691 protein-coding genes, 27 tRNA genes, 15 rRNA genes, 1 other RNA gene and 3 pseudogenes (1 of these 737 running past the window's edge) are annotated in these 888,689 nt (G+C 63.3%); 465 read left to right on the top strand and 272 right to left on the bottom strand.

The genetic code is table 11. The features are described from left to right. Nucleotides 1-887: 887 nt before the first annotated feature. The 6 genes from rpmH (at nt 888) to CLAM6_RS17695 (ending at nt 8,696) form a co-directional block, all read left to right on the top strand. Entirely contained in the window at nt 888-1,022 is a 135-nt protein-coding gene (rpmH, locus tag CLAM6_RS17720; protein ID WP_043331656.1) for a 50S ribosomal protein L34, read from the top strand. Between the two features lie 11 nt (nt 1,023-1,033). Beyond that, nucleotides 1,034-1,423 (top strand): ribonuclease P protein component, encoded by a 390-nt coding sequence (rnpA, locus tag CLAM6_RS17715; RefSeq protein ID WP_052384306.1) that lies wholly within the window; start codon nt 1,034-1,036, stop codon nt 1,421-1,423. A 119-nt stretch (nt 1,424-1,542) separates the two neighbouring features. Continuing rightward, on the top strand, nt 1,543-3,207 hold the full coding sequence (gene yidC, locus CLAM6_RS17710) for a membrane protein insertase YidC (RefSeq protein ID WP_054556376.1): 1,665 nt from the start codon (nt 1,543-1,545) through the stop codon (nt 3,205-3,207). A 209-nt stretch (nt 3,208-3,416) separates the two neighbouring features. After that, nucleotides 3,417-4,835 (top strand): tRNA uridine-5-carboxymethylaminomethyl(34) synthesis GTPase MnmE, encoded by a 1,419-nt coding sequence (gene mnmE / locus CLAM6_RS17705; RefSeq protein WP_153636737.1) that lies wholly within the window; start codon nt 3,417-3,419, stop codon nt 4,833-4,835. Between the two features lie 151 nt (nt 4,836-4,986). After that, nucleotides 4,987-6,882: an ABC transporter ATP-binding protein gene (locus tag CLAM6_RS17700; protein WP_153636736.1), complete on the top strand. Its 1,896-nt coding sequence runs from the start codon at nt 4,987-4,989 to the stop codon at nt 6,880-6,882. Continuing rightward, nucleotides 6,879-8,696 carry an ABC transporter ATP-binding protein gene (locus CLAM6_RS17695; protein ID WP_225347451.1) on the top strand — a complete coding sequence of 606 codons (1,818 nt, stop codon included), beginning with the start codon at nt 6,879-6,881 and terminating at the stop codon, nt 8,694-8,696. Before CLAM6_RS17700 ends, CLAM6_RS17695 begins: the two co-directional genes overlap by 4 nt. A gap of 174 nt (nt 8,697-8,870) precedes the next feature. Here the strand turns inward: CLAM6_RS17695 and CLAM6_RS17690 are convergent, their stop codons facing one another. The 4 genes from CLAM6_RS17690 to rdgB form a co-directional block, all read right to left on the bottom strand. Further along, nucleotides 8,871-10,580: a 23S rRNA (adenine(2030)-N(6))-methyltransferase RlmJ gene (locus CLAM6_RS17690; protein WP_153636735.1), complete on the bottom strand. Its 1,710-nt coding sequence runs from the start codon at nt 10,578-10,580 to the stop codon at nt 8,871-8,873. A gap of 227 nt (nt 10,581-10,807) precedes the next feature. Further along, the gene (locus CLAM6_RS17685; protein WP_043331663.1) at nt 10,808-11,470 is read right to left on the bottom strand and encodes an OmpA family protein; all 663 of its coding nucleotides are present in this window, start codon (nt 11,468-11,470) and stop codon (nt 10,808-10,810) included. A gap of 85 nt (nt 11,471-11,555) precedes the next feature. Further along, nucleotides 11,556-12,755, bottom strand: a complete 1,200-nt coding sequence (gene hemW / locus CLAM6_RS17680) for a radical SAM family heme chaperone HemW (RefSeq protein ID WP_043331665.1) — start codon at nt 12,753-12,755, stop codon at nt 11,556-11,558. Next, on the bottom strand, nt 12,755-13,375 hold the full coding sequence (gene rdgB / locus CLAM6_RS17675) for an RdgB/HAM1 family non-canonical purine NTP pyrophosphatase (protein WP_131431073.1): 621 nt from the start codon (nt 13,373-13,375) through the stop codon (nt 12,755-12,757). Before rdgB ends, hemW begins: the two co-directional genes overlap by 1 nt. 482 nt (nt 13,376-13,857) lie before the next feature. Between rdgB and CLAM6_RS17670 the strand changes: the two genes are divergently transcribed. The 7 genes from CLAM6_RS17670 to CLAM6_RS17640 all read left to right on the top strand — a co-directional run bounded on the left by CLAM6_RS17670 (nt 13,858) and on the right by CLAM6_RS17640 (nt 19,969). After that, the gene (locus CLAM6_RS17670; protein ID WP_172978732.1) at nt 13,858-14,496 is read left to right on the top strand and encodes a LuxR C-terminal-related transcriptional regulator; all 639 of its coding nucleotides are present in this window, start codon (nt 13,858-13,860) and stop codon (nt 14,494-14,496) included. Between the two features lie 582 nt (nt 14,497-15,078). Beyond that, entirely contained in the window at nt 15,079-15,762 is a 684-nt protein-coding gene (locus CLAM6_RS17665) for a LuxR C-terminal-related transcriptional regulator (RefSeq protein ID WP_043331668.1), read from the top strand. 11 nt (nt 15,763-15,773) lie between these two features. After that, the gene (locus CLAM6_RS17660) at nt 15,774-16,277 is read left to right on the top strand and encodes a CsgE family curli-type amyloid fiber assembly protein (protein WP_043331669.1); all 504 of its coding nucleotides are present in this window, start codon (nt 15,774-15,776) and stop codon (nt 16,275-16,277) included. 76 nt (nt 16,278-16,353) lie between these two features. Next, a complete protein-coding gene (locus CLAM6_RS17655) occupies nt 16,354-16,767 on the top strand; it encodes a curli assembly protein CsgF (RefSeq protein WP_043331671.1) in 414 nt (137 codons plus the stop codon). 27 nt (nt 16,768-16,794) lie between these two features. Then, nucleotides 16,795-17,628, top strand: a complete 834-nt coding sequence (locus tag CLAM6_RS17650; RefSeq protein ID WP_043331673.1) for a CsgG/HfaB family protein — start codon at nt 16,795-16,797, stop codon at nt 17,626-17,628. A gap of 357 nt (nt 17,629-17,985) precedes the next feature. After that, on the top strand, nt 17,986-18,474 hold the full coding sequence (locus CLAM6_RS17645) for a hypothetical protein (RefSeq protein ID WP_153636733.1): 489 nt from the start codon (nt 17,986-17,988) through the stop codon (nt 18,472-18,474). Nucleotides 18,475-18,718: 244 nt separating this feature from the next. Continuing rightward, nucleotides 18,719-19,969 carry a hypothetical protein gene (locus tag CLAM6_RS17640; protein ID WP_153636732.1) on the top strand — a complete coding sequence of 417 codons (1,251 nt, stop codon included), beginning with the start codon at nt 18,719-18,721 and terminating at the stop codon, nt 19,967-19,969. A 150-nt stretch (nt 19,970-20,119) separates the two neighbouring features. Here CLAM6_RS17640 and CLAM6_RS17635 read toward each other — a convergent pair whose 3' ends face one another. From CLAM6_RS17635 to CLAM6_RS17610, 6 genes are all read right to left on the bottom strand, one after another. Further along, complete coding sequence (locus CLAM6_RS17635; protein ID WP_153636731.1) at nt 20,120-20,530, bottom strand: hypothetical protein; 411 nt, start codon at nt 20,528-20,530, stop codon at nt 20,120-20,122. A 124-nt stretch (nt 20,531-20,654) separates the two neighbouring features. Then, the gene (locus CLAM6_RS17630) at nt 20,655-22,175 is read right to left on the bottom strand and encodes a bifunctional aminoglycoside phosphotransferase/ATP-binding protein (RefSeq protein ID WP_225347450.1); all 1,521 of its coding nucleotides are present in this window, start codon (nt 22,173-22,175) and stop codon (nt 20,655-20,657) included. A gap of 211 nt (nt 22,176-22,386) precedes the next feature. Further along, nucleotides 22,387-23,679, bottom strand: coding sequence for a glutamate-1-semialdehyde 2,1-aminomutase (gene hemL, locus CLAM6_RS17625; protein ID WP_043331681.1), 1,293 nt, complete (start codon nt 23,677-23,679; stop codon nt 22,387-22,389). Nucleotides 23,680-23,929: 250 nt separating this feature from the next. Then, on the bottom strand, nt 23,930-24,769 hold the full coding sequence (gene thiD / locus CLAM6_RS17620; protein ID WP_153636729.1) for a bifunctional hydroxymethylpyrimidine kinase/phosphomethylpyrimidine kinase: 840 nt from the start codon (nt 24,767-24,769) through the stop codon (nt 23,930-23,932). Nucleotides 24,770-24,783: 14 nt separating this feature from the next. After that, nucleotides 24,784-25,215 (bottom strand): protoporphyrinogen oxidase HemJ, encoded by a 432-nt coding sequence (hemJ, locus tag CLAM6_RS17615; protein WP_153636728.1) that lies wholly within the window; start codon nt 25,213-25,215, stop codon nt 24,784-24,786. Between the two features lie 168 nt (nt 25,216-25,383). Continuing rightward, a complete protein-coding gene (locus tag CLAM6_RS17610) occupies nt 25,384-27,135 on the bottom strand; it encodes a chloride channel protein (RefSeq protein WP_153637018.1) in 1,752 nt (583 codons plus the stop codon). A 253-nt stretch (nt 27,136-27,388) separates the two neighbouring features. Here CLAM6_RS17610 and argC point away from each other — a divergent pair, with 253 nt between their 5' ends. The 23 genes from argC (at nt 27,389) to rluF (ending at nt 50,981) form a co-directional block, all read left to right on the top strand. Then, the gene (gene argC, locus CLAM6_RS17605; protein WP_054556364.1) at nt 27,389-28,432 is read left to right on the top strand and encodes an N-acetyl-gamma-glutamyl-phosphate reductase; all 1,044 of its coding nucleotides are present in this window, start codon (nt 27,389-27,391) and stop codon (nt 28,430-28,432) included. 147 nt (nt 28,433-28,579) lie between these two features. Then, nucleotides 28,580-28,933: an iron-sulfur cluster insertion protein ErpA gene (gene erpA, locus CLAM6_RS17600; RefSeq protein WP_043331693.1), complete on the top strand. Its 354-nt coding sequence runs from the start codon at nt 28,580-28,582 to the stop codon at nt 28,931-28,933. A 252-nt stretch (nt 28,934-29,185) separates the two neighbouring features. Further along, nucleotides 29,186-29,947 (top strand): transporter substrate-binding domain-containing protein, encoded by a 762-nt coding sequence (locus CLAM6_RS17595; protein WP_153636727.1) that lies wholly within the window; start codon nt 29,186-29,188, stop codon nt 29,945-29,947. Between the two features lie 150 nt (nt 29,948-30,097). After that, complete coding sequence (locus CLAM6_RS17590; RefSeq protein WP_043331697.1) at nt 30,098-30,769, top strand: amino acid ABC transporter permease; 672 nt, start codon at nt 30,098-30,100, stop codon at nt 30,767-30,769. A 109-nt stretch (nt 30,770-30,878) separates the two neighbouring features. Next, complete coding sequence (locus tag CLAM6_RS17585) at nt 30,879-31,625, top strand: amino acid ABC transporter ATP-binding protein (protein ID WP_054556363.1); 747 nt, start codon at nt 30,879-30,881, stop codon at nt 31,623-31,625. Between the two features lie 1,075 nt (nt 31,626-32,700). Next, nucleotides 32,701-32,985, top strand: a complete 285-nt coding sequence (locus tag CLAM6_RS17580; protein ID WP_153636726.1) for a hypothetical protein — start codon at nt 32,701-32,703, stop codon at nt 32,983-32,985. Between the two features lie 17 nt (nt 32,986-33,002). Then, complete coding sequence (mnmG, locus tag CLAM6_RS17575; RefSeq protein ID WP_153636725.1) at nt 33,003-34,925, top strand: tRNA uridine-5-carboxymethylaminomethyl(34) synthesis enzyme MnmG; 1,923 nt, start codon at nt 33,003-33,005, stop codon at nt 34,923-34,925. Continuing rightward, nucleotides 34,922-35,572 (top strand): 16S rRNA (guanine(527)-N(7))-methyltransferase RsmG, encoded by a 651-nt coding sequence (gene rsmG, locus CLAM6_RS17570; RefSeq protein ID WP_043331700.1) that lies wholly within the window; start codon nt 34,922-34,924, stop codon nt 35,570-35,572. The genes mnmG and rsmG overlap by 4 nt, the downstream gene beginning before the upstream one ends. 149 nt (nt 35,573-35,721) lie before the next feature. After that, the gene (locus CLAM6_RS17565; protein WP_043331702.1) at nt 35,722-36,489 is read left to right on the top strand and encodes a ParA family protein; all 768 of its coding nucleotides are present in this window, start codon (nt 35,722-35,724) and stop codon (nt 36,487-36,489) included. A gap of 18 nt (nt 36,490-36,507) precedes the next feature. Beyond that, nucleotides 36,508-37,455, top strand: a complete 948-nt coding sequence (locus CLAM6_RS17560; RefSeq protein WP_153636724.1) for a ParB/RepB/Spo0J family partition protein — start codon at nt 36,508-36,510, stop codon at nt 37,453-37,455. A gap of 405 nt (nt 37,456-37,860) precedes the next feature. Next, nucleotides 37,861-38,265 (top strand): ATP synthase subunit I, encoded by a 405-nt coding sequence (locus CLAM6_RS17555; RefSeq protein WP_043331819.1) that lies wholly within the window; start codon nt 37,861-37,863, stop codon nt 38,263-38,265. Between the two features lie 9 nt (nt 38,266-38,274). Beyond that, a complete protein-coding gene (gene atpB / locus CLAM6_RS17550) occupies nt 38,275-39,138 on the top strand; it encodes a F0F1 ATP synthase subunit A (RefSeq protein WP_043331706.1) in 864 nt (287 codons plus the stop codon). A gap of 101 nt (nt 39,139-39,239) precedes the next feature. Beyond that, entirely contained in the window at nt 39,240-39,488 is a 249-nt protein-coding gene (atpE, locus tag CLAM6_RS17545) for a F0F1 ATP synthase subunit C (RefSeq protein ID WP_011508579.1), read from the top strand. Between the two features lie 64 nt (nt 39,489-39,552). Further along, on the top strand, nt 39,553-40,023 hold the full coding sequence (locus CLAM6_RS17540; protein WP_043331708.1) for a F0F1 ATP synthase subunit B: 471 nt from the start codon (nt 39,553-39,555) through the stop codon (nt 40,021-40,023). A gap of 13 nt (nt 40,024-40,036) precedes the next feature. Next, nucleotides 40,037-40,579, top strand: a complete 543-nt coding sequence (locus tag CLAM6_RS17535; RefSeq protein WP_043331710.1) for a F0F1 ATP synthase subunit delta — start codon at nt 40,037-40,039, stop codon at nt 40,577-40,579. 16 nt (nt 40,580-40,595) lie between these two features. Next, nucleotides 40,596-42,140 carry a F0F1 ATP synthase subunit alpha gene (gene atpA / locus CLAM6_RS17530; protein WP_043331712.1) on the top strand — a complete coding sequence of 515 codons (1,545 nt, stop codon included), beginning with the start codon at nt 40,596-40,598 and terminating at the stop codon, nt 42,138-42,140. A gap of 67 nt (nt 42,141-42,207) precedes the next feature. Beyond that, on the top strand, nt 42,208-43,074 hold the full coding sequence (atpG, locus tag CLAM6_RS17525) for a F0F1 ATP synthase subunit gamma (RefSeq protein WP_043331714.1): 867 nt from the start codon (nt 42,208-42,210) through the stop codon (nt 43,072-43,074). A gap of 56 nt (nt 43,075-43,130) precedes the next feature. Further along, on the top strand, nt 43,131-44,504 hold the full coding sequence (gene atpD / locus CLAM6_RS17520) for a F0F1 ATP synthase subunit beta (RefSeq protein WP_043331716.1): 1,374 nt from the start codon (nt 43,131-43,133) through the stop codon (nt 44,502-44,504). 29 nt (nt 44,505-44,533) lie between these two features. After that, nucleotides 44,534-44,956, top strand: a complete 423-nt coding sequence (locus CLAM6_RS17515; protein ID WP_054556360.1) for a F0F1 ATP synthase subunit epsilon — start codon at nt 44,534-44,536, stop codon at nt 44,954-44,956. Nucleotides 44,957-45,283: 327 nt separating this feature from the next. Further along, nucleotides 45,284-46,654 (top strand): bifunctional UDP-N-acetylglucosamine diphosphorylase/glucosamine-1-phosphate N-acetyltransferase GlmU, encoded by a 1,371-nt coding sequence (gene glmU, locus CLAM6_RS17510; RefSeq protein ID WP_153636723.1) that lies wholly within the window; start codon nt 45,284-45,286, stop codon nt 46,652-46,654. A 208-nt stretch (nt 46,655-46,862) separates the two neighbouring features. Then, complete coding sequence (locus tag CLAM6_RS17505) at nt 46,863-47,642, top strand: DeoR/GlpR family DNA-binding transcription regulator (RefSeq protein WP_043331724.1); 780 nt, start codon at nt 46,863-46,865, stop codon at nt 47,640-47,642. Between the two features lie 11 nt (nt 47,643-47,653). After that, complete coding sequence (gene glmS / locus CLAM6_RS17500; RefSeq protein WP_043331725.1) at nt 47,654-49,501, top strand: glutamine--fructose-6-phosphate transaminase (isomerizing); 1,848 nt, start codon at nt 47,654-47,656, stop codon at nt 49,499-49,501. 169 nt (nt 49,502-49,670) lie between these two features. Further along, nucleotides 49,671-50,981: a 23S rRNA pseudouridine(2604) synthase RluF gene (rluF, locus tag CLAM6_RS17495; RefSeq protein WP_153636722.1), complete on the top strand. Its 1,311-nt coding sequence runs from the start codon at nt 49,671-49,673 to the stop codon at nt 50,979-50,981. Here the strand turns inward: rluF and CLAM6_RS17490 are convergent. Beyond that, on the bottom strand, nt 50,978-51,664 hold the full coding sequence (locus CLAM6_RS17490; RefSeq protein ID WP_082388683.1) for a YitT family protein: 687 nt from the start codon (nt 51,662-51,664) through the stop codon (nt 50,978-50,980). The two genes, rluF and CLAM6_RS17490, sit on opposite strands and share 4 nt — an antisense overlap. Nucleotides 51,665-51,894: 230 nt before the next feature. Between CLAM6_RS17490 and CLAM6_RS17485 the strand changes: the two genes are divergently transcribed. Further along, the gene (locus CLAM6_RS17485; protein WP_153636721.1) at nt 51,895-52,797 is read left to right on the top strand and encodes a DUF72 domain-containing protein; all 903 of its coding nucleotides are present in this window, start codon (nt 51,895-51,897) and stop codon (nt 52,795-52,797) included. Nucleotides 52,798-53,147: 350 nt separating this feature from the next. Beyond that, the gene (locus tag CLAM6_RS17480) at nt 53,148-54,515 is read left to right on the top strand and encodes a sodium-dependent transporter (protein ID WP_043331727.1); all 1,368 of its coding nucleotides are present in this window, start codon (nt 53,148-53,150) and stop codon (nt 54,513-54,515) included. A 615-nt stretch (nt 54,516-55,130) separates the two neighbouring features. Here the strand turns inward: CLAM6_RS17480 and CLAM6_RS17475 are convergent. Then, nucleotides 55,131-55,355 carry a PA3496 family putative envelope integrity protein gene (locus tag CLAM6_RS17475; protein ID WP_043331728.1) on the bottom strand — a complete coding sequence of 75 codons (225 nt, stop codon included), beginning with the start codon at nt 55,353-55,355 and terminating at the stop codon, nt 55,131-55,133. Nucleotides 55,356-55,521: 166 nt separating this feature from the next. Between CLAM6_RS17475 and hexR the strand changes: the two genes are divergently transcribed. From hexR to CLAM6_RS17460, 3 genes are all read left to right on the top strand, one after another. After that, nucleotides 55,522-56,388, top strand: coding sequence for a transcriptional regulator HexR (hexR, locus tag CLAM6_RS17470; protein WP_043331730.1), 867 nt, complete (start codon nt 55,522-55,524; stop codon nt 56,386-56,388). A 173-nt stretch (nt 56,389-56,561) separates the two neighbouring features. Then, nucleotides 56,562-58,784, top strand: a complete 2,223-nt coding sequence (gene uvrD / locus CLAM6_RS17465; protein WP_043331731.1) for a DNA helicase II — start codon at nt 56,562-56,564, stop codon at nt 58,782-58,784. A 203-nt stretch (nt 58,785-58,987) separates the two neighbouring features. After that, nucleotides 58,988-60,088, top strand: a complete 1,101-nt coding sequence (locus tag CLAM6_RS17460; RefSeq protein ID WP_043331733.1) for a TRAP transporter substrate-binding protein — start codon at nt 58,988-58,990, stop codon at nt 60,086-60,088. 142 nt (nt 60,089-60,230) lie between these two features. Here CLAM6_RS17460 and CLAM6_RS17455 read toward each other — a convergent pair whose 3' ends face one another. Beyond that, nucleotides 60,231-60,665: an acyl-CoA thioesterase gene (locus CLAM6_RS17455; protein WP_054556356.1), complete on the bottom strand. Its 435-nt coding sequence runs from the start codon at nt 60,663-60,665 to the stop codon at nt 60,231-60,233. 629 nt (nt 60,666-61,294) lie between these two features. On the opposite strand from CLAM6_RS17455, the gene CLAM6_RS17450 reads away from it, so the two are divergent. From CLAM6_RS17450 to cysZ, 6 genes are all read left to right on the top strand, one after another. Further along, complete coding sequence (locus CLAM6_RS17450; RefSeq protein ID WP_054556469.1) at nt 61,295-62,254, top strand: PstS family phosphate ABC transporter substrate-binding protein; 960 nt, start codon at nt 61,295-61,297, stop codon at nt 62,252-62,254. A 113-nt stretch (nt 62,255-62,367) separates the two neighbouring features. After that, nucleotides 62,368-64,617, top strand: a complete 2,250-nt coding sequence (locus CLAM6_RS17445) for an ABC transporter permease subunit (RefSeq protein WP_153636720.1) — start codon at nt 62,368-62,370, stop codon at nt 64,615-64,617. Beyond that, a complete protein-coding gene (pstA, locus tag CLAM6_RS17440; protein WP_153636719.1) occupies nt 64,614-66,410 on the top strand; it encodes a phosphate ABC transporter permease PstA in 1,797 nt (598 codons plus the stop codon). The genes CLAM6_RS17445 and pstA overlap by 4 nt, the downstream gene beginning before the upstream one ends. Further along, complete coding sequence (gene pstB, locus CLAM6_RS17435) at nt 66,407-67,252, top strand: phosphate ABC transporter ATP-binding protein PstB (RefSeq protein ID WP_084589238.1); 846 nt, start codon at nt 66,407-66,409, stop codon at nt 67,250-67,252. The genes pstA and pstB overlap by 4 nt, the downstream gene beginning before the upstream one ends. A gap of 219 nt (nt 67,253-67,471) precedes the next feature. Continuing rightward, nucleotides 67,472-68,197: a phosphate signaling complex protein PhoU gene (phoU, locus tag CLAM6_RS17430; RefSeq protein ID WP_043331737.1), complete on the top strand. Its 726-nt coding sequence runs from the start codon at nt 67,472-67,474 to the stop codon at nt 68,195-68,197. 196 nt (nt 68,198-68,393) lie between these two features. Beyond that, nucleotides 68,394-69,122: a sulfate transporter CysZ gene (gene cysZ, locus CLAM6_RS17425; protein ID WP_107335789.1), complete on the top strand. Its 729-nt coding sequence runs from the start codon at nt 68,394-68,396 to the stop codon at nt 69,120-69,122. A 186-nt stretch (nt 69,123-69,308) separates the two neighbouring features. Here cysZ and phoR read toward each other — a convergent pair whose 3' ends face one another. From phoR to CLAM6_RS17405, 4 genes are all read right to left on the bottom strand, one after another. Further along, complete coding sequence (phoR, locus tag CLAM6_RS17420; RefSeq protein ID WP_153636718.1) at nt 69,309-70,631, bottom strand: phosphate regulon sensor histidine kinase PhoR; 1,323 nt, start codon at nt 70,629-70,631, stop codon at nt 69,309-69,311. A gap of 7 nt (nt 70,632-70,638) precedes the next feature. Beyond that, nucleotides 70,639-71,328 (bottom strand): phosphate regulon transcriptional regulator PhoB, encoded by a 690-nt coding sequence (gene phoB, locus CLAM6_RS17415; RefSeq protein WP_043331741.1) that lies wholly within the window; start codon nt 71,326-71,328, stop codon nt 70,639-70,641. Between the two features lie 223 nt (nt 71,329-71,551). After that, complete coding sequence (gene ubiA, locus CLAM6_RS17410; RefSeq protein WP_043331742.1) at nt 71,552-72,442, bottom strand: 4-hydroxybenzoate octaprenyltransferase; 891 nt, start codon at nt 72,440-72,442, stop codon at nt 71,552-71,554. A gap of 67 nt (nt 72,443-72,509) precedes the next feature. After that, nucleotides 72,510-73,067 carry a chorismate--pyruvate lyase family protein gene (locus CLAM6_RS17405; protein WP_267895343.1) on the bottom strand — a complete coding sequence of 186 codons (558 nt, stop codon included), beginning with the start codon at nt 73,065-73,067 and terminating at the stop codon, nt 72,510-72,512. Between the two features lie 339 nt (nt 73,068-73,406). Between CLAM6_RS17405 and CLAM6_RS17400 the strand changes: the two genes are divergently transcribed. The 3 genes from CLAM6_RS17400 (at nt 73,407) to CLAM6_RS17390 (ending at nt 75,662) form a co-directional block, all read left to right on the top strand. After that, nucleotides 73,407-74,606, top strand: coding sequence for an NAD(P)/FAD-dependent oxidoreductase (locus CLAM6_RS17400; RefSeq protein WP_153636716.1), 1,200 nt, complete (start codon nt 73,407-73,409; stop codon nt 74,604-74,606). Nucleotides 74,607-74,856: 250 nt separating this feature from the next. Further along, entirely contained in the window at nt 74,857-75,132 is a 276-nt protein-coding gene (locus CLAM6_RS17395; RefSeq protein WP_024952843.1) for an HU family DNA-binding protein, read from the top strand. A gap of 173 nt (nt 75,133-75,305) precedes the next feature. Beyond that, nucleotides 75,306-75,662 carry a hypothetical protein gene (locus tag CLAM6_RS17390; protein ID WP_054556348.1) on the top strand — a complete coding sequence of 119 codons (357 nt, stop codon included), beginning with the start codon at nt 75,306-75,308 and terminating at the stop codon, nt 75,660-75,662. A 155-nt stretch (nt 75,663-75,817) separates the two neighbouring features. Here CLAM6_RS17390 and CLAM6_RS17385 read toward each other — a convergent pair whose 3' ends face one another. Further along, nucleotides 75,818-76,234 carry a DUF2780 domain-containing protein gene (locus CLAM6_RS17385; RefSeq protein WP_054556347.1) on the bottom strand — a complete coding sequence of 139 codons (417 nt, stop codon included), beginning with the start codon at nt 76,232-76,234 and terminating at the stop codon, nt 75,818-75,820. 190 nt (nt 76,235-76,424) lie between these two features. On the opposite strand from CLAM6_RS17385, the gene yccS reads away from it, so the two are divergent. After that, nucleotides 76,425-78,677, top strand: coding sequence for a YccS family putative transporter (yccS, locus tag CLAM6_RS17380; protein ID WP_043331749.1), 2,253 nt, complete (start codon nt 76,425-76,427; stop codon nt 78,675-78,677). A 149-nt stretch (nt 78,678-78,826) separates the two neighbouring features. Here yccS and recG read toward each other — a convergent pair whose 3' ends face one another. After that, nucleotides 78,827-80,968, bottom strand: coding sequence for an ATP-dependent DNA helicase RecG (gene recG / locus CLAM6_RS17375; RefSeq protein ID WP_082388678.1), 2,142 nt, complete (start codon nt 80,966-80,968; stop codon nt 78,827-78,829). Then, a complete protein-coding gene (locus CLAM6_RS17370; RefSeq protein ID WP_052384315.1) occupies nt 80,965-81,930 on the bottom strand; it encodes a hydrogen peroxide-inducible genes activator in 966 nt (321 codons plus the stop codon). Before CLAM6_RS17370 ends, recG begins: the two co-directional genes overlap by 4 nt. A 71-nt stretch (nt 81,931-82,001) precedes the next feature. Between CLAM6_RS17370 and CLAM6_RS17365 the strand changes: the two genes are divergently transcribed. Continuing rightward, a complete protein-coding gene (locus tag CLAM6_RS17365; RefSeq protein ID WP_153636715.1) occupies nt 82,002-82,889 on the top strand; it encodes an SDR family oxidoreductase in 888 nt (295 codons plus the stop codon). A 239-nt stretch (nt 82,890-83,128) separates the two neighbouring features. Here CLAM6_RS17365 and CLAM6_RS17360 read toward each other — a convergent pair whose 3' ends face one another. The 4 genes from CLAM6_RS17360 to gmk all read right to left on the bottom strand — a co-directional run bounded on the left by CLAM6_RS17360 (nt 83,129) and on the right by gmk (nt 87,387). Beyond that, nucleotides 83,129-83,518: a RidA family protein gene (locus CLAM6_RS17360; RefSeq protein ID WP_043331752.1), complete on the bottom strand. Its 390-nt coding sequence runs from the start codon at nt 83,516-83,518 to the stop codon at nt 83,129-83,131. A gap of 261 nt (nt 83,519-83,779) precedes the next feature. Then, nucleotides 83,780-85,945, bottom strand: a complete 2,166-nt coding sequence (locus CLAM6_RS17355; protein ID WP_107335798.1) for a RelA/SpoT family protein — start codon at nt 85,943-85,945, stop codon at nt 83,780-83,782. A gap of 112 nt (nt 85,946-86,057) precedes the next feature. Then, a complete protein-coding gene (gene rpoZ / locus CLAM6_RS17350; RefSeq protein ID WP_043331755.1) occupies nt 86,058-86,309 on the bottom strand; it encodes a DNA-directed RNA polymerase subunit omega in 252 nt (83 codons plus the stop codon). Between the two features lie 421 nt (nt 86,310-86,730). Then, nucleotides 86,731-87,387 carry a guanylate kinase gene (gene gmk / locus CLAM6_RS17345; protein WP_153636714.1) on the bottom strand — a complete coding sequence of 219 codons (657 nt, stop codon included), beginning with the start codon at nt 87,385-87,387 and terminating at the stop codon, nt 86,731-86,733. 563 nt (nt 87,388-87,950) lie between these two features. Here gmk and CLAM6_RS17340 point away from each other — a divergent pair. Continuing rightward, the gene (locus CLAM6_RS17340) at nt 87,951-89,138 is read left to right on the top strand and encodes an MFS transporter (protein ID WP_153636713.1); all 1,188 of its coding nucleotides are present in this window, start codon (nt 87,951-87,953) and stop codon (nt 89,136-89,138) included. 164 nt (nt 89,139-89,302) lie between these two features. Here the strand turns inward: CLAM6_RS17340 and CLAM6_RS17335 are convergent, their stop codons facing one another. Beyond that, complete coding sequence (locus CLAM6_RS17335; protein ID WP_043331759.1) at nt 89,303-90,340, bottom strand: GlxA family transcriptional regulator; 1,038 nt, start codon at nt 90,338-90,340, stop codon at nt 89,303-89,305. Between the two features lie 265 nt (nt 90,341-90,605). Here CLAM6_RS17335 and CLAM6_RS17330 point away from each other — a divergent pair, with 265 nt between their 5' ends. Next, entirely contained in the window at nt 90,606-92,261 is a 1,656-nt protein-coding gene (locus CLAM6_RS17330; RefSeq protein ID WP_153636712.1) for a BCCT family transporter, read from the top strand. 254 nt (nt 92,262-92,515) lie between these two features. Next, a complete protein-coding gene (locus tag CLAM6_RS17325) occupies nt 92,516-94,096 on the top strand; it encodes a BCCT family transporter (protein WP_153636711.1) in 1,581 nt (526 codons plus the stop codon). 96 nt (nt 94,097-94,192) lie between these two features. On the opposite strand, the gene CLAM6_RS17320 is transcribed toward CLAM6_RS17325, so the two are convergent. The 3 genes from CLAM6_RS17320 to CLAM6_RS17310 all read right to left on the bottom strand — a co-directional run bounded on the left by CLAM6_RS17320 (nt 94,193) and on the right by CLAM6_RS17310 (nt 96,466). After that, nucleotides 94,193-94,621: an organic hydroperoxide resistance protein gene (locus CLAM6_RS17320; protein ID WP_054556341.1), complete on the bottom strand. Its 429-nt coding sequence runs from the start codon at nt 94,619-94,621 to the stop codon at nt 94,193-94,195. A 99-nt stretch (nt 94,622-94,720) separates the two neighbouring features. Then, on the bottom strand, nt 94,721-95,578 hold the full coding sequence (locus CLAM6_RS17315) for a DUF3883 domain-containing protein (RefSeq protein WP_197738694.1): 858 nt from the start codon (nt 95,576-95,578) through the stop codon (nt 94,721-94,723). Between the two features lie 24 nt (nt 95,579-95,602). Beyond that, nucleotides 95,603-96,466, bottom strand: a complete 864-nt coding sequence (locus tag CLAM6_RS17310; protein ID WP_107335803.1) for a YicC/YloC family endoribonuclease — start codon at nt 96,464-96,466, stop codon at nt 95,603-95,605. Nucleotides 96,467-96,661: 195 nt separating this feature from the next. Between CLAM6_RS17310 and rph the strand changes: the two genes are divergently transcribed. Beyond that, entirely contained in the window at nt 96,662-97,408 is a 747-nt protein-coding gene (rph, locus tag CLAM6_RS17305) for a ribonuclease PH (protein ID WP_153636710.1), read from the top strand. 184 nt (nt 97,409-97,592) lie between these two features. On the opposite strand, the gene CLAM6_RS17300 is transcribed toward rph, so the two are convergent. Next, nucleotides 97,593-98,360, bottom strand: a complete 768-nt coding sequence (locus CLAM6_RS17300; protein WP_043331765.1) for an exodeoxyribonuclease III — start codon at nt 98,358-98,360, stop codon at nt 97,593-97,595. Nucleotides 98,361-98,446: 86 nt separating this feature from the next. Here CLAM6_RS17300 and pyrE point away from each other — a divergent pair, with 86 nt between their 5' ends. From pyrE to rep, 4 genes are all read left to right on the top strand, one after another. After that, nucleotides 98,447-99,121: an orotate phosphoribosyltransferase gene (pyrE, locus tag CLAM6_RS17295; RefSeq protein WP_107335804.1), complete on the top strand. Its 675-nt coding sequence runs from the start codon at nt 98,447-98,449 to the stop codon at nt 99,119-99,121. A gap of 55 nt (nt 99,122-99,176) precedes the next feature. Continuing rightward, nucleotides 99,177-99,737, top strand: coding sequence for a YfaZ family outer membrane protein (locus CLAM6_RS17290; RefSeq protein ID WP_153636709.1), 561 nt, complete (start codon nt 99,177-99,179; stop codon nt 99,735-99,737). A gap of 144 nt (nt 99,738-99,881) precedes the next feature. Continuing rightward, nucleotides 99,882-100,355: a tRNA (uridine(34)/cytosine(34)/5-carboxymethylaminomethyluridine(34)-2'-O)-methyltransferase TrmL gene (gene trmL / locus CLAM6_RS17285; RefSeq protein ID WP_153636708.1), complete on the top strand. Its 474-nt coding sequence runs from the start codon at nt 99,882-99,884 to the stop codon at nt 100,353-100,355. Between the two features lie 55 nt (nt 100,356-100,410). Continuing rightward, nucleotides 100,411-102,492, top strand: coding sequence for a DNA helicase Rep (rep, locus tag CLAM6_RS17280; protein WP_043331771.1), 2,082 nt, complete (start codon nt 100,411-100,413; stop codon nt 102,490-102,492). Between the two features lie 30 nt (nt 102,493-102,522). Here the strand turns inward: rep and CLAM6_RS17275 are convergent, their stop codons facing one another. Further along, on the bottom strand, nt 102,523-103,017 hold the full coding sequence (locus CLAM6_RS17275) for a c-type cytochrome (RefSeq protein WP_153636707.1): 495 nt from the start codon (nt 103,015-103,017) through the stop codon (nt 102,523-102,525). Between the two features lie 144 nt (nt 103,018-103,161). Between CLAM6_RS17275 and CLAM6_RS17270 the strand changes: the two genes are divergently transcribed. Next, nucleotides 103,162-103,238: transfer RNA gene (locus tag CLAM6_RS17270), tRNA-Arg, on the top strand. 358 nt (nt 103,239-103,596) lie between these two features. After that, entirely contained in the window at nt 103,597-105,102 is a 1,506-nt protein-coding gene (locus CLAM6_RS17265) for a coniferyl aldehyde dehydrogenase (protein ID WP_153636706.1), read from the top strand. A gap of 6 nt (nt 105,103-105,108) precedes the next feature. Here CLAM6_RS17265 and rnk read toward each other — a convergent pair whose 3' ends face one another. The 3 genes from rnk to typA form a co-directional block, all read right to left on the bottom strand. Then, nucleotides 105,109-105,522 carry a nucleoside diphosphate kinase regulator gene (rnk, locus tag CLAM6_RS17260; protein WP_043331775.1) on the bottom strand — a complete coding sequence of 138 codons (414 nt, stop codon included), beginning with the start codon at nt 105,520-105,522 and terminating at the stop codon, nt 105,109-105,111. A 187-nt stretch (nt 105,523-105,709) separates the two neighbouring features. Beyond that, the gene (locus CLAM6_RS17255) at nt 105,710-106,600 is read right to left on the bottom strand and encodes a WYL domain-containing protein (protein ID WP_043331776.1); all 891 of its coding nucleotides are present in this window, start codon (nt 106,598-106,600) and stop codon (nt 105,710-105,712) included. Nucleotides 106,601-107,250: 650 nt separating this feature from the next. Further along, nucleotides 107,251-109,059, bottom strand: coding sequence for a translational GTPase TypA (gene typA, locus CLAM6_RS17250; protein WP_043335760.1), 1,809 nt, complete (start codon nt 109,057-109,059; stop codon nt 107,251-107,253). Between the two features lie 642 nt (nt 109,060-109,701). Here typA and glnA point away from each other — a divergent pair. The 6 genes from glnA (at nt 109,702) to CLAM6_RS17220 (ending at nt 118,668) form a co-directional block, all read left to right on the top strand. Further along, nucleotides 109,702-111,108 carry a glutamate--ammonia ligase gene (gene glnA, locus CLAM6_RS17245; protein ID WP_043335758.1) on the top strand — a complete coding sequence of 469 codons (1,407 nt, stop codon included), beginning with the start codon at nt 109,702-109,704 and terminating at the stop codon, nt 111,106-111,108. 469 nt (nt 111,109-111,577) lie between these two features. After that, nucleotides 111,578-112,270: a DUF4124 domain-containing protein gene (locus tag CLAM6_RS17240; protein ID WP_054556333.1), complete on the top strand. Its 693-nt coding sequence runs from the start codon at nt 111,578-111,580 to the stop codon at nt 112,268-112,270. Nucleotides 112,271-112,532: 262 nt separating this feature from the next. Then, nucleotides 112,533-113,627 (top strand): nitrogen regulation protein NR(II), encoded by a 1,095-nt coding sequence (glnL, locus tag CLAM6_RS17235; RefSeq protein WP_263643034.1) that lies wholly within the window; start codon nt 112,533-112,535, stop codon nt 113,625-113,627. Beyond that, on the top strand, nt 113,624-115,033 hold the full coding sequence (gene ntrC / locus CLAM6_RS17230) for a nitrogen regulation protein NR(I) (protein ID WP_043335756.1): 1,410 nt from the start codon (nt 113,624-113,626) through the stop codon (nt 115,031-115,033). Before glnL ends, ntrC begins: the two co-directional genes overlap by 4 nt. A 130-nt stretch (nt 115,034-115,163) precedes the next feature. Next, on the top strand, nt 115,164-116,501 hold the full coding sequence (locus CLAM6_RS17225) for a deoxyguanosinetriphosphate triphosphohydrolase (RefSeq protein WP_043335753.1): 1,338 nt from the start codon (nt 115,164-115,166) through the stop codon (nt 116,499-116,501). Nucleotides 116,502-116,916: 415 nt separating this feature from the next. Continuing rightward, on the top strand, nt 116,917-118,668 hold the full coding sequence (locus CLAM6_RS17220) for a BCCT family transporter (protein WP_043335751.1): 1,752 nt from the start codon (nt 116,917-116,919) through the stop codon (nt 118,666-118,668). 109 nt (nt 118,669-118,777) lie between these two features. On the opposite strand, the gene CLAM6_RS17215 is transcribed toward CLAM6_RS17220, so the two are convergent. From CLAM6_RS17215 to tkt, 8 genes are all read right to left on the bottom strand, one after another. Continuing rightward, nucleotides 118,778-119,614 (bottom strand): ATP-grasp domain-containing protein, encoded by an 837-nt coding sequence (locus tag CLAM6_RS17215; RefSeq protein WP_107335810.1) that lies wholly within the window; start codon nt 119,612-119,614, stop codon nt 118,778-118,780. 149 nt (nt 119,615-119,763) lie between these two features. Next, nucleotides 119,764-120,684, bottom strand: coding sequence for a nuclease-related domain-containing protein (locus tag CLAM6_RS17210; protein WP_153636704.1), 921 nt, complete (start codon nt 120,682-120,684; stop codon nt 119,764-119,766). A gap of 92 nt (nt 120,685-120,776) precedes the next feature. Further along, nucleotides 120,777-121,229: a YbaY family lipoprotein gene (locus CLAM6_RS17205; protein ID WP_153636703.1), complete on the bottom strand. Its 453-nt coding sequence runs from the start codon at nt 121,227-121,229 to the stop codon at nt 120,777-120,779. Nucleotides 121,230-121,280: 51 nt separating this feature from the next. Further along, entirely contained in the window at nt 121,281-121,655 is a 375-nt protein-coding gene (locus tag CLAM6_RS17200) for a translation initiation factor Sui1 (RefSeq protein WP_153636702.1), read from the bottom strand. A 189-nt stretch (nt 121,656-121,844) separates the two neighbouring features. Then, on the bottom strand, nt 121,845-122,909 hold the full coding sequence (fba, locus tag CLAM6_RS17195; RefSeq protein ID WP_043335741.1) for a class II fructose-bisphosphate aldolase: 1,065 nt from the start codon (nt 122,907-122,909) through the stop codon (nt 121,845-121,847). 119 nt (nt 122,910-123,028) lie between these two features. Continuing rightward, a complete protein-coding gene (locus CLAM6_RS17190; protein ID WP_043335739.1) occupies nt 123,029-124,192 on the bottom strand; it encodes a phosphoglycerate kinase in 1,164 nt (387 codons plus the stop codon). Further along, nucleotides 124,189-125,298 (bottom strand): type I glyceraldehyde-3-phosphate dehydrogenase, encoded by a 1,110-nt coding sequence (locus tag CLAM6_RS17185; RefSeq protein ID WP_242007714.1) that lies wholly within the window; start codon nt 125,296-125,298, stop codon nt 124,189-124,191. Before CLAM6_RS17185 ends, CLAM6_RS17190 begins: the two co-directional genes overlap by 4 nt. 462 nt (nt 125,299-125,760) lie before the next feature. Further along, a complete protein-coding gene (gene tkt / locus CLAM6_RS17180; RefSeq protein ID WP_043335737.1) occupies nt 125,761-127,755 on the bottom strand; it encodes a transketolase in 1,995 nt (664 codons plus the stop codon). A 508-nt stretch (nt 127,756-128,263) separates the two neighbouring features. Between tkt and metK the strand changes: the two genes are divergently transcribed. The 3 genes from metK to CLAM6_RS17165 all read left to right on the top strand — a co-directional run bounded on the left by metK (nt 128,264) and on the right by CLAM6_RS17165 (nt 131,547). Beyond that, complete coding sequence (gene metK / locus CLAM6_RS17175) at nt 128,264-129,484, top strand: methionine adenosyltransferase (RefSeq protein WP_043335733.1); 1,221 nt, start codon at nt 128,264-128,266, stop codon at nt 129,482-129,484. A gap of 134 nt (nt 129,485-129,618) precedes the next feature. Further along, a complete protein-coding gene (locus tag CLAM6_RS17170) occupies nt 129,619-130,122 on the top strand; it encodes a M48 metallopeptidase family protein (RefSeq protein ID WP_242007713.1) in 504 nt (167 codons plus the stop codon). 153 nt (nt 130,123-130,275) lie between these two features. Further along, a complete protein-coding gene (locus tag CLAM6_RS17165) occupies nt 130,276-131,547 on the top strand; it encodes a cation:proton antiporter (protein ID WP_054556326.1) in 1,272 nt (423 codons plus the stop codon). A gap of 99 nt (nt 131,548-131,646) precedes the next feature. Here the strand turns inward: CLAM6_RS17165 and CLAM6_RS17160 are convergent, their stop codons facing one another. Continuing rightward, a complete protein-coding gene (locus tag CLAM6_RS17160) occupies nt 131,647-132,402 on the bottom strand; it encodes an aspartate/glutamate racemase family protein (protein ID WP_153636700.1) in 756 nt (251 codons plus the stop codon). 380 nt (nt 132,403-132,782) lie between these two features. On the opposite strand from CLAM6_RS17160, the gene CLAM6_RS17155 reads away from it, so the two are divergent. The 3 genes from CLAM6_RS17155 to CLAM6_RS17145 all read left to right on the top strand — a co-directional run bounded on the left by CLAM6_RS17155 (nt 132,783) and on the right by CLAM6_RS17145 (nt 136,791). Then, nucleotides 132,783-134,258, top strand: a complete 1,476-nt coding sequence (locus tag CLAM6_RS17155) for an NCS1 family nucleobase:cation symporter-1 (RefSeq protein WP_153636699.1) — start codon at nt 132,783-132,785, stop codon at nt 134,256-134,258. A gap of 306 nt (nt 134,259-134,564) precedes the next feature. Continuing rightward, nucleotides 134,565-135,737 (top strand): GGDEF domain-containing protein, encoded by a 1,173-nt coding sequence (locus CLAM6_RS17150; protein ID WP_153636698.1) that lies wholly within the window; start codon nt 134,565-134,567, stop codon nt 135,735-135,737. Between the two features lie 178 nt (nt 135,738-135,915). Continuing rightward, a complete protein-coding gene (locus CLAM6_RS17145; protein WP_242007712.1) occupies nt 135,916-136,791 on the top strand; it encodes a UDP-2,3-diacylglucosamine diphosphatase in 876 nt (291 codons plus the stop codon). Between the two features lie 3 nt (nt 136,792-136,794). Here the strand turns inward: CLAM6_RS17145 and CLAM6_RS17140 are convergent, their stop codons facing one another. After that, a complete protein-coding gene (locus CLAM6_RS17140; protein ID WP_153636697.1) occupies nt 136,795-137,724 on the bottom strand; it encodes an AEC family transporter in 930 nt (309 codons plus the stop codon). 384 nt (nt 137,725-138,108) lie between these two features. On the opposite strand from CLAM6_RS17140, the gene metF reads away from it, so the two are divergent. Together metF and sodC are read left to right on the top strand one after the other, a co-directional pair. Next, nucleotides 138,109-138,960, top strand: coding sequence for a methylenetetrahydrofolate reductase [NAD(P)H] (gene metF / locus CLAM6_RS17135; protein ID WP_153636696.1), 852 nt, complete (start codon nt 138,109-138,111; stop codon nt 138,958-138,960). Nucleotides 138,961-139,119: 159 nt separating this feature from the next. Further along, nucleotides 139,120-139,689 carry a superoxide dismutase family protein gene (sodC, locus tag CLAM6_RS17130; RefSeq protein ID WP_153636695.1) on the top strand — a complete coding sequence of 190 codons (570 nt, stop codon included), beginning with the start codon at nt 139,120-139,122 and terminating at the stop codon, nt 139,687-139,689. Between the two features lie 119 nt (nt 139,690-139,808). Here sodC and CLAM6_RS17125 read toward each other — a convergent pair whose 3' ends face one another. Further along, nucleotides 139,809-140,060, bottom strand: coding sequence for a YheV family putative zinc ribbon protein (locus tag CLAM6_RS17125; RefSeq protein WP_043335719.1), 252 nt, complete (start codon nt 140,058-140,060; stop codon nt 139,809-139,811). Between the two features lie 147 nt (nt 140,061-140,207). Next, complete coding sequence (gene prlC, locus CLAM6_RS17120; protein ID WP_153637014.1) at nt 140,208-142,256, bottom strand: oligopeptidase A; 2,049 nt, start codon at nt 142,254-142,256, stop codon at nt 140,208-140,210. Between the two features lie 270 nt (nt 142,257-142,526). Here prlC and CLAM6_RS17115 point away from each other — a divergent pair, with 270 nt between their 5' ends. From CLAM6_RS17115 to CLAM6_RS17105, 3 genes are all read left to right on the top strand, one after another. Beyond that, nucleotides 142,527-143,870, top strand: coding sequence for a sodium-dependent transporter (locus CLAM6_RS17115; protein WP_153636694.1), 1,344 nt, complete (start codon nt 142,527-142,529; stop codon nt 143,868-143,870). A 197-nt stretch (nt 143,871-144,067) separates the two neighbouring features. Continuing rightward, on the top strand, nt 144,068-144,610 hold the full coding sequence (locus tag CLAM6_RS17110) for a gamma carbonic anhydrase family protein (protein ID WP_153636693.1): 543 nt from the start codon (nt 144,068-144,070) through the stop codon (nt 144,608-144,610). A 291-nt stretch (nt 144,611-144,901) separates the two neighbouring features. Then, nucleotides 144,902-145,609: a metal-dependent hydrolase gene (locus CLAM6_RS17105; RefSeq protein ID WP_153636692.1), complete on the top strand. Its 708-nt coding sequence runs from the start codon at nt 144,902-144,904 to the stop codon at nt 145,607-145,609. Between the two features lie 49 nt (nt 145,610-145,658). Here the strand turns inward: CLAM6_RS17105 and CLAM6_RS17095 are convergent, their stop codons facing one another. The 3 genes from CLAM6_RS17095 to CLAM6_RS17085 all read right to left on the bottom strand — a co-directional run bounded on the left by CLAM6_RS17095 (nt 145,659) and on the right by CLAM6_RS17085 (nt 150,444). Then, the gene (locus CLAM6_RS17095) at nt 145,659-147,194 is read right to left on the bottom strand and encodes a sigma-54-dependent transcriptional regulator (protein WP_242007711.1); all 1,536 of its coding nucleotides are present in this window, start codon (nt 147,192-147,194) and stop codon (nt 145,659-145,661) included. After that, nucleotides 147,191-149,590: an ATP-binding protein gene (locus tag CLAM6_RS17090; RefSeq protein WP_153636691.1), complete on the bottom strand. Its 2,400-nt coding sequence runs from the start codon at nt 149,588-149,590 to the stop codon at nt 147,191-147,193. Before CLAM6_RS17090 ends, CLAM6_RS17095 begins: the two co-directional genes overlap by 4 nt. An 83-nt stretch (nt 149,591-149,673) precedes the next feature. Next, nucleotides 149,674-150,444: an FCD domain-containing protein gene (locus CLAM6_RS17085; protein WP_054556318.1), complete on the bottom strand. Its 771-nt coding sequence runs from the start codon at nt 150,442-150,444 to the stop codon at nt 149,674-149,676. Between the two features lie 426 nt (nt 150,445-150,870). Between CLAM6_RS17085 and CLAM6_RS17080 the strand changes: the two genes are divergently transcribed. From CLAM6_RS17080 to rrf (CLAM6_RS17060), 5 genes are all read left to right on the top strand, one after another. Then, a complete protein-coding gene (locus CLAM6_RS17080) occupies nt 150,871-152,577 on the top strand; it encodes an L-lactate permease (protein ID WP_153636690.1) in 1,707 nt (568 codons plus the stop codon). A 62-nt stretch (nt 152,578-152,639) separates the two neighbouring features. Next, the gene (locus CLAM6_RS17075) at nt 152,640-155,627 is read left to right on the top strand and encodes an FAD-binding and (Fe-S)-binding domain-containing protein (protein ID WP_242007710.1); all 2,988 of its coding nucleotides are present in this window, start codon (nt 152,640-152,642) and stop codon (nt 155,625-155,627) included. 449 nt (nt 155,628-156,076) lie between these two features. After that, a 16S ribosomal RNA gene (locus CLAM6_RS17070) occupies nt 156,077-157,617 on the top strand. Nucleotides 157,618-157,859: 242 nt separating this feature from the next. Next, nucleotides 157,860-160,746: ribosomal RNA gene (locus CLAM6_RS17065) — 23S ribosomal RNA — on the top strand. Between the two features lie 137 nt (nt 160,747-160,883). Continuing rightward, nucleotides 160,884-160,999, top strand: a 5S ribosomal RNA gene (gene rrf, locus CLAM6_RS17060). 363 nt (nt 161,000-161,362) lie between these two features. Here the strand turns inward: rrf (CLAM6_RS17060) and CLAM6_RS17055 are convergent. Beyond that, complete coding sequence (locus CLAM6_RS17055; RefSeq protein ID WP_153636689.1) at nt 161,363-161,668, bottom strand: hypothetical protein; 306 nt, start codon at nt 161,666-161,668, stop codon at nt 161,363-161,365. Nucleotides 161,669-161,972: 304 nt separating this feature from the next. Here CLAM6_RS17055 and CLAM6_RS17050 point away from each other — a divergent pair. The 50 genes from CLAM6_RS17050 (at nt 161,973) to rplQ (ending at nt 202,972) form a co-directional block, all read left to right on the top strand. Next, nucleotides 161,973-163,513, top strand: a 16S ribosomal RNA gene (locus tag CLAM6_RS17050). Nucleotides 163,514-163,755: 242 nt separating this feature from the next. Beyond that, nucleotides 163,756-166,642 (top strand): 23S ribosomal RNA (locus CLAM6_RS17045). A 137-nt stretch (nt 166,643-166,779) separates the two neighbouring features. Beyond that, nucleotides 166,780-166,895 (top strand): 5S ribosomal RNA (gene rrf, locus CLAM6_RS17040). Together the 16S, 23S and 5S rRNA genes form the textbook arrangement of a ribosomal RNA operon. Before the next feature lie 180 nt (nt 166,896-167,075). After that, nucleotides 167,076-170,033 (top strand): DUF2339 domain-containing protein, encoded by a 2,958-nt coding sequence (locus CLAM6_RS17035; protein WP_153636688.1) that lies wholly within the window; start codon nt 167,076-167,078, stop codon nt 170,031-170,033. A 91-nt stretch (nt 170,034-170,124) separates the two neighbouring features. Next, the gene (locus tag CLAM6_RS17030) at nt 170,125-171,105 is read left to right on the top strand and encodes a biotin--[acetyl-CoA-carboxylase] ligase (protein WP_043334904.1); all 981 of its coding nucleotides are present in this window, start codon (nt 170,125-170,127) and stop codon (nt 171,103-171,105) included. Then, nucleotides 171,102-171,941: a type III pantothenate kinase gene (locus CLAM6_RS17025; protein WP_054556896.1), complete on the top strand. Its 840-nt coding sequence runs from the start codon at nt 171,102-171,104 to the stop codon at nt 171,939-171,941. The genes CLAM6_RS17030 and CLAM6_RS17025 overlap by 4 nt, the downstream gene beginning before the upstream one ends. A 109-nt stretch (nt 171,942-172,050) precedes the next feature. Then, nucleotides 172,051-172,134, top strand: a tRNA-Tyr gene (locus tag CLAM6_RS17020). A gap of 46 nt (nt 172,135-172,180) precedes the next feature. After that, nucleotides 172,181-172,254 (top strand) — tRNA-Gly (locus CLAM6_RS17015). A 35-nt stretch (nt 172,255-172,289) separates the two neighbouring features. Then, nucleotides 172,290-172,364 (top strand) — tRNA-Thr (locus CLAM6_RS17010). 163 nt (nt 172,365-172,527) lie between these two features. Further along, a tRNA-Trp gene (locus tag CLAM6_RS17005) sits at nt 172,528-172,603 on the top strand. A gap of 77 nt (nt 172,604-172,680) precedes the next feature. Beyond that, nucleotides 172,681-173,049 carry a preprotein translocase subunit SecE gene (secE, locus tag CLAM6_RS17000; RefSeq protein WP_043334897.1) on the top strand — a complete coding sequence of 123 codons (369 nt, stop codon included), beginning with the start codon at nt 172,681-172,683 and terminating at the stop codon, nt 173,047-173,049. A gap of 10 nt (nt 173,050-173,059) precedes the next feature. Then, entirely contained in the window at nt 173,060-173,593 is a 534-nt protein-coding gene (gene nusG, locus CLAM6_RS16995) for a transcription termination/antitermination protein NusG (protein WP_043334895.1), read from the top strand. Between the two features lie 120 nt (nt 173,594-173,713). Continuing rightward, nucleotides 173,714-174,145 (top strand): 50S ribosomal protein L11, encoded by a 432-nt coding sequence (rplK, locus tag CLAM6_RS16990; RefSeq protein WP_043334893.1) that lies wholly within the window; start codon nt 173,714-173,716, stop codon nt 174,143-174,145. A gap of 2 nt (nt 174,146-174,147) precedes the next feature. Then, nucleotides 174,148-174,840: a 50S ribosomal protein L1 gene (gene rplA / locus CLAM6_RS16985; protein WP_153636687.1), complete on the top strand. Its 693-nt coding sequence runs from the start codon at nt 174,148-174,150 to the stop codon at nt 174,838-174,840. A 261-nt stretch (nt 174,841-175,101) separates the two neighbouring features. Beyond that, nucleotides 175,102-175,608 (top strand): 50S ribosomal protein L10, encoded by a 507-nt coding sequence (rplJ, locus tag CLAM6_RS16980; protein ID WP_043334888.1) that lies wholly within the window; start codon nt 175,102-175,104, stop codon nt 175,606-175,608. 92 nt (nt 175,609-175,700) lie between these two features. Continuing rightward, on the top strand, nt 175,701-176,069 hold the full coding sequence (rplL, locus tag CLAM6_RS16975; RefSeq protein WP_043334886.1) for a 50S ribosomal protein L7/L12: 369 nt from the start codon (nt 175,701-175,703) through the stop codon (nt 176,067-176,069). A gap of 206 nt (nt 176,070-176,275) precedes the next feature. Then, nucleotides 176,276-180,352, top strand: coding sequence for a DNA-directed RNA polymerase subunit beta (rpoB, locus tag CLAM6_RS16970; RefSeq protein ID WP_043334884.1), 4,077 nt, complete (start codon nt 176,276-176,278; stop codon nt 180,350-180,352). 88 nt (nt 180,353-180,440) lie between these two features. Beyond that, the gene (gene rpoC, locus CLAM6_RS16965; RefSeq protein WP_043334882.1) at nt 180,441-184,682 is read left to right on the top strand and encodes a DNA-directed RNA polymerase subunit beta'; all 4,242 of its coding nucleotides are present in this window, start codon (nt 180,441-180,443) and stop codon (nt 184,680-184,682) included. 137 nt (nt 184,683-184,819) lie between these two features. After that, on the top strand, nt 184,820-185,194 hold the full coding sequence (gene rpsL, locus CLAM6_RS16960) for a 30S ribosomal protein S12 (protein WP_043334880.1): 375 nt from the start codon (nt 184,820-184,822) through the stop codon (nt 185,192-185,194). A 101-nt stretch (nt 185,195-185,295) separates the two neighbouring features. Next, nucleotides 185,296-185,766, top strand: coding sequence for a 30S ribosomal protein S7 (rpsG, locus tag CLAM6_RS16955; RefSeq protein ID WP_043334878.1), 471 nt, complete (start codon nt 185,296-185,298; stop codon nt 185,764-185,766). A gap of 18 nt (nt 185,767-185,784) precedes the next feature. Further along, nucleotides 185,785-187,902: an elongation factor G gene (gene fusA / locus CLAM6_RS16950; protein ID WP_043334876.1), complete on the top strand. Its 2,118-nt coding sequence runs from the start codon at nt 185,785-185,787 to the stop codon at nt 187,900-187,902. A gap of 29 nt (nt 187,903-187,931) precedes the next feature. Further along, nucleotides 187,932-189,125, top strand: coding sequence for an elongation factor Tu (gene tuf / locus CLAM6_RS16945; RefSeq protein ID WP_043334873.1), 1,194 nt, complete (start codon nt 187,932-187,934; stop codon nt 189,123-189,125). A gap of 147 nt (nt 189,126-189,272) precedes the next feature. Then, complete coding sequence (rpsJ, locus tag CLAM6_RS16940; protein ID WP_024950650.1) at nt 189,273-189,584, top strand: 30S ribosomal protein S10; 312 nt, start codon at nt 189,273-189,275, stop codon at nt 189,582-189,584. 146 nt (nt 189,585-189,730) lie between these two features. Next, a complete protein-coding gene (gene rplC, locus CLAM6_RS16935) occupies nt 189,731-190,369 on the top strand; it encodes a 50S ribosomal protein L3 (RefSeq protein WP_024950651.1) in 639 nt (212 codons plus the stop codon). A gap of 13 nt (nt 190,370-190,382) precedes the next feature. Further along, nucleotides 190,383-190,988 carry a 50S ribosomal protein L4 gene (gene rplD, locus CLAM6_RS16930; protein ID WP_054556901.1) on the top strand — a complete coding sequence of 202 codons (606 nt, stop codon included), beginning with the start codon at nt 190,383-190,385 and terminating at the stop codon, nt 190,986-190,988. Beyond that, complete coding sequence (rplW, locus tag CLAM6_RS16925; RefSeq protein WP_043334865.1) at nt 190,985-191,281, top strand: 50S ribosomal protein L23; 297 nt, start codon at nt 190,985-190,987, stop codon at nt 191,279-191,281. Before rplD ends, rplW begins: the two co-directional genes overlap by 4 nt. A 16-nt stretch (nt 191,282-191,297) precedes the next feature. Next, on the top strand, nt 191,298-192,125 hold the full coding sequence (gene rplB, locus CLAM6_RS16920; RefSeq protein WP_043334862.1) for a 50S ribosomal protein L2: 828 nt from the start codon (nt 191,298-191,300) through the stop codon (nt 192,123-192,125). A gap of 22 nt (nt 192,126-192,147) precedes the next feature. Then, a complete protein-coding gene (rpsS, locus tag CLAM6_RS16915) occupies nt 192,148-192,423 on the top strand; it encodes a 30S ribosomal protein S19 (RefSeq protein ID WP_024950655.1) in 276 nt (91 codons plus the stop codon). Nucleotides 192,424-192,442: 19 nt separating this feature from the next. Then, complete coding sequence (gene rplV / locus CLAM6_RS16910) at nt 192,443-192,775, top strand: 50S ribosomal protein L22 (protein WP_043334859.1); 333 nt, start codon at nt 192,443-192,445, stop codon at nt 192,773-192,775. A gap of 10 nt (nt 192,776-192,785) precedes the next feature. Then, nucleotides 192,786-193,478, top strand: coding sequence for a 30S ribosomal protein S3 (rpsC, locus tag CLAM6_RS16905; protein WP_043334856.1), 693 nt, complete (start codon nt 192,786-192,788; stop codon nt 193,476-193,478). A gap of 11 nt (nt 193,479-193,489) precedes the next feature. Next, nucleotides 193,490-193,903: a 50S ribosomal protein L16 gene (rplP, locus tag CLAM6_RS16900; protein ID WP_043334854.1), complete on the top strand. Its 414-nt coding sequence runs from the start codon at nt 193,490-193,492 to the stop codon at nt 193,901-193,903. Continuing rightward, nucleotides 193,903-194,094 (top strand): 50S ribosomal protein L29, encoded by a 192-nt coding sequence (rpmC, locus tag CLAM6_RS16895; RefSeq protein WP_024950659.1) that lies wholly within the window; start codon nt 193,903-193,905, stop codon nt 194,092-194,094. Before rplP ends, rpmC begins: the two co-directional genes overlap by 1 nt. 1 nt (nt 194,095) lies before the next feature. After that, nucleotides 194,096-194,356 carry a 30S ribosomal protein S17 gene (gene rpsQ / locus CLAM6_RS16890; RefSeq protein WP_043334852.1) on the top strand — a complete coding sequence of 87 codons (261 nt, stop codon included), beginning with the start codon at nt 194,096-194,098 and terminating at the stop codon, nt 194,354-194,356. 50 nt (nt 194,357-194,406) lie between these two features. Then, the gene (gene rplN, locus CLAM6_RS16885) at nt 194,407-194,778 is read left to right on the top strand and encodes a 50S ribosomal protein L14 (RefSeq protein ID WP_043334850.1); all 372 of its coding nucleotides are present in this window, start codon (nt 194,407-194,409) and stop codon (nt 194,776-194,778) included. A 15-nt stretch (nt 194,779-194,793) separates the two neighbouring features. After that, on the top strand, nt 194,794-195,111 hold the full coding sequence (gene rplX, locus CLAM6_RS16880; protein ID WP_043334846.1) for a 50S ribosomal protein L24: 318 nt from the start codon (nt 194,794-194,796) through the stop codon (nt 195,109-195,111). Between the two features lie 17 nt (nt 195,112-195,128). After that, nucleotides 195,129-195,668 (top strand): 50S ribosomal protein L5, encoded by a 540-nt coding sequence (gene rplE, locus CLAM6_RS16875; RefSeq protein ID WP_043334844.1) that lies wholly within the window; start codon nt 195,129-195,131, stop codon nt 195,666-195,668. Between the two features lie 9 nt (nt 195,669-195,677). Then, nucleotides 195,678-195,983: a 30S ribosomal protein S14 gene (gene rpsN, locus CLAM6_RS16870; RefSeq protein WP_043334842.1), complete on the top strand. Its 306-nt coding sequence runs from the start codon at nt 195,678-195,680 to the stop codon at nt 195,981-195,983. Nucleotides 195,984-196,015: 32 nt separating this feature from the next. Further along, a complete protein-coding gene (rpsH, locus tag CLAM6_RS16865) occupies nt 196,016-196,408 on the top strand; it encodes a 30S ribosomal protein S8 (RefSeq protein WP_043334840.1) in 393 nt (130 codons plus the stop codon). A gap of 9 nt (nt 196,409-196,417) precedes the next feature. Then, nucleotides 196,418-196,948, top strand: coding sequence for a 50S ribosomal protein L6 (gene rplF / locus CLAM6_RS16860; RefSeq protein WP_153636686.1), 531 nt, complete (start codon nt 196,418-196,420; stop codon nt 196,946-196,948). A 9-nt stretch (nt 196,949-196,957) separates the two neighbouring features. Beyond that, entirely contained in the window at nt 196,958-197,308 is a 351-nt protein-coding gene (gene rplR / locus CLAM6_RS16855) for a 50S ribosomal protein L18 (RefSeq protein WP_024950667.1), read from the top strand. An 11-nt stretch (nt 197,309-197,319) separates the two neighbouring features. Beyond that, nucleotides 197,320-197,820, top strand: a complete 501-nt coding sequence (gene rpsE, locus CLAM6_RS16850) for a 30S ribosomal protein S5 (RefSeq protein WP_054556902.1) — start codon at nt 197,320-197,322, stop codon at nt 197,818-197,820. A 6-nt stretch (nt 197,821-197,826) separates the two neighbouring features. Beyond that, the gene (gene rpmD / locus CLAM6_RS16845) at nt 197,827-198,009 is read left to right on the top strand and encodes a 50S ribosomal protein L30 (RefSeq protein ID WP_024950669.1); all 183 of its coding nucleotides are present in this window, start codon (nt 197,827-197,829) and stop codon (nt 198,007-198,009) included. A gap of 3 nt (nt 198,010-198,012) precedes the next feature. Continuing rightward, a complete protein-coding gene (gene rplO / locus CLAM6_RS16840; protein WP_043334834.1) occupies nt 198,013-198,447 on the top strand; it encodes a 50S ribosomal protein L15 in 435 nt (144 codons plus the stop codon). Next, a complete protein-coding gene (gene secY, locus CLAM6_RS16835; protein WP_043334831.1) occupies nt 198,448-199,782 on the top strand; it encodes a preprotein translocase subunit SecY in 1,335 nt (444 codons plus the stop codon). It begins immediately after the preceding gene. A gap of 34 nt (nt 199,783-199,816) precedes the next feature. Continuing rightward, the gene (rpmJ, locus tag CLAM6_RS16830; protein WP_077373351.1) at nt 199,817-199,930 is read left to right on the top strand and encodes a 50S ribosomal protein L36; all 114 of its coding nucleotides are present in this window, start codon (nt 199,817-199,819) and stop codon (nt 199,928-199,930) included. A gap of 132 nt (nt 199,931-200,062) precedes the next feature. After that, nucleotides 200,063-200,419 (top strand): 30S ribosomal protein S13, encoded by a 357-nt coding sequence (gene rpsM, locus CLAM6_RS16825; protein ID WP_024950672.1) that lies wholly within the window; start codon nt 200,063-200,065, stop codon nt 200,417-200,419. A 30-nt stretch (nt 200,420-200,449) separates the two neighbouring features. Next, the gene (rpsK, locus tag CLAM6_RS16820; protein ID WP_043334827.1) at nt 200,450-200,833 is read left to right on the top strand and encodes a 30S ribosomal protein S11; all 384 of its coding nucleotides are present in this window, start codon (nt 200,450-200,452) and stop codon (nt 200,831-200,833) included. Between the two features lie 12 nt (nt 200,834-200,845). After that, a complete protein-coding gene (gene rpsD / locus CLAM6_RS16815; RefSeq protein ID WP_043334824.1) occupies nt 200,846-201,466 on the top strand; it encodes a 30S ribosomal protein S4 in 621 nt (206 codons plus the stop codon). A 74-nt stretch (nt 201,467-201,540) separates the two neighbouring features. Next, nucleotides 201,541-202,539, top strand: coding sequence for a DNA-directed RNA polymerase subunit alpha (locus CLAM6_RS16810; RefSeq protein WP_043334822.1), 999 nt, complete (start codon nt 201,541-201,543; stop codon nt 202,537-202,539). A 46-nt stretch (nt 202,540-202,585) separates the two neighbouring features. Then, nucleotides 202,586-202,972, top strand: coding sequence for a 50S ribosomal protein L17 (rplQ, locus tag CLAM6_RS16805; RefSeq protein ID WP_043334820.1), 387 nt, complete (start codon nt 202,586-202,588; stop codon nt 202,970-202,972). Nucleotides 202,973-203,155: 183 nt separating this feature from the next. Here rplQ and uvrA read toward each other — a convergent pair whose 3' ends face one another. Continuing rightward, complete coding sequence (gene uvrA, locus CLAM6_RS16800; protein WP_153636685.1) at nt 203,156-206,035, bottom strand: excinuclease ABC subunit UvrA; 2,880 nt, start codon at nt 206,033-206,035, stop codon at nt 203,156-203,158. Nucleotides 206,036-206,242: 207 nt separating this feature from the next. Between uvrA and CLAM6_RS16795 the strand changes: the two genes are divergently transcribed. The 5 genes from CLAM6_RS16795 to CLAM6_RS16775 all read left to right on the top strand — a co-directional run bounded on the left by CLAM6_RS16795 (nt 206,243) and on the right by CLAM6_RS16775 (nt 213,082). Next, on the top strand, nt 206,243-207,658 hold the full coding sequence (locus tag CLAM6_RS16795) for an MFS transporter (protein ID WP_052384727.1): 1,416 nt from the start codon (nt 206,243-206,245) through the stop codon (nt 207,656-207,658). Between the two features lie 87 nt (nt 207,659-207,745). Further along, complete coding sequence (gene ssb, locus CLAM6_RS16790) at nt 207,746-208,402, top strand: single-stranded DNA-binding protein (protein WP_043334816.1); 657 nt, start codon at nt 207,746-207,748, stop codon at nt 208,400-208,402. A gap of 445 nt (nt 208,403-208,847) precedes the next feature. Then, nucleotides 208,848-211,355 (top strand): bifunctional diguanylate cyclase/phosphodiesterase, encoded by a 2,508-nt coding sequence (locus tag CLAM6_RS16785; protein WP_153636684.1) that lies wholly within the window; start codon nt 208,848-208,850, stop codon nt 211,353-211,355. A 62-nt stretch (nt 211,356-211,417) separates the two neighbouring features. Next, on the top strand, nt 211,418-212,302 hold the full coding sequence (locus CLAM6_RS16780; protein WP_043334814.1) for a sugar nucleotide-binding protein: 885 nt from the start codon (nt 211,418-211,420) through the stop codon (nt 212,300-212,302). 60 nt (nt 212,303-212,362) lie between these two features. Beyond that, nucleotides 212,363-213,082, top strand: a complete 720-nt coding sequence (locus CLAM6_RS16775; protein WP_153637011.1) for a lysophospholipid acyltransferase family protein — start codon at nt 212,363-212,365, stop codon at nt 213,080-213,082. Between the two features lie 142 nt (nt 213,083-213,224). Here the strand turns inward: CLAM6_RS16775 and fabB are convergent, their stop codons facing one another. Both fabB and fabA read right to left on the bottom strand, forming a co-directional pair. After that, complete coding sequence (fabB, locus tag CLAM6_RS16770; protein ID WP_153636683.1) at nt 213,225-214,442, bottom strand: beta-ketoacyl-ACP synthase I; 1,218 nt, start codon at nt 214,440-214,442, stop codon at nt 213,225-213,227. Between the two features lie 13 nt (nt 214,443-214,455). After that, nucleotides 214,456-214,971: a 3-hydroxyacyl-[acyl-carrier-protein] dehydratase FabA gene (gene fabA / locus CLAM6_RS16765; RefSeq protein WP_043334808.1), complete on the bottom strand. Its 516-nt coding sequence runs from the start codon at nt 214,969-214,971 to the stop codon at nt 214,456-214,458. A 297-nt stretch (nt 214,972-215,268) separates the two neighbouring features. Between fabA and CLAM6_RS16760 the strand changes: the two genes are divergently transcribed. Then, nucleotides 215,269-217,107 (top strand): putative bifunctional diguanylate cyclase/phosphodiesterase, encoded by a 1,839-nt coding sequence (locus CLAM6_RS16760; RefSeq protein WP_153636682.1) that lies wholly within the window; start codon nt 215,269-215,271, stop codon nt 217,105-217,107. A gap of 5 nt (nt 217,108-217,112) precedes the next feature. Here CLAM6_RS16760 and CLAM6_RS16755 read toward each other — a convergent pair whose 3' ends face one another. From CLAM6_RS16755 to CLAM6_RS16710, 10 genes are all read right to left on the bottom strand, one after another. Continuing rightward, complete coding sequence (locus CLAM6_RS16755; protein WP_347237565.1) at nt 217,113-217,652, bottom strand: DUF2878 domain-containing protein; 540 nt, start codon at nt 217,650-217,652, stop codon at nt 217,113-217,115. Beyond that, the gene (locus tag CLAM6_RS16750; RefSeq protein WP_153636681.1) at nt 217,640-218,923 is read right to left on the bottom strand and encodes an SAM-dependent methyltransferase; all 1,284 of its coding nucleotides are present in this window, start codon (nt 218,921-218,923) and stop codon (nt 217,640-217,642) included. Before CLAM6_RS16750 ends, CLAM6_RS16755 begins: the two co-directional genes overlap by 13 nt. A gap of 10 nt (nt 218,924-218,933) precedes the next feature. Next, on the bottom strand, nt 218,934-219,752 hold the full coding sequence (locus tag CLAM6_RS16745) for a DUF1365 domain-containing protein (RefSeq protein WP_242007709.1): 819 nt from the start codon (nt 219,750-219,752) through the stop codon (nt 218,934-218,936). Further along, a complete protein-coding gene (locus CLAM6_RS16740; protein ID WP_153636679.1) occupies nt 219,749-221,095 on the bottom strand; it encodes an NAD(P)/FAD-dependent oxidoreductase in 1,347 nt (448 codons plus the stop codon). The genes CLAM6_RS16745 and CLAM6_RS16740 overlap by 4 nt, the downstream gene beginning before the upstream one ends. Nucleotides 221,096-221,191: 96 nt before the next feature. Beyond that, entirely contained in the window at nt 221,192-222,016 is an 825-nt protein-coding gene (locus tag CLAM6_RS16735) for an SDR family NAD(P)-dependent oxidoreductase (RefSeq protein WP_153636678.1), read from the bottom strand. A 169-nt stretch (nt 222,017-222,185) separates the two neighbouring features. Beyond that, on the bottom strand, nt 222,186-222,686 hold the full coding sequence (locus CLAM6_RS16730) for a nuclear transport factor 2 family protein (protein ID WP_242007708.1): 501 nt from the start codon (nt 222,684-222,686) through the stop codon (nt 222,186-222,188). 66 nt (nt 222,687-222,752) lie between these two features. Next, complete coding sequence (gene phrB, locus CLAM6_RS16725) at nt 222,753-224,249, bottom strand: deoxyribodipyrimidine photo-lyase (protein WP_153636677.1); 1,497 nt, start codon at nt 224,247-224,249, stop codon at nt 222,753-222,755. Between the two features lie 49 nt (nt 224,250-224,298). Next, entirely contained in the window at nt 224,299-225,210 is a 912-nt protein-coding gene (locus CLAM6_RS16720) for a MerR family transcriptional regulator (RefSeq protein ID WP_043335996.1), read from the bottom strand. A gap of 266 nt (nt 225,211-225,476) precedes the next feature. After that, nucleotides 225,477-225,863 (bottom strand): sirohydrochlorin chelatase, encoded by a 387-nt coding sequence (locus CLAM6_RS16715; RefSeq protein WP_043335994.1) that lies wholly within the window; start codon nt 225,861-225,863, stop codon nt 225,477-225,479. 39 nt (nt 225,864-225,902) lie between these two features. After that, the gene (locus CLAM6_RS16710; RefSeq protein ID WP_153636676.1) at nt 225,903-227,087 is read right to left on the bottom strand and encodes an NAD(P)/FAD-dependent oxidoreductase; all 1,185 of its coding nucleotides are present in this window, start codon (nt 227,085-227,087) and stop codon (nt 225,903-225,905) included. Nucleotides 227,088-227,250: 163 nt separating this feature from the next. On the opposite strand from CLAM6_RS16710, the gene CLAM6_RS16705 reads away from it, so the two are divergent. Next, nucleotides 227,251-228,186, top strand: coding sequence for a TIGR01777 family oxidoreductase (locus CLAM6_RS16705; RefSeq protein WP_153636675.1), 936 nt, complete (start codon nt 227,251-227,253; stop codon nt 228,184-228,186). Between the two features lie 20 nt (nt 228,187-228,206). On the opposite strand, the gene CLAM6_RS16700 is transcribed toward CLAM6_RS16705, so the two are convergent. The 3 genes from CLAM6_RS16700 to CLAM6_RS16690 form a co-directional block, all read right to left on the bottom strand. Further along, nucleotides 228,207-228,968, bottom strand: a complete 762-nt coding sequence (locus CLAM6_RS16700) for an RluA family pseudouridine synthase (RefSeq protein ID WP_153636674.1) — start codon at nt 228,966-228,968, stop codon at nt 228,207-228,209. Between the two features lie 232 nt (nt 228,969-229,200). Beyond that, nucleotides 229,201-232,143, bottom strand: a complete 2,943-nt coding sequence (gene rapA / locus CLAM6_RS16695; RefSeq protein WP_107335838.1) for an RNA polymerase-associated protein RapA — start codon at nt 232,141-232,143, stop codon at nt 229,201-229,203. Between the two features lie 138 nt (nt 232,144-232,281). After that, nucleotides 232,282-233,139 carry a TlpA disulfide reductase family protein gene (locus tag CLAM6_RS16690; RefSeq protein ID WP_153636673.1) on the bottom strand — a complete coding sequence of 286 codons (858 nt, stop codon included), beginning with the start codon at nt 233,137-233,139 and terminating at the stop codon, nt 232,282-232,284. A 199-nt stretch (nt 233,140-233,338) separates the two neighbouring features. On the opposite strand from CLAM6_RS16690, the gene CLAM6_RS16685 reads away from it, so the two are divergent. Continuing rightward, on the top strand, nt 233,339-233,599 hold the full coding sequence (locus CLAM6_RS16685) for a hypothetical protein (protein ID WP_153636672.1): 261 nt from the start codon (nt 233,339-233,341) through the stop codon (nt 233,597-233,599). Between the two features lie 35 nt (nt 233,600-233,634). Here the strand turns inward: CLAM6_RS16685 and CLAM6_RS16680 are convergent, their stop codons facing one another. The 3 genes from CLAM6_RS16680 to ispB form a co-directional block, all read right to left on the bottom strand. Beyond that, nucleotides 233,635-233,865, bottom strand: a complete 231-nt coding sequence (locus tag CLAM6_RS16680; RefSeq protein WP_153636671.1) for a hypothetical protein — start codon at nt 233,863-233,865, stop codon at nt 233,635-233,637. A 136-nt stretch (nt 233,866-234,001) separates the two neighbouring features. Next, nucleotides 234,002-234,078 (bottom strand) — tRNA-Pro (locus tag CLAM6_RS16675). Nucleotides 234,079-234,320: 242 nt separating this feature from the next. Next, nucleotides 234,321-235,310 carry an octaprenyl diphosphate synthase gene (ispB, locus tag CLAM6_RS16670; RefSeq protein ID WP_107335841.1) on the bottom strand — a complete coding sequence of 330 codons (990 nt, stop codon included), beginning with the start codon at nt 235,308-235,310 and terminating at the stop codon, nt 234,321-234,323. Between the two features lie 283 nt (nt 235,311-235,593). On the opposite strand from ispB, the gene rplU reads away from it, so the two are divergent. The 26 genes from rplU (at nt 235,594) to thiO (ending at nt 263,691) form a co-directional block, all read left to right on the top strand. Next, the gene (gene rplU / locus CLAM6_RS16665) at nt 235,594-235,905 is read left to right on the top strand and encodes a 50S ribosomal protein L21 (protein ID WP_043335971.1); all 312 of its coding nucleotides are present in this window, start codon (nt 235,594-235,596) and stop codon (nt 235,903-235,905) included. Between the two features lie 33 nt (nt 235,906-235,938). Beyond that, nucleotides 235,939-236,196, top strand: a complete 258-nt coding sequence (gene rpmA / locus CLAM6_RS16660) for a 50S ribosomal protein L27 (protein WP_043335969.1) — start codon at nt 235,939-235,941, stop codon at nt 236,194-236,196. Nucleotides 236,197-236,321: 125 nt separating this feature from the next. Next, nucleotides 236,322-237,518: an Obg family GTPase CgtA gene (gene cgtA, locus CLAM6_RS16655; RefSeq protein WP_153636670.1), complete on the top strand. Its 1,197-nt coding sequence runs from the start codon at nt 236,322-236,324 to the stop codon at nt 237,516-237,518. Between the two features lie 203 nt (nt 237,519-237,721). After that, entirely contained in the window at nt 237,722-238,903 is a 1,182-nt protein-coding gene (gene proB / locus CLAM6_RS16650) for a glutamate 5-kinase (protein ID WP_153636669.1), read from the top strand. Nucleotides 238,904-239,192: 289 nt separating this feature from the next. Next, nucleotides 239,193-239,459: a 30S ribosomal protein S20 gene (gene rpsT, locus CLAM6_RS16645; RefSeq protein WP_043335965.1), complete on the top strand. Its 267-nt coding sequence runs from the start codon at nt 239,193-239,195 to the stop codon at nt 239,457-239,459. A 279-nt stretch (nt 239,460-239,738) separates the two neighbouring features. After that, a complete protein-coding gene (gene murJ / locus CLAM6_RS16640; protein WP_242007837.1) occupies nt 239,739-241,235 on the top strand; it encodes a murein biosynthesis integral membrane protein MurJ in 1,497 nt (498 codons plus the stop codon). A gap of 134 nt (nt 241,236-241,369) precedes the next feature. Then, nucleotides 241,370-242,503 (top strand): bifunctional riboflavin kinase/FAD synthetase, encoded by a 1,134-nt coding sequence (gene ribF, locus CLAM6_RS16635; RefSeq protein WP_153636667.1) that lies wholly within the window; start codon nt 241,370-241,372, stop codon nt 242,501-242,503. A gap of 11 nt (nt 242,504-242,514) precedes the next feature. Next, nucleotides 242,515-245,346 (top strand): isoleucine--tRNA ligase, encoded by a 2,832-nt coding sequence (ileS, locus tag CLAM6_RS16630; RefSeq protein ID WP_153636666.1) that lies wholly within the window; start codon nt 242,515-242,517, stop codon nt 245,344-245,346. Between the two features lie 118 nt (nt 245,347-245,464). Continuing rightward, nucleotides 245,465-245,992 (top strand): signal peptidase II, encoded by a 528-nt coding sequence (gene lspA / locus CLAM6_RS16625; RefSeq protein ID WP_054556926.1) that lies wholly within the window; start codon nt 245,465-245,467, stop codon nt 245,990-245,992. 20 nt (nt 245,993-246,012) lie between these two features. After that, nucleotides 246,013-246,456 (top strand): FKBP-type peptidyl-prolyl cis-trans isomerase, encoded by a 444-nt coding sequence (gene fkpB / locus CLAM6_RS16620; protein ID WP_043335961.1) that lies wholly within the window; start codon nt 246,013-246,015, stop codon nt 246,454-246,456. Between the two features lie 59 nt (nt 246,457-246,515). Beyond that, a complete protein-coding gene (ispH, locus tag CLAM6_RS16615; RefSeq protein ID WP_153636665.1) occupies nt 246,516-247,484 on the top strand; it encodes a 4-hydroxy-3-methylbut-2-enyl diphosphate reductase in 969 nt (322 codons plus the stop codon). A gap of 221 nt (nt 247,485-247,705) precedes the next feature. Beyond that, entirely contained in the window at nt 247,706-248,194 is a 489-nt protein-coding gene (locus CLAM6_RS18135; protein ID WP_153636664.1) for a type IV pilin protein, read from the top strand. Nucleotides 248,195-248,267: 73 nt separating this feature from the next. After that, nucleotides 248,268-248,768, top strand: a complete 501-nt coding sequence (locus CLAM6_RS16605) for a GspH/FimT family pseudopilin (RefSeq protein ID WP_052384821.1) — start codon at nt 248,268-248,270, stop codon at nt 248,766-248,768. Continuing rightward, nucleotides 248,765-249,331 carry a type IV pilus modification protein PilV gene (pilV, locus tag CLAM6_RS16600; protein WP_082388834.1) on the top strand — a complete coding sequence of 189 codons (567 nt, stop codon included), beginning with the start codon at nt 248,765-248,767 and terminating at the stop codon, nt 249,329-249,331. Before CLAM6_RS16605 ends, pilV begins: the two co-directional genes overlap by 4 nt. Next, the gene (locus CLAM6_RS16595; protein WP_153636663.1) at nt 249,328-250,317 is read left to right on the top strand and encodes a PilW family protein; all 990 of its coding nucleotides are present in this window, start codon (nt 249,328-249,330) and stop codon (nt 250,315-250,317) included. Before pilV ends, CLAM6_RS16595 begins: the two co-directional genes overlap by 4 nt. Then, on the top strand, nt 250,317-250,895 hold the full coding sequence (locus CLAM6_RS16590) for a pilus assembly PilX family protein (protein WP_131432819.1): 579 nt from the start codon (nt 250,317-250,319) through the stop codon (nt 250,893-250,895). The genes CLAM6_RS16595 and CLAM6_RS16590 overlap by 1 nt, the downstream gene beginning before the upstream one ends. A 13-nt stretch (nt 250,896-250,908) precedes the next feature. Beyond that, nucleotides 250,909-254,538, top strand: a complete 3,630-nt coding sequence (locus tag CLAM6_RS16585; RefSeq protein WP_153636662.1) for a pilus assembly protein — start codon at nt 250,909-250,911, stop codon at nt 254,536-254,538. Nucleotides 254,539-254,548: 10 nt separating this feature from the next. Beyond that, on the top strand, nt 254,549-254,887 hold the full coding sequence (locus CLAM6_RS16580; protein ID WP_153636661.1) for a hypothetical protein: 339 nt from the start codon (nt 254,549-254,551) through the stop codon (nt 254,885-254,887). A 56-nt stretch (nt 254,888-254,943) separates the two neighbouring features. Then, the gene (locus CLAM6_RS16575; protein ID WP_441303501.1) at nt 254,944-255,372 is read left to right on the top strand and encodes a type IV pilin protein; all 429 of its coding nucleotides are present in this window, start codon (nt 254,944-254,946) and stop codon (nt 255,370-255,372) included. A 244-nt stretch (nt 255,373-255,616) separates the two neighbouring features. Then, nucleotides 255,617-256,162: a GspH/FimT family pseudopilin gene (locus CLAM6_RS16570; RefSeq protein ID WP_082388836.1), complete on the top strand. Its 546-nt coding sequence runs from the start codon at nt 255,617-255,619 to the stop codon at nt 256,160-256,162. Beyond that, entirely contained in the window at nt 256,146-256,652 is a 507-nt protein-coding gene (locus tag CLAM6_RS16565) for a hypothetical protein (RefSeq protein ID WP_153636659.1), read from the top strand. Before CLAM6_RS16570 ends, CLAM6_RS16565 begins: the two co-directional genes overlap by 17 nt. Then, nucleotides 256,652-257,653 (top strand): PilW family protein, encoded by a 1,002-nt coding sequence (locus tag CLAM6_RS16560; protein ID WP_153636658.1) that lies wholly within the window; start codon nt 256,652-256,654, stop codon nt 257,651-257,653. Before CLAM6_RS16565 ends, CLAM6_RS16560 begins: the two co-directional genes overlap by 1 nt. Next, nucleotides 257,650-258,189 (top strand): pilus assembly PilX family protein, encoded by a 540-nt coding sequence (locus CLAM6_RS16555; RefSeq protein ID WP_153636657.1) that lies wholly within the window; start codon nt 257,650-257,652, stop codon nt 258,187-258,189. The genes CLAM6_RS16560 and CLAM6_RS16555 overlap by 4 nt, the downstream gene beginning before the upstream one ends. 1,384 nt (nt 258,190-259,573) lie before the next feature. Next, nucleotides 259,574-261,748 carry a pilus assembly protein gene (locus CLAM6_RS17760; RefSeq protein WP_172978731.1) on the top strand — a complete coding sequence of 725 codons (2,175 nt, stop codon included), beginning with the start codon at nt 259,574-259,576 and terminating at the stop codon, nt 261,746-261,748. Nucleotides 261,749-261,957: 209 nt separating this feature from the next. Further along, complete coding sequence (locus CLAM6_RS18130; protein WP_153636655.1) at nt 261,958-262,413, top strand: type IV pilin protein; 456 nt, start codon at nt 261,958-261,960, stop codon at nt 262,411-262,413. 132 nt (nt 262,414-262,545) lie between these two features. Continuing rightward, nucleotides 262,546-263,691 carry a glycine oxidase ThiO gene (thiO, locus tag CLAM6_RS16540; RefSeq protein WP_153636654.1) on the top strand — a complete coding sequence of 382 codons (1,146 nt, stop codon included), beginning with the start codon at nt 262,546-262,548 and terminating at the stop codon, nt 263,689-263,691. Nucleotides 263,692-263,740: 49 nt separating this feature from the next. Here the strand turns inward: thiO and CLAM6_RS16535 are convergent, their stop codons facing one another. Then, a complete protein-coding gene (locus CLAM6_RS16535; RefSeq protein WP_043337174.1) occupies nt 263,741-264,004 on the bottom strand; it encodes a PP0621 family protein in 264 nt (87 codons plus the stop codon). Nucleotides 264,005-264,184: 180 nt separating this feature from the next. Between CLAM6_RS16535 and CLAM6_RS16530 the strand changes: the two genes are divergently transcribed. Further along, the gene (locus tag CLAM6_RS16530; protein ID WP_153636653.1) at nt 264,185-265,819 is read left to right on the top strand and encodes an NAD+ synthase; all 1,635 of its coding nucleotides are present in this window, start codon (nt 264,185-264,187) and stop codon (nt 265,817-265,819) included. A gap of 126 nt (nt 265,820-265,945) precedes the next feature. Here the strand turns inward: CLAM6_RS16530 and CLAM6_RS16525 are convergent, their stop codons facing one another. Continuing rightward, nucleotides 265,946-266,749 carry an outer membrane protein assembly factor BamD gene (locus CLAM6_RS16525; RefSeq protein ID WP_054556941.1) on the bottom strand — a complete coding sequence of 268 codons (804 nt, stop codon included), beginning with the start codon at nt 266,747-266,749 and terminating at the stop codon, nt 265,946-265,948. A 94-nt stretch (nt 266,750-266,843) separates the two neighbouring features. On the opposite strand from CLAM6_RS16525, the gene rluD reads away from it, so the two are divergent. From rluD to ilvN, 5 genes are all read left to right on the top strand, one after another. Then, entirely contained in the window at nt 266,844-267,797 is a 954-nt protein-coding gene (gene rluD, locus CLAM6_RS16520) for a 23S rRNA pseudouridine(1911/1915/1917) synthase RluD (RefSeq protein WP_054556942.1), read from the top strand. Nucleotides 267,798-267,836: 39 nt separating this feature from the next. Continuing rightward, nucleotides 267,837-268,613, top strand: coding sequence for a peptidoglycan editing factor PgeF (pgeF, locus tag CLAM6_RS16515; RefSeq protein WP_153636652.1), 777 nt, complete (start codon nt 267,837-267,839; stop codon nt 268,611-268,613). A gap of 311 nt (nt 268,614-268,924) precedes the next feature. Beyond that, nucleotides 268,925-271,573 (top strand): ATP-dependent chaperone ClpB, encoded by a 2,649-nt coding sequence (gene clpB, locus CLAM6_RS16510; protein ID WP_153636651.1) that lies wholly within the window; start codon nt 268,925-268,927, stop codon nt 271,571-271,573. A gap of 578 nt (nt 271,574-272,151) precedes the next feature. Then, a complete protein-coding gene (locus CLAM6_RS16505) occupies nt 272,152-273,876 on the top strand; it encodes an acetolactate synthase 3 large subunit (protein ID WP_043337225.1) in 1,725 nt (574 codons plus the stop codon). Continuing rightward, the gene (gene ilvN / locus CLAM6_RS16500; protein WP_043337227.1) at nt 273,876-274,367 is read left to right on the top strand and encodes an acetolactate synthase small subunit; all 492 of its coding nucleotides are present in this window, start codon (nt 273,876-273,878) and stop codon (nt 274,365-274,367) included. The genes CLAM6_RS16505 and ilvN overlap by 1 nt, the downstream gene beginning before the upstream one ends. Before the next feature lie 74 nt (nt 274,368-274,441). Here ilvN and ilvY read toward each other — a convergent pair whose 3' ends face one another. Next, on the bottom strand, nt 274,442-275,371 hold the full coding sequence (gene ilvY / locus CLAM6_RS16495) for an HTH-type transcriptional activator IlvY (RefSeq protein ID WP_043337230.1): 930 nt from the start codon (nt 275,369-275,371) through the stop codon (nt 274,442-274,444). Nucleotides 275,372-275,691: 320 nt separating this feature from the next. On the opposite strand from ilvY, the gene ilvC reads away from it, so the two are divergent. The 5 genes from ilvC to rrf (CLAM6_RS16470) all read left to right on the top strand — a co-directional run bounded on the left by ilvC (nt 275,692) and on the right by rrf (CLAM6_RS16470) (nt 283,338). Next, entirely contained in the window at nt 275,692-276,708 is a 1,017-nt protein-coding gene (gene ilvC / locus CLAM6_RS16490) for a ketol-acid reductoisomerase (RefSeq protein ID WP_043337232.1), read from the top strand. Nucleotides 276,709-276,917: 209 nt separating this feature from the next. Continuing rightward, nucleotides 276,918-277,769 (top strand): CDP-diacylglycerol--serine O-phosphatidyltransferase, encoded by an 852-nt coding sequence (gene pssA, locus CLAM6_RS16485; RefSeq protein WP_043337235.1) that lies wholly within the window; start codon nt 276,918-276,920, stop codon nt 277,767-277,769. 647 nt (nt 277,770-278,416) lie between these two features. Next, a 16S ribosomal RNA gene (locus CLAM6_RS16480) occupies nt 278,417-279,957 on the top strand. Between the two features lie 242 nt (nt 279,958-280,199). Then, nucleotides 280,200-283,085: ribosomal RNA gene (locus CLAM6_RS16475) — 23S ribosomal RNA — on the top strand. A 137-nt stretch (nt 283,086-283,222) separates the two neighbouring features. Further along, nucleotides 283,223-283,338 (top strand): 5S ribosomal RNA (gene rrf / locus CLAM6_RS16470). Between the two features lie 795 nt (nt 283,339-284,133). Here rrf (CLAM6_RS16470) and CLAM6_RS16465 read toward each other — a convergent pair. Beyond that, nucleotides 284,134-285,033 (bottom strand): Tim44 domain-containing protein, encoded by a 900-nt coding sequence (locus CLAM6_RS16465; RefSeq protein WP_107335863.1) that lies wholly within the window; start codon nt 285,031-285,033, stop codon nt 284,134-284,136. A gap of 74 nt (nt 285,034-285,107) precedes the next feature. Between CLAM6_RS16465 and CLAM6_RS16460 the strand changes: the two genes are divergently transcribed. After that, nucleotides 285,108-285,713, top strand: a complete 606-nt coding sequence (locus tag CLAM6_RS16460; RefSeq protein WP_235507073.1) for an isochorismatase family protein — start codon at nt 285,108-285,110, stop codon at nt 285,711-285,713. Between the two features lie 27 nt (nt 285,714-285,740). On the opposite strand, the gene yaaA is transcribed toward CLAM6_RS16460, so the two are convergent. From yaaA to CLAM6_RS16445, 3 genes are all read right to left on the bottom strand, one after another. Continuing rightward, nucleotides 285,741-286,529 carry a peroxide stress protein YaaA gene (gene yaaA / locus CLAM6_RS16455; RefSeq protein ID WP_153636650.1) on the bottom strand — a complete coding sequence of 263 codons (789 nt, stop codon included), beginning with the start codon at nt 286,527-286,529 and terminating at the stop codon, nt 285,741-285,743. Between the two features lie 107 nt (nt 286,530-286,636). Continuing rightward, nucleotides 286,637-287,089, bottom strand: coding sequence for a DMT family transporter (locus tag CLAM6_RS16450; RefSeq protein WP_043336565.1), 453 nt, complete (start codon nt 287,087-287,089; stop codon nt 286,637-286,639). A gap of 81 nt (nt 287,090-287,170) precedes the next feature. Continuing rightward, nucleotides 287,171-288,202 (bottom strand): NADP(H)-dependent aldo-keto reductase, encoded by a 1,032-nt coding sequence (locus CLAM6_RS16445; RefSeq protein ID WP_153636649.1) that lies wholly within the window; start codon nt 288,200-288,202, stop codon nt 287,171-287,173. Between the two features lie 317 nt (nt 288,203-288,519). Here CLAM6_RS16445 and CLAM6_RS16440 point away from each other — a divergent pair, with 317 nt between their 5' ends. Beyond that, on the top strand, nt 288,520-289,005 hold the full coding sequence (locus CLAM6_RS16440; protein WP_043336560.1) for a tetratricopeptide repeat protein: 486 nt from the start codon (nt 288,520-288,522) through the stop codon (nt 289,003-289,005). A gap of 266 nt (nt 289,006-289,271) precedes the next feature. Further along, on the top strand, nt 289,272-289,772 hold the full coding sequence (locus CLAM6_RS16435) for a 3'-5' exonuclease (protein ID WP_043336558.1): 501 nt from the start codon (nt 289,272-289,274) through the stop codon (nt 289,770-289,772). Nucleotides 289,773-289,977: 205 nt separating this feature from the next. Here CLAM6_RS16435 and CLAM6_RS16430 read toward each other — a convergent pair whose 3' ends face one another. Beyond that, nucleotides 289,978-290,946, bottom strand: a complete 969-nt coding sequence (locus CLAM6_RS16430; RefSeq protein ID WP_153636648.1) for an NAD(P)H-quinone oxidoreductase — start codon at nt 290,944-290,946, stop codon at nt 289,978-289,980. Between the two features lie 212 nt (nt 290,947-291,158). Here CLAM6_RS16430 and CLAM6_RS16425 point away from each other — a divergent pair, with 212 nt between their 5' ends. Next, on the top strand, nt 291,159-292,943 hold the full coding sequence (locus CLAM6_RS16425; RefSeq protein WP_153636647.1) for a GNAT family N-acyltransferase: 1,785 nt from the start codon (nt 291,159-291,161) through the stop codon (nt 292,941-292,943). A gap of 127 nt (nt 292,944-293,070) precedes the next feature. Here the strand turns inward: CLAM6_RS16425 and CLAM6_RS16420 are convergent, their stop codons facing one another. Beyond that, complete coding sequence (locus CLAM6_RS16420) at nt 293,071-293,613, bottom strand: TIGR00730 family Rossman fold protein (RefSeq protein WP_153636646.1); 543 nt, start codon at nt 293,611-293,613, stop codon at nt 293,071-293,073. A gap of 349 nt (nt 293,614-293,962) precedes the next feature. Between CLAM6_RS16420 and CLAM6_RS16415 the strand changes: the two genes are divergently transcribed. Continuing rightward, the gene (locus CLAM6_RS16415; RefSeq protein WP_153636645.1) at nt 293,963-295,303 is read left to right on the top strand and encodes a sodium-dependent transporter; all 1,341 of its coding nucleotides are present in this window, start codon (nt 293,963-293,965) and stop codon (nt 295,301-295,303) included. A 96-nt stretch (nt 295,304-295,399) separates the two neighbouring features. Here CLAM6_RS16415 and CLAM6_RS16410 read toward each other — a convergent pair whose 3' ends face one another. The 9 genes and pseudogenes from CLAM6_RS16410 to CLAM6_RS16370 form a co-directional block, all read right to left on the bottom strand. Beyond that, complete coding sequence (locus tag CLAM6_RS16410; protein WP_043336547.1) at nt 295,400-295,927, bottom strand: DUF501 domain-containing protein; 528 nt, start codon at nt 295,925-295,927, stop codon at nt 295,400-295,402. Beyond that, nucleotides 295,905-296,234: a hypothetical protein gene (locus tag CLAM6_RS16405; protein ID WP_043336543.1), complete on the bottom strand. Its 330-nt coding sequence runs from the start codon at nt 296,232-296,234 to the stop codon at nt 295,905-295,907. The genes CLAM6_RS16410 and CLAM6_RS16405 overlap by 23 nt, the downstream gene beginning before the upstream one ends. A 78-nt stretch (nt 296,235-296,312) precedes the next feature. Beyond that, nucleotides 296,313-296,792, bottom strand: coding sequence for an aminoacyl-tRNA deacylase (locus tag CLAM6_RS16400; RefSeq protein WP_131432808.1), 480 nt, complete (start codon nt 296,790-296,792; stop codon nt 296,313-296,315). Nucleotides 296,793-296,887: 95 nt separating this feature from the next. Beyond that, nucleotides 296,888-297,277, bottom strand: a pseudogene (locus CLAM6_RS16395) (acyl-CoA thioesterase); the annotation flags it as partial. A 47-nt stretch (nt 297,278-297,324) separates the two neighbouring features. Next, the gene (locus CLAM6_RS16390; RefSeq protein ID WP_153636643.1) at nt 297,325-298,146 is read right to left on the bottom strand and encodes a hypothetical protein; all 822 of its coding nucleotides are present in this window, start codon (nt 298,144-298,146) and stop codon (nt 297,325-297,327) included. Then, complete coding sequence (locus tag CLAM6_RS16385; protein WP_197738692.1) at nt 298,143-299,165, bottom strand: zinc-binding dehydrogenase; 1,023 nt, start codon at nt 299,163-299,165, stop codon at nt 298,143-298,145. The genes CLAM6_RS16390 and CLAM6_RS16385 overlap by 4 nt, the downstream gene beginning before the upstream one ends. Before the next feature lie 216 nt (nt 299,166-299,381). After that, a complete protein-coding gene (locus CLAM6_RS16380) occupies nt 299,382-300,923 on the bottom strand; it encodes an alanine/glycine:cation symporter family protein (RefSeq protein WP_153636642.1) in 1,542 nt (513 codons plus the stop codon). Between the two features lie 80 nt (nt 300,924-301,003). Continuing rightward, complete coding sequence (locus CLAM6_RS16375; protein WP_043336528.1) at nt 301,004-301,441, bottom strand: universal stress protein; 438 nt, start codon at nt 301,439-301,441, stop codon at nt 301,004-301,006. 632 nt (nt 301,442-302,073) lie between these two features. Continuing rightward, nucleotides 302,074-302,499: a hypothetical protein gene (locus CLAM6_RS16370; RefSeq protein WP_043336524.1), complete on the bottom strand. Its 426-nt coding sequence runs from the start codon at nt 302,497-302,499 to the stop codon at nt 302,074-302,076. A 120-nt stretch (nt 302,500-302,619) separates the two neighbouring features. Here CLAM6_RS16370 and CLAM6_RS16365 point away from each other — a divergent pair, with 120 nt between their 5' ends. After that, the gene (locus CLAM6_RS16365; RefSeq protein ID WP_153636641.1) at nt 302,620-303,774 is read left to right on the top strand and encodes a MalY/PatB family protein; all 1,155 of its coding nucleotides are present in this window, start codon (nt 302,620-302,622) and stop codon (nt 303,772-303,774) included. Between the two features lie 620 nt (nt 303,775-304,394). Here the strand turns inward: CLAM6_RS16365 and CLAM6_RS16360 are convergent. The 5 genes from CLAM6_RS16360 to CLAM6_RS16340 form a co-directional block, all read right to left on the bottom strand. Beyond that, a complete protein-coding gene (locus CLAM6_RS16360; protein WP_043336518.1) occupies nt 304,395-305,360 on the bottom strand; it encodes a tetratricopeptide repeat protein in 966 nt (321 codons plus the stop codon). A gap of 134 nt (nt 305,361-305,494) precedes the next feature. Beyond that, entirely contained in the window at nt 305,495-305,974 is a 480-nt protein-coding gene (locus CLAM6_RS16355; protein WP_153636640.1) for an EVE domain-containing protein, read from the bottom strand. A 155-nt stretch (nt 305,975-306,129) separates the two neighbouring features. Beyond that, a tRNA-Met gene (locus tag CLAM6_RS16350) sits at nt 306,130-306,206 on the bottom strand. A 43-nt stretch (nt 306,207-306,249) separates the two neighbouring features. Then, nucleotides 306,250-306,326 (bottom strand) — tRNA-Met (locus CLAM6_RS16345). 53 nt (nt 306,327-306,379) lie between these two features. After that, nucleotides 306,380-306,456, bottom strand: a tRNA-Met gene (locus CLAM6_RS16340). A gap of 370 nt (nt 306,457-306,826) precedes the next feature. On the opposite strand from CLAM6_RS16340, the gene phbB reads away from it, so the two are divergent. After that, entirely contained in the window at nt 306,827-307,573 is a 747-nt protein-coding gene (phbB, locus tag CLAM6_RS16335; RefSeq protein ID WP_043336510.1) for an acetoacetyl-CoA reductase, read from the top strand. A gap of 150 nt (nt 307,574-307,723) precedes the next feature. Here phbB and CLAM6_RS16330 read toward each other — a convergent pair whose 3' ends face one another. Next, complete coding sequence (locus CLAM6_RS16330; protein WP_153636639.1) at nt 307,724-310,567, bottom strand: DUF349 domain-containing protein; 2,844 nt, start codon at nt 310,565-310,567, stop codon at nt 307,724-307,726. 525 nt (nt 310,568-311,092) lie between these two features. Between CLAM6_RS16330 and minC the strand changes: the two genes are divergently transcribed. The 4 genes from minC (at nt 311,093) to sbcB (ending at nt 314,651) form a co-directional block, all read left to right on the top strand. Then, nucleotides 311,093-311,851 carry a septum site-determining protein MinC gene (gene minC / locus CLAM6_RS16325; RefSeq protein ID WP_153636638.1) on the top strand — a complete coding sequence of 253 codons (759 nt, stop codon included), beginning with the start codon at nt 311,093-311,095 and terminating at the stop codon, nt 311,849-311,851. A gap of 82 nt (nt 311,852-311,933) precedes the next feature. Further along, nucleotides 311,934-312,752 (top strand): septum site-determining protein MinD, encoded by an 819-nt coding sequence (minD, locus tag CLAM6_RS16320; protein ID WP_054557277.1) that lies wholly within the window; start codon nt 311,934-311,936, stop codon nt 312,750-312,752. Next, on the top strand, nt 312,749-313,009 hold the full coding sequence (minE, locus tag CLAM6_RS16315; protein ID WP_043336475.1) for a cell division topological specificity factor MinE: 261 nt from the start codon (nt 312,749-312,751) through the stop codon (nt 313,007-313,009). Before minD ends, minE begins: the two co-directional genes overlap by 4 nt. Before the next feature lie 166 nt (nt 313,010-313,175). Next, complete coding sequence (sbcB, locus tag CLAM6_RS16310) at nt 313,176-314,651, top strand: exodeoxyribonuclease I (protein WP_043336470.1); 1,476 nt, start codon at nt 313,176-313,178, stop codon at nt 314,649-314,651. Between the two features lie 164 nt (nt 314,652-314,815). Here the strand turns inward: sbcB and CLAM6_RS16305 are convergent, their stop codons facing one another. Both CLAM6_RS16305 and CLAM6_RS16300 read right to left on the bottom strand, forming a co-directional pair. Next, nucleotides 314,816-317,800, bottom strand: coding sequence for an insulinase family protein (locus CLAM6_RS16305; RefSeq protein ID WP_242007707.1), 2,985 nt, complete (start codon nt 317,798-317,800; stop codon nt 314,816-314,818). Between the two features lie 140 nt (nt 317,801-317,940). Next, nucleotides 317,941-318,651: an SOS response-associated peptidase gene (locus tag CLAM6_RS16300; RefSeq protein ID WP_242007706.1), complete on the bottom strand. Its 711-nt coding sequence runs from the start codon at nt 318,649-318,651 to the stop codon at nt 317,941-317,943. 295 nt (nt 318,652-318,946) lie between these two features. Here CLAM6_RS16300 and CLAM6_RS16295 point away from each other — a divergent pair, with 295 nt between their 5' ends. Continuing rightward, a complete protein-coding gene (locus CLAM6_RS16295; RefSeq protein ID WP_153636637.1) occupies nt 318,947-319,591 on the top strand; it encodes a TetR/AcrR family transcriptional regulator in 645 nt (214 codons plus the stop codon). Beyond that, nucleotides 319,588-321,480, top strand: a complete 1,893-nt coding sequence (locus CLAM6_RS16290; RefSeq protein WP_153636636.1) for an MFS transporter — start codon at nt 319,588-319,590, stop codon at nt 321,478-321,480. Before CLAM6_RS16295 ends, CLAM6_RS16290 begins: the two co-directional genes overlap by 4 nt. Before the next feature lie 123 nt (nt 321,481-321,603). On the opposite strand, the gene CLAM6_RS16285 is transcribed toward CLAM6_RS16290, so the two are convergent. The 3 genes from CLAM6_RS16285 to CLAM6_RS16275 all read right to left on the bottom strand — a co-directional run bounded on the left by CLAM6_RS16285 (nt 321,604) and on the right by CLAM6_RS16275 (nt 325,317). Continuing rightward, nucleotides 321,604-322,839, bottom strand: a complete 1,236-nt coding sequence (locus tag CLAM6_RS16285; protein WP_172978730.1) for a multidrug effflux MFS transporter — start codon at nt 322,837-322,839, stop codon at nt 321,604-321,606. Nucleotides 322,840-323,142: 303 nt separating this feature from the next. Continuing rightward, a complete protein-coding gene (locus tag CLAM6_RS16280) occupies nt 323,143-324,420 on the bottom strand; it encodes an HlyC/CorC family transporter (protein ID WP_043336457.1) in 1,278 nt (425 codons plus the stop codon). A 99-nt stretch (nt 324,421-324,519) separates the two neighbouring features. Then, nucleotides 324,520-325,317: a cytochrome C assembly family protein gene (locus CLAM6_RS16275; protein ID WP_153636634.1), complete on the bottom strand. Its 798-nt coding sequence runs from the start codon at nt 325,315-325,317 to the stop codon at nt 324,520-324,522. A gap of 384 nt (nt 325,318-325,701) precedes the next feature. Between CLAM6_RS16275 and ffh the strand changes: the two genes are divergently transcribed. The 15 genes from ffh to rrf (CLAM6_RS16200) all read left to right on the top strand — a co-directional run bounded on the left by ffh (nt 325,702) and on the right by rrf (CLAM6_RS16200) (nt 342,124). Continuing rightward, nucleotides 325,702-327,138 carry a signal recognition particle protein gene (ffh, locus tag CLAM6_RS16270; RefSeq protein ID WP_054557273.1) on the top strand — a complete coding sequence of 479 codons (1,437 nt, stop codon included), beginning with the start codon at nt 325,702-325,704 and terminating at the stop codon, nt 327,136-327,138. A 223-nt stretch (nt 327,139-327,361) separates the two neighbouring features. Continuing rightward, the gene (rpsP, locus tag CLAM6_RS16265) at nt 327,362-327,613 is read left to right on the top strand and encodes a 30S ribosomal protein S16 (protein WP_043336448.1); all 252 of its coding nucleotides are present in this window, start codon (nt 327,362-327,364) and stop codon (nt 327,611-327,613) included. 7 nt (nt 327,614-327,620) lie between these two features. Beyond that, complete coding sequence (gene rimM / locus CLAM6_RS16260; protein ID WP_082388946.1) at nt 327,621-328,187, top strand: ribosome maturation factor RimM; 567 nt, start codon at nt 327,621-327,623, stop codon at nt 328,185-328,187. 25 nt (nt 328,188-328,212) lie between these two features. After that, nucleotides 328,213-328,965, top strand: a complete 753-nt coding sequence (gene trmD / locus CLAM6_RS16255; RefSeq protein ID WP_153636633.1) for a tRNA (guanosine(37)-N1)-methyltransferase TrmD — start codon at nt 328,213-328,215, stop codon at nt 328,963-328,965. A gap of 196 nt (nt 328,966-329,161) precedes the next feature. Next, nucleotides 329,162-329,518, top strand: coding sequence for a 50S ribosomal protein L19 (gene rplS / locus CLAM6_RS16250; protein ID WP_043336437.1), 357 nt, complete (start codon nt 329,162-329,164; stop codon nt 329,516-329,518). Nucleotides 329,519-329,788: 270 nt separating this feature from the next. Then, on the top strand, nt 329,789-330,694 hold the full coding sequence (gene xerD, locus CLAM6_RS16245; RefSeq protein WP_153637005.1) for a site-specific tyrosine recombinase XerD: 906 nt from the start codon (nt 329,789-329,791) through the stop codon (nt 330,692-330,694). 39 nt (nt 330,695-330,733) lie between these two features. Continuing rightward, nucleotides 330,734-331,504: a DsbC family protein gene (locus tag CLAM6_RS16240; RefSeq protein ID WP_153636632.1), complete on the top strand. Its 771-nt coding sequence runs from the start codon at nt 330,734-330,736 to the stop codon at nt 331,502-331,504. A 172-nt stretch (nt 331,505-331,676) separates the two neighbouring features. Further along, nucleotides 331,677-332,993: a homoserine dehydrogenase gene (locus tag CLAM6_RS16235; protein ID WP_153636631.1), complete on the top strand. Its 1,317-nt coding sequence runs from the start codon at nt 331,677-331,679 to the stop codon at nt 332,991-332,993. Nucleotides 332,994-333,108: 115 nt separating this feature from the next. Next, a complete protein-coding gene (thrC, locus tag CLAM6_RS16230; protein ID WP_153636630.1) occupies nt 333,109-334,500 on the top strand; it encodes a threonine synthase in 1,392 nt (463 codons plus the stop codon). Nucleotides 334,501-334,659: 159 nt separating this feature from the next. Continuing rightward, nucleotides 334,660-336,465: a single-stranded-DNA-specific exonuclease RecJ gene (locus tag CLAM6_RS16225; RefSeq protein WP_153637004.1), complete on the top strand. Its 1,806-nt coding sequence runs from the start codon at nt 334,660-334,662 to the stop codon at nt 336,463-336,465. 480 nt (nt 336,466-336,945) lie between these two features. After that, nucleotides 336,946-338,486: ribosomal RNA gene (locus CLAM6_RS16220) — 16S ribosomal RNA — on the top strand. A gap of 76 nt (nt 338,487-338,562) precedes the next feature. Then, a tRNA-Ile gene (locus CLAM6_RS16215) sits at nt 338,563-338,639 on the top strand. Nucleotides 338,640-338,678: 39 nt separating this feature from the next. Next, nucleotides 338,679-338,754 (top strand) — tRNA-Ala (locus CLAM6_RS16210). A gap of 232 nt (nt 338,755-338,986) precedes the next feature. Further along, a 23S ribosomal RNA gene (locus CLAM6_RS16205) occupies nt 338,987-341,872 on the top strand. Nucleotides 341,873-342,008: 136 nt separating this feature from the next. After that, nucleotides 342,009-342,124: ribosomal RNA gene (rrf, locus tag CLAM6_RS16200) — 5S ribosomal RNA — on the top strand. 568 nt (nt 342,125-342,692) lie between these two features. Here the strand turns inward: rrf (CLAM6_RS16200) and CLAM6_RS16195 are convergent. Together CLAM6_RS16195 and CLAM6_RS16190 are read right to left on the bottom strand one after the other, a co-directional pair. After that, the gene (locus CLAM6_RS16195; protein ID WP_197738772.1) at nt 342,693-345,278 is read right to left on the bottom strand and encodes a heavy metal translocating P-type ATPase; all 2,586 of its coding nucleotides are present in this window, start codon (nt 345,276-345,278) and stop codon (nt 342,693-342,695) included. Nucleotides 345,279-345,535: 257 nt separating this feature from the next. Next, nucleotides 345,536-345,991 (bottom strand): MerR family DNA-binding protein, encoded by a 456-nt coding sequence (locus CLAM6_RS16190; RefSeq protein WP_043337156.1) that lies wholly within the window; start codon nt 345,989-345,991, stop codon nt 345,536-345,538. Nucleotides 345,992-346,434: 443 nt separating this feature from the next. Here CLAM6_RS16190 and CLAM6_RS16185 point away from each other — a divergent pair, with 443 nt between their 5' ends. Next, a complete protein-coding gene (locus CLAM6_RS16185) occupies nt 346,435-347,688 on the top strand; it encodes an OmpP1/FadL family transporter (protein WP_242007705.1) in 1,254 nt (417 codons plus the stop codon). A 188-nt stretch (nt 347,689-347,876) separates the two neighbouring features. On the opposite strand, the gene CLAM6_RS16180 is transcribed toward CLAM6_RS16185, so the two are convergent. The 6 genes from CLAM6_RS16180 to CLAM6_RS16155 form a co-directional block, all read right to left on the bottom strand. After that, nucleotides 347,877-348,959, bottom strand: coding sequence for a porin (locus tag CLAM6_RS16180; RefSeq protein WP_172978729.1), 1,083 nt, complete (start codon nt 348,957-348,959; stop codon nt 347,877-347,879). Nucleotides 348,960-349,312: 353 nt separating this feature from the next. Then, the gene (locus CLAM6_RS16175; protein ID WP_153637002.1) at nt 349,313-350,908 is read right to left on the bottom strand and encodes an ABC transporter ATP-binding protein; all 1,596 of its coding nucleotides are present in this window, start codon (nt 350,906-350,908) and stop codon (nt 349,313-349,315) included. 147 nt (nt 350,909-351,055) lie between these two features. Then, on the bottom strand, nt 351,056-351,979 hold the full coding sequence (locus tag CLAM6_RS16170; RefSeq protein ID WP_107335886.1) for an ABC transporter permease: 924 nt from the start codon (nt 351,977-351,979) through the stop codon (nt 351,056-351,058). A gap of 14 nt (nt 351,980-351,993) precedes the next feature. After that, nucleotides 351,994-352,920, bottom strand: coding sequence for an oligopeptide ABC transporter permease OppB (gene oppB / locus CLAM6_RS16165; protein WP_043337152.1), 927 nt, complete (start codon nt 352,918-352,920; stop codon nt 351,994-351,996). Nucleotides 352,921-352,979: 59 nt separating this feature from the next. Beyond that, nucleotides 352,980-354,617: a peptide ABC transporter substrate-binding protein gene (locus CLAM6_RS16160; protein ID WP_172978727.1), complete on the bottom strand. Its 1,638-nt coding sequence runs from the start codon at nt 354,615-354,617 to the stop codon at nt 352,980-352,982. Nucleotides 354,618-354,767: 150 nt separating this feature from the next. Further along, complete coding sequence (locus tag CLAM6_RS16155; RefSeq protein ID WP_153636626.1) at nt 354,768-356,393, bottom strand: peptide ABC transporter substrate-binding protein; 1,626 nt, start codon at nt 356,391-356,393, stop codon at nt 354,768-354,770. 418 nt (nt 356,394-356,811) lie between these two features. On the opposite strand from CLAM6_RS16155, the gene prfB reads away from it, so the two are divergent. From prfB to CLAM6_RS16125, 6 genes are all read left to right on the top strand, one after another. Continuing rightward, nucleotides 356,812-357,910 (top strand): peptide chain release factor 2 gene (gene prfB / locus CLAM6_RS16150; RefSeq protein WP_153636625.1). Its coding sequence is split into 2 segments (ribosomal slippage): nt 356,812-356,886 and nt 356,888-357,910, totalling 1,098 coding nucleotides; the frame shifts between segments, so codons are not numbered across the junction. Between the two features lie 164 nt (nt 357,911-358,074). Beyond that, nucleotides 358,075-359,613 (top strand): lysine--tRNA ligase, encoded by a 1,539-nt coding sequence (lysS, locus tag CLAM6_RS16145; RefSeq protein WP_153636624.1) that lies wholly within the window; start codon nt 358,075-358,077, stop codon nt 359,611-359,613. A gap of 331 nt (nt 359,614-359,944) precedes the next feature. Continuing rightward, nucleotides 359,945-360,328: a hypothetical protein gene (locus tag CLAM6_RS16140; RefSeq protein WP_043336300.1), complete on the top strand. Its 384-nt coding sequence runs from the start codon at nt 359,945-359,947 to the stop codon at nt 360,326-360,328. A gap of 238 nt (nt 360,329-360,566) precedes the next feature. Further along, nucleotides 360,567-360,878, top strand: coding sequence for a BolA family protein (locus CLAM6_RS16135; protein ID WP_043336297.1), 312 nt, complete (start codon nt 360,567-360,569; stop codon nt 360,876-360,878). A gap of 2 nt (nt 360,879-360,880) precedes the next feature. Further along, nucleotides 360,881-361,852 carry a hypothetical protein gene (locus CLAM6_RS16130; protein ID WP_153636623.1) on the top strand — a complete coding sequence of 324 codons (972 nt, stop codon included), beginning with the start codon at nt 360,881-360,883 and terminating at the stop codon, nt 361,850-361,852. Continuing rightward, the gene (locus CLAM6_RS16125; protein ID WP_153636622.1) at nt 361,849-362,367 is read left to right on the top strand and encodes a GNAT family N-acetyltransferase; all 519 of its coding nucleotides are present in this window, start codon (nt 361,849-361,851) and stop codon (nt 362,365-362,367) included. The genes CLAM6_RS16130 and CLAM6_RS16125 overlap by 4 nt, the downstream gene beginning before the upstream one ends. A 193-nt stretch (nt 362,368-362,560) precedes the next feature. Here the strand turns inward: CLAM6_RS16125 and zapB are convergent, their stop codons facing one another. Together zapB and rsmD are read right to left on the bottom strand one after the other, a co-directional pair. After that, on the bottom strand, nt 362,561-362,821 hold the full coding sequence (zapB, locus tag CLAM6_RS16120; protein WP_054556544.1) for a cell division protein ZapB: 261 nt from the start codon (nt 362,819-362,821) through the stop codon (nt 362,561-362,563). 182 nt (nt 362,822-363,003) lie between these two features. Beyond that, the gene (rsmD, locus tag CLAM6_RS16115) at nt 363,004-363,678 is read right to left on the bottom strand and encodes a 16S rRNA (guanine(966)-N(2))-methyltransferase RsmD (protein ID WP_153636621.1); all 675 of its coding nucleotides are present in this window, start codon (nt 363,676-363,678) and stop codon (nt 363,004-363,006) included. Between the two features lie 457 nt (nt 363,679-364,135). On the opposite strand from rsmD, the gene ftsY reads away from it, so the two are divergent. The 5 genes from ftsY (at nt 364,136) to CLAM6_RS16090 (ending at nt 371,255) form a co-directional block, all read left to right on the top strand. Then, a complete protein-coding gene (ftsY, locus tag CLAM6_RS16110; protein ID WP_197738771.1) occupies nt 364,136-365,551 on the top strand; it encodes a signal recognition particle-docking protein FtsY in 1,416 nt (471 codons plus the stop codon). Further along, complete coding sequence (ftsE, locus tag CLAM6_RS16105) at nt 365,548-366,216, top strand: cell division ATP-binding protein FtsE (protein WP_043336289.1); 669 nt, start codon at nt 365,548-365,550, stop codon at nt 366,214-366,216. Before ftsY ends, ftsE begins: the two co-directional genes overlap by 4 nt. Continuing rightward, nucleotides 366,213-367,295 carry a permease-like cell division protein FtsX gene (gene ftsX / locus CLAM6_RS16100; protein WP_153636619.1) on the top strand — a complete coding sequence of 361 codons (1,083 nt, stop codon included), beginning with the start codon at nt 366,213-366,215 and terminating at the stop codon, nt 367,293-367,295. Before ftsE ends, ftsX begins: the two co-directional genes overlap by 4 nt. A 258-nt stretch (nt 367,296-367,553) precedes the next feature. Further along, nucleotides 367,554-368,429, top strand: a complete 876-nt coding sequence (gene rpoH / locus CLAM6_RS16095) for an RNA polymerase sigma factor RpoH (protein ID WP_043336284.1) — start codon at nt 367,554-367,556, stop codon at nt 368,427-368,429. Nucleotides 368,430-368,624: 195 nt separating this feature from the next. Then, on the top strand, nt 368,625-371,255 hold the full coding sequence (locus tag CLAM6_RS16090) for a putative bifunctional diguanylate cyclase/phosphodiesterase (protein ID WP_153636618.1): 2,631 nt from the start codon (nt 368,625-368,627) through the stop codon (nt 371,253-371,255). A gap of 142 nt (nt 371,256-371,397) precedes the next feature. On the opposite strand, the gene slmA is transcribed toward CLAM6_RS16090, so the two are convergent. From slmA to coaBC, 5 genes are all read right to left on the bottom strand, one after another. Beyond that, the gene (gene slmA, locus CLAM6_RS16085) at nt 371,398-372,015 is read right to left on the bottom strand and encodes a nucleoid occlusion factor SlmA (protein ID WP_043336281.1); all 618 of its coding nucleotides are present in this window, start codon (nt 372,013-372,015) and stop codon (nt 371,398-371,400) included. Nucleotides 372,016-372,127: 112 nt separating this feature from the next. Then, a complete protein-coding gene (gene argB / locus CLAM6_RS16080) occupies nt 372,128-373,045 on the bottom strand; it encodes an acetylglutamate kinase (protein ID WP_153636617.1) in 918 nt (305 codons plus the stop codon). A gap of 231 nt (nt 373,046-373,276) precedes the next feature. Next, the gene (locus tag CLAM6_RS16075) at nt 373,277-374,659 is read right to left on the bottom strand and encodes a phosphomannomutase/phosphoglucomutase (protein WP_054556539.1); all 1,383 of its coding nucleotides are present in this window, start codon (nt 374,657-374,659) and stop codon (nt 373,277-373,279) included. A 171-nt stretch (nt 374,660-374,830) separates the two neighbouring features. Then, nucleotides 374,831-375,289 (bottom strand): dUTP diphosphatase, encoded by a 459-nt coding sequence (gene dut, locus CLAM6_RS16070; protein ID WP_043336274.1) that lies wholly within the window; start codon nt 375,287-375,289, stop codon nt 374,831-374,833. Beyond that, nucleotides 375,290-376,657 (bottom strand): bifunctional phosphopantothenoylcysteine decarboxylase/phosphopantothenate--cysteine ligase CoaBC, encoded by a 1,368-nt coding sequence (gene coaBC / locus CLAM6_RS16065; RefSeq protein WP_153636616.1) that lies wholly within the window; start codon nt 376,655-376,657, stop codon nt 375,290-375,292. A gap of 289 nt (nt 376,658-376,946) precedes the next feature. Here coaBC and radC point away from each other — a divergent pair, with 289 nt between their 5' ends. The 11 genes from radC (at nt 376,947) to CLAM6_RS16010 (ending at nt 387,799) form a co-directional block, all read left to right on the top strand. Continuing rightward, the gene (gene radC, locus CLAM6_RS16060; protein WP_043336272.1) at nt 376,947-377,621 is read left to right on the top strand and encodes a RadC family protein; all 675 of its coding nucleotides are present in this window, start codon (nt 376,947-376,949) and stop codon (nt 377,619-377,621) included. Nucleotides 377,622-378,062: 441 nt separating this feature from the next. Further along, nucleotides 378,063-378,299 carry a 50S ribosomal protein L28 gene (gene rpmB, locus CLAM6_RS16055; protein WP_043336270.1) on the top strand — a complete coding sequence of 79 codons (237 nt, stop codon included), beginning with the start codon at nt 378,063-378,065 and terminating at the stop codon, nt 378,297-378,299. Nucleotides 378,300-378,391: 92 nt separating this feature from the next. Further along, nucleotides 378,392-378,547, top strand: a complete 156-nt coding sequence (gene rpmG, locus CLAM6_RS16050; RefSeq protein WP_016417370.1) for a 50S ribosomal protein L33 — start codon at nt 378,392-378,394, stop codon at nt 378,545-378,547. A 156-nt stretch (nt 378,548-378,703) separates the two neighbouring features. Further along, entirely contained in the window at nt 378,704-379,519 is an 816-nt protein-coding gene (gene mutM, locus CLAM6_RS16045) for a bifunctional DNA-formamidopyrimidine glycosylase/DNA-(apurinic or apyrimidinic site) lyase (RefSeq protein ID WP_043336268.1), read from the top strand. A 130-nt stretch (nt 379,520-379,649) separates the two neighbouring features. After that, entirely contained in the window at nt 379,650-380,840 is a 1,191-nt protein-coding gene (locus CLAM6_RS16040; protein ID WP_153636615.1) for a class I SAM-dependent rRNA methyltransferase, read from the top strand. 148 nt (nt 380,841-380,988) lie between these two features. Next, nucleotides 380,989-381,345 (top strand): putative signal transducing protein, encoded by a 357-nt coding sequence (locus CLAM6_RS16035; protein ID WP_153636614.1) that lies wholly within the window; start codon nt 380,989-380,991, stop codon nt 381,343-381,345. Further along, nucleotides 381,342-381,848, top strand: a complete 507-nt coding sequence (locus tag CLAM6_RS16030) for an acyl-CoA thioesterase (RefSeq protein WP_153636613.1) — start codon at nt 381,342-381,344, stop codon at nt 381,846-381,848. The genes CLAM6_RS16035 and CLAM6_RS16030 overlap by 4 nt, the downstream gene beginning before the upstream one ends. Before the next feature lie 143 nt (nt 381,849-381,991). Continuing rightward, entirely contained in the window at nt 381,992-383,113 is a 1,122-nt protein-coding gene (gene ald, locus CLAM6_RS16025) for an alanine dehydrogenase (protein ID WP_153636612.1), read from the top strand. 186 nt (nt 383,114-383,299) lie between these two features. Next, nucleotides 383,300-384,313 (top strand): tryptophan--tRNA ligase, encoded by a 1,014-nt coding sequence (locus tag CLAM6_RS16020; RefSeq protein ID WP_043333050.1) that lies wholly within the window; start codon nt 383,300-383,302, stop codon nt 384,311-384,313. 250 nt (nt 384,314-384,563) lie between these two features. Beyond that, nucleotides 384,564-385,808, top strand: a complete 1,245-nt coding sequence (locus CLAM6_RS16015) for a YeeE/YedE family protein (protein ID WP_242007704.1) — start codon at nt 384,564-384,566, stop codon at nt 385,806-385,808. 311 nt (nt 385,809-386,119) lie between these two features. Beyond that, nucleotides 386,120-387,799, top strand: coding sequence for an NAD-dependent malic enzyme (locus CLAM6_RS16010; protein WP_153636611.1), 1,680 nt, complete (start codon nt 386,120-386,122; stop codon nt 387,797-387,799). Between the two features lie 146 nt (nt 387,800-387,945). Here the strand turns inward: CLAM6_RS16010 and acnA are convergent, their stop codons facing one another. After that, a complete protein-coding gene (acnA, locus tag CLAM6_RS16005) occupies nt 387,946-390,705 on the bottom strand; it encodes an aconitate hydratase AcnA (protein WP_043333046.1) in 2,760 nt (919 codons plus the stop codon). A 377-nt stretch (nt 390,706-391,082) separates the two neighbouring features. Between acnA and CLAM6_RS16000 the strand changes: the two genes are divergently transcribed. The 3 genes from CLAM6_RS16000 (at nt 391,083) to trxB (ending at nt 393,769) form a co-directional block, all read left to right on the top strand. After that, the gene (locus tag CLAM6_RS16000) at nt 391,083-391,448 is read left to right on the top strand and encodes a CPXCG motif-containing cysteine-rich protein (protein ID WP_153636610.1); all 366 of its coding nucleotides are present in this window, start codon (nt 391,083-391,085) and stop codon (nt 391,446-391,448) included. A 291-nt stretch (nt 391,449-391,739) separates the two neighbouring features. Then, nucleotides 391,740-392,342 (top strand): peroxiredoxin, encoded by a 603-nt coding sequence (locus CLAM6_RS15995; RefSeq protein WP_043333044.1) that lies wholly within the window; start codon nt 391,740-391,742, stop codon nt 392,340-392,342. Between the two features lie 470 nt (nt 392,343-392,812). Continuing rightward, nucleotides 392,813-393,769, top strand: a complete 957-nt coding sequence (gene trxB / locus CLAM6_RS15990; RefSeq protein ID WP_043333042.1) for a thioredoxin-disulfide reductase — start codon at nt 392,813-392,815, stop codon at nt 393,767-393,769. Between the two features lie 145 nt (nt 393,770-393,914). Here the strand turns inward: trxB and CLAM6_RS15985 are convergent, their stop codons facing one another. Next, nucleotides 393,915-394,166: a SlyX family protein gene (locus tag CLAM6_RS15985; protein WP_153636609.1), complete on the bottom strand. Its 252-nt coding sequence runs from the start codon at nt 394,164-394,166 to the stop codon at nt 393,915-393,917. 596 nt (nt 394,167-394,762) lie between these two features. Here CLAM6_RS15985 and CLAM6_RS18125 point away from each other — a divergent pair. Then, the gene (locus CLAM6_RS18125) at nt 394,763-395,227 is read left to right on the top strand and encodes a cold-shock protein (protein WP_043333039.1); all 465 of its coding nucleotides are present in this window, start codon (nt 394,763-394,765) and stop codon (nt 395,225-395,227) included. 96 nt (nt 395,228-395,323) lie between these two features. On the opposite strand, the gene CLAM6_RS15975 is transcribed toward CLAM6_RS18125, so the two are convergent. The 7 genes from CLAM6_RS15975 to map all read right to left on the bottom strand — a co-directional run bounded on the left by CLAM6_RS15975 (nt 395,324) and on the right by map (nt 403,502). Next, nucleotides 395,324-395,737 carry a hypothetical protein gene (locus CLAM6_RS15975; RefSeq protein ID WP_043333036.1) on the bottom strand — a complete coding sequence of 138 codons (414 nt, stop codon included), beginning with the start codon at nt 395,735-395,737 and terminating at the stop codon, nt 395,324-395,326. Next, nucleotides 395,734-396,933, bottom strand: coding sequence for a succinyl-diaminopimelate desuccinylase (gene dapE, locus CLAM6_RS15970; RefSeq protein ID WP_234368088.1), 1,200 nt, complete (start codon nt 396,931-396,933; stop codon nt 395,734-395,736). The genes CLAM6_RS15975 and dapE overlap by 4 nt, the downstream gene beginning before the upstream one ends. Nucleotides 396,934-397,091: 158 nt before the next feature. Beyond that, entirely contained in the window at nt 397,092-398,117 is a 1,026-nt protein-coding gene (dapD, locus tag CLAM6_RS15965) for a 2,3,4,5-tetrahydropyridine-2,6-dicarboxylate N-succinyltransferase (protein WP_077377814.1), read from the bottom strand. Between the two features lie 40 nt (nt 398,118-398,157). Then, nucleotides 398,158-398,559 (bottom strand): ArsC family reductase, encoded by a 402-nt coding sequence (locus CLAM6_RS15960; RefSeq protein ID WP_318833295.1) that lies wholly within the window; start codon nt 398,557-398,559, stop codon nt 398,158-398,160. Between the two features lie 39 nt (nt 398,560-398,598). Then, on the bottom strand, nt 398,599-399,798 hold the full coding sequence (dapC, locus tag CLAM6_RS15955) for a succinyldiaminopimelate transaminase (RefSeq protein WP_153636608.1): 1,200 nt from the start codon (nt 399,796-399,798) through the stop codon (nt 398,599-398,601). Between the two features lie 195 nt (nt 399,799-399,993). Further along, nucleotides 399,994-402,705: a [protein-PII] uridylyltransferase gene (locus tag CLAM6_RS15950; protein ID WP_043333097.1), complete on the bottom strand. Its 2,712-nt coding sequence runs from the start codon at nt 402,703-402,705 to the stop codon at nt 399,994-399,996. A 5-nt stretch (nt 402,706-402,710) separates the two neighbouring features. After that, nucleotides 402,711-403,502: a type I methionyl aminopeptidase gene (gene map / locus CLAM6_RS15945; protein WP_153636607.1), complete on the bottom strand. Its 792-nt coding sequence runs from the start codon at nt 403,500-403,502 to the stop codon at nt 402,711-402,713. Nucleotides 403,503-403,817: 315 nt separating this feature from the next. Between map and rpsB the strand changes: the two genes are divergently transcribed. The 18 genes and pseudogenes from rpsB (at nt 403,818) to tilS (ending at nt 425,835) form a co-directional block, all read left to right on the top strand. After that, nucleotides 403,818-404,552 (top strand): 30S ribosomal protein S2, encoded by a 735-nt coding sequence (gene rpsB / locus CLAM6_RS15940; RefSeq protein ID WP_043333027.1) that lies wholly within the window; start codon nt 403,818-403,820, stop codon nt 404,550-404,552. A gap of 178 nt (nt 404,553-404,730) precedes the next feature. After that, on the top strand, nt 404,731-405,600 hold the full coding sequence (gene tsf, locus CLAM6_RS15935) for a translation elongation factor Ts (RefSeq protein ID WP_043333025.1): 870 nt from the start codon (nt 404,731-404,733) through the stop codon (nt 405,598-405,600). A 116-nt stretch (nt 405,601-405,716) separates the two neighbouring features. Continuing rightward, nucleotides 405,717-406,454, top strand: a complete 738-nt coding sequence (pyrH, locus tag CLAM6_RS15930; RefSeq protein WP_225347344.1) for a UMP kinase — start codon at nt 405,717-405,719, stop codon at nt 406,452-406,454. Nucleotides 406,455-406,458: 4 nt separating this feature from the next. Continuing rightward, nucleotides 406,459-407,016 (top strand): ribosome recycling factor, encoded by a 558-nt coding sequence (gene frr, locus CLAM6_RS15925; RefSeq protein ID WP_043333023.1) that lies wholly within the window; start codon nt 406,459-406,461, stop codon nt 407,014-407,016. A 54-nt stretch (nt 407,017-407,070) separates the two neighbouring features. Next, complete coding sequence (uppS, locus tag CLAM6_RS15920; RefSeq protein ID WP_043333020.1) at nt 407,071-407,814, top strand: polyprenyl diphosphate synthase; 744 nt, start codon at nt 407,071-407,073, stop codon at nt 407,812-407,814. Then, nucleotides 407,814-408,617: a phosphatidate cytidylyltransferase gene (locus tag CLAM6_RS15915; protein ID WP_153636606.1), complete on the top strand. Its 804-nt coding sequence runs from the start codon at nt 407,814-407,816 to the stop codon at nt 408,615-408,617. Before uppS ends, CLAM6_RS15915 begins: the two co-directional genes overlap by 1 nt. 53 nt (nt 408,618-408,670) lie before the next feature. Further along, a complete protein-coding gene (ispC, locus tag CLAM6_RS15910) occupies nt 408,671-409,873 on the top strand; it encodes a 1-deoxy-D-xylulose-5-phosphate reductoisomerase (RefSeq protein ID WP_394805779.1) in 1,203 nt (400 codons plus the stop codon). An 88-nt stretch (nt 409,874-409,961) separates the two neighbouring features. Further along, nucleotides 409,962-411,317 (top strand): sigma E protease regulator RseP, encoded by a 1,356-nt coding sequence (gene rseP / locus CLAM6_RS15905; protein ID WP_043333016.1) that lies wholly within the window; start codon nt 409,962-409,964, stop codon nt 411,315-411,317. Between the two features lie 245 nt (nt 411,318-411,562). After that, on the top strand, nt 411,563-413,899 hold the full coding sequence (bamA, locus tag CLAM6_RS15900) for an outer membrane protein assembly factor BamA (protein ID WP_172978726.1): 2,337 nt from the start codon (nt 411,563-411,565) through the stop codon (nt 413,897-413,899). A gap of 145 nt (nt 413,900-414,044) precedes the next feature. Further along, on the top strand, nt 414,045-414,557 hold the full coding sequence (locus tag CLAM6_RS15895; RefSeq protein WP_043333014.1) for an OmpH family outer membrane protein: 513 nt from the start codon (nt 414,045-414,047) through the stop codon (nt 414,555-414,557). 92 nt (nt 414,558-414,649) lie between these two features. Next, entirely contained in the window at nt 414,650-415,687 is a 1,038-nt protein-coding gene (gene lpxD / locus CLAM6_RS15890) for a UDP-3-O-(3-hydroxymyristoyl)glucosamine N-acyltransferase (protein WP_043333012.1), read from the top strand. A gap of 193 nt (nt 415,688-415,880) precedes the next feature. Next, the gene (gene fabZ / locus CLAM6_RS15885) at nt 415,881-416,324 is read left to right on the top strand and encodes a 3-hydroxyacyl-ACP dehydratase FabZ (protein WP_043333010.1); all 444 of its coding nucleotides are present in this window, start codon (nt 415,881-415,883) and stop codon (nt 416,322-416,324) included. Further along, on the top strand, nt 416,321-417,088 hold the full coding sequence (gene lpxA, locus CLAM6_RS15880; protein ID WP_043333008.1) for an acyl-ACP--UDP-N-acetylglucosamine O-acyltransferase: 768 nt from the start codon (nt 416,321-416,323) through the stop codon (nt 417,086-417,088). Before fabZ ends, lpxA begins: the two co-directional genes overlap by 4 nt. Before the next feature lie 2 nt (nt 417,089-417,090). Then, complete coding sequence (gene lpxB, locus CLAM6_RS15875) at nt 417,091-418,242, top strand: lipid-A-disaccharide synthase (RefSeq protein WP_107335918.1); 1,152 nt, start codon at nt 417,091-417,093, stop codon at nt 418,240-418,242. A gap of 101 nt (nt 418,243-418,343) precedes the next feature. Beyond that, nucleotides 418,344-418,988, top strand: a pseudogene (gene rnhB, locus CLAM6_RS15870) (ribonuclease HII); the annotation flags it as partial. Between the two features lie 425 nt (nt 418,989-419,413). Then, nucleotides 419,414-422,914 (top strand): DNA polymerase III subunit alpha, encoded by a 3,501-nt coding sequence (gene dnaE / locus CLAM6_RS15865; RefSeq protein ID WP_153636998.1) that lies wholly within the window; start codon nt 419,414-419,416, stop codon nt 422,912-422,914. Between the two features lie 276 nt (nt 422,915-423,190). Beyond that, nucleotides 423,191-424,144, top strand: coding sequence for an acetyl-CoA carboxylase carboxyl transferase subunit alpha (accA, locus tag CLAM6_RS15860; protein WP_043333001.1), 954 nt, complete (start codon nt 423,191-423,193; stop codon nt 424,142-424,144). Nucleotides 424,145-424,302: 158 nt separating this feature from the next. Continuing rightward, on the top strand, nt 424,303-425,835 hold the full coding sequence (gene tilS, locus CLAM6_RS15855; protein ID WP_153636604.1) for a tRNA lysidine(34) synthetase TilS: 1,533 nt from the start codon (nt 424,303-424,305) through the stop codon (nt 425,833-425,835). Between the two features lie 41 nt (nt 425,836-425,876). On the opposite strand, the gene ppx is transcribed toward tilS, so the two are convergent. Continuing rightward, a complete protein-coding gene (ppx, locus tag CLAM6_RS15850; protein WP_441303500.1) occupies nt 425,877-427,436 on the bottom strand; it encodes an exopolyphosphatase in 1,560 nt (519 codons plus the stop codon). A 22-nt stretch (nt 427,437-427,458) separates the two neighbouring features. After that, complete coding sequence (locus CLAM6_RS15845) at nt 427,459-427,719, bottom strand: hypothetical protein (protein ID WP_153636603.1); 261 nt, start codon at nt 427,717-427,719, stop codon at nt 427,459-427,461. A 123-nt stretch (nt 427,720-427,842) separates the two neighbouring features. Between CLAM6_RS15845 and trxA the strand changes: the two genes are divergently transcribed. The 5 genes from trxA to folM all read left to right on the top strand — a co-directional run bounded on the left by trxA (nt 427,843) and on the right by folM (nt 433,291). Continuing rightward, nucleotides 427,843-428,169, top strand: coding sequence for a thioredoxin (trxA, locus tag CLAM6_RS15840; protein ID WP_043332999.1), 327 nt, complete (start codon nt 427,843-427,845; stop codon nt 428,167-428,169). A gap of 596 nt (nt 428,170-428,765) precedes the next feature. After that, nucleotides 428,766-430,025 (top strand): transcription termination factor Rho, encoded by a 1,260-nt coding sequence (gene rho, locus CLAM6_RS15835; RefSeq protein WP_043332997.1) that lies wholly within the window; start codon nt 428,766-428,768, stop codon nt 430,023-430,025. Nucleotides 430,026-430,173: 148 nt separating this feature from the next. Continuing rightward, nucleotides 430,174-431,643, top strand: a complete 1,470-nt coding sequence (gene ubiD / locus CLAM6_RS15830) for a 4-hydroxy-3-polyprenylbenzoate decarboxylase (RefSeq protein ID WP_153636602.1) — start codon at nt 430,174-430,176, stop codon at nt 431,641-431,643. A gap of 86 nt (nt 431,644-431,729) precedes the next feature. Beyond that, on the top strand, nt 431,730-432,524 hold the full coding sequence (locus CLAM6_RS15825; RefSeq protein WP_043332993.1) for an FAD-binding oxidoreductase: 795 nt from the start codon (nt 431,730-431,732) through the stop codon (nt 432,522-432,524). 53 nt (nt 432,525-432,577) lie between these two features. After that, nucleotides 432,578-433,291: a dihydromonapterin reductase gene (folM, locus tag CLAM6_RS15820; RefSeq protein WP_043332992.1), complete on the top strand. Its 714-nt coding sequence runs from the start codon at nt 432,578-432,580 to the stop codon at nt 433,289-433,291. A gap of 177 nt (nt 433,292-433,468) precedes the next feature. Here folM and CLAM6_RS15815 read toward each other — a convergent pair whose 3' ends face one another. Together CLAM6_RS15815 and CLAM6_RS15810 are read right to left on the bottom strand one after the other, a co-directional pair. Further along, nucleotides 433,469-434,179 carry an anti-sigma factor gene (locus tag CLAM6_RS15815; RefSeq protein WP_107335921.1) on the bottom strand — a complete coding sequence of 237 codons (711 nt, stop codon included), beginning with the start codon at nt 434,177-434,179 and terminating at the stop codon, nt 433,469-433,471. After that, nucleotides 434,158-434,712 (bottom strand): sigma-70 family RNA polymerase sigma factor, encoded by a 555-nt coding sequence (locus CLAM6_RS15810; protein ID WP_043332989.1) that lies wholly within the window; start codon nt 434,710-434,712, stop codon nt 434,158-434,160. The genes CLAM6_RS15815 and CLAM6_RS15810 overlap by 22 nt, the downstream gene beginning before the upstream one ends. Nucleotides 434,713-435,439: 727 nt before the next feature. On the opposite strand from CLAM6_RS15810, the gene CLAM6_RS15805 reads away from it, so the two are divergent. Then, on the top strand, nt 435,440-436,600 hold the full coding sequence (locus tag CLAM6_RS15805) for a 3-deoxy-7-phosphoheptulonate synthase (RefSeq protein ID WP_153636601.1): 1,161 nt from the start codon (nt 435,440-435,442) through the stop codon (nt 436,598-436,600). A gap of 255 nt (nt 436,601-436,855) precedes the next feature. Next, a complete protein-coding gene (locus CLAM6_RS15800; RefSeq protein ID WP_153636600.1) occupies nt 436,856-438,997 on the top strand; it encodes a PhoX family protein in 2,142 nt (713 codons plus the stop codon). Nucleotides 438,998-439,201: 204 nt separating this feature from the next. On the opposite strand, the gene ppk1 is transcribed toward CLAM6_RS15800, so the two are convergent. Further along, on the bottom strand, nt 439,202-441,487 hold the full coding sequence (gene ppk1, locus CLAM6_RS15795; protein ID WP_153636599.1) for a polyphosphate kinase 1: 2,286 nt from the start codon (nt 441,485-441,487) through the stop codon (nt 439,202-439,204). 48 nt (nt 441,488-441,535) lie between these two features. Continuing rightward, entirely contained in the window at nt 441,536-442,555 is a 1,020-nt protein-coding gene (hemB, locus tag CLAM6_RS15790) for a porphobilinogen synthase (protein WP_153636598.1), read from the bottom strand. 653 nt (nt 442,556-443,208) lie between these two features. Here hemB and elbB point away from each other — a divergent pair. Next, a complete protein-coding gene (gene elbB / locus CLAM6_RS15785) occupies nt 443,209-443,895 on the top strand; it encodes an isoprenoid biosynthesis glyoxalase ElbB (RefSeq protein WP_153636597.1) in 687 nt (228 codons plus the stop codon). Nucleotides 443,896-444,099: 204 nt separating this feature from the next. Here elbB and tatC read toward each other — a convergent pair whose 3' ends face one another. The 13 genes from tatC to CLAM6_RS15720 all read right to left on the bottom strand — a co-directional run bounded on the left by tatC (nt 444,100) and on the right by CLAM6_RS15720 (nt 457,116). Further along, nucleotides 444,100-444,891, bottom strand: coding sequence for a twin-arginine translocase subunit TatC (gene tatC / locus CLAM6_RS15780; RefSeq protein WP_043332983.1), 792 nt, complete (start codon nt 444,889-444,891; stop codon nt 444,100-444,102). Beyond that, complete coding sequence (gene tatB / locus CLAM6_RS15775) at nt 444,891-445,289, bottom strand: Sec-independent protein translocase protein TatB (protein ID WP_153636596.1); 399 nt, start codon at nt 445,287-445,289, stop codon at nt 444,891-444,893. Before tatB ends, tatC begins: the two co-directional genes overlap by 1 nt. Before the next feature lie 5 nt (nt 445,290-445,294). Continuing rightward, nucleotides 445,295-445,549, bottom strand: coding sequence for a Sec-independent protein translocase subunit TatA (tatA, locus tag CLAM6_RS15770; RefSeq protein WP_043332981.1), 255 nt, complete (start codon nt 445,547-445,549; stop codon nt 445,295-445,297). A 109-nt stretch (nt 445,550-445,658) separates the two neighbouring features. Continuing rightward, complete coding sequence (locus tag CLAM6_RS15765; RefSeq protein ID WP_043332980.1) at nt 445,659-445,994, bottom strand: phosphoribosyl-ATP diphosphatase; 336 nt, start codon at nt 445,992-445,994, stop codon at nt 445,659-445,661. A gap of 201 nt (nt 445,995-446,195) precedes the next feature. Further along, on the bottom strand, nt 446,196-447,824 hold the full coding sequence (ubiB, locus tag CLAM6_RS15760) for a ubiquinone biosynthesis regulatory protein kinase UbiB (RefSeq protein WP_043332979.1): 1,629 nt from the start codon (nt 447,822-447,824) through the stop codon (nt 446,196-446,198). Continuing rightward, nucleotides 447,821-448,489, bottom strand: a complete 669-nt coding sequence (locus CLAM6_RS15755; RefSeq protein WP_131432768.1) for a ubiquinone biosynthesis accessory factor UbiJ — start codon at nt 448,487-448,489, stop codon at nt 447,821-447,823. Before CLAM6_RS15755 ends, ubiB begins: the two co-directional genes overlap by 4 nt. Nucleotides 448,490-448,496: 7 nt before the next feature. Further along, complete coding sequence (gene ubiE, locus CLAM6_RS15750) at nt 448,497-449,243, bottom strand: bifunctional demethylmenaquinone methyltransferase/2-methoxy-6-polyprenyl-1,4-benzoquinol methylase UbiE (protein ID WP_153636595.1); 747 nt, start codon at nt 449,241-449,243, stop codon at nt 448,497-448,499. Nucleotides 449,244-449,390: 147 nt separating this feature from the next. Next, entirely contained in the window at nt 449,391-449,750 is a 360-nt protein-coding gene (locus tag CLAM6_RS15745; protein WP_043333080.1) for a gamma-butyrobetaine hydroxylase-like domain-containing protein, read from the bottom strand. Between the two features lie 343 nt (nt 449,751-450,093). Further along, entirely contained in the window at nt 450,094-451,419 is a 1,326-nt protein-coding gene (hslU, locus tag CLAM6_RS15740; protein ID WP_043332972.1) for an ATP-dependent protease ATPase subunit HslU, read from the bottom strand. Nucleotide 451,420: 1 nt separating this feature from the next. Further along, nucleotides 451,421-451,942, bottom strand: a complete 522-nt coding sequence (hslV, locus tag CLAM6_RS15735; protein ID WP_043332970.1) for an ATP-dependent protease subunit HslV — start codon at nt 451,940-451,942, stop codon at nt 451,421-451,423. A gap of 331 nt (nt 451,943-452,273) precedes the next feature. After that, nucleotides 452,274-452,927 carry an SPOR domain-containing protein gene (locus CLAM6_RS15730; RefSeq protein ID WP_153636594.1) on the bottom strand — a complete coding sequence of 218 codons (654 nt, stop codon included), beginning with the start codon at nt 452,925-452,927 and terminating at the stop codon, nt 452,274-452,276. Nucleotides 452,928-452,930: 3 nt separating this feature from the next. Beyond that, nucleotides 452,931-454,616 carry an arginine--tRNA ligase gene (gene argS, locus CLAM6_RS15725; RefSeq protein ID WP_043332965.1) on the bottom strand — a complete coding sequence of 562 codons (1,686 nt, stop codon included), beginning with the start codon at nt 454,614-454,616 and terminating at the stop codon, nt 452,931-452,933. Between the two features lie 241 nt (nt 454,617-454,857). Further along, a complete protein-coding gene (locus CLAM6_RS15720; protein ID WP_242007702.1) occupies nt 454,858-457,116 on the bottom strand; it encodes a primosomal protein N' in 2,259 nt (752 codons plus the stop codon). A 240-nt stretch (nt 457,117-457,356) separates the two neighbouring features. On the opposite strand from CLAM6_RS15720, the gene rpmE reads away from it, so the two are divergent. Both rpmE and CLAM6_RS15710 read left to right on the top strand, forming a co-directional pair. Beyond that, nucleotides 457,357-457,569 (top strand): 50S ribosomal protein L31, encoded by a 213-nt coding sequence (gene rpmE, locus CLAM6_RS15715; protein WP_054556509.1) that lies wholly within the window; start codon nt 457,357-457,359, stop codon nt 457,567-457,569. A 580-nt stretch (nt 457,570-458,149) separates the two neighbouring features. Then, complete coding sequence (locus CLAM6_RS15710) at nt 458,150-459,418, top strand: malic enzyme-like NAD(P)-binding protein (RefSeq protein ID WP_054556560.1); 1,269 nt, start codon at nt 458,150-458,152, stop codon at nt 459,416-459,418. A gap of 181 nt (nt 459,419-459,599) precedes the next feature. Here CLAM6_RS15710 and CLAM6_RS15705 read toward each other — a convergent pair whose 3' ends face one another. Together CLAM6_RS15705 and CLAM6_RS15700 are read right to left on the bottom strand one after the other, a co-directional pair. Continuing rightward, nucleotides 459,600-460,361, bottom strand: coding sequence for a DUF481 domain-containing protein (locus CLAM6_RS15705; RefSeq protein WP_043332961.1), 762 nt, complete (start codon nt 460,359-460,361; stop codon nt 459,600-459,602). Nucleotides 460,362-460,585: 224 nt separating this feature from the next. Then, nucleotides 460,586-463,102 (bottom strand): penicillin-binding protein 1A, encoded by a 2,517-nt coding sequence (locus tag CLAM6_RS15700; RefSeq protein ID WP_153636593.1) that lies wholly within the window; start codon nt 463,100-463,102, stop codon nt 460,586-460,588. Between the two features lie 248 nt (nt 463,103-463,350). Between CLAM6_RS15700 and pilM the strand changes: the two genes are divergently transcribed. The 12 genes from pilM (at nt 463,351) to eno (ending at nt 480,769) form a co-directional block, all read left to right on the top strand. Then, nucleotides 463,351-464,415 carry a type IV pilus assembly protein PilM gene (gene pilM, locus CLAM6_RS15695; RefSeq protein ID WP_107335932.1) on the top strand — a complete coding sequence of 355 codons (1,065 nt, stop codon included), beginning with the start codon at nt 463,351-463,353 and terminating at the stop codon, nt 464,413-464,415. Continuing rightward, entirely contained in the window at nt 464,412-465,002 is a 591-nt protein-coding gene (locus CLAM6_RS15690; RefSeq protein ID WP_153636592.1) for a PilN domain-containing protein, read from the top strand. Before pilM ends, CLAM6_RS15690 begins: the two co-directional genes overlap by 4 nt. Beyond that, the gene (locus CLAM6_RS15685; RefSeq protein WP_153636591.1) at nt 464,999-465,631 is read left to right on the top strand and encodes a type 4a pilus biogenesis protein PilO; all 633 of its coding nucleotides are present in this window, start codon (nt 464,999-465,001) and stop codon (nt 465,629-465,631) included. Before CLAM6_RS15690 ends, CLAM6_RS15685 begins: the two co-directional genes overlap by 4 nt. Beyond that, nucleotides 465,628-466,179 (top strand): pilus assembly protein PilP, encoded by a 552-nt coding sequence (locus CLAM6_RS15680; RefSeq protein ID WP_107335934.1) that lies wholly within the window; start codon nt 465,628-465,630, stop codon nt 466,177-466,179. The genes CLAM6_RS15685 and CLAM6_RS15680 overlap by 4 nt, the downstream gene beginning before the upstream one ends. A gap of 152 nt (nt 466,180-466,331) precedes the next feature. Continuing rightward, entirely contained in the window at nt 466,332-468,389 is a 2,058-nt protein-coding gene (locus CLAM6_RS15675; protein WP_153636590.1) for a type IV pilus secretin PilQ, read from the top strand. Further along, complete coding sequence (aroK, locus tag CLAM6_RS15670) at nt 468,389-468,931, top strand: shikimate kinase AroK (protein ID WP_054556506.1); 543 nt, start codon at nt 468,389-468,391, stop codon at nt 468,929-468,931. The genes CLAM6_RS15675 and aroK overlap by 1 nt, the downstream gene beginning before the upstream one ends. Nucleotides 468,932-469,000: 69 nt before the next feature. Continuing rightward, nucleotides 469,001-470,107, top strand: coding sequence for a 3-dehydroquinate synthase (aroB, locus tag CLAM6_RS15665; protein ID WP_054556505.1), 1,107 nt, complete (start codon nt 469,001-469,003; stop codon nt 470,105-470,107). A gap of 507 nt (nt 470,108-470,614) precedes the next feature. Beyond that, a complete protein-coding gene (gene gltB / locus CLAM6_RS15660) occupies nt 470,615-475,066 on the top strand; it encodes a glutamate synthase large subunit (RefSeq protein ID WP_054556504.1) in 4,452 nt (1,483 codons plus the stop codon). Between the two features lie 77 nt (nt 475,067-475,143). After that, on the top strand, nt 475,144-476,559 hold the full coding sequence (locus tag CLAM6_RS15655) for an FAD-dependent oxidoreductase (protein ID WP_043332950.1): 1,416 nt from the start codon (nt 475,144-475,146) through the stop codon (nt 476,557-476,559). Between the two features lie 194 nt (nt 476,560-476,753). Beyond that, nucleotides 476,754-478,394 carry a CTP synthase gene (locus CLAM6_RS15650; RefSeq protein ID WP_043332948.1) on the top strand — a complete coding sequence of 547 codons (1,641 nt, stop codon included), beginning with the start codon at nt 476,754-476,756 and terminating at the stop codon, nt 478,392-478,394. 131 nt (nt 478,395-478,525) lie between these two features. Next, nucleotides 478,526-479,377 carry a 3-deoxy-8-phosphooctulonate synthase gene (gene kdsA / locus CLAM6_RS15645; RefSeq protein ID WP_153636589.1) on the top strand — a complete coding sequence of 284 codons (852 nt, stop codon included), beginning with the start codon at nt 478,526-478,528 and terminating at the stop codon, nt 479,375-479,377. 102 nt (nt 479,378-479,479) lie between these two features. Next, nucleotides 479,480-480,769 (top strand): phosphopyruvate hydratase, encoded by a 1,290-nt coding sequence (gene eno, locus CLAM6_RS15640; RefSeq protein WP_043332946.1) that lies wholly within the window; start codon nt 479,480-479,482, stop codon nt 480,767-480,769. 1,262 nt (nt 480,770-482,031) lie between these two features. Here the strand turns inward: eno and fdxA are convergent. After that, entirely contained in the window at nt 482,032-482,355 is a 324-nt protein-coding gene (gene fdxA / locus CLAM6_RS15635; RefSeq protein ID WP_043333067.1) for a ferredoxin FdxA, read from the bottom strand. Nucleotides 482,356-482,634: 279 nt separating this feature from the next. Continuing rightward, complete coding sequence (gene mutS / locus CLAM6_RS15630) at nt 482,635-485,214, bottom strand: DNA mismatch repair protein MutS (protein WP_153636588.1); 2,580 nt, start codon at nt 485,212-485,214, stop codon at nt 482,635-482,637. Nucleotides 485,215-485,380: 166 nt separating this feature from the next. Between mutS and CLAM6_RS15625 the strand changes: the two genes are divergently transcribed. The 9 genes from CLAM6_RS15625 (at nt 485,381) to CLAM6_RS15585 (ending at nt 493,597) form a co-directional block, all read left to right on the top strand. Beyond that, complete coding sequence (locus tag CLAM6_RS15625; RefSeq protein ID WP_404813635.1) at nt 485,381-485,917, top strand: CinA family protein; 537 nt, start codon at nt 485,381-485,383, stop codon at nt 485,915-485,917. A 215-nt stretch (nt 485,918-486,132) separates the two neighbouring features. Then, on the top strand, nt 486,133-487,200 hold the full coding sequence (gene recA / locus CLAM6_RS15620; protein ID WP_043332943.1) for a recombinase RecA: 1,068 nt from the start codon (nt 486,133-486,135) through the stop codon (nt 487,198-487,200). Between the two features lie 172 nt (nt 487,201-487,372). After that, nucleotides 487,373-488,017, top strand: coding sequence for a regulatory protein RecX (locus CLAM6_RS15615; protein WP_378080276.1), 645 nt, complete (start codon nt 487,373-487,375; stop codon nt 488,015-488,017). 242 nt (nt 488,018-488,259) lie between these two features. Then, complete coding sequence (gene alaS / locus CLAM6_RS15610; RefSeq protein WP_153636586.1) at nt 488,260-490,863, top strand: alanine--tRNA ligase; 2,604 nt, start codon at nt 488,260-488,262, stop codon at nt 490,861-490,863. Between the two features lie 109 nt (nt 490,864-490,972). Next, nucleotides 490,973-492,220, top strand: a complete 1,248-nt coding sequence (locus CLAM6_RS15605) for an aspartate kinase (RefSeq protein ID WP_043332939.1) — start codon at nt 490,973-490,975, stop codon at nt 492,218-492,220. 358 nt (nt 492,221-492,578) lie between these two features. Further along, nucleotides 492,579-492,770 (top strand): carbon storage regulator CsrA, encoded by a 192-nt coding sequence (csrA, locus tag CLAM6_RS15600; RefSeq protein WP_043332937.1) that lies wholly within the window; start codon nt 492,579-492,581, stop codon nt 492,768-492,770. Between the two features lie 462 nt (nt 492,771-493,232). Next, a tRNA-Ser gene (locus CLAM6_RS15595) sits at nt 493,233-493,325 on the top strand. A 22-nt stretch (nt 493,326-493,347) separates the two neighbouring features. Continuing rightward, nucleotides 493,348-493,424: transfer RNA gene (locus CLAM6_RS15590), tRNA-Arg, on the top strand. Between the two features lie 96 nt (nt 493,425-493,520). After that, nucleotides 493,521-493,597: transfer RNA gene (locus CLAM6_RS15585), tRNA-Arg, on the top strand. A gap of 307 nt (nt 493,598-493,904) precedes the next feature. On the opposite strand, the gene CLAM6_RS15580 is transcribed toward CLAM6_RS15585, so the two are convergent. After that, nucleotides 493,905-494,963 (bottom strand): tRNA dihydrouridine synthase, encoded by a 1,059-nt coding sequence (locus CLAM6_RS15580; protein ID WP_153636994.1) that lies wholly within the window; start codon nt 494,961-494,963, stop codon nt 493,905-493,907. A 256-nt stretch (nt 494,964-495,219) separates the two neighbouring features. Here CLAM6_RS15580 and CLAM6_RS15575 point away from each other — a divergent pair, with 256 nt between their 5' ends. The 3 genes from CLAM6_RS15575 to CLAM6_RS15565 all read left to right on the top strand — a co-directional run bounded on the left by CLAM6_RS15575 (nt 495,220) and on the right by CLAM6_RS15565 (nt 498,917). After that, complete coding sequence (locus tag CLAM6_RS15575) at nt 495,220-495,486, top strand: OadG family protein (protein ID WP_153636585.1); 267 nt, start codon at nt 495,220-495,222, stop codon at nt 495,484-495,486. Between the two features lie 205 nt (nt 495,487-495,691). After that, nucleotides 495,692-497,527 (top strand): sodium-extruding oxaloacetate decarboxylase subunit alpha, encoded by a 1,836-nt coding sequence (oadA, locus tag CLAM6_RS15570; RefSeq protein WP_153636584.1) that lies wholly within the window; start codon nt 495,692-495,694, stop codon nt 497,525-497,527. 70 nt (nt 497,528-497,597) lie between these two features. Then, complete coding sequence (locus tag CLAM6_RS15565) at nt 497,598-498,917, top strand: sodium ion-translocating decarboxylase subunit beta (protein ID WP_131432760.1); 1,320 nt, start codon at nt 497,598-497,600, stop codon at nt 498,915-498,917. 85 nt (nt 498,918-499,002) lie between these two features. Here the strand turns inward: CLAM6_RS15565 and CLAM6_RS15560 are convergent, their stop codons facing one another. The 6 genes from CLAM6_RS15560 to CLAM6_RS15535 all read right to left on the bottom strand — a co-directional run bounded on the left by CLAM6_RS15560 (nt 499,003) and on the right by CLAM6_RS15535 (nt 503,053). Next, entirely contained in the window at nt 499,003-500,118 is a 1,116-nt protein-coding gene (locus tag CLAM6_RS15560; protein ID WP_153636583.1) for a metal-dependent hydrolase, read from the bottom strand. Between the two features lie 50 nt (nt 500,119-500,168). Further along, entirely contained in the window at nt 500,169-500,753 is a 585-nt protein-coding gene (locus CLAM6_RS15555; RefSeq protein ID WP_153636582.1) for a DNA-3-methyladenine glycosylase I, read from the bottom strand. Next, nucleotides 500,753-501,157, bottom strand: coding sequence for a DoxX family protein (locus tag CLAM6_RS15550; protein ID WP_242007701.1), 405 nt, complete (start codon nt 501,155-501,157; stop codon nt 500,753-500,755). The genes CLAM6_RS15555 and CLAM6_RS15550 overlap by 1 nt, the downstream gene beginning before the upstream one ends. A gap of 66 nt (nt 501,158-501,223) precedes the next feature. After that, nucleotides 501,224-501,667, bottom strand: coding sequence for a GNAT family N-acetyltransferase (locus CLAM6_RS15545; RefSeq protein WP_153636581.1), 444 nt, complete (start codon nt 501,665-501,667; stop codon nt 501,224-501,226). Nucleotides 501,668-501,711: 44 nt separating this feature from the next. Then, a complete protein-coding gene (locus tag CLAM6_RS15540; protein ID WP_153636580.1) occupies nt 501,712-502,317 on the bottom strand; it encodes a glutathione S-transferase family protein in 606 nt (201 codons plus the stop codon). A 133-nt stretch (nt 502,318-502,450) separates the two neighbouring features. Then, a complete protein-coding gene (locus CLAM6_RS15535) occupies nt 502,451-503,053 on the bottom strand; it encodes a LysE family translocator (RefSeq protein ID WP_043332923.1) in 603 nt (200 codons plus the stop codon). 157 nt (nt 503,054-503,210) lie between these two features. On the opposite strand from CLAM6_RS15535, the gene CLAM6_RS15530 reads away from it, so the two are divergent. Further along, a complete protein-coding gene (locus CLAM6_RS15530) occupies nt 503,211-504,659 on the top strand; it encodes an aminotransferase-like domain-containing protein (protein WP_153636579.1) in 1,449 nt (482 codons plus the stop codon). 13 nt (nt 504,660-504,672) lie between these two features. Here the strand turns inward: CLAM6_RS15530 and CLAM6_RS15525 are convergent, their stop codons facing one another. The 4 genes from CLAM6_RS15525 to CLAM6_RS15510 form a co-directional block, all read right to left on the bottom strand. Continuing rightward, complete coding sequence (locus CLAM6_RS15525) at nt 504,673-506,004, bottom strand: methylated-DNA--[protein]-cysteine S-methyltransferase (RefSeq protein WP_153636578.1); 1,332 nt, start codon at nt 506,002-506,004, stop codon at nt 504,673-504,675. A 114-nt stretch (nt 506,005-506,118) separates the two neighbouring features. Beyond that, the gene (locus CLAM6_RS15520; protein ID WP_043332919.1) at nt 506,119-506,643 is read right to left on the bottom strand and encodes an acyl-CoA thioesterase; all 525 of its coding nucleotides are present in this window, start codon (nt 506,641-506,643) and stop codon (nt 506,119-506,121) included. A 272-nt stretch (nt 506,644-506,915) separates the two neighbouring features. Further along, complete coding sequence (locus CLAM6_RS15515; protein WP_153636577.1) at nt 506,916-508,226, bottom strand: short-chain fatty acid transporter; 1,311 nt, start codon at nt 508,224-508,226, stop codon at nt 506,916-506,918. A gap of 168 nt (nt 508,227-508,394) precedes the next feature. Next, on the bottom strand, nt 508,395-509,729 hold the full coding sequence (locus CLAM6_RS15510) for an MATE family efflux transporter (RefSeq protein ID WP_153636576.1): 1,335 nt from the start codon (nt 509,727-509,729) through the stop codon (nt 508,395-508,397). A gap of 273 nt (nt 509,730-510,002) precedes the next feature. Between CLAM6_RS15510 and CLAM6_RS15505 the strand changes: the two genes are divergently transcribed. Further along, nucleotides 510,003-510,284, top strand: a complete 282-nt coding sequence (locus tag CLAM6_RS15505) for a hypothetical protein (protein ID WP_234368090.1) — start codon at nt 510,003-510,005, stop codon at nt 510,282-510,284. A gap of 107 nt (nt 510,285-510,391) precedes the next feature. Here CLAM6_RS15505 and CLAM6_RS15500 read toward each other — a convergent pair whose 3' ends face one another. From CLAM6_RS15500 to CLAM6_RS15485, 4 genes are all read right to left on the bottom strand, one after another. Next, nucleotides 510,392-513,322, bottom strand: a complete 2,931-nt coding sequence (locus CLAM6_RS15500) for a sensor domain-containing diguanylate cyclase (RefSeq protein WP_153636575.1) — start codon at nt 513,320-513,322, stop codon at nt 510,392-510,394. A gap of 581 nt (nt 513,323-513,903) precedes the next feature. Continuing rightward, a complete protein-coding gene (locus CLAM6_RS15495; protein WP_043334597.1) occupies nt 513,904-514,161 on the bottom strand; it encodes a YfhL family 4Fe-4S dicluster ferredoxin in 258 nt (85 codons plus the stop codon). 10 nt (nt 514,162-514,171) lie between these two features. Further along, nucleotides 514,172-514,681: a pantetheine-phosphate adenylyltransferase gene (gene coaD / locus CLAM6_RS15490; RefSeq protein WP_043334599.1), complete on the bottom strand. Its 510-nt coding sequence runs from the start codon at nt 514,679-514,681 to the stop codon at nt 514,172-514,174. A 226-nt stretch (nt 514,682-514,907) separates the two neighbouring features. Continuing rightward, nucleotides 514,908-516,782 (bottom strand): beta-ketoacyl synthase, encoded by a 1,875-nt coding sequence (locus tag CLAM6_RS15485; protein WP_153636992.1) that lies wholly within the window; start codon nt 516,780-516,782, stop codon nt 514,908-514,910. Nucleotides 516,783-517,260: 478 nt separating this feature from the next. Between CLAM6_RS15485 and trmB the strand changes: the two genes are divergently transcribed. Next, complete coding sequence (gene trmB / locus CLAM6_RS15480; RefSeq protein ID WP_107335950.1) at nt 517,261-517,950, top strand: tRNA (guanine(46)-N(7))-methyltransferase TrmB; 690 nt, start codon at nt 517,261-517,263, stop codon at nt 517,948-517,950. Nucleotides 517,951-517,956: 6 nt separating this feature from the next. On the opposite strand, the gene CLAM6_RS15475 is transcribed toward trmB, so the two are convergent. Beyond that, on the bottom strand, nt 517,957-518,883 hold the full coding sequence (locus tag CLAM6_RS15475) for a LysR family transcriptional regulator (protein WP_153636574.1): 927 nt from the start codon (nt 518,881-518,883) through the stop codon (nt 517,957-517,959). A gap of 141 nt (nt 518,884-519,024) precedes the next feature. Between CLAM6_RS15475 and CLAM6_RS15470 the strand changes: the two genes are divergently transcribed. The 3 genes from CLAM6_RS15470 (at nt 519,025) to dacB (ending at nt 521,426) form a co-directional block, all read left to right on the top strand. After that, nucleotides 519,025-519,474: a PACE efflux transporter gene (locus CLAM6_RS15470; protein ID WP_153636573.1), complete on the top strand. Its 450-nt coding sequence runs from the start codon at nt 519,025-519,027 to the stop codon at nt 519,472-519,474. Between the two features lie 4 nt (nt 519,475-519,478). Next, nucleotides 519,479-519,808 carry a DMT family transporter gene (locus CLAM6_RS15465; protein ID WP_153636572.1) on the top strand — a complete coding sequence of 110 codons (330 nt, stop codon included), beginning with the start codon at nt 519,479-519,481 and terminating at the stop codon, nt 519,806-519,808. A 67-nt stretch (nt 519,809-519,875) separates the two neighbouring features. Then, nucleotides 519,876-521,426 (top strand): D-alanyl-D-alanine carboxypeptidase/D-alanyl-D-alanine endopeptidase, encoded by a 1,551-nt coding sequence (gene dacB / locus CLAM6_RS15460; protein ID WP_242007700.1) that lies wholly within the window; start codon nt 519,876-519,878, stop codon nt 521,424-521,426. 304 nt (nt 521,427-521,730) lie between these two features. Here the strand turns inward: dacB and CLAM6_RS15455 are convergent, their stop codons facing one another. Together CLAM6_RS15455 and nhaB are read right to left on the bottom strand one after the other, a co-directional pair. Continuing rightward, on the bottom strand, nt 521,731-522,708 hold the full coding sequence (locus CLAM6_RS15455; protein WP_153636571.1) for an MDR family oxidoreductase: 978 nt from the start codon (nt 522,706-522,708) through the stop codon (nt 521,731-521,733). A gap of 197 nt (nt 522,709-522,905) precedes the next feature. Further along, entirely contained in the window at nt 522,906-524,438 is a 1,533-nt protein-coding gene (gene nhaB / locus CLAM6_RS15450; protein WP_043334613.1) for a sodium/proton antiporter NhaB, read from the bottom strand. Between the two features lie 287 nt (nt 524,439-524,725). Here nhaB and CLAM6_RS15445 point away from each other — a divergent pair, with 287 nt between their 5' ends. The 4 genes from CLAM6_RS15445 (at nt 524,726) to CLAM6_RS18120 (ending at nt 530,193) form a co-directional block, all read left to right on the top strand. Next, entirely contained in the window at nt 524,726-525,097 is a 372-nt protein-coding gene (locus CLAM6_RS15445; protein WP_043334615.1) for a diacylglycerol kinase, read from the top strand. 101 nt (nt 525,098-525,198) lie between these two features. After that, on the top strand, nt 525,199-528,288 hold the full coding sequence (gene glnE / locus CLAM6_RS15440) for a bifunctional [glutamate--ammonia ligase]-adenylyl-L-tyrosine phosphorylase/[glutamate--ammonia-ligase] adenylyltransferase (RefSeq protein WP_153636570.1): 3,090 nt from the start codon (nt 525,199-525,201) through the stop codon (nt 528,286-528,288). A gap of 79 nt (nt 528,289-528,367) precedes the next feature. Next, nucleotides 528,368-529,135, top strand: a complete 768-nt coding sequence (locus tag CLAM6_RS15435; RefSeq protein WP_153636569.1) for a hypothetical protein — start codon at nt 528,368-528,370, stop codon at nt 529,133-529,135. Between the two features lie 173 nt (nt 529,136-529,308). After that, nucleotides 529,309-530,193, top strand: a complete 885-nt coding sequence (locus tag CLAM6_RS18120; protein WP_082388934.1) for an ion transporter — start codon at nt 529,309-529,311, stop codon at nt 530,191-530,193. Between the two features lie 125 nt (nt 530,194-530,318). On the opposite strand, the gene speD is transcribed toward CLAM6_RS18120, so the two are convergent. The 4 genes from speD to CLAM6_RS15410 form a co-directional block, all read right to left on the bottom strand. Then, the gene (speD, locus tag CLAM6_RS15425) at nt 530,319-531,113 is read right to left on the bottom strand and encodes an adenosylmethionine decarboxylase (RefSeq protein ID WP_043334620.1); all 795 of its coding nucleotides are present in this window, start codon (nt 531,111-531,113) and stop codon (nt 530,319-530,321) included. A gap of 313 nt (nt 531,114-531,426) precedes the next feature. Further along, a complete protein-coding gene (locus tag CLAM6_RS15420) occupies nt 531,427-531,852 on the bottom strand; it encodes an OsmC family protein (protein ID WP_054557233.1) in 426 nt (141 codons plus the stop codon). 178 nt (nt 531,853-532,030) lie between these two features. Continuing rightward, nucleotides 532,031-532,891, bottom strand: coding sequence for a nucleotidyltransferase family protein (locus CLAM6_RS15415; protein WP_153636568.1), 861 nt, complete (start codon nt 532,889-532,891; stop codon nt 532,031-532,033). Further along, nucleotides 532,891-534,159: an aminoglycoside phosphotransferase family protein gene (locus CLAM6_RS15410; RefSeq protein ID WP_153636567.1), complete on the bottom strand. Its 1,269-nt coding sequence runs from the start codon at nt 534,157-534,159 to the stop codon at nt 532,891-532,893. Before CLAM6_RS15410 ends, CLAM6_RS15415 begins: the two co-directional genes overlap by 1 nt. Nucleotides 534,160-534,542: 383 nt before the next feature. Here CLAM6_RS15410 and CLAM6_RS15405 point away from each other — a divergent pair, with 383 nt between their 5' ends. From CLAM6_RS15405 to CLAM6_RS15370, 8 genes and pseudogenes are all read left to right on the top strand, one after another. Continuing rightward, complete coding sequence (locus CLAM6_RS15405; RefSeq protein WP_153636990.1) at nt 534,543-536,927, top strand: LPS-assembly protein LptD; 2,385 nt, start codon at nt 534,543-534,545, stop codon at nt 536,925-536,927. Between the two features lie 82 nt (nt 536,928-537,009). Then, nucleotides 537,010-538,293 (top strand): peptidylprolyl isomerase, encoded by a 1,284-nt coding sequence (locus tag CLAM6_RS15400; protein ID WP_153636566.1) that lies wholly within the window; start codon nt 537,010-537,012, stop codon nt 538,291-538,293. Nucleotides 538,294-538,320: 27 nt separating this feature from the next. After that, on the top strand, nt 538,321-539,337 hold the full coding sequence (pdxA, locus tag CLAM6_RS15395) for a 4-hydroxythreonine-4-phosphate dehydrogenase PdxA (protein WP_153636565.1): 1,017 nt from the start codon (nt 538,321-538,323) through the stop codon (nt 539,335-539,337). A gap of 194 nt (nt 539,338-539,531) precedes the next feature. Further along, nucleotides 539,532-540,320: pseudogene (gene rsmA, locus CLAM6_RS15390) on the top strand (16S rRNA (adenine(1518)-N(6)/adenine(1519)-N(6))-dimethyltransferase RsmA); the annotation flags it as partial. A 185-nt stretch (nt 540,321-540,505) separates the two neighbouring features. Then, complete coding sequence (gene apaG, locus CLAM6_RS15385) at nt 540,506-540,886, top strand: Co2+/Mg2+ efflux protein ApaG (RefSeq protein WP_043334633.1); 381 nt, start codon at nt 540,506-540,508, stop codon at nt 540,884-540,886. Nucleotides 540,887-540,957: 71 nt separating this feature from the next. Then, nucleotides 540,958-541,797, top strand: a complete 840-nt coding sequence (locus tag CLAM6_RS15380; protein WP_153636564.1) for a symmetrical bis(5'-nucleosyl)-tetraphosphatase — start codon at nt 540,958-540,960, stop codon at nt 541,795-541,797. 78 nt (nt 541,798-541,875) lie between these two features. Continuing rightward, nucleotides 541,876-542,202, top strand: coding sequence for a thiosulfate sulfurtransferase GlpE (gene glpE / locus CLAM6_RS15375; RefSeq protein ID WP_043334637.1), 327 nt, complete (start codon nt 541,876-541,878; stop codon nt 542,200-542,202). 91 nt (nt 542,203-542,293) lie between these two features. Next, nucleotides 542,294-543,538: a polynucleotide adenylyltransferase gene (locus CLAM6_RS15370; RefSeq protein WP_153636563.1), complete on the top strand. Its 1,245-nt coding sequence runs from the start codon at nt 542,294-542,296 to the stop codon at nt 543,536-543,538. A 185-nt stretch (nt 543,539-543,723) separates the two neighbouring features. On the opposite strand, the gene CLAM6_RS15365 is transcribed toward CLAM6_RS15370, so the two are convergent. Then, complete coding sequence (locus CLAM6_RS15365; RefSeq protein ID WP_153636562.1) at nt 543,724-544,344, bottom strand: glycerol-3-phosphate acyltransferase; 621 nt, start codon at nt 544,342-544,344, stop codon at nt 543,724-543,726. 161 nt (nt 544,345-544,505) lie between these two features. Between CLAM6_RS15365 and folB the strand changes: the two genes are divergently transcribed. Beyond that, nucleotides 544,506-544,883: a dihydroneopterin aldolase gene (folB, locus tag CLAM6_RS15360; RefSeq protein ID WP_153636561.1), complete on the top strand. Its 378-nt coding sequence runs from the start codon at nt 544,506-544,508 to the stop codon at nt 544,881-544,883. Next, nucleotides 544,880-545,419: a 2-amino-4-hydroxy-6-hydroxymethyldihydropteridine diphosphokinase gene (gene folK / locus CLAM6_RS15355; protein WP_153636560.1), complete on the top strand. Its 540-nt coding sequence runs from the start codon at nt 544,880-544,882 to the stop codon at nt 545,417-545,419. The genes folB and folK overlap by 4 nt, the downstream gene beginning before the upstream one ends. Before the next feature lie 156 nt (nt 545,420-545,575). Here the strand turns inward: folK and tsaD are convergent, their stop codons facing one another. Next, entirely contained in the window at nt 545,576-546,616 is a 1,041-nt protein-coding gene (gene tsaD, locus CLAM6_RS15350) for a tRNA (adenosine(37)-N6)-threonylcarbamoyltransferase complex transferase subunit TsaD (RefSeq protein WP_054557225.1), read from the bottom strand. A gap of 425 nt (nt 546,617-547,041) precedes the next feature. On the opposite strand from tsaD, the gene rpsU reads away from it, so the two are divergent. From rpsU to rpoD, 3 genes are all read left to right on the top strand, one after another. Continuing rightward, entirely contained in the window at nt 547,042-547,257 is a 216-nt protein-coding gene (gene rpsU, locus CLAM6_RS15345) for a 30S ribosomal protein S21 (RefSeq protein WP_024951433.1), read from the top strand. Nucleotides 547,258-547,485: 228 nt separating this feature from the next. Beyond that, nucleotides 547,486-549,582 (top strand): DNA primase, encoded by a 2,097-nt coding sequence (dnaG, locus tag CLAM6_RS15340; protein ID WP_153636559.1) that lies wholly within the window; start codon nt 547,486-547,488, stop codon nt 549,580-549,582. Between the two features lie 326 nt (nt 549,583-549,908). Next, nucleotides 549,909-551,747 (top strand): RNA polymerase sigma factor RpoD, encoded by a 1,839-nt coding sequence (gene rpoD, locus CLAM6_RS15335; protein ID WP_043334650.1) that lies wholly within the window; start codon nt 549,909-549,911, stop codon nt 551,745-551,747. Between the two features lie 209 nt (nt 551,748-551,956). Here rpoD and CLAM6_RS15330 read toward each other — a convergent pair whose 3' ends face one another. The 3 genes from CLAM6_RS15330 to CLAM6_RS15320 all read right to left on the bottom strand — a co-directional run bounded on the left by CLAM6_RS15330 (nt 551,957) and on the right by CLAM6_RS15320 (nt 554,596). Beyond that, entirely contained in the window at nt 551,957-552,283 is a 327-nt protein-coding gene (locus CLAM6_RS15330; RefSeq protein WP_153636558.1) for a hypothetical protein, read from the bottom strand. 414 nt (nt 552,284-552,697) lie between these two features. Beyond that, nucleotides 552,698-553,432: a hypothetical protein gene (locus CLAM6_RS15325; RefSeq protein ID WP_107335965.1), complete on the bottom strand. Its 735-nt coding sequence runs from the start codon at nt 553,430-553,432 to the stop codon at nt 552,698-552,700. A gap of 153 nt (nt 553,433-553,585) precedes the next feature. Then, entirely contained in the window at nt 553,586-554,596 is a 1,011-nt protein-coding gene (locus CLAM6_RS15320) for a LysR substrate-binding domain-containing protein (RefSeq protein ID WP_131432742.1), read from the bottom strand. A gap of 264 nt (nt 554,597-554,860) precedes the next feature. Between CLAM6_RS15320 and CLAM6_RS15315 the strand changes: the two genes are divergently transcribed. The 6 genes from CLAM6_RS15315 (at nt 554,861) to CLAM6_RS15290 (ending at nt 561,927) form a co-directional block, all read left to right on the top strand. Beyond that, nucleotides 554,861-556,243: an L-serine ammonia-lyase gene (locus CLAM6_RS15315; RefSeq protein WP_153636557.1), complete on the top strand. Its 1,383-nt coding sequence runs from the start codon at nt 554,861-554,863 to the stop codon at nt 556,241-556,243. A 589-nt stretch (nt 556,244-556,832) separates the two neighbouring features. Further along, nucleotides 556,833-557,666 (top strand): ABC transporter ATP-binding protein, encoded by an 834-nt coding sequence (locus tag CLAM6_RS15310; protein ID WP_052384708.1) that lies wholly within the window; start codon nt 556,833-556,835, stop codon nt 557,664-557,666. After that, nucleotides 557,663-558,466: an ABC transporter ATP-binding protein gene (locus tag CLAM6_RS15305; RefSeq protein ID WP_153636556.1), complete on the top strand. Its 804-nt coding sequence runs from the start codon at nt 557,663-557,665 to the stop codon at nt 558,464-558,466. The genes CLAM6_RS15310 and CLAM6_RS15305 overlap by 4 nt, the downstream gene beginning before the upstream one ends. A 281-nt stretch (nt 558,467-558,747) precedes the next feature. Then, entirely contained in the window at nt 558,748-559,929 is a 1,182-nt protein-coding gene (locus CLAM6_RS15300) for an ABC transporter substrate-binding protein (RefSeq protein ID WP_153636989.1), read from the top strand. A 107-nt stretch (nt 559,930-560,036) separates the two neighbouring features. Further along, nucleotides 560,037-560,924 (top strand): branched-chain amino acid ABC transporter permease, encoded by an 888-nt coding sequence (locus CLAM6_RS15295; RefSeq protein WP_043334657.1) that lies wholly within the window; start codon nt 560,037-560,039, stop codon nt 560,922-560,924. A 73-nt stretch (nt 560,925-560,997) separates the two neighbouring features. Next, the gene (locus CLAM6_RS15290) at nt 560,998-561,927 is read left to right on the top strand and encodes a branched-chain amino acid ABC transporter permease (protein ID WP_197738769.1); all 930 of its coding nucleotides are present in this window, start codon (nt 560,998-561,000) and stop codon (nt 561,925-561,927) included. 496 nt (nt 561,928-562,423) lie between these two features. Here the strand turns inward: CLAM6_RS15290 and nirD are convergent, their stop codons facing one another. The 3 genes from nirD to CLAM6_RS15275 are packed head-to-tail and all read right to left on the bottom strand — an operon-like array spanning nt 562,424 to nt 566,972. Further along, the gene (nirD, locus tag CLAM6_RS15285) at nt 562,424-562,888 is read right to left on the bottom strand and encodes a nitrite reductase small subunit NirD (RefSeq protein WP_153636554.1); all 465 of its coding nucleotides are present in this window, start codon (nt 562,886-562,888) and stop codon (nt 562,424-562,426) included. Beyond that, complete coding sequence (nirB, locus tag CLAM6_RS15280; protein WP_153636553.1) at nt 562,885-565,542, bottom strand: nitrite reductase large subunit NirB; 2,658 nt, start codon at nt 565,540-565,542, stop codon at nt 562,885-562,887. Before nirB ends, nirD begins: the two co-directional genes overlap by 4 nt. Further along, on the bottom strand, nt 565,539-566,972 hold the full coding sequence (locus CLAM6_RS15275; protein ID WP_153636552.1) for an NAD(P)/FAD-dependent oxidoreductase: 1,434 nt from the start codon (nt 566,970-566,972) through the stop codon (nt 565,539-565,541). Before CLAM6_RS15275 ends, nirB begins: the two co-directional genes overlap by 4 nt. Before the next feature lie 841 nt (nt 566,973-567,813). Between CLAM6_RS15275 and CLAM6_RS15270 the strand changes: the two genes are divergently transcribed. From CLAM6_RS15270 to CLAM6_RS15245, 6 genes are all read left to right on the top strand, one after another. Continuing rightward, a complete protein-coding gene (locus CLAM6_RS15270) occupies nt 567,814-570,678 on the top strand; it encodes a nitrate reductase (protein WP_153636551.1) in 2,865 nt (954 codons plus the stop codon). Then, entirely contained in the window at nt 570,647-571,633 is a 987-nt protein-coding gene (cobA, locus tag CLAM6_RS15265; RefSeq protein ID WP_242007698.1) for a uroporphyrinogen-III C-methyltransferase, read from the top strand. Before CLAM6_RS15270 ends, cobA begins: the two co-directional genes overlap by 32 nt. Before the next feature lie 607 nt (nt 571,634-572,240). Beyond that, a 16S ribosomal RNA gene (locus tag CLAM6_RS15260) occupies nt 572,241-573,781 on the top strand. 243 nt (nt 573,782-574,024) lie between these two features. After that, nucleotides 574,025-576,910, top strand: a 23S ribosomal RNA gene (locus tag CLAM6_RS15255). A gap of 137 nt (nt 576,911-577,047) precedes the next feature. Continuing rightward, nucleotides 577,048-577,163 (top strand): 5S ribosomal RNA (gene rrf / locus CLAM6_RS15250). A gap of 406 nt (nt 577,164-577,569) precedes the next feature. Beyond that, entirely contained in the window at nt 577,570-577,848 is a 279-nt protein-coding gene (locus CLAM6_RS15245; protein ID WP_153636550.1) for a hypothetical protein, read from the top strand. A gap of 200 nt (nt 577,849-578,048) precedes the next feature. On the opposite strand, the gene CLAM6_RS15240 is transcribed toward CLAM6_RS15245, so the two are convergent. After that, nucleotides 578,049-578,891, bottom strand: coding sequence for an acyl-CoA thioesterase (locus tag CLAM6_RS15240; RefSeq protein ID WP_153636549.1), 843 nt, complete (start codon nt 578,889-578,891; stop codon nt 578,049-578,051). A 200-nt stretch (nt 578,892-579,091) separates the two neighbouring features. Here CLAM6_RS15240 and tadA point away from each other — a divergent pair, with 200 nt between their 5' ends. Beyond that, complete coding sequence (gene tadA, locus CLAM6_RS15235) at nt 579,092-579,538, top strand: tRNA adenosine(34) deaminase TadA (protein WP_043336347.1); 447 nt, start codon at nt 579,092-579,094, stop codon at nt 579,536-579,538. 94 nt (nt 579,539-579,632) lie between these two features. On the opposite strand, the gene CLAM6_RS15230 is transcribed toward tadA, so the two are convergent. Both CLAM6_RS15230 and mltF read right to left on the bottom strand, forming a co-directional pair. Continuing rightward, complete coding sequence (locus CLAM6_RS15230) at nt 579,633-581,588, bottom strand: GGDEF domain-containing protein (protein WP_107335978.1); 1,956 nt, start codon at nt 581,586-581,588, stop codon at nt 579,633-579,635. 82 nt (nt 581,589-581,670) lie between these two features. Beyond that, nucleotides 581,671-583,164 carry a membrane-bound lytic murein transglycosylase MltF gene (gene mltF, locus CLAM6_RS15225; protein ID WP_082388806.1) on the bottom strand — a complete coding sequence of 498 codons (1,494 nt, stop codon included), beginning with the start codon at nt 583,162-583,164 and terminating at the stop codon, nt 581,671-581,673. A 172-nt stretch (nt 583,165-583,336) separates the two neighbouring features. Between mltF and purL the strand changes: the two genes are divergently transcribed. From purL to nadA, 12 genes are all read left to right on the top strand, one after another. Continuing rightward, complete coding sequence (purL, locus tag CLAM6_RS15220; RefSeq protein WP_153636548.1) at nt 583,337-587,251, top strand: phosphoribosylformylglycinamidine synthase; 3,915 nt, start codon at nt 583,337-583,339, stop codon at nt 587,249-587,251. 395 nt (nt 587,252-587,646) lie between these two features. After that, nucleotides 587,647-589,293, top strand: a complete 1,647-nt coding sequence (locus tag CLAM6_RS15215) for an FMN-binding glutamate synthase family protein (RefSeq protein ID WP_197738691.1) — start codon at nt 587,647-587,649, stop codon at nt 589,291-589,293. 212 nt (nt 589,294-589,505) lie between these two features. Then, on the top strand, nt 589,506-590,327 hold the full coding sequence (locus CLAM6_RS15210; RefSeq protein WP_131432728.1) for a crotonase/enoyl-CoA hydratase family protein: 822 nt from the start codon (nt 589,506-589,508) through the stop codon (nt 590,325-590,327). Between the two features lie 229 nt (nt 590,328-590,556). Then, nucleotides 590,557-592,347, top strand: coding sequence for a DEAD/DEAH box helicase (locus tag CLAM6_RS15205; protein WP_153636547.1), 1,791 nt, complete (start codon nt 590,557-590,559; stop codon nt 592,345-592,347). A gap of 131 nt (nt 592,348-592,478) precedes the next feature. Continuing rightward, on the top strand, nt 592,479-593,693 hold the full coding sequence (locus CLAM6_RS15200; RefSeq protein WP_043336371.1) for a hypothetical protein: 1,215 nt from the start codon (nt 592,479-592,481) through the stop codon (nt 593,691-593,693). A gap of 126 nt (nt 593,694-593,819) precedes the next feature. Continuing rightward, entirely contained in the window at nt 593,820-594,857 is a 1,038-nt protein-coding gene (locus tag CLAM6_RS15195; RefSeq protein WP_153636546.1) for a segregation and condensation protein A, read from the top strand. Further along, nucleotides 594,854-595,945 carry an SMC-Scp complex subunit ScpB gene (gene scpB / locus CLAM6_RS18235; protein WP_153636545.1) on the top strand — a complete coding sequence of 364 codons (1,092 nt, stop codon included), beginning with the start codon at nt 594,854-594,856 and terminating at the stop codon, nt 595,943-595,945. Before CLAM6_RS15195 ends, scpB begins: the two co-directional genes overlap by 4 nt. Nucleotides 595,946-596,277: 332 nt before the next feature. Next, nucleotides 596,278-597,138, top strand: coding sequence for a 23S rRNA pseudouridine(2605) synthase RluB (rluB, locus tag CLAM6_RS15185; RefSeq protein ID WP_043336411.1), 861 nt, complete (start codon nt 596,278-596,280; stop codon nt 597,136-597,138). Between the two features lie 268 nt (nt 597,139-597,406). After that, a tRNA-Lys gene (locus tag CLAM6_RS15180) sits at nt 597,407-597,481 on the top strand. A 36-nt stretch (nt 597,482-597,517) separates the two neighbouring features. Further along, nucleotides 597,518-597,592 (top strand) — tRNA-Lys (locus CLAM6_RS15175). Between the two features lie 16 nt (nt 597,593-597,608). Next, a tRNA-Lys gene (locus tag CLAM6_RS15170) sits at nt 597,609-597,683 on the top strand. 317 nt (nt 597,684-598,000) lie between these two features. Further along, a complete protein-coding gene (nadA, locus tag CLAM6_RS15165) occupies nt 598,001-599,059 on the top strand; it encodes a quinolinate synthase NadA (RefSeq protein ID WP_153636986.1) in 1,059 nt (352 codons plus the stop codon). Nucleotides 599,060-599,169: 110 nt separating this feature from the next. On the opposite strand, the gene CLAM6_RS15160 is transcribed toward nadA, so the two are convergent. Further along, the gene (locus tag CLAM6_RS15160; protein WP_153636544.1) at nt 599,170-600,672 is read right to left on the bottom strand and encodes a M48 family metalloprotease; all 1,503 of its coding nucleotides are present in this window, start codon (nt 600,670-600,672) and stop codon (nt 599,170-599,172) included. Between the two features lie 255 nt (nt 600,673-600,927). Here CLAM6_RS15160 and CLAM6_RS15155 point away from each other — a divergent pair, with 255 nt between their 5' ends. The 3 genes from CLAM6_RS15155 to CLAM6_RS18115 are packed head-to-tail and all read left to right on the top strand — an operon-like array spanning nt 600,928 to nt 602,448. Beyond that, nucleotides 600,928-601,194, top strand: a complete 267-nt coding sequence (locus CLAM6_RS15155) for a sulfurtransferase TusA family protein (protein ID WP_153636543.1) — start codon at nt 600,928-600,930, stop codon at nt 601,192-601,194. Next, nucleotides 601,191-602,282, top strand: a complete 1,092-nt coding sequence (locus CLAM6_RS15150) for an AI-2E family transporter (RefSeq protein ID WP_043336373.1) — start codon at nt 601,191-601,193, stop codon at nt 602,280-602,282. The genes CLAM6_RS15155 and CLAM6_RS15150 overlap by 4 nt, the downstream gene beginning before the upstream one ends. Before the next feature lie 34 nt (nt 602,283-602,316). Further along, nucleotides 602,317-602,448: a hypothetical protein gene (locus CLAM6_RS18115; protein WP_277876246.1), complete on the top strand. Its 132-nt coding sequence runs from the start codon at nt 602,317-602,319 to the stop codon at nt 602,446-602,448. On the opposite strand, the gene CLAM6_RS15145 is transcribed toward CLAM6_RS18115, so the two are convergent. Further along, nucleotides 602,432-602,908 carry a peroxiredoxin gene (locus CLAM6_RS15145; protein WP_054556838.1) on the bottom strand — a complete coding sequence of 159 codons (477 nt, stop codon included), beginning with the start codon at nt 602,906-602,908 and terminating at the stop codon, nt 602,432-602,434. The two genes, CLAM6_RS18115 and CLAM6_RS15145, sit on opposite strands and share 17 nt — an antisense overlap. Before the next feature lie 447 nt (nt 602,909-603,355). On the opposite strand from CLAM6_RS15145, the gene dapA reads away from it, so the two are divergent. The 4 genes from dapA (at nt 603,356) to purC (ending at nt 607,015) form a co-directional block, all read left to right on the top strand. Beyond that, entirely contained in the window at nt 603,356-604,240 is an 885-nt protein-coding gene (gene dapA, locus CLAM6_RS15140) for a 4-hydroxy-tetrahydrodipicolinate synthase (protein WP_043336386.1), read from the top strand. Continuing rightward, nucleotides 604,240-605,178, top strand: a complete 939-nt coding sequence (locus CLAM6_RS15135) for a hypothetical protein (RefSeq protein WP_054556839.1) — start codon at nt 604,240-604,242, stop codon at nt 605,176-605,178. The genes dapA and CLAM6_RS15135 overlap by 1 nt, the downstream gene beginning before the upstream one ends. Before the next feature lie 143 nt (nt 605,179-605,321). Then, the gene (locus tag CLAM6_RS15130) at nt 605,322-606,104 is read left to right on the top strand and encodes an MBL fold metallo-hydrolase (protein ID WP_043333823.1); all 783 of its coding nucleotides are present in this window, start codon (nt 605,322-605,324) and stop codon (nt 606,102-606,104) included. Between the two features lie 194 nt (nt 606,105-606,298). Next, nucleotides 606,299-607,015 (top strand): phosphoribosylaminoimidazolesuccinocarboxamide synthase, encoded by a 717-nt coding sequence (purC, locus tag CLAM6_RS15125; RefSeq protein WP_043333774.1) that lies wholly within the window; start codon nt 606,299-606,301, stop codon nt 607,013-607,015. Between the two features lie 161 nt (nt 607,016-607,176). Here purC and CLAM6_RS15120 read toward each other — a convergent pair whose 3' ends face one another. Together CLAM6_RS15120 and tsaA are read right to left on the bottom strand one after the other, a co-directional pair. Beyond that, nucleotides 607,177-607,755: an NADPH-dependent FMN reductase gene (locus CLAM6_RS15120; RefSeq protein ID WP_043333775.1), complete on the bottom strand. Its 579-nt coding sequence runs from the start codon at nt 607,753-607,755 to the stop codon at nt 607,177-607,179. A gap of 186 nt (nt 607,756-607,941) precedes the next feature. After that, a complete protein-coding gene (gene tsaA / locus CLAM6_RS15115; protein ID WP_242007834.1) occupies nt 607,942-608,697 on the bottom strand; it encodes a tRNA (N6-threonylcarbamoyladenosine(37)-N6)-methyltransferase TrmO in 756 nt (251 codons plus the stop codon). A 344-nt stretch (nt 608,698-609,041) separates the two neighbouring features. Here tsaA and CLAM6_RS15110 point away from each other — a divergent pair, with 344 nt between their 5' ends. From CLAM6_RS15110 to CLAM6_RS15095, 4 genes are all read left to right on the top strand, one after another. Next, entirely contained in the window at nt 609,042-609,707 is a 666-nt protein-coding gene (locus CLAM6_RS15110; RefSeq protein ID WP_153636542.1) for a methylthioribulose 1-phosphate dehydratase, read from the top strand. Then, nucleotides 609,704-610,300: a 1,2-dihydroxy-3-keto-5-methylthiopentene dioxygenase gene (locus CLAM6_RS15105; RefSeq protein ID WP_052384566.1), complete on the top strand. Its 597-nt coding sequence runs from the start codon at nt 609,704-609,706 to the stop codon at nt 610,298-610,300. The genes CLAM6_RS15110 and CLAM6_RS15105 overlap by 4 nt, the downstream gene beginning before the upstream one ends. Then, nucleotides 610,297-610,977, top strand: a complete 681-nt coding sequence (mtnC, locus tag CLAM6_RS15100; RefSeq protein ID WP_153636541.1) for an acireductone synthase — start codon at nt 610,297-610,299, stop codon at nt 610,975-610,977. Before CLAM6_RS15105 ends, mtnC begins: the two co-directional genes overlap by 4 nt. A gap of 93 nt (nt 610,978-611,070) precedes the next feature. Further along, complete coding sequence (locus CLAM6_RS15095) at nt 611,071-611,592, top strand: GNAT family N-acetyltransferase (protein WP_052384567.1); 522 nt, start codon at nt 611,071-611,073, stop codon at nt 611,590-611,592. 155 nt (nt 611,593-611,747) lie between these two features. Here the strand turns inward: CLAM6_RS15095 and CLAM6_RS15090 are convergent, their stop codons facing one another. The 3 genes from CLAM6_RS15090 to nadC form a co-directional block, all read right to left on the bottom strand. Continuing rightward, nucleotides 611,748-612,542, bottom strand: coding sequence for an SDR family NAD(P)-dependent oxidoreductase (locus tag CLAM6_RS15090; RefSeq protein ID WP_153636540.1), 795 nt, complete (start codon nt 612,540-612,542; stop codon nt 611,748-611,750). Between the two features lie 137 nt (nt 612,543-612,679). After that, nucleotides 612,680-613,339 carry a class I SAM-dependent methyltransferase gene (locus CLAM6_RS15085; protein ID WP_172978725.1) on the bottom strand — a complete coding sequence of 220 codons (660 nt, stop codon included), beginning with the start codon at nt 613,337-613,339 and terminating at the stop codon, nt 612,680-612,682. Between the two features lie 110 nt (nt 613,340-613,449). Continuing rightward, nucleotides 613,450-614,313 (bottom strand): carboxylating nicotinate-nucleotide diphosphorylase, encoded by an 864-nt coding sequence (nadC, locus tag CLAM6_RS15080; protein WP_054556845.1) that lies wholly within the window; start codon nt 614,311-614,313, stop codon nt 613,450-613,452. A 171-nt stretch (nt 614,314-614,484) separates the two neighbouring features. On the opposite strand from nadC, the gene ampD reads away from it, so the two are divergent. The 8 genes from ampD (at nt 614,485) to CLAM6_RS15040 (ending at nt 625,581) form a co-directional block, all read left to right on the top strand. Next, entirely contained in the window at nt 614,485-615,096 is a 612-nt protein-coding gene (gene ampD, locus CLAM6_RS15075) for a 1,6-anhydro-N-acetylmuramyl-L-alanine amidase AmpD (RefSeq protein WP_052384569.1), read from the top strand. 448 nt (nt 615,097-615,544) lie between these two features. After that, nucleotides 615,545-618,220 carry a pyruvate dehydrogenase (acetyl-transferring), homodimeric type gene (aceE, locus tag CLAM6_RS15070; protein WP_043333779.1) on the top strand — a complete coding sequence of 892 codons (2,676 nt, stop codon included), beginning with the start codon at nt 615,545-615,547 and terminating at the stop codon, nt 618,218-618,220. Between the two features lie 105 nt (nt 618,221-618,325). Further along, entirely contained in the window at nt 618,326-620,359 is a 2,034-nt protein-coding gene (aceF, locus tag CLAM6_RS15065; protein ID WP_153636538.1) for a pyruvate dehydrogenase complex dihydrolipoyllysine-residue acetyltransferase, read from the top strand. Nucleotides 620,360-620,603: 244 nt separating this feature from the next. Next, entirely contained in the window at nt 620,604-621,365 is a 762-nt protein-coding gene (locus tag CLAM6_RS15060) for a TerC family protein (RefSeq protein WP_043333781.1), read from the top strand. 554 nt (nt 621,366-621,919) lie between these two features. Beyond that, nucleotides 621,920-622,576, top strand: coding sequence for an adenylate kinase (gene adk, locus CLAM6_RS15055; protein ID WP_131432716.1), 657 nt, complete (start codon nt 621,920-621,922; stop codon nt 622,574-622,576). 290 nt (nt 622,577-622,866) lie between these two features. Further along, the gene (gene tsaB / locus CLAM6_RS15050; RefSeq protein WP_054556848.1) at nt 622,867-623,562 is read left to right on the top strand and encodes a tRNA (adenosine(37)-N6)-threonylcarbamoyltransferase complex dimerization subunit type 1 TsaB; all 696 of its coding nucleotides are present in this window, start codon (nt 622,867-622,869) and stop codon (nt 623,560-623,562) included. A 205-nt stretch (nt 623,563-623,767) separates the two neighbouring features. Next, the gene (locus CLAM6_RS15045) at nt 623,768-624,586 is read left to right on the top strand and encodes an undecaprenyl-diphosphate phosphatase (protein ID WP_054556849.1); all 819 of its coding nucleotides are present in this window, start codon (nt 623,768-623,770) and stop codon (nt 624,584-624,586) included. A 296-nt stretch (nt 624,587-624,882) separates the two neighbouring features. Then, entirely contained in the window at nt 624,883-625,581 is a 699-nt protein-coding gene (locus CLAM6_RS15040) for a class I SAM-dependent methyltransferase (protein ID WP_153636984.1), read from the top strand. 111 nt (nt 625,582-625,692) lie between these two features. Here CLAM6_RS15040 and plsB read toward each other — a convergent pair whose 3' ends face one another. Further along, nucleotides 625,693-628,317: a glycerol-3-phosphate 1-O-acyltransferase PlsB gene (gene plsB / locus CLAM6_RS15035; protein WP_153636537.1), complete on the bottom strand. Its 2,625-nt coding sequence runs from the start codon at nt 628,315-628,317 to the stop codon at nt 625,693-625,695. Between the two features lie 318 nt (nt 628,318-628,635). Between plsB and CLAM6_RS15030 the strand changes: the two genes are divergently transcribed. Beyond that, entirely contained in the window at nt 628,636-629,757 is a 1,122-nt protein-coding gene (locus CLAM6_RS15030) for a phospholipase D-like domain-containing protein (protein WP_054556850.1), read from the top strand. 114 nt (nt 629,758-629,871) lie between these two features. On the opposite strand, the gene CLAM6_RS15025 is transcribed toward CLAM6_RS15030, so the two are convergent. Further along, the gene (locus tag CLAM6_RS15025) at nt 629,872-630,600 is read right to left on the bottom strand and encodes a YecA/YgfB family protein (RefSeq protein WP_064503292.1); all 729 of its coding nucleotides are present in this window, start codon (nt 630,598-630,600) and stop codon (nt 629,872-629,874) included. A 181-nt stretch (nt 630,601-630,781) separates the two neighbouring features. Between CLAM6_RS15025 and CLAM6_RS15020 the strand changes: the two genes are divergently transcribed. From CLAM6_RS15020 to CLAM6_RS15005, 4 genes are all read left to right on the top strand, one after another. Then, on the top strand, nt 630,782-631,438 hold the full coding sequence (locus CLAM6_RS15020) for a SprT family zinc-dependent metalloprotease (RefSeq protein ID WP_153636536.1): 657 nt from the start codon (nt 630,782-630,784) through the stop codon (nt 631,436-631,438). A 266-nt stretch (nt 631,439-631,704) separates the two neighbouring features. Continuing rightward, complete coding sequence (acs, locus tag CLAM6_RS15015; RefSeq protein WP_153636535.1) at nt 631,705-633,651, top strand: acetate--CoA ligase; 1,947 nt, start codon at nt 631,705-631,707, stop codon at nt 633,649-633,651. Between the two features lie 268 nt (nt 633,652-633,919). Next, a complete protein-coding gene (locus tag CLAM6_RS15010; protein ID WP_242007697.1) occupies nt 633,920-634,873 on the top strand; it encodes a DMT family transporter in 954 nt (317 codons plus the stop codon). Nucleotides 634,874-635,101: 228 nt separating this feature from the next. Continuing rightward, nucleotides 635,102-635,764 (top strand): response regulator, encoded by a 663-nt coding sequence (locus tag CLAM6_RS15005; RefSeq protein ID WP_043333788.1) that lies wholly within the window; start codon nt 635,102-635,104, stop codon nt 635,762-635,764. Nucleotides 635,765-635,909: 145 nt separating this feature from the next. Here CLAM6_RS15005 and CLAM6_RS15000 read toward each other — a convergent pair whose 3' ends face one another. Beyond that, nucleotides 635,910-639,908, bottom strand: a complete 3,999-nt coding sequence (locus CLAM6_RS15000) for a hybrid sensor histidine kinase/response regulator (RefSeq protein WP_153636534.1) — start codon at nt 639,906-639,908, stop codon at nt 635,910-635,912. 553 nt (nt 639,909-640,461) lie between these two features. Between CLAM6_RS15000 and CLAM6_RS14995 the strand changes: the two genes are divergently transcribed. The 10 genes from CLAM6_RS14995 to CLAM6_RS14950 all read left to right on the top strand — a co-directional run bounded on the left by CLAM6_RS14995 (nt 640,462) and on the right by CLAM6_RS14950 (nt 652,161). Then, on the top strand, nt 640,462-640,719 hold the full coding sequence (locus CLAM6_RS14995) for a DUF4212 domain-containing protein (protein WP_043333789.1): 258 nt from the start codon (nt 640,462-640,464) through the stop codon (nt 640,717-640,719). 90 nt (nt 640,720-640,809) lie between these two features. Further along, nucleotides 640,810-642,612, top strand: a complete 1,803-nt coding sequence (locus tag CLAM6_RS14990) for a sodium:solute symporter family protein (protein ID WP_054556853.1) — start codon at nt 640,810-640,812, stop codon at nt 642,610-642,612. A 152-nt stretch (nt 642,613-642,764) separates the two neighbouring features. Beyond that, nucleotides 642,765-644,729 (top strand): DUF294 nucleotidyltransferase-like domain-containing protein, encoded by a 1,965-nt coding sequence (locus CLAM6_RS14985; RefSeq protein WP_242007696.1) that lies wholly within the window; start codon nt 642,765-642,767, stop codon nt 644,727-644,729. A gap of 28 nt (nt 644,730-644,757) precedes the next feature. Continuing rightward, nucleotides 644,758-645,402, top strand: a complete 645-nt coding sequence (locus tag CLAM6_RS14980; RefSeq protein ID WP_131432712.1) for a 3'-5' exonuclease — start codon at nt 644,758-644,760, stop codon at nt 645,400-645,402. 532 nt (nt 645,403-645,934) lie between these two features. Continuing rightward, a complete protein-coding gene (locus tag CLAM6_RS14975) occupies nt 645,935-646,156 on the top strand; it encodes a hypothetical protein (RefSeq protein ID WP_043333792.1) in 222 nt (73 codons plus the stop codon). A gap of 212 nt (nt 646,157-646,368) precedes the next feature. Next, the gene (ttcA, locus tag CLAM6_RS14970; RefSeq protein WP_082388814.1) at nt 646,369-647,334 is read left to right on the top strand and encodes a tRNA 2-thiocytidine(32) synthetase TtcA; all 966 of its coding nucleotides are present in this window, start codon (nt 646,369-646,371) and stop codon (nt 647,332-647,334) included. A gap of 206 nt (nt 647,335-647,540) precedes the next feature. Next, on the top strand, nt 647,541-649,319 hold the full coding sequence (gene aceK / locus CLAM6_RS14965; protein ID WP_153636533.1) for a bifunctional isocitrate dehydrogenase kinase/phosphatase: 1,779 nt from the start codon (nt 647,541-647,543) through the stop codon (nt 649,317-649,319). A gap of 54 nt (nt 649,320-649,373) precedes the next feature. Continuing rightward, nucleotides 649,374-650,123: an SIR2 family NAD-dependent protein deacylase gene (locus CLAM6_RS14960; RefSeq protein ID WP_052384572.1), complete on the top strand. Its 750-nt coding sequence runs from the start codon at nt 649,374-649,376 to the stop codon at nt 650,121-650,123. 82 nt (nt 650,124-650,205) lie between these two features. After that, nucleotides 650,206-651,150, top strand: a complete 945-nt coding sequence (locus tag CLAM6_RS14955; RefSeq protein WP_043333793.1) for a bile acid:sodium symporter family protein — start codon at nt 650,206-650,208, stop codon at nt 651,148-651,150. Nucleotides 651,151-651,249: 99 nt separating this feature from the next. Continuing rightward, the gene (locus CLAM6_RS14950; protein ID WP_153636532.1) at nt 651,250-652,161 is read left to right on the top strand and encodes a tRNA-uridine aminocarboxypropyltransferase; all 912 of its coding nucleotides are present in this window, start codon (nt 651,250-651,252) and stop codon (nt 652,159-652,161) included. A gap of 89 nt (nt 652,162-652,250) precedes the next feature. Here the strand turns inward: CLAM6_RS14950 and CLAM6_RS14945 are convergent, their stop codons facing one another. The 5 genes from CLAM6_RS14945 to def form a co-directional block, all read right to left on the bottom strand. Beyond that, nucleotides 652,251-653,699, bottom strand: a complete 1,449-nt coding sequence (locus CLAM6_RS14945; RefSeq protein ID WP_043333794.1) for a TrkH family potassium uptake protein — start codon at nt 653,697-653,699, stop codon at nt 652,251-652,253. A 94-nt stretch (nt 653,700-653,793) separates the two neighbouring features. Beyond that, a complete protein-coding gene (gene trkA, locus CLAM6_RS14940) occupies nt 653,794-655,167 on the bottom strand; it encodes a Trk system potassium transporter TrkA (RefSeq protein WP_043333795.1) in 1,374 nt (457 codons plus the stop codon). A gap of 160 nt (nt 655,168-655,327) precedes the next feature. Then, the gene (gene rsmB, locus CLAM6_RS14935; protein WP_153636531.1) at nt 655,328-656,779 is read right to left on the bottom strand and encodes a 16S rRNA (cytosine(967)-C(5))-methyltransferase RsmB; all 1,452 of its coding nucleotides are present in this window, start codon (nt 656,777-656,779) and stop codon (nt 655,328-655,330) included. After that, nucleotides 656,776-657,780 (bottom strand): methionyl-tRNA formyltransferase, encoded by a 1,005-nt coding sequence (fmt, locus tag CLAM6_RS14930; protein ID WP_153636530.1) that lies wholly within the window; start codon nt 657,778-657,780, stop codon nt 656,776-656,778. The genes rsmB and fmt overlap by 4 nt, the downstream gene beginning before the upstream one ends. Nucleotides 657,781-657,965: 185 nt before the next feature. Beyond that, a complete protein-coding gene (gene def, locus CLAM6_RS14925) occupies nt 657,966-658,475 on the bottom strand; it encodes a peptide deformylase (protein ID WP_043333797.1) in 510 nt (169 codons plus the stop codon). A 255-nt stretch (nt 658,476-658,730) separates the two neighbouring features. Here def and CLAM6_RS14920 point away from each other — a divergent pair, with 255 nt between their 5' ends. Both CLAM6_RS14920 and dprA read left to right on the top strand, forming a co-directional pair. Beyond that, a complete protein-coding gene (locus CLAM6_RS14920) occupies nt 658,731-659,783 on the top strand; it encodes a LysM peptidoglycan-binding domain-containing protein (protein ID WP_054556857.1) in 1,053 nt (350 codons plus the stop codon). 101 nt (nt 659,784-659,884) lie between these two features. Further along, on the top strand, nt 659,885-661,174 hold the full coding sequence (dprA, locus tag CLAM6_RS14915; RefSeq protein ID WP_242007695.1) for a DNA-processing protein DprA: 1,290 nt from the start codon (nt 659,885-659,887) through the stop codon (nt 661,172-661,174). A gap of 59 nt (nt 661,175-661,233) precedes the next feature. On the opposite strand, the gene CLAM6_RS14910 is transcribed toward dprA, so the two are convergent. Then, nucleotides 661,234-662,118 (bottom strand): 5'-nucleotidase, lipoprotein e(P4) family, encoded by an 885-nt coding sequence (locus CLAM6_RS14910; RefSeq protein ID WP_153636529.1) that lies wholly within the window; start codon nt 662,116-662,118, stop codon nt 661,234-661,236. Nucleotides 662,119-662,424: 306 nt separating this feature from the next. Between CLAM6_RS14910 and CLAM6_RS14905 the strand changes: the two genes are divergently transcribed. The 3 genes from CLAM6_RS14905 (at nt 662,425) to aroE (ending at nt 664,983) form a co-directional block, all read left to right on the top strand. Next, nucleotides 662,425-663,006, top strand: coding sequence for an L-threonylcarbamoyladenylate synthase (locus CLAM6_RS14905; protein ID WP_153636528.1), 582 nt, complete (start codon nt 662,425-662,427; stop codon nt 663,004-663,006). 179 nt (nt 663,007-663,185) lie between these two features. After that, nucleotides 663,186-664,106: an oxygen-dependent coproporphyrinogen oxidase gene (gene hemF, locus CLAM6_RS14900; protein WP_054556860.1), complete on the top strand. Its 921-nt coding sequence runs from the start codon at nt 663,186-663,188 to the stop codon at nt 664,104-664,106. 43 nt (nt 664,107-664,149) lie between these two features. Continuing rightward, nucleotides 664,150-664,983, top strand: a complete 834-nt coding sequence (gene aroE, locus CLAM6_RS14895; RefSeq protein WP_153636527.1) for a shikimate dehydrogenase — start codon at nt 664,150-664,152, stop codon at nt 664,981-664,983. 192 nt (nt 664,984-665,175) lie between these two features. On the opposite strand, the gene CLAM6_RS14890 is transcribed toward aroE, so the two are convergent. Beyond that, nucleotides 665,176-665,892, bottom strand: a complete 717-nt coding sequence (locus CLAM6_RS14890) for a response regulator transcription factor (protein WP_043333802.1) — start codon at nt 665,890-665,892, stop codon at nt 665,176-665,178. Between the two features lie 276 nt (nt 665,893-666,168). Here CLAM6_RS14890 and CLAM6_RS14885 point away from each other — a divergent pair, with 276 nt between their 5' ends. Beyond that, complete coding sequence (locus tag CLAM6_RS14885) at nt 666,169-666,660, top strand: hypothetical protein (protein ID WP_153636526.1); 492 nt, start codon at nt 666,169-666,171, stop codon at nt 666,658-666,660. A gap of 48 nt (nt 666,661-666,708) precedes the next feature. Then, nucleotides 666,709-669,120 carry an ATP-binding protein gene (locus CLAM6_RS14880; protein WP_153636525.1) on the top strand — a complete coding sequence of 804 codons (2,412 nt, stop codon included), beginning with the start codon at nt 666,709-666,711 and terminating at the stop codon, nt 669,118-669,120. Between the two features lie 224 nt (nt 669,121-669,344). On the opposite strand, the gene CLAM6_RS14875 is transcribed toward CLAM6_RS14880, so the two are convergent. Both CLAM6_RS14875 and CLAM6_RS14870 read right to left on the bottom strand, forming a co-directional pair. After that, nucleotides 669,345-670,532, bottom strand: coding sequence for an EAL domain-containing response regulator (locus CLAM6_RS14875; RefSeq protein WP_172978724.1), 1,188 nt, complete (start codon nt 670,530-670,532; stop codon nt 669,345-669,347). Between the two features lie 376 nt (nt 670,533-670,908). Then, nucleotides 670,909-671,748, bottom strand: coding sequence for a M48 family metallopeptidase (locus tag CLAM6_RS14870; RefSeq protein ID WP_172978723.1), 840 nt, complete (start codon nt 671,746-671,748; stop codon nt 670,909-670,911). A 237-nt stretch (nt 671,749-671,985) separates the two neighbouring features. On the opposite strand from CLAM6_RS14870, the gene CLAM6_RS14865 reads away from it, so the two are divergent. Then, nucleotides 671,986-672,849: an ATP-binding protein gene (locus CLAM6_RS14865; RefSeq protein ID WP_043333805.1), complete on the top strand. Its 864-nt coding sequence runs from the start codon at nt 671,986-671,988 to the stop codon at nt 672,847-672,849. Nucleotides 672,850-673,042: 193 nt separating this feature from the next. Here CLAM6_RS14865 and der read toward each other — a convergent pair whose 3' ends face one another. From der to CLAM6_RS14795, 14 genes are all read right to left on the bottom strand, one after another. Continuing rightward, nucleotides 673,043-674,467 carry a ribosome biogenesis GTPase Der gene (der, locus tag CLAM6_RS14860; protein WP_043333806.1) on the bottom strand — a complete coding sequence of 475 codons (1,425 nt, stop codon included), beginning with the start codon at nt 674,465-674,467 and terminating at the stop codon, nt 673,043-673,045. Nucleotides 674,468-674,870: 403 nt separating this feature from the next. Further along, nucleotides 674,871-676,031: an outer membrane protein assembly factor BamB gene (bamB, locus tag CLAM6_RS14855; protein ID WP_153636523.1), complete on the bottom strand. Its 1,161-nt coding sequence runs from the start codon at nt 676,029-676,031 to the stop codon at nt 674,871-674,873. Beyond that, nucleotides 676,028-676,684, bottom strand: coding sequence for a YfgM family protein (locus CLAM6_RS14850; protein WP_242007694.1), 657 nt, complete (start codon nt 676,682-676,684; stop codon nt 676,028-676,030). Before CLAM6_RS14850 ends, bamB begins: the two co-directional genes overlap by 4 nt. 87 nt (nt 676,685-676,771) lie before the next feature. Beyond that, nucleotides 676,772-678,055, bottom strand: a complete 1,284-nt coding sequence (gene hisS, locus CLAM6_RS14845; protein WP_153636521.1) for a histidine--tRNA ligase — start codon at nt 678,053-678,055, stop codon at nt 676,772-676,774. A 112-nt stretch (nt 678,056-678,167) separates the two neighbouring features. After that, nucleotides 678,168-679,283 carry a flavodoxin-dependent (E)-4-hydroxy-3-methylbut-2-enyl-diphosphate synthase gene (gene ispG, locus CLAM6_RS14840; protein WP_043333809.1) on the bottom strand — a complete coding sequence of 372 codons (1,116 nt, stop codon included), beginning with the start codon at nt 679,281-679,283 and terminating at the stop codon, nt 678,168-678,170. An 11-nt stretch (nt 679,284-679,294) separates the two neighbouring features. Next, nucleotides 679,295-680,332 carry a RodZ domain-containing protein gene (locus CLAM6_RS14835; protein ID WP_153636520.1) on the bottom strand — a complete coding sequence of 346 codons (1,038 nt, stop codon included), beginning with the start codon at nt 680,330-680,332 and terminating at the stop codon, nt 679,295-679,297. Nucleotides 680,333-680,668: 336 nt separating this feature from the next. Further along, nucleotides 680,669-681,607, bottom strand: coding sequence for a type IV pilus biogenesis/stability protein PilW (pilW, locus tag CLAM6_RS14830; protein ID WP_172978722.1), 939 nt, complete (start codon nt 681,605-681,607; stop codon nt 680,669-680,671). A 131-nt stretch (nt 681,608-681,738) separates the two neighbouring features. Then, nucleotides 681,739-682,896 carry a 23S rRNA (adenine(2503)-C(2))-methyltransferase RlmN gene (rlmN, locus tag CLAM6_RS14825; RefSeq protein ID WP_153636518.1) on the bottom strand — a complete coding sequence of 386 codons (1,158 nt, stop codon included), beginning with the start codon at nt 682,894-682,896 and terminating at the stop codon, nt 681,739-681,741. Nucleotides 682,897-683,250: 354 nt separating this feature from the next. Beyond that, nucleotides 683,251-683,676: a nucleoside-diphosphate kinase gene (gene ndk, locus CLAM6_RS14820; RefSeq protein WP_043333812.1), complete on the bottom strand. Its 426-nt coding sequence runs from the start codon at nt 683,674-683,676 to the stop codon at nt 683,251-683,253. A gap of 297 nt (nt 683,677-683,973) precedes the next feature. Beyond that, on the bottom strand, nt 683,974-684,300 hold the full coding sequence (locus CLAM6_RS14815; protein ID WP_043333813.1) for a HesB/IscA family protein: 327 nt from the start codon (nt 684,298-684,300) through the stop codon (nt 683,974-683,976). A 15-nt stretch (nt 684,301-684,315) separates the two neighbouring features. After that, the gene (locus CLAM6_RS14810; RefSeq protein ID WP_153636517.1) at nt 684,316-685,464 is read right to left on the bottom strand and encodes an aminotransferase class V-fold PLP-dependent enzyme; all 1,149 of its coding nucleotides are present in this window, start codon (nt 685,462-685,464) and stop codon (nt 684,316-684,318) included. Nucleotides 685,465-685,589: 125 nt separating this feature from the next. Next, entirely contained in the window at nt 685,590-686,063 is a 474-nt protein-coding gene (locus tag CLAM6_RS14805; RefSeq protein WP_043333815.1) for a Fe-S cluster assembly transcription factor, read from the bottom strand. A 142-nt stretch (nt 686,064-686,205) separates the two neighbouring features. Next, nucleotides 686,206-687,165, bottom strand: coding sequence for a serine O-acetyltransferase (cysE, locus tag CLAM6_RS14800; protein WP_153636516.1), 960 nt, complete (start codon nt 687,163-687,165; stop codon nt 686,206-686,208). Nucleotides 687,166-687,174: 9 nt separating this feature from the next. Further along, entirely contained in the window at nt 687,175-687,972 is a 798-nt protein-coding gene (locus tag CLAM6_RS14795; protein WP_153636515.1) for an RNA methyltransferase, read from the bottom strand. Between the two features lie 505 nt (nt 687,973-688,477). On the opposite strand from CLAM6_RS14795, the gene CLAM6_RS14790 reads away from it, so the two are divergent. Continuing rightward, nucleotides 688,478-689,272, top strand: a complete 795-nt coding sequence (locus CLAM6_RS14790; RefSeq protein WP_153636514.1) for an inositol monophosphatase family protein — start codon at nt 688,478-688,480, stop codon at nt 689,270-689,272. 141 nt (nt 689,273-689,413) lie between these two features. Here the strand turns inward: CLAM6_RS14790 and secF are convergent, their stop codons facing one another. The 5 genes from secF to queA all read right to left on the bottom strand — a co-directional run bounded on the left by secF (nt 689,414) and on the right by queA (nt 695,026). Next, nucleotides 689,414-690,319, bottom strand: a complete 906-nt coding sequence (gene secF / locus CLAM6_RS14785) for a protein translocase subunit SecF (protein ID WP_153636513.1) — start codon at nt 690,317-690,319, stop codon at nt 689,414-689,416. Nucleotides 690,320-690,331: 12 nt separating this feature from the next. Beyond that, nucleotides 690,332-692,182 carry a protein translocase subunit SecD gene (gene secD, locus CLAM6_RS14780; RefSeq protein ID WP_054556870.1) on the bottom strand — a complete coding sequence of 617 codons (1,851 nt, stop codon included), beginning with the start codon at nt 692,180-692,182 and terminating at the stop codon, nt 690,332-690,334. Between the two features lie 70 nt (nt 692,183-692,252). Further along, nucleotides 692,253-692,588 carry a preprotein translocase subunit YajC gene (yajC, locus tag CLAM6_RS14775; RefSeq protein WP_153636512.1) on the bottom strand — a complete coding sequence of 112 codons (336 nt, stop codon included), beginning with the start codon at nt 692,586-692,588 and terminating at the stop codon, nt 692,253-692,255. 130 nt (nt 692,589-692,718) lie between these two features. Beyond that, nucleotides 692,719-693,837: a tRNA guanosine(34) transglycosylase Tgt gene (tgt, locus tag CLAM6_RS14770; RefSeq protein ID WP_054556871.1), complete on the bottom strand. Its 1,119-nt coding sequence runs from the start codon at nt 693,835-693,837 to the stop codon at nt 692,719-692,721. Between the two features lie 157 nt (nt 693,838-693,994). After that, complete coding sequence (queA, locus tag CLAM6_RS14765) at nt 693,995-695,026, bottom strand: tRNA preQ1(34) S-adenosylmethionine ribosyltransferase-isomerase QueA (protein WP_107336757.1); 1,032 nt, start codon at nt 695,024-695,026, stop codon at nt 693,995-693,997. A gap of 407 nt (nt 695,027-695,433) precedes the next feature. On the opposite strand from queA, the gene CLAM6_RS14760 reads away from it, so the two are divergent. Next, nucleotides 695,434-695,519: transfer RNA gene (locus tag CLAM6_RS14760), tRNA-Leu, on the top strand. A gap of 259 nt (nt 695,520-695,778) precedes the next feature. On the opposite strand, the gene CLAM6_RS14755 is transcribed toward CLAM6_RS14760, so the two are convergent. Then, nucleotides 695,779-696,024 carry a hypothetical protein gene (locus CLAM6_RS14755; protein ID WP_153636511.1) on the bottom strand — a complete coding sequence of 82 codons (246 nt, stop codon included), beginning with the start codon at nt 696,022-696,024 and terminating at the stop codon, nt 695,779-695,781. Between the two features lie 943 nt (nt 696,025-696,967). On the opposite strand from CLAM6_RS14755, the gene CLAM6_RS14750 reads away from it, so the two are divergent. Continuing rightward, nucleotides 696,968-697,579: a LysE family translocator gene (locus CLAM6_RS14750; RefSeq protein WP_153636980.1), complete on the top strand. Its 612-nt coding sequence runs from the start codon at nt 696,968-696,970 to the stop codon at nt 697,577-697,579. Nucleotides 697,580-697,727: 148 nt separating this feature from the next. On the opposite strand, the gene CLAM6_RS14745 is transcribed toward CLAM6_RS14750, so the two are convergent. After that, a complete protein-coding gene (locus CLAM6_RS14745) occupies nt 697,728-698,279 on the bottom strand; it encodes a copper chaperone PCu(A)C (RefSeq protein WP_153636510.1) in 552 nt (183 codons plus the stop codon). 311 nt (nt 698,280-698,590) lie between these two features. On the opposite strand from CLAM6_RS14745, the gene CLAM6_RS14740 reads away from it, so the two are divergent. The 10 genes from CLAM6_RS14740 to CLAM6_RS14695 all read left to right on the top strand — a co-directional run bounded on the left by CLAM6_RS14740 (nt 698,591) and on the right by CLAM6_RS14695 (nt 731,565). After that, a complete protein-coding gene (locus CLAM6_RS14740; protein WP_225347259.1) occupies nt 698,591-699,103 on the top strand; it encodes an NUDIX hydrolase in 513 nt (170 codons plus the stop codon). Between the two features lie 118 nt (nt 699,104-699,221). Continuing rightward, the gene (locus CLAM6_RS14735; protein ID WP_153636509.1) at nt 699,222-700,151 is read left to right on the top strand and encodes an AAA family ATPase; all 930 of its coding nucleotides are present in this window, start codon (nt 699,222-699,224) and stop codon (nt 700,149-700,151) included. Next, a complete protein-coding gene (locus CLAM6_RS14730) occupies nt 700,148-701,167 on the top strand; it encodes a DUF58 domain-containing protein (RefSeq protein WP_153636508.1) in 1,020 nt (339 codons plus the stop codon). Before CLAM6_RS14735 ends, CLAM6_RS14730 begins: the two co-directional genes overlap by 4 nt. Beyond that, nucleotides 701,164-703,320: a transglutaminase TgpA family protein gene (locus CLAM6_RS14725; RefSeq protein WP_153636507.1), complete on the top strand. Its 2,157-nt coding sequence runs from the start codon at nt 701,164-701,166 to the stop codon at nt 703,318-703,320. The genes CLAM6_RS14730 and CLAM6_RS14725 overlap by 4 nt, the downstream gene beginning before the upstream one ends. Nucleotides 703,321-703,536: 216 nt before the next feature. Beyond that, a complete protein-coding gene (locus CLAM6_RS14720; protein WP_153636506.1) occupies nt 703,537-723,870 on the top strand; it encodes a VCBS domain-containing protein in 20,334 nt (6,777 codons plus the stop codon). Between the two features lie 97 nt (nt 723,871-723,967). Next, nucleotides 723,968-726,142: a type I secretion system permease/ATPase gene (locus tag CLAM6_RS14715; RefSeq protein WP_242007693.1), complete on the top strand. Its 2,175-nt coding sequence runs from the start codon at nt 723,968-723,970 to the stop codon at nt 726,140-726,142. Further along, nucleotides 726,135-727,517, top strand: a complete 1,383-nt coding sequence (locus tag CLAM6_RS14710) for an HlyD family type I secretion periplasmic adaptor subunit (protein WP_153636505.1) — start codon at nt 726,135-726,137, stop codon at nt 727,515-727,517. The genes CLAM6_RS14715 and CLAM6_RS14710 overlap by 8 nt, the downstream gene beginning before the upstream one ends. A 33-nt stretch (nt 727,518-727,550) precedes the next feature. Then, nucleotides 727,551-728,858, top strand: a complete 1,308-nt coding sequence (locus CLAM6_RS14705; protein ID WP_082388386.1) for a TolC family outer membrane protein — start codon at nt 727,551-727,553, stop codon at nt 728,856-728,858. A gap of 66 nt (nt 728,859-728,924) precedes the next feature. Further along, entirely contained in the window at nt 728,925-730,874 is a 1,950-nt protein-coding gene (locus CLAM6_RS14700) for a bifunctional diguanylate cyclase/phosphodiesterase (RefSeq protein WP_153636504.1), read from the top strand. Nucleotides 730,875-730,896: 22 nt separating this feature from the next. Continuing rightward, nucleotides 730,897-731,565, top strand: a complete 669-nt coding sequence (locus CLAM6_RS14695; RefSeq protein WP_153636503.1) for a transglutaminase-like cysteine peptidase — start codon at nt 730,897-730,899, stop codon at nt 731,563-731,565. Nucleotides 731,566-731,753: 188 nt separating this feature from the next. On the opposite strand, the gene CLAM6_RS14690 is transcribed toward CLAM6_RS14695, so the two are convergent. Beyond that, the gene (locus tag CLAM6_RS14690) at nt 731,754-732,167 is read right to left on the bottom strand and encodes a DUF7079 family protein (protein WP_107336043.1); all 414 of its coding nucleotides are present in this window, start codon (nt 732,165-732,167) and stop codon (nt 731,754-731,756) included. Nucleotides 732,168-732,517: 350 nt separating this feature from the next. Here CLAM6_RS14690 and fabV point away from each other — a divergent pair, with 350 nt between their 5' ends. The 7 genes from fabV to astB all read left to right on the top strand — a co-directional run bounded on the left by fabV (nt 732,518) and on the right by astB (nt 741,566). Further along, nucleotides 732,518-733,720: an enoyl-ACP reductase FabV gene (gene fabV, locus CLAM6_RS14685; protein ID WP_043334421.1), complete on the top strand. Its 1,203-nt coding sequence runs from the start codon at nt 732,518-732,520 to the stop codon at nt 733,718-733,720. 252 nt (nt 733,721-733,972) lie between these two features. Continuing rightward, on the top strand, nt 733,973-734,974 hold the full coding sequence (locus CLAM6_RS14680) for a GlxA family transcriptional regulator (protein WP_172978721.1): 1,002 nt from the start codon (nt 733,973-733,975) through the stop codon (nt 734,972-734,974). A gap of 156 nt (nt 734,975-735,130) precedes the next feature. Then, the gene (locus CLAM6_RS14675; protein ID WP_153636502.1) at nt 735,131-736,351 is read left to right on the top strand and encodes an aspartate aminotransferase family protein; all 1,221 of its coding nucleotides are present in this window, start codon (nt 735,131-735,133) and stop codon (nt 736,349-736,351) included. Between the two features lie 23 nt (nt 736,352-736,374). Beyond that, nucleotides 736,375-737,436: an arginine N-succinyltransferase gene (locus tag CLAM6_RS14670; protein ID WP_153636977.1), complete on the top strand. Its 1,062-nt coding sequence runs from the start codon at nt 736,375-736,377 to the stop codon at nt 737,434-737,436. Beyond that, nucleotides 737,436-738,467, top strand: a complete 1,032-nt coding sequence (gene astA / locus CLAM6_RS14665) for an arginine N-succinyltransferase (protein WP_054555698.1) — start codon at nt 737,436-737,438, stop codon at nt 738,465-738,467. Before CLAM6_RS14670 ends, astA begins: the two co-directional genes overlap by 1 nt. Before the next feature lie 152 nt (nt 738,468-738,619). Continuing rightward, on the top strand, nt 738,620-740,119 hold the full coding sequence (astD, locus tag CLAM6_RS14660; protein WP_153636501.1) for a succinylglutamate-semialdehyde dehydrogenase: 1,500 nt from the start codon (nt 738,620-738,622) through the stop codon (nt 740,117-740,119). 100 nt (nt 740,120-740,219) lie between these two features. Continuing rightward, nucleotides 740,220-741,566: an N-succinylarginine dihydrolase gene (gene astB / locus CLAM6_RS14655; protein WP_153636500.1), complete on the top strand. Its 1,347-nt coding sequence runs from the start codon at nt 740,220-740,222 to the stop codon at nt 741,564-741,566. 118 nt (nt 741,567-741,684) lie between these two features. Here the strand turns inward: astB and CLAM6_RS14650 are convergent, their stop codons facing one another. Then, on the bottom strand, nt 741,685-742,875 hold the full coding sequence (locus tag CLAM6_RS14650; RefSeq protein ID WP_107336046.1) for an MFS transporter: 1,191 nt from the start codon (nt 742,873-742,875) through the stop codon (nt 741,685-741,687). Between the two features lie 218 nt (nt 742,876-743,093). Here CLAM6_RS14650 and CLAM6_RS14645 point away from each other — a divergent pair, with 218 nt between their 5' ends. The 5 genes from CLAM6_RS14645 to CLAM6_RS14625 all read left to right on the top strand — a co-directional run bounded on the left by CLAM6_RS14645 (nt 743,094) and on the right by CLAM6_RS14625 (nt 749,018). Continuing rightward, the gene (locus tag CLAM6_RS14645) at nt 743,094-743,798 is read left to right on the top strand and encodes a glutamine amidotransferase-related protein (protein ID WP_153636499.1); all 705 of its coding nucleotides are present in this window, start codon (nt 743,094-743,096) and stop codon (nt 743,796-743,798) included. A 479-nt stretch (nt 743,799-744,277) separates the two neighbouring features. After that, nucleotides 744,278-744,871 (top strand): (2Fe-2S)-binding protein, encoded by a 594-nt coding sequence (locus tag CLAM6_RS14640; RefSeq protein ID WP_064503317.1) that lies wholly within the window; start codon nt 744,278-744,280, stop codon nt 744,869-744,871. Next, on the top strand, nt 744,858-747,242 hold the full coding sequence (locus CLAM6_RS14635; protein WP_153636498.1) for a xanthine dehydrogenase family protein molybdopterin-binding subunit: 2,385 nt from the start codon (nt 744,858-744,860) through the stop codon (nt 747,240-747,242). Before CLAM6_RS14640 ends, CLAM6_RS14635 begins: the two co-directional genes overlap by 14 nt. Nucleotides 747,243-747,345: 103 nt before the next feature. After that, entirely contained in the window at nt 747,346-748,371 is a 1,026-nt protein-coding gene (locus tag CLAM6_RS14630) for an XdhC family protein (RefSeq protein ID WP_153636497.1), read from the top strand. Between the two features lie 32 nt (nt 748,372-748,403). Continuing rightward, entirely contained in the window at nt 748,404-749,018 is a 615-nt protein-coding gene (locus tag CLAM6_RS14625) for a nucleotidyltransferase family protein (protein WP_153636496.1), read from the top strand. Between the two features lie 123 nt (nt 749,019-749,141). On the opposite strand, the gene CLAM6_RS14620 is transcribed toward CLAM6_RS14625, so the two are convergent. The 13 genes from CLAM6_RS14620 to CLAM6_RS14560 all read right to left on the bottom strand — a co-directional run bounded on the left by CLAM6_RS14620 (nt 749,142) and on the right by CLAM6_RS14560 (nt 764,899). Continuing rightward, nucleotides 749,142-749,552, bottom strand: coding sequence for a hypothetical protein (locus CLAM6_RS14620; protein WP_054555691.1), 411 nt, complete (start codon nt 749,550-749,552; stop codon nt 749,142-749,144). Nucleotides 749,553-749,766: 214 nt separating this feature from the next. Then, nucleotides 749,767-752,961, bottom strand: a complete 3,195-nt coding sequence (locus tag CLAM6_RS14615; protein ID WP_153636495.1) for an efflux RND transporter permease subunit — start codon at nt 752,959-752,961, stop codon at nt 749,767-749,769. Continuing rightward, entirely contained in the window at nt 752,958-754,244 is a 1,287-nt protein-coding gene (locus CLAM6_RS14610; RefSeq protein WP_153636494.1) for an efflux RND transporter periplasmic adaptor subunit, read from the bottom strand. The genes CLAM6_RS14615 and CLAM6_RS14610 overlap by 4 nt, the downstream gene beginning before the upstream one ends. A gap of 285 nt (nt 754,245-754,529) precedes the next feature. Next, nucleotides 754,530-755,294, bottom strand: coding sequence for a transporter substrate-binding domain-containing protein (locus tag CLAM6_RS14605; protein ID WP_153636493.1), 765 nt, complete (start codon nt 755,292-755,294; stop codon nt 754,530-754,532). Between the two features lie 249 nt (nt 755,295-755,543). Next, nucleotides 755,544-756,296, bottom strand: coding sequence for an ABC transporter permease (locus tag CLAM6_RS14600; RefSeq protein WP_153636976.1), 753 nt, complete (start codon nt 756,294-756,296; stop codon nt 755,544-755,546). A 41-nt stretch (nt 756,297-756,337) separates the two neighbouring features. After that, complete coding sequence (locus tag CLAM6_RS14595) at nt 756,338-757,054, bottom strand: ABC transporter permease (RefSeq protein ID WP_043334396.1); 717 nt, start codon at nt 757,052-757,054, stop codon at nt 756,338-756,340. 41 nt (nt 757,055-757,095) lie between these two features. Beyond that, complete coding sequence (locus CLAM6_RS14590) at nt 757,096-757,920, bottom strand: transporter substrate-binding domain-containing protein (protein WP_153636492.1); 825 nt, start codon at nt 757,918-757,920, stop codon at nt 757,096-757,098. A 175-nt stretch (nt 757,921-758,095) separates the two neighbouring features. Beyond that, the gene (locus CLAM6_RS14585; RefSeq protein ID WP_172978744.1) at nt 758,096-758,890 is read right to left on the bottom strand and encodes an ABC transporter ATP-binding protein; all 795 of its coding nucleotides are present in this window, start codon (nt 758,888-758,890) and stop codon (nt 758,096-758,098) included. Nucleotides 758,891-759,478: 588 nt separating this feature from the next. After that, nucleotides 759,479-760,501: a succinylglutamate desuccinylase gene (locus tag CLAM6_RS14580; protein WP_153636491.1), complete on the bottom strand. Its 1,023-nt coding sequence runs from the start codon at nt 760,499-760,501 to the stop codon at nt 759,479-759,481. Then, nucleotides 760,498-761,316, bottom strand: a complete 819-nt coding sequence (locus CLAM6_RS14575) for a DUF1338 domain-containing protein (protein ID WP_153636490.1) — start codon at nt 761,314-761,316, stop codon at nt 760,498-760,500. The genes CLAM6_RS14580 and CLAM6_RS14575 overlap by 4 nt, the downstream gene beginning before the upstream one ends. A gap of 287 nt (nt 761,317-761,603) precedes the next feature. Beyond that, on the bottom strand, nt 761,604-762,161 hold the full coding sequence (locus CLAM6_RS14570; protein WP_153636489.1) for a lipocalin family protein: 558 nt from the start codon (nt 762,159-762,161) through the stop codon (nt 761,604-761,606). A gap of 171 nt (nt 762,162-762,332) precedes the next feature. Next, nucleotides 762,333-763,535 carry a GGDEF domain-containing protein gene (locus CLAM6_RS14565; RefSeq protein WP_153636488.1) on the bottom strand — a complete coding sequence of 401 codons (1,203 nt, stop codon included), beginning with the start codon at nt 763,533-763,535 and terminating at the stop codon, nt 762,333-762,335. 131 nt (nt 763,536-763,666) lie between these two features. Then, on the bottom strand, nt 763,667-764,899 hold the full coding sequence (locus CLAM6_RS14560; RefSeq protein ID WP_242007692.1) for a TauD/TfdA family dioxygenase: 1,233 nt from the start codon (nt 764,897-764,899) through the stop codon (nt 763,667-763,669). 200 nt (nt 764,900-765,099) lie between these two features. Between CLAM6_RS14560 and CLAM6_RS14555 the strand changes: the two genes are divergently transcribed. Continuing rightward, nucleotides 765,100-766,023 (top strand): LysR family transcriptional regulator, encoded by a 924-nt coding sequence (locus tag CLAM6_RS14555; protein WP_153636487.1) that lies wholly within the window; start codon nt 765,100-765,102, stop codon nt 766,021-766,023. A gap of 213 nt (nt 766,024-766,236) precedes the next feature. Here CLAM6_RS14555 and CLAM6_RS14550 read toward each other — a convergent pair whose 3' ends face one another. Together CLAM6_RS14550 and CLAM6_RS14545 are read right to left on the bottom strand one after the other, a co-directional pair. Further along, a complete protein-coding gene (locus CLAM6_RS14550; protein WP_153636486.1) occupies nt 766,237-767,082 on the bottom strand; it encodes a zinc-dependent peptidase in 846 nt (281 codons plus the stop codon). Nucleotides 767,083-767,086: 4 nt separating this feature from the next. Then, the gene (locus CLAM6_RS14545; RefSeq protein ID WP_054555679.1) at nt 767,087-768,646 is read right to left on the bottom strand and encodes a carbon-nitrogen hydrolase family protein; all 1,560 of its coding nucleotides are present in this window, start codon (nt 768,644-768,646) and stop codon (nt 767,087-767,089) included. 389 nt (nt 768,647-769,035) lie between these two features. Between CLAM6_RS14545 and CLAM6_RS14540 the strand changes: the two genes are divergently transcribed. Together CLAM6_RS14540 and CLAM6_RS14535 are read left to right on the top strand one after the other, a co-directional pair. Beyond that, nucleotides 769,036-769,755, top strand: a complete 720-nt coding sequence (locus CLAM6_RS14540) for a glutathione S-transferase N-terminal domain-containing protein (RefSeq protein ID WP_153636485.1) — start codon at nt 769,036-769,038, stop codon at nt 769,753-769,755. A gap of 86 nt (nt 769,756-769,841) precedes the next feature. Continuing rightward, complete coding sequence (locus CLAM6_RS14535; RefSeq protein WP_153636974.1) at nt 769,842-770,531, top strand: glutathione S-transferase C-terminal domain-containing protein; 690 nt, start codon at nt 769,842-769,844, stop codon at nt 770,529-770,531. 106 nt (nt 770,532-770,637) lie between these two features. Here the strand turns inward: CLAM6_RS14535 and CLAM6_RS14530 are convergent, their stop codons facing one another. Beyond that, the gene (locus CLAM6_RS14530) at nt 770,638-771,552 is read right to left on the bottom strand and encodes a LysR family transcriptional regulator (protein ID WP_054555676.1); all 915 of its coding nucleotides are present in this window, start codon (nt 771,550-771,552) and stop codon (nt 770,638-770,640) included. Nucleotides 771,553-771,998: 446 nt separating this feature from the next. Between CLAM6_RS14530 and modA the strand changes: the two genes are divergently transcribed. The 4 genes from modA (at nt 771,999) to CLAM6_RS14510 (ending at nt 775,945) form a co-directional block, all read left to right on the top strand. Then, the gene (gene modA / locus CLAM6_RS14525) at nt 771,999-772,940 is read left to right on the top strand and encodes a molybdate ABC transporter substrate-binding protein (protein WP_242007691.1); all 942 of its coding nucleotides are present in this window, start codon (nt 771,999-772,001) and stop codon (nt 772,938-772,940) included. A gap of 187 nt (nt 772,941-773,127) precedes the next feature. Beyond that, nucleotides 773,128-773,820, top strand: coding sequence for a molybdate ABC transporter permease subunit (modB, locus tag CLAM6_RS14520; protein ID WP_054555674.1), 693 nt, complete (start codon nt 773,128-773,130; stop codon nt 773,818-773,820). Next, a complete protein-coding gene (modC, locus tag CLAM6_RS14515) occupies nt 773,813-775,066 on the top strand; it encodes a molybdenum ABC transporter ATP-binding protein (protein WP_153636484.1) in 1,254 nt (417 codons plus the stop codon). Before modB ends, modC begins: the two co-directional genes overlap by 8 nt. A 63-nt stretch (nt 775,067-775,129) precedes the next feature. Next, complete coding sequence (locus CLAM6_RS14510; RefSeq protein WP_153636483.1) at nt 775,130-775,945, top strand: MOSC domain-containing protein; 816 nt, start codon at nt 775,130-775,132, stop codon at nt 775,943-775,945. Between the two features lie 124 nt (nt 775,946-776,069). Here the strand turns inward: CLAM6_RS14510 and CLAM6_RS14505 are convergent, their stop codons facing one another. Together CLAM6_RS14505 and CLAM6_RS14500 are read right to left on the bottom strand one after the other, a co-directional pair. Further along, nucleotides 776,070-777,044, bottom strand: coding sequence for a histone deacetylase family protein (locus tag CLAM6_RS14505; RefSeq protein WP_242007690.1), 975 nt, complete (start codon nt 777,042-777,044; stop codon nt 776,070-776,072). Next, nucleotides 777,028-779,193, bottom strand: a complete 2,166-nt coding sequence (locus CLAM6_RS14500) for an alkaline phosphatase D family protein (RefSeq protein WP_153636482.1) — start codon at nt 779,191-779,193, stop codon at nt 777,028-777,030. Before CLAM6_RS14500 ends, CLAM6_RS14505 begins: the two co-directional genes overlap by 17 nt. A gap of 272 nt (nt 779,194-779,465) precedes the next feature. Between CLAM6_RS14500 and CLAM6_RS14495 the strand changes: the two genes are divergently transcribed. Both CLAM6_RS14495 and CLAM6_RS14490 read left to right on the top strand, forming a co-directional pair. Beyond that, nucleotides 779,466-780,122 carry an oxidoreductase gene (locus tag CLAM6_RS14495; protein ID WP_242007689.1) on the top strand — a complete coding sequence of 219 codons (657 nt, stop codon included), beginning with the start codon at nt 779,466-779,468 and terminating at the stop codon, nt 780,120-780,122. Nucleotides 780,123-780,173: 51 nt separating this feature from the next. Continuing rightward, nucleotides 780,174-782,921 carry a sensor histidine kinase gene (locus CLAM6_RS14490; RefSeq protein WP_172978720.1) on the top strand — a complete coding sequence of 916 codons (2,748 nt, stop codon included), beginning with the start codon at nt 780,174-780,176 and terminating at the stop codon, nt 782,919-782,921. Nucleotides 782,922-782,994: 73 nt separating this feature from the next. Here CLAM6_RS14490 and cra read toward each other — a convergent pair whose 3' ends face one another. Next, the gene (gene cra, locus CLAM6_RS14485; protein ID WP_054555669.1) at nt 782,995-784,002 is read right to left on the bottom strand and encodes a catabolite repressor/activator; all 1,008 of its coding nucleotides are present in this window, start codon (nt 784,000-784,002) and stop codon (nt 782,995-782,997) included. Between the two features lie 387 nt (nt 784,003-784,389). Between cra and ptsP the strand changes: the two genes are divergently transcribed. Genes ptsP through CLAM6_RS14470 form a run of 3 tightly spaced genes read left to right on the top strand, consistent with a single transcriptional unit; the run spans nt 784,390 to nt 790,261 of the window. After that, nucleotides 784,390-787,434, top strand: a complete 3,045-nt coding sequence (gene ptsP, locus CLAM6_RS14480) for a phosphoenolpyruvate--protein phosphotransferase (protein WP_153636480.1) — start codon at nt 784,390-784,392, stop codon at nt 787,432-787,434. Then, entirely contained in the window at nt 787,434-788,477 is a 1,044-nt protein-coding gene (locus CLAM6_RS14475; protein WP_153636479.1) for a 1-phosphofructokinase family hexose kinase, read from the top strand. Before ptsP ends, CLAM6_RS14475 begins: the two co-directional genes overlap by 1 nt. Next, a complete protein-coding gene (locus CLAM6_RS14470) occupies nt 788,474-790,261 on the top strand; it encodes a PTS fructose-like transporter subunit IIB (RefSeq protein ID WP_153636478.1) in 1,788 nt (595 codons plus the stop codon). Before CLAM6_RS14475 ends, CLAM6_RS14470 begins: the two co-directional genes overlap by 4 nt. A 126-nt stretch (nt 790,262-790,387) precedes the next feature. Here the strand turns inward: CLAM6_RS14470 and betT are convergent, their stop codons facing one another. From betT to CLAM6_RS14430, 8 genes are all read right to left on the bottom strand, one after another. Continuing rightward, a complete protein-coding gene (gene betT / locus CLAM6_RS14465) occupies nt 790,388-792,427 on the bottom strand; it encodes a choline BCCT transporter BetT (RefSeq protein ID WP_153636477.1) in 2,040 nt (679 codons plus the stop codon). Nucleotides 792,428-793,403: 976 nt separating this feature from the next. Further along, the gene (locus CLAM6_RS14460; protein ID WP_172978719.1) at nt 793,404-794,588 is read right to left on the bottom strand and encodes a Spy/CpxP family protein refolding chaperone; all 1,185 of its coding nucleotides are present in this window, start codon (nt 794,586-794,588) and stop codon (nt 793,404-793,406) included. A gap of 243 nt (nt 794,589-794,831) precedes the next feature. Further along, nucleotides 794,832-795,227: a hypothetical protein gene (locus CLAM6_RS14455; protein WP_153636475.1), complete on the bottom strand. Its 396-nt coding sequence runs from the start codon at nt 795,225-795,227 to the stop codon at nt 794,832-794,834. 199 nt (nt 795,228-795,426) lie between these two features. Then, nucleotides 795,427-796,170, bottom strand: coding sequence for a response regulator (locus CLAM6_RS14450; RefSeq protein ID WP_052384687.1), 744 nt, complete (start codon nt 796,168-796,170; stop codon nt 795,427-795,429). A 33-nt stretch (nt 796,171-796,203) separates the two neighbouring features. Next, nucleotides 796,204-797,622, bottom strand: a complete 1,419-nt coding sequence (locus CLAM6_RS14445; protein WP_153636474.1) for an ATP-binding protein — start codon at nt 797,620-797,622, stop codon at nt 796,204-796,206. Next, the gene (locus CLAM6_RS14440; RefSeq protein ID WP_225347219.1) at nt 797,619-800,744 is read right to left on the bottom strand and encodes an efflux RND transporter permease subunit; all 3,126 of its coding nucleotides are present in this window, start codon (nt 800,742-800,744) and stop codon (nt 797,619-797,621) included. Before CLAM6_RS14440 ends, CLAM6_RS14445 begins: the two co-directional genes overlap by 4 nt. Then, the gene (locus CLAM6_RS14435; protein WP_172978718.1) at nt 800,741-802,102 is read right to left on the bottom strand and encodes an efflux RND transporter periplasmic adaptor subunit; all 1,362 of its coding nucleotides are present in this window, start codon (nt 802,100-802,102) and stop codon (nt 800,741-800,743) included. Before CLAM6_RS14435 ends, CLAM6_RS14440 begins: the two co-directional genes overlap by 4 nt. A gap of 367 nt (nt 802,103-802,469) precedes the next feature. After that, nucleotides 802,470-803,828: a GntT/GntP/DsdX family permease gene (locus tag CLAM6_RS14430; RefSeq protein WP_153636472.1), complete on the bottom strand. Its 1,359-nt coding sequence runs from the start codon at nt 803,826-803,828 to the stop codon at nt 802,470-802,472. Between the two features lie 293 nt (nt 803,829-804,121). On the opposite strand from CLAM6_RS14430, the gene CLAM6_RS14425 reads away from it, so the two are divergent. After that, on the top strand, nt 804,122-804,712 hold the full coding sequence (locus CLAM6_RS14425; protein ID WP_324690533.1) for a gluconokinase: 591 nt from the start codon (nt 804,122-804,124) through the stop codon (nt 804,710-804,712). 58 nt (nt 804,713-804,770) lie between these two features. Here CLAM6_RS14425 and CLAM6_RS14420 read toward each other — a convergent pair whose 3' ends face one another. The 3 genes from CLAM6_RS14420 to CLAM6_RS14410 all read right to left on the bottom strand — a co-directional run bounded on the left by CLAM6_RS14420 (nt 804,771) and on the right by CLAM6_RS14410 (nt 807,869). Beyond that, nucleotides 804,771-805,808 (bottom strand): LacI family DNA-binding transcriptional regulator, encoded by a 1,038-nt coding sequence (locus CLAM6_RS14420; protein WP_153636471.1) that lies wholly within the window; start codon nt 805,806-805,808, stop codon nt 804,771-804,773. A gap of 76 nt (nt 805,809-805,884) precedes the next feature. Further along, the gene (locus CLAM6_RS14415) at nt 805,885-806,811 is read right to left on the bottom strand and encodes a lysine exporter LysO family protein (protein ID WP_153636470.1); all 927 of its coding nucleotides are present in this window, start codon (nt 806,809-806,811) and stop codon (nt 805,885-805,887) included. A 194-nt stretch (nt 806,812-807,005) separates the two neighbouring features. Beyond that, complete coding sequence (locus CLAM6_RS14410) at nt 807,006-807,869, bottom strand: hypothetical protein (protein WP_153636469.1); 864 nt, start codon at nt 807,867-807,869, stop codon at nt 807,006-807,008. A gap of 257 nt (nt 807,870-808,126) precedes the next feature. Between CLAM6_RS14410 and CLAM6_RS14405 the strand changes: the two genes are divergently transcribed. Further along, nucleotides 808,127-808,687, top strand: a complete 561-nt coding sequence (locus CLAM6_RS14405; protein WP_043334317.1) for a DJ-1/PfpI family protein — start codon at nt 808,127-808,129, stop codon at nt 808,685-808,687. 74 nt (nt 808,688-808,761) lie between these two features. Here the strand turns inward: CLAM6_RS14405 and CLAM6_RS14400 are convergent, their stop codons facing one another. Continuing rightward, nucleotides 808,762-809,958 (bottom strand): PLP-dependent cysteine synthase family protein, encoded by a 1,197-nt coding sequence (locus tag CLAM6_RS14400; protein ID WP_153636468.1) that lies wholly within the window; start codon nt 809,956-809,958, stop codon nt 808,762-808,764. A gap of 132 nt (nt 809,959-810,090) precedes the next feature. On the opposite strand from CLAM6_RS14400, the gene CLAM6_RS14395 reads away from it, so the two are divergent. After that, nucleotides 810,091-810,546, top strand: coding sequence for an Lrp/AsnC family transcriptional regulator (locus tag CLAM6_RS14395; RefSeq protein WP_043334316.1), 456 nt, complete (start codon nt 810,091-810,093; stop codon nt 810,544-810,546). Nucleotides 810,547-810,600: 54 nt separating this feature from the next. Here the strand turns inward: CLAM6_RS14395 and CLAM6_RS14390 are convergent, their stop codons facing one another. Further along, nucleotides 810,601-811,605 carry a 2-hydroxyacid dehydrogenase gene (locus tag CLAM6_RS14390; protein ID WP_153636467.1) on the bottom strand — a complete coding sequence of 335 codons (1,005 nt, stop codon included), beginning with the start codon at nt 811,603-811,605 and terminating at the stop codon, nt 810,601-810,603. Nucleotides 811,606-812,049: 444 nt separating this feature from the next. Here CLAM6_RS14390 and doeA point away from each other — a divergent pair, with 444 nt between their 5' ends. The 9 genes from doeA to CLAM6_RS14345 all read left to right on the top strand — a co-directional run bounded on the left by doeA (nt 812,050) and on the right by CLAM6_RS14345 (nt 826,424). Next, nucleotides 812,050-813,360, top strand: a complete 1,311-nt coding sequence (doeA, locus tag CLAM6_RS14385) for an ectoine hydrolase DoeA (protein WP_084589510.1) — start codon at nt 812,050-812,052, stop codon at nt 813,358-813,360. A 45-nt stretch (nt 813,361-813,405) separates the two neighbouring features. Next, nucleotides 813,406-814,491, top strand: coding sequence for a N(2)-acetyl-L-2,4-diaminobutanoate deacetylase DoeB (doeB, locus tag CLAM6_RS14380; protein WP_153636466.1), 1,086 nt, complete (start codon nt 813,406-813,408; stop codon nt 814,489-814,491). Beyond that, entirely contained in the window at nt 814,488-814,991 is a 504-nt protein-coding gene (locus CLAM6_RS14375) for an Lrp/AsnC family transcriptional regulator (RefSeq protein ID WP_153636465.1), read from the top strand. The genes doeB and CLAM6_RS14375 overlap by 4 nt, the downstream gene beginning before the upstream one ends. 107 nt (nt 814,992-815,098) lie before the next feature. Further along, nucleotides 815,099-816,112 (top strand): LysR family transcriptional regulator, encoded by a 1,014-nt coding sequence (locus CLAM6_RS14370; protein ID WP_153636464.1) that lies wholly within the window; start codon nt 815,099-815,101, stop codon nt 816,110-816,112. 73 nt (nt 816,113-816,185) lie between these two features. Continuing rightward, nucleotides 816,186-817,139, top strand: a complete 954-nt coding sequence (gene murI / locus CLAM6_RS14365) for a glutamate racemase (protein ID WP_153636463.1) — start codon at nt 816,186-816,188, stop codon at nt 817,137-817,139. A 207-nt stretch (nt 817,140-817,346) separates the two neighbouring features. Further along, nucleotides 817,347-818,477, top strand: coding sequence for a tRNA (uridine(54)-C5)-methyltransferase TrmA (gene trmA / locus CLAM6_RS14360; protein WP_054555653.1), 1,131 nt, complete (start codon nt 817,347-817,349; stop codon nt 818,475-818,477). 356 nt (nt 818,478-818,833) lie between these two features. Further along, the gene (locus tag CLAM6_RS14355) at nt 818,834-823,672 is read left to right on the top strand and encodes an NAD-glutamate dehydrogenase (protein ID WP_153636462.1); all 4,839 of its coding nucleotides are present in this window, start codon (nt 818,834-818,836) and stop codon (nt 823,670-823,672) included. A gap of 338 nt (nt 823,673-824,010) precedes the next feature. Continuing rightward, nucleotides 824,011-825,150, top strand: a complete 1,140-nt coding sequence (locus CLAM6_RS14350) for a hypothetical protein (protein ID WP_153636461.1) — start codon at nt 824,011-824,013, stop codon at nt 825,148-825,150. 230 nt (nt 825,151-825,380) lie between these two features. Then, a complete protein-coding gene (locus CLAM6_RS14345) occupies nt 825,381-826,424 on the top strand; it encodes a quinone-dependent dihydroorotate dehydrogenase (RefSeq protein WP_153636460.1) in 1,044 nt (347 codons plus the stop codon). Nucleotides 826,425-827,257: 833 nt separating this feature from the next. Here CLAM6_RS14345 and rmf read toward each other — a convergent pair. Further along, on the bottom strand, nt 827,258-827,467 hold the full coding sequence (gene rmf, locus CLAM6_RS14340) for a ribosome modulation factor (RefSeq protein WP_043334308.1): 210 nt from the start codon (nt 827,465-827,467) through the stop codon (nt 827,258-827,260). A 488-nt stretch (nt 827,468-827,955) separates the two neighbouring features. Between rmf and rlmKL the strand changes: the two genes are divergently transcribed. After that, nucleotides 827,956-830,172, top strand: a complete 2,217-nt coding sequence (rlmKL, locus tag CLAM6_RS14335; protein WP_153636459.1) for a bifunctional 23S rRNA (guanine(2069)-N(7))-methyltransferase RlmK/23S rRNA (guanine(2445)-N(2))-methyltransferase RlmL — start codon at nt 827,956-827,958, stop codon at nt 830,170-830,172. Between the two features lie 3 nt (nt 830,173-830,175). After that, nucleotides 830,176-830,526, top strand: coding sequence for a glutaredoxin family protein (locus CLAM6_RS14330; RefSeq protein WP_153636458.1), 351 nt, complete (start codon nt 830,176-830,178; stop codon nt 830,524-830,526). Between the two features lie 93 nt (nt 830,527-830,619). On the opposite strand, the gene CLAM6_RS14325 is transcribed toward CLAM6_RS14330, so the two are convergent. Beyond that, complete coding sequence (locus tag CLAM6_RS14325; RefSeq protein ID WP_043334304.1) at nt 830,620-830,898, bottom strand: WGR domain-containing protein; 279 nt, start codon at nt 830,896-830,898, stop codon at nt 830,620-830,622. A 211-nt stretch (nt 830,899-831,109) separates the two neighbouring features. Between CLAM6_RS14325 and pdxB the strand changes: the two genes are divergently transcribed. Further along, complete coding sequence (pdxB, locus tag CLAM6_RS14320; protein WP_153636457.1) at nt 831,110-832,288, top strand: 4-phosphoerythronate dehydrogenase PdxB; 1,179 nt, start codon at nt 831,110-831,112, stop codon at nt 832,286-832,288. A 303-nt stretch (nt 832,289-832,591) separates the two neighbouring features. After that, a complete protein-coding gene (gene nhaC, locus CLAM6_RS14315; RefSeq protein WP_153636456.1) occupies nt 832,592-834,148 on the top strand; it encodes a Na+/H+ antiporter NhaC in 1,557 nt (518 codons plus the stop codon). Nucleotides 834,149-834,247: 99 nt separating this feature from the next. Here the strand turns inward: nhaC and argE are convergent, their stop codons facing one another. Genes argE through CLAM6_RS14290 form a run of 5 tightly spaced genes read right to left on the bottom strand, consistent with a single transcriptional unit; the run spans nt 834,248 to nt 838,530 of the window. Next, a complete protein-coding gene (gene argE, locus CLAM6_RS14310; RefSeq protein WP_197738690.1) occupies nt 834,248-835,402 on the bottom strand; it encodes an acetylornithine deacetylase in 1,155 nt (384 codons plus the stop codon). An 8-nt stretch (nt 835,403-835,410) separates the two neighbouring features. Next, nucleotides 835,411-836,175 carry an ABC transporter permease gene (locus CLAM6_RS14305; RefSeq protein WP_153636454.1) on the bottom strand — a complete coding sequence of 255 codons (765 nt, stop codon included), beginning with the start codon at nt 836,173-836,175 and terminating at the stop codon, nt 835,411-835,413. Then, a complete protein-coding gene (locus CLAM6_RS14300; RefSeq protein WP_043334300.1) occupies nt 836,168-836,893 on the bottom strand; it encodes an ABC transporter permease in 726 nt (241 codons plus the stop codon). Before CLAM6_RS14300 ends, CLAM6_RS14305 begins: the two co-directional genes overlap by 8 nt. 44 nt (nt 836,894-836,937) lie before the next feature. Beyond that, entirely contained in the window at nt 836,938-837,711 is a 774-nt protein-coding gene (locus CLAM6_RS14295) for a transporter substrate-binding domain-containing protein (RefSeq protein WP_153636453.1), read from the bottom strand. 18 nt (nt 837,712-837,729) lie between these two features. After that, nucleotides 837,730-838,530, bottom strand: coding sequence for an ATP-binding cassette domain-containing protein (locus CLAM6_RS14290; RefSeq protein WP_277876244.1), 801 nt, complete (start codon nt 838,528-838,530; stop codon nt 837,730-837,732). Nucleotides 838,531-838,764: 234 nt separating this feature from the next. Here CLAM6_RS14290 and CLAM6_RS14285 point away from each other — a divergent pair, with 234 nt between their 5' ends. Next, nucleotides 838,765-839,589: a dimethylarginine dimethylaminohydrolase family protein gene (locus tag CLAM6_RS14285; RefSeq protein ID WP_242007688.1), complete on the top strand. Its 825-nt coding sequence runs from the start codon at nt 838,765-838,767 to the stop codon at nt 839,587-839,589. A gap of 10 nt (nt 839,590-839,599) precedes the next feature. After that, entirely contained in the window at nt 839,600-840,223 is a 624-nt protein-coding gene (locus CLAM6_RS14280) for a TetR/AcrR family transcriptional regulator (protein ID WP_131432646.1), read from the top strand. Between the two features lie 111 nt (nt 840,224-840,334). Here CLAM6_RS14280 and htpX read toward each other — a convergent pair whose 3' ends face one another. The 4 genes from htpX to msrB form a co-directional block, all read right to left on the bottom strand. Next, on the bottom strand, nt 840,335-841,234 hold the full coding sequence (gene htpX, locus CLAM6_RS14275) for a protease HtpX (RefSeq protein ID WP_107336103.1): 900 nt from the start codon (nt 841,232-841,234) through the stop codon (nt 840,335-840,337). A 208-nt stretch (nt 841,235-841,442) separates the two neighbouring features. After that, complete coding sequence (locus tag CLAM6_RS14270) at nt 841,443-842,681, bottom strand: pyridoxal phosphate-dependent aminotransferase (protein WP_043334294.1); 1,239 nt, start codon at nt 842,679-842,681, stop codon at nt 841,443-841,445. A gap of 238 nt (nt 842,682-842,919) precedes the next feature. Further along, a complete protein-coding gene (ylqF, locus tag CLAM6_RS14265; protein ID WP_043334293.1) occupies nt 842,920-843,897 on the bottom strand; it encodes a ribosome biogenesis GTPase YlqF in 978 nt (325 codons plus the stop codon). Nucleotides 843,898-844,129: 232 nt separating this feature from the next. Beyond that, the gene (gene msrB, locus CLAM6_RS14260) at nt 844,130-844,552 is read right to left on the bottom strand and encodes a peptide-methionine (R)-S-oxide reductase MsrB (protein ID WP_043334292.1); all 423 of its coding nucleotides are present in this window, start codon (nt 844,550-844,552) and stop codon (nt 844,130-844,132) included. A gap of 268 nt (nt 844,553-844,820) precedes the next feature. Between msrB and CLAM6_RS14255 the strand changes: the two genes are divergently transcribed. From CLAM6_RS14255 to CLAM6_RS14175, 17 genes are all read left to right on the top strand, one after another. Next, nucleotides 844,821-844,896 (top strand) — tRNA-Glu (locus tag CLAM6_RS14255). 26 nt (nt 844,897-844,922) lie between these two features. After that, nucleotides 844,923-844,997, top strand: a tRNA-Gly gene (locus CLAM6_RS14250). A gap of 31 nt (nt 844,998-845,028) precedes the next feature. After that, nucleotides 845,029-845,104 (top strand) — tRNA-Glu (locus CLAM6_RS14245). A 37-nt stretch (nt 845,105-845,141) separates the two neighbouring features. Then, a tRNA-Gly gene (locus tag CLAM6_RS14240) sits at nt 845,142-845,216 on the top strand. Nucleotides 845,217-845,220: 4 nt separating this feature from the next. Next, nucleotides 845,221-845,296 (top strand) — tRNA-Glu (locus tag CLAM6_RS14235). A 70-nt stretch (nt 845,297-845,366) separates the two neighbouring features. Then, nucleotides 845,367-845,441: transfer RNA gene (locus CLAM6_RS14230), tRNA-Gly, on the top strand. Between the two features lie 31 nt (nt 845,442-845,472). Beyond that, a tRNA-Glu gene (locus tag CLAM6_RS14225) sits at nt 845,473-845,548 on the top strand. A 35-nt stretch (nt 845,549-845,583) separates the two neighbouring features. Beyond that, nucleotides 845,584-845,658: transfer RNA gene (locus tag CLAM6_RS14220), tRNA-Gly, on the top strand. A 368-nt stretch (nt 845,659-846,026) separates the two neighbouring features. Beyond that, complete coding sequence (locus CLAM6_RS14215) at nt 846,027-846,995, top strand: ABC transporter ATP-binding protein (RefSeq protein WP_153636452.1); 969 nt, start codon at nt 846,027-846,029, stop codon at nt 846,993-846,995. Then, nucleotides 846,992-847,765, top strand: a complete 774-nt coding sequence (locus tag CLAM6_RS14210) for an ABC transporter permease (protein WP_043333883.1) — start codon at nt 846,992-846,994, stop codon at nt 847,763-847,765. The genes CLAM6_RS14215 and CLAM6_RS14210 overlap by 4 nt, the downstream gene beginning before the upstream one ends. 133 nt (nt 847,766-847,898) lie before the next feature. Then, nucleotides 847,899-848,777, top strand: a complete 879-nt coding sequence (gene queF, locus CLAM6_RS14205) for an NADPH-dependent 7-cyano-7-deazaguanine reductase QueF (RefSeq protein WP_153636451.1) — start codon at nt 847,899-847,901, stop codon at nt 848,775-848,777. A 150-nt stretch (nt 848,778-848,927) separates the two neighbouring features. Then, the gene (locus CLAM6_RS14200; RefSeq protein WP_054555640.1) at nt 848,928-849,488 is read left to right on the top strand and encodes an NAD(P)H nitroreductase; all 561 of its coding nucleotides are present in this window, start codon (nt 848,928-848,930) and stop codon (nt 849,486-849,488) included. A 94-nt stretch (nt 849,489-849,582) separates the two neighbouring features. Then, nucleotides 849,583-850,170 (top strand): YiiD C-terminal domain-containing protein, encoded by a 588-nt coding sequence (locus tag CLAM6_RS14195; protein ID WP_242007687.1) that lies wholly within the window; start codon nt 849,583-849,585, stop codon nt 850,168-850,170. A gap of 176 nt (nt 850,171-850,346) precedes the next feature. Then, a tRNA-Ser gene (locus CLAM6_RS14190) sits at nt 850,347-850,434 on the top strand. Between the two features lie 276 nt (nt 850,435-850,710). Beyond that, complete coding sequence (locus CLAM6_RS14185) at nt 850,711-850,992, top strand: peptidylprolyl isomerase (RefSeq protein ID WP_043333877.1); 282 nt, start codon at nt 850,711-850,713, stop codon at nt 850,990-850,992. Nucleotides 850,993-851,086: 94 nt separating this feature from the next. Continuing rightward, nucleotides 851,087-852,676 carry an ABC-F family ATPase gene (locus CLAM6_RS14180; protein ID WP_043333876.1) on the top strand — a complete coding sequence of 530 codons (1,590 nt, stop codon included), beginning with the start codon at nt 851,087-851,089 and terminating at the stop codon, nt 852,674-852,676. 181 nt (nt 852,677-852,857) lie between these two features. Next, the gene (locus CLAM6_RS14175) at nt 852,858-854,054 is read left to right on the top strand and encodes an NAD(P)/FAD-dependent oxidoreductase (protein ID WP_153636450.1); all 1,197 of its coding nucleotides are present in this window, start codon (nt 852,858-852,860) and stop codon (nt 854,052-854,054) included. Nucleotides 854,055-854,081: 27 nt separating this feature from the next. Here the strand turns inward: CLAM6_RS14175 and CLAM6_RS14170 are convergent, their stop codons facing one another. Further along, nucleotides 854,082-854,990, bottom strand: coding sequence for a LysR family transcriptional regulator (locus CLAM6_RS14170; protein WP_107336115.1), 909 nt, complete (start codon nt 854,988-854,990; stop codon nt 854,082-854,084). A 246-nt stretch (nt 854,991-855,236) separates the two neighbouring features. Between CLAM6_RS14170 and CLAM6_RS14165 the strand changes: the two genes are divergently transcribed. Then, the gene (locus CLAM6_RS14165) at nt 855,237-856,433 is read left to right on the top strand and encodes an MFS transporter (RefSeq protein WP_153636449.1); all 1,197 of its coding nucleotides are present in this window, start codon (nt 855,237-855,239) and stop codon (nt 856,431-856,433) included. Nucleotides 856,434-856,528: 95 nt separating this feature from the next. Here the strand turns inward: CLAM6_RS14165 and CLAM6_RS14160 are convergent, their stop codons facing one another. From CLAM6_RS14160 to CLAM6_RS14145, 4 genes are all read right to left on the bottom strand, one after another. Beyond that, nucleotides 856,529-856,879: a YqjK-like family protein gene (locus tag CLAM6_RS14160; protein ID WP_052384593.1), complete on the bottom strand. Its 351-nt coding sequence runs from the start codon at nt 856,877-856,879 to the stop codon at nt 856,529-856,531. Nucleotides 856,880-856,913: 34 nt separating this feature from the next. Then, complete coding sequence (locus tag CLAM6_RS14155; RefSeq protein WP_043333873.1) at nt 856,914-857,336, bottom strand: phage holin family protein; 423 nt, start codon at nt 857,334-857,336, stop codon at nt 856,914-856,916. Beyond that, nucleotides 857,336-857,674, bottom strand: a complete 339-nt coding sequence (locus CLAM6_RS14150; protein ID WP_082388358.1) for a DUF883 family protein — start codon at nt 857,672-857,674, stop codon at nt 857,336-857,338. The genes CLAM6_RS14155 and CLAM6_RS14150 overlap by 1 nt, the downstream gene beginning before the upstream one ends. Before the next feature lie 484 nt (nt 857,675-858,158). Then, entirely contained in the window at nt 858,159-859,373 is a 1,215-nt protein-coding gene (locus CLAM6_RS14145; RefSeq protein WP_242007686.1) for a phospholipase A, read from the bottom strand. A 401-nt stretch (nt 859,374-859,774) separates the two neighbouring features. Here CLAM6_RS14145 and mscK point away from each other — a divergent pair, with 401 nt between their 5' ends. Next, nucleotides 859,775-863,320, top strand: a complete 3,546-nt coding sequence (gene mscK / locus CLAM6_RS14140) for a mechanosensitive channel MscK (RefSeq protein ID WP_225347194.1) — start codon at nt 859,775-859,777, stop codon at nt 863,318-863,320. A gap of 175 nt (nt 863,321-863,495) precedes the next feature. Here the strand turns inward: mscK and CLAM6_RS14135 are convergent, their stop codons facing one another. From CLAM6_RS14135 to CLAM6_RS14125, 3 genes are all read right to left on the bottom strand, one after another. Beyond that, nucleotides 863,496-864,695 carry an ABC transporter substrate-binding protein gene (locus CLAM6_RS14135; protein ID WP_172978717.1) on the bottom strand — a complete coding sequence of 400 codons (1,200 nt, stop codon included), beginning with the start codon at nt 864,693-864,695 and terminating at the stop codon, nt 863,496-863,498. Nucleotides 864,696-864,817: 122 nt separating this feature from the next. Then, entirely contained in the window at nt 864,818-866,542 is a 1,725-nt protein-coding gene (locus CLAM6_RS14130; protein WP_242007685.1) for a sensor histidine kinase, read from the bottom strand. Then, nucleotides 866,539-867,369, bottom strand: a complete 831-nt coding sequence (locus CLAM6_RS14125; protein WP_153636447.1) for a response regulator transcription factor — start codon at nt 867,367-867,369, stop codon at nt 866,539-866,541. The genes CLAM6_RS14130 and CLAM6_RS14125 overlap by 4 nt, the downstream gene beginning before the upstream one ends. 179 nt (nt 867,370-867,548) lie before the next feature. On the opposite strand from CLAM6_RS14125, the gene CLAM6_RS14120 reads away from it, so the two are divergent. The 13 genes from CLAM6_RS14120 (at nt 867,549) to CLAM6_RS14060 (ending at nt 884,375) form a co-directional block, all read left to right on the top strand. Then, entirely contained in the window at nt 867,549-868,712 is a 1,164-nt protein-coding gene (locus CLAM6_RS14120; RefSeq protein ID WP_153636446.1) for an AbrB family transcriptional regulator, read from the top strand. A 129-nt stretch (nt 868,713-868,841) separates the two neighbouring features. After that, an RNA gene (ffs, locus tag CLAM6_RS14115) (signal recognition particle sRNA small type) lies at nt 868,842-868,938 on the top strand. A 426-nt stretch (nt 868,939-869,364) separates the two neighbouring features. After that, on the top strand, nt 869,365-871,596 hold the full coding sequence (dnaX, locus tag CLAM6_RS14110; RefSeq protein WP_153636445.1) for a DNA polymerase III subunit gamma/tau: 2,232 nt from the start codon (nt 869,365-869,367) through the stop codon (nt 871,594-871,596). A gap of 181 nt (nt 871,597-871,777) precedes the next feature. After that, on the top strand, nt 871,778-872,110 hold the full coding sequence (locus CLAM6_RS14105) for a YbaB/EbfC family nucleoid-associated protein (RefSeq protein ID WP_043333871.1): 333 nt from the start codon (nt 871,778-871,780) through the stop codon (nt 872,108-872,110). Then, entirely contained in the window at nt 872,110-872,736 is a 627-nt protein-coding gene (gene recR / locus CLAM6_RS14100; RefSeq protein WP_043333870.1) for a recombination mediator RecR, read from the top strand. Before CLAM6_RS14105 ends, recR begins: the two co-directional genes overlap by 1 nt. Before the next feature lie 217 nt (nt 872,737-872,953). After that, a complete protein-coding gene (gene rnd, locus CLAM6_RS14095; RefSeq protein WP_153636444.1) occupies nt 872,954-874,135 on the top strand; it encodes a ribonuclease D in 1,182 nt (393 codons plus the stop codon). Nucleotides 874,136-874,251: 116 nt separating this feature from the next. Beyond that, on the top strand, nt 874,252-874,608 hold the full coding sequence (locus CLAM6_RS14090; protein WP_240548620.1) for a YcgL domain-containing protein: 357 nt from the start codon (nt 874,252-874,254) through the stop codon (nt 874,606-874,608). Nucleotides 874,609-874,677: 69 nt separating this feature from the next. Continuing rightward, complete coding sequence (locus CLAM6_RS14085) at nt 874,678-875,157, top strand: YcgN family cysteine cluster protein (RefSeq protein WP_054555633.1); 480 nt, start codon at nt 874,678-874,680, stop codon at nt 875,155-875,157. A 357-nt stretch (nt 875,158-875,514) separates the two neighbouring features. Further along, nucleotides 875,515-876,165 (top strand): TetR/AcrR family transcriptional regulator, encoded by a 651-nt coding sequence (locus CLAM6_RS14080; RefSeq protein WP_172978716.1) that lies wholly within the window; start codon nt 875,515-875,517, stop codon nt 876,163-876,165. An 86-nt stretch (nt 876,166-876,251) separates the two neighbouring features. Next, complete coding sequence (locus CLAM6_RS14075) at nt 876,252-877,508, top strand: efflux RND transporter periplasmic adaptor subunit (RefSeq protein WP_153636442.1); 1,257 nt, start codon at nt 876,252-876,254, stop codon at nt 877,506-877,508. A 3-nt stretch (nt 877,509-877,511) separates the two neighbouring features. After that, nucleotides 877,512-880,595, top strand: coding sequence for an efflux RND transporter permease subunit (locus tag CLAM6_RS14070; RefSeq protein WP_153636441.1), 3,084 nt, complete (start codon nt 877,512-877,514; stop codon nt 880,593-880,595). A gap of 241 nt (nt 880,596-880,836) precedes the next feature. Next, on the top strand, nt 880,837-883,464 hold the full coding sequence (locus tag CLAM6_RS14065) for a YbeU/YbeR family protein (RefSeq protein ID WP_153636440.1): 2,628 nt from the start codon (nt 880,837-880,839) through the stop codon (nt 883,462-883,464). Between the two features lie 311 nt (nt 883,465-883,775). Continuing rightward, nucleotides 883,776-884,375 carry a C40 family peptidase gene (locus CLAM6_RS14060; protein ID WP_082388350.1) on the top strand — a complete coding sequence of 200 codons (600 nt, stop codon included), beginning with the start codon at nt 883,776-883,778 and terminating at the stop codon, nt 884,373-884,375. A gap of 103 nt (nt 884,376-884,478) precedes the next feature. Here the strand turns inward: CLAM6_RS14060 and CLAM6_RS14055 are convergent, their stop codons facing one another. Continuing rightward, complete coding sequence (locus CLAM6_RS14055; RefSeq protein WP_153636439.1) at nt 884,479-885,453, bottom strand: LysR family transcriptional regulator; 975 nt, start codon at nt 885,451-885,453, stop codon at nt 884,479-884,481. Nucleotides 885,454-885,674: 221 nt separating this feature from the next. On the opposite strand from CLAM6_RS14055, the gene CLAM6_RS14050 reads away from it, so the two are divergent. Then, a complete protein-coding gene (locus CLAM6_RS14050; protein ID WP_153636438.1) occupies nt 885,675-886,994 on the top strand; it encodes an MFS transporter in 1,320 nt (439 codons plus the stop codon). Between the two features lie 88 nt (nt 886,995-887,082). Here the strand turns inward: CLAM6_RS14050 and msrA are convergent, their stop codons facing one another. After that, a complete protein-coding gene (gene msrA / locus CLAM6_RS14045; protein WP_153636437.1) occupies nt 887,083-887,760 on the bottom strand; it encodes a peptide-methionine (S)-S-oxide reductase MsrA in 678 nt (225 codons plus the stop codon). A 297-nt stretch (nt 887,761-888,057) separates the two neighbouring features. Here msrA and CLAM6_RS14040 point away from each other — a divergent pair, with 297 nt between their 5' ends. Beyond that, nucleotides 888,058-888,689: the 5' portion of an FAD-dependent oxidoreductase gene (locus CLAM6_RS14040; RefSeq protein ID WP_153636436.1), read on the top strand. It continues 1,591 nt past the right edge of the window; the window shows 632 of its 2,223 coding nt (coding positions 1-632); it begins with the start codon at nt 888,058-888,060; its stop codon lies off the right edge, out of view.

Below are 888,689 nucleotides of genomic sequence, written 5' to 3'. Positions count from 1 at the left end.
GCGACCTCACATCCAGTTGTCGAAGGGGCGGCCATTGTATAGGCCAAGCCACGAGTTATCCACACGACATCTGCCGCAAAAAGCACTGTGGACAACATCGGTATTCTTCAAGTATCCGCATCGGGACAGGCTGGGGAGTATCCGCGCACAAGATTTCGACTGTGGACAAGACGACAGTTATGCACATGGCCATGCACAGGCTGAACGCAGGTTGCCCACCACTTATCGCCAGAGCTGTCCTATCGACATGCAATTGAGCAAGATAGGAAAAAACAGGTTATCCACAGCAACTGCCTTCCTTAATAGTTATTGGTTATTCAGAACTACTTCTCTGTAGTAATGACAGCAGCCCCGCGATCTTCGGATCACGCGAGGTGTGAGGGGCTGTGATCGCGTCGGCAGAATCCCGGGTTATCCACTGCGACTTTTCGGCGCGCCTGACACGCAAGGGTCGTAAGTGCACAACCGCTCGTCAGAAACGCGAGTCCTTGAGGCTCACGACCGAACACAGGACTTGCACCCTTCCCGCGCATCGCCATGGCGGGCGATGCCGATCACTCAGCCCCACTGAGCGCTGAAAAAGCGCTGATCGCTTGCCTGGCGAGCGGTGCCTGTAGGCTCAAGGACGCCAAATCGAATTTTTTTGTGCCCGAAGGCCTGTCTTGCACGTGATCCGCGTGAGACACGAAGCGCCATATGGCGGGCGGCGTAGACGATATCTGTCGTCAAATGCCGCGAACGGGCTGTGGACAACTTCCAACGCGACATTGCAAGCCACTTGCAGATTCACTAGAATCCCTGCCCCTGACCAATCTGCCCTGTCCTCATGTGGATACAGGGCAACATTCGTTGACCTTTTCCAAACAACCACGTGGGAAGAAGCAGCTATGAAACGCACATTTCAGCCGAGCGTCCTGAAGCGCAAGCGCACACACGGTTTCCGTGCTCGTATGGCGACCAAAGGTGGCCGTGAGGTCATCCAGCGTCGTCGTGCGAAAGGCCGTAAGCGTCTGAGCGCCTGATCGAGGCCCGGATGTCCCGTCAGGGATTTCCCCGGCAGCTTCGCTTGCTGACTGCCGGGGATTACCGGCACGTCTTCGATCACACCACCCTCAAGGTACACGGCAAGGGGCTTCTGGCCCTGGCGTGTCCGAATGACCTGGGACATGCCCGCCTGGGGTTGGTGTTCAGCAAGAAGAACGTGCGCCGTGCCGTAGATCGCAACCGCCTCAAACGTCTGACGCGCGAATCCATTCGCCTCCGCCAGCAGCGCCTTCCGGCCGTCGACATCGTCGTACTGGCCAAGCGAGGCGTGACCGAGCTGGACAACGAGACTCTGCATCGCCAGCTGGACGGCATGTGGGCTCGTCTGGAGAAGGACGCCAGACGCCAGAAAGCGGCCAAGTCAACGCCACCTGCCTGACGCGACACCTGCCCGGTGCGTCCGGCATGTGGCGTTTTTTTCGTTATACGCCCTACCGTTCGTGACCGGACTCATCTGACTCCCCGCCAGATTGATTCACCCTCCAACGGGTATACACCATGGACGTCAAACGATTACTCCTCGTGATTCCGCTTGCGGTTGTCGCCTATCTGATGGTGGTCCAGTGGAACAAGGACTACGACCAGCCGGCTGCGGAAACACAGGCTCCCCAGGTTGCCTCTCAGGCCGCCAATGCCACTGCGCAAGGCCTTGAAGCCCCAAGCAGCAGCACGACTGCCAATGGCGATACCGGCCTCTCCACGCCGGATAGCGCAGCAAGCACCCCGAGCAACAACCTGATTGAAGTCAAGACTGACGTGCTGGACCTGCGTATCGATCCGCAGGGCGGTGACGTGGTCTATGCAGCGCTGCTCGAGCACAAGCAGAACAACGCTTCCGAGTCGCCCTTCGTGCTGCTGTCCGACAATCAGTCACGCAGCTACGTGGCCAAGTCCGGCCTGCAGCTGGATGGCCACAAGGGCCGTATCGCCTTCTCTGCCGACAGCAACAGCTACAGCCTTGCCGAGGGTGATGACAGCCTGCAAGTGGACCTGAAGGCCGACATCAATGGTGTTGCGGTCATCAAGCGCTTCACCGTCAGCCAGGACAGCTACCAGATCAAGGTCGACTACCTGCTGGACAACCAGTCACAGCAGCCGGTCAATGCTCGCTTCATCGGTCAGCTGGCCCGTGACAACAGCGCGGACCCGACCTCCGGTGGCGGCATGGGCATGAAGTCCTATCTGGGTGCGGCGTTCTCTTCTGAAGAGAACCACTACCAGAAGGTCGATTTCGAAGACATCCAGGACGGCAGCTTCAAGAATGTCGACGTCCAGGGTGGCTGGGTGTCCATGATCCAGCACTACTTCGTGTCTGCCTGGGTGCCGGCTGACAACCAGAAGAACCTCTACTACGCCAACGTCGACAAGCAGAACCGCAATGTCGCCGCCTTCGCGAGCCCGACGACCCAGATCGCCGCGGGTCAGCAGGCTGAGCTCGGCGCGACCCTGTTCGTCGGCCCGAAGGATCAGGACCAGCTGGAAGCGACCGCTCCCTACCTGGAACTGGTCGTCGACTTCGGCTGGCTGTGGTTCCTGGCCAACCCGCTGTTCTGGCTGCTGGAGCACATCCACGCGCTGGTCGGCAACTGGGGTGCCTCCATCATCCTGCTGACCGTTCTGGTCAAGGTCGTGCTGTTCCCACTGTCCGCGACCGCGTACCGCTCGATGGCCAAGATGCGCAAGATGGGCCCCGAGATGCAGCGCATCAAGGAGAAGTACGGCAGCGACCGCCAGAAGGTCTCGCAGGAGATGATGAAGTTCTACCAGACGGAGAAGATCAATCCGCTGGGGGGCTGTCTGCCGATCGTGATCCAGATGCCGGTCTTCATCGCCCTGTACTGGATGCTGATGGAATCCGTCGAACTGCGCCACGCGCCGTTCATGCTGTGGATCCAGGATCTGTCAGTGAAGGACCCGCTGTTCATCCTGCCGATCATCATGGGCCTGACGATGTTCATCCAGCAGCAGCTGAACCCGACGCCTCCGGACCCCACCCAAGCGAAGATCATGAAGATGCTGCCGATCGTCTTCACCTTCTTCTTCCTGTGGTTCCCGGCAGGTCTGGTGCTGTACTGGATCGTCAACAACACGCTGTCGATCGCTCAGCAGTACGTCATCACTCGTCAGATCGAGAATGCCGAGCCAACCAAGAAAGGCGCATGATGCCTTTCAGGTTCGCCTGACATGACTCACCCACGACCCTCGCCTCGGCGGGGGTCGTGGCGTTTCAGGCCCTGATTCCGAGGGCTGCGCCGACACTCCCGCCGCAAGGCGCCTTCCCCGTCACCCCGCTTGCTGTCACGGGCCTCCAGCCGCGACAATAGCGGCCATCTCCTTCATCTTCATTCCGGCTTCGCGCCCGAGGTTTGTGCATGTCTACCGCCTACCAGCCTGACTCCATCGCGGCCCTGGCCACTCCGCCCGGCCGTGGTGGCGTCGGCATCATCCGTGTCTCCGGTCCGGCCTGTCAGGCCATCGCCCAGGCCATGCTGGGCCAATGCCCGCCGGCACGCCGTGCCCACTATGGCCCCTTCATGGGACTCGATACCCAGGGCAACCCCATCGCCCTCGACGAAGGCATCGCGCTCTACTTCCAGGGCCCGAATTCCTTCACCGGCGAGGACGTGCTGGAGCTGCAAGGGCATGGCGGCCCGGTGATCATGGACCTGCTGCTGGAGCGCTGCGTGCAGCTGGGCGCACGTCTGGCACGCCCCGGTGAATTCAGCGAGCGCGCCTTCCTGAACGACAAGCTGGATCTCGCCCAGGCCGAAGCCATCGCCGACCTGATCGACGCCAGCTCACGCGCGGCGGCCGAGAATGCACTGCGCTCGCTCAAGGGCGAGTTCTCGACGCGCGTCAGCGCGTTGGTGCAGCGCCTGATCGAGCTGCGCATCTACGTCGAGGCCGCCATCGACTTCCCCGAAGAGGAAATCGACTTCCTGGCCGACGGCCATGTCGCGGCGCGCCTCGATGAAGTCAAGGCCGAGCTGGTAGGCGTGCGAGCCGCTGCCAACCAGGGCGCCCTGATGCGCGAGGGCATGACGGTGGTGATCGCCGGCCGCCCGAATGCCGGCAAGTCGAGCCTGCTCAATGCGCTGACCGAGCAGGACACCGCCATCGTCACCGATATCGAAGGCACCACCCGCGACGTGCTGCGTGAGCACATCCATCTCGACGGCATGCCACTGCATATCATCGATACCGCCGGGCTGCGCGACACGCCGGACGCCGTCGAGCGCATCGGCGTGCAGCGCGCCTGGGACGAGATCGAGAAGGCGGACCGCGTCCTGCTGCTGGTCGATGCCGCGACCACCTCGGCGACGGACCCGATGGAGATCTGGCCGGAATTCGTCGCGCGCCTGCCGGACCCGTCCCGCCTGACGCTGGTCCGCAACAAGATCGACACCAGCGGCGAGACGCCGGGGTTGACCGCCATCACCGCAACACAGGATGGCGATGCCGAGCTGGCACGCCACCAGGCCAGCGTGGTGCGCATCTCGGCGCGCGACAATCAGGGCCTCGATGCGCTGCGCGATCACCTCAAGGACATCATGGGCTTCACCGGCACCGCAGAGGGGCGCTTCAGCGCCCGCCGCCGCCACCTGGATGCGCTGGAGCGCGCTGGCGTATCTCTCGACAACGGCGACGCCCAGCTGCATGGCGCCGGCGCCGGGGAGCTGCTGGCCGAAGACCTGCGCGCCGCCCAGATGGCACTGTCCGAGATCACCGGCGAATTTTCAGCCGATGATCTGCTCGGGGAAATCTTCGGCAGCTTCTGCATCGGCAAGTGATCGCACCGAAGTGATCGCGCCGAGCTGACTCTCGCCCGCAGCCGGCCTCTCTTGCCGACAGTGCTTGCGTCTGGCTGTCTCCCTCTCGTTATACTGCCTCTGCCGACCCCTCCGAGTGGCGGAGGCGGGCAGGGGCAGACCGGGAGCCGACATGGCGGGACGCGCGACATCGAACAGACCGCAGGATGCCCATCGCGAGTCCCGTGACTCCAGCGCCTCTCCCCCGCCGGCCCCCGCCGATGAACTGAGCACCGGGCCTCTCCCCGAGGCCCCGTTGCGCCACCTGCTGCTCGACTTCTTCACCCGCCATTGGCCCCGCTATCTGCTGGCCATCGCGTTCCTGATCGGGGTCGCGGGGCTGAATCTGCTGTTGCCGTGGGCGATCGGCGCCACCATCGATGCGTTGCGTGATGGCAGCTTGGACCACGAGGCCTTGCTGAGCCGCCTGTTGTGGCTGGTAGGCGCAGGGCTTGCGCTCTATGCACTGCGCTATGCCTGGCGCGTGACACTGTTCGGCACCGCCTATCAGCTGGGGACGGAGCAGCGTGATGCCTTCCATGCCAAGCTGACGCGCCTGGACCCCGGCTTCTATCAGCGCCATCGCACCGGAGACCTGATGGCGCACGCCAGTCAGGACATCGATGCCGTGGAGATGGCCGCCGCGGAAGGCGTGCTGTCCAGCGTCGATGGCGCCATGACCTTCGTGCTGGTGCTCGGCATCATGCTGATCGCCATCGATGTGCCACTGACGCTGCTCGCCCTGTTGCCATTTCCCTTCATGGCCTGGGCCTTCGCACGCATCTCGCGAAGGATCGGAGAGCGTTTCCGCGAATCGCTGGAGCGCTTCTCGGACCTGAATGACCAGACCCAGGAAGCCTTCGCCGGCATTCGCATGCTCAGAAGCCATGCCTTGCTGGAGGATGAAGGCGCAAGATTCTCGCAGCGTGCCGCCGCCGCCGAAGCCGTCGATTATCGCGTCCAGAAGCTGGAGGCGGCCTTTGATCCGGTGGTGTTCATTGCGCTCTCGGCGGCGACGCTGCTGACGCTGGGTGTGGGTAGCTGGCGCTATCTGGATGACGCCATCACCCTGGGCCAACTGACCAGCTTCACGCTCTATCTGGCGCAGCTGATCTGGCCGATGTTCGCGCTTGGCTGGTGCCTGAATATCCTGCAGCGCGGCGCGGCAGCCGCACGGCGGCTGGCCACCTTCCACGCCGCGCCAGAAGCCCTTGAGGACAGCGGCACTCTGAACAAGGTAAGTGTCCATTCACTATGCCTTGAGATCAATGAATTCCACTACCCGGGCAGCCAGCAACGTGCCCTTGGCCCCCTCTCTCTTCAGGTGGCGGCAGGGGGCAGTCTGGGGATCGTCGGCGCGACCGGCAGTGGCAAGTCCACCTTGCTGCGTCTGCTGTCGCGCAGCTGGCCTCTGACGCCTGAGCAAGGGGTCTTGACGCTCGGTGGCAGAGAAGCAAGTAAGTACACACTATCGGCCTGGCGCCAGCAGTTCTCACTGGTCCCCCAGGACCCGTTCCTGTTTGCGCTCTCGGTAGCCGACAATGTCGCCCTCGCCTGCCCCGAGGCCTCCGACGAGCGAATTCGAGAGGCACTACGCGCGGCAGCCTTCGAGGAAGATCTGCGCCGCCTCCCCCAGGGGTTGGAAACGCTGGTGGGTGAGCGAGGCATCACGCTCTCTGGCGGCCAGCGTCAGCGGCTGGCACTGGCACGCAGCCTGCTCAGCGAGGCGCCGATCCTGCTGCTGGACGACACCCTGTCGGCGGTCGACCAGGTCACCGAACGCACCCTGCTGAAGACTCTCGCGCGCCTGCAGCAACCCGATCATCACGGCCTCAAGCGCACGCTGATCATCAATTCCCATCGCCTGTCTGCCGTGCAGGCCTGCCAGCAGATCCTGGTGCTCGAGGACGGGTGCATCCTGGAACAGGGCGATCACGCCAGTCTGCTGGCCGCCCGCGGCGCCTACTGGCGCCTATGGCAGGCCCAGCAGGTCAACCGCGAAGACGATGCCAAGGCGGAGCGCTCATGAGCCACGATGCCGCGACACGACCCGACACCCTCAGCGGCACTCGCCTGCTCAGCCGACGGCGACTGGCATTGCTCTGGCAACCGCTGGGCAGGCGCCGCGCAGAGGTCCTGCGCGCGCTGTTGATCCTGATCGCGGCGACCGTACTGGATGTGCTTGGCCCGTGGCTGACCCAGCGCTATCTGGATGACTACCTGATTCCCGGCAACCTCGCCCCCGAGGCCCTGGCCGGATTGGTGGGCATCTACGTGATCACCCAGCTGGGCGCCGCCGCCGGACGCTATTTCCAGCAGCTGCGCTTTGCCCGTCTGGCCCTCGCCAGCGTGCGCGATATCCGTGAGCGAGTCTTCACACATCTGCTGCACCAGCCACTATCGACCCTCGACAATATCGCTGCCGGTGAATTGGTGGCCCGCGTGACCAACGACACCGAGTCGCTCAAGGAGCTGTATATCGGGGTGCTGGCGACACTGATCGGCAATGTGGTGCTGTTGATCGGCATCCTGTCGGCGATGGCCCTGATGGATGGCACCCTGGCGATGATCGCGACGGCGCTGGTGCCGCTCTCCATCGGCATGATCTGGCTGTATCAGCGCTTCTCCGGGCGCGCTGCACGCGAGGTGCGCCGCCTGCGTGCCTTGCAGAATGCCAGAATCGCCGAGGCGATCGGCGGCATGAGTGTGCTGCAGGCAAGCGACCAGACCGAACGCTTCAGTCAGCGCTATCACCACCTCAACGTCTCCCAGTATCAGGCGCGCATGCGCACGGTGCGTGTGTCGGGGCTGCTGTTGCGTTCGGCCATCGACCTGATGGCGATGCTGATCACGCTCTCGCTGGTCGCCGTGTTCGGGCTGCGCGAACTGGGGGGCGGTGCGGAACTGGGAGTGCTCTACGCGTTCATCGCCTGGTTGGGGCGCATCAGCGAGCCCCTGATCCAGATCACGCAGCGACTGCAGGTCTTCCAGTCGGCGCTGGTGGCGACTGGCCGGCTGGAAGAGGTCCTGGACCGGCCACGCGAGACGCCTGAGCCAGACACGCGCACAGCGCAGGCAGCCACGCGTCGGCACTCGGACAACACCGTGATAGCGAGTGGTCACTATCAACTCGAGCAGCTGACCTTCCACCACCAAGGTGCGGAGGGTCCGGCCCTCAATGGACTGATGCTTGCCATCGAGAGCGGTGAGTTTCTCGGCGTGGTCGGCCCGACGGGCAGCGGCAAGTCCACCCTGCTCGATCTGCTCAGCGGGCAGCGCCCTGCCCCGGCGTCTCAGCTGCTGCTGGATGGTCGTCCGCTGATGGAGTGGTCGGCTCAACAACGCGCTACCGCGATAGCCGTCGTCCCGCAGGAGCCCTTCATCCGCGCCACGACACTGCGCGACAACCTGCTGCTGGGGCGTGAAATCAGCCAGCAGCACCTGTCACGGGTTCTGCACAAAGCGCATCTGACGCCGCTGGTCGATAGTCTGCCGCTAGGGCTCGACACCCTGCTGGGCGAGCGCGGCCTCAGTCTCTCCACGGGTGAGCGCCAATTGCTGGCGCTCGGACGTGCACTGGTCACGACACCACGCGTGCTGTTGCTGGATGAGGCCACCGCCAGCATCGATAGCCATACCGAAGCCCTGTTGCAGCAGGCACTGCATGAGCTGCGTGGCGAAGTGACCTTGATCGTGGTGGCACACCGGCTTGCCACGGTGCGTGATGCGGACCGCCTGCTGGTGCTGGAACAGGGCTGCATCACCCAGCTGGGGACCCACGATGCCCTGATGGCAGAACCCGGCCTCTATCGGCGGCTATGGCGGGAAGACATCGCACACTGATCAGGCCAACGGCCCCGACAATACAAATACCCCACGATGCAAAGGGCCCCGCGATCTAGACGCCCCACTATCTAAACACCCACAATGCAAACGCCCCCACAGGCATGGCCTATGGGGGCGTTGTCAGTCCGAGCTCTTGATATGGCGCTCAGCGTTCTGCGTTCACCTCAGCCATCACGGCTTGCGCGGGCCGCGTGGCTTGTTGCTCTGAGTCTTGCCAGAGCTGTCCTTGGCAGGCGCTGTCTTGCCTGAATTCGTCTTGCCAGCTGCTGACTTTCCAGAGCTTTCCTTGCTGGCGCCGCCCTTGGCAGCCTTGCCTCTCATGGCATTGCTTTCCTGCTTCTCACGCAGGGCACGCGCTTCACGCGCATCCAGCGGCTTGCCGACATCCTTGTTGTCTTCAGGACGCTGCTTGGCCGCGTACTTTCTGGGCAGTTTGGTCGTGCTGTTCGGGTTGACCTGACCATCACGACCAATCGCCGGCGTGCTGCGCATGCTGACCCGCGTGGAGCCTTCGCGGCGGCCCTTACCCGGCACGCTGGAGGACCAGTCGCTCCAGCTGGCAGAATCCTTGCCCGCTCCCTTGCCTGCCGTCTCGCCCTTGCCACGCGGACGAGTCGGCTCGACAGCGGCCGTCGACTTGCGCTCGGCAGGCTTCTCGCTGACGCGCTTCTGGCTCGGCGCGGAATGCCCATGGACCTCATCCTTGACCTGCGCCTTGATGCTGGTCTTGGGCTTGGCAGTCGCGGAATGACGCTTGCCCTTGGCCTTGGGCGTCGCACTGTCATTGCGCACGCGAGGCTTGGCCCAGCCTTCACCGCGCTTGAGCTTCTCGCGCTTGGGCTTGGCCTGGGTCACCTCGACATCGCTGTCGCGCTTGACCTTCTGGTTGAGCTTGCGCAGCGACAGCAGGCGCTCACGCGGCATCGGCTTGGGCTCGTTGCGTTCGCGGGCGACCTCCTCCGACAGCCACCACAGGCCCTTGTGCTCGACGGCAACCGACTGCGGAGCCGGCAGCGCGCCCTTGAGCACCTCGACCACTTCCTGCATGGCGGTGGAGAACTGACGATCGAACTGCCACGGCGGATTGATCACCAGCATGCCGGAGCCGTACATGCCGTGCTCGCCTTCCGGTGAATCGATCGTCAGCTCACTGCGCCACATCGGTGCCGGCGAATGCTTCTTGAGACGCTCGAGCAGATCATGCTGACGCCCCGCCGGCAGCAGCGGATACCAGATCATGATGGTGGCATGACGTGACTTGCGCAGGGTCTCGACCACGACCTCGGCGACATCACGATAATCATTCTTCAGCTCATAGCTGGGGTCGATCAGCACGGCGACGCGCGGCGTGGTGACCGGCACGGCCGCCAACAGACCGGACAGACCATCCTGCTGACGACGCATGACCTTGCCGAGGCTGTCACGCTGCACCGGCGCCTGATCGAAGTGGTAGATCTCGCCCGGATGCAGCTCATAGGCCAACAGGCGATCGCCGCGGCGCAGCGACTGGCTCAGCCACCAGGGCGAACCGGGATAGACGCTCAGCTCGCTGGCGCTGCCCTTGGCGGCATCCGGCTGCATGTCCGCCAGACGTGACAGCCAGCGAGCCAGCGGCTTGTCAGCTGACGGGGTCTTCGGCTCACCCGCATCGGTCAACCAGCGATCACGCACCTGCCACAACGGCAGAACGCCCTGCTCGTATTCGCGCAGCTGTTCCGTCTCGCGGGCCGCCAGCGGATACCAGCCACGACCGGCGTGAGTATCGATAAACGTAACAGGAGATTCTTTACGTAATAGTTGCTCGGCCAGGGTGGTGGCGAGCAGGTGCTTGTGCAGGTCGGCAAAATTGCCAGCGTGATAGGCGTGCTGATAGGCGAGCAAGAGCGCCTCCTTGATACGGCGATATCTGCCACATCCAGCGAGGCAGCAGATAGAAATCGGGGGGCGGCGACGAGAGGAAAACCAGACAAGGCCGCCGAAGGGGCTGAAGGATAGCAGAGATGATCACTTGTCACCCCAAAAGCCGTGCTTGCCAAGCAACGAGGCCCACGCAAATGCGCAGGCCTCGTGGTCATTCACCGTCATGTCGCCATGACAGCTGATGGGTCTCAGCTTTCCATCGGCGTCAGCGTGATCTCGACGCGACGGTTCTGGGCGCGCCCGGAGGCGGTGTCGTTGGATGCCACCGGGCTGGCTTCACCATAACCGCGCATGTTCAGACGGTTGAAGGCGATGCCACCACTGGCCAGATAGTTGCCGACGGCCTGGGCACGCAGCTCGGACAGGTTCTGGTTGTAATTGCTGGCACCGGTGGAATCGGTATAGCCCGCGATGTTGACGCGAGTCTCGTCGTATTCCTTGAGCACGGTGATGACGCCATCCATGACCGGCTGAATCTGGCCGGACAGGGTGCTGGAGTCGGAGCCGAAGGTGACGTTGGACGGCATGTTGAGGATGATCTGGTCGCCGACACGGGTCACGCTGACACCGGTGCCCTGCAGCTGATCACGCAGCTTGGCTTCCTGAACATCCATGTAATAGCCGATACCACCGCCCGCGGCGGCACCCGCAGCGGCGCCGATCAGCGCCTTGTCGAGACGATGGTTACCACTCTTGGTCGCCCCGGCGATTGCGCCGACGACCGCACCGATGCCGGCACCCTTCGCCGCACTGGAGGTCTGCTGCTCATTGGTATACGGGTTGGTCGTGGAACAACCCGCCATCGCGACGGCGGCTGCCAACGGCAGGGCCAGGAGTACAGACTTCTTCATGGTAACGCTCCCTATCTACACACTCATTAAAGGCAAGACGACAATTGCGCAAATAATCGTCATGCCTCCGATAATGCCTGATCAATCAGGTGTCGAACATGGCCAGCAGGTCATTGAGGAACAATAAGCCCTGCGGCGTGGCGCGCAACAGCACGTCATCCTCAACGATGAGCCCGCGCGAGCGCGCCTGGCTCAGGCCCGGCTCCAATGCCTCGCGATCCAGCCCGGTCGTGCGACGCAGATCCTCGAAGCTGACACCCCCGGTCAAGCGCAGTGCATTCATCATGAACTCCAGCGCCAGCTCATCGCGGTCAATTTCCTGCTGACCCGCCACGAACCCGCGAGGGTCCTGCATCCTGCGCAAGTACGCTTCAGGCTGACGACTTTTCCAACGGCGTTGGAGTTGCAACTCGCCGTTCAAGTTCCCTGCCGAGTCGGTCTTCAACAACGTCAACTTGCCGTGCGCGCCCGCTCCGATGCCCAGGTAATCACCGAATTTCCAGTAATTGAGGTTATGACGCGCGCTGCGCCCTTCAAGGGCATAGGCGGAAATCTCGTAACGACGGAAACCGGCAGCCTCCAGCTCGGCGTGACCGTGATCCTGGATATCCCACAGCAGATCATCTTCCGGCAGTACCGGCGGGCGCGAATAGAACTCGGTATTCGGCTCCAGCGTCAATTGATACCAGGACAGATGGGTCGGCTTGAGTGCCAGCGCACGCCGGATATCATCCAGCGCGGTCTCCAATGTCTGGCCCGGCAGGCCATGCATCAGATCAATATTGAAATTGTCGAAGCCCGCCGCCCGTGCGCTGGCCACCGCGCGCCCGGCTTCTTCAGCGGAGTGGATGCGCCCCAGCACCTCGAGCTGCTCCGGCTGGAAGGTCTGCACGCCCAATGACAAGCGATTGATGCCGGCGGCACGATAGGCGGCAAAGCGGCCCTGCTCCAGTGTGCCGGGGTTGGCCTCCAGCGTGACCTCGCAGTCGGCAGAGAACGTCATGCGCGCCCGCAGGCCATCGAACAGTCGCTGGTAAGCCGCCCCGCTCAGCAGACTCGGCGTGCCGCCGCCGATGAAGATGCTGTGCAATTCACGCTCGGGCTGGCCCTGCAGCAACTGCAGGTCCTGATCGAGATCGGCCAGCAGTGCCGTGATGTATTCCTCTTCAGGCAAGCCGGCATCACGCCCGACCCCGTGGGAGTTGAAGTCACAGTAAGGGCACTTGCGCACGCACCACGGCACGTGAATATAGAGCGACAGAGGCGGCAGGTTCGCGGCGGACATCACGCCTGACCGCTCTGCGCTGCAAGCGCCTCGAGCAACTGCTGCATCGCACGTCCCCGGTGGCTGAGACGGTTCTTGGTCTCGGCATCCAGGGCCGCGGCGGTCATGCCATGCTCCGGCAGCCAGAAAAGCGGGTCATAGCCGAAGCCACCCTCGCCTTGTGGCGCGTCAAGGACACGTCCCTCCCAACTGGCCTGAACGATGATCGGCACCGGGTCTGCCGCATGGCGCAGATAGACGAGCACGCACCAGTAGCGCGCCGTACGCGCTTGCTCAGGCACGCCCTCAAGCGCTGCCAACAGGGCGGCGTTGTTGTCACCATCACCGCTACCTTGCTGACGCCGCGCGGCAAAGCGTGCGGAATAGATGCCCGGCTCCCCGCCCAGCGCATCGACTTCGATCCCGGAATCATCGGCCAGCGCCGGCAGGCCGGTGACCTCTGCGGCGTGGCGCGCCTTGATCAACGCATTCTCGACGAAGGTCAGCCCTGTCTCTTCGGCGTCACTCACTCCCAGCTGCCCTTGAGGCATCGGTTCGATCCCCAGCGGTGCGAGCAAGTGGGAAAATTCACGTAGCTTGCCGGCATTGCCACTGGCCAGTACGAGAGAAGAAGCGGACATGTGAATCTCCGGGGTAGGAACAACGAGAATGCGGCCGCGTGTGAGTCACACGGGCGAGGCGCTTGCAGCACCCCATTCTAGCGCGTGAGTCCGGTGCGTACACGCGAGGGGTCTGCGCCAGGCACGACTGAGATCCATGGTGTCATGGGCCGATGTCACTCATGTGCTCAACTTGAAGACTGACAGGCCGATACAGGCTATCTGCCTCAGCGCGGGCTAATGCCTGTGCAGGATTTGTCTGTGCCTCGCGGCTCAAGCAAGTAAACATCAACCGAAAAAAACCCGTAACTCGATGTTTTGTATAGCCTTTAAGTGGGAAATAAAAGAAATGGGCGTTATGCCATCTAACACTATGCGCAGCGCCAGCCCCCAGGTGTCACTCGACTAGACTTCAAGACAACCATCGAATCACCGTGGATTCATGTCTCCGCCTCAGCCTGCTGATGATGAGCCCCCCAAAACGCTTGCGACAGGAGCGCCCCATGACTGCTACCAGAGTCCTGTTCGTGACAAGCCCTTCACCGCAGACCGAACTGTTCGTCGAGTACCTGCAAGAGACACTGAAATGTGTCGTCGAGGCCTGCCACCATGAAGCCCCACTGCCGTCATCTCCCAGCCTGGTGCTGATCGACAGCACCCAGTGCAGTCTGACCCAGATGATGCGATGGAGCCATATCGACAAGATCGCTGCCTTCAATGTCGAACATGAAGACGATGCCATCTCACTACTTCTGAATATTCCTTTCAGCGGGATCTTCTATCGCCAGGACAGCCTTGAACAAATCAGCAAGGGTATCGGCAAGATACTCGAGAATGAAAACTGGCTGACTCGCAATATCATGCAGACGTTGATTCGTCATTATCGTCAACAACAACAGATTGCCTTCCAGCCTGTCATGGGACTGACACAACGAGAACTGGAAATATTGTCACTCATAGCGTCACAGCAAAGTAATGCAGATATCGCGCATAGATTGATGTTGAGCCAGCACACCGTGAAGTCTCATTTATATAACATCTTTCGCAAGATCAGAGTCCACAACCGCCATCAGGCGATCCAGTGGGCCCACGAGCACCTCAACCTTTACATCCCCAAGCGCACGACGGAGCCGGAATCCTGAGGCTCAGGTGACGCTGGACGAGCATCTCTTCCAGCAGTTGGATCTGTGAGGTCACCACAGCGACAGAGCATGTCTCACGTCGGCTACGCGTAGTAAGCGCTTCACTTTTCAAGAGTGAAATGACTCATGCGCAGTACTGCGTCGCATTCCTGACACCCCTCGAATGCGGGGATACAAAAAGACAAGCCCAGTTACATAATGACATTAAAGAGAAGCCTTCAAGCATTAGATCTGTGGTACCTTTGAACCAGTGAAAAGCTTGGTAAAAAAAGCGCAAAGGTCTGGTTTTCATTGCACTCTCGAGAAGGGTCATCATGACCGGCGCTAATTTCATCAGGTTTACGTACTGTTTTTCCTATTCTTTTTCTGGGTCAAATCAGGACTGGAGGGGAAGGATAAACTGGTTATTTTAGCAAGTACTGATTAGAGGTTGCCTTATCCCCACTATCGCGCAATCCTATAAAGGTGCTCAGCGCGTAATGCCCGACGTGAATGAGTGCAGTGCTACACGACTCACCCAACCACACTTCAGATATGGCTCCGCCAAGAAAAATCGGTACGACAACTCAGAGGTCTCGCACCATGATTACAGGGAACGCAATGGTGCTGCTGGTGACTGACTGCAATCCGCAGTCAGCGCTTTTCATGGATTACATTCGCCAGCAGCTTGAGTGTCAGGTGGCTTCCGCAAGCCCCGACGAGGATTACACACCCGGGCAGGCAGAAAGAACGATAGTGCTGCTGGACACCGACCACGTCGATGAAGGCACGATGCAACGCTGGGATGCAGATGCCAGCCAGGATGCCAGCGCAGAGCTGGCCGCTATCAACATCAGTGATGAAGAGGAAGCTGCCAGCCTGCTGGTCAGCACCCATCTTCAAGGCGTGTTCTACCGACAGGACAGCCTCTCACTGATCAGCAAGGGCATCGCGAAACTGCTGGAAGGCGACATGTGGATGTCCCGACCGCTGATGACCCGCCTGCTGGATTTCTATCGCCGTCAGCAGCTCAACGCCTATCGCCCGGTCTGTGGTCTGACCCAGCGTGAGGTGGAAATCATCGGCTTGCTGGGCACGGGTGCCTCGAATACCGAGATTGCTGACCAGCTGTTCGTCAGTGAACACACGGTCAAGTCACATCTCTACAACATCTTCCGCAAGATCAAGGTGCATAACCGCATTCAGGCCATGAACTGGGCACGTCAGAACCTGGCAATGCCTGTCTCGCGCACCCCACGCATCGCTCGCAGAGCACAGATGTCGTGAACGGTCGGGGCATGACAAGCCGCCAGGTGGTCGCCTGGGGACTGACATGCTTCAGTCTGTCGCCCGCCTTCGCGCAATCCGCGCCGGAGGCGGTGCGACCCGAGGTATCCGTTGCCAGTGAAGAGCAGCAGGCTCGCCGTCAGGGGGAAGATGGGGTCGCCATCCAGCGCACTCGTCCCACGCTCTCCGACGGTCTCAGCGGCGTGATGATCGATCGCACCATGACCATGATCGGCAAGACCTTCTTCCGCCAGTTCAGCCAGCAACGCCTCGATAGCCCAGCCATCCGCAACACATCCCTCAGCATCCATGAACGCCCCTCAGCACGCTGGGGCAGCCTCATCTGGATCACCGAAGGCAACAACGTTCTGTATGAAGCGACGCTCCCTCCGCGCCTTAATGACGTGGATATGTACGCCAGCGCCGCTGTATCAAGCGTCTCCGACCAGTTCCTGCGTCGCAAGGTCATGGAAGCCCTGCGCAACGACCCGGACATGGCCGGTGACGAATTCTGATGTATTGAAGACCGACATAATAAATGGGCTCCGGACACGGAGACCCTGACAATACGCAAGGGAACAGGGGAACATCATGAAGCATCAGACACTCGCGGTGTCGTTGCTGTTGTCGGCGATGCCGCTATATGCCGGTGAACTCATCTATCAGCCCATCAACCCGAGTTTCGGTGGCAACCCTCTCAATGGCAGCTACCTGCTTGGCAAGGCCCAGGCCCAGGACACCCATGAGGATCCTGATGCCTACTCTTTCGATAGCCTCTCCGATACCGAAATCTTCATCAATGACCTGCGCAACAGCCTGGTCTCTGATGCCATCACCGACGCCGTAGAAGCTACGGAACCCGGCCGTTCCAGCGTGATCGACAGTGCGCAGCTGCGCATTGAAGTGGTCAGCAACGGCAATGGCGGTTTCTCCATGCAGGTGCTTGACCGCGCCACAGGTGAAACCACCGTCATCAACCTCGGCACATCAGGCAATACATTCTGATCCGCTACTGATGAAGGGTTTCGTCCAATGAAGATACTCACTCCCATGCTGGCCGTTGCCAGCCTGGCGCTTGCAGGCTGTGCGCCGATGGTCGCCAATACCCAGGGTCTTGAAGGGGTGCCCAGCACCTTGATGCCAAGAACCGCCACCTATCAAGACCTGATCAGTCTGCCGCCTCCCGCCGGGCGTATTCCGGTCGCCATCTATGACTTCCGTGACCAGACGGGCCAGTACCGGCCTGCCCCTGCCAGTACCTTCTCTACGGCGGTCACCCAGGGTGGCGCCGCCATGCTGAGCGCCGCATTGTCGGACTCCGGCTGGTTCATCCCACTCGAGCGCGTGGGACTGCAGAACCTGCTGACAGAGCGCAAGATCATCCGCGCCAACATGGAGCGCACGGGACAGAATGATCTTGCCGCGTTGCAAGCCGCCAACCTGCTGTTCGAGGGTGGCATCATTGCCTTTGACTCCAATGTCAGAACAGGCGGGGCGGGCGCGGAATACTTCGGGATCGGCGCCTCTGGTCAGTATCAGGTGGACCAGGTGACGGTCAATCTGCGCGCTGTCGATATCACCACGGGGCAGGTCATCGCCAACGTCAATACCAGCAAGACGATCTACTCACGCGAGCTGAGGGCGGGCGTCTATCGCTTCATCGATTTCAGTCGCTTGCTGGAGATGGAAGCGGGGTATACCAGCAATGAACCCGTACAGATGGCGGTCATGTCCGCCATCGAATCTGCCGTGATTCACTTGATTGCGCAAGGCGTCGAACGCCAGCTCTGGGTTCTCCAGGACCCGGACAGCCTTCAGACATCAGAGCTGATGGATTACCTGCAAGCCCCGACCCCGATGTTGTAGAGCCAGCCCACATTCAAGACCCCGTAGAGAGCATCTTGGTATTCGCGGTGTTTATCTTTCCCTCAAAAGGCAGTCACCTCACAAGAGGTGGCTGCCTTTTTTCGTGTCTGCGCAAAACATAAGAAATAAATAAAACAACAAAGCATGAAATATCATGCGCCTAATACCGTCAACAGTAATACCTCCCTGAACGGTGCTGAAAATCTGGCCACCCTTTGTCATTACTCACCGCTATTGGGCAAGACATTATAAGTAGCAAGCTCTAGCCCTCATAAACCCGAAAAGGACTGATGGTGATGGCCTCGATAAAGACCAATAGTTAGAGCACTTAGACGGTCACCTGGATGGACTCACGCCATGGCTTCGGCAAAGCATCAACAAAGAAGAATGCTACAGGCCTGCCTTTTCTTCTCATCACTGACATTCAGCTTGTGGGTGTTGGCCAATGACCTGGCGACCACCTCCGAATTGGGAAGCAGCCACTCAGTGGCCGTCATCGAGCAATCTGGCACGTACAACACAGCGATGATCGCTCAGCATGGCAATGGCAACGCCTCATTGATTGACCAGAGCGGTGCCCTGAATGAAGCAGGTGTCGATCAATATGGCAATGGAAACACGGCATACACGCTGCAAGAGGGTGCCCTGCATGAAGCCAGCATTCTTCAGCATGGCCAATATCATGATGCGCTGATCATTCAGCAAGGTGTTGGGCAAAGCGCCAGCATTCAGCAGACAGGCATCGGGGGAAGCGCCACGCTTCTACAACAGGCCAGTAGTCAGGTACCGGCAAGTATCACTCAATATTCACGGGGCCATATGCGTGTCCAGGTCATACAACAGTGATCTTTACCACGATGGCTCGCATGACATCGCTCTATGACGATGATGCTTGTGAAGGTGGTGGCTGAATATTCGCTTTCGTCGAATCGACAATATGGATTTTGCTTAGCCAGGAGGTGTTCTCGCTTTCATGTAGTCAAAAGTCCTGCATGACGAACACAACCTTCTGGAAAGGGCACAAAAGAGCAGTAGCAGTACAACATGATGTCGCGGATCACGAAAAACCAGACCGTCATCATGTCAGGGGATGCACGACCAGAAGAAAATCAATAATAAAAACACAACTCAAAAAACGATCTACACAAGGGAACAAACCATGAAAATCCAAATGAGCTTGCTGGCTGCCGCTGTCGCTTTCTCTTCACATGCGATGGCAGTGGACAATGCTTCCGACATCGATCAGACCGGTTTCGCCAATGGCGCGACGGTCACCCAAGGTGATCGCAATGGAAACCCGTTCAACGCCGGAGAGCATACCAGTGATATTGACCAGACAGGGGCCTTCAACGGCGCCACTGTCTACCAGAGCGGCGTCGCGAGCATTGCCAGTGTCAACCAGCAAGGCCTGGCCAATATGGCGGATGTCCTGCAGAGGGGGCAGGCACAGATAGCAACTGTCTACCAGGATGGCCGCCGCAACCACGCTGATGTCGACCAGAAAAGCTTCAAGAACACGGCCACCATCACCCAGGAAGGCCTGCGCAACAACTCCGTCTCCAAGCAAGGCGATAGCGGCCCGAACTCAAGTGGTCGTTTCAATGAGTTGACCGTGACCCAGACAGGCGCCTTCAACTCGTCCATTGCCACGCAAAGCGGTAGTCACGAGAAAGCGACCGTGACCCAGATGGGCCTCGGCCATGATTCGGATGTCGAACAGAGCGGTGACTACAACGTCGCTTCCGTCAGCCAGAGCGGCATCTACCATGACTCCAGCGTGTTACAGAGCGGGAAGTACAGCAAGGCACGTGTCATGCAGACGGGGGCCTTCAGTGACTCGGACATCGCACAATCCGGCAAGCATCAGCGAGCTCGTGTCATGCAAAGCGACAAGTCACACGATTCCGATATCAATCAGGCGGGTGGCTACAACCGTGCCAGCGTATCTCAGTCTGACTTCCACAATGACTCCGAGATAGACCAGTACGGTTACGGTAACCGTAGCATGGTCATTCAGAGCGGTGCCTTCAATGATTCTGATATCAAGCAGGCTGGCCTGGGCAATCTGGCCATGACTGAGCAAAGCGGCTTCAACAACGATGCCAATGTCACGCAGGTTTGGGCGGTTGATAACGAGTCCTATATTACCCAGACCGGTTACAACGACAGTGCGACCGTGCTGCAGGTAGGCGGACATAACGAATCCACCATTCTGCAGCAGGCTGGCGGCTTCATGAGCTTTGCGCCGAATACTGCCAATGTGACGCAGACTGGTTTCACCAACTCTTCCACCATCACCCAGACTGGCGGTGGCAACGTAGCCAACGTGATGCAGTACTGATCACGCCCCAGCCAGGATGTCTTACAGAACCCCGCGCAAGCGGGGTTTTTCGTTTTTCCGCTCGGTGGATCCCCATAATGAAAAAGGCCGCTGACAGGGTTGTCAGCGGCCTTCCAGTACCAGCCGCGAAACATCTATCGCAGCGGCAAGTTACTTCTTTGGCGGTGTCACGACATTCTCCGGGAAGGACTTGCGATAACTCTCAAGGCTTTCATCCACCATCTGACGGCCCTTGCTGACCTGCTTTTTACCGCTGGCGATCCGCGCCTTGCCCTTCTTGATCTGACCATTGCCCTTGTCGATCAGCGCCTGGCCCTTGGCGATATTGGATTCGCCATCATTGACCAGATTCTCACCACTGACGATCTGCTTCTCACCCGCGGCCACCAGAGACTTGCCGCTCTCCCAATTATCGGCCAGCTGATCACGCACCTTGGCGACGGCCTTGGCTTCCTCAGCCTGACCGCGCATGAGATCAGCGGTTGTCGGCTGGCTGGAGCAGCCCGCGAGCAGTGCCAGACTGATGGCAGCGGCGGCGGTATTTACGCATTGTTGGCGCATGATATTTCCTTTCCAGATGCATAGCTTCCCAACCAAAGCCAAGGCTCACTCGGGAGCGCACTATGCAATACAAAAAAGGGCATGGCGGTCATTCCGCCATGCCCCATGACAACGATCGCTCGTCTCAATGCAGCCTGAGCTGCTCACGAATCAGGCGAGCCAAGGTGACATTGGCGTTGGGCGCTGTCGTGTCGATATGGACCAGCTGACCATGCTCTTCTGGCGCAAATGGCTCGCGATTGGCCAATTGCTTGTCGAGCACTTCCAGACCCGCTTCGGAAGCCTCGCCACTGCGCTGACTACGCTTGATGATGCGCTTGCGCAGCGTCTCGTCATCGGCCTCGAAGCTGATCATCAGCACCGGCAGGCCACGGGCTTCTGCCTCATGACGCAGACGATCACGCTGCACCTTCTTCAGGCAGGTGGCATCGATGCAGACGGGGATGCCCGATTCCAGCAGCGTGGCTGACAGATTCGAGAGTCGCTCGTAGGTCGCATGGGTGGCCTGGGGGGTATAGATGCCGCCATTGAGCCCGGACTCGGTATCGGCATCCGCCGCAAAGCCATACAGACGCTTGCGCTCCACATCGCTGCGAATGCGTACACCGCCCAGTTCACGCACCATCTCTTCGGTGAAGCGACTCTTGCCACTGCCGGAGACACCCACACCGATGATCATGTAAGGGAAGCGGATCTCGCTATAGCGCTCCGCCAGCCCGATATAGCGCTCGTACTCGGCCAGCACATCGGCGCGATCCGCTTCACACAGGTCAGGCTGGTGATAGCGAATCATCGCCACCTTGGCCCGGATCAGTGCGCGATAGATCTTGTAGTACGGCAGCAGACGCACCAGCGAGTAATCGCCGGAGAGCTCGAGATAACGGTTGAGCGCATGATGGGCAAAGGCCTGCTCATCACGCGCTTCGAGATCCATCACCAGGAAGGCCAGGTCACAACCGACATCATTCCAGCGCAATTCTTCATTGAACTCGATGCCGTCAAACAGCAGGGCACGGCCTTCATGGCGCACGGCGTTACCCAGATGGATATCGCCATGAGTCTCACGCACGAAGCCTTCCTGCCAGCGACGCTCGAACTCGGGATTGAGGCGCTGGAAGGTCTCTTCGGTCCACTGCTTGAGCAGCGCGAGTCGCTTGATGGCCTCGGCATCATCACCGAGGCGCGGACGAATCAGCTCGAACTCGTTGTCGATGGTACGACTGACCATCTGCGGGCTACCCAGCTCGCTATCGCCCTGGATGCGCTCGGCCTGCTCGTGGAAGGCCACCAGCTGGTCGACCAGATCGTCCAGCAATTCCAGCGACAGCTCGCCACTGGCCTGCAGGGCGCTGAACAGATGGCGATTGGAGAATTGGCGCATCTTGACCGCGTACTCGAAGACAGCACTGTCGTCTCCGATGCGCGGAGCCTCGGGCGTGCCCGAGATCGCCACGGTATCCAGGTACAGCGTCGGTGCCAGACGGCGGTTGAGGCGCACTTCCTGTTCACACAGGAGCTTGCGGCGCTCAAGGGTCGAGAAATCCAGGAAGCTGCCGAAATCCAGCGGCTTCTTGATCTTGTAGGCGTAGTCGCCGGTCAGCACGATCCACGAGATATGCGTCTCGTGCACTTCGATATCCTTCACGGGGTGATCGAAGCAATCGGCTGTGTGAAGGGCTCGAATCAAGGCCTGGCTCAAGGTCATCTCCGCTAAGGCAAGCTGGCTATAAGGTCATTAGCGCAATCGCTATCGTTGGCGACAAGTGTACCGGATGGCAGCCCGCCCGGCAGCCTGCCGAGCGGGTTCCTGTCTGCGTTGGCCAACCCGCGGACTCAGGTACTGTCTTGCGTCGCACTCAGTTCGATGCGGACATCTGCGCAAAGACCCGCTCGGCCGCATCCAGCGTGGCCTGGATATCAGCATCGGTATGCGCCGCGGACATGAAGCCGGCTTCATAGGCGGACGGCGCCAGATAGACACCTTCGGCGAGCATCGCGTTGAAGAAGGTCACGAAATCCTGCTGACGGCAGCGCGTGGCGGAGGCGAAATTGCTGACCTCTGCGTCATCGGTGAAGAAGACACCGAACATGCCACCGGCATGCTGGGTAATCAGACGGATGCCTGCCGCCTTGGCACGGCTTTCCAGGCCTTCACACAGCATCTCGACCTTGCGTGAAAGCTCGGCGTGGAAGCCGGGCGCCTTGAGCTTGCGCAGCAGCGCGACACCAGCGGCCATCGCCAGCGGATTGCCTGCCAGCGTCCCGGCCTGGTAGACCGGCCCCAGCGGCGAGAGGTGGTGCATGATCTCGCGCTTGCCGCCGAAGGCACCCACCGGCATGCCGCCGCCGACGATCTTGCCCAGGCAGGTCAGGTCCGGCGTGATGCCGTAATGCGCCTGAGCGCCACCCAGGGCGACACGGAAGCCCGTCATCACCTCATCGAGGATCAGCACGCTGCCGTGGGCATCGCACACTTCACGCAGGCTTTCGAGGAAGCCCGGAACCGGCGGGATGCAGTTCATGTTGCCGGCGACCGGCTCGACGATGATACAGGCGATCTCGTCACCCAGCTCGGCGAAGCAACGACGCACGCCCTCGGCGTCGTTGTAGTCCAGCGTGATGGTGTGCTCGGCCAGCGAGGCCGGCACGCCCGGGGAGCTGGGCTCGCCATGGGTCAGCGCGCCGGAGCCGGCCTTGACCAGCAGCGAGTCGGAGTGACCGTGATAGTTACCCTCGAACTTGACGATCTTGTCGCGGCCGGTGAAACCCCGCGCCAGGCGGATCGCCGACATGGTGGCTTCGGTGCCGGAGTTGGTCATGCGCACCATGTCGAGGCTCGGCAGCATCTCGCAGATCAGCTCGGCCATCTCGGACTCGATCTCGGTGGGCGCACCGAAGGACAGACCACTCTCGAGACGCTCGCGCACGGCGCTGAGCACATCTTCATCGGCGTGGCCGGTGATCATCGGCCCCCAGGAACCGACGTAATCGATATAGCGCGTGTTCTCCACATCGAACAGATACGCGCCCTTGGCATGGTCGATGAACACCGGCGGACGATGCAGCCCCTTGAAGGCGCGGACCGGCGAATTGACGCCACCTGGAATATGACGGCTGGCGCGTTCGAACTGGGCAGCGGACGTGGTCATGACATACCTCTTGATAAGCGGCGAGCGGCCATCGGCCGCGAAAATGGAGAAAAGGGGGATCAGACACAAAGACGCTGTGGATAACGTGAATGCAGCTTGTCCACAGGCGATGAAACGGCCCGATAGCCTCGGGGCGGCAAGGGGGTGTGGATAACCCGAATGCCATCGATGGCGACAGCTTAACGCGACTCACGGGTGAGTTGCAGCCGCGCGAGCGCAAGGGGTGCCGGCATCGAAAGGGGCAATAGCGCTATCGCCAGGGCAGAAACTGGGCCTCAGGTAGCGCGCCTTTTCGCCCACGCTGCTGGCCATCGACGAGACTCTGCCAGGTGGCCTGCTGGGCAGCCTGCCATGCCGATGGCAACGCCATGCCGCGCGCCAGACGCACCGCCAGGTGCGAGGCCAGCGTGCAGCCGCTGCCATGGAAGCTGCCCGTCAGTCGCGGGCAGTCCAGTGCGAGCGTGGCGTGGTCACGGCGATACAGACGATGGATCACCGACGGCTCAGCCAGCGAATCAGTATCGCGCTCGACAGGATCAGTACCGGTGACCAGCACGGCCCCGGCACCTGCCGCCAGCAGATGCTCGGCAAGTCGGCCGTCGCCCGTCCCCGTGGGGCAGGCCGCCAGCCGCGCAAGCTCCGCGCGGTTGGGCGTGAGCACATCCACATGCGGCAGCAAGCTCTCACGCGCCTGATGGATCAGCGACTCGGTGGAAAGCTCCAGCCCGCCGCCCGCCTTGAGCACCGGGTCCCACACCACGGGCAGCCCCGGCCAGCGCTGCTGGAGTTCCTCGATCAGCGTCACGCACGCCGTGAGCGCCGCTTCGCTGGCGAGCAGACCGATCTTGAGCGCGCCCGGGCGGAAGTCCTCACACAGGGTGCGGGCCATGGCGAGCATCGACTCGCCCGATTGCGGGATCACCGCCTGCACATTGCAGGAGTTCTGCACCGTCAGTGCCGTCGGCACCGTCAGCGCCCAGCCGCCACCGGCGCGGATCGCCTCGCTGTCGGCGATCAGACCCGCGCCGCCACTGGGATCATGCCCCGCCAATACCAGCACGTAGGGCAGTTGCGCTGAGCACTCGGTCATGGCTGAACCATCCCTCAGAACGGTTTGACGATGACGCAGATGACGATCACCACCAGCATCAGCACCGGCACTTCATTGAAGAAGCGGAAATAGCGCGAGGTTCTCTTGCAGGTGTCGGTGGCGAACTGCTTCAGATACAGGCCACAGGCATGGTGATAGCCGACCAGCAACACGACTATGGTCAGCTTGAGGTGCATCCAGCCCATGCTCATGAAGCTCGGCACCAGCGCCAGCAGCCAGATCCCCAGCACCAGGGTCGCGATCATCGACGGCATCATGATGCCGCGATAGAGCTTGCGCTCCATGGTCTTGAAGTACTCGATGGCCTTGTGGTCGCCGGCATCACGCGCCTGGGCGTGATAGACGTACAGCCGGGGCAGATAGAAGAGGGCAGCAAACCAGCACACTACGGCAATCAGATGGAAAGCCTTGATCCACAGATACATGAGGGAGCTCCGTCAGTCAGGGTCGGGAAGGTCAGAAAGTGGACGCGCGGATGATGCAATCGGATCGCCACGATGGCATGTGGCACCGCCAAGGCCCATGCGGTATGCGGTCGCGGCAGGCGCGCGCAGAGCGAATTCACGCCTGAGAAGCAGGTGCCACGCCACGCTTCAGGGCGTATAGCGATAGTAGCTCTCTATTGCATCCCGCGTGATGATACCTGAAATCTTGCGAATCATCGGTGCCGTGGTGTGCTCGACATAGAGGGCATCGACATCGCTGGGCAGCAGCCGCTCATAGGCCTCGGACAAGGTAGCCTGCAGGTGGATGGGCGCGAGATCCAGACGCTGAGCGGGGATCTCGAGCAGGTCGAGCTCCTCCTGCTCCCGCCAGTGCTCATCCATCAGCACACGCACCAGATCCGCCGCCGGCAGCGCGACCATCGGCTTTTCCGGCGTCGAGCGCGTGACCACCAGCCAGACCGGCTTGCTGTCGAGCAGGGCGCGAGCACGTTCACGCGTGATGCGGCGCGGCACGCTGACCAGCGAGCGCTCCATCACCGCCGGCACCGCCACCCGCGACAGCGCCTGCATCAATGGCTGCTGGAGCGGATGCAGGCCCTGCGCCGTCAGCGTCGAGATGAAGAAGCCCTGGCAATGGCACAGCTGGCGACAGGTCAGGCCTGCCACCACCACCGCCAGCATGCCGGGCAGGATGATATTCGGCGAATGCGTCAATTCGAGCAGTGCCATCAGGGCGGCCAGTGGCGCCTGAAGCACCGCGCCCATCATCGCCGCCATGCCGAGCAGGGCGTAAAGCGCGATGTCCGAGGCCTGGTCCGGCAACAGCCAGCCGCCCAACATGCCCATCAAGGCCCCGGCAGCGGCGCCCGCCACCACCACCGGGCCGATGATGCCGATCGGCACGCCACAGGCCACGCATAGTGCCGACAGCACCAGCTTGCCGATCACCAGCGCCAACAGGATATCCAGCGCCAGCTGGCCGTCGAGCAACTGGGCCAGGCTGTCATAGCCGATGCCTTGCACCTGGGGATACCACCACGCCACGGCGGCCGTCGAGACCCCGACCAGCGCCATGCGCATCCCCCATGACAGGTGTGCCACGCGCGCCTGCTGACGCGCCAGATGCACGAAGCCCCCCGCCAGCAGGCCGATGACCAGCGCCGTGACGATGACCCAGGGCAGGTCGAGCAGGGAATGCAGCAGCAGAGACGGCACCGCGAAGGCCGGCGCCGAGCCGTAGACCATCTGCGTGACCACCGCGCCGGTGGTCGAGGCCAGAATCACCGGCATGAAGCCTATCAGGGTGTACTCCATCATCACCACTTCCATGGCGAAGATGACCCCTGCGATCGGCGTATTGAAGGAGGCGGAGATGCCCGCCGCGGTGCCACAGGCGACCAGCACGCGCAGGCTGTTGTTGGGCAGCTTGAGGCGCTCGCCGATCCAGCTCGAGGCGCCGGCGCCCAGGTGGATCGCCGGGCCTTCACGTCCCGCCGACAGACCGCCGAGCACGCTCACGACCCCGACCACGACCTGATTGAGCCAGGCACGCAGCGGCATCTTGCCCTGATGGTAGGTCAGGCGCTCGATGACATGACCGATGCCCAGCTTGCGCTGCGCCGGATGCTGTCGCCCCAGCACGATGCCGATCACCAGCACCGCCAGCAGCGGCAGCGAGGCGCGCACCCAGGGGGCAAGCCCCTCGAAGTTCTCCGGATTGTCATCGGGCATGAAGCCCAGGGCACCGGCGCTCAACAGCAGGCGGAAACCGACCATCAATGAGCCGGTCAGCAGCCCTGCCACCAGCCCCAGCAGACACAGTTGCGGGAGTGCATCGACCGCCGCCAGCTTGCGCCGAAAATTGTCGAGACTGGGACGAGGCAGATGCGGACGCGTCAGGCGTGACACTCACGACTCCTTGAAGGCACTGGCAATGACAGAGGACATCCATGTCGGCAGCGCATTACTGCCCGCCTGACACCTGTGTATCATATCGATTGCGAACCGTCGCGACCGTGCGCAATCCGACAACCTCGGCACAGCATGGCGCAACGCCTGTCTCGCGCACAGGCCACCAAAGGTCGCAGCAGCAGATCGGACACAAGATTACATCTCGCATCAACAGGACACCGCCCGAAGGCGGGGAGGCAGCATGATCAAGGTAGGTATCGTCGGCGGCACCGGTTACACCGGAGTGGAACTCCTCAGGCTCCTGGCCAGCCACCCGCAGGTGGAAGTGACCGTGATCACCTCGCGAAGCGAGAAGGGCGTGCGTGTCGACGAGATGTACCCCAATCTGCGCGGCCACTACGACACCCTCGCGTTCAGCGAGCCGGATGCCGAGGTGCTGGCCGCCTGTGACGCCGTATTCTTCGCCACGCCTCACGGTGTCGCTCACGCCCTGGCCGGCGATCTGCTGGCACGCGGCACGCGTGTCATCGACCTGTCCGCGGACTTCCGCATCAAGGACGCCGACGTCTGGGCCGAGTGGTATGGCCAGCCGCATGGCGCGCCCGAGCTGCTCGGCGAGGCCGTCTACGGCCTGCCGGAAGTCAATCGCGATGCCATCCGCGAAGCGCGCCTGATCGCGGTGCCGGGCTGCTACCCGACCTCCGTGCAGCTGGGGCTGATCCCGCTGCTGGAAGCTGGCCTGATCGAGACCGACAACATCATCGCCGACTGCAAGTCCGCCGTCTCCGGCGCGGGTCGCGGTGCCAAGGTCGGCTCGCTGCTGTGTGAAGCCGGCGAGTCCATGAAGGCCTACGGCGCCTCCGGCCATCGTCACCTGCCGGAAATCACCCAGGGGCTGGACCTGGCAGCCGGCAGCGCGGTCGGCCTGACCTTCGTCCCGCACCTGACGCCGATGATCCGCGGCATCCACTCCACCCTCTATCCGCGTCTGAGCGGCTTCAGCGGCACGCTGGAAGATCTGCAGGCGCTGTTCGAGCAGCGCTACGCCGATCACCCCGCCGTCGATGTCATGCCGCTGGGCAGCCATCCGGAGACGCGCAGCGTGCGTGGCACCAACCTGTGCCGCATCGCCCTGCATCGTCCGGGCAACGGCGACACCCTGGTGGTGCTGTCGGTGATCGACAACCTGGTCAAGGGCGCATCAGGTCAGGCCATCCAGAACCTCAACCTGATGTTCGGTCTCGATGAGATGATGGGGATCGGCGCGCCGGCGATGATGCCCTGAACCGCCAGCGTACGCCCGCAAGGCAGCACGTCAGACAAAGTTGACCCTTTTGCTCGGATATAGGGATAATAGGCGTCATTCCGTTCTCTATACCGTGCCGGGCGCTGTCTCCAGCGTCCGGCCTCCGACTCCTTCCAGGAGGCCCGCATGAGCGAAGCACAAAGCTTCATCCCCACGCCGTTGTACCTGTCCGAGCGCGCCAGTGCCCGGATTGCAGCGCTGCGCGCGGAAGAAGCCAACCCGGAGCTGCGTCTCAGGGTCTACGTCACTGGCGGCGGCTGTTCCGGCTTCCAGTACGGTTTCGATATCGCCACCGATCTGGCCGATGACGACACCGTGGTCGAGCTGGGCGAAGCCGCCATCGTGATCGACCCGCTGTCCTACCAGTATCTGGTCGGCTCGACGATCGACTATGAGGAAGGTCTGGCGGGCGCCCGCTTCATGATCCAGAACCCCAATGCCACCAGCACCTGTGGCTGCGGGTCTTCCTTCATGGTCTGATCATTGAGGGTCTGACCAGGGAGCGTCTGACCAGGGAGGGCTGACAGGCCCGCACACGACATTGGCGTCTTGCTGGCGCCTGATCGCCCCCTACCGGTTCCCGGTAGGGGGCGATTTTTTTTTCGTCATCTCAGTGGCTTGCAAGCTTCCCTTCGCCGCATGGCAGCAGCGGGAGACTTGACGGGGTCCGGTGTGCTCGTCAATCTAAAAACGCTATACATCCTAAAATCTAAATATAAAGAGGAATGTAAAATGCGCAGATCTCACCTGCTGGCCTCTCTCTCTGGCCTCGCGGCCGCCACCTTCATGGCCAGCGCTGCCCATGCCGTCACCCTCAAGGCGGCGACCGACCCGAGCTTCGTGCCCTTCGAGATGCTCGACCAGGAAAGCGGCGAGATGGTCGGCTTCGATATCGACATCCTCAATGCCATCGGCGAGCGCGCCGGCTTCGATATCGACCTCAAGACCATGGACTTCAATGGCATCATCCCGGCCGTACAGACCGGTAGTGTCGATGTCGCCATCGCCGGCATCACCATCACCGAGGCGCGCGAGAAGATCGTCGACTTCACCGATCCCTACTATGACTCCGGCCTGCAGATTCTGACCTCGGCCAACAACGGCGACATCGAGGATATCGAGGGCCTGGAAGGCAAGAAGATCGGCACCAAGATCGGCTCCACCAGTTACGACTACCTCACCGCCAACCTTGGTGACTCCACCATCACGCCTTACCCGGGCAGCGCCGACATGTACATGGCCCTGATATCCGGCAGCGTCGATGCCGTCTTCTACGATGCCCCCAACGTCGGCTACTTCGCCAAGACCAAGGGCAATGGACGCGTCAAGACGGTGGGGCCGCTCTATGAGGGCCAGCAATACGGCATCGCCTTCACCGAAGGCAGCGAGTGGACCGAGGCCGCCAACAAGGCGCTGGCCGAGATGAAGTCCGATGGCAGCTATGCCGAGATCTACCAGAAATGGTTCGGCGCCATGCCCGGCGACAGCCAGTAAGCCGCTTTCGACTCGCCTCAGACACCCCACGTCGCGTAGTGCAGATCATCATCACGACATTTCGGCAGCGACAGCCTGCCGGAATGTCGGTCGTCTCGAACCTCCGGCGCGCCCAGCAGCGCATGAGAGGTTCGTGCCAAGGAGCCCCCCGTGGACGTTCAGTTCCAGTTTGATTGGCAGGCCGCACTCAATTCGGTGCCCTACCTGCTCGAGGGCATTCCCTGGACCCTCGCCATTTCCTTCGGTGGCCTCGCCATCGGCTTCGTGCTCGGCATCCTGTTCGGACTGCTGAGCCTGTCTCCCAGCCGCATCCTGCGCTGGGTCGCCACCGCCTATATCGAGATCTTCCGTGGCACCCCGGTGCTCGTCCAGGTGCTCTTCATCTTCTATGGCCTGCCGCAGATCATCGGTGGCCCCATCGATGCCCTGACCGCCGGCATCGCCGCGATCGCCTTGAACTCGGCCGCCTATATCTCGGAAATCGTGCGCGGTGGCGTGCAGTCCATCGCCCGTGGCCAGCGGGAAGCCGGCCTGTCACTCGGCCTCTCCACCCCGCAGACCTTCCGCTATGTCATCTGGCCTCAGGCGCTGCGCCGCATGATTCCCGCGCTGGGTAACCAGGGCATCGTCTCGATCAAGGACACCTCGCTGTTCTCGGTGATCGGCGTCGGTGAGCTGGTGCGTCAGGGGCAGATCTACATCGCCACGACCTTCAATGCGCTGGAAACCTACTTCATGGTCGCGCTGCTGTATCTGGTGATCACCCTCAGCCTGTCATTTGGCTTGCGGATGCTCGAGCGCCGCGGGTTGGTGGGCCAATGATGTCTCTCTGCCCCCCACGCGCGACGGATATAGCCGCGCCCTCTCACCTTCAGCCTGATCTCATTTCTCTGACGACCTTCCGGCATGCAGCGCCGGTTCGGAGCGCCCCATGACTGCCATCGTGAAGATGCACAAGCTCAACAAGCATTTCGGCAGCCTGCATGTCCTCAAGGACATCGAGCTCGAGGTCGCCCAGGGGGAGGTGGTGGTGATCATCGGGGCCAGTGGCTCCGGCAAGTCGACACTGATTCGCTGCGTGAACGGCCTGGAAGAGTTTCAGGACGGCAACATCGAGGTGGATGGGCATTCGCTGATCCCCCACGGCAAGAGCCACAGGGCGCTCAAGGCGATACGCACCGAAGTCGGCATGGTCTTCCAGCAGTTCAACCTCTTCCCGCACATGAGCGTGCGTGACAACGTCAGCCTGGCCCCCATCAAGGTGCGCGGCACCTCACGACCGGCGGCCGAGCAGCAAGCCGATACGCTGCTCGAGCGGGTCAATATTCTCGAGCAGGCCGACAAGTACCCGGGGCAACTCTCCGGCGGCCAGCAGCAACGCGTGGCCATTGCCCGCTCATTGGCGATGGAACCGCGCCTGATGCTGTTCGATGAGCCCACCTCGGCACTGGACCCGGAAATGATCGGCGAGGTACTCGATGTCATGCGCAAGCTGGCCCGCGAAGGCATGACGATGATGATCGTCACCCATGAAATGAGTTTTGCCCGTGAAGTGGCAGACCGGGTGGTGTTCATCCATCAGGGCAGCATCGTCGAGGAAGGCACGCCAGAGCAGGTCTTCGATACGCCGCAACATCCACGTACCCAGAGCTTCCTGGCCCGCGTACTGTCCCACTGAGCGCCTTCCACAAGGCTCGCTGAGCCACTGGTCAGACAAGCGTTGAGCACGTGAAGACCCTACCCGCTGCCATGCGTGCAGCGGGCATGCCCCGACCGTCAGGTCGGGGCATTTTTTTTGTCCTCAGAGGCCCTCGCGAGCCCTGCGGATCGCCAAACGATGAAAAATCTTCTCTCCCCGCGCCATCTGTCGGCATTTCGAGAAGAAAAAAACGAATTTTTTTGGCCCCGGCCATCCCCTTGCCAGGTCACGCAAACACGCCTTGGCGCTCGAAGGAATGACGCTTTCCCCGCCTGGCAGTCCTCGCTGAGGCGTCGCTTTAGCGTGTGAAAAACAGGGATAAATCAGGGGCCTAGCCGGAAAACCACACGAGGATAACGTGCACCGTGAGCCGCTGGGACAGCGTTCAGGCAGTCTCAGCGGCCGACACGGGCAAAACAAGCGAAAAAGTATCCACAGGCTGGGGCGTGTAACGTCATTGGCACCATTGGCGAGGGCTGTAGCCATTCACGCACCACTTATCCCATGACTGTCTACAGCCTTGGGCAGCGCAGGAAATCGACATTTGCCTCTGTGGACATTTTCCGGCATTATCCGCGGCCTTCTTGCCGTCAGACCATGCAGCACTAGGGGTTGTGGGTAACAACGCCACTTGTGCACAGCAGGGCAGAAAAGTCGGGTACCAGCTCGGTATGAATCAGGGGATAATCGGGGCTGTGGACAAGGCCGCATTTCATCCACAGGAAGCGACCGGTGGCGTCCTCAGGTACTCCGCATTTTCTCCCCAACTATATCAACATCGTAAGCTTTTGATTTGTAACGGATAAATTCGATTTCCCACTGATTTTGTCCACAACAGTAGTTACAACATCAACAGAACCCCTTTTTCTTTTCTTTATATAATCTTGTTATCCGGAAACCCGAAGGACGGACCGAGACCTCACGATCGACCTGACGTGAACTCGCCGAATCCGAAGTGTTCGGGATAACGAACGGCTGTCTGGGTAGCGCATCCCTCGCCGGAAAATCGACGCGTCGTATCCGCAAGACTCGTGAATCGCCGCGGCGTGGATTGATGCCCCAGAAGAAACAACCCGGGCATTCGCTCATGGCCTGCCAGGGCAAGGCGCTGTGGAAAACTCCTGACGCTTACCCACAGGCGGTTTATACTGTGCGGCCCGGACGTCATCCTGCTGGCTTGCAAGCTCCCTCACCGGTCGAGCACATGCCTTCGGCGACGGACATCATTCGCCATGCCGTCTGGCAGTCCTTGATTCATCCAGGCATCGATTCATCGCCCTGCCTGGCCGATTTGCCTGCTTCGCCAACCAGCGAACAGCGCTTCACCCAAGTTTCGTGATACCCCGAGGTGCCAACGTGGATTACCCGAACCGCTTTGACGTGATCGTCATCGGCGGCGGTCATGCCGGTACGGAAGCCGCACTGGCTGCTGCCCGCATGGGCCGTCAGACCCTGCTGCTGACCCATAACATCGAGACGCTGGGCCAGATGTCCTGCAATCCCGCCATCGGCGGGATCGGCAAGAGCCATCTGGTCAAGGAGATCGATGCGCTGGGCGGTGCCATGGGCCTGGCCACCGACATGGCGGGTATCCAGTTCCGTACCCTGAATGCCCGCAAGGGGCCGGCAGTGCGTGCCACTCGCGCACAGGCTGACCGGGCGCTGTACAAGGCCGCGATCCGCAACGTGCTGGAAAACCAGCCGAACCTGACGCTGTTCCAGCAGGGTGCGGAAGACCTGATCGTCGAAGGCGAGACCGTGCGGGGTGTCGTCACCCAGACCGGGATCCGCTTCCACGCCACCACGGTGGTGCTGGCGACCGGGACCTTCCTCGGCGGCGTGATCCACATCGGCCTGGACAACCATGCCGGTGGCCGTGCCGGTGATCCGCCCGCCAATGGCCTGGCATCGCGTCTGCGTGAACTGCCGTTCCGGGTCGATCGCCTCAAGACCGGCACCCCGCCGCGCATCGATGCCAAGAGCGTCGACTTCAGCAAGATGGAAGCCCAGCCGGGCGACACGCCGCGTCCGGTGATGTCCTACATGGGCAGCCGTGAGATGCAGCCGGAGCAGGTCAACTGCTACATCACGCACACCAACGAGCGCACTCACGAGATCATCTTCGCCAATCTCGACCGCTCGCCGATGTATTCCGGCGTCATCGATGGCATCGGGCCGCGTTACTGCCCGTCCATCGAGGACAAGGTGCATCGCTTCGCCGACAAGAACAGCCACCAGGTCTTCATCGAGCCGGAAGGCCTGAATACCCATGAGCTGTATCCCAACGGCATCTCCACCTCGCTGCCCTTCGATACGCAGCTCGAGGTGGTGCGCTCGATCCGTGGCATGGAGAACGCGCACATCACGCGTCCCGGCTACGCCATCGAGTACGATTTCTTCAATCCCCAGGACCTGCATCACTCCTTGGAGACGCGTTTCATCAAGAACCTGTACTTCGCCGGTCAGATCAACGGCACCACCGGCTATGAAGAAGCCGGTGCCCAGGGGCTGCTGGCGGGCGTCAATGCCGCCTTGCGCGCCACTGACGACGAGTCCTGGCATCCGCTGCGTGACGAGGCCTACACCGGTGTGATGGTCGATGACCTGATCACCCTAGGCACGCGCGAGCCGTACCGCATGTTCACCTCGCGTGCCGAATATCGCCTGCTGCTGCGTGAGGACAATGCCGATCTGCGTCTGACCGCCAAGGGTCGCGAGCTGGGCCTGATCGATGACGCCCGCTGGGAAGCCTTCGATCGCAAGCGTGAAGCCATCGCCCGCGAGACCGCGCGTCTCGAGAGCACCTGGCTGACGCCGAAGAGCCCGGAGCTGGCCCCATTGAGCGACAAGCTCAGCTCGCCGCTCAAGCGCGAAGCCAGCCTGATGGAGCTGCTCAAGCGTCCGGAGCTCGAGTATCCGGATGTGGCAGGTCTGAAAGGGGAAGGGGTCGACGACTGGCGCATCGCCGAACAGGTACAGATCACTGCCAAGTACGCAGGCTATATCCAGCGTCAGCAGGAAGAGATCGACCGCCTGCGTCGTCACGAGCACACCGAACTGCCGACCAGCCTCGACTATGATTCCGTCGATGGTCTCTCCAACGAGATCAAGCAGAAGCTCAACGAAGCGCGCCCGGCGACGCTGGCCCAGGCCGGTCGCATTTCCGGTGTCACGCCGGCAGCTGTCTCTATCCTGTTGATTCACTTGAAGAAGCGTCAGCTGATCAAGGCGGAGACACCCGCAGATGCCGCAACGACTGACACGGGAGTCGCGCAATGAGCCAGACGCTCAACGAGACACAGCGTGAACGTTGCGCTCAGCTGCTCAGTCGTGGTGCCAGCGCCATGGGAGTGGCGCTGAGCGAGGAACAGCACGCCCAGCTGATGACGTTGCTGGTGCTGTTGCACAAGTGGAATCGCGCCTATAACCTCACCGCGGTACGTGAGCCGGAGGCGATGGTGACTCGCCATCTGCTCGATAGCCTCAGTGTGCTGCCTTATATCAGTGGGCCACGCCTTCTGGATGTCGGCGCTGGCCCGGGCCTGCCCAGCATCGTGATCGCGATCATGCGTCCCGACATCGCCGTCGTGCCGCTGGATTCGAATGGCAAGAAGGTGCGCTTCCAGATTCAGGCCGGCCATGAACTGGGCCTCAAGAATCTGAGCCCGACCCAGGTCCGTATCGAAGCCTATGATGGCGCGCCGTTCGAGCAGATCATCTCGCGTGCCTTCGCCGATACCGATGCCTTCGTCAATCTGTCGGCGGCCGTGCTCGCCGAGGGCGGCGAATGGCTGGCCATGAAAGGGCGCATCCCCAGTGATGAGATTGCCCGCCTGCCGATGGGTGTCTCGCTGGTCGAGACATTGGTGCTGGAAGTGCCGGGCGAGGAAGGGGAGCGTCACCTTCTGCGCCTCAAGCGCGACTGATAAAGCGCCTCAAGGCGTGCGCAGGGATTGTGCCGGGCGCAAAAGGCAGGCAGCCTGATGTTTTCACGAGGGCAGATCATTGATCTGTCCTCGTGAGCATGTGGCTGGTGCCAATGGCCCCGCTTCTCAAGGAACCAAGGAAGTCGCTCGTGACCAAGATCATCGCGCTGACCAACCAGAAGGGTGGCGTCGGCAAGACCACCACTGCCGTCAATCTGGCGGCGTCGCTGGCGGCACTCGATCGCCGCGTTCTGCTGATCGATCTCGACCCGCAGGGCCATGCCACCATGGGCAGCGGCATCGACAAGCACGACCTCGAAGGCAGCGTGCTGGATGTGCTGCTGGGCGAACTGCGTGCCAGTGACGTGATTCTCGATTGTCCCGATGCCGGCTACGCCCTGTTGCCCGGCAATGGCGACCTTACCGCCGCCGAGGTCGATCTTCTCGGTGTCGAGGGGCGTGAGCGCCGCCTCACGGAAGCTCTGGCGCCGATCGCCGCGGAATACGACGTGGTACTGATCGACTGCCCACCCTCGCTCAACATGTTGACCGTCAATGCCCTGACCGCCGCCCATGGCGTGCTGATTCCGCTGCAGTGCGAGTTCTATGCACTGGAAGGTCTGTCAGCGCTGCTCGATACCGTCGAGCAGATTCAAGGCAACGTGAATCCGGCCCTCGACGTGTTCGGGATCGTGCGTACCATGTACGACGCTCGCAACAGTCTGACCCGCGATGTCAGCAAGCAACTTTCCGATTACTTTGGCGATACCCTGATCAAGGCGACCATTCCGCGCAACGTGCGGGTGGCGGAAGCGCCGAGCCACGGCCTGCCGGTGACCAAGTATGCGCGTCTGTCGCGTGGCAGCCAGGCCTATCGGGTGCTCGCCAAGGAATTGATTCGTCGTCTCTCGCTGTAACTTCACCGAGGAAGGTCCATGACGCGTAAGCGTGCCCTGGGAAGGGGCCTGGATGCCCTGATTGGCGCCGGAAACCGCCGCCGCCATGTCGAAGCCGATATAGAAGCTGTCGATGGCGACGCCATCGATGCGTCACCGGATGCCGCGCTGGCCGCGAATCCGGCCGCTGCCACGGCGGAATTGCCCAGCGAGCGCCTCGAGCGCTTGCCGCTCGGGCAGCTGCAGCGTGGCAAGTATCAGCCACGGCGTGACATTCAGCCGGAAGCGCTCGAGGAGCTGGCGGATTCCATCCGGGCTCAGGGCGTGATGCAGCCCATCGTGGTGCGTCCGGTGGGGGAGGGGCGCTACGAGATCATCGCCGGCGAGCGCCGCTGGCGTGCCTCGCAGCTGGCGGAGCTGGATACCATCCCCGCCGTCGTCCGCGAAGGCATCAGCGATGAGATCGCGCTCGCGCTGGCATTGATCGAGAATATCCAGCGCGAGAACCTCAATCCGGTCGAGGAAGCCCTGGCGCTCAAGCGCCTGCTCGAGGAATTCGAGCTGACCCAGCAGCAGGTGGGCGACGCGGTCGGGCGTTCACGCGCCCAGGTCACCAACCTGCTGCGGCTGCTGACGCTGGAACAGGAAGTGCAGACCCTGCTGGAGCGCGGTGAGCTCGACATGGGGCACGCGCGTGCCCTGATCGGCCTGACTCCGGCACGTCAGCGCAAGCTGGCCCATGAAGTCGTCGAGCGCGAGCTGACCGTGCGCCAGACCGAAGCGCTGGTGAAAAGCGTGCAGAAGGGTGAGCAGCCCAAGTCGGCACCGGCGCGACCGGACGCCGACATCCAGCGTCTGGAAACGCGCCTCTCGGAGCAACTGGGCGCTGCCGTCAATATCCGTCACGGCAAGAGCGGCAAGGGCAAGGTCACCATCTCCTACACCAGTCTGGATGAGCTGGACGGCATTCTCGGCCATATCCACTAGTGGGTGAGCAGGGGAGGGCTGACCGCGCGTCACACCTCCCCGGGCGGCAATTTTCCGCGTGACGGATCACGATCCTCTTTCGCGCCCCTGTGACTCATTGTCGCAGGGGCGCGAAATGCATCTGACATTCAAGATATTGAAGGATGTTGCTGACGTCAGGTTGTGATTCATGCAACCCTGTGTCGCTCGCACCGCAAGCGACTGTCAACGTAAGCAAACTGTCATCGGTTTCCCGCAAGATAGTGAGGCTTTGGTCGTAAGCTTGCGAAAGATCAAGGAATTTAGCTTGTCGTTTGGTTGATGGCGGTGAAGCGCTCCCCTATAATCCGGCGAGTTTGCTCCCGGGCTGTGTCCAGCGCAGCGCCAGAAATGGCGAAGGCCATCATTGCGAGACACAGGTCCAAGATGCACAAGACGACACCCGCTGCTCTACAACGCCCTCAGGTGGCTCGATTGCTCTGGGGCCAGGCGCTGGTCATCGTGATTGCCGTCTTGCTGGCGGGAGTGATGAAAGGCAGTGGTGCGGCGCTTTCCGCGCTGTGTGGTGGGCTGGTCTGCCTGCTGCCCAATCTGTTTTTCGCCTGGCGTTCACTGCGTGTGACCGGTGCACGCTACGCCCAGGCAATGGTCAAGGCCTTCTATCAGGCCGAGGCCGGTAAGTTCGGTTTGACGGCCGTATTGTTTGCGTTCTTCTTCATTGCAGTGCCGCCCTCAAACCCCGCTTTATTTTTTTGCGCTTACGTGGCGGCAATGGCGGTTCACTGGCTGGGCCCCTGGCTGGTGAAGCGAACACCGTACACACGAACCTGAGGCAGAGTCATGGCAGGCACCAACCCGAGTCCCTCCGAATATATTCAGCACCACCTGCAGAATCTGACGTACGGCAACCACCCGGAACACGGATGGTCACTGGCGCACAGCGCTCAGGAAGCGGCCGACATGGGATTCTGGGCCATCCACCTGGATACCATGGGCTGGTCGATCGGTCTGGGCCTGATCTTCCTGTGCCTGTTCCGCAAGGTCGCCAAGTCCGCCACCACTGGCGTTCCCAGCGGTCTGCAGAACTTCGTCGAATTGATGGTCGAGTTCGTCGATCAGTCCGTGCGTGAGACCTTCCACGGTCGTTCACGCCTGATCGCACCGCTGTCACTGACGATCTTCTGCTGGATCTTCCTGATGAACCTGATGGACTTGATCCCCGTAGACTGGCTGCCTGGCGTTGCTGCCAAGGTCGGTGAGATGTTCGGCGCCGATCCGGCTCACGTGTTCTTCAAGGTGGTGCCGTCCACTGACATCAATGCCACGCTGGGCATGTCACTGTCCGTGTTCGCGCTGATCATCTTCTATTCCATTCGCGTCAAGGGCCTCAAGGGCTTCCTGGCCGAACTGACGCTGCACCCGTTCAACACCCCGAACAAGCTGGCACAGATCGCGCTGATTCCGGTCAACTTCCTGCTTGAGTTCGTGACGCTGATCGCCAAGCCGATCTCTCTGGCGCTGCGTCTGTTCGGTAACATGTATGCAGGCGAGCTGATCTTCATCCTGATCTCGCTGGTCGGTATCTGGCAGCTGCCCCTGCACTTCCCGTGGGCGGTCTTCCATATCCTGGTCATCACCCTGCAGGCATTCATCTTCATGATGCTGACCATCGTCTACCTGAGCATGGCCAGCGAAGACCACTGATGTAATTCGCCCCACGCCATCCGTGGCGTGGGGCAAGATTTCCGAGCTCTGCTCACACCCTCAACCCTTGACTTAAACTTGACTAAAACTGGAGTTCCACAATGGAAGCACAAGTTCTTGGCATGACCGCTATCGCCGTCTCCCTGCTGATCGGCCTGGGCGCCCTGGGCACCGCCATCGGTTTCGGTATCCTCGGTGGTAAGTTCCTGGAAGGCGCAGCGCGTCAGCCGGAAATGATCCCGCAGCTGCAGGTCAAGATGTTCATCGTCGCTGGTCTGCTGGATGCCGTGACCATGATCGGTGTTGGTATCGCGCTGTTCTTCACCTTCGCCAACCCGTTTGTCGGTTAAACATCGGCTGGCCTCCGGCCTACCGTGTTTTTGACCCAACAATCGTGAAGCGAGAGGTGCTGGCGTGAATCTGAACTTAACCCTGATTGGTCAGGCCATCGCCTTTGCGGTCTTCGTTTATTTCTGCATGAAGTATGTCTGGCCGCCGGTCACACAGGCTCTGGCAGAACGTCAGAAGAAGATTGCAGATGGTCTGGATGCTGCCAGCCGTGCTACCCGTGACCTCGAACTGGCGCAGGAAAAAGCCACCGAGACTCTGCGGGAAAGCAAGGATGAAGCAGCACGCATCATTGAGCAGACCCATAAGCGCTCCAACCAGATGATCGAGGAAGCACGTGAAACTGCACGTGCGGAAGGCGAGCGTCTCGTTGCGCAGGCCCGTGCCGAAATCTCCCAGGAGATCAACCAGGCCAAGGACGAGCTCCGTGGTCAGGTCGCTGCTCTTGCAGTGGTTGGCGCCGAGCGCATCCTGGAATCCTCCATCGACGAAGCCAAGCACCGCGAGCTGATTGACAAGCTCGCTGCCGAGCTCTGAGGAGACTGATTCCATGGCTGAAACGTCTACCTCCACCGCGGCTCGCCCGTACGCCAAGGCGGCGTTCGAGTTTGCACGCGGCCAGCAGGCGCTAGAGGCCTGGTCCGGCATGTTGTCGACAGCGGCGCTCGTCGCTGTCGACGCAAACGTCAAGGCGGTGCTCGACAACCCCAAGCTCTCCACCGAGCACAAGGTTGGCACCTTCCTGGACGTGTGCGGTGAGGCGCTGGATGACAGCGCCCGCAACTTCATCCGGACTCTCGGTGAGCAGGACCGCCTTGCGGCCCTGCCCTCCGTGGCCGAATTGTTCGAGGCCCAGAAGGCCGAGCAGGAACAGCGTGTCGAGGTGACCCTGGTGTCTGCCTTTGCACTGGAGAGTGAGCAGGAAGAAAAGCTCGCCACTGCCCTGCGCAAGCGTCTGAACCGCGACATCTCCATTACCACTCAGGTGGATAGTACGCTGCTCGGCGGCGTCATCATCCGTGCCGGAGATACCGTCATTGACGGCTCCGTGCGCGGCAAGCTGGCCCGGCTTTCCGAAGCACTGAACTCCTGAGTCCGAGGGACATGGCATGCAGCAACTGAATCCTTCCGAGATCAGCGACATCATCAAGCAGCGTATCGAAAAGCTTGACGTCGCATCCGAAGCCCGTAATCAGGGCACCATCGTCAGCGTCTCCGACGGCATCGTGCAGATCCACGGCCTCGCAGACGTCATGTTCGGTGAGATGATTGAATTCCCGGGTGGCGTCTTTGGTATGGCGCTTAACCTTGAGCGCGACAGCGTCGGTGCTGTCGTTCTGGGTGACTACCTCCAGCTCGAAGAGGGCATGACCGCGCAGTGCACCGGTCGTATCCTCGAAGTGCCGGTAGGCCCGGAAATGGTCGGCCGTGTGGTCGACGCGCTGGGTAACCCGATTGACGGCAAAGGCCCGATCGACGCCAAGCTGACTGACGCGGTTGAGAAGGTCGCTCCGGGTGTCATCGCCCGTGAGCCGGTCGACCAGCCGGTGCAGACAGGTCTGAAGTCCATCGATGCCATGGTGCCGATCGGCCGTGGTCAGCGCGAGCTGATCATCGGTGACCGTCAGATTGGTAAGTCCGCCATCGCGATTGATGCCATCATCAATCAGAAGGGCAAGGGCATTACCTGCGTCTACGTCGCCGTCGGCCAGAAGCAGTCCACCATTGCCAACGTCGTGCGCAAGCTCGAAGAGCACGGCGCGATGGAACACACCATCATCGTCGCTGCTGGCGCTTCCGACCCGGCTGCCATGCTGTTCTTGGCACCGTACGCCGGTTGCACCATGGGTGAGTACTTCCGCGACCGCGGTGAAGACGCGATGATCGTCTATGACGATCTGACCAAGCAGGCATGGGCGTATCGTCAGATCTCCCTGCTGCTCAAGCGTCCGCCGGGCCGTGAAGCCTACCCGGGTGACGTCTTCTATCTCCACTCCCGTCTGCTTGAGCGTTCCGCACGCGTCAACGCCGATTATGTCGAGCAGTTCACCAAGGGTGAAGTGAAAGGCAAGACCGGCTCCCTGACTGCGCTGCCGATCATCGAGACCCAGGGTGGCGACGTGTCTGCGTTCGTTCCGACCAACGTGATCTCCATCACCGACGGTCAGATCTTCCTCGAGACCAGCCTGTTCAACTCCGGCATCCGTCCGTCCATCAACGCGGGTCTGTCTGTTTCCCGTGTCGGTGGTGCTGCTCAGACCAAGATCATCAAGAAGTTGGGTGGTGGTGTGCGTCTGGCACTGGCTCAGTACCGTGAGCTGGCAGCTTTCTCCCAGTTCGCCTCTGATCTGGACGAAGCGACCCGCAAGCAGCTCGAGCATGGTCAGCGTGTCACCGAGCTGATGAAGCAGAAGCAGTACTCTCCGATGTCCGTGGCCGACATGGCGATCTCGCTGTTCGCGGCCAACGAAGGCTACCTGGATGACGTCGACGTCGCCAAGGTGCTGGGCTTCGAGAAGGCGCTGCTGGACTTCATGCGCTCCGAGCACGCGGATCTTCTGGACAAGATCAATCAGTCCGGCGGCTACGATGACGAGATCAAGAATGGTCTCAAGGCTGGCGTCGAGAAGTTCAAGGCGACTCAAAGCTGGTAAGTGGCATGGCCCGGCCAGTCCGGGCCCTGTCGTTTCCCTTCGGGTGGCATGAATAAGGCAGATCGCTATGGCAGCTGCAAAAGAGATTCGCTCCCAGATCGGGAGCATCAAAAATACGCAAAAGATCACCAGCGCCATGGAAATGGTGGCTGCGTCCAAGATGCGTAAAGCGCAGGATCGCATGGCGGCCAGCCAGCCTTATGCTCATCAGATCCGCAAGGTTGTAGGACACATCGCCCGGGCCAACCCGGAATATCGCCATCCGTATCTGATGGAACGCGATGTGAAGCGTGTCGGTTATATCGTGGTCTCCAGTGATCGCGGCCTGTGTGGTGGCCTGAACGCCAATCTGTTCAAGGCTGTCACCAAGCATGCGAAGAGCTGGCGCGATCAGGGTGTCGAGGTGGACTTCTGTGCCCTCGGCTCCAAGGCCGGTACCTTCTTCCGCAACTACGGTGGCAACCTGCTTGCCGCCAAGTCCGGTCTCGGGGATTCCCCGGGTACCCAGGATCTGATCGGTAGCGTCAAGGCCATGCTGGACGCATTCGACGAGGGCAGCCTCGACCGTCTGTACGTGGTGTTCAACGAGTTCGTCAACACCATGACGCAGAAGCCGGTCGTGCGTCAGCTGCTTCCTCTCGAAGCTGATCTGAATGACGAAGAAACCGGTCCCACTACATGGGACTACCTGTATGAGCCGGATGCCGTCTCGTTGCTCGACAAGCTGCTCAAGCGCTATGTCGAGGCCCAGGTCTACCAGGCCGTGGTCGAGAACATCGCCTGCGAACAGGCAGCGCGAATGATCGCAATGAAGAGTGCGACCGATAACGCCGGCGACCTGATCGACGACCTTCAGCTGGTCTACAACAAGGCCCGCCAGGCAGCGATCACTCAGGAAATCTCCGAGATCGTATCCGGTGCCGCCGCCGTCTGATGACAGCGTGGCAACAGGCAAGCAGGTTTCAATCGCAGGTTTAAGAGGAACCAGGAATGAGCGGACGTATCGTACAAATCATCGGCGCGGTGATTGACGTCGAGTTTCCGCGGGACGCAGTGCCCAAGGTCTACGACGCCCTGAACGTCGCCGATAGCGAGACCGTACTCGAAGTCCAGCAGCAGCTGGGCGACGGCGTGGTCCGTACTATCGCAATGGGTTCGACCGAAGGCCTCAAGCGCAGTCTCGCAGTTGAGAGCACCGGTGCTCCGATCTCCGTGCCGGTCGGCACGGCGACTCTGGGTCGCATCATGAACGTGCTGGGTCAGCCGATCGACGAAGCTGGCGACGTGGGTGCTGAAGAGCACATGCCGATTCACCGTGCAGCCCCGAGCTTCGCGGAACAGGCAGCGTCCAACGAGCTTCTGGAAACCGGCATCAAGGTCATCGACCTGGTCTGCCCGTTCGCCAAGGGCGGCAAGGTCGGTCTGTTCGGCGGCGCCGGTGTCGGCAAGACCGTCAACATGATGGAGCTGATCCGCAACATCGCCACCGAGCACAGCGGTTATTCCGTGTTCGCGGGCGTGGGTGAGCGTACTCGTGAAGGTAACGATTTCTTCCACGAAATGAAGGAATCCAACGTTCTCGACAAGGTTGCCCTGGTCTATGGCCAGATGAACGAGCCGCCGGGTAACCGTCTGCGCGTGGCACTGACCGGTCTGACCATCGCCGAGAAGTTCCGTGACGAAGGTCGTGACGTTCTGCTGTTCGTCGACAACATCTATCGTTACACCCTGGCGGGGACCGAAGTGTCCGCACTGCTGGGTCGTATGCCGTCCGCGGTAGGTTATCAGCCGACTCTGGCGGAAGAGATGGGCGTCCTGCAGGAACGCATCACTTCTACCAAGACTGGCTCGATCACTTCCGTGCAGGCCGTCTACGTCCCCGCGGATGACTTGACCGATCCGTCTCCGGCGACCACCTTCTCGCACCTTGACGCGACAGTCGTACTGTCCCGTCAGATTGCCGAGCTGGGTATCTATCCGGCCGTTGACCCGCTCGACTCCACCTCTCGTCAGCTCGACCCGCTGGTCGTTGGCGAAGAGCACTACAACACTGCCCGTAACGTTCAGGGTGTGTTGCAGCGCTACAAGGAGCTGAAAGACATCATCGCCATCCTCGGGATGGACGAGCTGTCTGACGAAGACAAGCAGACCGTGGCACGTGCGCGCAAGATCCAGCGCTTCCTGTCACAGCCGTTCTTCGTTGCGGAAATCTTCACCGGCGCGCCGGGCAAGTACGTGTCCCTCAAGGACACCATCCGCGGCTTCCAGGGTATCCTGGACGGCGAATATGACGCACTGCCGGAGCAGGCGTTCTACATGGTCGGCACCATCGACGAAGCTGTCGAGAAAGCCAAGGGCATGTAATTTCCCTGTTCAGGCATGAGGAAACAGGTATGGCTATGAGCGTCCATTGCGACATCGTCAGCGCTGAGAAAGGCATCTTTTCCGGCCTGGTCGAGCGTCTCGTGGCTGCCGGCAGTGAAGGTGACCTCGGCATCATGCCGGGTCACGCTCCGCTGCTGACCGAGCTGCAACCCGGCCCGATTCGCGTTCAGCGTCAGGGTGGGGCCGAGGAAATCTACTACGTCAGTGGCGGATTCCTTGAAGTGCAGCCGAACCTCGTTTCAGTCCTCGCCGACACCGCAGTACGTGCCGACGATCTGGATGAGGCGGCAGCCCAGGAAGCCAAGGAAGTGGCCTTGAAGGCCATGAACGACCAGGCTTCCGAACTGGAATACTCACGCGCCACGGCCGAACTGGCCGAGGCGATGGCCAAGCTGCGCACCGTGCAGCAGATGCGTCGTCACACGCGCTGAGATGCACTGGGCCATGACGGCCAGTGACAGGAAAGAGGCGACCTTCGGGTCGCCTTTTTTTGTGCTCATCACCCGGGAATGGACAGTCTTGCCGCTGGGGTAGCCTGGCGCGATTCAAGGTTGAGCGTGCTCATCCGTCAGCACCTTGAGCGCTGAGCCGCTTGGCTGAGAGCCCTTGCGGGAGCACTGATACTTTCTCGGGTCTGTTCTCGGCGACAGTCCCGTGGGTAAACCTCGTCACTGGCAGGTCACGGATCAGCTGCTATCATGGCGCCACTATTTTCAGGGCTTCAGGTATGAAGACCCGCTTTCTACAGGAGTTCACCGATGAGCAGCGCAGAGCGTACCGACGTCGTCATTCTTGCCGCAGGCCAGGGCACCCGCATGCGTTCCAGATTGCCGAAGGTGCTGCACCCGTTGGCAGGCAAGGCAATGGTGCGTCATGTGGCTGACACCGCTGCAGGCCTGGACGGTGCGCATCTGAATGTCGTCATCGGTCATGGTGGTGAGCGCGTTCAGCAGCAGCTGGCCGATACCGGCGCCAGCTTTGCGGTGCAGGCAGAGCAGAAGGGCACCGGCCACGCCGTGGCCCAGTCACTGGACGCCATCGGTGATGGCAAGGTGCTGATCCTGTATGGCGATGTGCCGCTGATTCGTCGCGAGACCCTCGAAGCGCTGCTGGCCGAAGTCAGTGAGCAGACTCTGGGCCTGCTGACGGTGATTCTGGAAGACCCGACAGGTTATGGCCGTATCGTGCGCGACGCCGAAGGCCGCGTCAGCGCCATCGTCGAGCACAAGGATGCCACGCCGGAGCAGCTGGCCATCCAGGAAGGCAACACCGGTATCCTCGCCACCACCGGTGCCCAGCTCAAGCGCTGGCTGCCGGCGCTGTCCGCCGACAATGCCCAGGGCGAGTACTACCTGACCGACATCATCGCCATGGCAGCCAGCGAAGGCGTCAACATCGCCACCGCCCAGCCGGCGGCGGTCGAGGAAGTGCAGGGCGTCAACAACCGCCTGCAGCTGGCCGATCTCGAGCGTGCCTTCCAGCGTCGTGAGGCCAACCGCCTGATGACCGAAGGCGCCAGCCTGGCCGACCCGTCACGCATCGACGTGCGCGGTAAGCTGACCATCGGCACTGACATCAGCATCGATGTCGGCTGCATCTTCGAAGGCGACGTCACCCTGGCGGATGATGTGGTCATCGGCGCCCACTGCGTGATCCGCAACGCCACCATCGGTGCCGGTGCCAACATCGCGCCGCACAGCGTCATCGACGGCGCCGTGCTGGAAGGCGACAACAACGTCGGTCCGTTCGCGCGTCTGCGTCCGGGCACCGAGCTTGCGCGTGGCGCACGCATCGGCAACTTCGTCGAGACCAAGAATGCCCAGGTCGGTGTCGATGCCAAGATCAATCACCTGAGCTATGTCGGCGATGCCACCCTCGGTGAGGCCGTCAATGTCGGCGCCGGCACCATCACCTGCAACTACGATGGTGCCAACAAGTTCCGCACCGAAATCGGCGCCAATGCCTTCATCGGCTCCAACTCGGCGCTGGTGGCACCGCTCAAGATCGGTGCCGGTGCCACCGTGGGTGCCGGTTCTACCTTGAGCCGCGATGTCGCCGAGGGCGCGCTGAGCGTGGCGCGTGGCAAGCGTATCGACAAGCCGGAATGGCCGCGTCCGACCAAGAAGTGATCGGCAGTTGTGGTAGCGATGCTTGCCCCTGAGGGTAGATGAGCATCACCGGCGGGGAGGCACCGACAGGTGTCTCCCCGTTTTTCGTCACGGTCGATTGTGCTGGACGGCCTGCCGGGAGTGAATCGCCTCATCCTCTATCGTCTTTCACTTGATGTTTCGATTCATCTCTCTTATCTTTCGGTTCGAAACTTTATGGGAGTCCCCGATGTCAAAGCGACTGACACCGCAACGGCGTCACCAGATCCTTGATCAGCTGGCGCGTGACGGTGAGGTCAGTGTCGAGGCACTGGCGCGGGAGCTTGCCACCTCGGAGGTCACCATCCGCAAGGACCTGGCCTTCCTCGAGAAGAGTGGCCTGCTGCTCAGACGCTATGGCGGCGCCGTGGCCATGCCGCGTGAGCTGCTGGTGCATGACGAGCCGGTCAGCGCCGCCAAGCAGGCCATCGCCCGTCTCGCCGCGAGCCGTATCCGCGCGCACCAGCGCATCATCATCGACAGCGGCACCACCACGGTGGTGTTGATTCCCGAGCTCAAGGGCCGGGATGACCTGATCGTGATGACCAACTCGCTGAGCGTGGCCAATGCCATCCGCGAGCTGGAAAACGAGCCGGTGCTGCTGATGACCGGTGGCACCTGGGACCCGCACTCCGATTCCTTCCAGGGCCAGGTGGCGGAGCAGGTGCTGCGCAGCTATGACTTTGATCAGGTGTTTCTCGGCGCGGATGGTCTCGATCTCGAGCGTGGCACCACCACCTTCAACGAGCTGATCGGCCTGTCGCGCGTGATGGCCGAGGTGTCGCGTGAAGTGGTGGTGATGGCGGAATCCCACAAGCTGGGCCGCCGCATTCCCAACCTGGAGCTGGCCTGGTCCAGCGTCAGTACCCTGATAACCGATGACGCGTTGCCTGATGCTGCGCGTGACCAGATTCGTGCTCATGGCGTCGAGGTGTTGATCGCCCCGCTCATCGAGCCAGCAACTGCATAAGGAGATCGCTCATGTGTGGCATCGTCGGCGCCGTCGCCAGTCGTAACGTCCAGAACATCCTGCTCGAGGGCCTGCACCGCCTCGAATACCGTGGCTACGACAGTGCGGGCATGGCCGTCCTCTCCGAAGAGGGTCGCCTGAACCGCGTGCGTGCGCTGGGCAAGGTCGGGGCGCTGCAGAGCCGCCTCGAGGAAGCTCCGCTCAAGGGTCGTGTCGGCATCGCGCACACCCGCTGGGCCACCCATGGCGCGCCGAGCGAAGCCAATGCCCACCCGCACCAGTCCGGCGATAGCCTGGCCGTGGTCCACAACGGCATCATCGAGAATTACGAGACCCTCAAGCGCGAGCTGGAAGGCCAGGGCTACGTCTTCACCTCCGAGACGGACACCGAGGTGGTCGCTCACCTGCTGGCGCGTGAATACACCCTGAGTCAGGACCTTCTGACCGCGGTGCAGAAAGCCGTGGCGCTGCTCGATGGCGCCTTCGCGCTGGGCGTGGTGCACCGTGCCCAGCCGGACGTGCTGATCGGCGCGCGTCAGGGCAGCCCGCTGGTGATCGGTGTCGGGATCGACGAGCACTTCCTGGCCTCCGATCAGCTGGCGCTGCTGCAGGTCACCGATCGCTTCATCTACCTGAAGGAAGGCGATCTGGTGCGCATGACCGCCGAGCAGATCGAGATCTTCGAGCAGGGCGAGCGTCTGGTCACCGAGGCCAACGAGCGTCCGGTGCAGACCTTCGAGCACGCGCAGGATGCCGCTTCCAAGGGCGATTACCGTCACTTCATGCTCAAGGAAATCCACGAGCAGTCGCGTGTGCTGGCCGCCACGCTGGAAGGCCGCCTGAACGGTGATCACGTGCTGGTGCGCAGCTTCGGCAGCGAGGCGGAAAACCTCTTCCGCCAGGTCAAGCAGGTGCAGATCGTCGCCTGTGGTACCAGCTACCACGCTGGCATGGTCGCGCGTTACTGGATCGAGCGTCTGGCCGGCATTCCGGCGGCGGTCGAGGTCGCCTCCGAGTTCCGCTACCGCCCGGTGGTGGTCGCCGATGGTACCCTGTTCGTCACTCTGTCCCAGTCCGGCGAGACCGCCGATACGCTGTCCGCGCTGCGTTATGCCCAGTCGCTGGGAGGCTTCCTCGGCAGTCTGGCGATCTGCAACGTCCCGGGCAGCTCGCTGGTGCGGGAATCAGACCTCAGCCTGATGACCATGGCCGGCCCGGAAATCGGCGTCGCCTCCACCAAGGCCTTCACCACCCAGCTGGTCGGCCTGATGCTGCTGACACTGTCGCTGCGTCGTGTGCGTGGCGGTGATGAGGCGGGTGAAGCCGAGGTGGTGCGCGAGCTGCGTCAGCTGCCGTCGCTGGTCACCAAGGCACTGGCCATGGACAGCGAGATCGAGCGTCTCTCCGAGGCCTTCGCCGACAAGCACAATGCGCTGTTCCTCGGGCGTGGCACCCAGTTCCCCATCGCACTGGAAGGCGCCCTCAAGCTCAAGGAAATCTCCTACATCCACGCCGAGGCCTATCCGGCGGGCGAGCTGAAACACGGCCCGCTGGCACTGGTCGATGCTGACATGCCGGTAGTGGCGGTGGCGCCGAACGACGAGCTGCTCGAGAAGCTCAAGTCGAACCTGCAGGAAGTGCGCGCGCGTGGCGGCGAGCTTTATGTGTTCGCTGACGAGAACATCAGCCTTGAAGAGAGCGAAGGCGTGCGCGTGCTGCGCATGCCGCATGTCAGTGAAGTGCTGGCGCCGATTCTCTACACCCTGCCGCTGCAGCTGCTGTCCTATCACGTCGCCGTGCTCAAGGGCACCGATGTCGATCAGCCGCGCAACCTGGCCAAGAGTGTCACGGTCGAGTGATCTGCGATGCAAGATGGCTGCGCCATATCTGGCGCAGCAGCAGATGAGCCCAGTCTCATTGTGCCAACGGCAGCCTCAGGGCTGCCGTTTTTGGTATCCTGTGCGCCTGCCTTCTTATCCCCTTCCGTCCGCTGCGCGTTCATCGCCCGGCGCACGCACGTGACCTGCCATGACTGATCGCGACGCATCGCTTACCCGCCTCAACAAGTTCATCAGCGAAACGGGCTTCTGCTCGCGACGCGAGGCGGATCGCTACATCGCCGAAGGACGAGTGACCATCAATGGTGTCGTGCCCGAAATGGGCACCAAGGTCGCGCCGGGCGATGAGGTGCTGGTCAATGGCAAGCCATTGAAAGCCAAGCAGGAAGCGGTCTACCTGGCCTTCAACAAGCCGGTGGGCATCACCTGCACCACCGAGCGCCATGTCGACGGCAACATCATCGATTACATCGGTCATCCCAAGCGTATCTTCCCGATCGGTCGCCTCGACAAGCCCTCCGATGGCCTGATCTTCCTGACCAGTGACGGCGATATCGTCAACAAGATCCTGCGTGCCGGCAATGCCCACGAGAAGGAATACGTGGTGCGGGTCGACAAGCCGATCAACGGCGACTTCCTCAAGCGCATGGCCGCTGGCGTGCCGATTCTGGACACCATCACCCAGCCGTGTCGCATCGAGCAGATCTCGACCTATGTGTTCCGCATCACCCTGACCCAGGGCCTCAACCGTCAGATCCGTCGCATGTGTGAGGCGCTGGGCTATGAGGTCTTCAAGCTCAAGCGGGTGCGCATCATGAATGTCAGCCTGGACGGGCTGGGAGTCGGCGAATGGCGGTATCTCACCCAGCGCGAGATGGCGGATATCCAGCAGATGATCGAGGGCTCCAGCGGCACTGAGGAAGCCTCGCGCCTGGCGGCGGCACCGCCTCCTTCCCAGCACGCGACGGCCGCGCGCCATCAGCGCGCCGCCCAGGATACGGACGCTGGCCGGCGTAGCGGGACTCGACGTCATGAGGGCGGCAAGAGCGGATCCGGCCAGCGCAGCCCTGATAAACGCGAGACACGTCAGCGCGGTGCTGATCAACGCCGTGCGGGCCAGCGTTCAGGAGCCAAGCAGGAGGGTGCAGGGCGTCGCGAGCGTTCTGACGAGCGCACCACGGGGCGTGGCAATCAGGAAGGCAGAAGCGACGGTAGAAGTGCCAGCAGGAATGCCAGCAAGAGTGCGGGCGGCGCCGGCAAGCTTGCCAGCGGACTCAAGCCGCGCACGCGTGGCAATGCCAGTGATGGCCGCAATGAGCGTGGCGCGGCCAACAGCAAGGGCTCTGTCAACAAGGCCTCTGCCAACAGCAAGACCGCTGCCAACAAGGGCGGCGGCAGCAAGAGTTACGGCAACACGAGCTCGGGGAAAAACAGCTCGGCTGGCAAGGGCGCCTCGTACAAGGGTAGCGGTCCCTCCAATGGGGGACGCGGTCGCCGCTAGTGAGCCGTCTGCACCTGCTTGTCATGCGCCGGTGAGGCAGGCTGTGCAGTCTGAGGCGTGCGGCGATGGTAGCGGCCCAGCACGAAGGACAGTGTCGCGAATGCCAGTGCCGAACAGATGACCTGTGGCCAGGGGTAGACCAGCGCGGCGATCGCGATCAGCAGCAGGTCGAAGGCGAAGGTGGTGCGACCGGCATGGATGCCGAAGCGTCGCTCCAGATGCAGTGCCAGAATGTTCAGGCCGCCCAGCGAGGCGTTCTCGCGAAACAGCAGCGTGATGCCCAGGCCGATCAACAGGCCTGCGGCTATCGCCGCGACCGGCAGGCTGACGGCACCCAGCGGCAAGCTGACCGCCAGCACATCGGACAGCACGGAGAGCAGGCTGACGCAGCCCAGCGTGCGCAGGGTGAAATTCAGCCCCAGCTGTTTCCAGGCCAGGCCGTAGAAGGGCAGGTTGATCAGGAAGAACAGGCTGCCGAAGCTCAGTGCTGTCAGGTCGGCACCCAGCAACGACATGCCGGCAGTGCCACTGACCAGCAGGCCACCGGCCTGCAGCAGGCGTACGCCAAGCGCCACCAGCAGGCAGCCCTCGATGAGCGTGATCAGGCTGCGCAGGGTGATGGCATTTGCCGCGCGAGAGCGGCTGCCGCTGGCGCGCAGAATGAGTCGTTGGAAAGCAGTCATGACAGGCTCCGGGGTATGGGCAGTCAACAAGAGTGTCTTCCGGCGCGGCTTGTGGCTGGCTGGAAGCGGAGTCAGGGCGGTGGGTGGACCGCTTGCTGACGTGTCATGCAGGATGCGGACCATAGCACGCCGTGATGACAGTTTTTATTGTGCTTACGTCGCTCTGGCAGACGATATTCTTCGGCTTATTGGCTCTTTGACCCTTATATTCCTCTAGTTCTGGCCTCTTCATGCACCATTTTCATGCAGCCTCCGCACCGTCGGATGCCTCGCACTCGGCGGGGCATCTTCATCTCGGGCTCGCGATGTGGGCCAATGACGACTGGCGCGGCAGCCTGCTGCCGGGCAGCGGCCCGCGGGAACATCTGGCGGATTACGCCCGGGTCTTCGATAGCGTCGAGGGCAATACCAGTTTCTATGCCCAACCCACGTCTGCTGCCATCGCCAGCTGGGCACGTCAGGCGCCGGCCAATTTTCGTTTCTGCTTCAAGTTGCCGGGCCGACTGACTCATGAATTGCGCCTGCAGGGCATCGAGCAGGAGCTGGCGGAGTTTCTCGATTGCCTGGCGCCGATAAAGGACCGCCTCGGTCCGATCATGATTCAGCTGCCGCGTGACCTCGGGGCGGAAGTCCTGCCACGCCTCGAGCAATTTCTGCAGTCGGTGAAGGGAGCAGGGCTTGCCTGGTCGGTGGAGCCCCGCGACCCGGTATTCTTCGCCAAGGGCGAGGCGGAACGACAGTTGAATCGCTTGTTGATAACTCACGCAGTCGATCGCGTGATGCTGGATGTGCGTCCACTCTTCAGTGGCCCCACCACCGCGCATCCGGGCCTTGCGGTGGCGCGCGCGGAAAAGCCTCACCGCCCATTGCATGTGTTCTCCAGCGGACAACATCCCGTGGTGCGCTTCATCGGTCATTACGATGAAGCCACCAACCGGGCACTGTTCGCTCCCTGGGTAGAGCGACTTTTCTTGTGGATAAGTCAGGGGAAAAGCCCGTTTCTCTTTGTACATACACCGGACAACAAGGCAGCGCCCGCGCTGGCACGCCTGCTGGCCAATCAGGTGCTGGCGAAACTGGACCGCCCCTTGATCGGGGCCTTTCCGGGAGAGGGGCAGGGCAGCCTGTTCTGACGCTCCACCTGGCCGTGAGGTTTCTCCTGTGAGGCCATGGTCTGATGGTGGCTTGCTGGCAGATGGCCCCTCAATCGAGTAGCTTTAGCCACATGTTGCCGTTACCTCGGCGATATTTACCGGAGATGGGCAGTCTGCCCGTTCCGGCGTGCCTATCGGCACTTGCCTGTCATTCCCCACGACCTATCCGGTCAGCGTGAATGCCGGGAGCACCACAGCAGTGATCCTGCGACGCCATCGTGTTGGCCACGGATGATCCGTCCGCATTGGCAGCATGATGCAACAAGCACAACAAGGTGTCCGAAGTCGCTACCAGCGACTGGCACCCTCGCGACGAATCAGGGATTCACATGTCATCCAAACCGCATTCCCACGCACAGTGGTCTTCTCGCCTGGCCTTTACCCTGGCTGCCGTCGGTTCTTCCGTCGGTCTGGGCAATATCTGGAAATTCCCCTACATGACAGGTGAGAGCGGCGGCGGTGCCTTCGTCCTCGTCTATCTGATCTGCATACTGCTGATCGGTCTGCCGATCCTGATGTCGGAATGGCTGCTGGGTCGCCTGGGGCAGAAGAACCCCATCTCGACCATGAGCCACATCAGTGCCCGGCTCAAACGCAGTCCCGCCTGGGTCTTGATCGGGGTGGCCGGCGTGCTCGGCGCCTACCTGATCCTGTCCTTCTACAGCGTCATCGGTGGCTGGGCGCTGGCCTTCATCGCCGACGCGGCCAGCGGCAGTTTCGAAACCCTGACCTCTGACACGGCCGGTAGCCTGTTCGGCGGTCTGCTGGGGGACCCGACCACACTGCTGGCCTGGCACAGTGCCTTCATGCTGATGGTGATCCTGGTCGTGGCCGGCGGGGTCGCCGGTGGCCTGGAGCGTGCCGCCAAGATCCTGATGCCGCTGCTGGCGGTGATGTTGATCGTGCTGGTCGGCTACGCTGCCACCACCGATGGCTTCGCTGATGCCGCCGCCTGGCTGCTGACGCCGGACTTCTCCAAGCTCGACAAGGATGGCGTGCTGGCGGCCATGGGGCATGCCTTCTTCACCCTGTCACTGGGCATGGGCATCATGATGGCCTACGGCTCCTACCTGTCCGATGACGTCAACATCGGGCGTACCGCGCTGGTCGTGGTGGTGCTGGATACCGTCATCGCCCTGCTGGCCGGTCTGGCCATCTTCCCGGTGGTGTTCTCCAACGGCCTCGACGCCGCCGCGGGCCCGGGCCTGATCTTCCAGACCCTGCCGCTGGCCTTCGGCCACATGCCGGGCGGTGAAGTCTTCGGCGTGGTGTTCTTCGTGCTGCTGGTATTCGCGGCCTGGACCTCAGGCATCTCGCTGCTGGAGCCCATCGTCGAATGGCTGGAAGAGAAGACGCCGATGTCGCGCGTCGGCTCGGCCTGGGTCGCGGGTATCGCCACCTGGCTGCTGGGCATCGCCACCATCCTGTCCTTCAACCTGTGGAGTGACGTGGCGCCGCTGGGTATGTTCGCCAAGTTCGAAGGCATGACCATCTTCGACCTGCTCGACTACGCGACCAGCAAGCTGATGCTGCCGCTGACCGGTCTGGCGACCATCGTCTTCGTCGGCTGGTTCATGGGCCGTGACGAGGTGCGCAGCCAGCTCAACATGAGCGACTCGGCCTTCTCGCTGTGGAGCTTCGTGGCGCGCTATATCGCCCCGATCGGTGTGGTCGTGGTGTTCGCGTCCAGCCTGTAGGTCTAGTGAGATCTCGAGAGATATAGAGAGATCTCGTGAAACACTTGCCATGACATGCCTCAGGCCTGTCATGGCAGGCAATGCGAAAGGCCCGCCATCCGGTGGGCCTTTCCTGTTTCTGAGCCTGGAGAATCTCAACCCGGTCGCGTGCTTGCCTGGCAGGCGTCATGGCTGGGTAGCGCTGCGCTGCGTGGCCGTCGTCTGTCATTCGTTTGACATAGAAGATTCATCCTTTCCGAGAGGGAAAGTCGCCATCAGGCGTGAGCCTGGTTTCAGGTATTGAGAGGCGCATGGCGGCGGATACGCACTGAAATGGTGCATCAAGGATGATGGCGGCACGCGATAGAGGAGAAATGTGACAAACAGAAGAAGAGCGGTGGGGCGGAAAATGAGGTGAGAAAAAACGAATATTTCGGGATTGATGAGCAGGACACCGGGCATGACAGCGCAGAAGGCACTTCAGTCAGGGGGGATGATGCTGAAATTGCGCCAGAGGGGGGTACGACCATGCTCGAAAGAGATGGTGGAAGGTGTCGCATGGAGCCCGAACCCTGGCGGATCAGAGCGTGAAAACATCACTGATCGGCGGGGAGCGTATCGCCTCCCCGCCTGGAATCAGTGGGTGTCGATATCGCTTTCAGTATCCATTTCCAGCACTTCGATGTCGCTTAAATCCTCGCTTAGGCGCTTGATTTCGTTGTGCAATTCTATTCCACGACGGGCGCGGAGATGGCGGACTGCGCTTTGTTTCTTGCGGGCCTGATGTTCGTCGGCACCGAGAGTCATGAAAATATCGAGAAGCTCTTTCTTGAGCGTATCTACCTGCTCTGAATTACGCATGATTCGACCTCCATGGCATCCAAAGGATGTGGGCTTTCACTGGCGCCACACCGTTTTACTATAGCTCACTTGACAAAATTGTGACTATCGCCTGCCTGTGCAGGCGACACCCCTGGGGGGATGACGTAAGCTCAGGCATGCCCATGAAGTCTGCAAGGAGTGTGCCGTGAGCCATGCCATCTTCGACGACCTGAGGAGCCGGATGGAGAATTTCCGCCGCTCTGAACAAAAGGTCGCACGCTATGTCCTTCGCCATCCGGAGGAAGTGATTCACATGCGGATCGTCGATCTGGCCAGCGAGTCATCGGTCAGTGAGCCGACGGTCGTGCGTTTCTGTCGGGCAATGGGCTTTGCCGGCTTCCAGGATTTCAAGCTGCAGCTGGCGCAACGCCTCGCCACCGGCACCCAGTTCGCCCAGTTCTCCATGAATGACTCCGACAGCGTGGCCGAGTTCTCGCACTCGCTGTTCGATTCCACCATCGGCACCCTGCTGTCGGTGCGTGACCGTCTGGACGCCGAAGCCGTCGCGCGCGCCATCCACTCGCTGGCCTCCGCCAGCCGGGTCGAGTTCTACGGCTATGGTGCCTCGGGCGCCGTGGCTCACGATGCCCAGCACAAGTTCTTCCGCCTGCAGATCTCCACCGCCGCCTACACCGACCCGCACATGCAGAACATGTCAGCGGTGACGCTGGGGCCGCGCGATGTGGTGGTGGCCATCTCCCAGACCGGCCGCACCAAGGCGCTGATCGCCAGCGTGCGTCTGGCGCGGGACGCCGGCGCGACCGTCATCGGGCTGTGTCCGAGTGGCTCGCCACTGGCGGATGAAGTCACGCTGCCGCTGCACATCGATGTGCACGAAGACACCGAGATCTACACCCCGATGAGCTCGCGTATCGCGCACCTGGTGATCGTCGATACGCTGGCGGTCGGAGTCGCCAAGGCGCGCGGACCCAAGCTCAAGGAGCAGCTGGAGGCGGTCAAGAAGAGCCTCGCCACCCTGCGCATCGACGACCACGACTTCGATACCCACTGAGCACCGCCCGGGCATCATCTGTCTTGAAGGCAAGTGCAAGGTACGTATGTGCAAGGAAGGCCGGCGCGGGGAAGAGCAGGGCAGGCCGCTGTGATAAGGTGGATGCCTGAACAGGGGCAGCGAATCTCACGCTGCTCCGCTCCTCGACTCCTCTGCCCTGTGGTGAGCCCTGCATGTCCGAATCGCCCCTCCTCGATCACCTCAACACGCATCAGCGTGAGGCCGTGTCCGCGCCGCCGGGCAACATGCTGGTACTGGCGGGGGCCGGTTCCGGCAAGACCCGCGTGCTGGTTCACCGCATCGCCTGGTTGATGGACCAATACCAGTTCTCGCCCTACGCCATCCTGTCGGTGACCTTCACCAACAAGGCCTCGCGGGAGATGCGCACGCGTCTCGAGGCGCTCAATGGCAGCAGCCTGCGCCACATGTGGGTCGGCACCTTCCACTCCATCAGTCACCGTCTGCTGCGCACCCACTGGCAGGAGGCGCGCCTGCCCGAGCACTTCCAGATCATCGACAGCGATGACCAGCTGCGCATGGTCAAGCGGCTGCTCAAGGAGCACAACGTCGATGACGAGCGCTGGCCGCCCAAGCAGGTCCAGTACTTCATCGCCGGCTGCAAGGAGGAAGGTCTGCGCGCCCATCAGGTGCAGACCCATGGCGATGCCTACATGGGCAAGATGGTCGAGATGTATGAGCTCTATCAGCTCGCCTGTGAACGCGGCGGCCTGGTCGATTTCGGTGAGCTGCTGCTGCGCTCGCTGGAGCTGCTGCGCGATACGCCGCACCTGCTGGCGCATTACCGCGAGCGCTTCGCCCACCTGCTGGTCGACGAGTTCCAGGATACCAACACCCTGCAGTACGCCTGGCTGAAGCTGCTGGCCGGTGATCGCGAGTGCATGACCGTGGTCGGCGATGATGACCAGTCCATCTACGGCTGGCGTGGCGCGCGGGTCGAGAACATCCAGCGCTTCACCGAGGAGTTCGCCAACACCCGCGTGGTGCGTCTGGAGCAGAACTACCGCTCCTCCAGCGCCATTCTGGAGGCCGCCAACGCCCTGATCAGCCACAACGGCGGGCGCATGGGCAAGGAGCTGTGGACCGACAGCGGTCGCGGCGAGCGCATACGTGTCTACGCCGGCTTCAATGACATCGACGAGTCGCGCTATATCGCCGATACCATCCGTGAACTGGTCAATGAGCATGGCTACAGCCGCGACGAGATCGCGATCCTGTATCGCTCCAATGCCCAGTCACGCGTGCTGGAGGAGACGCTGATCCGCCAGGGCATGCCGTATCGCATCTATGGCGGCCAGCGCTTCTACGAGCGTCTCGAGATCAAGAACGCGCTTGCCTATCTGCGTCTGATGAACAACCGCGAGGACGATGCCGCCCTGGAGCGCGTGATCAACGTGCCGGCGCGTGGCATCGGCATGCGTACCGTCGAGCAGCTGCGCGAGCGCGCACGCTACGGCAACCTGACCATGTGGCAGGCGATGAGCGATGCGGTCTCCGATGGCGCCCTCAAGGGACGCGCCGCCACCGCAGTGCGTGCCTTCGCCGACATCATCGATGGCCTCGACAACGACACCGCCGGCATGGCGCTGCATGAGCTGGTCGAGCACGTCATCCATGTCTCCGGCCTGCGTGAGCATCACGCCGCCGAGAAGGGCGAGAAGGGCCAGGCGCGCCTCGAGAACCTCTCGGAGCTGGTCAACGCCTGCCGCGCCTTCAGTCAGGGCGAGCGCATGGACCCGGAAGCCCCCAGCGAAGGGGCCGAGGCGCTGGAGCCCTTCCTCGCCGAAGCCGCGCTGGATGCCGGCGATCACGAAGCCGCCGAAGGCGAGGAATGCGTGCAGATGATGACGCTGCACTCCGCCAAGGGGCTCGAATTCCCGGTGGTATTCGTCGCCGGGGTCGAGGAGGGGCTGTTCCCGCACAAGATGTCGCTGGAGGAGCCGGGGCGTCTCGAGGAAGAGCGTCGCCTGTGCTACGTCGGTGTCACCCGTGCCATGCAGCGCCTCTACCTGACCTACGCCGAGCTGCGTCGCATGCACGGCAAGGAGACCTTCCAGCGGCCGTCGCGCTTCCTGCGTGAATTGCCGGAAGAGCTGATGGAAGAGGTGCGTCTGCGTGGCCAGGTCTCGCGTCCGGTCTCGACCCAGCGCGCCACGCCGAATCGCCGTCCTTCCGGTCCGCGTCAGGAGAGTGTCGAGGCCAATGGCGACATGCCGGCACTCTCGCTCGGCAGCCTGGTACGGCATCCGCTGTTCGGGGAAGGCGTGGTCATCAATGCCGAAGGCCAGGGCGAGCGCGCGCGCGTGCAGATCAGCTTCGAGGGCGAAGGCGACAAGTGGCTGGTGCTGGGCTTTGCCAAGCTGGAAGTGCTGAGCTGATCCTGCATTGATGGCAGACGCAGCCATGAGGCGCTGACTGCAGGCGCTGGCAAGAGGTGTAGCGCGGGGCAGGGGGCGCGGTATTCGTTCGCCATTACGGCCTTGGTGCAGTTGTGGGCCATCCATGGGTCGCGGCATAGTGGCAGACATGCTGTCTTGATGCCGCGTCATGCATTGCCCACAACTCGAACAAGGAAAGTCCCATGCAACGCCGCCGTTTTCTCTCTGCTCTGGGGGCCGGTGCTGCCGGTCTCGCCGCCGCGCCTTTCGTGTCCACCGCCAATGCCGCCGAGGGCGAGACCATCCACTGGAAGATGGTCACCTCCTGGCCGAAGAACTTCCCGGCACTGGGCACCGGTGCCAATGAATTCGCCAGCCTGATCGGTCAGCTCTCTGGTGGTCGCCTGCAGGTCAAGGTCTATGGCGCCGGCGAGATGGTACCGGCGCTGGAAGTCTTCGATGCCGTGTCCTCCGGTACCGCCCAGATGGGCCACTCGGCCTCTTACTACTGGAAGGGCAAGGTGCCCGCGGCCCAGTTCTTCACTGCGGTGCCCTTCGGCATGAACACCACCGAGACCAACGCCTGGCTGTATCATGGCGATGGCATGAAGCTGTGGGACGAGATCTACTCGCGCCACAACCTCAAGCCGCTGGCGGTGGGCAACACCGGCACCCAGATGGCCGGCTGGTTCAACAAGGAAGTGAACAGTCTCGAGGACATGAAGGGGCTGAAGATCCGCCTGCCGGGGCTGGCGGGCGAAGTGATGAATCGCATCGGCGCCAGCGCGGTCAATCTGCCGGGCAGCGAGATCTTCACCGCGATGGAAACCGGCGTGATCGATGCCACCGACTGGGTCGGCCCCTACAATGATCTGGCCTTCGGCCTGCATCAGGTGGCCAAGTATTACTACTCGCCGGCCTGGAACGAGCCTTCCGCCATCCTCGAAGGCACCGTCAATCTCGAGGCCTGGCAGGCATTGCCGGAAGACCTGCAGCAGGTGGTGATCCAGGCGGCCAGAATCGCCAATCACGCCATGGTGGATGAATTCGCGCTGCGCAACGCCACTGCGCTGACCTCGCTGGTCGAGGAGCACGGTGTGGAGCTGCGTGAATTCCCCCAGGACGTCTATGCGGCGCTGTTCGATGCCTCCAACGAGGTGCTGGACGAGTTCATTGCCAAGGATGAGGACGCCAGGCGCGTCTATGAGTCCTACCGCGCCTTCCAGCAGCAGGTCGCGCCCTGGTCGCGTATCGGTGAGCAGGCTTATCTGGATGCGCGTGGTCGGGTGCTGGGCGAAGCCTGAGCGAGTCTCTTTCCGACTGCCTGCCTGACTGTCTGAGCGCGTGACTGATTGTTGACGAAAAAGCCGCCCCAGAGGGCGGCTTTTTCTTGGCGTGTGGCTGACAGGAAGAGAGGCGAGGCGCCTGGCTCAGTCCTGCTCAGGATCAGTCCTGCTCCTCGATGATGGCGGTGCTGGCCTGCTCCGGTACGGCGCGGATGCGGCCATTGTCATCGAGTGCCACCATCACGTAGCAGGCTTCGGTCACCTTGGTCAGCGCGTGTTGATTGCGCTCCTGCGGCGGGCGGATCCAGACCTCGACGGCGAGCCTGATCGAACTGCGCCCGACCTCGGCCACCTGAGTGAAGATATTGACCACCGAGCCGATACGCACCGGCGACAGGAAATCGAGGCCTTCGACGGCCACGGTGGCAGTGCGTCCGTGGGCGACGCGCCCGGCGGCCAGCTCACAGGCCTCGTCCATGCGGTGCATCAGCCAGCCGCCGCTGATGTCGCCATAGAGATTGGTGTCCTGGCGTTGGGCGATCAATTTTAGCGTCAGTGTGCCGTTCGGCGTCGGGATATCATCCAGAGCTTGCATGTCATGACTCGCTATCTTGTTGTTATAAAATGGTCATTTCATTTCTGCACCCTTGCGTCTGAAAAAGGTGCGTCTTTTGGCGCAGGGCGCTGCCTTGCATAGGACGCCTCCTTGTACAGGGCACTGCCTTGCACAGGGGGCCTTATACAGGGCACTTCGGCAATCGCCGAAGAAAGTCACCGGGGCCATCGATAGCATCAGCGCGACGCAGACCATGGCGGATGAGCCGCAGCGGCTTCATCATCTCCTGTATCCTACTCCGGCGGACAAAGCACTGTCCTCACTGACGATGGACTGTCAGGAGATTTTTTGCGCTGCAGCATGGAGTATCGTTCCTCAACGCAGCAATGACGGATACTCGCTGTCTTTCGCCATGCTGCACGGGCCGCCTTGATCCACCGTCGCATGCCCGTCGCCACGGGCGTGGCAAGCAGTGGCCAGCTCCGTGTCGCATCGTCATCTTGTTCATTCTCTGGTGGGAAGTCGCCATGTCAGTTTCCGTCGGGTCGCTTGTTCGTTCAGGCTTTCGCGCCGTGTTCGCGTCGCGTCGCGGGTCATCCGCGTCCTCCTCATATGTGCCTTCCTCCTGCGCGCCCCGTCTGCGCTCAGGTCTGCCGTCGCTGCGGCTGATGTCGCTTGCCTGCCTGCTGGGGCTCTCGACGCTCTCGGCTCCGGCACTGGCCGACAAGGTGCCCGAATATCGCCCGGTGTCCGGGGTGGTGGGCAACCTGACGGCGGTGGGCTCGGATACCCTGTCGGTGCTGGTAACGCGCTGGGCTGCCCAGCTGCGCCGCTATCATCCGGGGGTGCGCGTGCAGCTGCAGGCAGCGGGCTCCTCGACGGCGCCGCCGGCATTGATCGCCGGCACCACTCGCATCGGGCTGATGTCGCGCCCGATGAGCGATCAGGAGCGTCAGGACTTCACGCGTGAATTCGGCTATCCGCCGCTTGGTGTGCCCGTGGCGCTGGATGCGATGGGCATCATCGTGCATCGCAGCAATCCGCTGGAGGAGATCAGCATCGCGCAGCTGGATGCCATCTTCTCCGCCACGCACAACTGTGGTGGCCAGGCAGCCAATCGCTGGGGCCAGCTCGGGCTGAGTGATGAGTGGAATGACCGCCAGATCACGCGCTTCGGGCGCAGTGCCACCTCGGGCACCTACGGCGCCTTCCGCCGTATCGCGCTGTGCGATGGCGACTTCCGCCTCGATGTCAGTGAACAGCCGGGCTCGGCCTCCATCATCGGTGCGGTGGGCTCCTCGCCCAATGGCATCGGCTATGCCAGCTTCAGCACTTCTTCGCCGCTGGTGAAGCAGCTGTCCGTCAGCCGTGAGGCGGGTGGCCACGCCGTCTTCCCGAGCCGGGCCAGCATTCGCGATGGCCGTTATCCGCTGACCCGCGCGCTGTACATCTACGTCAATAGGGTGCCTGACGAGCCGCTCCCGGCGCTGGAGCAGGCCTTCCTGTCATTGATCATGTCGCGCCAGGGTCAGCAGGCCATCCTGCGTGGTGGCTATGTGCCGCTGCCGGAAAAGCAGCTGCTGCACTGGCGTCAGCAATTGGGGCTGGAGGATGTGGATGCCCTTTGATTCGCCTTTGTCATCTCTCTGTCATCACTTGGACATAATCTCGGTGCCATACCCGCTTCATGCGTCTGCGGAGTCGACACTCCAGGGCGCGAATCCTTTCGTGGTGATATTTCATGTCGGCAGTTGATGCCTCCCGAATGCAGCGTCGTCGTCTGCGGCATGACCGTCTTGCCAGTCTGTGGCTGACAGCGGCCGGGCTGGGCGTGATGGTCATCGTCGTCGTGATGCTGGCCTATCTGGTCAGCGTGTCGTGGCCGCTGCTCAAGCCCGCCAGCGTCACGTCGCTTCCTCAGCAGGCGCTCGAACAGCAAGTGAGCGACCAGCAGATGCCTGCCGCGCAGACCGATCCTGACTGGCTGAGCGCCTTGCCTGACATGCCGCTTGCCGCGCGTGACGGGCTGCCTCCCGTGCTGGCCAGTGACGATTCGACGGCGGATTCGCGTACCTCGCCGCTGGCGGGTGTCTGGCTCGCGGATGATCGCCTGCAGGTGGTTCAGCAGTCCGCCGCTGGCGTGCGACTGCGCGGCAGTGCCATCGAGGTTCCCGCAGGGCTTGAGCGCCGCCAGGCAAGCCTGATGCTCAGCCGTGACCAGCTGTGGCTGCGCATTCCGTACGAGGAGGGCGATGGCCTGTGGCTGGCGCGCCTGGCCTTGTCGGCGTCGCACGCTACCGCCGGCGCGCTGGGTGACGATGCAGCAAGCCAGACGCCGCTCTCCGAGTGGCAGCAGCAGTGGTTGCCGGGCACGGCCAGGCTGTCTTCGCAGCAGGGGCGTCTGCTGGTCACCGCTGACCGCGATGGCTTCACCCAGTGGCAACTGAGCGAGGCCTCCACCGGGACCAAGCCGCTGGCGCGCAAGCTGGCACATCACGCTATGGCCTCTTCTGCCTCCGCGTCATCGCCGGCGATCACCGCGATCAGCGTCCTGCGTGGCGGCAGAAGCCTGATCGTCGGAGACGCCGCCGGTGGCCTGAGCCATTACCTGTTGCCGGCGCATGCGCAGCCGCTGGTCAAGGCCGGCGTCTTTGACAGTGACCTGTCGGCGCCGGTGGTGACGATGGCTGCCGCCCATCACAGCCTCGGCTTTGCCGCGCTGGACGCCAACGGCCGCCTTGGCCTCTATCTGGCCACCAGCGAGCGTCGCCGTCAGGTGCTGGACTGGCTGGACGCCGCCCGGGTCGCGGCTGGCGTGACGCTGGAATTTGACAATGATGACCGCCGCTTGCTGGCATCGGCGACCCGGGAGGCAAGGCTGCCCGCTCAGGAAGCGTCGCTGGGGGCGCTCGGCAAGGCCTATGCGGGGCTTGCGATACACGACCCGCATCAGGCCGTCGGGCTCGACGCCATCTTCGGCAAGGTCTGGTATGAGGGACGCGCAGCGCCGGAGTGGATCTGGCAGCTGGAGAGCACCGGTACCCACGAACCCCGTCTGTCGCTGGTGCCCATCATGTGGGGCACGCTCAAGGCGGCGCTGGTCGGGCTGCTGTTTGCCGTGCCGTTGGGGCTCGGCTGTGCCATCCATGTCGCCTGCTTCATGGCGCCGCGCCAGCGTTCCCGCATCAAGCCGCTGCTGGAGATGATGGAGGCGCTGCCGACCGTGGTGATCGGCTTCATCGCCGCGCTGGTGGTCGCGCCCTTCGTCGAGCGTGAGCTGATGGCGGTGTTGCTGGGGCTGGTCCTGATTCCGCTGGGCACCATGGTGGCCGGCTTCCTGTGGACCCTGTCGCCGCGCGTATGGCGTAATCTGCTGCCGGAAAACATGGCGGCCTTCGGGCTGTTGCCGCTGCTGTTCGTGCTGCTGTGGCTGGATGTGACCATCGCCGGCCAGGTCGAGCAGTGGTGGTTCGACGGTGACCTCCGCCAGTGGCTGTTCAGCCACTACGGCATCGATTACGCCCAGCGCAACACCCTGGTGACCGGCATGGCGCTGGGGCTGGCGGTGATGCCGACCCTGTTCACGCTCAGCGAGGATGCCCTCTCGTCGGTGCCGCGCGGTCTGGCCGCAGGCTCCGCGGCGCTTGGCGCGACGCCATGGCAGAGTCTGCGCCGCGTCATCCTGCCTGCCGCTGCGGTCGGGCTGTTCTCGGCGATGATGATCGGCATGGGGCGTGCCGTCGGTGAGACGATGATCGTGCTGATGGTGGCCGGCAATACGCCGCTGGTGGATGCCAGTCTGTTCGAGGGCCTGCGTTCACTGGCCGCGACCCTGGCCATCGAGCTGCCGGAGGCCGAGGTCGGCAGCAGCCACTACCGCTTGCTGTTCCTCGCTGCCCTGGCATTGTTCGTCTTCACCTTCGTGGTCAATACGCTGGCGGAAGTGCTGCGACAGCGCTTCACGCCGCCCAATCAGGGGAGCTGGGGATGAGTCACCCTGACACCAATCGCGCCAGCTCCTCACTGCTGCGCCCGCGCGAGCCGCTGGTCGGGCGCCTGCAGCGCTACTGGCGCGACGGCGGCCCGTGGGGCTGGCTGAATGCCATGGCGGTCAGTGTCTCGCTGGTGCTGGTGCTGGGCCTGCTCAGCCTGCTGGTGGTGGGCTCCTTCAGTCACTTCTGGCCCTCACGGCTGGTCGAGGTGGAGCTGACGGCGCAGCCGGGCCAGAGTCCCACGGCGCTGACCACCACGCGCGGTGAGCCAGCGGCCGACAATCGCCATCTGCTCGGCGAGCTGATGCACGAGGAGATGCGCCGTGTTACCTCGGGCGAGGGGGATGACGCTCGCCAGCAATGGTGGCTGCTGCAGACATCCTCACGTGACGGGGCCGCGGCCAGCTGGCAGTGGCTGCCGGAGACGCTGCTCGACAGGATGACCTTCCCCAGCCAGGCGCTGATGCTGGAAATGCGCGATGGCCGCACTCTCTACGGCATGCCACGGGCGCTGAGTGACCCGATGACAGGGGAGATGGACCACACGCCCGATGTCGGCGACGGACCTGTCCGGCCCTTGTCCGAGGACGCCGAGCCGCTGTTTGCCCGCCTGAAGATGATCGAGAGCGAGCGCCGCCAGTTGCAGGCACTGCGCCTGGACAGTGAAGCCTTGAGCAGTCGCTATCAGGCGCTGCAGCAGTCGCTCGAATCCCGGCGCAGCGCCACTGCTGACGGTGACCCGGCGCGGACTCAAGAGGACGCTGAGCTCGAGCAGCAGATGCAGGAGGAGTTGGAAGAGGTGCGCAGCGCCTTCATCGAGCGTGAAGGTCAGCTGAGTGCCCTGCGGGATGCGCTGGCGGGCGGTCAGTTGCTGCTGGGCGGCAATGGCGGCTACGAAGGCCGCATCGCGCTCGATGATATCCGCAATGCCTGGCGGCCCAATGCGATGGGCTTCAGCGGCCGGCTGATGATGACGTTCAAGCGTTTCCGTGACTTCGTGGCTGGCGCGCCCACCGAGGGCTTCGGTGGCGTCTGGCCCGCCATCTTCGGCACCGTGCTGATGGTGGTACTGATGTCGATCATGGTGATGCCCTTCGGCGTGATGGCGGCGCTCTATCTGCACGAGGTGGCCCATCAGGGACGCCTGACGCGCCTGACGCGCATCGCGCTGCGCAACCTGGCCGGGGTGCCCTCCATTGTCTACGGCGTGTTCGGTCTCGGTTTCTTCGTCTATGGACTGGGCGCCGGAATCGATGAGCTGTTCTATTCCGAGCGGCTGCCGACGCCGACCTTCGGGACCGGCGGCATTCTGTGGGCCTCGCTGACGCTGGCCCTGCTGACCTTGCCGGTGGTGATCGTCGCCACGGAAGAGGGGCTGGCGCGCGTGCCGCGTCGTCTGCGCGAAGGTGCGCTGGCGCTGGGGGCGACACGCCTGGAAACGCTCAAGCGCGTGGTGATTCCGGCTGCCTCGCCGGCGCTGATGACGGGGCTGATTCTGGCCGTGGCGCGTGCGGCGGGCGAAGTCGCGCCGCTGATGCTGGTCGGGGTGGTCAAGCTGGCCCCGGACCTGCCGCTGGATGACAGCTTCCCGTGGCTGCATCTGGACCGAAAATTCATGCATCTGGGGCATCAGGTCTATGATCTGGCCTTCCAGAGCAGCGACGCCTTCAGCAGTCGGCCGCTGGTCTACGCGACCGCGCTGGTGCTGGTGGTCGTGATTCTATGCCTCAATCTGAGTGCCATTCGCCTGCGTCACATGCTGGCACAACGTTACAAGGGAGCCACCGAATGAGGCGTGACTCTGAACAGCCCAAGCCCCAGTTGTTTCTTCAGGAGACGCCTGCGCGGCCGGCTGAGGACATCTGCCTGGAAACCCGTCACCTGAGCCTCGATTATCAGGCACGTGTCGGCAAGGAGAACCAGACGCGCCGCGCCCTGGAGGACGTCAGCCTGCAGATCGCGCGCAAGCGCGTGACGGCCTTCATCGGCCCTTCCGGCTGCGGCAAGTCGAGTCTGTTGCGTACCTTCAATCGCATGACCGATCTCGACGAACAGTCACGTCTTTCCGGCAAGGTACTGCTCGAGGGCGAGGACATTCATGCGCGCGGCGTGGACGTGCCGATGCTGCGCCGCCGGATCGGCATGGTCTTCCAGACGCCCAACCCCTTTCCGATGTCGGTCTACGAGAACGTGGCCTTCGGACTGCGGCTGGTCGGCGAGAATGACAAGCGCCACCTCGATGACAAGGTCGAATCCTGTCTGCGCTCCGCGGCGCTCTGGGAAGAGGTGAAGGACCGCCTGCACGACAGCGCGCTGGGGCTCTCGGGTGGCCAGCAACAGCGGCTGGTGATCGCGCGGACGCTGGCGGTCGAGCCGGAGGTGCTGCTGCTGGATGAACCGGCCTCGGCGCTGGACCCCATCTCGACGCTCAAGATCGAGGAGCTGATCCGTTCGCTGCGCTCGCGCCTGACACTGATCATCGTCACGCACAACATGCAGCAGGCCGCGCGGGTGTCAGACGATACCGCCTTCCTGCATGAGGGCCGCCTGGTGGAATTCGCCCCGACCGATCAGCTGTTCACCAACCCGCGGCGCCGCCAGACGGAAGACTACATCACGGGGCGTTTCGGTTAGCGCGCTCATGCGCGAACGTGCAGCCAGGTAGCCCTTTCGTCCTGATATTGCTGACGATGGCGGCCAGATAGCGCCTTTGCGCCATGGGTGAAACATAACTGCAATCAAGTGTCGGCATGCTGAGGGGGAGCCCGCTGTGTCAGTCAGTAGTGGGCCATACTTGTCACGTCATTCATGTCACGCCCCCTGACTCGGTGGGCGACTTTCCGGGAGAGGGAAATGGATATCACCAGCGATTCGCACGGCAAGCATATCTCAGAGCAGTTCAATCACGAGCTGGATGCACTGAAGACACACCTGCTGGCCATGGGCGGACTGGTAGAGAAGCAGCTGCAGGATGCCGTCACGGCATTGCTGGAAGGCGACAGTGAAACCGCCACGCGGGTGCGCGACAACGACAAGGCTGTCAACGACATGCAGCTCAAGATCGATGACGAGTGCACCCGGGTGTTGGCCCGCCGTCAGCCGGCGGCCTCCGACCTGCGCCTGGTGCTGGCCGTCATCCGCGCCACCTCCGATCTCGAACGTATCGGTGATGAATCGAGCAAGATCGCACGCAATGCCATCTCGCTGGTCGAGAATGGCCAGAGCCCGCGCGGCATGGTCGAGGTGCGTCACCTCAGTCAGCACGTGCGCAGCATGGTGCGTGACTCCCTGACGGCCTTCGCGCGCTTCGATACCGACCTTGCCCTCAAGGTACTGCGTGAAGACGCCTCGGTGGATCTGGAATATCAGAGCGCGATGCGCTCGCTGATGACCTTCATGATGGAAGACGCGCGCCAGATCACGCCGGTGCTCAATGTGATGTGGATTCTGCGTGCGCTGGAGCGCATCGGTGACCACGCCGACAACCTGGCCGAGTACGTCATCTTCCTGGTCAAGGGCGTGGACGTGCGTCACACCGATACCCATGATCTGAAGCCGCAGGACCTGGACAAGAAGTGAGCTGACGCGCTTCCCTGCCCCTGTGTCGCCTCTTTCGCCCCGCACCTGCCCACCGGCAGGCCGCGGGGCGATTGCGTCGTGGGAGCGCGAGCGGTGTCAGGCGGCCGACAGCTGCGCCGCGCAGGCGGGAGTGCTAGGGTGTGGCTCCGGTCAGCCCGCTGGCTGGCCGGTTCTTTTGAGATGACGAGGACGTCGCATGATTGATGCCGTATCGGCGCTGGTCCGCGGGACCCGCATGGTCTATACCCCCGGGCTGCGCCGCTTCGTATTCGTACCGCTGGCGATCAACCTGGTGCTCTACAGCATCACGCTGTGGGTGTTGTTCAACCAGTTCGGTGGCTGGATCGATTACTGGATGCTCAAGGTACCGGCGTGGCTGGACTGGCTCAGCTGGTTGATCTGGCCGGTGCTGGTGGTGAGTCTGTTGCTGGTGGTGTTCTTCACCTTCAGCCTGGTGACCAACCTGATCGCCGCGCCCTTTTACGGCATTCTGGCCGAGAAGGTCGAGCATCGTCTGGATGGCACCCTGATCGATGATGATCGCGGCCTGATGAAGATCGGCGTCGACTCGCTGGGGCGTGAAATGGCCAAGCTGGGCTACTTCATCCCGCGCATGATCGCGCTGTTCATCATCGGCTTCATCCCGGGCCTGAACCTGCTCTCGCCGCTGTTGTGGGGACTGTTCTCGGCCTGGAGCATGTCGATCCAGTACCTCGACTACCCGATGGACAACCATCAGGTCAGCTTCGGTGACATGAAGCAGCGCCTCAAGGCGCGCTGGTGGCCCTCACTGACCTTCGGCGCCGCGGTGTTCGTCATGACGCTGGTGCCGCTGGCCAATCTGCTGTTCATCCCGGGCGCCGTCGCCGGGGCGGTACTGATGTGGCAGAGCCACTACCGTCAGTTGCCGGCGCCGCGTCGTTGAGACAGCCTGTCGCAGAGCTGGCTTGTCGCTGAACTGACTCGTCGCTAAGTTGGCACGTCGCTGAAATAGCCGCAGCGTCGTCTGATTGACCAAACGAAACGCCCCGCAGTCGCCTCCTTTCGAGGTGGCTGCGGGGCGTTCTGCGTTGGGCTGGCGTCCGGGTCAGATCATCACTGAATCAGCCCATCACTGGGCTAGCGCACTGCTGGCCTGGGGAGCGCTCGCCTGGCAGGCGCGCTCGTCGGGGAAGCGACAGCGGAAGCGCGCACCCTCGCCGGGGTGGCTGTCGATCTCCAGATGGCCCTGATGACGAATCAGCACATGCTTGACGATGGCAAGCCCGAGGCCGGTGCCTCCCGTGGCGGTGCTGCGGCCCTTGTCGATGCGGTAGAAGCGCTCGGTCAGGCGCGGCAGGTGGACCGGGTCGATGCCGTCCCCGTCATCTTCCACCTCGACCAGCAGGCCCTGGTCATCCGCCTTCCAGCGCAGGGTGATATGGCAGTCTTCGGGGGTGTAGCGCACCGCATTGAATACCAGATTCGAGATCGCGCTGCGCAGCTCCTGCTCCTCACCGCGCAGAGACACGCTGGCATCGGCCTCGATGGAGAAGGTGTGGCGCCCCTGGGACAGGCCTTCGGCGTCGTCGCGGATATGGCCGAGCAGGGCGCTCATGTCGATGCAGCGACCGTTGTCGGACAGCTCGTCGGTTTCCAGGCGTGACAGGGTCAGCAGGTCCTCGACCAGGTGCTGCATGCGGTCGGTCTGGCTCTGCATCTGGCCAAGCCCACGCTGCCAGCGCGGTGGCAGGTCATCGGCGTAATCGGAGTAGGTCTCGAGATAGCCGGCCAGCACCGTCAGCGGCGTGCGCAGCTCATGGGAGACATTGGCCACGAAGTCGCGGCGCATCTCTTCAAGACGATAGAGGCGGGTGACGTCACGCAGCATGACCAGACGCTCGTTGTCACCGAACAGGGTGATGGAGATCTGCAGCGTCAGGTTGTCAGACAGCGGCGACTGGAGCGTCAGCGGCTCGCGGTAGGCCAGCCGATTGAAGTAGTCGATGAAGACGGGGTCACGCAGATAGTTGGTGATGTGCTGACCGCGGTCGTGGCTGGCCTTGAGACCGACCAGCTGCTCGGCCGCGCTGTTCCACCATTCCATGTCACCGTGGTTGTCCAGCATCACCAGGCCGTCGCGCATGGCCTCGGAGGATTCCTGGATACGGTTGAGGATGCTGCGCAGTCGCTCCTGAGCCTGACGCTGGCCCTTCTGGTAGCGGTAGAGACGATCGAGCAGGTCTCCCCAGACGCCATCGCCGGGCGGCGGCTCTTCATGGGGATTGGTGATCAGCCAGGTGTAGAGGCTCTTCAAGTGCTTGAGATGGACGAACAGATACAGCGAAAGACCCAGCGCCAGGCCCCAGCCCAGATGGCCCAGCAGGCCACCGATCAGGCCGAAGCCACCGGCAAGGTAGCCGAGGCGCCATAGCTCGTTGGTCCAATAGCGCATGAATCCCTCAGGCCTGAGCGCTGAAGCGGTAACCGGTGCCGCGGACGGTCTGGATCAGATGCTGATGGCCTGTGCCCAGCGCCTTGCGCAGGCGACGGATGTGCACGTCCACGGTGCGCTCCTCGACATAGACGTTGCCGCCCCATACCTGGTCGAGCAGCTGGCTGCGCGTGTAGGCACGCTCCTGATGCGTCATGAAGAACTGCAGCAGGCGATATTCGGTCGGGCCGACATCCAGCGAGTTGCCGTGGGCGGTGACGCGGTGGCTGGCCGGGTCGAGCATCAGGCCTTCGACTTCCACCGCCTCCTCGACCCCCTTGGGAGTGGTGCGACGCAGCACGGCCTTGAGACGGGCGACCAGCTCGCGCGGCGAGAAGGGCTTGGTGATGTAGTCGTCGGCACCGGCTTCCAGGCCTTGAATCTTGTTGTCTTCCTCGCCCTTGGCGGTCAACAGGATGATCGGCAGCTCCGAGGTGGTCTCGTCACGCTTGAGACGCCGTGCGAGCTCCAGGCCACTGGTGCCCGGCATCATCCAGTCCAACAACAGCAGATCGGGCTTTTCATCGACGACGATGGCGTGGGCGTCCTGGGCATTGTCTGCCTCCAGCACGCGGTAATCCGCCATTTCGAGGGCAACGGCGATCATCTCGCGAATCGAGGATTCATCGTCGACAATCAGTACGGTCTTGGAGCTCATCGCTAGATCCCATGCAGCAGTCGGCGCACGCGCCAGAATGACAAGTCGATGACGATTACAACCCGCTTATATGACAACGAGATGACAACTGCCAGCATGGCAGCTTGCACGCAAGCCTGCCAGCCGCCTTGGAGGCGCGGCAGGCAGGCATGAACCGTGGGCTGGGGAGCAATAGAGGGCAGGGGTCGCTTTAAATTAAATAATACTAATGTTTATGCAGGAGTCAGCTCATCGGCCAGGTCGCCAGGGCGATACCGGCGAAGATCAGCAGACCCGTCCAATGATTGTTGAGGAAGGCCTGGAAGCAGGGCGCACGCTCCCGCTCACGGATCAGGCGTTGCTGCCAGACGAAGGTGACGGCGGCGGCAGCCAGGCCCAGCCAGTAGAAGATGCCCAGCGCCAGCTGCAGGCCGATGCCGATCAACACCGCCAGCATGCCCAGCTGCAACAGGCCGATCATCAGCTTGTCGGCACGCCCGAACAGCACGGCGGTGGACTTGATGCCCACCTTGAGGTCGTCGTTGCGATCGACCATCGCGTAGGCGGTGTCGTAGGCCACCGTCCACATCAGGTTGGCCGCGAACAGCCACCAGCCGTAGGTCGGTACCTCCTCCAGCGTCGCGGCGAAGGCCATCGGAATCGCCCAGCCGAAGGCGGCGCCCAGCACCACCTGGGGCAGATGATGGAAGCGCTTCATGAACGGATAGCTGGCCGCCAGCAGCACGGCGACGATCGACAGCAGCACCGTGGTCAGGTTGGTGAAGCACACCAGCACGAAGGCGGCCGCGACCAGCCCCCCGAACAGCGTCAGCGCCTCGCGCTCCGAGATGCGGCCCGAGGTCAGCGGCCGGTCTCGCGTGCGCTCGACATGCTTGTCCCAATGGCGATCGGCGTAGTCGTTGATCACGCAGCCGGCGGCGCGCATCAGATAGACCCCGGCGATGAAGATCAGCAGGGTCGTGCGCTCGGGAATGCCATCTGCCGCCAGCCACAGTGCCCACAGGGTCGGCCACATCAGCAGCCAGGTGCCGATGGGGCGGTCCAGCCGTGTCAGGGCGAGGTAGTCGGCCAGTCTGGAAGGACGCGAAGCGGCGGAAGTGGATGACGCGGTCATCGGGGCTCCTGGGCGAGTGGTAGTGGGCAAGGGAAGAGAGGGAAACGAGGCCTGTCGGCCGCAAGGCTCAGGCCAGCTGCAGCGCGTGCTGGAAGGCCGGCGTGAAGCCCTCCTGCACCAGCACCTTGAAGCGACCATGCGAGAACATCGAGCGGCGCATCCACAGGCTGGTGGTGCGGGCCAGCGGTCTGGGGCTCGAAAGCACCAGCGGGGCACGGCTGACATCGATGGCGCTGCGGGTCAGGTCGGGCTGGCGAAACAGCCAATGGCCCAGCGAGCGCTCGCCCAGCGTCGAGAGGCGATGACCGTGGGCCAGGTCCAGCGCCGCCAGCGAGCGTGCGATCACCCATGGCGTATCGCCATGACAGAGTGCCACTTCGCGTCGCCAGACATGCCGGCGTGGGCCGATGCCCAGCAGGCGCGCCTCATCCAGCCGCGCGGGGCCGGTGTCCTGCAGCAGCAGGCGCACGCGCAGGCCCTGGATGGGCTGGCCATCGCGTTCATCCTGCTGCTGCATGGCGCTGGCAAGACGCTGGGTCAGCGAGTCCGTCGAGGAGAGCCACGCCCACCAGCCGGCCGGCATGACACCCTGCAGCGCGGCAGCCGGCTGCCAATGACGGCGCACCGCCGCCGAAGCAGCGGGTGCGGCGCGCGTGGGCGAAGGCCAGCGAGGCGCAGGCTGGCACAGGGACTCGGCTGACGAATGAGGCGCCTCACAGGTGGAGGTCTGTGGCGTGAGCGCTGCGCGATGAGGCTCGCCTGCTGGGCATCGGACCACGGTGAATTCCCTGTCAGGATGACGAAATGGCGAGTCTAGCATGGCCGGGCGGCAAGGCCTCCCGCTCAGGCATGCCTGCACTGCTGGCGGGCTGGTATGCTGGGCGCATTCATCGGCGTTCATGACGGACGCTGTTGGCGCTCTTTCATCAGCGCTTCCCTCGGATCGATCTCAGGAGATGGTGCCATGCGCGACCCACGCACCCTTGTCATCATTGGTACCGGCATGGCGGGCATTGGTCTGGCGCGCGCGCTGCGTGCGCGTGACAAGGACAGCCGGCTGATCCTCATCAGCCAGGACAGCGGCCACGATTACGCCAAGCCGATGCTGTCCACCGCCTTCGCCAAGAAGATGTCGGCCACCGACCTGTCGCGTCAGGCGCCGGTGGCGCTGGTGGACGAGCTGAATGCCGAGCTGCGTACCCATCAACGCGTCACTGCCATCGACGGTGATGCCCGCCAGCTATGGCTGGGCGAGGAGTGTCTGGCCTATGACGAGCTGGTGCTGGCACTCGGTGCCGCGCCGCGTCGTCCCTTCCCCGTCGCCGCGGAAGTGGCCTCACGCGTGCAGAGCATCAATGACCTCGACGACTATGCGGCCTTCTGCGCGACGCTGGCGAAGGCCCGCGAGCGTGGGGAAGACGGGCACGTGGTGATTGTCGGTGCCGGACTGGTCGGCTGTGAATACGCCAATGATCTGACGGCGGCCGGCCACCGCGTCACGCTGGTCGCGCCTGAGGAAACTCCGCTGGATGGACTGCTGCCGCAAGCACTGGGGCAGCGTCTTGGCGCGGCGCTGGATGGACTCGGCGTGACGCGCCGCCAGGGCGAGATGGTCGAGACCATCGCCGCAAGTTCAGGCGAGGAGGCCGAGCGTCAGGCCGCGCCGGTCGAGGTGCGCCTGCAGAGCGGTCGTCGCCTGACGGGCTCCGTGGTTCTGCTGGCCACCGGGTTGGCGCCGCGCATTCGTCTGGCGCAGGCCGCAGGCCTGAGCGCCGGCGGCGACGGCATCCGTGTCGACCGCCACCTGGCCACCTCACAGCCGCATATCTGGGCGCTGGGCGATTGCGCCAGCGTCGAGGGCGTCAATGCCATGTATGTCCAGCCGCTGCAGATGGCCGCGCGCACCCTGGCAGCCAACCTGTGTGGTGAGCCAAGCGTGCTCGACTGGAAGGCGTGGCCGGTGCTGGTCAAGACACCGGCCTTGCCGGTGGTGGCCTATCCGCCGCGTTCGGCCGTGGCGCGCTGGGAAATCAACGGTGAAGGCGATGACCTCGAAGCGCGTGCACTGGATATGAACGAACGCTTGATTGGATATGCGTTGACAGGCGCCGCCGTTCGCAGGAAAGTCGAGCTAGCGCGGCAGGCGCCGCCGTTGCTAGGCTAGGCGATGCCATGATCGATGGTCGTAAATCCCTTGCTGCCAGCGCGGTCAGGCACGATAGTGAATGCTCCGTCAGACATGCTGCTCAGCGGGCGTCGTCTGACAGAATGCTGCCATCGACAGGTTTGATACGGCAAAGCTTGCCGGGAGCGGATTGCGTCGCCGCCATACGCCACCGCTAGCAAGTGCAAGAACAACAATGGAAACGGCGGCTTGGCCGCCCGTGCAGAATGCCAAACCAGGAGGGCTTTTCATGCGCAAGCCAGAACTCGCTGCGGCCATCGCCGAGCGTGCGGATCTATCCAAGGACAAGGCCAGTCAGGTACTGAACGTGATTCTCGACGAGATCACTCATACCGTGGCCAAAGGCAATGACGTCTCACTGATCGGTTTCGGGTCATTCACCGTGCGTCAGCGTGCGGCGCGTACCGGCAAGAACCCTCAGACAGGCAAGCCGCTGACCATCCCGGCCAGCAAGACCGTTGCCTTCAAACCCGGCAAGTCGTTGAAGGATGCAGTGACCAAGTAACCTCGGCTCGTGCTTCAGCGCAGACCCGGGGTGGCTGTCGCCATGGCTTTCAAACGTCGTCATCAAAAGCCCTGTCGGCTGTCATGCTGATGCCACCGGTTCCGCCCTGCGGGGCCGGTGGCATTTTCATATGGCCTGCGTGACCGACGCTTCGCGATTCAAGGAATGACACCATGAAGCTCAAGATATTGCTGTGGGTGCTGGGTCTGCTGCTCAAGCGGGCCTTCAAGCGCGACCCCGAATTTCGTGCCGAGCTGGAAAAGCGTCCGCTGGACTGGGGTGTCGCGACCGAAGACATGAGCATCGCGCGTCACTACCGCATGTCCCACGCGGGCGTCACCACGGGCAGTGGCCTGCCGGTGGATACCGAGCTTGAGCTGCGCTTCGCCGATAGCGACAGTGCGGTGGCCTTTCTGCTCAAGCCCTCGCCGCGTGCCTTTTTGCAAGGCCTGATGGACCAGCGCGTGCGGCTGGTCGGCGATTCGGCCCAGCTCAACCGCTTGCAGTCATTGCTCAAGCGCATTCGCTGAATGGCCCTGTGCCGTACCTGCATGAACGAAAGACGCCCCGCTGAGAGAATCAGCGGGGCGTTCTGTTTTGTCACTAGCTGTTGCCACGAGCAGTTGTCGCGAGCCTTTACTTGCGAGGGGCTTTTCGAGAAGACCCTCTCAACGCCCTCGAGGCGTCACAGCAACTGCTTGAGGCCCGGAATGCCTTCGAGCACCTGATCGACCACGCCATCGCCGGCTTCTTCGCGCGCATAGCTCAGCGTCTCATCGGCCACGCCGCGCGCCTGGTCCATGTTCAGGTCCAGCCCCATCAGCTTCTGGCCCAGTTCCAGCGCACCGCCACCGCTGCCGCCGGTGAAGGCGCTGACGGCGCCCATCAGGCCGCCCATGAGGCCACCGCCACCGGACTCGGCGGCTTCCTCGCCTGCGCTGCCGATCAGGCCTTCCGCCCCCGGAATGGCGCCCAGCAGTGAGGCGGCCGGGCCATCCGGCCCCTGCTCACGCACGAACTTGAGAACCATGCCGACCGCCTGCTCGGCGATTTCCGGTGACAGCCCGAGGGAGCCAGTGACGCGTTCGATAAGAGGATGCATCGGTATTCTCCATGAAAGCCAATGAGGTCAGGAGTCTTCAGAGTGGCACGTCGCGGCGATTCGACATTCGACGCGCCTGCCAACGCTTGCATGCGCCATGGCTCTCGGACACGGCAGAACGGGGTGTTATGCTAGCGATATAAATCTAAAGTCTAATGCGCTGCCCGGCGCCCTGGTCACGGAACACTTCATGACACGCTCTCTCCTGGACTCCCTCATGCACTCCCTGCGTCGTCTGTGGACGCTGGATGCCTTCAGCTATTCGCTACGCATGTTGATCGCGCTGGGTGGCGTGATGGCGGTGGGGTTCTGGCTCGACGAGATGGCGGTGGTGATTCCGCTGTTTCTGGGCGTGATCGCCTCGGGGCTGGCGGAAACCGATGATCACTGGCGCGGCCGACTGCGCGCGCTGGGCATGACGCTGGCCTGCTTCAGCATCGCCGCCGTCTCGGTGGAGCTGTTGTTCGGCATGCCGCTGCCCTTCGTGATCGGGCTGGCGCTGGCCACCTTCGCGATGCCGATGCTGGGCGCCATCGATGCCCGCTACGGCGCCATCGCGCGCGCCTCGTTGATTCTGGCCGTCTACACCATGATCAGCCTCGAGCAGCAGCATGGAGATGGTCAGATCGCGGTACTGGAGCGCAGTCTGCCCGAGTGGCTGCGGGAGCCGGGCCTGGGCATCAATCTGGTTCAGCCGTTGCTGCTGGTGGTGGGGGCGTCCTGGTATGGCCTGCTCTCGGTCGTGTGGTGTGCGCTGTTCTCGCGCCAGCCGCTCAAGCACAGCATGGCGACGCTCTACCGTGAGCTGGGGCGCTACCTGATTCTCAAGGCGCAGCTGTTCGAGCCGCTGCGCAATGTCGACCAGTCTGCCCGCCGTCTGGCGCTGGCCGAGCAGAACGGCCGCGTGGTGGTGGCACTCAACCAGACCAAGGAGATGGTCTTCCGGCGCCTCGCCGGGCGGCGCGATACCACCAAGCTCGACCGCTACCTGCGCCTCTACTTCATCGCCCAGGACCTCCACGAGCGCGCCAGCTCCAGCCATTATCCCTACGGCCAGCTCACCGACGCCTTCTTCCATCACGACATCCTGTTTCGCTGTCAGCGCCTGCTGGAGCAGCAGGGGCGCGCCTGTCGCGGGCTCGGCAAGGCGCTGTTGATGCGCCAGCCCTTCGATGCCAGTGACAGCCAGCAGGCGCTGGAAGACCTCAACGCCTCGCTCGTCTATCTCAAGCAACAGCAGCGGCCCGAGTGGCACCATCTGATGCAGGCGCTGGAAGCCCTCGCCAGTAACCTGCGCCTGATCGAAGGTCAGATCGCGCGCCTGAATGATCTCGAAGCCGTCAGCAATGAAAGCGACAACAGCCTGCTGGACCGCTCGCCCCACGGCACGCGCGACATGTTCGAGCGTATCCGCAGCCACCTGACACCGCGCTCGCCGATCTTCCGCCATGCACTGCGCCTGACCGCGACGCTGGTGGCCGGCTATGGCGTGCTGCTGGCGGTACACCCGACCCAGGGCTACTGGATTCTGCTGACCGGGCTGTTCGTGTGTCGACCCAGCTACGGCGATACGCGCCGCACGCTGGCGCAGCGGATTTTGGGCACGCTGATCGGTCTGGTCGCCGGCTGGGCGCTGATCAGTCTGTTCCCGGCGCCCACGATCCAGGCCGGTATCGCCGTGGTCGCGGGGGTGCTGTTCTTCGCCACCCGTGGCTCGCGCTATACCCTGGCCACCGCCGCCATCACGCTGATGGTGCTGGCGTGCTTCAACCAGGTCGGCGATGGCTTCGATCTCATCTGGCCGCGCCTGTTCGATACGCTGGTCGGCGGCCTGCTGGCCGGGCTGTCGGTGGTGTTGATCCTGCCGGACTGGCAGGGCCGCAAGCTCTATCGCCAGGCCGGCGTCAGCCTCAAGACCAGCGGCCGCTATCTGGGCGAGGTGCTGTCCCAGTACCGCCACGGCAAGCGCGATGATCTGGCCTACCGCCTGGCACGCCGCAATGCCCACAACGCCGACGCGGCCTTCTCCAATCTGCTGGCCACCGCGCGTAAGGAGCCCGGCCACTTCCGGCGCGATGTCGAGCCGGGCTTCGGCTTCCTGCTCCACGCGCACACCGTGCTCGGCTATCTCTCGGCGCTGGCAGCGCATCGTGGTGAGCTGGAATCGACCGCCTCGGCCAGCAGCGGCATCGAGACGCTGCTGCGCCATGGCGAGCGCCTGAGTCAGCAGCTGACGGCGTTGGGGGAGCAATTGGAGGCGGGCGGCGAGATCGCCGTCACGCTGGACAGCGAAGATGAGATCGCGGCACTGGAAGCCGAGGTCGAGCAGGTTGAATCCACCACCGGACGCCTGGCGCTGTCACAGCTGATTCTGGTGCTGCGGCTGTTGCAGCCGCTGGAAAGCGCCGGTACCCAGCTGATCAAGGCCAGCCGCGCCAGCTGACCTGTACTGGCTGACCTGTCCTGACTGACCTGTACTGTAAGACAAGTGCTGTAAGACAAGTGCTATCTGAGCGACTGGCGCGGCGGGCCGAGTGATCGAGTGTCCGGGTTGAATACGTGAGGGCGCCAGGTGAGCAGCGGGCGGCGCGCTCAGACGGCGCCGTATTGCCCGGCCGCCTCGCCCAGCCAGCGGCGAATCAAGGGCTCCGCGGCCTGCGGGGCCTCGCTGAGGATGGCATCGGCCAGCGTGGTGGTCGGGGCGATCAGGTCACTGTCACGCTCGAGATCGGCGATCTTCATCCCCGCCAGCCCCGTCTGACGCGTGCCCAGCACTTCGCCGGGTCCGCGCAGTTCCAGGTCTTTCTCGGCGATCTTGAAGCCGTCGGTGGTCTCGCGCATCACCGCCAGGCGCTGCTTGGAGTGCTGCGACAGCGGCGGATGATAGAGCAGCACACAGAAGCTCTCGGTGCTGCCACGCCCGACACGGCCACGCAGCTGGTGCAGCTGCGACAGGCCGAGACGCTCGGGATTGTCGATCACCATCAGGCTGGCATTCGGCACATCGACCCCGACCTCGATTACCGTGGTCGCCACCAGCAGGTCATGCTCGCCGTCCTTGAACGCCGCCATCACCTCGGCCTTCTCGGCTGCCTTCATGCGGCCATGGACCAGGCCGATGGACAGCTCCGGCAGCGCCTCGGTCAGCTCGTCACGCGTTACCTCGGCGGCCTGGCAGGTCATCACCTCGGATTCCTCGATCAGCGTACACACCCAATAGGCCTGACGACCCTCGGAGCAGGCGGCGCGGATGCGCTCGACCACCTCGGGGCGGCGCGGGTCGGCCACCGCGACGGTCTGCACCGGGGTGCGTCCCGGCGGCAGCTCGTCGATCACTGACAGGTCGAGGTCGGCGTAGGCGCTCATCGCCAGGGTGCGCGGAATCGGCGTGGCGGTCATGATCAGCTGGTGCGGTGTCAGGCCACCGGCTTCCCCCTTCGCCCGCAACGCAAGACGCTGATGCACGCCGAAACGGTGCTGCTCATCGACGATCGCCAGCCCCAGGCGCTGGAAGGTCACATCGGCCTGAAACAGCGCATGCGTGCCGACTACCATGCGGGCCCGGCCATCGGCGATGGCGGCCTTGGCATCCAGCCGTGCCTTGCCCTTGAGCTTGCCGGCCAGCCACGCCACCTCGATGCCCAATGGCTCCAGCCATTCGCGGAAGTTGCGATAGTGCTGCTCGGCGAGAATCTCGGTAGGCGCCATCAGGGCCGCCTGACAGCCGCCGCCGATCGCGATCAGCGCCGCCAGTGCGGCGACCACCGTCTTGCCCGAGCCCACATCGCCCTGCACCAGACGCAGCATCGGCACTTCGCGCGCCAGGTCGCGGCGCACATCTTCCAGCACGCGATGCTGGGCGCCGGTCAGCGAGAAGGGCAGCTGGGCGAGAAAGCGCGTGCTGAGGCCGCCACTGGCGCTCAGCGAGGGCGCGCCATCCTGCTGGATACGCGCGCGCACCTGACGCAGGCTCAACTGGTGGGCGAGCAATTCTTCCTGGGCTAGGCGGCGCTGACTCGGGTGCACGCCGTCGCTCATCTGGTCGACGGGCGCATCCGGCGGTGGCTCGTGCAGAAAGCGCAGGCACTCGATCACGCCGGGCAGGCGAAAGCGCGTGCGCAGCGCCTCGGGGATCAGGTCCGGCAGCTCATGGGGCGTTTCCTCGAGCTGCTTGAGCGCCTGGGCGATCAGGGCACGCAGGCGCGCCTGATTGAGGCCTTCGGTGGCTGGATAGATGGGCGTGAGGTGGTCTTCCACCGGCGCGGCACCCTGGCCGAGCAGGCGGTATTCCGGATGGTAGATCTCGAGACCGGTGGCCCCGGCACGTGCCTCGCCGAAGCAGCGCACGCTGTGGCCACGCTGGAATTGCTGCTGCTGGGCGGGGGAGAAGTGGAAGAAGCGCAGGCTGAGGATGCCGCTGCCATCGCGCAGGCGTACCAGCAGGCTGCGGCGACGGCCCTTGACGATGTCACAGGCCGTCACCTCGCCTTCCACCACCGCCTCCATGCCGCTCTTGAGCGTGCCGATGGGCGTGACGCGGGTCCGGTCCTGATAGCGCAGCGGCAGGTGGAACAGCAGGTCTGCGACGCGCTCCAGCCCGAGGCGCGACAGCTTCTCGCTCAGCGCGGGGCCGACGCCGCTCAGGCTGTCCAGCGGTTGGGCCAGCGCGCCGGTGGCAAAGACACCGGCGCTGGCGGGCCCGGCAGATGAGGCTTCCGTGCCCGCCCTGCTCATGCCGGTTCGTGGCTCTGGGAAGCGGAGCCCTGCATGCCGTTCTCATTGCTCTGGCGCGCACGATTGGAGCACTCGGCGATCGCCTGGCTGATCACGTCGATGGCCTTGGGGCGCGGGAAGCTGGCACGCCATGCCAGCGCCACGCTGCGGCTGGGCGCCGGGTCCTTGAAGGGCCGCGTCTCGAGCACGCCGCTCTCGTAATGACCGGTACCGGTCGCCGAGTAGGGCAGCACGGTGATACCGAGGCCGGAGGCGACCATGTGGCGGATGGTTTCCAGCGAGCCGCCTTCGGCGATCAGCGTATTCTCGGGGTTGTTGATCTGATTGCCGATGGCCGGGCAGGCCTCGAGAATCTGATCACGGAAGCAGTGGCCCTCGCCGAGCATCAGCAGACGCTCGTTGATCAGCTGCTCCTTGGCGATGCTGTCCTGCTCGAGCAGGGGGTGGCCGGCCGGCAGCAGGACTTCGAAGGGCTCTTCGTAGAGGATCTTGGTCAGCACGTCGGTCTCGGTGAACGGCAGCGCGACGATGATCACGTCCAGCTCGCCATTGCGCAGCTTGCGACGCAGGTCGCCGGTCATGCCTTCCTCGATGTAGAGCGGCATCTTCGGCGCACGCCGCGTCAGTTCCGGCACCAGGTGCGGGAAAAGATACGGTCCAATGGTATAGATGGCGCCGATGCGCAACGGGCTGGAGAGCTGATCCTTGCCGGAATTGGCCAGTTCCTTGATCACGCTGGACTGCTCCAGCACGCGCTGAGCCTGCTGAACGATCTTCTCGCCGAGCGGTGTGACCTGTACGGTGGACTTGGAACGCTCGAACAGTGCGACTCCCAGCTCTTCCTCAAGCTTCTTGACGGCCACCGACAGGGTGGGCTGCGAGACGAAGCAGCGCTCTGCGGCGCGTCCGAAATGACGCTCCTGGGCCAAGGTTACGATGTAGCGGAGTTCTGTTAGAGTCATGATTCCTGCCCGGAACTGGCATCCTGGGATGCGGTGGGTACCGATTCGTTTTACCAAGGAGCATGGCAAAGGTGAAGAAGACGAGTCTCATCCTCGGTTGTGGCGACGTTGGCAGCGCGCTGGCGCGCGAACTGCTCAAGGCCGGTCAGCACGTCATTGGTGTCAGGCGCGATGTGTCCAAGCTCGCGGATCTCGGCATCGAGGCGCTGGCCTTGGACATCACTGCCGAAGGTGCACTGGCCAGCTTGCCAGATGCCGACACGGTGGTACATGTGCTGAGCGCCGACCGTTTCGACGAAGAGGCCTATCGCGCCGCTTACGTCGACGGCATTCGGGCGCTGGTGACGGAGCTCGAGTCGCGCGCCAAACCGCCGACCCGCGTGCTGTTCGTGTCCTCGACCTCCGTCTACGCCCAGAAGGATGGCGAGGAAGTCGACGAGCAGTCGCCCACCGATGCCACCAGCTTCTCGGGCCAGTTGATGCGCGAAGGCGAGCAGGCACTGCTCGATTCCTCGCTCAACGGCACCGTGGTGCGCTTCTCCGGCATCTACGGGCCGGGCCGCGACATGCTGATCCGCCAGGCGCGTGATGGTCGCATTGCCGCCAGCAACCCGCCACTCTACTCCAACCGCATCCACCGTGACGACTGCGCGGGCGTGCTGGCGCACCTGATCGCGCTGAGCCTCGAGGGCAAGCCGGTCGAGCCGATCTATCTGGCCACCGACTGCGATGGCGCACCGCTGCACGAAGTGATGGCCTGGCTGGCGCGCCAGCTCAAGGTCGAGTCCACCGAGGTGATCCAGTCACCGCTGCGGCGTCGTTCCAGCAAGCGCTGCGGCAATGCCCTGTTGCTCGAGAGCGGCTACACCTTCCGTTACCCGACCTTCCGCGAAGGCTATGCCGAGGTGCTCAAGGAGCACGGCGTGACGGTGCCGAAGAGCGAATTGTCGGGCCGCTGATCACCGCCGCTTTCACTTATCCACACGCGGTTGCGCCTCGAGCCGTCTGACCGGGTGTGGATAAGTTGCTCGCCGAGACTGGCTGACGAGCGGCCAGTTCTCGAGTGATGAAGCGCCTGGTCAAGTGCCCAGGCGAAGCGCCAACTGACAGTGCCCGCCCCGGAATCCCGGGGCGGGCACTGTCGTCTCTGCGTCAGCCACTCCTCGCGGATGACCTGCCATCGTCAGTGAGCGGGTGCTCAGTCACCGATGACCATCACGCCTTCGGCTTCGAAGGCCACGCCCTTGGGCAGCGCCTTGACGCCGACCGCGGCACGCGCCGGGAAGGGTGCGGTGAAGAACTCTTCCATCACCGCGTTGACGCGCGCGAAGTCGTCCAGATCGGTCAGGTAGAGGTTGAGCTTGACGATGTCGCCCAGGCTGCCGGCGGCTTCTTCGCACACGGCATTCAGGTTGGTGAAGACCTGACGCGCCTGCGCCTCGATACCGCCTTCGACGACTTCCATCGTCTGCGGGTCCAGCGGAATCTGGCCGGACAGATAGACGGTGTTGCCCGCCTTGATCGCCTGGGAATACGGACCGATGGCAGCAGGGGCCTTGTCGGTGTTGATGATCGCGCGATTGCTCATGACATGCTCCTTGTGACTGCGCTCAAGCCTTGCCGGTTGCGAGTGTTGTGCGGTGGCGGCCTTCAGCAGCGGGTTACGATTGTGGTTATAGGGTCTCGCCGTCCACGGCGAGTTCGGTCGCGGTCAAGGACCTGAACTGCAGTCGGCCTTGGCCGCGACACGGGTGTTCAGAAGAACGTGTCCGATGGCCGCTCTGCGGCAGCCTTGAAAACAAAAACCGCGCCGCCCGCCAGTGGCGGACGACGCGGCCAGTACGGTAGATCAGCTGAGGACGCGGGTGATTCGCTCCACGTGCAACAGGTTGCGCATGCGCTTGATGATGCGCGCCAGATGAATGCGATCACGCACGGCCAGCGTCAGATTGACGATGGCCAGATGGGCGTCGCGCTCCTCGATGCCGATGCGCTCGATATTGGCTTCGGCATCGGTGACCAGCTCGGCCAGCTCGGCGATCAGACCGCGCTGGGTCTGTGCCTCGATACGCAGCGCCACCGTGAAGTCGCCTTCGACCTGATCGGCCCAGGTCAGCGGGAAGACGCGTTCCGGATCGCTGGCCAGTTCGGTGATGTTGCTGCATTCCTGACGATGGACCACCAGCCCCTTGCCGGCCGACAGATGGCCCATGATCGGCTCGCCGGGCAGCGGGTGACAGCAGCGCGCATAGCTGGTGACCATGCTGTTGCCACCGCTGACCTGCATCGGGCTGTTGCCGCTTTGCTCCGCCTGGACGTTGCCGTCCTTGGCCGAGAACTTGGGTTGCTGCGCCGTGGTGCTGGTCGTGTCGCTCAGAAGGCTCTGGGCCACGCTGTAGGCGGCGCGGGTGCCGAGTCCGATGGACTCGAGCAGATCATCACGCCCGCCTTCCAGCTCCAGCTCTGCGGCCAGCGTATCGAGACGCCTGGGCGGCAGTTGCTCGAGGGAAGAGTCCAGCCCGGAGAGCGCCTTGTTGAGCAGACGCTGACCCAGGGTCACGGATTCGCTGCGCTGCTGATGCTTGAGGTAATGGCGCACGGCAGAGCGCGCCTTGGCCGTGGTGACGAAGTTGAGCCACGCCAGATTGGGCTTGGCGCCCGGCGCGGTGATGACTTCGACGGTCTGGCCACTCTCCAGCGGCGAGGATAGCGGCGCCAGATGACGATCGATGCGGCAGGCGATACAGCTGTTGCCGACATCGGTGTGCACCGCATAGGCAAAATCGACCGCCGTCGCGCCGCGCGGCAATTCCATGATGTCGCCCTTGGGGGTGAACACGTAGGTATCGTCGGGGAAGAGGTCGTTCTTGACGTGCTCGATGAACTCGAGCGAGTTGCCGGCATGGCGCTGCATCTCGAGCAGACCCCGCACCCATTCGCGGGCACGCGCATGGCTGCCGGCGCCGATGGGGCGGTCGGTCTGGCCGGCCTTGTACAGCCAGTGCGCCGCGATGCCGTTGTTGGCCATCGCTTCCATCTCGCGGGTACGGATCTGTACCTCGATGGGCATGCCGTTCATGCCGAACAGCGTGGTGTGCAGACTCTGGTAGCCGTTGGCCTTGGGGATCGCGATGTAATCCTTGAAGCGACCCGGCACCGGCTTGTAGAGATTGTGCACCACGCCGAGGATGCGATAGCAGCTGTCCACGTCATCGGTGATGATGCGGAAGCCGAACACGTCCATCAATTCATTGAAGGGCTTCTGCTGGTCACGCATCTTGCGATAGATGGACAGCAGATGCTTCTGACGGCCGATCACCGAGCCGGGCAGCTGATCGCGCTCCAGCGCGTTCTGCAGACTGGCCTGGATCTCGCGCATCAGGGTACGACGATTGCCACGCGCGGCGGTGACGGCACGCTTGATGCGTTCGGAACGCATCGGGTGCAGCGCCTGGAAGGAGAGGTCTTCCAGCTCGACGCGGATGGTGTTGATACCAAGACGGTTGGCGACGCGGGCGTAGATCTCGAGCGTCTCACGGGCGATGCGACGCTTCTTCTCGGGGCGCAGGGCGCCGAGGGTACGCATGTTGTGGAGGCGGTCGGCCAGCTTGACGATGATGACGCGGATGTCCTGGGACATCGCCAGCACCATCTTCTGGAAATTCTCGGCCTGGGCGACGGCCTTGTCCTCGAAGGTGATCTGGGTCAGCTTCGAGACGCCATCCACCAGCAGGGCGACGGGTTCGCCGAACTGGCCTGCCAGTGCCTCGAAGGTCACGCTGGTGTCTTCGATGACATCGTGCAGCATGGCGGCCATCAGGCTCTGATGGTCCATGTGCATGTTGGCGAGAATGTTCGCCACCGCCAGCGGGTGGGTCACATAGGGCTCACCGGAACGCCGGCGCTGGCCATCGTGGGCCTGCTCGGCGTAATAGAAGGCGCGCCTAACCTGACGGATCTCTTCCTCGGGAAGATAACCGCCCAGGCGGTCTGCCAGGTCATCGATCGTGAACATTCAGCGGCCTTGGCTCAGAGTGATTCCGGGCCCGCACCCCGCGCTCCGGCCGCGAGGGCGGGAGTGGCAGAGGTGCGGAAGCACACATGCAGTCGGCAGGTTGAGCGTGGGCTCAGTCTTCGATCTGCGGCATTACCGGCTTGCGCTGGATCGGAGCTTCGACCGGCTCGTTCAGGATGTCACGACCGACCAGACCGGCCGCCACTTCGCGCAGGGCGAGGACGGTGGGCTTGTCGTTTTCCCACGGCAGTTGGGCGTTGCGGCTGCCGCGTGACAGCTGACGGGCACGACGAGTGGAGATCATCACCAGCTGGAAGCGGTTGTCGACGTTCTCGAGGCAATCTTCTACGGTTACGCGAGCCATGGCGGTGCACCTATCAATAGCGGGATATTCGGGGTTCGCTGTCGGCGTGTAATCAGCGCAGAGTGCCGCGACCGCTAGGGGTCACTTACCCTGATCATCTGACAGTATCTCGCACACGACGCAAGCACAATGCCGCTGAGCCGGCCCGCCAGGGGCGAGACGGCTCAGCGGCCAATGATTCTGAAAGGGAATCGAGTCTACTCGACGCCGTTGTTGCATGACAAGTCAGGCGCGATCAACTCCTTCGCCTGGCGCGTCTGTCGGCGGCGTACGCGACCACAGCGCGCATGATCAGCACGAAAGCCGGCAAGTCCTGCCCGACTGTCAGGCTGTCCGAACTGCTGTCAGAACGGCCGACCGCGCGGCTGACTGAACGGCTGACTGAGCATCTGACCGAGCAGCGGGATTCCCGCCGCCGTCATCAGTCGGCCAGCAGGGAGTCGAGCAGTGCCGCGTGGCGATGCTGCACGCGCGGCAGGCGCGCACGCTGGGCATTGACGAGTCCGCACAGCTCGTCGAGAGCCTGCTCGAAGTCATCATTGATGACGATCAGATCGTATTCGTCGTAGTGGGACATCTCGCTGACCGCATCGCGCATGCGACGCGCGATCACGTCCTCGCCATCGGTACCGCGACCGGACAGACGCTCGAGCAGCGCTTCACGCGACGGCGGCAGGATGAAGATGGAGACGGCTTCCGGCACCTGGGCGCGCACTTGCTGGGCGCCTTGCCAGTCGATCTCGAGGATGACGTCCTCGCCCTTGCTCAGGCGAACTTCGACCGCCGGACGCGAGGTACCATAGAAGTTGTCGAAGACCTGGGCGTGCTCGAAGAAGTCGCCCTGCTCGATCATGGTCTTGAAGTGATCGACATCCACGAAGTGGTAGTTGACGGCATCCTGCTCGCCCGGGCGCTGGCCGCGGGTGGTGTGCGAGACGGACACGCCGATACCGTCCATGCGCTCCAGCAGTGCCTTGACCAGGGTGGTCTTGCCGGCGCCGGACGGCGCGGAAATGATGTAGAGCGTGCCACGTGCGTTGCTGGCCGCCGAGGAAGATGCTGAAGAAGTCGAAGACATGGAAGTGATCCGCTTGCTGTCGCTGAATCGCGGCATTATCGCATAATCCACCCCGCTTCCGCTGCACGCGCGCGTGACAGTCCCGTGATGCAATGTTGCAGCTCGGGCATCACAGTTGTCGTCGCGAAGTGGCTGGGTTGGCGTGGCGTTATCTGCAACAATGGTCGTATATTTCAGTTATCACTCAAGCGTCGGCCAGTTCTCGCGCCGGCCTGGGGTCTTGAAGGGACACACGGTTTGCCGCCGCCACGCTGGCCTGAGCTTGCGCACTCCCGTGATTCCCATCGCGCCTTGCCAGACGCGTACATAAGTCGATAGAGCAGCGCCAGACGTGCCGCAGGCGTCCGCCAGAGAGGCCGCGCACGAGCGCATCACCCGTTACCTGTCCCGCGCGCCATTCATTCCCGCCTTCCGGCTGATGATGAATGGCGCGCGGTCTTTTGCCCTGCGTAGCGCCAGCCATGCGCGGGCAATGTCAGCCGTGGCCTGCCCTGACAGCGGCGCCACGGCTGAGTACGGCCACGGGTGATACCCCCCCTTTTCAAGTTTCAGGAGACCCGGACATGTCTGCCTCCCCCGTTGCGCGCCATCCGCGCATCGCCGAACTGGCGCTGGCGCTCGGTGCCTTTGCCATCGGCACTACCGAATTCGTGATCATGGGCCTGATGCCCAACATCGCGGCGGACTTCAATGTGTCCTCGCAGCAGGTCGGCTACGCCATCAGTGCCTATGCGATGGGCGTGGTGGTCGGTGCGCCCCTGATCTCGGCGCTGGGCGCACGCCTGCCGCGTCGCGGGCTGCTGATCGGCCTGATGCTGCTGTTCGCGGTCAGCAACGTGGCCAGCCTGCTGGCACCGTCGCTGACCAGCTTTGCCGCGCTGCGCTTCATCGCCGGCCTGCCGCATGGTGTCTATCTGGGCGTCGCGGCCCTGGTGGCGGCGGATGCTGCCCCCGCCGGCGAGCGCGGACGGGCCGTCGGCCGCGTGATGATGGGCCTGACGGTGGCGATTCTGATCGGGGCGCCAGCGGCGACCTGGTTCGGCAGCCTGTTCGGTTGGCATTCCGCCTTCCTCGTCGTCGGTCTGCTGGCGCTGGCCACGGCGCTGCTGGTGCGCGGCTTCGTGCCCTATCAGGCCGGCAATCAGGACGCGACCCCGCTCACCGAGCTGGCAGCGCTGATCAAGCCGCGAGTGCTCTATACCCTCGGCATCGCCTGCATCGGTTTCGGTGGCATGTTCAGTGTCTACAGCTATGCGGTGGAGACGCTCAACGTCCAGGCCGGGCTGTCCCAGAATCTGGTGCCGATGGTGCTGGCCGTCTTTGGGGTAGGCACCATCATCGGCAACCTGATCGGTAGCCGTGCCGCGGACATCGACCTGATGCGCACCATTCCTGCCGTGCTGATCTGGAGCGCGCTGGTGCAGGGTGGCTTCTACTTCGCCGCCGATGGCGTCTGGAGCGGCATCCTGTTCGTCGGGCTGGTCGGTACTGGCATCGGGCTGGCACCGGCGCTGCAGATGCGCCTGATGGATGTGGCGGAAGACGCCCAGACCATGGCGGCGACGCTCAATCATGCGGCCTTCAACATCGCCAATGCGCTGGGCGCCTGGTGTGGCGGCATGGCCTTCGCCTATGGCCCGTCGCATTCCTCCATCGGCCTGGTCGGGGTGGCGATGGCCATCGCGGGCTTGATCGTCTTCCTGCTCGGTCAGCGTCATGAACGCCGCGAGCTGCAGACGGCTTCTGCCTGATGTGGGCCTGAAGCGAGATTGTGAACGCGAGGCCAGGCAAGTGAGACAAGAAAGCCCGTGAGCACAAGCCGCAACGAAACAACGCCGCCCTTCGGGGCGGCGTTTTGCGTTTCAGTGGCGGAAAGTCTGTGGAGCGGCGCCGGCACGTCAGCGACAGGGCAGCGTCAGCGCTGCTGACGTGCGCGCGTCGGCGACATGCCGAAGTAATCGCGGAAGCAGTGGCTGAAGTGGGTGGTGCTGACGAAGCCACAGGCCACGGTGACCTCGGTGATGCTGGCATTGCCCTGTGTCAGCAGCTGGCGTGCCCGCGTCAGGCGCAGCTCCAGATAGTAGCGCGAGGGCGTGGTATCCAGATGGCGGGTGAACAGGCGCTCGATCTGGCGGCGTGACAGCGTCACGCAGTGCGAGATCTCGCTCATGCTCAAAGGCTCCTCGAGGTTGTTGCTCATCAGCTCGAGGATGGTGCGCAGTGCCTCCGGGTGCTGGCTGTCCGGCGCGGGCAGCGTCTGGTCCGGATGCCAGGGGCTGGGCGTCGCGGGGCGCTCGCAGGCGAGAATTTCCTCGACACTGCGCGCCAGGTCATCGCCGTGACGCTGGCGCATGGCTTCCAGCATCATGTTCAGGGCGCTGCCGGCATTGGTGCAGCTGAAGCGCGCCGCTTCCACCACCAGCGGGGCACGCGACAGCTCCAGCTGGGGGAATGACTCGCTGAACAGCGCCGCATTCTCGGGATGGATGGTGCAGCGATGGCCCGCCATCACGCCGGCGGCCGCCAGGAAGTAGCTGCCATTCCACAAACTGCCGAGGCGACAGCCCTGGTGGTCGGCTCGCCGCAAGACCTCGCTCAGCAAGGGAATCTCGTCCAGCTGCACCCGGTAGCCGCCGCACACGATGATCATGTCGATCTGTGCCTGCCCCAGCGACTCGAGCCCGGCGCTGGCCATGATGTCGATACCCAGATCACTGCGCACGCTGCCCGCTGTCACCCCGAAGGTGTGAATGCGATAGAAGGGGATATCGCGGAGCAGGTTGGCCGTGACCAGCACATCGAGGGCGCTGGTGAAGGCGGGCATCGAGAAATGCTCCAGGAGAATGAAGGCGACATTGAGCGGTGCGCTCTGGGCACAGGTCACGTCCTTGAGCAGATGCTGGTTGCGACGCTTCATCGCGGGGGTGAAGTCGCGGCGACGGGGCGAGGTCATGGCTTGCGTTCGTTGCAGGGGCCGCGAGCGGCAGTGGATCGAAGGCGACCGGCAGGGCGGCCACCGTGAGACTCCATCCTCGCAGCTGCGCGCTCCCGCGGCGAGCCTCTCGCTGGCGGTTACGGGGTGGCAGGCATGTAATGAGGCTGTTGGCTTGATGATACGTCGCGTTACATGGGTGTAAAAACAATCACTTGTGTCATATTCGGCGCTTTCTCGCCTGTTAGACTGCCCCGTCACTCAGATCATGCCCCGAGGCTGACTAATGACGGATACCACCCGGACTGCCTTGTCCGGCTCCGCAACCCAAGCAGCTCCCCTTTCCGATCACGCCGCATCTCTTGCTGATCACACCACATCCTCTCCCGATCAAGCCGCAGCACTTCCTGATTCCGAGCTCACAGCGCTCAACAGCTCCCGCAGTCTGGACTGGCCGGTCTTCCTCCTCAGTGGAGGCGTGATGGCGCTGTTCGTCGCCGCCGCGCTCATCGACCTGGACGGCGTGTCGGCCCTGATCAATCACGCCTTCGACTTCTCGACCACCTACTTCGGTGCCTATTGGCAGGGCTTGATGATCGTGACCTTCCTCGTCGCCGTCGGCATGACCTTCGGGCGCACGGGGCGCGTGGTATTGGGCGGGTTGGCGACGCCTGACATCTCCACGCCGCGCTGGATGGCGACCATTCTGTGCACCCTGCTGGCCGGTGGTGGCGTGTTCTGGGCCGCCGCAGAGCCCATTGCGCACTTCGCCTCGCCGCCGCCCGTCTTCGGGCCGGAGGCACCGGTCGGGAATCTCGATGCCGCCTACAATGCGCTGGCGCAGAGCTTCATGCACTGGGGCTTTCTCGGCTGGGCGGTGCTGGGCAGCCTGACGGGTGTCGTCTTCATGCACCTGCACTATGAGAAGGGCTTGCCGCTCAAGCCGCGCACCTTGCTTTATCCGTTGCTCGGAGAAAGCGTGATGCGTGGGCCGATCGGCGCGCTGGTCGATGCCTGCTGCGTGCTGGCCGTCATCGCGGGCACCGTGGGGCCGGTCGGGTTCCTCGGTATCCAGGTCAGTTACGGGCTCAATGCGCTGTTCGGCATTCCCGATACCTATGCGACGCAATTGGTGCTGCTGGCCATCCTGACCCTCGTCTACACCCTGTCCGCCGTCAGTGGCGTGATGCGCGGCATCCAGTTCCTGAGCAGTGCCAACGTGTTGATCGGCGGCGCGATGCTGTTCTTCATCGTGCTCTTCGGGCCGACCGAATTCCTGCTCAAGGCCTTCCCGCTGGGCATGGTCGACTACCTGGACAATATCGTGCCGATGGCGGTCTTCCGCGGCGACAGCGGCTGGCTGGATAGCTGGACGCTGTTCTTCTGGGGCTGGTTCATCGGCTTCGGTCCGCTGATGGCGATGCTGGTCGCGCGTATCTCGCGGGGGCGCACCCTGCGCCAGATGGTGCTGTTGATCACCATCCTGTCGCCGCTCGCGACCTGTGTCTGGTTCACCATTCTCGGCGGCAGCGGCCTGGCCTTCGAGCTGGAAAACCCGGGCAGCGTTTCGGGCCCGTTCAGCGGCTTCAATCTGTCGGCGGCCTTGATCGCCATCACCCAGCAGCTGCCGTTCGGCTTCATCATGTCGGTGCTGTTCCTGATTCTGTCGGCGCTGTTCGTGGCCACGACCGGGGATTCGATGACCTACGCCATCTCGATGGTGATGAGCGGGCACGACAACCCGCCACGCAGCGTGCGTGTGTTCTGGAGCCTCATCATGGGTGTCGTGGCGGCGATCCTGATCTCGATGGGCAATGGCGGCATCAATGCGCTGCAATCCTTCATCGTGGTGACCGCGGTGCCTGTCTCGCTGGTGCTGTTGCCTAGTCTGTGGAATGCCCCACGTATCGCGCGGCAGATGGCGCGTGAGCAAGGGCTGTAACTGGCTGATGTGAAAAAGGCCGCCCACTCGGGCGGCCTTTGCATGTCGTCATGCACGGATCAGTCTGGCATGGCCCGAAGATGGCAGCCGAGGGAGGTCATGAGTTGTTATCACCGATGCCCGGATGTAAAACGGCTGTAGGCTTGGTGATACGTCGCGTTACATAGGTGTAAAAACAACGGCTTGTGTCATAGTTCAGCGTTTTACGGCTGATACACTGCACCGTCACTCAGATCATGCCCAGAGGCTGACTAATGACGGATTCTTCCCGGACTGTTTCGTCCGGCTCCGCCACACCGGTAAATCCCCCCGCTGAACCCGCACACACCCCGCAAGGTATCGACTGGCCCGTCTTCATCATCAGTGGTGGCGTATTGGCAGTGTTTGCCATCGCCGCACTGGTGGATCTCGACGCTGTCTCCGCGCTCATCCAGAGTGCCTTCGGTGTCTCGACCCAATACTTCGGTGCCTACTGGCAAGCGCTGATGCTGGCGACCTTCGTCATCGCCATCGTGCTGACCATCGGCCGTACCGGACGGGTGCGCATGGGCGGGCTGGCGGCGCCGGATATCTCGACGCTGCGCTGGATGGCCATCATCCTGTGTACGTTGCTGGCGGGCGGTGGTGTCTTCTGGGCAGCGGCAGAGCCGATCGCTCACTTCACCTCGCCGCCGCCGGTGTTCGGCGCGGATGCTCCGACAGGCAATGCCGATGCCGCCTACAACGCGCTGGCGCAGAGCTTCATGCACTGGGGCTTTCTGGCCTGGGCGATGCTCGGCAGCCTGACCGGCATCATCTTCATGTACCTGCACTACGAGAAGGGCCTGCCGCTCAAGCCGCGCACGCTGCTCTATCCGCTGTTCGGCGACCGCGTCATGCGTGGCCCCATCGGTGCGCTGGTCGATGCCTGCTGCGTGCTGGCAGTGGTGGCCGGTACCGTCGGCCCCATCGGCTTTCTCGGTCTGCAGGTCAGCTATGGCCTCAATGCGCTGTTCGGCATTCCCGATACCTACGCGACCCAGCTCACGCTGCTGCTCGTGCTGACCGTCATCTATACCCTGTCGGCCGTCAGCGGCGTGACCCGTGGCATCCAGTTCCTGAGCAGCACCAACGTCCTGCTCGGCGGCGCGCTGCTGCTGTTCATCCTGATCATGGGCCCGACCGGCTTCCTGCTCGAAGCCTTCCCGCAGGGCCTGGTGCGCTACGTCGGTGACTTCGTCGCCATGTCTTCCTTCCGGGGTGACGATGGCTGGCTGAATGGCTGGACGCTGTTCTTCTGGGGCTGGTTCATCGGCTATGGCCCGCTGATGGCGATGTTCGTTGCGCGTATCTCGCGTGGCCGCACCCTGCGTCAGATGGTGCTGTTGATCGCAGTCATTTCGCCGCTGGTCACCTGCCTGTGGTTCACCATTATCGGTGGTAGCGGTCTGGCCTTCGAGCTGAGCAACCCGGGCAGCGTCTCCGGCCCGTTCACCGGCTTCAACCTGCCGGCAGCGTTGATCGCCATCACCCAGCAGCTGCCGTTCGGCTTCACCATTTCGGTGCTGTTCCTGGTGCTGACCACGCTGTTCGTCGCCACCACCGGCGACTCGATGACCTACGCGGTCTCGATGGTGATGAGCGGCCACGACAATCCGCCGCGCGGCGTGCGCGTGTTCTGGAGCCTGATGATGGGCGTGGTCGCGGCGCTGCTGATCTCGATGGGCGATGGCGGCATCAATGCGCTGCAATCCTTCATCGTCGTCACCGCCGTGCCGGTGTCGCTGATTCTACTGCCCAGCCTGTGGAACGCTCCGCTGATTGCCCGCCGCATGGCGCGCGAGCAGGGCGTTTGATCAGCCCCCACGTTCGAAAGCCATGAGCGTGTCGCACCATCAAAAACGCCGCCCCGAGGGGCGGCGTTTTCGTGTCTGGCGATCAGTCGTCAGTCATCAGACGCTGACGTTCAGCGTCACATCGATGTTGCCACGCGTCGCGTTGGAGTACGGGCACACCTGGTGCGCCTTCTCGACCAGCGCATCCGCCTCGGCCTTGTCCATGCCCGGCAGGCTGATATCCAGCGCCACCTCGATACCGAAACCGGCCGGAATCTGGCCGATGCCCACCTTACCGGTGATCTCCAGGCCTTCCGGCAGCGTCACGCCGTCAGTGCTGGCCACGTGCTTCATGGCACCGATGAAGCAGGCAGAGTAACCCGCCGCGAACAACTGCTCCGGGTTGGTACCTTCACCGCCACCACCGCCCAGCTCCTTCGGCGTGCTCAGGGTGACATCCAGCGCCCCATCGGAAGAACGCGACTTGCCCTCACGACCCCCCGTGGTAGTGGCTTCTGCACGGTACAGCACTTGTTCGATAGACATGCCTGACTCCTTGAGCGGAAAAGCCCTCAGTCGAGGGATGGAAACAAGATGGCGCCTGTCGGGCAGAGTTTCAATTGCTGAGCGGCGGGCGCCAGACATTCACAGCAGGTGCGCGCGATAGCTCTGCGGGTTGAGCGTCAATTGCGGGTAGAGGTCACCCCTCAAGCAGTACATGTTGGGTTGGGTTAAGAAGCTAAAGATGCGGAAAAGATGGTAGTACTCAGGATTGGCTTGCGAGCATTTGAGTTCATTTGGCGTGATGAAAAAAGCGCACTCTTTGGCAAATGCCGTCGTCTTCACCTCGATCCAACGCTCTCGTCCATCCGCATCAAAGGACAGGACGTCATAGCCCAAGCCATCGCCCTGGGTTTCCGCCACATGTTCGACCTTCTCGGCCAGCGATGTGTGGCCTTCTTTTCTAAGGCGCATCTTCTCAAAGGCCACCACAAAGCGCTCGCCGGCACTCCCCAGTGCATGGTTGCGGGCTTCTCGCGCTAAGTAGTCGCGCTTAACCGGCGTGGGCGTCGCGTAACGCTGTTTGGCTTCCTGCACGCTGGTCTGAGGTGCCTTGGATTGCGGTGGCGTGACAATGATGGAGGTATCTTTGGGGGCCGGCGCATCAATGACCGGCCGGTCTGCTGCATTGCGTGCTGCCTGATCGAATAGCTCAGTACGCAGTAGGTGGCGCTCAACAACATCGACCAGCATGCCCTGATAGTTACTCATCGGCTTGTAGCCGTTGATATAGGGGCAGTCGGCATCGCGCAGCACGGCACTGATATTTTGGTGCTTAAATTCGATAGAAGCTTTTGAGCGATTATTTAATTTCTCGGCAAGCTCACGATTGTGGTCCGTTTTCACGTAATGCTGGCCGCAAAGTTCTGCAACCAGCATCTTCTTGTACGTTTCGACAATCGCTGTGACTTCTTCACCACTCCATGGTTCGGGTCTGCTCATCCGGCTAACTCCTTTGGCGGGATATCACTCGATATTCTGAATCTGCTCACGCATCTGCTCGATCAGCACCTTGAGCTCGACGGCACAGCGGGTGGTGTCGGCGACGACGGATTTGGAGGAAAGAGTGTTGGCTTCGCGGTTGAGTTCCTGCATCAGGAAGTCGAGGCGGCGGCCGATGGGGCCCTTTTGGGTGAGCTGACGACGGACTTCGCCGACGTGGGTGTCGAGGCGGTCGAGTTCTTCGTCGACGTCGGCCTTCTGGGCCATCAGGGTCAGCTCGGCTTCCAGGCGTTGCGGGTCGAGGGTGGCGCGGACTTCTTCGAGGCGGGCGAGCAGGTTCTCGCGCTGACGGGCGAGGATGTCGGGCATCAGGCGACGGACTTCGGCGACGTGGGTGTCGACGCCATCGAGGCGTGCGCTGATCAGCTCGGCGAGGCGTTCGCCTTCGCGGGCGCGGCCTTCGATGTGTTCGTCCAGCGCGCGCTTGAACAGGCTGAGGGCATCGGCCTTGATGCGTTCTTGATCGGCACCTTCGCGCACCAGCACACCGGGGTAGTCGAGCAGGGCGAGGCGTGAGGGCTGCGGGGCGTCCGGGCAGTGCTGGCCGACTTCGGCGAGCACGCGGCTGAGTTCACCCAGGCGTCTGGCATCGACGGCGAGGCTGTCGGCACCGGCTTCGGCGTCAAAGCGCAGCGAGAGTTCGACCTTGCCGCGGTTGAGGCGCTTGCGCAGACCTTCGCGGAAGGCGCTTTCCAGTTCGCGCAGGCTGTCGGGCAGGCGGAAGTGCGGTTCGAGATAGCGCTGGTTCACCGAGCGCAGCTCCAGCGTCAGGGTGCCGTAGTCGGCTTCATGGGTCTGGCGGCTGAAGGCGGTCATGCTGTGGACCATGACGTGCTCCTTGTCGGTTGGCTGTCAGAAGAGGGGCGGTGCATGAGCGACCGCGCTGATAGCCTGAAGTGTACGCGTGCCGCTCTTGAGCGCCCAGTGATCAGGAGCAGGTCCGGCCCGCGCGGTGCGAAGGTCGTCGCCCGTGGCTGCGGCGTGTAGACTCTGGCCTCCCGAATACTGCTACAAGGAATCCCCATGAGCGAAGCCAACGTGACCCGTCCCAGTGGCCGTACCCCGGAGCAGCCGCGCGAGATCCGCCTGACCCGTGAGTTCACTCGTCACGCCGAGGGTTCGGTGCTGGTGGAGTTCGGGGAGACCCGCGTGCTGTGCACCGCCTCTGTCGTGGCGGGCGTGCCGCGCTGGCTGCGCGGTTCCGGCAAGGGCTGGCTGACCGCCGAGTACGGCATGCTGCCGCGTGCGACCCATACCCGTAATGACCGTGAAGCGGCGCGTGGCAAGCAGGGTGGCCGCACGGTGGAGATCCAGCGTCTGATCGGCCGTGCGCTGCGCGCCGCGGTGGACCTGAAGAAGCTGGGCGAATACACCATCACCATCGATTGCGATGTGCTGCAGGCCGATGGCGGCACGCGTACCGCGGCGATCACCGGTGGCTGTGTGGCACTGGTCGATGCGCTGCAGGGCCTGCAGCGTGAGCGCAAGATCAAGACCGACCCGCTGGTGAGTCTGGTCAGCGCCGTCTCGGTCGGCATCTACAAGGGCGTGCCGGTCACCGATCTCGACTACCCGGAAGACAGCAAGGCCGATACCGACATGAATGTCGTGATGGCCGAAGGCAAGGGGCTGATCGAGGTGCAGGGCACGGCCGAAGGCGCGGCCTTCGATCGCGCCGAGCTCAATGCCCTGCTGGATCTCGCCGAGCGTACCGGTGAGCAGCTGTTCGCCGCGCAGCGCACCGCACTCGGCATGCCGGCCGACGCCTGAGCCCTGCGACACGGCGCTGTGTCATGAGTGCCATGTCATGAGTGCTGTGTCGTGAGCGCTTGAGGCCAGACAGAAAACGCCCCCACCGCTTGCGCGATGGGGGCGTTTTCGTCAGTGCCCGAAGGCACATCATGCGACTGGCAGGGTGGCCCGAGGCCGAACGCTCAAGGGGTGACAGCGTGCATCACAGCTCGAGGTCGTACTCGACGATGACCGGTGCGAACTCGCTGAAGGTGGCATCGGTGTCGATCCAGGCGTCCTTGATGTGACGACGCAGGTTCGGGTCGATGACCTGATAGTCGAGGCGCCAGCCTTCCTGACGGGCGCGCGGCTGGTCACTGTCCAGCGCTGGCCACCAGGAGTACTGGTCGGCATCGCGATTGACTTCGCGGAAGGCGTCGATGAAACCGATCGGGCCGAAGACCTGATCCATCCATGCGCGTTCTTCCGGCTTGAAGCCCGGCGTCATTTGATTGTCGGACCAGTTGGCGAGGTCGACAGTCTTGTGGGCCACATGCCAGGTGCCGCAGATCATGTAATCACGACGCTTGCGGCGCAGCTTGCTGAGGTATTCCTGATACTGCTCCATGAAGGCGCCCTTGGCAGCCGGATCACTTCCGTCAGGCATCAGGAAAGAGCAGATGCTGAAGCGGTCGTAATCGGCCTGCAGGTAGCGGCCTTCGTTATCGCACTGCTCGAAGCCCAGTCCATACATGATGGCCTTGGGAATCTGGCGGCAATAGAGGCCAACCCCTGAGAAGCCGTCTTTTTCGGCGTCCAGGAAGTAGCCTTCGTACCCTTCCGGGTAGAGGATGCTGTCGTCGAGCTCGAAGCTCTTGGCCTTGAGGTTCTGGATGCAGACGACGTCGGCGTCCTGACTGGCAAGCCAGTCGAGGAAGCCGCGGCTGACCGCTTCTCGAATACCATTGACGTTAACTGTAGCGATTTTCATACGTGGTCCCTGGTTCGTCGCGCCTGTATGATACCCGAGCTTTAGACGATTTGGTAAATGGCTAACGAATTCAAAGGTGATATCGGATGCAGGACTACCAGCGGGAGTTCATTGAGTTTGCCATTGAGCAGGACGTGCTGCGGTTTGGCGAGTTTACGCTCAAGTCCGGGCGGGTGAGCCCCTACTTCTTCAATGCTGGTCTATTCCGCTCCGGACAGGCCCTGGCACGTCTGGGACGCTTCTATGCGCGTGCCATCGTCGAATCAGGCCTGGAGGCCGATGTGCTGTTCGGCCCGGCGTACAAGGGTATCCCGCTGGGTGCCGTGACGGCCGTGGCGCTGGCTGATCATCATGATCGTGACATGCCGTTCACCTTCAATCGCAAGGAAGCCAAGACCCACGGTGAAGGGGGCTCGTTGGTCGGCGCGCCCCTCGAAGGCCGCGTGATGATCATCGACGATGTCATCACCGCCGGCACCGCCATCGGCGAAGTGATGGAGATCATCCACGCCGAGAGTGCCAAGGCGGCGGGCGTCGTGATCGCACTGGACCGTCAGGAGCGCGCTCCCGATGGTCAGGGAGGCCTGAAGGCGAACAGCGCCATTCAGGAAGTGGAGGCACGTTTCTCCATGCCCGTGGTCAGTATCGTGACGCTCGACCAGGTGCTCGAATATCTGGAACAATACGCACAGCAGGAACTGTCTGGGCATGCGGTCGCGATTCGCGACTACCGTGCGCAATACGGTCTCCAGGGCGCCTGAGAGCGTTCATGACCCGCGCAGCATTACCTTCCCAGTCACGTACAGAGGTGCATACATGACAGCTCACCGTAACATTCTCGGCCTTTCGGCAGCCATCCTCGCTGCCAGTCTGTCCGCCCCGGCCATGGCCGGCAACGCTGACCTCAACCTGAATAGTGAAGCCGTTCAGGGCGAAATCAATGGCGAGATCGGCAATGGCGTCCAGCTCGGCGGCGGTATCCTGTCCAGCGATGACCACGACGACGTCACGGCCGGTCACGTCCAGCTGCTGGGCACCGAGCGCACCAGTGAATACGACGTGGGCCTCGGCGCACGCTGGAGCCAGTACGACACCGACCACGGTGACGGCGGCGGTCTGGGCCTCGGCGGCTACGGCTACTACTACCTGCCGGGCGCACCGCGCGTCTCGCTGGGTGGCTACGGCTACGTGACCCCGGACGTGGCGACCAGCAACGACCTCGAGCACAGCTACGAATACGGCCTGCGCGCACGGTATCAGGTCATCGACAACGTCGAAGGCTATGTCGGCTACCGCAAGGTGAAGGCCGACTTCGAGAACCGTGACGAACGCACACTGGATTCCGGCCCGCTGGTCGGCATGCGTCTGCAGTTCTGAGGGTGGTTCTCGGCAACGCGTGCTCCGCGTGAGTCACGCATTGCGGTAAGATGGCGGGCCCTTCGGGGCCCGCTTTGCGTTGTCATGGCCAGGTGAGCATCGCCGGCCAGCCCCCTGTTTTCGCCTTCTGCCGCGAGTCTGCTCATGCTCGATATCGTGCTCTATCAGCCCGAGATTCCGCCCAATACCGGCAACATCATCCGGCTGTGTGCCAACACCGGTTACCGCCTGCATCTGATCGAGCCGTTGGGGTTCGAGCTGGATGACAAGCGCCTGCGCCGTGCCGGTCTCGATTATCATGAGTGGGCACGTGTGCAGCGCCATGCCAGCCTCGATGACTTCGTGGCGAGCGTGAGACCTTCGCGGGTCTTCGCGCTCTCGACGCGTGGTCGCACCGCGCCGCATGAGGCCAGCTTCCAGGCCGGTGATGCGCTGGTATTCGGCCCCGAGACACGCGGCCTGCCGCAGGCGATGCTCGACAGCCTGCCCCGCGAGCAGGTGTTGCGCCTGCCGATGCTGGCCGACAGCCGCAGCATGAACCTGTCGAATGCCGTCGCCGTGGTTGTCTACGAAAGCTGGCGTCAGCTGGATTTTTCCGGTGCCGTACAGCTCGATTGATCAAACGCATCGTGTTTGAGATGACCTACTTCCCCTCGCCCAGCAGGACACCGTGATGACCGAGATCCGTGATCGCCTCGCCAAGCTCAACCCCCGCCAGCAGGAAGCCGTGCGCGCCATCGATGGCCCCTGTCTGGTGCTGGCCGGTGCCGGATCAGGCAAGACCAGCGTGATCACGACCAAGATCGCCTATCTGGTGCAGGAATGCGGCATGAAGGCACGCAACATCGCCGCCGTGACCTTCACCAACAAGGCGGCGCGCGAGATGAAGGAGCGTGTCGGCAAGATGCTCAAGGGCCGCGAGGGCCACGGGCTGATCGTCTCGACCTTCCACACCCTCGGCCTGACCATCATTCGCGGAGAGCTGAAGACGCTGGGCTACAAGCCGGGCTTCTCGCTGTTCGATACCGATGACGCCAAGGTGTTGATCAAGGAGCTGATGCACAAGGAAGCCGACACCGACGCCGAGCAGATCAACGCGGTGCAGAGCCAGATCTCCACCTGGAAGAATGACCTGATCCTGCCCGGGGCGGCGCTGTCGCATGCCGAGGATGAAGACGCCCAGTACGCCGCGGTGATCTACGAGGCCTACAACCGGCACCTCAAGGCCTACAACGCGGTCGACTTCGATGACCTGATCCTGCTGCCGGTGGTGCTGTTCCGTGATCACCCCGAGGTGCTGGCGCGCTGGCAGCGGCGCATCCACTACATGCTGGTCGATGAGTATCAGGACACCAATATCAGCCAGTATCTGCTGGTGAAGATGCTGATGCAGGAGCGCCAGACCTTCACGGTGGTGGGCGACGATGACCAGTCGATCTACGCCTGGCGCGGCGCGCGCCCGGAGAACCTCGTCACCCTCGGTGAGGACTTCCCGCGCCTGAACCTGATCAAGCTGGAGCAGAACTATCGCTCCACCGGCATCATCCTGCGCGCGGCGAACACCCTGATCGCCAACAATCCCCACGTCTACGACAAGACGCTGTGGTCGCAGATGGGCGATGGCGACCCGATCCGTATCATCATGAATCGCAACGAAGAGGCCGAGGCCGAGCGCGTGGCGGGCGAGATTCTCACGCGGCGTATCAAGGAAGGCGCCGAATGGCGTGACTTCGCGGTGCTCTATCGCGGCAACTTCCAGGCGCGCCTGCTGGAGCTCAAGCTGCAGCACTACCAGATTCCCTACAAGCTCTCCGGCGGCACCTCCTTCTTCGGGCGCAACGAGATCAAGGACGCGATGGCCTACCTGCGTCTGCTGATCAATCCGGCGGACGACAACGCCTTCCTGCGCATCGTCAACGTGCCGCGGCGGGAAGTCGGGCCGGGCACGCTGGAGAAGCTGGCCAACTACGCCACCGGGCGTGGCGTGTCGCTCTACGCCGCCTGCAGCGAGATGGGCCTGCGCGAGCAGCTGAGTGAGCGTGCGCTGGACCGCCTCGGCCGCTTCACCCACACGCTGGACCGCGTGCGCCGCGAGATGGATGCCGGCCAGTCGATCAGCGCCATCCGCGAGCTGTTCCGCGAGGTGGATTACGAAGGCTGGCTGTATCAGAACGCCAGTGCGCCAAAGATCGCCGAGCGGCGCATGGCCAACGTCTGGATTTTGGTCGATCAGCTCGAGAAGTCGATCAGCGGCAATCCGCAGGAAGAGGTGGAGGAGCTGGAGGGCAGCGAGGCGATGATCGGCGATACCGAGACCGGCGATGTCGCGGCGGCCATCTCACGCCTGGTGCTGCGCGACATTCTCGAGCAGCAGGCCGAGGAAGATGACTCCGACCGCGTGCAGCTGCTGACGTTGCATGCCTCCAAGGGTCTGGAGTTCCCGCATGTCTACGTGCTGGGGCTGGAGGAAGACCTGCTGCCGCACCGCAACTCCATCGAGATGGAGACAGTGGAGGAGGAGCGCCGCCTCGCCTACGTGGGCATCACTCGTGCCCGCCGTACATTGGTGCTGACGCTGGCGCGCCAGCGCAAGACCTACGGTGAGATGATGGACTGCGTGCCGAGCCGCTTCCTGGATGAGCTGCCCCCGGAAGACCTCGAGTGGGAAGGGCGGGCCGACAAGCCGCAGGATCAGGAGAAGAAGGTGGCCCGCGGGCGGGATGCCATCGCGGGCCTGCGTTCGCTGCTGGGCTGATGTTTACTGTCGGGTGCTGTGCGCTGAGACTCAGCGCACGGAGTCGAGCAGATAATCCACCGCGGCCTTCACTTCCTCATCGGAAAGCGCCGGGTTGCCGCCCTTGGCCGGCATGGCATTGAAGCCTTCGATGGCGTGGGTGTAGAGCGTCTCGTCGCCCTTGGAGAGTCGGCCTTCCCAGTCGCCGGCCTCGCCCAGGCGCGGGGCACCGGCGGCGCCAGTGGTGTGACAGGCCATGCAGATGCCACCGTAGACCTTCTCGCCGTCTATCGCGCTGGCGGCACTGGCTTGCCCACCAGAGCCGCTGTCCCCCGGCTGCGAGCTCGCTGCCGAGCCATCACCGGCGCAGGCATCGCCCTTCACGCATAGCTCGCCCACCGGCTTGAGTCGCTCGGCAATCGCCTCGCGGGAGTTGTCTGCGGCCTGTGCGGACGCGCTGACAAGCACGCTGAACAGCATCGCGCTCAATGAGAGTGGCAGGGAAGAGCGCTTGAGGGGAAAAGCAGCTGGCCGGCGAGCTTGCATGGCGTGCACCTTTTGGGGCTGTGTATCGAGCCAGTATAGCGCTCGCCGGAGGCGCAGCAACCGCGTGGCTGGCGGGATATCTCGACATCGTAGAATCAAGACGTTACCATAAGTGCGCCTCGGTTCACTGCAACCCTGGCATGCGCGCCCATAGCTCAGCTGGATAGAGTACTGCCCTCCGAAGGCAGGGGTCGCAGGTTCAAATCCTGCTGGGCGCGCCAACGAATTCCCGTCACCGGCGCCATTGCCGGTCGACACCCGAAAAGCCCTCGTACCTCACGGTGCGGGGGCTTTTTGCATTGCGGCGCGCACCAGCGGCGCAGGCGACTTTCTTTGACGTCATCAAACGAGTGTTCTAAAACGGGATGAGCTACGCTGGCGCTTCTCCGCGCGCCGGTCGCTATCGCCTGGTACGCCATACTCGTGGCTGTCTGCCTTCGCTGCTGGCTTCGCCGGCCCTCACTGGATGTTCTCATGACGACTGCCGCCCCTGTTGATCCTGCTTCGCCTGAATCTGTTGTCTCGTCTGCTGGCTCGTCTAATGAGAGCAGCGAGACTGCCACTCGGGAAATCACGCGCATGCAGGCGCTGCTGGAAGACCAGCGCGCCGCCTATGGCCTGTCGCCGATGCCCAGTGCCGACGAGCGCCTGGCCTGGCTGACCTCGCTGCGTGATGCGCTCAAGTCACACGAGGAGGCCCTGATCGCGGCGATCAGCGCCGATTTCGGTCACCGCAGCGCCCATGAGACGCGTCTGGCCGAACTGGTACCGAGCTACGAAGGCATTCGTCATGTACGCCGTCACCTCAAGGGCTGGATGAAGCCCTCCAAGCGCCATGTCAGCGCTGCCTTCCAGCCGGCCTCTGCGCGCGTCGTCTATCAGCCGCTGGGCGTGGTCGGCATCATCGTGCCCTGGAACTATCCCCTCTATCTGGCGATCGGCCCCTTGATCAGCGCCCTGAGTGCCGGCAATCGGGTGATGATCAAGATGAGCGAGTTCACCCCCGAGACCGCCGAGGCGCTGCGCGTGATGCTGCTCGATGCCTTCGATGAGGAGCAGGTGGCCGTGGTGATCGGTGAGGCCGATGTGGCGGCGGCCTTCTCGGCCTTGCCCTTCGACCACTTGCTGTTCACCGGCAGCACGGCGGTCGGCAAGCATGTGATGCGCGCCGCGGCGGACAACCTGACCCCCGTGACGCTGGAGCTGGGCGGCAAGTCGCCGGTGATCATGTCGCGTGAGCTGATGGCGGATGAGGCGCAGCGTCGTGAAGCGGCGGGGCGGCTGGCCTTCGGCAAGGGCATGAACGCCGGCCAGACCTGCGTCGCGCCGGACTACGTGCTGTGCAGTGAGGACCAGGTCCCGCTGCTGGTCACGGCGCTGGGCGAGGCCTTCCAGCGCTTCTATCCGCGCTTCTGCGAGACGCAGGACTATTCGCGCATCATCAATCAGCGTCAGTACCGGCGCTTGCGAGAGGTGCTCGAGGACGCCCTGGCGAAGGGTGCGACACTCAGGCCTCTGGTCGACAGCCCCGACTGGAATGACCCGGAGCTGGTCGAGAAGCGTCTGATGCCGCCGCTGGCGTTGCTCGATGTGACGGATGAGATGCGCGTGATGCAGGAGGAAATCTTCGGCCCGCTGCTGCCGATCGTCGGCCTGGCGGACCCGGGGGCAACGGATGAGGCGGAGAGCGAGACGAGTGTGAAGGGCACGTTGCTGGAGGCACCGGAGGATGCGCTATCCGTCGCGATGGCCTATGTGAACGCCCGGCCCCGGCCGCTGGCGCTGTATTACTTCGGCCACGACAAGCACGAACAGCAGCGGGTCACCGAAGGCACCCATGCGGGCGGAATGTGTCTGAACGACACCCTGCTGCATGTGGCCCAGGATGACATGCCGTTCGGCGGTGTCGGGCCATCCGGGATGGGCCATTATCATGGCAAGGAAGGCTTCCAGACGCTCAGCAAGGCCAAGGGAATCTTCGCCAAGGGACGCATGAATGGCGCGCGACTGATGTATCCGCCCTATGCCGATGGGCCGACAGCGCGCGCCATCCATGGTCTTATCCGCCGCCTGCTGATGCGCTAGGCGATATCAGCGGTGCAGGTCGCCGGCACTTTCCGGCTGGTAATGCAGCGCCTCGATACGCACCTCGTGCAGGCTGCCATCCGGCAGCCGCCACTCGATGAGGCTACCGACCTTGAGGCCGAGCAGGGCAGCCCCCAGTGGCGCCAGCACCGACAGGCCGTCCTGCTGGTCGGGCAGCGCATGCGGATAGACCAGCGTGCGCACCAGAGTCTGCTGGCGGGTCAGGTCCGTGAACTCCACGCGGCTGTTCATGCTGACGATATCGGCGGGCACCTCGTGAGGCTCGACGACCTCGCCGCGCTCCAGCTCGTCCTCAAGCTGTTCTGCCACCTGACGGTCGGCGGCGGCAACGCGATCAATCAGGCGCTCGAGGCGTTCGGCGTCCAGGCGATTGATGATGATCGAGGGAAGTGTGGCCATGAGACCTCCTGTCAGTCGTGGTGTCAGCCCCTTGCGAGCAAGGCCTTGCTGGACACCAAAAAAACAGCCCTCCGCCGGGAAGGGCGAAGGACTGTGTGCAGAAGTCATCATATAAACTTCGCTCGGCGATGGATAGCCCATTCAGGCAACTGAGGTCAGCGCGAGGACAGACCCGCTCACTCCCGCGTCAGGCGCTGGAGCTGACGAACAGCCAGTCAGTGATCTCGTCGCGATTGAGCACGACCAGCTGCTGGGCGCGCGGAGACTCTTCCAGATGGTCCGGATTGATGCCCAGCTCGCGCAGGACGTATTGCACCAGAGCACCGCGTGTCGGCAGGTGCAGCTCGCCATCCACCATGCCGTGGTCCTGCTCTATCAGGCCGCGCTCGGCGGGCGTCAGGCGCGGGTCGGCGCCCAGCTTCAAGGTGACGCGCGTCTCCCAGCCTTCATCGCACTCGCGCTGGCTGCCCTCGAGGGCTTCACCGAACAGCTCCGGCACCGCGCGGAATCGAGACAGCACGAAGTCACGAAAAGCCCGGTTCTTCTCGCAGAAGGCGCGCACATGCCAGCGGCCAGCGGCGTAGACCAGCGTATGCGGACACAGGATGCGCTCCTCCCCCTGGGGAGAGTTGAGAGAGGCATAGGTCACCTCGAGACGCGCGCCCTGACTGGCGGCTTCAATCAAGGCCCTGACCACCGGCGGACTGGCGCTGCGTGACGGCAGGCGCAGGGCCTCGGTGTTTGCCTGGCCTAGCCCCAACCCGGTGAAATGCGGATTCAGATTGTCGTGATTGCCCAGCAATTGCAGGTATTCATCGACCTCACCCCGCGTCAGCATGGGGCAGAAATTCGCCGACGGACGGTAGCCCTTGATGACGGGGTCATACTCGAGATTGTTCTCGGCGACCGTCTCGCGGTAGGTCTTCATGACGCGCGAGGCTTGCTGTCTGGCGATACCGAAGGCGTTGCCCAGATGACGCGAAGTGACTCGCCCCTCCCACAAGGCGATGATCTCGATCAGGCGGTAACGCGCCAGCGTGTCCCATGGCAGGACTTCGAGGCGTTGCTTGATGCTCATTGCTGAATCCTTTCATACGGGTCTTCTGGAGCGTATTCGTGACGCATTGCACACACCTGGCTTGGCAATGGCGACACATGGCGAGTGCTCACGAGGATCGGTAAGAGGACCCTGCTCCGGGTGGCGTGTGGCGAACAAGTCTTCGTTAACTGCAGGATATGCATAAAGAAAGCTCCGGCAGAAGATACCTGCTCCGTTGCGTTGACCCTAGTGACTGCGCATCGACGTCTCGTTTTTGCGTCGTCCAAACGCGACGCATCATTAGAATTCGACGATTTATCCTCGCTCGGTGACGTGTGATTGCGCGCTATCAATAGATCAAGACATTACGTTGCGCAGGGGCGTTGGCCGCGTGTGGCATGCTCTGAATGAAGACGCTATATGCGCAACACGAATATGCCTCATATAACCCTCATTTAAGTGTTAGAGATGCCTCAGGCCAAGGTATCGCGCAAAGTTCCCTTATTCTGCGAGCCCTAATAGCGACGCACTTCCTGCAATGACATTCATAAGTATTAGATAGATGGTCATGCTGCCCTTTGCGGCAACAGCGAAAAGTGCTCAAACGCAAAAGACCCGCCGAGTTGGCGGGTCTTTTGCGTTTGAGCACGATGCCCCCTGCCATCAGGCAGGGGGCTGGCTGGGCCAGCTTACTTGCTGGCGCGCTTGCGCTCGTTCTCTTTCAGGTACTTCTTGCGGATACGGATGTGCAGCGGAGTGACTTCCACCAGCTCATCGGAATCCAGGAACTCGATCGCCTGTTCCAGGGTGAAGCGAATCGGCGGCGTCAGCACGATGTTTTCATCGTTGCCGGTAGAACGCATGTTATCGAGCTTCTTGGCCTTGGTCGGGTTCACGACCAGGTCGTTGGCGCGGTTGTGGATACCGACCAGCATGCCTTCATAGACTTCGGTACCGTGACCGATGATCAGCTTGCCACGTTCCTGCAGGGTGTACAGGGCGTAGGACAGCGCCTTGCCCGGCACCATGGAGATCATGACGCCGTTGCGACGCTCGACGCCTGCGCCTTCCTTCAGATCACCGTAGTGATCGAAGCGGCTGGTCAGGATGCCGGTACCGGAGGTCAGGGTCAGGAACTGACCACGGAAGCCGATCAGACCGCGAGACGGGATGATGAAGTCCAGACGCACACGACCCTTGCCATCCGGGTTCATGTTGGTCAGCTCGCCCTTGCGGTAGCCCAGCTCTTCCATGATGGAGCCCTGGTGCTGCTCTTCACAGTCGATGATGACTTCTTCGTACGGCTCCTGCTTCTTGCCGTCGATTTCCTTGATGATCACTTCCGGACGGCCCACGGCCAGCTCGAAGCCTTCACGACGCATGGATTCGATCAGAACGGAGAGGTGAAGCTCACCACGACCGGAGACGACGAACTTCTCCGGAGTCTCGCCCTGTTCGACGCGCAGTGCGACGTTGTGGATCAGTTCCTGGTCCAGACGCTCACGGATGTTGCGGCTGGTGACGAACTTGCCGTCCTGACCGGCGAACGGAGAGTCATTGACCTGGAAGGTCATGGAGACGGTCGGCTCATCGACGGTCAGCGGCGGCAGCGCCTCGACAGTGGCGGTGTCGCAGATGGTGTCGGAGATCGCGAGGTTCTCGATACCGGTGATGCAGACGATGTCGCCGGCAGTCGCCTTGTCGGTCTGCACGCGGTCCAGACCCATGTGAGTCATGACCTGGCCGATCTTGCCCTTACGGACAGCGCCTTCCTTGGTGATGATGGAAACCTGCTGACCCGGGCTGACGGCGCCGCGCTTGATGCGACCCAGACCGATGACGCCGACGTAGCTGTTGTAGTCCAGTGCGGAGATCTGCATCTGGAACGGACCGTCCAGCTCGACCTTCGGCGGCTCGACGATGTCGACGATGGACTGGAACATCGGGTCCATGGTGTCTTTCAGGTCTTCCGGATCCATACCGGCAATGCCGTTGAGGGCAGAGCAGTAGATGATCGGGAAGTCGAGCTGCTCGTCAGTCGCGCCCAGGTTGTCGAACAGATCGAAGATCTGGTCAACGACCCAGTCAGGACGAGAGCCCGGACGGTCGATCTTGTTGACGACGACGATCGGCTTCAGGCCCTGGGCGAATGCCTTCTGGGTCACGAAGCGAGTCTGCGGCATCGGGCCATCGACGGCATCGACCAGCAGCAGCACGGAATCGACCATGGACATCACGCGCTCGACTTCGCCACCGAAGTCAGCGTGCCCAGGGGTATCCACGATGTTGATGTGGTAGTCGTTCCACTGGATCGCGGTGTTCTTCGCGAGAATGGTGATGCCGCGCTCTTTTTCCTGGTCGTTGGAATCCATGATGCGTTCCTGACCCTCGGCCTTGCGGTCCAGGGTGCCAGACTGACTCAGGAGCTTGTCGACCAGGGTAGTTTTACCGTGGTCAACGTGGGCGATGATGGCTATGTTGCGAAGTTTCTCGATCACGACGGGAACCTGTGCGGAAAATGGGCGCTCGCGTACCGGGCGCTTGTGATTTGGGGCGCATTATAGGGGGCATGGCATGCCTCCTGCCAGCATCGTGCATTCACGAGGCGAGTCAGCGAGTGCCTTCAATTGGCCTGAAGTGCCCAAATGGTTGTCTCTCAAGTCTTTTCCGCGCCCTTGTCGCGGATGAAAAAAACTTGTGAGTCGAGGTAAACATGAGGATGAAAGAAAGAAATGACCGCAATGTGATGCTGACGTGATCATCGGGTGTGAGCGGAGAAATCCCCGGGATTCAGTGTTTTGCACCAATGTGGAGCAATGGCGTTTTTTGGTGCACTCAAATGATGAATCTGCACTGCGCGGCAAGAATTTTTGCACCTTGTCGGCCCATCTTTGGTCGGGTTTTCGTGCTGCATGCATGAAGATGGTGATGTTTTTTTTCAGTATATTCATTAGCTTACTGAAATGACCGATGCGGCGTGCGCCATTCTGGCACGCTCGCTGCATTGTTAGAGCATCCTGTCTGATGGCTGGCATAACGACGCCGACCATGAGAGAAAAGGCTTACAAAATAGAGCAATAACCCCAGACAACGCTGACACCAACTGTAACCAGAGCCGCCGGCTCCATCGGAGAATTACCATGGCTGAGAAGACACTTGCCCTGATTGAAGAACACGAAGTCAAGTGGGTTGATCTGCGCTTCACCGACACCAAGGGCAAGGAGCAGCACGTCTCCATCCCGGCGCGTACAGTGGATGAGGAATTCTTCGAGAACGGCCAGATGTTCGATGGTTCCTCCATCGAAGGTTGGAAGGGCATCAACGAATCCGACATGATCCTGATGCCGGACGACGGCACTGCCTTCCTCGACCCGTTCACCGAAGACACCACCCTGGTGCTGCGTTGCGACGTCATCGAGCCGGCCACCATGCAGGGCTATGAGCGCGATCCGCGTTCCGTCGCCAAGCGCGCCGAGGAATTCCTGAAGTCCACCGGTCTGGGCGACACCGCCTTCTTCGGTCCGGAGCCGGAATTCTTCATCTTCGACGAAGTGCACTGGAAGAACGAGATGAACGGTTCCATGTTCAAGATCTCTTCCGAAGAAGGTGCCTGGGCGACCGATTCCACGCCGGAAGGCGGCAACCTGGGTCACCGTCCGCGTTTGAAGGGCGGCTACTTCCCGGTCCCGCCGATCGACAGCTTCCACGATATCCGTGCTGCCATGTGCAACACCCTGGAAGCCATCGGTCAGGAAGTCGAAGTTCACCACCACGAAGTGGCGAACGCCGGCCAGAACGAGATCGGCGTCAAGTTCAACACCCTGGTCAAGAAGGCCGATGAGGTTCAGGAACTCAAGTACGTGATCCACAACGTGGCTCACGCCTACGGCAAGTCCGCGACCTTCATGCCCAAGCCGCTGGTCGGTGACAACGGTTCCGGCATGCACGTTCACCAGTCCTTCTGGAAGGATGGCGACAACCAGTTCGCCGGTGACGAGTACGCGGGTCTGTCTGAAATGGCCCTCTACTACATTGGCGGCATCATCAAGCACGCTCGTGCCCTGAACGCCTTCACCAATGCGTCCACCAACTCCTACAAGCGTCTGGTGCCGGGCTTCGAAGCGCCGGTCATGCTGGCCTACTCTGCCCGCAACCGTTCCGCTTCCATCCGTATCCCGTACACCGCCAGCCCGAAAGGCAAGCGTGTCGAGGCGCGTTTCCCGGATCCGACGGCCAACCCGTACCTGGCGTTCTCCGCGATGCTGATGGCCGGTATCGACGGTATCAAGAACAAGATCCACCCGGGCGACGCGATGGACAAGAACCTCTACGACCTGCCGGCCGAAGAAGCCAAGTCCATCCCGACCGTGGCCGAGAGCCTCGAACAGGCCCTGACCGCGCTGGACGGCGATCGTGAGTTCCTGACCCAGGGCGGCGTCTTCACCGACGACATGATCGATGCCTACCTCGAGCTGAAGGGCGAAGACGTCCAGCGCCTGCGCATGGCGACTCACCCGCTCGAATTCGACATGTATTACAGCGTCTAAGTACAGCAGCGTCTAAGTACTGCAGAGGTTGAGGCAGCCATTCGCTAGCCACGCCATCTGACGGAGTGCCTTCCAGGTGAAGGCCATCCCCGGACGATGACGACAGCAGGGCCATACCGACAGGTGTGGCCCTGTTTTTCGTTGTGGTCCTGTTTTTCGTTGTGGCCCTGTTTTTCATTATGGCCCTGCTTCGTTCTATCTCTTTGCTCTGATCCTTTGCTCTGCCCCTGATCCTTTTCCCTGAGATCCGCCATGCTGCTGACAGACCTGCAGGGCGCGGTGGTAGCCTTGCGTGACAGTCAATGCACACAGGCGTCTTGTCGAAGGCCCCAAATGCTGGCATCAACGCGGTAAGCTTTGTAACTTGTTAGCCTTGTCTTCAGGCAGCAGGATCGCCTGTCGATAGACCCAACCCGCTGGAGCTGCCTGCGGCTTCTGGCCTCCCATGACTCTCTTCAGGAATCTTCGGATGTGGCCCTTCGTATCCTCCCTGCGCGTCGCGAACCCCGCGACTGACTCGCGTGCACTGCCAGCAGCGCGCCCCGAGCCACTGCAGTGCCTGCTGCTGGCAGCGACGCTGATGCTGTCCAGCCTGTCGTTCGATCTACAGGCGGCCCAGGTCTATCGTCACGTCGATGCCAACGGCAACGTGGTCTTCAGTGATCAGCCTGCGGGCGGCAGCAAGGTGCAGCTGACGCCGCTCAGCGTGGTGCCGTCGACGGAATCCCTGCCGCCGCGACGCAGCACGCCGTCGCGCGTGAGTTCTTCCTCATCCAGCGAGAGTACCCGCACCCGGGCGCCTGCGGTGGATGTGGCCTTCCGTGGCTATACCACCTTCACCATCCAGAGCCCGTCCAACGAGGAAACGCTGCAGACCGGGCAGGCGGGCAATCTGGCGGTGCGCCTGGGAATCGAGCCCAAGCTGCGCCCGGAAGACAAGGTGCGCGTGACCGTGGACGGTGCGCCGTCTCAATCCGCCATGCACAGCACCGTCTTCATGGTGCCGGCGCTGGAGCGTGGCAAGCATGTCATCCAGGCGGAGCTGCTGGATTCCACCGGCCGCGTGCGCCAGACCAGCGAGCCGAAGGTGGTCTATGTGCAGCGCGCCAGCGTCAATCTGCCTCGCAACCCCAACAACCCTGCCAACGCTGGCGGTGGTTAGCAGCGTCTGGGCGGCCTTTTTCTTCGCGCCTTTCTCCTTCGCTGACAGGCCGCCTTCGGGCGGCTTTTTCGTGTCTGGGCCAGTCGATGTCGGGCCGCCTGGCGGTGAAGTGAGGCAACGCGGATTCGAGCGCGATTTTCCGCCTGCACCATTTTGGTGCCAATATGAGGGGCCAGAAATGGTTGCACAGCATCGGACGCCGTGTTCTCGGTGCCTGCACCAGACTGGCGCGGTTATTGCAGAACAGGGAGACGTACTGCAGATGGCGAACAAACCCATGCATCAACGACTGCTCGAACACCTGAACACTGCCGTGGTGGTGCTGGACTCACAGCTGCAGATGGTCTGGATGAATCCCGCCGCGGAGACGCTGCTGGCGGTGAGTCTGGTGCGTGTGAAGGGCAGTACGCCCGACAACATGACCGGGCTGGATGACACCCTGATCAATGTGCTGCGCAAGGCGCTGGAGGAGCAGCACCCCTACACCCAGCGTGAGGCCGAGATCATCAACGCGGCCCATGAAGCGCTGACGGTGGATTTCACCGCGACGCCCATCAGCGCCAATGAACTGCTGGTCGAGATAGAACCGCGTGACCGCCTGATGCAGATCTCGCGCGAAGAAGCGCTGATCGCCCGCCAGGAGGCGGTCAAGGTGCTGACGCGTGGTCTCGCGCATGAGGTCAAGAATCCGCTCGGCGGCATTCGTGGTGCCGCCCAGCTGCTCGAACGTGATCTGCCCGAACCGCAGATGGTGGAGTTCACGCGCATCATCATCGAGGAGGTGGACCGTCTGCGTGATCTGGTCGATCGCATGCTCGGGCCGAACCGGCCGCCGTTGCAGGCGCCGGTCAATGTGCATGCGGTGACCGAGCGGGTGCGGGCCTTGCTGCAGGCGGAAGGCAGCGCCATCACCTTGAGCGCCGACTACGACCCGAGCCTGCCGGAGGTGATCGGCGATGAAGGACAGCTGATCCAGGCGGTGCTCAACATCGCGCGCAATGCCACCCAGGCCCTCAATGAGCAGCCACAGCCCGATTCACCGCAGCCTGACGCCGCCCCCTACGAGATCACGCTGCGGACCCGCGCTCGCCGGCAGTTCACGCTGGGCCATGAGCGCCACCGGCTGGTCTGCGAGCTGGCGATCATCGACAACGGCCCCGGCATCCCGGAGAGCCTGCGCGAGACGCTGTTCTACCCGATGGTCTCGGGGCGCGCCGAAGGCTCAGGGCTCGGGCTGTCGATCGCCCAGGGCATCCTGCACCAGCATCAGGGGTTGATCGAGTGTGACTCGCGCCCCGGCCATACCGAATTCCGATTACTCATTCCGCTAGCCGGCACTTCTGGAGATCACACATGAGCGAGACTGCCCGCGTCTGTATCGTCGATGACGACCGTGCCATTCGCTGGGTGCTGGAGCGCGCTCTGGCACAACCCGACCTCGAGGTGGAAACCTTCGAGCGTGCCGATCAGGCCGAAGCCAGCATCATGCGTCAGTGCCCGGATGTCCTGATCACCGATATCCGCATGCCCGGAACCGATGGTCTCGACCTGATGGCGCGCGTGCGCGAGAAGTACCCGGACCTGCCCGTCATCGTGATGACGGCGCATTCCGACCTCGACAGCGCCGTGGCCTCCTATCAGGGCGGCGCCTTCGAATACCTGCCCAAGCCGTTCGATGTCGATGAAGCGCTGGCGCTGGTTCGGCGCGCCGTGGCACATGCCCGGGAATCCAAGGCGCCCGCCGCCGTGCCGGAAGGACTGACCAAGGAAATCATCGGCGAAGCGCCGGCGATGCAGGAAGTCTTTCGCGCCATCGGCCGCCTGTCTCAGTCGCATATCACCGTCTTGATCAACGGCGAGTCCGGTACCGGCAAGGAGCGCGTGGCCCAGGCGCTGCATCAGCACTCGCCGCGCGCCGCCAAGCCGTTCATCGCGCTCAACATGGCCGCGATTCCCAAGGACCTGATGGAATCGGAGCTGTTCGGCCACGAGAAGGGCGCCTTCACCGGCGCCACGGCGCTGCGCCGCGGGCGCTTCGAGCAGGCCGATGGCGGCACGCTGTTCCTCGATGAGATCGGTGACATGCCCGCCGAGACCCAGACCCGCCTGCTGCGCGTGCTGGCCGATGGCGAGTTCTATCGTGTCGGTGGCATCACGCCGGTCAAGGTCGACGTGCGCATCATCGCCGCGACGCACCAGCACCTGGAAAAGCTGGTCGAGGATGGGCGTTTCCGTGAGGATCTCTTCCACCGCCTCAACGTGATTCGCGTGCATCTGCCGCGCCTGTCGGAGCGTCGCGAAGACATTCCGCGCCTGATGAGCCACTTCCTGGGCGAGGCCGCGCGTGAGCTGTCGACCGAGCCCAAGGTGCTGACGGAGGCCGCGGAGAAACACCTGACGCGCTTCGACTGGCCGGGCAACGTGCGCCAGCTCGAGAACACCTGTCGCTGGCTGACGGTGATGGCCTCGGGGCGTGAAGTGATGATCGAGGACCTGCCGCCGGAGCTGCGCGATGCCAGCGGCACCGAGGCGGCCTCCGGCGATTGGCGTGGTGCCTTCCGCGAGTGGGCGGACCGCGCACTCGCCGCCGGCCACACCCATCTGCTGGAAGAGGCGGTGCCCGATTTCGAGCGCATCCTGATCGAGACGGCTCTCAAGCATACCGGTGGCCGCAAGGGCGAAGCCGCCGAGCTGCTGGGCTGGGGCCGCAACACCCTGACCCGCAAGCTCAAGGTGCTGCTGCCGGCGCTGGCCGAGGACTGAGGAAGGCCTGAGCGGGCTGGAGACAAGGAGAACAGGGTGCCACAATCCCTGTTCTCTTTTTTTATGCGCGTCATTCACCTGTTATCTGCTCGCCGGCGCCAGTACTCGGCGCCTGCCAAGGAGTTGCCTGATGTCATCGATGAGCTGGGAGCGACTGCTGGAACCGAGTCGCCTGCATGACGCACCGGGCACCGTATCGCGTGAGATGGGGCGGACTCCCTTCCACAAGGACCACGACCGCATCGTGTTCGCGGGCTCCTTCCGTCGCCTGGGGCGCAAGACCCAGGTGCACCCGCTGACCGACAACGACCACATCCACACGCGCCTGACCCACTCGCTGGAAGTCGGCTGCGTCGGTCGCTCGCTGGGCATGATGGTCGGCGAGAAGCTCAAGGAGCAGTTGCCCGACTGGATCACGCCGTCGGATCTCGGCGTCATCGTCCAGACCGGCTGCCTGGGGCATGACATCGGCAACCCGCCCTTCGGGCATGCCGGAGAGTACGCCATCCGTGACTGGTTCGCCGCCGAGGCCGCCAGTGATCACGGTCGGCTGGCCGGGCTGAGCGATGCCGAGCGCGAGGACCTGCTCACCTACGAAGGCAATGCCCAGGGCTTTCGCATCGTCACCCAGATCGAATACAACCAGTTCCATGGCGGCATGCGCTTGACGGCGGCGACGCTGGGCACGCTGCTCAAGTACCCGTGGACGGTGGAGCACGCCACGGCCGGCGGCAAGTTCGGCTGTTATCAGAGCGAGCGCGTGCTGCTGGATCAGGTCGCCGAGCGTTGCGGGTTGCTGGCGCGGGCCGATGGCCGCTGGTGCCGTCACCCGCTGGCGTGGCTGGTCGAGGCCGCCGATGATATCTGCTATGCGTTGCTGGACCTGGAAGATGGCCTCGAGATGGGCATCCTGCAGTTCGAGGAAGTGTTCGAGATTCTCACCGGCATCAGCGGTGGCGAGCCGCGCGAATATCAGGAGATGGTCGCCCGCGGCACCTCCCAGCGTCGCAAGGTGGCGGCGTTGAGAGGCGCGGCGATGGAGCGTGCCGTCAATGATGTCGCCGAGGCTTTCGTGCAGCGCGAGACGGAACTGCTGGCCGGCACGCTCAGTGAAGACCTGCTCGACCTTTGCCACCCCGACCTCGGCTGGGGCGTGCGGGAAGCCAAGAATCTGGCGCGCCAGAAGATCTTCCGCAACGAGCGCAAGGCCAAGCTGGAGATCGGTGCCTACACCACGCTGGGTATCCTGCTCGAGGCCTTCATCGGCGCTGCGCATGAGCTGCATACCAAGGGGCGCTCCAGCTTCAAGCATCAACGTGTGCTGGCATTGATCGGCGAGAACACGCCGACCAAGGACTGGGATCTCTACCGCAGCTATCGGCGCATGCTCGACTTCATCGGCGGCATGACGGACCACTTCGCGGTGGATCTCGCCCAGGAGATGGGCGGCCGTCTGCGCGGCGACTGAGAGCGAGGCGCCATCAGCCCGATCATCTCAAGCCTGATTACACCCACCAGGGAACGGCAACGGTGCCGTTCCCTGGTGGATGCCTGCTCTCCGGTCTGACAGCTGCTGCCTTTGCTGCGCCTTCCCTGCGTCTTACCCCTCTGTGGCTGCCCACCTCTGCGCTGCCTGTTCTGGCTGTGCCTTCCCTGCTGATTTGCCTGTCGCTGCCAGCCCTGTCGTCGTGCTTCCTGCTTCTCTCTTGGCCTGAACGCCACGGCCTGCCAAGCGCTAATAAATGACTTGCTTGCGTTAAATTAACTTTACGTAGGCGCTTGGATCATTGTACTAGGATTGTACGCAGTGGGGATGCGTGTATCGCAATCACTCATGATAAGCTGTTATCATTCATGGCAATAACGATAAATGAGGCTTATATATGAGCAAGGAAACCCGAAAGGTATCCGCCAGGGCGGCGGGGGATCGGCCGGAAAAGCCCTTCGACATGATCGACAAGCCGACCTTCTTCGGCTCGATCTTCCTGCTGTTGGCAGTGACGCTGCCCCTGGTCATCTTCCCCGAGCAGGGCGCGATGTGGGTATCGGCGGCCAAGAACTTCGTCACCAGCAAGCTCGGTGTGCTCTATCTGCTGCTCGGCGTGGGGGCCGGCGGCTTCATGATCTACATCATCTTCAGCGACATCGGCCAGATAAAGCTCGGTGATGCCGAGGAGAAGCCCGAATTCTCCATCGTCTCATGGGCGGCGATGCTGTTCTGTGCCGGTATCGGGGCCTCCATCCTGTACTGGTCGATGATCGAGTGGGTCTACTATTACCAGTCGCCCCCGTTCCATGTGGAAGGCCAGACACCGGAGGCAGCGGAATGGGCCGCGGCCTACGGCATCTTCCACTGGGGCCCGCTGGCATGGGCGATCTACCTGATTCCCGCCGTGCCGATCGCCTACTTCTACTACGTGCGTCACCACAGCGTGCTGAAGATTTCCGAGGCGCTGATGCCGGTGCTGGGCGAAAAGCTGGCGCATGGCTGGCTGGGCAAGCTGATCGATATCAGCTTCATCTTCGGCATGCTGGGCGGCGGTGCGACCACCCTGGGTCTGGCGGCACCGATGATCAACGAGGGGGTGCACGAGCTGTTCGGGGTGCCCAAGTCGCTGACCACGCAGATCGTGGTGCTGCTGGTGTGTACCGCCCTGTTCGGCTACAGCGCCTACGTGGGCCTCAAGAAGGGCATCAAGCTGCTGTCAGACATCAACTTCTGGCTGGCGGTCGGCCTGTTGCTGTTCATCTTCATCGCGGGGCCGACCCTGTTCATGGCCAATACCGGCCTGGATGCGCTGGGCCGCGTGATGAGCAATCTGATCCACATGGCCACCTGGCTTGAACCGTTCGCCGAGTTCAAGGGCTTCGAGGACACGCACTTCCCGCAGGACTGGACCATCTTCTACTGGGCCTGGTGGCTGGTGTTCGCGCCCAGCGTGGGGCTGTTCATCGCGCGTATCTCGCGGGGCCGCACCATCCGCGCCATGGTCGCCGGTTCGATGTTCTTCGGCACCATGGGCTGCTTCCTGTTCTTCATGGTGATGGGCAACTACGGCCTCTACCTGCAGCTGTCCGGTGAGCTGGACGTGGTCACCATCCTCAATGACCAGAGCCCGACCGCAGCCATCTTCGCGATGCTGCACACGCTGCCGCTGGACTACGTGGTGATCTTCGCCTTCACGCTGCTGGCGCTGATCTTCACCGCGACCACCTTCGACTCCATCTCCTACATTCTGGCCGCTGTGGTCCAGAAGGAAGTCGATGAAGAGCCGATGCGCTGGAACCGCCTGTTCTGGGCCTTCGCCCTGTCGTTCATGCCCATCGTGCTGATGTTCATCGGCGGGCTGGAGACCCTGCAGACGGCCTCCATCATCGGGGGTGTGCCGCTATTGGCAGTGGCCTTGATGCTGTGTATCTCCATCGTGCGTGCCGCGCACTATGACCTGCGCTACCAGCCCGATTACACGGTCAAGGAAATCAACATCGAGGAGTTCCCGGCAGACGACCCCTGGACCGAAGACGGCACTTGGGAAATACCCGACGAGGACGTGCCGGCAGCAGGCAAACCGCGGCAGGACCCGCCCAAGGATCATATCGAAGGCGACCCGCACAGCCGTCCCTCGCGCCTGTGAGGAGATGAGCCGGCCGGCCAGTTGAAAGGCCAGTGTCAGACGACAAGACGCCGCCCATTGGGCGGCGTCTTGTCGTTCATGGCAGGAAAGGGCGTACGCCCGCAAGGCGTCAGCCGGTTTCCTCGAGTGTCGCGCGGCGCACTCGGCGCGGCGTCAGTAGCGGTGGCGTCGGGTCGTTGTCGCTGCTGTCGAGCGCCAGATGGCGGAGGATGGCGGCACCGATGCGCCGCGAGCTGTCCGGGATGCCCTGATTGCCGAACAGGCGGTTGAACTCGAACACGAGCGGATGGCCATCGACCATCGCGATATCGAAGCCGGCATGATCGACACTCAGTGCCTCCGCCAGGTGCAGGGCCAGGGCAATGGCGGGCGCCGGGATATTGTCGTAGGCCGTCTCGCCGCCCTGACTGACATTGGAGCGATAGCCGCCCAGCGGCGTGACGCGCCAGTAGGCGGTGATGACTTCGCCACCCACCACCACGATGCGCAGGTCGCGGTCGATCTCCAGGCGCGGCTGGGCATACAGCACCGGATGCTCCGCCGCATGCGCTTCCAGTTCGCCACGCGACTGGATCAGCTTCACGCCGACGCCCATCGAGCTTTTGACTTCCTTGACGATCAGCGGGTAGCCGAAGCGCGCCTCGATATCGTCGATTGCCTGACGGCTGGCGCCGCGAATCTCGGTCGGCGGCACGTTGTCCGGGCAGATGGCCTGAAAGACGCGTGTCTGCTCGACCTTGTCGTGGCCGATCGCGTAGCTGGGCAGGCTGGGGAAGATGCGTTTGCCGAGGCCGTAGACCAGGGTGGTGATCTGCCAGTATTCGGGAAACAGCAGGATATCGGCGGCGCGGATCTCGTCGAGGTGATCCAGCATGCGCTCCGGCTTGATATAACGAACACCGGGAATGCCGAGGGTACGAAAAGCGTCGAAGGTGATGAGTTTCATGCGGGATATGTCGCCAAGAGCGCCATCATTGCGATAGCGCGATAAGGTTGCCAAGGCTGGACCGGCGCGTATTTAACGCCGGGCGGGGCGCCTTGGCAAGCCTTTGTCTGGCGCTGCCATGCTCCGAGGGGCCGGAGCATGGCAAAGGATCAGCTGGTGGCGAGACGCTCGGCCTGAACGCGGTCGAGAATCGCCTCGTTGATGCGCTGCTTGAGGGCGTCATCCAGGGTCGGGCAACCTTCTTCGGGAGCCATGCAATGGGTGCTCAGCCACTCGGCCAGGCCCTCGCCATTGACGACTTCGGGGTCATTCTCGCGCTGGGTTCCCTCGCGCACGATCTGCCATCCCGGCAGTGCCAGCAGCCCCTTCACCGGCACGTCGACACCGCATTCACGCTTCAGCCAGGCGGCCGTCCAGTCGCGTGCGGTACGTGTCTCGCGTAGTGGTTTGCGCTCGCGATAGCCCGGGAAGTACAGGCGACCATCCTTGAGCTTGACCTCATCCTTGAGTGCGCCCAGCGCATCCAGCGGACGCGAGCGCGCCTTGGTGCGAATGGCGTAGGCGCCGGCGGGGGTGACCACCAGATGATCGATATGGAAGCCATCGGCCGGCACGTCGTGATAGACCATGCTGGTCAGCTGTTCCGGGCGGATCAGCTGGTCGAGTTCCTGACCGATGGACAGCTCGCAGGCCAGCCCCAGCTTGAGCTTGCGGATACGCTGGAAGTGCCGCGTCAGGCGCAGCGCGAACACCAGCACCAGCAGCGCACAGGCCAGACCGTAGGCGGCCCACTCAAGCCAGTTCTGTTCTTCGCCGAACACCATGCGCCCCATGCCGTAGACCAGCGGACTCAAGGTGATGAGCGGCCCGAGCGCCCCGTCGAGAAACAGCGCCTGGAAGGCCTCGTCGAGACGGTCACGCAGGCTCTGGCCCGGTTCACGCAGCTGGCGGCGGGTCAGTGGCGACTGGATGCGCCGCTCATGCAGGCCGCGCATGCCCAGCACCACCAGCGCGATGGCACCCAGAGGGGTAAGGAAGAAGACAGGTAACAGGTATTCCAGCCAATCCATTGGGGTGTCCTATCGGTGAGAGACGGGCCTACTGGTCAAGTCGAGCGTACTGGTCAAGTCGAACGTACTGATCGGGCCGGGCGCACGCACCATCAATGGCCCAGCGCACGCGGCAGCGGCGTGAGCGGGATCTCGACCTCGCCCTGTGAGGTACTGGCGTCACCCAGCACCGGCACCGCGCTGTCATTGATCCAATACAGGCGACCCTCGCTGCGCACATCGGCTTGCAGCGCATAGTGATGGCCTTCCTCGATGGCATTGCGATCGTACTGCAGGCTGACCGGGAAAGGCCCTTCACGCAGGCCGCCATAGCGGGTACTGGCAATCAGCCCGGCCTCGGCATCGGCGCGGGAGACATCCACCAGGCGCACTTCCAGCATCGCATCCGGCGGTGCCGTGAAGGCCTGCTGCGGCACCACGCGCGCCTCCAGCTGCGTGAAGTCCGGGCCGGTCATGCAGCCACCCAGCCCGAGCGTGGCCAGCAGCAGGCCAGAGAGCGAGAGCGTGCGAGCCGAAGGCCGGCGTGGCGTGATGAAGTTCAGCATGGAAATCCCTTGTGCAGCGAGATGGAAGGCAAAGGTGCGCGCAGCAGGCGTTCAGCCACCGGCCAGCTTGACGGTATAGCCCATCCGCGTGAGTTCAGCCTTGAGCGTCTCGCGGTGATCGCCCTGGATCTCCACGATGCCATCCTTGAGGCTGCCGCCAGTGCCGCACTGCTGCTTGAGAGTCTTGGCCAGGGCCTTGAGTTCCTTCTCGGCGAGCGGAATCCCGCTCACGGTGGTCACGCCCTTGCCCTTGCGACCGCTGGTCTCGCGACGGATACGCACCACGCCATCGAGGCTTGCCAGGCGTTCACGCTCGGCGAGGTCGGCACATTCGCACTCGGCTTCGGCACGCCGACACTCAGGGCAGGTTGCGCCATGTTCGGTGGAATAGACAAGCCCGGACAGTTGATCCTTGAGCGAGGCCATGATGTCTCCTGCGATACGGTGATGAATGATCAATGCCAAACGGAATCTCGAAAGGATACCTGCGTGCGCGAGAGGCTGGCACCCTGAGGCGCATAAAAAAGGCGACCCCGAAGGGTCGCCTTTCTCTTCATTCCCTGCCTGCTCGCGTGCGGGCAGGCTGGCAGGGAGGCCTTGGCGGGTGCCGCCCGATCAGTTGATCTTCGGGTCCAGCTCGCCACGGTTGTAACGCTCGAACATCGCTTCGAGGTTGATCGGGTCGATCTTGCTGCCATGACCGGCGGCACCGAAGGCTTCGTAGCGGGCGATGCAGATGTCGCGCATCGCCTTCACGGATTCCTTCAGGTACTTGCGCGGGTCGAATTCAGACGGGTTCTGCGCCATGAAGCGACGGATGGAACCGGTAGAGGCCAGACGCAGGTCGGTGTCGACGTTGATCTTGCGCACGCCGTGCTTGATGCCTTCGACGATCTCGTCGACCGGCACGCCGTAGGTTTCCGGAATCTTGCCGCCGTATTCGTTGATGATTTCCAGCCAGTCCTGCGGCACGGAGGAAGAGCCGTGCATCACCAGGTGAGTCTCGGGGATGCGGGCGTGGATTTCCTTGATGCGCTGGATGGACAGGGTGTCACCCGTCGGCGGCTTGGTGAACTTGTAGGCGCCGTGGGAGGTGCCGATGGCGATGGCCAGGGCATCGACGTGGGTCTTCTTGACGAAGTCGGCGGCTTCTTCCGGGTCGGTCAGCATCTGGTCGTGGTCCAGCTTGCCTTCGGCACCGATGCCGTCTTCTTCACCGGCCATGCCGGTTTCCAACGAGCCGAGGCAACCCAGCTCGCCTTCGACGGACACGCCACAGGCGTGGGCCATCTCGACGGTGCGACGGGTCACATCGACATTGTATTCGTAGCTGGTCGGGGTCTTGCCGTCTTCGCCCAGCGAGCCGTCCATCATCACCGAGCTGAAGCCCAGCTGGATGGAGCGCTGGCAGACTGCCGGCGAGGTGCCGTGATCCTGGTGCATGACCACCGGGATATGCGGGAATTCTTCCACCGCAGCCAGGATGAGGTGGCGAAGGAACGGCGCGCCCGCGTATTTGCGTGCGCCGGCGGAGGCCTGGACGATCACCGGAGAATCGGTGTGATCGGCGGCTTCCATGATGGCGCGCATCTGCTCGAGGTTGTTGACGTTGAACGCCGGGATGCCGTATCCGTACTCGGCTGCGTGGTCCAACATCTGGCGCATGCTGATCAATGCCATGACATCACCTGTCTTTTTGAGGAATCGAGTGGAGAAGCGTCGGGTGCCCCCCGTCAGCTGACGGGGAGCGACCTTGTGGCCGTGACTCTAAGCCTGCGCCAATGAGGACACAGGCGGGTTCAGCTTGCTGCGGCTTCCAATGCCGCAACGGCCGGCAGTACCTTGCCTTCCACGTATTCGAGGAAGGCGCCGCCACCGGTAGAAATGTAGGAGACGCGCGACTCGACGTCGTACTTGTCGATGGCCGCCAGGGTGTCGCCACCGCCGGCGATGGAGAAGGCGTCGCTCTCGGCGATGGCCATCGCCAGCTGCTCGGTGCCGTTGGCGAACTGTTCGATCTCGAACACGCCGACCGGGCCGTTCCACAGAATGGTGCCGGCGTCCTTGAGCAGTGCACCGAAGCGCGAGGCGGTTTCCGGACCGATATCCAGGATCATCTCGTCGTCCTGGACGTCGGCGACGGCGCGCACGACGGCTTCGGCCTTGTCGGAGAACTCGGTGGCGACGACGACGTCGGTCGGCAGCGGAATCTCGACCTTGTCCATCAGCGCGCGAGCGGTATCGAGCAGGTCAGCCTCGTAGAGGGACTTGCCGACGTTGTAGCCGGCCGCCGCGATGAAGGTGTTGGCGATGCCGCCACCGACGATCAGCTGATGGCACTTGTCGGACAGCGCCTTGAGCACGTCGAGCTTGGTGGAGACCTTGGAGCCACCGACGATGGCGACCATCGGCGCACGCGGTGCGGCGAGTGCCTTCTCGAGGGCTTCCAGCTCGGCGGCCAGCAGCGGGCCGGCGCAGGCGTCCGGTGCGAAGCGTGCCACGCCATGGGTCGAGGCCTGGGCACGGTGCGCGGTGCCGAAGGCATCCATCACGTAGACATCGCACAGCGCGGCGTAGGCGCGGGACAGGGATTCCTCGTCCTTCTTCTCGCCCTTGTTGAAGCGCACGTTCTCCAGCAGCACGACCTCGCCTTCGGCGACATCCGGTGCCGTGTCGAGGTAGTCGTTGATCAGGCGCACCGGGCTGCCCAGCAGCTCGCCCAGATGTGCCGCGACCGGTGCCAGCGAGAACTGGTCTTCCGGCTCACCCTCGGTGGGGCGGCCCAGATGACTCATCAGCATCACGCGTGCGCCGGCGTCGCGTGCCGCCTTGATGGTCGGCAGGCTGGCACGGATGCGCGCGTCGCTGGTCACCTGACCGTCGCGGATCGGCACGTTGAGATCTTCGCGGATCAGCACACGCTTTCCGGACAGGTCGAGGGCGGTCATCGTTTGCACGTTCATGACGGGTTCCTTGGTCGTGAATCGGTGGAGAGAGCTTCCCTCGCCAGAGGCGTTGTCATCTCGCAGGCGTGCCAATGGGTGGCGACGTCCAGCATGCGATTGGCAAAGCCCCATTCGTTGTCGAACCAGCACAGCATCTTGATCAGCCGGCCGCCGGCAACACGGGTCTGGGTCGCATCCACGATACCCGAGCGCGGATCGTGGTTGAAGTCGATGGAGGCCGTCGGCTCCTCGCTCAATCCCATCAGGCCCTGCAGGCGTTGGGCGCAGGCCTCGCGCAGCAGGTCATTGACCTCATCGGCGCTCACGTCACGCTTCACCTCGATGGACATGTCCATGCAGGACACGTTGATGGTCGGCACGCGCAGGTGCAGACATTCGAAGCGTCCTTCCAGATGCGGCATCAGGCGGTTGATGCCCTTGGCCAGGCCGGTGTCCACCGGCACGATCGAACTCATCGCCGAGCGCGTCAGGCGCAGGTCCGTCTGGTGGTAGGCGTCGATCACCGGCTGGTCGTTCATCGCCGAGTGCACCGTGGTGGTGACGCCGCGCTCCAGTCCGAAGGCCTCTTCCAGCACCGTCAGAAGCGGAATCAGGCAATTGGTGGTGCACGACGCCGCCGAGACGATGCGCATGCCGCTGCCTGCCTGCCCCGCCTCGGCGGGGGCCAGCGCCGACTGGTTGATGCCGCACACGATGGTGGCATCGACATCGGCGTCGGTATCGCCGGGCTGGGAGAACAGCAGCCGGCCGGCGCCTGCCGCCAGATGCCGCTCGGCGGTGGCGCGGTCCTTGAAGCTGCCGGAGCACTCCAGCACCAGGTCAATCCCCAATGCCCGCCAGGGCAGGCAATCTGGATTGGCCTCGGACAGGATGCTGATCGCATGGCCGTTGACGACCAGCTGGCCGTCGCGCTGTTCCACCGTGCCGGGGAAGCGGCCGTGGGTGGTGTCGTAGCGGGTCAGATAGGTGATGGTGTCCAGGTCTGACAGCTCGTTGATCGCGACCACTTCCAGCGGCAGTGCCTCACCGCGTGCTTCACGTTCTACCAGCGCTCTCAGCACACACTGACCGATGCGTCCGTAGCCATTGATGGCCACTCGCAAGGGAGCGTTTCCCTGGCGTCGGGACGCCTTGTCTCCCTGGGGAGCGTCGGCGGTGGGCAGAGGCGGCTGGTGGTTCAAGGATGTCGTGTTCCGAGTGTTTTTCAGGGGGTCCATGGTAGCGCATCGCTTTGCTGGGCGGAGGGAGCGAAAGGCGCGCAAGCGCCTGATTTCTGGTTTTTTTCGTCTAAGGACGCGTAGTCACACTACCCAACTGGCGGGGTTGTGTAGTCGCCGTCTGCGCTGTCTGTCGTGGGCATGATCGCCGGAGAATGACCGCTCATGCAGGATGAATCGTGTCATCAAGCCGCGACTCGTGTGAGCCACGTCGACTACAGGCGACAGCCGGTGACGCTTGAGGGCTCCCCGAGTGTCGCACAGACGAAAACGCCGCCGCTCCCAGCGGGAGGCGGCGGCGTCGATCTGCATCCCACTCCGTCATCGACGGGGTGGGTCAGGCGGTGATCAGCCCAGCAGCTTGTTGGCGCGTTCGACCACGTTCTCGACCGTGAAGCCGAAGTGCTTGAACAGGTCGCCAGCCGGCGCGGATTCCCCGAAGGTCTCCATGCCGATGATGTCGCCGTTCAGGCCGACATACTTGAACCAGTAGTCACGATGACCGGCTTCGATCGCCACGCGTGCGGTGACGGAAGACGGCAGCACGGATTCGCGGTATTCCGCGTCCTGCGCATCGAACAGGTCGGTGGCCGGCATGGACACGACACGCACGGCGCGACCGGCGGCTTCCAGCTCGGCGGCGGCATCCATCGCCAGGCCGACTTCGGAGCCGGTGGCGATCAGGATCACTTCCGGCTGGCCGTTGGCGGCGTCCTTCAGCACGTAACCGCCACGGCTGATGTTGGCCAGCTGGGCCTTGTCGCGGTTCTGGTGCGGCAGGTTCTGACGCGACAGGATCAGTGCGGTCGGGCCGGAGTGACGCTTGATGGCTGCATCCCACGCCGCCGCGGTTTCCACGGCATCCGCTGGACGCCAGGTGGACAGGTTCGGCGTTGTGCGCAGGCTGGTCAGCTGTTCGATCGGCTGGTGCGTCGGGCCATCTTCGCCCAGACCGATGGAGTCGTGGGTGAAGACGTAGACGGCCTGCTGGCCCATCAGGGCAGCCATGCGAACGGCGTTGCGCATGTATTCCATGAAGATCAGGAAGGTCGCGCCGTAGGGGATGAAGCCGCCGTGCAGACCGGCACCGTTCATGATCGCGCCCATGCCGAACTCACGCACACCGTAGTGCAGGTAGTTGCCGCTGAAGTCTTCGCGGGTGATCGCCTGGGCGCCCTTCCAGAAGGTCAGGTTGGACGGGGCCAGATCGGCACTGCCGCCGAGCAGTTCCGGCAGCTGCGGGCCGAGCTGGTTCAGGCACTCGAAGGACGCCTTGCGCGAGGCCGGGCTGTCGCCGGCGGCCTGGGCATCCTCGATCATCTTCTCGCTGGTCAGGGCGTGCGGCAGCTTGCCTTCCAGACGACGGGTGAACTCGGCGGCCAGTTCCGGGTGTGCTTCGGCGTAACGGGCGAAGCGTGCATCCCAGTCGCTCTCGAGCTTGGCGCCGCGCTCGCTGGCGTCCCAGCCCTGATAGATGTCTTCCGGAACGTGGAAGGGCGCGTGGGTCCAGCCCAGCTTCTCGCGGGTGGCAGCGACTTCGTCGTCACCCAGCGGTGCGCCGTGGCAGGACTCGGTGCCTTCCTTGTTCGGGGAGCCGAAGCCGATCACGGTCTTGCAGATGATCAGGCTCGGCTTGTCGTCGTGGCTCTTGGCCAGCGCGATGGCGGCGTTGATCTCTTCCGGCTTGTGGCCGTCGACGTTGGAGACGACGTGCCAGCCGTAGGACTCGAAACGCTTGGCGGTGTCATCGGTGAACCAGCCTTCGACTTCGCCATCGATGGAGATGCCGTTGTCGTCATACAGGGCGATCAGCTTGCCCAGACCCAGGGTGCCGGCCAGCGAGCCGACCTCGTGGGAGATGCCTTCCATCATGCAACCGTCACCCAGGAAGCACCAGGTGGTGTGGTCGACGACGGTGTGACCCGGACGGTTGAACTGCGCCGCCAGTGTCTTCTCGGCGATCGCCATGCCGACGGCATTGGCCAGGCCCTGACCCAGCGGGCCGGTGGTGGTCTCGATGCCCGGCGCGTAGCCGTATTCCGGGTGACCGGCGGTCTTGGCGTGCAGCTGGCGGAAGTTCTGCAGGTCTTCAAGGCTCAGCTGATAACCCGAGAGGTGCAACAGGGAGTAGAGCAGCATGGAGCCATGGCCGTTGGACAGCACGAAGCGGTCACGATCGGCCCAGTTCGGGTTGGCCGGGTTGTGCTTGAGGTGGTCGTTCCAGAGCACTTCAGCGATGTCGGCCATGCCCATGGGGGCGCCGGGGTGGCCAGACTTGGCCTTCTGAACGGCGTCCATGGAAAGTGCACGGATGGCGTTGGCCAGGTCAAAACGGGAAGGCATGCAGTAGCTCCTCGCCTGCGGGCGTCAAGAGTGGGGCAATGAATCACGGCGTGCTGCGCCGGACGCTCAGTGCATCCCGAGAGCCAGGGCATGCTGCTGCCTGGGTCTCCTTCAGGACTGTGCGCCTGAAACAGTGCGCCGGAAAGGACAGTGCGTCGCGTGAACCTTGTACGCGCGGACTCGCGTCCGAGCGTGATCTCCGGGCGGGTATTGTCACCGAGATGACAGGGCGCGGCAAATCGCATCCGGGATGTGCGCTCGTCCAAAGGTGGCAACGGCTTATTACCCTGTGTGCAGCGCTTGTCGCAAAAAGGTCTCGATTGGACGGCCCCACGGGCCCCATTGCGCTAGGAACTCACATAAGTGGCGTGTAAACTCGCCCCCCCGAGGCTCAACCGCCCGTGTTGAGCTTCATCGTGCGCCGCAAGCGTGTTTCTACTCGGTCGTCAACGCAGTCTGCCGTCAGTGGCCGAATCATCCCCGCATCCGAAAAGAGGGTCGAGGACCAATGAGCGAATACTCACTCTTCACATCCGAGTCCGTGTCCGAAGGGCATCCGGACAAGATTGCCGACCAGATTTCCGACGCCGTGCTCGATGCCATCATCGCGCGCGACAAGCAGGCACGCGTCGCGTGCGAAACGCTCGTCAAGACAGGCGTTGCCATCGTGGCCGGTGAGATCTCCACCAGCGCGTGGGTGGATCTCGAGGAGCTGGTACGTCGTGTCATCACCGATATCGGCTATACCTCTTCCGACGTCGGCTTCGACGGCGAGACCTGTGGTGTCCTCAACCTGATCGGCAAGCAGAGCATCGATATCGCCCAGGGCGTCGATCGCACCAAGCCGGAAGATCAGGGCGCGGGCGACCAGGGCCTGATGTTCGGCTACGCCACCAACGAGACCGACTCCTTCATGCCGGCGCCGATCCACTATGCTCACCGTCTGGTGGAGCGTCAGGCGGAACTGCGCAAGAACGGCATGCTGCCGTGGCTGCGTCCGGATGCGAAGAGCCAGGTCACCTTCCGCTACGACGAAGCCGGCAAGCCGGTCGCCGTCGAAGCCGTCGTGCTGTCGACCCAGCATGACCCGGAAGTGTCCCAGGAAGACCTGCGCGCGATGGTCAAGCGCGAGATCATCGAGCAGGTGCTGCCGGCCGAGTGGCTGTCCGAGACCACCGAATACCACATCAACCCGACCGGCAACTTCGTCATCGGTGGCCCGGTGGGTGACTGTGGTCTGACGGGTCGCAAGATCATCGTCGACACCTACGGCGGCATGGCCCGTCACGGTGGTGGCGCCTTCTCCGGCAAGGACCCGTCCAAGGTCGACCGCAGCGCCGCCTATGCCGGTCGCTACGTGGCCAAGAACGTCGTCGCCAGCGGCCTGGCCGACAAGTGCGAGATCCAGGTCTCCTACGCCATCGGCGTCGCCGAGCCGACCTCCGTCTCGATCAACACCTTCGGCACCGGCAAGATCAGCGATGCCAAGATCGTCGAGCTGGTGCGCGAGCACTTCGACCTGCGTCCGTACGCCATCACTACCATGCTGGACCTGGCGCACCCGATGTATCAGCTGACCGCTGCCTACGGCCACTTCGGTCGTGAGCCGTTCGAGCACAGCTACAGCTGGACCGACGTGAGCGGCGAGCAGAAGACCGAAACCTTCACTGCCTTCCCGTGGGAAAAGACCGATCGTGCCGCTGGCCTCAAGGCTGCCGCTGGCCTGTAAATCCGCTAGTTCGACAGGCCTGGCAGGTGGCGGACGTCTCGCCCCTCACAGCCCGGTGTCATGACAAGAAAACCCGCCTCGGCGGGTTTTCTTGTCTCTGGCCCTCCTTCGGACAGCAACAGGAGAGATGCCCAGTGGCTGATCTACGCTATCTCAAGGGCTACGCCCCCGAGATCCAACAGCAGGCGAGTGAACTGCTGGCGTCGGGCAAGATGGCAGCCTTCTTTCTCGGCAAGTACCCCGAGCCTCATCAGCTGCAGGGCGTGCGGGCGCTGCATGACTACACCATGGCGCTGAAGAATCAGTATCTGCGCAGCTCGGCGCCGATCAGCAAGGTGATCTACGACGACCGGATTCACGTCATCGACAACGCCCTGGGGCTGCACACCTTCGTGTCGCGGGTGCAGGGCAACAAGCTCAAGGCCAAGAACGAGATCCGTATCTCGTCGCTGTTCCGGCGGCTGCCGGAGCCACTGCTCAACATGATCGTGGTGCATGAGCTGGCGCATCTGCGCGAGAAGGCCCACGACAAGGCGTTCTACCGGCTCTGCTGTCACATGCAGCCGGAGTATCATCAACGTGAGTTCGAGCTGCGTCTCTATCTCTGCCACCGTGAACGCCACGGCGATCTCTGGTAGCCATGAGCCGCTCTGGTAGCCATGAGCCGCTCTGGGCAGTCACGATGCGTTCTGGCGGCCACGCGGCCGCTCACGCGACAGAAGAACTGGAAAGAATGACAAGGACGTCATGCCATCAGGGGTATCGGCGCCACTGCAAAGGACCGTTTTCGGATGCTCAATCTCGCTGCACTGTTCATCACCATCACTGCCGTGTGCATGTGGTTCAATCATCGCGTCCTGCGCCTGCCGCCGACCATCGGCGTGATGGCCATCGGCCTGGTGCTGTCGCTGGGCGTGATCGGGCTCGATCACTTCGCGGTGACCACCGTCGTGGCCGATACCGCGGAAGACTGGCTGGGGCGCATCAATTTCAACAGTCTGCTGATGGACGGCATGCTGTCCTTCCTGCTGTTTGCCGGCGCGCTGCACGTGGACCTCTCGCGCCTCAAGGCCTATCGGCGCTCCATCGGCCTGCTGGCCACGCTGGGCGTGCTGATCTCGACGCTGGTGATCGGCTCCGCCGCCTGGTGGCTGTTCCAGTGGGCCGGTATCGAGGTGCCCTACCTGTATTGCCTGGTGTTCGGTGCGCTGATCTCGCCCACCGACCCGATCGCCGTGCTCGGCATCATGCGCAGTGCCGGCGCGCCTGCCGACATGGAAATCCGCATCGTCGGCGAGTCGCTGTTCAATGATGGCGTGGCGGTGGTGCTGTTCACCGCACTGCTGAGCGCGGCGTCGGCCGGCAGCGGTGAGGTCGAGCTCGGCCACATGGGGCTCTTGTTCCTCGAGGAAGCCGGCGGCGGCATCCTGCTCGGGCTGGCGCTGGGCGCGCTGGTCTACCAGCTGATGCGCAGCATCGACCAGTATCAGGTCGAGGTGATGCTGAGTCTGGCGCTGGTGCTGGGCGGCTATGCGCTGGCCTCGGCGCTGCATGTCTCCGGCCCCATCGCGATGGTGGTGGCGGGGCTGATCATCGGCAACATGGCGCGTGATGGCGCCATGTCCGACAACACCCGCCGCTACCTGGACGGCTTCTGGGAGCTGGTCGACGAGATTCTCAACGCGGTGCTGTTCGTGCTGATCGGCCTCGAACTGGTACTGATGCCGATCACGCTGACCTCGATCGGCATCGCGCTGGTGCTGGTGGCAGTGATTTTGCTCTCGCGCCTTGCGCTGATCGGTCTTCCGCTGAGCCTCCTGCGCCGCTGGTACACCTTCCGCCCCGGCACCACGCGCGTGCTCACCTGGGGCGGCCTGCGCGGCGGTATCTCGGTGGCGCTGGCACTGGCGATTCCCGAAGGCGACTTCCGCGAGCCGCTGGTGGTCACTACCTACATCATCGTGTTGTTCTCGATCCTCGTGCAGGGGTTGAGCATCGGCAAGCTGGTGACCGCGGTGGTCGGCGATCGCAGCCACTCGGGAGAGTCGAACGACAAGCACTGAGTCAGAGACTGCCAAAGCAAACGCCCCTTCACTGGCAGCAGTGAGGGGGCGTTTGCGTTTCGGTCGCGAGGCGCCAGCCAAGGGCGGCTCGCCTGCGGGTCAAAGGGCCGCCAGGCCCCGGGCAAAGACACCGCTGAGGAGCTTCACCTCACCCGCTTGCTTCGCGCGAGCGACAGCGGGCTGGCGCATCAGGGTCAGCAGCAGGTCGCGCCCCGCCAGCAGCGGGTCGACCACCGGCAGGCCGATCTCTGACGCGATGGCATCACGCAGCGGCCCCATCGCAGCGCAGCCCAGTACGATGCTGCCGGCACCGCTGGCTCTGGCGTGTTCACAGCGCTCCAGCAATGCCGCGGGGGGAGTGCGCGCCTCGGAAAGCGCGAGTACCGGTACGTCACAGGCCAGCAGCGCCTTGCACAGGGGGCGCATCGCATAGCGCTCCAGCAGCTGCTCGGACATCGGCAGCGTGCTGGTCATGCTGGTGACGATGGCAAAGGAGGGCGCCGCCAGCGTGGCCATGTGCATGGCGGCCTGGGCGATGCCGATCACCGGCACGGGGCTCAGTTCTCGGGCGGCCTCGAGGCCGGGGTCACCGAAGCAGGCCAGTAGATAGCCATCGGCGGGCGGGGTCTCCAGCAGGCCCTCACGATCACGGGCGATCAGCGCCAGCAGCGCGACCACCGCCATGGCTTCCTCGACGGCGGTCTCGATGCTGGGGGCGCCATGCTCGGCAGTCAGCACCTCGAGGTGGATGTCCCGGGCGAGCTGCCGTTGCAGCGAGTGCGCCATCTGCTGACTCATCGCCTGGCTGGTGTTGGGATTGATGACCTTGAGACGCAACATGGCGGGCTCTCTCATGATGGGGGGCTCGTGATGGACTTTCGCGTGACGGCGCGCGCCGGATGCAGGGCCGTGCGAGCGGAGCACACAAAACACGAGCAGCATCCGTGCCAGCCCGGTAACACCTGCTGGCGCAACGTTCGTTTCATTGGCGGTGCGCTGCTGTGGTGCATATGGCTAATACAGCAGAAGTTGATGGTGCCTGATGTCTCAGGAGTTGCCACGCACATGACGTTGCTGGCAGGGGTGTCACGCAGATCGGGCCTTGGGGAAAACGCTTGGAGATTGAAAATCCGCAACAAGTGTTTCACTGGCACGCTTGTTGATAAGGGGAGGGTATGGCGAGGCATGACGCCTCGTGACTGGCCCATGGCCCACAAGCCCCTCTGGAGACAACAATGACACCCCAGACTCCCCCTGATCTGAGCAACGCGAGCAAGCGGCTCATCAATGCGGACCTCGCCCCCTGCGAGCAGAACTGGAACTGGTACAACATCTTCTCGTTCTGGATGTCCGATGTGCACAGCGTCGGTGGCTACGTCTTCGCCGCCAGTCTGTTCACCCTGGGGCTGGCCAGCTGGCAGATTCTGGTCTCGATGCTGGTCGGCATTCTGGTGGTGCAGGTGTTCGCCAATCTGATCTCGCGGCCCAGCCAGCAGACGGGGGTGCCCTTCCCGGTGGTCTGCCGTCAGTCCTTCGGCATCTATGGTGCCAATATTCCGGCGATCATCCGCGGGCTGATCGCGGTGGTGTGGTACGGCATCCAGACGTATCTGGCGGCGCATGCCTTGATGCTGGTGCTGCTGCGCTATGTGCCGTCGCTGGAAGGGCTGACCGAGACCCAGCTGTTCGGGCTCTCGCAGCTGGGCTGGTCCTGCTTCCTGTTCATGTGGGTGCTGCAGGCGCTGGTGTTCTGGTGGGGCATGAATGCGGTGCGGCGCTTCATCGATTTCGCCGGGCCAGCCGTCTATGTGGTGATGTTCGCGCTGGCGGGCTGGATCGTCTGGCAGGCCGGCTGGGACAACATCAGCTTCACGCTGGGCAGCAAGACGCTCTCTGGCAGCGACGCCCTGTGGCAGATGGTGATCGCCGCGGCGCTGGTGGCGGGCTACTTCGCGGGGCCGACGCTCAACTTCGGGGACTTCTCGCGCTACTGCGCTACCCCCGGGGATGTGAAGCGCGGCAATTTCTGGGGCCTGCCGGTCAACTTCCTGCTGTTTGCCGTCATCACCGTGGTGGTGGTGTCCGGTACGCAGCCCATCTTCGGCGAGATGCTGCATGATCCGATGGAGACCGTCGCCCGCATCGACAATGGCGTCGCGGCAGCGCTGGGCATCCTGACCCTGGTGCTGGCGACCATCGGCATCAACATCGTGGCCAACTTCGTGTCACCGGCGTTCGACTTCTCCAATGTGGCACCGTCCCGCATCAGCTGGCGCATGGGCGGCATGCTCGCCGCCGTCGGCTCCATCTTCATCACGCCGTGGAATCTGTTCAACAACCCGGAGATCATCCAGTACACCGTGGGCATCCTCGCCGCAGCCATCGGCCCGGTGTATGGCGTGATCCTGTTTGACCACTATCTGGTCAACAAGGGCGGCATCAACACCAAGGCGCTGTTCACTGACAGCGCGGAAGGCGAGTACTTCTTCGAGAAGGGCGTCAACGTCGCGGCGGTCAAGGCGCTGCTGGTCTCCTCGGCGGTGACGCTGATCATCAGCTTCCTGCCGCTGGGTGACATCACCCACTTCACGCTGTTCATCGGCGGTCTGATGGCGGCAGGGCTTTATGGCATCTTCTCGGGGTACTGGCTGGGAGATGCCGCCTCTGCACGCATCTATGTGCCGGCCGGGGTACGCCAGAAGATGTCATGACGCTCAGGCCGTGACCTGGTATTGCCTTGGCCTTACCTTTACCTTCAGCGCCCTGCTGTCGCCATCGAGGTGGATGACGACAGCAGGGCGCTTTCGTTCGTGTTGCCGGCGCGTTCGTGTTGCCGGCACATTCGTGTTGCCGACACCTCTTTGCCCTTGTTCCGCCTGGCTGGCCTGATGACACAGCACATTGTTCTATCAGGCAGTCGGTAATCTTGCGTTTACTGATCAACTCTTTATTCCAGTGAGGTGTGCTCTGCGCGCGGTGTAACATTGGTTGATGCTACCGAGTGTCGAGGATGGAACATGCTGCTTCATGAACATCTGATATTGCCGGGCAGGGACGGTTCGGATATCGAAGCGCAGCACTATCGCACGCGAATCAATAATACCTTCATCATGTTCGCCATGGCGTGCTTCGCCTGCTTCCTGCTGTTTGACTATTTCCAGGTGCCGTCTGCCTGGCAGGCGTTGTGGGTGGGGCGGCTGATCATCTTCCTCTGCTGCCTGCTGTGCATCCTCCAGCTGCGCCGCGGCGGCGTGCATTCGGACAAGATCCTGCTGGCCGGGGCGATACCCGCCAATCTGTTCTTCTGCTTCGGTGCCGCGCTGATTCCGGATGCACTGACGCTGACGTTGTGGAACCTGAGTTTCTCGACCTGCATGCTGATCGCCATGCCCGCCTGGCTGGTGTGGGGCTGGCGCTACCAGCTGGCCAGCAGCCTGCCGCTGATACTGTGTTATGTGCCCATCTATGTGTGGCTGAGTCCCTTGTCGTTGACGACATTGGCCGGTGCGGGTGGTGCCTACATCCTGGGGACCCTCTTCATCGCGCCGGCACTGGCGCATGCCCGAGCCTCGACCTTCCATCGCACCATCCGGCTGCAGCGCACGCTGGAGGCGCGCAATCTCGAATTGCACGACATGAATCAGCGGTTGCTCACCCAGCAGAACGAGCTGGAATACCGCGCCAATCATGATCTGCTGACGGGGCTGCCCAACCGTCGTTTCGGCTTTGATTTTCTCGAGCGGATGCTGGCCGAGAGCACGAGCACCCGGCAATGCGTGTCAATCCTGTTCGTGGATGTCGATCGTCTGAAGCACGTCAACGACAGCTTCGGGCACGCCGAGGGTGATCGCCTGATCCAGCTGGTGGCCCGGAGTGTCGCCCAGGCGGCCGGTGAAGACGGACTGGCATGCCGTCTGGGCGGCGATGAATTCCTGGTCGTGATGCCCGGTGCCTGTGATATGGCCAGCCAGCAGGCGACGACCCAGCTGATGCGCCATCTTCAGGAACAACGCCTGGAGCAGCAAATTCCCTTCCCGGTCGAGGTCAGCATCGGGCGCGTCACCCACGACCCGGTATTGCAGGGCGATGTGGATGTCGATGATCTGATCCATATCGCGGATGACCGCATGTATCGTCAGAAGCGCGCTCGGCGGCGGGCCATGGCGGGCGCCAACGACCCCCAGGCGTGAGAAAGCCCGCGATCTTCCCTTCTTTCATGCTGCAAGTGATTGATGGCAATGGCTGTCATCGCTTTTTCATGTCGCTGTTACGGGTATGTCATCGCCTCCCCTCAGTCTTGCTGGGCAACGACAGGGGCCATCTGGGCCTCGCCTGTCGATTCCGCCTGGCAACCCAGAGGTGACTGACATGACCGCTCCGCAATCGGTTCCCCGTGCTGAAATGCCGCCTGCTCCCGACGCTCTCGGTCAGGTTCGCACGCTGTTCATCTCCGATGTGCATCTGGGAACCCCGGACTGCCAGGCGGCGCTGCTTGCGAAGCTGCTGCGTCGCGTGCGCCCCGAACGCCTGTATCTGGTCGGCGATATCGTCGACCTGCTGGCGATGCGCAAGCGTGCGGTGCTCGACAAGGACCAGCAGGCGCTGGTGGCGCGGGTGCTGCGTCTGGCGCGCAGTGGCTGCGAGGTCATCTACATTCCCGGCAATCATGATGCCGCCTTCCGTCGCCTGTGCGGCCTGAAGCTGCACAACGTGAGCATCGAGCGGCGCGCGATCCATACCACCGGCAGCGGTCGTCGCCTGCTGGTCTCCCACGGCGATGAATTCGACACCCATGTGCGCATCGCGCCGTGGCTGCTCAAGCTGGGCGATGGCATGCACGGCTTCATCCTGTCGCTCAATCGCTGGTGCAACCGCGCGCGTGGCATGTTCGGGCTGCCGTACTGGTCGCTGGCCAGCGCGCTCAAGCGTCGTAGCGGCACCGCCCAGCGCTATGTGGCCCAGTTCGAGGAAGCCGCCATGCGTCAGGCGCGCCTCGAAGGTCTGGATGGCTATGTCGGGGGGCACATCCACCAGGCGGGCTTTCGGGTCGAGGAAGGCGTGCTCTACTGCAACGACGGCGACTGGGTCGAGCACTGCACCGCGCTGGCGGAAGATGCCGAAGGCGCGCTGCACCTGATCGACTGGCAGGGCCAGATCCTCGAGACGGCGCCGCGCCATCTGATGCCGCGTCAGGCGCCTGCCGCGACGCCCGACGCCGTCACGCCCGAGATGGCCGGCGCCTGAGCCTCACCCCAGGCCGCTGATCGCCAGCATCCATGACAGATACAGCGGGATGATCAGCGGCGCCGCCAGGGTGGTCAGCATCACCGCGATCGCGCCCTTGGCCGGCTGGATATTCAGTTCGATGGCCAGCACGACCACATTGGCGGCCATCGGCACCACGCCCAGCAGCAGCAACACCTGCGCCAGCACCGGGTCGAGGGCGAACAGGCTGCCCAGCAGCATCACGCTGCCCAGACTCAGCAGCGGCCACATCACGAAGCGCAGACCTGTCGCGGCCAGAATGAAGCGCGGGTCGATCTCGCGCAGGCTGACACCGCCCAGCGTCATGCCGATGATCATCATGCCCAGCACCGTGTAGCTGTACTTGAAGTAGTCGAGTCCCTCCATCACCGTCCCCGGTACCTCGAGCCCCAGCGTCCCCACCAGCAGGGCGGCCAGAAAGGCGTAGATCAGCGGCAGACGCACGATCTTGACCAGACTCTGGCGCATCGAGAACTGCCCGCGCGCACTGACGTAGAAGCCCAGCGTGAACTCATACAGCGTGATGCCGAGCAGGCAGAACAGGTACTGGGTCACGCCTTCCGGCGGCAGCAACAGCATCGCGACCGGCAGGCCGAAGTAGCCGGTATTGCCGGTGCCGGAGGAGAAGGCGAGCAGGGCGGCTTCCTGCGGCGGGAAGAACTTCGCGGCCAGCGGGCGCACCAGCAGGCAGATGCTGCTGGCCAGCGAGAACAGTCCCAGCGTCAGGCCCAGATCACTCAGCGATGGCTCGCCGAGCACCAGCCCGCGGAAGAAGGTCAGCGGCGCGATCACGTAGATCAGCAAGGTGGCGATGGGGCGCGGGTCGATCGCGAGGCGGCGTGCACAGAGGGCGCCGAGGGCGACGAAGGTGATCAGCATCCAGAGCGGTTGCTGCAGATCGATGTGGTCCATCACGGTTCCTTGTGAAGCGTCATTGTCCTTTTGGCTCATCATGCCGTGTGGCCCCTGTCAGCGTCATCCCATGAATGACGCGCATTGCGTCTTTCCTTGATCAGGCTGCGGATCGCGTGGTTGCGCGCCGGGTGAGGGACAGGACTAAGGGGCAGGACGCCACTGTCAGCAATGGTTATAAACACGCATTTTCTTATATGAATGGTATTGAAGTTGAGGCGAAAACCTTTCATTGGCCGGGGTCGGCGGTGGCGGTCAGAATGCTCGACATGCAGTACAGGGGCGGTGGCGTGACGCGCCGGACGTGTATTGCTGCACGCGCACCGCGAAGTGTGCGGCGATAACGACATCAATGCCGGACACGACGACCAGGAGGGCCGCCCCATGAGTGCAAGCGAACATCCGTCAGGGATCAGCTTCGAATTCTTCCCGCCGAATACCGAGGCCGGGCGTGAAAAGCTCAAGGGGGTTCGCGATCAGCTGGCGGCGCTGGAGCCGGAGTTCTTCTCCGTCACCTATGGCGCGGGTGGCTCCACGCGTGAGCGCACCTTCAACACCGTGCAGTCGGTCAGCGCCAGCGGCATCTGCACCGCGCCGCACCTGTCGTGTGTCGGCAGTGACCGCGGCGAGCTGCGCGAGATCCTGGCGCAATATCGTGAGCAGGGCGTCAAGCGCCTGGTGGCGTTGCGCGGTGACCTGCCCTCCGGGATGGGCTCGCGCAGCGAGCTGCGTTACGCCAACGAGCTGGTCGAGTTCGTGCGCGAGGAGACCGGCGATCACTTCGAGATCGCGGTGGCGGCCTATCCGGAGTGCCATCCACAGGCCGACAACTACCACAGCGATCTCGAGAACTTCGCGCGCAAGATGCAGGCCGGCGCCGATATCGCCATCACCCAGTACTTCTTCAATGCCGATGCCTACTTCCACTTCGTGGAGCGTGCGCGTGCCGCCGGCATCCAGCAGCCGATCATCCCGGGGATCATGCCGATCACCAACTACACCCGGCTGGCGCGTTTCTCCGATTCCTGCGGGGCGGACATCCCGCGCTGGCTCCGCCGGCAGCTCGAGAGCTATGGCGATGACAGCGAGAGCCTCCAGGCCTTCGGCACCGAGGTGATCTCGCGCATGAGTCAGCGTCTGCTGGATGGCGGCGCGCCGGGCCTGCACTTCTATACCCTCAATCAGGCCGAGCCGTGTCTCAAGGTGCTGGAAAATCTGGGGATCTCTTCTCGTTGAGTCACGCGCGCCGGGCGTGCGCGACAAGTAATTGGATGAGCGGCATTGAATGTGGCGTCGCTCGCCCTGAGGTCTGACGGGTAGCCGCTTGTGACAGCGGCCCGCAAGCCACTCAAGGCGTCGGCAGTGACGCCGGCCTCAGTGATGGAGAGATTGCTCATGAATCACGAGACACAGCACACGGCATCCTTTACGACCTCGTCCAGAAAGCCCCTCAAGACCGCCGCGACGGTGGCGCTCGGCGCCTGGTTGTTCGGCGGCGTCGCCCAGGCCGCCACCGAGGTGGAAATGCATCGCGTCAGCAGTGATGGCGTCGGTGAGTCCGTCGGCAGTGTCATGGCCGAGGATACCGATGATGGTCTGCTGCTGACGCCGAAGATCGAGGGGCTCGAGAGCGGCATCCACGGCTTCCACCTGCATGCCAATGCCAGCTGCGAACCGGCCGAGAAGGATGGCGAGACCGTCGCCGCGGCCGCGGCAGGTAGCCACTTCGATCCAGAAGAGACTGGTACCCACCAGGGCCCCTACGGTGATGGCCACCTCGGTGACCTTCCGGCGCTGAGCGTCGATGCCGATGGCAAGATCTCGCTGCCGGTGCTGGCACCGCGCATCAAGGAAAGTGATCTCAGCGGCCATGCGCTGATGATCCACTCCGGCGGTGACAACTACACCGATACGCCCAAGCTGGGCGGTGGCGGCTCGCGCGTCGCCTGCGGTGTGGTCGACTGAAGAGTGGTCGACTGACCTGTGATAAATGATCTGTGATCAATTGATCATCCTGCCGAGATGACATGAAAAAGCCCCGCCAATTGGCGGGGCTTTTTCATGTCGCAGCGCTACAGCAGATGTCAGTGCAGCTTGCCGGGGTCCAGAATGCGCACCGGCTGAACCTCATCGCTTGCCGGCGTCTCGCGGGGGTCGCTCACGCGCGTGGAGATCTCGGCGAGGGTCGGCGGTTCCTCGATGGCTTGCTGTTCGAAGAAGTCGCAGGACACGCAGTCACGGTAGCGGGTCTCGTTCTGCTCCCAGGTGCGCAGGCGGTCCATTGCTCCGCAGCGCGGGCAGACGGCACCGGCGATGAAGCGCTTGATGGTAGACATGGTGCCTCCAGTCAGGGTCAGGGTAGGTCTGGCAATCCCGCCTCGGGCGGATGATGCGCCATATGATACGCCCCCGACCGGTAAAGGTCAGGGGCGCATGGTCAGCAGCTCGTGGTCAGGCTTGCGCCATCACGAGACGGGGCGAGATCAGGCCGCCTGGGCACCGATGCCGGAGTGACGCAGCAGGGCATCGACCTGCGGGTCACGGCCACGGAAGGCGCGGAACAGCTCGGCGGCGTCACGCGAGCCACCGCGTGCCAGTACCTCGTCACGGAAGCGTTGGCCAGTGGCGGTATCGAAGACCGCGCTTTCCTCGAAGGCGCTGAAGGCGTCTGCCGACAGCACCTCGGCCCACTTGTAGCTGTAGTAACCCGCGGCGTAACCGCCGGCGAAGATATGGCTGAAGCCATTCTGGAAGCGATTGAACTCGACCGCCGGCACCACGGCGACCTTGCTGCGCACCTCGTCGAGCAGCGCCTGGACATCGCTGGCCGACGGCTTGTCGAGCTCATGATGCAGGCGGAAGTCGAACAGCGAGAACTCCAGCTGGCGGACCATGGTCATCGCCGCCTGGAAGTTGCGGGCTGCCTGCAGGCGCTCGAGCATGTCATCCGGCAGGCGCTCGCCGGTGTCGACGTGACGTGCGATAAGATCCAGCCCTTCACGCTCGTAGCAGAAGTTTTCCATGAACTGGCTGGGCAGCTCGACGGCGTCCCAGGCCACGCCATTGATGCCGGAGACTTCGGCGACTTCCTGGCGGGTCAGCATGTGATGCAGACCGTGCCCGAATTCGTGGAACAGCGTGACCACTTCATCGTGGGTCAGCAGCGCCGGGCGATCGCCCACCGGGCGGGTGAAGTTGCAGGTCAGGTAGGCGACCGGCAACTGCAGGCTGCCATCCTCGCGGCGACGACGCACGCGGCACTCATCCATCCAGGCGCCGCCTCGCTTGCCTTCACGCGCGTAGAGATCGAGATAGAAGCCGGCGATCGGGGTGTCATTCTCGATCACCTCGTAGTAGCTGACGTCCTCGTGCCAGACCGGTACCTCGCGCTGCTTGAAGGTGATGCCGTAGAGGCGGTTGACGACCTCGAACAGCCCGTCGATGGCCTGCGGCGCCGGGAAGTAGGGGCGCAGCTGCTCCTGATTGATCGCGTAGCGCGACTCGCGCAGCTTCTCGCTGGCATAGCCGACATCCCACGGCTGCAGGTCGTCGATGCCGAGGCTCTCGGTGGCGTAGGCCGCCAGCTCGTTGAACTCTTCACGCGCCTGCGGCACGGCGCGGGTGGCGAGGTCATCCAGGAAGGCGATGACCTGCGCCGGCGAGTCGGCCATCTTGGTCGCCAGCGACAGTGAGGCGTAGTCGTCGAAGCCGATCAGCGCGGCCAGCTCCTGACGCAGGGCCAGAATTTCCTCGATCACCGGGCCGTTGTCGAACTCACCGGCGTTGGGGCCTTTCTCCGAGGCGCGCGTGACGAAGGCGGTGTAGACCTCCTCGCGCAGCTCGCGGTTGTCGGCATAGCTGAGCACCGGGAAGAAGCTCGGGAAGTCCAGAGTGATGCGATAGCCTTCCAGGCCCTTGGCTTCGGCATTGGCCTTGAGCGCTTCAAGGCCGCTTTCCGGTACGCCCGCCAGTGCCTCTTCACCGACATCCTTGTGCCAGGCCTGGGTGGCATCCAGCACATGGTTGGAGAAGGTGTTGGAGAGCTCGGACAGGCGCGCCTGGATCTCGCCGTAACGCTGCTTCTTGTCTTGCGGCAGGTCGACACCGGCGAGACGGAAGTCGCGCAGGCTGTTGGTGATCGCCTTCTGCTGGGCTTCATCGAGTCTTGCGAACTCATCGCTGTCCGCGAGGCGCTGATAGGCCGCGGCCAGGTCGCTGTTCTGACCCACCCAGGTGGAGTAGGCCGACAGCTTGGCGAGACAGGCCTGATAGGCCTCACGCAGCTTGGGCGAGTTCATGGTCGAGTTGAGGTGCGAGACCGGCGACCAGGCCTGGCTCAGGCGATCGCCCAGCGCTTCCAGCGGCGCGGCGAAGTTGTCCCAGCGCGTGTCATCGCGGGTGGCCTCGATCAGGCGTTCGATCTCCTGCTGGTTGTGCTCCAGCAGTTCGCTGATCGCGTCCTCGACGTGCTCGGCCTTGAGGGTGTCGAAGGGGGGCAGGGTATTGCGTTCCAGCAGGGGATTGATCGACATCATGTACCTCGCGTCATTCGGGTGGGCGGCAGCGGTAAGCGGTAAAGGAGAACTTGCGCATCGATTGCGCCGTGAAAACGGCGTCACCGCTGCCGCGGGGATACCTAGAATGTGAGGCCTTGGCGCGTGTTATTCAATCTATCGCCTCGATAGGCGGGCGTTGCCACGCGCATGTCGCATTGGCCGAGGCCGGTACGGCTGCTATCTTGCTGGCCTTGCCCCTGAGTGGGGCCCGTATCCTTCCCCCATACCGAGACCACGAGAGCAGACATGAGCGAAACCACCGAACGCTGGGGCAGTCGCCGAGCCTTCATTCTGGCCGTGACCGGCGCCGCCGTAGGGCTGGGCAATATCTGGCGCTTCCCCTACATGACCGGCGAGAACGGCGGTTCCGCGTTTCTGCTGCTGTATATCGGTTTCGTGCTGTTGCTGGGCCTGCCGGTGATGATGGCCGAGATCATGATCGGGCGCGCCGGACGTCGCGGACCGATGCAGGCGCTGGCCCATCTGGCCGTCAGCGGTGGGCGCACCCCGCACTGGCGCTGGCTGGGGCTGTTCGGCGCCATCACCATGTTCTTCATCCTGTCGTTCTATTCGGTAGTGTCGGGCTGGTCGATCGAGTATCTGGTCGATTCGCTGAAGGGTGACTTCAGCGGCATGAGTCCGCCGGAGATCGGCGCCTCCTTCGGTGCCTTCCTGGAAGACCCGGTCACGATGACCTTCAACCACACCGTCTTCATGCTGATGACGATGAGCGTGGTGGCCGCCGGCATCTCTTCCGGGCTCGAGCGCCTCAACAACCTGATGATGCCGCTGCTCTACGTGCTGTTGCTGGCGCTGGCCGGTTACAGCATCAGCACGCCCGGCTTCGGCCCCGCGCTGAACTGGCTGTTCATGCCCAACCCGAGTGCCATCACGCTGGACGTGATGCTCAATGCCATGGGGCATGCCTTCTTCACTCTGGCGGTCGGGGCCTGTGCCCTGATGGCCTACGGCGCCTACATGCCGGAGCGCCAGAGTCTGCCGACGGCCGCGATCGCCGTGGCGGCACTGGATATCGGCGTGGCGCTGCTGGCGGGTATCGCCATCTTCGCGGCGGTCTTCAGCCAGGGCATGGACCCGGCCTCCGGCCCCGGCCTGATGTTCGTCAGCCTGCCGATCGCCTTCGCCAATCTGCCGGGCGGCAGCGTGCTGCTGGCGCTGTTCTTCCTGCTGTTGCTGCTGGCGACCTGGACCAGCTCGATCAACATCGCCGAGCCCATCGTCGAGGTGCTGGAGGGCTGGGGTCTCAAGCGTCGCCACGCGGCACTGGTGGTCGGTGTCTCGGTATGGGCGATGGGGCTGTTGTCGGTGCTGTCCTTCTCGAGCCTCAAGGACGTGCACGTGCTGGGCGAGATGAATGTCTTCGATGCGGTGACGACGATTCCGCCGGACTTCTTCCTGCCGATCGGCGGGTTGCTGATCGCCATCTTCGCGGCCTGGGTGATGCCGCAGAATCGTGCGCTGGCAGGCCTCGGCACCTCGCGTGGCTTCTTCCGCACCTGGCGTTGGGTGCTGCGCTGGATCTCGATTCCGCTGGTCGTCGTCGTGCTGGGCTGGAGCTTCTTCAAGTAAGCCCGCTTGCGCAATCGGTGCGTGAATCTGCCGTTGAGTCAGCTCGCGGCGTGGTGAGATGCACGGGGAGCGACGAGCCTGAAAGCGGGGCGTCGGGACGGGGTGTCGAAAACATCGCAACGCGAGTCAGGCCGTTGCGCTATTGGCATCCCGGTGTTTGGCGCAGTAGGCTGGTTGCCTAATTCAGGAGGTAAGGCATGAGCATTAGATCCTTCAAGGGCCTGACGCCGCGACTGGGCGAGCGGGTTTTCGTCGATCCGGCCAGTGTGGTGCTGGGTGATGTCGCCCTCGGGGATGACAGCTCGGTATGGCCGCTGGCGGTGATTCGCGGCGATATGCACCGTATCCGCATCGGTGCGCGTACCAGCGTGCAGGATGGCGCGGTACTGCATATCACTCACGCCAGTGACTTCAATCCGGGCGGCTATCCGCTGGAAATCGGCGATGACGTCACCATCGGTCACAAGGCCGTGTTGCATGGCTGCACCATTCACGACCGCGTGCTGGTCGGCATGGGCGCCATCGTGATGGACGGCGTGGTAGTGGAAGATGAAGTCATCATCGCGGCGGGTGCGCTGGTGCCGCCGGGCAAGCGTCTCGAGGGCGGGCATGTGTATGCCGGCAACCCGGCCAAGGCACTGCGCCCCATCAAGGACAGTGAGCGTGAGTTCTTCACCTATTCGGCGGTGAACTACGTCAAGCTGAAGGATCAGCATCTGGCCGAAGACTACGCTGACTGAACCTCCCTCGCACAGAGCGGCAGACGCAGCAATGATCACTCCCCCGTTGGCTCAGGCCGGCGGGGGAGTGCTCGTTTCAGGGCCGGATTCTCCGCAAGCCAGGGGCGGTTTTTCACAAGCCAGGGTCGGTTTTCCACGAGCTTTAGAAGGCAGATGTGGCAGTGGCGCGCACAAACCAGGACAAGCCATTGTTTTTCATGAAATGCTTGCGTCATAATCTGGACGTATATCCAGTGCCAGCGTGTGGCGTCTGGTCCAGTGACATCGTCGAGGGCTCGCGACCCGTATTTCATGGCCAATTTTCGTACCCATATCACCGTAGCGGCCTTTGCCGGCGGCATCGTCGCGGCGGCGGGCTGGCAGGGCGGCCTGTGGTCGCTGGCGGAGGGGGTTCCGCTGGCGAGCCTGACCACCTTCGGCGGTATCCTGCCGGATATCGACTCCGACAACTCGCGTGCCATCCGTATCCTGTTCACGCTGTTTGCGGTGTTGGCGACCATGGCCTGCGTGCTGTTGCTGCAGGACCGCCTGCTGGCGGGGCCGCTGATGATGGCGGGCGGCGCCACCTATCTGGGCGTGCGCTATGTGGCCAGCGCCATCTTCAAGCGCTTCACCGTCCATCGCGGTATCTGGCACTCGCTGCTGGCGTCAGTGCTGTGCTCGCTGGGCGTGACGGCCGCCAGCCTGCATGTGCTGGGCCAGAGTGAAGAACAGGCCTGGTGGCAGGGCGCGGCCCTGTTGTTCGGCGCCATGATCCACCTGCTGCTCGATGAGATGTATAGCGTCGACATGGTCGGCGCACGCCTGAAGCGCAGCTTCGGCACCGCCTTCAAGCTGTTCGATTATCGTGAGCCGGGCAACTCGCTGGCGATGGTGGCGGTGATCGCCGCCATGACGCCCTGGCTGCCGCCATTGTCGGTACTGGTGGACATCATGCATCTGCAGGGGCCGCTGTCCGTGTTCGGTGCAGGCCTGTCACGGCTGATGGCCGGCGTCTGATGCCGTCTGGCTGAAGGCCGGCGCGAATCTCAGTTGCTGTTGTGATGCATCAGGCACGATAGGGCTCGGCACTCAGGCCGTGCTTCTTGAGCTTGTCGTAGAGTGTCTTGCGCGGCAGCCCCAGCCGTTCGCAGGCCATCACCACCTGACCTTTGCTGGCCGCCAGGGCTTCGCGAATCAGCGCGGCCTCGAACGCCTCCATGCGTTGCGGCAGCGATTGCGCCTGGGTGGCTGCCTTCACGTTGTGCTCCAGTTCCCCCAGCTCGCCTGATTCCCTCGGTGCTCCTGATGCATCCCGCTCGCCCGTGCCGGCGGTGATGCCTTCTCTGTCCGTCTCTCTTGCGACTTCCGTGCTGTTCACGGACGGGCCACTCGTGCCCGCGGTGAGCGGTCGCCCTTCCGCCATGCTGTCGCCGATGTTGCCCTCCAGCCCGCCCAGCAGCACATGGCGTTCCGCACAGTTTCTCAATTCACGCACGTTGCCCGGCCAGTCATGCGCCAGCAGTGCCTGCAGGGTGGTGGCGTCCAGCGGCGGGACTTCCAGACTGGTGCGTTCGCTGGCCAGGATCGCGAAGTGCCGAAACAGCTGCAGGATATCCTCGGCATGCTCGCGCAGTGGCGGCAGATACAGCGTGACCACGTTCAGGCGGTAGTAGAGGTCTTCGCGAAACTCGCCGGCGCTGGCCGCTTCGCGCAGATCCCGCTTGGTGGCGGCGATGACGCGGATGTCGATGGGGCGTGGTGTATTGCTGCCGAGTCGCTCGATGCTGCGCTCCTGCAGCACCCGTAACAGTTTGATCTGCAATGACATCGGCATCGATTCGATCTCATCGAGAAACAGGGTGCCGCCGTCGGCGTGTTCCAGCTTGCCGATACGGCGCTCGCTGGCACCGGTGAAGGCGCCTTTCTCGTGGCCGAACAGTTCCGACTCGATCAACGTCTCCGGCATGCCGCCACAGTTGAGTGCCACGAAGGGCTTGCTGGCGCGGGGACTGCGCTCGTGCAGACAGCGGGCGACACGGTCCTTGCCGGCGCCGGTCTCGCCATACAGCAGGGTGTCGGCATCGACCGCCGCCAGGCGTGATACCTGAGCATCCAGGCGCTGCATGATGTCACTGCTGCCGACCAGTCTGGGGCCGGCGCTGTTGCGCTGGGTATCCAGCTGTTCGCGCAGCGAGCGGTTCTCCAGCGTCAACCGGCGGGCGGCCACCGCACGCCGCACGCCATCGAGCATGCGCTCGCGATCGAAGGGCTTCTCGATGAAATCCCAGGCACCGGCCTGCATGGCCGCGACGGCGGTGTCGATGTCGCCATGCCCCGTCATCACGATCACCGGCAGCTCGTCATCCACGGCATGCGCCGCGTGCAGCAGGCTCAGGCCATCCATGCCCGGCATGCGAATGTCCGTGATCACCACACCTTCGAAGGGCGCTTCGGCGCGCAGGATCGCCAGTGCCTGCTCGGCACTGGCCAGCGGGCGAGTGCGGTAATCGGCCAGCATCAGGCTCTGGCTCAGGCTGTCGCGCAGGTGCGGTTCGTCATCCACCACCAGCACCTGCATGTCGGTATTCGTGACGTCGCTCATGACGGCTCCTGTGAATGGTTGGCGGTGGGTGGCATCGGGGATTGTGAGGGCATCGACGGCTGTGAGGGCATCGCCAGTGAGTGCATCGAGAGTGCCGGCAGCGTCAGCCGGAACAGTGCGCCGCCCAGCGGCGAGGGATGCGCCTCGAGGGTGCCGCCGAGGTCGGCGACGATACGCGCGCTGATCGATAGCCCCAGCCCGAGTCCCTGGCCGTCGGCGCGCTGGGTATAGAAGGGTTCGAACACGCGTACCAGTTGCGATGGCTCGAGGCCGGGGCCGTTGTCGTGGACTTCCAGCACGACCTGATTGCCGGCGCTGCCCGCTTGCTCATGCAGGTTGAGCTGGATGCTGGGGGGCTCCGTGCGCTCGGGGGGCATGTCGGCAAGCGCATCCAGTGCATTGCCGATCAGGTTGACCAACACCTGCTCCAGACGTACCGGCTCGGCGCGCACTCGGGCCAGCTTTGGACTCGCTTCGCGAATGAGGGTCACGCCGAGAGCCTCGCAACGTGCATGCAGCAGGCGCAGGGCGTAGTCGAGGCTGGTGGTGAGATCGATGGCCTCCAGGCGGTCACCGCTCTTGCGTGAGAACTGACGCAGCTGTGCGCTGATCTCGCCCATGCGCTGGGTCAGCTCGGTGATCTGGCGCAGGTTGCTCTCGACCTGGGAGGTCTGGGCGCGGGCGAGGAAGGCGGTCGCGTTCTCGGCATAGGCGCGGATGGCGGCCAATGGCTGATTGAGCTCGTGATTGATGCCGGCGGCCAGTTCCCCCAGTACCGCCAGCTTGGCGGTCTGGATCAATTCATCGCGCGTCTCGCGCAGCTCGCGTTCGGCGCGGGTGCGCTCCTCGACTTCGGCACTCAGGCGCGTGTTGCTGGCGGCGAGGTCGCGGGTGCGCTCGACCACACGTTGCTCGAAGGCATCGCGTGCCTGGGCGAGCTGTTCGGCCTGGGCACGGCGTTCGCTGACATCGAAGACCGTGACCAGCCAGCGCGGACCATTGGGGCTGGGCAGCGGCGAGCAGGAAAGCTCCAGTGGCACCGCGACACCTTCGCGCAGGCCATGCACTTCCAGTGGGCCGACGGAGCGGGCCTGGGTCAGGCGGTCCAGCAGGTGGCGCTCGGCTGGCAGGAACAGCTCGCGCAGATCACGCCCTTCGCGGGCGCTGGGCTGGCGGGGTGAGTCGCCCGGTGAGGCATCGGTACTCAAGGGCGAGCCGAACAGCGCGATGGCCGTCGGATTGAGATACACCAGCCGGACCCGCTCATCGAGGATGCACAGGCCAGCCTGAGTGCGGTCGATGATGCCGCGCACCCGTTGCTGGCTGCTGGCGAGATTCTGGCGCTCGCGCTCGGCGAACAGGCGACGCTCACGCAGGATGCGCAGTCGCTGCCAGCCCAGCCCCGCCAGCAGACACAGCAAGGCATAGCCACCGGCCGCGAGTCCGGCCGCTTGCCAGATGCCGCTGCGCAGCGGTGCCAGTGGCTTGAGCACATGCAGGCGCCAGCCGATGTCCGGCAGTGGCTGGGACAGGCTCAACCAGGCGTGCTGCCAGAGATCCCCCGGTGTCAGCTGCAACAGTTCGATGGAGGTCGTGTCGCGGCGCGACTCAAAGGGCGAGCCCAACAGCTCCGGCAGCGCCTCGCGATGATGCAGACGCAGCGGGCGCAGGCGCTGATTGGCATAGCGCTGGGTGTCGAGCAGCCGGTTGCGTGTCTCCTCGCTGAGTGGCTCCAGCGTGCGTAGTACCCGCTGCGCCTGGCTGGCGATGAAGATCACGCCATGCGGATCAGTGACCATGATGTCGGCATTCTGGTCGAGCCACGCCGCCTCCAGCGCCTCTATCTGCACCTTGACCACGGCCACGCCACGTCGACCCTGGGGGCTGGTGACGGCAGCGCTGAAGAAGTAACCGCGCTCACCGGAGCTGGTGCCCAGCCCGTAGAAGCGCCCCTCGCCGCCATTGATGGCGTCTTGCCAGTAGGGGCGGAAGCGATAGTTCTGGCCGATGAAGGTATTGGCGGAACGCCAGTTGCTGGCGGCGATGGTGGTGCCGGTGTCATCGACCAGATAGAGGTCCGAGATGCCGGCCAGCTCACGCATGCGGTCCAGTCGCTGATTGAGTGCCACTTCCGCGCTGGGGTCTTCTGGGTGATCGAGAAAGGCGCGCAGCTGGTCATTTTCTGCCACCAGTCTGGGCAGATAGGCGTGGCGATTCAGCTGGCCACGCAGACTGGCGGCGGTCAGACGCAGTTCGTTGTCTGCCTCATGCCCCAGGCGCTCCAGACCCTGGCTGCGCGCCATCGAGACCGCCTGCCACACGCATAGCATCAGCCCTAGCGGTAGCGCGACCGCCAGTACGAGACGCCACAGCTGGGGCAGGAGCGTGTCCTTCATCGGCAAGCCTTCATGTTCAGGCCCTCATCTCAAGCACTGCATATCCGGAACTCCATATTCAGCCAGAGCGTCATGACTGAGCGTCATGAGCCATCCGGCGCCGCCTGGGCACGGCGCAAGGCGCGCTGGGCACGAGTCTCGGCGCGCTCCAGTTCCAGCAGCGAATCCTCGACGAATACCAGATGCTCATGGGCGGCGTTGCGCGCATCTTCGGCTCGGCCTTCCATGATCGCCTCGAACAGGCTGCGGTGCTGCTGGATCAGGCGCGGGCGTGATTCCGGCTTCTCGAACAGGTGGCGCAGGTTGGCCACGATGCTCTTCTCCAGCAACTGGAACAGGCTGCGCATCGAGTGCAGCAGCACCACGTTGTGCGCGGCCTCGGCGATGGCGAGGTGGAAGGCGGCATCGGCACCGGCCTCGCGCTCCGGGTCACGTCCCTCGAAGCTCTTCTCCAGGTCCTCGAAGCGCTGGCGCAGCATTGCCTTGTCGGCAGGTGTGGAGCGCATGGCGGCGTAGTAGGCGCTGATGCCCTCCAGCGCATCGCGAAATTCCAGCAGGTCGAGATTGAACTCGCCGTGGCGACCCAGCAGCGCGCTGAGCGGGTCCGACCAGGCGCGCGCCAGCTCTTCAGAGACATAGGTGCCGCCGCCCTGGCGTGAGGTCAGCAGTCCGCGCGCGGCCAGCTTCTGGATGGCCTCCCGCACGGAGGGGCGCGAGACCTCGAACTGCTCGGCCAGGGTGCGCTCCGGTGGCAGGCGCTCGCCGGGTTTCAGGCTGCCTTCGATGATCATGCTTTCGAGGCGCTCGGTGAGTACATCGGCGATACGGGGTTGGCGGACGGGGGCGTAACGCATGGAAGTGTCCTTGCGGCAAAGGTGAAAGGCGGCGCCGAACGCTGGAAAGCCAGAGCGCGGCATGCAAGAGAGGGGCGCTTGCGGCGCTGCCGATGATCAGTGTGGCCCGTGGGCATTCCACGCCACAGCCGACATTGGTCTTACCAATATGTGTGATAACCACGCCTCGCGTGGGAGATGAGTGCTATCAATAATTGGTAAGACCAATTTTACGCAATGAAGCTGCTTTGACCAATGTCTAGATACCTTGTACTACATGATGTTTGACCCCTTTCGAGGCGACGCCTAGATTATGCCGAAGCACAGCAGGGTAAATTGGTATGACCAATTTATCGGAAGGCCTGACCCAAGGGTGCGCCAACCCCCCGAGTCCTTCACTGCCGTGCCAGACAACAATCACAACAATTCGCCTGCGGAGTTTCCGTCATGTCCGAGCCACTGCTGGCCTTGCTGGCCTTCACCCCTATCCTGCTGGCGGGCATCCTGCTCGTCGGTCTGCAATGGCCCGCGCGTCGCGCCATGCCATTGGTCTTTCTCGTCACCGCTGCCATCGGCTATTTCGTGTGGCAGATGTCGCTGACGCGCATTCTGGCCTCCACGCTGCAGGGACTGATGGTGACCGTCTCGGTGCTGTGGATCATCTTCGGCGCCATCTTCCTGCTCAATACGCTCAAGCATTCCGGGGCGATCGCGGTGATCCGCGGCGCCTTCACCACCGTCAGTCCCGACCGTCGCGTACAGGCCATCATCATCGCCTGGCTGTTCGGCAGCTTCATCGAGGGGGCTTCCGGCTTTGGTACGCCTGCGGCCATCGCGGCGCCGTTGCTGGTCGCCATCGGCTTCCCGGCGCTGGGGGCGGTGATGGTGGGCATGATGATCCAGTCGACGCCGGTATCATTCGGGGCGGTGGGCACGCCGATCGTGATCGGTGTGAATGCGGGCCTCGACAAGGCCAATCTCGGTGAGCAGTTGCTGGCGAACCATTCCAGCTGGGAGGCCTTCCTGCAGCTGATCACCTCGGAGGTCGCCATCGTGCATGGCATCGTCGGCCTGCTGATGCCGTTGTTCATGACCGTGATGATGACGCGCTTCTTCGGCGCGAAGAAAAGCTGGAGCGAGGGGCTGTCGATTGCGCCGTTCGCGCTGTTCGCCGGCCTGTGCTTCACGCTGCCCTACGTGGCGGCGGGTATCTTCCTCGGCCCGGAATTCCCGTCACTGATCGGCGCTCTGGTCGGCTTGATCCTCGTGGTGCCAGCGGCGCGTGCCGGTTTTCTACTGCCGAAGGACAGCTGGGATTTTCCGCCCGAGGCCGAGTGGCCCAGGCATTGGCTGGGTGACCTGACGCTGGAGCGTGATGACGTCGAGGCCGCCGCGGCGGGCAGAAAGCCGCTGCCTCTGTGGCTGGCGTGGTTGCCCTATGGGCTGATCGCGCTGCTGCTGGTCGCCTCACGCGTATCGAGTGACTTCAAGGGCTGGTTGGTCAGCGTGCAATTCAGTGCCACTGACCTGCTGGGTGCCAGCGGTATCTCCGGCGCGATACAGCCGCTCTATCTGCCGGGCGGCATCATGGTCTTCGTGGCCCTGATCACGCTGCTGCTGCATCGCATGGCCTCTCGCCAGCTGGTGGCGGCGGCCAGCGAATCCTGGCGCACACTGGTCGGCGCCGGCTTCGTGCTGGTGTTCACCATTCCGATGGTGCGCATCCTGATCAACTCCGGCGTCAACCTGAACGACCTGGCGTCCATGCCGGTGGTGATGGCTGACGTGGTGGCTGACAGCCTCGGTCAGGCCTACCCGTTGTTCGCCTCGGGCATCGGCGCGTTGGGGGCCTTCATCGCCGGCTCCAATACGGTCTCCAACATGATGCTGTCCCAGTTCCAGTTCAATGTCGCCGCCCAGCTCGGGCTGTCGGGAGCGCTGATGGTAGCGCTGCAGGCGGTCGGGGCCGCGGCCGGCAACATGATCGCTATCCACAACGTCGTGGCGGCCTCGGCGACCGTCGGTCTGCTGGGGCGTGAGGGTCGTACCCTGCGCATGACGGCGATTCCGACCGCCTACTATCTATTGGCCTCCGGCGTGCTGGGCATGTTGGCGTTCCACCTGGTGGGTCTGAGTGATCCGCTGCTGCCGTAAGCGTGATCCGTGTTGACTGATACCCTGAAAGACATCCTGACTGACTGATAAAGAGACTGGCCATGACCGCCGCTGCTGCCCCTGACTCCACTGCTCACCCTGCCATGGGCGGGCATGCCTCTCCCCAGGCGCGTGCCGCTGCCTATGACGCTCTGCGCGAGGCGTTGGCACAGCACATTCCCGGTGAGCGCCTGATCCATGATCCGCTGCGCACCCTGGCCTACGGCACGGATGCCAGCTTCTATCGGCTGGTGCCGCAGCTGGTGGTGCGGGTGCATGACGAGCAGGAGCTGGGGCATGTGTTGCGCGAGTGCCGGGCGCGCAAGTTGCCGGTGACCTTCCGTGCGGCAGGGACGTCGCTGTCCGGTCAGGCGCTGACGGATTCGGTGCTCATCCAGCTGGGTGGTGAGTGGCGAGGGGCGCAGGTGCTGGAGCAGGGCAGTCGCATCTGCCTGCAGCCGGGGGTGATCGGGGCGCGTGCCAATCAGCTGCTGGCCCCCTTCGGGCGCAAGATCGGCCCGGACCCGGCTTCGATCAACAGCTGCATGATCGGCGGCATCGCGGCCAACAATGCGTCCGGCATGTGCTGCGGTACGGCACACAACAGTTATCGCACCGTCGAGGACCTGCGCGTCATTCTCGCCGATGGCACCTGCCTGGATACGGCGTCGCCGGAGAGCGTGCAGGCCTTTCGCGCCAGTCATGGTGGTCTGCTGGCGGAGCTGGAACGTATGGCGGCCAGTGTGCGCGCCGACCCTGAGCTAGCCGAGCGCATCCGCCACAAGTATCGGCTCAAGAACACCACCGGCTATAGCCTCAATGCGCTGGTCGACTATGCCGATGGTCTCGAGATCCTCAAGCATCTGATGATCGGTTCGGAAGGCACGCTGGGCTTCATCGCCTCCATTACCTATCGCACCGTGATCGAGGAGCCGCACAAGGCGGCGGCGCTGGTGTACTACCCGAACATCGATGCGGCCTGTCGCGCCACCATGCTGCTGAAGACGGCGCCGGTCGCGGCGGTGGAGCTGATGGATCGCGCGGCGCTGCGCTCTGTCGAGGATGCACCGGGCATGCCGGACGTGCTGCGCACCCTGCCGGAAGAGGCGGTCGCGCTGCTGGTGGATGTGCGGGGCGCGCATCATCAGGAGCTGGAGGCGCGCATGGCCGAGGTTGCCCGCGTGCTGGAAGGCATCGAGACCTGCGAGTCGTGGGCCTTCACTCAGGATGCGCAGCGTTATGCGCTGTACTGGAAGATCCGCAAGGGGCTGTTTCCGGCGGTCGGCGCAGTGCGTGACCTGGGGACCACCGTGATCATCGAGGATGTCGCCTTCCCCATCGAGCGGCTGGCGGAAGGCGTCGGTGCGCTGACGGAGGTCTTCCAGCGGCATGGTTACTCCCAGGCGATCCTGTTTGGCCACGCGCTGGAGGGCAATCTTCACTTTGTCTTCCCGCAGGGCTTCGAGCGCGAAGGCGAGGTGGCGCGCTATCAGGCGCTGATGGATGACGTCGCGCAGCTGGTGGGGCAGGAATATGGTGGCTCGCTCAAGGCCGAGCATGGCACCGGTCGCAACATGGCGCCTTATGTAGAGCTTGAGTGGGGCAAGGATGCCTATGCCCTGATGTGGCGTATCAAGGAGGCCTTTGATCCGGACAACCTGCTCAATCCGGAAGTGATCCTGACGCGCAATACTCGCCTGCATCTGGAAAACCTCAAGCCATTGCCAGCGGCGGACCCGCTGGTGGACCGCTGCATCGAGTGCGGTTTCTGTGAATCGGTCTGCCCGTCGAAGAACCTGAGCCTGACGCCGCGCCAGCGCATCGTCATCCGTCGGGAGATCGCACGCCTGGCTGCGCTCGAGGCACCGGATGATGCACAGCGCGACCAGCTGGCAGTGCTCAGGAAGGAATACGCCTATCAGGGCATGGAGACCTGTGCGGGCGATGGCCTGTGCGCGACTCAGTGTCCGGTCGGTATCAATACCGGTGATCTGATCCGGGGGCTGCGTCATGAGGAGAACGCCGGTGCCGATCATCCAGGCAAGATGAAGGTGGCGCATTGGGCCGGTGAGCACTTCACACGTGTCACCAGCGGCATGCGTGGCGTGCTCAGGCTGGCGGATGGGCTGCATGGTGTCGTCGGCACGCGCAACATGCGTCGCCTGACCCAGGCTGCTCGCAAGTTGTCCGGCGACAGGGTGCAGCAATGGACTCCCAGCATGCCGGCCGCCGCTCCACGTGATTATCTCAAGCATCTCGCACAGCCACTGGGGCGCAGTGCAGCGCCCAATGGGCATGTCGTCTACTTCCCGTCCTGCGCCACGCGTGTCTTCGGGGTCGCTGCTGCTGATCGCGATCCGCGCAGTGTCACCGAGATGGCGCTGGCCTTGATGGACAAGGCAGGCTTCGAGGTCGTGCTGCCGAAAGGGGTGGAGGCGCTGTGCTGTGGCATGGCCTTCCAGTCCAAGGGGCAGTTCGAGGCGGGAGATGCCAAGGCCGCCGAGTTGGCAACGGCGCTGGTGGAGGCGAGTGACGGCGGACGGCTGCCGATCTTCTGTGATACCAGTCCGTGCCTGGCACAGGCTCTGGCCTATGCGCGCGAGCATCTCGAGGTGTCGCTGACTCTGGTCGAGCCGGTGCAGCTGGTGCTCGACTATCTATTGCCCTATCTCTCGATCACACCGCTCAAGGCGAGAGTCGCGGTGCATGTCACCTGCTCCAGTGTCCGCATGGGGCTGGCAGAGCAGTTCGTGGCGCTGGCGCGGCAGTGCGCCAGTGAAGTCGTCGTGCCGGAAGAGATCACCTGCTGCGGCTTCGCCGGCGACAAGGGCTTCAGTACACCGGAGCTCAATGCCTCGGCATTGAAGGGACTGAAGGAGGTAGTGGCCGATTGCGACTACGGGGTTTCCAACTCGCGCACCTGCGAGATAGGGCTGAGTGAGCACTCCGGGCTCAGCTATCAATCGATTCTCGGTCTGGTCGATAGAGCATCGGCACCAAGGCGATGGGAGGTGTTCGACATGCATGACACCCTGATGACAATCTCTTGAAAAAGCCCTTGCCCTCACGGCGGTTCGTGCGTAAAGTACGCATCCGCTGCCGGGGACGCATGGCGTTACCAGCGGTGAAAAAGGTTTGCAGGTGATTGTTTTGCTTGATGTTTTTGAAGTCCACTTCGACATCATCGATTGACAATACCGGGCGATTCGCTAGAATACGCCGCACTCCTTACGGAACAGGTGATCGAGCAACGCTCCTCACCGCTTGATGATGCTTAGAGGCAGTCGACTGACTCATCATCAAGTGCTTGACTTCTCAAGCGTTCCGGGTAGAATATGCCTCCTCGCTTAACAGCGACGCTCTTTAAAAATTTGATCAGGTAATTCGTGTGAGCGCTTGCCGATGAGTGGTGACAAGGTCACCAAATATCGGAGCAAGCCTCTCACGAGAAGTTTGACTCTGAACCAAGTTTGGTCTGCTTAACAGACTATCAAGCTTTCAACTGAAGAGTTTGATCATGGCTCAGATTGAACGCTGGCGGCAGGCTTAACACATGCAAGTCGAGCGGAAACGATCCTAGCTTGCTAGGAGGCGTCGAGCGGCGGACGGGTGAGTAATGCATGGGAATCTGCCCGATAGTGGGGGACAACCTGGGGAAACTCAGGCTAATACCGCATACGTCCTACGGGAGAAAGCAGGGGATCTTCGGACCTTGCGCTATCGGATGAGCCCATGTCGGATTAGCTTGTTGGTGAGGTAATGGCTCACCAAGGCGACGATCCGTAGCTGGTCTGAGAGGATGATCAGCCACACTGGGACTGAGACACGGCCCAGACTCCTACGGGAGGCAGCAGTGGGGAATATTGGACAATGGGCGAAAGCCTGATCCAGCCATGCCGCGTGTGTGAAGAAGGCCTTCGGGTTGTAAAGCACTTTCAGCGAGGAAGAACGCCTTGGGACTAATACTCTCGAGGAAAGACATCACTCGCAGAAGAAGCACCGGCTAACTCCGTGCCAGCAGCCGCGGTAATACGGAGGGTGCAAGCGTTAATCGGAATTACTGGGCGTAAAGCGCGCGTAGGTGGCTAAGTCAGCCAGGTGTGAAAGCCCCGGGCTCAACCTGGGAACGGCATCTGGAACTGCTTGGCTAGAGTGCAGGAGAGGAAGGTAGAATTCCCGGTGTAGCGGTGAAATGCGTAGAGATCGGGAGGAATACCAGTGGCGAAGGCGGCCTTCTGGACTGACACTGACACTGAGGTGCGAAAGCGTGGGTAGCAAACAGGATTAGATACCCTGGTAGTCCACGCCGTAAACGATGTCAACTAGCCGTTGGGTCCCTTGAGGACTTAGTGGCGCAGCTAACGCAATAAGTTGACCGCCTGGGGAGTACGGCCGCAAGGTTAAAACTCAAATGAATTGACGGGGGCCCGCACAAGCGGTGGAGCATGTGGTTTAATTCGATGCAACGCGAAGAACCTTACCTACCCTTGACATCCAGAGGACTTTCCAGAGATGGATTGGTGCCTTCGGGAACTCTGAGACAGGTGCTGCATGGCTGTCGTCAGCTCGTGTTGTGAAATGTTGGGTTAAGTCCCGTAACGAGCGCAACCCCTATCCTTATTTGCCAGCGAGTAATGTCGGGAACTCTAAGGAGACTGCCGGTGACAAACCGGAGGAAGGTGGGGACGACGTCAAGTCATCATGGCCCTTACGGGTAGGGCTACACACGTGCTACAATGGCAAGTACAAAGGGTTGCAATACTGCGAAGTGGAGCCAATCCCATAAAGCTTGCCTCAGTCCGGATTGGAGTCTGCAACTCGACTCCATGAAGTCGGAATCGCTAGTAATCGTGGATCAGAATGCCACGGTGAATACGTTCCCGGGCCTTGTACACACCGCCCGTCACACCATGGGAGTGGACTGCACCAGAAGTGGTTAGCCTAACCTTCGGGAGGGCGATCACCACGGTGTGGTTCATGACTGGGGTGAAGTCGTAACAAGGTAGCCCTAGGGGAACCTGGGGCTGGATCACCTCCTTATCGACACTGTCTACTGCTCGCGGCAAGTGCTCACAACGAATTACCTGATCTTATTGCTGGCTTAGCCGGCAGTGGCAAGCGTGCTCATCAGAGCGCGCTTCTCACTGTTCTCTGAACAGCCGCTCTTTAACAATGTGAATCATGCTGACGATAGATATGTGCGCCAAGCGCATGTCTATCAAACGATATGTCGGAGAGGTCCGACAGATTCGTAATCCTTGACAGACCCCTTGGGGTTATATGGTCAAGCGATTAAGCGCATACGGTGGATGCCTTGGCAGCCAGAGGCGATGAAGGACGTGATAGCCTGCGATAAGCGTTGGCGAGGTGGCAAATACCCTGCGACCCAACGATTTCCGAATGGGGAAACCCACTCACCATCAGGTGAGTATCTATAGGCCAATACATAACCTATAGAGGCAAACCCGGGGAACTGAAACATCTAAGTACCCGGAGGAAAAGAAATCAACCGAGATTCCCCAAGTAGCGGCGAGCGAACGGGGACCAGCCCTTAAGCGTGACAACTGACAGACGAACAAGCTGGGAAGCTTGACGATACAGGGTGATAGTCCCGTAGTCGAAGTCTGAGTCACGTGAAATCGAGTAGGTCGGGGCACGAGAAACCTTGACTGAACATGGGGGGACCATCCTCCAAGGCTAAATACTCCTGGCTGACCGATAGTGAACCAGTACCGTGAGGGAAAGGCGAAAAGAACCCCGGCGAGGGGAGTGAAATAGATCCTGAAACCGTATGCGTACAAGCAGTGGGAGCACCTTCGTGGTGTGACCGCGTACCTTTTGTATAATGGGTCAGCGACTTATATTCTGTGGCGAGCTTAACCGTATAGGGGAGGCGTAGGGAAACCGAGTCTTAACTGGGCGACCAGTCGCAGGGTATAGACCCGAAACCGGGCGATCTATCCATGGCCAGGGTGAAGATTGAGTAACATCAATTGGAGGCCCGAACCCAAGTATGTTGAAAAATGCTGGGATGAGCTGTGGATCGGAGTGAAAGGCTAATCAAGCCCGGAGATAGCTGGTTCTCCTCGAAAGCTATTTAGGTAGCGCCTCACGTATCACCGCTGGGGGTAGAGCACTGTTTCGGCTAGGGGGTCATCCCGACTTACCAACCCGAGGCAAACTCCGAATACCAGTGAGTGCAGCGTGGGAGACACACAGCGGGTGCTAACGTCCGTTGTGAAAAGGGAAACAACCCAGACCGTCAGCTAAGGTCCCAAAATCCTGATTAAGTGGGAAACGATGTGGGAAGGCTCAGACAGCTAGGAGGTTGGCTTAGAAGCAGCCATCCTTTAAAGAAAGCGTAATAGCTCACTAGTCGAGTCGGCCTGCGCGGAAGATATAACGGGGCTAAATCAGGTACCGAAGCTACGGGTTCATCCTTATGGATGAGCGGTAGAGGAGCGTCGTGTAAGCCAATGAAGGTGGATTGAGAAGTCTGCTGGAGGTATCACGAGTGCGAATGCTGACATGAGTAACGATAAGGGGAGTGAAAAACTCCCCCGCCGGAAGACCAAGGTTTTCTGTTCTACGTTAATCGGAGCAGAGTGAGTCGGCCCCTAAGGCGAGGCGGAAACGCGTAGTCGATGGGAAACGGGTTAATATTCCCGTACCGGATGTGGTTGCGATGGGGGGACGAAGAAGGCTAGGTGAGCCAGGCGTTGGTTGTCCTGGTGAAAGCATGTAGGCCGAGGAATCAGGCAAATCCGGTTCCTCTGAGGTCGAGATGCGAGACGAACTGACCACGGTCAGGAAGTCATCGATGCCACGCTTCCAGGAAAAGCCTCTAAGCTTCAGATCACATGCGACCGTACCCCAAACCGACACAGGTGGTCAGGTAGAGAATACCAAGGCGCTTGAGAGAACTCGGGTGAAGGAACTAGGCAAAATGGCACCGTAACTTCGGGAGAAGGTGCACCGGTTCGAGTGAAGGACTTGCTCCGTAAGCTCTTACCGGTCGAAGATACCAGGTGGCTGCAACTGTTTATTAAAAACACAGCACTCTGCAAACGCGCAAGCGGACGTATAGGGTGTGACGCCTGCCCGGTGCCGGAAGGTTAATTGATGGGGTTAGCTCACGCGAAGCTCTTGATCGAAGCCCCGGTAAACGGCGGCCGTAACTATAACGGTCCTAAGGTAGCGAAATTCCTTGTCGGGTAAGTTCCGACCTGCACGAATGGCGTAATGATGGCCACGCTGTCTCCACCCGAGACTCAGTGAAATTGAAATCGCAGTGAAGATGCTGTGTACCCGCGGCTAGACGGAAAGACCCCGTGAACCTTTACTATAGCTTTACACTGGATGCTGATGTTGTCTGTGTAGGATAGCTGGGAGGCTTTGAAACCGCGTCGCCAGATGCGGTGGAGCCAACCTTGAAATACCAGCCTGACATCATTGGCGTTCTAACTCAGGTCCGTTATCCGGATCGAGGACAGTGTATGGTGGGTAGTTTGACTGGGGCGGTCTCCTCCTAAAGAGTAACGGAGGAGCACGAAGGTACCCTCAGCACGGTTGGAAATCGTGCATTGAGTGCAAGAGCATAAGGGTGCTTGACTGCGAGACAGACACGTCGAGCAGGTACGAAAGTAGGTTCTAGTGATCCGGTGGTTCTGTATGGAAGGGCCATCGCTCAACGGATAAAAGGTACTCCGGGGATAACAGGCTGATACCGCCCAAGAGTTCACATCGACGGCGGTGTTTGGCACCTCGATGTCGGCTCATCACATCCTGGGGCTGAAGTCGGTCCCAAGGGTATGGCTGTTCGCCATTTAAAGTGGTACGCGAGCTGGGTTTAGAACGTCGTGAGACAGTTCGGTCCCTATCTGCCGTGGGCGTCGGAAGTTTGAGAAGAGCTGCTCCTAGTACGAGAGGACCGGAGTGGACGAACCTCTGGTGTTCGGGTTGTCATGCCAATGGCATTGCCCGGTAGCTACGTTCGGAAGGGATAACCGCTGAAAGCATCTAAGCGGGAAGCCCCCTTCAAGATGAGACTTCCCTGAGGCCTTGCGCCTCCTGAAGGGCCCTTGAAGACTACAAGGTTGATAGGCTGGGTGTGGAAGCACAGCAATGTGTTGAGCTAACCAGTACTAATTGCCCGTGAGGCTTGACCATATAACACCCAAGGGGTTTGCTTAGGCAAACCGCCGGGATTGCGACAGGATCGAGACATATCGGTCAGCATGATTCATATTGCGAGTCACGAGGCCACAAACCTTGAGACTCAGGCATCGCAAGATGCCACCGTTTCGCCTGACGACCATAGCGAGCGTGAACCACCCGATCCCATGCCGAACTCGGAAGTGAAACCGCTTAGCGCCGATGGTAGTGTGGAGTTTCTCCATGTGAGAGTAGGTCATCGTCAGGCACTTATCCCGAACCGCCCCTGTAGCCTTGCTGCAGGGGCGGTTCTCTTTGTGCGCAGGAAAACTTGGCGCAAAGGAAAAGCCGTGAGCAGAAAGACGTGCATGGAAGAGTGGTGCGAGAGAAAAGCCCTCCCAAGCTGCGCAAGAAGAAAGTCTTTGGCTCATCATCGTGCTGTGATGGTTCTGCCATTGATGGAAAATGATGTGCGCTCTTTCTTTATCCCTGGTTTTGCCAAGCATCGCCCCTGCAGCTTTTGCTGTGGGGGCGTATTTTTGTGCGGCTAGAAGCAACTCGCATGAACCTGTCAGCGTCGGAGTTCATCAGAGGGATGCTCATTTCCATCATGTCTGGGCCGGGAGTGGCGTCATTCGGGATATTTTCTGGGCGCAAGACTGGGTTTTTTGCGTGCGCCGCCAGGTGAAGAAAAGGGTGCTAAAGACGAGTCTTGTTGCCAGAGATCGGCTGGCTGGATTGCTCCAGGTGCCAGAATCAGGGGTGTGAAGGCGAAATCTGGCCTGATCTTCAAAAAGCCCTTGCCCTCACGGCGGTTCGTGCGTAAAGTACGCATCCGCTGCCGGGGACGCATGGCGTTACCAGCGGTGAAAGAGGTTTGCAGGTGATTGTTTTGCTTGATGTTTTTGAAGTCCGCTTCGAATTCATCGATTGACAATCCCGGGCGATTCGCTAGAATACGCCGCACTCCTTACGGAACAGGTGATCGAGCAACGCTCCTCACCGCTTGATGATGCTTAGAGGCAGTCGACTGACTCATCATCAAGTGCTTGACTTCTCAAGCGTTCCGGGTAGAATATGCCTCCTCGCTTAACAGCGACGCTCTTTAAAAATTTGATCAGGTAATTCGTGTGAGCGCTTGCCGATGAGTGGTGACAAGGTCACCAAATATCGGAGCAAGCCTCTCACGAGAAGTTTGACTCTGAACCAAGTTTGGTCTGCTTAACAGACTATCAAGCTTTCAACTGAAGAGTTTGATCATGGCTCAGATTGAACGCTGGCGGCAGGCTTAACACATGCAAGTCGAGCGGAAACGATCCTAGCTTGCTAGGAGGCGTCGAGCGGCGGACGGGTGAGTAATGCATGGGAATCTGCCCGATAGTGGGGGACAACCTGGGGAAACTCAGGCTAATACCGCATACGTCCTACGGGAGAAAGCAGGGGATCTTCGGACCTTGCGCTATCGGATGAGCCCATGTCGGATTAGCTTGTTGGTGAGGTAATGGCTCACCAAGGCGACGATCCGTAGCTGGTCTGAGAGGATGATCAGCCACACTGGGACTGAGACACGGCCCAGACTCCTACGGGAGGCAGCAGTGGGGAATATTGGACAATGGGCGAAAGCCTGATCCAGCCATGCCGCGTGTGTGAAGAAGGCCTTCGGGTTGTAAAGCACTTTCAGCGAGGAAGAACGCCTTGGGACTAATACTCTCGAGGAAAGACATCACTCGCAGAAGAAGCACCGGCTAACTCCGTGCCAGCAGCCGCGGTAATACGGAGGGTGCAAGCGTTAATCGGAATTACTGGGCGTAAAGCGCGCGTAGGTGGCTAAGTCAGCCAGGTGTGAAAGCCCCGGGCTCAACCTGGGAACGGCATCTGGAACTGCTTGGCTAGAGTGCAGGAGAGGAAGGTAGAATTCCCGGTGTAGCGGTGAAATGCGTAGAGATCGGGAGGAATACCAGTGGCGAAGGCGGCCTTCTGGACTGACACTGACACTGAGGTGCGAAAGCGTGGGTAGCAAACAGGATTAGATACCCTGGTAGTCCACGCCGTAAACGATGTCAACTAGCCGTTGGGTCCCTTGAGGACTTAGTGGCGCAGCTAACGCAATAAGTTGACCGCCTGGGGAGTACGGCCGCAAGGTTAAAACTCAAATGAATTGACGGGGGCCCGCACAAGCGGTGGAGCATGTGGTTTAATTCGATGCAACGCGAAGAACCTTACCTACCCTTGACATCCAGAGGACTTTCCAGAGATGGATTGGTGCCTTCGGGAACTCTGAGACAGGTGCTGCATGGCTGTCGTCAGCTCGTGTTGTGAAATGTTGGGTTAAGTCCCGTAACGAGCGCAACCCCTATCCTTATTTGCCAGCGAGTAATGTCGGGAACTCTAAGGAGACTGCCGGTGACAAACCGGAGGAAGGTGGGGACGACGTCAAGTCATCATGGCCCTTACGGGTAGGGCTACACACGTGCTACAATGGCAAGTACAAAGGGTTGCAATACTGCGAAGTGGAGCCAATCCCATAAAGCTTGCCTCAGTCCGGATTGGAGTCTGCAACTCGACTCCATGAAGTCGGAATCGCTAGTAATCGTGGATCAGAATGCCACGGTGAATACGTTCCCGGGCCTTGTACACACCGCCCGTCACACCATGGGAGTGGACTGCACCAGAAGTGGTTAGCCTAACCTTCGGGAGGGCGATCACCACGGTGTGGTTCATGACTGGGGTGAAGTCGTAACAAGGTAGCCCTAGGGGAACCTGGGGCTGGATCACCTCCTTATCGACACTGTCTACTGCTCGCGGCAAGTGCTCACAACGAATTACCTGATCTTATTGCTGGCTTAGCCGGCAGTGGCAAGCGTGCTCATCAGAGCGCGCTTCTCACTGTTCTCTGAACAGCCGCTCTTTAACAATGTGAATCATGCTGACGATAGATATGTGCGCCAAGCGCATGTCTATCAAACGATATGTCGGAGAGGTCCGACAGATTCGTAATCCTTGACAGACCCCTTGGGGTTATATGGTCAAGCGATTAAGCGCATACGGTGGATGCCTTGGCAGCCAGAGGCGATGAAGGACGTGATAGCCTGCGATAAGCGTTGGCGAGGTGGCAAATACCCTGCGACCCAACGATTTCCGAATGGGGAAACCCACTCACCATCAGGTGAGTATCTATAGGCCAATACATAACCTATAGAGGCAAACCCGGGGAACTGAAACATCTAAGTACCCGGAGGAAAAGAAATCAACCGAGATTCCCCAAGTAGCGGCGAGCGAACGGGGACCAGCCCTTAAGCGTGACAACTGACAGACGAACAAGCTGGGAAGCTTGACGATACAGGGTGATAGTCCCGTAGTCGAAGTCTGAGTCACGTGAAATCGAGTAGGTCGGGGCACGAGAAACCTTGACTGAACATGGGGGGACCATCCTCCAAGGCTAAATACTCCTGGCTGACCGATAGTGAACCAGTACCGTGAGGGAAAGGCGAAAAGAACCCCGGCGAGGGGAGTGAAATAGATCCTGAAACCGTATGCGTACAAGCAGTGGGAGCACCTTCGTGGTGTGACCGCGTACCTTTTGTATAATGGGTCAGCGACTTATATTCTGTGGCGAGCTTAACCGTATAGGGGAGGCGTAGGGAAACCGAGTCTTAACTGGGCGACCAGTCGCAGGGTATAGACCCGAAACCGGGCGATCTATCCATGGCCAGGGTGAAGATTGAGTAACATCAATTGGAGGCCCGAACCCAAGTATGTTGAAAAATGCTGGGATGAGCTGTGGATCGGAGTGAAAGGCTAATCAAGCCCGGAGATAGCTGGTTCTCCTCGAAAGCTATTTAGGTAGCGCCTCACGTATCACCGCTGGGGGTAGAGCACTGTTTCGGCTAGGGGGTCATCCCGACTTACCAACCCGAGGCAAACTCCGAATACCAGTGAGTGCAGCGTGGGAGACACACAGCGGGTGCTAACGTCCGTTGTGAAAAGGGAAACAACCCAGACCGTCAGCTAAGGTCCCAAAATCCTGATTAAGTGGGAAACGATGTGGGAAGGCTCAGACAGCTAGGAGGTTGGCTTAGAAGCAGCCATCCTTTAAAGAAAGCGTAATAGCTCACTAGTCGAGTCGGCCTGCGCGGAAGATATAACGGGGCTAAATCAGGTACCGAAGCTACGGGTTCATCCTTATGGATGAGCGGTAGAGGAGCGTCGTGTAAGCCAATGAAGGTGGATTGAGAAGTCTGCTGGAGGTATCACGAGTGCGAATGCTGACATGAGTAACGATAAGGGGAGTGAAAAACTCCCCCGCCGGAAGACCAAGGTTTTCTGTTCTACGTTAATCGGAGCAGAGTGAGTCGGCCCCTAAGGCGAGGCGGAAACGCGTAGTCGATGGGAAACGGGTTAATATTCCCGTACCGGATGTGGTTGCGATGGGGGGACGAAGAAGGCTAGGTGAGCCAGGCGTTGGTTGTCCTGGTGAAAGCATGTAGGCCGAGGAATCAGGCAAATCCGGTTCCTCTGAGGTCGAGATGCGAGACGAACTGACCACGGTCAGGAAGTCATCGATGCCACGCTTCCAGGAAAAGCCTCTAAGCTTCAGATCACATGCGACCGTACCCCAAACCGACACAGGTGGTCAGGTAGAGAATACCAAGGCGCTTGAGAGAACTCGGGTGAAGGAACTAGGCAAAATGGCACCGTAACTTCGGGAGAAGGTGCACCGGTTCGAGTGAAGGACTTGCTCCGTAAGCTCTTACCGGTCGAAGATACCAGGTGGCTGCAACTGTTTATTAAAAACACAGCACTCTGCAAACGCGCAAGCGGACGTATAGGGTGTGACGCCTGCCCGGTGCCGGAAGGTTAATTGATGGGGTTAGCTCACGCGAAGCTCTTGATCGAAGCCCCGGTAAACGGCGGCCGTAACTATAACGGTCCTAAGGTAGCGAAATTCCTTGTCGGGTAAGTTCCGACCTGCACGAATGGCGTAATGATGGCCACGCTGTCTCCACCCGAGACTCAGTGAAATTGAAATCGCAGTGAAGATGCTGTGTACCCGCGGCTAGACGGAAAGACCCCGTGAACCTTTACTATAGCTTTACACTGGATGCTGATGTTGTCTGTGTAGGATAGCTGGGAGGCTTTGAAACCGCGTCGCCAGATGCGGTGGAGCCAACCTTGAAATACCAGCCTGACATCATTGGCGTTCTAACTCAGGTCCGTTATCCGGATCGAGGACAGTGTATGGTGGGTAGTTTGACTGGGGCGGTCTCCTCCTAAAGAGTAACGGAGGAGCACGAAGGTACCCTCAGCACGGTTGGAAATCGTGCATTGAGTGCAAGAGCATAAGGGTGCTTGACTGCGAGACAGACACGTCGAGCAGGTACGAAAGTAGGTTCTAGTGATCCGGTGGTTCTGTATGGAAGGGCCATCGCTCAACGGATAAAAGGTACTCCGGGGATAACAGGCTGATACCGCCCAAGAGTTCACATCGACGGCGGTGTTTGGCACCTCGATGTCGGCTCATCACATCCTGGGGCTGAAGTCGGTCCCAAGGGTATGGCTGTTCGCCATTTAAAGTGGTACGCGAGCTGGGTTTAGAACGTCGTGAGACAGTTCGGTCCCTATCTGCCGTGGGCGTCGGAAGTTTGAGAAGAGCTGCTCCTAGTACGAGAGGACCGGAGTGGACGAACCTCTGGTGTTCGGGTTGTCATGCCAATGGCATTGCCCGGTAGCTACGTTCGGAAGGGATAACCGCTGAAAGCATCTAAGCGGGAAGCCCCCTTCAAGATGAGACTTCCCTGAGGCCTTGCGCCTCCTGAAGGGCCCTTGAAGACTACAAGGTTGATAGGCTGGGTGTGGAAGCACAGCAATGTGTTGAGCTAACCAGTACTAATTGCCCGTGAGGCTTGACCATATAACACCCAAGGGGTTTGCTTAGGCAAACCGCCGGGATTGCGACAGGATCGAGACATATCGGTCAGCATGATTCATATTGCGAGTCACGAGGCCACAAACCTTGAGACTCAGGCATCGCAAGATGCCACCGTTTCGCCTGACGACCATAGCGAGCGTGAACCACCCGATCCCATGCCGAACTCGGAAGTGAAACCGCTTAGCGCCGATGGTAGTGTGGAGTTTCTCCATGTGAGAGTAGGTCATCGTCAGGCACTTATCCCGAACCGCCCCTGTAGCCTTGCTGCAGGGGCGGTTCTCTTTGTGCGCAGGAAAAGAAAGCCCGGCTCCCCCAGGAGTCGGGCTTTTTGCGTCCAATGTGCAAATACGGTGCTGAGAGACTGACAGCATGAGGCGCCAGGCAAAATGCCGTAGTCTCTGAACACGACTCTTCGATGACGGGCTGGGCGATGGATGAGCTGATGTTGGTGGGCGTCATGATGGCGTTGCTGGTACTGGGTGGTTCCTTGATGGGGTGGCTCAGCATGCTGCGCATCAAGGCGCTGGAGCAGCGACTGCGCGATATGGAGGCCAGGCTTGCTCGCGAGCTTCCTGCTCATGGCGCTCCGGTTATGCACACCCCCTTGCAAGAAGGGGGTGTGGACAAATCGCCTGGCGAAGTGCCGCCCCGGGAGGGGCTGGCAGCATCCGGTGCAACGCCATCGATCAGCGACTCGCGGACCACTGCATCATCCAGTGGCGGCCACTCACTGTCCTACCGGCTACTTCAGCGCTTGTTGCATGGCGCTGCCTCCAGTCGTTTCGTCGAGAAGGGGCAGGGCGCAGATGCTGCAAGCAAGGCATCAGAGGTGCTACCGGGGGGCATGTCACGTCTGCTGACGGTCCTTCAGGAGCACTGGATGATTCTTGTGGGTGCCTTGTCTCTGGTGATGGCAGGCATCCTGCTCGTTGGCTACTCCCTTGAGCAGGGCTTGCTGGGGCCGGGGGTACGGCTGGCGCTGGGACTCGGGTTCGGCCTGAGCATGACGGTATTGGCCGAGTGGCTGAGACTGCGTACGTCCCAGTCATCGAGTTTGACCGGCGCCGTCAGCGGTGCCGGCAGTCTGGTGCTCGCGGCGAGCCTGCTGGCTGGTCACTTTCTGCTTTCGCTGGTGTCCATGCCGGTCACCTTCGTACTGCTGGCAGCCTTGAGCCTGTGGATGCTGGAGCGTGCGCGGCACCATGGGCCGTGGCTGGCAGCATTGGGCATGTTGGGCGGATATGCTCTGCCCTTGGCGCTGCCCATTCACCAGCAGTGGCAGGAAGCCTCGACCTTGCTGTTGCTGGGGTATGCGGGTGTGATCGCGGCAGCGTGTCGTGTGCTGTACCGGCAGGTCGCGGTGAGCTGGCTGTATTGGGGCGGCCTGGTGGGAGCGCTCACCTGGTGGTTGCTGTTGATGCCCTTCGGTATCTCCTCTGGCACGACACTGTTGGTGGGACTGTTGCCCTGGGTGGGTGGTGTCTGGCTGGCCGTGCTGGCGTTGGGGTATCTGTGGGAGCGGGTGTGGGAGCCATCCACGGGCGCCGCAGATAAGGATGAGCGACAGGCGAAGGCCTCACTTGCGACCTGGTTGCCCTGGCGCGCATCTCTTGAGCTGCGTCGGCACTGGCTCGCCGGAGGCCTTGTCTCAGTGAGCGTCGTGCTGGGACTCTGGCTGCCCTGGCTGGGCAGTCTCGTGCATGGCGTCTCCTTTGACTCATTGGTGGCGCCTTCCGATATGGCCGGCTCCGGTGTGTCCCTGTGGCATCGGGGGTGGCTGGCTAGCCTCATGCCGATGCTGGTGATTGCCTGGTCTAGTCGCCGCCATGCGGTGCTGTGGTCGATGGTGGTTGCTGGCAACGGACTCTGGTTGCTGGTGTGGGGGCTTGCTTTGACGGCACCGCTGTCGAGCAGCGCGATGATCAGCCCGCTGATACTGAGTGTCGGCCTGTTATCGCTGGCGCGTTGGCGACCGCGTCATGATGCGGGTGAAAGAGCAGAGAGGCCGCTTGCAGCCTGTTGGTGGGCATTGGCGACCATGGTGCCGCTGCTGGCGTGGGCTCTTGCCCTCTGGCAGGACGTCATGCCATGGGCGGCCGAGGCGAGCGATGCAGGGAGGCTGATCAACACAGAACTGGTCAACACAGGGCTGCCGCCATTGATCTGGGGGCTGGTGTGCTGGGCAGGTGCCATGCGCTTCCAGGCGCGTGAAGGCGCTCAGCTTGCCGCAGGACTGTGGTTGCCGGCGCAGGCCGGGATATTCCTTGCCCTGGTGGCAGTGCTGGAGGGGCCATCGCTGACCCTGGCGCTGGCGCTGCAGCTGTTGGGTTTGACCGCTTGTGAATGGCGCTGGTATCGCGAGGGGCATACCGCGGCGCGCTCCGTGTTTGCTGAGCTGTCACGCTTGCTGGCGTGGGGTGTCGTGGCTCGCTTGATGTATGGCATGGCGCATGACGACTATGCCGATATCGCGCACTGGCCACTGCAGATACTGCTGCCGGTATTGGCCTGTGTTGCCATGACCAGTCTCGGCATGCGCCACCGCCCGCGGACACAGCGCTGGCTGGAAGGTGCCGTTGTCCAGCTTGCCGTCGCGACGGTGGTGATGGAAATCCGCTATGTGTTGACCGGTGGAAAGCCCTTCGAGGGCAGCCTCACCCTGGCGGAGCTTTCCCTGCAGGTATTGGCGCTGGCTGGGGTGGCGGCAAGCTATGCCTGGCGTGCTCGTGGCGACGGTGCTGAGGCGTGGGCAGGGACGCAGCTGTATCGCGTGTTGGCGCTGGTGGTCGGGGGAGCGGCCGTGGTCCTCTGGAGTGTCGGCGTGCTGGGCATCTTCAATCCGCTCTGGCACCCGGCGGATGTCGGGAGCTGGCCGCTGGTCAATTGGCTTCTGCCGGCATACGGCCTGCCTGCACTCGGCGCCGCAATGCTCTGGCGCATGACATCCAGACGCGCATGGGATGCGGGAAGTGCCGCGACACGCTCACAAATGCGCGGGCTGAGCGAGGTGCTCGGCCTGCTGTCAGCAGGATTGTGGTTGGCGCTCAACTTGCGTCACTGCTGGCATGGTGCTGAGCTGGGGCTATGGCAGGGCATCGAGCAGGCGGAGCTATATGCCTACAGTGTGCTGATGCTGGTCGTCGCGGCGGCGCTGGTCGTGAGTGGCGCCAAGGTGGGGCAGCAGCACTGGCAGCGTATCGGCCAGGGCATCCTGATCCTCACCGTGATCAAGGTGGGGGTATGGGATACCGCCACCCTTGAGGGACTGTGGCGAGTAGGTTCATGGCTGGGGCTGGGCAGTGTCCTGATGCTGCTTTCCGCCTTGTTCAATCGCCTGGCGGGGGCGGGAATGCGTGCCGGGGAGCGGAATTGACGAAAAGAGCGTTATCTTTGGTCGTTGTTCTTGGCTCGCAAGCCCATGAATCCGATAGAATGTGCGCTTTTGCACAGGGACAGGCCTCCGCATGACCATCCGTGATCTCATTCGTCTGCTTGGAGATGGTGGCTACCACTCCGGAGAGGCCCTGGGCGAAGAGCTCGGGGTGTCGCGTACGGCGGTCTGGAAGCAGCTCAAGAAACTTGAGGCGCTCGACATTCCGCTGGAAGCCATCAAGGGGCTTGGCTATCGACTGGCCAACCCCATCGAGTTGCTCGATGGTCAACAGATCATCGAGGCGCTGCCGCGCGAGACTCGCAAACACCTGACGCGCCTGTTCGTCGAGGAGTCGGTGGACTCGACCAATACCTTCATCCGCGAGCGCTTTCGTCAGGGAGCCGGCCATGCCGAGGTCTGTCTGGCGGAGGTGCAGTCGGCTGGGCGTGGCCGTCGTGGGCGTGAGTGGGAGACTCCCTGGGGCCGCAGCCTGGTCTTCTCGCTTGGCTGGCGCTTCGAATCAGGCGCCGCATCGCTTGAGGGCCTGAGTCTGGCGATCGGCGTGGCGGTGGCGGAGGTGCTCGAGGCCGATGGCCTGCCCGCGCGCCTCAAGTGGCCCAACGATGTCCTGCTGCAGATACAGAAGGATCAACCCAAGATCGCCGGCATCCTGGTCGAGGTCACAGGTGATGTGTCCGGTCCCTGTGATGTCGTCATCGGTATCGGCATGAACATCGAGTTGCCGGCCTCCCGACGCGAGGCGATCACTCAACCGGTGGCTGCGGTACGTGACATCATTCCCGGTGCTTCACGCAATCGCTATGCCGCGCGTCTGATGGAGTCATTGCTGGCACTGTTGCCCGAGTTCGAGTCGCAGGGCTTTGCCGGATGGCAGGCGCGTTGGAATGAGCGCAATGCTTTCAAGGGGCGTGATGTGGTGATTCTGCGCGGAGACAGGCGAGAAGAGGCCGTGGCAGAAGGTGTCGATATCAATGGAAATCTCGAGGTGCGCATGAATGGCGAAACCATCACTCTCGCCGGTGGCGAGATCAGTCTGCGCGCCGTCTCATGATTCTGGATCTTGATATCGGCAACACCTTGTCAAAATGGCGTCTCAAGGACACCGTTTCCAGCGAGATCCGCTCGCGCGGCGCCGTCTGGACGCGAGAGGAGTGGCGGCCGGGCGCGGATATTCCTGACCTGGATGTCGTCACGGCCGTGCGCATCTCCAGCGTGGCGCGCAAGCAGGTGCTGGATGAGACGGTGGAGTTGCTGCGCAAGCAGGTCGGCGTCGTGCATGTCGCGCACTCGACGCGGGAGGCGCTGGGCGTCACCTGTGGCTATGAAGAGCCGCAACGGCTGGGCGTCGATCGCTGGTTGGGCGCACTCGCTGGCCATCATCTCACCGGGGGCTGTTGCAGCGTCGATTGCGGTAGCGCGATCACGGTGGATTTCGTGCTGCCGGGTGGCAAGCATCTGGGGGGGTATATTCTCCCGGGGCTGCGTCTGATGAAGGAAAGCCTCAAGCTGGGCACGCGCAATGTGGCCATCGACCCGGATACCGAGGTGGATACGTTGCTCGCGCCGGGTCGCAATACGGTAGAGGCCGTCAATCACGGCATCTACATGGCGGCCGTCAGCGCGGTCAATCGTCTCTATGCCGAGGTCTGCGATCGTGAAGGGGTAGCCTTGCCGCTACTGCTGACCGGCGGTGACGCGCGAGTGGTGGCGCGCGGTCTGCGGGTGCCGCATGCGCTGTGGCCAGACATGGTGTACGCCGGCCTGGAAGCGCTGTATCCATTGACCGCTGCCGAGCGGGCAGGGCGCCTGTCAGGTGCGCCCGACCAGCCGCGAGTGCCTGATCTAGAAAAACTTCGCTCAGGGCTTGCGCTCACCCAGATGCTTTGACATACTACGTCCCGTTCTGAGGCGATACATTCCCTCAAGCGCTTGAAGTAGAATGAAATCAAGCACTTGACAGCGTATCCCAAGCGACGTAAGATTCGTCGTCACAGATGGTGGGGTTCCCGAGTGGCCAAAGGGAGCAGACTGTAAATCTGCCGCGAAAGCTTCGAAGGTTCGAATCCTTCCCCCACCACCAGATTCGCTTATGATGCCGCGTGCATCAGGGCAGCAAGAGTTGGAAAGCGGGCATAGTTTAATGGTAGAACCTCAGCCTTCCAAGCTGATGACGCGGGTTCGATTCCCGCTGCCCGCTCCAGTTCATCTCGCCAGTCGAGATTGCGCAAAGGTTTTGCTCGTGTAGCTCAGGGGTAGAGCACACCCTTGGTAAGGGTGAGGTCGGCGGTTCAAATCCGCCCACGAGCTCCATACAACGGAAAGGCGAGTCGCAGTTTGGCTCGTCTTTTTCGTTTCCGACGACCTCCCAGGTCGCGGTCAAAGATAAGGCTTGTCAGTTTGGGTTGTCTCAGCTATGATGGCGCCCGCTGTTCATTCAGCCTTGTTTTTAGTCTCTGGAACACGCAAGTGTTACAGGCCAGTAGCTCAATTGGCAGAGCAGCGGTCTCCAAAACCGCAGGTTGGGGGTTCGATTCCCTCCTGGCCTGCCATCCTTCCCCAGGATGGTATTCGACTTCTTACCGATTCTCGATTCTAGCGATCGCTGCACCCTTGAGGAGTCTCTTTGATGAAACAGAACGCCGAGGTGCAGGAAGCGCGCCACGACGGGTTCAAGTGGTCGGTCGTTGTCATTCTTCTTGTGCTGGCTGTTGCTGGCAACGCCTATTTTGCTGACCAAGCGCTGCTTTATCGCGTGCTTGGCGTCGTCGTGCTTGGTGTTGCAGCGGCTGCTCTGGCGATCACGACCAACAAAGGCCGTGATGTTGTCGAGCTGGCAAGTAGTGCGCGCCGCGAGATCCAGCGCGTCGTTTGGCCGACCCGACAGGAAACTGTCCAGACAACTGCCATCGTGCTGGGTGCCGTGCTTATCGTGGGCCTGTTGCTATGGCTCATCGATACCACCCTCGGCTGGCTGATGTCCGGCATCGTCAGTTAACGGAGTTTCCATGTCCAAGCGTTGGTATGTCATACACGCCTATTCCGGTTTCGAAAAGCAGGTCATGCGTTCGCTCAATGAGCGTGTGAAGCTTTACGCCATGGAAGATCACTTCGGTGAGATTCTCGTGCCGGTCGAAGAAATCGTCGAAATGCGTGACGGCAAGCGCCGCAAGAGCGAGCGCAAGTTCTACCCGGGCTACGTGCTGGTCGAGATGGACATGAATGATCAGTCCTGGCACCTGGTGAATGAAACCCCGCGCGTCATGGGTTTCATCGGCGGAACCCCGGAGAAGCCGGCAGCGATTACCCAGAAAGAAGCCGACGCCATGCTGCGTCGCGTTCAGGATGGCACCGACAAGCCGCGTCCGAAGACTCTCTTCGAGCCGGGTGAAACGGTGCGTGTCACTGATGGTCCGTTCGCGGACTTCAATGGCGTAGTCGAAGAAGTGAATTACGAAAAGAGCCGTCTGCAGGTCAGCGTGCTGATCTTCGGGCGTGCTACGCCGGTGGAGCTCGAGTTCTCCCAGGTCGAGAAGGACTGATCTCAGGATCATCATCTCACCTGTTTGAACACGAGCATCACGGCAACACGACGGGTCGCCTGAGGCGGCCCGGTTTTACGGGGAGCCGCAAGGCGCTACCACCCATACTGGAGTCCTATCATGGCCAAGAAAGTACAGGCTTACATCAAGCTGCAGGTTGCAGCCGGTAAAGCTAACCCGAGCCCGCCCGTGGGTCCTGCCCTCGGTCAGCACGGTGTCAACATCATGGAGTTCTGTAAAGCGTTCAACGCCGCTACCCAGAACGTCGAGCCGGGTCTCCCGACTCCCGTGGTCATCACTGTCTACTCCGACCGTAGCTTCACTTTCGTCACCAAGACGCCGCCTGCGGCCGTCCTGCTGCTGAAAGCGGCTGGTCTGAAGTCCGGTTCTGGCGAGCCGAACAAGAAGAAGGTCGGTACCGTGACTCGCGCTCAGCTCGAAGAGATCGCGACCACCAAGGAGCCGGATCTGACAGCTTCCAACCTGGACGCTGCTGTTCGCACCATCGCCGGTACTGCCCGTAGCATGGGCCTGAACGTGGAGGGTCTTTGATCATGGCCAAGATTTCAAAGCGCGCCCAGGCGATCAACGCGAAAGTTGAATCCGGCAAGGTCTACAGCGTCGAAGAAGCTGTTGCACTGCTGTCCGAGCTGTCCACAGTCAAGTTCAAGGAGACCATCGAAGTCTCTCTGAACCTGGGTGTTGACCCGCGTAAATCCGACCAGGTCGTGCGTGGCGCTACCGTGATGCCGAACGGCACCGGTAACGACGTGCGCGTCGCTGTCTTCACCCAGGGCGCCAACGCTGAAGCAGCGAAGGAAGCCGGTGCAGACGTGGTCGGCATGGACGACCTGGCAGAACAGGTCAAGAAAGGCGTGATGGACTTCGACGTCGTCATCGCTTCTCCGGACGCCATGCGTGTCGTCGGTCAGCTGGGCCAGATCCTCGGTCCGCGCGGCCTGATGCCGAACCCGAAAGTCGGTACCGTGACGCCTGACGTCGCGACTGCCGTGAAGAATGCCAAGGCTGGTCAGGTGCGTTTCCGTACTGACAAGAACGGCATCATTCACGCCGGTATCGGCAAGATCGACTTCAGCGCTGACTCCATTCAGGGTAACATCGACGCCCTGGTGGCCGAAGTCAAGAAGCTGAAGCCGAGCACTTCCAAGGGTATCTACCTGAAGAAGATCACCCTGTCCAGCACCATGGGCCCGGGTCTGACTGTCGATCACGCCAAGTACGCGTAAGGCAGTCTCAGAATGTTTCACTTTGCGGTCCCCGTGCTCAGCCGCGGGGCGCCGTCAAAGACCGCAGGCGCTGGCCTTGTCACCTCGGTGACGGGGCCAGCTTAATCGCGCCGCGATGCTTGCATTGCGCGTAGCCTGCGCAGATGGTGTCCCAGCCCTGCTGGTGGCAGCCATCCTCCAAGACTCTCCCGCGCAGTTCTGGTGAGAGAGATGGTAAACCACTGGGGAATTCGTTCCCCGGCACGAAATGGAGTCAACACCGTGGCTTTAGGTCTCGAAGACAAGAAGGCAATTGTTGCTGAGGTCAGCGAAACCGCCAAGGGTGCTCTCTCCGTAGTCGCTGCCGACTCTCGTGGTGTAACTGTTGGCGCAATGACCGAATTGCGCAAACAGTGCCGCGAAGCGGGCGTCCAGCTGCGTGTTGTTCGCAACACTCTGGCTCGTCGTGCGCTGTCCGGTACCTCTTATGAGGTGCTGAACGAGTCCTTCGTCGGCCCGACTCTGCTTGCATTCTCCATGGAACACCCGGGCGCTGGCGCTCGTCTGTTCAAGGAATTTGCCAAGAAGGTCGAGGCGTTCGAAGTCAAGGCATTGGCCTACGAAGGCGAGTTCATCCCGGCGGCGAATATCGACCGTCTGGCATCTCTGCCGACCCGCGATGAAGCACTGTCCAAGCTGCTGTCTGTCATGAAGGAAGCTTCTGCAGGCAAGCTGGTCCGTACTATCGCAGCACTGCGCGATCAGAAGGAAGCCGAAGCCGCCGCGTAAGCAGCGCTTTGACCTCCTGGCTGTCTCGTGCAGCCTGAATCGATTTCCGTTTGACCGAGCATCTTTGCTCCGCAAAGTTTAGGATTGCTAAAATGGCACTGACCAAAGAAGACATCATCAACGCCGTCGCTGACATGACCGTCATGGAAGTGGCTGAGCTGATCGAAGCAATGGAAGAGAAGTTCGGCGTTTCCGCCGCTGCCGCCGTCGTCGCTGGCCCGGCCGCTGCTGGTGAAGCCGCTGAAGAACAGACCGAGTTCGACATCGTTCTGACTGCTGCTGGTGACAAGAAAGTCAACGTCATCAAGGCTGTTCGTGAACTGACTGGCCTGGGTCTGAAAGAAGCCAAGGCAGCTGTCGACGGCGCTCCGGCCACCCTGAAAGAAGGCGTGAGCAAGGAAGACGCTGAAGAAGCGAAGAAGAAGCTGGAAGAAGCTGGCGCGTCCGTGGAACTCAAGTAACTCGTGTTCCAGGCTACGCACGCTGCGTAAGCTTCCTGGCTGGTGGCGGACTCCGCCACCAGCCTTTTTCTGTTGCAAGACGAATTATGACGGCGAGCCAGCCCGCAAGGGAGGCTTGCCGTCCGCGCCTGATGGACATCGCCGCGCCATCAGGGATGAGCCGACCACGCATCGGTCACCCAAGGTGAACAAGCTGGGGAATACAGATGGCTTACTCATACACTGAGAAAAAACGCATCCGCAAGGATTTTGGCAAACTGCCCCAAGTGATGGATGTGCCTTACCTGCTGGCCATCCAGCTTGATTCCTACCACGACTTTCTCCAGCAGGACAGGGCGCCAGAACAGCGCCTGGAAGTCGGCCTTCACGCTGCCTTCAAGTCCGTGTTCCCGATTGCCAGTTTCTCTGGCAACGCAGCGCTCGAGTATGTCAGCTACCGCTTCGGTACGCCGGCGTTCGACGTCAAGGAATGTCAGCTGCGCGGAGTCACTTACTCTGCACCGCTGCGCGTGAAAGTGCGCCTGATGATCTATGACAAGGAATCGTCAAACAAGGCGATCAAGGACATCAAGGAGCAGGAAGTCTACATGGGGGAAATCCCCCTGATGACAGAGAACGGTACCTTCGTCATCAATGGTACCGAGCGTGTCATCGTGTCACAGCTGCATCGCTCGCCGGGTGTGTTCTTCGACCACGACAAGGGCAAGAGCCACTCGTCCGGCAAGCTGCTGTACTCCGCACGTGTGATTCCTTACCGCGGTTCCTGGTTGGACTTCGAGTTTGATCCGAAGGACAACGTCTACGTCCGTATCGACCGTCGTCGCAAGCTGCCGGCTTCCGTTCTGCTGCGTGCCATGGGCATGACCAGCGAAGAGATTCTCGGTACGTTCTTCGACACCACGATGTACCACATCGAGCGCAGCGGCTTCTCCGTTGAGCTGGTGCCGGCACGTCTGCGTGGCGAGACCGCCGCCTTCGACATCAAGGATGCCGACGGTAGCGTGATCGTGGAGGAAGGTCGTCGTATTACACAGAAGCACGTCCGTCAGATGGAAGCCTCCGGCCTCGAGCGTCTCGAAGTGCCGATGGACTACCTGTACGGCAAGGTGCTGGCCAAGGATCAGATCGATCCGGCCACTGGTGAGCTGGTCTGCGAAAGCAACAGCGAGATTACTCCGGAACTGCTGGAGAAGATGGCTCAGGCCAAGATCACCCAGTTCGAAGTCATCTACACCAACGACCTGGATTGCGGTCCGTTCGTGTCCGATACCCTGAAACTGGATACCACGCGTAACCAGCTCGAGGCGTTGGTCGAGATCTACCGCATGATGCGTCCGGGCGAGCCGCCCACCAAGGATGCAGCAGAGTCACTGTTCCAGAACCTGTTCTTCAGCGAAGACCGCTACGACCTGTCGGGCGTGGGCCGCATGAAGTTCAACCGTCGCCTGCGTCGCGAAAGCGATACCGGCAGCGGCGTGCTCGATCAGGACGATATCCTGACCGTCATGAAGGAGCTGATCAGCATCCGTAACGGCAATGGCGATGTCGATGACATCGACCACCTGGGCAACCGTCGTATTCGCTCTGTGGGCGAAATGGCGGAAAACCAGTTCCGTGTCGGCTTGGTCCGCGTCGAGCGTGCGGTCAAGGAGCGTCTGTCCATGGCCGAGAGTGAAGGCCTGATGCCGCAGGATCTCATCAACGCCAAGCCGGTTGCGGCGGCGGTGAAGGAATTCTTCGGTTCCAGCCAGCTCTCCCAGTTCATGGATCAGAACAACCCGCTGTCCGAAGTGACGCACAAGCGCCGTGTCTCCGCGCTTGGCCCGGGTGGTCTGACCCGTGAGCGCGCCGGCTTCGAAGTTCGTGACGTTCACGCCACGCACTACGGCCGTCTGTGCCCGATCGAGACGCCGGAAGGCCCGAACATCGGTCTGATCAACTCGCTGGCGACCTACTCCAAGACCAACAGCTATGGCTTCCTCGAGACGCCGTACCGCAAGGTCGTGGATTGTCAGGTCACCGACGATGTCGTCGATCTGTCCGCGATCGAGGAAGGCGATTTCATCATCGCCCAGGCCTCCGCGACCGTCGACGAGAACGGCCGTCTGGTCGACGACCTGGTTCAGGTTCGTCACCGTGGCGAGACCACCTTCATGGCGCCGGAAAAGGTCACCATGATGGACGTGTCTCCGCGTCAGGTCGTCTCTGTCGCTGCCGCACTGATCCCGTTCCTCGAGCACGATGATGCCAACCGCGCCTTGATGGGTGCGAACATGCAGCGTCAGGCCGTTCCGACTCTGAAGGCTGACAAGCCGCTGGTCGGTACCGGCATGGAGCGCTTCGTGGCGCGTGACTCCGGCGTCTGCGCCGTGGCACGTCGTGGCGGCGTCATCGATTCCGTCGATGCCAAGCGCATCGTCGTACGTGTGCGGGAAGAAGAGATCATCGGCGGTGAAGCCGGCGTTGATATCTACAACCTGACCAAGTACGTGCGCTCGAACCAGAATACCTGTCAGAACCAGCGCCCGATCGTGCGTCCTGGCGACGAAGTCGCCATCGGCGACATCCTGGCCGACGGCCCGTCCGTCGACATGGGTGATCTGGCCCTGGGTCAGAACATGCGTCTGGCGTTCATGCCCTGGAACGGCTTCAACTTCGAGGATTCCATCCTGTTCTCGGAGCGTGTGGTGCAGGAAGATCGCTTCACCACCATCCACATCCAGGAACTGACCTGTGTCGCGCGTGACACCAAGCTCGGGCCGGAAGAAATCACTTCCGATATCCCGAATGTCGGCGAATCCGCACTCTCCAAGCTGGATGAGTCCGGTGTCGTCTACATCGGTGCCGAGCTGAACCCGGGCGACATCCTGGTCGGCAAGGTCACGCCGAAGGGCGAGACCCAGCTGACGCCGGAAGAGAAGCTGTTGCGTGCCATCTTCGGCGAGAAGGCGTCCGACGTTAAGGACACCTCTCTGCGTGCCCCGACCGGCATGAAGGCCACCGTCATCGACGTTCAGGTCTTCACCCGTGACGGCGTCGAGAAGGATCAGCGTGCGCTCTCCATCGAGCAGATGCAGCTGGCCGAGGTCCGCAAGGACCTGCAGGAAACCTACCGCATCGCGGAAGAGGCGACCTTCGAGCGTATGCAGCGCAACCTGGTCGGTCAGGCCGTCAACGGTGGTCCGAAGCTCAAGAAGGGCGACGTGCTGACCGATGACTACCTGGAAGCACTGCCGCGCCAGGAGTGGTTCAAGCTGCGTCTGCAGGACGAGTCTCTCAACGAACTGCTGGCTCAGGCCGATGAGCAGCTCGAGATCCGTCGTCGCGAGATGGACGAGCGCTTCGAAGACAAGAAGCGCAAGCTCACCCAGGGTGATGATCTGGCACCGGGCGTGCTCAAGATCGTCAAGGTGTACGTCGCCGTGAAGCGTCGTATCCAGCCGGGTGACAAGATGGCCGGTCGTCACGGTAACAAGGGTGTCATCTCCGCGATCATGCCGGTCGAAGACATGCCGTTCGATGGCAATGGCGAGTCGGTTGACGTCGTGCTGAACCCGCTGGGTGTACCGTCGCGCATGAACGTCGGTCAGATCCTCGAGACCCACCTCGGCATGGCCGCGCGTGGTCTGGGCGTGAAGATCGAGCACATGCTGCGCGAAGAACGTGCCGAGCAGGTCAAGCAGATCCGCGAATTCCTCGACAAGGTGTACAACACCGTCGGCGGTCGCCAGGAAGACCTCTCCGTGCTCAGCGATGATGAAATCATCACCATGGCGCACAACCTGAAGAAGGGCGTGCCGATGGCAACGCCGGTCTTCGATGGCGCCAAGGAACACGAGATCAAGCAGTTGCTCACGCTGGCCGGTATCCCTGATTCCGGACAGATGGACCTCTACGATGGCCGCACCGGCGAGAAGTTCGATCGCAAGGTGACCGTCGGTTACATGTACATGCTCAAGCTCAACCACCTGGTGGATGACAAGATGCATGCGCGTTCGACCGGCTCCTACTCCCTCGTCACGCAGCAGCCGCTGGGTGGTAAGGCGCAGTTTGGTGGTCAGCGCTTCGGTGAGATGGAGGTCTGGGCCCTCGAGGCGTACGGCGCTGCCTACACCCTCCAGGAGATGCTCACGGTCAAGTCCGATGACGTGGAAGGCCGTACCAAGATGTACAAGAGCATCGTAGATGGCGATCACACCATGCAGGCGGGCATGCCCGAATCCTTCAACGTGCTGGTGAAGGAAATCCGCTCGCTGGGTATCGACATGGAGCTGGAAGGCTGACGCCGAAAAGCCACAAGTATTGACGGTCCGCAAAGCCTGGTGTCAGCAGCCAGGCTTTGCCCATGACAACTCCGCAACGGAGCGACCCATGAAAGATTTGGTGAAAGTTCTCAAATCGCAGGCGCAGTCCGAAGAATTCGACGCCATCAAGATTACCCTGGCGTCTCCGGACATGATTCGCTCGTGGTCTTTTGGTGAAGTGAAGAAGCCTGAAACCATCAACTACCGGACATTCAAGCCGGAACGTGATGGTCTTTTCTGTGCCAAGATCTTTGGCCCGGTGAAGGACTACGAGTGCCTGTGTGGCAAGTACAAGCGGATGAAGCATCGCGGCATCATCTGTGAGAAGTGTGGCGTTGAAGTGACCAAGGCGGCAGTGCGTCGTGAGCGTATGGCTCACATCGAACTGGCGAGCCCGGTCGCGCATATCTGGTTCCTGAAGTCTCTGCCGTCCCGTATCGGCATGCTGCTCGACATGACTCTGCGTGATATCGAGCGCGTGCTGTACTTCGAAAGCTTCGTGGTCATCGACCCGGGCATGACGACCCTCGAGAAGGGTCATCTGCTCAACGATGAGCAGTACTTCGAAGCGCTGGAAGAATTCGGTGATGATTTCGACGCCCGCATGGGTGCCGAGGCCATCAAGGCGCTGCTCGAGGACATCGAGCTGGAAGAAGAGGTCGAGCGCCTGCGTGAAGAGATTCCGCAGACCAACTCCGAGACCAAGATCAAGAAGCTGTCCAAGCGCCTCAAGCTGCTGGAAGCCTTCTACTATTCCGGCAACAAGCCGGGCTGGATGATCATGGAAGTGCTGCCAGTGCTGCCGCCGGACCTGCGTCCGCTGGTACCGCTGGACGGCGGCCGCTTCGCGACCTCGGATCTGAACGATCTGTATCGTCGTGTGATCAACCGCAACAACCGCCTCAAGCGTCTGCTCGACCTCAATGCGCCGGACATCATCGTGCGCAACGAGAAGCGCATGCTGCAGGAATCCGTGGATGCACTGCTCGACAACGGTCGCCGCGGTCGCGCCATCACCGGTTCCAACAAGCGTCCGCTGAAGTCGCTGGCCGACATGATCAAGGGCAAGCAGGGTCGTTTCCGTCAGAACCTGCTGGGCAAGCGCGTCGACTATTCCGGTCGTTCCGTCATCACCGTCGGTCCGACCCTGCGTCTGCACCAGTGTGGTCTGCCGAAGAAGATGGCGCTTGAGCTGTTCAAGCCGTTCATCTACGCCAAGCTGCAGGCCTCCGGTCACGCCAGCACCATCAAGGCCGCCAAGAAGATGGTCGAGCGCGAAGCCCCGGAAGTCTGGGATTTCCTCGCCGACGTCATCCGCGAGCACCCGGTGCTGCTGAACCGTGCCCCGACTCTGCACCGTCTGGGTATCCAGGCGTTCGAGCCGCTGCTGATCGAAGGCAAGGCCATCCAACTGCACCCGCTGGTCTGCGCTGCGTACAACGCCGACTTTGATGGTGACCAGATGGCTGTCCACGTACCGCTGACGCTGGAAGCCCAGCTGGAAGCGCGTGCGTTGATGATGTCGACCAACAACGTGCTGTCGCCGGCCAACGGCGAGCCGATCATCGTGCCGTCCCAGGACGTCGTGCTGGGTCTGTACTACATGACCCGCGAGAAGATCGGTGCCAAGGGTGAGGGCATGGCCTTCGCGAACCTGGGTGAAGTCGAGCGTGCCTTCGGCACGCACAGCGCTCACCTGCACGCGATGGTCAAGGTCCGTCTGACCGAGACGCTCAAGGACGAAGAGTCCGGCGAGCTGTACGAGAAGACGTCCCTGCACGACACCACCATCGGTCGCGCACTGCTGTTCCGCATTCTGCCGAAGGGCATGCCGTTCGAGCTGATCAACCAGGTGATGAAGAAGAAAGCCATCTCCGGTCTGATCAACGAGGCGTACCGTCGTGTCGGTCTGAAGGACACCGTCATCTTCGCTGACCAGCTGATGTACACCGGCTTCCGTCTCGCGACCTGGTCCGGCGCCTCCATCGGCGTCAACGACTTCGTCATCCCGGACGCGAAGAAGGTCATCATCGACGCGGCCGAAGACGAAGTGAAAGAGATCGAAGACCAGTTCTCCTCCGGTCTCGTGACCGCGGGCGAGAAGTACAACAAGGTCATCGATATCTGGGCGCGTGCCAACGACCGTGTCGCCAAGGAGATGATGGCAGGTATCTCGAAAGAGACCGTCGTCAACTGGAAAGGCGAAGTGGTCAATGACGAAGACGGCAAGCCGATGGAGCAGGACTCCTTCAACAGCGTCTTCATCATGGCCGACTCCGGTGCGCGTGGTTCCGCCGCACAGATTCGTCAGCTGGCTGGTATGCGTGGCCTGATGGCCAAGCCGGATGGCTCGATCATCGAGACGCCGATCACCGCCAACTTCCGTGAAGGTCTGAACGTACTCCAGTACTTCATCTCCACGCACGGTGCCCGTAAGGGTCTGGCGGATACGGCACTGAAGACCGCCAACTCCGGTTACCTGACCCGTCGTCTGGTCGATGTTGCCCAGGATCTGGTCATCACCGAAGCGGATTGCGGCACTCAGGAAGGTCTGATTCTGCACCCGGTCATCGAAGGCGGCGACATCATCGTCCCGCTGTCCCAGCGTGTGCTGGGTCGTGTCGTGGCGCAGGACGTGATCGATCCGGTCTCTGATGAGGTCCTGATCGCACGCGGTACGCTGCTCGACGAAGCCTGGTGTGCACAGCTCGATACCATGGGCGTCGATGAGATCATCGTGCGTACCACCATCGGTTGTGAAACCGTGCACGGTGTCTGCTCGGCCTGTTACGGTCGTGACCTGGCGCGTGGCCATCAGGTCAACGTCGGTGAAGCCATCGGTGTCATCGCGGCACAGTCCATCGGTGAGCCGGGTACCCAGCTGACCATGCGTACCTTCCACATCGGTGGTGCCGCTTCGCGTGCCTCCGCCGTGGACAGTGTCCAGGTCAAGCATGGCGGCAGCGTGCGTCTGCACAACATCAAGTCGGTCGAACGTGCCGATGGCAAGCTGATTGTCGTCTCGCGTTCCAGCGCACTGGCAGTGGCGGATGACCACGGCCGTGAGCGCGAATTCTACAAGCTCCCGTACGGTGCTGAGCTGTCCGTGCGTGACGGCGACCCGGTGGCCTCTGGTCAGTCCGTCGCCAAGTGGGATCCGCACACTCACCCGATCGTCGCGGAAGTCGCGGGTCAGGTGCAGTTCACGGACATGGAAGATGGCCAGACCATCAACCGTACCACTGACGAAATGACCGGTCTGTCCTCCATCGAGGTCATCGAAAGTGCTTCACGTCCGTCCGCGGCCCGTGACAAGCGTCCGATGATCATGCTGGTAGACGGTAGCGGCAAGCACGTGACACTGCCGGGCTCCAACACGCCGGTCCAGTACCTGCTGCCGGGCAATGCCGTGGTGTCCGCCGAGAATGGCGCGGCCGTCGGCGTGGGTGACGTCATCGCACGTATCCCGATGGAAGCGTCCGGTAACAAGGACATCACCGGTGGTCTGCCGCGTGTTGCCGACCTGTTCGAAGCACGTCGTCCGAAAGAGCCGGCCATCCTGGCCGAGATCTCCGGCACCGTGACCTTCGGCAAGGAAACCAAAGGCAAGCGTCGTCTGACCATCACGCCGGTGGAAGGTGATCCGTTCGAGCTGTTGATCCCGAAATGGCGCCAGATCAGCGTCTTCGAAGGTGAAACGGTCGAGAAGGGTGAAGTCATCTCCGATGGCCCGAGCAACCCGCACGATATCCTGCGTCTGCTCGGCGTCGCGGAAATGACCAAGTACATCACCACCGAAGTCCAGGAGGTCTATCGCCTCCAGGGTGTCGGCATCAACGACAAGCACATCGAAGTCATCGTGCGTCAGATGCTGCGCAAGGTCGAGATCACCGATTCTGGCGATTCCACCTTCATCACAGGCGACCAGGTGGAATACGCCCGCGTCGTCGAAGAAAACATGCGTCTCGAGGCCGACGGCAAGTTCCCGGCCAAGTTCGATCGCATCCTGCTCGGTATCACCAAGGCGAGCCTGGCAACTGAATCGTTCATCTCCGCGGCGTCCTTCCAGGAAACCACGCGAGTTCTGACCGAGGCATCTGTCACCGGCAAGCGCGATTATCTCCGTGGTCTGAAGGAGAATGTCGTGGTCGGTCGCCTGATTCCGGCGGGTACTGGCCTGGCCTATCACGACGAGCGTCGCCGCCGTCGCGATGGCCTGCCGCTCGCACCGGCCCCGTCGGCACAGGACGTCGAGCAGGAATTGGGCGCTCAGCTCACTGCCCTCGACGCGGACGACGACGACCTCTGAGGTCTTGCGCCCCGCCGTCTATGACGGCGGGGTTGACGCCCTTGTGGCCCAAGCCCTAGAATATGCAGCCTTTAACAGTAGGGCAGGTGCATCCTGCCCTGTTGTTGGAAGGCAGTACAACCCATTGGAGCAAGCAAATGGCAACCGTTAACCAGCTCGTGCGCAAGCCGCGCAAGCGTCAGGCGTCCAAGAGCGACGTCCCTGCGCTGCAGGCATGTCCGCAGAAGCGTGGCGTGTGTACCCGTGTATACACTACTACCCCGAAGAAGCCGAACTCCGCACTCCGTAAGGTTTGCCGTGTTCGCCTGACCAACGGCTTCGAAGTCACTTCATACATCGGCGGTGAAGGTCACAACCTTCAGGAGCACTCTGTTGTTCTGATCCGTGGCGGTCGTGTGAAGGATTTGCCGGGTGTCCGTTACCACACCGTTCGTGGTGCACTGGATACCTCTGGCGTGCAGAACCGTAAGCAGGGCCGTTCCAAGTACGGCGCCAAGCGTCCGAAGGCGTAATTCAAAGTTTAATATCGGTCTGATAAGAGTAAGGTCGGGCGTCGCGTCCAACGCGAGGCGTCCCGGGTTTACCTGAAGGACCCTTCTACTGAGGGCTTATCATGCCTAGAAGACGTGTAGCAGCTAAGCGCGAAATCCTGCCGGATCCGAAATTCGGAAGCGAGCGCCTGGCCAAGTTCATGAACCACCTGATGATCAGCGGCAAGAAGTCTGCAGCTGAGCGCATCGTTTACGGTGCTCTCGATCGTGTTGCCGAACGCTCCAATGACGAGCCGCTGGACCTCTTTGACAAGGCGCTGGAAGCCATCCAGCCGATGGTCGAAGTGAAGTCCCGTCGTGTTGGTGGTGCAACCTACCAGGTGCCGGTTGAAGTTCGTCCTTCCCGTCGTCAGGCACTGGCCATGCGTTGGCTGGTGGACGCTGCGCGCAAGCGCGGCGAAAAGACCATGGTGCAGCGCCTCTCTGGCGAGATCCTGGATGCCGCTGAAGGCAAGGGTTCTGCTGTGAAGAAGCGTGAAGACGTGCACCGCATGGCAGAAGCCAACAAGGCCTTCTCCCACTACCGCTTCTAAACAACGGGGATACTCACCGTGGCACGCAAGACTCCACTTAAGCGTTACCGCAACATCGGTATCTGTGCCCACGTCGACGCCGGTAAGACTACCACTACCGAGCGCGTCCTGTTCTATACCGGCCTGTCTCACAAGGTCGGCGAAGTCCACGATGGTGCTGCCACCATGGACTGGATGGAGCAGGAACAGGAACGTGGCATCACGATCACCTCTGCGGCGACCACCTGCTTCTGGCAGGGCATGAGCAAGCAGTTCGACGAGCACCGTATCAACATCATCGATACTCCGGGGCACGTTGACTTCACTGTTGAAGTCGAGCGTTCACTGCGTGTTCTCGATGGCGCGGTCGTGGTGCTGTGTGGTTCTTCCGGTGTCCAGCCGCAGACAGAGACTGTCTGGCGTCAGGCCAACCGTTACGAAGTTCCGCGCATGATCTTCGTCAACAAGATGGACCGCGCTGGCGCGGACTTCTTCATGGTCGTCGAGCAGGTGCGCAAGCGCCTGGGCGCGAACGCCGTCCCGATCCAGATCAACTGGGGTGCGGAAGACGAGTTCAAGGGCGTCATCGACCTGATCAAGATGAAGGCCATTGTCTGGGACGAAGACAATCACGGCATGAACTACGAGCTGATCGACATTCCGGCCGAGCTGCAAGATACAGCTGCCGAATGGCGTGAACACATGCTCGAGTCTGCTGCTGAAGCGTCCGAAGAGCTGATGGACAAGTACCTTGAAGAAGGCGAGCTGTCCGAGGAAGAAGTCAAGGCTGCGCTGCGTCAGCGTACCCTGGCCAACGAAATCTGCCTCGTGACCTGTGGTTCTGCCTTCAAGAACAAGGGTGTCCAGGCGGTTCTGGATGCGGTCATCGAATACATGCCGTCTCCGCTTGAAGTCAAGGCCATCGAAGGTGAGCTTGACGACAAGGACGGTACCATCGAGACCCGCGAAGCTGACGACAAGGCTCCGTTCGCGGCGCTGGCGTTCAAGATCGCGACCGATCCGTTCGTGGGTACCCTGACCTTCATCCGCGTCTACTCGGGCGTGCTGAAGTCTGGTGATGGCGTCTTCAACTCCGTCAAGAGCAAGAAGGAGCGTGTCGGTCGTATCGTCCAGATGCACTCCAACTCTCGTGAGGAGATCAAGGAAGTCTATGCTGGCGATATCGCCGCATGTATCGGTCTGAAAGACGTGACCACCGGTGACACCCTGTGTGACCCGGATCACAAGATCGTGCTTGAGCGCATGGAATTCCCTGAGCCGGTCATCTCCGTCGCTGTCGAGCCGAAGTCCAAGGCCGACCAGGAAAAGATGGGTGTTGCACTGGGCAAGCTGGCCCAGGAAGATCCGTCCTTCCGCGTCGAGACCGACGAAGAGTCCGGTCAGACCATCATCTCCGGTATGGGTGAGCTTCACCTGGACATCCTCGTCGACCGCATGCGCCGCGAGTTCAATGTCGAGGCGAACATCGGCAAGCCGCAGGTGGCTTACCGTGAGACCATCCGTACCAAGGTCGAGCAGGAAGGCAAGTTCGTTCGTCAGTCCGGCGGTCGTGGTCAGTTCGGTCACGTCTGGCTTCGCATTGAGCCTCTCACTGCAGAGGACAAGGGCGACGACGAAGAAATGACCTTCAAGTTCGAGTCCGAGATCGTCGGTGGTGCGGTTCCGAAGGAATACGTGCCGGCCGTCGAGAAGGGCGCCGCTGAGCAGCTCAAGAATGGTGTCATCGCCGGTTATCCGATGATCGACGTCAAGGTCACGCTGTTCGATGGTTCCTACCACGACGTCGACTCCAACGAGACTGCGTTCAAGGTCGCCTCTTCCATGGCGATCAAGGCCGGTGCCCCGAAAGCGGGTGCAGTGCTGCTTGAGCCGCTCATGAAAGTCGAAGTCGTCACGCCTGAAGATTTCATGGGTGACGTCATGGGCGACCTGAACCGTCGTCGTGGCCTCGTTCAGGGCATGGATGATTCTTCCACTGGCAAGATCATCAATGCACTGGTGCCGCTGGGTGAGATGTTCGGTTATGCGACCGACCTGCGCTCACAGACCCAGGGCCGCGCAAGCTACTCCATGGAGTTTGCGAAATACGACGAAGCACCGAACAGCATCGTCGAAGCCGTCATCAATCAGAAGTAACCGATTAGCTAACGAAAGAGGTTATAGCAGTGGCTAAGGAAAAATTTGAGCGTTCGAAGCCGCACGTCAACGTCGGCACCATTGGTCACGTCGATCACGGCAAGACCACTCTGACTGCGGCTCTGACTCGCGTCTCTGCAGAAGTCTTCGGTGGTGACGCGCGTGCGTTTGACTCCATCGATAATGCCCCGGAAGAGCGTGAGCGTGGTATCACCATCTCCACCGCTCACGTGGAATATCAGTCCGAAGTGCGTCACTACGCGCACGTCGACTGCCCGGGTCACGCCGACTACGTCAAGAACATGATCACCGGTGCTGCCCAGATGGACGGCGCTATCCTGGTCTGTTCCGCTGCTGACGGCCCCATGCCGCAGACTCGCGAGCACATCCTGCTGTCCCGTCAGGTCGGCGTTCCGTTCATCGTTGTCTTCCTGAACAAGGCTGACATGGTCGATGACGAAGAACTGCTCGAGCTGGTCGAGATGGAAGTTCGTGAACTCCTGAGCGAGTACGACTTCCCGGGCGACGACACTCCGATCATCATCGGCTCTGCCCTGATGGCTCTGGAAGGCAAGGACGACAACGGCATGGGTACTACCGCCGTTGCCAACCTGATCAAGGCCCTGGATGCGTACATCCCGGAGCCGGAGCGTGCTATCGATCAGCCGTTCCTGATGCCGATCGAAGACGTCTTCTCCATCTCTGGCCGCGGTACCGTCGTCACTGGTCGTATCGAGCGTGGTCTGGTCAAGACTGGCGAAGAGATCGAGATCATCGGTGTGCGTGACACCACCAAGACTACCGTTACCGGTGTCGAGATGTTCCGCAAGCTGCTGGACGAAGGTCGTGCTGGCGAAAACGTCGGCGCCCTGCTGCGCGGCACCAAGCGTGATGACGTCGAGCGTGGCCAGGTTCTGGCCAAGCCGGGCTCCATCAAGCCGCACACCAAGTTCGAAGCCGAAGTCTACGTCCTGTCCAAGGAAGAAGGCGGTCGTCACACTCCGTTCTTCAAAGGCTATCGTCCGCAGTTCTACTTCCGTACCACTGACATCACTGGTACCTGTGAGTTGCCGGAAGGCGTCGAGATGGTCATGCCGGGCGACAACGTCCAGATGGTCGTGTCTCTGATCGCTCCGATCGCCATGGAAGATGGTCTGCGTTTCGCTATCCGTGAAGGCGGTCGTACCGTCGGCGCTGGCGTCGTGGCCAAAATCGTCGAGTAAGGTTCTCCTTACCTGACACAGAAGGGGGCCCTGATGGGCCCCCTTTTCTCGCATGTTTGACACCTGATGTCAGTCTGCCTATAATGCGCATCCTTTGAATGCGTGGGTGACGGCCTACGCCGTCGACATCCATTGGAGTTTTGGGCAATGCAAAACCAGAAGATTCGCATCCGGTTGAAAGCATTCGACCACCGTCTGATCGACCAGTCCTCTGCAGAGATCGTTGAAACTGCAAAGCGTACCGGTGCTCAGGTTCGTGGCCCGATCCCGCTGCCGACCCGTCGCGAGCGTTACACCATCCTGGTCTCTCCGCACGTCAACAAGGACGCGCGTGACCAGTATGAGATTCGTACCCACAAGCGCGTTCTCGACATCGTCGAGCCGACAGAGAAGACTGTCGACGCGCTGATGAAGCTTGACCTGGCTGCCGGTGTGGACGTCCAGATCAAGGTTGACTGATACCTCACTAGTCACTGCGGCCCAGCGCTCTCACTGATAGAGCAGCAGCCGCCACGCCGGGATGGCGTCATACAATGTGCTAGTGGAATGCTCTGGAAAGGGCAGCCATAGCGGGTGACAGCCCCGTACACTAAAGGAGACTGAACATGTCTATCGGTTTAGTCGGTAAGAAGGCCGGGATGACCCGTGTCTTCACCGAAGCTGGCGCCTCTGTGCCGGTTACCGTGATTGAAGTTGAGCCGAACCGCATCGTGACCATCAAGTCTCTCGAGACTGACGGCTACAATGCTATTCAGGTGACAACTGGCTCTCGTAAAGCCAAGCACCTCACCAAGGCAACTGCTGGTCAGTATGCCAAGGCGGGTGTTGAGGCTGGCCGTACCCTGATGGAATTCCGCCTGAACGAAGGCGACGAAGCTCCTGCAGTGGGCGGCGAACTCACCGTATCCCTCTTTGAAGCTGGTCAAAAGATTGACGTGACCGGCACCTCCAAGGGTAAAGGTTTCCAGGGCGCAGTTAAGCGCTGGAACTTCCGCACCCAAGACGCTACCCACGGTAACTCACTGTCGCACCGCGCGCCGGGTTCCATCGGTAACTGTCAGACCCCGGGCCGCGTCTTCAAAGGTAAGAAGATGGCTGGCCAGATGGGCAACGTCCGTTCCACCGTCCAGAGCCTGGAAGTGGTCCGCGTCGACGCTGAACGCAATCTTCTGCTGGTCAAGGGTGCCGTTCCAGGTGCTCCGGGCGGCGAAGTGATCGTGCGTTCCGCTGTGAAAGCTCGCTGAGGGGAATTAACCGATGAATCTTAATCTTGCAGGTGCAGGCGGCGCAGTAGACGTCTCCGATGCCACCTTTGGTAAGGACTTCAACGAGGCTCTGGTTCACCAGGTCGTCACCGCCTATCTGGCTGGTGCACGTCAAGGTACCGTGGCTCAGAAGACCCGTTCTGACGTGTCCGGCGGTGGCAAGAAGCCGTGGCGTCAGAAAGGTACTGGTCGTGCACGTGCCGGTACCATCCGTTCCCCGCTGTGGCGTTCTGGCGGTGTGACCTTTGCAGCGCGTCCTCAGGACCACTCGCACAAGGTCAACCGCAAGATGTATCGCGCTGCCATGCGTTCCATCCTGTCCGAGCTGGTCCGTCAGGATCGCCTGGTCGCGGTCGATGCTATCAGCGTCGAAGCTCCGAAGACCAAGCTGCTGATCGCCAAGCTCCAGGAACTGGGCCTTGAGAAAGCGCTGATCGTCACTGAAGAGCAGGACGTCAACCTGTACCTGGCCGCGCGCAACATCCCGTATGTTGACGTCGTCAATGTCGCTGGCGCTGACCCGGTCAGCCTCGTCGGTTACGACAAGGTGCTGATGACTGTCGCTGCCCTGCGCAAGTTCGAGGAGAACCTGGGATGAATCAGGAACGCGTATTCAAGGTCCTGCTTGGTCCTCACATGACCGAGAAGGCCGCGGTCGCTGCCGAGAACAACCAGTACGTGTTCAAGGTTGCCAGCGACGCGACAAAGCCCGAAATCAAGAAAGCCGTCGAAGCGCTGTTTGGTAAGAAAGTCGATCGTGTTCAGGTTCTGAACATGAAAGGCAAGACCAAGCGCACCGCTCGCGGTGTTGGTCGTCGCGCTGGTTATCGCAAGGCCTATGTAACTCTGGCCGCCGGCGAGACCATCGAAGACTTCTCTGGCGCCGAGTAAGGCAGGAGTACGGAACATGGCAATTGTTAAGACAAAACCTACCTCCGCCGGTCGCCGCCACCTGGTAAAGGTCGTCAATGACGAACTTTTCAAAGGTCGCGCGTACGCTCCGCTGCTTGAAAAGCAGTCAAAGTCCGGTGGTCGTAACAATAATGGTCGCATCACTACTCGCCACATCGGCGGTGGTCATCGTCACCATTACCGTCTGGTCGATTTCAAGCGCAACAAGGATGGCATTCCGGCCATCGTTGAGCGTCTGGAGTACGATCCGAATCGTAGCGCGAACATCGCGCTGGTGAAGTACCTTGACGGCGAACGTCGCTACATCATTGCACCGAAAGGTGTCTCTGCTGGCGATCGTCTCGAGTCTGGTGTTAACGCACCGATCAAGAAAGGCAACGCTCTGCCGCTGCGCAATGTCCCGGTGGGTTCCACCGTTCACTGTGTAGAGCTGAAGCCAGGCAAGGGCGCCCAGATCGCTCGTAGTGCAGGTACCAGTGCCCAGGTCGTGGCACGTGACGGTAACTACACCACGCTGCGTCTGCGCTCTGGCGAGATGCGTAAGGTGCTGTCCGAATGCCGTGCAACTCTCGGCGAAGTGGGCAACTCCGAGCACAGCCTCCGTCAACTGGGCAAGGCCGGTGCTAAGCGTTGGAGAGGCGTGCGCCCGACTGTTCGCGGTGTCGCGATGAACCCGGTCGATCACCCGCATGGTGGTGGTGAAGGTCGTACCTCTGGTGGCCGTCACCCGGTCAGCCCGTGGGGCGTCCCGACCAAGGGTCACAAGACTCGCAAGAACAAGCGCACCGATAAGCTTATCGTCCGTCGCCGCAAGGCCAAGTAACAGATATTGAGGGGTAACGGCTGTGCCACGTTCACTGAAGAAAGGTCCTTTTATTGACCTTCATCTGCTGAAGAAGGTTGAGACAGCAGTGGAAAAGAACGACCGCAAACCGATCAAGACCTGGTCGCGTCGTTCCATGATCCTGCCGAACATGGTCGGGCTCACCATTGCCGTCCATAACGGTCGCCAGCATGTCCCGGTTCTCGTTTCTGAGGAAATGGTCGGTCACAAGCTCGGCGAGTTTGCTGCCACCCGCACATACCGCGGGCACGCTGCAGATAAAAAAGCCAAACGGTAAGCCAGAGAGGATTTAAGAGATGGAAGTAGCTGCTAAGCTGCGCGGCGCTCGTTTATCCGCCCAGAAGGCCCGTTTGGTGGCTGACCAGGTGCGCGGTAAGCCGGTCGCCGAGGCGCTGAATCTGCTCGCTTTCTCACCGAAGAAGGCCGCGAAGATTGTTCGCAAGGTTCTGCAGTCCGCGATCGCGAATGCGGAAGAAAACAACGGCATGGACATTGACGAGCTTCGCGTCTCGACTATCTGTGTCGACGAGGGCATGACGCTCAAGCGCATCCAGCCACGTGCCAAAGGCCGTGCGGATCGTATCTTGAAGCGCACTTGTCATATCACCGTCAAGGTAGCCGAGAAGTAGGAGACGACCAATGGGTCAGAAAGTTAATCCGACAGGTTTCCGACTGGGTATTGTCAAGGATCATACCTCTGTCTGGTACGCCGAAGGCGCTACCTATGCCGACAAACTGAACAACGATCTGCAGGTGCGTGGATTCCTGGAAGAGCGTCTGAAAAGCGCTTCCGTGAGCCGCATCAGCATCGAGCGTCCGGCAAACAACGCCCGTATTACCATTCACACCGCCCGTCCGGGTATCGTGATCGGTAAGAAAGGTGAAGATGTCGACCGCCTTCGTCGTGAAGTTTCCGAGATGATGGGCGTTCCCGTCCACATCAACATCGAGGAGATTCGCAAGCCGGAACTCGATGCCAAGCTGGTTGCTGCCAATGTGGCAGGTCAGCTCGAGCGTCGTGTCATGTTCCGTCGTGCGATGAAGCGTGCTGTGCAGAACGCAATGCGTCTGGGCGCCAAGGGCATCAAGATTCAGCTCTCTGGTCGTCTCGGCGGTGCCGAAATCGCCCGTACCGAATGGTACCGCGAAGGCCGCGTTCCGCTTCACACCCTGCGTGCTGACATTGATTACTCCACCTTCGAAGCTCATACCACCTACGGCATCATTGGTGTCAAGGTCTGGATCTTCAAAGGCGAGATCCTCGGTGGCATCGAAGAGGTGCGAGCCAAGGCGAAGCAGCCCGCGTCCGCACCCAAGAAGAAAGGCAAGTAAGGGGGTAATCGATGTTACAGCCCAAGCGTATGAAATTCCGCAAGATGCAGAAAGGTCGCAACCGTGGCCTGGCGCATCGCGGAAGCAAGGTAAGCTTTGGTGAGTTTGGCCTGAAAGCCACCGGCCGTGGTCGTATCACCGCTCGTCAGATCGAAGCTGGCCGTCGTGCCATCACTCGTCACGTCAAGCGTGGCGGTAAGATCTGGATCCGTGTCTTCCCAGACAAGCCGATCTCCAACAAGCCGTTGGAAGTTCGTATGGGTAAAGGTAAGGGTTCTGTCGAGTACTGGGTCGCTCAGATCCAGCCCGGCAAGGTCCTCTACGAGATCGAAGGTGTATCCGAAGAGCTGGCCCGTGAAGCATTTAGCCTGGCCGCTATGAAGATGCCGATCTCCACCACCTTTGTTAAGCGGACGGTGATGTGATGAAAGCCCAAGAACTCCGTGAAAAGTCAGTCGAGGCGCTCCAGGAGCAGTTGTTCGAACTGCTGCGTGAGCAATTCAATCTGCGCATGCAGAAGGCAACAGGCCAGCTGAGCCAGGTTCACCTGCTCAAGCAGACTCGTCGCCAAATTGCTCAGGTTAAGACTGTGCTCAACCAGAAGTCAGGTGAGTAAAATGGCCGAAGAAACTAAAGCACGCACACTCACCGGCAAGGTGGTGAGTGACAAGATGGAAAAATCCATCGTTGTCATGGTCGAGCGCCGTGAGCGTCACCCGATCTATGGCAAGTACCTGAGACGCTCCACCAAGCTGCACGCCCATGATGAGGCGAATCAGGCTCGGATCGGTGACACCGTCTCTATCGCCGAGACTCGTCCGCTGTCCAAGAAGAAAGCCTGGACCCTGGTCGAGGTGGTTGAACAGGCCAAGGGTTAATCCCTAGGCCAGTTCCCACCAGGCAGTCAGATTAGGTTTGGAGAAAACCGATGATTCAGACTCAGACAATGCTGGATGTCGCCGACAACAGTGGCGCGCGCCGGGTGCAATGCATCAAGGTGCTGGGTGGTTCACACCGCCGTTACGCTCGTGTTGGAGACATCATCAAGGTCACCGTCAAAGAAGCTATCCCGCGTGGCAAGGTCAAGAAAGGCCAGGTCATGAAGGCAGTGGTCGTTCGTACCAAAGCCGGTGTCCGTCGTAATGACGGTTCCGTGATCCGCTTCGACGGTAATGCGGCCGTTCTGTTGAACAACACCAACGAACAGCCGATCGGTACCCGTATCTTCGGCCCGGTTACCCGTGAACTTCGCAGTGAGAAGTTCATGAAGATCATTTCCCTGGCGCCCGAAGTGCTGTAAGGAGCGGAAGCGGATATGCAAAAGATCAAACGTGACGATGAAGTCATCGTCATCGCCGGGAAGGACAAGGGCAAGCGCGGTACCATCAGCAAGGTGCTGAAAGGTGAGCGTCTGCTCGTGTCCGGTGTGAATATGATCAAGCGTCACACCAAGCCCAACCCGATGCTGGGCACCCAGGGGGGTATCGTCGAGCGCGAGGCTCCGATTCACGCGTCCAACGTGGCCATCTTCAACCAGGAGACCGGCAAGGCGGATCGTGTCGGAATCCAGGTACAGGAAGACGGTACTAAGGTACGCATCTTTAAGTCGACTCAGAAGCTGATCGACGCCTAACGCGAGTCGGGTACAACATGGCGAACTTGAAAGAACGTTATCAGAACGAAGTGGCCGCCCAGCTTAAAGAGCAGTTCGGCTACGCCAATGTGATGCAGGTTCCCCGCATCACCAAGGTGACCCTGAACATGGGTATCGGTGAGGCCACCGCTGACAAGAAGCTGATCGACAACGCGTTTGCCGATCTCCAGATGCTTTCTGGTCAGAAGCCCATCGTCACCAAGGCACGCAAGTCCATCGCTGGCTTCAAAGTCCGCGAAGGATGGCCGATCGGTGTTAAGGTGACCCTGCGCAGCGATCGTATGTGGGACTTCCTGGACCGTCTCGTGAACGTGGCTATCCCGCGCGTTCGTGACTTCCGTGGTCTGAACCCGAAGTCCTTCGATGGCCGTGGAAACTACTCCATGGGTGTGCGTGAGCAGATCATCTTCCCGGAGATCGAGTATGATAAGATCGACCGGATTCGTGGCCTGGACATCACCATCACCACTAGCGCCAACACCGATGATGAAGGTCGTGCGTTGCTGGGCGCGCTGAACTTCCCGTTCAAGAAATAAGGGTGGATCATGGCAAAGAAAAGCATGGTTGAGCGCGAGCTCAAGCGCACCAAGCTGGTCGCTAAGTACGCCGCCAAACGCGACGCACTGAAGACCATCATCAACGACGTCAACGCTTCTGAAGAAGAGCGCTTCGACGCACAGCTGAAGCTGCAGCAGCTGCCGCGTGATGCCAGCCCGGTCCGTCAGCGTAACCGCTGCCGTATCACTGGCCGTCCGCACGGCTACTACAACAAGTTCGGCCTGAGCCGCAACAAGCTGCGTGAAGCCGCTATGCGTGGTGACGTGCCTGGTCTGACCAAGTCCAGCTGGTAACACCACTGCAAGAATTCAGGAGCGCAACGTAAATGAGCATGCAAGACACTCTGGCGGATATGTTCACTCGTATCCGCAATGCGCAGATGGCCACCAAGGAGACGGTTACCATGCCGTCTTCCAAGCTCAAGGTTGAAGTGGCCCGCGTATTGAAGGAAGAGGGTTATATTTCCGAGTTTGCCGTCGCAGAAGGCGCCAAGCCGGAACTGACCGTGACCCTCAAGTACTTCGAAGGCAAGTCGGTTATCGAGAGCATCAAGCGTATTTCCAAGCCGTCCCTGCGCCAGTACAAAGGCAAGGGTGAGCTTCCGAAAGTCGCAGATGGCCTGGGTATTGCGATCGTTTCCACCTCCCGGGGCGTGATGACCGATCGTGCGGCCCGTCAAGCTGGTGTCGGCGGCGAAGTCCTCTGCACCGTATTCTAGGAGTTTGGAATGTCCCGCGTAGCCAAGTATCCGGTTAAATTGCCGAACGGCGTCGAGGCAAAGCTCGACGGCGACAAGCTGACCGTGAAGGGCAGCAAAGGCCAGCTGGAACTGACCGTCCACCAGGACGTGGTCATCTCTATGGAAGAAGGTCAAATGACCTTCGCTCCGTCCGAGACCGCCAAGAACTGGGCAATGGTTGGTACCACTCGTGCTCTGGTCAACAACATGGTGTCTGGTGTTTCCGAAGGCTTCACCAAGTCTCTGGAAATCAATGGTGTGGGTTATCGTGCCCAGGCCAAAGGCCAGACAATCAACCTGACACTGGGCTTCTCACACCCGGTCGACTATGAACTGCCGGCAAGTGTTACGGCTGAAACGCCGAAGAACACTCAGATCGTCCTCACGTCTGCTGACAAGCACGCTTTGGGTCAGGTCGCCGCAGAGATTCGCGCATTCCGTCCGCCGGAGCCCTACAAGGGCAAAGGTATTCGGTACAGCGACGAAGTCGTCCGTCGTAAAGAAGCCAAGAAGAAGTAAGGCAGGGTTATGAACGCGAAGAAAGAATCTCGTCTCCGTCGTGCCCGCCGCGCTCGTGCGAAAATCCGCGAGCTGGGCGTGTTTCGCCTGTGCGTGAACCGCACCCCGCGTCACATCTACGCGCAGATCATCTCGCCGGATGGCGGCCAGGTCCTGGCCACCGCATCCACGCTCGACAAGAGCCTGCGCGAAGGTTCTACCGGTAACTCGGACTCCGCCGCCAAGGTGGGTGCTCTGATTGCCGAGCGCGCGAAGGAAGCGGGTATCAAGCAAGTGGCTTTCGATCGCTCCGGGTACAAGTACCACGGTCGCGTGAAGGCCCTGGCCGATGCCGCACGTGAAGGCGGCCTGGAATTCTAAAGGGTTTTACGATGGCGAATATCGAACAGAAGGGCGGTGACCTGCAAGAGAAGCTCGTGCAGATCAACCGCGTCGCCAAGGTAGTCAAGGGCGGCCGTATCTTCGGTTTCACCGCTCTGACTGTCGTTGGTGACGGCAATGGTCGTGTTGGCTTCGGCCGTGGCAAGGCGCGTGAAGTGCCGGTCGCGATCCAGAAGGCAATGGACCAAGCTCGTCGCAACATGATCAAGGTTGACCTGAAGGGCCACACCCTGCAGTACCCGGTGAAGGCTCGTCACGGCGCATCCAAGATCTACATGCAGCCAGCGTCCGAAGGTACCGGCATCATTGCCGGCGGTGCGATGCGTTCCGTGCTCGAACTGGCAGGCGTCCATGACGTCCTGGCCAAGTGCTACGGTTCCACCAATCCGGTCAACGTGGTGCGCGCGACCATCAACGGTCTCGCTGCCATGAAATCTCCGGAAGACATCGCCGCCAAGCGTGGCCTGTCTGTCGACAAGATTGCGGGGTAAGGCACCATGGCAGCTAAGATCACGGTAACCCAGATCCGCAGCACCATCGGCGTCCTCGAAAAGCACAAGGCCACTATGAAAGGTCTTGGCCTGCGCCGCATCGGTCACACTGTCGAGCTGGAAGACACCCCCGCGGTACGCGGCATGATCAACAAGGTTCACTACCTTGTCCGTGTTGAGGGAGAGTAATCCATGAAATTGAATACCCTGAGTCCGGCCCCGGGCTCCAAGCACGCTGCAAAGCGTGTCGGTCGTGGTATCGGCTCCGGTCTTGGTAAGACCGGCGGTCGTGGCCACAAGGGCCAGAAGTCCCGTTCCGGTGGCAGCGTCAAGCCGGGCTTCGAAGGCGGTCAGATGCCTATGCAGCGTCGCCTGCCGAAGTTTGGTTTCACTTCCGCGAAGTCTCTGATTTCCGAAGAAGTGCGCCTGAGCGAACTGGCACTGGTAGACGGCGAGATCGTCGACCTCGAAACGCTGAAGAAGGCCAACGTGCTTCGTGATTCCACGAAGTTCGCGAAGGTCATGCTCTCCGGCGAACTGGACAAGGCAGTCACGGTTCGCGGCATTAAGGTCACCAAGGGTGCCCGTGCTGCGATCGAAGCTGCCGGTGGCAAGGTAGAGGACTAAATGGCTAAGTCAGGAAACGTACCGGCGATGCAGGGAAGTGGGTTGAGCGAACTCTGGGCGCGTTTGCGCTTCGTGTTCATCGCCATCGTGGTGTACCGAATCGGTGCACACATCCCCGTTCCCGGTATCAATCCTGACCAGCTTGCTGCCTTGTTCAGGGAAAACCAGGGCACCATCCTGAGCATGTTCAACATGTTCTCCGGTGGTGCACTGGAGCGAATGAGTATCTTCGCGCTGGGCATCATGCCCTACATATCCGCGTCGATCATCATGCAGCTCCTGACGGTGGTCTCGCCTCAGCTTGAGCAGTTGAAAAAGGAAGGCGAGGCCGGCCGTCGCAAGATCAGCCAGTACACGCGCTACGGCACGGTAGTACTGGCCCTGGTCCAATCGATCGGCATGGCAGTCGGACTGGTCGGAAACGGTGTCGCCTATTCCGCTGACTTCAGCTTCTACTTCACCGCCGTGAGTACGTTCGTGGCTGGTGCGGTGTTCCTGATGTGGCTGGGAGAGCAGATCACCGAGAAGGGTATCGGCAACGGGATCTCACTGATCATCTTTGCTGGTATTGTCGCCGGGCTGCCGAGTGCCATCGGCCAGTCTTTCGAACTGGCGCGCAATGATGGTGCCTGGAATGTGCTTCCGCTGCTGGCGCTGACGCTGCTCGCAGTCATTACCGTTGCCTTCGTGGTGTTCATCGAGCGCGGCCAACGCCGCATCACGGTGAACTATCCGCGCCGTCAGGTTGGCAACAAGATGTATGCAGGTCAGAGCAGCTACTTGCCGATGAAGGTCAACATGGCCGGGGTCATCCCGCCGATCTTCGCGTCAAGCATCCTGCTGTTCCCTGCGTCGATGGGTCAATGGTTTGGCCAGAGTGAAAGCATGCAATGGTTGCAGACGGCATCTCAGGCTCTCGGGCCGGGTCAGCCACTGTATATCTTGCTTTTCGCTGCCGCTGTAGTATTCTTCTGCTTCTTCTACACGGCGCTGGTCTTCAATCCGAAGGATGTTGCTGACAACCTCAAGAAGTCAGGAGCGTTTCTGCCGGGTATTCGCCCAGGCGAACAGACCGCCCGTTACATCGATAAGGTGATGACTCGCCTGACGCTGTTCGGCGCCCTCTACATCACCCTAGTCTCCCTGATGCCTCAATTCCTCGTTGTTGCATGGCAGGTTCCGTTCTATTTCGGCGGCACCTCTCTGCTCATCGTGGTCGTGGTGGTCATGGACTTCATGGCCCAGGTGCAGTCGCATCTGATGTCAAATCAGTATGCGTCGGTGATGAAGAAGGCCAACCTCAAAGGCTATGGCAGCGGTGGCATGATGCGCTGATTGCGCAGCCCCTGTTAGCAAACTGGAGAGAACGATGAAAGTTCGAGCTTCCGTCAAGAAAATTTGCCGTAACTGCAAGATCATTCGGCGTCGTGGCGCAGTGCGGGTCATCTGCACTGAGCCCCGCCACAAGCAGCGTCAGGGTTAATTCCCTCGACCCGCTTAGCTGAATACAAGCTCGGGTGCTGGCATACCCCCCTTGTTCCCAATGGGATCAAGGGGTATGCTATTGCGCCCTTTGTGGATGTAAAATCCGCCGCTAACCTTTCGGAGAAAACTGATGGCCCGTATTGCTGGCGTCAATATCCCGGACAACAAGCACGCGGCGATCTCGCTGACTTATATCTTCGGGATTGGCCGTACGCGTGCACAGCAGATCTGCGCCGCTCTCGGTTTAGAACCGAGCGTCAAGATCGCTGATCTGTCTGTTGAACAACTGGACCTGGTTCGTGCCGAGGTGGGTAAGTACACCGTCGAAGGCGACCTGCGTCGTGAGATCACGCTGAACATCAAGCGTCTCATGGACCTCGGTTGCTATCGTGGCCTGCGCCATCGTCGTGGTCTTCCGTTGCGCGGTCAGCGCACCAAGACCAACGCACGTACACGCAAAGGTCCGCGTAAACCGATTCGCAAGTAAACGAACTGGCGTTTAGACAGGAAACATCTAATGGCTAACCCGAGTAAGCGCAAGAAGGTTAAAAAGCAGGTAGTGGATGCCATCGCGCATATCCACGCCTCTTTTAACAACACTATCGTGACGATCACAGACCGCCAGGGCAATGCTCTTTCCTGGGCAACTGCCGGTGGTTCGGGTTTTCGTGGTTCTCGCAAGAGCACCCCGTTCGCTGCGCAAGTCGCAAGTGAACGTGCAGCGACCGCTGCAGCCGAATATGGTGTGAAGAACGTCGACGTGCTGGTCAAGGGCCCGGGTCCGGGTCGTGAGTCCGCCGTGCGTGCTCTCAATGCCGCAGGCTTCCGCGTGCAAAGCATCACCGACGTGACCCCCATCCCGCATAATGGGTGCCGTCCGCCGAAGAAACGCCGCGTTTAAGGAGACAGACTCATGGCTCGTTATATTGGACCGAAGTGCAAACTGTCTCGTCGTGAAGGCACCGACCTCTTCCTGAAGAGTGGCGTGACTCCGTTCGAGAAGAAGTGCAAATCCGAACAACCCCCGGGTGTTCATGGCCAGCGCCGTCAGCGTCTTTCAGACTACGGCCTGCAGCTGCGTGAAAAGCAGAAGGTACGTCGCATGTACGGCGTGCTGGAAAAGCAATTCCGCAACTACTACAAAGAAGCCGCTCGCCTCAAGGGTGCGACCGGTGAGGTTCTGCTCCAGCTCCTCGAGACTCGTCTCGACAACGTCGTCTACCGCATGGGCTTCGGCTCCACGCGTTCCGAGGCACGTCAGCTGGTCAGCCACAAGGCGATCGCCGTGAACGGCCGTACCGTCAACGTTGCTTCCTTCAAAGTGAAGGCTGGCGATGTGGTCACCGTTCGTGAGAAGGCCAAGAACCAGGCTCGCATCCAGCAGTCTCTGGCACTCGCTGCCAACCGCGGTGATGTCTCCTGGGTCGACGTCGACTCCAAGAAGATGGAAGGCACTTTCAAGGCTGTCCCCGAGCGTGGCGACCTGTCTGCCGATATCAACGAAAACCTGATCGTCGAGCTGTACTCCAAGTAATGTAACGCCGGGCCGATTCGTCGGCCCGGCTGGAGTACCCAGATTATCCGTTTGGCAGCCTTAAAGGTGTTCTTATGCAGCGCTCAGTGACAGAGTTTCTCCGTCCTCGCGATATCAAGGTCGAGGAAGTCAGCGCCCATCACGCGCGAATCGTCCTCGAACCCTTCGAGCGTGGTTTCGGCCACACCCTGGGGAATGCTCTGCGTCGCATCCTGCTTTCTTCCATGCCCGGCTGTGCCGTCGTGGAAGCTGAGATCGAAGGCGTTCTGCACGAGTACAGCGCCATTGAAGGGGTGCAGGAGGATGTAATCGAAATCCTGCTGAACCTCAAGGACGTGGCCATCAAGATGCATGGTCGCGACGAAGCTGTGCTGGCGCTGAACAAGAAGGGCCCGGGTATCGTGACTGCTGGCGACATCGCTGGCGACCACGATCTCGAAATCGTGAATCCGGATCACGTCATCGCTCACCTCAATGATGGTGGCGAGCTGAAGATGCAGCTCAAGATCGCTCGTGGCCGCGGCTACGAAGCGGCAGATGCTCGCATCTCTGCTGATGACGAATCACGTGCCATTGGCCGCCTCCAGCTGGATGCGACCTTTACCCCGGTTCGTCGGGTCTCCTATGCCGTCGAGGCTGCGCGTGTTGAACAGCGCACCAACCTCGACAAGCTGGTGATCGACCTGGAAACCGACGGCACACTGGATCCGGAAGAAGCGATCCGCCGCTCCGCAACTATCCTGCAGGAGCAGCTGGCCGCCTTCGTTGATCTGGAAGCAGACAAGGAACAGGAAGTCGAAGAAGAGGAAGATCAAATCGATCCGATCCTTCTCCGTCCCGTAGACGATCTTGAGCTGACTGTTCGCAGTGCGAACTGTCTCAAGGCCGAGAATATCTATTACATCGGTGATCTCATTCAGCGCACCGAAGTTGAGCTGCTGAAGACCCCGAATCTCGGCAAGAAGTCCTTGAATGAAATCAAGGACGTGCTGTCCGCGCGTGGTCTGTCCCTCGGCATGCGGTTGGAAAACTGGCCGCCCGCAAGCCTGAAGGACGACAAGGCTTCCGCTTAAGGAAGCCCGGTCGGCTCAAGCCCCAGACTGGTAAGGAATCACAACCATGCGTCATCGTAAGAGTGGTCGTCACCTGAACCGTACCAGCTCTCACCGTGAAGCCATGTTCAAGAACATGTGCATCTCTCTGGTAGAGCACGAAGTCATCAAGACTACCCTGCCGAAAGCCAAGGAACTGCGTCGTCATATCGAGCCGCTGATCACCCTGGCCAAGCAGGACACCGTTGCGAACCGCCGTTTGGCGTTCTCTCGCACGCGCTCCAAGGAAGCGGTCGGCAAGCTCTTCAATGAGCTCGGCCCGCGCTACACCTCCCGTCCGGGCGGTTACCTGCGCATCCTGAAGTGCGGCTATCGCGCCGGTGACAATGCCCCGATGGCATTCGTCGAGCTGGTCGATCGTCCGGTTGCCTCCGAGGCAGCGGGCGAAGAGTAAGCTTCGGCTTGCTTCGTCCACAAGAAAAGGCCAACCCTCACGGGTTGGCCTTTTTTTATGCCTGGCAGTTGGCCGGGTGACACGGGCGTGTCATTTGCCGAACGGTTCACCTCGCCCCGGGGTGTGTTGAGAGTGTGCTGGGGCGAGGTGAATCAGAGGAGCGGAAGGGACGTGAGCCGGCGCCTAGCTGCTGGTCTCGGCCTTCTTCTTGCTGCTCGAGGTGGCACTGGTGGCTTTCTGGCGCTCCAGCAGCGGGGCCAGGAAGCGACCGGTGTGCGAGATCTCCTGCGTGGCCAGTTGCTCCGGCGTGCCTTCGGCGATGATCTGGCCGCCGCCTGAGCCGCCCTCCGGGCCGAGGTCGATCAGCCAGTCGGCGGTCTTGATCACATCCAGGTTGTGCTCGATCACGACCACGGTGTTGCCGTGATCACGCAGACGGTGCAATACGACCAGCAGCTGGCGAATATCCTCGAAGTGCAAGCCTGTGGTCGGCTCATCGAGAATATAGAGCGTCTTGCCGGTATCGCGCTTGGCCAGCTCACGCGCCAGCTTGACGCGCTGGGCTTCACCGCCGGACAGCGTGGTCGCACTCTGGCCGAGGCGGACATAGGAGAGGCCGACATCCATCAGCGTCTGCAGGCGGCGGGCGATGGCCGGAACCGGCGAGAAGAACTCCAGCGCCTCCTCGATGGTCATCTCCAGCACTTCGTGGATGTTCTTGCCCTTGTACTGCACTTCAAGCGTCTCGCGGTTGTAGCGCTTGCCCTTGCAGACATCGCAGGGCACGTACATGTCGGGCAGGAAGTGCATCTCGACCTTGATCAGGCCGTCGCCCTGACAGGCCTCGCAGCGGCCGCCCTTGACGTTGAAGCTGAAGCGGCCCGGCTTGTAGCCGCGGGCGCGTGCTTCCTGGGTGCCTGAGAACAGCTCGCGGATCGGCGTGAAGATGCCGGTATAGGTCGCCGGGTTGGAGCGCGGCGTCCGCCCGATGGGGCTCTGGTCGATATCCACCATCTTGTCGAACAGGTCCAGCCCTTCGATGGTGCCGTAGGGCGCGGGCGTCAGGGTGGTGGCCCGATTGAGCTCACGCGCCGCCAGTGGCATCAGGGTGGCATTGACCAGCGTCGACTTGCCCGAGCCCGAGACCCCGGTGATGCACGTCAGCAGGCCTGTCGGCAGCGTCAGCGTCACATCCTGCAGGTTGTTGCCGGTGGCACCGGTCAGGCGCAGCACCTTGTCAGGGTTGGCCGGAAGGCGGTAGGGCGGCACGGCGATCTCGCGCTCGCCACTCAGGTATTGCCCGGTCAATGAGCCAGGCGTGGCCTCGATCTGCTCCGGCGTGCCCTGGGCGACGATCTCGCCGCCATGCACGCCGGCGCCCGGGCCGATATCCAGCACATGGTCGGCGGCGCGAATCGCGTCCTCATCATGCTCGACCACGATCACGGTGTTGCCCAGGTCGCGCAGATGGATCAGCGTCTTGAGCAGACGATCATTGTCGCGCTGATGCAGGCCGATGGACGGCTCATCGAGGATGTACATCACTCCGACCAGGCCGGCACCGATCTGGCTGGCGAGACGGATACGCTGCGCCTCACCGCCGGACAGGGTGTCGGCGCTGCGCTCCAGGGTCAGATAGTCGAGGCCGACATTGACGAGAAATTCGAGGCGCGCCTGGATCTCATGCACGATCTTGGCGGCGATCTCGCCCTTGCGTCCCGGCAGGCTCAGCTTGCCGAACTCTTCCCATGCTTCACCGATCGGCTGACGCACGACCTCGGAGAGCGTGCGGTCATCGACATAGACGTTGCGTGCTTCACGACGCAGGCGCGAGCCGTCGCAGCTCGGGCACGGCTGGACCGCCAGATAGCGGGCGAGGTCCTCGCGCACCATGTTGGATTCGGTCTCGCGGTAACGGCGCTCCATGTTGGGCAGTACGCCCTCGAAGGGGTGCTCGCGGGTCACCTTGCGGCCACGGTCATTCACGTAGCTGAAGGCGATGTCCTCGCGGCCACTGCCATTGAGCACGGCGTCACGCGCTTCATCGCTGAGCGACTCCCAGGCCGCTTCCAGCGCGAAGCCGTAATGCTCGGCAACGGCCTGCAGCTGGCTGAAGTAGTAGACGCTGCGACGGTCCCAGCCCTTGATGACGCCTTCGGCCAGTGACAGCTCAGGGTGGCTGATCAGCTTCTCGGGATCGAAATACTGCTTTACGCCGAGGCCGTCACAGGTCGGGCAGGCGCCCGCCGGGTTGTTGAAGGAGAACAGGCGCGGTTCCAGCTCGGCCAGCGCATAGCCACACACCGGGCAGGCGAAGCGCGAGGAGAAGACGAGGTCTTCCTGTTCGCCATCCATGAAGTGCAGGCGTGCGCTGCCGTCGGCCAGGTTCAGCGCGGTCTCGAAGGATTCGGCCAGACGCTGCTTGAGGTCTTCGCGCACCTTGAAGCGATCGACGACGACGTCGATGTCATGCTTCTTGTTCTTCTCCAGCGGCTTGAGGTCATCCAGCTCGACGATCACGCCGTCGATGCGTGCCCGCACGAAGCCCTGGGAGCGCAGCTCTGACAGCAGCTGGAGGTGCTCACCCTTGCGGCCACTGACCACGGGAGCCAGCAGCATCAGCTTGCTGCCTTCCGGCAGGGCGAGCGCCTGATCGACCATCTGCGAGATGGTCTGTGCTTCCAGATCAATCGCGTGGTCCGGGCAGCGCGGCGTACCGGCGCGTGCATACAGCAGGCGCAGGTAATCGTAGATCTCGGTAATGGTACCGACGGTGGAGCGCGGGTTGTGGGAGGTCGATTTCTGTTCGATGGAAATCGCCGGTGACAGACCTTCGATATGGTCGATGTCCGGCTTTTCCATCATCGACAGGAACTGACGTGCGTAGGTGGACAGTGATTCGACGTAGCGCCGCTGTCCCTCGGCATAGAGAGTGTCAAAGGCAAGTGATGACTTGCCGGAACCGGAAAGTCCGGTCACCACGATCAGCTTGTCACGCGGCAGTTCGACATCGATGTTCTTGAGGTTGTGGGTGCGCGCACCCCTCACCTGAATCCTGTCCATTGCCACCTCGGGCTGCGTCGATAAAAGCAACGATTATAAGGCGCGGGTGAAACACCCGGCAAAGGCTGCATGCTTTCAAAGCCGCCAAGCGGGCCTTAGAATATGCAGTCCATTGGTGGGCGACCACCGTTGGACGTCACATCTCGGCGACCCACGTGGTCGGCCTCCCTCTTCTTGACTGTCATGCTCCGGAGCCCGCCGCCGCCCATGAAAACCTCTCGACTGCTCGCGCCGGAACGCCGCGCCATCGTCGGCCTTGCCAGCCTCTATGCGACTCGCATGCTGGGGCTGTTCATGGTGTTGCCGGTGCTGGCGCTCTATACCCGTGACCTCGCCGGAGCGACGCCGACACTGGTCGGTGTGGCGCTGGGTGGCTACGGGCTGACCCAGGCATTGCTGCAGATTCCGTTCGGCTGGCTGTCAGACCGACTGGGGCGCAAGGCCGTGATCGGCTTCGGGCTCGGGTTGTTCATTCTGGGCTCGCTGGTCGCGGCGACGGCCGACAGCATCGAGATGATCATCCTGGGGCGCTGTCTGCAGGGCAGCGGCGCCGTGGCGGGAGCGATCATGGCACTGCTGGCCGATCAGACCCGGGAGGAGGTTCGCACCATGGCGATGGCCTCCATCGGCATGTCGATCGGGGTCGCCTTTGCACTGGCGATGGTCGCAGGGCCATTGGCCGCAGATGCCTTCGGCCTGTCGGGGGTCTTCTGGTTGACCGCTGTGATGGCCGTCGCGAGCCTGTTCGTGCTCTGGAAGCTGGTGCCAGCTGCGCCCAGGCGTCAACATCAGGATGTGGGGCTTGATAGGCGCCAGCTCAAGGGTATCCTCGCGAATTCCGCATTGTTGCGCATGGATGTGTCGATCTTTGCGCTGCACATGATCCTGACCGCCTGCTTCGTGGCCATTCCCCAGCAGCTGGTCAATTTCGGCATCGCCCCGGCGCATCACGGCTGGATCTACCTGCCATTGATGGGGCTGGCCTTTGTCGCCATGCTGCCGCTGGTCATCGTGGCCGAGAAGTATCGGCGCATGAAGCCCGTCTTCCTGGGGGCCGTCGCGACCATCGCGACAAGCTTGCTGCTGCTGGGAGTCGATGGCATCGAGCATGCCGGGCTTGCGATGTTCCTCGGCCTGCTGTGGTTGTTCTTCGTCGCCTTCAATCTGCTTGAAGCGACCTTGCCGTCGATGATCTCAAAGCTGGCCCCGGCCGGTGCCAAGGGCACGGCGATGGGGGTCTATTCCACCAGCCAGTTCCTGGGCGCCTTCGTGGGCGGTGTCGGGGGCGGCTGGTTGACCGGGCATTTCGGCCTGAGTGGCGTGTTCTTCGCCATGGGGCTGGTCGCCATTCTGTGGCTGGCCGTGGTGTGGGGCATGCAACCGCCGCGACATCTGGGCAGTGAAGTGATCGGCCTGTCACCCGAGGCCTCTCAATTGTCGGCCGTCGAGCTGCAGACACGCCTGCTGGCGATCGCCGGCGTGGAAGAGGCGCTCGTGGTGCGTGAGGAACGGGTCGCTTATCTCAAGGTCACACGCGATACACTGGATGACAAGGCGCTGGCCCGTTTCACTCGCCAGCGTGATGACGAAACTCCGGCAGGCGCGGAAGTGCCTGCCAGCTGAACCCTGACATCGGCAACACATTGCCGGTGCACTCGATACCTTCTCCGGTGCCCATGGCGCGCCGGTCTATTTGCAGGAGTAATCTTCATGGCTCGTGGCGTAAACAAGGTCATTCTGATCGGTAATCTCGGTCAAGACCCGGAAGTTCGCTTCACCCCGTCCGGTAGTGCGGTGTGCAACCTGAACCTCGCGACGACGGACACCTGGAATGATCGCCAGAGCGGTCAGCGTCAGGAACGTACCGAATGGCACCGTGTGGTGATGTTCAACAAGCTGGCTGAAGTGGCCCAGCAATACGTCAAGAAAGGCTCACGCCTGTATATCGAAGGCCGCCTGCAGACGCGCAAGTGGCAGGATCAGAACGGCAATGACCGTTACAGCACCGAAATCGTGGCCAACGATATGCAGATGCTGGATACGCGTGGTGAAGGTGGCGGTGGCAACTTCGCTGGTGGTCGCCCGCAGCAGGCGCCTCAGCAGGGTGGCCAGCAACCGGCCGCAGCCCCCCAGCAGGGTGGCCAGTTTGGTGGTCAGCAGCCGGCCCCGCAGCAAGGTGGCCAGTTCGGTGGTCAGCAGCCAGCCCCTCAGCAAGGCGGTCAGTTCGGTGGTCAGCAGGCGGCCCCTCAGCAGGGCAACAACTTCGGTGGCCAGCAGCCTGCCCAGCAGAACAACTCCCAGAACAACAATTTCGGTGCGCCGCCCGCGGGCAGCTTCGATGATTTCGATGATGAAATCCCGTTCTGAATAAAGTTTTTCGCCTGTGCGCCGATAGAGCGCGCAAGCGATAACGATGAAAAGGCCCTCGTTCAGCGAGGGCTTTTTTTTGAATCAACCATGAGATGTTCGCGATATTTTCTTATGTAAGCGACTGTTTTTCATGAATTATCGCCGATCATGAGAAATGATTCCGAGCGCGACATCCAGTGGCTAGTGCCGCGCGTAAGGGAGGTTGAGCGCCAGTCCATTGCGGCTCATACATGCGTTGCAAACGAGCGTTGTGCAAAAAACGCTTCATGGCCGTATTCTCTTGGTATCTCGCCGTTGGACTGCCAGTGTTGTCGGGTGGCAATCCATGGCCTGAGAAGCCTGTCGTGGTACTCCAGAGGGGGTGCTGGCGACATGACGCCGTTGTCGGATTTCCGCCCCTATCTTGCCGACTGTGGCATGCCCCTGATGATTGAGGTTATTCATGCATGGCAGTTATTCCTATCCACTGGTCGCCCTGTCAATCGTGGTTGCAGTGCTGGCTTCACATGCAGCGCTGCAGTTGATTCGTCAGGTCGCGCTGGCCCCTTCGCGCGCCACCAGCCTCGGCTGGCTGGTGGGCGGAGCCGTGGCGATGGGGCTGGGTGTCTGGGCCATGCATTTCATCGGCATGCTGGCGTATGAAAGCCCGGCTTCGGTCACCTATGCGCCCGGCCTGACGGCGTTGTCGGTGCTGATCGCGATGCTGGCCTCGGGGCTGGCACTCTGGGTGAATACGTTGCCACGCCTGACGCCGATGCTGTTGATGACCAGCGGGACCATCATGGGCGGCGGCATCGCCACGATGCACTACACCGGCATGGCGGCGATGCAGATGCACATGCCATACCGCTATGACCCGCTGCTGTTCGCAGTGTCCATCGTGGTGGCGGTGGTGGCCGCGACGGCGGCCCTGTGGCTGGGAGGCTTCTTCTTGCGCCAGCGCCGCCCCAATCGTATCTATCAGGCCCTGGCGGCCGGTGCGATGGGTTTTGCCATCGCCGGCATGCATTACATCGGCATGGCGGCGATGGAGATGATGCCGCTGACCACGCCCATCATCTCTCCCGCCGGGGTGGGCATGAACTCCGGGCAGAATCTGTGGCTGGCCCTGGCCATCGCGATCGCGACCCTGGCCGTGCTGGGGCTGGCACTCCTGGCCATCAGTGCCGAGCAGCGCATGCGTCGCAGCCGTCATTACCGCTCGCGTCTGGATGGCCTGCTGGAGTATCGGACCCGGGAGCTGCGTCATGAGCGCGATCAGGTGGCGGTCATGCTGGATTCCATCGATGAAGGAGTGATCAGCCTCGATCGCGAGGGCCATATCCAGCACATCAATCCCATCGCTGCCGAACTTTGTGGCTGGGACCCGTCGTTGGCCCGCGGTCGTCCCTGGGCGCGCATCTTGCAGCTGCGTCATGAAGGTACGTTGCAGTCGGTTGCCAGCCAGCTGGAAGGGGTCTTGCAGCGTGGTGAAGTGGTGCACATGTCCAGCCAGACGCTGCTGGTGGCACGTGATGGCAGTGAATGTGCCGTGGAGCTCAAGGCCTCGCCCGTGCGGCGTCGCAGTGGGGATGTCGAGGGGGCCGTACTGGTCTTCCGCGACATCAGCTATCGCCAGGCCATGATTCGGCGCCTCAACTTCCAGGCGCATCACGACAGCCTGACCGGCCTGCACAATCGCACCGCCTTCGATGACTCTCTCACCGCGGCGCTGGCCGATGGCGGCTTTCACCAGCTGCTGTACCTGGATCTCGACTTCTTCAAGGTGGTCAACGACACCTGCGGTCACGCGGCCGGAGACACCGTATTGCGCGAGCTCTCCGCGCTGATGCGAGCCCATGTGCGGGAAACGGATGTACTGGCACGCCTGGGGGGCGATGAATTCGCCGTGCTGCTCTATCGCTGTTCTCGCGAGCAGGCCATCGAGCGTGCCGAAGCGCTGTGCGCAGCCGTCAGTGCCTATCGCTACTACGATGAGGGGCGGCCATTCCAGTTGGGCGTCAGTATCGGGGTCGCGCCGGTCGAAAGTGGTGTCCAGGCCTCCGAAGTCCTGCGTCAGGCGGATGGGGCCTGCTACATGGCCAAGCAGAGCGGGCGCAATCAGGTGCATGCCTACCATGACGGAGATGCGGGATTCGAGCGCGCCCAGCGCGAGGTGCAATGGCTGCCGCTGCTGCACGAGGCGCTGGAGAATGATCGCTTCACGCTGTATATCCAGCCGATCCGCTCGCTGAGTGATGCCACCAGCAAGCCCTACTATGAGGTGCTGCTGCGCTACGTCAACGACGCGGGCGAGCACCTGGCCCCGGCGCACTTCATGGCGACGGCGGAGCGATTCGGCCTGATGCCCGAGATTGATATCTGGGTCGTCACCCAGGCGCTGCAGGTGCTGGAGTCCGATGATGGCCGCATCGAATCGGATGCCGTGCTGGCGATCAACCTCTCCGGTCAGAGCATGGGTGACCTGCGCATGCGCGATCAGCTGGCGGCGCTGGTCACGCAAAGCTCCGTCATGCCACAGCGGCTGTGCTTCGAGATCACCGAGACGGCGGCCATCAGCAATCTGGCCCAGGCGCGCGAGTTCATCTACAGCATGCGACGGCTCGGCTGCAGCTTCGCCCTGGATGACTTCGGCAGCGGCATGTCGTCCTTTGCCTACCTCAAGGAGCTGCCGGTCAATCAGCTCAAGATCGACGGCGCCTTCGTGCGCAACCTGACTCGCGATAGCCTCGACGCCGCCATCGTCTCCGCCATCTGTGGCATCTGTGCCCAGATGGGCATCATCACGGTGGCAGAATATGTCGAGCGTCTTGAGCTGATCCCCGCCCTCGAGCTGATCGGTGTCGACTTCGTGCAAGGCTACGGCATCGGTCGTCCTCACCCGATCGGTGCCCCTTTGATCTCCATCACTCCACGCAACAACGGGCCTGCAGCCAGTCTGCAAGGTTGATAGAATGACACCTTTGCATCGTCGCCTCTTGCGGCGATGCGCCTGTTTGCTGGAGCCTGCCTGTGAAACTCTTGCTGCTAGATGCCGGGCATTGTCTTGGCCTGGGTCTGATTCGTGCGGCCGGTACGCGCGCCGATCTTGAGCTCAACGCCGTCGAGTCTGACCGTATTGGTGCCGATGACATCCGCGCCAGCCAGGCGGATGTCGTCATCGTGCCGCCGTTCGCACGCCCGGCCGATTCCGCACCTGCCGAGGTGATGGCGCATGCCGAGGCGGTGGAGCAAGTCCTGGCCGCCTGCATCGAGACCGGCACACCGCTGGTGTGGTGCGTGGCAGATCAGATGTTCGAGCAGGGCGGCGAAGGCTTGCTCGACGAGGACGAGGTGCCCTCGCCGATCGATACGGCGCTGCGCCGCGTCATCGCGACCGGTGATCGCATCCGTGCCGAGCTGCCCAATCACCTGATCGTGCGTCTGGGCCCGCTGTTCGGTCCGGAAGGGCGCGATGCCTGGTTGCCGACACTGATCGAGCGTCTGCTGGCGGGGGAAGAGGTGCGTGCCGCCGAAGATGTCATCCTGTGCCCGACCAGTGTCGATGCCGTGGCGATGGCGTTGATCGGCATGCTCCAGCAGCAGCGCTGCGGTGCGGATGCCTGGGGGGCCTATCATCTGGCCGGCACCGAGCCCATCAGCACCTACGCCTTCGTCAGTGTCGTGCGTACCCAGTTGATCACCCGGCTCGAGGGGCTGGGCGAGACGGTGGCCGCAGGCCCGCTCAAGGCGCTGACCCTCAACGCCGGTACGCCGCTGCGGCGCGTGCTCAACTGCCGTCGCGTGCTGGACACCTTCGGTGTGCATCAGAAGCCGTGGCGCCTCGAACTATCCCGCCTGATGGATGACTGGATCGCGCAGCGCGCCTCCGGCTCATCTCGCCCTGATTCGATCTGACCTGTGGAGACTGTGCCTGTGAATGCGCTGCGTAGCGTGCTGTTTTATGTAGGTTATTTCATGGCGTTGCTGCTCAGCGCCGTGGTGCTGGTGCCGCTGGCGGCCTGCCTTCCGCTACAGGCGCGCTACCGTGTCCTGCATAGCTACAACCATATCGTGCTGTGGTGGTTCCGTCTGACCTGCGGCGTGAAGGTGCAGGTGAGCGGGCGTGACACCTTGCCTGAGGGGGCCTGCGTGCTGCTGGCCAATCACCAGAGCGAGTGGGAAACCATCTATCTGCAGGTGGCTAAGCGTCCGCTATGCACCGTACTCAAGCAGGAGCTGCTGAAGATTCCGGTCTTCGGCTGGGGGCTGAAGCTGCTGGAACCGATTCCGCTGGATCGCACCCAGCCGTCCAAGGCGCTCAAACAGGTGCTGTCAGTGGGCACTCAGCGCCTCAAGGACGGTTTTACCGTGCTGATCTTCCCGGAAGGCACGCGCATCGCGCCGGGGACGCGCAAGAAGTTCAACAAGTCCGGTGCCGCGATTGCCTGCCGTGCCGGCGTGCCGGTGGTGCCGGTGGCGCACAATGCCGGTGAGATCTGGCCCAATGACAGTTGGATCAAGCGCCCGGGCACCATCCATGTCGCCTATGGCCCGGCCATCGAGACGGCGGGGCGCAAGCCGGATGCGGTGATCGCCGATGTCGAGGCCTGGGTCGAGACCAAGCTGCAAGAAATCTCCAGCGTCCAGCGTCCGCCGTTGGAAGAGGAGGCGGCGGCCGATAGCGTCGGCGCCTGACAGCTTGTCGCGCTTCTGATGCATCCGGTGCCCGCCAGCGAGTACCGGACAGCCACCAAAAAGGCCGCCCCGAAGGGCGGCCTTTTCGTGTCTCACACCAGCGCATATCTGCAGAATGCATGTCTGCTGAACGCGTGCTGAATCAGTCCTGGAAACGTTCCAGAATCAGGCAGGCGTTGGTGCCACCGAAGCCGAAGCTGTTGGACAGCACACGGTCGATCTTGACGCCATCACGACGGGTCGTGACGATGTCGAGGCCTTCGGCGCGGTCATCCAGCTCGCTGACGTTGGCAGACGCGGCAATGAAGTCGTTCTCCATCATCAGCATGGAGTAGATGGCTTCCTGCACGCCAGTGGCGCCCAGCGAGTGACCCGTCAGCGACTTGGTCGAGCTCATTGCCGGGCTGGCGGTGCCGAAGACTTCCTGGATGGCCTTGAGCTCGGCCACATCGCCCACCGGCGTCGAGGTGCCGTGGGTGTTGATGTAGTCGATATCGCCATTCACGGTCGCCATCGCCTGACGCATGCAGCGTGCTGCACCTTCGCCGGACGGTGCCACCATGTCGTGGCCATCGGAGGTCGCGCCATAGCCGGTCACTTCGGCGTAGATCTTCGCGCCGCGTGCCTTGGCGTGTTCCAGCTCCTCGAGTACCAGCATGCCGCCGCCACCCGCGATGACGAAACCATCACGGGTCTTGTCGTAGGGACGCGACGCGGTTTCCGGCGTGTCGTTGTAGCTGGTGGACAGGGCGCCCATGGCGTCGAACAGGCAGGACAGGGTCCAGTGCTCTTCTTCACCACCACCGGCAAACACGATGTCCTGCTTGTTCAGCTGGATCTGTTCCACGGCGCTACCGATGCAGTGGGCAGACGTGGCACAGGCCGAGGAGATCGAGTAGTTGATACCCTTGATCTTGAACGGCGTGGCCAGACAGGCAGAGACGGTCGAGCCCATGGTGCGAGTGACGCGGTAGGGACCGACGCGACGCAGGCCCTTGGCGCGCATCACGTCTGCGGCCTCGACCTGGTTCGCGGAGGAAGCGCCACCGGAACCGGCGATCAGGCCGGTACGCTCGTGGGAAACCTGCGCTTCGGTGAGACCGGAATCGGCAATCGCCTGCGCCATGGAGATGTAGGCATAGGCCGCAGCATCCCCCATGAAGCGCAATTGCTTGCGATCGATGTGGTCTTCGAGATTGATGTCGACAACGCCGGCCACGTGGCTACGGAAGCCCAGCTCGGCGTATTCCTCTTTGCGGCGGATACCAGAACGTCCTTCGCGGAGCGATTCCAGGACCTGCTGGCGATCATTGCCCAGGCAGGAAACAATGCCCAGCCCGGTGACTACCACTCTACGCATGGGAGCCTCCCGTTCAGAAGTTCGCAGTGGAGGTGAACAGACCGACGCGCAGGTCGTTGGCCTGATAGATGTCGCGACCGTCAACTGTCACTGTACCATCGGCGATGCCGAGGATCAGCTTGCGAGTGATGACTCGCTTGATGTTGATGGTGTAGGTCACTTTCTTGGCGGTCGGCAGCACCTGGCCAGAGAACTTGACCTCGCCGCAGCCCAGCGCGCGGCCACGGCCCGGATTGCCCAGCCAGCCGAGGTGGAAGCCCACCAGCTGCCACATGGCATCGAGGCCCAGGCAGCCCGGCATCACCGGATCACCCGGGAAGTGGCAGTCGAAGAACCACAGGTCCGGAGAGATATCCAGCTCAGCAATCAGCTGACCCTTGCCGTGGCTACCGCCTTCCTCACTGATGTGAGTGATGCGATCCAGCATCAGCATGTTGGGAGCAGGCAGTTGCGCATTGCCCGGGCCGAAGAGTTCGCCCTGGCCACAGGCCAGCAGCTCGTCGCGAGTAAAGGAGTGTTGCTTGGTCACTGAGTCATTCCGAGTAGCGGGATGGTAATGCCGTACGAGGCACCTGAGCGCCTGAATGGGGCTAGTCTAATGGCTGGCACCCCTGAATGCACGTGGGGGCCAGACTAAAGGGCAGCAAGGGCGGGTGCAAATAAGTCCTACAGCTGGGGGGAAAGTGGTCGATAGGAGCTAGTGTGTGATTCGCGCGGGATCCCCTTTGCCGGCATCGGTCGCAATCCGCTGGAGTCGTGCCGAGAGTGGCCCGCTGCCTGCAAATGCAGGATCATCCCCGATGACCCCTTCCACCGAGAGCTGCTTATGTGGCCGCAAGCCCACTTCAATCGGCCCCTGATCATCGGGGCGCTCGTTGCCTTGACAGCGCTGCCCTGGTTGCCGGGGCTCGAGCTGCGTCTTGCCGCGTTGCTGCCTGCCGTTCTGGCGGGGCTGGACATCGCGCGCCAGCGTCGTCGCCAGCTGCTGCATCGTCAGCTGCTGGAAGCCGCCGTGCACCTGAGCAGTGATGGTCTGGTGATCAGTGATCGCCACAATCGGGTGCTGGCCGTGAACGCCGCCTTCAGTCATATCACCGGTTACGCACCGGAAGAGATCATTGGTCGCAACCCTTCCCTGCTGTCTTCCGGGCGCCATGACGAGGAATTTCACGCCCGTTATCGCCAGGCGCTCGAGGTCAATGGCCACTGGGAGGGCGAGGTCTGGAATCGGCGCAAGCAGGGGGATGAATACCCCGAGTGGCTGCGGGCACGCCGTATCGAGCAGGGCGGCGACGTCTTCCATGTCGCTCTCTTTACCGATATCACCCGCCACAAGGCGCGCGAGCAGGACCTGCAGCGCCTGGGGCTGGAAGATGCCCTGACGGGCCTGCCCAATCGCCGTCGGCTGGGCGACCTGCTGGTCAGTCGCCTCAACGGCCTGCGCGCCGGGGAGGCGATGGACCTGGCACTGATCGATATCGATGCGCTCAAGAGCATCAATGATGCCCTGGGCGCGGAAGGGGGCGATCGTCTGCTGCAGCAGTTCTCCCAGCGTCTGACGGCGCTGGCGCGGGGCGGCGTGGTGGGGCGCATCGGCGGCGACGAATTCGTGATTCTGCGCTCTACGGCGGGTGGCGAGCATACCGCCTGGGTGGATGAGCTGCGTCAGGTGCTGACCAAGCCCTTCGAGATCGGCGATCAGGCGCTGCACCTTGCGCTGTCGATCGGCAGCTGCCGCGCCCCGGAGGATGGCGCTGACGCCGATGTGCTGATGCAGCGCCTGGAAAGCGCTCTGTATGCCGCCAAGCGACATGGCCGCAATACCGATATGCGCTTCCAGCCCGCACTGGATGCGGGCGGTGACCTGCAGCTGGGGCTGGCGAATGACCTGCGGGTCGCCATCGAGAGCCAGGGGCAATTGCAGCTGCACTATCAATGTCAGCACGACGCCAGCACCGGCAAGGTCGCGAGTGTCGAGGCGCTGTTGCGCTGGAAGCACCCGCTGCGAGGGGCCATCTCACCGGCCGAATTCGTGCCGCTGGCCGAGCGCCACGGCCTGATGCTGCGCCTGGGCAACTGGGTACTGCGCGAGGCAGTACAGCAGCAGGCCAGCTGGCGGCGTGCCGGTCACCGCCTGTGCATCTGGGTCAATGTCTCGGCCTTGCAGCTGATCCAGGGTGGCTTTGAGGCCTCGCTGGCGGGCCTGTTGATGGAGTATGACGTGCCTGCCAGCTCCATCGGGCTGGAGCTGACGGAATCGGTATTGCTGGATGAGCGTGCCGGCGACGTCTCACGGCGCCTGGCGGCACTACGCGCTCGCGGTCATCTGATCGCGGTGGATGACTTCGGCACCGGCTATTCGTCACTCGCCTATCTGAAGGACCTGCCGGTGGACAAGCTCAAGCTGGACCGCGCCTTCATCCGCAGCCTGCCCGGCGAGCGTGCGGATGCCGCCATCACCATGGCGGTGCTGGCGATGGCCAAGGGCCTGGGCATGGAGATGATCGCGGAAGGCGTCGAGACCGCTGAGCAGCGTGAATATCTGGTATCGAATGGCTGCGGCTGGATCCAGGGATTCTACTTCTCGCGGCCGGCACCCGCGGGGGAGGTCATCGAGCGGCTCAATGGCTACGAGGCCGGCAATCTGGCCATCAAGGCCGCCTGAGGCGCTCAGGCGCGCTCGGCATGGCCATGCAGGCGTGCGATACCCAGACACAGGCCGCCCCAGATCAGCGCCTGCGCCGGTAGCAGCCAGTCGGCGAGGGTCACACTGGCGAGCTGCGCCCCGCCGTAATAGGACAGCGGCGCACTGATGGCACCGCCAGCCGCCGCAAGCCGGGGCCGCTGCCACAACCAGCGCAGCGCATGATGGATCGTGGTGGCGAACAGCGGCCACAGACACCACATCCAGACAGGCAGGGGCAGCCAGTGCGCCCAGTCAGGCGTGTCCGAGGTGATGGTGTAGCCGCCGGCCAGTGACAGACTGCCATCCACTACCATCCCCAACGCCACGAAAGCGGCCAGCCAGCGCAGCTCGCGCAGTCGCTCACTCCTCGGCACGATCAGCCACAGATGCACGGCCAATATCAGCGGCGTGGCCAGCAGGGCGACCGTCGAGCCGCCCAGCACGCAGCAGAACCAGCCGAGTTGGAAAAGCCCGGCATTGAGCAGTGCTCCAGGGCGCTCGGACAGCATGTTCAGGCGTCCCAATCCTGGAGTCCCGCCTGTACCGGACGCGCCCCCGGCCCCCCCAGCAGCAACTGACAGGTGCCGATGGTGCGCTCGCGGAAGCCCCCCTCGCAGTACGCCAGGTAGTAACGCCACATGCGCACGAAGCGCTCGTCGTAGCCCTGCGCATAGACCTCCCCGAGACGCGCCTCGAAGCGCTGCCCCCAGGCCTTGAGCGTGGCGGCGTAGTGCAGGCCGATATCCTCGAGCTGCAACAGGTTCAGCTGGGTGTCCTGCTGCATGGCGGTGAGTATCGCCGCATGGGACGGCAGGAAGCCGCCGGGGAAGATATAGCGCTTGATGAAGTCCATCTCGCGGCTGGCGGCCACGAAGCGCTGATCGCGAATCGTGATGGCCTGCAGTGCGATCAGGCCTTCCGGTTCGAGCAGGCGCTCGAGGGTCTTCAGATAGGTCGGCAGATACTGATGGCCGACCGCCTCGATCATCTCCACCGAGACGATACGATCGAAGCGGCCTTCCAGTGCCCGGTAGTCTTCCTTGAGCAGCGTGATGCGATCTTCCAGCCCTTCCGCGGCGATGCGCGCCCTGGTATAGGCGTGCTGCTCATCGGAAATGGTCGTGGTGGTCACGCGGCAGCCACGTGTTCTTGCGGCATGGATCGCCAGACCGCCCCAGCCGGTGCCGATTTCCAGCAGGTGATGCTGTGGCCCCAGTTCCAGCAGGTTGAACAGCTTCTCCAGCTTGTGGGTCGAGGCCGCTTCCAGGCTGGCCGCGGGATAGGGGAACACTGCCGCGGAATACATGCGGTGCTCGCGATCGAGAAACAGCTCGAAGAGATCATTGCCGAGATCGTAATGTGCCGAGATGTTGCGCTTCGAACCCGCCAGCGTATTGCGCGCCAGCGCGTAGGCGACGCTCAGCGCCCACTTGGACAGGCGCGACGTCCCGCTGTCCACCGAGTCATTGACCTGTTCGAGGTTGTAGGCGAACAGGCGCACGAGTCCGACCAGATCATCCGTCTCCCACTGGCCATCCATGTAGGCCTCCGCCGCTGCGACGGTGCCACCCAGCGCCATGCGCCGCCACGCGCGTGAGTCATGGATACGCAGCGTGACGTTGCGCGCGCCGCCCTTGCCCAGTAAGTGGCGCTCACGGCCTTCCAGCACCGTCAGGCTGCCACCCTCGAGCTTGTCGAGCATGCGCAGCAGGCGTGGCCGCAGCAGCCGCGTCAGGCGGTCCGCCGGTGCCTGTGTCGTGGCCAGTGTGGGGGGAGCGGGTTCGAATTGGCTCATGATGAGTTCCTCATGATGAAGACGGCGAGCGCGGATGGTCGAAGATCGGCACGCGCTTGAGCGCCAGACGCAGCGCCTCGAAATGAATGCCTGCGACCGTCTTGAGCGTCATCCAGGGGAAACGCAGCAGCAGGCGATGAAAGGCGCGCGGGGTAGCCGGTTCCAGATGCAGGCTCAGGCTGGCATCGAACAGCGAGTACTGCGCTTTCCGCGCCGTATCCCCGGTGAGGGGATGGTTTTCCATGTGCAGCAACAGCTCATCCGTGCTGGGGTCGTTGAAGCGCCAGTGATAACGCATGCCCATCGGCATGAAGGGCGAGACATGCATACGCTTGTCGAACTGCGCCGCCTGCATGCGACGCTGCGGGTCCGTGCGGGCGGCATACAGTACGCGCTCTCCCCAGGGGATATTGGTCACCTCACCGAGCACGGCCCCCAGCTGGCCTGAGGCGTGATAGAGGTAATAGAGGCGGATCGGATTGAAGCCGATCCCGAAGTGGCGCAGTTGGGTCAGCAGGAAGATGCGCCCCTGCGGCAGCGGCGCGTGATCGCCATTGCGGGCAAGCTCGCGCTGGCAGGCGGCTCGCACCCGTTCCTCGAGTGGGCCATCGGCAATGTCGTGGACCGCGGCCGGCAGATGGTCACTGTCGCGAAAGGCCAATGGTGCGGCATGACTGGCGCTCACCAGGCGCTTGCCGGCCATCAGTGCCGGCAACTCATCCAGTGCCAGCCACGCCATGGCGACGCGATAGCGAAAGGCATGCTGGCGCGGCGCGTGGCGACGGTGGCGCAGCGTGCCATAGCCGATGCGGCTGGCGGGCGCCTTCAATCGTCTGCCTCGCGCGCACCCAGTGCCTCGGCGACCCGCAGCGCACTCCATACGCCATCCTCGTGAAAGCCATTGCGCCACCAGGCGCCACAGAAATGGGTTCGGCCCACCGCGCCCTCCGCCTTGGCCTGCGCGCCGGAAATCTGCGTGAAGCGTGCCTTGGCGGCTTCGGCGGCCAGCGTGAAGCGCGGGTGGTCATAGGCATAACGGCCCAGCACCCGAGCGGGATCAATCGCGTCGCTGTCATTGAGCGTGATGCAGAAGGTCTCGCGGGGCGGGTGCTCGCGCTCATCAAGGCGTTGCAGGATGTTCATGTCGTAGGTGACGCTGGCCCGCTGGGCGTCGTCGCGTCCATCGAGGCGGTAGTTCCAGCTCGCCCAGGCCGCCTTGCGCCTGGGCAGCAGCGAGGTGTCGGTATGCATCACCACCTCATTGCGCTGGGTCGTGATCGCCCCCAGCACCGCGCGCTCCTGCTCGCTGGCATCGCCGAGCAGGGCCAGTGCCTGCGGCGCATGACATGCCATCACCACCTGATCGAAGCGCTCACGGTGGCCATCGGCATGCTCAAGCGTCACGCCGTCGGCGTCACGCAGGACCCGGGTGATCTTGCTGTTGAGGCGAATGCGCTCGGCGTAGCCTTCGGTCAGCGGCGCGATATAGGCGCGCGAGCCACCGATCAGCGTGAACCACTGTGGGCGGTCATTGACTGACAGCAGGCCGTGATGGCGGAAGAAGCGCACGAAGAACAGCAGCGGGAACTGCGCGATATCCGCGATGCTGGCGGACCAGATCGCCGCGCCCATCGGCAGCAGGTAATGCTCACGGAATACCTGCGAGTAGCCATTGGCATCCAGGTAGCTGCCCAGGGTCGCGCCCTCGGTGAGCTTGCCGTTGTCCAGATCGGCGGCAGCCTGCTTGTTGAAGCGCAGGATGTCGCGCAGCAGGCGATAGAAACGCGGGCGCAGCAGATTGCGCTTCTGGGCGAACAGCGACAGCAGGGTATGGCCGTTGTACTCGAAGTCCTCGGCGGTGGTGTGCACCGAGAAGCTCATCTCGGTGGGCTGATAGGCCACGTCGAGGCGTTCCAGCAGGCGCTGGAAATGCGGGTAGGTGCGGTCATTGAAGACGATGAAGCCGGTGTCGATGGCCCAGTCGCTGCCATCGGCGCACTGCACATCCATGGTGGCGGTGTGGCCGCCCAGGCGCTCGGCTGACTCGAAGACATGCACTTCATGCTTGCGACTCAGGTAGTAGGCCGCTGACATGCCGCTGATGCCGCTGCCGATGACGGCAATCCGCTGGCGGGGTAGAGACGCTGTCGCGTAGGTCGTTGTCGTGTTCATGCCACTCCAGAAGAAGAACGCACCATGTCGTCATGAGCAGAAGCGTTGCCGGGTATTCGGCGCGGGCAGGTCTCGCCGGTCTTGTCTGCCGCGCACTCAGTCGCGGGTCATGCGTAGACCGATGCTGCGTCGCAAGGGGGCGGGCAGGATGCCCAGCAACTTGACCAGCAGCGTGAAGCGTCGCGGGAAATGGATGTCGAGCCGATGACGCGCGAGCCCCGCCACGATCGCCTCGACCGCCTGATCGACAGTGACCTGCATCGGCATCGGGAAGTCATTGCGCTCGGTCAGCGGTGTCTTGACGAAGCCGGGGTGAATCACGCTGACATCGATGCCCTGGTTGTCGAGGTCCAGTCGCAGCGACTCCAGGAAGTAGCTCACCGCGGCCTTGGAGGCGCCATACGCCTCCGCGCGTGGCAGCGGCAGGTAGGCCGAGGCACTGGAGACCGCTGCCAGCTGCGGCCGCTCACCGCCGTCTGCCGCTGCCATGCGCAGCAGCGGCAAGGCGCTTTCGATCACATCCACGGCGGCCTGGAAATTTGTCGCGAACACGCGGTGGACCAGGTCTGCCTCGAATTCCCGTGCATCCAGATATTCGCAGGTGCCAGCGTTGAGCAGTGCAAGGTCGAGTCCACCAAAGCTGGCCTCTATCTGACTGGCCGCCGCGCGGATGGCCTCACGGTCGGTTAGGTCGAGCGTCACGACCAGCGCTTCCCCGGGGCCTTGCTCGGCATCGGCTGCGATGGCCTCCAGCTTGTCGGCGGAGCGCGCGCTCAGGGCGACCCGGTGGCCATCCGCCAGCAGCCGGCGCGCCAGCCCTTCGCCGATGCCGGAGCTGGCACCGGTCAGCCAGATGCGTTTGCGAGCCTTTGTGGACGTCGATGCGGTCGTCGATGTGGTGCTCGAACCATGACTGGCCATTTCCCCTCCTTGGCATGTGTGTGTCTGCGTGCCTGACTGTCTCTGCGTGCCTGACTGTGTCTGCGTGTCTGCGCCTTGCCTGCCTGGCCTGGCAAATCTGGGTGGCACTGACTCAGAGAACGCCGGGCGTGTCCGTATGGATGTCGCCAGAGCTCAACCCTCTTGCTGCTCAGTCCATACGGCGCTTCAGCAGGCCGATCACGTTGCGCAGTACGGGCACCTGCTCGTAGAGCAGCTCACCGGCATCGAAGAAATCACGGTGCTGGATGACCTTCCCGTCTCGGAACTCGAGGCGTGAGGCGCCCTGCACGCTGATGTCCTTGCCCCCGTTCAGACGGGGATGGCGATAGGTCATCGTCCAGCTGAGCCAGGCAAGTCCCTGTTCATTGCCTTCATCCGCATTGCCTTCATCCGCAGGGCCGGCGTCTTGCGCAGGCACCGGCCCCAACGGGTGGTGAAAGACGAAGTCGATGGCGGCGACATTCATGTACAACCCTGAGAAATAGGCGTTGAGTGCCGTCAGACCGCGGACTTCATGCAGGGGGTCGCGGAAGACGATATCGTCACTGTAGACTGATTTGAGCAGTTCTGTAGAGGTTTTGTCCAGCTTTTCGTAAAGACGACATACCCGAGTCAGGGCCGGGCTCATCTCGTCGGGTAGCGATTGCATGGCAATGCTCCTGAAGGGGAGGGATGCAAAAGCGGCCTGCTGAAGATCAGCAGGCCGCTTGAGGGGTCATTCGCTTTTTGACAGCGCCTTGAAGGTATCCAGCGCCCGCTGGCGGGCGGCCTTGTGGTCGACGATCGGTCGTGGATAGCCCGTCTGTTGGCAGTCATCCGCACTGGGCTGGTGGCGCCGCTTGGCCGGTAGCTCGGCCAGCTCCGGCACCATGCTCGCGATGAACTCGCCGTCCTTGTCGAAGCGCTGGCCCTGGGTGGTCGGATTGAAGATGCGGAAATAGGGCGCGGCATCGGTGCCGGTGGAAGCCGCCCATTGCCAGCCACCATTGTTGGCGCCCAGCTCACCATCGACGAGATGGGTCATGAAGAAGGCCTCGCCACGTCGCCAGTCGATCAGCAGATGCTTGGTGAGGAACATCGCCGTCACCATGCGCAGCCGATTGTGCATCCAGCCGGTCTGCACCAGCTGACGCATGGCGGCATCGACGATGGGGTAGCCGGTACGGCCCTCGCACCAGGCGGCAAAGCCTGCGTCGTCATCGCGCCACTGTAGGGCCTCGGTATGACGCTGGAAGGGACGGTGGCGATTGACGCGCGGGAAGCCGACCAGGATGTGCTGGTAGAACTCACGCCAGATCAGCTCGTTGACCCAGCTGGTCAGGCCGACATCGCCATCGGCGAGGCTGCCGTTCTCTGCCAGTACGGCGGCGTAGCATTGGCGGGCCGAGATCATGCCCAGCGCCAGATAGGGCGAGAGCTCGCTGGTGCCACGGGTGGCGGGGATATCGCGCTGCTCGTGGTAGCGGCGCGCGCGGAAGGTCAGGAAGCGTTCCAGGCGCTCCTGCGCGGCCTCTTCGCCGGCCGGCCACAGCTCGGCGTCCAGCGCTGTCGCCGGCTCGCCCTTGAGCGTCTCGGGCAGTGGCGGGATGGCATCGCCGTGGAGCTCGCGCCCCTGGGCGTCGCGGGGCGTGGCTTGCACTTCAGGTGCCCCATTCAGCGCCAGACGACGGGAATCGACTTCCTTGTGCCAACGCTTGGAGAAGGGCGTGAAGACGCCGTAGTAATCGCCCTTGCCGGTCAGCAGCTCGCCGGGCGTGAAGGCCAGCATGTCGGTATAGCGATGCAGGCGGACGTCGCTTTCGGCAAGGCGCTCGCGCACGCGCCGGTCGCGCTCACGCTCATTGACGGCATATTCGTCATTGAAGTGCAGGGCCTGGGCACCCAGCTGATCGCACAGCGCGGCCAGCGCCTCGGGCACCTCAGCGAAGGTGTCGCAGTCGAGCACCTTGAGCGGGATGTGATAGCCGGCGAGTGCCTGTTGCAGGACATGCAGGCCGCGGCGCAGGAAGTCGAGCTTGTTGGCGCCGTGGCCGTGCTCGACCCACTGCGCCAGGCAGGGGGCGACGACGGCCACGACCGGGCCGCGTGCGGCGGCCTGCGAGAGAGCGGTGTTGTCGTGTACGCGCAGGTCACTGCGCAGCCAGACCAGCTGCAGGGGAGCCCCCGCTGGCGCGGAGGCGGGGGAAGAGGCGGATGGTGAGTCAGATGACATCGGGGCTCCTTGGCGATCGGTGAAACCAATGCCGAGCAGGAGCCTGCGATCAACGTGCCATCAAGGACCTCAGGCGAGCGACCGCCTGAATCGGGTCGGCCCCCAGGCCTTCAATGGGCCCGTCTACCAGCTCCTGCTGGCGAATCTGGGCGGCCGGGCCAGCGATGGCCAGCGGCACGCTCAATTGTTCTGCGACTCGCGGCAGCTGACGGCGCATGACATCCGAGCGCTCGGCCTGGGTGCCGACAAGTACCACGGCCTGTGCCTGCAGGCGCTCTGCGGCCAGCGGCAGCTCCGCCAGCGGCAGTGGGCCATCCAGCAGGCTGACGTGATAGCCGGCGTCGCTGGCGACCAGCGCGAACAGCAGCAGCCAGCTCAGGCCCGGCTCTTCCGGCAGGCGCGTCAGCGTGATGTGCGGGGCGTGACGCTCCTGATTGGCAAACACCAGCCGGGCACCGATGCGCGAGCGCAGGAAGCTCTCGAAGAAGCACTGGGCCAGGCGGGTGCCGAAGGTGGCGGTACCGCGCTCCTCGAGCTGCTCGAGCAGCGGACGCCACAGGCGCTCGACCACGCTGCTGACCGGGTACAGCGCCAGACTCTGGTTGTACAGCTCGGCCAGGCGCGCCTCGTCCTGGGCGTCGATGGCGGCCAGTGCCAGCTGCTGCTGGCCACTCCAGCTGCCTTCGTCCGGCATCGGCGTGCTTTCCGGCTGCGGCTGGTCGAGCAGCTCGCGTACCTGGCTGACAGGTACTCCGCGGTTGAGCCACTGCAGGATGTGTTCGATCCGCTCGATGTCCTCGCGGGCATACAGGCGATGCCCCTTGGGCGTCCGGCGGGGCTCGATCAGTCCGTAGCGGCGTTCCCAGGCTCTCAGCGTGACCGAATTGACGCCGGTCAGGCGAGAGACTTCGCGGATCGGAAACAGCGGCGAACTGGCAGTTTCCGTGGCCTTGTCAGTCATGAATGGTGTTACCTCTGGCGGTGACGAGGCATCCCGGGTGAAGCACAGGTGAGGACGACATACAGGGTAAAGTTGAAGTGTCGTCACTTGGGGCGCTGTGGGATACCGGCAATGCATCTTGTGCACTAGCTGTACATGTGGGCATCAGGATGGCGCAGCCGCCCGAGCCTGACAAGAGGCAAGCTGCGTCGCATCCCCGGTGCGCATGTTTTGAAGGTGCATCACAGCGCCTTTGACGCCGAAGGTCCCGTCATGAAATCGGCCGTCTAGGCGTTGTCCTGTTGCTCCACAATCTGGATCAAGGCCTCGACAAAGGCCGGATGTGCACCCACCGGGTCAAGCAGACTGATGGGGCAGTCGGGGTGCTGGCGCTGCGAGTCTTCCAGCATGGCGGGCACGTCCTCGCGCAGATGACGGCCGGCCGCGAAGAACAGCGGCAGGATGTCGATACGCGCGGCACCGTCTGCCGCCAGGGCATCGATGGTGTCGGTCAGCAGCGGATCGCACAGTTCCATATAGGCCAGACGCGTCGGGCGCTTGAGGCGGGAAGCCAGTGTGGCTTCCAGTGCCTCGAAGGGCTCGCGCCAGCGCGGGTCACGTGACCCATGGGCCAATAGAATCAAGGCGTTGTCGTGATCTGTGGACGTAGTCATGCAGCTATCCTGTGGGCGATGAGGGGTCGTGGCAGCGTATCAGCTGTCGGCGAGGGTGTTGAGCAGCTGTTCGGCTACCTCGTGCCCTGACAGCCAGGCGTCCTCGACGCGCGGGCCACGCAGGGCGTCTCCGGCCAGCCATAGCCCGGATGACCCTTGGCCATAGCCCTTCTGGTCATAGACATTGTGGACATGGGCATTGTGGCCGGCTGCCGCTGAGGTCTGCGGCAGCGTCTGGGTCGGGTGAGCGTAGCGCCAGCGATGCGCCGCAAGGGTGACCTTGCCCTGACTCCAGCCCGGCGCCAGCTCGCGGAGCTCCGGCAGTGCCTCGAAGGCCTGCCACAGCAAGGTCGCGACTTCCTGTGGCGACTTCTCGAGATTCGCTCGGCTCCAGCCGGCGGTCGCCAGCAGGCTCAGGGTCTCCCGGGCATGCGTCGGTGCCTGGCGGCCGGGACGCGAATGCTGGCGCATCACGCAGCGCAGCGGACCATCATCACCGCGACTGACCAGCAACCCTTGCCAGTCAGCGTCGCCCCCCAGCGCGGGTAGCGGCGTCTCCAGAGTGGCCATCAGTGTCCAGGTCGGCGCCATCTCCACCTGCGCCAGCGCCTCACTCAGGGCCGGGGCCAGCGAGTCCTCGGCGAGCGCCGCCCCCTGGGCGTCGGTGCCGGCCGTGCTCAGCAGGGCGCGTGCCTGCGGCGCCGGTGCGCTGATCACCACGTGATCGAAGGGGCCGTGCTGAGCACTGTCGCTGTCCTCGAGCCGCCAGCGCTTGCCTGGCGCTGTGTCATCGTCCGCGATCAGGCGCGTGATGCGCGTTTCGCTGTGCAGGCTGGCGTGGGCCGGCAGCTGTTCACTGAGGTGGCGGCTCAGGGCGCTCATGCGCGGACTGGCCACGTAGCGTGTGGAATCATCGCGCAGCCGCTGCCATTGGCTCTCGTCAGATGGCGACTTGCCGAGGCTCAACAGTTTCTCACCCCAAGTTGCGACGACGCCTGCGGCCCGCCACTGCTCGAGCGCGGACTGGAAGCGTGGATCACGCGCCGTGAAGTATTGTGCGCCGATGTCGATGGGGCCTTCGCTCGTTCGGCGACTGGCCAGGCGTCCGCCGGGGCCGCGTGCCTTCTCGAATATCGTCACCGCATGGCCCTGTGCGGCCAGTCGGGGGGCGGCTGACAATCCGGCGATACCGGCACCGATGATGGCGATGGACGATACTGGCATCTGGAGGCGACTCCTGCGCGGGCGGTGTTCAGGGGGGGCGGGTCGTCATGTGACCCGACAGCAGATACGCTAAAGTTAACTTCTTGCGCATAATTGTACAATATAAGTATAGATTTATGGCGGAAGTCGGCACACTCGATGCTTCATCGCCGAGGAGGGCAACATGCGAATATTGATAACAGGTGCAACGGGGTTCGTCGGCCAGGCGCTGTGTCAGTCACTGGCTGCGGCGGGCCACTCGCTGGCGGTCGTATCGCGCCGCCCGGAGCGTGCTGAGCGCCAGTTTGCCGACCTGGGGCTGACGGTGGTCGCGGCGGATTCGTCACTGGCCTTCAAGGGTTGGCAGCCTGAGGGCATCGTCAATCTGGCGGGGGAGTCGATAGCCGGACGGCGCTGGAGCGAGGATCACAAGCGTGAGCTGCGCCGTTCGCGGCTGGAGACCACCGAGCATCTGGTGATGCTGTGTCAGCAGCTGGCCGCCGAAGGCCATCCGCCGCAGGTGATGGTGTCCGGTTCGGCGATGGGCTATTACGGCGCACAGCCCAAGGCGGGCGAGCCGGACGATGTCGAGATCGACGAGCAGGCGACGCCCCACGACGATTTCAATCATCGCCTGTGTCGCGACTGGGAAGCGGCCGCCATGCCCGTCACCGAATACGGCGTGCGACTGGCCATCATCCGCACTGGCCTGGTGATGGAGGCCGATGGCGGCACGCTGGCCAAGCTGCTGACGCCCTTCAAGCTCGGGCTCGGGGGGCGGCTGGGTGATGGGCGCCATTACATGCCGTGGATCCACCGCCACGACATGATTCGCATCATCGAGCGTTTGCTGGCGGATGACAGTCTCAGCGGTGCCTTCAATGCCAGCGCGCCGCATCCGGTCACCAACATGGGCTTCACCCACGCTCTGGCTCGCGGTCTGGGGCGTCCGGCGATCCTGCCGCTGCCGGCCAAGGCGGTTGAACTGGGGCTGGGGGAGATGAGCACCCTGCTGCTGGAGGGCGCCCGCATGGTGCCGGCGCGTCTACTGGCTGCCGGTTTCACCTTCGACTACCCGACCCTCGACGTGGCCTTCGCCGATATCCTGTCACGCAAGTGAGCCTTGGCAGCAAGGCGACGCTAGAAGGGCAGCGGCGCTTCCAGCACCAGTGGCGGCGTCTCGCTGTCGCTGGCTGGCGGAATTATCAGGCGCGCCGCATGCAGCAACAGGCGGGGGCTGGCATTGAGTGCCGCTCCGCGCGCATAGAAGCCATCGCCGATGATCGGATGGCCGAGCGCCAGCATATGCAGGCGTAGCTGGTGTGAGCGCCCGGTATGCGGCGTCAGCGCTACACGGCTGGCGGCGAGGGTCTGAGGCGTACCATCCGGGCGCTGGCCCTCGAGCGTCAGACGCCGCTCGACCCGATAATGCGTCAGTGCCGACTTGCCATGCGTGAAGTCGACGATCTGACGCGGGCGGCGTGGCCAGTCACAGCGCAGCGGCAGGGCGATGCTGCCCTCGGCGGGCGTGAGATGACCTGCCACCACGGCCAGATAGCGTTTCTCGATGGTGCGCGACTGGAAGAGCCGCGACAGCCGCCGTTGGCCCTCGACGTTGCGCGCCACCAGCAGCACACCGGAGGTCGCCACATCCAGGCGGTGCACGGCGCGGGTATCGTCGCTCAGCTGGCACAGGCGCGAATGGACACTGTCGAAGCGCGAGGGATCACGCCCCGGTACCGAGGGCAGCTCGGCCGGCTTGTCGATGGCCCACCAGTCATCGCCCGTAGCCAGCAGCGACAGCCCCACCTTCGCGACACGCTCGCCTTCCTCGGCCAGGCGCTCTCCCTGCCAGCTCTGCCCTGACGCTGTCTCGTCGCTCTCTGGATATGATCTCGCCATGAGGGTGCTCTGTAGTAATGAAACGATAGGATGAAACGATAGGGGTGAAGCGGAAGTGATGAAGCGTAAGTGACGGACCGCGAATCGCGACGCGCAAGCGATGGCATCGTCGCGGCCGCTGGTCGATCTGGCAAGTCCAGCGGGCCATTGTCGCTGGCGCCCACGGCAAAACGCCCCACCTGCCGATGGCAGGTGGGGCGTTTCAGGTGCATCACTGACGCCTGCGGTCAGCTCAACGCTCGTGGGCATCCACGGTGACGATGACGCGCACGCTGTCCAGACGCAGGCGGGTGGTCTCGATGGCGCCATCCAGCGCGGCACGCTCCTGACGCAGCGCTTCGAGCTCTTCCTCGCGCACGGCCGGGTTGTGGCTGGCCAGGGCTTCCAGGCGCGCCAGTTCGGCACTGAGCTGCTCGCGCATCTGCTGCTGGGCCTGCTCGACGATGGTCGGCAGTTCGCGCTCGGCTTCCTGCTCGGCATCGCTCATCAGCTTGCGCAGCGTGGCGTGGCTCTGCTTGATCAGGTCACGCGCGACCGCCTTCTTGACCGGCTTGAGGTTCTTTGCCAGTCCGCCGAAGGACACCTTGTCGGACAGGTTGCTGCCGGTTTCATCCAGCAGCACGCGGATGGCGGTCGGCGGCAGGAAGCGGCCCAGGCGCAGGCCGCGCGGCGCGGTGGACTGGGTGCGGAACACCACTTCCGTCATCAAGCGGCCACCGGGAATCGCCGGGTGCTTGAGCAGCGCCAGCGCGGTGTTGCCCATCGAGCCGTCCAGGATGCGGACCAGCATCTCGCGTACCAGCGGGTGCTCCCACGACAGATGCTGCACGTCTTCGCGTGACAGCGCGGTGGCGCGGTCACTGGTGACGCTGAAGCCTTCCTCGCCCTTCACCAGCCCCGGCAGACCGTCGAGCATGTGCGGGCCTGGTGCCAGATAGGTGATGCCGTCGCCGAGGTCCCGGCTCTCGATGCCGAAGATGTCGAAGGCGCGCTCCAGATAGCCGGGCAGCGCCTTGTCGTTGTCCAGCGTCTCGATGGCGGCGATGACTTCCTCGGCGCGCTCGTGACGGCAGGCATTGAGTTCCAGCAGGCGGTTGCGGCCGGACTGACGCTCTTCCTGCAGGGCGTCGAAGCGCTCGCGGGTCTGCTCGATGATGCTGTCGATCTCTTCGCTGTCGAGCAGGGCTTCTTCCAGCTCGTCGCCGAACTGGGCGTAGAGCTCGCTGCCGATGCCGTGCGGCGCGCTGAAGGCATCCATGCCGTCACGGTACCAGCGCAGCAGCTGGGCGCCCGGCGAGCCTTCGAAGACCGGCACGTGAATCTCGATCGGGAACTGCTGACCGATGCGGTCCAGACGCCCGATGCGCTGTTCGAGCTGGTCCGGGTGTACCGGCAGGTCGAACATCACCAGGTGGTGGCAGAACTGGAAGTTGCGACCTTCCGAGCCGATTTCCGAGCACACCAGCAGCTGCACGCCTTCCTCTTCGGAGGCGAATGCCGCGGCGGCACGGTCGCGCTCGACCAGGCTCATGCCCTCATGGAAGACCGGTGCATGCACGCCGCCCAGCACGCGCAGGCCTTCGGACAGCTCACGCGCGGTATCGGCGGTATGGCAGATCACCAGCGCCTTCTCGTTGCCGAGGTCGGTCAGGGTTTCCAGCAGCCACATGACGCGCGGGTCGATCTGCCACCAGGGCTCCGCGTTCATGCGGTCATCGGGCAGGGCGCGATACATCTCGTCGAGGAACAGCACCACCTCGGGGTGGTTCATGCCGGTCTCGATCAGCAGGTCATCGAGGTAGTCCTCGTCACGCTCCAGCTTGCGCACCACGCGACGGTAGGAGGAGGGCAGCTCCAGCTCGTGGACGTGCAGACGACGCTCGGGGAAGCCGGCGACATGGGTGCGTGAGTTGCGGAACATCACGCGGCCGGTGCCGTGGCGGTCGAGCAGCTGGTCGCGCAGCTGGCGACGCGCGCTGTCGCGCTGGGCATCGTCGGCATCGCTGTCCATCAGGGTGTCGAGCAGGGCGCGGCTGTCGCTGTCATCCAGCACGCTGGCGAGGCTGTCGAGGCCGGACTGGTCGGCGGGCAGCGCTTCCAGGGCGTCGATGGCGCTGGCGACGGCCACATAGCCCTGCTCCTCGGCCTTGAAGCGCTCGATGTCGTGATAGCGCTCCGGGTCGAGCAGACGCAGGCGCGCGAAATGGCTCTCGAGCCCCATCTGCTCCGGCGTGGCGGTCAGCAGCAGCACACCGGCGGTCTGGCGAGCGAGGGATTCGACACAGGCGTAGCCCGGACCGACCTTGTCTTCGCTCCAGTCGAGGTGGTGGGCCTCATCGACGATCAGCATGTCCCAATCGCAGGCGGCTGCCTGGACCTGACGCGACGGGTTGGCGAACAGCCAGTCCTGGCTGGCCAGAATGATCTGGTTGCCTTCGAAGGGATTGCGTGTGCCGTAGGCCTTGCACTGTTCCTCGTCGAGCAGCGAGACATCCAGCGCGAAGCGGCGCAGCATCTCGACCAGCCACTGGTGGGTCAGGCTCGCCGGTACCAGGATCAGCGCTCGGCTGGCGCGGCCGCTGAGCAGCAGGCGATGCAGGATCAGACCGGCTTCGATGGTCTTGCCGAGGCCGACTTCATCGGCCAGCAGTACCCGTGGCGCGTGACGGCGCGAGACTTCATCGGCGATGTACAGCTGGTGCGGCACCAGATCGACCTTGGGGCCGGACAGGCCCAGCGCCGGGCTCTGCTCGACACGATGGAAGTGGCGCAGGGTGCGGTAGCGCAGGTCGAACCAGTCATTGCGGTCGACCTGGCCGGTCAGCAGGCGGTCACGCGCCTGATTGAACTGCATCTTGTCGTTCAGGCGGGCTTCGGGAAGCTCGATGAGCTCGCCGGCATGCTCGCCGCTGCGCTCACAGATGTAGACGATCTGGCCGCGCACTTCCTTGAAGTCATCGACGATCAGCCATTCGCCATCGTCGGACTGGATGCGGTCGCCATTGCCGAAGGCCACCCGGGTAAGGGGCGCTTCGCGCAGACTGTAGGTGCGGGTTTCTTCGCTGGCGGCAAAGAGCACGGTGACGGTGCGGAAGTCGACATTGAGGATGGTGCCAAGGCCGAGATCAGCCTCGCCGTCACTGATCCAGCGCTGACCGGGAATGAAGTCGCTCATGAAGCCTCGGGGTAGGACAAAGACGGGAATCGGGAATACAGGGGCGCGGTATCTTACCGGATCAGACGCCGTGGCTTAAGCGCCTTTTCTTGCGGCGAGCGTCTTTGTCGCACCGAGCGAGGCCACCAGGGTGTCGCACTATGGCCGTGACGCCGGTAGCAGGGCGTCCAGCTGGGCGCGGCTCAGCTCGCCGATATGACGCTCGATCAGCTGTCCGTCGCCATCGAAGACGAGGGTCGCGGGCAGTCCCTGCGCCTCGGCCAGCGCCATCAGTTGCATGGCGGGGTCGAGCAGCGCGTACTCGAGCGTCAGCTGTTCGCTTTTCAGAAAGCGGGTCACCGCCAGTGCCTGCTCGCCCTGATTGGCGAGTACCACGGTGACGCCGGGTCTCTGATCAGCCTCTGCCAGCAGTGGCATCTCGCGCCGGCAGGGCGGGCACCAGGTGGCCCATAGATTGACGATCACGCGCTCGTCCCGGATGTCATTCAGTGCCACGGGGCGGCGGTCCAGATGATTGAGGGTGATGGCAGGCATCGCCTCGATGGCGGACTCGTTGCCCAGCGGGTCGAGTTGCTTGAGGCCGAGGAAGGCGGTCAGCCCCAGGGTCAGACTGCCCAGCGCGATGACCTGGCGAATCGCGCCATGCCGGCGCAGCAGCCACAGGCTGGCCAGGGTCGCGGCCAGCATGCCGCCGAGCAGGTGGTAGCCCGGTTGCCACAGCTTGAGGATATCCAGCGGTGCCTGCTGATAACTTGCCCAGTGCAGCGCGACATGAGTGAGGCGCGCGCCGATCACCCAGCTGACCAGCATGTGATTGAACCAGCGCGCGGGGCTCAGCGGGGGAGAATCGTGAGCGGGCGCGGTCGTGCCCCTGGCGTGCATGCGTGCCAGCAGACGAATCAGCAGTGAGAACTCGATCAGCATCACCAGGACTGCCACGAAGGCATAGAGGCGTTCGACGGAAATCAGGGCAGGGCCCAGGGCGATGGCATCCATGCGGTTATCCTCTGGCGGTGTCCGGGGGGAGCGTTCAGGGCAGCAATGCCTGTCGGCCTGTATGTGGCAAGCGCTTGGCAAGCGCTCGGCAGGCGCTGCAGTCGCGAGGCTCGAGTATGCGATAATCGACGGACTTCGACATCCACGCCTCGCGCGCTGAGCATTGCTCTGCCGCCGAGGACGCTGCAAGGATATCCCCATGCTGTCACATCATTATGACCGTAGCCGTGCGATCGCCGTTGCCAGTCAGGCCACTGGTCTGATCGCCATCGTCGCGCTGGAGACCTGGCTTGGCGATGCCGCCCGCCCTTGGCAGGGGCTGGTGTTCGCCCTGATGCTGGCCTTCGGTCTCGGCCTTGCCCTGCGCAGTTACTACCTCAAGCAAAAGGCCCGCCGCGACCGTGAACGTGCTGGTCGCGAGCGGGCCCGCAAGGCGAGTGACAGCTGGATGTCCGACTGACTCGCCGCTCGATATGGCTCAGTGCGCGCCATGAATCAGTAACTCTGCAGGCGGTAGCCGTCGCGCTCCATGCAGTATTTCAGCAGTGTCTGCTTCTCGTTGGCGGACTTGTCGGTCAGGCCAAGCTCGTACTGGCAGCCCGCATAGGTATTGTGGGCTTGTGTGCTGTTGGCACCTGGCTTTTCCCATTGGGCGCGCGGGCTGGCGCAGGCGGAGAGCAGTGGGGTCAGCAGCAGGGACAGCAAGGCAAGACGCAGTGTGTGCATGGGGCATCCTGAGGGATGTAGCGCGTTGGGAAGTGCGTCGCAGATGCGAGCAAGCAGAAGCAGGCTTGTGAGGCAGGAAAAACCTTCCAGCATCAAAAAAGCCGCTAATCAGTGATCAGCGGCTTTTTCATATGTCTGGTCGGAGTAGCAGGATTCGAACCTACGACCTCTGCCTCCCGAAGGCAGCGCTCTACCAAGCTGAGCTATACTCCGATGCGTCGTGAGCTTGTCTCGACGGAGGTGAATTATACGCAGGCAGCTTTGCTTTGCAAGCCCTTGAGGTCAAAAAGTTTTATCTGAGTCTCAAGGGGCAATTCCGCTGTCGAGAAGCGCGCTTCTCTTTACCTCGTCCTGCCGGCGCTTCTCGCCACGTTGGCGGCGGTTTTCTGCTGTCATGATGGACTGACTGACCAGCTGACCGACGACCTGCCAGGCAGGCCATCGTCATGCGGGTATCAGGCCTGGCGGCCGACGCTCAACAGCGCGATGCGCTCTAGGCTGTCGCGGAATTCGCTCTCCGGCAGTGCCTTGAGCTCGTTCAGAGCGTTGTCGGCCATCTCCTGGGCACGGCTGCGGGTATAGTCGAGGCCACCCGTGAGGCGCACCACTTCCAGTACCTCGTCGAGCTGCTCCAGCCCACCTTTCTCGATGGCGCCGCGCACCAGACTGGCCTGCGCCGGGCTTCCGACCTGCATGGCGCGAATCAACGGCAGGGTCGGCTTGCCTTCGGCCAGGTCATCGCCGACGTTCTTGCCCATTGTCTCGGCATCGCCCTGATAGTCGAGCAGATCATCGATCAGCTGGAAGGCGAGGCCCAGGTAGCGGCCATAGTTCTGCAGCGCGCTGACCTGTGCCGGGGTGACGGTGTCGTCGGTTTCCCTGGCCAGAATCGCGCCGGCATGTGCGGCCGCCTCGAACAGCATGGCGGTCTTGCCGTGGATGGTCTCGAAGTAGGCGGCTTCATCAATGTCGGCGTTGCCGATATTGGTCAGCTGCAGGACTTCCCCCTCGGCGATGGTGCAGGTGGCGGCGGAGAGAATCGCCATCACGTCCATCGAGCCGACTTCGACCATCATCTGGAAGGAGCGTGAATAGAGGAAGTCACCGACCAGCACCGAAGGCGCATTGCCCCAGGTGTCATTGGCGGTGGAGCGGCCACGCCGCAGGCTGGATTCATCCACGACATCATCGTGCAGCAGAGTCGAGGTGTGCATGAATTCGATCAGCGCGGCCAGATGGACGTGTTTCTCGCCTTGATAGCCCAGCGCGCGGGCTGCCAGCAGCACCAGCACCGGGCGCAGGCGTTTGCCACCACTCTGGATGATGTACTGACCGATGGTCTGGACCAGCGGCACGCGCGACTCGAGCTGCGCGAGGATGGTGCGGTCGACGGCGGCGAAGTCATCTGCCACTGCCGCGTGAAGGGTCGATGCGTCGGCTTGCATGAGATCGTCGTGCCCGTAGCGAGAGGTGAGGCCGCCGTGGCGTGCCGTTTGGCGGTAATGCTATGGGGCACCCCTATGGCCGTCAAGGCGTGCACCCGCGCAAGGACGCTGGCTGGCGGCCGATTGGTCGCGTAAACCTTGACATTGCTTGTCGGTCGCGGCACGTGGCGCTATAATACGCGGCCGTGACTCATCCCGCTCCCTGTCAGATGGCTCCAGAAGGGGCGCCACTCGCAGCAGGCCACCCAAGAGCACACCCTTGATGAGTCCGATGGAGAGAATCATGTACGCAGTTATCAAGAGCGGTGGCAAGCAGTACCGCGTTCAGGAAGGCCAGACCCTGAAGCTCGAGAAGCTTGAAGTCGCGACTGGCGAAGCTATCCAGTTTGACGAAGTCCTGATGGTCGCTGAAGGCGACGACATCAAGGTCGGCGCTCCGCTGGTTGAAGGTGCCAAGGTTTCTGCCGAGGTCGTGTCTCACGGCCGTGGCGACAAGGTCACCATCATCAAGTTCCGTCGCCGGAAGCACTCCATGCGTCGTGCGGGCCACCGTCAGTGGTTCACCGAAGTCAAGATCACTGGTATCTCTGCTTAATTGCAGCGCTACCCACCATAGGAGAATTATCCAATGGCACATAAGAAGGCGGCGGGCTCTACCCGCAACGGTCGCGATTCTGAATCCAAGCGCCTTGGTGTGAAGCTGTTCGGTGGCCAAGCGGCTATCGCCGGCAACATCATCGTGCGTCAGCGCGGCACCCGTTTCCACGCTGGTACTGGCGTCGGCATCGGCAAGGACCACACTCTCTTCGCTCTGGCCGACGGCCACGTGAAGTTCGAGACCAAGGGTCCGAAGAACCGCAAGTTCGTCAGCATCGTTTCTGCCTGAAACGTCTGACAGCTTACGCAGACTGCTCGATGCCCCGGTGTCGCATGGCAGTCTGCAAGGAAGCCCCGCTCAGGCGGGGCTTTTTTGTCGCATGACGGCCCGGGTCGTCGTCAGGAGAGAGCAGCATGCAGTTCCTTGATGAAGCGTCGATCATTGTAGAGGCCGGACGTGGCGGCAATGGTTGCCTGAGTTTTCGCCGTGAAAAATACGTGCCGCGCGGTGGTCCCGATGGGGGCGACGGCGGGCACGGCGGCAGTGTGTACCTGATCGGGGATGACTCGCTCAATACCCTGATCGACTTCAAGTTCCAGCGCTACTATCAGGCGGAGAGCGGCGATGCCGGTCAAGGCCGCCAGATGGCAGGCAAGGCGGGCGAGGACCTGATCGTCAAGGTGCCGGTCGGCACCACCGTGATCGACGAGGAAACCCTCGAGATCATCGGTGACGTGACGGAAATCGGTCAGCTGTTGCTGGTCGCGCAGGGCGGACGTCGTGGTCTGGGTAACATCCACTTCAAGTCCTCGACCAACCGCGCGCCGCGCCAGACCTCCAAGGGAACCTGGGGCGAGCGTCGCAACCTGCGCTTCGAGATGAAGGTGATGGCAGATGTCGGTCTGCTCGGCATGCCGAATGCCGGCAAGTCGACGCTGATCCGAGCCGTCTCCGCCGCCAAGCCCAAGGTCGCCAACTACCCGTTCACCACCCTGGTGCCGAACCTCGGTGTCGTGAAGATCGGTAGCCACCAGCACTTCGTGATGGCCGATATCCCTGGTCTGATCGAAGGCGCTGCTGACGGCGCTGGCCTGGGTCTGCGCTTCCTCAAGCACCTGACGCGTACGCGCCTGTTGCTGCACGTGGTGGACATTGCGCCCTTTGACGAGAGCGACCCGGCCTATGCGGTCGAGGCGATCCTCAAGGAGCTCAAGAACTTCTCCGCGGCACTGACGGAGCTGCCGCGCTGGCTGGTGATCAACAAGATCGACCTGCTGCCCGAGGACGATCGCGACGCAATGGTCAAGGACCTCGTCGAGCGCCTGGGCTGGGAAGGCGAGCTGTTCGTCGTCTCCGCGGCCAGCGGTATCGGTACTCAGGAGCTGGTGCAGGCCGCTCACCGCTGGCTGGGCGAGCAACGCCTGCACCTGGCAGAAGATCCGGAAGCTGCCGAGGCACATGCCGCCCTGCTGGCGCGCATGGAGAACGAGTCGCTGGAGCGCGCTGAAGAGCGCCTGACACGTCGCAAGCGCAAGAAGGATGACGAAGAAGAGGACGATGACGACTTCAATGACGACGATTACGACGTCGAAGTCGAATACGCGCCCTGAGGTATCAGTTCGTCCGGTGGCTGTCCTGCGCGGCAGCCACCGAGTGACGAGCGACCCGCTTCGCGATTCACGCCCCGCCCCGAACCTCATGGTCTCGCGGCGGGGCGTTTTCGTTGTCGGGGCCGGCGAGGAGTGATGACAGCGGGCTGGCGGGAGCAGACAATGGCAAGCAGGGAGGCAGAGCCTGCCGGGCGAGGGATTACATGACAGGAGAGAGCGCGGTGTCGGAGCAGAAGGTGGCGGAAGTGGCGGAACTGGGTACTCAGACGGGGCGTGAGGCCTTGGCCAATGCACGACGCGTGGTGGTCAAGATCGGCAGTGCGCTGCTGACCGATGACGGCCGCGGGCTGGATGATGCCGGCATCGGCCGTTGGGTCGATCAGATCGCGGCGCTGCACGCGCGGGGCGTCGAGGTGATCGTGGTGTCCTCCGGGGCGATCGCGGTCGGCATGTCGCGGCTGGGCTGGTCGGCTCGCCCCAGCGGCGTGCATGAGCTGCAGGCGGCAGCGGCGGTCGGGCAGAACGGCCTGACCCAGTGCTATGAAGAGCATTTCCATCGTCATGGCCTGACCACGGCGCAGATTCTGCTGACCCACGATGACCTCTCCAACCGCAAGCGCTACCTGAATGCACGCTCGGCGCTGCGCACCCTGGTCGACCTGCGGGTGGTGCCGGTGATCAACGAGAACGACACCGTGGTCACCGACGAGATCCGCTTCGGCGACAACGACACCCTCGGCGCGCTGGTCGCCAACCTGCTCGAGGCCGATGCGCTGTTGCTGCTCACCGATCAGGAAGGCCTCTATGATGCCGACCCGCGTCATGACCCGGCGGCCAGCCTGATCGAGGAAGCCCAGGCCGATGACCCGGTACTGGTCAAGGTGGCCGGCGGCGGTGGCGTGCTCGGACGTGGCGGCATGGCGACCAAGGTGCGCGCGGCGCGTCTGGCGGCGCGCAGTGGCGCATTGACCGTGATCGCCTCTGGTCGTCAGCCCGAGGTCATCACCCGGCTGGCTTCCGGCGAGCGCTTCGGCACGCTCCTCTTGCCGGAGCATGCGCCGATCGCGGCGCGCAAGCGCTGGATCGCGGGGCAGCTGCAGGTGCGCGGCACCCTGACGCTGGATGCCGGCGCCGTCAATGTGTTGACCACGCGTGGCTCCAGCCTGTTGCCGGTGGGCGTCAGGAAGATCGAGGGCGCCTTCAAGCGCGGTGATCTGGTGCAGTGCGTCGATGAATCCGGCCAGCGCATCGCCAAGGGCCTGGTGAATTACAGCGCCGAAGATGCCGGACGGATTCTCGGCCTGCCCAGCCATCAGATCGAAGCCACGCTGGGCTATATCGAGGCGCCGGAACTGATCCACCGCGACAACCTCATCGTGCTGTAGCGCCCATGAGGCCTGCTCCCTGGCTCTGTGCCCGACTCCTGCGCAGGCAAGCTCAGACTGGCGATATGCGCTCGGGTCATGCTAGACTCTGCCGTCCTGTCGGGTGCTGGTCCGCCCCGATGGCGAAGGTTTGACGGGGCTTCCACGTCAAGTCGCTGATTTCTCGAAAGTCTTCACATCAGTGTCGAAAGGCGAGAGATGATCGGACTCGCTGTCGCGGTGCGACAACGTCTTCCAAATTCAAGTTCATGAGTACGCGCCTACGGGTGGACTCATAAGGAGCATCAAAGTGGCAAATTCCAAGCAAGCACGTAAGCGCGCTCGTCAGGCTGAAGTTCGTCGTCAGCACAACTCCGCACAGCGTTCCGCCGTGCGTACCAGCATCAAGAACGTGCTGAAGACCGTCAAGACTGGCGATCACGCTGCTTCCATGGCCGCTTTCAATGTCGCGCAGAAGGTCCTCGACCGTTACGCCGACAAGGACATTCTGTCCAAGAAGAAGGCCGCTCGTCTGAAGAGCCGTCTGAACACTCGCGTCAAGGCACTGGCTGTCTAAGACGTGTGAGTGTGAAAAAACCGGCTTCGGCCGGTTTTTTTGTGTCTGTCTGTCGAGTGGATGACATCGGTATCAGGTCAGGGAAGCGAGAGGGGTGTCAGGGTGAGCAAGCCGCAGGATGAGTCGCCCGCAGGCGAGAAGGAAGTCAGGGGAGAAGACGGCAAGGCCGAGGCCGCCGCGCAGTCGGCTTCACAGGCGAGTGCCCAGGGCGAGACCCGCTCGGGCGACAGCCTGCCGGTGCGGGGTGGTCTGTTGCGTTCCGGGTTGATCGTCAGCGTGATGACGATGCTGTCGCGCGTGCTGGGCCTGGCGCGCGATGTGACCATCGCATCCCTGCTGGGCGCCGGCAGCGGGGCGGACGCCTTCTTCGTCGCCTTCAAGATCCCCAACTTCATGCGCCGCCTGTTTGCCGAGGGTGCCTTCAACCAGGCCTTCATTCCGGTGCTGTCGGAGTATGCGACTCGCCGGACGCGGGAAGAGGTCCGCGAGTTGCTGGACGCCGTCAGTGGCAGTCTTGGTGTCATACTCGCGTTGATCACCGCGCTTGCGATGCTGTGCGCACCCTGGCTGGTGTGGGTCTTCGCGCCCGGGTTCGGTGACGATGCCGGCAAGCTGGCGCTGACCGGCGACATGCTGCGCCTGACCTTCCCGTATCTGCTGCTGATCTCGCTGACCGCCTTCGCAGGCAGCGTGCTCAATACCTGGAATCGCTTTGCGGTGCCGGCCATCACGCCGGTGCTGCTCAACCTGAGCCTGATCGGTGCGGCACTGTTGCTGGCCCCGCGCTTCGAAACACCCGCCATGGCGCTGGCCTGGGGGGTGCTGATCGCAGGTGGCGTGCAGTTGCTGTTCCAGGTGCCGTTCCTGCTGCGGCTTGGCCTGATGCCCAAGCCCTGGCCGAATTTCGCCCATGAAGGCGTGCGCCGCATCCTCAAGTTGATGACCCCGGCGCTGTTCGGTGTCTCGGTCTCGCAGATCAATCTGCTGCTGGATACCGTGCTGGCCTCGTTCCTGGTCACCGGCAGCGTGTCGTGGCTCTATTACTCCGACCGTCTGGTCGAGTTGCCGCTGGGCATCATCGGCATCGCCATCGGGACGGTGATCCTGCCGGCGCTCTCCAAGCGCCACGCCGAGCAATCACTGGAGCACTTCCAGAAGATGCTCGACTGGGCGCTGCGTTCGGTGCTGTTGATCGGTGTGCCGGCGGCGCTGGCGCTCGGCGTGCTGGCCGAACCCCTGCTGATCACGCTGTTCCACTACGGCGCGATGACCGACAACGATGTGGTGATGTCGGCCCAGAGTCTGCGTGCCTACAGCTTCGGTCTGCTGGCCTTCATGTTGATCAAGGTGCTGGCACCGGGCTTCTATGCACGTCAGGACACGAAAACGCCGGTCAAGATCGGTATCATCGCGATGGTCGCCAACATGGCCTTCAACCTGGCGCTGATCGTGCCGCTGGCGCACGCCGGGCTCGCGCTGGCCACGGCGCTGTCGGCCTTCCTCAATGCGGGTCTGCTGGCACGCGGCCTGTATCGTGATGGCGTGCTGCGCTTCCAGCCCGGCTGGGGACGCTATTCGCTGACCCTGATCGGCGGTTGTGCCCTGATGGGTGGCGGCCTGTTGTGGCTGTCACCGGACTGGACCACCTGGCTTGGTTGGGGCCTGTGGGAGCGCTGTGCGATGATGGGAGCGCTGGTCGTCGGCGGTGTACTGGCCTATGCGGTGTGGTTGGGGCTGTGCGGTGTCCGCCCGCGGCATTTCCGCATGCAGAGCTGAGTCTGCTGCCCGGGTGCCACGCAGGTTGGTGCCCTCGGTTCCAGCTGTTTTCTCCCTGGCGGGGCAACGGTGGCTGTCAGCGCCGTGCCCCTTCGCTATAATCGACCACTTTCGGCGGCTTGTGTGATGCACGCATGGACTTGATCAGAGGACTCCACAATCTCGCCCGCCTGCGCAAGCAGGATGGCAGTCGCGGCTGCGTGGCCACCATCGGCAATTTCGATGGCGTGCATCTCGGCCACCAGGCGATTCTGGAGCAACTTCGCGAGCGCGCGGCGGCCTATGGCCTGCCCGCCACGGTGGTGGTGTTCGAGCCGCAGCCGCGTGAGTTCTTCGCGGGTGACAAGGCGCCGCCGCGGCTGACGCGTCTGGCGGACAAGGTGCGTCTGCTGGGTAGCCATGGCGCCGAGCGCGTCCTGTGTCTGCCCTTCAATGAGACGCTGCGCTCGCTGTCGGCACGTGAGTTCATCGAGCAGGTGCTGATCGATGGGCTCGGCGTGCGTCATCTGGTGGTCGGTGACGACTTCCGCTTCGGCTGCGATCGCGCCGGAGACTTCGCGCTGCTGGAGCGCATCGGCGCCGCCGAAGGCTTTGCGGTGGAGCATACCCGCACCTTCGAGATCGCCGGTGAGCGTGTTTCCAGCACCCGCGTGCGTGAGGTGCTGGCCGCAGGCGACATGGCGCTGGCCGCCCGGCTGCTGGGGCGTGCCCACCACTGGCAGGGGCGCGTGGTCGCGGACCGCCAGCTGGGCCGCACGCTGGGCGTGCCGACCGCCAACCTGCCGCTGCCGAATGCGCCGCTGGCGGTCTCCGGCGTCTACGCGGTAATGGCGCACCTTGCCGACGGCCGCGACTGTCCGGCGGTGGCCAACATCGGCTGGCGCCCGACGGTCGGTACGCCGCGGCCGGTGCTCGAGGTCCATCTGCTGGACTTCGCGGAAGACCTCTATGGCCAGCCGATGCGCGTCAGCTTCTGCGCCTTCCTGCGCGGTGAACAGCGCTTCGATGGCCTGGAAGCCCTCAAGGCCGCCATCTACGCCGACATCGCCCTGGCGAAGCGCTTCTTCGCGCTGGCCGCGGGCGAGACGCCTGCCGGTGATGAGCAGGCGTTGCTCGATTGCATGACCTCGATGGCTGACCTGCCGCTGGCCAGCCGTCCGCTGAGCGCACTGATGACGGATGCGCCGACGGCACCCTTACACGGCACTGCTGAGGTGTCTGATTCCACAGCTCGGGAAGCCCAGGCTTCCCGCCCCCACGACGGCTGACCCGAAAGGCTATGAGCGACTACAAGCACACTTTGAATCTGCCCGATACCGACTTCCCGATGCGCGGCAATCTCCCCAAGCGTGAGCCGGACCAACTGGCACGCTGGAACGAGATTGACCTCTACGCGCGTCTGCGTGAAGCAGGCAAGGGTCGTCCGAGCTTCGTGCTCCACGACGGCCCTCCCTATGCCAACGGCAATATTCACATCGGTCATGCCGTCAACAAGATTCTCAAGGACATCATCGTCAAGTCCAAGACGATGGCGGGCTTCGACGCGCCTTACGTGCCGGGTTGGGACTGCCATGGTCTGCCCATCGAGCACAAGGTCGAGACGACCCATGGCAAGCATCTCGAATCCGAGAAGGCGCGCCACCTCTGCCGTGAATACGCCGGCGTGCAGGTGGAAGGCCAGAAGCACGAGTTCATCCGTCTCGGCATCGTCGGTGACTGGGGCAACCCGTATCGCTCCATGGACTTCGCCAATGAAGCCGGCGAGATCCGTGCGCTGGCCGAGATGGTCAAGGGCGGTTATGTCTTCAAGGGCCTGAAGCCGGTCAACTGGTGCTTCGACTGCGGCTCTGCGCTGGCGGAAGCGGAAGTCGAGTACGCCGACAAGACCTCTGACGCCATCGACGTCGCCTTCGCGGCAGACGATAGCGCGGCGCTGGCCAAGGCCTTCGGCCTCGAGTCACTGAGCAAGCCGGCGGCGATCGTGATCTGGACCACCACCCCGTGGACCATCCCGGCCAACCAGGCGCTCAACGTTCACCCGGACTTCGTCTACTCGCTGGTCGACACCGGCGAGCGCCTGCTGGTGCTGGCCGAGGAACTGGTCGAGGACAGCCTGGCGCGCTTCGGCCTGAGCGGCGAGACGCTGGCGACCGTCAACGGCGCGGCGCTGGAGCTGATCAACTTCCGTCACCCGATCTACGATCGTCTGTCGCCGGTCTATCTGGCCGACTACGTCGAGACTGGCGCCGGTACCGGTATCGTCCACTCCGCGCCGGCCTACGGCGAGGATGACTTCCATACCTGCCGTCGTTACGGCATGAGCTTCGACGAGATCGAAAGCCCGGTGCAGGGCAACGGCGTCTACGTGCCGGACCTGCCGGAATTCGGTGGCCAGTTCATCTGGAAGGCCAACCCGAACATCGTCGCGCGTCTGGAAGAGCTCGGCGCGCTGATGGCGCACGAGAAGATCTCCCACAGCTACATGCACTGCTGGCGCCACAAGACCCCGGTTATCTACCGCGCAACGGCCCAGTGGTTCGTCGGCATGGACATTGCCGGCACCGACGGCGTGACCCTGCGTGACAAGGCGCTGTCCGCCATCGAGGACACCGCCTTCATCCCGGCCTGGGGTCAGGCGCGCCTGAAGAGCATGATCGCCAACCGTCCGGACTGGTGCATCTCGCGTCAGCGCAACTGGGGCGTGCCGATCCCGCTGTTCCTGCATCGCGCGACGGGGGAACTGCACCCCGACAGCGTGGCGCTGATGGAAGCGGTCGCCGATCGCGTCGCCGAGCACGGCATCGATGCCTGGTGGTCACTCGACAGCCAGGAGCTGCTGGGCGATGAGGCCGAGAACTACGAGAAGGTCACCGACACGCTGGACGTGTGGTTCGACTCCGGGACGACCCACTGGCATGTGCTGCGTGGCTCGCACCCGCATGGTCACGAGCAAGGCCCGCGTGCCGACCTGTACCTGGAAGGCTCCGACCAGCACCGTGGCTGGTTCCACTCGTCACTGTTGACCGGCTGTGCCATCGACGGCCACGCGCCCTACAAGGCGCTGCTGACTCACGGCTTCACCGTGGATGCGCAGGGTCGCAAGATGTCCAAGTCCGTCGGTAACGTGGTCGCGCCGCAGCAGGTGATGGACAAGCTGGGCGCCGACATACTGCGCCTGTGGGTGTCCTCCAACGACTACTCCGGCGAGATGGCCGTCTCGGACGAGATCCTCAAGCGGACCGCCGATGCCTATCGTCGTATCCGCAACACCTCGCGCTTCCTGCTGTCCAATCTGAACGGCTTCGAGCCCGAGCGTGATGCGCTGGCCTTTGACGACATGCTGGCGCTGGACCAGTGGGTGGTCGATCGTGCCGCCCAGCTGCAGGCACGTGTCGAACTGGCCTACGAGGAATACCGCTTCCTCGACATCTATCAGCAGGTGCTGACCTTCTGCTCGCGTGAGCTGGGCGGCTTCTATCTGGATGTCATCAAGGACCGCCAGTACACCACGCAGCCGAACTCGCGTGCGCGTCGTAGCTGCCAGACGGCGCTGTATCACGTGATCGAGGCACTGGCACGCTGGATGGCGCCGATCCTCTCCTTCACCGGTGAAGAGATCTACGCCAACATCCCGGGCCCGCGCAAGGACACCATCTTCCTCGAGACGGCCTACACCGGCCTGACCACCCTGGCGGATGATGCGGCCATGGGGCGTGAGTTCTGGGAGCAGGTGCTGCACGTCAAGCAGGCGGTCAACAAGACGCTGGAAGGCGCGCGCAACGCCGGTCTGGTCAAGAACGGCCTGGCGGCGGAAGTCACTCTCTACGTCAACGACGAGCTCAATACGCTGCTGGCAAGTCTCGGCGACGAGCTGCGCTTCGTGATGCTGACCAGCGGCGTGACCCTGGCGCCTCTCGAGGCGGCCGGTGAGGCGGAAGAGACCGAAGTGTCCGGCCTCAAGGTGGCGGTCAAGGTCAGCGAGAATGACAAGTGCGAGCGTTGCTGGCACCACCGTCCGGAAGTCGGCACCCTGCCGGAACATGCGACGCTGTGCAGCCGCTGCGTGACCAACCTGCCGGATGGCGAAGGCGAGACGCGTCACTTCGCTTGATCGCTGATGCGACCGCGGCATCGTTCAGCCTCCGCTGAGCGCTGATATCGAACGCCGGGCTCTGGCCCGGCGTTCGTGTCTTGCCGGTCGCAGACTCATTTCACGACAGGAAGGTAACATGACGTCTTCTTCACAAGGCCCCGCGACGGATACCCCTTCAGCCGGCAGTGAGCCGATGCGCTCGCCGCTGCGCTGGCTGTGGCTGTCGCTGGTGATCGTGGTGCTGGACCTGGCCACCAAGTGGCTGGCCAGCAGTTCGCTGGTCTATGGTCAGGCCAACGAAGTGCTGCCGATCTTCAATCTGACGCTGCTCCACAACACTGGCGCGGCGTTCAGTTTTCTGGCTGGCCATGATGGCTGGCAGCGCTGGTTGTTTGCGGGCATTGCGGTGGTGGCAGCCATCGGCCTGAGCATCTGGCTTGCGCGCCTCAAGCGTCACGAGACCTTCACCGCGCTGGGCATCGCGCTGGTGCTGGGGGGCGCGCTTGGCAATCTCTATGATCGTGTCGTGCATGGCTACGTGGTGGACTTCCTGTCCTTCCACTGGGGCAATGCCTTCTTCCCGGCCTTCAACGTGGCGGACGTCGCCATCAGCCTGGGAGCCGTGGCACTGATTCTTGAATCTTTCCGTGGCCGCTCCGAATGAGCGCCACAAGCGAGGTCAGCATGAGCGAGCATCGTATCGCCGATAACATGGAGGTCAGCCTCCATTTCCGTCTGCGTCTGGAAGACGGCACTGAGGTGGACTCCACCTTCGACAAGACACCGGCCACCTTCCAGGTGGGTGACGGCAATCTGCCGCCGGGCTTCGAGCGTTCGATCATGGGCATGGCGGCGGGCGAGACCGGCAGCTTCACGATCACCCCGGAGCATGCCTTCGGTCAGCACAATCCGCAGAACGTCCAGACCGTGGCGCGCAAGAGCTTCGATGAAGAGATCGAGGTCGGCATGGTGATGTCCTTCGCCGAGCCGTCGGGTTCGGAGCTGCCGGGCATCATCCGCGAGATCGATGAGCGTGACGTCAAGGTCGACTTCAATCACCCGCTGGCCGGGCGTACCCTGACCTTCGAGGTCGAGGTACTGTCAGTCGCCCCCGCGACCACGCACTGAGTCTTCTTTCCAGAGGTGCGCTCCCCGTGAGCGCGCCTCGCCATCAAGCGGAGCCTGTTATGCAGATCAAGCTGGCCAACCCGCGCGGTTTCTGCGCCGGAGTGGATCGCGCCATCGATATCGTCAACGGGGCGCTCGACGTGTTCGGGCCGCCGATCTACGTGCGTCACGAGGTGGTGCACAACCGTTTCGTGGTCGACTCCCTCAAGGAGCGCGGCGCCATCTTCGTCGAGGAACTGCACGAAGTGCCGGATGACGTCATCGTCATCTTCTCGGCACACGGCGTCTCGCGTGCCGTGCAGGAAGAGGCCGAGCGTCGCAACCTCAAGGTCTTCGATGCCACCTGTCCGCTGGTGACCAAGGTGCACATGGAAGTCCTGCGCTATGCGCGCAAGGGCCAGGATTGCGTGCTGATCGGTCATGAGGGCCACCCGGAGGTCGAGGGCACCATGGGCCGCTATGACACTACCAAGGGTGGCACCATCCATCTGGTGGAAGACGAGTCCGATGTGGCGCGTCTGGAGGTCAAGGACCCGGCGCAGCTGGCCTTCGTCACCCAGACCACGCTCTCGATGGATGACACGGCGCGCGTGATCGACGCGCTGCGCGAACGCTTCCCGGCGATTCAGGGCCCGCGCAAGGATGACATCTGCTACGCGACCCAGAATCGTCAGGACGCCGTGCGCATGCTGGCGGAAGCCTGCGATGTGGTGCTGGTGGTCGGCAGCCCCAACAGCTCCAACTCCAATCGCCTGCGCGAACTGGCCGAGCGCATGCAGACCCCCGCCTGGTTGATCGACGATGCGCAGCAGATCGAGGCCAGCTGGCTCGAGGGTATCGGCAGCATCGGCATCACCGCCGGGGCCAGTGCCCCCGAAGTGCTGGTGCAGGGCGTGATCGACCGTCTGATGGCGCTGGGAGCCTCGGCGCCCGAGGAGCTCGAGGGCCAGGAGGAAAACATCGTCTTCTCCATGCCCAAGGAGCTCAAGGAGCGCTTGATCGCCTCGGATCAGATCCGCGAGCTGTAACGCCTTGTAAGTTTCTGCCAATGAAGAAGCCGCGACCCTGTCGCGGCTTTTTTGTGCGCGCCATTCGCATTTTGCCATTCAATTCAGCAGTTTCTTGTATAAGCAACGGCATTCTTGAGCACGATCGTTGATCAATCTGGTGCGTATTGAAAAAAAATGTAATGCGCAGTTACCAAAATGATACATAATAGAGGTATGGTTCGTACTCTGGAGAATTCCCCATGCCACGACTGTTCTCGGTCATCGGTGTCAGCAGTGCAGGTGCACGCCGCAAGCCGAGACCGGGGCGCGGGGCAGCTGGCAGGCGTCGGGCCAAGGGCTTCACCCTGATCGAGATGATGATGGTGGTCGCGATCATCGGCATTCTGGCGGCGGTCGCCATTCCCTCCTATCTCGGTTATGTGGAGCGCAGCTGGCGCTCGCATGCCCAGCAGGCACTGGGGCAGCAGGCCAGACAGCTGCATGGCTTCTACTACCAGAATTTCTCCGAGGCGCCCGTGGGGGATGATGACCAGCCGACGGATGGCGTCAGCCGTATAGAGGACGGCGGTGGCAATCTTCGCTACCTGATCACGTATCGCAGTCTGTCTGCCTCGGTCTTCGTCCTGCAGGCGACGCCTCAAGGGGCACAACTCAATGATGACTGTGGCGTGCTGTGGATGGACCAGGACATGAATACCGGTGCCGAAGGAGGAGGTCGGTGCTGGTGATGGTGGGCCCCAGAAGACAGACTCGAGTCCGGCACGGCCGGTCGACCCTCAGCGGCAAGGAGAAGTATCTCTCATGCGCCAATCCCGTGGTTTCACCCTGATCGAGCTGGTCGTGACAGTGGCGATCATTGCCATCATCGCGACCTGGGCGGTGCCGGCCTGGCAAGGCCTGGTGCAGCGCTCTCAGGTGGAGTCCGATGTGCGTGCCCTGACCCATGCGCTCGGCATGGCGCGCAGCACCGCCACCACGCGCGGTGTGGATGTGAGTGTCTGTCCCTATGCGCCGAGCGTCGCCACCCCCAACCCCACGACCTGCGATGATGACTGGGCGAATGGCTGGGTCGTCTATGTCGGGAATGCTTCCAACTTCACCCTCGACGACCGCCTGTGGATCCATCAGGACAGCAATGCGGTTGCCCAGTCGGGCGGCGCCTCCAGGATCACCTACAACGATCGCGGCACGCTGACTAGTGGCAACAGTACGCTGGTGTTCTGTGCGGCATCCGATGCTACCTCTGTGGTAGTGGCGCCTTCAGGCCGTGTACGCCTTGAATCAGGAGGGGACTGCTCATGACAGCATCGTTGATGATCACATCCCTCAAGCAAGCCCTGCAGCCGCGAGCGCTGAGGAAGACATTGCTGTCTCGCCTGCAGCGGCGCCGTTCCGCTCGGCATTCACAGCGCGGCGTCGGCCTGATCGAGGCGCTGGTCGCGGTCATGCTGCTGGGGGTTTCCCTGCTGGGGCTGGGGTTGTTGCAAGTTCAGACGCTTCAACATCAGCGGGTCAGTTACAGCAATACCGTGGCACAACTGCTGTCGCTGGACATGGCTGAGCGTATCCGCGCCAACCTTGAGGCCATCGATCAATATGATGATGCCGATACCACCAATGCGCCCGCGGATGGATGCAGCTCGGACTGCGTGCCCGCAGAGCTGGCGGACCAGGACATCATTGATTGGCGTGACGCCATCATCGGCTCCACGCTGACCAGCGGCGTCGGCAGCGTGGAAGTCGACGAGCGTGTTGTCGGCGGCGCCGGCATCGGCGTTCACGATGTCAGTGTCCAGGTGCAGTGGAGTGACCCCATCAGCGGGGGAGTTGACCAGCAGACCTATCGTTTCGAGGTAGAGCCATGAATCGCTGTTCCCCTGCATCGGTCCGCCGACGCTTGGCCCCCGACACCGCTCGTCCGCATGGCTTGAAACGCCAGGCGGGCGTGGGGCTTGTCGAGCTGATGATCAGCCTGGTGCTGGGGCTGCTGATCACGGCGATGGCCGTGCAGATGTTCTCGACCTCACGCAGCACCGTGAGCACCCAGGAGGCGCTTTCCTATCTGCAGGAATCGGCCCGCTACGTGTCCTTCCGGCTCCAGCCGCTGATGCGCAATGTGGGCTACGCAGGCTGTGCCAATAGCCGCGATATCACCAATGCCAGCTCGGTGGATGCCTCCCATGACCTCACGGCGCCCTTCGGGGGGCAGCAGCGTACCCAGCGGGGCCTCAGCTATTTCAATCTGACGTTCGTCGCTGCCAGCAAGGACGGCAATGAAACCACGCTGACCAGCAGCATGACGTCGCTGGGCGGCCCGCTGTCCGTGCGCAACGGTAGCGAAGATGCCTTCGTGGCCAACGAGTATGCACTGGTCAGTGATTGCAGCAGCACCGATGTCTTCAGGGTGTCGGGCACCACCCAGGGCAATGTGGAAACCAACGACACCCTGTCACGTTCCTACGGCAGCTCTCAGTCCTCGAATGCCTATCTCTACCCGGTGCAGGCCTGGGAGCTGCGGCTGGATGACCAGGCCAACGATTCTTCGGTGCGTGCACTGTATATCGACCGTATCGATGCCGCTTTCGCACGCGAAGAACTGGCCTCCGGCGTACAGGGCTTCGATGTCAGTTTCAGCCTGGATACCACCGGCAATGGCAGTGTCGATCGTGTCAAGGTGCCGGCCGCCACGGTGCGCAGCGAAGGCCGTTGGGATGAGGTGCGCCGTATCGAGATCGCACTCACGCTCGAGAGCCTGCCGGGAGTGGTGCCGGGCGGGGATAACGATGGGCGTTTGACGCGAACCTTCAATCTCACGTTCACACCGCGCAATCTGCAACTGAGGGGCAGCTGATGAATACATCGTCTTCAACGTCCAGAGTCTGCGCGGTCACCCGGGGGCCAGCACGTCAGCAAGGCATCGCCTTGCTGATCGTGTTGATCATGCTGGTCGTGATCGGCCTGCTGGCCGTGACCGGGGTCGAGGACAGTCAGCTGCAGACACGCATGGCCGTCAACAGCCGCAACTTCGAGCAGTCCTATTACAACGCGGAAACCAGCCTGAGCATCGGTGAGCGCGCGCTGCAGGAAAGCCTGGAGGATGGCACCTGGAGCCTGGACAGCTTCGATGACTCGGCTGGCCTGATGCTGGCACTGCCCGAGGATGCACCGCCGATCAACCCGCTCTCGGAAGCGGATTGGCAAGCCAGCGGTATCCAGACGCTGGACAGTGATACCGGTGCGGTCATCGGGGCCTATGTGATCGAGTATCTGGGCAAGGTCGGCGAGCCGCCGCTGAATGCCAGCAACGAAGTGAATGCGGTGGGCACGCGCCTGGATGCCTTCCGTATCAACGCGATGGGCACGGGGGGCGGCAATGGTGCCTCCTGGACAGTAGTGCAAAGCGAGATGGAACTGGGCCCTTACTTCTGAGAGGAGCATGAATATGCGTTATCTGCTGAGTGGTGCCCTGTGCCTTGTCGCCTTGCCCTGTCTGGCGGCCCCCGGGGAAATCGCCCGCGCCCCGGTCACGGAAGCGACCGGGGTTCAGCCCAATATCCTGTTCATTCTGGATGATTCGGGCAGCATGGCCTGGGAAGACACTCTCAACAAGGGGGTGGAACAATGGGGTCTCCAGCCGGCTTCCTCGCTGATGGGATACACCGGGGTGTATTCAAAGAGCAAGAAAGAGATAGAGAACAATCATGATGCCGATGATCGTATCGTTGACTCTTCGGACCTTGGCGGGGCGGCCGGGGCCTGCATGGGCTTCAATGTCATGGCCTACAACCCTGCGCTGACCTACACCCCGTGGGCGGGGGCAGACCGACTGGGAATCGCCTATCAAAACATGAGCCTGTCGAAAGTCCGTGAAGATCCTTACGAGCCCACCAGCTCGGCAAGTATGAAGGATGATGTCTACTACGTTCGCTGGGACGATAATGGCGATGGGGACTATGACTATGGTGAATGCGGCCTCTATAGCAACAAATCGGGGCGCTGGCATCTAGACGAAGATCATGTCGTTGAAGTGGCAGATCTATCCGCAGATCAGCAAGTCAATTTCGCCAACTGGTTCACCTACTATCGCGACCGAATGCTGGTTGCCAAATCCGCCATGGCTGGTGTGATCGATGCCAACGAGTCACGAGTCGGCCTGCGTACTATCCAGGAGCGCAATGATCGTGATATCGCCGATATGACCGACTCCGGCGAGCGTGACGCATTGATGAAAGAGCTGTTCACGGCTACCCCTTCCGGTGGCACCCCTCTGCGTACCGCGCTCAAGAATGCCGGGGAGTATTACTCCAGCACTGGTCGTTCCGCGCCCATTCTGAGTGCGGATGAGGGCGGCATGTGCCAACAGAACTATTCCATTTTGATGACCGATGGCTACTGGAATGGCTCCAGCCCCAGGGTCGGCAACGTCGATGGTGGCAGCGGCGACTTCATCAGTGCCAGTCACCGTGACAGCTATTCCAATACGCTTGGCGATGTCGCGATGAAATATTATCGCGAGGACCTGCGGACTGACTTGATTGACAGTGTGCCTACCATACCGGGAGTGGATGAAAACTCCGCTCAGCACATGGTGACCTACACCGTCGCTTTCGGTGTGGATGGCTCGCTGTCCGAGAACCCTGCTGATCTCGAGTCTGCCTTCACCTGGCCGCAGCCTTCCGCCAATACCAATACCACCATCGATGATCTGCGCCATGCGGCCTGGAACGGACGTGGTGAATATCTCAGCGCCGCCAATCCGCAGGCATTGATTGATGCGCTGAACAATATCGCGCAGTCCATCGCAGGGCGCGCGGCCAGCACCGGTAGCCTGGACATCAGCAGTGGTGGGCAGACCAGCGGCGCTTATGTGATTCAGACCATCTATGATCCCGCCGATTGGTCGGGCGATGTCGTTGCACGCAAGATCGGCACCAATGGCGCCTTGAGCGCCACCTCGGACTGGTCCGTCGCGGAGTGGTTGCGTGACGATGATAGCCGTAGCTCCAGCCGCAAGGTGATCACCTACAACCCGGGGATCTCCGAAGTGGATGAGAAGGCGTTCTTCTTCAATATCGAGGAGGCCGGATCACTGGAGGCCGAACAGGTACTGGACCTCGTGGGCTTCCTCGATGAGACCCTGCTGTCAGAAACGCTGTTGGCAACGCTGCGGAGAACCGTCCGGGATGATGACGACGACGACGACGACGACGACGACGACGATGACGATGATGACGACGATGATGATGGCATTCTTGGCGGTGTCGGCTCAGTGGTTGGAGGCGTCACCAGTGGCGCGGCCCAACTGACGGGACGCGTCCTGGACACTACCGGTACCTTCCTGAAGCTGGATGGCGCTGACCTTGGCGTCAGAACGTCGGATCTCGAGAACCTGATCGGTTATCTCAAGGGTGACGATGCCTACGAAGGCACCTTGTTCCGCGAGCGTGACGACAACTATCTCGGGGATATCGTGCATGCCTCGCCGGCGATCGTCGGACCGCCTTCGGCCAGCTATCGCAATGACATGGAAGTGTCTTCGTACCGCTCCTTCAAGACGCTGTATGAGGACCGCCAGAACATGATCTACATCGGTGCCAACGACGGCATGCTGCACGCCATCGACATGGAGACCGGTGAAGAGAAGTTCGCCTACATGCCGTATGCCGCCTTCAGCATCGAGAGCGGGCGCGGTATTCGCCAGCTCGCTGATCAGAACTATGTGCACCAGTACTATGTCGATGCCACTCCGGTCGCGCGTGACGTGCATGTCCAGTTGGGGGATGAGGATGCGCCCGGTTGGCACTCGGTCCTGCTGGGTGGGCTGGGCGCTGGTGGCAAGGCGGTCTACATGCTGGATATCACCGATCCTGAAGGCTTCGAGTCATTGGGTGAATCCAACGGCACCTCGCCGGCCGAGATCGTGCAGTGGGAGTTCACGCACGAGGACCTCGGCTATACCTTCAGCGATATTCAGGTAGCGCGTCTGGATGACGGCAAGTGGTATGCCATCTTCGGCAATGGCTACAACGCCGACAGCGATGGGCGTGCCAAGTTGTTCATCGTGGACCTGGAAGACCCCGACAACTATGCGCTGCTGGATTCTCAACAGGGCAGCAATGCCGGTGGGTCGTGCACCTCTGGCAGCAGCGACTGCAATGGCATGTCGAGTCCTGAGCTGGCCGACGTCGATGCCGATGGCATCACCGACTGGGTCTATGCCGGCGATCTGCATGGCAATGTCTGGGTGTTCGACATGCGCGAGTTCTCGCTGAGCAACATCGGCAGCAGCGAAATGTCGCGTCTGTTCCAGTCATGTGCCGTTGCCTTGAACAGCACGTCATCGACCTGTCCAGCTGCTTCCCGTCAGCCCATCACATCGCGGGTAGCCGTGGCACGCAGCGGTGTCTTCAACAGCACCGTCGATACGCCGTACCTGAATGTGTACTGGGGCACCGGACAATTGCTGACGCTGCAGGATGCGGTCGATACCTCGACGCAATCCTTCTACAGCGTGCTGCATACCGGGTCCTCGACTCGCCGTCATCATGGCCAGCTGGAAAAGCAGAGCTTCTCCAATATCAGTGGCGTGAGTGACGCGCGAACGGTCACAGGGGTAGGCGTCGATTATTCCAATCAGAACAACAATGGTATGCAGTATGGCTGGTACCTGGAGCTACCGGACTCCGGTGAGCGTCTGGTGACCATCCCGGCTGTCCGTGGTGATCTGATTGTCTTCAATACCACCATCCCGGGCTCCAATGGCCCCTGTACTGGCGGTGCCAGTGGTTGGCTGAATGCGCTCAGCTTGCGCAACGGCCTGCAGCCGGTACGCAGTTACAACAATGTGCAGCAGGTCTTTGATTACAACGCTGATGGCGAGGTCAACGCGAGCGACAACGTCAACAATCAGGTCGTGCTCTCGATCAAGACAGAAGGCGAGCCCACCTCACCGAAATTCCTGGGTGATACCCAGTATGTCGGTCAGGGTGGCACCAATCAGGTGGTCGAAATGGCCATGGACTTCGGGATCGATGGGCTGGAAGGCCGTAGTGCCTGGTATCAGCTGCGCTAGGAGAGAGACCATGAAGACATCACGACTCAAGCTGACTGGTAGTGGACTGATGCTGGCGGCGGGCTTGCTCTTCACGAGCTGGGGCTCCCAGGCCCTGGCGGAAGATACCCCGATTCCGCTGGTCATGGAGCAGAGCGTCACCGGCGTCATCGACGAGCGAGAGGGGGATCAGCTGCTCGTCGACGACATGGGGTTCGTGCTTCAGCCGGATAGCCGGATACTCAATCGCAATGGGCGCGAGCTGAAGGCCTTCCACCTCACGCCGGGGCAGGAGGTCGAGGTGCGCTTCGACCCGCGTGGTGAGCCGAAGCAGGTCATCGACATCACGCTGCTGCGTCGGGGGCGCTGATGATCAGGCGAACAGGGGGGGCTCGGGCACAAGGCGGCTTCGGTCTGCTGGAACTCATGATTGCCGTGGCCATCATTGGCATTCTGGCGGCGATCGCCTATCCCAGCTATCAGGATCAGGTGGAGCGTTCACGTCGCACCGACGCTACCACCGCCTTGCTGGCGCTGGCCCAGACCCAGGAGCGCATCATGGCAACCTGCGGTGAATACGCGACGGCCAGCGTGACAGCGGCGACCAGCTGTGGAGATGCGCTTGGAGGTGGTGGCGGTGGTATCGGGCTGGGCCAGGCAGATGCCGTCAGCGAGGAAGGCTTCTACAACCTGGCCGTCGCAGGGGATGCAGACAGCTATACCCTGACCGCCACTGCTACCGGCAGTCAGGCCAATGATGCGGACTGCGCCACCTTTACGCTCACGGAGTTGGGAGTGAAGGGAGCGGCAGTCCTTGAGGACTCGGAAGACACTGACAGCAGTGATTGTTGGTAGCCACTGACAGCCGACATTGCATGGCAAGCGCCTGAAGCCTCGATCTACGATGATCGGGGCTTTTTTTGTCTGGTGGGTGAGGCTCAGTCGAGAAATATGGAATAACGGTGATTATGGGGAGTTTTCGGAATGATGGGTAATCTTGTGTAACATAATGATTCCATCTGTGGTTCATAGACGTTAAATTGCCCAATTTCACGCCTTGCAGGGTGCTTTGGCCTGCGTGGCTTTCAGGGGTAAGACGATGCAGCTTTTTCCTGCACTTCGGCATGGATGTCAGCAGGGCCGCCAGCAAGGCTTCACGTTGATTGAGCTGATGATCACGCTGGCCATTCTCGTGATCACGATCACGATTGCCGTCCCCGCCTGGCAGGGGGTGGTCGCGCGCAACGCCGTCACCGGCACGGCCGAGACGCTCGTGACTTCCATCAACTATGCGCGTAGCGAGGCGGTGGCCAGCGGCAACGACATCACGCTCTGCCCCCTGAATGCGCAGGGTGACGCCTGCATGAATTCCACCAGCTGGAGCAATGGCTGGGCGGTGGTGCAGGGCAGTCAGGCCGAGGCACGGGCGTCGCTGGGCGATGACCTGTTGCGCGTGTTTGATGCCGCCATCACCGTGCAGGCGGGTGTCGCCGGTGTGACTTTCGATGATCAGGGCGCGACCTCTGATTCCACCTGGTTGTTGATCTGCGATCAGTCGGGCGGGCAGGGCCATCGCCAGCTTGAATTGACTCCCATCGGACGAGTATTGACGGAGACTTATGGCAGCGATGACCAGAGTTGCTGAGCTTGGCGTGTCCCGTGCAAGCGGTGGCCAGCAAGGTACCAGCCTGCTGGAGGCGTTGATCGCTCTGCTGTTGATGGGGCTGACATTGCTGGGGTTCGGGCTCATGCAGATGGAAAGTCTGCAGGCCAACAATGAGAGTTACGCGCGTACCGAAGCCCGTATTCTCCTGGTCAGCATGGCAGAGCGCATTCAGGCCAATCCCGATGGCGTGGATGACTACGATGGGCTTTCCACTGCGGGGGCAGGTAATCCGGGCGGTTGTCCCTGCAGTGTTGCCGAGCTGGCGGCCCGTGATGTGGCGGTGTGGGCGGACAGGCTTGAGGACAGCAGTCTGAACGCGCCGGTCGGGTCCATCGCCAGCAGCGGCAGTGACCTTCTCACCCTGACCCTCGGCTGGAGCGGTGCCGCGCAGCTCGGGCAGAACGAAGACAGCATGGACGCCGATGCTCAGGCGTTGAGCGAGACCCTACAGATACGAGTGGTGCCCTGATGTCGTCGAAAGCCTCCCTCCCGCTGCGAGCCTTCGCGTCGCGCTCGCCTCGGGCGCCGCGCTCGATTCCCTCACGGCATGCCCAGCAGGGCGTCGGCCTGGTCGAATTGATGCTGGCGCTGGTGCTGGGACTGTTCATTTCCGCCATGGCGCTGGAATACTTTCTGGCCTCGCGCTCTACCCTCAACACCACGTCTGCCGTGTCCTACCTGCAGGAGTCTGCACGCCACGTCACACGCCGCCTGCAGCCATTGGTGCGCAATGCCGGCTTTTCCGGCTGTGCGTCGGTGAGCAGTGTCAGTGATGGTACCGGCAGCCATGCGCTGTCCGATTCTCCTCTGACGGCCGAGTCCGACACGGTGGCGGGGATCACCTACGACCGTCTGGCCTTGCAGGTACCGGCGCTGGGAGCGCAGCGCGGTTGGCAGCTCGGGGCGAGCGTCGCCCAGGGCGATACCTCGCTGACCCTGGAGGACTACACCTCCGGTACGCTGGAGACGGATAGCGTCGTGCTGATCAGCGACTGTGAGAGCGGCGACATCGCACGCCTCTCGGACGATGGCAACAACTCGCTCGATCTGTCGAGCGCCGTCGAGCACGGCTATGGCGGCACCATACAGACCCAGGCATATGTCTATCCGCTGCAGCGTTGGTACCTGTTGCTGTCACAGGCCGATGACGACTCCCCCGTTAGGCTCTGCCTGAACGGCGAGGATGTCGATGGCGATCCGGCAGCAGGCTGTGGCGAAGAAGTGGCACGATACGTCGAAGCGCTGGACCTGACCTTCGATACGGCCTCCGGCAGCGGTAGCGCGAGTCGCTTTGCCGTGGAGCGCAGCGTGGCGGAAGTGGAAGCCGCGAACGACTGGAGCAGCGTCAGACGGATCCACATCAGCCTGACCCTCAAGACGCCCCCGACGATCAACGTCGAGGGAGAGGGGGGCGGTGAGTTGCAACGCACCTTCGATATCACCCTGAGCCCGAGGAATATCGGTCTATGAACCAGGCAAGTTCTCCCAGGCCGCCACGCCAGCAAGGCATGGCATTGCTGGTCGTGCTGATCATGCTGATCGTGGTGGGCGTGATGGCGGTGACAGGCAATGAAGATACCCAGTTGCAGACCCGCATGTTGATGAATACCCAGTTCTACGACAACGCCTACGCGGAGGCCGAGAGCCTTCAGCAACAGGCGGAGAGTCGTCTGCTCGAGGGGGAGCTGACCCTGGATGATTTCGATGGGGACGGCTTCTACGACGTGACGGCGGGGGAGGACCTGGACTTCGATCCTCTGCAGGCAGACGCCTGGGAGGGGGAAGGTGTCTTGAGTGGTGATGCGGCTGACAACGGCAACTATGTCATCGAGTATCTCGGAGAGACGACGGAAGGCGTTCTGAATGACGATAACCTGAGCAGCAGTCAGTTGTTGAATGCCTTCCGCATCACGGCCGCCGGTTGGAGTCTTGAGAGCGCAGGTGACCCTGATAGCAAGAAGCGTGCACTGGCAGTGGTGCAAAGCGAAATCATGATGGCCGATTGAAGGGAATCTATCGATGAAATCGAAGCATTCACCCCGCCGCAGCGGCTTGCGTCGTATTCACCTGCCGGTCTTGCTGTCAGGCGGACTGCTGGTCGCCTTGCCCGTGCTGGCAGACAGCGACACACTACTCCAGTTGCCCACCACCCAGAGTGTCGGCGTCACTCCCAACGTACTTTTGCTTTTGGATGACTCAGGGTCGATGTCATTCGAAGATACCTTCGAGGGCGGGGATTCTACGCAGAAATACAATCTTGTTTATACTTGGGATGAAGTATGTGAAACGACTACCACCACTATCACTAGTAATGGAAGCGGAAAGGAAAAGAAAAAGGATAAGGATAAGGATAAGGATAAGGATAAGGATAAGGATAAGGATAACGGAAAGGGGAATGGAGGTACCCAAGTGGTATCTGTCACTACCTGTGAAGATGCTTTCATGCCGCGTAGTGATTTAGGTAGTTCTTATTTCTGTTCTGAAAAAAACAAGCAGGCGTATGATCCTCACCAGACCTATCTTCCTTGGAGAAAGGGTGATGGAGATGAACGCTATGATGATATGGATCCGACTGCTGCCTGGATTGACTTCAATTCAGGAGATGATTCCAGCAATCTGGTTGACCTCACCGACCCAGACTTGAATTACCGTTACTACACAGGGGGCGACTGTGAATTAGATTCTGAGGTAAAACTCTCTGATGACAGTCTGTCTGATCAAGAAAAAATCAACTACGCCAACTGGTTTACTTACTATCGTGACCGTTTGGGCGTCGGTAAGGCCGCTGCCTTGGAATTGCTGGCAGGCACTGATTTTCGTACTGGTTTTTTGACTATCAACCCAGACTCTGTGACTGCCAAGCAGGCTGAAGTTGATAGTATATATGATACATTGATAAATGAAGTCATCAATTCTATCGGAACAATAGTTTCTGTAATAACGAATTCTGATAATAGCAATGAACATCTGGATGAGGTGAAGGATGCTATTGTCGGGTCCAAGATCATACCCGACACTGCATCCAATTATAATTCCTATCGTGGGACGCCATTACGTGAGGCACTTCATCGTGCTGGTAAATATTACCAGGGTGATTACAGGGATCTCGGGGATTCCCCCATAGTCTCTGCAGATGAAGGTGGCATGTGTCAGCAGAATTTCACGGTTTTAATTACTGATGGCTTCTGGAATTCGGAAGATTCGGACGATTCTGATGACTTGAGGAATCTGGTTGCAGGATCGAACGGAGATTATAATGGTGATGGGAGATCCTGGTATATATCGAAATACTGGAAGGGTGGAAACACAACCCTGGCAGATGTCGCTTATTATTATGCCAATAACGATTTGCGTAAAAATCTGGGCAGTGGGACCTATGAAAAACAGGTGATGACGACGTATACCGTCGCTTTCGGTGTGGACTCCGACAGTGATGAGTGGAGCAGCAATAAGCGTGTCACCGAAAGCAGCTCCAGCACCATCGATGACCTGGAGCAGGCGGCCATCGATGGCGGTGGCTCCTACTTCAATGCCTCCAGCCCGACGGACCTCGTCTCGGCCCTGGCGGCGATCGCCTCCGAGATCGTCGCGGTGGGCAACAGTGTCAGCGGCCTCTCCACCAACCTGACCACGGCCAGTGTCGAGACGGATAGCCAGCTGATCGAGAGCCGCTATTCCGCCTCGACCTGGACGGGCGATGTGGTGGCCTCGTCGGTACAGGAGGGCAAGGACGTCGAGGATGACGACCAGGTCTGGAGTGCTGCCACCCAGTTGAGTGAGGCATTGGAAGAGAAGGATGGTGTTGAGTCGCGTACGGTCTTCACCATGTCCGGCGGCAACGGAGTCGAGTTCACGACCGACAACGCGGGCCGTCTGAGCTCCAGCCAGCGCAATGATCTCGCGCGCATGGAGGTCGGTGGCAACTCCACCGATGACCATGTGGAGGCAGCGATCGAATGGTTGCGGGGCAGCGATGAATACGAAGGCGATGGTCTGCGCAATCGCACTGGCGTCCAACTGGGCGACATCATCGGCTCGTCGCCTGTCGTCGTGACACGTGACGACTCGACGACAGAGGGCAGTGTCTTCGTCGGGGCCAACGACGGCATGCTGCATGCCTTCGACCTCAAGACCGGCAACGAGCAGTTCGCCTATATTCCGGAACTGCTCTACAGCGAAGAGGACGACGCAGGGCTGGGGTATCTGACGGACCCGGGCTATCAGCATCGCTACTATGTCGACGGTGAGCTGCGTCTGGCCAGCCTGAATGGTGAGGAGTGGCTGGTATCCGGTCTCGCCGGTGGTGGGCGCGGCCTGTTCGCGCTCAATGTCACCAAGGTCGTGGCAGGCGAAGACTTCGACGAAGATGATGTGGTGCGCTGGGAATTCGGTGCCAGTGACGATGATGACATGGGGCATGTCTACGGCAGCGCGCATATCGTCACTCTCAACAACGGCGACAGCGCGGTGCTGGTCGGCAACGGACTGGAAACGACCGATGAGAACGCTGCGCCGACGTTGTTCGCGCTGGAGCTTGATGGAGTCAATGCCGGTGGCGTGATCGCCAAGCTGTCCCCCAGCGGAGTGACCGGCGGATTGGCAAACCTGCAGGTCGCGGACCTCGACAGCAATGGCACCGTCGATTTCGCCTATGGCGGAGACCTGCAGGGGCGGCTGTGGAAGTTTGACCTCAGTGACGACGACAGCAGCAAGTGGAGTGTCACGCGCCTGTTCACGGCCTGTGCTACCAGCCTGACCGGCGGGGAGTGCCAGACGGACGCGCTGCAGCCGATCACCGTCAAGCCGACACTCAGTCGCTACTCCGGCGAGACGCACACCATGACCTCGCCCAATCTGCTGGTGTCCTTCGGGACCGGCCAGGACATGTATGCCGACGCTGAAGATGAAGCCTGGGTCACGCAGAGCCTCTACACCGTGCTGGATACCGGCGGCAGTCATACCAGTCTGACACGCAGTGACCTTGAGGCACGCAACTTCGTCAGCGGAAGCTACACCAACGGCGAGCTGACAGGCCGGACCCTTGGCGGCGACAGCTTTGCCTACTATCCCAGCCAGCTCGAGGATCAAGACACGGATCGCTTCGGCTGGTATCTGGATCTGGACGCCTCCGAGCAGGAAGAGCTGGTCGAGCCGGCCAATCTGCTCTCCAACCTGGTGGTCTTCTCCACCAGCACGTCCAGTACCGGAACCAACTTCTGTGAAAGTACCGGCGGTGGCTGGCTGGTCGCGCTGGACACCGAGACAGGCCTGCCGACCTACGACGATAGCGAAGGCAGCTACGTGACCATCTTCGATTTCAATCAGGATGAGGCCTTCAGCGCTGATGACCTGGTCGGCACCCTCGTTGATGACACCGTCGCCGTCGGCAATGTCATCGTCAGCGTCAAATTGAGCGGTACACCGACGTCCAGTGTCAGTGTCGGCGATACGGTCTACGTGGGCACCAGTTCGCTGGGCAGCGAGGAGGGCGGTGTCTCCTCCTATGATCTCAACGTGTCCAGCTCGACGGACACCGGCCGTGTCTCCTGGTATCAGCTGCGCTGAGCCCGTCTTGGACATGAGGCAAGGATGACACGCTGCGCCGCCACGCCTTCCCCGGGTGGCGGCGCCTTGCCTTTCATCAGGGTTTACTTCCTTCAGGCAGGCTTACCCAGTGCCTTTTGGCTGAGTCTTGCGCCCGAGTCTTTCTCCCAAGCCTTTCGCCCTCGTCTTTCACTCAAGCCCCTCATTCACGTTCTTCAAGGAAGCACTTCATGGCCAGTCTTCTCTCTTCCCGTTCGCGCCTCTCTCGGCGCCGGTACGCCTCAGGCTTCACGCTGACGGAGATCATGATCGTGATCGTCATCGTCGGCATTCTCGCGGCGATCGCCTACCCGAGCTATCAGGATCAGGTAATCCGCTCGCGTCGTGCCGATGGGCAGGCGGCATTGATGTCATTGGCTCAGGCTCAGGAGCGCTACATGGCGCGTTGCGGCGGCTACGCGACCAGCATCGCCGGCGACAGTGATTGTGATGAGGAAGGACTGGGGCGTGCCACCGAGTCGCCGGAAGGCTATTACACCCTGAGCCTGGAGGATGGCGCCACGACCACGCGCTTCACGCTCATCGCGACCGCGGTGGCGCCTCAAAGCGCCGATGCCGACTGCCCCGCGCTGACCCTCACCAATACCGGTGTCCGCGATACGACCGGCGATGGCGATTGCTGGTAGCCGTGAAGCGCTCGGCTCTGCACGATGCTGGAGACTCTGCTCAATGCTGGATTGCACGCGGCTCGCTTGCACCGCCTTGCGGGCGGCGTATTCTTGATCCCTTTCCCGGGCTGATGGCAGGAGCGAACAGGCGTGAATGACTTTGTGGTGGTAGGCGGTGGCGTGATCGGCATGCTGACCGCGCTGGAGCTGGCGGATGGCGGTGCCGAGGTCACGCTGGTCGAGCGAGGCCAGTGTGGGCGTGAGGCGTCATGGGCGGGCGGCGGTATCGTCTCGCCGTTGTATCCGTGGCGTTATAGCGCGCCGATCTCGCGCCTGTCTGCCTGGTCGGAAGGCTTCTACCCCACGCTGGCCGAGCGCCTGATCGAGACCACCGGCATCGACCCCGAATATCGCCAGCAGGGCCTGCTGTACCTGAATGTCGAGGATGCCGAGCAGGCACTGGCCTGGTCCCGGGAATATACCAAGCCGCTGACGCGCGTGGACGCCGACTTCGTCTATGACAAGGCTCCGGCGGTCGCGCCCGGCTGCGAGTCGGCGCTGTGGATGCCGACGCTTGGCAGCATCCGCAATCCGCGTCTAGGCAAGTCACTGCGCGCCGCGCTCGACGCTCACCCGCGCGTGCGGCTGCTGGAGAATGTCGCGGTGCAGGGCATTCTGCTGCAGGACGACACCGCCATCGGCGTACAGACCGCCAATTCGGTGCTGTCTGCCGGCCAGGTCGTGGTCTGCGGTGGTGCCTGGAGTCGAGAGATTCTGAGTGAGGCGGGGCTTGCGCTGCCGGTGCGGCCGGTACGCGGCCAGATGGTGCTGTTCAAGGCGCCCAAGGGGCTGGTGGAGCGCGTGGTGCTCAAGAATGGGCGCTACGTGATACCGCGGGGCGATGGCCGTATCGTGGCCGGCTCGACGCTGGAGGAGGTCGGCTTCGACAAGGCGACCACCGCCGAGGCGCGCGAGTCACTGATCAAGAGCGCCTGCGAGATCATTCCCGCGCTGGCGGAGTGTGAGGTCGAGCACCACTGGGCGGGACTGCGCCCCGGTTCGCCGACCGGTACGCCCTTCATCGGTGCCGTGCCTGAACGCCGCCACCTGCACGTCAATGCCGGCCATTACCGCAATGGGCTGGTACTGGCGCCGGCCTCGACCCGCCTGCTGGTGGATCAACTGCTCGGGCGCACGCCGATCATCGACCCCGCGCCTTACCAGCCCGAGGCCCTGCTGGCCGAGATTGCCACGCTGGATACGTCGTCAAATGCCGGTGAGACCCGCTGGGCCTGAGGGAGTGCGTGTTGTGGTTCGCCATCGAGCATCTCGTCTCGGTGGCGAGTCATTTGCGCGGTCCTTCGTCGAGGAAGTGCTGCTGGTGTTCCTGGCAGCAGAAGTGCAGCGCCTCATGGCGGATGGCGTCATTTTCCGGCAGATGCAGGTCGCAGTAGGCGCAGCGCACCATGTTCTGCGCCTCGCGTTCGGCGGGGCTGTCGTTGCCGTAGTCGTCCTGGCTCAGCTTCCATTGGCGATACATGCGGTAAAGGCGCAGGCCGGCCCAGAACAGGGCGACGAAAACCAGCAGACGGATGATCAACAGGCTCATTCCTATATGACTCCCAGATGAGGCGGCGCGCGTGGCTTTTGCCAGCGGCGCGACCTTGCGGGACAATGGCGGCCAACATGATGACAGGTGGGCCGGTGCACGGCTCAGTGATCTGAGCCAGATGTCTGGCCACAGTGTACTGGCCCCTTATCGAACCGCCAATCGAGAGATCCTTACCGCATGCAAGATCTGACTCTGGTGATGGCCCAGCTCGACCCGCTGGTCGGTGATATTCCCGGCAACACTGCGCGTGCCATCGAATCGGTGCGTGAAGCGAGTCTTGAGCACAAGGCCGATGTCGTAGTGCTGCCCGAGTTGTGTCTTACCGGCTACCCGCCGGAAGACCTGCTGCTGCGCGAGTCCATGGAATCCCGCCTCGAGGAGGCGCGCGCCCAGATGGCGAAGAAGGTCGCGCCGGGCGTGATGGTCATCGTCGGCTACCCCGGCATGCGTGACGGCAAGCGTTACAACCTGGCCGGCGTGCTCAAGGATGGTGAGTGGATCGCCGAGTATGCCAAGCAGGCCTTGCCCAACTATCAGGTCTTCGATGAGCAGCGCTATTTCACGCCGGGCAGCGAGCCGTGTGTGGTCGAGTGCCGTGGTGCCCGTCTGGGCATCGTCATCTGCGAAGACCTGTGGGACGGCGCGCCGGTCCGTCAGGCACGCGATGCCGGAGCCGAGATTCTCGTCAGCCTCAACGCCTCGCCCTATCACCTGGAGAAGCCGGCCGAGCGCAATCAGCTGTTCGCCGAGCGGGCAGCCGAGGTCAATTGCCCGCTGGTCTACGTCAATCAGATCGGCGGTCAGGATGAGCTGGTCTTCGACGGGGGCTCTGCCGCCATCGATGCCGACGGCAAGACCTGCGTGCAGGCGCCATGGTGGGATGTCGGCCTGATGCCGGTGCAGTTCCTCAAGGCAGAGGGTGGCAACTGGGTGCCGCAGAGTGGCGAGATCGCCGAGCTGCTGTCGCCGGAGGAGTCACTCTACTGTGCGCTGGTCACCGGGCTGCGTGACTACGTCAACAAGAGCGGCTTCAAGGGTGTGGTGCTGGGGCTTTCCGGGGGCATCGATTCCGGCCTGTCGCTGGCCATCGCCGTCGATGCGCTGGGCGCGGACCGCGTGCACGCCGTGATGATGCCGTATCACTACACCGCGGACATCTCCAAGGAAGACGCCGCCGAGCAGGCCAGGCTGCTGGGCGTGAATTACGAGGTGATGCCCATCGCGCCGATGGTCGAGGCCTTCACCGAGACCCTGGCGGAGAGCTTCGCCGGCAGCGAGCGCGACACCACCGAGGAGAACCTGCAGTCGCGGTGCCGTGGCGTGCTGCTGATGGCCATCTCCAACAAGAAGGGCCTGATGGTGCTGACCACCGGCAACAAGAGCGAGATGGCGGTGGGTTACGCCACGCTCTACGGCGACATGGTCGGCGGCTACAACGCGCTCAAGGATGTCTACAAGAGCTGGGTGTTCCGTCTCGCCAACTGGCGCAACACCATGGGCCCGGCGATTCCGGAGCGCGTCATCACGCGCCCGCCGTCCGCCGAGCTCGCCGAAGACCAGCTCGACAGCGATTCGCTGCCGGACTACGACACTCTGGATGCGATTCTCACCCACTATATCGAGGGTGACATGAGCGCCGAGGCGATCATCCGCTCAGGCTTCGAGGAAGAGGATGTCTATCGCGTGGTGCGTCTGGTCGACCGTACCGAGTACAAGCGTCGTCAGGCACCGGTAGGCGTGCGCGTCACGCCGCGCGGCTTCGGGCGGGACCGCCGCTACCCGATCGTCAATGGCTGGGTAGCCGGCGAATGACGGATTGCGGATTCTTTGCGCAAGACGCTGAAGGCGCCTGAATCCGACGATTCTGGCCATGCTGGCAGCACGAAAAAGCCCGTGATCGATGATCACGGGCTTCTCGATGGTGACGCCTGCCGGTCGTCAGACCGTCAGGTCGTCAGCCTTCACGTAGCGCGGCTCGAAGGTACGACCATCCAGACGTTCGTTGTCCGGATCATTCTGGATCAGCACCTTGAGCGTCTCGCTGGCACGGTCACGCAGACCGAGGCCCAGATAGCCCTCGACCATCACGGCCAGCGCATCGCGGGTGGCAGGAGTGTTAGGGTAGTGCTCAATGACCCACTCGCCACGCTTCACGGCAGCCAGATAGGCCTGCTTGCGCAGGTAGAAATCGGCTGTCTGCAGCTCGCCGCGCGCCAGTACGTTGCGCAGATAGATGATGCGCTGACGGGAATCTGCCGCGTAGGTGCTGTTGGGGAAGCGACGTACCAGCTCACCGAAGTCGACATAGGCATCGCGTGTCGCGCCCAGGTCACGCTTGGAAATATCGATCAGATCGAGGGATTCCAGGCTGAAACGACCCGCGCTGTACGCTGCCAGTCCACGCATGTAGTAGGCATAATCGACCTGCGGGTGATCGGGGTGCAGGCGAATGAAACGGCTGGCCGCGGCGCGTGCCGCCTCCCAGTTGTCGACCTGATAATAGGCGTAGATCAGCTCCAGCTGCGACTGTTCGGCGTAGCTGCCGAACGGGAAGCGAGTATCCAGGGCTTCAAGTTGTTGCACAGCGGAGTTGAAGCGGCTGGTATCCAGGGAAACCTGGGCCTGACGATACAGGTCCTGCTCCTGAAGATCCGGTGCCGGCTCGTTGGACGCACAGCCAGCCAGCAAGGTGCTGGCCAGGGCGAGGGCAGTCAAGGGAAGGGCGCGCATCGGTTTCCTCATCTCGGGCAATCCATGGCGGGCATGCTAGAATCCGCCGATCCGCACTCACTATAAAGCAAAGGCCCTTTCGTGCGAAACGGCCTCAGAGAGCAATATGGCAGACACCATCAACCGCGAAGAGCGGATCCCGGAGGCGATGATTGGCATGCGCCTTGACCAGGCCTGCGCCGAGATCTTCTCCGACTATTCCCGCGAGCGTCTCAAGCACTGGATCAAGACCGGTGCGCTGACCCTCGACGGTGCCGCCGTCAAACCCCGCGAGAAGGTCTATGGCGGTGAACGTCTGGCCCTGACCGCCGAGCTTGAAGAGGAAGTCAGCCACGAGCCGGAAGATATCGAGCTCGAGATCGTCTATGAAGACGACGACGTGCTGGTCATCAACAAGGAGCACGGCATGGTCGTGCACCCGGGCGCGGGTAACCACGATGGCACGCTGCTCAACGCCATCCTGCATCATTGTCCGGGCAATTCCATGATGCCGCGTGCCGGTATCGTGCACCGTCTCGACAAGGACACCAGCGGACTGATGGTGGTGGCCAAGTCATTGACCGCCCAGGCGGACCTGGTCGAGCAGCTGCAGGCCCGTACCGTATCGCGCGAGTACGATGCCGTCGTCACGGGCGTGCTGACCTCCGGTGCCACCGTGGATGCGCCCATCGGGCGTCACCCCAAGGACCGCAAGCGTCAGGCCGTCACTCACAGTGGCAAGCCGGCGGTCACCCACTTCCGCGTGGTGGAACGTTTCCGGGGTCACACCCATATCCGCTGCAAGCTGGAAACCGGGCGTACCCACCAGATTCGCGTGCACATGGCGCACCAGCGCTATCCGCTGGTCGGAGACCCGGTCTACGGCGGGCGTCTGAAGCTGCCGCCGGGGGCCAGCGACCCGCTCAAGGAGCTGCTGCGTCAGTTCCCGCGTCAGGCACTGCATGCCCGTCGTCTCGCCTTCATCCACCCGATCACGGGCAAGGAAGTCGAATTCCGCGCCGAGATGCCGGGCGACATGCTGGTGTTGATCGACTATCTCAAGGAAGACATCGCTCGCTGAGGCGGCAGGCTCGCGCGACACGCCGCACAAGGAGAGGTTATGCACGACGAGAGTCTACGCCCGACCCTGATACTGCCGGACTGGCCCGCGCCGAGCCCGGTGCAGGCCTTCGTGACCACGCGTGAGAGCGGCCCCAGCCAGGGGCCGTATGCCGGCTTCAATCCGGCGCTGCATGTGGGTGATGACCCGGCGATGGTGGCGCAGGTGCGTGAGCTGCTCGCCGCGGAGGTCGATGATGGGCGTCCGCTGGCGTGGCTGGATCAGGTGCACGGCACTCAGGTGGTGGATGCCTTCGATGTCTGCCATGGCGAGGACCGGCCGGATGCGCCGCCACGGGCGGATGCCTGCATCAGTACCGGCACCGGGCAGGCCTGTGTGGTGATGACGGCGGACTGCCTGCCGGTGCTGTTCTGTGATCGGCAGGGCACGCGCGTCGGCGTGGCGCATGCGGGTTGGCGCGGGCTGGTCGAAGGCGTGCTGGAAGCCACCATCGAGCGTCTCGGTGATGACCCCGGCGAGCTGATGGCCTGGCTGGGCCCGGCGATCTCCAATGCGCAGTTCGAGGTCGGCCCCGAGGTGCGTGATGCCTTCATCGCGGATCTGCCCGAGGCCGATGATGCCTTCGAGGCCAGCCCCTACCGGCTCGGTCACTACATGGGTGATCTCTACAAGCTGGCACGCCTGCGTCTCGAGCGTGCCGGGGTCGGTCATGTCAGTGGCGGGCACTTCTGTACCGCCTCTGAATCACGCTTCTATTCACACCGGCGTGATGATGGCGTGACCGGACGCCTCGCCACGGTGATCTGGCTGCGCTGAGGCGCTGATCAGGAATCTCTGGTCGGGGCGCTGGTCAGCGTATTCCGCAAGCTCGACATGCAGTACCCACAAACGCCCCGTTGGCCTGATGTCTCAGGTTGGCGGGGCGTTTCTGTGTGTGGCAAAGCTGATGACCGGCGGGGGCAGCGGGAATCTGACCTGGATCAGGCAAATGCCACAACATGCTGCAGCGCGGCGAATCCTGCCTTGAAAGCCGTGCGCCAGCCCCCATCTTGAGAGTCAGATACGAAATGTTACAGGCGAAGCTCCTGAGAAAAGGAGTACCGCCATGACTCTCAAGAGAAGGCACCATGCGCATCGACAAACTCACCAGCAAGCTGCAGAACGCTCTGGCGGATGCCCAGTCGCTCGCCGTCGGGCGAGGCCACAATGAAATTCACCCGCAGCACCTGCTGCTGGCACTGCTGGAAGACCGCGATGGCGGGCTCAAGGCGCTGGTCAACAAGGCGGGCGGCGATGCCACCAGTCTGATGAGCGGCCTCAAGCGCCAGCTGGATGACCTGCCCACCGTGTCCCAGTTCGACGGCAATGTCGCGCCCTCGCAGGCCCTCGGCAAGCTTCTGAATCTGGCCGATCGTGAAGCGCAGAAGCGCGGCGATCAATACATCGCCTCCGAGCTCGCGCTGCTGGCCGCGCTGGAGCTGGGTGGTGATCTCGGCAAGCTGTTCACCTCCTCGGGCATCAAGAAGCCCGCCCTGACGTCCGCCATCGATGCGCTGCGCGGTGGCGAAGCCGTGGGCGATGCCGATGCCGAGAACAATCGCGAGGCGCTCAACAAGTACACCCTGGATCTGACCGAGCGCGCGCGGGATGGCAAGCTCGACCCGGTGATCGGGCGCGATGAGGAAATTCGCCGCACGATCCAGGTGCTGCAGCGTCGCACCAAGAACAACCCGGTGCTGATCGGTGAGCCCGGCGTCGGCAAGACCGCCATCGTCGAAGGGCTGGCCAGCCGTATCGTCAATGGCGAGGTGCCGGAAGGCCTCAAGAACAAGCGCGTGCTGTCTCTCGACATGGGCTCGCTGCTGGCGGGGGCCAAGTTCCGCGGCGAATTCGAGGAGCGCCTCAAGTCGGTGCTGAAGGAGCTGGCGCAGGAAGAAGGCCAGGTCATCCTGTTCATCGACGAGCTGCACACCATGGTCGGCGCGGGCAAGGCCGAAGGCGCGATGGATGCCGGCAACATGCTCAAGCCGGCGCTGGCGCGTGGCGAGCTGCACTGTGTCGGTGCCACCACGCTTGACGAGTATCGTCAGTACATCGAGAAGGACGCCGCACTTGAGCGCCGCTTCCAGAAGGTGCAGGTCGACCAGCCCAGCGAGGAAGACACCATCGCCATCCTGCGTGGCCTGAAGGAACGCTACGAGGTGCACCACGGGGTCGACATCACCGACAGCGCCATCATCGCCGCCGCGCGGTTGTCCTCGCGCTACATCACGGACCGCCAGCTGCCGGACAAGGCGATCGACCTGATCGATGAGGCCGCGTCACGCATCCGCATGGAACTGGATTCCAAGCCGGAGGAGATGGACCGTCTCGACCGCCGCCTGATCCAGCTCAAGATGGAGCGTGAAGCGCTCAAGAAGGAAACCGACGAGGCGGCGCTCAAGCGTCTCGGCGCGCTTGAAGACCAGATCTCGGAGCTGGAGCGGGAATACGCCGACCTCGATGAAGTCTGGAAGGCCGAGAAGTCCAGCATCCAGGGCGCGGCCCAGTTCAAGGCCGAGCTGGAGCAGGCGCGTATCGATCTGGAGCAGGCGCGCCGCGCCGGCGACCTCAGCCGCATGTCGGAACTGCAATACGGCGTGATTCCGGGGCTCGAGAAGCAGATCAGCGAAGCCGGCGACGGCGAGGCGGATACCTCCGCCCACGTGCTGCTGCGTTCCAATGTCACCGAGGAGGAGATTGCCGAGGTCGTCTCGCGCTGGACCGGCATTCCGGTCGCCAAGATGCTCGAAGGCGAGCGTGACAAGTTGCTGCGCATGGAAGAGGCGCTGCACGAGAAGGTGATCGGCCAGGACGAGGCGGTGATCGCGGTGTCCAATGCGGTGCGTCGTTCACGCGCGGGGCTGTCGGACCCGAATCGTCCCAACGGCTCCTTCCTGTTCCTCGGTCCGACCGGTGTCGGCAAGACGGAGCTCTGCAAGTCACTGGCCAACTTCCTGTTCGACACCGAAGAGGCGATGGTGCGCATCGACATGTCCGAGTTCATGGAGAAGCACTCCGTGGCTCGCTTGATCGGCGCGCCTCCCGGCTATGTCGGCTATGAAGAGGGCGGCTATCTGACCGAGGCCGTGCGCCGCAAGCCGTACTCCGTGCTGCTGCTCGACGAGGTCGAGAAGGCGCATCCGGATGTCTTCAACATCCTGCTGCAGGTGCTGGAAGATGGCCGCCTGACCGATGGTCAGGGACGTACCGTCGATTTCCGCAACACCGTGATCGTGATGACCTCCAATCTGGGCTCGGAAATGATCCAGCGCATGAGCGGCCTCAATGGCGAGCTGGCGGAAGATGAGGGCAGTACGGAAAGCGCCGACGAGCGTGCCGAGCGCAAGGCGGCCTTCCAGTACGACGACATGAAGACGGCGGTGATGGAAGTCGTCGGCAATCACTTCCGCCCGGAGCTGATCAACCGCATCGATGAAGTGGTCGTGTTCCACGCGCTGGGACAGGCGCAGATCGCCTCCATCGCGGGCATTCAGCTTGAGCGTCTCAAGGCGCGTCTGGCCGAGCGTGATCTCGGCTTCGAGATCACCGACCCGGCAATGGCCTTGCTGGCCAAGGCAGGCTTCGATCCGGTCTATGGCGCTCGCCCGCTCAAGCGCGCCATCCAGAGCCGCATCGAGAACCCGCTGGCCCAGGCTCTGCTGGGCGGTGACTTCGTGCCCGGTGACATCATCCATGTCGGCGAAGAGGGCGGGGAGCTGACCTTCACGCGCTGATTCGTGCGCCCGTGAGTGACGCCCTACCGTGACGGAAGCACGCCCTTCCGCTTGCGGTGGGGCGTTTTCGTGTCTGCCGCCTGGGCGCAAAAAGACAACTCGGTGTGAGGCAGGCTGAAATTCACGAAGCAGAAAATTGCGAATTTATCGCCATTGGTGAGGTTTTACGCACGCTTATGGCCGGATTCGTTGTTATCGGTGTGGCATTTGGCGCAGGTGGCGCACACTGGCGTAAGGTTGAGTTGACAGCCCCTTGCGGCTGTTGGACTCTTGACCATTCCTGATTGCGGGCGCGGCCATTCGGGCGACCCTCGAAGCGCCGCGTGAAGGACAGACGCTGAGTCGCTGTCCGCCTGTCAAAGGATACGCCGGTCCGGGTACGCCAACCGTACCGACCGGCCATCAGCCCCGACCGCATCCAACCGATGCGACAAGAGTGCAGGCCCTAACCGGGCCGCAGACGCCAGGGTTTGGCATCAGGTGCCGCAATTTCTGCGGTAGCGACATTCAGGTCGCACTCGATCCGGCTTGCGCATTGCCGCCGGACGCACTCGAGACCTCCAGGGGAGAATAACCAAGTGGAATTGCTTTCCGGCGCTGACATGATCGCCCGCGCCCTGCATGACGAGGGCGTGGAATATATTTACGGCTATCCCGGTGGAGCGGCGCTGCATATCTATGACGCCCTGTTCCGCCAGGACAAGGTCCAGCACATTCTGGTCCGTCACGAGCAGGCCGCGACCCACGCCGCCGATGGTTACGCGCGCGCCTCCGGCAAGCCGGGTGTGGTGCTGGTCACCTCAGGCCCGGGCGCGACCAATGCCGTCACCGGTATCGCCACGGCCTACATGGACTCGATCCCCATGGTCGTGCTGTGTGGTCAGGTCGCCAGCCACCTGATCGGTGAAGACGCCTTCCAGGAAACCGATATCGTCGGTGTGACTCGCCCGATCGTGAAGCACAGCTTCTCGATCAAGCACCCGAGCGAGATTCCCGAGGTGATCAAGAAGGCCTTCTATCTGGCCTCCAGTGGTCGCCCGGGGCCGGTCGTCATCGATATCCCGAAGGACATGACCGCCCCGACCGAACGCTATGAGTACAGCTACCCCAAAAAGGTACGCATGCGCTCCTATAGCCCGGTCACCCGTGGCCACAGTGGCCAGATCAAGAAAGCCGTCGAGCTGATGCTCAAGGCACGTCGCCCGCTGTTCTTCACCGGCGGTGGTGTGGTGTCCGGGCGTGCCAGCGAAGCGCTGACTGACCTGGTGCGCCGCCTCAACTTCCCGATCACCACCTCGCTGATGGGCATCGGTGCCTACCCGCAGGGTGATCGGCAGTGTCTGGGCTGGCCCGGCATGCACGGCTCCTACGAGTCGAACAATGCCATGCACCACACCGATCTGATCATCTGCATCGGTGCGCGCTTCGATGACCGCGTGACCAATAACACCTCGAAGTTCTGCCCGACGGCCAAGATCATCCATGTCGACATCGACCCGAGCTCGGTCTCCAAGACCGTGCGCGCCGATGTGCCGATCGTCGGTCCGGCCGATGCCGTGATCAACGAGATGATCAGCCTCGTTCAGGGTCGCGAGCTGGCCAACCCCGATGCACTGGAGGCCTGGTGGTCCCAGATCGATGGCTGGCGTGCCGAGCGTGAAGGCAAGCTGTATGAGCCGTCCGCCCCGGGTGAGCCGCTCAAGCCGCAGCAGGTGGTGGAAGCCGTGCACCGCGCGACGCGTGGCGAAGCCTTCGTCGCCACCGATGTCGGTCAGCACCAGATGTTCGCCGCCCAGTACTACAAGTTCCAGCGCCCCAACCGCTGGATCACCTCCGGTGGTCTGGGCACCATGGGCTTCGGTTTCCCGGCGGCCATGGGCATCAAGATGTCCTACCCGGAAGACGATGTGGTGCTGTTCACCGGTGAAGGCAGCTTCCAGATGATGATGCAGGAGTTCTCGACCTGTAAGCAGTACGGGATCGGGGTCAAGATCATCAACCTCAACAACCAGTCGCTGGGCATGGTGCGTCAGTGGCAGGACCTGAACTACAAGTCCCGTCACTCGCATTCCTATATGGAGTCGCTGCCTGACTTCGTGCAGCTGGCGGGCGCCTATGGCTTCCGTGCCATCAAGGTGCACACGGTGGAGGAGCTCGAGCCTGCGCTGGAAGAAGCCTTCCGCAACAAGGACGAGCTGGTGTTCCTCGACATCTATGTCGACCCGCGTGAACACGTCTACCCGATGCAGGTGCCTCTCGGCTCCATGCGTGACATGCTGCTTACGAAGACGGAGCGGACCTGATGCGCCATATCATCTCCATTCTGATGGAAAACGAACCGGGCGCGCTGTCACGGGTCGTCGGCCTGTTTTCACAGCGCAACTTCAACATCGAGACCCTCAACGTGGCCCCGACCGAAGACGCGACCCTGTCCCGTCTGACCGTCACCACTGTCGGTGAAGATCGCGTCATCGAGCAGATCACCAAACACCTCAACAAGCTGGTGGATGTGGTCAAGCTGGTGGATCTCACCGAGGGCAGCCACATCGAGCGCGAGCTGATGCTGGTCAAGGTCAAGGCGCTGGGCGCCCAGCGTGACGAGATCAAGCGCACGGCGGACATCTTCCGTGCCCAGATCGTCGACATCACGCCGAGCCTCTACACCATCCAGATCACCGGCGACGGTGGCAAGCTGGATGCCTTCCTGGCGGCGATGCAGCCGGTGGGCGTGCTGGAAGTGGCACGTACCGGTGTCTCCGGCATCGCTCGCGGTGAGAAGGTGTTGAGCCTGTAAGACGGTGGTGGTGGAATCGCAAGACAAGAACGGCGCCCCTCGGGGCGCCGTTTTCGTTGGCTCGCTATCAGGTATCAGTCAGCGGGTCGCTGCGGCGAGCCGGGTAGTTGCTCCCACAACGCGCGCACCAGCGGGTGACGCAGGCGTTTTTCCTGTACGCATAGGCCGACCTTGTAGGGGGTCAGCGGCGGATCGACATCAAGGATGCGCACCTGGTCGGCCAGCGGCGAATTGTCGAGCACGATCTGTGGCACCACGCCGATCCCGAAGCCCAGCCCGACCATGCTGACGATGGCCTCGTTGCCGGCGACCTGGGCATACAGGCGCGGCTTGATGCCGCGTGTATGGCACCAGGCATCGAAGCGCTCGCGCGCCAGGCCAGTCTCCGACAGGATCATCGGCACGCGCGTCCAGTCGATGTGGTCGTCGCCCGCCGCCGAATCGTCCGCCTCGCCGATGCCTTCCAGTTGCTGGCCGGGGCCATCACGACGCGGGGCAATGAAGCGCAGCGGTGACTCGGCGAAGTCGGTGAAGGCGAGACGGGAAGGCAGCACGTCGGGGCGCGCGGCGATCGCCAGGTCCTCGTGCCCCATCAGGACACGCTCCAAGGCCACGGCGGGGTCGCCGGTATGCAGCTTGAGCTCCACATGCGGATGGCGGGCACGAAAGGTGGCCAGAATCTCGTAGAGAAAGCTGTAGCTGGCGGTCACCGAGCAATACAGGGAGAGCTCGCCGCGCAGTTCATCGCTGTCTTCCAGCAGCGACTGGCGAATGTCATCCCATTGACTCAGGAGTTCGCGAGCATGACGACGGAAGCGTTCACCCGCCGGTGTCAGCGCCACGCTGCGGTTGTCGCGTTCGAACAGGCTGACGCCCAGCTCTTCCTCCATGGCCCGGATGGCGCGTGACAGGGCAGAGGCGCTCAGGTGGCAGGCTGTGCTGGCGCGCCCGAAATGCAGCGTTTCGGCGAGGGTCAGGAATTGCTTGAGTTGACGATTGTCCATGCCGGAGTCCGCTGTCGGTGAGTGCTGAAGGGGGAAATGCCCCGCGTTGCGCAATATGGCATATTGTGGTGCAAATATAGCATTTTACGCAATGTCGAGGTGCAGGTAAGGTGGACTCATCGCCGCGCAGGAGGAGGACGGCAGACCTTGATCCAAGGCGCACGACCTCCCCAGGACGCAGAGCGGCCGAGACAGATGGCCGTCGGCGCTGGACACTGTCATACGCCTTTCCCCTGCGGGAAGGGTCGCAAGAACAACAGACACTCTTTCAAGATCTCACGCCATCCCGCTGACGGGGTGAGCCGCCAGGAGCAATGACGATGAAACTCTATTACGACAAGGATTGTGACCTCTCCCTCATCCAGGGCAAGAAAGTGGTCATCCTCGGTTACGGTTCCCAGGGCCACGCCCACGCGAACAACCTGAAGGAATCCGGCGTCGACGTCACCGTAGCCCTGCGTCGCTCTTCCTCCAGCTGGGCCAAGGCCGAAGCGGCTGGCCTGAAGGTTGCTGAAGTCGAGGAAGCGGTCAAGGCTGCCGACCTGGTCATGATCCTGGCGCCGGACGAGAACCAGAAGGCCATCTACGAGAACCAGGTGGAACCGAACCTGAAGCAGGGCGCGACCCTGGCCTTCGCTCACGGCTTCAACGTCCACTACAACCAGGTCGTTCCGCGTGCTGACCTCGACGTCATCATGATCGCGCCGAAGGCACCGGGTCACACCGTGCGTTCCGAGTTCGTGAAGGGCGGCGGTATCCCGGACCTGATCGCCATCCACCAGGATGCGACTGGCCAGGCCAAGGACATCGCACTGTCCTACGCGGCAGGCGTCGGCGGCGGTCGTACCGGCATCATCGAGACCACCTTCAAGGACGAGACCGAAACCGATCTGTTCGGTGAGCAGGCTGTCCTGTGTGGTGGCGCGGTCGAGCTGGTCAAGATGGGCTTCGAGACCCTGACCGAAGCGGGCTACGCACCGGAAATGGCCTACTTCGAGTGTCTGCACGAGCTCAAGCTGATCGTCGACCTGATGTACGAAGGCGGCATCGCCAACATGAACTACTCCATCTCCAACAATGCGGAGTATGGCGAGTACGTGACCGGCACCGAAGTCATCAACGAGCAGTCCCGTGTCGCCATGCGCAATGCACTCAAGCGCATCCAGAGCGGTGAATACGCCAAGATGTTCATCCAGGAAGGCAACACCAACTACCCGTCCATGACGGCCCGTCGTCGCCAGAACGCCGAGCATCCGATCGAGCAGACTGGTGAGAAGCTGCGCGGCATGATGCCGTGGATCACTGCCAACCAGCTGGTCGACAAGTCACGCAACTGATCCTGCCTATTGGATCCGGCGTGAAATGAGCGGGGCGCTCTCCATCAGGAGGGCGCCCCGCTTGCGTTGTTGCTCTATAAGCGCTATCGAATGGGAGAGGGAAGTGACAGTCGACGGTGAGGCCGCTAGGGTGTCACCACTATTCGCGCTCACTGGCAGGTGTAGAATGTGGTTACCCTGCCACGACGAGGCATGATGCAAGGAATCCCATGACTGACGAAAATCGACATCCCGGCGCAGAAGAAGCCCCCGAAGCGCAGACACGCCGCAGCAGTTCAGTGCTGGACAAGGTAGTGGAGGAGTTCACCGACGACAGCGAAGTCGTGGAAGAAGCCATCGAGGACGGCAAGCCCGTTCGTCGGCGTGGCATCTATCTGCTGCCCAACCTGTTCACCACCTCCGCGCTGTTCTCCGGCTTCTTCGCTGTGGTGTGTGCGCTGAACGGGGAGTTTGCCAACGCCTCCATCGCCATCTTCGTCTCGATGGTGCTCGACGGCCTGGACGGTCGTGTGGCGCGCCTGACCAATACCCAGAGCGCCTTCGGTGCCGAGTACGACAGCCTCGCGGACATGCTGTCCTTCGGCGTGGCGCCGGCGTTGGTCACCTTCAGCTGGATTCTGCAGGATGTCGGCAAGATCGGCTGGATCGCCGCCTTCGTCTACGTGGCAGGCGCTGCGCTGCGTCTGGCGCGCTTCAATGTCCAGATCGGCTCCACCGACAAGAAGTGGTTCATCGGTCTGCCGAGCCCGGCAGCGGCGGCACTCGTGGCCGGCTGCGTATGGACCATGCACAACTTCGACGCCGAGACCTTCGCCTTCAAGTCGCTGATGGTCTTCGTGGTTGCGGCTGCCGGTATCCTGATGGTGTCGAACATCCGCTACTACAGCTTCAAGGAAATCGACCTCAAGGGGCCGGTGCCCTTCGTGGCGCTGCTCGCCATCGTGCTGGCCTTCGTGGTCATCTCGCTGGAGCCGTCCGTGATGCTGCTGGGCCTGTTCGGTTGCTATGTCGCCAGTGGCCCGATCATGGCGCTGGGGCGCAAGCTGCGCGGCAACAAGTAAGCGTCAGCTGTCAGCAGTGTGATGATCGATATTCGGCCCCGCCATTCCTGGCGGGGCCGAATGCGTTGCTGGCCGGGGGAAGATGTCAGCAAGCAACGGCGCGACGAGGACAAGAAGAAAAGAGAAGCAGTATGGGGAGGGGAGAGAAAGGCAGAGCAGAGATGTCAGCCGTATGTCCCGAGAATGACAATCTCTTGAAAAAGCCCTTGCCCTCACGGCGGTTCGTGCGTAAAGTACGCATCCGCTGCCGGGGACGCATGGCGTTACCAGCGGTGAAAGAGGTTTGCAGGTGATTGTTTTGCTTGATGTTTTTGAAGTCCACTTCGATATCATCGATTGACAATCCCGGGCGATTCGCTAGAATGCGCCGCACTCCTTACGGAATAGGTGATCGAGCAACGCTCCTCACCACTTGATGATGCTTAGAGGCAGTCGACTGACTCATCATCAAGTGCTTGACTTCTCAAGCGTTCCGGGTAGAATATGCCTCCTCGCTTAACAGCGACGCTCTTTAAAAATTTGATCAGGTAATTCGTGTGAGCGCTTGCCGATGAGTGGTGACAAGGTCACCAAATATCGGAGCAAGCCTCTCACGAGAAGTTTGACTCTGAACCAAGTTTGGTCTGCTTAACAGACTATCAAGCTTTCAACTGAAGAGTTTGATCATGGCTCAGATTGAACGCTGGCGGCAGGCTTAACACATGCAAGTCGAGCGGAAACGATTCTAGCTTGCTAGAAGGCGTCGAGCGGCGGACGGGTGAGTAATGCATGGGAATCTGCCCGATAGTGGGGGACAACCTGGGGAAACTCAGGCTAATACCGCATACGTCCTACGGGAGAAAGCAGGGGATCTTCGGACCTTGCGCTATCGGATGAGCCCATGTCGGATTAGCTTGTTGGTGAGGTAATGGCTCACCAAGGCGACGATCCGTAGCTGGTCTGAGAGGATGATCAGCCACACTGGGACTGAGACACGGCCCAGACTCCTACGGGAGGCAGCAGTGGGGAATATTGGACAATGGGCGAAAGCCTGATCCAGCCATGCCGCGTGTGTGAAGAAGGCCTTCGGGTTGTAAAGCACTTTCAGCGAGGAAGAACGCCTTGGGATTAATACTCCCGAGGAAAGACATCACTCGCAGAAGAAGCACCGGCTAACTCCGTGCCAGCAGCCGCGGTAATACGGAGGGTGCAAGCGTTAATCGGAATTACTGGGCGTAAAGCGCGCGTAGGTGGCTAAGTCAGCCAGGTGTGAAAGCCCCGGGCTCAACCTGGGAACGGCATCTGGAACTGCTTGGCTAGAGTGCAGGAGAGGAAGGTAGAATTCCCGGTGTAGCGGTGAAATGCGTAGAGATCGGGAGGAATACCAGTGGCGAAGGCGGCCTTCTGGACTGACACTGACACTGAGGTGCGAAAGCGTGGGTAGCAAACAGGATTAGATACCCTGGTAGTCCACGCCGTAAACGATGTCAACTAGCCGTTGGGTCCCTTGAGGACTTAGTGGCGCAGCTAACGCAATAAGTTGACCGCCTGGGGAGTACGGCCGCAAGGTTAAAACTCAAATGAATTGACGGGGGCCCGCACAAGCGGTGGAGCATGTGGTTTAATTCGATGCAACGCGAAGAACCTTACCTACCCTTGACATCCAGAGGACTTTCCAGAGATGGATTGGTGCCTTCGGGAACTCTGAGACAGGTGCTGCATGGCTGTCGTCAGCTCGTGTTGTGAAATGTTGGGTTAAGTCCCGTAACGAGCGCAACCCCTATCCTTATTTGCCAGCGAGTAATGTCGGGAACTCTAAGGAGACTGCCGGTGACAAACCGGAGGAAGGTGGGGACGACGTCAAGTCATCATGGCCCTTACGGGTAGGGCTACACACGTGCTACAATGGCAAGTACAAAGGGTTGCAATACTGCGAAGTGGAGCCAATCCCATAAAGCTTGCCTCAGTCCGGATTGGAGTCTGCAACTCGACTCCATGAAGTCGGAATCGCTAGTAATCGTGGATCAGAATGCCACGGTGAATACGTTCCCGGGCCTTGTACACACCGCCCGTCACACCATGGGAGTGGACTGCACCAGAAGTGGTTAGCCTAACCTTCGGGAGGGCGATCACCACGGTGTGGTTCATGACTGGGGTGAAGTCGTAACAAGGTAGCCCTAGGGGAACCTGGGGCTGGATCACCTCCTTATCGACACTGTCTACTGCTCGCGGCAAGTGCTCACAACGAATTACCTGATCTTATTGCTGGCTTAGCCGGCAGTGGCAAGCGTGTTCATCAGAGCGCGCTTCTCACTGTTCTCTGAACAGCCGCTCTTTAACAATGTGAATCATGCTGACGATAGATATGTGCGCCAAGCGCATGTCTATCAAACGATATGTCGGAGAGGTCCGACAGATTCGTAATCCTTGACAGACCCCTTGGGGTTATATGGTCAAGCGATTAAGCGCATACGGTGGATGCCTTGGCAGCCAGAGGCGATGAAGGACGTGATAGCCTGCGATAAGCGTTGGCGAGGTGGCAAATACCCTGCGACCCAACGATTTCCGAATGGGGAAACCCACTCACCATCAGGTGAGTATCTATAGGCCAATACATAACCTATAGAGGCAAACCCGGGGAACTGAAACATCTAAGTACCCGGAGGAAAAGAAATCAACCGAGATTCCCCAAGTAGCGGCGAGCGAACGGGGACCAGCCCTTAAGCGTGACAACTGACAGACGAACAAGCTGGGAAGCTTGACGATACAGGGTGATAGTCCCGTAGTCGAAGTCTGAGTCACGTGAAATCGAGTAGGTCGGGGCACGAGAAACCTTGACTGAACATGGGGGGACCATCCTCCAAGGCTAAATACTCCTGGCTGACCGATAGTGAACCAGTACCGTGAGGGAAAGGCGAAAAGAACCCCGGCGAGGGGAGTGAAATAGATCCTGAAACCGTATGCGTACAAGCAGTGGGAGCACCTTCGTGGTGTGACCGCGTACCTTTTGTATAATGGGTCAGCGACTTATATTCTGTGGCGAGCTTAACCGTATAGGGGAGGCGTAGGGAAACCGAGTCTTAACTGGGCGACCAGTCGCAGGGTATAGACCCGAAACCGGGCGATCTATCCATGGCCAGGGTGAAGATTGAGTAACATCAATTGGAGGCCCGAACCCAAGTATGTTGAAAAATGCTGGGATGAGCTGTGGATCGGAGTGAAAGGCTAATCAAGCCCGGAGATAGCTGGTTCTCCTCGAAAGCTATTTAGGTAGCGCCTCACGTATCACCGCTGGGGGTAGAGCACTGTTTCGGCTAGGGGGTCATCCCGACTTACCAACCCGAGGCAAACTCCGAATACCAGTGAGTGCAGCGTGGGAGACACACAGCGGGTGCTAACGTCCGTTGTGAAAAGGGAAACAACCCAGACCGTCAGCTAAGGTCCCAAAATCCTGATTAAGTGGGAAACGATGTGGGAAGGCTCAGACAGCTAGGAGGTTGGCTTAGAAGCAGCCATCCTTTAAAGAAAGCGTAATAGCTCACTAGTCGAGTCGGCCTGCGCGGAAGATATAACGGGGCTAAATCAGGTACCGAAGCTACGGGTTCATCCTCTGGATGAGCGGTAGAGGAGCGTCGTGTAAGCCAATGAAGGTGGATTGAGAAGTCTGCTGGAGGTATCACGAGTGCGAATGCTGACATGAGTAACGATAAGGGGAGTGAAAAACTCCCCCGCCGGAAGACCAAGGTTTTCTGTTCTACGTTAATCGGAGCAGAGTGAGTCGGCCCCTAAGGCGAGGCGGAAACGCGTAGTCGATGGGAAACGGGTTAATATTCCCGTACCGGATGTGGTTGCGATGGGGGGACGAAGAAGGCTAGGTGAGCCAGGCGTTGGTTGTCCTGGTGAAAGCATGTAGGCCGAGGAATCAGGCAAATCCGGTTCCTCTGAGGTCGAGATGCGAGACGAACTGACCACGGTCAGGAAGTCATCGATGCCACGCTTCCAGGAAAAGCCTCTAAGCTTCAGATCACATGCGACCGTACCCCAAACCGACACAGGTGGTCAGGTAGAGAATACCAAGGCGCTTGAGAGAACTCGGGTGAAGGAACTAGGCAAAATGGCACCGTAACTTCGGGAGAAGGTGCACCGGTTCGAGTGAAGGACTTGCTCCGTAAGCTCCTACCGGTCGAAGATACCAGGTGGCTGCAACTGTTTATTAAAAACACAGCACTCTGCAAACGCGCAAGCGGACGTATAGGGTGTGACGCCTGCCCGGTGCCGGAAGGTTAATTGATGGGGTTAGCTCACGCGAAGCTCTTGATCGAAGCCCCGGTAAACGGCGGCCGTAACTATAACGGTCCTAAGGTAGCGAAATTCCTTGTCGGGTAAGTTCCGACCTGCACGAATGGCGTAATGATGGCCACGCTGTCTCCACCCGAGACTCAGTGAAATTGAAATCGCAGTGAAGATGCTGTGTACCCGCGGCTAGACGGAAAGACCCCGTGAACCTTTACTATAGCTTTACACTGGATGCTGATGTTGTCTGTGTAGGATAGCTGGGAGGCTTTGAAACCACGTCGCCAGATGCGGTGGAGCCAACCTTGAAATACCAGCCTGACATCATTGGCGTTCTAACTCAGGTCCGTTATCCGGATCGAGGACAGTGTATGGTGGGTAGTTTGACTGGGGCGGTCTCCTCCTAAAGAGTAACGGAGGAGCACGAAGGTACCCTCAGCACGGTTGGAAATCGTGCATTGAGTGCAAGAGCATAAGGGTGCTTGACTGCGAGACAGACACGTCGAGCAGGTACGAAAGTAGGTTCTAGTGATCCGGTGGTTCTGTATGGAAGGGCCATCGCTCAACGGATAAAAGGTACTCCGGGGATAACAGGCTGATACCGCCCAAGAGTTCACATCGACGGCGGTGTTTGGCACCTCGATGTCGGCTCATCACATCCTGGGGCTGAAGTCGGTCCCAAGGGTATGGCTGTTCGCCATTTAAAGTGGTACGCGAGCTGGGTTTAGAACGTCGTGAGACAGTTCGGTCCCTATCTGCCGTGGGCGTCGGAAGTTTGAGAAGAGCTGCTCCTAGTACGAGAGGACCGGAGTGGACGAACCTCTGGTGTTCGGGTTGTCATGCCAATGGCATTGCCCGGTAGCTACGTTCGGACGGGATAACCGCTGAAAGCATCTAAGCGGGAAGCCCCCTTCAAGATGAGACTTCCCTGAGGCCTTGCGCCTCCTGAAGGGCCCTTGAAGACTACAAGGTTGATAGGCTGGGTGTGGAAGCACAGCAATGTGTTGAGCTAACCAGTACTAATTGCCCGTGAGGCTTGACCATATAACACCCAAGGGGTTTGCGCAGGCAAACCGCCGGGATTGCGACAGGATCGAGACATATCGGTCAGCATGATTCATATTGCGAGTCGCGAGGCCACAAGCCTCGAGACTCAGGCATCGCAAGATGCCACCGTTTCGCCTGACGACCATAGCGAGCGTGAACCACCCGATCCCATGCCGAACTCGGAAGTGAAACCGCTTAGCGCCGATGGTAGTGTGGAGTTTCTCCATGTGAGAGTAGGTCATCGTCAGGCACTTATCCCGAACCGCCCCTGTAGCCTTGCTACAGGGGCGGTTCTCTTTGTGGTGAGAAAAGTTGTACTCAGGAAAATTGGCGCGTAGAAAGTCCACGGATGGCCACCTCATGGGAGGCCTGTACTAAGGGCGGTCATGAAAAGCTCGTCAGGCACTTGTCCCGCACCGCCCCTGTCGCCTTGCTGCAGGGGCGGTGCTGTCTGTGGCAGTGCTGTCTGTGGCAGTGCATAGGGGGTGCAAGGCGCCCTGCTGAGGAAGGGAGGTACGCAGGGATCCGCCTGTGGACAAGCGGAATCTGGGAGCGGCACCTGAATTATCCACAAGGGCTTGTCGAGCACGAGGAGTGTCCAGGGGCAGGCAAGCCTTGCGGACAACTTGGGTACAGCCGGCTGATGGTAGCGGCTGATCAGGCGTCGCGGGTTCTGCACCTCAGGGTTGCTCATGTTTTTTACGGTCGGGCTGAACTAAAGCCCAATCGGCGACTCTGAGTATGTGAGTTTCGACGTTCCCTTGCTTAGAAACTTGTCTGTGCTATCCCATCAGCAGACTTTTTGCGATCTGGCGCTCCTGCCTTGCAGTCGAGCAGCCTATCCGCCGGTCACTTCCCCAGTGGCCGGTTTTTTTATGCCTGTCATTCTGACGGTGCCTTTGTGGTCTTCGGCGAGCTGTTGCGAAGCCTCCGGTGACCCTCTGCAGCGAGACACAAAAAAGCGGCCGGATGAGTGATCATCCGGCCGCTTTGGCATCTGATGTGGCCCTCACGGAGTGAAGGTCACGTCAGTGAGAGGAGCGTCTTAGCTGTTCTGCTCGATGCCCTGGATGTGCCAATCGGCGCCATCACGCAGTTCACGGACCAGGTGCCAGGTCTCGTTGAACTCGTTCTGCTCGCCATTTTCATCCAGCACGCCGTGGAACAGGACCGTCGCTTCCGCCTGCTTGCCAATCTCCTGCACGCTGCCCAGTTCAGCAAACAGACGCACGATCTCGGTACGGTTGTTGGCCGGTTGCTGAGCGCGCTCTTCACGCAGCAGATTGTAGAGCTCTGGCGTGACGTACTCCTGAATGCGCGGCAGGTCGTTGTTGTCCCAGGCGCGCTGCAGCGTCATGAAGTGTTCCTTGGCGCCGCCGAGGAACTGCTCCTTGTCGAACCAGGCCGGTTCGCTGGTCGGGGCACCGCCTGTCAGGCCTGCCCCGATACCACCGGCCGGAGCCAGCGACTCGCCTTGCGGCTGATGCGCTTCACGCGCCTGCACATTGCGCGGCTGGTCATCGTGGCGTGTAGAGGAACCACCACCACTACCTGCCGGCCCGCCGCTCGCCATGGCGGCCTTCTTGCGCGCGCTGAGGAACTTGAAGGCGATGAAGGCGATCACCGCGATGATCAGGAAGTCTGTCATGCGCAGACCATCGAAGGCGCCGCCGAAGAACAGCGATGCCAGCAGGCCGCCTGCCAACAGGCCTGCCAGAGGTCCGGCAAACTTGGACAGGCCGCTGGAGGGCTTGGACTTCGCTGCGGTGCTGCTGTTGGTGGCCTTGTTGCTGCCAAACAGTGAGCTGGAGGATTTTCCGCTGTCAGCGGATCGTGAGTAGCTACCGAAACTCTTGCCGCCGCCGAGGCGCTTGGCCTCTGCGTGTTCGACGCTCAGACCGAAGCCGAGCAAGCCGACCATCAGCATGATGAACAGATGGCGCATGTGGGATCTCCTTGGATGCGCTAGCGTGTAAGTGGAAGCTCCATTCTAGCCTTAGAATCGTCGTGGGAGGACCAATGGACGACGAAAAGTCTCAACACCTGATGGCGAGGCGATCATTGTTGTTGCTGATCGATTTCCAGGCTCGCCTGATGCCGGTTCTGAGTGGCGGAACCGAGGCCATCAACAGTGCCATCTGGCTGGGCGGAATCGCCCAGGCGCTGGAAATTCCCGTCTGGCTGACCGAGCACTGCCCCGACAAGTTGGGCGCAAGTGCTCCGATGACGCATCTACTGAGCGAGCGCACCCGCTGCTTTACCAAGCGCAGTTTCAGCGCGCTGGATGCGCAGGACTTTCGCAAGGCATTGGAGCAGAGTGGCTGTGACCAGTTGGTGGTATGTGGTGCCGAGGCGCACGTCTGTGTGATGCAGACCGTGCTGTCCCTGTGTGGCGCAGGCTATCGAGTGGCGCTGGTCGCCGATGGGGTCGCCAGTCGCCGCCCGCGGGAGGCGGCGCTGGGAGTGGCCCGCTGCGAGGCCGCGGGCGCCAGTATCGTCAGTGCCGAAATGGTGGCGTATGAATGGCTTGGGTGTGCAGATCACGTCCTGTTCGGCGATATTCATCGCCGTTACCTCAAACCGCGTGCCGCAGAACATCTGACTTTCCCGGGGCTGGGCGGATGAGGCGTTAAGTGACCCGGCGGTCACGTATCAGGCGCGTGCCGCGTCGGCCTCACTGCGCGTGAAGACCAGCGTATCGCCCTCAGAGGCGGCATTGGAGAAGCGATAACCGGCCACGTCGAAGTCCTTGAGGTCTTCGGCTGTCTCGATGTCGTGCTTGAGCATCCAGGCGCTCATCAGGCCGCGTGCACGCTTGGCGTAGAAGCTGATGATCTTGGACTGGCCATTCTTCTCATCCTTGAAGACCGGCGTCACGATGCGGTGGCGGAACGCCTTGGCATCGATGGCCTTGAAGTATTCATTGGAGGCCAGGTTGACCAGTATCGGCGTGCCGCTGTCTTCCACCGCCTGCTCCAGTGCCGGTGTCAGTGTCTTGCGCCAGTAGGCGTAGAGGTCCTTGCCGGCCGGGTTGCTCAGACGCGTGCCCATCTCGAGACGGTACGGCTGGATAAGATCCAGCGGGCGCAGCAGCCCATAGAGGCCGGAGAGAATGCGCAACTTGTGTTGTGCGCGCTCAAAATCTTCCTCGTTGAACGAGTCCGCCGCCATGCCTTGATAGACATCCCCCTGGAAGGCCAGCACCGCCTGTTTGGCGTTATCCGGCGTGAAGGGCGGCTGCCATTCCTGGAAGCGAGCGGCATTGAGGCCGGCCAGCTTGTCGGAGAGCTTCATCAGGCTGGCGATGTCCTGCGGCGACTGCTCGCGCAGGATGTCGATCAGCGGTTGAGCCTGCTCGAGAAAATCGGGTTGGCTATGACGGGAGGTCACGGGGGCGCTGTCGAAATCCAGCGATTTGGCGGGCGAAATCACACTCAGCATGTAGACCTCCTGGCAGGGAAAGGTCTCAGTATATCAGGCAGACAAGATGGCCCCGAGTCCGCCAGGACTATCGGGGCCATAGATTGCACTGCGTGACGCCAGAGGCATCAATAGCGGCGGATCAGGAAGACCCCCGCGAACAGCAGCAACACGCCTGCCACGCGCCCCAGCGAAAGATCATGCTGCGGGAAGGTCGCCCAGCCGAAGTGATCCAGCACTACCGAGGCCGTCAGCTGCCCCGCCAGAAAGGTCGCCATCATGGTGGCAGCGCCCAGCTTGGGCACCAGTATCACGCTGGCCGCGACGAAGAAGGCGCCCAGCAGACCGCCGGTCCAGCTCCACCAGGGGGCTGCCTTGAGGGCACCGACGCCCGGCATGGGCAGGCGCATGGCCAGCACGATGACGACCAGCGCGATCGAGCCGACCACGAAGCTGACCATGGCAGCCATGAGCGAACTGTGGGTCTGCAGGGCCAGCGTGGAATTGACGCCAGCTTGAATCGGCATCATGGCACCGGCGGCGACAGCCATGAGGATCATGCTCAATTCAGCGGGATTCATGTGGGGTCCTTGGTCACGAGCAGGCCGGTCATGATGACCGGCCTGCTCGGGGTTGTGTATCCGCTACGGGTCAGTGGCGATTCAGGGGCACGGGTTGGGCGCGGTGTTGTGGATCATCTCGATCTCGGCCAGCACTTCCTCACTCAGCTCCACCTCGAGGCTTTTGATGTTGCTTTCCAGCTGGGTCATCGTCGTGGCACCGATGATGTTGCTGGTCAGGAACGGGCGAGTGTTGACGAAGGCGAGAGCCATCTGGGCCGGGTTCAGGCCGTGACGGCGCGCGATGTTCACGTAGCAGGCGATGACGTGCTGAGCCGGCTCGGCGTTGTAGCGCTGGAAGCGCTCGAACAGCGTCAGGCGAGCGCCTTCCGGACGGGCGCCGTCCAGATACTTGCCGGACAGTGTGCCGAAGGCCAGCGGCGAGTAGGCCAGCAGGCCGACATCTTCGCGATGCGCGAACTCGGCCAGGCCCACTTCGAAGCTGCGGTTGACCAGGTTGTACGGGTTCTGGACGCTGGCCACGCGCGGCAGGTTCAGGCGCTCGGCCAGGTTCAGGCACTGCATCACGCCCCACGGCGTCTCGTTGGACAGACCCACGGCGCGGATCTTGCCGGCGGTGACCAGCTCGCCGAGGGCTGACAGGCTTTCTTCCAGCGGCGTCATGTCTTCCTCTTCGGTCGGCTGGTAGCCCAGCTTGCCGAAGAAGTTGGTCTTGCGGTCCGGCCAATGCAGCTGATAGAGGTCGATGTAATCGGTGCCCAGGCGACGCAGGTTGTCGTCACAGGCGGCGATGATCTGCTCTCGCGTCAGGCGTGAACCACCGCGCAGGTAATCCATGCCCGGGCCGGTGACCTTGGTGGCGATCTTGACCTGATCACGATTGCCGCGTGCCGCCAGCCAGCTGCCGATGTATTCCTCGGTACGGCCCTGGGTCTCACCATTCGGGGGCACCGGGTACATCTCGGCGGTGTCGATGAAGTCGATGCCAGCGTCGAGCGCGCGGTCCAGCTGCTGGTGGGCATCGGCTTCGCTGTTCTGCTCGCCGAAGGTCATGGTGCCAAGGCATAGCAGACTGACGTCGATGCCAGTACGGCCAAGAGCTCTACGTTGCATGCAGGATTCCCCTATCGGGTAGGTGTCAATGTAGCGGGCAGGACGAGTGCTTCCAGCACGCGCGTGGCGCGCGGTTCGCGCGCGCACTTTACCCCAAGGATGGCGCACATATTAGCAGCGTAACAAAAACCCACAAGGCGGGCTTGAGTCCCCCCGATTGCGCGAGTATGCTTGGCGCCCCGCTGTCAGGGGAGCAGTCTTTCTAGGCCGCCCGCAAGGGCAAACTGACAGTGTTGGCAAGGAGAATAGCGTCGCGGGCTCAGGATCGGGCCAGGACACGGCGTCACCCCTCTTATTCTGTATCAAGGTTACTCGTCATGCCGCAGGCCCCAACCCTGATGACTGGACTGAAATACCGCCTGGCGGAGCGTCTGTTCCACGCCTCCTGGCTGTCCGGCTCTCAGCAGAAGCATCGTCTGACCATGCGTCTGTTCAATCACTGCGCCAATGCCGGTCACACCGGTGCGTTGTCATTGTACGGGCACATGCTGTTCCAGCGCGGCAACTCCGCTCAGGAAAAGGCCAAGGGCGCGCGTTTCGTCATCAAGGCCGCGCAGGCCGGCGACGTGCATGCCCAGTATCAGGCGGCGCGTATCTATGAGTATGGCTGTGCCCAGTATCAGAGCGATCCGGCCAAGGCCGTGACCTGGTACGCACGTGCCGCCGAGTGCCGCCATGCTCTCGCGGCCCAGCGCCTGGCGCGTGCCTATCGTGAAGGCTCCCTCGGTCTGGCGGTCTGCCCGCACAAGGCTGAGCAGTGGGAAGCCCACGCCCGCACGGGTGGTGAGGCAGACCTGCACTGAGCTGATGTACTGACCTGATGTACCAGCTGCTGTACTGCCCTCGCTGCCACTGACAACGCCCTCTTCGTGAGGGCGTTGTCGTCTCTGGCCCTCCCGCGCGCGTCTCTTGAGCGTGATGCCAGCGTGATGGAGCAGATCGACCTGATGCCTGCGTTGACAGCGTCGCGCTCAGGACTCGCCAAGCAGGGGGCAATTCCCGTAACCTGAGGACATTCAACCTCTTCTCGCCCGGGCCCTGTCTGCCTGAGATACCTTGGGAGATTCGTGTGACGCTGCCTATTCTGCTCGATATTGAAGCCTCCGGCTTTGGCCGTGGTAGCTATCCGATCGAGATCGGGCTGGCGCGTGCCGACGGCAGCAGTTGCGCCTTCCTGATACAGCCTCTTGATGAGTGGGTGCATTGGGACCCGAAGGCGGAGCTGTTGCACGGCATCTCACGGGCACGGCTGGCACGCGAAGGGCGGCCAGTGCGTGAGGTGGCGCAGTGGGTCAATGATGAGCTGGGTGAGGCGGGAATCGCCTATAGCGACAGCTGGGGCTACGACAATACCTGGCTCTCGCTGCTGTTCTATCATGCCGGCATGCTGCCGCGCTTTCGTCTCGAGGCGCTCAGACGGCTGCTCGATGAGGAGCAGCTGAATTGCTGGGCGGAGCTCAAGGAAGCGGTGATCGCCGAGGGTGGCATCCAGCGCCATCGCGCCGGAGACGACGCCCGTCTGCTACAACTCACCTGGCAGAAAGCCCAGTCGATCGGGCGCAGCGAATAAGCCTCTGCCAGGTGCCTCGGGGCCTACGCCTGGCGGCATGAGCGACACTGCTGTCAGGCCGGGTGTTGTCAGGTCAGATGTTGTCAGGCGGAACAGCGAGCACGAGATAGCGCCAATAAAGCCAAAAAAGCGGCAGCCCAGTGGGCTGCCGCTTTTTCATGCTGGCGCTTTTTTCATGCTGATATCATCAGCGCCATGACGAGGCTCAGGCGCCCGTCACCGCCAGCAACACCTTGCCGGTGCTGGCGTTGTCCTGCACATAGGCATGCGCGGCATCGGCTTCCTGGATCGGCCAGCTCTTGTCGATATGCGGGCGCAGCTCACCCCGTGCCAGGCGCGGCCACACATGCACGTAGAGCGCATCCAGCACCATGCCCTTGCCATCGGGGGAGCGCGAACGCAGGGTCGAGCCGATCAGGCGCTGGCGCTTCATCAGCATGCGACCCAGATCCAGCTCATCCATGCGCCCGCCCATCAGGCCGATCAATACCATGCGGCCATCCTGCTTCAGCACCTGCTGATTATCAGCCAGATAGCCGCCGCCCACCGGGTCGAGAATCATGTCGGCGCCGCCCCAGTCGTTCACGGCCTCGACGAAGCTGCCATCGTGGCGATTCCAGCCGGCATCCGCGCCGAGGCGCAGGCAGGTCTCCAGCTTTTCCTGGCTGCCGGCGGTCACGAAGCACGGATGCCCGAACAGCCCGCACAGCTGGATGGCGGTGGTACCGATGCCGCTGGCACCGGCATGCAGCAGCACGCGCTCCTTGTGCTTGAGGTTGCCCTCGATGAACAGGTTCAGCCAGGCGGTGGCGAACATCTCCGGCAGCGCGGCGGCGTCTCGCAGGCTATAGCCCTCCGGCACCGGCAGCACCTGCAGGGCGTTGACGACCACTTCCTCGGCATAGCCGCCACCGGACAGCAGCGCACAGACCGGATCACCGACCTTGAAGCGCTCGACGTGGCGGCCAACTTCACGAATGGTGCCACTGACCTCCAGTCCCAGGATCTGACTGGCACCTTCGGGTGGCGGATATTGGCCGGCACGCTGCATCAGGTCGGCGCGGTTGACGCCGGCCCAGGCCACCTCGATACGCACCTCGTCCGAGGCGATCCCGTGCGGGGCCTCGGTTTCCTGCCAGACCAGTGATTCATTCTCGACGGCTATCGCAAACATTCGCTCTCTCCTTGGCGTGGCAGTCGCGCTGCCTGTTCGTACGCGGATGATCTCCGTGCCGGGGCGCATCGGCCGCGGATCACGTGGGCGACTGTCATCTCACTGTACGGGGACTGTGACGCATCTGTCATGAAGCGGCGCGAACCTGACGTGATATCAAGCCCCATGATCCAGACATCGCGTTCCGCACTCCGTGCGGCCAAGGAGAGAGCATGATCGATACTGCCCGCGTCATCGCTGCCAAGTATCCTGCCTTTGCCAAACGTCACCCGCTGATCCGGCGGCCAGCTCTGGCCATGCTGCGGCGCCTGGTGCATGAGGGCGAGATCAATGCCTTCCTCGGCGAGAACTCGGACCAGCGCGGCTTCGACTTCATTGACCGCGTGCTCGATCACTTCTCCTTCGGCTACTCGGTGTCCTCGCGGGAGCGCGAGAACATTCCGGCCTACGGGCGTGTCGTCATCGTCGCCAACCATCCGCTGGGATCACTGGACGGCCTCGCACTGCTCAAGCTGGTCGGCGAAGTGCGCCGCGACGTCAAGATCGTCGCCAACGACATCCTGATGAAGGTCGAGCCGCTGGCACCCTTGCTGCTGCCGCTGGACAATCTCAGTCGCCGTGGCTATCGCAAGAGCAGTGGTCAGATCTGCGATGCGCTGATGAATGAAGAGGCCGTGATCATCTTCCCGGCCGGCGAGGTCTCGCGTGCAGGCCCGACCGGGCCACGCGATGGCAAGTGGCTGTCGGGTTTCCTGCATTTCGCGCGCAAGACCAACGCGCCGGTGCTGCCTATCCACGTCAGCGGTCGCAACTCGACGCTCTTCTATGCGCTGTCATCGATCAACCGCAGCTTCGGCACGCCCCTGCTGGCCCATGAGATGTTTCGCCAGCGCGAGCGTCAGCTCAAGCTGCGCATCGGCGAGCTGATCCCGTTGGAGCGCCTCGACAGTGATGCCCTCAATACCAACGCCAAGACGCGCCTGTTGCGCAAGCACCTGTATCGCATCGGGCGCGGCAAACGTGGCCTGTTCGTGACCGAGAAGGCCATCGGCCATCCGGAGGAACGCCAGGCGCTGCGTGAGGAACTGACGCCCTGTGAACTGCTGGGCGAGACCCGCGACGGCAAGAAGATCTATCTGTTCGATGCCTTCCCCGGCTCCAGCGTGATGCGCGAGATCGGGCGACTGCGCGAGATCAGTTTCCGGCGGGTCGGCGAGGGCACCGGCGAGCGGCGCGATATCGATCGCTATGACGCCCACTACCGGCATCTGGTGCTGTGGGATGACGCCGATCTCGAGATCGCCGGTGCCTATCGCATCGGAGAGGTACGCAAGATCATGGCGGCACATGGCGAGAAGGGGCTCTACAGCCCGACCCTGTTCCGCTTCACGCCGGAGATGTTCGAGCGCATGCAGGACGGTCTGGAGCTGGGGCGCAGCTTCGTGCAGCCGCGCTACTGGGGGCGGCGCAGTCTCGATTACCTGTGGCAGGGGCTGGGCGCCTATCTGCGCTGTCATCCCGAGATTCGCTGGCTGTTCGGCCCGGTCACGCTCTCCAACAGCTATCCGGAGGCCGCCAGGGCACTGATCGTCAGCTACTACCGTCACTATTACGGGGATGATGAGGGGCTGGCGCGTGCGCGGGCACCGGTCGCCCAGAGCGTGCCGGGCAGCGCCGCCCATGAAGCGGAGCGGCTGTTCGATGGTCAGGATGCCGATGGCGATTTCCGCCGCCTGCGTGCCCAGCTGGATGCAATGGGCGTGACGGTGCCGACGCTCTACAAGCAGTACGCCGAGGTCACCGAGCCCGGTGGCACCCGCTTCCTCGATTTCAGTGTCGACGCCGATTTCGGTTACTGCATCGATGGCCTGGTGATGGTCGATGTCGAGCAGGTCACCGCCAGCAAGCGGGCGCGCTATATCGGCAAACCCGTTCAGCAGCAGGCCGCCTCGGCGGAGGATGCCGTTGAGGTTGTTGGTGAGACGGCGCTGAACTGAGGTGGCGCCCTGCTGAGATAGCGCGTTGAGCTGAGACGGCCGCTCGCAGAGTCACTCCCCATGGCGCCGGCGTCATGCGCTTGATGGGGAGTGACGCGCCAGCCTGTCAGGTCTCAGGTCTCAGGTCTCAGGTCTCGGGCGCCAGACGCTTCAGCAGGGGCGTGATCTCGCGCTCGCTGATCAGGCGCGCGCGAGTGTCTGCATCGAGGAAGCCCGCCTCGACGGTGCGGTCCAGAAACTCGAGCAGGGGCGCGAAGAAGCCGTCACTGTCGAGGACGGCGATCGGCTTGGCGTGAAAGCGCAGATACTGCCAGGTCCAGGTCTCGAACAATTCCTCCAGGGTGCCAATCCCGCCGGGCAGGGTCACGAAGGCATCCGCCAGTGCGGCCATCTGCGCCTTGCGCTCATGCATGTCCGCCACCTCGATCAAGCGCGTCAGACCGGTATGCGCCTTCTCGTTGCGTACCAGTGCCTGGGGGATCACGCCGATCACCTCACCGCCCGCTGCCAGCGCGGCATCTGCCAAGGCCCCCATCAGCCCGGCGCGCGCGCCTCCGTAGACCAGTCCCCAGCCGCGCTCGGCGATGGCCGTGCCCAGGGCTTCGGCCAGTTGGCGGTGCTGTGGGGAGACGCCCTCGCGGGAGCCCAGATAGACACAGATGCGATGCATGTTGCTCTCCTGAATGTTTCTCGGCGGCGCTCACTGCTGGCTGCCGTGCCTTGATGTCATGTCCTTCCTATCCTACGCGAGTTGTGCGGCGACGCTATGACGCCGGTGAGGAACTCGGCATTGCCCCGTGGCCAACGAGGGCACGTGCTGACTTTCGGCGTTGTCGCCTGCATTCGCGGGCCTGCTCTGCTACCCTTGCCGCCCCCGCAGGCGACGGCTGGCGGGCGCTGGCGCCCCGTGAGCTTGCATCGGGATGCATCCCAACTCATCGCGACGCCGCCTTCGGCGAGCGTGGACTCATCGCGACGTCGTCTTCGACGGACGCGGAACAACAAGGCAGGAGAGGCAGATGGCGCAGGTGCGCGGACGCTTTGCCAGTCGGCTGGGCTTCTTGATGGCCGCCGCTGGTTCGGCAGTAGGACTTGGCAACGTATGGGGCTTCCCGTCCCAGACGGCCAACAACGGAGGCGGGGCCTTCGTGGTGATGTATCTGGTGCTGGCCTTCCTGCTGGCATGGCCGGCCTTGATGGCTGAGCTTGTCATCGGCCGCCATGGTCAGGCCAACATCGTCACCAGCATGAGCCTCGGTCGAGGCATCACCAAGCGCTTCGGCGCGCTGGCGGGCTGGGCGGGCATGCTGACCGCCAGCCTGATCCTGGCCTTCTATGCCATCGTCGCGGGCTGGCTGCTGGGCTATACCGCCGCGCCGGTCAGCGAGGCGCTGGGCATGAGTTCCGCCGCCAGCTGGCTGACCACCTTCGACTTCACGCGCAATGTCTCGCTGACGGCGGTCTTCCTCGCGTTGACGATGGCGATCGTAGTCGGCGGTGTGCGCGGCGGGATCGAGAAGTGGTCCACGCGTCTGATGCCGCTGTTGCTGATGCTGCTGGTCGGGCTGATCGGCTACGTGCTGACTCTGCCGGGCGCCGATGAAGGCCTGAGTGTCTATCTGACGCCGCAGTGGGACCGCATCTTCGATGCCGACCTGATGCTGAGCGCGATGGGCCAGGCGTTCTTCTCGCTGTCTCTCGGCGTGGGGGCGATGCTGATCTACGGCTCCTATCTGGGGCCGGAGCAGAACCTGCCGCGTCTGGGCGTACTGGTGACGCTGATCGATGTCGGCATCGCCTTCCTCGCCGGCCTGCTGGTGATTCCGGCCATGTACGCCGCGCGTCATCTGGGTGTCGAGATCTTCGATGCCGATGGCCTGCTCAAGAGCTCGGACACCCTGCTGTTCGACACGCTGCCGGCGCTGTTCGGCCAGATGGGCGGCGCAGGTGACGTCTTGATGGTGGCATTCTTCGCGCTGATGAGCGTGGCGGGCATCACCTCTTCCATCTCGATGCTGGAAGTGCCGGTATCCTTCGTGGTCGAGCGTGGCTGGCTGGGTCGGCGTGCCGCCACCCTGACCGTCGGTGCCGCCATCATGGCCATCAGCCTGACCATCGCCGCCAACTTCGGGGCACTGTTCGGCCTGGTGATCATGTTGACCACCCAGTACAGCCAGCCGCTGGTCGCGCTGGTGATGTGCCTGCTGGTCGGCTGGGCGATGTCGCGCCATGCGCTGCTCAAGGAGATCCAGAGCGGGGCGCCGGACATCGAGTCCAGACTGTTCTGGAAGATCTGGCCGTGGTACGTGCGCCTGATCTGCCCGTTGTGCATCGCGCTGGTCTTCGCGCACTCGCTGTAGGCCTGACGCTCGTCCGACGCAAGAAGCCCGCCAATTGGCGGGCTTCTTCGTCTTCTGCCTTCAAGCCGACGGCATCGGCTCGATCGTCGTCAGGGCTCAGGGCAGCTCGGACAGCACGTCGTAATGGGCATCGACCCAGTGACCGATGGCGTTGCCCTCGGCGTAGGCGAGATGCTGGGCGTACTGGGTGTGCAGGCAGCGCACCTGATTCCAGTCACGGATGCCGCCGACGCCACGTTCACGCATCAGGTCGGCGAAGCCCTGGGACTCGATGGCGCTGCGCTCGGCCTCGCTCATGAAGCTCCAGCGTTCGGCGACGTAGGCCTCATGGCTGGCACGATAGCGCGCCAGCAGTTCCTCGTCGGTCTTGAGGCGTTCTTCCAGCCCCTTGATGACGCCTTCGGCCTCGATGCGTGACAGCGAGATCTTGAGGCGTTCATCGCACAGCCAGTAGAGGGTCGGGAAGGGCTTGCCGTCCACCAGCGAATGCATGCGCAGCACCAGCGGAGTGCCCTCGCCATCGGTGGCGGCCACGGCCTGGATGCCGCGCGGCTTGCGCCCGAGCTGGCGCTCGATGATCTCGAGCTCCCGCGCGTCGGGACTATGATTGGTCAGGATCACCATGCTTGCGGTCAGGCTCCAGCACACACTTGTTGGACCGGGATACGGCCCGGAAGAAAGCCTGGTTGAGCTGCTGGGGGCTCGGCACATAGCCATGCCACTCACGCTCGCAGTAGTCACTGCCGCGCGCCATCAGCTCCGGGGCCAGACGATTGAACCAGCCATCATAATCGTAGGGGTCAAGGCCCGGCAAGCTGATGTGCGGGTAGTCGGCGAAGCGCTCACTGAACCAGTGCTCCAGCGCCGCCTCGACCTGCGCATGCAGCTCGGTCATGTCCGGGTAGATCCACTTGCTGTAGCGAATGCCCATCGGGCCTCCTCGCTGACGCGGTGCTGTGGCGGGTGCTCGTCATGGAGAGTCCATCATGCAGTGCCTGGCCCGTGGTCATCAGTCGTCACGGGCCAGCGGGGCGAACTGACCATTGCCCAGCTCACACAGTAACGCGGGGGCGAGCGCTATCTCCAGTCCACGACGGCCGCCGCTGATGAAGATTTCCGCCTGTGTCGCGGCGCTGTCATCGACCCACAGTGGCAGGCGCTTCTTCTGGCCCAGCGGACTGATGCCGCCGACCACATAGCCGGTGGCACGTTCGGCGGCCTCATGCGCGGCCAGCGCCGCCTTGCGTGCCCCGCAGGCGCGTGCCAGTGCCTTGAGATCGAGCGTACCGCTGACCGGCACCACGGCGACCACCAGCGGCTGACGTGCATTGCCGCCTTCCAGCTGGCAGACGAGGGTCTTGAAGACCTGGGCGGGCTCAAGCCCCAACGTGCGGGCGGCCTCTTCCCCATAGGCGGGGGCGCGTGGGTCGTGGGCATACTCGAGTGTGCGGTGCGGCTTGCCCTTGAGCAGCTTGAGCGCGGGGGTCATGCCGGCACGCTCCCCTCGGAGGCTGCGCTATGCGTCCCGAGTGCCCGGGCGGCCTCGCGCAGGGCCGGGACATCCAGTTCGGCGCTGTCGGTGTGTTCGTGCACATGGCTGACCAGGGTCGCGCGCAGCTCGCCCTCGATGGGCAGCGACTGCTTGGCACGATGATCGAACTGCACCAGCACGCAGTGGCCGCGTGCGCCGCAGACGCCGCTTTGCCACGCCTCCTGGGTCACGGTGAAGGAGCTGCCGCCGAGGCGCGACAGCCAGGTGCGAATCTCCACCGGCTGGCCGTATTGCAGCTCGGCGAGGAAGTCGACCTCGATGCGCGCCATGATCAGCGGCCACTTGCGCGGGTCGAGGTCCGGCACGAAGACGCGGAACAGGTCATTGCGCGCCCACTCGAACCAGGCCGGCAGGCGCGTGTTGTTGACGTGCCCGAGGGCATCGGTGTCGTAGAAGGCCGGTTCCAGCGTCTTGAAGTACATGTCATCGCTCCTGGGCATCCATGCGGCATTTCAGCCTATCAGGAAGCTCAGGCGCTGGCTGTACGTCGTGAGGCTAGTCGACGTTGCAACGGCGTGAACACGCCCAGCCACGCCGTCGCCACGATGAAACCGAGCAGGGTGCCCAGGCCGACCCCCATGCCGGGGTAGCTGAGCGAGATCACCAGCGCATAGCACAGCAGCGAGCCAAGGCCGGCCGGGTAGTGCTTGATGACGGTCGCGACGGCCACTGGCCCCTGGGTGAGATGCAGAATCACCAGCAGCGGGTACATGGTGACCGGGAAGGCCGCCACCAGGCCTGCCCACGAGGGCGGCAGCAGATGGGCCAGTGCGGTGATGCCGAACACGATGCCGGCGGCCAGTCCGGCGCGCGCCAGCAGCGAGACCCAGGAGAAGGGCGACTTGCGCGCCGTGCTCTCCGGTACGCCGCGATAGAGGCGCATGCACAGCACGATGGCGATCAGCGTCACGATCACGCCGCTGACGCGCGTGAACTCGAACTGCGCCAGCACCAGACTGGCGAGCAGCCAACCCAGCAGGCCGCCCAGGGTGCCATTGATGACGCCGCGCAGTCCTTGTGCACGCCCGCATAGCCAGTAGCCGACCCCCAGCGCCAGCGTCGAGGAGAAGCCGGCCAGAGTGTAGACGGCGCTCTGGCCGGCGAACTCGGGGGAGATCTCCACGCCGATGAAGCCCAGCGTGATGGCCGTGCCGAGCGGGTAGCCGGACAGCAGCCCGGCCATGCGCGTCGAGAGACGCTCCGCGATCAATGACAGCCCGATCACCACCGCCACCGAGATCAGCAGCTTGAGCAGTTGCAGGCCCAGCTCACCCTGAAGCGCTGCGCTCATTGGGCGGCGTCCCAGAACTGACGACGCACCAGCGAGATCTTGCCCACTGCCTTGCCGGAGGCCTGATGACGATGGGCCTCGGCGACCTCGCTGAAGTCGAACTGGCGCTCATCGAGGCGCACCTTGAATTCGCCTTCCTCGACCAGTTCCACCAGCTTGCCCAGCGCCTGGCGCTGCTGCTCATGCCCGATGCCCGCGGTCAGCGGCAGCAGGATCGACAGCACTTCCAGACTGCGGCTGCCGGCGTGCAGCGGCGAGAGATCCACCGTGGTGCGCGCATTGATGGTCACGATGCGTCCGCCCAGCTTGCTGGCGGCGAAGCTGGCGGCCAGGTTGTCGCCGCCGACGCAGTCGAAGACCAGATCGAAGCCCTCGCCCCCCGTCAGACGGGCCACGTAATCGGCCACGGCTTCCTCGCGGTAGCGAATGACGTGGTCCGCGCCGCAGTCGCGTGCCGCCCGGGCCTTGTCATCGCTGGAGACCGTGGTGGCGACTTCCGCGCCGATGCAACGCGCGATCTGCAATGCCACATGGCCGACGCCACCGGCGCCGCCGTGGATCAGCACGCGCTGCCCCGCTTCCAGCCGGCCACGCTCCACCAGTGCCTGCCAGGCGGTGATGAACACTGCCGGCAACGCGGCGGCTTCCATGAAGCTCAGGCGGCGCGGCTTGCGGGTGATCAGGCGCTCATCGGCGAGCATGTAATCCGCCAGCGCGCCCGGATGAGCGGCGACACCGCCGGCGAAGCCGAGCACCTCGTCGCCGGGCGAGAAGGCCAGCACGTCATCGCCGACGGCATCGATCACACCGGCCACGTCGCCGTGCAGCACGCAGGGTGCTGGCGGCAGGAGAGGCACCTGGCCGCTGGCCAGCTTGAGATCCAGTGGATTGACGCTGGAGGCAGCGACACGAATGCGCACCTGGCCGGAGCCGGGAGTGGGTAGCGGGCATTCGGTCGCCACGAAGTCGGCATCCGGGCCGGGATTGCGCAGCACCATGGCATGCATGGAAGCGAGCATGAGACGTCCTCGTTGATACGGGTTCCGGCCAGTGTGGCCAGTGAGCGCCACACCCTACCCATTGCGCTGCGTTGCGGCAATCCGACTTGGGTGGTTTCAGCCGTCCAATGCACGGAATTGCATGATCGACAACGAAAAAGCCCCTGCCGATGGGCAGGGGCCTTGGGTCATGCGGCGGCTGACGGCTGTGTCAGGCCCGCCTGGGCGTGATGGGGATCACGCGTTCTGGCGCTTGGCCTCCTTGTCGACCGGTGCGATCTCGCCGGACTTCAGCTTGGCCATGTACTGGGCCAGCTCACGCTTCACGACCGGCATCAGGTAGTAGAGGCCGATGATGTTGGCGATGGACATGGCGAAGATCATGGCGTCGGAGAAGTCGATGACCGGGCCGAGGCTCATGGAGGAACCGATGACCACGAAGGCGAGGAAGATCAGCTTGTAGACGATCTCGGAGCCCTTGCTCTCACCGAACAGGTAGGTCCAGGCCTTCAAGCCGTAGTAGGACCAGGACAGCATGGTGGAGAAGGCGAACATCAGCACCGCCAGGGCCAGCACATACGGGAACCACGGGAAGGCGGTCTCGAAGGCGTAGGAGGTCAGCTGGACGCCGCCGAGGCCTTCGACCTGATAGGCACCGGTGATGACGATGACCAGCGCGGTCATGGTGCAGATGACGACGGTATCGATGAACGGTTCGAGCAGGGCGACGATCCCTTCGGTCGCCGGCTGGGAAGTCTTGACGGCAGAGTGGGCGATGGCCGCGGAGCCGATACCGGCTTCATTGGAGAAGGCAGCACGCTTGAAGCCCTGGATCAGCACGCCGACGATACCGCCGCCGACCGCGACCGGTGCGAAGGCACCTTCGATGATGGCGCCGAAGGCGGCCGGAATCGCACTGAAGTTGAAGCCGAGGATGATGAGTGCCGCGATCACGTAGATGACAGCCATCATCGGCACCAGCTTCTCGGTGACACGTGCGATGGACTTGATGCCGCCGATGATGACCATGCCGACGATGGCGGCCATCACGAGACCGAACAGCCAGCCGTAGCCGACCAGGAAGCTGGCATCACCGCCGGTGACGTTGACGGCCTGCTGATAGGACTGGTTGGCCTGGAACATGTTGCCGCCGCCGATGGAGCCGCCGATGGCACAGATGGCGAAGAAGATCGCCAGAATCTTGCCCAGACCCGTCTTGCCGTTTTCCGCGAAGCCCTTGGACAGGTAGTACATCGGGCCGCCGGAGATGGAACCATCCGCGTTGACGTTGCGGTACTTCACGCCAAGCGTACATTCACAGAACTTGGAGGCCATGCCGAGCAGACCGGCCAGAATCATCCAGAAGGTCGCGCCCGGGCCGCCCAGCGAGACGGCGACCGCGACGCCGGCGATGTTGCCAAGGCCGACCGTGCCGGACAGCGCCGTGGCCAATGCCTGGAAGTGGGATACCTCGCCTTCATCCTTCGGGTCGGTGTAGTCGCCCTTGACCAGACGAATGGCATGGCCGAACAGGCGGAACTGCACGAAGCCGAAATAGAGCGTGAAGATGACGGCCGCGATGATCAGCCAGCCGACGATCAGCGGGAACTGGGTGCCGGCCACCGGCACGGAATAGAAGATGGTCGAGACGATCGGGTTGACGATCGGTCCGACGATGTCACTGATGGCCTGGTCCATGCCTTCGGCACGGGCAGAGCTTGCGGCCATGAGGGCTGCCATCGCGGCAGCCCAGGGGGCCAGGGAGCGGAATCGACTCATGAGAGGTAACCTCGAAAAGCGAATTGTCGTTATTGTCTGGTGCGAATCTCTGCAGGCGGCGGGTGCGGGAGGCGCCTGTCTCAGGGAACGATGGTGACGGGCACCGAGGCCTCTTGAATCAGATGGGCGGTGACGCTGCCGAAGATGCGTGAGCGCACGCTTTCCCCCTTGCGGCCGACGATGATCTGCTCGGCATTCACTTCACGCGCCAGCAGGCTGAGGATCTCGGCGGCATCGCCGTGGCGGACACGCCCCTCGACCTGATAGCCCTCCTTTTCCAGCTCGCTGATGGCAGGCGCCAGCACACGCTCGCGGGCCAGCTTGATCTCGTTCTCACGGCGACTGGCACGCTGGGCGTTCTCCTCCGGCGTGTTGAAGCTGTAGGGCGACCATTCGACCACGTAGCAGAGAATGATCCTGGTTTCCGCGCCCACCAGAGAGGCGACGCGCTTGGCATAGGCAATGGCACTGTCGCCGCCCGGGGTTCCATCCAGTCCGACAATCAGGGAGGTGGTCATGGAGCTTCTCCTGAAGCTTGCTGGTCGTCGTGTCGCGCCAGCGGATTCTTGTTGAATTACCGTTTTGTTGCGGTTGAAAGAACTTTACTCCTCGCCCACACAAGAAATCCCTTCGGGTGTATCGCTTCACAAAACGATGATTAAACGAAATGGCGTCAGTTACGCGTTGACGAGTCTCAGGTTTCCGCTACGCCATTAGCCGGTGATGACGATATTCGCTGAGAAAACTGCTACCCATGGCTGTCAGCAATGCCGAGAGCGGGACGAACTGCCCTATGAGGGCGCCAGCAGGGTCACCATCAGAATCGCTGTCAGTAGCAGGGGCGGGAGTGAAGAGGGTGTGACCAGGGAGTGACGCAGGGGCAAGGAGTAGGAGTCGCAAGGAGTAGGAGTCGCAAGGAGAAGGAGCCGCAAGGAGAGTGCGGGCAGAGATAGAGCACAGCGGACAGGAACGGGCGGGAGCGGACAAGGGAATAGAGCAGGCAAGAGAGGGAAAGCAGGAGAGGGAAAGCAGAGCAGAGGGCGGTGAGGGAGGAGAGCAGAGAAGAGGGCGGTGAGGAAGGAGAGCAGAGGAGAGAAAAACGCAGCGCTGCTCACCAACAGCGCTGCGGGCGCTCGACAATCGACCGCGGCTAGATCAGCCGCTGATGCGTCAGGTCTTGCCAGGCGGCTTCGATGGGCCAGGCCAGTGGCTGACGCAGGTGTTCCGGCAGCGCCATCAGGGCGGCCGTGGGACTGTCGTGTTCGCGCATGCGCAACCAGCAATAGGCCCAGGCGCAGGCGTCATCCGGGCCCTGCGGCACCGGGCGTGCCGGCATCTGCATCAACAGGAACAGCGCTGCCTTGGGTGCCCACAGCGGCGCACCGCCCTCGGCGGCCCACTGCTCCAGCGTCTCGCCATCGGGATTGCTGGCGGGCTGGCCAAGACTTGCGACGCGCGCGGTATCGGCCAGCAGCACGGCGAGACGCTCGCTGTCGCCACGGCCATGGGTCAGCCAGGCACGCAACAGACCGGGCAGCCCGCGCTGGGCCTGTGGGTAAAAGGTGTCTTCAGACATGCACAAAGCCTTATGCTGTAGTTGGTCCACAGGTATTCTTCTCGCCGCCCTCGGGCGGCGTGAGTCGAGAGCACTGCTCGCGTTGCCTGCCAAATTTGCCCGCCACAGGGAGACTCCATCTTGCCATTCGATTTCATCACCCCGCTCGATCGACGCCAGTATCCTTCCCAGAAGTGGGATCGCTACGCCTCGGACGTCATGCCCCTCTGGATCGCCGACATGGACTTCAGTGCCCCGCCCGCCGTGACGCGAGCGCTGGCCGAGCGAGTGGCGCACCCGGTCTACGGCTATGCCAAGCCGTCGGAGGGCCTCGATGACAGCCTGTGTGACTGGAGTCGCGAGCATTATGGCTGGGAGGTGCCGCGTGACGCCATCGTCTGGTTGCCGGGCGTGGTGCCGGCCTTGCACCTGGCCAGTCTGGCGTTGACCTCTCCCGGCGCGGGTGTGGTCACGACGACCCCGATCTACCCGCCCTTCCTCAAGGTGGCCCAGAAGACCGGACGACTGGCGCAGATGGCGCCGCTGGCAGAGCCCGAGACGCAAGGCGGCCCCTGGCGACTGGATCTGGAGGCCCTGGAAGCGGCCATCACGCCCGAGACCGAGCTGCTGCTATGGTGCCACCCGCACAATCCTACCGGCCGCGTCTGGCGCGAGGAAGAGCTCGAGGCGCTGGCGGAGCTGGTCGAGCGTCACGATCTGCTGGTGGTCTCCGATGAGCTGCATGCTGATCTGGTGGTGGACCCGACGGCCCGCCATATCCCGCTGGCCAGCCTGAACGAGCGACTGGCGGCGCGCTGCGTGACCCTGTGGGCGCCCTCCAAGACCTTCAATACCGCCGGGCTTACGTTCGCCTGCGCGGTGATCACCGATCCCAAGCTGCGTGCACGCTTCACCGGCGCCGCCAATGGCTTGATGCCCGATACCAATGTGCTGGGCATGGCCGCGACCGAAGCGGCGTGGCGCGAGGGCGAGCCGTGGCGTCAGGAGTTGCTGAGCGTGCTGCGTGACAACCTCGATCTGCTGGAAAGCCATGTGGCACGTTGGGACGGCGTCAGCATGTCGCGCCCGCAGGCCACCTATCTGGCCTGGCTGGATATGCGCAAGGCAGGGCTCGGGGAGTCTCCGCAGCAGACCCTGCTCGAGGAGTGCGATGTCGCGCTGTCGGATGGCGCAGACTTCGGCTGGCCGGGCTTCGTGCGCTTGAACTACGGCACCACGCGCGTGCAGCTGGAGAAGGCGCTGCAGCAGATGGATGAGCGACTGCAGAAAGGCTGAGTTCGGTAGAGAGGCGAAATTGATCTGGGTCAGCCTGCGGCGTTTCGTTGGCAGCTATCGCTCATCGCAAACTTGAATTGAGAATCATTATCGTCAACTCTGAAGCTAGGCCGCTCATCGGGAGGGGCTTGTCATCAGGAGATGCGACGATGAGACATGAGGTGGCAGAGACGCCGCGACAGGGGCGGCCAGCAAGCAGGGATGCAGGCGTGACGGCCTGTCGTGAATGGTGTTGTCAGGGCGGGAGCCTGCGCCTGGCGCGTTCATCGCCGCCATCTTCCCGCTGCCGTGCGCCCGCGGCGTCATCTGCCACCCCGTCTGCGCCAGACGCTGTGATGTCTGCGGGCCAGGAACTAGAGGTGGACTTTCCGCCCAGCGTGCGCGAATCGCGTGCTCGCCCCTCGCTTCTCAAGGGCTGGAGCCGTCGTTAGCCCTTGAATCGGCGCGACGGCTGGCCCTCAATGACAAGGCCCCGCTTCCTTTACCGGAGGCGGGGCCTTGTCGTCTGCGTGACGTGATCAACTCATTGATACGGTCAGCGCATCAGCACGATCAGCGCACCAGCACGATCAGCGCACCAGCACGATCAGCGCACCAGCACGATCAGTACATCAGCACGATCAGTACATCAGAGCGAACAGTTGGCGGCGGAAGCGCACGGTTAGCTCATGGGTCGCACCGAGGGCGTCGAAGACACGCAGCAGCGTCTTGCGTGCCAGATCATCGCCGTACTGGCGATCGGTCTTCACCAGGCTGATCAGGGCATCCAGCGCCAGCTCGTAATGGCCATCCGCCAGATCACGCATGGCGCGCTGATAGCGGGCTTCGCTGTCGTCCCGCTCGATCATCGCCTGCACCTCTTCGGGAGAGGGAGCCTCGGCGATGAAGTCGATGCGCGCACGTACGCCACGCGCCTGGGCACCGTCACGGTCTTCCGGCTTGAGGGAGTCCAGCAGCTGACGGGCCTCTTCACCATTGCCTTCTGCGACCAGCACCGAGGCGAGGTGGATGCGGTATTCCGGTGTCTCGGGGGATTCCTGCGCCAGCTGCTGATACAGCGCCTTGGCGGTGACGAGGTCGCCGCTTTCCAGTGCAGTGGCCGCCTGCTCCGCGAGGCTGGGACCTGCCCCTGCCGCCGGCTGGACCTTGTGCTGCTCGAGGAACTGGCGAATCTCGGCTTCCGGACGTGCGCCGGTGAAGTTGCCTGCCAGACCGCCCTGGATGACCAGCTTGACGTCCGGCACCGAGCGCACGCCCAGCTGAGCGGCGATGTCCTGCTGTTCCTCGGCGTTCAGCTTGGCCAGGATGAAGCCGCCCGCATATTCACGCGCCAGCTTCTCGAGGATCGGTGTCAGGACGAGGCAGTGCTCGCTCTGCGGCGACCAGCAATCCAGCAGTACCGGTACTTGCTGTGAGGCTTCCAGCACCTGCTGAAGATTGCTCATGTCCACATCGATGATGTAGGTGTTGGCGTCTTCTGCCTGGCGCGGTGCACTGGCGGCACCGCCGCCGACCACCCCTTGTGGCTGGGCGGCGGTGGTGTCATTGCCGGTCAGTGGCTGGCCGGTATTGGGATCGATGATCATGGTGCATGCCCCGAAATTCTGTCTGCGATTCAAGGCTCGCGCGCGAGCCGGTTGGCCTGATGATGCGGCCCGTCGCAGTGGAGTTCAAGGCGCTGCCGGACACTTCCTGGCGCGAGCGCCCCGGGCGCATCGGTTCACGGCAGCAGGGTGTCGCCGGCCAGGCTGGCGATGCAGGCGGCTTCGCTCTCGCTGAGCGGCATCACGGACAGGCGTGCGCGGCGCACCAGGTGGCTGTCCGCCAGCTCGGGCCGGGCTTTCAGGCGCGCGATGGGCAGGGTGGTGCGCAGCGGGCGAAGGTAGCTCAGACGCGGGGCGACCCAGCGCGGAGGCTTGTCGGCATCGATATCTGCCACCTGACGTGGGTCGAAGCCCTTGTGCTCGGGGTCACTGGCCGTCGGGTCGGGCAGGGCGAGCTCGCTGACGACGGCCAGTCCGACCACCGCAGTCACCTTGCAGCTGGAGTGCTGGATGAGCACGACATCACCGAGCTGCATCTCGCGCAGGAAGTTGCGCGCCTGATAGTTGCGCACGCCATCCCAGAGCGCCGGTGATTCGCGGCGCAGGTCATCCAGCGAGAAGGCATCGGGTTCGGTCTTGACCAGCCAGTGGCGCATGCAGGCACTCCCTTGGGACTGACGTGATGAGTGTGAAGGGGCCCGGTGTGGATAGGGGTAGCCAGGCCCGAGAACCGGCTTCCTCGCCATCATCGCACAGGAATTTCACGCATACGAAAAAGGCCTGATGCATGGCATCAGGCCTTTCGAATTCTTGGTAGCGGGGACCGGATTTGAACCGATGACCTTCGGGTTATGAGCCCGACGAGCTACCAGACTGCTCCACCCCGCAACACTGGGTACTGCCTTTGCTCCAACTCTGACGCATCAGAGGTTGGTAGCGGGAACCGGATTTGAACCGATGACCTTCGGGTTATGAGCCCGACGAGCTACCAGACTGCTCCATCCCGCAACATCACGTTGGTGTCTGACCGGCAATTACCTTGATAGGCAACGACTTGTCAGTGGTAGCGGGGACCGGATTTGAACCGATGACCTTCGGGTTATGAGCCCGACGAGCTACCAGACTGCTCCACCCCGCATCAACGTGGGGCGTAGTATAAGGATATACAGTGCTGCGTCAACCGTTATCCCGTAATTGACGCAAACTTCTCGTGTCCGGTGAGTCGTCATCAGCCCGTCTGCGTACCTCGAGCGATTATCGGCATCTTGTGTGAGAGATCTGCTACATACATTCCCGCTGCATCCTGTCCATACTGAGGGTGACGCGCCTCGCGCAGGCGGATGGCAGGCGTCACAGAGTGCACGATTGTCATCAGGCTGTTAGAGACGCGGGTCATTGTTGTCGTTGCAGGCATTCTCGTTTTCTCAGGGCGGGGGTGTCCGCAGATTCGCCAAGCTGTGCCCAAGCCAAGGACACAGGACGTTCCAGGATTAGGGAGACACAATAAGATGACACAAACAGCACCCGTCGCATGGGTTACCGGTGGTACCGGTGGCATTGGTTCCGCTATCTGCCGCGAGCTGGCGAACCAGGGGTATCAGGTAATTGCGGGTTACAGGAACAAGGAAAAGGCAGAGGGGTGGCTGTCGGAACAGCGCGCTGCCGGGTTCGAGAACATCGCACTGTCCGGCATCGAGCTGGACAACTTCGAAGCCTGTCAGGCAGGCGTCAACGAAATCCGCGAGCGCTTCGGTCCGATCGCAGTTCTGGTCAACTGCGCCGGCATCACGCGTGATACCTCCATGCGCAAGATGAGCTATGAGCAGTGGCGCGAAGTCATCAACTGCAACCTCGACAGCGTCTTCAACACCTGCCGTGCCGTCATCAATGACATGCTGGAGCACAAGTACGGCCGCATCGTGAACATCTCCTCCATCAATGGCCGCAAGGGCCAGTTCGGGCAGGTCAACTACTCGGCCGCCAAGGCGGGCATGCATGGTCTGACCATGGCGCTGGCGCAGGAAACCGCGACCAAGGGCATTACCGTCAACACCCTGTCACCGGGCTACATCGCCACCGACATGATCATGAAGATCCCCGAAGAGATCCGTGAATCGATCCGCGAGACCATCCCGGTCAAGCGTTATGGTCAGCCGGACGAGATCGCACGTGCGGTCGCCTTCCTGGCCGACGAGAAATCCGGCTTCATCACCGGTGCCAACCTGGATATCAATGGCGGCCAGTTCATGGGCTGATGCCCTGCGCTAGCGCGAGCCAGTGCAGGGTTGGCACCCGGCCCCTCTGGCAAGAGAATGAAAAAGCCCCCGTCTCTATCGAGACGGGGGCTTTTCGTTGCCATGACTTCAATCTTGCGAGCGCGTCGTCACCAGCTCAAGAGCACTGGCTCAGTGATTGAACAGCGCATCGAAGCGCGGCAGTTCGGTCTGCCAGGCGTCCCAGTCCAGCGGACCATTGGCAAGCAGCGCATCCAGCACCTCATCCAGCTCTTCTTCACGCTCCATGCGCTCGCCCAGCTGCTGGTTGATGCGCGCGACCTGCACGGTCAGGCGGCGTGATTCATCTTCGCTGCCCAGCGGGGCCTCGAACAGAATGGCCAGGTGGACACGCAGCTCGGCCAGGCGCTCATTGGCGGCGCTGCAGTTGCTCGGCAGGGCCTGGCGCATCTGGTTGCGCGCCGCATTGGCCTGACGGCTGTTGTCGTCGAAGGCCGAGGTGTTCGGCAGCTCGACATCCTGCACGTCGCCGTTGCGCGCGCTGGCATCCGCCACGGCGTGCTGTTCGAGCAGATCACGCCATTGCTGCCATTCCTCGCGCAGTTGAAGGGCGTGCAGTTCATCCAGACGCTGCTCGCGACGCTTGAGAATGCCGGTCCAGCGACGACGCATGCCGTCACCCCGCTTGCCGCGCGGCAGCGGGCCGAGGGTGTCGGCTTCCTTCAGAGCGTCATCGAGCAGGGCGGCGTCTTCCAGTGTCTCCGGCTCCCAGCTGTCGAGACGTTCGATCAGCGCCTGCCACTGATCCAGGCGTGCCTGCTCGCGGCTGTCGCGGTCTTCGCGGTCCTGGTCACGCGCGGCGAAGATGCGGTCGCACGCCGCGCGGAAGGCGGCCCACAGGCGTTGTTCTTCGCCCTTGGGCGCGCGGCCCATCTCGCGCCAGCGACTCTGCAGGGCCTTGGCCTGTTCGGCGCGGGCACGTGCCGGCGAGTCCTCATTGGCCAGTGCCTCGACGGCGTCGACCAGTGCCTGCTTGGCGGCGGCGATCTGGCCCGCGCGGCTGTCGATCAGCCCCTGCAGTGCCGTCAGTGCTTCACCGAAGCGGTGCGACAGCTGGCGACCGGGGCCTGCGGGCACCGGCGTGTGGCGACGCCATTCCTCACGGGCGCGATCACGGATCTGGCGCAGGGAGTCGGGGTCGGCATCGTCCATGGCGTGGCCGTTGAGCGATTCGAGCTGCTCGCAGAGCGCTTCGCGCATGGCCAGATTGTGTTCACGCAGCTGCTTGCGCGATTCGCGGTAATCCCGCAGGCGCAGCTTGATGGCGTCAGAGGCGGTGCGGAACGCCTGGCTGGCATCGCGGCTGGCGGCCGCATCACCCAGCTCGCGCCATTGCTGAATCAGCTGCTGGTGCTGGCGGTCGCGCTGCTCATCGCTGATGTCATCGCGCTCGCTCAGGGTGGTGATGGCCTCGAGCAGCTGCTCGCGCTTGGGCGCCGCGACGAAGTTCTGCCAGTCACGGAGTTCCGCGACCCGCGCGCCCAGCTGGCGCAGGCGGGTCTGGCGGGCATTGTCGAGCTGGCCTTCGGTGCGATCGCGCAGTGAGCGATGCAGGCGGCTGGCCGGCTTGAGCTTGCCGGCATCGAGATCCGCTTCCAGGCGAGCCAGTTCGGCATCCAGCGCGTCCAGATCCAGGCTCGCCTTGCCGTCGGCCGCGCGGGGGGCGTCGGCTGACTCGGCGTCTTGTGCTTGGCTTCCATCGAGCGCGTCCTGCTCTTGCGCTGCCTCTGTCGGCTCTTCCGGCTGTGCCGCACTGATCGCCTGACGCACCGCACTCAGGCTGGCGGTCTGCGGCAGACCCGCAGGCCAGGCCACTTCGCTTTCCAGACGACGCAGCTGGTCGATGTCATTGTCGACCAGCGCGGCATCCAGCTCGCCCTGGCACAGCTGATGGCGATGCCAGGCATCGAGGGCATCCTGCAGCTGCTGTTGCAGGCGCTGCTGACGTTCGAGCAGTTCGGCCGGGGCCGAGAACTGGTCGGTCAACTCGCTCCAGCGTTCTCCCTGCAGACGGCGCTGGGCCTGCAGGCTGGCGAAGTCGTGGTCATTGACGCAGTCGCGGCTGTAGAGGTCTTCCCGCGCCTGATCCACGGCGCTGAGAATCTCTTCCAGGTGCGTGTTGAGGTTGGCGCTCAGGCGCTCATGGGCGCGAATGGCTTCCTCGCGGGCCTCATGGTCACTGATGACCTTGTGCGCCTGCTGGCGCGCCTCTTCGAAGCGCTGTTGAATCTCGTAGTCCGCGGCCGGCAGACGCTCCCACTCGCGCAGCAGCGAGCGGTAACGCGAGGGCACGCTGTCTTCCCACGCCTGACGCGGCAGCTTCTCCATCTGGCGCAGCAGGTTGTCGCGGCTGGCGGCCAGCGCGTCGGCCTGCTGGGCATCGGCACGGCGCTGGGCGAGGGTGTCGCGCGCCTGACGCTGCACGTGGCGGTCACGCTTGGCATCGCGCACCAGACGCTCGAGGCCGGCCTGGCTGGAGATGCGGGCGGCAGCGGCATGGCGCACGGCGGCGATGGTGTTGTGGCAGGCCTGATGGATCAGCGCCTCTTCATCTTCCAGACGGCTCAGTGCGGTCAGACGCAGTTGCTGGTTGTCGCCGCGGGATGCCACGGCGGACAGCAGTTCGCTATCGTCCAGGCGCTCGACCAGCTGTTCACGGCTCAACAGTGAGGGCGCATCCTGGCCGCCGCTCAACAGTTCGATCAGGCGCTCGCGTACCAGGCCATCTGCGCGGTCGAGCAGCGGCAGCAGACGCTCGGGAGATTGCATGCGCGTCAGGGCGGCATGGCGCACTTCCAGGGCGTCATCTTCGAGAATCAGGGTCTCCAGGATCTTGCGCTGGTCTGGAATCTCCGGATCAAGCTGGTCAGTGGCAGCGGAGCGAATGGCAGGGTTGGCGTGTTGCCAGCGAGGAGTGAACAGGCGGCCAGTGAGGCGGGAGAGCAGTCCGGTCATGAGAGAGCGGTTATCCAGGCAAAAAATAGAGGGGCGCAACAATTGGCCGCACACTCGGCGGGTGCAATCGGGTGGGCACGACGGAGTGGGCGGAGTGACGGCGCATGAATTTCGTCACCCCGCTATCTTACCAGTCACAGCCCCCCGTTGTGTGGTATCGCATGTCGATCGATGTGCCTTATTGCACGCGCGCGGCGGCGTACAGGGCGACCGGCGGCGGGTGACAGGTCGGCAAGGGAGGCACGTCGTAGGCTCGCGACACCTGACAGTGCCTGCTGCTGGCCGTATCATCAGTTGCAGCACTGTGTTCGCTCACATAGTTTTGTACGTTACCGCTATGCCATTCAGTGTCTGTCATTCATGCTCGGCGCCTATCAAGCAGTCGCTGTGCCGTGTGCGACGGCGAGCTATGTTATTCAGGTGGCCTTTCCAATCGAGGGTCGCCTTGAGGATGCCGTGAACAGCACGTGCATCATCAAGAGTGTCGGAGGGCTTCGACACTCCTTACGCAACCGGAGTCAGGTCATGAGTCTCAGTACGGACAGGGCCCCTCAGGCCTTCACCTTCAAGGGCGGCATGCTGCCGATGACGGTCATGGAGCTGGTCAGCGGTGATCCGGAGCAGATCCGTGCTCAGCTGGCCAGCAAGCTCAGCCAGTCGCCGGCCTTCTTTCAACATACGCCGGTGGTGCTGAGCGTCGAGAAGCTCGACGAGCCGCATCTGGCGCTGGAGCGCATCTGTGCCGTCTGCCGTGGCCACAAGCTGCTGCCGGTCGCGGTGCGTGGCGGTGGAGACCCGGTGCGTCAGTCCGCCTGGGCGTTGGGGCTGGGGTGGTTCCCGCCGCAGGAGAATCGCGGGCGCTCCCTCGAGTCCGTGCCGCCGGTGGCCGCTGAACCGGTCGCCGAGCCTGCCGAGGCAGTCGCGGACAGCGCGGCCGAGAAAGCGGAGCCAGCCCACGCCAGCAAGGTGTATCGCGGCACGGTGCGCTCGGGCCAGCAGGTCAGCGCACCGGAGGGCGATCTGGTCATCATCGGCGCGGTGAATGCCGGCGCCGAGATCCTGGCCGCCGGCAGTGTGCATATCTATGGCGCTCTGCGTGGCCGCGCGCTGGCGGGTATCCATGGCGATCGCAACGCCAGCATCTACTGCAAGGAACTGCACGCCGAGCTGCTCTCGGTAGCCGGAACCTACAAGCGACTCGATGACATCGACAATCGCCTGCTGGGTGCCAATGTCGAAGTCGTGCTTGAACACGACCAACTCTGTATCGCACGACTCGGCTGACCCCAGTACTGTGTTCTGAACGATATCCAATATTTACAGGTGATCCTCGCTCGGCGAGGGACTCTCAGCAAGGAAGATACCTTTGGCCAAGATTATCGTAGTGACGTCAGGCAAGGGCGGAGTCGGCAAGACGACCAGCGCCGCCGCCATTGCCACCGGACTGGCTTTGCGCGGCAACAAGACCGTAGTGATCGATTTCGATGTGGGCCTGCGTAACCTGGACCTGATCATGGGCTGCGAACGCCGTGTGGTCTATGACCTGGTCAACGTCATCCAGGGCGAAGCCAATCTCAAGCAGGCCCTGATCCGCGACAAGCGCATCGATAACCTGCACATCCTTCCGGCCTCCCAGACCCGTGACAAGGACGCGCTGACGCTGGAAGGCGTCGAGAAGGTGCTCGACGCGCTGCGCGAGGAGTTCGATTACGTCATCTGTGACTCGCCGGCCGGTATCGAGCGCGGTGCCCAGCTGGCGATGTACTTCGCTGACGAGGCCGTGGTGGTGACCAACCCGGAAGTCAGCTCGGTACGTGACTCCGACCGCATCATCGGCCTGCTGTCTTCCAAGACGCGTCGCGCCGAGAATGGCGACACCCCGGTGCGTGAACACCTGCTGATCACCCGTTACCATCCGGCGCGCGTCACCGGCGGTGACATGCTCAACCTGACCGATATCCAGGAAATCCTGTCGATCCCGCTGATCGGCCTGATTCCGGAATCCGACGCCGTGCTGCGCGCGTCCAACCAGGGTGTGCCGGTCACGCATGACCAGAAGAGCGATGCCGGCCAGGCGTACGTGGATTGCGTGTCCCGCCTGTTGGGCGAGGAAGTGCAGCTGCGTTTCCATGAAGTCGAGAAGCGCGGTCTGCTGGCCAGAATGTTTGGAGGGGGGCGCAAGTGAAATTACTGGATTTTCTGAAGCGAGAGCGCAAGAAGACCGCCAATGTCGCCAAGGAGCGGCTGCAGATCATCGTCGCGCACCAGCGTAGCCAGCGTGACCAGCCGGATTACATGCCGATGCTGGAGCGTGAGCTGCTCGAGGTGATTCGCAAGTATGTGCAGGTCGACCAGGATGCCATCAACATCTCGCTGGACCGCGAAGACGACTGCTCGGTGCTGGAACTCAACGTCACTCTGCCGCGCCCCGGCGAGGCCTGAGTTCGCGGGGCGTCGGGTGCTTGCTACCTGAGGCGTTGCCGAGCGGGCACCGCCTGCGACGTCCCGAGCCAGCCCATGCCCATTGCCTGCCAGAGCACCGTGCCAGCCTTGCTGGAGACGGTGCTCTGGCACGTTCATTTTTCGACCGCCCGCGTGGAGACATCCTGTGGCAGAGCCCACCTTCCTGTGGCACGACTACGAGACCTTCGGCGCTGACCCGCGCCGTGACCGTCCTTCGCAGTTCGCGGCCATCCGTACCGATGCTGACTTCAATGAGATAGGCGAGCCGCTGACCCTCTATTGCAAGCCGGCCGATGACTTCCTGCCCCAGCCGATGGCGTGTCTGATCACCGGCATCACCCCGCAGCAGGCCGAGCGTCGCGGCATCCCCGAGGCCGAGTTCGCCGGGCGCATCAATGACGAGATGAGCGTGCCGGGGACCTGCACGCTGGGCTACAACAGCCTGCGCTTCGATGATGAAGTCAGCCGTCATCTGTTCTACCGCAACTTCCTCGACCCCTACGGGCGTGAGTGGCAGAACGGCAATTCACGCTGGGACCTGATCGATGTCGTGCGCGCCTTCCATGCCCTGCGCCCGGAAGGTATCGAATGGCCCAAGCGAGAAGATGGTGCGCCCAGCTTCCGTCTGGAGCACCTGACGGCGGCCAATGGCATCGAGCACGCCGGCGCGCATGACGCGCTGGTGGATGTACGCGCCACCATCGCGCTGGCACGCCTGCTCAAGTCGCGCAATGCGCGGCTGTTCGATTACCTGCTCAAGCTGCGCAACAAGCGCCATGTCGCCAGCCTGCTGGATATCGGCGCACGCAAGCCGATGCTGCACATCTCGCGTCGCTATCCGGCCTCGCGGGCCTGTGGCGCGCTGGTGGTGCCGCTGGCGGAGCATCCTTCGAATGCCAATGGCGTGATCGTCTATGACCTCTCGGTCGACCCGGCGCCGTTGATGGAGCTGTCACCGGAAGAGATTCGTGCCCGTGTCTTCGCCAGTGCCGATGACCTCGCGGAAGGTGAGGAGCGGATTCCGCTCAAGGTCATCCACCTCAACAAGAGCCCGGTGCTGCTGCCGGCCAATGCGCTCAAGGATGTGTCAGGGCCGCATGAGGGCGAGTACGGCGAGATCGCCGCGCGCTTCAAGATCGACCCCGCCCAGTGTCGCGTGCACTGGAAGTGGCTGAAGGACAACGCCGGTGTCGGCGTGAAGGTGGCGCAGGTGTTCGCCGAGGCGCCGCCGGCCGGCCCGGCTGATCCGGACTTGATGCTCTATTCCGGCGGCTTCTTCTCGCCCGCGGACCGCAAGGAGATGGAGCGGGTACGTGCTACCCATCCCGAGGCGTTGGACGATACGCCGTTTGCCTTCCAGGATGGCCGACTCGAGGAGATGCTGTTCCGCTATCGCGCGCGCAGCTACGGCTACACGCTCAACTCCGCCGAGCGCGAACGCTGGGAGCAGTGGCGTTGGGAGCGCATGAACGATGAGCAGGTCGCGAGCCTGACCGTGAAGGGCTTCGTCAGCGAGATCCAGCGGCTGGCCCAGAGCGAGCAGGACCCGGACCGCGTGCAGATTCTCGAAGAACTGGCGATGTACGTGGAAGGCATCATGCCGCCGCAGGCCTTCGGCTGATGACGGGCTAGCCGGCCCGCTGTGCTTGCCGGCAAGGCATGAATGAACAAGACCCCGACGCGGTTATTGAACTGCACCTCGTCGGGGTCTTGTCGTTTCAGGCGCCCGTCCGGTGAGGGCCGGCGCCTTGTTTGCCCGCCAAGCCGCTGGCGGGCCGGCGAGACTCAATGCTGAGCATTGCCGCTGGCCTCGGCTGAGGGTGCCGCCAGGGTCGCGCCTGTCTCGGCGCGCGGCGCCTCGGGCAGCGGCGGCAGGTCCAGTTCGGTAAGGCGCTGGTCGAAGTCGCTGGGCGTGCCGGGGTCGAAGGCCAGTTCCAGCGCGCTGGAGTCATTCAGCTGCTGCCAGATGGCGCGGATATCCTGCGCGCTGACCTGTTCGACGGCCGCGACCAGTTGCTGGCGGCGGTCAAAGCCTGTCCAGCCGAAGCTCAGCTCGCTCCAGTTGCGCGCTGCCAGCTCGGACAGCTTGCGGGGCTTCTGGGTCAGGCTGTCGACGACGGCGTCACGGTAGCTGGCAAGCGCGGCCTCATCCAGTGACTGCACGCGGCTGTCGAAGCGGGTGAGGAAGGCATCCATGCGCGAAAACAGCGTCTTGCTGTCCTTGGACGGCGACTGCACCAGCAGGCTCAGCCCCGGCGCATCGAGCATGGGCGAATAGCGTGCGGAGACGATATAGCCGAGTTGCTCCTCGGTGCGCAGCTGGCTGTAGAAGGGCGCTTCGAGCAGCTGACCCAGCACCGCGATGCGTGCCTGGGACTGCAGCGTGCGGTCCTTGCCCTGCAGGTAGCGCAGGGCGCCGGCATCGCCGCGTGTGCTGTCCGGGCGCAGTAACGTGTGCTGGGTGACCTGACGCACTTCCAGGTCTGGTACCGCCTCGCGCGTGATGCGCGGCGCAAGCCCGTTGATCACCAGCTGGCCGGTCTCGCGGGCCTGGTCGGCGGTCAGGTTGCCGGTCACCATCGCCTGCACGTGCAGCTTGGCAAGGAAGCGCTTGCGGAAGCTGTCCAGTGACTGGGCGTCGATCTTGTCCAGGGCCGCCAGTTGTTGCGCGGCGGTGCTCGGCAGGCCGACCAGCGTTTCGCTGAGGCTGCGGCCCAGGCGCGTGTAGAGCGGTGCCTGGACGCGGTTCTGCAGGCTGCGACGCAGGCGTTGAGTGATGCGCTCCAGGGTGGCGGGGGCCATCTCGTCATTCACCAGCTGGTCGAGCACTTCGCGCATTTCCGGCTGCTGACCATCGCGCCAGCCACTGAACTGCAGGGTGATGCCGCGCCCATGGGCATAGACCAGCGCATCCTGCCCTGCCAGACGTGCCGGATACAGACGCGCGTTGAGGCTGTCATTCAGCCACGCCGCCAGCACCTGACTCATGGCCTGATCATCCACCGAGCGACTGACGTCGGGATTGAGCAGACCGAAGCGCCATTCGGCCTTCGGCACGCCGAAGCTCGCATCGCCCTGATACCAGAGCTCGGCACCGGGCTCATCGATCAACTGGCTCGGCTTGCCTTCGGGCAGATCGAGTACGCGGAAGTCCTTGGCCAGATAGGGGTTGGGACTGGGCAGCGCCAGCTGGCTGGCCAGGGTCTCGTCGCCGGCTGGTTGAGCAGCGGCATCCGCCGTCAGGCGCGTCAGGGTGTAGGGCGCCTTGAACCACTCGCCCTGTTGATCCCCCTCCACCTGCGGGCCGGAGTAGACCTCCAGCAGGTTGTCGGGTGTAAGACGAGCGAGGGTGTCCTTGATCAGGTCCGGGTCGAAGTCCTGCATCAGGTAGGGTGCCGCCAGCACGTCCTCGATCGGGTAGCGCGTCATCATCATCGCCAGATTGCTGGCCAGATTGACCGGCGAGCTGCGCTGCTGGAAGCGGAAGCTCTGCTCGCCCAGCTGTGCCTGTTCGGTATAGCGCCAGTCGTTGATGCCCTCATCGCGGATCAGCGCCAGGTAGTCGAACAGCGCGGCACGGATCTCCGCCTGATGCTGCGCGCCTTCCGGGGTCAGGCTGATGTCGACGCTGAGCAGGGCATGCTCGCCATCACTGAGGCCACCGCCGGCCGAAAGGCCATCTGCCCAGCCCTTGTCCTTGAGCACTGCCAGCAGACTGCCTTCGCCCTCATGACCGATCAGGTTGGCCAGGTAGCTGACCGGCTGTGAGCGGTAGTGGGCAATCGGGTCGTCGATGGGGAACATGAACGACAGCTTGCGCTCCTGCTTGAGCGCCTTGACCTCAAGGCGTGCCGGCAGCTCGTTACCGCTGGCCAGGGGCGTGGTGATCTCGGGGCGCGACAGCCCGCGGTCGGGCACATCACTGAAGTTGTCACGGGCCAGCTGTTCGAGCGTTTCCAATGACTGCGGCCCGACCAGTGACAGGCGCATCACGTTGGCGCCGTAGTGAGCCTGATAGAAGTCGACCAGACGCTGGCGCAGGCTGCCGGCCTCGGTGTCCTTGAGGGTCTCGAGGCTGCCGACACTGAAGCGGTTGAAGGGGTGTTGCGGGTTGAGGGCCGCCTCGACAGCCTCATAGATACGCCGGCCATCGTCCTGCAGGCGCGCCTGATACTCGGAATTGACCGCATGGCGCTCGCGGTCCACGTAGTCGGCGTTGAACTGTGGGGCGACGAAGAAGCGCGCAAAGCGCGGCAGTGCCTCATCGAAGGCATCCGGGTCGATGTCGAAGAAGTAGTTGGTGTCCTGGCTGGCGGTGAAGGCGTTGTGCTGGCCGCCATGCTTGGTGATGAAGTCCTGGTAGGCATCCGGCTTCGGATAACGATCGGTGCCGAGGAACAGCATGTGCTCCAGGAAGTGTGCCAGCCCCGGGACATCGTCGGGGTCCTGGGCGCTGCCGACTTCGACATCGACGGCGGCGGCGGCCTTGTCGGCCTTGGCATCACTGACCAGCAGGACCTTGAGGCCGTTGTCGAGGGTCAGGCTGCGATAGAGTCGCTGGTCGTTCTCGCTCTTGATGACGGGGCTGGCCTGCTCGGCTCTGGCGGGCGCCGTGCTTGAGGCGGAGTTGGTGGCCGGCGCGAGGGACGACGCGGGCGCAGAAGTCGGGCGGGTATCGGCATGGCTGATGGCCGGCGCCAGACCACTCATGACGATGGCGGCAATGGCCGTGCTCAGTGCAAGAGGGCGAAATCCTGAAGGCAGTGACATCTTCTCTCCTGATTCATGCCACCGCTGCTCGGGCAGGTGGCGCTGACTCGGTGATGGTTCTCATTGGGCGAACATGCGCGCGAGGCGGTAGAGCGATGCAGTGCCGCCATCCTCGATACGTGCCGTCGGCGCAGGCGGATTCAGGTCAGCATCGGGCCGGTGGGGTGGGCGACGCTCCACTCCTGATGCTCGGGGTCGTTGACGAGGCGTGCGACCGGGAAGGCGGCCAGGCTGGCGTTCGGCGACAGCATGCTGCGTACCGTCTCCAGCGGCGTCTCGGCATTCAGCCAGTCGCGTACCTGATGCGGCGCAATCACGGCGGGCATGCGATCGGTCAGGCGTGACGTGACCCCGGCACACTCGACACTGATCAACGCGAAGCTGTCGCGACCCTCGGGGGGCAGCCCCTCCATCAGGGGGGCGCTGAAGTGGCGCGTCCACAGGGCGGCCAGCAACAGCGGGGCGCGGGTCGGGTGCGTGACCAGAAACGGCTGCTTCATGCGCGGTTGTTCCTTCCACACATAGACACCGCCGACGGGGATCAGTGCCCGCTGGCTGATGAACGACTCGCGGAACATGCGTCGCGTTTCCAGCGACTCTGCCCGCGCCACGTGCGGGGCGTGGTCCATGATCTCCAGCCAGCTGGGAGTCAGGCCCCAGAGTGCCGGCACCAGGCGCAGGCGGGGGCCTTCCATGCGCAGCATCGAGGCGGGCATGCGCGGGGCGCGATTGGCGCTGACCAGCAGTTCGCTGCGCAACTGGCGTTCGAGCGCGGGAGTCGCCAGCGACCCGAACAGTTCGTCGGGGGGCAGGTCAGCGGGGTAGGGGGGGATATACAGACGACCGGCCACGAGAATCCTTTGAGGCGATGAGGCGAAGGGAACATGCAGCGGCAGCTGCTGCCTGAGATGGGGTGTGGATCGCGCTGCACGCCACGGATGCCAGCATGCCACACCTTGGTGGTGCTTGCGTTTGTGCTCAGTCTCGATATGCTGGACGGAAACACTGTTCGATTCAATGACCGATACGGGGTGCTCCAAGAGATGACCGCAAGGCGTCGCAACCCTTTGCCCACCCGTGCTGTCCGAACACACACCGCGTCAGATTCGCTACGCGGTAACGCATCTCAAGCATCAGAGGAATTCGATGGCCCGTCCACGTCAGCATGCACCGGAAGCGCTGCATGCGCGGGTAATGGAGACCTGCGATGAATGGCTCAAAGAGCAGCCCGTTCACGCCCTGTCTCTGCGCAACCTGGCTCGCGAAGTCGGTTGTGCGCCCAGCACCCTGCTCAAGCTTTATGGCAGCTTCGGCAACCTGCTCCAGCACGTCAATCTGGCGACGCTGGACAGGCTGCGCGATGCGATAGCCGGACAGGAGACGCCGAGTCCTTCGGAGCGCCTCAAGGCCCTGGCGCGCGCCTACTGGGGCTTCGCCCAGCGCGACCCTTATCGCTGGCAGCTGCTGTTCGACTTCCCGCTCGCACAGGAAGGGGAGCTGGACCAGCGTCAGAACGTGATGATCGAAGGGCTGTTCGAACGTGTGGAGGGGGCCTTGGTCGAGTACGCCCCACGCGTCGAGTCCGTCGAGGCCAAGCGCATGGCGCGCACGCTGTGGGGTAGCGTGCACGGTCTGGTGCAGCTGGGCATGAACGAGCGTCTGGGACTCTGGCAGGGGCAGCCACTGGAAGTGACGGAGCTGCTCGATCAGTTGCTGGACACCATGTTGGCGGGGCTCAAGGTGCGCAGCGAGGCTGCGTGTGCGGGGGATGCCACGGAAGCTGGCAAATGAGTCGAGAACTGCTCCGGCGACCCCGTTTTGCGCCCTTCTTCTGGACCCAGGCCCTCGGGGCCTTCAATGACAACCTGTTCAAGAACGCCTTGCTGCTGCTGATGACCTTCGTGGTCATCGAGCAGCGGGGCTGGGACACCGGCATCGTCAACAACCTGGCGGCCGGTCTGTTCATCCTGCCTTTTCTGCTGTTCTCCGCCTGGGGCGGCCTGTTGGCTGATCGCCTCGACAAGCAGCGCCTGATCGTGCGGCTCAAGTGGCTGGAGCTGGCCACCATGAGCGTGGCGGCCGGCGCCTTGATCTTCGAGGCCTGGGAGTTGCTGCTGGCGTTGCTGTTCATGATGGGCACCCAGTCGGCGCTCTTCGGTCCGGTCAAGTACGCCATTCTGCCCCAGCACCTCAAGCCGGATGAGCTGGTCAGCGGCAATGCCTGGGTCGAGCTGGGCACCTTCCTCGCCATCCTGATCGGTACCCTTGCCGCCGCGGCCTTGATAGCACTGGGCGGCGAGCTGGCACGCTGGGCGCTCTCCGCGTCACTGGTCTCGCTGTCCCTGCTGGGCGTGATGGCGGCCGGCAAGATTCCGCCGGCACCCTCCGCTTCACCCGGCCCCGTGCCGTGGCGTCCGCTCTCCGGCAGCATTGCGGTGATGCGTGAAGGGCTGAGCAATCGCCGGCTACGCTGGGCGCTGCTGGGCATCAGTGCCTTCTGGTTCCTCGGCGCCAGCTATCTGACGCAATTGCCGGCCTATGCGCGCGATATCGTGCATGGGGCTGAAGGGGCGACCTCTGCCTTGCTGGCGGCCTTCGCCATCGGCATCGGGCTGGGGTCGCTGGCCTGTGAGCGTGTCTCGCGCGGGCGTCTCGAGACGGGACTGGTGCCCTTCGGCGCGTTGATCATCTTCGCTGGCGGGCTGGATCTTGCCCTGCGCCCGGCACTGGCCGAGGCACAGATGGCCACGCCCTTGATCGAGCTGCTGGGCATCGCCGGTTTCTGGCGCATGTGGCTGGATCTCGGTGTCATCGGCTTCGGCGGCGGCCTCTATATCGTGCCGCTTTACACCCTGCTGCAGATTCGCAGTCCTGAAGATCACCGCGCGCGCATGATCGCGGCCAACAACGTGCTCAATGCCCTGCTGATGGTGCTGTCGGCCGGTGCCGGCATTCTGGTGCTGGGCGTGATGGGGCGCGATATTCCGGACTTCCTGCTGCTGCTGTCCCTGATCAGCGGGCTGATCGCGGTGGTCTGCATGCTGCGTGACCCGCGGCCCTTCCTGCGCCTCAATATCTTCATCCTCATCCACCTGATGTATCGCCTGCACCTCAAGGGGCGCTGGCGGATACCGGCGGAAGGGGCGGCGCTGGTGGTGTGCAATCACGTCAGCTTCATGGATGCGCTGATTCTGGGCGGGGCCAGTCCGCGCCCGCTGCGTTTCCTGATGGATGCCGAGATCTATCACTCGCCGTGGCTGAAGTGGTTCTTCCGCATCGCCGGGGCGATTCCGGTGGACTCCTCGCGCAAGGACCCGGCAGGGGTGCGCCGCTCGCTGGAGGAAGTCGGCAAGGCGCTGCGCGAGGGAGAGGTCGTGATGATCTTCCCCGAGGGCAAGCTGACGCGCGACGGTGAGGTCGGTCGCTTCCGGCGCGGGCTGGAGTTGATTCTGGCGCGTGATCCGGTGCCGGTGATTCCGATGGCGCTGGGCGGTCTGTGGGGCTCCTGGTTCTCCCACGGCGGCGGGCCTGCCTTCGCCAAGTTTCCGCGGCGCCTGCGCGGGCGGGTAGAGCTGTGTGTCGGGCGTACCTTCGACCCTGTCGGCACCAAGGCGGTGGAGCTCGAAGAGGCCGTGCGTGACCTGCATCGCAAGGCGACACGCCTGGCGCGCTCCCGCTAGCCCCTCACTTTTTTTCAGTGCTGCATGAAAATGCCGCCCATGCCGACACGATCGTCAGGCAGGGGCGGCATTTCACGTTCTGGCGACCAGTGGATAGCCGCTGGCGTCGAGCTCGGCGTCGCGTCAGTCGCTGGACTGCTCGGAGGGAGCGGTGTGGCGCGTGACCCAGAAGCCGAAGCCGCCGATGGCCCAGGCGCCCAGCATGACCAGCGGCACCGCCAGCATGTCGTCGCCGCTCAGCCACAGGCTGGCCAGGGCGCCATAGAGGCCGCCGCCGAGATACAGCACCGTGCCGGAGATGGCATTGGCGGCACCATGGCCACGTGTGAACAGCGACTGGTAGTCGGCCATCACGTTGGGCGTGATCATGCCGCCGGCGCCCAGCACGAACAGGATGCCCGGAATCAGGGTGGCGACCTGGACGTTGTCGGTGATGACCAGCGAGATCAGCCAGGTGATGCCGATCCCCTGCATGCACAGCGCTACCTGAACCAGCTTGCGCGTGCGCAGATGCTTGAGGCCGAAGTGGTTGAGGCGGTTGCCGATCAGCATTGCGCCGACATTGGCGCCGAAGGCCAGCGCGAACTCACCGGAGTTCAGTCCCAGCACGCCCTGATAGAGATAGCTCGCGTTGGTCAGGAAGGTGAACATGATGCCGGGTCCGCACAGCAGCAGCATCAGGTGCCCGGGGACGCCGCGCGTGGTCAGTACCGTGCGATAGCTGGCCAATGCGCCGCGCAGGCTGAGCGGTGAACGCTCGCTGGCAGGCAGGGTCTCCGGCAGCCACTGGCGAATGGCGACTCCGGCGATCACGCCATAGACGGCCAGGCCGATGAAGACCATCTGCCAGGTGCTCAGCGCCAGGATGAGGGCGCCGAGGCTGGGGGCGACCAGCGGTGCTGCCATCAGCACCATCATGACGTTGGTCATCAGGCGTGCGGCGTCCTTGCCGGTCGCGACATCGCGCACCACGGTGCGAGAGACGCCGCCGGTCATGCCGGTCGCGATTCCCTGCAGGACACGGAAGACCATCAGCCATTCCAGGCTATGCGTCATGGCGCAGCCGAGACTCGCGATCAAGAACAGCACGATGCCGCCCAGCGCGATCGGGCGACGGCCCAGGCTGTCCGACAGCGGGCCACCACTCAGCTGACCGAAGGCGTAGCCGGCCAAAAAGAAGGTGATGGTCAGACCGAGACGGGAGTGATCGACACCGAATTCCGCGGCCATGGCGGGGATAGCGGGCAGGAAGGCATCCATCGATAGCGGGGCGAGCGCCACCATCAGGGCCAGCAGCACGGTGAAGTGAGGTTGTCGATGCAGGGCGGGTGTCGTCGTTGGGGCGGAAGCTGAAGTCATGAGGGCCATTCGAAGGTTGTGGGGCATTGCAGCGGGAACGGTGAGTCAGCCTGCTCTGGCGCAGGTCCGTGACGTCTGGCGCTGGCGGGCAGCGCGAACGCGCACAGCATAGCGTGGGTTCGGGCCGCTTGCGTGTCGTGGTCTGCAACACCGTATTGCAGCTGGTTCTTGCACCTGAGCAGCTGTGTCTGAGCACCTGCAAATGAGTACCTGGGCGAGTTGCCGTGCCCCAGACGCGACAGGCCCGCCAATTGGCGGGCCTGTCGTCGAGAGTGCCGTGCTGCGTGGCAATGTGGGTGGGCGTCAGCTGCGCGTGGTGCGAGCCGCCTGCCAGCAGCGTGCCGAGGTGATCTGGTTGTCCTTCACCTGCTGGATCTCGATGCGCGTGGTGCCGATGGCGAGACTGGCCGGGGCATCCGGGAAGGATTCCAGATGTTCCAGAATCAGGCCGTTGAGCGTCTTGGGGCCGTCAGTCGGCAGCTGCCAGCCGATGGCCTTGTTGATCTCGCGGATGTTGGCGGTGCCTTCGATCACGTAGCTGCCGTTGTCCTGCGGGTGGATCTCCTGATGCGTACCGGCGACATCGGTGGTGAACTCGCCGACGATCTCCTCGAGGATGTCCTCCAGCGTCGCCAGCCCCTGCACATCGCCATACTCGTCGACCACGATGCCGATGCGGCGCTTCTGCTTCTGGAAGTTGAGCAGCTGGGTATGCAGCGGCGTGGATTCCGGGATGAAGTAGGGCTCGCGGGCTTCCTGGATGATGGAGGCCTTGGTGACCTCGTCCAGCGACAGGAAACGCGCCGCATTACGCAGGTGCAGGATGCCGATGATGTTGTTGATGTCGCCCTTGTAGACCGGCACCCGCGTGTGCTGACTGGCGCGGATATGGCTGAGGATTATGTCGAGGTCATCGTCCAGGTCGATGCCGAAGATCTCCTGACGCGGCACCATGATGTCATCGACGGTGACGTTCTCGAGATCGAGAATCGACAGCAGCATGCCCTGGTGGCGACGCGGGATCATGCTGCCGGCTTCGTGGACCACGGTGCGCAGCTCGTCACGGGTCAGGCTGTCGGCGCCGCCGCTGACATCGCGCACGCCGAACAGGCGCAGCAGGCCATTGGAGATGCCATTGACCAGCCATACCAGCGGATAGAGCAGCTTGAGCAACGGTTCCAGCACCAGCGAGGCCGGATAGGCGATGCGCTCCGGGTTCACGGCGGCCATGGTCTTGGGCGTCACTTCGGCAAAGATCAGCACCACGATGGTCAGCACGGCGGTCGAGACGGCCGGGCCCGAGACATCACCGAAGTAATGGATCGCGATGATGGTCGCCAGCGAGGCGGCCAGGTTGTTGACGAAGTTGTTGCCGATCAGGATGACGCCGATCAGGCGGTCCGGACGGGAAAGCAGGCGGGTAACACGCTTGGCGCCGCGCTCACCGCCCTTGGCGCGGTGACTGAGACGGTAGCGGTTGATCGACATCATGCCGGTCTCGGAACTCGAGAAGAAGGCAGACAGGATGATCAGTATGACCAGTAGGCCGAACAGCAGCCCCAACGGGGTGTCGTCGCTCAAGAGTGAAGGGTCCTCGGTGGCGGATTTAGGCGCATGATACTGACACGCTCGCTGCAATGCATCAGGCGCAGCGAGCGATCTCTGTCGGGGTGGCAGGGCTTAGTGGGAAAATACCACTTGCAGCACGAACTTGGTGCCGAAGAAGGCCAGCGCCAGTACCAGGCAGCCGCCCAGTGTCCAGCGGGCGGCACGCTGGCCGCGCCAGCCCAGCACGTGATGCCCGAACAGCAGCACGGCGAAGATGATCCAGGCGCCGAGGCTGAGCACCGTCTTGTGAGCCAGGTGCTGGGCGAACATGTTGTCCAGATAGATGGTGCCGCTGATGATCGACACGCTGAGCAGGATCATGCCGGCCCAGATCAGCTCGAACAGCGCGCGCTCCATGCTGGTCAGTGCCGGCAGCACCTGGACGATGCCGCGGGTATGGCGCTTCTTGAGCGCGTGCTGTTGCAGCGACAGCAGTCCGGCCTGCATGGCCGCGATGCTGAAGAAGGCCAACGCCGCCACCGAGGTGAAGATGTGGGCGACCAGACCGGGGGATAGCGGGTTCTCGGTGGTGGCGCTCGGCAGGTTCATCACGCCGAGCACGCAGGCGGCGGCGACCGGGAACAGCGCCGCGCCCCCGGCGATCACCGGCTTGAACAGGCTGGCGGTCACCAGCAGCAGGCAGATGGCCCAGCTGACCAGCGACGCGCTCTCGAACAGTCCGAGGTGCAGCGCGCCACCGTGGTTGAGCGTGACCCAGACGATGACGGCATGGCAGGCGACGGCGATCAGCGCCAGACTGCGCACCAGACGCGTGCGTGCCGGGACGCGGCGTGTCAGGGTAAGGCCCTGCCAGAGGCCGGCGCCGAGATAGAAGATGATGGCCAGAAAGGCAAAAGGCAGAGCCTGCATGTGCTGTTGTCCAGGTGCCGGAGGGTAGCGGGAGATCAGGCCTCGCTTGAGGCACTGTCTATCTGCAGAGACTATACCGAATGCGCCGCCGGGATTGCATCCACTCGCGGTGTCCTGTCGCGTGCTCTCGCGGGCGATGAGGCCTGCGCGGCGACAGACTCCGCATTGCATGACGATTGTCGGCGCTGCTTCCTTCATGCATGTCATCGCCAGGATGGCGACTTGCAAGTCTTGCATGCATGGAGACACGGCCGCCCTGTGCGTATAATGCGCGACAGGATAACCATTCACGCGCTGGGGCGTCATGCCGTGCGCCGGTCACGAGGTGGCTTACGCCCTCGTCCCCGCAGCGCGGACCCCAGACGTCCCTAGCCGGAGAGGCCCATGTTTCAAAGTTTGAGTGATCGCCTGTCGCATACGCTGAAGTCGATTACCGGCCAGGCCAAGCTGACGGAAGACAACATCAAGGACACCCTGCGCGAAGTGCGCAAGGCGTTGCTTGAAGCCGATGTCGCGCTGCCGGTGGTCAAGGCCTTCATCGAGCGAGTGCGCGAACGTGCCGTCGGTCAGGAAGTGTCCAAGAGCCTGTCGCCGGGCCAGCAGTTCGTCAAGATCGTCCAGCAGGAGCTGGAAGCGATCATGGGCGAAGCCAATGAAGGTCTGACGCTCAAGGGCAGTCCGGCCGTCATTCTGATGGCAGGCCTGCAGGGTGCGGGCAAGACGACCACCGTCGCCAAGCTGGCACGCTACCTGCGCGAGCGCGAGAAGAAGAAAGTGCTGGTGGTTTCGGCCGACGTCTATCGCCCGGCCGCCATCGACCAGCTGGAAACGCTGGCCAAGGAAGTCGGGGTCGATTTCTTCCCCTCCGACTCCTCCCAGCAGCCGGTGGCCATCGCCGAAGCGGCGATGAAGCACGCGCGTATCCAGTTCCACGACGTGGTGCTGGTCGATACCGCCGGTCGCCTGCATGTCGATGCCGACATGATGGACGAGATCGCCGCCCTGCACCGCAGCGTCAATCCCGACGAGACGCTGTTCGTCGTCGATGCGATGACCGGTCAGGATGCCGCCAACACCGCCAAGGCCTTCCATGAAGCCTTGCCGCTGACCGGTGTCGTGCTGACCAAGGCCGACGGTGATGCGCGTGGCGGTGCGGCCCTGTCCGTGCGTCACATCACCGGCAAGCCGATCAAGTTCATGGGCATGGGGGAGAAGGTCGATGCCCTCGAACCCTTCCACCCGGACCGTATCGCCTCGCGCATCCTCGGCATGGGCGACATGCTGTCGCTGATCGAGGAAGCCGAGCGCACCGTCGACAAGAGCAAGGCCGAGCAGCTGGCCAGCAAGGTCAAGAAAGGCGAAGGCTTCGATCTCGAGGACTTCCGTGACCAGCTCCAGCAGCTCAAGAACATGGGTGGCATGGGCAGTCTGATGTCCAAGCTGCCGGGCATGGGTCAGCTGGCGGAAGTCGCCCAGAGCCAGGCCAGCGAGAAGGAGCTGGGCAAGCTGGAGGCGATGATCAACTCCATGACGCCCAAGGAACGCCGCAACCCGGACCTCATCAATGGGTCGCGCAAGCGCCGCATCTGCATGGGCTCCGGTACCCAGGTGCCGGACCTCAACCGTCTGCTCAAGCAGCACAAGCAGATGGCCAAGATGATGAAGAAGGCCGGCAAGAAAGGTGGCATGCAGAAGATGATGCGTGGCATGTCCGGCATGATGGGCGGTGGCGGTGGTCCTGGCGGCCCCGGCGGTATGGGTGGCATGGGCGGTATGGGTGGCCCCGGCGGCATGGGCGGCGGACGCTTCCCGCGTCGCTGATTGCTGACCCGATGCCCGATGCAGCGCTGATGGGACATGGGCGCTGACACCAGGAATTGTGCTCCGTGGCACGTCCCGTGTCGCGGAGCGTGTGCATGGCCTTGGAAAAAGGTTTCCAAGGCTTGCCAATTTCCGTAGAATGTCGCCTCTTCGTGTGGACCCTCCATGCGAAGACGAGTTCTGTGGCACGATTTTCACTTCAACACGAAGGACAGATTACGCAATGGTTACCATTCGTCTGGCACGTGGTGGCGCCAAGAAGCGTCCCTTCTACCACCTCGCTGTGGCTGATTCCCGCACAGCCCGTGATGGCCGCTTCATCGAGCGCGTCGGCTTCTTCAACCCGGTCGCTCGCGGCCAGGAAGAGCGTCTGCGCGTCGATCTCGAGCGCGTCGCTCACTGGCAGCAGCAGGGCGCACAGGTCTCTGACCGTGTCGCTCAGCTGATCAAGGAAGCTGGCAAGCAGCAGGCTTGATTCCAGGATGCCTACTCAACCGAACAACCCGCAGCCGACCGCAGCGTCATCGCATGACGATGATGTCGTGGTAATGGGGAAGCTTACCAGCCCCTATGGCGTCAAAGGCTGGCTCAAGGTGTATTCCTACACCAGCCCGATTGACGGCATCTTCGATTACGCTGGCTGGATGCTGAAGCTGGACGGGAAGCAGATTCCCGCCCGCCTCGCTCAGGCACGTCGCCATGGCAAGGGCCTGGTGGCACAGCTCGAAGGTATCGACAGTCGTGAAGCAGCACAGGAGCTGGCCGGGGCGGAGATTCTCCTGCCCAAGCAGCACCTGCCGCAGCTGGAAGTCGGTGAGTACTACTGGCATCAACTGGAAGGTCTCGAGGTGGTAACGCTGGATGGCCAGCGCCTCGGGAAAGTGAGCACCCTGATGGAAACCGGTGCCAACGACGTTCTGGTGATAAAGCCGAACGACGACAGCATCGATGAGAAGGAACGGCTCGTGCCGTACCTTCCCGATCAGGTGGTTCGCGATGTGGATCTCACCACTGGGCGCATGAGCGTCGACTGGGATCCCGAATTCTGATGTTAAGCACAGAGAGCTGACGCCTGTGTGGATTGGTGTAGTGAGCCTGTTTCCGGAAATGTTCACGGCGATTACCGCCAGTGGCGTGACCGGCCGAGCGGTCGACAAGGGCCTGCTCGAGGTCGATTTCTGGAATCCTCGCGACTACGCCACCGACAGGCACCGTACGGTCGATGATCGTCCCTACGGCGGTGGTCCCGGCATGTTGATGAAGGTCGAGACCCTGCGTGGCGCCATTCGTGACGCCCGCGCCGCTGGCGGTGACAACGCTCGTGTGATCTATCTCTCCCCGCAAGGCCGCAAGCTGGATCAGGCCGGTGCCCGCGAACTGGCGACGCAAGAGCGTCTGATCGTGGTGGCCGGACGTTATGAAGGCATTGATGAGCGCGTGGTGGAAGAGGAGATCGACGAGGAGTGGTCGATCGGCGATTACGTCCTGTCTGGCGGGGAACTGCCGGCCATGGTCCTGATCGATACGGTGGCACGCCTGGTGGCGGGCGTACTCGGGCATGAAGCCAGCGCGGAGGAGGATTCCTTCACCGATGGCCTGCTCGATTGTCCGCACTATACCCGCCCTGAAGTCATCGACGGCAAGCGGGTGCCGGATGTTCTGCTCAGTGGCAATCATGCCCTGATCAAGCGCTGGCGGTTGCAGCAGTCTCTGGGACGTACCTGGCTCAGGCGTCCGGATTTGCTGGAGAGTCGCACGTTGACTCGTGAGGAGCGCAAGCTGCTCGACGAGTTCATCGCGCAGCACGCCCGGAAAGGTAAGGCCTGACCGCTGCGAACCGAAGGTTCGCTGTCAGGAGAAGGCCGCCACCGTGGCGGAGGTGCGGCACGGCCCGGAGTCATCTTGCGGGAGTTCCGTGGCGCGTCACACACAAGGTCGATCCCCGTGTTCAAGGCCGTTTGCGGTGCCGGGGTCATGACGAACATCAATCCCAGGATTGATGCTAACGAATTTGGAGCTAGCGATGAGCAGCAAGAATAAACTGATCCAGGCGATCGAAAACGAGCAGATGGCCAAGGAAATCCCGGCCTTTGCACCGGGCGACACCATCGTCGTCCAGGTCAAGGTCGTCGAAGGTACTCGCGAGCGTCTGCAGGCCTTCGAAGGCGTGGTGATCGGCAAGCGTAACCGCGGTCTGAACTCCGCCTTCACCGTCCGCAAGATCTCCCACGGTGTGGGCGTCGAGCGTACCTTCCAGACTTACAGCCCGCAGGTTGCCGCTATCGACGTCAAGCGTCGTGGTGACGTCCGTCAGGCCAAGCTGTACTACCTCCGTGAGCGTAGCGGCAAGTCTGCACGCATCAAGGAAAAGCTGGGCTAAGCGCTCCGCATTCCCTGACTGCAGAACTCGGCAGTACTGCGGGGGAGCGAATTGCCACTTGCTCCTCCGCCATATGAAGACCCCGCCATGCATCGCATGGCGGGGTCTTCGTGTTTGTGCACCAGGGAAATCCGCTATGACTTGCTGCGGGTTCATTTCATCGTCAGGGCATCACGGTAGAATCGAGGCTCACGCAGGCCAGGTGCCGCGGTACATGACGGCCACGGCGAGCGCGGATGGCGCGTCATTGAGGACGGGGAAGCGGGAATGATGGACGACGATGCGTTGGTCGAGGCCTTTCTCGATACGTTGTGGCTAGAGCGCGGTGCCAGTGACAATACGCTCGGCGCCTATCGCGGTGATCTCACGGCCTGGCGGCGCTGGTTGGCCGATCAGGCGGAGACGGGCGCTGACACGGTGCCCTTGCTGAGCGTGGCACCGCAGCAGGTGCAGGCCTTCTGTGACTCTCGGCGTGAGTCGCATGCGCTGCGCTCCACGGCGCGTATGCTGTCGGCATTGCGGCGCTTCTATCGCTGGGCGCTGGCCGAAGGCATGATCGAGGCGGACCCGCTGCATGAGGTGCGCCTGCCGCGCGTGATTCCCAGCCTGCCGGGCACGCTGGATGAGGAAGAGGTCGAGCGCCTGCTGGAGGCACCGGATCTCGACACGCCCATCGGGCTGCGCGACCGCACCATGCTCGAAGTGCTCTATGGCGCGGGGTTGCGTATCAGCGAGCTGGTCAACCTGAGTGTCGATGCGCTCAATCTGCGCCAGGGTGTCGTGCGTGTCACCGGCAAGGGCGATCGTGAGCGGCTGGTGCCGCTGGGCGAGGAGGCCTGTGACTGGTTGTCACGCTGGCTGTCCGTTGGCCGACCTGCGATGATGGCCGACCAGACGCGTCCGGCACTGTTTCCCGGCCGACACGACAAGGCCATGACGCGACAGACCTTCTGGCATCGTATCCGGCGTCACGCCGTGACTGCGGCCATCAGCAAGCCTCTGTCACCGCATACGCTGCGCCATGCCTTCGCCACGCACCTGCTCAATCACGGTGCCAACCTGCGTGTCGTGCAGCTGTTGCTGGGACATCGTGATCTTTCCACGACCCAGATCTATACCCATGTGGCCCAGGCGCGTCTGGAGCGTCTGCATGCCGAACATCATCCGCGTGGCTGAGTGTCCATCCCTCTGCGCGCGGACGCCAAGGAGTGTTTGATGAGCAAGTCTTTCCGTCGTCCGCAGGCCCTGTCCCGTGCGATCCGCCTCCTGAGCGCCGGCGCCATGCTGACGCTTGTGGCGCCATTGGCCCAGGCTGATGCGCTGGATGATCTGCGCGACAAGCTCGTCGTCAATGGCCAGCCGCTGCCGGTCGAATCACTGGCCTCAAGCCCCATCGACGGCCTCTATGAGGTGCGCCTGACCAGTGGCGAGAACTTCTTTACCGATATCGACGGCAAGCATCTGATCGTGGGTGAGATGTACCGCAACGATGGCGACAAGGGGCTGGTCAATCTCAGCGAGCAGAAGGCCAATGGCGAGCGCCTCGAGCTGCTGGCCGAGGTCAGTGAAGATGATATGGTCATCTTCCGCCCGGCGGGTGAGGTCAAGGCGGTGATCAGTGTCTTCACCGATACCACCTGCCCGTATTGCCGCAAGCTGCACCAGGAAGTGCCGGAGCTCAATGCACGTGGCATCGAAGTGCGCTATCTGGCCTTCCCGCGCGGTGGCATGCGCTCGCAGGGCGCGCGTGAGCTGGCGCAGGTGTGGTGTGCGGACAATCCCACCGAGGCGATGAACCAGATCAAGAATGAAGGCGAAGTGCCCAAGCAGGCGGCCAGCTGCGATGCACCGGTGCAAAGCCAGTATCAGCTGGGCACGCGCATGGGGGTGCAGGGCACCCCGGCCATCGTGATGCCGGATGGCCAGATGGTGCCGGGCTACCTGCCGGTGGAGCGTCTTGCCAGCATGCTGGGCATCGATGGCTGAACCACAGGCGACAAGACTGCGCGTTGACAGGGCGTCCTGCCTTGCTACCGTGGTCACGACAGACGTACGTGCAGGATGTCTGGATAATAGACCGACGTGAGATCGGCAAGGCCGTCGCTGACAGTGGCGCGGCCCTCAAGGCTGGATACCGTAACAAGAGAGGAAAGCGACGTTGAAACCGGTGAAAGTAGGAATCTGTGGTCTAGGGACCGTAGGCGGCGGCACTTATAACGTGCTGATTCGCAATGCCGATGAGATTGCGCGTCGTGCTGGACGCCCGATCATCGTCGAACAGGTCGGCGCACGACGCGACAATCCTGACTGCGATATCACCGGCGTCAGCCGCACGCATGACATCTTCGAGGTCGCGCGCAATCCCGAGGTCGACGTGCTGGTCGAGCTGATCGGTGGCTACGATGTCGCCTATCAGCTGGTGATGGAAGCCATCGCCAACGGCAAGCATGTCGTGACCGCCAACAAGGCGCTGATCGCCGTCCACGGCAACGAGATCTTCCGTGCCGCGGCCGAGAAGGGCGTGATGGTGGCCTTCGAAGCCGCAGTGGCCGGTGGCATTCCCGTCATCAAGTCGCTGCGTGAAGGTCTGGGTGCCAACCGCATCCAGTGGCTGGCTGGCATCATCAACGGCACCGGCAACTTCATCCTCAGCGCGATGCGTGATGAAGGTCGCAGCTTCGAGGACGTGCTGGCCGAGGCGCAGGCGCTGGGTTATGCCGAAGCCGATCCGACCTTCGATGTCGAAGGCATCGATGCCGCGCACAAGCTGACCATCCTGGCCTCGATCGCCTTCGGTGTGCCGCTGCAGTTCGACAAGGCCTACACCGAAGGCATCTCGCGCATCACGGCCGAGGACATCGAGCAGGCCGATAACCTGGGCTACATCATCAAGCATCTGGGCATCACCCGCGCCACGGCCAAGGGCCTCGAGCTGCGCGTGCATCCGACGCTGATTCCCAAGGAACGTCTGCTGGCCAACGTGCATGGCGTCAAGAATGCCATCGAGGTGATGGGCGACGCTGTCGGCCCGACCCTTTACTACGGCGCCGGCGCCGGTGCCGAGCCGACGGCCTCTGCCGTGGTCGCGGACCTGCTCGACGTGGCGCGCGATATCGCCACCGACCACCGCTACCGCGTGCCGTATCTGGCCTTCGCCGAGATCAATCAGCACGGCGATACCCTGCCGATCCTGCCGATGGAAGAGATCGAGACGGCCTGCTATCTGCGTCTGCACGCAGTGGACCGCCCGGGCGTGTTGGCGCGTGTCGCGTCGATCCTCTCCGAGCAGGGCATCTCCATCGAGGCGATCATCCAGAAGGAAGCCACCGAAGGGGAGCTGGTGCCGATCATTCTGCTCACGCACCGTGCGCGCGAACTGCACATGAACGAAGCGATTCGCCAGCTGGAAGCGCTGGTGGATGTCGCCGGTTCCGTGGTGCGCATTCGTGTCGAGGATCTCGACGACAACGCCTGATCGCGGGCAAACGGGGCGGGGCTATCGACGGTGATGGCACCGCCCCGCTGGGCAGCCGGCGCAGGCCGGAAGAGCAAGAATCATAACGGTGGCAAGAGCCACGGGAAGACACGACATGCGTTATATCTCCACGCGCGGCCAGGCGCCGGCGCTCGGTTTTGAAGATGTGGTTCTCACGGGGCTTGCCAGTGATGGCGGCCTGTACGTGCCGGAAACCCTGCCGCAGTTCAGCACCGAAGAGCTGACGTCGATGGCCGGTGAGTCCTACGCGGAAATCGCCTTCCGTGTCATGAAGCCCTTCGTCGATGGCGCCATCGATGACGAGACCTTCCGTGACATCGTGCGCGAGACCTACGCGACCTTCAGTCACGATGCAGTCGTGCCGCTCAATCAGCTCGACAGCAACCATTACCTGCTGGAGCTGTTCCACGGCCCGACACTGGCCTTCAAGGATGTCGCGCTGCAGCTGCTGGGGCGCCTGCTGGATCACTTCCTTGCCAAGCGCGGCGAGCGTGCGGTGATCATGGGCGCGACCTCCGGTGATACCGGTTCTGCCGCCATCGAGGGCTGCCGAGCCTGCGATCATGTGGATATCTTCATTCTGCATCCGCACAACCGTGTCTCCGAAGTGCAACGTCGCCAGATGACCTCCGTGCTGGCGCCCAACGTCTTCAACATCGCCATCGAAGGCAACTTCGATGATGCCCAGGCGATGGTGAAGGCCAGCTTCGCCGATCAGGACTTCCTGAACGGCACGCGCCTGGTCGCGGTCAACTCGATCAACTGGGCGCGCATCATGGCCCAGACCGTCTACTACGTGGCCGCCGGTGTGGCGCTGGGCGCTCCGGCGCGTCAGGTCAGCTTCACGGTGCCGTCGGCTAACTTCGGCAACATCTTTGCCGGCTATCTGGCCTCGCGCATGGGGCTGCCAGTGCGCCAGCTGGTGATCGCCACCAACGCCAACGACATCCTGCATCGCACCATCTCCTCCAATGACTTCTCGCGTCAGGAGCTGAAGGCGACGCTGGCACCGTCGATGGATATCGTGGTGTCCTCCAACTTCGAACGTCTGCTGTTCGAGGCCTATGGCCGCGATGGTCAGGCGATCCGTGAGCTGCTCGAGCACTTCTCGCGTGAACCGGCAGCACTGGCGGATGCCCCGTTGGCGAAGCTGCGTGAGCTGTTCTCCAGTCACAGTGTCGATGACGAGACGATCCTCGAGGTCATCCGTGAGGCGCACCATCGCACCGGCGAGATTCTCGATCCGCATACGGCAACCGGCTATCGTGCGGCTGAGGTCTGCCGCACCGATAGCGCGACGCCGATGATCACGCTGGCGACGGCGCATCCGGCCAAGTTTGCCGAAGCCGTGGCGCGTGCCGGCTTTGCTGGCGTCGATCTGCCGCCGCATCTGCATGACCTGCTGGAGCGCGAGGAGCGTTACAGCGTACTGCCGGCGGAGTTGGCGGCAGTGCAGGACTTCGTGCGCGAGAATCGCCGCGGGTGATTGCAACAACTGCCGGTTGGCCCGCTCGGGGTGATCGGCAGTCATCTTTTCATGGCCGTCATGTCTGCAGTCCGCTGCCGAGATGACGGCCATGTCGTTTGTCAGGAGTTCCTCATGTCTGTCACTTCCCCCGTGTCGCCCCCATTCTCGCAAGATTCCATGAGTCGTCCGGACGAGCGCACGCTTGCGGCCAGCATTGCGCGGGTCATTCAGCCGCGCGTGCGTGACGAGCGTCTCTATCAGCAGGGCATCGCGACCGGGCTCAGCGAATTGCAGGCACGTGTGCTGGCAGGACGCCTGACGCTGGAGAGCTGCAAGGCGCCCCTGGAGGCGCTGGTCACGCCGGCGCTCCGGCATATCGAGCATCCCGAACGGCTGGCCGATGGCCGGCGCGCGGCAGAGCGCATCGCGCGCGCCGTCGCCGAGGGGGAGCATATCGGCATCCTCACCGACTATGACGTGGATGGCATCACCTCGCATGTGGTGATGTTGCGCACGCTGACCGAGCTGTTCGATGTGCCCTACGACCGCGTGCACAGTCTGATCGGCCATCGCATCCATGATGGTTATGGCATCAGTCTGCCGCTGGTCGAGCGCATCATGACGTTGTCACCGCGTCCGTCTCTGATCGTGACCGCGGACTGCGGCTCCAGTGATGAGGCGCGTCTGGCGTTGCTCAAGGAGGCGGGAATAGAGGTCGTGGTGACGGATCACCATGCGTTGCCTCAGGAAGGGCCGCCGGCTTCCGCCTACGCGACCGTCAATCCGACACGAGATGACTGCGCCTATCCCGATGCGACCATTGCCGGCTGCATGGTCGCCTGGCTGACCATGTCATTGACCCGTAACGTCTTGATCGAACAGGGCAGGTTGCCGAGCGATGCCCCCAAGCTGTCGCCGTGGCTGTCGTATGTGGCGCTGGGGACGGTGGCGGACTGTGTGTCACTGGGGGGGAGTGCGATCAACCGCGCGGTGGTCAATCTGGGCCTCACGTTGATCAACCGCATGCAGGAGCCCTGCTGGCGCGCGATGGCAGAGCGGCTCGGGGCGGATAGCGTGCCCTTCAATGCCGAGACGCTGGCCTTCCAGATGGGGCCGCGTATCAATGCCCGCTCGCGTCTGGATGACCCGTACGCCGCGCTGCACTTCATGTTGGCGCGGGAAGATGACGCGGCGCAGCGTGCGCTGGAAGTGCTCGATCAGGACAACCAGTCCCGCAAGGCGATCGAAGCCGAGATGGTCGAGTCGGCGCGTGCCCTGGCGCTCACCTCCTTGCGGGAAGGACATCAGGTGATCGTGGTCCACCTGGAGGATGGTCATCCCGGGGTGCAGGGCATTGTCGCTTCGCGTCTGGTGCAGCAGTTTGGGCGACCGACCGTTGTGCTGACACCAGCCGCGGTGCCCGGCATGTTGACGGGCTCCGGGCGCTCCATCGAAGGATTGCACCTGCGGGATGCGCTGCAGCGCGCCCATGATCTCGCGCCGCAGTGCCTGCCGCGCTTCGGTGGGCATCGCGGCGCCGCCGGCGTGGGCTTGCCGCTGACGGAAAAGGATACCTTCACTCGTGCCCTGCAACAGGCAGCCGCGGAGCAGTTGGGGGAGAGGGCGCTCAATCCCTTGATTCTCAGCGATGGTGAGCTGGTGGAAGGGCAGTTGAGTCTGGAGACGCTGGATGAGCTCGAGCGTCTGGCGCCCTTCGGGCGTGAGTTCGAGGCGCCTCTCTTCGAGGGCAGCTTCCTGGTCGAGAGCCTCAGGCCGGTAGGCGCTGATGGCACGCACCTGTCATTGGAACTCTCGCTCGGGCGTACGCGCCTCAAGGCGATCTGGTTCCGTGCGCTGTCACCGGGGGAATCACCGGCATTTGGTGTGGGGGCCTCTCTGAAGTGTGCTTACAAGTTGTCGCGCAATCGCTGGCGGGGGAGAGAGTCACTGCAGTTGATGCTGGAGCACGCAGTGCCTGCATGAGCTTGTTTGAATTGACAGCGATATCTGGCCAAAAAGCCCTTGCCATCAAACCGATTCCTGCGTAAAGTACGCATCCGCTGCCGGGGACGCATGGCGTTACCAGCGGTGAAAGAGGTTTGCAGGTGATTGTTTTTCTTGATGTTTTTGAAGTCCGCTTTGAATTCATCGGTTGACAATCCCGGGCGATTCGCTAGAATACGCCGCACTCCTTACGGAACAGGTGATCGAGCAACGCTCCTCACCGCTTGATGATGCTTAGAGGCAGTCGACTGACTCATCATCAAGTGCTTGACTTCTCAAGCGTTCCAAGTAGAATATGCCTCCTCGCTTAACAGCGACGCTCTTTAAAAATTTGATCAGGTAATTCGTGTGAGCGCTTGCCGATGAGTGGTGACAAGGTCACCAAATATCGGAGCAAGCCTCTCACGAGAAGTTTGACTCTGAACCAAGTTTGGTCTGCTTAACAGACTATCAAGCTTTCAACTGAAGAGTTTGATCATGGCTCAGATTGAACGCTGGCGGCAGGCTTAACACATGCAAGTCGAGCGGAAACGATCCTAGCTTGCTAGGAGGCGTCGAGCGGCGGACGGGTGAGTAATGCATGGGAATCTGCCCGATAGTGGGGGACAACCTGGGGAAACTCAGGCTAATACCGCATACGTCCTACGGGAGAAAGCAGGGGATCTTCGGACCTTGCGCTATCGGATGAGCCCATGTCGGATTAGCTTGTTGGTGAGGTAATGGCTCACCAAGGCGACGATCCGTAGCTGGTCTGAGAGGATGATCAGCCACACTGGGACTGAGACACGGCCCAGACTCCTACGGGAGGCAGCAGTGGGGAATATTGGACAATGGGCGAAAGCCTGATCCAGCCATGCCGCGTGTGTGAAGAAGGCCTTCGGGTTGTAAAGCACTTTCAGCGAGGAAGAACGCCTTGGGACTAATACTCTCGAGGAAAGACATCACTCGCAGAAGAAGCACCGGCTAACTCCGTGCCAGCAGCCGCGGTAATACGGAGGGTGCAAGCGTTAATCGGAATTACTGGGCGTAAAGCGCGCGTAGGTGGCTAAGTCAGCCAGGTGTGAAAGCCCCGGGCTCAACCTGGGAACGGCATCTGGAACTGCTTGGCTAGAGTGCAGGAGAGGAAGGTAGAATTCCCGGTGTAGCGGTGAAATGCGTAGAGATCGGGAGGAATACCAGTGGCGAAGGCGGCCTTCTGGACTGACACTGACACTGAGGTGCGAAAGCGTGGGTAGCAAACAGGATTAGATACCCTGGTAGTCCACGCCGTAAACGATGTCAACTAGCCGTTGGGTCCCTTGAGGACTTAGTGGCGCAGCTAACGCAATAAGTTGACCGCCTGGGGAGTACGGCCGCAAGGTTAAAACTCAAATGAATTGACGGGGGCCCGCACAAGCGGTGGAGCATGTGGTTTAATTCGATGCAACGCGAAGAACCTTACCTACCCTTGACATCCAGAGGACTTTCCAGAGATGGATTGGTGCCTTCGGGAACTCTGAGACAGGTGCTGCATGGCTGTCGTCAGCTCGTGTTGTGAAATGTTGGGTTAAGTCCCGTAACGAGCGCAACCCCTATCCTTATTTGCCAGCGAGTAATGTCGGGAACTCTAAGGAGACTGCCGGTGACAAACCGGAGGAAGGTGGGGACGACGTCAAGTCATCATGGCCCTTACGGGTAGGGCTACACACGTGCTACAATGGCAAGTACAAAGGGTTGCAATACTGCGAAGTGGAGCCAATCCCATAAAGCTTGCCTCAGTCCGGATTGGAGTCTGCAACTCGACTCCATGAAGTCGGAATCGCTAGTAATCGTGGATCAGAATGCCACGGTGAATACGTTCCCGGGCCTTGTACACACCGCCCGTCACACCATGGGAGTGGACTGCACCAGAAGTGGTTAGCCTAACCTTCGGGAGGGCGATCACCACGGTGTGGTTCATGACTGGGGTGAAGTCGTAACAAGGTAGCCCTAGGGGAACCTGGGGCTGGATCACCTCCTTATCGACACTGTCTACTGCTCGCGGCAAGTGCTCACAACGAATTACCTGATCAAGTTAGTTTATCGAGTAGTAGTGTCGGGTCTGTAGCTCAGTTGGTTAGAGCGCACCCCTGATAAGGGTGAGGTCGGCAGTTCAAATCTGCCCAGACCCACCAAAAGCTTCGTGCTTTTGTCGACACGGTTTTGCCGACTTTGGGGCCATAGCTCAGCTGGGAGAGCGCCTGCCTTGCACGCAGGAGGTCAGCGGTTCGATCCCGCTTGGCTCCACCATGAAAGTCCGGTTCAGCTTCTACTACCTGATAACGCTGCACAGTCCACAGTGACAAGCATATCGCCTTCCTCGTGAAGGTTGTGTGACTTCTCACTGTTCTCTGAACAGCCGCTCTTTAACAATGTGAATCATGCTGACGATAGATGTGTGCGCCAAGCGCATGTCTATCAAACGATATGTCGGAGAGGTCCGACAGATTCGTAATCCTTGACAGACCCCTTGGGGTTATATGGTCAAGCGATTAAGCGCATACGGTGGATGCCTTGGCAGCCAGAGGCGATGAAGGACGTGATAGCCTGCGATAAGCGTTGGCGAGGTGGCAAATACCCTGCGACCCAACGATTTCCGAATGGGGAAACCCACTCACCATCAGGTGAGTATCTATAGGCCAATACATAACCTATAGAGGCAAACCCGGGGAACTGAAACATCTAAGTACCCGGAGGAAAAGAAATCAACCGAGATTCCCCAAGTAGCGGCGAGCGAACGGGGACCAGCCCTTAAGCGTGACAACTGACAGACGAACAAGCTGGGAAGCTTGACGATACAGGGTGATAGTCCCGTAGTCGAAGTCTGAGTCACGTGAAATCGAGTAGGTCGGGGCACGAGAAACCTTGACTGAACATGGGGGGACCATCCTCCAAGGCTAAATACTCCTGGCTGACCGATAGTGAACCAGTACCGTGAGGGAAAGGCGAAAAGAACCCCGGCGAGGGGAGTGAAATAGATCCTGAAACCGTATGCGTACAAGCAGTGGGAGCACCTTCGTGGTGTGACCGCGTACCTTTTGTATAATGGGTCAGCGACTTATATTCTGTGGCGAGCTTAACCGTATAGGGGAGGCGTAGGGAAACCGAGTCTTAACTGGGCGACCAGTCGCAGGGTATAGACCCGAAACCGGGCGATCTATCCATGGCCAGGGTGAAGATTGAGTAACATCAATTGGAGGCCCGAACCCAAGTATGTTGAAAAATGCTGGGATGAGCTGTGGATCGGAGTGAAAGGCTAATCAAGCCCGGAGATAGCTGGTTCTCCTCGAAAGCTATTTAGGTAGCGCCTCACGTATCACCGCTGGGGGTAGAGCACTGTTTCGGCTAGGGGGTCATCCCGACTTACCAACCCGAGGCAAACTCCGAATACCAGTGAGTGCAGCGTGGGAGACACACAGCGGGTGCTAACGTCCGTTGTGAAAAGGGAAACAACCCAGACCGTCAGCTAAGGTCCCAAAATCCTGATTAAGTGGGAAACGATGTGGGAAGGCTCAGACAGCTAGGAGGTTGGCTTAGAAGCAGCCATCCTTTAAAGAAAGCGTAATAGCTCACTAGTCGAGTCGGCCTGCGCGGAAGATATAACGGGGCTAAATCAGGTACCGAAGCTACGGGTTCATCCTCTGGATGAGCGGTAGAGGAGCGTCGTGTAAGCCAATGAAGGTGGATTGAGAAGTCTGCTGGAGGTATCACGAGTGCGAATGCTGACATGAGTAACGATAAGGGGAGTGAAAAACTCCCCCGCCGGAAGACCAAGGTTTTCTGTTCTACGTTAATCGGAGCAGAGTGAGTCGGCCCCTAAGGCGAGGCGGAAACGCGTAGTCGATGGGAAACGGGTTAATATTCCCGTACCGGATGTGGTTGCGATGGGGGGACGAAGAAGGCTAGGTGAGCCAGGCGTTGGTTGTCCTGGTGAAAGCATGTAGGCCGAGGAATCAGGCAAATCCGGTTCCTCTGAGGTCGAGATGCGAGACGAACTGACCACGGTCAGGAAGTCATCGATGCCACGCTTCCAGGAAAAGCCTCTAAGCTTCAGATCACATGCGACCGTACCCCAAACCGACACAGGTGGTCAGGTAGAGAATACCAAGGCGCTTGAGAGAACTCGGGTGAAGGAACTAGGCAAAATGGCACCGTAACTTCGGGAGAAGGTGCACCGGTTCGAGTGAAGGACTTGCTCCGTAAGCTCCTACCGGTCGAAGATACCAGGTGGCTGCAACTGTTTATTAAAAACACAGCACTCTGCAAACGCGCAAGCGGACGTATAGGGTGTGACGCCTGCCCGGTGCCGGAAGGTTAATTGATGGGGTTAGCTCACGCGAAGCTCTTGATCGAAGCCCCGGTAAACGGCGGCCGTAACTATAACGGTCCTAAGGTAGCGAAATTCCTTGTCGGGTAAGTTCCGACCTGCACGAATGGCGTAATGATGGCCACGCTGTCTCCACCCGAGACTCAGTGAAATTGAAATCGCAGTGAAGATGCTGTGTACCCGCGGCTAGACGGAAAGACCCCGTGAACCTTTACTATAGCTTTACACTGGATGCTGATGTTGTCTGTGTAGGATAGCTGGGAGGCTTTGAAACCGCGTCGCCAGATGCGGTGGAGCCAACCTTGAAATACCAGCCTGACATCATTGGCGTTCTAACTCAGGTCCGTTATCCGGATCGAGGACAGTGTATGGTGGGTAGTTTGACTGGGGCGGTCTCCTCCTAAAGAGTAACGGAGGAGCACGAAGGTACCCTCAGCACGGTTGGAAATCGTGCATTGAGTGCAAGAGCATAAGGGTGCTTGACTGCGAGACAGACACGTCGAGCAGGTACGAAAGTAGGTTCTAGTGATCCGGTGGTTCTGTATGGAAGGGCCATCGCTCAACGGATAAAAGGTACTCCGGGGATAACAGGCTGATACCGCCCAAGAGTTCACATCGACGGCGGTGTTTGGCACCTCGATGTCGGCTCATCACATCCTGGGGCTGAAGTCGGTCCCAAGGGTATGGCTGTTCGCCATTTAAAGTGGTACGCGAGCTGGGTTTAGAACGTCGTGAGACAGTTCGGTCCCTATCTGCCGTGGGCGTCGGAAGTTTGAGAAGAGCTGCTCCTAGTACGAGAGGACCGGAGTGGACGAACCTCTGGTGTTCGGGTTGTCATGCCAATGGCATTGCCCGGTAGCTACGTTCGGACGGGATAACCGCTGAAAGCATCTAAGCGGGAAGCCCCCTTCAAGATGAGACTTCCCTGAGGCCTTACGCCTCCTGAAGGGCCCTTGAAGACTACAAGGTTGATAGGCTGGGTGTGGAAGCACAGCAATGTGTTGAGCTAACCAGTACTAATTGCCCGTGAGGCTTGACCATATAACACCCAAGGGGTTTGCTTAGGCAAACGCCGGGATTGCGACAGGATCGAGACATCTCGGTCAGCATGATTCATATTGCGAGTCGCGAGGCCAAAAGCCTTGAGACTCAGGCATCGCAAGATGCCACCGTTTCGCCTGACGACCATAGCGAGCGTGAACCACCCGATCCCATGCCGAACTCGGAAGTGAAACCGCTTAGCGCCGATGGTAGTGTGGAGTTTCTCCATGTGAGAGTAGGTCATCGTCAGGCACTTATACTGAACCGCCCCTGTAGCCTTGCTGCAGGGGCGGTTCTCTTTGTACGCAGGAAAATTGGCGCAATAGAAAGCCGTGTGCAGAAAGACGACCAAAGGAAACGCCCCTGTCACTGATGTGGCAGGGGCGTTTTTGCATTCTCGGCACTTTGATCAAGCGGGGTAAAGAAGAGCAAAGCGGCTGTGGAAAACTCAAGATTCGGCAGTGCAGGAGCTACCCACAAGACCTCGCGACAGCTGCTTTCCCCCCCCCCCAGTGGACTTGCCGGGTGACCCAGGTCTCGGAGCCGCAGGACGGCATGTCATGAGCGCTATCGTTGCGAGCCTTGCGAGAGCCGTCTGGTGCGCTTTTGATCAGGAAACAGTCACGAAAAAAGCCCTGCCACACAGGATGTGACAGGGCTTTGAGATGATTATCTAGCGCGATTGCCTTGTGCAATCAGCTTGCTCGATTTCAGCGACTACAGAGCAAGTCCTGGAGTGTGTTTCATGACTTGGCGAGCCAGAACCACCAGACAATGGCGGCGATCAGGCCGAACCCTAGCAGATTGATGGCCATGCAGATCATGCTGACGCTCCTTGTGAGGTGGTGGCGGTATTCTCTGGGTTACTCGTTGCGGATCCAGCTGCGCTCGGGGGCGTATAGCGACGCAGACGATTGGCATTGGTCACGACGGTGACCGAGGACAAGGACATGGCCAGTCCTGCGATTACCGGCGACAGCAACATGCCCGTGAAGGGGTAGAGGATGCCTGCGGCAATCGGGATGCCGATCAGGTTGTAGCCGAAGGCTCCTACCAGGTTCTGCTTGATGTTGCGCAGGGTGGCCTGGCTGATCGCGATCGCATCCGCGACCCCGCCCAGCGACGGCTGCATCAACGTGATACCGGCGGTCTCGATGGCAACGTCGGTACCTTCGCCCATCGCGAAGCCGACATCGGCCAGCGCCAGCGCCGGCGCATCATTGATGCCATCGCCGACCATGCCCACCACATGACCTTCCTGCTGCAGCCGCGCGATCTCGTCGTGCTTGTCATCCGGTGAGACGCCGGCACGGTAATCATCGATACCGGTCTCGCGCGCCACGGCGGCTGCCGTGTGAGGGTTGTCACCGGTCAGCATGATCACCTTGAGGCCGATGGCATGCAGGCGAGCGATGGCATCGCGGCTATCGTCACGCAGCGGGTCGGCCAGCCCGAAGACGGCGAGCAATTGATCGTCGCGAGCCATCAGGATCAAGGTGCGCGCATTGTCTTCCAGAGACGTGATCTGCTCGCTGAGAGGAGCCAGGCTGATGCCGGCCTCTTCCAGCATGGCAGCGTTGCCCATGCGCCAGGTGCGTCCTGTATCATCCTGAGCCTGAATGCCGCGTCCGCTGATGGTCTGGTAGTCATGGAAGGCCTTGCTGCGTGAGGCATCGGGGCGTCTGGCTTCGATATGTGCCAGCAGTGCCGCGGCCAGCGGGTGCTCGGAGCCTCGCTCCAGTGCATATGCTGCATCCAGCACGGCTTCCTCGTCTTCCCCTTCGAGGAGTGAGACCTCGGTGACTTCCGGCTTGCCGCGCGTCAGGGTGCCGGTCTTGTCGACCACCAGCGCGGTCAAGCGACTGGCGGTCTGCAGTGCCTCACCGCTGCGTACCAGTACGCCATGTTCCGCCGCCTTGCCGACGCCGATCATGGTCGAGATCGGCGTCGCCAGACCCAGCGCACACGGGCAGGCGATGACGAGTACCGCCGTCGCGACCACCAGCATATGCACGCCGGTCGGCGCAGGCCCGAAGTTGAACCACACCAGCGCAGCGACGATGGCGATGATCATCACGCTGGGCACGAACACGCCGGAGATGGTGTCAGCCAGCCGGCCAATCGGCGGGCGCGAATTCTGTGCCTGACGCACCTGGCTGATGATGCGCCCCAGGCGAGTCTCGCTACCGACGCGCTCGACCTCGAAGACCAGACTGCCACGCGTATTGAGCGTACCGGCGGCTACCTCGTCGCCGATACCGCGTGACACGGGCAGTGGCTCACCGCTGAGCATCGATTCATCGATATGGCTCTGGCCCTCGATGACCCGGCCATCCACCGGGATGCGCTCACCGGGGCGAATGCGCACCTGGTCCCCGCTGCGGACCTCGTTGATATCGATCTCGCGCTCTTCACCATCGCGGATCACGCGAGCCGTGCGAGTCTGCAGATCCAGCAGCGCACGCAGCGCCTGCTGAGTGCGGCCCCGGGCGCGGACTTCCAGCGCCTGCCCCAGGCTGATCAAGCCGATGATCATGGTCGATGCTTCAAAGTAGAGCCCGCGCGCCGCCGGGGGCACGCTGTCGGGGAACAGCAGCACGCCCATGGAGTAGATCCATGCCGCTCCGGTACCGAGCGCCACCAGCGTATCCATGTTGGCCTGATGATGCGTGAAGGCCTTCCAGGCGCTGGTGAAGAAGCTGTGTCCTGCCGTGGCGAGCACGCCCAGCACGGCGACGCCGATCGCCAGCCACACCCCGCGCTCGAGCCCGTCGAAGCCGGGATGATGGAAGAACATGCTGATCATCAGGGGGATGCCGATGCCCAGTGACAGCACGCTGTCACGGACACGAGAGCGATATTCCTGATCGGCGTCCTCTTGCTGTTGCTGCTCACCGGCCTGCGCGTCTTCCACCAGGCTTGCCCCGTAGCCGACGCCTTCGATGGCCGAGACGATCTCGTCGGGAGCGAGGCGGCTCGTGACCTGGGCGGTGCGCGAGGCGAAGTTGACCTGCGCCTGCTCCACTCCATCCAGGCCATCCAGTGCCTTCTGGATCGTCGCCACGCAGCTGGCGCAGGTGACGCCGGACAGTGAGAACTCGGCGCTTGCGCTATCGGCTGGCTGGCTCTCAGTCGCTGCTTTGTTTGCAGTACCTGACGCGTTCGCAGCGCTTGACTTGCTCGCAACGGCCGGCGTATCAGCAGCCGGCGCGGCTTGAGCTTCATCCTCCTCGGCGGGGGCCTCAAGCGAATAGTCCGTCTCGAGGATGATTCTCTCGAGCAGCCCGCGCGGCAGACAGGTGTCCACGTTGAGAGTGTCTTCTTTCGGCGTGCCACTGACTTGCGCGGTGTCATCCCAGTGCTGGATGGCCTCGCGCAATCTGGCGACGCACTTCTGGCAGTGCATGCCGTACACCGACAGATCGTGATGGGCGCGTTCCGGCAGGGCTTCCTCCTTGAGGGGGTAGCCGCAGTCGTCCGCGACTTCCTGCAGTGCCGTGGATAACAACTGGCTGTGCATCAGCAACAGCTCTGCATCAGGTGCGCCGAGCAACTCGGCCTGCGGGTCCTGCGCCTGCAGGGCACGACGAATCCTGCTGACACAGCCCTGACAATGGATGCCTGGCGCCTGCAGAAGGCGTGTCTCGGGAAGTGATGTAGTCATCATGATTGCCCCCCGTCGCGGCGTTTGGAAGTGGAAGCGGTGTCGGGCATGTCCTGCGGAAAGCCTTCGATCAGACAGCACACGCTGTTGCCGTCCGGCACGCCATCCGGAAGGTCCTGCCAGCAATCCAGCGCATGCTCCATGCGCTCTGCGAGGGCTTCCAGCTCACGAATGCGCTCGCGCACTCTCGGCAGGTGCTGTCGCAGCAGGTCACGAACCAGCGGGCACGGCGAGTCGTGCTGGTCCGCCTGCTCAAGAATCTGTTTGATGTCGGCAAGGCTGAAGCCCAGCTGGCGTGCCTGACTGATGAATTTGAGGCGTACCAGCGCCTGCTCATCGAAGCGCTGGTAGTTGTTGACGGGATCACGTCGGGCCGTGATCAGCCCCTGGCGCGTGTAATGGCGAACGGTTTCGGCGGTGACGCCCCCCGCGCGGGCCAGTTCAGCGACTTTCATTGCATCATCTCCTGGTGATCAAGAGTGGCGGAGAGAGCATTCGGCTGCCCTGAAGGTCTGTCGGCAGCCAATGTTCCGTGACTGATCATCAGTGTAAGACTTATGTGTTGCACATAGGTCAAGCGAGCCGATACATACGAAAAAGCTGATGTTCGACCAATAGGCTAGAGGGGGGAGCAGAGGGGGCTGTCGTGTTTTAAACGCTGGCGACAAGGCACTAAATCGTCGTCAGGTCATGGGCTTAGCAGCACGTAACAGTGCAGACATGAATGAAAGTTCCCTGAATACTAGAAATCTCCCTATTCAAACAAACGTTCGCCCTTGACTTGAACGCACGACTCGCCCAAAACGTAGGTGACAGAGCTATGCATCAACGAATGATAACAACAACATGCGGCTCTCCAGCCACCTGCAATGGGACGCCATCCATAATGAAAAACAAGATGAACAAACTCACCCTCGGGGTCGCTCTGGCAACGGCAGCCACGGCTTATGCCGGTGGCGTTCACGCGGGGGCCTTCCAGCTGAACGAGCAGAGTGTCAGTACCCAGGGCACCTCCTTCGCCGGGCGCGCCTCGAATGCCAATGATGCCTCCACCGTGTTCGGCAACCCGGCCGGCATGTCCTTCCTGGATCGTGCCCAGATCACCGGCGGTGTGACCTATCTGGACGTCAATACCGATATTGATGTCGCCACCGCGAATGATGCACTCGGTCGGCCAGTCTCTGGCGGAGATGACGGCGACATGGTGCCGGGAGCGGCAGTGCCTTCCTTCTATTACGTGCAGCCGATGAATGACCGGGTAGCACTGGGCTTCGGGGTCTACGCGCCCTTTGGTGTGATCACCGATTATGGTTCTGATTTCCGCGGCCGTTATTTCGCCAATTACAGTGAAGTCGAGGTGGTCACCGCCCAGCCGACCATCTCCTACCGCATCAATGACAAGTGGGCCATCGGCGCCGGTGTGACCTACAACAGCGTCAAGGGTGAGCTGACGTCGAATACTCTCGATGCTGGCACAGGCGATGGCAAGGTCAAGATCAAGGGCGACGATGCCGCCTGGGGCTACAACGTCGGGGTCATCTTCCAGCCGGTGGACAGTACCCGTCTCGGTCTGTCCTATCGCTCCAAGGTGGATTACAGCCTGGAAGGCGAGGCCAAGTACAACAATGTCTTCACTGGCACGGGCTTCGCGAATACCGAGCAGGATGCGTCGCTGGACGTGACTCTGCCGGAAAGCATCGACTTCTCCGTGACGCACAAGCTGGATGATCGCTGGACGCTGATGGCGGGCGTGACCTGGGTGCACTGGAGCCGCTTCGATGAGATCGCGGTGGAAGTCGACAACATGAGCGACATCGTCGAGGAGCAGGGCTACGAGGACAGCTGGCAGTACGCAGTGGGCCTGAGCTATCAGCTCAATCCGCAGTGGGTGCTGCGCACCGGCATGGCCTTCGATGACAGCCCGACCGTGGACGAGCATCGCAGCGCGCGTATCCCGTCCGGGGATCGCACCATCTTCTCGCTGGGGGCCGGCTGGACGCCGATGCCGGAGCTGACCATCGACATGGCCTACACCTACCTGTGGGAAGAGACGGCCACCGTCAGCCTGAGCGAGCCCAACCGTGGCACCTATGAAGCCGATTACGAGAATGAAGCGCATGGCTTCGGTCTCGGCGCGACCTATCGCTTCTGAGTACGTAAGCGGCTGAAACCCTGAGCTGGTCTCGGGACAACCGATACAACCGATACAGCCGATACAAACAAACGCCCGGTCCTATGACCGGGCGTTTTTTGTCGTCCCTGCCGGGTTCATCAGGCAAGGGCGGAACTATCGCCTCAGCGCGAGCATTGGCGAACCGTCACCAGCGTCTGACATGTCGATCAGAAGTCGTAACGCGCCAGGAACATCAGCTGGTCGCGGTCGGCGCTGTACTCGCTGCCGTCTGACTGGCGGCTGTTGTCGAAGCGATACTCGGTGGCCAGCGTCAGGTCCTTGACCCGCCAGGCCGCGCCCAGAATCTGATAGGCGTAGCGTGCTTCGCTGTCGGCGTCCTCCAGGTGATTCAAGCCACCGTAGAGCTCGACACTGTCATTGCCCCAGATGACCTCCTTGAACTTGTAGTTGACCACGAATTCCGCGCCGCGCGCCTTGTCGACGAAATCTTCCGAGGAGTCCAGGGTGCTGCCGGCGATGTGGTTGCGATATTCCCCGCCGACGAGGGCGATGTACCAGTTGCCCGGTGACCAGTGACCGCCGAGCAGCCAGGCATCGATATCGCCGTTCTCGCTGTTGCCGCTCTCGTAGTCGCTCAGCTCCGTATGGTGGAAGACCCCGCCCACCGTGAAGTCCTCGTTCGGGTGCCAGTTGAGCGCGGCTTCATAGCTGTAGTCACGCTCATACCCCGAATACTCGGTCTCGGTGGTGAAGACGCCATCCTCGAAGAGTGAGGTCTCGTTGCTGTGCTGGCCATCATGGCCGAGCTGGTAGAGCAGGCCGACAGTGACGTCGTCGAAGCTCTTCTTCCAGTAGAGCGAGTTGTCCGGCCGCCCCGTGCCATGCAGGCCGCCGTCACCGCTGCGGCCTTCGAAGGTGCCGGACGCCTCGCCACCATTGATCCAGAACCAGTCGGTGTTGACGGCCACCATGTCGTACCAGGGGCCATACTGCTTGCCGACCGTGAAGCTGCCCCATTTCTCGTGGGCCGCTCCGGCATAGAGCATGCGCTTGTAGTGAGCATCGGTGCCGTCCTTGAACCAGGGATCGAAGCCCCATTCGGCGCGGATGATGGAGCTCCAGCCCTGCTCGAACTGATGCTCGTGGATCAGGCGCACCCGCGAGCCGCCGTTGTAGATCTCGTCGTGTGCGCCATCCTGGATCACGGCAAACGCCGCCAGGCGGCCACTGAACTCGACGCGGTCGGTATCCGTCTTGTAGACCTCGATGGCCTGGGCCATGGGGCTCATGCTCAGCAGTCCCGTACCGAGCAGGGCTGCGCCAATCGCGTGACGCAGTCGTGAGTGAGTGTGAAGGGGGATGCTGGCTGTTGTTGTAGGTTGCATCGTCATCCTGTGCATGTCTTTCCATCGGTGTGGGTCATGCCGGAGCATCCTGCTCCGGCCTCGGTCGGGTGCAAGCACCCGGTTGGCAGCCAATGTCGATTTGTGTGAGCGACTCGGCTGCCCTTGCCCGGGGCGAGGCCGGGCGCTCATCGCCACCCTTCAGGCAGGCAGTGATGAGGCCCTGCGCCTTTTCTCAGGCAAAGCGGGGTCTTGATGGGCGCCGCAGCGCCCATCAGTCATGTCGTCTTTTCAGGGGGTCAGTGGTGCGTCTGTCCCAGGTCCGGGGCGAAGGCAGCCTGCATCAATTCACACGTATAACGCTCACGGGGTGCCTCGAAGATGGCGTGGGTGCTGCCGCTTTCCACCACCTCGCCTTCCTTCATCACGATGAGATGGTCTGACAGCGCACGCACGACCGCCAGGTCATGGCTGATGAACAGATAGGTCAGGCCATGGCGCGCCTGCAGGTCGCGCAGCAGGTCGATCACCGTGACCTGTACCGAGCGGTCCAGCGCCGAGGTCGGCTCGTCCAGCAGCAGGAATTCCGGCTTGAGCACCAGGGCGCGGGCTATGGCGATGCGCTGGCGCTGACCACCGGAGAATTCATGCGGATAGCGATTGCGCATGCCGGGGTCGAGGCTGACCTCGCTCAGGGCGTCGCAGACCCGCGCATCGCGCTGGGCGCGATTGAGCTCGGGGTGATGCACGCGCAGGCCTTCGCTGATGATCTCGCCCACGGTCAGGCGCGGCGACAGGGAGCCGAAGGGGTCCTGGAAGACGACCTGCATGCGCGAGCGCAAGGGGCGCATGCCCGACTTGTCCAGCGGCATGATATCGACGCCATCGAAGCTGATCTGGCCCTGGCTCTTGAGCAGGCGCAGCAGGGCGCGACCCAGCGTCGACTTGCCGGAGCCGGACTCGCCGACGATGCCGATGGTCTGGCCGCGTCGCACCTCGAGATCGATGCCGCGCACCGCCTCGAAGGCGACCTTGGGCCCGAACAGCGGACGCTTGATGGTGAAACTGACACGCACATCGCGCGCCGACAGCAGCACCGGTGCATCCGCGGCCACCGGCGCCTTCTCACCGGCCGGTTCGGCATCGATCAGCATGCGGGTGTAGGCGTGCTGCGGGCTCTCGAAGACGTCGTGGGTGGCGCCGGTTTCCAGCAGCTCGCCGTGACGCATCACGCAGACGCGGTCCGCGAAGTGGCGCACGATGCTCAGGTCGTGGGTGATGAACAGGATCGCCATGCCGTAGCGCTGTTGCAGCGACTTGAGCAGCCGCAGGATCTGCGCCTGCACCGTGACATCCAGCGCGGTGGTCGGCTCATCGGCGATCAGCAGGTCCGGCTCGCAGGCCAGTGCGATGGCGATCATCACGCGCTGACGCTGGCCACCGGACAGCTCGTGGGGATAGCTGTCGATGCGTCGCGCCGGCTCCGGAATGCCGACCTGCTCGAGCAGTTCCAGCGCCTTGTGGCGGGCCGCGCGGCCCTTGAGGTCACGATGCAGTGCCAGTACCTCGATGATCTGGCGCCCGATGCGGTGCAGCGGGTTGAGCGAGGTCATCGGCTCCTGGAAGACGGTGGCGATGCGATTGCCGCGCAGCTCGCGCATGCGCCGCGTCGAGGCGCTCAGCAGGTCTTCGCCGCGCAGGCGGATGGCACCCTTGATCTCGGCGAGTTCCGGCAGCAGGCGCAGGATGGCGGTGGATGTGACTGACTTGCCGGAGCCGGACTCGCCGACCAGCGCCAGCGTCTCGCCCTTGTTGAGAGTGAAGCTGACGCCCTTGACGGCGGGTACCGCGCCATCCGGCAGCTGGAAGTCGACCTTGAGGTCATCGATCTCCATCAGCGGCGGCGTGCCAGGCGCCTCGGCCGCCAGTCCCAGGCGAGTCAGGGTGTCGGCGCGGGCCTGGTCGGCGGCGTTGCGTGCTGGCGGCAGGCTGGAGGAGGTGCCGGAGGTAGAGGGTGAAGAAGTCATGATCAGCGCTCCGGTTCAGCGAGTCTTGGGGTCGAGGGCGTCACGCAGCCCATCGCCGAGGAAGTTGAGGCAGAACAGGGTCGCGGCGAGGAAGGCCGAGGGCACCAGCAGCATCCAGGGGGCGGTCTCCATCATGTCCTTGCCTTCGGAGATCAACACGCCCCACGAGGTCAGCGGTTCCTGCACGCCGAGGCCGAGGAACGACAGGAAGCTTTCCAGCAGGATGACCTTGGGCACCGTCAGCGTGACGTAGACGATCACCGGTCCCAGCGCATTGGGGATCAGGTGGCGGGTGACCACCTGCAGGTCGCGCACCCCCAGCGCATGCGCCGCCTCCACGAATTCACGCTTCTTGAGTGCCAGCACCTGGCCGCGCACGATGCGCGACATGTCCAGCCACTCCACCGCACCGATGGCAGCGTAGATCAGGAAGATGTTGCGACCGAACACCACCATCAGCAGGATCACCAGGAACATGAACGGCAGCGAATACATGATGTCGACGAAGCGCATCATCAGGTTGTCGGTGCGTCCGCCGAAGTAGCCGGAGACGGCGCCGTAGAGCACGCCGATCACCAGGCTGACGAAGGTGGCGACCAGCGCCACCGACAGCGAGATCTGGCCGCCATGCAGGGTGCGGGTCAGCAGGTCGCGGCCGTTGACGTCGGTGCCGAAGACGTGGCCGGAGGCCAGGTCCGGGCCGGTGCCGATGGCGTTCCAGTCGACTTCATCGAGTTCGAAGGGCGTCAGCCACGGGCCGATCAGGCAGGCCAGCACGATGACGGCCATCACCACCAGGCTGCACATGGCAGCGCGGTTCTGCTTGAGACGACGCCAGGCGTCGCGGGTCAGGCTGTCGCCTGCCGGCGCGGCAGGGGGCTGGCCGTCGAAGGCACTGGCACCGCCGGTGCCGTGGGGAGCGGGAGTTGTCTGTGACATGTCAGGGCCTCGGGTCAGTCGTCGTAGCGGATCTGCGGGTCGAGCATGCTGTAGAGCAGATCGACGATCAGGTTGAGCAGCAGGATCAAGGCGCCATAGAAGACCACCGTGCCCATCACCAGGGTGTAGTCACGATTGAGCGCACCCTGCACGAAATAGCGCCCGATGCCGGGAATGCCGAAGATCTGCTCGATCACCACCGAGCCGGTGATGATGCCGGCGATGGCCGGGCCGAGGTATGAGACCACCGGCAGCATCGCCGGTCGCAATGCATGGCGCAGAATCACCTTCCACTCGCTCAGGCCCTTGGCGCGGGCGGTGCGGATGTAGTGACTACCGAGCACCTCGATCATGCTGGCGCGCATCATGCGGGCGATGTAGGCGATCTGCTGGATGGAGAGCGCCACCACCGGCAGCAGCAGGTTCTGCCAGGCGCCACCGTTCCAGCCGCCGGCCGGCAACCAGCCGAGCAGCACGCCGAACACCAGCGCCAGCAGCGGGGCGATCACGAAGTTGGGCACCGCGATTCCCGCCAGCGCAGTACTCATCACCACGTAATCCGCCGTCGAGTTGCGCCGGATGGCCGCGATCACCCCCAGCGGCACCCCGATCAGCAGCGCGGCCAGAATCGCCCACATGCCCAGCTCCAGACTGGCCGGAAAGCCCTGGCTGATCAGCTCGCTGACATCGAAGTCCTTGTACTTGAAGGACGGGCCGAGATCGCCCTGCACCAGATCGCCCAGATAGCGCAGATACTGCATCGGCAATGGCTCATCCAGGTGATAGGCCGCGCGCAGGTTCTGCTCGATTTCCGGGGGCAGGCGGCGTTCGCCATCGAAGGGGCCGCCCGGGGCGACCCGCATCAGGAAGAACGACAGGGTGATCACGATCAGCAGGGTGGGAATCGCCTGCAGCAACCGTTTGAGGGTGTAGCTCAGCATCCAGTGCTCCGTCCGGGCCGCTGCCCGGGTGTGTCGTTGTTATTGGTGACTGTGGTCTGTCAGTGCGAGGTATCGAGCTGCAGATAGCGACTCGGGTGCACGTCCAGCGCATTGGGCGCCCAGCCGCTGATGGCGGGGTCGACCAGGCTGGAGGTGACATAGTCGTAGAGCGGCAGCACCACATCGTGGTCGAGCAGATACTGCTCGGCGTCGTGGAGCTGGCGCTGGCGGGTGCCGACGTCTCCTTCACGCGCCGCCGCCTCGATCAGCGCATCGTAGGTCGGCGAGCTGAGCCCGGGCGCGTTGGAGGTGTTGTCGCTGCTGAAGGCGTTCAGGAAGTCGTAGGCATCGGCGATGGTCGCGATCATGCCGTAACGGCCGACCTCGAAATCGCCCAGCGCCAGATCGCGGTAATGCACCGCGGCCTCGGTGTTGGTCAGCGTCACCTTCACGCCCAGCGGTTTCCACATCGCCCCCAGGGCCACGGCGATCTTCTTGTGATCTTCCAGGGTGTTATAGCGCAGGGTCAGCTCAAGCGGGGTATCCGGGCCGTAGCCCGCGTCGGCCATCAGCTCACGCGCCTTCGCCATGCGCCGGTCCATCGACCAGTCAGCGAAGTCGAAGCGCGCGCCCTGATGCTCACCCAATGCCTTCGGCACGAAGTGCCAGGAGGGAATCTGGCCCATGCCGAGAATGCGCTCGGTGATCACCTCACGGCGCGTGGCCAGATTCAGCGCGCGACGAATGCGCTGGTCGGCCACCGGCGAGCCCTCGCGCAGATTGAAGACATAGAAGTACTCGCCGAGGATCGGGTAGGTCTGAAGGGCAGCGGCCAGGTTGTCCTGAATCCAGGTGTAATGGCTGGCGGGTACGCCGTAGGCGATCTCGACTTCGCCGGCGCGGAAGCGATTGAGCGCGGCATGACTCTCCTCGATGGGCAGGTAGACCACCTCATCGAGCGCGACCGTGTCCGCCGCGTGATAGCGCGGATTGGGCGTCAGGCGAATCTCGGCCTGGGGCGACCAGGTCTTGAGCACGAAGGCGCCCGAGGTGGCCATGTTGGCCGGCCGCGTCCAGTCAGCGCCCTTGGCCGCGATCACATGGCGTGGCAGCGGGGCGGCTTCGCTCATCGCCAGCGTCTGCTCCAGCGTCGCCGAAGGGTGGCTGAGGCTGATGGTGAGCGTCTGCGCATCCGGCGCGGCCACGCCAAGCTTCTCCGCGGGCAGCTCACCGGTATTCACCGCGCGGGCATTGACGATCGGGTAGTAGAGCGTGGCGTTGTGGGCCGCGGTGGCGGGTGTCAGCAGGCGGCGCAGCGCGAAGACGGCATCCTCGGCGGTCAGCGGCGTGCCGTCTGACCATTCGAGCCCCTCGCGCAGATGAAAGGTCCAGCTCAGCCCATCGGCGGACGACTCCCAGCGCTCCGCCAGCCCGGGAATCAGCTCGCCATCGGCGGAGTAGGCGATCAGCGGCTCGAACAGATCACGCGTGATACGTGTCTCCCAGGTGCCGTTGGTCTGTTGCGGGTCAAGTGACGCCGGTTCGGAGCCATTGGCGATGCGCAGGATCTGCTCGCTCTGGCTGGTGGATTCTGCTGCCACGGCGCTGCCGGAAGCGCCAAGGGAGAGGGGAAGAACGGACAGCAGCAGGCCTGCGCTGAGGCTTGCCGCGCATTGCATCGGTGAGGTGGGGGACATGCATGAACTCCTTGTCACGCCCGTGGGGCGCGACGTCATCTTCTGGTGCCATCCTTGGCAGATGCCACGCTCCTGCCCTGCCGGACACGAGCGTGGACCCATGACGATCTAGAGAGCGGCGAGCCAGCTCAGAGGCTCACAGGGCTCGCCTCACTCGGAGAACGAGACCCAGCGCGAGCGGTGGGTATCCTCGATGTTGTTCTTCCAGCCGCTGAGCTTGGGGTTCACCAGATTGCGCGACACGTAGTAGTAGATCGGCAGCACGGCGTAGTCATCCAGCGCCTTGCGCTCGGCGTCCTGCATCAGTGCCTCGCGATCCTCCATGTCGAGCGTATTGGCGGCCTCTTGCATGTCGTCATCCAGCGCACTGTTGGAATAGGCGCCGTAGTTGTTGGGCACGCCGCTTTCCAGCAGGTTGAGGAAGTTCTGGGCGTCGTTGTAGTCGCCTATCCAGCCGGCGCGGCCGACATCGAACTTGCCCTGGCGCATGTCCTCGTAGTGCACCGCGACTTCGGCATTCAGCAGATTGACCTTCACGCCCAGCGGCTTCCACATCGCGGCGGCGGCGATGGCCACCTTCTTGTGGTCTTCGCTGGTGTTGTAGCGCAGGGTCAGCTCCAGCGGGTTGTCCGGGCCGTAGCCAGCCTCTTCCATCAGGGACCGGGCCTTCTGCATGCGCTCATCCATCGACATGTCCTTGAAGGCCATCTCCTGGATGTCGTAATGGTTCACGCCGGTGGGCACGAAGCTGTAGGCCGGCACTTCGCCGGTGCCGAGAATCTTGTCGGTGATGATGTTGCGGCGGATGGAGAGGTTGAGCGCCTCGCGCACGCGCGGGTCTGCCGTGGCATGGCCATCGCGCGAGTTGAGCACGTAGTAGTAGATGCCCAGGTAGGGCGCGACGTGGGTGGCGTCCGGCAGGTTGTCCTTCAGCCAGCCGTATTGCTGGGTCGGGAATTCGCGCGCGATGTCGATCTCGCCGGCGCGGAAGCGCTTCAGGGCGCTGTTGCGCTCCTCGATGGGGTAGTAGATCACCTCATCCAGCGCGACCTCATTGGCATCGTGGAACTCAGGATTCTTGAGCGCGACGATGCGGGTCTGTGGCTGCCACTCGCTCAGCTCGAAGGCACCGTTGGAGACCATCTTGCCGGGGTCGGTCCAGTCCTTGCCGTACTTCTCCACCACATGTTTGGGCAGCGGGTAGGCGGTGTAGTGCGACAGCTGATCCAGGAAGTAGGGGGTCGGGCGCTCGAGAGTGATCTCGAGGGTGTGATCATCCACGGCACGCACGCCGAGGGTGTCCGGCTCGGCCTCGCCGCTGTTGATGGCCTTGGCATTCTTGATCGGATACAGGATGTAGGCGTAATCCGAGGCATTTTCCGGCGTCATGATGCGCTTGAGCGCGTACACGAAGTCCTCGGCGGTCACCGGCTCACCGTCTGACCACTTGCCGTCCTCGCGCAGCGTGAAGGTATAGGTCTTGCCATCGTCGGAAATCTGCCACGACTCGGCCGCGCCGGGGATGCGCTCGCCATCGGCGGCTTCGGTGACCAGGCCCTCGAAGAGGTCGCCCACCACGTCATTTTCCCAGGTACCGGAGATCTGCTGCGGGTCCAGCGAGGCCGGTTCACCCATGATCGCCAGCTTGAGCGTGTCGGCCATGATGCCCTGGGAGGCAACGATGCCCCCGGCCAGCAGCAGAGAACCTGCCAGGCGTTTGAGCGCGAAGCGTCCGGGGAGCGCCGGGGTGTGAGAGGGGGAGTACAGTCGTGCCATGATAGGGAGGCTCGCTATTGTTGTTAGGGGTAATACGAGTGTCGCCTTCTACCATCGAATCTTTTCCTGCCCGCTGTCCATGTTAAAAAATAGATGGCTTATGCATGCATTCGATAAACGTCATGCAAGGCGTGGAAACTCGGGCCATTCGGGGCTGACGGGCCTTTGAATCACTTTGGTCGTATTCGTCGCCTGCCCGCTGAGGGCGGCATGCCTGGCAGCCGAGAGCCGTCGCTTGCCCGCTGGCCACGGATGATGGGCCGGGCATGGTCGCCACGCCGGGAAATGGCTACAATATCGGGCTTTGCGCGCTGTCGGTCTGCACATGCACCCTCGGGTGGCATGTGGCGGAGCCCGTCGCTTGCGACAGGATCGCCGCGCACCCATTCACGCATCATCGCCTCAAGACAGGACGACCATGCAAGAGATCAATCCGATCACCAACCTCATCAAGGGCCTGTCCGAAAGGGCAGAAGTCCTGAGGGGGTACCTTTGACTATGCCGAAAAGCAGGATCGGCTAGAGGAAGTCACTCGCGAGCTCGAGAATCCGGATGTCTGGAATGACCCGGACTACGCGCAGAAGCTCGGCAAGGAACGTGCGTCGCTGGAGCTGGTCGTCAAGACCCTCGACGACATGAGCAACGGTCTGTCCGACTGCTCCGACCTGCTGGAAATGGCGGTCGAGGAAGAGGATGAAGGCACCGTGGACGAAGTCGTCCGCGAGCTGGACCAGCTCAAGGCCAGTCTCGAGAAGCTCGAGTTCCGTCGCATGTTCTCGGGTGAGATGGACGCCAACAACGCCTACCTCGACATCCAGGCAGGCTCCGGCGGTACCGAAGCGCAGGATTGGGGCAACATGTTGCTGCGCATGTACCTGCGCTGGGCCGAGCATCACGGTTTCAAGACCGAGATCGTCGAGGCGAGCGCCGGTGAAGTCGCCGGCATCAAGTCCGCGACCATCCACGTCGAGGGCGATTACGCCTTCGGGTGGCTGCGCACCGAGCTGGGTGTCCACCGTCTGGTGCGCAAGAGTCCCTTCGACTCCGGCGGCCGTCGTCACACCTCGTTCGCGTCCGTGTTCGTGTCGCCGGAAATCGATGACAACATCGAGATCGACATCAACCCGGCCGACCTGCGCACCGATACCTATCGCTCCTCCGGTGCCGGTGGTCAGCACGTCAACACCACCGACTCCGCGGTACGTATCACCCACGTGCCGACAGGCATCGTGGCGGCCTGCCAGACCGAGCGCAGTCAGCACTCCAACCGTGATCGCGCCATGAAGATGCTGAAGGCGCGGATCTACGAAGCCGAGATGCAGAAGCGCAACGCGGCCAAGCAGGAACTCGAGGACTCCAAGTCCGATATCGGTTGGGGCAGCCAGATCCGCTCCTACGTCCTCGATGACCAGCGCATCAAGGACCTGCGGACCAGCGTCCAGTCGAGCAACTGTGACAAGGTGCTCGACGGCGACCTCGATGACTTCATCGTCGCCAGCCTCAAGATGGGGCTCTGAGCGCGAGTTCCCTCGCGGCCCAGCGCCTATTCGCCTCCGCCGGTATCGCCGGCGGAGGCCACGAATCCCCGTATCGCGGTCAGCACTGATGGTCACAATCGTCAGGCTGACCATGATCTGTCGTGGCCCAGGCCATGACCCTTTGACACGAGACAGGCCCCTCCATGTCGACAGAGCAGACCCCCGCCATTGATGAGCAGCAGGCCGCCGAACAGGCTCAGGAAGAGAACCGCCTGATCGCCGAACGTCGCGCCAAGCTGAACGCCCGCCGCGAGCAGGCCGCCGCCGAAGGCAAGAGTGCCTTCCCGAATGATTTCCGTCGTGACAGCCTCGCCGCTGACCTGATGGAAGAGCTGGGCGAGAAGGACAAGGCCGAGCTGGAGACGCTGGACCGCAAGGCCGCCGTCGCCGGGCGTATCATGCGCAAACGTGGCCCCTTCATCGTTCTGCAGGAAGTCTCCGGTCAGATTCAGCTCTACGTCGACAAGAAGGGCCTGCCGGAAGCGCTGCTCGAGGACATCAAGAGCTGGGATATCGGTGACATCGTCGGTGCCAGTGGTCCGGTGCACAAATCCGGCAAGGGCGATCTGTACGTCATGATCGAAAGCGCCCAGCTGATGACCAAGAACCTGCGTCCGCTGCCGGACAAGTTCCACGGTCTGTCCGATCAGGAAATGCGCTATCGCCAGCGTTATGTCGACCTGATCATGAACGAGCAGTCACGCCGCACCTTCGCGCTGCGTGCCGGCATCGTCGCCTCCATCCGTCGCTTCCTCAGCGATCGCGGCTTCATGGAAGTCGAGACGCCGATGCTGCAGCAGATTCCGGGTGGCGCGACCGCGCGTCCGTTCATCACGCACCACAATGCGCTGGACATGGAAATGTACCTGCGCATCGCGCCGGAGCTGTACCTCAAGCGTCTGGTGGTGGGTGGCTTCGAGCGCGTGTTCGAGATCAACCGCAACTTCCGCAACGAAGGGCTGTCGACGCGTCACAACCCCGAGTTCACCATGCTCGAGTTCTACTGGGCCTACGCGGACTACCGTGACCTGATCGCGCTCACCGAAGACATGATCCGCACCGCGGCCCAGGAAGTGCTCGGCACCACGCAGATCACCTGCCAGGGCAGCGAGTACGACCTGAGCCAGCCGTTCATCCAGATGACCATGCGTGAGTCGATCATCAAGTACGGCGATGGCATCACCGAAGCCGACCTGGCCGATTACGCCGCCGCGCGCGCCACGGCCGAGCGTCTCGGCATCCAGGTCAAGCCGATCTGGGGTCTGGGCAAGCTCGAGACCGAGATCTTCGAGGAAGTCGCCGAGCACCGTCTCGACCAGCCGACCTTCATCACCGAATATCCGGCCGAGGTCAGCCCGCTGGCGCGTCGCAACGATGCCAACCCGCACGTGACCGATCGCTTCGAGTTCTTCGTCGGTGGCCGCGAGATCGCCAATGGCTTCTCGGAGCTCAACGACGCTGAAGACCAGGCCGAACGCTTCCAGGCCCAGGTGGCCGAGAAGGACGCTGGTGATGACGAAGCCATGTTCTACGACGCCGACTACGTGCGCGCGCTGGAATACGGCATGCCGCCGACCGCCGGTGAAGGCATCGGCATCGACCGTCTGGTGATGCTGCTGACCGACAGCGCCTCCATCCGCGACGTGCTGCTGTTCCCGGCGATGCGTCCGCAGCAGGGCTGAGCAGTCGGCCGCCAGCCCGTCACGATGAGGGCACTCACAACGCCTCCGATCCCTGATCGGGGGCGTTGTGGTCTCTGGCTCACACGAATGACTGACGACGAGTGCCTCGCGGGGCATGATCGGTGCCGATGAGGCAAGGTGGCGCTTGGCTTTGTTGCCCGCGAGCGGCCATAATGGTCGGCGTCCAGTCTGCTGGCGCCCTGGCACTGCCAGGGTGACGCACTGGGCGCCTCGAGGCTCACCCGCATCGCGTGCCTGCTTTATGAGCGGCGCTGCCATCCACGGTGTGTCCTGTCTCGGAATTGTCCCTGAATGTCCTGGAGAGTGCAGAATGAAGCTGCTTAACCGTTCCGCCCTGAGCGTCAAGCCGACCCAGGCGTTTGTCGACTGGATCAACTCGCTGGAATCCGAAGGCGAGGGAGGCGAGGATCTGGCGCTGGAGGATGTCAATCAGGAGAGCACCGTCTACCTGATTCCCGAGATGGACACGCGTGAGGCGCTGGACGGCTTCGTCTCCGAGCGCTGGCTGGACGTGCTGGAAAGCGAGCTGCGCGCCTGGGAAGAAGACACCCGCCATTGGCCGGAGCCGATGGACAAGGCACTCTTCGAGCGCTTCCTGACCGTCGAGCACAGCTATCTGGCGGTCGACCTGGACGACGAGGCACCGCTGGAAGTCAGCGAAGTCGATGACGAGCTGCTGGCCGATTTGGACTGAATCTCCGGTGTGATCGCGCCGATTGGCCGATTGTCAGACGCGTGATGACCGCCGTCGCCGCACTTTCCGCAAGAGCTGTCAGCAAGCGCCGTCAGCAATGACTGTCAGTGATGGCGACAGACGCTACAATGGCCTCGGGCAAAATGCCCGAGGCCATTTGCGTTGTGGCGATCGCATCGTCACCCTCAATTTTCCGCATGTCCGTCGTGCGGCTTCCCCCCCTTCAAGGAGATTGCGCATGAGCATCCAGACCCAGATAGACACCAAGCTCGCGACGCTTGACCCGTTGATGGTCGAAGTCGTCAACGAGAGCCATATGCATAGCGTGCCGGCCAATTCCGAGACCCACTTCAAGGTCACGCTGGTCAGCGATCGCTTCAGCGGCCTGTCGCGGGTCAAGCGTCACCAGCAGCTGTATGCCTTGCTCAGCGAAGAGCTGGATGGCCCGGTGCATGCACTGGCACTGCACCTGTACACCGCGCAGGAGTGGGCGGCACGCGGCGGCGAGATTCCGGATTCCCCCAACTGTCTGGGCGGCGGCAAGCACTGACCATGACCCCTGAACCGCAACGCCTGCAATATCTGGACGCGATGGGACTGACCGCCTGGGTCGGTCGCTATCAGCTACCCAATGCCTTGCCCACCCAGGCGTGTGACTGGCCCGAGCCGCAAGCGGCGGAGGCGGTCGCGCCCCAGGCGCGCCTGCACGCGCTGATCGATGAGGCGCCGCGTCCGCCTGCTGCCCACCAGACGGCGGAGGCCGGTCATGGCTCCTCCGCTCAGGCTGGTGGCATGGCCGGCAGCGCTTCACCACGCCCGGCAGGGCCTTCTCCGGCCTCGAGTGCGCGCGCCTTGCTGGGCATGGCGCCGGCGGCGGTCGAAGCCCCCGTTGCGGCTGCCTCGCCGACGCCCGGCGCTGCCGAGACCAGCAGCACCGCCTCGTGGGGGACGCCGCCGACGCAGGTCACGGCCGAGGCACCGGCAGCAGATGAGGCAGTGACACCGCCAGCGGCAGACAAGCCGCCACTGCGCTTCAGCGTTCAGCTGGCGGCGCTGGAAGGACGCTGGTTGATCATGCTGCCCGGTGACGAGGCACCGCATCTGGAAGGGGAAGCCTTGCTCAAGGCGTTGTGGCGCGCCGCCGGTATCGAGGCGGCATCAGGGCTTTCCTTCAGCCACTTCCGCTGGCCGCTGTTGCCCAACCTCAAGGCCAGTGCGCCACTCGAAGAAGCCCGCGAAGGATTGCATGCCTTCCTGAGTGGCCCGGCGCGGCGCGGCTGGCAGCCGGAGCGGCTGTTGATCTTCGGCAGCGATGAGGCCAGCGAGACGCTGCGCGAGGTGCTCGGCATCACCGCTTCCGAGCGCGGAGAGGCGACTTCAAGTCTGCTGAACCTGCCGGTCTGGCAGGGGCCGGCACTGCCGGCGCTGGCGCGCTCCAGTGAGGCCAAGCGCAATCTGTGGCCGCTGTTGATCCGCTGGGGACGCGAGTGGCAGTCGGCATCGCCGCAGACGGACGCCTCATGAGCGAGTCAGCTGCCCGGCGCCTCGAGCTGCGTGAGCTGGCCGATGATCAAGCGACTCTGCTGGCGCTTGAGGCCATCGAGGCCAGCCAGGCACACGGCCTGAGCCAGTCACAGCTGGTCGATGTGCTCAACGATGACGCGCGCTGCGTGCTGGGCGCCTGGTGGCAGGCCTGTGAGTCGTCGGACGGTGAGTCGTCGGCCGCGGAGCTGATCGGCTTCGTGGTGCTGGCGCGTGGGCCCTTCGAGGCCGAGATCGAGGCGATCACCGTGCACGCCGCGCAGCGCGGGCAGGGCGTCGGTGCACGCCTTTTGGCCGCCGCCATCGCGCGGGCGCGTGACTGGCAGCGTGACTCGGGGCTTGAGCGTCTGCTGCTGGAGGTGCGCGCCAGCAATGCCGCCGCCGCAGCCCTCTATGCGAAAGCCGGTTTCACCCGGGATGGAGTGCGCAAGGGCTACTATCCGCTGGCGGACGGCGGGCGTGAAGATGCCTGGCTCATGTCGCTGCCGCTGGAGTGATCCTGGCTCTTCTGTCTTGGGCTCCGGCATCGCTCTGGTGCTGGCGCCGATACGAAAACGCCGCCGACAGTCTCCTGTCGGCGGCGTTTTCATGAGGCCCTGTTCATGAACTCTTGTTCAAGCGCTCCTGTTCAAGAGCCATTGTTCAAGAGTGCATGTTCACGCGGCCCAGCGCGCAGGACGCGCGGGAGCATCAGGCGCTCTGGGTTTCGCTCTCGGTCTCGCTGAAGCGTGCGACCAGTGCTTCCAGACGCTGTGCCCACTGGTCACGCTCTTCCTGCAGTTGAGCGTTGGTCTGGCGCAGCTGCTCCAGCTCTTCGCCCTGACCTGTCTTGGCTTCGGTCAGGCGCTGGTTCTCTTCCTTCAGCTCTTCGACTTCCATCTTCAGCATCTCGATGCTGTCGATGGCCTGGCCGACTTTCTGCTCAAGTTGGGTAAAGAGTTCGGTGCTCATGCTATCTCCTTGTCGAGTCACGGTCGTGGCCCGAGGGGGTTCGTTGAGGGCGGTAAAGGTATGCGGTAAATGCTGGTGCGATGAATATCGGCCATGTCGGGAATCCTTGCCGGATGGCGCAGCGATACCCGCCTGCAGGCAGACTACGACGCCGCCTGAGTCGACACAAGTGGGAAGGTGGCTCAGGCGGGCGGATGGCGCCGATACAGGCGGCCATGACTGTCGCCGGCGCGGCTTTCCCGGTGCAGCTGCCAGTTGGCGGGCACCACGGGGTCGAGGCCGGATTCCACTTCCAGATAGATCATGGCGTCATCGCTCAGCCAGCCATGCGCTTCGAGCAGCGCGCAGCTCGCGGCGGCCAGCTCGAGCCGGAAGGGCGGGTCGAGCAGCACCAGATCCATGCCGCCGGTAGCGGGAGTGGCCGTCTCGAGCCAGTGCAGGACATCGCCGGTCACCACCTGCGTTGGCAGGTTGTCGCCGTTGGCGAGGGTCGCGAGATTGGCTTCGAGCGCACGCGCGACGCGGCTGTCGCGCTCCACGAAGGTGACATGCGCCGCCTCACGCGACAGCGCCTCGAGGCCCAGCGCGCCGCTGCCGGCATAGAGATCAAGCACGCGGGCGCCGCCGACATGAAAGCCCAGCCAGTTGTAGAGCGTCTCACGCACGCGGTCGGGCGTCGGGCGCAGACCCGGTGCGTCGATCACGTTGAGCAGGCGGCGCTTGAAGCGCCCGCCGATGATGCGCAGGCGACCTGGCCCACCGGCGGCCTGGCCACGCTTGCCGCTCTGTTTGTCAGCGCGCGAGGGCGCGTTGGATTTGCCCCGTGCGGGGCCTTGGGAGGATGCGCGTTTTTTCATGCCGCGAGTCTAGCATGTGCGACGCCGGATGCCGCGCGGTGCGTACCTTCAGCCCCGAAGGGATGGTAGGATGACGCCACTTTCACGAGTTCAGGACTGTCTCGCCATGTTCGGTTTTTTCAAGCGCAAGAAACACAAGGCTCAGGAGCAGAAAGCCTCCGAGCAGCAGGCCCTCGAGCAACAGGCTCTTGAACAGACACAAGACGCCACGCCCCACGAGCAAGCCGATGCCGAGCAGGCAGCGCGGCTCGAGGCGAAGCGTCTCGAGGCCGAGAAGGTAGAGGCAGAGCGCCTTGCCGGTGAAGAGGCGGCTCGGGTCGAGGCTCAGAAGGCCGAAGAGCAGCAGGCCGAGGCTCAGAAGCTCGAAGAGCAGAAAGCCGAAGCTGAAGCCGAGCGCCGTGCCTCTGAGCAGGCGGCTGCCGACCAGGCCGCCAAGGCAGAGGCAGAGGCCGAGCGCATCGCCCAGGAACGCGCAGCGCAGGAGCAGGCCGCTCAGGAGCAGGCCGCCCGAGACGAAGCCGAGCGTATCGCCCAGGAGCAGGCCGCTGCAGAACGCGTCGCCGCCGAAAAGGCCGCCCGGGAAGAGGCGGAACGTCTGGCTGCCGAGCAGGCCGCCCAGGCAGAGGCCGAGCGTATCGCTGCCGAACAGGCCGCTCAGGCCCGTGCGGAAGAAGCCGCCAGTGAAGCGCGTGCCGAAGAGGCGCGTATCGCGGCTCGCGAGGAAGAAGAGCGTCAGGCCGCCGCGCAGCTGGCCGCCATCGAGGCCGAAGAGCAGGCCGCGCTGGAACAGGCTCGCCAGGAAGAAGAAGCACGTGCCGCCGAGGCTGCCGCTGCTGGCGCAGACGCCGTGGTCGAGGATGACGCTGCGCGTGATACGGCCCGCGATGGTCGGGAAAAGCCGCGTCGTGGCTTCTTCGCGCGCATCAAGGCCGGTCTTGGCAAGACACGCGCCAATCTGACCGAGGGCGTCGCCAGCCTGTTCCTCGGCAAGAAGCAGATCGATGATGAGCTGATGGAAGACCTCGAGACCCAGCTGCTGATGGCAGACGTGGGCATCGAGGCGACCACCGAGATCATCGACAACCTGACCGCGCGTATCTCGCGCAAGGAATTGAAGGAGCCGCAGGCGCTCTATGAAGCGCTGCAGGAAGAGCTGCGCGTGATGCTGGCGCCGGTCGCCAAGGACCTGGAGCTGCCGGCCAAGGGCAGTGGTCCCTTCGTGATCCTGATGATCGGCGTCAACGGCGTCGGCAAGACCACCACCATCGGCAAGCTGGCCAAGCGCTATCAGAGCCAGGGCCGCAGCGTGATGCTGGCGGCGGGCGATACCTTCCGCGCCGCGGCGGTGGAGCAGCTCAAGGTCTGGGGTGAGCGCAACAAGGTGCCGGTCATCGCTCAGCATACCGGCGCCGACAGTGCCTCGGTCATCTATGACGCCCTGGAAGCCGCCAAGGCGCGTAACGTCGATATCCTGATCGCCGATACCGCGGGCCGCCTGCACAACAAGAGCCACCTGATGGAAGAGCTCAAGAAGGTGCAGCGCGTGATGGCCAAGCTGGATGTGTCCGCGCCCCACGAGGTGATGCTGGTGCTGGATGCCGGTACCGGCCAGAACGCGCTGTCACAGGCCTCCACCTTCCATGAAGCGGTCAACATCACCGGCCTGACGCTGACCAAGCTGGATGGGACCGCCAAGGGCGGCATCATCTTCGCGCTGGCCAAGCAGCTCAATCTGCCGATCCGCTATATCGGTGTCGGGGAAGGTGTCGATGACCTGCGTCCCTTCGCGGCTGATGACTTCGTCAGTGCCCTGTTTGCACGTGCTGGCGATGAGGCAAGCGAAGAGGCCAACGCCGAGTCGCGCGAGGCATGATTGCCTTCGAGCATGTCGGCAAGCGCTATGGAGGGCGCTTCGATGCACTGGCCGGGCTCGACTTCAGGGTCGAGCGTGGCGAGATGGTCTTTCTGACAGGCCATTCCGGTGCCGGCAAGAGCTCGTTGCTCAAGCTGATCATGCTCCTCGAGCGCCCCTCGCGTGGGCGCATTCTGGTAGCGGGGCACGATATCGGGCGACTGCATACCTCCCAGGTGCCGTATTACCGCCGCCAGATCGGCGTGGTCTTCCAGGACCACCAGCTGCTGACCGACCGCAACATCTTCCACAACGTGGCCCTGCCGCTGATGATCCAGGGGGTTCCGCCGCGTGAACAGGCGCGGCGGGTGCGGGCGGCGCTCGACAAGGTCGGCCTTCTGCATCGTGAGAAGGCGCTGCCGATCGAGCTGTCCGGTGGTGAGCAGCAGCGGGTCGGCATCGCGCGCGCCGTGGTCAACAAGCCCGCGCTGCTGCTGGCCGATGAGCCGACAGGCAATCTGGACCCGGCACTGTCCGCCGATATCATGCGCCTGTTCGAGGACTTCAATCGCATCGGTACCACGGTGATGATTGCCAGTCACGACCTGGCGCTGATCGCCCGCCTGCACCATCGCACGCTGGAGCTGTCCGATGGTCGTCTGATCGCCGACAAGGATGCCCGATGAGCCCCCCGCGTTCCCGCAACGAGTCTCCCTCTTCTTCACGCGAGCGTGGCCAGTCCCGCGCCGAGACGCGTACCCGCAAGTCCGCCGCGCAGGCGCCTGAATCACCGGAGGCCGCCGAGCGTGCGGCGCGCAAGGGCGCGCGCTCCAGTCGTGTCTCGGTCGAGAGCCGCTACCGCAGCTGGCTGCGTCATCACGCTGCCATGGCGCGCGACAGCGCACGCCGCCTGCTGGTCGCGCCCATCGCCAGCCTGCTGACCATGCTGGCCATCGCCATCGCACTGACGTTGCCGGCGGCGCTGTGGCTGGCACTGGACAGCGCACGCCTGCTCGACAATGAGCTCAATGACAGCGCCCAGCTCACCCTCTATCTCGAGACCTCGGTCGACGAGAGCCAGGCGCTGACGCTGTCGGACTCGCTGCGCGACGCTGCCGGTGTCGGGGGAGTGCGGCTGATCACCGCCGCCGAGGGCATGCAGGAATTCGCCCAGGCGCTGGACCTCAAGCGCTCGCTGAGTCTGCTGGATGACAACCCCCTGCCGGCCAGCATCGTCATCACGCCGCTGGACACCACGCCGGAGTCCGTCCGCGCCCTGGCCATGCGCCTCGAGGGCGAGCCGGGTGTCGCCAGCGCACGTCTGGATCTGGCCTGGCTCGAGCGTCTGCGCCAATTGGGTGAGCTGGGTCAGAAAGTGACGCTGGGACTCGCGTTACTCTTCGGGCTGGGCGTGTTGCTGGTGGTGGGCAATACCATCCGCCTGTCCGTGGAGAGTCGCCGCCAGGAGATCGAGGTCGTGACCCTGATCGGAGCGACCCACGCCTTCGTGCGGCGTCCCTTTCTCTACAGCGGTGCCTGGTACGGTCTGGGAGGAGGGCTGCTGGCCTGCGGAATCCTGGCACTTGGCGGCAACTGGCTGGCGGCACCCGTGACGGCCCTTGTACAAAGTTATGGCGGCAACTATGTGTTGCCCGCGCTGGGCGTTGCAGGGGGTGCCACGCTGCTGTTTTCGAGTACAATATTGGGCTGGATAGGGGCCTGGATCGCGGTCGGACGTCATCTGGCGAGTATTTCTCCGCGCTGATTCCGATTATTTTTCGCGGTTTTCAGCCAGTGTTTCTGCCCAGGAAGGTCAAAAGTTACGTTCCGACAACATTCCTGTCGGGCGTCAGTGAAGGGGGCTGGTGGGTGGTTAAACGCACCACACACCCGACAGCGTTACGAAGTGCTACTCGTCATGACAATTGTACACGCCATGTACAGCTATTGACGGGAACCTGTCCCACCCTTCACAGTCTCACTACTTGCATGCGTGTTAGGCAACCATGGAGACATCTGCACTATGAGCACCAGTCTTCAGCCACTTGGCCACCTGTCACCGGGTCAAGATCTAAACGGCTATATTCAGTCGGTGAACCGTATCGCTGTGCTTACTGCCGAAGAAGAGCATGAGCTGGCCCTGCGGTTGCATGAAGAGAATCATCTGGAGTCGGCCCGTCGACTCGTCATGTCGCACCTGCGCTTCGTCGTGCATATCGCGCGCAGCTACAGCGGCTATGGCTTGCAGCAGGCGGACCTGATCCAGGAAGGTAACGTCGGCCTGATGAAGGCGGTCAAGCGTTTCGACCCGCATCAGGGCGTACGCCTCGTCTCCTTTGCCGTGCATTGGATCAAGGCCGAGATTCACGAGTTCGTGCTGCGCAACTGGCGCATCGTGAAGGTCGCGACCACCAAGGCTCAGCGCAAGCTGTTCTTCAACCTGCGTGGCGCCAAGAAGCGTCTTGCCTGGTTGAACAACGATGAAGTGGATGCCATCGCGGGCGATCTGGACGTCAAACCTGCCGTGGTGCGTGAGATGGAAAGCCGTCTCTCTGCCCACGATGCAGGCTTCGACGCCGGCCCCAGCGATGACGAGAGCTCTGCCTATCAGGCGCCGGCCAACTATCTGGAAGATCACAGCCTCGATCCGGCTGCCCAGGTGGAACAGCAGGACCTGGAAGACGACTCCCACGGTCGTCTGCTCAAGGCGCTGGCGGCACTGGATGAGCGCTCACGCGACATCCTCCAGCAGCGCTGGCTGAGTGACAACAAGTCGACTCTGCACGAGCTTGCCGACATCTATGGCGTCTCTGCCGAGCGTATCCGTCAGCTCGAGAAGAACGCGATGAAGAAGCTGCGTGAATCGATGGGTGACATGAGCGAAGGCTTCGCTGCCTGAGCTTGATGACCCCATGACATGAGCCCGTGATTTTCAGGCTCGCTGTCACGTGAAAATGCCCCGCCGGGTTTCCCGGCGGGGCATTTTCGTTGAGGGAGAGTGGATCCCGAGGAATCCGTCGTTATTGGTTGAACACTGCAACACAATGTTTCATTCTGTCACACTAAGACATGAAACATTTCTACTGGTGACCCCGTGGACCCGACCTCCTCGCACGTCAATGGCACACATTCGCTGTGGCGAATCTTTGGGCTCAATGCAGCCTTGATGGTGGTATTGGGTGGCCTGTTTCTGGCCAGCCAATGGTTTGATGTGCGTGAACAGGAAATGCGTCGCCTGGAGCTGCTGGATACCCAGCTGCATATCTCCACCGAGCAGCTGATCGCCAATGTCTCGCGCGAGATGATGGTGCTGGAGCGCGTGTTGAGCAGCGAAGGCAAGGAGCTGTGGCGTGGCTCGCTGGATAGCGCGCTGGGCCGTCATCCCTCTCTGGTCTCGCTGATGGTGGTGCCGTTTGCCGATTACCGCGGCAGCAGCCTGCGTCAGATCGGCGTGGGGCGCAGTTGCAGCTGGCAGCTGACCCAGCCGGAAGCCCAGGCGCTGCCCGGGCGCAGCAGCCTGCTGTTCGGCTCGGCACTGCCGCTGGCATCCGGTCAGCCGGGCTTGCCGTTCTACCGTCACATGGATATCGAAGGCATGTCCTGGCTGCTGATCGGCTGCCTGGACTTCTCCGAGGCACGCAGCCTGCTGGCCAACCCGAATTCCGATGATGGGCAGCGCCTGCGCCTGTTCTCCACCAACGGTCTGCTGCTGTTCTCGAGCCCTCAGGAGCATGCGCTGGGCGTGACCGGCAAGCTGCCGCTGTCCTCGATGGCCAACATGGGCAAGTACATCTCCGAGCGTGGTGTGCGTCGCTATCATGTGCCGGGCTTCGACGGCCGGCCGCGCATGGCGGCGGGCAGCTATATCGCACCGCTCAAGCTGTTCAGCGTCGTGAGTCAGCCGCTCTCCAGCCTGTGGTGGCTGTGGTGGAATCGTATCTGGTTCGGCATGCTGCTCGGCGGCATCTTCCTGGTCGTGCTGGTGGTCGTGGTGGCGCGTGCCGAGCGCAAGCGCGCTGAGCGCCACGATGAGCTGGAGGGCGCACTCGAGTCGATGACGGCGCGCTCTCGTACCCTGGTGACGCTGATGGATAACCTGCCGGGCGTGGTGTATCGCATCGAGGTCAACACCGGTGTGCTGACCTTCATCAGCAACGGCTCGGCCGAGCTGTTCGGTCGCTCGGCCGAATCACTGGTCGGCGCCGGCATCACCCTGACCGAGCTGATCCATCAGGAAGACCGTCAATCCGTCAGCGCCGCCCGCCACTGGGCGATGTGCGCGCAGATGCGCCATGAGCAGGTCTTCCGCATCATCGCTGACCATGAGCGCTGGGTGCTGGACCGCAGCGTGATGATCGAGGGCGAGGATGGCGTGCGCTACTGGGAAGGCCTGCTGCTCGACATCAGTGCGCACAAGGAATCCGAGCGTCAGCTCGATTTCCTGGCCCGTCATGACGCCCTGACGGGGCTCTATAACCGCAAGGCCTTCATGGCGGCGGCCGACGAGCGCGTCGCGGCGGGTGGCTTGATGATCTACGCCGATATCGACCGTTTCTCGACCGTCAATGATGGTCTGGGCCATGAAGCCGGTGATCAGCTGCTGGTCGCGGTCGGCGAGCGTCTGCTTCGTCTGCTGCCGCCGGGCGGTCTGGTGGCGCGTCTGGGGGCCGATGAGTTCGGCCTCTATCTGCCGCATGGCAATGATGATCCGGCGCAGGTGGTGGAAGAGATCCAGCAGAAGGTCGAGCGTCCCTTCACGATTCTGGGTCGCCCGCTGATCATCAGTCTGACGGCAGGCTATGTGCTGTCCGAGACCAATGGCGATGCCCAGGCGCTGATGCTGAATGCCGATGTGGCGCTCTATCACGCCAAGTCGCGCGGCGATCATGCGCTGCGCTGGGAGTCGTCGCTGGACAAGCATGTCGCCTCGCGCATGACGCTGGAGCAGGACCTGCGTCAGGCCATCGGCAGCGAGCAGCTCTATCTGCATTACCAGCCGCAGCTGGATAGCCAGGGCGAGCTGCAGGGTGTCGAGGCGCTGCTGCGTTGGCGGCATCCGGAGCTGGGCATGATCTCGCCGGCCCAGTTCATTCCGCTGGCCGAAGAGACCGGCTTGATCTTCCGCCTCGGACGGTTCGTGCTCGAGGAAGCCTGCGCCCAGATGGTGCGCTGGCAGGACGCCGGCCTTCACATGCCGCGCATGGCGGTCAATCTGTCGGCGCGCCAGCTGACCTCGGGCTACGAGAACGAAGTCTTCGGCGTGCTGGAAAGCCAGAAGCTGTCGCCGACGCGGCTGGAAGTCGAGGTGACCGAGACGCTGCTGATCCAGGACATGGAAGGGGGGCTTGCCGTGCTCGGCGCGCTGCGCGAGCTGGGCGTGCGTGTGGCGCTGGATGACTTCGGGCAGGGCTATTCGTCGCTGTCCTATCTGTCATCCCTGCCGCTGGATGTGCTCAAGGTCGACCGCAGCTTCGTGATGAAGATAGATGCGGTCGCCGGCTCTGACGGTGGTATCCGCTGTCCCAATCAGCAGGCCATCCAGCTGGTCGGCGCCGTGATCAGCCTGGGGCACTCGCTGGGCCATGAGATCGTCGCCGAGGGAGTCGAGACAGACGTGCAGTTCGAGGAGCTCAAGCGGCTGGGTTGCGACACCTATCAGGGCTACCTGCTGGCGCGGCCGATGTCCGCCGAGGCCATACTGGAGCGCTTCAGCGTCAACGCCTGAGGTGCCGTCCGTGCAGCCCGACCCCATCCCACCCCACTCGGTGGTGACATGAAAAGGCCTGACCCAAAAAGAACGCCCCGCCTGCAATGACTGCAGGCGGGGCGTTCTTTTTGGTGCGACTCATGCGTGCGAGGCAAGACCCTCAGACGGCAATGCGCTCCTGACTGCTCAGCAGCAGGTCGCGGCTCAGCAGCTGCCACTGGTCTTCCCAGTGCTCGGTCGGGCGCTTGCGATAGTCGCTGCGCACGTACTGGCCGATACGACCTTCCGCACACGCCAACAGCAGGTTGGCCGCTGCCGTGACGGTGATGGCCGGTCGCAGTCCTTCGCGAGGCTCGGCTTCGCGCAGTACCTGCTTGATCTGCGTCTCGAGACGCTCGAACAGCTGCGCCATGCGCGTGCGCAGGCGTGCCGTCTCGCCGGTGAGGGCATCACCATTGAGGAGGCGACACAGCCCCGGGTTCTTCTCGGCAAAGCCCAGCAGCAGGCTCAGGATATGATGCACCCTGGCATGCGCGGTGTCGTTGTCCTGAATGATCAGCGCGATACGCTCGAACAGCGTGCTCTCGATGAATTCGATCAGTCCTTCGAACATGCGTGCCTTGCTGGGGAAGTGACGATAGAGCGCCGCCTCCGAGACACCGACCTGTCGTGCCAGTGCTGCAGTCGTGATGCGTTTGCCGCTGTCCTCTTCCAGCATCAGAGCGAGTGCCTGGAGGATCTGTTCGCGACGTGATTGTTTTGGATTCGCCTGCGTCATGGAATCTTGTCGTTTATCGCGGCCTGCAGCAGTGTGCTACGGGCGGGTCCGTGTCCTGAGGCATGTCGCTTGCCTCGCGCGAAACACCGGGGCCGAGCCCCGGCTTGTCACCTTACGCCTTGTCAGTGTCCGCTTCCGCGTTGCTGATCAACGTGCCGACCCCGGCATTGGTGAAGATTTCCAGCAGGGTCGCATGTGGCACGCGGCCATCGATGATGTGGGCACTGCGCACGCCTTGTTTCACGGCGTCCAGTGCACAGCTGATCTTGGGCAGCATGCCACCGTAGATGGTGCCATCCTCGATCAGGCCATCCACCGCCTCGGTGGTCAGGCCGGTCATGACTTCGCCTTGTGCGTTCATCAGGCCAGCCACGTTGGTCAGCAGCATCAATTTCTCCGCGCCCAGTGCCTCGGCGACCTTGCCGGCGACCAGGTCGGCATTGATATTGTAGCTGCGACCCTCGGCATCGACCCCGATGGGTGCGATGACGGGAATGAAATCGTTGCGTGTCAGCAGTTCGATCAGGTCCGTGGAGACATGCTCGACTTCACCGACATGACCAATGTCGATGATTTCAGAGGCATTCATGCCCGGCGTCTGGCCGCTGACCTTGAGCTGGCGGGCGCGAATCTGGCCGCTGTCCTTGCCGGTCAGGCCGATGGCCTTGCCGCCACTCTGGTTGATCAGGTTGACGATGCCCTTGTTGACCAGGCCGCCCAGTACCATCTCGACCACGTCCATGGTCTCGGAATCCGTGACGCGCATGCCATCGACGAAGCGCGATTCGATGTTCAGCTTCTCGAGCAGCGCGCCGATCTGCGGGCCGCCGCCATGCACGACCACCGGATTGATGCCGACTTCCTTCATCAACACCATGTCGCGAGCGAAGGAGTTGATCAAGGCTTCTTCGGTCATGGCGTTGCCGCCGTACTTGACCACCACGGTCTTGCCCGAGAACTGCTGGATATAGGGCAGGGCTTCGGACAGGACCTCGACCACCTGATGCGGGTCGCGGTTGGCGTGGCTCATCAGCGTATCACTCCACAGAAAATGGTCCGGAAAGAGAGTCCGGACACTGTCACTCGAAACGGTCTTTCAGCGCGCGCGGTGCGCGCTGTCATGCAAATCGGTTGCTTCAGGCACCTGATGCGCCCGGATGAGCGGCTGCAGTGCCTGGCAAGGCGAGGGCGGCGATCAAGCGGCAGACCGCCGCCCCCGTTGCGGCTCATGCCATCCTGTCGATGGCGAGCGAGTGCGGGATCAGAACGGTGCCTGGATGCTCGGCTCGGCCTGCTTCAGCGCGGCGCGGAAGCTGTCCTTGATACGCTCCAGTGCGGCTTCCGACTTGCCTTCGAAGCGCAGCACCAGCATCGGCGTGGTGTTGGACGCGCGGCACAGGCCCCAGCCATCGGCGTAGTCGACACGAATGCCGTCCAGCGTGGTCTTGACGCCGTCGCTGCCGAAGTCGCCTTCGCTGGCCAGTCGCTCGACGATAGCGAACTTGTTCTCGTCGGTCACTTCCACATTGATCTCGGGGGTGCCGAGGTCCTGCGGGAAGCGGGCGAAGAAGGTGTCGGCATCGACATCCTGCTTGGCGAGGATTTCCAGCAGGCGCGCAGCGCCGTAGATGCCGTCATCGAAGCCGAACCAGCGCTCCTTGAAGAAGATGTGGCCGCTCATCTCGCCGGCCAGTGCCGCGCCGGTTTCCTTCATGCGTGCCTTGATCAGCGAGTGGCCGGTGCGCCACATTTCCGGCGTGCCGCCGGCTTTCTCGATCACGGTCGCCAGGTTGCCGGTGCACTTGACGTCGAAGATGATGCGCGCGCCCGGCACACGTTCGATCAGGTCTTCCGACAGCGCCATCATCAGGCGGTCCGGGTAGAGGATCTCGCCCTTGGGCGTCACGACGCCGAGGCGGTCGCCGTCACCATCGAAGGCCAGGCCGATGTCCGCGCCGGTTTCCTGCATGGTCTTGATCAGGTCCTGCAGGTTTTCCGGCTTGCCCGGGTCCGGGTGGTGATTCGGGAAGTTGCCGTCGATCTCGTCGAACAGCGGCACGGTGTCGACGCCCAGGCGACGGATCAGCTCCGGGCCCAGCTCGCCGGCCACGCCGTTGCCGCAATCGACCACGGCCTTGAGCGGACGCTTGACGACCACATCACCGGTGATCTGCTCCAGATAGCGCTCACGCACGTCCTCTTCACGCAGGCTGCCTTCGCCTTGCGCCAGATCGCCTTCCTGCAGGCGACGATAGAGGTCGGTGATGGTGTCGCCGGACAGGGTCTCGCCGGCCAGCACGATCTTCAGGCCGTTGTAGTTGGCCGGGTTGTGGCTGCCGGTCAGCATCACGCCGGAGCGGGTGCCTTCCAGGATATTGGTGGCGTAGTAGAGCACCGGTGTCGGCACCATGCCGATGTCGACGACATCACGGCCGGCATCGCGCAGGCCCGCGATCAGCGCCTTGGACAGGCGCGGGCCGGAGAGACGACCGTCGCGCGCGACCACGACGGTGGATTCACCGCGTGCCGCGGCTTCGCTGCCGATGGATTGGCCGATGGCGCGCACACCGTCCTCGGTGAGGGTCTCATCCACGATGCCACGGATATCGTAGGCGCGGAAAATTGAAGCGGGTACCTGACTCATGGTGCATCCCTGTCGGTTGAATCAATCGTGAAGTCGCTTGAGGCGTCATGCGTCTCGAACGCTATCGCTGCATGACGATCAGTGGGGAAACCTGCCGGGCTTCCTTTTAGCCGGAAGCCCGGCAGCCGGCGCAAGCCTGCCGCTCGGCTGCCCTCTGGCATGACGGGTCAATCAGTGGCGACCGGAGTGGCCGAAGCCGCCTTCGCCGCGCTGGCTGGCCTCGAATTCAGAGACTTCCACCAGCTCCGCCTGTACCACTGGCACTAGCACGTACTGTGCCAGACGCTCGCCGGGTTCCAGCACGAACTCGCTCTCGCCGCGGTTCCAGACCGAGATCATCAGTTCGCCCTGGTAGTCGGAGTCGATCAGGCCGACCAGATTGCCCAGCACGATGCCGTGTTTGTGCCCCAGACCGGAGCGCGGCAGGATCATGCCGGCCAGTGCGGGGTCGGCGATATGGATCGCCAACCCGGTGCGCACCAGCTCACAGGCGCCCGGCGCCAGGGTCAGCGGCGCGTCGAGCAGTGCGCGCAGGTCCATGCCGGCGCTGCCGGGAGTGGCGTGATGCGGCAGCGGGTAATCGCGAACGCGCTCGTCGAGAATCTTGAGTTCGAGCCGGGGGCGGGTCATCTAAGGTGCTTCCTGATCGTCGGTGACAGTCGGTGTAACGGTCTGGATGGCAGGGTCGAGGCTGACCCTGTGCTGATGGAGTGCCAGGGCGCGCTTCAGAATCGCGCGCGCCAGTTCCGTCTTGGGACAGGCCGCGATGGCCTGTTCGTGTTGCGTGTTCGTGTTCTGATCGAGCGGCTGCCACAGCAGGGTGGCGGCATTGCTGTCACTGCCGAAGCCAAGGCCCGGCGTGCTCACATCATTGGCGACGATCATGTCGAGCTGTTTACGCGCGAGCTTGTCGCGTGCATAGCGCAGCACGTCGCGGGTCTCGGCGGCGAAGCCGATCACCAGTGGCGCCCGCTGACCGGCGGCGCGGCGTGCCTGCGTCTGGGCGGCGATACCGGCGATGATATCCGGATTGCGGATCAGCGTGACCTGCATCTGCTCCTCGCCCGACTGCTTCTTGAGCTTGTGGTCGGCGACCGTGGCCGGGCGGAAGTCGGCGACTGCCGCGCAGCCGATGAAGAGGTCGCTCTCGCTGGCGGCTGCCTCGGCGGCGGCCTGCATGTCCAGCGCGGATTCGACATCGATGCGCTCGACGCCGGCCGGGGTCGCCAGCGCCACCGGGCCACTGATCAGGCGCACGCTGGCGCCCAGCGCCGCGGCCTCGGCGGCCAGCGCATAGCCCATCTTGCCGGAGCTGTGATTGCTCAGATAGCGCACCGGGTCCAGCGGCTCGCGGGTCGGGCCGGCGGTGATGGTCACCGTCAGGCCTGCGGCCGGCAATGACATCTCATTGCTCTGGAGGCTGGGGTCACTCTGGCTCATGAGGTCGCTCTGGCTCATGAGGTCGCTCAGTGCCGCGACGATCTCTTCCGGCTCCAGCATGCGGCCCGCGCCCACGTCGCCACAGGCCTGTTCGCCGCTGGCGGGGCCGAGCAGCGTCCAGCCGTCGGCTGTGAGCTGGCGGGCGTTGCGCTGGGTGGCGGGGTGCGCCCACATGGCCTGATTCATCGCCGGGGCCATCACCCAGCGCGCGCTGTTGGCCAGGCACAGGGTAGTGAGCAGATCATCGGCATGGCCATGCACCAGGCGGGCCATCAGATTGGCGGTGGCAGGCGCGATCAGGATGACCTCCGCCCAGCGTGCCAGCTCGATATGCCCCATGCCGGCCTCGGCCTCGGGGTCCAGCAGGGAGGTGTGCACCGGATTGCCCGACAACGCCTGCAGGGTCAGCGGTGTAATGAAGGCTTGAGCCCCTTCGGTCATGGCGATGCGCACCTCACAGCCCGCCTTTTTCAACAGGCGGGTGATCAGAGCGGCCTTGTAGGCCGCGATGCCGCCACTGATGCCCAGCAGAATGCGCCGTCCGGCGAGTGAATGCATGGTGTGTCCTGCGTCCCTGATGCGTCGATTGCTACGCTCGCGCGTTTGCCCTCTACCATATCACCGTGATGCAACCTTGCGTAGCGCCGCTGGCCCGCGACGCCGAGTGTCGCCAAGCGCTCGCTTCATGGGGCGGGGGCTCCTCTCGAGTGGCATGCAGGGGCCAGACGCAGGCTCTCGGGGCGACAAGCGTTGATGCTCACAATGGCGAAAGAGGCGGCATCTGACCACGCTTCTCATGCTTTGGACTGTCAGCCATTCGGGGCGACAGGCGATGGGAGAAGAGTGCATGGGGATTCGAGAGTGGCCGGTCGGGGAGCGTCCGCGCGAGAAGCTGTTGTCGTCAGGGGCAGGGGCCTTGTCAGATGCCGAGCTGCTGGCCATCTTTCTGCGCGTGGGCATAAAAGGACGCTCGGCGGTGGATCTGGCGCGCGACCTGCTGAATACCTTCGGCGGTCTCAGGCCGCTGCTGGAGGCGACCCAGCAGGACTTCTGCGCGGCGCGCGGACTGGGTGACGCCAAGTACGTGCAGCTGCAGGCTTCGCTTGAGCTGTCGCGTCGCCATCTGGAGAGCCTGCTGATGCGCGGGGCCGCCCTGACATCGCCCCTGCTGGTGCGGCGCTATCTGTCCTCGCATCTGCGCGATCTGCCGCATGAGGTGTTCGCCGCGCTGTTTCTCGACAGCCAGCATCGCGTCATCCGCTTCGAGACACTCTTCACCGGCACGCTGGATGCCGCCGCCGTCTACCCGCGCGAGGTGGTCAAGCGGGCGCTGGCGCTCAATGCCGGCGCCCTGATTCTCGCCCACAACCATCCCTCTGGCGTCGCGGAGCCCAGTGAGGCTGACCGACGCATCACGCAGCGCCTGGAAGAGGCGCTGGGGCTTTTCGATATTCGCGTGCTGGATCACTTCGTGGTCGGAGACGGCGAGGTGGTCTCGTTTGCCGAGCGCGGCTGGCTCTAGTTGGGGTGTCGAGGAGGCTGAGGCGCTGAGTGCTCGATGACGGCACAGCCCCCGCCAGATGCGGTCGCCGCTGGCGTGAGAAATGCGCAGGGATTGCAAACCAGGGCACTGGTTGTGGTAATGTTGCGCCTCCCGTATCACCCACCACAGAATTCGCGACCACTCTGGCCGACATTGGCTGAGTGAAGCGTTTGGCTGAGAAGCGTCTGTACCGATGTGACACGTCGGGCATGGGCGTGCTGGCGAAAAAAATCCGTATAGGACGTGCTTTCACGTTCCTCTTCGGGTAAAATGCTGCGCCTGCACGTTCCAGCACCCGAAAGCTTGTCTTCCGGAACGGACGTAAACACTTTGAAATCAGGGCATGAGGCGGCGCCTGCCACTTCCGGTTTGCCCGACAGGTTTTGAACAACTTAGCCAACGCAGCGGTTGGAGGCTCCAATGTCCAAAGTATGTCAGGTTACCGGCAAGCGCCCGGTGACTGGTAACAATGTTTCTCACTCCCAGCGCAAGACTCGTCGCCGGTTCCTGCCGAACCTGCACACCCACCGTTTCTGGGTTGAATCCCAGCAGCGCTTCGTCAAGCTGCGCGTCTCTACCAAGGGCATGCGCATCATCGACAAGAAGGGTATCGACGAAGTCCTCAAGGACCTCACTGCACGTGGCGAGCGCTTCTAAACACTAGAAGACAGCCCCTGTAGCAATGGCAACCGAGCCGAGGGCAGCGCTCTCAATCGTTCGGTGAATGCGACTGTGGAAGGAAACTGAAAATGCGTGACAAGATCAAGTTGGTGTCAAGTGCCGGTACTGGCCACTTCTACACCACCGACAAGAACAAGCGTAACACTCCGGACAAGCTTGAATTCAAGAAGTACGATCCGGTCGTTCGCAAGCACGTGATGTACAAGGAAGCCAAGATCAAGTGATCTTGTCTCCCGCCAGCGTGCTGTCGGAACCCTCGAAAACCCGGTCCTGACCGGGTTTTCGAGTATCTGGATGTCGCTGTTCTGGGCATCCTGCAACAGGGTGGCGGCTTCTGTCGTCACCCTGTTGTGCGTCTGGCGGTCAGTCGAGGAGAGAACATGCCCGAATTACCGGAAGTCGAGACGACCCGTCGCGGTATCGCGCCGCTGGTCGAGGGCCAGGAGGTCACCGAGGTGATCGTGCGTCAGCCGCGTCTGCGCACCCCCGTGCCCGGCGAGCTCGCCGAATGGCTGGTGGGTCAGCGTTTCGGCACGCTTGCGCGTCGCGCCAAGTACCTGCTGTTGCCGATCGCCGATGGCCATCTGCTCTGGCACCTGGGCATGTCCGGCAGCCTCAGACTGGTGCCTATCGGCACGCCGCCACGCACGCATGATCATGTCGATGTCGTGCTCGGCAACGGCCATGTGCTGCGCTATCACGATCCACGTCGCTTCGGCTTCGTCGACTTCGTGCGCGGTGACCCGCATGCCGATACGCGCCTGGCGCGACTCGGGCCGGAGCCGTTGTCCGATGCCTTCAATGGCGAGCACCTCTTTGCGCGCTCCCGCAAGCGCCGCGTGGCGATCAAGCCGTTTCTGATGGACAACGCCAACGTGGTGGGCGTGGGCAATATCTACGCCAGTGAGGCGCTGTTCATGGCCGGTGTCGACCCGCGCCGTCCTGCCGGTGAAGTGACGCGCGAGGAGTGCGAGCGCCTCGCCAACGCCGCCAGCAGCGTGCTGGCCGCGGCGATCGCCCAGGGCGGCACCACGCTGCGTGACTTCGTCGGTGGAGATGGCAAGCCGGGCTACTTCGCGCAAAGCCTCAACGTCTACGGGCGGGGTGGCGAGCCATGCCGCGAATGCGGCCACGAGATCATGAGTCTGGTGCTGGGCCAGCGCGCCAGCTGCTTCTGCCCGTATTGTCAGCGCTAGCGGCGAGCCGCATCAGACCACTGCTTGACCGGGGGCTCCGTGACCGGGGCCGCCATGACGACTAGAATAGGCCCGTTCGGGCGCGTCCTGTCGTCGTCCTGTCCCTTCCTCTGCTTTCTGGATATTTCCCGTGACTGAACGTCTGCGCCTGAAGAAGAATGCTGATCGCCGCCTCAAGGCCGGCCATCTGTGGCTGTACTCCAATGAAGTCGATACCGTCGCGACGCCGCTCAAGAACTTCGAGCCGGGCGCCCAGGCCATCATCGAGGCCAGCAATGGTCGTGCGATGGGTGTTGCCTACGTCAACCCGAACTCGCTGATCTGCGCGCGCATCGTGTCGCGCAACCCGGAACAGCGTCTGGATCGCTCGCTGCTGGTGCACCGCTTCAACCAGGCGCTGTCGCTGCGCGAGAGCCTCTATGACAAGCCGTTCTATCGTCTGGTCCACGGCGAAGGCGACCTGCTGCCGGGCCTGATCGTCGATCGCTTCGGCGACGTGCTGGTCTGTCAGCTCAACACCTTCGGCATGGAGCGTCTGGCGGAAGTGATCGTCGATGCGCTGCTCAAGGTCGTCAAGCCGACAGCCATCGTGTTCAAGAATGATTCCAGCGGTCGCCGCCAGGAACAGCTCGAGCGCAATGTCGAAGTCGTCTACGGCGAGCTGCCGGAAAGCGTGCTGCTGGAAGAGAATGGCGTCCAGTTCACTGCGCCGGTGCTCGACGGCCAGAAGACCGGCTGGTTCTACGATCACCGCGCCAACCGTGCCTGGTTGAACCGTCAGGTCGAAGGCAAGCGCGTACTGGATCTGTTCAGCTACGTCGGTGGCTGGGGCGTGCAGGCGGCGGCGCATGGCGCCAGCGAAGTGCTGTGTGTCGATGCCTCCGGTGCGGCACTCGAGCGTGTCTCTGACAACGCCGTGCTCAACGGTGTCGAGGATCGCGTCTCCATCGCGGAATCGGATGTCTTCGAGGCCCTTTCGGCCCTGCGTGCGGAAGGCGAGCAGTTCGACGTCATCATCGCGGATCCGCCCGCCTTCATCCGCAAGCGCAAGGACATCACCAACGGCGAGCGTGCCTATGCACGCCTCAACCGTGAAGCCATGCGCCTGCTGGGTCGTGACGGTCTGCTGATGTCCGGCTCCTGCTCCATGCATCTGGCGCCGGAGCGCCTGATGGATGTGGTGCGTGGCGCCGTGCGTCACCAGGACCGCCACGGTCAGGTCATCTTCCAGGGCCATCAGGCCAGTGACCACCCGGTGCACCCGTCCATCCCCGAGACGTCCTACCTCAAGGCCCTCGGTGTGCGCGTCTATCGCGACTGATGGCTGTGCCATCCGGCATCGACGACAACGCCGCCCTTCGGGGCGGCGTTGTCGTCTGTGGAATGTGAGTCGTCTGTGGCTTGCCTATCGACTTCAGCTCGCTTTTGGCTAATCGTCCATGGCTCATGGACTCTGATAGTCTGACGGCATGTATAGACGACTGACATCTCATCACAATCTCGTGCTGCTCGATCACTGGCGCAACCTGCTGGAAAGCGAGGGTATCCCCTGTGAGCTGCGCAATCGCCTGCTCGGCTCGGCCGCGGGTGAGTTGCCCGTGCTCGACTGTGAGCCCCAGCTGTGGGTGGCAGAGCGTGACCTTGCGCATGCCCGCCGCCTGCTGGCGAGTATCGAGGCCGCGCCGGCCCTGCCGGATTGGCAGTGTGCCTGTGGCGAACATCTCGAGGGCAGTTTCAGCGAGTGCTGGGCGTGTGGGGCAAGCGCGCCGCAGCAGCCCGCACCACAGGCGCGTCCGCGTGATGAGGACCCGGAGTTCGTGGCATGAGCAAAGGCACCCTGAAGGCGAGCGACGCGCCGCCGTTGACGCAAGATTCCCCCGGCTGGGCACTGCCACGCCCGTTCCTGTTGCCGATCAGCGTGAAGAAGAAGGCGCTGGATGGTTATGGTCACGTCAACAATGCCGAGTATGTGCGCTGGCTGGAGGACATCAGCTGGGCACACTCCGAAGCGTTGGGGCTTGGCCTGGCGCACTACCGTGAGCAGGACCGCGGCATGGCGGTCCACCGTCACGAGATCGACTATCTGGCCAGTGCGCGACTTGGCGATTCACTGATGCTGGCGACCTGGCTGGTGGATTGCGATGGTCGCCTGAGTCTGACGCGTCGCTTCCAGCTGCGCCGTTGCTCGGATGGCCAGACGCTGCTGGAGGCGCGCACGCGCTTTGTCTGCATCGAGCTCTCGAGTGGACGGGCCCGGCGCATGCCCGGCGCCTATCGTGAATGCTATTCGGCGGCGCTGGTGAGTGAGGAAACTGCCAGTCAGCGATGATTCCTCGCATTCCACTGCATCATTGGTGTGTTTTGGTGAATCTTGCTGGTATCTGATTGGCGAGACGCTGACGAGTCTGCTGTGCTTGTAGCAGGCGTCGTGATGACGTCAGTGTATTCCGCCAGCAGTGCAAGGAGTCCGCCATGCAGATCGCCGTGCCGAAAGAAATCAAGAACCACGAGTATCGCGTCGCCCTCACACCTGCCGGTGTGCGTGAGCTGATCGCCCAGGGCCATGAGGTGATCGTCGAGTCTGGTGCCGGGGAGGGCAGTGGCTACCCCGATGCCGAATATCAGGGCGTGGGCGCGCGTCTCGAGTCGGACGTCGAGCGAATCTTTCGCGACGCCGAGCTGATTCTCAAGGTCAAGGAGCCGCAGCCGGCCGAGGTGGCGCGGCTCACCCGCGGCCAGACCCTGTTCACCTATCTGCATCTGGCCGCCGCTCGTGAGCTGACCGAGAGCCTGCTGGAGAGCGGCGTGACGGCCATCGCCTACGAGACCATCACGGATGCCGACGGAGGCCTGCCGCTGCTGGCGCCAATGAGCCGCGTCGCCGGGCGCATGGCGATCCAGGCCGGCGCGCACGCGCTGGAGAAGGCGCAGGGCGGCATGGGCGTGCTGTTGCCCGGCGTGCCCGGCGTGCCGCCGGCGCGGGTCACGGTGATCGGCGGTGGCGTGGTGGGGGAGAACGCGGCACGCATGGCGCTGGGGCTGGGCGCCGAGGTGGTGATTCTCGATACCTCACTGGCGCGTCTCGAGACCCTGGATCATCGCTATCAGGGCCAGATTCGTACCGTCTATTCGACCTCCGAGGCGCTGGAGGAAGCGGTGCGGCAATCGGCATTGATCATCGGTGCCGTGCTGGTGCCCGGCGCGGCGGCCCCCAAGCTGATTCGCCGCGAGCATCTGCGCAAGATGACGCCGGGCGCCGTGCTGGTGGATGTCGCCATCGATCAGGGCGGCTGCTTCGAGACCAGCCAGGCGACCACCCACGCCGAGCCGACCTACGTGGTGGATGGCATCGTGCATTACTGCGTGGCCAACATGCCCGGCGCGGTGGCGCGTACCTCGACCCAGGCGCTGACCAGCGCGACGCTGCCGTATATCGTGCGCCTCGCCAATGGCGGCTATCGCGAGGTGCTGAGCCGGGACAGCCACTTTGCCGCGGGCCTCAATGTGCACGCGGGGCATTTGATCCTGCCGGAAGTCGGCGAGGCCTTCGACATGCCCGTCACTGCACTCGCCGAGGCGCTGGCGAAGGAGTGAGCCGGGCGCGCCGGCCCTTACGAAGGCTGCACGCCTCAGGGTAAGATGTGGGACATATAGCGACAGGTCATGGCGGCTGCGTTCGAGGGATTCGAGCGGGCGCTGCCGCGACCTGTCGTGATCCATTGTGAGCGAGTGCGGCCCCGCGGCACGACCTCCCGACCCAGACGCCCAAGAAGTGCATCCATGACCAAGACCCGCGTTCTTACCGGCATCACGACCACCGGCACCCCTCATCTCGGCAACTATGTCGGCGCCATCAAGCCTGCCATCGAAGCCAGTCAGGACCCGACGGTCCAGTCCTTCTACTTCCTCGCCGACTTCCACGCCCTGATCAAGTGTCAGGACCCGAAGCGCGTGCAGGAGTCGCGTCGTGAGATCGCCGCCACCTGGCTGGCACTGGGCCTGGACACCGACAACGCCATCTTCTATCGCCAGTCGGACGTGCCGGAAATCCCGGAACTGATGTGGCTGCTCAACTGCGTATGCGCCAAGGGCTTGATGAACCGTGCGCATGCCTACAAGGGCGCCGTGGCCGAGAACGAAGAGAGCGGCATCGAGGATCTCGATCGCGGCATCAGCATGGGGCTGTTCAGCTATCCGGTGCTGATGGCGGCGGACATCCTGATGTTCAATGCGCACAAGGTGCCGGTGGGGCGTGACCAGATCCAGCATATCGAGATGGCGCGCGACATGGCCGGGCGCTTCAACCACCTCTTCAAGGGCAACTACTTCACCATGCCCGAGGCGGTGACCGACGAGAAATCCCAGCTGCTGCTGGGCCTCGACGGCCGCAAGATGTCCAAGAGCTACAACAACACCATCCCGCTGTTCGGCACCGAGAAGCAGCTGCTCAAGAGCGTGCGCAAGATCAAGACCAACTCGCTGGAGCCGGGCGAGCCGAAGGACCCGGATACCTGTTCGCTGTTCCAGATCTATTCGGCCTTCGCCACCGAGGCGGAAGTCGCCGCCATGCGTGAGCAGTACGCGGCCGGCATCGGCTGGGGCGACGCCAAGAACCAGTTGTTCGAATACCTGAATGACCACCTCAAGGCGCCGCGCGAGCGTTACGTCGAGCTGATGGAAGACCCGGCGCATGTCGAGGCGATCCTCAAGCGTGGCGCCGAGCGGGCCCGCGAAGAGGCCGCACCGATGATGGAGCGCCTGCGTCGCGCCGTCGGCCTGGGCAACTTCCTCTAGGTCGTCCGTCCACGCTGCTCGATCGGCCCCCGTCATCTTCCCGGATGGCGGGGGTTTCTGTTACTGGCACCGTCGTTTCAGAGGGTGACGTCATCGGGGCTGGCGGGCTGATGGCACCCGGGGCGTGATGTCAGGCATATATCTGCAGGGAATGAAAAGCGTGCTGGAAATTCATTCACAGCTATAAAGCGACGCGTTAGGCTTGCCGCATAAAAGCTTGAAGCATGCTGAATACACAAGGGGGTACGACATGAGTCAACACGCGATGCCGGGCAAGGCCAGTGAGCCTGCCCAGCCATCTACCACTATCAACCCTCGCGCCGTCTGGGCGGGTGGGCTGCTGGTCATTGCCTCAGTGCTGCTGAGCCTGGTCGCCGGCTGGCGCCAGGGTCTGCTGCTGCTGATCGGCGGCGCGCTGGGCGTGGTGCTCTATCACGCGGCCTTCGGCTTCACCTCCGCCTGGCGAGTGTTCATCACCGAGCGTCGTGGCCGCGGCCTGCGCGCGCAGATGCTGATGCTGGCGATTGCCGTGGTGCTGTTCTTCCCGGTACTGGCGGCAGGCAGCCTGTGGGGCCAGGACGTCTCCGGCTTCGTCTCGCCGCTGGGCACCTCCGTCGTGGTCGGCGCCTTCCTGTTCGGCCTTGGCATGCAGCTGGGCGGCGGCTGCGCCTCGGGCACGCTGTTCACCGTCGGTGGCGGCAATGCGCGCATGGTGGTCACCCTGATCTTCTTCTGCGTCGGCTCGGTGATCGGCACCGCGCACTTCAGCTGGTGGCAGAGCCTGCCGTCGCTGCCCGCCGTCTCGCTGGTGGACAGCTTCGGTGCGCTGGGCGGCATCATCGTCAGCCTGGCGCTGTTCGCCATCATCGTGCTGGTGACGCGCACGCTGGAGAAGCGTCGTCACGGTGAGCTCGAGAAGGCCGCCGTGACCGACAGCCAGCCGCGCGGCCTGTCACGTTTCCTGCGCGGCCCCTGGCCGCTGCTGGCGGGTGCCGTGGCGCTGGCGCTGCTCAACTTCGCCACCCTGGCGCTGGCCGGGCGTCCGTGGGGCATCACCTCGGCCTTCGCGCTGTGGGGCACCAAGGTCTACACCACGCTGGGCTTCGATGTCAGTGACTGGGGTTACTGGCAGGCGGCAGGCAACGCCAAGGCGCTGGCGGCGCCGCTCTACACGGACATCACCACGGTGATGAACATCGGCATCGTGGTCGGGGCGCTGGCGGCAGCGCTGCTGGCCGGCAAGTTCGCGCCGAAGTGGAACATTCCGCTGCGCTCGCTGGTGGCTGCCGTGCTGGGTGGTCTGCTGCTGGGCTACGGCGCGCGCCTGGCCTTCGGCTGCAACATCGGCGCCTACTTCGGCGGCATCTCCTCCGGCAGCCTGCATGGCTGGCTGTGGCTGGTGATGGCCTTCGCCGGCAACATGCTGGGCGTGAAGCTGCGTCCCTTCTTCGCCCTTGCGCCGCGCAAGCCGGCATCGCGTGCCGATCTGGCCTGAGCCATTCCCCGTACGTGACCGCGAACGCCTCGCTCCTTCCCCGTCAGGGGGATGAGCGGGGCGTTTCTCGTCATGCAGTACCCTTGTCTGCGCAACGCACGCCGACCTTGCACAGGCTGCCGGAGATAGCACCGCGCGTGCTATCATCATGCCTTGTTCGCACGTGGAAACTGCACGTCGAAAGGTCCCTCGGACGCCCGGTTGCCAGCAGGTCTTCTGCGGTGCTTCAGCGGGCATGCTGCGCTTGTCTGCCGGCATGCCGAGAAGCTTGCCGAGCGTGAGGTCGTCCCCACTGATTCAAGAGTCTCGCCATGACGGATACTTCCAAGCGCGCCCTGTACGTTCCTTACGCCGGCCCGAGCCTGCTCGAGATGCCGCTGCTCAACAAGGGCAGCGCCTTCAGCCTCGAGGAGCGTGTCAGCTTCAATCTGATGGGCTTGCTGCCGCAGAATGTCGAGAGCATCGAAGAGCAGGTCGCGCGCGTCTACAGCCAGTATCAGCAGTGCGCCACCGACCTCGACAAGCACATCCTGTTGCGTTCGGTGCAGGACGACAACGAGACCCTGTTCTTCCGCGTGATCGAGGAGCACCTCGAGGAGATGATGCCGATCATCTACACCCCGACCGTCGGTCAAGCGTGCGAGGAGTTCTCCAACATCTACCGCAACCACCGCGGCCTGTTCATTTCCTACCCGGACCGCGAGCATATGGATGACATCCTGCGCTCCGCGACCAAGGACAACGTCAAGGTCATCGTCGTCACCGATGGCGAGCGTATCCTCGGGCTGGGCGATCAGGGCATCGGCGGCATGGGCATCCCCATCGGCAAGCTGTCGCTGTACACCGCCTGTGGCGGCATCAGCCCGGCCTACACCCTGCCGATCTCGCTGGATCTGGGCACCAACAACCAGAAACTGCTCGACGACCCGCGCTACATGGGCTGGCGTCACGAGCGCGTCACCGGTGATGACTACAACGCCTTCGTGGCCGAGTTCATCACTGCCGTGAAGCGTCGCTGGCCGAAGGCCATGATCCAGTTCGAGGACTTCGCGCAGGCCAACGCCATGCCGCTGCTCGAGCGTTACCGCGATGAAGTCTGCTGCTTCAACGACGACATCCAGGGCACCGCCTCCGTGGTGGTCGCGACCCTGATGGCGGCCTGCAAGGCCAAGGGCGAGAAGCTCTCCGACCAGCGCGTCACCTTCCTGGGTGCCGGTAGCGCTGGCTGCGGTATTGCCGAGATGATCGTGGTGGCGATGGTCAAGGAAGGCATAGAAGAGGCCGAGGCCCGCAAGCGCGTCTTCATGGTCGATCGCTTCGGTCTGCTGACCAGCGACATGGAAGGCCTCTACGACTTCCAGAGCCGTCTGGCCCACGATATCGACAGCGTGGCTGACTTCGGTGACCGCGGCCTGCTGGATGTGGTCAAGGCCGCCAAGCCGAGCGTGCTGATCGGTGTGTCCGGCCAGCGTGGCCTGTTCAGCGAAGACGTGATCCGTGCCGTGCAGGCCGGCTGCGAGAGCCCGCTGGTGATGCCGCTGTCCAACCCGACCTCACGCGTCGAGGCGACACCGGCGGAAGTCATCGAGTGGACCGACGGCAAGGCGCTGGTCGCCACCGGCAGCCCGTTCGCACCGGTCGAGCACAACGGCCACACCCACGCGATCGCCCAGTGCAATAACGCCTACATCTTCCCGGGTATCGGTCTGGGTGTGCTGGCATCCAACGCCTCGCGCATCACCGACAACATGCTGATGGCCGCCGCCAATGCGCTGGCCAATAACGCCCCCATCGTCCTGAAGGGCGAGGGTGCGCTGCTGCCGTCACTGGGCGACATCCAGGACATCAGCCGTCAGATCGCCTTCGACGTGGCGCGTCAGGCCCAGACCGATGGCGTGGCGCTGACCTCCAGCGACGAGATCATCCAGGCCAACATCGAGAAGAACTTCTGGCAGCCGCGTTACCGCGCCTACCGTCGCAAGGCGTTCTGATCGCGCCTGCGCCGTCAGTGAGCGCATGAAGCAGATTGCATGAAACAGGTTGCATGAAACAGAGTGCGTAAATGAAGAAGCCCCCGCAGGCCATGCCTGCGGGGGCTTTTGTGTTGCAGTCAGCGCTGCGGTGAGCGGCTGGTGGGTTACAGCATGCCGCGCAGCACGTAGTGGAGGATGCCGCCGTGACGGTAGTACTCCAGCTCGTTGTCGGTATCGATGCGGCACAGCGCCTCGATCTTCTGCTCACCCTTGTCGCTCTTGAAGGTGACCTGGACCTTGCCACCGGCCGTCAGGTCATTCAGGCCGCTGATGCTGATTTCCTCATCACCGGTCAGCCCCAGTGACTGGCGGCTCTCGCCTTGCGGGAACTGCAGTGGCACCACACCCATGCCGATCAGGTTGGAGCGGTGGATACGCTCGTAGGACTCGGCGATCACCGCGCGCACGCCCAGCAGCAGGGTGCCCTTGGCGGCCCAGTCACGCGAGGAGCCAGTGCCGTACTCCTTGCCGGCGACGACCACCAGCGGCGTGCCTTCCTCGGCATACTTCATGGCGGCATCGTAGATGGCCATCTGCTCGCCGGACGGCACGTGGCGGGTCTCGCCGCCCTCGACGCCATCGAGCATCTCGTTGCGGATACGCACGTTGGCGAAGGTGCCGCGCATCATCACTTCGTGGTTGCCGCGACGCGAGCCGTAGGAGTTGAAGTCCTTGACCTCGACCCCGTTCTCCTTGAGGTAGCGACCCGCCGGGCTGTCCGGCTTGATGGCACCGGCCGGAGAGATGTGGTCGGTGGTCACCGAGTCGCCGAGCATCGCCAGCACGCGGGCATTCTCGACATCCTGAACGGCTTCCGGCTCACGCTGCATGCCTTCGAAGAACGGCGGATGCTGGATGTAGGTAGAGTCCTTCCACTCATACACTTCGGCTTGTGGCACGTCGATGGCCTGCCAGGTCTCGTCGCCGTCGAAGACCTCGGCGTACTCCTTGCGATACATCTCGGTACGCACCTGCTCGACGGCCTCGGCGATCTCGGCCTGACTCGGCCAGATGTCCTTGAGGAAGACGTCATTGCCGTCAGTGTCCTTGCCCAGCGGCTCCTTGGAAAGATCGACCCGCACGGTGCCGGCGAGGGCATAGGCGACCACCAGGGGCGGCGACGCCAGCCAGTTGGTACGCACGTTGGGATGCACGCGACCCTCGAAGTTGCGGTTGCCCGACAGTACCGAGGCGACCGTCAGGTCACGTGTGTTGATGGCGTCCTCGACCGGTTCCGGCAGCGGGCCGGAGTTGCCGATACAGGTGGTGCAGCCATAGCCGACCAGGTTGAAGCCCAGCTCGTTGAGGTCATCCTGCACGCCGGCAGTCGCCAGGTAGTCGGTGACGACCTTGGAGCCCGGCGCCAGTGAGGTCTTGACCCATGGCTTGCTGCTCAGGCCTTTCTCGCGTGCCTTGCGCGCCACCAGGCCAGCCGCCAGCATCACGCTGGGGTTGGAGGTGTTGGTACAGGAGGTGATGGCGGCGATGACGACATCACCGTGATCGAGGCGGAAGGTCTCGCCATTCAGCTCGCTGTAATCGCCGTTCTTCACCTCGCTCTGCTTGTCGTAGCTCTGCTCGACATCGACGGCGGTCTGGCCACCTTCGGACAGCCACTTGCCGTCCTCGATGTCCGGCACTTCACCCAGCTGATCGCCGAGGATCTTCTCGAAGGTCTGCTTGATGTCGGTGAGGGCGACGCGGTCCTGCGGGCGTTTGGGGCCGGCGAGGGAGGCGACGACCTCGGTCATGTCCAGCTCGAGCGTATCGGAGAAGACCGGCTCGTGGCCCGGCTCGCGCCACAGGCCCTGCTCCTTGGCATAGGCCTCGACCAGCGCGACCTGCTCATCGGAGCGACCGGACAGACGCATGTAGTTGAGCGTCTCGTCATCCAGCGGGAAGAAGCCACAGGTAGCACCATACTCCGGCGCCATGTTGGCGATGGTCGCGCGGTCGGCCAGCGGCAGGTCATCCAGGCCGTCACCGTAGAACTCGACGAACTTGCCGACCACGCCACGGCTTCTCAGCATCTGGGTGACGGTCAGCACCAGGTCAGTCGCGGTGATGCCTTCGTTGAGCTTGCCGGTCAGCTTGAAGCCGACCACTTCCGGAATCAGCATCGAGACCGGCTGGCCGAGCATCGCGGCTTCCGCCTCGATACCGCCGACACCCCAGCCCAGCACGCCGAGGCCGTTGATCATGGTGGTGTGGGAATCGGTGCCGACCAGGGTGTCCGGGTAGGCGAAGGTCTTGCCATCTTCCTCGCGGGTGAAGACGGCGCGGCCGAGATATTCTAGGTTCACCTGGTGGCAGATACCGGTGCCCGGCGGGACGACGGAGAAGTTGTCGAAGGCCTGCTGGCCCCAGCGCAGGAACTCGTAACGTTCGCGGTTACGCTCCATCTCGATGCGCACGTTGTCCTTGAAGGCGCTCGGATCGCCGTAGTGGTCCACCATCACCGAGTGGTCGATGACCAGGTCCACCGGAGTCAGCGGATTGACCTTCTCGGGGTCGGCGCCGAGCTTCTTGACGGCGTCACGCATGGAGGCCAGGTCAACCACACCGGGCACGCCGGTGAAATCCTGCATCAGCACGCGCGCCGGACGATAGCCGATCTCGTGGGTGCTGGAGGCGGTCTTCTGCCAGTCGGCCAGCGCCTTGATGTCTTCCTTGGTCGCGGTTTCACCGTCCTCGAAGCGCAGCTGGTTCTCCAGCAGCACCTTGAGCGTGAAGGGCAGTCGCGTCAGGTCGCCAAGCGTGTCGGCCGCCTTCTTGAGCGAGTAGTAGTGATAGCGCTTGTCTCCGACTTCCAGCTCGGAGAGGGTGTCAAGCGAATCCAGTGACTGAGAGCGCTGGGAACCCATGATTCTCCTCCTTGTCGTTGTCTTCACCGGCCAGACTGCTGAAGTGTCGTTCAACAGGCGCGTCAGGTGCCTCGGCCGGATGCGACGCGTCGCGAGAGCGACTGCCAGGTCGCGGATGGTTGCCTACATAAGGCTATGGTCATCATGTGACAGGAATTCAAGCGCACACCATCATCGAGGATAGTGTGAAGCAAGGAACCCTGCGTCGCGTTCGCTGCCATAGAGTTTGCCGCCACGACTCTCGCGCGGCGTGAATGCGGCCCCTAAAGTATCCGGGACAGGGGTATCCGAAACGGTGACATCCAAGACGGTGGCACCCCAGACGGTGCCCCTCGCAACGTCCGTCGCGTTCACCATCAGGCACAACGGAGGCTGTCATGAACGAACAAGGGCGCAGGCCGAGCGAATCCGGCGAGCTGCCGGAAGATGATGAGGTTCTGGATGCGGCGGTCGAGCAGTGGCTGGCGGAGCATTCCTCGGGGCAGTCCGATGAATGGCCGGGCCATGAGTTGCTGGAAGACAAGCAGGAAGGAGTGGTCAATGAGGCGCTGCATGAGGCGGAAATCAACTGCCCTTACTGCGACACGCCCTTCACGGTGTTCCTGGATCTGGACGAGGGCAGTCTGACCAACATCATCGACTGCGAGCGTTGCTGTCAGCCGATCCAGGTGCGCCAGCAGGTCGACCCGGTCAGCGGTGAGCTCGAAGGGCTGGATATCGGCCAGGATGACGACGTACTGTGACGGCATCTCTGACGGCATCTCACCTGCGCGGCACGCTGGCGCCGGCAGGCATCAGTGGCGCAAAGTGACAGGCTTGCAGGAGCAGGGCGCGGCAGATGCTGTATTCTGCAGCCAAGGTCACTTATGATCCCGACACCCGCTGTTGGCGTCATCGAGCTGCCATAGGCAATCTCTATGGTGGTGATTGCAGCAAACATTTGGCATCTGCTACACGTGGCGATTAGTCTGTGTGGCGATTCATCACAAAGGCGGCCCGCTGCCTTTATCATCATTATTCCTCAGGAGATCACCATGAGCGTATTGGTCGGACGTCAGGCCCCGGATTTCGAAGCCGCAGCAGTGCTGGGCGACGGTACCATCGTCGACAATTACAAGCTGTCTGATTCCAACGGCAAGCTGCGCGTGCTGTTCTTCTGGCCGCTGGACTTCACCTTCGTTTGCCCGTCTGAAATCATCGCCCACGACAACCGTCTGGCGAAGTTCAAGGAACTCGGCGTCGAAGTCATCGGTGTGTCCATCGATTCCCAGTTCACTCACCACGCATGGCGCAAGACCTCTCCGGACGCTGGCGGCATCGGTGAAGTCGGCTTCCCGATCGTGGCCGACGTCAAGCACGAAGTCACCCAGGCATACGGCATCGAGCATCCGGAAGCTGGCGTCGCTCTGCGCGCTTCCTTCCTGATCGACGAAGACGGTGTCGTTCAGCACCAGGTCGTCAACAACCTGCCGCTGGGCCGTAACGTCGACGAGATGGTCCGCATGGTCAAGGCCCTGCAGTTCCACCAGACCAACGGCGAAGTCTGCCCGGCAGGCTGGGAAGAAGGTCAGGAAGGTATGAAGGACACCGCTGAAGGTGTTGCCAAGTACCTGGCAGGCCACTCCAGCAGCCTGTAAGTCGCCGCCTGGACGAGATCAGCTTACGCGTTCGCGCTGACTGATCCCGCGACTGCCTTTCGAACCTTCGGTAATGAGTGTCTCGAGAGGTAGGCGAACCGGAAGCCGTCGCCCCTGGCGGCGGCTTCCGCGCATCTGGGCAATGCCATCCTGCGGGCTCGTGCTTGAGCATAAGCTTCTGCGATGCCGGTCTGAGTCCGGTGCTGAAAGCTGGCGGCGTCTGCGCTACTCTGCGCAGTCCTTGTTCGCCTCAACCAGCCCGGCGAGCCAGCGAGTACAGCGAGTACAAGTGCTTCCAGCGGGAAGCCTGCACGGGCGCCAGCGGGCCCGGATCATCACGCCGTGTCTTGAACCATGTCGATCGCATGCGCCGTCTGCAGCGTTGTCGGTATCGTTCAGTACATTGATCGCCAGCAGCCGCCATTGCTGCTGGTGAAATCCTCCGCCTTCATCTGTCACTGAGGTCATCCATGAGCAATGTCCGTCACGAACGTCTGATCATTCTCGGTTCCGGCCCGGCGGGTTACACCGCTGCCGTCTACGCTGCACGTGCCAATCTCAAGCCGCTCCTGATCACCGGCATGCAGATGGGTGGTCAGCTGACCACTACCACCGACGTCGACAACTGGCCCGGCGACGATGCTGGCGTGCAGGGGCCGGAGCTGATGGAGCGCATGCGTCGTCACGCCGAGCGCTTCGAGACCGAAGTCCTGTTCGATCACATCAACGAAGTGACCCTCGGCGAGCGTCCGTTCCTGCTCAAGGGTGACAACGGCAGCTACAGCTGTGATGCCTTGATCATCGCCACCGGCGCCAGCGCGCAGTATCTGGGCCTGCCGAGTGAGCAGCAGTTCATGGGCCAGGGCGTCTCGGCCTGTGCGACCTGCGATGGCTTCTTCTATCGCAATCAGGAAGTCGTGGTGGTCGGTGGTGGCAACACCGCTGTCGAGGAAGCGCTGTACCTGTCCAACATCGCCTCCAAGGTCACGCTGGTGCATCGCCGCGATAGCCTGCGCGCCGAGAAGATCCTGCAGGACAAGCTGTTCGACAAGGTCGAGAACGGCAACATGGCGGTCGAATGGCACCACACCCTCGACGAAGTGCTGGGCGACAACTCCGGTGTCACCGGCGTGCGTCTGCGTCATGTCGAGAGCGGCGCCACCAAGGAATTGAGCTCGATGGGCGTGTTCATCGCCATCGGCCACCGCCCGAATACCAGCCTGTTCGAAGGCCAGCTCGACATGCAGGGCGGCTATCTCAAGGTACAGTCGGGCCTGGAAGGCAATGCCACCCAGACCAGTATCCCCGGCGTCTATGCCTGTGGCGATGTAATGGACCACGTCTACCGTCAGGCGATCACCTCCGCCGGTACCGGCTGCATGGCGGCGCTGGATGCCGAGCGTTATCTGGACGGCCTCATCGCCTGAGATCGCCCTGTCTGTAGCAACACTGTCTGATTCGAGAAAGTCTGATTCAGCGCTGCCCGACCGGCCCCGCAGCCTCGCTGCGGGGCCGGTTTGCGTTCAGGGCCCTGCCAGGTCTGCGCCGGGAGAGCTGAGTGCTGCTGACAGCTCAGTAATGGGGCGGCAGCTCGTCGTATGGCTGCGCACTGAAAGGTGCTGTCGAGTCTGCATCGCCTTGCTGCTCGCGCAGGGTGCGTAGCTGGCTGGCCATCAGCGCGGTGAGGCGCTCGAGGGTCTCTATCTGACGCTGCTGGGTGATGATGGTGCGATCGAGGGTCTCGAGCCAGTCATCCTGATGCGCGAGGCGCGATTCCAGTGCTTCCAGTCGGGCTTCCAGGCTGGGATCAGTCGAGGTTGTCATGCATCTGGGCTCCAGAGGGTGAGGGAATGGTCCGCGTGGGCAGTGGGGGAAGAGGGTGAGGTGGCCGGCGATGGATGACGACTCCTGCCACGACTCCTGCCACGATTTCTGAGCGATGGCACGCCGAATCATCGCTGCGGTCGTTGCCTGGATCGTTGTCGAATTACCGCAAAGTGTTGAAGGATTGTCACTGAGTTGCCTCAGACGCATCAGGAAGAGGCGTGATAGACTGTTGACAGTGCGATTGACTTATTTTTCGTATATCGCACCCATTGACGGCCTTCGATTGCCTGCGCTTCGCGCGTCATTGACAGGGCCGGTTCCATCGACTGATGTGGAGTTACCTGCATCACGAGCCACGACGTCGCCAGAGCGATGCACAGGCATCTTCGCGTGTATCAGTGACGGTGACGGGCACCGCCGTGAGGCGCTGCATTCAGGCAGTTTCCCGACTGACGATAGCTGCTGTAACCCTGTCGTGCGGTCAGGTGCTGTCCATTGCGATCAAGGGCAGAACATTCTGATAGGGATCATCCGAAGCACTCATTTCTGTCCTCGCGTTACACCTCCACCCATTACCTAGAGAGTTTATCTTGATGAGTTCCAAGACGTTCTTCCGTTGTTTCATCATCAGCCTGCTGCTGGCACTGCCGGCACCGTTGCTGATTGCTGTCTTCATCACCCTGACCGGCGGCCAGCTGGCCGACACCCTGAGCCAGGCGCTTAGCGTCGAGGGCTTCGAGCTGGCGTACGCGGCTGCCGTCGCGGCCGTGTTCATCCTGCTGTTGATCGCGACGCTTGCCATTCCGGTGCTGTCTCCGCGCTCTGCAGTACTGGCTGAAGTCGAGGACGACGATCGTGAGATCGGCGAGGTCAAGTGGTTCAACGTCAACAAGGGCTACGGTTTCGTGACCCGTGAAAGTGGTGAAGATGTCTTCGTTCACTTCCGTGCCATTCGTGGCAAGGGCCACCGTACCTTGGCCGAAGGTCAGAAAGTGCGTTACCACGTCATCAGCAATGAGCGTGGCCTGCAGGCGGATGACGTGACGGTCATCACCTGATCGCTGACTCGCTCAGCGAAAGACGACAACGCCCCGCAGGCTAGCCTGCGGGGCGTTGTCGTTTCATGGTCTGTCTCACCAGAAGAGGCGGGTCACTCAGCCCTTGTCCGGCCAGGTGAAGGCCTCTTCGCTGCCGTCGGCCATGACGCGGAAGAAGCGGTCCGGCTCATCACCGGGCTGCCAGCTGCCCAGCGAGCAGCGCGTCTCGACCTGCAGGGCCCTGGCGGCGGCGCGTGCGCAGTCGACATCGCGCGCCCAGGGGGTACTGGCGCTGTCGAACCACAGGCTGGCGAAGCCATCGGCGACCTTCTCGACCACCAGCACCGCGATCTCGGCGCCATCACGCGTGAGGCGCGTACGGTGCTGCAGCTTGCCGGCCGGCTGGAAGACGACGACCTGACCGAACTGCTCGCCCAGCCAGGCGCCCAGCGCCTCCAGGCTCAAGGGCTTGAGATAGATCTCGATGTCCGGATATTGCTCATCGGCGTCATTGTGCGGGGTGTCGCTCATGCCGTGGTCTCTTGGGTCGCGGGGACAAACAGGTATTCCAGGATGTGCTCGTAGGCGCTGGAGAGTCGGTCCAGATCGCTGGCCATGACGCGTTCATCGATCTTGTGGATGGTCGCGTTGACCGGCCCCAGCTCGACGACCTGAGTGCCGAGCGTGGCGATGAAGCGACCATCGGAGGTGCCGCCTGAGGTGGACAGCACCGGCTTGCGTCCCAGCGCGCGTTCCACGCCGTGCACGGCGGCATCGACCAGCGCGCCTTCCGGCGTCAGGAAGGGCTCGCCGCTCAGGTTCCACTCGATCTCGACATCCAGACCGTGCTTCTCGAGGATCTCATAGGTGCGACGCTTGAGGTCATCGGCGGTCAGCTCGGTGGAGTAGCGGAAGTTGAAGACCACTTCCAGCTCGCCGGGGATGACGTTGGTCGCGCCGGTACCGCCACGGATGTTGGAGATCTGGAAGCTGGTCGCCGGGAAGAAGTCGTTGCCGTTGTCCCAATGCTCGGCGGCCAGGGCGGCCAGCGCCGGGGCGGCTTCGTGGATCGGGTTGCGCGCCAGATGCGGGTAGGCCACATGGCCCTGGACGCCCTTGACGTGCATGACCGCACCCAGCGAGCCGCGACGGCCATTCTTGATCACGTCACCGGCGTAATCGGTGGAGGACGGCTCGCCGACGATGCAGTAGTCGAGGCGCTCGTGATGCTCGCGCAGATACTCGACCACCGCACGGGTGCCGTGAACCGCCGGGCCTTCCTCGTCGGAGGTGATCAAGAAGGCGATGCGGCCTTCGTGGTCCGGGTTGGCGGTCACGAAGCGCTCGGTGGCGGTCAGCATCGCGGCCAGCGAACCCTTCATGTCGGCGGCGCCGCGGCCACACAGGAAGCCGGCATCATCGATGCACGGCGAGAACGGCGGATACTGCCAGTTGGCTTCCGGGCCCGTCGGCACGACATCGGTGTGGCCGGCGAAGGCCAGCACCGGACCATGATGGCCGCGCACCGCCCAGAAGTTGTCGACATCGCCGAAGGGCAGTCGCGTGATGGTGAAGCCCAGCGCCTCGAGGCGTTCGATCATCAGGGTCTGGCAGTCCAGGTCGTCCGGCGTGACCGAGGGGCGTGAGATGAGATCGAAGGCCAGCTCCAGCGTCGGAGACAGATCGGCGGGGCGTGGCGGAAGCGGTGCGTTTGAATCAGTCATCATGGGCCATCGCTGCAGGCGTCATCGCGAGGAGCGACAGCGCGAAATTCGGGGGGAGAGACGAAGTGTCTTCACGCCGGCTCGGACACTGCTGCCCGAGCCGGGAAATGCCACGACGGCCTGCCAGAGGTGCAGCCCCTGACAGGCCATCGTCACGCGCCTCAGTTGTGGGCGTGCAGGGCATCGTTGAGCGCGATGGCGCTCTTGTTGGTGCGGCACTCGACACGGCCGGTGACGGAGTTGCGACGCAGCAGCAGGTCGTCCTGGCTCGCCAGCTCACGGGCCGCGACCGTCTCGACTTCCTGGCCTTCGTTGTCGAAGACCATGACCTTGGTGCCGGCGGTGATGTAGAGGCCAGCTTCCACGGTGCAGCGATCGCCCAGCGGGATGCCGATACCGGCATTGGCGCCGATCAGGCAGCCTTCACCGACCTTGATGACGATGTTGCCGCCACCGGACAGGGTGCCCATGGTGGAGCAACCGCCGCCCAGATCAGAACCCTTGCCGACGAAGACGCCCGCGGAGATGCGGCCTTCGATCATGCCCGGGCCTTCGGTGCCGGCATTGAAGTTGCAGAAGCCTTCGTGCATCACGGTGGTGCCTTCGCCCAGGTAGGCGCCCAGGCGCACACGCGCGGTATCGGCGATACGAATGCCGGTCGGCACCACGTAGTCGGTCATCTTCGGGAACTTGTCGACGCAGTCCACGGACAGGGTGCGACCTTCCAGACGGGCCTTGAGGCGACGCGCCGGCAGCTCTTCGATGTCGATGGCGCCTTCACTGGTCCAGGCGACATTCTTGAGCAGACCGAACATGCCGGTCAGATCGATGCCGTGCGGACGCACCATGCGGTGAGACAGCAGATGCAGCTTGAGGTAGACCTCCGGCACGCTCTGCGGGGCGGCGTCTTCCTCGATGAACATGGCGACCAGCGGGCGCTGGCTGGCGGCCAGGCTCTCGGCCAGTTCGGCCTGGGCGCTGTCACCGGCGTCGCGCAGGGCGCTGGCCAGGGCGGCGCAGTGTTCCGGCAGGAAGCTGGTGGCGGTGGTGCCAGCCGGTGCGTCCAGTGCCTTGCGAGCGGCGTCAGCAACGGCAGCGGTCGGCTTGAACAGCGGGGCAGGATAGTAGACTTCCAGCCAGTCGCCGGTGGTGTTCTGGGTGCCGATTCCGAGGGCAAGGCTCAACATCGTGTCAATCTCCGGGGTGTCCAGTGGTGTAAGGAGTAACTCAATCCTGCGGTTCGTAGACCGCCTTGTCATAGCCGATCACCAGATCCATCTCATTGTCGGCGGGATGACGCTCGAGAATGGGACGCTTGATCAGGGTCGGGTGCTCCAGCATCAATGCGCGTGCCGAGTTGGCATCGAGGCTGTCACGTTGTTCATCGCTCAGGTTGCGCCAGCTGGTGCTGCGCTTGTTGAGCAGGCTGCTCCAGGCGGTCTGCTCCAGCCAGGATTCCAGCAGGCTGGCGGAGAGGCCATCCTCGCGCAGGTCATGCCAGCGATAGGGCACGCCCCGGTCGTCGAGGGCGCGGCGCGCCTTGCGGCAGGTATCACAGGTCTTGATGCCGTAGAGCACGTGCATGGCGGTCTCCTTGAGCCAATCCACCCCGCCGGGCGGGGCTGTCATCCAGTGTTGGGCTGCTGTCAGCCCGTGCAGGCCTGGCGCTCAGCGCAGGCGTTCGACGAAGCGACGCAGGCGCTGGGCGGCTTCGACGGTCTGTTCCAGTTCGGCCACCAGCGCCAGACGAATGCGTCCGGCGCCCGGATTCACGCCGTCCACCTCGCGCGCCATGTAGCTTGCCGGCAGCACGCCGACCGCCTCTTCGCGCAGCAGTTCGCGGGTGAAGGCGGCGTCGTCACCGCCCGGCACGGCGGGATACAGGTAGAAGCTGGCTTCCGGAGTCGGGAAGTCCATCACCGGCGCGAGGATTTCGGTCACGGCGGCAAACTTCTCGCGGTAGGCATCGCGATTGGCCAGCACGTGGGCTTCATCATTCCAGGCGGCGATGGAGGCGTACTGGTGATGCAACGGCATCGCGCAGCCGTGATAGGTGCGGTAGTGACGGAAGCGACGGATCACCTCGCCATCGCCGGCCACGAAGCCGGAGCGCAGGCCCGGCAGGTTGGAGCGCTTGGACAGCGAGTGGAAGACCACACAGCGCGCGTAGTCATCTCGGCCCATGGCGGCACAGGCCTGCAGCAGGCCCGGCGGCGGCATGGACTCGTCGAGATAGAGCTCCGAGTAGCACTCATCGGAGGCGATCAGGAAGTCGTGCTCGTCGGCGAGGCGAATCAGCTGCTGGAAGTCCTCCAGCGGTGTCACGGCGCCGGTGGGATTGCCCGGCGAGCAGACGAAGACGATCTGGGTATCACGCCACACCTCGGCCGGCACCGCGGCGTAGTCGGGGCGGAAGCCATTCTCGGCGGGGCAGGGCAGGTAGGTGACCTCGCCGCCGGCCAGCAGCGTCGCGCCTTCATAGATCTGATAGAAGGGGTTCGGCACCAGTACGCGCGCCGGACGCGTGCTGTCCAGCGAGGCCTGGATGAAGGCGAACAGTGCCTCGCGGGTGCCGGTGACCGGCAGGACCTGCTGGTCGATATCCGGCGTGGCGTTGAGCGAGAAGCGCTTCTCGAGCCAGTCGGCGATCGCCTGGCGCAATTCCCCCAGGCCGCCGGTGGCGGGGTACTTGGCCACGCCCATGATGTGCTCGCGCAGGGTGTCGAGCACGAACTCGGGCGGCGCATGACGCGGCTCGCCGATGGTCAGTGCAATCGGGTCCAGGGCGGGGTTGGGCACGACGCCCTCGCGCAGCTTGGCCAGGGTTTCAAACGGGTAGGGCTTGAGCTGGTCGAGATCCGGGTTCATGCACGTTCCATGGGTGATGGCCGTGGCAGCCAGGCTGCCGGCCGAGCAGGGAGGAAGGCGTCCGCGAGTCACCGGACTGCCATGCAGGTCGACTCGCGATTATAGGGAAGCCGGCCGGTCCCCTCAATCGCGGGGTGCCGGCCGGCGCTTTCCCTCTGTACTCTCGTCACGTGCCGTCACGCGCCGTCACGCGTCTCAGCCGCGCTCACCGACCTCGAGGACTTCGGTGAGGGCGTCACGCAGGCGTGTCTGGCGCTCGGGGTCGGTGATGGGTTCGCCGGCGCGGTCGGTGATGAAGAAGATATCCTCGACGCGCTCGCCGAGGGTGGCGATCTTGGCGGCATCGATGGCGATCTCGTGCTCCATGAACACGCGGCCGATGCGCGCCAGCAGGCCCGGGCGGTCCGAGGCGATCACTTCCAGCACGCTGCGGCCGTTGGTGTAGTCCTGACTCAGCGTGATGCGCGGCGCGATGCGGAAATGCTTGAGCTGGCGCGGCGTGTGGCGATTGACGATCACCGAGTAGTCATCCGGGTCATCCAGCTCTTCGACCAGATGGGTACGGATATCGGCCAGGCGTGCGGCGTCGCGGATCGGCTCGCCGTCATCGTCGAGCAGGATGAAGGTGTTGAGCGTCCAGTTGTGGCTCGAGGTGGCGATGCGCGCATCGTGGATCGAGAGCCCCAGCTGCTCCAGCGCCGCGGCGGTGGCCGCGAACAGGTTGTCCACCGAGCGAGTATGGATGAAGACCTTGGTGCCGCCTTCGGTCATCTCCTCGGTGGGCGCGCTGGTCAGTACCAGCGGCAGCGGCTCGCCATGCTCGTCGAGCTGAGGGGCCGCCTGGCGCGCGAGGATGCCCTGGGTGTGCCAGGCCACCTCGCTGGGCGCGTAGCGCACGAAGTAGTCGTCGCCGAGGCTGGCCCACAGCGCTTCGGCGTCAGTGCGGGTGGTGCCCATGCCGGCCAGCAGGGACAGCGCTTCCTCACGGGTCTCGGTGATCCACTCGTGGCGCTCCGGCGGATGCTCGAGGCCACGGCGCAGCGCCCGGCGCGTCTCCATGTGCAGCTGGCGCAGCAATGCCGCACGCCAGCCGTTCCACAGCGACGGATTGGTGGCGTTGATGTCGGCCACCGTCAGCACGTAGAGATAATCGAGGTGCGTCTCGTCGCCGACGATCTCGGCGAAGCGGGTGATGATCTCGGGGTCGGCGATGTCCTGCTTCTGGGCGGTCATCGACATCAGCAGGTGATGGCGCACCAGCCAGCTCAGGGTGCGGGTGTCGCGCGGGCTGAGGTCATGACGGCGCGCGAAGTCCTCGACTTCCTCGGCACCGATCTCGGAGTGGTCGCCGCCACGGCCCTTGCCGATGTCGTGATAGAGCCCGGCGATCCACAGCAGCTCCAGCTTGGGCAGCTCGCGGATCAGGGTCGCGGCGACCGGGAATTCCTCCTCGGCATCGGGGGCGCGGAATTCCTGGGCGACCTTGAGCAGGCGCAGGGTATGCGCATCGACGGTGTAGACGTGGAAGAGGTCGTGCTGCATCAGTCCCACGGCACGCCCGAAGGCCGGCAGGTACTTGCCGAGGATGCCGTAGCGCGCCATGCGCTTGAGCACGCGGGGCACGTTGCCGCCGCAGCGCATCAGCTCCATGAACAGACTCTGGTGGCGTACGTCGTCGCGGAAGGCGTCGTCGATCTGGTGGCGATGATCACGCAGCGCGCGGATGGTATCGGCGCGCACGCCCTCGATCTCCGGGTGCTGCGCCATCAGCAGGAACAGCTCCAGCAGCGCGGCGGGGCGGCGGCGGAACACGCCTTCCTCGCGCAGGCTGATGTAGCCGCTGCGGATCTCGAAGCGCGGATTGAGCGGCACGATGTTGACCGGCTCATCATGGCGCAGGATGGCCTCGTCGAAGTGCTGCAGCAGCATGTCGTTGAGGCCCGCCAGGGCGGTGACGTGGCGGTAGTAGCGCTTCATGAACTGCTCGACCGCCAGATGCTCGGGCGTGTCGCGGAAGCCGAACAGTTCGGCGATGGTGCGCTGGTGGTCGAACAGCAGCCGGTCCTCGGCGCGCCCGGCCAGCATGTGCAGCGCGAAGCGCACCTGCCACAGGAAGGCCTGGCCCTGGCTGAGAATGCGCAGCTCGGCATCATTCATGAAGCCCAGCGCGACCAGGTTGTCGTAGCGCTCGACCCCGAAGTGACGCTTGGCGACCCAGCCGATCATCTGGATGTCGCGCAGGCCGCCGGGCGACGACTTGATGTTGGGTTCGAGGTGATATTCGGTGTTGGCGAACTTGTGGTGGCGAGCAATCTGCTCCTGCCACTTGGCCTCGAAGAAGGCTTCGGCCGGCCACAGACGGTCGGTGGCCAGACGTTCGCGCATGGCCTCGCGCAGCCGCTGAGGACCGGCGATGACGCGGGATTCCAGCAGGTTGGTGATCACGGTGACATCGGCGCGTGCCTCACGCTCGCAGTCACTCAGCGAGCGCACGGACTGGCCGATCTCGAGACCGATGTCCCACAGGAAGGTGATGAAGTCGGACAGCGCCTCACGATAGGGCGTGTCGTCGTCCTGCTCCAGCAACAGCAGCAGGTCGATGTCGGAATGCGGGTGCAGCTCGCCGCGGCCGTAGCCGCCCACGGCGAGCAGGGCGATTCCGTCATCCGGCCAGGTCTGACGCTGCCAGGCGATGGCCAGCAGGCGGTCGATGGCGCGGGCACGACCATGGATGAGGTCGCGGATGTCGGCACCCGCCTTGAAGCGAGCCTCGAGGCGCTCCTGTACCTGTGCCAGAGCCCGCTTGAACAGCGGGATGGGTGTCTTCGTCGTGGCCAGCTCGCCGTCGAAGGTGACGGCATCGTAGAGCGCTTCACGCTCGACGAAGTGATAGTGGTGCAGGAGCATCTTGATCAACCCTCGAGGAAGGAGAGGTCCTCTTCCGTGCGACGTGTCAGTACCTCGACGCCGGTGGTGGTGACCAGCAGGGTGTGCTCCCACTGGGCCGAGAGGCTCTTGTCCTTGGTGACGGCTGTCCAGTCGTCCTTGAGGACCTTCACCTTGTAGCCACCGACATTGACCATCGGCTCGATGGTCAGGCACATGCCTTCCAGAAGCTCGGCGTCAGCACGGGCTTCGTAGCCGTCATAGTGCAGCACCTGCGGGTCTTCATGGAAGCCGGCGCCGATGCCGTGGCCGCAGAAGTCACGCACGACACTGTAGCCTGCCGCTTCGGCATGCTTCTGGATCGCGCGACCGATTTCTGACAGGCGTACGCCCGGGCGTACCAGCTCGATGCCTTTATAGAGGCATTCCTGGGTGACGCGGCACAGACGCTCGGCCTGGATGCTCGGCTCGCCGACGATGTACATCTTCGAGGTGTCGCCGTGATAGCCGTCCTTGATCACGGTGATGTCGATGTTGAGGATGTCGCCTTTCTTGAGCTTCTTGTTGTCATCGGGGATGCCGTGACAGACCACGTGATTGATCGAGGTGCAGATCGATTTCGGGAAGCCGTGGTAGTTGAGCGGCGCCGGAATGCAGCCCTGAACTTCGGTGATGTGGTGGTGCGCGATGCGGTTGAGCTCGCCCGTGGTGACGCCGGGACGGACATGCTCGTCGAGCAGCTCCAGCACTTCAGCCGCCAGACGGCCGGCGACGCGCATCTTGTCGATTTCTTCAGCTGTCTTGATGGGAATGTTCATGAGGACTCGAGGCAGGAGATAAGAGGGATGAAACGCCGCCAGGCCGCGCGTGACGGGGGAATGGCGCGACGCATCGCATGCCGCGTCGGGCAGTGGCGACTTCATATCGTGGTCGAGCTATGGTATAAAGCCGCGCGCTTTCCTGCAAATTCTCCTCGATCGGCCACCTCCGGGCGCCTGGCCGAGGCGAGATTGAAGGACTGACGTACATAACCCCAATCCACACACGTTCCGTCACATGGTCCCGGGTGCCGCGCAAGCGGTCGGATCCATGGGGGACGTGGAGGCCCAACCCGATATCCAGGAGATATTCACATGGCGCAAGTCAACATGCGCGATCTGCTCAAGGCAGGCGCACACTTCGGTCACCAGACCAAGTACTGGAACCCGAAGATGTCCAAGTTCATCTTCGGCGCTCGCAACAAGATCCACATCATCAACCTCGAGCACACCCTGCCGGCGCTGAACGAAGCCGTGTCAGTGGTCGAGAAGATGGCTGCCAATGGCAACAAGATCATGTTCGTGGGCACCAAGCGCGCTGCCGGCAAGATCATCAAGGAAGAAGCTCGCAAGGCTGGCCAGCCGTACGTCAACCATCGCTGGTTGGGCGGCATGCTGACCAACTTCAAGACCATCCGTCAGTCCATCAAGCGCCTGCGTGAAATCGAGCAGATGCATGAAGACGGTACCTTCGCGAAGCTGACCAAGAAAGAAGTCCTGATGGCCACTCGTGAGCAGGACAAGCTCGAGCGCTCCATCGGCGGTATCAAGGACATGGGCGGCCTGCCGGACGCAATGTTCGTGATCGACGTTGACCACGAGCGCATCGCGATCAACGAAGCCAACAAGCTGGGCATCCCGGTCATCGGCGTCGTCGATACCAACTCCAACCCGGACGGCGTGGACTACGTCATCCCGGGTAACGATGACTCCATCCGCGCCATCCAGATCTATGTCCAGGCAATTGCAGGCGCCTGTGGCAAGAACAAGGAAGAAGAGCTGGCCGGTGAGTTCGTCGAAACTGCTTCTGAAGAAGACGCAGCAGAGTGATCCTGGCGGCTTGATCTGACTGTCACAAACGCTGCGCTACACTAAGTGCGGCATGGCCTAGCCAGGTGGCAGTCAGGTCAGGCAATGAGGGGGCCACGGCCCCCTCATTTGCGACCGTTCAGCGGTCGTGACCGAATTCCCGTATTCAAAGACGTCGACACGACAGAGGTTTCATCCCATGGCAGCTATCAGCGCATCTATGGTCAAGGAACTGCGTGAGCGTACTGCGCTCGGCATGATGGAATGCAAGAAGGCTCTTACCGAAGCCGGTGGCGACATCGAGCTGGCGATCGAGAACCTGCGCAAGAACTCCGGCCTGAAGGCCGCCAAGAAAGCTGGCCGCGTGGCCGCTGAAGGCGCCATCGTCATCAAGGTCGCCGACGACGCCAGCTACGGCGTGATGGTCGAAATCAACTCCGAGACCGACTTCGTCGCTCGTGATGACAATTTCAAGGCCTTCACCCAGCTGATCGCCGATCGTGTGTTCGCTACCAAGAACACCGACATCGCTTCCCTGATGGAAGGCGAGCTGGAAGACACCCGTGGTCAGCTGGTTCAGAAGATCGGTGAGAACATCTCCGTTCGTCGTGCCGAGCTGGTCGAAGCGCCGGCTGGCGGCGTCGTCGGTGGCTACGTCCACGGCGGCCGCATCGCTGCGCTGACCCTGCTGAACGGCGGTACTGGTGAAGCAGCCAAGGACGTCTCCATGCACGTCGCAGCCGTCAATCCGGTCTGTGCACGTCCGTCCGACATGCCGCAGGAACAGATGGACGCTGAAAAGGCCATCATCCTTGCTCAGCCGGACATGGCAGGCAAGCCGGCGGAAATCGCCGAGAAGATGTCCCAGGGTCGTCTGAAGAAGTACCTGGCTGAGAACAGCCTGACCGAACAGCCGTTCGTCAAGGATCCGAACCAGACCGTCGCCGAGTTCGTCAAGGCAGCCGGTGGTGAAGTGGTATCCTTCGTACGCATGGAAGTCGGTGAAGGTATCGAGAAGGAAGAAGTCGACTTCGCAGCTGAAGTCCGTGAGCAGGCCAGCCGCGCGTAAGGGCTGACTGTTTTCGCTTCTCATGATGGCGTGCGCATAGTCGCACGCCATCGTGTATCTGGCCCCCGCCTTCGGGCCGCCCCGTTCCCCGTATGTCAGTATCAGGAGAGATTCGCATGGCCACCATTTCCGCTGAACGCAATGCCAAGTACAAGCGCATACTGCTCAAGCTTTCCGGTGAGGCCCTGATGGGCGATGGCGATTTCGGCATCGACCCCAAGGTGCTGGATCGCATGGCGCTGGAAATCGGTCAGCTGGTGGGCATCGGCGTCCAGGTCGGCATCGTCATCGGTGGCGGCAACCTGTTCCGTGGCGCAGCCCTGCAGGAAGTCGGCATGGAGCGTGTGACCGGTGACCATATGGGCATGCTGGCGACCGTGATGAATGGTCTGGCGCTGCGTGATGCGCTGGAACGCTCCAACATCCGTTCACGCGTGATGTCTGCCATCCCGATGAGTGGCGTGGTAGAACATTATGATCGCCGTACCGCCATCCGTTATCTGACGTCTGGCGATGTGGTCATCTTCTCCGCCGGTACCGGCAACCCGTTCTTCACCACCGATTCCGCTGCCTGTCTGCGCGGTATCGAGATCGACGCGGATGCCGTCATCAAGGCAACCAAGGTGGATGGTGTCTACGACAAGGACCCGGTCAAGTTCCCGGATGCCGTGAAGTACGACAGCCTCAGCTACGATGATGCGCTGGACCAGAAGCTTGGCGTGATGGATTTGACCGCCATCTGCCTGGTACGTGACCATGACATGCCGGTGCGGGTGTTCAACATGAACAAGGCAGGCGCGCTGCTCAACCTGGTGGTGGGTGGCAAGGAAGGCACGCTGATTGATAGAGGGTAAGACTGTGATCAACGACATCAAGAAAGACGCCGAATCACGCATGAAGAAGACCATCGAGTCCCTCGGTGCCGCCTTCGGCAAGATCCGTACGGGTCGTGCGCATCCCAGCATCCTGGATGCCGTGACGGTCGATTACTATGGTAGCCAGGTACCGCTGAATCAGGTGGCCAACATCACCACCGAAGATGCGCGCACCCTGACTGTCGTGCCGTGGGAAAAGCCCATGGTGCCGAAGGTCGAGAAGGCCATCATGACTTCTGACCTGGGTCTCAACCCGTCCACCGCCGGTGACGTGATTCGCGTCCCGATGCCGATGCTGACGGAAGAGACGCGTCGCGGTTACACCAAGCAGGCGCGTGCAGAAGCGGAAAACGCCCGCGTGGCGCTCCGCAATGTGCGTCGTGACGCCAATGGCGACATCAAGAGCCTGCTCAAGGACAAGGACATCTCCGAAGACGATGCACGTCGCGGAGAAGACGAGATCCAGAAGCTGACCGACAAGTATGTGGCGGAAGTCGACAGTGCTCTGGAGCACAAGGAAACCGACCTGATGCAGGTCTGATCGGGTCTGCCGCCGGCGTTTGCCGGCGGCATCCGGTGCTCGTAGCGAGACCCCATGACGTCACCGAATTCCCCCTCCACGCCACGCCATGTGGCGATCATCATGGACGGCAACAACCGCTGGGCGAAGTCCCGCGGCTGGGCTGGCATACGCGGCCATCGCGCCGGTGCCGAAACCGTCCGCAGTACCATCCGTCGCGCTGCCGAGCAGGGCGTGGAAGTGCTGACCCTGTTTGCCTTCTCCAGTGAGAACTGGAAGCGCCCGGCCAATGAAGTCAGTGCGCTGATGGAGCTGTTTCTGCTGGCGCTCAAGCGCGAGGTCAAGAAGCTTCATCGCCACGATATCCGACTCTCGGTCATCGGCGAGCGCAGTCGTTTTTCCAATTCGATTCAAAAGCATATCCAGAGCGCCGAAGACATGACGCGCGGCAATCGCGGCATGCACGTGGTGATCTGCGCCAACTATGGCGGCCGTTGGGATATCGCCGAGGCCGCTCGCCGTCTGGCGGAGCAGGTCGAGCGCGGCGAGCTCAAGGCCGCGGACATCGACGAGTCACGTCTCGGGGCGGAAGTGTGCCTGAGCGAACTGCCGGAGGTGGATCTGTGTATCCGCACCAGCGGTGAGCAGCGCATCTCCAACTTCCTGATCTGGCAGCTGGCCTATGCCGAGTTCTATTTCTCGCCCGTGCTGTGGCCTGATTTCGATGCGGCGGCCTTCGATGAAGCGCTCAGCGCCTACGCCCTGCGTCAGCGTCGTTATGGCATGACCAGCGAACAACTCGACGCCGAGGGGCTCTAGTGCTCAGACAACGAATCATCACCGCGCTCATTCTCGCGCCGCTGGCGCTGTGGGGGCTGTTCGGCCTCGACGGTGCTGCCTTTGCCACCTTCACCGGCGCTGTCGTCGCGTTGGCCGCCTGGGAGTGGTCCAACCTGTCTGGCGTGCGTGCCGGCCTGGCGCGCCTGCTGTTCCCGCTGGTGCTCAGCGTGCTGATGCTGCTGGTCTGGCAGTTCGATGGCGCTCTTGCGCGTTGGCCGCTGTATCTGGCCGCACTGGCATGGCTGGTCAATCTGCGTTGGGTGATGCGCTATCCGGCCGCCAGTCAGGAATGGCAGGCGACCGGCGTGCGGTTGGGCGTCGGCGTGCTGGCACTGCTGCCGACCTGGTTCGGCTTCGTGCAGCTCAAGGCCAGTGGCGGTGAGTGGCTGCTGTATGTGCTGCTGATGGTGTGGGCGGCGGATATCGGTGCCTACTTCTCCGGCAAGCGCTTCGGCAAGCGCAAGCTGGCGCCGCGCGTCAGCCCGGGCAAGTCCTGGGAGGGCGTCTATGGTGGTCTGGTGGCCACCGGCCTGCTGGCGACCGGCTATGCGCTGGCGGGGCTGGCCGACTGGCTGCCGCTGCTGCTGGTCACGCTGGGCGTGACGGCCGTCTCGGTGCTGGGTGACCTGCTCGAGAGCATGTTCAAGCGCCAGCGTCAGATGAAGGACTCAAGCCATCTGCTGCCCGGTCATGGTGGCGTGATGGACCGCATCGACAGCCTGACCGCGGCGGTGCCGCTGTTTGCCCTGCTGTTGCCGTGGGTGCTGGGAGGTGGTGCGTGAGCACGAATGTGAACGTGAGCGTGAGCCACGAGACTCCTCATGAGGCGCCTGCGTTGCAGCGCATCACCATCCTCGGTGCGACCGGCTCCATCGGGTCCAGCACTCTGGATGTGATCGCGCGCCATCCCGAGCGTTATCGGGTGCATGCGCTCAGCGCTGCCACGCGTCATGAGGCGCTGCTGGAGCTGTGCCTGACGCATCGCCCGCAGGTGGCGGTGATCGCCTCGTGCGAGGCGGCTGCGTGGCTCAGTGAGGCGCTCAAGGGCGTCGAGAGCTATCAGGGCACGCCCATCGAGGTGCGCCATGGTGAGCAGGCGCTGGTCGACATCAGCGAGGCGCCTGAAGTCGATAGCGTGATGGCCGCCATCGTCGGTGCGGCTGGCCTGTTGCCGACACTGGCGGCGGTGCGGGCCGGCAAGCGCGTGCTGCTGGCCAACAAGGAAGCGCTGGTGTGTGCCGGGCAGCTGTTCATGGATGCGGTGAAGCAGCACGGGGCGACCCTGTTGCCGATCGACTCCGAGCACAACGCCATCTTCCAGTGCCTGCCGGCCCAGCATCGTGATGGCCTGGCGCCGATCGGTGTCGAGAAGCTGTTGCTGACCGCCTCCGGCGGCCCGTTCCGCGATGATGCCGAATGGCCTGCCGAGCGACTGGCCACGGTGACGCCGGACGAGGCCTGCGCGCATCCCAACTGGTCGATGGGGCGCAAGATTTCCGTCGATAGCGCCACCCTGATGAACAAGGGCCTGGAGCTGATCGAAGCCTGCTGGCTGTTCGCCTGCGGGCCGGACGACATTCAGGTGGTCGTGCATCCCCAGAGCGTGATTCACTCGATGGCGGCCTACAGCGATGGCTCGGTGCTGGCCCAGATGGGCAATCCGGACATGCGCACGCCGATCGCCTATGCACTGGCATGGCCGGAGCGTATCGATGCCGGCGTCGAGCCGCTGGACCTGTTTCAGGTCGCGCGCCTCGATTTCCGTGCCGCCGACGAGACGCGCTTCCCGTGTCTGCGGCTGGCGCGCGAGGCCATCGCGGCGGGCGGCACCTGGCCTGCGGTGATGAATGCCGCCAACGAGGTGGCCGTGGCCGCCTTCCTTGAGGGTCGCCTGGCCTTCGATCGAATCCCGGCAGTGGTGCAGGCCGTCATGCAGGCGCGTCCGCCACTGGCGGTGGATGGCCTCGAGGTGATTCTCGCCGAAGACGCGGCGGCGCGTGAGCTGGCTGCCGCCGAGTTGGCCCTCGCCGGGCCCTGAAATCCTATCTTGCACTGTCTTGTCACTTTCTTCGTGAGCGTGGCAAGGCAGGCTGCCCATCTCGGGCACCAATCTCCAGGAGCGCGTGATGGGTGTGATCCAGAATATTCTTGCCGTGATCGTCGTGTTGGGGGTGTTGATCACCATCCATGAGTACGGTCATTTCTGGGTCGCGCGTCGTTGCGGCATCAAGGTGCTGCGCTTCTCCATCGGCTTCGGCAAACCCTTCTGGTCGTGGACCGATCGCCACGGCACCGAGTACGGGGTCGCCGCCATCCCGCTGGGTGGCTACGTCAAGATGCTGGATGAGCGCGAAGGGCCGGTCGATCCGGCCGAGCGTCATCTGGCCTTCAATACCAAGTCGGTGTGGAAGCGTATCGCCGTCGTCTCGGCGGGCCCGCTGGCCAACTTCCTGCTGGCCATCGTCGCCTACTGGGCGCTGTTCGTCGCCGGTACCACCACGGTGGTGCCGATGGTCGGTGCCGTGGCACCGGACTCGCCGGCTGGCCGCGCCGGCCTTGCGCCGAAGACCGAGATCGTCGCCATCAATGGTCAGGCCACTCCCTCGTGGGATGAGGTCAACCTGCGCTTGATCGGTGCGATCGGCGATGACAGCCTGACGCTCACCACACGTGCCGAGGGCGCCAGCGCCACGCGTGAGCAGTCCCTCGACGTGACACGCTTCCTGGTCGATCAGGATCCGCCGCGTCCGCTGGTGACGCTGGGCATCACGGCCTGGCGTCCTCAGTTGCCGGCGGTGCTGGGACGTGTACTGGACGGTGGCGCCGCTCAGGCGGCAGGCCTGCAGGCCGGTGACCGCATCGTCAGTATCGATGGCACCCTGGTGGTCGACTGGATCGATTTCGTCGAGCGCGTGCGCGGTGCGCCGGGCGAGACGCTGTCGGTGCTGGTGGCGCGTGATGGCAAGGAAGAGACGCTGTCACTGACCCCCGCCAGCAATTCGCTCGATGACGGGCGTGTCGTGGGGCAGGTCGGCGCCGGTGTCGAGAACGTCAGCTGGCCCGAGCAGTATCAGCGCGAGCTCAGCTTCGGACCGCTGGCGGCCGTCGGACAGGCCGTCGGCAAGACCGGCGAGATGACGGTGCTGACGCTGGATTCGATCCGCAAGATGCTGGTCGGCCTGATCGCACCGTCCAACCTGTCTGGCCCGATCACCATCGCGCGTATCGCCGGCGACACGGCGCGCTCCGGCCTCGAGGCCTTCCTCGGCTTCATGGCCTATCTCTCCATCAGCCTGGGTGTCCTCAACCTGCTGCCGATTCCGGTGCTGGATGGCGGTCACCTGCTGTTCTATCTGGTGGAAGCCGTGCGCGGCAAACCACTTTCGCAAGAGGTCCAGAATGCGGGGCTGAAGATCGGCATGGCGCTGGTCGGTTCCCTCATGCTGATGGCCATCTACTTCGATCTCATGCGTCTTTGGTGACGGATTCGGGGGGCCATCAGCACGTGATGGCTCCCGCAGGATGAACCGAATCTGAACTGTCGATGCCCATGGGGGTCAATTCATTGCACGGGCTGGTCAATGCGATCAACTCCCGTCATCATGCCCACACGACTTCGGCCCCGATTGCCGATCCTCACTCGTAGCTGTCTTGTCAGTTGCAGGGGGTTGTGTATAAGGTGCCTGTTCACCCAAGCGGGCGGAATCCAGAGAAGCGAAGCGACTGCATGAAACTCAAGACCATTGGATTGGCAGCTGCGCTGCTCGGGGCCAGTCAGGGCGCCTTGGCCGCATCTTTTAAAATTTCGGACATCCGGGTAGAGGGCCTCCAGCGCGTGTCTGCGGGCACCGTCTTCAACGCCTTCCCCGTCTCCGCGGATCAGAATGTGGAAGAAGAGGACCTGTCCTCGGCTGCGCGTCAGCTGTTCGACACGGGCCTGTTCGACGACATCCGCCTCAAGCGTGATGGCGATGTCCTGATCATCGATGTGGTCGAGCGTCCGACGATCTCCAAGATCGAGATTGACGGCAACTCGCAGATTCCCGACGAAGACCTGCGCAAGGGCCTCAAGGAAGCAGGGCTGGCCGAGGGTCAGGTTCTGCAGCGCTCCACGCTGGAAGAGATGCAGCGTGAGCTCGAGCGTGTCTACCAGGCTCAGGGCCGCTACAGCGCGCGTATCGAGACCTCCGTCGAGGAACTCGAGCGCAACCGCGTACAGGTCAACATCGACGTCAAGGAAGGCGCGATCGCCAAGATTCATCAGATCAACATCGTCGGCAACGATGCCTTCGATGACGAGACCCTGCGCGAACAGCTGGAGCTGGAAGACAAGCCGAGCTGGTTCTTCGGCTGGTTCTCCGATGATGAATACTCGCGCGAGAAGCTGACCGGCGATATCGAGACCCTCAAGTCCTGGTATCTCGATCGCGGTTACGTCAACTTCCAGGTGCGCTCGACCCAGGTGTCCATCTCGCCGGACAAGTCCGAGATCTTCGTCACCATCAACGTCGATGAAGGCAAGCCGTACAAGATCGGCAATATCGGCTTTGCCGGTGACCTGAAGATGAAGGAAGAGCGCGCCCGCGATCTGGTCAAGCTCGCCCCGGATGCTCTCTATTCCCAGCGTGATGTGACCGCTTCCAGCGAGGCGCTGCGCCAGGCACTGGGTGCCGACGGCTTCGCCTTCGCCAAGGTCAACGCGGTGCCGGAGGTCAACGAAGAGAGCGACACCGTCGATCTGACCTTCGCGGTCGACCCCGGCAAGCGCGCCTACGTGCGTCGCATCAACTTCAAGGGCAACACCACCACCGCAGACGAAGTGCTGCGTCGTGAGATGACCCAGCTGGAAGGTGCACCGGCCTCCACCGACAAGATCAAGCAGTCCAAGCAGAAGCTTGAGCGCCTCGGCTTCTTCAAGCAGGTCGATGTCGACACGCGTCCTGTCGCCGGCGAGCCGGACCAGCTGGACGTCAACTACAACGTCGAGGAGCAGCCGTCAGGCTCGATCTCGGCGTCGGTCGGTTTCTCCCAGGGTGACGGTGTCATCTACGGGGTGGGCCTGTCGCAGAAGAACTTCCTGGGCACCGGTAACGAAGTCAACATCAACGCCCAGAAGTCGGACGATTACACCAACGTCAGCTTCGGCTATACCGACCCGTACTGGACGCTGGATGGCATCTCGCGCGGCTATAACATGTTCTACCGCAAGGTGGACTACGACGATGATGACGACGTCGCCAGCTACGCGACCGACAGCTTCGGTGGCGGGATCAACTTCGGTTACCCGATCAATGAGCTGTCACGTCTGAACTTCGGCGGCGGTTACGAGTTCGTGCGCGTCAAGGACTTCGACGACAGCCCGGCGGAGGTCACCCAGTTCATCGAGGATGAAGGCGAAGACTTCAACCTCTACAAGCTGACGGCCAGCTGGTCTCGCAACAACCTCAACCGTGGCATCCTGCCCACGGCGGGCAGCTCTCAGCTGCTGTCGCTGGAAGTGGCGGTGCCGGGTTCCGATGCGGATTACTACAAGCTCCGCTACAAGGGATCCAAGTTCTTCGAGCTGAGTCAGGACTGGTCACTCAAGTTCCGTACCGAGCTGGGCTATGCCAACTCGTTCTCCGGCGATACCTATCCGTTCTTCAAGAACTTCTATGCCGGCGGTCTGGGCAGCGTGCGTGGCTACAGCTCCAATACCCTGGGGCAGGCCACCACCGAACAGAACGATGGTGACGACGATACCATCGGCGGCAACATCCTGATCGAAGGTGGGGTGGACCTGATCTTCCCGATGCCCTTCATCAAGGACAAGCGCTCTGTGCAGCCGTCGTTCTTCGTCGATGCCGGTAACACCTATCTGACGTCGTGCTACGACGTGAGCTCCAGTGACACCAGCAGCTGTGAAAGCGGCGTCGACTTGGGCGAGCTGAATTACAGTGCCGGTATCGGCCTGTCGTGGATCACGCCGGTAGGCCCGCTGACCTTCAGTGTCGCCCAGCCGATCGGTGACGATGACGACGATGACACCGAGATCTTCCAGTTCTCGCTGGGCCAGACCTTCTAAGGCCGTACGAGGCCGCACCCGCTTGAGCCGGTGCGGCCTTCGTCACGGCCACCGGCGGCGCTGTCCCTGTTCCGTCGCCGGTCCTCGCACCGTCGGTCGCTGAGTCATCAGTGACTGAACAACAGGCCTACAAGGAGTTTGTGTGATGCGTAAATTGACCCGCGCCCTGTGTCTGGCTGGTGGCCTTGCCGCCATGGCGACTCCGATGCTGGCACAGGCCACCGAAGTCGCGGTCCTCGACTGGCGCCAGGCGCTGTTGAGTTCCGACTCGGCCAAGATTTCCATGAACCAGCTCAAGAATCAGCTGGCCGGCAAGCAGGACCAGGCCAAGGCACTCGCCAAGGAACTGGAATCCCTGCAGGCCAAGCTGCAGAAGGACGGCGCCGTGATGTCCGATTCCGAGCGTCAGTCCGTGCAGCAGCAGCTGCGCCAGAAGGGCGGCCAGTTCCAGCAGCTGCGTGGCCAGGTCCAGCAGCAGCAGCAACAGGCGGAGCAGACCTTCCTCAAGCAGTCCAAGCCGAAGCTCGACAAGGCCATCCAGCAGGTCGTCGACAAGCATGGCATCGAGCTGCTGGTCGACCGCAATGCGACGGTCTACAGCAAGGACGGTATGGACCTGACCAATGAAGTGACTCAGGTGTTCAACTCGCTCAACTGAGTGCATCCCGCGCGCGCAAGCGTGCGGGGTGTGTTGCATCCGAGCATGCCAACGCGAATGCGAGCCAGAGGCGCTCAGCGCCCAGAGACAGAATGAAAAAGCGACAATTCTCTTACACTCTCGAGGATCTGGCTCAGCGGCTGGGCGCTCGTCTCGTCGGTGACCCGGCTGTCCGGGTCACCGGCCTGTCGACGCTGGTCGATGCTGAGCCCGGCGATATCGCCTTCCTCGCCAATCGCGCCTACCTCAAGTATCTCGGGGAAACCGCCGCGACTGCCGTGCTGCTGCATGAAAGCCATCTTGAAGAGTGCAAGGGCAATGCCCTCGTGCTGGACAATCCGTATCTGGCCTACGCTGAGCTGTCGCGTCTGTTCGATCCGCTGGCGGTCGAGCCTCAGGCGAGCGTGCATGCCAGTGCCGTCATCGACGAGACCGCAACCCTGGGGGCCAATGTCGAGGTCGGCCCGCAGGTCGTGATCGGTCCGGGCGTCAGCATCGGCGACAACACGCGCATTCACGCGGGTTGCGTGATCGGGGCTGACAGCGTGTTGGGCGAGGGCTGTCTGCTGCACCCCAATGTCACGCTCTATCATGGCGTGGTGATCGGGGCGCGTGCGGTACTCCACAGCAGCTGCGTGATCGGCGCCGATGGCTTCGGCTTCGCCCACGATGGTAAGGGCTGGCACAAGATCGCCCAGCTCGGCGGCGTGCTGATCGGCGATGATGTCGAAGTCGGCAGCTGCACCAGCATCGATCGTGGCGCGCTCGGCGACACCATCATCGGCAATGACGTCAAGATCGACTCCCAGGTCCAGATCGCGCACAACGTGCAGATCGGTGATCACTCGGCGCTGGCGGGCTGTGTCGGCATCGCCGGCTCCACCAAGGTCGGTCGCTACTGTCTGATGGGCGGTGGCGTGGGTCTGGCGGGCCACCTGGAAATCGCCGATGGCGTGCAGGTGACCGGCATGAGTCTGGTGACCAACTCCATCACCAAGCCGGGCGTCTATTCCTCCGGCACTGGCGCGATGGATAACGGCCTGTGGCGCAGAAATGCCGTACGTTTCAAGCAGTTGGATCAGTTGGCGCGACGCTTGAATCAGGTCGAGAAGAGTTTGAAGGACAAGTAGTACTGCAAGCCCGGGTAGTACCTGTCCAGAGCAGAGTCTCGCACCTGCTTGGCGCACTGTCGGGCAATGAGCGGCTGCCAGCCACGCGCAAGGACGCTATAATGCGCGCCATTGCCCGAACGGCGGTCCGGACCGTCATTACATGCCTGCCCGCGAGCGGCAGGCATTTCGTTATTTCAGAGGTTGCAAGCCAATGGTTATGGACGTCAACGAGATCCGTGAGTATCTCCCGCACCGCTATCCTTTCCTGCTGATCGATCGTGTCATGGACCTGACCCTTGGCGAGTTCATCGTCGCGCGCAAGAACGTCAGCATCAATGAGCCGTTCTTCAATGGTCACTTCCCGGAGCACCCGATCATGCCGGGCGTTCTGATCGTGGAAGCCATGGCTCAGGCGGCGGGTATTCTCGGCTTCAAGACCGTCGACAAACGTCCCGCCGATGGCTACATCTATTATCTCGTCGGAAGCGACAATGTGCGCTTCAAGCGCCCGGTGATGCCGGGTGACCAGCTCGAGATCAGCGCCCGCGTGCTGCGCGAAAAGCGTGGCATCTGGAAATTCGCCTGTCAGGCCAAGGTCGACGGCGATCTGGTCTGCGAGGCCGAAATCATCTGTGCCGAGAGGAAGGTCGCTTGATACATCCTACTGCCATTGTCGATCCCGGCGCCCGCCTGGCCGATGATGTCGAGGTCGGCCCGTTCTGCGTGATCGGGGCTGATGTCGAGATCGGCGCTGGCACGGTGGTGGGGCCGCATGTCGTCATCAAGGGCACCACCGTCATCGGTGAGCGCAACCGTATCTTCCAGTTCGCGTCAGTGGGCGAGGACTGTCAGGACAAGAAGTACGCCGGTGAGCCGACGCGTCTGGAAATCGGGGATGACAACGTCATCCGCGAGGGCGTGACCCTGCATCGTGGCACCGTCCAGGATGCCAGCCTCACGCGTATCGGCAGTCGCAACCTGTTCATGGCCTACTCGCATGTCGGCCATGACTGCATCATCGGTGACGACTGCATCATGGCCAATCAGGCGACGCTGGGTGGCCATGTCCATCTCGGCAACCACGTCATTCTGGGCGGCCTGTCGGCGGTGCATCAGTTCTGCCATATCGGTGAACATGCCATGGCGGGTGGTGGCTCCATCATCACCAAGGACATCGCGGCCTTCGTGATGGTCAATGGCCATCCGGCGGAAGCGCATGGCCTCAACAGCGTCGGCCTCAAGCGTCGTGGCTTCAGCCGCGAGACCATCTCTGCGCTGAACACGGCCTACAAGACGGTCTTCCGCCAGGGGCTGACGCTGGCCCAGGCCCTCGAGCAGCTGGAAGCCGAGCCACCGCTGGCCGAGCGCGATGTCTTCATCGCCTCGCTCAAGGCGTCCACTCGCGGCCTGACTCGCTGAGCATGCGCATCTACCTGGTAGCCGGGGAGCTCTCCGGTGACATCCTCGGTGCCAGCCTGATGCGCGCGCTCAAGGCTCGCTATCCCGATGTCGAGTTCCGTGGCATCGGCGGCCCGCGCATGCAGGCCGAGGGCTTCGACAGCCTCTACCCGCTGGAAACCCTGTCGGTGATGGGGCTGGTCGAGGTGCTCAAGCATCTGCCGGCGCTGATCAAGGTGCGTCGCCATCTGTTGCGCGACGCCCTTGAGTGGCAGCCCGACGTGATGATCGGCATCGATGCCCCAGACTTCAATCTGGGGCTCGAGCTGCGCCTGCGCAAGCAGGGCATCACCACCGCGCACTACGTCAGCCCCTCCGTGTGGGCCTGGCGTCAGGGGCGCGTGAAGACCATTCGTCGCGCCGTCGATCGCATGCTGACCTTCCTGCCCTTCGAGGCCGCCTTCTATCGTGAGCATCAGGTGCCGGTGACCTTCGTCGGCCATCCGCTGGCCGATGAGTTGCCGCTCGAGGATGATCGCGCTGCTGCCCGTGGGCAGTTGGGGATCGACCCGGAAGTGCAGCTGCTGGCGGTATTGCCGGGCTCCCGCGCCAACGAGATCCGCTTTCTCGGCGAGACCTTCCTGGCCGCCATCGAGCGTCTCTGTCAGCGTTATCCCGGCCTTGAGGTGGTGATCCCGGCGGCCACGCCGCTGCGGCGCACCGAGCTCGAGTCCCTGATGGCGGAGCGCGAAGGGCTGGATCGCAGTCGCATCCATCTGGTGGATGGCCAATCGCGTGAAGCGATGACCGCCGCCGATGCCGTGCTGCTGGCTTCCGGCACAGCGGCGCTCGAGTGTCTGCTCTGTCATCGCCCGATGGTGGTGGCCTATCGCATGGCGCCGATGACGCATCGCATCGCGCGGCATATGGTCAAGACCGAGTGGATCTCCCTGCCCAATCTGATCGCCCGCGAGACGCTGGTGCCGGAGCTGATCCAGGACGCCGCCACGCCGGAGTCCATCGAGGAAAGCCTTGCGCCATTGCTGTCGCGTGCCGCCGGTGACGTCGCCCGCCAACGAGAACTGCGTGAGCGTTTCACCGCCATGCATCGTGAACTGACCTGTGATGCCAGCGCCGCGGCCGCCATCGCCATCGGTGAACTGGCCGGACGCTGATCCCGCGTGTCGCCGCCAGACATTGCGCTACCCTTGATTGAATCACTTCGACAGGCAGATCGCATTGGCGCTCTGCCTGTTGTCTTACGCCTCGAGATATCATGACCGACTCTGCCGACAGCCACGCCACCACGCCTTCTGCGCGCAAGCGTAAACCCGCCGATGATTTTCCGCCGCTGGTGATTCCCTATCAGGGGCAGTTGCTGGCCGGTATCGATGAGGTCGGGCGTGGGCCGCTGGTCGGCCCGGTGGTGGCGGCAGCGGTGATTCTGGACCCGAATGACCCCATCGAGGGCATCACGGACTCCAAGAAGCTCAGCGAGAAGAAGCGCCTGGCCCTCTACGAGCAGATTCGGGCCCGTGCCTGGGCGTGGGCGATCGCCGAGGCCACCAGCGACGAGATCGATGAGCTGAACATCTATCAGGCCACGCACCTGGCCATGCGGCGCGCCATCGATGCACTGGGCGTGCGCCCGGAATACCTGCTGGTGGATGGCAATCGCCTGCCGGGGCACGAGATTCCCGGCATGGCGGTGGTGAAGGGCGACCTGCGCCACGCCGCCATCGGCGCGGCCTCGATTCTGGCCAAGGTGCATCGCGACGCCCAGATGGCGGCGCTGGATTCACGCTTCCCCGCCTATGGCTTCGCGCGTCACAAGGGCTACCCGACCCGCGAGCATCAGGCCGCCATCGAGGAACATGGCATCCTCACCCTGCATCGCAAGAGCTTCGGGCCGGTCAAGCGGCTGTTCATGTCGGGGCACGTGCCACAGGCCGTGCCACCGGACGCGCTGATCGCGCTTCCGGCCCCGCAGGCAGCGACGCCAGAGCCGAGCGCGATGTTGAGCGATGCAAGCGAGACGAGCCAGCAGCCCACGGCAAAAAAGCCGCCAGCCGTGGTCTGACTGATGCCAGTGAGACCACGGCATCCCCGTCAGTCGAGCCTGCCCGGGCGGATGCTGCGCCTTCAGGTGCTATGCCTTCAGACGATGGCGCTGACAGGCTATCCTTGAAGCCCGAGCCCGAGCCCGAGCCCGAGGCCGAGGCCGAGGCCGAGCCCGAGCCCGAGGCCGAGCCTTCAGCCTCGCAGCCGCCGGCGGCACCCGCAGCGACGACAGTACCCGCCGCAACCGAATCCTTCATCGTCACGCCGACTTCACGAGCCGATTCCATGACCACGCCCTTTGTTCACCTGCGCGTTCACACCGAGTTCTCCCTCGTCGATGGTCTGCCCGGCGTCAAGCCGCTGATCAAGGCGACCGCCGCGGCGGGCCAGCCGGCTGTCGCGGTGACTGACGAGGCCAACCTGTTCGGGCTGGTCAAGTTCTACTCCAATGCGCGCGCTGCCGGCATCAAGCCGATCATCGGGGCCGACATGTGGCTGATCAATCCCCAGGATGCCACGCGCCCGTATCGCCTCACGCTGCTGGCGATGAACGACACCGGCTATCGCAACCTCACCGAGCTGATCTCGCGCGGCTGGACCGATGGCCAGAAGCAGGACCGCGCCTACCTCGAGAAACAGTGGATCTTCGAGCAGGCCGAGGGCTTGATCGTGCTGTCCGGTGGCCGTGAAGGCGAGATCGGCCGTCATCTGCTGTCGGACCACGAAGACAGCGCCCGGGCGCTGCTCGGTGAATGGAAGGCGGTGTTCGGGGATCGCTTCTATCTGGAGCTGACCCGCACCCAGCGTCAGTACGAGGAAGAGTGCCTGCACCTGTCGGTGGCGCTGGCCGAGGCCACCGATACGCCGGTGGTCGCCACCAATGATGTGCGCTTCCTCAAGCGGGAGGACTACTGGGCCCACGAGACGCGCGTCTCCATCGGCGAAGGCAAGGCGCTGGATGACCCGCGGCGCGAGACCCGCTACAGCGATGAGCAGTACCTGAAGAGCGCCGAGGAGATGAGCGATCTGTTCTCCGACATTCCCGAAGCGCTTGAGAACAGTGTGCTGATCGCGGCGCGCTGCTCGGTGACCGTGCAGCTGGGCACCTACTTCCTGCCCGAGTTCCCGGTGCCGGAAGGCATGACGATGGACCAGTTCTTCCGCAAGGTCTCGCATGATGGCCTGACGGAGCGCCTCGACAAGCTGTATCCCCACGCCAAGCATCCGCGCGACAGCGAGGCCTGGGCCGAGATCGAGCAGCGCTACCGCACGCGGCTGGACTTCGAGCTCGACATCATCCTGCAGATGGGCTTCCCCGGTTACTTCCTGATCGTCATGGACTTCATCCAGTGGGGCAAGGACAACGGCGTGCCGGTCGGTCCGGGGCGTGGTTCCGGTGCCGGCTCGCTGGTGGCCTACGCCCAGAAGATCACCGATCTGGACCCGCTGGAATATGACCTGCTGTTCGAGCGCTTCCTGAACCCGGAGCGTGTCTCCATGCCCGACTTTGACGTCGATTTCTGCATGGAGAAGCGTGACCGCGTGATCGATTACGTGGCCGAGCGCTACGGGCGCAACGCGGTCTCGCAGATCGTCACCTTCGGCACCATGGCCGCCAAGGCCGTGGTGCGTGACGTGGCGCGTGCCCAGGGCAAGCCCTACTCGCTGGGTGACAAGCTCTCCAAGCTGATTCCCTTCGAGGTCGGCATCACGCTCGAGAAGGCCATCGAGCAGGAGCCGCAGCTCAAGGAATTCATCGACAACGACGAGGAAGCCCAGGAAATCTGGGAGATGGCGCTCAAGCTCGAGGGCACCACGCGCGGCACCGGCAAGCACGCCGGGGGCGTTGTGATCGCGCCGACCAAGCTGACCGACTTCGCGCCGCTGCTGTGTGATGAAGACGGCAGCGGTCTGGTGGTCCAGTTCGACAAGAACGACGTCGAGGAGGCCGGGCTGGTCAAGTTCGACTTCCTGGGTCTGCGCACCCTGACCATCATCGACTGGGCGACCGAGATGGTCGACAAGATCCGTGAGCGGGAAGGGCTGGCGCCGCTGGATATCGATGATATCCCGCTGGATGACGCCAAGACCTTCGACATGCTGCAGAAGGCGGAGACGACGGCCGTCTTCCAGCTGGAATCCCGCGGCATGAAGGAGCTGATCAAGAAGCTCAAGCCCGACTGTCTGGAAGACATGATCGCCCTGGTGGCCCTGTTCCGTCCCGGCCCGCTGCAGTCCGGCATGGTGGATGACTTCATCAACCGCAAGCACGGTCGTTCCGAAGTGTCTTATCCACACCCGGATTACCAGCATGAGCTGCTCAAGCCGGTACTGGAGCCGACCTACGGCATCATCCTGTACCAGGAGCAGGTCATGCAGATCGCGCAGGTGCTGGCCGGCTATACGCTGGGTCAGGCCGACATGCTGCGCCGCGCGATGGGCAAGAAGAAGCCGGAAGAGATGGCCAAGCAGCGCGCCGGCTTCATGGAAGGCTGTGCGGGCAAGGGCATCGACAAGGACCTGGCCGGCAACATCTTCGACCTGGTGGAGAAATTCGCCGGTTACGGCTTCAACAAGTCGCACTCGGCGGCCTATGGTCTCGTCTCCTACCAGACCGGCTGGCTGAAGGCGCACTATCCGGGGCCGTTCATGGCCGCGGTAATCTCGACCGAGATGCAGACCATCGAGAAGGTGGTGCCGCTGATCGAGGAGTGCCGTCATATCGGTCTGACGGTCACGCCGCCGGATGTGAACATCGGCGGCTACAAGTTCACCGTCGACCTGGAAGGGCGCGTCGTCTACGGCCTGGGCGCCATCCGTGGCGTCGGCGAGGGCCCGATCGATGCCATCGTCAGTGCGCGCGCCGAGGGTGGCCCGTTCAGCGACATCTTCGACTTCTGCAAGCGTATCGACGCCAAGAAGATCAACAAGCGCACCCTGGAAGCGCTGATCCGCTCCGGCGCGCTGGACAACATCGGCCCGTCGCGTGCGGTACTGATGCTGGCGGTGGAGGATGCGCTCAAGGCCGCCTCCCAGAATCACGCCAACAATGATGTCGGCATCACCGACATGTTCGGCGACGCCTTCAGCGAGCCGGAAACCGATGTCTACGCCGGCTATCGCAAGGCGCGCGAGTGGACCGACAAGGAGCGCCTCACCGGCGAGAAGGACACGCTGGGGCTCTATCTGACCGGCCATCCCATCGATGAGTATGAGGGTGAGCTCAAGCGCTTCATCAATGCACGCATCAGTGACCTCAAGCCGTCGCGTGAGCCGCAGCGCATCGCCGGGCTGGTGATCGCCATGCGCACCATGAAGTCCAAGCGAGGCGACACCATGGCCTTCGTGACCCTGGATGACCGCACCGGACGCATCGAGGCCTCGATGTTCGGTGAGCTCTACGATCAGGTGCGCAACAAGCTGGTACCTGACAGCGTGGTGATCGTCGAGGGCGAGGTCAGCCAGGATGACTATTCCGGTGGTCTGCGTCTGCGCGGCAAGGACGTCACGCCGATCATCGATGCGCGGGCGCGCTTCGGTGAGGCGGTCGAGATGAGCATCGCCGCCGAGGACATCGGCGGTCGCTTCACCCAGCAGCTGACCACCTTGCTGACGCCGCATCTGGCCAGCGAAGGCCTGCCGATGCGCCTGCGTTATCGCAATGCCGCGGCGGAGGCCTGGCTGGAGCTGGGCGAGCAATGGCGCGTTGCGCCCAGTGATGAGTTGTTGATCCAGCTGGGTGAGGTGGAAGGCCAGCGCGGTGTGCGCCTCAAGTACCGTGACTGAGGTGCTGGCCCGCAGGATGGTGCCTGCCTCGCCAAGCGGCGGGGCAGGCGCAGCACCGAGATGAGTGGCGTGGGCGCAGAGTTAATCCACGCCTAACAGGCGGGCAAGGTTTGCACCTGTCGAACAGGGTGCGATAATGCCTGTCCATCTTTTCCGTACCCAATTCCATGCCGACTGTGACCGCCGCGAGCCACAGATCGCCTGAGCGTGTGCTCAGGGGGAGTGACCCGGCCGACTCGCTTTCCTGGCTGCCCGAGACGACGAACGAAACGCCTTATGAATCCCAATTATCTGGACTTTGAACAGCCGATCGCCGAGCTGCAGGCCAAGATCGAGGAACTCCGTCTGGTCGGTAACGACTCCCAGGTCAACCTGTCTGACGAGATCGCTCGCCTGCAGGAAAAGAGCACCAAGCTCACCGAGTCCATCTTCAAGGACCTCGGCGCCTGGCAGGTATCTCAGCTGGCACGTCACCCGCAGCGCCCGTATACCCTCGACTACCTCGAGAATCTGTTCACGGATTTCGATGAGCTGCACGGCGACCGCCACTACGCGGACGATGAAGCGCTGGTCGGCGGTATCGCGCGTCTCGACGACAAGCCGGTGATGGTGATCGGTCACCAGAAAGGCCGCGACGTGAAGGAAAAGGTGCGTCGCAACTTCGGCATGCCGCGTCCGGAAGGCTACCGCAAGGCCTGCCGTCTGATGGAAATGGCCGAGCGTTTCAAGATGCCGATCCTGACCTTCATCGACACCCCGGGTGCCTATCCGGGCATCGGTGCCGAGGAGCGCGGTCAGTCCGAGGCCATCGCCTACAACCTGGCGGTGATGTCTCGCCTGAAGACTCCGATCATCTCCACCGTCATCGGTGAGGGTGGTTCCGGCGGCGCACTGGCCATCGGCGTGTGTGACGAGCTGAACATGCTGCAGTACTCCACCTACTCGGTGATCTCGCCGGAAGGTTGCGCCTCCATCCTGTGGAAGAGCGCCGAGCGTGCCGCCGATGCCGCTGATGCGATGGGCATCACTGCCTCGCGCCTCAAGGAGCTGGGCTTCGTCGACAACCTGATCAAGGAGCCGCTGGGTGGCGCGCACCGCAACCCGCAGTCCGCTGCCGACAGCATCAAGGCTGCGCTGGGCGAAGGTCTGGAGCGTCTTGGCGCCCTGGATACCGATGCCCTGCTGGAGCGTCGTTACCAGCGCCTGATGAGCTACGGCGCCCCGGCATGATCCCGGTGCCTCTCGCGTGATGCGCGATCGGCTCATGCCCGCGTGACCAGGACGCCTCCGGATTCTTCCGGGGGCGTTCTTGCGTTCAGGGTCGGCGTTTTCTTCTCCACTTCCTTTTCTCCTCCACTTCCTTCATCCCTTCGTGACAGGAGCCCGACATGTCTCTGTCCCCTTCACTGGCTTCGCTGTGCCTGCGTGCTCAACCGCTGAGCGAGATGGCGGAGTCGCGCGCACTCGTCGCCGTGCGCGAGGCGCTCGAGGCCAGCGATGCCAGGCGCACGGTGTGGATCGCGCTCTCGGGCGGGCTGGATTCGGTAATGCTGGCGCGGCTGGCGGCACGCGCGGTCAAGGACTGCCCGCGTCGACTGCGGTTGGTGCATGTTCATCACGGCCTGCAGGCAGCCAACGATGATTTCGAGCAGCTGGCGCGCAGGCTGGCCTCGCGTCTCGGGCTACCGCTGAGCGTGCGTCATCTGGCGCTGGCGGAGACAGCACTCAAGTCGCGAGGACTGGAGGCGGCAGCGCGCGAAGGGCGGCTGGCGGCACTGAGCGCCTGTCTGGTGGCGGGGGATAGCCTGTGGCTGGCGCAGCATCAGGATGATCAGGCCGAGACGCTGTTGCTCAACGCATTGCGTGGCAGTGGCGGGCGCGGGCTGGCGGCCATGCCGCCTGAGAGGGCGCTGGCCGTGGGCGAGGCGTCCCCCGGGCGAGGCCTGATCGCCCATGAGCGGGCACGACTACTCCGGCCGCTGTTGGGCATCCCGCGCCATGAAATCCAGACATTGGCGCGCCAGCAGGGCTTGCAGGCTGGTCACGACTGGTGCGAAGACCCCAGCAATGTCGATCAGCAGTTTGATCGCAACTACCTGCGCCACAGTGTCGTGCCGCTGCTGCAGGCGCGCTGGCCGCAGGCCGTGGCCAGCCTGGCGCGTTCGGCGCAGCAGTTGCAGGAAGAGCAGTCACTGCTTGATGAGCTGGCGGCCGAGCTGCTGGCGAAGGTTCAGGTGTCAGGCGCGGAGTGCCTGGCTCAGAGACAAGGACAGGAGCAGGGGCAGGGTCTGAATCAGAGACTTAATCAGGGTCTGGATCAGGGGCGGGAGCAAGAGACGCAGCTGTCACTGGCGGAGCTGGCAGGCCTGAGTGAGTCACGTCAGCGGCTGGTCCTGCGCCATCTATGCCAGTCGCGTGGCTGGCCGGTGCCGCCGCGGGGTCGCTTGATGAGCCTGCAGCAGTTGATCGCCGTGCCCCCCGTCTCGGTGGCCGAGGTACGCTGGGCCAATGCCGAATATGCTGTCAGCGTGCGCGCGTGGCGCGGCCAGCTGTGGTGGCAGGTGTCAGATACCGTTATTGAGCAGGGTGTGTGTCATCGACAAGGCGATACCGGCTACGCGAGAAGTGGTCGCCAACCCGGCGGGACGCCTTCCTCTGAGTGGGATGCTGAGGCGCGCAAGGCATGGCGGGCGCTGGGAAGGGATGAGCAGCATGTTGCCTTCACCTCACGTCAGCCGGGAGATGTACTGCGAGTGGCAGGGCGGGGGCGGCGCGATCTCAAGCGCTTGCTGCAGGAAGCCGATATCCCGCCGTGGCAGCGTGACCAGTTGCGTGTGGCACGCATGCACGACGGGACTGTCGCGGGGCTATGGCATCCCTCGCGGGGCTGGTGGCTACTGGCCGCACTCAAAAAGCAGTGAGGCCAGCGAGCGGTCTCGCCGATGTCTTGCGCTGTGCTCGCTCAGGCATCGGCCAGTGTCAGTGTCATGCCGGCGGCTTTCTGCAGCTCGCTTTCCTGACTGAGGTCATCGTTGATCAGGCTGTGATCGCGATACTCCTCGGTCAGATTGAGCGTCAGGTCGTCGCCTTCGGCGCTGAGATGCATGCCGAGCACCGGCGCTTCCGAGCGTGAATGGTTGAGCATCACCGCCATGCGCAGCAGACGTGCCAGACGCGCTAGACGCGGTTGCTGCGGCTCCGGCAGCGCCGCCAGTTCGTTCTTGGGGAACTTGCGACGGTGGGCGCGGACCAGGAAGGCCAGCGCGCGCTGTTCCGGACGCGAGAAGCCGAGCAGGTCGGAATGCTCGAGCAGGTAGGCGCCATGGCGATGGAACTGGCTGTGGGAAATCGCCTGGCCGACTTCGTGGAGGTCAGCGGCCCAGCTCAGCAGCTGACGTGACGTCGCCCCCAGCGCCCAGTCGCCGGCGACCTGATCGAGCAGCTGCAGGGCGGTGTCGCGCACATTGCTGGCGTGGCGGGTATCGATGCCGTAACGACGCTGCAGCGACTCGATGGCCGACAGACGCGAATCCTCCGGCGTGTTGCGCCCGATCAGATCGAACAGTACGCCTTCACGCAGCGCGCCGTCGGAGTAACGCATCTGCTCCAGTCCCAGTGCCTCGAAGACACCGCACAGGATGGCGATGCCCGCCGGGAAGACGGTGGCGCGATCGCTCTTCAGGCCCGGCAGGCTGACTTTGTCGAGGCGCTTGAACTCCAGCAGTGCCGCGCGCAGCTTGTGCAGCCCTTCACGTGTGACCACGCCATGTGGGGCCCAGCCGTGCGCTTCCAGCACGTTGGCAGCGGCCTTGATGGTGCCCGAGGAGCCGACCGGGTCATCCCAGCCCATCTCGCGATAGGTGCGCTGGATGCTGGCCAGTTCCGAGCGTGCGGCCAGCTCGGCGCGGCGCATGCGTTTCTCGCTGATCTCGCCATCCTGGAAGAAGGCCTTGGTATAGGCGACGCAGCCCATGTGCAGGCTTTCCAGCAGCTGGGGCTCGAACTGCTCACCGATGATGAACTCGGTGGAACCACCGCCGATATCGACGATCAGGCGCTTGCCGTGCACATCGGCCAGTGCATGCGCCGCGCCCAGATAGATCAGGCGGGCTTCTTCGCGCCCGGCGATGATCTCGATGGGATGCCCCAACAGGGCCTCGGCACGCTCGATCAGTTCTTCACTGTTATGCGCGGCGCGCAGGGCGTTGGTGCCCACGACCCGCAGATGGTCGGCCTCGATGTCATCGATGAAGGGCGCGAACTGGGCGAGGCAGTTGAGGGCGCGCTCCATGGCTTCTTCGCTGAGCATGCCGTCTTCGTCCAGTCCTGCCGCCAGCTGGACCTTCTCACCCTGCTTGGCCACGACCTGCAGCTGCCCCGCCTGGTGGTTGGCCAGCAGCAGGTGGAAGCTGTTGGAACCCAGATCGATGGCGGCCAGCTTCAGCAGCGGGGCCTCATTGCCGGCACTGCCTTCATCAGAGGCGGTGGGTTGCGGGTGCTGGGAGGGTGCTGATTCACTCAAGGGCGGAGTCCTTTACGGCGGGTCATTCATGGCAGGCATCATGCACTGCCTCCTTCACGCCAACTCCTGCGACGGCTTCCTTGCGTAGCGACCATGGCGCAATGAAGTTGTCGTGAGCGTGGGCGGTCACCGGACGCGAGCCTGCTGCGGAAAGATGACGCTGGCAGCAGGTCGCGGCGGCGACTCTCGCAAGATTGCGGCGACTGGCCAGAGGTGTCAAACCGGTGGCACACACGGCGCCATCACCACGAGGGGCTGGCGGCACATTCAGCGCATGGGGCATGCTATTCTAGCGGCGTGATATGACAGAACGACGAAGTCGCGGGTCATCATCACGCTCAATGAGTCGCAAGCCATCACGCAGCACAATCAGCAAGACCAACCGGGTCTGGGAGATAACGTCGCGATGAGCGAACGTGTGGTACCGATTGCAGAAAGGGACTTCGAATCCGTGGTGCTGGAGAGCGAGCATCCGGTGCTGGTGGATTTCTGGGCTTCCTGGTGCGGGCCGTGCAAGAGCGTGGCACCGACACTGGAATCCCTGGCCGAGGAATACGAAGGGCAGCTCAAGATCGTCAAGGTCGATGTCGATGAAGCCCCTGAACTCGCCGCCCGCTTCGGCGTGCGCGGTGTGCCGACATTGATGCTGTTTGTGGGCGGCAATGTCGAAGCCAGCAAGGTGGGCGCCATGCCGCGCGCGCAACTGGCAGCCTTTCTGGATGCCAATCTGTGAATCGGGCCTTGCCGCCGTCGGGTGCCTTGAGCCGTCAGTGAAAGCGCCACGTCAGCGGCGGCTATTGCAGCGCTGGCTGGCCGGTGGTGAGCGCTTCAGGCAGCGCCGGGAGCGCCACCAGGCCGCCGGGGCTTGCGTTCAGGGGCCGGCTTGACTACCATCGAGGCGTTCGCCTGATTACACGCTCTCTGATTGCGTCATGTCGACCGTCCCACGGTCCCCCAGTTGTCAGCCAGCCCTCTGGTAATGCTGCCCGCGACACGCCGGCCAGCCACCAGGCGATTCATACCGCTAGATTCCATATCGAGAAGACTTTTCTGTCAGGAAGCATGACGCTCCGTGTCCATTCGACCGGTCCGTCGTCGCTGGACATCCGTAGCTCGACACTCCGTTGCTGAATTCGTTGTTCGGCCGTGGTGAGTGATCTTTCCTGAACTTTTGGCACCTGTCTTCATCCAGCTCAGGCGCTTGCCTCCGGGAATGCTGTCGAGTTCTGTCTGCACCTTTGCAGTGCCGGTCCTTGCCTTCTGCCCGTCTTCTCGATTCCCTTCTTATCTATCAGCCCTGCTGACCTGAGCCACGTTCAAACAAAGCCGATGAATCTTACCCAACTCAAGCAAAATACTGTCCCCGAACTGCTGGAACTTGCCCAGACGATGGGCATCGATAATCTGGCACGTTCGCGCAAGCAGGACATCATCTTCGCCATCCTCAAGAAGCACGCGAAAAGCGGTGAGGACATCTACGGCGACGGCGTTCTGGAAATCCTGCAGGACGGCTTCGGCTTCCTTCGCAGTGCAGACTCTTCCTACCTCGCGGGCCCTGATGACATCTACGTTTCACCGTCCCAGATCCGTCGCTTCAATCTGCGCAAGGGCGACACCATCTCCGGCAAGATTCGTCCGCCGAAGGAAGGGGAGCGTTACTTCGCGCTGCTCAAGGTCAATCAGATCAACTTTGACCGCCCCGAGAATGCCAAGCACAAGATCCTGTTCGAGAACCTGACGCCGCTGTTCCCGCAGTCGCGCCTGCTGATGGAAATCGGCAACGGTTCCACCGAAGACATCACCTCGCGCATCCTTGATCTGACCGCACCGATCGGCAAGGGCCAGCGTGGCCTGATCGTCTCGCCGCCCAAGGCGGGCAAGACGATGATGCTGCAGAACATCGCCGCCTCCATCACGCGCAACAACCCCGAATGTCACCTCATCGTGCTGCTGATCGATGAGCGTCCCGAGGAAGTCACCGAGATGTCGCGCACCGTGCGTGGCGAAGTCGTGGCCTCCACCTTCGATGAGCCGCCGGCCCGTCACGTCCAGGTCGCCGAGATGGTGATCGAGAAGGCCAAGCGTCTGGTCGAGCACAAGAAGGATGTCGTCATCCTGCTCGATTCCGTGACCCGTCTGGCGCGTGCCTACAACACCGTGGTGCCGTCTTCCGGCAAGGTGCTGACCGGTGGTGTCGACGCTCACGCGCTCGAGAAGCCGAAGCGCTTCTTCGGTGCCGCGCGTAACATCGAAGAAGGCGGCAGCCTGACCATCCTCGCCACGGCGCTGGTCGATACCGGTTCCAAGATGGACGAAGTCATCTTCGAGGAATTCAAGGGCACCGGTAACATGGAGGCTCACCTCGACCGCAAGCTGGCCGAGCGTCGTGTCTTCCCGGCTCTCAACATCCGTCGCTCCGGCACGCGTCGTGAAGACCTGATCGCGTCCGAGGATGAAATGCAGCGCATGTGGATCCTGCGCAAGCTGCTCAACCCGATGGAAGATGTGGCGGCCACCGAGTTCCTGATCGATCGCCTGAAAGATACCAAGACCAATCTCGAGTTCTTCGAGGCCATGAAGCGCCGCTGATCGACACTGGCCCAGCCGGTTGGCTTGCCATGTGCTTGCCAGGACGCCCACTTCCCGCCCGGGAAGTGGGCGTCTTGCGTTGCTGACCTGCCGAGTGCCGGCTGGCAATGGTATGCTCGGGGCTTGATCAAGCCGAGCGGAAACTCCCATGCAGTATCGAGACTTACGCGATTTCATCGCGGCGCTGGAAGAGAAGGGCGAACTCAAGCGCATTCGTGCCGAGGTGGACCCCTATCTGGAGATGACCGAGATCTGCGATCGCACCCTGAAGGCGGGTGGTCCGGCGTTGCTGTTCGAGAACGTCAAGGGCCACAGCATGCCGGTGCTGGGCAATCTGTTCGGCACGCCGCGGCGCGTGGCGCTGGGCATGGGGCAGGAGTCCGTCGAGGCCTTGCGCGAAGTCGGCGAGCTGCTGGCCTTCCTCAAGGAGCCTGAGCCGCCCAAGGGCTTCCGGGACGCCTGGGACAAGCTGCCGATCTTCAAGCAGGTGATGAGCATGGGGCCGAAGAAGGTCAAGCGTGCGCCCTGTCAGGAGATCGTGCTGGAAGGGGATGAGGTCGATCTCGACATGATTCCGATCCAGCACTGCTGGCCTGGGGATGCCGCACCGTTGGTGACCTGGCCGCTGGTGATCACGCGCGGTCCGCACAAGGAGCGCCAGAACCTCGGCATCTATCGTCAGCAGAAGCTCGGCAAGAATCGCCTGATCATGCGCTGGCTGGCACACCGTGGCGGCGCACTGGACTTCCGCGAGTGGCAGAAGGCCCATCCGGGCGAGCCCTTCCCGGTCGCGGTGGCACTGGGTGCTGATCCGGCCACCATCCTCGGCGCTGTCACGCCGGTACCGGATTCACTCTCCGAGTATGCCTTTGCCGGTCTGCTGCGCGGCTCGCGCACCGAGCTGGTCAAATGCGGCCTGTCGGATCTCGAAGTCCCGGCCAGCGCCGAGATCATCCTGGAAGGCTATCTGTATCCGGATGACGTGGCGCCGGAAGGCCCCTACGGTGATCACACCGGCTATTACAACGAGGTGGAGACCTTCCCCGTCTTCACCATCGAGCGCATCACCCATCGGCGCGACCCGATCTATCACTCCACCTATACCGGGCGTCCGCCGGATGAGCCGGCGATTCTCGGCCTGGCGCTCAATGAAGTCTTCGTGCCGATTCTGCGCAAGCAGTTCCCGGAGATCGTCGACTTCTATCTGCCGCCGGAAGGCTGCTCCTACCGCATGGCGGTGGTGACGATGAAGAAGCAGTACCCCGGCCACGCCAAGCGCGTGATGATGGGGGTCTGGAGCTTCCTGCGTCAGTTCATGTACACCAAGTTCGTGATCGTGCTGGATGATGATGTCGATGCCCGCAAGTGGGAAGATGTCATCTGGGCCATCACCACGCGCATGGACCCGAGCCGTGATACCGTTCTGGTCGACAATACGCCGATCGATTATCTGGACTTCGCCTCGCCAACGGCGGGTCTTGGCTCCAAGATGGGCATGGACGCGACCAACAAGTGGCCCGGCGAGACGGACCGCGAGTGGGGCGAGCCCATCGTGATGAGCGAAGAGATCACATCCCGTGTCGATGAACGCTGGGACAGTCTGGGCATTCTGGACTGATTCCGCGACAGACCATCAACACCCATGCATTTACCCTGTCGTTGCGCGGCGCGCTGGCGGCAGGCATCAGATAACAAGAGGATACGATGACGGCGCGGACCCTGACCTGTCATGTCGAGAGTGTGGAAGATCTGACCCCGGACGTGTTTCGTGTGCGCTTCGCCGCACGTCCCGAGGCCCTGGCGCACGCGCCGGGCCAGTATCTCGAGATGAAGCTCGATGACACCACCTGGGTACCGTTCTCCATCGCCAATGCCGCCAGTGATGATGGCGTGCTCGAGCTGCATATCCAGCATTGGCCGGAGCGCAGCAATTCCGCGCGTCTGCGCAGCCTGCTGGTCGCGGCCAATCAACTTGAGCTGCGTCTGCCCAGTGGCGAGTGCGTGCTGGACCTCGACGACCCCAGCCCCATCGTGCTGATCTGTGCCGGCACCGGGTTCTCGCAGATGCACGCCATGCTGCAGGCGGCGTTTGCACGTGGCCTGACCCAGCCCATCGAGCTGTGGTGGGCGGCGCGTGAGCGGCGCGATCTGTACCTGGAGAGCGCGGCGCTCAACTGGGCCGCCAGTCAGCCCAACTTCCGTTATTTCCCGGTGCTGGAAGAAGCGCCGGAAGTCGGTGATGCCCACCATCGCGCGCTGGAAGCGGCCGGTGTCGAGGCCGCTTTCAATGGCCATCTGGGACGTATCGACGAGGCGCTGCGCAAGCACGCGGGCAGCATGGCGGGCAAGCGCGTCTATCTGTCCGGCTCGCCGGGCATGGTCTATGCCTGTGTCGATGCGCTGACGCCATTGGGTGTCGAGGCCAGCGCGCTGAGCTCCGATGTGTTCAGCTATGCGCCACGCGAGCCGCTGCTGGACCCGGCGCTGGTCTCTGCCTGAAGCAGCCTGACATTGCCTGAAGCAGCCTGACATTGCCTGAAGGAGTCGAGTGAATGAGTCAGTCCCCGATACTGATCACCGGTGGCGCGCAGCGTCTGGGGCGCTATTGTGCCGAGCGACTGATCGATGATGGTCATCCGGTCATCATCAGTTATCGACGCGAGCGGGAAGAGCTCGACGCCCTGCGTGCGCTGGGCATTCGCACCGTGCAGGCGGATTTCTCCAGCGAGGCAGGCATCCAGGCCTTCATCGCGGCGATTCGTGAGCTGACTCCGACATTGCGGGCGATCGTGCACAATGCCGGCGACTGGGCGCCGGATGGCGACGGCGAGGGGCAGGGCGAGCTGTTCGAGCACCTGTTCCGTGTCCACATGCAGGCGCCGTACCTGATCAATCTGGCGCTGCGCGATCTGCTGGAAGCCGGAGTCGAGACGCAGGCGGACATCGTCCACATGAGTGACTTCGTGGTCCAGAAGGGCTCGCGCAAGCATGCGGCCTACGCGGCCAGCAAGGCGGGACTCGAGAACCTGACCTTGTCGTTCGCGTCGATGTTCGCGCCACGCATCCAGGTCAACACCATCGCGCCGGCGCTGATCATGCTGCGCCCGGACGATGATGATGACTATGCCGAGCGTGCGCGCGCCAAGTCGTTGATGCAGCAGGTACCGGGGCCTGGCGTCATCTGGCAGGCGCTGCGCTACCTGCTGGATAGTCCCTATGTCACGGGCACGACCCTGCCGGTGGATGGTGGCCGCCACCTGCGCTGATAGCTCCTGTCAGTGGTCTTTCGGCCATCGCTTTCGACTTCCGAGGCATGACATTCGAGACCTGAGCACTGCACAAAAAAGCCCCCGCTTTTCAGCGGGGGCTTTTTTTCGTTGCTGCGACCGTTGTTGCGATCGTTGTTGCGATCATTGCTACGACATCCTGCACTAGCGAAGCGCTTACAGGATGTGGCGGCCTTCGACCGGCGTCAGCTGACCCTTCTTGAGGGTCGGCCCCATCTGGTTGCCGGAGGGAGCGCCCTGCGGGCTTTCCAGCGTGATCACCAGGTCGCTGTCGGGGAAGGCGGCCAGATACTCCTTGGGCACCTCGACCTTCATGGTGCCGGAGTGCGGCAGGATGCCCAGTGACATCGGCTCCTTGCCATCCTTGGCCATCAGCCACAGCTCGCAGACCTTGCCGGGGGCCGGCGCTTCGGGCCTGACGGCCTGCACCATCATCTCGCCCGAGTGGGAGGCGTTGACGATCCAGCCGGGGCTGCTGTCAGAGTTGTTGACCACGAACACGTAGTCGCTCTCCATGCCCGCGTTGTGCCCCAGGCTGAAGGTCAGGGTGACCGCCAGCGCCAGGCTGAACGCCGTGGCGGTCATGCCCTGCCACAGGCCCAGGCGACGCCACCAGGGCTGACGGGCGGTGCCCGTCGCCTCGGCGATGCCTTGCCAGACATGGGCTGGTGGCGTGACGGGGGGGAGCTGTTCATTGAACACGTTGAGATGCTCGCGCCAGCGCTCCACATCACGTTGCAGGTCGTGGCTGACGGCCAGCAGTGACTCGAATGCCGCGCGCTCGTCGCGTGTCAATGTGCCGAGCGCATATTCGCCCGCTGCGGCTTCGCGCAGTTCCGGGTCGCTCAGATCAAATGACTCATGCATGTCTTCAACCTCTCGAGTCCACGACGGACCCAGCTCTTGACGGTGCCCAAGGGCTGGTCCAGTTGATTGGCCAGATCCTGGTGGGTGAGGCCTTCGAAGTAGGCCAGTTCCAGGGCGCGGCGTTGATCGTCATTCAGCTCGGCCAGGCACTGGTGGAGTTCACCACTGTGCTGGGCCAGGTCGACATCTGCCTCGATATCACTCCGCCCCGGCATGGCGGCGATCAATTCATCGCTGTCATGCTCGCTGGGTCGCTGTCGACGTATCCAGTCGATGGCGATGTTGCGGGTCATGGTGCCGAGCCAGGTCATCGGGCGGGCGCGGCCGGCGTCATACTGGGCGGCGGCGGCCCATACCCGGATGTAGACCTGCTGAAGACAATCCTGCGCGGATGCCTCATGTCTCAAGATACGCAGCAACTGAGCGTATAGATGCGCACTGGTCGCTCGATAGAGCTGATCCAGTGCCTTGGCATCCTGCCGGGCGCATCCCGACAGATACTCAATCAGTGCATCATTTCGGGAATCCTGCATGCATGCATTCCAAGCTGTGGGCGCGGTGTCAGGCACCGCTGGACGAATGCGCGTTGCCGATCATGTTGCTCGACAACCAAAGATTATACTGATGCCTCTTCAGGCTGATAGCCCTTCTTTATGCGTGCGGGCAACGGTTTGTTGCCGGTTCACGCTTGCGCAGGACGATCTGGAGTGCAAGGATAGGCCTATCACCATTTTCATTGTCACTACTGGATACCGGCCCGACCCATGAATCAGACCACCAGCCACCGCCCGTTCACTGTCGCTGCCTGCCCTTCGGGCCAGGTCGTGACGGCGGCGTGTGCGGCCGGCTATTGGTATTGGTTTACACAGGGGCGCGCCTGAGGTTACGGCGCGCCTGTCTCGTACGGGCTGCCACCACCTTGAAGAACCCCCGGTCGCAGCCACGGCCGGGGGTTCTTGCGTTTCGGGCCTTGCGAAATCCATGACGAGAGGCATGTCACCCTAACGTGCCGACAATGATTGCAGCATGAATGACGAGAGGAATGACCATGCGCACCACTATCCTGACTACCCGCTTTTCTCTTGCCTCCGCTCGGGTCGTGCATGGTTATTGGCGCTGGCGATTTAGCGGCGTCCTGCCTCTTTCCGCTGTCACCGCGGGGCAGGGCGAGCAACACCGGGGTGACGATTCGCGAAGTCCCTGTCTGTCAGAATGAATATTGCGTGATGGAGCCAAGGCTTCATCACAGGAGAGAAGACCATGAACGCCAGCCTTGAACGCGTGTTGACCGCCAACCCGCACACTGCCGACGCTACTGCTGACCCCTTGACTGCCGAGAACGCCACCGTGACCCGCTCTGATGCCGCCCAGACACCGACCACACCCGGACGCATCAGTCGTGAAGCCCTGCCCAGCGCCAGCGAATTGCGCGAGCAGCTGCCGGTGGACGCCGACCTGGCCGGCCAGATTCGCCAGCATCGCGATGAGATCAACGCTATTCTCGCCGGCGACGATGATCGTCTGCTGGTGGTGGTCGGGCCGTGCTCCATCCATGATCTCAAGGCCGCGCGTGAGTACGCCCAGCGCCTGGCGGTGATCGAGCCGCAGGTGCGTGATCGCCTCAAGCTGGTGATGCGTGTCTATGTCGAGAAGCCGCGCACCACGGTGGGCTGGAAGGGGCTGGCCTATGATCCGCATCTGGATGGCAGCGATGACATGGCCACCGGCCTGCGTCAGGCACGCGAGCTGATGCGCGAGATCAACCAGCTGGGCCTGCCGGTGGCGACGGAGCTGCTGCAGCCGCTGACCGCCGCCTACCTGGAAGACCTGCTCGGCTGGGCGGCCATCGGCGCCCGTACCACCGAGTCGCAGATCCATCGCGAGATGGCCTCCGGCCTCGGCTGTGCGGTGGGCTTCAAGAACGGCACTGACGGAGGCGTCGAGGTCGCCGTGCAGGCCATCGGGGCGGCGGCGCATGGGCATCGCCATTTCGGCATGGATGACAGCGGACGTCCGGCGCTGATCGAGACCGCGGGTAACCCGCATACCCATGTGGTGCTGCGTGGCGGCCATGGCCAGCCCAACTATGACGCTGCCTCGGTGGCCGCCTGCCGGCGTGAGCTGGAAGGCGCTGGCCTGACGCCGCGCCTGATGGTCGATTGCAGCCACGCCAATTCCCGCAAGGACCACCGCCGCCAGAGCGAAGTGATGCTGGATGTGCTCTCTCAGCGTCTGGCGGGGGATGATGCCTTGATCGGCGTGATGCTCGAAAGTCACCTCAATGAAGGCAAGCAGGCCTTGCCGGCAGCGGAGAAGCTCTCCCAGCTGCGTCATGGCGTGTCCGTCACCGATGCATGCCTTGGCTGGGAAACCACCGAGCACCTGCTGAGCCTGGCCGCCGAGCGCCTGCGCGAGGCCTGAGATCAGGCGCCAGACTCGCGCCTCGATGGGAGGATGACGTCGCGCTTGCCTGATGTTTGCTGAATTTGTCGGCTTGTCCTGAAGTCCCCAGCGCCCAACGGTCGAAAGCCCGTTGGGCGCTGTCGTCTCTTGCCTTTGTTGCCCGTTCGTCACGGAATTGTCATCGGGCTCGCGTATCACTCTTGTTGCCTTCGGCATGCCCTCAAGGGGCATGCCTGAACAGAACAACCCGAAACCTGACTACGGGGAAGCGACATGAGCAAGGAAATCGAAGACCATCGCCTGCTTAATCCCAGCAGCAACGAGACGTTCTCATCCGTCATCGAACGACACATCTCGCGTCGTCGTGTCTTGCAGGGCGGCCTGGGCATGGCGGCTGCCAGCATGCTGGGTGGTTTCGGTCTTGCGGGGCTGAGCACCACGGCCAACGCCGCCAGCAGTGCTGCGGGCGAGAAGACGGCTCTGGCACTGGCCTTCGAATCGATCAAGGGTTCACGCACGGATGCAGTCGTGGTTCCCAAGGGGTATACCGCACAGGTGCTGGCGCCGTGGGGCACGCCGCTCAATGCCAAGGCACCCAAGTGGAGCAAGGATTTGGCGATGACGCCGGAGATCCAGCTCAACACCGTCGGCATGCATCACGATGGCATGCACAACTTCGCCTTGAGCGACGACACGGCCTCCAGCAACTTCCTGCTGGTCATGAACAACGAATACATCGATCAGGATGCTCTGTGGGCACCCAAGGGCGGTGCGACCAACGCGGATTCCGGCAAGCGTCCGGCCGATGAAGTGCGCACCGAGATCAATGCCCACGGCGTGACCATCGTCGAGGTCAAGAAGGCCAGCAACGGCAAGTGGGAAGTGGTGGGCGATTCGCGCTACAACCGCCGCTACACCAGCGCCAGCGAAATGAAGCTGAGCGGCCCGGTGGCGGGCAGCGATTACGTCAAGACGGCCTTCTCGCCGGATGGCATGCGCACCCGTGGTACCAACAACAACTGCGCCAACGGCTACACCCCGTGGGGCACCTACCTGACCTGCGAAGAGAACTGGCCGGGTTACTTCGTCAAGCGCAGCGATCGCCAGCTCGATGACAACCGCATCGGCATCGAGACCGAGCGTGGCCGCTATGGCTGGGAAACCGCCGCCGGGGATGCCAGTGAAGTCGATGGCGAGTTCGCGCGTTTCGACAACACGCCGACGGCAGACAGCGCCGACAAGGATTACCGCAACGAACCGCGGACCTTCGGCTATATCGTCGAGATCGACCCCTACACCGGCGAGCAGGCCATCAAGCGCACCGCGCTGGGCCGCTTCCGTCACGAAGGTTGCTGGCCGGGCAAGCTGGTCGAGGGTGAGCCGGTGGTCTTCTACTCCGGTCACGATTCGCGCAACGAGTACATCTACAAGTTCGTGTCGGACGCCAAGTGGGACGCCGCTGATGCCCGTGGCGCCGGTGACTTCAAGGACCGCCTGGCGATCGGCGACAAGTACCTGGACAAGGGCACGCTGTATGTCGCCCAGTTCTCCGCCGATGGCACCGGCACGTGGCTCAAGCTGACGCCGGACGCCGTGACCAAGGATGGTCGCACCCTGGCTGAGGCACTGGGACTGGCGGCCGATGACCTGGCTGGCATCATCATCCACACCACCGATGCGGCTGACCTGATGGGCGCGACCCCGATGGACCGTCCGGAGTGGGGCGCGGTGGACCCGGTGTCCGGTGAGGTCTACATGACGCTGACCAACAACTCCAAGCGCACCGAGGAAGGCACTGACGCCGCCTTCACCAACGATGGCACCGCCATCGAGGAGCCGGGTGTCGGTTACAAGACCGCGCCGACCAACGCGGCCAATCCGCGTGGCAACAACGAAGCGGGTCAGATCATCCGCTGGCGTGAAGCGGGCGATCACAAGGCCTTCGATTGGGAGATATTCGTGTTCGGCGCAGCGGCCAGCGATGCCGACAACCTGTCCGGCCTGACCGAGATGAACGAGTTCGCCAGTCCCGATGGCCTCTACTTCGATGGCCGCGAAGGTCAGGACAGCATCCTGTGGATCCAGACGGACAATGGCTACGAAGGCATCACCGAGGTCACCAATGACCAGCTGCTGGCGGTCGTGCCGGCAGGACTCGAGCAGGCCGAGGGTGACGCGGCCGTGATCGGTGCCGACAACCAGGCGCAGCTCAAGCGCTTCGCGGTGGGCCCGAACGGTTGTGAAGTCACCGGGATCTTCACCACCCCGGACAAGACCGCGATGTTCATCAACATCCAGCACCCGGCCAACTGGCCGCAGAGCGATGACGCCACCGCCGCGACCGATGGCAGTGTGCGTGCCCGCGCCGCGACCGTGGTCATCCAGCGCGAAGACGGCGGCCAGATCGGCGTCTGATGAAAGCCGCGCGTCAGGTGTGAACGCGAAGCCCCCGTATCGATGATACGGGGGCTTTTTCATGCGCCTGAACCTGGCCCCGCTTCGCCTGAGGACGCTAGTCGACCAATGGGGTGGAGAGGGAGCCAACGACAACGGCCCCCACGCAAGCGTGAGGGCCGAGAGTCCATGAGCTTTGTTCTGTCCTGACCTCGTCGAGCGCGATCAGGCCTTGGCGGCATAGGCGAACAGCAGGGTTTCCTGCACGCTGATCGGTTCCGCGTCGCCGGCATCCAGCTGGGTGTAGTGGCCATCGCTTTCCAGACGCCAGCTCTGGCAGTTGTCGACCAGATAGGTGTCCAGGTCCTTGCGGATACGCTGGGCCAGCTTCTTGTCGAGCAGCGGGAAGCAGGTCTCGACGCGGTGGAACATGTTGCGCTCCATGTAATCCGCGCTGGAGCACCAGGTTTCCGGCTGACCGGCATTGTGGAAGTGGAAGGTGCGCGTGTGCTCGAGGAAGCGACCGATCACCGAGCGTACGCGGATGTTGTCGGAAATCCCCGGCACGCCCGGGCGCAGACAGCAGACGCCGCGGATGATCAGGTCACACTGCACGCCAGCCCGCGAGGCGCGGTAGAGGGCTCGAATCAGCTTGGGCTCGGTAAGTGAATTGCATTTGATGATGATGTGGGCGCGCTTGCCTTTCTCGGCGTTGCGCGCTTCACGGTCGATCATCTCCACCATGCGCTCATGCAGCGTGAAGGGCGCGTGCAGCAGCTTCTCGATATTGCGCTGCTTGCCCATGCCGGTCAGTTGCTGGAAGACCTTGTGGACGTCCTCGCAAAGTGTCTCGTTGGCGGTCAGCAGGCTGTAATCGGTATACAGACGCGCCGTCTTGGCATGGTAGTTACCGGTGCCCAGGTGCGCGTAGTGACGCAGTTCGCCGTGTTCACGTCGCACGATATGCAGCATCTTGGCATGGGTCTTGTAGGCCATCACGCCGTAGATGACGATGGCGCCGGCTTCCTGCAGGCGTGAGGCCAGCTGCAGGTTGTCGGCCTCGTCGAAGCGCGCCCGCAGCTCGATCACCACGGTGATCTCCTTGCCCTGACGTGCGGCTTCCACCAGTGAGGAGACGATGTTGGAGTCGGCGCCGGTGCGATAGAGGGTCTGCTTGATGGCCAGCACGTTCGGGTCACGCGCCGCCTCGGCGAGCAGGTTCTCGACCGGGGAGAAGGACTGGAAGGGGTGATGCAGCAGGATGTCCTCGCGACGGATCGCATCGAACAGGCTGTTGTCGCCCTTGAGTGCCTTGGGGATGCCCGGAGTGAACGGGGCGTAGAGCAGGTCCTCGCGGCCGACGTCGCCGATGACTTCCATCAGGCGGTTGAGGTTGACCGGGCCCTTGACCTGATAGAGGTCACGCGTTTCCAGATCGAACTGCTTGAGCAGGAAGGTGTAGAGCGCTTCCGGGCAGTTGTCGGCCACCTCGAGACGCACCCCGTCGCCGTAGCGGCGTGCCAGCAGCTCGCCACGCAGCGCGGAGGCCAGGTCGGAGACATCCTCGGCATCCACCGAGAGATCGGCGTTGCGGGTCAGGCGGAACTGATAGCAGCCCTTGATCTTCATGCCCGGGAACAGCTCCTGGGCGTGAGCGTGAATCATCGAGGACAGGAAGACGTATTCGGTGTACCCCTGCTCGACGAGGCCATCCGGGATGCGGATCAGACGCGGCAGCGAGCGCGGGGCCGGCAGGATGGCCAGGCCACCTTCACGACCGAAGGCATCCTTGCCTTCCAGCTCGACGATGAAGTTGAGGCTCTTGTTGACCAGGCGCGGGAACGGGTGCGACGGGTCGAGACCGATCGGGCTGATGACCGGCTGGATCTCTTCCTCGAAGTAATCGCGCACCCAGGCCTTCTGGGCATCGTTCCACTGATTGCGGCGACGGAAGCGGATGTGCTGCTCTTCCAGCGCGGGGATCAGGTCCTCGTTGAGCATGCGGTACTGGCGTTCGACCTGCTCATGCGTGATGCGGGAGACCTCATCGAGCACCTTGCTCGGCAGCATGCCGTCACAGCCGGGGTCGGTGCGATCGAAGGCGATCTGATGCTTGAGACCCGCCACGCGAATCTCGAAGAACTCGTCCATGTTGGACGTGAAGATCAGCAGGAACATCAAGCGGTTGAGCAGCGGATGCGAGGTATCCTTGGCCTGCTCGAGTACGCGGATGTTGAACTGCAGGTTGGACAGCTCGCGATTGAAGTACAGCGCCGGATCAGCGAGATCAGCCTCGGGGGAGGGGGTGGCCTTGGCATGGATACCGGTACGCGTCCGGTTGACGCGCAGGGGCAGCGGTTCCTGAGCCGGCGGCTCATCCGCCGCCAGCTCGATCTCGCCTTCCCGTGGGGTGGATGCTGCCTTGGGGGCAGCATCCTTGTCGCGACTGTCAGCGACTTCCGGCAGGGTCGCCGTGTTGTTGTCGGTGTCTTGCTTGGGCGTCTGTTCCATCATCAACTCCATGATCCCGGTCAGCCGCATCCGCAATGGCCGGGGTTGTCAAAGGCGGTTTTTCTGCGCCAGCAATTCGGCCGCCTGGCGAGCAAAATAGGTGAGGATGCCGTCGGCACCCGCACGCTTGAAGCACATCAGCGACTCGAGAATGACCTTGTCGGCATCCAGCCAACCGTTTTGGAAAGCCGCCATGTGCATGGCGTACTCACCGCTGACCTGATAGGCGAAGGTCGGCACTTCCAGCTCGCGCTTCACACGCGTTACCACATCAAGATAGGGCATGCCCGGCTTGACCATCACCATGTCCGCACCTTCGGTGATATCCATGGCCACTTCGTGCAGCGCTTCATCGCTGTTGGCGGGGTCCATCTGGTAGGTCTGCTTGTCGGCCTTGCCCAGATTGCCGCTCGAACCGAGCGCGTCACGGAACGGGCCGTAGTAGTTGGAGGCGTACTTGGCCGAGTAGGCCATGATGCGCGTGTTGATCAGGCCTTCCTGTTCCAGCATGGCGCGGATGGAGCCGATGCGGCCATCCATCATGTCGGAGGGCGCGATGACATCGGCACCGGCTTCCGCGTGTGACAGCGCCTGCTTGATCAAGGTCTCGACGGTGCGGTCGTTGAGCACGTAGCCGTCTTCGTCGAGGATGCCGTCCTGACCGTGAACGGTGTAGGGGTCGAGCGCGACATCCGTGATGACGCCCAGCTCCGGCAGCGCTTCCTTCAAGGCGCGCACGCAACGCTGCACCAGGCCGTTGGCATTGTAGGATTCTTCGGCATACAGCGTCTTGGCCTCGGCATCGACCACCGGGAAGAGCGCGATGGCCGGCACGCCCAGTGCGTGGACGGCGCGGCATTCTTCGACCATGAGGTCGATGGACAGGCGTTCGACGCCCGGCATGCTGGGCACGGCTTCACGACGCTGGGAGCCTTCGAGAACGAAGACCGGCAGGATCAGATCATCGGCCGTCAGCTGATTTTCACGCATCAGGCGGCGAGAGAAGTCGTCCTTGCGCATACGGCGCATACGAGTCGCAGGAAACTGGCGCGGGGTACGTTGGCTCAAGAAATGCTCTCCGGGTCGGGTGGTCCGCTCCCGTGATGGTCGCAGGCAGTCTAGGTCTATAATATTTCATTAATATTACAGTGATGCCAGCGGTCATGGGGCAAGGCCGGTCACGTGAGGTGCCAGCAGGGGCTGAACATGACGACAAGGCGTCTTTCGGGCGACGAGAAGGCCTGGCTTGCGGCCTGCAAGTGGGTGGCCCGTGGCGGGAGCCGTCGTCCCTGTGGCAGGGTCAATTGAGTATATCAGCGTTGACTTGTGGCCACAGGTGCAGGAGATGTGTCGCGGTGTCGCGCCTCATGCACGGCCCTGATGGGGCGGGTGTGGGGCCTGACAGACCCCGCCGGACAACCGCGGCAAGCCTCCGGCACCAGAGCCTTGATGACATGCGAGTGGATGAGGAGCAGCACTTGAGTTGTGCCAGGGCCGCCCATAGTCTTGAGAGGATGCGCAGTGACATGCCTCGCCTGCACGCCTGTCACTGTCTGCCGCGTGGCGGTCGCGCATCTTCGGTGCCGCTGAAGCGTCTCGCGCCTGGCATGACGCCGGGCATGAAATCAGGCTCGGCATTCGAATCAGTCACGCGCTTGTATTAGTCTTTTCTGACCTGTCCGGCAATCGCCGCGCACAGCTCATCGTCAATGGAGTAACCCATGACCAAGCAGGTAGCCCTGATCCTTTCCGGTTGCGGTGTCTTTGATGGCTCCGAGATCTATGAAACTACCCTGACGCTGCTGCGTCTCGATCAGCTGGGCATTGCCTATGAGTGCTTTGCACCGGATGTCGCGCAGCATCACGTGATCAATCACGGCACTGGCGACGAGATGGAGGAGACCCGCAACGTGCTGGTCGAGTCCGCGCGTCTGGCACGTGGCAAGGTGCGCCCGCTGGAAGAGCTGTCAGCGGACGACTTCGATGCGCTGATCCTGCCCGGTGGCTTCGGCGCCGCCAAGAATCTGTGTGACTTTGCCGTCAAGGGTGAGGACCTCGAGCTCGTCGCGGGCCTGCAGGACGCGGTGCAGCCCTTCCACGCGGCCGGCAAGCCGATCGGCGTGATGTGCATCGCGCCGGTGATGGTGCCCAAGCTGCTGGGGGAAGGCATCTCGGTCACCATCGGCAACGATGCCAGCATCTCCGGGGCGATCAGTGCCCAGGGCGGCCTGCACAAGAGCTGCGAGGTGACGGACATCGTCGTCGACGCCGCCAACCGTGTCGTCACTACCCCGGCCTATCTGCTGGCGGAGCGCATCAGCGAAGCGGCCCAGGGCATCTTCAAGCTGGTCGAGCGCATCGATAGCTGGATCGAGGACGACAAGGCGCGTGCCGCCGAGCAGGACTGACCTCGACACGCCAGAGCGGCTGTCGTGAAAGAGCGCGCCTGGTGTGAGCAAGTTCCCTGGAAACACAAAGCCCCCAGAAACAGAAAGCCCCAAGAAACAGAAAGCCCCGCCGGTGACCCGGCGGGGCTTTCTGTTTTGATGCTGTGATTCTGAGGCACTGTTTCTGGCGCCCTGTTTCTGATGCCCGATTGCTGGCAGCCACGTTCAGGGCGCTTCCTGCGATGCCTCATCGTCTGAGGCCGCACGACGGCGCTTGAAGAGGCGCGAGGCCAGAATGCCAACCTCGAACAGCAGCCACATCGGAATCGCCAGCAGCGACTGCGAGATCACGTCCGGCGGTGTCAGCAGCATGCCGACCACGAAGCAGGCGATCACGATATAGGGGCGCTTCTTGCTCAGTGCCTCCACCGTGGTCGCGCCGGTCCAGATCAGCAGGAAGGTGGCGATGGGGATCTCGAAGGCCACCCCGAAGGCGAAGAACAGCTTGAGGACAAAATTCAGGTACTGATTGATGTCCGTCATGATCGCCACGTTCTCGGGGCCCGTGGTGGTGAAGAACTGGAACAGCAGCGGGAACACCACGTAGTAGGCGAAGGCCGCACCGGCATAGAACAGCAGGATGCTGGAAGCCAGCAGCGGCAGGGCCAACGCCTTCTCGTTCTCATAGAGGCCCGGTGCGATGAACGCCCAGGCCTGATAGAGCACAGCGGGAATCGCCAGGAACAGCGCCACCACCAATGTCAGCTTGAAGGGTGCCAGGAAGGGCGAGGCCACTTCGGTGGCGATCATCTGCGAACCCGGTGGCAGCAATGCCATCAGCGGTTCGGCGACATACAGATAGATCTGGTTGGAGAAGCCGTACAGCGCAGCGAAAACCACCAGCACCACCAGGGTGGCGCGCAGCAAGCGCGAGCGTAGCTCGATCAGGTGCTCGATGAGCGGCGCATGTGCGGCGTCGCCCTGACCACCTGACGGTGAGGCATGTGGATCACTCATCAGGAACGTGGCTCTCGTGATTCACGGGTGTCGGAAGCAGTGCTCGGCTCGGTGGCCGGCGCACCATTCTCGGCAGGGCGGGGGCTGGTCTCAGCGCCGGAGGCGCCTGCATCGTGGGGCTTGCTGGACTCGGTGATGCCGCGCTCGACATCGCGTGCCTCGTTGCGCGCATGAGCGAGCGTCTCATCGAGCTGCTTCTTCTGCTCGTTGAGCGTCTGACGCAGTTCCTCGGCTTCCAGCTGGGCACTGATTTCCTGCTGAATGCCCGAGACACTGCGCTTGATGCGTCCCAGCCACAGACCCGCAGTGCGGGCGGCCCGGGGCAGACGCTCCGGGCCGAGCACGATCAGCGCCAGCAGCGCGATCAATGCCAGTTCAAAAAAGCCGATATCGAACATGCGGGTTACGAGCGCTTGTCAGCGGTATCGCGGCTCTCGGCCTCGACATCGATGGTGTCGCCACGCTTTTCCTCATGCGCGACCTTCTGCTGGGCAGTCGGCTCGTCGCTCTTCTTCTCTTCTTCCTTCATCGCGCCCTTGAAGCCCTTCACGGCACCGCCGAGATCAGAGCCGACGTTGCGCAGCTTCTTGGTCCCGAAGATCAGGATGATGATGCCGAGTACGATGAGAAGCTGCCAGATACTGATGCCACCTAACATGGGAAATTCTCCATTTGGGCCGCTGACACCGGGTCATTGGGCCTTGAGACTTGCAGGGTGCTGGCACCGCTGCCGGAAAGCCGACTTGCGCCGGAAGAATACGGGTCCTTCACTGGCCGCGAGCGGCCTTTTCATCATGGCCGGAAACACCGAAGCGGCGTGCCAGCTCATCCAGCACTTCCTGATGATCCAGCCCCAGATGCGACAGCATGACCAGTGAGTGGAACCACAGGTCAGCGGTCTCACCGATCACGGCACGCTGCGAGTCCACGTCGTCGTGAGCGAAATCCTTGGCGGCCAGTACGGTTTCGGTCGCCTCTTCGCCAATCTTCTCCAGTACCTTGTTGAGGCCCTTGTGATGCAGGCTCGCGACATAGGAGGAGGTCGGGTCAGCGTCGCGCCGTTCTGCCAGTACCACTGACAGACGGTTGAGAATATCACTCATGAATCATCATTCCTGAAAGCTTGGGTCTTGCGTTAAGTCATCGAGTTCTGCGCTGACGGCACACCTTGCACGGCAAACGGCACGGCGTGGGCAGGCGACTCAGGATGCAAGTGTTATATGTCATTCATATTGCACTGCGTCCCATGGGGCGGCAAGTGTCGTTGCGCGCCGGGCCAGTCAGGCCATCATGTCTGCCTGCGGCTAGCGCCACAGCAATAACACGATTCCCAGTCCTGCGCCCACCAGTACCGCCACGGGCTGGGTCTCCGCCCAGGCCATCAGGGGCTGCCAACCGAACGCGCCGGCCACCAGCAGCAGGCCCGCGCGCAGCCGCCAGCTGGTGCTGGAGGCGTGATTGACCCGATCGCGCAGCGTGGTGATGGCTTCTGTCTGGCGTTGACGGGCGCGATGCTCGTCCTCGATGCGCTCCATGGCCTGGAAGGCCATCGCCGGCAGCTGTGGCAGCTGATGCGACAGCTCCGGTGCCTGCTTGACCATCTCGGCCCAGAACGCCTTGGGGCCAGCGCGCTCCTTCATCCAGCGCTCCAGATAGGGGCGGGCGGTGGCCCACAGGTCCAGGTCCGGATACAGCTGGCGGCCGAGGCCCTCGATGTTGAGCAGGGTCTTCTGTAGCAACACCAGCTGCGGCTGGACTTCCATGTTGAAGCGGCGCGCGGTCTGGAACAGCCCCAGCAGGACCTGGCCGAAGCTGATGTCCTTGAGCGGCTTCTCGAGAATCGGCTCGCAGACGGCGCGGATGGCCGCGGCAAACTCGTTGGCGCGCGTGCCTTCGCCGACCCAGCCGGACTCGATGTGCAGCGCCGCGACCTCGTAGTAATCCTGGCGGAAGAAGGCCAGCAGGTTGCGGGCCAGATAGTCCTGGTCCTCGCGGGTCAGGCTGCCGACGATGCCGCAGTCGATGGCGATGAACTGCGGGTCGTGCGGGTTCTCGCGCGAGACGAAGATATTGCCGGGGTGCATGTCGGCGTGGAAGAAGTTGTCGCGGAATACCTGGGTGAAGAAGATCTCCACGCCGCGTTCGGCCAGCTTCCTGAGGTCGGTGCCCTGCGCGGTCAGCTCCTCGATATCGGCGACCGGAATGCCGCGGATGCGTTCCTGCACCATCACGCGGCGGCGCGTCAGTGGCCAGTGGATGGCCGGGACGTAGAGCAGCGGCGAGTCGAGGAAGTTGCGCTTGAGCTGGGAGGTGTTGGCGGCCTCCTTGTGCATGTCGAGCTCGTCGAACAGCGTCGCCTCGTAGTCGGCGACGACCTCGACCGGGCGCAGGCGACGGGCTTCTGGCGAGACCTTCATCAACAGGCGCGCGAACATGTAGAGCAGGCCGATGTCCTTGCGCATCACTTCCTCGATGCGCGGGCGGATGACCTTGACCACCACGTCCGAGCCATCGTGCAGTCGTGCGGCATGTACCTGGGCGATGGAGGCGGAGGCCAGGGGCTGGGCCTCGAATTCGGCGAAGGCTTCCTCGACCGACATCTCGAGTTCCTGCTCGACCAGCTCCCGCGCGACCTGGTTCTCGAACGGCGGCACCTGATCCTGCAGACGCTTGAGTTCGTCGGCGATGTCCGGCGGCAGCAGGTCGCGGCGCGTCGAGAGCATCTGGCCGAACTTGATGAAGATCGGGCCCAATGCCTCGAGCGCCAGACGCAGACGCTCGCCACGCGTGCGTCTGCCGATGGGGAACAGACGCAGCGGCGACAGCTTGAGCAGCGGGCGCAGCAGGGCCGGCACGCGTCCCGGCGGCACCAGGTCGTCGAGGCGGTAGCGGGCGATGACCCACAGGATGCTCAGCAGGCGATAGAGTCTCACGACGGCTGGCACTCCCGCTCGGCAGGTTGATGGGAGGTGGCGGCCTCGAGATGACGGCGCAGCCGCGCCAGACGCGCTTCGGTGCGATCCAGACACTGGGTCAGCTCGGTCAGCTCGTCGCGGGCGACACGCATCTGCGCCTGACCGGGCAGCCAGCGCGCCTCCTCGGTGAGGTACTCGCGCAGGTCCAGCTCCAGCTCGCGGCGGCTGATCAGGCCGAAGCGCCCGAGGCTGCGCAGGCCGCTGGCCAGGCTATGGCCGGGGGCTTCGCCGAACCACTCGCTGAGCGCGCCTTCCCAGTCCAGGTCGAGGTCCATCACCAGATCTCGGGCGCTCTCCAGCAGATGGATACGGCCACGCACGGCGAGGCGGCCCTCGAACATCAGGCGCTCGATGGATTCACCGGACAGCAGGGCGGCGGCGGTCTCCATGTCGAGCTCCACCACCACATCGCCATCGCTCTCGTTGGCCTGGGGCAGGCGCAACAGGTGCAGGCCCTGCAGGTCGAAGTGCACCAGCAGGTCAAAGGCGGGGCGTTCGACACGCACCAGCAGGCGTCGGCCTGCCAGTGCATTCAGGCGCGACGTCGAGGCCGGGTCGCGAGCAAGCAGCTGATTCAGCGTCCGCTCAGCGGTCGCCAACAGCAGGGGGGTCAGCAATGCCATGACAGCCTCAGAGCTTGATACCGCGGTGCAACGCGACGATGCCGCCCGTCAGGTTGGTGTACTCGACGCGCTCGAGACCGGCCTCTTCCATCATGCCGGCCAACGTCTTCTGGTCGGGGTGCATGCGGATGGACTCGGCCAGGTAGCGGTAGGAGTCGGCGTCGCCGGCGACCATCTCGCCCATCTTGGGCAGCAGCCGGAAGCTGTACTGGTCATAGGCGGTGGAGAGCAGCGGATTTACCGGCTTGGAGAATTCCAGCACCAGCAGACGGCCACCCGGCTGGAGGATGCGCTGCATGGAGCGCAGGGCCTTGGCCTGGTCGGTGACGTTGCGCAGCCCGAAGGCGATGGTGATGATGTCGAAGGTGTTGTCCGGGAAGGGCAGGGCCTCGGCATTGGCCTGCACGTATTCGACGTTGCCGCCGACGCCACGGTCGAGCAGCTTGTCGCGGCCGACGTTGAGCATCGAGGCATTGATGTCGGCGAGCACCACGCGGCCTTTCGGGCCGACCAGACGCGAGAACTTCAGCGTCAGGTCACCGGTGCCGCCGGCGATGTCCAGCACCGACTGGCCGGGACGGGCGCCGGCACGCTCCAGGGTGATGCGCTTCCACAGACGGTGGATGCCGAACGACATCAGGTCATTCATCACGTCGTACTTGGCGGCGACACTGTGGAAGACATCCGCGACGCGGCCTGCCTTCTCGTCCACGGCAACTTCCTGATAACCGAAGTGAGTCGTACGCTTGTCCATGACTTCCCCTGTTGTGACGCCGCCGTGGCGACGTCAGCACAATATGGTGAGCTTTCGCAGTGGCTCGATTGTAACCGCTGGCCAGCGGGCTGTCTTTTGGCAAGACGTCGACTCGGACATCTTGCCGCGCCCAGTGGCATCAGTGGCTTACAGCTGGTTGAGCGGAATGCCCAGTGGTTCACGCGAGGCGCCGGCCTCTTCCAGCTGGCGCAGGTAGTAGGCCCACATGGCGTCGCGGCGATTGGCCAGTTCCCACAGGTATTCCCAGGTATACAGGCCGCTGTCATGGCCATCATCGAAGTGCAGCTTCAGCGCGTAGCGGCCGCTCTGGGTGATGTTGGTCAGCCCGACGTAGCGCATGCCGACCTGCAGGGTTTCCTGGCCGACACCGTGGCCACGCACTTCCGCCGATGGCGACATCACGCGCAGGAATTCGGTGCTCAGGCGGAAGCTCTGGCCATCGGCGTAGCCCAGCTCCAGTTCGCGCTCTGACTTGTGGTAGTGCACGCGCGTCGGTACCGGGGCCTCTTCGCCATCGCGGGCATGGCGCTCATTGAGGCGGTAGTCGCGCTGCTGGCCGCTGGTATCAGCGTCGTGGGACGCGGCGGCGTCCTTGGGAGTGTCGTGGCTCATCGGGGCATCCTCGGGCTTGCATGCCGCGCGGCGGCGTAGGGCGCAGGGCGGCATGGCGAAGGCAGATAGGCGTCGAGCGCGGCGCTTGGCCGGTCGATGTGTCTTGTGCGCATGATGCACTGACGCCCGATCCGGGCCAAGCCGGATCGGGCGTCAGAAGTCCCCTCAGGAACGGGACTGGCTTCCATGAGGGGCTGTCAGGCGCGTGAGCGTGTCGTCAGAGGATGTAGCGCGACAGGTCTTCATCACGCGCCAGATCACCCAGACGGGCATCGACGTAGGCGGCATCGACCTTGAGTTCGCCGGGCTGATCGCCACCCTCGTAGGAGATCTCTTCCAGCAGACGCTCCATCACGGTGTGCAGACGACGCGCGCCGATGTTCTCGGTGCCTTCGTTGACCTGATAGGCGATCTGCGCGATGCGCTCGATGGCGTCATCCGCGAAGCTCAGCTCGACGCCTTCGGTCGCCAGCAATGCCTTGTACTGACGGATCAGGGCGGCGGACGGCTCGGTCAAGATGCGCTTGAAGTCTTCCGGTGTCAGGGCGTTGAGCTCGACGCGGATCGGCAGACGGCCCTGCAGCTCCGGAATCATGTCCGACGGCTTTGACAGGTGGAAGGCACCGGAGGCGATGAACAGGATGTGGTCGGTCTTGACCATGCCGTGCTTGGTGGACACGGTGGAACCTTCGATCAGCGGCAGCAGATCGCGCTGCACGCCTTCGCGGGACACATCGCCGCCACTGCCGGATTCGCCACGCTTGGCGACCTTGTCGATCTCGTCGAGGAAGACGATGCCGTTCTGTTCGACGGCCTCGATGGCACGGCTCTTGAGGTCTTCATCGCTGACCATTCTGGCCGCTTCTTCCTCGTGAACCAGCTTGAGCGCTTCCTTGACGGTGATGCGACGGCTCTCTTTCTGCTGCTTGCCCATGTTGGAGAACATGGACTGCAGCTGGCTGGTCATCTCTTCCATCCCCGGTGGGGTGGCGAAATCGAGACTCTGGCTGGCCGGGCTCAGCTCGATGTCGATTTCCTTGTCATCCAGCTGGCCTTCGCGCAGCTTCTTGCGGAACATCTGGCGCGTGCTGCTGTTGTTGGCGGCAGCGTCGTACTCTTCGCCACGCACACGCGGCAGCAGGGCGTCGAGGATGCGCTCTTCGGCGGCATCTTCGGCCTTGTCGCGCACTTCCTTCATGGCGTCTTCGCGCACCAGCTTCATCGCGACCTCGACCAGGTCGCGGATGATGGATTCCACGTCACGGCCGACATAGCCGACCTCGGTGAACTTGGTCGCCTCGATCTTGAGGAAGGGCGCGCCGGCCAGCTTGGCCAGACGACGGGCGATCTCGGTCTTGCCGACACCGGTCGGGCCGATCATCAGGATGTTCTTCGGCGTGACTTCCGGGCGCAGATCGTCATCGAGCTGCATGCGGCGCCAGCGGTTGCGCATGGCAACCGCCACGGCGCGCTTGGCTTCAGGCTGGCCGACGATGTGCTGATCGAGGGCGTTGACGATTTCCTTCGGGGTCATCTGGGACATCTCAGGACAGCTCCTCGATGATGGCATTGTGGTTGGTGAAGACGCAGATATCGGCCGCGATGGAGATGGACTTCTCGGTGATCTCGCGGGCGGAAAGCTCGGTATTCTCGATCAGGGCGCGGGCAGCGGCCTCGGCGTAGTTGCCGCCGGAGCCGATGGCCAGCACGCCGTGCTCGGGCTCGACCACGTCACCGTTGCCGGTGATGATCAAGGAGGCGTGCTTGTCGGCGACTACCAGCATGGCCTCCAGCTTGCGCAGGGCGCGGTCTGAGCGCCACTCCTTGGCAAGCTCCACTGCGGACTTCACCAACTGGCCCTGATACTTCTCGAGCTGCGCTTCGAAGCGTTCGAACAGTGTGAAGGCATCGGCGGTACCACCGGCGAAACCGGCCAGTACCTGATTGCGATACAGACGACGCACCTTGGCGGCGTTGCCTTTCATGACAGTGTTGCCAAGGGATACCTGGCCGTCACCAGCCAGGGCGACCTGGCCGTTGCGACGCACGGAGACGATCGTGGTCATGGATAACTCCTGAGAGAGCATGCCGGCGATTGGAATAAGGTGAACGGGGCCGGGCATGGCATTTCTGGGCAGACGAGGCCGTGGCCTCGTCGCGTAAAACGGGTGGTGATCGTCAGCCTGGCGCTTGCCACTGCTTGCCGCGATCCTGCACCGCCTGATGGGCGGCACGCGGGCCTGATATCTCACCGGAATGCTGTAGATGGGGGCGCCGATACGGGTTTCAAGTCATCGGCGACTCAGCGTTGACTGCGATCGGCCCTGGTCTGCGCCCTCATGCAACGGGCCCGCTCAAAAATGAGCGGGCCCGTCTGTCGCAAGGCTCACGCCTGGCTTACTGCAGCTTGATCAACAAGGGCTCGATGCCCTGGGTGTTCATCAGGTCCTGGGCGCGATTGAGCTCGCGGGTGTCCTTGTAGGGACCGACCTGCACCCGGTGCCAGACGGTGCCGCCGGAGGCGTTGACGTCACTGACCTTGGCCAGCAGGCCAAGGTCCTTGAGCTTGCCGGCCAGCTTCTTGGCATCGCTCATCTCGCGGAAGGACGCGGCCTGCAACATGTAGTTGGTCAGCGAGGCCTCGGACTTCTTGGTGCTCTCGGCGCTGCCCGGACGCGGCGTGGACTTGTACTCATCCACCTTGGGCGCGATCACCTCGGTTTCCGGCAGCAGGGTGTAGAACTCGAAGGTCGGCATGTTGCCGGCGGACTCTTCGGGGGCTTCCTTCTGCTGCTGGTTGCCCTGTTTGGCGGCTTGCTGCCCGTTCTGCTGTCCGTTCTGCTGCGTGTTGGCCTTGGGCACGATGGCCGCGACCGGCAGACGCGGGGCCTGTTTCTCGAAGTACTGCGCGAGAGCGAAGCCGGCGATCAGACCGATGATGCCCCACAGCCAGCTGGGCAGACCACGACTCTGGCTGGCAGCGGGTTGCCGACGGGGGCTCGCCCCCTGGCGGGAGGCGGGCTTCTTGTTGGCGGGGCGGCGAGCAGCCATGGCTTACATCTCCTCGGGAGCGCTGACACCCAGCAGGGCCAGGCCGTTGCGGATGACCTGAGCGGTCGCCAGACCCAGCGCCATGCGCGCATTGCGGGTCGCGTCGTCCTCGACCATCACCTTCACCGCGTTGTAGCAGGTGTGGAAGTCGGAGGAGAGGTCCTGCAGGTACTGGGCGACCTGCTGCGGCTCGCGCACCTTGGCGGCGTGGGCGACGACGTCCGGGAACTGCGCCATGCGATTCATCACGGCCTTTTCCTGGTCGCTGGTCAGCAGGGTGAGCTGCGCCATGGCCAGGGCTTCGTCGAAGGGCTTCTCTTCGCGGCTGGCCTTGCGCAGCACGCTGTGCACTCGGGCATGAGCGTACTGGATGTAGTAGACCGGGTTGTCATTGGACTGGGAGCGCGCCAGGTCGATGTCGAAGGTCAGCTGGGAGTCGGCGCGACGTGCCGCCAGGAAGTAGCGGGTCGCGTCGCGGCCGACTTCCTCGATCAGGTCGCGCAGGGTCACGTAGCTGCCGGCACGCTTGGACAGCTTCACTTCCTCGCCGGAGCGCATCACGGTGACCATCTGGTGCAGCACGTAGTCCGGCCAGCCCTTGGGAATGTCCGCCTGCAGAGCCTGCAGACCGGCACGCACGCGGGTCACGGTGGAGTGGTGATCGGCACCCTGCTCGTTGATGACCTGAGTGAAGCCACGCTGCCACTTGTCGAGGTGGTAGGCGACGTCGGGCAGGAAGTAGGTGTAACCGCCGTCACGCTTGCGCATCACGCGGTCCTTGTCATCGCCGAAGTCGGTGGTGCGCAGCCACAGGGCACCGTCGTCTTCATAGGTGTAGCCGTTGTCGACCAGGCGCTTGACGGTCTCCTCGACCTTGCCGTCGCTGTAGAGCGAGGACTCGAGGAAGTAGACGTCGAATTCGACGCCGAAGGCCTTGAGGTCGAGATCCTGTTCGTGGCGCAGGTAGGCGACGGCGAAGACGCGGATGGCCTCCAGGTCATCGGGGTCCGCGGCGCCGGTCACCTGCTTGCCATCGGCTTCGACGGTATCGCCGGCCATGTAGGAGGCGGCCAGTTCGCTGATGTAGTCACCGCGATAGCCATCGGCCGGCCAGCTGGCATCGTCCGGGCCCAGACCCTTGGCGCGCGCCTGGACGGAGAGCGCCAGATTGTTGATCTGGGCGCCGGCGTCGTTGTAGTAGAACTCGCGGGTGACGTCGTGGCCGGTGGCGGCCAGCAGGCGGCACAGCACGTCGCCGACCGCGGCACCGCGGCCGTGACCGACGTGCAGCGGGCCGGTCGGGTTGGCGGAGACGAACTCGACCTGAACCTTCTCGCCGGCACCCACGTCGCTGTGACCGAAGCTGTCGCTTTCGCTGAAGACGCGACGCACGATATCGGCTACCGCACCGGTATCAGCGAAGAAGTTCAGGAAGCCGGGGCCGGCGATCTCGACCTTGGAGACGGCATCGGAGGCCGGCAGCGCCGCGATCAGCTTCTCGGCCAGATCGCGCGGCTTCATGCCGGCGGCCTTGGACGTCATCATCGCCAGATTGCTGGCGTAGTCGCCGTGGCTCTTGTCCTTGGTCGGGTCGACCTTGATCTGCGGGCTGGCGTCGGCGGGCAGGGTGCCGTCGGCCTTGAGGGTTTCCAGGGCCTGGCCCAGCAGTTCGATGATCGTCTCTTTCATGGAATATCGGTCTCTTCACGGCTCGGGTCGCACCGCGTGCCATACAGCAGGCGGTTGCAGGCATCAGGCCTGCGGGCAATGGGGGGAGTGCGGATGTCGCTGCACGATGGCGGGCATTATCACCGATCCTGCGGCTTGCATAAACCGTCGTGATCAATCGCGCCGCATTCCGCGCCCTGCAGGGATAGTGGTCAGTTCATCGCAAGCGGCGTGAAGGGCTGCCACGCCGCTTGCGTATCGCTCAGGCCATGCCGATGGGATCGACATCCAGCGACCAGCGCAGGCGGCGCGCGTCGCGGTCCTGCTCGCAGAGCGTCACCAGCCAGGCCGCTGCTTCATGCAATGGGCCGCGTTTCGCACAGCGCAACAGCAATTGGGCGTGATAGCGATTCTGGCGGCGCTCCATCGGCGCGGGAACCGGGCCGAGGCAATCCACCTTGAGATTGGCAGCCTCGACGTGCTGGCGCAGGGCGCCACCGACCTTCAATAGCCACTGCTCGACCTGCTGCTGGTCGGTGGCCTCGGCGCGCAGCAGCGCCAGATGGCTGAACGGCGGCAGCTGGGCAATGCGGCGCTCCTCGAGCAATTCCCCCGCCAGCTGCGGGTAGCCGGCCTGAATCAGCGTCAGCAGGTTGGGGTCTTCCGGGTGGCGGGTCTGGATCAACACCTCACCGGGGCGCTCGGCGCGTCCGGCACGCCCCGCGACCTGCACCAGCAGCTGCGCGGACTGCTCAAGTGCGCGGAAGTCGGCGGCATAGAGGCCGCTGTCGGCATTGACCACCACCACCAGGGTGACGTGGGGAAAGTGGTGGCCCTTGGCCAGCATCTGGGTGCCGACCAGCAGGCAGGGCTCACCACGCCGGATCACCGCCAGTGCCTCGCTCATGGCGTCCTTGCGCTGGGTGCTGTCGCGGTCGATGCGCAGCACCGGCACGTCGGGGAATTTCTCGCCGAGCAGCTCTTCGGTGCGCTCGGTGCCCGCGCCCTGCGGGCGTACATCCCCGCTGCCACAGGCCGGGCAGGCATCCGGCAGTGGGCGGGTGCGCTCGCAGTGGTGGCAGGTCAGCTGGGGCGGATGGCGATGCAGGGTCATGCGGGCATCGCAGTTGTCGCATTCGGCGATCCAGCCGCAGGCATGGCAGGTCAGGGTCGGCGCGAAGCCGCGCCGATTGATGAACACCAGCACCTGATCGCCCTGGGCGAGGCGCTTCTCGATCGCCTCCAGACTCTGGGTCGAGAGGCCGCCCAGCGTCATGCGGCCGCGCAGGTCGACGGGATGCAGTCGCGCCGGCTGGCTGCGTCCGGCGCGCTGATGCAGGTGCAGATGCGTGAAGCGGCCCTCGCGAGCATGGCGCAGGCTTTCCAGAGACGGCGTGGCGCTGCCGAGCACCACGGGTATGCCTTCCTGCTTGCCGCGCACCAGCGCCAGATCGCGGGCGTGATAGCGCAGGCCGTCCTGTTGCTTGAAGGAGCCATCGTGCTCCTCGTCGACGATGATCACCCCGAGTCTGGCCATCGGCGTGAAGATGGCGGAGCGGGTGCCGATCACGATGCGCGCACGGCCGCTGCGGGCGGCTTCGAAGCCATCGAGGCGTTCACCATCGCTGACGCCGGAGTGCAGCATCACCTGCGGCACGCGGAAGCGTCTGCGGAAGCGCTCCAGCGTCTGGGGGGTCAGGCCGATCTCGGGCACCAGCACCAGTGCCTGGCCGCCGCGGTCCAGCACCGCCTCGATCAATTGCAGGTAGACCTCGGTCTTGCCGGAACCGGTCACGCCCTCCAGCAGCGTGGGCGAGAAGCGGCTCAGGCCTTCATGCAGACGCGAGAGGGCGCGACCCTGCTCATCATTGAGGGCCAGGCCGGGTTCGGCGAGCACGCCCTTGTTGGCCTGCTCCGGCGTGGCGCCGGTCACCGGCTCCTCACGCGATTCGATATAGCCGCGGCCGCGCAGGGTCTCCAGCTGCTGGCGGGTGAAGCCCTGGGCGGTGATGGCGCTGTGCACCAGGCCATGACGATGCTGAGCAAGCAGCTCCAGCAACGCGATCTGGCGGGTGGCTCGCCCCAGGCTTGCCGGCTCGGTGGCGCGGCCCTTGTCGGTCAGCGTCCAGCGCTCACGGGTACGCGCCTCGAGGGCGCGCCCCTGACGCAGCAGCGAGGGCATCGCCTGGGCGAAGGTGTCGCCGAGCGAGTGCTGGTAATAGCGCGCGGTAAACTGACATATCCACAACCAGTCGGCCGGCAGCGGTTCGTCATCGATGACTTCGCTGACAGGCTTGAGCTTGTCGATGGGGAAGCTTGAGTCGCTGCGCAGCTCGGCGATCACCCCGACCAGCTGGCGACGCCCGAATTCGACGCGCACGCGCAGGCCCACCTGCCAGCCGTGACGAGGCGGCTGGCGGGATGGCAGGTAGTCGAACAGATCGCGCAGCGGGCCGGGAATCGCGATGCCCAGCACACGTCCCGGCAGGTGAGTCGCAGTCTTGTCGGTAGTGTCAGGCACGCAAGGTATCCGGATATGAGGTGATATGAGGCGTTCAGTAAAACGGGGATATGCCGTGGCACGCAGTCTACAGAGTGTTGCCCGCAATAAACGGCACAAAGTTTGGTCTTGCGGCAGATGACTGGTAAAATGCGCGGCCTTCCGTCGGAAACGGCGGAATGACCGGTTCAATCCAAAACCCGTGTACGGTGCCTGGCAAGTGATCAGGTGGCGGTGCACAGCGACCTGAGGTTACACATCATGAAACAGGGTATCCATCCGGACTACCAGCGCCAGACCGCAACTTGCTCCTGCGGCGCGCAGCACGAAATCGGTACCACTTCCAAGCAGACTTTCGCGCTTGACGTGTGCTCCGAGTGCCACCCGTTCTACACCGGCAAGCAGAAGCAGGCTACCACCGGTGGTCGCGTCGAGCGCTTCAACAAGCGTTTCGGTGCTGCCATCAAGCGCTGATACCTTCAGCTGCTTGTCGCTTTCATGGCGCTGCGCATCTTGCAGCGTCATGGACGAAAAACCCGCTCACGAGCGGGTTTTTTTGTGCCTGTCATTCAGGCCACTCTGAAGAGAGCGCGATCACGACAGCCGGCCCGGTATGCCCTTGTCGTGATGATCTGGTCGTGATGGTCTGCCGTGATGGTCTGCCGTGATGGTCTGCCGTGATGCCCTTGCGAAGATGTCGCCCCTGCGCTGCGCTTGCTGAAAGGAAAGATTGTTTCCGATTTGGCACTTTTTCTGCTCTGCCTCTGCATCAAGTGCGCCGGAATGGCGGGTTGCGTCAGTGAACGGTCGAAAATCGAGGATCTTGCGCGAATCGTGGCGTCATCTCGGGCCGAAATCGGCGTGAAAGCCGGTCAGCGATAAGGAAAGGTTTATGGCTGGGTAGGGCATCCATAACGTTAGACGAATGGCTAAAATATTTTTTAAACGAACGTTTTAAAGTCATGCATAACAGCAAGTTGCGTCGGTTGTTCAGAGGTGTCTTTTTCTATATTCTGGAGCAGCCAACCCCCCGCCAAAATACCGGATGACACGCATGTCTGATGCCATGAAGAAAGCAGCACTGCAATATCACGCCGAACCGATTCCCGGGAAGCTCTCCATCGAGCTGACCAAGCCGACCGAGACCGCCAAGCACCTGGCGCTGGCCTACAGCCCGGGCGTTGCCGAACCGTGCCGCGAAATCGCCGCCGACCCGGAAAATGCCTACCTGTACACCGGCAAGGGCAACCTGGTCGCGGTCATCTCTGACGGGACTGCCATCCTTGGCCTGGGCAACCTGGGGCCGCTGGCTTCCAAGCCGGTCATGGAAGGCAAGGGCGTGCTGTTCAAGCGCTTCGCTGGCATCAACTCCGTCGATGTCGAAGTGGATGCGGAAAGCCCGCAGGCCTTCATCGACACCGTGCGCCGCATCCACACCACCTACGGTGGCATCAACCTGGAAGACATCAAGGCGCCGGAATGCTTTGAAGTCGAGCAGGCGCTGATCGAGCAGTGCAACATCCCGGTCTTCCATGACGACCAGCACGGTACCGCCATCGTCACCGCGGCCGGCATGCTCAACGCCCTGGATATCGCCGGCAAGAAGCTGGAAGACGCGCGTATCGTCTGCCTGGGCGCCGGCGCTGCCGCCATCGCCTGCATGAAGCTGCTGGTGGCCAGTGGTGCCAAGGTCGAGAACATCTTCATGCTCGACCGCAAGGGCGTGATCCACAGCGGCCGTGATGACCTGAACCAGTACAAGGCGATGTTCGCCACCGAGACCGAGCTGCGCACGCTGGACGACGCCATCGATGGCGCCGACGTCTTCGTCGGTCTGTCCGGCCCGAACCTGCTCAAGGCAGAGCAGCTCAAGAAGATGGCCGCCAACCCGATCGTCTTCGCCTGCTCCAACCCGGATCCGGAAATTCATCCGGATACCGCTCGCGAAGCACGCCCGGATGTCATCATGGCGACAGGTCGCTCCGACTACCCGAACCAGGTCAACAACGTGCTGGGCTTCCCGTTCATCTTCCGTGGCGCGCTGGATGTGCGTGCGACGCGCATCAATGAAGAGATGAAGCTGGCCGCCGTTCACGCCCTGAAAGACCTGGCGCGTGAGCCGGTCAGCCAGGATGTGCTGGATGCCTACGAGATCGACAGCCTCGAATTCGGCCCGGGTTACATCATCCCGACGCCGATGGATTCGCGTCTGCTCGAGCGTCTGCCGGCCGCCGTGGCCCAGGCGGCCATCGATTCCGGTGTCGCACGCAAGCCGTACCCGGCGCACTACCCGCTGACCAGCACGGATCAGGTCTACGGTTAAGCGTCAGCGGTCGAATGGCCGGTTGGCGGCGTCGCTGAAGCGACGCAAGACATGAAAAAGCCCTCGTCGGAGATTCCGGCGAGGGCTTTTTGTTGGTGGCTGCTTTCAGCCTAGAGCCATGAACCGCGAGCCACGAGCCACCAGCGAGTAGCGCCTGGGCAGGCAGGCGTCAGGCCTGTGCTCAGAAGCTGTAGAGGATGGAGGCCGCCGTGGTGGTGTCGGTCTTGGCATCCGACTCGTCGGGCGGGTTGGTGTTGTTCTCGATCTCGTGCGAGAGCTTGAGAGCGAGGCTTGCATTGATGGCGACCGTCAGCGCGGTATAGCTGCGACTGATCACGTTCTCGCGCGTGGCCTCCGCCGAGAACTGCTGCTCGAACTTGGAGGTGTCGGAAAGCTGCCAGCGGTAGTCCATCGCGCCATAGCCCAGCAGGTAGTTCTCGTGATCCCCCGCCGTGATGTCATCGAAGCGATAGCCCGGCCCGGCCTCGAGGGAGAGGTTGTGCTCGGGGCCATCCAGTATCGTGATGCCCTCACCGACGATGGAGGTGACCTGGTGGTTGTAGCCGGAGAAGCGCTCCTTCTCCCAGCGCAGCAGCCCGAAGGCGTAGTGATCATCGCTGAGGTCATAGCGCTCGCGCTGGCCGACCAGGTACTTGTCGGTCGTGGTCTCGCCACTGCTGGAGACATGTTTGGCCTCCACACGGAAGGTGTGGGTCCAGGGCTTCAGGTGCCAGGAGAGGCTGGTCTTGCCCAGCAGGGTCTCGCTGTTCGAGTTGCCCGACAGCTTGGTGAAGCCCAGCTCGGCCTGGCCGCTGAAGGGCTCAGAGTCCTCGCTGGCGGGTGGCGGTGCATAGAAGAGGTCGTCTGCGACAGCCGTGTCGAGGGGAAGCAGGGCCAGGCACAGAAACGCGGTCCTGCGCAGTGTGGGCAATGGGTGAAGCATGCGAACTCCGGCATGTTTGAGGCATGACATCATCATCGGGAATGTGGCTTGCGAGATGACGCTTGCTGAGCGAGGCGGCCTGGCGCGTCATCCGGACGCTACCAGTGGATCGCGATACGGGGGAGCCTTGCGAATGCTCAGATGGCAGAAGAGCGACCAGCGGCCGCTCTTCCTTGGGCTCTCCCCCTGCCGATGAGGCTGGCAGGCGAGGTCTGGAGATCAGATCAGAAGATGGCCTCGAAAGTTCCGGTACCTTCCGAGCCGCTTTCCTGCTCCAGCTCCTTGCGGATGGTGCGTTCCTTGTAGGGCGGCAGATTATCCTTGCGGAACAGCTCACTGATGCCGCCGGACTGACCGCTGCGCAGGCGCTTGCCAGAGTCCGGGTCGATGGTCGCCGTCACGATGTTTTCCGGACGCTCCATGGTGGAGGACGGCATGCCCTTGAGGGCGCCGCGCATGTAGTCGACCCAGATGGGCAGGGCGGCCTGGGCGCCATACTCGGCCAGGGTGTCGTTGGAGTCCTTGCCGACCCAGACCGTGGCCACCAGCTTGCTGTTGAAGCCGGAGAACCAGGCATCACGCTGGTCGTTGGTGGTGCCGGTCTTGCCGGCCAGGTCATCACGACCCAGCGCCAGGGCGCCACGGCCAGTACCGCGCTTGATGACATCCTGCATCATGTCACGGATCAGATACATGGCTTCAGGGGAGGCGACACGCTCGGCCAGCGGGTACTGGCGACCGTCACGATTGACGGTGACCATACCCGGCGCACAGTTGGCGCAGGCAACCGGCGGATGCGCTTCATAGTCGGTCTCGTCATCGCCACGCGTGATGGTATCGATGTACCAGGGCTCGACACGGAAGCCGCCATTGGAGAGCACGGCATAGCCGCGTGCCATCTCCAGCGGGGTCAGCGAGGCGCTGCCCAGGGCCAGTGACAGGCCATTGGGCAGCTCGTCACGCTGGAAGCCCAGCTTGACCAGGAAGTCGAGGGTCTTGTCGAGGCCGACCGTCTGCAGCAGACGCACGGAGACCAGGTTCAGCGAGCGATACAGGCCAACGCGGATACGGGTCGGGCCGGTGAACTTGCCGCCGGCATTTTCCGGACGCCACACCTTGCCGCCATCCTGAAGCACGACGGGGGCGTTGTTGATGATGGTCGCCGGTGACATGCCGGCCTGTTCGAGCCCGGACAGATAGACGAACGGCTTGAAGATCGAGCCTGCCTGACGGCGTGCCTGGATGGCGCGGTTGAACTTGCTGGCGGAATAGCTGAAGCCACCTTGCAGGGCGAGGATGGCGCCACTTTCCGGGTCCAGCGAGACGATGGCGGATTGCGCGTCCGGCAGCTGGCCCAGGCGGTAGCCGTCGTCCTGCTTGATCACGCGTACCAGATCACCGGCCTTGGCGATCTCGGCGGCCGACCCCGGCACGCCACCACGCCATTTGGCGCTCTTGTACTCACGCGCCCACTTCAGGCCGTCCCAATCGAGGGTCACGACCGTGGCGTCGGCCAGCAGTGCCTTCATCTGCTTGCCGGTGCTTTCGACCACGATGGCGGCCTTCAGTGGGCCGTAATCCGGGGTGCGGTCGAGCACTTTCAGCCAGTTCGAGACATCACGGTCGATGCCGGCGATGCGCTTCTCGCTCTTCTGGGCCGCCTGCTTGGCGGTTTCCAGCACTTCCGGTGACTTGGAGAGTTCTTCCTCGAGGCCGGCCTGATCGGTCTGGTCCTGGGCTTCCGCCAGGGAGGCGGCGATGTCGGATTCCTCGACCCCGCGCCAACCGTGGCGGGTATCGTAGGCGATCAGCCCCTTGATCAGCGCATCACGTGCCATTGGCTGCAGCGAGCTGTCCAGCGTCGTGGTGATGCGGACGTTGTCGGTGTAGGCCTTGTCGCCGAAGCGGTCGACGGCGAAGCTGCGTGCCATTTCCGCGACGTAGGGTGCCTGCACTTCCGGCCGGGAGTAGTGGCGTGCCGCGGTGATCGGTGCCTTGACGGCTTCGTCATAGGCCTGCGGCTCGATGTAACCCAGCTCCTTCATGCGCAGCAGGATCCAGTTGCGACGGATCAGTGCGCGCTGCGGGTTGGTCAGCGGGTTGAAGCTTGACGGCGCCTTGGGCAGGCCGGCCAGCATGGCCTGCTCGGCCAGGGTCAGCTCATCCAGGGACTTGTCGTAGTAGGTGCGCGCAGCGGCGGCGATCCCGTAGGCGCGATGGCCTAGGAAGATCTTGTTGACGTAGAGCTCCATGATCTCCTGCTTGGAGAGGATCTCTTCCATCTGCAGCGACAGCAGAATCTCGCGAATCTTGCGCGTGAAGGTCTGGTCCAGCGTCAGCAGATAGTTGCGCGCCACCTGCATGGTGATGGTGCTGCCACCGGACTGGATGCTGCCGCTGGAGGCCAGCTGCACGGCCGCGCGCGCCAGCCCCTTGGGGTCGATGCCCGGGTGGGAGAAGAAGTTGCTGTCCTCGGCGGCGAGGAGGGCGTCGACGAAGGTCTCGGGGATCTCGTCGTAGGTGACCGGGATGCGGCGCTGGTCACCGTATTCGCCGATCAGCTTGCCATCGCGGGTATAGATGCGCAGCGGCGTCTGCAGCTTGGTATCCTGAAGCTGATGGACGTCGGGCAGGCCCGGCGAGAAGTACAGCGAAGCGCCAACGATGGCCAGAAGTCCCGCGGCACATAGTGATAGCAGCAGCCAGAACACTGGCGAAAGTAGTCGTCTCAATAGCTTCATGGGCAAGACAGGGTCCGTGGGTAAGAAAAGCGAGTGGCTGCGCGGGGATTGGCAATTCCATTGCTGGGGCATTATAAGTAGCGGGTTCAGATGCGGCCAGCGTTGAACCCTGACTTGCGCGTCTGTTGTGTTATTCTGGGAAACATAATGTAACATCCTGGAATGATAGAGGGTGTCGCGGCAACGTCGTCAGGGAACCGGCGGCCAGCCAGTCTGGCAAGATCGTCATCAGAGCAGGGGAACGCCAATTGCTGGGACTCAAATCCGCCGGCAAGGGACTCATCGGGGTCGATATCACGTCGGCCACGGTGAAGCTCCTGGAGCTGTCCAGGCAAGGAAATCGATACCAGATCGATAGCTATGCGGTGCGTCCACTCAAGGAAGGCGCAGTCGTCGAGCGACGTATACGGGACATGGACGAAGTCGTGCTGGCCATCAAGCGCGCGGTCGAGCAGGCACAGCCGCGCTCGAAGCGTGCCGTGGTCGCGGTTCCCGCGAGCGCTGCCATCACCAAGACACTGAGCTTCCCGGCCAATCTCGCCGATGACGAGATCGAGCAGCGCATCGCGCTCGAGTCCGAGAAGCACTTTCCCTTTCCGCTGAACGATGTCGCGTTCGACTTCCAGCATCTGGGCGTCAATCCGCGCAATCCCGATCAGCAGGATCTGCTGCTGGTGGCGTGTCGCAGCCTGGACGTCGATCAGCTGACCTCGGCACTGTCCCAGGCCGGCCTCGAGCCAGCTGCCGTCGATGTCGAGACTTTCTCCCTCGAGCGCGCCTTCGGCGAGCTGCGTCATCAGTTGCCGCCGACCTACGACAACGAAGAGTGTGTTGCCGTCGTCGATATCGGTGCGACGATGACCGCCTTCCACGTCATCCAGAATGGCCGCATCGTCTACAGTCGCGACGCCGTCTTCGGTGGGCGTCAGCTGACGGACGAGATCATGAATCGCTTCGATCTCTCCAATGATGAGGCGGGCCTGGCCAAGAAGCGTGGCGGTCTGCCGGATACCTATGACAGCGAAGTGCTGGGTCCGTTCCGCGAGACGCTCATCCAGCAGATCGCACGCTCACTGCAGCTCTATTACACCGCCGGCAAGCGCCGCGAGGTGCAGCGTATCCTGCTCGGGGGCGGTACGGCCGCCATCGTCGGGCTGCGTGAAGGCCTGGCGGAGCACACCGGGCTTGAAGTGATCATGGCCAACCCCTTCACTCACATGAGCGTCAATCCGCGCGTCGACATCCAGGCGCTGGCGGGCGATGCCCCGGCGATGCTCACGGCCTGCGGTCTTGCGATGAGGAAGCGCTCATGACCATCGAGATCAACCTGCTTTCCTGGCGTGAAGACCGGCGTGAGAAGCGCAGCAAGCGCTTCATGGGCATACTGGCGCTGGCGGCTGTCATCGGTATCGGTGGCGGCTATGGCATGAGCGAGTATTACCAGAGCCAGCTCGAGGCGCAGCAGCAGCGCCATGCCTTCATCGAGAAGGAAATGGCCCGCCTCAATCGTGACATCAAGGAAGTCGAGGATATCGAGGCACGCCGCACCCAGATGCTCGACCAGATAGAGCTGATCCGCAGTCTGCAGTTCTCGCGTCCGGAAACGGTACGGGTCTTCAATCAGCTGGTGACGTCTCTGGTGGACGGCGCCTGGTATCAGAGCATCAGTCGCAGCGGGCGCCAGCTCAAGGCGAATGGCACGGCGGAAAGCACGCGTCAGGTCTCCGGCCTGATGCGCGCCATTGCCTTGTCGGATTCCTTCGGCACCCCGACGCTCTCCGATGTGCAGAGCAATGACGACGATCAGCGCAGCTTCAACATCATGATTCCGGAGCGCCCGATGGGGTCGGCGCTGAGCGCTGCCGATGCGGAAAATGACAAGAAAGGAGGTCGGCGATGAGTTTCATCGATGCTGAAATCCGCCGCCTCAAGTCGACGGATTTTCGTGATCTTGACCTGAAGGAAGCCGGTATCTGGCCGGTCACGCTGCAGGCCGTGCTGGCGCTTATCGTGCTGGGCGCCCTGTTCTGGGCGTCCCATTGGTTCCTTGCGGCGCCCAAGGCAGAAGACCTCGAGCGTCTGCGTGCCCAGGAAAATCAGCTGCTTCAGCAATTCGAGAGCAAGGCGTTCAAGGCCGCCAACCTGCCGGCCATGCGCGAGCAGATGGTGGAGCTGGAGTCCCGCATGGGGCAGCTGCTGGAAATGCTGCCCACCGACGCGGAAGTCCCGGCGCTGCTGGATGACATCAGCGAGACGGCGATCAACAACCAGCTGGCGGTCGAATACATTCGTCTGAAGCCGGCGGAGAATCGCAACTTCTACGTCGAGCAGCCTTTCGATATCAAGGTGCGCGGCGACTATCATCGTATCGCAGCCTTCATCTCCGGGGTCGCGGGGCTTTCACGCATCGTGACGCTGCATGATTTCGTGCTGACGCCGGTCGCCAACAGCGATGATCTCGAGCTGTCGCTACTGGCCAAGACCTACAATTATCGCCAGACCCCGGCAACGTCAGGAGGCAAGCAATGAGCCTGATGACACGTCGAAACACCGTGATGGGAAGTGCGTTGCTGGTCACTCTGCTGGCGGGTTGTGGGGATCCGCAGCTGGGCGCGCTGGAAGGGGAGCTCGAGTCCTTGAGGGGGCGTCCTTCCGGCAAGGTGCAGGAGTTGCCGCCGCAACCCGAGTATCATCCCGTCACCTATGACATGGCGGATGCGCGTAGTCCTTTCCAGTCACGCCTGCCGGAGCCCGAAGAGGAGTTGACGGCCGTCGACAACGGTGTGCGACCGGACCTCGATCGCCCTCGTGAACCCCTGGAAGCCTGGCCGATGGAGCAGCTCAGCATGGTCGGGACGCTGGATGTCGATGGCGCGCGTTCGGCGTTGATTCTGACGCCGGAGCAGGAAGTCCAGCGTGTGCGGGTCGGCAACCATATGGGCAGCAACTTCGGCAGGATCACCCGTATCGGTGATACGCAGATCGATATGGTGGAAATCGTGCCCAATGGTCAGGGCGGTTGGATAGAGCGGTCTCGCGCCATGGCGCTGAAAGAGCCCGTGTCGCAAGGTGGTTGAGATCACTGGCGTTGGCAGTAGCCATATTGTCACGGAAGACGAACGGTCGACCCGCAAGAGTTGGCGACCGACACCATAACGCTTCGATAAGAATAAGGCGCGATCAGCCCGACGGTTGAACGGAGCCACGGCGAGACAGGGGACTAGGGAACATGACGCGATTGCAACGAATGAGTCTGCTGGGGCTGGCGGCAGTCGGTAGCCTGATGGCGAATGTGGCGATGGCTGCATCGTCGCTGCAGGACCTCAACTTCACCGCCCTCGGGGGCGACCGTATGGAGCTCAAGCTCGACTTCGTCGGCGGAGTGCCGGAGGTCAAGGGTTACCGTATCGAGACGCCGCCGCGCATCACCATCGACCTCCTGGATACCAGCAGCCAGCTCGACAAGCGTCGCTTCGATCTGGGGCTCAGCGGCGTGGACGAACTGGTGGCGCTGGAGGCCGGCTCGCGCACGCGTCTGGTCATGAAGCTCAACCAGTCCAAGCCGTACGTCACGCGCACCGAGGGCAACAGCCTCTACGTCATCATCGGCGAGCAGGGCGGTGCGCCGGGCGCTCAGCCTGCGGCTGCCTCCCAGGCGAACGCCGCCAACGTGCCGCCGGACAATCGTGCCCTGGAAGTGGCCAGCGAGCCGGCCGTCAGTGGCATCGATTTCCGTCGTGGCACGGACGGTGAAGGTCGCGTCGTGATCAACTTCAACCGCTCCAACGTCGAGTCGCGCGTCACCGAGCGCGGGCGCAAGATCTACGTCGACATCAAGGGCGTGAAGCTGCCGCCGGAGATGAATCAGGTGCTGGATGTCGGCGATTTCGCCACGCCGGTGACGCGTATCGATCCGCAGCGTACCCGTGATGGCGTGCGCATGGTGGTGGATGCCAGTGGCTACTACACCCAGCTGGCCACCCAGGCAGGCAACGAGCTGGTGCTCGAGGTCAAGCCGCTGACGCGCGAAGAGCAGGCGGAGCGCATCAAGGACAAGTTCCCCTACACCGGCAAGAAGATCTCGCTCAACTTCCAGAACATCGAAGTGCGCTCCGTGCTGCAGATCATCGCTGACTTCACGGGGCTCAATCTGGTCGCCAGTGACAACGTCACCGGCAACGTGACCCTGAACCTGAAGGAAGTGCCCTGGGATCAGGCGCTGGATCTGGTGCTCAAGTCCAACGGTCTGGCCAGTCGTCGCATGGGCAACGTGCTGATGGTCGCGCCGGCCGAAGAGCTGGCGGCACTGGAGCGCAAGGAGCTCGAGGCGAACCAGCAGGTCAAGGAGCTGGCGCCGATGACCACCGAATACATCCAGGTGCGTTATGCCAAGGCGGCGGACCTGGCGGCGTTGCTGCGCGGTGAAGGCGGTATCGGTCTGCTGTCCGAGCGGGGACGCGTGATGGTCGATGAGCGCACCAACACCATGCTGATCCAGGATACCCGCGATACGCTCGAGTCCATTCGCGGCACGCTGGAATATCTCGATATCCCGGTGCGTCAGGTGCAGATCGAGGCGCGCATCGTCATCGCGCGCAGCAGCGTCTCCAGCGAGATCGGTGTCAACTGGGGGCTTTCCAACAGCAGCAACGGCAAGTTCGGCCTGGAAGGCGCGTCGACCGGTACGACCAGCAACGGTGGTCTGAGCGTAGATCTGGGTGATGACAGCAGTCCGGGAAGCACCTTCAGTTTCGGTTACCTGTCCGGCGATATCCTGCTGGACCTGGAGCTCTCGGCGCTGGAAAGCGAAGGCAAGAGCCAGACCATCTCCCAGCCCAAGATCATCACCGCCAACCAGAAGAAGGCCGTCATCAAGCAGGGGCAGGAAATTCCCTACGAGGAGGCGACCTCCAGCGGTGCGACCAACATCGAGTTCAAGGAAGCGGTGCTGGCGCTGGAAGTGACGCCGCAGATCACGCCTGACAACCGCATCATCATGGATCTGTTGATCAACAATGACGATGTCTCCGATGACAGCTTCAATGGCGAACCGGCCATCGATACCAATGAAATCGAGACGCAGGTGCTGGTCAATGATGGCGAAACCGTGGTGCTGGGTGGCATTCTGACCTCCGAGCAGATTCGCAGCGTCTTCAAGACGCCCTTCCTCGGGGACCTGCCGGTGATCGGGAATCTGTTCCGCTATACCGAAGAGTCCAACGAGAAGGTAGAATTGCTGGTATTCATTACCCCGAAGATCATCGAGGACGGCCTGGCGGTGCGCTGATGCATGTGATTCCCAACGTATTCCTTGTCGGCCCCATGGGGGCCGGCAAGAGCACTATCGGCCGCCTGCTGGCGGCCGACTTGCATCGTGAATTTTGCGATAGCGACCATGTGATTGAAGACCGCTGCGGAGCCAGCATTCCGTGGATTTTCGACGTCGAGGGCGAGTCCGGCTTTCGTGAGCGTGAGCAGGCTGTCATCGATGAGCTGACCTCGCTCAGGGAAGTCGTGATGGCCACCGGTGGCGGCGCCATCATGGCGGAGGCCAATCGGCGCGTACTGCGCGAACGCGGCACTGTCGTGTATCTCTACGCGCCTGTCGAACAGCAGCTCAAGCGAGCCGGCCGTGATCGCAATCGTCCGCTGTTGCAGCAGGATGACCCCGGGCGGGTGCTCAAGCGCCTGTTCGAGTTGCGTGACCCGCTCTACCGCGAGACGGCCGATATCATCGTGCGTACCGATCGGCGCAGTCCTCGGGCGGTCACCAACGAGATCCGTCGCCGCATCAAGGCGCTGGCGGACCCGTTGCACGCCCCTGGCTAGTCTCATCAGCGCCTGGTGGCCCTGGCGGGCATCAGTCGCTGTCATCTGTTTCGCCCAAGGAGAATTCTGATGTCCCTGGCACCTGCTCATCGTCTTGATGTCGCGCTCGGCGAGCGTAGTTACCCCATTCATATCGGGCCGGGCCTGACCGCACGTGGTGATCTGATTCGTGAGCACCTTGCGGGGCGTCAGGTGATGATCGTCACCAACACCGTGGTGGCACCGCTGTATCTGGACGCACTGAAGGCCTCGTTGGGCGAGGGGCTCGATATCCGCGAGGTCATTCTCGACGACGGTGAGCAGACCAAGCACATGGCCAGCATCGGCCTGATCTGGGATGCCCTGCTCGAGGCCGGCTTCAATCGCCGCTGCACCTTGATCGCCCTCGGTGGTGGCGTGATCGGTGACATGACCGGCTTCGCGGCGGCCTGCTATCAGCGGGGCGCGGCCTTCATTCAGGTGCCGACCACGCTGCTGTCGCAGGTGGATTCCTCGGTGGGCGGCAAGACCGGCGTCAACCATCCGCGTGGCAAGAACATGCTGGGCGCCTTCTGGCAGCCGCGTCTGGTGCTGATCGATACCGCAAGTCTCAAGACATTGCCACAGCGTGAGCTGTCAGCGGGCATGGCCGAGGTCATCAAGTATGGTCTGCTGTGGGATGAAAGCTTCCTGAGCTGGCTGGAAGACAACATGACGGCCTTGATGGCGCTGGATGAGACCCTGCTCGGTGAAGCCATTCGCCGCAGCTGTGCCATCAAGGCGGATGTCGTGGCGCAGGACGAGACCGAGCAGGGCGTGCGTGCGCTGCTCAATCTGGGGCACACCTTCGGGCATGCCATCGAGACGGACCAGGGCTATGGCGTCTGGCTGCACGGCGAAGCCGTCGGCACCGGCATGCTGATGGCGGCTGAGCTTTCGGCGCGCATGGGCTGGCTGTCGAGTGCGGATGTGGAGCGTGTCTCGCACATCATCGCCAAGGCAGGCTTGCCGCTGGCGGCTCCGGAAGACATGGGCGTCGAGGACTTCCTCAAGCACATGCAGCTGGACAAGAAGAATGTCGATGGCCGTCTGCGCCTGATCCTGCTTGAGCGTATCGGCCGAGCGGTGATTACCGAAGAGGCGCCAGCCGGTGTGCTGGCCGACATGCTGGAGCACTGGCCGCGCAGCTCTCGCTGACATCCCGGCCAGCCAACGGCTGGTTCATGGGCGCTGCACGACCACGCAAGCCGTCACCCTCTGGGTGGCGGCTTTTCTTTTGGCGGGTGTCAGCGCGCCGTGACGGAGTCATTGGTGGAGCGTGATTCCTGAATTGGTATGCCGTATGCGTAATCGGTATGGGGTAAATCGAATAAAAACGCTGTTTTTTATTTAACCAATACTAAAGTTGCAAGGCGAAATTCATGGGGCATGTCTACCCGCTAAGCGCTTGAGCCTACAGGGTTTTTTGGTTGAAGGTTCTTCTAACCTTCGGTTTTGTCAGGTTTTTTTGGTCGATGGGCGACCTGTGGAGAATTGCGCAGGCGGGAAGCTGGGGGATATGCTCGAGGGAAATCTGGCGTCGTGTAGCGACACTGATGGCGCCACTATCGGCAGGTATAAAAATAAAGATAACCGATAACTATAACCGGGAAAATGCTTGAAAAAAAGCATCTGGACACATGATTTCTCCGTGAGGCACGCCCCATGAACAAAGGTCTCCACCATCCGGGAGAGTTCCGCGACAACTGCGGCTTCGGTCTGATCGCCCATATGGAAGGGCAGGCGAGCCACGAATTGCTGCAGACCGCCATTGAATCCCTGACCTGCATGACCCACCGTGGCGGGATTGCCGCTGACGGCAAGACCGGCGATGGCTGTGGCCTGCTGCTCAAGATGCCGGACGGCTTCATGCGCCAGATCGCTCGAGAAACCCTCGGGCTGGAACTGGGCGCTCGCTATGCCGTCGGCACGCTTTTCCTGCCCGATGATGACGCGCGTGAACAGTCCGCGCGTGACGCCTTCGAGTCGGCGCTGAGCGCGCGCAATCTCGAGGTGCTGGGCTGGCGCGACATGCCGGTGGATGACAGCGTGTGCGGCCCGATGGCCCGCGACTGCCTGCCGCGCATCCGTCAGGTCTTCGTCGGTGCCGCCGACGAGCGCACCGACATCGCCTTCAATGTCGATCTGTTCATGGCGCGCCGTTATGCCGAGCAGGCGCTGAAGAGTGAAGAGGACTTCTACGTCTGCTCGCTTTCCGGCAAGGTCATCTCCTTCAAGGGTCTGGTGATGCCGGAAGACCTTCCGCGCTTCTACAAGGACCTGGGCGACCCGCGCCTCGAGACCGCGATCTGTGTCTTCCACCAGCGCTTCTCGACCAACACCGCGCCGCGCTGGCCGCTGGCCCAGCCGTTCCGCTTCCTCGCCCACAATGGCGAGATCAACACCATCGAGGCCAACCGCGGCTGGGCCAACGCGCGCAAGGAGAACTTCGTCTCCGAGCAGCTGCCCGAGATCGCCGAGCTGGACGAGATCGTCAACACTGTCGGCTCCGATTCCTCCAGCATGGACAACATGCTGGAAGTCCTGCTGACCGGTGGCATGGATATCTATCGCGCCATCCGCATGATGGTGCCGCCGGCGTGGCAGAACGTCGAGCAGATGGACTCCGATCTGCGTGCCTTCTATGAATACAACTCCATGCACATGGAGGCCTGGGACGGCCCGGCGGGCATCGTGCTCACCGACGGTCGCCACGCCGTGTGCATGCTGGACCGCAACGGCCTGCGTCCGGCGCGTTGGGTCATCACGCGCAATGGTTTCATCACCCTGGCCTCCGAGATCGGCACCTACGATTACAAGCCGGAAGATGTCGTCGCCAAGGGGCGCGTCGGGCCGGGTCAGGTGCTGGGTGTCGATACCGAGACCGGTGAAGTGCTGCACACCGATCAGGTCAGTGAGCGCCTCAAGGGCGCGCATCCCTACAAGCGCTGGCTGCGTGAGAACGCCAACTATCTCGAGTCGGCACTGACCGAGCTGGCGCGTTTCCAGCCGATGGATGCCGATCAGCTGGACGTCTACCAGAAGATGTTCCAGGTCAGCTTCGAGGAGCGCGATCAGCTGCTGCGCCCGCTGGCCGAGAGCGGTCAGGAGGCGGTCGGCTCGATGGGCGATGACACGCCGATGGCCGTGCTGTCGCGCCAGAACCGCGTGCTGACCGACTACTTCCGTCAGAAGTTTGCCCAGGTCACCAACCCGCCGATCGATCCGCTGCGCGAAGCGATTGTGATGTCGCTGGAGACCTGCTGTGGCGCCGAGCTCAACATCTTCGACGCGACGCCGGAGCACGCGCATCGCCTGATCCTGACCACGCCGGTGCTGTCACCGCGCAAGTTCAATGCGCTGGTCAATCACGAAGATCCGGCCTTCACCTCGCAGACGCTCAAGCTGCACTACGATCCGGCGCAGGACTCCCTCAAGCAGGCGCTCAAGGGCCTCTGTCAGCAGGCCGAGGAAGCGGCGCGCAATGGCAAGGTGATCCTGGTACTCAGCGACTGTGGCTTGAAGAAGGGGCAGCTGCCGATCCACGCCGCACTGGCGACCGGCGCCATCCATCATCACCTCGGTGCGCTGGCCCTGCGCCCGCGCGTCAACCTGGTGATCGAGACCGGCTATGCGCGTGACGCGCACCAGATGGCAGTGCTGTTCGGGGTGGGCGCCACGGCGGTCTACCCGTACCTTGCCTATCAGGTGATGGCTGACATGCATCGCACCGGCGAGCTGTCCGGCAACCCGGCAGATGCCCGCGAGAACTATCGCAAGGGCATGCAGAAGGGCCTCTACAAGATCCTGTCCAAGATGGGCATCTCGCACATCGGCTCCTACCGTGGCTCGCAGCTGTTCGAGGCGGTCGGTCTCAACAGTGAAGTCATGGACATGTGCTTTACCGGCATGGCCTCGCGCATCGAAGGCGCCGGCTTTGCCGAGCTGCAGTTCCAGCAGGAACTGCTGGCCCGTGAAGCCTGGCTGCCGCGCAAGCGCATCAAGCAGGGCGGACTGGTCAAGTACGTGCATGGTGGCGAATACCACGCCTACAACCCGGATGTGGTGGTGAAGCTGCAGCAGGCCGTGCAGCAGGGTGACTACGGCAAGTGGAAGGAATTCGCGCGCCTGGTCAACGAGCGTCCGGTGGCGACCATTCGTGATCTGCTGACCCTCAAGCCGGTCGCCGAGCCGCTGCCGATCGAGGAGGTCGAGTCCGTCGAGTCACTGCTGCCGCGCTTCGACAGCGCCGGCATGTCGCTTGGTGCACTGTCTCCCGAGGCACATGAAGCGCTGGCCCAGGCCATGAACGAGGCCGGTGGGCGCTCCAACTCCGGTGAGGGCGGTGAGGACCCGGCGCGTTACGGCACCGTGCGCTCCTCCAAGATCAAGCAGATCGCCTCCGGTCGCTTCGGTGTCACGCCGGCGTACCTGGTCAATGCCGAGGTACTGCAGATCAAGGTCGCACAGGGCGCCAAGCCCGGTGAGGGCGGTCAGCTGCCGGGCGGCAAGGTCAACGACCTGATCGCACGTCTGCGCTACGCCGTGCCGGGGGTGACACTGATCTCGCCGCCGCCGCACCACGATATCTATTCCATCGAGGATCTGGCGCAGCTGATCTTCGATCTCAAGCAGGTCAATCCGTCGGCGCAGGTCTCGGTCAAGCTGGTCTCCGAGCCGGGGATCGGCACCATCGCCACCGGTGTCGCCAAGGCGTACGCCGACCTGATTACCGTCTCCGGCTATGACGGTGGCACCGCGGCCAGCCCGATCACCTCGATCAAGCACGCCGGTTCCCCGTGGGAACTGGGGCTGCCCGAGGTGCATCAGGCGCTGCGCATCAACCAGCTGCGGCACAAGATTCGTCTGCAGACGGATGGTGGCCTCAAGACCGGCCTGGACGTGGTCAAGGCCGCGATCCTGGGCGCCGAGAGCTTCGGCTTCGGTACCGCGCCGATGGTCGCACTGGGCTGCAAGTACCTGCGTATCTGTCACCTGAACAACTGTGCCACCGGTGTCGCGACCCAGCACCAGGCGCTGCGTGACGAGCATTTCCGCGGCACCGTCGAGATGGTCAAGCACTACTTCCGCTTCATCGCCGAGGAAGTGCGCGAGCTGATGGCACTGCTGGGCGTGCGTCAGATCACCGACCTGATCGGTCGTACCGATCTGCTCGAAGTGCTGGAAGGTGAGACCAACGCGCAGCGTCGTCTCGACCTCACGCCGTTGCTGGGCAATGACTTCGTGCCCAAGGACGCGCCGCAGTTCTGCCAGGTCAGCCGCAACGAGCCGCATGATCCCGGTGCCAAGAACCTCGAGATGCTGGCCGCGATGGAATCTGCGATCGACAGCCGCAGCGGTGGCGAGTTCAGCTTCCATGTCACCAACTGCGATCGCTCGGTGGGCGCGCGTGTCTCGGGTGAAATCGCCAAGCGCTATGGCGAGGCCGGATTGGCGGGCTCGCCGCTCAAGGTCAGCCTGACCGGTGTGGCAGGCCAGAGCTTCGGTGTCTGGAACGCGCACGGACTCGAGATGCATCTGGAAGGCGACGCCAACGACTATGTCGGCAAGGGCATGAACGGCGGCAAGCTGACCATCGTGCCGCCGCGTGGTTCGCGCTTCGAGAGCCACAAGACTGCCATCATCGGCAACACCTGCCTGTACGGCGCGACCGGCGGGCGGCTGTATGCCGCGGGCACCGCCGGCGAGCGCTTCGGGGTGCGTAACTCCGGTGCGCACGCCGTGATCGAAGGCGCGGGTGATCACTGCTGTGAGTACATGACCGGCGGTCTGGTGTGCGTGCTGGGCGAGACAGGCGTCAACTTCGGTGCGGGCATGACCGGCGGCTTCGCCTACGTGCTGGACGAGAATCGCGACTTCGTCGACAAGTACAACCACGAGCTGGTGGAAATCCACCGCATCAATACCGAAGCCATGGAGGCCTATCGTCGCCATCTGCGCGAAGTCATCGAGGAATATGTGGCCGAGACCGGCTCCGAGCGCGGGCGCGACATCCTGCGTGATTTCCCTGACTTCGTGCGTCACTTCTGGTTGGTCAAGCCGAAGGCGGCAAGCCTCAACGGCCTGCTGGACCAGTCACGGCGTCAGCCGGAGTGATCGCACCCCTCACCCCAGCATGCCTCGGGTGAGGGCCCGCACCGCGACGGTGCCCGGATTTTGAAGGAGGATTCATCATGGCCAATCAGCTCGCCAACGACTTCCAGTTCATCGATGTGGGTCGTCAGGACCCGCAGAAGAAAGATGCTCGCGTGCGCGCACGTGAGTTCAACGAGATCTATGCCGAGTTCAAGCCGGTAGAAGCCGCCAGCCAGGCACATCGCTGCCTGGGCTGTGGCAACCCCTACTGTGAGTGGAAGTGCCCGGTACACAACTACATTCCCAACTGGCTGAAGCTGGTCTCCGAGGGCAATATCCTTGAAGCCGCCGAGCTTTCGCACCAGACCAACTCGCTGCCGGAAGTCTGTGGTCGCGTCTGCCCGCAGGACCGTCTCTGCGAGGGCGACTGCACCCTGAATGACGGCTTCGGTGCCGTCACCATCGGCTCGGTGGAGAAGTACATCACCGACACCGCCTTCGCGATGGGCTGGCGCCCCGACATGTCCAAGGTCAGCTGGACCGACAAGCGCGTCGCCATCATCGGTGCAGGCCCGGCGGGTCTCGGTGCCGCCGATATCCTGGTGCGCAATGGCGTGCGTCCGGTGATTTATGATCGCCATCCGGAAATCGGCGGTCTGCTGACCTTCGGTATCCCGGAGTTCAAGCTCGAGAAGGGCGTGATGACGCGCCGCCGCGAGATCTTCGAAGAGATGGGCATGGAGTTCCGTCTCAACGTCGAGGTCGGGCGTGATGTGACCTTCGATGCGCTGCTCGAGGAATACGATGCCGTCTTCCTCGGTATGGGTACCTACAACGCCATGAGTGGCGGCTTCCCGGGCGAGGATCTGCCGGGCGTGCACAAGGCGCTCGACTTCCTGATCGCCAACGTCAATCACTGCCTGGGCTTCGAGAAGGACCCGGCGGATTACGTCTCCATGGAAGGCAAGAAGGTCGTGGTGCTCGGCGGCGGTGATACCGCGATGGACTGCAACCGCACCTCCATCCGCCAGGGCGCGGAAAGCGTGACCTGTGCCTACCGTCGTGACGAGGCCAACATGCCGGGCTCACGTCGTGAGGTGACCAATGCCCGCGAAGAGGGCGTCGATTTCCTCTTCAACCGTCAGCCGGTGGCAGTGGTCGGCGATGGCAAGGTCGAAGGCGTCAAGGTCGTGCGCACCCGCCTGGGTGAGCCGGATGCCAATGGTCGTCAGCGTCCGGAAGTGGTGCCGGGTTCCGAAGAGATTCTGCCGGCGGATGCCGTGGTCGTGGCCTTCGGCTTCCAGGCAAGCCCTGCGCCGTGGTTCGCCGACTTCGACATCGCCGTCGATGAGCGTGGCCGCATCGCGACCAGCGCCGAGCGTCATGCCTTCCAGACCACCAATGCCAAGGTGTTCGCTGGCGGTGACATGGTGCGCGGCTCCGATCTGGTGGTGACCGCCATCGATGAAGGTCGCCGTGCCGCTGAAGGGATTCTTGATTTCCTGGAAGTGTAAGGGTCATGTGACGTCACGCATCAGGCCCGCCACGGCGGGTCTGATGCGTTATGGCGGGTGCATCGGATGGCGACGCGAGATGGGCAGGTGGTGGCATTCAAATTGAGCCGGAGCAGCCTTTCCGCTAGACTGGCGACCCATCCTGATCCGTTCCCCCGGATCTCTCCTACAGCTCACGTTTTCGGCAGGTTTCCATGACACGATTTATCTTCGTGACGGGCGGCGTTGTGTCCTCGCTTGGCAAGGGCATCGCATCCGCTTCGCTGGCGGCTATTCTCGAGGCCCGTGGCCTCAAGGTCACCATCCTCAAGCTGGATCCGTACATCAACGTCGATCCGGGCACCATGAGCCCGTTCCAGCACGGCGAAGTCTTTGTCACCGAAGATGGCGCGGAAACCGACCTCGACCTCGGTCACTACGAGCGTTTCATCCGCTCGCGCATGACCCAGGGCAACAACTTCACTACCGGTCGCGTCTACGAGCACGTGCTGCGCAAGGAGCGCCGCGGTGACTACCTCGGCGGAACAGTGCAGGTCATCCCGCACATCACCGACGAGATCAAGCGTCGCGTGATCGCCGGCGGTGAAGGCTATGACGTCGCACTGGTCGAGATCGGCGGTACCGTGGGTGACATCGAGTCGCTGCCGTTCCTGGAGTCCATCCGTCAGCTGCGTGCGCAGCTGGGTGGCGAGCGTGCACTCTTCATGCACCTGACGCTGGTGCCGTACATCAAGACGGCCGGCGAGACCAAGACCAAGCCGACCCAGCACAGCGTCAAGGAGCTGCGCTCCATCGGTATCCAGCCGGATATCCTGATCTGCCGCAGCGAAGTCGAGATCGAGGAAAGCGAGCGTCGCAAGATCTCGCTGTTCACCAACGTCGAAGAGCGTGCCGTCGTCTCCCTGCAGGATGCCGACACCATCTATCGCATTCCGTTGATGCTCCACGAAGCCGGCCTCGACGAGATCGTCTGCGACAAGTTCCGCCTGGAGGCCAAAGAGGCCGACATGTCCGAGTGGGTCGCGGTGCTCGACGCCAAGCTCAACCCGCTCAAGACCATCAACATCGCGATGGTCGGCAAGTACATGGAGCTGCTCGACGCCTACAAGTCGCTGAACGAGGCGCTGATCCACGCCGGTATCCAGGGGCGTGTGAAGGTCAACGTCGACTTCATCGACTCCGAGGAAATCGAGCGCAACGGCACCGACCGTCTGATCGGCAAGGACGCGGTGCTGGTACCGGGCGGCTTCGGCGAGCGTGGCGTGGAAGGCAAGATCGCCACTGCGCGCTTCGCGCGTGAGAACAAGGTGCCGTATCTGGGCATCTGCCTGGGCATGCAGGTTGCCGTCATCGAGTTCGCGCGTAACGTGGCAGGCTGGAGCGATGCCAACTCCACCGAGTTCACCCATGACACCCAGCACCCGGTGGTCGGTCTGATCACCGAGTGGCTGACGCCGGAAGGCAAGATCGAGACCCGCGACGCGGCGTCTGATCTGGGCGGCACTATGCGCCTCGGCGGCCAGGCCTGCAGCCTGCTCAACGGCTCCAAGGCGCATCAGGCCTATGGCAGCGACGAGATCGTCGAGCGTCACCGTCACCGCTATGAGGTCAACGACCAGTTCGTGCCGGCCCTTGAAGAAGCGGGCCTGATCTTCTCCGGTCGCAGCGTCGACAACTCTCTGGTCGAGATGGTCGAGCTGCCGGATCACCCGTGGTTCGTGGCATGTCAGTTCCACCCGGAATTCACCTCCACGCCGCGTGATGGCCATCCGCTGTTCACCGGCTTCGTGAATGCCGCGCTCAATCACAAGGCGGCGCGTACTCGCGGCGAGTGATAGGGTGTTGAGCGGGCGCCACCTCGGGTGGCGCCCGTAGGTCTTCTCCGCGGTGGTTGCATGTCTTGATGTTCGCCAGAGCATCATCAGGCAGACTGCCGATGGACAACGATTTGATGGACGGTGCAGAGATGAGCAACGAACAACGCATGATCGAATTTGCGGGTCTGCAAGTCGCCAACGATCGTCCGATGACGCTTTTCGGTGGCATGAACGTGCTCGAATCGCGGGAGCTGGCGCTGGAAGTCGCCGAGCAGTATGTCGAAGTGACGACACGCCTGGGCATGCCGTACGTCTTCAAGGCCAGCTTCGACAAGGCCAATCGCAGCTCCATGCACTCCTACCGTGGTCCCGGGATGGAGAAGGGGCTCGAGATTCTGGCCGAGATCAAGTCGCGCTTCGGTGTGCCGATCATCACGGACGTGCATGAGCCGCATCAGGCGGCAGCCGTGGCGGAAGTGGCCGATGTCATCCAGCTGCCGGCCTTCCTGGCGCGGCAGACGGACCTGGTCGTGGCCATGGCGCGCACCGGCGCCGTCATCAACGTCAAGAAGCCGCAGTTCCTCGCGCCGCACGAGATGCGCCATGTCGTCGCCAAGTGCGGTGAAGCGGGCAATGACCGGATTCTGCTGTGCGAGCGTGGCTCCAGCTTCGGTTACAACAACCTGGTGGTCGACATGCTCGGCATGGCCGAGATGAAGGATAGCGGCCTGCCGGTATTGTTCGATGTCACCCACTCGCTGCAGCGCCCGGGCGGGCGAGCCGATTCCGCTGGCGGGCGTCGTGAGCAGGTCTTCGATCTGGCACGCTCCGGTGTCGCATTGGGGCTGGCGGGTCTGTTCCTCGAAGCGCATCCGGACCCGGACAACGCCAAGTGTGACGGCCCCTGCGCCTTGCCGCTGGATCAGCTCGAACCCTTCCTGCGCCAGCTGCAATCGCTGGATGCACTGGTCAAGGGCTTCGCGCCGCTGGACATTCGTTGAGCAGGACTACTGGCCGTTCACCCCTGTGTGAGCGGCCTTTTTGCACTATGGGCAAGATGCCCGTCGTGGTGTTTCAATCCCCCGTGTAGAGGACGACACAAGATGGCCAATATCGTCGAAATCCGCGCCCTTGAGGTGCTCGATTCCCGTGGTAACCCGACCGTACAGGCCGAGGTCGTGCTGGAGGGTGGCCAACGCGCCAGTGCCTGCGCTCCTTCCGGTGCCTCCACCGGTTCGCGTGAAGCGCTGGAATTGCGTGATGGCGACAAGAGCCGTTATCTGGGCAAGGGCGTGCTGAAGGCAGTCGAAGCCGTCAATGGCGCGATCCGCGAGCGCCTCGTGGGCATGGATGCACTCGACCAGCGCGCGCTGGACGATGCCATGCTGGCGCTGGACGGTACCGAGAACAAGGAATCGCTGGGTGCCAACGCGATTCTTGCCGTCTCTCTGGCGGCTGCCAAGGCGGCAGCGCAGGCCAAGGGCATCGAGCTCTACGCTCACATCGCTGAGCTTTACGGCCAGCCAGGCCAGTACTCCATGCCGGTGCCGATGATGAACATCATCAACGGCGGTGAACATGCCGACAACAATGTCGACATCCAGGAGTTCATGGTCCAGCCGGTCGGCGCGCCGACCTTCCGTGAAGCACTGCGCACCGGCGCCGAGATCTTCCACGCGCTGAAGAAGGTGCTGCAGGGTCGCGAGCTGAGCACCTCCGTGGGTGATGAAGGTGGCTTTGCACCGAACCTGGCGTCCAACTCCGAAGCACTGGCCGTCATCAAGCAGGCCGTCAGCGATGCAGGCTACACCCTGGGCACCGATGTGACCCTGGCGCTGGATTGCGCGTCTTCCGAGTTCTACAAGGACGGTCAGTACAACCTGTCCGGCGAAGGCAAGAGCTTCGACGCACGTGGTTTCGTCGACTATCTGGCCGGCCTGGCCGCGGAATATCCGATCGTCTCCATCGAAGACGGCATGGATGAGTCCGACTGGGAAGGCTGGAAGATGCTGACCGACGAGTTGGGCGACAAGGTGCAGCTGGTCGGCGACGATCTGTTCGTCACCAATACGCGCATCCTGAGCCGTGGTATCGATGAAGGCATCGGCAACTCCATCCTGATCAAGTTCAACCAGATCGGCTCACTGTCCGAGACCCTGGATGCGATCAAGATGGCGCAGGCCGCCGGCTTCACCGCGGTCATCTCCCACCGCAGTGGCGAGACCGAAGACACCACCATCGCCGACCTCGCCGTCGGTACCTGTGCTGGCCAGATCAAGACCGGCTCTCTGTGCCGCTCTGACCGTGTCGCCAAGTACAACCGTCTGCTGGTGATCGAGCAGCAGCTGGGTGACGTGGCTTACAACGGCCTGAAAGAGATCAAGGGTCAGTAATCGCCTGTGATGTGAGGGCTCAGCGCCCAGCATCGCAGAGGTAACTTGCAACGGGGTCGTGCCTTCTGGCACGGCCCCGTTGTGCATTGCAGGCGATGATTGAGTGCGTTTGAGGGGGATGCAGGAAACAGGCCGTTTTCAGGCACTGATTTCGTGTAAGCCATCTCTTACAAATCCCGCAGGACAATCGAGACACTGGCTGCGAGTCGCCTGCGGACATGAACGTATGTTCTTCAATATCTATTTGATTTTATTGATGATATTTTCTTTGACGGCCTGTTCAGATATAGCGGGTTAAGCGGTTTGGCTAGTTGCCTCGCCGGCGAATGCTGCCCAGAATGGCTGCATGGACGTGAGGGTGCGGCGGGACACCGCAGTCTCGGCAGGATGCCAACGGGATGATCAGAAAAGACTTGATGGCGAGACAGGACGTTTCGCCCCGCTGAGCAGGACGCTCGGCGGAAAAGGACCTGACATGGACGTCGGTAGCAGAGAGCTGCATATCTTCGCTTGAAGGAGTCAGGCGAGAAATGCTAGGGAAGCAAGGATAGCGGGCATGACACCGGAGTGTGTCAGGATCAGGATGATCCGTCGGCGATGGGAAGCGCCACACAGGCAGGAAGCACGATAACGACACGGAGTGTCGAAGAGCCCCAGGCTCTGATATGCAGTCAGGAAGCTTGCCCTTCACAGGAAGTGACGGATGACGGGACATCATCCGCGTCAGGAATGATGGGGCAGAAAGCGGCAGCATCAAGTGGCAGGAAGCCACGACAAGGATGGTCGGACAAGGAATGTCGTGAGGCTGTCAGCTGCACAGGCAGGGAGCGGTACAGGCAGGACGCCGGGCAATGCATGGGCAGGACAGCAGGACAGGCAAATATCTGCACTAACGGGCATTGCGGTGGGACAGCTGCGCGAGCAGTGCTGCAATGCCCGCCACGCGTGACGGTGCGCCCCGAATGACAGGATGTCGTGAAGGGCAGGGACAGCACTCAGGAGTGCGATCCAGGATGGATCGACAGGGACACGCTTGGAGCGGGCGACCTTACGGGGTCGCCCTTTTTTATGCCCGGATGTCAGGGGGCTGAGCTCCTGACATGAGCTTGAGTCTCCGACTTCAGGCACCGACTTCAAGCATCAGAGACAGAAACGGCAGCGGCTCCCGAGGGAATCGCTGCCGTTTCTGTCGTGAGACCCGGGCTTGCCCGGTCAGGGCGGGCAAGCCGCTTGCCACGTGAGATGCGGGTTGCTTGAGGGGCTTACTGCTCCAGATACTCAAGCTTGCCATCGACACCATCCCACTTCTCGGCGTCTTCCATGGCGTCCTTCTTCTCGCTGATGTTCGGCCAGACTTCGGCCAGATCGGCATTCAGCTCGATGAATTCCTTCTGGTTCTCCGGCACTTCATCTTCGGAGAAGATGGCTTCGGCGGGGCATTCCGGCTCACACAGCGCGCAGTCAATGCACTCATCCGGGTTGATCACCAGGAAGTTCGGGCCTTCGTAGAAGCAATCCACCGGGCAGACTTCCACGCAGTCGGTGTATTTGCAGCGAATGCAGTTCTCGGTGACGATGAATGCCATGCAGGTCTCCTGACGCGGATTGGCGTCTCTCTCGTAGGTCGTGGTCCAGGCGCCCACCATGTGTCATCTCGGCGACATCATGGTCTTCAGGTTATAAGCGGCGCAGATGTTATAAGGCGTTATTCTAGTGGCGCTCTGCCGCCCCCGCAATCAGCAGGGGCGGATCGTTTTGGAATGGTGCTATGCCCGAAGGTTGCTGTCGAGCCTTGCCGCGCATTCTCGGGCCTTGCCACTCATTCTCGGGCCGGGCACGCCAACGCTGGCTCGGTGTGACGGCGCTCAGCGCTGACGGTGCCATTCGTAGATCAGCTCCAGCGCTCGCTTGGGGCTCAGATCATCCGGGTCTAGGCCATTGAGGGCCTCGACAACCGGATGCGGCGGTGCCGCGAACAGGTCATTCTGCTGCGGTACCGGCTGGCCCAGCGCATCCTCGCGCGCCACCTGCGGACGATCGACTTCCTGCTGCTCCAGGCTGGTCAGCTTCTCGCGCGCGCGCAGGATGACGCTCTGCGGCACCCCGGCCAGCTGGGCCACCTGCAGGCCATAGCTCTGGCTGGCAGGGCCTTCCTCGACACGGTGCATGAAGACGATGCCATCGCCGTGCTCAGCGGCCGTCAGGTGCACGTTGGCGACGGCATCGGCATGCTCGGGCAGCGCCGTCATCTCGAAGTAATGGGTCGCGAACAGGGTGAAGGCACGCGTGCGCGCCAGATGCTCGGCGCTGGCCCATGCCAGTGACAGGCCATCGAAGGTCGAGGTGCCGCGGCCGATTTCATCCATCAACACCAGGCTCTCATCAGTGGCGTTATGCAGGATGCTGGCGGTCTCGGTCATCTCGACCATGAAGGTCGAGCGGCCGCCGGCCAGGTCATCCGAGGAGCCGATGCGCGTGAAGATGCGGTCCAGCGGGCCGATGCAGGCGCGCGACGCCGGCACGAAGCTGCCGGTATGCGCGAGCAGAGCGATCAGTGCCGTCTGGCGCATGTAGGTGGATTTACCGCCCATGTTGGGGCCGGTGATCACCAGCATGCGCCGCGCATCATCGAAGCGCACATCGTTGGGAACGAAGGGATGATCGCTGACATGCTCGACCACCGGGTGGCGTCCGCCTTCGATATCGATGCCCGGGGTCTCGCTGAGTTCGGGGCGCACGAAATCGAGCGAGGCAGCGCGATCGGCGAAGGCGGTCAGCACATCCAGTGACGCCAGTGCGCGGGCCGTCTGCTGCAGGCCATCCAGTTCGGTATTCAGGTCATCCAGCAGGTGCTCGTACAGCAGCTTCTCGCGCGCCAGTGACTTGGACTTGGCAGACAGCGCCTTGTCCTCGAACTCCTTGAGCTCGGGGATGATGAAGCGCTCGGCATTCTTGAGGGTCTGGCGACGGATGTATTCCGGCGGGGCCTCGGCCGATTGCGAGCGCGGCAGCTCGATGAAGTAGCCATGCACGCGGTTGTAGCCGACCTTGAGGTTGCTCAGGCCGGTGCGCTCGCGCTCGCGGGTCTCGAGTGCGACCAGATACTGGCCGGCGTTCTCGGACAGGCCGCGATACTCGTCCAGCTCATCGTCGTAGCCATCGGCGATCACGCCACCATCGCGCAGCACCACCGGCGGATTCTCGACCAGCGCCTCGCTGAGCATCGCGGAAAGTGCCGGGAACAGGCGGATGGCATCGCGCAGGTCATCGATGGCGCTGCCTTTTTCGACGCTGGCGAGCACGGCGCGCAGCTCGGGCAGAGTGTTGAGGCCATCGCGCAGGCGTGCCATGTCACGGGGGCGTGCGCTGCGCAGCGCGACACGGGCGAGGATACGCTCCACATCGCCGATGCGCTTGAGCAGGCCTTGCAGCTCGAAGGGGTAGTCGCCATCCAGCAGACGTTGCACCGCCGCCTGACGCTGGCCGATCTGGAGCTGATCGCGCAGCGGGCGGTTGAGCCAGCGCTTGAGCAGGCGTGAACCCATCGCGGTCGCGGTGACGTCCAGCACGCTGGCCAGCGTGTTGTCGCTGGTGCCGCCCAGGTTGGTGTCGATCTCGAGGTTGCGACGGCTGGCGGCATCGATCACCACCGAGTCATCGCGGCTCTCGACGGCCAGCGCGGTCACGTGGGGCAGGCCGGTACGCTGGGTGTCGCGAGCGTAGTCGAGCAGGGCACCGGCTGCCGTGACGGCGCGCGTCAGGTGGCTGCAGCCGAAGCCGTTGAGGTCCTGGACGCCGAACTGATCGCACAGCAGGCGCAAGGCAGTCTCGTGATCGAAGTGCCAATCGCTCTGGCGGGTCAGGCCCGGGCGCGAGGCCAGGCTGGCGGGGAGGGTACGGCTTTCGCCGACCATGACTTCGGCAGGCGACAGACGCTGGATCTCGGCCAGCAGCTCGTCATCACCATTGACCTCGAGCACGCTGAAGCGACCGGAGGAGAGCTCGAGAGCGGCCAGGCCCCAGGTCTCGCCATCACGATGCAGCGCCACCAGCAGGTTGTCGCGGCTGGCATCCAGCAGCGCCTCATCATGCAGCGTTCCCGGGGTGACGATACGTACCACCTTGCGCTCGACAGGCCCCTTGCTGGTCGCCGGGTCACCGATCTGCTCACAGATGGCTACCGATTCGCCCATCTTGACCAGGCGTGCCAGATAGCCTTCGGCGCTGTGGTAGGGCACCCCTGCCATGGGGATCGGGGAACCGCCGGAGCTGCCGCGCGCCGTCAGCGTGATATCGAGCAGTTGTGCTGCGCGCTTGGCGTCCTCATGAAACAGTTCATAGAAGTCGCCCATGCGATAGAACAGCAGCACGCCGGGGTGCTCGCGTTTGATCTTCATGTACTGCGTCATCATCGGCGTCATCTGGGGCGCGCTGTTCTTGGCCATGGCCATGGACTTCCTTGACTGCACTGCAATGGGAAAAAGCACACATGCGAGAGCACGGCATGCGGGATGCGCGATATTCTACGGACTGGCGCGGCCGGCTCCAATGCCTGTGATGTCTCATGCTCGCTGCCCTTTTCACCCGATGACCTCCACAAGGAGAAAGTTCGTGAGCCGATTGACTGGTACGACCCCCGAGGCTGCGTGCGCGAATGCCCTGGCTGAGCAGTTGCAGGCGTTGGCAGTCGCGCGCGGCGTGCGCATCACCACCGCCGAGTCGTGCACCGGGGGCGGGGTGAGTGCGGCGATCACGGCGATTGCCGGTAGCTCCAGCTATTTCGATGCGGGCTACGTGACCTATTCCAATGCCACCAAGCAGCGCCTGCTGGGGGTCAGTGAGACATCGCTTGAAACATTCGGTGCCGTCTCAGAGGCGGTCGTGTGCGAGATGGTGCGGGGCGCCTGTCGCGAAAGTGGCGCTGAGCTGGGGGTGGCGATCAGCGGTGTGGCCGGCCCCGGCGGGGGAAGTGACGAGAAGCCCGTCGGCACCGTATGGCTGGCGTGGGGGAGCGAGGCGCGCCAGCAGGCACGCTGCTGTCACTTTCCCGGCGACCGGCAGGCCGTGCGCGACGCCGCGGTGCGGGAGGCATTGCAGGGCTTGATCGAGCGCGTGGAGGCCTTGCAGATCGGCACCGAAGACGCATGAGCCCGATGCAAGCCCCGCGTTGAGGGTGCTGCCTGAAAAAGCGCATCACCGGACTGGCAGAGTGACGCAACTTGCGGCATTATACTGTCCATGTATACAGGGTTTTGCCACGACACCTCAGCCGCTAGTCTGACGGTGTCTGCTCAGCTCTCAGTGATAGAATTCTCTATTCCAGGTGGCAGCCCGTGTGGCTCCGCCGTTCGACAGGAGGCCACATGGCAAAGGACGACAATCGTACCAAGGCGCTGAACGCGGCGCTGTCCCAGATCGAGCGCCAGTTCGGCAAGGGCGCCGTCATGCGCATGGGCGATGCCCCGCGTGTGGCCATCCCGTCGGTTTCCACCGGTTCTCTGGGGCTGGATATCGCACTCGGCATCGGCGGCCTGCCCTTCGGGCGCGTGGTCGAGATCTATGGCCCGGAATCCTCGGGCAAGACGACACTGACCCTCTCGGTCATCGCCCAGGCGCAGAAGCAGGGCAAGGTCTGTGCCTTCATCGATGCCGAGCACGCACTGGATCCGTCCTACGCCGAGAAGCTGGGCGTCAATCTGGACGAGATGCTGGTCTCCCAGCCGGACACCGGTGAGCAGGCGCTCGAGATCGTCGACATGCTGGTACGCTCCGGCGGCGTTGACGTCATCATCGTCGACTCCGTGGCGGCACTGACGCCGCGTGCCGAGATCGAAGGCGAGATGGGCGACTCCCACGTCGGCCTGCAGGCGCGTCTGATGTCCCAGGCGCTGCGCAAGGTGACCGGTCACATCAAGAACGCCAACTGCATGGTGGTGTTCATCAACCAGATCCGCATGAAGATCGGCGTGATGTTCGGTAGCCCCGAAACCACGACTGGCGGTAACGCACTGAAGTTCTACTCCAGTGTGCGTCTGGATATCCGTCGCACCGGTTCCGTGAAGTCCGGTGATGAAGTCACCGGTAACGAGACCCGCGTCAAGGTCGTCAAGAACAAGGTCGCGCCGCCGTTCCGTCAGGCCGAGTTCCAGATTCTCTACGGCAAGGGCATCTATCACGCCGGTGAGGTGATCGATCTGGGCGTGCAGTGTGGTCTGGTCGGCAAGTCAGGCGCCTGGTACAGCTATCAGGGCAGCAAGATCGGTCAGGGCAAGGCCAATTCCGCCCAGTACCTGGAAGACAATCCCGCCATCATGGAGGAGATTGAAACCCAGATCCGTGCCCAGTTGCTGGCAGCGCCGGAAGCCAAGGAAGAGCCGAAAGAGACCGCGGCCGCCGAGAGTGAAGACGACCTGGATATCGATCTCGACTGAGGTTCGTCCAGAAGAAAGAGCAAGAGCGCCAGCCGCCAGGCTGGCGTCATCGCACCGTGTCGTTTCCGACCCGGTGAGATGACCCCAAGGCGCCCGCCCCGATGACTCGGAGGCGGGCGCCTTGCGTTCACGTCCATCGATGTCCTTCTGCTCAACCCCGGGGAGCATGACCATGCACGATGACAGCGCTGAAATGGGTGGGCCTGAGTATCAACCGCTCGACTCAGGCGCGATGACGCCGCAACGGCGTGCGCGCAATGATGCCATCGCGCGTCTGGCGCGCCGCGAACATAGCCGCCGCGAGCTGCACGACTATCTCAAGGAGCGTGACTACCTGCGGGCGGTCAGCGATGACGAGTTGGCAGAGCGGCAAGCCGCTGGCGAGGAGGGCGCACAGGCGGCCTTGAGTCGCGATGAGGTCGAGCTGCTGATCGAGGAGGTGCTGGAGCGCATGGCCGAGGAGGGCCTGCAATCCGATGAGCGCTTTGCCGCCAGCTTCCTGCGGACGCGAGTGCTGCGCGGGCAGGGGCCGAGGCGTATCCAGCAGGAGCTGCGCCAGCGTGGTATCGATAGCGAGACGCTCAATGCCGTGATGCGTGCCGCCAGTGACCCGACGCCGGATGCCTTCGGTCATGTCGAGGCGGTGGATTTCTTCGAGCTGGCGCGCGAGACGCTGGCCAGGCGCTTCTCCGGCCCCGGCGAGGGGCACAAGGAGCGCGCACGGCGCGAGCGCTTTCTGCTCCAGCGCGGCTTCGACTATGAGCAGCTGCGCTATGCCATGGAGTCCGCCTGGAGTGATGAGGGGGAGGAAGGCTAGCTGGCGGGCGACTGTTTGGCTCTCATGACGCGCAAACCGGCGCTTCAGGACATTTCCCCCCCTTTAGCTTGCGCGAACAGGCGTTATACTAGGTCGTCTTGCGACGGCACGGGGCAGGCGCCTTCTTTCATGCTTTTCATTGCACCTCCATGCATACCCACATGGATGAATATGCAGAAACCATGCGGAAGTCATGCAGAAGACCCCCGGAGCGTCTTTACGCACATCGCTACGGAACCTCTATGAAAAGCGCAGAAATCAGAAACGCCTTCCTGACCTATTTCGAGAAGCAGGGCCATACCATCGTTCCCACCAGCTCCCTGGTGCCGAACAACGACCCGACCCTGCTGTTCACCAACGCCGGCATGGTGCCCTTCAAGGATGTCTTCCTGGGCCGTGATCCGCGTGGCTACAGCCGTGCGACCTCTGCGCAGCGCTGCGTGCGCGCCGGTGGCAAGCACAATGACCTGGACAACGTCGGCTATACCGCCCGTCACCACACCTTCTTCGAGATGCTGGGCAACTTCAGCTTCGGCGACTACTTCAAGCGCGAAGCCATCCAGTTTGCCTGGAAGTTTCTGACCGAAGAACTCGGCCTGCCGAAGGAGAAGCTGTGGGTCACCGTGCACGTCAGCGATGATGAAGCCCGTGACATCTGGTTCAACGAGGTCGGCATCGATCAGAACCGCTTCTCGCGTCTCGACGAGGACAACTTCTGGCAGATGGGCGACACCGGCCCGTGCGGCCCGTCCTCCGAGATCTTCTATGACCACGGCGAAGATGTCGCCGGTGGCCCGCCGGGCAGCCCGGACGAGGATGGCGATCGCTACATCGAGATCTGGAACCTGGTCTTCATGCAGTTCGACCGTGACGCCGAGGGCACGCTGCACCCGCTGCCCAAGCCGTCCATCGATACCGGCATGGGCCTGGAGCGTGTCGCGGCCGTGATGCAGGGCGTGCACTCCAACTACGAGATCGATCTGTTCCAGAATCTGCTGGCCGCCGCGGCCGAGATCATCGGTCACGACAACATCGCCACGCCGTCACTGCGCGTGGTGGCTGACCACATCCGCTCGTGTGCCTTCCTGATCGCCGATGGCGTGCTGCCCTCCAACGAAGGCCGTGGCTACGTGCTGCGTCGCATCATCCGTCGCGCCGTGCGTCACGGTCACAAGCTGGGGGCGCGTGGCAGCTTCTTCTACAAGCTGGTCGCGGCTCTCGACAGCGAGATGGGCGATGCCTATCCGGAACTGCGCGCCGCACGCGAGCAGATCGAACGTGTGCTGCTCAAGGAAGAAGAGCAGTTCGCGCGTACGCTGGAACATGGCATGAAGCTTCTGGAAGAAGCCATCGCTGACCTCGAGGGCAATACCCTCGACGGCGAGACCATCTTCAAGCTCTACGACACCTACGGCTTCCCGTATGACCTGACCGCCGACATCTGCCGCGAGCGCGAGCTGATCCTCGATGAGGCAGGTTTCCAGGCGGCCCTGGAAGCACAGCGTGATCGCGCCCGTGCCGCCAGCAACTTCGGCGGCGACTACTCCGCCAACCTGGTGCTGGAAGGCGAGACCGTCTTCACCGGTTACGACCAGCTGGAAGGGGAAGCCACCGTCACCTCGCTGTTCGACGCCGAAGGCAATGCCGTCGAGCAGCTCGAGGTGGACACCAAGGGCATCGTGGTGCTCGATACCACCCCGTTCTACGGCGAGTCAGGCGGCCAGGCCGGTGACACCGGTTATCTGCATCTGGATGGTGGCCGCTTCCAGGTCAGCGATACCCAGAAGCAGACCGGCCATCACCTGCACCACGGTGTGCTGATCGAAGGCGCTCTCAAGGTCGGTGACAAGGTGCGTCCGCAGGTCGATGCCGAGCTGCGCGCGGCTTCCGTGCGCAACCACTCCGCCACGCACCTGCTGCACGAAGCGCTGCGTCTGGTGCTGGGCGAGCACGTTCAGCAGAAGGGCTCGCTGGTCACGGCCGAGCGTCTGCGCTTCGACTTCAGCCACTTTGAGGCGATGACGGCCGAGCAGCTGTCCGAGGTCGAGCGCATCGTCAACGCGCAGATCCTGGCCAACGCCGAGACCACCATCGAGTTCATGAGTCTCGATGAGGCCAAGGCGCGCGGCGCAGCGGCACTCTTCGATGCCAAGTATGGTGAGGAAGTCCGCGTGCTGACCATCGGTCAGGATGCCTTCTCCATCGAGCTGTGCGGCGGGACTCACGTCAAGCGCAGCGGCGACATCGGCCAGATGCACATTCTCGCCGAGACCGGCATCGCGTCCGGCGTGCGTCGTATCGAGGCCATCACCGGTCGCGCCGCGCGTGACTTCCTGCTCGCGCAGGAAGCGACTCTGGCTCGCCTCGGTGAGCGTCTCAAGGCCAAGCCGGAGCAGGTCGAGGAGCGCGTCGGCAGCCTGCTGGAGCGCAACCGCGGCCTCGAGAAGGAGCTTGAACGCCTCAAGGCCAAGCTGGCGTCCGCTTCGGCCAGCGACATGCTCAGCGACATCGCCAATGTCCAGGGCATCAAGGTGCTGGCCAAGCAGGTCGAAGGCGTCTCCGGCAAGGAGCTGCGTGGCCTGATGGATGACCTCAAGTCCAAGCTCGGCTCCGGCATCCTGGTGCTCGGCGTCGCGGACGGTGACAAGGTCAGCCTGATCGCCGGTGTCACCGACGACCTGACCTCGCGCGTCAAGGCGGGTGACCTGGTGCGCCACGTGGCCGAGCAGGTCGGTGGCAAGGGTGGCGGTCGTGCTGACATGGCCCAGGCCGGTGGCAGTGACGCCGCCTCGCTTCCGGGCGCACTGGCCGGTGTGCCATCATGGGTAGACGCCCAGCTGGGCTGACAGTACAAGATGAAGGCCGGGCTCCTCTTGGGGAGACCCGGCCTCTTTTTGGGCTCACATGAGCTTCATGTGGGGACAACGCAAACGGACACGGATAACGGAAACGCACATGGCGCTATACGTTCAGAAGTTCGGAGGCACTTCGGTCGGCTCGGTGGAGCGGATCAAGGCCGTCGCCGAGAAGGTCAAGCGATTCCGCGATGAAGGCCATCAGATTGTCGTGGTCGTCTCTGCCATGAGTGGCGAGACCAACCGACTGATCGGTCTCGCCAGCGAGATCAATGATGACCCGACACCGCGCGAGATGGACATGCTGGTCTCCACTGGCGAGCAGGTCACCATTTCCCTGCTGGCCATGGCGCTGCAGAAGATCGGCGTCGACGCGACCTCCTACACAGGGGCGCAGGTGGGAATCCGCACCGATAGCGCGCACACCAAGGCGCGTATCCAGCACATCGATACCGATGACCTGCGTGAAGACCTCGACGATGGCAAGGTGGTCGTGGTGGCAGGCTTCCAGGGTGTCGATGAAGAGGGCAACATCACGACGCTGGGTCGTGGTGGCTCTGACACCACCGGTGTCGCCCTGGCTGCCGCACTGAAGGCGGATGAGTGCCAGATCTACACCGATGTCGATGGTGTCTATACCACTGACCCGCGCGTGTGCTCCAAGGCACGTCGTCTGGAAACGGTGACCGTCGAGGAAATGCTGGAAATGGCGAGCCTGGGCTCCAAGATCCTGCAGATCCGTTCGGTGGAATTCGCCGGCAAGTACAATGTTCCCCTGCGTGTGCTGTCTTCCTTCGAGGATGGCCCGGGTACCCTGATCGTCGCTGAGGAAGAAGACAACATGGAAGAACCGCTGATCTCCGGCATCGCCTTCAATGTCAACGAAGCCAAGCTGACTCTGCTCAACACGCCGGATATCCCGGGTGTCGCTTCCAAGATTCTGGGCCCGATCGCCGATTCCAACATCGAAATCGACATGATCGTCCAGAACGTCTCTCCGGACGGCAATACCACTGACTTCTCCTTTACCGTCGCCAAGACCGACTTCAAGGCGACCCAGCGCATCCTGACCGAGACGGTGATTCCGTCCGTCGGTGGTGGTGAGATGCGCGGTGATGACAACATCGCCAAGGTCTCGCTGGTCGGTGTCGGCATGCGTTCTCACGCGGGTGTCGCCTCCAAGATGTTCCGCGTACTGGCGGAAGAAGGCATCAATATCCGCATGGTCTCCACTTCAGAGATCAAGATTTCCGTCCTGATCGACGAGAAATTCATGGAGCTGGCGGTTCGCTCTCTGCACACCGCTTTCGGCCTGGATGCAGAAGCGATCAGCGACGAGACTGCCTGAGTCTCACCACGGAGCGTGCAGCAAGGAAGTCGTAAAGACACCGACAATCAATGACTTGGCCAAGTCGTGAAGCGTCGGTGCCCAGGCCGGGGATGTTGGTCTGGCAGACGTGCGGCACGTGAAGTCGATAGCGCCCGATGCATTTTCTGTCATTCTTCTGAATGTCAGTCTGTGCATCGGGCGCTTTCATTCAACGTGTCTATCGGGTGTGATGAAGGTATGGCATTGGCCGTCGGAGCATGCATAGCGCATAATTCGAGCTTCATGCATCAGGGTGGTCGACTTGTCCCGGTCGATCGCCGCCTCCACATCCCGTTGAAGTCCCAGCTGTTTTGAATTTCTGACAAGGAGATCAGTCATGCTCATCCTGACCCGTAGAGTGGGTGAAACTCTGATGATTGGAGACGACATCACTGTCACCGTTCTCGGAGTGAAAGGTAATCAGGTGCGTATCGGTGTGAACGCGCCCAAGGACGTTGCCGTCCATCGAGAAGAGATCTATCAGCGCATCCAGCGTGAGAAAGAAGACAATGGCGATGCCATCGCCTGACGGCATGCTGCGCCTGCACGTCGCACGACCCTGCACGACCCGATGAACGCCAGCCATTGTCCCCATGGCTGGCGTTCGCGTGTGTGGGCCTGGCGCAGGCGAGGGTGGCCCGCCTACTTCATGAACAACGGCGTACTTACTCCATGAGCAGCGGCTCATGCGGGGTGATGAGAGGGTAGCTTGTTCAAGTCTGTGTTCCGTAAGGGAAAAATTTGGCTTTTTTCTCAAAAAGGGGGAGACAAGCCGATTCTGGTTCGGTAATATGCCCGCTCCCTCGAACGAGACGCGACGACAGGCTAGCCATCGTCATGTTCTGGTTCATGCGGGGAGATTGCTTGGGGGCGCGCAGCCTCGAGCCTGTTGTCGAGTGGTGATGAGATGTTCAGCATCGAAGCCAAAAAATCGACACAGGGGCTGGACAAAGCCCAATCAAATGAGTAAGATATGCGCCGTACCTGATGAGGAGAGGTGGCCGAGTGGCTGAAGGCGCTCCCCTGCTAAGGGAGTATAGGGTTTATAGCCCTATCGAGGGTTCGAATCCCTCTCTCTCCGCCATTAGGTACAAATGCAGTAAGATGCGCCCTTAGCTCAGCTGGATAGAGTACCTGACTACGAATCAGGCGGTCGGAGGTTCGAATCCTCCAGGGCGCGCCACTGCAACGCAAGACATGAAGTTGGAAAGACGCAGTACTCGCACGATAAAGTCCTGAAGTCATTTGAAATGCTCAGGCCACAGATTTCAAGGTTTATGCGCCCTTAGCTCAGCTGGATAGAGTACCTGACTACGAATCAGGCGGTCGGAGGTTCGAATCCTCCAGGGCGCGCCAATTGAAAAACCCGCTTCACTGAAGCGGGTTTTTCTTCGTCTGAAGAAAAGTCAGGCACTGAAAGAAGCCAGGCTATTGAGCCAGGCTATGAGGCAAGATCAGCGCCGAGTGATCGCCGCCTGCACGGCCCCGATCCCCACATTGCTGATGACCTGAGTGTTCTACCGCTTTCCTTGACTGTGATGTCACGCCTTCGGGCGGACGATCGCCAGGGCGCCCTTTTCGCGAGGGGCGCCCTTTTTTTGGTTCACTGATCGGGGCAGCGAACGGATCGGGTGTTGGTCGGTGCTGATGTTCAGGTTCAGGCTCAGGCCGGGGTGGTCGCGGCTTCCGTTTCCGATGCCTGGGGCGATCCCGATGTCTGAGTCGGTTCCGGCATGCGAGTCACCGACGTCAGAAGGCTTGGCGCCAGCTCCAGCGCAGTGCCGGCCACCAGGCCGGTGAAGAACTCGGCGCGCCCCTTGTGGCGCTTGATGGCCTGGAAACGGCTTTCGGCTTCCGCGTTGCCGCTCTGGCGCATCATGTTCATCCACTGCTTGAGCAGCGGCACCATCACCTTGTCGGGGAGGTGGGCGCAGCGCTCAGCATGGGAGAGCAGCACCTGCGCACGCTGCGTCCAGTCCGTCTCGGGCAGCAGCTCTCCGGTCGCCTGCCAATGCTTGATGCGCGCCGCCAGGAAGGGGTCAGCCAGGGCGGCACGCCCCAGCATGACATCGCGACAGCCGGACAGGGAGCGCGCCCGCCAGTAGCAGTGCATATCCCAGATATCGCCATTGGCGACCACCGGAATGGAGAGCTCGGAGGTGATCTTGCCGATCCATTCCCAGTGCGCAGGTGGGCGATAGCCTTCCTGTTTGGTTCGCCCATGCACCACCAGCTGGGTCGCACCGCCTGCCTCGGCTGCCTGAGCGCAGGCCAGCGCCAGGCGCCGATCATTGAAGCCGAGACGAATCTTGGCGGTGACCGGTACGCCCGTGCCCTCGAGTGCCTTGCGCACGCCTTCCACTGCGCGGAAGACGCGTTCCGGCGAGCGCAGCAGTGCCGCGCCACCATCATGTCGATTGACGGTCTTGGCCGGGCAGCCGAAATTGATATCGACGCTTGGCGCACCCAGACGCGCAGCGACCCGGGCATTGATGCCCAGTGCCTCGGGGTCGGCCCCCAGCAGCTGCAGGGCGACCGGGGTCTCGTGTCGTGTCTGTGCCGTCTGTGTCGGGGAGGCGTCGAGCAGCTCCGGACAGATGCGCTTGAAGACGCGCGGCGGTAACTTGACGTGGGTCACGCGCACGAATTCCGTCACGCACCAGTCGTAGCCGCCAAGGCCGGTGAGACATTCGCGCGTGATGTCATCTATCACGCCTTCCATCGGCGCGATGCCGATGCGGCCGGCCCGCGCGAGGGCCTGTGGGGTCAACGATGGTGTCATTGCAATTGCCGTGGAATCAGGCACTTTAGAGCGACCAACAAGCATTGAATGCAGCTGCATGGGCATACCGACAGAGGCTATCGGCGGCGGAGCCTATCCGTCGTGCCGTGTCCGGCGTGACCGAAGACATTGGCGTTCAGCGCAGGCGCTGCGCCGTAGTGCGGCTCGATAACGAGAAAGACTCGAGGACACTGGCATGCAAGAGAATGATCTGCTCGGTGAAGGCTTGAACCTGATGGTGTTCGGGATGGGGTTCGTGTTCGTGTTTCTAAGTCTGCTGGTGGTCGCCATGATGGCGATGGCCAGGCTGGTGGATCGCTTCGCGCCTGCACCAGTGCCCGCTGCGCCAGGTGCTGCGCGGGCGCCGGCTGCCCCGGCACCTGCGGCAGAGGACGACAGCGAACTGACGGCCGTCATGGCCGCGGCGATTCACCGCTTCCGGCAGGACCAGCACCGGCACTGACGCTTTCGCAGCTTCGCCTATAGCGTCTGGGCTCTGCCGAGCGTCTGACCACTGCCGAGAATAGCAGGCGGCGATTCTATCACGAGCAGTACGGTGGGTAGACCTCCCCCCGAGTGCAATATTCTGTGTTGCAGGCCGACGCAACAGGCTGCCTGCAGCGCGCGCAGAACTCGATATCCACAATATAAAGAACAAGGGATCACTCATGGACAAGCAACCGCTGGGCATCACGGATGTGGTACTGCGCGACGCGCATCAGTCACTGTTGGCCACGCGCATGCGCCTCGATGACATGCTGCCGATCGCCGCCAAGCTGGACGACATCGGCTTCTGGTCGCTGGAGAGCTGGGGCGGCGCGACCTTCGACGCCTGCATTCGCTACCTGGGCGAAGACCCCTGGGCACGCATTCGTGCCTTGAAGGAAGCGATGCCCAAGACCCAGCAGCAGATGCTGCTGCGCGCCCAGAACCTGCTCGGCTATCGTCATTACGCCGATGATGTGGTGGATACCTTCGTCAAGCGCGCCGCGACCAGCGGTGTCGATGTCTTCCGTGTCTTCGATGCCATGAATGACCCGCGCAACCTCGAGCGTCCGCTCAAGGCGGTGCTGGATCAGGGCAAGCATGCCCAGGGCACCATCTCCTACACCGTCAGCCCCGTGCACACCCTGGAGATGTGGGTCGAGCTGGCACAGAAGATCGAGTCCATGGGTGCCCAGTCACTGGCGATCAAGGACATGGCAGGCCTGCTGACGCCGTACACCGCCTTTGAACTGGTCTCGCGCCTCAAGGCGAGCCTGTCGATCCCGATCCACATGCAGTGCCACGCCACCACCGGGCTTTCCACCGCCACGGCCCTCAAGGCCATCGAGGCGGGCATCGACAACGTCGACACCTCCATCTCTTCCATGTCGATGACCTACGGCCATAGCCCGACGGAATCCGTGGTCGCGATGCTGGCGGGAACCGAGCGCGATACCGGGCTCGATCTCGAGAAACTCGAGGATATCGCCGGCTATTTCCGCGAAGTGCGCAAGAAATACGCGGCTTTCGAAGGCAGCCTGCGCGGTATCGACTCGCGCATCCTGGTCGCGCAGGTGCCGGGTGGCATGCTCACCAACATGGAAAGCCAGCTCAAGGAGCAGGGCGCCGGTGACAAGCTGGATGACGTGCTCGCCGAGATTCCGCGTGTACGCAAGGACCTGGGCTATATCCCGCTGGTGACCCCGACCTCACAGATCGTCGGCACCCAGTCGGTGATGAACGTGATGATGGGCGAGCGCTACAAGTCGATCTCCAAGGAAGTGCAGGCGCTGCTCAAGGGCGAATATGGCGCGGCGCCGGCGCCCTTCGACAGCGAGCTTCAGTCCCGCGTGCTGGAAGGCGGCGAGCCGATCACCTGCCGCCCGGCCGACAACCTGACGCCGGAGATGGAGCGTCTGCGTGAGGAGCTCAAGGGCAAGGCCAGTGAAGAGGGCATCACCCTGGAAGGCGGCGAGCGCGAGACCGATGACGTGCTGACCTACGCGCTGTTCCCGCAGATCGGCCTCAAGTTCCTGCGCAACCGTGGCAACCCGGATGCCTTCGAGCCCGCCCCGCAGGCTGTCGATGACAAGGCGTCCAAGGCTGCAAGTGCGCCGGTCTCCAATGCTCCAGCCGTCAGTGCTCAAGCCGCGTCCAGCGGTCCGCAGACCTACACCCTGAACGTCAACGGCAAGCAGTATGTGGTCGAGGTCGCCGAAGGCGGAGACATCACCCAGGTGCAGGCCAGTGCGCCAGCGGCGCCTGCTCCGGCAGCCGCAGCGGCGGCACCTGCCGCACAGGCCGCCTCCGGTGAGCCGGTGAGTGCGCCGCTGGCGGGCAACATCTTCAAGGTCAATGTCAGTGTCGGTGACAGCGTGGCCGAAGGCGATGTGGTCATCATCCTCGAGGCGATGAAGATGGAGACCGAGATCCGTGCCCACCAGGCCGGTACCGTCTCCGCGGTGAAGGTCAAGGAAGGCGACAGTGTCAGTGTCGGCGACGTTCTGATCACCCTCTGAGCCGGTGTGTCCGGCCCGTCGTCATGCGCGGCGGGCCGGTCGGTGATGCTCCTCTGCAAGGCGACACGACATGGACAAGATACTCAACCTCTGGCACGGCTCGGGGCTCTACAACATGAGCTTCGGCCAGCTGGCGATGATCGTCATCGGCCTTGGCCTGCTTTATCTGGCGATCCGCAAGAACTTCGAACCCCTGCTGCTGGTGCCGATCGGCTTCGGCGGCATTCTGGCCAACATCCCGGAAGCCGGGCTGGCGCTGTCTGCCGCCGAGCAGGCGGCCCATCTCGGCAAGCCGGAGCTGTTGGCTTCGATGGCCAATCTGCTCAACGTCAACATCGCCAGCCTGCCGCTGGATGAGGCGCGCCACGCGGTGGAGCAGGCGCTGCATGGCGAGATTCCCGCCGCGCTCAAGCAGCAGGCCAGCAACATGGCGCTGGATGGCGGCTTCTCCAACGGCATGCTCTACAGCTTCTACAGTGTGGCGATCGCTTCCGGCATCGCGCCGCTGGTGATCTTCATGGGCGTGGGCGCGATGACGGACTTCGGCCCGCTGCTGGCCAATCCCAAGACCCTGTTCCTCGGCGCGGCGGCGCAGTTCGGCATCTTCGCGACCCTGCTGGGCGCGGTGGCGATGACCTCGATGGGCCTGATGGACTTCAGCCTGCAACAGTCGGCGGCCATCGGCATCATCGGCGGTGCGGACGGTCCGACCTCCATCTACGTCGCCAGTCTGCTGGCGCCGGAGCTGCTGGGCGCGATCGCCGTGGCGTCCTACTCCTACATGGCACTGGTGCCGATGATCCAGCCGCCGATCATGCGCGCGCTGACCACCGCCAAGGAGCGCAGCCTGGTCATGACCCAGCTGCGGCCGGTGTCCAAGACCGAGAAGATCCTGTTCCCGCTGGTGCTGCTGATCATGGTGGCGATGCTGCTGCCGGACGCCGCACCGCTGCTGGGCATGTTCTGCTTCGGTAACCTGATGCGCGAGTGTGGTGTGGTGGAGCGTCTGTCGGATACCGCCCAGAACGCACTGATCAACATCACCACCATCTTCCTGGGACTGTCAGTGGGCTCCAAGCTGCAGGCCGACAAGTTCCTGGCGGTGGAGACGCTGGGCATTCTGGCCCTCGGCGTGGTTGCCTTCGGTATCGGCACGGCCTGCGGGGTACTGATGGCCAAGCTGATGAACAAGGTCTCCAAGACACCGATCAATCCGCTGATCGGGTCGGCCGGTGTCTCGGCGGTGCCGATGGCGGCACGTGTCTCCAATAAGGTCGGGCTCGAGTACAACCCGCATAACTTCCTGCTGATGCATGCCATGGGGCCGAACGTGGCCGGCGTGATCGGCTCGGCGGTTGCCGCGGGGGTGATGATCAAGTACCTCGGCTGATCGTCTTTGCAGCACTGATACGACAACGCCCGCCATGGCTACCATGGCGGGCGTTGTCGTATCTCGGGCCTTCATCAGCGGCGCTTTATCTTGTCTCGGCCGAGGGATTTGAGGGCGTGGCAGAGACGGTGCGCTGATTCGGCTGCATGCGCGTCTGCGGGTCGTGGACGGCCTGCCAGAGGCTTAGCAGGGCGGCGCGATCGACAGGCCGGCTGGGCAGCCGCTGGCTGTCCTCGAGCCCTTGCCATTCCCCTTGGGCGCTCTGGCGTGCGAGGGCAAAGCGGAAGGGGTGATAGCCGGGTGAGCCCAGGCGTGTATCGGTCACTGCCAGCAGCGTCTCACCTTCCGGGGTCCGCTCGCGGCTCGCGCGCAGATAGGGCGCCGCGAACCAGCGCAGACGTTGGCCGTCCTCCAGCTTCGCGACCTCGGCATCCAGCGTCGGATGGCGCGGATAATCACGGCGTGCGAGAGACGCCAGCTGCGCGTCGGAGTCGAACACGCTGACCATCCATTCGTGATCCGCCTGCGGCGTGGTTGCGCTGACACGCCACAGCAGGCTGTTGAAGGGAGTCGGCTGCACCATGCGCGGAGCGTCGGCGAAGCCCTGGCTGGCCAGCAGCGGCGCCACGCGATGTTCGACCCAGCTCTTGGCGGCCAGTCCCCAGCCCAGATAGAGGCTCGAGAGCATGAGGCCCGCGCTCAACAGATGCCCGGTGCGACCACGAATCGCCACCCACAGGCCGGTGATCAGCAGCGGCAGGGTGTAGAGCGGGTCGATGATGAAGATGCTGGCCAGACTGATGGGACGGCTGGGCCACGGCCACAGCAGCTGGGTGCCGTAGGTGGTGAAGCTGTCCAGCAACGGGTGGGTGACCAGGCACAGCACGCAGTAGGCGATCAGCCGCCCACGGCCGAGGCTCGCCAGACGTGGCAGGCGCGCCAGCAGCCAGCCGAGCACGATGCCCAAAAGCGCCAGCACCGGCAGGGAATGGCTGAAGCCACGGTGATGGGTGTAATTGGCGACCGCGTCGCCGTAGTCGATCATCACGTCGAGGTCGGGCAGGGTGCCGAGTGCCGCACCGCCGAGCAGCGCATAGCGGATGGCCGCGCCGCGTTTCGGGCCGGGCAGGCGGCGAATGGCCGGCGTCATGACGGCGCCGCCAACGACGGCCCCGAGACAGATCTGGGTGAGGGAGTCCATGCGTGGGCTACCTGTGAGGAAGAAGAGAGCGGGAGGCGTGGGAGCAGGCGTCAGTCATCTGCGCGGATCGCCGCCAGGGCGCCCGGCTCGGCCCAGCGCGGGCCGGCATCCAGCACGCGTGCCTGCACCGGACAGTCATCACGATGACAGCCGGGCAGATAGCCGCAGCTCATCAGCAGCTCGTTGACGATCTCGGGGCCGGTGAAGCGGAAGGTCTTCTTGAACAGCTTGACCCAGGCTGACAGCGGTTGTGGATGGTGGGCATCCAGCCAGGCACTGAAGCTGCCGTGGGAGTCCTTGAGCTGCATCACCACGCCTGCGTTGTGGATCACGGCATTGATCTTGAGTCGGTTGCGAATGATGCCGGCATTGCTGAGCAGGCGCGCGCGGTCCTCGTCCCCGTAGGCGGCGATGCGCGCGATATCGTAATCCTCGAAGGCCTCGCGGAAGGCCGCGCGCTTCTTGAGCACCGTCAGCCAGGAGAGGCCGGCCTGATTGATCTCGAGCACGAAGCGTTCGAACAGCACCCGGTCATCGCTGACCGGAAAGCCGTATTCATGATCATGATATGGGCCATGAATCGGGTGCCGGGGAGCATTCTCGCAATAGGTGCTGGCGGTGACGACGTCGGCCATCAGTCCTCCTGTACCGCGAAGCGGCCGCTGCCGAGAAAGACGATGGCCAGGGCGCTGGTGAGGAAGAAGCCTTGCAGCTCCAGCGCCCAGCCGCCGGAGGGCGACAGGCTCAACAGCTGGCCCATGTGCGCCACGGCAAAGGCGAACAGCATGTTGGCGACCACGATCAGACCGGCGATGCGCGAGTGCACGCCGAGCACCAGCATGATGGGCGCGATGATCTCGCCAATGTAGACGCCATAGGCCACCACGCCCGGGATGCCCAGATTCTCGAGCTCGCCGGCGATCCAGCTCAGCGTGCCGCCATCACCGAGCAATTTCGAGAGGCCATGAAACAGCAACAGCAGGCCCAGCATCAGGCGCAGTATCAGCTTGCCGAGGTCGTCATTTTCGAGAAATTGCACGGTAGAGCTCCTTGCTCAGCGGTCGTCGGGCTTGCTCAGCGGTCGTCGGGATAGAAGGCGGCTGTCTCAGGCGTTGGGGTTGTCCACCAGAATGCGCGAGAAGCGCACGATCTCGGCATTGCGGTTGGACCAGCCAAGGCGCTCCCAGAAGCGATGAGCGTCATGGTTGTCGTGCAGGGTATCCAGATGCACCTTGTCGATGCCTTCGCAGGCCAAGGCTGCCAGACAGCGATCGACCAGCGTGCTGGCGATGCCCTGGCCACGCATGTCCGGCGCCGTCATCACATGCTGAAGATAGCCGCGCTTGCCATCATGGCCCGCCATGGCGCAGCCGACCAGGCGCTCATCGAGAAAGGCCAGGTGGCTCATGCCGGGATTGCGCGCCAGATAGCGGGCGACAGGGGCATGGCGGTCGGCATCGCGGATGACCACGCCCGGAGTCGCCTCCATCATGGCGATGAAGGCAGGGTGGTCTTCCGGTGTCATCGGGCGATAGGTCAAGGTTGGCATCGTGTTTCCTGGCAAGCGGCGGTCGTCGGGGATGCCATATCCTATCAGTCCCGCGGGATATCGAAATGCCCCGGCTGCGCCGCGACACGTGCCAGCCACGCCTGTATGGCGGGATAGTCATCCAGCGCGAAGCCGCCTTCATCGGCAACATGCGTATAAGCATAAAGGGAAATGTCGGCGATCGTGAATCGGTCCCCGACCAGCCAGTCATGCTCGGCGAGATGGTGCTCCATCACGCGCAGGGCACGCTTGCCGCCATCCTGCTTGGCGGCGTACTCGGCGCGGCGCTCATCGGTGAGGCCAAGGTAGCGATTGATGAAGCGGGCGGTGGCGATGTACGGCTCATGGCTGTACTGCTCGAAGAACTGCCACTGCAGCACCTTGGCGCGCAGGAAGGGGTCGCTCGGCAGGTAGTCGCTGCCATCGGCGAGGTAATTCAGGATGGCATTCGACTCTGACAGTGTCTCGCCGCGATGCAGCTCCAGCAGCGGAATCTTGCCATTGACGTTGCGGGTCAGGAATTCCGGCGTGCGGGTGTCGCCGGCCAGAATATCGACCTCGATGTAGTGATGATGGCGTTCGAGCAGGTGCAGCAGCAGCTCGACCTTGTAGCAGTTGCCGGAGCGGCGATCACCGTAGAGTGTCAGCATGCAGGGAGCGTCCTGTGCGAGCGTGGAATTGGCGTCTCGACAGTCTAGCCAACCTCGCCTGCATGAACAGTGATTATTCGAACAGTGTTCGATGCTCCGGTGTCATTCGCGTGCTCCAGGCGCAGGCTGTGGATCAGCCGAGGATCATCACCACGCAGGAAGCGGTCAGCACGCCCATCACGCGGTTGAAGATCTTCCAGGCGCGCTCGGTATTCAGCAGACGCCCGATGGCGGTCCCGAAGCCCGCCCACAGCGAGATGCACGGCAGCGCGACCAGTTCCGCGAAGCCTGCCAGCAATACGGCGTTGAGCAGTGCCGGGCCTTCCTCGGGCAGAAAGCTTGCCATCAGCGCCATGCCCATCACCCAGGCCTTGGGATTGGCGAACTGGAACAGGCACGCCGCGAGGAAGGTCATCGGACGCGCATCCTGCTGGCTGGCGAAGTCAGGGGGCGGAGCGGTGGCGATCTTCCAGGCCAGGTAGAGCAGGTAGGCACTGCCCAGCACCTTCAGCAGCGTCTGCACGATGGGATAACGCTCGAAGACCAGCCCCAGCCCCAGCGCGATGGCGATGAACAGCACCAGGCAGCCGATCAGGATGCCGAAGATATGCGGTAGGGTGCGCCAGTAACCATAGTTGGCCCCCGAGGCCGTCAACATCACGTTGTTGGGGCCGGGTGTCAGGGTCATCGACAGCATGAAAAGCGTGGCGGGGGCCAGAAAGGCGAGGGATTCCATGGGTGTCCTTCAGCGTGGTGGGCGTTGTCGAGGTGGCGTGTCTGATTGTATGGATTCAATTTTCGGATGCCGGCACATTCCTGTGTTTTGTGGCTTGTTGGCGGCATGTTTTGAGCATAATCTGATGACAATTACCGTCAACAGGTTTTTTGTCACCATGACAATGTGGATTCCGACCCTGGACCCCGCCATGCCGCGTTACCGTGCGCTGGCGGAGGCCATCCGTCTCGATATCGCCGCGGGCCAACTCAAGGAAGGCGAGCGACTGCCGCCTCAACGGCGGCTGGCGGATGCGCTGGGCGTGACCATCGGCACGGTGACGCGAGGCTACGCCGAGGCCGAGCGGAGTGGCCTGGTGTCGGCGCGTGTCGGGAGCGGCACCTACATCAACGGCGCCACCCGGAGCGCGCATGGATCCTTCAGCAGCTTCGGGCATGCTCTGCGTGCCAGCAAGGCCTATGGATTGGCGCCAGAACAGGAGGGCGCGCTGCCGGCATCCGGCGTGATCGATCTCACCATGAGCCTGCCACCGCCTCACCCCGCGCGGCAGCAGGGAATGGCGGCGGCGCTGACCGCGATCAGCCAGTCACCCGAGGCCTTGCTGCGCAGTGTCGAGTATCAGAATGAATTCGGCGACGGCAGCCACCGGCAGTTGCTGGCGAGCTGGATGGGCGAGCTCGGCATGCCGGTCGACCCCGAGGAGCTGATGCTGACCCAGGGCGGCCAGAATGGCATCACGCTGGCGCTGTCGGCGCTGCTGGCGCCCGGAGATGCCGTGGTCACCGGCGCGCTGACCTATCCCGGCTTGATCGTCGCCAGCGCCGAACGTGGCCTCAAGCTGTTGCGGGTGCCGCTGGATGATGACGGCATGGATGTCGAGGCACTGGCGCGGCTGTGTCGTCAGCAGGCACCCAGAATGGTCTATGTGATGGCCGAGCAGAACAATCCGGGCGCGGCGCAGTTGTCTCATGCACGGCGCGAGGCCCTGGTCGCCCTCGCACGCCAGCATGACTTCTGGATTCTGGAAGATGGGGTGCAATATCTGCCCGACGAGGAGTGCGGTACGCGGCTCTATCAGATGGCGCCGGAGCGCACCCTGTATGTCTTCAGCACCTCCAAGTTGCTGGCTGGCGGCCTGCGCCTGGGCGTATTGCGGGCGCCGGTGGAGGTACTGACCCGCATCGGCGCAGTGCTGCGCAGCCACAGCTGGATGGTGGCGCCGCTGTTGATGGAGACGGTCTGCGCCTGGCTGACCAGCGGCAACGCGACACAGCTGGTGGAGTGGCAGATGGAGGAGATGCGCGCGCGCCAGCGACTGGCCCGCACGCTGCTGGCGGAGTGGTCGCCGGCGGCGCGGCCGTCCTCGTTCGATCTGTGGCTCGAGTTGCCCGAAGGGCAACGCAGTCAGGCGATGGTCGCGTCATTGGCCGAGCGGGGGGTGCACGTCACCAGCGCCGAGCCCTTCTGTGTCGGCAATGAGCCGCCACCGCAGGCCATCCGGCTGTGCCTGAGCGCTGCCGAGAGCCGTGAGGCGCTGACCCACGCGCTGGAAATCGTGCGCGAGCAGCTGCAGGCGCCGCCTGCGCTGCGCCCCATGACGCTCTAGCACATCGCCGCTCTCACTCCCGGCGGGTGCCGGACTCCTGCGCCAATCGGGCCTGCTTGAGCGGCACGCCCCAGCGATAGCCGCCGAGTCCGCCATCGCCGCGTACCACACGATGGCAAGGCGTCAGCAGAGCCAGCGGATTGGCGCCACAGGCATTGGCGACGGCGCGGCTGGCGGTCGGTCGCTCGAGCGCCTCGGCCAGCTGGCGGTAGGTCAGGGTATCGCCACTCACGGTGGCGTTGAGCCGCTGCCAGACGCTCAATTGAAAGGCGGTGCCACGCACATCCAGCGGCAGTTCGAGCAGCAGCGCATGGCTGGTCTCCGGTTGCTCACACAGAGCGAGCAACCGTGCCCCCAGTGAGGCATGCAGCAGGCGACTGGCCGCGTGACCGCTGCCGTCCTGCTCGTCTGTCTCTGTCTCCATCTGCTGCCAATTGGCTTTGGGCAGGCGTGCTTCCAGCGCCTGCTGGCCCGCCTCACGACTGTCGCTGAGCTGAATGACGACCACGCCACGCGCGCTGAGTCCTGCGCTCAGCCAGCAGGACTGCTCCGGTATCCCGAAGCGACACGGCCAATGCAGGGCCAGCAGGTCTTCTCCCTTGCCGCCGGAGCGGCGGGCACTGGGCGTGATGCCGTCCCTGCGCGCATAGGCGCGGCTGCTGGAGCGATAGCCGGCGGCGATGATCGCCTCGGTCACGCCATGGCCTTCCTCCAGCAGCGCATGGAACTGCATCTGACGCAGACCCGCCGAGTACTCGGAAGGTGACAGGCCCAGCAGCGCCGTGAAGCGGCGCTGAAGATGCGAGGCACTTATCCCGTGCTCCGCCGCCAGGCTTGCGAGTGTCGGGGTGGGCTCGCCTGCGGCGACGGCCCGCTCCAGCTGCCGACACACCGCCAGCGGCCAGGGCGAGACGGGGGCTGGGGCAGCTTCTACAGATGTCGAGCGGGCGGCAGTGGAGGCGCGTGAAAGTGGTGTGTTCGATTCCGGCATCGTCGGTGCTCCAGGCGTGGCCCTGACGGGATGGCGAGCCTGCTTGTCGGCGTGAGGGCGATCAGGCTTTTCGGACTGCTCAGGATGACAGCGCCGACAGGCGCGCATGCCTGCGGCTCGCGCCGCGTGGGCGTCGGCAAACAGGCGCAGGTTGTCGCGGCGTGGCGCCGGGGATGGGCAGCCGATGCGACAGAAGATGCCAGTGGTGATCACGCCGTAGCGCAGTGCCTCCCCGGCGATCGGGTGGCGCGCCAGCAGGCGCTGCCAGATGGCCTCATCGCACCCTTGAGCGTCGCCAGCGGCAGGTGGTGCCGTCATGCCTGCCGCTGTCTTTTCGCCGGACACTGATGTCATCGTTCATCTCGCTGTGCAAGGTTCACGATCAGTATCGCCATCCGCTCGGGGCGGTGCACTCCGTATCTTGTGCTGACTGTCAGGATTGCGCTCGCAGCGCTTGCCGGGAGTCGCTCAGAACTCGATGGATTCCTGGCGCTTCTCTTCTTCTTCGGCCTGCTTGCGCAGCTTCTTGCGGATGGCGGCCTTGTGGAAGCGCAGCTTCTGTTCCTGGGTTTCCAGGTTGAGTGGCGGCACCGGCACCGGCTGGCCGTTGGAGTCGACCGCGACCATGGTCAGATAGCAGCTGTTGGTATGGCGAATCAGGCGACCCTGGATGGATTCGGCGACCACCTTGATACCGATTTCCATCGAGGAGCGGCCGACATGATTGACCGAGGCCAGGAAGGTCACCAGCTCGCCGACGTGGATCGGCTGCTTGAAGCGCACCTGATCGACCGAGAGAGTGACGACGTAGCTGCCGCTGTAGCGACTGGCACAGGCGTAGGCGACTTCATCCAGCTTCTTGAGGATGGCGCCACCGTGCACCTTGCCGCTGAAGTTGGCCATGTCGGGGGTCATCAGCTCGGTCATGATCAACTGATGCTGGCCGGGCAGAGCTTCGTTGAGGGCGGTCTGTTCTGGCTGGTTCTCGCTCATTGGGGCGTCCTTCAGGCACGGGCCTGTCAGGTGAGTGGGAGCTGTCAGGGGCTCTCAGGTGAAGCAATGGCTCTGGCTTGCCGCGCAGAGAGGGATAATGGCTAGTCTGCGGGATTCGTGACATCTTGGCACCCCGTGAGCGGCATATCAGCTATCTATAAACGACCTTGCCCCCACAGTCACCTGTGGGGGCAAGGAAGCTTGCGGGGTTATCGGTAAGGCTACTGAATCGCTGGCTGAAAAGGCTAGCTGACGCCGCCGTCAGGCAGGTATCAGAGCAGCGTCAGACCCAGCGAGATGATGATGCCGGTCACCAGCAGCTGCACCAGACAGAAGCCCATGATGTCCTTGGCCTTGAGGCCGGCGATGGCTAGCACCGGCAATGCCCAGAAGGGCTGCAGCATGTTGGTCCAGGCATCGCCCCAGGCGACGGCCATGGCAACGCGTGACAGGTCGGCACCCAATGCCTGGGCGGCGGGAATCATGACCGGTGCCTGCACGGCCCACTGACCGCCACCGGAGGGCACGAACAGATTGACGATACCGGCACTGATGAAGGACCAGAACGGCAGGCTGTCGGCGGTGGCAATCGACACGAAGCCTTCGGACAGCGTGGCGGCCAGCCCCGACTGCACCATGATCGCCATGATGCCGGCGTAGAAGGGGAACTGGATGACGATGCCTGCGCCGCCCTTGATGGCTTCATTCAGGCTGTCCAGCAGCTTGCGCGGCGTGCCATGCAGCACGATGGCCAGGAACAGGAAGCTGAAGTTGATCACGTTCAGGTTCAGTCCGCCGCCACGAATCACGAAGTGATCCACCAGCCAGGCGAGGCCGAACAGCCCGACGACCCAGGCGAGAATCGGCGAGTTCTCGAGACGCTCGGCGGGACGAGGCTGGTCGCTGATCTCGGTGTGCTTCTCCTCGAGCAGGGCCGGGTCCACGTACACGCTTTCCTTCTCGAAGGGCATCATGGCGCGATTGACCAGCGGCATGATGATCAAGAGCGCCGCGACGATGGCGATATTGAAGAAGGCGAAGATGGTGTCCGAGGTGGGCACGATGCCGATGCTGTCCTCGGTGAAGTGGCCCGCGGTGGCGATGGTCAGCGGAATCGAGCCCGAGATGCCCGCATGCCAGATCACGAAACCGGAGTAGGCACTGGCGATCAGCAGGCGGTAATCGACCTTGATCATTTTGGCCAGCTGCTTGGCGAACAGTGCCCCGATGACCAGCCCGAAGCCCCAGTTGATCCAGCTGGCGATCAGCGACACGAAGGTGACCAGCATGATGGCGCTGCCGGGCGTTCTGGCCAGCGAGGCGATGCTGGCCAGGCCTTTCTTCACCGGCGGGGTGTTGGCGAGCATGAAGCCTGAGATCAACACCAGCAGCATCTGCATCGAGAAGGTCAGCAGATTCCAGAAGCCATCGCCCCAATAGCGCATCACCTCGGTGGGGGAGCGCTGTTCGATGAGCATGGCGGCTGCCGCTGCAACGACGGTCAGCAACAAGACGAAGATATAGGGGTCAGGCAGATAGCGCTCAACCAGCTTGACGGCTGGCCGTGATAGCGATTGCAGCATGTGAGAGTCCCTGTTGGCTTTTTATCAGTATGGGAAACGGGTTGGCACGCTCACATTAGTCCATTCGCTATCAGGAGAATATCGCGCGATGGTCGAGTGGCACGCCAATGCCAGCGGCAAGCCTTTCAGCGCTGCATCAACCTGCTGGAGGCGTCAACTGGCATGGCATCAGCGCCAATGATGGCGGCGATGATGCAGGTAGTAGCCGCCGAGCACGGCAGAGCGCACGCTGGTGAACAGCAGGAAGGCCAGCCACAGTCCATGATTGCCGAAGCCTTCGAGCAGCGGCCACAGGCCGATGAAGGCCAGCAGGGACACCACCAGCGTATTGCGCATTTCACGCGTCGCCGTGGCGCCGATGAAGATGCCGTCCAGCAGGTAGCTCCACACCGCGACCAGGGGCATGGCGACCATCCAGGGCAGATAGACGGTGGCCAGGGCGCGGACTTCGGGAATGTCGGTCAGCAGGTGGATCAACGCCGGCCCGCAGAGCCAGAGCAGGCCGCTGGCCGCTGTCGCGGTGATCAAGGAGAAGCGGGTTGCCGCGCCCACGCTGCGCGCGAAGCGTTGCCAGTCGTTCTGGCCGACGGCTCGCCCGACCTCTGATTCCGCCGCCTGGGCGAAGCCATCCAGTGCATAGGACGTCATCATCACGAACTGCAGCAACACCGCATTGGCCGCCAGAACATCATCCCCGAAGCTGGCACCCTGCGAGGTGAAATAGGCCGTCGCGCCCAGCAGGCACAGGGTGCGCACGAACAGATGCTGATTGACGCGGATCAGCGCGCCCCAGGCGGGGAGAGACAGCAGCGCTGCGCGATCACTGCGCCCCGGCATGCGTCTGAGCTGGCGGGCGACCAGCCACAGGCCCGTGGCCAGCGCACAGTAGTCGGCGATCACGCTGGCCAGCGCCACGCCATCGCTGGTCATGCCCAGCCCGGGCACGAAGGCCAGGTCGAGCAGGATGTTGACGCCATTGGTCAGCACGAGGATGCCGAGCGTGACGCGCGAATTACCAAGCCCCAGGAACCAGCCCAGAATCACGTAGTTGATCAGCACCGCCGGCGCCGACCACAGCCGGATGCTGGCGTAGTCATGGGCCAGGGCGCGCGTGGTCTCGCTGGCCTCCATCAGCGATAGTCCCAGGGTGATCAGCGGCGAGCCGGCGATGATCAACACCAGCCCTATGGCGAGTGCCAGCCCGATGCCCTGGCCCAGCAAGGTACGCAGGCCATCGTGGTCTTCACGGCCATGGGCCTGTGCCGTCATGCCTGTCGTGCCCATGCGCAGGAACCCGAAGCCCCAGTACAGAAAGCTGAAGAGGACCGCGCCCAGCGTGACCGCGCCCAGATACACCGCATCCTCGAGATGCCCGACCACGGCGGTATCCACCAGCCCCAGCAACGGCACGGAAATGTTGGAAAGGATGATGGGCCAGGCCAGGCGCCACATATGGCGATCGGCGGAAGGCAGTGTGGCGGTCTTCAGGGAAGGTGCGGGCATGTTGGGTCCGAATGAGGGGTGAAGGTAACGTCAGCCGGGAGCGGTCGCGTTGATCAGGATAAGGCCTGGCAGGGCTGGGCGTAATGGCGCTGGAGCGCTAATCTAGTTCTGGTGACTTGATGGCAAGGCCTGCCATGCGCCAGCAGAGAGCTCCACTGGCGCGAAGACCCATAACAGGGACGCATGGAGCGTCCGGACGCAAGGGAACTGACTATGAAACGCACGATTCTTCAGCGAAGCACGCGATTGCGCACTGGGCTTGCAGCAGCTGGCATGACGCTGGTGCTGGCGACGCCGGTGCAGGCCATCGAGCTGCCCAGCGAGCAGGGTGACGACACACCCAGCGCAGGCATGATGGTGGCCGATGCCCTTATCGGGCGTCCACTGTTGCTGGCCACGACCGTCGTCGGTGCTGCCATCTTTGTCGTGTCGGCTCCCTTCGCGGCCATGGGGCAGAATATCGATGAGACGGCGCGCGTACTGGTCGCGACTCCGGCGCAGGCGACCTTCGCTCGCTGCCTCGGCTGCAAGACCACGCGTGTCGATTGGGATTGAGGATGTCCTGATCGCGGCTGGTGAGCACGCGCCGCTCATGGCTGGACACGACAACGCCGACCTTGAGGGTCGGCGTTGTCGTATCTGAAGGGTGGTGAAAGCGGCTGTTAGTGCGCGGTTTGCCTGGCGTGGTTATCGGCTGCAGGCGGCAGTGAGTTGAAGCACAGCACGCGTTTGCGTCCGGCGCGTTTCGCCTGGTAGAGCGCATTGTCGGCCATGTTGAACAGCGCGTCGGTGGCCTGGCTGTCATGCGGCGCGTTGGCGACCCCGGCGGAGAAGCTCAAGCCGGTCAGCGGCCCCAGCGTCTCATGCTCGAAGACTTCTTCGTGGAAGGCTTCGAGAATGGCTTCGACACGTGCGCGTGACACCGCTGCGCTGGCACCGGGAATCAGGATCACGAACTCTTCGCCACCGTAGCGACAGGCTTCATCGGAGCTGCGCAGCGACTCACGTATCAGGTTGGCCAGGCGCGTGAGGACCTGATCGCCCATCTCGTGTCCGTAGGTGTCGTTGACCTGCTTGAAATGGTCGAGATCCAGCACCACCAGGGACAGCGGGTTGCCGATGCTGGCCTCGGCCAGTTTCTGGGGCAGCACCTCATCGAGGTGACGACGATTGAAGAGGCGCGTCAGCGTATCCTTGCGCGCCTCATGTGCCAGACCCCGCTTCAGCTGCAGGTCGGCCAGTGCCAGCATCACCAGGTGGCTGACATCTTCCGCCAGGGGCTGCAGGCGCTCCAGGCTGTCCTCTTCCGGCGGGATCAGCAGCACGAATTCCCCCACCTGGCCATCCCCGACCGTCAGCGTCTGCTTGAGGTGACGAGCGTCGGTGGGCGGTGACCCCCAGTTGATATGCATCGTCTGATTGATGTCATTCGGGTCATGCAGGGTCACGTTGCCTTCGCAGCCGGCGAACAGGCTGGGCAGACGAACATTGAGCTGGGTGATGATCTCATCGAGCTGGGAGCAGGTCAGCAGGCATTCCGCGAGGTGATGGATCTGGCTGCGGCTCTCGGAGAGTCGCGACAGCTTGAGGTTGGCGGCCTGCAGGTCGCGCTGGGCACGCTTGCGATCGGTGATGTCGTGAACGATGGAGAACAGCAGGGTGCGGCCGTTCAGGTCCACCGGGCCGGTAAAGATCTCGACATCACGCAATTCACCGTTGGCAAGCTGATGGCTGGCCTCGAAGTGGTTGTCGGTACGGTTGACGACCGCACGGATGCGCTTGGAGAGCGACTGGCTGGCCAGCACGTTGATACGGCCCAGTGGCATGCCGCACATCTCGCCGATGCTGTAGCCATAGAAGTCGGCGGCGACCGGGTTGGCATCGATGATCTCGGCAAGCTCCGGGTCGATCAGCAGCTTGATGGCGTTGCCGGTGCTGAAGACTTCCTGATACAGGGTCGCATTCTCCTCGAGCAACTCGATGGCGCGGCGGCGGTCCTCGATATTGTTGATCAGTACCAGGGTGCGCTCCTCGCCCTCCAGCGGCGTGAGGGTGACTTCCGCCCAGAACATCTGCCCCGTATCAGTCTGCATGTGGTATTCGTCCTGGAAGCTGCCGCCTTCGCGCTGCAGCTGGCCCCAGGCACGCTTCATGCGACTGATCTCGTCCAGTGAGAACAGCCCCCACAGCGATTGCTGGAAAAGCTCGGCATCACTCTTGCCCAGCAGGGCATGCATGGCCGAGTTGGCATCCGCGATGGTGCCATCCCGGTCGGCGACGATGATGCCCACCGGGGCGGAGTGATAGATGGAGCGCAGGCGGGCACGGCTGCTGATCAGGCGTTGCTGCTGCTCCTTGATCCAGTCGATATCGCTGTGAGTACCGATCATGCGCAGGGGCCTGCCATCCTCGGCACGTTCCACCACGCGTCCCTGATCGAGAATCCACTTCCATTCACCGTTGCGCGTCAGCATGCGGTGCTCGTTGCGATATTCTGCGCTGTGGCCTTCAAAGTGCTGTTTCAGGTCGTCGAGGGTGCGCGGCATGTCATCCGGGTGGATGCGTGACTTCCATTCATCGAAGCTGCTGCCGATCTCGTGTTCCTGGAAGCCGAGCGTCGCCTTCCACTGCGGAGAGTAGAAGACGTGATCGGTATCCTGCTTCCAGTCCCAGACGCCGGCGCCTGAGCCTTCCAGCGCGAACTGCCAGCGTTGTTCGGCCTCGCCCAGGGCGTCACTCATCTTCTGCAGCTGCTGATAGGGGTAGACCATGCGCGATGAATAGATGGCGTGATAGATCATCGCGTAGGCCACCACCTTGTACAGGTGGCCGAGCAGATTGAAGACATCGAAGGCAGTGGCATAGAGCGTGAAGCACAGCTCGGAAATCCCCGTGGCCAGCGCCGCGACCGCCAGCCAGCCGGCATTGGTGCCTTCAGGCAGTCGGCGCGCGCCGAGCAGAAGTACCGCGGCCAGCACAGCGCTCAGCGCCAGGGCCCACTCGTAGCCGATCTTCCAGGCGGTCAAACCGCTGCCGACGATGAAGGTCTCTGGCAGGAAGTCGAGATGAAAGAGGCCTATCCAGCTCACCGCCAGCCCGATGGCGAGCGTCAAGCCAAAGGCCACGGGCAGATAGCGGCGCGGTACGGGGCGGGCCGTCAGCAGGCAGGGGGCCAGCAGCGCGATGATGAAGGCGGTCCGCCCTGCCAGCCAGAAATGGATGGCCTTGCTGACGGAGGCTTCGCTGACGAAGTCGGGCATGCCGTCATAGCTGAAGATATGCACCATGTCGAAGAAGGCGGAGAGCATGAAGGCGCACCCCATGACCAGAAAGCTGGTCGGCAGCGTCCGACGGTGCCCCTGGAAGATGGAGACGGCAGACATCAGAGCGACCAGTATCGCGCCCATTTCCAGCAGTGAATGCGGGACGAGGTACTGTCCGACCGAGCTGAACAGCTGCGGACGCGGCACCACGATCAAGACCACCATGATCGCCAGCATGACAAGCAGCATCCCCGTGCCGGCATTGGGCAGCTGTGTGCGTGTCCCCAGGAAGGGGCGCTTGAGAACGGTAGAGAGAGAGCGAGAGGACATGGGCAATCCGTGCGCGTGAAAGGGTACGACAGTGACTTTATCACTACAGGATAGAATAGATTGTTTACATTGCCCTAACAGAAAATAACCTGGCGTAGCGTTTGGTATTAATTGCGTAGCCGTTTAGGCAGGGGCCGAGAGCAGGTTGGTAGCCACGATGTTGTCTGGCCATGGTAGCAGCGGGGCCGGCAGGGAGGACGGCGGGGAGGACGGCGGGAGCAGGCACTGGCGGGTAGAGCGGGAGGTCTTGATCGCGAACGAAGTGTGTCGCCAGCCGGCGTCTTTGCCCGTCGGCGCCTTTGCCAGTCGGTGTTAGTGCCAGTCGGTTACGTTACCTGTTGGTGTCTTGTAGCAAGAGGCGCCGCGTTGGCGAGTCAGGCGCTGAAACGCCTGTCAGGGCCGAGTCTGAGGAAAGGGCTTGAGGAAAGGGCTTATGGAGAGGACTTGAGGAAAGAGCTTATAGAGAGGGCTTGCGGAGAAAGCAGGAGGTGTCAGGCAAGAAGCAAGCAGCAGCCGTCACGACGGATGTGGCGCAGTACAGGCCATGTCATCGTCATGACGGCTGCCGGAGCAGGCGGCAATCAGTTGCCGAGTGCGGCCGTGATGATGTGGTACTTGTCCATCAGCTCTTCCTGGCTTTCCTTGTTGGCCGGGTCGAGCGGGATGCAGTCGACAGGACAGACCTGCTGACATTGCGGCTCATCGAAGTGTCCGACGCATTCGGTGCACAGGTCCGGGTCGATGACGTAGATCTCTTCCCCCGGCGAGATGGCCCCATTGGGACATTCCGGCTCGCAGACGTCGCAGTTGATGCACTCATCAGTGATGATCAGGGCCATGATGCTGTCCTCAGCTTGTGGCGGTGTCGTCGTCGGTAGCGGAGAAATGCCGGGCGAGGGTCTCGGCCACCAGCGGATGCACCAGACGCGACACATCACCGCCATGACGCGATATCTCGCGCACGATGGTCGATGAAATGTAGGAGTTCTGTAATTCCGGGGTCAGGAACAGGCTATCGACGTGCGGTGCCTGGGCCCGGTTCATGTTGGCCAGCTGCAGTTCGTACTCGAAGTCGGAGACCGCACGCAGGCCGCGCAGAATGATACGCGCATTCTGCTGCTCAAGCAGCTCTGTCAGCAGGCAGCTGAAACCGATGACCTCGACATTGTCGAGATGCGCCAGAATCCGGCGTGCCAGATCGATGCGCATCTCCAGCGGCAGCGCGGGGCGTTTGCTGGGGCTGTAAGCCACCGCGACCACCACCTTGTCGAACAGGCGCGCGCCGCGCTCGATCAGGTCGGTATGGCCATTGGTGATCGGGTCGAAGGTGCCGGGATAGACGGCAATGTTCTTGGGCATGACGAACTCGAGCTCTGTCGGCAGCGGGTCAGCCTGGTGACCGGCTGCAGTGGACGACGAAGGATGAGGAGCCGCAGAAGGCCGGGGCGCAGTGGCTGTCGCGCCGCCGGCTCCCTGGTACGCCGAGTGTAGAACCCCTCGCGCGGCTTGCCAGTCGCGGGAGGGGATTCGTCAGCGAGTGCGCAACCCGGGAGGGGTAGCCAGCCGGTCTTGCAGCGAGCCTGGCTTACAGCGAACCGAAGGGGTTGTCGACCTTGAGCGAGACGGGCTTCGCATAGCCGGGGATACGGATCTCGCGATCCGTGATCTCCAGCTCCGGACCTTCGAGCACGCCTTCACCGAAGCGATAGGTCGGCGTGAATTCGCCGCGCTGTGCCTTGTCCAGATAGTCGGCGCGACGCTGCTCGCAGAGACCGCTGCGCTCACGCCAGGCAGCCAGTGCCGCCTCACCATGCCGCGCCGCCAGCAACTTCAGTGTGACGTCTGCCGACAGCACCACGCCACTGGCGTTGTTGCCACCGAAGCCCTTGGCATTGATGAAGGCGACGTCTGCGGTGAACTCGCGCGCCTCGCGGCGGATGTCGAGGTGGCTGTGATGCACGTCATCGGCGATGGCATCCAGCGTCGGGATACCCGGCAGGATGCCGGTCGCCATGCTGCCGAGCGCCGACACCGCCTGGTCGCCCGCGGCGCTGCCCTGGCTGTGGCCGACGAAGGATTTTACCGCCACCACAGGCCAGGCCTGAATGTCGTTGGCGCGAGCCACTTCATTGAGCACGTGGGACTCGGTGGTGCGGTTCTTCGGCGTGGAGGTGGCATGGGCGTGCACGAAGCTGCGCTGGCGCACGCCTTCATCGCCGACGATATCGCGCGCCAGCGCCACCGCCTTGCTCAGGGTGATGTAGTTGCCGACGCCGGGCGCCGAGATGGAACGCTTCCAGCCGTCGGCATTGACGAACACGTCCGGCACGCTGCCGATGATGCGAGCGCCGGTGTCCAGCGCCAGATCATCCGCCATCAGGATCACGAACTGGGTCGCTTCCGCGATGGTGAAGCCACAGTTGCGCGCGAACGGGCGACAGGCCTTCTGGTAATCGCTGTCGGTAAGCACTTCCAGCGCGTCGAGGGCCTTGAGGCTCTCGTCATCGGCCAGGGCGCCCATGCTGCGGAAGCCCTCGATGACCTCCGGCGTGATCGGCGCATCGGCGGTGCCGACCATCACCACACGGCGACGGCCGCTGCGGATGTCGTTCAGGCCCAGCTTCAGGTTGTAGAGGAAGCTTGCGCAGGCGCCCATCGCGGCACCGGCGCCACCGACATTGCCCAGCACATAGGCATTGAGGAAGTCGGCGGGCATCTGGGCATAGCCCAGCGGCATCTGTTTGGAGGTGGCGCGCTCGCCGGCCACGAAGGACTTCATCAGTCCGCCCCAGCCTTCGGCGTCCATCTGGCCGATGGAATTGCCGGCGTAGACGGCAATATCGTCCGGATCGAGGCTATCGCGCAGCGCATCCCAGTCCAGGCCGCTGTCGCCGAGGCAATCGCTGGCACCGAAGATGGTCATCGACAGGCCGCGCGGGTGATGCACGCTGCGATAGAGCTGCTCCGGCGCGAAGCCGCTGGGCAGCTGACCCGCGGCACGCACCAGCGCCTGACGATGATCGGGCAGCAGGACATCGAATTCGCCGGCCGGTACCGTGACCTCGACATGACGGTTGTCCAGCTCGCGGATCTGCCAGTCAGCGGGCGGCTGTTCCGGCAGCTGGCGGCTGCGCAGCGTGAAGGTCAAGTCCTGGCCCAGCGTCAGCTTTGACTGACGATTGGCAGGAATGCCTGTCGCGTTGAAGCGCTCGTCTTCAATGCGACGAATCAGGGTGTGGGTCAGCACCTGGTCTGCCAGACGCTCCGCAAGCGCCTGAGCCTCGGCGGGCTGGCCTTCGGCATCGAACCACTGGCCCTGATCATCGCAGCGGGCGAGGTTCATGAGCGACGCGAGCCCCAGCAGGGTCTCTTGACGGTCTGTCTCCGGCAGGGAGTCGAGCACCGTGCGTCGGAACGCCTGATGGCCCGAAGTTCTGCCGGCGGCATTGACGCCGCCCATGCCGACGATCACCGGTAAGTGTGACAAGCCGCTTTCCTCGTAAAAATACTGTGAGTCGTTGGTCTGGGCGATACCTCTGCGGATATTCGTCCAAATGATGGGCGGATGATAACACCCCCTCAATACAGGCGTCATGCACCCCCGCCTCTACGCGGGCGCGCCAGCGAGCGCTTGCTGCGAACACTGTGCGATATCTCTGCGCTCAGTGCGAGTCCCACTGGCCTGTTTTTGTACTCGTCATGGCGCGGGATGATCGTGATTAAACGTTTGTTTGATTTTCGAATCGCAAGCTGCCATTCTGTCGTGGCTGTTTGAGTTGGTGTAGGCGCGTGCCGCGAGGCAGGCGCCTTTTTTTGTGCCCAGGCCTTCCTGCGCCGCCGGCCCCGGATGGGCTGTACGCCATATGGCGCAGCCCGATGCAGGCGCATCTGCTAGACTCCGCGCGTGATTTTCCTGCCCGTTGCTATCGGAACTGCTGATGTACGCCAACTCCCGCCAGATCGATTCTCCCCAGACCGGCCCCCACGAGGATATCGAGCGTCGCGTGCGCCGTGCGATGGCGCATCCGCTGCGCAAACCCGTGGCGGAGCATACCCGCGAAGCGTTCCTGCAAGCGCAACAGTGGTTGTCGGCTCAGGCGAAGCCCCTGTGGCTGGACAGCGGCTGCGGCGTCGGGCGATCGACTCGCCAGCTGGCACTGGCGCATCCGGACCATGCCGTCATCGGCGTGGACCGCAGCGAAGACCGTCTCAGCCGCAAGCATGGCGAGCTGCCGGACAACGCCTTGCTGGTGCGCGCAGACCTCGTCGACTTCTGGCGCCTGGCGCTCGCCGCGGGCTGGGCACCTGCGCATCACACCCTGCTGTACCCCAATCCTTATCCCAAGGCGCGCCATCTCAAGATGCGCTGGCAGGGCCACCCGGTATTTCCGATCATCATGGCGCTGGGCGGTCAGCTGGAGCTGCGCACCAACTGGGAGATCTACGCTCGGGAGTTCGCCCAGGCCATCGGGTATGCCACCGGTGTCGAGGTGACAGCGCACGCCTTCGAGCCGCAGGGCGATTATCTGACGCACTTCGAGCGCAAGTATCACGAGTCTGGCCAGGCGCTGTGGCGACTCGAATGCCAGCTTGAACACACGCCCGAGCGCTACCCGCTGCAGGTCTGACGCGACTCACGTCGGTGGCAGGTTCTGGTTGGCGATAGCGGCGTGGCTGTTGTGGAAGGTGTCGCGCAGTGACTGGCGCAGCCAGCTGGCCGCGGGGCCACGAGGGCTGTCGCGGCGCGAGATCAGTTCGATATCGATGTCGGCGGTGGCGCCCAGCGCGCTCAAGTCCAGAATCTTCAGGCGCTGCTGAAAGGGGGGGTAGTGGGCGATATGGCGCGGAACCTGTGCCCAACCCAGCCCGCGCGTCGTAAGCTCTGCCATCGCATAGAAGCTGTTGAGCTGCCAGAAGCGCTGTGAGCGTGGCCCCTCGTGGCCGGGTTCCAGTTGCTGACGTTGGCCGATCATCAGCTGGCGGTGATCGGCCAGATCACTGTGGGTCGGGCTCTCGAGCTGCGCCAGCGGGTGATCGCGTGCCACGATCAGCACCTGCTCCAGTCGCCCCAGCGCCTCGCGCTCCAGCGCCATGACACCCAGCGGCTGATAGAACAGGATGCCGAGATTGGCCTGGTGCTGCTCCACCCAGCGGGCCACCTCATCCTGCGCGCCATTGAGCAGATTCAGCGTCAGCGTCGGGTATTGCACCGCCATCTTTTCCAGTACCGCCATCACCGGCGGCATCTCTACCAGCGCTTCATCGATCGCCAGCGTCAGGCTGGCTTCCAGCCCCTGGCTGAGGGTGCGGGCGCGTGCTTCCAGGCGCTGGCATTGCATCAGCACGCTGTTGGCTTCATGCAGCATGGCCTCGCCCGCGGGCGTCAGCACCGGCGTACGAGGGCCGCGATCGAACAGCTCGCAGCCCAGGTCCAGCTCCAGATTGGCGATGGCGGTGCTGACCGCGGATTGCGCGCGACCCAGACGCCGCGCCGCCGCCGAGAACGAGCCCGTCTCCGCCACGCAGCGCAGCGTCTGCAGTTGCTCCAGTGTCCAGTTCATTGCCTCGCCTCGCGCCTTGATCCATCTGAATAATAGATGGATACCAACTTTAAACCATCTTGTACCTCTCTAGAATGCCTCCTCCATCCGCGTCGTTCAGCCCGTCCGGCATCACACGCGGTGATCGAGAGGAGGTATGACATGCGTTCCAAGAAAGAACGTCTGGCCCAGGCAGGATTGCTGGAATTGGGCGGTATCCTGCTCGTGGCGCCGCTGTCGGCACTGGTCACGGGGAATGACCTGGCGAGCATGGGCAGCCTGGCGGTGGTGATGTCCACACTGGCGGTGATCTGGAGTACGGTCTGGAACTGGATGTTCGATCGCTGGGTGCCGACCCGCCAGCGCAGCGCGACCCAGCGCATCGCTCAGGCACTCGGCTTCGAGCTCGGCCTGGTACTGGTGACCGTCTTCATCGTGGCCGCCTGGCTCGACCTGGGACTGTGGCAGGCATTGCTGCTGGATCTGGGCTTCGTTGCCTTCTTCCTGGTCTGGGCCATGATCTTCAATCCGTTGTTCGATGCCGTGATGAGTCGTCTGCTGGCGCGCAAGGCCGCGCGTGAGCAGCAGCTGGCCCCCCACAATACGAGGTGATTCGATGAGTTATGTCTTCCTGGCAGTGGCCATACTGGCGGAGGTCATCGCGACCAGTGCGCTCAAGGCCTCCGAGTCCTTTTCGCGATTCGGCCCCAGCGTGATCGTGGTGGTGGGCTACGGCATCGCCTTCTATTTCCTGACGCTGGTACTGCGTGATCTGCCGCTGGGCGTGACCTATGCGGTGTGGTCCGGGCTCGGCATCGTGCTGGTCACCGTGTTCGGTGCGGTGGTCTATCGCGAGATGCCAGACCTGCCGGCCATCCTGGGGTTGGCGATGATCGTGGGCGGTGTCGCCGTCCTGCATCTGTTTTCCAGCGCCAGTCCTCATTAAGCTAGGGGCATCACGGCGCCTCCCGGCTGTGACATGGATGCTCACCGACGACGTCACTGGATGCCTCATGCCCCTATTTCGCACTGCACCGACCTCTGCGCGACCCTCCCGACTGTCTCCCCTGTTGCCCTTGCTGAAGGCGGCGCGCCCCGCGGCAGCGGGCAAGTCGCTGCGTTTCACGCGCTCGCTGCGCCGACTGGCCATGGCGGCCGGTGCGACGCTTGTCGTGGCGGGGCCGGCGCAGGCGGCGGGCTTTGACAACCTGACGCGACTGACTGACAAGGGCTTCATCGTCAGTGCCCAGGCGCGCATGCTTGATACCGGCGAGACGCTGGCCTCGGTCAATCCCGACCAGCAACTGACGCCGGCTTCGCTGTCCAAGCTCTATATCGCCGGTGCGGCGCTGGACCGTTTCGGCCCGCAGTACCGTTTCTCCACGCGTCTGCGCAGCACGGGCACGATCAGCGGCGGCGTCTTGACCGGTGACCTGGTGCTCGAGGGCAGCGGCGACCCGGCGCTGACCAGTGAAGAGCTGTGGCGTCTGACCGAGGAGCTGCGTTTTCGGGGCATCCGCCGCGTCGAAGGGCGCCTTTTGATCAGCCAGTGGCGCTTCGGGCCGGTGCCCTGCATCAGTACCGATCGCTGCAATGCCTCGCGGCGTTCCAGCAATGCCTATGATGCGCTGCTGTCGTCCGCGGCCAGCAACTATGCCAGCTGGTGCGTGAAGGTGATGCCGGGTGCGGGCAGTCAGGCGCCGGCGCGACTGGCCAGCTGCGACACCACCCAGCCCACCGAGATATTCGACAACCAGGTCACCACGGTCGGCGCGGGGGGCAAGAGCGCCATCAATGCCCGCCGCACCACCAGCAACGGTCGCGATACGCTGGTCGTCACCGGCACCATCGCCGCCGACAGCCAGCCGCGCAGCATCTACCGCGCCGTCTCCAATCCTGCGCTGTACACCGGTGAGCTGATGCGTGACATCCTGGCGCGCGCCGGGATCACGGTGACCGGCGGGGTGGACATCACCTCGACGGCGCCGCCCTCCAGCGCCGCGCAGCTCGGTAGCGTCGAAGGCAAGCCGATGCAGGAGTTGCTGACGCGCATGCTCAACTACTCCAACAACTTCATGGCGGACCAGCTGACGCTGGCGCTGGTCGGCGGCAGTCAGGCCACCTTGCGCCAGGGCGGCGCCAAGCTCGAGACCTTCGCCAGCGCGATTCCCGGTCACGGCCCGCTGACGATGTATTCCGGCAGCGGCCTGACCTCCCAGAACCGCACCAGCGTCAGTGGACTGGTGGCGTTGCTCGACAGCATGTATTACCGCCCGGCGCTGTTCCCCACCTTCGTGGCGGGCCTGCAGGCACCGGTCAATGGCCCGATGCGCTTCATCCGCCGTGGCAGCGAGACCTTCCGCAATCACGTGATGGTCAAGACGGGCACGCTCAACAACCCGGTGCCGGTGCGCGCCATCTCGGGATACTTCCGCACGCAAAGTGGCCGCTGGGGCGCCTTCGCGGTGATGGTCAACGGTCGGGCAGCGGTGCCTTATCTGTCCTGGCCGCAGGTGCTGGATCCGGTCGCCGAGGACCTGACCGCGATGATCGAGCGCAACTGAGCTCCTGATCGCGAGCGCAAGACACGAAAGCCCCGCCAATCGGCGGGGCTTTCGTGTTCATGGCCTGAGTGACAGACACAAAAAACCCCGCCCGAAGGCGGGGTGGTCCTCCACACGCCCGGCATGGCTGAGGGGAGGGCACTCGGGACGCTCGACAGGGCGCAACGAGATAACAAGAGCATAGCGTTGTGTGACGGCGTTGGCTAACGCCAAAATCGCTATTGCACCGCAACAATCAAGGACTTGAAGCGTTTTTGGCGCTGCGAGGGCAAATTTTCCGTCGCGGGTCGTGCGTCGAGTGTCTTCAGCGCGTCGGGTCGAGCAGCACACGACCGCTGACGCGTCCGTCGATCATCGCCTCGGCGCGTTCGGCGAGGCCTTCCAGGCCGACCGTCTCGAGCTGCATCTGGGTGTGCATCTCGTCCGGCAGGTCGGCCAGACGCTGCCAGACCTTTTGCCGGCGTTCGGCGTTGATCATGACGCTATCGACGCCCAGCAACGAGACACCGCGCAGGATGAACGGCATCACGCTGGTGGGCAGGTCGGCGCCCGCCGCGAGGCCCACGGCCGCCACCTTGCCATCGTAATTCATCTGCGCCAGCAGATTGGCCAGCACCTGGCCACCGGCGGTATCCACGGCGCCTGCCCAGCGGCTCTTCTCCAGCGGACGGCCCTTGTCCTCGAAATCACTGCGCAGATGGACTTCGCTCGCGCCCAGTGACTCGAGCCATTCGCGCTGCTCGGCCTTGCCGCTGACCGCGTGAACCTCGAAGCCTTGCCCAGCCAGCATCTGCACGGCCCAGCTGCCGACCCCACCGGTGGCGCCGGTGACGATCACCGGGCCCTGCTCGGGCGTCAGGCCGGCCTCCTCGAGACGCATCACGCATAGCATGGCGGTCAGGCCGGCGGTGCCGAAGGCCATGGCCTGCTCGGCGCTCAGATTGGCGGGGCGCTTGACCAGCCACTCGGGCTTGACGCGCATGCGCTCGGCCAGGCCGCCCCAATGGCGCTCGCCCACGCCCCAGCCGGTCAGGAGGACCTCATCGCCCGGCTGATAATCCGGCGAGTCGGAGGCCTCGACGCGACCCGCGAAATCGATGCCCGGCACGAAGGGCAGCTCGCGAACGATCTTGCCACGGCCAGTAATGGCCAGCGCGTCCTTGTAGTTGAGTCCGGAACGCTCGATGGCCACCGTGACAGGCAGGTCAGGTAGCTGATCATCGGAGAGGTCGACGACTCGAGCGCGAGGTGTCTCTTCGTGCAGCATCAGTGCGCGGGACATGGCTGTCTCCTTGTGGATGGCGTTGGTGTTGGCGGTCTTCCTGCTTGAAGGTGTCACGGCGTCTGATCGAGACGCGTCATCTCACAGTGCCTGCAAGCGACGCTGTGGGGAAGTCTCGCGATATCGACATTGGGATGAGACTGACGCAACCGGGGCCAGCCGGAGGTGCGGCTGGCCCCGGTAACAGGAGGTGCTGACTAGATGAAGCTGCGCACGGTGGCCAGCCCGACCAGCGTCATCAGCACCGTGTAGGGCAGCGCCATCCACACCATGCGCCCGTAGGAGAGCCTGACCAGCGGCGCGATGGCGGAGGTGAGCAGAAACAGGAACGCCGCCTGGCCGTTGGGGGTCGCAACGCTGGGCAGGTTGGTGCCGGTGTTCACCGCGACCGCCAGCGCATGGAAGTGCTCGCGGCTGATATTGCCGGCCACGAACTCGTTCTTGACCTGGGTGATGTATACCGTGGCCACGAAGACATTGTCCGAGATGGCCGAGAGCAGGCCGTTGGCCAGAAACAGCGCGCCGGCCTGTTCCTCGATGGGCAGACTCAGTACCCACTGGATGAACGGCTGGAACAGATGCTGCTCGTGGATGACCGCGACGATGGTGAAGAACACCACCAGCAGCGAGGTGAAGGGCAGCGATTCCTGGAAGGCGCGGCCGATCTGATGCTCATCGGTGATGCCGTTGCCGGCGGTCAGCAGGATGATCACCGCCAGCCCGATCAGCCCGACTTCTGCCATGTGCAGTGCCAGCGCCAGGACCAGTAGCACGGCCACCACGGCCTGCACGATCAGCGCGGCGCGTTCCCGCGGCGTGCGCCGTGAATCCTGGTGATGGTCATAATCCTCGAGAATGCGTCGTACGCTGGCGGGAAGGCGCTGGCCGTAGCCGAACCAGCGGCCACGCTCCAGCAGCACGCACAGGGCGAGGCCGGCGAAGAAGGTCGGCACGGTGACCGGCGCCATGGCGAGGAAGAAGTCGATGAAGTCCCATTCGGCGGCCTTGGCGATCACCAGATTCTGCGGCTCGCCGATCATGGTGCTGACGCCTCCCAGCGCGGTTCCCACCGCGCCATGCATCAGCAGCGAGCGCAGAAAGCCGCGGAAATCCTCGAGGTCTTCACTGTGCACGGCCTCGACGCTGACATCGTTGGCATGGTCATGCTGGGTATCGAAATGCTTGCCCGAGGCCACCTTGTGGTAGACGGAGTAGAAGCCCACCGCGATGCCGATGATCACCGCCGTCACCGTCAAGGCATCGAGAAAGGCGGACAGCAGGGCGCTGGAGAGACAGAACATCAGCGACAGCCAGGTCTTGGAGCGCACGCCGAGGATGATCTTGGTGAAGGCATACAGCAGCAGCGGCTTCATGAAGTAGATGCCGGCCACCATGAACATCAGCAGCAGGATCACCGGCAGGTTGCGCTCCATCTCCTGCATGATGGCCTCCGGCGAGGCCATGCCGATGACGACGGCCTCCAGTGCCAGCAGGCCACCTGGCTGGAGGGGATAGCACTTGAGCGCCATCGCCAGCGTGAAGATGAACTCCCCCAGCAGCAGCCAGCCGACGATCACGCCACCTTGCGGACCGCTGAACCACAGCAGCAGCGGATTGGTGATCAGAAACAGGCACATCAGCTGCTTGTACCAGCGTGGCGACTGGCCGAGGAAGTTGCGCGCCAGTCCGCGGCTGAGCGTCTGGCGTGTGTCGTGTGATAGCGAAGGCATGGGCAGTTCCCGGCGTTGATTTGTTGTTGTTGGAGGACGGGATCGGCAATGCCGCTTCAGCGCGTGCTTTGCTATCATCGCCGCCGTCATCGAGCGCCTGGCGGTATTAGAGCACGCCCGTCGATGAGGTCTCGGGTAGCCTTTGGTCGTGAAAATCGCGCAGGCAGCGCTGCGCTGTCGCTGGCCGGTGTGCTGCGAGCTCTCCCGAGGCGTGTTGCTGGCAGACGTCGTCCGATTGAAAGATCGGCCTTTGCAGCCTCCGTGCTGCTTCTGTACGAGACCCGAAGATGAAATCACGGCATACCGGCTTGACCCACCTCAAGCATTCCGCGCGTTACTCGCTCAAGGGCCTCAAGGCCGCCTGGAGCAACGAAGAGGCCTTCCGCCAGGAGATCGTGCTGTGCGCCTTGCTGCTGCCGTTTGCCTGGTGGATCGGTGACTCGCATGTCGAGTGGCTGCTGCTGGTCGGCTCCACGCTGATCGTGCTGATGGTCGAACTGCTCAACTCGGCGGTGGAATCCGCGATTGACCGCATCGGCCCGGAATTCCATGAGCTGTCCGGGCGCGCCAAGGACATGGGCTCGGCGGCGGTCATGATCAGCCTGATCTTCGCTGGCCTGACCTGGGGCACCTTGCTCTACGACAAGCTGTTCGGCTGAGCGACCAGCCCCGACCACATCAATGAAAGGGGTCGGCGGGCAGGCCGTGTCATGTGCCTGCGGCCTCCGTTATGCTGAGGGCTGGATCGAAGGAGACGACCATGCCCCAGCCATCCCCCGCGCAGTCCCGCCCACTGTTGCCCGCTGATTTCCTTGCGCCGTCATCGCTGCTGGCCGAGCAGTCGACTGACAGCCGTGCCACGCTCGAGAGCGCCTTGTGCGCCGCCCAGGAGCGTCTCGAAGAGAGCCTGACCCAGGCTGAGAACCTCAGCGAGATGCGTGGCGATGACAGCTCACCGCTGGCGACCTTCCTGGCCCTCGATGAGCGTCAGCGCAGCCAGCTGGGACGTCTGATCACGCTGTCCGACTTCGCGCTGGAGACGTTGTGCCGCCGCCCTGAACTGCTGTCCGAGCTGCTCGAGAGTGGCGAGCTGGAGCGCGCCTTGCCGGTCGCCCAGCTCACTGAGCGTCTCGCTGCCGGCCTCGCCAGCGCCGAAGATGAGAAGGCGATGCAGCAGGTGCTGCGGCGCTTCCGCCAGCTGCGCATGCTGGGCATCGTGTGGCGCGACCTCAACGGCGCCGACATGTGGCAGACCGCAGCGGCGGTCTCGCACCTCGCCGAAGTCACTCTCGAGGGCGCGCTTGGCTGGCTGGAAGCCTCGCTTGAGCCGCGTTACGGCCGCCCCGCGCCGGACCGCTTCGGCGAGCCGCAGCGGCTGGTGGTGCTCGGCATGGGCAAGCTGGGCGCCGGCGAGCTCAACCTCTCCTCCGATATCGACCTGATCTTCGCCTTCCCCGACAAGGGCGAGACGTCAGGTGGCCGCAAGTCATTGGATCATCAGGAATATTTCACGCGTCTCGGCCAGAAGCTGATTGCCGCGCTGGACGCGATGACCGCCGATGGCTTCGTGTTTCGCGTCGACATGCGGCTGCGTCCGCTGGGGGACGGCGGGCCACTGGTCGGCAGTTTCTCGATGCTGGCCAGCTACTATCAGGATCAGGGCCGCGAATGGGAGCGTTACGCGATGCTCAAGGCGCGCCCGGTGGCGGGCAGCGTCGCTGCCGGCGAGCGCCTGATCGCGCATCTGCGGCCCTTCGTCTATCGCAAGTATCTGGATTTCGGTGCCATCGAGTCGCTGCGCGAGATGAAGGCGATGATCAATCGCGAGGTCAAGCGGCGCGGGCTGTCCGACAACATCAAGCTCGGCTCCGGCGGCATTCGCGAGGTGGAGTTCGTCGCCCAGGCCTTCCAGCTGATTCGGGGCGGACGTGAGTCGGAATTGCAGGTCACTTCACTCAAGCAGGCCTTTGCGCGCCTGCCAGCCCTGGGCTTGCTGCCGCAGGCGGTCGTGGATGAGCTGGTGCCGGACTACGTCTTCCTGCGCGATCTCGAACACGCCCTACAGGCCCAGGCCGACCGCCAGACCCAGACACTGCCGCTGGACCCGCTGGGCCGCGAGCGTCTCGCGCTGGCCATGAAGCTGCCCGATTGGGAGGCGCTCACCGCGCGCCTGGAGGAGGTGCGCACGCGCATCCGCCATCACTTTGACAATGTGATCGCCGCGCCGGAAGACGACGAGGCCGAGCAGGGCGAAGGTCAGCAGGCGCTGGATGAGTGGCGAGCACTGTGGCGTGGCGAGCTGACGGCCGAGGAGGGCGAGGCACTGCTCGCCGAGAGCGGCTTTGAGAGTGCGGCCGAGAGTTTCCGGCGTCTCGACAGCCTGCGGCGGTCACGTGCAGTGCAGGGCATGCAGCGCATCGGCTTTGATCGCCTCGATGCACTGATGCCGCCATTGTTGCAGGCGCTGGGCTCGGCGGCGGGCGACCCCGAGAAGCCCGGCGAGCACGATGCCAGCCGAGTGCTGGAGCGCGTCTTGCCGCTGATTGAGGCGGTATTGCGGCGGACGGCCTATCTGGCGCTGCTGCGCGAGAATCCAGATGCGCTGGCGCAGTTGATGCGCCTGTGTGCGGCCAGCCCGTGGATCGCCGAGCAGCTGGCGCGCTATCCGGTGCTGCTCGACGAGCTGCTGCACCCGCATAACCTGTACTCACCCGCCGACAAGACGCGCCTCGCCGATGAGCTGCGCACTGCGCTGTCGCGCATTCCCGAAGATGATGAAGAGGCGCTGCTCGAGGCCTTGCGGGTGTTCCGCCACGCCCAGGTGTTGCACGTGGCGGCCTCCGATATCGCCGGTGCCCGCCCGCTGATGAAGGTCAGTGACTATCTGACCTTCATCGCCGAGGTGGTGCTGGAACAGGTGCTGGCGATGGCGTGGAAGACCCTGACCCGCAAGCATGGCTTCCCCATCGGGCGCGATGGCCAGCCGATCACCGGCGACAGCCTGAGTGGCAGCTTCGTGATCGTCGGCTACGGCAAGCTGGGTGGCATCGAGCTGGGCTATGGCTCGGATCTGGATCTCGTCTTCCTGCATGATGCGGCCAGCAAGGGCCAGACGGACGGCCCGCGGCCGCTGGACAACCCGCTGTTCTTCACGCGTCTGGGGCAGCGCATCATCCACCTGCTGACGGCGGTGACGCCGGCCGGTGCGCTCTACGAGGTCGACATGCGCCTGCGCCCGTCGGGCAACTCGGGACTGCTGGTCTCGAGTCTGGCGGCCTTCCGGGATTATCAGCTCACGCAAGCCTGGACCTGGGAGCATCAGGCGCTGGTGCGCGCGCGGGCCGTGGCGGGAGACCCGGCGCTGGCGCTGGCCTTCGAGGAGGTGCGCCGTGAGGTGCTCGGTCAGCAGCGGGATGAGAAGACGCTGCGCCAGGAGGTGATCGCCATGCGCCACAAGATGCGTGACCACCTGGGCAGCAGCGCCAAGGACCGCGAGGCCGGCCAGTTCCACCTCAAGCAGGACGCCGGCGGCATCGTCGACATCGAGTTTCTCGCCCAGTACTGCGTGCTGGCGCTGAGTCATCAGGTGCCTGCTCTGCTCGAGTGGAGCGACAACATGCGGCTGCTGGAAACCCTCGAGTCCTGCGGACGGCTGCCGGGCGAGCAGGCCGGTGAGCTGCGCGAGGCCTATCTGGCCTATCGCGATGTCAGTCATCGCCTGGCGCTGGAGAAGCACGGCAGCCTGATGCGGCTGGAGCAGCACCCGGTGATTGCCGCCCACCGTGAGCGGGTCATCACCCTCTGGCAGGCACTGCTGGGCGAGGACCAGGTCAGTCACGAGGGAGTTTAACGCCAAATCAATGCTCGCAATCCCCTGTCGCTGTCCCCAAGAAAGGGTGCACCAGACAACGTTGACAGGGGAGGTCAGCATGATGGAGTGGATTGCGAATCACTCGAAAACCATCTCGGCGATTGCCAGTATCGGCTCGTTCTTCATCTGGCTGGTCTACGCGCAGCTGCTGTATCACAACTTCCGTCGCCAGCGTCGCCCGCGAGTGCTGATCAATCGCGGCAAGTCCAAGGGTATCGACAGTCTGTGCATCGTCAGCAACATGAGTGCCGAATCGATCTTCATCGAGCACATCATCGCCAGGCTGGATACCAGTCATGGCAGCCTGCTGATGGATGTCACCGAGTTCGAACGCAGCTATCAGGAAGGTGACGAGCAGGGTAACAATCAGCAGGACGGCGACAGCGAGCAGTCCGCGCAGGAGGCTTCCAGCAGCAGTGAATGGCGTATCTCCGATACCACGCGTCAGGGGCCGCTGGGCTCGGGCGACTTCCTGCATATCGGGACTTTCTCTGAAGTCATCGAGCGCATGGCGCGCCGCAATGGCATCTCGCTCGATGGTCACTGGCCCAGCAATGAGCAGCTGGAATTCCAGCGCCTGACGCTGAGCATCATCGGTATCTATGGCAGTGAGGACCATCCGATCGGCGTCGAGCGTGCCTTCCGCCTGCACGATGCCAATGGAGAATGTGCGCTGGTACCGGAGCGCTGGGATTCCAATCGCCTGTCATCACGCAGGCAGCGTCACAAGTTGCGCAAGCTTTTGAATCGCATCAGTGGGGAGGACATCAGCGAGCAGTCCACCTTCCAGCCCCCGAGTGACGAGGAGTCGCGCAGCAAGGCTTGATGAGCGCGGGCGCCTGAGCCCAGAAATCCATGAACCACCGGGCGCATGAGCCCAGGGATGCATGAACCATCGGACAGATGAGTGCCCGGGCGTACGCCAGCGGTGGCTTCACACTGTCAGGGCGACGAGGATGGGGTAGGCTTTCCAGAGCCCCATTCACGGAGAGTCTTCGGATGCAGGAACGCGTCACGCCCTTTCAGCTGTTCATCCTGGTGCTGTCGATCTATGTGATCGGCGCCATGGTGGTGGACCTTGTTTTTGTGCTGTCACCCCAGGTCCAGCGGCTGCTGGAATACATGGACTATGTGGTCTGTCTGTTCTTCTTCATCGATTTCTGCAAGCGCTTCGCCAGTGCCAAGAGCAAGCGCGAGTACATGAAGTGGGGCTGGATCGACCTGCTGGCCTGTATTCCGGCGGGGCTCTTCCAGGGCGCGAGGCTGTTTCGCGTGGTGCAGGTGTTGCGGGTGCTGCGCGCCATCAAGTCGATGGAAATGATCTGGAAGCTGCTGTTCCGCAACCGGGCCGAGGGGGTCTTCGCCTCGGCGGCCACCGCCACGGTGCTGCTGGTGGTGTTTGGCGCCCTGACCATGCTGATGGTGGAGACACCCAATCCCGACAGCCCCATCAATACCGCCGAGGAGGCGCTGTGGTGGGCGGTGGTGACGGTGACCACCGTCGGCTATGGCGACTACTATCCCATCACGACGCTCGGTCGCGTGGTGGCGGTGCTGCTGATGGTCGGGGGCGTGGGGCTGTTCGGGAGTTTCGCCGCCTATATCAGCTCGATCTTCATCGAGGATGACAGCGAGCAGGAGGCCCGGGCGGCGCGTGCTCAGCGCGACATGACGCGGGCGCTCTATCATCAGATCAGCGAGCTGACGACGGAGGTGCGCGAGCTGCGTGAGCGGCTGGATCAGGTCGCGCAGGAGCGGGGCGAGTCGCTGGCTGAGCGCGAACGCCACCGCGAGGCGCTGCATCGCCAGGTGAATGAGGAGATGGAACAGCGCCTGGGGGATGCCGCCCCGCCTGACAGGGAGGGCCCTGCCGGCGAACGTTGAACCGGCAGGCAGGCAACAAAAAGCCCCTGACACCGTGAGGTGTCAGGGGCTTTTTGCGGACTGTCATCAGGTCTCAGGCAAGCAGACACAGGCGCTGCGACTGCCGTGCATGACGCAGGCGATGATCAGTCGAAGTTGCGCGAGTAGAAGATCTCGAGCATTTCACGACGCAGACGGCCTTCGATGTTGGTGGCTTCCTCGAAGGTCAGCTCGCGACGCGAGGTGCCGAAGAGATAGTTGTCCAGTTCGAAGTCCTTGAGCAGCATCTTGGTGTGGAACATGTTCTCTTGATACACGTTCACATCGACCATCTGGTAGGCACGCTTGGTGTCTTCCGCCAGGTAATCCTGGATGGAGGTGATGTCGTGATCGATGAACAGCTTCTTGCCATCCACGTCGCGCGTGAAGCCACGCACGCGGTAGTCCATGGTCACGATATCGGAATCGAAGCTGTGGATCAGATAGTTCAGCGCCTTCAGCGGGCTGATCATGCCACAGGTCGAGACATCGATATCGAGACGGAAGGTGCTGATGCCGTTGTCCGGGTGGGACTCGGGATAGGTGTGCACCGTGACGTGAGACTTGTCCAGATGGCCGACGACCGTTTCCGGCAGCGGGCCCGGGCCCGGCGCGGTCTGGGACACGTCCTGCTCTTCCAGCTCGTGCTCGGCGATCAGGATGGTCACGCTGGCACCATGCGGCTCATAGTCCTGGCGTGCGATGTTCAGCACGTGGGCACCGATGATGTTGGTGACATCCTTGAGGATCTGGGTAAGACGCTCGGCATTGTAGAGCTCATCGATATAATCGATATACGCCGTGCGCTGCTCTTCGGTCTGCGCGTAGCAGATGTCGTAGATATTGAAGCTCAACGAACTGGTGAGGTTGTTGAACCCGTGAAGGCGGAGTTGATCGCTCACGTCCAGGCCTCCTTGAAATGGGAGGGTGGTATGACATCCGATGTGCCATTGCAATGGGGCAGAGGCAGGCATCGGGCCGAAGAGGACATCTCGAAAGGCCCGTCCCGAGCGCTGGCAGCATGACTCACAGGGAGCATTGCGTACCATCTTTGCCACGAGACGACCGGTGAGACGACCGGTTTGAGGGGCGTATTATGCACAGGCAGGGCTGACACGCCAGCGACAATTCCCGCCGATCCTGGCGAGACGTCGTCAGTGGTGCGCTCCCTCCCGCTGTCGGTGGGGCCTTGAGCGGCGGGAGGGCGAGGCGTGATCAGGCCGCGATGTCGATGACTTCGTAGGAGTGAGTGATCTCGACACCCCCGGCGCTCAGCATCAGGGAGGCGCTGCAGTACTTCTCGGCGGACAGCTCGACGGCACGCTTGACCTGGGATTCCTTGAGGTTGCGACCGGTGACCACGAACTTGACGTGAATCTTCGTGAACACGCTCGGCACGCTATCGGCGCGCTCGGCGCTCAGTTCGGCGTGACAGTCGGTGACCTGCTGGCGGGCCTTTTCCAGAATCTGGATGACATCGAAGCTGGTGCAGCCGCCCAGACCCATCAACAGCATTTCCATCGGACGCGGACCGGTGTTGCGACCGCCGTTGTCCGGATTGCCGTCCATGACCACGCTGTGGCCGCTGCCGGATTCGGCGAGGAACTGTCGACCATCGGTCCATTTGATGCTGGCGTTCATTGCCATGTCGGAACTTCTCCTTCTGATAAGTCGTTGATGCGCCACCGGCCCGGAGCTAGTGGCTATAAAGGCCAGGAGCTATAGGAATAAGGGCGCGGTGAGCACGATGGCGCACAGGGTAGCATTGTCATCGCCGTGCCCGGAGGAACGTCCAGCGCTGAGCTTATATCGCGCTGGCTCAGGCCCTGGCGTGGCTCAGCAGCTCATCCAGCTCGGCCAGACGCTGTGGGGTGCCGACATCGATCCAGGCGCCGCGATGATGCAGGCCGCGCACCTCGCCATGCTGCATGGCCTCACGCAGCAGCGGCGCCAGCTTGAAGACGCTGTCGGGGCCCTGATAGGCCGGTGTCTCGGCAATGGCGCGGCGGATCAGGCGTGGTGACAGCCACGACACGCCGGAGAAGGTCAGGTGGGTGCCGGCCTGCTCTTCCTGCTCGTCTTTCTCTTCCTTCTCGTCCTGTTCGTCGCTCTCGGCGCCGGCTTCATCCTTCACTATCCCCGTCGGGGTGAGCAGGAAGTCTCCCTCGGGATGATGTGGCGGGTTATCCACCAGCACCAGACCCGCCAGCGCCTGCGGCTGGTCGGCAAGCGGGGCCAGTGAATGGCTCGCCAGCGCCTGGATGGTCAGCAGCGTGAGGTCGACGTCACACCAGACATCGCCATTGATCAGCAGGAAGGGCGTGTCATCGCCTGCGTCCTGCGTCAGCGCATCGGATAGTGACAGGGCGCGAGCGATGCCGCCGCCAGTTTCCAGCGGCGTCTCCTCGCGCGAGAAGATCAGCGTCAGGCGGCGCTTGCGGCCCTGCCAGCAAGCCTCGAGCTGGCCCTTGGCATTCGGCTTCGCGGCGAAGTGGCTCAGAATCCTGTCGGCCAGGTGGCCGACATTGATGACGACCTTGTCCACATCGATCGCTTCCAGACGCAGCAGATGGTGCTCCAGCAACGGCAGCCCGGCGACTTCCAGCAACGGCTTGGGGGTGTGGTCGGTCAGCGGGCGCATGCGCGTGCCGAAACCGGCCGCTAGAATCATCGCGCGCATCAGTGGCTCCCCGGCTGGTTATCGGCATTTGCTGCGCTTTCCTTGCTTTCCCCACTTTCCTTGCTTTCCCCACTTGCCGCAGCGCTCTTCGCGGTGTCAGCGGCGGCCGCATTGCGTTGCAGGCGGGCGGCGCGATCGGCGAGTGCCGCCAGCTCATCGTAATCATCGAGGTTGATCTCGGGGCGCTCGCCATTGGCGAGGCGCAGATCGCGCGCCTCGCATTCCTCGGCCAGCCGCAGCGACAGCGCCGGCGTCAGCACCTCATCCAGCCAGTGGGTGAAGGAGATCAGTTCCGGGCAGAAGGCCAGACCTTCGCGCAGGTGACCGAGGAAGCGCGGCATCAGCGTCAGGTAGCGAGGCTTGGCGTCCCGCAGTGTCAGGCGCGCGAAGATGCCGAGAATCTTGAGATTGCGCTGCACGCCCATGCGTTCGACGCTCTGGCGGTATTCCAGCGGGCTCGGTGCCGGCAGGCCGGCCGCGGCGTAGCGTGGCAAGGCGGCCAGACGCGCCTGCTCGATCCAGCGCGCCATGGCGGGTTCCGGCCAGCGCCAGTGACGGTCACGCAGCAGCGAGATCAGGTCGTAGTTCTCGGGGCCGCTGACGGCGTCTTGAAAATCGATGATCCACAGCCGGGTCTGGTGCTGGGATGCCGACTGATGCAGGAACAGGTTCTGGGCATGGAAGTCGCGATGCACGCTCACCACCGGTTGCGCGCTGGCGGCCGCGAGCAATTGCCCCGTCAGCTTGTTCCAGGCGGCGTAGCGGCGGTCATGCGGCATGTCGAGCAGCTGGCCGAGACACCACTCCGGAAACAGCTCCAGTTCGGCGGACAGGCGGGCGTCGTCATAGGCAGGCAGGTTGCCGGGCGGCAGTTGATGCAGCTGCTCGAGCAGCCCGATGGCTTCGCCATAGTAGTGGTCGGCGTGCTCGGTGCTGGTCAGGGCGGTCATCAGCGGGGTGTCGCCGAGGTCTTCCAGCTCCAGAAAGCCGAGTGCCTCGTCGAAGGCGAAGACCTCGGGAAGCGGCAGGCCGGCGTCGCGCCATTGGCGGGCGATGGCGACGAAGCCGTGGCTGTCTTCCTTCTCGGGCGGGGCGTCCATCAGGATGCGCGCCGGCGTGGCCGGATCGAGTTCCTCGAGGTGCAGACGGAAATAGCGGCGGAAGCTGGCGTCGTCAGCCACGGCGCTCATGCGCACGGCCTCTGGTGTGAGGTCGTGGCGGGCGGCGGCCCAGGCGTGCAGCGCCTGGCGGCGGGCGTCGGATGTCATGGGGCTTGGGCTCCTGTCGGCGTGTGCGCGGGGCCGGCTGTCAGTTGACGCCTGTGCCGCGGCCCCGCATGCTGTCGTGTGGTGACGAGAAGGCAGGCGGAACCGGCAAGCAGGAAGGCCGGTTGCTGGGCCTGTATAATACCGATTCCCCCAGCCAAGGACACAGAGCAGCCATGGCCCAGCGCAGCCATTCATCCCATCCGGGCAAGCCGACGACCGCTCCCGGGCGACGTCAGCGTCGCTTCGCGACTCCCTCTCTGTCTGCTCATTCCCGGCAGGCACCGATAGCCCGATTGGGCGATGACCGCCCGGTCTGGCAGCTCAAGCCACTGGTTTTCCGTCTGTTGTGGACCTTGGCGCCTCTGGCCGCCGGCGCCCCTCTGATGGCACAGGCCGCTCCGCCCGAGCCCCTGTCAGCCAGTCAGCTCGACTGGCAGCCCTATGATGAGGTGCCGCAGGGCAAGCTGTGCTCCGGGCGCTATGTCACGCCGGCCTACCGTATCGAGGCGGGCGACACGCCGGAGCAGGTCACGACCTCGGCCGACAAGGCCAACTACGGCAACGATGGCGTCGCCACCCTGATGGGGGAGGTGGTGCTGCGCCGCGGCGATTCCCAGCTGGAATCGCCCGAGGTCAGCGTCAACGAGGCGCGTGACACCGCCACTGCCAAGGGGCCTGTCACCTATCGCCAGCCCGGAGTCCTGCTGCGCGGCGACGACGCGCGGGTCTCGCTCAACAGCGATGCGGCCAGCGTCGACAACGGTCACTACGTCTTTCATGAGCAGCACGTGCGCGGCGACGCAGTGCAGCTGGCGCGTCTCGAGGATGGTCGCTACCGCCTGAAGGATGCCAGCTTCACCTCCTGCGAGCCGGGCAACAGCCTGTGGCGTCTGGTCGGCAGCGACATCACCATCGATCAGGACTCCGGCTGGGGAACGGCCAAGCATGCGCGCATGGAAATGGGCGGCGTGCCGGTCTTCTACTGGCCCTACGTGCGCTTCCCGGTCGATGACCGTCGCCACACGGGCCTGCTGTGGCCGCAGTTCAGCTACACCAGCTCCAGCGGCTTCGATTACGCCCAGCCGATCTACTTGAATCTGGCCCCCAATTACGATGCCACCCTCACGCCGCGTTACATCTCCGAGCGTGGCGAGATGCTGGAAGGCGAGTTCCGCTATCTATTGCCGCGTGGCGAGGAAGGCAGCATCGAGGGTGCCTGGCTCGCCGATGACGATGGCGGCAGCGACCCCGACGATGACGAGGAAGATCTGATCGGCGAGGACCGCTGGTACATCAACTACCAGCATGCTGGCCGCTATGATGCCCGTACCGACTACCAGTTGAAGTACGGCGCCGCCTCCGACGGCAATTATTTCGACGACTTCGGGCGCAATTTCGGGGAAACGGAAACCGATAGCCTCGAGCGTCTGGCACAGCTCGATTACCACGGCGATGTCTGGGACCTGCAGTTCAAGGCGCAGGGCTACCAGCGCATGGACTACCCGCTGGATAACGATGACAAGCCGTTCTACCGTCTGCCGAGCCTGACCGCGGATGGCCGCTGGAGTCAGTCCAACGGCTTCTACGAAGAGTGGAATTCCAACGCGACCTACTTCTGGCGTGATGTCGATGAGACGGATACCGACATCGACGAAGACCAGGCCGCCAATGGTTCGCGCCTGCGTCTGGCGCCGGCGCTGGGCTGGCGCAGCGATCAGAGCTGGAGCTTCATCGAGCCGCGCGCGCAGCTGGTCAGCCTGTCATACAGCCTGGACTACGGTGACCGCGAGACCGACCGCAGCACCAGCCCGTCCGCCACCATCCCGGTGCTGTCACTGGACAGCGGCCTGATCTTCGATCGCGAGACCGAATGGTTCGGCGACGGCTATACCCAGACACTGGAGCCGCGCCTCTATTACGCCTACGTGCCGGAGGTCGACCAGTCCGATCTGCCCGACTTCGACACCTCGGAAGACGCCTTCAGCTGGAATCAGCTGTGGTCGCCGTACCGCTTCAGCGGGGGTGACCGCGTCGGCGATACCAACAAGGTCTCCTACGGCGTGTCGTCACGCTTCATCAGCGATGAAAGCGGCCGTGAACGCCTCAAGCTGGGTGTCGGCCAGTCGAGCTACCTGTCGGACCGCAACATCGACATGGACGGTGATCCGGACAAGACCTCACGCTCCGACTTCGACAGCTACTCCGACTACTATCGTGCGACGCGTGACCGCTCGCCGGTGGTCTTCCAGGCCGATGTGGTGCTCAACGACCAGTGGACCGCCTCCCAGGCCGTGTTCCAGGATTTCGATCGTGGCGTGACCGAAAGTGCCCAGACCTCGCTGCGTTATCGCGCGGAACAAGGCACGGTACTGAACTTTGGCTTCAATCGTGAGATCGAAGGCTTCGTGCCTTACGACGATGAGGACGCGGATGACGTGCTGGGCTATACCCGCAACGAGTGGGATTTCTCCTTCGCGACGCCGATGAGCGAGAGCTGGTCGCTGCTGGGCCGCTACATGTATGACAGCACCAATTCCCGTTCACTGGAGAAGGTGTTGGGCGTGCAGTACAACGATTGCTGCTACGGCGTGCAGGTCACCTGGCGTGAATGGCAGGATGACAACGACACCGCCAACACCATCTCGGATGACGAAGAGAAGAATGGCATCTTCCTGACCTTTGAATTCAAGGGGTTGGGAGGCGTTGGCCAGAGTGCTGACAGCTACCTGGAACAGGCCGTACCGGGCTATCGCAACGCGGGCTTCTGAGTCGCCGCGCCAGGCCGTGAATGACGCCAAGGCGCCGCCGCAGGGTGGCGCCATCAACATTTTTACGCCGAGAGAACATGTGATGCGCAAGACCCTGATTGCCCCGCTGGGGCTGGCATTTGTGCTGGCGAGTCTGCCGGCCGGTGCCGCCGAGTTGCTCGACCGCGTGGTTGCCGTGGTCAACAAGGACGCCATCATGCAAAGCGACATGGAGCAGCGCGTCACCCAGGCGAGTCAGCAGTTGCAGAGCCGTGGCATCAACCTGCCGCCGCGCGACGTGCTGGAGCGTCAGGTTCTTGATCGTATGGTCAACGAGCAGATTCAGCTGCAGCTGGCGGAGCAGGCCAATCTCAGCATCGATGACACCCAGCTCAACGCCACCCTGCGCGGCATCGCCAAGGACAACGGCATGAGCCTGGAAGCCTTCGCGGACAAGCTCGAGCAGGATGGCATGTCACTGGCCCAGGTGCGCGATCAGGTGCGTCGTGAGCTGCTGGTGCAGCAGATCCAGCAGCGCAGCGTCGCCAGCCGGGTGCGGATCTCCGATCGTGAGATAGACCGCTATCTCAACCAGCAGAATGTCGGCAGCGACGTCCAGTACCATCTGGCCCACCTGCTGGTGGCACTGCCCCAGGAGCCGACGCCGGATCAGGTCAAGGCCGCGCGCGCCAAGGCCGACAGCCTGCGTCAGCAGATCGAGCAGGGCACCGATTTCGCCCAGCTGGCTGCCGCCGAATCCGCCGGCAGTCAGGCACTGAGCGGCGGTGATCTCGGCTGGCGTTCCGGCGGTGAGCTGCCGACGGTGTTCGCCGATGTCATTCCGAACATGCAGGCCGGTCAGGTCTCCGAGCCGCTGCGCAGTGCCAGCGGTTATCACCTCGTCAAGCTGATCGAGAAGCGTGGCGCGGGCAAGGCGTTGATCTCCCAGACGCGCGCACGCCACATCCTGATCCAGCCCAACCCGAACCTCAGCGATCATCAGGCGCTTGAGCGTGCCGAGTCCATTCGCCGCCGTCTGCTGGGAGGCGAGGATTTCGCCGCGCTGGCTCAGGAATTCAGCGACGACAAGGGCAGCTCTCTCAAGGGCGGCGAGCTGGGCTGGGTCAGCCCGGGCCAGACGGTCTCCTCCTTCGAGACAGCCATGAATGGTCTGGACGTGGGCGAGATCAGCCAGCCGGTCAAGAGCCGCTTCGGCTACCACATCATCGAAGTCGAGGAGCGTCGCCAGCAGGATGTGACCAACTCCAGCCAGCGTGACAAGGTGCGCAAGACCCTGTTCCAGCGCAAGCTCAATGATGAGCTCGAAGCCTGGCAGCAGCAGGTGCGTGCTGAGGCCTATGTCGACAACCGTCTCGATGAGCAGTAAGTCCGAGTGGAGCAGCGAGACACCGTCATGAATTGTCGCGAAGAGATTGCGCCCGACATCATCGCCCTGACCGCCGGCGAGCCGGCGGGTATCGGCCCGGAACTGCTGGTCATGCTGGCCGGTCAGGCGGAAGCGTTCCCCGCACAGCTGGTCGCCGTGGCGGACCCCGCCTTGCTGGTCAGTCGTGCCCGCCTGCTGAGACTGCCGCTGGTGGTGCATGAGCTGGCGCCGGGTGACCCGCTGCCGCCGGCCCGCAATGGTGAGCTGGCCGTGTGGCCGGTGCCGCTGGCAGTGCCCAGCGAGCCGGGCGTGATCGATGCGCGCAATGGCGATCATGTGCTGGCGATGCTGGATGTCGCCATCGCCGCCTGCCAGGCGGGGCATGCCAGCGCGATGGTGACGGCGCCGCTGTCCAAGGCCGCCGTGATCGAGGCCGGGCATGCGGGCTTCACCGGCCACACCGAATACCTGCGCGATGTCTGCGGGGTCGAGGAAGTGGTCATGATGCTGGCGTGCCCCGGGCTGCGGGTGGCGCTGGCCACCACGCACCTGCCGCTGCGCGAGGTGGCCGATGCCATCACGCCCGAGGGCCTGACGCGGGTGATGAAGATCCTCGCCAAGGACCTGACGCGCTACTTCGGCTGTGCCGCGCCGCGCATCGCGGTGTGCGGGCTCAATCCGCATGCCGGCGAGGGCGGGCATCTGGGGCATGAGGAGATCGAGGTGATCTCCCCGACGCTCGACGCCCTGCGCGCGACCGGCATGCAGCTGGATGGCCCGCTGCCGGCCGACACCTTGTTCACGCCGCGGCATCTGGAGGGCGTGGATGCAGTACTGGCGATGTACCACGACCAGGGCCTGCCGGTGCTCAAGTATGCCGGCTTCGGTGAAGCCGCCAACATCACGCTGGGCCTGCCGATCGTGCGTACCTCCGTGGATCACGGCACGGCGCTGGACCTCGCCGGCAGCGGACGTGCCGACGTCGGCAGCCTGTTGCAGGCCGTACGTGTCGCCATCGAGATGGCAGCCGCCGCGCGAGCCTGAGATAATCCCCGCATCACTCGGGCGTGACCGCATGGCGGCACGTCAGGCGTACGCCACAGCGTGGCGTCTCGCTACCCCAGTCATTCGACCATCGAGGATGGTCTCGCCGCCCCGGTCTGCCTGTGTCCCTGCAGGCCATGGCGGCGTCTTGTTGTCGGGAATCCCGACGGATTCCCAGGAGGAAGGTCAGTCCCATGTCCCAACATTTCCCCGCGCATCGCGCTCGCAAGCGTTTCGGTCAGAACTTTCTGCAGGACCTTGGCGTCATCTCTCGCATCGTGAATGCCATTCGTCCCGCGGAAGGCGAGCGCCTGGTCGAGATCGGCCCGGGGCAGGGTGCCTTGACCGGCCCGCTGCTGGAAGCGGCAGGCAAGCTGGAAGTCATCGAGCTGGACCGTGACCTCATCCCGGGTCTGCGCGTGCAGTTCTTCAACTACCCGGACTTCGTGATCCACGAAGGCGATGCCCTGCGTTTCGACTTCCCGGAGCTGGTCGGTGATGGCCCGGCACTGCGCGTGGTCGGCAACCTGCCGTACAACATCTCCACCCCGCTGATCTTCCACCTGCTGGAAGCACGCGGCGCAATCTCCGACATGCACTTCATGCTGCAGAAGGAAGTCGTCGAGCGTCTGGCCGCCGAGCCGGGTGGCACCGACTGGGGCCGCCTGTCGGTGATGACCCAGTATTACTGCGCGGTGGAAAATCTGTTCCTGGTGCCGCCGAGCGCCTTCTTCCCGGCGCCGAAGGTGGATTCCGCCATCGTGCGTCTGGTGCCGCACCGTGAATTGCCGCATCCGGCCAAGGACGAGAAGCTGCTCGCCGTCATCGTGCGCGAAGCCTTCTCCCAGCGCCGCAAGACGCTGCGCAACAACTTCAAGGGCCGCATCGATGCCGACCAGCTGACCGCGCTGGGCATCGATCCCTCGCGTCGTCCGCAGACACTGACCGTCGCTGAGCTGGTGATGATCAGCAACCACCTCAGTGAGCAGGGCATGACGGTGGACAAGGCCGACAAGGCACCGAAGAAGCGTCCACGCAGCAATGTCGGCCACGGTGCGCCGGCAGCCGACAGTGCCAGTGGTAGTGATGGGAATAGTGACAGTGGCGAGCGCCTCGATGCCGAGAGCGATGCCAAGGGCGACGCCCGCAACGCCAGCGACCACGACGCATGAGTAGCGTGGCGGACATCCGTATCGACGCCGTACCCGAGTACTGCGCCGACGAGAGTCGTCCGAGCGAGAACCGACACGTGTTCCGCTATACCATCACCGTGCACAACGGGACGGATGAGACCGTGCAGCTGCTGGCGCGCTACTGGAAGATCACCCAGGGCAGCGGCGATGAGCAGGAAGTGCGTGGCAAGGGCGTGGTCGGCAAGCAGCCGCTGATCGCGCCCGGCGAGAGCTTTCGCTATACCTCGCGCGCCGTGCTCGACATGCCGGTCGGCGTGATGCAGGGGGCCTATACCTTCTGTGACGCGACCCATGCGCGCACCTTCGAGGTCGCCATCGCACCGTTCCGTCTCGCCGGTCCGCATCAGGTTCACTAGGGTGGCCGCGTGACGCAGCGTTTCGTATTCAGGACAGCAAGTCAGGCCGCCACGGCGGTCAGGGAGTGGGCATGACGCAGTGGGCGATTGGCGATTTGCAGGGCTGCCATCAAGAGTTCGAACTTCTGTTGCAGCGCCTCGATTTCACGCCGGGGCGCGATGTGCTGTGGCTGGCGGGAGACCTGGTCAATCGCGGGCCGGGCTCGCTGGAGTGCCTGCGTCTGGTCAAGTCGCTGGGCGATGATGCGCGGGTGGTGCTGGGCAACCATGACCTCCACCTGCTGGCGGTGGCCGAAGGCTTCAGCCGTCACAAGCGCTCCGATACGCTGACGCCGATTCTCGAGGCGCCGGACCGTGAGGAGCTGCTGGACTGGCTGCGTCGTCAGCCGCTGATGGTGGATGCGCTGGTCGGCAATCGCCGCACGGTGATGAGCCATGCCGGCGTGTTGCCGAGCTGGACGCTGGACCAGGCGGCCGGTTATGCCCGCGAAGCGCACGCCGTGCTGGCGGGCGACGACTATCGAGGCTTTCTCGGCGAGATGTACGGCAATACGCCGGACCGCTGGCAGGAGGATCTCGAAGGCACGCCGCGCCTGCGCTGCATCGTCAATGTCTTCACGCGCATGCGCTTTCTGTACAGTGATGGCCGACTGGATTTCGCGGCCAAGGAAGGGCTGGATAGCGCGCCGGAGGGGAGCCGTCCCTGGTTCCAGTACCCGCGTCCCGAAGGGGCCTGGGATGATTCGCCGCGCCTGCTGTTCGGTCACTGGGCTGCTCTGGAAGGCGAGACGCCGGCGGCGCGTCAGGATGTCGAGGCGCTGGACACCGGCTGCGTGTGGGGCGGTGGCCTGACGGCGCTCAATCTCGAGACGGAAGAGCGCGTCTTCGAGCCGGCGCTGACCTCGCGCTGAGCGCCCTCCCGTCGCCAGTGACAGCAGGTCTGCCGTCGCTGGCGAATGCCTTTCCCTTACTCAACAAGCGGAGTCCGCATGAGTTTCGAACATCTTGATCTCGCAACCCTCAGTGACTGGCGCCAACGCGACCCGTCGCTCGTGGTACTCGATATCCGCGATCCGCTCAGCTTCACGCAGGGGCGTATCCCGGGCAGCCGTCATCTGGACAACGCCAGTGCCGCTGCCATTCTGGAAGACACCCCGCGCGACAAGCCGCTGGTGGTGGTCTGCTATCACGGCCATTCCAGTCAGCAGGCCGCCGCCTGGCTGGCGGGGCAGGGCTTCGAGAAGGTCTATTCCCTCGATGGTGGCTTTACCCAGTACCAACTGACGCATGGCGATGACGTCGAGAGCGGTAGCTGACGCCGCCTGCACGTGACTGCCATCACTGGCCTTACTTCCTCGCTTTCCTCATTCAGCTTTGTATCTCGTGCCGCAGGGCAAGGACATTCGCATGACTCAGACGACGCCTTCTTCACTGACCGATTCGCGTGACCGCCTGTTGAGCGGGCTTGAGGTCTATCGCGTGGGCGGCGCGGTGCGTGATGCGCGCCTGGGTTGGCCGTGGCACGAGTGTGACTTCGTGGTGGTGGGCGCGACGGTGGAAGACATGCAGGCGCGTGGCTTCCGGCCGGTCGGGCGGGACTTCCCGGTCTTCCTGCATCCGCAGACCCAGGAGGAGTACGCGCTGGCGCGTACCGAGCGCAAGTCCGGCCACGGGTATGTCGGCTTCAGCGTGCATGCCAGCCCCGATGTGACGCTGGAAGAGGACCTCATTCGTCGCGACCTGACCATCAATGCCATGGCCGAGCCGCTCGACAGCACGCCGGGGCAGGGCGAGGTGATCGACCCCTACGGTGGCATGGCGGATCTCGAGGCGCGCGTGTTGCGTCATGTCTCGAGCGCCTTCAGCGAAGACCCGTTGCGCGTATTGCGCGTGGCACGCTTTCTGGCGCGCTATCAGGGGCTCGGCTTCACGGTCGCGGAGGAGACACGGCAGATGATGGTCGCCATGGTCGAGAGCGGCGAGGTCTCGCATCTGGTGGCCGAGCGGGTCTGGAAGGAGACCGAGAAGGCGCTGGGCGAGGCCAGTCCCGAGGCCTACTTCCAGCTGCTCGATGAGCTGGGGGCGCTGACGGTGCTGATGCCGCCGCTGACTCGCGATGCCGCACAGCTCACAGCGGCACTGGCGCGGCTGGATCGCCTGCCGCGTCAGCTGGTCGATGAGGCGGAGATGGTCTGCTGGCGCATGGCGCGCCTGGTGGAGCACCTGTCACGCGACGAGATCGATGCCCTGGCGCAGGACTTGCGCCTGCCCAGCGCCGTGCGTGACGCCGCCCAGCAGGCACGTCTGTGCCGGGAATTGAACGAGGCCTCGCGGCGGGAAGGTGGCGTGAGCGCAGCCGATCTCAAGGCCTGGCTGGATGGTGTCGATGCCTGGCGGCGTGGCGAGCGCCAGTCGGTGCTGGTGGCCCTGCTGGCCGTCGAGGACAAGGGGTTGGCAAGGCTGGGCAATGCCGTCTGGCAAGCCGCGACGGCGGTGTCGCCGCAGTCTCTGGTCGAACAGGGCCTGAAAGGGGCGGAGATCGGGCGTGCGCTCAGTGAGCAGCGTCAGCAGGCCATCGAGCAGGCGCTGAGCGAATGGCAGGCCATGCCGGAAGTGCACGCGCCTCATTGTGGCTGCGGACACAGTCACTGATCACCTGCCCGCTGCTGAGCACCTGCTCTGAGCAAATGATCCGAATATATGACCCCGAAAGCCCCGGTCCTGCGCCGGGGCTTTTGCGTCGTGGCATCAGGAAGGGTTTTGTGAGGGCGAGCGTGCTTGTTTATGGGCAGTGCGTGTTTTTCATGAGCAGTGCGCTGCGTGTGAGCAAAGCATGCTTACAGGCGCGGCTCGCTGCCATCGCTCAGGCGGCGCAGATTCAGCGCATGACGAATCACGATCAGGCTGGCGAAGACCAGAATCACGCCGCTCATCTGCGGCGCCAGCCACAGGCTGAACAGGGGCGCCGCCAGCCCGGCCACCAGCGAGGCGATGGCCGCCGTGCGCAGTCGCCAGGCCAGCCCGACCCACAGCGCGGCGCAGCTCAAGGCGACGCCCGGCGCCAGCATCAGCAGCACGCCAAAGGCAGCGGCCACGGCCTTGCCACCGCGATGGCCGCGGTGCCACAGCGGCAGGCTGTGGCCGATCAGCACGGCCAGCCCGATCAATCCCAGTGCCCAGGGCGGCAGCGAGAGCGCCAGCCCCAGCCAGAGTGCCGGCATGCCCTTGGCGGCATCGAAGACCAGCACCAGGGCGGCGGGCAGCGCGCCATGCAATCGCAGCACATTGGAGAAGCCCGGATTGAAGGAGCCCGCCAGGCGTGGGTCGGGCAGTCCCAGTCGCTGACAGATCCACACCGCGCCCAGCACCGAACCGCTGGCATAGGCCACGGCCATCAGCAGGCTCAGCTGTTGCCAGGCGGCCAGTTGCGCGGCCCACTCGATCAGGCCCGTCAGCATGCTGTCGACTCGCTGCGTGCCCGAGGTGTCGCACACAGGCAGGGAGAGAGGGGCAGGCAGCTTGGCCAAGCAGGGGCCGGGTGCAGTAGAATCAGTCGCATGATGGCGGGGCCTTGGGCGTCGTTTTTATTCGTTCATTCGACAAGCATAGAGGTAACGCCGTGGATCGTGTGCTGATCGAGGCTCTGGCCGTGGAAACCGTGATTGGTGTCTATGACTGGGAGCGTACCATTCGCCAGCGTCTGGTGATGGATCTGGAAATGGCCACGGATATTCGTGCCGCAGCTGCCGACGATGACCTGACGCACACCCTGGACTACGCCGCCATCAGCGCGCGCATCCAGACCTTCGCCGAAGAAAGCCAGTTCGAGCTGGTGGAAACCTTCGCCGAGCGCCTGGCAGCGCTGCTGCGTGAAGAGTTCAGCATTCCCTGGCTGACCATGACGGTGCGCAAGCCGGGCGCCGTGCCGGAAGCCGCCGCCGTTGGCGTGCGCATCGTGCGCGGCAGCCTCGAGACCGTCTCGGATGCGCCGGCATGAGTCTGGTACTGATCTCCATCGGTAGCAATATCGAGCGCGAGCATCATGTGCGGGTCTGCCTGGATGCGCTGGAGGCGACCTTCGGCAACCTGACGCTGTCCTCCGTCTACGAGAGCGAGCCGGTGGGCTTCGTCGACGGGCGCAACTTCCTCAATCTGGTCGCGGGTTTCGAGAGTGACTGGAGCGTCGGCGAATTGCAGGCCTGGTGCAAGCAGCTCGAGCTGGCCAATGGTCGCCTCAAGAACAGCGCCAAGTTCAGTCCGCGCACCCTGGATCTGGACCTGCTGACCGTCGGTACCCTGACCGGGGAGGTCGATGGCGTGATGCTGCCGCGCGATGAGGTCGATCGCAATGCCTTCGTGCTGCTGCCGCTGGCCGAGTCGTTCGGCGAAGAGCGCCACCCCGTCACCGGCGAGGATTACGCCTCGCTGTGGAAGGCGTTCGTGGCCGCCGGGCGCGCTGAACAGCAGCCGTTGTGGTCGGTGGACTTCAGCTGGCGTTGCCGGATGATCTCTCGCGCCGATGCCACGGTCTGACACTGCTCTCTGATGTCTCGGTCTGACACCATCAGGCGCTACCTTGCCGGTGTCAGTGTCCGGCGGTGAGTGTGACCGGCCCCTCAATGACAACGCCCTGCCGATTCTCATCGGCAGGGCGTTGTCGTCTGGCAGGGCGCTGGCGTCTGGCAGGGCTCAGTCCTGCGCTGTGCTCGGGGCAGCCAGGCTGTCCAGCGGCCAGCGCGGCACGGCCTTCATCGGGCCGGTGTCCTGCTCGCCAGCATTCAGGCGCTGCGCGCCCACGTAGGCGATCATCGCACCGTTGTCGGTGCAGAAGCGGCCGCGCGGGTAGTAGGCGCGGGCATTGCGCTTGGTCAGCTCATGGCTCAGACGCTCACGCAGGCGGGTGTTGGCACTCACGCCGCCGGCGACGACCAGACGCTTGAGGCCGGTCTGGTCCAGCGCGCGACGACACTTGATGACCAGGGTGTCGACCACGGCTTCCTCGAAGGCGCGTGCGATATCGGCGCAGTGCTGCTCATCCAGGTCATCCGCGGCCTTGGCCTTCTTGAGCGTGACCATGGTGTGGGTCTTGAGGCCGGAGAAGCTGAAGTCGAGGCCCGGGCGGTCTGTCATCGGGCGCGGGAAGCGATAGCGTTTGGGGTCGCCCTGTTCGGCCAGCTTCGCGACCTGCGGGCCACCGGGGTAGGGCAGTTCCAGCATCTTGGCGGCCTTGTCGAAGGCTTCGCCGGCGGCGTCATCCACGGACTCGCCGAGCAGCTCGTATTCGCCCAGTCCGCGCACCGCGACCAGCTGGGTGTGTCCGCCGGAGACCAGCAGCGCCACGAAGGGGAATTCCGGTGCATCGTCTTCCAGCATCGGCGCCAGCAGGTGGCCTTCCATGTGGTGGACGCCGAGCACCGGCACTCCCCATGCCTTGGCGAGCCCATGCGCGGTGGACGCGCCGACCATCAGTGCGCCGACCAGGCCCGGGCCTGCGGTATAGGTGATGGCATCGATGTCAGCGGCCTTCAGCTGCGCTTCGTCCATCACCTGCTGGATCAGCGGCAGCAGCTTGCGAGTGTGATCACGCGACGCCAGTTCCGGCACCACGCCGCCGAACTCGGCGTGCATGGCGATCTGGCTGTAGAGGGCATCTGCAAGCAGGCCCTGGTCCGTGTCGTAGATGGCGACGCCGGTCTCGTCGCAGGAAGTCTCGATGCCGAGCACACGCATGGCTGACTCTCAGGAAATATCAGAAGTAGAGGGCGGCACGGCCAGCGAGGCTGCCTGAGCGAGCCCGAGAGGCGTGTGTGCCGTGAATGCGCGACATTCTACTGGCTGTGAGCACGGGTGTCGCGCCAGCTGGCGTTGAGGCAGAGAGGATTTCCGGTTTCCGCGTTTGCAAAGCCGGGGGCGGGTGTCTAGAATATGGCACTCTGCAAGACTGGGTCGTGCATCCGACCACCCCGCAAAAGCTCCCCGAATCGTGATTCCAGCCAGCGACGGCTACCCTCACCGGTGGTGTCGCAGGCGACTGATTGATGCTGGATCGACCTGCAGGTGGCGGTTTACCGTCGCTGGCTGGTGGCTCCTGAGGAGTGGCTGCACCGGATGTGCGTTCAAACCGAACTCATGATCTCAAGGTAGGTGAGTGTTTAATGCCTTCAGTTAAAGTACGTGACAACGAGCCGTTCGACGTCGCCCTGCGCCGTTTCAAGCGCTCCTGCGAAAAAGCCGGTGTTCTTTCCGAAGTGCGTCGTCGTGAGCACTACGAGAAGCCGACAGCTGTTCGCAAGCGTCAGCAGGCGGCCGCTGTAAAGCGCCACGCCAAGAAGGTTCAGCGTGAGCGCAAGCGTTTCGAGCGTCTCTACTGATCCGTACTTTTGGGGAGTGATAGTCTGCTCTCTGGAAGGACACCAAGCGGCTGCCTCACGGTGGCCGCTTGTTTTTGTCTCTAGTGGTCCGTTTGTTCTCGAGCCGTGTGCCGTTGCCTGGCGCATGTCGCTAACTCGAGGAATGGCCTGACCCGAAGGTAGCCGCTCACTTTGCTGAGCCGACACTATCTTGCGGTCAGTCCGTTTTTCCACGACTTCTGGCGAATCATGGCTGGTCTCATCCCCCAAGGCTTCATTGACGATCTGCTGGCCCGCACCGACGTGGTCGAGGTGGTGGGTGAGCGCGTCCAGCTGAAGAAGGCCGGCAAGAGCTATGTCGGCCTCTGCCCGTTCCATCAGGAAAACTCTCCCTCGTTCAACGTCATCCCGGACAAGCAGTTCTATCACTGCTTCGGGTGCGGGGCGAGCGGTAGTGCGCTCAAGTTCCTGATGGAGTTCGATCGCCTGCCGTTCCCCGAGGCCGTGGAGCAGCTGGCCTCGCGGCTGGCGCTTGAAGTGCCTCGCGAAGGCGGCAACCAGAGTCCGCACGAGCGCCGTGAGCGCCAGCGTCGCGAGCAGGCCCGCGAAGAGGGCGTCAATCTGCTCGAGGCGGCCGCGGACTTCTATCGTCAGCGCCTGACGGAACCGGCCGCGCAGCCGGCACGTGAGTATCTGGAAGGCCGTGGTCTGTCGCGTGAGGTCATGCGCGACTTCGGCATCGGCTTCGCGCCGGAAGGCTGGGAGCACCTCAAGCATCACCTGAGCAAGCTGGGTGTCAGCGAGGATGTGCAGATCGAATACGGTCTGCTGATCCATCACGAGGAAAGCGGTCGCCGCTATGACCGCTTCCGCGATCGCGTGATGTTCCCGATCCGTGACTGGAAAGGCCGTACCATCGCCTTCGGCGGTCGCGTGATGGGCGATGCCAAGCCCAAATACCTGAATTCTCCCGAGACTCCCGTCTTCCACAAGGGACGCGAGCTCTACGGTCTGTTTGAAGCCCGTGAGGCGAATCGCAAGCTGGAACGCATGCTGATCGTCGAAGGCTACATGGACGTGGTGGCACTGGCGCAGTACGGCATTCGCAATGCCTGCGCGACCCTGGGCACCGCGACCAGTGAGGAGCACCTCAAGCGCCTCTATCGCCTGGTCGATGAGGTGGTGTTCTGCTTCGACGGCGACAAGGCCGGTCGGCAGGCGGCGCGCCGCGCGCTGGAGACCGTGCTTGAGGTCATGATCGATGGCCGTCAGGCGCGCTTCCTGTTCCTGCCGGAAGGCGAGGACCCGGATTCCCTGGTGCGCAGCGAGGGTCAGGAGGCATTCGAGAAGCGTGTCACCTGCGCCTCCGGGCTCTCCGAGTTCCTGTTCGAGCAGGCCGCGGAAGGACGCGACCTCAAGCGCATGGAGCAGCTCGAGCGGTTCGTGACCCAGGCGCTGGAGTGGATCTCGCGCGTGCCCGAAGGGGTGCTGCGCTCGCTGCTGCTCAAGGAGCTGGAGCGGCGCAGTGGTCTGGAGCGTGAGCGGCTGGATGCCATGCTGGTGGAGCGCGCCGCGGCGCGTGAAGCTCAGCAGGCACGGCTGCGTCAGCACCAGCAGCTACGACAGCACCCTCAGCAACAGCAGCGTTCGCAACCGCAACAACGTCAGCCCGGCGCGACACACTCGGCACCGCGCTCAGCGCCCGCTGCCAGTCCTCAGGACGGCGCGACGCTGAGTGACGCGCAGGACGAGTGGTCGTCGCTGGAGGCGATGGCAGATGCCGGCTTCGGCGACAGCGAGCCCGATGGCTGGCAGCCGGATGACTGGCAGTCGCATGGCGAGATGCCTGCGGGCCAGGGCGCTCAAGCTTCGCGCGCGACGCCGGCCAGGTCTCAGAAGCGCACCTCGGTCAGCATGCTGACGCGCCTGTTGCATCTTCTGGTGCACGAGCCGCAGCTGGTCGCCGAGCTGCCTGACTCCAATGAGTGGATCGAAGGAGCGGGCGAGCCGGCCGACAGCGAGGATGCGCAGCTGTTGAACGATGTGGTGCGTCTCTTGAAGGCGGGGCAGTATCGTTCGCCACAGGTGCTGTTGGCGCACTTCCTCGGTACCGCACAGGGGCCGAGGCTTGAGCAGCTGGCGGCCCGCGAATTGCTGATTCCGCGTGACGTGCGCAGCGAAGAGCTGAAGGGGCTGGTGGAGCATTGCCAGCATCAGCAGGCGCGCACCACGCCGGAAGCGGAATATCAGGCCTTGCTGGCCAAGGAAAAGCGTGGCGAGAAGTTGTCGGCAGAAGAGAAGCAGCGGCTGATGGCCCTGCTGATGGAGCTGGCAACACGGCGCTGACGCAGTCTCGGTGCCAGGAAGGCCGACAATGGTGGAAATGCCGTGAGAGCTGAGGCGATGGCGCAGGAAAATACGCCCCATGGCCTTGAAAGACGCACTCATGCCCACTATTTAATGAGGTAGCTCCCGATGCGGACTGCCGCAACGTAACCGATAACGCTAACACACCTGGATGGTCCGGCAAATACGCCGCTGGCAGCATCTCCTGATGGCACGCTATACTGGTGCGCTTGATGCTCTCTTCGTCCCTATACCGGCGCCATGCTCACTCGCTGAGCCGCGTCGCGTCCAGGTGCTTCATTCTTCTTCGTCGAGATAGGGGTTCTATGGCTGGTAATGCGCAGCAGCAGTCGCGTCTCAAGGAGTTGATCGCGCGCGGCAAGGAACAGGGTTACCTGACCTATGCCGAGGTCAACGATCACCTGCCCGAGGATATCGCTGATCCCGAACAGGTGGAAGACATCATCAGCATGATCAACGATATGGGCATCAAGGTCGCGGAAGAAGCGCCCGATGCCGATACCTTGATGATGTCTGATTCCTCCACTGACGAGTCTGCCGCCGAAGAGGCCGTTGCCGCCCTCGCCGCGGTGGAAAGCGATGTGGGACGCACCACCGACCCCGTCCGCATGTACATGCGTGAGATGGGCACCGTGGAACTCCTGACCCGCGAAGGCGAAATCAAGATCGCCAAGCGGATCGAGGAGGGCACGCGTGAGGTGATGTCGTCGCTGGCATTCTTGCCGGGGGCAGTCGACTCCATCCTGGAAGCCTACGACGGCACTCTGGGCGAAGACGGCGGACGTCTGTCCGATCTCTTCTCCGGTTTCATCGATCCTGACGAAGGCGTGCCGGGTGTCGCTGAAGTCGAAGTCGAGGAAGTCGAAGAGATTCCCGAGGGCGAAGAGTCCGAAGGCGACGAAGACGAAGACGACGATTCCGCCTCTGAAGGTGGCCCGGACCCCGAGCTGGCCCGCGTCCGCTTCGAGCAGATCCGTGAGCAGAACGAGGCGACCAAGGCCGCCATCGAGAAGTACGGTTCCGGCTCTGCCGAGGCGAAAGCCGAGCAGGATCGTCTTGCCGAGCTGTTCTCGCCGATCAAGCTGGTGCCCAAGCACTTCGAGCGTCTGGTCGGTCAGGTTCGCGTGTCCGTCGAGCAGGTGCGCGAGCAGGAAAAGGTCATCCTGCAGATCTTCGTCAAGCGCGGCAAGGTGCCTCGCAAGAGCTTCATCAAGGCCTTCCCGGGCCACGAGTCCGACATGGACTGGTTCGACAGCTTCATCGGTGGCAGCAAGAAGTACGCCGACAAGCTCGAGCCGTTCCGTGCCGACGTGCTGCGTGCCCAGCGCAAGATCGCCTTCGAGCAGGACATGGTCCAGCTGCCGGTCAGCGAGCTCAAGGAAGTGAACCGTCGCCTGTCGATCGGTGAAGCCAAGGCGCGTCGTGCCAAGAAGGAAATGGTCGAGGCCAACCTGCGTCTGGTCATCTCCATCGCCAAGAAGTACACCAACCGTGGTCTGCAGTTCCTGGATCTCATCCAGGAAGGCAACATCGGTCTGATGAAGGCCGTGGACAAGTTCGAGTACCGTCGTGGTTACAAGTTCTCGACCTACGCCACCTGGTGGATCCGTCAGGCGATCACTCGCTCCATCGCGGATCAGGCGCGCACCATCCGTATTCCGGTGCACATGATCGAGACCATCAACAAGCTGAACCGTGTCTCGCGTCAGATGCTGCAGGAAATGGGTCGCGAGCCGACGCCGGAAGAGCTGGGCGAACGCCTCGAGATGCCGGAAGACAAGGTGCGTCGCGTGCTCAAGATCGCCAAGGAGCCCATCTCCATGGAGACGCCGATCGGTGACGATGATGATTCGCACCTGGGTGACTTCATCGAGGACGGCACCATGGTCTCGCCGATCGACTCCGCCACCGGCGAAGGTCTGATCGAAGCGACCCGTGGCATCCTGTCCGGCCTGACCGCACGTGAAGCCAAGGTGCTGCGCATGCGTTTCGGTATCGACATGAACACCGACCATACCCTCGAGGAAGTCGGCAAGCAGTTCGATGTCACCCGTGAGCGTATCCGTCAGATCGAAGCGAAGGCGCTGCGCAAGCTGCGTCACCCGTCACGCTCCGAGTCACTGCGTTCCTTCATGGAAGAGTGATCTGAAGCGCTCGGGGCCGCGCCTCGACTGCTGGCCCCGTTGACAAGATAACGCCCGCCCCCATGCGAATGGGGGCGGGCGTTGTCGTTTGTGGGCTTTACGTTACGGGTCTTTCTCTACGGGCTGTGCCGCCTTCAGGCTTGTCTTTACGGACCTTGCCACCTTCGAACTGCGTCGTTCCAGAGCTGCGTGATGTGCCCTGGGGGCTATCAGGCGCCGTGGCGCAACTGGTGAGACGAAGGCGTTGCCGCCACGCTGAAGACGACACGGCCCTTGATGCACTGACGGGAGACCGGCCCCATCTGCTCGCTGCTCAAGCCGTCGGGGTGCTCGCCGCGTAGCCACAGGCGGCCGTTGTCATCGATACGATGCAGGCGCTTGACCAGCTGGCCCAGCCTGGGGTGCTCCACCACGACGGTGGCGCCGGGCGTCAATCGCCAGCGACTGGGCCAGCGCATGCTGATGATGAGGCTGTGCTGCGGGAGACGAGGGGCAAGACTATGACCGTGCAAGCGGTAGCTACTGAACCAGCGCATGTGAGGCTCCTTGAGAATGAGGGCATGACACGGTCAAGATCCTGTCGGTGCCTTCCTGTGGCAGTGGCGATAGTTGAATTGTATCCACTGCTTAGTAAAATATAATCATTCTCATTTGATGTCCAGCCGTTTTCCGTCAGTGCCTCGCGCAATGGCTATCGAGAGACGCCTGTCTAGCGCAGCCTGTCGAGAGAAGACTGTTGAGCAGAGCCTGTTGAGAGTAGAAACGAAAAAAAGCCGCGGCTCAGGTGAGCAGCGGCTTTTGGGAGAGTCACGGGTCTGTCTGTCTCTTGCGCTTCATGCTGTGCTTCATGTCTTGTCACGTCACTTTGCGTTGTTTCATGGGGCAGGGCGAAGTGACGGCCATGCGACAGGTCATGCTCGCAGCTCGGCAAGAGGGTTTTGCTGCCGGGCTCAGTCGTTGGCGTTGAGCTCACGCAGCAGGGCGCGGCGCTGGCGGCCCATGCGGATCGCCAGCAGCACGATCTCGATCACGGCGATGGCCATCAGGGTGTAGCCGAACAGTTCGGTGACTTCCTCGGCGGCATTCTTGACCGAACGCAGGTAGGAGTCCCCCATCAGGGTTTCCCAGAATTCCGAGCGGCCGTAGAGGCGTGAGAAGACGTAGGTCGCCAGGAAGCCTGCGCCGAACAGGCCGAACGCGAAGCTGCGTCCGAAGTGCTCGAACTCGGCAATGAAGCGGCTGCGGTTGCGCCATACGCCGATGATGACCGGGATCGCGACCACGCTGACCAGGAACTGCCAGCTGCCATCGCCGATCATGCCGTCGAGCAGGGCGTCCTGCTCACGGATCAGGGACGCCGCGAACAGGCCGAACAGCAGCAGGCTGATGGTGCGCAGGTCCGGCAGGCGTGAATGCACCAGCCACATGGTGGCTGCGCTCAACGCCAGCAGAGTGCTCTGCATGTGTTCTGTCCAGCTGGCTTCGCTGAAGCCGACATCACCGAAGTGGTGGGCATCATGCATGACCAGCGACATCATCGCGGCCACCAGCGGCGCATAGATGGCCAGGCGCAGGCAGGCTTGCATGAAGAGCGAAGTGGGCTTGCGCCCATACAGCGGCTGTTCGGCGCTGATGGGGAGCGGGACAGCGTTATGGTGCTGGGTATGCGAAGTCAGGCGAGACAAGGGACTCTCCGGACAGTCCATGGACTGCCTGTCAGGGTGAGGGTGTTGTTTGCCTGCTCATTATAACGATGCAAAGGTGCTCAGTTAATATTCTGGTAAGAAAACTGTGAGATTCCATTTCAGCATCGATGTTGCGCCGAGCGGAAATGTTCGTCAGCTCTGACGTAACCGATCACGCTCGGCTTCCTCGACGATCCAGTCATGCACAGCCTGGATGCGGCCATCATCGAGGGTGCCGTGGGGATGGACGATGACATAGCGCTTGCCGGTCAGTACCCGCTGCGCGAAGGGCGCGATCAGCGTGCCGCGCGACAGCTCGTCGGTGATCAGCGTGCGCCTTGCCATCGCGACTCCCATGCCGGCGATGGCAGCCTCCATCGACAGGTGGTTGCGGTTGAAGGTATAGCCACGCTGAACGTTGATCTCGGGCGCGCCGATGCTGGCCAGATAGAATTCCCACTCGGCGTGGTCGTGACTGCCGCGCCAGGCGGTGATGTCGTGCAGCAGCGGATACCAGGCGAGGTCCTCTGCGCTGCGCAGCGGCGGGCGGCCGCGCATCAGGCCGGGATGGCAGACGGGGAAGATCTCCTCTTCCATCAGGTCGGTGACCTGCATGCCCGGGTAGTGGCCGTCGTTGAGGTCGACCGCCAGCTCGAAATCACCCTCGCGCAGCGGAGAGTCACTGTCCTCTGCGCGCACGTGCAGCTCGATATCCGGAAAGCGTGCCTGCAGGCGCGGCAGCCGTGGCGCCAGCCATTTGGAGAGAAATGACGGCACCGAACGCAACCTGAGCACACCGCTCATCAAGCCGCTGCGCAGCCGTTTGACCTCCAGTCCCACCGCGCTATAGGACTGCTCCACCACGCGCGCCAGTCGCGCGCCTTCTCCTGTCAGCTCGAGTCCGCGTGAACGACGCAGAAACAGCTTGAAGCCCAGCCGCTCCTCCAGCTGCTTGATCTGCTGACTCACCGCGCCGGTGGTGACGTGCAGTTCTTCCGCCGCACGCGTGAAGGAGCCGTGACGCGCGGCGCAGGCGAAGACCTGCAGCCAGGCATGGGTCTGACCATTCAGGTGGCGCAGGCTCGGTGTGGTGGCGGGCGTGCCGGTCGCCGTCGGCGGCACGACGGGGCCAGTACCAGGCGTGTTGTCGAGGGAAGACGTCATGGGCGGGTCTCATGCAAGCGCTGGAGGCAGATAGTGAGGGAGAAGCCGCGATGGCCAGATACAGATGGTGGTGATAGCTAAAGGCATCAGGGCACAAGGTGGCGCGAAGAGCATAGTTTACGCCGTTTTTGATGCATAGGGTTTAGTCAGGCTAAACCCACGACCAATATTTATGGTTTGTCGCGTCCCGCCCCCATCCATCATCATTGCCTCATCCACTGGCAGGCGCTCAGGCGCGGCGAGTTTCCGAGATGAGGTGTTGTCATGTCCATCAGTGTATTTGATCTCTTCCAGGTCGGTGTCGGCCCCTCCAGCTCGCACACCGTCGGCCCGATGCGTGCTGCCGCGCAGTTCGTCGAGACCCTGCGCTCGCGTGACCAGCTGGAGCGCGTGGCGCGCATCGAGGTGCAATTGCATGGTTCGCTGTCTGCCACCGGCGTGGGCCACGGTACCGACAAGGCGACCATCCTCGGCCTGATGGGCGAGCTGCCGGAAACGATCGACCCTGCGATCATCGACCCCTGCATCGAAGAGCTGCTGGAATCCCAGACACTGCTGCTCGACAACCGCATCGCGGTGCCCTTCGTATGGGTGCGTGACATGCAGTGGCACGATGCGCCGCTGCCGTATCACCCCAATGCCATGCGTCTGATCGCCTACGGCCATCGCGATGAGCTGTATCGCAATGTCTATTACTCGGTGGGCGGCGGTTTCGTGGTCGACGAAGTCGAGGCCGCGCGTGACCCGCTGCTGGAAGACGAAAGCCTGCGTCTGCCGTACGAATTCAACACCGCCAATGAGTTGCTGGCGCTGTGTCGCATGCACAAGATGCGCATCAGCGAGCTGATGATGGCCAACGAATGTGCGCTGCGCAGTGAGACCCAGGTGCGGCGTGGGCTATGGCGCATCTGGGAAGTGATGAACGAGTGCATCGACAACGGCCTGACGCACGAAGGCGTGCTGCCCGGCGGTCTCAACGTCAAGCGCCGTGCCAAGCGTCTGCATGCGCGTCTGCTGGATGTGGAATCCAGCAAGTCGATCATCACCTCGACCTTCTCGGCGATGGACTGGGTCAACCTGTTCGCGCTGGCGGTCAATGAAGAGAACGCGGCCGGTGGTCGCATGGTGACGGCGCCGACCAATGGCGCGGCCGGCATCATTCCGGCGGTGCTCAGCTATTACATGAAATTCCAGGAAGATGCTCGCGAGGAAGACGTGGTCGATTTCCTGCTCACGGCAGCCTCGGTGGGCATCCTGTGCAAGAAGAACGCCTCCATCTCCGGCGCGGAAGTCGGCTGTCAGGGCGAGGTGGGTTCCGCCTGCGCCATGGCGGCCGCCGGGCTTGCCGAGCTGATGGGCGCGACGCCGGAGCAGGTCGAGAACGCGGCGGAAATCGGTCTCGAACACAACCTGGGACTGACCTGTGACCCGATCGGCGGCCTGGTGCAGATTCCCTGCATCGAGCGCAATGCGATTGCCTCGGTCAAGGCGATCAATGCCGCCCAGATGGCGATGTGTGGCGATGGCGATCACTTCGTCTCGCTGGACAAGGCGATCCGCACCATGCGTGACACCGGCCGCGACATGCAGGACAAGTACAAGGAGACCTCCAAGGGCGGTCTCGCGGTCAACGCCATCGAATGCTGATGCGCCTAGTGGCCACTGACAGGTTCACCGGCTCTGACTGAATAGAACCTGTGCGATATGAACCTGTGTGATGTGAATCTGAGTCGAACTGCCATGACTTTCCGCCGGAGGCCAGCCGCCTCCGGCCAAACCCGTTGTCTCTTGTCAGGTACATGATCTCCGGCCAGAGGTCATGATCTCGGCAACCCTCGTTGACGCCTCTTCGGCGCGGTATTCCGCGACGGACAGGCGTCTTTTTTTATGGCGGAAATAGCGCTCATCTCGACGGTTCGGCTCGGGCTGGTGGGGGAATCTGCCGGCCTCGAGATGTCTCGGGAGGGCTGCGTTGTAAAGAAGTCGCTGATATATCGGCTATTGGTCGAGTGAGCGCGCTTGCTGCTGGCAGCGCGCCTCTCGCTATTCTAGTTTACGTTAACGTCAGTTGCGCTGATCGCAACGATGCCGCATATCAAGGGCCTGTGGATAGTGCCTGTTGATGCTGCGTGCCGATGACGAGCCGCGATGTTGCGGGCATCCGCGCTGACGAACAGCCCTCATGTCTCTTGGAAGACACAGACCACCGGCTTGCCGGTCAGGACGGAGTACTGACATGCCATCACCGCCCATTCAGGGGCCGCGTGCCAGCGGGGGCGCATCAGCGACAGCCCCGATTCTCGAGACGCGTGGCTTGAGCAAGGACTTTCGGGGTTTCACGGCCGTCGATGACGTCAATCTCCAGGTGCAGGAAGGGCATATCCATGCCCTCATCGGCCCCAATGGCGCCGGCAAGACGACAGTCTTCAATCTGCTGACGCGCTTTCTGCCGGCTACCCGCGGCGAGATTCTCTATCGCGGCAAATCCATCACTCGCATGAAGTCGCATGAGATTGCGCGCCTGGGGTTGGTGCGCTCCTTCCAGATATCGGCAGTGTTTTCCCAGATGACGGTGCTCGAGAACGTGCGGGTCGCCCTGCAACGCCCCCAGGGCACCTCGTTTCATTTCTGGAAGCCGGAACGCAGCCTCGACAGCCTGAACGAGCAGGCGCTGCATCTGCTGGAGCAGGTAGGGCTGCGCGATGATGCCCACCGTGTGACCGCCAGTCTGCCCTATGGCCGCAAGCGCGCGCTGGAGCTGGCGACCACGCTGGCGCTTGAGCCCACGCTGATGCTGCTGGACGAGCCGACCCAGGGCATGGGCGCCGAGGATGTGGACCGCGTGGTCGAGCTGATTCGTGTCGCGGCGCGGGGCCGTACGGTGCTGATGGTCGAGCACAATCTGAGCGTGGTCAGCCGTCTGTGCGATCGCATCAGCGTGCTGGCGCGCGGGCGGGTGCTGGCGGAAGGCGACTACGCCAGTGTGTCGGCCAATCCCGAGGTTCGCGAGGCGTATCTGGGCAGTGAAGCGCCCGAGTCCACGGCGGATGAGCACAAGGAGGTTTCATGACGGTGGTTATGGAGCAGGCGACGGACAGGCAAGCCTCGGCGGCCGACTCGCCGCTGGGGGAAGAGCAGCTCTGCCTGCGCGAGCTGAACGCCTGGTATGGCGAGTCCCATGTGCTGCATGGCGTCAACATGACGGTGCGGCGCGGCGAGCTGGTGACCTTGCTGGGTCGCAACGGGGCCGGACGCAGCAGCACGCTGCGCGCGATCATGAACATGGTCGGCCGGCGCAGCGGCGAGATCCTCATCAAGGGGCAGGACAGCATGGGGTTGGCGCCGCATCGCATCGCCCATCTCGGTGTCGGCTTCTGCCCCGAGGAGCGTGGCATCTTCGCCAGCCTGAGCGTCGAGGAAAATCTGCTGCTGCCACCGCTGGTCAGGAGCACAGGACATGACCAGGGCCGGAGCCAGGGCCAGGGCCAGGGCCAGGGCATGTCGCTGGACGAGCTCTATGCGCTGTTCCCCAATCTGCATGAGCGGCGCACCAGTCAGGGCACGCGCCTCTCCGGTGGCGAGCAGCAGATGCTGGCGTTGGCGCGCATCCTGCGCACCGGGGCGGACCTGTTGCTGCTGGATGAGATCACCGAGGGTCTGGCGCCGGTCATCAACCAGAAGCTGGCCGAAGTGCTGATGATGCTGAAGGCGCGCGGCATGACCATCGTGCTGGTGGAGCAGAACTTCCGCTTTGCCGCACCGCTGGCCGACCGTCATTACCTGATGGAGCACGGCACCATTCTGGAAGAGATCAGCGCGGCCGAATTGCCGGCCCGCCACGAATATCTGCACAAGGTACTGGGGGTCTGAGCTCCCGCTCGGGCTGAGCTGCACAGGGCTGGCCGCCATGCACAGCCTTGCACTCGCCAATCTGAAGTCCGTACGTCTCGCCACAACAATCACAATATTGCCGGGTAATCCGGTCTGGAGATGTCATGCACGCCACCGCTTCATCCAACGCCACTGCTACATCCAACGCCACCGTTTCATCCAACGCCACCGTTTCATCCAACGCCACCCCTGCCGCGTCACCGTTGTCACGCTGCATCACGGCGGCCACTCGCCGGCGCCTGTTGCCGCTGTCCGCGCTCATGATGGGGTCACTGCTGTCGGCGGGAATCGCGCAGGCCGATATCAGCGATGGCGTGATCAAGATCGGCTATCTGGCCGACATGTCGGGCATCTATCGTGACCTGGCAGGCCCGGGCGGCCTCGATGCGCTCAAGATGGCCGTCGAGGACTTCGGCGGCAGCGTCAACGGCATGCCGATCGAGGTATTGAGTGCCGATGACCGCAACAGTGCCGATGTCGGTGCCAATACGGTGCGCGGCTGGATCGATCAGCAGAATGTCGACATGGTCGCCGGGCTGGTGGCCTCATCGGTGAGCATCGCGGTGACGCGGATTCTCGCCGAACAGGACACGCTGGGTATCGTCTCCGGCTCGGCGGCTTCCAGCATCACCAATGAGCATTGCACGCCCAATCATGTCCACTGGGTGTATGACACCTATCCGCTGGCGCACGGCACGGCCAAGGCGATCGTCGATGAAGGCGGCGACAGCTGGTTCCTGCTGACCGCGGACTACGCCTTCGGTCATGCCCTGGAAGGCGATGTGGAAAAAGTGGTGAACGAGAATGGCGGTACCATCGTCGGCAAGGTACGTCATCCATTCCCGACCAGTGATTTCTCCTCCTACATCCTGCAGGCGCAGGGTTCCGGGGCCAAGATCGTCGGGCTGGCCAATGCCGGGTCGGACACCGTCAACGCGCTGACCACGGCGAGCCAGTTCGGCGTGGTGCAGGCCGGGCAGTCGCTGGCGGGGCTGTTGATCTTCCTCAATGACGTGCATGCCCTGGGGCTTGAGGTGGCGCAGGGGTTGCAGCTCACCACCGGCTGGTACTGGGACCTCAATGACGAGACACGCGCCTGGTCCCAGCGCTATCACGAGCGCAATGAGCGCATGCCGACCATGGTGCAGGCCGGCATCTACTCCAGCACCCTGCATTACCTGAATGCGGTCGCGGCCACCGGCAGCGATGACACCGCCATCGTGCGCGCCAGAATGGGTGAGACGCCGGTCAACGACATGTTCGCCAACAACGGCACCATCCGTGCCGATGGGCGCATGGTGCACGACATGTATCTGGTCAAGGTCAAGGCGCCCTCCGAATCCCAAGGCGAGTGGGATGTCTATGACGTGATCCGCACCATTCCCGGCGCTGAAGCCTACCGACCGCTGGCGGACAGCCAGTGCGAGCTGGTCAAGGGCTGAAGCCGAACGTCAGTCGAGTCGCTGAGGCGTATGACATGGCGCTGCCGGTCGGATGATCGGCAGCGCCGAGCGGCTGACGCGAATGGGCGCTGAAAAGGAATGTGCGGATGACCATGATTTTTGGAATACCCCTGATGGTGCTGTTCGGCCAGCTGATGCTGGGGCTGATCAACGGTGCCTTCTATGCATTGCTGAGCCTTGGGCTGGCGGTGATCTTCGGTCTGTTGCGCATCATCAACTTCGCGCATGGTGCCCAGTACATGCTGGGCGCCTTCGCGGCGCTGCTGGGAGCGCAATATCTGGGGCTCAACTACTGGACGGCGCTGATCGTGGTGCCGCTGGTGGTAGGGGCCCTGGGCATCGTGGTCGAGCGTCTGCTGCTGCGGCGCATCCAGCATCTTGATCACCTCTATGGTCTGTTACTGACCTTCGGGCTGGCGCTGATCTTCGAGGGCACGCTGGTGAATCTGTTCGGTGTCTCGGGGTCGAGCTATCCGATCCCCGAGGCGTTGAGTGGCGGCTTCAAGCTGAGCTTCATGTTCCTGCCCACCTACCGCGCCTGGGTGCTGGTGGCGGCGTTGGTGGTCTGCTTCGGAGTCTGGTTCCTGATCGAGCGCACGCGCCTCGGTGCCTATCTGCGCGCGGGAACCGAGAACCCGGAGCTGGTACAGGCCTTCGGCATCAATGTGCCCTTGATGGTGTCGCTGACCTACGGACTCGGCGTGGCGCTTGCCGCCTTCGCCGGCGTGCTGGCCGCGCCCCTGTATCCCGTCTCGCCGACCATGGGCTCGAGTCTGCTGATCGTGGTGTTCGCGGTGGTGGTCATCGGCGGGATGGGCTCGATTCTCGGCGCCATCCTCACCGGGCTCGCGATGGGGCTGATCGAGGGGCTGACCAAGGTGTTCTATCCCGAGGCCGCCAATACCGTGATCTTCGTGGTGATGGTGATGGTATTGATGCTTCGCCCTGCCGGGCTGTTCGGAAAGGAGGCCTGACATGGCCGTACTGCAACAGGATCACCAGGCCGCGCGTGCAGGCAGCGCGCCGCGCAGAATCACCCCGCTGAGCATGCTGTATCTCGTGCTGTTCCTGCTCGGGTTGTTGGCACCCTGGGTCGCCTATCCCGTCTTTCTGATGAAGATTCTGTGCTTTGCGCTGTTCGCCAGCGCCTTCAATCTGCTGCTCGGCTTCGTGGGGCTGCTGTCCTTCGGGCATGCCGCCTTCCTGGCCACGGGCGCCTATATCACCGGCTTCTTGCTCGCGGAATACCCGGGCCTGAGTCCGGCGCTGGGCATCGTGGCCGGTACGCTCGGCGCGGTAGTGCTGGGGACGCTGTTCGGGGCGCTGGCCATCCGGCGGCAGGGCATCTACTTCGCGATGATCACGCTGGCCCTGGCCCAGATGATGTTCTTCTTCTTCATCCAGGCGCCGTTCACCCACGGGGAAGATGGCCTGCATGGCGTGCCGCGCGGTGAGCTGTTCGGCGTGTTCGATCTGGCGAACAACCACACCCTCTATTACTTCGTGTTCGCGATCTTCGTGGCGGCCTTTGCCCTGATCCGGCGCGTGGTGCATTCCCCCTTTGGTCAGGTGCTGAAGGCCATCCGCGAGAATGAACCGCGCGCCATCTCGCTGGGCTATCACACCGATGCCTACAAGCTGGTGGCCTTCGTGCTGTCGGCGGGGCTGGCAGGCCTGGCGGGAGCGACCAAGACGCTGGTGTTCCAGCTCGCCTCGCTGGGTGATGCCAGCTGGCACATGTCGGGGGAGGTGATTCTGATGACGTTGCTGGGCGGCGTCGGCACGCTGCTCGGGCCACTGGTGGGCTCCGGGCTGGTCATCGGGCTGCAGCACCAGTTGGCGCAATCCGCGCTGGGGGATTGGGTCAGAGTGATTCTTGGCGCCATCTTCGTGGTCTGCGTGCTCAGCTTCCGCAGCGGCATCATCGGGGAATGTCAGCGCTGGATCGCGCGTCGTCAGCAGCGGGAAGATAAATGAGTGGCGAGGCGGCGAGAAGGAAAAGCGAGAAGCACGAAGGGAGATCAACAAGAAGGAGTGAGCGGCCCATCGTGCTCTGAAGCAAAGACATCAATGACTTGCCGATGACTTCAGGCATAAAAAAAGTCCACCCCAAATAGGGTGGACTTAAATGCCATTGTATATCGAGGGGGATACGCCGGTCCCGGATCCTCGACTCAGCAATGAGCACGCCATGCGAGATAGCCGCCATTTGCCATCTCGCTGTATAGATTGCATGCTCGATGCCAGCTTTTTGGTATTCCCAATAAAAACAATGGCTTGAGGTATTGGTGCCTGTTTGTGGGCTGCCAAGTGGCGGTCAGATGGCTCGCGGCGTGCGCGCTGCTGGGCGATTCATGGTGCGTTGCAGCATGGTTGTGCACCAAATGCGTGCCGTTTTTCGAGCATATCCGTACGTCATCAATAACTTATGTGGCTTGCGGGTGTGGATAGCGGGTGTGGATAGCGGGTGTGGCTAGCAGGCATCGTCTGCCCGCTGGCACTGTACCTGTACCTCGCCGCCTGCCAGACGCACAGGCCACACCGTCAATGCGAGTGTGTCGTCGTCCAGGCATTGGCCATCACTGAGTCGATAGCGCTGCTTGTAGAGTGGCGAGATCACCAGCGGCTCTCCGGCGTGATCACCCAGCAGGCCGCGGGCAATCACGTTGGCGCCTGACACCGGATCATGATGGTCGATGGCGAACAGCGTGAGGTCATCGCTGTCGGCTGTGGCCGGCAGCGTGAACAGGGCGATCTGGCGGGCCTGGCCGTCCGCCTCAAGCCAGGCGGCCACGCCGGAGCCCGGCACCAGGTCCTCGCGCTGGCAGAGTGTCACCCAGCGTAGCGGCGTCTGTGCCGCGGCAGAGGTGTCCTGTGTTGTAAAGGACGGGCTGGAGAGCGGATCGGTAGATGTCGTGGCGAGTGCAGGCGATGTCATGAGCGTACCTCCGTGGCCAGGTGGGTCGTTGACTGAGGTTGATGTTCTGCCACTGCTTCGCGGGCGCCACCGTCGCTGATGATCAGATTGCCACTGGCCAGTTCATCGCGGCTGGCGGGGCGAATCTGGTCGCGCTCGACGATATTGACCACGTCAGGGTCCGGGCGCTGGTCATTCACGTAGCTGCGGAAGCGCTTGAGTTTCTCGGGGCTCTTGAGCGCATTGGCCCATTCGCATTCATAGCGGTCCACCACCTGCTGCATCTGCTCTTCGAGGGTCTCGCCGAGCCCCAGACTGTCCTCGAGAATCACCTCTTTCAGATAGTCGAGGCCGCCTTCGAGGCCCTCGCGCCAGACGGAGGTGCGCTGCAGGCGGTCGGCGGTGCGGATGTAGAACATCAGGAAGCGGTCGATGGTGCGGATCAGGCTCTCGTCATCCAGGTCGGTCGCGAACAGCTCGGCATGACGCGGGCGCATGCCGCCGTTGCCGCAGACGTAGAGGTTCCAGCCGTTCTCGGTGGCGATCACGCCGACATCCTTGCTCTGGGCCTCGGCGCATTCACGGGTGCAGCCGGAGACGGCGAACTTGAGCTTGTGCGGGGAACGCAGGCCCTTGTAACGGTCTTCCAGCGTCAGCGCCATCGCCATGCTGTCCTGCACGCCATAGCGACACCAGGTGCTGCCGATGCAGGATTTCACCGTGCGGGTGGACTTGCCATAGGCGTGACCGGTCTCGAAGCCGGCGGCGATCAGCTCGCTCCAGATGTCCGGCAGTTCATGTAGCTGGGCACCGAAGAGGTCGATGCGCTGGCCGCCGGTGATCTTGGTATAGAGGTTGTAGCGCTTGCCGATCTCACCGATGGCGATCAGCTTGTCCGGCGTGATTTCGCCGCCGGGGATGCGCGGCACCACGGAATAGGTACCGTTCTTCTGCATGTTGGCCATGAAGGTGTCATTGGTGTCCTGCAGCGGAATGTGCGAGGACTCGGTGATCGGCGCGTTCCAGCACGAGGCCAGAATCGAGCCCACCGCCGGCTTGCAGATCTCACAGCCCAGGGCATCCGGATGGCGGCCGTGGCTGGCCATCAGCTCGGCGAAGGTCTCGATGCCTTCGACGCGCACCAGCGAGTAGAGCTCCTGACGCGTGTGCGCGAAGTGCTCGCACAGTGAGCGGTCGACCTCGACGCCACGACTTTCCAGCTCGGCATCCACTACCTTCTTGAGCAGCGCCGCACAGCCTCCGCAGCCGGTGCTGGCCTTGGTGCAGGCCTTGATGGCGCCCAGATCACTGTTGCCGGCATCGATGGCGCTGCAGACATCGCCCTTGGAGACGTTGTGGCAGGAGCACAGCGTGGCGCTGTCGGGCAGGGCATCCGCGCCCAGCGTGATGGCTTCGCCACTGGCATCCGGCAGGATGAGTGCCGCCGGGTCCTTGGGTGCCGTGATGCCGTTGGTGACGTACTGCAGCAGGGTGTCGTAGCGCGAGTTGTCGCCGATCAGTACCGCGCCCAGCACCTGCTTGCGGTCCCGCGAGACGATCAGGCGGCGATAGACGCCGTCGGCCTCGTCACAGTAGCGATAGCTGATCGCGCCCTCGGTTTTGCCGTGTGCGTCACCGATGGAGCCGACATCCACGCCCAGCAGCTTGAGCTTGGTGGACATGTCGGCGCCCTGGAAGCGGAAGCTCTCCTGAGAGGCGCTTGCGGCATCGCCAGCGCTGGCGGCCAGCAGGGACGCCACGCCGCGGGCCATCTGATAGCCCGGCGCGACCAGACCGAAGATGCGCGATTGCCACAGGGCGCACTCGCCGATGGCGAAGATTTCCGGGTCTGAGGTGCGGCATTCGTCATCGATGATGATGCCGCCGCGCTCGCCGATCTCGAGGCTGGCGCTGCGTGCCAGCGCGTCCTGAGGGCGGATGCCGGCAGAGAACACGATCAGGTCGGTCTCCAGATGCTCGCCATCGGAGAAGTTCATCCGCCACTGGTGGTGCTCGCCGGGCACGATGTCGGTGGTGGCGCGATTGAGGTGCACCCCCACGCCCAGCGCAGTGATGTGTTGCTTGAGCGCAAGGCCGCCATCCTCATCCAGCTGCACCGGCATCAGGCGTGGCGCGAATTCGACGACATGCGCTTCCAGGCCGAGTGACTTGAGGGCATTGGCGGCTTCCAGCCCCAGCAGGCCACCGCCGACCACCACGCCATGTGTCTTGCCATCGGCGGCAGCGCGAATCTGATCAAGATCCTCCAGGGTGCGGTAGACCAGACGATTGCTGGCGGCGGCCTCGCTTCCCGGCTCACCGAGGCCCTGGATGGGCGGCACGAAGGGGGTCGAGCCGGTCGCCAGCACCAGGCTGTCGTAGGGGTAGCGCCCGCGCGTGGTGATGACATGGCCGCCATCGCGGTCGATGGCGGTGACACACTCGTCGAGGTGCAGGGTGACGCCCGCCTTGCGGTAGTCGTCGGCGGTGCCGAGCGCGAGAGATTCGGCATCACGCCCGGTGAAATACTCCGAGAGATGCACGCGGTCGTAGGCGATGTGGCGTTCTTCGCCGAAGACATGAATCTGGTAGTGCGCGGTGGCACCCAGTGCGATCAGCTGCTCGACGCAGTGATGGCCAACCATGCCATTGCCGATGATGATCAGGTGTTTCATGCGGCCTCCTCGAAGGTGTCAGGGGTGTTGTCGGTCTTGTCTGTGGTGTCGCGATCACGATGCTGGTCTGTCATGTCTTGAGTGCCCGGCTTGCCGCTGGGGTCATCGGGCGCCGTCGGCGGGCCGTCCTGGGTCAGTCCTGCCAGGGCTTCTGCCGGCATCAGCAGAAGGTCTTCGCGAATCCGGGCCAGTGGCGTGCCGGCCTTGAGCGCTTCGAACAGGGCGTTGCCGGCACTGACGTCGCCGTAGAGCACCACGCCGACCAGGCGCTCCTCGCGCAGCAGCAGTCGGCGGTAGTCGCCCAGGGCGTGGTCCTGATAGACCAGCACCTCGTCATTCGGCTGGGGGGCAAGCTCGCCGCAGCTGTAAAGGTCGATGCCGCTGACCTTTAGGCGCGTCGCCAGTGGCGCATTGCGATAGGGCGGAGTCGGTTGCGCGAGAAGCTGGCGGGCGAGCACTTCGATCTGTGCCCAGATGGGCTCGATCAGGCCGAAGGTCTCGCCAGCCACCTCACAGCATTCGCCCAGCGCGTGAATGTGCGGATCGCTCGTGAGCAGATGGCCATCGACCTGGATGGCGCGCTGACAGGCCAGCCCTGAAGCACGCGCAAGCTCGATTTCGGGGCGAATGCCGGTGGCGGCGATGGTCAGTCCGGCGTGAAGTTCGCGGCCATCCTTGAGGCGCACGCCGCTGATGCGGCCCGCCGGGGACTCGAGCCACTCTTCGAGGTGCGCGCCAGTGATGATGTCGAGGCCACGCTCGCGAAGCTCCTGCTCCAGCAGTCCGGCCGCGACCTCATCCAGTTGACGGTTCATCAGGCGCTCGCTGCGCTGCAGCAGCGTCACCTCAAGGCCACCCTTGCGCAGGCCCTCGGCGGCCTCGAGCCCTAGCAGCCCGCCGCCGATGACCAGTGCGCCGGCGCCCTCCTGCCGTCCGGCAAGACAGGCGGCCTGCATCTGCTCGACATCCTTCAGATCGCGAAAGCCCATCAGTCCCGGCGGCCAGTCATTGGCGGACGACGCCTCTGGCAGGTGAGCGGGCAGAGGCAGGGGCAGCGCCGGGCGTGAGCCGGTCGCGATCACCAGCCGCTGATAGGGGATTCGGTCGCCGCTGGCGGTCTCGACACAGCGGGCGGTGCGATCGATCTGGCTGACGGGGTCGCCGCTGATTCGTGTAATGCCGTGCCGCGAGAACCAGTCGGCCTGCTGGCTGATCAGGCCTTCGGTTCGTGTCTCGCCGGCCAATAGCGGCGAGAGCTGAATGCGGTTGTAGGGGAGGTGGGGCTCCTCGCCGATCACCGTGACCGGCCAGGGCAGCTGCTGATCAGGGCTCAGCGAGACCAGCTGTTCCAACAGCTTCTGCGCCGCCATGCCGTGGCCGATGATGACCAGTGCTGGCGTAGGCTCGCGGGTGGTAGATGACGGATGCATTCTGCCTCCTTGCGCTGACGTTCTGGACGCATAAAAAAAGCGCCTGCTTGCCGCCGTGATGATCACGACGTCAAGCAGGCGCCTTTGCCTGGAAGATGAGGGCTAAGCATTGGATAGCGAGTTGCAGTGTCAGGTGACGATGTCGCTGTCACCCACAACTGCGGCAGGTCTGGCGGACCGTTGGCTGCTGCATGTCACTCATCGGAGTGATGCGCTGCGAGACCTGCGATTCGGGGTCGTCATTGACCCAACCTGCCGATACTCAGGCGAATTCGGTGCCGCTTCAGAGAAAGCCGCTATTTTTCATTCACTTGCAGTTGCAGATACTCGAGGCGAGGTCCTGGCATGGTCGAGCCGGTCGCGGTTCAGGGAGGCATCAAGGCAGGGATTGGTGCAGTCGCATGCGCTGATGCACATGGCTGGTGCGTCAGCGGTGACTGGCGCTGGCCGTCTCGCGCTGTTCGCCTCCTGCTTCGGTAGCTTATGACGGCCAAGTGATTGTTATTTCTGATGATTGGTCAGGGTTGGTCTGTTAAGTGCGTCTATCAGGTCATTGGTGTGATACCTGATTGAGGGTTCGTGACTCGGCAAGCTTCACTGTTGCGAGACTCGTGAACCGGCCAACGGCGGCTCTTCAATCATGCACGCCATGTCGACGTCTCGAAGACGAGATTGCGCACCCATCGGCATGACGAGATCGTATCCACCATCAGTTTCCATTGTCAGTCTGCAGGGCAGACCAGGACTGACAACGACAGGCAAAGGCGCCTGATGACCGCACATTACGTGGCGGGTCATCAGGCGCCTTTTTTCATGCTTACTGCACCAGGGAGTGATGTCGATGCAGGCCAGCAAGCCCCAGAGCACAAGTGAGTCTTCCCCCTGTAGCGCCTCGACGACCTGCCCGTATTGCGGTGTCGGGTGTGGCGTGTCACTTGAGCTGGAAACCCGGGCGCAGGAGAGCGGTGAGCTCAAGCGCAGGATCACCGCCGTCAGCGGCGACAACGACCATCCGGCCAATTACGGGCGTCTGTGCGTCAAGGGGTCTGCGCTTGCCGAGACACTGTCATCCAGCGGCCGTCTGACGCAGCCTCAGATACGCGATGCCGCAGGCGTGCTGCGAGAGGTGAGCTGGGATACGGCACTGGAGCTGATCGCCGCTCGCTTCGGTGAGCTGCGCAGCACCCATGGTGGTGACAGCATCGCCGCCTATCTGTCGGGGCAGCTGTTGACCGAGGACTATTACCTCGCCAACAAGCTGTTCAAGGGCTTCATCGGTACGCCGCACCTGGATACCAATTCGCGGCTGTGCATGGCCTCGGCGGTCGTGGCGCACAAGCGTGCCTTCGGGGCAGACGCCGTGCCTTGCAGCTACGAGGATCTCGAGCGTGCCGAGCTGGTGGTGCTGGTCGGCAGCAATCTGGCCTGGAATCACCCGGTGCTGTTCCAGCGCCTCAAGCAGGCGCGTATCGACAATCCCTTGCTGCGTATCGTGGTGATCGACCCGCGCCTGACCGACAGCTGCGAGATCGCGGACCTGTATCTGGGCATTCGCCCCGGTAGCGACGCGCGCCTCTTCAATGGCTTGCTGGCCTATATGGCCGAGCGCGGACGCACCGATCGCCTCTATCTGGAGGCCCACACCCAGGGTTTCGATGCGGCAATCAAGCAGGCGAAGCGTGACGATTGCTCGCTTTCCGCGATTGCGCGGGATTGCGATATCGATGTGGAGCGTCTCGAGACCTTCTATTACTGGTTTGCCACCCAGCTGCACGTGGTCACGCTGTTCTCCCAGGGCGTGAATCAATCGACCAGTGGCACCGACAAGGGCAATGCGATCATCAATTGCCATCTGGCAGGCGGCAAGATCGGGCTGCCGGGGGCGGGGCCGTTCTCCATCACCGGGCAGCCCAATGCGATGGGCGGCCGCGAAGTCGGTGGCCTGGCGAACCAGCTGGCGGCACATATGGATTACGACACGCCGGGTGCGCGGGCGCTGGTCAGCGAGTTCTGGCAGGCACCGAACCTGCCCGAGGGGCCTGGTCACAAGGCGGTCGAGCTGTTCGCGGCGCTGGGGCGTGGCGAAATCAAGGCGCTGTGGATCATGGCGACCAACCCGGCGGTGAGCCTGCCGGATAGCGCACGAGTGCGTGCAGCGCTGGCGGCCTGCCCGCTGGTGATCGTCTCCGAGTGCATGGCCGACAGTGACACTCTGGCGTACGCCGATGTGGTGCTGCCGGCCAGCAGCTGGAGCGAGAAGGATGGCACCGTCACCAACTCCGAGCGCTGCATCTCGCGCCAGCGTGGCCTGCTCACTCCGCCGGGCGAGGCGCGTCATGACTGGTGGCAGCTGGCGGAGGTCGGCAAGCGCATGGGCTTTCATAAGGCTTTCGACTACTCGGGGCCCCACGCGATCTTTCGTGAGCACGCCCGCCTCTCGGGGTTTCGCAATTCTGCGCCGCGTCTCAAGGCCGGTCGCAAGCCATCGGCGACTTCCTCGGTCAAGCGCCTGTTCAACATCGCGCCGTTGGCGGAGCTGGATCGCGCGGGTTACGACGCGCTCAAGCCGATCCAGTGGCCGGTACGCCGCGGGGACAAGGGCGAGCTGATCGGCACGCCGCGCCTGTTCGAGGATGCCACCTTCAATACCCCCAATGGGCGCGCCCGCCTGGTGCCCGTAGTACCGCAATTGCCGCAACAGGCGCTGAGCGATGCGGCGCCGCTGCGCCTCAATACCGGGCGTATTCGTGATCAGTGGCACACCATGACGCGCACCGCGCGCAGTGCTCGCCTGATGAATCACCGGGCCGAGCCTTTCGTGGAGCTCCATCCGCAGGATGCGGCGACTCGTGGCTTGCAGGATGGCGGTCTCGCGCAGCTCAAGGGGCGTGATGAGCAGGGCGGGCTGCGTGGAGATTATCGGGCTCGCGTCCGCATCAGCAGTGGTCAGCGTCGCGGGGAGGTATTCATTCCGATGCACTGGAGCGACCACTTCGCGAGTCATGCCCGCGCCGGTGCGCTGCTGGCGGGGCTCGTCGATCCCTTCTCCGGTCAGCCGGAATCCAAGCATGGCGCGGTCGAGGTCGAGTCATTGCCGTGCGAGTGGCAGGCCACCTTATTGATCGCCCCCTCCATCCTGGCCGGGCGTGAGGATCTGGCGGATGCCGTGGCCCAGCTCGATGGACGCTACTGGGCGCGTATTCCGCAATCGGCATTGGTGCGCTACCAGCTGGCAGGTCAGGGCCAGCCGGATTGGCAGCATTGGTGCGAAAGCCATCTGGGTGTCCCGGCGGGGCTCTGGGCACAGGACGCCGCCCAGGGTGGCATCAGCGCAGCGGGCTTTCGTGATGGGCGTCTTGTCTGGTGGCTGAAGGTGATGCCGGGTGACGCATACCTCGATCGCCAACCCAATATCGCCTGGCTGGGCGAGTGCTTCACATCAGAGCAGCTCTCCGCGCATGAGCGGCGCAGCCTGCTGGCCGGCCGTCTCTCCGGGCAGGCGGATGTCGGGGCGATGGTCTGCGCCTGTCATCAGGTCGGCGAGCTGACCATTCGCCAGGCCATCCAGTCCGGTGACGGTTCCGTGGAAGCCCTGGGCGCGCGACTGGCCTGCGGCACTCGCTGCGGTTCCTGCCTGCCTGAACTCAAACGTCTTGTGGAAGAGGAGCGATCCGATGAGCGGACTGATTCGTTGGAAATGGCGTGACCTGATGTCGGTATCCAGCAGTGCAGAGTCTCTCGGGATTCTCATGGCACGGCTGACCGACGGCCTGGTGTCGCGGCGCGAGTGGCGTGGCGAGAATCGGCATGCGCCAACGCGCAGCGATGCCAACGGGATTTCTCCCGCCTGGGAGGCGTTTCTTCCGGGGCAGGTCGCGCTGGTGGGCGCGGGGCCGGGGGACCCGGACCTGATGACGCTCAAGGCTTGGCGAATGCTGAATGCCGCGGATGCGGTGGTCTATGACCGCCTGGTCGGCGATGAGATTCTCGCTCAGCTACCGGTTCACTGTGAGCGCTACTACGTCGGCAAGGCCTGCGGCAATCATAGTGTGCCGCAGGATGAGATCGGCGCGCTGATGGTGCGCCTGGCAGGGGAGGGCATGCGAGTCGTGCGCCTCAAGGGCGGTGACCCCGGTGTCTTCGGCCGCATGGGGGAAGAGCTCGCGGCCCTCGATGATGCCGCCATCACGCGTCATATCGTGCCGGGCATCACCGCGGCTTCCGGTGCGGCTGCCGCTCTGGGGATGCCATTGACGGATAGGGCGCATGCACAGCGTCTGCGTTTCGTGACCGCTCAGCTCTGCAGCAAGAGCGAGCAACCTGAATGGCAGCAGCTGGCGCGTCGCGATGAAACGCTTCTCTTCTATATGGGGCTCAATCGTCTCGAGGTGATCTGTGATGAGTTACAGCGTCATGGACTGCCGGCGGACTGGCCGATGATGCTGGTCGCCAATGCCAGCCTTCCCGAGCAGCAGACGCTTCACGGCTCGCTCGGCAATATGGTGAGTCGTCTGGCCGAGCATCCATTGCCGACACCCTGCCTGATCATCGTGGGCAGTGTCTGCCAGATGGCGGCGGGGCGAGAGAGTGAGCTGGCCGATGCCGTCGCGCAGGCAGAGGCTCACATGTCTTGCAGGGAAGCTTTTGAAGAAGCTTGTTGAGAGGGGGGGGAGGTGCGCTTGATGGAGTGGTACTGAAAGCGCCGGTAAATGAAGTGGCTGTATAGAGGGCTCCCATCTTGAACCCATTATAGATGTCGTCCTGTTGGCGCTAGATTAAGTGCATAGGCCCGTTTTGCACTGTTTTGGACATTGTGGCCAAAAAGCCCTTGCCCTCACGGCGGTTCGTGCGTAAAGTACGCATCCGCTGCCGGGGACGCATGGCGTTACCAGCGGTGGAAGAGGTTTGCAGGTGATTGTTTTGCTTGATGTTTTGAAGTCCGCTTCGAAATCATCGATTGACAATTCCGGGCGATTCGCTAGAATACGCTGCACTCCTTACGGAACAGGTGATCGAGCAACGCTCCTCACCGCTTGATGATGCTTAGAGGCAGTCGACGGACTCATCATCAAGTGCTTGACTTCTCAAGCGTTCCGGGTAGAATATGCCTCCTCGCTTAACAGCGACGCTCTTTAAAAATTTGATCAGGTAATTCGTGTGAGCGCTTGCCGATGAGTGGTGACAAGGTCACCAAATATCGGAGCAAGCCTCTCACGAGAAGTTTGACTCTGAACCAAGTTTGGTCTGCTTAACAGACTATCAAGCTTTCAACTGAAGAGTTTGATCATGGCTCAGATTGAACGCTGGCGGCAGGCTTAACACATGCAAGTCGAGCGGAAACGATCCTAGCTTGCTAGGAGGCGTCGAGCGGCGGACGGGTGAGTAATGCATGGGAATCTGCCCGATAGTGGGGGACAACCTGGGGAAACTCAGGCTAATACCGCATACGTCCTACGGGAGAAAGCAGGGGATCTTCGGACCTTGCGCTATCGGATGAGCCCATGTCGGATTAGCTTGTTGGTGAGGTAATGGCTCACCAAGGCGACGATCCGTAGCTGGTCTGAGAGGATGATCAGCCACACTGGGACTGAGACACGGCCCAGACTCCTACGGGAGGCAGCAGTGGGGAATATTGGACAATGGGCGAAAGCCTGATCCAGCCATGCCGCGTGTGTGAAGAAGGCCTTCGGGTTGTAAAGCACTTTCAGCGAGGAAGAACGCCTTGGGATTAATACTCTCGAGGAAAGACATCACTCGCAGAAGAAGCACCGGCTAACTCCGTGCCAGCAGCCGCGGTAATACGGAGGGTGCAAGCGTTAATCGGAATTACTGGGCGTAAAGCGCGCGTAGGTGGCTAAGTCAGCCAGGTGTGAAAGCCCCGGGCTCAACCTGGGAACGGCATCTGGAACTGCTTGGCTAGAGTGCAGGAGAGGAAGGTAGAATTCCCGGTGTAGCGGTGAAATGCGTAGAGATCGGGAGGAATACCAGTGGCGAAGGCGGCCTTCTGGACTGACACTGACACTGAGGTGCGAAAGCGTGGGTAGCAAACAGGATTAGATACCCTGGTAGTCCACGCCGTAAACGATGTCAACTAGCCGTTGGGTCCCTTGAGGACTTAGTGGCGCAGCTAACGCAATAAGTTGACCGCCTGGGGAGTACGGCCGCAAGGTTAAAACTCAAATGAATTGACGGGGGCCCGCACAAGCGGTGGAGCATGTGGTTTAATTCGATGCAACGCGAAGAACCTTACCTACCCTTGACATCCAGAGGACTTTCCAGAGATGGATTGGTGCCTTCGGGAACTCTGAGACAGGTGCTGCATGGCTGTCGTCAGCTCGTGTTGTGAAATGTTGGGTTAAGTCCCGTAACGAGCGCAACCCCTATCCTTATTTGCCAGCGAGTAATGTCGGGAACTCTAAGGAGACTGCCGGTGACAAACCGGAGGAAGGTGGGGACGACGTCAAGTCATCATGGCCCTTACGGGTAGGGCTACACACGTGCTACAATGGCAAGTACAAAGGGTTGCAATACTGCGAAGTGGAGCCAATCCCATAAAGCTTGCCTCAGTCCGGATTGGAGTCTGCAACTCGACTCCATGAAGTCGGAATCGCTAGTAATCGTGGATCAGAATGCCACGGTGAATACGTTCCCGGGCCTTGTACACACCGCCCGTCACACCATGGGAGTGGACTGCACCAGAAGTGGTTAGCCTAACCTTCGGGAGGGCGATCACCACGGTGTGGTTCATGACTGGGGTGAAGTCGTAACAAGGTAGCCCTAGGGGAACCTGGGGCTGGATCACCTCCTTATCGACACTGTCTACTGCTCGCGGCAAGTGCTCACAACGAATTACCTGATCTTATTGCTGGCTTAGCCGGCAGTGGCAAGCGTGCTCATCAGAGCGCGCTTCTCACTGTTCTCTGAACAGCCGCTCTTTAACAATGTGAATCATGCTGACGATAGATATGTGCGCCAAGCGCATGTCTATCAAAACGATATGTCGGAGAGGTTCGACAGATTCGTAATCCTTGACAGACCCCTTGGGGTTATATGGTCAAGCGATTAAGCGCATACGGTGGATGCCTTGGCAGCCAGAGGCGATGAAGGACGTGATAGCCTGCGATAAGCGTTGGCGAGGTGGCAAATACCCTGCGACCCAACGATTTCCGAATGGGGAAACCCACTCACCACCAGGTGAGTATCTATAGGCCAATACATAACCTATAGAGGCAAACCCGGGGAACTGAAACATCTAAGTACCCGGAGGAAAAGAAATCAACCGAGATTCCCCAAGTAGCGGCGAGCGAACGGGGACCAGCCCTTAAGCGTGACAACTGACAGACGAACAAGCTGGGAAGCTTGACGATACAGGGTGATAGTCCCGTAGTCGAAGTCTGAGTCACGTGAAATCGAGTAGGTCGGGGCACGAGAAACCTTGACTGAACATGGGGGGACCATCCTCCAAGGCTAAATACTCCTGGCTGACCGATAGTGAACCAGTACCGTGAGGGAAAGGCGAAAAGAACCCCGGCGAGGGGAGTGAAATAGATCCTGAAACCGTATGCGTACAAGCAGTGGGAGCACCTTCGTGGTGTGACCGCGTACCTTTTGTATAATGGGTCAGCGACTTATATTCTGTGGCGAGCTTAACCGTATAGGGGAGGCGTAGGGAAACCGAGTCTTAACTGGGCGACCAGTCGCAGGGTATAGACCCGAAACCGGGCGATCTATCCATGGCCAGGGTGAAGATTGAGTAACATCAATTGGAGGCCCGAACCCAAGTATGTTGAAAAATGCTGGGATGAGCTGTGGATCGGAGTGAAAGGCTAATCAAGCCCGGAGATAGCTGGTTCTCCTCGAAAGCTATTTAGGTAGCGCCTCACGTATCACCGCTGGGGGTAGAGCACTGTTTCGGCTAGGGGGTCATCCCGACTTACCAACCCGAGGCAAACTCCGAATACCAGTGAGTGCAGCGTGGGAGACACACAGCGGGTGCTAACGTCCGTTGTGAAAAGGGAAACAACCCAGACCGTCAGCTAAGGTCCCAAAATCCTGATTAAGTGGGAAACGATGTGGGAAGGCTCAGACAGCTAGGAGGTTGGCTTAGAAGCAGCCATCCTTTAAAGAAAGCGTAATAGCTCACTAGTCGAGTCGGCCTGCGCGGAAGATATAACGGGGCTAAATCAGGTACCGAAGCTACGGGTTCATCCTCTGGATGAGCGGTAGAGGAGCGTCGTGTAAGCCAATGAAGGTGGATTGAGAAGTCTGCTGGAGGTATCACGAGTGCGAATGCTGACATGAGTAACGATAAGGGGAGTGAAAAACTCCCCCGCCGGAAGACCAAGGTTTTCTGTTCTACGTTAATCGGAGCAGAGTGAGTCGGCCCCTAAGGCGAGGCGGAAACGCGTAGTCGATGGGAAACGGGTTAATATTCCCGTACCGGATGTGGTTGCGATGGGGGGACGAAGAAGGCTAGGTGAGCCAGGCGTTGGTTGTCCTGGTGAAAGCATGTAGGCCGAGGAATCAGGCAAATCCGGTTCCTCTGAGGTCGAGATGCGAGACGAACTGACCACGGTCAGGAAGTCATCGATGCCACGCTTCCAGGAAAAGCCTCTAAGCTTCAGATCACATGCGACCGTACCCCAAACCGACACAGGTGGTCAGGTAGAGAATACCAAGGCGCTTGAGAGAACTCGGGTGAAGGAACTAGGCAAAATGGCACCGTAACTTCGGGAGAAGGTGCACCGGTTCGAGTGAAGGACTTGCTCCGTAAGCTCTTACCGGTCGAAGATACCAGGTGGCTGCAACTGTTTATTAAAAACACAGCACTCTGCAAACGCGCAAGCGGACGTATAGGGTGTGACGCCTGCCCGGTGCCGGAAGGTTAATTGATGGGGTTAGCTCACGCGAAGCTCTTGATCGAAGCCCCGGTAAACGGCGGCCGTAACTATAACGGTCCTAAGGTAGCGAAATTCCTTGTCGGGTAAGTTCCGACCTGCACGAATGGCGTAATGATGGCCACGCTGTCTCCACCCGAGACTCAGTGAAATTGAAATCGCAGTGAAGATGCTGTGTACCCGCGGCTAGACGGAAAGACCCCGTGAACCTTTACTATAGCTTTACACTGGATGCTGATGTTGTCTGTGTAGGATAGCTGGGAGGCTTTGAAACCGCGTCGCCAGATGCGGTGGAGCCAACCTTGAAATACCAGCCTGACATCATTGGCGTTCTAACTCAGGTCCGTTATCCGGATCGAGGACAGTGTATGGTGGGTAGTTTGACTGGGGCGGTCTCCTCCTAAAGAGTAACGGAGGAGCACGAAGGTACCCTCAGCACGGTTGGAAATCGTGCATTGAGTGCAAGAGCATAAGGGTGCTTGACTGCGAGACAGACACGTCGAGCAGGTACGAAAGTAGGTTCTAGTGATCCGGTGGTTCTGTATGGAAGGGCCATCGCTCAACGGATAAAAGGTACTCCGGGGATAACAGGCTGATACCGCCCAAGAGTTCACATCGACGGCGGTGTTTGGCACCTCGATGTCGGCTCATCACATCCTGGGGCTGAAGTCGGTCCCAAGGGTATGGCTGTTCGCCATTTAAAGTGGTACGCGAGCTGGGTTTAGAACGTCGTGAGACAGTTCGGTCCCTATCTGCCGTGGGCGTCGGAAGTTTGAGAAGAGCTGCTCCTAGTACGAGAGGACCGGAGTGGACGAACCTCTGGTGTTCGGGTTGTCATGCCAATGGCATTGCCCGGTAGCTACGTTCGGACGGGATAACCGCTGAAAGCATCTAAGCGGGAAGCCCCCTTCAAGATGAGACTTCCCTGAGGCCTTGCGCCTCCTGAAGGGCCCTTGAAGACTACAAGGTTGATAGGCTGGGTGTGGAAGCACAGCAATGTGTTGAGCTAACCAGTACTAATTGCCCGTGAGGCTTGACCATATAACACCCAAGGGGTTTGCTTCGGCAAACCGCCGGGATTGCGACAGGATCGAGACATATCGGTCAGCATGATTCATATTGCGAGTCGCGAGGCCACAAGCCTCGGGACTCAGGCATCGCAAGATGCCACCGTTTCGCCTGACGACCATAGCGAGCGTGAACCACCCGATCCCATGCCGAACTCGGAAGTGAAACCGCTTAGCGCCGATGGTAGTGTGGAGTTTCTCCATGTGAGAGTAGGTCATCGTCAGGCACTTATCCCGAACCGCCCCTGCAGCCATGCTGCAGGGGCGGTTCTCTTTGTGGTCAGAAAAAGTTGTGCTCAGGAAACGTTGGCGCAAGAACTGCCGTGCTGGGGTAAATGCGTACAGCACAAGACATAGCCACATGAGCTATATGAGCTATATGAGCTATATGAGCTATATGATACAAAGATGCCTCTATCATTATCGTGATAGAGGCATCCTTGTATATGGATCAGTATCACTGGGAAAGCGTGCTGGCTCTCTATTGAGTGTACTTGATCGACAGGCATTCCACGCTGTTGAGAGATATCTTTATCGGGAGATATCTTTACTGTTGCAGCACCTGCTTGGTGTCTGCGCTGTCATTGAATATCACTCATTGAAGCTATCCATGAACAGGCGCAAGGAGGCGGCATGTCGAGGGGCTTTTCATATTCGTTATCAAGACTTCTATTGGCAGGAATGATGGCTCTTTTGTTGGGGCTGATGTCGTCAGAAATGGCATCTGCCGGGGAGCGAGAGAGGAAGATAGAGCGCTGTCAGTTCATCAAGGACAAGATCGAATATTATACCGATAGGCGTCGCGGCGGCGGGTCGTCGGGCCAGATGCGAAGTTGGCAGTCCCAGCGCAATGACTACAAGCAGCGCTACCGGGATGAAAACTGCACGCGCGTCAGGACAGCACTGAAGTGACTCCCCTATTGACGCGATAATAGTGAATCGCAGTGCGCTATTCTCAGCGCTGTAGGTTGTAGGTTGTAGGTTGTAGGTTGTAGGTTGTAGGTTGTAGATAGACGCAGCCAAAAATGACAATGCCCCTCTTGAGACATTCTCAAGAGGGGCATTGTTGTTCAAGACGATTCACTCAGGACAATTCGCACAGGGCGATTCGTTCAGGGACGTTTGCGCAGGCGTGTCAGGCCTTCCTGGGCGCTGGATGCCACCAGTTCACCGTGTCGGTTGTAGAGGCTGCCGCGAGCGAAACTACGTGCGCCTCCTGCCCATGGGCTATCCATCTCGTAGAGCAGCCAGTCATTGACGCGTACATCGCGGTGGAACCATAGCGAGTGATCCAGGCTCGCCATTTGCAGTTCGGGCGAACCGAACTGCACACCATGTCCGCCGAGGCCTGTCGCCAGCAGATTGAAGTCGGAGCTGTAAGTCAGCAGGTAGCGATGCAGGGCATCATCTTCCGGCAGCTCGCCTGCCAGTCGGAACCACAGCCGCTGGCGTGGCGGTGGGCAGGCATCATCACTCGCCAAGCTAGGCGCCTTCAGGCGCAGGAACTCGATGGGATGGCCTTCGTAGCGCTCGATGCGTGCTCCCTGTTCGATCAACTGCTCAGGGGGCTCGATATCGGGCATGGCGAGCTGATGCTCGAAGCCTGCCTCCTTGCCATGGAAGGAGGCGCTGCAGAAGAAGATGGTCTTGCCATTCTGGATGGCACTGATGCGTCGGGTCGTGAAGCTGCCGCCATCACGCACGCCATCAACCTGATAGATGACAGGCTTGTGGGCATCGCCCGGGCGCAGGAAGTAGCCATGCAGAGAGTGGACCTGGCGTTCGACCGGTACCGTGCGTGTCGCTGCGGACAGCGCTTGTCCGAGTACCTGTCCACCAAATAGCTGAGGGAAGCCGAGGTCCTGACTGTGCCCTCTGAACAGGTTCTCTTCCAGGGTCTCAAGACCCAGCAGGGTGACCAGTGCCTCAAGAGGCGCAGTAGCTGTTTGGGTCATGGATCTATCCTTGTACTGAGGGGCGGGCGCTCGGAGCAGTGCCAGACCGCACACGGTGGCAATGCAGGAGGAAGCGCGAGCGCCAAGCCGTTATCATGGTGAGCGAAACAATGGCCTCAGGATACCGGAGAACAACGGTGAGTGACGAGTTGGCGATAGCGCCGCAGGCCCGGAGTGGGCCACGTGGGGATCATTACTATATGCACCGAGCGCTGGATCAGGCGCGGCTGGCATTCGAGGCTGGCGAGGTGCCTGTCGGCGCGGTGGTGGTCAATCCCCAGGGCGACATCATCGGCACTGGCTACAATGCGCCGGTCAGCACCCCGGACCCGACGGCACATGCCGAGGTGCAGGCCTTGCGCGCGGCGGCGGCCCGACTCGGCAACTATCGTCTCGACGATTGCACGCTGTATGTGACGCTGGAGCCCTGCATGATGTGCAGTGGTGCCTTGATCCACGCGCGGGTGAAGCGGGTCGTCTACGGGGCGGCAGAGCCGAAGACCGGCATGGTGGAATCGCGTGCCAATCTGTTTGCACAGCCCTGGCATAACCATCACGTCGAGGTGGAAGGGGGGCTATTGGCCGCTCAGGCCAAGCGCTTGCTCAAGTCCTTCTTCGCGGAGCGGCGCGGTGAGCTTCCGCGCTGATCCTTTCATGCTGAACCTTTCGCGCTGAACCTTCCGCTCAGATCCGCCCGCGCAGATCTCTCCGCGTTGCTATCGTGTTGGTCTCCATGAGCCGTCAGGCGGCGACCTGAACCTGATTGCGACCACTGGACTTGGCGCGATACAGCGCCTCATCCGCTGCCTGCAGCAGTGCATCCAGCCGCAATGGAGCGCGCGCCACGCATGCCATGCCCACGGATACCGTGACGACGCTGTCCGTGGCGGGCTGCGGCAGTCCTGCAGCCTGCACGGCACGCCGCAACTCTTCCGCCAGAGTGCGGCCCACCGCGCGCGGGCATTCCGGAATGCACACCACGAACTCCTCGCCACCGAAGCGCGCCAGTATGCCGCCGGCAGACTCCACGGGCGCCCGTGAGACGGCGGCAATCTTCTGCAGGTAGCGATCTCCCTCCAAGTGCCCCAGTTTGTCGTTGATCGTCTTGAAGAAGTCGATATCCAGAATCATGACCGTCAGAGGCATCTTGCCGCTGAAGCTCTGCACCTGCTCGAGGAAATAGCGACGATTGGGCAGCTGGGTCAGCTCGTCGTGACGCGCCAGCCATTGGATCTCGTTCTGCAGTCGCTCTCGCCGCACCATCTCTTCGCGAAGTGCATCATTGGCATTCTTGACGATGCCGTGCTCCTGCGAGACGCGGCGATACATGTAGATCACGAGGAAGAGCAGGTAGGCCAGCAGCATGCCCGTCAGCAACGTCACTTCCGGCAGACGGCCACGAGTGGCCGCCAGGAATTGCTGTGTCGGCTGCAGGCCCAGTGTCAGGTCGGTGGCGGGCAGTTCGATGGGGATGCGATGCCCCCAGGGCGCCAGACGACTTTCCGGGCCGACATGGATATAGATGTTGCCGCGCTCTGACAGGGTGACCGCAAATGCCTCATTGCGTGCCGTGTCCATGGCCCTGTCGAGCAGAGGGGCTAGATCCACCACCATGGCGATCGCCCCCAGGATGGTGCCATCACGAGGATCGCGCACCGGCAGGTAGGACACCATGCCCTTGCCGCCCTGAATCAGGTCGATGATGCCGGTATGGCCCTCGATGCCGAGTTCCAGCGGGTTGCGCAGCGGAGTGTCCGGTTGAGCATCCAGCAGGCGTACGCCCAGCACATCATGATTGCGGCCCTTGTCCGGGAAGACGCGCGAAACCACGCTGTCCGGATCGATGAAGGCGATGTTCTGGAAGTAATCGAAATCCTTGTAATAGCTGCGTGCCAGGCGCTGCCATTCTCCGCGCGTCGGTGTCTGCCCCATCAGGCTCCAGAAACCGGCGAAGCGCCGCATCGCATTGAGCTGGTCGTTGATCTCGCGAGACAGCTCCGTGGCGATCTTGTCGCCCAGTACGTAGGTCGACTGGTTGATGCGATTGTTCTCGTCCTGGCTCTGCTGCTGCCAGGCGAGCAGACAGACCAGGGTGATCGAGGAGGAAATGATCAGCGGTATGAGATTGCGGCGCCACATCTGCATGAATGCCGGCTGTAGATCGATCCATTGAGCGATCAACAGCAGACTGACGAAGCTGGTCAGCGTGATGCGTTCCGGGCCTGCCAGCACCATGCTGGCGACGGAAAGACTGGCGTCGGACATCATGGCAAACAGCAACAGCAGCGTGACTTGCGTCAGCTGGATGGCAGAGCCGAATCCCAGTCGCATGCGCAACAGGGCGCAGGTCGTGAGGCCGAAACAGGCGAACAGGATCAGGATAGGCGGGCGGATATTGGCGATGTGCCAATCGCCCGGCAGATTGATCAGCAGGTCTCCCCAGTGGTCCACCCCCACCCAGCTTTCCGGTAGCAGGAAGGTGCAGATCAGCAGGATATTCAGGATCAATGAGGCGCTGAGGAACAGCTGACTGAGGGAGGTATTGCGCCAATGCCAGGCAGCCTGGCCGGCGGCTTGCAGGGTCAACATCATCAGCAGCAGCGCATTGGCTTCATTGCCGGCAGACGGCCAGAGCCCCAGCAAGGCGATGCCGAACGCGATCAGGCTTAGCGACATCAAGACGAGTCTGCGTGTCATTCCCTGTCCTTAGAGGCTCTTGATGCGTGGTGAAGATGCGTGCACTTGAGGCACCGGAGTGCTGACGGTCCGAACTCCATCCTCAGAGAATCGGAGGCACTGTATCGAAGGGATTGCTGTCGCCTTCGTCGTCGGTAATCGGACGCTCATCCAGCTGATAGAACTGCTGCTGGCTACGGTAAACATAATTCAGTATTTCATAATAACGACGGATATTGCGGACATAGATGACAGGTTCTCCGCCGCGTGCATAACCATAACGGACTTTCTGGTACCACTCACGATTCTGCAGCAAGGGCAGGGCTTCGCGGACATCTTTCCAGCGATTCGGGTCGCCGCCCTTCATCTTCACGATCCGTCTGGCGTCAAACAGGTGACCCAGGCCGACATTGTAGGCTGCCAGCGTCATCCAGGTGCGATCCGGTTCCTTGATCTCGTCCGGCAAGCGTCCCTTTATACTCACAAGATAGCGTGAGCCACCATCGATGCTCTGAACGGGGTCCAAACGGTTGGCGATCTTCATTTCGCGCGCCGTCACATTGGTCAGCATCATCAGGCCGCGCACCCCCGTGGGAGAGGTGGCCTTCGGCTGCCAGTGCGATTCTTGATAGCCCGTGGCGGCCAGCAGTTTCCAGTCGATACCGGTTTCGCGCGCGGCTTCCTTGAAGGTGTCGATATAACGCGGCAGGCGGTCGCGTGCCTGGCGGATGAAGGTGCGTGCGCCGACATACTCGAGATAGTCATCATGGCCGAAATAGCGCTCGACCAGTTGATCGAGGGTGCCATCCTGGCGACGTGTCTCGAGAAAATCATTGGCGGCGGTCAGCAATGAGATGTCGCCATGCGCGGGGAAGGCCCAGGCCAGGGTCAGCGGATCGCCCACGTCGAAGCCGTTCTCCACATTGGGGAAGAACAGGCGATTGAGCTTGAATTGATGGGCATAGACGACCGCCGCATCCAGCTTGTCTTCCTCGATGCGTTGCAGCAGGTCCGCCACCTCAAGCTCGCCGGTTTCCTTCCAGCTGAGCTCGGGGATATCCTGCTGGACTTCGCGCAGTACCAGGCTGGTGCCGGCGCCCTTGATGACGCCGATGCGCTTGCCGACCAGATCCTTCAATTCCTTGGGTGGATGCATGCCGCGCCGATAGACCACCATCGCCTGCAATTCGAGGATGGGGCGCGAGAAGCGCAGGTCCTGTTCGGAGAGATCCAGCGGCAGGGTCGCGGCCGCAAGATCGGCCTGATCATTGAGCACGCTCTGGGTCAGGCTCTCGATATTGTGCTCGGAATCCATCGACAGACTCACGCCAAGATAATCGGCGAAGTCCCGTGCCAGCTCGTATTCGAAACCGGTAGGCCCCTGACGGCCACGATAGAAGGTCGTGGGGGTATTGCGCGTGGCGACCTGAATGAAGTCGCGCGCGCGGACATCGTCCAGCCGCGTGGGCATCTCGATGAGGGTACGCTCGGGCAGTATCAGCAAGGCGAGGGCCAGCGCCGCGACGAGGAAACGCCGCGCGTGGCGCAGCAGCTGTCGCACGGGCGGAATGAGAGAAGAGGGCGAAGTCTTGAGCATGCGTCAGCATCATTCACGGCAGGGCTTCCACCATACCGGCAGCTCAACACACTGTCATCCAACGCATGTCGCCTGCGGGCTTCGTTAAGGCTCGCCTTTCACGTATGATATGCGCTTGCTGCCGCCGTTTGGCGGTTGTCCGTTCACGCTGCTTCAGAGGCTTTCCCTGACCATGCTCGAACTGCGAGGCGCGCCTGCCCTTTCCGCCTTCCGTCACACCCGTCTACTGGCTGCATTACGCGAGCTGGTGCCGGAGGTGGAATCTCTTCATGCCGAGTACCTTCATCTGGCCGAGGTCGATGGTGAACTGAGCAGTTCCGATCGGACAACACTGGAGCGCCTGCTGGACTACGGCCCCACTCGTGACGAGAGCGCTCCGGAAGGACATCTCTTCCTCGTCATCCCCCGCCTCGGCACGCTGTCTCCCTGGTCTTCCAAGGCCACGGATATCGCCGCCAACTGCGGCCTGCCGCAAGTCCGCCGCCTCGAGCGTGGCATCGCCTACCGCATCAAGCTGGACGCGCCCCTGAGCGAAGAGCTCTTCGCCACGCTGTCCTCCCGACTGCACGACCGCATGACCGAGACGGTATTGACCCGTACTCAGGACGCGGCACGTCTGTTCCAGCATCAGGCACCTGCCAAGCTTGCCCATGTCGACATCCTCGGCGGTGGCCGCGAAGCCCTGGCCAAGGCCAACGGTAGCCTGGGGCTGGCGCTGGCCGATGACGAGATCGATTATCTGGTCGAGTCCTTCAAGACTCTGGGCCGCAATCCTGCCGACATCGAACTGATGATGTTCGCTCAGGCGAACTCCGAGCATTGCCGCCACAAGATCTTCAATGCGGACTGGACCATCGACGGCGAAGCGCAGTCGCACTCGCTGTTCAAGATGATCAAGAACACCTACCAGCATCATCCGGATGGCGTGCTGTCCGCCTACAGTGACAACGCCGCCGTGATGGAAGGTCCGACTGCCGGGCGTTACTTCCCGACAGGCGAAGGCCACATCTATCGCTACCATCAGGAACCGATCAACATCCTGATGAAGGTCGAGACCCACAACCACCCGACCGCCATCGCCCCTTATCCGGGCGCCGCGACCGGTGCCGGTGGCGAGATTCGTGATGAAGGCGCGACCGGTGTCGGCTCCAAGCCGAAAGCGGGTCTGACCGGCTTCAGCGTCTCCAACCTGCGTATCCCGGGCTTCGAACAGCCGTGGGAGCACGACTACGGCAAGCCGGAGCGCATCAAGACCGCCTACGACATCATGCTCGAAGGCCCGATCGGTGGCGCTGCGTTCAACAACGAATTCGGCCGACCCAACCTCAACGGCTACTTCCGTACCTACGAGCAGGATGCCTTCGGTGCCGGCGGTATCGAGCGTCGCGGCTATCACAAGCCGATCATGCTCGCCGGCGGTTACGGCAACATCCGCAGTCAGCACGTCGAGAAGGGCGATATTCCGGTCGGTGCCAAGCTGATCGTGATGGGCGGCCCGGCGATGCTGATCGGTCTGGGCGGCGGTGCTGCCTCTTCCATGGCCTCCGGCAGCTCCAGCGAAGACCTCGATTTCGCCTCCGTGCAGCGTGACAACGCCGAGATGGAGCGTCGCGTGCAGGAAGTCATCGATCGCTGCTGGGCGCTGGATGACAAGAACCCGATCTGCTTCATCCACGACGTCGGCGCGGGCGGTCTGTCCAACGCACTGCCGGAGCTGGTCAAGGATGGCGGTCGCGGTGGCCTGTTCGACCTGCGCGCCGTGCCGAGCGCCGAATCCGGCATGAGCCCGCTGGAAATCTGGTGCAACGAATCCCAGGAACGTTACGTGCTGGCGGTGGCGCCGGAGAATCTGGCCACCTTCGAAGCCCTGTGCGAGCGTGAGCGTTGCCTGTACGCCGTGGTCGGTGAAGCCCTCGAGGAGCACGAGCTGATCGTCAAGGATGGTCACTTCGATACGCGTCCGGTCGATCTGCCGATGGACGTGCTGTTCGGCAAGCCGCCCAAGATGTCACGCAGCTTCGAGCGCCAGACGCTGGAACTGCCGGCGCTGGGTCTCGACAACCTCGACCCGCGCGAAGCGATGACCCGTGTGCTGCAGCTGCCCACCGTCGCCTCCAAGAAATTCCTGATCACCATCGGCGACCGCTCGATCACCGGCATGGTCGCGCGCGACCAGATGGTCGGTCCGTGGCAGGTACCGGTGGCCGATTGCGCCGTCACCACCAGCTCCCTCGACAGCCATGTCGGTGAAGCGATGGCGATGGGCGAGCGTACCCCGGTCGCGTTGATCTCGCCGGCGGCGTCCGCGCGTCTGGCCGTGGCCGAGGTGATCACCAATCTGGCCGCCGCGCCGATCGCCAAGCTGTCTGACATCAAGCTGTCCGCCAACTGGATGAGCGCTGCCGATCACACCGGCGAGAATCAGGCGCTCTACGAGGCCGTCCACGCCGTCGGCATGGAGCTGTGCCCGGCGCTGGACCTGACCATCCCGGTCGGCAAGGACTCCATGTCCATGCGCACCGCCTGGCAGGACGAGAACGGCGAAGACAAGTCGATCACCGCGCCGCTGTCGCTGGTGATGACAGGCTTCGCGCCGGTCACCGATGCCATGCGTACTCTCACGCCGCAGCTGCGTCGCACGCTGAATGGCGAGGCCGTGGAGACGGACCTGATCCTGATCGATCTCGGCCATGGCGCTCACCGTCTCGGTGGCTCCGCGCTGGCGCAGGTCTATGGTCAGGTCGGCAACGAAGCGCCGGATCTTGCCAAGCCTGAAGACCTCAAGCACTTCTTCGAGGCCATCCAGCGCTTCAATGTCGAAGGCAAGCTGCTGGCCTATCACGACCGCAGCGACGGTGGTCTGTTGACCACCTTGATGGAAATGTCCTTCGCGGGACGTGTCGGTCTCGATATCTCCCTCGACTGGACCGCCGCCGAGCCGGGTCAGGCCACCGGCGCGCTGTTCGCCGAAGAACTGGGTGCCGTGGTGCAGGTGCGTCGCGAGCATACCGAGTCTATCCTCGCCGAGCTCAAGGCCGTGGGCCTCGAGCACAGTGGCGTGATCGCCACGCCGCGTGCCGATGAGCAGATCAACATCACGCTGCTGGGCCAGAACCTGCTCTCCACCACCCGCGCCAGCGCCGAGCGCCTGTGGGCCGAGACCAGCTATCGCATGCAGGCCGCACGTGACAACGCCGATTGCGCCAAGAGCGAATTCGAGTCCATCAACGACGTGCGTGATCCGGGCCTGACCGCCCAGGCTACCTTCGACGTCAATGAGGACATCGCGGCGCCGTACCTGAACACCGGTGCACGTCCGCGCATGGCGATCCTGCGCGAGCAGGGCGTCAATGGTCAGCTCGAGATGGCGGCAAGCTTCGATCGTGCCGGTTTCGAGGCCGTCGATGTCCACATGAGCGACATCCTCGAAGGGCGTGTCGATCTGGACACCATGCGGGGGCTGGTCGCCTGTGGCGGTTTCTCCTACGGTGACGTGCTGGGCGCCGGCGGCGGCTGGGCCAAGTCGGTGCTGTTCAATGCGCGTGCGCGTGAACAGTTCGAGCGCTTCTTCAACCGTGACGACAGCTTCGCGCTGGGCGTCTGCAACGGTTGCCAGATGCTCTCCCAGCTCAAGGAGCTGATCCCGGGTGCCGAGGCCTGGCCGCGCTTCGTGCGCAACGAGTCCGAGCAGTTCGAGGCGCGTGTCGCGATGGTCGAAGTCGAGAAGAGCGCCTCGCTGTTCCTCGATGGCATGGAAGGCTCGCGCCTGCCGATCGCCATCGCGCATGGCGAAGGGCGTGCCGAGTTCCGCGACAGCGCTCACCTGCGCAAGATGCAGAGCAGCGGCCAGGTCGCGCTGCGTTACGTCGACAACTACGGCCAGACCACCACGCGCTATCCGGCCAACCCGAACGGCTCGCCGTCCGGCATCACCGGCCTGACCACCGATGATGGTCGCGTGACCATCATGATGCCGCACCCGGAGCGCGTGGCGCGTGCCGTCACCAACTCCTGGCGTCCGGACGACTGGCAGCAGGATGGCGCCTGGTTGCGCATGTTCCGCAATGCCCGTCGCTGGGTTGACTGAGCGACGTGACGCGCCAGCGACTCGGCCTCCTCGGTCGATGAGGCTGGCGCACGCCACCAGTGGCGAAATGCAGTAACGGGAGACGCCTTCGTGGTTCACGCCACGAGGGCGTCTTCTTGTTTATAGACATGCCGAGAGCACCGTGGTGCGACTGGCTCAACAGCGGATTCCACCGTTGAGCAGGACACTCGGCCCGGCATGCGGCAGGCTGGCGTCATCGTGATGTCGCCATCGCCATCGCCATCGCCATCGATGATGATGCCTGCCTGACAGGCATGGTGTGTTCCGTGGCCGCCGCACTGGGCGCAACCCGTGGTCGCGACTCTTGCTCACAACCCCTGACCCTCCCACAACGACAGCCCTGACATTGCTGTTCGCTGGCAAAGGAAGCTTTGATGAAACTGAAATGGTCGCTGTTACCTCGCTACTCCGTCTTCGGGCTCTGTGTCCTCGGCTTGCTGGTCTGCCTGGGGCTGTCGGAGCTGACGCCCTGGATATGGCCGCTGACGCTGCTGATGGCCTTTCTGGTCGCCGTCGGCATCTACGATATGCAGCAGCCGGATTACGCCGTGCGTCGCAACTATCCGGTGATCGGCAACATGCGCTACCTGTTCAAGGCGCTGCGTCCGGAAATGCGTCAGTACCTGTTCGAGTCGGACACCGATCAGCTGCCGTTTTCCCACAAGCAGCGCGAGCTGGTCTATGCGCGTGGCCGTCAGCACAATTCCTCCCAGCCGTTCGGCACCTTGCTCGATGTCTATTCCGACAGCTATGAGTTCATCGGTCACTCCATGCAGACCTCGAGTGTGCCGGACCCCAAGGGCTTTCGTCTCAACGTCGGCAACTCCCAGTGCTCGCATCCCTACAATGCCTCGCTGTTCAATATCTCGGCGATGAGCTTCGGCTCCTTGAGCGCCAATGCCATCCGCGCCCTGAACAAGGGCGCCAGGCTGGGCAACTTCGCCCATGACACCGGCGAAGGCAGCATCAGCCCCTATCACCGCGAATTCGAGGGCGATCTGATCTGGGAGCTGGGCAGTGGCTACTTCGGCTGCCGCGACGAGGAAGGGCGCTTCGATGGCGAGAAGTTTGCCCGTCAGGCGGCCAGCGAGCAGGTCAAGATGATCGAGATCAAGCTCAGCCAGGGTGCCAAACCCGGCCACGGGGGCGTCTTGCCGGCCAGCAAGATCAGCGAGGAGATCGCCGAGACGCGCGGGATTCCGATGGGCAAGGACTGCATCTCGCCCTCCAACCACGGTGAGTTCTCCACACCGCTTGAGCTGTTGAGCTTCATCCAGCGCCTGCGCGAGCTGTCGGGTGGCAAGCCGGTGGGCTTCAAGCTGTGCCTCGGTCAGCCGTGGGAGTTCATGGCCATCGTCAAGGCGATGCTCGAGACCGGGGTCGTGCCCGATTTCATCGTCGTCGATGGCAGTGAGGGCGGCACCGGCGCTGCGCCGACCGAATTCACCGACCACCTCGGCACTCCGCTGCGTGAAGGGCTGCAGTTCGTCCACAACTCGCTGGTGGGCGCAGGGCTGCGTGATGAGGTGCGCATCGGGGTCAGCGGCAAGATCATCAGTGCCTTCGATATCGCCTGCGTGATGGCGCTGGGCGCGGACTGGGTCAATGCCGCACGCGGTTACATGTTCGCGCTGGGCTGCATCCAGTCACTGAGCTGTCACACCAACAAGTGCCCGACAGGCATCGCCACCCAGGATGATCTGCGCCAGAAATCGCTGGTCGTGGAAGACAAGGCCGATCAGGTGCGTCACTTCCACCACAACACCCTGCATGCGCTGGCCGAGATCCTGTCGGCGGCGGGCCTGCACACGCCCTGGCAGATCACCCCGGACCACCTGGTGCATCGTGTCTCCGAGAATGAGGTCAAGCTGTTCTCGCACCTGCATCCCTTCCTGACCAAGGGCGCGCTGCTGACGCAAGGGGATGACTATCCCTTCTATCGCCGTGTCTGGGCGATGGCCCAGGCCGAGAGCTTCCAGCCGCGATCGCTGTCAGAGGTGTCGGGGGCCAAGCGCGAGTAGACAATCGCCACCTCTGCGACCAAACGACCGTTCAACAACCGGGCGCAGGCAGTCACACTGAGACGTAGCGAGTCATGCCCGCGGGCAGCTCGACGAACGCAGTGTGGTTGCCTGCGCCTTTTGGGTTTATCACTGGATGAGTGCCATCGCTCGGCACTGTCGTGAAATCGTTCGAGCGCGTGCTTGCTCGTATCCGTCGCAGGGAGACCGCCATGTCTGACGCTACCCACCTCACGCCTGAACGTTATGTGACCCTCTCGATCAGTGAGCATGTCGCCGACGTGCGCCTCAATCGCCCTGACAAGCACAACGGCATCGACTGGAAGATGATCGATGCCCTGCTGGCGGTACAGCAGGAGCTGCATGCCCGCGCCCGGGAATCAGGCCTGCGCGCCATCGTGCTGTCGGGCGAGGGGCCCAGTTTCTGTGCGGGGCTGGATATCGCCGCCATCATGGGCGACGCCGCCCGCGTGCCGCAGTTGCTGGTCGCGGGGGCCAATGGCTGTGCGCCGCAGCGCAATACCGTGCAGCAGCTGGCGCTGGGCTGGCGAGATGTCGGGGTGCCGGTCATCGCCGCCTTGCATGGCAATGTCTTCGGTGGCGGCCTGCAGATCGCGCTGGGGGCGGACATTCGCCTGTGTGATCCTGATGCGCGCCTGGCGGTGCTCGAGATCGACTGGGGCATCATTCCGGACATGGGCATCAGCGTCACCGCGCGTGGCGTGCGACCGGACTGGCTGCACGAGCTGACGTGGAGCGGGCGCAAGGTCGAGGCCAACGAGGCGCAGAGTGCCGGCCTGGTCACGCGCATCATCTCCAGCCCACAGGAGGAGGCGTTGGCCCTGGCGCGCCAGATTGCCGGGCGCTCTCCCAGCGCCATCCGCGCGATCACGCGTCTCTATGACGAGGCCCTCGCTGCGCCGGAAGCCGAGGCGCTGGCGCTTGAGGCAGAGCTGCAGTCCTCGCTGCTGGGGCGCGCGGAGCAGACCGAGTGCATCAAGGCCAAGCTCGAGGGCCGCGCGCCACGCTTCTGATCCTGACGGGTCAAGACTTACGGGCCAAGGTTGGCGGGCTCAGGTTATCCACACCCACTTTGCCGCTGCAGTCGCTGATGCGGATAATGGGGACATTGTCCCTTCTTGCGATTCGGCGGCCCCTTGATGTCAATGTTCCTGTCAGCCCTCACGCCCTTGTCAGCCCTCACGTCCCTGGGCCTGCCTGCCGGCAGCGCTCCCACTCATGTGTCTTGCTGGACGGCGCTGCATGTTTGAGCTGCGTCCGTATCAGCAGGAGGCGGTGCGGCGTACCGTCGAGCACTTTCGCCGCAGTGATGAGGCGGCGGTCATCGTGCTGCCCACCGGCAGCGGCAAGTCACTGGTGATCGCGGAGCTTGCGCGTATCGCGCGTGGCCGTGTGCTGGTGCTGGCGCATGTGCGCGAGCTGGTCGAGCAGAACCACGCCAAGTACGAATCCTATGGCAAGGACGCCGACATCTTCAGTGCCGGCCTCAAGCGCAAGCAGGCCTCGCGTCAGGTGGTGTTCGGCTCGGTGCAGTCAGTGGTGCGCAACCTCGATGCCTTCACGCCGGCTGAGCCGGCGACTGATGCTCAGGCGGCACCCTTCACGCTGCTGGTGATCGATGAGTGCCATCGGGTCTCGCTGGAGAAGGACGCCAGCTATCGCAAGGTCATCAATCACCTGCGCGAGCACAATCCGCGCCTCAAGGTACTGGGACTGACGGCGACGCCGTATCGTCTCGGTCAGGGCTTCATCTTCCATCGTCACTATCACGGCATGGTGCGCGGGGATGATGACTGCTTCTTCCGTGATTGCGTCTTCGAGCAGCCGCTGCGCCTGATGGTGCGGCAAGGCTTTCTGAGTGAGCCGCGGCGTGTCGACGTCGCGGTGGCGCGCTATGACTTCTCGCAGCTGGCGCCGGGCATTGGCGGCGGTTTCCAGGAGGCGGAGCTCAACGAGGTGGTGCAGGGCTCGCGCGCGACGCCGGGCATCGTGCTGGATATCGTCGCCCAGGCACGCGAGCGGCGCGGGGTGATGGTGTTCTGCTCCACCGTTGAGCATGCCGAGGAAGTCACGGGGCTGCTGCCCGAGGGCGAGGCGGCGTTGATCACCGGCGAGACACCCGGCGAGGAACGCGAGCGGCTGATCCATGCCTTCAAGGCCCAGCAGCTCAAGTATCTGGTCAATGTGGCGGTGCTCACCACCGGCTTCGATGCGCCGCATGTCGACCTGATCGCCATCCTGCGGCCCACGGAATCCGTCAGTCTCTATCAGCAGATCGTCGGGCGCGGCCTGCGTCTGAGCCCCGGCAAGACGGACTGTCTGATTCTCGACTACGCCGGCAATCCCTGGGATCTCTACGCGCCGGAGGTGGCGACGCCGAAGCCGGCCGGCGACACCGAGATCGTGCAGGTCGAGTGCCCGGTGTGCGGCAATGCCAATCTGTTCTGGGGACGCAAGGATGGCGAGCTGGTGGTCGAGCACTTCGGGCGTCGCTGTCAGGGGCTGGTCGAGTCACCGGAGGGTGAGGGCAGGCCGCTGGTGCAGTGCGACTTCCGCTATCGCGCCAAGGCCTGCCCGCAGTGTGGCGAGGCCAATGACATCGCCGCACGTCATTGTCATGCCTGTCAGGCACGGCTGGTCGACCCGGATGACAAGCTGCGCGATGCACTCAAGCTGCGTGACGCACGGGTGCTGCGCGTCAGCGGCTGGCAGCTGGAGGAGGCGCGCAACGGGCGCGGTCTGCCACGCTTGAAGGTGACCTATTACGACGAGGATGGCACCGATCTGTCCGAGTGGTTCGCGCTCGAGACCTCCGCCCAGCGTCACGCCTTCCGCTTGAGCTTCCTCGCGCGTCATCTGCGCGCGCCGGGCAGTGACTGGGCACCGAAGGACATCGCCGAAGTGCTGGCGGGTGAGGAGCGTCTCAAGGCGCCGGACTTCGTCATCGGGCGCAAGAGCGGGCGTTACTGGCAGATCCGCGACAAGCTGTTCGACTATGCCGGGCGCTATCGCACCGGAATCGCCGCCGGCTGAACGGCGCGCTGGCCGCTGCGTGATCCGGTCGCGTGGCGCATGTTGTCAGGGACACGACGTCGCGGGGATGCTGATCGGGGCCTCGGGTTGCTAGACTGGCGGCTTCATACGCCTCAGGGAGAACTCACAAGGTGAGTGCCACCGATACCTCGGCCAGGCTGGTGTCCGGCTTACGCCCCACCGGACATCTGCAACTCGGACACTATCAATCAGTGATCCGGCGCTGGACCGAGCTGCAATACCATCACGATGCCTATTTTCTGGTCGCCGACTGGAACGCGTTGGCGGTCAGCGGTCACGCGCCTCACGAGATCGAGCAGTACAGCTGGGCGATGGTGATCGACTGTCTCGCCTGTGGGGTCAACCCCAAGGTCGCTACCCTGTTCATCCAGTCGTGGGTGCCGGAGCTGACCGATGTGCACATGATCCTGGCCAGCGTCACGCCCAAGGCCTGGCTGGAGCGTCTGCCCAGCTACCGCGAGATGGTCGCCGGGCTCGGTGAGCAGCAGGGCGCCAGTCTGGCCATGCTCGGTGCGCCCCTGATGCAGGCGGCCGACATTCTGGCGCTGCGGGGGCAGGTGGTGCCCGCCGGCCCCGAGCAGCGTGCGCATATCGAGTTCACCCGTGAGGTCGCCCGGCGCTTCAATCATCGCTATGGCCGCGATGCCGGCTTCGAGGAGCAGGCTGAACGCGCCATCGCCCGCCTGGGCAAGAAGAGCGGCCGCCTGTATCGCGAATGGTTGAGCGACTATCAGGAAGAGGGCGATCTCGAGGCCTTCGAGCGCGCGCGCGGCCTGCTGGCCGAGACCAGCAAGCTCAACCGCAACCAGCAGGAGCGCCTGCTCGGCTATCTGGAAGGCGGCGGGCGGCGCATCCTCGGCGAGCCGGAACACTGGCAGGGTGAGGTCGAGCCGCTGCTGGGCATGGAGCTCAAGACGCACAAGGCCGCACGGGAAGACGCCATCTTCCTGCGCAGCGGGCGCGACGATATCGCGGCCTGCGTGCGCGAGATGCCCACCGACCCTGCGCGCGTGCGTCGCAAGGACCCCGGCGACCCGCAGCGCTGCCCGCTGTGGACACTGCATGAAAGCTTCACGCCTGCCTCGGACCGCCAGTGGGCGGAGGAGGGCTGCCGTGATGCCAGCATCGGCTGCCTGGACTGCAAGGGCTGTCTGATCGAGCATGTCGACGCGGCGCTGACGCCGATTCGCGAGCGTGCCGAGGCGCTGGAAGGGGAGCATGGCAAGGTGCGCACCATGATGACTGAAGGCGCCGAGCGGGCCCGCGACACCGTGCGTGACACCCTGGATGAGCTGCGGCGCGTGATCGGCCTGACCTATCGCTAGAGGCGGGCGGCGTCGAGCGCGGCCCCGGCGTATCACCGGCGGCGTAAAGACTTGGGGGATGGGGCGCGAGCCGCTAGAATGCCCGTCCCCCAGACCCACCTTTACCCGCCTCCTGCAGGAGATGTCATGAGCGACCTGCTCGATGGCGCCAGTTTTGCCCTCACCGATGGGCATCAGCCCGCACCTCTCGTCACGCCCCCGACGGCGGCGTCGACGGTGCTGGCGCGCGTCAACGACACCGCGCTCACCGAGATGCCGCAGGACCTGTACATCCCGCCGGAGGCGCTGCGTGTCTTTCTCGAGACCTTCGAGGGGCCGCTGGATCTGCTGCTCTACCTCATCCGTCGCCAGAACCTCGATATCCTCGCCATCAATGTCGCGGCCATCACCCATCAGTACATCGAGTATGTCGAACTGATGCACGCCATGCAGATCGATCTGGCCGGTGAATACCTGCTGATGGCCGCGATGCTGGCGGAGATCAAGTCGCGCAGCCTGCTGCCGCGTCAGCCCAAGGCGAGTGATGAAGACGAGGAAGAGGACCCGCGCGCAGAGCTGATTCGCCGTCTGCAGGAATACGAGCAGACCAAGCTGGCCGCCGAAGGGCTGGATGAGATGCCGCGTCAGGGCCGCGACTGGTTCGTGGCCACGGCAGACCTGCCCGAGCTCGAGACGCGCGTGGTGCACCCTGATGTCGATCTGTCGGAATTGCTCGGCGCGTTGTCCGGCCTCCTGCGTCAGGCGGACCTCGTCCAGGCGCACACCATCTCGCGTGAGGTGATGTCGACCCGCGAGCGCATGCTGGCGATCATGAACCTGTTGACCCATGAGCACTTCACGCCCTTCGAGAAGCTGTTCACGCTCGAGGAAGGGCGTGCCGGGGTGGTGGTCAGCTTCATGGCGATTCTGGAGCTGGCCAAGGAGTCGATGATCGAGATCGTCCAGAATGCGCCGCTGTCACCGATTCACGTGCGCGCCCGCACGCCGGAACCGGACCCCGAGGATGACGAGGACTGGCTGGCGCTGGAATTCGCCGACGAAGACGAGGTGGCGGCCGATCAGGGGGCGTTCGATGACGCAGCGTATGATGACGCAGCGTCCGATGATGCGCAGACGTCACCTTCCTTACCCCCATCCGACGAGCAGGAGAACGCGGCGTCATGAGTTTGCGCGATGTCCCGCTGGACCAGATCATCGAAGCGGCCCTGCTGGCCGCCGGCGAGCCGCTGACGCTAGAGCGCCTGGCCGGTCTGTTCGATGAGTATTCAAGCCCGACCAGGCCTGCGCTGCGTGAGGCGTTGGGCAAGCTGGAAGCGCGTCACCCGGCCGACAAGAGCGCGCTGGAGCTGATCGAGACCGCCAGTGGCTGGCGGCTGCGCGTTCGCCAGCAGTATTCCCCCTGGGTATCGCGACTGTGGGAGGAGCGCCCGCAACGCTATTCGCGTGCCTTGCTGGAGACCCTGGCACTTGTGGCCTATCGTCAACCGGTGACCCGCGGCGATATCGAGCAGGTGCGTGGCGTGACGGTCAGCTCCTCGATCATGCGCACCCTGGTCGAGCGCGGCTGGGTGAGAGTGGTCGGCCACCGTGATGTGCCGGGGCGTCCGGCGGTATTCGCCACCACGCGTCAGTTCCTCGATGACTTCGGCCTCAAGACGCTGGAAGAGCTGCCGCCGGTGCATGAACTGAAAGGCTTCGAAGGACTCGAACAGCTCGAGGCAGACCTGTATGATGTGCCGCCCTCTCAGACCTTGCCGCTGCCGGATGACCCGGACGGCGAGACGGAGGAGGCGCCGGCAGACGGCGTTGATGCAGGAGCTGATCCAGAGCATGAGACAACGCCTGAGTCAGCACCTGACGCAGAGACTGGGGGAAAGACTGGGGAAAAGACTGAACCAGGCGCTGAGGCAGGGCTTGAGTCAGGTCTTGAGACCGACACCGGCACCCCGGTGCCCGATGACTGGCAACCGCCGGACGTCACCGCCGAGCAGCTGGAAGAGGCGCTGAAGATGCGCGCACTCGACACCTCCGGCGCCTCGGCTGACACACCGAACACAGCAGCACCCTCCGCCTCACAGGCGGAAAATGACCACGCCGGGATGGCGTCCACCGGCTCGGGGTTCGACTTCGCCACACTCGAAGCGCGCCTCAGCCAACGTTTGCGCGGTGCAGACGAGGATGACGACGCTGCCGATGCGCAGCCGCACGACTCCTCCGCTGCCGGGACCGTCGATGATGACGACCCTGCGTAGGCGAAACTCCTATAGATGAAATGGTTCATGTCATGAGCAAGACAGACTCTGATAAGCGCAAGACCTCTCGCCCCGGCAGCAGCCAGGCAGGCAACAAGCAGGCTGGCGGCAAGCACGCCGGTGGCAAGGCCGTGACCGGCAAGGCCTTCGCGGACAAGAACTTCGCGGACAAGAGCGCGGCAGATGCTGCCGACAAGCGTGGCGAGCAGGCTCGCCCGACCCGTGATACCGGCAAGTCCACGCGCGGCAGCAAGGCCAATGTCGGCAAGAAGCCGGCCGCCGCCGACGCGCCGGAACTGCGTCCGCTGCCGCCGCAGGCCAAGGGCGACAAGCTGGTCGAGGACGAGAAACTGCAGAAGGTGCTGGCGCGCTCCGGTCTCGGCTCCCGCCGTGAGATGGAAGTCGCCATCAGCGCCGGTCGCGTCAAGGTCAACGGCAAGGTCGCCCAGCTGGGTGATCGCGTCGGCCCGCGTGACCAGGTCAGCCTCGATGATCGCCCGCAAAGCCTGAAGGGCGCCGAAGAGACGGCGCGTCGCGTCATCATGTACAACAAGCCGGAAGGCGAGCTGTGCACGCGCAAGGACCCGGAAGGCCGCCGCACCGTCTTCGAGCGTCTGCCGCGCCTGAAGGGCGAGCGCTGGATCGCGATCGGTCGTCTCGACATCAACACCAGCGGTCTGTTGCTGTTCACCACCGATGGTGAGCTGGCCAACCGCCTGATGCACCCGTCGACCCAGATCGAGCGTGAGTACGCCGTGCGTGTCATGGGTGAGGTCAAGCGCGAGCACGTCGTCAACATGGTCAATGGCGTGATGCTCGAAGATGGCCCGGCGCGTTTCACCGATGTGCAGGAATTCGGTGGCGAAGGCATCAACAGCTGGTTCCACGTCGTGATCATGGAAGGCCGCAACCGTGAGGTTCGCCGTCTGTGGGACTCCCAGGGCCTGACCGTCAGCCGTCTGAAGCGCGTGCGCTACGGCAATATCTTCCTCGACAAGCGCGCTCGCGCCGGTGAGTGGGTGGAGATGGAGCAGAGCGAGATCGATGAACTGTCCACGCTGGCAGGTCTCGAGCATCGCAAGGCGCCGGCCCTGACGCCGGACGAGCAGAACCGCTGGAGCCGCGACAAGCAGAAGCGTCGTCCGGTGCGCGCCATGAAGAAGCCGCCGCAGCGTACGCGCAAGCCGCGCTGATGGCGCAGTCGGTGAGGGCGGCGATGCGCCGTCATGCACTGATATGGCATAAGCTCGTGGACATGCCACAAGCTCGTGCGACCTAAGTGGTAACCCGCAAGCCCGCGCCCATCGCGGGCTTGCGTGTATCTGGCACAGGGGCTGGACCGGGCTCTGGCGCGGGCGTTTCGCGAGGTGCCAGCGGACAAGCTGGTCATTTACTTGAAGTTTTTTTGCAAAAGGCTTGCGTCGAAACGGGATCGGCGGTATCTTACGTCCCGCTTCGCAAGGGTCGTTAGCTCAGTGGTAGAGCAGTTGGCTTTTAACCAATTGGTCGAAGGTTCGAATCCCTCACGACCCACCATTCTCTGGAATGGTCTCTTGCAAAGCACCCGGCGGCGGGTCGTTAGCTCAGTGGTAGAGCAGTTGGCTTTTAACCAATTGGTCGAAGGTTCGAATCCCTCACGACCCACCATCCGCCACCCAGTTTTGGGTCGTTAGCTCAGTGGTAGAGCAGTTGGCTTTTAACCAATTGGTCGAAGGTTCGAATCCCTCACGACCCACCAGATCTTGCCCCGTGCCTTCATTGGCGCGGGGCAATTTTTGTTACGCGAAAGGAAAGAGTCCGTTGCCCTCAAGTCGACTGGAGCCGCGATCGCGCCAGGCGTATCCTTGTGGGCGAGCCAAGGCTCATGTCCGCCCAGTGCGGACGACGCTGCGGGCGATAGACGCCCAAGGCACACGCCGCAGTCTGGGGAGCCCAGCTGCAGCGCTGGCAGGGCCGCCACGGGCCGTTCGTGTCCGGGCCGAGTCCTGACCCACTCAGCACAGGGGGAGCCCCTGTGGGCTAGGTGAGAGACACATGAACAGCCTGACTAATGCCATGCCGGGTCGTGAGGCCCACAATGCCGTCCGTGAGCAGGTGCGCGAGCATCTGGCCCGCGCTTACTGCCCGACGCGCCCCGCCGCCGAGGATGCCGCGCTGATCGACGAGATCAAGCAGCTGCTCATCGAGCGTGATGCCGCACTGGTCGCGCATTACTACTGTGACGACGCCATCCAGCAGCTGGCCGAGGAAACCGGCGGCTGCGTCGCCGACTCGCTCGAGATGGCACGCTTCGGCGCCCGCCATGAGGCCTCGACACTGATCGTCGCCGGCGTGCGCTTCATGGGCGAGACCTCCAAGATCCTGTCGCCGGAGAAGCGTGTGCTGATGCCGACGCTGGAGGCGACCTGCTCGCTGGATCTCGGCTGCCCGGAAGACGAGTTCGCGGCCTTCTGTGATGCCCATCCCGACCGCACCGTGGTGGTGTACGCCAATACCTCGGCGGCCGTGAAGGCGCGCGCCGACTGGGTGGTGACCTCCTCGATCGCCGTCGATGTCATCGAGCACCTGCATGCCCGGGGCGAGAAGCTGATCTGGGCGCCGGACAAGCATCTGGGCGCCTACGTGCAGAAGCAGACCGGTGCCGACATGCTGCTGTGGGACGGCGCCTGTATCGTCCACGACGAGTTCCGCGCCCAGGGCATCAGTGACCTGCTCAAGGTCTACCCGGACGCCGCGGTGCTGGTGCACCCGGAATCACCGCAGTCGGTGGTCGAGCTGGCCGATGTGGTCGGTTCCACCTCGCAGCTGATCAAGGCCGCCGTCGAGCTCGAGAATCAGCAGCTGATCGTCGCGACCGATCGTGGCATCTTCTTCAAGATGCAGCAGGCCGCGCCACACAAGCAGCTGTACGAGGCGCCGACCGCCGGCAATGGCGCGACCTGCAAGAGCTGTGCGCACTGCCCGTGGATGGCGATGAACGGCCTGGAGAATCTGGCCGCCGTGCTGCGTCGCGATCCGGCGGAAGCCAATGCCGAGGAAGTCTTCGTCGATGATGACCTGCGTGAGCGCGCCCTGAAGCCGTTGACGCGGATGCTGGAATTCAATCGCGGCTGAGCGCTGACGCTGATCGCCACCGATTGCTGCCTGCATGAACCAGAACCGCCGCTCCCGATTCCCCGGGGCGGCGGTTTTTGTTTGCCTGGTGCTGCGAGAGGGAGCGTGCCTCAGAACTCCTCAATGGCGTTGCGATAGCGCTTGAAGTCTTCCCGGCGTGAACTGATACGGTTGGCCATGCTGAAGTCGCCGTTCTTGCGCGCGGCCTCGTCGGCCAGCTTGAGCTGAGCGAAGGCCTTGTCCATGCGGCCCTCCAGCTGGTCGAATTCGGCGCGATACAGGAAGGCCTCGGCGGTGTGGCCGCTGCGCCCACTGGCTTCGGAGGCCAGGCTCCAGACCTTGGGGTCATCGGGATGATCGCGGCGCATGTCCTCCAGCTGCTGGCGCGCGGCGGCGGGGTCCTGTTGCAGCGCGACTTCCGCCATGGCCAGTCGGGTCGGCAGGTAGTCGGGTTGCAGGCGCAGCAGGCGTCTGGCGCGCCGTGTCGCTTCCTCATAACGCCGGGCATCCCGCGCGACCTCGACCGCACTGGCGCTGATCAGGGTCAGGTCAGGATGCTTGTCATGCAGGCGGTCCAGCGCGGCCAGTGCCTTGTCGACCTGGTTGTGCTCCGCCGCGGCCAGCGCCTGATAGTAGGCAATCGCGTCGGGGTCGGGGTTGTCTTCGCGCAGTGTCGTCAGTCCCTGCTCGGGCTGGCGCAGGTTGAGCGCCAGCAGGGCGCGGGCGCGGATCATCGCGTAGGCGAGCTGCGCGAGCGGGTCGGGAGTCACCTTCTGCATGGCGTCGGCACGCGCCTGGGTGTCGCCGATACGCGCCTCGGTCACCGGGTGCGTGAGCAGAAATTCCGGTGCATTGCCGCCCTGCAGGCTGGCCATGCGTTGCATGGCGCGGAACATGCGCGGCATGGCTTCGGGGTCGAAGCCGGCGCGTGACAGCGCATCGATGCCGACGCGGTCGGCCTCCTGCTCGAAGCGGCGCGAATAGGCCAGCTGATCGGAAATGGCAGCGGCCTGGGTGCCGGCCATGGTCGCGATGCCCGCTGAACCGCCTCCGCCCGCCGCGATCACCATGCCGGCGAGGAAGCCGGCCAGCGTCGGCAGGCGTGTCTCGGCCTGGCGCTCCATGTTGCGCGCGAAGTGATGCTGGGAGAGGTGGCCCAGTTCGTGGGCGAGTACCGAGGCGAAGGCGTCGCGGTCCGGCGCGAAGGCGAACAGCCCCGTATTGACGCCGACCACGCCGCCGGGCACGGCGAAGGCGTTCAGCTGGCTGCTGGCGACCAGCGTGATGATGAAATTGCGCTCATCCAGCTCGCTCCACGGCGCCAGTTGACGCACGATGCTACCGATCCAGTCCAGAGTGATGGGATCATCCCATTCACGCACATGGGCGCGGAACTGACGCAGCCAGGCGCGACCGATACGATATTCATCGTTGCTGGAGATGCCGCCACTCGCACTCCCCAGGTCCGGCAGTCCATAGTCGTTGTGGGATGCGGCCGGCGCACTGGCGACCGGCGCGCCCATCAGCAACAGGCCGAGCAGGGCGCTCGACAGGGTGGCAAGCCCGCGGCGTCCGATGCGGACGCGTCCGCTCAAGGGGGGCAGCAACGACATGCAGGCAATCCTCTTCGATATGGCGCAAGGTGCGGTCGGCTCGCAGGATTGCCGGGCGCCGCACTGGCGTTGACGGCCCTGCGCGAGTCCGGGCAAGACGCAGCCGCGCAGGGCGGAAAGTTGCTTTGTCAGGCAAGGTGCCCTTAAATCGGGGCGTTTTCAAGCTGCACCCTCCATGGTGTGCGGCAGAACATCATAACGAGAACGGAAGGGCAGATGGCATTCGAACGACCTGGCGCTGAGACTGCGAATCCGATGGCTGACTCCACGGCCGATACCCACCTGCAGAAGCTGGATGCGCGCGGCCTGCACTGTCCGTTGCCGCTGCTGCGCACCAAGCTCAAACTGGCTGGCATGAGTGCCGGCGAGCAACTCGAGGTCCTCGCCAGCGACGCAGGCGCCTGGGGCGACATCCCTGCCTATCTGGCGCTGAGCGATCACGCGCTGGTCTCGCGTGAAGAGACGCCAGAGGGCGATTATCGCTTCGTGATCAAGGCGCTGTGCGAGGAAGATCCGTCATGACCATGAAGACGTTGTTGCGTGGCTGGATCGAGCGCTATTTCTCCGACGAAGAAGCGGTGGTGCTGTTTCTGGTGCTGGTGCTGGTGTTCGCCGCCGTCATTCTGCTCGGCAGCATGCTGGCGCCATTCTTCACCGCCCTGATCGTCGCCTTCCTGCTGCAGAGCGGCGTGAGCTGGATGGAGCGTCGCGGCCTGCCGCGCCTGGCGGCGGTCAGCCTGATGACGCTGGTGTTCATGGGCATCATGCTGGCCAGTGCGCTGATCCTGCTGCCGCTGGTCTGGCATCAGCTGGCCAATCTGATCCAGGAGATCCCCGGCATGTTCGCCTCCGGGCAGCGTTGGCTGGGCGAGTTGCAGGAGCGCTTCCCCGGCCTGATCACGCCGGAGCAGGTCCAGCAGTGGGTCGGCGCCGCCGGACGTGAGCTGACCCAGTTCGGGCAGCGCGCGGTATCGCTGTCGCTGGCGTCGCTGGGCAACCTGATGGGCGTGGTGATCTACCTGGTGCTGGTACCGATCCTGGTGTTCTTCATGCTCAAGGACCGCGAGCGGCTGGTGGACTTCACGCTGGCGCTGCTGCCGCGCAAGCGCCTGCTGATGAGCCGGGTCTGGAACGAGATGGATGACCAGATCGCCAACTTCGTGCGCGGCAAGGTGATCGAGATCGTCATCGTCGGCGGCGTCAGCTACGTCACCTTCGTCGCCTTCGGGCTGCCGTATTCGGCGCTGCTGGCGATCGTGGTCGGCTTCTCGGTGCTGATTCCCTACATCGGCGCGGCAGGGGCGACCTTGCCGGTCGCCGCCGTCGCCGGTTTCCATTACGGGCTGGGCGACACCTTCATGTACGTGATGATCGCCTACGGCATCATCCAGGCGCTGGATGGCAACGTGCTGGTGCCGCTGCTGTTCTCGGAGGCGGTCAATCTGCATCCGGTGGCGATCATCCTCGCGGTGCTGTTCTTCGGCGGCATCTGGGGCTTCTGGGGCGTGTTCTTCGCCATCCCGCTGGCGACCCTGATGAAGTCGCTGCTCTATGCCTGGCCGCGCCGGGCGCGCGCCGAGGAGAATCGGGTCGCGGACAAGAGCGCCTGATCGAAAAAGCCCCGCCAATCGGCGGGGCTTTTTCATGGCTGAGGCGGCTGGCGCACAGGCGCACTCTGCTCAGCTGTTTCTCCACGAGCTGCTGTCACGCGGGCTGCTGCCACTCGAGCTGCTGCCACTCGAGCTGCTGCCATTCGAGACTAGCGGTCAGCGTTGAGCTCGCGGGCGGCTTCCAGCACTTCCTCGACATGGCCCTTGACCTTCACGCCACGCCATTCGCGCGCCAGATTGCCGTCGGCGTCGATCAGGAAGGTGGACCGCACCACGCCGAGACTTTCCTTGCCCATGAATTTCTTCATGTGAATGACGTCAAAGATCTTGCACAGGGTCTCGTCCGGGTCGCTGATCAGCTCGAACGGGTAGCCCTGTTTTGCCCGGAAGTTCTCGTGGGTGCGCAGGCTGTCGCGGGAAACGCCGAGAATCACGGTGTTGGCCGCTTCGAATTCCTCGAGGTTGTCGCGGAAGTCACCGCCTTCGGTGGTGCAGCCCGGCGTGTGGTCCTTCGGGTAGAAATAGATGACGGCTTGCTTGCCCTTGAGGCTGGCCGGAGTGACTTCGGTGTCACTGGTGGCCTGGGCGGTAAAGTCGGGAATTGGCTGACCGAGGCTGACGCTCATCGTGCTCTCCTGGCGATGACTGACGGCCATGTGGCGGCTGACAGTGCTGAATGATGAAAAAAACCGGCAGTGATGGGCATCGCGCTTGCCCGCTTCTGCGGTGTGTCCTGCATTACACGCAGGGCGTCCTGACTTGTCAAAGACAGGGCAGAACTCTTGTGTTTCACCGTCTTGGCGACCGGCGCCATCGCGCCCATCCACCGTGCATCTGCCCCGTGGACAGGCGAGGGAATCCACCGCTTTGCACAACCGGTGCAGATGGCGTCTGTACAGGCTTCGATGGTCTTTGTAACATCATCACCCTTGACGCGACTCGCGTGTCGGCGTGCCCACGCAATCAGAGTCCGGCGTCAACCAATTTATGTCAGATGTCTGTCCCCGAGATCCGTTGTTTCAACAGCGCAGGGACACGCCTGGCGCATCAGGCACCAGAGGAGAATTCGAGGGATGATCACAGGTAGCATTGTCGCACTGGCGACCCCGATGAAGGCCACCGGCGAGATCGACTGGGACGCCCTGCGCCAGCTGGTCGCCTTCCACCTCGAAAATGGCACCGATGCCATCGTCGCCGCCGGCACTACCGGCGAGCCGACCACCATGTCCTTCGCGGAGCACTTCGATGTCATCCGCTGTGTGGTCGAGACGGTCGCCGGCAAGATTCCGGTCATTGCCGGCACGGGCGCCAACGCCACCTCTGAAGCGGTCGAGCTGGCTCGCTACGCCAAGGAAGTCGGTGCGGATTACTGCCTCTCCGTGGCGCCGTACTACAACAAGCCGACCCAGGAAGGGCTCTACCAGCACTTCAAGGCCGTCGCCGAGCAGGCCGGTATCCCGGTCATTCTCTACAACGTGCCGGGTCGTACCTGCTCCGATATCTACAACGAGACGGTCTTCCGTCTCGCCGAGCTCGACAACATCGTCGGCCTCAAGGATGCCACCGGCAACCTGGAGCGTGGTCAGGAACTGATCGACCGCCTCAAGGGCACTGACTTCGCGCTCTACTCCGGCGATGACCCCACGGCCTGCGACTTCATCCTGATGGGCGGCCACGGCGATATCTCGGTGACGGCCAACGTCGCGCCGCGCCTGATGCACGAGATGTGTGAAGCCGCCGTGGCCGGCGATGCCGAGCGCGCTCACCAGATCAACACGCGCCTGATGCCGCTGCACTCCGCGATGGGCGTCGAGTCCAACCCGATCCCGGTCAAGTTCGCCATGCATCGCATGGGCCTGTCGCCGGAGTCCGGCGTGCGTCTGCCGCTGACCTGGCTGTCCGAGCAGTACCACTCCACGGTCGAGGAAGCACTGCAACTGGCCGAGGTGCTCAACTGATGAGTCAGCGTTTCGTGCCACTGGCCCTGCTGACGGCGCTCGCGGTCGCAGGTTGTTCCAGTGATGGCTACTACTACGATCGCAACAGCGAGTATGCCGATGCCAGCATCGCGCCGCCGCTGGAGCTGCCGGACACGATCAATCGTGGTGATTACCAGGATTCCATGCCGGTGCCGCAGGCCAGCAGTGACTTCCTGGCCAGCGACGACTTCGAGGCACCGCGCCCCCAGCCGCTGGCGACCAGCGAGCAGGGCGGGCGTGAGTTCGTCGCCATGCGTCAGAGCGGCGATGCCCGCTGGCTGGCCGTGAACGCCGCGCCGGCAGCGGTGTGGACGCGTCTGCAGTCCTTCGTGCGCGACCAGGGCCTTGATGTGCAGAGCATCGATGCCGGTAAGGGCGAGATCACCACGGCCCAGGGCATCATCAGCGTCAGCCAGGGGCTGCGTGCCGATGCCTCCGAAGTGCGTTGTCAGCAGGGCGGCGATGTCGCCGGCAGCTGCCTGAACGCGCTGAGCGGCTATCTGGCCGCGTCTTCCGCCGATAGTGGTGTCTCGCTGGCGGCCCAGTCGCTCAGCCGTGATGACCGCGTGCGCCTGGAAGGCCGCGATGGCACCTGGCAGGTCGATCTGGCGCTGGACACCGAGCGCAGCTGGGCCGAGCTGCTCTATCAGCTGCAGAAGAACTTCAACACCGACTACCAGACGCTGACCGATCAGGACCGCTCGCGTGGCGAGTTCATGGTCGATTACATCCCGCGTGAAGAGCGTGATGGCGGCTGGTTGGGTATCGGTGGCGATGGTGATCCGGTACCGATGGTACTCAAGCTGCGCGCCGAGAATGACCACACCCTGGTCACGGCGACCCGTGCCGATGGTGAAGAGACCACGCCGGCACTGGCGCGTGAGCTGCTCGACGCCGTGGCGTCGACACTGCGCTGAGCATGTGGCTCGACACGCCTTGCGCCGCCTCATCTGACGACTCGTCGGGTGAGGCGGCTGCGTCGTTTCAGATCCCCCTCCCGGTGGCAGGCAGTGGGGCGCTGGCGGCCGCCCGTGGGCCGAGTGGCGACGCTCAGGGCGTGATGGCGATGGCGTCGCTGGGCAGCGGCAGCAAGGGCAACGGCACGCTGATCCGCACTCGCGAGGCACTGGTGCTGGTCGATTGCGGCTTCACCCTCAAGGAGACCGAGGCCCGCCTGGCGCGCCTCGGGGTGCATCCCTCGCAGCTGGACGCCGTGCTGGTCACGCATGAACATGGTGATCACCTGAGCGGCGTGGGGCCGCTGGCGCGTCGTCATGGTGTGCCGGTGCATCTGACCACCGGCACCTGGCTTGCCGGGCGTGCCAAGAAGCTCGGTGCGCTGCCGAGTCGCCATCTGATCACGCCGCAGCAGGAGTTCGCGATCAAGGATCTCGAGATTCTGCCGGTCACGGTGCCCCACGATGCGCGCGAGCCGGTGCAGTTCGTGTTCAACCGGCGCGGTGAGACGGCCACGCGTCGCCTCGGCGTGCTGACCGATCTCGGCCATGTCAGTGAGCATGTGCTGCAGTGCTTTGCCGATTGCGATGCGCTGGTGATGGAGTTCAACCACGATCCGCAGATGCTGGCCAGCGGGCCGTATCCGCCCAGCCTCAAGCGGCGGGTCGGGGGGCGGCTCGGTCACCTGGCCAATGCCCAGGCGTGTGCCGCCTTGCCCTATCTGGGGCTGGCGCGCCTGCAGCGGCTGGTGGCCTCGCACCTGTCGGAGAGCAACAACCATCCGTCATTGGCCCGGGAGGCACTGGCCCCCTGGCTTGCGGATGACGATAGTCGCCTGATCATCGCCGCGCAGGACAGCGGCTTTGGCTGGCAGGCCATCGCCTGATATTCATGACGCCCGGTCGCTTCGCGATCGGGCGTTTGTGATTCTGGATGAGCTGACCAGATGGACAGCTCTCGAATCACGCCATACACCAACGCCACAGTCCTTCTCGACTGGGCGTGACAGACTCAAGCGTGATCGATTCATCGTCGACCGCCTCAACACTCGACGCGTCTAGCGTCATCAGGGGGAATCTCATGGAAAAGCGTGAAGAGCTCTACGCTGGCAAGGCCAAATCCGTCTTCGTCACTGACGACCCGGATCTTCTGCTGCTGGAATTCCGCGACGATACCAGCGCCTTCGACGGCAAGCGTATCGAGCAGCTGGATCGCAAGGGCATGGTCAACAACAAGTTCAATGCCTTCATCATGGAGAAACTCAAGGCGGCCGGTATCCCGACCCACTTCGAGCGTCTGGTCAGCGACAACGAATGTCTGGTCAAGCGTCTCGACATGATGGCGGTGGAGTGCGTGGTGCGTAACATCTCCGCCGGTTCACTGGTGCGTCGTCTGGGGGTCGAGGAAGGCATCGAGCTCAATCCGCCGACCTTTGAGCTGTTCCTCAAGAACGACGAGAAGGGCGACCCGATGATCAACGAGTCGCTGGTCGAGACCTTCGGCTGGGCAGAGCCCAAGCACCTGGCACGCGCCAAGGAACTGACCTTCCAGGTCAACGACATCCTCAAGCAGCTGTTCCTCGACGGCGGCATCCTGCTGGTCGACTACAAGCTCGAGTTCGGTGTCTTCAAGGGTGAGGTCGTGCTGGGTGACGAATTCTCGCCGGACGGCTGCCGTCTGTGGGATGCCGAGACGCGCGAGAAGCTCGACAAGGACCGCTTCCGTCAGGGCCTGGGCGGCGTGATCGAAGCCTATGAGGAAGTCGGTCGCCGTATCGGTATCGATTTCTCGGCCTGAGCCTGAATCTGGGGCAAAGTCTGAGGTGATGCACTGACGCTCTGACGTCACAGACAGCGCATCAAGGAACGGCCCCCTGCCAATGGCAGGGGGCCGTTCTTGTTTGGCAGGCGCCAAGTGTCTGGCCGGGAACGTAGCTGTGAGGAAAGAAGCGTGGCGCTTCAGGAGGCGCGCAGGCTGGCCAGGTCGATCACCTGGCGGGCGACAGCCGCGAGGGCGTGGTCCTGGCCTTCATCATCCAGGCTGCCATCCTCGTGGAAGGCGCTGGCGGCACGCGAGACCGCGATCTGCTGGGGCGCGACCAGCATGCCGAGGTTGTTCAGGTACAGGCGCACGAAGGGCAGCGCGCGCATGCCGCCCATGGCACCCGGTGAGGCCGAGACGATGCCGACCGGCATGCCGCGCAAGGCGTCCATGCCGCTCTGGCCATCCGCCGCCGGGCGTGATAGCCAGTCGAAGGTGTTCTTGAGCAGCGGGCTGAAGAAGCCGTTGTATTCCGGCGTCGCCAGCAACAGCCCCTGATGGCTGGCCAGCATCTCCTGCAGGCGGTCGGCGCTGGCGGGACGGCCATTGGCCTCTTCGCTGTCGCCATCGTAGAGCGGCATCGGGAAGTCGTTGAGATCGAGCAGACTGACCTCGGCACCTTCCTGCCGGGCGTGGTGTGCCAGGCGCTCGATCAGGCGTCGATTGACGGAGGCCTTGCGGGTACTGGCGGCAAAGGCAAGCAGACGGATACTCATGCGGCGGACTCCCGGTGAAACGAGTGGAGATGAAGGAACGCACGCCCAGTATGGTCAGGTCTCGTGACGGTTTGCCAATCCAATCTGGCATTGTCTTGATCTGGCGCGCGCAATCCTTCGATCCGCTTCATGCAAGGCGTTGACCCCCATTGGCAAGGCGCTGCCCTGGCTCGCGCAGGGGCTTGATCAGACGGCCACGATGGCCGCGACCTCCATCGTCAAGGAACCATCGGGTTGTGTGCGGGCCGTGAAGCGCACATCCACGTCCACCAGCCGCACGCCATACTGGCGCTTGCCATCGGCGGGTCTGGCGGCGTGATAGGCGGGGCGCGGGTCCTGGGCGAGCACTTCCTCGATCAGGGCGCGCAGCGTGGCGCTGTCGGCCCGGGTCGCCAGTGTCTGCTCGGCCTGTGCGCTGAAGGCGACGGCGTGACGTGGCGGTGGCGCAGGCGCGTAGCCGGCACGCGCCTCGGGCACCGCATCAACCCACGGCAGATACGGCTTGATGTCCATTACCGGCGTGCCATCGAGCAGGTCGTGACCGCGCAGCAGCAGGCGCACGCCGTTGCGCTTGCCCGACTGCTCGCCATCCGGCGTGGTATTGGCCGCCGTCTCGACGCCTGCCAGCTCGACCACCGACTGCCCCAGTCGGTTGGGACGGTGGGTGCTGCGCGAGGCGAAGACCCCAGTGCGCGCATTGCCCCCCAGGCGCGGCGGGCGGATCAAGGGCGTCCAGCGTGTGGGGCTGGCGTGGAACAGGAAGTGGATCCACAGATGGCTGAAGCCCTCGATGTCGCGCACGCAGTCTGGGTCATCGAAGGGTGGCAGCAGGTGCAGGATGGCGGTGGCGTGGCGCGCCAGCCCCGGCTGGCGGGGAATGCCGAACTTGTCCGGGTAGCAGCTTTCGATGATGCCCACAGGCTGCATGGCCTGTTGCCCCATCGCCGCGGCCTGCTCACGCAGATGTGGGGGCAGCAGCGGCAGGCGCCTGGCCAGTGCGGCGTCGCTCATCGGGCGCTCGGCCGTGACGGCGGTCGGGTGGGGGCTGGCGGGCTGATCGGAAGAGGACATGGCAAGACCGTGGCTGAGGCTGAAGTGATGATGGCGCAGAATGTCGTGTGACATTCCAGGTCGCCATGATGCCATGCCCGTCGTCGCTCGGCATGACTGGTCTCACTGGGTCGGCTTGTGTAGTCTGCCGCGAGAGCAGCGCCGCATGGCGCTGAATCGTGATGCTGGCGACGGGGCGTGAATGCCCCGCGCGACTCTTGAGGGCAATTTTGATCATGTCAGACCCTATCGCCATTGCCGCTGCCGACGGCCTGCCGTCGACACTGGACCTCGACCGCCTAGCACTGGCGAGCCAACAGTTGATCGAGGCCGGTCAGGCGCTGGACGCTGCCGGGCAGGTACCGGCCACCGGTGGCAACTTCTCCTGTCGTCTCAGTGATCGCCTGATGGCGGTCACCGCCTCGGGCTGCCACAAGGGCCGCCTGACCAGTGGCGACATTCTGGTCAGCGATTTTGCCATCAGGCTGCAGGGCACTTCCCGCAAGGCCTCTGACGAGGCGCGCCTGCATGGCCAGCTCTACGAAGACCTGCCCCACGCGCAGGCGATTCTGCATACCCACTCCAGGGCCGCCACCGTGCTGTCGCTGTGCCATGAGGGCGACACCCTGAGCCTGGAGGGTTTCGAGCTCAACAAGGCGCTGGAAGGCGTCAAGAGTCATGAGACGGCGGTACGTCTGGCCGTCTTCGACAATACTCAGGATATCGATGCGCTGGCGCTGGACGTGCGTGCCCGGCTGGCCGCCGATGCCGGTCTGCACGGCTACCTGATCCGCGGCCATGGCCTCTATACCTGGGCCAGCAGCATGACGGCCTGTCGCCGCCATGTCGAAGCGCTCGATTTCCTGATGGGTTGTGAACTGGAACTGAGGAGACAGCGATGAGCTTTCTGGCCATCTACGCCGAGCAGGACGCCTCGCGTCCGCAGTTGATCACCAATGATGGCGCGCAGATCGCCAGCGAACTCGAGGCCGAAGGTATTCGCTTCGAGCGCTGGACGGCGGGCTGCGAGATGAGTGATCCCACCGACCAGACGCAGGTGCTGGCGGCCTACGCCGACGATGTCGCGCGTCTCAAGTCCGAGAACGGCTTCGTCACCGCCGACGTGATCGGCCTGACGCCGGATCACCCTGACCGCGACGCCCTGCGCGGCAAGTTCCTCGATGAGCACCGCCACGCGGAGCACGAGGTGCGCTTCTTCGTGCGCGGCAGCGGCATCTTCTATCTGCATCTGGGCGAGCGCGTGCTGGCGGTCGGCTGCGAGAAGGATGACCTGATCGCCGTACCGGCCGGCACGCCGCACTGGTTCGACATGGGGCCGACGCCGGATTTCACTGCCATCCGCCTGTTCACCAATCCGGAAGGCTGGATCGCCAACTTCACCGACAATGACATCGCCGCCCGCTTCCCGCGTCATGAAGCGCTGGCCGAGCACTTTACCCAGACCGCAGCCCCGCATTCCCAGGAGTCCGCATGATTCGCGCCATCGTCACCGACATCGAGGGCACGACCGGCTCGATTCGCTTCGTGCATCAGGTGCTGTTCCCCTATGCGCGCGCCAACCTGGGCGATTTCGTGCGTGCCAACGCCGAGCGTGAGGATGTCGCCGAGCAGCTGGCCGCCACCCGCGAGCTGGCCGAGGCGCCGGAGGCCGATCTCGAGGCCGTGATCGCCATTCTGGAAGGCTGGATCGATGCCGACCGCAAGGCCACGCCGCTCAAGGCGCTGCAGGGCATGGTCTGGGCACAGGGCTACGCGGACGGTGACTTCACCGGCCATGTCTATCCCGATGCCGTGAAGGGGTTGCGTGACTGGAAGGAACGCGGCCTGTCCTTGTATGTCTACTCTTCAGGCTCCATCCAGGCCCAGAAGCTGCTGTTCGGGCATTCCGATGTCGGCGATCTGACTCCGCTGTTTGCCGGCTACTTCGACACCACCACGGGCCCCAAGCAGGAAGCCGAGAGCTATCGCCGCATCGCCGGTCAGCTGGGCATTCCGGGTGCGGAGATCCTGTTCCTGTCGGATGTCGTCGCCGAGCTGGACGCCGCCGCTGCCGCCGGCTTCCATACCTGGCAGCTGGTGCGGGAGCCGGACATGGTCACGGGAGATCACCCGCGGGCCAGCCGCTTCGATGAGGTGTCCTTCAGCGGCTGAGCAGGACGCTTCAGTGACAGGTGTCAGCCGTGAGCCTGTCAGGTTTTCCATGAATACATCGTCCTCGTTCGAGGACACAAGGAGGACGAACGATTGCACAGCCAGACCGATAGCCGTGAAGTGGCCAGGGAGCGTGTTCATATCGTGGCGGCGCAGCCGCAGCATGCCGCGGATCAGGCCGAGGTGTTCTACCAGGCCGTCATGCAGGGCGCTGCCGGTCATTATGATCTGGCGCAGCGCCAGCAGTGGGCCGCGCGTGTCCCGCGCGACGCCGAACGCTGGGCCGCGCGTCAGCATCGCTTCGAGGTGCTGGTCGCGGAGCGTGATGGTCGCTGCATCGGCTTCTGCGAGTACGCCCCCGAATGGCCGCTGGCGCGCATCGAGATGCTTTACGTCTATCCGAGTCTGATGGGGCAGGGCATCGGCAGCCAGTTGCTGGCGGCGGCCGAGCGCGACCTGCGTGAGCGCAAGGTGCGCGTGATGAGTCTGGAGGCCAGCTTGACGCTGTCGCCGGGCCTGGCCCGCCGTGGCTGGCACAGCCTGGGGCTTGAGCACGTCAAGCGCGATGGCATCTGTCTCAAGCGCGAGCGCTTCGAGAAACGTCTCGACGAGTGACGCGTGCGTCACGGTGATATCGGAAATGAAGACGCCCCCGCCGGTCGCCCGGTGGGGGCGTCTTGTGTCTGGCATGTTGTCGCGTCTGGCATGGTGTCGCGTCTGGCATGGTGTCGCGTCTGGCATGGTGTCAGGCATGCCGCGTGATCAGACGATCAGGCCATGGTGTCGACGATGCCGCCTTCCACGCGCAGTGCGGCGCCGGTGGTGGCGCTGGCCTGCTCGGAGGCAGCGTAGACGCTCATGTTGGCGACTTCCTCGGGGCTTGCCAGGCGCTGCAGGATGGAGGTCGGGCGGGCCTGCTTGACGAAGTCGGCCTCGACCTCCTCAAGTGCCTTGCCTTGCTCCTCGGCGTTCTGCTTGAGCATCTCGAGCACGCCCTCGGAGCGGGTCGGCCCCGGCAGGATGGCGTTGACGGTCACCCGAGTGCCGGACAGCACCTTGGCGAGCCCGCGCGAGACGGACTGCACCGCGGATTTGGTCATGCCGTAGTGGACCATCTCGCTGGGGATGTTGAGCGCCGATTCGCTGGACAGGAACTGGATGCGGCCCCAGTCGCGCTCCTTCATGCCGCGCGCATAATGGCGGGACAGGCGTACCGCCGACATCACGTTGACCTGGAAGAACTGCTCCCAGGTGTCGTCGTCGGTGTCGAAGAAATCCTGCGGGGCGAAGATGCCGACATTGTTGATCAGGATGTCGGTGTCCGGCACGGCGCGGATCAGCGTGTCGCAGCCTTCGCGTGTGCCCAGGTCCGCGGCCACGCCCTGTACCTCGCTGCCGGGCGCCTTGTCTCTGAGGCTGGCGACGGCCTCATCGACACGCACCTGGGTGCGGCCGGTCAAGGTGACGCTGGCGCCTGCGCGGGCAAGCCCTGTGGCGATGGCGAAGCCGATACCGGCAGTGGAACCACTGATGATGGCGCTGCGGCCGCGTAGATCAATCTGCATGCAAACCTCCTTGCAGGGAGCGACGGCGACGAGAGCCCAGGCGGGTGCCTCGAGCCGTGTCGCTTTCGTCATCCGAGTGTGCTCATTGCGTGGCGATGCCGAACGCGCAATGCAAGGGGGGGGAGTGGCGGTGCAGATCAGATCTTGCGCAGATGCATGTGGCGCAATACCCCGCCGGGGCCGAGGTCGCGGTCCTCGAGTCGCTGCACCGCATGGCCCTCCAGCAGGTTGTCCAGCGGCACATTGAGGTTGGTCGCCACCAGCCGAGCCAGAGGATTGAGCAGACGACGCAGTCGCCCGGCCGGGCGATTGCCGCGCAGGCCCTTGTCGAGCAGCGACAGCTCGCCATCACTGGCCAGCACGCGCAGCGCTTCATCGAAGGCGCGCTGGGGCTGGGGCACCACGGCGATGATCAGGTGGGCGATGACGACATCGAAATAGCCATCGGGGAAGTCGAGCGCCATGGCGTCGCCCGGCTTGACGTTGGCATCGAAGCCCAGCGTCTCGGCACGCTCGCGACAGCGGCGCAGCATGGCGGGGGAGGCGTCGATCACCTCGAGTTCGATGTCACGGGGCAGGAAGGGCAGGTCGAGCCCGGTGCCGCCGCCGAGCAGCAGCACGCGGGTGCCCGCCTGGATATCGAGAGTCGCGATGGCGTCGCGCCGCGCGGAGCGCAGGATGCGGGCGGCCACACGGTCATAGATCGGCGCGTAGAGACTCCAGCGGCGCGTCTGCCAGCCGCCGCCTGATGCCCTGGGGGCTTCAGGTGGCGGCTGATGAGGAGATGGCGGGGACATGGGGCGCCTCCCTGGCGGCATGGCAATGTGTCGTGACAGATGGGCCGGCGTCAGTGGCGACCTCTGCAGGACAGGAGCTGGCCAGCAGGAAGGCATTCACCTGTCGTTGGCTAGCGGGTCTCGACAGTGTAGATGCGCATCGACAGGTCGATGGAGGTCACGTCCTTGGTCAGTGCGCCGATCGAGATGCAATCCACGCCGGTGGCGGCGATACCCGGCAGGGTCGCCTCGCTGACGTTGCCGGAGGCTTCCAGCACGGCCGGCTTGGCATGCGCCTTGTTGCGCGCCACGGCCTCGATGAGCTGATCGTTGTCGAAGTTGTCGAGCATGATGACGTCGGCACCGGCATCCAGCGCCTGGGCCAGCTCCTCGAAATTCTCGACTTCCACTTCGCAGGTGACGTCGGAGGCGATGTCGCGCGCCTCACGTACCGCCGCCGCGATGCTGCCACAGGCGGCGATATGGTTTTCCTTGATCAGGAAGGCGTCATAGAGGCCGATGCGATGATTGTGGCCACCGCCGCAGCTGACGGCGTACTTCTGGGCGACACGCATGCCCGGCAGGGTCTTGCGGGTATCGAGCAGGCGCACGCCACTGCCCTCGACCAGCGAGGCATAGTGGCTGGCGCGGGTCGCGGTGCCGGAGAGCGTCTGCAGCAGGTTGAGCGCCGCACGCTCGCCGGTCAGCAGCGAGCGTGCCGGGCCTTCCAGCTCCAGGAAGGGCGCGTCGGCCTCGAGGCGATCACCGTCGCTGGCCAGCCACTTGAGGCTGACGCGCGGATCGAGGCGCCGAAACAGCTCATCGACCCAGGGCACACCGCACAGGATGGCCGGTTCGCGGCTGATCACGCGCGCCTTGGCCCACTGGCGCTCCGGAATCAATTCGGCGGTGATATCGCCACCGCCGACATCCTCGGCGAGCAGGCGGGCGGCGCTGGTACGGATATCCTCGGCGAGGGCGTCGTGGAAGTTCATGCGCGTCTGATCCTTGTACGAAGAGTGCTGCCGGAGCCGGGGTCTGTGCGTGTGCCAGGGCAGTGGCACAGACCCGTGGCTGCCGAGCATGCCATAATGTGCGCCATTATAGGAAAAGCCACGCGAGCGGTCAGTCCCCGCGTGCGACGACCTTCCCGTCTGGAGTCTTCGATGCCCCCCTTGTCCTCTTCCCCGCGGTCGGGCCACCTGACGCGTCTGGCGGTCACCCCCGAGCACTGGCTGGAGAGCGCCCGTCAGGTGCCGTCTCCCAATCACAATGCTCGTCCCGAGGGAGAAGTCTCGGCGCTGGTGCTGCATTCCATCAGCCTGCCGCCCGGACGCTTCGGCGGCCCGGCCATCGAGCAGCTGTTCACCAATCAGCTCGACCCCGGTGCCCATCCCTACTTTGCCGATATCCATCAGCTGCGCGTCTCGGCGCACGTGCTGATCCAGCGCGACGGTCGCCTGGTGCAGTTCGTGCCCTTCGATCGTCGTGCCTGGCACGCCGGGCGCTCGCGTTGGCATGACGGTCAGCGTGAACGCGTCGAACTCAATGACTTCACCATCGGCATCGAGCTCGAGGGCGATGAGGTGCATCCCTATCGTGATGTCCAATATCGCACCCTGGCACGCACCGTGGCCGGCCTGATGGCGAGCTATCCCGCGCTGACGCGCGAGCGCATCACCTCGCATGCGCGGATTGCGCCGTTGCGCAAGACGGATCCTGGCCCGGCCTTCGATTGGGCTTACTTCGATCGCCTGCTGGACGACATTCAGGACTAAGGTCGCAGGTGTCTCGCGATGGTGCATTGCAGCATTGTGTGGCGTCTCCAGGCAGGAAACGCCCAGTGGCGGGGCGCGTTGGTAGTTTTACTACATCACGGCTATCGAGGGCGGCTCAGTCTGGCGTATGAGTCCCGACCGCAAGGCGCATGAGGCCAGTGCTGCCGCGGGGCAGCCAAGCATTGCACCTGCCCGGTGAGTCTTGCTGCCCTGAATTGGCACGCGGGGGTGTTTGCGGTATCTTTCACGCCAAATGACTGCATCTTGTGCCCTGCTTTGGCGCAGGATGCGCGTCGAGATTGACGGCCGGCAAGACCCGGTCACGACAGGTCTATCGGAGATGCGACCCACTCAGAAGGTCGTGCCCACACTGAAGAGCGCCACTGGTTTCGATATCGCTGTTCGTCGAAACGTTTGACAAAAAATTTCTTCACTCGGAGAGACGTCTATGAGTCTGGAGGCAAGAGAAGATCTCGATCCGATCGAAACCACGGAATGGTTGGACTCCCTGGAATCGGTTCTGGATCGTGAGGGTGAGGATCGTGCCCAGTACCTGATGTCACGCCTGGCCGACCGCCTGCGTCGTGATGGCCATCAGGTGCCCTTCTCGGTGACCACGCCCCATCGCAACAGTATCCCCGTGCACCGCGAAGCGCGCATGCCGGGCGACCTGTTCATGGAGCGTCGTATCCGTTCGCTTATCCGTTACAACGCCATCGCTCAGGTGATCCGCAACAACCGTGCCCACAAGGGCCTGGGCGGTCACATCTCGAGCTTCATGTCCAGTGCGACGCTTTACGACGTAGGCTTCAACCACTTCTTCCGTGCACCGGAAGGAGATTTCGAAGGCGATCTGCTTTACATCCAGGGTCACGTGGCGCCGGGCATCTACGCCCGTTCCTTCCTGGAAGGTCGTCTCAGCCAGGAGCAGATGGACAGCTTCCGTCAGGAAGTCGACGGCAACGGCCTGTCTTCCTATCCGCACCCGTGGCTGATGCCGGATTACTGGCAGTTCCCGACCGTCTCCATGGGTCTGGGCCCGATCCAGGCGATCTACCAGGCGCACGTCATGAAGTACCTCAACTCGCGTGAGTTGAAGTCCATGTACGACCGCAAGGTGTGGTGCTTCATGGGTGACGGCGAGTGTGACGAGCCGGAATCCCTGGGTGCCATCTCGCTGGCTGGCCGCGAGAACCTCGACAACCTGATCTTCGTCATCAACTGCAACCTGCAGCGTCTTGACGGTCCGGTGCGCGGCAACGGCCGCATCATGGACGAGCTGGAAGGTGTCTTCCGTGGTGCCGACTGGAACGTGCTCAAGGTCACCTGGGGTCGCTTCTGGGATCCGCTCTTCGAACAGGACAAGAAAGGCATCCTGCAGAAGCGCATGGACGAAGCGGTCGACGGCGACTACCAGAACTACAAGGCCAATGGCGGCGCGTACACGCGTGAGCACTTCTTCGGCAAGTACCCGGAGACGGCCGATCTGGTCAAGGACATGTCAGACGACGATATCTGGCGTCTGAACCGTGGTGGCCACGACCCGTACAAGGTCTACGCGGCGTATCACGAAGCGGTCAACAACGCCAATGGTCGTCCGACCGTCATCCTGGCGCACACCGTCAAGGGTTACGGCATGGGCATGGGCGATGGCGAAGCGGCCAACGAAGCCCACCAGGTCAAGACCATGGAACACGAAGCGCTGAAGACATTCCGCGATCGCTTCGGTATTCCGCTGACCGACGAGCAGCTCGAGGAAGTGCCGTACTACAAGCCGGCGGACGACAGCCCGGAAATGAAGTACATGCACCTCATGCGCGAACGTCTGAACGGCTACCTGCCGCAGCGTCGCACCGAGTATGAAACGCTGGAAATCCCGCCGCTGGACGACAAGATCTTCGCGTCCCAGCTCAAGGGTTCCAACGGCCGCGAAGTGTCCACCACCATGGCCTTCGTGCGCGTGCTCAACGGCCTGGTCAAGCACAAGACCCTCGGCGAGCGTGTCGTGCCGATCATTCCTGACGAAGCGCGTACCTTCGGCATGGAAGGCATGTTCCGTCAGCTGGGCATCTACACCGCGGCAGGCCAGAAGTATGAGCCGGTCGACAAGGGTCAGATCATGTATTACCGCGAGGACCAGAAAGGTCAGGTCCTCGAGGAAGGTATCTCCGAAGCAGGCGCCATGTCTGCGTGGGTGGCGGCGGCAACGTCCTACGCCAACCACAACCTGCCGCTGATGCCGTTCTACGTCTACTACTCGATGTTCGGCTTCCAGCGCATCGGTGACCTGGCGTGGGCCGCAGGCGACCTGCAGGCACGTGGCTTCCTGGTCGGCGGCACTGCCGGTCGTACCACCCTGAACGGTGAAGGTCTGCAGCACCAGGATGGCCACAGCCATATCCTGGCCTCGACCATCCCGAACTGCCGCACCTACGACCCGACCTACGCTCACGAAGTGGCGGTCATCGTGCAGGACGGCATGAAGCGCATGTTCGAGCAGCACGAGCCGGTCTTCTACTACCTGGCGGTGATGAACGAGAACTACGAGCAGCCAGCACTCGAGACGGTGCCCGCAGAGGACATCATCAAGGGGATGTACCTGCTCAAGGAAGGCGGCAAGGACGGCAAGGCACGCGTTCAGCTGCTGGGTTCCGGCACCATCCTGCGTGAAGTCGAGGCTGCCGCCGAGATGCTCAAGCAGGACTACGGTGTCGACGCCGACATCTGGAGCGTCACCAGCTTCAACGAGCTGCGTCGCGAAGCGCTGGAACTGGATCGTCAGGCCTTCCTCAAGCCGGAAGAGACCCCGGCCAAGCCGCACATCACTCAGTGTCTGGAAGGACGTGACGGCCCGGTCGTGGCTGCCACTGACTACATGAAGCTGTTTGCTGACCAGGTTCGTGCCTGGGTGCCGGCTGACTATCACGTGCTCGGTACCGACGGTTTCGGTCGTTCCGATACCCGCGAGAAGCTGCGTCACTTCTTCGAAGTCGACCGCAACTTCGTCACCGTCCAGGCCCTGAAGGCGCTGGCGGATCGTGGTGAGATCGACCGCAAGGTGGTCGCGGAAGCGATCAAGACCTACGGCATCGACCCCAACAAGCCGAATCCGCTGAACGTCTGAGCGGAGATCGCGGAACAGGCGAGCGGCACTCCCTCCTCGACATCATGATGATGCGCAGGTGATTCGGGTGTCGCTCCCCGTGCACGTTTTGGAAGGAGCACGATCTTGAGCAGCGAAATCATCAAGGTTCCCGACATTGGCGGTAGTTCCGATGTCGAGATCATCGAGATAGCGGTGGCGGTGGGAGATGTCATCTCCGCCGAAGACACCATGATCACTCTTGAGTCCGACAAGGCCAGCATGGATGTGCCGGCACCGAAGGGCGGCAAGGTGGTGAAGATTCTCGTCAAGGAAGGCGACACCGTCTCCGAAGGCGACGATATCCTGGAGCTGGAAGCCGAAGGCGGTGGTGACACCTCCTCTGACGCTTCTGACGAGCAGGAAGCGCCGAAGGAAGAGGCTCTCAAGCAGGAGGCCTCTGAGCAGCAAGCGCCGAAAGAGTCCGCACCTGCGCCGAAGGCCGCTTCCGGTGGCACCCAGACCGTCGACATCGTCGTGCCGGACCTGGGCGACTCCGAAGCCGTGCCGATCATCGAGATGGCCGTCTCCGAAGGCGATGAAGTCGACGCCGAAGATGCGCTGATCACGCTGGAATCCGACAAGGCCAGCATGGACGTCCCGAGCCCGCACAAGGGCAAGATCGTCAAGCTGACCGTCAAGGAAGGCGACAGCGTCGCTTCCGGCGACGTCATCGGTCAGATGGAAATCGCCGGTGAAGGCGGTGACAGCGCGTCTGATTCCGCGCCGGCCGAGCAGGCTTCTTCCTCCGAGTCCACCTCTGAAGACACGTCTTCCGAGGCACCGGCTGCTGAAGAAGAGCCGGCCTCCGGTGAGCCGGAGCGCAAGGAATTGCGTGTCCCGGATCTCTCCGGCAGCGACAGCGTGCCGATCATCGAGATGGCCGTGGCCGTCGGCGACGAGGTCAACGAGGAAGACGCGCTGATCACGCTCGAGTCCGACAAGGCGACCATGGACATCCCGAGCCCCTACAAGGGCAAGGTGGTGGAGCTTTCCGTCAAGGAAGGTGACACCGTCTCCGAGGGTGACCTGATCGGTTACATCGAGGTCGCGGGTGCCGCGCCTGCGCCGAAGGCTGCCAAGTCCGAAGCGCCGGCCGCTCCCAAGGCGGAGAAGAGCGAGCAGAAGCCGGCTCCGACACCGGCCGGTGCGCCGAGTCCGGAAGCCCAGATGGCCGCTCACAAGCCGAGCAAGGGTGCCAAGGTCCACGCAGGACCTGCGGTTCGCCTGCTGGCACGTGAGTTCGGTGTCGACCTGGCGGACGTCTCCGGCAGCGGTCCGAAGGGCCGTGTGGTGAAGGAAGATGTCCAGGCCTACGTCAAGCAGATGATGCAGAAGGCCAAGTCCGCACCGGCAGCCCCTGCCGCGCAGGCCACCGGCGGTGCCGGTATCCCGCAGGTGCCGGATCAGGACTTCAGCCAGTTCGGTGAGATCGAAGAGAAGAAGATGGGCCGCCTGATGAAGGCCGGTGCCACCAACCTGCATCGCAGCTGGCTCAACGTCCCGCACGTGACCCAGTTCGATGAAGCCGATATCACCGAGCTCGAGGCCTTCCGCAAGTCCATGAAGGCCGAGGCGGAAGCGGCAGGTGCCAAGCTCACGCCGCTGCCGTTCATGATCAAGGCGGCGGCTCACGCGCTGGCCAAGTATCCGCAGTTCAACGTCAGCCTCAAGGCCGACGGTGAGACCCTGGTGCACAAGAAGTACGTGCACATCGGTATCGCGGTGGATACGCCGGACGGCCTGATGGTGCCGGTGATCCGCAATGCGGATCAGAAGAGCCTGCTGGAGCTGGCCAAGGAATCCGTGGAACTGGCCAAGAAGGCGCAGACCAAGAAGCTCAAGCGCGAAGAGATGACCGGTGGTTGCTTCACCATCTCGAGCCTTGGCTCCATTGGCGGTACTGCCTTCACACCGATCGTCAACACGCCGGAAGTCGCCATCCTGGGCGTCTCCAAGGCGCAGATGAAGCCGGTGTGGGACGGCGCTGCCTTCCAGCCGCGTCTGATGATGCCGCTGTCGCTGTCCTACGATCACCGTGCGGTGAACGGGGCGGATGCAGCGCGCTTCACGGCGTATCTGGCTCAGGTGCTGACCGACGTGCGTCGCATGCTGCTCTGATGATGCCTGTGGCATGAAGCGCGGGTGCCGTGACCTTCCTGGAAGGTGAAGGCGCTCCTCGCTGACAGAACGGCCTCCTTCGGGAGGCCGTTTTTTTGTGCATGTCCGTTGGCGTGGCAGGGCGGCGACCGCTGTTGCTGCCCTGCACAACATGCGATGCTTCACGCCAACCTGCCGCGATCTGCCGCATCGTGCTGGCACGACCCGGAAAGGCCGGTTCTCGCAACACACAAGGAGCAAGACAATGGAATGGTTGATGGACCCTTCGGCATGGGTGGCCCTGGCGACCCTGACCGCGCTTGAGATCGTGCTGGGCATCGACAACATCATCTTCCTGTCGATTCTGGTCGCGCGGCTGCCCGAGTCCCAGCGTCAGCGCGGGCGCATGATCGGCCTGGGCCTGGCGATGGGCATGCGCATCGTGCTGTTGATGTCGCTGTCGTGGCTGATGTCGCTGACCGCGCCCCTGTTCAGCGTGGCCGACTTCAGCTTTTCGGGACGCGATCTGATTCTGGTCTTCGGGGGCCTGTTCCTGCTCGGCAAGAGCACCCACGAGATCCACGCCAACCTGGAAGGCGAAGACCCTGCCGAAGAGGGCGCGAAGAAGGGCAGCGCCAGCTTCATGGCAATCATGGTCCAGATCGCCTTGATCGATATCGTCTTCTCGCTGGATTCGGTGATCACGGCGGTGGGCATGGTCGATCACCTGATGGTGATGGTCATCGCCATCGTCATCTCGGTGGGCATCATGATGGTGGCCGCCAAGCCCATCGGCGATTTCGTCGATCGTCACCCGACCATCAAGATGCTGGCGCTGTCCTTCCTGATCATGGTCGGCATGATGCTGATGGTCGAAGGCTTCGGTGTCCACGTGCCCAAGGGCTACATCTACGTGGCGATGGCCTTCTCGCTGGCGGTGGAAATGCTCAACATCCGTCTGCGCAGCAAGCGCGCCAAGGCAGTGCGTCTGCGTCGCAGCAGCCAGGCGGAAGACGTCACCGAGTGAGACATTGGCACAGCAACGGCTGACATGACTCAGCCTGATCACGCCACGGCGACTGAGCAAGGTGGCCCGGCGTGAGTGGAAAGACGCCCTCTGCGACCGCGTGCCGCAGGGGGCGTTTTCGTATCATGACAGCCGTGTATGGCAGGTCGGCAACCGGCGAGGAGGGCGACAGGCCCTCCTGCGCGCCAAAACAGTGCCAAAGGGCGGCATACGCGCCTTTGGTGTGCTTGTGCCGGCGTCGTGTGAACGGTATCGTCAGCTCTACATTGCATGGCGATGACATAATGAGATCATCCGTGCGCGCCGTCGTTCTGCGCAGCACATATTGGTCCGCTGCCCATATTCATCCTGGTCATCGATACGCTCGATGCGTTCGGCCCTCATGAGGTAGTCGAGCGTCTCGACGCCGCGAGTTTCGCCGCTTCACCTCGATCGTGTCGACGACCAGAGCGCCTTGGATGGCTATCTGCCGCCGAGGGCAAGGTGCACCAGCGCCAGATGACCCTTTACACCCGTTTGATGCTTTTCATTTGCACACTCAAGGAGCAGTACCGATGCGTTTGATCCTGTTGGGCGCCCCCGGCGCCGGCAAGGGCACCCAGGCCCAGTTCATCTGCGAGCGTTTCAACATCCCGCAGATCTCTACCGGAGATATGCTGCGCGCCGCGGTCAAGGCCGGCAGCGAGCTGGGACTCAAGGTCAAGGAGATCATGAATACCGGCGGACTGGTGTCCGACGAGATCATCATCGCCCTGGTCAAGGAGCGCATCAGCCAGCCCGATTGCGAGAACGGCTTCCTGTTCGACGGCTTCCCGCGCACCATTCCGCAGGCTGACGCCATGAAGGAAGCGGGCGTGAAGCTGGACCACGTGGTCGAGATCGCCGTCGCTGATGAAGAGATCGTCAAGCGTCTGTCCGGTCGTCGTGTGCACCCGGATTCCGGTCGTGTCTACCACATCGAGTACAACCCGCCGCGCGAAGAAGGCAAGGACGACGTCACCGGCGAAGCCCTGATCCAGCGTGAGGACGACCGCGAAGCCACCGTGCGCAACCGTCTGTCCGTCTATCACGAGCAGACGGAACCGCTGGTCGAGTACTACTCCAGCTGGTCTGCCACTGGCGATGCCCAGGCACCTGCCTACCACCGCATCGAAGGCGTCGGCTCCGTCGACGACATTCGTGCTCAGCTGGTCAGCGCGCTGGAGCACTGATTGCCTGGCACGCCTCAGGTGGCTCAGCTGCAACAGATCTGATCGCGCTGGTGAAGCCGGCCGCCTGACGAAGAACGCCCGTAGACATTGTCTGCGGGCGTTTTTTTGTTCTTCGCCTACTGGCGCGAATCAGGAATCAGGCGTTGCGGCAGGCCGCTTGCCGGCGTGGGCGTGGGGGTTGCAGCAGGAGTGACGCCCGCGGCCGACACCAGCCGTGGACAGCCTGCGTCTTTTGCTGCCCGCGGGGGACGGGTAGAATCGCGTCACATTTTTCTGACGACGAACCGCCCATGACCACGCTTCTGGCCATCGATGCATCCTCTTCCGCCTGTTCCGTTGCCCTGTGGCAAGACGGCGTTGTTACTGCCGAGCGCTGTGAGGCTCCCCGTCAGCACACCCAGCGCATGATGCCGATGATCGAGGCGCTGCTGGCCGCTGCCGATCTGACCCTCAACGACCTCGATGCCCTGGCCTATGGCCACGGACCGGGCTCGTTCACCGGGTTGCGCATCGCCGCTGGCACCATCCAGGGCCTCGCCTTCGGTCTCGATGTGCCGGTGATCGGCGTCTCGACGCTGGCGGCCCTGTCACTGCAGGCCCACCGCCTGCATCACGCGCGTTTCGTGCTGCCGATGCTGGACGCACGCATGGGCGAGCTCTACACCGGCGCCTATCGCGTCGTGACGCGCGCTGACGGCGAGATAGAGGTCGAGCAGGTGCTACCCGAGCAGGTCTGCGCTCCGGGCCTGCTGGAGCTGCCTGCGGCTCTGCGTGAGCATGACTGGCTGGCGGTCGGCTCGGGACTGGTGATGCACGACGAGCTGCCCGAGAGCGTGCGTGCCAGCCTGGCGCTGCAACTGCCCGAGCCGCAACCGGATGCCGAGGCCATGGTGATGCTGGCCGCCCAGGCATATGCCCGCGGTGAAGCGGTGTCGGCGGTCGAGGCCCAGCCGGTCTATCTGCGCAATGAGGTGGCATGGCGCTGATGGCGCCAGGGATTGCCATCTCGTTGTGTCATCGTGGGTTCAGCCAAGGCTGACATAAGATTCGCGCATCATCATGTCGCGCCCGACACTCGCGGCGCGGCTTGACGCAAAGCGTTGTTCTGTCACTACGGCACGTGCAGTGCCACAGACGATGTCTGTCGTCCGTGTGGGCCACTGAGGCCCGTCTCTCTTAAAAGGATGTTTCATGGAACTCATGCATGTGGTGGCGTTGGCCGTCATTCAAGGTCTGACGGAATTTCTGCCGATTTCCTCCTCCGCCCACCTGATTCTGCCCTCCCAGGTGTTCGGCTGGCCGGACCAGGGGCTGGCGTTTGATGTCGCGGTACACGTCGGTACCTTGCTGGCCGTGGTGATGGCCTTCCGCAAGGATGTCGCCAATATTCTCGCTGGCTGGTTTGGCCAGTTCAGCGGCGGCGGCACGCTGGCGGCGCGCCAGACCGAAGACAGCCGTCTGGGCTGGGCGGTGTTGCTGGCGACGCTGCCGGCCGTGATCTTCGGCGGCCTGCTGGGCGATGTGGTGGAAACGGCCGGGCGCTCGATCGCGGTGATCGGTACCACCACCATCGTCTTCGGTCTGCTGCTGTGGTGGGCGGACGTCAAGGGCGCACGCACGCGTGACCTGGCGACGCTGACGCTCAAGGGCGCGCTGATCATCGGCCTGTTCCAGGCGCTGGCCCTGATTCCCGGCACCTCGCGTTCGGGCATCACCATCACCGCCGCGCTGCTGCTGGGCTTCGAGCGTCAGAGCGCTGCGCGCTTCTCCTTCCTGCTGTCGATTCCGCTGATCGTCGCGGCCGGCCTGCTCAAGGGCCTGGAGCTGATCGAGACCGGCAGTGAAGCGCAGCTGTTCGATGTCGCCCTCGGCGTGGTGCTGTCCTTCGTCTCCGCGCTGGTGTGCATCAAGCTGTTCCTCAAGGCCATCGACAGCATCGGCATGTTGCCCTTCGTCATCTACCGCCTGCTGCTGGGCATGATGCTGTTCGGCATGCTGTTGCTGCTGTAAGCCATGCGCGCGATGACGTAAGCTTGTCTCCTGACGGCGTCGCTCTTGCGGCGCCGTCGGCGTTTGTCAGCCTGATCGCATGCCATGCGAGTTTCCCTTTTCCTGCGTTCACCGTTTCGCTTCACCGTTTCTCATAGAGCCCATCCATGCTGCCACCCGAAGACTCCCTCGCTGCCCATGATGCAGCCGCCGATGCCGCTCCCGTGATCGCCATTGCCCGTTCACGGCTGCAAACGCGCCCGGAACTCGCCACGCTGGCGGCACATTTCGGTATCGCGCTGCGGGAAGATGACGAGATGCCGGCGCTCAAGCTCGAGGTGGCGCTGGACGAGCAGGGCGCACCGCGCCTGGTGATCGCCGGAGACGAGCGTGAATACGGCAAGCCGCTGTGCGTCGATTTCGTCGCCGGTCGTGCCGATCATCGCCGTCGTTTCGGCGGGGGGCGCAACCAGCTGATCGCACGGGCCTGTGGTCTGAACCGAGGCGTACTGCCGAGCATCGTCGATGCCACTGCAGGGCTCGGGCGTGATGCCTTCGTGCTGGCGAGTCTCGGGGCACCGGTATTGATGATCGAACGCGTGGCGGCCACGGCGGCGATTCTGGTCGATGGCCTGACCCGGGCACAGGGCTGTGCGGATGACGAGATTCGCGACATCGCGCTGCGCATGCAGGCGCTGCACGGTGATGCCACGCGGGAGCTCGGGGAGCTGGTGACGCAGTGGGACCAGCCGCCGCAGGTGGTGCATCTCGACCCGATGTACCCGCACCGTGACAAGTCGGCCCTGGTCAAGAAGGAGATGCGCGTCTTCCGCGCCCTGGCCGGTGATGATGCGGATGCCCCGGCGCTGCTCGAGGCGGCGCTGGAGGTCGCGACGCATCGCGTGGTGGTCAAGCGCCCACGCAAGGCCGAACCGATCGGCGGGCTCGCGCCGAGCCATGTGGTCGAGGAAAAGACCAGCCGCTACGACGTCTATGTGAAGCAGGCGCTGCGCTGACGCCTGACGATGGCGTCAGCGATGTAAAAGCCTCCGCCAAACGCAAAAGCCCCCGCTCGCGATGTGATCGCGGCGGGGGCTTTTTTGCGCCAGGGGCCTCGGCCCATCATCTCATTCGCGCTGAGAGGAGGTGTCGGGCGCCTTGCGGTCTGCTGATGCGGTTTCGTCAGCGGCCTCGTGGTCGTCGAGGGCTGGGTGCTGCTCCTCGACCATGCCTTCAGTCGGGGCGTCGCTCTCTTTCTCGGTCTCGTTCTCGCTGTCGCTGTCGCGAAGGCGCACATGCTGCAGGCGGTGGCGCAGGGCGGGATCGAACAGGTCGCGGCCGTGCACCTGCAGGTCTTCCAGCGCTTCGCCGAAGCATAGCTGGCCGCTCTCCAGCCAGATGAACTCCAGCTCCAGCAGGGTATCGAGCAGGCCGCTGAACAGACGCTTGTCGAAGAACTCCGGCGCATTGAGGCCCGACAGCAGGGTCAGGCGTTCGGCCAGGGCGCCGGAATGGCTCTCGAGGGACTCGCGGTCCAGCGTGCCGCTGCCGTGCTGCAACAGGGCGGCGATCAACAGATAGCCGCGTTCCAGCGTCGGTTGTACCGGCTGAGCCAGCAGGCGCAGCTGCTCGGAAGGCTCCTGACTGGCCACCGGACGGGACCAGCGCTCCGGAGTGTCGCCAGTCGCGGCTTGATGCTCCAGCAGGCCTTCCTCGCTCATCAGAGCCAGCGTGGCGGCGATATCCGCCTTCAGCTCAGGGGCCTCGGGGACGAACAGCTCGCGCACCAGCAGCGGCCAGGCGGGACTGATCTGGTCTTCCAGTGCCTCGAGGGTGTACTGGGCCGTATTGCGGAAGGCGAAGGCGATCAGCGCCGGCAACGCCAGCAGGTGCAGCACGTTGTTGCGATACCAGGTCAGCAGACTGGCCTGCTCCGGGGTGGCGATCACCAGCTCGCCAAGACTCTGCGGGCGCAGGGTGACCAGCCCCAGATGGGCACAGTGTGCGACCCACTCTTCCGGCGTGCCCTCGGGCAGGCTGTGGTCATGGCGACCCGGCAGCTTGTCGGCCAGACGCACCAGCATCGCCAGCTGGCGTTGCAGCAGGCTGGCCTCGATGGCGTGGTGGGCGGTGGACAGCAGCACCAGCGCCGTCAGCGAGACCGGATTGAGCGCGGCGGCGGCATTGATGCGCGTGGCGATTTCATGCCCCAGTTGCGGCACCGCCTGGGTCAGCCATTCCGGGCGGCGCTGATGACGGCTGGCCTTCCAGTCCGGCGCGGTCTCATCCAGCCATTCGCCCAGCTTGAGCGGCTCGCCGATGTTCAGGTAGACCTTGCCGAAGGGCTGCTTGAGCTGGCCGAGCACGCGGATGAGGTCCAGCGGTGATTCCTTCTTCTTGCTGGCTCCCGACAGTTCGCGCTGATAGCTCAGGCTCTCGAAGACCTTCTCGTAGCCGATGTAGACCGGCACGAAGGCCACTTCGCGGCGCGTATCACGCAGGAAGGAGCGCAGGGTCATCGCCAGCATGCCCGGACGCGGGGGCAGCATGCGGCCGGTGCGTGAACGCCCCCCCTCGATGAAGTATTCCAGCGGGTGGCCACGGGTGATCAGCTGGTGCACGTACTCGTCGAAGACGGTGGCGTACAGGCGATTGCCGCGGAAGCTTCTGCGCAGGAAGAAGGCGCCGCCACGGCGCAGGATCGGGCCGATGATCGGCATGTCGAGGTTCTTGCCCGCGGCGACGTGGGGTGTCATCAGGCCCTCGTGGAACAGCACGTAGGACAGCAGCAGGTAGTCGATATGGCTGCGATGGCAGGGCACGTAGATCAGCTCGCAGTCGCCGGCGATCGCCTTGACCTGCGACATGCCGCGCACTTCGACACCGTCGTAGAGCTTGTGCCACAGCCGCTTGAGGGCATGCGCCAGAAAGCGCTGCACCGGATAGCCCATGTTGGAGGCGATCTCGCGACCATACTGCAGGGCGCGCTTCTCCAGACGTGCCGGTGGCTGATTCTGCTCGCGTGCCAGCTCGCTGATCACGTCCTGCACGGCGGGCGCCTTCTGCAGGTTGCGAATCATGGTGTGGCGGTGGGAGAGGTCTGGCCCCAGCAGGCGGGTACGTACGCGGCGGAAGTGCACGCGCAGCAGGCGCGAGATGCGGCGGTGCGCCAGCGCCGAGTCCTGCGGGCCTTCCCTGAGCGCTTCGTGCAGCTTGAGCGGCTGGCCGAAATGCACATCCACCGAGCGGCCATGGGCCAGAATCGCGATGGCGCGGCGCAGCACGCCCGTCACCCGCCAGCTATCGGCGGAGATGAACTTCCAGAAGCCGAATTCCTTGCCCGGGGCACGCCCCCAGAACACGCTGACCGGCACCAGCTGCACCTCGACATCACTCGGGGCGTCTTCCAGCGCGGCGATCAACTTGGCCAGGCGGCGTGACAGCAGGCTCCTGTCGCTGCGCGAGCGACGCAACAGACGGAGACGGGAGTGGCTCAGGCGCAGGTCGCCTATGCTCAGAGGCAGGGTCGGCGAGGGCAGGCCGCGTGCCTCGCACAGCTGCTCGACCACCAGCTCGTCGGACAATGCCTGGTAGGGGAAGACGTAGACCACCGGCAGCGTCGGGTCGAGGTTCAAGGCGCTGTGGTCCAACGCATTGATGTCGGGCTCCACCGCGCGCAGCTCCACCCACTTGTCCAGCAGACGGCGACTGACATTGCGCAACGGGCGCAAGACTAAGGTGACTGGCGACATGGTGAGGCTCTCGCAGGTGTGGACAAGGACGGACTACCGGAAACGACAATCTGTCGGCGTTCACGAATAAAGCATCGGGACGATGAATGAGGGTTGATTGCGACGTTTTCATGGTCTGGCTGGTAGCGTTCAGCGCAAGCATGATATTGAACATTATACGCATTCTGCCCGCAGACGCCGTGGCAGAGTACTTGGTGGCAGAGTACTTGGTGACTGAGTGCGTAGTGACGAAGCGCACAGTGGCAGCATCTGGCGGTGCACCGTCATGGGCATCGCCATCTGTATCGTGCCGTGCAGGGAAATGACGGGAGGCAAGGCATGCTGGGAATGTGGCGATCAGGCAATCGATTCACCTTGCTGCCGGAAGGCGCGCGTTTTCTGCCCAGCATGCTGGAGGCGGTGGAATCCGCGCGCCATTCCATCCTGCTCGAGCTGTATCTGGCCGAGAGCGGCCACCTCAGTCGCGTCCTGATCGATGCGCTGTGTGGCGCGCGCCGCCGCGGCGTGACGGTGCTGGTGCTGCTGGATGGCTTCGGCTCGCTGGGCCTCGAGGAAGCTGACCGCCAGCGCATGATCGAGGCCGATATCCAGCTCAGGATCTACAACCCGCTTTCCTGGTGGCGGCTGGGGCGCAATCTGACGCGTGACCATCGCAAGCTTCTGGTGGTCGATGGGGAGGTGGGCTTTACCGGCGGCTTCGGTGCGGTGGATGTCTTCGCCGAGGCCTGGTCGGAAGTCGCGATACGCATCGAGGGGCCGTGCATCAGTGACTGGGTGCGCCTGTTCGCACGCGTGTGGGACTCCGCGGCCAGTCGTGGCCATGGCAGTCGGCTGGCGGTGCGCAGCATCAATGTGCGGGCGTGCCGGGTCGAGGGCTATCTGAGCATGCGTGGGCGGGTGGTCTGGGGGCATGGTTTCCGCTATCAGGCCATCCGTCATTCCCTGCAGCATCAGGCCAGCAGCTCACGCAAGCGGCTGTGGATCTGCACGCCATACTTCGTGCCGACCTTCAGCATGCGGCGGCGTCTCAAGCGTGCGGCGCGTAGGGGTGTCGATGTCCGACTGCTGATCGCCGGCCAGCATCATGACCACCCGGGCGTGCGTTCGGCGGGGCAGCGCTTCTATGCCGGGCTGCTCAAGGCGGGCGTGCGTATCCATGAATTCCAGCCCCGCTTTCTGCATGCCAAGTTCTCGCTGGCGGATGACTGGGTGACGCTGGGGTCGTGCAACTTCGATCATTGGAGCCTGCAGTGGAATCTGGAGGCCAATCAGGAGGTGCAGGACCATCGCTTCGCCGCCGACGTCGCCACGCTGTTCGAGCATCACTTCGCCCACAGTGTCGAGATCACCCAGGCCGCCTGGCAGCGTCGGCCGTTGATGCAGCGCTGTCGCGAGTGGGGCTATGGCACCCTGGATAGCCTGGTGACGCGGCTGCGCTGAGCGGCTCGCAGCTGTCAGACACGGCTGCGTGGAACCAAAACGCCGGACGACCCATGAGGTCGCCCGGCGTTGTCGTTTTCAAGGCTGCATGGCGTTAAGAGCGCCATGGCGGGATCAGCGCTTCTTGCCGCCGCCCTTGCCACCGTTCTTGTTGCCACCCTTGCCAGCGCCCTTGTTGCCGGCGTGCTTGCTGCGCGGAATGCCGGCTGCGCCCGGTGCGGCGGAACCCTTGCGACGCGGCGACGGCTTGGGGCTTTCCGGCGGGACACGGTAGAGCAGGTAGAGGTCCAGCAGCAGTTCCGGCAGCTGGTTGACGAAGCGCTGGGCACCGATCGGGTCGGCGATCAGCTCACCGATCTCCGGGTCTTCATCGTCGAAGACGCCGGAGATGGCCATGAACGGCAGCAGCAGTTCGGCGGCCGCCTCTTCCTGGGTGCCGAACCAGGCCTCCTCGTCCATGAACACGCCTTCCATGAAGCCGGCACACCAGTCACCGATCGGTGTCTCGACCGGGTCGGCACCGCCCAGTTCCAGCTCGAACAGCAGTTCCGGCAGCACGCCGTGCTCGAGGGCATCGATGGCGTTGGCGCGCATCTGCTCGAACAGGGAGACGACTTCCGCTTCCTGCTGCGGGCTTTCGTAGCTTGGCTGCCCCTGGAAGAGTTCCGGCAGCCACAGGCTGGAGGGCACTTCGCGCGGTGCGATGGCCAGTGCCAGCATGAAGCCATGCGCACTGATGATATCGAGAGCTTCCGGGCCGACGATGTCGGACTCGAGGAATTCGTCGAGGATGTCGAGGGATTCATCATCCAGCAGCGGCTGGGTCTGGACAGGCTCGGCCATGGGGGAGTCTCACGTGCGATAAGGGGAGAAGTCGAACAGTGCCGCCTGGCTACCTGGGTGAACCAAGGGGAACCGGGCAGGCGTGAATGGCGCTAGTGTATCATTTCACGCCTCGAGGAGTGGTACGCTCGCTCGTCATCGGCTCATCCATGCCTTCGCTCTGCTGTCTGGTCATCGTGTCATGTCATCATCCACTCGTCGTGTCGTCAGTCGTCATCGCTTTGCGCCCGATCATGCTCTGGCCTGCCTGGGGGAGACCCCCGCGACGCCACTGCCGCTGGCCGATGCCGCCGCGCTCGAGGCGCTGACGGCGCCTGCCCTGCACGCGACGCTGGAGGCGCAGGTGCTGGCATGTCTGGCGCGCGCACGCACCCTGTTCCCCGAGCTGCGCATGCCGTCGGTCTCCTGCCGTCTCAAGGGGCGCACGGCGGGCACGGCGGATTCGGCGCGCCAGCGGCTGCGCTTCAATTGGCAACTGCTCAGCGAGAATCGCCATCACTTCCTCAGCCAGACCGTCCCCCATGAGGTCGCGCACTGGGTGGTGATGGAGGTGGTCGAGCGCGCCGGCAAGACGCGTGTCAAACCGCATGGCCCCGAGTGGCAGCAAGTGATGACCAACCTCTACGGCATCCCGCCGGAGGTGACGCATCGCATGGATGTCTCGACTGCCAGCCCGACGCCCTGGGCCTATGGTTGTGGCTGCGATACCGCGCACTATTTCAGCTCGCGACGCCATGCCAATGCCCAGCGCGGTCACCGCTATCGCTGTCGGCGCTGTGGCCAGGAATTGAGCGGTCCCTTGAATGACCCGGCGCGCAATGCGTCGACTGCGCGTTGAAGCGCATTTCGCTCGCCTGCGCGTCATTGCAAAGTGCGAGTCGCGCCAGGAGGTGTCTTTTCAGGCGGTTTCTGTCCTCCGAACGTCGCTGTGACCTTGGTGTAATTTGTTGATAAACAGTTGAAATAATTAGTAAAAATTTATCTACCAAGGTCTAGTGTGTGGCCCCCCCATCCTTGGGTTTAAGCTGAAACGGACTTGTCCCGACTCGCCAGTGCGTCACGCATGTCGCGAGCCGCCAGCCAATCCGTCAGAGGTCACGCCACATGAGCGAACATGCCAAGGTTCATCCGGTCACTCCCGATGTCGCCGCCCACGCCTGGGCAGACCGCGAGCGCTATCAGGCCATGTATCAGCAGTCCGTCGAGGCGCCGGAGACATTCTGGGCCGAGCAGGCCCAGTCACTGGACTGGTTCGATGCGCCCTCGGTGATCCGCAATACCAACTTCGGCCCCGGTGATGTCGATGTACGCTGGTTCGAGGACGGCAAGCTCAACGTGGCGCACAACTGCCTCGATCGCCACCTCGCCGAGCGTGGCGATCAGGTTGCCATCATCTGGGAAGGGGATGACCCGAACGAGTCCCAGTCGATCACCTATCGCGAGCTGCACGCGCGTGTCAGCCAGTTTGCCAATGGCCTCAAGGAGTTGGGCGTCAAGCGGGGCGATGTGGTCACGCTGTACATGCCGATGATTCCCGAAGCCGCGATGGCGATGCTGGCCTGTACGCGCATCGGTGCCGTGCACTCGGTGGTGTTCGGCGGCTTCTCGCCGGACGCGCTGGCGGGGCGTATCGTCGATTCCAGCTCGCGCATCGTGATCACCGCCGATGAGTCACTGCGGGGTGGCAAGCGTGTGCCGCTCAAGGAGAACGTCGATGAGGCGCTGGAGCGTGATGGCACCGACTGTGTCGACCACGTGCTGGTGGTGCGGCGTACCGGCGGTGAGGTGAACTGGGGCAGCCGCGATGCCTGGTTCCATGAGCTGGTGGACCGTCAGTCCAGTGACTGCCCGGCCGAGGCGATGGGCGCGGAAGACCCGCTGTTCATCCTCTACACCTCCGGCTCCACCGGCACGCCCAAGGGCCTGAAGCACACCACGGGCGGTTATCTGCTCTATGCCGCGATGACCCATCGCTACGTGTTCGATTATCACGATGGCGATATCTACTGGTGCACGGCGGATGTCGGCTGGGTGACGGGCCACAGCTACATCGTCTACGGACCGCTGGCCAATGGCGCGACCACGCTGATGTTCGAGGGTGTGCCCAGCTATCCGACCCACGGGCGCATCGGCGAGGTCGTCGACAAGCACCAGGTCAATATTCTCTATACCGCCCCGACCGCCGTGCGTGCGCTGATGGCACACGGTGACAGCGTGATGGACTCAAGTTCGCGCACGAGCCTGCGGCTGCTCGGCTCGGTGGGCGAGCCGATCAACCCCGAGGCCTGGGAGTGGTTCCACCGCGTGATCGGCAATGGCAATTGCCCGCTGGTGGACACCTGGTGGCAGACCGAGACCGGCGGCATCATGATCGCGCCGCTGCCGGGCGCGACCGATCTCAAGCCGGGCTCCGCCACGCTGCCGTTCTTCGGTGTGCAGCCGGCGCTGGTCGACAACGAGGGCAATATCCTCGAGGGCGCGACCGAAGGCAACCTGGTGATTCTCGACAGCTGGCCGGGGCAGGCACGTTCGATCTGGGGCAATCACGAACGCTACGTGCAGACCTACTTCTCCACCTATGCGGGCATGTATTTCACCGGTGACGGCTGTCGTCGCGACGAGGATGGTTATTACTGGATCACCGGGCGCGTCGATGATGTGCTCAACGTCTCTGGCCACCGCATGGGCACCGCCGAGATCGAGTCCTCGCTGGTGGCGCATGAAGCGGTCGCCGAGGCCGCCGTGGTCGGCTATCCCCATGACATCAAGGGCCAGGGCATCTACATCTACGTGACGCTCAACGACGGTATCGAAGCCAGTGATGAGCTCAAGAAGACGCTGACCCAGTGGGTGCGCAAGGACATCGGTCCGATCGCCTCGCCGGATGTCATCCAGTGGGCGCCGGGGCTGCCCAAGACGCGATCCGGCAAGATCATGCGCCGCATCCTCAGAAAGATCGCCGCCAACGAGACCGACGGCCTCGGCGATACCTCGACCCTGGCGGACCCGTCAGTGGTGGACGACCTGATCGAGCAGCGCGCCAACCGCTGAACGCGTCGAGTACCGGTCATCGAGGCCTGACAAGACACGCAGCGACAGCGAAGCGCGGGAGCCTGGCTCCCGCGCTTTTTTGTGCGCCTGTCCGGGGACATCTGTCTGTTCGTATTCCTGGCCCGCGCTTTTGCGCTGTGCGAGACGTGAAAGGTTGGCCATCGAGGAGGCGCTGGCTTGATAATGACGCGCCAGCGCATGTGCCCGCGGAGTCCATTCGCGCCTCGCTGCGCATTTCCCCAATCAATTCATGATCAAGGCCGCCCCCATGTCAGCAGGCAAGTCGGATGCATCCTGCCCCGCCTCTCAGCCAGCCAGTTCTCCCGCCGCGTCGTCCAATGAGGGCGAGAATCGTCCCCGCGCCGTCATCCTGATGTGCCTGTCGGCGATCTCGTTCGCGCTGATGGGGGCGATGGTCAAGCTGAGCGGCGACCTGCCGCTGTTCGAGAAGGTCTTCGTGCGCAACCTGGTCAGTCTCGGCGTGGCGGTGGTGATGGTGCGCATGGCGGGCGCGCGCCTGCTGGGCCACTGGCATCACCAGCCGATGCTGATGGCGCGGTCACTGATCGGCCTCGGCGGCGTGATGAGCTTCTTCTACGCCATCGATCATCTGCTGCTGGCAGATGCGACTATTCTGAATAAGCTATCGCCGTTCTTCGTCAGCCTGTTCGCCGGCCTCTTCCTGGCCGAGCGCCTTGGTGGCTGGCGGCTGGTCGGCATGCTGGTCGCCTTCTCTGGCGCGGCGCTGGTCATCAAGCCGCAACTGGCATTTGCCGAGGGCGGGGTGGAGGCATTGTTGCCCGCCATGGTCGGGCTGGGTTCGGCAATGCTGGCGGGGGCGGCCTATACGCTCATCCGTGCGATGAAAGGGCGCGAGGCCTCGGCGACCATCGTGCTGCATTTCTCGCTGGTCTCCAGTGTGGTGACATTGGTGCCGATGTTGATGAATCCGGTGATGCCGAGCGGCCCTCAGGCGCTGGCCTTGCTGGGCATCGGCATCTTTGCGGCCGGCGGTCAGATTCTGATGACCACCGCCTATCGCCTCGCACCGGCGGGGGAAGTGTCGATCTATTCCTATCTGACCATCGTGTTTTCGGCACTGGCGGGCTGGGCCATCTGGGGGGAGGTGCCGGATATCGCCAGTCTGATCGGCTTCGTGCTGATTGCCGGTGTCGCATTGATCGGCTGGCATGCCAGTCGCGTTGCGGGTAGGGTTGTCTGACTCACCATCCCCAGGATGCTGTCAGAATCAGCGCACGGATTGTTCGCTCGCCGGGCATCAATCCGTGCGATACTCGTGTTCCCCGAGCGAAACATCAGTACATCTTCCGATGGTGGGCTGCTTTGTTAAACGCACGTTTTATGGGGTAACATGCCAGAAAATAACGGCGATTGTTGACCGGCCAGGAAGGTCGGTGATGATCACCATCGGGGTTTTGGAGGAGACTCAATGGCCTTTGCCCAGAAGTTCATCGTTGCAGACGATCACCCGCTCTTTCGTGCCGCACTGACCCAGGCGCTTAGACAAGTCGCCTCTCAGGCGGAGATCGTCGAGGCTGACAGCATGGAAGCGACCAACGAAGTCGTTGCCCGCCATCCCGATGCCGACCTGATCCTGTTGGACCTGCACATGCCGGGAGCCCACGGCTTCTCCGGTCTGATCCAGTTGCGTGGCCAGACACCGGACATCCCGGTGGCGGTCGTGTCCGGTAGCGAGGAGCCCTACGTGGTGCGCCGCGCCATCGATTATGGGGCCTCCGGCTTCATTCCCAAGTCCGCCAGCCTCGACGTCATCGCCGAAGCCATCGGCGAGATCCTCGAAGGTGAGGTCTGGCTGCCGACGGACATCGCCGAGGCCATGGGCGAGTCTTCCGAAGATGAATCGCGCTTCGCCGAGGCGATCGCGTCACTGACGCCGCAGCAGTTCCGCGTGCTCAACATGCTGACGGAAGGTCTGCTCAACAAGCAGATCGCCTATGAGCTGAATGTGTCCGAGGCCACCATCAAGGCCCACGTGACCGCCATTCTGCGCAAGCTGGGCGTGCATTCGCGTACCCAGGCCGTCATCGCGGCCCAGCGTCTGGAAGTCGAGCCGCCGAAAGTCCGCTCCTGATCCTGCGTCAGCGCTTGAGCTGAGGCTCTCCTCGAGAGTCTTGCCTTCAAGCCACAAAAAGCCCGCCCTGTCGCTGACAGGGCGGGCTTTTTGCGTCATGGATAAAAGAGTTAAGGACGAAAGAGCGACAGGCCAGCCCGCCTGATCAGGGGGCTGGGTCATCCGTCGCGGCGTCGGGGGCATCACTCGCGCCACTGGTGTGCTTCTCGGCGCGGTTGGCCTGCAGGGTGCGCGTCAGCAGCGCACGCAGCGCGGCGGGCCGCACCGGCTTGAGCAGCAGGTGATAGCCCGCACGGCGCACTTCCTCGGCGACCTCATCGGTGCGGTCAGCGGTGATCACGATGCCCGGCACCGAGCCCGCCAGACGTTCATCCAGCGCATCCAGCGCCATCAGGCCAGTCACCTCGTTGTCGAGGTGGTAGTCGGCGAGGATGGCATCCGGATCACCATCCAGGTTGCGGATCACCGACTTGGCGCCGCCGATCGAGGTCGCCGTGAATACCTCGCAACCCCAGCCGGACAGCATCGCCTTCATGCCCTCGAGAATCAGGCTCTCGTTGTCGATGCACAGGACGCGAGTGCCGGTCAGCTTGTTGCCGGCGCGCTTGCGAGCCGGCACGGCATCCGGCAGCTCGGCCGCCGGCAGCTCCTTGCTGATCGGCACGCTGACGGCGAAGACGGTGCCGATGCCGACCCAGCTGCGCACCGTGATCGGGTGGTCGAGCACCCGGCTCATGCGTTCGGCGATCGACAGCCCCAGGCCGAGCCCCTTCTCGCTTTCCTTGTGACGCTCGGTCTGATCGAGGCGCCGGAATTCCTGGAAGATCTCGGTCAGCTTCGACTCGGGAATGCCGGGGCCGGTGTCCCAGACCTCGATGCGAATGCGATCGCCCAGACGGCGGCAGCCCAGCAGCACATGGCCCTGGCGGGTATAGCGCACCGCGTTGGAGAGGAAGTTCTGCACGATGCGTCTGAGCATCTGGCCGTCGGAATCCACCGCCAGCTGCGTCATCACCACTTTCAGGTCCAGTCCGCGGTCTTCCGCCATCACCTCGAACTCGGCCTTGAGCGGCTTGAGGATGTCGGAGAGGCGGAACACGCTGCGGCGTGGCGCCAGTGCCCCGGCATCCAGCTTGGAGATGTCGAGCAGGGTGCTGAGCAGTTCCTCGGCGGCCTGCAGCGAGTTGTCGATGTGATTGGTGGTGGTCTTCATCTCGCCTTCGACCTGCTGGGCGAGGGCAGAGGTGAACAGGCGCGCCGCATTCAGTGGCTGCAGCAGGTCGTGACTGGCCGCGGCCAGGAAGCGTGTCTTGGAGGCGTTGGCATCCTCGGCCAGCTGCTTGGCCTGACGCAGTGCCTGCTCGGCCTCGGCGCGCACGCGGTTCTCGGTGCGCAGGGCCTCGTTGACCTGTGACAGCTCCTGGGTACGCACGCGCACGCGCTCCTCCAGGTTCTCGTTGGTCTCCTTGAGGGCGATCTCCGCCAGGCGTCGCTCGGTGATGTCCTGATAGAGCGCGAAGAAGCCGAGGATGTTGCCCTTGGTGCTGAAGTGCGGCGTATAGGTGACCAGCATGTAGCGCACACCGCCTTCCGGGGCTTCCAGCGAGATCTCGAAGGAGACCCGCTCACCGGACAGCGCGCGCGTCATCCACGGCGCGCGTTGGCGATAGATGTCTTCTGGCATCGCCTCTTCGGCGGGCTCGCCGATCACGGCGGTACGGTCGATGCCCATCACCGCTTCATAGGCACGGTTGGTGAAGAGGTAGCGACACTCCTTGTCGAAGTAGGCGATCAGCGCCGGCACGTTGTCGGTGTAGATGCGGATGTTGTTTTCCGAGCGGATCAACGCCTCTTCGGTGCGCTTCTGCTGGGTGATGTCCTGATAGGTGTAGACGAAGCCGCCACCGGGCATCGGGTTGCCCTGGATCTCCATCACGCTGTCATCCTGGCGATAGCGCACGTAGCGGTGCGGCTCGCCGTTGCGGATGGCATCCAGCAGCTGGTCGACGTGTTCTTCGGGGTCGCCCGGGCCGTATTCGCCGTTGTGGGCGTTGTAGCGGAAGATGCGATCGATCGGCGCACCGACCCGGATCAGGTTGTCAGGGAAGCGGAACATGTCCAGGTAGCGCTGGTTCCACACCACCAGGCGCATGTGCTGGTCGACCACGCTGATGCCCTGGTGGATGTTCTCGATGGTCGCCTGCAGCAGGGCGCGATTGAATTCGAGCACCTGCGAGGCTTCATCGACGATGGAGATGACATCCGAGATGCCGATGCCGCGACCCTGCAGCGCCGAGTTGACGACGATGCGTGCCGAGGAGGCGCCGAGTACCGAGGCCAGGAAGCGTTCGGTGAACTGGATCAGGTCGATGGAGGCGCGTGCATGCAGCTCCAGCGGCTGGCCGCTGCGGCGTGCGTAGTCCTCGAAGGCGCGCTCGACCTGCTCGTGGCTCAGGAAGCGTTCGCACAGGACGCGCAGGTCCGAGACGGAGGTGGAGCCGGTCCAGGGGCGCGAGACGCTGGTCTGGCGGGTCTCGACACTGTCGACGAACAGCGAGGCCTGGATGCGCTCGACCACGCGCTGCGGCGTCATCTGCGAGACGAAGATGTAGCAGAACAGGTTCAGGCCGAGCGACAGCATCACGCCGTGGGTCAGCGGGTCATTGAAGCGGAAGCCGAACAGGCCATGCGGCGACAGCCAGTCGATGCCCAGCGGCCCTTGGTTGACGATCTCGGCCGGCATCAGACCCGCCTGTGCCAGTGCCGGCACGAGCAGGGTCCAGGCCCAGACCGCGAAGCCGACATTCAGGCCGACGATGACGCCGAGGCGGTTGCCACGCTTCCAGTAGAGGCCACCCATCAGCGAGGGCGCGAACTGGGCGACGGCGGCAAACGACAGCAAGCCGATGGCCGAGAGGGTGCTGTATTCGGCGATCAGCAGATAGAAGCCGTAGGCCAGCGCCAGGATCATCACGATGGTCAGACGGCGCGCCAGCAACACGATATGGCTGTAGTCGCGTGCCTCGGTATCGAACCAGCGCAGGCGGAACAACAGCGGAATCACGATCTCGTTGGAGATCATGATCGAGACCGCGACGGCGGCGACGATCACCATGCCGGTGGCGGCGGAGAAGCCGCCGATGAAGGTCAGCAGGGTCAGCCAGGTCTGGTCCGCCGCCATCGGCAGTGCCAGCACGAAGCTGTCCGGTGACACCGAACCATCGGGGAACATGGTCAGGCCGGCGGCGGCGATCGGCAGCACGAAGAAGGAGATGGCGACCAGGTAGATCGGGAACATCCAGCGCGCACGCCGGGCGTCATCGTGGTGGGTGTTCTCGACCACCGCGACGTGGAACTGACGCGGCAGGCAGAAGATCGCCAGCATCGCCAGCAGCGTCTGGGCCCAGAAGCCGGTGCCGAAGGTCTGGGTCTCCAGCTGCTGTTGCAGCTCCAGATAGGTATCGGCCTTGGTGAACAGGTCGCCCAGGCCATTGAACATGCCCCAGGTGACATAGACGCCCAGGGTCAGGAAGGCGACCAGCTTGACCAGCGATTCGAAGGCGATCGCCTGCAACAGGCCGACATGGTGCTCGGTGGCGTCGGTATGGCGGGTGCCGAACAGGATGGCGAACAGCGCCATGATCGCCGCGACATAGAAGGCGGTATCGCCCAGCCAGGCGGTCCGCGTGACATCGCTGGTGTCGGTGAGTACCTGATAGGCACTCGAGACGGCCTTCAGCTGCAGGGCGATGTAGGGCAGGGTGCCGACCAGGGCCACCAGCGAGGCGAACACCGCCAGCGACTGCGTCTTGCCGTAGCGCGAGGCGATGAAGTCGGCGATCGAGGTGATGTTCTGGCGCTTGGCGACCCGAATCATCTTGAGCAGGATCGGCCAGAACAGCAGACAGGCCAGAATCGGCCCGATGAAGATGCTCAGATAACTCCAGCCGCTGGTCGCGGCCTGCCCGACGCTGCCGTAGAAGGTCCAGCTGGTGCAGTAGACCGCAAGCCCCAGACTGTAGACCGCTGGGCGCCGATTCGGCGACCCGTGTTTCTTGGCGTTGCGATCCCCCCGCCATGCAATCGTGAACAGCACCGCGATATATGCGAGTGCCACTGCGATCAGCCACCAACCCTGGAACATGTCGCTCTCCTCTCTGGAAGCGCCATTCTACGCAGCCCCGCCACGAGTCCCAAGCACTGTGCATGACAGACTCGGCGTCTTGAGAGTCGTGGGGAAGAGGCTGTGTCTTCCATTGCCACGCAGATGCCTCGCTGGCGGCCCTCAAGAAGTGGTAAATGGCGTCTGCACAACGGGCCTTTTTTCCGGCATCGGCCAATGTCATGCGCGCAATACGCCGCAGCTTTCGCCGATCATTCTTCGCCCATTTGGCCAATAGACCAAGGGATTGCATCTTTAGGATATGAATCAACTTGTTGATTTCAAATGAATTGCATCGTTCTCAACTTTGCTCCATCAGGGGTGGCTGACATTCTCGACTAAAGTCAGCCTGCAGCGTTGCAGGGCCTTGTCTACTGTCAGATTCGAGTTGCCAAGTTTCCTGTCATGCCTTGAAAGGCGCAGGAAATACCCATCAACCGCCGAGAAAGGATCATCCGCTGACGGGTGGTCATCGATCTCCGGATCGCCAATCACTCCACTTCGCCAATCACAATAACAATGCGAGAACACCATCATGAAGGAAGCGAATGCCAAGGCGTATTGGTCCGCCAATATCAAACTGATCATGGGCTATCTCGTGGTCTGGTTCGTGGTGTCCTATGGATGCGGGATATTGCTGGTGGACGTGCTGAACAACATCCAGTTCTTCGGTTTCAAGCTGGGCTTCTGGTTTGCGCAACAGGGGGCGATCTACTTCTTCCTCGCGCTGATCATTCTGTATGCCCGGTCGATGAACAAGCTCGATGAGCGCTTCGATGTTCACGAGCAATGAGTCAGTGACACGCCGGGCACAGGCCGCTCGTCGTGACGCGCCGTTGTGTGAATAAGAACAATATGATCGACATCGCCAAGGACACTGCCAATGGATGTTCAACTGCTGACCTATCTGTTCGTGGGCGCGTCATTTGCGCTCTATATCGGGATCGCGGTGTGGTCGCGCGCCGGTTCCACCAAGGAATTCTATGTCGCCGGGGGTGGCGTTCACCCCATCGCCAACGGGGCAGCGACCGCCGCTGACTGGATGTCGGCGGCCTCGTTCATCTCGATGGCGGGCATCATCGCCTATGTCGGCTATGACGCCTCCGTCTACCTGATGGGCTGGACCGGCGGCTACGTCCTGCTGGCCATGCTGCTGGCGCCGTATCTGCGCAAGTTCGGCAAGTTCACGGTGCCGGACTTCGTCGGTGACCGTTACTACTCCAGCGTCGCGCGCACCGTGGCGGTGGTCTGCGTCATCTTCATTTCCTTCACCTATGTCGCCGGTCAGATGCGCGGTACCGGCATCGTCTTCGCGCGCTTTCTCGAGGTGGACGTGAACGTCGGCGTGGTGATCGGCATGGCGATCGTCTTCTTCTATGCGGTACTCGGCGGCATGAAGGGCATCACCTATACCCAGGTGGCCCAGTACTGCGTGCTGATCTTCGCCTTCCTGGTGCCGGCGGTGTTCCTGTCGATCATGATGACGGGCCACGTGCTGCCGCAGACCGGTTTCGGCGGCACCCTGGTCGATGCCCAGGGCAATGACACCGGCGTCTATCTGCTGCACAAGCTCGATCAGGTGGTGACCGATCTCGGCTTCCGCGAGTACACCGAGGGTTCCAAGTCCACCATCGATGTCTTCTTCATCACCGCCGCGCTGATGTGCGGTACCGCGGGTCTGCCCCACGTCATCGTGCGCTTCTTCACGGTGCCGACGGTCAAGGATGCGCGTATCTCCGCCGGTTGGGCGCTGTTCTTCATCGCACTGCTCTACACCACTGCGCCGGCCGTGGGTGCCTTCGCGCGGGTGAATCTGGTCGAGACCGTCAACGAGACGGCCTATGAGGAGCTGCCGGGCTGGTTCTACAACTGGGAGAACACCGGGCTGATCGGCTGGGTCGACAAGAATGGCGACGGCATCATCCAGATGCGTGGCGGTGATCCCTTCGCGGGCAAGCCGAGCTACGAAGGCAGCGCCGACAGCCAGGCGGCCCGCGGTGAGTACGGTCAGCGTCTGGTGAGCAACACGCCCACCGACAACGAGAGCGAGGTCTACATCGACCGCGACATCATCGTGCTGGCCAACCCGGAGATCGGCAACCTGCCGGCATGGGTCATCGCACTGGTGGCGGCAGGTGGGGTGGCGGCAGCACTCTCGACGGCGGCCGGTCTGTTGCTGGTCATCTCGTCGGCCATCTCGCATGACCTGCTCAAGAAGACCTTCAAGCCTGATATCAGCGAGAAGCAGGAGCTGATGGCGGCACGCATGGCGGCGGCCGTGGCCATCGTGATCGCCGGTTACTTCGGTATCAATCCGCCAGGCTTCGTGGCGCAGGTGGTGGCCTTTGCCTTCGGGCTTGCGGCATCGAGCTTCTTCCCGGTCATCCTGCTGGGGATCTTCTCCAAGCGCATGAACAAGGAAGGTGCCATCGCGGGCATGCTGGTCGGCCTGGTCTTCACCTTCAGCTACATCGTCTACTTCAAGTTCATCTCGCCGGAACTCAACAGCGCCGAGAACTGGTTGCTGGGTGTGTCGCCGGAGGGGATCGGCTCGCTGGGCATGGTGCTCAACTTCGTCGTCGCGGTCATCGTCTGCAAGATGACCCCGCCGCCGCCCGAGCACATCCAGCATATCGTCGAGGACATTCGTGTTCCGCGCGGGGCCGGAACAGCAGTGGATCACTGATTCAGGCAGCAGGGCCTGTTCGCGCAGCACGCAGCATCGGCGCGAACAGGCCCCCGTTTCCCGAAGCCCCGTCTTGCACCTGCAGGCGGGGCCTCGTGGTTTGAGGGCTCGTGCATCGATCAGCGCTGCACGCGCATAGGGGAGTCGCTGTCATGCAAGCGTCACTGGTGGATATCGCGTTCGAGGAGCCGCCGTTCAGTCTGCTGGATGAGCGTCTTCGGCAACGGCTGGCCGAAGGGGTGGACCTTCACTATTTCGAGGCGCTGGCGCAGCCGCTGGTGCCGGGGGCCGTCGGTGAGGCGGTCTACATCATTCACAAGGGCGAGGTGGCGGAACTGGCCGCCGATTCGGCACTGCCGGACGCCGCCACGCTCGACAAGGCGCAGCGCGAGGGGCTGGATGCCTGGGTCAGTCTGCGCATCGGTCATTACACCGCGGGGGACCTGTTCGGGGCGCTGACGCTGCTCAATGGCCATTGCCGCACCCGTTTCGTCTGCGAGCAGGAGACGCTGTGCTATCAGCTGCCCGCACAGCTGTTCTTCTCGCTGTGCGATGAGTGTCCTGCCTTCGGTGAGTACTTCCAGCACAGCCTGAGCGACAAGGCGCGGCTGTTGGCGGCGCAGCGTGACACCCGTCAGGGCGCGAGTCGCGACCAGGCGGGCTTCATGCTGGCGCGGGTGATGGACTGCATGCGTCCGCCGCTCAAGCTGGCGGCCAGCGCCAGTATCGAGCAGGGCGTCAAGGCCATGCAGACGGCAGGGGCGGACAGCCTGATCATCACTGTCGAGGGGCGTCAGGGCGTGGTGACGCGCACGGACCTGCTCAATGCGCTGGTGATCCAGGGCTTGGCTGCCAACCATCCGCTCGCCTCGCTGGGCAGCTTTGCGCTGGTGGCGGTCACGGCGGAGGAGTATCTGTTCCAGGCGCTGGTGCAGATGACCCGCCACCGGGTCGCGCGGGTCGTGGTCAAGGAGCGCCTGACGCCTGACGCGGCGGTCGTCGGGGTCATCGAGCTGACCGACGTGTTGGGGTTCTTCTCCAATCGCAGTCAGCTGGTGAGTCTCGAGATCGAACGCGCCTCTGACATGGTGGCGCTTGAGCAGGCCAGTGCGCGTCTGCCGGAAATGGTCAGGGCGCTGGCGATGCAGGGAGTCCACATGCGCCATGCGATGGCGCTGTTGAGTGCGCTCAACGGACGCCTGATCGAGCGCACCTTCGCCATGCTGGTGGCGGAGGAGCACCGGGCCTCGAGTTGCCTGATGCTGATGGGCAGCGAAGGGCGCGGCGAACAGATCCTCAAGACCGATCAGGACAATGGGCTGATCATCGCCGATGGCCACCAGTGGCCCGAAAACGAGGACACCCTGCAGCGCTTCAGTGACGCCCTGGCGGGTCTCGGCTATCCACCATGCCCGGGCAACATCATGGTCTCCAATCCGGAGTGGGTCGCCACCGAGTCGCGCTGGCGCGGCAAGATCGCACGCTGGTGCGCCGGACGCGATGGCGAGGCGCTGATGAATCTGGCCATCGTCTTCGATGCGCGCGCCAGCGGCGGCAATGAAGCGCTGGTCGACAGCTTGCGCGGACACCTGGTACGCCACGCCACGCGCGATGAACTGCTGCTGTCGCACTTCGCACGCCCGGCGCTGCATTTCTCGACCCCGCTGACGCTGTTCGGCTCCTTGCGCTCGCCGCGACACGGCATCGATATCAAGAAGGGCGGCATCTTCCCCATCGTGCATGGCGTTCGCACCATGGCGCTGGAACGCGGAGTGATGGCCACCGGCACCTTCGCGCGGCTTGAGGCGCTGGTCAGTGATGGGCGTATCGAGGCCAGCGACAGCGCTGACCTTGCCGAGGCGTTGTCCCTGTTTGCCGAGTTGCGTCTGCGCCAGCAGCTGCGCCATCTGGAAGAGGACGAACACGGCGCGAGCGGGGCTAGCGACGCGCGCAATGATGGCCAGGACCAGACCACGGCGGCGCGGGAGGCGGGGAGTCGCAACCTGATCATCACCCAGTCGTTGTCCTCGTTGGAGCGTGATCTATTGCGCGATGCCTTGAGTCGGGTCAAGGACTTCAAGCAGCGGCTGTCACATCGTTATCACCTGGAATACTGAACCGGCCTCAAGGTCGAGGGGAGGTGGCATGTTCGAACAACTGAGACGCGCCAGTGATCGTCGTCGTCATGCGCAGGGCGAGTTCGCCGAGCTCTTTCGTCCCTGGCATGCCGCCGAGCGAGGCGGGGAGCGAGTGGCGCTGGACTGCGAGACCACCAGTCTCGATGTCGGCCACGCCGAGCTGGTCTCGCTGGCGGCGGTGCGTTTCGATGCGCGCCATATCCATACCTCCAGCGCGCTGTCGCTCTATCTGCAATGCCCGCAAGGGCTGCAGGGCGACTCGATCCGCATCCATCGTCTGCGCGGTATCGATCTGCATGGCGGAGAAGCGCTGGGCGATGCGCTGCGACAGCTGCTGGAGTTCATCGGCAATCGTCCGTTGGTGGGCTGGTGCATCGACTTCGATGTCGCGGTGATCAACCGTCACCTGCGGCCACGCTTCGGCTTTGATCTGCCCAACCAGCGTCACGATCTGGCGCGCGATTACGCCCGGCGCTGCAAGCATGAGCAGCCGGACGCCGCCCCGGACCTGCGCTTCGAGGCGATGGCTGATGCCCTGGGCGTGCCGGTGATCGGTCGCCACAGCGCGCTGGGGGACGCCGTGACCAGTGCGCTGATGGCGCAGCGCCTGATGCAGGCACCGCTGTCGCCCTCGCTGGCCAGTCAGGCCTGAGCGAGGCTTATGTCAGGAGCTTATGGCAGGGGCTTGTGTCAGGGGCCTGGGCAGGCGCTGAGTAGGTGCTGGATGCGTGTCAGGCCCAGTATCAGACGCCTCATCAGCCGACATCATCCTCAAGGCTATTATTCCAAGGTCTGTTGCCGGAATGTCCAATGGCCGGGCTCACTGCCTTTGTCCACACTGGCACCCATACGACACGCCCACTGCGGCGAGAGGTCGACTCTGATTACACGCCAGTGCACTACCGGCCAGCAGGACGGCCAAGCCATGCAGGATGCAAGACCGAGCAGCTTTGATAACCATAATGAAGCGGCGACAGCGAGCAAAGGCCATGCGTGACAAGGACCTGCTGTCAGCCAGCCTCTGTCAGGCCTGAGGACGGCATCATTCTCTTCAGGATCGTCATCACTGCGCCAGGTGATGACTGTCGGGCCCCGGGCATCTGCTCGGGGCCCGGCTTCAGATAAGGCATCCGCCCACGATTGCCTTCCTTATGACTCAGGGGTACTTGCCCACGAGGTGCGACATGCTGATCGCGACCAATACGCTGTTGATTCTTGGCCTGGCCATCGTGCTGTTTGCCTACGGCCTCTATATTCGCCGGACTCAGGACATGCGCGGTGTGCTGATGTTCTGGTCTCGCAAGCTTGCGCTCACTGCGCTTGAATTCAGACTGCAACGCTTCGGTATCCTCGTGATGCTGGGCGGGGTGGTGATCCGCTATCTGGAAGTGCTGCGCCTTTTCTAGCTTGCACGGACGTCCTGCAAGCGCCGCTGTTCCCCACGGCGCATGCCACACGCCAACGCCCGCTGACTGCGGGCGTTGGCGTATCTTGCGTCGGCGTCACGCCACCTTTTCAGATAGGGGTAGGCCGCCCCGCCTGAAGCACGCTGCCTCTGTGACCGTCTACTGGCCAATGCTAGACTGTGCGCCCTTCCAAACTGCCAGCCTGATGCCCCATGTTCACACCCGATAGCGAGCTTTCGTCCAGCCCCACTGATGCGGCCACTGCCAAGCGCGAACTGAACAAGTTGCAGAAGCGCCTGCGGCGCAATGTCGGTACCGCCATCACCGATTACGGCATGATCCGTGATGGTGACAAGGTGATGGTGTGCCTGTCCGGGGGCAAGGATTCCTACACCATGCTGGATATCCTGATGAACCTGCAGCGCAATGCGCCGGTGCAGTTCACGCTGGTGGCAGTGAATCTCGACCAGAAGCAGCCCGGCTTCCCGGAACATGTGCTGCCGGCATGGCTCGAGTCGGTGGGCGTCGAGTACCACATCCTCGAGCGCGACACCTATTCCATCGTCAAGGAGAAGGTGCCGGAGGGCAAGACGACCTGCGGGCTGTGCTCGCGCCTGCGTCGTGGCTCGCTGTATGGCTTCGCCGCCGAGATCGGCGCGACCAAGATCGCCCTCGGTCACCACCGCGATGACATCCTCGAGACGCTGTTCCTGAACATGTTCTTCGGTGGCAAGCTCAAGACGATGCCGCCCAAGCTGCTCTCCGATGACCAGCGCCATATCGTGATTCGCCCGCTGGCCTATTGCCGTGAGTCCGATATCGAGGCCTATTCCAACGCGCGCGAGTTTCCGATCATTCCCTGCAACCTGTGCGGTTCGCAGGAGAATCTGCAGCGTCAGGTGGTCAAGGAGATGCTGCAGGACTGGGAGAAGAAGCATCCGGGGCGGCTGGAAACCATGTTCCATGCCGTCACCTCGGTGGCGCCGTCACATCTGGCAGACCGTGACCTGTTCGATTTCGCCGGCCTGGATGAGCAGCGTGACCGCTTCCAGGCCTCGCGCATCGATGCGCTGGACATGAGTTCCGAGCAGGCCGGCATGGCCGATGATCTGTTCGAGGCCGAGCGCCGCGTCAAGCCGCTGGCCGACTCGGCGGCCTCGCTGGGGCATGAGCTGTAAGCCACGCGCCCCTGGCCGTCGTCAGACATCATGAACGCCACCTCGCTTGCGGGGTGGCGTTCTGCGTTTCAGGTGGTCGGCCTTGATGGATGGCGCATCTAGCGTGAGGCAGGGTTGAAGGCCCGCGACCATTGTCGTCTCGCTTGCTGGCGCGACAGTCCGCATGCTTTGGTCATGTCAGGTGACTGAAGGGCAGGGAGGCGGCGATGGGCAATGATGTGGACAGTGACGAGCGCGGCAATGGCCAGCAGGGCCAGCGACTGGCGGCGACCGTGTTGCATGGCTTCGATGAATATCGATCACGCTTCAAGCAGATCTCCAGTGATGCGCGGCGGCGCTTCATCGAGGCCGACTGGCGTGAGGCACAGCAGGCCTCCGCCGCGCGTATCAACCTCTATGACGAGAAGGTCGCCGCCACCATGGAGCGGCTGGAGCGCGCCTTCGAGCCCGACCGCCTGTGCGAATGCACCCTGTGGGGCGAGGCCAAGCGGCAGTACATGGCGCTGATCGATCAACGCCTCGACTACAAGCTGGCCGAGACCTTCTACAACTCCATCTTCTGCAGCGTGTTTTCCCATCGTCACATCCGCGATGACTGGATGTTCGTCTCGCCATCCCGCCAGAGGCCGGCACGCCATTCCGGCTTGAGCATCAGCCATCGTGTGCCGGTCGAGGGTGACTGGGCCGGGGCACTCGAATCCGTGCTCAACGAGGCGCCGCTGGGGATCGCCTTCGAGCATCAGGGGCGCGATGTGACGCTGGGCGCCGAGATGTTGCTCGCGACGCTGCCTGAGGTGGTGCGCGATGCGCCGGACGCCGCCTTCGAGATGCTGCGCAGCGTCTTCTATCGCAACAAGGGGGCCTATCTGGTCGGGCGCATCGAGGGCGGCGGCCAGACCCTGCCGCTGGTGTTGCCGGTGCTGCATACCGAGCGCGATGGCGTCTATCTGGATACCGTGATCATCGAGCCGGAAGAGGTTTCGATCATCTTCTCCTTCACGCGGGCCTATTTCCAGGTCGAGATCGAAGTGCCCGGCGAGGTGGTCGGGTTCCTGCAGACCCTGATGCCCGAGAAGCCCATCGGAGAGCTGTACGCTGCCATCGGCTTCTACAAGCATGGCAAGACCGAGCTGTTCCGCGGCCTCAACCAGCATGTGGCGAGTCGCTCCGATCAGTTCATCATCGCGCCGGGCGTGCGCGGCATGGTGATGGCGGTCTTCGTGCTGCCCAGCTACCGGCTGGTGTTCAAGCTGATCAAGGACCGCTTCGCCCCCGGCAAGGACATGAGTCGTGATCAGGTGCGCGAGAAGTACCGTCTGGTCAAACGCCATGATCGGGTCGGGCGACTGGCCGATACGCAGGAATTCTCGAACTTCACCGTCGGCAAGGACCACTTCGACCCGGCCTGCCTCGAAGAGCTGCTGGAGGTGTGCAGCTCCTCGATCAGCCTGCGCGGCAACAAGGTGCTGATCCGTCACTGCTATACCGAGCGCATGATGACGCCGCTCAACCTGTATCTCGAGGAGTGTGACGCCGAGGAAACCCGCGCGGTGCTCAATGATTATGGCAATGCGATCAAGCAGTTGGCTGCCGCTGACATCTTCCCCGGCGATATGTTGCTCAAGAACTTCGGCGTCACGCGCCACGGGCGGGTGGTCTTCTATGACTACGACGAGATCAGCTACCTGACCGAGTGCAACTTCCGTGAGATTCCCGAGGCACGTTACCCTGAGCAGGAGCTGGCCAGCGAGCCCTGGTATTCGGTGGGGCCCAACGACATCTTCCCCGAGGAGTTCGGCCCCTTCCTGTTTGCCGATATTCAGCTGCGCAAGCTGTTCTACGAGCTGCATCCCGAGATCTTCCAGGCCAGCTGGTGGCGTGGCCTGCAGGACGCCATCGCGCAAGGGCGCGTGATCGATGTCTACCCTTATCGCAACAAGCGGCGCTTCGGTGTCGATCGCAGTCAGGATTTCATCGATGACTGAGTGTGATCGCCATGCCCGCTGTTCGATCCTGTCCAACGCCAGAGAGAGTGCTAGATGAGTGAAGGCTTCAAGGACCCCGGTGCACGTCACGGACGCCATCTGGTCGTGTTGAGTGGCGCCGGCATCAGCGCCGAGAGCGGCCTGCGCACCTTCCGCGCCGAGGATGGCCTGTGGGAAGAGCATCGTCTGGAAGACATCGCGACGCCGCAGGCCTTCCGACGTGACCCCCAGCAGGTGCTGCGCTTCTACGATGACCGCCGCACCCAGGTACGCCGCGCCAGGCCCAACGCGGCCCACAAGGCGTTGGCTGAGCTGGAGCAGCACGGCTTTCGCGTCTCGGTCATCACCCAGAACATCGACGACCTCCACGAGCGAGCGGGCTCGCGCGAGGTCGTGCATCTGCATGGCGAGATTCTCAAGGCGCGCTCCAGCGTCGACCACGGCCTGCGCTATCCCTTGCCGCGTGGCGGCATTCGCCTCGGGGACCTGTGTGACAAGGGCAGTCAGCTGCGTCCGGACGTGGTGTGGTTCGGTGAGGCGGTGCCGCTCTACGCGGTCGCCGAGGAGATCGCCGCCGAGGCGGACCTGCTGTTGATCGTCGGCACCTCGCTCAAGGTCATGCCGGCGTCCAACCTCTATGCAGCAGCACCGCTGGACGCCCCCATCGTGCTGGTCGACCCGAATGCCGATGAACTGGCCGAGCCCGGCGTGCTGCCGCTGGCCGAAAGTGCCGGTCAGGCGGTGCCGCGCCTTGTGCGCCATTGGTTGTATCAGGGCCACCTGGGGCTGCCTGATACGTTATGATGCGCGCCTTCAGGCCTGCCATGGGAGGCGGGCCAGCAATTTCCGGGAAATCGATGCCCCGGGCGACCGAAAAGTGAAAAGCATGTTCGAGACGCTGAATCGTTTCTTCCCCTTGTGGGCGCTGGTCTTTGCCGGCATCGCCGTGGTGGCTCCGACGCCGTTCGTGGCGCTCAAGGACACCATTCAGCCTCTGCTGGCGCTGATCATGTTCGCCATGGGCCTGACCCTGTCGCGTGACGACTTCATACGCGTGGCACGTCGCCCCGGCCCGATCGCGCTTGGGTTGCTGCTGCAATATAGCGTGATGCCGCTGGCCGCCTTCCTGATCGCGCGTCTGCTGGGGCTGGACCCGGCGCTGACGGTGGGCATGGTGCTGGTCGGCGCCACGGCAGGGGGAACCTCCTCCAACGTGATGACCTGGCTGGCCGGCGGACACGTGGCGCTATCGGTCTCGATGACCATGGCCTCGACGCTGCTCTCCATCGTGATGACGCCGCTGCTGACCTGGTGGCTGCTGGGCACCGATATCAACGTGCCGGTCAGCGGCATGTTGCTGAGCATCGCCAAGCTGGTGGTCGCCCCCATCGTGCTCGGCGTGGTCGTGCACCACTTCGCGCGTGATCTGATCCGCGAGTGGGAGTCGGCATTGGCGAGTCTGGCCATGCTGGCCATCGTGCTGATCATCGCCATCGTGGTCTCGCTCAACGTCGGGCGCCTCGCCACGCTGGGCCCGCTGGTCGCGTTGGCGGTCGTGGCACACAATGCCATCGGCCTGAGCGCCGGCTATGGCCTGTCGCGTCTGTTCGGGCTGGATGAGCGCACTTCGCGCACCATCGCCATCGAGGTCGGCATGCAGAATTCCGGCCTGGCGGCGTCACTGGCCAGTCAGTTCTTCTCCGCCACGGCGGCCCTGCCGGGGGCGATCTTCTCCATCTGGCACAACGTCTCGGGGTCGCTGCTGGCTGGCTACTGGAAGCGTCGTCCGCCCAAGTTCGTGACCGGCAGCAAGCACCGCTACGAGGTCTGATCCCGCGAGTTGGCCGCCTGAGCTGTGATAGAGGAATAGGAGAAAGGGACGCGCATGCTAGAATGCGCGTCCCTTTTTCTTTGGTTCTGACTGCTCATCATGTGTGATTCCCGCCCCCCGCCGGCTGATGGCGACGATATCGCCGCCTGTGCGCCTCAATCTGCTTCCGCTGTCGCCTCCAGCGTCGATGGCGACGCTGTGGCAATCGATACCGTCGCGCCAGGCGAAGGCAGTGGCATCACCACGCTGCCCAGTGGCGAGCCGGAGGCGTGGCATGGGCGGCATCCGCGCCGCGAGTTCAAGGCGCGCGGCAGTCAGGTGATTCGCTGTGAGGCGTGCCGCCTGCCCAGGCTCAATTGCCTGTGTCCCTATCAGGTCACCGCCGAGTCGCGGATCAAGTTCTGGCTGATCACCCACCCGCTGGAGCATTACAAGCCGACCAATACCGGGCGCCTGATTTCGGATGTGCTGGCGGGCACCGAGGTCTTCAGCTGGTATCGCGTCGAGCCGGACCCGCGCCTGCTGGCGCTGCTGGAAGATGAGCGCTATCAGCCCTTCATCATCTTCCCGGATGACCAGCCCGATTACGCCGACCGCGTGGTCGACGTGAATGCCATCGCCGGCGTCGGCGCCGATGTGGCAACGCATACCGCCAGTGGCGAGGCGCGCATTCCGGTGTTCATCCTGCTCGATGGCACCTGGCGTCAGGCGCGGCGCATCTTCCGCAAGAGCCCTTATCTGGACGGCCTGCCGGTCCTGCCGCTGCACACTCAGCGCCTGACCCGCTATCACCTGCGCAAGCCTGCCTCCGAGGCGCACCTGTGCACGGCGGAAGTGGCGGCGGAGCTGCTGCGTCAGGCGGGGGAGGAGAACGCGGCCAGCGTGCTGGATGACTACTTCGACGCCTTCAACGACTGCTATCGTGCCAGTCGCATCCACTATGTGCTGGAGCCGACCGCGCCGATGCGCCGCCTGCTGGCGCGCCGTGACGCCACTACCGGCGAGTCATAGTCGAAGCGCCACAAAGAAAACGCCCCCGTCGGATTCCTCCGGCGGGGGCGTTTGCGTTCAAGGTGATGCTCTCGGCCTTCTGGCGGCTATCAGCGCCGCCAGAAGGCCGGCGTGAACAGCACCAGGATGGTGAAGATCTCCAGGCGTCCCAGCAGCATGGCGAGGATCAGGATGCCCTTGGCGGCCCCCGGGATATCGCCATAGTGGGTCGCGACCTCACCCAGGCCCGGCCCCAGATTGTTGAGCGCCGAGCCGACCGCTGACCACGCCGTCACCTGGTCAAGCCCGGTGGCCAGCATGCCCAGCATCATCAGCACGAACAGCATCAGGTAGACGGAGAAGAACCCCCACACCGCTTCAGCGACACCTTCGGAGATGCGCATCTTGCCGACCTTGACCGACAGGATGGCATTGGGGTGGATAAGACGATGGATCTCGCGCACGCCCTGCTTGAGGATCAGCAGGATGCGGATGACCTTCATGCCGCCACCGGCGGACCCGGAGCAGGCACCGATGAAGGCGGCGATGAACAGCATCATCGGCAAGACGCCCGGCCAGCCGGTGAAATCGGCGACGCCGAAGCCGGTGGTGGTGGCCACCGAGACGGCCTCGAACAGGCCGTGGCGCAGCGCCTTGCTGTCATCGTAGCTGCCGGTGAGCAGCAGGCCGGCGATGGTGACGCAGGTCAGGATCAGCAGCAGGATCAGGAAGAAGCGTGTCTCCGGGTCGCGCAGATAATGACTGATGCGCCCCTCGCGCCAGGCGGCGAAGTGCAGGCCGAAGCTGATCGAGGACACCACCATGAAGAACACGCAGATCATCTCGATGCTGGCGGAGTCGAAGTAGCCGATGCTGGCGTCGTGGGTCGAGAAGCCACCGACCGCGACGGTCGAGAAACTGTGGCCCAGGGCATCGAACCAGCTCATGCCGGCCGCCCAGTAACTGGCGAAGCACACCAGCGTCAGCGCGGCGTAGATGTACCACAGCGCCTTGGCCGTCTCGGTGATGCGCGGCGTCAGCTTGGAGTCCTTAAGCGGGCCGGGAATCTCGGTGCGGTAGAGCTGCATGCCGCCGATGCCGAGTGTCGGCAGGATCGCCACCGCCAGCACCACGATCCCCATGCCGCCCAGCCATTGCAGCTGCTGGCGATAGTAGAGAATGGAGTGGGGCAGCAGATCGAGCCCCGTCATCACCGTGGCGCCGGTGGTGGTGAGCCCCGAGAACGACTCGAACATGGCATCGATGATGGTCAGGTTCGGGTCTTCGGCGAGCAGGAAGGGCAGCGAGCCGAAGGCCCCCAGCACGGTCCAGAACAGCACCGTGATCAGGAAGCCATCGCGATTGCGCAGCTCCTTGCGGGCGTGCCGATTGGGGTAGAAGAGCGCGAAACCGGTCAGCAGGGTGATGCCCATCGCCACGGCGAAGGCGCTCAGGGTGTCGTCCTCGAAGACCCTCGAGATCAGCATCGGCGGCACCAGCGTCAGGCTGAACAGCATCAGCAGGATACCGAGGATGCGAGAGATCACGCGTAGGCTCATGCGGCGCCTCCCTGGTAGAGGCGCTGCGTGGCGAGGCCGCCGAGTGACGTTCGGGGCGGACGCGAGCGGGGGACGGAAGTCATGGAGGCCGGCATCAGAAGAAGGTCAACCCGACCTGGAACAGACGCTCCACCTCGCGGATGCGACGCTTGTCGACCACGAACAGGATGACGTGGTCGTTGGATTCCACCACCAGGTCATGATGCGCCACCAGCACTTCCTTGCCGCGTACCACGGCACCGATGGTGGTGCCCTCCGGCAGGTTGATATCCTCGATGCGTCGGCCCACCACCTTGGAGGAGCGCTCATCGCCGTGGGCGATGGCCTCGATGGCCTCCGCCGCACCACGGCGCAGCGAGTGGACATTGACGATGTCACCCTTGCGCACGTGGGTCAGCAGGCCGCCGATGGTCGCCTGCTGGGGCGAGATGGCGATGTCGATCTCGCCGCCCTGCACCAGGTCCACGTAGGCCGCGTTGTTGATCAGCGTCAGCACCTTCTTGGCGCCGAGTCGCTTGGCCAGCATCGACGACATGATGTTGACCTCGTCGTCGTTGGTCAGCGCGCAGAAGATGTCGCAATCCTCGATGTTCTCCTCCAGCAGCAGACGCTTGGAGGTGGCGCTGCCGTGCAGGACCACGGTGCGATCGAGGCGCTCGGAAAGGTCGGTGCAACGCGCCAGCGAGTGCTCGATGATCTTGACCTGATGACTGTGCTCCAGCGTCTCGGCCAGACGCTCACCGATATGGCCGCCACCGGCGATCACCACCCGGCGGAAGTTGCGATCGACGCGTCGCAGCTCGCCCATCACGGTGCGGATGTCCTTGCGTGCCGCGATGAAGAACACCTCGTCATCGGCCTCGATCACGGTGTCACCGCGCGGGATGATCGGACGATTGCGACGATAGATGGCGGCGACGCGGGTATCCACGTTGGGCATGTGGCGACGCAGGAAACCGAGCTCCTGACCGACCAGCGGCCCACCGTAATAGGCCTTCACCGCGACCAGCTGGGCGACGCCATTGGCGAAGTCGAGCACCTGCAAGGCGCCGGGGTATTCGATCAGGCGGCGGATGTGGTCCGTCACCACCTGCTCGGGGCTGATCAGCACATCCACCGGAATGGCGTCATGCGAGAACAGGCCCTTGCGGGTCAGATAGGCGGTCGAGCGCACACGCGCGATCTTGGTCGGCGTGTGGAACAGGCTATGGGCGATCTGACAGGCGATCATGTTGACCTCGTCAGAGTTGGTCACCGCGATCAGCATGTCGGCATCCTCGCCACCCGCCTGCCGCAGGATCTGCGGATAGCTCGCCGGCCCCGTGACCGTGCGGATGTCGAGTCGGTTGTGCAGCTCTCGCAGCCGTTCGCTGTCGGTATCCACCACCGTGATGTCATTTTCTTCATGGGCCAGGTGTTCGGCGAGCGTTCCGCCGACCTGACCTGCGCCCAGAATGATGATTTTCATGTCCGGCTCGTCCGCTGTTGCTCAGTCGGCACAGGATAAACCAGTGCCAGGACGGAAGACAGCCGCGCCCCGAGAGTCGGGGCGCGGCTGTTCGGGAATGTCAGGCGTGGCGTCTCATGTCATCACGGACGTCGCGCCGACACGGCTCACCTGGCTGTGGTCAGGCGCTGGCCTTGGTGATGTGGGCCAGGTAGAAGCCGTCGTGACCATTGACCTGTGGCAGCATCTGGCGGCCAGCACCGGAGACACGGCCCCAGTCGGCCTTGATGGTCTCGGCCTTGGCGTCCGGCGTCGCGGCCAGGAAGCGGTCCATCACGCGGGCGTTTTCCTGGGTGATGATGGAGCAGGTGCCGTAGACCAGGGTGCCGCCGGGCTTGAGCATGCCCCACAGATTGGCCAGCAGCTTGCCCTGCAGGCGCGCCAAGTCGCCGATGTCGTTCGGGCGACGCAGCAGCTTGATGTCCGGGTGACGACGGATGACGCCACTGCCGGAGCAGGGCGCGTCGAGCAGGATGACGTCGAAGGCTTCGCCGTCCCACCAGTCGCGTTCGCTGGCATCGGCACATACGACGCCGGCACCCAGTTCCAGACGCTCCAGCGTCTCTTCCACGCGCTCGAGGCGCTCGCCGTCGATGTCGATGGCGGTGGCGTCCAGGCCCGGGAAGCGCTCCAGCATGTCCGCCAGCTTGCCGCCCGGCGCGGTGCAGGCATCCAGCAGGCGCACGCCTTCACCCTCGGCGTTGATGGCCGTCACGGCCGGTGCCAGCAGCTGACCGGCCAGCTGTGCCGCTTCATCCTGCACGCTGACCAGGCCTTCCTCGAAGCCCGGCAGGGCGCTGACGTCGCAGGCGCTGGTCAGGGTGATGCCGTGCTCGGCGAACGGGCAGGCCACGCCTTCGATCTCGGCTTCCGCCAGCTGGGCGAGGTAGTCGTCGCGGCTGATGGCGGCGACATTGACGCGCAGCGTCATCGGCGCCTGGGCGTTGTTGGCCTCGGCAATGGCCTGCCAGTCGTCCGGCCAGTTGCGCTGGAAGGTATCCAGCAGCCACTGGGGGTGGGACAGGGCGACGGCGGGGTCCTTGTCGACCTCGGCTTCCAGCGTTTCCTGCTCACGCTGGAAACGACGCAGACAGGCGTTGAGCACGCCCGTGGCCCAGCCCTTGCCCAGGCCACGGGCGGCGCCAGCGGTCTCACCGACGGCGGCATGCGGGGCGATGCGCATGTACAGCAGCTGATAGAGGCCGAGCAGCAGCAGGGCGTGGATGTCCTGATCCTGCGACTTGAAGGATGACTTCAGCAGCTTGCCCGCCAAGGCATCCAGACGCGGCAGCTGACGGCAGACGCCGAAGCACAGTGCCTTGTAGAGGCCCTGATCACGCCCGGCGACGCCGGACGGCAGGCTGTCCAGGTTCAGCGAGGTACGCGCGGCCAGCACCGGGGCCAGCGTCCGCGCAGCCGCGACACGCACCGCAGCGCCCGGCGAGGCCGGTGCATTGTCAGGCTTGCGACGGGCGCCGCCATGCTTGTGAGCGCCGCCCTTGCTGCGGGCCGGCGGCAGGGAGTTGCGCTTCTTGCCGTTGCCCTTGGAGGACGGGTTGTCTGACTGGCTCATGCGGAAGTCTCGGTCTGGGAATCGGTATCAGGGGCGTGATCTGCGCCGAGGACGAGGCCCTCGGGGAAGCGCGCAGCACGGGAATTGAGCAGGTCCTTGACGGACAGCGGCTTGGCGCCGGGCAGCTGGGCGCGAGTGATCTCGAGCACCTCATGGCCATCGCCGCAGGCGATGCGCAGGCAATCCTTGCCGGGTGCCAGCAGGGTGCCGGGCGTCACGCTGTCGGTGAGGCGTTGCTCACCGGTGCGGGACATCCACAGGCGCAGCGGCTCGCCTTCAAGGCGGGTCCAGGCCACCGGCCACGGATTGAAGGCGCGGATGCGCGCGTCCAGCTCGGCGGCAGGGCGGGTGAAGTCGAGTTCGGCCTCGGCCTTGGAGAGCTTGGCGGCGTAGGTCACGCCCTCATCCGGCTGGCGGGTCGCGGGCAGGTCGCCGGCGGCGATGGCGTCGAGAGCCGTGACGATGGCCTCGCCACCCTGGGCCGCCAGCGCATCGTGCAGCTCGCCACCGGTGGTGCTGGCGGTGATCGGGGTGCGACGGATCAGCAGCATGTCACCGGTATCCAGGCCGGCATCCATCTGCATGATGGTGACGCCGGATTCGCTGTCACCGGCTTCGATGGCACGCTGGATCGGCGCGGCACCGCGCCAGCGCGGCAGCAGAGAGGCGTGGATGTTCAGACAGCCCAGACGCGGAATATCGAGCACCGCCTGCGGCAGGATCAGCCCGTAGGCCACCACCACCATGATGTCGGCCTCGAGGTCGCGCAGGATCTGACGATCGGCCTCGTCCTTGAAGTTGAGCGGCTGATGGACGGGGATATCGTGCTGGAGCGCCAGCTGCTTGACGGGGCCCGGGGTCAGCTTGCGACCACGCCCGGAGGGGCGATCAGGTTGGGTGTGGACACTGATGATCTCGTGGCGACTGCCCAGCAGGGCGGACAGACACTCGGCGGCGAAATCGGGGGTGCCGGCAAAGGCGATGCGCAGGGCTTTCGACATGTGCTATGACTCATGTAGGAGCACGGAGGCGGCCGTGCTCAAGGTGCTGACGGTTGCGGCAGGACGGCCAGCGCGACAGACGCGGCTGATGGACCAGTAACCGCACGAAGGCCGAGGGGATGCCCTCGGCCTTCGTGCGGTGCCGCCATGCGCTCAATATCGGCCGTGTGGCCGAGCGTGAGAGATCAGGCTTCTTGCAGCTTGTGACGCTTCTGCATCTTCTTCATCACCCGATCACGCTTGAGCGGGGAGAGGTAGTCGACGAACAGCTTGCCTTGCAGGTGGTCGTGCTCGTGCTGGATGCAATGTGCCAGCAGGCCATCGGCTTCCAGTTCGTAGGCATCGCCGTTGCGGTCCTGAGCCTTGAGTCGTACCTTCAGATAGCGCGGGACTTCGGCATAATATTCAGGAATCGACAGGCAGCCTTCCTGCATCGGTTGCTGTTCGTCACCGATCGGGGTGTATTCCGGGTTGATCAGCACCAGCGGCTGGGACTGATCTTCGCTGACGTCGATGACGATGAGACGGCGATGCTCGTCGACCTGTGACGCGGCGAGGCCGATGCCGCGGGCGTCATACATGGTCTCGATCATGTCGTCGATCAGGGTCTGCAGCTCGGCGTCGATCGTGTCGATCGGGGCGGCAACGTTGCGCAGACGCTCATCAGGGAATTCAAGGATTTCGCGTTTGGCCATGGCTGGTGTAATTACCGTTGTGCTGTCAGAAAGGATTTGCCTGATATTGTAGTGTGCGCAAGCGAGGAACGGAACCGAATGCCGTCAATGCTGCTACTATCGCGGCAATAGTCAGGATTGATCTGACATGGCGATGGACAGGGGTCAGCAGCCACCAGGCGCGGGGCAGAGCGGGTCTGCGCGGTGCGGAGTTCAGAACAAGACCATCACCACCGAGCGATGGGTGGCAATAACGCAAGGGACGCAGGAATGGGCATGAAACGACTGGTCGGCAATGCCGTCTTTACGGCACTCCTCGGCATGGCGACGCTGGGGGCAAGCGCAGGGATGTCGCTGGCACAGGCAGCAACCGTGCGTGATGACGTACCTTCCACCTACGTGGTGGTGCGTGGCGATACGCTCTGGGACATCTCCGGGCGCTTTCTGCGTGAACCCTGGCTGTGGCCGGAAGTCTGGCGCGCCAATCCGCAGATCAAGAATCCGCACCTGATCTATCCGGGCGATCGCATCTCGCTCTACTACGAGAATGGCGAGCCACGTCTGCGACTGGAGCGCGGCCAGGGCGGGGTCGTCAAGCTGTCTCCCCAGATCCGCAAGATTCCCAAGCGCGAGGCGGTGCCGCCGATTCCGCTGGAGAAGATCTCGGCCTTCCTGAAAGAGCATCGCGTGATTGACCCGGCGCTGCTCACCGATGCGCCCTATATCGTGGCCGGGGATGACACCCGTCTGATCAGCGGGGCCGGCGATACCATCTACGCCCGCGGCAACTGGTCCGCCAATGACACCTACAGCGTCTACCGCAAGGGCCAGCGCTATCTGGACCCGGATACCCAGGAGTTTCTGGGGCTGGAGATGATCAGCATCGGCGACATCAAGCTTGAGCGCCGCGAAGGCGATATCGGCGTGCTGCGCGTGCTGTCGGCCAATCGCGAGATTCTCAATGGCGATCTGCTGCTGCCGGCGGACGGTGGTGCGATCACCACCAGCTTCCAGCCGCAGCCGCCCGAAGAAGATGTGGGTGGTGTCATCCTCGCGGCCCCCGATGGACTGCGCAACATCGGTCGCAATGACATCGTGGCGCTCAATCGCGGCAGTCGTGAAGGCATCCAGCCGGGGTACGTCTTCGGTATCGAGCGCCGCGGCGAGACGATCACCGACCCCGTCACCGGCGAGCCGATCACCCTGCCCGGTGAGGAAGGTGGCCTGGTGATGGTATTTCGTATCTACGACAAGGTCAGCTACGCGCTGGTGATGCAGGCCGGCCGCCCATTGAGCGTCGGTGACAAGCTGCTGGAGCCCCACGGCTGATCGAAAGCCCCTGTCATCCGCAAGCATCGGCGTGGTGAAACGACTCGTCGTGCTGAAGTGAACAACCAGGGTGAGTCAATAATCCGCTCGGGAGGTGTGGCGTGTCGATCGATGTCGAACAACGCGGCCCCTCGCGGGCGGATTTCGTCTTTCTGGCGCGCCTGCCGGGCTTTGGCACGCATACCGCGGCCAAGCTGCGTGAGCGGGCCGACTGGCCGCAGGGCTGGCTGGCGGTATTGCCGCCACGCCTCGCGGCACCGCTGCGCCTGTGGTGCGAGCGTCCCGAATCCTCGCCACTCCATGCGCAGGTGATGGCAGACCTTGCCTGGCATGCGCCGGCACAGGGCTATCATCTGCTCACCCCCGCGGACCCCGAGTGGCCAGCCATGCTCGATACCCTGCCGGATCCGCCGTTGGCGCTCTGGGCGCTGGGGCGGCAGTCGCTGCTTGAGTTGCCCATGCTGGCCATCGTCGGCGCACGCAAGGCGAGCCAGGCAGGCCTGCGGCATGCGCATGACTTCGCGGCTGAGCTGGTCTCACGTGGCTGGAGTGTCGCCAGTGGACTGGCACTGGGAGTCGATGCCGCGGCGCATCAGGGAGCCCTGGCGGCGTCAGCGCGTCTCGGCGCGCACGACTATGCGGCCAACCCCTCGACGCTGGCGGTGCTCGGCTGTGGGGTCGATGTGGTCTATCCCGCCCAGCACCATCATCTTCGTCAACGGCTGCTAGAGGGCGGCGGTCTGCTGCTCTCGGAGCATCCGCCTGGCACCGGCGCGCATGCGCGTCATTTTCCGCGCCGCAATCGGCTGATCACCGGCCTGTCACTTGGCGTGCTGGTGGTCGAAGCCACGCTGCGCAGTGGCTCGCTGGTCAGTGCCCGGTTGGCGATGGAGCAGAATCGCGAGGTGTTCGCGCTGCCGGGACGCATCGATGACATCACCGCCAGCGGTTGTCTGGAGTTGATCCGTCAGGGGGCGACGCTGGTACGCGATGTCGATGACATGCTGGCGGAGCTCGAGCACCTGCTGCCGGCTCACTCGGCCGGGCAGCCGTCAACGCAGGCCCGGGTGGTGTCATCCAGGCAGTCCGCTGCCGTCTCTGCGGCCTCTCGCTCCGCCACTTCGGCTCGGCAAGCGACAACCTCCGCCACCTTCGCGACACCCACGACATCACTGCCCTTGCCGTCCTTGGCGCTGCCAGCGTCACGCGCTGCCACGCCGCCTGTCAGTCAGGAGGCGTCGCCATTGTGCTTTCTGGGGGCCGTGCCGCTGGCGCTGGACAAGCTGGTCGAGCTGAGCGGCACCTCGGTCAGCGAGCTGAGCATGCAGTTGCTGGAACTGGAGCTCGAGGGGCGAGTCATGCAGGCACCGGGTGGCTGGAAACGGCTCTGACGTTCTGAGCAAAAGTCGCCGGCCTGGCAGTGATGATCCGGGAGGCCGGCAACCTGAACTCATTTGCCCTGGCTGACCGTGCCGCTCTCGGGCTGCCAGGCATTGAGCGCCGCGTCACGCATGGCGCGCTTCTCGCGCTCACTGGCACTCCAGTTGCCATCGTAGAGCACGCCTTCCCACTCGCCGTAGGTCGGGTTGGGCAACAGCACGAAGCGACGGCCGAACTGATCCGCCTGGCGCGCGACCTCGGCATTGCGTGCGCGGGTGGTGGACTGCTGGAAGGCCTGATCGAAATCACCGAGGTTATCGCCCATCAGCAGCGCGATGTCATGTCCCTGCGTGACCCGCGCGCGGCGCGCGGTCTTGTCGGAGCTGTCGGTGCGCGGCATCACGTGCTCGGCATTGGCCTGCGGGAAGCCCAGCGCGGCAAGATTGGCGATGGTGGCCTGCTTGCCGGCCGCCTTGCGGTTGGTGATGTAGTAGACATCGACGCCGCTGGCGTGTGCGTAGTTGAGGAACTCCACGGCGCCTGGTGAAGCCGTGGAGACGGCATCATCCACCCAGTCAGCCCAGCTCTGGCTGTCGTAGGTACGGCCTTCACGCAGTGCCCAGCCGCCGTAGCTGGTGGTGTCGAGCACGGTGTCATCGACATCGACGACCACCGCCAGCGGCTTGTCCTGCGCGTGGCGACGCGCCAGCGCCAGATTCAGGCGGTCGTGGGCCACGTTGAAGGCTTGCAGTGACAGGGCATGAAACTCCGCGCTGCGCTGTATCCACAGGGTCGCCAGCATGGCCTGGTCGCTCAAGGGCGCCTGTGCTGCGGCATCCTGCAGCGGGGCAGGGCGTGGCGCCGGCGCGGTCGGCGTCTGGGTGCCAGAGCTGGCACAGCCTGCCAATGCCAGCAGTAGAGCGGCTGAGGTGGTCAGTGAGAAAGCGCGACGCATGGATCACATCCTTGTCTGAAGAAAAGGGGGAGGCAAAGTGGGGGTGAAACGCCATCAGGCCCAGTGCTGGAGACTGTCCAGCAAAGCGTTCAAATGACCTCGATAGTCTTTTGAAACAAGCCTTTGCGTCAGTTTCGCAATACCCTGAGGGTGATGGACCCGTTCATCATGCCGTGAACCGGGCGGTGCGCCTATGCCACCCCGACGCGACGCCGTGTTGCGTCGATGTGCAGCGTCGGTCTCGCGCCGGTGAGCGTGCTAGAATCGCCGCCATTGTGTTGCCGCAGCTAGGAGTTCGAGCAGATCATGAATGTCAGTGATGTTTCGCTGGATCAGCGTGCCCTCGACGGCGCCGCTGCCTGTCTTCGCAATGGGGGCATCGTTGCCTATCCCACCGAGGCCGTCTGGGGGCTGGGGTGTGATCCCGACGATGGTGAGGCCCTGGCTCGGCTGATCAAGCTCAAGTCCCGCGACGCCGCCAAGGGCTTGATCCTGATCGCCGGTGATATCGCCCAGCTGGAACCCTGGTTGGCGGGAGTCACCGTCGAGCAGCGTGAGCAGCTGCTGGCCAGCTGGCCGGGACCCTATACCTGGCTGGTGCCTGACAATGGCCGTGCGCACCCCTTGCTGCGCGGTGAACACGTCAGCCTGGCCGTGCGCGTGACCGATCATCCGCTGGTCCAGGCATTGTGCGCCGCCTTCGGCGGCCCGCTGGTGTCGACCTCGGCCAACCGTGCCGGCGAATCGCCTGCCATGACCGCAGACGAGGTGCGTGACGCCTTCGGCGATGCGCTGGTCAATGACGTGATCCTCGAAGGACCGCTCGGCGGCAATCCGCGCCCCAGCACCATTCGTGATCTCGCGACCGGCAAGGTACTGCGCGCCTGAGCAGCAGGATCGCCCCTCGAGTTGATCCAGATCAGTGCCGCGTCATCCAGACGCCCAAGAGGGGCATTTTCCGACCTGCCGAGCGCAGCGTGTCGCGGTAAGCTGGCAGTTCACCGCCAGCAGCGGCCAACGACGGGTGTCGCCCCGTCATCATTCATTCCCGTTCTACCGGAGGCATCGTGGCCCACGCCAATCTCGAAGACGTCAAGGTCTACCTGCTCGATCTGCAAGACCGCCTGTGCGAGGCGCTGCAAGCCTGCGATGGCCAGGCAAGTTTCCGTGAAGACAGCTGGGAGCGTGCCGAGGGTGGCGGTGGTCGCTCACGGGTCATCGAGAATGGCGGCGTGTTCGAGAAGGGTGGCGTCAACTTCTCGCATGTCTTCGGGCATGAATTGCCGGCTTCCGCGACGGCGGTACGTCCGGAGCTGGCCGGTCGCAGCTTCCACGCCGTCGGGGTCAGCTGGGTGCTGCATCCGCACAACCCGCACGTGCCGACCAGCCATGGCAATGTGCGCTTCTTCATCGCCGAGAAGGAGGGCGAAGCACCGGTATGGTGGTTCGGGGGCGGCTACGATCTGACGCCGTTCTACCCGCATGAAGAAGATGCGCGTCACTGGCACCAGACGGCCTACGATGCCTGCATCGCCTTCGGCAGTGATGTCTATCCGCGTTACAAGACCTGGTGTGACGAGTACTTCTACCTCAAGCACCGTGACGAGACGCGGGGCGTGGGTGGCCTGTTCTTCGATGACCTCAACGAGTGGGGCTTCGAGCGCTGCTTCGCCTTCCAGCAATCCGTCGGCGACAGCTTCCTCGAGGCGTATCTGCCCATCGTCGAGCGCCGCCGCGACACGGCCTATGGCGAGCGTGAACGCAACTTCCAGCTCTATCGTCGCGGGCGCTACGTGGAGTTCAATCTGGTCTGGGACCGCGGCACGCTGTTTGGCCTGCAGAGTGGCGGACGTACCGAGTCGATCCTGATGTCGATGCCGCCGGTGGTGCACTGGGAGTACGGCTACGAGCCCGAGGAAGGCAGTGCCGAAGCGGTGCTGTATCGTGACTTCCTGCATGCCCGCGACTGGCTGGGCGAAGAGGCCTGATCGCCGCATTGACCTGACGCTTTTCTGTGATTGACCCGGAGTCCTGATGTCCCGTTACGCTGTATTCGGCAACCCGATTGCCCACTCGAAATCCCCGTTGATTCATCGCTCCTTCGCTGAGCAGCTCAAGGACTCGCTGAGCTACGAGGCACGGCTGGCGCCGGCCGATGACTTCGCGGCCGGTTGGGCCGAGTTCGTCGCCGAAGGCGGCCAGGGGGCGAATGTCACCATGCCCTTCAAGGAGCAGGCCTTCCGGCTGGTCGATGTGCTGAGCCCGCGTGCCCGTCGCGCCGGCGCCGTCAATACGCTGATGCTCGGCAAGACCGGTCAGCTGTACGGCGATACCACCGATGGTGTCGGCCTGACCCGTGATCTCGAGCGTCTCGAGGCGCCGCTCAAGGGTGCGCGCATCCTGATTCTCGGCGCGGGTGGCGCCGTGCGTGGTGTGCTGGAACCTCTGCTGGCCAAGCAGCCGGCGGCATTGGTGATCGCCAATCGCACCGCCGCCAAGGCCAGCGCGCTGGCCGAGGACTTCGCCGACCTGGCGGGGCAAGGCTGCCTGCTGTCCGGTGGCAGCTATGCGGCCATCGAGGGTCAGTTCGATCTGGTCATCAATGGCACCAGCGCATCGCTGGGCGGCGAGCTGCCGCCGTTGCCGGATTCGCTGTTCTCTCCGCAGGCGCTCGCCTACGACATGATGTATGCCGCCGAGCCGACCGTCTTCATGCGCTGGGCCAGCGAGCGCGGTGCGCGGGTCGAGGATGGTCTCGGCATGCTGGTGGAGCAGGCGGCCGAGTCCTACTTCCTGTGGCGTCACAAGCGCCCGGAGACGGGGCCAGTGGCGGATATGTTGCGCAGGATGCTGGCGGAGGGATGATCCGCGTGCGCTTGCCGGGCATGCACGTCGATTCAGATGGCCGCCAGACGGCCAGCCAGATGACCAGCCAGATGACCAGCTAGCCGACCAGTCAGACGACAGACGATGAAAAAGGAGCGGGGGACTCGACAGAGTCGCCCGCTCCTTTTTTGTTGGCCACGGTCCAGTGTGCTCACGCTTCTCTGGTGGCGCTCAGCTGCTCTTGACGGGGGCCGTGGCACAGGATTCAAGCCGATATCCGTACTGATAGACGCTTTTCAGTCTGAGCCCACGGCTGCCGTTCAGTCCCAGCTTGCGCCGCAGGCGGCTGACGTGGGTGTCGACCGTCCGGGTCGAGATATCCCCGTTGACCCCCCAGATCATCTCCAGCAGATAGGCGCGTGAGTAAAGCTCTCCGACGTGGCGCAGCAGCAGGGAGGCCAGCTGATATTCGCGCTGGGTCAGGGCGACCGGCTCCTCGCCGCACCAGATGGTGTGTTCATCCGGCTCGATCCGATATTGATCGCTGATGGCCACCTTGGGCTGCAGGTAATTGGTGTCGGAGGTGACGAAACGCCTGCCCAGCGCTTCCACACGCGCCGTGAGCTCGGCAGGGCGGATCGGCTTGGCCAGGAAGTCATCGGCGCCATGCTGAAGCGCATGCACGACATCCTCCTCCCCCTGGCTTGCGGTGATGAACAGGATCAGCCCCCGCCAGCCGTGCTCGCTGCGCAGTGTGCGCGTCAGCTCCATGCCGCAGGCATCCGGCAGTTGCCAGTCGATGATCAGCAGGTCGAAGCTGCGCTCGCGCAGTGCGCGCAACAACTGGCTGGCGCGCTCGAAGCCTGCCAGCTCATGTCCCTGGGCCTCGAGACACAGGGTCAGGTAATCACGTTGATCATGATCATCTTCCAGAATGCCGATTTGCATGTCGCTGCCTCCCCGCGTGGGTATCGCAAGCAGTCTACGCGTCTCTTGCGTGAGACCGCGTCACAATGGTTCACGTTTGGCAGGACGATGGCGACATATACTCGTGTTCATCCCCTCTCGCTGCTTCATGGCGCGGTGCCGCTGCTGGCCCGTGAATGGCGAGGATGAAACGAGACGGTGAATCTCCGGCCGTCATCCATGGTTGTCCATGACCCCTGGAGTCTTCCCATGCCGCTGCTCATTCTCCTGCGATGTCTCACCACGGCGTTACCCCGCATGCGCCACTGGCTTCTGTTGCTGATACTGTCGTTTTGCCCCTTCGCCATGGCCCTGGAGGCACCGCAGGGGCCGGTGGTGCTGCGTGTCACCGGGGATGTCACCCATGCCAACGCCGGAGGCGAGGCACATTTCGATCGCGCCATGCTCATGGCGCTGACGCAACGGGAAACCGTGACCACCACCCCCTGGCATGATGGCGAAGTGAGCTTCAGCGGTCCGCTCGGTTCGGCGCTGATGGAGGCGGTGGGCGTCGAGGATGGCACCATGCGTATCGTGGCGCTCAACGACTACGCCGCCACCGCGCCGGTGCAGGACTATTTCGATCATCCGGTGATACTGGCCATGGAAGTCGATGGCAAGCGACTGCGTGTACGCGACAATGGCCCCATCTTCATCATCTACCCCTTCAGTGAGCAGCCGGATCTCCTCAACGAGGAAATCATGACCCGCTCTGTCTGGCAGGTGAAGCGAATCGACATCGAACGCTGAACCCGCCTCTTCTGCTCCGTTTCATGAGCGCTGCCAGGATGCTCGTGCATGAATCCACTCCGTTCTCTGCATTTCAGAACCGCCATCGCCATTGCCGCGACGTTGTTCTTCGTCTCGGCATTGGTGACTGGCGTTCTGGTCTATCAGCGTCAGCAGGCACTCGAGCACAAGCTGCGTGAGAATCTGATCTGGGCGGTCTATCAGTTCGACAGGGAAGTGCGCGAGCTGCGCATGGTGGTGGCCGAGGAGCAGAAGACCCCGACGCCGCCCGCCTTGATGGATGACAGCGAGCTGCTGTTGCGGCTCGACATCCTCTATAGCCGGGTGCAGCTGCTGCAGAGCGGCCAACTGGGCAGCATGCTGGCGGGGATGCCCGACCTGCATGCCCAGCTGATGGCCATGCTGCCCAGAATCGAGGTGCTGGACAGCGCCATCATGGACCTGGCGAGTCGTCAGGAGCGTGATGCGTCCCTCTATGTGCAGATACTCAGCCGGCTTGCCTCGCTTCAGGAGCAGACCGGCGAGCTGCTGCTGAATATCAATGCCGAGGCCGCTATCCAGCGCACCAAGGAGCGCTCGGAACTCCTCAACCTGTATGCCCTCGCGCTGTCGCTGGTGCTGCTGATGACCCTGAGCGGCATCGTGCTGGTGGTCGCGCTGATCGTCGAGAGTCGTGGACGGGCCTACAAGACCCGCAAGCTGGAGGAGCGCACCCAGGAGCTGGATGGCATGGTGCAGCTGGCGCAGGCGGCCAGTCGTGCCAAGTCGGAATTCATGGCGATCATGAGCCATGAGATACGCACCCCGCTCAATGGCATGGTCGGCGTGTCGGACCTCATCGGCGAGGAAGTCTCGACCCCGCGTGGCCAGCAGTACCTGACGATGCTGCGCCAGAGTGCCGAGAGCCTGCAGGCCGTCATCAATGATGTGCTGGATTATTCCAAGATCGAAGCCGGCAAGCTGGAGCTGGATCAGCGCTGCTTCTCGCTGCCCGAATTCCTCGATTCCCTGGCCGCGCATTACCATCGCCAGACAGGCAGTGCCGGCAAGGGATGCTCGCGCATCTTCCTCGAAGAACGTGCCGATGACCTGCCCGTCTGGGTCAAGGGGGACGTCAATCGCCTGCGTCAGGTACTGACCAACCTGCTCAACAACGCCTTCAAGTTCTGTCCCCAGGGCACCATCCGGCTGAGGGCATCACTGGAAGACGGCGAGACGCTTCATTTCGAGGTTCACGACAGCGGTTGCGGGATCGCCGCCGACCAGGTGAGTCAGTTGTTTGCCCCCTTCACCCAGGTGGATACCTCGATTGCGCGTCGTCATGAAGGCACCGGGCTCGGGCTTGCCATCTGCAAGCGACTGGTGGAGGCGATGGGCGGCGAGATCGGCGTCGAGAGTCATCTCGGGCTCGGCAGCCGCTTCTGGTGCCGCGTGCCGCTGCCGGTATTGACCGCCGCTGAGGCTTGCCCGCAGCAGGCGGTGGGAGACACGCCCTTGCCCCACGCAAGCGTGCTGGTGGTGGAAGACAACGAGGTCAATCAGTCACTGGCGCGGGCCATGCTCGAGTATCTGGGGCAGCAGGTCACGGTGGTGGAAGACGGTGAGCAGGCACTCGAATGGCTGGCGCAGGTTGGCAACGATGTCGATCTGGTGTTCATGGACATGCAGATGCCGGTGCTGGATGGCGTCGAGACGACACGTCGCTGGCGTCAGCACGAGTCCGAGCAACCCGCCAGCGCTCGTCTGCCGATCATCGCGATGACCGCCAACGTGATGCAGGAAGATGCCCGCCGCTGCATCGAGGCTGGCATGCAGGGGGTGCTGCACAAGCCGTTCACGCGTGATGATCTGCATCGGGTGCTGCAGCAGTATCTGGTCCAGACCTCTGATTCGCAGGAGCCTGATTCACAGAAGTCTGATTCGCAGCACAAGGCGCTCGAGCCAGACAAGTCAGAGGCTTCGGCTGGCGAGCGGACTACCGTCACGCAGGCACCAGGCGATGATGGCGTCAGCTCGTCAGCGACTGAAGATCAGGACGCGCAGATCGACGCTGCTCCGGCGTTCGATGTGGCAACTGACGACTCAGGCGCGCGCGCTCTGCCCGATGCCGTGCCTTCCTTGCTGCAACACGCGACCTGTCAGGAGCTGCTCACGACCCTGAGTGGCGAGGCCTATTCACGACTGCTGAGCAATTACCTGACGCGACTCGAAGGACGCCTCGACGTGATGGTGACCTTGCTGAAGCAGATGGATCTCACCGAGCTCAAGCGCGAGGCACACTCCCTGAAGGGGGCGTCAGCCTCGCTGGGATGCAGCGGCATAGCCAGTGGTGCCAAGGCGCTGGAGGAGGCGGTGATCAGTGAGGACCTGCCCGAGGTACACCACTATGTCGCCACGTTGCGCTCCTTGAGTGTGCCGACGCGGGATAGCCTCCTCGCAGAGGGCTATCTATTCTCCTGACGGTATTGGGACGTGATGGCGTAATAGTCAGCCGACAGCATTCACTACCGTCCTTCTTGTTCTCCCGTTCCCGCCTTCTCTCGCTCTCTTCACCCTGTCCTTCACGATTCATCCTGGCCTTCTCTACATAGACGCCACCCATGGTGACATGGGTGGCGTCTATGTAGTGGGGAGTTGCGGCATTCCCGCTGTCTGTGCTGCGCTGTGGCGGGACGCCAGTCTCCTCAATGGACGGCGGAGACGTGGCGCTGGCTGAGTGCATTGACGGCGCTGGGCGGGCAGCGGCTCCAGGCATTGAAGTCGCTGACGGGCATGGGGCGCGCGAACAGATAGCCCTGGCCGATATTGCAGCGGGTATCGCAGAGGTAATCGCGCTGTTCCGCGGTCTCGATGCCTTCGCCGACCACGGCGAGATTCAGACGCTGGCCCAGCTCGACGATGGTACGCGTGATGGCGCGCGCTTCCGGGTGGCTGTCGCTGCGCCCGACAAAGCATTGGTCGATCTTCAATTCGTCGAACGGCAGGTTGTAGAGCTGCATCATCGAGGAGAAACCGGTGCCGAAGTCATCCAGCGCCAGGCGATAGCCGCGGTCGCGAATGGCGTTCAGCAGGTGGCGAGCGTAGGTGAGGCAGTCGATCCCGCAGCTCTCCGTGAGTTCCAGCGTGATGGAGTGCGGATCGACATGATGCTGACTGGCCAGCGCATCCAGCGTCTTCAGAATGTCACGGGTGCGTAGCAGCTGGGGTGACAGGTTGAGCGCGAGGTCAAGGTGAAGGCCCTGGGACTGCCATTGGCCCTGCTGGCGGAAGCCATGCTCGATGACCTGCCAGGTGAGTGCCTCGATACGGTTGCTGCGTTCCGCCAGGGCGATGAACTGGTTGGGCATGACCATGCCGCGCAGAGGATGCTGCCAGCGCACGAGAGCCTCCGCGCCGCTGAGCCGGCCGCTGGCGAGGTCGATCTTGGGCTGATAGACGAGATGCAGCTGGCGCTCGGTCAGAGCATCATCCAGCTCATCGAGTGACAGCGGATTGCGTTGCTTGTCCAGCTCTGCCAGCAGCGAGGCCAGGTGCATGATGTCGAAGGGCTTGCCGAGCTGGCCCAGCATCTCCAGGCCGCTGCGCTTGCCCCTGGCGACCATCGCTTGCATGTCGTCGTTGTGACAGGCGCTCATCAGGATGATGCCCGCCTCGACATTGCGTTCGCGCAGATAGCCGAGCACATCATCGCCGGTGAAGTCGCCCAGTTCGTAGTCCACCAGGATGAGGTCCGTCTCCAGACAGGCGGGATTGCAGGCGATGTCCTGCAGCCCTTCGCTCTGCGTGCAGTCGAAGCCATGGGCGGAAAGCAGCCCGCTGATGAGTTCACGAAAATCCGGATCGTCGTCAATGATGAGTGCGTGTCGAGTCATGTAAGGCATCCTCAAGCGAGTGTCGGGAATACGCTCGCGCCGCTGTGCATGAAGTGTCTGCATGAGCAGTGCGCAGGCGAGCAGGTGATCCCAGATTAGCAATGCGGTTACATGACTCGCGGATATCGACACATTTGACGGCTTCTTTTTACATTCAGGCTGCCAAGCCGGTAAAGCGAGGAGCTGGTAGAGCGTTAGATAGCCAACAGAGATAGATCAGAGGACAGACTAGTGAGAGCAGAGCCAGAGAGTAGAGCCAGAGAGTAGAGGGCGGCTGGATAGAGGTCGCCACACGCTCGCGCAGCCCCGGGTTGCCTCCGGGGCCGCGCGAGCGTGTGTTACCTGAGGATGATGACGCCACCCTAGGCTGGCGGGGTCAGCGCAGTCGATCACAGTTGGGCTTCTCGCCGGCGGCGCGGGCCTGCTGATAGGTCGGCAGAGCGGTCTCGAGGCGCTCGTTGAGGGCCGCCATGCGCTGTTCATCACTCGGGTGCGTCGACATCCACACCGGCGGTTGCGCGCCACCGGCAGCATTCATGTTGGCCCACAGCTTGATGCTGGCGCGCGGGTCGAAGCCGGCTTCGGCCATCAGGTCCAGCCCCAGCAGGTCGGCTTCGGACTCGTGGGAGCGCGAGAACGGCTTGAGCACGCCATATTCCGCGCCCATGCCCAGCAGGCCCATGAGCTGATCGCCACCGGTGCCCTCGAGGCCGGCCAGTGCCTGGGTCAGTGACAGCCCGGCGGAGGTCAGCGATTGAGTCGAGACACGTTCGTTGGCGTGGCGCGCCAGCACGTGGGCGATCTCGTGGCCGATGACGGTTGCCAGCTGGTCCTGATTCTCGGCGACCTCAAGCAACCCGGTGTTGACGCCGATGTAGCCGCCCGGCAGCGCGAAGGCATTGGCGGACTCATCCTCGAATACCTTGACCTGCCAGCCGCTGATGCCATAGCTAGCGGGCACCTTGGCGGTCACCGCATCCGCCACGCAGCTGACGTAGGCATCCTGACGCCCTTCCACCACCGGCAGCTCCTGCTGGTACTTGCTGAAGCTGGCTTCCCCCATCTTCTCCAGTTCCTGGTCCGAGTAGAGGGTCAGCTGGCTGCGGCCCAGCGGAGAGCTGGCGCAGGCACTCAGGGTGACGGACGCCGCAAGGGCCGCCAGCGGGAGCAGACGACGCAGGGCGCGGGGAGATGAGAGATCGAGCAATCCTGGCATTGGGGCCTCCTGGCTAGATGACGTGACAACCTTCGAGCGCACGGCAGGGCGACGCTGAACGTGCAAGAAACGTGCAGACAGCATAACCGGATAGGCGCAGTGGTGCAGTCAGCGAAATGATACGTTGCTGAGATCACAGCATCGTCAGGCCAGGCGGCCCCGCTGGGCATGAGATACTGGGTTTGATCTGATGGGCCTGCCACGGCTCGGACCCCATGTATCTGACAGGGAATCACCATGTCGCCAGAGTTTGAACGCCGCCTCTCGCATCTGCTGGACCGACTCGAACCGATGCTGCCGCCGACGGCTGTCGAAGTGGACTGGACACGCGATGTCGCCGCCTTGTGGACCCGCCACCCCCTGGGAGGGCGACTGACGCCGATCGCGCCGCGTGACGCCCTGACACTCGAGGATCTGCTCGGCATCGCACGCCAGAAGCGCGAGCTGCTGGCCAACACCCGCGCCTTCCTCGCGGGCAAGCCGGCTAACCACGCGCTGCTGTGGGGCGCCCGTGGCACCGGCAAGTCATCGCTGGTCCGCGCACTGCTCAATACCCTGGGCCGTGAGGGGCTGCGCCTGATCCAGATCGATCGCCACGACCTGCCGGCACTGCCGGCGCTGGTCGCCGAGCTGGCCCAGCAGCCGCATCGCTTCATCGTCTATTGCGATGACCTGTCCTTCGAGGGCAGCGATGACGCCTACAAGGCGCTCAAGAGCGTGCTGGATGGCACCCTGACGGGGCCGCCGGAGAACGTGCTGCTGTACGCCACCTCCAACCGTCGTCATCTGCTGCCGGAGCACATGAGCGACAACCAGGCCACCCACATCGTCGATGGCGAGCTGCATCATGGTGATGCAGTGGAAGAGAAGATCTCGCTGTCGGACCGCTTCGGTCTGTGGCTGGCCTTCCATCCCTTCAATCAGGACGCCTATCTGGAGACCTGTCAGCATTGGGTGGAATGGCGTCTCGGCGCGGGCAGCTTCGATGAGGCCGCGCGTGGCGAGGCGCTGCGCTACGCCACCCAGCGTGGGGTGCGCAGCGGGCGTGCAGCCTGGCAGTTCGCCAATCTATGGGCGGGGCAGAAGACGCTGGAGGCGTGAGCGCGGTGCTTGACGCCCTTGAGATGATTGCGGCGCTTGAGGTGCTTGAAGCGCTTGAAGTGCTCTGAAACGTCAGTGCTCGCGACATGAAAAAGCCGCCCCTGCAGATGACTGCAGGGGCGGCTTTTTCATGGGGCAGGCTGGCGGATCAGATCCGCTCGCCTGCCATCACGCACAGGCGCAGCTCACGCCATCAACGGCGCTGCTTGCGTTCCTTGCGAGCTTCCTTGGTGCGCGCCAGTGAACGCTCTTTCGCGCGCTCGCGGTCATCAGCCCCCTGGGCGCCATCGAAGGGGTTGTCGCCGGAGCGGAACTCGAAGCGCATCGGCGTGCCCTTGACCTTGAGCACCTTGCGGAAGGTGTTGGTCAGGTAGCGCTTGTAGGCTTCCGGCAGACGGTTGGTCTGGTTGCCGTGCACCACGATCAGCGGCGGATTGGCGCCACCTTGGTGAGCCATGCGCAGCTTGATGCGACGGCCGTTGACCATCGGCGGCTGGTGCGCCTGGGTGGCGTCCTGCAGCAGGGTGGTCAGACGCTTGGTCGACCAGCGGGCCACGGCGCTTTCGAAGGCGCGGTCGATGGACGGGTAGAGGTCACCCACCGCAGTGCCGTGCAGCGCGGAGATGAAGTGCAGGTCAGCGTAGTCGGCGAAGCCCAGACGACGCTTGATCTCGGAGCGCATCTTCTCCTTGGCTTCGCTTTCCAGGCCATCCCACTTGTTGACCACCAGCACCAGCGCGCGGCCGCTGGTCAGCACGAAGTCCAGCAGGTGCAGGTCCTGCTCGACCAGTCCCTGGCGGGCATCGAGCACCATAACGGCGACGTTGCACTTCTTGATCGCTTCCAGCGTCTTGATGATGGAGAACTTCTCCACCACTTCGCGCACGTTCTTGCGACGACGGATCCCGGCGGTATCGACCAGCAGGTAAGGCTTGCCACGACGCTCGAAGGGAATTTCCACGGCGTCGGTAGTGGTGCCGGCCTGGTCATAGACGACCACGCGCTCCTCGCCCAGCAGGCGATTGACCAGCGTCGACTTGCCGACGTTCGGGCGACCGATGATGCCGATGCGCACGCCGCGATCGTCCAGCTCCGGGTGCAGGTCCTCGTCTTCGCCTTCCTCGACTTCGGGGTAGGGCGAGAGCACCTCTTCCAGCAGTGTGGTGACGTTGCGGCCGTGCTCGGCGGCGATGGCGCGCGGGTCACCCAGACCCAGGGTCCAGAAGTCGGACTTGCCGATCTCCTCGTCCATGCCGTCGGTCTTGTTGACCACCAGCCAGGTCTTCTTCTGGTTGACGCGCAGGTGATTGGCGATGGCCTCATCCGCCATGTTCAGGCCGGCGCGCGCATCGACCATGAACAGCACGATGTCGGCTTCGTCGATGGCGGCCAGTGACTGGCCGGCCATCATCAGGTCGATGCCTTCCTCGTCACCGCTGATGCCGCCGGTGTCGATGACGGTGTAGGGCTTGCCGCCGACCTTGCCGGTGCCGTACTTGCGGTCACGGGTCAGGCCGGGGAAATCGGCGACCAGAGCATCACGGGTCTTGGTGAGGCGATTGAATAGCGTCGACTTGCCGACATTCGGGCGGCCGACCAGGGCGATCACGGGGTTCATGGAATCTCACAGCATTCGCAGGGATAGCATCGATGCCGGCCCCGTACGGTCTGCTTCGAACCATGATGGCTGGAAAGCACCTTGTGCAGGCAGGGCGATAGCGATGATATCGGACTTGGGGCACTGGATGACGACGCAGGCGTCGCATGCATCCAGTATGGTCCGCCGACAGGGGGTTAGCACTGTCGGCGGAAAGATCTCGTGGCTGAATCAATGGCTGCGTCGTGCGGCAGGCCTGATCAGCGGGGGCAGCATTCTAGCATTGACAGGGAGTTGCTACCAATGGCGTATCAAGACAACGGCAGCCAGGTGGCTGCCGTTGTCTTGATGAGGGCTGAACGAGGGCTGAACGAGGCGCATGTCAGATTGCGGGGCAGGCTGACGTGTGCGCTCGATCAATGGCTTACGGCGCTTCGAGATCCAGCGCCGTCAGCTCGCCATCGTTGGTGTAGACGTAGATGCGCTTGCCTTCGGTCAGCGGGGTGATGCTGATGCCATCGCCCCCCACGTCATAGCGGCCGGCCATCTCGCCGCTCTGGGCGTCGATCAGGTGCACATAGCCTTCGTAGTCACCGACCACCAGCTTGCCATCGACGAAGGCCGGAGAGGTCAGCCAGCGGCCTTCCAGGTCTTCGGACTTCCACAGCACGTTGCCCGTGTTGGCATCCATCGCCAGCACATGGCTGGCATTGTCGATGCTGAACAGGTAATCGCCGACCACGATGGGCGTCAGATAGCTGGAGGACGGCTTGTCCCACAGCGGCTCGCCGTTGCGGGCGTCCAGCGCGATCAGACGACCGTTGTAGCTGGTGACGAACAGGCGACCATCCTGGGTCAGCACCGGCTGGCCATCGAGATCGACCAGCTGGTCCACCTCGGTACGCCCGGCCGGCACGGCGACGCGCAGGTCCCACAGTTCCTGACCTGAGCGGTTGTCGAGCGTGACCAGCTTGCCGTTGGCGAAGCCCGCGAAGGTGACCGGCTGGATGACCCGCGGCGCGCCGGTGCCACGCAGCGTCAGGGCCGGAATCGTGGCCGAGTAGGCCCACTGCTCTTCGCCGGTGAAGCGATCAAGCGCGGTCACGGTGCCATCGACGCTCTGCACCACGACCAGCTCGTCGTTGTACTGCGGCGCGGCCAGCACTTCACTGGAGACACGCGTGCTCCATTCGATGCTGCCATCTTCCTGGCTGACGGCACTGACCTTGCCATCGCGCGTACCGACGTACAGGCGAGAGGCATCGGCATTCAGTGCGCTGGTGATGCCAGCCGGCAGCCGTGTCTGCCAGATGTCGTCGCCACTATCGGCAGCGAGGGCTTCCAGCTCACCGCCTTCGGCACCGACGAACAGCTTGTCGTTGGCGAAGATCGGTGACAGCGGATAGTGGGCACGGCCAAGGCCATTGCCGACCGATTCGCCCCAGACGGAATCCAGCGCGACCTGGCGATCGAAATCGACCAGCTCCTTGGGCGCATATTCCGGTTGGGCACTGCTGGCGCAACCGGCCAGCAGACTCACGGCCAGCAGCGAGGCCGGTACGCTCAGACGACGAGTGACGCTCATGAAGAAGACTCCGCAGCCAGATCGGCGAGTTTCAGGTCGAGACCGTAGACCGGCTGACCACTTTCCTGCGACAGGGTGCTGGCCTGCTGATAGGCGGCGATGGCCTCATCGCGCTTGTCCTGTGCGGCCAGGGCATCGCCACGCACCGCAGCCGCCTGCGCTGCCAGCGGCGCCGGCGGGCTCTTGAGCAGGGCGAGTGCCGCGTCGTTGTCGCCGCGCTCGACATTGATGCGCGCCAGACGCAGGCTGGCCAGCCCCTGCAGGTAGCTGTCATCGCTGTTGTCGATCACGCTCTGCAGCGCCGTGGCGGCTGCATCGAGATCGTTGGCCTTGACCGACATGCTGGCATCCAGCAGGTGCGCCATCTGGGTGTAGAGGCTGTCGCCGTGCTTGCTTTCCAGTTCGCCGATCAGCGTACGCGCCTGCTTGACGCCGGCGTCTTCCAGCTTGGGCTGGCTGACGAGGCTGATCAGTTGCTGGTAACGCACGGAGGCCGCTTCGGACTGGCTGGCTTCATAGTTCTGCCAGGCCTTGAAGGCAAAGACACCGGCGCCGGCCAGTACGACACCGGCAATCAGTGACTTGCCGTTCTCGCTCCACCAACGCTTGATGGCTTCAAGCTGTTCTTCTTCGCTTCTGAGCTCTTCCGCCACGGGCGGTCTCCTTGACCTGGCCGGCATGCCGGCACTTGCATTCGTGAGGCGGAGAGCTGGCTCTCCGCCCGATATTCATTGGCAGTCTCAGGCGCCGAAGACGCTGTCGAGACGTTCGCCCAGCGCACGCTGGTTCAGTGTTTCCTGGTCGCGTTCCTCGCGCAGGAACTTGAGCGCCACCGTGCCTTCGATGACTTCATTCTCACCGAGAATCAGCGCGATGCGTGCACCGCTCTTGTCGGCCTTCTTCATCTGGCTCTTGAAGCTGCCGCCACCGCAATGCAGCACCAGACGCAGATTGGGCAGGGCGGTGCGCAGCTCTTCGGCCAGACGCATGGCTTCGCCTTCGGCCTGCTCGCCCATCGACATCAGATAGACATCGACGGTCTCGCGGACGTCCTGCGGTACCAGTTCCAGTGTCTCGAGCAACAGGATGAGGCGCTCGACGCCCATCGCGAAGCCGACCGCCGGTACCGGCTTGCCGCCCAGCTGTTCGAACAGGCTGTCGTAGCGGCCGCCGGCACACACGGTGCCCTGGCTGCCCAGCGCGGTGGTGGTCCATTCGAACACACTGCGCGAGTAGTAATCGAGGCCACGCACCAGGCGCGGGTTGATGACGTACTCGATGCCGGCGGCGTCGAGACGTGCCTTGAGGCCCTCGAAGTGTACGCGGGATTCTTCATCCAGGTGATCCCCCAGGCGCGGCGCGGCGTCGACGACGGCGGCCATGTCCGGGTTCTTGGTGTCGAGGATGCGCAGCGGGTTGCTGTTCAGACGACGCTTGGAGTCTTCGTCGAGGACATCCAGGTGCTGTTCGAAGTATTCGACCAGCAGGTCACGATAGGCGGCACGCGCTTCGAGGCTACCCAACGAGTTGAGCTCGAGCGTGACGTGCTCCAGCAGGCCCAGCTGGCGCCACAGACGTGCGGAGATCAGGATCATCTCGGCATCGATGTCAGGACCTTCCATGCCGTAGGCTTCGACGCCCACCTGATGGAACTGACGATAACGGCCCTTCTGCGGGCGCTCGTGGCGGAACATCGGGCCGGTGTACCACAGACGCTGGATCTGGTTGTGGACCAGGCCATTCTCCATCGCCATGCGCACGCAGCTGGCGGTACCTTCCGGACGCAGGGTCAGGCTGTCGCCGTTACGGTCGTCGAAGGTGTACATCTCCTTCTCGACGATGTCGGTGACTTCGCCGATGGAGCGCTTGAACAGTGCGGTCTGCTCGACGATGGGGGTGCGGATCTCGCGATAGCCGTACTGGCCCATCAGCGCTTCCACCTGGTGCTCGAAGTATTGCCATACCGGTGACTGGTCCGGCAGCAGGTCGTTCATGCCACGAATGGCCTGGATCTTGGTACTCAACGTTCTCTCCTGAATCCTTGCGCGTCTCCCCACGGCGCTCGCATGAGGTCATGCAGGCGGGTGGGGAGACGAAGGCGCGTCAATCACGACGCGCAAGCCAGCTGAGACAAGCTCAGCTCTGGCGGATGATAGTGTCGGCCTCACGGGCCTCTTTTTCCGCGACCTTGTCACGGATGAGTCGCTCAAGATCGTCAACCAGGGTGTCATTGGTCAACTTGCTGGCCGGCTTGCCGTCCAGGTAGACCAGGTTGGCGGGGCTGCCGCCGGTCAGACCGACATCGGTCTCCTTGGCTTCGCCGGGGCCATTGACGACACAGCCGATGACCGAGACGTTCAGCGGCGTCATCACGTCTTCAAGACGTGTCTCCAGCTCGTTCATGGTCTTGATGACGTCGAAATTCTGACGCGAGCAGCTGGGGCAGGCAATGAAGTTGATGCCCTTGGCGCGCAGCTTGAGGCTCTTGAGCATGTCGAAGCCGACCTTGATTTCCTCGACCGGGTCCGCTGCCAGCGACACGCGGATGGTGTCACCGATGCCGTCCATCAGCAGCATGCCCAGGCCGATGGAAGACTTGACGGTGCCAGAGCGCAGGCCGCCCGCTTCGGTGATGCCCAGGTGCAGCGGCTGTTCGATACGCGCTGCCAGGTCACGATAGGCGGCGACGGCCATGAACACGTCGCTGGCCTTGACGCTGACCTTGAAGTCCTGGAAATCGAGGCGATCCAGATGGTCGATGTGGCGCATGGCAGATTCGACCAGCGCCGCCGGCGTCGGTTCGCCGTATTTCTTCTGCAGGTCCTTTTCCAGCGAGCCTGCGTTGACGCCGATGCGGATCGGGATGCCGTTGTCGCGTGCGGCGCTGACCACGGCACGCACGCGGTCTTCACGACCGATGTTGCCCGGGTTGATGCGCAGGCAGTCGACGCCAAGTTCCGCCACACGCAGGGCGATCTTGTAATCGAAGTGGATGTCGGCGACCAGCGGAATGTTGCTCTGCTGCTTGATGCGACCGAAGGCTTCGGCGGCATCCATGTCCGGCACGCTGACACGCACGATATCGGCACCGGCATCCTCGAGGCGCTTGATCTGCGCGACGGTGGCGGCGACATCGTTGGTGTCGGTGTTGGTCATGCTCTGCACGGAAATCGGTGCATCGCCGCCGACGGCCACATTGCCGACATGAATCTTGCGCGAGACGCGGCGCTTGATGGGGGAGTGACTATGCATGGGATTCCGGATCATTCACCGAGGGTAAGTTTGGCGACACTGCCGCGCGTGACGCGCGTGAGGTCGACCGCTTCATTCATGTAACGCAATTCGACGCCAGAGGCATTGCCGATGGTCAGCTTGAAGGGCGGCTCGCCTTCCAGCGTCGTGCTGGTGCCGGCCTCGTTGTTGCCGCGCAGCAGGCGCTTGCCATCGGCATCACGAATGTCGGTCCAGGAATTGATGTTGAACGTCAATTCGAGCTTGCGCGGGTCTGCCGCCGGCGCAGCTTCTTCTGCTGCGCTCTCTTGTGTGGTGTCGGCACTGGCATCGGCGACAGCATTCACGTCAGTGGCAGCGGCGCTATCCGTGGCAGCGCCAGACGCTGATGTGCCAGTCTCTGCAGCGCCCGGCGTGGCTGCGGTTGCGCCTGTATCGAGCGCGTCAGCACTCTGCGCTGTCGTCTCGGAAGATGCTCCTGTCTCGACGGCAGACGCATCACCGGTGGCAGTGGAGAACGGCGCCGCTTCACTGGCAGAGGACTGCGAGAGCGAAAGCTCGATGGAGCCATCGGCGTTCACGACCGGTGCGGCGCTGTCCGCATCGCTGCCACCTTCGAGGGCGGAGGTTTCCGCCGGCGAGGTGCGGCCATAGTCGCCACTCTGCCACCACACGTAGCTGAGACCGATCAGACCGGCGATGACCAGCAGGCTGACGAGGCGGAACAGATACTTGCCCATCTTGCCCGGCGGGCGCACCGACGGCGTGGAACTGGGGGTGTAGCGCTCGGCTTCGGTGGTGCCGAACTGGGCATTGTACTGCCCGACGATCGCCTTCTCGTCCATGCCCAGCAGGCGGGCATAGGCACGCAGATAGCCGCGACGGTACGCGGCGATGGGAATCTGGTCGTAGTGGTCGCGTTCCAGGTCATCGACCAGGCTGGGGCGCAGGTTGAGCTGTGTCGCCACCTCATCACGCGACAACCCCTGATGCTCGCGCTCCAGCTTGAGGCGCGTGCCAGGTAGTGCATCACTGGCGTGCTGATCAGGGGCGGGTTGATGTTCGCTCATGGCGCATCCTTGTAAGGAAAAACTGTCTACCGAACGCACATCCGGGCGCTCTTCCGGTACTGCGGGAACTGCTCCTGACACTGATGCTGGAGCATGCTGACTGATGCTGTCGCGCGATTGGCCGGGTGCTGCACGACTCGTCGATCATCATGCGAGTGAGCAGCGTGAAAAGCGATGACCTCCCATGCCAATCGACGCGCACGAACACACGTTCGTCCGCGTCGGCACTATACCAAGCCCGCGCCGAGATTTTCACCGGCATTTCGGTCTTCTCGGTCCTGCTTGCAGCGACCCCGCCCGTGAGGTGGCGCCATCAGCGGCGTCGTTGCGCCTCGCTCAGGGAGTGCGAATCACCGCGCGACCGGATTCCCGTGTCATGACCTGCTCCAGCTGGCGGCTGTAGAGATCTGCCAGACGGCTGTCGCCGCGAGCCGTGGCCACATCGACGGCCAGGGCGAGACTGTCGCTATCGGTGCCTGCCAGACGGAAGTAGCGGCTCAGTGCCGACTGGGCGGCGTCATTGTCGCCGGCGTCATGCGACATGCGTGCCACCGCCAACCAGGCCTCTGACTCACGCGGGTTGATCTTGACGGCGCGCTCGAAACTCTTCGCGGCCTCGCTGGTCTTGCCCAGCTGCAACTGACAGCGCCCCAGATTGGTATAGAGCTGGCCACGATTGTCGTAGGTCAGGTCTTCCGCCGCGATCTCGAGTTGCCGACAGGCCTCGACGTATTCACCGCGAGAGTAGAGAAAGGCCGCGTAGTTGTTGCGCGCACGGGTAAAGGACGGATCGCTGGAAATGGCCTGATTGAAATAGTCATCGGCGAGCACGTTCTCACCCTGGCGCTGATAGATCATCGCCAGCCCGGCCTTGGCCTCGGCATTGCTGCTCTGCAGCTTGAGTGCCTTCTGGAAGGCGCTGTCGGCGCGTTGCAGCTGATTACGACTCAGATAGGCCTCTCCGAGTTCCACGTAGGCGTTCGAAGCCTTGTTGTCATCCGGTGGGGCGTAGGGGTCGTTGGTTTCCACGCGTGTCGCGCAGCCTGCGAGGGTCAGGCCGGCAAATCCGAGGCACAGCAGCAGGGCTCTGGTGCGGCGAGTGATGCCGCGAGCAGCGGTGCGGGTGTGGGAATCATGCTGGCAGGGGCCCTGTGTGACAGTGCCATGGGCGACAGTGCCCTGTGCGACAGAGTGATGGGCGACAGGGTCATGCTCATTGGTGCGATGACGGGGCAGACGACTCGGCATGCAATCCTCGCGTGAATGAAGGCTCATGATGTGCCTGCGGGCGAGGGTCGCGGCAGGCAACAAAAGCGCCCCCATCAAAGCGCCGCACCTGCCACAAGTCAAGGTGGCAGGGCGGCGCGTGGCTATGGCGATAGCGTCAGGTCAGGGCTGGCAGCCGCTCAGTCGGCGTCGAGCTGGATGGCGTTGATGTAACGCTCGGCGCGACGGGTGCGGTCCTTGACCTGACCGACCAGCTGACCACAGGCGGCGTCGATGTCATCGCCACGTGTCGCGCGCACCGGTGCGGTGTAGCCCAGCTCATAGAGACGCTGCTGGAAGCGCATCACCTGGTTGCGTGACGGCTTCTCGTAACCGGAATGCGGGAACGGGTTGAACGGGATCAGGTTGATCTTGCACGGCAGCTCGTCGAGCAGCGCGGCCAGTTCCTCGGCGTGCTGGATCTGGTCGTTGACGTCCTTGATCAGGGTGTACTCGATGGTGACGATACGCGCGTCGTCACACTTGGCCAGGTAGCGATGGCAGGAGTCGAGCAGCGCGCGGATGTTCCACTTGCGGTTGATCGGCACCAGCACGTTGCGCAGTTCATCGTTGGCCGCGTGCAGCGAGATCGCCAGGCTGACGTCCATCTCGTCGCCGAGCTGGTCCAGCTTGGGCACCACACCGGAGGTGGAGAGGGTGACGCGACGCTTGGACAGGCCATAGGCGTTGTCGTCCAGCATCAGCTTCATCGCCGGCACGACGTTGTCGTAGTTCATCAGCGGTTCGCCCATGCCCATCATCACCACGTTGGTGACCGGACGCTTGCGGGTGTCCTTGCGGTCTTCGGCGCCACGGGTGGCGACCCACACCTGGCCGATGATCTCGGCGGCGGTCAGGTCACGCTCGAAGCCCTGCTTGCCGGTGGAGCAGAAGCTGCAGTCCAGGGAGCAACCGACCTGGGAAGACACGCACAGGGTGCGACGGTTGCCGTTCTCGGACGGGATCAGCACGGTCTCGACATAGCTGCCATCGCTGACTTCCAGTACCCACTTGCGGGTGCCGTCCTTGGACTCGCCTTCATAGACGATGCCCGGCGCACGGATCTCGGCGACCTGCTTGAGGCGTTCGCGCAGCGGCTTGGCGAGGTTGGTCATCTCGTCGAAGCTGTCGACGCCTTCCTGGTGAATCCATTTCATCACCTGGGTGGCGCGGAATTTCTTCTCGCCGATGCTCTCGAAGAAGGCTTCCATCGCCGGGCGCGGCAGGCCCAGCAGGTTGGTGAGCTTGACGGCGGCAGGGGCCGCGGCATCGGGGGCAGTTGCAGTGGTATCAGTCATGGTATGGGCCGGTCGTGTCAGGGATGGGCAGGCGTTACACAAAGGATAGACGTCTGCAGGGCGACGCTGTCAGCGGAGGTGGCGATGGCTCGCAGACCTCAAGAGGCTCTCATCATCAGCGCAGTGCGCGTGGGCGTCACATGGCGTGGGGAGAGGGCGCTGCAGCGGCTTTCAGAAAAGCGTATCGGACCTGCTCAAGCGTCGAATCTGCTTCAGGGGGTGCATGCTGTCGCGCGACGCTTCAGCACGTCCGATACCACGACGGCCCCGCCTCGCAGGCAGGGCCGTCGTGTCATGCACGGCTGGGAGACGCGTGCCCCGAAGGGCCGGGCTTCTCAGTCGTACAAGGCGAAATCAACCGCGCGGGCAGATTTCGTTGTCGCCGAAGAAGTAGGCGATTTCGCGAGCAGCAGATTCCGGCGCGTCAGAACCGTGAACGGCATTGGCGTCGATGGAAGTGGCGAAGTCTGCACGGATGGTGCCGGCTTCTGCTTCCTTCGGGTTGGTAGCGCCCATCAGGTCGCGGTTCTTGGTGATGGCGTCTTCGCCTTCCAGCACCTGGATCATGACCGGGCCGGAAGTCATGAAGCCGACCAGCTCACCGAAGAAGCCACGTTCGCTGTGCTCAGCGTAGAAGCCTTCGGCCTGTTCCTTGGACAGGTGAACCATCTTGGAAGCGACGATCTGCAGACCGGCCTTCTCGAAGCGAGAGTAGATTTCGCCGATCACGTTCTTGGCAACGGCATCCGGCTTGATGATGGACAGAGTACGCTGAGTCATGGTGAATCTCCTGAGACAAGCTTTGAAGAGCCGCACGGCAGATGCCGAACGGCGGAAAACGGGCTCTGTCGGCATGCGCGCGACAAAAGTGGGCGGCATTATAGCGGCAAGTGCCACCGGCTGCATCCATCATGCCTGAGTCGCATGACGCGCAGATGGCAAGCGCCTCGTCGGCATGGGCTGGCGAGGCGCTGAGGGTCGGCTCGGACGTTGTGCCTGGCCTGGACGCTGAAGCTCTGTTTACAAGCTGAAGCCAGTCTCAGACGCTGAAGCCTGGCCTAGACGCTGAAGACTGGCCTAGACGCTGAAGCTCTCGCCACAACCACACTCGTCCTTGACGTTGGGGTTGTTGAAGCGGAAGTAGCGGTTCAGGCCGTCCTTGACGTAGTCCACTTCGGAGCCGTCGAGCACGGTGAGGGCTTCGGTGTCGACATAGACGGTGGCGCCGTGATCGACGAAGACGGCGTCTTCCTCGTTGACCTCGTCAGCGAAGTCGAGCACGTAGCTGTAGCCGGAGCAGCCGCTGGGCTTGACCGAGACACGCAGGCCAAGGCCGTGGCCGCGCTCGGCCAGCACGACGCGGATCTGGTCGGCGGCGGAGGAGGAAATCGACAGATGTGCCATGAGCAGTCTCCCGGGTCAGGCGCGCAGCGACGTCAGGGCATGCCTGAGTTCGCCGAGCGCGGATTCGATGTCGGCAGCGGTGGTGAAACGACCGAAGCTGAAGCGCAGTGATGCCAGCGCCAGCGGACGGGGCACCCCGATGCCGGTGAGGACGAACGACGGTTCGACACTGGCGGAATTGCAGGCCGAGCCGGTGGAAATCGCGATGCCGCGCAGCGCCATCAGCATCGCCTCGCCATCCACGCCCTCGAAGGCGAGATTGACGATGTTGGGCGCGCTGACCTCTATATCGGTATTGAAGTGCACGCCTTCAAGGCCGGCAAGCCCGGTGACGAACTGATCACGCAGCGCGACGAGGTGCTGGTGATCGGCGTCGAACTGCTCGGCGCTCAGGCGGTAGGCCTCGCCCATGCCGACGATCTGATGGGTCGGCAGGGTGCCGGAACGCATGCCGCGCTCATGGCCACCGCCGTGGATCAGGGCATCGACCTTGATCTGCGGCTGGCGACGCACGTACAGCGCGCCGATGCCCTTGGGGCCGTAGGCCTTGTGGGCGGACAGTGACAGCATGTCGATGGGCTGACGGCTGACATCGATCTGCACCTTGCCGGGGGCCTGGGCGGCATCGACATGGAAGGCCGCGCCATGCGAGTGGGCGATGTCGCCCAGCGCATCCAGGTCATTCAGGCTGCCCAGCTCGTTGTTCACCGCCATCAGCGATACCAGGATGGTGTCGCTGCGCAGGGCGTCGCGCAGGCTGTCAGGGCTGATGCGGCCGTCAGGCTGCGGCGCGATGCGAGTGACCTCGAAGCCTTCCGCTTCCAGTGCACTGGCGGTATCCAGAATCGCCTTGTGCTCGATGGTCGAGGTGATCAGATGGCGGCCACGCGCGGCATTGGCACGCATGTAGCCGGTCAGCGCCAGGTTGTCGGCTTCGGTGGCACCGCTGGTCCAGACGATCTCACGCGGGTCGGCACCGATCAGTTCGGCGACCTGACGACGCGCGCCCTCGACGGCCTGCTCGGCCAGCCAGCCCGGCATGTGACTGCGCGAGGCCGGATTGGCGAAGGTGCCGTCCTGCGTCAGGTGACGCATCATCAGCTCGGCGACGCGTGGGTCGACGGGCGTGGTGGCGGCATAGTCAAGGTAGATCGGCTGGGACATGGTGACTTCCTGAAGACACGACAGACAGTGATGACGGTGAACGTGATGAAGGCGATCTCGAAGGCGATGGGGCGCGGCGAGCATCGCCTCGGCTGGCCGTGCTCAGCCTGGCTGGCAAACGCCGCTCAGCTGCCTTGCATGACGGTGATCGGTGTCGGCTCGCACGCCTTGCGCTGACGACTGGCGATCTGGCGAATCTCTTCGCGCGCGACCAGGTCGGCCAGGCTGATGCCGTCGAGAAAGCCGTGGATCTCGTCGGACAGATCACACCACAGATGGTGCGTCAGGCAGGTATCACCGGCCTGACAGTCCGACATTCCCTGACAGCGTGTGGCATCGACTGACTCGTTGACGGCGTCGATGATGCACGCCACCGAGGTGGTCTCGAGTTCGGTATCCAGCAGATAACCGCCACCGGGGCCACGCACGCTCTTGACCAGACCTGCACGCCGCAGACGCGCAAACAGTTGCTCGAGATACGACAGCGAGATGCCCTGGCGTACGGAAATATCGGCCAGACAGGTCGGGCCGCAACTGGCATGCAGGGCCAGATCGAGCATCGCGGTGACGGCGTAGCGTCCCTTGGTGGTCAGGCGCATGACAGAGTCCGTGAGCAGATGGAGCCTGCGACGTTGAGGACGAGGCCGGGCGTAGTCGCCGCCTCTGGCGAGACGGCGTATCAATGCGCCCCATTATGGTGGGGTGGTCTGGCGGGGTCAATCCCGACTGAATTGGTCAACTTTAGCCATGCTGACGTTCAGCGGGCTCCTGCGTATCGCTTGCCTGCTCGGTCGGCGGCTGCTCAGTCGGTGCCTGCTGGGGCGAGGTCTGCTCGGAACTGGAGGCTGCCCGGGCCTTGGGTGAGGTACTGCCCTGGGCCGCGGCCACGTCAGCGACGGTGGTCTCGCCGCCGCAGGGCCCCAGTTCATCGATCAGCTGGGCGAAGTCAGCGTCGTCGAGCTCGGGCAGGTGCCCGGCGCGATAGCTGGCATCCAGCTTGCGCAGCGTGCCGCACATCTGTTCGATGCGCTTGTCCACGGCATGCATGTGATCGAGCATCGCGTGCATGGAGCGCGCGACCGGATCGGGCATGTCCTGGCCCATGCCGTAGGCATCGAAGCCGAACTTCTCCTTCATGGCCTCGCGGCTTTCCGGGTCGACCGACGGCTCCTCTGCCACATCCGGCTCGGCGCGCTTGACGATCTTGCCGGGAATGCCGACGACGGTGGCGCCGGCAGGCACTTCACGCGTGACCACGGCATTGGAGCCGACCTTGGCGCCGGCACCGACGGTGAACGGGCCGAGAATCTTGGCGCCGGCACCGACGATGACACCATCGCCGAGGGTCGGGTGGCGCTTGCCGGCGTTCCAGGTGGTGCCGCCGAGGGTGACGCCGTGATAGAGGGTCACGTCATCGCCGATCAGGGCGGTCTCGCCGATCACGACGCCCATGCCGTGGTCGATGAAGAAGCGGCGACCGATGGTGGCACCCGGGTGGATCTCGATGCCGGTCAGCCAGCGCATCAGGGTCGAGCCGGTGCGCGCCAGCCATTTGGCGTTGTGGCGCCATAGCCAGTGATTGATGCGATGGGCCACCAGCGCATGCAGGCCCGGATAGTTGGTCAGGACTTCAAAGAAGTTGCGCGCTGCCGGATCACGGGCAAACACGCTATCGATGTCTTCACGCAGTCGAGTGAACATGGCGTGTCCTCAGGAAGTGCGGTTGGCCGTGTCGGCTTGTGCCAGGCGAACCTGCTTGTCCACCGCGGAAAGAATGCCGCGCAGAATGTTGATTTCCATGCTGTCCGGACGCGCGCGTAGATAGAGGCGACGCAGGCGTGCCATCAGCTGGCGCGGCTGTTCCGGATCGAGGAAGTCGACGCTGATCAGTGTCTTCTCGAGATGCTCGAACAGGCGCTCGAGGTCGGCATGGCTGGCCAGCGGGCTGTCCCAGTCGATGCCGAACGGCTGGTCATCCTCGGCACGCGGCGTCTCGCCGGCGGCTTCCTGTTCGGCCAGCCACGCCTGGCGGCACTCATAGGCCAGCACCTGCACCGCCGCGGCCAGATTCAGCGAGCTGAAATCCGGATTGGTCGGGATGTGCACGTGGCGGTGGCAGCGCTGCAGCTCTTCATTGGAGAGCCCGGAATCCTCGCGGCCGAAGACGATGGCCACACGGGCATCCGGCAGGCGGGCTTCATCGGCCAGGGTGGCACCGAAGGCGCGCGGCGTGATCATCGGCCACGGCAGGTTGCGCGAACGTGCGCTGCAGCCGACCACCAGACTGCAATCCGCCACGGCCTCTTCCAGCGTCTCGTGCACCGAGGCGCTGGCGACGAGTGCATCGGCACCCGAGGCGCGTGAGGCGGATTCCTGGCATTGCACCTGACATCGCGGCGCGACCAGTGCGAGATCGGCCAGGCCCATATTGAGCATGGCGCGGGCTGCACCACCAATGTTGCCGGGATGGCTGGTGCCAATCAGGACAATGCGCAGACGTTCAAGCATGAGGACTTCCAGGATAGCAATTGAAGGGCGGGTCGGCCGACGCGGCTGGCGCAGTGCGTGATCCGCATACGCAGACTCAGCGATAAATCGCGCGTCAGGACCCGATATCCTAGCATGAAGCCGCGTCAGGGAGCAGTTTACCGCCGGTGTTGAGGGCAAGAGCGGCGCGAGGGAGGCGCGGGCGGGCAGGGCGCAAGGAGGCGGCGCGCAGGCAGAGGGTGGTCGCAGGCAATGGCAGCTCGAGCCGAGCTCTGATAGACTACGCCGTCCCGTCATGTCGCAACATGTGTTCGCCCTCGCTGGCGCCGCGTGCTGTGGCGGCTGGCAGCCTGCATACATTGCACTATGCAGCGCGCCCCGCGCCGTATCAGGATTCCTGTACGGGCTACATGACCGCCTGATCTGATTGCACCCAGTTTCGCTCGATCCGTGTTGCGCCGCGTTGATGTCTCACGCGCCGTGGCACCCGTTCTTTAACAGCTCCCGACTCGTCAAGGCCTTGATCATGCATCCGATGGTCCAATTTGCGCTGCGTGCTGCACGCGGTGCCGCAGAGCAGTTCGTTCGTGCTCGTGAACGTATCGAAGTCGCCCGTGGCGACAACGATCTCGACACCTTCATTGCAGACACTGCACGTCGCGCCGAAGCGCACATCGTGCGTCAGCTGGAGCGCGGTTATCCGCAACACGGTCTCTCCGGCCGTTATACCGACCATCGCGATGGTGAAGGTCAGGGCTCTGACTACCACTGGCGCATCGAGCCGGTGCACGGTTACTCCAACCTGGCATCCGCGGCCTCCGGCTTCGCGCTGTCCGTGGTCTGCCTGTTCAAGGGTCGTGCCGAGCACGCCGTGGTCATCGCACCGTTCACTGACGAAGAGTACATCGTCAGCCGCGGGCGTGGCGCCCAGCACTCCGGTCACCGTATCCGCGTGACCAACGCCACCGCCATCGAAGGTGCGCGTCTGGCGATGGGCCTGCCGGAAAGCTGGCAGCGTCCGCGTCACCTGCCGACCTACCTCTCCATCGTTCAGCAGGTCGGCCCGCAGGTCGAGATGCTGCGCACCAGCGGCTGTGCGCTGCTGGACGTGCTCGAGCTGGCCTCCGGTCGCGTCGATGCCGTCTATGTGCTGGGTCTGGATGCCGGTGACAGCGAGATCGTCAGCCTGTTCCTGAAGGAATGTGGCGCGCTGGCAGGCAGTGCCGACGGCACACCGGTCGTGGTTGCCGAAGGCACCCTGATGGCCGCTGGCGCACGTCTGTACAAGGCGCTGGCGCAGACCATGCAGCCGCACCTGTAAGGCTCTGCAAGACGACGTGACCTGACAGCCCTCGGGGCCGTCTGGAGAACGAAAAAAACCCCACCTCGCATGAGGTGGGGTTTTTTTGTGCCTGGCGATCCGTGCCTGGCGATCCGTGCCGAGCTGAACGAGCGGAGGCGCTTACGGCGCGCCGTCCTCGAACTGCTCCTTGGGCGGGGGGATCAGATCCACACGCTTCAGGCCGACCACCAGCAACAGCGCCGCTGCCACGTAGATGGACGAGAAGGTCCCCGCGACCACACCGATGATCAGTGCGATGGCGAAGTTGTGGATCATGTCACCGCCGAGGAAGTACAGCGCCAGCAACACCAGCAAGGTGGTGCCGGAGGTGGACAGCGTGCGTGACAGCGTCGCGTTGATGGCGTCATTGAAGATCGACGGCATGTCATCGGTACGCGATTTGCGGATGTTCTCGCGAATGCGGTCGTAGACGATGATGGTGTCGTTCAATGAGTAGCCGATCACGGCCAGCACCGCGGCCAGTACCGTCAGGTCGAAGTCGAGTCCGAACAGGGCGAAGATGCCCAGCAGGATGATGACGTCGTGACCCAGCGAGATGAGTGCGCCGAGGGCGAACTTGTACTGGAAGCGGAAGGCCACGTAGACCATCACCACGGCCAGGGCGAGCAGCATGCCGAGACCGGACTGGTCACGCAGCTGATCACCGACCTGGGCGCCGACGAACTCGGCGCGGATCAGGTTGACGCTGTCACCGGTGGCCTGCAGATGCGCCACGATGTCATTGCCGATGCCGGCTTCGAAGCTCTGCTGCAGACGCACCAGAATCTCGTTGCTGGCACCGAAGGTCTGGACCGAGACATCCTTGTAGCCGGCGGCTTCCAGTGTCTGGCGCACGCTGTCCAGCGCCGGTGCCGCCTGGTATTTCACTTCCACCAGGGTGCCGCCGGTAAAGTCGAGGCCCAGGTTCAGGCCATGAATCACAAGGGCGCCAATGGCCACGATCGTCAGCACGATGGAGACGATGTAGGCCGCGCGCCGCTTGCTCATGAAGTCAAACTGTCGCATCACGATGGCCCCTCAGATCCAGAGTTTCTTGAGTGTCTTGCCGCCAATGGCAAGATTGATGATGCCGCGCGAGACCATGATCGCCGTGAACATCGACGTCAGGATGCCGATGGACAGCGTCACCGCGAAGCCCTTGACCGGGCCACTGCCGATGGAGAACAGGATCACCGCGACCAGCAGGGTGGTGATGTTGGCATCGACGATGGAGGTGAAGGCGCGCTCGAAGCCGGTGTGCACCGCCTGATGCAGCGGCATCTTGGAGCGCATTTCCTCGCGGATACGCTCGAAGATCAGCACGTTGGCATCCACCGCCATGCCCAGTGTCAGCACGATACCGGCGATACCCGGCAGGGTCAGGGTGGCGCCCAGCATCGACATCGCGGCAATCAGGATCGCCAGGTTGGCGGTCAGGGCCACGTTGGCGACGACACCGAAGGCCTTGTAGCGCGCCAGCATGAACAGCACGACCAGCAGCAGGCCCAGCTCGACGGACAGGATGCCGCGCGAGATGTTCTCGGCACCGAGGCTCGGGCCGATGGTGCGTTCCTGCACGAAGTAGATCGGCGCGGCCAGTGAGCCGGAACGCAGCAGCAGCGACAGCTCCTTGGCTTCCGTCGGCGAGTCGAGGCCAGTGATGCGGAAGCTGTTGCCCAGTGCACTCTGGATCGTCGCCAGGCTGATCAGCCCCTTCTCGGTGTACGGGATGCGCTTCTCGACCTTCTCGCCGTCTTCCATCACGGTGCGCGTGCGGGTCTTGTGCTCGATGAACAGCACCGCCATGTTGCGGCCGATCGCGGCACGCGTGACGCGGTTCATGATCGAGCCACCGGTTCCGTCCAGGTTGATGTTGACCTGCGGACGGCCGCTTTCATCGAAGCTGGTGCTGGCGCTGGAGACGCTGTCCCCGCTGATGATCACGTCCTTCATGATGTTGGCGGTGCGGCTCGGCTGGTTGCGGAACGCGAAGCTCTCCATCTCGCTGGCCGGCGTGTCGCTGGCCGCTTCCAGACGGAATTCGAGGTTGGCGGTGGCACCCAGTACGCGCTTGGCGGCGGCCGTGTCCTGCACGCCCGGCAGCTCGACCACGATGCGGTTCGGGCCCTGGCGCTGAACCAGCGGCTCGGACACGCCCAGCTCGTTGACGCGATTGCGGATCGTGGTCAGGTTCTGGTTGACCGCGTAATCCTGAATCTCCTTGACGGCGGCGGCGGTCAGGGTGAGGTCCAGTACGGCCCCACGCTCGACATCGCGCTCGTCGTATTCGAAGTTCTGGAAGTCGCGCGAGATCAGTGAGCGCGCCTTCGAACGGTCTTCCTCATCGGAGAACGTCAGGCTCAGGGTACCGTCGTCGACTTCGCTGCCGCGGTAGCGGATACGCTCCTCGCGCAGGGTTTCCTTGATGGCGCTGGCGTTGACTTCCAGGCGCTGCTTGACCGCGGCGTCCATGTCGACTTCCAGCTGGAAGTGGACACCGCCACGCAGGTCAAGGCCCAGCTTCATCGGTGAGGCACCGAGGCTGGCCAGCCACGACGGCGTGGCGTCGGCCAGGTTCAGCGCGACGATGGCGTCATCGCCGAGCGTCTCGCTGATCAGTTCCTTGGCGCGCAGCTGCTGGTCGTTGCTGGTAAGGCGAATCAGGCCGGTGGAACCGTTGAGTTCCCCGGATTTGGGCGTGATGCCGGCGTTTTCGAGGGCACTGGTGGCGCGATCGAGGTCTTGCTGGTCGATGGCCTCGGCGCCGCTGGCGGCACTGATCTGCACAGCCGGGTCTTCGGGGTAGAGATTCGGCAATGCGTAGATCACGCCGACGGCAAGTACCAGGCAGATCACCAGGTACTTCCAAAGCGGATAGCGGTTGAGCATGGCAGCCCTGTCCTTGGTGGAGCGGGAGAGAAAAGCATGCTGCCGGCACAGGGGCCGGCAGCAGGAGGGATCAGATGGACTTGATGGTGCCCTTCGGCAGGACTGCAGCCACGGCAGATTTCTGCACGTTGACTTCGTTGCCTTCGTTCAGCTCCATGGTGATGAACTGCTCGCTGACCTTGGTGATGCGGCCAACCAGGCCACCACCGATGACGACTTCGTCACCCTTGGCCAGATTGCTGATCAGGTTCTTGTGTTCCTTGGCGCGCTTGGACTGCGGACGCCAGAGCAGGAAATAGAAAATGACCACGAAGCCGACCAGCATGACGATCTGGCCGATGGCGCCGCCGCCGGCGACAGCCGCTTCGGCTTCCGCGTGTGCGGCAGGAATCAGGAATTCCAGCATGTGTATCTCCAGAGGTTACGAGTGAACTGTTGTTATGCAATGAGCGTGATTCAGGCTCTTCTTCACGTCTGGCTCGAGTCGAATATCAAGACGACCGGAGGATTTGGCCCCCGGTCGTCATTCGCCTCGATCAGTCGGCCAGCGGCGGCACCGGCAGGCCGCGCGCGGCATAGAACTGTTCCACGAAGTCCTGCAATGTACCCGCTTCAATTGCACCGCGCAAACCAGCCATCACGGTCTGGTAGTAGCGCAGATTGTGGATGGTGTTGAGCATCGAGCCGAGCATTTCTCCACAGCGATCAAGGTGATGCAGATAGCCGCGCGAGAAATTGGTGCAGGTGTAGCAATCGCAGTCCGGGTCCAGCGGTGAGGTGTCACGCTTGTGGACGGCGTTGCGGATCTTGACGGTGCCCGTCGGCGTGAACAGGTGGCCGTTGCGCGCGTTGCGGGTCGGCATCACGCAATCGAACATGTCGACGCCACGCCGCACGCCCTCGACCAGGTCTTCCGGCTTGCCGACGCCCATCAGATAGCGCGGCTTGTCTTCCGGCATCCACTCGGGGAGGTAGTCGAGAACCTTGATCATCTCGTCCTTGGGCTCGCCCACGGACAGGCCGCCGATGGCGTAGCCGTCGAAATCGATCTTCTTGAGGCCCTCGAGGGACTTCTCGCGCAGATCCGGATACATGCCGCCCTGGATGATGCCGAACAGCGCCGACGGCGAGTCGCCATGCGCGTCGTAGGAGCGCTGCGCCCAGCGCAGGGACATCTCCATCGACTTGCGCGCTTCATCATGGGTGGCCGGGTACGGCGTGCACTCATCGAAGATCATCACGATATCGGAGCCCAGCGAGCGCTGCACCGCCATCGATTCTTCCGGGCCCATGAAGACCTTGGAGCCATCGACCGGTGAGCGGAAGTGAACGCCCTGTTCGGTGATCTTGCGCGTCTTGCCCAGCGAGAAGACCTGGAAGCCGCCGGAATCGGTCAGGATCGGCTTGTCCCACTGCGCGAAGTCATGCAGATCGCCATGCGCTTCGATGACTTCCGTGCCCGGGCGCAGCCACAGGTGGAAGGTGTTGCCGAGGATGATCTCGGCGCCGATGTCCTTGATGGACTCCGGCGTCATGCCCTTGACGGTGCCGTAGGTGCCCACCGGCATGAAGGCCGGGGTTTCCACGGTGCCGCGGGGGAAGGTCATGCGGCCACGACGTGCACGGCCATCGGTCGCGAGCTTTTCAAAGCTCATGAAGCATTCTTTACGCATGGTGCTCTCTTTGCTTGGCGGCGAAACAGGCCGCAGCTGGTGTGTCGATGCCACTATGCCGCAGCATAGCGCGGGGCGCGTTAACTGCGCATGACACGGCCCTCGGCGAATGCCGGGGCCATGTCAGAAGGGGGGGGATTCAGGCGCGTTCCAGCAGCATGGCATCGCCATAGCTGAAGAACTGGTAGCGCTCTTCCACCGCCGCCTGATAGGCCGCCATGGTGTGCTCGTAGCCGGCGAAGGCCGAGACCAGCATCAGCAGAGTCGATTCCGGCAGATGGAAGTTGGTGATCAACAGATCCACCACCTGCCATTCGTAGCCCGGGTAGATGAAGATGTCGGTGTCGCCGGAGTAGGGGGCCAGCTCGCCAGCGTGGGCCTTGGCGGCGCTCTCGAGGCAGCGCACGCTGGTGGTGCCGACGGCGACCACGCGACGGCCGGCAGCGCGGGCACGGGCGATCTTGTCGCAGGCTTCCTGGCCGACCTCGATCCACTCGCTGTGCATGTGGTGCTCGAGAATGCTGTCGACGCGTACCGGCTGGAAGGTGCCGGCGCCCACATGCAGGGTGACGAAGGCGGTCTCGATGCCTTTCTCGGCCATGGCGGCCATGATCGGCTCATCGAAGTGCAGGCCCGCCGTCGGGGCGGCCACGGCGCCATCGCGCTTGGCATAGACCGTCTGATAGCGCTCGCGATCCGACAGCTCGTCATCCCGAGTGATATAAGGCGGCAGCGGCATGTGGCCATGCTGATTGAGCAGCTCGATCATCGGCGTCTCGCCGTGGAAGCGCAGCTCGAACAGCGCCTCCTGACGGCCTTCGACCACGGCCGTGATGCCACCTTCGAAGATCAGCTCGGTACCCGGCTTGGGCGACTTGCTGGAGCGGATGTGCGCCAGGCCGCGATGGGCATCCAGCGGGCGCTCCAGCAGCATCTCGATCTTGCCGCCGGAGGCTTTCTGACCATGCAGGCGCGCGGGGATCACGCGGGTGTCGTTGAACACCACGACATCGCCGGGTTCCAGCTGCTCGAGCAGATCCGGGAAGCGGCGGTGCACGATCTCGCCGCTCTTGCCATCCAGATGCAGCAGACGGCAATCGCTGCGCTGCTCTGACGGGTAGCGGGCAATCAGCTCATCCGGCAGGCTGAAATCGTAATCGCTGCGCTGCATCGGGCGCGCGTCGGAAGATGTGGCAACGCCCGAGGCATCACCGGAATCGATACGTGACATGGCCAACCTGACACTCTGATAGCACGAGGCGCGTGGTGCGCTCCGTGGCATGCGTACATGCACAATGGGGAGATGCCGCCCTGAGACACTGACGCTCTCGTCGCGAGCGCATGACTCCCTTTCTGCGGGTGGGGCAGTCAGGTGCGACACTCTCGAGGCCTTGGCTGTCTGGGCAGACGAAAAAGGTCGCTCATGATACCCAATGCCATCGTCCACGCGAAGACCCGTTTGCGGGCGACACGCCTCAGCCCACTGCGGCGTGGGGTGTGAGGAAGCGCTCCATGTGTCTGATCTGACGCCAAAACTCGTTGACCTTGGCGCAATGTCCCGTATAATTTCGCTCCGTTGCCGGTGTGGCGGAATTGGTAGACGCAGCGGATTCAAAATCCGCCGCTTAATAGGCGTGTCGGTTCGAGTCCGACCACCGGCACCAGAATTGAAAAGTCGCTTTCGAGCGGCTTTTTGCGTTTCTGGCTCCAGCCGATTCATCTTCCTCGTGGTTCTTCGCTCGCGCTCAGTCTGTCTCTACCCCTGTCCCGAATACTTGTCCTTTCTTATCTTTTCACGCTTCGCCTGTCACGGCGCTGGCAGCTGCTTGTCTTCGCTCTGTACGTGACGGCAGGGGCCCAGACACAGGAAAGCCCCGGACGAATGTCGGGGCTTTCCTGTGTCTCGTGCATCCAGACGGCGGCTCACGCCTGATGTGGAACGCTCTTCACGCGTCGATAGAGGCTGTTGCTGGCGAGGGAGGGGGCGAGGAGTGCAATGCGGGTGTTCTGGATCGCGAGTTCCTGGCGCAGGGTAAACCACATGCCGACGTATTCATGGCAATCCTGGCAGTGCACCAGGTGGTCGGCCGATGGGGTGTGGTACTGATACTCCATCTTCAGGCCGGAGCATGCCGGACAACACAGTGCGGCTTGAGCTTTCCCTTCCATGTCTCCTCTCCTTCTCAGCAATTGACTGAATCTGGTGAGGTGCAGCGTAGTGGTCTCTTTCCTTGAGTTCGCAAACCTGCCAGACATCAAGGCCCATGAATCAACCGCTCAGACTCATGGATCTTGCTGGCCGGGGAGTGAAGCTTCCCATGCTTGCGCGTCATCCTCTGACAGGGCCTGTCCCTGGCTGCACTTCCTGTGCACTTGGCCCGTCACTACGCTGAACCTGCCGCTCTTCCTGAGCAGCGATCGGGCGCTACTGACCCGCAAGAATCTTGTACACCTTTCAGAAACTGACTGAATTCGGTGTCATTCAGCGTAGTGCTCTCTTTCCCTGAGCTCGCAGGCTTGCCAGTCATGAAGATTCGTAAACCTACCCGCTCAGGCTTACGAATCTTCCTGGCTAAGGAGCGAAGACCCCAAGCCTGCGCGTCATCCTTTGACAGGGCCTGTCCCTGGCTGAACTTCCTGTGCACTTGGCCTGTCACTACGCTGAACCTGCCGCTCTTCCTGAGCAGCGGTAGAGACGTTACTGGTTGTCATAAACTTGTACAACATCTAATTTGTTGCACAAGTTTTCAAATGTGTGAATTTCTGTACTTTATTATGTTCTCATATAAATCCATGCACGACGGCCGCCTTCGAGGGCGGACTGTCCAGCCTGTGTGACATCTATCGTGAGGGGCATGTCCAGGTCGTCCATATGGCCTGCTGCCGCATCAGCACGGCGCTTGATACACTCGACTGCGTCTGCCCGAAGACTTGGTGGGAGTCGTATGTGCCCGATGCTCTCATCCCTTGAGCAGCGCCTGATGGGGAGGGCGGGCCCCATCGCGAGCGCCGGGCTACTATCAGGTGATCCCCCCCCCAGGTGTATGTCCGAGGCCGGCGCAGTGTCGCTTTCACCAATTGACTGGAACATGGAATGACCTTCATGCATTGGATGCCGCTGAATCTGTGGTTGTCACTGGTTGCGCTATGCGCGATGGGGGCGATGTCGCCCGGACCGAGTCTGGCGATGGTGTTGCGCCATACCCTGGGCGGCGGGAGGAGTGCGGGGGTCGCCGCCGGTATCAGTCATGCGCTGGGAGTCGGGTTGTACGCCGCGCTGACTGCCTGGGGGCTCGGCGCCTTGATCGTTCATTACCCGGGGGTCTTCCAGGTGATCATGCTGCTGGGTGCAGTCTATCTGGCCTGGTTGGGGTTCAAGGCGCTGCGGGCAGGTCGCGGTGGAGCGCTGGAGGCGCAGGCCGTCACGACGTCCCGTTCCATGGCGATACGCGATGGTTTCATGGTGGCGCTGGCCAACCCCAAGTTGATCCTGTTCTTCGTGGCGCTGCTCAGTCAGTTGATCACGCCGGAGATGAGCGAGATGGGCAAGTGGCTGGTCGTCGTGACGGCCATGGGCATCGACGGGCTCTGGTATGTGCTGGTGGCACTGGTGCTGTCGCACTCGCGGGTGCTGCCCTGGTTGCAGGCGCGCGCGATGTGGATCAATCGACTGACGGGCGTGGTGTTGCTGGGGCTGGCGTTGCGGGTGGTCTGGGGGCTTTGAGACAGCCTGTCAGCCCGGTGAGGATCTGGCGCTTCTTGAGAAAACGGCCCTGGCACCTTTTGTCAGGGCCGTTTTGCATGCGCGTTTTGCGGGTTGAGGCGTTTGTAGATAGAGGTGTTTGTCGATAGAGGCGTGTGCACCGATGGCGTTACTCACTGAGCGACATCATCTCGGCGTAGTCCTTGATCGAGACCTCAAGGCTCGTGTCAGGTCTCGCCAGGAAATGCAGTGTCAATGGCAGCTTGTCGCCTGCAGTGAGTGGCTGCGTCAGCCCGATCAGCATCAGGTGGGGGCCGCCGCCGGGAGTCATCGTCAGCGGCGCGTCAGAGGAAATCGCCAGTTGCTCGATTCTGTGCATCTGCATGCGCTCTTGCGTGACTTGCATGCTGTGCAATTCGACCGTGGCGGCCATCGGCGTGCTGGCGCCTGTCAGCGCGGCATCGCCCTTTGCGATCGAGAGTGTCAGGTAGGCGGCCCCGGTCGTGGCACCCGGTGGCGTCGGTAGCGCAAAGGCTTGCTCGACATGAGGGATGGCGGACAGGGGCTCCCGCGCAGTGGCGTGAATGGTGGCAAGGGAGAGCAGGGCTAGCGTCGCCAGCCATCTGCTGGCGGTGGTGGCGATGGTGCGAAGGGCGGTCAGGCCAGCCGATATCTGTCCGGCGCGTCGCGGCGCGCCATGTCCCTGGCGAGGTTGCCTCATGCTGTGCGCATCTCCTGTCTGGGTGTGTAAAGAGAATGACCAAGGGAGCGGTCCATGATGCCAGTGTGGTGTTTTCTGACGTCGATGGCCTCTAGTGTAGAGGCTATTGCAGAGGGTTCTGTTTTAGGTGATTTGCACGAATGCGAGCGTCACCTGTTGCCCGGGTGTGAAGGCAGGTGTCCGGGCCGCAGTTGAAGGCAGCTTCGTCGCATTCTGCTACCGTGGGACGCATTGGTCGATGCCATCCGGCGGTGTTGGTCGTCGCGGATGGCTATCGAAATGATTCAAGGACAGGCAAGGAACAGGGAACGGTGATCCAGGACGAAATCATTCAGCTGGTCGATGCGCAGAATCGCCCTTGTGGCACGGCACCGCGTCGCTTGATGCGACGTTACCGCTATTGGCACCGTGCGACCTATGCCTTCGTGCTCAATGGCCGCGGTGAGCTGTGTATCCAGAAGCGTACCCTGAGCAAGGAAGTGTTCCCCGGCTATTTCGATCTCGCCAGTGGGGGGGTTGTCGGGGCTGGTGAGGCCGTGCAGGTGGCTGCTCGTCGCGAGCTGGAGGAAGAGATCGGCGTGCGCGGCGCGCCGCTCAAGCATTGTTTCGATTTCTGCTACACCGACGCGACCAACCATGTCTTCGGCAGTGCATATCTGGTGCATTACGATGGCCCGCTGACGCTTCAGGCTGAAGAAGTGGCGGACGCCTTCTGGGTCACGCCGGCCGATGCGCTTGCGTTGCATCCTTCAACGCCTGATAGCCGTATGGCCCTTGAGCGCCTGATTCGTGAAGGCTTTCTGAGTGAGAGCCTGAGCCGATGATCTTCGCTTTTCCTTGTCGAGCCTGCGCAGCAACGTCGCTGGCCCTGCGTCATCTGGCGTGTGCTGCCCATCGTGATGGCCGCATCTCCTCCTCCCCACTTTGTTCTGGAGTCTTTGCATGAATGCCAAGGTATCGCCACAGCAGCTGGAAGAGGTGGAAGCCGCATTGTCGACCGTGCTGGCGGGCAAGCCGCGCCAGATCCGTCTGGCGCTCTGTTGTCTGCTGTGTCGTGGTCATGTCCTGATCGAGGACTTGCCGGGGCTGGGCAAGACGACGCTCGCCCAGGGGCTGGCGCGTCTGATCGGAGCGGACATGCAGCGGGTGCAGTTCACCAGCGATCTATTGCCCGCTGACATTCTCGGCGTCTCGGTATTCGACCCGCGTGAGGGCAACTTCCGCTTCCATCCCGGCCCGGTATTCCACTCGCTGGTGCTGGCGGATGAGATCAACCGTGCCACGCCCAAGACGCAGAGCGCATTGCTGGAGGCGATGGAAGAGCGTCAGGTGACGGTGGAGGGCGAGACCCGTCGCCTGCCAGAACCGTTCTTCGTGATCGCGACCCAGAATCCGCTCCAGCAATCCGGCACCTTCCCGCTGCCGGAGTCCCAGCTGGACCGCTTCCTTATGCGGCTGTCATTGGGCTATCCGGAACCCGCAGCCGAGCGCGAGATTCTCAAGGGCAATGCCGGGCGTCAGCATATCGAGGCGCTGCGACCCTTGTTGCCCGTCTCGGTGCTCAAGGAGTGGCAGGCCGCCGTGGATCGTGTGCGTCTGTCTGATCCGCTGCTGGATTATCTGCAGGCGCTGGTGGCGGCGACGCGCAGCTCACCGGAAGTGGCCTATGGTCTCTCGACGCGAGGGGTGTTGGCGCTGGCTAGTGCTGCGCGTGGCTGGGCACTGCTGGCAGGGCGTGACTATGTGCTGCCGGAGGATGTGCAAGCGGTCTGGGCGCCCGTCGTGGGGCACCGCCTCAGCGAAGGCAGTGTTGCCGAAGGTGAAGCCGCAGCGCGCCATCTGCTTGGGCAGGTGGCGGTGGTGCCTGCATGACCCAGGTGGCGAAGCCCGGCGCATGGACGCGCGTGAAAGCCCGCATGCTGCGCAAGATGTCGATTGGCGGAGGCGAGGCGCTTCATCATGCGCGCTTGATGATCTTGCCGACGCCCTTTGGGCTGTTCTGGGCGGTGCTGGTGATCCTGCTGCTGCTGCTGGGTATCAATTACGAGAACTCGCTGGCGCATGGCCTGTCCTTCTGGCTGTTCGCCGTGGCAGTGGTCAGCATCTTTCGCAGCTGGCGCAATCTGGCGGGCGTGCGAGTTCAGCTGATCGCCGACGGCGAGGCGTTTGCAGGCAATACGTTGCGCGTCATGGTGCGTCTCACCGGTCGGGCTCGCTCGCATGCCATCGATGTGCGACTGGGAGAGGCGCGTCAGCGACTCGAGATCCATGACGGCGAAGGCAGTGCGCCGCTGGAGCTGGCGGCCTTTCAGCGTGGCCAGTTCTCATTGCCGACGCTGACGCTGGAGTCGCGCTGGCCACTGGGACTGGTGCGCCTGTGGGCCTGGGTCGCGATCGACACGCCGGTCCTCGTCTATCCACAGCCAGAGCTTCCCTCCACCCCGCAGGGCAGTCGTCGCACGCTCGAGCAGATAGAGCAGGGCGATTTCGCCGGGCTGCGCCGCTATGTGCCGGGCGACGCGCCAGCGCATATCGCCTGGAAGCACTGGGGGCGCAGCGGAGAGCTGGTCACCAAGCGCTTCGAGACACCTGCGCGTCCCTCGCTGTGGCTGGATTACGAGGCCTGTCGTGGCGACATGGAGCAGCGACTCTCGGAGCTCACGGCACGCGTGCTGGCGGCGGAAGGAGCCCAGGCGACCTATGGTCTGCGACTGCCGGGCCAGACATTGGCCATCGCCAGTGGCGGGGCGCATCGTCGTCGAGTGCTTGAGGCGTTGACGCTGTTCGGCGGCGAGCACAGGTTGCCATGGTCCGCCCAGCTGGCGGCCAGTGAGGCCGCCGAGCGAGCCGGCGCGAGTCGTCCCTTGAGTCAGGAGGGCAGCGCATGAGCCTGTCGACAGCCAAGGCCTCCCCGGGACGCGCCTCCCTAGGCCGCTCCTCAAAGGACGAGCTTTCCCGTGGCACATCTTCTACTTCCTCCAGCGCCAGACGACGCTGGTGGCAGCGCAAACCGCTGACGCCTGATCAGGCGCTGGGCTGGCTTGAGCTGCGCCATCTGTTCATCGGCCAGTGTCTGGTGCTGGCGCTTCATGTGCTGTGGATGCCGGTATGGCTTGCCCTGCCGGCCTTGCTGGCGGCGTTGTGGCGCTTTCAGCAACTCCGGGCGCGAGTTCCGCGCGCTGGCATCCTGTTGCGACTGGCGGCGGTGGCAATGATCGCGGCGGGTCTGTTTCTCGAATACGGCCAGATGCTGCGCCTGGAGGCGATGATCGGCCTGCTGGTCGGCATCTATCTGCTCAAGCTGCTGGAGACGGACAGCCTGCGCGATGGACGCGTGGTCTGCGGGCTGGGTTTCGTGGTGCTGGCAGCGGCCTTCCTGCATGACCAGGGGCCCTTGATGGCGGCGGCCTCGGTCATGGCCGCGGCGTGGCTGGTCGGCGGACTGGTGTTGATCGCCGGTGCACGCGAGCGTCGCGAGGCCATGCGGGAGACGGCCTGGCTGATGGGGCTGTCCCTGCCGCTGATGCTGGGCTTGTTCGTGCTCTTTCCCCGCTTGCCGCCGCTGTGGAACGTGCCCCAGCTCAACGAGGCCACCACGGGGCTTACCGACAGTGTCTCTCCCGGCGATATCGCCGCCCTGGGTCGCAGTGATGCCCTGGCGTTTCGGGCGCGTTTCGACAACGGACTGCCGGCGGCCTCCCAGCGCTACTGGCGTGTGTATACCCTGAGTCTGTTTGATGGCGTGCGCTGGTCGCGCGCCACGCCGGAGCGTCTTCAGGAGGCACTGGGCGGGCCGGCCGAGCGCTACGTTCAGCGCGGGACGCGTATGGAGGGGGGAGTCGCGCGTCATCGCTATGAGCTGCTGCTGGAGCCGGACCCGCGCCCCTGGCGGCCGAGTCTCGGCGCGCCACTGACGACCAGCCGCGAGGCCCGTTACCTGATCGACGGCACCCTTGAGGGGCTGGCGTCACTCAATACCCGCGAGCTGCTGGAGATGTCTTCCTCCGGCGCGCCACCGACAACGGCTCCGCAATGGATGCAGCGCCTTGATCAGCTGTTGCCCGATGATGGCAACCCGCGTGCCCGTGAGTTCGCTCGCGATCTGATGCGGGAGTCGGGGGGAGATCCTCAGGTCTTTCTGCAGCGCCTTTTCCAGTATTTCAATCGCCAGCCTTTCCGCTACACCCTGACGCCACCGCGCCTCGAGGGGCTCAGCCGTGTCGATGATTTCCTGTTCGACAGCTTGCAGGGCTATTGCACCCATTACGCTTCTACCAGCGTTTTTCTGGCGCGCGCTGCCGGACTGCCGGCGCGTATGGTCGCGGGTTATCTGGGCGGCGAGGCACAAGGCGATGGCATCGGTGGGCCGCAGGAATTGAGCATCCGTCAGTATGACGCCCACGCCTGGGTCGAGGTGTTCTATGCCGGTCGCTGGCATCGATTTGATCCCACCGCGGCGGTGGCTCCCGAGCGAATCTCGCAGGGGGCGCTGAGTCTGCAGGGGCAGCCGGGCTTCATGGCCGATGCTGGCTTGCGCGCCTTCACGCTGAATAATTCATTGCTCAGTGATCTAAGACGGCAGTGGGAGCGTTTCGAATACCGCTGGCAACGCAGCGTGGTGGGGTTCCGTCTCGACGAGCAGCGAAATCTCTGGAAGCGACTGTTTGGTGACTTCCGCTGGGAGTGGCTTGTCTGGGGTGTGCTAGGGCTGCTGGCCAGTGTGGTGCTGGCAGGCGTGGCACTGGTGTTGTGGTCGGGCCGTGAGGTGTCAGCGCACGCAGGTGTGCGAGCCTACCGCAGATTGGTGAAGCGGCTGGAGCGTACGGGCCATGGCCCCCACGTTGGCGAGGCTCCCGGCAGCCACTTGCGGCGTATTGCCCAACAGCAGCCGCAAAATGTAAGAGTATTGTTACATTTGGCAGATTTGATTGAACAATGGCTATACAACGATGCTACGGTATTAGCGAGCTCTCATGATCAATCACGACCCTTGCGTAATATCCGGCGCCAGTGGTCTGTGGAGTCTCGCAAGATTCGCTAAACCGAAATGACGAAGTTTGTGAATGCGAGTTATTGATTAATAGAGGTTTTTAGAAATTAGACATTTCATCCTCATGGCGCGACGACACTACTGAAAATTGCTAGGTTGCAGTAAGTGATGTTGTGTATCAAAATGTAACTATCCGTTCTTGTCGATCATGCCATTGCCCCCTTCGCAGCATGATGCAGCACCTTTCCCCAGCAGGAGTATGTCCCCATGGTCCAGGTCATCCGCACAGAAGGCACAGTACTTGTTGTTTCCTCCTCCAGCGAGGCGCAGCGTGTCGTCAATGGAATGACGCTTGAACCGACAGCCACTCTGGTCGCACCGCAGGGCGCGATCGTGGTGCTGGAAGACGGCACCCAGCTTGTGGTGCCGCAGGGGGCGCCGATCGGCGTTGAGGTGTTGCTGGCCGAGTCGCGTGGGGAAGCGCCTGTTGACCCGGCAGTGGAAGCGTTGCGCGAAGCGATCGCTCGTGGCGAAGACCCGACCGCGATTCAGGAAGCTCCCGCAGCCGGTGAGAGTGGCGGTGCGCCGGGCAGCAGTCGTAGTGGTTTCCTGGATGCCTCTGGGGTGGGGCGTGAAGGGCGTGTCGAACGGACCTCCTATGAATATGAGGGCGGCTTTACCGACCCGGAATTCAATGATGAGGACGAAGATGGCCTGGGGCTGGATCTTGATCCGACACTGCCCACAGAGGTCGTGCTGTCCTTGTCGGTCGATGCTCCCGCACTGACCTCCGACACCACGCCGACCATCGTCGGCACCACCGATGCCGAAGACGGCAGCACCGTCACCCTGGTCATCACCGACAGCGACGGCAACGAGCAGACCGTCACCGCGACTGTCGAGAACGGCACCTACACGGTTGACGCCGAGACGCCGCTGAGCGAAGGCGAGTACAGCGTCGAGGCCTCGGTCACCGACCCGGCCGGCAACACCGCGGCCAGCAATGACGTGGGCGAGATCGACGCAAGTGCGCCGGCGCTGACCGTCGATGCACCGGCGCTGACCTCCGACACCACGCCGACCATCGTCGGCACCACCGACGCCGAAGATGGCAGCACCGTCACGCTGGTCATTACTGACAGCGACGGCAACGAACAGATCGTCACCGCGACCGTCGAGAACGGTACCTACAGCGTCGATGCCGAGACGCCGCTGAGCGAAGGCGAGTACAGCGTCGAGGCCTCGGTCACCGACCCGGCTGGCAACACCGCGACCAGCAATGATGTAGGCGAGATCGACGCAAGCGCGCCGGCGCTCACCGTTGATGCCCCGGCACTGACCTCCGACACCACGCCGACCATCGTCGGCACTACCGATGCCGACGATGGCAGCACCGTCACGCTGGTCATCACTGACAGCGACGGCAACGAACAGACCGTTACTGCCACCGTCGAGAACGGCACCTACAGCGTCGACGCCGAGACGCCGCTGAGTGAAGGCGAGTACAGCGTCGAGGCCTCGGTCACCGATCCGGCCGGCAACACCGCGACCAGCAATGATGTAGGCGAGATCGACGCAAGCGCGCCGGCGTTGGCCGTCGACGCTCCCGCACTGACCTCCGACACCACGCCGACCATCGTCGGTACTACTGATGCCGAAGACGGCAGCACCGTCACCCTGGTCATCACCGACAGCGACGGCAACGAGCAGACCGTCACCGCGACTGTGGAGAACGGCACCTACAGCGTCGACGCCGAGACGCCACTGAGCGAAGGCGAATACAGCGTCGAAGCCTCGGTCACCGATCCGGCCGGCAACACCGCGACCAGCAATGATGTAGGCGAGATCGACGCAAGCGCGCCGGCGTTGACTGTCGATGCTCCGGCACTGACCTCCGACACCACGCCGACCATCGTCGGTACCACTGATGCCGAAGACGGCAGCACCGTCACCCTGGTCATCACTGACAGCGACGGCAACGAACAGACCGTTACTGCGACTGTCGAGAACGGCACCTACAGTGTCGATGCCGAGACGCCGCTGAGCGAAGGCGAGTACAGCGTCGAAGCCTCTGTCACCGATCCGGCCGGCAACACCGCGACCAGCAATGATGTAGGCGAGATCGACGCAAGCGCGCCGGCGTTGACCGTCGACGCTCCCGCACTGACCTCCGACACCACGCCGACCATCGTCGGTACCACTGATGCCGAAGACGGCAGCACCGTCACCCTGGTCATCACTGACAGCGACGGCAACGAACAGACCGTTACTGCGACTGTCGAGAACGGCACCTACAGTGTCGATGCCGAGACGCCGCTGAGCGAAGGCGAGTACAGCGTCGAAGCCTCGGTCACCGATCCGGCCGGCAACACCGCGACCAGCAATGATGTAGGCGAGATCGACGCAAGCGCGCCGGCGTTGACCGTCGACGCTCCCGCACTGACCTCCGACACCACGCCGACCATCGTCGGTACCACTGATGCCGAAGACGGCAGCACCGTCACCCTGGTCATCACTGACAGCGACGGCAACGAACAGACCGTTACTGCGACTGTCGAGAACGGCACCTACAGTGTCGATGCCGAGACGCCGCTGAGCGAAGGCGAGTACAGCGTCGAAGCCTCGGTCACCGATCCGGCCGGCAACACCGCGACCAGCAATGACGTGGGCGAGATCGACGCAAGTGCGCCGGCGTTGACCGTCGATGCCCCGGCACTGACCTCCGACACCACGCCGACCATCGTCGGTACCACCGATGCCGACGATGGCAGCACCGTCACCCTGGTCATCACCGACAGCGACGGCAACGAGCAGACCGTCACCGCGACTGTGGAGAACGGCACCTACAGCGTCGACGCCGAGACGCCACTGAGCGAAGGCGAATACAGCGTCGAAGCCTCGGTCACCGATCCGGCCGGCAACACCGCGACCAGCAATGACGTGGGCGCCCTGATTGGCGGCGATTCTGGAGAGGTAACGGAGGATGGCGTTACCGAAGCTTCCGGAGCGCTTGTCGATGTCGAAAGTACTGATGTTGTCGCTGGCACCCAAAGCGATGATTACGGCACTTTCAGCGTCAACGAGGCAGGGGAGTGGTCATACACCCTCGATAACGATGCCGCTGTCGTTCAGGGGTTGAATGAAGGTGACACTGTCAGCCAGTCGTTCGTGGTCGAGCTCAGCGATGGTTCGACCACCACGGTCGACATCGTCATCACTGGCGTGGATGACTCGGCGCCGACCATCACCTCGCTGGATGACCAGTCGGTCACTGAGGCGACCGGCGGCACCGTCACTGACACCTTCCAAGTGGAAGCGGATGCCGGCATCGCCAGCGTCACCGTGAATGGCACTGATATCACCGGCGCGTCCGAGGCCGATCCGGTCGAGCTCACCACCAGTGAAGGCACCCTGACCGTGACCGGCTACGACGCCGACAGCGGTGAGGTCACCTATAGCTACGTCGAAGATGGCGAGAGCGAAGATCACACCGGCGGCGATATCACCGACAGCTTCACCGTCGTGGTGACCGACATCACCGGGCAGAGCACCAGCGACAGCCTGGACATCGCGATCGTCGACACCGCGCCGACGGCCAATGACGATGCGCGCAGTATCGACGAGGACGCCACCGCTCTCGACGGCAACGTCATCAGTGGCGACAACGACACCGCCGATACCCTGGGCGCGGATGCCACGACGGTCACCGGTGTTGACGGCAGTGCCGTCACGGCCGATGACGCTGCCGTGGTCGAAGGCACGTACGGCACGCTGACACTCAACAGTGACGGCAGCTACAGCTATGTGCTCGACACCACCAGTCCGGCGGTCCAGTCGCTGAATGATGGCGACACGGAAGAAGACACGTTCACCTACGTGATCACCGACGCCGATGGCGACAGTGATACTGCCACGCTGACCATCACCGTCGAGGGGTCCACCGACGGCGTCCCGACCATCACCGATATCAGCGGTGATGAGGCGGACCACAGCCTCACCGAAGCCATCGGCGACTCCGTCACCGGCAGCTTCACGGTCGCCGCCACTGCCGGCATCGATACCGTCACCGTGAATGGCACTGACATCACCGGCGCGTCCGAGGCCGATCCGGTCGAGCTCACCACCGATGAAGGCACCCTGACCGTGACCGGCTACGACGCCGACAGCGGTGAGGTCACCTATAGCTACGTCGAAGATGGCGAGAGCGAAGATCACACCGGCGGTGACATCACTGACAGCTTCACCGTCGTGGTGACCGACATCACCGGGCAGAGCACCAGCGACAGCCTGGACATCGCGATCGTCGACACCGCGCCGACGGCCAATGACGATGCGCGCAGTATCGACGAGGACGCCACCGCTCTCGACGGCAACGTCATCAGTGGCGACAACGACACCGCCGATACCCTGGGCGCGGATGCCACGACGGTCACCGGTGTTGACGGCAGTGCCGTCACGGCCGATGACGCTGCCGTGGTCGAAGGCACGTACGGCACGCTGACACTCAACAGTGACGGCAGCTACAGCTATGTGCTCGACACCACCAGCCCGGCGGTCCAGTCGCTGAATGATGGCGACACGGAAGAAGACACGTTCACCTACGTGATCACCGACGCCGATGGCGACAGTGATACTGCCACGCTGACCATCACCGTCGAGGGGTCCACCGACGGCGTCCCGACCATCACCGATATCAGCGGTGATGAGGCGGACCACAGCCTCACCGAAGCCACCGGCGACTCCGTCACCGGCAGCTTCACGGTCGCCGCCACTGCCGGCATCGATACCGTCACCGTGAATGGCACTGACATCACCGGCGCGTCCGAGGCCGATCCGGTCGAGCTCACCACCGATGAAGGCACCCTGACCGTGACCGGCTACGACGCCGACAGCGGTGAGGTCACCTATAGCTACGTCGAAGATGGCGAGAGCGAAGATCACACCGGCGGTGACATCACTGACAGCTTCACCGTCGTGGTGACCGACATCACCGGGCAGAGCACCAGCGACAGCCTGGACATCGCGATCGTCGACACCGCGCCGACGGCCAATGACGATGCGCGCAGTATCGACGAGGACGCCACCGCTCTCGACGGCAACGTCATCAGTGGCGACAACGACACCGCCGATACCCTGGGCGCGGATGCCACGACGGTCACCGGTGTTGACGGCAGTGCCGTCACGGCCGATGACGCTGCCGTGGTCGAAGGCACGTACGGCACGCTGACACTCAACAGTGACGGCAGCTACAGCTATGTGCTCGACACCACCAGCCCGGCGGTCCAGTCGCTGAATGATGGCGACACGGAAGAAGACACGTTCACCTACGTGATCACCGACGCCGATGGCGACAGTGATACTGCCACGCTGACCATCACCGTCGAGGGGTCCACCGACGGCGTCCCGACCATCACCGATATCAGCGGTGATGAGGCGGACCACAGCCTCACCGAAGCCACCGGCGACTCCGTCACCGGCAGCTTCACGGTCGCCGCCACTGCCGGCATCGATACCGTCACCGTGAATGGCACTGACATCACCGGCGCGTCCGAGGCCGATCCGGTCGAGCTCACCACCAACGAAGGCACCCTGACCGTGACCGGCTACGACGCCGACAGCGGTGAGGTCACCTATAGCTACGTCGAAGATGGCGAGAGCGAAGATCACACCGGCGGTGACATCACTGACAGCTTCACCGTCGTGGTGACCGACATCACCGGGCAGAGCACCAGTGACAGCCTGGACATCGCGATCGTCGACACCGCGCCGACGGCCAATGACGATGCGCGCAGTATCGACGAGGACGCCACCGCTCTCGACGGCAACGTCATCAGTGGCGACAACGACACCGCCGATACCCTGGGCGCGGATGCCACGACGGTCACCGGTGTTGACGGCAGTGTCGTCACGGCCGATGACGCTGCCGTGGTCGAAGGCACGTACGGCACGCTGACACTCAACAGTGACGGCAGCTACAGCTATGTGCTCGACACCACCAGTCCGGCGGTCCAGTCGCTGAATGATGGCGACACGGAAGAAGACACGTTCACCTACGTGATCATCGACGCCGATGGCGACAGTGATACTGCCACGCTGACCATCACCGTCGAGGGGTCCACCGACGGCGTCCCGACCATCACCGATATCAGCGGTGATGAGGCGGACCACAGCCTCACCGAAGCCACCGGCGACTCCGTCACCGGCAGCTTCACGGTCGCCGCCACTGCCGGCATCGATACCGTCACCGTGAATGGCACTGACATCACCGGCGCGTCCGAGGCCGATCCGGTCGAGCTCACCACCAACGAAGGCACCCTGACCGTGACCGGCTACGACGCCGACAGCGGTGAGGTCACCTATAGCTACGTCGAAGATGGCGAGAGCGAAGATCACACCGGCGGTGACATCACTGACAGCTTCACCGTCGTGGTGACCGACATCACCGGGCAGAGCACCAGTGACAGCCTGGACATCGCGATCGTCGACACCGCGCCGACGGCCAATGACGATGCGCGCAGTATCGACGAGGACGCCACCGCTCTCGACGGCAACGTCATCAGTGGCGACAACGACACCGCCGATACCCTGGGCGCGGATGCCACGACGGTCACCGGTGTTGACGGCAGTGTCGTCACGGCCGATGACGCTGCCGTGGTCGAAGGCACGTACGGCACGCTGACACTCAACAGTGACGGCAGCTACAGCTATGTGCTCGACACCACCAGTCCGGCGGTCCAGTCGCTGAATGATGGCGACACGGAAGAAGACACGTTCACCTACGTGATCATCGACGCCGATGGCGACAGTGATACTGCCACGCTGACCATCACCGTCGAGGGGTCCACCGACGGCGTCCCGACCATCACCGATATCAGCGGTGATGAGGCGGACCACAGCCTCACCGAAGCCACCGGCGACTCCGTCACCGGCAGCTTCACGGTCGCCGCCACTGCCGGCATCGATACCGTCACCGTGAATGGCACTGACATCACCGGCGCGTCCGAGGCCGATCCGGTCGAGCTCACCACCAACGAAGGCACCCTGACCGTGACCGGCTACGACGCCGACAGCGGTGAGGTCACCTATAGCTACGTCGAAGATGGCGAGAGCGAAGATCACACCGGCGGTGACATCACTGACAGCTTCACCGTCGTGGTGACCGACATCACCGGGCAGAGCACCAGCGGCAGCCTGGACATCGCGATCGTCGACACCGCGCCGACGGCCAATGACGATGCGCGCAGTATCGCCGAGGACACCTCTGACGCCCTGACCGGCAATGTCATCAGCGGGTCCGGTGACAGCACGGATGCCGATGCGGCCGCCGATGCCCTGGGCAGCGACACGCCGACCACGGTCACCGGTGTCGTGAAAGGCACTCTGGAAGACGATGACGCGCTTGCGGCAAACGTCAACGACACGACCGGTACCGAGATCGCCGGCAGCTACGGCACGCTGACCCTCAACAGTGACGGCAGCTACAGCTACGTGCTGGACAACGGCAATGCCGAGGTCCAGTCACTGAACGATGACAGCGACCCGCTGAGCGACGTCTTCACCTACGGCATCACCGATGCCGATGGCGATGTCTCCCGCACCACGCTGACCATCACCGTCACGGGTTCCACCGATGACGCGCCGACCATCACCGGCATCAGCGGCACGGACGACAACAGCGTCACCGAAGCCACCGGCGACACCGTCACCGGCAGCTTCACGGTCGCGGCCACTGCCGGGATTGCCACGGTCACCCTTGCCGGCGCCGATGCGGATACGCCGGTCGACATCACCGGGGCGAGCGAGGCCGACCCGGTGGTCATCGAGGGGAGCGAAGGCACCCTGAGCGTGACCGGCTATGACGCCGACACCGGCACCGTGACGTACCGCTACGTCGAGGATGGCGAGACCGAGGATCACTCGGACGGCGACATCACCGACAGCTTCGCGGTCGTGGTCACCGACATCACGAATGCCAGTTCCACCGAGAGCCTGGACATCGCGATCGTCGACACCGTCCCGACGGCCAATGAGGACACCGGCACCATCGCCGAGGACACCTCTGACGCCCTGACCGGCAATGTCATCAGCGGGTCCGGTGACAGCACGGATGCCGATGCGGCCGCCGATACTCTGGGCAGCGACACGCCGACCCTGGTCACTGCCGTCGACGGCAGCACCGTCACGGCCGATGCCCCGGCGGTGGTCGAAGGCACGTACGGCACGCTGACGCTCAACAGTGACGGCAGCTACAGCTATGTGCTGGACAACAGCAATGCTGACGTCCAGTCGCTGGATGACGGCGCGTCACTGGAAGACGAATTCAGCTACACGATCACCGATGCCGATGGCGACGCCTCCAGCACCACGCTGACCATCACCGTCACGGGTTCCACCGATGACGCGCCGACCATCACCGGCATCAGCGGCACGGCCGACAACAGCGTCACCGAAGCCACCGGCGACACCGTCACCGGCAGCTTCACGGTCGCGGCCACTGCCGGGATTGCCACGGTCACCCTTGCCGGCGCCGATGCGGATACGCCGGTCGACATCACCGGGGCGAGCGAGGCCGACCCGGTCGTCATCGAGGGGAGCGAAGGCACCCTGAGCGTGACCGGCTATGACGCCGACACCGGCACCGTGACGTACCGCTACGTCGAGGATGGCGAGACCGAGGATCACTCGGACGGCGACATCACCGACAGCTTCGCGGTCGTGGTCACCGACATCACGAATGCCAGTTCCACCGAGAGCCTGGACATCGCGATCGTCGACACCGTCCCGACGGCCAATGAGGACACCGGCACCATCGCCGAGGACACCTCTGACGCCCTGACCGGCAATGTCATCAGCGGGTCCGGTGACAGCACGGATGCCGATGCGGCCGCCGATACTCTGGGCAGCGACACGCCGACCCTGGTCACTGCCGTCGACGGCAGCACCGTCACGGCCGATGCCCCGGCGGTGGTCGAAGGCACGTACGGCACGCTGACGCTCAACAGTGACGGCAGCTACAGCTATGTGCTGGACAACAGCAATGCTGACGTCCAGTCGCTGGATGACGGCGCGTCACTGGAAGACGAATTCAGCTACACGATCACCGATGCCGATGGCGACGCCTCCAGCACCACGCTGACCATCACCGTCACGGGTTCCACCGATGACGCGCCGACCATCACCGGCATCAGCGGCACGGACGACAACAGCGTCACCGAAGCCACCGGTGACACCGTCACCGGCAGCTTCACGGTCGCGGCCACTGCCGGGATTGCCACGGTCACCCTTGCCGGCGCCGATGCGGATACGCCGGTCGACATCACCGGGGCGAGCGAGGCCGACCCGGTCGTCATCGAGGGGAGCGAAGGCACCCTGAGCGTGACCGGCTATGACGCCGACACCGGCACCGTGACGTACCGCTACGTCGAGGATGGCGAGACCGAGGATCACTCGGACGGCGACATCACCGACAGCTTCGCGGTCGTGGTCACCGACATCACGAATGCCAGTTCCACCGAGAGCCTGGACATCGCGATCGTCGACACCGTCCCGACGGCCAATGAGGACACCGGCACCATCGCCGAGGACACCTCTGACGCCCTGACCGGCAATGTCATCAGCGGGTCCGGTGACAGCACGGATGCCGATGCGGCCGCCGATACTCTGGGCAGCGACACGCCGACCCTGGTCACTGCCGTCGACGGCAGCACCGTCACGGCCGATGCCCCGGCGGTGGTCGAAGGCACGTACGGCACGCTGACGCTCAACAGTGACGGCAGCTACAGCTATGTGCTGGACAACAGCAATGCTGACGTCCAGTCGCTGGATGACGGCGCGTCACTGGAAGACGAATTCAGCTACACGATCACCGATGCCGATGGCGACGCCTCCAGCACCACGCTGACCATCACCGTCACGGGTTCCACCGATGACGCGCCGACCATCACCGGCATCAGCGGCACGGACGACAACAGCGTCACCGAAGCCACCGGTGACACCGTCACCGGCAGCTTCACGGTCGCGGCCACTGCCGGGATTGCCACGGTCACCCTTGCCGGCGCCGATGCGGATACGCCGGTCGACATCACCGGGGCGAGCGAGGCCGACCCGGTCGTCATCGAGGGGAGCGAAGGCACCCTGAGCGTGACCGGCTATGACGCCGACACCGGCACCGTGACGTACCGCTACGTCGAGGATGGCGAGACCGAGGATCACTCGGACGGCGACATCACCGACAGCTTCGCGGTCGTGGTCACCGACATCACGAATGCCAGTTCCACCGAGAGCCTGGACATCGCGATCGTCGACACCGTCCCGACGGCCAATGAGGACACCGGCACCATCGCCGAGGACACCTCTGACGCCCTGACCGGCAATGTCATCAGCGGGTCCGGTGACAGCACGGATGCCGATGCGGCCGCCGATACTCTGGGCAGCGACACGCCGACCCTGGTCACTGCCGTCGACGGCAGCGCCGTCACGGCCGATGCCCCGGCGGTGGTCGAAGGCACGTACGGCACGCTGACGCTCAACAGTGACGGCAGCTACAGCTATGTGCTGGACAACAGCAATGCTGACGTCCAGTCGCTGGATGACGGCGCGTCACTGGAAGACGAATTCAGCTACACGATCACCGATGCCGATGGCGACGCCTCCAGCACCACGCTGACCATCACCGTCACGGGTTCCACCGATGACGCGCCGACCATCACCGGCATCAGCGGCACGGACGACAACAGCGTCACCGAAGCCACCGGTGACACCGTCACCGGCAGCTTCACGGTCGCGGCCACTGCCGGGATTGCCACGGTCACCCTTGCCGGCGCCGATGCGGATACGCCGGTCGACATCACCGGGGCGAGCGAGGCCGACCCGGTCGTCATCGAGGGGAGCGAAGGCACCCTGAGCGTGACCGGCTATGACGCCGACACCGGCACCGTGACGTACCGCTACGTCGAGGATGGCGAGACCGAGGATCACTCGGACGGCGACATCACCGACAGCTTCGCGGTCGTGGTCACCGACATCACGAATGCCAGTTCCACCGAGAGCCTGGACATCGCGATCGTCGACACCGTCCCGACGGCCAATGAGGACACCGGCACCATCGCCGAGGACACCTCTGACGCCCTGACCGGCAATGTCATCAGCGGGTCCGGTGACAGCACGGATGCCGATGCGGCCGCCGATACTCTGGGCAGCGACACGCCGACCCTGGTCACTGCCGTCGACGGCAGCGCCGTCACGGCCGATGCCCCGGCGGTGGTCAAAGGCACGTACGGCACGCTGACGCTCAACAGTGACGGCAGCTACAGCTATGTGCTGGACAACAGCAATGCTGACGTCCAGTCGCTGGATGACGGCGCATCACTGGAAGACGAATTCAGCTACACGATCACCGATGCCGATGGCGACGCCTCCAGCACCACGCTGACCATCACCGTCACGGGTTCCACCGATGACGCGCCGACCATCACCGGCATCAGCGGCACGGCCGACAACAGCGTCACCGAAGCCACCGGCGACACCGTCACCGGCAGCTTCACGGTCGCGGCCACTGCCGGGATTGCCACGGTCACCCTTGCCGGCGCCGATGCGGATACGCCGGTCGACATCACCGGGGCGAGCGAGGCCGACCCGGTCGTCATCGAGGGGAGCGAAGGCACCCTGAGCGTGACCGGCTATGACGCCGACACCGGCACCGTGACGTACCGCTACGTCGAGGATGGCGAGACCGAGGATCACTCGGACGGCGACATCACCGACAGCTTCGCGGTCGTGGTCACCGACATCACGAATGCCAGTTCCACCGAGAGCCTGGACATCGCGATCGTCGACACCGTCCCGACGGCCAATGAGGACACCGGCACCATCGCCGAGGACACCCCTGACGCCCTGACCGGCAATGTCATCAGCGGGTCCGGTGACAGCACGGATGCCGATGCGGCCGCCGATACTCTGGGCAGCGACACGCCGACCCTGGTCACTGCCGTCGACGGCAGCGCCGTCACGGCCGATGCCCCGGCGGTGGTCGAAGGCACGTACGGCACGCTGACGCTCAACAGTGACGGCAGCTACAGCTATGTGCTGGACAACAGCAATGCTGACGTCCAGTCGCTGGATGACGGCGCGTCACTGGAAGACGAATTCAGCTACACGATCACCGATGCCGATGGCGACGCCTCCAGCACCACGCTGACCATCACCGTCACGGGTTCCACCGATGACGCGCCGACCATCACCGGCATCAGCGGCACGGACGACAACAGCGTCACCGAAGCCACCGGTGACACCGTCACCGGCAGCTTCACGGTCGCGGCCACTGCCGGGATTGCCACGGTCACCCTTGCCGGCGCCGATGCGGATACGCCGGTCGACATCACCGGGGCGAGCGAGGCCGACCCGGTCGTCATCGAGGGGAGCGAAGGCACCCTGAGCGTGACCGGCTATGACGCCGACACCGGCACCGTGACGTACCGCTACGTCGAGGATGGCGAGACCGAGGATCACTCGGACGGCGACATCACCGACAGCTTCGCGGTCGTGGTCACCGACATCACGAATGCCAGTTCCACCGAGAGCCTGGACATCGCGATCGTCGACACCGTCCCGACGGCCAATGAGGACACCGGCACCATCGCCGAGGACACCTCTGACGCCCTGACCGGCAATGTCATCAGCGGGTCCGGTGACAGCACGGATGCCGATGCGGCCGCCGATACTCTGGGCAGCGACACGCCGACCCTGGTCACTGCCGTCGACGGCAGCGCCGTCACGGCCGATGCCCCGGCGGTGGTCGAAGGCACGTACGGCACGCTGACGCTCAACAGTGACGGCAGCTACAGCTATGTGCTGGACAACAGCAATGCTGACGTCCAGTCGCTGGATGACGGCGCGTCACTGGAAGACGAATTCAGCTACACGATCACCGATGCCGATGGCGACGCCTCCAGCACCACGCTGACCATCACCGTCACGGGTTCCACCGATGACGCGCCGACCATCACCGGCATCAGCGGCACGGCCGACAACAGCGTCACCGAAGCCACCGGCGACACCGTCACCGGCAGCTTCACGGTCGCGGCCACTGCCGGGATTGCCACGGTCACCCTTGCCGGCGCCGATGCGGATACGCCGGTCGACATCACCGGGGCGAGCGAGACGACCCCGGTCGTCATCGAGGGGAGCGAAGGCACCCTGAGCGTGACCGGCTATGACGCCGACACCGGCACCGTGACGTACCGCTACGTCGAGGATGGCGAGACCGAGGATCACTCGGACGGCGACATCACCGACAGCTTCGCGGTCGTGGTCACCGACATCACGAATGCCAGTTCCACCGAGAGCCTGGACATCGCGATCGTCGACACCGTCCCGACGGCCAATGCCGACACCGGCACCATCGCCGAGGACACCACTGACGCCCTGACCGGCAATGTCATCAGCGGGGCCGGTGACAGCACGGATGCCGATGCGGCCGCCGATGCCCTGGGCAGCGACACGCCGACCACGGTCACCGGTGTCGTGAAAGGCCGCCTGGAAGACGATGACGCGCTTGCGGCAAACGTCAGCGACACGACCGGTACCGAGATCGCCGGCAGCTACGGCACGCTGACCCTCAACAGTGACGGCAGCTACAGCTACGCGCTGGACAACAGCAATGCCGAGGTCCAGTCACTGGACGACACCAGCGACCCGCTGATCGACGTCTTCACCTACGGCATCACCGATGCCGATGGCGATGCCTCGCGCACCACGCTGACCATCACCGTCACGGGCTCGACCGATGCCGCGCCGGTCATCACCGGCATCAGCGGCACGGACGACAACAGCGTCACCGAAGCCACCGGCGACACCGTCACCGGCAGCTTCACGGTCGCCGCCACTGCCGGGATTGCCACGGTCACCATTGCTGGCGTCGATGCGGATACACCGGTCGACATCACCAATGCGACCGAGGCCGACCCGGTGGTCATCGAGGGGAGCGAAGGCACCCTGAGCGTGACCGGCTATGACGCCGATACGGGCACCGTGACCTACCGCTACGTCGAGGATGGCGAGACCGAGGATCACTCGGGCGGCGACATCACCGACAGCTTCGCGGTCGTGGTCACCGACATCACGGATGCCAGCACCACGGACAGTCTCGACATCGCGATCGTCGACACCGTCCCGACGGCCAATGCCGACACCGGCACCATCGCCGAGGACACCACTGACGCCCTGACCGGCAATGTCATCAGCGGGGCCGGTGACAGCACGGATGCCGATGCGGCCGCCGATGCCCTGGGCAGCGACACGCCGACCACGGTCACCGGTGTCGTGAAAGGCCGCCTGGAAGACGATGACGCGCTTGCGGACAACGTCAACGACACGGCCGGCACCGAGATCACCGGCGACTACGGCACGCTGACCCTCAACAGTGACGGCAGCTACAGCTACGTGCTGGACAACGGCAATGCCGAGGTCCAGTCACTGAACGATGACAGCGACCCGCTGAGCGACGTCTTCACCTACGGCATCACCGATGCCGATGGCGATGTCTCCCGCACCACGCTGACCATCACCGTCACGGGCTCGACCGATGCCGCGCCGGTCATCACCGGCATCAGCGGCACGGACGACAACAGCGTCACCGAAGCCACCGGCGACACCGTCACCGGCAGCTTCACGGTCGCCGCCACTGCCGGGATTGCCACGGTCACCATTGCTGGCGTCGATGCGGATACACCGGTCGACATCACCAATGCGACCGAGGCCGACCCGGTGGTCATCGAGGGGAGCGAAGGCACCCTGAGCGTGACCGGCTATGACGCCGGCACCGGTGAGGTTACCTACCGCTACGTCGAGGATGGCGAGACCGAGGATCACTCGGGCGGCGACATCACCGACAGCTTCGCGGTCGTGGTCACCGACATCACGGATGCCAGCACCACGGACAGTCTCGACATCGCGATCGTCGACACCGTCCCGACGGCCAATGAGGACACCGGCACCATCGCCGAGGACACCTCTGACGCCCTGACCGGCAATGTCATCAGCGGGTCCGGTGACAGCACGGATGCCGATGCGGCCGCCGATGCCCTGGGCAGCGACACGCCGACCACGGTCACCGGTGTCGTGAAAGGCCGCCTGGAAGACGATGACGCGCTTGCGGACAACGTCAACGACACGGCCGGCACCGAGATCACCGGCAGCTACGGCACGCTGACCCTCAACAGTGACGGCAGCTACAGCTACGTGCTGGACAACGGCAATGCCGAGGTCCAGTCGCTGGACGATGACAGCGACCCGCTGATCGACGTCTTCACCTACGGCATCACCGATGCCGATGGCGATGTCTCCCGCACCACGCTGACCATCACCGTCACGGGCTCGACCGATGCCGCGCCGGTCATCACGCTGGCTGACAAGGAAGTGACCGAGGCCACGGGTGAGACGGTCACTGACACCTTCGAGGTAGAAGCGGATGCCGGCATCGCCAGCGTCACCATCAATGGCACGGATATCACTTCGGCGTCGGTGGATAACCCCATCGTGATTCCGGGCGCGACTGATGACGAAGGCACGCTGACCATCACGGGCTATGATGCCGGCACCGTGTCCTACATCTATGTGGAGGATGGCACGGCTGCGGATCACTCGGCTGGCGACGATAGCGTGTTCGACAACTACGCCGTGGTCGTCACTGACCTGGCTGGGCAGAGCACCAGCGACAGTCTTGACGTCAAGATTCTGGATACCGCGCCGACGGCCAAGCCGGATGAGCGCGATATTGATGAAGATGCGACGGACGAGCTCACGGGCAACGTGATCGACGGTGCCAATGACAATGAGGACATCCTGGGTGCAGATGCGCCGTTCATGGTCTGCAAACTGAACGATACCGGAATTGCCGACGGCGGCAGTGCCACGGTCATGGGTGACTACGGCACGCTGACGCTCAACAGCGACGGCAGCTATACCTACGTTCTGGATACCACCAAGACGCAGTCTCTGGCAGAGGGCGAACCGGCGGAAGACGTCTTCACCTATGTGCTGGAAGACAGCGATGGCGACTATTCCAGCACCACGCTGACCATCAATATCACGGGCTCGGCCGACGCAGTGCCGGTCATCACGCTGGCTGACAAGGAAGTGACCGAGGCCACGGGGGAGATGGTCACTGACACCTTCGAGGTGGATGCGGATGCCGGCATCGCCAGCGTCACCATCAATGGCACGGATATCACTTCGGCGTCAGTGGACAACCCCATCGTGATTCCGGGCGCGACTGATGACGAAGGCACGCTGACCATCACGGGCTACGATGCCGGCACCGTGTCCTACACCTATGTGGAGGATGGCACGGCTGCGGATCACTCGGCTGGCGACGATAGCGTGTTCGACAACTACGCCGTAGTCGTCACTGACCTGGCTGGGCAGAGCACCAGCGACAGCCTTGACGTCAAGGTTCTGGATACCGCGCCTGTCGCCAATGACGATACCTACACCATTCGCGAAGATGATACGTCTCCGGATGGTGAGCCGGTGATCAACACCAATGTCATTTTCAGTGTTGTCGGCGGCGGACAGGATGAGCTGGGCGCTGATGGCGTGACCATCACGCATCTCGATGGAATTTCACTGGCAGACAATGAGGGTAGCGTTACCGTCGATGGCAGCTACGGTAGCTTGACCATCAATACCGATGGCACCTTCAGTTATGACCTTGATGATGCGCGCGCTCAGGCACTGGGTGCCGGTGACCTCGTCAAGGAAGTATTCGAGTACACCATCCTGGATGCGGATGGTGACTCGGATACCGCCGACATCACCATCAATGTCCAGGGCTTGAATGACAAGCCGGTGGCCTATGACGACGGCCCGATCGTGGTTGAGGAAGATACTCCGGTCAGCGGCAACGTCCTGAACAACGACGTCGACGCCGATGGTGATGAGTTGAGCGTCGTCAGCTTCACTGTTGACGGGGTTATGTACGACCCGGGCAAGACAGCGGATCTTGGCGAAGTTGGCACACTGCTGATCAATGCTGACGGTACCTTCACCTTCACGCCCGGTGAGAATTACAACGGTCCGGTACCCGCCACCACCTATGTGATCACGGATGGCACCGAGTTCGATGAAGCCATTCTCAGCTTCGAGGACGTCGCAGCGATTGATGACCCTGTCGTCATCAGTGCCGATGATGGCGCTGTTGCCGAAGATGGTGTGACGGAAGCTTCAGGGACGCTGACCGCGACCGATGTCGATAGTGATGCGCCGACGTTCACGCCGGCCACTGACGACAGCAGTCTCTACGGTACCTTCGCCGTCGATGCCGACGGCAACTGGACCTATACGCTGGATAACGACACTGCCGCTGTGCAGGGGCTGACATCTGCCGACACGATCAATGAGCAGTACATCGTGCAGCTCAGCGACGGTTCCAGCACGACAGTGGATATCGTCATCAAGGGGACTGATGATGCGCTGCCGATCATCAGTTCACTGGAAGACCAGTCCGTCACCGAAGCGACCGGAAGCACGCTCACCAATACCTTTACCGTGTCAGCTGCAGCAGGTATCGCGGCAGTGACGATCGCTGGCGTGGATATCACGGATGCCAGCACCACACCGGTAGTGATCCCCAACCCAGATGGCGAAGGCACGCTGACCATTACGGGCTACGATTCCGGCACCGTGTCTTACACCTATGAGGAAGATGGCACTGCGGCTAATCACACAGATGGCGATGACAGCGTCTCCGATGGTTTCACCATCGTAGTGACGGATCTGGCAGGCCAGAGCACCAGTGACAGTCTCGATGTCACGGTGCTGGATACGGCGCCGGTAGCCAACGCTGATACGCGCAGCATTGGCGAGAATCGCAATGCTGCCGTTGCCGGCAATGTCGTGGATGGCACATCGGCGACTGCCGATACTCTGGGTGCCGATGCGGTAACCGTGACTGCCGTCATCGCCGGAACGGAGACTGCCCCGGTGAGCGATGGCGCGGCGGCCGTGATCACGGGTGAGCACGGCGAGCTGACCCTGGCGGCGGATGGCTCCTACAGCTATCAGTCAGCACGCGACGACCTGCAGTACCTGGCGGCCGGTGAGTCGGTCACGGACGTCTATACCTACGTGATCACGGATGCTGACGGTGATACCGCCACTACCACGCTGACCATCACCATCAAAGGTAGCAACGATGCGCCGGAGATAAGTGTCAGCAGTGGCGACAGTGCAGCCGCCAGCCTGACGGAGACGGATTCACCGCTGAGTGCCAGCGGGACTCTGTCGGTGGATGACGTGGATCTCAGCAACAGCGTGACGCCGAGCGTCACCGGCGTCTCCAGTGATGGCGACACCGGTACGCTGGACAACGATGACCTGCTTGCGCTGCTGGGCGTGGATACCGGGGCCATCATCGATGACGAGAGCACTGAAGGTACGCTCAACTGGTCCTTCGACAGCAGCGCTGCCGGGGAAAGCTTCGACTACCTGTCTGCAGGAGAGTCGCTGGTCCTGACCTACACCGTCACTGTCACGGATACGGCGGGAGCGACAGCTACCCAGGATGTCACCATTACCATTCAGGGGACGAATGATGCCCCGGTGGTGACTGCGACTGAAGGCCGCGTCAGCGAAGAAGGGCTCGAAGGCGGTATCGCCGACAGTGATGCGGCTGATGGCTTCACGGATACCACCGATGCCACCACCGTCACCGGTACGGTTTCCGTCACGGATGTCGACAGTGACAGCGTGTCGCTGGTATTGACGGCTCCTGCCACGGCCATCACCTCCGGTGGCAGTGCGGTGACCTGGTCCGGCAGCGGCACCCAGTCAATGGTGGCAACCGATGCTGATGGCAATGAAGTCGCGACGGTGACCATCGATGACAGCGGCGCCTATACCTTCACTCTGAGTCAGGCGGTCGATCACTCGGGTGATGGTGAAGATGTCCTGTCTCTGGACTTCGGTGTGCTCGCAACGGATAGCGAAGGCGCCAGCTCCACCGGCACGCTGACCATCGGCATCGAGGATGATGCACCCGAGCAGCAGGAAGCGCAGAGCTTCTCGTCCACCCTGGTGGATACCAATGTCACAATAATGCTGGATATCTCGGGTTCAATGAGTACGAGTGATGGAGTTGACAATAGCACTCGTCTTCAGAGTGCTATTAATTCGGTCAAGGTGCTTCTAGATTCTTACGATGATTTCGGTGACGTGATGGTCAACCTTGTTGTCTTCCAATCTTACGCATCGTATGCGCCTGGCTGGGTGACGGTCGAAAGAGCTTCATTGTTATTGGATACATTGGAAGCCGGTGGTGCTACCAATTATGATTCTGCTCTTGATACGGCAATGTGGAATTTTAATGCAGATGGTGCTCTTGAATCGGCACAGAATGTGTCTTATTTCTTCTCCGATGGCATACCTAATCGTCCTTCTGGAAGTGCTGGGATTTCAGCTGGTGAAGAAGTCGAATGGCAACAATTTTTGATCGATAATTCAATTAAGTCTTACTCAATTGGTTTGGGAGGGTCTGTCAATGAGAGCAATCTTGATCCTATTGCCTATGATGGCTCTGCTGTTGAGAACCTAGACAGTACCGTCGTCACCAGTTTCTCGGACCTCGATGATAGTCTGGCCGCGACCGTGCAATCGCCTGTCAGTGGTCAGCTTGTCTCGGGCAGCTCCGTGGATGGCAGTCTGTTGGGAGCGGATGGCGGTTATCTGCAATCGGTCACCGTGGATGGCACGACCTACAGTTATGACCCGGTTACCAACACCGTGTCTGCTACGGGGTCGGACAACAGCAGCTACGATGCGGACAGCCTGGAGTTGATCATCTCGACGGACCTGGGTGGCAGCATGCTGTTCAATCTGGGGAGCGGTGACTTCAGCTACACGCCCCCGGATAACGTCAGCGAGCGCTCCACGGACAGCTTCGATTACGTGACGGTCGACAATGACGGGGATACCAACGCCTCAAGTGTCAGTATCGATGTCGACAAGCTGGCCGTGGTCATCGGCACCGATGGCAACGACACCCTGACGGGCGATGGTGATGGCCCGTTCTATGCAGACTATCTGGTTGGCCAGGGCGGCAATGACACCCTGAGCGGTGGCGAGGGCAGTGATCGTCTGGAAGGCGGCAGTGGCAATGATACGCTGCGGGGCGGCACCGGCAACGATATCCTCTCTGGTGGTGAGGGCGATGATCTTCTGGTCGGAGGTGCCGGCAATGACATCCTGACCGGCGGCGATGGTGCCGACACCTTCCAGTGGCTGAGCGGTCATGACATCAACAGCGAAGGCGGCATGGCGACGGATACCATCACCGACTTCAGTGTCGCGGATGGCGATGTCATCGATCTGTCCGATCTGCTTGAGTCCAACGATGATGCCGATACGCTCTCGAGCTTCCTGCACTTCGAGTCAGACGGAGAAGGTGGCACCAATATCGAGATCAGTGTCGATGGATCCGACGGCAGCAATATCACGCAAGAGATCAATCTGCAGGATGTCGACCTGACATCAGGTGGCGACACGGATACGCAGATCATTCAATCTCTGCTCGACAGCAACAGTCTCAAGACGAACGTCGACGGCTGAATCGATGTGATAGGGGAGATGGCTTAGGCTGTCTCCCCTTGCTGTATTAGACTTTGCCGTAGAGACATCTGCGAAGTGCCCTACTAAGGAGGACAGGTTGAGCGATCAACCCACGCCATTAAGACCGGAGCCCGTTGGCGAGAGGGAGGGCGACCCCCTTCTCAATGCGCTGGTCTTCATGGCGCGTTACCACGGCAATCCCAGATCTGCAGCAGTGCTGGTCGATGGCCTTCCCATGGAGGAAGGCCGTCTTCCCCTGGCGCTTGTCAGTCGTGCCGCGGCACGTGCCAGTCTGAGTGCCAAACTGGTCAACCAGCAGATCACGGCCATCAGCGACATGCTGATGCCGTGCATTCTCATACTCAAGGAAGAGCGTGCTGTCGTCTTGCTGGAGGTCGACAACGACGCAGGCAAGGCCAGGATTCATCAGCCTGAGGCCGATGGTGATGAGCTGGTGGACATCGAGTCACTGACTGAGCGTCATGATGGGCGTGTCGTCTATCTCAAGCAGGAGCACCGCTTTGATGAACGCGCACCGGAAACGCTCAAGCAGAGCGATGGCCATTGGTTCTGGTCAACGCTGAAGCTGTCGCGGCCGATCTATCGTGACGTGATTCTGGCGTCGATATTGATCAATCTGTTTGCCGTTGCATCGCCACTGTTCGTGATGAACGCCTATGACAAGGTCGTGCCCAACCTGGCCTTCAACACACTGTGGGTCTTGGCGACGGGTATGGCGATCATCATGGTGTTCGACTTCGTGATGCGCCAGACACGTGCCTACTTCATGGACACGGCCGGCAAGAAGTCCGAGGTGTTGCTGACCTCGAAGCTCTTCTCCAAGACCATGAACCTGCGGATGGAAGCGCGTCCCGGCTCCGTCGGTGGCTATGTGAAGCACCTGCAGGAGTTTGATTCGATCCGCGAGTTCTTTACCTCCGCGACCCTGACCACCCTGGTCGATCTGCCGTTTGCCCTGCTGTTCCTGCTGGTGATCTGGATCGTGGCGGGGCCATTGGTTCTGGTGCCCTTCGCCGCGCTCGTGATCCTGCTTGTCTACAGTCTGGCGATCCAGAAGCCGCTGCGCAGCAGCATCGAGCAGGGGTCGCGCCTGGCGACGGAGCGCAATGCGCGCCTCGTCGAAGCGGTCTCCGGCCTCGAGAGCCTCAAACTGGCCAATGCTCAGGGCGAAACCCAGCGCCGATATGAACGTGCCGTCGGGCAGATCGCGCATTGGGGGGTGAAAAGCCGCAACCTGACGACCTCTGTCAGCTCGTTGAGCATGTCGCTGACACAGGCCACCACGGTGGCGCTGGTCGTGTTCGGGGTCTATCTGATCGCGGATGCACGCCTGTCTGTCGGTGGCTTGATCGCCGCGGTCATGCTGTCCGGGCGAGCGTTGCAGCCGCTGGGGCAGTTGGCGTTGCTGATCACACGCATCGGCCAGACTCGCAGTGCCATGAGTGCGCTTGAGCAGATCATGGCATTGCCGGAAGAGTCGGAAGATCGTCGTTACGTTCACCGCGAGCACCTGCAGATGCGCATCGAATTCGACCGCGTCGGCTTTGCCTATGCGCCGAACACGCCGCCAGCCGTGTCGGATATCTCACTGACCATCAACCCAGGTGAGAGGATCGCGATCATTGGGCGTATCGGTGCTGGCAAGAGTACCTTGCAGCGTCTTGTCTCTGGCCTGTATCGCGCCACGGCGGGCAGCGTTCGAATCGATGGACTGGATCTCAATCAGCTGCATCCCGCCGATGTACGTCGGCATATCGGCCATGCGGGCCAGGACAGTTCACTGTTCTTCGGCTCCATTCGCGACAACATCACCCTCGGCCAACCACATGCCAGTGACGTACAGGTCGAACTCGCGGCTGATGCCTCCGGTGTGACCGAATTCACTCGTCATCACCCTGAAGGACTGGACCGTCAGGTGGGTGAGGGTGGGCGCATGCTCTCCAGCGGTCAGCGTCAGACGGTCTTGCTGGCACGCGCACTCTTGATGCGTCCTCCGCTCTTGCTGCTCGATGAGCCCGGTTCGCACATGGATAACCGCGCCGAGCTGCGCCTGCGCAGAATGCTCAAGTCCCTGCCACGCAGCCAGACGCTGGTGCTGGTCACTCACAAGAGCAGCATGCTCGACGTGGTAGACCGCGTCATCGTCATGGAAGGAGGGCGCATCGTCGCCGATGGTCCCAAACAGCAGGTGCTGAGCGCCCTGAATGAAGGCCGTGTCGCCGGGCGCAAGCAGGAGGTGAATCGTGGCTAAGGCACCGATTGAGCAGCGTGACCTTCACCATCTCGACGATGTCAGCTCGGCCGTGTTGCTGGCGACTCCCTGGAAGTCGCGCATCCTGATCTGGATGGTGCTCGCATTCGTGGTCATCTTCATCATCTGGGCTAGCCAGGCGAGTCTGGAGGTCGTCACGCGCGGGTCCGGCAAGGTCGTGCCCTCGACGCACTTGCAGGTCGTCCAGAACCTGGAAGGCGGTATCGTGCGCGAGATCTATATCAAGGAAGGTCAGGTCGTCTCGGCGGGGGAGCCACTGCTGCGCATCGATGACACCAGCGCAGGTTCCGATCTGCGCGAGCGTGTCTCGACCCTCGATGGCCTGCAGGCCACCATCATGCAGTACGACACCGAGCTTGATTCCATCGAGGTCAACGCCTCCGCGGATGCCTGGAAGGATCAGGTGAGCGTGAAGAATATCGAGTTGCCCTTCGACGAAGAATTCAAGGCGCGCAGTCCCGCTCTGGTGTCGCGTGCGATGACGGCATATCGCACGCATCTGAATCAGCTCAACAGTGGCCTCAATGGCGCGCGTGAACAGATTCTGCAGAAAGAGCAGGAGTTGCGTGAGTTGAGATCGCGCATCAACAGTCTCGAGCGCAGCTATCAACTGTCACGTCGCGAGCTCGGCATGACGGCCCCACTGGTACGAGAGGGCGTGGTCTCTCAGGTGGACCTTCTCAAGATCCAGCGTGAGGTCAACGACCTGCGGGGGGATCTTGAATCGGCGCGCCTGGCCGTGCCGGGCAAGCAATCGGAGCTGGATGAGGCCATCTCGAATCGGGTCGGCGTCGCGCAGGAATTCCGCTCACGTGCCGCGGAAGAACTCGCCAAGACCCAGGCAGATCTGGGTCGCTTGCGTGAGGGGCGCACCAGTCTTCAGGACCGACTCGATCGTACTTTGGTGACCTCTCCGGTTCAGGGCGCCATCAAGACGCTGAATATCAATACCATAGGCGGCGTCATCGAGCCCGGGGAAGACCTGATGGAGATCGTTCCCATCGAGGATCAGCTGCTGGTTCAGGCGCGAGTCGCTCCCAAGGACATCGGCTTCCTGAGAATCGGACAGCCGGCCGTCGTCAAGTTATCTGCCTACGATTTCACCATCTACGGTGGGTTGGAAGGCAAGGTCGATCAGATCAGTGCGGATACTGTGCAGGATGAAGAAGGCAACAGTTTCTACGAGATCAAGGTGCTGACGGAGCAGAACCACCTTGGCAGTGACTCGGATCCGCTCACGATCATCCCGGGCATGCAGGCCAGTGTCGATGTGATCACTGGCAATCAGACCGTACTGCAATATCTGATGAAGCCGATTCTGCGCGCCAGGCAAGGTGCCTTGCGTGAACGTTGATCAAGGATTTGATGGATTCGAGGGTAACTCATAATGAAAAAGACACTCTTGGCGTTGAGCATCGCCGCAGGGATGGGGTTTGGCGTTCAGGCTTCGGCTGCGACTCTTGAAGAGGCCGTATCCCGAGCGGTAATGGAAAACCCGCGCACGCGCGTTCAGGTTTCACGTCACATCCAGCGACTCGAAGAAGCGGAAACCCAGCGCGGGGCGTATCGCCCGACGGTGGATCTGACCGGTCGTCTGGGATATGGCAAGTTCGACTCGGAAGATGACGGCGTCAATGACGATGACGACTGGCACGATTACACGCGCCTTGATCTGACCATCCGTCAGCTGCTCTGGGACGGCAACACGACAATCGAGCGCATTCGCCAGGCCGAGACAGAGGCGGACTACCAGCGCCTGCAGGTCGCGGCCGAGGCCAATGACATCGCGCTGGATACGGCCGGTGCCTATCTGCAGGTCATGCGTGATGAGCTGATTCTCAAGTATGCACAAGCCAATCTCGAGGCTCACCGTCGTATCTCGAATGATATCGGGCGGCGTGCGGAATCCGGCCTTGGTGCGCGCAGTGACGTGCGTCAGGTGGATGGTCGTCTGGCCAATGCCGAAGCCAGCGTGCTGTCATCGATCAACAATCTCGAGGATTCCCGCTCTGCCTATCTGCGTCTGGTGGGCGAGATGCCGTCGGACCTCAGCATGCCGGGCATCGACACCAGCCTGCTCAGCGAGGATGTCGAGAGCGCCTACGTGCAGGCCAATCAGCGCAACCCGCTGTTGGCAGCAGCGCGGGTCTCCATTGATGCTGCCCGCCATGAAGTGAACGCCGAGAAGGGCGATAACTACCCCGAGTTCAGTCTCGAGGGCAATCGCACGCTGGACAATGATTATGATCAGGACAAGAGCAAGTCAGACGACTGGAGCGTCGAACTGGTCATGCGCTACAACCTGTATCGTGGCGGACGTGATCAATCCGAGATCCGCGGTCGTCAGGCAGCGCTGGAAGCGGTCGAGCACGACAATGATCGCGTGATGCGCGATGTGCGTGACGAGATTCGTCTGGCATGGAATGCCCGCGAGAACCTCAAGCGTCAGATAGATTACCTGGAAAGTTATGTGCGTGCCGCGACCGATACCCGCGAGAGTTATCGCAAGCAATTCGATATCGGGCGCCGCACATTGCTGGACCTTCTGGATAGCGAGAGTGAGCTGTTCACCTCTCAACAGAACCTGATTCGCGCCCGTTTTGATCTGGAAACCGCCAACTATCGCCTGCTGTCGGCGACCGGCGCTCTGCTGGATTCCATGAATGTTGCCGTCCCCGTCCAACAACAGGGCTAAGCCACCCACGGCGCTCCTGAACCCTGGGTGCGCCGTTGCCATGCTGATGGTTGATGAGGAAATCAGATGAGTCTTTCGCGCCGCCTGTTTACCTTGATGTTGCTGGTATTGTTGGGGTTCTCCCTCGGTATCTTCTTCATCCAGGTCAACAACACCCGTGATGCATTGGCCGAACGACAACGCGTCGAACTCTCGAATCTCGCCCAGAGCCTGAGTCTCGCGCTGGTGCCACATGTAGAGCTTGGCGATGCCGCCAGTGCCGAAGCCCTGATACGTGCCACGGTGGATGGAGGCCATGTGCGCGATGCCAGGCTGGAGAGCGTGGCCATCGCGACACCCATCGCTTTCAATGTCGTGCGCGAGAGTCTGGCCCCGCAGTGGTTTCGTGACCTGATTCCCATGCCGGTGGAATCGGCGAGCCGCGAGCTGCCGGGTGGCTGGGCGTCGCTGGGCACGATCAGCCTGACCGGCGAATCCGCCCAGGGCTATGACCAGCTCTGGCAGCTGGCCAAGCGTCTGGCGCTGTGGCTGTTGCTGGGCGGCCTGATCACGCTGCTGATTGCCTCATTGGTCATGCGCCGTCTGCTGCGCCCGCTGGAGCGCCTCTCGTCTCGCCTCAATGAGATGGAGACACAGCGCTTCGACGCGCCGCTGGAAGAGACCAGCGTGGCGGAGCTCAAGGGCATCACCTCGGCGGTCAATCGTCTTGGACAGCGCCTGCAGACCCAGTTCGAGGCTCAGGCCGCGCAGTTGGCGCGTCTGCAGCGCCAGGCGGAAGAAGACTCGGTATCGGGGCTTGGCAACCGCGGCTATTTGAATCGAGCGGTCGATGAGTGGCTGAGCGAGCCGATGGGTGGCAGCTTCGCGCTGCTGCGCGTGTCGCATATCGAGGTGGTGTATCGCGAGCAGGGCTACAAGGGGCGTGACGCCCTGGTGAAAGCCATCGCGCGCAAGCTTGAAGATCGCGAACTGGCGGGTGAGGCGATCATTGCCGCGCGTCTGGCCAATAGCGATTTTGGCCTGTTGCTGCCGGAAACCGACGAGACTCGGCTTCAGGAGTTTCTCACGCTATTGGCGGAGGACATCGACAACCTGCTGGATGCCAATCCGCTGGTGGATACTCCGCCGGAGAACTGTGCCCTTGGCGCCGTTCGGCGTGAGCCGGGCATGCAGCGTACCCAGATGTATGCCGTTGCAGATGCCACGCTTCGTCAGGCCATAGAGCAAGGATCGGGCGTGGAGCTGGCCCCTGCGGGCGGCCGTGCGCGTCCGCGAGGCGAGTGGCGCGAGATCATCGAAAAGGCCCTGGATTCCCCCAAGGGACTCGATTTCGTCGCTCAGCCGGTGTTGCTCAATGATGGTGGTGAGCTTCACCGCGAGCTGTTTGCCCGTCTGCGCGATGGTGATGAACTGCATCGTGCGGGTGATTTCCTGCCCGTGATTCGCCATTTCCGCATGGGGGCGCAGTTCGATCTGCGCGCTCTGGAGTGGCTGGCGTCCTATATCGACAGGATTGAAGTGCCCAGGCTGGCGCTCAACCTGACCGAAGAAACCTTCGACGATGAAGCCAGTTATATTGGTCTGCTCAACTGGTTGGCGGCGCATCCGCGCCTGTGCAAGCGTCTGGATATCGAGGTGTCCGAAAGCATCGCCCTCAGGCATCAGGAGCGTATCAAGATGCTGTTCCGACATGCTCGTCGTCTGGGGGCGCGGGGCGGCATCGACCGCTTCGCCCGAGAGCTGAAGGAGCTCAGCTATCTGTCGGCGCTGCGGCCTGATTACGTCAAGATCGACCAGGCGTTCTTCAAGCGTGAAGACGTCGACACCGAGCTGTTGCAGAGTCTGTGCATGACCGCGCATCAGGTCGAGTCGCAGGTCATCGTGACCCGCGTCGAGTCCGAGGCGGATCAGGAGCGGGCGATGTCGCTGGGCGCAGATGGCTATCAGGGCTTCGTGTCACCGGCAGTCGATGTCATGGCAAGGCTCGCCAATCCAGCAGAAGATATGCCTCGCTAAGTGACATTCAGGGTGCCTCGACATGAATCATCGCCGCTGGTGGGAGGGTCTTGCGGTCGGGGTGCTGCTGGCGTTGTCGCTCGGTGCGGGTCTGGCACAGGCGGTGGATTCCCGCCAGTTCATCCAGATCTACGGGACAGGTGGCTGGAATCGTGTGCAGCAATGGCAGCAACTGTTGCAGCGTCTGGAGGGCGCGCCGGTCAGGCGTCAGTTGAGCGAAGTGAACGATTTCTTCAATCGTCTCAACTTCACCGATGACCTCAGCGTCTGGGGAGCGACCGATTACTGGGCGACGCCGCAGGAGTTTCTGGGGGCAGGGGCCGGTGATTGCGATGACTTCGCCATGGCCAAGTACCTGACTCTACGCGAGCTTGGCGTACCGGAAGACCGCCTGCGTCTGCACTACGTCAAGGCGCTCAGCCTAAACCAGTTCCACATGGTCGTGACCTATCAGGGCGCCAATACGCGCAATCCTGATGTACTGGACAACCTGAACAGTTCCATCCTGCCGGCCAGTGAGCGCACGGACCTGCTGCCTATCTACAGTTTCAATGGCAGTGCGCTGTGGATGAGCAAACGTCTGGAAGGGGGCAAGCGCATCAGCGACAGCCGAGGCCTTTCAAGTCTGTCTGATTGGCAGAAGCGCCGCGCACAAGGGGTGCTGAGAGTGCCGCGCCACAAACGACCATGAGCCCGGCGGCGTAGGCCCCCTCGAGGAATGATGGTTGAGCTCTGCCAAGCACTACCAAGCACTACCAAGCACGACAGCACGACAGCACGACAAGACACCCCGTGACCTTCCGGTCGCGGGGTGTCTTGCCATTCGGGCGTTGCAGGCCAGAGCCCTTGCGAGCTTCACCGTGCAGATTGCGGGGCGCGCTAGCGGGGCGTATTGCCGCGCAGGTGCAGGATCTCGAGCAGATTGCCGTAGCGATGGCGACTCGGCATCGTGGCCAGCCCCGAAAACAGCAGCCAGAACATGCGCCGGCCACGTGTCAGACGATGCGTATGCTGCAGCAGGCGTGACAGTAGCTGGCTGTCATCGAAGCCCTTGAAGTTGGGCGTCATGCTGACCTGTTCTCGCACCAGTACCGGGGCCATCTCCAGGCGATAGAGCTTTTCCAGTTCCTGGAAGCTCAGCCCCTGGGCTTCGACGACTTCTGCCATGTGCTGATACTCGGCTTCACGCGGTTCGCGCTCCAGCCACAGTGGAGACAGCGCCAGCCAGATGTCCTGTCGGCGCTCGAGCAGGGCGGCCACATCGGGGGCGAGGTGAGCGTTCTGATCGTTCATGAAAACATCCTGGGCAGAGCCTGTCGGACAGTGCGGCTGGCAATCAGCGGCGAATGCAGGACGGCAGTGGAATGGCAGTGTGCGAAAAGGCCTACATGATACGGCAGCCGCCGCGGCTGGCTCCAGTGATATGCAGGCAGATGGCGGATCATGACGGCAGGGCGGACAGCGTCGCCGACAGCCGCTAGAATAGCGCCCATGAGCTGGCACTGAGCCTGCTTTACGGGATTCGAACGCCCTATTTCACGATACGCTTCACCATCCAAGGACGGCCATTGCCTGCTGTCAGGGTGAAGCGAGTATCGCATCGGCGGGTACACGCCGGGCCAACAGCAAACGAGGTTCTTTACGTGATCATCAAACCCAAGGTTCGTGGCTTCATCTGCACCACCACACATCCCAAGGGCTGCGAGCAGAATGTCGCCGAGCAGATCGCCATCACCCGCAAGACAGTCGGTGACAAGCGTGACGGTGGTCCGAAGAAGGTGCTGGTGATCGGTTCTTCCAGTGGCTATGGCCTCGCGGCACGCATCACGGCAGCCTTCGGTTATGGCGCCGATACCCTGGGCGTGTTCTTCGAGAAGCCGGGCACCGAGAAGAAGGCCGGCACCGCAGGCTGGTACAACTCTGCCGCCTTCGACAAGTTCGCCAAGCAGGAAGGCCTCTACAGCCAGGCCATCAACGGCGATGCCTTCTCCCACGAGACACGCGCCAAGGCCATCGAACTGATCAAGGCCAACATGGGTGAAGTCGACCTCGTCGTCTACTCGCTGGCCTCTCCGGTGCGCAAGCTGCCGGACAGCGGTGAAGTGAAGCGCTCCGTGCTCAAGCCGATCGGCGAGACCTACCGCGCGACTGCCATCGACACCAACAAGGACACCATCATCGAAGCGGAGGTCGAGCCGGCCACCGAGCAGGAAATCGAAGATACCGTCACCGTTATGGGTGGTCAGGATTGGGAGCTGTGGATGCAGGCGCTGGACGACGCCGGCGTGCTAGCTGAGGGCGCCCGCTCCGTCGCCTTCAGCTACATCGGCACCGAGATCACCTGGCCGATCTACTGGCACGGTGCGCTGGGTCGCGCCAAGGAAGATCTGGACCGCGCCGCCGGCAGCATCCACGAGAAGCTGTCCGCCAAGGGCGGTCGTGCCCACGTGGCCGTGCTCAAGTCCGTGGTTACCCAGGCCAGCGCCGCGATCCCGGTCATGCCGCTCTACATCTCCATGGTCTACAAGATCATGAAGGAGAAGGGCCTGCACGAAGGCACCATCGAGCAGCTCAACCGCTTCTACGCCGAGCGCTTCTATGGCGAAGGCGAGATCGCCACCGACGAGTCCGGCCGTCTGCGTCTTGACGACTGGGAGCTGAAGGACGACGTCCAGCAGGCCTGTCAGGAGCTGTGGCCGCAGGTCACCAGCGACAACCTGTTCGACATCACCGACTACGCCAGCTACAAGCAGGAATTCTTGAAGCTGTTCGGTTTCACCCGTGACGACGTCGACTACGATGCCGATGTCGCCACCGATGTCGAGTTCGATGTCGTTCAGATGTAAGAGCGCCTCAATATAAGCGCGCCTCGGCATAAGCGCAGAGGTCTTGGCAGCTCGCTAAACGCTGCCCACTGAGACCTGAGCGCTGCCCGCTGAGCACTGCACGTTGAGCACTGACGACGCCATCCTTCGGGGTGGCGTCGTCGCGTTTGGCGGCCTCATCTCGAGCGTCATGCCAGTGAGGGCCAGGCACAAGTGCCAGAGGCATGGCACAATATGGCGCCACCCTCACGCGACGGACCTCGACTCACACTCATGCCCGTGGATTCACTGGTTTCCCCCCAGGCCCAGCAACGCCAGATAGGCTTCGTGCTGCTGCCCGGCTTCTCGTTGTTGTCCCAGGCCTGTGCGCTGGAGCCCCTGCAGGTAGCCAACCAGCTCGCGGGGCAGACACTCTATCGGGCCGTCACCTTCGCGCTTGACGGGCGTGGCGTGGCGTCCGCGGCGGGCTTGAGTCTCTCGCCGGACAGTCTGGTCGCCAGCGATTCGCGTCATCTGGACGCCCTGTTCGTGTGCGGTGCTCAGCCGGCGGGCGAGGCGAGCCTGCAGGAGGTAGCCTCGAATCCCGCGCTGCTGGCCTGGCTCAAGCGACTGGCCGAGCGTGGCGTGATGCTGGGCGGCATCTCCACCGGCACTCGTGAGCTGGCCCGCGCCGGGTTGCTCGATGGCTATCGTGCGACGATCCACTGGCAGCGCGCCGAATCCTTCCGCCGCGACTTCCCGCAGGTCAACGTCTCCCATCAGCTTTATGAGCTGGACCGCGATCGTGTCACCTGCGGCGGTGGTACCGCGGCGATGGACATGATGATGACGCTGATCGCTCAGCAGCATGGTCGTGCGCTGGCCGAGAAGGTCTCCGAGCACTTCGTCTGCGAGCGCATCCGGCTGGCGGACGAGCCGCAGCACGTGCCGCTCAAGAACCGTTTCGCCCATGCGCCCCAGCCGCTGGTGGAGGCCGTGACGCTGATGGAGGCCAATATCGAGGAGCCGCTGTCCACCCACGAGATCGGCGAGCACCTCGGCATCTCGCGGCGTCAGCTGGAGCGGCTGTTCAAGAAGCATCTGCAGGCGGTGCCCAGCCGCTACTATCTGGATCTGCGTCTGGCGCGTTCGCGCCAGCTGCTGCGCGAGAGCGATCAGCCGATCGGTGAGATCGCGCTGGCCACCGGCTTTTCCAGCGCCGCTCACTTCTCCACGGCGTTTCGCAACCATTTCGGGCGCAGCCCCCGCGACGAACGTCTCATGTTGCAGGCCTGACACCTGCCCTGGATGACAAAAGTCGCCTCCTGACATAAGTCGTCGTCCTTTCGCTGAAAGTCTTTGTCATCTCGCCTCCCTATACTCGAGTGTCATGACCCGTGGCTTGCCGATCATCGGCCGGCCACGCCAAGACCCCGCGATGAGGAAGAGACGATGACCCAGCTGACCCGTGCCGATTTCGACCATGCCATGGTGCCCAACTACGCACCCCAGGCTGCCATTCCGGTACGCGGCGAGGGTAGCCGTCTGTGGGATCAGGAAGGTCGCGAGTACATCGACTTCGCCGGTGGCATCGCCGTCACCTCGCTGGGTCACTGCCACCCGGCGCTGGTCAAGGCGCTCAAGGACCAGGCCGACAAGGTCTGGCACCTGTCCAACGTCTACACCAACGAGCCGGCACTGGCGCTGGCCAAGGCGCTGACCGAGCGCACCTTCGCCGACAAGGTCTACTTCTGCTCCTCCGGTGGTGAGGCCAACGAAGCCGCGCTCAAGCTGGCGCGTCGTTTCGCCCACGACACCCATGGCGAGAAGAAGGACAAGATCATCTCCTTCCGTCAGTCCTTCCATGGCCGCACCTTCTTCACCGTCAGCGTCGGTGGCCAGCCCAAGTATTCCCAGGGCTTCGGGCCGATTCCGGGCGGCATCCAGCACGCCGAATTCAACAATCTCGACTCCGTGCGCGAGCTGATGGGCGATGACACCTGCGCGATCATCGTCGAGCCACTGCAGGGCGAGGGTGGCATCATCCCGGGCGAGCAGGCTTTCCTGGAAGGACTGCGTGAGCTGTGCGACCAGCACGATGCGCTGCTGATCTTTGATGAAGTCCAGAGCGGTGCCGGGCGTACCGGCCACCTGTACGCCTACCAGCACTTCGGTGTGGTGCCGGACATCCTGACCACCGCCAAGGGCATCGGCGGCGGCTTCCCGCTGGGCGCCATGCTGACCACCGATCGCATCGCACCGGCCATGGCCATCGGCACTCACGGTTCCACCTACGGCGGCAACCCGCTGGCGTGTGCCGTGGGTCTGGCGGCGCTCGAGACCATCGACACCCCGGAAACCCTCGACGGTGTCGCGCACCGCCACGCGTTGCTGCGCAACGGCCTGGAAGGCATCGCCAAGCGTCACGGTGTCTTCAAGGAAGTGCGTGGCATGGGCCTGTTGATCGGTGCCCAGATGGCGCCGGACTACGCGGGGCGTGCCAAGGACATTCTCAACCTGGCGATGGAAGAAGGCCTGATGGTGCTGATCGCCGGTCCTGACGTGCTGCGTCTGGCGCCGTCGCTGGTGATCAGCGAAGAGGAGATCCAGAGCGGTCTCGACAAGCTCGACCGCGCCGTGGCGAACTTCGTCGCCGCCTCTGCATCTGCATGAGCAGCGCCATGAGCAGTGCCCCGATGCTGGTGGTGCGGCCTGCCGAAAGCCGCGATCTGCTCGCCCTCGAGCGGCTCGCGGCCACGGCAACGCCTCGCCTGACCAATCTGCCGGCACATCGTGACCGCCTCGAGGAGCGCATTATGCGCTCCCAGCGCAGTCTGCGCGCCGAGATCGACTTCCCGGGCGACGAGATCTACTGCTTCGTGCTGGAAGATCTCGATACCGGCGAAGTGGTCGGTACCGCCTCGCTGCGCGCCGAGGCTGGCGCGCGGGAGGCTTACTACACCTATCGTCAGGAGACGCTGATCCACGCCTCGCAGCAGCTCAACGTGCGGCACGAAGTGCAGACGCTGTCGCTGTCGCATGAGGTGTCGGATGCCACGCTGCTGTGCGCGCTGTCGCTGGATGCCCGCTACCGCGAGACGGATGCGGACAGCCTGCTGCGCCGCGCACGCCTGATGTTCATCGCCCAGTACCCGGAGCGCTTCGCCACCGAACTGGCGGTGGCCTTCCCGGGCTATCTGGAAACGCGCGACGAGCGTCAGGTCAGCCCGTTCTGGGACAGCGTCGGTCAGCACTTCTTTGATCGTGATTTCAATGAAATCAATCAGATGGCAGGGGTGCGCTCCAAGAGCTTCATCGCCGAGGTCATGCCGCCGTTCCCGCTCTATCTGCCGCTGCTCACCCCCCAGGCGCGCGCCGCCATCGGGCGTGAGAACCCGCGCCATGAGTACGCCATGCAGGAGATGCTCGCCGAGGGCTTCTCGCGCTCGCGTCATGTCGACATCTTCGATGCCGGCCCCTTGCTGCTGGCGGAGTGCGAGCGTCTGCACACCTTCAAGCAGTGCGGTTGGCATCCGGTGCGTATCCGTCCGCAGGAAAGCCTGCCGGATGCGGTGCCGGCGATGGTGGCCAACCAGCGTCTCGGCGATTTCCGCTGTGTGCTGGCGCGCTATGCCCTGACGCCGACCGGCCAGCTGATGCTGACGCCACAGCAGGCCGAGGTGCTGGGCGTGGAAGAGGGGCGTGCGGTGCTTGCCGTGCCGATGCCATTGCCGACGATGGATGAGGGAGAGTTGTAATGCGCATTCGTCCTATCGCTCGACACGATATCGAAGGCCTCAAGGTATTGGCGCGGGAAACCGGTGTCGGCTTCACCTCGCTGCCGGACAATCATGAGTTTCTCAGCGCCAAGATAGAGCGCACTCTGGCCGCCTTCGAGGGCCGCGAACCCAGCGATGATCGTCTGTACTTCTTCGTGCTCGAGGATGATCGCGATGGCAGCATCGCGGGCTGCTGTGCCATCGAGGCCTGCGTGGGCACCGACGCGCCGTTCTATCACTATCGCCTCGGTTCGCTGGCGCACTCCTCGGTGCAGCTCGATCTGCATCGCACCCTGGATACGCTTACGCTGTGCTCCGACCACACCGGTGATGCCGAGGTCTGCTCGCTGTTCCTGCGTGAAGGCTGGCGCAAGGACCGCAACGGCGCGCTGCTCTCCAAGGTGCGCTGGCTGTTCATGGCCCAGTTCCGCGCGGCCTTCCCCGACAAGGTGCTGGCCGAGATGCGCGGTGTCTTCACGCCCGAAGGGCGCAGCCCGTTCTGGGAGTGTCTGGGCAGCCACTTCTTCCCGATGGACTTCAATGAGGCCGACCGCCTCACCGGCATGGGCCAGAAGAGCTTCATCGGCGAGCTGATGCCCAAGTTCCCGATCTATACGCCGTTTCTCTCCGAGCCCGCACGGGCCGCCATCGGGCAGGTGCATGAGCACACCCGACCGGCGGTGGCGATGCTCAAGAAGGAAGGGCTGCGCTGGGAAGGCTACGTCGACATCTTCGATGGCGGCCCGACGGTCGAGGCCTATATCGATGATGTGCGTGCCGTGCGTGACAGCCAACTGGCGAGTGTCGAGGTCATCGCGGGTGATGCCCCGGCCTGCGAGCGTCCCGCCGTGATGGCCGCCACCACCGGCATGGCCGACTTCCGTGCCAGCTGGATCAGTCACGACGTCACCCGGGACGACTCCGGCGCCTGCCATGTGCGTCTGCACCGTGATGAGGCCGAACGCCTCGGCGTCACCGGCGGTGACACGCTGCGTGTGCTGGCCGGCTGAAGCGTCCGCCACGGGCATCCGCTTCTTCGCGCCACCTCGCAGGCGCACACCGCCTTGCGTCCTTTTGCCATCAGCGGGGCAGATCGCCAACTGCCCCGTGATCTCCTTGTTCAGCGTCGCTCGCGCGGCGCGCCCTTTCGATGAGGCATGCCATGACCACTCCGAATTCGACTCCCGCCACACTCAACGTGCGTCAACAGCTCTTCATCGACGGCGCGTGGCAAGCGGGCGAGGCCGCATCCTTCACCAAGACCGACCCCGTCTCCCACGCACGTCTTTGGCAGGGCGCCGCTGCCACTGCCGAGCAGGTCGAGCAGGCCGTCGCGGCAGCGCGTCAGGCATTCCCGGCCTGGGCACGTCTGGGCTTCGAGGCGCGTCTGGCGGTGGTGGAGCGCTTCCGCGATCAGCTGGAGCAGCATCGCGAAGCGCTGGCGGTCAGCATCGCCAGCGAAACCGGCAAGCCGCTGTGGGAGGCGCGCACCGAGGTCGGCGCGATGATCGGCAAGATCGCGATCTCGGTGAAGGCCTATCATGAGCGCACCGGCGAGCGTGCCAGGGATGTCGCGGGCACCCAGGCAGTCCTGCGCCACCGTCCGCACGGCGTGATGGCGGTCTTCGGCCCCTACAACTTCCCGGGCCATCTGCCCAACGGCCACATGGTGCCGGCGCTGCTGGCGGGCAATGCCTGTGTGTTCAAGCCCTCCGAGCTGACCCCGGCCACCGCCGATCTCACCCTGCAGTGCTGGGAGGCCGCGGGCCTGCCGGCCGGCGTGATCAATCTGGTGCAGGGCGCGGCGGAAGTCGGCCAGGCCCTGTCCCAGTCCGAGGGCATCGATGGGCTGCTGTTCACCGGCAGTGCCAAGGTCGGCAAGCTGCTGCACCGTCAGTTCGCCGGTCAGGTCGGCAAGCTGCTGGCGCTGGAACTGGGTGGCAACAACCCGCTGGTGGTGCGCGATGTGCAGGATGAAGCCGCCGCGGTACTGGCGATCATCCAGTCGGCCTTCGCCTCGGGCGGTCAGCGCTGTACCTGTGCGCGACGCCTGATCGTGCCGCAGGGCGAGGTCGGTGATCGTCTGATCGATACACTGGCCACGGCGCTGCGTGAGTTGCGGGTGGCGGGTCAGTTCGCGCAGGACGCCCCCTTCTATGGCGGCCTGGCAAGCGTCGCCGCGGCCGAGGGGCTGCTCAAGGCGCAGGACGATCTCGAAGCGCGGGGCGGCAACGTCATCGTGCGCATGCAGCAGGTGGAAGAGGGCACCAGTCTGCTCAGCCCGGCGCTGATCGATGTCACCGGCCTTGCGCTCGAGGACGAGGAATTCTTCGGTCCGCTGCTCAAGATCCATCGCTACGCCGATTGGGACGACGCCATCGCGCTGGCCAATGACACCCGCTACGGCCTCTCGGCCGGGCTGATCGGGGGCGATCGCGCTGACTGGGACGACTTCCTGCTGCGCATTCGCGCGGGCATCGTCAACTGGAACCGCCAGACCACCGGCGCTTCCGGCGATGCGCCCTTCGGTGGCATCGGCGACAGCGGCAACCATCGCCCCAGCGCCTATTACGCCGCCGACTATGTCAGCTATCCGGTCGCCTCGATGGAAGCCGAGGAGCTGGCGCTGCCCGCGAACCTGCCGGCCGGTATCCGTCTGTAAGGCCGTCCGTTCGGGCACCGTTGCCGCTTACCCATTGTTGACCACGACGCCCGCCGTGCCTGTTTGCTGAGCTGGCAAGGCGTCGTGGCAGGAGACCTTCATGTCCGATACTCCGTATCAAGAGATCAATTTCGATGGCCTGGTCGGCCCGACCCACAACTACGCCGGTCTGGCGCATGGCAACGTGGCCTCGATGCGCCACGGCGGGCTGGCCTCCAACCCGCGCGAAGCCGCGCTGCAGGGCCTCGACAAGATGAAGTCGCTGGCGGATCTGGGTTATGCACAGGGGATTCTGCTGCCGCAGCAGCGCCCGGACCTTGGCGCACTGCGTGATTTAGGCTTCACCGGCAGCAACGCCCAGGTGTTGAAGGCGGCCAGCGAGCAGGCCCCGCAGCTTCTGCGCGCGGTGTGTTCCGCCTCCAGCATGTGGACGGCCAACGCCGCCACCGTCACGCCGTCACGCGACAGTGGTGATGGCCGCGTGCATTTCACGCCGGCCAACCTGCAATCCAGCTTCCACCGCTACCTGGAGCCCGCGACCACCGGGCGCATCCTGGGCGCCATCTTCGCCGACGATGGCCACTTCGCGCATCACCCCGCGCTGCCCGCGACCCCGGCCTTCTCCGATGAGGGCGCCGCCAACCATACGCGGCTGTGCGATGGCCACGGCGGGCCGGGCGTGCATCTCTATGTCTATGGCCGCCAGGCCTTCGGCGGTGATGGCGTCGAACCGCGTCGCTATCCGGCGCGCCAGACGCTGGAAGCCAGTCAGGCCGTCGCGCGTCAGCATGGCCTGAGCGAAGGTCAGGTGGTATTCGCCCAGCAGCACCCGGACGCCATCGATGCCGGTGTCTTCCACAACGATGTGATCGCGGTGGGCAATGGCCCGGTGCTGTTCTATCACGAGCTGGCCTTCCGCGATGAAGAGGCGGTGCTTGACGAGATTCGCGCCAAGCTGTCCACGCCGCTGATCCCGATCCGTGTGCCATTGGAAGCCGTCAGCCTCGAGGATGCCGTGTCGTCCTATCTGTTCAACTCGCAGCTGCTCTCCAGCGACGATGGCAGCATGACGCTGGTGGTGCCGGGCGAGTGTCAGGAGAACGAGGCGGTGTGGAACGCGCTGCAGAACGCGATTCTGGCCGGCCCGAACCCGATCGGCGAAGTGCTGGTCAAGGACGTGAAGCAGAGCATGCGCAATGGCGGCGGCCCGGCCTGTCTGCGTCTGCGCGTGGTGCTCAGCGACGCCGAGCGCGCCGCGTTGTCCGGGCGCGTGATGATGAGCGACACGCTGCACGCCGAGCTGGGTGACTGGGTCAAGCGTCACTACCGTGACAGCCTGACACCGGCAGACCTCGCCGATCCGCAGCTGGCCGAGGAGACACTGACGGCACTGGATGAGCTGACGCGGCTGTTGAAGGTCGGCAATGTCTACGCCTTCCAGCGCTGATCGCCCTTGCTGAAGTCCACAACGACACAGCCCCCATCGGTCTTGCCGGTGGGGGCTGTGTCGTTGTGGATTGGTGATCTGAAGTCTGAAATGTGAGAGGCGAATGCCGTGGCGCGACTCAGGCCAGCTGTGGCTGAATCACGCGCGTGGGCTCGCGACGCACCGGCCAGTGCACGATGGCGGCCAGCAGACCGAAGATGCCGCTGGAGATCCATAGCAGGTCGTAGCTGCCGGTCAGCTGATAGACCACACCACCGCCCCAGGCCCCCAGGAAGGCACCGACCTGATGGGCGGCCAGCACCATGCCGAACACGAAGGCCTGACGCTTCTGACCGAAGTAGAGCGCGACGGCCTGACTGGTCAGCGGCACTGTCGACAGCCACAGAATGCCCATGATCGCGCCGAAGGCGTAGAGCAGCATGCTGCTGGGCGGGATGACCACCATCGCCATCACCAGCGCGGCGCGGCACAGATAGATCAGCATCAACAGCTGCGGCGGGTGACGGCGGCCGCCCCAGGCACCGAACAGGATGGTGCCGGCGATATTGAGCGCGCCGATGATCGCCAGCGTGTTGCCGGCCACGTTCAGGGGCAGGCCGCAGGCGACCACGAAATTGGGCAGGTGGGTGGCGATGAAGGCGACGTGCACGCCGCAGACGAAGAAGCCGCCGGCGAGCGCCAGAAAGCGTCGGTCCTGCAGCAGCGGACCCTGGCTCGGGATATCCTCCGCCGGTGCCTCACTGCCGGCCGGCGGGCGACGCAGTAAGGGCAGCGCCATGGGAATCAGCAGCAGACAGCTGGCGCCGAGAGCCAGCATGGCGATCTTCCAGTCGATCAGTACCAGCATCGGGGTCGCGACCGAGTAGATCAGCTGCCCGAAGGAGCCGCCGGCCGAGGCGATGCCCAGCCCGATGCCACGATGCTGAATGGGGACCACGCGCGTGACGGCTGCCAGCACCAGCGGAAAGGTGGTCGCCCCGATGCCGATGCCAGCCAGCACGCCGGCACCCAGCATCCACACCGTCGGGGTCGGCCAGAGGGCGGTGACGCCCATGCCGACCGCGTAGCACAGGCTACCGACGAGGAAGACGCTGAGCGTGCCGAAGCGGTCCGACAGCTTGCTGGCGATGGGTGCGGCCAGCCCGAAGACCAGATTCTGGATGGCGAGCGCGAATGACAGACTCCCCATACCCCAGGTGAGTTCGCTGGCCATCGGTGGCAGCATGAAGCCCATGGCCTGCCGCGCGCCGGTATTGATGGCGAGAATCAGCGCTGCCAACGCGATCGCTGCCTTCCAGTTCAGTTGCATGTCTGGCCCACCCCTGTCGTTATCATTGTGCTGCGGACTCCACTGCCTGTGGGCGGAAGATCACCTTGAGACCTTGGTCTCTATATTCCACTTTATTCTCATGGATGGGCGCATCCCGAATACGTCAACGACGGTAGCAGAAGCGACAGCGCAGTCGTTGCTTGTCACGTACGGTCGTGGCGCGGACGTCGTCGATCCCGCCACCTCAGGAGGTAGTGATGCATATCGGTCTGCTGCAATGCGATGACGTGAATCCGGCCCTCATCGAGCGGCACGGCAACTATCCCGCCATGTTCCAGGCCCTGCTCACGCGCAGCGACCCGGATATCCGGCTCAGCGTCTGGCGCTGCCTGGATGGCGAGTTTCCCGAGCAGCTGGATGCCTGCGATGGCTGGCTGATCACCGGGTCAAAACATGGCGTCAATGATGGGCTCGCCTGGATCACGACACTGTGTGAGTTCGTCCGGCGCGTGCATGCGGCAAAGCTGCCGCTGGTCGGTGTCTGCTTCGGCCATCAGGTGATCGCCAGGGCCTTGGGGGGCGAGGTGGAGAAACATGCACGCGGCTGGGGTGTCGGCCTGTCGTTCAATCGTGTCTGCGCGCGACGCCCCTGGATGCAACCGCCGCAAGCAGGGCTGGATCTCATCGTCAGCCATCAGGATCAGGTCAGTGCCCTGCCTGCCGATGCCCGGGTGCTGGCGGACAGCGCCTTCTGCGCCTTCTATCTGATCGAGGTGGGCAGCTGCCTCGGCGTGCAGGGGCATCCGGAGTTCAGCCCCGCCTATTCACGTGACCTGATGAGGTTGCGTCGCGAACAGATCGGCGAACATCGCGTGCGCGAGGGCGAAGCCTCCCTGAGTGTCGCACCAGACAGCGCCGTGATGACGCAATGGATGCTGGCCTTCATTCGCCACTGGCGTTGAGGCCTGACCAGCGCAGGGCGCTTTTTCACGAGCCATCAGGAACCGGCAGCAGCCATCAGGAACCGGCAGGGGCTGTCAGCTATCAGGCGCCGGCAGGCATCGGTGACGAATCGTGCCCGGCTTGCGTGGAATCCACTGCCGATCGCACCCCGCGAAACGCTATACTGTCATGCATGTCACATGCGCTGTTTACCATGGCGGGTGTCATACCCCGTCCTGGTGACATGCCCCGGTCTCGCGACACTACACTGTTTCCCGTTTGGCACCATGGTGCTGAGTCGTGACCTGTAGAATTTCGCCATTCGGGGTATGCCAATCGCGCAGCCTGCCCGACATGCAACGTGCCGTTCGCCCCCTGACACCGGACACACGCAGCGTCAGTCTACTGACGCCATGTTGAGTCATGCCGTCGCGCCGCTCTGTATCCCAGCTCTGTATCTCAATCCTGTCCCTGCTTCATGCTCCTGAGGAGAAGCCCCTTGGCCAACTTCACTCTGAACGGCAAGGCCGTCAGTCTCGAGGTCGATCCGCAAACCCCGCTGTTATGGGTGCTGCGTGAGCACCTGGGTCTGACCGGCACCAAGTTCGGTTGCGGCATCGCCCAGTGCGGCGCCTGTACCGTGCACCTGAACGGCACAGCGGCGCGTACCTGTGTCCTGCCGGTTCTGGCCGCCGAAGGTGGTGACATCGTCACCATCGAGGGGCTGGCCGAGAACGATGACCACCCGCTGCAGCAGGCCTGGGTCGAGGAGCAGGTGCCGCAGTGCGGTTACTGCCAGTCCGGCCAGATCATGCAGGCCGCCGACTTCCTCAAGAATACGCCAGACCCCACCGATGAGCAGGTCACCGCCGCCATGGCCGGCAACCTGTGTCGCTGCATGGCCTACGTGCGCATCCATCGCGCAGTGAAGCGTGCCGCCACCATCGCCAATGAGCGTGCCACCAGCCAGGTGAGCGGTCAGCAGACCGACGCCACGGCCGCGACTGCCGGCGTCGGCACCTTCGATCCGCGTGCCACGGCAGGCACCGTATCCCATTCTGCTGTCGAGGAGACGTCTCATGGCAAGGTTTGATGACAAGCTGGCCGCGCATCAGCGCGAGCTTGCTGCCGCGCACAAGACTTCCTCGAGCCGCGGCGGTATCACGCGGCGTGGCTTCCTGATCGGCAGTGTGGCGGGTTCCACCATGCTGGCCTTCGGCGTGTCCGGCGCGGCGCTGGCTGCCGGGGCAGACGGCAAGGGTTCGGCCAGCGAGACGCTGTCCGCCGGGGCCTTCGAGCCGACCATGTGGTACGCCATCGCCACTGATGGCACCGTCACCGTGCATATCACCAAGTCCGAGATGGGCCAGCACGTCGCCACCAGCCTCGCACGTCTGGTGGTCGAGGAGCTGGAGGCCGACTGGGACAGCGTCAAGGTCGATTACGTCGACAGCGCTCCCAAGTGGGGCTACATGATCACCGGCGGCAGCTGGTCGGTTCACCAGAGCTACCAGCCGCTGTCACAGGCCGGCGCGGCGGGGCGTATCGCGCTGATCGAGGCGGGCGCTCAGCAGATGGGCGTGGCGGTCGAGAGCTGCAAGGCGCGCAAGGGACGCGTCATCAGTGGCGATCAGTCGCTGGGGTATGGCGAGATCGTCGCGGCGGGGCTGGAGCGCAGCTTCTCCGAGGAGGAGCTTGCGGCCATCGAGCTCAAGCCGGCCTCCGAGCGTCGCGTGCTGGGCACCAAAGGCAACGCGCTGGACGTGCCGCCCAAGACCAACGGTCAGGCCGTCTACGGCATCGACTACACCCTGCCGGAAGATATCGAGGCGCGTGTCGGCAAGACATTGCATGCGCGTCCGGTGATGCCGCCGAGCCGCTTCGGCTGCAAGGTCACCGCCGTCGATGACAGCGAGGCCCGCAAGGTCATCGGCTATCGCCAGACCATCGAACTCAAGGACCCGTCCGGCATCTGTCAGGGCTGGCTTGCGGTCATCGCCGACAACTTCTCGGCGGCCATGCGCGCCACCGACCTGCTCAAGGTCGAGTGGAGCAAGGGCGACAGCTATCAGGTCGACGAGACGGCGATCCAGGCCGAGGGCCAGCGTCTGGTCAGCTCGCCGAGCCGCGACAATGGCTCGCTGCTGGTGGATCAGGGCGACCCTGCGCCGCTGCTCGAGAATGCCGCCACCACGGTGGAATCCACCTTCACCACCTCAAGCGTGCTGCACTTCACGCTGGAACCGGCCAATGCGCTGGCCTACGAAGAAGATGGCCACTGGCACATCCACTGCGGCAACCAGCAGCAGTCCCTGCTGACCTCACTGGTCACCAAGGCGCTGGAGCTCGAGGAAGGCAAGGTCACCCATCACCAGCTGTATCTGGGCGGTGGTTTCGGGCGTCGTCTGCACGGTGACTACGCCGTGCCGGCAGCGCTGGCCTCCAAGGCCGTGGGGCGTCCGGTGAAGATGATCTTCACGCGCCCCGATGACAGCCGCTTCGATTGCGTGCGCTCGCCCTCGGTGCAGCGTCTGCGTTCCGGTCTCGATGCCGAGGGGCGTGTCGTGGCCTCCGAGCACGCCGCCGCCGCCGGCTGGCCGACGGCAGCCTTGATGCCGGCCTTCATGGCAGAAGCCATCGAAGGTGGTGGCAAGCTGGATTCCTTCTCCATCAGCGGCGCGGACCATTGGTACAACGTCGGCACCCAGCGTGTCTGGGCGCAGCAGAACAAGGTCGCTCACGAGGCCTTCGTGCCCGGCTACCTGCGCTCCGTCGCACCGGGCTGGACGCTGTGGGCGGTCGAACAGCATATCGATGAGCTGGCGCTGGCCGCCGAGCAGGACCCGGCCGAATTCCGTCTCGCACTGCTGGACGCCGAAGGCCGCAATGCCGGCAAGGCGCCGGTCAGTACCGGCGGCGCCGAGCGTCTGCGCAACGTGCTCAAGCGCGTGATGGAGAAGTCCGGCTGGAGCGAGCGCGACAGCCTGCCGGCAGACACCGGCATGGGTGTGGCACTGAGCTTCGGTCAGGAACGCAGCATGCCGACCTGGGTGGCCTGTGTGGCACGGGTCAAGGTCGATCGCGCCACCGGCGAGGTCAAGCTCGAGAAGCTGACCAGCGTGGTCGATGCCGGAACGCTGGCGCATCCGGATGGTGCCATGGCACAGCTGGAAGGCTCGCTCCTGTGGGGCGTCTCGATGGCGATGCACGAAGGCACCGAATACCGTGAGGGCGGCCCGGTGGCGCAGAATCTGGGCGCCTACCAGCCGCTGCGCATGCATCAGGTGCCGCAGATGGATCTCGAATTCGTCGACAGCACCGAGATGCCGGTCGGTCTCGGCGAGCCGGGCACCACGGTGGTCGCACCGGCGATCGCCAACGCCATTCAGCATGCGGTCGGCGTGCGCCTGCGTGACCTGCCGATGCGTCCGGCGGCGCTCAAGGCCGCGCTCAGCGAGGCCTGATCCTCACCGGTGAATGCCTCTGATACCCGCCACTCCGGCATGCCCGGGTGGCGGGTTTCGTGTCTTCAGACCGCGCGCAGGCTTCTGATATGAGAGATTATTGATGCAACACCTTGATCTTGAAGTGATCCATCAGGCGATCGACTGGCTGGCACCCGCAGATGGCGAGCCATCCGCGCGCCCGATCTGGCTGTGCACGGTGCTGGCCACCTTCGGCTCCTCACCGCGTGAGCCGGGTACCTGGCTGGTGGCGCGCGCCGATGGGCAGCATCGTGGCTCGCTGTCCGGCGGCTGTGTCGAGGAAGACTTTCTGGCGCGCCTGGCTGACGGGGAATTCACCGCGCCCGCCCAGGTGATCCGCTATGGCGAGGGCGGCCACCAGGGCGCGGGGATCGCCTTGCCGTGTGGCGGCATTCTCGACGTACTGGTCGAGCGCTTCACGGCCTGTGACGCAGACATCGCGCATCTCGAGGCGTTGCGCGCGGCGCTCGAGGGCCAGACGCCGCGTCTGCGGCACGTGATGCTGGAGGGGGATGGCGCGCGTACGCTTCAGCACGACAGCGGGCTGGGGGAGCGGGTCGAGCCACTCAAGGGCCACGCGGGTGAGGCGTGCGGCTATCAGCTGCGGGTCGGGCCGGTGGCGCGTCTGCTGCTGGCGGGCCTCTCGCCGGTGGCGGAAGCCTGCGCCGCCTTCGCCGTCAGCCTCGGCTTCGAGGTGATCATCTGCGAGCCACGCGAGGAAGTGCTGGCCGACTGGGATGCCCGCAAGGCACCGCTCGAGGGCGTCAGCCTGCGCCGCGAGCTGCCGTCACGCTTCATCGCCGCCGGCGGCTGTCATGCCGCCACCGCCGTGGTCGCGCTGACCCACGACCCGCGTATCGATGACCTGGCGATGATCGAGGCGGTACGCCAGCCCGCGTTCTATATCGGCGTGATGGGCTCGCTGCGTACCTCAACGGCGCGTGCCGAACGGCTGGCGCGCAGCGGTGGACTCAGCGCCGAGGAGATCGCGCGCATCGTGATGCCGATCGGGCTGAATCTGGGCAGCAAGACACCGGCCGAGATCGCGCTGGCGGTGATGGCCGATATCGTGCGCATCCGCCGTGGCCGCGCTCGCGAGAGCCTGTGAAGGCGCTCAGGGGGCAGGCAGAGAGGTCGCCCATGAATGAGTCGATCATTCTGGTCATGGCCGCGGGGCAGAGTCGCCGCTTCGGCAGTGACAAGCGTCAGGCGCGTCTGGGAAATGGCCAGACACTGCTGATGGCGACGCTTGCGCGGGTCATGTCCTGTGAGGTGGACTGGCGTCTGCTGCTGCGTGAGGACGATGATCCCGCCGCACTGCTGGGAGATGACTTCGCGCGTGAGCATGCCGGGCGGTTCTGGCGTGCGCCGCAGGCGGGCAATGGACTCGGTGCCAGTCTCGGCGATGCCTTCCGTCAGCTCAGTGATGAGGCTGGATTGGCACATGTGCAGGTGGCGGCGGTATGGCTGGCGGACATGGCGCAGATCACGGCGCAGACCTTTCATGTCCTTCGGGCCGAGGCCCAGGCCGATGGCGTGCATATCGTGCGACCGAGGCTTGAAGGCGAGGGCGGCCCCGGGCATCCGGTGCTGTTCGGGCGGACGCTGTGGGCAGAGCTTGCGGCGCTTGAGGGCGGCGAGGGCGCGCGCGAGATGATCGCGCGACATCGCGAGGCGCTGCGTGAGGTGGCAGTCGGTGATGCCGGTATCCATCACGATATCGACACGCCAGCGATGCTGGAGCTCAGGGGCTGAGACAGAAACTGAAACTGAATGACTGAGGCCGAGGAACCGCGTGCGCTGGAAACAGGCCTCTCCAGACAGCAAAAAGCCCCGTCACCATTAAGTGACGGGGCCTTTTGCTGTCTGCGTATCGCGTTACAGCGTGCGCATATCCAGCAGCTTGATGCTCTGGATGCGCGGCTCGCCCCAGCTCAGGTCGAGCACCCACTCGGCGTCGAAATGCGTGTGCAATACGCTGCCATCGCGCATGGCGGCGCGGTGCTCACCGCCCATGCGCAGGGTGGCGCTGTCGAGGCTGTTGCGCTGGGCACGCACCCAGCCGAGTGCATGGCCATTGACCAGCAGCTCGCTGCGACGCTGCTCCCAGTTGGCCAGGTACTCGCTGCCGGTCAGGGTTTCATCCAGCAGCTGGATGGAAGCCTCCTCGCCCAGCAGTTCCGCCAGTTCGATAGCAGGCGCCATGCGGTTGAGCATGGAGAACCAGCGGTGCGCGAAGTTTTCGAGTTCGGCCTCGAGGGCCAGATCATTGAAGGTATCGGCGTACATGGCACCTGCTCCCGAGTGGGTAAATATTGATGGGCATTATGCCGAGAGTCGTGAGCAGTAAACATGGCACGAACGGAATGGCAGTGTTGCCAACGGGGAGTCAATGCTTCAGCGGTTGCCGAAGCCGCGACGCCCCGTGGCGTTTGCCTGTTCTCGATCTCTCGGGAGAGTGGTCGTATCAGTGGATGGCTCAGTGGCCGTATCAATGGTCGTATCAATGAATGCGGCGGCCTGACTCGGAATGGCTGCCCGGCGTGACAGCGTCCTGATGCGATTCACGTTTCTCGACCAGGCGGCGGATACCGACATAGAACAGCGGTGTCAGCAGCAGACCGAATACGGTGACGCCGATCATGCCGGAGAACACCGCCACGCCCATCGCCTGGCGCATCTCGCTGCCGGCACCAGTGGCCAGTACCAGAGGCACCACGCCCGCGGTGAAGGCCACCGACGTCATCAGGATGGGACGCAGACGCAGGCGACAGGCCGTCAGCACGGCGTCCAGACGACTCTGGCCAGCATGCTGCTGCTCACGAGCGAACTCGACCAGCAGGATCGCGTTCTTGCACGCCAGCGCTACCAGCACGATCAAGCCGATGCGCGTGAAGATGTTGTTGTCGCCCCCCGTCAGCCAGACACCGGCCAGCGCCGACAGCAGTGTCATCGGCACGATCAGGATGATCGCCAGCGGCAGCGACCAGCTCTCGTACTGGGCGGCCAGCACCAGGAATACCAGCAATACCACCAGCGGGAAGATGTAGATCATGGTGTTGCCGGCCAGTACCTGCTGGTAGGTCACCTCCGTCCACTCGTAGCCGATGCCCTGTGGCAGGTTGCCGGCCAGCACTTCCTCGATGGCGGCCTTGGCCTGATCACTGGAGACGCCCGGCGCCGGCGAGCCGTTGATATCGGCGCTGACGAAGGTGTTGTAGTGCATCACGCGGTCCGGGCCGGTGGTCGGTGTCACCTTGACGAAGCTGCCCAGCGGAATCATGCGGCCGTTGTCGCTGCGCACCTTGAGGTTGCGGATGTCATCCGGGTCGAGACGCGCCGACTGCTCGGCCTGGGCGCGCACCTGATAGGTACGCCCGAAGCGGTTGAAGTCATTGACGTACAGCGAGCCCATGTACACCTGCAGAGTCTCGAAGGCACGTTCCACCGGCACGCCCATTATCATCGCCTGCTCGCGATCCAGATCGATGTCGTACTGCGGCACCTGGATGCGGAAGCTGGAGTAGACACTGCTCAGACGCGGGTCAGCGTTGCCCTTGGCGGTGATGGTCTGCACGGCGGAGAACAGCTCATCGAAGCCCTTGTTGCCACGGTCCTGCAGCTGCAACTTGAAGCCACCCGTAGTGCCCAGGCCCAGAATCGGCGGCGGCGGGAAGACGGCGACGAAGGCCTCGTCGATCCCCGCGAATTTCTGGTTCAGCTGAGCGGCGATCGCCTGACCGGAAAGCTCTGGCGACTGTCGCTCATCGAAGTCCGCCAGGGTCGCGAACACGATGCCGGAGTTGGAGGCATTGACGAAGCCGTTCACGGAGAGCCCCGGGAAGGCCACGGTGTGCGCCACGCCCGGTGTGTCCAGCGCCAGTGCCTGCATCTCGTCGATGACCTCGGAGGTGCGGTCGAGGCTGGCGGCGTCCGGCAGCTGGGCCATCGCGACCAGGTACTGCTTGTCCTGCCCCGGGATGAAGCCGCCGGGCACGCTGTCGAACAGCTTGCCGGTGGCGCCGAGCAGTACGACATACAGCAGGCCGACGATGACACCGAAGCGCAGCAGCTTCTTGATCAGGCCGGTATAGCCGTTGGCCATCGCACTGAAGGCGCGGTTGAACGGCGCGAACAGCCAGCGACCGAACAGGCCATCGATGACGCGGGTCAGCCAGTCAGGCTTGGCACCGTGGGGCTTGAGCAGCAGAGCCGACAGCGCCGGTGACAGCGTCAGCGAGTTGAAGGCCGAGATCAGCGTCGAGATGGTGATGGTCAGCGCGAACTGCTTGTAGAACTGACCGCTCAGGCCGCTGATGAAGGCCGTCGGAACGAACACCGCCGTCAGCACCAGCGCGATGGCGATGATCGGGCCGGTCACCTCACGCATGGCGATCTGGGTGGCCTCGATGGGCGAGTGACCCAGCTCGATGTTGCGCTCGACATTCTCCACCACCACGATGGCGTCATCGACGACGATACCGATGGCGAGCACCAGTCCGAACAGCGACAGCGTATTGATCGACACGCCCATCAGCTGCATGACCGCAAACGTCCCGATCAGCGAGACCGGCACCGCGATCAGCGGAATGATCGAGGCCCGCCAGGTCTGCAGGAACAGGATCACCACGATCACGACCAGCAGGATGGCCTCGAACAGGGTGTCGATGACCGCCTCGATGGAGCCACGCACGAAGACCGTCGGGTCGTAGACGATGTCGTAGCTGACGCCATCCGGGAAGGCCTCGGACATCTCGCTCATGCTCTCGCGCACGGAATCCGACAGCGCGATGGCATTCGAGCCGGGACGCTGGAAGATCGGCATCGCCACGGCGTCCTTGCCATCCAGCTGCGCGCGCAGCGAATAGCTGTCGGCGCCCAGTTCGACACGCGCCACATCCTTCAGGCGTGTCAGGCGGCCATCTTCATCGACACGGATGACGATGTTCTCGAATTCCTCGGCGCTCTCCAGGCGGCCCCGCACATTGAGCAGGCGCTGGAACTGGTTGTCGTCAGGCGAGGGCTGGGCACCGACGGAGCCGGCGGCGACCTGCTGGTTCTGCGCACGCAGCGCACTGATCACGTCACCGGCAGACAGGCCCCGCGCCGCCACGGCGTCCGGGTCGAGCCACACGCGCATCGAGTACTCGCCGGCACCGAACAGCTGCACGTCGCCGACCCCCTCGAGACGGGCGAGATTGTCCTTCAGGTTCAGGCGCGCGTAGTTGGACAGCCACAGCTGGTCATAGCGGCCATCCGGGGAGGTCAGGTGGACCACCATCGTCAGGTTGGGCGAGGCCTTCTCGGTGGTGATGCCGAGCTGCTGCACCTCCTGCGGCAGGCGCGGCGTGGCGCGGGCCACACGGTTCTGCACCTGCACCTGGGCCTTGTCCAGGTCAGTGCCCAGCGCGAAGGTCACCGTCAGGGTCAGGTTGCCGTCGGAGGTCGCCTGGGAGTCCATGTACAGCATGCTTTCGACGCCGGTGATTTCCTGCTCCAGCGGCGTGGCGACGGTGGCACCGATGACTTCGGGGTTGGCACCCGGGTAGTTGGCGCGCACCACCACTGTGGGCGGCACGACTTCCGGATACTCGGAGATGGGCAGCTGGAACAGCGACAGCATCCCGGAGATGACGGTCAGGATCGACAGCACCGCGGCGAAGACCGGGCGCTTGATGAAGAAGCTGGAGATATTCACGAACGGCCTCCGGCTGCCTGACGGTCAGCCTCGGCCAGTGTCGCGGCGTCCTGATCGTTGTCCTGATCCAGCGGCTGGGCGGTCTGCTGCTGCAGGCGCGAGATACGCGCGGCGAGTGCCTTGAGGGCACCGTCATCGGGCATCTCGACCAGCTTGGGGGTGATCGGCATGCCCGGACCTGCCTTGGCAGGCCCCGCGGCCAGCACGCGGTCACCGGCGGCCAGGCCATCGGTGACGGCACGCAGCGGGCCGAAGCGCGGGCCGGTGGTGATGCCGCGGTAGGCGAGGGTGTTGTCCTCGGCGACCACCAGCACGAACTGACGGTCCAGATCGGTGCCGATGGCGCGTTCCGGAATCAGCACGGCATCACGGATCTCGGGCGAGGCGAGACGCAGGCGTGCAAAGGCGCCCGGACGCAGGGCGGCATCATCGGCGCTGAAGGTGGTGCCGATCCGCAGGGTGCCGGTATCGATATCGACGCTGTTGTCGATGAAGTCGAGCTCACCGTGGAAGGGGAAATCCTGCTGACCGGCCAGCTGCAGTTCGACCGGCAGGTGGTCATCGGCGCTGACGTTCGCGAAGTCCTGGTTCCAGGTCAGCTCGCTGATATCGATATAGGCGTCCAGCTGGCGGGTCTCGACCAGCGTGGTCAGCACGCTCTGGCCAGCCTGCACGGTGTTGCCACGCGTGATGCGCGCATTGGACAGGCGGCCGTCGATCGGGGCGCGGATGGTGGCGTAGTCCAGATCCAGACGGGCACGCTCGAGCTGGGCGATGGCGCCCTTGAGCTGTGCATTCAAGCCGGTGGCGGTAGTGCTGCGCGAATCGGCTTCCTCGCGCGAGATCAGGTGGCGCTTGACCAGACTGGCGGCGCGACCGGACTCGCTGCGGGCATTGGCCAGTTCGGCCTTGATGCGTGCGACTTCCGCTTCCAGACGCTGTACCTCGGCCTTGAAGGGGCGTTGATCAAGGCGCACCAGCGGCGTGCCGGCGCTTACCTGACTGCCTTCGGTGAACAGCACTTCTTCGACTTCGCCGCTCACGCGTGGGCGCAGTTGCACGCGCTGGGGAGATTCCAGACGTGTGGTGTAGGTGTGCCAGGCCGCGACCGGCTGCGACTGGGCGGCGACGACTTCCATCGTCGGGGGAGTCTGTTGCGCGTTGCCGTTTTCTTCACTGTTGCCCTCGCTGCAGGCACTGAGCGCCAGAAGGCCGCCAAGGGTCAGTAGCAGGGAAGAAGCGATACGAGAAAGGCGCGCCGGACGTAAGTTCAGTCTCGACATGGGAATTTTCCGTTGCAGGATAGTTGGCTCGGCATCCTAGAGAGCCGGCCTGCGACGGATAAGCCCCTTGGAGCACACCGCTTTGATTCTGAATATGCACCAATTGTGCAGATGGCGCGCTGGCTGACTGCTGCGCTTGAGCAAGGGTCAACGCAAAAGCCCCGCGGCGAATGCCAGCGGGGCTTGTTGTCGTACATGTCACTTGCGTCTGCTGCCGCTCAACTCACTGTGCAGGCATCTCGGCACAGGCATCACGGCATGGCTGGCATGCCGCTTGAGGAGACCTTACTGCTTCTCGCCGAAGTACTTGGTGTGGATGGTGTCGTAGGTGCCATCGGCCTTCAGCTCGGCCAGGGCGCCGTTGATCTGCTCGGCCAGGTCCTTGTCACGCTTGCGCATGGCGATACCGAAGCCGTCGCCGAAGTACTTCTTGGGCTCGGTGACCACTTCACCGACGGCCTTGTAGTTGCCGTTGCCGCCGTCGATCAGGGTGGACTTGCCAACCGGGAAGTCGAGGAAGGCGATGTCGAGGCGACCCGCTTCCATGTCCAGCACCAGGTCATCGGCGGTGGTGTAGCGCTTGACCTCGGCATTCTTGCCGTAGAGATCGGTGACGTAGTTGTCCTGCAGGGTGCCGCGCTGCACGCCGATGGCCTTGTCAGCCAGGGCTTCCTGGGAGGTGGCGCTCAGCTCGCTGTCGGACGGGGCGAACCAGGCGGACGGCGGGGTGATGTAGGTGTCGGAGAACAGCACCTTCTCGCGGCGTTCCTCATTGATGGTCATCGAGGACATGATGGCGTCGTACTTGCGCGCCATCAGGCCGGGAATGATGCCGTCCCACGCCTGGATGACCCACTCGCAGTCGCGGTTGATCTTCGCGCAGATGGCATTGCCCAGTTCGATATCGAAACCGGTCAGCTCACCGTCGGGCGTCTTGTATTCCATCGGCTCGTAGGGCACGTCGACGCCGATGCGCAGCGATTCGGCCGCCTGAGCGCCACCGGCCATCAATGCTGCACCCAGCAGGGAGATTCCCAGAAGCTTCTTCATGTCAGTCCCATCCATCATTGTTGTTGGTCATACTGGCTGATCAGTGGCATCAGACACTCCCTCCTGAACACCAGCCGTCTGAGCCGCGGACATAAGGGGGCGTGTCATGCCAGTGGCTCCACACTAGCCCAGACCGAGGCTGTGGTGAAGAGGTTCAATGGACAAATTCAAACGGTCGTTAAACGAGATGAATTCCTGCCGTTATATCCTGATATAAAAAAAGCGCCCTCCAAAGGGCGCTTTTGACGTTCAGCTTAACGGTTTCAAGTGTGCCAGCAGGCGTTTCTCCAGTTGCCGGAATATGGCAATGATGGTGAAGGTCAGACACAGGTAGATGGCGGCGACGAACAGGAATGCCTCGAAGGGCGCGTAGAAGCGTGCGTAGATGTCACGCGCGGCGCCGGTGAGGTCCAGAAGCGTCACCACGCTGCAGATGGCACTGGCATGCAGCATGAAGATGACTTCATTGCCGTAGGCCGGCAGCGCCCGGCGGAAGGCACTGGGCAGAATGATGCGACGCATCATCTTGCCACGTGACATGCCGTAGGCACGCGCTGCCTCCATCTCGCCCTTGGGGGTCGACTGGATGGCACCGTGGAAGATCTCGGTGGTGTAGGCCGCGGTATTGAGCACGAAGGCCAGCAGCGCCGGCACGAAGGGATCACGGAAGTAATCCCACAGCCAGGTCTCCTGGATGCTGGGCATATGCACACTGGTCACGCCCAGCGAGATGTCGAAACCGTCGAAGAACACCACGCCGTAATAGATCAGATAGAGCTGGATCAGCAGCGGCGTGCCGCGGAAGACATAGGTGTAGAGATAGACCGGCATCTTCACCCAGCGACGACGCGAGCCGCGCAGGATCGCCAGCGGCACGGCCAGTATCAGGCCGATGAGCAGCGCCAGGCACACCAGCTGCACGGTGGTGACCAGCCCTTCCCAGTAGTGCCACAGGGTGGTCGCGGTGAAGATGTAGTTGTCGCTCAGCGCATCCTCGAGCATCTGACCCAGCTGGGCGATGACGCCTGAGGGGCCTGCATCGTTCAGTTGTTCCATGCGCTGGCCTCCCCGAATCCGGCGTTATAGCGCTTCTTGAGACGTGCCAGCCCCCATTCGGACACGGTGGCGATCAGCAGATAGCCCGCCGCAACCGGCAACAGGAAGGTGAAGGGCTCGTGGGTCGCCTTGGCGGCCTCACTGGCGACACGCACCATGTCGACCAGCCCGATCACCGACACCAGGGCGGTGGTCTTGAGCAGTACCATCCAGTTGTTGCCCAGCCCCGGCAGGGCGTGGCGCATCATCAGTGGGAAGCGAATGCGCTTGAAGACCTTCCAGTCGTTCATGCCATAGGCACGCCCGGCCTCGATCTGCCCGGCATCCACCGCCATGAAGGCGCCACGGAAGGTCTCGCCCATGTAGGCACCGAAGATGAAGCCGATGGTGACGACGCCGGCAGTGAACTCATCGACATTGACGAAGACGTCGATGTCGTAGCTGTCGTACAGCCAGTCGGTGACCATGTTGATGCCGATCTGGCCACCGAAGAACAGCAGCAGCATCAGCACGATGTCGGGCACGCCGCGGATGATGGTGGTGTAGAGCGTCGCGAGCCAGCGCAGAGGCGTGGAGCGCGACATCTTGGCCGTCGCCGTCAATAGCCCCAGCGCGATGGCCAGCAGCTGGGCCAGCACGGCCAGCTGCACCGTGACCCAGGCACCTTCCAGCAGGCTGGGCCCGTAGCCTTGTAGGTCAATCATGGGAAATCTCCCGTGAAGCGCCGAATAACCCGTTCAGCGGCTTACTGGTGGTTGTCGGACGCAGTGGCGGCGCTGGCGAAGTACTTGTCGTTGAGACGCTTGAGCGTGCCATCGGCCTTGAGTGCTTCCAGGGCACCATCGATGGCCTTCTTGAGGTTGCGGTCGCGCTTCTTCATGGCGATGCCGAAGCCGTCGCCGAAGTACTTCTTCGGCTCGCTGATGGCGCTGCCGGTGTTGACGAAGTTGCCGTCGTTGGCATTGACCAGGGTGTCCTGACCGACCGGCAGGTCCAGGAAGGCGACATCGACGCGGCCGCTGTCCATGTCCAGCACCAGGTCATCGAGCTTGGTGTAGCGGCGCACTTCTGCCGTGCGGCCGTAGAGGTCGGTGACGTAGTGATCCTGCAGGTTGCCGCGCTGCACCCCGATCACCTTGCCCGCGAGCGCCTCGGCATCGAGGGTATCCGCGCCCGCCAGCGGGCTGTCCGCCTTGACGAACCAGCCGGACGGCGGAGTGAAGTAGGGCTCGGAGAACAGCACCTGACGCTCACGCTCCGGATTGATGGTCAGCGCCGACATGATGACGTCGTACTTGCGCGCCATCAGGCCCGGGATGATGCCGTCGAAGTCCTGCTCGGTCCATTCGCAGTGAGTGGCGAGCTGGGCGCAGATGGCGTTGCCCAGTTCGATCTCGAAACCGGTCAGCTCACCGCTGGGCAGCTTGTAGCCGAAGGGCGCGTAGGGCACGTCGATGCCCAGGCGCAGCGGGTCCGGCACATCGGCCGCCTGGGCGGCGCTGGTGGCGATGGCGAAGGTGGAGAGGCCGAGGGTGAGACCCAGCAGGGCACGTGTCGCGAACTGTTTCATTACTTGTCATTCCTGAAGTCTTGGACACCTCGAGGCTTGCCGTTGGCATGGCGCTCGCGGTGCTGAATCATGTGCCGGTCACGGGATCACCGTGCCGGGATGTGCCACAGGCCGAGCGGTAGGCTCAGCGATGGGCCAAGGACCATTCATCAGTACTGGTGATCAGGGCGCTTTGTCAGTACTTGGGCGCCAGGAACTGCTTGAGGCGCTCCGACTGGGGATTGCCCAGCACGTCTTCCGGCTTGCCGGCTTCCTCGACCAATCCCTGATGCAGGTAGACCACCTGGCTCGAGACATCACGCGCGAAACTCATCTCGTGGGTCACCACCACCATGGTGCGGCCTTCCTCGGCCAGGTCACGCATGACCTTGAGCACGTCACCGACCAGTTCCGGGTCGAGGGCCGAGGTCGGCTCGTCGAACAGCATTACCTCCGGCTCCATCGCTAGTGCGCGTGCGATGGCGCCGCGCTGCTGCTGGCCACCGGACATCTGCGCCGGATAGTAGTCGGCGCGCTCGAGCAGGCCGACGCGGTCCAGCAGACTGCGTGCGTGGGCGATGGCTTCCTTCTTCGGCTTGCCGAGCACGTGGATCGGCGCCTCGATGACATTTTCCAGCAGCGTCATGTGCGACCACAGATTGAAGCCCTGGAACACCATCGACAGGCGCGCGCGCATGCGCTCGACCTGACGCCAGTCCATCGGTTCGCGGCCACGGCGGCTTTCCTTGAAGCCGATCTGCTCGCCATGCACGAAGATGTCGCCGCCGTCCGGCTGCTCCAGCAGGTTCATGCAGCGCAGAAAGGTGCTCTTGCCGGAACCGGATGCGCCGATCAGGGTGATGACATCGCCCTTGCGTGCTTGCAGTGACAAGCCCTTGAGCACCTGATTGGTGCCGAAGGACTTGGTGATGTTGCGGACCTCGAGAGGCAGCGCGTCGCTGCTCGGGCTCTCGGCCACGGAAGATCTCATGGTCATGCAGTTACTCCAATCCGGACGTTGCCAGCCCTGGGGGCAATGACACGCCACGAGTCCGCCGCGGGGCGGTCGGGCTCGGGATACAGGTTCGTTGCCGACATGGCACGGCTGCCTGGCACTGCTTTTCACTCTCGCTCGCTGACGTGCGCGACGCAGACGTGATGAGGCGGCAAGGCGTGGCACGGGAGGAGTGGCGGAGAATGCCGTCAGGGGCATGGCCAGTTCCTCACGATCAGTCCGATTGATCGTCGTTCTCGCTGCCAGTGACCGTCTACAACAGGCGAAAAATGCCTGTGCTTGCATGTCGTGGACGGGAAAGGGGGCCGATTCTACCAGCTCGACGCAGGGTTCACCGCTATCTGGCGTGGAGGAATGTTACGACTTTGGTGGAGCCTGCAGGGACGCACGCGGATGCCGTCCGGCCGTGGGGGAGGAGTCTTCATGATCAAGGTCGCCTGTTGTCGTTGTAGTAAGGCTTTCGTCAGTGCAATCGCGCCGGCGTCGTGCTGCGCCCTGAGGGGGATGGACGGGCAGAACGCCGGCGCTTGTGGCTCAGTGCCGGTCTGTTCAGTGTCTGGTGACTCAGTCTGTCGGTGTCGAGCTCTCGGCCAGCAGCAGGGCGGCGCGGGCGCCTATCTCCACCTTCGCGTTGGGGAAGACCACCCGCAGTGGCGTATCGCCGATGATGCAGGAGCCAGCAGCGGCGTCTTCGGCCACCACGCTGCCGGGGGCGAAGGCGGTGAAGTTGGCGACATCCTCGCTGAAGCACAGCGTGAAGTCGGCTGACTGACGCATCAGTTCCACTTCCACCGTGAAGTAGTCGATGGCCTCAGGGTCTGCTTCGGCGGGTGCCGTGCCGGTCGCCAGCGCCGCGAGCAGGGCTTTCATCGGTGCGAGTGCTGCCATGTCGTTGGCGCCGAACGGGCGAACCTGACCCAGCTCCAGCGTGAAGGCGTCGGCATCATGGTAGTGGCGCGAATAGTGCGAGAAGGTCCAGCTGTGCTGATGCTGGTGCAGCACGGCCTGGATGCCGGCGGCGCTCAATATCGGCCACTGCGATGCGCTGATGGCGTCGCCATCACTGAAGGGCACCACCGCGAAGCGCGGATAGAGGCTGTCGCGGATGGCGGTGTGCATGTCGTAGTGCAGGCGGCGCGTGCCCTCGGCCAGCGGGAAGCGAGCATAGAAGGTGTCCACGGCCGCCATCAGCTGACGCGCGCGCGCCGGCTCATCATCGGATGGACAGTCGTTGCCCGTGACGCTGGCCTCGGCGCGCTTGAACAGCCGATTGAGATTGGTGGTGATGAAGCGCTCGCCACTGCGGATGGCAGGCAGGTTGCCCAGAATCAGCAACAGCGGCGCCCCGACGATCAGGTGGCCGCTCTCCAGGCCCGCGATCAGCTCACCGAGCAGCTCGATGGGGGCGGTCTCGTTGCCGTGGATACCGGCGGAGATCACGCACGGGCGCGCCCTGGGCCCCGTGACGTCGGGGGTGATTTCCAGCACGCCGGGTGCGACGATCTCATAGCGGCCGCCGGGAATACGACCCATGCCACGGGCGCTGGCGTGGCCTTCGAGTGTCAGGTCTAGCCAGTCGGCAATCACGAGGCAGTCGGCTCCTGGCGAACATTGGTGGATTCGAAGATCTTGTCGGCGCTGGCCGCCACGAAGCCCTGATACAGCTCGCCATCGGCATCGGGGTAGCGGCGCGCGAATTCGTAGTAGCAGGTGGAGATCTCATGCTCCTCGCCACCGGCGAAGGTGAAGGTCTGGCGGTCGGCGAGGGTGGAGGCCTGCTCCAGCAGCACCTCGGGCGAGCCCTTGATGCGCCCTCCGGCCGGATTGATGCCAAGGCCCAGCGACTCGACGCGCGTCAGCACCTTGTCGAGAGTGTCGTGATGGCTGAGCGCGTTGACGCTGATGGTGAAGTGGTTGGCGCGCAGGCCGATGATCGACAGCCAGGCCGCATACTCGCTCTCTTCCATCAGGCGCTGATACTGCTCGAAGCTGGGCGCTTTCCACAGGCGGCCTGACCACAGCACGGAGGGCTGGATGGCGGCATCCGGCGAGATCTGGCTGACCAGGCCATCGATGATCGCCTGGGCGCGCTCGGACAACTCATGGCATTTCAGCTCGGAGAGGAAGACACGCGGCATGTCGGGTGACGGCGGCAGATAGCCGAAGGCGCGCAGCTTCTTCTCGCGGAAATCATAGGGCGCGAAGCGGGTATAGCCCAGCGCCAGCAGGTGAGGTTCCAGCGCGCTCAGGGTGATCGGCCCGCGGTCGAAGGTGCGGAAGGCGACGTGGTCGTTGACGATGGTCTCGCCGTCAGCGATGAAGGCATCCTGGATCTTTTGGGCCTGGGGCGTCATGGCGACGTAGTCATCCCACAGGGCGCTGAAGAACTGCTGGATATCCATGGCACGGGCTCCCTCTGAACTGAGTTGCCCAGTGCAGCGAGGCGTCACTGGCACTGGGCGACAGCATCAAACGATTGGCATCAGGGCAGCGTACTCGACGAGGCGCTACCCCGGAAGATTGTCAGCTCACCATTGGCGAGCCACGCGCGCGTGACAAGATGCGAGGTCGGTTGGATGAAAGCGGCTGTCCGCACCATATAAACGTCACGCGCCGGTTTAGACCTTGGTGTCAGGCCTTGGTGTCAGGCCTTGGATCTTGGGACCGGGTTCGGTGTCAGCTATCGGTGTCAGCGTTCAGTGTCATCAGGAGAGGGGCAGGCATCGCCCTGTTCGACCTTGATCAGCGCGTCGGTCGCGAAGCCGAGCTCGGCGGCCTGCTCGACCAGCGCCTGATAGGTGTCGTCATCCAGCTGCGGCTCACGCGCCAGTATCCACAGGTAGTCGCGATCGGCGCCGGCCACCAGCGACCATTGATAGTCGTCATCCAGCGCCAGCACGTTGTAACCGCCATAGAAGGGGCCGAAGAAGCTGACCTTGAGGGCCGCCGTCTCGCTGCCCTGAGTGAAGTAGGCACGACCTTCGGCCTGGCTCCATTGCCCTTGCTCGGCGTTGTAGCCGCGATTGATGACGCGCACGCCGCCGTCCTCGCGGGGCGAATATTCGGCGCTGACGCAGCTCAGGCCCTCCTCGAAGCTGTTGGGCAGGCGGGCGATCTCGTGCCATTCGCCGTAGTAACGTTCGAGCTCGAAATCCTCGACGGGCTGGGTGCCGGAGGGGACTCCGGCGCAGCCGCCGAGGAGACCGAGACCGATTAGAGAGAAGGCAAGATGCGGCAGGCGTGTCATTGGCAGGCTCCATGCGCCAGGACGCCCCATTGATGAGTCGTGGGGCGTTCTGGCGTGATGCGGGTCATGAGAAAAAGGACGCAACGGCATCCTTGTCTCATTGGGGCGTCTGCCGCTGTCTCAAGAGGGAGGGTGGCGCGGCGACATACTCGAGGCGCCGAGCGTCGATCGTCACAGTACCAGGCGGAGCGGATTGCCGGTGACGACGACGCCCCGACCGCGTTGCTTGGCCTCGTACATGGCGCTGTCGGCGCGCGCGATGACCGTTTCCGGCGTGGCGCCCGAGAAGGGGAACAGGCTGATGCCGATGCTGGCGCTGACGGCGATGATCAGCGGCTCGCCATCCACTTCCAGCGTGATGGGACGGCTGATGGCGTCGATCAGACGCTCCGCCAGCTGCTCCGGGCCCTTGCGGCCGTTGCCTTCACGGCTGATCAGTACCAGAAATTCATCGCCTCCCAGGCGGCCGACGATATCGTTGCCGCGCAGGGTGTTGCCCAGGCGCTCGCCGGTGATGCGCAGCACTTCATCGCCGATGGCATGGCCGTGGCGGTCATTGACGGGCTTGAAGCCATCGAGGTCGATGAACAGTGCGGCCTGCACCGTGCCGGGAGTCTGGATGTCGAGTATCTGGTCGAGGCGTGCCAGCAGGGCGCGCCGGTTGAGCAGCCCGGTGAGCGAGTCGCACATCGCGTGGTCGCGCAGATCGTCCCGCTCGCCGGTGATATGGCATTCATGCAGGAAGAGTTGCCGGCTCTGGCGCTCGCGCGAGTAGGCGCTAAGGCCTGCCAGCATATTGACGGCCATCATGAAGAAGACTTCGTTGACCTCCACTAGTGTATCGGAGCCAAGATGCATCAGCGCGCAGCTGACGGTGCAGCCCATCCATATCAGCAGTCCGCAGGCCATGGCATAGATGAACTGCAGTCCCAGCAGGGTGTAGGTCCAGAAGACCACCAGCAACAGGGCGACGAAGTAGACCGGGAAGTCACCATGCTCGTCCTCATGCTGTCCGGCGGCGTGGCTCTCCACCAGGTGCTCTCCGGCGTGACCGTCCCCCACATGGAACATCGCCAGCGTCCCCAGCGCTGCCACCAGCGAGGCCAGGCACAGGATGCCGTTGACGTGGTGTCGGAAACGCGGGAGGCGTGACAGCAGGAACAGGCCCAACACGCCGATCAGAACGCTGGTGCGCAGCAGCAGGTAGGGCTCGTAGTGCTCCAGCAGACTGAGCTCGATCAGCCCATAGGACGCGAACAGCAGACAGCTCAGCGGGATGGTGATCCGGCTGAGCTTGTGTGAGGTCTCGATCTGTCGACGCCGATAACGTCGTTCCAGGGTGTCATCCGCAAAGCAGAGTGTCATGGGATTCATGGGGCGATACCTGAGTTGCCAGACTCTCAGGATGCCACTGCCTTGCGTGGTATGCCCTGGAGGAACCGCCGCAACCTTTGCGTGCGGTTCAACGCTATTTCAAGTACTCCGCGGCATGAGAGCTTTCGTGCTCACGACTGAGTGAGGTTGGCACCGGCCAGCTGGCGCGCCGTGACGCGCAGCGCGGATTCCACCATGTCGTAATCCACATAGCAGCCCTGCAGGTGGCGGCGGCCGGTCGTCGGGTCGAAGGACTTGCGTCCGTGCATCACGCGGCGGTTGTCGAAGGCCACCATCTGGCCGGCTTCCAGCTTGAGATGCAGGCGGAAGGCCGGTTCCCGCAGGATGCTCCAGTACTGGCGATAGGCGCTGTACCAGGCCTGCATCTGTTCCAGCGGCAGGCGCAGGCTGTCGCGGATCCAGTTGTTGAAGCGCACCTCGATGACCTTGTCGTTGGCATCCAGATGGATCACCGGCTCGCGCACCACCAGGTCGGTGGTCTCGTCGGCAAAGCGGAAGTCCACCGGAGTCTCGGCCAGCAGCCTGAAGGCCTGCGGGTCCCGCTCGCGCAGGGCTTCGGCGACCGCCATGCCGTCTCCGAAGATGGAGTCTCCGCCTTCGGCCTCATTGGCCAGGCAGTAGAGCATCTGGATGTCTGGCGGCTGACGCCAGTTGGGCAGGTCGGTGTGCAGTTCCAGTGCGATCGGCGTGTAGGCGGCGTTGTTGGGCGCCTGCTTGGAGAAGACCTCGAAACGGCCACCGAAGTTGGTCGCGCGGATCGGGCCGATGGTCGCGGCCACCTGGTCGATCTCGCCGCCTGCCGTCGGGCCGGCATCCAGAATCGCGAAGCCGTCGCGGCACAGCGCTTCCAGCCAGCCCAGGCGCGCCTGTCCACCGGCCATGTAGTCGGCAAAGGCGGTGACGTGAGGCTCATGGCCCTGCTGCCAGGCCTGGCTTGCAGGGACCGGCGTGGCCGGCGGCGCATCACTCGGACGACGTTGCAGCAACCAGCCGGCATCGAAGCGGCTGGTGTGGCCGTCCTGCCAGACGACGACGAGATTGCCCTGCTCGACACGCATCTGGTGCACCGTCAGGGCCGCGTCGTCCATCAGCATGAAGGTGCGCTCGAAGGTCTGCGGATGACGGCAGAGATCGCAGGCGCAGTGGTCGCGCAGCCAGATCAGCGGCAGTCGGGTCTGCTCACCGCTGGCCCATGCCAGTGACGCCAGGGTCTCGTCGTGGTCTGCCTTCACCAGCGGCGCGCCCTCGTGATGGGGCAGGTATTCCTTCATGTCCCACTGATGGCGTGCCTGTGACGCTTCAGTGCCTTGGGTGTCAGGGGCAGATGCGATGAGAGTCTCCATGGGCGCCGTCCTATGTCGTGTGTGCAGTAGCAGGTGAGCCGACGCGTGTCGCGTGGCTGGGTCGTATGGCTGAGCCGTGACCCGAGAATGAGGCCATTGTCCCCCTCGTCATCACGGCTGGCCAACGCGAAATATGACGGCCATGACTTAGCTGAGCTAATGTGTGCCGATTGACCTTCATGCTCTGATGCGAGATAGCCATGCACGAACCTTCCCCCACGACGCCGGATGCCTTGCCGCGCCCCCTGCCGCCGCTGGCCTGGTTGCAGGCCTTCGAAGCCGCTGCGCGCCTGATGAGCTTCACGCGTGCCGCCGAGGAGCTCAGTGTCACCCAGTCGGCCATTAGCCAGCGGATTCGCCAGCTGGAGGACCGCCTTGGCCAGCCATTGTTCGTGCGTCACGCCCGCAGCCTCAATCTGACGCCGGCCGGTCAGGCCTGGTTGCCAGCGCTGCAGGATGGCTTCCAGCGCCTTCAGGAAGGCACGCTGGAAGTCTTCGGCCCCTCGCGCGCCGCGCCGGTCAGCCTGCGGGCGACCCCGATGAGCCAGCAGGCCTGGCTGTTGCCGCGGCTGGCGAACTTCCATCGTGATCAGCCCGAGATCGCGCTGCGTCTGGTCAGTGCCTTCTGGCAGAGCGACTTCGATGGCGAGCAGGTGGATATCGAGCTGCGCTACGGCCAGGGCGACTGGCCGCAGGTAGAGGCGATCCAGGTGGGGGCAGGGCAGGAGAGAATGGCCGTCGTGGCGAGTCCGGCGCTGAGCGCGCAGCTGACCACGGCGGCGGACCTGGCCGGCATGACGCTGCTGCATGCCGCAGGCTTTGCGGTGGGCTGGCGGCGCTGGCTGGTGGCGGCAGATCAACTGGGGCTGGAGAAGACGACCTCCACCATCAGCTGTGATACCCAGGTGATGACGCTGGAAATGGCGCGGCTCGGCATGGGGGTGGCGCTGGTGCATGAAGGCCATTTCCGGCAATGGCTGGCGTCCGGCAATGGCGGGCTGGAGCAGGTCTTCGCGCTGACGATTCCCGCCGAGCAGAACTTCTGGCTGGTGCGCTCCAATCAGCGCCCGATGCGGCCCACCGCACAGCGTGTCTGGGATTATCTGTTGGCGGAGCCACAGTGAGCGATGCAGAGGTGGCTTTTGCGACCTCTGCTGAGCGAGTCGGCGTGTCTACTGATGCGCCTTCGAACGATATACCGTTAGCTTGAGGCGATGCCCGGCGCGGTAAGCGACCGCTATCTCTTCTCTATCGCGATTTCCTCGCCTTGCTGGCGGCTTGTCTGCCAAGCGTGTGGTCAGATCTGCCAGGCGTGTGGTCAGGTCTGTCAGGCGCGGTCAGTCGGAAGGCGGCGGGCAGCGCGCCAATGGCGACTGCTGGAAGAAGCGTTCCAGCAGGGCATACAGCGCCGGATAGGCCGCATTTAGCTCATCCGGTGCGCTGAAGAAATACTCGCAGCAGACGGCGAAGCATTCGGCGGGGTGGCTGGCGGCGTAGTCATCGATGGGCGTCGGCTCACCGCGTGACAGGCGCGCGCTCAGGTCATCCCACACGGCAGTGAAGGTGGCGTGCCACTCCGCCGCGCTGATATGGCGCGGCAGGGGCGGAAAGCCATCGGCATCGGTGGCGTTGGCCATGTCGAGCTTGTGGGCGAATTCATGGATCACCACGTTGAAGCCGCTCCAGTCACCGCTGGCGGCCAGGTCCTGTTGGGTGACCACCACCGGCCCTTGGTACCAGGTCTCGCCGGCGCGGGTGTCCTCGAAGACATGCACCACACCGGCGTCATCCATCTCTTCCACCTCACGGCGGATGGCCTGCAGCGGCAGCATGATCTCGTGCACGCGAGCGCCGGCGTCCTGCCAGCGTTCGGCATGCGCCCAGCCGTTGAGCAGCAGCATCGCCTGAGCGGCCAGTGCCAGTGCCTCGACCTGTGCGAGCGGCTCGGCGCTGGTCAGCCTCCAGTCGCTCAGCTGATGGCGGGCGCGCCGTTCAAGACGCGCCAGTGCCTCGGCGTCGAGCCCATCGAGAATCGGCAGGCGCTCGCGGACTGCCTGCCACGCGTCATTCTGCGCTGTCTCGCCAGCGGGGGATGCGGCCGAGACAGTGCCGGCGTCGGGAGCTGAGCTGTCACGGCCGTGGCGAGCGGGGCGCTGCCACAGCCGTTGCCACCAGTGCGTCATCGGCTCAGTCCTGACGGCTGCCGGACTTCCACGACCAGTCACGCAGACGCAGCTCGAAGAGGTCCTTGCGGCGGTCCTTCAGGTTGGTCACCGAGCCTTCGCTGCGCACCACCTTGAGACGTTCCAGATCGAGATCCGAGAACATGATCATCTCGGTGTTCGGCGTGGTCTCGGCCATCACCGCGTCATGCGGGAAGGAGAAGTCCGACGGCGAGAACACCGCTGACTGGGCGTACTGGATGTCGAGGCTCTCGATCGACGGCAGGTTGCCGACGCTGCCGCAGACCACCACGTAGCATTCGTTCTCGATGGCACGCGCCTGGGCGCAGTTGCGCACGCGCAGGTAGCTGTTCTTGGTGTCGGTCCAGAACGGCACCATCAGGATATCCATGTCCTGATCGGCCAGCAGACGCGACAGTTCCGGGAACTCCACGTCGTAGCAGATCAACATGCCGATGCGTCCGGCGTCGGTCTCGAACACGGCCAGCTCGTCACCGCCCTTGATGATCCAGTCGCGGCGCTCCTGCGGCGTGATGTGCAGCTTGGCCTGACGGTCGATCTCGCCATCGCGGTGACACAGGTAGGTGACGTTGTAGAGCTCGTTGTCGTCGCCGATCTCGACCATGGAACCGGCCACGATGTTGATGTTGTAGGCCACCGCCATGCGCGAGATTTCCTGCTTGAAGCGCTCGGTGAAGCCGGCGAGGTAGCGGATGCAACGCACCGGGTCACTCTGGTCTTCCAAAAGGCCGATCAACGGCGTGTTGAACAGCTCCGGGAAGACGGCGAAGTCACTCTGGTAATCCGACAGGGCGTCGACGTAGTACTCGACCTGTTGCAGCACGGATTCGACACTGTCGAACTTGCGCATCTGCCATTGCACGGCGCCGACGCGAATCATCGTCTTGCGGCTTTCCAGCACGCGCTCGGCGGGCTCGAACAGGATGTTGCTCCACTCCAGCAGCGTGGCGTAGCCCTGGGAATCCTCGTCTTCCGGCAGGTACTGGCGCAGCAGGCGCTTGACCAGGAAGCCGTTGGCCAGCTGGAACGACAGGATGGGGTCATGGATCTCGCGACGCTCCACCTTGTCGATGTACTCGGAGGGCGAGAGCTCGGCGGCGTATTCGTGGTACTGGGGAATGCGTCCACCGGCCAGAATCGAGCGCAGATTCATCGAGCGGCACAGGTCCTTGCGCGCCTCGTACAGGCGGCGACCGAGGCGATAGCCGCGGTAGTCGACGTCGATCAGCACATCCAGACCGTAAAGCGCATCGCCATCCTCCTTGTTGAGGATGATCTCGCGCTGACCGATCAGGTCGTCGTACTTGTGCGGGTTGGAGAAGGCGTCGTAATCCACCAGCGCCGTCAGGGCGACACCGACCAGCCTGTCGCCATCCTCGATCACGATCTGGCCATCGGGGAATTCGGCGATCAGACGGTTGATGGTGTGCTCAGGCCAGGCGCCACCGATGTCGTCGTAGATGCCGTCCATCAGGCGCTTGAGCTGGGGGTAGTCCGATTCCTGCAGGTTGCGCAGGTTCAGGTGCAGGTCTTCGACGGACATCGAGACTCCTTGGAAATAATGAAAGAGGGGATCAGGGCAGGAAGTGGCTGGCGCGAAAGTGATAGGCCCCATTATTCGCGCTGTCGAGGCCGGGTGTCATCAATATCCTTTGGTCAATGTCCGGCCCTGGTCACGCAACCCTCATCAATGGGTCCAACCTCGCGTCACTGCAAGGGCCGGCGAGCCCTGGCGCCCTGAATGGCGCTCGGTGCGATATTGAACGAATGCTCATTTTGCTTGCATTTGCGCGGCACAACGTCCAAAACATTGCCAGGGGCAGGACGCGCGCAGCGAAGTCACGCCGTTCATATCAAGCTTGAATGACCCCAGGCCCCAATGACCCCAGGCCTTAGTGACACCAGACCTCAATGACACCCCAGGAGACCCGCATGACCCCAGTCCTCTATGAATTGCGTGGCCGTGATGACCGCCTGCGTTTCTCGCCGTTCTGCTGGCGCGCACGTCTGGCCCTGGCGCACAAGGGCATCGAGGCAGAACTCGTGCCGATGCTGTTCACCGACAAGAGCCCGATCGACTTCTGCGATTCCACCACGGTGCCGGTGCTCAAGGATGCGCACGGCGTGGCGATGGACAGCTATGACATCTTCAAGCATCTGGACGCGCATTATCCGAACGCCGGCAATGGCCCGCTGATCGGTGATGCCCAGGCGCAGGCGCGTCTGAATTTCGTCAAGGTCTATGCCGAGCAGGTCATGGCCGTCGGCTTCTTCCGCCTGGTGGCGCTGGATCTGGTGCAGGCCATTCACCCGGGTGACCGCGAGTACTTCCAGAGCGCCCGTGAAGCCCGCTTCGGCATGTCCTTCGAGGAGTTCCATAACGTCGAGATCGCGCGCGGCATTCTCGACAGCGCCTTCAAGCCGCTGCGTGGCCTACTCGCCAATCAGCCTTTCATGGATGGTGATGCCCCGGCGGCGGCAGATTACCTGATCTTCGGTTTCTTCATCTGGGCCCATATCGTCTCTGACACCTCGCCCTTCGGCGAGACGGAAGACCCCAGTGATCCGCTGGTGCAGTGGCGCGAGCGCATGATGGATCTCTACGACGGCATGGCGCGCAAGGCGCCACGTGCCAGCGAGATTGCGCAGTAATCTCGCATCGGAGATGACCTTTCTCATGGCCCGAACGCTGAAGGGCGTTCGGGCCATGTCGTGCTGTTCCAGACAAGGAGCCCATGATGATCGATCTGTATTACTGGACCACGCCCAACGGCCACAAGATCACGATCTTTCTGGAGGAAGCCGGACTCGAGTACCGTCTCATTCCGGTGAACATCAGCAAGGGCGAGCAGTTCGCGCCGGAGTTTCTGGCCATCTCGCCCAACAATCGCATGCCGGCGATCGTCGACCATGCGCCTGCTGATGGCGGTGAGCCGATCTCGGTGTTCGAGTCCGGCGCGATTCTGGAGTACCTGGCCGACAAATGCGGCAAGTTCCTGCCGCGCGAGACGCGCGCGCGTAATGATGTGCTGCAGTGGTTGCACTGGCAGATGGGCGGCCTGGGGCCGATGCTCGGTCAGGTGCACCACTTCAAGCACTACGCGCCAGAACCGGTGGAATACGCCATCGAGCGCTATCACAAGGAAGGCGAGCGCCTCTACGGCGTGCTGGAGCGCCAGCTTGCGGGGCGTGACTTCGTGGCGGGGGACGAGTTGAGCATCGCCGACATGGCCATCTGGCCGTGGCTGAAGGCCGAGAAGCAGGAGATCGATCTGGCCCGCTTCCCGGCGGTCGCCGCCTATCGCGCCCGCATCGCCGAGCGTGACGGCGTCAAGCGGGCAATGACGCGTATCGATGACATCAATCCGGCCGCCAATGTGGCGATGGATGAGGAGGCGCGCCGTCATCTGTTCGGCCAGCAATCCTGACGGGCAGTCAGTGCTGCTGTGAAGTCGTGAAGCTGTGAAATTGTAGAGCTGAGAAGTTTGAAGCAACCGTTGATCTGTCGGCCTGCAGCGCTGTCAGGCCGACAGATCAGCGGGTCCAGTCCGTCGGCACACGACGGCGGATATGGTCGAGCAGCGCGCCGAGCTTGCGCGGCGGGTGCCCGAAGGGATAGTGCAGGCTGACCGGAATCGACGGCCCCTTCCACTCGGGCAGGCAGGCCTCGAACTGTCCCGGGTGCGCCGTCGCCCGGGTGCGCACGTGGTAGTCCGGCAGCAGGCCGATACCGGCGCCGTGCGCGATATGGTCGGCATGCACCACCACGTTGTCGACCGTGAAGCGTGACGGTGGCAGGCTCAGGCGATACTCGCCTTCCTCGGGGTGATTGAGCACCAGATTGGGGTGATGGCGGTCGATCAGATTGACCCAGTCATGGGAGGTCAGCTCGCTGGGGTGCTGCGGATGGCCGTGCTGGCGCAGATAGCTGGGGTGAGCGTAGAGATGTTGCTGCTGCTGACCCAGAATCTCCTCGCGCAGCCCGGTGTCCTTGGCCGGGCCTTCCCACAGCCACAGCATCACCTGGTCGTCATCGCGTGATGGCGGCAGATGGTTGGCGGTCAGGGTCAGGCGAATGCCCGGATACTCTTCGATGAAGTCGGTCAGCACATGATTGAACCAGCCACGCAGGAAGTGCGGGTGCGCGCTGACGGTGATATCACCGCTGATCTCCTCGCGCAGTTCATCCAGCGCGATCTGCGAGCGCTCGCCCAGCGACAGCATCTGCTGGCAGTACTGATAGAACAGCGTGCCGGCCTCGGTGGGAATCAGGCGGTTGGCCTGACGATGCAGCAGTGGCTGGCCGAGCTGGTGTTCGAGATGGCTGATCCGGCGGCTGAGCGTGGACTTGGAGATACCGAGATGCTCGGCTCCTGCGCCCAGATTGCCGTAGCGCATGATGGCATCGAAGGCACTGAGGCCCTGAAATTCGTCAAGTACTGGAGGCATGACTTGGTGGCACCCGCCGCTGTTGTCTGCCGTTGAAGCGGCAAATAGCGTGAAAGAAAGCATGAAAGCAGGAATCGCGTCGTTGCTGGGGTGTGGGCCAGCGTCTCCCTGCCATTTTGGCCAGCATTGTAGCCGATCTGGTCGAGCGAATGGCATACATGTGAGTGATTCGCGTTTGCCTGTAGCCGGATGCGGCGAAATATCCGCCAGCCGGCGGCTTCCGCTGACCAGCCCGTGGCTGACGGCAGACGGGCGCTGACAGGCAGCCAGATTGCCTCAAGCGAGCTTCATGCCGCTGGCGTTCGACAATCAGGGTTGACGGTTTCCGCGCCCCGCGCGGCAATTGCGCCCACATGAGATGCACATGGCGAGCGAGCGCGGCATCATGGCGAGATCAATGCGCAGCAGGCCTCGTCGCTGCGTTTCACTGTTCAAGGACCCTGTAGATGTCATTCGCTACCCGCTTGCGCGCCCGGGCCGCCTTGCTTGCCTCTCCGCTACGGCTTTCGTCATCAGCGCCAACTCCTTCATCAGCACTATCTTCTTCATCAGCGCTGTTGAGAGGCGCCAGCCTGGCGGCCCCGTTGATGCTGGCACTGCTGGCCGCGCCGGTTCAGGCAGACGAGCGCCCCCAGATTCGTGTCATGGCCGCCGCCTCGCTGCATGATGCGCTGGATGCCATCGAGGCGCGCTACGAGCGTCTCGCCGACGTGGACATCATGCCGGTCTACGCCTCGTCCTCGACCCTGGCGCGTCAGCTGGCCAATGGGGCTCCGGCGCAGCTGTATCTGTCGGCCAATGAGCGCTGGATGGACTGGCTGGAGCAGCAGCCCGGCATCGTCGTCACCGGCCGTCACGACCTGCTGGGCAACCGTCTCGCGCTGGTCGCGCCCGGCCCCAGCCAGCTGGATGCCAGTGTCAGCAACGCCGAGGATGTCACCGATGTGGCCGAGCGTCTCGCCGCCACCGGCAGCAACACTCGCCTGGCCGTCGGCGACCCCGACCATGTGCCTGCGGGCATCTATGCGCGCCAGTCGCTGGAAGCGCTGGGGCAGTGGCAGACGCTGCGCTCGCGCCTGGCCAGCGCCGAGGACGTGCGCGCCGCGCTGGCGCTGGTCGAGCATGGCGAGGCCCCGCTGGGGATCGTCTATGCCACCGACGCTGCCATCAGCCATCGGGTGCATCAGATCGGCCTGCTGCCGGACAGCAGCCATGATCCCATCCACTATCCTGCCGCCTTGATCAGTCGTGGCGGTGACGCGCCGTCGTCACAGGCCGAGGCCTTCTCGGCCTGGCTTTCCAGCAACGAGGCCGGCGCCATCTTCCATCGCTTCGGCTTCAGCACGCTCGCCCATCAGGCTCCTGCTGCGCAGCCTGAGGCCGACTAGCCGCTGGATCGGCGTCGAGGTGCCTTGCGGAGGTGCCTTGCGTCATACGCTGGCATGTCATCGACAAGATGAGGCCGCTACACTGGGAGCCTGCTGTCACATCGGCGTGATCAAGGCGGGCAGGGCTGTCTGCCGGCTCCTGGCGTCACGTCATGTGCGAGAACCTGTCTTCGTCTGAGGAAGATCCATGCTGAGTGCGCTGGAATGGGAAGCCCTGAGCCTGAGCCTCAAGGTAGCTTGCGTCGCGGTCGGCCTGAGCCTGATTCCCGGTTTTGCGGCGGCCTGGTGGCTGGCGCGACGTGAGTTTCGTGGCAAGGCGCTGGTCGATGGTCTGCTGCATCTGCCGCTGGTGTTGCCGCCCGTGGTGGTCGGTTACCTGTTGCTGGTCACCTTCGGGCGCAATGGCGCCATCGGCCAGTGGCTGGCCAGGATCGATATCGTGCTGCCCTTCACCTGGCAGGGCGCGGCGCTGGCGGCGGCGGTGATGGCCTTTCCGCTGATGGTGCGCGCGATGCGCCTGTCACTGGAGGCCATCGACCCGGGCCTGGAGGCCGCAGCTCGCACCCTCGGGGCCAACCCGCTGCGCGTGCTGTTCACGGTGACCATGCCGCTGGCGCTGCCGGGCATTCTCACCGGTGGCATGCTGGCCTTCGCGCGTGCGCTGTCGGAGTTCGGTGCCACCATCACCTTCGCCGCCAATATCCCCGGCGAGACCCGCACGCTGCCGTTGGCGCTCTATACCCTGATCCAGACCCCGGGCCAGGAAGGCGCCGCGGCCAGGCTGTGCGCCATCGCCGTCGTCATCGCGATGCTGTCGCTGCTGGCCTCCGAATGGCTGGCACGTCGCGCGCGACTGCGCATGGAGGGGCGTGATGCTTGATTTCCATCTCCATCGTCAGCAGGGCGCCTTCACGCTGGATGCCACGCTCAAGGTGCCGGCGCGCGGCGTCACGGCGCTCTTCGGGCGCTCCGGCAGCGGCAAGACCACCATCCTGCGCCTGATCGCAGGCCTCGAGCGTCCCGACCATGGCCATCTGCGCCTGGATGGCGAGTGCCTGACGGGCGGCGAGAACGATATCTTCGTGCCGGCGCATCGTCGCAGGCTCGGGGTCGTCTTCCAGGAGCCGCGCCTGTTTCCGCACTACAGCGTGCGCGGCAATCTCCGCTACGGCATGCCGCGCGCCCTGACACCCGCCCAGCGCCAACAGAACCAGTCACGTCTGCATGAGATGGTGACGCTGCTGGGCATCGAGGACCTGCTGTCGCGCATGCCCGGCCAGCTGTCCGGTGGCGAGGCGCGGCGTGTCGCGATCGGCCGCGCCCTGCTGTCACGCCCGCGCATGCTGTTGCTGGATGAGCCGCTGACCGGCCTCGACGGCGCTCGCAAGCAGGAGCTGCTGCACTACATTGCGCGGCTGGCGCGCGAGATCGAGATCCCGATCCTGTTCGTCAGTCATGATACCCGCGAGCTGTTCGCGGTCGCCGACCGCCTGGCGCTGGTGGACAACGGCCGCATCACCGCCAGCGGCGAGATCGGTGACATGCTGTCACGGCTGGACCTGGCACCGCAGACCGGCCGCTTCGAAGCGGGCTCGCTGCTGACCGCCGAGGTGCTGTCGCACGATGATGACTGGCAGCTGACGCGTCTGGGGCTGGGCGCCGGGCTGAGCCTCAAGCTGGCGCGGCTGGCGATGCCGGTGGGGCGTCGTGTGCGACTGCGGCTGCGGGCGCGTGACATCAGCATCGCGCTGGAGACGCCGACCCACACCAGCCTGCGCAATGCCTTGCCGGCCGTGATCCACGAGATCGAGAGCGAGCGCGGCCATGCCAGCGCCGAGCTGGTGCTGGGCATCGCCGGCCAGCGGGTGAGGGCGCGAGTCGATCGTCTGGTGTGTCAGGAGCTGGGCCTCAAGGTCGGGCTGGGCGTCAAGGCGCTGATCTCCAGCGTGGCGCTCTCGGGCCCCGACGTGATCAGCCTGGACGCCATGGATGACGACATCCCTGTGGTGAATGCGGCCCAGCCGAGTGCGGCCCAGCCGAGTGCGGCCCAGCCGAATGCGACACAGACAAATACCGCACAGGCCAAGGCGCCAAATGACGCAGGCTCTGCTTCGTCCGCAAGCTGACACTGCTCGCACGCACCGTTCGCTGACTTCCCGAATTGATGGACTCTGGCAAGGAAACCTCTCATGCAGTTGACCCACCTGTGGCGCTATCCCCTCAAGTCCGGCGCCGCTGAGGCGCTTGAGACAGCGACGCTCGGCGAGGAAGGTCTCACGCAGGACCGCCGCTTCGTGGTGGTCGCGGCGCGAGGCAAGTTCGTCACCGCGCGTACGCATCCCCAGCTGCAGCGACTGGCCCTGCGCGAAGACGCCAGCGGCCAGTGGCGACTGTGGCATCTGGACCGCCCCGAATGCGGCAGCGTCAGCTTTGCCACCGATGACCAGGCCGAGCGTCTCGACATCCAGGTGTGGGCCGATCGGTTCACAGCCTTGAGCGTGAGCTTTGAGGCCGATGCCTGGCTGAGTGAGCAGGTCGGCATGCCGGTCAGGCTCAGCTGGTTGGGCGAGCGCTCGGAGCGCTATCGCGAGATCATCGCGCAGCGCGTCAGCGCCGCCGACGGCTTTCCGCTGTTGCTGGCCAATCAGGCTTCGTTGTCGGCGCTCAACGCCCAGACTCCGAGTGCGGACCATGGCATGGATCAGTTCCGGCCCAACCTGGTGATCAGCGGCGCCGAGGCATGGGCCGAGGATGGCTGGCAGGAAGTGCGCATCGGTGAGGCACGCTTCACGCTGGTGTCCTCCTGCACTCGCTGTGCGATGGTCAATGTCGACCCGGCGACGGGCGACAAGCGTGGCGACGGCGAGCCGCTCAAGACGCTGGCACGGGTGCGCCGCTTCGCGGATGGCCAGGTGCACTTCGGCTACAACCTCGTCGCGCTCGATCCCTCGCGCAAGCCTAGCTTGCGTGTCGGCGACGAGGTGGAAGTCATCGCCTTCAAGTGATGTCGCTGGAATCTTGCCTACAGGCCTGAACCCAAACGCCCGCCATCCTCGATGGCGGGCGTTTTCGTTCAGGGGGCGCTTGGCAAGACGGTAAGCGAGGCGCTTGGCAAGACGGTAGGCAAGTTCAGCCCGGGGGCCCGAACAGGGCAGGTTGGCCATGCGCCTCGCGCCAGACATCCAGCGCTGCACGGTGAAGCTGGCTGTGTCGCCATGCCAGCGCCTCGATATCGCGGTCATAGCCACCGCCGATCACGCAGGCCACGGCGGCGCCCGCCGCGCGACAGCGCTGGATGACATGCCGCTCGCGGTGGTAGAGGCCGCTGTCGCTCAATTCGAGATGGCCGAGCCTGTCTGCGGCATGCGGGTCGACACCGGCATCGAAGATCACCAGCTGCGGGCGTACCCGCGTCAGCACCTCTGTAAGCGTACGCTCCAGCACCGCCAGATAGTCCGCGTCGCCCATGCCCCTGGGCAAGGGCACGTCCAGATCACTTTGCTGCTTGCGCGCCGGGAAGTTGCTCTCGGCATGCAGTGACAGCGTGAAGACCCGCGGCTCGTCGGCGAAGATCAACGCCGTGCCATCGCCCTGATGCACATCGAGATCGACGATCAGCACGCGCTTCACGCCGTCTTCCAGCGCCTGATGCGCCGCCACGCCGATGTCGTTGAGCAGACAATAGCCGCTGGCGGCCTCCGGGTGGGCATGATGGGTGCCGCCCGCGGTGTTGCAGGCCAGTCCGCGCTTGAGTGCTTCGCGTACGGTGGTCAGGGTGCCGCCCACGGCCAGCACGCTGCGCTCGCGCAGTGCCTCGCTCCACACGAAACCGCTGCGCCGCTGGGCCTGCGCGCTCAGGGTGCCAGTGAGGAACTCATGCACATAGCGGCGGGTATGCACGCTGAGCAGGTCATCCTCCTCGGCGGGCTCGGGCGTCACCCAGTCGACGGCCGAGGCGCAGTCGGCCAGCTGGCGGTCGAGCAGGCGCTTGAGCACGCTGAACTTGTCCATCGGGAAGGGATGCTTCTCGGGCAGCGCGATCCGATAGCCGGGATGATGGATCAGCGCCAGCGGCGGGCAGTGGGCATCAGCGACGGGGCACAAAGTGCACCTCCTGTCCGTCGGTGGTCAGCTGGCGGATGGCGGTGGGGCGGCCGTCGCTGTCCAGATCGACCAGCCCGATGCCGCAGGCGTTCAGCAGGCGTTCGCCCTGACTGGCCGCATCGTGACGGCGCGGCGTGACACGCATGTTGCGCCGGCGTGTCAGCAGATTGAGCGGCGAGCGTGGGGCGTACAGCCAGCGATTGAGACGGTCGAGCACATCCAGCAGGCCGACCGGGAAGCGATTGCGGATGCCGCTGCTGGTGATCTGCCAGATGCTCGGGCTCGAACGGCGATGCTTGAGGCGCACGTCGTAGGCGAAGGAGTAGTGCACATCGCCGGACAGGATCACGAAGTTCTGCGGCGTGCGCGAGTGGCGGAAGATGTTGAGCATCACGCTGGCCGCGCCGCGATGCGCCATCCAGTTCTCGGCATCGACCATCAACGGCTTGCCGGCCAGCGTGAACAGCTTCTGGATGCTCTCGATCAGCTTGACGCCGAACATCGGCGCCGGGGACACCAGCACCACGGCCGGATGGCCGACCAGGCGTTGCTGAAGCTCGCTCAGCGCCTCCCAGTCCATCAGCCCCGAGGGATGCGAGAGCTTGCGCTCGCTGCGCCAGCGGCGGGTGCGCGTATCGGCCACGATCAGCGGCGGCGTGGTGTCGAGCTGATAATCCCAGCTCTCGCAGCGATGCAGGTGGGCGATCAACGCCTCCTGACGCTCGACATCGAAATGGCCGTCTGCGGCCGTGTCAGTGCCAGTCAGGGCATGAGTGAACAGCGCCCGTGTCTCCTCCAGCAGCTCCGCCAGTGGCTCCGGCCCGTTGCCGGCGGCCTGACACAGCAGATAGCCGGTCAGCGCATTGCCGATGATGCGGCGCGAGAAGGGGTGGCCATAGGCGGCTTCCTCCCAGGCGGCGCTGAGGTTCCAGTCATCGGTGACATCGTGATCATCGAAGATCATCAGGCTGGGCACATTGGCCAGCAGGCGACGAACCTGACCGAGTCCGCCACAGAAGCGCCGCAGATGGCGGGCCTCGGTGGCATGGCGCTCGCGGGTGGCGTCGTCATGGCCCTCGAGCGCAGAGGGGTCTTCCAGGGTGATGCCCAGCGCCTCCCACGGCACGTCAGACCACACCAGCAGGTACATGGCGATGACTTCCGACAGGCCGATCAGGTGGTTGTCAGCACCGGTGGAGGTGAAGATGGGCTTGCGCTTGGCACCGAAGAAACTGGCGGCCACACCTTCGTTGGCCGGCATGTCCGGCAGCAGCTGCGGGCGGTGGTAGAGATGCGAGGGGTGCTGGCGCAGCTCACGAGTGTCGGAGACCTCGGCCTCCATCAGCGTCTCCTCCGGCAACCCCAGCCCCGCGATCAGCTGATCGATCGCGCCCAGCATCGGCCCTGCGACATCGTCGGCGTAGATCTGATCGCCGGTGAACAGCATCACCTCCGGCCACTCGGCGACGCTCTCACGTCGCTCGCTCAACCAGCGATCCAGCGCCACCAGTCCGTCGCCACCCGGGCCCTTGGGCGGTGGCGTCTCAAGGCGATCGGTCGACGCAGCGTCTTCTGCACTCTGCTGCGCCTGCTGCTCGTCGTCACTCAAGCCGTGATGCGGCTTGCGGCAGCTGCCATGCGCGACACGCGTCAGGCGTGACGGCAGTCGAAAGCGCGGCAGGCTTTCACCGGGGTAGCAGATCTGTGGCGCCCAGTCGGCGATGCCCTGCCATTCGGGCGTAACTGACGATGACGCTGCCGCTTCCGTTGCCGTTGACGCTGCCGTTGCCGATGACGGCTCCGCCAGGCCCAGCTCGTAGGCGATGGCGCAGTCGGCGGGCAAGGGCGTGTCGGGATGCGCTTCGATCAACAGCAGCCAGGCATGCTCCCCCAGTGGCATCGCCAGATGCTCCGTCAGCCGACAGCTTGATGTCGTCGGCAGGCCATCCTCACCTCGCGTGGGAGGCGTTGCATCCTGCTCCGGCAGCAGCCACACCCGCGCCTGCTGTGGGCGAGAGGTCACCAGCCACAGCATTACGCCCTCGGCGGTGACACGGCGCAATATCGGGCCTGCCAGCACGCGGGGCAGGGCAGCAGTCGGTGTGGGAGAGCCGTTGGCAGGCAGCGAAGCGGACGAAGTGGCAGACATGAAGCAGGCTCGATGGCAGGTGGAGACGGATAGCGGTCAGCTGACTATCATCAGCTGACGCTTATCAAGCGATAGCGGAACAGGCGACGAACGCCAGCCATGGGCGCAGGCGTGGGCTTGGGCCTGGGCCTGGGCGTATGAGTGGCTCCGTGCGTTGAGTGTGACAACTCGTCGTGGCGCGAGGTTCGCAGGCTCGCAAAGCATGCGCGAGCTAGCGTAAAGTTGGGCCCTTGAATGCACATGGCGTTCGCACAATAGCATGGGAAACCGGCATGAATGATCCATCGGCGAAGCGCCTCGTGAGTCCGCTGTCCAGGCCAGTCAACCGCGGGCACGGCTCGCGCAGCTCCATCTGGCGCAAGGTCGCCCTGGCAACGAGCCTGATCGCAACCCTGTCAGCGAGTCTCTTCAGCCCTGCGGCCCTGGCCGCCGAGGCGCCGCTGGCGACAGGCGAGCGCCACGTGCTGGCGGCCAATGACTGCCTGCCTGCGCCCAGCGGGCCGGTGGTGTTGACGGTCGAGGGCGCTGTCAGCTGTGGCAATGCCGGTTCCCTGCAGGCACCACGGGCGCGTTTCGATCTGGCGATGCTCGAGGCCATGCCGTCGCGCGTGGTGGCCACCCACACCCCCTGGACCCAGGGACGTGTCAGCTTCTCCGGCCCGCTGCTGCGCGAGCTGGTGGCGCGGGTGTCTGAAGATGCCAGGGGGCTCAAGGTGCGGGCACTGAATGACTTCGTGGCCGAGATTCCCCTCAGTGACATCGAGGACTTCGATGTCCTGCTGGCCACGCGACGCGACGGCGAGCGCATGCCGGTGCGGGATCTCGGGCCCTTGTTCGTGCTGTATCCCTTCGATGCTCATCCGGAATTGCTCAATGAGCAGGTACGCTTTCGCAGTGTCTGGCAGGTCACCGGGCTGACGCTGGAGTGAGCGAGGGCTGGTGCCTGCCCCCTCAGGCGCAAGATGACATGGAGTCATGCAGTGAATCAGTCGCCGGATGAAAGATCCCCGCATTCAGGCACCGCTGCTGATCAGTCCTTCGCTGATCAGGGCATTGCCGCGTCGGGTGTGGGCGGAAGCGGCAATTCCCCCGCGCGCTGGCCGCTGTGGCTGGGCATGGCGATCAGCATCCTGTGTCTGCTGGCCTCCATCGGCATCGGCGGCACCATCCTGCACAACCAGGTCAGTCTGGAAGACCGCACCCGCGACGACGCCGTCTGGTCGATCTACAAGCTGGATCGTGAGGCGGTCAGCCTTTCCTCCTCGATAGCGCGCTATCGCGTCGCCGGGCCAGCCGATCGTGCCAGCATCTGGAATGAGGTGCTGCAGAATTACGAGCTGCTCTACAGCCGCACCTATATCTTCCGGCGGGGGGATTTCCAGCGCCACCTGATGACCCTGCCGGCCGTGCCGCTGCTGGCCGATGAGTTGATGAGCCAGATCGAGTATCTCGATCTGCGGCTGGAAAATTGGCGGCATGGCCCGGTGTTCGAGGGCACGGGCCCGGTGCAGGGCGCCCAGGCTGACGACGCTTCAGTAGATGACGCTGCACAGCGCTCCCAGGTGCTGGGGCCCGAGGGTCGCGAGGCGGCGGAGTTCCAGCAGCTGAGCGATGCGCTGGGCGATACCACCCAGACGCTGTTGTTGCGGGTACGCGCACGCCTGGCCGAGGAGCTGGCCCACGAGCGTCAGAGCCGCGACAGCCTGGTGCAGCTGATGTTGCTGCTGCTGGCGCTGATGCTGCTGGCCACCTTGATGGTCTGCCGTCAGGTCTGGCTGCAGGCCCGCGGGCGTGAGCAGGCCCGCCTGCAGATGCTGGCGATGTCGTCGGCCCTCAAGCACGAGGCGGCGCGGGCCGAACAGGCCAGTCGCGCCAAGTCCGAGTTTCTGGCCACCATGAGCCACGAGATTCGCACCCCGCTCAATGGCGTGATCGGCATGAGCGAGCTGTTGCTGGCCGAACCGCTGCAGAGCAGTGCGCACCGCTATGCCAGCAGCCTGCGCGATAGCGGCGAAGTGCTGATGGGGCTGGTGGATGATGTCCTCGACTTCTCCAAGATCGAGGCCGGCAAGCTCAGCGTCGAACGACGCCCCTTCGAACTGCACACGGCCATCGATGGCGTGATCGACCTGCTGCTGCCGCAGATGGACAGCACGCGCATCGTCTTTGATGACCGCCGCTCCCCCCAGCTGCCCGAGCAGGTCATGGGCGATTCGGTGCGTCTGCGTCAGGTGCTGCTCAATCTGCTCTCCAATGCCTTCAAGTTCACCGAGCAGGGGCGTGTCTGTCTGCTGGTCGAGGCATTGCCGGCGGGGCGCGTGCGCTTCGAGGTCGATGACACCGGCATCGGGGTCAGTGAAGAACAGGCCGCCCAGCTGTTCGAGCCCTTTACCCAGGGCGATGCCTCCACTGCGCGTCGCTTCGGCGGTACCGGACTCGGGCTTTCGATCTCGCGGCGGCTGGTCGAGCTGATGGGCGGGCGATTGGGCCTCAAGCAACGCCCGGGCAAGGGCGCCTGCTTCTGGTTCGAGCTGCCGCTGCCACGCGCCGCGGCGCTCAAGCGACCGGCCTTCACCTCCGCGCCTCTGCCGCTCAGCCGTGGCGAGCATGTCCTGGTGGTCGATGACAATCACATCAATCGCGAAGTGGCCCACTCCATGCTCAGTGGCCTGGGCTACACGGTGACGACGGTCGACAGTGGCGAGGCGGCGCTGGCGTGGTATGCGCGCCAGCGCGATACGGTGCTGGTGCTGCTCGACCTGCGCATGCCGGGACTGGATGGCTTTGCGGTGGCGCGGCGTTGGCGCGCCATGGAGCACAGTGACAGGCGTGCGCCGAGCCTTATCGTCGCGATGACGGCCAATGTGGCGGCGGGGGAGCGTGCGCGCTGCCTCTCGGCGGGCATGAACGACTTCCTGTCCAAGCCGATCCGGCGTCAGCAGCTCGCCAGCATGCTGGCGCGCTGGCAGTCGGGCAGCCAGGACCTCGGCGAATGGCGCGTCAATGCCCTCGCCAGCACCCAGCCCTTCGATCCGATCAACTATTCCCCTACCACTGAGCGACCGCCCCACTTCGAGGCACCGCCGGAAACCGGTGAGGCACTCGCGCGTGCGGCGTCACTGGTGGCATCACTCGATTCCCCCGCTGCGCGGCGTCGCATGATCCATGAGGCCCAGGCGCGTGCCACTGAGGGCGAGGCTGAAGCTGAAACTGAGACTGAAGCTGACAAGGTCAGTGAGCCGTCGGCGGCTGGCCCCATCGAGCGGCGTGAGCCTGAGGGCAAAGGCGAGAGCGAAGGCGAGGGCCAGGGCGAACGGGAAGGGGCAGAAGGGGGACACACGAGCATGAACACAGGGGAGTCGTGGACATCTGTCGGGTCAGCGGCGGAGCTTGCACAGGCCGTGACGCCTGCGCTGCGGGATGAGCTGGATGCCGACAGCATCGCGGCCCTCGAGGCGGCCTTCGAGGAGCAGCTAGAGCAGCAGTCCCAGCGCCTGTCGCGGGCGGTGGACCATATGGATCTGAAGCAGCTGCAGCATGAAGCCCATCTGCTCAAGGGCAGCGCCGCTACCCTGGATCACGACCTGCTGCGTGATGCCGCCCTGCAGCTGGAGCTGCTGCTGGCATCCGACACGCCGCGCACCCGCATCGAGGCCGCGGTGGCGGCGCTGCTGGCCGAAATTCGTGATCACCGCATCGCCCACGATGCCGGTCAAGCCTGGCGCTAGCACAGTTTGGCGCCAGCTCAGTTTGGCGCCAGCAAAGCCGCCTTCGGCCAGATACATCACCTCAGGCATCACCTCAGTGCTGGCGGCGGCGCAGTTCGCGTTCCACCAGCGTCACGCCGGGCGTGGTCTGGCCCTGAATGCCCTGCAGCGCCAGCGTCAGCGTCGCATCGGCGATCTGCTGGTGACGCTGGGGCAGTGAATGGATCGGCAGCGGCAGGAAGTCGAGCAGGCGGTCGTCGCCGAAGCTGGCCATCGCCTTGGGCGGATTGGCCGGCGGCCCCTCGGCGAACAGCACATCGAGCACGCCATCCATCAGGGTGTAGGAGGCAGTGACGATGGCGTCCGGCAGCGGTGAATGGCGGAGATGCTCGGTCAGCGCCGCCGCGCCCGCCTCGCGCTCGTAACGCGCGGCATGCAGGGTGGTGGCCTCAAGCTCGCTGCTGCCGGTGCGCTGCTGATAGTGCGCCAGCGCCGCCTGCATGCCGCTGGCACGCGCCCGCGTGATATCGATCTCCGGCAAGGCATCCAGCCACAGCAGTCGCTGCGGCGCGTGTTCCAGCACGGCTTCGGTCAGCTGGCGGGCGGCATCTTCATTGTTGCTGACCACGCTGGCGAAGTGGCGCGTATCCAGCGCGCGGTCGACACCGATGACCGGGAAGCCATCCAGCGCCAGTTCGCGGTAGAAGGGGTCATCGGGAGACAGGCAGCTGGCGGTGATCAGCGCATCGACCCGCCGCGCCTTGAGCATGCGCGCCAGCTCGCGCTCGGTTTCCGGCTCATCGTCGGAGCAGACGATGAACAGCTGATAGTCGCGCTCACGCGCCCCGCGCTCCAGCAACTTGGCCAGGCGGGCATAACTGGCGTTCTCCAGATCCGGCAGCATGAAGCCCAGCGTGCGGCTTTCGCCACGCCGCAGCGCGGCTGCCTGGGCATCGATCCGATAGTGATGACGTTGTACCACCGCCATGACGCGCTCGACCGTCTGGGGGCTGATACGTCGTGCCTGTGCCTGCCCATTGACCACATAACTGGCGGTGGTGCGTGAAACGCCTGCAAGACGCGCGATTTCTGCCAGGGTCATGCCACTGTCCTTGCTGGAAAGGGGGAACGGGATCTGCGTGCTCCATGTGCGAGGAATGATGCGCACTTGTGGGCTCGGGTGCAAATCCTCTCTGCGCCGGGCACGCCTCGCTCGACACCTCTCGAGCCCGCGCCACAGGCGGCTCTACACCCAATGTCTAGTCACCAGAAGCACGTTTTCGGTTTGTGTTCGCTTGATCGGGCGCAAGAAAACGGCCAGCATGAGCCCTATTGAGGTGACACGATTCAGCACGCTCGTCATCACACCATGACGCCGCTACCCTGTCGGAACTCGCCAAGTGACGTGTCGCGGCAGCTGAAAGACACGTTTGCAGCGCACCGCCAACATCCAGGCTCCTCATCAGAAGGGAGCCTCAAGGAGCCAGCCATGCTCAGTCTTGATCGCGAGGACATCCTTCTCGCCGCCCATGCCAGCGACTGGCGCGATGCCTTGCAACAGGCCGCCGATGCCCTGGTCGCCGGTGGGCGCGCCACGCCCGACTACCGTGAGGGCCTGCTGGCGCGTGAAGCCCAGTCTTCCACCTACCTGGGGCAGGGGATCGCGATCCCCCACGGTACGCCGGACAGCCGCGAGGCCGTGCTGGCCACCGGGGTGCGTGTCCTGCAGTTTCCGCAGGGCGTGGAGTGGCACGACGGCAATCGCGTCTTCCTGCTGGTGACCATCGCGGCACAGTCCGATGAGCATCTCGATATCCTGCGCGCGCTGACGCGTGTGCTGGATCGCGACGGTGTCAGTGAGCGCCTGGCCTCGGCGACCACCGCCGAGGAAGTGCTGAGCGAGCTGGGCCGCGAGGTGGTGCCGCCGCGGCTGGATGCCGAGACGCTGCTGTGCGGTTTCCCCGCGCGCGATCGTGACGAGCTGGTACTGGCGGGGGCCGCGCGCCTGCGTCAGGCCGGTTGTGTCAGCGATGGTTTCATCTCGGCCATGCTCGCTGCCCAACCGGTAGCGCTGGGGCAGGGCGTGTGGCTGGCGCAGTCGCAGCAGGATGTCACCCGCTCGGCGCTGGCCATCGTCACGCCGGAGAAGGCGCTGGAGACGCGCCACGGACGCATCACTGCGCTGGCCTGTCTGGCAGTCGATGCCCAGCAGGGCCAGCATCAGCCGTTGCTGGAGCGCCTGCTGACGCTGTTGGAAGAGGGCGCGGGCGAAAGCCTGCCGGGCCTGTCGGCCAGCGCCCTGCTGGCGCGGCTGTCGGGGGAGTCCGCCACGGCGCAGCTGGCTCAGGTCGTGTTGCTCAATGCCCACGGCCTGCATGCGCGTCCGGCCAAGCAGCTGGTACAGGCGGCGCGCGAAGCCGGTGAGCAGCATGGCGTCATTCCGGCGTTGCGACTGGAAGGCGATGACAGCGGTGTGGTCAGTGCCGCCAGTCTGACCAAGGTGTTGGGGCTGGGCGCACGCCGCGGCCAGACGTTGATTTTCAGCGCCTCCGGGGATGACTCGGCGGCCAATCAGGCGGCACTGAGCATGATGGTGAGCGCGGTGCAGGCCGGTCTCGGCGAGGCGGTGGAGCCGCTGGCCGATTGGCGCGCCGACGCCGCCACGCCGCTGGAGGCCAGCGAACAGCAAGCCACCCGCGACACCCTGCAGGCCGCTCCCGCCGCCGATAGCGTGGTGCCTGCGGTAGCCGCCTCGCCGGGCATGGCCATCGCGCCGTGCTGGGTGATGCGCCTGCCGCGCTTCGTCTACGAGACGCGCAGCGATGCCGGCGCCGATCGTGAAGCTGAGCGCCTGGTGGCCAGTATCCAGACCGCGCGCGAGCAGTTGCTGGCGCTGGTCAATCGCGCCGAAGGCGCCGAGATGGCCGAGATTCTCTCGATGCACGAGGAGATGCTCGGCGATCCGGAGCTGTTTGCCGCGGCGCGCGAAAGCCTCGATGAAGGCCACAGCGCCGAAGCGGCGTGGTGGTCGGCCATCGACAGCGCCGCCAGCGCCCAGGAAAACCTCGCCGATCGCCTGCTGGCCGAACGCGCCGCCGACCTGCGCGATGTCGGGCGGCGGGTGCTCGGCGTGCTGACCGATACGCCGCTGCCCAGTGCCCCCGAGACACCGCATGTGCTGGTGACCGAGGACATCGGCCCGTCGGATGTGGCACGCCTGGATACCACTCGCGTGCGGGGTCTGGTCACGGCGCTGGGCGGGGCGACCTCGCACAGCGCGATTCTGGCGCGTTCGCTGGGCATTCCGGCGGTGGTCGGGGCTGGCCCGAGCGTGCTGGCGATCGCCGATGGCAGCGAGCTGATCGTCGATGGTGAACGAGGCCGCGTCAGCGTGATGCCCTCGGCCAGTCGCCGCGCGCGTGCCGAAGAGGCGATCGCCGGGCATGAGCAGCGCCAGGCCGCCGCCTGGGAGTCGCGCATGGCGCCCGCCACGACCCTGGATGGCCATCATGTCGAGGTGGTCGCCAATCTGGGCAACACCGCCCATGCCGGCGACGCCGTCGAGCGTGGTGCCGAGGGTGTCGGCCTGCTGCGTACCGAATTCGTGTTCATGGCGCACCCGCAGGCGCCGGACCTCGCCACCCAGACCGCCCAGTACGGTGAGGCGCTGGATGCGCTCGAGGGGCGGCCGCTGGTGGCACGCACGCTGGATGTCGGCGGCGACAAGCCGCTGCCGTACTGGCCGCTGCCGCGTGAGGACAACCCCTTCCTCGGCCTGCGCGGCATTCGCCTCGCCCTGACGCGCCCGGAAGTGCTCGAGACCCAGGTGCGGGCGCTGCTGACGGCCGCCGGTGCGCGGCCGATTCGCCTGATGTTCCCGATGGTCAAGGACCTGGCCGAGCTGCGTGGCGCGCGTGCCATCGTCGATCGCGTGCGTGCCGAGCTGGACGCCGCCTACGCGGCCGAACATGGCCAGCCGCCGGTGCGCGACGTGCAGGTCGGCGTGATGATCGAGATCCCCTCGGCGGCGCTGACTGCTGCCAGCATCGCGCCGGAAGTCGACTTCTTCTCGGTGGGCACCAATGACCTGACCCAGTACACCCTGGCGATCGACCGTGGCCATGCGACGCTCTCGGCTCAGGCCGATGGCCTGCATCCGGCGGTGTTGCGCCTGATCGAGATGACCGTCAGTGCCGCCCACGCCCACGGTGCCTGGGTCGGCGTCTGCGGTGAGCTGGCCAGTGATGACCAGGCCGTCGGCGTACTGGTCGGGCTGGGCGTGGATGAGCTGTCGGTGTCCAGCCGCCAGATTCCGCTGGTCAAGGCGCGGGTGCGCGAGCTGGACCTGGCCACGGCACGTGAGCAGGCGCGGGTCGCGTTGGCCCAGCCGACCTCGGAAGACGTGCGCAGTGCTCTGGAAGCGCTGCTCGAGCAGGGCGAGCCTTCGGTTGCCGAGGTCACCTCAGGCGCTGCGGCCAGTCATGCGGCCAGTGATGCGGACAGTAATGGACACAGCCCGCGGGAGTCAGTGTGATGAGTGACAACACGACGCGTCAGGCCGCCGACTGCCCGGTATTGTGCGTGACGCTCAACCCGGCGCTGGACATGACCATCGGCCTCGACAACCTGGTGCCGGGCAAGGTCAACCGGGCGCGCAGCCACCATCTCGAGGCGGCGGGCAAGGGCATCAATGTCGCGCGGGTGCTGGCGACGCTGGGCCATCCGGTGACGCTGAGCGGCTTTCTGGGCGCCGACAACCAGGCCGATTTCGAGGCCGCCTTCGCCGAGTGGGGGCTGAGTGATGCCTTCGAACGCGTCGCGGGCGCGACCCGCATCAACGTCAAGCTCGGGGAGGCCAGTGGCCGTGTCACCGATATCAACGGCGCGGGCATGCAGGTCGATGAGGCCGCCTTCACGCGGCTTGAGGGGCGCATCGATGAGTGGATCGATCGCCAGCAGGCCGAGGGCAGCCCGGAGCGCTGTGCCGTCGTCATCGCCGGCAGCCTGCCGCCGGGTGTCAGCAGCGAGCAGCTGGCGAGCCTGGTGCAGCGGGTGCGTGCCCGCCGCATTGCCTGCTGGCTGGACACCAGCGGCACGGCACTCGAAGCCGGTCTGGCGGTGCCGCCCAGCGGCGTGAAGCCCAATGAGCAGGAACTGGCGCTGTGGGCGGGCGAGCCGCTGGAGAGCGACGCCGCCCGTCAGCGTGCGCTGGCGAGTCTGGTCGAGCACGGTATCGAGCAGGCGCTGATCTCTGCCGGCCCGGAAGGCGTGCTGTGGGCAAGCCCCGGCGCCGAGACACTGCGGGCACGCCCGCCGCGCATGCGAGTGGTCAGTACCGTGTGTGCCGGTGATACCCTGCTGGCCGCCATGCTGCATGGGGTGCTCTGCCATCCGACACCCACGGCGGCCATGCGTGAACAAATTCTGCGTCATGCCACGGCGCTTTCCGCCGAGGCCGTGACCCACCCGGGGCCGGGCAATCCCGCCGCCCCGGAGCTTGAAACCCTCCAACAACACACCAGCATCGAGACATTGGCCAGTGCCGAGGTCGCGACAGCCGGAGAGCCACGCCCATGAATGTCATCATCGTTACCGCCTGCCCGAGCGGCATGGCGACCAGCTTCCTGGCGGCGCGCCGCCTGGAGCAGGCCGCCCGTCGTCGCGACTGGGAGCCCCTCATCGACATGCGCTCGCAATTCGAGCGTGAACTCGTGTTGAGCGATGCCCAGCTCGCCGCCGCCGAACTGGTGATCGTCGCGGCGTCGCCGATGACCAGCGCCGGCCTCGAGCGTTTCGTCGGCAAGCGCGTGCATGTCGCGCCCATCGAAGAGGCGCTGCCGGACCCCGCCGCCTTCCTGGCCAATGCCGAGGCCCGCGCCCGCGTGCTGGAAGCCAAGGACATCGCCGACGTGGCTGCGACTGTCAGCACGACGGCCAGCGGCGCAGCAAGCGCAGCTGGTGGAGAGGTGGCGCACAAGCCGTCCATCGTCGCGGTCACCGCCTGCCCGACCGGCGTGGCGCATACCTTCATGGCCGCCGAGGCCCTGAGCGAGGCAGGGCGAGCGCTGGGTTACCCGACGCGGGTCGAGACCCAGGGCTCGGTGGGCGCGCAGGATGCGCTGACCGAGCAGGAGATCGCCGCGGCCGAGGTGGTGATTCTGGCCTGTGATATCGAGGTCGACCCGACGCGCTTCGCCGGCAAGCGGGTCTGGCGGACCTCCACCGGCACCGCGCTCAAGAAGCCGCGCGATACCATCGAGCAGGCACTGGAAGGCGCCGAGATGGAATCCGCCACCGCCGCGGGCGGTCAGGGCAGTCAGCAGAAGGGCGAGAAGCGCGGCCCCTACAAGCACCTGCTGACCGGCGTGTCCTTCATGCTACCGATGGTGGTGGCGGGCGGCCTGATGATCGCGCTGTCCTTCGTGTTCGGCATCAAGGCCTTCGAGGAAGAAGGCACCCTGGCGGCGGCGCTGATGCAGATCGGCGGTGGCTCGGCCTTCAAGCTGATGATTCCGGTGTTGGCGGGCTATATCGCCTACTCCATCGCCGACCGCCCGGGCATCACGCCGGGCATGATCGGTGGCTGGCTGGCCGCTACCCTGGACGCCGGCTTCCTCGGCGGCATCATCGCCGGCTTCCTTGCGGGCTACAGCGCGCTGGGGCTGAGCCGTTTCGTCAAGCTGCCGCAGTCGATCGAATCGCTCAAGCCGATCCTGATCATCCCGCTGGTGGCGAGCATGGTCACCGGTCTGGTGATGATCTACGTGGTCGGCACGCCGGTAGCGGGGCTGATGGCGACGCTGACCGAATTCCTCGAATCGATGGGCTCGGCCAATGCCGTGCTGCTGGGCATTCTGCTCGGCGCGATGATGTGCTTCGACCTCGGTGGCCCGGTCAACAAGGCCGCCTACGCCTTCGGTGTCGGCCTGCTGGCCAGCGAGACCTATGCGCCGATGGCGGCCATCATGGCGGCTGGCATGGTGCCGGCGCTGGGCATGGGGCTGGCCAGCTTCATCGCGCGTGCCAAGTTCGCCGAGCCGGAGCGTGAGGCGGGCAAGGCCAGCTTCATTCTCGGCCTGTGCTTCATCTCCGAGGGTGCGATTCCGTTCGCCGCCAAGGACCCGCTGCGCGTGATTCCGGCCTGCATGGTCGGTGGTGCCGTCACCGGTGCACTGTCGATGCTGATAGGGGCCAAGCTGCTGGCGCCGCACGGCGGGCTGTTCGTGCTGCTGATTCCCAACGCCATCAACGTGCCGCTGATGTACCTGGGCGCCATCGTCGCCGGCACCCTGGTGACGGGCATCGGCTATGCGCTGATCAAGAAGGGCGCCCAGCAGGTCGAGACCGCAGCCGCGACCTGAGCCGCTGGCAGTCAGGTAAGGACGCAAGCCGCAAACGCACAAGGCAAGACGCAAAAAGCCCCCGCCGGTCTCCCGGCGGGGGCTTTTGCATTGCAGGCCGAGCGCAGGCGCTCAGTCCAGCTTCGATCAGTCCAGTTCGGACTTGCCGATCACGCCAGGCATCGCCGGGGCTTCATTGACCGTATCGTGGCGCACGAAGGCCAGGTGCTGCTGGTAGGCGGTGACGACTTCGTCGAGCACCTGGGCCCGCGACAGGCCGTTGAGCTCCTGACCGCTGCCACCCTCGGAGAGGTGCACTTCCAGACGCAGGTAGAAGTCGTCATTGGCGTCGATGAAGCTCGGCGTCTGCTGGCGCACCGCACGCACCTGGTAGACGAAGTTGGAGGCGTCCTCGAACTCGACTTCCAGCGTCACGCGGGGCAGCGGCTCATCTTCCAGCGTCTCTTCGGTGACGCTCGAGACCTGACCGCGACGATTGAGCTCCTCGGCCAGCTGGTTGAGGGCCGGGCGGATGGAGCGCTTGAGAGTCGCCTCGGAACTGCCGCTCTGGGCGAAGTCGAGCACGTGGTCCAGACGCTCATGCCAGTCGACACCTTCGTAGACGCAGCTGTTGTCCTGACGCACGTTCTCCTTGCGGTCCTCGATCATCAACGCCTTGTACATGCCGATCATCATGAAGATCAGCACGATGGAGAAGGGCACGGCGGTGATCACCACGGCGCTCTGCAGCGCGCTCAGCCCCCCGACCATCAACAGTGCCAGCGTCAGCAGGCCGATGATGGCGGACCAGAATATGCGCAGCCAGATCGGCGCATCGTGGTTCACGTCCTTGAGGATGGAGGTGAAGTTGGCCAGTACCAGGGCGCCGGAATCGGCGGAGGTCACGAAGAACACGATACCCAGAATCGCCACCACGGCGGTGGTGATGGTGGAGTAGGGCAGCTGCTCCAGGAAGGTGTAGATGGTGTTCTGCGGTGCGTTCAGGGCTTCGGTGGCCAGTGTGGCGACGTCCTGATTGGCGACCATGTCGATGGCGGAATTACCGAATACGCTCATCCACACCATCATGAAGCTCAGCGGAATCAGCAGCGCGCCGAACACGAACTGACGGATGGTACGACCGCGCGAGATACGCGCCAGGAACAGGCCGACGAACGGGGTCCAGGCGATCCACCAGCCCCAGAAGAACAGCGTCCAGCCGCTCATCCACTCATCGGTACCCGGGGTGTAGGCGTAGGTATCGAAGCTCTTGGCGGTGAACTGGGTGATGTAGTCACCGACATTGAGCACCAGGGCGTTGAGCAGCTGCGAGGTGTCGCTGACGGCGAGCACGAAGATCAGCAGCGCGGTGGCCAGCAGCATGTTGAACTCGGACAGCAGGCGGATGCCTTTCTCGACACCGGTGATCACGGAGATGGTCGCCAGTACCATCACGCCGATGATCAGCGCGGCCTGGACGGCGAGGTTCTCGGGCACGCCGAGCATGAACTTGAGGCCGTAGTTGAGCTGGATGACGCCGATGCCCAGCGAGGTGGCGATGCCGAACACGGTGGAGATGATCGCGAAGATGTCCACGGCGTTGCCGATCGGGCCATTGATGCGGTTGCCGAGCAGCGGGTAGAAGGCCGAGCGGATCGCCAGTGGCAGGCGGTGGCGGTAGCTGAAGTAGGCCAGCGACATGCCGGCGAGCACATAGATGCCCCAGCCGGAGAGGCCCCAATGGAAGAAGGTTTCCACCATGGCGTTGCGGATCGCCGCCTGGGTCTGCGGGTCACCGGTCACCGGCGCCACGTAGTGGGACAGCGGTTCGGCGATGCAGTAGAACAGGATGTCGATGCCGATACCGGCCGCGAACAGCATCGCCGACCAGGACAGCAGCGAGAATTCCGGGCGTGAATCATCCGGCCCGAGACGAATGCGCCCGAAGCGCGAGCAGGCGATCAGCACCCCGAAGACCAGATAGGCGACGATGGCCAGCATGTAGAACCAGCCGAAGGTGTCGATGGTCCAGCCCAGGGCGCTGCCGATCCAGGCGTCGGCCTGTTCGGTGAACAGCATCGCGAAGGCCAGGAAGGCGAGGATACCGATGATCGATCCGTAGAAGACCGTCGGGTTGATACGACTCGAGGACGGCGTGGCGTTCTCGGCGGAAGCAGGTTTCTGCATGAGCAACTCCTTATCAGGGGAAGTTTCACTCGTGCGTGGTGCTTAGCTGCCCGTCAGCCGCAGAATTTGCGGGTGGCGTGCAGGAAAAGACGGACACGAACGGCACGGGCCGTGCTCAGCTCACGCGCGGGGCGGAACTTGCAGCAGCGGCAGTGTCGACTGCCGTGACGACGCGATTGCAGGGGCATCGCTGGGCAGCAAGCAAGAAATGCCGATGGGCAATTCATGAGAGACGCCGGGTGCGCACCGTGGTGCGGCCCCTTTCCTGCAGGCCAGATTGGCCGCAGAAGAACGATGGCGGGTCGAGCGCTGGGGAACGCCTGGCCTTCATCGTGCTGCTCTCATCACTTCGAACGTCTACTCGGCGTCCCTGGACGTCACCCGCCTTCTCGCGAAGGGGCGGGTCACTCCGGTGTCTGCTCGCGAGTCCGTGGCGGTCGCCATCGCTTGCTCCCTTGAAGTTGCCGGGATGGCAGGCGTCAGTCTCGTCGGCATCTGCCGGGTCCGCTTTCCTGTGACGGTTGCAGGCATCCCGTCTTGCTGCCGCCGGTCGAGATCGGCAGCGGAGGGGAGCTCAGCAGTCAGGAAAACGCGACTCACATCATCACGCCGTGTAATGCTCAAAGCCTTGCAGAATTATTTTAATTGATTGTTCAATAAAAATATAACCCCCCTTTGGGGAAAAAGGCAGTGCAACTGTCGCTTCCGCTTATCCTCGTGTCGCGATCACGTCGCCGCGAGGCCCGATGGCAGAGCCTCGCAGGCGCGGTGTCGTGCTCGGAAACATCGCTGTCGGTAAAAGGACACAACGACGCCGCCCCGACCACAGAATCGTGGCCGGGGCGGCGAAATTGACGTCAGCGGGGCTGCTGAATGGCTGTGTCCGGGGGCCGATCGTCCGGGGCGCGACCGGCTGATTCTTACCTCGCCGGATTATCGATCAGCCGGCTTTCAGTTGCCAAGGTGATGGCCTGACTCAGGCATCTTCAGACTGGTCGGCGTCATGCATCGGGCCGCGCTTCATGTCGCCGCCCTTCATGTCACCCTTCATGCCACCATGATGCTTGCCAGCGTGATGGCGCATGCCATTGGCCATGAAGGCTTCCAGCGCATCGAGCTGCTCGGCGGACAGCACATCGGCGAGCTTCTCGCGGCCTTCCTCACGCAGCTCCAGGCGCTGCTCCTTCATTTCCTTGCGCATTTCCTGGCGGGCGGCGACACGCTCCTGCTTGGTGTCGGCGTCCTGCATGGCATCGCGCATGTCGTCGTGCATCTCTTTCATGCTGTCATGCATCTCGTCGCGCATTTCCTTGCGGACTTCCTTGAGCGCCTGCATCTGGTCATCGCTCAGGTTCCAGCTGGCCAGCAGCGCCTTCATGCCTTCCTGCTGCTGACGGTCGGCCATCTTCGGACCGCGCTTGTCACGCTGGTGCATCAGGTCCAGCACCTTGACCTGGTCGTCATCCAGCACCTTGGCCAGACGATCGTGCTGGGTCTTGCGCAGTTCCTCGAAGGCGGCCTTGCGCGCTTCACGCGAGTCGAAGTCGGTCTTCTTGAGTGACTCCATGTCGTCACGCATGGACTTGAAGGAGTCCTTGAGCGCGCTGCGCTGGTCGTCATCCAGGTCCCAGCTGTCGAACAGGGCGCCCATCAGCTGCATGCGCTGCTTGCCGTTGTCGGCCATGTGCTTGCCGCCGCGTTCGCCGGCCATGTGCTTGCCGCCGCGCTCGCCACCACGTTCGTCGGCATGCTTGCCTTCGCCGTGACGTTTGTCGTCATGCTTGCCCATGTGCTTGCCGTGCATCGGCTTGCCGGCAGCCCAGTAGGCTTCGAGCACCTTGACCTGATTCTCGTCGAGAATCTCTGCCAGGGCGGCCTTGTGTTCTTCACGTTGTGCCTGGATGGCGTCGTGGCGCGCTTCGCGGGAGTCGAATTTCTGCTCCTTGAGCTGCTTGCGGCTTTCCATCTGCTGTTGCTTGAGTGCGTCGAGCTGTTGCTGCTGTTCATCGCTGAGATGCCAGCTGGCGAGAATCTTGTCGAGGCCTTCCTTGCGGTCGGCGCCGTCATGGTGCTTGTCGTTGCTTGAGGCCACGGCGGTCATCGGCAGTGCCAGGGCGGTCAGCAGACCGGAAACGATGAGCTTGCGAGAAATGCGGTTCATGGCGTACTCCGAGTGTCTAGATAAAGGGCCGGAATCAAGCGATAAGAGCATTATCAGCAGTGAATGTGCCGGCACTGTGCAACGTTTCATGGGGTTGCGTGCAACGCGCCTGGGCGGAACATGCAACGGCTTGCTGTGTCTTTTCTGCAGCGTGATCTTGTGGTCTGAATTCTGTAGGGACTGAGTCCTTGATCAAGGTGATGACGCCAGGTTTCAACCCGGGGCACTCAGACGCGGTTGCCATCAGCCACCGTGGTGGCGCTTCTTCGCCGCCTTGGCGTTCGCCTGGGCATTCGCCGGATAGTGGCGGTCGAACTGCTGGTGGAAGCGCTGGGTCTGATGGCGATTCAGGACGCGATCGACATCGGCCAGGTAGGCCTTGCGCGCCTTGGCAAGCGCCTTGGCGTCGTGATGGCTCTCTGCGGCCTGACGTTGCTGGCGATAGTGGCGATATTGCTTGTCGAGGGTGGCACGCTGGCTGGCGTTCAGGCTGATGCCATCCAGCAGCACGTTCAGCGAGACATCGGCGGCGCTGGCACTGGTCACGCTCAGCGGTGATGCCATCAGCATGACGCTCAGTACGCCGGCACCGATCAGGCGAGTGCGGGAAAGAGCACGACTGGCAGGACTGTGGGACATGACGAATACCTCACTTGTGGCGTAGACCCGCGCTTGAGCAGCAGTAAATGGCTCTCGCTTAGGCAGTGATGACAGTATCCGTCGCAGTTGGACAGCAAGTTCGCACCGTGGGTGCAACAAAAACGCAACCGCCGTCTGTGGTCACAGACGGCGGTTGTCATGTTTCTGAAAGGTTTCAGGGCCTGCGCGAGGCGAGATATCAGTCCAGCACGTCAGGCTCGAACTTGTAGCCGACCCCATAGATGGAGCGAATCACGTCGCGCTCCGGCCAGACATTGGCGATCTTGCGGCGCAGCTTCTTGACGTGGGAGTCCACCGTGCGCTCGGAGACGATGCGGTGGTCGCGGTACATGTGGTCCATCAGCTGGTCGCGGGAGAAGATGCGCCCCGGCGACTGCATCATCACTTTGAGCAGCTGGAACTCGACCGCGGTCAGGCCCAGGTCACTGCCATCGGCCAGTGCCTGCCAACCTTCCTCATTGAGCACCAGCTGGCCCTTGTCAGAGGTCTGCGAGAGGGTCTGATCAAGCGCCTGGCTGCGACGCAGCACGGCCTTGATGCGCGCCACCACCTCACGCGGACTGAAGGGTTTGCAGATGTAGTCATCGGCGCCCAGCTCCAGCCCCAGCAGGCGGTCCACTTCCTCGACCCGCGCGGTCAGCATCACGATGGGCAGCAGGTTGTCCTCGGCCCGCAGCTGGCGGCACAGGGTCAGGCCGTCGGTGCCCGGCAGCATGAGGTCCAGCAATACCAGGGCGGGCGTCTCGTCATTGACCGCCGCGATGACGGCGTTGCCGTCGTCGACATGCCGGGTGCGATACCCGCTGCCGTCCAGATAATCGCACAGCAGGCTTGCGATCTTGGGCTCGTCTTCCACCACCAGAATCAGCGGTTTCTGGGTCTCGGCCCGGGCGTCAGTGGTGTCGGCGTGAACGTCGCTCATGGTCAAGAGTCCTTGCAGATGAAAATGACTGTTTCAAGTAGACAACAGCGGCAGGCGAATGTCCCATCGCAGTCCGCCCAGCGATGACTGGCCCGGTACCAGCTGGCCATCATGCGCACTGACCAGCGCGCTGGCGATCGACAGGCCCAGCCCTGACCCCCCGCTGGAGCGGTTGCGCGAGTTCTCGACCCGATACAGGCGCTCGGTGAGGTGGGCAAGCTCGGCCTCTGGCACGCCGGGGCTCGAGTCTTCCCAGCGCACGACCGCCCAGCCGGGGTGGCCGGTGCCATCCCCGGGTGTGGCGGCCTCGCGTAGCAGGCTGACCCTCAACTTGCCGGGCGAGTCGGTGTAGGCGCGGGTGTTGCTGGCCAGGTTGCTCCACAGCTGATGCAGGCGCTGCATGTCGCCCTGAACGCGCAGCGGCAGCTGGATGTCGGTCTCCAGCTGGATGCCGCTGTCTTCCAGCCAGCCACGCAGGTCGTCCAGGCTATCGCTGAGCTGGGCATCCAGCTCCAGCGGCTCGCGCCAGGCTTCCAGGGTGCCGGCATCGCTCTGGGCCAGCAGGCGCAGATCCGACACCAGGCGGTTGAGGGCATCCACCTCCTGCTCCAGCGAGCCGAGGCTGTCCTGGCTCATCGGGCGGATACCGTCCTGCATGGCCTCGATCTCGCCCTTGAGCACCGCCAGCGGCGTGCGCAGCTCATGGGAGATATCACTCACCCAGCGCTGGCGCGAATCGCGGTTGGTCTCCAGCGTCTGCGCCAGCGCATTGAAGTCGCCGGCCAGCCGCGACAGCTCATCCCGCCCGCGCACCGGCAGGCGGGTGGCATAGTCGCCGCTCGACAGACGGCTGGCACCACTGGCGAGGTCACGCACCCGATGGCCCAGCCACCAGGCGATGCCGGCCGCCGCCAGCAGCGAGGCGAAGGTGGAGGACAGGATGATGGTCGCCAGATTGCGCGATTGACGCTCCAGATACTGGTCCTTGCCGCGGCGCAGGAATTCACTCACCGGCAGGTAGCCCAGCTCGCCGATCTTCTCGCCGTTCAGCTTGAGGTCCTTGAACCGCATGCCGGGGATGGGGCGCGGCGGCCCATTGAGGCGCTGGCCACGGGTATCGCGCAGCATGTAGTCCTGGGGGCGATTTATGTTGGCGCCCGGCGGTATCTCGAATCTGTCTGGCGGCGCCTGGGAATGCACGATGCGCCCCCAGTTACGCCGGCTCTTCATCCAGTCCCAGTTGCCTTCCGCGGCGTAGGCGCTGACCAGGTCGGACGAGATCAGCTCGATGCGCTCCTGCTGGGTCTGCTCCAGATACTCCGCGAACCCTCTGTCCATGCTGTGGGAGATGAACATGTAGATGCTGCCGCCGATCACGACATTGGTCAGCAGCAGGATCACGAACAGCCGCACGGACAGCCGTGAGCGCCAGGCGGTGACGGCGGGCATCATGATGGCTGCTCCTCATGACGCGGGGTGCGGGGCGGCAGCCCCAGCAGGCGGCGCAGATTGTGCTGCAGGTCTTCCAGCAACAGATAGAGCGAGGGCACCAGAATCAGCAGGATCACCGTCGCGAACAGGATGCCGAAGCCGATGGAGACCGCCATCGGGATCATGAAGCGCGCCTGACGCGAGGTCTCGAAGATCATCGGCGCCAGGCCGAAGAAGGTGGTCAGCGTCGTCAGCAGGATGGGACGCAGACGCCGCGTGGCCGCCATGATGATCGCCTCACGCGCGGTGGCGCCGGCCAGACGCTGGCGGTTGGCGTAGTCGATCAGCACCAGGGCGTCGTTGATGACGATGCCCGACAGCGCCAGCATGCCCATCAGGCTGATCACCGACAGGCCATAGCCCATCAGCTGATGGCCGATGACCGCGCCGATCAGGCCGAAGGGAATCGCCGTCATCACCAGCAGCGGCTGCAGATAGCTCCTGAACGGCAACGCCAGCAGCAGATAGAGTGCCGCCAGTGTCAGCAGCAACGACACCTGCAGTGACCCCAGGTTGTCGGCGGTCTCTTCCTGACGCCCGCCATAGCCGATGCTCAGGCTCGGATACTGGCTCTTCAGCTGAGGGTAGACATCGCTTTCCAGACTGGTGATCACCTGACTGACCGCGTCGGACGGGGTGACGTTGGCGGTGACCTCGATCACGCGGCGCCCGTCGATGCGCAGAATGCTGGACGCGGCGCGTCCCTGCTCGATGTCGGCCACCAGCCCCAGGGGCACGCTGACGCCGTTGCCGGTCTGCACGCCGAAGTTCTCCAGCTGGGCGAGGCTCGCGCGCTGGTCTTCGGGCAGCAGCACCTTGACCTCGACCTCATTGCGACCCTGCTGCTGCTTGAGGGCGGTCGCGCCGGACAGCGGGCCACGCAGCTGGTTGGCCAGGGTGGCGCCATCCAGTCCCAGCGAGCGACCGTAGGCATTGAGCTGCAGATAGAGCTCGCGCTTGCCGTCATCCAGGCCGCTGTCGATGTCGGACAGCGAGCTGTAATCCTCAAGCGACGTCGCCAGCGACTCGGCGGCAGCCATCAGCGCGCCACTGTCAGACGAGGAGAGGCGGATGGTGAGGCCCGCGCCGCGCCCCGGCCCGCCGATATCGGATTCGAACAGCAGCGACTCGGTATTGGCGATGGTGCCGGCTTCCTCACGCCAGGCCGTGATCAGCTGCGAGGGCGACCAGTTGTCTTCCACCGTGGTGTCCAGATTGGCGATGATGCTCAGCGAGTTGCCTTCGATCTCGGCGCTGGTGGAATAGATCGCGGGGGCGTCGTCGCGCTCACGGACCCGCTCCAGCGCGTCCAGCAGCAGGGTGCGCACTTCGCGGTCCTGACTGATCGGGCTGCCCACCGGCAGGTTGGCGGTGACACCGGCACGGTTGGACTCGACACGCGGCATCAGCGAGAAGCCGAGGCGGCCACTGGCCATCCAGGCCATCGCCAGCACCAGCAGCGCCAGGCCGCAGATGGCGGTCAGGCCACGATAGTTCAGACACCCTTCGAGGAAGGGCTGGAAGCGGCGACGCGTGAAGCGCTCGAGACCGTGCTGGACGCCATGGCGCACGCGGTCCAGCGGTGCCAGCCAGCGGATCGGCTTCTCGCTGGTGTGACCCAGGTGCGCGGGCAGGATGAAGATCGCCTCGATCCAGCTCAGCGCGAAGATGCTGATCACCACCAGCGGGATGATGCCGAATACCAGCCCGAGGAAGCCGGGCAGGAACAGCAGCGGAATGAAGGCCACGATGTTGGACAGGATCGAGAACGCCAGCGGCACCGCGATCTCGCGCGCGCCGAGAATGGCGGCTTCGCGCATGCTGGCGCCGCGCTCGCGGTGCGAGTGGATGTTCTCGCCGACGATGATGGCGTCATCGACCACGATGCCCAGCGCGATGATGAAGGCGAACATCGAGATCATGTTGATGGACACGCCGACCAGCGGCAGGAACAGCATCGCGCCGAGGAAGGCGGTGGGAATGCCCAGCGTGACCCAGAAGGCGAGACGCGCCTCGAGGAACAGCCCCAGCAGCACCAGCACCAGTACCAGCCCCATCCAGGCATTCTTGAGCAGCAGCTCCAGACGGTCCTGATAGACCAGCGAGTCATCGTCCTCGACGCTCAGCGTCAGTCCGCGCGGCAGGCTGGCGGTCAATTGCGGCAGCATCGCCATGGTCGCGGCGGACAGCTCGTTGGGCGTCTGGGAGCCGACCTGATAGATGTCGAGACCGATCGCCGGTTCGCCGTCGTAGAGCACTTCCTTGTCACTGTCAGCGAAGCCGTCGGTGACGGTGGCGATATCGCCCAGACGCACGACATTGCCTTCCTGGCTGGAGATCACCGGCAGCTGCGCGAACTCGGCGGCACCGTCGCGACGCGCCTCATAGCGCACCAGGTATTCGCCCTGCTGGGTATCGAGACTGCCCCCGGCCAGGTTGAGCGCCTGATTGCCGATCAGGCCGGCGATATCCTGATGCGAGAGACCATAGCGACGCAGCGCGCCTTCTTCCAGCGCGACATGCACCTCGCGGTCACGGATGCCGGTCAGCTCCACCTTGGTGATGTCGTCGCTGTCCAGCAGGCTCAGGCGCAGACGCTCGGCGACATTGCGCAGGGTCTGGTCATCGGTCTGGCCATGCAGCTTGAGCTCCATCACGCTGCGCGAGCGGCCCGCCAGCGAGTAGACGGGCGGGTCGGATTCATCGGGCAGGGTGGTGATGCTGTCGATGGCCTGCTGGATGTCCTGATAGGCGCGCATGGTCTCGACGCCGTCCTGCAGCTCGATGGACAGCGAGCCGAGGCCTTCCTCGGCGGTGGCGGTGATCTCCTCGATGCCCTCCACGTCCTGTACCGCGGACTCCATCGCCTGCAACAGGCTCTCGGAGACTTCATCCGGCGTGGCACCGGAATAGCTGACGCTGACGTTGATGATCTCGAGCTCGAAGGAGGGGAAGACCTCCTTCTTGATCTGACTGGACATCAGCAGGCCGCCGAGAATCAGACACAGCATCAACAGGTTGGCGGCGACGCCGTGATCGTGCATCCAGCGGATGGGGCCCTTGAGGCGCGACTGTGCCGTCATGAGTCACTTCCGGTGGTCGTGGCGTTCTTGTCGGCAACCGTGGTGCTCCTGTCGCCAGCCGTCGTCTTGTCGTCAGCCGTCTCGGCATCAGTTGTCTTGGCGGTCGGCGTCGCCGCATCGCCGCGCGCGCGCAGGGCCATGCCGGCTTCGACGCTGCTCAGGGAGCTGGTGATGACGCGCTCGCCGTCCACCAGACCGTCGGCGACCAGCAGGGTGTCATTGCCGAGATGGCGCACGCCTACCGAGCGCTTCTCGAGATGCCCGTCCTCCGTCAGCACCCAGACCTGCTGGCCGCTGCGCAGCGCACTGATCGGCAGTTCGATCAGCGAGGCGGTGCGCTGGGGTGTCAGGGTCGCCTCGACCACATCGCCGATGCGCAGCGCCGGGGTGCTGGCGCGCGCCTCCTCGGAGACATTGAGCGCCAGCGGGTCTTCCACCGCCACCATCACCTGGGTCAGCAGGCCGTTGTCTTCCAGCGACGGCAGCACGCTCCACACTTCGCCACGGCGATGCTGGCCATCCGGCCAGGCCTTGCTCGAGAGCAGTACCGGCGTGCCCTGGCCATCACGGGCGTGGGTCGAGAGCCATTCCATGTCGGCCTGCGGCAGATTGAGGCGCACCCAGAAGCGGTCGGTGGCCACCAGCGTCAACAGGTCGGTGAAGGCGTTGAGGTCGCTGCCTTCGCCGACCAGACGCTCGCTGATCAGACCGTCGTAGGGGGCGCGAATCTCGGTGCGGGCCAGATTGAGCTTGGCCTGATCGCGGCTGGCGCGAGCGCTTTCCACGGCGGCCTGGGCCGACTTGAGCTGAGGCTCGCGCAGGACCAGCGCTTTCTGGGCCGCCGGCAGGTTGCGACCGAAGGTCTTGTATTCCGAGGCGGCGCGGATCTGCTCGCCCTTTTCAGAGGCGAGACTGGCCTCTGCCGTGGCGAGATCCGCCTCGGCCTGACGCAGTGCCAGCTGATAATCCAGTTGATCGAGACTGGCCAGCAGCTGGTTCTTGCGAACCTCGCGGCCGGCCTCGATGCCTTCGGGGAAGGGGGCCAGCTGACCGCTGACGCGCGTGGAGACCGTGGTCTGACGATCGGCGATCACGCGACCGAAGCCCTCAAGCGTCGGGGCGTTGGCGGCATGGCTGACCGTCACTACCTCGACCGTGGGCGCAGGCGCCTCGCTGGGAGCACGCTTCGGCGCACCGGGGCGATGATTCATCCACCAGGCGGCCAGCGCGATCGCCAGCGCGAGAATGATCAGCGCCAGCAGGCGCATCCAGATCAGGCGCCGCGAGGAGGGTGCGGGGCGGCCGGCAGGGGCGGGCGACGCGGAAGACGACGCTGGCGTCTCAGGGCTATGGTCCATGCGGACTCCGAACGAAAAGTGACTGGCCTGATGCGCAGCCGTCTTCTGGCCAGTCGCTTTGGCGTCGGTCAGAGCGGGCGGTGGATCATGGCCATGAAAGGCAGACGAATGGGTGGATGATCGCATGATGCCATTCAGGCGCAATGCCAAAATGGGAAATAGCGTGCAACAGACGCAATCTGCCATTGCGTGATTGGCGCCCCACAAAAAAAGCTGCCACACGAAGTGGCAGCTTTTCACGCGTGCGCCTGGCGGGCGGCGCCTGCTGACGGGATGAACCCTCCTGTCAGCCTGGCTGAACCGCGCGGGCAGGCCAGATTCAGTAGTTGAAATAGTTGAAATAGTTGAACTAGTTGAACTGGATAAACTAGATGAACAGGCCGATCAGCAGCGCCATGCAGACGCCGATCACGCCGATCAGGGTCTCCATCACCGTCCAGCTCTTGAGTGTTTCCTTCTCGGTGAGGCCGAAGTAGCGGCTGACCAGCCAGAAGCCGGAGTCATTGACGTGACTGAGCACGGTGGCGCCACTGGCGATGGCGATCACCACCAGCCCCAGCACCGGGCCGGACAGCGCCAGCGTATCGATCACCGGGGCCATCAGGCCGGCGGCGGTGATCATCGCCACGGTGGCCGAGCCCTGGATGACACGCACGGCGGTGGCGATCAGGAAGGCGAGCAGGATCGGCGGCAGGTTGCTGTCGGCCATCAGGTTGCCGAGCACGTCACCGACCCCGGAATCGATCAGCATCTGCTTGAAGATGCCGCCCGCGCCGGTGACCAGGATGATGATGCCGGCGGGTTCGAGTGCCTTGGTGGCGACTTCCATCACCTGTTCGCGCGTCATGCCACGGCGTGTGCCCAGCAGGGTGAAGGCCATCAGGGTGGCCAGACTCAGTGCCACGAACGGGTGGCCGAGGAAGCCCAGCCAGCCGACCAGCGGGCTGTCGTCACCGAACAAGAAGCCCGAGACGGTGTTGAGCACGATCAGCGCCAGCGGCAGCAGCACGATGGACAGGATCAGACCGAAGCCCGGGGCGCGCTGATTGACCTCTTCATCGCTCATCACGCTGCCGGTATTTTCCATGTAATCCGGGATCCTGGCGTCGATGCGCGCCGCGATGAAGCGACCGAAGATCGGCCCCGCGACGATCATCGCCGGCAGACCGCACAGCGCCCCGAACAGGATGACGTAGCCGAGATCGGCACCGATCAGCTTGGCGACCGCGATCGGCCCCGGGGTCGGCGGAATGAAGGAGTGCGTCACGGCAAGACCGGCGAGCAGCGGAATTCCGTAATAGAGCAGTGAGCGGCCGCTGCGGCGTGCCAGCGCATAGACCAGCGGCACCAGAATGATGAAGGCGACATCCAGGAACACCGGAATCGCGACCAGAAAGCCGGTCAGTGCCAGCGCCCATTGCGAGCGTGAGGTGCCGAAGCGTCCCAGCAGGGTGTTGGCCATGCGATCGACACCGCCGGACACTTCCAGCATCTTGCCGAACATCGCGCCGAGACCGACCACGGTGGCAACGAAGCCCAGGGTGTTGCCCATGCCGTTGGTGACGGAGTCGATGATGGCGTCGGGCTGCATGCCGGTAGCCAGTCCGACCCCCAGACTCACCACCAGCAGGGCAACGAAGGCATGCAGGCGCAGGCGCATGACGAGGTAAAGCAGCAGCAGAATGCCGCCGAGGGCGGCAAGGACGAGGGTGCTATCTGGGGACATGATGGCGAACTCTTGCGGCTGGCAACGGCGTGATCATCGGCCATTGCCCAAAGGCGTATTGTGTGAGGCGTCGTGGGTCGTGCAGGATGAAAGTTACCGGTAACATTAACGCTTACGCAATGATCCGAAAGGTGCATGAGGGACAAAAGTCTGTCGCGTCCGGCAGCTGACTGTCCGCCAACGGGCAGTCGCTCAGTGCGCGACAGTCGTCCCGAGGCGCCGGACAAGGGATTGATCGGCAACATCGGGTACGCTGGTGGGCCATCGTTTTCATTCAGGGGGAGAGGGTTTTCATGCAGCAGCAGGCAGAAGGAGCATCAGCGGTCGCGTCGATACCGACCAGGTCAGAGGCTCTGGCCGCTCAGGGTGGCGTGCGTCTGGTGGTCATGGGGGTGTCGGGCTGTGGCAAGTCGCATGTCGGGCAGCAGCTGGCGGCGTGCCTGGGCGCGCAGTTCATCGATGGCGACGATTATCACGGTGAGGCCAACGTGGCCAAGATGGCGCGCGGCATCCCGCTGGATGACGACGATCGCCACGGCTGGTTGGCCCGTCTGGCCGAGCTGATCGAGGAGGCGCGTCGCGACGGGCGCAGTCTGGTACTGGCCTGCTCGTCCTTGAAGCGCCGTTATCGGGATCAACTGCGTGGCGGGGACCCCGCGCTGGGCTTCGTCTTCCTCGAAGGCACGCGCGAGCTGCTGCTGGAACGCCTCGAGGCGCGGACCGATCATTTCTTCAAGGGCGCTGACATGCTCGACAACCAGCTGGCGACGCTCGAGGTGCCCGGCGACGATGAAGGGCGCATCCACACCCTCGACATCAGCGCCACACCGCAGGCGCTGGTCGAGAGTGTCTGTCAGCAGATCGTCGACGCGCCAGAGCGCTAGTCGCTCGCCAGACGTCTCACGGCGCTAGGCTGCCGCCACGTATTACGTGGACAAAGTATCACGGTGCCAGACTGCCGCCTGTCTGCAGACTGAAGCCCAGGTCTTCCCACAGGCCGTGGGGCGTGGCGTCGAGATCACCGTTCAAGCGCGCCAGCAGCAGGGTGGCGGCGCGCTCGCCGATCTCGCGGCGTGGCGTGACCACGCTGGCCAGCGGCGGCCAGGTGCCGCGGGTCATCTCCAGGCCGTTGAAGCCGGCCAGCGCCAGCTGGTCGGGCACCGACAGGCCGCGGCGCTGACACTCGAACAGCCCGCCGGCCGCCAGGTCGTCATTGCAGCAGAACACGGCCTGGGTCTCGGGCCAGCGGGTCAGCATCTCGTCGAGCAGCTTGCCGCCCATGCGCACGCTGGAGGGGGCATCGGTGGTCAACAGCGCCTGCTGCGACAGGCCGGCGGCCTCCATCGCCGCACGCCAGCCGCCCAGGCGCTGTTCGACGCGGCGGTCCATGCGCGCACCGAGAAAACCGATATGGCGATGGCCCAGGGCGATCATGGCCTCGGTCATCGCGCGGCCAGCGGCGTGCTGGTCCAGTCCCACCGCCATGTCGAGCGGCGTCTCGCGTTTCTCCATGCACTCCACCACCGCACAGCCCGAGCGCGCGATCATCTCGCGGGTACGAGGGCTATGGCGACTGCCGCACAGCACCAGCCCGTCGATGCCGAAGGAGAGCCAGGTCTCGATCAGGCGCTCCTCTTCCTGCATCGAATAGCCGGTATGGCCGATCAGCAGCTGATAGCCCGCGGCGGCCAGCGGGGCTTCCAGGCCGCGATGCAGCTCCGAGAACACGGCGTTGGAGAGCGACGGAATCAGCAGCGCGATCAGTCGCGAGTGACCGCTGGCGAGGCTGCCGGCCTGACGATTGGGCATGTAACCCAGCTCGCGGGCGCATTCGGTTACCCGCTCGCGCATCGCGGCGGAGACCTTCTCGGGCTGATTGAGCGCGCGCGACACCGTGACCTTGGTGACGCCCAGTCGGGCGGCGATATCGGCCAGGGTGACGCGCTTGAGGCGGGAAGCTTTGTGAGGCTGAGAGGGCATGGACATTCAAGCGGCTGCGAAGGAGGACAAGAGTGTCCCTGTTAAGGCAGCCCGGGAGCAAGCCTTGCCCGGTGGATCAGACGTGACTCAGCGAGAGCAGGAACAGGATCATCGGCGGCGCTGCCAGCGACAGCAGGAAGCCCGAGACGACGGCGACCGGGACGCAGGCCACGCCGCCGGTCTGCTGGATCACCGGTAGCGTGAAGTCCATCGAGGTGGCCCCGCCGATGCCGATGGCCAGCGGCGTGTAGCGCTGGATGGTCAGGGGGATCAGCACGAAGGCCAGCAGCTCGCGCGCCAGATCATTGAAGAAGGCGGCGCCGCCGAGAATCGGCCCGAGCTGATCACCGATCAGGATCCCCGACAGCGAGTACCAGCCGAAGCCGGCCGAGATCGCCATGCCCTGATTCCACTCCAGCGCCAGCAGGGGGGCCGCCAGCAGGCCACCGAGCAGTGAACTGGCCATCACCGTCAGCGCGATGATCAGGCCATGCCGATTGAGCAGGATCTGGCGCAGGCTCATGCCGGAGCTTCTGAGCTGGCAGCCGATCAGCGCCAGCAGCACATAGAGCGCCCATTCGGCGAGGGTATCGGTATCAAGCTGGGTGCCGAAGGTCTTGAGCAGCACGCCGGCGCCGACGCCAAGCGCGACCACGGCGGCAAGGGTCAGCGAGCCGGACAGCGCCTGCCAGCGGGTCATCGGCGCGCCATCCACCGCCTGGGCGGGATTGGCGCGCAGCGGGCTGCGGCGCGACAGCCACCACAGCGCCAGCAGATTCAGCGGCGTGATGATGGCAAACAGCGTCAACGCCTGACCGCTCATGGCGGCCATGCCGACACTCAACTGCTCCAGTGCCGCCAGTCCCATGCCCATCAGGAACAGGATGAGATAGATGGAGGCATTGACCAGCCGGTTGACCACCGCCAGGCGGCCAGGATCGGTGAGACGTACCAGATAGCCGAGTATCAGCGGCAGCAGAATGAAGATGAGACCCGACAGCATGACCCTTCCCTGGTGTTGCCACCCGGACAGCAGGGCGGCGCAAGTGATTGATTGGCAGCGAATACCGCCGAAGGGCCTTACTATATCGGTTGGCGTGGAGTCTGGATAACCCCGCCATCACCATTGCGCGAGAGACTTGCTGATGGCGTATCAGCGGGGCTTATGATCAGCCGCGCTAGAGGCGGGAGCTGTCATCACTGGCGGGCGCTGCTCAGCTGGTTCAGGGTCAGATGGGCCGAGCGCGGTGGCACCTCGCCGTTGCGGTTGCCGTCCTTGTCCATGACGTCCTCGTAGTCGAGGTAATCGAGGCCGACCATCAGGCCCGGCCAGCGCGGCGCCAGCCAGATACGGTAGTGCTTGTGTTCGCGATGCTTGCGCCACGCCTCGATACGCAGGGTGCGGAAGGTGCGCTGTGCCGCCTGGCGCGTTTCCTGGCCCTGGATCTCGTACATCAAGGTGCGCTGGCGGCCCTTGTGGTCGAGATAATCCAGTGAGCAGGGCGTCGCGGCCAGACAGGCCTGCTCGCTCCATTGGCTGTCGACCTGCTGGCTCAGCAACACCAGCAGGCTCTGACGGTCAGGCAGGCGGGTGTCGCCTGCCTCCGGTGCTTCCCGGTTGTAGTCCTTGCCGATGCCGGCCAGCCGATAGCCGGAGCGATAGCCCTCGGGCAGCAGGCGACCCTCTGCAAGCGTGAAGCGGCCCTGCTCATAGCCGCTGGCGACCTTGATGGAGGCCTCCATGCTGGCGATGTACAGCTCGCCACTCTGGCTGACGCGCTGGGTGATGGGCACGTCCGGCCAGCCATCCAGTACCAGGGTGTAGTGGGCGGTGAAGGGCACCGGCGCGATGCTGGCGACAGGCGCCAGGGGCGCGTCAGGGCTGACAGCGGCCTCATCGCTGGCCGCCTGGGCACTGCCCGCCAGCAGCAGGAGCGCCCCCAGGCCTGCGCGGCACAGGCGCTGCCATGCCGAGGGCCGATCGGCGCGAGTGGCGGTGCAAGCGCCGCGACGCGCGGGGGCTTGAGAGAAGTGAGACAAGGCGGAAGATGGCAGGGTCATGGTGACTCCCGAGACCGGCACTGAAGCCGTGGCCTGTGAATGGGGGTGTCGAGCGGTCAGGCAGCGACGGGGCAGGGCGACTGCACGTGATGATGTAATGATGTTGAGGCGATCCACAATCAAGCCAACGCCCGTCAGGCGGCCACGACGATATTTCAGCGCTTGCTCATGTGCAATGGATAGGTACTCTGTAACTGCCTTGTCCTTCCGCCGCGCGCGGCGCGTACCTAGACGTTGGGTCCAATCAGGAGATCATCATGGCCAGCATTGTCATCATTGCCGGGGATTTTGTAGAAGATTATGAGCTGATGGTGCCGTTCCAGGCGCTGCAGGCGATGGGGCATCGCGTGGATGTCGTCTGCCCGGACAAGACGGAAGGCGATATCGTCAAGACCGCTATCCATGACTTCGAGGGTGATCAGACCTACACCGAGAAGCCGGGCCACAACTTCGCGCTCAACGCCAGCTTCGCCGAGATCGCCGTCGAGAGTTACGACGCGCTGTTGATCCCCGGTGGCCGCGCCCCCGAGTATCTGCGTCTGGATGAGCGTGTGCTGGCGATGGTGCGTCACTTCGTCGAGGCCGACAAGCCCATCGCCGCCGTCTGTCATGGTCCGCAGCTCTTGGCCGCCGCCATGTCGCTGGAAGGCCATCGCGTCAGCGCCTATCCGGCCTGTGCGCCTGAGGTGAAGCTGGCAGGCGGTGAGTTCGTGTCGCTGGAAGTGACCGACGCCGTGACCTCCGGCAAGCTGGTGACCGCACCGGCCTGGCCGGCGCACCCGGAATGGCTGCGTCAGTTCCAGGCGCTGCTGGTGTGATGCGCCACCGCTAGCCACGCCATCACATCGGATGTGCTTTACGACACCCTGCCACTCGGCGGGGTGTCGTCGTTTCAGGCGTCGTCGTTTCTCTCGGCAAACGCCTCGATCCAGGCCCGCTGCGGGGCGAGTCGCGATTGCTGTGCGGCTCGCCATGCGGGATCGCCCAGCGTAGTGGCATAACGCTCGGCGTGATCACAGGCCAGCAGCAACCAGCTGCCGGCCAGCGACTCACCGCGTGCGCGTCTTAGCGCCAGACTCTCGAGCAGCCCCGCGAAGGCGGTGCCGGTGGAGGGGCCGACCTCAAGCCCGGCATGCTCGGCCAGCCACAGCGCGGCCGCCTGACTGCGCGCATCCGCAATGCGCCGATAGTCATCGAAATGCGCGGGGTCGAATGCTTCCAGCACGCAGGGCCGCCCGATGCCTTCGATGGGGTTGGCCGCCTGCGGGGCGGGCAGGGTGGTCGTACGGGTGCCGTGGGCACGATGGTGCTGCCAGCAGGCGTGATAGACGGAGTGCTCGGGGTCCACGCCGATCACGCGGGCGCGATGGCTCTCGTGATGCAGATGGCTCCCCTGATGCAGATGGCGCTTGTGGCGCAGATGACGCGCGAAGCTGGCGGCACTGCCGCCGGTGCTGGCGCCGAGAAATACCGCCTGCAGCTCGGGCAGCTCACGCGCGGCGATCTGTGCCAGGCACTCCCCGGGCAGGCTGGTGTCGCTTGCCCAGTCGCCAGCAGTAGCGGCATGGCGGAATTGATTGATGAAGTGACCGCCGCTGTCATCGGCAAGCGCCTGCGCATGCTGACAGAGCCGAGCGGAGTCCTCGATTTCCACCACGCACCCACCCTCGCCACGAATCGCTTGCTGCTTGTAAAAGGCGGTGCCCCTGGGCACCACGGCAATGAATTGCAGTCCCAGCCTGCGCGCCAGCCACGCTTCAGAGACCGCGGTGGAGCCCGAGGAGGCTTCGATCACCGGGCCGCCGGGCGTGAGCCAATCCTTTTGCAGGGCCTGCTCGAACAGCGACATCGCCAGGCGATGCTTGAGCGAGCCGCTGGCATGCGCCCGCTCGTCCTTGATCAGGATGCGCGCCTCACCCAGTCCGCGCAGGCTGAGTTCCAGCAGCGGGGTTACCGGGGTGGCGGCCTTCAAGGCCGCAAGCTTCATAAGACTGCGTTGGCGCCATGACTCGCGCTGAGTCGCGTGCGGGGCGTGCTGTGCTGCGGGCGTGCTGAAAGGCGCAGTCGAGGGCGAGGCAGTGGTCGGCATGGCGGCATTTCCGGTCGCAGGAAGGAGCTTTCATGGTACGACCAGCCGCCAAGCAAAACTTGCCAGTTGTCATGGCGTGAGCCATGTTTTATGGCAAGAATTCATTGCGAGGTGAGGGTAATGGAGAAAATAGTGCTCGATGCCACGGACCGCGCCCTGCTGCGGCTGCTGCAGCGCGATGCCAGCCTGTCGTTGGCGGCGCTGGCGGAAGCCGTGCATCTGACCACGTCTCCCTGCTGGAAGCGCCTCAAGCGCCTGGAAGAGTGTGGCGTGATCACCGCACGGGTGGCGTTGCTGAATGCCGAGCTGATCGGCATGGGGCTGACGGCCTTCGTGCAGCTCAAGACCCGCGATCACTCGCGGGCCTGGTTCGAGCGTTTCGTGGCCATCGTCGAGGAGATCGAGGAAGTCACCGAGTTCTATCGCATGGCCGGTGACTACGACTATCTCCTCAAGGTGCAGGTCGAGGACATGAACGCCTACGACCGCGTCTACAAGCGGCTGGTCAACACCATCGACGAGCTGAGCGACGTGTCGGCCCGCTTCGCGATGGAGCGCATCAAGACGACCACCGCGCTGCCGCTGTGATGGCTGCCAGGCGGTGACGCCTGATCGCCGGTTGAGCACCGCGCGCCAGCGCGCTCAATAACCGTGCTCGCGGCTGATGCCGGTCAGCACTTCACCCCGCTGAATGCGACGAATGTTGTCGGCCAGCTGGTCGGCGGCCTCGGCCACCGGGGTCGGCGCGGCGGCATGCGGCGTGATGATCACGCGCGGCTGGCGCCACAGCGGGCTGTCCTCGGCCAGTGGCTCGTGCTGGAAGACATCGAGCAGGGCGCCCCTGAGCTTGCCTTCCTCGAGCGCCGCGACCAGATCCTCCTCGACCACGCTGCTGCCGCGCCCCGGATTGATCAGCACGGCGTCGGCGGGCAGGGCCTGGAAGACCTCGGCGTTCAGCACGTCTCTCGTGGCCGGGGTATTGGGCAACAGGTTGATCACCGCCTTGAGGCCGAGCGACTCGTCACCCAGCACTTGCTTGAGCGAGCGGCCGCCTGCGCCGGTCTCATGGTGGCAGGTCACGCCCTGCAACGTGTGGGCGCTGCGGCTGAAGCCATGTACCGGATAGCCGTCTGCCGCCAGCGACTCGGCGATCTGGCTGCCGATGGCGCCGAGTCCGAGCACCGCCACCGGGTACTGGTGGGCGCGCACCACGCGGTGCGGGGCCCACTGGGTGCCCGCCTGCTGTCTGGCGTAGCGGTCGAAGTCACGCCGAAAATGCAGCAGGCCGTAGCGCACGTAATCCAGCATGTGGCTGGCCATGCCGGCATCGCTCAGCTTGAGCACCGGCACATCGTCAGGCAGTGCCGGGTTGTCGAGCAGGCTGTCGACGCCCGCGCCCAGATTGAGGATCGCCTTGACGTCATGATCACGGTGGCGCTCGAACAGCGCCGCAGGCGGCGCCCACACCACCAGTACATCGCCCAGCATCTCGCCGTCATCGGCAACGATTTCCAGCGGCGCTTGTTTTGATGACGGTTCCGACGACTCGCCTTGCCGCGACCCCTTGGCGCCGGCGGCATCGCACAAGCGCTGACGCAGAGCATCGCACCAACGTTCGGCGCGTTCGTGATGTACCAGTATTCGCATGCTGTTCTCCTCTTCAGGGGCGCTGGGTGGCGGGTCGGGATTTTTGAGCTGTCCCGGCCTGTTCGTAGGCTCTGTTCGTGGCTCTGTGCAAAGGGCCTGGAGTTGTCGCCTCACCATGCGCCATTGCCTTGCGGGCATGGCCGGCTCGCGGGCGGCAATGGCGCAGGCCTTGCAAGGGCTCAAGCGAAGGGCGACAGTGCCAGAGTCGTCCTTTGACCCGTTGTTGGCAGAGTGACAGACTCGAATCCAGAGGGGAATTCGGATGTACGCATGTACGCCGACCCTGCCGACCCGCAGGGCGCAACGTTCGCTCGCGGCGCAGGCAGGCAGTGTCAGCCCGGTGCGGCTGGCAGGTCGGTCACCCGCCGCCTGGCCCTGCGTATGGCCACTGGCTCCGCCCCAACGTGCTGCTTGCCTCAAGGCCTGATCGAAAAGGAGCGCTGCATGAGTCAATTCCCGCCCCATACTGGTGCGCCCCAGCCAGCCTTCGCTGGCCTGGCCACCTTGCCCAGCAGCGAGGCACCGGCCACCGAGAGTGACTGGACGCCACGCGCGCTGTCCGCTGGCCGTCAGGCCTTCACCATCGGCGAGTATCGCGCGCGCATCCAGCGGGTGCGTGAGGCCATGGCGCGCGCCGGCATCGATGTGATGGTGATTTCCGACCCCTCCAACATGGCGTGGCTGACCGGCTACGACGGCTGGTCCTTCTATGTGCACCAGTGCGTGCTGCTGGGGCTCTCCGGCGAGCCGGTCTGGTACGGGCGTCGTCAGGACGGCAACGGCGCGCTGCGTACCTGCTGGATGGGTGAGGACAACATCCTGTGGTATCCGGATTACTACGTGCAGAATCCGGACATGCATCCGATGGAGTTTCTCGCCCAGTCCATCCTGCCGCAGCGTGGCTGGCACGATGGGGTCGTCGGGGTCGAGCTCGACAACTATTACTATTCGGCGCGTGCGCACCTGTCGCTGGTCAAGGAGCTGCCCCACGCGCGGCTGGTGGATGCCAACTCGCTGGTCAACTGGTGCCGCGCGATCAAGTCCGAGCAGGAAATTGCCTACATGCGCGTGGCCGGACGCATCGTCGAGCGCATGCATTCACGCATTCTGGAGATGATCGAGCCGGGCCTGCCCAAGAGTGCGCTGGTCGCGGAGATCTACCGGGTCGGCGTCGAGGGCGTGATCGGGCCCGAGGGTGAGATTCTCGGTGGCGACTATCCGGCCATCGTGCCGCTGCTGCCCACTGGCAGTGATGCCGCCGCGCCGCACCTGACCTGGGATGACACGCCATTTCGTCAGGGCGAGGGCACCTTCTTCGAGCTGGCCGGCTGCTACAAGCGCTATCACGCACCGCTGTCGCGTACCGTGTTTCTCGGCCGTCCGCCGCGCGATTTCGTGCGTGGTGAGTCCGCCCTGCTGGAAGGCATCGAGAGTGGTCTGGCCATCGCCAAGCCCGGCAATCGCTGCTGTGACATCGCGCTGGCGCTGGGCGCGGCGATGGACAAGTACGGCTTCGACCGTGGCGGCGCACGCTGCGGCTATCCCATCGGCATCAGCTATCCGCCGGACTGGGGCGAGCGCACCATGAGTCTGCGCCCCAGTGACGAGACCGTGCTGGAACCGGGCATGACCTTCCACTTCATGCCCGGCATGTGGATGGACGACTGGGGCCTCGAGATCACCGAGTCGATCCTGATCACGGAAAACGGTGCCGAGCCGCTGTGTGATGTGCCGCGCCAGCTGTTCGTCAAATAGCCTGCCGACAAGTGTCAGCAGCCCGCCATAACAAGGAGTGGTGTCATGCGAGAGTCCCCCGTCAGTCTGACCATCGATCTGTTCGCCGATGGCGTTCAGCACGGTTTCTTCAAGCTGCCGATCTCGACTGACGAGTCGGCGTGGGGCGCGGTGATGACCCCGATCAGCGTGATCGCCAATGGTGAGGGGCCGACGGTATTGCTGACCGGCGGCAATCATGGCGACGAGTACGAAGGCATCACCGCGCTCTACAAGCTGGCGGCGCGTCTGACTGCCGAGGACGTCAAGGGCCGTGTCATCATCGTGCCGACCATGAATGCGCTGGCGGCCAAGGCCGGGCGGCGTTGTTCGCCACTCGATGGCGGCAACCTCAACCGCAGCTTCCCCGGCAGCCCCACCGGCGGCCCGACCGAGCAGATCGCCGACTATTTCACCCGGGTGCTGGTGCCGCAGTGCGACTATGCGCTGGACCTGCATTCCGGCGGCCGCACCCTGGATATCCTGCCGTTCGCGGCCGCGCACCGTCTCGACTATCTCGAGGAGTCGCTGGGCGTCGAGCAGTGTCGCCTGCAGGAAGCCGAGAGCCTGGCCGGGGCGCTGGCCTTCGGGGCACCCTCGGCGATGATGATGTTCGAGCTGGACGCCGAGGCGCTCTATGACACCGCGGTGGAGCGCCAGGGCAAGGTCTTCGTCACCACGGAGCTGGGCGGCGGCGGTTCCACCACGCCGGAGCGTCAGGCGATCGCCGACCGTGGCGTCGACAACTTCCTCGCCTTCAGTGGTGTGCTGCGCGAGCGCAGTCGCGCGGATCTGGAGCAGGACATCGAGCGCCAGCGTGCCAGCCAGGCGAACGCTCCGCTGTTGATCGACATGCCGGATGCCAGCTGTTACGTGCAGAGTGAGCATGAAGGGCTGCTGGAGCTGTGCGTGGCACTCGGCGAGCAGGTCACGGCGGGGCAATGCGTGGCGCGGGTCTATCCGCTGGGGCGTGCCGGTCAGGCGGCGGTGGAATATCGCGCCGCCCGTGATGGCGTGCTGGTGGCGCGGCGCTTCCCGGCCCAGGTGAGTCTGGGCGACACCCTGGCGGTGATCGCGGAAGTCGTGGACGACCTGGCGCGAGAGGCCTCATGAGCGCGAGTTCCTCCCGCTCGCAGCCAGCGCCGAAGCTGGATGCCTTCGATCTCAAGATTCTGGCGATACTCGAGCGCGATGGCCGCATCACCAAGTCGCGGCTGGCCGAGGAGATCAACCTGTCGGTCAGCCCGTGCTGGGAGCGCGTAAAGCGCCTCGAGCAGGCAGGCATCATCGAGGGCTATGCCGCCATCATCAATCAGCAGCGCCTGAGTGATCAGCAGGGTGGCGCTGCTCCGGGGGCTGCCCCGCGCACGCCGGTGTGGGTCGAGATCCACCTCAAGCATCATGATGCCGGCAGCTTCCAACGCTTCGAGCGTGCCATGCGAGAGGCGGATGAGGTGATCGAATGCGTCGCCGTCGGCGGCGGGGTGGACTACCTGCTGCGGCTGGAGACCGCCAGCATCGATGCCTATCAGCGTCTGGTCGATCACTGGCTGGTGTCAGAGCTGGGCATCGATCGCTATTTCACCTACATCGTCACCAAGCAGGTAAAATAGGCGCGCCGGGCGCGGACTTGTCGTCATCTTGCCGTCCCGCTTTTCAGGCTCACTTTCTTGACTCACTTTCCTGGCTCATTTTCCTTGATCGCAAAGGGGATCGCACGATGGATAGACTCACTGCCATGCAGGTGTTTCGCGCCGTGGTAGAGGAGGGCAGTTTTGCGGGCGGTGCTCGTCAGCTGGGGCTATCCAACGGCATGGTCAGCAAGCAGATCTCGCGCCTGGAAGCCGAGCTGGGCGTTCGCCTGCTGATGCGCACCACGCGCAGTCTGCAGCTGACCGCCGAGGGCGAGCATTACCTGGCGGGTGCCTGTCGTGTGCTCAATGACCTTCAGGCGCTGGAAGACAGTCTTGGCGAGCGCCAGGGCGAGGTTCGGGGGCGCTTGAAGATGTCGGCACCGATGGATTTCAGCATCCAGTGTCTGATGCCGGCCCTGGCGCATTTCCGCCAGACCTACCCCTATGTCGAGCTCGACCTGCGCCTGGAGGATCGCCATGTCGATCTCATGGCCGAGGATTATGATCTGGTGATTCGCGCCGGTGCGCTGTCTGATTCCAGTCTGATCGCGCGCCGGCTGGCGGGTACCCAGGTCGGGGTCTATGCCAGCCCCGGTTACCTGGCCGAGAATGGCACGCCCGAGGTGCCGGAAGACCTCGCCCATCACCGCTGCCTGAATTACACCCAGCAGCGTGAAGGGCCGGTGTGGAGCTTCATGGTCGACGGGCGGCCACGCAAGATCCGCCTGTCGCCGACCTTCAGCTGCGACAGCGGGCGCGGGCTGGTCGAGGCCGCTGCCCAGGGCATCGGCATTACCTGCAAGCCGGATTTCCTGGTGGCCAATGACGTCGCCAATGGCCGTCTGGTGCCGCTGCTTGTCGACTACTGGTGCGCGCCGGTGGATATCCATCTGGTCTATGCCGAGCGCGACATGCAGCCGGCACGCCTGCGGGCATTGATCGAGGTGCTGTGTGAGCACTTCGCCCGGATTGGCCATACGATGATGCCCGACGTGCTCGCCACGTCATCGACAGCCGTTCGCGACACCACGGCCGTGAATGATGCCGGGCAGAACGATCTGTCACCGCTCGAGGCTGTGAAGCCGGGTCTGCGGCCGTGATAGACTCCGCGCCCTTGTCCCGTCTGTTCGAGTCGCCCGTCTCCATGATGATTGTCGCCAGCGGTATCTGCCGATGAGTCCTGCCCGCCCAGGCGACACGCCTGCCTCTGCTTCCCGTTCTTCTGCCCCGGTGCTGGTCTTCGATTCCGGCGTCGGCGGGCTGTCCGTCGCCGCCGAGATCCGCCGCCAGTGGCCGCAGCTGTCGCTGGCCTATGTCTGTGACAACGCCGCGTTGCCCTATGGCACCAAGCCGGATGACTGGTTGATACCGCGCATCGTTCAGGTGTGCGTGGCGGCCGTCGAGGCAAGCGGGGCACGGGCGTTGGTGGTCGCCTGCAATACCGCCAGCACCCTGGCGCTGACGGCGCTGCGCGCAGCGCTGTCGATTCCGGTGATCGGCACCGTGCCCGCCATCAAGCCGGCGGCGACGTTGGCACGTGCGCGTCAGAGTGCAGCACGTCGTGAGAAGTGCGAGCCGCCGGTCTTCGCGTTGCTGGCGACATCCGCCACGGTGCGTCGCGCCTACACCGAGCAGCTGATTCGTGACTTCGCCGCCGACTGTCGCGTGATTCGCGTCGCCGCCGATCCTCTGGTCGCGGAGGCCGAGCGGCGTCTGCGCGGTGAGCCGGCGCGCCCCGAGGTGGTGGCGGCCAGTCTGGCTGATCTGGCGGCGGTCGAGGCGCTGGAAGTGGTGATTCTCGGCTGCACGCATTTCCCGCTGCTCGGCGCCGACATCTCGCAGGTGCTGGGCGAGTCTCGGGTGGCGCTGGTGGATTCCGGCGCGGCAATCGCCCGCCGCGTGGCGGAAGTGCTGGCGCTTGGTGCTGCGGCGCAAGCGGCTGATCAGCAATTCGCTCAGGCTGCTCAGCAAGTCGCCCAAGAGGCTGAACCGCAAGTCGCTCAAGCGGTTCAACCTGCACCGCGTGAGCACCTGGCACTGGCGACGGATGCCCGGCAGCCGGGGCTGGCCACGGCGTTGGCCAGTCAGGGCTTCGCGGCGCCGCAGGCGCTGTCGTTCGACGACTGAGGGGCAGGGGCGTTGACTCTCGCGGCCCCCTTGCACCTGCCTGCTCCCGCCTTGGCCCACCATTTGGCGCTTGAGCTTCGCGCTGCCGATGGTAGGCTAGCGCGCCCAACCTTTGAATGGACGTGATCGGCATGGTTCACCATGACGTCCCCGCGTCCCTTTGCTCATCGTTTCAGTGCTGCGGTATGCCCGCAGGCAGGAGTCAGTGTGGCCATCGCCGTCGTCGATCCCAGTCAGTATGAACAGCAGCTCGCCGAGAAGGCCGAGCAGACCCGCGCACGTTTCGCTGCCTTCGATGCGCCGGAACTCGAGGTGTTTCCCTCGCCGCCCAGCCATTACCGCATGCGGTGCGAGTTCCGTATCTGGCACGAGGATGATGACCTCTATTACGCGATGTTCGAGGTCGAGTTCGACGACGAGGGCAACAAGAAGAAGACGGTCGTGCGCATGGACGACTTCCCGGTCGCCAGCCAGCGCATCAATGAATTGATGCCGCTGCTGCGTGAGCGCCTCAAGGCAAGCCCGGTGCTGCGCGAGCGTCTGTTCCAGTGCGAGTTCCTCACCACCCTGAGCGGCGAGGCACTGGTCACGCTGATCTACCATCGCAAGCTCGGCGAAGACTGGGAAGCCGAGGCGCGTGCGCTGGAAGAAGAGCTCGACATCATGATCATCGGGCGTTCGCGCAAGCAGCATATCGTGCTGACGCGCGATCACGTCTTCGAGCGTCTCGAGGTCGATGGTCGCGAATACGTCTATCAGCAGGTCGAGAACAGTTTCACCCAGCCCAATGCCGAGATCTGCCGCTCGATGCTCAGCTGGGCACGTGACGTGACCCATCCTGACAAGGCGCAGGCGGAAGGCCGTGAGCAGGGCGATCTGGTCGAGCTCTACTGCGGCAACGGCAACTTCACCATCGCGCTGGCCGAGAACTTCCGCCGCGTGCTGGCCACCGAGATCTCGCGCACTTCCGTGGCCTCGGCGCAGGTCAACCTGGCGGCCAACGCCATCGACAATGCCCAGGTGGCGCGCATGTCGGCCGAGGACTTCTCGCTGGCGCTGGCGGGCGAGAAGGCGGGCCGTCGTGTCGCGGAGATGGACCTCGACAACCACGACTTCCGCACCGTGCTGGTCGATCCGCCGCGTGCCGGCCTCGATGCCGACAGCTGCGAGCAGACCGCGCGTTACGAGCGCATCGTCTATATCTCCTGCAACCCGCAGACGCTGATCGACAACCTTGAAGTGCTGTGTCGCACGCACCGTATCGAACGCTTCGCGCTGTTCGATCAGTTCCCGTATACCGACCACCTCGAGTGCGGTGTCTATCTGGTTCGCAGATAAGCGCATCTTCAAACCGACAGCCGATGTCGCGCCCGCATGAGCCAGGCATCGCGGCAATCGTTTGAAAAACCAGAGCCCCGTCGTCATCTACCTGTCAGGTAGGGGACGACGGGGTTTTTTGCGCACATGACAGTCACTCGAATTAGACTTTCGTTTCATGCGCGGACCGCCAAGTCAATACCCGATGCACAGATGTAATGCTGCATGACCAATATGGAACAGGCATGGGGCAGAGGCGCAGACTGCGCTAGTCTGTGATGCACTGCATGAGTCTGTGCTGCAACGCCTTTCTGGCCGGTGCAGGCTCTCTATGACTATTTTCCCTGATACATCCATCAGGTCAGTCGAGGTGATTGATGCTACACGTGGCGACGGACGGCAAGCAGGAATTTCTTGCGCAGCTCGAAGAGCAGCTGGACAAGCGACTTCCCAAGGACAAGGTGGACGTGATCGCGGCGTTTGCGCGCGACTATCACGCAACGGCCTCCTTCGAGGACATGGCCGAGCGCAAGCTGGATGACCTCTACGGTTCCACCCTGGCCGTATGGCACTTCCTGCAGAGCCTCGAGGCTCCCAAGGTGCGTGCCTACAACCCGGACTTCGAGAAGCATGGTTGGCAGTCGACGCACACCATCATCGAAGTGCTGCACCCGGATATGCCGTTCCTGGTCGATTCCGTGCGTATCGAGCTCAACCGTCGTGGCATCACCGTTCACGCCATCCACAACGCCGTGCTGGCCGTTGCACGTGATGACGCCGGCCAGCTGGAACGCGTGACGGCGCCACGTGCCGAGAACGCTCCGCAGCACCGCGAGTCGCTGATCTACATCGAGGTCGATCGTCACAACGACGCCGAGACACTGGAAGACCTCGAGACCAGTCTGCGTGAAGTGCTGGCCGAAGTACGTGTTGCCGTCGCTGACTTCGACGCCATGCGCAGCCAGGGCGCCCAGGCGCTGCAGGAGCTGCGTGACAACCGTCCGCCGACCGTCTCCGAGGCTGACCATCAGGAAGCCTGCGACTTCATGCAGTGGATGGGCAACGACCACTTCACCTTCCTGGGCTATGACGAGTACACCGTCGACGAGCAGGAAGACGGCACCCGTGTGCTGAACAAGGTCGAAGGTTCCGAGCTGGGGGTGCTCAAGCTGGACCTCGAGCGCTATCACGAGCAGTCCCGTCACCAGCAGAGCGTCAACAGCGATCAGTACGTGCTGATCCCGGAGCTGCTGTCCTTCGCCAAGAGCGCCTTCCACGCCCGCGTGCACCGTCCGGCCTACCCGGACTACATCACCGTCGAGCGCTTCGATGAAGAAGGCCGCGTGATTGGCGAGCGCCGCTTCCTGGGGCTCTACACCTCCACGGTGTACAACCAGAGCCCGCGCAACGTGCCGATTCTGCGTCGCAAGGTGCAGGACGTCATGGAAGCCGCCGGCGTCAACCCGAAGGGCCACAACGGCAAGCACCTGCTGCAGATTCTGGAAGTCTATCCGCGCGATGACCTCTTCCAGATCTCCACGGACGAGCTGACCCGTACCGCCACCAGCATCCTCAACATTCGTGAGCGTCGTCGCGTGCGTCTGATCGTGCGTGAAGACCGCTTCGGCAAGTTCTTCTCGGTACTGGTGTTCGTGCCGCGCGACGTCTATTCCACCGACCTGCGTGTGCGCATCCAGAATCTGCTGTGTGAAGAGCTGAACGCCACCTTCGGTGACTTCACGCCGTACCTGTCCGAGTCCGTGCTGACGCGTATCCAGTTCATCCTGCGCTTCAAGGGCGATGAGCCGGGCCAGTACGACATGCGCGCGCTGGAGAACAAGATCGCTCAGCTGGCCCGCAGCTGGCGTGACGAGCTGCACGCCGCCATGGTAGAAGGCTTCGGTGAAGAGCAGGCCAACGAGCTGATGACTCGCTACCGTGATGCCTTCCCGGGCAGCTACCGTGATGACTTCTCGCCGCGCACCGCCGTCTATGACGTGGGCCACCTGCGCGCGCTGGACGAAGGCCAGGCCGTCGGCCTGAGCACCTATCGTCTGGTCGAAGACGACAACTCCGGCGTCAACCTGAAGCTGTTCCACAAGCATCAGCCGATTCCGCTCTCCGACGTGCTGCCGGTGCTGGAAAACCTCGGTCTGCGTGTCATCGGTGAGCGTCCCTACGAGATCACCCGCACCGATTCCTCCTGCTGGGTGCACGATTTCGACCTCGAGCATCACGGCAAGGGCGCGGTCGAGCTCTCCGAAGTGCGCGAGAGCTTCATCGAAGCCTTCAAGAAGATCTGGTCCGGTGAAGCCGAATCCGATGCCTTCAACCGCCTGATCATCGGCTCTGGCCTGGACTGGCGTGAAGTGGCGATGCTGCGTGCCTACGCGCGCTACCTGAAGCAGATCCGCTTCGGTCTCTCCCAAGCCTACATCGCCAATGCGCTGGGCAGCCATCCGGACATCACCCGCGAGCTGGTGCAGCTGTTCAACCTGCGCTTCGATCCGCAGGGTCAGGGTGGCGAGGATGACGTCAACGCCTGCCGCGAGCGCATCAATGGCCTGCTCGACCAGGTCTCCAGCCTGAACGACGACCGTCTGCTGCGTCGCTACGTCGACCTGATGATGGCGACGCTGCGCACCAACTTCTTCCAGCCGGCAGAAGATGGCCAGGCCAAGGACTACATCAGCTTCAAGCTCGACACGCGCAGCATTCCTGACGTGCCGAAGCCGCGCCCGATGTTCGAGATCTTCGTCTACTCGCCGCGCGTCGAAGGTGTTCACCTGCGTGGCGGCAAGGTCGCACGTGGTGGTCTGCGCTGGTCTGACCGTCATGAAGATTTCCGCACCGAGGTGCTGGGTCTGGTCAAGGCACAGCAGGTCAAGAACGCGGTCATCGTGCCGGTCGGCGCCAAGGGCGGTTTCGTCTGCAAGCGCATGCCGGAAACCACTGACCGCGACGTGATCCAGAAGGAAGGTATCGCCTGCTACCAGATCTTCATCCGCGCACTGCTCGACATCACCGACAACCTGTCCGGTGGTGACGTGGTGGCCCCGACGGCCGTCGTGCGTTACGACGAAGACGACCCCTACATGGTCGTCGCGGCCGACAAGGGCACTGCGACCTTCTCCGACATCGCCAACGCCATCTCCAACGAGTACGGCTTCTGGCTGGGCGATGCCTTCGCCTCCGGTGGCGCCAACGGTTACGACCACAAGGGCATGGGCATCACCGCCAAGGGCGCCTGGGTCAGCGTGCAGCGTCACTTCCGCGAGATGGGCATCAACATCCAGGAAGACGAGTTCAGCGTGGTCGGTATCGGTGACATGGCCGGTGACGTCTTCGGCAACGGCATGCTGCTGTCCGAGAAGATCCGCCTGGTCGGTGCCTTCAACCACCGCAACATCTTCGTCGATCCGAACCCGGACACCGCGAAGAGCTTCGCCGAGCGCGAGCGTCTGTTCCGTCTGCCGCGTTCCAGCTGGGACGACTACGACAAGAGCCTGATCAGCGAAGGCGGCGGTCTGTTCTCGCGTGATGCCAAGACCATCGCCATCAGCCCGCAGATGAAGGAAGTCTTCGACATCAGTGCCGACCATCTGGCGCCCAACGAGCTGATCAACGCGATGCTCAAGGCGCAGGTCGACCTGATCTGGAACGGCGGTATCGGAACCTACGTCAAGGCGTCCAGCGAGTCCCATGCCGATGTCGGTGACAAGGCCAACGATGGCCTGCGTATCGATGGCCGTGAGCTGCGCTGCAAGGTGGTGGGCGAAGGCGGCAACCTGGGTCTGACCCAGCGTGGTCGCATGGAAGCCGCGGCCCAGCAGGGCGTGCGCGTCAACACCGACTTCATCGACAATGCCGGTGGCGTGAACTGCTCGGATCACGAGGTCAACATCAAGATCCTGCTGGACGACATCGTCGCCCGCGGTGATCTGACCGACAAGCAGCGCAACCAGCAGCTGGCCGAGATGACAGACGAAGTCGGCGAGCTGGTGATCAAGGACAACTATCGCCAGACCCAGGCGCTGTCGCTCTCCGAGCAGCAGTCCAGGGAAGGCATGGGCGTCTTCCGTCGCTTCATCAATGAGCTGGAAGCGGCCGGCACCCTGGACCGTGAACTCGAGTTCCTGCCGTCCGATGAAGCGCTGATCGAGCGTTCCAACGCCGGTGAAGCCCTGACCCTGCCGGAACTGTCCGTGCTGGTCTCCTACGCCAAGAGCGATCTCAAGACCAGCTTGATCGCCTCTGACGTGCCGGACGACAGCTACGTGCAGCAGCACCTCGAGCGCGCCTTCCCGCGCGTGCTGATGGAGCGCTTCCCGGAAGAGATGTACCAGCACCGTCTGAAGCGTGAAATCGCCGCGACCCAGATCGCCAATGACCTGGTCGACCACATGGGCATCGCCTTCGTGCGTCGCCTGGAAGACACCACTGGTGCCGACAAGGCGGAAATCGCGCGTGCCTACATCGTGGCGCGTGACAGCTTCAATCTGGAAGCGCTGTGGACCCAGATCGAGGCCCTCGATCACCAGGTGCCGGCAGAACTGCAGTACCGCATGATGGGTGACCTGATGCGTCTGATGCGTCGTGCCACTCGCTGGTTCCTGCGTCAGCGCAGCTCCATGGGCGTCAAGGAATGCATCAGCCACTTCGCCCCGCGTCTGGCTCAGCTCTCCGAGAGCATCGGTGAGCGTCTCAAGGGCGAAGCCCGCGAGAACTGGGAAGCGCGTCGCGACAGCTATGTCGAGGCAGGCGTGCCGGAGGCCCTGGCCAGCACCATCGCCGCGACCTCAAGCCTCTATGCAGGGCTTGGCATCATCGAGGCGGCCAAGGCGACCGGCGAGAAGATCAATCGCGTGGCAGAAGCCTTCTACGGTATCGGCCATCGTCTGGAGCTGCCGTGGGTCGGTGACAAGATCAACGGCCTTGAGGTGCAGGACAGCTGGCAGGCGCAGGCACGTGAAAGCTTCCGTGATGATCTCGATCGTCAGCAGCTGGCACTGACCGTCAGCGTGCTCAAGCAGGACAATGCACCGCGCGAGATCGATGAGCGTGTCGACAGCTGGATGGCCAGCCACGAGAGTCTGGTCAGCCGCTGGTGCTCACTGCTCGGCGAGATGAAGGGCGGTGCTCAGCTGAGCTTCCCGCTGTTCGCGGTCGCCCTGCGCGAGCTGGTCGATCTGGCCGAGTCCAAGCGCGAAGCCTGATGCTTTCGGCCTCGGAGGCAGCAAGAGGCTGACGCAAGTGGCGAGCATCTGATGACTCGCTGATAGAAGCCCTCACCATTGGTGAGGGCTTTTTCATGTCGGGAATGAATAAAAAAGTGATAGCTGAAGCCTGCGGTAAGGTAACTGTCGTCAGCTGTCTGGTATGCTGAATGGCGACCAGTGCAGAGACTGATACAGGCCCTGATGGTTGCATCCTTTTCTGCAGACCCTGTTTTCAGTCCTTGATTTTCAGACCCTCATTTCAAGTCTCGGAGTCGCTGCGGCGCTCGCTGGAGGCTTCTGTTTTCAAAGCATCAGTACAACAAGGCAGAGACACCATGTCACATCGTGCATTACCCCTCGCCTGCGCCCTCGCGCTCGGCCTGTCCACTCTGGCATCCCAGGCCGTGCTGGCCGATGGCAGCCCCGCTCAGCAGCGTGCAGAAGAAGCGGCAGGCAAGCTGGACATCTCCAAGTTCCTCAAGCCGCGCAGTGATGCCCACAGCCAGAACTTCCTGTTCGGCGGCACCAGCGTGCACCAGTTCACCATCAAGGAAGCTGGACGCTACGAAATCGATGGCGTCGCCAGTTTCGATGTGACCGACCCCTACACCATGAAAGCCACGCTCGAGAGTGAGCAGGGTGAGGTCGTGGCCACTGCAGAAGGTGACAGGGCTTCCGATGGCTTGAACATGAATACCGAGCTTGAGCCGGGCGTCTACAAGCTGCGTGTGCGCGCCGACAAGCTGGGGGCTGGCAAGTCGGGCGGCAACACCTATGAAATCAACGTCGCAGGCCTGAGCGAGAGTGGCGAGAAGCTGTCTGCCGAGGAAAGCGGCATCGAGACCGGCAACGGCCTGGTCTTCCTCGACACCGATGGCGATGGCCGTCGTACCGCCTTCGTCGATGCCAACGATGAAGTCGCGACCATCAAGCCGGCCACCGTTGCCGCTGCCGAACAGGCCGCCCGCGAGAAGAAGGCTGCCGAGACGGGCAATGCGGCAGCTGAAGGTGCTTCCGCTACAGGCGCCGCCGCTACTACGACAGCCGCGACAGCTGCAGCCGAGACGTCTGCCGCTGCTGCCACGACCGCTGCTGCCACGGGCAGTGCAGCCGTGACGGAAACCGAGGCCGAAGCGGAGCCGGATCGTCGTTTCGACGAGATCGTCACCGATGTGCGCATTCTCGAGAAGGGCGAGGTCATGACCTTCGACGTCGCGGACCGCGGCACCGTGACCATCGACAGCGAGACCTTCCCGGGCAGCGAAGGCACCTACAAGCTGCAGATGCGCCTGCTGGACGAGAGTGGCAACACCGTCGCCAGCGACAAGGGCGAAGGCTTCCAGGGCGACTTCCACCTCAAGACCGTGCTGGAACCGGGGCGTTACACCGTCTGGGTCAGCGGTCAGAAGTTCGGCTCCTCCATGCAGGGCGTCAACAACTACACCGTGCGCGTGCAGCAGCTCGACGTGAAATGATCTGCATGGCATGACCCCGACACCGTCGGGTGTGACACAAGGGCGGCCCAGCGGGCCGCCTTTTTTGTTGCCCTGAGCATGAGCAATGGTGTCGGCCTTGGCGTGAGCGATTTTATCGACAGCAGCGCGAGCGTGCCGGCGCGCAGTGTCTGTCCCCGCGGGCTTCGGGTATACTTCGCGCCCAGCTATGCTGTCGTCACGACCCTGCCGCCCGCTGTCTGGAGATCATCATGTACTCGTTTGCTCGCTCGCTTCTCTTCAAGCTCGACCCGGAAACAGCTCATGGTGTGACGCTGAGTGCGCTGGACATGGCACATCGACTCGGCATGGCGCGCGGTCTGGGCGGTGAAGCGCCGCGTGATCCGGTCTCGCTGATGGGGCTCGAATTCCCCAATCGCGTCGGTCTTGCGGCAGGGCTCGACAAGAATGCCGATCACCTTGATGCGCTTGCCGCTCTGGGCTTCGGCTTCGTGGAGGTCGGCACGGTGACGCCGAAAGGGCAGGACGGCAATCCCAAGCCGCGTCTGTTCCGGCTGCCGGAGCATCAGGCGATCATCAACCGCATGGGCTTCAACAACGCTGGGGTCGAGCATCTGGTAGGCAAGGTCAAGGCCAGCCAGGCGCGTGCTGCCTCCGGTGTCGTGTTGGGGATCAACATCGGCAAGAACCTGACCACGGCGGTGGATGATGCACTGAGCGACTACCTGCTCTGCCTCGATGCCGTGCATGCGCATGCCGACTACATCACCGCCAATATCTCGTCGCCCAATACCCCGGGGCTGCGCAATCTTCAGTTCGGTGATCATCTCAGCCAGCTGCTGGCCGGGCTTCGCCAGCGTTGCGATCAGCTCGATGCCGAGCGCGGCAGGAAGGTGCCGCTGGTAATCAAGATCGCGCCTGACATGGACAACGAGGAAATCCTGTTCGTGGCGCGCGTGTTGGCGGACAACGGCATCGATGGCGTCATCGCCACCAACACCACCATCGAGCGTACGGCGGTCGCGGGTAGTCCGCATGCGCAGGAGGCGGGCGGACTTTCCGGCGCCCCGGTGCGTGAATCGTCGACGCGGGTGATTCGTGGCCTGCGTGAAGCGCTGCCGAACATGCCGATCATCGGTGTGGGCGGTATCACCGATGGCGAGAGTGCGCGGGAGAAGATCGCCGCGGGGGCGGATCTGGTGCAGCTGTATTCCGGGCTGATCTACCGCGGCCCGGCATTGGTCGGTGAGTGCGCGCGTGCACTGGAGAAGGCCGATACCCTGATCAAGGTGTGATCCGGCCTGGGCTCCGTCGCAGCGTGATGCTGGTATCTCCCACTCACGGCGCTTCAAGAGAGGGCCGAGTGGGGAAGGGCAGACACAGAAAAGCCGCCTCCTGACATCAGAAGGCGGCCTCGGTACCGGCGTGAATGATGATATGACAACGGCAGGGAAGTGATGCGTGATCTGCCGTTGTCGTGTTGGCTGCCATGTCCAGCCAGCGTGCACGATGCGAAGCGCTTTTGCCGTCAGAAACGGCGGTTGGGGGTTGGCCCCTTGAGCTCATCGGGTGCGTGGATGGTTGAAGCAGGCCTGGAAAGAACCTGCTGATGCAGTCAAGGTGAACGTTTGCCCGTGTCGTGCTCCGCGCTGGACCGTCGTCCTCGCAGGCCGTCGCCTGCTGCGCCTCCTCTTCTGGAGCCATACCACGATTGAAACGACACGAGCGCCAACATCTCGGCCTTTCAGGAAGTGAAGCGAGTCGGCCCCATTGCCTACTGCGTCTCTTGCCTGTCAGTGCCGCGCGTCATCAAGATAGAAATAAGGCGTTACCTCCCTGGTGATTTGACGTGTCGCTGGGCGACTTCCGTGGGATTTTCCGGGTGATGTCGCTAAACCGACTCACCGTGAACACCTCGAGTCCTCTCTGTACGTGCCAGCCGACCCTGTAACATGTCAGAAGCCGGTGGCGTGATGCCGGAGAATCCGCTTGGGCAGCGCATCAGGCTGCGTCGGCGGGGTGAAAGGCGCCAGGCGCCGTATTGCCAGTGTCATTCCGTGACGTGCCGCTTTCCTGAAATGGGATGACCTCCTGGTCGCGGATGATGAACCTTGGCGTCATGTGGTGCTCAGCTGAGCACCATGGGGTTCTTGTGGATGCCGGAGACGCCGGTCATTCCCGACCACTGGTCCCCGCGGCCTTCACGCCAGCCGCTCATCCAGAATTCACGTAGATTGACATCGATACTGGGACAATCATCACGGGAACGGCCGGTGACACCAGCCTTGTAGCCGTGAACATAGGCACGCTGAAAGCGATCACGTTTCTGTCTCTTCATGGATGACCTCTAAGTGAGAACCCATCGGCACTGTGTGTCAGTGATGGCGAGACGTACCCGGCGAGACCTTGTCTGGCCGCGGTTGTCCCTGCCATTGGACATGCCGAGTGAGAGAGTTGGCCGATGCCCTGTCGGGCACTGCCGGCCTCGTGCATCATCACCTCGCGTCGTTGGCCATTCTTGTCGGAAAAGGTCACGAGTGTGAGATGATGGAAGGTCTTGCCTGTATATGCTCGAGCGTGATGGTGAAAGAGCGACTGCCTTGCCGTGCCGGAAGTCCGATCTCCTGAGCGGCACAGATAGGCTGCCCGAATGAGGCTCGTGTCCCTTGATCCTCGATTTCGCATGGCGTGTCACCTTTCCGAATTGCAGCTACACCTATAGTTTTTAGAACACTGCCTCTGGCTTGTCGACAGCCGTATAGGAATATCGCTAGTGCCAGAAGCCAACTCACAGGAATAAGTCCGGCACCTGCCGGTGAGAGATTCATGACTGATACGACCTCTGCGACTACACCCCGCGCGCCCAGCAACTCGCTCTCTACCTGGTTTGCGACCTGCCCGCGTGGCATCGAAACGCTGCTGGCCGATGAGCTGACGGCTCTGGGTGCCGAGGTGACTGGCACGACCGTCGCTGGCGTACACTTCAACGGTAGCCAGGAAACCGCCTACCGCACCATCCTGTGGTCGCGACTGGCCAACCGCATCATTCGTCTGCTCACTCGCGTGGGTGGCGTCGACACCGGCGAGCAACTGCGCAAGGCGAGTGCGGGTGTCGATTGGGCGATGGAATTGCCAGATAGTGCGTCCATCGCCGTCGATTTCCACGGAACATGGAAAGACATTCGTCACACCTTCTTCGGTGCCCAGACCGTCAAGGACGGCATCGTCGAGGCGATGTTCGAGGAAGGCCGTAACAAGCCGACCGTCGATGGCAAGAATGCAGATCTGCGCATCTACGCGCACCTGCACAATGGCTACATCACTCTGGGCATCGACCTCGTGGGTCGCAGTCTGCACCAGCGTGGCTACCGTCCTGATCTCGCCCATGCGCCGCTGAAGGAAAACCTGGCGGCGGCCCTGCTGATGCGGGCCGACTGGCCGGCGCGTGCGGCGCGTGGCGAGAGCCTGGTCGACCCGATGTGCGGCTCCGGCACGTTGCTGATCGAAGCAGCCTTGATGGCGGCGGATATCGCGCCGCAGTCGCTGAACCATGACTTCGCCTGCCGCCACTGGGGGCGCCATGACGAGCGCATCTGGAAGGGCCTGTGGGAAGAGATGGAGCAGCGTGCCATTGCCGGACGCCGCAAGGTCACCGCGCGCCTGTTCGGTCGCGATCACAGCCCGCAGGCGATTTCTGCCGCGCGCTCCAACGCCATGCGTGCCGGCATTCCGGCGCTGATCGAGCTGGAAGGCGCCTCCGTCGCCGAGCTTACCTGTCCCGAGGGCGCCACCACTGGCCTGGTGATGACCAACCCGCCCTACGGTGAGCGTCTGGGTGAGCTGCCGGCACTGGTGCCGCTCTACGCAAGCCTGGGTGAGCGCATGAAGCGTCACTTCGGCGGTTGGACGCTGGGCATGTTCACCGGCAATCCGGACCTCGGCCATCGTCTCGGCCTGCGTGCGCATCGTCAGTACGCCTTCCGCAACGGCCAGCTCGACTGCAAGTTGTTGATGATCGACGTGGCGGCGCGTGAGCGTGCGGTCGACGAAGACAGCGTGGCCGAAGATGCCCGCAGTCAGCCCGCGCTGAGCGAGGGCGGCCAGATGTTCGCCAATCGGCTCAAGAAGAACCAGAAGTCACTGGCGCGCTGGCTCAAGCAGAGCGGAACTACCTGCTATCGCCTCTACGATGCCGACATGCCGGAGTATGCGCTGGCCATCGATATCTATGGCCGTCACGTGCACGTGCAGGAATACACGCCGCCCAAGTCCGTGGATGCCAGTCAGGCGCAGCGCCGCCTGATGGATGCATTGGCGGCGATTCCGCAGGTGTTGGGCTGCTCGCCCAACGATATCCATATCAAGCAACGCACGCGTCAGGCGGGCAAGGCGCAGTACACGCGCCAGGACAGCTCCGGTCAGCGTATCGAGGTGCAGGAAGGCGATGCCAGGCTGTGGGTGAATCTCAAGGACTACCTGGATACCGGCCTGTTCCTGGATCACCGTCCGGTGCGCAAGCTGCTGGGCAAGGAAGCGGACGGCAAGCGGGTGCTCAACCTGTTCTGCTATACCGCGACGGCCACCGTGCATGCGGTGCTGGGCGGTGCCAGCGAGAGCGTCAGCGTCGACATGTCCAATACCTATCTGGACTGGGGGCGCGAGAATTTCAAGCTCAACGGCATCAGCGAGAAACGCCATCAGCTGGTGCGTGCCGACTGCCTGAAGTGGCTGGAGCGCTCCCGCGAGGAATTCGACCTGATCTTCCTTGACCCGCCGACCTTCTCCAACTCCAAGAAGATGGAAGGCACCCTGGATATCCAGCGTGATCACGCGCGCCTGATCGACCTGGCGATGGCCAGTCTGGCGCCGGGCGGCACGCTGATCTTCTCCAACAACCATCGTCGCTTCGTGATGGATGACAGCGTCAGCCAGCACCATGTGGTGGAAGACCTGTCGCGCAAGCTGCTGGACCCGGACTTCAAGCGTCGTCCGGATATCCACCACGTCTTCCGCATCCGTCGCGCCAGCGATGTGAAGGGCTGAGCGATGGCCAGCGTCCCGCTGTGGCTCTACACCACGGCGGGCTGTCATCTGTGTGCTCGGCTGGAAGCCACGCTGCAGGCGCTGGGGGCGGATGTCACGCTCACGCGGGTCGAGATCGCCTTCGACACGCAGCTGAGCGAGCGTTACGCGACCCGCATCCCTGTACTGGCGAGCGCATCGGGGGCGGAGTATTCGCTGGCCGATGGCGAAGAGGTGTTGCCGGAGTGGTTGCGCGCGCAGGGCGTCGAGCAGCGCCTCGAGCAGGGTGTCGAAATCAGGCCCCCGGCCGAGCACGACTCAGCCACTGAGCCGCAGAGCCCCGCCCTGCGCAACGGGCGTCGCTTTCTGCGCTGAGAGGTGCAGATGTGTCGCTATAAGCTGGTGTAAAAAGACCGCCGCTACCTCAGGGTAGCGGCGGTCTTTTCGTGTCCGGCACCGTGCTGCGTACTAGCTCTCCAGCAGCGACATCTGGCGCATGGCGTCTTCGGCTTCCGGGCTATCGGCCGTGGCCTCCAGCACCTTGGTGTAGCCGCGTGAGGCCTGGATGTGGGCGAGATCGCTGACCCAGGTCATGGCCTGCTCGTGGCTTTCGGCGAGATCGTGCTTCAATCCGCCGAACTGGGTGCCGATCTGGCCCCATGAGCGGCTGACGATCCAGTCGCCGAACATGTCCTGATGCACATGGACCAGAACGTAATCGTGGTGGCTTTCCCAGCGGATGATCACGCGTGACTCCCGAGGCGAAACGATGGTGGCTGGACTCAATCATGAGCTTGTGACGCCCGTTGCGTGCGCCTAAGATGGCACGGCGACGGGCAAGCAAGCATACCATTGTAATCTTCACGTGCCTTGCGGCAAGGTGTGAAGTCACTCAGGCGCTCATGCTGGCCCGTGAACCCGCAGCGACACTCATTGCCACAGCAAGGAAAGGCAACAGATGCACATCATCGTGGACGATAACGTCCCTCTGGCAGAGGAATTCTTCTCCGAACTGGGAGAGGTGACCTGCATGCCGACTCGCGAGATCACCAATGCCGTCCTCAAGGACGTCGACATGCTGATCTGTCGCTCTACCTTGCGCGTGGATCAGGCGCTGTTGGAAGGAACGCGGGTGCGCTTCGTCGGCTCGCCGATCATCGGCACCGACCATGCCGATCTCGAATGGCTCGCGGCCAACGATATCCACTTCACCAACGCGCCGGGCTGCAATGCCGACTCGGTGGTGGATTACGTGCTGTCGTCGCTGTGGCATCTGGCCGAGCAGGAAGGGCTGGATCTGCAGCTGGACCGCCGCTTCGGCGTGGTCGGGGCCGGCCAGGTCGGGTCACGACTGGTCAAGCGTCTCGAGTCGCTGGGTGCCGAGGTGCTGGTCTGCGATCCGCCGCGTGCCGCGCTTGAGGGCCAGAGCGAGGAGCGCCCCGAGAAGTCCCGTTTCGTGGACCTCGATGAGCTGGCCGCCGAGTGTGATGTCATCTGCGTGCACACCCCGATGGTCACCGGTGGCGAGCACCCGACCCATCATCTGATCAATGCCGAGCGTATCCGCGCCATGAAGCCCGGCAGCGTGCTGCTGAGTGCCGGCCGCGGTGGCTGTGTCGATACCGCGGCGCTCAAGCAGCGCCTCAAGGAGCAGGCTGACCTGCTGACCGTGCTGGATGTGTGGGAAAACGAGCCGGATATCGATGCCGAGCTGGCCGCGCTGGTGGACATCGCCACGCCGCACATCGCCGGGCATAGCCTGGATGGCAAGATGCAGGGCACCGAGATCATCTATCAGCAGGCCTGTCGTCACTTCGGGCTGCCGGCGCGCCGCAAGCTGGGTCAGCTCAAGCCGGACCCGTGGCTGCGCAAGCTGGTGCTGACGGGCTGGGCGCCGCCGGAAGAGGCGCTGGGGCTCTGCGTACGCGCCTGCTATGACGTGCGTCGCGATGCGCTGGGCCTGCGTCGCTATCAACGTCGGTTCGGCAATGCCGAGGGGTTCGTACGTTATCGACGGGAATATCCGCTGCGTCGCGAGTTCTCCACGCTGCGCGTCGAGCTCAAGAAGAATGCCCGCGAACTGCGTGAGGTACTCGAGGGCTTCGGCTTCTCCCGCGTCAAGCTGGTCAGCAAATGATCACGGCGTGACTCGCAAGCCGCCCTGCAACGCCCCTGTCAGCTCTGCTGGCGGGGGCGTTCGCGTTGTGGAGGTCGCCTGATGGACGACGACCTTGCCGCATGCCTGAAACCCTGACCGTTTCGGTCTGCGACCTTGGTCGATATAATGCGCCCCAGATCGCCTGGCGACACGCGCCGGGGCTGGCCTTGACGGCATGCCCCGCCTGACGCTGCGGCGTTGCTCCCCATTCTCCGTGTCTTCTGCCATGCCCGTCATCACGCGGCGTGTCGGCGTCCTCATTTCTTGAAGATGGTGTCTTGAATGCAACAACACCCTGATAACTCTGCTGAGGACAGCGGCTATCGTCCGCCTTCTCTGCTGGATGCCCTGATTCCCATCGTGCTGGTCATCGCCATGCTGGTGCTGGCGGTGGTGCTGTTCGGTGCCGATGCCTCCTGGGGGCCCAATCAGGTCGCGCTGCTGTCCGGCGCGATGATCGCGGGCCTGATCGGTCTCAAGAACGGCTATCGCTGGAGCGATATCGAAGAGGGGATCAACAAGGGCATCCAGATCTCGCTGGGCGCGATCCTGATCCTGCTCGCGGTCGGCGCGATGATCGGCACCTGGATTCTCGGTGGCACCGTACCGGCGATGATCTACTACGGTCTGGACGTGATCGCGCCACAGTACTTCTATGCCTCCGCCTGCCTGCTGTGCGCGCTGGTGGCGCTGTCGGTGGGCAGCTCGTGGACGGTCGCCGGTACCATCGGCATCGGCCTGATCGGCATCGCCGATGGCCTGGGGCTGTCCGAGGCGATCACCGCCGGCGCGGTGATTTCCGGGGCCTACTTTGGTGACAAGCTCTCGCCGCTGTCCGATACCACCAATCTGGCGCCGGCAGCGGCCGGCACCACGCTGTTCGCGCATATTCGTCACATGCTGTGGACGACCGTGCCCAGCATCCTGCTCGCGCTGGCAGGCTTTCTGTGGCTCGGCCATGACTCCGTCTCCAGCCTGCAGACACCGGAGCAGGTCGCCAATCTGCGTGCCCAGCTGGGCGAGCAGTTCAATATCGGCCTGCACCTGCTGATTCCGCTCCTGGTGCTGCTGGTGATGGCCGTGCGTCAGATGCCCGCCTTCCCGGCCATCTTCATCGGCGCGGTGCTGGGCGCCGTCTTCGCGGTCATCTTCCAGCCGCAGGCGGTGGTGGGGCTGGCAAGCGTCACTGACATGTCCACCGCCATGGCGCTGCTCAAGGGCGTGTGGATGTCGATGTTCGATGGCTATGTCTCCCACAGCGGTGATGAGGTGATCGACTCGCTGCTCTCCAAGGGCGGCATGAGCAGCATGCTCAACACCGTGTGGCTGATCCTGTCGGCGATGACCTTCGGCGGCGTGATCGAGCGCCTCGGCCTGCTGGAGCGTCTGGTACAGAGCCTTCTGGGCGCGACACGCAATGCCGGTTCGCTGGTCATCACCACGCTGGGGACCTGCCTGGCCTCCAACGTGGTGACCGGCGATCAGTACATCTCGGTCATCCTGCCGGGGCGCATGTATCGCGCCGAGTTCCGTCGCCGCCGCCTGGCGCCGGTCAACCTGTCGCGCGCGTTGGAAGACTCCGGCACCATCACCTCGCCGCTGATTCCCTGGAACAGCTGCGGCGCCTACATGGCGGCCACCCTGGGCGTCGCGACCTTGAGCTACCTGCCCTTTGCGCTGTTCAATCTGATCAATCTGGCGCTGGCGGTGGCCTACGCCATGGTCGGCTTCAAGCTGGAGCGCCTTGAGGAGGGCGAGGGAGCTGAAGGCGTGGAGCCGACGCCGCTGGCCGAGTCACTGGTGCTGGATACGCCCCACGAGACCTCGGAGTCACGCTGACTCAGTCCCGAGATATAAAGAGAAAAAGCCCGCCACGTGATCCACGTGGCGGGCTTTTTTTGCGGCTTACAGGCGCGGCAAATTCGTTCTTCTCAGCGCTCAATCCGCGCACTGGTGCTGCATGAGACGCGCGAGGAAGTCACGGTATCGCTCAAGTTCCGCCATCTCGATGTATTCGTCTGCCTTGTGAGCCTGTGCGATGGAGCCGGGCCCACACACGACGGTGGAGAAGCCGCGGTCCTGGAACCAGCCCGCTTCCGAGCAGAAGCCGACGCCACAGCGCTCACTCTGTCCCGTCAGGGCGAAGGCCAGCGCCTCTGCCTTGCCGTCGGGTTCCGGGGTGAGTGCCGGCACCGAGGCATAGTCCTCCAGTGTCTGGATGCGGCAGTCGGCTGAATGCTGCTGCATCTCGCGCGCCAGTTGTGCGGTGAAGTCATCGAAGCGTGCACGCACCGCGTCAGGCGGATCACTGGGCAGATTGCGCAGCTCCCAATGCAGACGAGCGTCCTTGGCAATGATATTGGGGGCATTGCCGCCCTGCATGGCGCTGACGTGCAGGGTGGAATAGGGCGGCTCGAACAGCTCTCCCCGGGTGGCATTGGTGCGCAGCTCGTTTGCCGTGCGCTCGAGTTCCGAGATGATGCGCGCGGCGTAGAAGGTGGCCGAGACGCCAAGGTCTGGCCGGCTCGAATGGGCCGGGACGCCCGTCACCTCCGTGCGCCAGGAGTGCACGCCCTTGTGCGCTGACACCACGCGGCCTTGCGTCGGCTCGCCGATGATGACGGCGGCGACCTCGGGCAGTGTCTCGCGCATGTGGTCGATCAGCGGCAGGCAGCCCATGCAGGTGCTTTCTTCGTCATAGGAGAAGGCGAGATGGATCGGCCGCTTGAGAGGCGATGCGAGAAACTGCGGCACCATCGCCAGACACAGCGCGATGAAGCCCTTCATGTCCACCGAGCCGCGACCGTACAGGCGCCCCTCCTTGAGCGTGGCCTGGTACGGGTCCTGCGACCAGGTCTGCCCCGTGACGGGCACGGTGTCGGTGTGACCGGAAAGCACCACGCCCCCGGCGACAGGCGGCCCTATCGTCGCCAGCAGTGAGGCCTTGTCGCCTTCGGCATTCGCCAGCACGGTCGCCTGGATGCCGTGCTCGGCCAGCAGGTCACGCACGAAGTGGATCAGCGCCAGATTGGAGCGGTCCGACGTGGTATCGAAGGCGATGAGGCGAGTGAGGATGTCGAGGGTACGTTGCATGTCAGGCCTCATGAAGCGTGGCGTTTATCGAGTGTGCGAAAGCCGAGGGTGATCAGTCCCGCGATGACGAGATAGATCAAGGCCATCAGCAGCAGCGGCTCGTAGACGATATAGGTTTCCTGGCGGATACGCCCGAAGACGGCATAGGTATCGATGGCGGAAATGGTCGCGACCAGTGGCGTCGCCTTGAGCTGGATGATCAGCTCGCCATTCAGCGTGGGCAATACCCGTTGTACGGCTCTGGGCAGCCAGATGCGTCGGAGAATGCTGAAGGGAGACATGCCCAGCGAGCGAGCCGCTTCAAGTTCGCCGCGCGGTACGCCGGCAAAGGCGCCGCGCATGATCTCGCCTTCATAGCCCGCGAACGACAGGGTCAAGGCACAGAAGGCGTAGATCCACGGATCTGCCAGCACCGGCCACAACCAGCTGCCACGCAAGCCCGGGATATACGGAAACAGAGACCCCAGTCCGTAGTAGAGAATCCACAGCTGCAGCAGCAACGGGGTACCGCGAATCAGATTGCAGAACCCTCGCGCCAGCCACGCCAGCGGACGCGGCCCACGTGCCTGTGCCAGCCCCAGCGGGATGGCCAGCAGGAAGCCCGCCACACTGGTGGAGACCAGCAGCATGAGTGTCAGCAGTATGCCTTTGCCGATCTCGCCGCGGTACTGGGCGACCCACTCCCAGTGCATCTGGGTGCCGATCGCCACCAGGATGGCGACGACAATCGCGATCAGGACGAGGCGATGGGGCGGAAGTCTGGGCTCAGCCATGGTGGGCCCCCTTGTCCATGCGACGCTCCAGTGTCTTGAACAGCAGGTTGGAGGCAAGCGATACGATCAGGTAGAGCACCCCCGCGGCGCCGAGAAACAGCAGATAATGGCGGGTGGAACCGGCTGCCTGACGCGAGGCCAGTGTCAGCTCCGTGAAGCCCACGACCGCCAGCAATGCCGTGTCCTTGGTCGCGATCAGCCATAGATTGGAGAGACCCGGCAGGGCGCCTGGCAGCAACAATGGCAGCGTGATGCGGCGCAGGATGGTGAAGGGCGCCATGCCATGCGCCAGTGCGGCCTCATGCATTCCCTTGGGGATGGCATTGATGGCACCGCGGATGACCTCGGTGGCATAGGCGCCCTGCACCAGAGCGATGACGGCCACCCCGGCGACGAAGGGGCTGATCTCGAGGGGGCCGAGGCCGACGGCGCTCGCCAGATGGTTCAGGGCATCCGGCGCTGCGAAATACACCAGCAGGATCAGTACCAGCTCGGGAACCGCGCGTATCACCGTCGTATAGCCGGTGAGCAGATCCCGGGTGACGGGGCCACCCGAGATCTTGCCCGCAGCGCCCGCCATGCCGATCACCAGGCCAATCAGATAGCCGCTCGCCGCTACCTGCAGCGATAGCACCAGACCATCCAGCAGAGCGCCTCCCCAGCCCGGCGGCGTCAGCGACAGCAGCTCGCCGATGCTCATGTTGCGATAGTCAGCCATGCAATTTCCTCATGCGGTATGGCGAAGTCGAGACGAGGGCGGCTTCAATCTCCGTAGATGTCGAAGTCGAAGTACTGCTTGCTGATCTCGTCATAACGCCCGCTGGCACGAATCTCGGCGATACCGGCATTCAGGCGCTCCAGCAGCTCGCTGTCGCCCTTGCGCACGCCGAATCCGACGCCGGACCCCAGGATGCTCTCGTCGTGCGCGACATTGCCCTTCATGTCACAGCACAGTTCGCCATCGTCGCTCGCGAGATAGTCATCCAGCACGAGGATGTCGGCCAGGGTGGCATCGATGCGTCCGGCGAACAGGTCCTGGTTGGCCTCATCCTGGGTCTGGTATTCACGCACTCGAGTGTCGGGGAAGTGGCGCTTGGCATAGGTCTGATGAATGGAGGCCGACTGCACGCCCAGTGTCTTGCCGGCCAGTCCTTCTGGCGTCGGCGTGATCTCGTCGCCCTTGGCACCCATGACGGCAGCGCTGGTCTGGTAGTACTTGTCCGAGAAGTCGATGACCTTGCGGCGCTGCTCGGTGATGGAGAGTGAAGCGGCGATCGCATCGATCTTGCGCGTGGTCAGCGCCGGAATCAGGCCATCCCAGGAGGAGGTGACAATCTCGCACTCAAGCTCTGCCGCGGCGCAGACGGCATTGGCGATATCGACTTCCCAGCCGGTCACGCTGCCATCGGACTTCAGGGTGGCGAACGGCGGGTAGGGCTCACTGGCGAAGCCGACACGTACGACGTCGGCCTGAGCTACGGTGCTCAGAGACAGGGCGATGGCCCCGAGAGATGCGATAGCGGACAGGGTTTTCATTGTTGGTCTTCTCCTGGTTCAGGTAATCGAGCCGATGAACTGCTTGAGGCGCTCGGAAGAGGGGGAGCGGAATATCTGGTCGGGGGTGCCCTGGGCCTCGATGTTGCCCTGGTCGAGGAAGATGACCTTGTTCGCGACATCAGCGGCGAACTTCATCTCATGGGTGACGATGACCATGGTGCGTCCTTCGGCAGCCAGGTCGCGCATCACCTCGAGCACCTCGCCGACAAGTTCGGGGTCCAGTGCCGAGGTCGGTTCATCGAAGAGCAGCACCTCCGGCGACATGGCCAGGGCTCTGGCGATGGCGCCACGTTGCTGCTGGCCGCCGGAAAGCGTTCTCGGGTTGGCCTGGCGGTGGGAGTAAAGCCCGACGCGCTCCAGCAGCTGGTGAGCATGCTCCCGAGCTTCTGCGCGGGACTGACCGAGCACCTGCATCGGCGCTTCCATGAGGTTCGCTTCGAGGCTCATGTGAGGCCAGAGATTGAAGTTCTGGAAGACCATCGTCAGGCGAGCTCGCAGCAGACGCAGCTGTCGGCGATTGACGGGTTCGAGTCGCTGACCGCGCCGCCGCAGCGCCACGTCCTCGCCCAGCAGGCGCAAGGACCCGTCGCTGGGTGTCTCGAGCAGGTTGATGCAGCGCAGCAGGGTGGACTTGCCCGAGCCGCTGCTGCCGATCAGTGAGATCACATCACCACGCTGGGCGGTGAGGTCGATGCCCTTGAGGACTTCGCGTCCAGCAAAGGATTTCCAGAGTCCGCGAATGTCGATGACGGCATCGTCATTCTTGTCGGTCAACGGGGTGGCAGGGGAGTGAGGCACGCGCGAGTCCTCTGATTGATCTTGTTGTTATGCACTCGGGTACTGACTATGCAGTTGCATAAAGTCATGTGCCTGTATAAAACTATGCATCTGTATAAAAATTATGCATCTGTATAACATTCGAGTCAATTGCGACTGACAGACCATCAAAATGAGGTTTCCTCCATGTCGAATACCCCCGCCTCCTCCCGGTTCGGTTGCCACTCAATGGCCGCTCGAATGACACGTGTCCTGATGCGCCGTCCTGGCGACAGCCTGCGCAATGCCGATCCGGCGGTCTGGCATTACAACCACTACTTCAATGCCGAGAAAGCCATCAGTCAGTACCAGGCTCTGGTCGAGATGGTGGAGGAGAGCGGTGCCGAGATCGTCTGGATGGAGGACACCAATGACGGGCTGTCAGATGCCATGTTCACCCGCGATGCCTCGGTGGTGACGCGTGCCGGCGCCGTGCTGTTCCAGATGGGCAAGCCGCTGCGCAAGGACGAACCGAATCGGCATGGTCAGGTCTATGAGCAGGCCGGCATTCCGGTCATCGGTCGCCTGGAAGGTGAGGCGGCCATCGAGGGGGGCGACACCCTGTGGCTGGATGAGAACACCCTTGTCGTCGGCATGGGCTTCCGCTCCAATCGGGAGGGCGTGCGTCAGCTCAACGCGCTGCTCAATCCGCATGGTATCGAGGTGCTGGGCTTCGACCTGCCCGTCTGGGAGGGCGAGGCGGCCTGCCTGCATCTGATGTCGGTGATCTCGCCGCTGGCGGATGACACCTATCTGGTACATCCCAAGTTGATCCCTGCTGCACTCTGGACCTTGATGAAAGCGCGCGGTATCCGCTTCGTGATTGCCCCGGAAGAGGAGTTCCACCAGTCGCTGGGCCTGAGCCTCAATGTCATGCCGTTGGCGCCGAACGATTGCGTGATGATCGATGGCTTCCCCGGCACGCGTGCCGTGATGGAAGCCGCCGGCGTGCGTGTGCGCACTTTTGAAGGTGACGCCCTGTGCATGGCGTGCGAAGGTGGCCCCACCTGCCTGACCAATCCGATTCTGCGCGAGGGGTAATTCACGTTCCATGGCCAGTCGTCGAGACAACAATGCCCGAGAGGATGACCTGATCGAAGCGACCCTGACCTGCATTGCCAGCGAGGGAATCTCGCGCACGACAGTGCGGCGTGTCGCCGAATATGCCGGTGTCTCGAATGGGTTGATCCGCTTCTATTTCGAAGGCAAGGACAACATGCTCTACGCGGCCTATCGCCGCTTTCTGGAGCGCCTGTTGTCCGATGCCTCCGACACGATAGAAGGGCGAGAGCTGGCACCGCATGCGAGGTTGAAGGCCTTTCTTGAGGCCAATCTGTCACCGCCGATCGTGACGCCGCAGACGTTGTTGCTGTGGGCCAACTTTCTGCCGCTCACCTATGGCGACCCTCGCATGGCGGAGATTCGCCGCGAGGCCTATCGCGAAACGACCGAGCTGTTCCGTCATCTGGTGGAGGACGTTCTGGTGGCGGAAGGGCGTCAGGAAGACGAGACCCGGCTGCAGCATCTGACCATCGCGCTCAACGGGCTGGTCGATGGCCTGTGGATCGAGGGCGCCCTGCGGGGTGACTCGCTGAACGTGGGCGAGATGCAACAGATCGGCCTCGACGCTGCCGTGAATCTGCTGGGGCTGTCGGGGTGGGAAACGTTGGCGTGAGGGGCGGCATGTCGAGCGGCGCCCACTGACAGAAAAGCCCGCCACGTGGATCACGTGGCGGGCTTTTTGCTGTCTGCAGGGGCCAATCAGGCCGTGCAGGATTGGCGGAGCTTACTTGTAGGCAGCGGCCTTGAGCGCGGCGATACGGTCATCCAGCGGCGGGTGGCTGGCGAACAGTTGCTCCATCAGCTTGCGGCTCTTGCCGGTAGTGATGGCGAAGGCGGTCATGGTGTCGGGCATCTGGTCCGGCAGCTCATGTTCCTGCTTGAGGCGAGCTAGGGCATTGATCATCGAGCCGCTGCCCGCCAGGCCTGCGCCTGCGGCATCGGCACGGTATTCGCGCCAGCGCGAGAACCAGGCGACGATCATCGAGGCCACCAGGCCCAGCACCATTTCCAGCACGAACACGACCGCCATGTAGCCGAAGAAGCCCAGGCCGCCGTTCTCGTCATCGCGCTTGAGGAAGGCGTCGATGGCATGTGCGGCGATACGCGCGAAGAACATCACGAAGGTGTTCACCACGCCCTGGATCAGCGTCAGCGTCACCATGTCGCCGTTGGCGACGTGGCCGATCTCGTGCGCCAGCACGGCGCGCACTTCCTCGGGGCGCATGCGATTGAGCAGGCCGGCCGAGACGGCGACCAGTGCATCATTGCGGTTCCAGCCGGTGGCGAAGGCATTGGATTGCTGCGCCGGGAAGATGCCGACTTCCGGCATCTTGATGCCAGCGTCGCGCGCCAGTTCTCCGACGGTGTCCAGCAGCCAGCGCTCGGTGTCGTTCTGCGGCTGTTCGATGATCACGGTGCCGGTCGAGGACTTGGCCATCGTCTTGGACAGGAACAGCGAGATCACGGAACCGGCCATGCCGATGATGAAGCAGAAGATCAGCAGCGCCGTGTAGTTGATGCCGTTGGCTTCCATGTAGCCATCGAAGCCCAGCAGGCGCAGCGTGACACTGGCCAGCAGCACCACCGCCAGGTTGGTGATCAGGAAAAGGGCTATCCGCATCATGGGGTCAGGTCTCCAATGCCAATATATCGGTAGGGCGCAATTATCTGCCCGCGATACTGACAGTGAGATGAATCACTGGCGGTGGCGCGGGCAGAATTTGCGTCGACAGTCTGCAAGGACGGTCTGCAAGGACGGTCTGCAAGGACAGCAAGGTATCACCACTGGAGGCGACCTGCGTAGCCCCTTGATCACGGGGGCTGGGCCGACGTCAGGCCTTGCGACGTCGCGCCAGGAAGCGGCCGAGGCGTTCGATGGCTTCTTCCAGCTGGTCGGCGTAGGGCAGGGTGACGATGCGCAGGTGGTCCGGATTCGGCCAGTTGAAGGCGGTGCCCTGCACCAGCAGCATCTTCTCTTCCAGCAACAGCTCCAGCACCATCTGCTGGTCGTCCTCGAAGGGATACATCTCGGGGTCGAGCCGCGGGAACATGTAGAGCGCGCCCTTGGGCTTCACGCAGCTGACGCCGGGAATCTCGTTGAGCTTCTTCCAGGCCGCGTCACGCTGGGCCAGCAGGCGTCCGCCCGGCAGTACTAGGTCATTGATCGACTGATAGCCGCCGAGCGCCGTCTGGATGGCGTGCTGCGCCGGCACATTGGCGCACAGGCGCATGCTGGCCAGCATGTCGAGGCCGGAGATGAAGTCGGCCGCCGGGCGCTTGTCGCCGGAGAGAATCATCCAGCCGGAGCGGAAGCCGGCGCAGCGGTAGCTCTTGGACAGGCCGTTCATGGTCACGACCAGCAGATCATCGGCCAGCGCGCCGGTGGAGACGTGCTCGGTGCCGTCGTAGAGGATCTTGTCGTAGATCTCGTCAGAGAACACCACCAGACCGAATTCGCGCGCGACCTGCAGGATGTCCTTCACCACCGCGGGCGGATAGACCGCGCCGGTCGGGTTGTTCGGATTGATCAGCACGATGCCCTTGGTGTGGCTGGTCACCTTGGCGCGGATGTCCTCGATGGAGGGCGCCCAGTCCTGGGCTTCGTCACACAGATAGTGTACGGCGCGACCACCGGCCAGGTTGGCGGCAGCAGTCCATAGCGGGTAATCCGGCGCCGGCACCAGCAGCTCGTCGCCATCATCAAGCAATGCCTGCATGGCCAGCACGATCAGCTCCGAGACGCCGTTGCCGACGTAGATGTCCTCGATCCCGACACCCTGGATATCCTTGCGCTGGCACTCCTGCATGATCGCCTTGCGCGCAGAGTAAAGCCCCTTGGAATCACAATAGCCCTGCGCTGTCGGCAGGTTGCGCATCACGTCCTGCAGAATCTCTTCCGGTGCCTCGAAGCCGAAGGGCGCCGGGTTGCCGATATTGAGCTTGAGAATGCGATGGCCCTCGTCCTCGAGACGCTTGGCGTGTTCGAGAACCGGCCCGCGAATGTCATAGCAGACGTTGTCCAGCTTGTGTGACTTGCGAATTTCGCGGGGCTTTCTTTGCTCGGTATCCATGATGCTTTCCGTAGATCTCCGTCACGTAAGGTGTAGGGGCGAGCGTCCAGCATATCGCGCCGCTGGCCTGCCGCGCCACGGCCAAGGGCCAATAGCGTGGTTAAATTTGTGGTTTGAGATGTTCAGGCAGAAAAAAATCCCGCCAGAGGTTTTCTGGCGGGATTTTCAACTGGCATTCAGGCGTGTTCCGCGGACGGGAGCCAGACGAGAGTCGCGTTAGCGCCTTGTTCTGGTAGCGTTATTCGCTCTCTTGCTCACGCGTTTCGGCTCCATCTTCCGTCTCGCCACTGGCTTCCGGTACCGGCTCGGCAGGAATGTCGGCGGGCGTTTCCAGTGTCAGGCGCCCAAGCTTGCCGTCGCGCAGTTCATGCAGCAGCACCTCGGCACCGCGGTGCAGGTCGATGATGCCACCGGCACGCAGGCCACCGCGCTTGCTGGCGATCTCTTCCAGAATCGCTACCCCATTGAAGCCGGACAGCGCCATCAGATCGACCTTGCGCGGGCCATCACTCTCGACTCGCTCGGCGTCAGGGTTGGCGCTGTAGGCCGGCAGTGACTTCAGCTTGTAGCGTGCGGTCAGCTCCGTGGGGTAGCGCTTGGCCAGCTCGGCCGCGACGATCACCGCCACATCGGTGTAATCGATGGCGGTGTCGCGGATCGCGCCGCTGCCGGCCAGACGATAGGCGCTGGCCTGATCCTCGATCTTCGGCCACATCACCCCGGGGGTATCGATCAGGGCGATGCCACCGTCGATGCGAATCTTCTGCTGACGCTTGGTGACGGCGGGCTCGTTGCCGGTCTTGGCGATCTTGCGACCCGCCAGGCCATTGATCAGCGTCGACTTGCCGACGTTGGGGATGCCCATCACCATCACGCGCGCATCACGATCGACGCGGATATGACCGGCCATCTCGCGGCACAGGCGCGGGATCTGCTTGAGATCACGCGCCTCAAGCGTGGTGATCGCCAGTGCACGGGTGTTGGGCAGGGCATCGAAATACTCGACCCACTCGCGGGTGCGTGCCGGGTCCGCCAGATCGGCGCGAGACAGCAGCTTGAGTACCGGCTTGTGACGGGTCAGTTCGGACAGCACCGGATTGGTGCTGGAGTAGGGGAGGCGGGCATCGAGGACTTCGATGACCACGTCGATCTCGGGCAGCGCGTCCTTTATCTGACGGCGTGCCTTGTGCATATGTCCCGGATACCAGCCCAGCATGTCGCTTCTCTCCTGCCGTCAGGGGTATGACGGTTGTTCTGTCACCTCTGTCCTGCCTCCTTCTTCCCGCATGCCAGGGAAGGCGCTCATCCATCAGGGATGGCGCTATATGGCATGCGGGAGAGGAGGGGACGCGTATGGCGACGCATTCTATCAGAGGCGGCCTGGCCATGGAGGCGCGCTATCCGGTCATCACTGCCCAGCGCTCTATCGACTCTCCATGTCCCGGGCGTCAGGCGCGTATCGGCTTGAAGCGCAGCGCGACGGAGTTGATGCAGTAGCGCTGACCGGTGTCAGTCGGGCCATCCGGGAAGACGTGCCCCAGATGAGATTCGCAGCGGCGACAGCGCACTTCCACGCGACGCATGCCATGGCTGGTATCGAAGTGCTCCTCGACGGCGGCATCGGCATAGGGGCGGTCGAAGCTCGGCCAGCCACAGCCGGAGTCGAACTTGGTGTCGTTGTCGAACAGCTTGGCGTCACAGGCGATGCAGTGATAGGTACCCGGCGTCGGGCTGACTTCGTGATCGCCAGTGAAGGGGCGCTCGGTCCCTGCCTCGCGCGTCACCCGGTATTGCTCCGGCGTCAGGCGCTTGCGCCACTCCTCTTCACTGCGAATCAACTTGTCCTGAGTCTGCGGGTCTTGTTCGCTCATGATCTCTTCTCTCTATCTATGCGTTTCTCGAATGGCGCTCGTGTGAACCTGCAAGCAAGTTCTCCTGCGCGGCAATTCGAAAAGAGTGGCTGCCGGTCTTCACGCGAAACCCGGCACATACCCCAAGAATGCGGGCGTCAGGGCGTGACCACAAGCATGTGGTGGATGCACTTGGCCAACGCCGGAAAAATCCTGTTGAAGCAGGGGGTTGACGAAGGGGGAGGGTCTTTGTAATATACGCGCCACCTCGACGAGGCAAGAACGTTACGTCCCATTCGTCTAGTGGTCCAGGACACCGCCCTTTCACGGCGGTAACAGGGGTTCGAACCCCCTATGGGACGCCACTTTCTTGCAGCGTAGAGACCGGAGTGCGGGAATAGCTCAGTGGTAGAGCACAACCTTGCCAAGGTTGGGGTCGCGAGTTCGAATCTCGTTTCCCGCTCCATTTAGATCAGGCATGTCTTGTTCTAACGTGTGTCCCATTCGTCTAGTGGTCCAGGACACCGCCCTTTCACGGCGGTAACAGGGGTTCGAACCCCCTATGGGACGCCATCTTCGGTCTTGTGTGGTCGCATGATCTGCTTGTGTTGCGGGAATAGCTCAGTGGTAGAGCACAACCTTGCCAAGGTTGGGGTCGCGAGTTCGAATCTCGTTTCCCGCTCCAGTACGTCCCATTCGTCTAGTGGTCCAGGACACCGCCCTTTCACGGCGGTAACAGGGGTTCGAACCCCCTATGGGACGCCATGCAGAGCATGATGGTGTGGCAAGCCAGCAGTAAGACAGATGTCGTGAGCACAGGTTCATGACACCCGGTGCGGGAATAGCTCAGTGGTAGAGCACAACCTTGCCAAGGTTGGGGTCGCGAGTTCGAATCTCGTTTCCCGCTCCATTTAGATTAAGCATGGCTTTTTCTAACGTGTGTCCCATTCGTCTAGTGGTCCAGGACACCGCCCTTTCACGGCGGTAACAGGGGTTCGAACCCCCTATGGGACGCCATTCTGTTTTACGCCGCAGTTTTTGTGTTTCGACAGGCGGGAATAGCTCAGTGGTAGAGCACAACCTTGCCAAGGTTGGGGTCGCGAGTTCGAATCTCGTTTCCCGCTCCAGTCGAATGTGACGTTGCAAGCTGAAGCATGACATAGCAGTACGCCATCGCCTGACAGACACGATCATCGTGTTACGTCACTGGCGATTTTTTTGTGCCTGAAATTCCTCTCCACCCTGTTCTGCGCCGCTCGCTGGTGCTGTCCCCGCGTGATTTTCTCCCTCTGCTTGTTTCCCGTGGCGCACTAATGCCTTTCTGCCGTGTGTCTGATGTGGCAGCGCCGAATGCGTTACCATGCGCATCCAATATCTTGCGTCTGATTTTCATGTTCGCGGACGGCGAAACGGTGCCATCACTGTTGCGCAATTGTTCTCAGATGCGTCTTTTCTGCTGTGCTGGCTGACAGCGTCAATCGATTACAGGTGTCCGATGTCACGACCTGCCTTGTCTATCCGTGGCCTGACCAAGGTCTACGGCAACGGTTTTGAGGCGCTCAAGGGGATTGATCTTGACGTCCCCGAGGGCGATTTCTTCGCGCTGCTGGGCCCCAATGGGGCCGGCAAGTCCACGACCCTCGGCGTGGTGAGTTCGCTGGTGCAGAAGACCGCAGGCAAGGTCGAGATCTACGGAATCGATATCGACAAGGACTTCTCGAAGGCCAAGTATCACCTCGGTGTCGTGCCGCAGGAGTTCAACTTCAATCAGTTCGAGAAGGTGCAGGACATCGTGATGACCCAGGCGGGTTATTACGGCATGCCGATGAAGGAAGCGCGCCCGCGTGCCGAGCGTCTGCTCAGGGACCTCGGGCTGTGGGACAAGCGCGACACCCCGTCACGCATGCTGTCCGGTGGCATGAAGCGCCGTCTGATGATTGCCCGTGCGCTGATTCACAAGCCGCGTCTGTTGATTCTTGATGAGCCGACGGCCGGTGTGGATATCGAATTGCGCCGCTCGATGTGGGAGTTCATGCGCCGCATCAATCGGGAGGAGGGCACCACCATCATCCTCACCACGCATTACCTGGAAGAGGCCGAGAGCCTGTGCCGCAACATCGCTATCATCAATCATGGCGAGATCGTGCATAACACCAGCATGCGTGAGCTGCTCAAGGAGCTGGATGCGGAAACCTTCCTGCTCGACATTCGTGAGCCGCTGACCAAGGCGCCGGTGATTGCCGGGTTCGAGGTCTCCTTGAGTGACCCTCAGCAGCTGGCGCTCGCCGTGCGCAAGGGCCAGTCGATCAATACCGCCTTCGCGGCGCTGGATCGCGCCGGTGTCACCGTGGTGTCGATGCGCAATCGTGCCAATCGTCTCGAGGAGCTGTTCGTCGACCTGGTCGAGCGTTCCAACGCCGAAAGCGGTATCGCCTCCAATGTTGCCAAGGAGATCACGCAGTGAACCCCCGTCAGCTATGGGTGGCTCTGGTCACCATCGTCGTCAAGGAAGTCCGTCGTTTCACGCGCATCTGGCCGCAGACGCTGTTGCCGCCTTCCATCACCATGACGCTCTATTTCGTCATCTTCGGCAATCTCATCGGCTCGCGCATCGGCACCATGGATGGCATCAGCTACATGGATTACATCGTGCCGGGGCTGATCATGATGTCGGTGATCACCAACTCGTATTCCAACGTGGCCTCGTCATTCTTCTCCAACAAGTTCCAGCGCAGCATCGAGGAGCTGATGGTCTCGCCGCTGCCCTCGTGGATCATCCTGCTCGGCTACATCATCGGTGGCGCCGTGCGCGGGCTGGGGGTCGGCATCATCGTGACCGCCGTGGCCTTCCTGTTCACGGACCTCGATATCCATCACCCCTTCCTGACCATCATGGTCGTGGTGCTGACGGCGCTGCTGTTCTCCATCGGTGGCTTCATCAATGCGCTGTTCGCGCGCAAGTTCGATGACATCTCGATCATTCCGACCTTCGTGCTCACGCCGCTGACCTACCTGGGGGGCGTCTTCTATTCCATCCACATGCTGCCGGAATTCTGGCAGACGGTGTCGCTGGCCAACCCGATCCTCTACATGGTCAACACCTTCCGCTACGGCATTCTGGGCGTCTCGGACATCAGCGTCGGCCCGGCGATGGCCGCCATCGTGGCCTTCATCATCGGCCTGTTCGCCTTCGCGCTGTGGCTGCTGGAGCGTGGCAAGGGCATCCGCAGCTGAAGATGTCGCCCAGACGATGATGGTAAGATGCGCGCTATCGCGCCAGTGCATGCAACGCCGGCTTCTGCCGGCGTTCTGCTGTCTGCGCCCCTGATATCGATGCTTTATTGGCCTATTTCACTGGAGTGCTGTCATGGCTCACCCCACTGCCGTCAACGTGCCCGACGAGGCGCGCCCCGAGACCCTCAAGGATGCCCCGCTCGGGCGAGAGTCCGCCTATCCCGAGTACTACGATGCCAGCCTGCTGTTCCCCATCGCGCGGGCGGCCAACCGTGGCCCCATCGGCATCGATGACGCGGCGCTGCCGTTCGTCGGTGAGGATGAGTGGCACGCCTTTGAAGTCTCCTGGCTGGATGAGGCCGGCAAGCCGTGGGTACGCGTGGCCCGTTTTCGCCTGCCGGCAGCCTCGCCGAACCTGATCGAATCCAAGTCCTGGAAGCTCTATCTCAACAGTCTCAATCAGAGCCGTTTCCCCGATCAGGCAGCGGTGCAGGCAACGCTGGAGCGTGACCTCGCCGCCGCGGCCGGGGCGCCGGTCGAGGTGTGCCTGCTGGAACTGGACGATAGCGAGCTGGACGTCGGGCGTCTGCCGGGAGAGTGCCTCGATGACTTGCCGATCAGCGTCGAGCACTACACGCCGTCGCCGGAGCTGCTCAGCGCCGATGACGCCGACATCGTCAGCGAAGACCTGCACAGCCATCTGCTCAAGTCCAACTGCCCGGTCACCGGTCAGCCGGACTGGGGCAGTGTGTGGATCCGTTATCGCGGCCCGCGTATCGATCGCGAGCGCCTGCTGGCCTATCTGATCAGCTATCGCCAGCACCAGGATTTCCATGAGCACTGCGTCGAGCACCTGTTCGTCGACCTGATGGCGCGCGTGAAGCCCGAGTCTCTGCTGGTGATGGCGCGCTATGTGCGGCGTGGTGGCCTGGATATCAGCCCGTGGCGAGCCACGGCGGATCTCGAGGCCGAGGCCCGCGCCAGTCTGCCGCTGCGTCTCTCTCGGCAGTAGTCGTCTCTGTCACCTCGCCAACCAGATAGCGCCTTGGCAATCAGGTAGCGTCTTGCCAATCAGATAGATAGCAGCGAGTGATGAGACGGCGTACCGGCGACATGCTAGTGTGAGAATCATTCTTATCTTAAGTCTGTGACAGGAGAGACGATGGACGCGCTGACGTTACTGCATGAACGCAATTCCATGGGCAAGTTGATGGCGCCGGCCCCGAGCGCTGAGCAGATGGAGGCCATCTACCAGGCCGCCCTGCGCGCGCCGGACCACGCCGAGCTGACGCCCTGGCGCTTCATCGAATTCACGGGTGGCGGGCTTGAGCGCCTTGGCGAGCTGTTCGCCGAGGCGGAGCGCAACAAGTCGCCGGCCGGTGACGAGGCCGCCCAGGCCGCTGCCAGCAAGAAGCCGCTGCGTGCGCCGATGGTGATCGCGGTGATCGCCAGGGTCACGCCGGACCACCCCAAGGTGCCGCGTGTCGAGCAGGTGGTCAGTGCCGGCTGTGCCGCTCACGCCATGCTGTATGCCGCTCAGGCCCAAGGGCTCGGTGGTATGTGGCGCACCGGTGGCTACGCCTTTGACCCTATCGTGCACGCAGGGCTGGGCATGGGCGAGCAGGATGAGCTGGTCGGCTTCCTCTACCTCGGTACTCCGGGCGGGCGCCTCAAGCCATTGCCGAACCGCAACAGTGCCGACTTCGTCGAACGCTGGCAGTGAAACGCTGAATGAGCGAGGCCCTTGATGAGAAGCGCTGAGCGAGGGCCTGAATGAGAGAGGCGCTGAGCGAAGCCCTTGATGAGAGAGACGCTGAGTGAGTGAGACGCGAAATAAGCCGTCGCGCCTGAGTGATGAGGCCTGGCCACCGTTGCCTCTGCCGCGTGATGCGCAGGGGCAGCCGGGCAGTCTCGCGGCGCCGGTCAGCGACGACCTGTCACGGTTTCGTGGCTGGCTGACGCAGGCGATCCCGCTGGCCGCTCATCTGGGGCTTGTCGAGATGCAGTGGTCAGAGCCCGAGCGTGCGACGGGTCAGCTGAGCTGGCACCTGCGTCTGCCGCCCAATCTCAATGACAAGGGCACCGCCTTCGGCGGTGCCATGAGTCTCGAGGCGACCCTGTGTGGCTGGAGCTGGCTGACGCTCTGGCTGCGTGCTCGCGGTATCCAGCGCGATATCGTGGTGTCGCAGGCCAGTCAGCGGTTTCTGGCCCCGGTCAGTGGCGACTATCACATCATCTGCGCACCGGATGACATGGCAGCGCTGGACGTGGTGGGCGAGCGCCTGGCGGCAGGGCGGCGAGCGCGACTGTCGCTGACCCAGCAGCTGTGGTGTCAGGTCGAAGGGCAGTCCGCTCCGCGACTGTGTTTCGAGGCCCGCGGCGATTACGTGGTGCTGGGGCCGTGACGATGAGTGCGGTCTCGGCCCAGTGCGCAGGGTGGAGCGTAGGGCGAGAGCGCTGACGCTATCTATCTGAAAGTTTTTGGAAAAAAGGCTTGCGCCACTCGAAGGTTATCGATAATATACGCCGCGTTCTCAAGGGAAACACGACGCAGTCGGGTGACCAATGAGAGCACTGATCTGGAGGGGTGTCCGAGTGGTCGAAGGAGCACGCCTGGAAAGTGTGTAAGTCGAAAGGCTTCGAGGGTTCGAATCCCTCCTCCTCCACCAGATTCAGAAAAGCCCGCATCTCACGATGCGGGCTTTTCGCGTTTCTGAGCGAGCTATCGAGCTTGCACTGCAGCGTCTGTCATCCTGAGCTGTTATCATGCCCGCCTTCAGACTCACCCCATCGCCTGTCACCTCTTCCCCGAACGCCTGATCTCGCGTCATGACGGCTGTCATTTCGTCAGTGGTGTGCTCGGGTGACGTCGGGCCCGCCTCCGGGATGCCCGGGGCACGAGATGGTGTGAGGCAAGACCGATTCCGCCTGCAAGAGGACATGAGATGGCTCGTATTGCCATGGCACGCCACATTCTGGTGAAGACCGAGGCCGAGGCGCAGCGTCTCAAGCAGTCACTGGAGCGCGGCCAGCCGTTCGAGAAACTGGCGAAAAAGCACTCCACCTGTCCCTCCGGCAAGCAGGGCGGTGACCTGGGCGAAGTGCGCCCCGGCCAGATGGTCGGCGGCATTGATCGCGCCATCTTCAAGGGGCCGCTCAATACCCTGCAGGGGCCGCTGAAGAGCAAGTTCGGCTATCACCTGCTGGAAGTCTTCTTCCGCGGCTGATGCCTGCCAGGCCTTTGCGGCTCCCCGTATTTCCCGGCGCCAGCGTGACGCTTCGTCACCGCCCACCTTTTTCATTTCAAACGGATATTCCCTCGTGATCTCTACCGCCAATCTCACCATGCAGTTCGGTGCCAAGCCGCTGTTTGAAGACGTCTCCGCCAAGTTCGGGCGTGGCAATCGCTACGGCCTGATCGGCGCCAACGGCTGCGGCAAGTCGACCATGATGAAGATTCTCGGTGGCGATCTGGAGCCGTCCGGTGGTCACGTCATGCTCGAGCCCAACATCCGTCTGGGCAAGCTGCGTCAGGACCAGTTCGCCTATGAGGAATACACGGTGCTCGACACCGTCATCATGGGTCACGAGCGTCTGGCCGTGGTCAAGGCCGAGCGTGACCGCATCTACTCGCTGCCGGAGATGAGCGAGGAAGACGGCATGAAGGTTGCCGACCTCGAGGTCGAATTCGCCGAGCTGGATGGCTACACCGCCGAAGCGCGTGCCGGTGAGCTGCTGATGGGCCTCGATATCCCCATCGAACAGCACCTGGGGCCGATGAGTGAAGTCGCGCCGGGCTGGAAGCTGCGCGTGCTGCTGGCACAGGCGCTGTTCTCCGATCCTGACGTCCTGCTGCTCGATGAGCCGACCAACCACCTGGACATCAACACCATCCGCTGGTTGGAAGGCGTGCTGACCGCACGTTCCAGCACCATGATCATCATCTCGCATGACCGTCACTTCCTGAACAGTGTCTGCACCCACATGGCGGACCTGGATTACGGTGAGCTGCGTCTGTTCCCGGGCAACTACGACGAGTACATGACCGCCGCCACCCAGGCGCGCGAACAGCTGCAGGCCGACAACGCCAAGAAGAAGGCGCAGATCGCCGAGCTGCAGTCCTTCGTCAGCCGCTTCTCCGCCAACGCATCCAAGGCCAAGCAGGCGACCTCGCGTGCCAAGCAGATCGACAAGATCCAGCTCAACGAGATCAAGCCGTCCTCACGCGTCAGCCCGTTCATCCGCTTCGAGCAGACCAAGAAGGTCCACAACAACGCGGTGATGATCGACAAGCTCTCCAAGGGCTTCGACGGCAACACCCTGTTCGAGAACTTCAGCTTCACGGTCGCCGCCGGTGAGCGTGTTGCCATCATCGGCCCGAACGGCATCGGCAAGACCACGCTGCTGCGCACCCTGGTCGGCGAGATGCACCCGGACGCTGGTGAAGTGAAGTGGACCGATGCCGCGGACGTCGGCTACTACGCGCAGGACCACGCCCATGACTTCGCCAACGACATGAGCCTCTATGACTGGATGGCGCAGTGGACCGGCGGCGGCGAGCAGGTCGTGCGTGGCACCCTGGGTCGCATGCTGTTCTCCAATGACGACATCCAGAAGTCGGTCAAGGTCATCTCCGGTGGCGAGCAGGGCCGCATGCTGTTCGGCAAGCTGATCCTCAAGCAGCCCAACGTGCTGGTGATGGATGAGCCGACCAACCACCTGGACATGGAATCCATCGAGGCACTCAACCTCGCGCTGGAAAACTACCCGGGCACCCTGATCTTCGTCAGCCACGACCGCGAATTCGTCGGCTCGCTGGCCACCCGCATCATCGAGCTGAAGGCCGATGGCGTGGTCGACTTCTCCGGCACCTACGACGACTACCTGCGCAGCCAGGGCGTCATCGTCTGAGACACGCCGTGACTGGCTAGTCTGTCCGGTCTGACAAGACACCCTCATCGTCTCTGACGGTGGGGGTGTCTTGTTTCCCATCTCCGGCCGCTGGCTGCGGCAGGCTTCTGGTAGAATGCCGGCCCGCGTGTGTCTGCACAGCCGATTTCCTTTCCTTTCTTCGCTTCACGGAGTGTCCCGCATGGCCACATATGACGTCATCATCATCGGCGCAGGCGCGGCAGGCCTGATGTGTGCCGCCACGGCAGGCTATCAGGGCAAGCGCGTGCTGGTGCTGGACCACGCCAACAAGGCCGGCAAGAAGATCCTGATGTCCGGCGGTGGGCGCTGCAACTTCACCAATCTGGATGCCGGCCCAGCCAACTTCTTCTCACGCAATCCGCATTTCTGCATCTCGGCGCTCAAGCGCTACACGCCGCACCATTTCCTGGAACTGGTGGAGCGCCATGGGCTGGAGCACGTCGAGAAGAAGCCGGGACAGCTGTTCTGTGCCGATTCCGCCAAGGATCTGCTGGCGATTCTGATGACGGAGTGTGAATGGGCCGGAGCGGAGATTCGTCTGAGTACGCGCATCACCTCGCTGGAGCGCGCGGGCGAGGGCATGCGGGTCGAGACCAGCAATGGTACGCACACGGCAGGGCGCGTGGTGGTGGCCACCGGCGGCATGTCGATTCCGACGCTGGGCGCGACCGGCTTCGGCTACGACATCGCGCGCCAGTTCGGGCTCGAGGTCACCGATACCTACGCCGCGCTGGTGCCTTTCACGCTGACTTCGCAGTGGAAGGAGCGTCTGTCGCCGCTGTCAGGGCTTGCCTGTGACGTCAGCGTCACCGCCGGCAAGGGCCATTATCGCGAACCGATGCTGATTACCCATCGCGGGCTTTCCGGTCCGGCGATGCTGCAGGCCTCCAGCTGGTGGACACCCGGTCAGCCGCTGGACATCGATCTGCTGCCGGGCGTGGATGCCTACGCCGAGCTGCTCGCTCTGCGTGAGCAGCATCCCAAGCGCCAGATCGGCCCCTGGCTTGGCGAGCGCCTGCCCAAGCGCCTCGCCCAGTCGCTGGTCGAGTGGCAGGACGCCGATGCCGGTCGCATCAGCGAGCGCAGCCTCGCCGAGCTTTCCAACGCGCGTCTCGAGCAGCTGGCCAAGGCGCTCAATCACTGGCAGCTCAAGCCGGCGGGCACCGAAGGCTGGCGCACCGCAGAAGTCACCATGGGCGGCGTGGTCACCGATGCCATCTCGCAGAAGGACTTCAGCGTGCGCGATCTGCCGCAGCTGGCCTTCATCGGCGAGGTGCTGGATGTCACCGGGGAACTTGGCGGCTACAACTTCCAGTGGGCGTGGTCCTCGGCGGTGGCCTGCGGGCTGAACTGCTGACCAGCACCTTCTCGCCACTACTCGCGCTCACGCCATCTGCTGGCGGATGGCGGGCAGGCGCTGCTCGACCAGCGCGACGAAGGCCTCGATCACCGGGCGGACCGGTGTGGTCGGGTAGTGAAGCTCCAGCGGTACCGCGCCGAGTGCCGGGCGCAGGGGAATGAACTGGCAGCCATCACGTTGCAGGCGGCGAATGCAGCCGGGCGCGATGGCGACTCCCAGTCCCGCCGCCACCTCACTGAGCAGTGTCTGCATCAGGGCCGGTTGGCGCTGGATGCGCGGCGAAAAGCCGGCATCGCCGCAGGCACTGATGATCTGATCGAACAGCCCCGTCGCCTGCCCGCGCTGAAACAGCACGAAATCTTCCTGCGCAAGCTCGCTGAGGGCCAGACGCTTGCGGTGCGCCAGACGATGCCCCTCGGGCACCACCGCCATCAGCCTATCCTCGTAGACTGCCAGGGCGGTCAGGCTGTCACGCTGCTCGCCGGGAAGCGGGCGCGACAGCCCGATGTCGATCTCGTCACGCGCGAAGGCATCCAGCTGCTGCTGGGCGCTCATCTCATGCAATGACAGGCTGACCTCGGGATGGTCACTGGCGAAGTCGCGCATCAGTCCGGGCACGAAGCTTGCGCAGGCCGAGCTCATGTAGCCGATGCGCAGTGTGCCGGTCTGGCCGCTGGCAGCCATCGCCACGCGCTTGCGTGCCTGAGCCTCCAGCGCCAGCATGCGCTGCGCTTCTTCCAGCAATGCCTCCCCCGGTGCCGTTACCTTCACTTCCCGCGTATTGCGCCATAGCAGGCTGACGCCCAGTTCGGCTTCGAGATCGGCGATCTGGCGGCTGATGGCGGGTTGCACGGTATGCAGCTCGCGGGCGGCAGCCGAGAAGCTTCTGTGCGTCGCCACCGAGACGAAGGTTTTCAGTGTGCGGAGTTCCATGCCGGCCCTCGTGGCTGATTGATGTTCAGTCAGTATAAGTCATATCAAGTATTGTCATTTCTATTATAAGCCTGCACTCGCTAGTCTGAAGGCCTGCCAAACCTCCCTTCGTCAGTCTCTGCCGTCTCGCCTTGTCTCCTGTCTCTTGCTGCTTGCCGCTGGCTTTGCCTCGCAAGCACGCAAGCAAGCGAGAAGGCGGGGCGCGTAGCGGCTGACAGGAGGGTTCTGAATTCGAGTGGAGCCAATATGACGACATCAACGAGTGGAGTGGCCGCGCAGGATACGCGCGGACCCTCACAACCGCTTTCTGCCGGCGGCCGTTTCACGCTGCTGGCCATCGCCTGTCTGACCATCATGGTGGGAACCGTGGTCGCGCCGGGGCTTCTGAGCATCGCCTCGGCGCTTGAGGTGGAGAGCCATGCCAGCTGTCTGATTACCCTGCCGTCGCTGGGCGCCGTGCTGTTCGCGCCCATCGCCGGGCGCATGATCGATCGTGTCGGTGCCTATCGCTCGCTGGTGGGCGGGCTGTTCCTGTATGGCGTGCTGGGCGCGGGCGGCGCACTGCTGGAAGGCACCGTCGTCGTGTTCGCCGATCGCATTCTGCTCGGCGGCGTGACCGCCGTGGTGATGGCGGGCGGCACCACGCTGATCTCCGAGTGGTATCACGGCCATGCGCGTCTGGCGATGATCGCCCAGCAGGGCATGTCCATCGAGCTTGGCGGGGTGATCTTCCTGTTCGTCAGTGGTGTGCTGGCGGGTATCGCCTGGCAGTGGCCCTTCGCCCTCTATCTGCTGGCCTGGGTACTGCTGGCCATGCTGTGGATGATGGTGCCGAAGCAGTCGCCTGAAGCGCCTGCCGAGGAGAGCGGAAATGCCGGCGGTGAGGCCTTGTCCTCCTCGCTGACCAGCGTCTACCTGGCCGCGGCCATCTCGTTGACGCTGTTCTTCACCGCCATCGTCATGCTGCCGATGCGCTTGAATCTGCTGGGGCTGGATGAAGCGGCCACCGGTATCTTCCTGGCGGGCATTTCGCTGGTCGCGGTGGTCGCGGCGATGCTGATGCCGAAGGTGTCGCGTGCCCTGGGTGAGATGCCGACGCTGGTGCTGGCCTTCCTGCTCTATGCCGGCAGCCTGTTCCTCTTCCAGCAGGCCGAGAACATGACGCTGATGAGCGTCGGTGCCGTGTTGTCCGGCATGGGCTTCGGCTTCTCGATCCCCTTGCTCAACCACATGACGGTGGAGCGCAGCCACACCTCGGTGCGCGGTCGCAATCTCTCCTACCTGACGATGGCGATCTTCCTGGGACAGTTCCTGACGTCCTTCCTGGAATTCCTGCCCGGTGACGGCAGCAACGTCTTCGGCGCCGCCGCCGTGCTGGGACTGATCTTCGCGGTGCTCTATCTGGGCGTGTATCTGCTCAAGCGTGACAGCCGCAGCGCCTGATCGCGGCAGGGTTAACAGAACGACACGTCGCAATGACGAAAAAAAGCCCCGTCACCTGAATCCCAGGTGGCGGGGCTTTCGCTGTATTGCCGTGATCATTTGTCGAACAATATTCTCAGACGGCGAATCATCACCCAGCTCATCAGCCCGCGCTTGAGCAGGCTCAGGCCCTTCTTTGGCCGGAACCCGCCCCGCGCCGCGATCAGGCCGCCCACCAGCACCAACGGGCCGCGGTATTGCTGGACCTTGGCCCAGCCGCGGTCGATGGGGGCGGTGGCCTCCTTGAGTTCGCGCATCGCATGGCTGACATCGAGGCGCTGCTGACTGATGCGTGCTTCGAGTTCCGCACGCCGAGCGTCACGCGGATGTGCTGACCGGCGTCCGTTCCCCTGTACGGGGGGCAGCGCCGGCTCGCGTCGCGCGAGGGACTGTCTGGAAGAACTCATCTCGCCTCCTTGGCAGGCACTGGCAGGCGGGGCATCAAAGGTTTTCGCGTTGGCGCTGGCGTTCCAGTGCGTCGGCACGCACATCCTTGAGGCTGTCGCTGTCACGGCTCAGGTTGCTGAGCGTGGAACGCAGCAGGCTGCGCTGGGAAGCGATCACCTTGACGCGCCAGGCGATCAATCCCCCCAATGCCAGCAGGATACCGCCGCTCAGGGCGATGGCCAGCAGGCGGTGGGTATCCCAGAAGGCCACGACCACCAGCAGGATCGCCAGGCCGATGCCGAAGCAGATCAGCATCAGGGCGATACCCGACAGCAACAGCATCACGAACAGCCGTTCGCGCTCTTCCTCGAGCTCCAGCACGGCGAGACGCAAGCGCGTCTCGCCACTCTCGACCAGGCTCGCAGTCAGACGTCGGATGGCGCCAAGTACGCGTTCAACCGGCCCTTGCTCCTGCATCAGCGACGGCCAAGCAGCATGCCGACGACGACACCGGCGGCCGCGCCGATACCGACACTGGTCCACGGGTTGTCGTGCACGTAGCGGTCAGCGCAGTCCACGGATTCGCGCGCGCCGGCGGCGAGGCGATCGCCTTGGGCGCTGAGGCGGGCGCGGGTGGCTTCCAGGCGAGTCTGGGCGCGGGCGCGGGCTTCCTTCATGCTCTCGCGGGAATCTTCAGCCGAGGCGTGCAGCAGTTCCTCGACGGTCTGGGACAGATGGCGCAGATCTTCCTTCAGCTGGTCGGTATTGGCACCGGTCGCGGAAGTGGTGTGATCGCCGATCTTTTGCATAGCCATGGTGTAACTCCTTCCCGTATGTCGAATCAGATTTCGCGAATGGTGAGCGCGGTGTTGTCTGCGCTTGACTCTCGAACTCTCTCTTCCCTGGGGCGCCGCAGGCGGCAGGGCATGACCTGAATCCACTTGCACGAGACTTTCTGCAAGCATCGTCAGCACGTCGTCATGACGCGTCTTGCGTGGTCATGCACAAGTCGTGGGGGTCGAACGCGACAAACACAAGGGCAAGACACGCATAGAGCACGATATCGCCATGTCACGTGCGGGAGGCATGATCTGGATCATGGACGTGCCACTAGGTCTACATGGGCGGTCCACATGGGCGGTCCACATGAGGGCGGTGCATACGGAGGGCAGATGGCAAGACGGGCAGCCTGGGCTGCCCGTTGCAGGAGGGTCGTGCGAGTTCTTTTATCAGAACTTTTTGATCAGAGCTCTTTGATCAGAGCTCTTTGATCAGCGCTCTTTGATCAGCGCTCTTTGATCAGGTCTCTGGCGAGCCGGCGAAGAAGGTATTGATCGAGAAGCCAAGGCCAAAGCGATTCACGCTGTGGTCGTAGTCGATCAGGCTCTCACCGTAGCCGTGGTAGTACTGCACGTAGCCACGTACCTTGCCGAACAGCGGGAAGGAGTAGTCGAGCTGGTTGCCGTAGTTGCCCTTGGAGGGGTTGCCACGCACCATCCAGGTGACTTCGTGCTGATCGGAGGTATAGCCGACCGTGATGTCGCCGTAGCCGATGTAGTTGTAGAGGTCCGGGTTGTCGTCCTCGTCGGACTCCTCCGGCACGCGCCAGTGCGGCGTGACCGCGATGGCCCAGTCGCCGTTCTGGAACATCATGTCGGCATAGACGCGGTTCCAGCTGCGCGACAGCGGGTCGGAACGGCCGTTGGACTGATGCGCGAAACCGATGCGGTTGCGGGTATTGGTCCAGCCGAACAGCTCATAACGATTGTCGAACTGCAGGAAGGCTTCCGGCTCGTAATTGGTCTCGCGGAACGGCGCCGAGGCATCGGAATTGTAGGCCTGCCACCAGCTGCGCTGGGTATAGGCGAAGAACAGGTCGCCATTGTCACCGAAGATGTCGTCCATCAGCTCGACCTTGAGGCTGAGCTGGTATTTCACCTCGGTCTTGTCCACCTCGCCTTCCTGGGTGACTTCGGCAAAGCCGTTGGCATCCGGGTTGGTGTTGTAGGCCCAGGGCAGCAGGTAATTGCGCTTGTAGGCGGTGATGGCCAGCGGATTCTTCTCGGCGTCGTTCTCAAGAACGACACGCTCCTTGGCGCGCTGCTGGGCTAGGCTTTCATCGAGGGGCGCATCGACGCTCTGGCCTTGTGCCTGCTCGGTCTCGGCCGCTTCCGCCGAGTAGCGGTCGTAATCCGCGTCTTCGCGGTTGGAGAGGAAGACCTGCTCGGTACGCGGGTCACTCTCGACGCCGTCCGCCGTGCCCGGTGCAGAGGCCGCCAGCTCGCGCCAGTCAGCCTGGCTCATGGCGCCCGCGCGGGCCTGGGCGGCAGTCATGCCCAGTGCTTCGGGAGCGAAGCGCTTGCCGTTGGCCAGTACCACGCGTCCTTCGGCATCCATGGTGTAGGGCACGTCGGCCGCTGCCGGTGCGGCGGCACCCAGCAGTACTGTGGCCAGCACTCCCGTGAGGCGTGCAGGGACGGACCGGAATCCGATGGAGGCAAGGCGGAGGGGCATGGAAATATCCTGTCGGTTACACCGCGGCGGGGGAGCAGCGCATTATGGAGCAATGTTCATGACATGTCTGCCATTCTACTGGCGGCGCAGTGTCCGGTTCCAGCACGAAGATTCCGACAGGTGCGTCGCCTAGATGCGACGATGCATGTCGCTCACGCTGGCCCGCAATCACCGCTTTCTCGCCCCGTCACTCTTTGCTTCATCCTCCACTTCATCCTTTGCTGGGCGACCGCCGGCGGACGTTTGCCGACAAGGATTGCGTGGGATGCAGCGCCAGTCGACAATGCGGCCCTTGCCTGCGCTTGCGGCCTTTCACGATGCCATCCTGCATGGCTGACGGCGGCCTGGCGGGGCAGTAGAGCCGATGAAGAAGCGCGGTGGTGACCATTGAGGAGACAGCTGTGACAGGTAACAAGTCCTTGAGACTGATGATGTTGGCAGGCGCCTTGCTGCTGATGGTGCTGCTGGCCTGGGTGCCGGCCACGGCCAGTGCGGACGCCCCGAAGCGTGCTGATGTCCAGACTCAGCTTGAAGACCTGCAGAGCGTCGAGAAACCGGATGCCGACACCCGTCAGCGCATCGCGGACCTCAAGGATACCCTGACGGTGCTCGACGACCTCGCCGAGGCCACCAGCAGCCTGAATTCCCTCAAGAGTGAGGTCAAGGAGGCACCGGCGGAGTTGGCGAAGGCGCAGGCCGAGCTGGCGCGCCTGCCTCAGGACTACACCCCGCCCAGCATCGCATCGCTGGAAGACGAGTCGGTCGAGGCGCTGGACAAGCGCATGACCTCGATTCTCGACTCGCTTCAGAACCTGCAGGACAAGCTGGCCGATACCAACCGGCGCCTGATCAATGCCCAGAGCCTGCCGGAGCGTTCGCGCTCGACCCTGGCCGATGCGCAGCAGCAGGTGCAGCGTCTGCAGACCCAGCTGGGTGGCAGCGGCGATGCCGACCTGTCCGGCACCGGGCGTGACCTGATCGAGGCGCGTCTGGCATTGGCCGAGACGCGTGGCGAGCTGAGCCATTCAGAGCTCAATTCAAGCTCCCTGCTGCGTGAGCTGGCCCAGGTGCGCAAGACCCTCTACAGTCGTCAGATCGCCAATCTGGAGCAGGATCTGGAGCAGGTCCAGACGCTGGTCAACGACAAGCGCCGCAACCAGTCCGAGCAGACCATCGCCGATGCCACCAGTGGCGAGAATGCCGCGCTGGCCGACAATCCCATCTTCCAGCAGGTGCTCAACCGCAACCGCGAACTCAGCAGCCAGCTGCTGGCGATCACCGATCGGGTCAACGCCGTGATTCGCGATGGGCTGGAGGTGCGCACCCAGCTCGATCGCGTCACCCAGGTCGAGCGCACCATGAGCGAGCAGATCGAGGCCATCAAGGGCAGCGTCCTGCTGGCGCGTATCCTGCGTGAGCAGCAGAGCCGCCTGCCGCAGGTCGATGTGCGCAAGGACTTGAAGGAAGAGATCGCCGACCTGCGCCTCAAGCAGTTCGAACTCAACAAGGTGCGTGAGCAGCTCGCCGATATTCCGGGCTATCTCAATTCCTACGTGCTCGGCGAGGCCGCGGCGTTGGAACGCCCCGGCGGCAATGCCGATGTCAGCCAGATCAGCGCCGAGCTGCGTCAGGCGTTGATCGGTCAGCTGGAGGCGCGCAAGGAGCTGGTCGACAAGCTCGACAAGGAATACGACAGCCTGCTGGCACGCGCCATCGACCTGCAGCTCAACCAGCAGCAGCTGCTGGAAGTGTCAGGGCGTCTGCGCCAGACCATCGAGGAGCAGCTGTTCTGGGTCGCCAACGGCAAGCCGCTGGATCTCGACTGGCTGTCGCGTACCCCGGAAATGCTCGCCGAGGAGCTCAGGCCCAACGTCTGGCGTGGCGTGGTGGCGGGGCTGTCCAAGGGCTTTCAGCTCAGTGACCTGTGGGTGGCGCTGCCGGGCTTGCTGCTGCTGATCTTCATCACCTGGAAGCGTTCGCGCATCCGTGCGCGCCTGGCGGACCTCCACGCCCAGATAGGGCGCCTGAAGCAGGACACCCAGCTGCATACGCCGCGCGCCATTCTGCTCAACGTCCTGCTGGCCATCCCCGGCGCGCTGGCGCTGGCGCTGATCGGCGGCGTGCTGTCGCTGGGTGAGGGCATCATGCTATGGGCGTTGGGCCAGGCGCTGTTGAAGCTGTCGCTGGCGTGGGGCATCTTCGCCATCTTCCGCCGTCTGCTGGTCAAGGATGGCGTCGCCGAGCGTCACTTCCAGTGGCCGGCCAACTACGTGGCGGAGCTGCGCCGCCATATCTGGTGGCTGGGCTTCGCGCTGCTGCCGGTGGTGCTGACCACCAACATCATCAGCGAGGCGGACCTCAATCTGCTCGAGCGTCCGCTGGGGCTGGCCATTCTGTTCGTGGGCCTGATGGCGATGAGCTTCTGTCTGTCGCGGCTGATTCTGGCCCACGTCCCCTTCTTCGGTCTCAAGCTGTTCCGACTGATTCTGGGCCTTGCGATGGCGCTGGTGCCGGTGGCGCTGGGCGTGCTGATCTGCCTCGGCTACGAGTACACCGCGCTGCGTCTGTGTGGCCGCTTCATCACTACCATCTTCCTGTTCGGGGCCTGGATTCTGGTGGAAGCCACCGTGGTGCGCGGGCTGGCAGTCGCCGCGCGGCGTCTGGCCTATCGTCGCGCCGTGGCGCGTCGCCGCGCCCAGGTGCAGGAGGGCGCCGAAGGCGGTGTCGAGGTGGTGGAAGAGCCGCCGCTGGACATGGAGCAGGTCAACTCCCAGTCACTGCGTCTCTCGAAGCTGATCCTGGTCATCAGCTTCCTGTCGATCTTCTATGTGGTGTGGGCCGATCTGCTCAATGTGCTCAGCTATCTCGACAGCGTGGTGGTGTGGGAAATCGCCGCTTCCGTCGAGGGCGATTCGGCGACGCCCATCTCGCTGGCGGACCTGATCGCGGGCATGATCACCCTCGCCGTGGCGGTGATGATGGCGCGCAACCTGCCGGGCCTGCTGGAGGTCTCGATCCTGTCGCGGCTCGAGCTCAAGCAGGGCTCCAGCTACGCGATCACCTCGCTGCTGTCCTACGTGATCATGGCCACCGGTTTCGTGATGACATTGGGCAGCATGGGCGTCAGCTGGGACAAGCTGCAGTGGCTGGTGGCGGCGTTGAGTGTCGGGTTGGGCTTTGGCCTGCAGGAGATCTTCGCCAACTTCATCTCGGGCCTGATCATCCTGTTCGAGCGCCCGGTGCGCATCGGCGACACCATTACCATCGGCAACCTGCATGGCACGGTCAATCGCATCCGGATCCGCGCCACCACGGTGACGGACTTCGATCGCAAGGAGATCATCATCCCCAACAAGGTGTTCGTCACCGACCAGCTGATCAACTGGTCGCTGTCGGACAACGTCACGCGGGTGGTGCTCAATTTCGGTGTCGCCCATGGCAGTGATCTGGATCTGGCGCATCGTCTGCTGATGCAGGCCGCCCAGGAAAACAGGCGGGTGCTCAAGGACCCGGAGCCGCTGGTGTTCTGCCTGACCTACAACCAGGACAACTTCGGTTTCGAGCTGCGCATCTACGTCAATGACCTGACCGATCGCCTCTACGCCACCGATGAGATCAACCGCTGGGTGGATGCACGCTTCCGAGAGCATGGCCTCAAGGTCGCCTTCCAGCAGATGGATGTCTGGCTGCATCGCGACGATGGCACCGAGCGCCTCGTCGAGCAGCGCAGCGCCTCGGCGGAGCCGTTGCGCCCCGCCAGCGGCTCACCGGAAAGCAGCGAGACGGAAAGCACGGAGTATCAGAGCAGCGAGCACCGGGAAGGTGGTGCACTGATCGCGCGTCGCAAGCCCGCCGAGGGACTGGCAGGCCGTGAGGACGCCGGGCTGCGCGAGGCCGCGCCGGACGCCGATGGCGGTGACGGCGGCGGAGATGCCGGCGGTCGTTGACGCTGAACCCTCTCGCTCATCTCATTGAATGCCGCATGGCATCACGCACAAGGCGCCCCGCGGGGCGCCTTGTGCGTGATGGGCTCGGTTCTGTATCCAGGGCGCCCTGCAAAGGCGACTTGTACAGATCGAGCCGTGAAAGAGGGGATGTGCTAGTCAGGCCTGACGCCACGCATCACTGGTTCAATTCGGGCTGCGTGGCTGACGGGCCCTGACCCTGACCCGGGCTCGTCTCACCGGCAAAGGGAGCAGGGGCCTCGAATTCCAGTACCCAGCGGCTCAGGAAACTGGCCTGCTTGAGGCGGTCAAGTGTCGCCAACAGGCCAGGGCCGATCTCGATCGGGCGTAGCGCATCGCCCAGTTGCTCGCGCATGTGCTGAGCGCTGCCCTCGCCACCCACCTCGGGGTGCAGCGCGCCCAGCTGGCTGTCGCTGGCCACCGCCTGCTGGCCTTCCAGACTCAGCCACCAGTCGAGAAAGGCCTCACCGGCCTCGGGGTGAGGTGCCTGCTGGGGGACGAAGGCCAGCCGGCGTTGAATCAGCACGTAGTCTTCCGGCACGATCACCACCAGCTCCGGATGGGCGCGGGCAAAGGTCACCGCGTAGGGGCCGACCAGGTTGTAGGCGATATCCACCTCGCCGCTGGCCAGCGCCTCGAGCATGGCGCCGGTGGTGCTGACCAGTCTGGCATCGGCTTGCCCCATGGCGCGTACCAGCGTCCAGTAGCGCGGCGATTGACGGGCGTCGGACACGGCATAGGTAAAGCCGGAGCCGCTGCGGCGCGGGTCGTAGCTGATGATGCGGCCGCGCAGCTGCTCGCGGCGCGTCTCGAGCAGGTGCCAGAAGTCGCGATGGCTGCGCAGCACATCGCGGGGATTGCGCAGGCCGTCGAGGTCCGCCAGGCGCTTGAGCGCATCACGTCGCGCCACCATCACGATCGGCTCGAAGCTCATCGCATACAGCTCATTGCGCCAGCGTGAGTTGGCCGGCCAGGCGGCCAGATTGGGGGCCTCGAGTGCCAGGGCGTGACCCTGATTGGCGAGTCGGTACTGCAGCCCCATGGCCGAGGAGATCATCAGATCGGCCTGCGGTGTCAGCGGCGCCTGCAGGTACTGTGCTTCAAGCCCCAGAGCGGAGCGATTGACGTAGTGCAGCACTCGCTCAGGATGCTGGCGGCTGTAACGCAGCAGCAGCGGGCGAATCTCGGGCAGGTCCAGCGCGGCGTGAATGGTCAGGTCGGCCGCGAGGCTGGCGTCGTTGTCAGGCGCGGGCGCCGTGATTGGCTGGCCATCCTGCAACCACAGCGATTGATGCTCTTCGAGCAGCGGATCGAACGCTGCCTGGGTTGCGGCCTGACTGACGGGGCTCAGAAGCACGGCCAGCGCGAGGCAGACCGTCAGCCGTCCAGATCGCTGTCTGCCCGGGCGGTGATGATCCGGGCGGTGATTGTCATGACCGTGATGGTCAGGGCGCTGCTGCCCGGTTGGTGATCGTCTCGCTAGCATGCTGTGCCCCCTGTCTTCGCAGGCTTGCCGGCCTGTGCTGATTCATCCTCCCCATCCACTTTCACCTCAGGCGCTGCACAGGGCGCCAGATGCAGACTGACGCATAGCCCGCAGGACGCGCCTGTCTCGGCTGTGTCGTTTGCGTCGGCTGCGCGGATTGCATCGTCCGTGCGGGATACAGAGTCAGCAGCCTGCGTCATGCTGCGTGCTGTCGCGTCGCTGAGCGTCAGGCGCGCATCGTGATGTCGCGCGATGCCATCGACGATCGCCAGCCCCAGTCCGGCGCCTTCGTGATGCTTGAGCTCATCGGGCTGCTGCGCCGGCGCCTGATCATGACTGTCGGGCTGGGTGTTGCGGTGGAAGGGGCGTAGTACCAGCAGGCGCCGCTCGGCGTCGATGCCCGGGCCATCATCCTCGACGCTCAGCCGCCAGCGGCCCGCCAGTGTGGCGCTGTCCGGTAGCGTGAACGTGGCATCGCTCGGCGCCGCCATCCGGCTCAGGGTGAGTGTGACGGTGCGCGCGCCGTGCTTGCAGGCATTGTCGATCAGGTTGGCCAGTGCCTCCTCGAGCTGCCACTCGACGCCCAGCGTCCAGGCGGCGCCATCGATGTCCGGGGCGATCTCGAGGCCGAGGTCCACGCCAGAGCGATCACAGCGCAGGAACAGCCGGCTGACGGTGGCGCGCGTCAGCGCCGACAGCTCCAGCGGCACGCGCGGCGGCTGCACTTCCGGGTTGTTGAGGCGTGTCAGCGACAGCAGCTGATTGGCCAGATGGGCGGTATGGCTGGCGGTGGCCTGCATCTGGCCCAGCGCGGCATGCCAGGCGCTGGGGTCCTGCTGACGCAGTGCCAGCTCGGCGTGAGCGGAGAGTCCCGCCAGCGGGGTGCGCAGCTGGTGCGAGGCGTCACCGATGAAACGCTCCTGATTGGCGCGCACACGACGCATGCGCGCCAGCAGGTCATTGATGGTGTGCTTGAGCTCCTCGAGCTCGCGCGGCAGGGGCAGGTTGAGCGGCGCCAGACTGCGCGAGTCGCGTTCGCGAATGGCGCGGCGCAGGCGGGTCAGCGGCGATAGCGCCAGCCGTACGCCGATCAGCACCACCAGCAGTGCCAGCGTGGCCATGCCCGCCAGACGCACCAGCGAGCCACTGAACAGCTCACGCGTCAGGGTGTCTCGCCCCTCGCGGGTATGGGCGACGCGAATGCTGTAGCGCTGGCCGTGGCGTGGGTCATCGCCCCAGCCGCCCAGCCGGGTATCCAGGCTGCCCAACCGCAGTGCCTGTCCCTGCCAGGCGATATCGCGAAACGACAGTTCGCCGCTGCGTCCGAGCGATTCCTGTGGGGCCAGGCGACCCTCGGCGGCGCGATTGGCATCCGGCAGGTGGGTATTGCCGGTGACCTGCTCGCCATCGGCATCCACCAGGCTGTAGAAGACGCGCTCCTGGGCGTCGGTGGCCAGCATCTCGAGAGCGGCGGGCGGCAGGTCGAGCCACAACTGGCCGTCCTGCCATTTGACCTGTTCCGCGATGGTGACCAGCGAGGCCTCCAGCAGCCTGTCGTAGGCGCGGTCCGCTGCCTCGCGCGCCGACAGGAAGGCCTGCACCAGCAGCAGGGTGCCCAGCGCCAGCAGGGGCAGCAGCAGCCAGCTCAGCAGGCGCCGATAGAGGCTGATACTGCGTTTTGCCGCCGTCTGCGGGCGTGGTGAGGGTGCGGAATTCAAGCGCTGCCGTCCGTGGTCTGTTCCAGTAGATAGCCAAGGCCTCGGATGGTACGCAGATTGACGTCGCTGCCTTCCAGGCGCTTGCGCAGGCGATGCACATAGACCTCGATGGCGTTGTCGCCCACGGCCTCTTCTTCACCGAAGGCCTCGCGGGTCAGGCGCGCCTTGTCCACCGGCTCGCCGGCATGCTGGATCAGACAACCCAGCAGGCGCTGTTCACGGGGCGGCAGCGCCAGCGGGGCCTCGGCGAGCAGAAAGCGTGCATTGAGTGGCTCGAAGGCCAAACTGCCGAGGGTCAGGCGTGGGGAGATGCCAGGCGAGGGCGCCGGCTGCTGGCTGGCCTGAAGAGTGGCCTGCTGACTGGCCTGAAGAGTGGCATGGCGGCGCAGCAGGGCGCGCACGCGGGCTTCCAGCTCATCGAGCACGAAGGGCTTGGCAAGATAGTCATCGGCGCCCAGGTCGAGTCCGCGCACGCGATCTTCGATGGCGCCGCGCGCGGTGAGAATCAGCACCGGTGTCTGGCGGTCGTGCTGGCGCAGCGCGGCGAGAATCTCGAGCCCGGAAGCGCCGGGCAGGTTGAGGTCGAGCACGATCAGCGCGAAGCCGTGATCGTGGCTGGTCGCCAGGCGGGCAAGCGCCGCGGCGCCATCGGCCAGGTGGGTGACCGTTAGGCCCTCGGCGGAAAAGACGCTGCACAGCGTGCTGGACAGCAGGGCGTCGTCCTCGACCAGCAGCAGGGCCGGGGGCGGTGCGGTGGCTGGGCCATGCGCTGAATCGTCAGCCGCTGAATCGTCAGGTGCTGAGGGGAGTGAGTCGGGAGAAGTCATCCGGGCTCCGCAAGGGCGCGTCAGGTACGCGACAAGAGTGATGAGAGTCAGGCACAGGGCCGGTCTGCGACCTGCAATGGCCGCTTGAAGGCGCAATATTGCCTCAAACAGGCAGCCAATGGCGCTTGCGCCAGCGTATCATTGGTGGCCTGTTTCGTGTCGCTGACAAGGAAGCCAGCATGCCATCCGTTCCGCTATTGCAGCGCCTCAAGGCGCGCGCCTCCCGTCTCTCGCCAGCCCATTGGCTCACGGCTGTCACGTCGCTCAGGGCTGTCACGTCGCTCAAGGCTGCCACCTCGCTCAAGGCTGACGCGCCGCTCAGGCCGCTGCTGACCTCGCTGGCGCTGGGGGTGGTGGGCGGTTGGCTGTTCCAGCTCACCGGCATGCCGCTGGCGTGGATGCTGGGGCCGCTGGTCGCCAATCTGCTGGGCGCGATGGCCGGGCTGAAGCTTGGTGTGCCGGACCGGATGCGCAATCTGTTTCTGGGGGTGCTGGGTCTAACGCTGGGCGCGCGCGTCTCGCCGGAGCTGGTCTCGCACCTCTCCAGCTGGTGGTTGTCGGCGTTGTTGTTGCTGGCGGGGGTGTGGGCCTCGACGCTGGCCTGCGCCGCCTGGTATCGCCGCTGTGGTTTTGACGCCACCAGTGCGTGGTTCTCCTCGGTGCCCGGCGCGCTGACGGCGATGGTGGTGATCGGCGAGCGCATCGGTGGTGATCCGCAGCACATCGCGGTGGCGCAATCGTTGCGGGTGCTGCTGGTGATCATGATTCTGCCGCCGCTCTATTGGGTGCTGGAAGGCGCGGCGGGCACGCCCGGCATCGGCAGCGATGTGGCGGTAAGCGGCCTGTGGCTGATCGCGGTGCTGCCGATTCTGTTGCCCCTGGCCAGGCGACTGCGCATTCCCAATGCCTCGCTGCTGGCGCCGCTGTTGCTGGCGCTGGTGCTGTCGCTTGGTGACGTGGTGCGTTTCTCGCCACCGGTGTGGGGCACTGATGTCATGCAGCTGGTGCTGGGTTGCGCCATCGGGGCGCGCTTCAAGGGCCTTACGCCGCGGGTACTGGTCGGGGTGATGGGGCAGTCGGGCGTGGCGACCCTGATCTCGCTGTCGGTGCTGGGCTGTTTTGCCGAGCTGATCCATCAGCTGATGGGCGTGCCGCGTGATGTGGCCTTTCTTGCCCTGGCACCCGGCGGTATCGGCGAGATGGCGCTATTGGCGGTGGCGCTCGATCTCGACCCGATCTTCGTCGCCTTCCATCACCTTCTGCGCCTGATCGTCCTGATGCTGTTGCTACCGGTGATGGCGCGTCATTTCCGCCATCGCCGAGCGCGTGAGGCGACGCAATAGCCCGCGGCGTGATCTCCTCTTGTGAGGGCGGCGATGCGCTGTTATAGTGTGCGCCTTGATCACGCCAAGTGCTTGAAGTTCAAGCGATTGGCTCGGTAGTTCACCGAATGATCATATTTGTGGTGGCCCTGTCGGTCCTCCCGCAATGCTAGGCTGCAAACCCCGCCAGGCCCGGAAGGGAGCAACGGTAGTGGCTGACGCGTGTGCCGGGATGTGGCTGATGGGGCCGCCTCCATTTCAGGGCCCTGAAAGTGGCTGCTCGTGAAATGTCCGCATCATCCCGCCTGCTGTGCAAGGCTCCATCTCAAGTCCTCGCAAGCCCCTGTAAGCCCTTCGCTTTACGTTGCTTGAAGCTTTTCGCCACACCCTCGCTGTCTGAATCTGTCATCTCCTGCCTGTCCCGAGCCCCGCTTGGCGTTTCGTCGTGCCCGCAATTCGGGGGCGCATCACGCCTGTCATCCGGCCTCGCGCCCTCAATCCTGCTGCGCAAGTGGCATCGTGCTTTGAAGCCACACGGCAAGTCGCTAGAATGAGCGCATTCTCAGCGAGGCCTCGTCATCGGTCTCCGTCTGTCGACCGTCGGGGGTGAAGCCCAGCCGGGTCGTGCAGGTTTCAGCTCATGTTTCAGATCGCCCAAGGAATGCCCCGCTCAATGAGCTATCAGGTATTGGCGCGCAAGTGGCGCCCGCGCAATTTTCACGAACTGATCGGTCAGGAGCATGTCAGCCGTGCGCTGGTCAATGCCCTCGATCAGGGGCGCCTGCACCATGCCTATCTGTTCACCGGGACCCGCGGTGTCGGCAAGACGACGCTGGCGCGCATTCTGGCCAAGTGCCTGAACTGTGAAGAGGGCGTCAGCTCCAGGCCGTGTGGCGTGTGTGGCACCTGTCGCGAGATCGATGAGGGCCGCTTCGTCGACCTGATCGAAGTCGACGCCGCCTCGCGGACCAAGGTCGAGGACACGCGTGAGCTGCTGGACAACGTCCAGTACGCGCCGACCCAGGGCCGCTACAAGGTGTACCTCATCGATGAGGTGCACATGCTGTCGACCCACAGTTTCAATGCGCTGCTCAAGACCCTGGAAGAGCCGCCGCCCCATGTGAAGTTCCTGCTCGCGACCACTGATCCGCAGAAGCTGCCGGTCACCATCCTGTCGCGCTGCCTGCAGTTCACGCTCAAGAACATGCCGCCGGTGCGCGTGGTCGAGCACCTGTCTGACATTCTCGCCCGCGAGGAAGTCAGCTTCGAGGAAGACGCGCTGTGGCTGCTCGGCAAGGCCGCCGATGGTTCGATGCGTGACGCCATGAGTCTGACCGATCAGGCGATCGCCTTCGGCCATGGCCAGGTGCGGCGCGAAGATGTCGCCGCCATGCTCGGCACGCTGGATCACCGCCATGTGCTGGCGCTGCTGGAGTGTCTGGCCTCGCTGGACGCCGCGAGTCTGCTGGCGGAGGTCGCGACCCTGGCCGAGCAGGGGCCGGACTACGGCGGGGTGCTGGATGACATGGCGTCCGTCTTCCACCGTCTGGCGATCGCCCAGATGGTGCCGAGCGCACTGGACAACGGGCATGGCGACCGTGATGCGTTGCTGGCGCTGGCCAGCCGTTTCACCGGTGAAGACGTGCAGCTCTATTACCAGATCGCCCTTCAGGGGCGTGGCGACATGGCCAACGCCCCGGATGCGCGTACCGCACTGGAAATGACGCTGCTGCGCATGCTGGCCTTCCGCCCGCAGGGCGTGCCGCGCCCAGCGCAGACGCCGCTGCCGATGACCGGCCAGGCGGAGGGTGCGAACGCGCCTGGCGCTCAAGCCTCGGCGCCTGTCCAGCAAGCGCCTGTTCAGCAGGCTCCTGTTCAAGCAGCTCCGGCTCAGCAGGCTCCTGTCCAGCAAGCCCCGGCCCAGCCTCAGCAAGCGCCGGTGCCCCCGATGGCGCCCGCGCCTCAGCCTGCCGCACCAGTGGCCGCGCCAGCGACCGAAGCACAGCCGCCGATGGCCGACGAGCCGCCCCCGTGGGCGACGGAGGACGTTCCGCAGGACGCCCGGGATGCCGGCTTTCGCGACGTAGCGCAAGACGCGCCCCAGCCTGCGGCCGCGCCAGTGTCGGCGCCAGCGCCAGAACAGACGGCAGCTCCCGCACAGGCGCCCGCTGCGCCAAGCTCGGCGATGTCACGCCTGAGTGCCGCCTTCGGTTCCGCGCCAGCACAGCCAGAGGCTGCTGAGTCATCGGCACCGCAGCCCGCTGAAATGGCAGCGCCGAAAGCCGCTGAAGCTGTACCAGCAGCACCGCAGCCCGCTGAAGCAGTACCAGCAGCGCTAGAGCCCGCTGTATCGCCGTCGCCTGAGCCTGTCGTGTCTGAGCCTGTCGTGTCTGAGCCTGTCGCGTCCGTGGCAGCGCAACCGCTGCCGGAGCCTGCTCCCGCACCGGCGCCGGCGCCGGCACCCACGCCTGCGACTGCGCCGAGCGCCCCGAGTGCCGATGGTCGTTTGAATCACGCCGCGTGGCTGGAGCTGTTCCCCTCACTGGGGCTGGGCGGCATCACGCGCAATATCGGCGCGCATTGCCTGGTCGAGCACGATGACGGCACCCACCTCAAGTTGAGGCTGGACCCCGCCCAGTCGGCGATGATGGCCGAAGTCCATCAGGAGCGCATTCGCAAGGCGCTGGCGGGCCAGGGCGTGGAGCGTGTGCTGGAGATCAGCGTCGCGCCGCTGCCGGAAGGTCTGGAAACGCCGCACAGTCGTCGCATTCGTCTGTTGGGTGAACGTCATGTGCGCGCGGTTGAAGCCTTGCGTGCTGACCCGCATATCCAGTCCATGGAGCAACAGCTGGGCGCGCGTCTGATCGAGGAAAGCGTCAACTCCTTCGAGCCGGACGATTTCTGACGCTCTGGACAGTTTCGACCGAGCGTCGGCGGTGCCGGGCATCGCTTACGCTTTTCCGGATTCGCGGTGCGTGTGCCGACAAGGCACGCACACCACAGGCCGGAGGTGCCACGACATGGCACCTCCGCCAGACAGCATTTATCGTTAGGTCATGTTCAACACGTTATTGATGAGGTGAGCCATGTTCGGTGGAAAAGGCGGTATGGGTAACATCATGAAGCAGGCGCAGGAAATGCAGGAGCGCATGCAGAAGGTCCAGGAAGAAGCCGCCAAGGCGGAAGTCCAGGGCGAATCCGGCGCGGGCATGGTCAAGGTCACCATGAACGGTCGTCATGACGTCGCGCGCGTCGAGATCGATCCGAGCCTGATGGAAGAAGACAAGGAGCTGCTGGAAGATCTGCTGGCGGCCGCCGTCAATGACGCGGTGCGTAAGGTCGAAGTCAATTCCAAGAAGCAGATGGAAGAGGCGACTGCTGGCATGAACCTTCCGGCCGGCTTCAAGATGCCGTTCTGATGGGATTTTCGCCGCTGGTAGATCAGTTGCTGGATGCCTTGCGCGTGCTGCCGGGCGTTGGTCCGCGAACGGCACAGCGCATGGCGCTGCATCTGCTGGAGCGTGATCGCATGGGCGCCGACCGTCTGGTCGGCGTGCTGGGCGAGGCGCTGGAGCGCGTCGGCTATTGTGCGCGCTGCCGCACGCTGACCGAGGAAGAGGTCTGTCAGCTGTGCCTGAGTCCGCGGCGTGATGAGCGCGTGCTGTGCGTGGTGGAATCGCCCGCCGACCAGCTCGCCATCGAGGGCGCGGGAGGCTATGTGGGGCGCTATTTCGTGCTGCACGGCCATCTGTCGCCGCTGGATGGCATCGGGCCCGAGGATATCGGGCTGGATGCGCTGGAAACCCGCGTCCGCGAGAGCCAGATCGAGGAGCTGGTGCTGGCCACCAACCCGACGGTCGAGGGCGAGGCCACCGCACATTACATCGCCGAGCAGCTTCGCGATGTGCAGCACGGTGGGCAGCCGCTCAAGCTGACGCGTCTGGCCTATGGCGTGCCGATGGGCGGCGAGCTTGAATACGTCGATGGCGGCACGCTCAGTCGTGCCTTCAGCGGCCGTCTGCCGTTCACCCTCGGCGAGATCTGATGCGATGCCGGTGCCGACGCTGTTCGGCACCGGCATCAGGGCAGCTTCGGCTTCAAGGCAGCTTCGGTAGCAAAGCAACTACAGCAGCACGTCTGCGGGCGTGGTGGTCAGGAACCACCACGCCCGCGGTCGTTTACCGCCCGGTGTCTGGCGAGTGCCCGTCACCTTCAATTTCCGCTTGCCCGGGCAAGCCTGTCACCACGAGATTTCCTTGCTGATGAGTGATCAACCCGCCACCGCACTGCTGTCAGAACTCGATTTCGAGGCCGTCTGGGTCGAGACCCCCGAGGCGCTGGCCGCTGCCTGTTCAGAACTGGAAGGCGCCGATTGGCTGGCGTTGGACACCGAATTCATCCGCGAGTCGACCTTCTTCCCGATTCCGGCACTGGTGCAGCTGATGGCCGCCCGTGACGGCGAGCTGCCCGGTGCGGACGGCAAGACGCCGCGCATCTTCCTGATCGACCCCACGGTGGTGCCGGCCAGCGAGGCGCTCAAGCGTCTGCTGGGGGCAGAGGGTCCGCTCAAGCTGCTGCACGCCTGTGGCGAGGACATGGAAGTCTTCCTGCGCTGGGCGGGCGTGGCGCCGACGCCGCTGATCGATACCCAGATCGCCGAAGGCCTGACCGGCGGCGAAGCCTCGATGGGCTATCAGCGTCTGGTCGAGCGCGTGGTGGGCGTCACCGTGCCCAAGGAAGAGACGCGTTCCAACTGGCTCAAGCGCCCCTTGAGTCAGGCGCAGTGCGATTACGCCGCGCTGGACGTGCTGTTCCTGCCGCAGGTGTGGTCCGAGCAGCGTGATGCATTGCTCGAGCTGGACCGCATGACGTGGCTTGAAGAGGATTGCCGGGACCCGGGCAGCAGCGGCGGTGCCACGCCGGACCCGGAGTACTGGAAGCGTCATCGCAGCCTGTGGAAGCTCTCGCCGCGTGGCCTGGCCGCCTGGCAGGTGCTGTGTGACTGGCGCGAGGAGCAGATTCGTCTGCGCGACGTGCCGCGTTCACGCCTGCTGGCCGATGCGCAGCTGTTCGGGATCTGCGAGCGACTGCCGACCAATCGCTTCGAGCTGGCCAAGGTCGATGGCATGCATCCGCCGCAGATCAAGCGCCACGGGGACACCGTGCTGACGCTGCTCAAGGACGTGGCGATGATCGATGACAGTCAGCTGCCGCGCGTGCCGCCGTCGCCGTTGGCGCCGGAGTGGAAGAACTGCATGAAGCGCCTCAAGCGTGAGGTCAATGCGGTGGCCGAGGAGACGCAGCTCAAGCCGGAGATTCTCGGCAAGCGCCGTGACATGGAAGCGTTGGTGATCGCCGATTACGAGGGCGAGCCGCTGCCCTTGCCGCAGGGCTGGCGTGGTGAGCTGCTGGCCGCGCGCCTGGCCAAGGCGCTCGAGAGCTGACGCTCGCCGCTTTCGTGGGCCAGACTGCAAGGGGGCCTGCGCGAGGCTCGCGCAGCCTGGCCTGCCAGCAATACAGGTCAGAAACAGGCCAGAAACCGGTAGTGAGCTCTCGGGTCATGCCCGTGACGCGAGAGCTCGCTGATGCGCACAAGCGCTGCAAGATGATGGGTAGCCCGATGACAGACGACAAGATGATCTGCGAGATCTACAAGAGCGCCAAGAAGGACGAGATGTATCTCTACGTCGAGAAGGCGCGTGGACTCAAGGATGTGCCGGAATCCCTGCTGGGCATCTTCGGCACGCCGACCCCTTTGATGACACTGCTGATTCGTGCCGACAAGCCGCTGGCGCGCGTTGCCAGCACCACGGTGCTCGAGAAGATTCGCGAGCAGGGCTTCTATCTGCAGATGCCGCCGGCCAAGGAAAATCTCCTCAAGGAGATTGGCGTGACGCCGCCGGAAACGCATTACTGACGCCCTGTCCGGCAGACAAGACCGTACTGATGAAACGACCCTGCTGCCCGGCAGGGCGAGGAGAGCAAGATGAGCGATGTTCCGCAGCCTGACGGCGGAAAGCGTGAGCGTTTCTGGGAGCGCCACGCACTCTCGGAGCTGAATACCGCCGAGTGGGAGGCGCTGTGCGATGGCTGTGGCCAATGCTGCCTGCTCAAGTTCGAGGATGAAGACAGTGGCGATATCGCGGTACTCGATGTCGCCTGTCGTCTGCTGGATGTGCGCAAGGTCAGCTGCCGCGATTATCCCAATCGCGCCACGCGCGTGCCGGGCTGCATCCCGCTGGATGTCGAGACGGTGGGCAAGCTGCGCTGGCTGCCGGAAACCTGCGGCTATCGTCGCCTGAATGAAGGCCGTGAGCTGCCCGAATGGCACCCGCTGTTGACCGGGGATGCCAAGAGCGTCAAGCGCGCCGGGGTCTCGGTGTCACGCTTTGCCGTCTCCGAGGTATCGGTGCGCCAGCAGGACCTGGAAGACCACATCATCGCGATCATCGATCCCGAGAGCTGAGGCGTGCCGCGGGCGCGAGTCAATTTCAGGTGGATGCCTTTAGAAAGCGCAGCTCAATGAGCTGCGCTTTCTTGTTTCTGACATTTCGTGCCTGGCATTCCGTGCCTGACATTTCGAGTCAGGCATTTCGAGTCAGGCATTCAGTGGCCTTGTATTTGACGCCTCTGACCCTCAGTCACGGCTTGATCTGCTAGATACGATAATTTGCATAAGCTGATTTGCATGAGCTGATTTGCATGGCCGAGGCGCGTGCATGCACTCGGCCGCGCAATGTCTGGTTGTAAATAAATGAACGTTCATTTATTTTGTGAGGATTCGCTCAAGACCAGACCAGATCAGACCAGAGGCAGACGGGCCATGCGCCATCGTGATGAACACAAGCAGCAGGCGTTGCTGGAAGCCACGCTGCATGAGGTGGCCGAGCATGGTTTTGCCGTGACCTCCGTGGCGCGCATAGCGCGTGCCGCCGGCATGTCGCCCGGCACGCTCTATCTCTACTACCGTGACAAGGATGACCTGCTGGAGGCGACCTTTCGCGAGGTCAGCCGGCGCATCATCGCGGTCGCCATCGAGGCCTTCCAGGCCGAGCCGGCAGAGGCGTTCGAGGCTGAGCCGGCAGAGGCGTTCGAGGCCGAGCCGTCAACGCTGTCGCCGGCCGCCCAGCAGCTGAAGTCGGCATTGTGTCGGGTGTGGAATGCCCTGGTGGCGCTGGGGCGCCGTCAGCCTGCGTTGTTCCTCTTTCACGATCAGTTTCTGCACTCTTCCCATATGCAGGACGCCCTGAGGGTGGCCAATCAGGAGCGCGCCGCGCCCTTGCTGGACGCCTTCGCGCTGGGCCAGCAGTCCGGCATCCTCAAGCAGATCGATCTCGCCCTCATCGAGGTGTTCATGTTCCGGTCGATCTACAGCCTGCTGCAGGGCTCCAGTTGCCAGTTGCCGGCCATCAGTGATGCCAGCTTCGACCAGGCCTTCGAGATGGCTTGGGACGCGATCGCGCTTCGCCAGTGAGGGCGACTAGCCCCGAAGCGCGCACGCCGGACAGATGACAGATTTTCGCTTGTGCCATTTTATTCCAACGACTCAAGGGCCCGCTGATGAAACTTCGACCTGGTGCCAAGCCACACCTGCGTACTCCTTTCGCCTGGCGGGGAGGCCGCGTCCTTCAGCTGTTCGCCGGACTCGTGCTGGCCCTCGGGCTTGCGGCCTGCAGTGAGGAAGAGGCGCCGCTGGAGAAGCAGAAGGTGCATCCGGTCAAGTTGCTGTCGCTGTCGGATGAAGGCGGCGGTGTCATCCAGCGCTACCCCGGTGTGGTCGAGGCCTCGGAGCGCTCCAACCTGTCGTTCCGCATCGGCGGTGAGCTGCGCGAACTCAAGGTTCAGGCCGGTCAGGAGGTCGAGAAGGGCGAGCTGATCGCGCGTCTGGATGATCGCGATGCCAGAAGCGAGCTCAACAATGCCCGCTCCAGTTTCAATCTGGCGCAGGCGACCTACAAGCGAATGAAGTACTCGGTGGAGAAGGGCGCCATCAGTCGGGCGCGCTTCGATGAGGCGCAAGCCGAATTCCAGTCGGCGCAGGCCCAGTATTCCCAGGCGCAGGACCAGCTCAGCTACACCTATCTCAAGGCGCCCTATGACGGGGTGATCGCGCGCGTGCCGGTGGACAACTATCAGGTGGTCGCCGCCCAGGAAACCATCGCCGTGCTGCAGCAGCCGGGGCAGATCGACGTGATCTTCAACATGCCGGAGCGTCAGGTGCGCGCCATCGATCGTGAGCGTGCCGAGGCTGGGCGCCTTGAGGATGCCGCCCTGGCCTGGGTGCGCTTCGGCAGTGGCGAGTCGCGCTATCCGGCCCGTTACAAGGAGCACGACACCAGCGCCAGCGAGGGCTCGCTGAGCTATGAAGTCACCCTGACGCTGCCGGAGCCGCAGGACATCACCGTGCTGTCAGGCATGAGCGCCACCGTGGAGCTGGACATGCAGCAGCTGACGGCGGCGACCCAGGGCCAGTGGCGCGTGCCGATCGAGGCGGTGGTCACTCAGGAGGAAAGCCCGAACCAGGCTGTGGTGTGGCGCTATGTGCCCAAGGGCGGTGACGCCCAGGCGAGCGAGTCGATCAACAATGACGCCACCACGGATACCGGCTCAGACGACGGCAAGAGTGAGGGAAAGCAGCAGGAAGCTGGCGCCCAGGGCACCGTCGAGGCCGTGCCGGTCACGGTACTGCAGGCCACCGGCGAAGGGCTGGTGATCACGGGAGAACTGAGTGCCGGTGACCGTCTGGTCACGGCGGGTGCCAGTCGCATGGAAGCCGGGGAGCCTGTGCGTCCCTGGGTCAAGGAAGCGGGGCTCTGATCCATGGTCGATTATTTCCTGAGACACAAGGTCATCAGCTGGATGGTCGTGCTGCTGCTGTCGGTGGGTGGCGTGACCTCCTTCTTCGGCCTCGGCCAGCTGGAATTTCCCGAGTTCACCATCCGCAACGCGGTGGTGATTACCCAGTATCCGGGCGCGACACCCAAGCAGGTGGAAGAGGAAGTCACGCTGCCGCTGGAGAAGGCGATCCAGCAGATTCCCAATCTCAAGCGCGTCAGCTCGGTCAACAGCTCCGGGCTTTCCCAGATCACGCTGGAGCTCGAGAGCAGCGTGCGCGAAGGCGAGATGCAGCAGTACTGGGATCTGCTGCGCCGCAAGATCAATGACGCCCAGTCGAGCCTGCCGCCCGGCAGTGGCTCCTCGATCGTCAATGATGACTTCGGCGATGTGTTCGGGCTGCTCTACAACCTGAGCGGCAAGGGCTATTCGGCGCATGATCTCGAGGACCAGGCCGACTTCCTGCAGCGCGAGCTGACGCTGGTGGAGGGGGTCAAGAAGGTCTCCATCGTCGGCGCGCGCAGCGAGCAGGTCATCGTCGCGCTGGATCGTGATCGCATGCAGGCGCTGAACATCTCGCCGGATCAGCTCGCCAACCTGCTCAATGCCCAGAACGTGGTCGGCGACGCCGGACGGATCCGTCAGAACGGCCTGTCGCTGGAACTGCAGCCAAGCGGCGAGTTCCAGAGCGTGCAGGACCTGGAGCGTCTGGTGGTCGGGCGTCCCGGCAATGGTGGCCTGATTCGTCTCGGCGATATCGCCTCGGTCAGCCGCGAGTACACCGAATCGCCGTCGCGTCTCTATCACACCGATGGTGAGACGGCGCTGTCGCTGGGCATCTCGTTCGCCTCTGGCGTCAATGTGGTCGAGGTCGGTGCGCTGGTCGACAAGCGTCTTGGCGAGCTTGAGTCGCGCATGCCGCTGGGCATGGAGCTGACCACGGTCTATCACCAGCCGCAGGTGGTGGATGAGGCGGTGTCCGGCTTCTTGATCAACCTGGCCGAGGCCGTCGGCATCGTGATTCTGGTGCTGCTGGTATTCATGGGCGTCAAGAGCGGCGTGCTGATGGGGCTGGTGCTGTTGATCACCATTCTCGGCACCTTCGTGATGATGTCGATTCATGGCATCGAGCTGCAGAAGATCTCGCTGGGGGCCTTGATCATCGCGCTGGGCATGCTGGTGGACAACGCCATCGTGGTCACCGAGGGCATGTTGATCGGCCTCAAGCGCGGCAAGACCAAGCGCCAGGCCGCCTTCGAGGTCGTCAACCAGAACCGCATGCCGCTGCTGGGGGCCACGGTGATCGCGATCACCGCCTTCGCGCCCATCGGTCTGTCGCCGGATGCCACCGGCGAGTTCGTCGGGTCATTGTTCTGGGTGCTGTGCTACTCGTTGCTGTTGAGCTGGATCACCGCCCTGACGCTGACACCGTTCTTCTTCGACATGTTCTTCCGCGAAGCGCGGGAGACGGCAGGCAGTGACACGGACGAGAATCAGGAGGAAGACCCCTATCGTGGCATCATCTTCCGTGGCTTCCGCAGCCTGCTGAGCTGGGCGATTCGCCTGCGCTGGCTGACCCTGGGGGGCGCGGTGGCGTTGCTGGTGGCGGCCGTGATGAGCTTCGGGCAGGTCAAGAATGCCTTCTTCCCGGATGCCTCGACACCGCTGTTCTTCGTCGATGTCTGGATGCCGGAAGGCACCGATGTGCTGGCGACGGAAGCGCGCATCGCCGATCTTGAGCAGCAGGTGCTCAAGATGGACAAGGTCAATCATGTCACCAGCGTCACCGGCGGGGGCGCCCAGCGCTTCACGCTGACCTACTCGCCGGAAGACAGCTACGCAAGCTTCGGGCAGCTGATCGTCGAGACTCAGGACCGGGCCAGTCGCGAAGCGCGCATGGAGGAGGTGATACGCCTGGTGCGCGCCGAGTATCCTGAAGTCGAGTACAAGGTGCAGGCGTTGCAGGTCGGGCCCTCGGCCAAGGCGAGTCTCGAGGCGCGCCTCTACGGCGAAGACCCCGCAGTGCTGCGTCAGCTGGCGGGCAAGGTGCGTAGCGTCTTCGAGGAGGAGCCGCTGGCCGACAGCATTCGTCTGTCATGGCGCAATCGCGTCAATCGCATCGAGCCCGAATTCCTGGATGATCAGGCGCGGCGTGTCGGCGTGACGCGTGACTCGCTGCATCAGGCGCTGCTGATCAACAGCGACGGCGAGAGCGTCGGTGTCTATCGCGAAGGCTCCGAGCTGATCCCGATCCTGCTGCGCGGTGAAGAGCGTCAGCGCTTCGATCTCGACACCCTGGCGAGCCTCAACGTCTGGAGCGATGAGCAGGAAACCTACGTGCCGGCGGGCTCGGTGATGGGGCCGCTCGAGACAGAGCTGCGCGACCCGCTGATCAAGCGTCGCGATCGTCAGCGCATGCTGGCGGTGTACGCCGAGCCGATGCCGCTGTCCGGCGAAACGGCCGCCAGCGTGCTGGGGCGTATCCGTCCCAAGATCGAGGCCATCGAGCTGCCCGAGGGCTATCACCTGGAGTGGGGCGGCGAGTACGAAACCTCATCCGAGGCTCAGGAGGCGCTGTTCTCCTCGCTGCCGATGGGGCTGCTGGGCATGTTCGTGATCACGGTGCTGCTGTTCTCCAACCTGCGTCAGGCGCTGGCCATCTGGTCCATCGTGCCGCTGACGCTGATCGGTATCGTCAGTGGTCTGATCGTGTTCGGCGCGCCGTTCACCTTCATGGCGCTGCTCGGCACCTTGAGTCTGATCGGCATGGTGCTCAAGAACGCCATCGTGCTGGTGGAGGAGATCAACGTGCAGCTCGATGAGCAGGAGGATCGCTTCCAGGCGGTGGTACAGGCAGCTGTCAGTCGTGTGCGGCCGGTGTCGATGGCGGCCATCACCACCATGCTGGGCATGATTCCGCTGTTCCCGGATGCCTTCTTCTCGAGCATGGCGGTGGTGATCGTGTTCGGGCTGGGCGTGGCGACCCTGCTGACGCTGGTGGTGCTGCCGGTGGCGTACTGCGCCTTCTTCCGCATCCCGACCGGCAACAAGTCCATGAAGACATCCTGATGTGATGATCCTGATGTGATGAGAATGCGGTAATCTTGGTCTGCGCAGTCGCGGCCACCCACACCATGACGCCCGATGACAGTGCCTTTGTCATCGGGCGTCATGGTGTGGTTCGTGCTCGCTATCCTGCGTGAGGGGCATCGCCGCAAGCCCCTTTCCGTTACACTATGCGCCGCCGGTTGCGAGTTGCCCGGTCGCAAGTGTTGCGTCAGTCGAATCCTATCGAGTCGTGAGGTGTGCCTTGGTCGAACCCCTGAGTGCCTGGTGGGGGCAACAGCTGGTGTTGTGCGGTTGGGGTTTCAGTGCAGCGCCGGAAACGGTGTGGACACCGGCCCAGGCGTGCGCGCGTCTGAAGGCCCAGGAAGTCCCGGATGCGGGCGAGTTGGGATGGCGTCTGCTGGAGGCCTTCCCCAATGACACCCCGGACCCGCTGCACCAGCTGGAGGCGTTGGAATTGCTGGCGCTGGCACGTACTGCCGGCTGGCTGTCAGAGGCGCGCACGCGTGCCTGGTTGATACGTCTGCTCACGGCGATCGGCGGGCGTTTCACCTCGCTGGATGACTGGCTCAAGGCCCTGGCCCATTCGCGCAGCGATGCCGGCTGGACGCGAGGCGATGATGGCTTCTTCGAGGCCAGCCTCGCGCTGTCCCAGTTGGAGCACGAAGACGCCGGCGTCACCTGGCCGCGTCTGCAGGAAGCGCTGGAGGCACAGCCTCCGGTGGCGGTTACTGAGCTCTGGCCTCAGGGCGAGCGCGACCGGGTCTGGATGGCGCGCGCCATCTTCTCGCCGTGGCTCGGCGGTCAGACATTGACCACCGATGACAGCGGCCCGCACGAGGATGGTGCCAGCGGTTTTGACGCCGCGGCGCACTGGCCGGACGTCACGCGCTGGCTGGCCGAGACCTGGGCGATCACCGGGCGTGATGAGCTGATTCGACTGTTGCTGTGGCTGGCCTCGCAGGGGCATCGCTATGGATGGGACATCGACAGCGCACGCCTGATGACGGCCAGCGACAGCGAGCGTGCCAAGTGGCTGGATGAGCTGGAAGCGGATGCGGCTCAGGAAGAGGCCGAACGCAAGTCGGAAGGGCGCAAGGGCGCCCCCGCGCATGCCTCCTCCAGCATCGACGTCGCCGATGGCGGGCTGGAAAAGCCCCCGTCACCGACGGCCTACGGCGAGCTGCTGCTGCAGTATCTCGATCGTGGCGAGCCGCTGGAATTTGCCGCCTGGGACTGGCTGCGTCTGGTCGATCTCGCCTTCGCCGGGCTATGTGCCGGCTGGCTGAGTCGTGAGGAGGGCGAGGACTTCGCCGCCCACGGCATCGACCTGCTGGTGCGTCGCTATGCCGACTGGCAGGGCGTGGCCCGCGCCTATCAGCGCGGTCGCAGTCTGTTCGAGGGTGTCGATCTGACCCGCGACACCGAGAGTGACTGGCGTCCGCTGATGGCGTCGCCGCTGACGCCGCTGCGTTGCGAGCTGCATGCGCTGCTGCCTGCCGCCCAGCGTGTGCGCTGCCGCACGGCGATTCGTGCGTGGCGCAATGACAGCCGCCACTGGGTGCTGGCCATCGCCAGTATCCGCGAGCCGGACCTGCTCTATCGCCAGGGCCTTGTCGCCGAGGTCGATACGGCGCGCCGCGAAGAGGCACGCCAATATCTCAACGAGACGCTGGCGCTGGACACCCGCGATGGCGTGCAGGGCATGGCGCGCTTCTGGCTGCCGGCGCAGGCGCATCATCTCAACCAGCTGGCCGCCGATGCCGCGCGTGGTGCCTTGCCCGACGCCCAGACGCCCTTCGGGCGTGCCGATGCCGTCGAGCTGGAACGCCGACAGCGTCTGGCCGTCTGTCATCGCTATCCCGCCAGCGTGGTGATGGCCGAGAAGTACGCCTTCTACCTGCTGATGGTCCAGGACAGCGGTGATTTCCCGGCCGATGAGCTGGCCCAGTGTGCCGAGCGTCTGCGCAGTGCCCTGTGCCGCTACTATCCGGACGCCATGCGTCTGCTGGAAGCCTGGGCGGTGTGGGAATCCGCGGTGCCGGAACTCGAGGATCATCCGCTGGTCAACGAGATCCGCTGGCATCTCGATGACCCCGGCAGCCTGTTCCATTGGCTCGACTGGTGCGCCAGCGACTGGCAGGAGCCGGGGCTGCGTCCGAGTCTGGATCGCTTCACGGCGCTGGCGCTGAGCGGTCCGCTCAATACGCCGTGCTGGGGTGAGCCGATGGTCGAGTACGGGCGGGGCGTCGAGGAACTCAGCGGCTGGCTCGAAGGTCATTATGGTCTCGCCAATGCCGAGGCGCTCAAGGGCTTCCTCGACTTCCTGCGCGATGCCGGTGATCGGGATGAATACCAGATCAATTACGGCCCTTACACCCTCAATCGCGCCCGTCTCGACAATGAGATCGACGTGCTGGAAAGCGCCGAGCGCGGCGATGATGAGCAGGTGCATCTGGACCGTCTGCGACGCGTCAGGGACAACGAGGCGCGCTGCAACGAGCTGGACATGGCGGCGTGGGACATCGCCCAGATGGTGGATCTCGCGATTGCCGGGCGCCAGCTGGGCTGGCTGGACGATGCGACCTTCACCGCCTATCTGGACAGCGCCTATGCGATGGCGCGTGACCACTACGGCAGCTGGAAGGAATATGCCCGGGGGCTGTTCGCCGGCTATGCCTTCTTCATGGGCGACACCGACCAGCGTGACAGCTTCCTGCGCGGCTTCCGCGATGCGCTCATCCAGTGGTTGACGGCGGCGCCACCGCTGGCGGGTGCCTGGTCGAGTCTCGATTTCCCGGGCGCGCGCCCGGGGCATTGGCCGGCGTTGCATCTGGATGTGCTGAGCGGAGACGCCCGCACGCTGCACTGAGCTGGATTCAATTCAGGTTGGGTGAGCGGCAGAGGGCACTTTCTCTGATGCTTTGGTCTAACTTGTGCGGCAATGGCATACGGTTTGCGGAAACATGAACTACTATCCTGCGAACGACTCGAGTTTGTCATCTGACTGTCGTCATCGTGTTGCAAGGTGTGCTGCTGCCTGATCCGGCCCACCTTGTCAGATAGTCGCCGTATTATCCCTGATCGATCAACGATCATCGTCATGCATCAATGGTTATCGCCGTCCGCAAGCGCTGCTCACCTTCACCCTTCCAGCGCCGGGCCCACGACGAGGAATGCTGGATGCGCCACGCGTTATTATGCTGTTTTCTGATCCTGCCACTGGGTGTGGCAGGCTGCGCCAGTCACTCAACACCGTCCAATGATGTGGCCTACTACGATGTGGACCTGCCGGAACTGCCGAAGCTCAAGCGCTATCGCCAGTCCGCGTCCCAGCCGGCCGCCGAGTCGCAGGACTACGCCATGTCAGGGCCGAGCATCCGCGATGTCCTGCTGGAAGAGCATGACCGCTGGGCCGGGACGCCCTATCGTCTGGGGGGAACCAACACCCGCGGCATCGATTGCTCCGCCCTGATGCAGCATGTCTTCAGTGATGGCTTCGGCATCGATCTGCCGCGCACCACCACCGACCAGGTGAAGCGTGGCAAGCGCATCGACAAGTCGCAGCTCAAGCCGGGTGATCTGGTCTTCTTCCGTCCCTCGCGTCGCTACAACCATGTGGGGGTCTACGTCGGCAACGGCTACTTCCTGCATGCCTCCACCTCGCGTGGCGTGAAGCTGTCGCGGCTCGACAATGTCTACTGGTCCCAGCACTACTGGCAGTCGCGTCGCCCGATGCCCTACGAGGCCATGCAGATGAAGCTGGCCATGCGCAGCCAGTGAGCCGATCACGCGTCGCACTGAAACAGACAAGTGTTTTCTTCGACATCACCCGGCCCTGGCCGGGTGTTGTCGTTTCTGAGCCCTGGCAAATGTCAGCCACTGCTCAGGAAGGGGGCTCCAGTGCAATGCTGTCGGCCTGATCATCAGCGCTCAAGGCGTCCGGGGTGGGCCTCCCTGCCGCCGAGTGTTCAATGACGAAATCGACCAGCGCCTGCTCGGCGCGTGACAGGCCGCGCTCGCGGCGCCAGGCGAGTGACAGCTCAAGCCAGGCGGGCTCATCGAAGGAGACGGCGGTCAGGTTGTTCTCTTCACGGTCGTCCTCGACCACACGCTTGAGGAAGGTGGTGATCCCGAAGCCGCGCGCGACGATCGCCTTGTTGAGGGCGATCAGGTTCGATTCGAAGGCGATGCTCGGCGCGAGACCATGCTGGCTGGCCAGGCGCTCGATGAAGTCGCGATGGAAGTAGCCGCGCTTGAAGACCACCAGCTCCTCGGCGAAGAACTCCTCGACGCTGATCTGCGTGCGGGCGGCCAGCGGATGATCGTTCGCCAGGCAGACCACCATTTCCTCGCTCAGGAAGTGGCGTCGAATCAGGCCGTGGGTGTCGGTGCCGAGCTGATCCTCGACGATGACGCCCAGGTCCAGCTCGGCATTGTCGATCATCCGGCGCAGGCTCAGGGTGCCGCCCTCGATCACGCTGAGCTTGATGTCGGGATAGCGTGCCTTGAATGCCATCAACAGCGGCGGGAAGTAGTAGGAGCCGAGCATCGAGGAGACGCCGATGCGCACCTCGCCCTTGACCAGCCCCTCGAGCTCCGCCATCGCCAGTGCCGCGCGCTGTGCCTGTTGCAGCAGGGGCCGGGCATGCTCGAGCAGCGTATCGCCGGCCGGTGTCAGGCGCAGACCGCGTGAGCCCCTGACCAGCAGTTGCGTGCCCAGCCGGCTTTCGAGCCCGGCGATCGACTGGCTGACCGCTGACTGGGCCAGGCTGAGTGCCTGAGCGGCAGTGGTGAAGCTCTGGTGCTCGACGACACTGTCGAAAATCTCCAGTGCACGCAGATCGAAGGGCAGTTTCATCGCGGGGTCCTGTTGATCGCGAGGTGCTTTTCAGCGCGGAGTCCTTTTCGTCGCGAAGTCCTTTATCAGCGCAGCTTCCTCTCGGCGCAGTTTGCGACTTCCATGCGTCGCCGTTGTCATCAGCTTTGCTGATGGCCCGTATCATGTCGAGCTATTTTACTGATGCGAGCGCACGGCGCAGACTGGCGCCATCCCCATGCTTGATTGAGTGCAGGTACCTGATGGCTTCATCGCTTTCCGCGTCTTCTTCCCCCGATTCCGCCGCCTCGAACTCCGTCACACAGTCCGAGCTGCCCGAGCCGCTCAAGGCGCGCGGGCGTGACTGGCGGCGCATGACCCAGGCGCTGTGCCTGGGCTCCTTCGTGGTCTTCATCAACCTCTATCTGGTGCAACCGCTGCTGCCGCTGCTGGCGACGGATCTGGGCCTGAGCTCGCTGCAGGCGAGTCTGTCCCTGTCGGTGAGCACCCTGATGCTGGCTCTGGCATTGCTGGTGTTCGGCCCGCTGTCCGATGCGCTGGGGCGGCGGCGTATCCTGCTGTGGACCCTGGCTGGCGGGGTGGCCTGTTCAGGGCTGGCACTGTTCGCCGAGGGCTTCTGGTCGCTGCTGGCGGTGCGCGCGCTGCAGGGCTTTCTGCTCGGCGGCCTGCCGGCGGTGGCAGTGGCGTACATGAGTGACGAGATGGAGCAACCTGCCTTGATGATGGCGGTGGGGCTCTACATCAGTGCCAATTCGCTGGGCGGCATCTCGGGGCGGGTCGCGGGGGGCGTGATCGCGGAGCACTGGGGCTGGCAGGCCAGCTTCGCCGCCATCGGCGGCGTCAGCCTGCTGGTGCTGGGGGCGTTATGGCAGCTGCTGCCGCGCCAGAGACGCTTCGTCGCCCAGCCGCTCAAGCTGAGCAGCATGCTGGCAGGTCTGGGGCGCCATCTGCGCAACCCTCGTCTGTGGCCGGTGTTCCTGCTCGGTGGGCTGAATTTCTTCATCTTCGTCAATCTCTACAGCTACATGACCTTCCGGCTGAGTGAGGCGCCCTGGTCGCTCAGCAGTCAATGGCTGGGGCTGTTGTTCCTGACCTATCTGGCGGGCACCTTCGGCGCCTCCCAGTCTGGCCGGCTGGCACGGCGTCTGGTACCGGGAGGTGCGACTGAGGACGGTGAGGCCGCGCTGGCGATCGCTCAGCGACGCGGTCAGGCGCTGACCATGATGCTGGGCACCGGCATCGTGATGCTCGGCACGCTGCTGACGCTGAGTCACTCGCTGATCGGCATGCTGATCGGCCTGAGTTTGAATGCCTTCGGCTTCTTCCTCGCGCATGCCACCGCCTCGGCCTGGGTCGGGCGCAATGCCGAAGGCGCGCGGGCCAGTGCCAGTGCGCTGTATCTGACCGCCTACTATCTGGGCGCGAGTCTCGGCGGCTTCTGGCTGGAACCCTTCTGGCAGGCTGCCGGCTGGCCCGGGGTGGTGGCGGCCAGCGTACTGGTGCTGGCGGTGACCTTCTCGCTGGCGATCCTGTGCTGGCGCCGGGCCACCACGCAGTATTGAGCCTGAGAGCAGCACAGACACTAGGGCCCTCTACGACAACGGCTCGCCAGATGGCGAGCCGTTGTCGTAGAGGGCCTGGAGGGCGAGGTCAGTGCGCGGGCGCGTCGTCACCCCAGATCTCTTCCAGCCGATCATCGCGGCCACAGCCGGCGCGGTAGAAGCGATAACGCACCGGATTCTTCTTGTAGAAGTCCTGATGGTAGTCCTCGGCCGCATACCAGGGCCCTGCCGCCTCGATCTCGGTGGCGATGCCGTCGGGGAACCTGTCCTTCAGCGCATCGCGACTGGCCTCGGCGGCGTCACGCTGGGCCTCATCGAGGGGGTAGATGCCGCTGCGGTACTGGGTGCCGGCATCGCAGAACTGGCGGTCCACCGCGACCGGGTCGATGTTGTGCCAGAAGACATCCAGCAGGGTGTCGTAGCTGACCTTTTCCGGCTCGTAGACCACCTTGACCGCTTCGGTGTGCCCGGTGCCGCCCGAGGAGACCTGCTTGTAGGTCGGGTTGTCCTGTTCGCCGGCGGTATAGCCGGAGGTGGTCGAGATCACACCCTCAAGCTTGTCGAAGGGGCCTTCCATGCACCAGAAGCAACCACCGGCGAAGATGGCGACTTCCTGGCCCTGAGCGACCCCCTCGGCGACGCCCTTGGGCACCGTCTGCGGGTCGAAGGCATGGGCGTGGCCGACAAGCAGCAGGCCGCCGAGGAGGCTTGCCAGTGGCGTGAGACGTCTGAGCGCAGGGAAGGGGATTCGCGTGTATCGGGTCATGGTGTCTCCGGGAAAGGCGTCATTCCTTCGAGATGAGTACACGGAAATCTCCATGTCTCGGTGAGCCGTGAGGTGACTGGCGCTGTTGGTTCCTCACTGCCTGTATCAGGTTTCTACGCGAATAAACGTGGGATGGATGCGAACATGCAGAATGAAACGTTACCGTTGTCGTGATCAAGCCACTGCCATTCACTCCGCTACGCGAATCAGTGCATCCAGTCAGTGACATGCCTCGTAAGGACACGGTACATCCCAATGACATGCCCATGACGGCAGGAATCGAAAAGGAAATCGCCAGTGAATAAACGCAAGTTACTGCTTCTGGGCGCCATCGTCGCTGCCATCGTGGTGTTCTTCGCCAGCGGGGCACAGGATTACTTCACCCTGCAGAGCCTCAAGGCCAGCCAGTCCGAATTCCAGGCGTTGTTCGCGGAATCACCGTACAAGGTCGCGGGCACCTTCTTCGTCGTCTACGTGGCGATGGCGGCACTCTCGCTGCCCGGTGCAGCACTGCTGACGCTGCTGGGTGGCGCGCTGTTCGGCTTCGGCTGGGGGCTGCTGCTGATCTCCTTCGCCAGCACCATCGGCGCGACGCTGGCCTTCCTGATTTCCCGCACTCTGCTGCGCGAGAGCATCGAGAAGCGCTTCCGCCGTCAGCTGGAATCCCTCAACCGTGGCGTCGAGCGTGAAGGCGGCTTCTATCTTTTCACGCTGCGCCTGGTGCCGGTCTTCCCGTTCTTCATCGTCAATCTGGTGATGGGCCTGACTCGCATGCGCGTGGTCACCTTCTACGTGGCAAGCCAGCTGGGCATGCTGGCGGGCACCGCCATCTACGTGAACGCCGGGCGTGAGCTGGGCCAGCTGGAGTCTCTGTCCGGCATCCTGTCGCCGGGGCTGATTGCCTCCTTCATCGCGCTGGGCCTGTTCCC

Origin of the sequence: Cobetia sp. AM6 (assembly GCF_009617955.1) — a bacterium.
Classification (GTDB): Bacteria; Pseudomonadota; Gammaproteobacteria; order Pseudomonadales; family Halomonadaceae; genus Cobetia; species Cobetia amphilecti.
The sequence above is the reverse complement of the archived record's forward strand: the minus strand, read 5'-3'. Positions and strand labels throughout refer to the sequence as shown.

Bases quoted from the DNA above. Each gene is read 5' to 3' on its own strand.
- rpmH (WP_043331656.1), top strand. From the start codon at position 888: ATGAAACGCACATTTCAGCCGAGCGTCCTGAAGCGCAAGCGCACACAC.
- rnpA (WP_052384306.1), top strand. From the start codon at position 1,034: ATGTCCCGTCAGGGATTTCCCCGGCAGCTTCGCTTGCTGACTGCCGGG.
- yidC (WP_054556376.1), top strand. From the start codon at position 1,543: ATGGACGTCAAACGATTACTCCTCGTGATTCCGCTTGCGGTTGTCGCC.
- mnmE (WP_153636737.1), top strand. From the start codon at position 3,417: ATGTCTACCGCCTACCAGCCTGACTCCATCGCGGCCCTGGCCACTCCG.
- CLAM6_RS17700 (WP_153636736.1), top strand. From the start codon at position 4,987: ATGGCGGGACGCGCGACATCGAACAGACCGCAGGATGCCCATCGCGAG.
- CLAM6_RS17695 (WP_225347451.1), top strand. From the start codon at position 6,879: ATGAGCCACGATGCCGCGACACGACCCGACACCCTCAGCGGCACTCGC.
- CLAM6_RS17685 (WP_043331663.1), bottom strand. From the start codon at position 11,470: ATGAAGAAGTCTGTACTCCTGGCCCTGCCGTTGGCAGCCGCCGTCGCG.
- hemW (WP_043331665.1), bottom strand. From the start codon at position 12,755: ATGTCCGCCGCGAACCTGCCGCCTCTGTCGCTCTATATTCACGTGCCG.
- rdgB (WP_131431073.1), bottom strand. From the start codon at position 13,375: ATGTCCGCTTCTTCTCTCGTACTGGCCAGTGGCAATGCCGGCAAGCTA.
- CLAM6_RS17670 (WP_172978732.1), top strand. From the start codon at position 13,858: ATGACTGCTACCAGAGTCCTGTTCGTGACAAGCCCTTCACCGCAGACC.
- CLAM6_RS17665 (WP_043331668.1), top strand. From the start codon at position 15,079: ATGATTACAGGGAACGCAATGGTGCTGCTGGTGACTGACTGCAATCCG.
- CLAM6_RS17660 (WP_043331669.1), top strand. From the start codon at position 15,774: ATGACAAGCCGCCAGGTGGTCGCCTGGGGACTGACATGCTTCAGTCTG.
- CLAM6_RS17655 (WP_043331671.1), top strand. From the start codon at position 16,354: ATGAAGCATCAGACACTCGCGGTGTCGTTGCTGTTGTCGGCGATGCCG.
- CLAM6_RS17650 (WP_043331673.1), top strand. From the start codon at position 16,795: ATGAAGATACTCACTCCCATGCTGGCCGTTGCCAGCCTGGCGCTTGCA.
- CLAM6_RS17645 (WP_153636733.1), top strand. From the start codon at position 17,986: ATGGCTTCGGCAAAGCATCAACAAAGAAGAATGCTACAGGCCTGCCTT.
- CLAM6_RS17640 (WP_153636732.1), top strand. From the start codon at position 18,719: ATGCACGACCAGAAGAAAATCAATAATAAAAACACAACTCAAAAAACG.
- CLAM6_RS17635 (WP_153636731.1), bottom strand. From the start codon at position 20,530: ATGCGCCAACAATGCGTAAATACCGCCGCCGCTGCCATCAGTCTGGCA.
- hemL (WP_043331681.1), bottom strand. From the start codon at position 23,679: ATGACCACGTCCGCTGCCCAGTTCGAACGCGCCAGCCGTCATATTCCA.
- thiD (WP_153636729.1), bottom strand. From the start codon at position 24,769: ATGACCGAGTGCTCAGCGCAACTGCCCTACGTGCTGGTATTGGCGGGG.
- hemJ (WP_153636728.1), bottom strand. From the start codon at position 25,215: ATGTATCTGTGGATCAAGGCTTTCCATCTGATTGCCGTAGTGTGCTGG.
- argC (WP_054556364.1), top strand. From the start codon at position 27,389: ATGATCAAGGTAGGTATCGTCGGCGGCACCGGTTACACCGGAGTGGAA.
- erpA (WP_043331693.1), top strand. From the start codon at position 28,580: ATGAGCGAAGCACAAAGCTTCATCCCCACGCCGTTGTACCTGTCCGAG.
- CLAM6_RS17595 (WP_153636727.1), top strand. From the start codon at position 29,186: ATGCGCAGATCTCACCTGCTGGCCTCTCTCTCTGGCCTCGCGGCCGCC.
- CLAM6_RS17585 (WP_054556363.1), top strand. From the start codon at position 30,879: ATGACTGCCATCGTGAAGATGCACAAGCTCAACAAGCATTTCGGCAGC.
- CLAM6_RS17580 (WP_153636726.1), top strand. From the start codon at position 32,701: ATGCCCCAGAAGAAACAACCCGGGCATTCGCTCATGGCCTGCCAGGGC.
- rsmG (WP_043331700.1), top strand. From the start codon at position 34,922: ATGAGCCAGACGCTCAACGAGACACAGCGTGAACGTTGCGCTCAGCTG.
- CLAM6_RS17560 (WP_153636724.1), top strand. From the start codon at position 36,508: ATGACGCGTAAGCGTGCCCTGGGAAGGGGCCTGGATGCCCTGATTGGC.
- CLAM6_RS17555 (WP_043331819.1), top strand. From the start codon at position 37,861: ATGCACAAGACGACACCCGCTGCTCTACAACGCCCTCAGGTGGCTCGA.
- atpB (WP_043331706.1), top strand. From the start codon at position 38,275: ATGGCAGGCACCAACCCGAGTCCCTCCGAATATATTCAGCACCACCTG.
- atpE (WP_011508579.1), top strand. From the start codon at position 39,240: ATGGAAGCACAAGTTCTTGGCATGACCGCTATCGCCGTCTCCCTGCTG.
- CLAM6_RS17535 (WP_043331710.1), top strand. From the start codon at position 40,037: ATGGCTGAAACGTCTACCTCCACCGCGGCTCGCCCGTACGCCAAGGCG.
- atpA (WP_043331712.1), top strand. From the start codon at position 40,596: ATGCAGCAACTGAATCCTTCCGAGATCAGCGACATCATCAAGCAGCGT.
- atpG (WP_043331714.1), top strand. From the start codon at position 42,208: ATGGCAGCTGCAAAAGAGATTCGCTCCCAGATCGGGAGCATCAAAAAT.
- atpD (WP_043331716.1), top strand. From the start codon at position 43,131: ATGAGCGGACGTATCGTACAAATCATCGGCGCGGTGATTGACGTCGAG.
- CLAM6_RS17515 (WP_054556360.1), top strand. From the start codon at position 44,534: ATGGCTATGAGCGTCCATTGCGACATCGTCAGCGCTGAGAAAGGCATC.
- glmU (WP_153636723.1), top strand. From the start codon at position 45,284: ATGAGCAGCGCAGAGCGTACCGACGTCGTCATTCTTGCCGCAGGCCAG.
- CLAM6_RS17505 (WP_043331724.1), top strand. From the start codon at position 46,863: ATGTCAAAGCGACTGACACCGCAACGGCGTCACCAGATCCTTGATCAG.
- glmS (WP_043331725.1), top strand. From the start codon at position 47,654: ATGTGTGGCATCGTCGGCGCCGTCGCCAGTCGTAACGTCCAGAACATC.
- rluF (WP_153636722.1), top strand. From the start codon at position 49,671: ATGACTGATCGCGACGCATCGCTTACCCGCCTCAACAAGTTCATCAGC.
- CLAM6_RS17490 (WP_082388683.1), bottom strand. From the start codon at position 51,664: ATGACTGCTTTCCAACGACTCATTCTGCGCGCCAGCGGCAGCCGCTCT.
- CLAM6_RS17485 (WP_153636721.1), top strand. From the start codon at position 51,895: ATGCACCATTTTCATGCAGCCTCCGCACCGTCGGATGCCTCGCACTCG.
- CLAM6_RS17480 (WP_043331727.1), top strand. From the start codon at position 53,148: ATGTCATCCAAACCGCATTCCCACGCACAGTGGTCTTCTCGCCTGGCC.
- CLAM6_RS17475 (WP_043331728.1), bottom strand. From the start codon at position 55,355: ATGCGTAATTCAGAGCAGGTAGATACGCTCAAGAAAGAGCTTCTCGAT.
- uvrD (WP_043331731.1), top strand. From the start codon at position 56,562: ATGTCCGAATCGCCCCTCCTCGATCACCTCAACACGCATCAGCGTGAG.
- CLAM6_RS17460 (WP_043331733.1), top strand. From the start codon at position 58,988: ATGCAACGCCGCCGTTTTCTCTCTGCTCTGGGGGCCGGTGCTGCCGGT.
- CLAM6_RS17455 (WP_054556356.1), bottom strand. From the start codon at position 60,665: ATGCAAGCTCTGGATGATATCCCGACGCCGAACGGCACACTGACGCTA.
- CLAM6_RS17450 (WP_054556469.1), top strand. From the start codon at position 61,295: ATGTCGCTTGCCTGCCTGCTGGGGCTCTCGACGCTCTCGGCTCCGGCA.
- CLAM6_RS17445 (WP_153636720.1), top strand. From the start codon at position 62,368: ATGTCGGCAGTTGATGCCTCCCGAATGCAGCGTCGTCGTCTGCGGCAT.
- pstA (WP_153636719.1), top strand. From the start codon at position 64,614: ATGAGTCACCCTGACACCAATCGCGCCAGCTCCTCACTGCTGCGCCCG.
- pstB (WP_084589238.1), top strand. From the start codon at position 66,407: ATGAGGCGTGACTCTGAACAGCCCAAGCCCCAGTTGTTTCTTCAGGAG.
- phoU (WP_043331737.1), top strand. From the start codon at position 67,472: ATGGATATCACCAGCGATTCGCACGGCAAGCATATCTCAGAGCAGTTC.
- cysZ (WP_107335789.1), top strand. From the start codon at position 68,394: ATGATTGATGCCGTATCGGCGCTGGTCCGCGGGACCCGCATGGTCTAT.
- phoR (WP_153636718.1), bottom strand. From the start codon at position 70,631: ATGCGCTATTGGACCAACGAGCTATGGCGCCTCGGCTACCTTGCCGGT.
- phoB (WP_043331741.1), bottom strand. From the start codon at position 71,328: ATGAGCTCCAAGACCGTACTGATTGTCGACGATGAATCCTCGATTCGC.
- ubiA (WP_043331742.1), bottom strand. From the start codon at position 72,442: ATGACCGCGTCATCCACTTCCGCCGCTTCGCGTCCTTCCAGACTGGCC.
- CLAM6_RS17400 (WP_153636716.1), top strand. From the start codon at position 73,407: ATGCGCGACCCACGCACCCTTGTCATCATTGGTACCGGCATGGCGGGC.
- CLAM6_RS17395 (WP_024952843.1), top strand. From the start codon at position 74,857: ATGCGCAAGCCAGAACTCGCTGCGGCCATCGCCGAGCGTGCGGATCTA.
- CLAM6_RS17390 (WP_054556348.1), top strand. From the start codon at position 75,306: ATGAAGCTCAAGATATTGCTGTGGGTGCTGGGTCTGCTGCTCAAGCGG.
- CLAM6_RS17385 (WP_054556347.1), bottom strand. From the start codon at position 76,234: ATGCATCCTCTTATCGAACGCGTCACTGGCTCCCTCGGGCTGTCACCG.
- yccS (WP_043331749.1), top strand. From the start codon at position 76,425: ATGACACGCTCTCTCCTGGACTCCCTCATGCACTCCCTGCGTCGTCTG.
- recG (WP_082388678.1), bottom strand. From the start codon at position 80,968: ATGAGCAGGGCGGGCACGGAAGCCTCATCTGCCGGGCCCGCCAGCGCC.
- CLAM6_RS17370 (WP_052384315.1), bottom strand. From the start codon at position 81,930: ATGACTCTAACAGAACTCCGCTACATCGTAACCTTGGCCCAGGAGCGT.
- CLAM6_RS17360 (WP_043331752.1), bottom strand. From the start codon at position 83,518: ATGAGCAATCGCGCGATCATCAACACCGACAAGGCCCCTGCTGCCATC.
- CLAM6_RS17355 (WP_107335798.1), bottom strand. From the start codon at position 85,945: ATGTTCACGATCGATGACCTGGCAGACCGCCTGGGCGGTTATCTTCCC.
- rpoZ (WP_043331755.1), bottom strand. From the start codon at position 86,309: ATGGCTCGCGTAACCGTAGAAGATTGCCTCGAGAACGTCGACAACCGC.
- gmk (WP_153636714.1), bottom strand. From the start codon at position 87,387: ATGTCTTCGACTTCTTCAGCATCTTCCTCGGCGGCCAGCAACGCACGT.
- CLAM6_RS17340 (WP_153636713.1), top strand. From the start codon at position 87,951: ATGTCTGCCTCCCCCGTTGCGCGCCATCCGCGCATCGCCGAACTGGCG.
- CLAM6_RS17335 (WP_043331759.1), bottom strand. From the start codon at position 90,340: ATGACCTCGCCCCGTCGCCGCGACTTCACCCCCGCGATGAAGCGTCGC.
- CLAM6_RS17330 (WP_153636712.1), top strand. From the start codon at position 90,606: ATGACGGATACCACCCGGACTGCCTTGTCCGGCTCCGCAACCCAAGCA.
- CLAM6_RS17325 (WP_153636711.1), top strand. From the start codon at position 92,516: ATGACGGATTCTTCCCGGACTGTTTCGTCCGGCTCCGCCACACCGGTA.
- CLAM6_RS17320 (WP_054556341.1), bottom strand. From the start codon at position 94,621: ATGTCTATCGAACAAGTGCTGTACCGTGCAGAAGCCACTACCACGGGG.
- CLAM6_RS17315 (WP_197738694.1), bottom strand. From the start codon at position 95,578: ATGAGCAGACCCGAACCATGGAGTGGTGAAGAAGTCACAGCGATTGTC.
- CLAM6_RS17310 (WP_107335803.1), bottom strand. From the start codon at position 96,466: ATGGTCCACAGCATGACCGCCTTCAGCCGCCAGACCCATGAAGCCGAC.
- rph (WP_153636710.1), top strand. From the start codon at position 96,662: ATGAGCGAAGCCAACGTGACCCGTCCCAGTGGCCGTACCCCGGAGCAG.
- CLAM6_RS17300 (WP_043331765.1), bottom strand. From the start codon at position 98,360: ATGAAAATCGCTACAGTTAACGTCAATGGTATTCGAGAAGCGGTCAGC.
- pyrE (WP_107335804.1), top strand. From the start codon at position 98,447: ATGCAGGACTACCAGCGGGAGTTCATTGAGTTTGCCATTGAGCAGGAC.
- CLAM6_RS17290 (WP_153636709.1), top strand. From the start codon at position 99,177: ATGACAGCTCACCGTAACATTCTCGGCCTTTCGGCAGCCATCCTCGCT.
- trmL (WP_153636708.1), top strand. From the start codon at position 99,882: ATGCTCGATATCGTGCTCTATCAGCCCGAGATTCCGCCCAATACCGGC.
- rep (WP_043331771.1), top strand. From the start codon at position 100,411: ATGACCGAGATCCGTGATCGCCTCGCCAAGCTCAACCCCCGCCAGCAG.
- CLAM6_RS17275 (WP_153636707.1), bottom strand. From the start codon at position 103,017: ATGCAAGCTCGCCGGCCAGCTGCTTTTCCCCTCAAGCGCTCTTCCCTG.
- CLAM6_RS17265 (WP_153636706.1), top strand. From the start codon at position 103,597: ATGCAGGCGCTGCTGGAAGACCAGCGCGCCGCCTATGGCCTGTCGCCG.
- rnk (WP_043331775.1), bottom strand. From the start codon at position 105,522: ATGGCCACACTTCCCTCGATCATCATCAATCGCCTGGACGCCGAACGC.
- CLAM6_RS17255 (WP_043331776.1), bottom strand. From the start codon at position 106,600: ATGAGCATCAAGCAACGCCTCGAAGTCCTGCCATGGGACACGCTGGCG.
- glnA (WP_043335758.1), top strand. From the start codon at position 109,702: ATGGCTGAGAAGACACTTGCCCTGATTGAAGAACACGAAGTCAAGTGG.
- CLAM6_RS17240 (WP_054556333.1), top strand. From the start codon at position 111,578: ATGTGGCCCTTCGTATCCTCCCTGCGCGTCGCGAACCCCGCGACTGAC.
- glnL (WP_263643034.1), top strand. From the start codon at position 112,533: ATGGCGAACAAACCCATGCATCAACGACTGCTCGAACACCTGAACACT.
- ntrC (WP_043335756.1), top strand. From the start codon at position 113,624: ATGAGCGAGACTGCCCGCGTCTGTATCGTCGATGACGACCGTGCCATT.
- CLAM6_RS17225 (WP_043335753.1), top strand. From the start codon at position 115,164: ATGTCATCGATGAGCTGGGAGCGACTGCTGGAACCGAGTCGCCTGCAT.
- CLAM6_RS17220 (WP_043335751.1), top strand. From the start codon at position 116,917: ATGAGCAAGGAAACCCGAAAGGTATCCGCCAGGGCGGCGGGGGATCGG.
- CLAM6_RS17215 (WP_107335810.1), bottom strand. From the start codon at position 119,614: ATGAAACTCATCACCTTCGACGCTTTTCGTACCCTCGGCATTCCCGGT.
- CLAM6_RS17210 (WP_153636704.1), bottom strand. From the start codon at position 120,684: ATGGATTGGCTGGAATACCTGTTACCTGTCTTCTTCCTTACCCCTCTG.
- CLAM6_RS17205 (WP_153636703.1), bottom strand. From the start codon at position 121,229: ATGCTGAACTTCATCACGCCACGCCGGCCTTCGGCTCGCACGCTCTCG.
- CLAM6_RS17200 (WP_153636702.1), bottom strand. From the start codon at position 121,655: ATGGCCTCGCTCAAGGATCAACTGTCCGGGCTTGTCTATTCCACCGAA.
- fba (WP_043335741.1), bottom strand. From the start codon at position 122,909: ATGGCATTGATCAGCATGCGCCAGATGTTGGACCACGCAGCCGAGTAC.
- CLAM6_RS17190 (WP_043335739.1), bottom strand. From the start codon at position 124,192: ATGAACGTGCAAACGATGACCGCCCTCGACCTGTCCGGAAAGCGTGTG.
- tkt (WP_043335737.1), bottom strand. From the start codon at position 127,755: ATGCCTTCCCGTTTTGACCTGGCCAACGCCATCCGTGCACTTTCCATG.
- metK (WP_043335733.1), top strand. From the start codon at position 128,264: ATGAGCGAATACTCACTCTTCACATCCGAGTCCGTGTCCGAAGGGCAT.
- CLAM6_RS17165 (WP_054556326.1), top strand. From the start codon at position 130,276: ATGCTCAATCTCGCTGCACTGTTCATCACCATCACTGCCGTGTGCATG.
- CLAM6_RS17160 (WP_153636700.1), bottom strand. From the start codon at position 132,402: ATGAGAGAGCCCGCCATGTTGCGTCTCAAGGTCATCAATCCCAACACC.
- CLAM6_RS17155 (WP_153636699.1), top strand. From the start codon at position 132,783: ATGACACCCCAGACTCCCCCTGATCTGAGCAACGCGAGCAAGCGGCTC.
- CLAM6_RS17150 (WP_153636698.1), top strand. From the start codon at position 134,565: ATGCTGCTTCATGAACATCTGATATTGCCGGGCAGGGACGGTTCGGAT.
- CLAM6_RS17145 (WP_242007712.1), top strand. From the start codon at position 135,916: ATGACCGCTCCGCAATCGGTTCCCCGTGCTGAAATGCCGCCTGCTCCC.
- CLAM6_RS17140 (WP_153636697.1), bottom strand. From the start codon at position 137,724: ATGGACCACATCGATCTGCAGCAACCGCTCTGGATGCTGATCACCTTC.
- metF (WP_153636696.1), top strand. From the start codon at position 138,109: ATGAGTGCAAGCGAACATCCGTCAGGGATCAGCTTCGAATTCTTCCCG.
- sodC (WP_153636695.1), top strand. From the start codon at position 139,120: ATGAATCACGAGACACAGCACACGGCATCCTTTACGACCTCGTCCAGA.
- CLAM6_RS17125 (WP_043335719.1), bottom strand. From the start codon at position 140,060: ATGTCTACCATCAAGCGCTTCATCGCCGGTGCCGTCTGCCCGCGCTGC.
- prlC (WP_153637014.1), bottom strand. From the start codon at position 142,256: ATGTCGATCAATCCCCTGCTGGAACGCAATACCCTGCCCCCCTTCGAC.
- CLAM6_RS17115 (WP_153636694.1), top strand. From the start codon at position 142,527: ATGAGCGAAACCACCGAACGCTGGGGCAGTCGCCGAGCCTTCATTCTG.
- CLAM6_RS17110 (WP_153636693.1), top strand. From the start codon at position 144,068: ATGAGCATTAGATCCTTCAAGGGCCTGACGCCGCGACTGGGCGAGCGG.
- CLAM6_RS17105 (WP_153636692.1), top strand. From the start codon at position 144,902: ATGGCCAATTTTCGTACCCATATCACCGTAGCGGCCTTTGCCGGCGGC.
- CLAM6_RS17095 (WP_242007711.1), bottom strand. From the start codon at position 147,194: ATGAGCGACGTCACGAATACCGACATGCAGGTGCTGGTGGTGGATGAC.
- CLAM6_RS17090 (WP_153636691.1), bottom strand. From the start codon at position 149,590: ATGAAGGACACGCTCCTGCCCCAGCTGTGGCGTCTCGTACTGGCGGTC.
- CLAM6_RS17085 (WP_054556318.1), bottom strand. From the start codon at position 150,444: ATGCGTTACGCCCCCGTCCGCCAACCCCGTATCGCCGATGTACTCACC.
- CLAM6_RS17080 (WP_153636690.1), top strand. From the start codon at position 150,871: ATGTCCGAGCCACTGCTGGCCTTGCTGGCCTTCACCCCTATCCTGCTG.
- CLAM6_RS17075 (WP_242007710.1), top strand. From the start codon at position 152,640: ATGACCGCCGCTGCTGCCCCTGACTCCACTGCTCACCCTGCCATGGGC.
- CLAM6_RS17035 (WP_153636688.1), top strand. From the start codon at position 167,076: ATGACGGGCTGGGCGATGGATGAGCTGATGTTGGTGGGCGTCATGATG.
- CLAM6_RS17030 (WP_043334904.1), top strand. From the start codon at position 170,125: ATGACCATCCGTGATCTCATTCGTCTGCTTGGAGATGGTGGCTACCAC.
- CLAM6_RS17025 (WP_054556896.1), top strand. From the start codon at position 171,102: ATGATTCTGGATCTTGATATCGGCAACACCTTGTCAAAATGGCGTCTC.
- secE (WP_043334897.1), top strand. From the start codon at position 172,681: ATGAAACAGAACGCCGAGGTGCAGGAAGCGCGCCACGACGGGTTCAAG.
- nusG (WP_043334895.1), top strand. From the start codon at position 173,060: ATGTCCAAGCGTTGGTATGTCATACACGCCTATTCCGGTTTCGAAAAG.
- rplK (WP_043334893.1), top strand. From the start codon at position 173,714: ATGGCCAAGAAAGTACAGGCTTACATCAAGCTGCAGGTTGCAGCCGGT.
- rplA (WP_153636687.1), top strand. From the start codon at position 174,148: ATGGCCAAGATTTCAAAGCGCGCCCAGGCGATCAACGCGAAAGTTGAA.
- rplL (WP_043334886.1), top strand. From the start codon at position 175,701: ATGGCACTGACCAAAGAAGACATCATCAACGCCGTCGCTGACATGACC.
- rpoB (WP_043334884.1), top strand. From the start codon at position 176,276: ATGGCTTACTCATACACTGAGAAAAAACGCATCCGCAAGGATTTTGGC.
- rpoC (WP_043334882.1), top strand. From the start codon at position 180,441: ATGAAAGATTTGGTGAAAGTTCTCAAATCGCAGGCGCAGTCCGAAGAA.
- rpsL (WP_043334880.1), top strand. From the start codon at position 184,820: ATGGCAACCGTTAACCAGCTCGTGCGCAAGCCGCGCAAGCGTCAGGCG.
- rpsG (WP_043334878.1), top strand. From the start codon at position 185,296: ATGCCTAGAAGACGTGTAGCAGCTAAGCGCGAAATCCTGCCGGATCCG.
- rpsJ (WP_024950650.1), top strand. From the start codon at position 189,273: ATGCAAAACCAGAAGATTCGCATCCGGTTGAAAGCATTCGACCACCGT.
- rplC (WP_024950651.1), top strand. From the start codon at position 189,731: ATGTCTATCGGTTTAGTCGGTAAGAAGGCCGGGATGACCCGTGTCTTC.
- rplD (WP_054556901.1), top strand. From the start codon at position 190,383: ATGAATCTTAATCTTGCAGGTGCAGGCGGCGCAGTAGACGTCTCCGAT.
- rplW (WP_043334865.1), top strand. From the start codon at position 190,985: ATGAATCAGGAACGCGTATTCAAGGTCCTGCTTGGTCCTCACATGACC.
- rplB (WP_043334862.1), top strand. From the start codon at position 191,298: ATGGCAATTGTTAAGACAAAACCTACCTCCGCCGGTCGCCGCCACCTG.
- rplV (WP_043334859.1), top strand. From the start codon at position 192,443: ATGGAAGTAGCTGCTAAGCTGCGCGGCGCTCGTTTATCCGCCCAGAAG.
- rpsC (WP_043334856.1), top strand. From the start codon at position 192,786: ATGGGTCAGAAAGTTAATCCGACAGGTTTCCGACTGGGTATTGTCAAG.
- rplP (WP_043334854.1), top strand. From the start codon at position 193,490: ATGTTACAGCCCAAGCGTATGAAATTCCGCAAGATGCAGAAAGGTCGC.
- rpmC (WP_024950659.1), top strand. From the start codon at position 193,903: ATGAAAGCCCAAGAACTCCGTGAAAAGTCAGTCGAGGCGCTCCAGGAG.
- rpsQ (WP_043334852.1), top strand. From the start codon at position 194,096: ATGGCCGAAGAAACTAAAGCACGCACACTCACCGGCAAGGTGGTGAGT.
- rplN (WP_043334850.1), top strand. From the start codon at position 194,407: ATGATTCAGACTCAGACAATGCTGGATGTCGCCGACAACAGTGGCGCG.
- rplX (WP_043334846.1), top strand. From the start codon at position 194,794: ATGCAAAAGATCAAACGTGACGATGAAGTCATCGTCATCGCCGGGAAG.
- rplE (WP_043334844.1), top strand. From the start codon at position 195,129: ATGGCGAACTTGAAAGAACGTTATCAGAACGAAGTGGCCGCCCAGCTT.
- rpsN (WP_043334842.1), top strand. From the start codon at position 195,678: ATGGCAAAGAAAAGCATGGTTGAGCGCGAGCTCAAGCGCACCAAGCTG.
- rpsH (WP_043334840.1), top strand. From the start codon at position 196,016: ATGAGCATGCAAGACACTCTGGCGGATATGTTCACTCGTATCCGCAAT.
- rplF (WP_153636686.1), top strand. From the start codon at position 196,418: ATGTCCCGCGTAGCCAAGTATCCGGTTAAATTGCCGAACGGCGTCGAG.
- rplR (WP_024950667.1), top strand. From the start codon at position 196,958: ATGAACGCGAAGAAAGAATCTCGTCTCCGTCGTGCCCGCCGCGCTCGT.
- rpsE (WP_054556902.1), top strand. From the start codon at position 197,320: ATGGCGAATATCGAACAGAAGGGCGGTGACCTGCAAGAGAAGCTCGTG.
- rpmD (WP_024950669.1), top strand. From the start codon at position 197,827: ATGGCAGCTAAGATCACGGTAACCCAGATCCGCAGCACCATCGGCGTC.
- rplO (WP_043334834.1), top strand. From the start codon at position 198,013: ATGAAATTGAATACCCTGAGTCCGGCCCCGGGCTCCAAGCACGCTGCA.
- secY (WP_043334831.1), top strand. From the start codon at position 198,448: ATGGCTAAGTCAGGAAACGTACCGGCGATGCAGGGAAGTGGGTTGAGC.
- rpmJ (WP_077373351.1), top strand. From the start codon at position 199,817: ATGAAAGTTCGAGCTTCCGTCAAGAAAATTTGCCGTAACTGCAAGATC.
- rpsM (WP_024950672.1), top strand. From the start codon at position 200,063: ATGGCCCGTATTGCTGGCGTCAATATCCCGGACAACAAGCACGCGGCG.
- rpsK (WP_043334827.1), top strand. From the start codon at position 200,450: ATGGCTAACCCGAGTAAGCGCAAGAAGGTTAAAAAGCAGGTAGTGGAT.
- rpsD (WP_043334824.1), top strand. From the start codon at position 200,846: ATGGCTCGTTATATTGGACCGAAGTGCAAACTGTCTCGTCGTGAAGGC.
- CLAM6_RS16810 (WP_043334822.1), top strand. From the start codon at position 201,541: ATGCAGCGCTCAGTGACAGAGTTTCTCCGTCCTCGCGATATCAAGGTC.
- rplQ (WP_043334820.1), top strand. From the start codon at position 202,586: ATGCGTCATCGTAAGAGTGGTCGTCACCTGAACCGTACCAGCTCTCAC.
- uvrA (WP_153636685.1), bottom strand. From the start codon at position 206,035: ATGGACAGGATTCAGGTGAGGGGTGCGCGCACCCACAACCTCAAGAAC.
- CLAM6_RS16795 (WP_052384727.1), top strand. From the start codon at position 206,243: ATGAAAACCTCTCGACTGCTCGCGCCGGAACGCCGCGCCATCGTCGGC.
- ssb (WP_043334816.1), top strand. From the start codon at position 207,746: ATGGCTCGTGGCGTAAACAAGGTCATTCTGATCGGTAATCTCGGTCAA.
- CLAM6_RS16785 (WP_153636684.1), top strand. From the start codon at position 208,848: ATGCATGGCAGTTATTCCTATCCACTGGTCGCCCTGTCAATCGTGGTT.
- CLAM6_RS16775 (WP_153637011.1), top strand. From the start codon at position 212,363: ATGGCGTTGCTGCTCAGCGCCGTGGTGCTGGTGCCGCTGGCGGCCTGC.
- fabB (WP_153636683.1), bottom strand. From the start codon at position 214,442: ATGCGTAGAGTGGTAGTCACCGGGCTGGGCATTGTTTCCTGCCTGGGC.
- CLAM6_RS16760 (WP_153636682.1), top strand. From the start codon at position 215,269: ATGTGGCCGCAAGCCCACTTCAATCGGCCCCTGATCATCGGGGCGCTC.
- CLAM6_RS16750 (WP_153636681.1), bottom strand. From the start codon at position 218,923: ATGAGCCAATTCGAACCCGCTCCCCCCACACTGGCCACGACACAGGCA.
- CLAM6_RS16740 (WP_153636679.1), bottom strand. From the start codon at position 221,095: ATGAACACGACAACGACCTACGCGACAGCGTCTCTACCCCGCCAGCGG.
- CLAM6_RS16735 (WP_153636678.1), bottom strand. From the start codon at position 222,016: ATGGCCAGTCATGGTTCGAGCACCACATCGACGACCGCATCGACGTCC.
- CLAM6_RS16730 (WP_242007708.1), bottom strand. From the start codon at position 222,686: ATGCAATCGCTACCCGACGAGATGAGCCCGGCCCTGACTCGGGTATGT.
- phrB (WP_153636677.1), bottom strand. From the start codon at position 224,249: ATGTCATCTGACTCACCATCCGCCTCTTCCCCCGCCTCCGCGCCAGCG.
- CLAM6_RS16720 (WP_043335996.1), bottom strand. From the start codon at position 225,210: ATGACTGACAAGGCCACGGAAACTGCCAGTTCGCCGCTGTTTCCGATC.
- CLAM6_RS16715 (WP_043335994.1), bottom strand. From the start codon at position 225,863: ATGACTACGTCCACAGATCACGACAACGCCTTGATTCTATTGGCCCAT.
- CLAM6_RS16710 (WP_153636676.1), bottom strand. From the start codon at position 227,087: ATGCCAGTATCGTCCATCGCCATCATCGGTGCCGGTATCGCCGGATTG.
- CLAM6_RS16705 (WP_153636675.1), top strand. From the start codon at position 227,251: ATGCGAATATTGATAACAGGTGCAACGGGGTTCGTCGGCCAGGCGCTG.
- CLAM6_RS16700 (WP_153636674.1), bottom strand. From the start codon at position 228,968: ATGGCGAGATCATATCCAGAGAGCGACGAGACAGCGTCAGGGCAGAGC.
- rapA (WP_107335838.1), bottom strand. From the start codon at position 232,143: ATGAGCGACTTCATTCCCGGTCAGCGCTGGATCAGTGACGGCGAGGCT.
- CLAM6_RS16690 (WP_153636673.1), bottom strand. From the start codon at position 233,139: ATGGATGCCATCGCCCTGGGCCCTGCCCTGATTTCCGTCGAACGCCTC.
- CLAM6_RS16685 (WP_153636672.1), top strand. From the start codon at position 233,339: ATGCTGTCACATCATTATGACCGTAGCCGTGCGATCGCCGTTGCCAGT.
- CLAM6_RS16680 (WP_153636671.1), bottom strand. From the start codon at position 233,865: ATGCACACACTGCGTCTTGCCTTGCTGTCCCTGCTGCTGACCCCACTG.
- ispB (WP_107335841.1), bottom strand. From the start codon at position 235,310: ATGCAAGCCGACGCATCGACCCTTCACGCGGCAGTGGCAGATGACTTC.
- rplU (WP_043335971.1), top strand. From the start codon at position 235,594: ATGTACGCAGTTATCAAGAGCGGTGGCAAGCAGTACCGCGTTCAGGAA.
- rpmA (WP_043335969.1), top strand. From the start codon at position 235,939: ATGGCACATAAGAAGGCGGCGGGCTCTACCCGCAACGGTCGCGATTCT.
- cgtA (WP_153636670.1), top strand. From the start codon at position 236,322: ATGCAGTTCCTTGATGAAGCGTCGATCATTGTAGAGGCCGGACGTGGC.
- proB (WP_153636669.1), top strand. From the start codon at position 237,722: ATGACAGGAGAGAGCGCGGTGTCGGAGCAGAAGGTGGCGGAAGTGGCG.
- murJ (WP_242007837.1), top strand. From the start codon at position 239,739: ATGACGATGCTGTCGCGCGTGCTGGGCCTGGCGCGCGATGTGACCATC.
- ribF (WP_153636667.1), top strand. From the start codon at position 241,370: ATGGACTTGATCAGAGGACTCCACAATCTCGCCCGCCTGCGCAAGCAG.
- ileS (WP_153636666.1), top strand. From the start codon at position 242,515: ATGAGCGACTACAAGCACACTTTGAATCTGCCCGATACCGACTTCCCG.
- lspA (WP_054556926.1), top strand. From the start codon at position 245,465: ATGACGTCTTCTTCACAAGGCCCCGCGACGGATACCCCTTCAGCCGGC.
- fkpB (WP_043335961.1), top strand. From the start codon at position 246,013: ATGAGCGAGCATCGTATCGCCGATAACATGGAGGTCAGCCTCCATTTC.
- ispH (WP_153636665.1), top strand. From the start codon at position 246,516: ATGCAGATCAAGCTGGCCAACCCGCGCGGTTTCTGCGCCGGAGTGGAT.
- CLAM6_RS18135 (WP_153636664.1), top strand. From the start codon at position 247,706: ATGCCACGACTGTTCTCGGTCATCGGTGTCAGCAGTGCAGGTGCACGC.
- CLAM6_RS16605 (WP_052384821.1), top strand. From the start codon at position 248,268: ATGCGCCAATCCCGTGGTTTCACCCTGATCGAGCTGGTCGTGACAGTG.
- pilV (WP_082388834.1), top strand. From the start codon at position 248,765: ATGACAGCATCGTTGATGATCACATCCCTCAAGCAAGCCCTGCAGCCG.
- CLAM6_RS16595 (WP_153636663.1), top strand. From the start codon at position 249,328: ATGAATCGCTGTTCCCCTGCATCGGTCCGCCGACGCTTGGCCCCCGAC.
- CLAM6_RS16590 (WP_131432819.1), top strand. From the start codon at position 250,317: ATGAATACATCGTCTTCAACGTCCAGAGTCTGCGCGGTCACCCGGGGG.
- CLAM6_RS16585 (WP_153636662.1), top strand. From the start codon at position 250,909: ATGCGTTATCTGCTGAGTGGTGCCCTGTGCCTTGTCGCCTTGCCCTGT.
- CLAM6_RS16580 (WP_153636661.1), top strand. From the start codon at position 254,549: ATGAAGACATCACGACTCAAGCTGACTGGTAGTGGACTGATGCTGGCG.
- CLAM6_RS16575 (WP_441303501.1), top strand. From the start codon at position 254,944: ATGATTGCCGTGGCCATCATTGGCATTCTGGCGGCGATCGCCTATCCC.
- CLAM6_RS16570 (WP_082388836.1), top strand. From the start codon at position 255,617: ATGCAGCTTTTTCCTGCACTTCGGCATGGATGTCAGCAGGGCCGCCAG.
- CLAM6_RS16565 (WP_153636659.1), top strand. From the start codon at position 256,146: ATGACCAGAGTTGCTGAGCTTGGCGTGTCCCGTGCAAGCGGTGGCCAG.
- CLAM6_RS16560 (WP_153636658.1), top strand. From the start codon at position 256,652: ATGTCGTCGAAAGCCTCCCTCCCGCTGCGAGCCTTCGCGTCGCGCTCG.
- CLAM6_RS16555 (WP_153636657.1), top strand. From the start codon at position 257,650: ATGAACCAGGCAAGTTCTCCCAGGCCGCCACGCCAGCAAGGCATGGCA.
- CLAM6_RS17760 (WP_172978731.1), top strand. From the start codon at position 259,574: ATGACGACGTATACCGTCGCTTTCGGTGTGGACTCCGACAGTGATGAG.
- CLAM6_RS18130 (WP_153636655.1), top strand. From the start codon at position 261,958: ATGGCCAGTCTTCTCTCTTCCCGTTCGCGCCTCTCTCGGCGCCGGTAC.
- CLAM6_RS16535 (WP_043337174.1), bottom strand. From the start codon at position 264,004: ATGAGCCTGTTGATCATCCGTCTGCTGGTTTTCGTCGCCCTGTTCTGG.
- CLAM6_RS16530 (WP_153636653.1), top strand. From the start codon at position 264,185: ATGCAAGATCTGACTCTGGTGATGGCCCAGCTCGACCCGCTGGTCGGT.
- CLAM6_RS16525 (WP_054556941.1), bottom strand. From the start codon at position 266,749: ATGAGGAAACCGATGCGCGCCCTTCCCTTGACTGCCCTCGCCCTGGCC.
- rluD (WP_054556942.1), top strand. From the start codon at position 266,844: ATGGCAGACACCATCAACCGCGAAGAGCGGATCCCGGAGGCGATGATT.
- pgeF (WP_153636652.1), top strand. From the start codon at position 267,837: ATGCACGACGAGAGTCTACGCCCGACCCTGATACTGCCGGACTGGCCC.
- clpB (WP_153636651.1), top strand. From the start codon at position 268,925: ATGCGCATCGACAAACTCACCAGCAAGCTGCAGAACGCTCTGGCGGAT.
- ilvN (WP_043337227.1), top strand. From the start codon at position 273,876: ATGCGCCATATCATCTCCATTCTGATGGAAAACGAACCGGGCGCGCTG.
- ilvY (WP_043337230.1), bottom strand. From the start codon at position 275,371: ATGGACAATCGTCAACTCAAGCAATTCCTGACCCTCGCCGAAACGCTG.
- ilvC (WP_043337232.1), top strand. From the start codon at position 275,692: ATGAAACTCTATTACGACAAGGATTGTGACCTCTCCCTCATCCAGGGC.
- pssA (WP_043337235.1), top strand. From the start codon at position 276,918: ATGACTGACGAAAATCGACATCCCGGCGCAGAAGAAGCCCCCGAAGCG.
- CLAM6_RS16465 (WP_107335863.1), bottom strand. From the start codon at position 285,033: ATGCGCCATCTGTTCATCATGCTGATGGTCGGCTTGCTCGGCTTCGGT.
- CLAM6_RS16460 (WP_235507073.1), top strand. From the start codon at position 285,108: ATGGACGACGAAAAGTCTCAACACCTGATGGCGAGGCGATCATTGTTG.
- yaaA (WP_153636650.1), bottom strand. From the start codon at position 286,529: ATGCTGAGTGTGATTTCGCCCGCCAAATCGCTGGATTTCGACAGCGCC.
- CLAM6_RS16450 (WP_043336565.1), bottom strand. From the start codon at position 287,089: ATGAATCCCGCTGAATTGAGCATGATCCTCATGGCTGTCGCCGCCGGT.
- CLAM6_RS16445 (WP_153636649.1), bottom strand. From the start codon at position 288,202: ATGCAACGTAGAGCTCTTGGCCGTACTGGCATCGACGTCAGTCTGCTA.
- CLAM6_RS16440 (WP_043336560.1), top strand. From the start codon at position 288,520: ATGCCGCAGGCCCCAACCCTGATGACTGGACTGAAATACCGCCTGGCG.
- CLAM6_RS16430 (WP_153636648.1), bottom strand. From the start codon at position 290,946: ATGTTTGCGATAGCCGTCGAGAATGAATCACTGGTCTGGCAGGAAACC.
- CLAM6_RS16425 (WP_153636647.1), top strand. From the start codon at position 291,159: ATGATCGATACTGCCCGCGTCATCGCTGCCAAGTATCCTGCCTTTGCC.
- CLAM6_RS16420 (WP_153636646.1), bottom strand. From the start codon at position 293,613: ATGCATCGCATCTGTGTCTATCTGGGCTCCCGCGAGGGCGTCTCCCCA.
- CLAM6_RS16415 (WP_153636645.1), top strand. From the start codon at position 293,963: ATGGCGCAGGTGCGCGGACGCTTTGCCAGTCGGCTGGGCTTCTTGATG.
- CLAM6_RS16410 (WP_043336547.1), bottom strand. From the start codon at position 295,927: ATGGTGATCCTGACCAATCATAGTCCCGACGCGCGGGAGCTCGAGATC.
- CLAM6_RS16405 (WP_043336543.1), bottom strand. From the start codon at position 296,234: ATGGGCATTCGCTACAGCAAGTGGATCTACCCGGACATGACCGAGCTG.
- CLAM6_RS16400 (WP_131432808.1), bottom strand. From the start codon at position 296,792: ATGACCCCCGCGCTCAAGCTGCTCAAGGGCAAGCCGCACCGCACACTC.
- CLAM6_RS16390 (WP_153636643.1), bottom strand. From the start codon at position 298,146: ATGAGCGCAGCGCTTCAGGGTGAGCTGGGCCTGCAACTGCTCAAGCTG.
- CLAM6_RS16385 (WP_197738692.1), bottom strand. From the start codon at position 299,165: ATGCTCGCTTCCATGCATGCCATGGTGCTGCGCAATCCCGGCCCGGAT.
- CLAM6_RS16380 (WP_153636642.1), bottom strand. From the start codon at position 300,923: ATGAGTCGATTCCGCTCCCTGGCCCCCTGGGCTGCCGCGATGGCAGCC.
- CLAM6_RS16375 (WP_043336528.1), bottom strand. From the start codon at position 301,441: ATGACCACCTCCCTGATTGTCGGACTGGATGGAACCCCGGGCGGCGAC.
- CLAM6_RS16370 (WP_043336524.1), bottom strand. From the start codon at position 302,499: ATGTCTGAAGACACCTTTTACCCACAGGCCCAGCGCGGGCTGCCCGGT.
- CLAM6_RS16360 (WP_043336518.1), bottom strand. From the start codon at position 305,360: ATGATCATCGATCCCAATACCGGCCAGCCACTGACCGGCAATGACACC.
- CLAM6_RS16355 (WP_153636640.1), bottom strand. From the start codon at position 305,974: ATGCGCCACTGGCTGGTCAAGACCGAACCCGATGCCTTCTCGCTGGAT.
- phbB (WP_043336510.1), top strand. From the start codon at position 306,827: ATGACACAAACAGCACCCGTCGCATGGGTTACCGGTGGTACCGGTGGC.
- CLAM6_RS16330 (WP_153636639.1), bottom strand. From the start codon at position 310,567: ATGACCGGACTGCTCTCCCGCCTCACTGGCCGCCTGTTCACTCCTCGC.
- minC (WP_153636638.1), top strand. From the start codon at position 311,093: ATGAGTCTCAGTACGGACAGGGCCCCTCAGGCCTTCACCTTCAAGGGC.
- CLAM6_RS16305 (WP_242007707.1), bottom strand. From the start codon at position 317,800: ATGTCACTGCCTTCAGGATTTCGCCCTCTTGCACTGAGCACGGCCATT.
- CLAM6_RS16295 (WP_153636637.1), top strand. From the start codon at position 318,947: ATGGCCCGTCCACGTCAGCATGCACCGGAAGCGCTGCATGCGCGGGTA.
- CLAM6_RS16290 (WP_153636636.1), top strand. From the start codon at position 319,588: ATGAGTCGAGAACTGCTCCGGCGACCCCGTTTTGCGCCCTTCTTCTGG.
- CLAM6_RS16285 (WP_172978730.1), bottom strand. From the start codon at position 322,839: ATGACTTCAGCTTCCGCCCCAACGACGACACCCGCCCTGCATCGACAA.
- CLAM6_RS16275 (WP_153636634.1), bottom strand. From the start codon at position 325,317: ATGCAGGCTCTGCCTTTTGCCTTTCTGGCCATCATCTTCTATCTCGGC.
- ffh (WP_054557273.1), top strand. From the start codon at position 325,702: ATGTTTCAAAGTTTGAGTGATCGCCTGTCGCATACGCTGAAGTCGATT.
- rpsP (WP_043336448.1), top strand. From the start codon at position 327,362: ATGGTTACCATTCGTCTGGCACGTGGTGGCGCCAAGAAGCGTCCCTTC.
- rimM (WP_082388946.1), top strand. From the start codon at position 327,621: ATGCCTACTCAACCGAACAACCCGCAGCCGACCGCAGCGTCATCGCAT.
- rplS (WP_043336437.1), top strand. From the start codon at position 329,162: ATGAGCAGCAAGAATAAACTGATCCAGGCGATCGAAAACGAGCAGATG.
- xerD (WP_153637005.1), top strand. From the start codon at position 329,789: ATGGACGACGATGCGTTGGTCGAGGCCTTTCTCGATACGTTGTGGCTA.
- CLAM6_RS16240 (WP_153636632.1), top strand. From the start codon at position 330,734: ATGAGCAAGTCTTTCCGTCGTCCGCAGGCCCTGTCCCGTGCGATCCGC.
- thrC (WP_153636630.1), top strand. From the start codon at position 333,109: ATGCGTTATATCTCCACGCGCGGCCAGGCGCCGGCGCTCGGTTTTGAA.
- CLAM6_RS16225 (WP_153637004.1), top strand. From the start codon at position 334,660: ATGAGTCGTCCGGACGAGCGCACGCTTGCGGCCAGCATTGCGCGGGTC.
- CLAM6_RS16195 (WP_197738772.1), bottom strand. From the start codon at position 345,278: ATGCACTGCCAGAAGTGCGTCGCCAGATTGCGCGAGGCCATCCAGCAC.
- CLAM6_RS16190 (WP_043337156.1), bottom strand. From the start codon at position 345,991: ATGAAAGTCGCTGAACTGGCCCGCGCGGGGGGCGTCACCGCCGAAACC.
- CLAM6_RS16185 (WP_242007705.1), top strand. From the start codon at position 346,435: ATGAACAAACTCACCCTCGGGGTCGCTCTGGCAACGGCAGCCACGGCT.
- CLAM6_RS16180 (WP_172978729.1), bottom strand. From the start codon at position 348,959: ATGAGCCCCATGGCCCAGGCCATCGAGGTCTACAAGACGGATACCGAC.
- CLAM6_RS16175 (WP_153637002.1), bottom strand. From the start codon at position 350,908: ATGGAGATCGATGACCTCAAGGTCGACTTCCAGCTGCCGGATGGCGCG.
- CLAM6_RS16170 (WP_107335886.1), bottom strand. From the start codon at position 351,979: ATGTCACAGACAACTCCCGCTCCCCACGGCACCGGCGGTGCCAGTGCC.
- oppB (WP_043337152.1), bottom strand. From the start codon at position 352,920: ATGCTGAGCTACACCCTCAAACGGTTGCTGCAGGCGATTCCCACCCTG.
- CLAM6_RS16160 (WP_172978727.1), bottom strand. From the start codon at position 354,617: ATGTCCCCCACCTCACCGATGCAATGCGCGGCAAGCCTCAGCGCAGGC.
- CLAM6_RS16155 (WP_153636626.1), bottom strand. From the start codon at position 356,393: ATGGCACGACTGTACTCCCCCTCTCACACCCCGGCGCTCCCCGGACGC.
- lysS (WP_153636624.1), top strand. From the start codon at position 358,075: ATGTCGACAGAGCAGACCCCCGCCATTGATGAGCAGCAGGCCGCCGAA.
- CLAM6_RS16140 (WP_043336300.1), top strand. From the start codon at position 359,945: ATGAAGCTGCTTAACCGTTCCGCCCTGAGCGTCAAGCCGACCCAGGCG.
- CLAM6_RS16135 (WP_043336297.1), top strand. From the start codon at position 360,567: ATGAGCATCCAGACCCAGATAGACACCAAGCTCGCGACGCTTGACCCG.
- CLAM6_RS16130 (WP_153636623.1), top strand. From the start codon at position 360,881: ATGACCCCTGAACCGCAACGCCTGCAATATCTGGACGCGATGGGACTG.
- CLAM6_RS16125 (WP_153636622.1), top strand. From the start codon at position 361,849: ATGAGCGAGTCAGCTGCCCGGCGCCTCGAGCTGCGTGAGCTGGCCGAT.
- zapB (WP_054556544.1), bottom strand. From the start codon at position 362,821: ATGAGCACCGAACTCTTTACCCAACTTGAGCAGAAAGTCGGCCAGGCC.
- rsmD (WP_153636621.1), bottom strand. From the start codon at position 363,678: ATGAAAAAACGCGCATCCTCCCAAGGCCCCGCACGGGGCAAATCCAAC.
- ftsE (WP_043336289.1), top strand. From the start codon at position 365,548: ATGATTGCCTTCGAGCATGTCGGCAAGCGCTATGGAGGGCGCTTCGAT.
- ftsX (WP_153636619.1), top strand. From the start codon at position 366,213: ATGAGCCCCCCGCGTTCCCGCAACGAGTCTCCCTCTTCTTCACGCGAG.
- rpoH (WP_043336284.1), top strand. From the start codon at position 367,554: ATGAGCACCAGTCTTCAGCCACTTGGCCACCTGTCACCGGGTCAAGAT.
- slmA (WP_043336281.1), bottom strand. From the start codon at position 372,015: ATGACGCAGGCGAATCCAAAACAATCACGTCGCGAACAGATCCTCCAG.
- argB (WP_153636617.1), bottom strand. From the start codon at position 373,045: ATGAGCCACGCCAACCGCGACCCGCATCAGGTGGTCGAGGTCCTGTCC.
- CLAM6_RS16075 (WP_054556539.1), bottom strand. From the start codon at position 374,659: ATGAGTCAGGTACCCGCTTCAATTTTCCGCGCCTACGATATCCGTGGC.
- dut (WP_043336274.1), bottom strand. From the start codon at position 375,289: ATGACCCGCCCCCGGCTCGAACTCAAGATTCTCGACGAGCGCGTTCGC.
- coaBC (WP_153636616.1), bottom strand. From the start codon at position 376,657: ATGCATTCACTCGCCGGACGGCGCATTCTGCTGGGCATCAGTGGCGGC.
- radC (WP_043336272.1), top strand. From the start codon at position 376,947: ATGGGGATTCGAGAGTGGCCGGTCGGGGAGCGTCCGCGCGAGAAGCTG.
- rpmB (WP_043336270.1), top strand. From the start codon at position 378,063: ATGTCCAAAGTATGTCAGGTTACCGGCAAGCGCCCGGTGACTGGTAAC.
- rpmG (WP_016417370.1), top strand. From the start codon at position 378,392: ATGCGTGACAAGATCAAGTTGGTGTCAAGTGCCGGTACTGGCCACTTC.
- mutM (WP_043336268.1), top strand. From the start codon at position 378,704: ATGCCCGAATTACCGGAAGTCGAGACGACCCGTCGCGGTATCGCGCCG.
- CLAM6_RS16035 (WP_153636614.1), top strand. From the start codon at position 380,989: ATGTATAGACGACTGACATCTCATCACAATCTCGTGCTGCTCGATCAC.
- CLAM6_RS16030 (WP_153636613.1), top strand. From the start codon at position 381,342: ATGAGCAAAGGCACCCTGAAGGCGAGCGACGCGCCGCCGTTGACGCAA.
- ald (WP_153636612.1), top strand. From the start codon at position 381,992: ATGCAGATCGCCGTGCCGAAAGAAATCAAGAACCACGAGTATCGCGTC.
- CLAM6_RS16020 (WP_043333050.1), top strand. From the start codon at position 383,300: ATGACCAAGACCCGCGTTCTTACCGGCATCACGACCACCGGCACCCCT.
- CLAM6_RS16015 (WP_242007704.1), top strand. From the start codon at position 384,564: ATGAGTCAACACGCGATGCCGGGCAAGGCCAGTGAGCCTGCCCAGCCA.
- CLAM6_RS16010 (WP_153636611.1), top strand. From the start codon at position 386,120: ATGACGGATACTTCCAAGCGCGCCCTGTACGTTCCTTACGCCGGCCCG.
- acnA (WP_043333046.1), bottom strand. From the start codon at position 390,705: ATGGGTTCCCAGCGCTCTCAGTCACTGGATTCGCTTGACACCCTCTCC.
- CLAM6_RS16000 (WP_153636610.1), top strand. From the start codon at position 391,083: ATGAACGAACAAGGGCGCAGGCCGAGCGAATCCGGCGAGCTGCCGGAA.
- CLAM6_RS15995 (WP_043333044.1), top strand. From the start codon at position 391,740: ATGAGCGTATTGGTCGGACGTCAGGCCCCGGATTTCGAAGCCGCAGCA.
- trxB (WP_043333042.1), top strand. From the start codon at position 392,813: ATGAGCAATGTCCGTCACGAACGTCTGATCATTCTCGGTTCCGGCCCG.
- CLAM6_RS15985 (WP_153636609.1), bottom strand. From the start codon at position 394,166: ATGACAACCTCGACTGATCCCAGCCTGGAAGCCCGACTGGAAGCACTG.
- CLAM6_RS18125 (WP_043333039.1), top strand. From the start codon at position 394,763: ATGAGTTCCAAGACGTTCTTCCGTTGTTTCATCATCAGCCTGCTGCTG.
- CLAM6_RS15975 (WP_043333036.1), bottom strand. From the start codon at position 395,737: ATGAGCGACACCCCGCACAATGACGCCGATGAGCAATATCCGGACATC.
- dapE (WP_234368088.1), bottom strand. From the start codon at position 396,933: ATGATGACTGATTCAAACGCACCGCTTCCGCCACGCCCCGCCGATCTG.
- dapD (WP_077377814.1), bottom strand. From the start codon at position 398,117: ATGTTGAGCCTTGCCCTCGGAATCGGCACCCAGAACACCACCGGCGAC.
- CLAM6_RS15960 (WP_318833295.1), bottom strand. From the start codon at position 398,559: ATGACAGCCCCGCCCGGCGGGGTGGATTGGCTCAAGGAGACCGCCATG.
- dapC (WP_153636608.1), bottom strand. From the start codon at position 399,798: ATGAACCCGGATCTCGACCAGCTCAAGCCCTACCCGTTTGAAACCCTG.
- CLAM6_RS15950 (WP_043333097.1), bottom strand. From the start codon at position 402,705: ATGCTCCTGCACCACTATCACTTCGTCGAGCGTGAAGCGCTCTACGAT.
- map (WP_153636607.1), bottom strand. From the start codon at position 403,502: ATGAACATTCCCATCAAGACAGCTGAAGAAATCGACAAGATGCGCGTC.
- rpsB (WP_043333027.1), top strand. From the start codon at position 403,818: ATGGCGCAAGTCAACATGCGCGATCTGCTCAAGGCAGGCGCACACTTC.
- tsf (WP_043333025.1), top strand. From the start codon at position 404,731: ATGGCAGCTATCAGCGCATCTATGGTCAAGGAACTGCGTGAGCGTACT.
- pyrH (WP_225347344.1), top strand. From the start codon at position 405,717: ATGGCCACCATTTCCGCTGAACGCAATGCCAAGTACAAGCGCATACTG.
- uppS (WP_043333020.1), top strand. From the start codon at position 407,071: ATGACGTCACCGAATTCCCCCTCCACGCCACGCCATGTGGCGATCATC.
- rseP (WP_043333016.1), top strand. From the start codon at position 409,962: ATGGGTGTGATCCAGAATATTCTTGCCGTGATCGTCGTGTTGGGGGTG.
- bamA (WP_172978726.1), top strand. From the start codon at position 411,563: ATGAAACTCAAGACCATTGGATTGGCAGCTGCGCTGCTCGGGGCCAGT.
- CLAM6_RS15895 (WP_043333014.1), top strand. From the start codon at position 414,045: ATGCGTAAATTGACCCGCGCCCTGTGTCTGGCTGGTGGCCTTGCCGCC.
- lpxD (WP_043333012.1), top strand. From the start codon at position 414,650: ATGAAAAAGCGACAATTCTCTTACACTCTCGAGGATCTGGCTCAGCGG.
- fabZ (WP_043333010.1), top strand. From the start codon at position 415,881: ATGGTTATGGACGTCAACGAGATCCGTGAGTATCTCCCGCACCGCTAT.
- lpxB (WP_107335918.1), top strand. From the start codon at position 417,091: ATGCGCATCTACCTGGTAGCCGGGGAGCTCTCCGGTGACATCCTCGGT.
- dnaE (WP_153636998.1), top strand. From the start codon at position 419,414: ATGACCACGCCCTTTGTTCACCTGCGCGTTCACACCGAGTTCTCCCTC.
- accA (WP_043333001.1), top strand. From the start codon at position 423,191: ATGAATCCCAATTATCTGGACTTTGAACAGCCGATCGCCGAGCTGCAG.
- tilS (WP_153636604.1), top strand. From the start codon at position 424,303: ATGTCTCTGTCCCCTTCACTGGCTTCGCTGTGCCTGCGTGCTCAACCG.
- CLAM6_RS15845 (WP_153636603.1), bottom strand. From the start codon at position 427,719: ATGCCCCATGCGCTGAATGTGCCGCCAGCCCCTCGTGGTGATGGCGCC.
- trxA (WP_043332999.1), top strand. From the start codon at position 427,843: ATGAGCGAACGTGTGGTACCGATTGCAGAAAGGGACTTCGAATCCGTG.
- rho (WP_043332997.1), top strand. From the start codon at position 428,766: ATGAATCTTACCCAACTCAAGCAAAATACTGTCCCCGAACTGCTGGAA.
- ubiD (WP_153636602.1), top strand. From the start codon at position 430,174: ATGCAGTATCGAGACTTACGCGATTTCATCGCGGCGCTGGAAGAGAAG.
- CLAM6_RS15825 (WP_043332993.1), top strand. From the start codon at position 431,730: ATGACGGCGCGGACCCTGACCTGTCATGTCGAGAGTGTGGAAGATCTG.
- folM (WP_043332992.1), top strand. From the start codon at position 432,578: ATGAGTCAGTCCCCGATACTGATCACCGGTGGCGCGCAGCGTCTGGGG.
- CLAM6_RS15815 (WP_107335921.1), bottom strand. From the start codon at position 434,179: ATGCATGAGTCATTTGATCTGAGCGACCCGGAACTGCGCGAAGCCGCA.
- CLAM6_RS15810 (WP_043332989.1), bottom strand. From the start codon at position 434,712: ATGCAGGATTCCCGAAATGATGCACTGATTGAGTATCTGTCGGGATGC.
- CLAM6_RS15805 (WP_153636601.1), top strand. From the start codon at position 435,440: ATGAACGCCAGCCTTGAACGCGTGTTGACCGCCAACCCGCACACTGCC.
- CLAM6_RS15800 (WP_153636600.1), top strand. From the start codon at position 436,856: ATGAGCAAGGAAATCGAAGACCATCGCCTGCTTAATCCCAGCAGCAAC.
- ppk1 (WP_153636599.1), bottom strand. From the start codon at position 441,487: ATGGAACAGACGCCCAAGCAAGACACCGACAACAACACGGCGACCCTG.
- elbB (WP_153636597.1), top strand. From the start codon at position 443,209: ATGACCAAGCAGGTAGCCCTGATCCTTTCCGGTTGCGGTGTCTTTGAT.
- tatC (WP_043332983.1), bottom strand. From the start codon at position 444,891: ATGAGTGATCCACATGCCTCACCGTCAGGTGGTCAGGGCGACGCCGCA.
- tatB (WP_153636596.1), bottom strand. From the start codon at position 445,289: ATGTTCGATATCGGCTTTTTTGAACTGGCATTGATCGCGCTGCTGGCG.
- tatA (WP_043332981.1), bottom strand. From the start codon at position 445,549: ATGTTAGGTGGCATCAGTATCTGGCAGCTTCTCATCGTACTCGGCATC.
- CLAM6_RS15765 (WP_043332980.1), bottom strand. From the start codon at position 445,994: ATGAGTGATATTCTCAACCGTCTGTCAGTGGTACTGGCAGAACGGCGC.
- CLAM6_RS15755 (WP_131432768.1), bottom strand. From the start codon at position 448,489: ATGGCATTGCTGACCCCCCTGCTGTTGGCGACCGCTGAGCGGACGCTG.
- ubiE (WP_153636595.1), bottom strand. From the start codon at position 449,243: ATGGACAAGCGTACGACTCACTTCGGTTATCAGGAAGTTGCCGTGGAC.
- hslU (WP_043332972.1), bottom strand. From the start codon at position 451,419: ATGTCCCAGATGACCCCGAAGGAAATCGTCAACGCCCTCGATCAGCAC.
- hslV (WP_043332970.1), bottom strand. From the start codon at position 451,942: ATGACCACGATCGTCTCCGTGCGTCGCAACGGCCAGGTCGCCCTGGCT.
- CLAM6_RS15730 (WP_153636594.1), bottom strand. From the start codon at position 452,927: ATGGCTGCTCGCCGCCCCGCCAACAAGAAGCCCGCCTCCCGCCAGGGG.
- argS (WP_043332965.1), bottom strand. From the start codon at position 454,616: ATGAAAGAGACGATCATCGAACTGCTGGGCCAGGCCCTGGAAACCCTC.
- rpmE (WP_054556509.1), top strand. From the start codon at position 457,357: ATGAAACAGGGTATCCATCCGGACTACCAGCGCCAGACCGCAACTTGC.
- CLAM6_RS15710 (WP_054556560.1), top strand. From the start codon at position 458,150: ATGTCTGATGCCATGAAGAAAGCAGCACTGCAATATCACGCCGAACCG.
- CLAM6_RS15705 (WP_043332961.1), bottom strand. From the start codon at position 460,361: ATGCTTCACCCATTGCCCACACTGCGCAGGACCGCGTTTCTGTGCCTG.
- CLAM6_RS15700 (WP_153636593.1), bottom strand. From the start codon at position 463,102: ATGAAGCTATTGAGACGACTACTTTCGCCAGTGTTCTGGCTGCTGCTA.
- CLAM6_RS15690 (WP_153636592.1), top strand. From the start codon at position 464,412: ATGACCATCGAGATCAACCTGCTTTCCTGGCGTGAAGACCGGCGTGAG.
- CLAM6_RS15685 (WP_153636591.1), top strand. From the start codon at position 464,999: ATGAGTTTCATCGATGCTGAAATCCGCCGCCTCAAGTCGACGGATTTT.
- CLAM6_RS15680 (WP_107335934.1), top strand. From the start codon at position 465,628: ATGAGCCTGATGACACGTCGAAACACCGTGATGGGAAGTGCGTTGCTG.
- CLAM6_RS15675 (WP_153636590.1), top strand. From the start codon at position 466,332: ATGACGCGATTGCAACGAATGAGTCTGCTGGGGCTGGCGGCAGTCGGT.
- aroK (WP_054556506.1), top strand. From the start codon at position 468,389: ATGCATGTGATTCCCAACGTATTCCTTGTCGGCCCCATGGGGGCCGGC.
- aroB (WP_054556505.1), top strand. From the start codon at position 469,001: ATGTCCCTGGCACCTGCTCATCGTCTTGATGTCGCGCTCGGCGAGCGT.
- gltB (WP_054556504.1), top strand. From the start codon at position 470,615: ATGAACAAAGGTCTCCACCATCCGGGAGAGTTCCGCGACAACTGCGGC.
- CLAM6_RS15655 (WP_043332950.1), top strand. From the start codon at position 475,144: ATGGCCAATCAGCTCGCCAACGACTTCCAGTTCATCGATGTGGGTCGT.
- CLAM6_RS15650 (WP_043332948.1), top strand. From the start codon at position 476,754: ATGACACGATTTATCTTCGTGACGGGCGGCGTTGTGTCCTCGCTTGGC.
- kdsA (WP_153636589.1), top strand. From the start codon at position 478,526: ATGAGCAACGAACAACGCATGATCGAATTTGCGGGTCTGCAAGTCGCC.
- eno (WP_043332946.1), top strand. From the start codon at position 479,480: ATGGCCAATATCGTCGAAATCCGCGCCCTTGAGGTGCTCGATTCCCGT.
- fdxA (WP_043333067.1), bottom strand. From the start codon at position 482,355: ATGGCATTCATCGTCACCGAGAACTGCATTCGCTGCAAATACACCGAC.
- mutS (WP_153636588.1), bottom strand. From the start codon at position 485,214: ATGGCCAAGAACAGCGCGCCCCAGATGACGCCGATGATGACGCAGTAC.
- recA (WP_043332943.1), top strand. From the start codon at position 486,133: ATGGCAAAGGACGACAATCGTACCAAGGCGCTGAACGCGGCGCTGTCC.
- CLAM6_RS15615 (WP_378080276.1), top strand. From the start codon at position 487,373: ATGCACGATGACAGCGCTGAAATGGGTGGGCCTGAGTATCAACCGCTC.
- alaS (WP_153636586.1), top strand. From the start codon at position 488,260: ATGAAAAGCGCAGAAATCAGAAACGCCTTCCTGACCTATTTCGAGAAG.
- CLAM6_RS15605 (WP_043332939.1), top strand. From the start codon at position 490,973: ATGGCGCTATACGTTCAGAAGTTCGGAGGCACTTCGGTCGGCTCGGTG.
- csrA (WP_043332937.1), top strand. From the start codon at position 492,579: ATGCTCATCCTGACCCGTAGAGTGGGTGAAACTCTGATGATTGGAGAC.
- CLAM6_RS15580 (WP_153636994.1), bottom strand. From the start codon at position 494,963: ATGGAAGGCGTGATAGATGACATCACGCGCGAATGTCTCACCGGCCTT.
- CLAM6_RS15575 (WP_153636585.1), top strand. From the start codon at position 495,220: ATGCAAGAGAATGATCTGCTCGGTGAAGGCTTGAACCTGATGGTGTTC.
- oadA (WP_153636584.1), top strand. From the start codon at position 495,692: ATGGACAAGCAACCGCTGGGCATCACGGATGTGGTACTGCGCGACGCG.
- CLAM6_RS15565 (WP_131432760.1), top strand. From the start codon at position 497,598: ATGGACAAGATACTCAACCTCTGGCACGGCTCGGGGCTCTACAACATG.
- CLAM6_RS15560 (WP_153636583.1), bottom strand. From the start codon at position 500,118: ATGGACTCCCTCACCCAGATCTGTCTCGGGGCCGTCGTTGGCGGCGCC.
- CLAM6_RS15555 (WP_153636582.1), bottom strand. From the start codon at position 500,753: ATGGCCGACGTCGTCACCGCCAGCACCTATTGCGAGAATGCTCCCCGG.
- CLAM6_RS15545 (WP_153636581.1), bottom strand. From the start codon at position 501,667: ATGCCAACCTTGACCTATCGCCCGATGACACCGGAAGACCACCCTGCC.
- CLAM6_RS15540 (WP_153636580.1), bottom strand. From the start codon at position 502,317: ATGCTGACACTCTACGGTGATCGCCGCTCCGGCAACTGCTACAAGGTC.
- CLAM6_RS15535 (WP_043332923.1), bottom strand. From the start codon at position 503,053: ATGGAATCCCTCGCCTTTCTGGCCCCCGCCACGCTTTTCATGCTGTCG.
- CLAM6_RS15530 (WP_153636579.1), top strand. From the start codon at position 503,211: ATGACAATGTGGATTCCGACCCTGGACCCCGCCATGCCGCGTTACCGT.
- CLAM6_RS15525 (WP_153636578.1), bottom strand. From the start codon at position 506,004: ATGACATCAGTGTCCGGCGAAAAGACAGCGGCAGGCATGACGGCACCA.
- CLAM6_RS15520 (WP_043332919.1), bottom strand. From the start codon at position 506,643: ATGAGCGAGAACCAGCCAGAACAGACCGCCCTCAACGAAGCTCTGCCC.
- CLAM6_RS15515 (WP_153636577.1), bottom strand. From the start codon at position 508,226: ATGCTGCAATCGCTATCACGGCCAGCCGTCAAGCTGGTTGAGCGCTAT.
- CLAM6_RS15510 (WP_153636576.1), bottom strand. From the start codon at position 509,729: ATGCCCGCACCTTCCCTGAAGACCGCCACACTGCCTTCCGCCGATCGC.
- CLAM6_RS15505 (WP_234368090.1), top strand. From the start codon at position 510,003: ATGACGCTGGTGCTGGCGACGCCGGTGCAGGCCATCGAGCTGCCCAGC.
- CLAM6_RS15500 (WP_153636575.1), bottom strand. From the start codon at position 513,322: ATGTCCTCTCGCTCTCTCTCTACCGTTCTCAAGCGCCCCTTCCTGGGG.
- CLAM6_RS15495 (WP_043334597.1), bottom strand. From the start codon at position 514,161: ATGGCCCTGATCATCACTGATGAGTGCATCAACTGCGACGTCTGCGAG.
- coaD (WP_043334599.1), bottom strand. From the start codon at position 514,681: ATGCCCAAGAACATTGCCGTCTATCCCGGCACCTTCGACCCGATCACC.
- CLAM6_RS15485 (WP_153636992.1), bottom strand. From the start codon at position 516,782: ATGGGCGGCGTCAATGCCGCCGGCAGAACTTCGGGCCATCAGGCGTTC.
- trmB (WP_107335950.1), top strand. From the start codon at position 517,261: ATGTACGCCAACTCCCGCCAGATCGATTCTCCCCAGACCGGCCCCCAC.
- CLAM6_RS15475 (WP_153636574.1), bottom strand. From the start codon at position 518,883: ATGAACTGGACACTGGAGCAACTGCAGACGCTGCGCTGCGTGGCGGAG.
- CLAM6_RS15470 (WP_153636573.1), top strand. From the start codon at position 519,025: ATGCGTTCCAAGAAAGAACGTCTGGCCCAGGCAGGATTGCTGGAATTG.
- CLAM6_RS15465 (WP_153636572.1), top strand. From the start codon at position 519,479: ATGAGTTATGTCTTCCTGGCAGTGGCCATACTGGCGGAGGTCATCGCG.
- dacB (WP_242007700.1), top strand. From the start codon at position 519,876: ATGCCCCTATTTCGCACTGCACCGACCTCTGCGCGACCCTCCCGACTG.
- CLAM6_RS15455 (WP_153636571.1), bottom strand. From the start codon at position 522,708: ATGTCCCGCGCACTGATGCTGCACGAAGAGACACCTCGCGCTCGAGTC.
- nhaB (WP_043334613.1), bottom strand. From the start codon at position 524,438: ATGCCTTCGCTATCACACGACACACGCCAGACGCTCAGCCGCGGACTG.
- CLAM6_RS15445 (WP_043334615.1), top strand. From the start codon at position 524,726: ATGAAATCACGGCATACCGGCTTGACCCACCTCAAGCATTCCGCGCGT.
- glnE (WP_153636570.1), top strand. From the start codon at position 525,199: ATGCCCCAGCCATCCCCCGCGCAGTCCCGCCCACTGTTGCCCGCTGAT.
- CLAM6_RS15435 (WP_153636569.1), top strand. From the start codon at position 528,368: ATGATGGAGTGGATTGCGAATCACTCGAAAACCATCTCGGCGATTGCC.
- CLAM6_RS18120 (WP_082388934.1), top strand. From the start codon at position 529,309: ATGCAGGAACGCGTCACGCCCTTTCAGCTGTTCATCCTGGTGCTGTCG.
- CLAM6_RS15420 (WP_054557233.1), bottom strand. From the start codon at position 531,852: ATGAACGCCAGCATCAAATGGACCGATGGTCGACAGTTCCTCGCCGAA.
- CLAM6_RS15415 (WP_153636568.1), bottom strand. From the start codon at position 532,891: ATGCGCGCGATGATTCTAGCGGCCGGTTTCGGCACGCGCATGCGCCCG.
- CLAM6_RS15410 (WP_153636567.1), bottom strand. From the start codon at position 534,159: ATGACATCCGACGCCCGCCGCCAGGCGCTGCACGCCTGGGCCGCCGCC.
- CLAM6_RS15405 (WP_153636990.1), top strand. From the start codon at position 534,543: ATGGCACAGGCCGCTCCGCCCGAGCCCCTGTCAGCCAGTCAGCTCGAC.
- CLAM6_RS15400 (WP_153636566.1), top strand. From the start codon at position 537,010: ATGCGCAAGACCCTGATTGCCCCGCTGGGGCTGGCATTTGTGCTGGCG.
- pdxA (WP_153636565.1), top strand. From the start codon at position 538,321: ATGAATTGTCGCGAAGAGATTGCGCCCGACATCATCGCCCTGACCGCC.
- apaG (WP_043334633.1), top strand. From the start codon at position 540,506: ATGAGTAGCGTGGCGGACATCCGTATCGACGCCGTACCCGAGTACTGC.
- CLAM6_RS15380 (WP_153636564.1), top strand. From the start codon at position 540,958: ATGACGCAGTGGGCGATTGGCGATTTGCAGGGCTGCCATCAAGAGTTC.
- glpE (WP_043334637.1), top strand. From the start codon at position 541,876: ATGAGTTTCGAACATCTTGATCTCGCAACCCTCAGTGACTGGCGCCAA.
- CLAM6_RS15370 (WP_153636563.1), top strand. From the start codon at position 542,294: ATGACTCAGACGACGCCTTCTTCACTGACCGATTCGCGTGACCGCCTG.
- CLAM6_RS15365 (WP_153636562.1), bottom strand. From the start codon at position 544,344: ATGCTGACGGGCCTGATCGAGTGGGCCGCGCAACTGGCCGCCTGGCAA.
- folK (WP_153636560.1), top strand. From the start codon at position 544,880: ATGAGTCTGGTACTGATCTCCATCGGTAGCAATATCGAGCGCGAGCAT.
- tsaD (WP_054557225.1), bottom strand. From the start codon at position 546,616: ATGCGTGTGCTCGGCATCGAGACTTCCTGCGACGAGACCGGCGTCGCC.
- rpsU (WP_024951433.1), top strand. From the start codon at position 547,042: ATGCCTTCAGTTAAAGTACGTGACAACGAGCCGTTCGACGTCGCCCTG.
- dnaG (WP_153636559.1), top strand. From the start codon at position 547,486: ATGGCTGGTCTCATCCCCCAAGGCTTCATTGACGATCTGCTGGCCCGC.
- rpoD (WP_043334650.1), top strand. From the start codon at position 549,909: ATGGCTGGTAATGCGCAGCAGCAGTCGCGTCTCAAGGAGTTGATCGCG.
- CLAM6_RS15330 (WP_153636558.1), bottom strand. From the start codon at position 552,283: ATGCGCTGGTTCAGTAGCTACCGCTTGCACGGTCATAGTCTTGCCCCT.
- CLAM6_RS15320 (WP_131432742.1), bottom strand. From the start codon at position 554,596: ATGACGTCTTCCCTCGACAACACGCCTGGTACTGGCCCCGTCGTGCCG.
- CLAM6_RS15315 (WP_153636557.1), top strand. From the start codon at position 554,861: ATGTCCATCAGTGTATTTGATCTCTTCCAGGTCGGTGTCGGCCCCTCC.
- CLAM6_RS15310 (WP_052384708.1), top strand. From the start codon at position 556,833: ATGCCATCACCGCCCATTCAGGGGCCGCGTGCCAGCGGGGGCGCATCA.
- CLAM6_RS15305 (WP_153636556.1), top strand. From the start codon at position 557,663: ATGACGGTGGTTATGGAGCAGGCGACGGACAGGCAAGCCTCGGCGGCC.
- CLAM6_RS15300 (WP_153636989.1), top strand. From the start codon at position 558,748: ATGATGGGGTCACTGCTGTCGGCGGGAATCGCGCAGGCCGATATCAGC.
- CLAM6_RS15295 (WP_043334657.1), top strand. From the start codon at position 560,037: ATGACCATGATTTTTGGAATACCCCTGATGGTGCTGTTCGGCCAGCTG.
- CLAM6_RS15290 (WP_197738769.1), top strand. From the start codon at position 560,998: ATGCTGTATCTCGTGCTGTTCCTGCTCGGGTTGTTGGCACCCTGGGTC.
- nirD (WP_153636554.1), bottom strand. From the start codon at position 562,888: ATGACATCGCCTGCACTCGCCACGACATCTACCGATCCGCTCTCCAGC.
- nirB (WP_153636553.1), bottom strand. From the start codon at position 565,542: ATGAAACACCTGATCATCATCGGCAATGGCATGGTTGGCCATCACTGC.
- CLAM6_RS15275 (WP_153636552.1), bottom strand. From the start codon at position 566,972: ATGCATCCGTCATCTACCACCCGCGAGCCTACGCCAGCACTGGTCATC.
- CLAM6_RS15270 (WP_153636551.1), top strand. From the start codon at position 567,814: ATGCAGGCCAGCAAGCCCCAGAGCACAAGTGAGTCTTCCCCCTGTAGC.
- cobA (WP_242007698.1), top strand. From the start codon at position 570,647: ATGAGCGGACTGATTCGTTGGAAATGGCGTGACCTGATGTCGGTATCC.
- CLAM6_RS15245 (WP_153636550.1), top strand. From the start codon at position 577,570: ATGTCGAGGGGCTTTTCATATTCGTTATCAAGACTTCTATTGGCAGGA.
- CLAM6_RS15240 (WP_153636549.1), bottom strand. From the start codon at position 578,891: ATGACCCAAACAGCTACTGCGCCTCTTGAGGCACTGGTCACCCTGCTG.
- tadA (WP_043336347.1), top strand. From the start codon at position 579,092: ATGCACCGAGCGCTGGATCAGGCGCGGCTGGCATTCGAGGCTGGCGAG.
- CLAM6_RS15230 (WP_107335978.1), bottom strand. From the start codon at position 581,588: ATGACACGCAGACTCGTCTTGATGTCGCTAAGCCTGATCGCGTTCGGC.
- mltF (WP_082388806.1), bottom strand. From the start codon at position 583,164: ATGCTCAAGACTTCGCCCTCTTCTCTCATTCCGCCCGTGCGACAGCTG.
- purL (WP_153636548.1), top strand. From the start codon at position 583,337: ATGCTCGAACTGCGAGGCGCGCCTGCCCTTTCCGCCTTCCGTCACACC.
- CLAM6_RS15215 (WP_197738691.1), top strand. From the start codon at position 587,647: ATGAAACTGAAATGGTCGCTGTTACCTCGCTACTCCGTCTTCGGGCTC.
- CLAM6_RS15210 (WP_131432728.1), top strand. From the start codon at position 589,506: ATGTCTGACGCTACCCACCTCACGCCTGAACGTTATGTGACCCTCTCG.
- CLAM6_RS15205 (WP_153636547.1), top strand. From the start codon at position 590,557: ATGTTTGAGCTGCGTCCGTATCAGCAGGAGGCGGTGCGGCGTACCGTC.
- CLAM6_RS15195 (WP_153636546.1), top strand. From the start codon at position 593,820: ATGAGCGACCTGCTCGATGGCGCCAGTTTTGCCCTCACCGATGGGCAT.
- scpB (WP_153636545.1), top strand. From the start codon at position 594,854: ATGAGTTTGCGCGATGTCCCGCTGGACCAGATCATCGAAGCGGCCCTG.
- nadA (WP_153636986.1), top strand. From the start codon at position 598,001: ATGCCGGGTCGTGAGGCCCACAATGCCGTCCGTGAGCAGGTGCGCGAG.
- CLAM6_RS15160 (WP_153636544.1), bottom strand. From the start codon at position 600,672: ATGTCGTTGCTGCCCCCCTTGAGCGGACGCGTCCGCATCGGACGCCGC.
- CLAM6_RS15155 (WP_153636543.1), top strand. From the start codon at position 600,928: ATGGCTGACTCCACGGCCGATACCCACCTGCAGAAGCTGGATGCGCGC.
- CLAM6_RS15150 (WP_043336373.1), top strand. From the start codon at position 601,191: ATGACCATGAAGACGTTGTTGCGTGGCTGGATCGAGCGCTATTTCTCC.
- CLAM6_RS18115 (WP_277876246.1), top strand. From the start codon at position 602,317: ATGGCTGAGGCGGCTGGCGCACAGGCGCACTCTGCTCAGCTGTTTCTC.
- CLAM6_RS15145 (WP_054556838.1), bottom strand. From the start codon at position 602,908: ATGAGCGTCAGCCTCGGTCAGCCAATTCCCGACTTTACCGCCCAGGCC.
- dapA (WP_043336386.1), top strand. From the start codon at position 603,356: ATGATCACAGGTAGCATTGTCGCACTGGCGACCCCGATGAAGGCCACC.
- CLAM6_RS15135 (WP_054556839.1), top strand. From the start codon at position 604,240: ATGAGTCAGCGTTTCGTGCCACTGGCCCTGCTGACGGCGCTCGCGGTC.
- CLAM6_RS15130 (WP_043333823.1), top strand. From the start codon at position 605,322: ATGGCGATGGCGTCGCTGGGCAGCGGCAGCAAGGGCAACGGCACGCTG.
- purC (WP_043333774.1), top strand. From the start codon at position 606,299: ATGGAAAAGCGTGAAGAGCTCTACGCTGGCAAGGCCAAATCCGTCTTC.
- CLAM6_RS15120 (WP_043333775.1), bottom strand. From the start codon at position 607,755: ATGAGTATCCGTCTGCTTGCCTTTGCCGCCAGTACCCGCAAGGCCTCC.
- tsaA (WP_242007834.1), bottom strand. From the start codon at position 608,697: ATGGGGCAACAGGCCATGCAGCCTGTGGGCATCATCGAAAGCTGCTAC.
- CLAM6_RS15110 (WP_153636542.1), top strand. From the start codon at position 609,042: ATGTCAGACCCTATCGCCATTGCCGCTGCCGACGGCCTGCCGTCGACA.
- CLAM6_RS15105 (WP_052384566.1), top strand. From the start codon at position 609,704: ATGAGCTTTCTGGCCATCTACGCCGAGCAGGACGCCTCGCGTCCGCAG.
- mtnC (WP_153636541.1), top strand. From the start codon at position 610,297: ATGATTCGCGCCATCGTCACCGACATCGAGGGCACGACCGGCTCGATT.
- CLAM6_RS15090 (WP_153636540.1), bottom strand. From the start codon at position 612,542: ATGCAGATTGATCTACGCGGCCGCAGCGCCATCATCAGTGGTTCCACT.
- CLAM6_RS15085 (WP_172978725.1), bottom strand. From the start codon at position 613,339: ATGTCCCCGCCATCTCCTCATCAGCCGCCACCTGAAGCCCCCAGGGCA.
- nadC (WP_054556845.1), bottom strand. From the start codon at position 614,313: ATGAACTTCCACGACGCCCTCGCCGAGGATATCCGTACCAGCGCCGCC.
- ampD (WP_052384569.1), top strand. From the start codon at position 614,485: ATGCCCCCCTTGTCCTCTTCCCCGCGGTCGGGCCACCTGACGCGTCTG.
- aceE (WP_043333779.1), top strand. From the start codon at position 615,545: ATGAGTCTGGAGGCAAGAGAAGATCTCGATCCGATCGAAACCACGGAA.
- CLAM6_RS15060 (WP_043333781.1), top strand. From the start codon at position 620,604: ATGGAATGGTTGATGGACCCTTCGGCATGGGTGGCCCTGGCGACCCTG.
- adk (WP_131432716.1), top strand. From the start codon at position 621,920: ATGCGTTTGATCCTGTTGGGCGCCCCCGGCGCCGGCAAGGGCACCCAG.
- tsaB (WP_054556848.1), top strand. From the start codon at position 622,867: ATGACCACGCTTCTGGCCATCGATGCATCCTCTTCCGCCTGTTCCGTT.
- CLAM6_RS15045 (WP_054556849.1), top strand. From the start codon at position 623,768: ATGGAACTCATGCATGTGGTGGCGTTGGCCGTCATTCAAGGTCTGACG.
- CLAM6_RS15040 (WP_153636984.1), top strand. From the start codon at position 624,883: ATGCCGGCGCTCAAGCTCGAGGTGGCGCTGGACGAGCAGGGCGCACCG.
- plsB (WP_153636537.1), bottom strand. From the start codon at position 628,317: ATGTCGCCAGTCACCTTAGTCTTGCGCCCGTTGCGCAATGTCAGTCGC.
- CLAM6_RS15030 (WP_054556850.1), top strand. From the start codon at position 628,636: ATGCTGGGAATGTGGCGATCAGGCAATCGATTCACCTTGCTGCCGGAA.
- CLAM6_RS15025 (WP_064503292.1), bottom strand. From the start codon at position 630,600: ATGGCCGAGCCTGTCCAGACCCAGCCGCTGCTGGATGATGAATCCCTC.
- CLAM6_RS15020 (WP_153636536.1), top strand. From the start codon at position 630,782: ATGTCATCATCCACTCGTCGTGTCGTCAGTCGTCATCGCTTTGCGCCC.
- acs (WP_153636535.1), top strand. From the start codon at position 631,705: ATGAGCGAACATGCCAAGGTTCATCCGGTCACTCCCGATGTCGCCGCC.
- CLAM6_RS15010 (WP_242007697.1), top strand. From the start codon at position 633,920: ATGTCAGCAGGCAAGTCGGATGCATCCTGCCCCGCCTCTCAGCCAGCC.
- CLAM6_RS15005 (WP_043333788.1), top strand. From the start codon at position 635,102: ATGGCCTTTGCCCAGAAGTTCATCGTTGCAGACGATCACCCGCTCTTT.
- CLAM6_RS15000 (WP_153636534.1), bottom strand. From the start codon at position 639,908: ATGTTCCAGGGTTGGTGGCTGATCGCAGTGGCACTCGCATATATCGCG.
- CLAM6_RS14995 (WP_043333789.1), top strand. From the start codon at position 640,462: ATGAAGGAAGCGAATGCCAAGGCGTATTGGTCCGCCAATATCAAACTG.
- CLAM6_RS14990 (WP_054556853.1), top strand. From the start codon at position 640,810: ATGGATGTTCAACTGCTGACCTATCTGTTCGTGGGCGCGTCATTTGCG.
- CLAM6_RS14985 (WP_242007696.1), top strand. From the start codon at position 642,765: ATGCAAGCGTCACTGGTGGATATCGCGTTCGAGGAGCCGCCGTTCAGT.
- CLAM6_RS14980 (WP_131432712.1), top strand. From the start codon at position 644,758: ATGTTCGAACAACTGAGACGCGCCAGTGATCGTCGTCGTCATGCGCAG.
- CLAM6_RS14975 (WP_043333792.1), top strand. From the start codon at position 645,935: ATGCTGATCGCGACCAATACGCTGTTGATTCTTGGCCTGGCCATCGTG.
- ttcA (WP_082388814.1), top strand. From the start codon at position 646,369: ATGTTCACACCCGATAGCGAGCTTTCGTCCAGCCCCACTGATGCGGCC.
- aceK (WP_153636533.1), top strand. From the start codon at position 647,541: ATGGGCAATGATGTGGACAGTGACGAGCGCGGCAATGGCCAGCAGGGC.
- CLAM6_RS14960 (WP_052384572.1), top strand. From the start codon at position 649,374: ATGAGTGAAGGCTTCAAGGACCCCGGTGCACGTCACGGACGCCATCTG.
- CLAM6_RS14955 (WP_043333793.1), top strand. From the start codon at position 650,206: ATGTTCGAGACGCTGAATCGTTTCTTCCCCTTGTGGGCGCTGGTCTTT.
- CLAM6_RS14950 (WP_153636532.1), top strand. From the start codon at position 651,250: ATGTGTGATTCCCGCCCCCCGCCGGCTGATGGCGACGATATCGCCGCC.
- CLAM6_RS14945 (WP_043333794.1), bottom strand. From the start codon at position 653,699: ATGAGCCTACGCGTGATCTCTCGCATCCTCGGTATCCTGCTGATGCTG.
- trkA (WP_043333795.1), bottom strand. From the start codon at position 655,167: ATGAAAATCATCATTCTGGGCGCAGGTCAGGTCGGCGGAACGCTCGCC.
- rsmB (WP_153636531.1), bottom strand. From the start codon at position 656,779: ATGAGCCAGTCAGACAACCCGTCCTCCAAGGGCAACGGCAAGAAGCGC.
- fmt (WP_153636530.1), bottom strand. From the start codon at position 657,780: ATGTCGAAAGCCCTGCGCATCGCCTTTGCCGGCACCCCCGATTTCGCC.
- def (WP_043333797.1), bottom strand. From the start codon at position 658,475: ATGGCCAAACGCGAAATCCTTGAATTCCCTGATGAGCGTCTGCGCAAC.
- CLAM6_RS14920 (WP_054556857.1), top strand. From the start codon at position 658,731: ATGAAACGACTGGTCGGCAATGCCGTCTTTACGGCACTCCTCGGCATG.
- CLAM6_RS14910 (WP_153636529.1), bottom strand. From the start codon at position 662,118: ATGCGTCGCGCTTTCTCACTGACCACCTCAGCCGCTCTACTGCTGGCA.
- CLAM6_RS14905 (WP_153636528.1), top strand. From the start codon at position 662,425: ATGAATGTCAGTGATGTTTCGCTGGATCAGCGTGCCCTCGACGGCGCC.
- CLAM6_RS14890 (WP_043333802.1), bottom strand. From the start codon at position 665,892: ATGCAAATCGGCATTCTGGAAGATGATCATGATCAACGTGATTACCTG.
- CLAM6_RS14885 (WP_153636526.1), top strand. From the start codon at position 666,169: ATGCGCCACTGGCTTCTGTTGCTGATACTGTCGTTTTGCCCCTTCGCC.
- CLAM6_RS14880 (WP_153636525.1), top strand. From the start codon at position 666,709: ATGAATCCACTCCGTTCTCTGCATTTCAGAACCGCCATCGCCATTGCC.
- CLAM6_RS14875 (WP_172978724.1), bottom strand. From the start codon at position 670,532: ATGACTCGACACGCACTCATCATTGACGACGATCCGGATTTTCGTGAA.
- CLAM6_RS14870 (WP_172978723.1), bottom strand. From the start codon at position 671,748: ATGCCAGGATTGCTCGATCTCTCATCTCCCCGCGCCCTGCGTCGTCTG.
- CLAM6_RS14865 (WP_043333805.1), top strand. From the start codon at position 671,986: ATGTCGCCAGAGTTTGAACGCCGCCTCTCGCATCTGCTGGACCGACTC.
- der (WP_043333806.1), bottom strand. From the start codon at position 674,467: ATGAACCCCGTGATCGCCCTGGTCGGCCGCCCGAATGTCGGCAAGTCG.
- bamB (WP_153636523.1), bottom strand. From the start codon at position 676,031: ATGAGCGTCACTCGTCGTCTGAGCGTACCGGCCTCGCTGCTGGCCGTG.
- ispG (WP_043333809.1), bottom strand. From the start codon at position 679,283: ATGCATAGTCACTCCCCCATCAAGCGCCGCGTCTCGCGCAAGATTCAT.
- CLAM6_RS14835 (WP_153636520.1), bottom strand. From the start codon at position 680,332: ATGAGCGAACATCAACCCGCCCCTGATCAGCACGCCAGTGATGCACTA.
- pilW (WP_172978722.1), bottom strand. From the start codon at position 681,607: ATGAGCCTTCATTCACGCGAGGATTGCATGCCGAGTCGTCTGCCCCGT.
- rlmN (WP_153636518.1), bottom strand. From the start codon at position 682,896: ATGACTGATACCACTGCAACTGCCCCCGATGCCGCGGCCCCTGCCGCC.
- ndk (WP_043333812.1), bottom strand. From the start codon at position 683,676: ATGACTCAGCGTACTCTGTCCATCATCAAGCCGGATGCCGTTGCCAAG.
- CLAM6_RS14815 (WP_043333813.1), bottom strand. From the start codon at position 684,300: ATGGCACATCTGTCGATTTCCTCCTCCGCCGCCGACCAGATCCGCGTC.
- CLAM6_RS14810 (WP_153636517.1), bottom strand. From the start codon at position 685,464: ATGTCCCAGCCGATCTACCTTGACTATGCCGCCACCACGCCCGTCGAC.
- CLAM6_RS14805 (WP_043333815.1), bottom strand. From the start codon at position 686,063: ATGCGCCTGACCACCAAGGGACGCTACGCCGTCACCGCGATGCTCGAT.
- cysE (WP_153636516.1), bottom strand. From the start codon at position 687,165: ATGTTCACTCGACTGCGTGAAGACATCGATAGCGTGTTTGCCCGTGAT.
- CLAM6_RS14795 (WP_153636515.1), bottom strand. From the start codon at position 687,972: ATGCTTGAACGTCTGCGCATTGTCCTGATTGGCACCAGCCATCCCGGC.
- CLAM6_RS14790 (WP_153636514.1), top strand. From the start codon at position 688,478: ATGCATCCGATGGTCCAATTTGCGCTGCGTGCTGCACGCGGTGCCGCA.
- secF (WP_153636513.1), bottom strand. From the start codon at position 690,319: ATGCGACAGTTTGACTTCATGAGCAAGCGGCGCGCGGCCTACATCGTC.
- secD (WP_054556870.1), bottom strand. From the start codon at position 692,182: ATGCTCAACCGCTATCCGCTTTGGAAGTACCTGGTGATCTGCCTGGTA.
- yajC (WP_153636512.1), bottom strand. From the start codon at position 692,588: ATGCTGGAATTCCTGATTCCTGCCGCACACGCGGAAGCCGAAGCGGCT.
- tgt (WP_054556871.1), bottom strand. From the start codon at position 693,837: ATGAGCTTTGAAAAGCTCGCGACCGATGGCCGTGCACGTCGTGGCCGC.
- queA (WP_107336757.1), bottom strand. From the start codon at position 695,026: ATGCAGCGCAGCGATTACGATTTCAGCCTGCCGGATGAGCTGATTGCC.
- CLAM6_RS14755 (WP_153636511.1), bottom strand. From the start codon at position 696,024: ATGGAAGGGAAAGCTCAAGCCGCACTGTGTTGTCCGGCATGCTCCGGC.
- CLAM6_RS14750 (WP_153636980.1), top strand. From the start codon at position 696,968: ATGCCGCTGAATCTGTGGTTGTCACTGGTTGCGCTATGCGCGATGGGG.
- CLAM6_RS14745 (WP_153636510.1), bottom strand. From the start codon at position 698,279: ATGAGGCAACCTCGCCAGGGACATGGCGCGCCGCGACGCGCCGGACAG.
- CLAM6_RS14735 (WP_153636509.1), top strand. From the start codon at position 699,222: ATGAATGCCAAGGTATCGCCACAGCAGCTGGAAGAGGTGGAAGCCGCA.
- CLAM6_RS14730 (WP_153636508.1), top strand. From the start codon at position 700,148: ATGACCCAGGTGGCGAAGCCCGGCGCATGGACGCGCGTGAAAGCCCGC.
- CLAM6_RS14725 (WP_153636507.1), top strand. From the start codon at position 701,164: ATGAGCCTGTCGACAGCCAAGGCCTCCCCGGGACGCGCCTCCCTAGGC.
- CLAM6_RS14720 (WP_153636506.1), top strand. From the start codon at position 703,537: ATGGTCCAGGTCATCCGCACAGAAGGCACAGTACTTGTTGTTTCCTCC.
- CLAM6_RS14705 (WP_082388386.1), top strand. From the start codon at position 727,551: ATGAAAAAGACACTCTTGGCGTTGAGCATCGCCGCAGGGATGGGGTTT.
- CLAM6_RS14700 (WP_153636504.1), top strand. From the start codon at position 728,925: ATGAGTCTTTCGCGCCGCCTGTTTACCTTGATGTTGCTGGTATTGTTG.
- CLAM6_RS14695 (WP_153636503.1), top strand. From the start codon at position 730,897: ATGAATCATCGCCGCTGGTGGGAGGGTCTTGCGGTCGGGGTGCTGCTG.
- CLAM6_RS14690 (WP_107336043.1), bottom strand. From the start codon at position 732,167: ATGAACGATCAGAACGCTCACCTCGCCCCCGATGTGGCCGCCCTGCTC.
- CLAM6_RS14680 (WP_172978721.1), top strand. From the start codon at position 733,973: ATGCCCGTGGATTCACTGGTTTCCCCCCAGGCCCAGCAACGCCAGATA.
- CLAM6_RS14675 (WP_153636502.1), top strand. From the start codon at position 735,131: ATGACCCAGCTGACCCGTGCCGATTTCGACCATGCCATGGTGCCCAAC.
- CLAM6_RS14670 (WP_153636977.1), top strand. From the start codon at position 736,375: ATGCTGGTGGTGCGGCCTGCCGAAAGCCGCGATCTGCTCGCCCTCGAG.
- astA (WP_054555698.1), top strand. From the start codon at position 737,436: ATGCGCATTCGTCCTATCGCTCGACACGATATCGAAGGCCTCAAGGTA.
- astD (WP_153636501.1), top strand. From the start codon at position 738,620: ATGACCACTCCGAATTCGACTCCCGCCACACTCAACGTGCGTCAACAG.
- astB (WP_153636500.1), top strand. From the start codon at position 740,220: ATGTCCGATACTCCGTATCAAGAGATCAATTTCGATGGCCTGGTCGGC.
- CLAM6_RS14650 (WP_107336046.1), bottom strand. From the start codon at position 742,875: ATGCAACTGAACTGGAAGGCAGCGATCGCGTTGGCAGCGCTGATTCTC.
- CLAM6_RS14645 (WP_153636499.1), top strand. From the start codon at position 743,094: ATGCATATCGGTCTGCTGCAATGCGATGACGTGAATCCGGCCCTCATC.
- CLAM6_RS14635 (WP_153636498.1), top strand. From the start codon at position 744,858: ATGGCAAGGTTTGATGACAAGCTGGCCGCGCATCAGCGCGAGCTTGCT.
- CLAM6_RS14630 (WP_153636497.1), top strand. From the start codon at position 747,346: ATGCAACACCTTGATCTTGAAGTGATCCATCAGGCGATCGACTGGCTG.
- CLAM6_RS14625 (WP_153636496.1), top strand. From the start codon at position 748,404: ATGAATGAGTCGATCATTCTGGTCATGGCCGCGGGGCAGAGTCGCCGC.
- CLAM6_RS14620 (WP_054555691.1), bottom strand. From the start codon at position 749,552: ATGTACGCCGATACCTTCAATGATCTGGCCCTCGAGGCCGAACTCGAA.
- CLAM6_RS14610 (WP_153636494.1), bottom strand. From the start codon at position 754,244: ATGTCGAGACTGAACTTACGTCCGGCGCGCCTTTCTCGTATCGCTTCT.
- CLAM6_RS14605 (WP_153636493.1), bottom strand. From the start codon at position 755,294: ATGAAGAAGCTTCTGGGAATCTCCCTGCTGGGTGCAGCATTGATGGCC.
- CLAM6_RS14600 (WP_153636976.1), bottom strand. From the start codon at position 756,296: ATGCTCGAGGATGCGCTGAGCGACAACTACATCTTCACCGCGACCACC.
- CLAM6_RS14595 (WP_043334396.1), bottom strand. From the start codon at position 757,054: ATGATTGACCTACAAGGCTACGGGCCCAGCCTGCTGGAAGGTGCCTGG.
- CLAM6_RS14590 (WP_153636492.1), bottom strand. From the start codon at position 757,920: ATGAAACAGTTCGCGACACGTGCCCTGCTGGGTCTCACCCTCGGCCTC.
- CLAM6_RS14585 (WP_172978744.1), bottom strand. From the start codon at position 758,890: ATGAGATCTTCCGTGGCCGAGAGCCCGAGCAGCGACGCGCTGCCTCTC.
- CLAM6_RS14575 (WP_153636490.1), bottom strand. From the start codon at position 761,316: ATGGATATCCAGCAGTTCTTCAGCGCCCTGTGGGATGACTACGTCGCC.
- CLAM6_RS14570 (WP_153636489.1), bottom strand. From the start codon at position 762,161: ATGACACGCCTGCCGCATCTTGCCTTCTCTCTAATCGGTCTCGGTCTC.
- CLAM6_RS14565 (WP_153636488.1), bottom strand. From the start codon at position 763,535: ATGAATCCCATGACACTCTGCTTTGCGGATGACACCCTGGAACGACGT.
- CLAM6_RS14560 (WP_242007692.1), bottom strand. From the start codon at position 764,899: ATGGAGACTCTCATCGCATCTGCCCCTGACACCCAAGGCACTGAAGCG.
- CLAM6_RS14555 (WP_153636487.1), top strand. From the start codon at position 765,100: ATGCACGAACCTTCCCCCACGACGCCGGATGCCTTGCCGCGCCCCCTG.
- CLAM6_RS14550 (WP_153636486.1), bottom strand. From the start codon at position 767,082: ATGACGCACTGGTGGCAACGGCTGTGGCAGCGCCCCGCTCGCCACGGC.
- CLAM6_RS14545 (WP_054555679.1), bottom strand. From the start codon at position 768,646: ATGTCCGTCGAAGACCTGCACCTGAACCTGCGCAACCTGCAGGAATCG.
- CLAM6_RS14540 (WP_153636485.1), top strand. From the start codon at position 769,036: ATGACCCCAGTCCTCTATGAATTGCGTGGCCGTGATGACCGCCTGCGT.
- CLAM6_RS14535 (WP_153636974.1), top strand. From the start codon at position 769,842: ATGATCGATCTGTATTACTGGACCACGCCCAACGGCCACAAGATCACG.
- CLAM6_RS14530 (WP_054555676.1), bottom strand. From the start codon at position 771,552: ATGCCTCCAGTACTTGACGAATTTCAGGGCCTCAGTGCCTTCGATGCC.
- modA (WP_242007691.1), top strand. From the start codon at position 771,999: ATGTCATTCGCTACCCGCTTGCGCGCCCGGGCCGCCTTGCTTGCCTCT.
- modB (WP_054555674.1), top strand. From the start codon at position 773,128: ATGCTGAGTGCGCTGGAATGGGAAGCCCTGAGCCTGAGCCTCAAGGTA.
- modC (WP_153636484.1), top strand. From the start codon at position 773,813: ATGCTTGATTTCCATCTCCATCGTCAGCAGGGCGCCTTCACGCTGGAT.
- CLAM6_RS14510 (WP_153636483.1), top strand. From the start codon at position 775,130: ATGCAGTTGACCCACCTGTGGCGCTATCCCCTCAAGTCCGGCGCCGCT.
- CLAM6_RS14500 (WP_153636482.1), bottom strand. From the start codon at position 779,193: ATGTCTGCCACTTCGTCCGCTTCGCTGCCTGCCAACGGCTCTCCCACA.
- CLAM6_RS14495 (WP_242007689.1), top strand. From the start codon at position 779,466: ATGAATGATCCATCGGCGAAGCGCCTCGTGAGTCCGCTGTCCAGGCCA.
- cra (WP_054555669.1), bottom strand. From the start codon at position 784,002: ATGACCCTGGCAGAAATCGCGCGTCTTGCAGGCGTTTCACGCACCACC.
- ptsP (WP_153636480.1), top strand. From the start codon at position 784,390: ATGCTCAGTCTTGATCGCGAGGACATCCTTCTCGCCGCCCATGCCAGC.
- CLAM6_RS14475 (WP_153636479.1), top strand. From the start codon at position 787,434: ATGAGTGACAACACGACGCGTCAGGCCGCCGACTGCCCGGTATTGTGC.
- CLAM6_RS14470 (WP_153636478.1), top strand. From the start codon at position 788,474: ATGAATGTCATCATCGTTACCGCCTGCCCGAGCGGCATGGCGACCAGC.
- betT (WP_153636477.1), bottom strand. From the start codon at position 792,427: ATGCAGAAACCTGCTTCCGCCGAGAACGCCACGCCGTCCTCGAGTCGT.
- CLAM6_RS14460 (WP_172978719.1), bottom strand. From the start codon at position 794,588: ATGAACCGCATTTCTCGCAAGCTCATCGTTTCCGGTCTGCTGACCGCC.
- CLAM6_RS14455 (WP_153636475.1), bottom strand. From the start codon at position 795,227: ATGTCCCACAGTCCTGCCAGTCGTGCTCTTTCCCGCACTCGCCTGATC.
- CLAM6_RS14450 (WP_052384687.1), bottom strand. From the start codon at position 796,170: ATGAGCGACGTTCACGCCGACACCACTGACGCCCGGGCCGAGACCCAG.
- CLAM6_RS14445 (WP_153636474.1), bottom strand. From the start codon at position 797,622: ATGATGCCCGCCGTCACCGCCTGGCGCTCACGGCTGTCCGTGCGGCTG.
- CLAM6_RS14440 (WP_225347219.1), bottom strand. From the start codon at position 800,744: ATGACGGCACAGTCGCGCCTCAAGGGCCCCATCCGCTGGATGCACGAT.
- CLAM6_RS14435 (WP_172978718.1), bottom strand. From the start codon at position 802,102: ATGGACCATAGCCCTGAGACGCCAGCGTCGTCTTCCGCGTCGCCCGCC.
- CLAM6_RS14430 (WP_153636472.1), bottom strand. From the start codon at position 803,828: ATGTCCCCAGATAGCACCCTCGTCCTTGCCGCCCTCGGCGGCATTCTG.
- CLAM6_RS14425 (WP_324690533.1), top strand. From the start codon at position 804,122: ATGCAGCAGCAGGCAGAAGGAGCATCAGCGGTCGCGTCGATACCGACC.
- CLAM6_RS14420 (WP_153636471.1), bottom strand. From the start codon at position 805,808: ATGCCCTCTCAGCCTCACAAAGCTTCCCGCCTCAAGCGCGTCACCCTG.
- CLAM6_RS14415 (WP_153636470.1), bottom strand. From the start codon at position 806,811: ATGCTGTCGGGTCTCATCTTCATTCTGCTGCCGCTGATACTCGGCTAT.
- CLAM6_RS14410 (WP_153636469.1), bottom strand. From the start codon at position 807,869: ATGACCCTGCCATCTTCCGCCTTGTCTCACTTCTCTCAAGCCCCCGCG.
- CLAM6_RS14405 (WP_043334317.1), top strand. From the start codon at position 808,127: ATGGCCAGCATTGTCATCATTGCCGGGGATTTTGTAGAAGATTATGAG.
- CLAM6_RS14400 (WP_153636468.1), bottom strand. From the start codon at position 809,958: ATGCCGACCACTGCCTCGCCCTCGACTGCGCCTTTCAGCACGCCCGCA.
- CLAM6_RS14390 (WP_153636467.1), bottom strand. From the start codon at position 811,605: ATGCGAATACTGGTACATCACGAACGCGCCGAACGTTGGTGCGATGCT.
- doeA (WP_084589510.1), top strand. From the start codon at position 812,050: ATGAGTCAATTCCCGCCCCATACTGGTGCGCCCCAGCCAGCCTTCGCT.
- doeB (WP_153636466.1), top strand. From the start codon at position 813,406: ATGCGAGAGTCCCCCGTCAGTCTGACCATCGATCTGTTCGCCGATGGC.
- CLAM6_RS14375 (WP_153636465.1), top strand. From the start codon at position 814,488: ATGAGCGCGAGTTCCTCCCGCTCGCAGCCAGCGCCGAAGCTGGATGCC.
- CLAM6_RS14370 (WP_153636464.1), top strand. From the start codon at position 815,099: ATGGATAGACTCACTGCCATGCAGGTGTTTCGCGCCGTGGTAGAGGAG.
- murI (WP_153636463.1), top strand. From the start codon at position 816,186: ATGAGTCCTGCCCGCCCAGGCGACACGCCTGCCTCTGCTTCCCGTTCT.
- CLAM6_RS14355 (WP_153636462.1), top strand. From the start codon at position 818,834: ATGCTACACGTGGCGACGGACGGCAAGCAGGAATTTCTTGCGCAGCTC.
- CLAM6_RS14350 (WP_153636461.1), top strand. From the start codon at position 824,011: ATGTCACATCGTGCATTACCCCTCGCCTGCGCCCTCGCGCTCGGCCTG.
- CLAM6_RS14345 (WP_153636460.1), top strand. From the start codon at position 825,381: ATGTACTCGTTTGCTCGCTCGCTTCTCTTCAAGCTCGACCCGGAAACA.
- rmf (WP_043334308.1), bottom strand. From the start codon at position 827,467: ATGAAGAGACAGAAACGTGATCGCTTTCAGCGTGCCTATGTTCACGGC.
- rlmKL (WP_153636459.1), top strand. From the start codon at position 827,956: ATGACTGATACGACCTCTGCGACTACACCCCGCGCGCCCAGCAACTCG.
- CLAM6_RS14330 (WP_153636458.1), top strand. From the start codon at position 830,176: ATGGCCAGCGTCCCGCTGTGGCTCTACACCACGGCGGGCTGTCATCTG.
- pdxB (WP_153636457.1), top strand. From the start codon at position 831,110: ATGCACATCATCGTGGACGATAACGTCCCTCTGGCAGAGGAATTCTTC.
- nhaC (WP_153636456.1), top strand. From the start codon at position 832,592: ATGCAACAACACCCTGATAACTCTGCTGAGGACAGCGGCTATCGTCCG.
- argE (WP_197738690.1), bottom strand. From the start codon at position 835,402: ATGCAACGTACCCTCGACATCCTCACTCGCCTCATCGCCTTCGATACC.
- CLAM6_RS14305 (WP_153636454.1), bottom strand. From the start codon at position 836,175: ATGGCTGAGCCCAGACTTCCGCCCCATCGCCTCGTCCTGATCGCGATT.
- CLAM6_RS14300 (WP_043334300.1), bottom strand. From the start codon at position 836,893: ATGGCTGACTATCGCAACATGAGCATCGGCGAGCTGCTGTCGCTGACG.
- CLAM6_RS14295 (WP_153636453.1), bottom strand. From the start codon at position 837,711: ATGAAAACCCTGTCCGCTATCGCATCTCTCGGGGCCATCGCCCTGTCT.
- CLAM6_RS14285 (WP_242007688.1), top strand. From the start codon at position 838,765: ATGCGCCGTCCTGGCGACAGCCTGCGCAATGCCGATCCGGCGGTCTGG.
- CLAM6_RS14280 (WP_131432646.1), top strand. From the start codon at position 839,600: ATGGCCAGTCGTCGAGACAACAATGCCCGAGAGGATGACCTGATCGAA.
- htpX (WP_107336103.1), bottom strand. From the start codon at position 841,234: ATGATGCGGATAGCCCTTTTCCTGATCACCAACCTGGCGGTGGTGCTG.
- CLAM6_RS14270 (WP_043334294.1), bottom strand. From the start codon at position 842,681: ATGGATACCGAGCAAAGAAAGCCCCGCGAAATTCGCAAGTCACACAAG.
- ylqF (WP_043334293.1), bottom strand. From the start codon at position 843,897: ATGCTGGGCTGGTATCCGGGACATATGCACAAGGCACGCCGTCAGATA.
- msrB (WP_043334292.1), bottom strand. From the start codon at position 844,552: ATGAGCGAACAAGACCCGCAGACTCAGGACAAGTTGATTCGCAGTGAA.
- CLAM6_RS14215 (WP_153636452.1), top strand. From the start codon at position 846,027: ATGTCACGACCTGCCTTGTCTATCCGTGGCCTGACCAAGGTCTACGGC.
- queF (WP_153636451.1), top strand. From the start codon at position 847,899: ATGGCTCACCCCACTGCCGTCAACGTGCCCGACGAGGCGCGCCCCGAG.
- CLAM6_RS14200 (WP_054555640.1), top strand. From the start codon at position 848,928: ATGGACGCGCTGACGTTACTGCATGAACGCAATTCCATGGGCAAGTTG.
- CLAM6_RS14185 (WP_043333877.1), top strand. From the start codon at position 850,711: ATGGCTCGTATTGCCATGGCACGCCACATTCTGGTGAAGACCGAGGCC.
- CLAM6_RS14175 (WP_153636450.1), top strand. From the start codon at position 852,858: ATGGCCACATATGACGTCATCATCATCGGCGCAGGCGCGGCAGGCCTG.
- CLAM6_RS14170 (WP_107336115.1), bottom strand. From the start codon at position 854,990: ATGGAACTCCGCACACTGAAAACCTTCGTCTCGGTGGCGACGCACAGA.
- CLAM6_RS14165 (WP_153636449.1), top strand. From the start codon at position 855,237: ATGACGACATCAACGAGTGGAGTGGCCGCGCAGGATACGCGCGGACCC.
- CLAM6_RS14160 (WP_052384593.1), bottom strand. From the start codon at position 856,879: ATGAGTTCTTCCAGACAGTCCCTCGCGCGACGCGAGCCGGCGCTGCCC.
- CLAM6_RS14155 (WP_043333873.1), bottom strand. From the start codon at position 857,336: ATGCAGGAGCAAGGGCCGGTTGAACGCGTACTTGGCGCCATCCGACGT.
- CLAM6_RS14150 (WP_082388358.1), bottom strand. From the start codon at position 857,674: ATGGCTATGCAAAAGATCGGCGATCACACCACTTCCGCGACCGGTGCC.
- CLAM6_RS14145 (WP_242007686.1), bottom strand. From the start codon at position 859,373: ATGCCCCTCCGCCTTGCCTCCATCGGATTCCGGTCCGTCCCTGCACGC.
- CLAM6_RS14125 (WP_153636447.1), bottom strand. From the start codon at position 867,369: ATGACTTCTCCCGACTCACTCCCCTCAGCACCTGACGATTCAGCGGCT.
- CLAM6_RS14120 (WP_153636446.1), top strand. From the start codon at position 867,549: ATGCCATCCGTTCCGCTATTGCAGCGCCTCAAGGCGCGCGCCTCCCGT.
- dnaX (WP_153636445.1), top strand. From the start codon at position 869,365: ATGAGCTATCAGGTATTGGCGCGCAAGTGGCGCCCGCGCAATTTTCAC.
- CLAM6_RS14105 (WP_043333871.1), top strand. From the start codon at position 871,778: ATGTTCGGTGGAAAAGGCGGTATGGGTAACATCATGAAGCAGGCGCAG.
- recR (WP_043333870.1), top strand. From the start codon at position 872,110: ATGGGATTTTCGCCGCTGGTAGATCAGTTGCTGGATGCCTTGCGCGTG.
- rnd (WP_153636444.1), top strand. From the start codon at position 872,954: ATGAGTGATCAACCCGCCACCGCACTGCTGTCAGAACTCGATTTCGAG.
- CLAM6_RS14090 (WP_240548620.1), top strand. From the start codon at position 874,252: ATGCCCGTGACGCGAGAGCTCGCTGATGCGCACAAGCGCTGCAAGATG.
- CLAM6_RS14085 (WP_054555633.1), top strand. From the start codon at position 874,678: ATGAGCGATGTTCCGCAGCCTGACGGCGGAAAGCGTGAGCGTTTCTGG.
- CLAM6_RS14080 (WP_172978716.1), top strand. From the start codon at position 875,515: ATGCGCCATCGTGATGAACACAAGCAGCAGGCGTTGCTGGAAGCCACG.
- CLAM6_RS14075 (WP_153636442.1), top strand. From the start codon at position 876,252: ATGAAACTTCGACCTGGTGCCAAGCCACACCTGCGTACTCCTTTCGCC.
- CLAM6_RS14070 (WP_153636441.1), top strand. From the start codon at position 877,512: ATGGTCGATTATTTCCTGAGACACAAGGTCATCAGCTGGATGGTCGTG.
- CLAM6_RS14060 (WP_082388350.1), top strand. From the start codon at position 883,776: ATGCGCCACGCGTTATTATGCTGTTTTCTGATCCTGCCACTGGGTGTG.
- CLAM6_RS14055 (WP_153636439.1), bottom strand. From the start codon at position 885,453: ATGAAACTGCCCTTCGATCTGCGTGCACTGGAGATTTTCGACAGTGTC.
- CLAM6_RS14050 (WP_153636438.1), top strand. From the start codon at position 885,675: ATGGCTTCATCGCTTTCCGCGTCTTCTTCCCCCGATTCCGCCGCCTCG.
- msrA (WP_153636437.1), bottom strand. From the start codon at position 887,760: ATGACCCGATACACGCGAATCCCCTTCCCTGCGCTCAGACGTCTCACG.